This is a genomic window from Micromonospora globbae (assembly GCF_036184225.1).
Classification (GTDB): Bacteria; Actinomycetota; Actinomycetes; order Mycobacteriales; family Micromonosporaceae; genus Micromonospora; species Micromonospora globbae.
In genome coordinates this window covers 3,726,368-4,644,664 of record NZ_CP108084.1, presented here as the reverse complement: position 1 = coordinate 4,644,664, position 918,297 = coordinate 3,726,368, and the positions used below count along the sequence as shown (strand labels likewise).

Annotated in this window: 840 protein-coding genes, 9 tRNA genes, 1 other RNA gene, 6 pseudogenes and 1 riboswitch (2 of these 857 only partly in view); of the genes and pseudogenes, 537 read left to right on the top strand and 319 right to left on the bottom strand. The window is 73.8% G+C overall.

The genetic code is table 11. The features are described from left to right. Positions 1-7 carry the final stretch of an adenosine deaminase gene (locus tag OG994_RS20775; protein WP_120327581.1) on the top strand. Its footprint begins 1,079 nt before the window's first position, so the window shows 7 of its 1,086 coding nt (coding positions 1,080-1,086); its start codon lies beyond the left edge, outside the window; the stop codon is at positions 5-7. Here the strand turns inward: OG994_RS20775 and OG994_RS20770 are convergent, their stop codons facing one another. After that, a complete protein-coding gene (locus OG994_RS20770) occupies positions 8-304 on the bottom strand; it encodes a hypothetical protein (RefSeq protein WP_240032833.1) in 297 nt (98 codons plus the stop codon). A 502-nt stretch (positions 305-806) separates the two neighbouring features. On the opposite strand from OG994_RS20770, the gene OG994_RS20765 reads away from it, so the two are divergent. The 4 genes from OG994_RS20765 to OG994_RS20750 all read left to right on the top strand — a co-directional run bounded on the left by OG994_RS20765 (position 807) and on the right by OG994_RS20750 (position 5,977). After that, entirely contained in the window at positions 807-4,508 is a 3,702-nt protein-coding gene (locus tag OG994_RS20765; protein WP_328850686.1) for a sensor histidine kinase, read from the top strand. Then, positions 4,505-4,909: a roadblock/LC7 domain-containing protein gene (locus tag OG994_RS20760; protein WP_109901346.1), complete on the top strand. Its 405-nt coding sequence runs from the start codon at positions 4,505-4,507 to the stop codon at positions 4,907-4,909. The genes OG994_RS20765 and OG994_RS20760 overlap by 4 nt, the downstream gene beginning before the upstream one ends. Positions 4,910-5,004: 95 nt before the next feature. After that, entirely contained in the window at positions 5,005-5,382 is a 378-nt protein-coding gene (locus OG994_RS20755; protein WP_120327765.1) for a DUF742 domain-containing protein, read from the top strand. Position 5,383: 1 nt separating this feature from the next. After that, positions 5,384-5,977, top strand: a complete 594-nt coding sequence (locus tag OG994_RS20750; RefSeq protein WP_328850685.1) for a GTP-binding protein — start codon at positions 5,384-5,386, stop codon at positions 5,975-5,977. An 882-nt stretch (positions 5,978-6,859) separates the two neighbouring features. Here OG994_RS20750 and OG994_RS20745 read toward each other — a convergent pair. Both OG994_RS20745 and OG994_RS20740 read right to left on the bottom strand, forming a co-directional pair. Beyond that, the gene (locus tag OG994_RS20745) at positions 6,860-9,172 is read right to left on the bottom strand and encodes a serine/threonine-protein kinase (RefSeq protein WP_328853759.1); all 2,313 of its coding nucleotides are present in this window, start codon (positions 9,170-9,172) and stop codon (positions 6,860-6,862) included. A gap of 38 nt (positions 9,173-9,210) precedes the next feature. After that, positions 9,211-10,155: a DNA primase gene (locus OG994_RS20740; RefSeq protein WP_328850684.1), complete on the bottom strand. Its 945-nt coding sequence runs from the start codon at positions 10,153-10,155 to the stop codon at positions 9,211-9,213. A 136-nt stretch (positions 10,156-10,291) separates the two neighbouring features. Here OG994_RS20740 and OG994_RS20735 point away from each other — a divergent pair, with 136 nt between their 5' ends. Next, positions 10,292-10,648 carry a PadR family transcriptional regulator gene (locus tag OG994_RS20735; protein WP_328850683.1) on the top strand — a complete coding sequence of 119 codons (357 nt, stop codon included), beginning with the start codon at positions 10,292-10,294 and terminating at the stop codon, positions 10,646-10,648. 16 nt (positions 10,649-10,664) lie between these two features. Here the strand turns inward: OG994_RS20735 and OG994_RS20730 are convergent, their stop codons facing one another. The 11 genes from OG994_RS20730 to deoC form a co-directional block, all read right to left on the bottom strand. Next, the gene (locus tag OG994_RS20730) at positions 10,665-11,336 is read right to left on the bottom strand and encodes a permease prefix domain 1-containing protein (protein WP_328850682.1); all 672 of its coding nucleotides are present in this window, start codon (positions 11,334-11,336) and stop codon (positions 10,665-10,667) included. 68 nt (positions 11,337-11,404) lie between these two features. Further along, positions 11,405-13,384 (bottom strand): thiol reductant ABC exporter subunit CydC, encoded by a 1,980-nt coding sequence (gene cydC / locus OG994_RS20725; RefSeq protein ID WP_328850681.1) that lies wholly within the window; start codon positions 13,382-13,384, stop codon positions 11,405-11,407. Beyond that, positions 13,381-15,066: a thiol reductant ABC exporter subunit CydD gene (cydD, locus tag OG994_RS20720; protein WP_328850680.1), complete on the bottom strand. Its 1,686-nt coding sequence runs from the start codon at positions 15,064-15,066 to the stop codon at positions 13,381-13,383. The genes cydC and cydD overlap by 4 nt, the downstream gene beginning before the upstream one ends. After that, positions 15,063-16,070, bottom strand: coding sequence for a cytochrome d ubiquinol oxidase subunit II (locus OG994_RS20715; RefSeq protein WP_328850679.1), 1,008 nt, complete (start codon positions 16,068-16,070; stop codon positions 15,063-15,065). Before OG994_RS20715 ends, cydD begins: the two co-directional genes overlap by 4 nt. Positions 16,071-16,079: 9 nt before the next feature. Further along, a complete protein-coding gene (locus OG994_RS20710; RefSeq protein ID WP_328850678.1) occupies positions 16,080-17,327 on the bottom strand; it encodes a cytochrome ubiquinol oxidase subunit I in 1,248 nt (415 codons plus the stop codon). 126 nt (positions 17,328-17,453) lie between these two features. Further along, on the bottom strand, positions 17,454-18,356 hold the full coding sequence (locus OG994_RS20705) for a M56 family metallopeptidase (protein ID WP_328850677.1): 903 nt from the start codon (positions 18,354-18,356) through the stop codon (positions 17,454-17,456). A gap of 12 nt (positions 18,357-18,368) precedes the next feature. Then, positions 18,369-18,878: a BlaI/MecI/CopY family transcriptional regulator gene (locus OG994_RS20700; protein ID WP_120327593.1), complete on the bottom strand. Its 510-nt coding sequence runs from the start codon at positions 18,876-18,878 to the stop codon at positions 18,369-18,371. Between the two features lie 567 nt (positions 18,879-19,445). Continuing rightward, complete coding sequence (locus OG994_RS20695; RefSeq protein ID WP_328850676.1) at positions 19,446-20,690, bottom strand: IS256 family transposase; 1,245 nt, start codon at positions 20,688-20,690, stop codon at positions 19,446-19,448. A gap of 656 nt (positions 20,691-21,346) precedes the next feature. Then, positions 21,347-22,171: an aldehyde dehydrogenase family protein gene (locus OG994_RS20690; protein WP_328850675.1), complete on the bottom strand. Its 825-nt coding sequence runs from the start codon at positions 22,169-22,171 to the stop codon at positions 21,347-21,349. Next, complete coding sequence (locus OG994_RS20685) at positions 22,164-23,594, bottom strand: aldehyde dehydrogenase family protein (protein ID WP_120327595.1); 1,431 nt, start codon at positions 23,592-23,594, stop codon at positions 22,164-22,166. Before OG994_RS20685 ends, OG994_RS20690 begins: the two co-directional genes overlap by 8 nt. 5 nt (positions 23,595-23,599) lie before the next feature. After that, positions 23,600-24,559, bottom strand: a complete 960-nt coding sequence (gene deoC / locus OG994_RS20680; protein WP_120327596.1) for a deoxyribose-phosphate aldolase — start codon at positions 24,557-24,559, stop codon at positions 23,600-23,602. A gap of 139 nt (positions 24,560-24,698) precedes the next feature. Between deoC and upp the strand changes: the two genes are divergently transcribed. Then, positions 24,699-25,331 carry a uracil phosphoribosyltransferase gene (gene upp, locus OG994_RS20675; protein WP_120327597.1) on the top strand — a complete coding sequence of 211 codons (633 nt, stop codon included), beginning with the start codon at positions 24,699-24,701 and terminating at the stop codon, positions 25,329-25,331. Between the two features lie 152 nt (positions 25,332-25,483). After that, entirely contained in the window at positions 25,484-26,161 is a 678-nt protein-coding gene (locus OG994_RS20670) for a GOLPH3/VPS74 family protein (protein WP_120327600.1), read from the top strand. Between the two features lie 93 nt (positions 26,162-26,254). Here the strand turns inward: OG994_RS20670 and OG994_RS20665 are convergent, their stop codons facing one another. Next, entirely contained in the window at positions 26,255-27,922 is a 1,668-nt protein-coding gene (locus OG994_RS20665) for a phospho-sugar mutase (protein ID WP_328850674.1), read from the bottom strand. Between the two features lie 61 nt (positions 27,923-27,983). Then, positions 27,984-30,029 carry a serine/threonine-protein kinase gene (locus OG994_RS20660; RefSeq protein ID WP_328850673.1) on the bottom strand — a complete coding sequence of 682 codons (2,046 nt, stop codon included), beginning with the start codon at positions 30,027-30,029 and terminating at the stop codon, positions 27,984-27,986. A 204-nt stretch (positions 30,030-30,233) separates the two neighbouring features. Between OG994_RS20660 and OG994_RS20655 the strand changes: the two genes are divergently transcribed. Beyond that, positions 30,234-31,817 carry an acyl-CoA mutase large subunit family protein gene (locus tag OG994_RS20655; protein WP_120327603.1) on the top strand — a complete coding sequence of 528 codons (1,584 nt, stop codon included), beginning with the start codon at positions 30,234-30,236 and terminating at the stop codon, positions 31,815-31,817. A 645-nt stretch (positions 31,818-32,462) separates the two neighbouring features. Next, on the top strand, positions 32,463-33,725 hold the full coding sequence (locus tag OG994_RS20650; protein ID WP_120327604.1) for an amidohydrolase: 1,263 nt from the start codon (positions 32,463-32,465) through the stop codon (positions 33,723-33,725). On the opposite strand, the gene OG994_RS20645 is transcribed toward OG994_RS20650, so the two are convergent. Beyond that, entirely contained in the window at positions 33,679-34,623 is a 945-nt protein-coding gene (locus tag OG994_RS20645) for a DUF4349 domain-containing protein (protein ID WP_328850672.1), read from the bottom strand. The two genes, OG994_RS20650 and OG994_RS20645, sit on opposite strands and share 47 nt — an antisense overlap. A 114-nt stretch (positions 34,624-34,737) precedes the next feature. On the opposite strand from OG994_RS20645, the gene OG994_RS20640 reads away from it, so the two are divergent. The 4 genes from OG994_RS20640 to OG994_RS20625 all read left to right on the top strand — a co-directional run bounded on the left by OG994_RS20640 (position 34,738) and on the right by OG994_RS20625 (position 38,286). Further along, positions 34,738-35,364 (top strand): MBL fold metallo-hydrolase, encoded by a 627-nt coding sequence (locus OG994_RS20640; RefSeq protein WP_120327606.1) that lies wholly within the window; start codon positions 34,738-34,740, stop codon positions 35,362-35,364. Between the two features lie 4 nt (positions 35,365-35,368). Then, positions 35,369-36,325 carry a coiled-coil domain-containing protein gene (locus OG994_RS20635; RefSeq protein ID WP_120327607.1) on the top strand — a complete coding sequence of 319 codons (957 nt, stop codon included), beginning with the start codon at positions 35,369-35,371 and terminating at the stop codon, positions 36,323-36,325. 85 nt (positions 36,326-36,410) lie between these two features. After that, the gene (locus tag OG994_RS20630) at positions 36,411-37,172 is read left to right on the top strand and encodes an SCO6745 family protein (RefSeq protein WP_120327608.1); all 762 of its coding nucleotides are present in this window, start codon (positions 36,411-36,413) and stop codon (positions 37,170-37,172) included. Between the two features lie 145 nt (positions 37,173-37,317). Beyond that, the gene (locus OG994_RS20625) at positions 37,318-38,286 is read left to right on the top strand and encodes a GNAT family N-acetyltransferase (RefSeq protein ID WP_120327609.1); all 969 of its coding nucleotides are present in this window, start codon (positions 37,318-37,320) and stop codon (positions 38,284-38,286) included. Between the two features lie 72 nt (positions 38,287-38,358). On the opposite strand, the gene OG994_RS20620 is transcribed toward OG994_RS20625, so the two are convergent. Next, positions 38,359-38,814, bottom strand: coding sequence for a gamma-glutamylcyclotransferase (locus OG994_RS20620; protein WP_120327610.1), 456 nt, complete (start codon positions 38,812-38,814; stop codon positions 38,359-38,361). A 106-nt stretch (positions 38,815-38,920) separates the two neighbouring features. Here OG994_RS20620 and OG994_RS20615 point away from each other — a divergent pair, with 106 nt between their 5' ends. Next, on the top strand, positions 38,921-40,324 hold the full coding sequence (locus OG994_RS20615) for an NAD(P)H-quinone dehydrogenase (RefSeq protein ID WP_120327611.1): 1,404 nt from the start codon (positions 38,921-38,923) through the stop codon (positions 40,322-40,324). Here OG994_RS20615 and OG994_RS20610 read toward each other — a convergent pair. Beyond that, positions 40,302-41,012, bottom strand: coding sequence for a DUF998 domain-containing protein (locus OG994_RS20610; protein ID WP_328850670.1), 711 nt, complete (start codon positions 41,010-41,012; stop codon positions 40,302-40,304). The two genes, OG994_RS20615 and OG994_RS20610, sit on opposite strands and share 23 nt — an antisense overlap. Positions 41,013-41,139: 127 nt before the next feature. Further along, positions 41,140-41,736 carry a DedA family protein gene (locus OG994_RS20605; RefSeq protein WP_120327613.1) on the bottom strand — a complete coding sequence of 199 codons (597 nt, stop codon included), beginning with the start codon at positions 41,734-41,736 and terminating at the stop codon, positions 41,140-41,142. A 567-nt stretch (positions 41,737-42,303) separates the two neighbouring features. Here OG994_RS20605 and thrS point away from each other — a divergent pair. Further along, on the top strand, positions 42,304-43,518 hold the full coding sequence (gene thrS / locus OG994_RS20600; RefSeq protein WP_120327614.1) for a threonine--tRNA ligase: 1,215 nt from the start codon (positions 42,304-42,306) through the stop codon (positions 43,516-43,518). A gap of 5 nt (positions 43,519-43,523) precedes the next feature. On the opposite strand, the gene OG994_RS20595 is transcribed toward thrS, so the two are convergent. The 4 genes from OG994_RS20595 to OG994_RS20580 are packed head-to-tail and all read right to left on the bottom strand — an operon-like array spanning position 43,524 to position 48,253. Then, positions 43,524-45,575, bottom strand: a complete 2,052-nt coding sequence (locus OG994_RS20595) for an ABC transporter ATP-binding protein (protein ID WP_328850669.1) — start codon at positions 45,573-45,575, stop codon at positions 43,524-43,526. Further along, positions 45,572-47,305 (bottom strand): ABC transporter ATP-binding protein, encoded by a 1,734-nt coding sequence (locus OG994_RS20590; RefSeq protein WP_328850668.1) that lies wholly within the window; start codon positions 47,303-47,305, stop codon positions 45,572-45,574. The genes OG994_RS20595 and OG994_RS20590 overlap by 4 nt, the downstream gene beginning before the upstream one ends. Next, the gene (locus OG994_RS20585; protein ID WP_240032834.1) at positions 47,299-47,781 is read right to left on the bottom strand and encodes a MarR family winged helix-turn-helix transcriptional regulator; all 483 of its coding nucleotides are present in this window, start codon (positions 47,779-47,781) and stop codon (positions 47,299-47,301) included. Before OG994_RS20585 ends, OG994_RS20590 begins: the two co-directional genes overlap by 7 nt. A gap of 25 nt (positions 47,782-47,806) precedes the next feature. Next, positions 47,807-48,253, bottom strand: a complete 447-nt coding sequence (locus OG994_RS20580; RefSeq protein WP_328850667.1) for a DoxX family protein — start codon at positions 48,251-48,253, stop codon at positions 47,807-47,809. An 87-nt stretch (positions 48,254-48,340) separates the two neighbouring features. Here OG994_RS20580 and OG994_RS20575 point away from each other — a divergent pair, with 87 nt between their 5' ends. Beyond that, positions 48,341-48,904, top strand: coding sequence for a TetR/AcrR family transcriptional regulator (locus tag OG994_RS20575; protein ID WP_120327619.1), 564 nt, complete (start codon positions 48,341-48,343; stop codon positions 48,902-48,904). A gap of 139 nt (positions 48,905-49,043) precedes the next feature. On the opposite strand, the gene OG994_RS20570 is transcribed toward OG994_RS20575, so the two are convergent. Then, entirely contained in the window at positions 49,044-50,483 is a 1,440-nt protein-coding gene (locus OG994_RS20570) for a GuaB1 family IMP dehydrogenase-related protein (protein WP_120327620.1), read from the bottom strand. Positions 50,484-50,579: 96 nt separating this feature from the next. Next, positions 50,580-51,176, bottom strand: a complete 597-nt coding sequence (locus OG994_RS20565) for a LysE/ArgO family amino acid transporter (protein WP_120327621.1) — start codon at positions 51,174-51,176, stop codon at positions 50,580-50,582. A 68-nt stretch (positions 51,177-51,244) separates the two neighbouring features. On the opposite strand from OG994_RS20565, the gene OG994_RS20560 reads away from it, so the two are divergent. Continuing rightward, a complete protein-coding gene (locus OG994_RS20560) occupies positions 51,245-52,141 on the top strand; it encodes a LysR family transcriptional regulator ArgP (RefSeq protein WP_328850665.1) in 897 nt (298 codons plus the stop codon). Positions 52,142-52,147: 6 nt separating this feature from the next. On the opposite strand, the gene OG994_RS20555 is transcribed toward OG994_RS20560, so the two are convergent. Beyond that, complete coding sequence (locus tag OG994_RS20555) at positions 52,148-53,899, bottom strand: acetyl/propionyl/methylcrotonyl-CoA carboxylase subunit alpha (RefSeq protein WP_120327623.1); 1,752 nt, start codon at positions 53,897-53,899, stop codon at positions 52,148-52,150. A 148-nt stretch (positions 53,900-54,047) separates the two neighbouring features. On the opposite strand from OG994_RS20555, the gene OG994_RS20550 reads away from it, so the two are divergent. The 3 genes from OG994_RS20550 (at position 54,048) to OG994_RS20540 (ending at position 56,519) form a co-directional block, all read left to right on the top strand. After that, a complete protein-coding gene (locus tag OG994_RS20550) occupies positions 54,048-54,659 on the top strand; it encodes a PadR family transcriptional regulator (protein ID WP_120327624.1) in 612 nt (203 codons plus the stop codon). Between the two features lie 127 nt (positions 54,660-54,786). Beyond that, positions 54,787-55,746, top strand: a complete 960-nt coding sequence (locus OG994_RS20545) for an ATP-binding cassette domain-containing protein (protein ID WP_328850664.1) — start codon at positions 54,787-54,789, stop codon at positions 55,744-55,746. A gap of 17 nt (positions 55,747-55,763) precedes the next feature. Beyond that, complete coding sequence (locus OG994_RS20540; protein WP_120327626.1) at positions 55,764-56,519, top strand: ABC transporter permease; 756 nt, start codon at positions 55,764-55,766, stop codon at positions 56,517-56,519. 99 nt (positions 56,520-56,618) lie between these two features. Here the strand turns inward: OG994_RS20540 and OG994_RS20535 are convergent, their stop codons facing one another. The 3 genes from OG994_RS20535 to mycP all read right to left on the bottom strand — a co-directional run bounded on the left by OG994_RS20535 (position 56,619) and on the right by mycP (position 59,408). Then, complete coding sequence (locus OG994_RS20535) at positions 56,619-57,272, bottom strand: O-methyltransferase (protein WP_328850663.1); 654 nt, start codon at positions 57,270-57,272, stop codon at positions 56,619-56,621. A gap of 9 nt (positions 57,273-57,281) precedes the next feature. Beyond that, positions 57,282-57,938: a Maf family protein gene (locus OG994_RS20530; RefSeq protein WP_328850662.1), complete on the bottom strand. Its 657-nt coding sequence runs from the start codon at positions 57,936-57,938 to the stop codon at positions 57,282-57,284. A gap of 309 nt (positions 57,939-58,247) precedes the next feature. Then, complete coding sequence (gene mycP, locus OG994_RS20525; protein WP_328853758.1) at positions 58,248-59,408, bottom strand: type VII secretion-associated serine protease mycosin; 1,161 nt, start codon at positions 59,406-59,408, stop codon at positions 58,248-58,250. 975 nt (positions 59,409-60,383) lie between these two features. On the opposite strand from mycP, the gene OG994_RS20520 reads away from it, so the two are divergent. After that, entirely contained in the window at positions 60,384-60,521 is a 138-nt protein-coding gene (locus OG994_RS20520; RefSeq protein ID WP_158610082.1) for a hypothetical protein, read from the top strand. A gap of 292 nt (positions 60,522-60,813) precedes the next feature. On the opposite strand, the gene OG994_RS20515 is transcribed toward OG994_RS20520, so the two are convergent. Next, positions 60,814-61,272 carry a hypothetical protein gene (locus OG994_RS20515; protein WP_328850661.1) on the bottom strand — a complete coding sequence of 153 codons (459 nt, stop codon included), beginning with the start codon at positions 61,270-61,272 and terminating at the stop codon, positions 60,814-60,816. Positions 61,273-61,443: 171 nt separating this feature from the next. Further along, positions 61,444-61,656, bottom strand: coding sequence for an acyl-CoA carboxylase subunit epsilon (locus OG994_RS20510; protein WP_120327632.1), 213 nt, complete (start codon positions 61,654-61,656; stop codon positions 61,444-61,446). A gap of 92 nt (positions 61,657-61,748) precedes the next feature. Here OG994_RS20510 and OG994_RS20505 point away from each other — a divergent pair, with 92 nt between their 5' ends. Continuing rightward, a complete protein-coding gene (locus OG994_RS20505) occupies positions 61,749-63,911 on the top strand; it encodes a serine/threonine-protein kinase (RefSeq protein WP_328850660.1) in 2,163 nt (720 codons plus the stop codon). An 80-nt stretch (positions 63,912-63,991) separates the two neighbouring features. Beyond that, complete coding sequence (locus OG994_RS20500; RefSeq protein ID WP_120327634.1) at positions 63,992-64,231, top strand: hypothetical protein; 240 nt, start codon at positions 63,992-63,994, stop codon at positions 64,229-64,231. Positions 64,232-64,306: 75 nt separating this feature from the next. Here the strand turns inward: OG994_RS20500 and OG994_RS20495 are convergent, their stop codons facing one another. Beyond that, positions 64,307-65,062, bottom strand: a complete 756-nt coding sequence (locus OG994_RS20495; protein WP_120327635.1) for a GH25 family lysozyme — start codon at positions 65,060-65,062, stop codon at positions 64,307-64,309. Between the two features lie 189 nt (positions 65,063-65,251). Here OG994_RS20495 and OG994_RS20490 point away from each other — a divergent pair, with 189 nt between their 5' ends. The 3 genes from OG994_RS20490 (at position 65,252) to OG994_RS20480 (ending at position 67,529) form a co-directional block, all read left to right on the top strand. After that, complete coding sequence (locus tag OG994_RS20490) at positions 65,252-65,995, top strand: M50 family metallopeptidase (RefSeq protein WP_328850659.1); 744 nt, start codon at positions 65,252-65,254, stop codon at positions 65,993-65,995. Positions 65,996-66,175: 180 nt separating this feature from the next. After that, on the top strand, positions 66,176-66,676 hold the full coding sequence (locus tag OG994_RS20485) for a SigE family RNA polymerase sigma factor (protein ID WP_120327637.1): 501 nt from the start codon (positions 66,176-66,178) through the stop codon (positions 66,674-66,676). Continuing rightward, positions 66,669-67,529 (top strand): hypothetical protein, encoded by an 861-nt coding sequence (locus tag OG994_RS20480; protein WP_328850658.1) that lies wholly within the window; start codon positions 66,669-66,671, stop codon positions 67,527-67,529. Before OG994_RS20485 ends, OG994_RS20480 begins: the two co-directional genes overlap by 8 nt. Before the next feature lie 158 nt (positions 67,530-67,687). On the opposite strand, the gene OG994_RS20475 is transcribed toward OG994_RS20480, so the two are convergent. Beyond that, complete coding sequence (locus OG994_RS20475; RefSeq protein WP_328850657.1) at positions 67,688-69,271, bottom strand: acyl-CoA carboxylase subunit beta; 1,584 nt, start codon at positions 69,269-69,271, stop codon at positions 67,688-67,690. 85 nt (positions 69,272-69,356) lie between these two features. On the opposite strand from OG994_RS20475, the gene OG994_RS20470 reads away from it, so the two are divergent. Both OG994_RS20470 and OG994_RS20465 read left to right on the top strand, forming a co-directional pair. Beyond that, the gene (locus OG994_RS20470; protein ID WP_328850656.1) at positions 69,357-70,232 is read left to right on the top strand and encodes a biotin--[acetyl-CoA-carboxylase] ligase; all 876 of its coding nucleotides are present in this window, start codon (positions 69,357-69,359) and stop codon (positions 70,230-70,232) included. Positions 70,233-70,410: 178 nt separating this feature from the next. Continuing rightward, positions 70,411-70,983 (top strand): PH domain-containing protein, encoded by a 573-nt coding sequence (locus OG994_RS20465; protein ID WP_120327641.1) that lies wholly within the window; start codon positions 70,411-70,413, stop codon positions 70,981-70,983. A gap of 83 nt (positions 70,984-71,066) precedes the next feature. Here the strand turns inward: OG994_RS20465 and OG994_RS20460 are convergent, their stop codons facing one another. Further along, complete coding sequence (locus OG994_RS20460; RefSeq protein ID WP_328850655.1) at positions 71,067-71,786, bottom strand: GtrA family protein; 720 nt, start codon at positions 71,784-71,786, stop codon at positions 71,067-71,069. A gap of 63 nt (positions 71,787-71,849) precedes the next feature. Next, positions 71,850-72,386 carry a GtrA family protein gene (locus OG994_RS20455; RefSeq protein WP_328853757.1) on the bottom strand — a complete coding sequence of 179 codons (537 nt, stop codon included), beginning with the start codon at positions 72,384-72,386 and terminating at the stop codon, positions 71,850-71,852. 457 nt (positions 72,387-72,843) lie between these two features. Between OG994_RS20455 and OG994_RS20445 the strand changes: the two genes are divergently transcribed. From OG994_RS20445 to OG994_RS20435, 3 genes are all read left to right on the top strand, one after another. Next, positions 72,844-74,688: a phosphoenolpyruvate carboxykinase (GTP) gene (locus tag OG994_RS20445; RefSeq protein ID WP_120327643.1), complete on the top strand. Its 1,845-nt coding sequence runs from the start codon at positions 72,844-72,846 to the stop codon at positions 74,686-74,688. A 449-nt stretch (positions 74,689-75,137) separates the two neighbouring features. Beyond that, complete coding sequence (locus tag OG994_RS20440) at positions 75,138-76,280, top strand: geranylgeranyl reductase family protein (protein ID WP_328850654.1); 1,143 nt, start codon at positions 75,138-75,140, stop codon at positions 76,278-76,280. Between the two features lie 31 nt (positions 76,281-76,311). Beyond that, positions 76,312-77,082 (top strand): isoprenyl transferase, encoded by a 771-nt coding sequence (locus OG994_RS20435; RefSeq protein ID WP_120327768.1) that lies wholly within the window; start codon positions 76,312-76,314, stop codon positions 77,080-77,082. Positions 77,083-77,147: 65 nt separating this feature from the next. On the opposite strand, the gene otsB is transcribed toward OG994_RS20435, so the two are convergent. The 3 genes from otsB to OG994_RS20420 form a co-directional block, all read right to left on the bottom strand. Beyond that, a complete protein-coding gene (otsB, locus tag OG994_RS20430; RefSeq protein ID WP_328850653.1) occupies positions 77,148-77,972 on the bottom strand; it encodes a trehalose-phosphatase in 825 nt (274 codons plus the stop codon). Between the two features lie 69 nt (positions 77,973-78,041). Further along, complete coding sequence (locus OG994_RS20425; protein ID WP_120327646.1) at positions 78,042-78,395, bottom strand: hypothetical protein; 354 nt, start codon at positions 78,393-78,395, stop codon at positions 78,042-78,044. Positions 78,396-78,556: 161 nt separating this feature from the next. Then, a complete protein-coding gene (locus OG994_RS20420) occupies positions 78,557-79,000 on the bottom strand; it encodes an XRE family transcriptional regulator (RefSeq protein WP_120327647.1) in 444 nt (147 codons plus the stop codon). Positions 79,001-79,264: 264 nt separating this feature from the next. On the opposite strand from OG994_RS20420, the gene OG994_RS20415 reads away from it, so the two are divergent. From OG994_RS20415 to OG994_RS20390, 6 genes are all read left to right on the top strand, one after another. Then, positions 79,265-79,606 carry a hypothetical protein gene (locus OG994_RS20415; protein WP_120327648.1) on the top strand — a complete coding sequence of 114 codons (342 nt, stop codon included), beginning with the start codon at positions 79,265-79,267 and terminating at the stop codon, positions 79,604-79,606. A gap of 31 nt (positions 79,607-79,637) precedes the next feature. Beyond that, positions 79,638-79,973 (top strand): hypothetical protein, encoded by a 336-nt coding sequence (locus OG994_RS20410; RefSeq protein WP_120327649.1) that lies wholly within the window; start codon positions 79,638-79,640, stop codon positions 79,971-79,973. Positions 79,974-80,404: 431 nt separating this feature from the next. Further along, positions 80,405-81,820 carry a PhoH family protein gene (locus OG994_RS20405; protein WP_120327650.1) on the top strand — a complete coding sequence of 472 codons (1,416 nt, stop codon included), beginning with the start codon at positions 80,405-80,407 and terminating at the stop codon, positions 81,818-81,820. A 265-nt stretch (positions 81,821-82,085) separates the two neighbouring features. Beyond that, entirely contained in the window at positions 82,086-82,775 is a 690-nt protein-coding gene (locus OG994_RS20400; RefSeq protein WP_192902094.1) for an aggregation-promoting factor C-terminal-like domain-containing protein, read from the top strand. A 107-nt stretch (positions 82,776-82,882) separates the two neighbouring features. Then, a complete protein-coding gene (locus tag OG994_RS20395; RefSeq protein WP_120327652.1) occupies positions 82,883-83,527 on the top strand; it encodes a rhomboid family intramembrane serine protease in 645 nt (214 codons plus the stop codon). Positions 83,528-83,704: 177 nt separating this feature from the next. Beyond that, positions 83,705-84,673, top strand: a complete 969-nt coding sequence (locus tag OG994_RS20390) for an NAD(P)/FAD-dependent oxidoreductase (protein WP_328850651.1) — start codon at positions 83,705-83,707, stop codon at positions 84,671-84,673. Between the two features lie 181 nt (positions 84,674-84,854). Here OG994_RS20390 and OG994_RS20385 read toward each other — a convergent pair whose 3' ends face one another. Then, positions 84,855-85,787 (bottom strand): DMT family transporter, encoded by a 933-nt coding sequence (locus OG994_RS20385; protein WP_328853756.1) that lies wholly within the window; start codon positions 85,785-85,787, stop codon positions 84,855-84,857. A 26-nt stretch (positions 85,788-85,813) separates the two neighbouring features. Continuing rightward, on the bottom strand, positions 85,814-86,845 hold the full coding sequence (gene glpX, locus OG994_RS20380; RefSeq protein ID WP_120327654.1) for a class II fructose-bisphosphatase: 1,032 nt from the start codon (positions 86,843-86,845) through the stop codon (positions 85,814-85,816). 158 nt (positions 86,846-87,003) lie between these two features. Between glpX and OG994_RS20375 the strand changes: the two genes are divergently transcribed. Further along, positions 87,004-87,819 carry a DUF4245 domain-containing protein gene (locus OG994_RS20375; RefSeq protein ID WP_328850650.1) on the top strand — a complete coding sequence of 272 codons (816 nt, stop codon included), beginning with the start codon at positions 87,004-87,006 and terminating at the stop codon, positions 87,817-87,819. Between the two features lie 267 nt (positions 87,820-88,086). Then, the gene (locus tag OG994_RS20370; RefSeq protein WP_328850649.1) at positions 88,087-88,935 is read left to right on the top strand and encodes a hypothetical protein; all 849 of its coding nucleotides are present in this window, start codon (positions 88,087-88,089) and stop codon (positions 88,933-88,935) included. A 67-nt stretch (positions 88,936-89,002) separates the two neighbouring features. Here OG994_RS20370 and OG994_RS20365 read toward each other — a convergent pair whose 3' ends face one another. Next, positions 89,003-89,224 carry an exodeoxyribonuclease VII small subunit gene (locus tag OG994_RS20365; protein ID WP_120327657.1) on the bottom strand — a complete coding sequence of 74 codons (222 nt, stop codon included), beginning with the start codon at positions 89,222-89,224 and terminating at the stop codon, positions 89,003-89,005. A gap of 42 nt (positions 89,225-89,266) precedes the next feature. Continuing rightward, positions 89,267-90,487: an exodeoxyribonuclease VII large subunit gene (gene xseA / locus OG994_RS20360; protein ID WP_328850648.1), complete on the bottom strand. Its 1,221-nt coding sequence runs from the start codon at positions 90,485-90,487 to the stop codon at positions 89,267-89,269. 164 nt (positions 90,488-90,651) lie between these two features. On the opposite strand from xseA, the gene OG994_RS20355 reads away from it, so the two are divergent. Beyond that, positions 90,652-91,641 (top strand): 4-hydroxy-3-methylbut-2-enyl diphosphate reductase, encoded by a 990-nt coding sequence (locus OG994_RS20355; protein WP_328850647.1) that lies wholly within the window; start codon positions 90,652-90,654, stop codon positions 91,639-91,641. A gap of 42 nt (positions 91,642-91,683) precedes the next feature. Then, positions 91,684-92,127 (top strand): hypothetical protein, encoded by a 444-nt coding sequence (locus tag OG994_RS20350; RefSeq protein ID WP_120327659.1) that lies wholly within the window; start codon positions 91,684-91,686, stop codon positions 92,125-92,127. Between the two features lie 149 nt (positions 92,128-92,276). Here the strand turns inward: OG994_RS20350 and rmuC are convergent, their stop codons facing one another. Next, positions 92,277-93,440 (bottom strand): DNA recombination protein RmuC, encoded by a 1,164-nt coding sequence (gene rmuC, locus OG994_RS20345; protein ID WP_328850645.1) that lies wholly within the window; start codon positions 93,438-93,440, stop codon positions 92,277-92,279. Positions 93,441-93,494: 54 nt separating this feature from the next. Between rmuC and OG994_RS20340 the strand changes: the two genes are divergently transcribed. Then, on the top strand, positions 93,495-94,259 hold the full coding sequence (locus tag OG994_RS20340) for a hypothetical protein (protein ID WP_120327661.1): 765 nt from the start codon (positions 93,495-93,497) through the stop codon (positions 94,257-94,259). Between the two features lie 182 nt (positions 94,260-94,441). On the opposite strand, the gene ppc is transcribed toward OG994_RS20340, so the two are convergent. Together ppc and OG994_RS20330 are read right to left on the bottom strand one after the other, a co-directional pair. Next, positions 94,442-97,228 carry a phosphoenolpyruvate carboxylase gene (gene ppc, locus OG994_RS20335; protein WP_328850644.1) on the bottom strand — a complete coding sequence of 929 codons (2,787 nt, stop codon included), beginning with the start codon at positions 97,226-97,228 and terminating at the stop codon, positions 94,442-94,444. A gap of 90 nt (positions 97,229-97,318) precedes the next feature. Next, on the bottom strand, positions 97,319-98,365 hold the full coding sequence (locus OG994_RS20330) for a hypothetical protein (protein WP_328850643.1): 1,047 nt from the start codon (positions 98,363-98,365) through the stop codon (positions 97,319-97,321). Positions 98,366-98,447: 82 nt separating this feature from the next. On the opposite strand from OG994_RS20330, the gene OG994_RS20325 reads away from it, so the two are divergent. The 5 genes from OG994_RS20325 to OG994_RS20305 all read left to right on the top strand — a co-directional run bounded on the left by OG994_RS20325 (position 98,448) and on the right by OG994_RS20305 (position 107,071). Next, positions 98,448-99,488 (top strand): S66 family peptidase, encoded by a 1,041-nt coding sequence (locus OG994_RS20325; protein ID WP_328850642.1) that lies wholly within the window; start codon positions 98,448-98,450, stop codon positions 99,486-99,488. A 314-nt stretch (positions 99,489-99,802) separates the two neighbouring features. Continuing rightward, entirely contained in the window at positions 99,803-103,453 is a 3,651-nt protein-coding gene (gene mfd / locus OG994_RS20320; protein WP_328850641.1) for a transcription-repair coupling factor, read from the top strand. Between the two features lie 110 nt (positions 103,454-103,563). Beyond that, the gene (locus tag OG994_RS20315) at positions 103,564-104,352 is read left to right on the top strand and encodes a SurA N-terminal domain-containing protein (RefSeq protein WP_328850640.1); all 789 of its coding nucleotides are present in this window, start codon (positions 103,564-103,566) and stop codon (positions 104,350-104,352) included. After that, a complete protein-coding gene (locus tag OG994_RS20310) occupies positions 104,352-105,344 on the top strand; it encodes a nucleoside triphosphate pyrophosphohydrolase (protein ID WP_120327666.1) in 993 nt (330 codons plus the stop codon). Before OG994_RS20315 ends, OG994_RS20310 begins: the two co-directional genes overlap by 1 nt. 107 nt (positions 105,345-105,451) lie before the next feature. Continuing rightward, the gene (locus tag OG994_RS20305; protein WP_328850639.1) at positions 105,452-107,071 is read left to right on the top strand and encodes a DUF885 domain-containing protein; all 1,620 of its coding nucleotides are present in this window, start codon (positions 105,452-105,454) and stop codon (positions 107,069-107,071) included. Positions 107,072-107,138: 67 nt separating this feature from the next. Here OG994_RS20305 and OG994_RS20300 read toward each other — a convergent pair whose 3' ends face one another. Next, positions 107,139-107,831, bottom strand: coding sequence for a hypothetical protein (locus OG994_RS20300; RefSeq protein WP_120327668.1), 693 nt, complete (start codon positions 107,829-107,831; stop codon positions 107,139-107,141). Between the two features lie 225 nt (positions 107,832-108,056). On the opposite strand from OG994_RS20300, the gene eno reads away from it, so the two are divergent. The 4 genes from eno to OG994_RS20280 are packed head-to-tail and all read left to right on the top strand — an operon-like array spanning position 108,057 to position 111,139. Then, positions 108,057-109,340 carry a phosphopyruvate hydratase gene (gene eno / locus OG994_RS20295; protein ID WP_120327669.1) on the top strand — a complete coding sequence of 428 codons (1,284 nt, stop codon included), beginning with the start codon at positions 108,057-108,059 and terminating at the stop codon, positions 109,338-109,340. 32 nt (positions 109,341-109,372) lie between these two features. Continuing rightward, positions 109,373-110,011 carry an FtsB family cell division protein gene (locus OG994_RS20290; protein WP_328850638.1) on the top strand — a complete coding sequence of 213 codons (639 nt, stop codon included), beginning with the start codon at positions 109,373-109,375 and terminating at the stop codon, positions 110,009-110,011. 34 nt (positions 110,012-110,045) lie between these two features. Then, on the top strand, positions 110,046-110,603 hold the full coding sequence (locus OG994_RS20285; RefSeq protein ID WP_120327771.1) for a DUF501 domain-containing protein: 558 nt from the start codon (positions 110,046-110,048) through the stop codon (positions 110,601-110,603). Next, the gene (locus OG994_RS20280) at positions 110,600-111,139 is read left to right on the top strand and encodes an amino-acid N-acetyltransferase (protein ID WP_328850637.1); all 540 of its coding nucleotides are present in this window, start codon (positions 110,600-110,602) and stop codon (positions 111,137-111,139) included. The genes OG994_RS20285 and OG994_RS20280 overlap by 4 nt, the downstream gene beginning before the upstream one ends. 49 nt (positions 111,140-111,188) lie before the next feature. On the opposite strand, the gene OG994_RS20275 is transcribed toward OG994_RS20280, so the two are convergent. After that, positions 111,189-112,070 carry an alpha/beta hydrolase family esterase gene (locus OG994_RS20275; protein WP_328850636.1) on the bottom strand — a complete coding sequence of 294 codons (882 nt, stop codon included), beginning with the start codon at positions 112,068-112,070 and terminating at the stop codon, positions 111,189-111,191. 93 nt (positions 112,071-112,163) lie between these two features. Here OG994_RS20275 and OG994_RS20270 point away from each other — a divergent pair, with 93 nt between their 5' ends. Both OG994_RS20270 and OG994_RS20265 read left to right on the top strand, forming a co-directional pair. Then, on the top strand, positions 112,164-113,147 hold the full coding sequence (locus OG994_RS20270; RefSeq protein WP_328850635.1) for an ArsR/SmtB family transcription factor: 984 nt from the start codon (positions 112,164-112,166) through the stop codon (positions 113,145-113,147). 120 nt (positions 113,148-113,267) lie between these two features. Then, positions 113,268-114,200: a Ppx/GppA phosphatase family protein gene (locus OG994_RS20265; RefSeq protein ID WP_328853755.1), complete on the top strand. Its 933-nt coding sequence runs from the start codon at positions 113,268-113,270 to the stop codon at positions 114,198-114,200. A 27-nt stretch (positions 114,201-114,227) separates the two neighbouring features. Here OG994_RS20265 and OG994_RS20260 read toward each other — a convergent pair whose 3' ends face one another. Then, a complete protein-coding gene (locus tag OG994_RS20260) occupies positions 114,228-114,854 on the bottom strand; it encodes a LysE family translocator (RefSeq protein WP_328850634.1) in 627 nt (208 codons plus the stop codon). A 208-nt stretch (positions 114,855-115,062) separates the two neighbouring features. Between OG994_RS20260 and OG994_RS20255 the strand changes: the two genes are divergently transcribed. The 11 genes from OG994_RS20255 (at position 115,063) to OG994_RS20205 (ending at position 124,678) form a co-directional block, all read left to right on the top strand. Then, complete coding sequence (locus OG994_RS20255; RefSeq protein ID WP_120327675.1) at positions 115,063-115,395, top strand: PadR family transcriptional regulator; 333 nt, start codon at positions 115,063-115,065, stop codon at positions 115,393-115,395. Then, positions 115,392-116,426 carry an HAAS signaling domain-containing protein gene (locus OG994_RS20250; RefSeq protein WP_328850633.1) on the top strand — a complete coding sequence of 345 codons (1,035 nt, stop codon included), beginning with the start codon at positions 115,392-115,394 and terminating at the stop codon, positions 116,424-116,426. The genes OG994_RS20255 and OG994_RS20250 overlap by 4 nt, the downstream gene beginning before the upstream one ends. A gap of 234 nt (positions 116,427-116,660) precedes the next feature. After that, a complete protein-coding gene (locus OG994_RS20245; RefSeq protein WP_120327677.1) occupies positions 116,661-117,176 on the top strand; it encodes an LppU/SCO3897 family protein in 516 nt (171 codons plus the stop codon). A gap of 212 nt (positions 117,177-117,388) precedes the next feature. Then, entirely contained in the window at positions 117,389-118,072 is a 684-nt protein-coding gene (locus OG994_RS20240) for a dienelactone hydrolase family protein (protein WP_120327678.1), read from the top strand. A gap of 19 nt (positions 118,073-118,091) precedes the next feature. Continuing rightward, the gene (locus tag OG994_RS20235) at positions 118,092-118,805 is read left to right on the top strand and encodes a uracil-DNA glycosylase (protein WP_396844990.1); all 714 of its coding nucleotides are present in this window, start codon (positions 118,092-118,094) and stop codon (positions 118,803-118,805) included. Positions 118,806-118,825: 20 nt separating this feature from the next. Next, positions 118,826-119,626 (top strand): DUF4129 domain-containing protein, encoded by an 801-nt coding sequence (locus OG994_RS20230; RefSeq protein ID WP_328850631.1) that lies wholly within the window; start codon positions 118,826-118,828, stop codon positions 119,624-119,626. Positions 119,627-119,660: 34 nt separating this feature from the next. Beyond that, on the top strand, positions 119,661-120,245 hold the full coding sequence (locus tag OG994_RS20225; protein WP_328850630.1) for a hypothetical protein: 585 nt from the start codon (positions 119,661-119,663) through the stop codon (positions 120,243-120,245). Continuing rightward, entirely contained in the window at positions 120,245-121,252 is a 1,008-nt protein-coding gene (locus OG994_RS20220; RefSeq protein ID WP_120327682.1) for an AAA family ATPase, read from the top strand. The genes OG994_RS20225 and OG994_RS20220 overlap by 1 nt, the downstream gene beginning before the upstream one ends. Further along, positions 121,252-122,625 (top strand): DUF58 domain-containing protein, encoded by a 1,374-nt coding sequence (locus OG994_RS20215; RefSeq protein ID WP_120327683.1) that lies wholly within the window; start codon positions 121,252-121,254, stop codon positions 122,623-122,625. The genes OG994_RS20220 and OG994_RS20215 overlap by 1 nt, the downstream gene beginning before the upstream one ends. Positions 122,626-122,677: 52 nt before the next feature. Continuing rightward, positions 122,678-123,241: a hypothetical protein gene (locus OG994_RS20210; protein WP_328850629.1), complete on the top strand. Its 564-nt coding sequence runs from the start codon at positions 122,678-122,680 to the stop codon at positions 123,239-123,241. A gap of 105 nt (positions 123,242-123,346) precedes the next feature. Next, the gene (locus tag OG994_RS20205; RefSeq protein WP_328850628.1) at positions 123,347-124,678 is read left to right on the top strand and encodes an NAD(P)/FAD-dependent oxidoreductase; all 1,332 of its coding nucleotides are present in this window, start codon (positions 123,347-123,349) and stop codon (positions 124,676-124,678) included. Positions 124,679-124,737: 59 nt separating this feature from the next. Here OG994_RS20205 and OG994_RS20200 read toward each other — a convergent pair whose 3' ends face one another. Continuing rightward, positions 124,738-126,597: a hypothetical protein gene (locus tag OG994_RS20200; protein ID WP_328850627.1), complete on the bottom strand. Its 1,860-nt coding sequence runs from the start codon at positions 126,595-126,597 to the stop codon at positions 124,738-124,740. A 91-nt stretch (positions 126,598-126,688) separates the two neighbouring features. Between OG994_RS20200 and OG994_RS20195 the strand changes: the two genes are divergently transcribed. The 4 genes from OG994_RS20195 to OG994_RS20180 all read left to right on the top strand — a co-directional run bounded on the left by OG994_RS20195 (position 126,689) and on the right by OG994_RS20180 (position 129,365). Next, a tRNA-Leu gene (locus tag OG994_RS20195) sits at positions 126,689-126,772 on the top strand. Between the two features lie 113 nt (positions 126,773-126,885). Beyond that, a complete protein-coding gene (locus OG994_RS20190; RefSeq protein WP_120327687.1) occupies positions 126,886-127,713 on the top strand; it encodes a Bax inhibitor-1/YccA family protein in 828 nt (275 codons plus the stop codon). Positions 127,714-128,017: 304 nt separating this feature from the next. Continuing rightward, positions 128,018-128,776 carry a Bax inhibitor-1/YccA family protein gene (locus OG994_RS20185; protein WP_328850626.1) on the top strand — a complete coding sequence of 253 codons (759 nt, stop codon included), beginning with the start codon at positions 128,018-128,020 and terminating at the stop codon, positions 128,774-128,776. Positions 128,777-129,041: 265 nt separating this feature from the next. Continuing rightward, positions 129,042-129,365 carry a hypothetical protein gene (locus tag OG994_RS20180; RefSeq protein ID WP_328853754.1) on the top strand — a complete coding sequence of 108 codons (324 nt, stop codon included), beginning with the start codon at positions 129,042-129,044 and terminating at the stop codon, positions 129,363-129,365. 323 nt (positions 129,366-129,688) lie between these two features. On the opposite strand, the gene OG994_RS20175 is transcribed toward OG994_RS20180, so the two are convergent. The 3 genes from OG994_RS20175 to OG994_RS20165 all read right to left on the bottom strand — a co-directional run bounded on the left by OG994_RS20175 (position 129,689) and on the right by OG994_RS20165 (position 133,049). Continuing rightward, positions 129,689-130,951: an acetyl-CoA C-acetyltransferase gene (locus OG994_RS20175; RefSeq protein WP_328850625.1), complete on the bottom strand. Its 1,263-nt coding sequence runs from the start codon at positions 130,949-130,951 to the stop codon at positions 129,689-129,691. Positions 130,952-131,169: 218 nt separating this feature from the next. Then, a complete protein-coding gene (locus OG994_RS20170; protein WP_120327692.1) occupies positions 131,170-131,973 on the bottom strand; it encodes an SGNH/GDSL hydrolase family protein in 804 nt (267 codons plus the stop codon). Between the two features lie 23 nt (positions 131,974-131,996). Continuing rightward, positions 131,997-133,049: an SGNH/GDSL hydrolase family protein gene (locus OG994_RS20165; protein ID WP_120327693.1), complete on the bottom strand. Its 1,053-nt coding sequence runs from the start codon at positions 133,047-133,049 to the stop codon at positions 131,997-131,999. Between the two features lie 151 nt (positions 133,050-133,200). On the opposite strand from OG994_RS20165, the gene OG994_RS20160 reads away from it, so the two are divergent. Beyond that, entirely contained in the window at positions 133,201-133,557 is a 357-nt protein-coding gene (locus OG994_RS20160) for a YkvA family protein (RefSeq protein WP_328850624.1), read from the top strand. Positions 133,558-133,636: 79 nt separating this feature from the next. Beyond that, entirely contained in the window at positions 133,637-135,007 is a 1,371-nt protein-coding gene (locus OG994_RS20155) for a cystathionine beta-synthase (RefSeq protein WP_328850623.1), read from the top strand. Positions 135,008-135,097: 90 nt separating this feature from the next. Here the strand turns inward: OG994_RS20155 and OG994_RS20150 are convergent, their stop codons facing one another. The 5 genes from OG994_RS20150 to OG994_RS20130 form a co-directional block, all read right to left on the bottom strand. Beyond that, positions 135,098-136,054 carry a S1C family serine protease gene (locus OG994_RS20150; protein ID WP_328850622.1) on the bottom strand — a complete coding sequence of 319 codons (957 nt, stop codon included), beginning with the start codon at positions 136,052-136,054 and terminating at the stop codon, positions 135,098-135,100. 140 nt (positions 136,055-136,194) lie between these two features. Next, a complete protein-coding gene (locus OG994_RS20145) occupies positions 136,195-136,704 on the bottom strand; it encodes a GNAT family N-acetyltransferase (protein WP_120327697.1) in 510 nt (169 codons plus the stop codon). Further along, entirely contained in the window at positions 136,701-137,630 is a 930-nt protein-coding gene (locus tag OG994_RS20140; RefSeq protein ID WP_328850621.1) for a ribonuclease Z, read from the bottom strand. Before OG994_RS20140 ends, OG994_RS20145 begins: the two co-directional genes overlap by 4 nt. A 404-nt stretch (positions 137,631-138,034) precedes the next feature. Next, a complete protein-coding gene (msrA, locus tag OG994_RS20135) occupies positions 138,035-138,697 on the bottom strand; it encodes a peptide-methionine (S)-S-oxide reductase MsrA (protein WP_120327699.1) in 663 nt (220 codons plus the stop codon). 85 nt (positions 138,698-138,782) lie between these two features. Then, positions 138,783-139,196 carry an HIT family protein gene (locus OG994_RS20130; RefSeq protein ID WP_328850620.1) on the bottom strand — a complete coding sequence of 138 codons (414 nt, stop codon included), beginning with the start codon at positions 139,194-139,196 and terminating at the stop codon, positions 138,783-138,785. A gap of 404 nt (positions 139,197-139,600) precedes the next feature. On the opposite strand from OG994_RS20130, the gene OG994_RS20125 reads away from it, so the two are divergent. From OG994_RS20125 to ilvA, 3 genes are all read left to right on the top strand, one after another. Beyond that, positions 139,601-140,743 carry a cystathionine gamma-synthase gene (locus OG994_RS20125; protein WP_120327701.1) on the top strand — a complete coding sequence of 381 codons (1,143 nt, stop codon included), beginning with the start codon at positions 139,601-139,603 and terminating at the stop codon, positions 140,741-140,743. A gap of 16 nt (positions 140,744-140,759) precedes the next feature. Further along, positions 140,760-142,169, top strand: coding sequence for an amidase (locus OG994_RS20120; RefSeq protein ID WP_120327702.1), 1,410 nt, complete (start codon positions 140,760-140,762; stop codon positions 142,167-142,169). A 76-nt stretch (positions 142,170-142,245) separates the two neighbouring features. Next, positions 142,246-143,466, top strand: a complete 1,221-nt coding sequence (ilvA, locus tag OG994_RS20115) for a threonine ammonia-lyase (protein WP_328850619.1) — start codon at positions 142,246-142,248, stop codon at positions 143,464-143,466. A gap of 74 nt (positions 143,467-143,540) precedes the next feature. Here the strand turns inward: ilvA and greA are convergent, their stop codons facing one another. Beyond that, complete coding sequence (gene greA, locus OG994_RS20110) at positions 143,541-144,038, bottom strand: transcription elongation factor GreA (RefSeq protein WP_120327704.1); 498 nt, start codon at positions 144,036-144,038, stop codon at positions 143,541-143,543. A gap of 224 nt (positions 144,039-144,262) precedes the next feature. Beyond that, a complete protein-coding gene (locus OG994_RS20105) occupies positions 144,263-144,700 on the bottom strand; it encodes a DUF4307 domain-containing protein (RefSeq protein ID WP_120327705.1) in 438 nt (145 codons plus the stop codon). 212 nt (positions 144,701-144,912) lie between these two features. On the opposite strand from OG994_RS20105, the gene mca reads away from it, so the two are divergent. From mca to purE, 7 genes and pseudogenes are all read left to right on the top strand, one after another. Further along, entirely contained in the window at positions 144,913-145,797 is an 885-nt protein-coding gene (mca, locus tag OG994_RS20100) for a mycothiol conjugate amidase Mca (RefSeq protein WP_120327773.1), read from the top strand. A gap of 48 nt (positions 145,798-145,845) precedes the next feature. Next, the gene (locus tag OG994_RS20095; protein ID WP_120327706.1) at positions 145,846-146,130 is read left to right on the top strand and encodes a hypothetical protein; all 285 of its coding nucleotides are present in this window, start codon (positions 145,846-145,848) and stop codon (positions 146,128-146,130) included. 221 nt (positions 146,131-146,351) lie between these two features. After that, a complete protein-coding gene (locus OG994_RS20090) occupies positions 146,352-148,853 on the top strand; it encodes a putative bifunctional diguanylate cyclase/phosphodiesterase (protein ID WP_396844991.1) in 2,502 nt (833 codons plus the stop codon). 283 nt (positions 148,854-149,136) lie between these two features. Continuing rightward, a pseudogene (locus OG994_RS31590) lies at positions 149,137-150,375 on the top strand (thioredoxin domain-containing protein); the annotation flags it as partial. A gap of 45 nt (positions 150,376-150,420) precedes the next feature. Further along, positions 150,421-151,128, top strand: a pseudogene (locus tag OG994_RS31585) (hypothetical protein); the annotation flags it as partial. A gap of 138 nt (positions 151,129-151,266) precedes the next feature. Further along, positions 151,267-152,442 (top strand): 5-(carboxyamino)imidazole ribonucleotide synthase, encoded by a 1,176-nt coding sequence (locus OG994_RS20080; RefSeq protein ID WP_120327708.1) that lies wholly within the window; start codon positions 151,267-151,269, stop codon positions 152,440-152,442. A 44-nt stretch (positions 152,443-152,486) separates the two neighbouring features. After that, on the top strand, positions 152,487-152,978 hold the full coding sequence (gene purE / locus OG994_RS20075; RefSeq protein ID WP_120327709.1) for a 5-(carboxyamino)imidazole ribonucleotide mutase: 492 nt from the start codon (positions 152,487-152,489) through the stop codon (positions 152,976-152,978). A gap of 108 nt (positions 152,979-153,086) precedes the next feature. Here the strand turns inward: purE and OG994_RS20070 are convergent, their stop codons facing one another. Continuing rightward, positions 153,087-157,994, bottom strand: a complete 4,908-nt coding sequence (locus OG994_RS20070; RefSeq protein WP_328850615.1) for an SCO7613 C-terminal domain-containing membrane protein — start codon at positions 157,992-157,994, stop codon at positions 153,087-153,089. 158 nt (positions 157,995-158,152) lie between these two features. Then, positions 158,153-159,580: a UDP-glucose dehydrogenase family protein gene (locus OG994_RS20065; protein ID WP_120327711.1), complete on the bottom strand. Its 1,428-nt coding sequence runs from the start codon at positions 159,578-159,580 to the stop codon at positions 158,153-158,155. 245 nt (positions 159,581-159,825) lie between these two features. On the opposite strand from OG994_RS20065, the gene OG994_RS20060 reads away from it, so the two are divergent. Then, the gene (locus tag OG994_RS20060) at positions 159,826-160,989 is read left to right on the top strand and encodes an acyl-CoA dehydrogenase family protein (RefSeq protein ID WP_120327712.1); all 1,164 of its coding nucleotides are present in this window, start codon (positions 159,826-159,828) and stop codon (positions 160,987-160,989) included. A 68-nt stretch (positions 160,990-161,057) separates the two neighbouring features. Here OG994_RS20060 and OG994_RS20055 read toward each other — a convergent pair whose 3' ends face one another. After that, positions 161,058-161,705, bottom strand: a complete 648-nt coding sequence (locus tag OG994_RS20055; RefSeq protein ID WP_120327713.1) for a hypothetical protein — start codon at positions 161,703-161,705, stop codon at positions 161,058-161,060. A 23-nt stretch (positions 161,706-161,728) separates the two neighbouring features. Between OG994_RS20055 and OG994_RS20050 the strand changes: the two genes are divergently transcribed. Together OG994_RS20050 and OG994_RS20045 are read left to right on the top strand one after the other, a co-directional pair. After that, positions 161,729-162,247: an acyl-CoA thioesterase gene (locus tag OG994_RS20050; protein ID WP_120327714.1), complete on the top strand. Its 519-nt coding sequence runs from the start codon at positions 161,729-161,731 to the stop codon at positions 162,245-162,247. A gap of 231 nt (positions 162,248-162,478) precedes the next feature. After that, the gene (locus OG994_RS20045; protein WP_120327715.1) at positions 162,479-164,497 is read left to right on the top strand and encodes an acetoacetate--CoA ligase; all 2,019 of its coding nucleotides are present in this window, start codon (positions 162,479-162,481) and stop codon (positions 164,495-164,497) included. Positions 164,498-164,655: 158 nt separating this feature from the next. Here the strand turns inward: OG994_RS20045 and OG994_RS20040 are convergent, their stop codons facing one another. After that, positions 164,656-165,345, bottom strand: coding sequence for a TIGR03089 family protein (locus OG994_RS20040; RefSeq protein ID WP_328850614.1), 690 nt, complete (start codon positions 165,343-165,345; stop codon positions 164,656-164,658). Positions 165,346-165,496: 151 nt separating this feature from the next. Here OG994_RS20040 and OG994_RS20035 point away from each other — a divergent pair, with 151 nt between their 5' ends. Next, the gene (locus OG994_RS20035; protein WP_328850613.1) at positions 165,497-166,642 is read left to right on the top strand and encodes a glycosyltransferase family 4 protein; all 1,146 of its coding nucleotides are present in this window, start codon (positions 165,497-165,499) and stop codon (positions 166,640-166,642) included. 51 nt (positions 166,643-166,693) lie between these two features. Further along, positions 166,694-167,782, top strand: a complete 1,089-nt coding sequence (locus OG994_RS20030; RefSeq protein WP_120327718.1) for a mannose-1-phosphate guanylyltransferase — start codon at positions 166,694-166,696, stop codon at positions 167,780-167,782. Here the strand turns inward: OG994_RS20030 and OG994_RS20025 are convergent. Continuing rightward, entirely contained in the window at positions 167,751-168,401 is a 651-nt protein-coding gene (locus OG994_RS20025; RefSeq protein ID WP_120327719.1) for an NUDIX hydrolase, read from the bottom strand. The genes OG994_RS20030 and OG994_RS20025 overlap by 32 nt on opposite strands. Positions 168,402-168,776: 375 nt before the next feature. Between OG994_RS20025 and OG994_RS20020 the strand changes: the two genes are divergently transcribed. Next, the gene (locus OG994_RS20020; protein WP_328850611.1) at positions 168,777-169,769 is read left to right on the top strand and encodes an ArsR/SmtB family transcription factor; all 993 of its coding nucleotides are present in this window, start codon (positions 168,777-168,779) and stop codon (positions 169,767-169,769) included. A 181-nt stretch (positions 169,770-169,950) separates the two neighbouring features. Here OG994_RS20020 and OG994_RS20015 read toward each other — a convergent pair whose 3' ends face one another. Together OG994_RS20015 and cofD are read right to left on the bottom strand one after the other, a co-directional pair. Next, on the bottom strand, positions 169,951-171,036 hold the full coding sequence (locus OG994_RS20015) for a coenzyme F420-0:L-glutamate ligase (protein ID WP_328850610.1): 1,086 nt from the start codon (positions 171,034-171,036) through the stop codon (positions 169,951-169,953). Next, positions 171,033-171,980, bottom strand: a complete 948-nt coding sequence (gene cofD / locus OG994_RS20010) for a 2-phospho-L-lactate transferase (protein WP_328850609.1) — start codon at positions 171,978-171,980, stop codon at positions 171,033-171,035. Before cofD ends, OG994_RS20015 begins: the two co-directional genes overlap by 4 nt. 97 nt (positions 171,981-172,077) lie before the next feature. Here cofD and OG994_RS20005 point away from each other — a divergent pair, with 97 nt between their 5' ends. The 3 genes from OG994_RS20005 (at position 172,078) to OG994_RS19995 (ending at position 176,653) form a co-directional block, all read left to right on the top strand. Continuing rightward, complete coding sequence (locus tag OG994_RS20005) at positions 172,078-173,055, top strand: hypothetical protein (RefSeq protein WP_328850608.1); 978 nt, start codon at positions 172,078-172,080, stop codon at positions 173,053-173,055. A gap of 135 nt (positions 173,056-173,190) precedes the next feature. Beyond that, positions 173,191-175,704 (top strand): bifunctional FO biosynthesis protein CofGH, encoded by a 2,514-nt coding sequence (locus tag OG994_RS20000; protein ID WP_328850607.1) that lies wholly within the window; start codon positions 173,191-173,193, stop codon positions 175,702-175,704. A 691-nt stretch (positions 175,705-176,395) separates the two neighbouring features. Further along, positions 176,396-176,653: a WhiB family transcriptional regulator gene (locus OG994_RS19995; RefSeq protein ID WP_120327725.1), complete on the top strand. Its 258-nt coding sequence runs from the start codon at positions 176,396-176,398 to the stop codon at positions 176,651-176,653. A gap of 183 nt (positions 176,654-176,836) precedes the next feature. Here OG994_RS19995 and OG994_RS19990 read toward each other — a convergent pair whose 3' ends face one another. Continuing rightward, positions 176,837-177,286 carry a metallopeptidase family protein gene (locus OG994_RS19990; RefSeq protein WP_120327726.1) on the bottom strand — a complete coding sequence of 150 codons (450 nt, stop codon included), beginning with the start codon at positions 177,284-177,286 and terminating at the stop codon, positions 176,837-176,839. Positions 177,287-177,451: 165 nt separating this feature from the next. On the opposite strand from OG994_RS19990, the gene OG994_RS19985 reads away from it, so the two are divergent. Next, positions 177,452-177,814, top strand: a complete 363-nt coding sequence (locus tag OG994_RS19985) for a DUF3499 domain-containing protein (RefSeq protein ID WP_120327727.1) — start codon at positions 177,452-177,454, stop codon at positions 177,812-177,814. A gap of 99 nt (positions 177,815-177,913) precedes the next feature. Here the strand turns inward: OG994_RS19985 and OG994_RS19980 are convergent, their stop codons facing one another. The 4 genes from OG994_RS19980 to OG994_RS19965 form a co-directional block, all read right to left on the bottom strand. Further along, positions 177,914-178,267 carry a nitroreductase/quinone reductase family protein gene (locus OG994_RS19980; RefSeq protein WP_120327728.1) on the bottom strand — a complete coding sequence of 118 codons (354 nt, stop codon included), beginning with the start codon at positions 178,265-178,267 and terminating at the stop codon, positions 177,914-177,916. 177 nt (positions 178,268-178,444) lie between these two features. Beyond that, complete coding sequence (locus tag OG994_RS19975; protein WP_407942614.1) at positions 178,445-179,821, bottom strand: NAD(P)/FAD-dependent oxidoreductase; 1,377 nt, start codon at positions 179,819-179,821, stop codon at positions 178,445-178,447. Continuing rightward, positions 179,821-181,167, bottom strand: coding sequence for an aspartate aminotransferase family protein (locus OG994_RS19970; RefSeq protein WP_328850605.1), 1,347 nt, complete (start codon positions 181,165-181,167; stop codon positions 179,821-179,823). Before OG994_RS19970 ends, OG994_RS19975 begins: the two co-directional genes overlap by 1 nt. Positions 181,168-181,356: 189 nt before the next feature. Continuing rightward, positions 181,357-181,869, bottom strand: a complete 513-nt coding sequence (locus OG994_RS19965; RefSeq protein ID WP_120327730.1) for an Lrp/AsnC family transcriptional regulator — start codon at positions 181,867-181,869, stop codon at positions 181,357-181,359. 210 nt (positions 181,870-182,079) lie between these two features. On the opposite strand from OG994_RS19965, the gene OG994_RS19960 reads away from it, so the two are divergent. From OG994_RS19960 to OG994_RS19925, 8 genes are all read left to right on the top strand, one after another. Continuing rightward, positions 182,080-183,264: a polyamine ABC transporter substrate-binding protein gene (locus tag OG994_RS19960; RefSeq protein WP_328850604.1), complete on the top strand. Its 1,185-nt coding sequence runs from the start codon at positions 182,080-182,082 to the stop codon at positions 183,262-183,264. Between the two features lie 7 nt (positions 183,265-183,271). Then, the gene (locus OG994_RS19955) at positions 183,272-184,438 is read left to right on the top strand and encodes an ABC transporter ATP-binding protein (RefSeq protein WP_328850603.1); all 1,167 of its coding nucleotides are present in this window, start codon (positions 183,272-183,274) and stop codon (positions 184,436-184,438) included. A 156-nt stretch (positions 184,439-184,594) separates the two neighbouring features. Beyond that, the gene (locus OG994_RS19950) at positions 184,595-185,509 is read left to right on the top strand and encodes an ABC transporter permease (protein ID WP_120327733.1); all 915 of its coding nucleotides are present in this window, start codon (positions 184,595-184,597) and stop codon (positions 185,507-185,509) included. A 58-nt stretch (positions 185,510-185,567) separates the two neighbouring features. Continuing rightward, positions 185,568-186,404 carry an ABC transporter permease gene (locus OG994_RS19945; protein ID WP_120327734.1) on the top strand — a complete coding sequence of 279 codons (837 nt, stop codon included), beginning with the start codon at positions 185,568-185,570 and terminating at the stop codon, positions 186,402-186,404. Then, the gene (locus tag OG994_RS19940; protein ID WP_328850601.1) at positions 186,401-187,822 is read left to right on the top strand and encodes an NAD(P)/FAD-dependent oxidoreductase; all 1,422 of its coding nucleotides are present in this window, start codon (positions 186,401-186,403) and stop codon (positions 187,820-187,822) included. The genes OG994_RS19945 and OG994_RS19940 overlap by 4 nt, the downstream gene beginning before the upstream one ends. Next, entirely contained in the window at positions 187,822-189,024 is a 1,203-nt protein-coding gene (locus OG994_RS19935) for a saccharopine dehydrogenase family protein (protein WP_328850600.1), read from the top strand. The genes OG994_RS19940 and OG994_RS19935 overlap by 1 nt, the downstream gene beginning before the upstream one ends. Next, on the top strand, positions 189,021-190,034 hold the full coding sequence (gene speB, locus OG994_RS19930; RefSeq protein WP_120327737.1) for an agmatinase: 1,014 nt from the start codon (positions 189,021-189,023) through the stop codon (positions 190,032-190,034). The genes OG994_RS19935 and speB overlap by 4 nt, the downstream gene beginning before the upstream one ends. Before the next feature lie 229 nt (positions 190,035-190,263). Beyond that, positions 190,264-191,112 carry a DUF559 domain-containing protein gene (locus OG994_RS19925; protein ID WP_328850599.1) on the top strand — a complete coding sequence of 283 codons (849 nt, stop codon included), beginning with the start codon at positions 190,264-190,266 and terminating at the stop codon, positions 191,110-191,112. A gap of 114 nt (positions 191,113-191,226) precedes the next feature. Here OG994_RS19925 and OG994_RS19920 read toward each other — a convergent pair whose 3' ends face one another. From OG994_RS19920 to OG994_RS19910, 3 genes are all read right to left on the bottom strand, one after another. Next, positions 191,227-191,586 (bottom strand): DUF779 domain-containing protein, encoded by a 360-nt coding sequence (locus OG994_RS19920; RefSeq protein WP_120327777.1) that lies wholly within the window; start codon positions 191,584-191,586, stop codon positions 191,227-191,229. Between the two features lie 239 nt (positions 191,587-191,825). After that, on the bottom strand, positions 191,826-193,331 hold the full coding sequence (gene exaC, locus OG994_RS19915) for an acetaldehyde dehydrogenase ExaC (RefSeq protein WP_328850598.1): 1,506 nt from the start codon (positions 193,329-193,331) through the stop codon (positions 191,826-191,828). Positions 193,332-193,371: 40 nt separating this feature from the next. Continuing rightward, positions 193,372-194,676 (bottom strand): GAF domain-containing protein, encoded by a 1,305-nt coding sequence (locus OG994_RS19910; RefSeq protein WP_120327739.1) that lies wholly within the window; start codon positions 194,674-194,676, stop codon positions 193,372-193,374. Positions 194,677-194,910: 234 nt separating this feature from the next. Here OG994_RS19910 and OG994_RS19905 point away from each other — a divergent pair, with 234 nt between their 5' ends. The 5 genes from OG994_RS19905 (at position 194,911) to OG994_RS19885 (ending at position 200,770) form a co-directional block, all read left to right on the top strand. After that, entirely contained in the window at positions 194,911-195,576 is a 666-nt protein-coding gene (locus tag OG994_RS19905) for a response regulator transcription factor (protein ID WP_120327740.1), read from the top strand. Then, on the top strand, positions 195,573-196,631 hold the full coding sequence (locus OG994_RS19900; RefSeq protein ID WP_328850597.1) for a sensor histidine kinase: 1,059 nt from the start codon (positions 195,573-195,575) through the stop codon (positions 196,629-196,631). The genes OG994_RS19905 and OG994_RS19900 overlap by 4 nt, the downstream gene beginning before the upstream one ends. A gap of 133 nt (positions 196,632-196,764) precedes the next feature. Further along, positions 196,765-199,008 carry a pyridoxal-phosphate dependent enzyme gene (locus OG994_RS19895; RefSeq protein ID WP_328850596.1) on the top strand — a complete coding sequence of 748 codons (2,244 nt, stop codon included), beginning with the start codon at positions 196,765-196,767 and terminating at the stop codon, positions 199,006-199,008. Then, positions 199,005-200,138: a D-alanine--D-alanine ligase family protein gene (locus OG994_RS19890; protein ID WP_328850595.1), complete on the top strand. Its 1,134-nt coding sequence runs from the start codon at positions 199,005-199,007 to the stop codon at positions 200,136-200,138. Before OG994_RS19895 ends, OG994_RS19890 begins: the two co-directional genes overlap by 4 nt. Beyond that, positions 200,135-200,770 carry a M15 family metallopeptidase gene (locus OG994_RS19885; RefSeq protein ID WP_120327743.1) on the top strand — a complete coding sequence of 212 codons (636 nt, stop codon included), beginning with the start codon at positions 200,135-200,137 and terminating at the stop codon, positions 200,768-200,770. The genes OG994_RS19890 and OG994_RS19885 overlap by 4 nt, the downstream gene beginning before the upstream one ends. A gap of 65 nt (positions 200,771-200,835) precedes the next feature. On the opposite strand, the gene OG994_RS19880 is transcribed toward OG994_RS19885, so the two are convergent. Next, positions 200,836-201,657, bottom strand: coding sequence for an NAD(P)H-binding protein (locus tag OG994_RS19880; protein ID WP_328850594.1), 822 nt, complete (start codon positions 201,655-201,657; stop codon positions 200,836-200,838). 140 nt (positions 201,658-201,797) lie between these two features. Here OG994_RS19880 and OG994_RS19875 point away from each other — a divergent pair, with 140 nt between their 5' ends. Then, positions 201,798-202,487, top strand: coding sequence for an RlpA-like double-psi beta-barrel domain-containing protein (locus tag OG994_RS19875; protein WP_328850593.1), 690 nt, complete (start codon positions 201,798-201,800; stop codon positions 202,485-202,487). Between the two features lie 130 nt (positions 202,488-202,617). Here the strand turns inward: OG994_RS19875 and OG994_RS19870 are convergent, their stop codons facing one another. The 3 genes from OG994_RS19870 to OG994_RS19860 are packed head-to-tail and all read right to left on the bottom strand — an operon-like array spanning position 202,618 to position 204,922. Further along, complete coding sequence (locus OG994_RS19870) at positions 202,618-203,610, bottom strand: ABC transporter permease subunit (RefSeq protein WP_328850592.1); 993 nt, start codon at positions 203,608-203,610, stop codon at positions 202,618-202,620. Beyond that, positions 203,607-204,494 (bottom strand): ABC transporter ATP-binding protein, encoded by an 888-nt coding sequence (locus tag OG994_RS19865; RefSeq protein WP_328850591.1) that lies wholly within the window; start codon positions 204,492-204,494, stop codon positions 203,607-203,609. The genes OG994_RS19870 and OG994_RS19865 overlap by 4 nt, the downstream gene beginning before the upstream one ends. Before the next feature lie 14 nt (positions 204,495-204,508). Then, the gene (locus tag OG994_RS19860) at positions 204,509-204,922 is read right to left on the bottom strand and encodes a GntR family transcriptional regulator (RefSeq protein ID WP_120330103.1); all 414 of its coding nucleotides are present in this window, start codon (positions 204,920-204,922) and stop codon (positions 204,509-204,511) included. Positions 204,923-205,023: 101 nt separating this feature from the next. Here OG994_RS19860 and OG994_RS19855 point away from each other — a divergent pair, with 101 nt between their 5' ends. Next, positions 205,024-205,344 (top strand): YciI family protein, encoded by a 321-nt coding sequence (locus OG994_RS19855; RefSeq protein ID WP_328850590.1) that lies wholly within the window; start codon positions 205,024-205,026, stop codon positions 205,342-205,344. Positions 205,345-205,395: 51 nt separating this feature from the next. Here OG994_RS19855 and gabT read toward each other — a convergent pair whose 3' ends face one another. Both gabT and OG994_RS19845 read right to left on the bottom strand, forming a co-directional pair. Beyond that, positions 205,396-206,667, bottom strand: coding sequence for a 4-aminobutyrate--2-oxoglutarate transaminase (gene gabT / locus OG994_RS19850; protein WP_328850589.1), 1,272 nt, complete (start codon positions 206,665-206,667; stop codon positions 205,396-205,398). A gap of 3 nt (positions 206,668-206,670) precedes the next feature. Then, entirely contained in the window at positions 206,671-208,107 is a 1,437-nt protein-coding gene (locus tag OG994_RS19845) for a gamma-aminobutyraldehyde dehydrogenase (protein WP_120330101.1), read from the bottom strand. Between the two features lie 141 nt (positions 208,108-208,248). Between OG994_RS19845 and OG994_RS19840 the strand changes: the two genes are divergently transcribed. Beyond that, complete coding sequence (locus tag OG994_RS19840; protein ID WP_328850588.1) at positions 208,249-209,688, top strand: aldehyde dehydrogenase family protein; 1,440 nt, start codon at positions 208,249-208,251, stop codon at positions 209,686-209,688. A 39-nt stretch (positions 209,689-209,727) separates the two neighbouring features. On the opposite strand, the gene OG994_RS19835 is transcribed toward OG994_RS19840, so the two are convergent. Next, positions 209,728-210,960, bottom strand: a complete 1,233-nt coding sequence (locus tag OG994_RS19835; RefSeq protein WP_328850587.1) for an SUKH-3 domain-containing protein — start codon at positions 210,958-210,960, stop codon at positions 209,728-209,730. Between the two features lie 78 nt (positions 210,961-211,038). Here OG994_RS19835 and OG994_RS19830 point away from each other — a divergent pair, with 78 nt between their 5' ends. The 13 genes from OG994_RS19830 (at position 211,039) to ahcY (ending at position 226,236) form a co-directional block, all read left to right on the top strand. Further along, the gene (locus tag OG994_RS19830) at positions 211,039-211,452 is read left to right on the top strand and encodes a YbaB/EbfC family nucleoid-associated protein (RefSeq protein WP_120330098.1); all 414 of its coding nucleotides are present in this window, start codon (positions 211,039-211,041) and stop codon (positions 211,450-211,452) included. Next, a complete protein-coding gene (locus OG994_RS19825; protein WP_328850586.1) occupies positions 211,449-211,949 on the top strand; it encodes a hypothetical protein in 501 nt (166 codons plus the stop codon). Before OG994_RS19830 ends, OG994_RS19825 begins: the two co-directional genes overlap by 4 nt. Before the next feature lie 15 nt (positions 211,950-211,964). Then, entirely contained in the window at positions 211,965-216,203 is a 4,239-nt protein-coding gene (locus tag OG994_RS19820; protein ID WP_328850585.1) for a toxin glutamine deamidase domain-containing protein, read from the top strand. Then, entirely contained in the window at positions 216,200-216,652 is a 453-nt protein-coding gene (locus OG994_RS19815) for a hypothetical protein (protein ID WP_328850584.1), read from the top strand. Before OG994_RS19820 ends, OG994_RS19815 begins: the two co-directional genes overlap by 4 nt. A gap of 40 nt (positions 216,653-216,692) precedes the next feature. Then, positions 216,693-217,292, top strand: coding sequence for a DinB family protein (locus tag OG994_RS19810; protein ID WP_204985238.1), 600 nt, complete (start codon positions 216,693-216,695; stop codon positions 217,290-217,292). A gap of 58 nt (positions 217,293-217,350) precedes the next feature. Beyond that, a complete protein-coding gene (nfi, locus tag OG994_RS19805; protein ID WP_328850583.1) occupies positions 217,351-218,001 on the top strand; it encodes a deoxyribonuclease V in 651 nt (216 codons plus the stop codon). A 221-nt stretch (positions 218,002-218,222) separates the two neighbouring features. After that, positions 218,223-219,323 carry a hypothetical protein gene (locus OG994_RS19800; protein WP_328853753.1) on the top strand — a complete coding sequence of 367 codons (1,101 nt, stop codon included), beginning with the start codon at positions 218,223-218,225 and terminating at the stop codon, positions 219,321-219,323. Between the two features lie 68 nt (positions 219,324-219,391). After that, complete coding sequence (locus OG994_RS19795) at positions 219,392-220,777, top strand: phosphomannomutase/phosphoglucomutase (RefSeq protein ID WP_328850582.1); 1,386 nt, start codon at positions 219,392-219,394, stop codon at positions 220,775-220,777. 61 nt (positions 220,778-220,838) lie between these two features. Beyond that, on the top strand, positions 220,839-221,024 hold the full coding sequence (locus OG994_RS19790; protein ID WP_120330093.1) for a Trm112 family protein: 186 nt from the start codon (positions 220,839-220,841) through the stop codon (positions 221,022-221,024). Further along, positions 221,021-222,217 carry an SIS domain-containing protein gene (locus OG994_RS19785; protein WP_120330092.1) on the top strand — a complete coding sequence of 399 codons (1,197 nt, stop codon included), beginning with the start codon at positions 221,021-221,023 and terminating at the stop codon, positions 222,215-222,217. Before OG994_RS19790 ends, OG994_RS19785 begins: the two co-directional genes overlap by 4 nt. Before the next feature lie 70 nt (positions 222,218-222,287). Further along, positions 222,288-223,283: a cation diffusion facilitator family transporter gene (locus tag OG994_RS19780; protein WP_120330091.1), complete on the top strand. Its 996-nt coding sequence runs from the start codon at positions 222,288-222,290 to the stop codon at positions 223,281-223,283. A 3-nt stretch (positions 223,284-223,286) separates the two neighbouring features. Further along, positions 223,287-224,450 (top strand): mannose-6-phosphate isomerase, class I, encoded by a 1,164-nt coding sequence (gene manA, locus OG994_RS19775; RefSeq protein WP_328850581.1) that lies wholly within the window; start codon positions 223,287-223,289, stop codon positions 224,448-224,450. Positions 224,451-224,739: 289 nt separating this feature from the next. Continuing rightward, complete coding sequence (gene ahcY / locus OG994_RS19770) at positions 224,740-226,236, top strand: adenosylhomocysteinase (RefSeq protein WP_328850580.1); 1,497 nt, start codon at positions 224,740-224,742, stop codon at positions 226,234-226,236. Positions 226,237-226,372: 136 nt separating this feature from the next. Here the strand turns inward: ahcY and OG994_RS19765 are convergent, their stop codons facing one another. Then, a complete protein-coding gene (locus OG994_RS19765) occupies positions 226,373-226,525 on the bottom strand; it encodes a hypothetical protein (protein WP_328850579.1) in 153 nt (50 codons plus the stop codon). A 117-nt stretch (positions 226,526-226,642) separates the two neighbouring features. After that, positions 226,643-227,722 carry an RDD family protein gene (locus OG994_RS19760; protein ID WP_328850578.1) on the bottom strand — a complete coding sequence of 360 codons (1,080 nt, stop codon included), beginning with the start codon at positions 227,720-227,722 and terminating at the stop codon, positions 226,643-226,645. 39 nt (positions 227,723-227,761) lie between these two features. On the opposite strand from OG994_RS19760, the gene OG994_RS19755 reads away from it, so the two are divergent. Then, positions 227,762-228,763 (top strand): stage II sporulation protein M, encoded by a 1,002-nt coding sequence (locus tag OG994_RS19755; protein ID WP_328850577.1) that lies wholly within the window; start codon positions 227,762-227,764, stop codon positions 228,761-228,763. Between the two features lie 39 nt (positions 228,764-228,802). Here the strand turns inward: OG994_RS19755 and OG994_RS19750 are convergent, their stop codons facing one another. From OG994_RS19750 to OG994_RS19730, 5 genes are read right to left on the bottom strand one after another with little or no spacing between them, the layout of a single operon-like run. Next, complete coding sequence (locus tag OG994_RS19750) at positions 228,803-230,113, bottom strand: DUF58 domain-containing protein (protein ID WP_328850576.1); 1,311 nt, start codon at positions 230,111-230,113, stop codon at positions 228,803-228,805. Then, positions 230,110-231,102 (bottom strand): AAA family ATPase, encoded by a 993-nt coding sequence (locus OG994_RS19745; RefSeq protein WP_120330086.1) that lies wholly within the window; start codon positions 231,100-231,102, stop codon positions 230,110-230,112. The genes OG994_RS19750 and OG994_RS19745 overlap by 4 nt, the downstream gene beginning before the upstream one ends. Beyond that, the gene (locus OG994_RS19740; protein ID WP_328850575.1) at positions 231,099-232,535 is read right to left on the bottom strand and encodes a DUF4350 domain-containing protein; all 1,437 of its coding nucleotides are present in this window, start codon (positions 232,533-232,535) and stop codon (positions 231,099-231,101) included. The genes OG994_RS19745 and OG994_RS19740 overlap by 4 nt, the downstream gene beginning before the upstream one ends. After that, complete coding sequence (locus tag OG994_RS19735) at positions 232,532-233,170, bottom strand: DUF4129 domain-containing protein (RefSeq protein WP_328850574.1); 639 nt, start codon at positions 233,168-233,170, stop codon at positions 232,532-232,534. Before OG994_RS19735 ends, OG994_RS19740 begins: the two co-directional genes overlap by 4 nt. Then, positions 233,167-234,009: a hypothetical protein gene (locus OG994_RS19730; RefSeq protein WP_328850573.1), complete on the bottom strand. Its 843-nt coding sequence runs from the start codon at positions 234,007-234,009 to the stop codon at positions 233,167-233,169. The genes OG994_RS19735 and OG994_RS19730 overlap by 4 nt, the downstream gene beginning before the upstream one ends. 210 nt (positions 234,010-234,219) lie before the next feature. On the opposite strand from OG994_RS19730, the gene mtrA reads away from it, so the two are divergent. From mtrA to hpf, 5 genes are all read left to right on the top strand, one after another. Beyond that, on the top strand, positions 234,220-234,909 hold the full coding sequence (mtrA, locus tag OG994_RS19725; RefSeq protein WP_120330083.1) for an MtrAB system response regulator MtrA: 690 nt from the start codon (positions 234,220-234,222) through the stop codon (positions 234,907-234,909). Between the two features lie 13 nt (positions 234,910-234,922). Continuing rightward, the gene (gene mtrB / locus OG994_RS19720) at positions 234,923-236,686 is read left to right on the top strand and encodes an MtrAB system histidine kinase MtrB (RefSeq protein ID WP_328850572.1); all 1,764 of its coding nucleotides are present in this window, start codon (positions 234,923-234,925) and stop codon (positions 236,684-236,686) included. Next, entirely contained in the window at positions 236,683-238,491 is a 1,809-nt protein-coding gene (locus OG994_RS19715) for an LpqB family beta-propeller domain-containing protein (protein WP_328850571.1), read from the top strand. Before mtrB ends, OG994_RS19715 begins: the two co-directional genes overlap by 4 nt. 46 nt (positions 238,492-238,537) lie before the next feature. Then, on the top strand, positions 238,538-239,197 hold the full coding sequence (locus tag OG994_RS19710) for a ComF family protein (protein WP_328853752.1): 660 nt from the start codon (positions 238,538-238,540) through the stop codon (positions 239,195-239,197). A 251-nt stretch (positions 239,198-239,448) separates the two neighbouring features. Then, positions 239,449-240,090: a ribosome hibernation-promoting factor, HPF/YfiA family gene (gene hpf / locus OG994_RS19705; protein WP_120330080.1), complete on the top strand. Its 642-nt coding sequence runs from the start codon at positions 239,449-239,451 to the stop codon at positions 240,088-240,090. A gap of 151 nt (positions 240,091-240,241) precedes the next feature. On the opposite strand, the gene OG994_RS19700 is transcribed toward hpf, so the two are convergent. Both OG994_RS19700 and OG994_RS19695 read right to left on the bottom strand, forming a co-directional pair. Then, positions 240,242-241,351 carry a GNAT family N-acetyltransferase gene (locus OG994_RS19700; RefSeq protein ID WP_328850570.1) on the bottom strand — a complete coding sequence of 370 codons (1,110 nt, stop codon included), beginning with the start codon at positions 241,349-241,351 and terminating at the stop codon, positions 240,242-240,244. Next, positions 241,348-242,502, bottom strand: a complete 1,155-nt coding sequence (locus tag OG994_RS19695) for a GNAT family N-acetyltransferase (RefSeq protein ID WP_328850569.1) — start codon at positions 242,500-242,502, stop codon at positions 241,348-241,350. The genes OG994_RS19700 and OG994_RS19695 overlap by 4 nt, the downstream gene beginning before the upstream one ends. A 168-nt stretch (positions 242,503-242,670) precedes the next feature. Here OG994_RS19695 and secA point away from each other — a divergent pair, with 168 nt between their 5' ends. After that, positions 242,671-245,598 (top strand): preprotein translocase subunit SecA, encoded by a 2,928-nt coding sequence (gene secA / locus OG994_RS19690; protein ID WP_120330077.1) that lies wholly within the window; start codon positions 242,671-242,673, stop codon positions 245,596-245,598. Positions 245,599-245,949: 351 nt separating this feature from the next. Here secA and OG994_RS19685 read toward each other — a convergent pair whose 3' ends face one another. Continuing rightward, the gene (locus tag OG994_RS19685) at positions 245,950-246,162 is read right to left on the bottom strand and encodes a hypothetical protein (protein ID WP_328850568.1); all 213 of its coding nucleotides are present in this window, start codon (positions 246,160-246,162) and stop codon (positions 245,950-245,952) included. A 628-nt stretch (positions 246,163-246,790) separates the two neighbouring features. Here OG994_RS19685 and OG994_RS19680 point away from each other — a divergent pair. Then, the gene (locus OG994_RS19680; protein ID WP_328850567.1) at positions 246,791-247,378 is read left to right on the top strand and encodes a hypothetical protein; all 588 of its coding nucleotides are present in this window, start codon (positions 246,791-246,793) and stop codon (positions 247,376-247,378) included. 111 nt (positions 247,379-247,489) lie between these two features. On the opposite strand, the gene OG994_RS19675 is transcribed toward OG994_RS19680, so the two are convergent. Together OG994_RS19675 and OG994_RS19670 are read right to left on the bottom strand one after the other, a co-directional pair. Continuing rightward, a complete protein-coding gene (locus tag OG994_RS19675) occupies positions 247,490-248,071 on the bottom strand; it encodes an Rv3235 family protein (protein WP_328850566.1) in 582 nt (193 codons plus the stop codon). 101 nt (positions 248,072-248,172) lie between these two features. After that, a complete protein-coding gene (locus OG994_RS19670) occupies positions 248,173-248,400 on the bottom strand; it encodes a helix-turn-helix domain-containing protein (RefSeq protein WP_120330074.1) in 228 nt (75 codons plus the stop codon). Positions 248,401-248,602: 202 nt separating this feature from the next. On the opposite strand from OG994_RS19670, the gene OG994_RS19665 reads away from it, so the two are divergent. Beyond that, positions 248,603-249,112 carry a DUF6912 family protein gene (locus OG994_RS19665; protein WP_120330073.1) on the top strand — a complete coding sequence of 170 codons (510 nt, stop codon included), beginning with the start codon at positions 248,603-248,605 and terminating at the stop codon, positions 249,110-249,112. Positions 249,113-249,160: 48 nt separating this feature from the next. On the opposite strand, the gene OG994_RS19660 is transcribed toward OG994_RS19665, so the two are convergent. Beyond that, the gene (locus OG994_RS19660) at positions 249,161-250,369 is read right to left on the bottom strand and encodes a hypothetical protein (protein ID WP_328850565.1); all 1,209 of its coding nucleotides are present in this window, start codon (positions 250,367-250,369) and stop codon (positions 249,161-249,163) included. Positions 250,370-250,635: 266 nt separating this feature from the next. On the opposite strand from OG994_RS19660, the gene pruA reads away from it, so the two are divergent. From pruA to OG994_RS19615, 9 genes are all read left to right on the top strand, one after another. Then, positions 250,636-252,264: an L-glutamate gamma-semialdehyde dehydrogenase gene (gene pruA, locus OG994_RS19655; RefSeq protein WP_328850564.1), complete on the top strand. Its 1,629-nt coding sequence runs from the start codon at positions 250,636-250,638 to the stop codon at positions 252,262-252,264. A 153-nt stretch (positions 252,265-252,417) separates the two neighbouring features. Further along, positions 252,418-252,933: a PadR family transcriptional regulator gene (locus OG994_RS19650; protein ID WP_120330124.1), complete on the top strand. Its 516-nt coding sequence runs from the start codon at positions 252,418-252,420 to the stop codon at positions 252,931-252,933. Between the two features lie 73 nt (positions 252,934-253,006). Next, on the top strand, positions 253,007-254,128 hold the full coding sequence (gene prfB / locus OG994_RS19645) for a peptide chain release factor 2 (RefSeq protein WP_120330070.1): 1,122 nt from the start codon (positions 253,007-253,009) through the stop codon (positions 254,126-254,128). 118 nt (positions 254,129-254,246) lie between these two features. Further along, positions 254,247-254,927, top strand: coding sequence for a cell division ATP-binding protein FtsE (gene ftsE / locus OG994_RS19640; RefSeq protein ID WP_120330069.1), 681 nt, complete (start codon positions 254,247-254,249; stop codon positions 254,925-254,927). Between the two features lie 71 nt (positions 254,928-254,998). Continuing rightward, complete coding sequence (gene ftsX / locus OG994_RS19635; RefSeq protein WP_328850562.1) at positions 254,999-255,874, top strand: permease-like cell division protein FtsX; 876 nt, start codon at positions 254,999-255,001, stop codon at positions 255,872-255,874. A gap of 149 nt (positions 255,875-256,023) precedes the next feature. Beyond that, positions 256,024-256,503: an SsrA-binding protein SmpB gene (gene smpB, locus OG994_RS19630; protein ID WP_120330067.1), complete on the top strand. Its 480-nt coding sequence runs from the start codon at positions 256,024-256,026 to the stop codon at positions 256,501-256,503. Between the two features lie 104 nt (positions 256,504-256,607). Next, positions 256,608-256,983: a transfer-messenger RNA gene (ssrA, locus tag OG994_RS19625) on the top strand. 201 nt (positions 256,984-257,184) lie between these two features. Continuing rightward, positions 257,185-257,655: a hypothetical protein gene (locus OG994_RS19620; RefSeq protein ID WP_328850561.1), complete on the top strand. Its 471-nt coding sequence runs from the start codon at positions 257,185-257,187 to the stop codon at positions 257,653-257,655. 295 nt (positions 257,656-257,950) lie between these two features. Continuing rightward, positions 257,951-258,934: a hypothetical protein gene (locus OG994_RS19615; RefSeq protein WP_328850560.1), complete on the top strand. Its 984-nt coding sequence runs from the start codon at positions 257,951-257,953 to the stop codon at positions 258,932-258,934. A 6-nt stretch (positions 258,935-258,940) separates the two neighbouring features. Here the strand turns inward: OG994_RS19615 and mdlC are convergent, their stop codons facing one another. Both mdlC and OG994_RS19605 read right to left on the bottom strand, forming a co-directional pair. Next, positions 258,941-260,536 (bottom strand): benzoylformate decarboxylase, encoded by a 1,596-nt coding sequence (gene mdlC, locus OG994_RS19610; protein WP_120330064.1) that lies wholly within the window; start codon positions 260,534-260,536, stop codon positions 258,941-258,943. A gap of 191 nt (positions 260,537-260,727) precedes the next feature. After that, the gene (locus OG994_RS19605; protein WP_328850559.1) at positions 260,728-261,531 is read right to left on the bottom strand and encodes an S-methyl-5'-thioadenosine phosphorylase; all 804 of its coding nucleotides are present in this window, start codon (positions 261,529-261,531) and stop codon (positions 260,728-260,730) included. Between the two features lie 159 nt (positions 261,532-261,690). Between OG994_RS19605 and OG994_RS19600 the strand changes: the two genes are divergently transcribed. Further along, positions 261,691-262,281 carry a YqgE/AlgH family protein gene (locus tag OG994_RS19600; RefSeq protein ID WP_328850558.1) on the top strand — a complete coding sequence of 197 codons (591 nt, stop codon included), beginning with the start codon at positions 261,691-261,693 and terminating at the stop codon, positions 262,279-262,281. A 112-nt stretch (positions 262,282-262,393) separates the two neighbouring features. After that, positions 262,394-262,466 (top strand) — tRNA-Ala (locus OG994_RS19595). A 63-nt stretch (positions 262,467-262,529) separates the two neighbouring features. Here OG994_RS19595 and OG994_RS19590 read toward each other — a convergent pair. Then, positions 262,530-262,964, bottom strand: coding sequence for a VOC family protein (locus tag OG994_RS19590; RefSeq protein ID WP_328850557.1), 435 nt, complete (start codon positions 262,962-262,964; stop codon positions 262,530-262,532). Positions 262,965-263,059: 95 nt separating this feature from the next. Here OG994_RS19590 and OG994_RS19585 point away from each other — a divergent pair, with 95 nt between their 5' ends. Further along, positions 263,060-263,401 carry a VOC family protein gene (locus tag OG994_RS19585; RefSeq protein WP_328850556.1) on the top strand — a complete coding sequence of 114 codons (342 nt, stop codon included), beginning with the start codon at positions 263,060-263,062 and terminating at the stop codon, positions 263,399-263,401. A gap of 51 nt (positions 263,402-263,452) precedes the next feature. Here the strand turns inward: OG994_RS19585 and OG994_RS19580 are convergent, their stop codons facing one another. The 4 genes from OG994_RS19580 to mgrA form a co-directional block, all read right to left on the bottom strand. Further along, the gene (locus tag OG994_RS19580; RefSeq protein ID WP_328850555.1) at positions 263,453-264,367 is read right to left on the bottom strand and encodes an alpha/beta fold hydrolase; all 915 of its coding nucleotides are present in this window, start codon (positions 264,365-264,367) and stop codon (positions 263,453-263,455) included. Beyond that, positions 264,360-264,830 carry a hypothetical protein gene (locus OG994_RS19575; RefSeq protein ID WP_328850554.1) on the bottom strand — a complete coding sequence of 157 codons (471 nt, stop codon included), beginning with the start codon at positions 264,828-264,830 and terminating at the stop codon, positions 264,360-264,362. The genes OG994_RS19580 and OG994_RS19575 overlap by 8 nt, the downstream gene beginning before the upstream one ends. A gap of 112 nt (positions 264,831-264,942) precedes the next feature. Then, complete coding sequence (locus tag OG994_RS19570) at positions 264,943-265,065, bottom strand: 50S ribosomal protein L36 (RefSeq protein ID WP_120330058.1); 123 nt, start codon at positions 265,063-265,065, stop codon at positions 264,943-264,945. 69 nt (positions 265,066-265,134) lie between these two features. After that, the gene (gene mgrA / locus OG994_RS19565) at positions 265,135-266,130 is read right to left on the bottom strand and encodes an L-glyceraldehyde 3-phosphate reductase (protein WP_328850553.1); all 996 of its coding nucleotides are present in this window, start codon (positions 266,128-266,130) and stop codon (positions 265,135-265,137) included. A gap of 94 nt (positions 266,131-266,224) precedes the next feature. On the opposite strand from mgrA, the gene OG994_RS19560 reads away from it, so the two are divergent. The 7 genes from OG994_RS19560 (at position 266,225) to OG994_RS19530 (ending at position 273,905) form a co-directional block, all read left to right on the top strand. Then, a complete protein-coding gene (locus tag OG994_RS19560) occupies positions 266,225-266,722 on the top strand; it encodes a hemerythrin domain-containing protein (protein ID WP_120330056.1) in 498 nt (165 codons plus the stop codon). Positions 266,723-266,776: 54 nt separating this feature from the next. Next, positions 266,777-268,024 carry a sensor histidine kinase gene (locus OG994_RS19555; RefSeq protein ID WP_120330055.1) on the top strand — a complete coding sequence of 416 codons (1,248 nt, stop codon included), beginning with the start codon at positions 266,777-266,779 and terminating at the stop codon, positions 268,022-268,024. After that, positions 268,021-268,671 carry a response regulator transcription factor gene (locus tag OG994_RS19550; protein WP_328850552.1) on the top strand — a complete coding sequence of 217 codons (651 nt, stop codon included), beginning with the start codon at positions 268,021-268,023 and terminating at the stop codon, positions 268,669-268,671. Before OG994_RS19555 ends, OG994_RS19550 begins: the two co-directional genes overlap by 4 nt. 89 nt (positions 268,672-268,760) lie before the next feature. Then, a complete protein-coding gene (locus tag OG994_RS19545) occupies positions 268,761-269,837 on the top strand; it encodes a hypothetical protein (RefSeq protein WP_328850551.1) in 1,077 nt (358 codons plus the stop codon). A gap of 65 nt (positions 269,838-269,902) precedes the next feature. Then, on the top strand, positions 269,903-271,375 hold the full coding sequence (locus OG994_RS19540; protein ID WP_328850550.1) for a sigma 54-interacting transcriptional regulator: 1,473 nt from the start codon (positions 269,903-269,905) through the stop codon (positions 271,373-271,375). A 2-nt stretch (positions 271,376-271,377) separates the two neighbouring features. Beyond that, positions 271,378-273,333, top strand: a complete 1,956-nt coding sequence (locus tag OG994_RS19535; RefSeq protein ID WP_328850549.1) for a VWA domain-containing protein — start codon at positions 271,378-271,380, stop codon at positions 273,331-273,333. A 107-nt stretch (positions 273,334-273,440) separates the two neighbouring features. Next, positions 273,441-273,905, top strand: coding sequence for a hypothetical protein (locus OG994_RS19530; protein ID WP_120330050.1), 465 nt, complete (start codon positions 273,441-273,443; stop codon positions 273,903-273,905). Between the two features lie 111 nt (positions 273,906-274,016). On the opposite strand, the gene OG994_RS19525 is transcribed toward OG994_RS19530, so the two are convergent. Next, complete coding sequence (locus tag OG994_RS19525; protein WP_120330049.1) at positions 274,017-275,006, bottom strand: GlxA family transcriptional regulator; 990 nt, start codon at positions 275,004-275,006, stop codon at positions 274,017-274,019. Between the two features lie 52 nt (positions 275,007-275,058). Between OG994_RS19525 and OG994_RS19520 the strand changes: the two genes are divergently transcribed. Continuing rightward, on the top strand, positions 275,059-276,366 hold the full coding sequence (locus OG994_RS19520) for an MFS transporter (protein ID WP_120330048.1): 1,308 nt from the start codon (positions 275,059-275,061) through the stop codon (positions 276,364-276,366). Positions 276,367-276,387: 21 nt separating this feature from the next. On the opposite strand, the gene OG994_RS19515 is transcribed toward OG994_RS19520, so the two are convergent. Together OG994_RS19515 and OG994_RS19510 are read right to left on the bottom strand one after the other, a co-directional pair. Beyond that, positions 276,388-276,672 carry a DUF427 domain-containing protein gene (locus OG994_RS19515; RefSeq protein ID WP_120330047.1) on the bottom strand — a complete coding sequence of 95 codons (285 nt, stop codon included), beginning with the start codon at positions 276,670-276,672 and terminating at the stop codon, positions 276,388-276,390. 194 nt (positions 276,673-276,866) lie between these two features. Next, positions 276,867-277,337 (bottom strand): aminoacyl-tRNA deacylase, encoded by a 471-nt coding sequence (locus OG994_RS19510; RefSeq protein ID WP_328850548.1) that lies wholly within the window; start codon positions 277,335-277,337, stop codon positions 276,867-276,869. 96 nt (positions 277,338-277,433) lie between these two features. Between OG994_RS19510 and OG994_RS19505 the strand changes: the two genes are divergently transcribed. The 8 genes from OG994_RS19505 (at position 277,434) to OG994_RS19470 (ending at position 287,294) form a co-directional block, all read left to right on the top strand. Next, positions 277,434-278,834 (top strand): FAD-binding oxidoreductase, encoded by a 1,401-nt coding sequence (locus OG994_RS19505; protein WP_120330045.1) that lies wholly within the window; start codon positions 277,434-277,436, stop codon positions 278,832-278,834. Further along, entirely contained in the window at positions 278,831-280,174 is a 1,344-nt protein-coding gene (locus OG994_RS19500) for a class I SAM-dependent methyltransferase (RefSeq protein ID WP_120330044.1), read from the top strand. The genes OG994_RS19505 and OG994_RS19500 overlap by 4 nt, the downstream gene beginning before the upstream one ends. A gap of 99 nt (positions 280,175-280,273) precedes the next feature. Continuing rightward, positions 280,274-280,831: an ArsR/SmtB family transcription factor gene (locus OG994_RS19495; protein WP_120330043.1), complete on the top strand. Its 558-nt coding sequence runs from the start codon at positions 280,274-280,276 to the stop codon at positions 280,829-280,831. Then, entirely contained in the window at positions 280,824-281,702 is an 879-nt protein-coding gene (locus tag OG994_RS19490; protein WP_328850547.1) for an SRPBCC domain-containing protein, read from the top strand. The genes OG994_RS19495 and OG994_RS19490 overlap by 8 nt, the downstream gene beginning before the upstream one ends. 396 nt (positions 281,703-282,098) lie before the next feature. Continuing rightward, positions 282,099-283,097, top strand: a complete 999-nt coding sequence (locus tag OG994_RS19485; protein ID WP_328850546.1) for a CHRD domain-containing protein — start codon at positions 282,099-282,101, stop codon at positions 283,095-283,097. 146 nt (positions 283,098-283,243) lie between these two features. Next, positions 283,244-284,653 (top strand): MFS transporter, encoded by a 1,410-nt coding sequence (locus tag OG994_RS19480; protein WP_120330040.1) that lies wholly within the window; start codon positions 283,244-283,246, stop codon positions 284,651-284,653. Continuing rightward, the gene (locus tag OG994_RS19475) at positions 284,650-285,750 is read left to right on the top strand and encodes a hypothetical protein (RefSeq protein WP_120330039.1); all 1,101 of its coding nucleotides are present in this window, start codon (positions 284,650-284,652) and stop codon (positions 285,748-285,750) included. Before OG994_RS19480 ends, OG994_RS19475 begins: the two co-directional genes overlap by 4 nt. Continuing rightward, positions 285,747-287,294 (top strand): hypothetical protein, encoded by a 1,548-nt coding sequence (locus OG994_RS19470; protein WP_240033051.1) that lies wholly within the window; start codon positions 285,747-285,749, stop codon positions 287,292-287,294. The genes OG994_RS19475 and OG994_RS19470 overlap by 4 nt, the downstream gene beginning before the upstream one ends. A 21-nt stretch (positions 287,295-287,315) precedes the next feature. Here OG994_RS19470 and OG994_RS19465 read toward each other — a convergent pair whose 3' ends face one another. Next, positions 287,316-288,242 carry a S41 family peptidase gene (locus tag OG994_RS19465; RefSeq protein WP_120330038.1) on the bottom strand — a complete coding sequence of 309 codons (927 nt, stop codon included), beginning with the start codon at positions 288,240-288,242 and terminating at the stop codon, positions 287,316-287,318. 86 nt (positions 288,243-288,328) lie between these two features. On the opposite strand from OG994_RS19465, the gene OG994_RS19460 reads away from it, so the two are divergent. Together OG994_RS19460 and OG994_RS19455 are read left to right on the top strand one after the other, a co-directional pair. Then, the gene (locus OG994_RS19460) at positions 288,329-288,895 is read left to right on the top strand and encodes an ArsR/SmtB family transcription factor (protein WP_120330037.1); all 567 of its coding nucleotides are present in this window, start codon (positions 288,329-288,331) and stop codon (positions 288,893-288,895) included. Between the two features lie 48 nt (positions 288,896-288,943). Next, on the top strand, positions 288,944-289,702 hold the full coding sequence (locus OG994_RS19455; RefSeq protein ID WP_328850545.1) for a MerR family transcriptional regulator: 759 nt from the start codon (positions 288,944-288,946) through the stop codon (positions 289,700-289,702). A 54-nt stretch (positions 289,703-289,756) separates the two neighbouring features. Here the strand turns inward: OG994_RS19455 and OG994_RS19450 are convergent, their stop codons facing one another. Beyond that, on the bottom strand, positions 289,757-291,310 hold the full coding sequence (locus OG994_RS19450) for a gluconokinase (protein ID WP_328850544.1): 1,554 nt from the start codon (positions 291,308-291,310) through the stop codon (positions 289,757-289,759). Between the two features lie 234 nt (positions 291,311-291,544). On the opposite strand from OG994_RS19450, the gene OG994_RS19445 reads away from it, so the two are divergent. Next, a complete protein-coding gene (locus tag OG994_RS19445) occupies positions 291,545-292,702 on the top strand; it encodes a hypothetical protein (RefSeq protein WP_328850543.1) in 1,158 nt (385 codons plus the stop codon). A 21-nt stretch (positions 292,703-292,723) separates the two neighbouring features. Here OG994_RS19445 and OG994_RS19440 read toward each other — a convergent pair whose 3' ends face one another. Together OG994_RS19440 and OG994_RS19435 are read right to left on the bottom strand one after the other, a co-directional pair. After that, positions 292,724-293,422 carry an alpha/beta fold hydrolase gene (locus tag OG994_RS19440; protein ID WP_328850542.1) on the bottom strand — a complete coding sequence of 233 codons (699 nt, stop codon included), beginning with the start codon at positions 293,420-293,422 and terminating at the stop codon, positions 292,724-292,726. 39 nt (positions 293,423-293,461) lie between these two features. Next, positions 293,462-294,034 (bottom strand): hypothetical protein, encoded by a 573-nt coding sequence (locus OG994_RS19435; RefSeq protein WP_328850541.1) that lies wholly within the window; start codon positions 294,032-294,034, stop codon positions 293,462-293,464. Between the two features lie 189 nt (positions 294,035-294,223). Here OG994_RS19435 and OG994_RS19430 point away from each other — a divergent pair, with 189 nt between their 5' ends. Together OG994_RS19430 and OG994_RS19425 are read left to right on the top strand one after the other, a co-directional pair. Next, positions 294,224-294,709: a WapI family immunity protein gene (locus tag OG994_RS19430; protein WP_328850540.1), complete on the top strand. Its 486-nt coding sequence runs from the start codon at positions 294,224-294,226 to the stop codon at positions 294,707-294,709. A 115-nt stretch (positions 294,710-294,824) separates the two neighbouring features. Further along, on the top strand, positions 294,825-296,150 hold the full coding sequence (locus tag OG994_RS19425) for a hypothetical protein (protein WP_328850539.1): 1,326 nt from the start codon (positions 294,825-294,827) through the stop codon (positions 296,148-296,150). Positions 296,151-296,303: 153 nt separating this feature from the next. On the opposite strand, the gene OG994_RS19420 is transcribed toward OG994_RS19425, so the two are convergent. Together OG994_RS19420 and OG994_RS19415 are read right to left on the bottom strand one after the other, a co-directional pair. Continuing rightward, positions 296,304-296,741, bottom strand: a complete 438-nt coding sequence (locus OG994_RS19420) for a VOC family protein (protein ID WP_120330029.1) — start codon at positions 296,739-296,741, stop codon at positions 296,304-296,306. A gap of 13 nt (positions 296,742-296,754) precedes the next feature. After that, positions 296,755-297,123, bottom strand: a complete 369-nt coding sequence (locus OG994_RS19415; RefSeq protein WP_120330028.1) for a VOC family protein — start codon at positions 297,121-297,123, stop codon at positions 296,755-296,757. 91 nt (positions 297,124-297,214) lie between these two features. Between OG994_RS19415 and OG994_RS19410 the strand changes: the two genes are divergently transcribed. Next, the gene (locus OG994_RS19410; protein ID WP_328850538.1) at positions 297,215-298,129 is read left to right on the top strand and encodes a hypothetical protein; all 915 of its coding nucleotides are present in this window, start codon (positions 297,215-297,217) and stop codon (positions 298,127-298,129) included. Between the two features lie 95 nt (positions 298,130-298,224). Here OG994_RS19410 and OG994_RS19405 read toward each other — a convergent pair whose 3' ends face one another. Continuing rightward, the gene (locus OG994_RS19405) at positions 298,225-300,165 is read right to left on the bottom strand and encodes an FG-GAP-like repeat-containing protein (RefSeq protein ID WP_328850537.1); all 1,941 of its coding nucleotides are present in this window, start codon (positions 300,163-300,165) and stop codon (positions 298,225-298,227) included. A 212-nt stretch (positions 300,166-300,377) separates the two neighbouring features. Here OG994_RS19405 and OG994_RS19400 point away from each other — a divergent pair, with 212 nt between their 5' ends. From OG994_RS19400 to OG994_RS19380, 5 genes are all read left to right on the top strand, one after another. After that, a complete protein-coding gene (locus tag OG994_RS19400; RefSeq protein WP_120330025.1) occupies positions 300,378-300,905 on the top strand; it encodes a PadR family transcriptional regulator in 528 nt (175 codons plus the stop codon). Next, the gene (locus OG994_RS19395; RefSeq protein ID WP_328850536.1) at positions 300,902-301,573 is read left to right on the top strand and encodes an ABC transporter ATP-binding protein; all 672 of its coding nucleotides are present in this window, start codon (positions 300,902-300,904) and stop codon (positions 301,571-301,573) included. The genes OG994_RS19400 and OG994_RS19395 overlap by 4 nt, the downstream gene beginning before the upstream one ends. Further along, entirely contained in the window at positions 301,570-303,768 is a 2,199-nt protein-coding gene (locus OG994_RS19390; protein ID WP_328850535.1) for an FtsX-like permease family protein, read from the top strand. The genes OG994_RS19395 and OG994_RS19390 overlap by 4 nt, the downstream gene beginning before the upstream one ends. A gap of 155 nt (positions 303,769-303,923) precedes the next feature. Beyond that, positions 303,924-304,193: a hypothetical protein gene (locus OG994_RS19385; protein WP_328850534.1), complete on the top strand. Its 270-nt coding sequence runs from the start codon at positions 303,924-303,926 to the stop codon at positions 304,191-304,193. 67 nt (positions 304,194-304,260) lie between these two features. Further along, a complete protein-coding gene (locus tag OG994_RS19380; RefSeq protein WP_328850533.1) occupies positions 304,261-304,857 on the top strand; it encodes a class IV adenylate cyclase in 597 nt (198 codons plus the stop codon). 104 nt (positions 304,858-304,961) lie between these two features. Here the strand turns inward: OG994_RS19380 and OG994_RS19375 are convergent, their stop codons facing one another. Both OG994_RS19375 and OG994_RS19370 read right to left on the bottom strand, forming a co-directional pair. After that, positions 304,962-305,837 (bottom strand): phosphotransferase family protein, encoded by an 876-nt coding sequence (locus OG994_RS19375; protein WP_328853751.1) that lies wholly within the window; start codon positions 305,835-305,837, stop codon positions 304,962-304,964. 23 nt (positions 305,838-305,860) lie between these two features. Then, positions 305,861-307,309 carry a helix-turn-helix domain-containing protein gene (locus tag OG994_RS19370; protein ID WP_328850532.1) on the bottom strand — a complete coding sequence of 483 codons (1,449 nt, stop codon included), beginning with the start codon at positions 307,307-307,309 and terminating at the stop codon, positions 305,861-305,863. Between the two features lie 186 nt (positions 307,310-307,495). Here OG994_RS19370 and OG994_RS19365 point away from each other — a divergent pair, with 186 nt between their 5' ends. The 5 genes from OG994_RS19365 to OG994_RS19345 all read left to right on the top strand — a co-directional run bounded on the left by OG994_RS19365 (position 307,496) and on the right by OG994_RS19345 (position 310,499). Beyond that, the gene (locus OG994_RS19365; protein ID WP_328850531.1) at positions 307,496-307,966 is read left to right on the top strand and encodes a glycine-rich domain-containing protein; all 471 of its coding nucleotides are present in this window, start codon (positions 307,496-307,498) and stop codon (positions 307,964-307,966) included. A 62-nt stretch (positions 307,967-308,028) separates the two neighbouring features. After that, a complete protein-coding gene (locus OG994_RS19360; protein ID WP_328850530.1) occupies positions 308,029-308,838 on the top strand; it encodes a hypothetical protein in 810 nt (269 codons plus the stop codon). Positions 308,839-309,109: 271 nt separating this feature from the next. Then, positions 309,110-309,373 carry a DivIVA domain-containing protein gene (locus OG994_RS19355; RefSeq protein ID WP_120330018.1) on the top strand — a complete coding sequence of 88 codons (264 nt, stop codon included), beginning with the start codon at positions 309,110-309,112 and terminating at the stop codon, positions 309,371-309,373. Continuing rightward, positions 309,361-309,633 (top strand): hypothetical protein, encoded by a 273-nt coding sequence (locus OG994_RS19350; protein ID WP_328850529.1) that lies wholly within the window; start codon positions 309,361-309,363, stop codon positions 309,631-309,633. Before OG994_RS19355 ends, OG994_RS19350 begins: the two co-directional genes overlap by 13 nt. 176 nt (positions 309,634-309,809) lie before the next feature. After that, positions 309,810-310,499 carry an 8-oxoguanine DNA glycosylase OGG fold protein gene (locus tag OG994_RS19345; RefSeq protein ID WP_328850528.1) on the top strand — a complete coding sequence of 230 codons (690 nt, stop codon included), beginning with the start codon at positions 309,810-309,812 and terminating at the stop codon, positions 310,497-310,499. A 109-nt stretch (positions 310,500-310,608) separates the two neighbouring features. On the opposite strand, the gene OG994_RS19340 is transcribed toward OG994_RS19345, so the two are convergent. The 4 genes from OG994_RS19340 to OG994_RS19325 all read right to left on the bottom strand — a co-directional run bounded on the left by OG994_RS19340 (position 310,609) and on the right by OG994_RS19325 (position 312,539). Continuing rightward, on the bottom strand, positions 310,609-311,520 hold the full coding sequence (locus OG994_RS19340; protein WP_328850527.1) for a hypothetical protein: 912 nt from the start codon (positions 311,518-311,520) through the stop codon (positions 310,609-310,611). Continuing rightward, positions 311,517-311,870 carry a PadR family transcriptional regulator gene (locus tag OG994_RS19335; RefSeq protein ID WP_328850526.1) on the bottom strand — a complete coding sequence of 118 codons (354 nt, stop codon included), beginning with the start codon at positions 311,868-311,870 and terminating at the stop codon, positions 311,517-311,519. Before OG994_RS19335 ends, OG994_RS19340 begins: the two co-directional genes overlap by 4 nt. Positions 311,871-311,930: 60 nt before the next feature. Then, on the bottom strand, positions 311,931-312,251 hold the full coding sequence (locus OG994_RS19330; RefSeq protein WP_120330014.1) for a GYD domain-containing protein: 321 nt from the start codon (positions 312,249-312,251) through the stop codon (positions 311,931-311,933). Between the two features lie 66 nt (positions 312,252-312,317). Continuing rightward, positions 312,318-312,539 carry a hypothetical protein gene (locus OG994_RS19325; protein ID WP_120330013.1) on the bottom strand — a complete coding sequence of 74 codons (222 nt, stop codon included), beginning with the start codon at positions 312,537-312,539 and terminating at the stop codon, positions 312,318-312,320. A gap of 333 nt (positions 312,540-312,872) precedes the next feature. Between OG994_RS19325 and OG994_RS19320 the strand changes: the two genes are divergently transcribed. Then, positions 312,873-314,198, top strand: a complete 1,326-nt coding sequence (locus OG994_RS19320; RefSeq protein WP_328850525.1) for an AAA family ATPase — start codon at positions 312,873-312,875, stop codon at positions 314,196-314,198. Positions 314,199-314,223: 25 nt separating this feature from the next. Here OG994_RS19320 and OG994_RS19315 read toward each other — a convergent pair whose 3' ends face one another. From OG994_RS19315 to OG994_RS19305, 3 genes are all read right to left on the bottom strand, one after another. Beyond that, positions 314,224-314,763, bottom strand: a complete 540-nt coding sequence (locus tag OG994_RS19315) for a hypothetical protein (RefSeq protein ID WP_328850524.1) — start codon at positions 314,761-314,763, stop codon at positions 314,224-314,226. A gap of 46 nt (positions 314,764-314,809) precedes the next feature. Next, a complete protein-coding gene (locus OG994_RS19310) occupies positions 314,810-315,967 on the bottom strand; it encodes a low temperature requirement protein A (RefSeq protein WP_328850523.1) in 1,158 nt (385 codons plus the stop codon). Between the two features lie 120 nt (positions 315,968-316,087). Continuing rightward, positions 316,088-317,935, bottom strand: coding sequence for a DUF6194 family protein (locus OG994_RS19305; protein WP_328850522.1), 1,848 nt, complete (start codon positions 317,933-317,935; stop codon positions 316,088-316,090). Positions 317,936-318,036: 101 nt separating this feature from the next. Between OG994_RS19305 and OG994_RS19300 the strand changes: the two genes are divergently transcribed. Continuing rightward, a complete protein-coding gene (locus OG994_RS19300) occupies positions 318,037-318,729 on the top strand; it encodes a TioE family transcriptional regulator (RefSeq protein ID WP_204985236.1) in 693 nt (230 codons plus the stop codon). A gap of 146 nt (positions 318,730-318,875) precedes the next feature. After that, positions 318,876-322,157 carry an ATP-binding protein gene (locus tag OG994_RS19295; RefSeq protein ID WP_328850521.1) on the top strand — a complete coding sequence of 1,094 codons (3,282 nt, stop codon included), beginning with the start codon at positions 318,876-318,878 and terminating at the stop codon, positions 322,155-322,157. Positions 322,158-322,248: 91 nt separating this feature from the next. Here OG994_RS19295 and OG994_RS19290 read toward each other — a convergent pair whose 3' ends face one another. Genes OG994_RS19290 through OG994_RS19280 form a run of 3 tightly spaced genes read right to left on the bottom strand, consistent with a single transcriptional unit; the run spans position 322,249 to position 324,689 of the window. Further along, positions 322,249-323,103 (bottom strand): ABC transporter permease, encoded by an 855-nt coding sequence (locus tag OG994_RS19290; protein ID WP_120330009.1) that lies wholly within the window; start codon positions 323,101-323,103, stop codon positions 322,249-322,251. Next, the gene (locus OG994_RS19285; protein WP_120330008.1) at positions 323,100-324,113 is read right to left on the bottom strand and encodes an ATP-binding cassette domain-containing protein; all 1,014 of its coding nucleotides are present in this window, start codon (positions 324,111-324,113) and stop codon (positions 323,100-323,102) included. Before OG994_RS19285 ends, OG994_RS19290 begins: the two co-directional genes overlap by 4 nt. Positions 324,114-324,134: 21 nt before the next feature. Continuing rightward, positions 324,135-324,689, bottom strand: coding sequence for an NADPH-dependent FMN reductase (locus OG994_RS19280; protein ID WP_120330007.1), 555 nt, complete (start codon positions 324,687-324,689; stop codon positions 324,135-324,137). Between the two features lie 173 nt (positions 324,690-324,862). Between OG994_RS19280 and OG994_RS19275 the strand changes: the two genes are divergently transcribed. Beyond that, the gene (locus OG994_RS19275) at positions 324,863-325,411 is read left to right on the top strand and encodes a GNAT family N-acetyltransferase (RefSeq protein ID WP_328850520.1); all 549 of its coding nucleotides are present in this window, start codon (positions 324,863-324,865) and stop codon (positions 325,409-325,411) included. A gap of 78 nt (positions 325,412-325,489) precedes the next feature. Here OG994_RS19275 and OG994_RS19270 read toward each other — a convergent pair whose 3' ends face one another. Next, positions 325,490-326,245 (bottom strand): SDR family oxidoreductase, encoded by a 756-nt coding sequence (locus OG994_RS19270; RefSeq protein WP_120330005.1) that lies wholly within the window; start codon positions 326,243-326,245, stop codon positions 325,490-325,492. A gap of 102 nt (positions 326,246-326,347) precedes the next feature. On the opposite strand from OG994_RS19270, the gene OG994_RS19265 reads away from it, so the two are divergent. Next, a complete protein-coding gene (locus OG994_RS19265; RefSeq protein ID WP_328850519.1) occupies positions 326,348-327,190 on the top strand; it encodes a helix-turn-helix transcriptional regulator in 843 nt (280 codons plus the stop codon). Between the two features lie 21 nt (positions 327,191-327,211). On the opposite strand, the gene OG994_RS19260 is transcribed toward OG994_RS19265, so the two are convergent. The 3 genes from OG994_RS19260 to OG994_RS19250 form a co-directional block, all read right to left on the bottom strand. Further along, complete coding sequence (locus tag OG994_RS19260; RefSeq protein WP_328850518.1) at positions 327,212-327,904, bottom strand: hypothetical protein; 693 nt, start codon at positions 327,902-327,904, stop codon at positions 327,212-327,214. Positions 327,905-327,988: 84 nt separating this feature from the next. Beyond that, positions 327,989-328,840 carry an aldo/keto reductase gene (locus tag OG994_RS19255; RefSeq protein WP_328850517.1) on the bottom strand — a complete coding sequence of 284 codons (852 nt, stop codon included), beginning with the start codon at positions 328,838-328,840 and terminating at the stop codon, positions 327,989-327,991. Positions 328,841-328,990: 150 nt separating this feature from the next. Further along, a complete protein-coding gene (locus tag OG994_RS19250) occupies positions 328,991-329,950 on the bottom strand; it encodes a LysR family transcriptional regulator (protein WP_328850516.1) in 960 nt (319 codons plus the stop codon). A 48-nt stretch (positions 329,951-329,998) separates the two neighbouring features. Here OG994_RS19250 and OG994_RS19245 point away from each other — a divergent pair, with 48 nt between their 5' ends. Both OG994_RS19245 and OG994_RS19240 read left to right on the top strand, forming a co-directional pair. After that, a complete protein-coding gene (locus OG994_RS19245) occupies positions 329,999-330,895 on the top strand; it encodes a serine hydrolase (protein ID WP_328850515.1) in 897 nt (298 codons plus the stop codon). A 157-nt stretch (positions 330,896-331,052) separates the two neighbouring features. Then, positions 331,053-332,036 (top strand): MBL fold metallo-hydrolase, encoded by a 984-nt coding sequence (locus OG994_RS19240; protein WP_120330000.1) that lies wholly within the window; start codon positions 331,053-331,055, stop codon positions 332,034-332,036. A gap of 42 nt (positions 332,037-332,078) precedes the next feature. On the opposite strand, the gene OG994_RS19235 is transcribed toward OG994_RS19240, so the two are convergent. Then, entirely contained in the window at positions 332,079-332,618 is a 540-nt protein-coding gene (locus OG994_RS19235; protein ID WP_120329999.1) for a DUF1697 domain-containing protein, read from the bottom strand. Positions 332,619-332,725: 107 nt separating this feature from the next. Between OG994_RS19235 and OG994_RS19230 the strand changes: the two genes are divergently transcribed. Further along, entirely contained in the window at positions 332,726-333,247 is a 522-nt protein-coding gene (locus tag OG994_RS19230; RefSeq protein WP_328850514.1) for an ArsR/SmtB family transcription factor, read from the top strand. Between the two features lie 41 nt (positions 333,248-333,288). After that, positions 333,289-334,752: a serine hydrolase domain-containing protein gene (locus OG994_RS19225; RefSeq protein ID WP_328850513.1), complete on the top strand. Its 1,464-nt coding sequence runs from the start codon at positions 333,289-333,291 to the stop codon at positions 334,750-334,752. An 8-nt stretch (positions 334,753-334,760) separates the two neighbouring features. On the opposite strand, the gene OG994_RS19220 is transcribed toward OG994_RS19225, so the two are convergent. Genes OG994_RS19220 through OG994_RS19210 form a run of 3 tightly spaced genes read right to left on the bottom strand, consistent with a single transcriptional unit; the run spans position 334,761 to position 338,029 of the window. Beyond that, on the bottom strand, positions 334,761-335,405 hold the full coding sequence (locus OG994_RS19220; RefSeq protein ID WP_328850512.1) for a response regulator transcription factor: 645 nt from the start codon (positions 335,403-335,405) through the stop codon (positions 334,761-334,763). Then, on the bottom strand, positions 335,398-337,422 hold the full coding sequence (locus tag OG994_RS19215; protein WP_120329995.1) for a sensor histidine kinase: 2,025 nt from the start codon (positions 337,420-337,422) through the stop codon (positions 335,398-335,400). Before OG994_RS19215 ends, OG994_RS19220 begins: the two co-directional genes overlap by 8 nt. 13 nt (positions 337,423-337,435) lie before the next feature. Continuing rightward, positions 337,436-338,029 (bottom strand): hypothetical protein, encoded by a 594-nt coding sequence (locus tag OG994_RS19210; RefSeq protein ID WP_328850511.1) that lies wholly within the window; start codon positions 338,027-338,029, stop codon positions 337,436-337,438. A 356-nt stretch (positions 338,030-338,385) separates the two neighbouring features. On the opposite strand from OG994_RS19210, the gene OG994_RS19205 reads away from it, so the two are divergent. The 7 genes from OG994_RS19205 (at position 338,386) to OG994_RS19175 (ending at position 345,813) form a co-directional block, all read left to right on the top strand. Beyond that, a complete protein-coding gene (locus OG994_RS19205) occupies positions 338,386-340,509 on the top strand; it encodes a hypothetical protein (protein WP_328853750.1) in 2,124 nt (707 codons plus the stop codon). 130 nt (positions 340,510-340,639) lie between these two features. After that, entirely contained in the window at positions 340,640-342,277 is a 1,638-nt protein-coding gene (locus OG994_RS19200; RefSeq protein WP_328850510.1) for an AAA family ATPase, read from the top strand. A gap of 31 nt (positions 342,278-342,308) precedes the next feature. Further along, positions 342,309-342,761 (top strand): hypothetical protein, encoded by a 453-nt coding sequence (locus OG994_RS19195; RefSeq protein ID WP_328850509.1) that lies wholly within the window; start codon positions 342,309-342,311, stop codon positions 342,759-342,761. A gap of 29 nt (positions 342,762-342,790) precedes the next feature. Further along, positions 342,791-342,973 carry a DUF2997 domain-containing protein gene (locus tag OG994_RS19190; RefSeq protein ID WP_328850508.1) on the top strand — a complete coding sequence of 61 codons (183 nt, stop codon included), beginning with the start codon at positions 342,791-342,793 and terminating at the stop codon, positions 342,971-342,973. Further along, complete coding sequence (locus OG994_RS19185; protein WP_328850507.1) at positions 342,957-343,907, top strand: helix-hairpin-helix domain-containing protein; 951 nt, start codon at positions 342,957-342,959, stop codon at positions 343,905-343,907. The genes OG994_RS19190 and OG994_RS19185 overlap by 17 nt, the downstream gene beginning before the upstream one ends. A 130-nt stretch (positions 343,908-344,037) precedes the next feature. Then, complete coding sequence (locus tag OG994_RS19180) at positions 344,038-344,682, top strand: 4Fe-4S single cluster domain-containing protein (RefSeq protein WP_328850506.1); 645 nt, start codon at positions 344,038-344,040, stop codon at positions 344,680-344,682. A 105-nt stretch (positions 344,683-344,787) separates the two neighbouring features. Next, positions 344,788-345,813, top strand: a complete 1,026-nt coding sequence (locus OG994_RS19175) for a hypothetical protein (protein WP_328850505.1) — start codon at positions 344,788-344,790, stop codon at positions 345,811-345,813. A 110-nt stretch (positions 345,814-345,923) separates the two neighbouring features. On the opposite strand, the gene OG994_RS19170 is transcribed toward OG994_RS19175, so the two are convergent. Genes OG994_RS19170 through OG994_RS19160 form a run of 3 tightly spaced genes read right to left on the bottom strand, consistent with a single transcriptional unit; the run spans position 345,924 to position 348,341 of the window. Further along, complete coding sequence (locus OG994_RS19170) at positions 345,924-346,658, bottom strand: YqeB family protein (RefSeq protein ID WP_328850504.1); 735 nt, start codon at positions 346,656-346,658, stop codon at positions 345,924-345,926. Position 346,659: 1 nt separating this feature from the next. Beyond that, positions 346,660-347,454, bottom strand: coding sequence for an ABC transporter permease (locus OG994_RS19165; protein ID WP_407942539.1), 795 nt, complete (start codon positions 347,452-347,454; stop codon positions 346,660-346,662). Beyond that, on the bottom strand, positions 347,451-348,341 hold the full coding sequence (locus tag OG994_RS19160; RefSeq protein WP_120329984.1) for an ABC transporter ATP-binding protein: 891 nt from the start codon (positions 348,339-348,341) through the stop codon (positions 347,451-347,453). The genes OG994_RS19165 and OG994_RS19160 overlap by 4 nt, the downstream gene beginning before the upstream one ends. Positions 348,342-348,474: 133 nt before the next feature. Here OG994_RS19160 and OG994_RS19155 point away from each other — a divergent pair, with 133 nt between their 5' ends. From OG994_RS19155 to OG994_RS19145, 3 genes are all read left to right on the top strand, one after another. Next, on the top strand, positions 348,475-349,725 hold the full coding sequence (locus OG994_RS19155; protein ID WP_328850503.1) for a sensor histidine kinase: 1,251 nt from the start codon (positions 348,475-348,477) through the stop codon (positions 349,723-349,725). Beyond that, positions 349,704-350,480 (top strand): response regulator transcription factor, encoded by a 777-nt coding sequence (locus OG994_RS19150; RefSeq protein WP_328850502.1) that lies wholly within the window; start codon positions 349,704-349,706, stop codon positions 350,478-350,480. The genes OG994_RS19155 and OG994_RS19150 overlap by 22 nt, the downstream gene beginning before the upstream one ends. A 121-nt stretch (positions 350,481-350,601) precedes the next feature. Beyond that, on the top strand, positions 350,602-351,117 hold the full coding sequence (locus OG994_RS19145) for a hypothetical protein (protein WP_328850501.1): 516 nt from the start codon (positions 350,602-350,604) through the stop codon (positions 351,115-351,117). Between the two features lie 90 nt (positions 351,118-351,207). Here OG994_RS19145 and OG994_RS19140 read toward each other — a convergent pair whose 3' ends face one another. Continuing rightward, complete coding sequence (locus tag OG994_RS19140; protein WP_328850500.1) at positions 351,208-351,984, bottom strand: D-Ala-D-Ala carboxypeptidase family metallohydrolase; 777 nt, start codon at positions 351,982-351,984, stop codon at positions 351,208-351,210. Positions 351,985-352,289: 305 nt separating this feature from the next. Between OG994_RS19140 and OG994_RS19135 the strand changes: the two genes are divergently transcribed. Beyond that, positions 352,290-352,931, top strand: coding sequence for a DUF6642 family protein (locus OG994_RS19135; protein WP_328850499.1), 642 nt, complete (start codon positions 352,290-352,292; stop codon positions 352,929-352,931). 46 nt (positions 352,932-352,977) lie between these two features. Next, positions 352,978-353,442 (top strand): PPOX class F420-dependent oxidoreductase, encoded by a 465-nt coding sequence (locus tag OG994_RS19130; RefSeq protein WP_120329979.1) that lies wholly within the window; start codon positions 352,978-352,980, stop codon positions 353,440-353,442. A gap of 22 nt (positions 353,443-353,464) precedes the next feature. Here the strand turns inward: OG994_RS19130 and OG994_RS19125 are convergent, their stop codons facing one another. Both OG994_RS19125 and OG994_RS19120 read right to left on the bottom strand, forming a co-directional pair. Beyond that, positions 353,465-354,106, bottom strand: a complete 642-nt coding sequence (locus OG994_RS19125) for an NAD(P)-dependent oxidoreductase (protein ID WP_120329978.1) — start codon at positions 354,104-354,106, stop codon at positions 353,465-353,467. 61 nt (positions 354,107-354,167) lie between these two features. Beyond that, positions 354,168-355,400 carry a serine hydrolase domain-containing protein gene (locus OG994_RS19120; protein WP_328850498.1) on the bottom strand — a complete coding sequence of 411 codons (1,233 nt, stop codon included), beginning with the start codon at positions 355,398-355,400 and terminating at the stop codon, positions 354,168-354,170. A gap of 82 nt (positions 355,401-355,482) precedes the next feature. Between OG994_RS19120 and OG994_RS19115 the strand changes: the two genes are divergently transcribed. From OG994_RS19115 to OG994_RS19095, 5 genes are all read left to right on the top strand, one after another. After that, positions 355,483-356,076 carry a pentapeptide repeat-containing protein gene (locus OG994_RS19115; RefSeq protein ID WP_120329976.1) on the top strand — a complete coding sequence of 198 codons (594 nt, stop codon included), beginning with the start codon at positions 355,483-355,485 and terminating at the stop codon, positions 356,074-356,076. Between the two features lie 65 nt (positions 356,077-356,141). After that, a complete protein-coding gene (locus tag OG994_RS19110; RefSeq protein WP_240033047.1) occupies positions 356,142-356,570 on the top strand; it encodes a pyridoxamine 5'-phosphate oxidase family protein in 429 nt (142 codons plus the stop codon). Positions 356,571-356,881: 311 nt separating this feature from the next. Next, the gene (locus OG994_RS19105; RefSeq protein ID WP_328850497.1) at positions 356,882-357,856 is read left to right on the top strand and encodes a hypothetical protein; all 975 of its coding nucleotides are present in this window, start codon (positions 356,882-356,884) and stop codon (positions 357,854-357,856) included. 126 nt (positions 357,857-357,982) lie between these two features. Then, entirely contained in the window at positions 357,983-358,420 is a 438-nt protein-coding gene (locus OG994_RS19100; RefSeq protein WP_328850496.1) for a nitroreductase family deazaflavin-dependent oxidoreductase, read from the top strand. A gap of 86 nt (positions 358,421-358,506) precedes the next feature. Beyond that, positions 358,507-358,854: a hypothetical protein gene (locus OG994_RS19095; protein ID WP_328850495.1), complete on the top strand. Its 348-nt coding sequence runs from the start codon at positions 358,507-358,509 to the stop codon at positions 358,852-358,854. A 21-nt stretch (positions 358,855-358,875) separates the two neighbouring features. On the opposite strand, the gene dacB is transcribed toward OG994_RS19095, so the two are convergent. After that, on the bottom strand, positions 358,876-360,456 hold the full coding sequence (gene dacB / locus OG994_RS19090; protein WP_328850494.1) for a D-alanyl-D-alanine carboxypeptidase/D-alanyl-D-alanine endopeptidase: 1,581 nt from the start codon (positions 360,454-360,456) through the stop codon (positions 358,876-358,878). A gap of 177 nt (positions 360,457-360,633) precedes the next feature. Between dacB and OG994_RS19085 the strand changes: the two genes are divergently transcribed. Together OG994_RS19085 and OG994_RS19080 are read left to right on the top strand one after the other, a co-directional pair. After that, positions 360,634-361,707 carry an NAD(P)-binding domain-containing protein gene (locus tag OG994_RS19085; RefSeq protein ID WP_328850493.1) on the top strand — a complete coding sequence of 358 codons (1,074 nt, stop codon included), beginning with the start codon at positions 360,634-360,636 and terminating at the stop codon, positions 361,705-361,707. Between the two features lie 189 nt (positions 361,708-361,896). Next, positions 361,897-362,178: an adhesin gene (locus tag OG994_RS19080; RefSeq protein WP_120329972.1), complete on the top strand. Its 282-nt coding sequence runs from the start codon at positions 361,897-361,899 to the stop codon at positions 362,176-362,178. Between the two features lie 39 nt (positions 362,179-362,217). Here OG994_RS19080 and OG994_RS19075 read toward each other — a convergent pair whose 3' ends face one another. The 4 genes from OG994_RS19075 to OG994_RS19060 form a co-directional block, all read right to left on the bottom strand. Further along, positions 362,218-363,315, bottom strand: coding sequence for a beta family protein (locus OG994_RS19075; protein ID WP_328850491.1), 1,098 nt, complete (start codon positions 363,313-363,315; stop codon positions 362,218-362,220). A gap of 103 nt (positions 363,316-363,418) precedes the next feature. Further along, positions 363,419-363,979 carry a PepSY domain-containing protein gene (locus OG994_RS19070; RefSeq protein WP_328850490.1) on the bottom strand — a complete coding sequence of 187 codons (561 nt, stop codon included), beginning with the start codon at positions 363,977-363,979 and terminating at the stop codon, positions 363,419-363,421. An 82-nt stretch (positions 363,980-364,061) separates the two neighbouring features. Further along, a complete protein-coding gene (locus OG994_RS19065) occupies positions 364,062-365,384 on the bottom strand; it encodes a sensor histidine kinase (RefSeq protein ID WP_120329971.1) in 1,323 nt (440 codons plus the stop codon). Then, entirely contained in the window at positions 365,381-366,076 is a 696-nt protein-coding gene (locus OG994_RS19060; protein WP_120329970.1) for a response regulator transcription factor, read from the bottom strand. Before OG994_RS19060 ends, OG994_RS19065 begins: the two co-directional genes overlap by 4 nt. Before the next feature lie 103 nt (positions 366,077-366,179). On the opposite strand from OG994_RS19060, the gene OG994_RS19055 reads away from it, so the two are divergent. The 4 genes from OG994_RS19055 (at position 366,180) to OG994_RS19040 (ending at position 369,740) form a co-directional block, all read left to right on the top strand. Further along, positions 366,180-366,650: a septum formation initiator gene (locus tag OG994_RS19055; RefSeq protein ID WP_120329969.1), complete on the top strand. Its 471-nt coding sequence runs from the start codon at positions 366,180-366,182 to the stop codon at positions 366,648-366,650. 198 nt (positions 366,651-366,848) lie between these two features. Next, on the top strand, positions 366,849-367,256 hold the full coding sequence (locus OG994_RS19050) for a hypothetical protein (RefSeq protein WP_120329968.1): 408 nt from the start codon (positions 366,849-366,851) through the stop codon (positions 367,254-367,256). Positions 367,257-367,502: 246 nt separating this feature from the next. Beyond that, positions 367,503-367,892 carry a cupin domain-containing protein gene (locus OG994_RS19045; RefSeq protein WP_120330110.1) on the top strand — a complete coding sequence of 130 codons (390 nt, stop codon included), beginning with the start codon at positions 367,503-367,505 and terminating at the stop codon, positions 367,890-367,892. A gap of 51 nt (positions 367,893-367,943) precedes the next feature. Then, a complete protein-coding gene (locus tag OG994_RS19040; RefSeq protein WP_120329967.1) occupies positions 367,944-369,740 on the top strand; it encodes a glycoside hydrolase family 15 protein in 1,797 nt (598 codons plus the stop codon). Positions 369,741-369,749: 9 nt separating this feature from the next. On the opposite strand, the gene OG994_RS19035 is transcribed toward OG994_RS19040, so the two are convergent. Next, entirely contained in the window at positions 369,750-370,940 is a 1,191-nt protein-coding gene (locus tag OG994_RS19035) for a threonine synthase (RefSeq protein ID WP_328850488.1), read from the bottom strand. A 14-nt stretch (positions 370,941-370,954) separates the two neighbouring features. Next, positions 370,955-372,010 (bottom strand): DNA polymerase ligase N-terminal domain-containing protein, encoded by a 1,056-nt coding sequence (locus OG994_RS19030; RefSeq protein ID WP_328850486.1) that lies wholly within the window; start codon positions 372,008-372,010, stop codon positions 370,955-370,957. Positions 372,011-372,106: 96 nt separating this feature from the next. Between OG994_RS19030 and OG994_RS19025 the strand changes: the two genes are divergently transcribed. The 3 genes from OG994_RS19025 to OG994_RS19015 all read left to right on the top strand — a co-directional run bounded on the left by OG994_RS19025 (position 372,107) and on the right by OG994_RS19015 (position 374,165). Further along, positions 372,107-372,895, top strand: coding sequence for an aldo/keto reductase (locus OG994_RS19025; RefSeq protein ID WP_120329964.1), 789 nt, complete (start codon positions 372,107-372,109; stop codon positions 372,893-372,895). A 134-nt stretch (positions 372,896-373,029) separates the two neighbouring features. Next, positions 373,030-373,200 (top strand): hypothetical protein, encoded by a 171-nt coding sequence (locus tag OG994_RS19020; RefSeq protein WP_192902201.1) that lies wholly within the window; start codon positions 373,030-373,032, stop codon positions 373,198-373,200. Then, a complete protein-coding gene (locus OG994_RS19015) occupies positions 373,200-374,165 on the top strand; it encodes a golvesin C-terminal-like domain-containing protein (protein WP_120329963.1) in 966 nt (321 codons plus the stop codon). The genes OG994_RS19020 and OG994_RS19015 overlap by 1 nt, the downstream gene beginning before the upstream one ends. 173 nt (positions 374,166-374,338) lie before the next feature. On the opposite strand, the gene OG994_RS19010 is transcribed toward OG994_RS19015, so the two are convergent. Further along, positions 374,339-375,448, bottom strand: a complete 1,110-nt coding sequence (locus OG994_RS19010; RefSeq protein ID WP_120329962.1) for a GH12 family glycosyl hydrolase domain-containing protein — start codon at positions 375,446-375,448, stop codon at positions 374,339-374,341. Between the two features lie 424 nt (positions 375,449-375,872). Here OG994_RS19010 and OG994_RS19005 point away from each other — a divergent pair, with 424 nt between their 5' ends. Beyond that, entirely contained in the window at positions 375,873-376,979 is a 1,107-nt protein-coding gene (locus OG994_RS19005; protein WP_120330109.1) for an FAD-dependent monooxygenase, read from the top strand. Positions 376,980-377,119: 140 nt separating this feature from the next. Then, entirely contained in the window at positions 377,120-378,877 is a 1,758-nt protein-coding gene (gene ctaD, locus OG994_RS19000; protein ID WP_120329961.1) for an aa3-type cytochrome oxidase subunit I, read from the top strand. A gap of 427 nt (positions 378,878-379,304) precedes the next feature. Here the strand turns inward: ctaD and OG994_RS18995 are convergent, their stop codons facing one another. The 5 genes from OG994_RS18995 to OG994_RS18975 all read right to left on the bottom strand — a co-directional run bounded on the left by OG994_RS18995 (position 379,305) and on the right by OG994_RS18975 (position 386,654). Further along, a complete protein-coding gene (locus OG994_RS18995) occupies positions 379,305-380,504 on the bottom strand; it encodes an IS110 family RNA-guided transposase (RefSeq protein WP_328850485.1) in 1,200 nt (399 codons plus the stop codon). A gap of 259 nt (positions 380,505-380,763) precedes the next feature. Further along, positions 380,764-382,005: an MFS transporter gene (locus OG994_RS18990; protein ID WP_328853748.1), complete on the bottom strand. Its 1,242-nt coding sequence runs from the start codon at positions 382,003-382,005 to the stop codon at positions 380,764-380,766. A gap of 39 nt (positions 382,006-382,044) precedes the next feature. Next, positions 382,045-382,626, bottom strand: a complete 582-nt coding sequence (locus OG994_RS18985; protein ID WP_120329958.1) for an isochorismatase family protein — start codon at positions 382,624-382,626, stop codon at positions 382,045-382,047. A gap of 46 nt (positions 382,627-382,672) precedes the next feature. Then, positions 382,673-383,959, bottom strand: coding sequence for a nicotinate phosphoribosyltransferase (locus OG994_RS18980; RefSeq protein WP_120329957.1), 1,287 nt, complete (start codon positions 383,957-383,959; stop codon positions 382,673-382,675). A 16-nt stretch (positions 383,960-383,975) separates the two neighbouring features. Next, on the bottom strand, positions 383,976-386,654 hold the full coding sequence (locus OG994_RS18975; RefSeq protein ID WP_328850484.1) for a LuxR C-terminal-related transcriptional regulator: 2,679 nt from the start codon (positions 386,652-386,654) through the stop codon (positions 383,976-383,978). Between the two features lie 201 nt (positions 386,655-386,855). On the opposite strand from OG994_RS18975, the gene OG994_RS18970 reads away from it, so the two are divergent. The 11 genes from OG994_RS18970 (at position 386,856) to rdgB (ending at position 396,263) form a co-directional block, all read left to right on the top strand. Continuing rightward, positions 386,856-388,415 carry a P-loop NTPase family protein gene (locus tag OG994_RS18970; protein ID WP_120329955.1) on the top strand — a complete coding sequence of 520 codons (1,560 nt, stop codon included), beginning with the start codon at positions 386,856-386,858 and terminating at the stop codon, positions 388,413-388,415. Positions 388,416-388,563: 148 nt separating this feature from the next. Next, positions 388,564-388,854, top strand: coding sequence for an ATP-dependent Clp protease adapter ClpS (gene clpS / locus OG994_RS18965; protein WP_120329954.1), 291 nt, complete (start codon positions 388,564-388,566; stop codon positions 388,852-388,854). A 61-nt stretch (positions 388,855-388,915) separates the two neighbouring features. Beyond that, positions 388,916-389,416 (top strand): DUF2017 domain-containing protein, encoded by a 501-nt coding sequence (locus OG994_RS18960; RefSeq protein WP_192902208.1) that lies wholly within the window; start codon positions 388,916-388,918, stop codon positions 389,414-389,416. 48 nt (positions 389,417-389,464) lie between these two features. Then, on the top strand, positions 389,465-389,953 hold the full coding sequence (locus OG994_RS18955; RefSeq protein WP_120329952.1) for a Mov34/MPN/PAD-1 family protein: 489 nt from the start codon (positions 389,465-389,467) through the stop codon (positions 389,951-389,953). Positions 389,954-390,018: 65 nt separating this feature from the next. Continuing rightward, positions 390,019-390,396: a MoaD family protein gene (locus OG994_RS18950; protein ID WP_120330108.1), complete on the top strand. Its 378-nt coding sequence runs from the start codon at positions 390,019-390,021 to the stop codon at positions 390,394-390,396. Positions 390,397-390,406: 10 nt separating this feature from the next. Continuing rightward, positions 390,407-391,372, top strand: coding sequence for a PLP-dependent cysteine synthase family protein (locus OG994_RS18945; RefSeq protein WP_120329951.1), 966 nt, complete (start codon positions 390,407-390,409; stop codon positions 391,370-391,372). A 285-nt stretch (positions 391,373-391,657) separates the two neighbouring features. Further along, the gene (locus tag OG994_RS18940; RefSeq protein ID WP_120329950.1) at positions 391,658-392,398 is read left to right on the top strand and encodes an MBL fold metallo-hydrolase; all 741 of its coding nucleotides are present in this window, start codon (positions 391,658-391,660) and stop codon (positions 392,396-392,398) included. An 87-nt stretch (positions 392,399-392,485) separates the two neighbouring features. After that, complete coding sequence (locus OG994_RS18935; RefSeq protein ID WP_328850483.1) at positions 392,486-393,634, top strand: glycosyltransferase family 4 protein; 1,149 nt, start codon at positions 392,486-392,488, stop codon at positions 393,632-393,634. Then, on the top strand, positions 393,631-394,788 hold the full coding sequence (locus OG994_RS18930; protein WP_455430024.1) for a glycosyltransferase: 1,158 nt from the start codon (positions 393,631-393,633) through the stop codon (positions 394,786-394,788). The genes OG994_RS18935 and OG994_RS18930 overlap by 4 nt, the downstream gene beginning before the upstream one ends. Before the next feature lie 89 nt (positions 394,789-394,877). Then, positions 394,878-395,603 carry a ribonuclease PH gene (gene rph, locus OG994_RS18925; RefSeq protein WP_120329947.1) on the top strand — a complete coding sequence of 242 codons (726 nt, stop codon included), beginning with the start codon at positions 394,878-394,880 and terminating at the stop codon, positions 395,601-395,603. 39 nt (positions 395,604-395,642) lie between these two features. Then, entirely contained in the window at positions 395,643-396,263 is a 621-nt protein-coding gene (gene rdgB, locus OG994_RS18920) for an RdgB/HAM1 family non-canonical purine NTP pyrophosphatase (RefSeq protein ID WP_120329946.1), read from the top strand. 50 nt (positions 396,264-396,313) lie between these two features. Here the strand turns inward: rdgB and hutH are convergent, their stop codons facing one another. The 7 genes from hutH to OG994_RS18885 form a co-directional block, all read right to left on the bottom strand. Beyond that, entirely contained in the window at positions 396,314-397,849 is a 1,536-nt protein-coding gene (gene hutH, locus OG994_RS18915) for a histidine ammonia-lyase (RefSeq protein WP_120329945.1), read from the bottom strand. 43 nt (positions 397,850-397,892) lie between these two features. Further along, on the bottom strand, positions 397,893-399,083 hold the full coding sequence (hutI, locus tag OG994_RS18910) for an imidazolonepropionase (protein WP_120329944.1): 1,191 nt from the start codon (positions 399,081-399,083) through the stop codon (positions 397,893-397,895). Between the two features lie 55 nt (positions 399,084-399,138). Then, on the bottom strand, positions 399,139-400,491 hold the full coding sequence (locus OG994_RS18905) for a formimidoylglutamate deiminase (protein WP_328853746.1): 1,353 nt from the start codon (positions 400,489-400,491) through the stop codon (positions 399,139-399,141). Continuing rightward, a complete protein-coding gene (locus OG994_RS18900) occupies positions 400,488-401,687 on the bottom strand; it encodes an allantoate amidohydrolase (protein WP_120329943.1) in 1,200 nt (399 codons plus the stop codon). The genes OG994_RS18905 and OG994_RS18900 overlap by 4 nt, the downstream gene beginning before the upstream one ends. A gap of 76 nt (positions 401,688-401,763) precedes the next feature. Continuing rightward, a complete protein-coding gene (gene hutU, locus OG994_RS18895; RefSeq protein WP_328850481.1) occupies positions 401,764-403,419 on the bottom strand; it encodes a urocanate hydratase in 1,656 nt (551 codons plus the stop codon). 12 nt (positions 403,420-403,431) lie between these two features. Then, positions 403,432-404,268: a MurR/RpiR family transcriptional regulator gene (locus tag OG994_RS18890; RefSeq protein ID WP_328850480.1), complete on the bottom strand. Its 837-nt coding sequence runs from the start codon at positions 404,266-404,268 to the stop codon at positions 403,432-403,434. Between the two features lie 92 nt (positions 404,269-404,360). Continuing rightward, positions 404,361-405,182: an alpha/beta hydrolase family esterase gene (locus tag OG994_RS18885; protein WP_328850479.1), complete on the bottom strand. Its 822-nt coding sequence runs from the start codon at positions 405,180-405,182 to the stop codon at positions 404,361-404,363. Positions 405,183-405,464: 282 nt separating this feature from the next. Between OG994_RS18885 and OG994_RS18880 the strand changes: the two genes are divergently transcribed. The 6 genes from OG994_RS18880 (at position 405,465) to OG994_RS18855 (ending at position 413,959) form a co-directional block, all read left to right on the top strand. After that, the gene (locus OG994_RS18880) at positions 405,465-406,721 is read left to right on the top strand and encodes a hypothetical protein (protein WP_328850478.1); all 1,257 of its coding nucleotides are present in this window, start codon (positions 405,465-405,467) and stop codon (positions 406,719-406,721) included. Positions 406,722-406,864: 143 nt separating this feature from the next. Further along, entirely contained in the window at positions 406,865-407,848 is a 984-nt protein-coding gene (locus OG994_RS18875) for a glycosyltransferase family 2 protein (protein WP_328850477.1), read from the top strand. A 62-nt stretch (positions 407,849-407,910) separates the two neighbouring features. After that, positions 407,911-410,565: an O-antigen ligase family protein gene (locus OG994_RS18870; protein ID WP_328850476.1), complete on the top strand. Its 2,655-nt coding sequence runs from the start codon at positions 407,911-407,913 to the stop codon at positions 410,563-410,565. 29 nt (positions 410,566-410,594) lie between these two features. Further along, the gene (locus OG994_RS18865) at positions 410,595-411,425 is read left to right on the top strand and encodes a glycosyltransferase family 2 protein (RefSeq protein ID WP_328850475.1); all 831 of its coding nucleotides are present in this window, start codon (positions 410,595-410,597) and stop codon (positions 411,423-411,425) included. After that, a complete protein-coding gene (locus OG994_RS18860; RefSeq protein ID WP_328850474.1) occupies positions 411,422-412,576 on the top strand; it encodes a glycosyltransferase in 1,155 nt (384 codons plus the stop codon). The genes OG994_RS18865 and OG994_RS18860 overlap by 4 nt, the downstream gene beginning before the upstream one ends. A 66-nt stretch (positions 412,577-412,642) precedes the next feature. Further along, a complete protein-coding gene (locus OG994_RS18855; RefSeq protein WP_328850473.1) occupies positions 412,643-413,959 on the top strand; it encodes an acyltransferase family protein in 1,317 nt (438 codons plus the stop codon). Positions 413,960-413,966: 7 nt separating this feature from the next. On the opposite strand, the gene OG994_RS18850 is transcribed toward OG994_RS18855, so the two are convergent. Together OG994_RS18850 and rfbA are read right to left on the bottom strand one after the other, a co-directional pair. After that, entirely contained in the window at positions 413,967-414,563 is a 597-nt protein-coding gene (locus OG994_RS18850) for a dTDP-4-dehydrorhamnose 3,5-epimerase family protein (protein ID WP_328850472.1), read from the bottom strand. After that, the gene (gene rfbA, locus OG994_RS18845) at positions 414,560-415,441 is read right to left on the bottom strand and encodes a glucose-1-phosphate thymidylyltransferase RfbA (RefSeq protein WP_328850471.1); all 882 of its coding nucleotides are present in this window, start codon (positions 415,439-415,441) and stop codon (positions 414,560-414,562) included. The genes OG994_RS18850 and rfbA overlap by 4 nt, the downstream gene beginning before the upstream one ends. Positions 415,442-415,524: 83 nt before the next feature. On the opposite strand from rfbA, the gene rfbB reads away from it, so the two are divergent. Both rfbB and rfbD read left to right on the top strand, forming a co-directional pair. Continuing rightward, on the top strand, positions 415,525-416,538 hold the full coding sequence (rfbB, locus tag OG994_RS18840) for a dTDP-glucose 4,6-dehydratase (RefSeq protein ID WP_328850470.1): 1,014 nt from the start codon (positions 415,525-415,527) through the stop codon (positions 416,536-416,538). Continuing rightward, positions 416,535-417,404 (top strand): dTDP-4-dehydrorhamnose reductase, encoded by an 870-nt coding sequence (gene rfbD, locus OG994_RS18835; protein WP_328850469.1) that lies wholly within the window; start codon positions 416,535-416,537, stop codon positions 417,402-417,404. The genes rfbB and rfbD overlap by 4 nt, the downstream gene beginning before the upstream one ends. 34 nt (positions 417,405-417,438) lie before the next feature. Here rfbD and OG994_RS18830 read toward each other — a convergent pair whose 3' ends face one another. Together OG994_RS18830 and OG994_RS18825 are read right to left on the bottom strand one after the other, a co-directional pair. Continuing rightward, the gene (locus OG994_RS18830) at positions 417,439-418,743 is read right to left on the bottom strand and encodes a sugar transferase (RefSeq protein WP_192902307.1); all 1,305 of its coding nucleotides are present in this window, start codon (positions 418,741-418,743) and stop codon (positions 417,439-417,441) included. A 356-nt stretch (positions 418,744-419,099) separates the two neighbouring features. Further along, complete coding sequence (locus OG994_RS18825) at positions 419,100-420,164, bottom strand: LCP family protein (RefSeq protein WP_328850467.1); 1,065 nt, start codon at positions 420,162-420,164, stop codon at positions 419,100-419,102. A gap of 141 nt (positions 420,165-420,305) precedes the next feature. Here OG994_RS18825 and OG994_RS18820 point away from each other — a divergent pair, with 141 nt between their 5' ends. From OG994_RS18820 to OG994_RS18810, 3 genes are read left to right on the top strand one after another with little or no spacing between them, the layout of a single operon-like run. Continuing rightward, entirely contained in the window at positions 420,306-421,139 is an 834-nt protein-coding gene (locus OG994_RS18820) for an O-methyltransferase (RefSeq protein WP_120331932.1), read from the top strand. A 4-nt stretch (positions 421,140-421,143) separates the two neighbouring features. Further along, a complete protein-coding gene (locus tag OG994_RS18815; RefSeq protein WP_120331912.1) occupies positions 421,144-421,998 on the top strand; it encodes an MOSC domain-containing protein in 855 nt (284 codons plus the stop codon). A gap of 19 nt (positions 421,999-422,017) precedes the next feature. Continuing rightward, positions 422,018-422,344: a hypothetical protein gene (locus OG994_RS18810; RefSeq protein ID WP_328850466.1), complete on the top strand. Its 327-nt coding sequence runs from the start codon at positions 422,018-422,020 to the stop codon at positions 422,342-422,344. A gap of 50 nt (positions 422,345-422,394) precedes the next feature. Here OG994_RS18810 and OG994_RS18805 read toward each other — a convergent pair whose 3' ends face one another. The 4 genes from OG994_RS18805 to bcp all read right to left on the bottom strand — a co-directional run bounded on the left by OG994_RS18805 (position 422,395) and on the right by bcp (position 424,059). Then, positions 422,395-422,772 (bottom strand): nuclear transport factor 2 family protein, encoded by a 378-nt coding sequence (locus tag OG994_RS18805; protein WP_328850465.1) that lies wholly within the window; start codon positions 422,770-422,772, stop codon positions 422,395-422,397. A gap of 64 nt (positions 422,773-422,836) precedes the next feature. After that, complete coding sequence (locus tag OG994_RS18800; RefSeq protein WP_192902305.1) at positions 422,837-423,367, bottom strand: GNAT family N-acetyltransferase; 531 nt, start codon at positions 423,365-423,367, stop codon at positions 422,837-422,839. A gap of 65 nt (positions 423,368-423,432) precedes the next feature. Next, a tRNA-Leu gene (locus tag OG994_RS18795) sits at positions 423,433-423,518 on the bottom strand. 70 nt (positions 423,519-423,588) lie between these two features. Further along, positions 423,589-424,059 carry a thioredoxin-dependent thiol peroxidase gene (gene bcp, locus OG994_RS18790; protein ID WP_328850464.1) on the bottom strand — a complete coding sequence of 157 codons (471 nt, stop codon included), beginning with the start codon at positions 424,057-424,059 and terminating at the stop codon, positions 423,589-423,591. Positions 424,060-424,224: 165 nt separating this feature from the next. Here bcp and OG994_RS18785 point away from each other — a divergent pair, with 165 nt between their 5' ends. From OG994_RS18785 to OG994_RS18770, 4 genes are read left to right on the top strand one after another with little or no spacing between them, the layout of a single operon-like run. Beyond that, positions 424,225-424,941, top strand: coding sequence for an energy-coupling factor ABC transporter permease (locus tag OG994_RS18785; RefSeq protein WP_328850463.1), 717 nt, complete (start codon positions 424,225-424,227; stop codon positions 424,939-424,941). Then, on the top strand, positions 424,938-425,390 hold the full coding sequence (locus OG994_RS18780) for a PDGLE domain-containing protein (RefSeq protein ID WP_328850462.1): 453 nt from the start codon (positions 424,938-424,940) through the stop codon (positions 425,388-425,390). Before OG994_RS18785 ends, OG994_RS18780 begins: the two co-directional genes overlap by 4 nt. Before the next feature lie 5 nt (positions 425,391-425,395). Beyond that, entirely contained in the window at positions 425,396-426,166 is a 771-nt protein-coding gene (cbiQ, locus tag OG994_RS18775; protein ID WP_328850460.1) for a cobalt ECF transporter T component CbiQ, read from the top strand. Then, on the top strand, positions 426,163-426,936 hold the full coding sequence (locus OG994_RS18770) for an energy-coupling factor ABC transporter ATP-binding protein (RefSeq protein WP_120331906.1): 774 nt from the start codon (positions 426,163-426,165) through the stop codon (positions 426,934-426,936). The genes cbiQ and OG994_RS18770 overlap by 4 nt, the downstream gene beginning before the upstream one ends. Before the next feature lie 99 nt (positions 426,937-427,035). On the opposite strand, the gene OG994_RS18765 is transcribed toward OG994_RS18770, so the two are convergent. Genes OG994_RS18765 through OG994_RS18750 form a run of 4 tightly spaced genes read right to left on the bottom strand, consistent with a single transcriptional unit; the run spans position 427,036 to position 429,998 of the window. Continuing rightward, on the bottom strand, positions 427,036-428,151 hold the full coding sequence (locus OG994_RS18765; protein ID WP_328850458.1) for a hypothetical protein: 1,116 nt from the start codon (positions 428,149-428,151) through the stop codon (positions 427,036-427,038). Further along, on the bottom strand, positions 428,148-428,864 hold the full coding sequence (locus OG994_RS18760) for a DsbA family protein (RefSeq protein WP_120331905.1): 717 nt from the start codon (positions 428,862-428,864) through the stop codon (positions 428,148-428,150). The genes OG994_RS18765 and OG994_RS18760 overlap by 4 nt, the downstream gene beginning before the upstream one ends. Next, on the bottom strand, positions 428,857-429,381 hold the full coding sequence (locus OG994_RS18755; protein WP_120331904.1) for a MauE/DoxX family redox-associated membrane protein: 525 nt from the start codon (positions 429,379-429,381) through the stop codon (positions 428,857-428,859). The genes OG994_RS18760 and OG994_RS18755 overlap by 8 nt, the downstream gene beginning before the upstream one ends. A gap of 32 nt (positions 429,382-429,413) precedes the next feature. Next, the gene (locus tag OG994_RS18750; protein ID WP_120331903.1) at positions 429,414-429,998 is read right to left on the bottom strand and encodes a sigma-70 family RNA polymerase sigma factor; all 585 of its coding nucleotides are present in this window, start codon (positions 429,996-429,998) and stop codon (positions 429,414-429,416) included. A gap of 107 nt (positions 429,999-430,105) precedes the next feature. Between OG994_RS18750 and OG994_RS18745 the strand changes: the two genes are divergently transcribed. The 4 genes and pseudogenes from OG994_RS18745 to OG994_RS18730 all read left to right on the top strand — a co-directional run. Next, positions 430,106-430,750 (top strand): zf-HC2 domain-containing protein, encoded by a 645-nt coding sequence (locus OG994_RS18745; RefSeq protein WP_328850457.1) that lies wholly within the window; start codon positions 430,106-430,108, stop codon positions 430,748-430,750. Positions 430,751-430,842: 92 nt separating this feature from the next. After that, entirely contained in the window at positions 430,843-432,495 is a 1,653-nt protein-coding gene (locus OG994_RS18740) for a copper resistance CopC/CopD family protein (RefSeq protein ID WP_328850456.1), read from the top strand. Between the two features lie 17 nt (positions 432,496-432,512). Continuing rightward, positions 432,513-433,250, top strand: coding sequence for a YcnI family copper-binding membrane protein (locus OG994_RS18735; protein ID WP_120331901.1), 738 nt, complete (start codon positions 432,513-432,515; stop codon positions 433,248-433,250). A 673-nt stretch (positions 433,251-433,923) separates the two neighbouring features. Next, a pseudogene (locus OG994_RS18730) lies at positions 433,924-434,284 on the top strand (hypothetical protein); the annotation flags it as partial. A 508-nt stretch (positions 434,285-434,792) separates the two neighbouring features. Here OG994_RS18730 and OG994_RS18725 read toward each other — a convergent pair. Continuing rightward, positions 434,793-436,208: a glycosyltransferase 87 family protein gene (locus tag OG994_RS18725; protein ID WP_120331899.1), complete on the bottom strand. Its 1,416-nt coding sequence runs from the start codon at positions 436,206-436,208 to the stop codon at positions 434,793-434,795. A 66-nt stretch (positions 436,209-436,274) separates the two neighbouring features. On the opposite strand from OG994_RS18725, the gene orn reads away from it, so the two are divergent. The 3 genes from orn to OG994_RS18710 all read left to right on the top strand — a co-directional run bounded on the left by orn (position 436,275) and on the right by OG994_RS18710 (position 438,811). Continuing rightward, positions 436,275-436,871, top strand: coding sequence for an oligoribonuclease (gene orn / locus OG994_RS18720; RefSeq protein ID WP_328850455.1), 597 nt, complete (start codon positions 436,275-436,277; stop codon positions 436,869-436,871). A gap of 293 nt (positions 436,872-437,164) precedes the next feature. Continuing rightward, positions 437,165-437,237: transfer RNA gene (locus OG994_RS18715), tRNA-His, on the top strand. Positions 437,238-437,533: 296 nt separating this feature from the next. Further along, the gene (locus OG994_RS18710; protein WP_120331897.1) at positions 437,534-438,811 is read left to right on the top strand and encodes a Fic family protein; all 1,278 of its coding nucleotides are present in this window, start codon (positions 437,534-437,536) and stop codon (positions 438,809-438,811) included. A gap of 184 nt (positions 438,812-438,995) precedes the next feature. Here OG994_RS18710 and OG994_RS18705 read toward each other — a convergent pair whose 3' ends face one another. Next, the gene (locus OG994_RS18705; RefSeq protein ID WP_328850454.1) at positions 438,996-440,318 is read right to left on the bottom strand and encodes a L,D-transpeptidase; all 1,323 of its coding nucleotides are present in this window, start codon (positions 440,316-440,318) and stop codon (positions 438,996-438,998) included. A gap of 317 nt (positions 440,319-440,635) precedes the next feature. Next, entirely contained in the window at positions 440,636-441,892 is a 1,257-nt protein-coding gene (locus tag OG994_RS18700; RefSeq protein ID WP_328850453.1) for a L,D-transpeptidase, read from the bottom strand. 186 nt (positions 441,893-442,078) lie between these two features. Here OG994_RS18700 and OG994_RS18695 point away from each other — a divergent pair. The 4 genes from OG994_RS18695 (at position 442,079) to OG994_RS18680 (ending at position 444,018) form a co-directional block, all read left to right on the top strand. Beyond that, positions 442,079-442,151 (top strand) — tRNA-Lys (locus OG994_RS18695). A 182-nt stretch (positions 442,152-442,333) separates the two neighbouring features. Continuing rightward, positions 442,334-443,344 carry an NADPH:quinone reductase gene (locus tag OG994_RS18690; protein WP_328850452.1) on the top strand — a complete coding sequence of 337 codons (1,011 nt, stop codon included), beginning with the start codon at positions 442,334-442,336 and terminating at the stop codon, positions 443,342-443,344. 22 nt (positions 443,345-443,366) lie between these two features. Next, a tRNA-Lys gene (locus OG994_RS18685) sits at positions 443,367-443,442 on the top strand. A gap of 66 nt (positions 443,443-443,508) precedes the next feature. Continuing rightward, on the top strand, positions 443,509-444,018 hold the full coding sequence (locus tag OG994_RS18680; RefSeq protein WP_240033250.1) for a DUF4326 domain-containing protein: 510 nt from the start codon (positions 443,509-443,511) through the stop codon (positions 444,016-444,018). Here OG994_RS18680 and OG994_RS18675 read toward each other — a convergent pair. Beyond that, the gene (locus tag OG994_RS18675) at positions 444,008-444,898 is read right to left on the bottom strand and encodes a hypothetical protein (protein WP_328853745.1); all 891 of its coding nucleotides are present in this window, start codon (positions 444,896-444,898) and stop codon (positions 444,008-444,010) included. The two genes, OG994_RS18680 and OG994_RS18675, sit on opposite strands and share 11 nt — an antisense overlap. Before the next feature lie 514 nt (positions 444,899-445,412). Between OG994_RS18675 and OG994_RS18670 the strand changes: the two genes are divergently transcribed. Together OG994_RS18670 and OG994_RS18665 are read left to right on the top strand one after the other, a co-directional pair. Next, positions 445,413-446,210: a DeoR family transcriptional regulator gene (locus OG994_RS18670; RefSeq protein ID WP_328850451.1), complete on the top strand. Its 798-nt coding sequence runs from the start codon at positions 445,413-445,415 to the stop codon at positions 446,208-446,210. 146 nt (positions 446,211-446,356) lie between these two features. After that, a complete protein-coding gene (locus OG994_RS18665) occupies positions 446,357-447,037 on the top strand; it encodes a YdcF family protein (RefSeq protein WP_192902325.1) in 681 nt (226 codons plus the stop codon). A gap of 6 nt (positions 447,038-447,043) precedes the next feature. Here the strand turns inward: OG994_RS18665 and OG994_RS18660 are convergent, their stop codons facing one another. Then, the gene (locus OG994_RS18660; protein ID WP_192902131.1) at positions 447,044-448,270 is read right to left on the bottom strand and encodes a helix-turn-helix domain-containing protein; all 1,227 of its coding nucleotides are present in this window, start codon (positions 448,268-448,270) and stop codon (positions 447,044-447,046) included. Between the two features lie 370 nt (positions 448,271-448,640). Between OG994_RS18660 and amcA (OG994_RS18655) the strand changes: the two genes are divergently transcribed. The 7 genes from amcA (OG994_RS18655) (at position 448,641) to OG994_RS18625 (ending at position 452,728) form a co-directional block, all read left to right on the top strand. After that, entirely contained in the window at positions 448,641-448,805 is a 165-nt protein-coding gene (gene amcA, locus OG994_RS18655; protein WP_192902130.1) for a multiple cyclophane-containing RiPP AmcA, read from the top strand. Then, on the top strand, positions 448,802-449,149 hold the full coding sequence (locus tag OG994_RS18650; RefSeq protein WP_120328642.1) for a hypothetical protein: 348 nt from the start codon (positions 448,802-448,804) through the stop codon (positions 449,147-449,149). Before amcA (OG994_RS18655) ends, OG994_RS18650 begins: the two co-directional genes overlap by 4 nt. Next, complete coding sequence (gene amcB / locus OG994_RS18645) at positions 449,146-450,282, top strand: cyclophane-forming radical SAM peptide maturase AmcB (RefSeq protein ID WP_120328641.1); 1,137 nt, start codon at positions 449,146-449,148, stop codon at positions 450,280-450,282. The genes OG994_RS18650 and amcB overlap by 4 nt, the downstream gene beginning before the upstream one ends. After that, a complete protein-coding gene (amcA, locus tag OG994_RS18640) occupies positions 450,279-450,458 on the top strand; it encodes a multiple cyclophane-containing RiPP AmcA (RefSeq protein WP_120328640.1) in 180 nt (59 codons plus the stop codon). The genes amcB and amcA (OG994_RS18640) overlap by 4 nt, the downstream gene beginning before the upstream one ends. Before the next feature lie 61 nt (positions 450,459-450,519). After that, positions 450,520-451,182: a pentapeptide repeat-containing protein gene (locus tag OG994_RS18635; protein WP_120328639.1), complete on the top strand. Its 663-nt coding sequence runs from the start codon at positions 450,520-450,522 to the stop codon at positions 451,180-451,182. A 236-nt stretch (positions 451,183-451,418) separates the two neighbouring features. Continuing rightward, on the top strand, positions 451,419-452,105 hold the full coding sequence (locus tag OG994_RS18630) for a low temperature requirement protein A (protein ID WP_328850449.1): 687 nt from the start codon (positions 451,419-451,421) through the stop codon (positions 452,103-452,105). Continuing rightward, positions 452,105-452,728 carry a low temperature requirement protein A gene (locus tag OG994_RS18625; protein ID WP_328850448.1) on the top strand — a complete coding sequence of 208 codons (624 nt, stop codon included), beginning with the start codon at positions 452,105-452,107 and terminating at the stop codon, positions 452,726-452,728. Before OG994_RS18630 ends, OG994_RS18625 begins: the two co-directional genes overlap by 1 nt. Positions 452,729-452,768: 40 nt before the next feature. Here the strand turns inward: OG994_RS18625 and OG994_RS18620 are convergent, their stop codons facing one another. Continuing rightward, a complete protein-coding gene (locus OG994_RS18620) occupies positions 452,769-453,596 on the bottom strand; it encodes a DUF72 domain-containing protein (protein WP_328853744.1) in 828 nt (275 codons plus the stop codon). Positions 453,597-453,999: 403 nt separating this feature from the next. Between OG994_RS18620 and OG994_RS18615 the strand changes: the two genes are divergently transcribed. The 10 genes from OG994_RS18615 (at position 454,000) to OG994_RS18570 (ending at position 464,817) form a co-directional block, all read left to right on the top strand. Continuing rightward, positions 454,000-455,214: a dipeptidase gene (locus tag OG994_RS18615; RefSeq protein ID WP_240032927.1), complete on the top strand. Its 1,215-nt coding sequence runs from the start codon at positions 454,000-454,002 to the stop codon at positions 455,212-455,214. Continuing rightward, positions 455,211-456,836: an ABC transporter substrate-binding protein gene (locus OG994_RS18610; RefSeq protein WP_328850447.1), complete on the top strand. Its 1,626-nt coding sequence runs from the start codon at positions 455,211-455,213 to the stop codon at positions 456,834-456,836. The genes OG994_RS18615 and OG994_RS18610 overlap by 4 nt, the downstream gene beginning before the upstream one ends. Positions 456,837-456,868: 32 nt before the next feature. Then, positions 456,869-457,822: an ABC transporter permease gene (locus tag OG994_RS18605; RefSeq protein ID WP_120328633.1), complete on the top strand. Its 954-nt coding sequence runs from the start codon at positions 456,869-456,871 to the stop codon at positions 457,820-457,822. 58 nt (positions 457,823-457,880) lie between these two features. Continuing rightward, positions 457,881-458,762, top strand: coding sequence for an ABC transporter permease (locus OG994_RS18600; RefSeq protein WP_328850446.1), 882 nt, complete (start codon positions 457,881-457,883; stop codon positions 458,760-458,762). 2 nt (positions 458,763-458,764) lie between these two features. Then, positions 458,765-459,946, top strand: a complete 1,182-nt coding sequence (locus OG994_RS18595; protein ID WP_120328632.1) for a M24 family metallopeptidase — start codon at positions 458,765-458,767, stop codon at positions 459,944-459,946. Then, entirely contained in the window at positions 459,943-460,779 is an 837-nt protein-coding gene (locus OG994_RS18590; RefSeq protein ID WP_328850445.1) for an alpha/beta fold hydrolase, read from the top strand. The genes OG994_RS18595 and OG994_RS18590 overlap by 4 nt, the downstream gene beginning before the upstream one ends. Continuing rightward, a complete protein-coding gene (locus OG994_RS18585) occupies positions 460,776-461,759 on the top strand; it encodes an ABC transporter ATP-binding protein (RefSeq protein WP_328850444.1) in 984 nt (327 codons plus the stop codon). The genes OG994_RS18590 and OG994_RS18585 overlap by 4 nt, the downstream gene beginning before the upstream one ends. Further along, complete coding sequence (locus OG994_RS18580; RefSeq protein WP_120328629.1) at positions 461,728-462,732, top strand: ABC transporter ATP-binding protein; 1,005 nt, start codon at positions 461,728-461,730, stop codon at positions 462,730-462,732. The genes OG994_RS18585 and OG994_RS18580 overlap by 32 nt, the downstream gene beginning before the upstream one ends. 32 nt (positions 462,733-462,764) lie before the next feature. Beyond that, the gene (locus OG994_RS18575; RefSeq protein ID WP_204985184.1) at positions 462,765-463,967 is read left to right on the top strand and encodes a dipeptidase; all 1,203 of its coding nucleotides are present in this window, start codon (positions 462,765-462,767) and stop codon (positions 463,965-463,967) included. A gap of 121 nt (positions 463,968-464,088) precedes the next feature. Beyond that, positions 464,089-464,817, top strand: a complete 729-nt coding sequence (locus tag OG994_RS18570; protein ID WP_158610094.1) for a GntR family transcriptional regulator — start codon at positions 464,089-464,091, stop codon at positions 464,815-464,817. Here the strand turns inward: OG994_RS18570 and OG994_RS18565 are convergent. Next, a complete protein-coding gene (locus OG994_RS18565) occupies positions 464,801-467,071 on the bottom strand; it encodes an ATP-binding cassette domain-containing protein (RefSeq protein ID WP_120328627.1) in 2,271 nt (756 codons plus the stop codon). The genes OG994_RS18570 and OG994_RS18565 overlap by 17 nt on opposite strands. Positions 467,072-467,132: 61 nt before the next feature. Between OG994_RS18565 and OG994_RS18560 the strand changes: the two genes are divergently transcribed. The 3 genes from OG994_RS18560 to OG994_RS18550 all read left to right on the top strand — a co-directional run bounded on the left by OG994_RS18560 (position 467,133) and on the right by OG994_RS18550 (position 469,307). Continuing rightward, positions 467,133-468,083: a helix-turn-helix transcriptional regulator gene (locus OG994_RS18560; protein ID WP_328850443.1), complete on the top strand. Its 951-nt coding sequence runs from the start codon at positions 467,133-467,135 to the stop codon at positions 468,081-468,083. 87 nt (positions 468,084-468,170) lie between these two features. After that, complete coding sequence (locus OG994_RS18555; protein ID WP_120328626.1) at positions 468,171-468,560, top strand: DUF2267 domain-containing protein; 390 nt, start codon at positions 468,171-468,173, stop codon at positions 468,558-468,560. A 42-nt stretch (positions 468,561-468,602) separates the two neighbouring features. Beyond that, the gene (locus tag OG994_RS18550; RefSeq protein WP_328850442.1) at positions 468,603-469,307 is read left to right on the top strand and encodes a carbon-nitrogen hydrolase family protein; all 705 of its coding nucleotides are present in this window, start codon (positions 468,603-468,605) and stop codon (positions 469,305-469,307) included. A gap of 37 nt (positions 469,308-469,344) precedes the next feature. Here OG994_RS18550 and OG994_RS18545 read toward each other — a convergent pair whose 3' ends face one another. Beyond that, entirely contained in the window at positions 469,345-469,860 is a 516-nt protein-coding gene (locus OG994_RS18545) for a hypothetical protein (protein WP_396843477.1), read from the bottom strand. Positions 469,861-470,073: 213 nt separating this feature from the next. On the opposite strand from OG994_RS18545, the gene OG994_RS18540 reads away from it, so the two are divergent. Continuing rightward, positions 470,074-470,799 carry a Clp protease N-terminal domain-containing protein gene (locus tag OG994_RS18540; protein WP_120328623.1) on the top strand — a complete coding sequence of 242 codons (726 nt, stop codon included), beginning with the start codon at positions 470,074-470,076 and terminating at the stop codon, positions 470,797-470,799. 8 nt (positions 470,800-470,807) lie between these two features. Here the strand turns inward: OG994_RS18540 and OG994_RS18535 are convergent, their stop codons facing one another. Continuing rightward, positions 470,808-471,326 carry a hypothetical protein gene (locus OG994_RS18535; protein ID WP_120328622.1) on the bottom strand — a complete coding sequence of 173 codons (519 nt, stop codon included), beginning with the start codon at positions 471,324-471,326 and terminating at the stop codon, positions 470,808-470,810. A 106-nt stretch (positions 471,327-471,432) separates the two neighbouring features. Then, positions 471,433-471,633, bottom strand: a complete 201-nt coding sequence (locus OG994_RS18530) for a DNA repair protein (protein ID WP_120328621.1) — start codon at positions 471,631-471,633, stop codon at positions 471,433-471,435. 312 nt (positions 471,634-471,945) lie between these two features. On the opposite strand from OG994_RS18530, the gene OG994_RS18525 reads away from it, so the two are divergent. Then, complete coding sequence (locus OG994_RS18525; RefSeq protein WP_120328659.1) at positions 471,946-472,611, top strand: GNAT family N-acetyltransferase; 666 nt, start codon at positions 471,946-471,948, stop codon at positions 472,609-472,611. Positions 472,612-472,980: 369 nt separating this feature from the next. Further along, positions 472,981-473,334 carry an STAS domain-containing protein gene (locus tag OG994_RS18520; RefSeq protein ID WP_120328620.1) on the top strand — a complete coding sequence of 118 codons (354 nt, stop codon included), beginning with the start codon at positions 472,981-472,983 and terminating at the stop codon, positions 473,332-473,334. Between the two features lie 22 nt (positions 473,335-473,356). Here the strand turns inward: OG994_RS18520 and OG994_RS18515 are convergent, their stop codons facing one another. Both OG994_RS18515 and OG994_RS18510 read right to left on the bottom strand, forming a co-directional pair. Continuing rightward, complete coding sequence (locus OG994_RS18515) at positions 473,357-474,559, bottom strand: PP2C family protein-serine/threonine phosphatase (RefSeq protein ID WP_328850441.1); 1,203 nt, start codon at positions 474,557-474,559, stop codon at positions 473,357-473,359. A gap of 50 nt (positions 474,560-474,609) precedes the next feature. After that, positions 474,610-476,064 carry a glycoside hydrolase family 3 N-terminal domain-containing protein gene (locus OG994_RS18510; RefSeq protein WP_120328618.1) on the bottom strand — a complete coding sequence of 485 codons (1,455 nt, stop codon included), beginning with the start codon at positions 476,062-476,064 and terminating at the stop codon, positions 474,610-474,612. Positions 476,065-476,243: 179 nt separating this feature from the next. Here OG994_RS18510 and OG994_RS18505 point away from each other — a divergent pair, with 179 nt between their 5' ends. Continuing rightward, positions 476,244-477,419 (top strand): ROK family transcriptional regulator, encoded by a 1,176-nt coding sequence (locus tag OG994_RS18505; RefSeq protein ID WP_328850440.1) that lies wholly within the window; start codon positions 476,244-476,246, stop codon positions 477,417-477,419. A 257-nt stretch (positions 477,420-477,676) separates the two neighbouring features. Here OG994_RS18505 and OG994_RS18500 read toward each other — a convergent pair whose 3' ends face one another. Together OG994_RS18500 and OG994_RS18495 are read right to left on the bottom strand one after the other, a co-directional pair. Beyond that, complete coding sequence (locus tag OG994_RS18500) at positions 477,677-478,690, bottom strand: ABC transporter permease subunit (protein WP_328850439.1); 1,014 nt, start codon at positions 478,688-478,690, stop codon at positions 477,677-477,679. Next, complete coding sequence (locus OG994_RS18495) at positions 478,687-479,709, bottom strand: ABC transporter ATP-binding protein (RefSeq protein WP_328850438.1); 1,023 nt, start codon at positions 479,707-479,709, stop codon at positions 478,687-478,689. The genes OG994_RS18500 and OG994_RS18495 overlap by 4 nt, the downstream gene beginning before the upstream one ends. A 131-nt stretch (positions 479,710-479,840) precedes the next feature. Between OG994_RS18495 and OG994_RS18490 the strand changes: the two genes are divergently transcribed. After that, the gene (locus OG994_RS18490) at positions 479,841-480,683 is read left to right on the top strand and encodes an ABC transporter ATP-binding protein (RefSeq protein WP_328850437.1); all 843 of its coding nucleotides are present in this window, start codon (positions 479,841-479,843) and stop codon (positions 480,681-480,683) included. 42 nt (positions 480,684-480,725) lie between these two features. Next, complete coding sequence (locus OG994_RS18485; protein WP_120328614.1) at positions 480,726-481,622, top strand: ribokinase; 897 nt, start codon at positions 480,726-480,728, stop codon at positions 481,620-481,622. Here OG994_RS18485 and ftrA read toward each other — a convergent pair. Continuing rightward, a complete protein-coding gene (gene ftrA, locus OG994_RS18480) occupies positions 481,607-482,656 on the bottom strand; it encodes a transcriptional regulator FtrA (RefSeq protein ID WP_120328613.1) in 1,050 nt (349 codons plus the stop codon). The genes OG994_RS18485 and ftrA overlap by 16 nt on opposite strands. Positions 482,657-482,728: 72 nt before the next feature. On the opposite strand from ftrA, the gene OG994_RS18475 reads away from it, so the two are divergent. Next, entirely contained in the window at positions 482,729-483,187 is a 459-nt protein-coding gene (locus OG994_RS18475) for a rhodanese-like domain-containing protein (protein ID WP_120328612.1), read from the top strand. A 4-nt stretch (positions 483,188-483,191) separates the two neighbouring features. Here OG994_RS18475 and OG994_RS18470 read toward each other — a convergent pair whose 3' ends face one another. Both OG994_RS18470 and OG994_RS18465 read right to left on the bottom strand, forming a co-directional pair. Further along, a complete protein-coding gene (locus tag OG994_RS18470; RefSeq protein ID WP_120328611.1) occupies positions 483,192-483,833 on the bottom strand; it encodes a hypothetical protein in 642 nt (213 codons plus the stop codon). A gap of 80 nt (positions 483,834-483,913) precedes the next feature. After that, on the bottom strand, positions 483,914-484,396 hold the full coding sequence (locus OG994_RS18465; RefSeq protein WP_120328610.1) for a DUF6232 family protein: 483 nt from the start codon (positions 484,394-484,396) through the stop codon (positions 483,914-483,916). A gap of 95 nt (positions 484,397-484,491) precedes the next feature. On the opposite strand from OG994_RS18465, the gene OG994_RS18460 reads away from it, so the two are divergent. After that, on the top strand, positions 484,492-484,905 hold the full coding sequence (locus OG994_RS18460) for a nuclear transport factor 2 family protein (RefSeq protein ID WP_120328609.1): 414 nt from the start codon (positions 484,492-484,494) through the stop codon (positions 484,903-484,905). Here OG994_RS18460 and OG994_RS18455 read toward each other — a convergent pair. Then, positions 484,902-485,423 carry a DUF6232 family protein gene (locus tag OG994_RS18455; protein WP_120328608.1) on the bottom strand — a complete coding sequence of 174 codons (522 nt, stop codon included), beginning with the start codon at positions 485,421-485,423 and terminating at the stop codon, positions 484,902-484,904. The genes OG994_RS18460 and OG994_RS18455 overlap by 4 nt on opposite strands. A gap of 98 nt (positions 485,424-485,521) precedes the next feature. On the opposite strand from OG994_RS18455, the gene OG994_RS18450 reads away from it, so the two are divergent. Beyond that, complete coding sequence (locus OG994_RS18450; protein WP_120328607.1) at positions 485,522-486,295, top strand: enoyl-CoA hydratase/isomerase family protein; 774 nt, start codon at positions 485,522-485,524, stop codon at positions 486,293-486,295. Positions 486,296-486,349: 54 nt separating this feature from the next. Here the strand turns inward: OG994_RS18450 and OG994_RS18445 are convergent, their stop codons facing one another. Next, positions 486,350-487,348 (bottom strand): helix-turn-helix domain-containing protein, encoded by a 999-nt coding sequence (locus OG994_RS18445; RefSeq protein WP_120328606.1) that lies wholly within the window; start codon positions 487,346-487,348, stop codon positions 486,350-486,352. 200 nt (positions 487,349-487,548) lie between these two features. Between OG994_RS18445 and OG994_RS18440 the strand changes: the two genes are divergently transcribed. Together OG994_RS18440 and OG994_RS18435 are read left to right on the top strand one after the other, a co-directional pair. After that, on the top strand, positions 487,549-491,481 hold the full coding sequence (locus OG994_RS18440; protein ID WP_120328605.1) for a carboxypeptidase regulatory-like domain-containing protein: 3,933 nt from the start codon (positions 487,549-487,551) through the stop codon (positions 491,479-491,481). Between the two features lie 149 nt (positions 491,482-491,630). Continuing rightward, positions 491,631-493,250 (top strand): acetolactate synthase, encoded by a 1,620-nt coding sequence (locus OG994_RS18435; RefSeq protein WP_120328604.1) that lies wholly within the window; start codon positions 491,631-491,633, stop codon positions 493,248-493,250. A gap of 70 nt (positions 493,251-493,320) precedes the next feature. On the opposite strand, the gene OG994_RS18430 is transcribed toward OG994_RS18435, so the two are convergent. From OG994_RS18430 to OG994_RS18420, 3 genes are read right to left on the bottom strand one after another with little or no spacing between them, the layout of a single operon-like run. Next, on the bottom strand, positions 493,321-493,779 hold the full coding sequence (locus OG994_RS18430) for a PLD nuclease N-terminal domain-containing protein (RefSeq protein WP_120328603.1): 459 nt from the start codon (positions 493,777-493,779) through the stop codon (positions 493,321-493,323). A 27-nt stretch (positions 493,780-493,806) separates the two neighbouring features. Further along, the gene (locus OG994_RS18425; protein ID WP_120328602.1) at positions 493,807-494,133 is read right to left on the bottom strand and encodes a DUF202 domain-containing protein; all 327 of its coding nucleotides are present in this window, start codon (positions 494,131-494,133) and stop codon (positions 493,807-493,809) included. After that, positions 494,130-494,522 (bottom strand): YidH family protein, encoded by a 393-nt coding sequence (locus OG994_RS18420; protein ID WP_120328601.1) that lies wholly within the window; start codon positions 494,520-494,522, stop codon positions 494,130-494,132. Before OG994_RS18420 ends, OG994_RS18425 begins: the two co-directional genes overlap by 4 nt. Positions 494,523-494,563: 41 nt before the next feature. Here OG994_RS18420 and OG994_RS18415 point away from each other — a divergent pair, with 41 nt between their 5' ends. The 15 genes from OG994_RS18415 (at position 494,564) to OG994_RS18345 (ending at position 514,554) form a co-directional block, all read left to right on the top strand. Continuing rightward, a complete protein-coding gene (locus OG994_RS18415; RefSeq protein ID WP_120328600.1) occupies positions 494,564-495,361 on the top strand; it encodes a GNAT family N-acetyltransferase in 798 nt (265 codons plus the stop codon). 2 nt (positions 495,362-495,363) lie between these two features. Further along, positions 495,364-495,771 carry a hypothetical protein gene (locus OG994_RS18410; protein ID WP_120328658.1) on the top strand — a complete coding sequence of 136 codons (408 nt, stop codon included), beginning with the start codon at positions 495,364-495,366 and terminating at the stop codon, positions 495,769-495,771. A 259-nt stretch (positions 495,772-496,030) separates the two neighbouring features. Beyond that, complete coding sequence (locus OG994_RS18405; protein WP_120328599.1) at positions 496,031-496,810, top strand: electron transfer flavoprotein subunit beta/FixA family protein; 780 nt, start codon at positions 496,031-496,033, stop codon at positions 496,808-496,810. Positions 496,811-496,821: 11 nt separating this feature from the next. Next, positions 496,822-497,781, top strand: a complete 960-nt coding sequence (locus OG994_RS18400) for an electron transfer flavoprotein subunit alpha/FixB family protein (protein WP_120328598.1) — start codon at positions 496,822-496,824, stop codon at positions 497,779-497,781. Positions 497,782-498,195: 414 nt separating this feature from the next. Continuing rightward, complete coding sequence (locus OG994_RS18395) at positions 498,196-499,371, top strand: cysteine desulfurase family protein (RefSeq protein WP_328850435.1); 1,176 nt, start codon at positions 498,196-498,198, stop codon at positions 499,369-499,371. A gap of 157 nt (positions 499,372-499,528) precedes the next feature. Continuing rightward, a complete protein-coding gene (gene mnmA, locus OG994_RS18390; RefSeq protein ID WP_120328596.1) occupies positions 499,529-500,602 on the top strand; it encodes a tRNA 2-thiouridine(34) synthase MnmA in 1,074 nt (357 codons plus the stop codon). Between the two features lie 36 nt (positions 500,603-500,638). Beyond that, positions 500,639-501,643, top strand: a complete 1,005-nt coding sequence (locus tag OG994_RS18385; protein ID WP_120328595.1) for a methionine synthase — start codon at positions 500,639-500,641, stop codon at positions 501,641-501,643. Between the two features lie 36 nt (positions 501,644-501,679). Then, on the top strand, positions 501,680-502,048 hold the full coding sequence (locus OG994_RS18380) for a VOC family protein (RefSeq protein WP_192902127.1): 369 nt from the start codon (positions 501,680-501,682) through the stop codon (positions 502,046-502,048). Between the two features lie 120 nt (positions 502,049-502,168). Continuing rightward, positions 502,169-503,182 (top strand): ADP-ribosylglycohydrolase family protein, encoded by a 1,014-nt coding sequence (locus OG994_RS18375; protein WP_328850434.1) that lies wholly within the window; start codon positions 502,169-502,171, stop codon positions 503,180-503,182. 181 nt (positions 503,183-503,363) lie between these two features. Further along, entirely contained in the window at positions 503,364-505,499 is a 2,136-nt protein-coding gene (gene ligA, locus OG994_RS18370) for an NAD-dependent DNA ligase LigA (protein ID WP_328850433.1), read from the top strand. A gap of 158 nt (positions 505,500-505,657) precedes the next feature. Continuing rightward, a complete protein-coding gene (locus OG994_RS18365; protein ID WP_120328592.1) occupies positions 505,658-508,486 on the top strand; it encodes an EAL domain-containing protein in 2,829 nt (942 codons plus the stop codon). A 152-nt stretch (positions 508,487-508,638) separates the two neighbouring features. Beyond that, the gene (gatC, locus tag OG994_RS18360) at positions 508,639-508,944 is read left to right on the top strand and encodes an Asp-tRNA(Asn)/Glu-tRNA(Gln) amidotransferase subunit GatC (RefSeq protein ID WP_120328591.1); all 306 of its coding nucleotides are present in this window, start codon (positions 508,639-508,641) and stop codon (positions 508,942-508,944) included. 141 nt (positions 508,945-509,085) lie between these two features. Then, entirely contained in the window at positions 509,086-510,561 is a 1,476-nt protein-coding gene (gene gatA / locus OG994_RS18355) for an Asp-tRNA(Asn)/Glu-tRNA(Gln) amidotransferase subunit GatA (protein WP_328850432.1), read from the top strand. Between the two features lie 13 nt (positions 510,562-510,574). Further along, positions 510,575-512,074, top strand: a complete 1,500-nt coding sequence (gatB, locus tag OG994_RS18350; protein ID WP_328850431.1) for an Asp-tRNA(Asn)/Glu-tRNA(Gln) amidotransferase subunit GatB — start codon at positions 510,575-510,577, stop codon at positions 512,072-512,074. Positions 512,075-512,196: 122 nt separating this feature from the next. Then, positions 512,197-514,554 carry a transketolase-like TK C-terminal-containing protein gene (locus OG994_RS18345; protein ID WP_328850430.1) on the top strand — a complete coding sequence of 786 codons (2,358 nt, stop codon included), beginning with the start codon at positions 512,197-512,199 and terminating at the stop codon, positions 514,552-514,554. A 73-nt stretch (positions 514,555-514,627) separates the two neighbouring features. On the opposite strand, the gene OG994_RS18340 is transcribed toward OG994_RS18345, so the two are convergent. Together OG994_RS18340 and OG994_RS18335 are read right to left on the bottom strand one after the other, a co-directional pair. Then, complete coding sequence (locus OG994_RS18340) at positions 514,628-516,253, bottom strand: metallophosphoesterase (protein ID WP_120328587.1); 1,626 nt, start codon at positions 516,251-516,253, stop codon at positions 514,628-514,630. Between the two features lie 19 nt (positions 516,254-516,272). Next, positions 516,273-517,448 carry a PQQ-dependent sugar dehydrogenase gene (locus OG994_RS18335; protein WP_120328586.1) on the bottom strand — a complete coding sequence of 392 codons (1,176 nt, stop codon included), beginning with the start codon at positions 517,446-517,448 and terminating at the stop codon, positions 516,273-516,275. Between the two features lie 136 nt (positions 517,449-517,584). On the opposite strand from OG994_RS18335, the gene OG994_RS18330 reads away from it, so the two are divergent. Further along, positions 517,585-518,511 carry a 2-hydroxyacid dehydrogenase gene (locus tag OG994_RS18330; RefSeq protein ID WP_120328585.1) on the top strand — a complete coding sequence of 309 codons (927 nt, stop codon included), beginning with the start codon at positions 517,585-517,587 and terminating at the stop codon, positions 518,509-518,511. A 32-nt stretch (positions 518,512-518,543) separates the two neighbouring features. Here the strand turns inward: OG994_RS18330 and OG994_RS18325 are convergent, their stop codons facing one another. After that, positions 518,544-518,921, bottom strand: a complete 378-nt coding sequence (locus OG994_RS18325) for a PH domain-containing protein (protein ID WP_120328584.1) — start codon at positions 518,919-518,921, stop codon at positions 518,544-518,546. A gap of 243 nt (positions 518,922-519,164) precedes the next feature. On the opposite strand from OG994_RS18325, the gene OG994_RS18320 reads away from it, so the two are divergent. The 4 genes from OG994_RS18320 (at position 519,165) to OG994_RS18305 (ending at position 523,679) form a co-directional block, all read left to right on the top strand. Next, positions 519,165-520,034: a hypothetical protein gene (locus OG994_RS18320; RefSeq protein ID WP_328850428.1), complete on the top strand. Its 870-nt coding sequence runs from the start codon at positions 519,165-519,167 to the stop codon at positions 520,032-520,034. A 151-nt stretch (positions 520,035-520,185) separates the two neighbouring features. Beyond that, positions 520,186-521,487 (top strand): GGDEF domain-containing phosphodiesterase, encoded by a 1,302-nt coding sequence (locus tag OG994_RS18315; RefSeq protein WP_328850427.1) that lies wholly within the window; start codon positions 520,186-520,188, stop codon positions 521,485-521,487. A 135-nt stretch (positions 521,488-521,622) separates the two neighbouring features. Further along, positions 521,623-521,961 (top strand): ArsR/SmtB family transcription factor, encoded by a 339-nt coding sequence (locus OG994_RS18310; RefSeq protein WP_120328583.1) that lies wholly within the window; start codon positions 521,623-521,625, stop codon positions 521,959-521,961. Further along, positions 521,958-523,679 (top strand): SulP family inorganic anion transporter, encoded by a 1,722-nt coding sequence (locus OG994_RS18305; protein WP_328850426.1) that lies wholly within the window; start codon positions 521,958-521,960, stop codon positions 523,677-523,679. The genes OG994_RS18310 and OG994_RS18305 overlap by 4 nt, the downstream gene beginning before the upstream one ends. A gap of 91 nt (positions 523,680-523,770) precedes the next feature. Here OG994_RS18305 and OG994_RS18300 read toward each other — a convergent pair whose 3' ends face one another. The 6 genes from OG994_RS18300 to OG994_RS18275 all read right to left on the bottom strand — a co-directional run bounded on the left by OG994_RS18300 (position 523,771) and on the right by OG994_RS18275 (position 528,891). Continuing rightward, positions 523,771-524,514, bottom strand: coding sequence for a copper homeostasis protein CutC (locus OG994_RS18300; protein ID WP_120328581.1), 744 nt, complete (start codon positions 524,512-524,514; stop codon positions 523,771-523,773). Positions 524,515-524,648: 134 nt separating this feature from the next. Further along, positions 524,649-525,665 (bottom strand): asparaginase, encoded by a 1,017-nt coding sequence (locus tag OG994_RS18295; protein WP_328850425.1) that lies wholly within the window; start codon positions 525,663-525,665, stop codon positions 524,649-524,651. Then, positions 525,662-526,534 (bottom strand): amino acid ABC transporter permease, encoded by an 873-nt coding sequence (locus tag OG994_RS18290; protein WP_328850424.1) that lies wholly within the window; start codon positions 526,532-526,534, stop codon positions 525,662-525,664. Before OG994_RS18290 ends, OG994_RS18295 begins: the two co-directional genes overlap by 4 nt. After that, a complete protein-coding gene (locus OG994_RS18285) occupies positions 526,531-527,175 on the bottom strand; it encodes an amino acid ABC transporter permease (RefSeq protein WP_120328578.1) in 645 nt (214 codons plus the stop codon). The genes OG994_RS18290 and OG994_RS18285 overlap by 4 nt, the downstream gene beginning before the upstream one ends. Before the next feature lie 16 nt (positions 527,176-527,191). Next, positions 527,192-528,145 carry a glutamate ABC transporter substrate-binding protein gene (locus tag OG994_RS18280; protein ID WP_120328577.1) on the bottom strand — a complete coding sequence of 318 codons (954 nt, stop codon included), beginning with the start codon at positions 528,143-528,145 and terminating at the stop codon, positions 527,192-527,194. A gap of 17 nt (positions 528,146-528,162) precedes the next feature. After that, positions 528,163-528,891 (bottom strand): amino acid ABC transporter ATP-binding protein, encoded by a 729-nt coding sequence (locus OG994_RS18275; protein WP_120328655.1) that lies wholly within the window; start codon positions 528,889-528,891, stop codon positions 528,163-528,165. Positions 528,892-529,083: 192 nt separating this feature from the next. Here OG994_RS18275 and OG994_RS18270 point away from each other — a divergent pair, with 192 nt between their 5' ends. Beyond that, positions 529,084-530,271: an ROK family transcriptional regulator gene (locus tag OG994_RS18270; RefSeq protein WP_204985183.1), complete on the top strand. Its 1,188-nt coding sequence runs from the start codon at positions 529,084-529,086 to the stop codon at positions 530,269-530,271. Between the two features lie 99 nt (positions 530,272-530,370). Here the strand turns inward: OG994_RS18270 and ilvD are convergent, their stop codons facing one another. Next, the gene (gene ilvD, locus OG994_RS18265) at positions 530,371-532,218 is read right to left on the bottom strand and encodes a dihydroxy-acid dehydratase (RefSeq protein ID WP_120328576.1); all 1,848 of its coding nucleotides are present in this window, start codon (positions 532,216-532,218) and stop codon (positions 530,371-530,373) included. 128 nt (positions 532,219-532,346) lie between these two features. On the opposite strand from ilvD, the gene OG994_RS18260 reads away from it, so the two are divergent. The 5 genes from OG994_RS18260 to serA all read left to right on the top strand — a co-directional run bounded on the left by OG994_RS18260 (position 532,347) and on the right by serA (position 540,538). Continuing rightward, on the top strand, positions 532,347-534,824 hold the full coding sequence (locus tag OG994_RS18260) for a putative bifunctional diguanylate cyclase/phosphodiesterase (RefSeq protein WP_192902136.1): 2,478 nt from the start codon (positions 532,347-532,349) through the stop codon (positions 534,822-534,824). Positions 534,825-535,012: 188 nt separating this feature from the next. Continuing rightward, on the top strand, positions 535,013-536,887 hold the full coding sequence (locus OG994_RS18255; RefSeq protein ID WP_120328574.1) for an acetolactate synthase large subunit: 1,875 nt from the start codon (positions 535,013-535,015) through the stop codon (positions 536,885-536,887). 52 nt (positions 536,888-536,939) lie between these two features. Next, entirely contained in the window at positions 536,940-537,455 is a 516-nt protein-coding gene (gene ilvN / locus OG994_RS18250; RefSeq protein ID WP_120328573.1) for an acetolactate synthase small subunit, read from the top strand. A gap of 100 nt (positions 537,456-537,555) precedes the next feature. Beyond that, positions 537,556-538,569, top strand: coding sequence for a ketol-acid reductoisomerase (ilvC, locus tag OG994_RS18245; protein ID WP_328850423.1), 1,014 nt, complete (start codon positions 537,556-537,558; stop codon positions 538,567-538,569). 370 nt (positions 538,570-538,939) lie between these two features. Continuing rightward, positions 538,940-540,538 carry a phosphoglycerate dehydrogenase gene (gene serA, locus OG994_RS18240; protein WP_328850422.1) on the top strand — a complete coding sequence of 533 codons (1,599 nt, stop codon included), beginning with the start codon at positions 538,940-538,942 and terminating at the stop codon, positions 540,536-540,538. Positions 540,539-540,617: 79 nt separating this feature from the next. On the opposite strand, the gene OG994_RS18235 is transcribed toward serA, so the two are convergent. Both OG994_RS18235 and OG994_RS18230 read right to left on the bottom strand, forming a co-directional pair. Next, positions 540,618-540,974, bottom strand: coding sequence for a hypothetical protein (locus OG994_RS18235; RefSeq protein ID WP_120328570.1), 357 nt, complete (start codon positions 540,972-540,974; stop codon positions 540,618-540,620). A 303-nt stretch (positions 540,975-541,277) separates the two neighbouring features. Further along, positions 541,278-542,123, bottom strand: a complete 846-nt coding sequence (locus OG994_RS18230; protein ID WP_120328569.1) for an FAD:protein FMN transferase — start codon at positions 542,121-542,123, stop codon at positions 541,278-541,280. A 225-nt stretch (positions 542,124-542,348) separates the two neighbouring features. Between OG994_RS18230 and OG994_RS18225 the strand changes: the two genes are divergently transcribed. Continuing rightward, positions 542,349-543,380, top strand: a complete 1,032-nt coding sequence (locus OG994_RS18225; RefSeq protein WP_328850421.1) for a 3-isopropylmalate dehydrogenase — start codon at positions 542,349-542,351, stop codon at positions 543,378-543,380. A 219-nt stretch (positions 543,381-543,599) separates the two neighbouring features. Beyond that, complete coding sequence (locus tag OG994_RS18220) at positions 543,600-544,697, top strand: branched-chain amino acid aminotransferase (protein WP_328850420.1); 1,098 nt, start codon at positions 543,600-543,602, stop codon at positions 544,695-544,697. Between the two features lie 60 nt (positions 544,698-544,757). On the opposite strand, the gene OG994_RS18215 is transcribed toward OG994_RS18220, so the two are convergent. The 4 genes from OG994_RS18215 to OG994_RS18200 form a co-directional block, all read right to left on the bottom strand. After that, a complete protein-coding gene (locus OG994_RS18215; protein ID WP_120328566.1) occupies positions 544,758-545,495 on the bottom strand; it encodes a tyrosine-protein phosphatase in 738 nt (245 codons plus the stop codon). A 58-nt stretch (positions 545,496-545,553) separates the two neighbouring features. Then, entirely contained in the window at positions 545,554-546,012 is a 459-nt protein-coding gene (locus OG994_RS18210) for a PRC-barrel domain-containing protein (RefSeq protein WP_328850419.1), read from the bottom strand. A gap of 140 nt (positions 546,013-546,152) precedes the next feature. Next, positions 546,153-546,683, bottom strand: coding sequence for a carboxymuconolactone decarboxylase family protein (locus tag OG994_RS18205; RefSeq protein ID WP_120328564.1), 531 nt, complete (start codon positions 546,681-546,683; stop codon positions 546,153-546,155). A 1-nt stretch (position 546,684) separates the two neighbouring features. Then, positions 546,685-547,245 (bottom strand): peroxiredoxin, encoded by a 561-nt coding sequence (locus OG994_RS18200; RefSeq protein WP_120328563.1) that lies wholly within the window; start codon positions 547,243-547,245, stop codon positions 546,685-546,687. A gap of 393 nt (positions 547,246-547,638) precedes the next feature. On the opposite strand from OG994_RS18200, the gene cimA reads away from it, so the two are divergent. Further along, on the top strand, positions 547,639-549,222 hold the full coding sequence (gene cimA / locus OG994_RS18195; protein WP_328850418.1) for a citramalate synthase: 1,584 nt from the start codon (positions 547,639-547,641) through the stop codon (positions 549,220-549,222). Between the two features lie 13 nt (positions 549,223-549,235). On the opposite strand, the gene OG994_RS18190 is transcribed toward cimA, so the two are convergent. Next, positions 549,236-550,231 carry an endonuclease/exonuclease/phosphatase family protein gene (locus OG994_RS18190; RefSeq protein ID WP_328850417.1) on the bottom strand — a complete coding sequence of 332 codons (996 nt, stop codon included), beginning with the start codon at positions 550,229-550,231 and terminating at the stop codon, positions 549,236-549,238. Positions 550,232-550,598: 367 nt separating this feature from the next. Between OG994_RS18190 and OG994_RS18185 the strand changes: the two genes are divergently transcribed. The 9 genes from OG994_RS18185 to OG994_RS18145 all read left to right on the top strand — a co-directional run bounded on the left by OG994_RS18185 (position 550,599) and on the right by OG994_RS18145 (position 557,967). Beyond that, positions 550,599-551,102 (top strand): hypothetical protein, encoded by a 504-nt coding sequence (locus OG994_RS18185; RefSeq protein ID WP_328850416.1) that lies wholly within the window; start codon positions 550,599-550,601, stop codon positions 551,100-551,102. A 193-nt stretch (positions 551,103-551,295) separates the two neighbouring features. After that, complete coding sequence (locus tag OG994_RS18180) at positions 551,296-552,342, top strand: AAA family ATPase (protein WP_328850415.1); 1,047 nt, start codon at positions 551,296-551,298, stop codon at positions 552,340-552,342. Continuing rightward, on the top strand, positions 552,339-553,349 hold the full coding sequence (locus OG994_RS18175) for a DUF58 domain-containing protein (RefSeq protein WP_328850414.1): 1,011 nt from the start codon (positions 552,339-552,341) through the stop codon (positions 553,347-553,349). Before OG994_RS18180 ends, OG994_RS18175 begins: the two co-directional genes overlap by 4 nt. Beyond that, complete coding sequence (locus tag OG994_RS18170) at positions 553,346-554,305, top strand: VWA domain-containing protein (protein WP_120328557.1); 960 nt, start codon at positions 553,346-553,348, stop codon at positions 554,303-554,305. The genes OG994_RS18175 and OG994_RS18170 overlap by 4 nt, the downstream gene beginning before the upstream one ends. A 56-nt stretch (positions 554,306-554,361) precedes the next feature. Next, complete coding sequence (locus OG994_RS18165) at positions 554,362-555,222, top strand: S1C family serine protease (RefSeq protein WP_328850413.1); 861 nt, start codon at positions 554,362-554,364, stop codon at positions 555,220-555,222. Between the two features lie 110 nt (positions 555,223-555,332). Continuing rightward, positions 555,333-555,629 carry a hypothetical protein gene (locus OG994_RS18160; protein ID WP_120328555.1) on the top strand — a complete coding sequence of 99 codons (297 nt, stop codon included), beginning with the start codon at positions 555,333-555,335 and terminating at the stop codon, positions 555,627-555,629. Between the two features lie 9 nt (positions 555,630-555,638). Next, the gene (gene arfB, locus OG994_RS18155) at positions 555,639-556,064 is read left to right on the top strand and encodes an alternative ribosome rescue aminoacyl-tRNA hydrolase ArfB (protein ID WP_120328554.1); all 426 of its coding nucleotides are present in this window, start codon (positions 555,639-555,641) and stop codon (positions 556,062-556,064) included. A gap of 114 nt (positions 556,065-556,178) precedes the next feature. Next, entirely contained in the window at positions 556,179-557,177 is a 999-nt protein-coding gene (locus OG994_RS18150) for an aldo/keto reductase (RefSeq protein ID WP_120328553.1), read from the top strand. A gap of 190 nt (positions 557,178-557,367) precedes the next feature. After that, the gene (locus OG994_RS18145; protein WP_328850412.1) at positions 557,368-557,967 is read left to right on the top strand and encodes a TetR family transcriptional regulator; all 600 of its coding nucleotides are present in this window, start codon (positions 557,368-557,370) and stop codon (positions 557,965-557,967) included. A gap of 31 nt (positions 557,968-557,998) precedes the next feature. Here the strand turns inward: OG994_RS18145 and OG994_RS18140 are convergent, their stop codons facing one another. Together OG994_RS18140 and OG994_RS18135 are read right to left on the bottom strand one after the other, a co-directional pair. Then, positions 557,999-558,877: a 3-methyladenine DNA glycosylase gene (locus OG994_RS18140; RefSeq protein WP_328850411.1), complete on the bottom strand. Its 879-nt coding sequence runs from the start codon at positions 558,875-558,877 to the stop codon at positions 557,999-558,001. Positions 558,878-558,910: 33 nt separating this feature from the next. After that, positions 558,911-560,248: a hypothetical protein gene (locus OG994_RS18135; RefSeq protein ID WP_328850410.1), complete on the bottom strand. Its 1,338-nt coding sequence runs from the start codon at positions 560,246-560,248 to the stop codon at positions 558,911-558,913. Between the two features lie 204 nt (positions 560,249-560,452). On the opposite strand from OG994_RS18135, the gene OG994_RS18130 reads away from it, so the two are divergent. The 4 genes from OG994_RS18130 to OG994_RS18115 all read left to right on the top strand — a co-directional run bounded on the left by OG994_RS18130 (position 560,453) and on the right by OG994_RS18115 (position 561,861). Then, the gene (locus tag OG994_RS18130) at positions 560,453-561,256 is read left to right on the top strand and encodes a fumarylacetoacetate hydrolase family protein (protein WP_120328653.1); all 804 of its coding nucleotides are present in this window, start codon (positions 560,453-560,455) and stop codon (positions 561,254-561,256) included. Positions 561,257-561,365: 109 nt separating this feature from the next. Next, positions 561,366-561,437 (top strand) — tRNA-Gln (locus OG994_RS18125). Between the two features lie 132 nt (positions 561,438-561,569). Then, a tRNA-Glu gene (locus OG994_RS18120) sits at positions 561,570-561,642 on the top strand. A 146-nt stretch (positions 561,643-561,788) separates the two neighbouring features. Further along, positions 561,789-561,861, top strand: a tRNA-Glu gene (locus OG994_RS18115). A 203-nt stretch (positions 561,862-562,064) separates the two neighbouring features. Here the strand turns inward: OG994_RS18115 and OG994_RS18110 are convergent. Then, positions 562,065-562,751 carry an IclR family transcriptional regulator gene (locus tag OG994_RS18110; protein WP_013284529.1) on the bottom strand — a complete coding sequence of 229 codons (687 nt, stop codon included), beginning with the start codon at positions 562,749-562,751 and terminating at the stop codon, positions 562,065-562,067. A gap of 49 nt (positions 562,752-562,800) precedes the next feature. On the opposite strand from OG994_RS18110, the gene leuC reads away from it, so the two are divergent. From leuC to OG994_RS18090, 4 genes are all read left to right on the top strand, one after another. Then, positions 562,801-564,246 carry a 3-isopropylmalate dehydratase large subunit gene (gene leuC / locus OG994_RS18105; protein ID WP_328850409.1) on the top strand — a complete coding sequence of 482 codons (1,446 nt, stop codon included), beginning with the start codon at positions 562,801-562,803 and terminating at the stop codon, positions 564,244-564,246. Between the two features lie 11 nt (positions 564,247-564,257). Further along, on the top strand, positions 564,258-564,845 hold the full coding sequence (gene leuD / locus OG994_RS18100; protein WP_328850408.1) for a 3-isopropylmalate dehydratase small subunit: 588 nt from the start codon (positions 564,258-564,260) through the stop codon (positions 564,843-564,845). Between the two features lie 171 nt (positions 564,846-565,016). Beyond that, entirely contained in the window at positions 565,017-565,640 is a 624-nt protein-coding gene (locus OG994_RS18095; protein WP_192902126.1) for an HU family DNA-binding protein, read from the top strand. A 132-nt stretch (positions 565,641-565,772) separates the two neighbouring features. Continuing rightward, complete coding sequence (locus OG994_RS18090; protein WP_328850407.1) at positions 565,773-567,779, top strand: endonuclease/exonuclease/phosphatase family protein; 2,007 nt, start codon at positions 565,773-565,775, stop codon at positions 567,777-567,779. A gap of 68 nt (positions 567,780-567,847) precedes the next feature. On the opposite strand, the gene OG994_RS18085 is transcribed toward OG994_RS18090, so the two are convergent. From OG994_RS18085 to cofC, 4 genes are all read right to left on the bottom strand, one after another. Continuing rightward, entirely contained in the window at positions 567,848-568,717 is an 870-nt protein-coding gene (locus OG994_RS18085; RefSeq protein WP_328850406.1) for an NUDIX hydrolase, read from the bottom strand. Positions 568,718-568,890: 173 nt separating this feature from the next. Then, the gene (locus OG994_RS18080) at positions 568,891-571,224 is read right to left on the bottom strand and encodes an RNA degradosome polyphosphate kinase (protein WP_328850405.1); all 2,334 of its coding nucleotides are present in this window, start codon (positions 571,222-571,224) and stop codon (positions 568,891-568,893) included. A 54-nt stretch (positions 571,225-571,278) separates the two neighbouring features. Next, positions 571,279-571,476 carry a cold-shock protein gene (locus OG994_RS18075; protein ID WP_120328544.1) on the bottom strand — a complete coding sequence of 66 codons (198 nt, stop codon included), beginning with the start codon at positions 571,474-571,476 and terminating at the stop codon, positions 571,279-571,281. Positions 571,477-571,502: 26 nt separating this feature from the next. Next, complete coding sequence (cofC, locus tag OG994_RS18070) at positions 571,503-572,144, bottom strand: 2-phospho-L-lactate guanylyltransferase (RefSeq protein WP_328850404.1); 642 nt, start codon at positions 572,142-572,144, stop codon at positions 571,503-571,505. Between the two features lie 128 nt (positions 572,145-572,272). On the opposite strand from cofC, the gene OG994_RS18065 reads away from it, so the two are divergent. The 4 genes from OG994_RS18065 to OG994_RS18050 all read left to right on the top strand — a co-directional run bounded on the left by OG994_RS18065 (position 572,273) and on the right by OG994_RS18050 (position 576,089). Continuing rightward, positions 572,273-573,004: a lysophospholipid acyltransferase family protein gene (locus OG994_RS18065; protein WP_328850403.1), complete on the top strand. Its 732-nt coding sequence runs from the start codon at positions 572,273-572,275 to the stop codon at positions 573,002-573,004. Beyond that, positions 573,001-574,017, top strand: coding sequence for an NAD(P)H-dependent glycerol-3-phosphate dehydrogenase (locus OG994_RS18060; protein WP_120328541.1), 1,017 nt, complete (start codon positions 573,001-573,003; stop codon positions 574,015-574,017). Before OG994_RS18065 ends, OG994_RS18060 begins: the two co-directional genes overlap by 4 nt. 6 nt (positions 574,018-574,023) lie before the next feature. After that, on the top strand, positions 574,024-575,145 hold the full coding sequence (locus tag OG994_RS18055; RefSeq protein ID WP_328850402.1) for a cystathionine gamma-lyase: 1,122 nt from the start codon (positions 574,024-574,026) through the stop codon (positions 575,143-575,145). 161 nt (positions 575,146-575,306) lie between these two features. After that, complete coding sequence (locus OG994_RS18050; RefSeq protein WP_328850401.1) at positions 575,307-576,089, top strand: putative protein N(5)-glutamine methyltransferase; 783 nt, start codon at positions 575,307-575,309, stop codon at positions 576,087-576,089. A 149-nt stretch (positions 576,090-576,238) separates the two neighbouring features. Here OG994_RS18050 and OG994_RS18045 read toward each other — a convergent pair whose 3' ends face one another. Together OG994_RS18045 and OG994_RS18040 are read right to left on the bottom strand one after the other, a co-directional pair. Continuing rightward, positions 576,239-576,439 (bottom strand): DUF397 domain-containing protein, encoded by a 201-nt coding sequence (locus OG994_RS18045; protein WP_120328538.1) that lies wholly within the window; start codon positions 576,437-576,439, stop codon positions 576,239-576,241. 5 nt (positions 576,440-576,444) lie between these two features. Further along, complete coding sequence (locus OG994_RS18040) at positions 576,445-577,290, bottom strand: helix-turn-helix domain-containing protein (protein WP_328850400.1); 846 nt, start codon at positions 577,288-577,290, stop codon at positions 576,445-576,447. Between the two features lie 273 nt (positions 577,291-577,563). On the opposite strand from OG994_RS18040, the gene OG994_RS18035 reads away from it, so the two are divergent. Beyond that, positions 577,564-577,782: a hypothetical protein gene (locus OG994_RS18035; RefSeq protein ID WP_120328536.1), complete on the top strand. Its 219-nt coding sequence runs from the start codon at positions 577,564-577,566 to the stop codon at positions 577,780-577,782. A gap of 34 nt (positions 577,783-577,816) precedes the next feature. On the opposite strand, the gene OG994_RS18030 is transcribed toward OG994_RS18035, so the two are convergent. Continuing rightward, positions 577,817-579,109, bottom strand: coding sequence for an ATP-binding protein (locus OG994_RS18030; RefSeq protein ID WP_120328535.1), 1,293 nt, complete (start codon positions 579,107-579,109; stop codon positions 577,817-577,819). A 214-nt stretch (positions 579,110-579,323) separates the two neighbouring features. On the opposite strand from OG994_RS18030, the gene OG994_RS18025 reads away from it, so the two are divergent. Then, positions 579,324-580,430 (top strand): D-alanine--D-alanine ligase family protein, encoded by a 1,107-nt coding sequence (locus OG994_RS18025; protein WP_328853743.1) that lies wholly within the window; start codon positions 579,324-579,326, stop codon positions 580,428-580,430. Positions 580,431-580,458: 28 nt separating this feature from the next. Here OG994_RS18025 and OG994_RS18020 read toward each other — a convergent pair whose 3' ends face one another. Both OG994_RS18020 and OG994_RS18015 read right to left on the bottom strand, forming a co-directional pair. Further along, positions 580,459-581,088: a DUF3515 family protein gene (locus OG994_RS18020; protein ID WP_240032933.1), complete on the bottom strand. Its 630-nt coding sequence runs from the start codon at positions 581,086-581,088 to the stop codon at positions 580,459-580,461. Positions 581,089-581,097: 9 nt separating this feature from the next. Then, positions 581,098-581,331, bottom strand: coding sequence for an Lrp/AsnC ligand binding domain-containing protein (locus tag OG994_RS18015; RefSeq protein ID WP_120328532.1), 234 nt, complete (start codon positions 581,329-581,331; stop codon positions 581,098-581,100). A 146-nt stretch (positions 581,332-581,477) separates the two neighbouring features. Here OG994_RS18015 and OG994_RS18010 point away from each other — a divergent pair, with 146 nt between their 5' ends. Together OG994_RS18010 and OG994_RS18005 are read left to right on the top strand one after the other, a co-directional pair. Beyond that, the gene (locus tag OG994_RS18010; protein ID WP_120328651.1) at positions 581,478-582,416 is read left to right on the top strand and encodes a thiamine-phosphate kinase; all 939 of its coding nucleotides are present in this window, start codon (positions 581,478-581,480) and stop codon (positions 582,414-582,416) included. Between the two features lie 28 nt (positions 582,417-582,444). Next, complete coding sequence (locus tag OG994_RS18005; RefSeq protein WP_328850398.1) at positions 582,445-582,912, top strand: GNAT family N-acetyltransferase; 468 nt, start codon at positions 582,445-582,447, stop codon at positions 582,910-582,912. A 21-nt stretch (positions 582,913-582,933) separates the two neighbouring features. Here OG994_RS18005 and OG994_RS18000 read toward each other — a convergent pair whose 3' ends face one another. Together OG994_RS18000 and rpmB are read right to left on the bottom strand one after the other, a co-directional pair. Further along, positions 582,934-584,196 carry an ATP-grasp domain-containing protein gene (locus OG994_RS18000; RefSeq protein WP_328850397.1) on the bottom strand — a complete coding sequence of 421 codons (1,263 nt, stop codon included), beginning with the start codon at positions 584,194-584,196 and terminating at the stop codon, positions 582,934-582,936. A gap of 227 nt (positions 584,197-584,423) precedes the next feature. Continuing rightward, positions 584,424-584,615, bottom strand: coding sequence for a 50S ribosomal protein L28 (gene rpmB, locus OG994_RS17995; protein ID WP_120328530.1), 192 nt, complete (start codon positions 584,613-584,615; stop codon positions 584,424-584,426). Between the two features lie 232 nt (positions 584,616-584,847). On the opposite strand from rpmB, the gene OG994_RS17990 reads away from it, so the two are divergent. Continuing rightward, complete coding sequence (locus OG994_RS17990; RefSeq protein ID WP_328850396.1) at positions 584,848-586,449, top strand: DAK2 domain-containing protein; 1,602 nt, start codon at positions 584,848-584,850, stop codon at positions 586,447-586,449. Positions 586,450-586,471: 22 nt separating this feature from the next. After that, entirely contained in the window at positions 586,472-588,670 is a 2,199-nt protein-coding gene (recG, locus tag OG994_RS17985) for an ATP-dependent DNA helicase RecG (RefSeq protein ID WP_328850395.1), read from the top strand. Between the two features lie 194 nt (positions 588,671-588,864). Here the strand turns inward: recG and OG994_RS17980 are convergent, their stop codons facing one another. Further along, positions 588,865-590,001 (bottom strand): LPXTG cell wall anchor domain-containing protein, encoded by a 1,137-nt coding sequence (locus tag OG994_RS17980; protein ID WP_120328527.1) that lies wholly within the window; start codon positions 589,999-590,001, stop codon positions 588,865-588,867. Between the two features lie 286 nt (positions 590,002-590,287). Here OG994_RS17980 and rsmD point away from each other — a divergent pair, with 286 nt between their 5' ends. The 8 genes from rsmD to mutM all read left to right on the top strand — a co-directional run bounded on the left by rsmD (position 590,288) and on the right by mutM (position 595,806). Beyond that, the gene (rsmD, locus tag OG994_RS17975; RefSeq protein ID WP_328850394.1) at positions 590,288-590,851 is read left to right on the top strand and encodes a 16S rRNA (guanine(966)-N(2))-methyltransferase RsmD; all 564 of its coding nucleotides are present in this window, start codon (positions 590,288-590,290) and stop codon (positions 590,849-590,851) included. After that, positions 590,848-591,336, top strand: coding sequence for a pantetheine-phosphate adenylyltransferase (coaD, locus tag OG994_RS17970; protein ID WP_120328525.1), 489 nt, complete (start codon positions 590,848-590,850; stop codon positions 591,334-591,336). The genes rsmD and coaD overlap by 4 nt, the downstream gene beginning before the upstream one ends. Positions 591,337-591,601: 265 nt before the next feature. Further along, on the top strand, positions 591,602-592,099 hold the full coding sequence (locus OG994_RS17965; RefSeq protein WP_120328524.1) for an SPFH domain-containing protein: 498 nt from the start codon (positions 591,602-591,604) through the stop codon (positions 592,097-592,099). Positions 592,100-592,210: 111 nt separating this feature from the next. Next, positions 592,211-592,774 carry a YceD family protein gene (locus OG994_RS17960; protein WP_120328523.1) on the top strand — a complete coding sequence of 188 codons (564 nt, stop codon included), beginning with the start codon at positions 592,211-592,213 and terminating at the stop codon, positions 592,772-592,774. Between the two features lie 5 nt (positions 592,775-592,779). Then, positions 592,780-592,953 carry a 50S ribosomal protein L32 gene (gene rpmF, locus OG994_RS17955; RefSeq protein ID WP_076470490.1) on the top strand — a complete coding sequence of 58 codons (174 nt, stop codon included), beginning with the start codon at positions 592,780-592,782 and terminating at the stop codon, positions 592,951-592,953. Positions 592,954-593,067: 114 nt separating this feature from the next. Further along, positions 593,068-594,051 carry a phosphate acyltransferase PlsX gene (locus OG994_RS17950; protein WP_120328522.1) on the top strand — a complete coding sequence of 328 codons (984 nt, stop codon included), beginning with the start codon at positions 593,068-593,070 and terminating at the stop codon, positions 594,049-594,051. Next, on the top strand, positions 594,048-594,956 hold the full coding sequence (gene rnc, locus OG994_RS17945) for a ribonuclease III (RefSeq protein ID WP_328850393.1): 909 nt from the start codon (positions 594,048-594,050) through the stop codon (positions 594,954-594,956). Before OG994_RS17950 ends, rnc begins: the two co-directional genes overlap by 4 nt. Next, positions 594,949-595,806, top strand: a complete 858-nt coding sequence (mutM, locus tag OG994_RS17940; protein ID WP_120328520.1) for a bifunctional DNA-formamidopyrimidine glycosylase/DNA-(apurinic or apyrimidinic site) lyase — start codon at positions 594,949-594,951, stop codon at positions 595,804-595,806. Before rnc ends, mutM begins: the two co-directional genes overlap by 8 nt. Before the next feature lie 45 nt (positions 595,807-595,851). On the opposite strand, the gene OG994_RS17935 is transcribed toward mutM, so the two are convergent. After that, positions 595,852-596,688, bottom strand: coding sequence for an endo alpha-1,4 polygalactosaminidase (locus OG994_RS17935; RefSeq protein ID WP_328850392.1), 837 nt, complete (start codon positions 596,686-596,688; stop codon positions 595,852-595,854). A 113-nt stretch (positions 596,689-596,801) separates the two neighbouring features. Continuing rightward, positions 596,802-598,535 carry a CAP domain-containing protein gene (locus OG994_RS17930; protein ID WP_328850391.1) on the bottom strand — a complete coding sequence of 578 codons (1,734 nt, stop codon included), beginning with the start codon at positions 598,533-598,535 and terminating at the stop codon, positions 596,802-596,804. A gap of 358 nt (positions 598,536-598,893) precedes the next feature. On the opposite strand from OG994_RS17930, the gene OG994_RS17925 reads away from it, so the two are divergent. The 3 genes from OG994_RS17925 (at position 598,894) to OG994_RS17915 (ending at position 603,669) form a co-directional block, all read left to right on the top strand. Continuing rightward, positions 598,894-599,088: a hypothetical protein gene (locus OG994_RS17925; RefSeq protein ID WP_120328517.1), complete on the top strand. Its 195-nt coding sequence runs from the start codon at positions 598,894-598,896 to the stop codon at positions 599,086-599,088. Between the two features lie 367 nt (positions 599,089-599,455). Continuing rightward, on the top strand, positions 599,456-603,052 hold the full coding sequence (gene smc, locus OG994_RS17920) for a chromosome segregation protein SMC (protein ID WP_328850390.1): 3,597 nt from the start codon (positions 599,456-599,458) through the stop codon (positions 603,050-603,052). Beyond that, complete coding sequence (locus tag OG994_RS17915) at positions 603,049-603,669, top strand: HAD family hydrolase (RefSeq protein ID WP_328850389.1); 621 nt, start codon at positions 603,049-603,051, stop codon at positions 603,667-603,669. Before smc ends, OG994_RS17915 begins: the two co-directional genes overlap by 4 nt. A gap of 28 nt (positions 603,670-603,697) precedes the next feature. On the opposite strand, the gene OG994_RS17910 is transcribed toward OG994_RS17915, so the two are convergent. From OG994_RS17910 to OG994_RS17895, 4 genes are all read right to left on the bottom strand, one after another. Beyond that, the gene (locus OG994_RS17910; protein WP_120328514.1) at positions 603,698-604,219 is read right to left on the bottom strand and encodes a DinB family protein; all 522 of its coding nucleotides are present in this window, start codon (positions 604,217-604,219) and stop codon (positions 603,698-603,700) included. 119 nt (positions 604,220-604,338) lie between these two features. After that, positions 604,339-604,833: a universal stress protein gene (locus OG994_RS17905; RefSeq protein ID WP_120328513.1), complete on the bottom strand. Its 495-nt coding sequence runs from the start codon at positions 604,831-604,833 to the stop codon at positions 604,339-604,341. Positions 604,834-605,124: 291 nt separating this feature from the next. Continuing rightward, positions 605,125-605,562: a MarR family winged helix-turn-helix transcriptional regulator gene (locus tag OG994_RS17900; protein WP_120328512.1), complete on the bottom strand. Its 438-nt coding sequence runs from the start codon at positions 605,560-605,562 to the stop codon at positions 605,125-605,127. Positions 605,563-605,586: 24 nt separating this feature from the next. Beyond that, positions 605,587-607,299 (bottom strand): alkaline phosphatase D family protein, encoded by a 1,713-nt coding sequence (locus tag OG994_RS17895; protein WP_328850388.1) that lies wholly within the window; start codon positions 607,297-607,299, stop codon positions 605,587-605,589. Between the two features lie 151 nt (positions 607,300-607,450). Between OG994_RS17895 and ftsY the strand changes: the two genes are divergently transcribed. The 24 genes from ftsY (at position 607,451) to OG994_RS17775 (ending at position 629,459) form a co-directional block, all read left to right on the top strand. Then, complete coding sequence (gene ftsY, locus OG994_RS17890) at positions 607,451-608,641, top strand: signal recognition particle-docking protein FtsY (protein WP_120328510.1); 1,191 nt, start codon at positions 607,451-607,453, stop codon at positions 608,639-608,641. A 30-nt stretch (positions 608,642-608,671) separates the two neighbouring features. Next, positions 608,672-609,511, top strand: a complete 840-nt coding sequence (locus OG994_RS17885) for a phosphotransferase (protein WP_240032932.1) — start codon at positions 608,672-608,674, stop codon at positions 609,509-609,511. Between the two features lie 240 nt (positions 609,512-609,751). Further along, the gene (locus tag OG994_RS17880; RefSeq protein ID WP_328850387.1) at positions 609,752-611,134 is read left to right on the top strand and encodes an ammonium transporter; all 1,383 of its coding nucleotides are present in this window, start codon (positions 609,752-609,754) and stop codon (positions 611,132-611,134) included. Positions 611,135-611,159: 25 nt separating this feature from the next. Continuing rightward, complete coding sequence (locus OG994_RS17875; protein WP_174242592.1) at positions 611,160-611,498, top strand: P-II family nitrogen regulator; 339 nt, start codon at positions 611,160-611,162, stop codon at positions 611,496-611,498. A gap of 8 nt (positions 611,499-611,506) precedes the next feature. After that, positions 611,507-613,903: a [protein-PII] uridylyltransferase gene (locus OG994_RS17870; RefSeq protein ID WP_328850386.1), complete on the top strand. Its 2,397-nt coding sequence runs from the start codon at positions 611,507-611,509 to the stop codon at positions 613,901-613,903. Between the two features lie 93 nt (positions 613,904-613,996). Next, on the top strand, positions 613,997-614,899 hold the full coding sequence (locus tag OG994_RS17865) for an ABC transporter ATP-binding protein (RefSeq protein WP_120328505.1): 903 nt from the start codon (positions 613,997-613,999) through the stop codon (positions 614,897-614,899). Further along, positions 614,889-615,710 (top strand): ABC transporter permease, encoded by an 822-nt coding sequence (locus OG994_RS17860; RefSeq protein ID WP_328850385.1) that lies wholly within the window; start codon positions 614,889-614,891, stop codon positions 615,708-615,710. Before OG994_RS17865 ends, OG994_RS17860 begins: the two co-directional genes overlap by 11 nt. Before the next feature lie 4 nt (positions 615,711-615,714). After that, positions 615,715-616,935, top strand: coding sequence for a sensor histidine kinase (locus OG994_RS17855; protein WP_328850384.1), 1,221 nt, complete (start codon positions 615,715-615,717; stop codon positions 616,933-616,935). Next, the gene (locus tag OG994_RS17850; protein ID WP_120328502.1) at positions 616,932-617,588 is read left to right on the top strand and encodes a response regulator transcription factor; all 657 of its coding nucleotides are present in this window, start codon (positions 616,932-616,934) and stop codon (positions 617,586-617,588) included. Before OG994_RS17855 ends, OG994_RS17850 begins: the two co-directional genes overlap by 4 nt. 253 nt (positions 617,589-617,841) lie before the next feature. Next, the gene (gene ffh / locus OG994_RS17845; protein ID WP_120328500.1) at positions 617,842-619,386 is read left to right on the top strand and encodes a signal recognition particle protein; all 1,545 of its coding nucleotides are present in this window, start codon (positions 617,842-617,844) and stop codon (positions 619,384-619,386) included. A gap of 223 nt (positions 619,387-619,609) precedes the next feature. Continuing rightward, positions 619,610-619,792: a hypothetical protein gene (locus tag OG994_RS17840; protein WP_328850383.1), complete on the top strand. Its 183-nt coding sequence runs from the start codon at positions 619,610-619,612 to the stop codon at positions 619,790-619,792. Between the two features lie 18 nt (positions 619,793-619,810). After that, a complete protein-coding gene (locus tag OG994_RS17835) occupies positions 619,811-620,890 on the top strand; it encodes an amidohydrolase family protein (RefSeq protein WP_328850382.1) in 1,080 nt (359 codons plus the stop codon). An 89-nt stretch (positions 620,891-620,979) separates the two neighbouring features. Further along, positions 620,980-622,386 (top strand): proline--tRNA ligase, encoded by a 1,407-nt coding sequence (proS, locus tag OG994_RS17830; RefSeq protein WP_328850381.1) that lies wholly within the window; start codon positions 620,980-620,982, stop codon positions 622,384-622,386. 76 nt (positions 622,387-622,462) lie between these two features. Further along, positions 622,463-623,110 carry a DUF402 domain-containing protein gene (locus OG994_RS17825; RefSeq protein ID WP_328850380.1) on the top strand — a complete coding sequence of 216 codons (648 nt, stop codon included), beginning with the start codon at positions 622,463-622,465 and terminating at the stop codon, positions 623,108-623,110. A 324-nt stretch (positions 623,111-623,434) separates the two neighbouring features. Further along, positions 623,435-623,881, top strand: a complete 447-nt coding sequence (gene rpsP / locus OG994_RS17820; protein ID WP_328850379.1) for a 30S ribosomal protein S16 — start codon at positions 623,435-623,437, stop codon at positions 623,879-623,881. Beyond that, positions 623,856-624,116: an RNA-binding protein gene (locus OG994_RS17815; RefSeq protein WP_192902124.1), complete on the top strand. Its 261-nt coding sequence runs from the start codon at positions 623,856-623,858 to the stop codon at positions 624,114-624,116. Before rpsP ends, OG994_RS17815 begins: the two co-directional genes overlap by 26 nt. A gap of 2 nt (positions 624,117-624,118) precedes the next feature. Next, on the top strand, positions 624,119-624,679 hold the full coding sequence (gene rimM, locus OG994_RS17810; RefSeq protein WP_328853742.1) for a ribosome maturation factor RimM: 561 nt from the start codon (positions 624,119-624,121) through the stop codon (positions 624,677-624,679). A gap of 56 nt (positions 624,680-624,735) precedes the next feature. Next, positions 624,736-625,509 carry a tRNA (guanosine(37)-N1)-methyltransferase TrmD gene (gene trmD / locus OG994_RS17805; protein ID WP_120328494.1) on the top strand — a complete coding sequence of 258 codons (774 nt, stop codon included), beginning with the start codon at positions 624,736-624,738 and terminating at the stop codon, positions 625,507-625,509. A 143-nt stretch (positions 625,510-625,652) separates the two neighbouring features. Then, positions 625,653-626,009, top strand: a complete 357-nt coding sequence (gene rplS, locus OG994_RS17800) for a 50S ribosomal protein L19 (protein ID WP_120328493.1) — start codon at positions 625,653-625,655, stop codon at positions 626,007-626,009. 180 nt (positions 626,010-626,189) lie between these two features. After that, positions 626,190-627,062: a signal peptidase I gene (gene lepB, locus OG994_RS17795; RefSeq protein WP_328850378.1), complete on the top strand. Its 873-nt coding sequence runs from the start codon at positions 626,190-626,192 to the stop codon at positions 627,060-627,062. 10 nt (positions 627,063-627,072) lie between these two features. Next, on the top strand, positions 627,073-627,705 hold the full coding sequence (gene lepB / locus OG994_RS17790; RefSeq protein ID WP_120328491.1) for a signal peptidase I: 633 nt from the start codon (positions 627,073-627,075) through the stop codon (positions 627,703-627,705). 49 nt (positions 627,706-627,754) lie between these two features. Next, on the top strand, positions 627,755-628,240 hold the full coding sequence (locus tag OG994_RS17785; protein ID WP_328850377.1) for an NUDIX hydrolase: 486 nt from the start codon (positions 627,755-627,757) through the stop codon (positions 628,238-628,240). Further along, positions 628,234-629,139 carry a ribonuclease HII gene (locus OG994_RS17780; protein ID WP_328850376.1) on the top strand — a complete coding sequence of 302 codons (906 nt, stop codon included), beginning with the start codon at positions 628,234-628,236 and terminating at the stop codon, positions 629,137-629,139. Before OG994_RS17785 ends, OG994_RS17780 begins: the two co-directional genes overlap by 7 nt. Beyond that, complete coding sequence (locus OG994_RS17775; RefSeq protein ID WP_007075222.1) at positions 629,136-629,459, top strand: DUF2469 domain-containing protein; 324 nt, start codon at positions 629,136-629,138, stop codon at positions 629,457-629,459. The genes OG994_RS17780 and OG994_RS17775 overlap by 4 nt, the downstream gene beginning before the upstream one ends. 232 nt (positions 629,460-629,691) lie before the next feature. On the opposite strand, the gene OG994_RS17770 is transcribed toward OG994_RS17775, so the two are convergent. Continuing rightward, positions 629,692-630,822, bottom strand: coding sequence for a sulfite oxidase (locus OG994_RS17770; RefSeq protein WP_120328488.1), 1,131 nt, complete (start codon positions 630,820-630,822; stop codon positions 629,692-629,694). 216 nt (positions 630,823-631,038) lie between these two features. Here OG994_RS17770 and OG994_RS17765 point away from each other — a divergent pair. Beyond that, positions 631,039-631,713 (top strand): annotated as a pseudogene (locus OG994_RS17765) (murein hydrolase activator EnvC family protein); the annotation flags it as partial. Positions 631,714-631,920: 207 nt separating this feature from the next. Here the strand turns inward: OG994_RS17765 and OG994_RS17760 are convergent. Next, complete coding sequence (locus OG994_RS17760; RefSeq protein ID WP_328850375.1) at positions 631,921-633,102, bottom strand: aminotransferase class V-fold PLP-dependent enzyme; 1,182 nt, start codon at positions 633,100-633,102, stop codon at positions 631,921-631,923. Positions 633,103-633,146: 44 nt separating this feature from the next. Next, entirely contained in the window at positions 633,147-634,175 is a 1,029-nt protein-coding gene (locus OG994_RS17755) for a tyrosine recombinase XerC (RefSeq protein WP_328850374.1), read from the bottom strand. 291 nt (positions 634,176-634,466) lie between these two features. On the opposite strand from OG994_RS17755, the gene OG994_RS17750 reads away from it, so the two are divergent. Further along, a complete protein-coding gene (locus OG994_RS17750) occupies positions 634,467-635,894 on the top strand; it encodes a M28 family peptidase (protein ID WP_328850373.1) in 1,428 nt (475 codons plus the stop codon). A gap of 137 nt (positions 635,895-636,031) precedes the next feature. Here OG994_RS17750 and dprA read toward each other — a convergent pair whose 3' ends face one another. From dprA to OG994_RS17735, 3 genes are read right to left on the bottom strand one after another with little or no spacing between them, the layout of a single operon-like run. Next, positions 636,032-637,312 carry a DNA-processing protein DprA gene (gene dprA, locus OG994_RS17745; RefSeq protein WP_328850372.1) on the bottom strand — a complete coding sequence of 427 codons (1,281 nt, stop codon included), beginning with the start codon at positions 637,310-637,312 and terminating at the stop codon, positions 636,032-636,034. Then, positions 637,309-638,829 carry a YifB family Mg chelatase-like AAA ATPase gene (locus OG994_RS17740; protein WP_328850371.1) on the bottom strand — a complete coding sequence of 507 codons (1,521 nt, stop codon included), beginning with the start codon at positions 638,827-638,829 and terminating at the stop codon, positions 637,309-637,311. Before OG994_RS17740 ends, dprA begins: the two co-directional genes overlap by 4 nt. Positions 638,830-638,874: 45 nt before the next feature. Further along, entirely contained in the window at positions 638,875-639,234 is a 360-nt protein-coding gene (locus OG994_RS17735; protein ID WP_120328482.1) for a YraN family protein, read from the bottom strand. A gap of 212 nt (positions 639,235-639,446) precedes the next feature. Here OG994_RS17735 and OG994_RS17730 point away from each other — a divergent pair, with 212 nt between their 5' ends. From OG994_RS17730 to OG994_RS17695, 8 genes are all read left to right on the top strand, one after another. Beyond that, positions 639,447-640,613: a hypothetical protein gene (locus tag OG994_RS17730; protein WP_147427243.1), complete on the top strand. Its 1,167-nt coding sequence runs from the start codon at positions 639,447-639,449 to the stop codon at positions 640,611-640,613. Between the two features lie 276 nt (positions 640,614-640,889). After that, positions 640,890-641,717, top strand: a complete 828-nt coding sequence (rpsB, locus tag OG994_RS17725; protein ID WP_120328480.1) for a 30S ribosomal protein S2 — start codon at positions 640,890-640,892, stop codon at positions 641,715-641,717. A gap of 134 nt (positions 641,718-641,851) precedes the next feature. Continuing rightward, the gene (gene tsf / locus OG994_RS17720) at positions 641,852-642,679 is read left to right on the top strand and encodes a translation elongation factor Ts (protein ID WP_120328479.1); all 828 of its coding nucleotides are present in this window, start codon (positions 641,852-641,854) and stop codon (positions 642,677-642,679) included. Between the two features lie 159 nt (positions 642,680-642,838). Beyond that, positions 642,839-643,606, top strand: a complete 768-nt coding sequence (gene pyrH / locus OG994_RS17715) for a UMP kinase (protein WP_120328478.1) — start codon at positions 642,839-642,841, stop codon at positions 643,604-643,606. An 80-nt stretch (positions 643,607-643,686) separates the two neighbouring features. Next, entirely contained in the window at positions 643,687-644,244 is a 558-nt protein-coding gene (gene frr / locus OG994_RS17710; protein ID WP_120328477.1) for a ribosome recycling factor, read from the top strand. 406 nt (positions 644,245-644,650) lie between these two features. Beyond that, complete coding sequence (locus OG994_RS31580; RefSeq protein WP_407942538.1) at positions 644,651-646,414, top strand: phosphatidate cytidylyltransferase; 1,764 nt, start codon at positions 644,651-644,653, stop codon at positions 646,412-646,414. A gap of 100 nt (positions 646,415-646,514) precedes the next feature. After that, positions 646,515-647,663, top strand: coding sequence for a 23S rRNA (adenine(2503)-C(2))-methyltransferase RlmN (gene rlmN, locus OG994_RS17700; RefSeq protein WP_120328475.1), 1,149 nt, complete (start codon positions 646,515-646,517; stop codon positions 647,661-647,663). Between the two features lie 31 nt (positions 647,664-647,694). Then, complete coding sequence (locus tag OG994_RS17695) at positions 647,695-648,822, top strand: DivIVA domain-containing protein (RefSeq protein WP_328850370.1); 1,128 nt, start codon at positions 647,695-647,697, stop codon at positions 648,820-648,822. 108 nt (positions 648,823-648,930) lie between these two features. Here OG994_RS17695 and OG994_RS17690 read toward each other — a convergent pair whose 3' ends face one another. Continuing rightward, a complete protein-coding gene (locus OG994_RS17690; protein WP_120328473.1) occupies positions 648,931-649,152 on the bottom strand; it encodes a DUF2631 domain-containing protein in 222 nt (73 codons plus the stop codon). A 317-nt stretch (positions 649,153-649,469) separates the two neighbouring features. Here OG994_RS17690 and OG994_RS17685 point away from each other — a divergent pair, with 317 nt between their 5' ends. Continuing rightward, on the top strand, positions 649,470-651,056 hold the full coding sequence (locus tag OG994_RS17685; protein WP_120328472.1) for a Rieske 2Fe-2S domain-containing protein: 1,587 nt from the start codon (positions 649,470-649,472) through the stop codon (positions 651,054-651,056). A gap of 37 nt (positions 651,057-651,093) precedes the next feature. Here OG994_RS17685 and OG994_RS17680 read toward each other — a convergent pair whose 3' ends face one another. Further along, positions 651,094-652,689: a phytoene desaturase family protein gene (locus OG994_RS17680; protein WP_328850369.1), complete on the bottom strand. Its 1,596-nt coding sequence runs from the start codon at positions 652,687-652,689 to the stop codon at positions 651,094-651,096. 281 nt (positions 652,690-652,970) lie between these two features. On the opposite strand from OG994_RS17680, the gene OG994_RS17675 reads away from it, so the two are divergent. Next, the gene (locus OG994_RS17675; protein WP_328850368.1) at positions 652,971-655,145 is read left to right on the top strand and encodes an MMPL family transporter; all 2,175 of its coding nucleotides are present in this window, start codon (positions 652,971-652,973) and stop codon (positions 655,143-655,145) included. A 98-nt stretch (positions 655,146-655,243) separates the two neighbouring features. Here the strand turns inward: OG994_RS17675 and OG994_RS17670 are convergent, their stop codons facing one another. Further along, positions 655,244-655,834 carry a CGNR zinc finger domain-containing protein gene (locus OG994_RS17670; RefSeq protein WP_328850367.1) on the bottom strand — a complete coding sequence of 197 codons (591 nt, stop codon included), beginning with the start codon at positions 655,832-655,834 and terminating at the stop codon, positions 655,244-655,246. Between the two features lie 108 nt (positions 655,835-655,942). Between OG994_RS17670 and OG994_RS17665 the strand changes: the two genes are divergently transcribed. The 4 genes from OG994_RS17665 to ispG all read left to right on the top strand — a co-directional run bounded on the left by OG994_RS17665 (position 655,943) and on the right by ispG (position 661,016). Continuing rightward, on the top strand, positions 655,943-657,181 hold the full coding sequence (locus OG994_RS17665) for an MFS transporter (protein WP_328850366.1): 1,239 nt from the start codon (positions 655,943-655,945) through the stop codon (positions 657,179-657,181). 191 nt (positions 657,182-657,372) lie between these two features. Further along, entirely contained in the window at positions 657,373-658,584 is a 1,212-nt protein-coding gene (gene dxr / locus OG994_RS17660; protein ID WP_328850365.1) for a 1-deoxy-D-xylulose-5-phosphate reductoisomerase, read from the top strand. Then, the gene (locus tag OG994_RS17655; RefSeq protein ID WP_120328467.1) at positions 658,584-659,834 is read left to right on the top strand and encodes a M50 family metallopeptidase; all 1,251 of its coding nucleotides are present in this window, start codon (positions 658,584-658,586) and stop codon (positions 659,832-659,834) included. The genes dxr and OG994_RS17655 overlap by 1 nt, the downstream gene beginning before the upstream one ends. A gap of 9 nt (positions 659,835-659,843) precedes the next feature. Further along, positions 659,844-661,016, top strand: a complete 1,173-nt coding sequence (gene ispG, locus OG994_RS17650; protein WP_120328466.1) for a flavodoxin-dependent (E)-4-hydroxy-3-methylbut-2-enyl-diphosphate synthase — start codon at positions 659,844-659,846, stop codon at positions 661,014-661,016. 96 nt (positions 661,017-661,112) lie between these two features. Here ispG and OG994_RS17645 read toward each other — a convergent pair whose 3' ends face one another. Next, the gene (locus tag OG994_RS17645; RefSeq protein WP_120328465.1) at positions 661,113-661,694 is read right to left on the bottom strand and encodes a PadR family transcriptional regulator; all 582 of its coding nucleotides are present in this window, start codon (positions 661,692-661,694) and stop codon (positions 661,113-661,115) included. A 122-nt stretch (positions 661,695-661,816) separates the two neighbouring features. On the opposite strand from OG994_RS17645, the gene OG994_RS17640 reads away from it, so the two are divergent. The 6 genes from OG994_RS17640 (at position 661,817) to OG994_RS17615 (ending at position 671,357) form a co-directional block, all read left to right on the top strand. Then, a complete protein-coding gene (locus tag OG994_RS17640) occupies positions 661,817-663,028 on the top strand; it encodes an MFS transporter (RefSeq protein WP_328850364.1) in 1,212 nt (403 codons plus the stop codon). A gap of 55 nt (positions 663,029-663,083) precedes the next feature. Then, entirely contained in the window at positions 663,084-663,923 is an 840-nt protein-coding gene (locus tag OG994_RS17635) for a GNAT family N-acetyltransferase (protein WP_120328463.1), read from the top strand. A gap of 180 nt (positions 663,924-664,103) precedes the next feature. Then, a complete protein-coding gene (locus tag OG994_RS17630) occupies positions 664,104-664,883 on the top strand; it encodes an ATP-binding cassette domain-containing protein (RefSeq protein ID WP_328850363.1) in 780 nt (259 codons plus the stop codon). Beyond that, on the top strand, positions 664,880-667,114 hold the full coding sequence (locus OG994_RS17625) for a YhgE/Pip domain-containing protein (protein WP_328850362.1): 2,235 nt from the start codon (positions 664,880-664,882) through the stop codon (positions 667,112-667,114). The genes OG994_RS17630 and OG994_RS17625 overlap by 4 nt, the downstream gene beginning before the upstream one ends. A gap of 34 nt (positions 667,115-667,148) precedes the next feature. Further along, the gene (locus OG994_RS17620) at positions 667,149-667,742 is read left to right on the top strand and encodes a TetR/AcrR family transcriptional regulator (RefSeq protein ID WP_120328460.1); all 594 of its coding nucleotides are present in this window, start codon (positions 667,149-667,151) and stop codon (positions 667,740-667,742) included. A gap of 102 nt (positions 667,743-667,844) precedes the next feature. Then, positions 667,845-671,357 carry an ABC transporter ATP-binding protein gene (locus tag OG994_RS17615; RefSeq protein WP_328850361.1) on the top strand — a complete coding sequence of 1,171 codons (3,513 nt, stop codon included), beginning with the start codon at positions 667,845-667,847 and terminating at the stop codon, positions 671,355-671,357. Between the two features lie 210 nt (positions 671,358-671,567). Here OG994_RS17615 and OG994_RS17610 read toward each other — a convergent pair whose 3' ends face one another. The 4 genes from OG994_RS17610 to OG994_RS17595 all read right to left on the bottom strand — a co-directional run bounded on the left by OG994_RS17610 (position 671,568) and on the right by OG994_RS17595 (position 675,868). Then, positions 671,568-672,635 (bottom strand): NADH:flavin oxidoreductase/NADH oxidase, encoded by a 1,068-nt coding sequence (locus OG994_RS17610; RefSeq protein WP_328850360.1) that lies wholly within the window; start codon positions 672,633-672,635, stop codon positions 671,568-671,570. A gap of 87 nt (positions 672,636-672,722) precedes the next feature. Beyond that, positions 672,723-674,021, bottom strand: coding sequence for a dicarboxylate/amino acid:cation symporter (locus tag OG994_RS17605; RefSeq protein ID WP_192902133.1), 1,299 nt, complete (start codon positions 674,019-674,021; stop codon positions 672,723-672,725). A 250-nt stretch (positions 674,022-674,271) separates the two neighbouring features. After that, positions 674,272-674,910: a DUF998 domain-containing protein gene (locus tag OG994_RS17600; RefSeq protein ID WP_328850359.1), complete on the bottom strand. Its 639-nt coding sequence runs from the start codon at positions 674,908-674,910 to the stop codon at positions 674,272-674,274. Continuing rightward, the gene (locus tag OG994_RS17595) at positions 674,903-675,868 is read right to left on the bottom strand and encodes a glutathione S-transferase family protein (protein ID WP_328850358.1); all 966 of its coding nucleotides are present in this window, start codon (positions 675,866-675,868) and stop codon (positions 674,903-674,905) included. The genes OG994_RS17600 and OG994_RS17595 overlap by 8 nt, the downstream gene beginning before the upstream one ends. Before the next feature lie 172 nt (positions 675,869-676,040). Here OG994_RS17595 and pcaF point away from each other — a divergent pair, with 172 nt between their 5' ends. The 8 genes from pcaF (at position 676,041) to OG994_RS17555 (ending at position 688,673) form a co-directional block, all read left to right on the top strand. Further along, positions 676,041-677,246, top strand: coding sequence for a 3-oxoadipyl-CoA thiolase (gene pcaF / locus OG994_RS17590; protein ID WP_120328455.1), 1,206 nt, complete (start codon positions 676,041-676,043; stop codon positions 677,244-677,246). A 127-nt stretch (positions 677,247-677,373) separates the two neighbouring features. Beyond that, a complete protein-coding gene (locus OG994_RS17585; RefSeq protein WP_328853741.1) occupies positions 677,374-678,189 on the top strand; it encodes an SAM-dependent methyltransferase in 816 nt (271 codons plus the stop codon). A gap of 4 nt (positions 678,190-678,193) precedes the next feature. Then, positions 678,194-680,359: a putative bifunctional diguanylate cyclase/phosphodiesterase gene (locus tag OG994_RS17580; protein WP_328850357.1), complete on the top strand. Its 2,166-nt coding sequence runs from the start codon at positions 678,194-678,196 to the stop codon at positions 680,357-680,359. 134 nt (positions 680,360-680,493) lie between these two features. After that, positions 680,494-680,994, top strand: a complete 501-nt coding sequence (locus tag OG994_RS17575; protein WP_328850356.1) for a DUF456 domain-containing protein — start codon at positions 680,494-680,496, stop codon at positions 680,992-680,994. Positions 680,995-681,266: 272 nt separating this feature from the next. Beyond that, positions 681,267-682,631 (top strand): glutamine synthetase family protein, encoded by a 1,365-nt coding sequence (locus OG994_RS17570; protein WP_328850355.1) that lies wholly within the window; start codon positions 681,267-681,269, stop codon positions 682,629-682,631. A gap of 102 nt (positions 682,632-682,733) precedes the next feature. Next, a complete protein-coding gene (locus OG994_RS17565; RefSeq protein WP_407942537.1) occupies positions 682,734-684,089 on the top strand; it encodes an aldehyde dehydrogenase family protein in 1,356 nt (451 codons plus the stop codon). Between the two features lie 4 nt (positions 684,090-684,093). Further along, positions 684,094-684,858, top strand: a complete 765-nt coding sequence (locus tag OG994_RS17560) for a 3-oxoacyl-ACP reductase (protein WP_328850354.1) — start codon at positions 684,094-684,096, stop codon at positions 684,856-684,858. Positions 684,859-685,025: 167 nt separating this feature from the next. Continuing rightward, a complete protein-coding gene (locus tag OG994_RS17555) occupies positions 685,026-688,673 on the top strand; it encodes a SpoIIE family protein phosphatase (protein ID WP_328850353.1) in 3,648 nt (1,215 codons plus the stop codon). A gap of 84 nt (positions 688,674-688,757) precedes the next feature. Here the strand turns inward: OG994_RS17555 and OG994_RS17550 are convergent, their stop codons facing one another. Further along, the gene (locus OG994_RS17550; RefSeq protein WP_328850352.1) at positions 688,758-689,072 is read right to left on the bottom strand and encodes an STAS domain-containing protein; all 315 of its coding nucleotides are present in this window, start codon (positions 689,070-689,072) and stop codon (positions 688,758-688,760) included. Positions 689,073-689,164: 92 nt separating this feature from the next. Between OG994_RS17550 and map the strand changes: the two genes are divergently transcribed. Further along, the gene (gene map, locus OG994_RS17545) at positions 689,165-690,022 is read left to right on the top strand and encodes a type I methionyl aminopeptidase (RefSeq protein ID WP_120328446.1); all 858 of its coding nucleotides are present in this window, start codon (positions 689,165-689,167) and stop codon (positions 690,020-690,022) included. Next, positions 690,019-690,735, top strand: a complete 717-nt coding sequence (locus OG994_RS17540) for a VIT1/CCC1 transporter family protein (RefSeq protein WP_120328445.1) — start codon at positions 690,019-690,021, stop codon at positions 690,733-690,735. The genes map and OG994_RS17540 overlap by 4 nt, the downstream gene beginning before the upstream one ends. A gap of 7 nt (positions 690,736-690,742) precedes the next feature. On the opposite strand, the gene OG994_RS17535 is transcribed toward OG994_RS17540, so the two are convergent. From OG994_RS17535 to OG994_RS17505, 7 genes are all read right to left on the bottom strand, one after another. Beyond that, positions 690,743-691,480, bottom strand: a complete 738-nt coding sequence (locus OG994_RS17535) for a nucleotidyltransferase domain-containing protein (RefSeq protein WP_328850351.1) — start codon at positions 691,478-691,480, stop codon at positions 690,743-690,745. 146 nt (positions 691,481-691,626) lie between these two features. Beyond that, a complete protein-coding gene (locus OG994_RS17530) occupies positions 691,627-692,127 on the bottom strand; it encodes a nitroreductase/quinone reductase family protein (RefSeq protein ID WP_328850350.1) in 501 nt (166 codons plus the stop codon). Positions 692,128-692,226: 99 nt separating this feature from the next. Beyond that, positions 692,227-695,019, bottom strand: a complete 2,793-nt coding sequence (locus tag OG994_RS17525) for an FtsX-like permease family protein (protein WP_328850349.1) — start codon at positions 695,017-695,019, stop codon at positions 692,227-692,229. Then, a complete protein-coding gene (locus OG994_RS17520) occupies positions 695,016-695,750 on the bottom strand; it encodes an ABC transporter ATP-binding protein (protein ID WP_120328444.1) in 735 nt (244 codons plus the stop codon). Before OG994_RS17520 ends, OG994_RS17525 begins: the two co-directional genes overlap by 4 nt. Next, entirely contained in the window at positions 695,747-696,343 is a 597-nt protein-coding gene (locus OG994_RS17515) for a PadR family transcriptional regulator (protein ID WP_120328443.1), read from the bottom strand. Before OG994_RS17515 ends, OG994_RS17520 begins: the two co-directional genes overlap by 4 nt. 78 nt (positions 696,344-696,421) lie before the next feature. Next, a complete protein-coding gene (locus OG994_RS17510) occupies positions 696,422-696,871 on the bottom strand; it encodes a ferritin-like domain-containing protein (protein ID WP_120328442.1) in 450 nt (149 codons plus the stop codon). Next, on the bottom strand, positions 696,868-697,374 hold the full coding sequence (locus tag OG994_RS17505; protein ID WP_328850348.1) for a hypothetical protein: 507 nt from the start codon (positions 697,372-697,374) through the stop codon (positions 696,868-696,870). Before OG994_RS17505 ends, OG994_RS17510 begins: the two co-directional genes overlap by 4 nt. Before the next feature lie 174 nt (positions 697,375-697,548). Here OG994_RS17505 and rimP point away from each other — a divergent pair, with 174 nt between their 5' ends. The 18 genes from rimP (at position 697,549) to OG994_RS17415 (ending at position 716,155) form a co-directional block, all read left to right on the top strand. Further along, positions 697,549-698,220: a ribosome maturation factor RimP gene (gene rimP / locus OG994_RS17500; RefSeq protein WP_328850347.1), complete on the top strand. Its 672-nt coding sequence runs from the start codon at positions 697,549-697,551 to the stop codon at positions 698,218-698,220. After that, positions 698,217-699,260 (top strand): transcription termination factor NusA, encoded by a 1,044-nt coding sequence (nusA, locus tag OG994_RS17495; protein ID WP_120328440.1) that lies wholly within the window; start codon positions 698,217-698,219, stop codon positions 699,258-699,260. The genes rimP and nusA overlap by 4 nt, the downstream gene beginning before the upstream one ends. Before the next feature lie 15 nt (positions 699,261-699,275). After that, positions 699,276-699,608 (top strand): YlxR family protein, encoded by a 333-nt coding sequence (locus OG994_RS17490; protein ID WP_120328439.1) that lies wholly within the window; start codon positions 699,276-699,278, stop codon positions 699,606-699,608. A gap of 93 nt (positions 699,609-699,701) precedes the next feature. After that, positions 699,702-702,683, top strand: coding sequence for a translation initiation factor IF-2 (gene infB / locus OG994_RS17485; RefSeq protein ID WP_328850346.1), 2,982 nt, complete (start codon positions 699,702-699,704; stop codon positions 702,681-702,683). A 91-nt stretch (positions 702,684-702,774) separates the two neighbouring features. After that, the gene (locus OG994_RS17480) at positions 702,775-703,068 is read left to right on the top strand and encodes a DUF503 domain-containing protein (RefSeq protein ID WP_120328437.1); all 294 of its coding nucleotides are present in this window, start codon (positions 702,775-702,777) and stop codon (positions 703,066-703,068) included. 151 nt (positions 703,069-703,219) lie between these two features. Further along, a complete protein-coding gene (gene rbfA, locus OG994_RS17475) occupies positions 703,220-703,702 on the top strand; it encodes a 30S ribosome-binding factor RbfA (protein ID WP_120328644.1) in 483 nt (160 codons plus the stop codon). A 29-nt stretch (positions 703,703-703,731) separates the two neighbouring features. Next, the gene (locus OG994_RS17470; RefSeq protein WP_328853739.1) at positions 703,732-704,772 is read left to right on the top strand and encodes a DHH family phosphoesterase; all 1,041 of its coding nucleotides are present in this window, start codon (positions 703,732-703,734) and stop codon (positions 704,770-704,772) included. 73 nt (positions 704,773-704,845) lie between these two features. Next, complete coding sequence (locus OG994_RS17465) at positions 704,846-705,253, top strand: hypothetical protein (RefSeq protein WP_328850345.1); 408 nt, start codon at positions 704,846-704,848, stop codon at positions 705,251-705,253. Next, the gene (locus OG994_RS17460; RefSeq protein ID WP_328853738.1) at positions 705,253-705,462 is read left to right on the top strand and encodes a DUF6186 family protein; all 210 of its coding nucleotides are present in this window, start codon (positions 705,253-705,255) and stop codon (positions 705,460-705,462) included. The genes OG994_RS17465 and OG994_RS17460 overlap by 1 nt, the downstream gene beginning before the upstream one ends. Before the next feature lie 490 nt (positions 705,463-705,952). Continuing rightward, positions 705,953-706,498 (top strand): AAA family ATPase, encoded by a 546-nt coding sequence (locus tag OG994_RS17455; RefSeq protein ID WP_328850344.1) that lies wholly within the window; start codon positions 705,953-705,955, stop codon positions 706,496-706,498. A gap of 256 nt (positions 706,499-706,754) precedes the next feature. Beyond that, a complete protein-coding gene (locus OG994_RS17450; protein WP_328850343.1) occupies positions 706,755-708,080 on the top strand; it encodes an MATE family efflux transporter in 1,326 nt (441 codons plus the stop codon). Positions 708,081-708,148: 68 nt separating this feature from the next. Next, positions 708,149-708,991: a tRNA pseudouridine(55) synthase TruB gene (gene truB, locus OG994_RS17445; RefSeq protein ID WP_407942613.1), complete on the top strand. Its 843-nt coding sequence runs from the start codon at positions 708,149-708,151 to the stop codon at positions 708,989-708,991. 79 nt (positions 708,992-709,070) lie between these two features. Then, positions 709,071-710,000 (top strand): bifunctional riboflavin kinase/FAD synthetase, encoded by a 930-nt coding sequence (locus OG994_RS17440; protein WP_120328430.1) that lies wholly within the window; start codon positions 709,071-709,073, stop codon positions 709,998-710,000. A 272-nt stretch (positions 710,001-710,272) separates the two neighbouring features. Then, a complete protein-coding gene (gene rpsO / locus OG994_RS17435; RefSeq protein ID WP_120328429.1) occupies positions 710,273-710,542 on the top strand; it encodes a 30S ribosomal protein S15 in 270 nt (89 codons plus the stop codon). Positions 710,543-710,766: 224 nt separating this feature from the next. Continuing rightward, on the top strand, positions 710,767-713,142 hold the full coding sequence (locus OG994_RS17430) for a polyribonucleotide nucleotidyltransferase (RefSeq protein WP_328850341.1): 2,376 nt from the start codon (positions 710,767-710,769) through the stop codon (positions 713,140-713,142). 179 nt (positions 713,143-713,321) lie between these two features. Beyond that, positions 713,322-714,623 carry a M16 family metallopeptidase gene (locus OG994_RS17425; protein ID WP_407942536.1) on the top strand — a complete coding sequence of 434 codons (1,302 nt, stop codon included), beginning with the start codon at positions 713,322-713,324 and terminating at the stop codon, positions 714,621-714,623. Between the two features lie 112 nt (positions 714,624-714,735). Further along, the gene (gene dapB, locus OG994_RS17420) at positions 714,736-715,512 is read left to right on the top strand and encodes a 4-hydroxy-tetrahydrodipicolinate reductase (protein WP_396843411.1); all 777 of its coding nucleotides are present in this window, start codon (positions 714,736-714,738) and stop codon (positions 715,510-715,512) included. 160 nt (positions 715,513-715,672) lie between these two features. Further along, positions 715,673-716,155: a GNAT family N-acetyltransferase gene (locus tag OG994_RS17415; RefSeq protein ID WP_120328425.1), complete on the top strand. Its 483-nt coding sequence runs from the start codon at positions 715,673-715,675 to the stop codon at positions 716,153-716,155. A gap of 98 nt (positions 716,156-716,253) precedes the next feature. On the opposite strand, the gene OG994_RS17410 is transcribed toward OG994_RS17415, so the two are convergent. Further along, positions 716,254-718,374, bottom strand: a complete 2,121-nt coding sequence (locus OG994_RS17410; RefSeq protein WP_328850338.1) for an amylo-alpha-1,6-glucosidase — start codon at positions 718,372-718,374, stop codon at positions 716,254-716,256. 156 nt (positions 718,375-718,530) lie between these two features. Between OG994_RS17410 and OG994_RS17405 the strand changes: the two genes are divergently transcribed. From OG994_RS17405 to OG994_RS17390, 4 genes are all read left to right on the top strand, one after another. Next, positions 718,531-719,511, top strand: a complete 981-nt coding sequence (locus OG994_RS17405; protein WP_240032916.1) for a LacI family DNA-binding transcriptional regulator — start codon at positions 718,531-718,533, stop codon at positions 719,509-719,511. Between the two features lie 24 nt (positions 719,512-719,535). After that, a complete protein-coding gene (locus tag OG994_RS17400) occupies positions 719,536-720,783 on the top strand; it encodes a sugar ABC transporter substrate-binding protein (protein ID WP_328850337.1) in 1,248 nt (415 codons plus the stop codon). Positions 720,784-720,848: 65 nt separating this feature from the next. Further along, entirely contained in the window at positions 720,849-721,970 is a 1,122-nt protein-coding gene (locus OG994_RS17395; protein WP_120328421.1) for a carbohydrate ABC transporter permease, read from the top strand. A 1-nt stretch (position 721,971) separates the two neighbouring features. After that, positions 721,972-722,862, top strand: a complete 891-nt coding sequence (locus OG994_RS17390; RefSeq protein ID WP_328850336.1) for a carbohydrate ABC transporter permease — start codon at positions 721,972-721,974, stop codon at positions 722,860-722,862. Positions 722,863-723,004: 142 nt separating this feature from the next. Here OG994_RS17390 and OG994_RS17385 read toward each other — a convergent pair. Beyond that, positions 723,005-723,568, bottom strand: a pseudogene (locus OG994_RS17385) (N-acetyltransferase family protein); the annotation flags it as partial. Positions 723,569-723,603: 35 nt separating this feature from the next. Here OG994_RS17385 and OG994_RS17380 point away from each other — a divergent pair. Continuing rightward, the gene (locus OG994_RS17380) at positions 723,604-724,881 is read left to right on the top strand and encodes a glycosyltransferase family 87 protein (RefSeq protein ID WP_328850335.1); all 1,278 of its coding nucleotides are present in this window, start codon (positions 723,604-723,606) and stop codon (positions 724,879-724,881) included. Here the strand turns inward: OG994_RS17380 and OG994_RS17375 are convergent. Further along, positions 724,780-725,334 (bottom strand): GNAT family N-acetyltransferase, encoded by a 555-nt coding sequence (locus OG994_RS17375; RefSeq protein WP_328850334.1) that lies wholly within the window; start codon positions 725,332-725,334, stop codon positions 724,780-724,782. The genes OG994_RS17380 and OG994_RS17375 overlap by 102 nt on opposite strands. Before the next feature lie 80 nt (positions 725,335-725,414). Between OG994_RS17375 and OG994_RS17370 the strand changes: the two genes are divergently transcribed. The 5 genes from OG994_RS17370 (at position 725,415) to OG994_RS17350 (ending at position 730,889) form a co-directional block, all read left to right on the top strand. Then, positions 725,415-726,644, top strand: coding sequence for a winged helix-turn-helix domain-containing protein (locus tag OG994_RS17370; protein ID WP_328850333.1), 1,230 nt, complete (start codon positions 725,415-725,417; stop codon positions 726,642-726,644). After that, a complete protein-coding gene (locus OG994_RS17365) occupies positions 726,641-727,204 on the top strand; it encodes a DUF2752 domain-containing protein (protein WP_396843410.1) in 564 nt (187 codons plus the stop codon). Before OG994_RS17370 ends, OG994_RS17365 begins: the two co-directional genes overlap by 4 nt. 227 nt (positions 727,205-727,431) lie before the next feature. After that, positions 727,432-728,175 carry an FAD-dependent thymidylate synthase gene (gene thyX, locus OG994_RS17360; RefSeq protein WP_120328414.1) on the top strand — a complete coding sequence of 248 codons (744 nt, stop codon included), beginning with the start codon at positions 727,432-727,434 and terminating at the stop codon, positions 728,173-728,175. Between the two features lie 46 nt (positions 728,176-728,221). Next, positions 728,222-729,148 carry a 4-hydroxy-tetrahydrodipicolinate synthase gene (gene dapA, locus OG994_RS17355; protein ID WP_120328413.1) on the top strand — a complete coding sequence of 309 codons (927 nt, stop codon included), beginning with the start codon at positions 728,222-728,224 and terminating at the stop codon, positions 729,146-729,148. A gap of 52 nt (positions 729,149-729,200) precedes the next feature. Beyond that, positions 729,201-730,889, top strand: coding sequence for a ribonuclease J (locus OG994_RS17350; RefSeq protein ID WP_120328412.1), 1,689 nt, complete (start codon positions 729,201-729,203; stop codon positions 730,887-730,889). Positions 730,890-730,981: 92 nt separating this feature from the next. On the opposite strand, the gene OG994_RS17345 is transcribed toward OG994_RS17350, so the two are convergent. Then, complete coding sequence (locus OG994_RS17345; RefSeq protein WP_407942612.1) at positions 730,982-732,529, bottom strand: YbjN domain-containing protein; 1,548 nt, start codon at positions 732,527-732,529, stop codon at positions 730,982-730,984. Positions 732,530-732,627: 98 nt separating this feature from the next. After that, positions 732,628-733,107: a type III secretion system chaperone family protein gene (locus OG994_RS17340; protein ID WP_328850332.1), complete on the bottom strand. Its 480-nt coding sequence runs from the start codon at positions 733,105-733,107 to the stop codon at positions 732,628-732,630. 113 nt (positions 733,108-733,220) lie between these two features. On the opposite strand from OG994_RS17340, the gene OG994_RS17335 reads away from it, so the two are divergent. Both OG994_RS17335 and OG994_RS17330 read left to right on the top strand, forming a co-directional pair. After that, entirely contained in the window at positions 733,221-735,677 is a 2,457-nt protein-coding gene (locus OG994_RS17335) for an FtsK/SpoIIIE family DNA translocase (protein ID WP_328850331.1), read from the top strand. After that, positions 735,670-736,050 (top strand): VOC family protein, encoded by a 381-nt coding sequence (locus OG994_RS17330; RefSeq protein WP_328850330.1) that lies wholly within the window; start codon positions 735,670-735,672, stop codon positions 736,048-736,050. The genes OG994_RS17335 and OG994_RS17330 overlap by 8 nt, the downstream gene beginning before the upstream one ends. 55 nt (positions 736,051-736,105) lie before the next feature. Here OG994_RS17330 and OG994_RS17325 read toward each other — a convergent pair whose 3' ends face one another. Continuing rightward, entirely contained in the window at positions 736,106-736,348 is a 243-nt protein-coding gene (locus OG994_RS17325; RefSeq protein ID WP_120328408.1) for a hypothetical protein, read from the bottom strand. Positions 736,349-736,447: 99 nt separating this feature from the next. Then, positions 736,448-736,762, bottom strand: coding sequence for a DMT family transporter (locus tag OG994_RS17320; RefSeq protein WP_120328407.1), 315 nt, complete (start codon positions 736,760-736,762; stop codon positions 736,448-736,450). Between the two features lie 61 nt (positions 736,763-736,823). After that, positions 736,824-736,891: riboswitch (guanidine-III (ykkC-III) riboswitch) on the bottom strand. A gap of 118 nt (positions 736,892-737,009) precedes the next feature. On the opposite strand from OG994_RS17320, the gene OG994_RS17315 reads away from it, so the two are divergent. The 7 genes from OG994_RS17315 (at position 737,010) to pspM (ending at position 743,465) form a co-directional block, all read left to right on the top strand. Further along, positions 737,010-737,933, top strand: coding sequence for an ornithine cyclodeaminase family protein (locus tag OG994_RS17315; protein WP_328850329.1), 924 nt, complete (start codon positions 737,010-737,012; stop codon positions 737,931-737,933). An 85-nt stretch (positions 737,934-738,018) separates the two neighbouring features. Continuing rightward, positions 738,019-739,518 carry a 30S ribosomal protein S12 methylthiotransferase RimO gene (gene rimO, locus OG994_RS17310; RefSeq protein WP_328850328.1) on the top strand — a complete coding sequence of 500 codons (1,500 nt, stop codon included), beginning with the start codon at positions 738,019-738,021 and terminating at the stop codon, positions 739,516-739,518. Positions 739,519-739,595: 77 nt separating this feature from the next. Next, a complete protein-coding gene (gene pgsA, locus OG994_RS17305; protein ID WP_120328404.1) occupies positions 739,596-740,189 on the top strand; it encodes a CDP-diacylglycerol--glycerol-3-phosphate 3-phosphatidyltransferase in 594 nt (197 codons plus the stop codon). Positions 740,190-740,343: 154 nt separating this feature from the next. Beyond that, entirely contained in the window at positions 740,344-740,904 is a 561-nt protein-coding gene (locus tag OG994_RS17300) for a CinA family protein (protein ID WP_328850327.1), read from the top strand. Between the two features lie 218 nt (positions 740,905-741,122). Beyond that, a complete protein-coding gene (locus tag OG994_RS17295; protein WP_120328402.1) occupies positions 741,123-741,569 on the top strand; it encodes a helix-turn-helix domain-containing protein in 447 nt (148 codons plus the stop codon). A 199-nt stretch (positions 741,570-741,768) separates the two neighbouring features. Continuing rightward, positions 741,769-742,656: a PspA/IM30 family protein gene (locus tag OG994_RS17290; protein WP_328850326.1), complete on the top strand. Its 888-nt coding sequence runs from the start codon at positions 741,769-741,771 to the stop codon at positions 742,654-742,656. A gap of 23 nt (positions 742,657-742,679) precedes the next feature. After that, positions 742,680-743,465 (top strand): phage shock envelope stress response protein PspM, encoded by a 786-nt coding sequence (gene pspM, locus OG994_RS17285; protein WP_120328400.1) that lies wholly within the window; start codon positions 742,680-742,682, stop codon positions 743,463-743,465. A gap of 12 nt (positions 743,466-743,477) precedes the next feature. Here pspM and OG994_RS17280 read toward each other — a convergent pair whose 3' ends face one another. Both OG994_RS17280 and OG994_RS17275 read right to left on the bottom strand, forming a co-directional pair. Further along, positions 743,478-747,164, bottom strand: coding sequence for a hypothetical protein (locus OG994_RS17280; protein WP_328850325.1), 3,687 nt, complete (start codon positions 747,162-747,164; stop codon positions 743,478-743,480). A 121-nt stretch (positions 747,165-747,285) separates the two neighbouring features. Then, positions 747,286-748,122, bottom strand: coding sequence for a DNA-formamidopyrimidine glycosylase family protein (locus OG994_RS17275; RefSeq protein ID WP_328850324.1), 837 nt, complete (start codon positions 748,120-748,122; stop codon positions 747,286-747,288). Positions 748,123-748,232: 110 nt separating this feature from the next. Between OG994_RS17275 and OG994_RS17270 the strand changes: the two genes are divergently transcribed. Then, positions 748,233-749,513 (top strand): hypothetical protein, encoded by a 1,281-nt coding sequence (locus OG994_RS17270; protein WP_328850323.1) that lies wholly within the window; start codon positions 748,233-748,235, stop codon positions 749,511-749,513. A gap of 173 nt (positions 749,514-749,686) precedes the next feature. On the opposite strand, the gene OG994_RS17265 is transcribed toward OG994_RS17270, so the two are convergent. After that, positions 749,687-750,586: an SAM hydrolase/SAM-dependent halogenase family protein gene (locus tag OG994_RS17265; protein WP_328850322.1), complete on the bottom strand. Its 900-nt coding sequence runs from the start codon at positions 750,584-750,586 to the stop codon at positions 749,687-749,689. 109 nt (positions 750,587-750,695) lie between these two features. Then, a complete protein-coding gene (locus tag OG994_RS17260; protein WP_328850321.1) occupies positions 750,696-751,187 on the bottom strand; it encodes a GNAT family N-acetyltransferase in 492 nt (163 codons plus the stop codon). Between the two features lie 208 nt (positions 751,188-751,395). Here OG994_RS17260 and OG994_RS17255 point away from each other — a divergent pair, with 208 nt between their 5' ends. Next, the gene (locus tag OG994_RS17255) at positions 751,396-751,992 is read left to right on the top strand and encodes a hypothetical protein (protein WP_328850320.1); all 597 of its coding nucleotides are present in this window, start codon (positions 751,396-751,398) and stop codon (positions 751,990-751,992) included. Positions 751,993-752,073: 81 nt separating this feature from the next. On the opposite strand, the gene OG994_RS17250 is transcribed toward OG994_RS17255, so the two are convergent. Further along, positions 752,074-756,714 (bottom strand): ATP-dependent helicase, encoded by a 4,641-nt coding sequence (locus tag OG994_RS17250; protein ID WP_328853735.1) that lies wholly within the window; start codon positions 756,712-756,714, stop codon positions 752,074-752,076. A 188-nt stretch (positions 756,715-756,902) separates the two neighbouring features. Between OG994_RS17250 and OG994_RS17245 the strand changes: the two genes are divergently transcribed. The 10 genes from OG994_RS17245 to OG994_RS17200 all read left to right on the top strand — a co-directional run bounded on the left by OG994_RS17245 (position 756,903) and on the right by OG994_RS17200 (position 767,332). Then, positions 756,903-757,340 (top strand): hypothetical protein, encoded by a 438-nt coding sequence (locus OG994_RS17245; RefSeq protein WP_328850319.1) that lies wholly within the window; start codon positions 756,903-756,905, stop codon positions 757,338-757,340. 238 nt (positions 757,341-757,578) lie between these two features. Next, positions 757,579-760,404 (top strand): Na+/H+ antiporter subunit A, encoded by a 2,826-nt coding sequence (locus tag OG994_RS17240; RefSeq protein ID WP_328850318.1) that lies wholly within the window; start codon positions 757,579-757,581, stop codon positions 760,402-760,404. Continuing rightward, positions 760,401-760,883 carry a Na(+)/H(+) antiporter subunit C gene (locus OG994_RS17235; protein ID WP_328850317.1) on the top strand — a complete coding sequence of 161 codons (483 nt, stop codon included), beginning with the start codon at positions 760,401-760,403 and terminating at the stop codon, positions 760,881-760,883. The genes OG994_RS17240 and OG994_RS17235 overlap by 4 nt, the downstream gene beginning before the upstream one ends. Before the next feature lie 16 nt (positions 760,884-760,899). Continuing rightward, positions 760,900-762,405 carry a Na+/H+ antiporter subunit D gene (locus OG994_RS17230; protein WP_120331568.1) on the top strand — a complete coding sequence of 502 codons (1,506 nt, stop codon included), beginning with the start codon at positions 760,900-760,902 and terminating at the stop codon, positions 762,403-762,405. Further along, positions 762,402-762,992 carry a Na+/H+ antiporter subunit E gene (locus tag OG994_RS17225; RefSeq protein ID WP_120331567.1) on the top strand — a complete coding sequence of 197 codons (591 nt, stop codon included), beginning with the start codon at positions 762,402-762,404 and terminating at the stop codon, positions 762,990-762,992. Before OG994_RS17230 ends, OG994_RS17225 begins: the two co-directional genes overlap by 4 nt. After that, positions 762,989-763,252, top strand: a complete 264-nt coding sequence (locus tag OG994_RS17220) for a monovalent cation/H+ antiporter complex subunit F (RefSeq protein ID WP_120331566.1) — start codon at positions 762,989-762,991, stop codon at positions 763,250-763,252. Before OG994_RS17225 ends, OG994_RS17220 begins: the two co-directional genes overlap by 4 nt. Further along, positions 763,252-763,584 carry a monovalent cation/H(+) antiporter subunit G gene (gene mnhG, locus OG994_RS17215; protein ID WP_120331565.1) on the top strand — a complete coding sequence of 111 codons (333 nt, stop codon included), beginning with the start codon at positions 763,252-763,254 and terminating at the stop codon, positions 763,582-763,584. Before OG994_RS17220 ends, mnhG begins: the two co-directional genes overlap by 1 nt. A gap of 202 nt (positions 763,585-763,786) precedes the next feature. After that, positions 763,787-765,145 carry a hemolysin family protein gene (locus OG994_RS17210; RefSeq protein ID WP_120331564.1) on the top strand — a complete coding sequence of 453 codons (1,359 nt, stop codon included), beginning with the start codon at positions 763,787-763,789 and terminating at the stop codon, positions 765,143-765,145. Between the two features lie 73 nt (positions 765,146-765,218). Next, a complete protein-coding gene (locus OG994_RS17205) occupies positions 765,219-766,283 on the top strand; it encodes a hemolysin family protein (RefSeq protein ID WP_120331563.1) in 1,065 nt (354 codons plus the stop codon). 125 nt (positions 766,284-766,408) lie between these two features. Next, complete coding sequence (locus tag OG994_RS17200) at positions 766,409-767,332, top strand: sporulation protein (protein ID WP_120331562.1); 924 nt, start codon at positions 766,409-766,411, stop codon at positions 767,330-767,332. Between the two features lie 23 nt (positions 767,333-767,355). On the opposite strand, the gene leuE is transcribed toward OG994_RS17200, so the two are convergent. Both leuE and OG994_RS17190 read right to left on the bottom strand, forming a co-directional pair. After that, the gene (gene leuE, locus OG994_RS17195; RefSeq protein ID WP_120331561.1) at positions 767,356-768,024 is read right to left on the bottom strand and encodes a leucine efflux protein LeuE; all 669 of its coding nucleotides are present in this window, start codon (positions 768,022-768,024) and stop codon (positions 767,356-767,358) included. Beyond that, entirely contained in the window at positions 768,024-769,295 is a 1,272-nt protein-coding gene (locus OG994_RS17190; protein WP_328850315.1) for a bifunctional pyridoxamine 5'-phosphate oxidase family protein/GNAT family N-acetyltransferase, read from the bottom strand. The genes leuE and OG994_RS17190 overlap by 1 nt, the downstream gene beginning before the upstream one ends. A gap of 35 nt (positions 769,296-769,330) precedes the next feature. Here OG994_RS17190 and OG994_RS17185 point away from each other — a divergent pair, with 35 nt between their 5' ends. From OG994_RS17185 to rny, 9 genes are all read left to right on the top strand, one after another. Then, positions 769,331-770,671 carry an aminotransferase class I/II-fold pyridoxal phosphate-dependent enzyme gene (locus OG994_RS17185; RefSeq protein ID WP_328850314.1) on the top strand — a complete coding sequence of 447 codons (1,341 nt, stop codon included), beginning with the start codon at positions 769,331-769,333 and terminating at the stop codon, positions 770,669-770,671. Between the two features lie 159 nt (positions 770,672-770,830). Further along, positions 770,831-770,953 (top strand): hypothetical protein, encoded by a 123-nt coding sequence (locus tag OG994_RS17180; RefSeq protein ID WP_328850313.1) that lies wholly within the window; start codon positions 770,831-770,833, stop codon positions 770,951-770,953. Positions 770,954-771,025: 72 nt separating this feature from the next. Continuing rightward, on the top strand, positions 771,026-771,730 hold the full coding sequence (locus OG994_RS17175) for a UdgX family uracil-DNA binding protein (protein ID WP_120331558.1): 705 nt from the start codon (positions 771,026-771,028) through the stop codon (positions 771,728-771,730). Between the two features lie 93 nt (positions 771,731-771,823). Beyond that, positions 771,824-773,170, top strand: a complete 1,347-nt coding sequence (locus OG994_RS17170) for an MFS transporter (RefSeq protein ID WP_328850312.1) — start codon at positions 771,824-771,826, stop codon at positions 773,168-773,170. Positions 773,171-773,172: 2 nt separating this feature from the next. After that, on the top strand, positions 773,173-773,373 hold the full coding sequence (locus OG994_RS17165) for a DUF3046 domain-containing protein (RefSeq protein ID WP_120331556.1): 201 nt from the start codon (positions 773,173-773,175) through the stop codon (positions 773,371-773,373). A gap of 184 nt (positions 773,374-773,557) precedes the next feature. After that, positions 773,558-774,604 (top strand): recombinase RecA, encoded by a 1,047-nt coding sequence (gene recA, locus OG994_RS17160; protein ID WP_120331555.1) that lies wholly within the window; start codon positions 773,558-773,560, stop codon positions 774,602-774,604. An 8-nt stretch (positions 774,605-774,612) separates the two neighbouring features. Then, positions 774,613-775,308: a regulatory protein RecX gene (locus tag OG994_RS17155; RefSeq protein WP_328850311.1), complete on the top strand. Its 696-nt coding sequence runs from the start codon at positions 774,613-774,615 to the stop codon at positions 775,306-775,308. A 276-nt stretch (positions 775,309-775,584) separates the two neighbouring features. Next, positions 775,585-776,325 carry a 3-keto-5-aminohexanoate cleavage protein gene (locus tag OG994_RS17150; protein WP_328850310.1) on the top strand — a complete coding sequence of 247 codons (741 nt, stop codon included), beginning with the start codon at positions 775,585-775,587 and terminating at the stop codon, positions 776,323-776,325. A gap of 633 nt (positions 776,326-776,958) precedes the next feature. Next, a complete protein-coding gene (rny, locus tag OG994_RS17145) occupies positions 776,959-778,725 on the top strand; it encodes a ribonuclease Y (protein WP_120331552.1) in 1,767 nt (588 codons plus the stop codon). Positions 778,726-778,787: 62 nt separating this feature from the next. On the opposite strand, the gene OG994_RS17140 is transcribed toward rny, so the two are convergent. From OG994_RS17140 to OG994_RS17125, 4 genes are read right to left on the bottom strand one after another with little or no spacing between them, the layout of a single operon-like run. After that, positions 778,788-779,759 carry an amino acid ABC transporter permease gene (locus OG994_RS17140; protein ID WP_120331551.1) on the bottom strand — a complete coding sequence of 324 codons (972 nt, stop codon included), beginning with the start codon at positions 779,757-779,759 and terminating at the stop codon, positions 778,788-778,790. Then, a complete protein-coding gene (locus OG994_RS17135; protein WP_120331550.1) occupies positions 779,756-780,463 on the bottom strand; it encodes an amino acid ABC transporter permease in 708 nt (235 codons plus the stop codon). Before OG994_RS17135 ends, OG994_RS17140 begins: the two co-directional genes overlap by 4 nt. A gap of 41 nt (positions 780,464-780,504) precedes the next feature. Beyond that, the gene (locus OG994_RS17130) at positions 780,505-781,389 is read right to left on the bottom strand and encodes a glutamate ABC transporter substrate-binding protein (RefSeq protein WP_120331549.1); all 885 of its coding nucleotides are present in this window, start codon (positions 781,387-781,389) and stop codon (positions 780,505-780,507) included. A gap of 56 nt (positions 781,390-781,445) precedes the next feature. Continuing rightward, complete coding sequence (locus OG994_RS17125) at positions 781,446-782,201, bottom strand: amino acid ABC transporter ATP-binding protein (protein ID WP_120331548.1); 756 nt, start codon at positions 782,199-782,201, stop codon at positions 781,446-781,448. 195 nt (positions 782,202-782,396) lie between these two features. On the opposite strand from OG994_RS17125, the gene selD reads away from it, so the two are divergent. Together selD and OG994_RS17115 are read left to right on the top strand one after the other, a co-directional pair. Continuing rightward, a complete protein-coding gene (gene selD, locus OG994_RS17120) occupies positions 782,397-783,386 on the top strand; it encodes a selenide, water dikinase SelD (protein WP_120331547.1) in 990 nt (329 codons plus the stop codon). A gap of 233 nt (positions 783,387-783,619) precedes the next feature. Continuing rightward, positions 783,620-784,099: a hypothetical protein gene (locus OG994_RS17115; RefSeq protein ID WP_328850309.1), complete on the top strand. Its 480-nt coding sequence runs from the start codon at positions 783,620-783,622 to the stop codon at positions 784,097-784,099. Here OG994_RS17115 and OG994_RS17110 read toward each other — a convergent pair. Next, positions 784,045-784,323: a DUF2277 family protein gene (locus OG994_RS17110; protein ID WP_120331545.1), complete on the bottom strand. Its 279-nt coding sequence runs from the start codon at positions 784,321-784,323 to the stop codon at positions 784,045-784,047. The two genes, OG994_RS17115 and OG994_RS17110, sit on opposite strands and share 55 nt — an antisense overlap. Positions 784,324-784,376: 53 nt before the next feature. Between OG994_RS17110 and miaB the strand changes: the two genes are divergently transcribed. Next, entirely contained in the window at positions 784,377-785,876 is a 1,500-nt protein-coding gene (gene miaB, locus OG994_RS17105) for a tRNA (N6-isopentenyl adenosine(37)-C2)-methylthiotransferase MiaB (RefSeq protein ID WP_328850307.1), read from the top strand. Between the two features lie 159 nt (positions 785,877-786,035). Here the strand turns inward: miaB and OG994_RS17100 are convergent, their stop codons facing one another. After that, positions 786,036-787,244, bottom strand: coding sequence for a DUF349 domain-containing protein (locus OG994_RS17100; protein WP_120331543.1), 1,209 nt, complete (start codon positions 787,242-787,244; stop codon positions 786,036-786,038). A 203-nt stretch (positions 787,245-787,447) separates the two neighbouring features. Between OG994_RS17100 and OG994_RS17095 the strand changes: the two genes are divergently transcribed. The 3 genes from OG994_RS17095 to dapF are packed head-to-tail and all read left to right on the top strand — an operon-like array spanning position 787,448 to position 789,925. Next, positions 787,448-788,164, top strand: coding sequence for a class III extradiol ring-cleavage dioxygenase family protein (locus OG994_RS17095; protein WP_328850306.1), 717 nt, complete (start codon positions 787,448-787,450; stop codon positions 788,162-788,164). After that, positions 788,161-789,072: a tRNA (adenosine(37)-N6)-dimethylallyltransferase MiaA gene (miaA, locus tag OG994_RS17090; RefSeq protein ID WP_328850305.1), complete on the top strand. Its 912-nt coding sequence runs from the start codon at positions 788,161-788,163 to the stop codon at positions 789,070-789,072. Before OG994_RS17095 ends, miaA begins: the two co-directional genes overlap by 4 nt. A 7-nt stretch (positions 789,073-789,079) precedes the next feature. Next, positions 789,080-789,925 (top strand): diaminopimelate epimerase, encoded by an 846-nt coding sequence (gene dapF / locus OG994_RS17085; RefSeq protein WP_328850304.1) that lies wholly within the window; start codon positions 789,080-789,082, stop codon positions 789,923-789,925. Positions 789,926-790,085: 160 nt separating this feature from the next. On the opposite strand, the gene OG994_RS17080 is transcribed toward dapF, so the two are convergent. After that, positions 790,086-791,558, bottom strand: a complete 1,473-nt coding sequence (locus OG994_RS17080) for an NAD-dependent malic enzyme (RefSeq protein ID WP_120331540.1) — start codon at positions 791,556-791,558, stop codon at positions 790,086-790,088. Positions 791,559-791,686: 128 nt separating this feature from the next. Between OG994_RS17080 and hflX the strand changes: the two genes are divergently transcribed. Continuing rightward, the gene (gene hflX, locus OG994_RS17075; protein ID WP_407942535.1) at positions 791,687-793,174 is read left to right on the top strand and encodes a GTPase HflX; all 1,488 of its coding nucleotides are present in this window, start codon (positions 791,687-791,689) and stop codon (positions 793,172-793,174) included. A gap of 196 nt (positions 793,175-793,370) precedes the next feature. Beyond that, positions 793,371-795,092, top strand: a complete 1,722-nt coding sequence (locus OG994_RS17070) for a hypothetical protein (protein WP_158610162.1) — start codon at positions 793,371-793,373, stop codon at positions 795,090-795,092. 75 nt (positions 795,093-795,167) lie between these two features. Here the strand turns inward: OG994_RS17070 and lexA are convergent, their stop codons facing one another. Next, positions 795,168-795,953, bottom strand: a complete 786-nt coding sequence (gene lexA / locus OG994_RS17065; RefSeq protein ID WP_120331539.1) for a transcriptional repressor LexA — start codon at positions 795,951-795,953, stop codon at positions 795,168-795,170. 649 nt (positions 795,954-796,602) lie between these two features. Between lexA and nrdR the strand changes: the two genes are divergently transcribed. From nrdR to OG994_RS17045, 4 genes are all read left to right on the top strand, one after another. Next, positions 796,603-797,103, top strand: a complete 501-nt coding sequence (nrdR, locus tag OG994_RS17060) for a transcriptional regulator NrdR (protein ID WP_120331538.1) — start codon at positions 796,603-796,605, stop codon at positions 797,101-797,103. A 31-nt stretch (positions 797,104-797,134) separates the two neighbouring features. Continuing rightward, positions 797,135-800,038 carry a vitamin B12-dependent ribonucleotide reductase gene (locus tag OG994_RS17055; protein WP_328850302.1) on the top strand — a complete coding sequence of 968 codons (2,904 nt, stop codon included), beginning with the start codon at positions 797,135-797,137 and terminating at the stop codon, positions 800,036-800,038. Positions 800,039-800,217: 179 nt separating this feature from the next. Then, complete coding sequence (locus tag OG994_RS17050; RefSeq protein ID WP_120331536.1) at positions 800,218-800,577, top strand: VOC family protein; 360 nt, start codon at positions 800,218-800,220, stop codon at positions 800,575-800,577. A 148-nt stretch (positions 800,578-800,725) separates the two neighbouring features. After that, positions 800,726-801,661 (top strand): DUF2332 domain-containing protein, encoded by a 936-nt coding sequence (locus tag OG994_RS17045; protein WP_328850301.1) that lies wholly within the window; start codon positions 800,726-800,728, stop codon positions 801,659-801,661. Positions 801,662-801,767: 106 nt separating this feature from the next. Here the strand turns inward: OG994_RS17045 and OG994_RS17040 are convergent, their stop codons facing one another. Next, complete coding sequence (locus OG994_RS17040) at positions 801,768-803,087, bottom strand: MFS transporter (RefSeq protein ID WP_328850300.1); 1,320 nt, start codon at positions 803,085-803,087, stop codon at positions 801,768-801,770. Positions 803,088-803,338: 251 nt separating this feature from the next. Here OG994_RS17040 and OG994_RS17035 point away from each other — a divergent pair, with 251 nt between their 5' ends. Next, the gene (locus tag OG994_RS17035; protein ID WP_120331597.1) at positions 803,339-803,581 is read left to right on the top strand and encodes a DUF5522 domain-containing protein; all 243 of its coding nucleotides are present in this window, start codon (positions 803,339-803,341) and stop codon (positions 803,579-803,581) included. Between the two features lie 2 nt (positions 803,582-803,583). Here OG994_RS17035 and OG994_RS17030 read toward each other — a convergent pair whose 3' ends face one another. Further along, positions 803,584-804,870: a D-alanyl-D-alanine carboxypeptidase family protein gene (locus OG994_RS17030; protein WP_328850299.1), complete on the bottom strand. Its 1,287-nt coding sequence runs from the start codon at positions 804,868-804,870 to the stop codon at positions 803,584-803,586. A gap of 48 nt (positions 804,871-804,918) precedes the next feature. Then, a complete protein-coding gene (bla, locus tag OG994_RS17025; RefSeq protein ID WP_328850298.1) occupies positions 804,919-805,902 on the bottom strand; it encodes a class A beta-lactamase in 984 nt (327 codons plus the stop codon). A 153-nt stretch (positions 805,903-806,055) separates the two neighbouring features. Between bla and OG994_RS17020 the strand changes: the two genes are divergently transcribed. Next, the gene (locus OG994_RS17020; RefSeq protein ID WP_240033197.1) at positions 806,056-806,610 is read left to right on the top strand and encodes a hypothetical protein; all 555 of its coding nucleotides are present in this window, start codon (positions 806,056-806,058) and stop codon (positions 806,608-806,610) included. A gap of 10 nt (positions 806,611-806,620) precedes the next feature. Here OG994_RS17020 and OG994_RS17015 read toward each other — a convergent pair whose 3' ends face one another. Further along, positions 806,621-807,307, bottom strand: coding sequence for a metal-dependent transcriptional regulator (locus OG994_RS17015; RefSeq protein ID WP_120331530.1), 687 nt, complete (start codon positions 807,305-807,307; stop codon positions 806,621-806,623). Positions 807,308-807,404: 97 nt separating this feature from the next. Between OG994_RS17015 and OG994_RS17010 the strand changes: the two genes are divergently transcribed. The 3 genes from OG994_RS17010 to OG994_RS17000 are packed head-to-tail and all read left to right on the top strand — an operon-like array spanning position 807,405 to position 812,060. Continuing rightward, positions 807,405-808,259 (top strand): sulfurtransferase, encoded by an 855-nt coding sequence (locus OG994_RS17010; RefSeq protein WP_328850297.1) that lies wholly within the window; start codon positions 807,405-807,407, stop codon positions 808,257-808,259. 47 nt (positions 808,260-808,306) lie between these two features. After that, positions 808,307-809,488 (top strand): acetoin utilization protein AcuC, encoded by a 1,182-nt coding sequence (locus tag OG994_RS17005; protein WP_328850296.1) that lies wholly within the window; start codon positions 808,307-808,309, stop codon positions 809,486-809,488. A 22-nt stretch (positions 809,489-809,510) separates the two neighbouring features. Beyond that, positions 809,511-812,060 carry a bifunctional acetate--CoA ligase family protein/GNAT family N-acetyltransferase gene (locus OG994_RS17000; RefSeq protein ID WP_328850295.1) on the top strand — a complete coding sequence of 850 codons (2,550 nt, stop codon included), beginning with the start codon at positions 809,511-809,513 and terminating at the stop codon, positions 812,058-812,060. Positions 812,061-812,073: 13 nt separating this feature from the next. Here OG994_RS17000 and OG994_RS16995 read toward each other — a convergent pair whose 3' ends face one another. Both OG994_RS16995 and sigB read right to left on the bottom strand, forming a co-directional pair. Next, a complete protein-coding gene (locus tag OG994_RS16995; protein WP_120331526.1) occupies positions 812,074-812,481 on the bottom strand; it encodes a VOC family protein in 408 nt (135 codons plus the stop codon). 137 nt (positions 812,482-812,618) lie between these two features. After that, on the bottom strand, positions 812,619-813,635 hold the full coding sequence (gene sigB / locus OG994_RS16990; RefSeq protein WP_396843392.1) for an RNA polymerase sigma factor SigB: 1,017 nt from the start codon (positions 813,633-813,635) through the stop codon (positions 812,619-812,621). A gap of 236 nt (positions 813,636-813,871) precedes the next feature. Between sigB and OG994_RS16985 the strand changes: the two genes are divergently transcribed. Then, the gene (locus OG994_RS16985) at positions 813,872-814,660 is read left to right on the top strand and encodes a sporulation protein (protein WP_120331525.1); all 789 of its coding nucleotides are present in this window, start codon (positions 813,872-813,874) and stop codon (positions 814,658-814,660) included. A gap of 146 nt (positions 814,661-814,806) precedes the next feature. On the opposite strand, the gene dtd is transcribed toward OG994_RS16985, so the two are convergent. Next, complete coding sequence (gene dtd / locus OG994_RS16980; RefSeq protein ID WP_120331858.1) at positions 814,807-815,229, bottom strand: D-aminoacyl-tRNA deacylase; 423 nt, start codon at positions 815,227-815,229, stop codon at positions 814,807-814,809. A gap of 55 nt (positions 815,230-815,284) precedes the next feature. Further along, a complete protein-coding gene (locus OG994_RS16975; protein ID WP_328850293.1) occupies positions 815,285-816,769 on the bottom strand; it encodes a DUF7782 domain-containing protein in 1,485 nt (494 codons plus the stop codon). Positions 816,770-816,957: 188 nt separating this feature from the next. Here OG994_RS16975 and OG994_RS16970 point away from each other — a divergent pair, with 188 nt between their 5' ends. Together OG994_RS16970 and OG994_RS16965 are read left to right on the top strand one after the other, a co-directional pair. Further along, complete coding sequence (locus OG994_RS16970; RefSeq protein WP_120331859.1) at positions 816,958-818,178, top strand: S8 family peptidase; 1,221 nt, start codon at positions 816,958-816,960, stop codon at positions 818,176-818,178. A gap of 179 nt (positions 818,179-818,357) precedes the next feature. Beyond that, positions 818,358-818,939, top strand: a complete 582-nt coding sequence (locus tag OG994_RS16965) for an HhH-GPD-type base excision DNA repair protein (protein ID WP_120331860.1) — start codon at positions 818,358-818,360, stop codon at positions 818,937-818,939. Between the two features lie 39 nt (positions 818,940-818,978). On the opposite strand, the gene OG994_RS16960 is transcribed toward OG994_RS16965, so the two are convergent. After that, positions 818,979-819,290: a hypothetical protein gene (locus tag OG994_RS16960; RefSeq protein ID WP_120331861.1), complete on the bottom strand. Its 312-nt coding sequence runs from the start codon at positions 819,288-819,290 to the stop codon at positions 818,979-818,981. 13 nt (positions 819,291-819,303) lie between these two features. Then, on the bottom strand, positions 819,304-819,591 hold the full coding sequence (locus OG994_RS16955) for a hypothetical protein (protein ID WP_240033242.1): 288 nt from the start codon (positions 819,589-819,591) through the stop codon (positions 819,304-819,306). Positions 819,592-819,694: 103 nt separating this feature from the next. On the opposite strand from OG994_RS16955, the gene OG994_RS16950 reads away from it, so the two are divergent. Further along, positions 819,695-820,054 (top strand): DUF3099 domain-containing protein, encoded by a 360-nt coding sequence (locus tag OG994_RS16950; RefSeq protein ID WP_192902303.1) that lies wholly within the window; start codon positions 819,695-819,697, stop codon positions 820,052-820,054. A 10-nt stretch (positions 820,055-820,064) separates the two neighbouring features. Here OG994_RS16950 and OG994_RS16945 read toward each other — a convergent pair whose 3' ends face one another. Continuing rightward, positions 820,065-820,964, bottom strand: coding sequence for a carbohydrate kinase family protein (locus tag OG994_RS16945; RefSeq protein ID WP_120331864.1), 900 nt, complete (start codon positions 820,962-820,964; stop codon positions 820,065-820,067). Continuing rightward, a complete protein-coding gene (locus OG994_RS16940) occupies positions 820,961-821,896 on the bottom strand; it encodes a pseudouridine-5'-phosphate glycosidase (protein ID WP_328850292.1) in 936 nt (311 codons plus the stop codon). The genes OG994_RS16945 and OG994_RS16940 overlap by 4 nt, the downstream gene beginning before the upstream one ends. A gap of 87 nt (positions 821,897-821,983) precedes the next feature. Between OG994_RS16940 and OG994_RS16935 the strand changes: the two genes are divergently transcribed. The 3 genes from OG994_RS16935 (at position 821,984) to OG994_RS16925 (ending at position 824,808) form a co-directional block, all read left to right on the top strand. Next, entirely contained in the window at positions 821,984-822,202 is a 219-nt protein-coding gene (locus tag OG994_RS16935) for a DUF3039 domain-containing protein (RefSeq protein ID WP_120331865.1), read from the top strand. A gap of 40 nt (positions 822,203-822,242) precedes the next feature. Next, the gene (locus tag OG994_RS16930) at positions 822,243-822,899 is read left to right on the top strand and encodes a trimeric intracellular cation channel family protein (RefSeq protein ID WP_120331866.1); all 657 of its coding nucleotides are present in this window, start codon (positions 822,243-822,245) and stop codon (positions 822,897-822,899) included. A gap of 175 nt (positions 822,900-823,074) precedes the next feature. Continuing rightward, the gene (locus tag OG994_RS16925; RefSeq protein WP_328850291.1) at positions 823,075-824,808 is read left to right on the top strand and encodes a DEAD/DEAH box helicase; all 1,734 of its coding nucleotides are present in this window, start codon (positions 823,075-823,077) and stop codon (positions 824,806-824,808) included. Positions 824,809-824,974: 166 nt separating this feature from the next. Here OG994_RS16925 and OG994_RS16920 read toward each other — a convergent pair whose 3' ends face one another. Both OG994_RS16920 and OG994_RS16915 read right to left on the bottom strand, forming a co-directional pair. After that, positions 824,975-825,208 carry a DUF7455 domain-containing protein gene (locus OG994_RS16920; protein ID WP_120331868.1) on the bottom strand — a complete coding sequence of 78 codons (234 nt, stop codon included), beginning with the start codon at positions 825,206-825,208 and terminating at the stop codon, positions 824,975-824,977. 245 nt (positions 825,209-825,453) lie between these two features. Beyond that, positions 825,454-827,058, bottom strand: a complete 1,605-nt coding sequence (locus OG994_RS16915) for an RNA polymerase sigma factor (RefSeq protein ID WP_120331869.1) — start codon at positions 827,056-827,058, stop codon at positions 825,454-825,456. Between the two features lie 291 nt (positions 827,059-827,349). On the opposite strand from OG994_RS16915, the gene OG994_RS16910 reads away from it, so the two are divergent. Next, positions 827,350-828,168 (top strand): inositol monophosphatase family protein, encoded by an 819-nt coding sequence (locus tag OG994_RS16910; RefSeq protein WP_120331889.1) that lies wholly within the window; start codon positions 827,350-827,352, stop codon positions 828,166-828,168. A gap of 69 nt (positions 828,169-828,237) precedes the next feature. On the opposite strand, the gene OG994_RS16905 is transcribed toward OG994_RS16910, so the two are convergent. Beyond that, positions 828,238-828,753, bottom strand: a complete 516-nt coding sequence (locus tag OG994_RS16905; RefSeq protein WP_192902304.1) for a LytR C-terminal domain-containing protein — start codon at positions 828,751-828,753, stop codon at positions 828,238-828,240. 433 nt (positions 828,754-829,186) lie between these two features. Between OG994_RS16905 and OG994_RS16900 the strand changes: the two genes are divergently transcribed. Both OG994_RS16900 and OG994_RS16895 read left to right on the top strand, forming a co-directional pair. Beyond that, positions 829,187-829,483, top strand: coding sequence for a DUF4193 domain-containing protein (locus OG994_RS16900; RefSeq protein ID WP_007075406.1), 297 nt, complete (start codon positions 829,187-829,189; stop codon positions 829,481-829,483). A gap of 125 nt (positions 829,484-829,608) precedes the next feature. Then, the gene (locus OG994_RS16895; RefSeq protein ID WP_328850290.1) at positions 829,609-830,388 is read left to right on the top strand and encodes a hypothetical protein; all 780 of its coding nucleotides are present in this window, start codon (positions 829,609-829,611) and stop codon (positions 830,386-830,388) included. Between the two features lie 15 nt (positions 830,389-830,403). Here OG994_RS16895 and OG994_RS16890 read toward each other — a convergent pair whose 3' ends face one another. After that, entirely contained in the window at positions 830,404-830,901 is a 498-nt protein-coding gene (locus tag OG994_RS16890; RefSeq protein ID WP_328853734.1) for a DUF3093 domain-containing protein, read from the bottom strand. An 88-nt stretch (positions 830,902-830,989) separates the two neighbouring features. Here OG994_RS16890 and dut point away from each other — a divergent pair, with 88 nt between their 5' ends. The 4 genes from dut (at position 830,990) to OG994_RS16870 (ending at position 833,420) form a co-directional block, all read left to right on the top strand. Further along, positions 830,990-831,502, top strand: a complete 513-nt coding sequence (dut, locus tag OG994_RS16885; RefSeq protein ID WP_120331872.1) for a dUTP diphosphatase — start codon at positions 830,990-830,992, stop codon at positions 831,500-831,502. Positions 831,503-831,527: 25 nt separating this feature from the next. After that, the gene (locus OG994_RS16880; RefSeq protein ID WP_120331873.1) at positions 831,528-832,208 is read left to right on the top strand and encodes a DUF3710 domain-containing protein; all 681 of its coding nucleotides are present in this window, start codon (positions 831,528-831,530) and stop codon (positions 832,206-832,208) included. 125 nt (positions 832,209-832,333) lie between these two features. Beyond that, a complete protein-coding gene (locus OG994_RS16875; RefSeq protein ID WP_120331874.1) occupies positions 832,334-832,714 on the top strand; it encodes an OB-fold nucleic acid binding domain-containing protein in 381 nt (126 codons plus the stop codon). 22 nt (positions 832,715-832,736) lie between these two features. Further along, complete coding sequence (locus OG994_RS16870; protein ID WP_120331875.1) at positions 832,737-833,420, top strand: DUF3159 domain-containing protein; 684 nt, start codon at positions 832,737-832,739, stop codon at positions 833,418-833,420. 55 nt (positions 833,421-833,475) lie between these two features. Here OG994_RS16870 and OG994_RS16865 read toward each other — a convergent pair whose 3' ends face one another. Both OG994_RS16865 and OG994_RS16860 read right to left on the bottom strand, forming a co-directional pair. Next, positions 833,476-834,165 carry a potassium channel family protein gene (locus tag OG994_RS16865; RefSeq protein ID WP_328850289.1) on the bottom strand — a complete coding sequence of 230 codons (690 nt, stop codon included), beginning with the start codon at positions 834,163-834,165 and terminating at the stop codon, positions 833,476-833,478. A 2-nt stretch (positions 834,166-834,167) separates the two neighbouring features. Further along, positions 834,168-834,833: a potassium channel family protein gene (locus OG994_RS16860; protein ID WP_328850288.1), complete on the bottom strand. Its 666-nt coding sequence runs from the start codon at positions 834,831-834,833 to the stop codon at positions 834,168-834,170. Positions 834,834-834,991: 158 nt separating this feature from the next. Between OG994_RS16860 and OG994_RS16855 the strand changes: the two genes are divergently transcribed. The 4 genes from OG994_RS16855 to dxs all read left to right on the top strand — a co-directional run bounded on the left by OG994_RS16855 (position 834,992) and on the right by dxs (position 841,562). After that, on the top strand, positions 834,992-837,064 hold the full coding sequence (locus OG994_RS16855) for an APC family permease (RefSeq protein ID WP_328850287.1): 2,073 nt from the start codon (positions 834,992-834,994) through the stop codon (positions 837,062-837,064). Continuing rightward, entirely contained in the window at positions 837,057-838,301 is a 1,245-nt protein-coding gene (locus OG994_RS16850; RefSeq protein WP_328850286.1) for a class I SAM-dependent RNA methyltransferase, read from the top strand. Before OG994_RS16855 ends, OG994_RS16850 begins: the two co-directional genes overlap by 8 nt. Before the next feature lie 43 nt (positions 838,302-838,344). Further along, positions 838,345-839,523: an anhydro-N-acetylmuramic acid kinase gene (locus OG994_RS16845; protein WP_328850285.1), complete on the top strand. Its 1,179-nt coding sequence runs from the start codon at positions 838,345-838,347 to the stop codon at positions 839,521-839,523. An 83-nt stretch (positions 839,524-839,606) separates the two neighbouring features. After that, positions 839,607-841,562 carry a 1-deoxy-D-xylulose-5-phosphate synthase gene (gene dxs, locus OG994_RS16840; RefSeq protein WP_120331880.1) on the top strand — a complete coding sequence of 652 codons (1,956 nt, stop codon included), beginning with the start codon at positions 839,607-839,609 and terminating at the stop codon, positions 841,560-841,562. 123 nt (positions 841,563-841,685) lie between these two features. Here dxs and OG994_RS16835 read toward each other — a convergent pair whose 3' ends face one another. Continuing rightward, positions 841,686-842,879 carry a hypothetical protein gene (locus OG994_RS16835; RefSeq protein ID WP_328850283.1) on the bottom strand — a complete coding sequence of 398 codons (1,194 nt, stop codon included), beginning with the start codon at positions 842,877-842,879 and terminating at the stop codon, positions 841,686-841,688. 163 nt (positions 842,880-843,042) lie between these two features. On the opposite strand from OG994_RS16835, the gene OG994_RS16830 reads away from it, so the two are divergent. After that, complete coding sequence (locus OG994_RS16830; protein WP_328850282.1) at positions 843,043-845,001, top strand: hypothetical protein; 1,959 nt, start codon at positions 843,043-843,045, stop codon at positions 844,999-845,001. 66 nt (positions 845,002-845,067) lie between these two features. On the opposite strand, the gene OG994_RS16825 is transcribed toward OG994_RS16830, so the two are convergent. Then, positions 845,068-846,966 carry a hypothetical protein gene (locus OG994_RS16825; protein ID WP_328853733.1) on the bottom strand — a complete coding sequence of 633 codons (1,899 nt, stop codon included), beginning with the start codon at positions 846,964-846,966 and terminating at the stop codon, positions 845,068-845,070. A 76-nt stretch (positions 846,967-847,042) separates the two neighbouring features. Between OG994_RS16825 and OG994_RS16820 the strand changes: the two genes are divergently transcribed. After that, entirely contained in the window at positions 847,043-848,368 is a 1,326-nt protein-coding gene (locus OG994_RS16820) for an outer membrane protein assembly factor BamB family protein (RefSeq protein WP_328850281.1), read from the top strand. Continuing rightward, positions 848,365-849,669: an outer membrane protein assembly factor BamB family protein gene (locus OG994_RS16815; RefSeq protein ID WP_328850280.1), complete on the top strand. Its 1,305-nt coding sequence runs from the start codon at positions 848,365-848,367 to the stop codon at positions 849,667-849,669. Before OG994_RS16820 ends, OG994_RS16815 begins: the two co-directional genes overlap by 4 nt. A 36-nt stretch (positions 849,670-849,705) precedes the next feature. Here the strand turns inward: OG994_RS16815 and OG994_RS16810 are convergent, their stop codons facing one another. Beyond that, positions 849,706-850,923, bottom strand: a complete 1,218-nt coding sequence (locus tag OG994_RS16810; RefSeq protein WP_328850279.1) for a peptidase C39 family protein — start codon at positions 850,921-850,923, stop codon at positions 849,706-849,708. A gap of 139 nt (positions 850,924-851,062) precedes the next feature. Between OG994_RS16810 and OG994_RS16805 the strand changes: the two genes are divergently transcribed. From OG994_RS16805 to OG994_RS16795, 3 genes are all read left to right on the top strand, one after another. Next, positions 851,063-851,731, top strand: coding sequence for a response regulator transcription factor (locus OG994_RS16805; RefSeq protein ID WP_120331893.1), 669 nt, complete (start codon positions 851,063-851,065; stop codon positions 851,729-851,731). Beyond that, positions 851,728-852,957, top strand: a complete 1,230-nt coding sequence (locus OG994_RS16800) for a sensor histidine kinase (protein WP_240033244.1) — start codon at positions 851,728-851,730, stop codon at positions 852,955-852,957. The genes OG994_RS16805 and OG994_RS16800 overlap by 4 nt, the downstream gene beginning before the upstream one ends. Positions 852,958-853,223: 266 nt before the next feature. Further along, the gene (locus tag OG994_RS16795) at positions 853,224-853,634 is read left to right on the top strand and encodes a VOC family protein (RefSeq protein WP_328850278.1); all 411 of its coding nucleotides are present in this window, start codon (positions 853,224-853,226) and stop codon (positions 853,632-853,634) included. Between the two features lie 53 nt (positions 853,635-853,687). Here the strand turns inward: OG994_RS16795 and OG994_RS16790 are convergent, their stop codons facing one another. The 4 genes from OG994_RS16790 to OG994_RS16775 form a co-directional block, all read right to left on the bottom strand. Continuing rightward, on the bottom strand, positions 853,688-854,746 hold the full coding sequence (locus tag OG994_RS16790) for a hypothetical protein (protein ID WP_192902302.1): 1,059 nt from the start codon (positions 854,744-854,746) through the stop codon (positions 853,688-853,690). 208 nt (positions 854,747-854,954) lie between these two features. Further along, positions 854,955-857,024, bottom strand: a complete 2,070-nt coding sequence (locus tag OG994_RS16785; RefSeq protein ID WP_120331885.1) for a 3-hydroxyacyl-CoA dehydrogenase NAD-binding domain-containing protein — start codon at positions 857,022-857,024, stop codon at positions 854,955-854,957. Continuing rightward, positions 857,021-858,214 (bottom strand): thiolase family protein, encoded by a 1,194-nt coding sequence (locus OG994_RS16780; protein ID WP_120331886.1) that lies wholly within the window; start codon positions 858,212-858,214, stop codon positions 857,021-857,023. The genes OG994_RS16785 and OG994_RS16780 overlap by 4 nt, the downstream gene beginning before the upstream one ends. A 285-nt stretch (positions 858,215-858,499) precedes the next feature. Beyond that, positions 858,500-859,822: a ribonuclease D gene (locus tag OG994_RS16775; RefSeq protein WP_120329359.1), complete on the bottom strand. Its 1,323-nt coding sequence runs from the start codon at positions 859,820-859,822 to the stop codon at positions 858,500-858,502. A gap of 594 nt (positions 859,823-860,416) precedes the next feature. On the opposite strand from OG994_RS16775, the pseudogene OG994_RS16765 reads away from it, so the two are divergent. Both OG994_RS16765 and OG994_RS16760 read left to right on the top strand, forming a co-directional pair. After that, positions 860,417-861,588: pseudogene (locus tag OG994_RS16765) on the top strand (S1C family serine protease). A 162-nt stretch (positions 861,589-861,750) separates the two neighbouring features. Further along, positions 861,751-862,764, top strand: a complete 1,014-nt coding sequence (locus OG994_RS16760; protein ID WP_328850275.1) for a hypothetical protein — start codon at positions 861,751-861,753, stop codon at positions 862,762-862,764. 17 nt (positions 862,765-862,781) lie between these two features. Here OG994_RS16760 and OG994_RS16755 read toward each other — a convergent pair whose 3' ends face one another. After that, entirely contained in the window at positions 862,782-863,354 is a 573-nt protein-coding gene (locus tag OG994_RS16755) for a DUF3000 domain-containing protein (RefSeq protein WP_120329361.1), read from the bottom strand. Between the two features lie 128 nt (positions 863,355-863,482). On the opposite strand from OG994_RS16755, the gene hemE reads away from it, so the two are divergent. Genes hemE through hemQ form a run of 3 tightly spaced genes read left to right on the top strand, consistent with a single transcriptional unit; the run spans position 863,483 to position 866,693 of the window. Then, positions 863,483-864,580 carry a uroporphyrinogen decarboxylase gene (hemE, locus tag OG994_RS16750; protein ID WP_328850274.1) on the top strand — a complete coding sequence of 366 codons (1,098 nt, stop codon included), beginning with the start codon at positions 863,483-863,485 and terminating at the stop codon, positions 864,578-864,580. 5 nt (positions 864,581-864,585) lie between these two features. Further along, entirely contained in the window at positions 864,586-865,995 is a 1,410-nt protein-coding gene (gene hemG / locus OG994_RS16745) for a protoporphyrinogen oxidase (protein WP_328850273.1), read from the top strand. Then, a complete protein-coding gene (gene hemQ, locus OG994_RS16740; RefSeq protein WP_328850272.1) occupies positions 865,992-866,693 on the top strand; it encodes a hydrogen peroxide-dependent heme synthase in 702 nt (233 codons plus the stop codon). The genes hemG and hemQ overlap by 4 nt, the downstream gene beginning before the upstream one ends. Before the next feature lie 21 nt (positions 866,694-866,714). Here the strand turns inward: hemQ and OG994_RS16735 are convergent, their stop codons facing one another. The 5 genes from OG994_RS16735 to OG994_RS16715 form a co-directional block, all read right to left on the bottom strand. Further along, entirely contained in the window at positions 866,715-867,212 is a 498-nt protein-coding gene (locus tag OG994_RS16735; RefSeq protein ID WP_328850271.1) for a GNAT family N-acetyltransferase, read from the bottom strand. A 167-nt stretch (positions 867,213-867,379) separates the two neighbouring features. After that, complete coding sequence (locus OG994_RS16730; protein WP_120329366.1) at positions 867,380-868,453, bottom strand: lytic polysaccharide monooxygenase auxiliary activity family 9 protein; 1,074 nt, start codon at positions 868,451-868,453, stop codon at positions 867,380-867,382. Between the two features lie 127 nt (positions 868,454-868,580). Then, positions 868,581-869,036 carry a GNAT family N-acetyltransferase gene (locus tag OG994_RS16725; protein ID WP_120329367.1) on the bottom strand — a complete coding sequence of 152 codons (456 nt, stop codon included), beginning with the start codon at positions 869,034-869,036 and terminating at the stop codon, positions 868,581-868,583. Next, positions 868,991-869,992, bottom strand: a complete 1,002-nt coding sequence (locus OG994_RS16720) for a DMT family transporter (RefSeq protein ID WP_328850270.1) — start codon at positions 869,990-869,992, stop codon at positions 868,991-868,993. Before OG994_RS16720 ends, OG994_RS16725 begins: the two co-directional genes overlap by 46 nt. A gap of 172 nt (positions 869,993-870,164) precedes the next feature. Beyond that, on the bottom strand, positions 870,165-870,425 hold the full coding sequence (locus OG994_RS16715; protein WP_120329369.1) for a Prokaryotic metallothionein: 261 nt from the start codon (positions 870,423-870,425) through the stop codon (positions 870,165-870,167). A gap of 160 nt (positions 870,426-870,585) precedes the next feature. Between OG994_RS16715 and OG994_RS16710 the strand changes: the two genes are divergently transcribed. The 3 genes from OG994_RS16710 to OG994_RS16700 all read left to right on the top strand — a co-directional run bounded on the left by OG994_RS16710 (position 870,586) and on the right by OG994_RS16700 (position 872,348). Next, the gene (locus tag OG994_RS16710) at positions 870,586-870,861 is read left to right on the top strand and encodes an isoamylase early set domain-containing protein (RefSeq protein ID WP_120329370.1); all 276 of its coding nucleotides are present in this window, start codon (positions 870,586-870,588) and stop codon (positions 870,859-870,861) included. A 102-nt stretch (positions 870,862-870,963) separates the two neighbouring features. Next, complete coding sequence (locus OG994_RS16705) at positions 870,964-871,704, top strand: lytic polysaccharide monooxygenase (protein ID WP_120329371.1); 741 nt, start codon at positions 870,964-870,966, stop codon at positions 871,702-871,704. 74 nt (positions 871,705-871,778) lie between these two features. Next, positions 871,779-872,348 carry a DUF305 domain-containing protein gene (locus OG994_RS16700; RefSeq protein WP_240032994.1) on the top strand — a complete coding sequence of 190 codons (570 nt, stop codon included), beginning with the start codon at positions 871,779-871,781 and terminating at the stop codon, positions 872,346-872,348. A gap of 64 nt (positions 872,349-872,412) precedes the next feature. On the opposite strand, the gene msrB is transcribed toward OG994_RS16700, so the two are convergent. Next, a complete protein-coding gene (gene msrB / locus OG994_RS16695) occupies positions 872,413-872,817 on the bottom strand; it encodes a peptide-methionine (R)-S-oxide reductase MsrB (RefSeq protein ID WP_120329372.1) in 405 nt (134 codons plus the stop codon). A 47-nt stretch (positions 872,818-872,864) separates the two neighbouring features. Here msrB and ligD point away from each other — a divergent pair, with 47 nt between their 5' ends. From ligD to OG994_RS16605, 18 genes are all read left to right on the top strand, one after another. Next, positions 872,865-873,905, top strand: a complete 1,041-nt coding sequence (gene ligD, locus OG994_RS16690; protein WP_328850269.1) for a non-homologous end-joining DNA ligase — start codon at positions 872,865-872,867, stop codon at positions 873,903-873,905. A 53-nt stretch (positions 873,906-873,958) separates the two neighbouring features. Further along, entirely contained in the window at positions 873,959-874,888 is a 930-nt protein-coding gene (locus OG994_RS16685; RefSeq protein ID WP_328850268.1) for a tyrosine-type recombinase/integrase, read from the top strand. A 95-nt stretch (positions 874,889-874,983) separates the two neighbouring features. Continuing rightward, entirely contained in the window at positions 874,984-875,256 is a 273-nt protein-coding gene (locus OG994_RS16680) for a hypothetical protein (RefSeq protein ID WP_328850267.1), read from the top strand. Between the two features lie 630 nt (positions 875,257-875,886). Then, on the top strand, positions 875,887-877,104 hold the full coding sequence (locus OG994_RS16675; protein WP_328850266.1) for an RNA-binding protein: 1,218 nt from the start codon (positions 875,887-875,889) through the stop codon (positions 877,102-877,104). 204 nt (positions 877,105-877,308) lie between these two features. Beyond that, complete coding sequence (locus OG994_RS16670; protein WP_328850265.1) at positions 877,309-877,671, top strand: hypothetical protein; 363 nt, start codon at positions 877,309-877,311, stop codon at positions 877,669-877,671. A 696-nt stretch (positions 877,672-878,367) separates the two neighbouring features. After that, on the top strand, positions 878,368-879,888 hold the full coding sequence (locus tag OG994_RS16665; protein ID WP_328850264.1) for a terminase: 1,521 nt from the start codon (positions 878,368-878,370) through the stop codon (positions 879,886-879,888). 18 nt (positions 879,889-879,906) lie between these two features. After that, entirely contained in the window at positions 879,907-882,879 is a 2,973-nt protein-coding gene (locus tag OG994_RS16660; RefSeq protein WP_328850263.1) for an HK97 family phage prohead protease, read from the top strand. A gap of 34 nt (positions 882,880-882,913) precedes the next feature. Then, the gene (locus tag OG994_RS16655) at positions 882,914-883,132 is read left to right on the top strand and encodes a hypothetical protein (protein WP_328850262.1); all 219 of its coding nucleotides are present in this window, start codon (positions 882,914-882,916) and stop codon (positions 883,130-883,132) included. Positions 883,133-883,151: 19 nt separating this feature from the next. Beyond that, complete coding sequence (locus tag OG994_RS16650; RefSeq protein ID WP_328850261.1) at positions 883,152-883,745, top strand: hypothetical protein; 594 nt, start codon at positions 883,152-883,154, stop codon at positions 883,743-883,745. Further along, entirely contained in the window at positions 883,745-884,098 is a 354-nt protein-coding gene (locus OG994_RS16645) for a hypothetical protein (RefSeq protein ID WP_328850260.1), read from the top strand. The genes OG994_RS16650 and OG994_RS16645 overlap by 1 nt, the downstream gene beginning before the upstream one ends. A gap of 26 nt (positions 884,099-884,124) precedes the next feature. Beyond that, complete coding sequence (locus OG994_RS16640) at positions 884,125-884,508, top strand: hypothetical protein (RefSeq protein WP_328850259.1); 384 nt, start codon at positions 884,125-884,127, stop codon at positions 884,506-884,508. An 11-nt stretch (positions 884,509-884,519) separates the two neighbouring features. Next, on the top strand, positions 884,520-884,825 hold the full coding sequence (locus OG994_RS16635; RefSeq protein WP_328850258.1) for a hypothetical protein: 306 nt from the start codon (positions 884,520-884,522) through the stop codon (positions 884,823-884,825). A gap of 156 nt (positions 884,826-884,981) precedes the next feature. Next, positions 884,982-885,437 (top strand): hypothetical protein, encoded by a 456-nt coding sequence (locus OG994_RS16630; RefSeq protein ID WP_328850257.1) that lies wholly within the window; start codon positions 884,982-884,984, stop codon positions 885,435-885,437. A gap of 3 nt (positions 885,438-885,440) precedes the next feature. After that, the gene (locus OG994_RS16625) at positions 885,441-887,129 is read left to right on the top strand and encodes a hypothetical protein (RefSeq protein WP_328850256.1); all 1,689 of its coding nucleotides are present in this window, start codon (positions 885,441-885,443) and stop codon (positions 887,127-887,129) included. Beyond that, a complete protein-coding gene (locus tag OG994_RS16620; protein WP_328850255.1) occupies positions 887,129-888,985 on the top strand; it encodes a hypothetical protein in 1,857 nt (618 codons plus the stop codon). Before OG994_RS16625 ends, OG994_RS16620 begins: the two co-directional genes overlap by 1 nt. Further along, on the top strand, positions 888,982-890,061 hold the full coding sequence (locus OG994_RS16615; RefSeq protein WP_328850254.1) for a DUF5047 domain-containing protein: 1,080 nt from the start codon (positions 888,982-888,984) through the stop codon (positions 890,059-890,061). The genes OG994_RS16620 and OG994_RS16615 overlap by 4 nt, the downstream gene beginning before the upstream one ends. Beyond that, complete coding sequence (locus tag OG994_RS16610; RefSeq protein ID WP_328850253.1) at positions 890,058-890,804, top strand: hypothetical protein; 747 nt, start codon at positions 890,058-890,060, stop codon at positions 890,802-890,804. The genes OG994_RS16615 and OG994_RS16610 overlap by 4 nt, the downstream gene beginning before the upstream one ends. A gap of 4 nt (positions 890,805-890,808) precedes the next feature. Beyond that, a complete protein-coding gene (locus OG994_RS16605; protein ID WP_328850252.1) occupies positions 890,809-891,324 on the top strand; it encodes a hypothetical protein in 516 nt (171 codons plus the stop codon). A gap of 66 nt (positions 891,325-891,390) precedes the next feature. On the opposite strand, the gene OG994_RS16600 is transcribed toward OG994_RS16605, so the two are convergent. Then, on the bottom strand, positions 891,391-891,591 hold the full coding sequence (locus OG994_RS16600; protein ID WP_328850251.1) for a hypothetical protein: 201 nt from the start codon (positions 891,589-891,591) through the stop codon (positions 891,391-891,393). Between the two features lie 15 nt (positions 891,592-891,606). Continuing rightward, positions 891,607-891,810, bottom strand: a complete 204-nt coding sequence (locus OG994_RS16595; RefSeq protein WP_328850250.1) for a hypothetical protein — start codon at positions 891,808-891,810, stop codon at positions 891,607-891,609. Between the two features lie 221 nt (positions 891,811-892,031). On the opposite strand from OG994_RS16595, the gene OG994_RS16590 reads away from it, so the two are divergent. Continuing rightward, positions 892,032-892,250 carry a winged helix-turn-helix domain-containing protein gene (locus tag OG994_RS16590; protein WP_328850249.1) on the top strand — a complete coding sequence of 73 codons (219 nt, stop codon included), beginning with the start codon at positions 892,032-892,034 and terminating at the stop codon, positions 892,248-892,250. Here the strand turns inward: OG994_RS16590 and OG994_RS16585 are convergent. Continuing rightward, positions 892,237-892,383: a hypothetical protein gene (locus OG994_RS16585; RefSeq protein ID WP_328850248.1), complete on the bottom strand. Its 147-nt coding sequence runs from the start codon at positions 892,381-892,383 to the stop codon at positions 892,237-892,239. The two genes, OG994_RS16590 and OG994_RS16585, sit on opposite strands and share 14 nt — an antisense overlap. A gap of 364 nt (positions 892,384-892,747) precedes the next feature. Between OG994_RS16585 and OG994_RS16580 the strand changes: the two genes are divergently transcribed. From OG994_RS16580 to OG994_RS16565, 4 genes are all read left to right on the top strand, one after another. Beyond that, complete coding sequence (locus OG994_RS16580; RefSeq protein WP_328850247.1) at positions 892,748-895,942, top strand: FtsX-like permease family protein; 3,195 nt, start codon at positions 892,748-892,750, stop codon at positions 895,940-895,942. Positions 895,943-896,134: 192 nt separating this feature from the next. Beyond that, complete coding sequence (locus OG994_RS16575; RefSeq protein ID WP_328850246.1) at positions 896,135-898,843, top strand: FtsX-like permease family protein; 2,709 nt, start codon at positions 896,135-896,137, stop codon at positions 898,841-898,843. A 1-nt stretch (position 898,844) separates the two neighbouring features. Next, positions 898,845-899,840: an ATP-binding cassette domain-containing protein gene (locus OG994_RS16570; protein ID WP_120329376.1), complete on the top strand. Its 996-nt coding sequence runs from the start codon at positions 898,845-898,847 to the stop codon at positions 899,838-899,840. Continuing rightward, positions 899,837-900,631 carry an ABC transporter ATP-binding protein gene (locus tag OG994_RS16565; protein ID WP_328850245.1) on the top strand — a complete coding sequence of 265 codons (795 nt, stop codon included), beginning with the start codon at positions 899,837-899,839 and terminating at the stop codon, positions 900,629-900,631. Before OG994_RS16570 ends, OG994_RS16565 begins: the two co-directional genes overlap by 4 nt. Positions 900,632-900,668: 37 nt before the next feature. Here the strand turns inward: OG994_RS16565 and OG994_RS16560 are convergent, their stop codons facing one another. The 3 genes from OG994_RS16560 to OG994_RS16550 form a co-directional block, all read right to left on the bottom strand. Next, positions 900,669-901,121, bottom strand: a complete 453-nt coding sequence (locus OG994_RS16560; protein ID WP_328850244.1) for a GNAT family N-acetyltransferase — start codon at positions 901,119-901,121, stop codon at positions 900,669-900,671. A 117-nt stretch (positions 901,122-901,238) separates the two neighbouring features. Next, the gene (locus OG994_RS16555) at positions 901,239-902,822 is read right to left on the bottom strand and encodes an alpha/beta hydrolase (protein WP_328850243.1); all 1,584 of its coding nucleotides are present in this window, start codon (positions 902,820-902,822) and stop codon (positions 901,239-901,241) included. Positions 902,823-902,856: 34 nt separating this feature from the next. Further along, positions 902,857-903,972 (bottom strand): ATP-dependent DNA ligase, encoded by a 1,116-nt coding sequence (locus tag OG994_RS16550; RefSeq protein WP_328850242.1) that lies wholly within the window; start codon positions 903,970-903,972, stop codon positions 902,857-902,859. A 136-nt stretch (positions 903,973-904,108) separates the two neighbouring features. On the opposite strand from OG994_RS16550, the gene OG994_RS16545 reads away from it, so the two are divergent. After that, on the top strand, positions 904,109-904,321 hold the full coding sequence (locus OG994_RS16545) for a hypothetical protein (RefSeq protein ID WP_328850241.1): 213 nt from the start codon (positions 904,109-904,111) through the stop codon (positions 904,319-904,321). Between the two features lie 7 nt (positions 904,322-904,328). On the opposite strand, the gene OG994_RS16540 is transcribed toward OG994_RS16545, so the two are convergent. Beyond that, positions 904,329-905,246 (bottom strand): DNA-3-methyladenine glycosylase family protein, encoded by a 918-nt coding sequence (locus OG994_RS16540; RefSeq protein ID WP_120329382.1) that lies wholly within the window; start codon positions 905,244-905,246, stop codon positions 904,329-904,331. A gap of 510 nt (positions 905,247-905,756) precedes the next feature. Here OG994_RS16540 and OG994_RS16535 point away from each other — a divergent pair. From OG994_RS16535 to OG994_RS16525, 3 genes are read left to right on the top strand one after another with little or no spacing between them, the layout of a single operon-like run. Then, complete coding sequence (locus tag OG994_RS16535; RefSeq protein WP_328850240.1) at positions 905,757-907,574, top strand: stealth family protein; 1,818 nt, start codon at positions 905,757-905,759, stop codon at positions 907,572-907,574. A gap of 57 nt (positions 907,575-907,631) precedes the next feature. Then, a complete protein-coding gene (locus OG994_RS16530) occupies positions 907,632-910,361 on the top strand; it encodes a bifunctional glycosyltransferase/CDP-glycerol:glycerophosphate glycerophosphotransferase (protein ID WP_328850239.1) in 2,730 nt (909 codons plus the stop codon). Positions 910,362-910,413: 52 nt separating this feature from the next. Continuing rightward, the gene (locus OG994_RS16525; RefSeq protein ID WP_328850238.1) at positions 910,414-912,183 is read left to right on the top strand and encodes a stealth family protein; all 1,770 of its coding nucleotides are present in this window, start codon (positions 910,414-910,416) and stop codon (positions 912,181-912,183) included. Between the two features lie 80 nt (positions 912,184-912,263). On the opposite strand, the gene OG994_RS16520 is transcribed toward OG994_RS16525, so the two are convergent. From OG994_RS16520 to OG994_RS16495, 6 genes are all read right to left on the bottom strand, one after another. Next, positions 912,264-912,908 (bottom strand): COG4315 family predicted lipoprotein, encoded by a 645-nt coding sequence (locus tag OG994_RS16520; protein ID WP_120329386.1) that lies wholly within the window; start codon positions 912,906-912,908, stop codon positions 912,264-912,266. 204 nt (positions 912,909-913,112) lie between these two features. Next, positions 913,113-913,895, bottom strand: a complete 783-nt coding sequence (locus tag OG994_RS16515) for an anti-sigma factor family protein (protein ID WP_328850237.1) — start codon at positions 913,893-913,895, stop codon at positions 913,113-913,115. Continuing rightward, positions 913,892-914,578 carry a sigma-70 family RNA polymerase sigma factor gene (locus tag OG994_RS16510; protein ID WP_120329543.1) on the bottom strand — a complete coding sequence of 229 codons (687 nt, stop codon included), beginning with the start codon at positions 914,576-914,578 and terminating at the stop codon, positions 913,892-913,894. Before OG994_RS16510 ends, OG994_RS16515 begins: the two co-directional genes overlap by 4 nt. 226 nt (positions 914,579-914,804) lie before the next feature. Continuing rightward, positions 914,805-915,665 carry a spermidine synthase gene (locus OG994_RS16505; protein WP_120329388.1) on the bottom strand — a complete coding sequence of 287 codons (861 nt, stop codon included), beginning with the start codon at positions 915,663-915,665 and terminating at the stop codon, positions 914,805-914,807. 165 nt (positions 915,666-915,830) lie between these two features. Next, the gene (locus tag OG994_RS16500; protein ID WP_328850236.1) at positions 915,831-916,805 is read right to left on the bottom strand and encodes a hypothetical protein; all 975 of its coding nucleotides are present in this window, start codon (positions 916,803-916,805) and stop codon (positions 915,831-915,833) included. Further along, on the bottom strand, positions 916,802-918,297 hold the 3' portion of the coding sequence (locus tag OG994_RS16495; RefSeq protein ID WP_328850235.1) for an SMC family ATPase. Its footprint extends 979 nt past the window's final position; only the last 1,496 of its 2,475 coding nucleotides appear in the window; the start codon falls outside the window, past its right edge; it ends in the stop codon at positions 916,802-916,804. The genes OG994_RS16500 and OG994_RS16495 overlap by 4 nt, the downstream gene beginning before the upstream one ends.

Genomic DNA, 918,297 nt, shown 5'->3' with positions numbered 1-918,297 from the left:
GGACTGATCAGCGGCGCACCGGGTGGCCGGCGAGCAGGCCCGCCACCCGGTGCAGCACCTCGCGTCCCCGGGCCGCCTCCGCGCCGAGCCCGGTCTGCCGGCGCAGCACCGCCGGCTCGGAGCGCAGCAGCGCCACGCCCCGGCGCAGCAGGACGCCGGGCGCCTTCCGCTGCTCGGAGAGGTCGCGCGCCAGGCGGCGGAGGAACGTCGCGCCGCGGGGCCGGCGCAGCGCGTACGCCCCGGCGAGGAAGCCGCGGCGGCGGCACTCGGCGACGATGTCAGCGGCGAAAATCCCTTCGGCCACAAAAAGTGGCGATCCGGCTATGTCAAATGTCCGGGTGGCCACTCGTCGATCCGCGCCGATCGCATATACGGGCACTTCGGCCCGCCCCTCCTGGGCCAGTCGGGCAATGGTCTCCACGGCCGCCTCGGCATCCCAGGACAGGGGCGACTCCCAGTCCACCTGCCCGTCGCGACGCGGCAACGTAGGGTCATCGCCGTCCTTGTAGAAATCGTCGAGGCAGAGCACCGGAAGTCCGGTTCGCTGGGCTATGTACGACTTTCCGGAGCCCGACGGCCCCGCGAGCAGGATCACGCGGTAGGGGTGGCTCATTACGTGCTGTTACTCCGACCAGACAGTGTGCAATCAAAACGCTTCAACATCCCATCACACCATCTGCGCCTGCCAACCTGGACTTTCTCTTTGCCGGACGGCGTGATGGAATCTCGGGGGTCCGACCCGCCGGGTCGGTCGCTGGGCGTTGCCCGGGGCAACGCGCGAACGCTGTGATCGCGAGGGCGGTGACGTGAGCAAACGGCCACAGGCGGCGGGCTCCTTCCTGTCGCGGCTGCGCCAGCCGGCCAGCCGGCTCAGGGACATGCCGATCTGGTCCAAGCTCGGTCTCATCATGATCGTGCCGACCATCGCCACGGTCGTGGTGGGCACCAACGGCCTGGTCGACCACCTTGAGACACTCAACAATGCCAACCGGGCCGGTGACCTCGCCAATCTCTCGGGCTACTCCGGTGACCTGATCGACACCCTCCAGGACGAGCGCACCACGGCCGTGTTGCTGCTCGTGTCGAAGCAGGGCCAGGCGAGGGCGCAATACCAGGAGGCGTACAACCGGGTCAACACCCGGGTGGAGCAGTCGAAGACGCCGTACCTGCGGCAGCGGGGAACCATCAGCGACCTCCCGGCGAGCATGGAGAGCCAGCTCGACGAGATCGCCCAGAGCCTGACCGAACTCCCCGGCATCCGCAGCCAGGTCTACAACGGCAAGATGCGGCCCGCCGAGGCGGTCCAGGCATACGAGGGCCTCATCAGCGACCTCCTCGCCATCCGCGACTCGGCCACCCAGCTGGCCGGTGACAACGACCTGAGCGACCGGATGCGCGCCGCCGCCGCCGTGGCGCGGGAGAAGGAGTTCCTCTCCCAGCGCCGGATCGTGGTGCACGAGGCGCTGGCGCGGGGGGAGATGGATCCCGCCCTGCGCACCGAGTACATCTCCAGCGGCACCGGCCAGGAGCAGGCCGTCCAGAACTTCAAGGCGGTGGCCACCGAGGAGGAGGCCCGCTTCCACGACCAGACCATCGCCGGCGGCGACCGCCGCCAGGCCGAGCAGTACCTGGGCTGGATCAACGGCAACACCAGCGGCAAGATGACCGGCGCCCCGTTCGGGCCGGACCAGTGGGACGCGGCCATGGTCGCCAACGCGAAGCTGATCCGGGCCGTGGAGACGAAGCTCGACGGCGACGTGGTCCGCCGCGCCGAGAACATCCGTTCCGACGTGCAGCGGCAGGTGTTCCTGGAGACGGGCCTGCTGCTCAGCATGCTGTTGCTGGCCGTCCTCTTCGCGTACCTGGTCGCCCGGTCGATGGCCCGGTCGCTGCGCGAACTGCGCCAGGGCGCCCTCGCCGTCGCGCAGTACGGGCTGCCGCAGGCCGTGGCCCGTCTGCGGGACCCGCAGGTGAGCAACCAGCTCACGCCGGCGCAGCTGGCCACCCAGATCGCCGAGCCGCTGCCCGTCCGCAGCAAGGACGAGTTCGGCCAGGTGACCGAGGCGTTCAACGCCGTCCACCTGGAGGCCGTCCGCACCGCCGCCGAGCAGGCCGCGCTGCGCGCCTCCGTCGCGACGATGTTCGTCAACCTGGCCCGCCGGTCGCAGATCCTCGTCGACCGCCTCATCGGGCACCTCGACCGGCTCGAGCGGGGCGAGGAGGACCCGGACCGCCTCGCCGAGCTGTTCCAGCTCGACCACCTGGCCACCCGGATGCGGCGCAACGACGAGAACCTGCTGGTGCTCGCCGGCGCGGACTCCACCCGCGTGCAGCGGGAGCCGGCCGCCCTCATCGACGTGCTGCGCGCCGCCCAGTCGGAGGTCGAGCACTACACCCGGATCGAGTTCGGCGTCATCGACCGCGACATCGAGATCGCCGCGCACGCCGTCAACGACCTGGTGCACCTGGTCGCCGAGCTGTTCGACAACGCCACGGCGTTCTCGCCGCCGGACTCGCAGGTGCTGGTCGAGGCCCGCCGGGTCGGCGACCGCGCCTCGCTCTACGTCGAGGACCGCGGCATCGGCATCAGCCCCGACCAGTTGCAGGAACTCAACGAGCGGCTGGCCACGCCTCCGCAGGTGGACGTGGCCGTGTCCCGCATGATGGGTCTCGTCGTGGTCGCCCGCCTCGCCTCGCGGCACGGCGTCCGGGTGGAACTGCGCCCCGGCAACCAGCGGGGCACCGTCGCGGAGGTCACGCTGCCGACGTCGGTGCTCGTGCCCCGTGCCCTCTCCGGGCGGGTGCAGCAGCCGCCGGCGCTGCCCGCCCCGGCCGGTGGCGCCCCCGGGACCGGCCCGGTGCCGTCCTTCGGCGGGCCCCCGACCGGCCCGGCGCCGACCTTCGGCGCGCTGCCCGCGCTCGGCGTGCGGCAGAGCGAATCCGGCAACCAGGTCACCCTCGGCGGGCGCCCGTTCGACCCGGCGTCGCCCAACGGCTCGGGCGGCACGCTGCCGGCCGGCCCGTCGCGCGGCATGCCGGCCTGGTCGGACCTGACCGGTGCCACGGCGGCCAACGGCGCCGGCACGTTCACGCCGCGTCCCGCCAACGGCCAGCCGGTCGACCCGCTGCCCCAGCGGCGTGCCGGCGACGCCGACCAGCCCGGCGGCCAGTCCCCGGCCATCCCGCGGCAGTTGCCGAGCAGCCCCGAGGCCACGCCGTACTCGCCGCCGCCCGTCTCCGCGCCGCCGCTGCCACCGGTCTCGGGCGGCCCGGTGTCCGGCTCGCCGGTCTCCGCGCAGCCGTACTCGGGTCCGCCGGTCTCCGCGTCGCCGTACGCCGGTCCGCCGGTCTCGGCCTCGCCGTACGCGGGCCCGCCGACCTCCGCCTCGCCGTACTCGGCCCCGCCCGTGTCGGGCCAGCCGTACTCCGCCCCGCCGGCCGGTGCGCAGCCCTACTCGGCCCCGCCGGCGAGTGGTCAGCCGTACTCGGCGCCGCCGGCTGCTCAGCCGTACTCGGCGCCGCCGGCGAGCGGCCAGCCGTACCCGGCCGCGCCCGCCGGTGAGCAGGCGTACCCGGCGCCGGCGTCGAACCCGCTGCCGTCGCGGCCCACGGCGTCGGCTCCGCCGGCCTGGCCGCCGGTCGCCGACGCGGACCGGGAGACGGCGACGCCGGCGGTGCCCGAGCGGCTCGCCGCCGCCCTGGACATGACCACCGAGCTTCCGCGGGTGCCGCGGGCCGAGGGCCAGCCGGCCGCGACGCCGGCCCCCGCGCCGACGCCGACCCCCGGGCCGACGCCCGCCGCGGCGCAGACCCGGCCCACGCCGGCTCCGCAGGGCCAGAACCAGCAGCGGTACGCGGACGAGACGATGGAGCTGCCGATCTTCCGGGAGCTCGAGTCGGCCTGGTTCCGCACCCGCCGACCGGGGCCCGAGGAGGCCGGCGCCGCGAAGCCGGCGGCGACGAACGGTGCCCCGACCCAGCAGTTCGCCGCGGTCGACGCCACCGGTCACGCCGTCCAGAAGACACCACCCGGGACGACAGGTAACGCACCGATGGCAGACACTCCGACGGCCGCAGGGACGTCGCGGGACAACGGGTCGAACGCGAACGGGGGCAGCGGCCTCACCGGCGCCGAGAGACTCCCCAACCGCCGGCCCTCACCGCAGACCAACGGTTGGGAGACCGCCGCCGACGACGGCTGGCGGGCCGCCTCGGCAGCCAGTGAGGTGCCGGTGCGGGCGACCACCCCGACGGGGCTGCCGAAGCGCACCCCGATGGCGCAGCTGGTTCCCGGCGCGGTCGACAAGCCCACCACGTCGGTCCAGCGGCGTACGCCGGAGGGGGTCCGGGGCCTGCTCTCGGCCTACCACCGGGGTGTGCAGCGGGGGCGTAGCCACCCCTCGGACAGCAATCCGACCAGCCCGGAGGGAACTCCGGGAGGGCAGCAATCCTCGCAGTCTGGCTCAGGCCCAGTGGCCGGGAGCGGGCAGAAGGAGCATGAAGGATGACTACTACGCAGGATCTCGGTTGGCTCCTCGCCAACTTCGCCGACCGGGTACCGGGGGTCGCGCACGCGGTCGCCGTCTCCGCGGACGGCCTGCTCCTCGCGGCGTCACGGGATCTCCCGCGTGACCGTGCCGACCAGTTGGCCGCCATCGCGTCCGGTCTGGTCAGCCTCACCCAGGGCGCGGCCCGCTGCTTCGAGGGAGGCGCGGTGCTGCAGACGGTCGTGGAGATGGACAATGGCTTCCTGTTCCTGATGTCCATCTCGGACGGCTCGTCCTTCGCGGTCCTGGCCGCCCGGAGCTGCGACGTCGGGCAGGTCGGCTACGAGATGGCGCTGCTCGTCGACCGGGTGGGCGACGCGCTGACGCCCCAGCCGCGCGCCGCCGCGGGAATGCTGGGCTGACGCCCTGCTGACCCAGGTCGGCAAGGCGGTTACGACGACAACAGACGGGCTCCCTGGTGGAGCCGGTGCCGGGTACGAAGGAGGTGAGCGGCGACATGGCCGATCGTGATGAACCGACCGGCGCGTTGGTCCGTCCATACGCCGTGACCCGCGGTCGTACCCGTCCTCGACTCGACATCGCGCTGGAGGCGCTCGTCGAGACGACGGTGCGCGGCCGGGCCGCTGCCAACGGCAGTGGTGGAGGGGGCCGCGAGCACCAGTACATCGCCGCGCTGTGTGACGGACGCGTCCAGTCGCTCGCCGAGATCGCGGCGCGGATGCAGCTCCCGCTCGGTGTGGCCCGGGTGCTCATCGCCGACATGGCGACGGACGGCCTGGTCGCGGTCCATGAGCCGACCATTCTGGACGACTCGAACGACGCGGTGGGCACTGAACTGCTGGAGAGGGTGCTGAGTGGACTTCGCAGGCTCTGACATGTCGCACCGCCCGCCGACCCCGAGCGGGCGCGTGACGTCGGCGAAGATCGTTATCGCCGGTGGATTCGGCGTCGGCAAGACGACGCTGGTCGGCTCGGTCTCGGAGATCACGCCGCTGACCACGGAGGCCATCATGACCTCCGCCGGTGTGGGCGTCGACGACACCCGGCAGGTGCCGGGCAAGGCGACGACCACGGTGGCCATGGACTTCGGCCGCATCACGATCGACCGTGACCTGATCCTCTACCTGTTCGGTACGCCGGGTCAGACGCGGTTCTGGTTCATGTGGGACGAGCTGGTACGCGGCGCCATCGGCGCGGTCGTGCTGGTCGACACCCGACGGCTGGCCGACTGCTTCGCGGCGATCGACTTCTTCGAGCACCGGCGGCTGCCGTACCTGGTGGCCATCAACTGCTTCGACGGGATGCAGTACCACGACCCGCAGGACGTGCGGGAGGCGCTGGCGATCTCGAACGAGGTGCCCGTGGTGGCCTGCGACGCCCGCAACCGCGAGTCGACCAAGCACGTGCTGATCTCGCTGGTCGAGTACGTGCTCACCATGCGCCGGTCGCGGGCGGTCGCGCCGGCCTGACGGTCGTTCGTCGACGCGCCCGGTGCGGCTTGGCCGCACCGGGCGCTCACGGTTGCCCAGAGGAGCCTCGTAGGCCCGGTCGCTCCCTCATCAGCGGGCACTCCTCACTGTCCAGATGAAACGTCGTGCGCCGGTCTGGCGCCCCCTGGCACGCCGGAGGGCCTCGTTCAGCGGTACACCCGCCGTGCGGTCCACAGGGGCCTCATACGCCGGTTCCTCCCGCTAGCACCACACTCCACCGGGGGCGCCGCCCACAGAAGACTTCGTAGGCCCGGTCGGGCCCGACCGGTGCCCTCGGCCGCAAAGAGCGCCATTGCTGCCCGCCCCCGCCGCTGGCGTGCGTTCCCCGCTGTTCACAGGGAGCCCCATGCGCCGGTTCCTCCCCGCCCGACCCCATCTGACTCTGCTCGACTGGCCGCATCCGCACCGGCCCTCTGCCCACAGGGGACCCGTCGCTCGCCGCTCACACGACCGGTGCCCCACCACAGCCGCACGCGCCCGCCGGTGGGCCCCGGTCTCCCGTGGCGGCGGCGTCTGCGCGCGGAAGCCCGCAACTTCCTGGATGTTGTGACCTCGGCCGCACTGGGAGGGAACAACATCCCGGATGTAGTGGGATCATCGGCCGCCCGCCCCCGGCACGCAGCCCCGGCACCGGGCCTGCCTCCAGCGCCGGCCCGTCGGCCCGTCGTCCGACCCCGGCCCGTCGGCCCGTCGTCCGACCCCGGCCCGTCGGCCCGTCGTCCGACCCCGGCACGCGGCCCGTCGTCCGGCCCGGCATAGGGCGCAGCTTGAAGCCGCGGCCTGACCACTCGGCCGGGACACGGTGGAGCCCCCGTCCGATCCGGCGGCGTGCCGGGTCAGGCGGGGGCTCTCGTGGCGGTGTCAGGAGCGGTAGCCGGCGGAGCGGTACTCGTACTCCCGGTCGTCGTCGCGGTCGCCGTGGTCGCGGCTGAAGTCCCATCCGCCGGCGGCCTCCCGCCCGGGGCGTCCGCCCACCGCGAAGCCGCCGATCTCCTGCCCGCGACGCCAGCCGCGGAAGTAGCCGGTGGTGTTCTCGGCGAGGCTCGCGGCGTCGCGGACGATGCGCAGGGGCCGTTCCTCCCGCAGCGGGGAGCCGGGCACCAGGTTGGCCTGCGGCACGCGCTTGGGCAGCCCGGCCTTGGTCTCGGCTCCCACGGCGGGCCGAGCGGCCTGCTCGGCGGCCTGCCAGCCGCTGTCGGCGGTGGTCGACCAGTCGAGGTCCACGTCGTCGTTGTGCCCGACGAACCAGGCCGACTTGGCCTGGGCGAAGATGAGCAGGTCGCCGTCGCCGCTCTCGTCGGCCACGGGCGGCGGCCGGTGCTCGACCGGAGGTGGCGGCCGGTGCTCGACGGCCGGGCGCTCGGAACGGGCGGCGGGGCGGCCGGTACGGCCGGGGTCCGGCCCGTCCACCAACCGCAGCGGCGGCACCTCCAGGTGCTGGCCGGTGTTCTCCCGCAGCGCCCGGTCCTCCAGCGGCGGAGGCTCCACGAGCCGCAGCATGGGCGGCTCCTGCGGCAGGTCGTCGGCGAGCCACGGCGGGGTGACCCGCTCGCCCACACCCGGGTCGGTGGGCGCGTCGACGCCGCGCTCGCCGTACGAGTACGCGGCCGGGTTGTTCGGGGAGCTGTCGGCCGGGTTCTCGGGGTTGTTGACCAGCGGCCAGTTGGCCCGCGAGCCGGGCGGCGCGGACTCCGCGTCGGGACGGGGAGCGGGCACCGGGATGGTGAGGTCGGTGGCGCTGAACCCGCCCGTGGGCGGGCCGGAGTCCCCGTTGGTCTTGGGCCGGGGCGGGATCACGGTGCGCTGCCGCTCGGCGCGGGCGCTGTTGATCGCCGCGGTGGTCAACGTGGGCCGGAAGGGCTCGCCCGCCTCGGCCGGCGGCACCTTGCCCCGCTGGGACGGCGCGATGGGCGTGATCCCCGGTGGCGGGGGCGGCGGCGCCGAGACGGGCCGGTTGGTGGGTGCGTCCGTCCGCCCGGGCGGGGCGGACACAGGTGGGCCGGCCAGGGCGGCCGGGGTCACCGGCTCGGGTGCGACCGGCGGCGGCGTGACGGGTTCGGGTGCGACCGGCGGCGGTGCGACCGGCCGTGGGGCCGGCGGCGGGCTGCCCGCGGAGACCGGCTCGGGACGGCTGCGCCGACCGCCCGAGGACGTGGGCTCGGCGGCCGCGGGACGGAGCGTACGCAGCCCCGCGCTGGTGTTCCCCATGCCGGGCAGGTCGTGGTCGCCCCGACGGGCGGCGGCGCGGCGGCCGGGGGCGGGCGTGGTGACCCGTGTGTTGAGGGCGCCCACGAGCGCCTCGCAGCCGGCGTCGCAGGCCCGTACCGAGGCGACCGCCTGCCGGACGGTCTCCGCGACGGCGGACGTGAGCGTGCGGTTGACAGTGGCTCGGCGCGGCGTCTCCGAGATGGCGACGCGGAGCGCCGTGACGGCCTCCTCGATCTCGGCGGCCTCGGCGACGCCGTCGGCCACGAGGTGCGTGACGATGGCGTCGGCGGCGACGGACACCTCACGGCCGCGGGCGACGGTGCCGCCGAGCATGCCCGGCTCGGGCAGCGCGTCGAGCACGGCCAGCGGGACCGGCTCGGCCGGGTCCGGGTACGCCCGCAGCGCGGCCGGGTAGAGCTCCCGGAGCACCTCGCGCAGCGCCACGGCGGCGGAGTGGCGGCCACTGGCGAGCGCGGCGTGCGCGGCGAGGACCTGCTTGTAGCCGGCGAGGTCGCGGGGCGCGGGGAGGGTGACCGCGGAGAGCGCGCCCGCCTGCAACGCGCGGGCCAGGCCGACGGCCCGCCGCTCGGCCGGCGGTGACTGCATCTCCTCCAGGGAGTCGTCGTCGGCGAACCGTTCGGCGAAGTCGTCGACCGAGTCGTCGTCGGCGATGGCCAGGGGACGCCCGGCCGCGCTGAGCAGCGAGGTGACCGTGTGGTCGTCGCTGTCGGCGGCGATCGCCGCACCGCTCGGCCCGCCCGACCGCTCCACGAGCAGCGCGACCAGCTGGGCGTAGCCAGCGGGGTCGTCGCCGATCTCGCAGACATGCAGCAGACGTCCTGCGTCATCGACCACAGCGGACGTCAGCGTCGAGCCGGCCGAGGCCGGTCGGTCGGCCGGATCCGCCGAGGCCAGACCGCAGTACACGCGCACGAGCGCCACGGCGTCGTCCTCCTCCCGGGACAGGTGTTCCTCTGCCAGAGACTGATGCTCCCCGGTCGGGGTCAGTCGCGCCAGTCCACGACCGCAGAGATCTTGCCGACAATCGTGCGCCAACCGAGACTTGCGGTTTGTGCCCCGATTTTCTTCAGCCGCCGCCGGGCGAGGAAGGCGCCGATCCCACCGTTGACCGTGCCCCGCAGGGCCTCGTCCAGGTCGTCGAGGCTGGAGCCGGTGGAGAGCATGTCGAGCACGGCGGGTAGCCGCAGGGCGTACGAGAGGTCACGGGCGATCTCCCCGGCCTCGATCAGCAGCGTCGGATCCCACGTGTCGTGCCCGCCGCGGAGGTTCTCCACGACGAGGTCGAGCTCGTAGGTGTCCTCGTCCAGCGGGGCGATGTCGGCCGGTTCCACCCGTTCGGACAGTTCTCGCCAGCTGTCCAGTTGGGACAGATCGTTGGGCGCGCCGGACCGGATGAAGCTGACCAGAGATTCCGGCGTCTTGAAGAGCAACAGCCGACCCTTGTGGCTGAGGAAGAGCGGCACCTCCTCGTCGCCGGACTCGTCGGCGGCCTCCTCCTCGTCGGTGTCGGCCTCCTCGTCGCCGGACTCGCGGCGGCGGCGCGCGTCCTCCTCCTCGCTCTCGGCGAACTCCTCCGCCACGTCCTCGTCGAGGATGACGACGGTCTCGTCGTCCTCCTCCTCGATGACCTGGCGGCGGGCGAGGAACGGGTCGTCCTGGTCCCGTTCGGTGACGTCGGTGGGTGTCACCTCGCGCGCCGGCCGGTACGCCCGCAGGGTGAAGCCGGTGCCGGCGGGAAGGGCGATCTCCACCGGGTCGATCCCGACGGACTCCCAGAGGGACCGGTCGGCGTCGGCTGCGGCACGACCGGTGTCGGTCTCCTCCGGCTCGACCGGGTCGGCGGTGTCGTCGAGCTCGGGCTCGTCGGCGTCGGGCCGTTGAGGCGACTGGCGGGCCACGCTGACCTCCGTGTGCTTCGGGCTGCCCACCCGCCGGCGCGTCGGCCGGCGAGTGACTCTGGGCACATACCCTAGTGGGCCTCTCCGGGACGGCGGTGCCCGCACCCCGAAGGCCGGTCGCCGGCTCCCTGGCGATCTCGCCCGTCAACCTGTAGCGTAGCTACGCATGAAGGCCCAGGCGCTGCACGGACACCTCGACGCCCTGCTGCTGGCGGTGCTGGAGGGGGGCGCCCTGCACGGCTACGCCATCATCGAGGCGCTCCGTGCCCGCAGCGGCGGCACCCTCGACCTGCCGACGGGCACCATCTATCCCGCCCTGCGCCGCCTGGAGCGGGCCGGGCACGTGGTCAGCACCTGGAGCACCGTCAACGGGCGGGAGCGGCGGACGTACCAGCTCACCGACTCCGGGCGCCGGGCGCTCGCCGGGGAGCGGGCCGGCTGGCGCGAGTTCAGCACGACCGTGGGGCGCTTCCTCGACCCCGTCGGCAATCTGCCCGGCACGCCGCCCGCCGCACCCGCCTGACGTCACCGGCCGGGGCTCAGCGCGTCGCGAGCAGCCAGGTGAGGGCGGCCCGGCCGATCCACAGGTAGCCGGCGCCCACCACCATCGCCCCGATGATCATCGGGGGCCAGGTGAGAGCCGCGTCCCAGAGCCCGACCGACCAGCCGAACAGGCTGGCGCCGGTCAGCACGCCGATCGCCAGCGAGGCGAGGAGCCCGACGCCGGCCAGCCGGACGAGCGCCGGCAGGGCGGGATGCGCCGACCGCGCCGCGACCCGGACCAGCAGCAGCCCGGCCGCCGCCAACGCGAGCGCCGCCACCCAGACCCCGTTCACCGAGGCCGAGAGGAACAGGTAGCCCTCCGGCGGCCGGGGGCCGTCGCTCCAGCTCGCACCCCGCCAGGTCAGGTCCCCGCCCACCACCAGCACCGAGGCGAGCGCGAGGACCCGCAGTGACAGCCCGCGCAGCGCCCCCACGGCGAGTTCGGCCTGCCAGGCCGGCAAGAGCTGCGCGGGACTGCCGAACTCGGCCACCGCGCGCCGCTCGGCCTCCGCGCCGGGCAGCCCGTCCGCGCGGTACGCCTCGACCGCGTCGAGCAGGCCGTCCCGCGCCTCGGCCAGCAGGTCGGCCTTCATCCGGGCCGGGCCGCGCAGCCGCACGGCCAGCTCCCGCAGGTGATCCTCCACGAGGACGTCGTCGTAGCGCGGCATGGTCCCACCCTGCCACGTCCGCGACGTCCCGTCGTCGGGGAGAACCCCGGGACGACCCCGAGGGACGGTCAGGGGGTCAGCGCCAGGTACCCGCGTTCGGCCGCCTCCTGGAGCAGCCACTGGTCCCGGTACCAGCCGGGCGCCGCGACCAGGTCGGCGTGCCGGCCGCGCTGCACCACGCGCCCGGCGTCCAGGACCACGATCTCGTCCAGCCCGGCCAGGCCGGTGAGCCGGTGGCTGATCAGCAGCACCGAGTGCGCGGCCGGCGTGGCGGCCAGCGCCGAGGCGAGCACCGCGTCGGCGGCGGTCGGGTCCAGCCCCTCGGTCGGCTCGTCGAGCACCAGCACGGGTGGCGCGGCCAGCAGCGCCCGGGCCAGGGCGAGGCGCTGCCGCTGCCCGCCGGAGAGCTGCCCGCCCTCCTCGCCGACCACGGTGTCCCAGCCGGCCGGCTGGGCGCGTACCCAGTCGAGCAGGCCGGCGGCGGCCGCCGCGGCGGCCAGCTCCTCCTCGCCCGCGCCGGGCCGGCCGAGCAGGAGGTTCTCCCGGACGGTGGCGTGGAAGACGTACGCCTCGGCGAGCAGGCCGCCGACCACCCGGGGCAGCTCGTCCTCGGCGTACGCGGTGAGGTCCCGCCCGCCCACCGTCGCCCGGCCGCCCTCGGGGCGTACGGCGCCGGTCAGGACGGCGGCCAGGGTGCTCTTGCCGGCGCCGCTCGGGCCGACCACGGCCACCCGCCGTCCCGGCGGAAGGTCGAGGGTCACCCGGTCGAGCGCCGGCGCGCCACCGGCCCGGTACCGGACCGTCACCTCGTCGAGCCGGACCTCGTACGCCTCGGCCCGGATCGCCTCCGGTCCGCCCTCGCCCGCGCGGCCGGTACCGGCCGGCGGGGCGCTCGGCGCCGCGGCGGTCGCGCCGTCGGGCGGGATGGTCGGAGCCGTGGCGGTCGCGTCGGCGGGCGGGGTGGTCGGGGCCGTGGTGGTGTCGCCGAGCAGGGCGGCCACCCGGGTCAGCCCGGCGCCGAGCTGGGTCCGCTGGCGGGCCGCGCCGACCAGCGCCAACGCGATCTCGACGGCGCTCAGGGTGCCGACCGCCAGGACGCCGACCAGCACGCCGGGCACGTCGGCGGCGAGCGCGACGAGCACCACCGCGCCGGCCGTGAGTCCCGCGACGAGGGTGCCCGCCGCGTCCACCGCGAATCCGGCGGCGGCGAGCCGGCGTTCCAGGCGCGCGAGCCGCCGGGCGCGCCCCGTCGCGGCGTCCAACGCCGAGTCGGTGGCGCCGAACGCGGCCAGGTCGGCGGCGCCGTGGGTCAGGTCGACGGCGTCGGCGGCCAGCGCGCCGCGCAGCGGGGCCAGTTCGGCCGCGCTGCGCCGGGTCAGCGCGGTGGCCAGGACGGGCAGCGCGAGCCCGGCGACGAGCAGCCCGGCGGCGAGCACCGCGGCGGCCGGCGGCGAGATCAGGACGGCGCCGCCCACCGCCACGACGCTCACGAGCACCGCCGCGGCGCCCGGGACGAGCACCCGGAGCAGCAGGTCCTGGACCGCCTCCACGTCGGAGACGAGCCGGCTCAGCGCGTCCCCGGAGCGCGGGGCGCGCGCCCGCCGGGCGGCGAGGGTGGCGAAGACCCGGGCCCGGACGTCGGTGATCATCCGGAGCACGGCGTCGTGCCCGGCGAGCCGCTCGGTGTAGCGGAGGACACCGCGGCTGATCGCCAGCGCGCGCACGGCGACGATGGCCACGGTGAGCCGGTCCAGCGGTGGCCGTCCGGCGGCGCTCATCAACAGCCAGGTGGCCGTCGCCATGAGGGCCAGCCCGGCGAACTCGGTGGCGGCGGCGAGCAGGCCGGCCCCGACGAGGCGGCCGAGGTACGGGCGCGCGAGCCGCAGCACGGCGCGCTCCGCCGCCCCGGCGCGTACGGGGGGCGCGGGCCGGTCCGCGGTGCGGACGGGCGGGTCGACCGCCGCGGGGCCGGCCACGTCGAACTCGGCGGGGCCCGTCACCGCCCCGCCGGTGCGGTCCGGCCGGCGACGTCGGGGGGCGGTGCTCATCGGGTCGCCTCTCCGGCCGGGGTGGACACCAGTTCGGTCACCAGGCCGTCCTCGATCCGCAGGATCCGGTCGGCGTTCTCCAGCAGCGCCGGGCGGTGCGCGACCAGCAGGGCCGTACGGCCGGCCACGAGGCGGCCGGTGGCCGCCAGGACGACCGCCTCCGACGCGCTGTCCAGCCGCGCGGTGGGTTCGTCCAGCAGCACGACGGGGGCGTCCCGGAGGAACGCCCGGGCCAGCGCCACCCGTTGCCGCTGCCCGCTGGAGAGGCCGTGCCCGCGCTCGCCGAGCACCGTGCCGAGGCCCTCGGGCAGGCCGGCGACCACCTCGTCGAGCGCCGCGTCGCGGACCGCGGCGGAAAGCGCCGCGTCGGGGGTGTCCGGCGCGCCGAGCCGGATGTTGTCGGCCAGCGAGGCGGCGAAGAGGTGCGCCCGCTGCGGCACCCAGGCGAGCTGGCGCCGCCAGGCGTCCAGGTCGGCGTCGGCCAGGTCCACCCCGTCGACGGTCACCCGGCCGCTGGTCGGGGTGACGAAGCCGAGCAGCAGCCCGAGCAGGGTGCTCTTGCCGGCGCCACTGGGGCCGATGACCGCGATCCGCTCGCCCGGCCGGACGGTCAGCGTCACGTCGCGCAGCGCCGTGGTCCGCTCGTACGCCACCGTCACGGCCTCGAACCGGATCTCGCCCCGGCCGTCCGGCACCGGGCGCGCGCCCGCCGCGCCGTCCCGCGTCGGGGCCGGCGCGCCCTCCTGCACCGCGAACGCGTCGTTGAGGGCGGTGAGCCCCTCCATGCTGGCGTGGAACCGGCTGCCGGCCGCCCGCAGCGGCAGGTACGCCTCGGGCGTGAGCAGCAGCACCAGCAGCGCGGTCTGCAGGGCGAGCCCGCCGCCGAGCAGCCGGATGCCGACCGGCACCGCCACGAGCGCCACCGAGAGGGTGGCGACCAGCTCCAGCACGAGGGCGGAGAGGAACGCGATGCGCAGCGTCCGCATGGTGGCGGCCCGGTGCCCGTCGGCCATGCGGCGCACCACGTCGACCTGCGCCCGGGCGCGACCGAAGGCGCGCAGCGTGGGGAGCCCGGCGACCATGTCGAGGAAGTGCCCGCCGAGCAGGGACAGCCGCCGCCACTGGCGTTCGGTGGCGGCCTGCGCCTGCCACCCGAGCAGCGCCCCGAAGATCGGGATCAGCGGCAGGGTCAGCACGATGATCACCGCGGAGCTCCAGTCGGCGAGGCCGATCCGGGCGACCACGGCCAGCGGGACGGTGACGCTGAGCACGAGCTGCGGCAGGTAGCCGGTGAAGTAGGCGTCCAGCGCGTCCAGCCCACGCCCGGCGAGGGTGGCGAGCTGCCCGGCCCGCTGGCCGGCCACCCAGCCGGGCCCGTGCCGCCCGACGGCCGCGAGCAGGTCGGAGCGGAGCGCGGCCTTGACCGTGGCGGCCACCCGGGCGGCCACGGTGCCCTGTGCCCAGACCAGCAGCGCGCGGGCCGCCACGGTGGCCGCGAAGCCGACCAGGGCGGGCCGGTCGAGGCGTCCGTCGAACGCGGTGGCGAGCAGCGCGGCCAGTGCGGTCGCCTGCGCGACGACCAGCCCCGCGGCGATCACCCCGAGCAGGGCGAGCAGGGCGAGGTCGCGGCGGGCCGCGGGGACCCGACGCAGCAGACGCGGGTCGAAGGGGCGGCGGTTCACCAGTACACCGGTGCCCTGCCGTCGATCCGTCCCCGGAACACCCACCAGCACATCAGTTGGAAGCCTAGTAGGGCCGGCGCGAGCGGCAGCACGAGCCAGCCGAGCAGGCGCAGGGTCGGCTCGCTGGCCGCCGCGTCGGCCACGGTCAGGGACGCGCCCGGATCGACCGTGGAGACGAGCACGAAGGGCCAGAGGGCCGCGCCGACCAGCGCCACGGGCAGCGCCAGGGCCACCGACGTGGCGGCGAACGCCAGCCCGGGCCGCCGGCGGTGGAGCGCCGCCCGGGCCGCCAGCAGCGCCGCGACCAGCGCCACGGGCAGCAGTACGCCGAGCGCCGGTCGCTGCACGGCCGCGCGTACCCGGTCGGAGAGGAGACCGAGGACGGTGGCCGCGCCGACCGCGGCGAGCGCCACCGGGACCAGCCGGCGGGTGAGCCGGGCGGCGCCCGCGGCGTCGGCGGCCGGCAGCCGGAGTGCGAGGAAGGCCGCGCCGTGCACCGCCACGAGCGCCACCGTGGCCAGCGCGGCGGCCGCCGCGAACGGGGTGAACAGGTGGCCGAGCCCGGCGACGTGGCCGTCGGCGTGCAGCGGTACGCCCTGGAGCAGCCCGGCGAGCAGCGCGCCCCAGCCGAGCGCGGCGAGGGCACTGCCCACGACCACGACCCGGTCCCACCGCGCCCGGATCCGCTCGCGGGCGGGCCGGCTCCGCAGCTGCACCCCCGCGGTCACCAGGATCACCCCGGCGAGCGCGCCGAGCACGGCCGGGTAGAACCCGGCGAGCAGTTCGCCCTCCAGCAGCGGGAACGCGCCGAACAGGATGCCGACGGCCGCCACGAGCCAGACCTCGTTGCCGAGGAAGAACGGGCCGACGGCGTTGAGGGCGGTCCGGCGGCGGCGCGGGTCGGCGTCGCCGGCCAGTGCGAGCCCGACGCCGTAGTCGTAGCCGCCGAGGACCAGGTAGGTGGCGAAGAAGAGGCCGAGCAGGGCGTACCAGGCGAGTTCCACGATCGCTCCTCACGCGAAGGCGGGTTCGGGACGGAGGTCGGCGGGATGGCCCGGCGGCCGGCCGAGGGCGGGATCGTCCGCCCCGCGGGCGGCGTGCCGGGCGATGAGCGTCCAGTTGGTGACGGCGAGCGTGCCGAGCAGCAGGCTGAACCCGATCAGCGAGGCGAGCATCACCGGGGCGGCCACCGGAGAGACGGCCTGGTCGACCGGCAGCAGCCCGTACGCCACCCAGGGCTGGCGGCCGACCTCGCGGGCGATCCAGCCGAGGATCACCGCGACGAACGGCAGCGGCAGGCCGAGCAGCAGCAGCCAGAGCGGGAAGCGCAGCCGGATGACCCAGTCCCGCCAGAGCAGGGGCAGCAGCAGCCAGAGCGCGCCGAGGCCCATGCCGATGAGGATCATGAAGCCGAGCCCGACGTTGGCGAGCACGGGTGGGGTGTAGTCCCCGGGGCCGAACCGGGCCGTCCACTCGGCGATGAGCGCGTCCGCATCGGCGCCGCTGCCGAACTTGGTGGGCTGCACGGCGCCGACCGGGCCGAACTGCGCGAAGCCGAAGCCCTGCACCAGGGTGATGGCCAGCGCCGCGGTGACCACGCCGATCCGCAGCGAGGTGCGGAAGATCGCGAAGTCGGGGGTGCGCCGGATCAGGTGGTAGGCGCTGACCGCCGCCATCAGCATCCCGCCCACCAGCAGGGCCGCCGAGACGACGTGCCCGAACGCCATGCCGAGGCTCGGGTTGGTGAGCAGCGCCGGGAAGTCGGTGAGGTGGGCGATCCCGTCGCGGACCTCGTAGCCGACGGGGTTCTGCAACCACGAGTTGGCCACCATGATCCAGAACGCCGAGGCGTACGCGGTGAGCGCCACGCCCCACAGCAGCGCGAGGTGCACGCCGCGCCGCAGCCGGTGCCACCCGAAGATCCACATGCCGAGGAACGTGGACTCCAGGAAGAAGGCGACCAGTGTCTCGATGGCCAGGGGCGCGCCGAAGACGTTGCCGACGTAGCGCGACAGCCCGCTCCAGTTCAGCCCGAACTGGAACTCCATGACGATGCCGGTGGCGATGCCGAGCACGTAGTTGATGACGTACAGCTGGCCCCAGAACCGGGTCAGCCGCTCGTACTTCGGGTTGCCCGTGACCACCCAGGCGGTCTGGATCCCGACCAGGAGGGTGACCAGGCCGAGTGTGACGACCACGAAGAGGAAGTGGATCGACGTCGTGGTCGCGAACTGAAGTCGGGCGAGGAGCAGGGTGTCCATGGCCGGCTCTCCAACGGTTGGCTCGCTTGTCGTAGAGAGCCTACACGTAGATTCCCTACCTATAACTACTACATCATGTCGTAGTCGACTTTACGACAAGACGTAGTAGCGGTGGGGGTGGTCCGATCAGCTGAGGAAGAGCGAGATCGGCAACGCGACGAGCGTCGAGGCGACGGCCAGCGCCGTGAGCAGCAGGATCCGGGGCGGCTCGGCGACGACCAGCAGGCGCTGCACCCGGACGTCCAGGTCCCGGTCACCGAGCCCGAGGGCACCCGCCGGGGTGACCCGGTGGCCCGCCGTGGCGAAGCGGCGCAGGGCGGCGGCCAGCGACTCGGGGTGCAGCTCGCGCGCCTTGTCGTCGGCGCGCATCTCGACCAGCAGGGCGACCCGCTCGTACGCCTCGCGGACCCAGCGGACCCACGGCAGCGCGCGGCTGAGCGCCGTGAACGGCAGCAGCACGAGGTCGTGCCGCTCCTGGGCGTGCGCCCGCTCGTGGGTGAGCACCGCGTCCAGTTCCGCGCGGTCCAGCAGGCTCAACGCGCCCGCGCTCACCACCACCCGCGGCCGCACCCCCGGCAGGCAGTACGCCGCCGCGCTCGGGTGGTCGAGCACCAGCGCCCCGGGTACGGCCGGGTCGTCCCGGGCCACCAGGGCGAGCAGCTCCCGGTGCCGGCGCTGGGCGCGCAGCGTCCCGTGGATGCTGCGTACGGTCGTGGTCAGCAGCACGGCACCGATGCCGAAGCCGACACCCACACCGGCCAGGTGCAGGACGTTCACCCCGGCGGGCAGCCGGTCGTGCAGCAGGTCGTCGAAGAGGGCGACCAGGGCGCTTCCCGGCGGCAGGTCGTACGCGGCCAGGCCGAGCGCCATCGGCAGGCCCATCGCGGCGAGGCCGACCGCGAGCCCGACCGCCTGCCAGCAGACGATCGCCACGCGGGGGCTGTGCCACGGCCAGGTCGAGCGGGCCAGCACCTGGGCGGTCAGCCAGCAGGCCAGCACCGTCGCGGCGAAGTGCAGAGCGTACGCCACGGCCGCCGCCCCCTACCTGTCCGCTGCCTCGTCGGCCGGCGGACGGGTGACCCGCCCGCTCGTCGGCCCCTCGATCCGGTCGGTCAGGGCGCCCGGACCGGTGTGCCCGCCGCCGGTGTCGGCCGGCCGGGCAGTGCCCTGCCCGCCCGGAGCACCGCCCGTGGCCTCGGCGGCCAGAGCGGCGCGCAGCACCTCGGCCTCCGTGCCGGTCACCGAGCGGGCGAAGCGCACCAGCGCGGCGTCCCGGCTGCCACCGAGGTCGAGCGCGTCGAGCATGAGCTGGGCGATGTGCGCCTCACGGCTGGCCGCGGCCCGGTACCGCCAGGCCCGCCCCTCCCGCTGGCGCTCCACCATGCCCTTGCCGGCCAGCCGGTCGAGCACAGTCATCACCGTCGTATAGGCCAGCTCCCGACCGGCCAGCGCGTCGGCGACCTCGCGGACGGTCACGCCGTCCGACGTGCTCGGGACCGTGTCCCACAGCACGTCCATCACCGCACGTTCGAGATCACCAAGCCGCGTCACAGACCAATCCTACCCCCCGTAGTAGACCCGCCCATCTGAGACAGGGCAGACCAGCCAGCCGCGGGGGGCCAACGCCACGAGGTCGCCGCCCTCGACGCGCCCCGCCCAGCCCGCGCCCCGGACGCGCCCCGCCCGCGCCCCGGACCCGACAACATCCAGGATGTAGTGGCCTCAACCACGCCCCGACCCGACAACATCCAGGACCTTGTGGTCTCCCGCCCGACCCGACAACGTCCAGGATCTTGTGGCTTCGACCGTGGGCCGATCCGACGACTTCCGAGAAGTGGGCGGCCCGCCCCACGCCGATCCGCCGGCAGTGGGGAAGGCGTGCCCTGGACCGCGCCCCCGGCCGAACGACACGGACGTCGTGGCCGGCGTGCGCGCCGAGGCGAGGCGACGACCCCGGGTAGTTGTCGCCTCGACGGCGCGGCCACCCCACAACTTCCGGGAAGTTGTGGCCTCGCTCGCCCCTCGAACCAACAACATCCAGGAACTTGCGCGATCTTGATGAGGGTCGCGTCCGCGCTGGTGGTGTAGGAGACGGCCATCGCGGGATCCGGTTTGATGTTAGGCGGCGATCGGTGCTGGGTCGGGCTGGCTGGTGTCGTGTTGGTCGGTCTCGATGTTGACCAGGCGTGCTTTGGTGAGTAGTTCGAGGCCCATGTAGCGGCGGCCTTCGGTCCATTCGTCGGTCTGTTCGGCGAGGACGGCGCCGACGAGGCGGATGATCGCCGGCCGGTTCGGGAAGATGCCGACGACGTCGGTGCGGCGGCGGATCTCCTTGTTCAACCGTTCCTGCGGGTTGTTCGACCAGATCTGGCGCCAGATCTCGCGCGGGAAGCCGGTGAAGGCGAGCAGGTCGTCGCGTGCCTGGTCGAGGTGCTCTGCCGCAGCGGGGAACTTCGCCTCGATCGTGGCCACCACCCGCTGGAACTGGGCGCGGACGGCATCGGCGTCGGGCTGGTCGAAGATCGTGCGCACCAGGGTCGCGATCCACGGCTGCGCGGACTTCGGCACCTTCGTCAGCAGATTCCGCAGGTAATGGGTCCGGCAGCGCTGCCACGAGGCTCCGGGCAGGGCCGCGCCGATGGCCTGGACGAGGCCGGCATGGGCGTCGGAGATCACGAGGCGGACGCCGGTCAGGCCGCGGGCGGTCAACGACCGCAGGAACGCCAACCAGCCGGCGCCGTCTTCGTCGGAGGCCACGTCCAGGCCCAACACCTCGCGTTGGCCGTCGGCGTTGACACCGACGGCGATCAGGGCGTGCACGTTGACCGTGCGGCCCGCTTCGCGGACCTTCATCGTCAGCGCGTCCATCCACACGAACGTGTAGTGCTCCGAGTCCAGGGGCCGGTTGCGGAACGCCTCGACCTGGGCATCCAGGTGGGCGGCCATCTCCGACACCTGCGACTTGGACAACTGCCGGATCCCGAGCTGCTCGACCAACTTCTCCACCCGCCGGGTGGAGACTCCGAGCAGGTAACTGGTGGCCACGACCGAGACGAGGGCCTGCTCGGCCCGCCGGCGGTGCGTCAGCAGCCAGTCCGGGAAGTACGAGCCGGACCGCAGCTTCGGGATCGCCAGATCGATCGTCCCGGCGCGGGTGTCCCACTCCCGATGCCGGTAGCCGTTGCGGGAGTTGACCCGTTCGTCGCTGCGCTGCCCATACGCGGCGCCGCACATGGCGTCGGCTTCGGCGGACATCAACGCCTGCGCGAACGTTTTGATCATCGCCTGCAACACGTCCGGCGACGCGCCCTCGATCTGCTCGCGCAGCAGGTCAACAGGGTTCACACTCTCAGATACGGCCATCGCGTTCCTCTCCTTCTATGACTTGGTCGTCTCGAAGGATCACGCGATGGCCGTCTCTCATCTACGCAACACGCCCATCACGGGCAAGTCGTACACCACTCCCGTGGACGCAGCCCTTGATGAGTGACCGCGCCACGCCGAGGGCGTCGTGCGGTGGCCCGCCGGGTGGCCGTTCGACCGACGAACTGGGAGGGCACAACGGGTCGCGCACGACCCTTGATGTGGGCACTTCAGGGTGCAGCGTTGATCGACTCGATGCGGCCGGCACCGGGCAACGCGCTGTCCCGGGCACCCACTGTCAGCGGCAGGAGCGGAGGATCTGCTCCGGTCACCCGCAGATCAAGCACCCACGCCCGCCAGAGCCCACAAGCCCAACCCCACGGACGGGCCTGGACCACCGAGGTTTCGGGGGAGCCCCGCCCGCGGAGGGATCAAGCCTGACCGCCCGGAGCGGGTGGGGCTCCCCCGAAACCAGCAGAGGAAGGTGGCCCCGAAACCAGCAGAGGAAGGTGGCCCCGAAACCGGCAGAGAAGGTGGCCCCGAAACCGGCAGAGAAGGTGGCCCCGAAACCGGCAGAGGAGCCTCCACCGGAAGCCGGCAGAGGCGCGTGGGCGCCCCGGAATCGGCCGAGGGAGGTGGCTCCCAGGTAACCCGGATCAGACCCCCTTCGGATGCCACACGGTCTTCGTCTCCAGCAACGCCGTCATGCGCGTGAGCCCCGGGTCGGCGAACCAGTCGTGGTCGGCCGGTGCCGGCCGGAGCACCCGCTTCAGGTTCTCCGCGGCCCTGACCTCCAGGTCGGCCGCCTGCTCGGCGTCGGTGACCCCGGTCAGGTCGATGGCGTTGACGTCCATGTGCGCGGCCAGCGTCGGCACGGTCTCGGACAGCCGGCCGGTGAGGATGTTGACCACGCCGCCGGGCAGGTCGGAGGTGGCGAGCACCTCGGCCAGCGTCACGGCAGCCAGCGGTTCGGTCGGCGAGGCGGCCACGACCACCGTGTTGCCGGTCACGACGGCTGGGGCGATCACGCTGACCAGGCCGAGCAGCGCGGGCCGCTCGGGGGCCACCACGGCCACGACGCCGGTCGGCTCGGGCGCCGAGAGGTTGAAGTACGGGCCGGCCACGGGGTTCGCCCCGCCGTACACCTGGGCCAGCTTGTCGGACCAGCCGGCGTACCAGACCCAGCGGTCGACGGCCGCGTCGACCTCGTCGCCGGGCACGCCGAGCGCGACGAACTGTTCGCGCCGGCCCTCCAGCATCTCGGCCACCCGGTAGAGGATCTGACCCCGGTTGTACGCGGTCGCGCCGGCCCAGCCCTTCACGGCGGCCCGGGCGGCGACGACCGCGTCCCGCGCGTCCTTGCGGGAGGCCAACGACACATTCGCGTCCTGCACGAGATACGACCGCCCCGACTCGCTGCGTGGGAACTTCCCGCCAATGAAGAGCTTGTACGTCTTGCGTACCGCGACCCGCTCAGACATTGAGGTACGCCTCCAGCCCGTGCCGGCCGCCCTCGCGACCGTAGCCCGACTCCTTGTAGCCGCCGAACGGCGAGGTGGGGTCGAACTTGTTGAACGTGTTGGCCCAGACCACGCCGGCGCGCAGCCGGTCGGCCATCCACAGGATCCGGGAGCCCTTGTCGGTCCAGATGCCGGCCGACAGCCCGTACGGCGTGTTGTTCGCCTTCTCCACGGCCTCGGCCGGGGTGCGGAACGTGAGCACGGACAGCACCGGCCCGAAGATCTCCTCCCGGGCGATCCGGTGGGCCTGGGTGACGCCGGTGAAGATGGTGGGGGCGAACCAGAAGCCCCGCTCGGGCAGTTCGCACGGGGGCGACCAGCGCTCGGCGCCCTCGGCGGAGCCCGCCTCGGAGAGTTCCCGGATCCGGGCCAGCTGGGCGGCCGAGTTGATGGCGCCGATGTCGGTGTTCTTGTCGAGCGGGTCGCCGACCCGCAGTTGGGCCATCCGCCGCTTCAGCGACTCCAGCACCCGGTCGGCGACCGATTCCTGGATCAGCAGGCGGGAGCCGGCGCAGCAGACGTGTCCCTGGTTGAAGAAGATGCCGTTGACGATGCCCTCGACCGCCTGGTCGACGGGCGCGTCGTCGAAGACGATGTTGGCGGCCTTGCCGCCCAGCTCCAGGGTGAGCTTCTTGCGGGTGCCGGCCACCGCGCGGGCGATGGCCCGGCCGACCTCGGTGGAGCCGGTGAACGCCACCTTGTCGACGCCGGGGTGCTCGACGAGGGCGCGGCCGGTCTCGCCGGCGCCGGTGACGATGTTGACGACGCCGGCCGGCAGGTCGGCCTGCTGGCAGATCTCGGCGAAGAGCAGGGCGGTGAGCGGCGTGGTCTCGGCCGGCTTCAACACCACGGTGTTGCCGGCGGCGAGGGCCGGGGCGATCTTCCAGGCCAGCATGAGCAGCGGGAAGTTCCAGGGGATGACCTGCGCGGCCACGCCGAGCGGCTTCGGGTCGGGGCCGAAGCCGGCGTACGGGAGCTTGTCGGCCCAGCCGGCGTAGTAGAAGAAGTGCGCGGCGACCAGCGGGATGTCGACGTCGCGGGACTCCTTGATCGGCTTGCCGTTGTCGAGTGACTCCAGCACCGCCAGCTCGCGGGAGCGCTCCTGGATGATCCGGGCGATGCGGAACAGGTACTTGGCGCGGTCCCGGCCCGGCATGGGGCCCCACACCTTCTCGTACGCCGCACGGGCCGCCCGGACCGCGCGGTCGACGTCGCCGGCGCCGCCCTCGGCGACCTCGGCGAGCACCTCCTCGGTGGCCGGGTTGATCGACTTGAAGCTTCCGCCGTCGGTCGGGTCGACGAAGGTCCCGTCGATGAACAGCCCGTACGCGGGCTTGATGTCCACCACCGAGCGGGACTCGGGGGCGGGGGCGTATTCGAACATCGCGCTCAGTCCAGGGTGAAGTAGTCGGGACCGGAGTAGACGCCGGTCTTCAGCTTGGTGCGCTGCATCAGCAGGTCGTTCAGCAGGCTGGACGCGCCGAAGCGGAACCAGTCCGGGTCCAGCCAGTCCGGGCCGACCGTCTCGTTGACCATCACGAGGTACTTGATCGCGTCCTTGGTGGTGCGGATGCCGCCGGCCGGCTTCACGCCCACCTGGCGGCCGGTGGCGGCGCGGAAGTCGCGGACCGCTTCGAGCATCACGAGCGTCACGGGCGGGGTGGCGGCCACCGGGACCTTGCCGGTCGAGGTCTTGATGAAGTCGGCGCCGGCCAGCATCGCGAGCCAGGAGGCGCGCCGCACGTTGTCGTACGTGGCCAGCTCGCCGGTCTCCAGGATCACCTTGAGGTGGGCGTCCCCGCAGGCCTCCTTGGTGGCGACGATCTCGTCGTACACCTCGGAGTAGCGGCCGGCCAGGAACGCGCCCCGGTTGATCACCATGTCGATCTCGTCGGCGCCGGCCTCGACGGCGGCCCGGGTGTCGGCGAGCTTGACCTCCAGCGGCGCCTGCCCGGACGGGAAGGCGGTCGCCACGCTGGCCAGGTGCACCTGCGATCCGCGCAGCACCTCGGCCACGTACGGGACCATGGCCGGGTAGACGCAGACGGCGCCCACGTGCGGGCAGGACGGGTCGGCCGGGTCGGGGCGCAGCGCCTTGGTGGCGAGGGCCCGCACCTTGCCCGGGGTGTCGGCGCCCTCGAGGGTGGTGAGGTCGACCATCCGGATGGCCAGGTCGATGGCCTGGGCCTTGGCGGTGGTCTTGATGGATCGGGTGCCGAGCTGTGCCGCCCGCTGCTCCGCGCCGACCTGGTCCACGCCGGGCAGGCCGTGCAGGAAGGTCCGCAGAGCGGTCTCGGATCGTCCCAGCTCGGAGAGGTCCGACCGGGCCGACGTCGCTGTCGCCGTCATGGCAGGAAGTCTACGCATCCAGCAACACAGTGATCTTGGTCACGTCGGGTGGGCGCGGGGTCCGTCGGGGGTGAGCGACGTCGCCCCGTCCGCCCGCGGGCGCACCCCCGGCCGGGAGGGGGCGGTAGGTTGAGCGATCGTGGACGTACACGTCATTGACCACCCGCTGGCCCAGTCGCGGCTGACCGCCATGCGGGACGAGCGCACCGACTCCTCCTCGTTCCGGGCGGCGCTGCACGAACTGACCACCATGCTGGTGTACGAGGCGGCGCGCTCCTTCCCGGTCGAGCGGTACCCCATCCAGACGCCGGTGACCGGCACCGAGGGCACCCGGCTGGCCAACCCGCCGCTGCTGGTGCCGGTGCTGCGCGCCGGCCTGGGCATGGCCGACGCCGCGCTCGGGCTGCTGCCCGAGTCCTCGATGGGCTTCGTGGGACTGGCCCGCGACGAGACGACGTACGAGCCCCGCGCCTACATGGAGTCGCTGCCCCGGGACCTCACCGGCCTCCCGGTGCTGGTGCTGGACCCGATGCTCGCCACCGGCGGCTCGCTGGAGCACTGCTGCCGGCTGCTGGCCGACCGGGGCTGCACCGACATCACGGTGCTGTGCGTGCTGGCCGCGCCGGCCGGCATCGAGCGCCTGGAGCGTTCCGGCCTGCCGCTGCGCCTGGTCACGGCGTCGATCGACGAGGGCCTCAACGACCGGAAGTTCATCGTGCCGGGTCTCGGCGACGCCGGCGACCGCCAGTTCGGCGGCATGCCCCGCTTCTGACCGGGCCGCGGCGACGCCGGCGACCGTCAGCTCGGCGGCATGCCCGCTTCTGAGCGGGCCGCCGGGCTCGGCACGAGGGTCGCCCGACGCGCTCGTCGCGCGTCGGGCGAGTTCACGCGTGGGGGTGCGCACAGCGGTTACCGTTCCGGGCCATGACTGGTGTTGCGCTCGCCGAGGAGTTGCTCCTGCTGGCGTACGACGACGAGACGGGCCGGGCGACCATGCCCCGGATCAGCCTCGACCTGGGCATGGCCGCCGCGGTGCTGATCGAGTTGGCCCTCGCGGGCCGGGTCGCGTACGCCGACGGGAACCTCACGGTGGTCGACCCGACGCCCACGGGCGAGCCGATCGCCGACGGGGTGCTCGCCCGGATCGCGGAGGACACCCCGCACACCCCGTCCTCCTGGGTGCAGCGGCTGCGCCACGGACTGCGCGACCGGATCCTCGGTGACCTGTGCAGCCAGGGTGTGGTGCGTGACGTGGACGAGACCGAGCTGGGCTTCATCCACGTGCACCGCTATCCGGTGGTGGACCCCTCCGTGGAGGAGGACACCCGGCGCCGGCTGGCCGCGGCGCTCACGAGCGGCGTGGCTCCGGACGAGCGGACGGCGGCGCTGGCCACGCTGGTGGCGGTGTTGCGGATGGAGTCGGCGCTCGGGGTGAGCGGGGAGGCCGCCGAGGACGCCCGCCGCCGGCTCGCCGAGATCGCCAGCGGCGCCGGATTCTCCGGCGAGGTCAGCCTGGACGACTCGGTGGTCCGCCCCTCGGTGGGTCTGGTCGTGGCGGCCCTGGCCCGGGCGGTCGACGCCGCCCTGGGCCCCCGCCGCTGACCCGCCCCCGCGATCTTGCACTTTCTGACCCGACAAAGCGGGCCTAAAGCCGCAGAGCGGGGGCCGAAAGTGCAAGATCGCGGGGGAGGGGGCTTACAGGCCCAGGGCCTTGGCGATCTCCGCGCGGAGGTCGGTAACCGCGGCCTGCGCGCGGGTCCGCGCCGCGGCGACGTCGCCGTCCGCGACCGGCTCCACCACCTCCAGGTACGCCTTCAGCTTCGGCTCGGTGCCGGACGGGCGGATCACCACCCGGGCGGTGGCCGTCCGCAGGATCACCACGTCCGCCTCGGGGAGCAGGTCCTCGGTCGTCTCGACGGGGTGCCCCAGCAGGGTGGTCGGCGTGGCCGCCCGGATCCGGGCCATCGCCTGGGCGATCTCCCGGAGGTCGTCGACCCGCACCGAGAGCTGGTCGGTGTGGTGCACGCCGAACTCGGCGGCCAGTTCGTCGAGGCGGTCGGTGAGCGTACGCCCCTGCGCCTTGAGCCCGGCCGCCAGCTCGGCGACGGTCAGCGCGGCGGTGATGCCGTCCTTGTCCCGGACGAGGTCCGGGGCGACGCAGTAGCCGAGCGCCTCCTCGTACCCGAACACCAGCGGCACCGACCCGTCGCCGGCCCGGACGATCCACTTGAACCCGGTCAGCGTCTCGTCGTACGGCATCCCCCGGGCGGCGCACATGGCCCGCAGCAGCGACGACGACACGATCGTGGTGGCGTACAGGCCGGTGACGCCGCGACGCATCAGGTGGTCGGCGAGCAGCACCCCCACCTCGTCACCGCGGAGCATCCGCCACCCCGTCCCGCCGTCGCGTACGGCCACCGCGCAGCGGTCCGCGTCCGGGTCGTTGGCGATGGCGATGTCCGCGCCGGTGGCGTCGGCGAGTGCGACGAGGCGGTCCACCGCGCCGGGCTCCTCCGGGTTGGGGAACGAGACGGTGGGGAAGGCCGGGTCGGGTTCGGCCTGGTCGGGAACCACCCCGGGCACGGGGAAGCCGGCCCGCGCGAAGGCGGCGGTGAGTACGGCGGCGCCCACACCGTGCAGCGGCGTGTACGCCACGGACAGGTCCCGCGACACGTCGGGCGCGACCACCGCGGCGGCCCGTTCCACGTAGGACGCCACGAGGTCGTCGCCGAGCACCTGCCCGGGCGGGCCGAGCGGCACGTCGGCGAGCGGGCCGACGGCCCGGATCGCGGCCTCGATCCCGGCGTCGGCGGGCGGCACGATCTGCGCCCCGGCGCCGAGCGCCCCGCCGAGCCGCGCTCCGAGGTAGACCTTGTAGCCGTTGTCCTGCGGCGGGTTGTGGCTCGCGGTGACCATGACCCCGGCCACGGCGTCGAGGTGGCGCACCGCGTACGCGAGCACCGGCGTGGGCAGCGGGCGGGGCAGCAGCAGCGCGGGCCGTCCCGCCCCGGTGGCGACCTGGGCGGTGCGCGCGGCGAACTCCCGGGAGCCGCGCCGCGCGTCGTACCCGATCACCAGCGGGCCGGTGCCGCCCTGCGCGGCGAGCCAGTCGACCAGCCCGGCCGCGGCCTGCGTGACCACCGCGAGGTTCATCCCGTTGGGGCCGGCGCGCAGCGGGCCGCGCAGCCCGGCGGTGCCGAACGTCAGCGGGCCGGCGAACCGGTCGGCGAGGTCGGCGGCGCTGTCCGGCAGCCGGTCGAGGACCGCCTGCAGTTCGGCCCGGTCGGCCGGGTCCGGGTCGTCGTCGAGCCAGCGCCGGGCTCGCTCGCGGAGGTCGTCGATGTCAGTGGTGTCCGCCGGCATGCCTCTTGATAGCACGCCGGCGGATCACCGCTGACGGTTCCCTCCGGTCCCGTGACCCCGCTCAGCTCGCGTCGGTGAGCTTGAAGGTCCGCACCATCTCGTCGAAGATCGGCTTGCTCTCCGCGAACCGGGCGTCCGTGGAGGTCAGGTAGAAGGAGTAGACCTTCCCGCCGCTCACCACGCCGCGCCACACGCCGTGCCGCATGGTCTCGCCCTCGCCGCAGGTGTACTCGAACTCGGCGGCCGGCTTACCGGCCAGCTCCTGCTCGGTCATGGCGATCTGGTTGTACGGCTTCGCGCAGCTCTTCGCCTTCTTGAGCCCGTTCGCGGCGATCTCGGCCCAGCGCATCGAGCTGTCGCCGCCGAACTTCTCGGTGAGGACCCGGACCTTGCGGCCGCCGTCGTCCTCGGGATCGACGTAGTCGATGTAGACGCCGCCGGTCGCCCGCTCCCAGCCCTTCGGCACCATCACCTGGATGCCCCGGGCCGAGTGCTCCTGCATCTCGATGCCCGGGCCGGCCGGCTCGGTGGCGGTCGGCTGGGCCTGTGGGGCGGGCGGGGTCTCGTCGTCGCCGCCGGTGAACAGGACGACCGCCCCGACGAGCAGCACCACGGCGAGGCCGCCGGCCGCCGCCAGCTGCACGTTGCGCGGCCAGCCCTTGACCGTACGGACCAGCTCGGCGCCGACCCGGCGGACCCGGTCGAGCGGGCTGCCCGCGCCGGGCGCGCCGCCCGGCTGCCCGGCGCCCGGGGCCGCCCACGGGCCGCCGCCGTACGTGGCGCCGACCCGCTGGGTGGCGTCGGGCGCTCCCGCGTACGGCACGGCCTGGGTGGCGTCCGGGCGGACGCCCCAGGTGACCGGCTGGGTGGCGTCGCGCTGGGCGGGGTCCACCCGCTGGGTGGCCTCGGCGCCGCCGTAGGTGCGACCGGCGGCCGGCCGCCCGGGGGGCGGCATGGCCCCGGTGGGCGTGTGCAGCGGGCCGGCCAGCGCGTCGGCGCTGGTCTCGTCGAGGGCGGCGGCACCCGCCGCGGGGGCCGGCTCCGGCCGCTCGCCCCGGCGCAGCGCGGCCAGCCGGTCGGTCAGCGACTCGCCGGGGGCGAGCATGGCCCGGCCGCCGATCTGGCCGGTGGGCTTCGGCTCGGGTGCGGCCGGCACCGGGGGAGCCGCGGACCGTTGCACCGGCATCACGGCGTACGGGTCGGTCATCGAGTGCACCGCGGCGGCGTTGTTGCTGAGCGGGCCGGCCAGGAGTTCGCGGAGCATGGCCCGGGAGGTGTGGACGTCGAGCCGGCGGGCCGGGTCCTTCTCCAGCAGGCCCATGAGCACGGCGGTCAGCGGGCCGCTGCGCTGCGGCGGGGCCGGCGGGTCCTCCACGACGGCGTGCATGGTCTCGATGGGGTCGCCCTTGTCGAAGGGCGGCCGCCCCTCCACGGCCGTGTAGAGCGTCACGCCGAGCGAGAAGAGGTCGCTGGGCGGGCCGAACTCCTGGCCCATGGCGCGCTCGGGGGAGATGAAGTGGGGCGAGCCGAGGACCATCCCGGGCGTGGTGAGCTGCACGTCCGTCGGCATCCGGGCCACACCGAAGTCGGTGAGCACGCAGCGACCGTCGGAGCAGATCAGCACGTTGGCCGGCTTGACGTCACGGTGCAGCACGCCGATGGCGTGGGCCACCTCCAACGCGCCCAGCAGCGCGATGCCGATCTTGGCGACGACGCGCGGGGCGACCGGCCCGTCCTCGATGACCATGTCGGCGAGGCTGCGGGCGTCCAGCAGTTCCATCACGATCCACGGCCGGCCACCCTCGGTGACCACGTCGTAGACCTGCACCACGGCCGGGTGCTGGATCGCGGCGGCCGCGCGGGCCTCGCGGAGGGTGCGTTCGTACATGGCGTCGCGGTCGCTGGGGGCCAGCCCCGGGGGGAGGACGACCTCCTTCACCGCCACGTCCCGCCGCAGCAGGGTGTCTGTCGCGCGCCAGACCGTACCCATGCCGCCGTTGCCCACCGCGGAACGCAGTTCGTAGCGACCACCGATGGTGGTGCCGGGTGCCGCGCGTCCACTGGGGGGACTGACAGGTCCGCCGCTCCAGGTCGGGATCTGAGTCACAGAAAAGCCACCGGGGGATATCGAGGGGGCTGGGACACAACCTCCCTATCTTGCTGGTTCCGACGCCCGATGCGAAAGCCGACGCTCGGACGTTTATCGAAGTGAACGGTGCGTACCCGACCGTTCACCTGCCGTCGACCGACGCCGACGCAGTGTGCGGAATCCCTCACCCGCAGCCGCCGCGGCTCGTCCTACCATCCGGTGATGAGCGAACGGCGGTCAAGCGAATCCGGCTTCCCCATCAAGGGCGTCTACACGGCGGGCGACCTTCCGGATGACCTGGACGCCCGGCTCGGCGCGCCGGGCGAGTTCCCGTACACCCGCGGGGTCTACCCGACGATGTACACGTCCCGCCCGTGGACGATGCGCCAGTACGCCGGCTTCGGCACCGCCACCGAGTCCAACGCGCGCTACCACCAGCTGCTGCGCGCCGGCACCATGGGTCTCTCCGTCGCCTTCGACCTGCCGACCCAGATGGGGTACGACTCCGACGACCCGATCGCGCACGGCGAGGTCGGCAAGGTCGGGGTCGCCATCGACTCCATCGAGGACATGCGGCTGCTCTTCGACGGCATCCCGCTGGACAAGGTCTCCACCTCGATGACGATCAACGCGCCCGGCTCGGTGCTGCTCCTGCTCTACCAGCTCGTGGCCGAGGAGAACGGGGTGCCCGGGTCCGCGTTGAACGGGACCATCCAGAACGACATCCTCAAGGAGTACATCGCCCGCGGGACGTACATCTTCCCGCCGAAGCCGTCCCTGCGGCTGGTCGCCGACACGTTCGGCTACTGCCGCAAGGAGGTGCCGAAGTGGAACACCATCTCCATCTCCGGCTACCACATGGCCGAGGCGGGGGCGAGCCCGGCGCAGGAGATCGCGTTCACCCTGGCCAACGGCGTCGAGTACGTCCGCGCGGCGCTCGCGGCCGGGCTGGCCGTCGACGACTTCGCGCCACGGCTGTCGTTCTTCTTCGTGGCCCGGACGACCCTGCTCGAGGAGGTCGCCAAGTTCCGCGCCGCGCGGCGGATCTGGGCCCGGCTCATGCGCGACGAGTTCGGGGCGAAGAACCCGAAGTCGATGATGCTGCGCTTCCACACGCAGACGGCGGGTGTGCAGCTCACCGCCCAGCAGCCGGAGGTCAACCTCGTGCGGGTCGCGGTGCAGGGGCTGGCCGCCGTGCTCGGCGGCACCCAGTCGCTGCACACCAACAGCTTCGACGAGGCGATCGCGCTGCCCACCGAGAAGGCCGCCCGGCTCGCGCTGCGGACCCAGCAGGTGCTGGCGTACGAGACCGACCTGACCGCCACCGTCGACCCGTTCGCGGGCTCGTACGTGGTCGAGGCGATGACCGCCGAGATCGAGGAGGCGGCCACCGGGCTGATGGACCGGGTCTTCGAGTACGGCTCGGCGGTGGACGCCATCGAGGCCGGGTTCCAGAAGCGCGAGATCGAGCAGTCGGCGTACCGGATCGCCCAGGAGATCGACTCGGGTGAGCGGGTGGTCGTGGGCCTCAACCGGTTCCAGATCGACGAGGAGGAGCCGTACGAGCCGCTGCGGGTGGATCCCGCCATCGAGGCGGCGCAGGCGGAGCGCCTGGCCGAGCTGCGGCGTACGCGCGACGCGGGCGCGGTGCAGCGGGCCCTCGCGGAACTTCGGGCGGCGGCGTCCGGCACCGAGAACGTGCTCTACCCGATGAAGGAGGCGCTGCGCGCCCGCGCCACGATCGGCGAGGTCTGCGGCACGCTGCGTGAGGTGTGGGGCCAGTACCGGCCCAGCGACCGGTTCTGACGGCCGCACCGGCCGGCTCCGCTCAGCGGCCGGCCGGCTCCGCTCCGCGGAGCTGTCGTGTTTCCGCTGGTCAGGCGCTCGATCACGGGCTCTGGAAGGCGCTACAGTCGGAAGTCCGGTTCCCCGGCACGGCGGGCTCTCCGCCGGTCCGGGCGGCACGCGCGACGCGGCCGTGCCGCCGCCGGTCCGGCTCGGGCGACGCGGCCCCGACGGATCCGGCGTGTGCCCGCGAGGTTTGCGGGTACCCCGGCCGGGTGAACGGGAACGGACACCCTGTGCGCTCCTGTCGCACTCGTACATGTGAGCGTCTGTTCCGGCTCGTTGCGGAGCGTGGTCGGTTAATTGGCGGACTGTCAGTTAATCAAGCCGACTAATGCGACAATTCGCAACGAAGGCCCGAGAGGGTGCGCGCACATTCGTGACCGCCGAATCGGTTACGCGTTGTAGGAGGTGAGGCGGCCGATGGCAGCGTCCGAACGCGATCTACCTGCGGTCCCGCGGCTCTCCGAGCGCTCCCAGCAGGGCATTCGTGACGCTGTGCGCTCCGATCATTACCGGAACGAGGTTGCGCAGCGTCACCGGCGGAGGTCTAGGCTGTCTGCTGTTCATGATGATCCATCCATTCCTAGTGAACGAGAATTCGACGTGACGAGTGCGTTGACGCTGCCGACCGGCAGCCAGCTGGCGCCACCGTGGCCGGAGGCGCCGTCCGGGTCCCAACCGTTGCCCTTCGAGCTGGACCAGTTGCTCGCCCTCCGCGTACCCGGGCTCATCGCCACCCGCCGTCACATCCACGCGCACCCGGAGCTGTCGGGCAGCGAGTTCGACACCGCTGCCCTGGTCGCCCGGGAACTCTCCCTGGCCGGGCTGAACCCGCGGATGCTGCCGAAGGGCAACGGCGTGCTCTGCGACATCGACGGCCGCCCGGACGGCCCGGTGGTCGCCCTGCGTGCCGACATCGACGCGCTGCCGCTCACCGACGTGAAGGACGTGCCGTACCGCTCGACCGTGGACGGCGTCTGCCACGCCTGCGGCCACGACGTGCACACGACGATCATGCTGGGCGTGGGCATGCTGCTGGCCCAGCTCGCCGAACGCGGCGAGCTGAACGGGCGCGTCCGGCTGATCTTCCAGCCGGCCGAGGAGATCCTGCCCTGCGGCTCCCTGGAGGTCATCGAGGCCGGTGGCCTGGACGACGTGGTGCAGATCTTCGCGCTGCACTGCGACCCGAACCTGCCCGTCGGCCGCATCGGCCTGCGGGTCGGTCCGATCACGGCGGCCGCCGACAACGTGACCGTCCGGCTGACCGGCCCCGGCGGGCACACCGCCCGGCCGCACCTGACCGTCGACCTCGTCGACGCGCTCGGCCGCCTGGTCACCGAGGTGCCGGCGCTCGTCGGCCGCCGGGTGCCGGCCAACAGCGGCCTGCTGCTGGTCTTCGGCCACGCGTCGGCCGGCACCCGCTACAACGTCATCCCCACCGAGGCGTGCGCGGCCGGCACCCTGCGGGTGATGGACCGCGACACGTGGGAACTCGCCCCGAAGATCGTCGGGCAGGTCGTCCGGGACGTCATCGCGCCGACCGGCGCCACCGTCGACCTGGAGTACCTGCGGGGCCGTCCGCCGGTCAGCAACGACGCCAAGGCCATCCAGATCCTCACCGCCGCCACCACGGCGGCGCTCGGCCCGGACGGCGTGGCGGAGACGCCGCAGAGCATGGGCGGCGAGGACTTCTCCTGGTACCTGGAGTACGTCCCCGGCGCCCTGGCCCGGCTCGGCGTCGGCCGGTCCGGCCCCAACGTCGACCTGCACCGCGCCACGTTCGACGTGGACGAGCGGGCCATCCCCGCCGGCATCCGGGTCATGGTGCAGACCGCGCTGCGGGCACTGGAGGCGGCGGCGCGCTGACCGGCGGCGTCTCCCGGCGACGCCGCCGCCGGCGCAGCACCACCATCAGCGCCGTCAGCGGTACGCCGAGCGCGACCAGCCACGGAAGCACCGCGCCGAGCACGGTCAGCAGGACGTTCAGCGAGGTCACGAACACCTTCCAGCCGCCGCGCAGCCCGGTCAGGAAGCCCAGCTCCGTCTCCTCGCTCGCCTCCGTCGTGCTGGCGTCCGACCCGACCAGGCTCAACGTGATGGTGGAGAGCGCCGTGAGGTCGGCGAGACGGCGCTTCTTCGCCTCCAGCGACGCCAGGTCGGCCTCCCGCTTGGCCAGCTCGCCCTCCAGCGACACCAGGTCGCTGATCGTGGTCGCCCGGGCGAGCAGGCGGCGGCCGTTCTCCACCCGGGCGCGCTGGGTGGCGATGCGTGCGTCCAGGTCGACCGTCTCCTCGGTCACGTCCTCGGTGTGGATCTCGCGCCGTTCCTGCCGGCCGAGCCCGGCCAGCTCGTCGACGACCGCCGTGAACCGCGCCGCCGGGACCCGCAGCTCCAGCTCGGCGCTGGCGTCGTCGGCGGTGCTGTGCCGGCGGTCGCCGCCGACGAAACCGCCCGCCGCGGTGACCGCCTCGACGGCGCGCCGCGCGGCGCCGTCCACATCGTCCACCCGTACCCGCAACGTTCCCGTGTAGATGATCGACCGCTGGTCGACACGCAGGTCCGGTGAACCCGCGCCGCTCGCCGGGGGAGCGCCGGCCCCGCCGCGCTCCACCGTCCCGCGTTCCGGAGCGCCGGCGGCCGGGGCGGCGTCCGAGGCCGCGCGGTCGTCACCGCCGGCTGAACTGCACGCGCCCACCGCCACCATCGCCGCCAGCCCGAGGGCCACCACGGCCGCGCCACGACCCCGCCTTCTCCGTACGTCCATCCCCGCTCCCATCTCCGCTCACCCGGTGGGCGATACCTCGGACGTGGCGCGCCAGCACGCCGGTTCCGGCAGACTGCGCTGAGGACGTCACGATTCGATAATCGAGGAGTCACGATGCAGCTCACCAAGTACGCCCACTCCTGCGTCCGGGTGGAGCACGACGGGGGAGTGCTCGTCATCGACCCCGGCGTGTTCAGCGATCCGGCGGCGCTGGACGGGGCGGACGCGGTGCTGATCACGCACGAGCATCCCGACCACCTGAACGCCGAGGCGGTCACCCGGCAGCTCGAACGGCGGCCCTTCACGGTGCACGGCCCGGCCGCGCTCTCCGCCCCGCTCGGCGACGCGGCCGAGGTGCTGCGGCCGGTCCAGCCCGGCGAGTCGTTCACGGCGGCCGGGGTGGCGATCCGCGCGTACGGCGGACGGCACGCGGTGATCCACCCGGACATCCCCGTCGTCGAGAACCTGGGGTACCTGATCAACGACGTGGTCTACCACCCGGGCGACTCCCTCGTGGTGCCGGACGTCCCGGTCGACACGCTCTTCGCCCCGATCCACGCCCCCTGGTCGAAGTTCTCCGAGGTCGTCGACTTCATCCGGGCGGTGGCCCCGCGCCGGGCGTACGCCCTGCACGACGCGCTGCTCAACGACAACGGGTACGCCGTGCTCGACCGCCAGTACACGGCGCTGTCCCGCACCGACTACCGGCGGCTGGAACCCGGTACCCGGCTGGACGCCTGAGGCGATGCCCGGCCCCTCGCCCGAGCTGCTGCACCAGCTCTACACCACGCCCCCCGACCGGTTCGTGGCCGCCCGGGACGCCGCCGTCGCCGACGCCCGCCGCGCCGGTGATCCGGCCACCGCCCGGCAGATCGCCCGGCTGCGGCGGCCCACCGTGGCCGCGTGGCTCGTGAACCTGCTCGCCATCCGGCGCCCCGAGCTCGTGGCCGACCTGGTGCAGCTCGCCGAGGCGCTCCGCTCCGCCCAGCGCGAGCTGCGCGGCCCGCGGCTGCGGGAGCTGTCCGCGCAGCGGCGCGCCGTGGTGGGCGCGCTCGTCGCCGAGGTGCGCAGGCTGGCCTCCGAGGAGGAGGGAGCGCCGGCGGCCGGGAAGCTGCCGCTCGCCGAGGTGGAGGCGACCCTCAACGCGGCGCTCTCCGATACCGAGGTTGCCGAGCAGGTGCGGGCGGGCCGGCTGCTCCGGGCGGCCAGCTACGCCGGCTTCGGCGAGGTGCCCCGCCCGCAGTTGCGCCTGGTCACCGGCGAGGAGGAGGAACGTCCGGCCCGGCGGGAGACCGGCCGGGCGCCCGCCCAGCGCGCCCCGGGCGGGCGGGCGGCCGAGCGCGCCGCGGAGCGGGCCGAACGGGAGGCGCGTGCCGAGCGGGCGCGGCAGCGGCGAGCACTGGAACGGGAGCTGGCGAAGGCGCGTACCGAACAGGAGCGGGCCGAGTCGGAGCTGGCGGAGGCGACGACGGCCGAGCGCGACGGCGCCGCCGCGCTCGACCGGATCGAGGCCGAGCTGGCGGAGCTGGAGCGGCGGCGTGCGGTCGCCGAGCAGGAGCTGAGTCGCGCCAAACTGGCCCGGCGCGGGGCCGAGCGGGCCCTCACCGCGGCCCGGCGGCGCACCGGCGAGGTCGAGGCGGCCGTGGAGGCCCTCGACGCCGAGGAGGGGGATGCCGGGACGGGCGGTGGCGAGGCAGACTGACGTCGATGGACGGACGTGGGGAACGGGCGGGCGGGCCCGCGCCGGGCGGCGGACGGCCGATCGGTGGTCCGCACGGGCGGCGCCGATGACGCCCGAGCAGATCGCCGCGGCGAGCAAGCCGATGGTGCTCGACATCGGAGACGCCTTCACCCGCTGCCCGGTGACCCTGCGGCGGGCCCGGCTGCTCGGCATCTCGGGATGGGCCTTCTACGTCACCGGCCGTGCGGGGGTGCTCGGCGACGTACGTGCCGAGACGGCGGCCGCCGCGCTCGGTTTCCTCGCCCCGGACGCGGTGGCGGACGGCTGGGAGGGCGCGGCCCGGACGGTCCGCCCGTCCGAGGTGGCCGCCGCGACGCTGGCCGAGTGCTGCCGGTGGGGCTCGGAGAACCTGGACGACGCACCGCGGGTGGAGCGGCTCGTCAACCTGCTGGAGCGTACGGTCCACGCGGCGGACGGCAGCGGCCTGCCGCTCTTCGCCGCCGGGCGGGCCATGCCGGTGCCCGGACGCAGTGCGGGGGCCCGGGCCGCCGCGGCGCTGCGGTTGCTGCGCGAGTACTTCACCGGCGCGTACCTGCTCGCCGTCCGCGCCAGCGGGATGACGCCGCGGGAGGCGGTGCTCGCCGGGCCGGAGGGGGAGGCCGGCGCCATGGCGTGCGGCTGGCCGCCGCCGTATCCGCCGGTGGGGCCGCTGGTCCGGCGGCGGTTGTGGGCCGAGGCGGTGACCGACCGGCTGGCCGCGCCGGCGTTCGGGGCGCTCGGACCGGTCGACGGCGTGGAGCTGGTGGACCTGCTGGCCGCCGTCCGCGCGCACCTGGGCACCGCGGTCCGCTCCCACCCGGCCGCCTGACCCGGGGACCCACCCGGTCGATCATGAGGTTGGTGCCGCGACACGCCGTGGCGCGGGGCGACAACGTCATGATCACGGTGCGCAAGGGGGCCCGCGGGCGGTAATTCGGAGGCGTGCGGCCGCGCGCGCTGTCAGGATCGGCGCCGTGACCCTTCCCGCTGGCTGGAGCGCGCGCCGGCCCACCCTCGACGACGTGCCGGCGATCCTCTCGGTGGTCCACGCCGCGGACACCTTCGCCGTCGGCTACCCCGACTTCGACGCCGCCGACGTCGAGGCGGCGCTCACCGCCCCGTACGTCGACCCGTCCCGCGACTCCTGGCTGGCGCTGGACCCGGAGGGCGCGGTCGTCGGCTGGGCCACCCTCGACAACCCCACGGGCGTCGGGCGGGAGTTCGTGGAGGTCTACGTCGACCCGGAGCGGGGCGCGCACGTACGGGGGCCGCTACTGGTCCGTCAACTCCAGCGGGTCGCCGAACGCGCCGCCGAGCGTTCCCTGCCGGCGCTCACCGTGCGCTGCGCGGTCTTCGAGCCGGAGCGGGACTGGCAGCGCATCCTCACCGACGCCGGCTTCTCCCTGGCCAAGCGCTACGTCCGGATGCACCGGTCGCTGGCCGACCTGCCCGCCGAGCCGCCCCCGCCGCCCGGCGTGACCGTTCGCCCGGTCCGCCCCGACGACGAACGGGACCTGCGCGACTTCCACCGGATCTTCGACACGGCGTTCCGGGACACCCCCGACTACGAGCCGCTCGGCTACGCCGAGTGGCGCAAGAAGATCACGCAGCACGGCACGACCTGGGACGAGTGGTTCGTGGCCGAGGTCGACGGGGTGGCGGCCGGCGCGTTGCAGTCGTCCGACCAGGCGCTCGACCAGAACGAGGGTTTCGTGCGGAGCCTGTCGGTGCTGCCCGCCTACCGGCGCCGGGGGGTGGGCGCCGCGCTGCTGCGTCGGGCCTTCACCGGGTACGCCGAGAAGGGCCGGACCTCGGCCGGCCTGGGGGTGGATCTCACCAACCCGACGACCCCGCTGTCGCTCTACCGTTCCGTCGGCCTGCGGGAGACCCGCTGGACCGACATGTACGAACTCGTGGTCCCGGCCGCGGCGTCGGGTGTGTGATGGACGACCCGGGCGGGGGCCGACGAGCCGCCGGCCCGGGGCCGGGAGCAGACTGGGCGTGTGCGATACGCGCTACGCCGACGCGGTGCCGGTGGGGCGGGACCGCAGCTCGGTGACGTAGTCGTCGGGCGCGCCCGCCTTCTCGGCGGCGTTCGCGATCTCCGACAGGTACCACGAGGTCGGGAGGCCGCCCTCGTACCCGTCGAAGACGTAGATCCACGCGGTCACGTCGCCGTCGAGGGTGGAGATCCGTACGTGCAGCTTGCGGTAGGTGCCGGACGTCACACCCTCGATCTCGTCGAGCTGGGCGGCGTCGTACGGGTGGATGTCGTAGAGCGCCACGAAGACCCGGTCGCCCGGGGACTCGACCACCGTGCTGACGGCGCCCTCCCAGCCGATCACGTCCTCGCCGGCGAAGGTCAGCCGCCAGCCCTCGAGCCAGCCGGTGCCCACCATCGGCGAATGCGGGCAGTAGGCGCGCATCCGCCCGGGGTCGAGGTTTGAGCCGTAGGCGGCGTGAAGACGCACGGCGATGACGATAGCCCGGCGGACGGGTGGGGGAGAATACGACGGTGCGTGTCGGACATGTTCGGGAGAAGAAAGTCACTGTGAGCATCGACGAAGGGCGAGCGCTGTGAGCCGGATCGTGATCATCGGCGGCGGGCCGGCCGGCTACGAGGCGGCCCTGGTCGCCGCACAGCTGGACGCCGACGTGACGGTCGTGGAGGCCGAGGGTGCCGGTGGAGCCTGCGTACTGTCCGACTGCGTGCCGTCCAAGACGTTCATCGCCAGCTCCGAGGTGGTGACCGGCTACCGGGACACCGAGGAGTTCGGCGTCCACTCCGACGGGCTGGAGGCGGTCACGGTCGACGCGCAGGCCGTGCACCAGCGGGTCAAGCGGCTCGCGCTCGCCCAGTCGGCCGACATCCACGCCAAGCTGGTCAAGGCCGGGGTCACGTTCGTGGCGGGCACCGCCCGGCTCGGCGAGGACACGCTCGGTCACACCCACCGCGTGGTGGTGACCCCCGCCGACGGTGGCGCGGAGTACACGATCGACGCCTCCACCGTCCTGGTCGCCACCGGCGCCACCCCCCGCCAGCTGCCCACCGCCGTCCCCGACGGCGAGCGGATCCTCACCTGGCGCCAGGTGTACGACCTGCCCGAGCTGCCCGAGCACCTGATCGTGGTCGGTTCCGGCGTGACGGGCGCCGAGTTCGCCAGCGCGTACCTCGCCATGGGGATCGAGGTCACCCTGGTGTCCAGCCGCGACCGGGTCATGCCGCACGAGGACGCCGACGCGGCCATGGCCATCGAGCGGGTCTTCCGCACCCGGGGCATGAGCATCCTCAACAACTCGCGCGCCGACGCGGTCCGCCGTACCGAGGCCGGCGTCGAGGTCGAGCTCTCCGACGGCCGCAAGGTGTACGGCTCGCACGCGCTCATCGCGGTCGGCTCCGTCCCCAACACCGCCAACCTGGGGCTCGCCGAGTACGGCGTCGAGCTGGCCCCCGGCGGCTACGTGACGGTCGACCGCGTTTCCCGGACGAACGTGCCCGGCATCTACGCCGCCGGCGACTGCACCGGGGTGCTGCCGCTGGCCAGCGTCGCGGCCATGCAGGGCCGGATCGCGATGTGGCACGCGCTCGGCGAGGCGGTCCGCCCGCTGCGGCTGCGGACCGTCGCCGCGAACGTCTTCACCGACCCGGAGCTGGCCACGGTGGGTGTCTCGCAGAACGAGGTGGACGCCGGCAAGGTGCCCGCCCGTCAGGTGATGCTGCCGCTGGCGGGCAACGCCCGGGCCAAGATGGCCGACCTGTCCGACGGCTTCGTGAAGCTCTTCTGCCGTCCCGCCAGCGGCCAGGTGATCGGTGGCGTCGTGGTCGCCCCGAAGGCCAGCGAGCTGATCCTGCCGATCACCATGGCGGTGGAGAACAACCTCACCGTCAACGAGCTGGCCCAGACGATCACGATCTACCCGAGCCTCTCGGGGTCCATCACCGAGGCCGCCCGCCAGCTCATGCTCCACGAGCTGGAGTGACGACCGGGCTGTCCCGCCGCACCGGACGCGGCGACACCGGGCTCGTCCGTGCCGGGTGTCGCCGTCCGGCCGCGACGAACCCGCGCCGCTGCCCCGCCGCGACCAGCCAGAGCGCCACGGTGGCGAGCAGACCCACCTCGGTGAGGATGAGCAGCCGCTCCACCAGGCCGATGAGGACGCGTCCGCCGGGGTAGGCGGACCAGACCATCGCCCCGGCGAGGGCCAGGCTGGCCAGGGCGAACCCGCGCAGCCACCGCCCGGCGCCCGGCAGCGGCCCGGCGAGCAGCCAGCCGGCGGCGGGCAGGGCGAGGAAGGCGACCACCGAGGCGTACCGGTGGACGTAGGCCGCGGTGTCCATGGGCAGCCCGGGCTCGTTCGTCGGCACGACGGCGGCGAGCAGCAGGCCGCCGCCCCAGACCGCGAGCAGCGACTGCGCCCACCGCCGCCGGGCGGCGGACGCCGAGCCGTACGCGCGGTGCAGCGGGGGCAGGAGCGCGGCGGTGGCCACGGCGAGCACCACCATGGCCGCGTCGATCACGCCGCCGCGGTCCGAGACGGCGAAGTCGCTGACGGTCAGCGACCAGGGGGACAGGTCGTCGTTCGCCTCGAGGTGGCCGATCACGGCGAGCACGGCCGCGAGGGCGATGCCGCCGAGGGCCAGGAGGCCGGCACTGCGGGTTCCACGCATGCCAGAAGCCTGTCGTCCGGGGCACCCGAAGCGGATCGGGGCGCGTCACCGAAATCGTTCCCCGGGACCACCCCTACGTGGACCGGTCGCCGCTGCGCGGGACGGCGGCTGGCGGCGTGGCCGGCGTTCAGTCGGCGCGGGCCCGGCGGGCGGTGACGACCGTCATCACCCAGCCGGCCGCGGCGAAACCGGTCGCCGCCACGGCGGCGATCACGGCGAGACGCCAGGTCGACGAGGCCAGGGCGCTCCCGCCCAGGTGCCCGACCAGCGCCCCGTACGTGGCCCAGCCCAGCGCGGCGGCCGTCTCGTACAACAGGAAGTGGCGGTACGGGTAGTGGCTGCGGCCGGCCGAGAAGCAGGCCGCCATCCGGCCGCCGGGTACGAACCGGCAGAGCAGGATCACGAGCGGCCCCGGGCGCCGGAGGCCCTGCGTGACCCGGTCGGCGACCCGCCGGGCCCGGCTCGGCTCGCCGTGCCGTGGGAGCCGACGCTCCGGCGCGAGCCGCCCGATGAGGTAGCAGGCGAGGTCTCCGGCCAGCACGCCGGCCGTGCCGACGGCGATCGTGAGGGACAGGTCGAGGCCGCCGTAGACGGTGAGCGCCCCACCGGTGATCATGATGGCCTGGGTGGGGATCACGGGAACGAACGCGTCCACCAGCAGCAGTCCGAGCAACGCGAGGTACGCCCATGTCGGCGACGCGACGTCAGTGAGTAGTTCGGGCACGCCTGCCACCTCGGATGGGGCCGATCGGATGCACTGAGCCTGACGGCGTGTCGGACGTCACCTCGGACAGCCCCGGCCGGTGGTGACCATGGACACGGCAGGGCCACCCCTGTTCAACGAGCCTCTGCCGCCCCCGGTGACGGTCGGCGGATCGGCGCGCGTGCGCGTACCGTTGTGCGGGCGTGGCCCGCCTTCCGTCGGGTCCCCCGTTTCCGATGGGCGGGCCGCTGCGGGCCGCCGGCAGGTCCCGTGCCGGCGGCCCGCCTCCGTCCCGGGCCGCGCCTCCATCCGGGGCCGGGCCTCCGTCCTGAGCCGGGCCTTCGTCCGGGGCCGGTGGCCGCCCGGCCGCCGCCGGATCGGGCCCCGCCACAAATGCGGGTGCTCCGCCTGCGGCCTCCGCGTACCGTCACCGCATGCACAGTGCGGGCCTGACGACGACGCCGGGAGACCCCGGCGTCCCGCACTGACGTTTCCGTCCACGCGGCCCCGGGGCGATCCGCCCCCGAGGGCCGCGCGGCGTTCGGTGACCAGGTCGCCTCCGGGTCGTACCCGACCAGGGAGAGCGACATCATCGACCACCGTAGGCTCGGCCGGGAGCTGGAGCTGTTCGTCTCCGACCCCCTCGCGGGCGCCGGGCTGCCGATCTGGCTGCCGGCCGGTGCCGCCGCCCGGCACGCCGTCGAGGAGTACGTCCGGGAGCTGGAGCGCCGTGCCGGCTACCAACACGTCTACTCGCCGCCGCTGGGCAAGCGCGAGTTGTTCGAACGCTCCGGCCACCTCGGCTACTTCGCCGAGGACATGTTCCCGCCGATGCGGCTCTCGGCCGACGACGAGTTCGTGCTCCGGCCGGCGCTCTGCCCGCACCACGCGCTGGTGTTCGCCGCCCGCGGCCGCTCCTACCGGGAGCTGCCGTTGCGCATCGCCGAGCTGGGCGGGATGTACCGCGCCGAGCGGTCCGGCGTGCTCGGCGGGCTCTCCCGGGTGCGCGCCATCTCGCTGAACGACGCGCACAACTTCTGCGCCCTGGAGCAGGTGGGGGAGGAGGTCGGGGAGATCCTCCGGCTGATCCGCGAGGCGCACGCCGCGCTCGGCGTCCGCCCGGCCGGCTTCCGGCTGTCGCTGCGCGGGCCGGGACAGCGGTACGTGGGGGACGACGCCCAGTGGGCCCGGGCCGAGGAACTGCTGCGCGACGCCCTCGCCGGGATGGCGTACGCGGAGGCGCCCGGCGACGCCGCCTTCTACGGGCCGAAGATCGACATCCAGATCGTGGACGCCGCCGGCCGGGAGTCGACCCTCGCGACCGTGCAGCTCGACTTCGACAAGCCGGAGCGGTTCGACCTGTCGTACACCGACCGGGACGGCTCGCGGCGGCGGCCCGTCATGGTGCACCGGAGCCTGGTCGGCAGCATGGAGCGGCTCTTCGCGTACCTCATCGAGGTGCACGAGGGCGCCTTTCCCGCCTGGTACGCGCCGGTCCAGCTCGCGGTGCTGCCGGTCGGGCCCGGGCAGGCCGCCGCCGCGGCCGACCTCGCCCGTCGGGGCGAGGCGGCCGGGCTGCGGGTCGAGGTCGACGCGGACGGATCGTTGGGGTCCCGGGTCCGGGACGCGGCCCGCCGGCGCGTGCCGTACGTCGCGGTCGTCGGCGCCCGGGAGGCGGCCGGCGGGCGGGTCGCCCTGCGGCTGCGCGACGGGCGCGAGCTCGACCCGATGCCCGTCGCCGCCGCGCTGGAGCTGGTCACCGGCGTGGTGGCCGCCCGCTCCGCCGACCTGCTGCCCCACTGACCCGCTCACACCGGGAGCGCCCCCTGTGCCGGCACCGGCCGGCGGGGGGCGTCACCGGGCTCGTCCTCCTCGGTGAGCGCCTGCGTGAACTGCGACTGGTAGAGCCGGTGGTACGCGCCCCGGGCCGCCAGCAGCTGCTCGTGTGTGCCCTGCTCGACGATCCGGCCGTTCTCCATCATCAGGATCAGGTCGGCGTCCCGGATGGTGGAGAGCCGGTGCGCGATCACGAAGCTCGTCCGGTCCGAGCGCAACGCGGCCATGGCCCGTTGCAGCAGCACCTCGGTGCGGGTGTCGACCGAGCTGGTCGCCTCGTCGAGGATGAGCAGCGACGGCTCGGCGAGGAACGCCCGGGCGATCGTGATGAGCTGCTTCTCGCCCGCGCTGACGTTGTTCCCCTCCTCGTCGATGACCGTGTCGTAGCCGTCGGGCAGGCTGCGGACGAAGCGGTCCACGAACGTCGCCCGCGCGGCGGCGACGATCTCCTCCTCCGTGGCGTCCGGGCGGCCGTAGGCGATGTTGTCCCGGATCGTGCCGCCGAACAGCCACGTGTCCTGCAGCACCATCCCGATCCGGCCGCGCAGGTCGTCGCGGCGCATCGTGGTGATGTCCACGCCGTCGAGGGTGATGCGGCCGGCGTCCAGCTCGTAGAAGCGCATGATCAGGTTGACCAGCGTGGTCTTGCCGGCGCCGGTCGGACCGACGATCGCCACGGTGTGGCCCGGCTCGGCGACCAGCGACAGGTCCTCGATCAGCGGCTTGTCCGGCTCGTAGCGGAACGACACGTGCGAGAACTCGACCCGGCCGCGCGGCTGCGTCACACGGGCGGGCTCGGCCGGGTCGGGGCTCTGCTCCTCGGCGTCGAGGACGGCGAAGACCCGTTCCGCCGAGGCCACGCCCGACTGGAGCAGGTTGGCCATCGACGCCACCTGGGTCAGCGGCTGCGTGAACTGCCGCGAGTACTGGATGAACGCCTGCACGTCGCCGAGGCTCATGGCGCCGGACGCGACCCGTAGCCCGCCGACCACGGCGATGGCCACGTAGCTCAGGTTCCCGATGAACATCATCGACGGCATGATGATCCCGGAGATGAACTGCGCGCCGAAGCTGGCCTTGAAAAGCTGCTCGTTCTTCTCGGTGAACGCGGCCTCGACCTCGCGCTGCCGTCCGAAGACCTTCACCAGCTCGTGGCCGGTGAACGCCTCCTCGATCTGGCCGTTCAACTCCCCGGTGTGCGTCCACTGGGCGATGAACTGCTTCTGCGACCGCTTGGCGATGCGCTGCGTCACGAGCACCGACAGCGGCACGGCGACCAGCGCCACCAGCGCCAGCAACGGCGAGATCCAGAACATCATGCCGAGCACGCCGACCACGGTGAGCAGCGACGTGAGGAGCTGGCTGAGCGTCTGCTGGAGGCTCTGCGAGATGTTGTCGATGTCGTTGGTGACCCGGCTCAGCAGCTCGCCCCGCGGCTGCTTGTCGAAGTAGGGCAGCGGCAGCCGGTTGAGCTTGTCCTCCACGTCGGCGCGCAGCTTGCGTACGGTCCGCTGCACCACGCCGTTGAGCAGCCAGCCCTGCCACCACATGAGCAGGCTCGCGGCCAGGTAGAGGGCCAGCGCCAGCAGCAGCACCCGCCCCAGCGCGTCGAAGTCGATGCCGGCGCCGGGCACCGGGTCCATCCGCGCCAGCATGTCGGCGAAGGCATCGTTGCCGCTGGCGCGGGCCGCCGCGACGGCCTGCTCGGTGGTGGAGCCCGCCGGAAGCTGGCGGCCGATCACCCCCGTGAAGATGAGGTCGGTGGCGTGGCCGAGCACCTTCGGCCCGATGACGCTGAGACCCACGCTCACCACGGCGAGCGCGATGATCGCGCTGAGCTGGAGCCGGTGCGGCCGCAGCCGCCCGAGCAGCCGCCGCGCCGACGGCCCGAAGTTCATCGACCGCTCCGCGGGCATGCCGGCGCCGAACGGACCGCCGCCACGGTGACCGCCGGGCAGCCGCCGCGGCGTCCGCCCGTCGCCGGCCGGCTTCTGCGCGGGTACGGCCGCGCTGCGCTCGCTCATGCCGGCACCTCCGCCGTCTGCTGCGAGGCGACGATCTCGGCGTACGTCGGGCAGCTGTCCAGCAGTTCCTCGTGTCGTCCCATCCCGACGACTCCCCCGTCCTCGAGCACGATGATCTGGTCGGCGTCGACGATCGTGGAGACCCGCTGGGCCACGATCACCACGGCGGCGTCCGCGGTGACCGGCCGCAGGGCCGCCCGCAACCGCGCGTCGGTGCCCAGGTCGAGCGCGGAGAACGAGTCGTCGAACAGGTAGATCTCCGGTTTCCGGACCAGGGCCCGGGCGATGGCGAGTCGCTGGCGCTGGCCGCCGGAGACGTTGGTGCCACCCTGCGCGATCGGGGCCTCCAGCCCGCCCGGCATGCCGGCCACGAAGTCGGCGGCCTGGGCGATCTCCAGCGCGGCCCAGAGCTCGTCGTCGGTCGCGTCCGGGTTGCCGTAGCGCAGGTTGCTCGCCACCGTGCCGGTGAACAGGTACGGCCGCTGCGGCACCAGCCCGATGCGGCGCCACAGGTCCTCCGGCTTCAGGTCGCGTACGTCGATTCCGTCGACCAGGACGGCGCCGGCGGTGACGTCGACCAGGCGCGGGATGAGCGACAGCAGGGTGGTCTTGCCCGCCCCGGTGCTGCCGATGATCGCCGTGGTGGTGCCCGGCGTCACCCGGAAGGAGATGTCCCGCAGCACCGGCTCGGCCGCGCCCGGGTACTGGAAGCGCACGTCGCGCAGCTCCAACTCGGCCCGGGTCGGCACCTCGGCGACCGGTGTCGCGGGCGGCACCACGGACGTGTCGGTGTCCAGCACGTCGACGATGCGCTCGGCGCAGACGGCGGCCCGGGGCACCATCATGAGCATGAAGGTGGCCATCATGACGGCCATCAGGATCTGCATGAGGTACTGGAGGAACGCGGTCAGCGCGCCGACCTGGATGGCCCCGGAGTCGACGCGCTGGGCGCCGAACCAGAGCACGGCGACGCTGGAGACGTTGAGCACCAGCATCACCACCGGGAAGATCAACGCCATGAGCCGGCCGACCCGCAGGGCGGTGTCGGTCAGTTCGGCGTTGGCCGTCCCGAAGCGCCGCGTCTCGTACGGCTCCCGGACGAACGCCCGGACCACCCGGATGCCGGTGATCTGCTCCCGCAGCACCCGGTTCACCGCGTCGATCCGGGTCTGCATGAGCCGGAACCCGGGCACCATGCGCCGGATGACGAGCGCGAGCGTGACGGCGAGCACCGGTACGCAGACGAGCATCAGCCAGGAGAGCCCCAGGTCCTCCCGCAGGGCCATCACGACGCCGCCGACGCTCATGATCGGTGCGGCCACCAGCATCGTGCAGCTCAGCAGCACGAGCATCTGCACCTGCTGGACGTCGTTGGTGGAACGGGTGATGAGGGAGGGCGCGCCGAAGTGGGCGACCTCGCGGGCGGAGAAGCGGTTCACGTGGCGGAAGATCGCGGCCCGGACGTCCCGGCCGAAGCCCATGGCGGTGCGGGCGCCGAGGTAGACGGCGGCGATCGAACAGACGATCTGGACGAGGCTGACCAGCAGCATCCAGCCGCCGGTCCGCACGATGTAGCCGGTGTCGCCCACGGCCACGCCCCGGTCGATGATGTCGGCGTTCAGGCTCGGCAGGTAGAGCGACGCCATGGTGCCGACGAACTGGAGCAGCACCACCGCGGCGAGCGGCTTCGGGTACGGGCGCAGGTGGTCGCGGAGCAGTCGGATCAGCACCGCGGACCTCCCGGCTCGTCGGTGGGTTCGGTCATACGCGGGTCCTCTCCACTACCGATGACCTCCAGCAGGAACTCGCGGATCACGGCCGCCTTCGCGGGGTCGGCGTCCACGGAGGTGAGGGGCCTCCCGGAGCGGATGAGGGCGGTGAGCGCCGCCACCCGTTCCCGCCCGGCGGGGGTGACGGCGAGGCGCACGCTGCGCCGGTCGTTGTCGTCGCGCTGCCGCTCGACGAGCCCGTCACGTTCCAGGGTGTCGACGATCCCGGTCAGCGTGGCGGGCCGCACGAAGCACCGCTGGGCCACCTCGCGGTGCGGGAGCGGGCCCTGGTGGGCGAGCGTCATGAGCGTGACCATGCCGGCCTGGGTGAGGTTGAACCTCTCCGCGAGGAAGCGGTTCCAGCGCTGGCTGACCACGTGACCGGCGAGCGCGACGAGCCGGCCCATCGGCACGTCGCGGAGGGTTACGAGATCCACGGGAGGTAGATTAGCTCCCTGATCGTCAGGGGCCAAACGAAATAACGGCGGCCGCCGCCACAAACAGGACCTGCAGCGCCGTACGCGGGACCAGCGGCGTGACCGGCTGGCCGGCGAGGGTGAGCCGGCGGCGGGCCGCCGAGACGTTCGCCGGGAACATGGCGATCATCAGCAGCCCGAGCGCGGCGGCCGCCCACCGGGCCGTGGCCGGGACGAGCAGCGCCGCCGCGCCCGCCAGTTCCAGGACGCCGGTCACGGTGACGAGCAGGCCCGGGCGGGGCAGCCGGGGCGGCACCATGGCGATCAGGCCGGACCTGCGCGGCTCGGCGAAGTGCGCGAATCCGGTGAGCACGAACATCAGGGCCAGGCCGACCCGGAGAGCGGGCGGCCAGGCGTCCAGGGGGTCGACCCCGACGAGGCCGGCGATCCGGGCCAGCACGGTGCCGGCGACGAGTGCGATCAGGGGTGCCACGGAGTCCTCCTCGCGGGGGTAAAACTTGTCGGTGACAAGATTGCGTGCCGGAGCGGCATCTTGTCAATGGCAAGATATGCTCGCCGCATGACTCCGACGCGTGGTTACCATCACGGCGACCTGCGCCGCGCACTGCTCGACGCGGCGGTGGAGGTGATCGGCGAGTCCGGCCCCGCCGCGCTCAGCCTGCGCGACCTGGCCCGGCGGGCCGGCGTCTCGCACGCCGCGCCCGCGCACCACTTCCGCGACAAGGCCGGCCTGCTCACCGCGCTCGCCGTCCAGGGCTTCGACCTGCTCGCCGACCGGCTGCGCCGTGCCGGGGACGACCTCCTCGAGGCCGGCGTCGCGTACGTCGACTTCGCGGTCCGGCACCGCGCGCACTTCGAGGTGATGTTCCGGCCCGACCTCTACCGGGCCGACGACCCGGAGGTACGCGCGGCCAGCACCCGGGCCGGCGACGTCCTCCGCGAGCGGGTGGCCGGCCTGTCGGCGCGCGACGGTGGACCGGGCGATCCCGGGCGGGACTCCCTCGCCGCCTGGTCGATCGTGCACGGCTTCGCCACGCTCTGGCTGGCCGGGGCACTGCCGGACCGCCTGGGCGGCGACCCGCGGGAGGCCGCCCGGGTCGTGATCCGCCGGCTGTTCGAGTAGCGGCCGCCTGCCCGCCGGGGCGGCTGGCCGGTTCCGCGCCGGGGCGGCTGGCCGGTTCCGCGCCGGGGCGCCGAGCGCCTCCGCGCAGGGGGCCGCCGGCCGGCTGCGCGCCGGACCGGCGGCCGCCGTGCGTCGCGCCTCACCAGCTGGTCGGCAGCGGCATCCCCTCGGTGTAGCCGGCCGCGCTCTGCACGCCGACCACGGCCCGCTCGTGGAACTCCGTGAGGTTGCGCGCGCCCGCGTACGTGAAGGCGCTGCGCACGCCCGCGATGATCTCGTCGATCAGATCCTCGACCCCCGGCCGGTTCGGGTCGAGGTACATCCGGGCCGTCGAGATGCCCTCCTCGAAGACCGCCTTGCGGGCCCGGTCGTACGGGCTGTCGTCGGCCGTGCGCGCGCTGACCGCCCGGGCCGACGCCATGCCGAAGCTCTCCTTGTACCGACGCCCGTCCGGGTCGGTGTAGAGGTCGCCGGGGGACTCGTAGGTGCCGGCGAACCAGGAGCCGATCATCACGTTCGAGGCGCCGGCGGCGAGCGCGAGCGCGACGTCCCGCGGGTGCCGCACGCCGCCGTCGGCCCAGACGTGCCGGCCGAGCGCCCGGGCGGCGGCCGCGCAGTCGAGCACGGCCGAGAACTGGGGTCGCCCGACGCCGGTCATCATCCGGGTCGTGCACATGGCGCCCGGTCCGACGCCGACCTTGATGATGTCGGCGCCGGCCTCGATGAGGTCGCGTACGCCCTCGGCCGTGACCACGTTGCCGGCCGCCACCGGGACGCCCGGGTCGAGCGTGCGGACGGCCCGCAGCGCCGAGATCATCCGCTCCTGGTGGCCGTGCGCCGTGTCGACCACGAGGGTGTCCACGCCCGCCTCCAGCAGCGCGGCGGCCTTGCCGGTGACGTCCCCGTTGATGCCGATCGCCGCGGCGATCCGCAGGCGTCCCCGGTCGTCGAGCGCCGGCCGGTAGAGGGTGGCCCGCAGCGCGCCCTGGCGGGTGAGCACGCCGACCAGCCGCCCGTCCGGGTCGACCACCGGGGCGAGCCGGCGGCGGCCGGCGGAGAGCCGGTCGAACCCGGTACGCGGGTCCGCGTCCGCGGGCACCGTGTGCAGCTCGGTCGACATCACGTGCCGCAGCTGGGCGAAGCGGTCCACTCCCACGGTGTCCGCCTCGGTGACCACGCCGAGGGGCCGGCCGGCGTCGTCCACCACGATGACCGCGCCGTGCGCGCGCTTCGGCAGCAGGTGGATGGCGTCCCCGACGGTGTCCGTGGGACCGAGCGTGATCGGCGTGTCGTACACCAGGTGCCGCTGCTTGACCCAGGCCACCACGTTCGCCACCACGTCGATCGGGATGTCCTGCGGGATGACCGCGATGGCGCCGCGCCGGGCCACCGTCTCCGCCATCCGCCGGCCGGACACGGCCGTCATGTTCGACACCACGAGCGGGATGGTGGTGCCCGTGCCGTCGCTGGTGGCGAGGTCGACGTCGAGCCGCGAGCCCAGGTCGGAACGGGATGGCGCCATGAAGACGTCGTTGTAGGTCAGGTCGTGCGCGGGAACCGCGCCGTGTAGGAACCGCACTCGCACATCATTCCCGCCGTGCGCCCATCGTGCCGCCGCTGGTAGCGGAAAACACCTCCGGCGGGCGGTGCTGCCCGCGTGACCGGCGCCGGGTGCTCAGCCGGCCAGCAGCGCCACCGCGAGCACGGCCATCAGCAGGGCGATCACGCCGTCGAGCAGCCGCCAGGCGGTCGTACGCGCCAGCAGCGGCGCGAGCCGGTGCGCGCCGACGCCGAGCGCGGTGAACCAGACGGCGCTGGCCAGGGCCGCGCCCACGCCGAACACCCAGCGGTGCGGATGCTGCTGCGCGATCCCGCCGAGGAGCAGCACGGTGTCCAGGTAGACGTGCGGGTTCAGGTAGGTGAAGGCGAGGCAGGCCGCCAGGGTCGCGCCCAGGGTCGCCGGCGGTCGTTCGGTCGGCAGCAGCGCACCGGGACGCAGGGCGCGGCGGGCCGCGAGGACCGCGTAGCAGAGCAGGAACGCGGCGCCGCCCCAGCGGATCGCGGTGAGCAGCACGGGCCGGCCGGTCACCAGCGTGCCGACGCCCGCGATGCCCGCGCCGATGAGCAGCGCGTCCGAGGCGGCGCACGTGAGGACGACGGGTACGACGTGCTCGCGGCGCAGCCCCTGGCGCAGGACGAAGGCGTTCTGTGCCCCGATGGCGACGATCAGGGCGATGGAGACCGAGAAGCCGGCGACGGCGGAACTGAGCACGTACCGACGGTAGGAGACGACCGATCTTCAGTCGAACTAAAGATTTTGAGGTCGATTAAGCTGAACTGATGGACGGCCTCGACTCGACCCAGCTGCGTACGCTCGCCGCGGTGGTCTCCGAGGGCAGTTTCGAGGCCGCGGCCCGGCTGCTGCACATCACCCCGTCCGCCGTGAGCCAGCGGGTCAAGGCCCTGGAGGAGACCGTCGGTCAGGTGCTCGTCCGGCGGGCCCGCCCCTGCGCGGCCACGGCGGCGGGCGCCCCGCTGCTGCGTCTCGCCGGGCAACTCGTACTCCTGGAACGGGAGGCCCTGGCCGACGCGCGCGGCCCCCTCACCGGCGGCGGAGCGCGGACCCGGCTCGCCGTCGTCGTGAACGCCGACTCGCTCGCCACCTGGTTCCCGGCGGCGCTCGCCCGGCTGCCGCGGGGGTCCGAGCTGTCCTTGGACATCCGCCAGGACGACCAGGACCACACCGCCGAGCTGCTGCGGGACGGTGTCGTGACGGCGGCCGTGACCGCGCAGCGGGAGGCGGTCCAGGGCTGCCGGGTACGCCGGCTCGGCGCCATGCGCTACCGGGCCCTGGCCACGCCCGAGTTCGCGGCGGCCCACTTCGCCGACGGGCTCACCCCCGCGGCACTGGCCGGCGCGCCCGTCGTGGTCTTCGACCGCAAGGACCGGTTGCAGCACCGCTTCATCCGTACGGTGACCGGGCGGACGCTCGACCCGCCCGTGCACTACGTGCCGTCGGTGCCGGCGTTCAGCGAGGTCATCCGGCTGGGCCTCGGCTGGGGGCTGGTGCCCGAGCAGATCGCCGAGGACGACCTGGCCTCCGGGCGCTGCGTCGACATCGCCCCCGGCCGGCAGGCGGACGTCCCGCTCCACTGGCAGCACTGGCGGCTGGAGTCGGCGGCGCTGAACGCCCTCACCGCCGCCGTACGCGAGGTGGCCGCCGGCGCCCTCCGCTGACCGCCGTCAGGAGATCGTGCAGATCGGCGCGCCGGCGGTGATCACGGCACCCACCTCGGCGGTCAGCCCGCTCACCGTGCCGGCCTTGTGCGCGTGCAGCGGCTGCTCCATCTTCATCGCCTCGAGCACCACGACGAGGTCACCCTCGGCGACGGTGTCCCCGTCCGCCACGGCGATCTTGACGATCGTGCCCTGCATGGGCGAGGTGAGCGTGTCACCGCTGACCGTGGCGCCGGCCTTGGCGCCGCCGCCCCGGCGGGCGGGCTTGCGCGCGGCGGGGGCCGCGGCGACCGTACCGGCGCCGAGGCCGGCGGGGAGGGTGACCTCCAGCCGCTTGCCACCCACCTCGACCACGACGGTCTCGCGCTCGGCCGGCTCGGCGGCCGGGACGGCGGTGGGGGTGAACGGCGGGACGGTGTTGTCGAACTCGGTCTCGATCCACCGCGTGTGCACGGTGAACGGCTCGGCCGTGAAGGCCGGGTCGCGGACCACCAGCCGGTGGAACGGCAGGGCGGTCGCCATTCCCTCGACCACCATCTCGTCGAGGGCGCGGCGGGCCCGCTCCAGCGCCTCGGTCCGGGTCTCGCCGGTGATGATCACCTTGGCCAGCAGCGAGTCGAAGTTCCCGCCGATGACGTCGCCGGCCGAGAAGCCGCCGTCCACGCGGACGCCCGGGCCGCTCGGCAGCCGCAGCTCGGTGATCGTGCCGGGGGCCGGAAGGAAGTTGCGGCCCGGGTCCTCGCCGTTGATGCGGAACTCGATGGAGTGCCCCCGCGGCGTCGGGTCCTCGGTGAACCGCAGCTTCTCCCCGTCGGCGATGCGGAACTGCTCGCGTACCAGGTCGATCCCGGAGGTCTCCTCGGTCACCGGGTGCTCGACCTGGAGCCGGGTGTTGACCTCCAGGAAGGAGATGGTGCCGTCGGCGCCCACCAGGTACTCGACCGTGCCGGCGCCGTGGTAGCCGGCCTCCCGGCAGATCGCCTTGGCGCTCTCGTGGATCTGGGTCCGCTGCGCGTCGGTGAGGAACGGCGCGGGCGCCTCCTCGACCAGCTTCTGGTGCCGCCGCTGCAACGAGCAGTCCCGGGTGCCCACCACGATCACGTTCCCGTGCTGGTCGGCCAGCACCTGCGCCTCGACGTGGCGGGGCTTGTCCAGGTAACGCTCGACGAAGCACTCGCCCCGGCCGAACGCGGCGATCGCCTCCCGCGTGGCCGACTCGAACAGCTGCGGGATCTCCTCCATGGTCCGGGCCACCTTGAGCCCGCGCCCGCCGCCGCCGAAGGCGGCCTTGATGGCGACCGGGAGGCCGTGGTCGACGGCGAACGCGATCACCTCGTCGGCGCTGCCGACCGGGTCGGGGGTGCCGGGCACCAGGGGAGCGCCGGCGCGCTGGGCGATGTGCCGGGCCGTCACCTTGTCACCGAGGTCGCGGATCGCCTGGGGCGTCGGGCCGATCCAGGTCAGCCCGGCGTCGATGACGGCCTGGGCGAAGTCCGCGTTCTCGGAGAGGAAGCCGTACCCGGGGTGGACGGCGTCCGCGCCGGACTTCGCGGCCACGTCGACGAGCTTGTCGATCCGCAGGTAGCTGTCCGCCGCCGTGTCGCCCCCCAGGGCGTACGCCTCGTCGGCGAGCGTGACGTGCAGCGCGTTCCGGTCGGAGTCGGCGTACACCGCGACGCTCTCCAGGCCGGCGTCGCGGCAGGCGCGGATGACGCGTACGGCGATCTCGCCGCGGTTGGCGATGAGTACCTTGCGCACCGTGGGGGCTCCTCCCGGGAGGTCGTTGCCCGGGAGTTTAATGGCCGCCCGATCGGCCCTAACGATCGCTCAGTGTGGGATGGCACACGGTCCACCTCGCGTCTTAGTCAAACTTGCTTATTACGCTTGCGAGGTGTCTGCCACTCGCATGATGATTCTCGGCCTGGTCCGGTGGATGCAGCCGGTGCACGGCTACGACGTGCGCCGCGAGCTGCTCAGCTGGAGCGCCGACAAGTGGGCCAACGTGCAGCCCGGCTCCATCTACCACGCCCTGCGGAAGCTCACCGAGGAGGGCCTTCTCCGCGCGGTGGCCACCGAGCAGGTGGGTGGGCGTCCGGCCCGTACGACCTACGAGATCACCGAGAAGGGGCAGGCGGAGTTCGAGTCGATGCTGAGGGGGCTCTGGTGGCAGTTGCACGAGCCGCCGGACCCCTTCGCGGCGGCGTTCTCGTTCCTGCCGGCGATGCCGCGGGAGGAGGCCGCGGCCGCGCTGCGGAACCGGGCGAACCTGCTCCGGGCCGGTGTCGCCTGGATGCGTACGTCGCTGGAGTCGGACTGGATGCGTGAGACCAAGCCGGTCCACGTCGGATGGATGTTCGAGCTCTGGACGGCCCGGGCGGACGCGGAGATCGCCTGGTGCGAGCGCGTGGCCGAACGGATCGAATCCGGTGTGTCGTACCTGCCTGCTGGACTCGAACGGGCGGAGGGTTGGTCCGGGTGGGAGCAGCGGCTGCCGGAGCATCCGTCCCAAGCGGAATAATCAACGTTGACCAAAAAAGCTATATCGCGTTAGCCTGCTTCCCGCAACGAACGGGGGAGCGCGCCGTGCGGCGGGCTTCCAGCGGACCCGTGGCCGGCCGCGCCGGCCCGGACGACCAGGAGCACGCATGATCCAGACCAGAGGGTTACGCAAGTCCTTCCGCTCCCGCGCGGGGCGGGAGACGAAGACCGTCGAAGCGGTGCGCGGTGTCGACCTCTCGGTCGCCGAGGGAGAGATCTTCGGCTTCCTCGGCCCGAACGGCGCCGGCAAGACCACCACCCTGCGGATGCTGGCCACCCTCATCGAGCCCGACGGCGGCGAGGCGACCATCGCGGGCGCCGACCTGCGCAAGGCGCCGGGCGAGGTGCGCCGCCGCATCGGCTACGTCGCCCAGGGCGGCAGCACCTGGGACGAGTCCACCGCCCGCGAGGAGCTGGTGCTCCAGGCCCGGCTCTACGGCATCGGCAAGGCCGAGGCGCACCAGCGTGCCAGCCGCGCGCTGGAGGCCTTCCAGCTCGCCGAGTTCGCCGACCGCAAGTGCAAGACCTACTCCGGCGGCCAGCGGCGGCGCGTCGAGATCGCCCTCGGCATCATCCACGAGCCGAAGATCGTCTTCCTCGACGAGCCGACCACCGGCCTCGACCCGCAGAGCCGCGCGCACATGTGGGACGAGATCCGCCGGCTGCGCACCGACGGCATGACCGTCTTCATCACGACGCACTACCTCGACGAGGCGGACGCACTCTGCGACCGGATCGCGATCATGGATCACGGCGAGGTGGTCGCCGAGGGCACCCCGGCCGACCTCAAGCGGGAGATCTCCGGGGACGTCGTGCAGGTCGGCCTCGACATCACGACCACCCCCCAGGCCGCCCAGGCGCTCGACGGCGAGGCGTACGTCCGGAAGCTGGAGACCGTCGACGACGGCGGCCTGCGGCTGTACGTCGAGGAGGGCGCCACGGCGATCCCGCAGATCCTCCGGCGGCTGGACCAGGCGGGCCTCGCGCTGCACTCGATCGAGCTGCACCGGCCCAGCCTGGACGACGTCTTCCTCACCAAGACCGGCCGCTCGCTGCGCGAGTCCTGACCACCCGGAGACCGACCATGAAGCTCGCCCGCGACACCTGGCTCATCTTCCAGCGCCAGTTCCAACTGCTCACCCGCAACCCCGTGTGGGTATTCGTCGGCGTCTTCCAGCCGGTGATGTACCTGCTGCTCTTCGCCCCGCTGCTCAAGCCGGCGCTCAACGCGCCGACCCAGGCCGAGGCCTACAAGATCTTCGTGCCCGGCCTGCTCGTGCTGCTGGCCATCTTCGGCGGCCTGTTCCAGGGCTTCGGCCTGATCGCCGAGCTGCGCGCCGGGGTCATCGAGCGGTCCCGGGTGACGCCGGTCAGCCGGCTCGCCCTGCTGCTCGGCCGTTCCCTGCGCGACGTCGTCTCGCTGATCGTGCAGGCGGTCATCATCACGCTGCTCGCCCTGCTGTTCGACCTGCGGGTGGTCCTCGGCGACCTGCTGCTGGCGTACCTCATGCTGGCCCTCATCGCGCTCATGACCTCGGCCGTCTCCTACGGCGTCGCGCTGAAGGTCAAGAGCGAGGACGCCCTCGCCCCGCTCATGAACACCGTGGCCCAGCCGGTGCTCCTGCTCTCCGGCATCCTGCTGCCCCTCAGCTTCGCGCCCGGCTGGTTGCAGGGCATCGCCGACTGGAACCCGTTCTCCTGGGCGGTCGACGGCACGCGGGCACTCTTCGCCGGCGACCTCGGCAACGACAAGGTGTGGCAGGGGCTGACCATCATCGCCGTGCTCGCCGCACTGGGCGTCTACTGGGCGGCCCGCCAGTTCGCCCGTAGCGTGCGCTGACGCGCGACCCGGCCGGTTGTCGGGGTGTCGGACGAGGTCCGACACCCCGACTGTCCCCCGCGGACGAGGCCGCCGGTGTGGGCGCTGCTGTGTGCCGTGTCAGTGGACGCGGGCGAGCGTCAGCCCGTCCGCGATGGGCAGCATGACCGCGTCGACCCGGACGTCGGCGAGCACCTCGTCGTTGAACGCGGCGATGGCGCGGTCGTCGGCGCTCTGCGGGGCGATGACACGGCCGCCGCGCAACACGTTGTCGACGGCGATCACCCCGCCCGGTCGCATCCGCGGCACCAGCTCCGCCCAGTAGATCGGGTAGCCGGTCTTGTCGGCGTCGATGAACGCGAAGTCCAGGTACCGCTCGTGCGGCAGCTTGCGCAGCGTCTCCCCGGCGGGGCCGATGCGCAGCTCGATCCGGTCGTCCACCCCGGCCCGTTCCCAGTAGCGGCGGGCGATCCCGGTGTACTCCTCGGAGATGTCGAAGCAGGTGAGACGGCCACCGTCGGCGAGGCCCCGGGCGATCGCCAGGGAGGAGAGGCCGGTGAACGTGCCCACCTCCACCGCCTGCCGTACGCCGAGCAGCCGGGTGAGGAACGTGAGGAACGCCGCCTGCTCCGGTGCGATCTGCATGCTCGCCCGGTCCGGCAGGACGGCCCGGGTCTCCTCCGCGAGGTCACGGATGATCTCGTCGGGTGGGGAGCCGTGCGCCACGAGGTACGCGTGCAGCTCGTCGGTGAGCGGGATCGACTTGGTCGTCATGGATGGACGCTAACCGAGCGGCTCGATCGACTGGCCGCCGGGCGCGACCTTCGTCCACAGGTCGGTGATCGACAGGTCCAGCTCGGCGAGGAGCCGGCGCAGCAGCGGCAGCGAGAGCCCGATGACCGTGCTCGGGTCGCCCTCGATCCGCTCCACGAACGGGCCGCCCAGCCCGTCTATCGTGAAGGCGCCCGCCACCGCGAGCGGCTCCCCGGTGGCGACGTACGTGTCGATCTCCTGGTCGGTGACGTCGGCGAAGTGGACGACGGTGGAGGCGACGGCCTCGGCCCGCCGCCCGGCCGTCGCGTCGATGAGGCAGTGCCCGCTGTGGAGCACGCCGCTGCGGCCGCGCATCCGCTGCCAGCGCCGGGTGGCGTCCGCGGGGTCGGCCGGCTTGCCGTAGGTCTCGCCCTCGAACTCGAGTACGGAGTCGCAGCCGATCACCAACGTCCGTTCGTCGCCGGCGGGCCGCAGCCGGGTGAGCACCGCCTGCGCCTTCAGCCGGGCCAGTTCGAGGCAGAGCTCGTCGGCCCGCTCGGTCACCACCAGCGACTCGTCGACGCCGCTGACCAGCACGTCCGGCTCGATGCCGGCGGCCTGCAGGATCTTGCGGCGGGCGGGGCTCGCCGAGGCGAGCACGAGGCGGAGCGTCGTCTGGTCACGCACCCCGCCGACGTTACCGGTTGGCCGCCGTCCCCGAGGACACGTGGTCACCGGTCGCGGATGCTCGCAGGGCGGTGCCGGTGCCTCTGGGCGCGGTCGGGCGCGGCGGGGTGGGGTGCGCAGGGTTGGAGCGCGCGGTTGGAGCGCGCGGTTGGAGTGCGCGGTTGGAGTGCGCGCGTTAGAGCGTGCGCGTTGGAGCGCCCGGTTGGGGCGCGCGCGGTTGGAGCGTGCAACTTCATGGATATTGGTGCCTCCGACGGGGCACGAGGGGACACTTTCCATGAAGTTGTGGCACGTGGCACGTGGCAGGCGTCAGCGGCTGATGCGAGGCGGCGGGTCGTCGCGGCGCCGCCGCCGCACGACGATGGTCCAGGTCACGCCCGCTGCCACGATCACGCCGAGCGTCACCAGTCCCCGAACCGTGGCAGCCCGATCGCTGGCCGCCTCATCGCCGGGTGCCGCCGCCGGAGCGCTCGGACCGTCACCGGCCGGCGCACTCGCCGTCGCCGACTCGAAGCCCAGCGGCGGTACGTCCGCAGTCAGCGCCGCAACAATGTCGATGACGCCGTAGCCGTACTCGTCGTCACGACCGGGCGGTCCCTTGTCGACAGCCGTGGCGGTCAACCGGTGCACGACTTCCCGTGCCGGCAGGTGCGGGTACTTCGAGCGGATCAACGCAACCGCCCCAGCAACAATCGCCGTGGCGCTGGACGTCCCTGTTCCCTTGGAGTACTTCCCGTCGTAACTGGTGCTGTAGATGTCCACTGCGGGCGCTGCCACATCGATCCCGGACCCGATCACTGAAATCGGCGCATGTCGACCGTTCCTATCGATGCCGGCAACCGTAACGACACCTGGGTGGCTTGCCGGGTAGCTAACCGTTTGTTCCCTGGGGCTGTTGCCAACGCCTGCCACCACAACCACATCCGCCGCGAGAGCCACGTCGACAGCTTGTCGCAACTGAGCGCTGTCCGCGCCAGCAGACGAGATGCTGATGACCCTCGCTGAGTGTGCCACTGCGTACTGGATTGCCTCGGCCAGTGGGTCGGGGTGGCCTTCGCCGTCCGGTGGTGAGCTGAGAATGGGGAGAATCTTTGCCTCTGGCGCTATGCCAAGTGCACCGCGGTTGCCGGCTTGACCGTGAGCTGCGATTAAGCCTGCCATTGAAGTTCCATGGCTATCGCGATCCTCTTGGCCGTCGCCCCTGCCGCCAGGAATTACATCGGTTCCTCTGAGTAAGTTACTCCTTAGGTCTGGGTGAGGGTCGACACCGGTGTCTGGAATGGCAACAGTAACACCGTAACCCCTGCTGTAGCGGTGCGCCTCGGCGACCTTCAGGTAGCGAAGATGCCACTGGTCACTCCGAATGCGCTCGGATCCGTCCGTAATAGCTATTGGCTGGCTAGCGGCGGCGCTCGCGTTGCCCGGCGCAAGACACGCTGGGACTAGCGCTAAGACGGCCGATAAGGCCAACTGACTCCGGAGTGTCACCGTTTCAGGCCGATTGCCGGGCCGGGATCGATGGGGCCTTCTTCTGCCGGAGGCTCAACCACCGGAGGTACTCCGGGGCGTGTCTCCCATGGATAATCCGGATCCCAGCGTGACAACTCATCGGTGGACTGACCTTGGCTGGATCTTTCTTGCGGCCCGTGCATGCCATCTCTGCGGACCACAAGGGATGGATTCGGAGTGCCACCCAAAGGCGGTTGACCGTTCATCGGAGGCGAACTGCGCCCACCACCTGGGCGTGACCCGGCACCGCCAGAGGGCCCGGTGCCTGCCCCTCCGCCGCCGATGACCCCGCCTATCGGATTGACGTGACGCGGTTGAGCGTTACCTGAGGCCTGTTGCCCATATCCGATGCCCGGCGTTTCGCCGATGATCCCGCCTGGGGCAGACGATCTCGGGATTGTTGGCGTACTGCCGGCCGTTGAAGTTGTGGGCCGTGGGGGGCGAGCATTCTGAGCTGAGGCTGTGCGATGGGATTGGGGAGCGTTCGACGGGGCCAGCCGGCTGGGCAGCCAGGCAGATGGTGGTGCGCTGGGCTGTGAGCTCGCGGGGGTTCCGGGCGTTGGGCTAATCGGAGTGCTCGCGGGGGGAGTCGTCGCCCCGCCAATTCCCGCATTACCTAGAACCGGGCCACTGCTCGGCGTAAGGGTGGACGCTTCTGGCCGAGCCAGCCTCGCCGATGCTGAGGGGCGGCTGACTAGTTCGTGGCGTGCCACTGGCGCAGGGACTATAGGAGGAATTATCGGAATTGGTTGAATGTGCCCAGCGTATACGTCTGGGTTGTCATTCTGGATTGGAGATCGAACCGCCGGCGGCCGCTGGAGCGTTACTTGGGCTTGCTGGAGTTCGCTGCTGAGGCCGTACATGATGCCGCGCGCCTGGACGTTCAGCTGTTCCAGGTCGGCGTCCGTCACCGGGCGGTCGGGTACGCGGCTGCCCATGGCGGCCTTCGGGTCGGCCGCGGTCGCCTCGTACGCCTGCTTCTGCTGGAGCTTGGCCGCGTACTCCTCGTGGATCGTCTTGAGACGGGCCCGGGTGCCGCTGATGGCCTGGGTGGCGGCGGCGAGCGCGGTGTAGTTCGCGGCGGCGGCGTCGTGGGTGCGGCGCACCTTGTCGATCAGCTCGTCGAGTTCGGCGAGGTACGCGCGGGCGGCGGCGTTGGTGGCCGGGGGCCACGCCTCGGCGAGGCCGCGCCGGTACTCCCGGAGGCGGCTCAGGTGGGTCTGTGCCAGGTCGCAGATCTTCCGCCAGCCGGCGACCTGCTTCCAGTGGTTCGTGGTGTCGTGGTCCTGGAGGCAGGCCCACATGCTGTTCACGTCCATCCGGTGCCAGTCGGTGAGGCCGGACGTGCGGCCGCTGCCCCGCTCGATCACGGCAGCACCACCGGCCCGGCGTCGGGACCGGTGGGATCCCGCAGCACCACGGACGGTGGACTGGCGGGCGTGGCCGTGCCGGGACTCGCGAGGGCCTGCTCGACGTCGACGATCCGGGCGGCGGAGAAGGCGTCGCTGCCGGCGTACCGGTCGGCGACGGTGCCCGCCGCTGCCGCCAGGCGACCGGTGGCCCCGCAGACACCCCACACCATGTCGACGCTCGCCTGCTGCGTCTCGTGGTGCGCCTGCAGGAAGTGGACGAGCTCGATGAAGGCGTCACACGGGTTGGGTAGGGGAGCCGTGACGTCCTCGGCGATGTACGACAGGTGGGGCGCGTAGTGGCGTTCCACCTCGGCCGCGAGCCGGTCGGCGAACTCCCGCAGCTGGCGGATGTCGGCGTCGATGCTTCCGTAGCCGTTCAACCACGCCGCAGGGCGGTCCTCCTCGGGGATCATCGACCCTCCCATTCCGTCACCGCACCATCTCCCTGAGTGAGGTTAACGGCTACCGCCGACACCGGCAGCCCCCGAAACGACGAGACGCGGGGACGCCGCCGACCGCGACAGGCCGACGAGGGAACGGGCCAGGCGAGTGACGAGGGAACGGGCCAGGCGAGTGTGGGTGCCTCAGCGGGGCAGGCCGGACGCGCGCCAGGCGCCGGGGCCGGGCACCGCGCCGACGCCGGCCGGTCGCGCGCTGCGCGCCCACGCCGACGTCGTGACGGGGGCGGGCGCGACGGCCGGCCGGGTACGGACGGCGAACACGCCCACCAGCGCGGCCAGTTCCTCCGCGGTGGGGACCCCGCGCACGACCCGGAACAGCGGCTCTTCGGCAGACATGCGACCAGCGTACGCGCCGGGGAACTTGACCTTCGCCGCAGTGTGGCGTGCCGGCGGTGTGCCTGTCGGCGTCGCCGGGTACCGTCTCTGCGATGTCGAACGCGCTTCCCCAACTCGTCGCCGACCGGTACCGGCTCATCTCGCCGCTCGGTCAGGGCGGCATGGGTCGGGTGTGGAAGGCGCGCGACGAGGTGCTGCACCGCGACGTGGCGATCAAGGAACTGGTCCCGCCGCCCAGCCTCACCGACGACGAACGCCGCGAGATGCGGGAGCGGTCGCTGCGGGAGGCGCGCGCGATCGCCCGCCTCAACCACATCAACGTCGTCCGCATCTTCGACGTGCTGCGCACCGACGGCGATCCGTGGATCGTCATGGAGTACGTCCCGTCGAAGTCGTTACAGGACACCATCGCGGAGTCCGGTCCGGTGTCACCGGCCCGCGCCGTCGAGATCGGGCTCGGTGTGCTCGGCGCGTTGAAGGCGGCGCACCGGGCGGGCGTGATGCACCGCGACGTCAAGCCGGGCAACGTGCTCCTCGGCCACGACGGCCGGGTCGTGCTCACCGACTTCGGCCTCGCCACCATCCCCGGCGACCCGAACGTCACCCGTACCGGCATGGTGCTCGGCTCGCCGGCGTACATCGCGCCGGAGCGGGCGCGCGACGGCACGGCCGGGCCGGAGGCCGACCTCTGGTCGCTGGGCGCCACCCTCTACGCGGCGGTGGAGGGCAAGTCGCCGTACGCCCGGCCGTCGGCGATCGCCACCCTGGCGGCACTCGCCACGGAACCGTTGCCGCCGCCGAAGAACGCCGGTCCGCTGAAGCCGGTGCTGCAGGGGCTGCTCCGCAAGGACCCGAGCGAGCGCATCACCGCCGAGGTGGCCGAGCGCATGCTGCGCCGCGCCAGCGGCCGGCGGGCCCGCGGCATCTCCCTGCTCGATGGCGTACGCCGGCCGGGGCCGAACGGTCCGCGCGTGCCGCGACCCACCGTGGTGCCGGCCCCGCGCCCGGCCGAGCGGGCCCAGCCGCCGGCGGCCCCACCGGCCCCTCGGACGCCGCCGGCTCCGGCGAGCCCCGCGGCGGACGCCACCGCGAAGATGCCCGCCGGTACGGACGCCGCGCCCACCGCGAAGGTGGACCGTCCGGGCCTGACGTCGGACGCCGAGCCGACGAGGAAGGTCGACCGCCCGTCGTCCACCGCGGACGCCGACCCGACGACGAAGGTCGACCCGCCGACGGGGGCGGGGGACACCGACGCCACGACGGCCGACCCGGCGCGGGCCGGGTCCGGCGAGGCCGACCGACCGGCCGGGGCGGGGGACGCCGACCGTCCGGCAGCGGACGCCGACGCCACGGCGAAGGTGGACGTCCCGGCGAAGCCCGGCGGCAAGAAGGACACGGCGGAACCGACCGACGAGCGGCGGACGGGGGAGGGCGCTCCCGCGTTCCGGCCGGTCACCCCGACCTCCGTGCTGCCGGGCCTCACCGCCGGTGGGACGGCCACCGGGTCCGACCGGCCGTCGGGGCGGGCGTCGATCCCGGCGATCTTCGGTACGTCGCCCGAGCGCAGGCGGCGCAACCTGCTGGTCGGCGCGCTGGTCGTCGTACTCCTGCTGGGCCTCGCGGTGATCGTGCCGCTGCTGACCAGCGGCGACGACCCCGAGGGCGCCGACCCTCGCCAGGCCGGCAACACCAACACGGCCGCGCCGACCGCACCGCAGACCTCCGCACCGGCCCCACCGCCCCCGACCAGTGCCGCGCCGAGCGCCACGGCCAGTCCAACCCCGACGGCCTCGCCGACGGACACCAGCGCGCTGCCGGCCCGCTGGCGGATGCACCGGGACCCTGCCGGTTTCGCACTGCCGATTCCGGAGGGCTGGCGACGATCGGCGAACGGCAGCTCTGTGATCTTCACCGACCCGAACGGGGTGGGAGAGCTGCTCATCCAGTGGACCGATCATCCGAAGAAGGATGCGTACGCCGACTGGAAGGCGCAGGAGCCGTACCGGAAGGGGATCGTCAGGAACTACCAGTACCTGAGCATCGAGCGGTGCGACTACTACCGCACGTGCGCGGACTGGGACTGGTTGGAGACGCGGGACGGCACCCGGATCCACGTGCGGAACCGGGGCTTCGTGACCGCCAGCAACCGGGGCTACGCGATCCGGTGGGAGGTCGCGGCCAACGAGTGGGAGGCCAACCTCCCCCACTTCGACCTGATCACCAAGCGGTTCGTGCCGGACCGCGTCGACCGGTAGGTCCCACCACTGCGAATGTCGTTCGCATGGCCTTCCGTCGTGCGGGGTACCTGTACCCCGACGACGGAAGGAGGGACGACATGGGTTGCCGACGGAGGGACAGCCGGCCGCGGGTGGCGCTGTGGATGCTCGTCGCGCTCGGCGACGCGGTCCTGCTCCTGGCCAGCGTCGGCGTGCCGGCGCTCATGGCGCTGCTCACGGTCGTGACCGTCACCGTCGCCGGAGCGGGGGCCTGGCTGGTGAGCCGGCGCGGCGCCCTCGCCCGCGAGGACTCGATGCCCGCCCGTGTCGCGGTGCCGTTCGACCGACGCCGGGCCTGACCCGACAGACAGCCGTGGCGGCAGCCGGAACAGGTCCGCGCTGCCGCCACCTGCCTCCCCAGGCGGATCGGCGGATCAGGCCGTGTTGTTGGCCAGCGCGATCAGCCGGGAGCGGTCACCGTTCCAGTAGTTGCGGTCGACGGCGCCGCTGATGCCGGGAACGCTGCCGCTGCTCGTGTACTGCCAGAAGCTCCAGAACGGCGCGCCGGCGGGCAGGGTGCCGGGCGTGCTGGCCCAGCGGGCGAGCCACAGCGGGTGGTTGCCCCACGGCCCGGTCCAGCTGCCGGTGCACTGGTTCCAGAAGCTCGTGGTGGTGTAGATGACGGCGTAGCGGCCGGTGCGCGACCGGTAGGTGTTGAGGAAGTCCTGCACCCAGTTGCGCATGGCGGTGGTGCTGAGGCCGTAGCAGTAGCCGCCGCTGTAGGGGTTGGCCTCCAGGTCCAGGGCCGCGGGAAGGGTACGGCTGTCCGCCGACCAGGCCCCGCCGTTGGAGGCGAGGTAGTTGGCCTGGACGGCGCCGGAGGAGATGTTCGGGCGGGCGAAGTGGTACGCCCCGCGGATGACGCCGGCGTAGTAGGCGTTCGTGTAGTTGGCGTTGAAGTTCGGGTCCTTGTAGCTCGTGCCCTCGGTGGCCTTGATGAAGGCGAACTCGATGCCGGCGTTGCGGACGCTGGTCCAGTTGATGCTGCCCTGGTAGCGGGAGACGTCGATGCCCGCCACGGTGGCGGCGGCGGCCGGGACGGCGGTGGCGACGAGCGCGGCGGCCGCGGTGGCGACGACGGTGAGGCCGGCCGCGAGGAACCGACGCAGTGGTGATCTGGTACGGGACATGGGTGCCTCCAAGGGGCCTATCGATTGATGGAAATCTTTGGAGGTAATCACCCAAGATCGCAAGGGGATCAAAAGAAACTTTCATTGGCGGTGGGGTGGACGGCCGTACGCTGGACGGCCCGTGCCCGGCGTACCACGCTGGGTCACGGAGTCGGTCTTCGCCTCGACGTGCCGGTAGGCTCGCGCCCCATGGTGTCGTTCGACGGGCTGACCGACCTGTGGGACCGGCTGTTCGGCGCGCAGCCCGACCCCCCGCCGCTGCTGGTCGTGGTGACCGGGGTCGTGGCGCTCGTGGTGGTCTCCACCCGCCTGCCGTGGCGGATCGCCCGCAACGCCATCACCATCGCCCACGAGGGCGGGCACGCGCTGGTGGCCCTGCTCTCCGGCCGCAGATTGCGGGGCATCCGGCTGCACTCGGACACCTCGGGGCTCACCCTCTCCGCCGGGCGACCCACCGGGCTCGGCATGGTCCTCACCCTGCTCGCCGGATACGTCGCCCCGCCGCTGATCGGCCTGGCCGGTGCCTGGCTGCTCGGCGGCAACCGCATCACGCTGCTGCTGTGGGTGGCCGTCTTGCTGCTGCTCGCCATGCTCGTGATGGTCCGCAACGCGTTCGGCGTGGTGTCGCTGCTGGTCACCGGCGGGGTGGTGCTCGCCGTCTCGTGGTACGCCTCGCCGCAGGTGCAGGCCGCGTTCGCGTACACCGGGGTGTGGTTCCTCCTGCTCGGGGGGATACGGCCCGTGGTCGAGCTGCAGCGGCTGCGCTCCCGGGGCCGGATGCCCGCCTCGGACGCCGACCAGCTCGCCGGGCTCACCCCGTTCCCGGCGTTCTTCTGGGTCACCGTCTTCGCCCTGGTCAACCTCGCCGTGCTGGCCGTCGGCGCCACGCTTCTCGCCGACCCCCTGCTGCGCGACAACCCCCTCACCGCCTGACGCAGGAGCGGGGCGGGCAGGGTGCACGGGCGGCGCGCCGCGGGCGCGCGCCGGGCGCCGGGCCGGGGGCGCCGGGCGCCGGGTCGCGGGCGCCGGGCGGCGAAAATGCTCGGGTGAGCGGGCAACCGCCGGCACCGCCCCACGCGTGTCCCCTGCGACCGCCACGGGGGAGGTAACCAGGTGCCGGACGTCGACGGGTTCGACGAGTTCTACCAGGGCAGCCGGCAACGGCTGCTCGGCTTCGTCTTCGTGCTCACCGGCAACCTCGCCGAGGCGCAGGACGCCGTGCAGGAGGCGTACATCCGGGCCTGGCAGCGCTGGTCGACGGTGAGCGGATACGACGACCCGGAGGCGTGGGTGCGGGTGGTGGCCACGCGGATCGCGGTGAGCCGCTGGCGGAGCCTGCGCAGCCGCGCCCGCGCGTACCTGCGGCACGGTGCCACCGAGACCGTCCCGCCGCCGGGCACCGAGACCGTCGAGGTGGTGGCCGCCCTGCGCCGCCTGCCCGAGGAGCAGCGGACCGCCCTCGCGCTCTACTACCTGCTCGGCATGCCGGTCGCCGAGGTCGCCCGGGAGACCGACGCCCCGGTCGGCACGGTCAAGGCCCGACTCTCCCGCGGGCGCGCCGCGCTCGCCGGGCTGCTCGCCGTCTCTGACCTGGAGGAGGCCGCTGATGCGTGACGACCTGAGGTTCGTCGAACGGGTGCGGCGGGAGCTGCGGGACGTGCGCTGGCCGCCGCCCGAGGAGATCCGGGCCGTGGCGCGGCGGCGTACCCGGCGGAACGTGCTGGTCGCGACCGTGCTGCTGGCCCTGGCCGGCGGGTCCGCGGTCGCGTTCGTCGCCCCCGGCCCCGCCCCGGCGCCGCCGGCCGCCGCCTCCGCCACTCCCGGCGTGCCGCCTCGTACCGAGATCACCCCGGACGCGCTGCTGCAGTCGGCCGACCTGCCGCAGCGGACCACTGTCGAACTCAGCGAGTCCGGCCTCGGTGGCGACGTCGTGGTCTCGTCCCAGTTGACCGCGTGCCGGACGGACCAGGGGCTGCCCGCGAGTCTCGTGACCGCGGGGCTGTCGCGGTCCCAGGCGCTGCTGCGGGAGCGCCCCGGGGGCGGCGAGAACCGGCTCTCCGACATCCTGGTGGTGCAGGAGGTCTACCGGCTGACGCCGGAGGAGGCCCGTACCTTCTTCACCGACCTCGACGCCATGCTCGCTCCCTGCGCGCAGTGGCGCAGCCGCGGACCGTACGAGGCGAAGGGGCGGACCGGCACGGCGGAGGCCGTGCACCGGTGGCAGGTCGTCCGGCGGGGCTTCGCCGGGGACGACGCCGCCGTGCTCCGCCACTCCGTGTCACCGCCGCGCGACGTGGCGACCGGCAGGACGGTCGGCGATGCGTCGGCGCCGACCGACACGGCCGTCGTGCGGGTCGGCGATCTGATCACCGTCCTGTTCCTCAAGCAGGGCACCGAGGCGGAACTGATCCAGCTCGCCGGGGTCGCGGCGCGCCGGATGTGCCTGGCCGCCAACCCGGGCTGCTGAGCCGGGCCGTGAACCCGGGCGTCGGGCCCGGCCGACCGCCGCGCTCCTGCGCCCGGCCGACCGTCGCGCTCGTGCGCCCGGCCGACCGCCGCGCCGGGACGTGAGCCCGCACAGCGCGAGGGGCCCCGCCACCCGGTGGCGGGGGCCCTCCACACCACCTACAGCGGGATGTTGCCGTGCTTCTTCGGCGGCAGCGTCTCGCGCTTGGTGCGCAGCACCCGCAGCGCCCGGACGATCTGGGTGCGCGTCTCGTGCGGCGGGATGACCGAGTCGACGTACCCGCGCTCGGCGGCGACGTACGGGTTGGCGAGCGTGTCCTCGTACTCGGCGATCTTCTCGGCGCGCAGCGCGGCCGGGTCCTCGGCGTTCGCGAGTTCCGAGCGGTACAGGACGTTCACGGCGCCCTGCGCGCCCATCACGGCGATCTGCGCGGTCGGCCAGGCGAAGTTCAGGTCCGCGCCGAGGTGCTTGGAACCCATCACGTCGTACGCCCCGCCGTACGCCTTGCGGGTGATGACGGTGACCTTCGGGACGGTGGCCTCGGCGTACGCGTAGATGAGCTTCGCGCCCCGGCGGATGATGCCGTCCCACTCCTGCCCGGTGCCCGGGAGGAAGCCCGGTACGTCCACGAAGGTCAGCACCGGGATGTTGAACGCGTCGCAGGTGCGCACGAACCGGGCGGCCTTCTCCGACGCCGCGATGTCCAGCGTGCCGGCGAAGTGCATGGGCTGGTTCGCCACCACGCCGACCGGCCGGCCCTCGACCCGGCCGAAGCCGACCACGATGTTCTGCGCGTAGAGCGGCTGGACCTCCAGGAACTCGCCGTCGTCGAGGACGTGCTCGATGACGCGGTGCATGTCGTACGGCTGGTTCGCCGAGTCCGGGATCAAGGTGTCCAGCTCCCGGTCGGCGTCGGTGACGTCCAGCTCGGCGGGCGTGTCGTAGACGACCGGCTCGTCCAGGTTGTTCGAGGGCAGGTACGACAGCAGCGCCTTGACGTACTCGATCGCGTCCTCCTCGTCGCTGGCGAGGTAGTGCGCGTTGCCGCTGCGGGTGTTGTGGGTGCGGGCGCCGCCCAGCTCCTCCATGCCCACGTCCTCGCCGGTGACGGTCTTGATGACGTCGGGGCCGGTGATGAACATGTGCGAGGTCTGGTCGACCATCACGGTGAAGTCGGTGACCGCGGGCGAGTAGACGGCCCCACCCGCGCAGGGCCCCATCACCAGCGAGATCTGCGGGATGACCCCGGAGGCGCGGACGTTGCGGAAGAAGATCTCGCCGTAGAGGCCGAGGCTGACCACGCCCTCCTGGATCCGGGCGCCGCCGGAGTCGTTGATGCCGATCACCGGGCAGCCGATCTTCATGGCCAGGTCCATCACCTTGACGATCTTCTCGCCGAAGACCTCGCCGAGGGAGCCGCCGAAGACGGTGAAGTCCTGGGCGAAGACGCAGACCTGCCGTCCGTCCACGGTGCCGTAGCCGGTGACCACGCCGTCGCCGTACGGGCGGGTCCGCTCCAGGCCGAAGTTCGTGGACCGGTGCCGGGCCAGCTCGTCCAGCTCGACGAAGGAGCCCTCGTCGAGCAGCAGCTCGATCCGTTCCCGGGCGGTCTTCTTGCCCCGGGCGTGCTGCTTCTCGACGGCCCGCGCCGACCCCGCGTGCACCGCCTCGTCGACCCGGCGCTCCAGGTCCGCCAGCTTGCCCGCCGTGGTGTGGATGTTCGTCCCGGTGTCGGTAGTCACCCAGGGAATATAACGATGGTTCAGGACCGGGACGCTGTGCAGTACACCTCACCACCGGCTGCCGTCCGGCCCGTAGGCTGGCGGGATGCCGGGCTCCCCGTACACCGATCTGGACCGCCCGCCGCTGTCGGCGGCGCGGCTGCGACGGGCGCTGGTCGCCCCCTACGGTCCCTGGGCCCGGCTGGACCTGCGCGTGGAGACCGGCTCGACCAACGCCGACGTGGCCGAGGCGGCGCGGGCCGGTGAACCCGAGGGGCTGGTGGTCGTCGCCGAGCGGCAGACCGCCGGGCGGGGGCGCCGGGGCCGGGTCTGGCAGTCGCCGCCGCGGGCCGGGATCGCGACGAGCGTCCTGCTCCGGCCCGGGGAGGCCGTCGCGGACCGCGGCTGGGCGGCCGTCCCCACCACGGCGTACGGCTGGCTGCCGCTGCTGGCCGGCGTGGCGCTCGTCGAGGCGGTGGCCCGCCTGGCCGAGCTGGAGGCCGTGCTGAAGTGGCCGAACGACCTGCTCATCGGCGACGCCAAGTGCGCGGGTGTGCTCGCCGAGGCGCTGCCCGGCACGGCCCCGGATCAGCCGCCGGCCGTCGTCGTCGGCATCGGCCTCAACGTGACGCTCCGCGCCGACGAGCTGCCGGAGAACCCGACGGGCCTGCCGGCCACCTCGCTGCAACTGGCCGGTGCCGCGGCCACCGACCGGGACCCGCTGCTGCGGGCGCTGCTGCGTTCGGTGGCCGACTGGTACGACCGCTGGCGGGCCGCCGGCGGGGACGCGGTCGCGAGCGGCCTGCGGGACGCGTACGTGGCCGCCTGCGCCACGATCGACCGTCCGGTGCGGGTGCTGCTGCCCGGCGGCGGGGAGCTGACCGGCACGGCGACCGGGGTGGACCCGGACGGGCAGCTCGTGGTCGACACCGCCGAGGGTGAACGACACCTCGCGGCGGGCGACGTGCTCCACCTGCGCTGACCCCGCCCCCCTTCCCCGCGATCTTGCAGTTTGTGCCCGGGCGAAAGGGGTCAAAGGGTGCGAACAGGGGGCCCGAAGTGCAAGATCGCGGGGAGGGTGAGGGTCGGCCGCGCGGCTGATGGCCCTACGGGCGGTGACCGGTTACGGTCACCCCGTCCGTTCCTGCGAGGAGGTTCGCGTGGCGTTCCCCGAGGACGTGCTCACCGAGGACGAGCATGTCGTGTTGCACCTGCACCCCCACTGGAAGGCCCTCATCCGGCCGGTCGTGGTGCTGGTGCTGGCCGTCGCCGCGGTGGTGGCCGGCGTCGTCCTGCTCCCCTCCGGCGGTGGTGGGTCCGTCGCGCTGGCCGTGATCGGTGCGCTCGCCCTGGTGGCGGTGCTGTGGTTCGCGCTCTGGCCGTTCCTGGTCTGGCGGACCACCCACTACCTCTTCACGAACGAGCGGGTGCTGCTCCAACACGGCGTCTTCTCCCGGGACCGGCGGGACATCCCGCTCACCCGGGTCAACGACCACTCGATGAGCCAGCGGTTCGTCGAGCGGCTGCTCGGCTGCGGCACGCTGACCATCGAGTCGGCCGGTGAACGCGGCCAGTCCGTCCTCGTCGACGTGCCGCGTGTCGGGCAGGTGCAGACGAAGCTCTACGAGCTGGTCGAGGCGCAGCACGACAAGCACTCGCTCGGCGACGGGGAGATGCGGGAGATCCTCGCCGACATGCGGGAGGGCAAGCCGCTGCGCGACCCCACGGCCTGACGTCCCGCCGGCGGCCCGTTGACCATGGAGTTGTCGTCGCGCACGCCGTGGCGGGCGATCGCCACTCGACGTGCGTGGTGGGGTCAGCGGCGGGGGCGTGGCCGGGTGACCGGTGCGAGTTCGGCCGCCAGTTCGGCGTCCAGGTCCCCGCTGGCGAGCCGAGGGTCCAGCGAAGCGAGGCGCTTGCGCGGCGGCGGCGGCGCAGGATGCCCGTTCGTCGAGGCCGCGGCGCGTCCGGGCTGGTCGTCCGGCTCCTCTTCTTCCTCCAGCTCTGAGATCGACTCGGCCAGCTCCGCGACCGGGTCCATCTCGGCCATCGTGTCCCACTCGTCCCGCGGGATGCTGTGCCAGGTCTTCTCGGCGGGAGCGGGCGCGGGTTGGAAGACGAACGTCCGGTAGGACCAGAAGCGGAACAGCGTGGCCAGCAGCACGCCGCCGGTCTTGGCGACGTTCAACGCCAGCAGGCTGGTCACGCCGAGGCCGTACTTGGCGGCCGCCAGCACGCCCAGCTCGATGAGCAGGCCGGTCGCATTGAAGAGGAAGAACAGGGCGTACTCGCGCCGGATCGCTGATTTCGGTCGATCGCGGTACGTCCAGTGACGATTCATCAGATACGACGTGATGGTCGCCACGATCGTGGCCACCACGGTCGCCTTCAGCTGGCCGTCGACGAAAACGGTCAGTGCCAGCGCATTGAACACGGCGTAATTGATGACGGTGTTGATGCCACCGACGATGCCGAATTTGAGCGCCTCGTGGATGAACTTCTGCCATCGCTCGGGCAGCAGACGGACAAGACGCATGCGGAACACCTTAGGGCAGTGGTTTGGGCCGGCAGGTTCCGGCCGAACGGACTGGGCGGCAGGTCACGCCCCGTGATCTCGGTCGTACGTCACTTCCGGTACGGCTGGGGTTCCCGCTTCCGGGAAGACGAACCGTCGATAGGACCAGAACCGGAACAGCGTCCCGAGCCCGGTGCCCACGATGAAGCTGGCGATGTTGTCCGCGAGGGGTGTGCGGAACACCTCCGGCCAGAGGCTACCCAGCCCGTAACGGCTGATCGCGAGGCACGCGACGGCGATGCCGAGGCCCACGCCGTTGAAGAAGAAGAACAGCGCGTACTCGCGGGCGGGGTTGCTGCGCTGGCGGTGGCGCCACGTCCAGAAGCGGTTGCCGACGAACGCCACGGTCGCCGCGATCACGGTGGAGATGGTCTTCGCGGTCACCTGCTCCAGGCTCTGCGCCACCGTCAGGTAGTTGAACAACGCGAAGTCGATCAGGAAGGCGACGCCGCCGACCGTGGCGAACTTGCTCAGCTCCCGGACCAGATGGCCGAAACGGTCGACCAGTGCGCGGACCGGACCCGTGCGGGTCTGTGGGGAGCCCGGAGTCTCTCCCGTCATCGTCGCGGCCACCCGCCGAGCCTACCGGCTGGTGGCACGCGGCACGGGTAGCAACGGCGAGCGCGGGCGGCCGGCATCGGCGGGGCCCGCGGCGTCCGTGGTGGACATGAACGCAGCGTAGTCGCTCCGGCGACGGTCGCGGGATGGAAACCCGGAAGTCGTACGCCTCCGGGTGTCACACGGTTCGGGGCGCCGCCGAGACACGGGCGCGACGGGCGTCGTCGAAGGTTCACCGCAGGATTTGCGTGAAACTGCGCGCAAAAACGGGTATCAGCTCGCGATGCCGCAGCGTGGCCGTACCTTGTGCAGTTCTTCACAACCAGTCCCACTGACTGGGGAGGCTGCCCGGTTTACGCTGAGCCCAATCCCAGGTTTCCACGAAGGCGAAGCGGTTCCCGCCCCGCCCAGACTCGTACATCCCATACATCGGTCAGCGTCGACCACAAGGAGATGTGTCATGGTTGCTCCGGCTACTGTTCGGGGTATCGATCAGGCCCCGACGTCCCATCCGAAACTGCTCGCCTGGGTGCGTGAGGTCGCAGAACTGACGACGCCCGACCGGGTCGTCTGGGTGGACGGTTCCGACGAGGAGTGGCGCCGCCTCACCGACGAGCTCGTGGAGGCCGGCACGCTGATCCGGCTGAACCCGGAGAAGAAGCCCAACTCCTTCTACGCCCGTACCGACCCGTCTGACGTGGCCCGGGTCGAGGAGCGCACCTTCATCTGCTCGGTCGACGAGGCGGACGCCGGCCCCACCAACAACTGGATGGCGCCGGCCGAGATGAAGCGCATCATGACGGACCTCTACCGGGGTTCGATGCGAGGCCGGACGATGTACGTGATCCCGTTCTGCATGGGGCCCGTCGAGGCCGAGAAGCCCATGTTCGGCGTGGAGATTACGGACAGCCCGTACGTGGTCGCCTCGATGCGCATCATGACCCGGATGGGCAAGAAGATCCTCGACGCCATGGGGAACGACGCGGACTTCGTCCACGCGCTGCACTCCATCGGCGCGCCGCTCGCGCCGGGGCAGAAGGACGTGGCCTGGCCCTGCAACGAGACCAAGTACATCTCGCACTTCCCGGAGACGCGGGAGATCTGGTCGTACGGCTCCGGCTACGGCGGCAACTCGCTGCTCGGCAAGAAGTGCTACTCGCTGCGGATCGCCAGCGTCATGGGGCGGGACGAGGGCTGGCTCGCCGAGCACATGCTCATCCTGAAGATCACCTCTCCGGAGGGGCGGGTCTACCACATCGCCGGCGCGTTCCCGTCGGCGTGCGGCAAGACGAACCTCGCCATGCTGGAGCCGACCATCCCCGGCTGGAAGGTCGAGACGATCGGCGACGACATCGCCTGGATGCGGTTCGGCCCGGACGGCCGGCTCTACGCCATCAACCCCGAGTACGGCCTGTTCGGCGTGGCGCCCGGCACGGACTGGAAGACCAACGCCAACGCGATGCGGACGCTCGACCGCGGCAACTCCATCTTCACCAACGTGGCCCTCACCGACGACGGGGACATCTGGTGGGAGGGGATGGGTGAGCCGCCGGCGCACCTCATCGACTGGAAGGGCAACGACTGGACGCCGGAGAGCGACAGCCTCTCCTCGCACGCGAACAGCCGCTTCTGCACGCCGATCACCCAGTGCCCCATCCTCGCCGAGGACTACTACGACCCGAACGGCGTACCGATCGACGCGATCCTCTTCGGTGGGCGCCGTCGGGACACCGTCCCGCTGGTGACCGAGGCCCGTGACTGGGTGCACGGCGTCTACATGGGTGCGACGCTCTCGTCGGAGACGACCGCCGCCGCGTCCGGCGCCGTCGGCGTGGTGCGCCGCGACCCGATGGCGATGCTGCCCTTCATCGGCTACCACGCCGGCGACTACTTCCGGCACTGGATCGAGATGGGCAAGGGCGCCAACGGCGACGAGTCGAAGCTGCCGCGGATCTACTACGTCAACTGGTTCCGCAAGGACCCGGAGGGCAACTTCCTGTGGCCGGGCTTCGGCGAGAACTCCCGCGTGCTCAAGTGGATCATCGAGCGGATCGAGGGGCGCGCCGAGGCCGTCGAGACCCCGATCGGCATGGTGCCCGCGCCGGACGCGCTGGACGTCGAGGGCCTGGACATGACGCCCGAGGACGTCCGGATCGCGCTCAAGGTCGACCCGGAGGAGTGGCGTAACGAGCTGCCGCTGGTCACCGAGTGGTTCGAGAAGTTCGGTGACAAGCTGCCCGGCGTCCTCTGGGCCGAACTGGACGCCCTGCGCGCCCGGCTCGACGCGGAGCAGCCGCAGCGATAGACGCGAGCGCCCGCAGGCCGGGCGTCGATCGGCACGGCCGCCGAGACCCGCGAGGTCCGGCGGCCGTCGTCGTGTGCGGGCCGGCCCGGTGGGCGGCGTACGGCTGGATCGACGAGGCGATCATTCTGGGCCGGCGACCGGCCAGGAATCGGCGCTGTTGACGGCGCTGTCGAGCTGCCCCGGATGTGGGGCAGCTCGACAGCGTCCCCATCACCACTGGATGCCGCGAGCCGGCGTGGCGCGGCCAGGTACCAGCTCCTCCCGCCCGGTGCCGCGCGCCAGGGGAGGCGCCGGGCGATCCCGCCCTACGCCGCCCGGCGACGTGCCGGTGCGCTGCCGGCGCTCGCGTGCGGAGACCGGGCAGTATGTGGCTGTGGTCTCGGTCACCCTGGGGCGGCGCGCGACGCCGGCCGCCCCGGGGTGACGGCGGGCGGGAGGAGGGCGGCACGGTGGACGACGAGTTCGACGTGGTGGTGGTCGGGGCGGGGCCGGCGGGGTCGGCGGCCGCACTGGCGGCCCGGCGCGCTGGCGCCCGGGTGCTCCTGCTCGACCGGGCCGACTTCCCGCGGGACAAGGCGTGCGGTGACGGGATCGCCGCACACGCGCTGGACGTCCTCGACGAACTGGGGGTGCCCGACGCGGTCGCCGGCTACCCGCCCCTGCCGGCGCTGCGGCTGGTCGGCCCCGGCGGCGGCGCGGTGGCCCGGCGGCTGCCCCGGCCCGCGTACACCGTGCCCCGGACGGTCTTCGACGCCCGGCTGGTGGCCGCGGCGGTGGCGGCGGGTGCGCAGCTGCGCCGGCACACGGTCCGCCGCGTCGCGCAGCGCGCGGACCGGGTGGTGCTCGACGGCGAGGTGGCGGCCCGGGTCGTCGTCGGCGCGGACGGTGCCGGGTCCGTCGTCCGCCGCGCGCTCGGGCACCCGGTGAACCCGGACCGGCACCTCGCGCTGGCCATCCGGGGGTACGCTCCGGCGCTGCCCGGCCCGCCGGAGCAGCTCATCGTCACCTCGGGGGCGCGCTGGCCCGCGTACGCCTGGTCCTTCCCGATCGGTGACGGGCGGGCGAACGTCGGGTACGGGGAGGTGCTGCGGAGCGAGCCGTTGACCCGGGCGCACCTGCTCGACCGGCTGGCCGCGCTGCTGCCGGACACCGACCCGGGCACGGTCGAGGGGCTGCGCGCCCACCACCTCCCGCTGTCGACGCACCGCCCCCCGCCCGGCCGGGGCCGGGTGCTGCTGGCCGGTGACGCCCTCTCGCTGGTCAACCCGTTCACCGGGGAGGGGATCTTCTACGCCCTGCTGTCCGGTCTGCTGGCCGGCACCGCGGCGGCCGGGTCGCCCGACCGGGCCGCCCGCCGGTACGCCGACACCCTCCGCCGCCGCCTCGGCCGGCACCTGCGGCACAGCTCGGTGGCCGCCTGGCTGGCCCGGCGCCGGCGGGTGGTCGACGCGGCGGTCCGGGCGGCCCGGCGGGACGACCGGGTCTACCACAGCATCGTCGAGCTGGGGTTGGGTGACGGACGGCTGGACGTGCGCACCCTCGCGATGATCGGCATCGGTCTTCCGGCGCGGGATGAGCCTCCGGGGCGTTGAGCCGTCCGGTCGGTCGCTACGCTGCTAGATGATGTCTCTTCGGAACCTCGTCTACTCCCTGTACGAGCGACGCCTCAAGGCGAAGCTCGTGGGCAAGCCGGTGCCCCGGCACGTCGGAGTCATGTGCGACGGCAACCGTCGGTGGGCCAGGGAGATGGGCTTCGTCGACCCGAACGACGGGCACCGGGTCGGCGCCGCCAAGATCAAGCACGTGCTGGGCTGGTGTGACCAGGCCGGCATCGAGCACGTCACCCTCTACCTGCTGGCGACCGACAACCTCCGGCGCCCGGCCAGCGAGCTCGACCCGCTCCTCAAGATCATTGAGGATCTGGTGGTGGAACTCGCCGAGGAGGGCAATCCGTGGCGGCTGCGGATGGTCGGCGCGCTCGACCTGCTCCCCGCGTCGACCGCCGCCGCCCTGAAGGCGGCCGAGGAGCGCACCCAGGGCCGCAGCGGCGGGGCCGAGGTCAACATCGCGGTCGGCTACGGCGGCCGGCGCGAGATCATCGACGCGGTGCGCTCGTTGCTGCTGGAGCACGCGGCGGCCGGCGGCACCCTCGAGGAGCTGGCCGAGGAACTGGACGTCGAGCACATCGCGGAACACCTCTACACCCGTGGCCAGCCGGACCCGGACCTGGTGATACGGACGAGCGGCGAGCAACGGCTCTCCGGCTTCATGCTCTGGCAGTCGGCGCACTCCGAGTTCTACTTCTGCGAGCTGAACTGGCCCGACTTCCGGCACATCGACTTCCTGCGCGCCCTGCGCTCGTACGCCAACCGCCAGCGTCGGTACGGCGCCTGACCGCGCCGGCCGCCGACCACGGCCCGGCTGACGGCGGGACCGCACCCGCCCGAGGGGCAGGCCGGCTAGCGGAGCTGTTGGGCGGCCCGGGCGAGGAAGTCGCCGAGGGCGGCGGGGGAGTCGATCGTGAGGTCGGCCGCGTCGGCCACCTCCTGCCCGGTCTCCGGGTTGGCGACCGCCACGCAGACGCCCAGGAAGTCCGGATCGGCGGCGGCACGCGCCCGCAACGCCGTGAACGCCTTGATGTCGGAGACGTCGTCGCCGAAGTACCAGGCGGCGCCCGCGTCCCGGATCACCTCGCCGATCACCATGCCCTTGTCCCGGTCGACGGGGGGCTTCAGCTCCAGCACCATCCGGCCGCCCTGCACCCGCAGCCCGAGCCGGTCGGCCTGGGCGCGCCCCCACTCCTGCACCGCCTCGCCGAGCTGCGGCGCGGTGCGCCAGTGCAGGGCCACGGACAGGCGCTTGAACTCGACCAGCGTGCCCAGGGGAAGCTCGGTGCGGGCCAGGTCGGCGAGGTCGGCCATCGTGGGCACCCACGGCAGCGCCGCGGGTTCGGTGACCGTCTCACCGCCCGAGTGGCTGTGCTCCAGGCCGTAGAGGCCGTAGAGGTCCACCCCGGCGAGCCCGCCGAGGCGGTCGCGGAGGAACTCCACCGGCCGGGCAGAGACGATGGCGATGCGGCGTACGAGCGGAGCGAGCGCCTCGATGGCGGCCAGCACCTTCGGCGCGGGCTGCACCGCGGTCGGGTCGTCCCCCACCGGCGCGAGCGTGCCGTCGAAGTCGAAGAAGAGGATGGTCCCGGACGCCCGGCCGGCGGTCGCCCGCCACGCCTCGTCGGCGTTCACGGGGGTCCTCGGCGGCTGGTTGCCCACATTCAACGGCGGCACGCGCGTCAGCGTACCCCGGCTCCGGCGGCTCAATCGTGGCCGAGCGGGACCGTGCGACCCGGTGGGAGATCAGCGTTCGGCGGCCTCCCGTCCGCGCCGTCCGAACGGCACGACCGTCGCCTCCTGACCGTGGCTGAGCAGGTAACCCTCCACGAACCCGGTGTTGCGGTCACCGGCGCGCGACTCGATCTCGTTGAGCCGGGCCACCAGGAACTCGGTGAGCGCGCTGACGCGGTCGTTCAGCCGCTCGTGCAACTCCGCGAGCACGGCCAGGACGACGGCGGTGCCGGCCGCGGTGAGCGCGAAGAGGTTGACGAGCACGGGAAGGTTCCCGCCGTCGACCGCGAGTGTGACCACGTTGCCGGTGGCGCACAGTGTCACCGACACCGTGGCCACCACGACTGCCAACCATTTCAGGGTCATGGACAGACCCCTCCTTCTGTCCCGCAGGGCTGGGTTCGGCCTTGTCCCGTCCCCCGCCGACGACGAGCCCAAGCAGTACGAATAGGGACGCTAGCGTGCCCTTTCCTGCCCCGGAGCGAAACGAATGAGTCTGACCTGCCGTTCTTTCGCCATCTGAGGAACTACCCGGCCTGTTCACCGCGTTTTCGGACATCCACGGGGAGGGTCGGGCGATACGCGAGGTATCGGATGGTTTCCCGGATGTGGAACTTCTCCGCGTCCGACACGTTGGGGTCGACGAGCCGGCGCAACAGCGCCTCCACGTCGGGGTCCATGGGAGGGGTGGGTTGGTTGGTGCGGGGAGTGCCGGCCGTCCGGTCCCAGCCGAGGGCGGCGAACGCGGCGGCCGGGTTGAGTCCCAGGCCCTCGCAGAAGGCGACCACCCGTTCGGCCTCCGGGTCGCTGGCCCAGTCGCCGCGGACCCAGCGGTTGATGGTCTGGCGGGAGACGCCGGTGCGTCGGGAGACCTCTGTGCCGCTCCAGGCCCGGGTTGCCCGCGCCTCGTCGAGCGCGCGTCGGACGAAGGTGGCGAAGGCGATCTTCCGTGCGTTGGCCGTCTCGGTCACGTCGTGACGGTACGACCAGTCCGACGTGGACGGGATCCCAGGCACGCTGTTGTCACGCGAACGTGACGGCGAACTCGGATTCCCGGTTAACGATCCAGCGCCGCTCCTGAGGGGCATCACCTGGGCAGAATAGATGCCCGTAGGTGTCGCGGCGAACGGACGAAAAGCTGATACTGTCACGCCCATGGGACATTCTACGGTGTGTCACGTGCCTGAGACGATTGGTGCTCACATGCGTCACGCCCCCGGTCCGAGGGGGGTGCGGTGACCGAACTCGCGACGCGTGCCCAGGCCTTCGGCCTGATCGCGGAGGGCGTCGCCGCCGGCCTGAGCGCCCCCTGGCGGCTCTACCTCGCCCGGGGCTGCCGTTACCTCTCGTTGAGCGTCGGCGACCGCGCCGAGTGGAACGCCTGGCGTACCCATCTCGGCTGCCCGGAGCTGAGCGTGCGGGTCTACGACGCCGGCGGTGAGATCCGCCGGTCGTCGGTGGCGGAGGTGGTCGTGGACGGCTGCCGGATCACCGTCGAGCTGGTCGAGGAGGTCAGCACCGACGACCTGGACCGGCTGCTCGCCGACCCGGCCCCGGCCGAGCCGGAGGAGCGGTGACGCGGCGCCGGCGGCACCCGGGAGCCGCCCGATGAGCCCGTTCCTCGCCATCTTCCTCGTGCTGGTGCTCGCCGCGGCCAGCTACGCGGCCGGTCGGCTGCACGGCCAGCTGAGCTACCGCATCGGCTACCGCTTCGGCTACCGCCAGGGCTACTTCGACGGCGACCGCGGCGCCTGGAACCGGCGACGCCGCGACGCCCAGGCCGCCATCGCGTCGGCGCTGGCCGCGTCCCCGCCGAGCGCCATCCGCGTGAGCGGGACGGTGGCCCGTCCCGGCACCACTTACACCGGCTCGTCGTTCTCGGCGCCGGCCGCTCCGGTCACCGGGCGGCACCCGACCGGCACCCTGGTCAGACGGACCGGTTGAGACGGTCGGCGGGGCGCACCGCCCGGCGCCCCGCCGGCCGGCACCGAAGGCGCGGTGCGTCGTCCGCGGCGGGCACGCACCGTCAGGGGCCACGTCAGACCGGTGACGGCGGTCCCACCGGCCGGGATGCGCGCAGGGGGCATGCATCCCGGCCGGCTCCGCCGCTCGCCCCCCCGACTCGGCAGCCGGCGTGCCCGATCGCGCCGGCTGCCGCGGGCTGTTCACGCGCCGGTCTCCGGTGAGCCACGTCGAACCTCTAGCCGGCATGCCCGTTCGCCGCTAGCGTCTAGGCATGGCACGGGGTTCTCCCGGGCCAGCCGGCAAGCCCGGCCCGCGACCTCGCGCACGGGGCCCGCATCCGACCCCGTGTCACCGGGCGCCGGAGGAGGCGGACAGCGGATGGCCGGGTGCACATCCGCCGGAGCAGGCCTGTGACGACTCGCCGTACCACCGCCGGTGCCGACCAGACCCCGGCCGCGACTGCCACGACCCGCCGCGTCACCCGGAGCCGCCGCACGGCCGCCGCCGAGCCGGCCGACGCCGAGGAGCCCCGACCAGGTGGCCAGTCCTTCGTCCTGGACACGTCGGTCCTGCTGTCGGACCCGGCGGCCTTCCATCGCTTCGCCGAGCACGAGGTCGTGCTGCCCCTCGTGGTGATCTCCGAGCTGGAGGGCAAGCGGCACCATCCGGAGCTGGGCTGGTTCGCCCGGCAGTCGCTGCGCATGCTGGACGAGCTGCGCGTACGCCATGGCCGGCTGGACCGGCCGGTGCCCGCCAACGACGCCGGCGGCACACTCCGCGTCGAGCTGAACCACACCGACGACAGGGTGCTGCCGCCCGGCTTCCGGAACGAGAGCAACGACACCCGCATCCTGTCCGTGGCGCTGAACCTCGCCGCCGAGGGACGGGACGTCACCCTCGTCAGCAAGGACATGCCGCTGCGGGTCAAGGCCGCCTCGGTGGGCCTGCGCGCCGACGAGTACCGGCACGGCCAGGCCAGCGACCCCACCTGGACGGGGATGGCCGAGCTGGAGCTGGGCGAGGAGCAGATCGGCCGGCTCTACGCCGGCGAGACGCTCGACGTGGACGAGGCCGCCGGCATGCCCTGCCACACCGGCCTGGTGCTGCACTCCGCGCGCGGGTCGGCCCTCGGTCGCGTGCTGCCCGACAAGACGGTACGGCTGGTTCGCGGGGACCGGGAGGCGTTCGGCGTGCACGGCCGTTCCGCCGAGCAGCGGATCGCGCTGGATCTGCTGCTCGACGAGTCCATCGGCATCGTGTCGCTCGGGGGCCGGGCCGGCACCGGGAAGTCCGCCCTGGCCCTCTGCGCTGGGTTGGAGGCGGTGATGGAGCGCCGCCGCCACAAGAAGGTGGTCGTCTTCCGCCCCCTGTACGCGGTCGGCGGCCAGGAGCTGGGCTATCTCCCCGGGACCGAGTCGGAGAAGATGTCGCCCTGGGCGCAGGCGGTCTTCGACACCCTCGGCGCCGTGGTGCACGAGAACGTGCTGGAGGAGGTCACCGCGCGGGGGCTGCTCGAGGTGCTCCCGCTGACCCACATCCGCGGGCGGAGTCTGCACGACGCGTTCGTCATCGTCGACGAGGCGCAGTCCCTGGAGCGGGGGGTGCTGCTCACCGTGCTGTCCCGGATCGGGCAGGGCTCCCGCGTCGTGCTCACACACGACGTGGCGCAGCGGGACAACCTCCGGGTCGGGCGGCACGACGGGGTGACCGCGGTGATCGAGGCGTTGAAGGGGCATCCCCTGTTCGCGCACATCACGCTCAGTCGGTCGGAGCGGTCGCCGATCGCCGCCATGGTGACGGACCTCCTGGAGGACATCCCGAACTGACGCCCGCTTTGTAGGTTTTCATCCCGATTTTAGGCGTGACCCAAATCACAAATGTGTCCGCTGGTTTCCCATCCGCCTCACTGTGCGCGATGGTGTCCCACGAGCGCCCGCGCACCGGAGAGATCGTCAGGGATCGTTCGTCACTCCCGTCACGACCCGGTACGCCGGCTGCGGCCGGGGACGGTCGGGGCGCTCACGGCGCGGGCACCGGCCCCTCACGGCCCGGCACCGCGCCGTGTCCTTGCCCCCGACGAAGGGACACTTCGTGAGTCGGCTGTGGAGCCGGTTGGGTGCCCGCACGGCCGCCGTCGCGCTGCTCTCCGTGGGCGTCGCCGGCGGCTTCTATCTGGGCGAAGACCGGGAGACCCAGCAACAGGGCCTCACGGCGCAGGTCGGCGCGGAGGTCGACCAGGCGGAGTACGAGTACCAGCGCGAGCGCCAGGCCGCCTACCAGGTCCAGTCCGCCCGGCAGCGGGCCGCCGAGTACCAGGCCAAGCTGCGGGCCGCGGAGGCCGCCAAGGAGGCCGCGGAGCGGGCCCGCCGCGCCGAGGAGGCGGCGGCGTCCCGCAAGCGCGAGCGCGAGCGCGAGGCCGCGGCCGCCAAGCAGGAGACCAAGCCGTACGAGGGCCCCATCCCCGCCTCCTGCGCGGAGTACAGCGGCAACCGCAAGATCGGTTGCGCGGAGATGATCAAGGCGGGCTTCCCGATCAAGGAGTTCCCCTGCCTCGACAAGCTCTGGACGAAGGAGAGCGGCTGGAACCACAAGGCCCGCAACTCCTCGTCCGGCGCGTACGGCATCCCGCAGGCGCTGCCGGGCAGCAAGATGGGCTCGGTGGCCGACGACTGGGAGACCAACCCGGCCACCCAGGTCAAGTGGGGCCTCGGCTACATCGAGGGCCGGTACGACACACCCTGCGGAGCGTGGGCGCACTCGCAGGCCGAGGGCTGGTACTGATCCGGACCGTGACGGGGGCGGGTGGGTGAGCCACCCGCCCCCGTTCCCGCCCGATGTGCCCGGGCCGCGAGTGGCGGTCGGGCGGGTTTACTGATAGCAGTTGGAGGGTGACCCTGCTCCCCGGAAGCGGCGACCCCCACCGGTTCGGCACCGAGGCGTTCTACGCCGCACTCGGCCGGGCCTTCGTGGCGATGTGCGCGGTCGTCCCGTTCCTCTTCCTCGTCGAGGTCGTCGACCAGGGTCTCGCGTTCGGTCTGGACGCCACCGCCGGGATCATCCCGAAGCGCATCGACGGGCTCGACGGCGTCTTCTTCTCACCGTTCCTGCACCACGGCTTCGACCACCTCTACAGCAACAGCATCCCGCTGATCCTGCTCGGCACGTTCGTGCTCGCGGCCGGCGCCCGCCGCTTCCTCTGGTCCACCCTGCTGATCATCCTGGTCAGCGGCCTCGGCGTCTGGTTCACCGGCTCGCCGAACTCCGTGGTGGTCGGCGCCAGCGGAGTGATCTTCGGGTACCTCGGGATCCTGCTCACCCGCGGCATCGTCGAGCGGAGCTGGTGGAACTTCGCCGTCTTCGTGCTGGTCGGGCTCCTCTACGGCTGGCAACTCGTCGGCGTGCTGCCCACGGACGAGCGGATCTCCTGGCAGGGCCACCTCTTCGGGCTGCTCGGCGGGGTCGTGGCGGCCATCCTGTTCCGGCGCCGCCGCCACGACCCCTACCGCTCGGAGTCCACGCTGCCCATGCCCTGACGGGCCGCGCGCGTCCCGCGCCGGCCACCGCCCGGGCCGCCCGCGCCACGTCCCGCGCCGGCCCCCGCCGGGGGCCGCCCCCGCGCGATCCGCGGGACATGCTTGCCCGGGCCCCGCCACCGCCCTACCGTCGGCATCAGCACGCGTTGATCCGCGAGCGGGAAGCGACGGTACGCCATGCGCGAGGTCGATGTCGCCGTGATCGGGGCCGGTCCGGCCGGTCTGTTCGCCGCGTACTACGCCGGTTTCCGTGGGCTGTCGGTGGCGGTGGTCGACGCGCTGCCGGAACCGGGCGGCCAGGTCACCGCCATGTACCCCGAGAAGCTGATCCTGGACGTGGCCGGGTTCCCGTCGATCAAGGGGCGCGACCTGGTGGCGAACCTCGTCGCCCAGGCCGCGCCGTTCGACCCGTGCTACCTGCTCGGCACCCGTGCCGAGACCCTCTCGTACGCCGACGACCGGCCCGTGCTCGGCCTCGCCGGCGGTGCGCGGCTGCGCTGCGGCGCGGTGATCGTCACCGGTGGGCTGGGCAGCTTCACCCCACGCCCGCTGCCCGTCGCCGAACACTTCACCGGCGCCGGGATCGTCTACTTCGTACCCCAGCCGGCCGAACTCGCCGGCCGGGACGTGCTGATCGTCGGCGGCGGCGACTCCGCCTTCGACTGGGCCCTCACGCTGCAACCGCTGGCCCGCTCGGTGACCCTCGTGCACCGGCGGGAGAAGTTCCGCGCCCACGCCGCCACCGTCGCCCGGGTGCTGGCGCTGCCGGTCCGGGTGGTGGTCAACGCCGAGGTCACCCGGCTGCACGGGGACGGCACGGTGAGCGCGGCGGAGATCACGGTACGGGGTGGTGCCGCCGAGACCCTGCCGGTCGACACGGTCGTCGCGGCGCTCGGCTTCACCGCCGACCTCGGCCCGCTCGCCGGGTGGGGACTGCGGCTGGACCGCCGGCACATCGTGGTCGACAGCACGATGGCCACCAACCTGCCCCGGGTGTTCGCGGCGGGCGACATCACCGAGTACCCGGGCAAGGTGCGGCTGATCGCCACGGGCTTCGGCGAGGCGGCGACGGCCGTCAACAACGCGGCCGTGGCGATCGACCCGGCCGCCCACCTCTTCCCGGGCCACTCCTCCGACGGCAGCTGAGCCGACGACGTGCTGGCCGAGACGGTGGCGGCGCCGCGGAGGTGACGGCCGCCGGACGGGCCGGGCCGGCGGTCCGGCTCGTCGGGGCCGGCGGGCGGCGCGGTCTGCGCGACCGCTACGAGGCCCACCACCAGCACACCGGGGTTGCCACCCCGCCCTCCGGCGGCCGGTGTTCCGGTCGTCAGCGCTGCGGCGCCAGCGCGGCGACCAGCACGGCCACCAGGGTGAGCGCGGCGCCGAGCAGCGTGGTGGGGCCGGGGTGCGAGGCCGCCGTCGGCAGGGCCATGTCCAGCCCGACGGCACCCACGATCTGCCCGGCGATGGTCGCCAGGCCGAGCAGCAGGACGCCCGTGAAGCGCACGATGGCCGCCGCGAGGGCGATGAACACGATGCCGATCGGGCCACCGACGTACAGCCAGGGCTCGGTGGGCAGGCTCCCGGCCGGCCATCCGCGTACGGCGACGTCGACGGCGAACGCGACGAGCAGGGTCACCGTGCCGACGGTGAAGTTCACGAGCGTGGCGGTGAGGGCGCTGTCGGCGGCCGCCCGTACGCGCCCGTTGACGGCCTGCTGCCACGCGATGCCCACCCCGGCCAGCAGCGGCAGCACGGCCAGCACCAGCGCGTCCGGCTCGCCGAGCCGGTCGCCGACCGCCAGGAGCACCGCCACCACGGTGAGCGCGGCGCCGGCCAGCCGCTGCGCGGTGAGCGGCTGCCGGCCGGTGGGCCCGACACCGGCCCGGTCGACCGCGAGGCCGCTGCCGGTCTGGCCGGCCACGACCGCCACCGTGAAGACCGCCACGCCCAGCGTGCCGATGGTGAGCCCCTGGGTGGCCACGAGGAAGGCGCCGCAGACGCCGCCGAGGCACTGCCAGGGGCGCAGTGAGCCGGAGGCCAGCGCCCGGCGCAGGGCGGCCAGCCCCCGCCGCCCGGTCGGGGCGGCGGGGACCAACACCAGCAGCACCAGCAGGCCGACGCCGAAGGAGATCACGGCGGCCGCGAAGCCGTCGTGCAGGCGTACGCCCAACTCGCCGTTGATCCGCGACTGCACGGCGACGGCGAGCCCGGAGAGGATCGCGAGCCCCGTCCCCGCGATCCGTCTGGTCGCCGGCAGGACGGGGCGGTCCGTGGTGGCGGTGCTCACTCCTGCTCGGCCAGGGGGCGGCCGTCGAAGTCGACGGCCGAGTAGAGCGCGAGCTTCTCCAGCCGGTGGTAGGAGTCGATCACCCGGATCGTGCCGCTCTTCGAACGCATCACGATCGACTGCGTGTACGCGCCCCCGGCCCGGTACCGCACGCCGCGCAGCAGGTCACCGGAGGTGATGCCGGTGGCCACGAAGAAGCAGTTGTCCCCGGTGACCAGGTCGTCGGTGGTCAGGACGCGGTCCAGGTCGTGTCCGGCGGCCAGCGCCTTCTCCCGCTCCTCGTCGTCCTTGGGCCAGAGCTTCGCCTGCATCATCCCGCCCATGCACTTGAGGGCGCAGGCGGCGGTGATCCCCTCCGGGGTGCCGCCGATGCCCATGAGCACGTCGACGTCCGACTCGCCCCGGGCCGCCGCGATGGCGCCGGCGATGTCGCCGTCGGAGATGAACCGGATGCCCGCGCCCGCGCGCCGGATCTGGCTGACGAGGTCCTTGTGCCGGGGCCGGTCCAGGACGCAGACCGTCACCTCGGAGACGTCGGTGCCCTTGACCCGGGCGATCCGGCGCAGGTTCTCGGCCACCCCCGCGTCGATGTCCACGACGTCGGCGTACAGCGGGCCGACGGCGAGCTTCTCCATGTAGAACACCGCGCTCGGGTCGAACATCGCGCCCCGCTCGGCGACCGCCAGCACCGCGAGGGCGTTCGGCATGCCCTTGCTCATCAGCGTGGTGCCGTCGATCGGGTCGACCGCGACGTCCACCTCCGGGCCGGACCCGTCGCCGACCTCCTCGCCGTTGAAGAGCATCGGGGCGTTGTCCTTCTCGCCCTCGCCGATCACCACGACGCCCCGCATGGGGATCGAGTTGATCAGCTTCCGCATGGCGTCCACGGCGGCCCCGTCACCGCCCTCCTTGTCGCCGCGGCCGACCCACCGGCCGGCGGCCATGGCCGCCGCCTCGGTGACCCGGACCAGGTCGAGGGCGAGGTTGCGGTCCAGATTCTGCGGGATCCGGGTCCTGGTGTTCGTCATGACGGCTCCTCCTCGCGACGTTGCGGGGTGGACCGGCGCGGCGGACGTCCGCTGCTGCCGGCTTTGTCGCTGATCCTCACACGATGGCGGAACGGGCGCTGGGGCGGGGCGCTGATGGCCCGGATACCGCCGGTCGGGGCGGCTGCGAGAATGGCGAGGTGGAACCCGCACAGCCTGCCGACCGCGTCCCCGCCGACCGCCTCCCCACCGGCGACCCCGGCCCCGGCGAGCCGGGCGAGACCGACGCCGCGCCCACCGCGGGGCCGGCCCGGGTCGAGCCGGCCGGGACCGACGCCGCGTCCGCGGCGGGGCCGGCGCGCGTCGATCCGGCGCCGACCGACCCGGACGCCGTCGCCCAGCCGGCCCTCGTCGAGTCGACGGGCGCCGTGCGGCCCTCGACCGTGGCCGAACCGTCCGGGGCGGCGTCGCTGGATCCGCCGGCGCCACCGGCCGCCGTCGACGCCCGCCGGTCCGACCGGTCGCCGAAGGACATGGCGATCTCCCTGCTCGTGCTGTTGATCCCGATCGCCCTGCTGCTGGCCTTCTACCGGGGCTTCCTCGGCGGCGACCAGCCCACCCAGGTCGACCCCAGCCCGGCGATCGAACAGGCCCAGGGAGCCAACGCCTTCCCGGTGAGCCAGCCGACCGGGCTCGGTGACGACTGGCGTACGGTCAACGCCCGCTACCAGGAGGTGGAGGGGGGCTCGACGCTGCGGATCGGCTACGTGACCCCGGAGGGGCAGGGCGCCCAGCTCGTGCAGAGCAACGTGCCCGCGGAGCGGCTGATCCCCGCCGAGCTGAGCGACCGCGCCCAACCACAGGGCCAGACCGACCTGGACGGGCGGAGCTGGCAGCGGTACACCGCCCGGCAGAACGAGCAGGCGCTCGTGCTGCTGGAACCGGGCCGCACCGTGATCGTGGTGGGCGACGCCCGGGAGAACGAGCTGCGCCGGCTCGCCTCCTCGCTGCGCTGACCGATCCGGTGCCTGGCGGCACCGGCTGCCGGCAGCGATCTCGTACCGTCCCGCGCACCGCGGCGGCGGCGCGTGCCCAGCGGCGGCGGGACGACCCGCGCGAAACCGGACAGCAGGGTGATTGCGCGACCCCGCCGGAGGGAACAGAAGGGTGGCGGGCGGAGGTCGGCCCGGTCGGCCGGCTCGGGCTCGTGCGGCGCAGTCGAGGGTCTGCGTCGCCGGTCCCGGCGCGTGAGCCCGCGTCGGGAGACCCTCTGGGAGACACAGATGACTGTTCGACGAATCAGCGCCGGCCTGGTGGCCGCGGCACTGTTCACCCCGGGCCTCGTCGCCTGCACCGACACCGGCACCACGGGGACCGGCGCCTCGCCGACCGCCACCGCGTCCGGGACGGCCACGGCCACCGGCACCGTCGCGCCGGGCGCCGGTGACGCCAAGCAGGAGCTGCTCGCCTCCACCGAGGCGATCCGCACCGGGAACTTCCGGTTCACCATGACCGGCGGCGGCAGCACCGCCGAGGGCCAGGTGCACGAGCCGAGCCAGAGCGCGCGGATCCGGGTGTCGCTCGGCGACGCGTCCTCCGACCTGTCGATGACGCTCGACGTCATCCATCACCGGCCCGACAGCTGGGTGAAGGTGGACCTCGGCGGCCGCGCGGCCGGCAAGGTGCCGGGGGTGGAGGCGCTGAACCTCGGCAAGTACCAGCACCTCGACCAGAACCGCATCAAGGGCGACCGCAACCTCGGGTTCGACTTCGACCGGCTCGACCCGGCCGGCAGCGAGGTGCTCACCCGGGGCATCACGGAGGTGCGGCGGACCGGCGAGGGCGCGTACGCCGGCACCATCGACGTGTCGGAGGCCGCCGAGGCCGGGTCCCTGGACGCCAGCATGATCGCCGCCCTCGGTGCGCAGGCGAAGTCCGTCCCGTTCACGGCCAAGGTGGACCCGCAGGGCCGGCTCAGCGAGCTGGTGATCCAGGTGCCGGCCTCCGGCCAGACGGCGGCGCAGGAGATCCGGGTCACCTACTCCGACTACGGCAACGCCACCGCCGCGCAGAAGCCGCCGGCGGACCAGGTCGTCGAGGCGCCGCCGGAGCTGTACCGCCTCTTCGACTGACCCGACCTGCCATCCGGCAGTCGTGGCGGGCGGGACACCAGGTCCGCCCGCCACGTCGGCCTCAAGGTCAGGAGGACTCGTCCTGGCGGGCCGCGTCGATGCGGGCGCGGGCGCCGTCCAGCCAGCGCTGGCAGATCACCGCGAGCGCCTCGCCGCGTTCCCACAGCGCCAGCGACTCCTCCAGCGACGTGCCGCCGGCCTCCAGCCGCTCCACCACCGACGCCAGCTCGGCGCGCGCCTGCTCGTAGCTGAGCCGCTCGTCCGGCCCCGCCTTCGTCTCCTCAGTCATCGACCCCATCCCAGCACACGGCCGCCGTCGACCCTCGGCGGCTCACCCGTCCACCGTCGCGGCCAGCTCGCCGTCGGCGAGGCGTACGCGCAGCGGGTCGCCCTTGCCCACCTCGGACGCCGCCCGGACCACGTGGCCGTCGGCGCGCTGCACGATCGCGTACCCCCGCTCCAGCGTGGCCGCGGGCGACAGCGCACGAAGGCGGGCGAGCGTGTGCCGCAGTTCGTCGTCCGCGGCGGCGAGCCGGTGGTGCAGGCAGCGGCCGGCCCGCTGGCGGAGCATGGCCAGCTCGGTGGCCCGCTGGTCGATCATGACGTGGGGTCGGGCCAGCACCGGCCGGGACCGCAGCGCGTCGAGCCGGTGCGTCTCACGGTCGACGAGGTTGCGCACCGCGCGCTCCAGCCGGTGGCGGGCCTGCCCGATGAGGCGTACCTCCTCGGCCAGGTCCGGCACGATCCGCTTGGCGGCGTCGGTGGGCGTCGAGGCGCGGACGTCGGCCACGTAGTCGAGCAGCGGCGCGTCCGTCTCGTGGCCGATGGCGCTGACCACCGGCGTACGGCAGGCGAAGACCGCCCGGCACAGCGCCTCGTCCGAGAAGGGGAGCAGGTCCTCGATGCTGCCGCCGCCCCGGGCGATGACGATCACGTCGACGGCCGGGTCGGCGTCGAGCACCTTGAGCGCGTCGACGATCTGCGGCACGGCGCTCGGCCCCTGCACGGCCACGTTGACGGTGCGGAACTCGACGGCCGGCCAGCGCCGCCGCGCGTTGGTGAGCACGTCCCGCTCCGCCGCCGAGGCCCGCCCGGTGATGAGCCCGATCCGGTGGGGCAGGAAGGGCGGACGGCGCTTGCGGGCCCGGTCGAAGAGCCCCTCGGCGGCGAGCAGCTTCTTGAGCTTCTCCAGCCGCGCCAGCAGCTCACCGAGACCCACCTGGCGGATCTCGTCGGCCCGCAGGCTCAGCGTGCCCCGGGCCGCGTAGAACTCGGGTTTGGCGTGCAGCACCACCCGGGCACCCTCGCGCAGCTCCGGGGCGCCGAGGTCGAGGACGTCCCGGTTGGTGGTGACGGTCAGGCTGAGGTCGGCCGACGGATCCCGCAGGGTGAGGAAGACGGTGGTGGCGCCGGGGCGCCGGCTGATCTGCGCCACCTGCCCGTCGACCCAGACCCAGCCGAGCCGGCCGATCCACGCGCCGATCTTCTGGCTGACCACCCGGACCGGCCACGGTTCGTCGGACGTGCTCCGTTCCACCTCACCCGTGCTCACCCGCCCACCCTACGGTCTGCCGAGCCGACCGGGTTGATCATGAAGTTGTTGCCCTGTCGACGGCGTGTCGCGGGCGATAACCTCATGATCACGCGGGTGTGGCCGGGGTGGGGCGGTCGCCCGCGGCCGATGTCGGCCTCCGCCGCGGCACGTACGATGGGCGGGTGACTGAGGTGGAAGCGACTCCCCGGACCGGCAAGCGCGTGCTCCTCGCGAAGCCCCGCGGCTACTGCGCGGGCGTCGACCGCGCGGTGCAGACCGTGCAGGAGGCGCTCAAGCTCTACGGCGCCCCCATCTACGTCCGGAAGCAGATCGTGCACAACCGGCACGTGGTGCAGACGCTGGAGGCCCAGGGCGCGGTCTTCGTGGAGGAGAACGAGGAGGTGCCGGAGGGCGCCATCGTCATCTTCTCCGCGCACGGCGTCGCGCCCGAGGTCCACGAGCAGGCGAAGGCGCGCTCGCTGAAGGCGATCGACGCCACCTGCCCGCTGGTCACCAAGGTGCACCAGGAGGCGAAGCGGTTCGCCGCCGAGGACTACGACATCCTGCTCATCGGGCACGAGGGGCACGAGGAGGTCATCGGCACCTCGGGCGAGGCTCCCGAGCACATCCAGCTCATCGACGGGCCCGAGGCGGCCGACACGATCACCGTGCGGGATCCGAGCAAGGTCGTCTGGCTCTCCCAGACCACCCTCTCGGTCGACGAGACGCTGGAGACGGTCGCCCGGCTCAAGAAGCGGCTGCCCCTGCTCCAGTCGCCACCCAGCGACGACATCTGCTACGCCACCTCCAACCGGCAGCACGTCGTCAAGCAGATCGCGCCGGAGTGCGACGTGATGATCGTCGTCGGCTCCCGGAACTCCTCCAACTCCGTGCGGCTGGTCGAGGTCGCGCTCGACGCGGGCGCGCGCGCCGGGCACCTCGTCGACTTCGCGCACGAGATCGACGACGCCTGGCTGGCCGATGCCCGTACGGTGGGCGTGACCTCGGGCGCGAGCGTCCCGGAGGAACTGGTGCAGGAGGTGCTCGCGCACCTCGCCGCGCGGGGCTTCGCCGACGTCGAGGAGGTCACCACCGCCAACGAGCGGCTCACCTTCTCGCTTCCGCAGGAGCTCAAGCGGGACATGCGGGCCGCCGCCGCGGCCCGGGGCTGAGGGGGCGGAACGGACGGCCGTCCCGGCACGTCCGATACCGGTATGAGGACCCTTCGGCTCGCCGCCGTCGCCCTGGTCGCCGCCGCCGCGCTGAGCGCCTGCGGTGACCCGGACGGCGCCGGCACTCCACCCACCCCCACGGGAGCGCCCACGGTGACGTCACAGCCCTCGACCCCGTCGAGCGACCCGAGCCCGTCGAGCGTTCCGCCCACGCCGCCCGCCAGCACGCCGCCGGTACGGCCGACCAAGAGCCCCGGCGGGCCCACGCTCCCACCGCCGGTGGGCGCCACCACGCTGACCGGCACGGTCGTCGCCGGCGTCGAGCCGAACTGCGTGCTGCTCGACGGCTACCTGCTGGTCGGCGGGCCGCGCGACGTGCTGAGGCCGGGCAGGAAGGTGACCGTGAGCGGCCGGGTCGAGCCGGGCATGATGACGACCTGCCAGCAGGGCACGCCGTTCGTCGTGGAGAGCGCCCACCGCGCCTGACTCCCCCCCCGGGGGCCCACCCACGGCCTCCGGCCGTCTCCGCGGTGATCATGAGATTGGCGGGGGATCCGGGCTCCGAACGCCCCGCCAACCTCATGATCAACGAGCGGGGCCGGTGGGGGCACCGGACTGGGTGGTCAGCTGGGTGGTCAGCGGAGCGGGGGCGTGCGCTCCGTCGGCTCGAGCAGCTCCGGCGCCTGCGGCTGCCGGGGCGCCAGCTCCACCTGCGCCGGCGCTTCCAGATCCCGGTCCGAGACGCCCAGCTCGGCGAGCTTGCGGGCGCTGACCAGCACGCGCGCCTCCAGCGAGCCCACCGCCCGGTTGTACGCGGTCACCGCGCCGCCCAGCGCGGAACCGAGCCGGCCGACGTGGTCGCCGAGCGTGGCGAGCCGGCCGTACAGCTCCCGGGCCAGCGAGTGCACGGTGGCCGCGTTGCGGGCCAGCGCCTCCTGCCGCCACGAGTACGCCACCGTACGCAGCAGCGCGACCAGGGTGGCCGGGGTCGCGAGCACGACGTTGCGGGCGAAGGCGTGCTCCAGCAGGGTCGGGTCGCGTTGCAGGGCCACGTCGAGGAACGGATCGGCCGGCACGAACAGCACCACGAACTCCGGGGTGCTGTCGAAGGCGGCCCAGTACGTCTTCGCGGCCAGCGCGTCGACGTGCGCGCGCAACTGCCGGGCGTGCGCGTCGAGGTGGGTGTCCCGGCTGCGCTCGTCGCGCGCCTCCATGGCGGTCAGGTACGCGTCGAAGGGCGCCTTCGCGTCGACCACCACCGTCCGGCCGCCGTGCAGCCGCACCACCAGGTCGGGGCGTACGCCCTGCTGGTCGGTGGCCGCCGTGACCTGCTCGGAGAAGTCGCAGTGCTCCAGCATGCCGGCCGCCTCGACGATCCGGCGCAACTGGTGCTCGCCCCAGCGGCCGCGTACCTGCGGGGCCCGCAGTGCCGCCACGAGCTGTTTGGTCTCGGTGCGCAGTTCGCCCGACACCACGCTCATCGAGCGGACCTGCTCGCGCAGCTCGGCGTACGCGTCGACCCGCTCCCGTTCCAGCTCGGCGACCCGCTGCTCGTAGCGACGCAGGGTCTCGTGCAGCGGGGCCACGGCCCGGGCCACGGCCTCCTGGGACTGGGCGGTCGCCTCGTAGCTGAGCGCCCGCATCGACTGCTCCAGCCGCCCCTCGCCCTCGCGGGCGGCGCGCAGGGTGGCGTCCAGCCGGGCGATCTCGGCCGCCGAACGGGACCGGGCGGCGAGCCAGCCCACCGCGCCGCCGGCGCCGAGACAGACCACCACCACCGCCAGCGTCGGGAAGTCCATCACTGAAGCTTGCCAAACGGGTACGACTGTGCGGGCGTGGGTACCGTCGGAGACATGAGAACTCTGCTGGTGGTGATCCTGGTGGCGCTCGTGGTCGCCGCGCTGGTGTGGTGGCGGCGCGAGTCCGCGGCGCGGGCGGCACGGGAGCTGGCAGACGTACGGGCGGACGCCCAGCGCTGGTACGAGCGCCTCGGCGGCCAGGTGATGAACCTGCACGGCGACGACCCGGCGGTGCGGCAGGCGCTGGTCGACGCCAGCGAACGGTACAACGCCGCCGGCAGCCAGCTCGAACAGGCCCGTACGGTGCACCAGTACCGGCTCGCCCGGGAGACGGCGCTGGAAGGGCTCGCGTACACGCGGGCCGCGCGGATCGCGCTCGGCATCGACCCGGGCCCCGACCTGCCGCCGCTGGCCGCCGCCCAGGGCACGGGGCAGCTCACCCGGGAGCGCGAGGTGCAGGTGCAGGGCCAGATGTTCAAGGCGGGCCCGCAGCCGGGGCGGGACACCCCGTACTACTACCCGGGCGGCCGGTTCCAGGGGCGGCCGGTGCCCGCCGGGTGGTACTCGACGCCGTGGTGGAAGACGGCGCTCGGCGCCGGCGCGGGCGTGCTCGGCGGGATGCTCATCGCGGACGCGCTCTTCTCGCCGGCCTTCGCCGACCCGGGTTACGGCTGGGACGCGGGCTACCAGGAGGGCTTCGCGGACGCCGCCGGCTACGGCGACCAGGGCGGCGACTACGGCGGCGACATGGCCGGCGGCGACTTCGGTGGGGACTTCGGCGGCGATTTCGGGGGCGACTTCGGGGGCGGCGACTTCTGACCCCACCCGCGGGCTCCGGGACGGGCCGCGGTGCCCTGGACCGGCCCCACGCACCCTCAGCACCCGGACAGGCCGCGCCTGCGGGCCCCGGTCGGATGACCGGGGCACCGGGGCAGGACCGACGGGGCGGGCGGGACACCTCCGGGGTGCCCGCCCGCACTCGTGGCAGCGGTCGCGGTCGTTCAGCCCGTGTTGCGCATGCCGGCGGCGATGCCGTTGACGGTGGTGAGCAGCGCCCGCTCCAGCGCCGTACCGTCGCCGGGCGCGCGGCGACCGCCCGGTGCGGTGGCGACGGCCCGGGCCGCGGCGCCGGAGTCCCGGTACTGGCGCAGCAGCGCCACCTGGAGGTGGTGCAACGGCTCCAGATAGGTGTCCCGCACCGCCAGGGTGCGCTGGAGGACCGGGGAGCTGTCGAGCAGCGCGGGCGAGCCGGTCACCGCGAGGACCTCGCGCCTGGTCAGCTCGTACTCCTGCTCGATCTTGTCGAAGATCGGGTGGAGCTTCTTCGGGACCAGCGTCTCGACGTACCGGCGCGCGATGGTCAGGTCGGTCTTGGTCAGCATCATCTCCACGTTGGACAGGAACGTCCGGAAGAAGTGCCAGTTGCGGTGCATCTCGGCCAGCACGTCCGCGAGGCCGCTCTCGCGGGCCGCCGCCAGCCCGGAGCCGACGCCGAACCAGCCCGGGACGATCTGCCGGGTCTGCGTCCACCCGAACACCCACGGGATGGCCCGCAGGCCGGCCAGGCCGGCGCCGGTGTTCGGCCGCTTCGCGGGGCGGGAGCCGATGTTGAGCGCGCCGAGCAGCTCCGTGGGCGTCGAGGCCCAGAAGTACGCGGGCAGGTCCGGATCCTCCACGAGCGACCGGTAGGACCGGTAGGCGGCGTCGGAGACGACGTCCATGGCCGCGTCCCAGCGTTCGAGCATCTCGGCGGGTTGCCGGGGCGCCGTGTGCAGCAGGGTGGCCTGGAGCACGGCGGCCAGGGTCAGCTCCAGGTTCTCCCGGGCCAGCGACGGCAGCGTGTACTTGTCGGAGATCACCTCACCCTGCTCGGTGACCTTGATGGCGCCGTCGAGGGTGCCGTACGGCTGGGCCAGGATCGCCTCGTGCGTCGGCCCGCCGCCGCGGCCCACCGTGCCGCCGCGGCCGTGGAACAGCCGCAGGTGCACCCCGTGCCGGGCGGCGACGTCCCGCAGCGCCCGCTGCGCCCGGTGGATCGACCACTGGCTCGTGGTGATCCCCGCCTCCTTGTTGGAGTCGGAGTAGCCGAGCATGACCTCCTGCACGTCACCGCGGGCGGCGACCAGCGCCCGGTACGCCGGCAGCGACAGCAGTTCGTCGAGCAGTTCGCCACCGGCGTTGAGCTCGGCCGGCGTCTCCAGCAGCGGGACGAAGCCGATGCGGGCGCGGCCGCTGTGCACGTCCACGAGGCCGGCCTCGCGGGCCAGCACCACGGCGGCGAGCACGTCGTCGACGCCGAGGGTCATCGAGATGATGTACGACTCGATGACCTCGTTGCCGAACCGGTCCTGCGCCTCGCGGATCGTGGCGAACACGTCGAACGTCTTGCGGGCCGACTCGGTGAGCGGGGTGTCGAGGGTCGAGAGGGGCCGGCGACCGGTGAGTTCGTCGGCGAGCAGCTTGGTGCGCTCCAGCCGGGTCAGCGCCGGGTAGTCGGACACCTCGCCGACGGCGGCGTAGAGCTGCGCCAGCACCGCGTGGTGCGCCTCGGCGTGCTCCCGGACGTCCATGGTCGCGAGGTGCAGGCCGAACGCCGAGACGGTGCGGATCGTGGAGGCCAGCCGGCCGACCGCGGTGAGCTGGCCGGAGTTGCGGGCCAGCGACGCGCGCAGCAGTTCCAGGTCGGCGATCAGCTCGGCCGAGCCCCGGTAGTCCCGGCCCGGCACGTGCGGGGTGCCCTGGCGCAGCCGCTCCCGCGTGTTGGCCAGCTTGGCCTTCACGCAGCGCGCCTTGAGCCGGTAGGGCTCCTCGGCGTTGATCCGGCGGAACCGGGGCGCCACCTCGGGCAGGGCGTCGAGGTCGGCGGCGAGGCTCGCGGAGAGGTCCAGCGACACCCCGCGCAGCCGGCGGGAGACCGAGACCTCGTTGATGAGGTGTTCCATGGCCGCCTCGGTGGCCTGGATGCCGTGCTCGTGCTGGATGCGCAGCACCTCGCGGGTCACCGTCGGGGTGACGAAGGGGTTGCCGTCCCGGTCGCCGCCGATCCAGGTGCCGAACGTCAGGGGCCGGGCCGTCGGCGAGGTCTCCACACCGAGGGTGCGCAGCGTGTCGGCGAGGTCGTCGAGGACCTGCGGGGCGGCCTCGGCGTACAGGTCGCGCAGGTAGTAGATGGCGTTGCGGGCCTCGTCGGTCGGGTCCGGCCGGTCGAGCCGCAGCTCGTCGGTCTGCCACATGAGGTCGAGCAGCTCGGCCAGGCGCCGGTTCGCCGGGCCCTCGTCGCTCGCCCCGTAGAGGATGGCGTTGGCGGTCTCGGCGTCCAACTCGTCGGCGATGGCGCGCAGCTTCGACAGGATCGACCGGCGGGCCGCCTCGGTCGGGTGCGCCGTGAACACGGGACGTACGGCCAGCCGGCGGGCCACGGCGGCGATCTCCTCGGCCGGCACGCCGCGTTCGGCGATCATTTTCGCCGCCTGGTCGAGCCAGCCGCCGTGCATGGCCCGGCGCCGGCGCAGGTCACGGGCCCGGTGCACCTGCTCGGTGATGTTGGCGAGGTGGAAGTACGTGGAGAAGGCGCGGGCCAGCTTGGTGCCGGTGGTCACGTCGAGCGTGGCCAGGCGCTGCGCGGCGGCCGGCGCGTCGGAGCGGACCAGCGCCCGGATCTCCTCCACGAGGTCGAGGAGCGGGCGGCCCTCCTGGCGGGCCAGGGTCTGTCCGAGCAGGGTGCCGAGGCGGCGGATGTCGGCCCGCAGGGCGGCGTCGGGGCCGTCGTGGTCGTGCTGGTCGGTCACGGGGCGCTCCTTACGTGCGTACGAAGGACAGCGCTGTCCGACTCCCTGGATCGTATCCGCGCGGAGGCGGATGTACGGAGGGGACCCGCGTCATCCCGTCCCACTCGCCTCGCCGGAGCCGGACCGGACCCGGGTGGGCACGGCGGCGCGACGGCCCCGGACCAGCGTCGCGGTGAGCAGCCCGGCGGCGCCCACCACGGCCCAGACCGCGAGACCCACGGCCGGCCAGAGGGCCGCGCGACCGTGGAAGTACACGGCGGACTTCGTGAGGTCGTTGGCCAGCCCCGGCACGTTCCACCGGTGCATGCCGCGCAGCCCGTCGGGCAGGAACTCCGGCGCGTAGATGCCGCCGGAGCCGGGGTTGCCGACCACGACGAGCAGCAGGATGACCAGCCCGGTTCCGAGGATGCCGAGCCAGCCCTGGATGGCCGAGGCGATCATGGCGGCGGCGAGGACGGTCAGGGCGCCGGTGGCGGCGATGGCCACCAGGTGGTGCGCGAAGGCCCCCAGCCCCGGCCCGACCACGAGGGCCCCGGCGACGCCGAGCACCACGCTGTAGACGGTGAGCGCGGCGATGCGCAGGGCGCTGCGGCGGAGCGTACGCGGGGTCGTGCCGACGGCGATCCCGAGGACGGTCGAGGCGAGGTAGCCGCCGAGGACGTACCCGACGTTCAGGTAGAACGGCACCACGCCGCGCGGGTCCGTCGAGGCGACCGGCACCCGGTCGGTCACCCGCAGCGGGGTGTTCGCGCGCTGGGCGGCGGTGGTGAACACCTGGGCGATGGCGGTGGTGGCGGACGGCCCGGACGCGCTCGCGACGGTGAGGAGCAGGCCACCCTGCGGGTCGGAGGCGAGCACGCCGTACACCTCGCGGTCGTGCAGCCCGTCGTCGGCGGCGGCCGCGTCGTCGTACTCGATCGGTTCGACCACGTGGGACTGGCCTCGCACGGCGGCGAGGACCGCCTCGGCGCGCTGGTCGCCGAGGACGAACCCGACCGGCAGGTCCCGGGGGGTGGGATCGTGCAGCGCGCCCACGTACGCCGCGATGAACGCGACGGCGAGCGCCAGGGTGCCGATCAACAGGCCGGCGGTGCGCAGCAGCCACTCGCGGGCCCGCCCCTCCGATACCTGCTCCACGTCGCCAGCGTAGGGGCAGTTCGCGATGATGATTACGGTTTGCGCAGTGAAAACGCCTTCGCCCCTCCGTTAGCGTCCGGGCATGGTGTCCCTGCGTTACCCGCCGAAGCCCCGCCCCGGCGACCGCGTCGCGGTCGTCTCGCCGTCCGCCGGGCTGCCGGCGGTCTTCCCGCACGTGTACGAGTTGGGGCTGCGCCGGCTGCGCGAGGAGTTCGGCCTCGTGCCCGTCGAGTACCCGACCACCCGGGCGATGGGCGCCGACCCGCGCGACCGCGCCCGGGACCTCACCGCGGCCTTCGCCGACCCGTCGGTCACCGCCGTGCTCGCGACGGTGGGCGGCGACGACCTGATCACCGTCACCCCGTACCTCGACGACGCGGTGCTGCAGGCCAACCCGAAGCCGTACTTCGGCTACTCGGACAACACGAACGTCCTCAACCACCTCTACCGGCTCGGCATCGTGGCGTACCACGGCGGGTCGGTGCTCGTGCACCTCGGCCGGTCGGGCGCGCCGCACCCGATCACGTTCGACTCGCTGCGCGCCGCGCTCTTCGGCTCCGACTGGTACGACCTGACCCCGGCGAAGGAGTGGGGCGACGAGCCGGGCGACTGGCGGGACCCGGCGACGCTCGCCCACGAGCCCGTCATGTTCCCCGGCGAGGGCTGGCTCTGGCAGGGCCCGGAGCGGGTCGTGCGGGGGCGGACCTGGGGCGGCAACCTGGAGATCCTGCACTGGCTGATGGCCGCCGACCGCGTCCCGCCGGCGGCCGACCTCGCGGGGTCGGTGCTGATCGTCGAGATGTCCGAGGAACTTCCGTCGGACACCGAGGTCTTCCGGATCCTCCGGAACATGGGCGAGCGCGGGCTGCTCGCGGCCTTCGCGGCCGTGCTCGTGGGCCGCGCCAAGGCGTGGGACTTCGTCCGTCCGCACACGCCGGAGCAGCGCCGGGAGTACGCGGTGGCGCAGCGGGAGGCCGTCTCGCGGGCGCTCGCGGCCTACAACCCCGACGCCGTGGTGGTCTTCGACGTCGACCTCGGTCACACCGACCCGCAGGTGATCGTCCCGTACGGCGGCGAGGTCCGGGTGGACGCCGTCGCGCGCCGGATCGCGGTGCGTTACTGACGCGCCTCGCGACGAGATCCGCACGATCGGGGAAGATTCGCGCACCATCTGGGAAGATCCGCGCACCATCGGGGCAACAGTGGCCTCCGGGGCGGCCGGAGGCCACTGTTTCCGGGATGCCGTGCGGATCGTGCGGAGCGGCGCGCCCCGCTCCTCGTCCGGTCCGGGCGCAGGTGACAGGGCGGGGCGGAACGGGGCCGGTGTCGGTCGGCGGAGATAGGCTGGGAGTCGTGCACCCCCCGTCCGTCCGGGCGCGGGGGATCTACTCGTGTGCCCGCAGCGCGCCACGCGTGTCGTACTGGAAGTGATCGCAGATGCTCACCGGCCTCTTCTCCGCCGCCCTGGCCGACCCTGGGCTGGCCCGGGCGCGCGACCTCGCGCGCTCCGGCGCCGCGCAGGTCGACGGGCTCGACATCACGGCCCCGCCGGCGCTGCGCCCGTTCGCGGTCGCCGCCGTGGCGGCCGACCAGGGCGGCGCGGGCGCCGACGGCGGGCCGGCGGGCGGGGCCGGCCGACCGGTCCTCGCCGTCACCGCGACCACCCGGGAGGCCGACGACCTGGCCGCCGCGCTGGGCAGCCTGCTCCCCTCCGAGCAGGTGGCCGTCTACCCGTCCTGGGAGACGCTGCCGCACGAGCGGCTCTCGCCGCGGTCGGACACGGTCGGCCGCCGGCTCGCCGTGTTGCGCCGGCTCGCCCACCCGGAGGCCGCCGACGCGCACGGCCGCACCGGTCCGCTGCGCGTCGTCGTGGCCCCGGTGCGCTCGCTGCTGCAACCGCAGCTCAAGGGGCTCGGCGACCTGGAGCCGGTGCAGCTCGCCCCCGGGGCCGAGGCCGACCTGGAGGAGGTCGCCCGCCGGCTCACCGACATGGCGTACGCGCGGGTCGACCTGGTCACCAAGCGCGGCGAGTTCGCGGTGCGCGGCGGCATCCTGGACATCTTCCCGCCCACCGACGAGCACCCGTCCCGCATCGAGTTCTGGGGCGACGAGGTGGAGGAAATCCGCACCTTCGCCGTTGCGGACCAGCGGACCATCGAGCAGGTCGACCGGCTGTGGGCGCCGCCCTGCCGGGAGCTGCTGCTCACCCCCGACGTGCGCCGCCGGGCCGCGGCGCTGGCCGAGCGGCACCCCGAACTCGCCGAGATCCTCGACAAGCTCGCCGAGGGCATCCCCGTCGAGGGGATGGAGTCGCTGGTGCCGGCGCTGCTCGGCAGCGAGAGCCTGGAACTGCTGCTCGACGTCATGCCGGCCGGCACCCACGTGCTGCTCTGCGACCCGGAGCGGATCCGCACCCGGGCGCACGACCTCGTGCGTACCTCCGAGGAGTTCCTCCAGGCCAGCTGGGCCGCCGCCGCCGTGGGCGGCCAGGCCCCCGTCGACCTGGGCGCCGCCGCCTTCCGCAGCCTCGCCGAGGTGCGCGCGGCCGCCGCGAAGCTCGGCCAGCCGTGGTGGACGCTCTCCCCGTTCGGCCTGGCCGCCGAGGGGGAGGCCGCGCCGGAGCGCCAGCCGTGGGAGGACGAGCCGGAGGAGGTGAGCGTCACCCCGGACGACGCGATCGCCGTGACCCTGGCCGCCCAGCCGGCGCCGCTCTACCACGGCGAGACCGCCCGGGTGGTCGACGACCTGAAGCGCTGGTCCGGCGAGGGCTGGTCGATCGCGCTGGTCTTCGAGGGGCACGGCCCCGCCCAGCGGGCGGTCGAGGTGCTCCGCGACGCCGGCCTGGGCGCCCGGCTGACCGAGCAGGTGCCGGACGCGCCGGCCCCCGGTGAGCTGCTGGTCACCTGCGGCTCGCTCAGCGCCGGGTTCGTCGACGAGGCGTCCCGTTTCGTGCTGCTCACCGGCAACGACATCACCGGCGGGCGGGGCGCCTCGACCCGCGACATGCGCCGGATGCCGAGCCGCCGGCGCAACACCATCGACCCGCTGGAGCTCAAGGCCGGCGACTACGTGGTGCACGAGCAGCACGGCATCGGCCGCTACATCGAGCTGGTGCAGCGCACGGTCAACGGCGCCAGCCGGGAGTACCTGGTCATCGAGTACGCGCCGAGCAAGCGCGGCCAGCCCGGTGACCGGCTCTTCGTGCCCACCGACCAGCTCGACCAGCTCAGCCGGTACGTCGGCGGCGAGCAGCCCACCCTGCACAAGATGGGCGGCTCGGACTGGCAGAAGTCCAAGGCCAGGGCCCGCAAGGCGGTGCGGGAGATCGCCGCCCAGCTGATCCAGCTCTACGCCGCGCGGAAGGCGTCCAAGGGGCACTCGTTCGGCCCGGACACCCCGTGGCAGCGGGAGCTGGAGGACGCCTTCCCGTGGCAGGAGACGCCCGACCAGCTCGCCGCCATCGAAGAGGTCAAGCGGGACATGGAGCAGTCGATCCCCATGGACCGGCTGATCTGCGGCGACGTGGGCTACGGCAAGACCGAGATCGCGGTGCGGGCGGCGTTCAAGGCGGTGCAGGACGGCAAGCAGGTGGCCGTGCTCGTGCCGACGACGCTGCTCGTGCAGCAGCACTACAACACGTTCGCCGAGCGGATGAGCCAGTTCCCGGTGACGATCCGGCAGCTGTCCCGCTTCCAGACGCCGAAGGAGGCCGAGCAGACGCTCGCCATGGCCGCCGACGGCACGGCCGACATCGTCATCGGCACCCACCGGCTGCTCCAGTCGGCGACGCGCTTCAAGCAGCTCGGTCTGGTGATCGTCGACGAGGAGCAGCGCTTCGGCGTCGAGCACAAGGAGCACCTGAAGACCATGCGGGCCTCGGTCGACGTGCTGAGCATGTCGGCCACGCCGATCCCGCGCACCCTGGAGATGGCGATCACCGGCATCCGGGAGATGTCCACGATCGCCACCCCGCCGGAGGAGCGCCACCCGGTGCTCACGGCGGTGGGGGCGTACGACGACCGGCAGGTGGCCGCGGCCATCCACCGCGAGCTGCTCCGCGACGGGCAGGTCTTCTACGTGCACAACCGGGTCGAGTCGATCGAGCGGGCGGCCCGGCGCATCCGCGAGCTGGTGCCCGAGGCGCGGGTCGCGGTGGCGCACGGCCAGATGGGCGAGGACGCCCTCGAGAAGGTCATGGTCGGCTTCTGGGAGAAGGAGTTCGACGTGCTGGTCTGCACCACGATCGTGGAGTCCGGCATCGACATCCCGAACGCCAACACCCTGATCGTCGAGCGCGCCGACCTGCTCGGCCTGGCGCAGCTGCACCAGATCCGCGGCCGGGTCGGCCGGGGGCGGGAGCGGGCGTACGCGTACTTCCTCTACCCGCCGGACAAGCCGCTCACCGAGCAGGCGCACGAGCGGCTGGCGACCATCGCCCAGCACACCGAGCTGGGCGCCGGCATGTACGTGGCCATGAAGGACCTGGAGATCCGCGGCGCCGGCAACCTGCTCGGCGGCGAGCAGTCCGGGCACATCGAGGGCGTGGGCTTCGACCTGTACGTGCGGATGGTCGGCGAGGCGGTGCAGGCGTTCAAGGGCGAGCACGCCGAGGAGGAAATCGAGGTCAAGGTCGACCTGCCGGTCGACGCGCACCTGCCGCACGACTACATCGGCGTGGAGCGGCTGCGGCTGGAGATGTACCGCAAGCTCGCCGAGGCCCGCGACGAGGAGCGGCTGCGCGAGGTGGTGGCCGAGATGACCGACCGCTACGGCGAGCCGCCCGCTCCCGTGCAGAACCTCGTGGCGGTGGCCCGGTTCCGGCTGCTGGCCCGCCGGTACGGCCTCACCGACGTGTCGATGCAGGGCCGGCACATCCGGTTCAGCCCGCTGCCGCTGCCCGACTCGAAGCAGATGCGGCTCAAGCGCTACCACCCGGACGCGGTCTACAAGCAGGCCACCGACCAGGTCAGCGTCCCGCGGCCGAGCACCCGACGCGTCGGCGGTGAGCCGCTGCGCGACCAGGCGCTGCTGGAGTGGTGCGCCCAGCTCCTCACCGACGTCCTGGGCGAGCCCGCACTCGTCGGGTGACCGTCGTACGCCCCGACCCGTGGCCACCGGCTGCGGGTCGGGGCGGCGTCGTGCCCGGTGGACGGTGGGGGGCGTCACAGCCGGGGGTCCGGCATGAGAGAGTGGCGCACATGCGTGCTCGTCGTCTGATCGCTGCCGCCGGCGTCGCGGCCCTCGGTCTCTGCTCCCTCACCGCCTGTGGGAAGTCCGCTCCGGACGTCGCCGCGTACGTCGGTGACACCAGTTGGTCGATCGCCCGCGTCGACGAGCTGTACGACGATGTCCAGGCGAAGTACGGCGAGGCAGTCCGCCAGGACGCGGCCCGCGCCGGCGCGACGCCGTCGCCCGAGCAGCTGCGAGCCTCGGTGACCCGGCAGGACGTGCTCAACCTCCTGGTGAGCCTCGAACTGGGCAAGCGGGTGGCGGCCGAGAAGAACATCCAGGTGCCGGACGAGGTCGGCCCCGAGCAGCTCCAGCAGGCCCTGGGTGTGCCCGCCACGGCCGAGTACACCCGGCTGTGGGGCGAGTGGGTCGACGTGCTGCAGACGCTCAACCGGCAGCTCCCGCCGGCCGAGCTCAGCGACGACGCCGTGATGGCCGTCTACGGGGCGATCGCCAAGACCGGGGCCATCGAGTCCGGCATGACCGTCGACCAGGTCCGGCAGGCGTTCGGCGACGGCGGCTTCGTCCGTTCCGCCTCCGCGGTGAGCGCCGCCCTCCAGGATGAGGCCGAGCGGGCGGACGCCTCCGTCAACCCGCGGTACGGGCAGGTCGGCGTGCCGTCGTTCGTGAACAGCGCCCAGGGCCTCGTCTTCTACTCGCTGCCGTACATCAACCACGACGGCCCGGTCACCGACATCTCGACTCCCGAGCCGGCGGCCCCGGCGGACGGGGAGACGGCGGGCGGCACGGCCGGCTGATGGCGGGTCGGATCGTCCTGCTGGTCACCTCGCCCCGGCTGCCGGCCGGGCTGCTGACCGCCGCCGCCTGGGACGTCGTACGGTCGGCGCCGGTGCTGACCGGCGCGGAGAGCGAGCTGACCGTGGCGATCCGCACGGCGGGCGGCCGGGTGAGCGTCGTCGACGGGCCGGCCACGCAGCCGCTGCTGGACGCGGTGGGCGCGCACGGCACGGCCGTCTGGCTGGCCGGGCCCGGCGGCGACGAGCCCCTCGCCCGGGAGCTGGGCCTGCGGCTGGCCCGGGAGCCGGGTCTCGCCGAGCTGGAGCTGATGTACGGCTCGTGGGACCCGCCCGGCGCGCGGCTGCTCGACGCGGTGGCCGTCATGGACCGGCTGGCCTCTCCGGGCGGTGACCCGTGGAAGCGGGCGCAGACGCACGAGAGCCTGGCCCATTTCCTCCTCGAGGAGTGCTACGAGGCGTACGACGCGATCGACGCGGGCGACACCGACGCGCTCCGCGAGGAACTGGGGGACGTGCTGCTCCAGGTGCTGCTGCACGCCCGGCTCGCCGAGGAGCTGCCCGAGGGTGAGCGGTGGACCGTCGACGACGTGGCCGGCGGGCTGGTCGACAAGATGATCCGCCGCAACCCGCACGTCTTCGCCGGGGCCGAGGCGGGCACCATCGAGGAGATCACCGCCAACTGGGACCGCATCAAGCGGGCGGAGAAGCCGCGCGGGTCGGTGCTGGACGGGGTGGCGCTCAGCCAGCCGGCCCTCGCCCTGGCGGCGAAGATCCTGCAACGCGCGGAGCGGTTCGGGCTGGCCGTGCCCCCGCCGCTGGCCGAGGGGCAGGTCGACGCGGAGTCCCGGCTCGGCGCGAGCCTGCTCGCCACGGTGGCCGCCGCCCGCGAGGCCGGCCTCGACGCCGAGGCCGCGCTGCGTCGCGCCGCCCTGGCGTACGCCGACGCCGTCCGCGCGGCGGAACCCCCGCCCCCCACCGACGAACCTGGATGATCATGAGGTTGGCGGGGCGGACACGCCCGTTCCGACCCGCCAACCTCATGATCAACGGGGTTCGGGTTCGGGCGGCCGGTGGCGGTCGGTGCCGGTAGGGTCGGCGGGTGGAATCGTTTGCCCCGCTGGCCGAGCGGATCGTCGAGGCGCTGCTGGAGAGCCGACCCGGGCTGGCCACGGCCGCCGGTGACCACCGCTTCGACGACCGGCTGCCCGACTTCTCGCCCGACGGTCGCACCGCCGACCGCACGATGCTCACCGACGCGGCCAACGCGCTCTCCGAACTCGACCCGGCCGCGCTCGACGTCGAGGACCAGGTCGACCACGCACTGCTCAGCGCCCTGGTCGACCGGGAGCTGTTCGAGCTCACCGAGATCCGGGCGTACGAGTGGGACCCGCTGCGGCACAACCCGGGCCCGCTGCTGCACGCCATCGTGGCCCGCCCGTACGCGCCCGCGGACGTACGGCTGACCCAGCTCGCCGGTCGGCTCGCCGCCATCCCGGACGCGCTGGCCATCGCCCGCGGGACGCTGCGCGACATGCCCCGCATCCACGCGGAGACGGCGGTCGGCCAGTTCACCGGCACGGCGGCGCTGATCCGCGACGAGGTGCCGAAGCTCCTCACCGAGGAGCCCGCGTTGCACGACCGCGTGGAACCCGCCGCCACGGCGGCGATCGCGGCGCTGGAGGAGTTCGTGGCCTGGCTGCGGGCCGGGCTGGCCGCCGACGCCGGCCCGGGGCGCGATCCCCGGCTGGGCCGGCGCCGGTGGGAGGCGCGGCTCTGGCACACCCTCGACACCGAGCTGGGCGCCTCGGAGGTCCTCGCCCGGGCCTGGGCCAACCTGGACCGGGTCACCGAGCAGATCCGGGAGGCGGCCGTCGAGCTGGTCGGCGGCCCGGCCGACGACGAGACCGTACGCCGGGCGCTCGACCTGCTCGCCGCCGAGCACCCGGACGACCACACCATCGTCGACCTGGCCGGGGTGACCCTGGACGAGGCGACGGACTTCGTCCGCGCCCACGACCTCGTCACGCTCGTCGACGACCCGTGCGTGATCCAGGAGATGCCGGAGTTCGCGCGCGGCGTGGCCGTGGCCTACTGCGACTCGCCGGGCCCGCTGGAGACCGCGGACGTGCCGACCTTCTACTGCATCGCGCCCACCCCGTCCGACTGGCCGGCGCACCGGGTGGAGTCGTTCTACCGCGAGTACAACGACCACATGATCCGCAACCTCACGGTCCACGAGGCGATGCCGGGGCACTTCCTCCAGCTCGCCCACGCCCGCCGGTACGCCGGCCGGACCCGGGTGCGGGCGCTGGCCGAGTCCGGCCCGTTCATCGAGGGCTGGGCCGTCTACGCCGAGGAGCTGATGGCCGGGCTCGGCTTCGGTGGCCTGCCGGTGCGGTTGCAGCAGCTCAAGATGCAGCTGCGGATGACCATCAACGCGCTGCTGGACCAGCTCGTGCACTGCGAGGAGATGCCCGAGGCCGAGGCGATGGCGCTCATGACCGGGCGCGGGTTCCAGGAGGAGGGCGAGGCGGCCGGCAAGTGGCGGCGGGCGCTGCTCACCTCGACCCAGCTCTCCACGTACTTCGTGGGCTACAGCGAGGTCGCCGAGATCGCCGCGGCCCGTCCGGACGGCGTGTCGCTGCGCGACTGGCACGACGCGATGCTCGCGCACGACTGCCCGCCCCCGCGCCACCTGCGTACGCTGCTCGGCCTGTGAGCCGGGATGCGCGGCCGGTGGGACGAGGGCGTCCGCGTCGACTACCCCGTCGGTGGCGGGGCCCCGGTCAGGAGCCGTTCGGGCGGCGGTCGACCACGCCGGCGCCGGCCGGCAGGTCGAAGACCGACCCGTCGACCGTCTCCGAGTAGCGGCTCAACGCCACCTCGACCGCCTTGCCGTCGACCTGCCCGGTGAAGCTGCCGAGCACCCCCTCGGTGGTCACGCAGGCGGTGAAGTCCTCGCCGGCCCGGTCGACGTCCACGCACGTGGCGTGGTGCCCGGCCACGGTGGTGTCGCTCTGGCCGATGACCGCGTCGGGGTCGAGCGCGGCGGCGGTGAGCATCCCCACGACGACCGGCGGCGTGACCATGCCGCGCCGCTTGGCCTCGGCGAAGACGGCCACCGACGGCTTGCTCGCCGTGGTCGGGGGCGGGGTCAGCGTGCAGGTCGTCCGGCCGCCGGCGATCTCGCACTGGGTGGTGGCCTCGGCGGTGACGGTGAGCTTGCCGCCGGGGTAGCTGTACGCCGAGCGGGCCGGGTCCTGCGCCTGCGCGATCGAGGCCGTCTGCCCGCCGGGCAGCTGGTAGTCGGCGGAGTAGGTCAGCTCGAGGGCCCGGTCCAGCCGGGCGGCGAGGTCGTTGACGAGATCGGCGCGGCCGACCACCCGTCCGGCGTCGTCCAGGGCCTGACAGCCGGTCACTGTGAGCGACGCGATGACCGACACGGCGAGCATCCGGAGTTTCGTCGAGGCGGCGGGCATGCGGCAAGCCTTGTCGATCGGGTCCGTGCGATGCAAACCGGTTGCCGGTTGAGGCCGGAGAATCCGGGAATGTCCGGGCACGGTGCCGCGAAGGTCGGCTTTCCGGCGGGCGGCGTACGCCCGGACGGCCCGGGCTCACCGGCCGCCCGCTACGCTGCGTTCAACACCTGCCTCAGCCGCACCGTCGCGGCCCGCACCCGAACGACACATACGAGGAGCGACTCAGTGGCAACCATCGAGGGAATCGTCGCCCGGGAGATTCTCGACTCGCGGGGCAATCCCACCGTCGAGGTCGAGGTCGGTCTGGACGACGGCACGGTGGCCCGCGCCGCGGTGCCCTCCGGCGCCTCCACCGGCGCCTTCGAGGCGCTCGAGCTGCGCGACGGTGACGCCGACCGCTACCAGGGCAAGGGCGTCGAGAAGGCCGTCTCGAACATCGAGGACCGGATCGTCGACCAGATCATCGGCTACGAGGCCAGCGAGCAGCGCCTCATCGACCAGAAGATGATCGACATCGACGGCACGGACACCAAGTCCGAGCTGGGCGCGAACGCGATCCTCGGGGTGTCCCTGGCCGTGGCGAAGGCGGCCGCGGGCAGTGCCGAGCTGAGCCTCTTCCGCTACCTGGGCGGGCCGAACGCGCACCTGCTCCCGGTGCCGATGATGAACATCCTCAACGGTGGCGCGCACGCGGACTCCAACGTCGACATCCAGGAGTTCATGATCGCGCCGATCGGCGCGCCCAGCTTCCGTGAGGCGCTGCGGTCCGGCGCCGAGGTCTACCACGCCCTGAAGTCGGTGCTGAAGAAGAAGGACCTCTCCACCGGCCTGGGCGACGAGGGCGGCTTCGCGCCGAACCTGCCCACCAACTCCGCGGCCCTCGACCTCATCGCCGAGGCCGTCGAGAAGGCCGGCTACCGGCTCGGCACCGACATCGTGTTCGCGCTCGACGTGGCGGCCACGGAGTTCTGCGAGAACGGCGTCTACACGTTCGAGGGCGCGAGCAAGTCCGCCGAGGAGATGAGCAACTACTACACCAAGCTCATCGGCGACTACCCGATCGTCTCCATCGAGGACCCGCTCTCCGAGGACGACTGGAGCGGGTGGCAGACCCTGACGGCCGCGGTGGGCGACCGCATCCAGATCGTGGGCGACGACCTGTTCGTCACCAACCCGCAGCGCATCGCCCGGGGCATCGCGGAGAAGGCCGCCAACGCCGTGCTGGTCAAGGTGAACCAGATCGGTTCGCTGACCGAGACCCTCGACGCCGTCGACCTGGCGCACCGGGCCGGCTTCAAGTGCATGATGAGCCACCGTTCCGGCGAGACCGAGGACACCACGATCGCCGACCTCGCCGTGGCGACCGGCTGCGGCCAGATCAAGACCGGTGCGCCGGCGCGTTCCGACCGGGTCGCCAAGTACAACCAGCTCCTGCGGATCGAGGAGGAGCTGGGCGACGCGGCGCGGTACGCCGGCGTGGGCGCGTTCCCGCGCTACCGTTCGGCCTGAGACGCGCGAGGCCTCGGGGGAGGGGTGTGACGATGCAGCAGCGCCGCACACCGGGTGGTCAGCGTCCCGTCCGCCGGCCCGGCACGTCCGGGCGGCCGGGCGGGGCCCGCGCCGCCCGGGGTTCGCTCCGGGAGGCCGGCGTCCGCGCCGAGCCGCGGGGGACCGCCGGTCGCGCGCCGGGGGCCGCCCGCGGCAGCGAGGGCGTACGCTCCGTCAACCGACCCGCGGCGGCCCGGCGTACCGGGGCCGGCGGGCCGGTCAAGCGGCTGTCCGCACCCCACCCCCGACGCTTCACGGGGCGGGCCACCGTGCTGTTCGCGGTGCTCATCGCGCTCGCCCTCGCGTACACCTATCCGGTCCGGGTCTACCTCGACCAGCAGGCCGACATCGAGCGGATGGAGGCCTCCCAGGCAGCCCAGGAGAAGCTGATCGCCGAGCTGTCCGAGAAGGCCGCCAAGTGGCAGGACGACGCCTTCATCGAGACGAAGGCGCGGGAGCGGTTCTTCATGGGCCGGCCGGGCGAGAAGCTGGTGATCCTGCTCAACGACCCGGAGGGCGCCGCCCGGGACGCGGGCGAGCCGGCGCCCAGCGCGTCGGCCACGCCCGACCCCTGGTACGACACCCTGTGGTCGAGCGTCCGGGCGGCCAACGGCGAGCAGCCCGCCAACTGAGCACCAGTCGAGCAGCGAACGAGAGATGGGCACCGTGACTGTCGTACCACCGCAGGAGCCGGCGGCGGATTCCGTACCCCCGCCGCGGCGGGAACCGGCCACGGAGGCCGACCTGGCCGCGGTGGCCGCGCAGCTCGGCCGCCCGCCCCGCGGCACCCGGGCGGTGGCCCACCGCTGCCCCTGCGGGCTGCCCGACGTGGTCGAGACGACGCCGCGGCTGGCCGACGGCACCCCGTTCCCCACGCTGTACTACCTCACCTGCCCCCGGGCGACCGGGGCGTGCAGCCGGCTGGAGTCGGCCGGCCTCATGAAGGAGATGGCCGAGCGGCTGGCGGCCGACCCGGAGCTCGCGGCCCGCTACCGGGCCGCGCACGAGGACTACCTGGCCCGGCGGGAGGCGATCGGCCACGTGCCGGAGATCGCCGGCATCTCCGCCGGCGGGATGCCGGGCCGGGTGAAGTGCCTGCACGTGCACCTCGGCCACGCGCTCGCCGCCGGCCCGGGGGTCAACCCGTTCGGCGACGAGACGCTGGCGCTCGTCGAGCCCTGGTGGACGGCCGGGCCCTGCGTGGACGTGCCGGACGGCGAATGAGCGCCGGCGCGGAGCCGCCCGTCGCGGCGGCGGACGAGATCCTCGTGCGGCGGGCCCGCACGCGCGACGTGCGGGGGATCCGCCGGCTGGTGGACACCTACACCGACGACCGCCGGCTGCTCAGCAAGGCCACCGTCACGCTGTACGAGGACGTGCAGGAGTTCCGCGTCGCGGTGCGCGCCGACGACGAGACGGTGATCGGCTGCGGCGCCCTGCACGTGATGTGGGAGGACCTCGCCGAGATCCGCACGGTCGCGGTCGACCCCGCCTACCGGGGACGCAAGATCGGGCACCGGATCGTGGGCGAGCTGATCGACGCGGCCCGCGAGCTGGGCGTGGCCCGGATCTTCGTGCTCACGTTCGAGACCCACTTCTTCGGCTCGTTCGGCTTCACCGAGATCGACGGCGCGCCGGTCCCGCAGCAGGTGTACGAGCAGCTGTTGCGCTCGTACGACGAGGGTGTGGCGGAGTTCCTCGACCTGGAGCGGGTCAAGCCGAACACGCTCGGCAACACCAGGATGCTGCTGCGTCTCTGAGCCGGGCAGCCGGCCGTTTCTTCCGGCCCGTTCCGGCCCGGCGCGCCGGTCACGGGCGGCGCGGGTGCGCGGCGAAGAAGTCCCAGATCAGGTCGGTGGCCGACACGCCGGCGTCGGGATCGGCGAGTTGCCCGGTGGCCGCACCGGGCCACGCGTGGCCCATCTCGGGCAGGGTGTAGACGGTGACGTCGCTGCCGTCGGCGCAGCGCGCGTCGGTGCGGGTGACTCCCGGCGCCCCGCCCGGCGCGGCCGGCGCCGGCCGGCAGCCGAGCCGTCGCTGCCAGGTCCGCATGCCCTCCCGGAACACGTCGGCGTAGCGGTCCTGCCCGCCGATGAACGTGATCACCGAGACCGGGCGGGTCGGCACGTAGTCGTCCGCCTCCGTCCGTGGCCCGCCGTAGCCGCCGCTGACCGCGCCGATGGCGGCGAAGACGCCCGACGCCTCGACCGCCGCCCGGAAGCTCATGTCGCCGCCGTTCGAGATGCCCGTGAGGTAGACGCGGTCGGGGTCGGCACCCCACGTCCGGACGAGGTGCTCGGTGAGCGCCGTGAGGAAGCCGACGTCGTCGGCGTCGCCGCAGCAGATCAGGGCGTTGAAGCCGCCGCCGGTCCCGTCCGGGTACGCCACCAGGACGTCCTCCCGGTCGGCGACGGCGTCCAGACCCGCCATCTCGCGGATCGCCGCGCCGCTGCCGGGGTACGGGTGCAGCGCGATGACCAGGGCGGTGGGCGTCGCCCGGTCGTACGTCGGTGGGGCGTGCAGGAGGTAGGTGCGTTCCCGGCCGCCGTGCGGGAGGGTGAGCCGGTGGTCCCCGGGACCGGGCTCGGCGGCCCCACCGGCCGCGGACGGCGCCGGCGTGGCGGCGCCCCCGTCGCACGCGGCACCGGCCAGTGCCAGTCCCGCCGCCGCCACCGCCAGCAACCGCCGCATGCCTGCCCCCTTCGTGATGGCGCACACCGTCGGTCGCCGGACACCGACCGGTCAACCCTTTCGGCGCTGGCCGAAGACCGGCAGGCTGCTCCCATGCTTCGCCTCCGGCTGCGATCGGCGGACCTGCGCCAAATCTGCTTCGCCGACCGCCCGCATCCGGCCGGCATGGCACTGCTGGCCAGCCAGGCGCTGCGGGGCCCGACGGTCGCCGTGACGGCCCCCGTGCTGGCCGGCCGGGCCGCCGAGGCGGTCCGGAACGACGACGTACGGGCCGCGAGCGCCGCCCTGCGGCACCTGCTGCCCGCCCGTGGCCGGCTGCCGGACTTCCTGACCCCGTTCGACGGTCTGGACTCGCTGGCGGCTGGCCTCGACGCGATCCGGGCCACGCCGACCTGGCGGGTGCGGGCGGACGTCCGCGCCGCGTACGCCGGCCTCCCGCCCACCCCGATGCGCCGGCGTTTCGCGGCCGCCGACCCGGAGGTGTTCGACCTGCTCGCGGCGGCGACCCGCACCTGGTTCGACGCCGTGCTCGCACCACACTGGACCGACCTGGGGCGCTCGCACCGGCAGCAGGTGGCCGCCGCCGCGCACCGGTACGCGTTCGCCGGTGTGGACGGTCTGCTCGGCGGGCTGCACCCGCTGATCCGGTGGAACCCGCCCGTGCTGGAGGTCGACACGTGGTGGGACGGCGACCTGCCCGGGACCGGGCACGGGCTGATCCTCGTGCCCTCGCCGCTGTCGGGCGTCCGCCCGCGTGCGCTCGTCGAGCCGGGCCGCCCGGTCCTGCTCGTCTACCCGGTCTCCATCGCGTCACCGGCAGCCTCGGCCGGGCCGGACGTCCTCGCCCGGCTGGTCGGCCGGACCCGGGCCGCCGTGCTGCGCCGGCTCGCCGAACCCGGTGAGCACAGCACGACCACGCTCGCCCGGGCCGTCGAGGTGAGCCTCGCGTCGGCGTCGGAGCACACGGCGGCGCTGCGGGCGGCGGGTCTCGTCGACACCGAACGGGTCGGCGGAAGCGTCCGGCACCGGCTGACGCCGCTCGGCGCGCACCTGCTGGCCGCTTCTCCGTCGGCGTGACGGGCACTGCGGGGCCGCCGCTGCCGTCGCCTGGCTCACGCCGACCGGAGGCCGCTCGGCTCGCGGTGACCGGGCCGCCGGCCGGCCGCCTGCCGTAGGGTTGCGGACGTGACGACGCGCGTGGCCGCCATCGACTGCGGGACCAACTCCATCCGACTCCTGGTCGCCGACCTGCCCGATCCCGGCGCGGGGCCGGAGGCGCCGCTGGCCGACCTCAGCCGCCGGATGGAGATCGTCCGGCTCGGCCAGGGCGTGGACCGGACCGGACGGCTGGCGCCGGAGGCGATCGAGCGCACCCGGGTCGCGCTGGCCGACTACGCGACCGAGATCGAGAAGCTCGGCGCCGAACGGGTGCGGATGGTGGCCACCTCGGCCACCCGGGACGCCGCGAACGCCGACGAGTTCCGCACGATGGTGGAGCGGACGCTCGGCGTGGCCCCCGAGGTGGTGAGCGGCGACGAGGAGGCCCGGCTGTCCTTCACCGGGGCGGTCCGCGGGCTGCCCGCCGACGCGAAGGCGCCGTTCCTCGTGGTCGACATCGGCGGTGGGTCGACCGAGTTCGTGGTGGGCACCCGCGACGGTGGGGTGCAGGCGGCGGTGTCGATGGACATCGGCTGCGTGCGGATGACCGAGCGGCACCTGCACGGCGACCCGCCCGGCCTCGACGAGATCGCCGCGGCCCAGGCCGACATCGCGGTCGCCGTCGACCGGGCGCTGGAGGTGGTGCCCGGGCGCGAGGCGGCCACACTGGTCGGGCTCGCCGGGTCGGTCACCACCGTGGTCGCGATCGCCGAGGGCCTGCAGGCGTACGACCCGGGTCGCATCCACCACGCCCGGGTCCCGTACGACAAGGTGGCCGACGTGACCGCCGATCTGCTCGCGAAGACGCGGGAGCAGCGGCTCGCCATCCCCGTGATGCACCCGGGCCGGGCCGACGTGATCGGCGCGGGCGCGCTCGTGCTGCGGGTGATCATGGAACGGGCCGGCATGCCCTCGGTCGTCGCCTCCGAGCACGACATCCTCGACGGCATCGCCTGGAGCCTGCAGCGGTAGCGACGCCGACGCGGGCCGTCGGGCCGGTCAGGTGCGCTCGGTGGCGAGGCGCGCCCCGAAGCCGAGCAGGGCGCACCCGGTGAGCCCGTCGAGCCAGCGGCGCACCCGCCGGCGGGAGAGGACCTGCCGGGCGCGGTGCAGCGCGCCGACCAGGAGGAGCAGGTAGAGCAGCGACAGCACCGCGTGGCTGAGCGCGAAGGCGGCCAGCACCGCCAGCGGTGCCGAGCCGCCGACGAACTGCGGCAGCACCGCGAGGTAGAAGGCGAGCACCTTCGGGTTGGTGATGTTGGACAGGAAACCCTGCCGGAAGCCGGTGAGCGCCTGGCCGGGCGGGGCGGTGCCGCCGTCGAGCGGCGCGTACCGGCCGGCCCACGCCGAGCGCCACGCCTGCACGCCGAGGTACGCCAGGTAGGCCACGCCCGCCCAGCGGATCGCCTCGAACAGCGGCTGGGAGCGGACGACGAGCGCGCCCAGGCCGGCCGCGGCCGCGAGCCCCTGCACGGCGTTGGAGACGGTGACGCCGACGGCGCTCCACGTCCCCCGGCGTCGACCCGAGGCCAGCGTGTTGCGGGTGACCACCGCGAAGTCGGGGCCGGGGATGAGGATCAGCACGAGGGCGAAGACCAGGAAGGTCCCGTAGCTGCTCCACGACATGCCCCGACCCTACGACCATCCGGCGGAACCGGCGATCCACGGACCCGACGATCGGGCCCTGACCGGCCCGGCCCGGGCGCAGGCCCGGCCCAGGGGCGGGCCAAGACGGGCGGGTCGGGGCTCGGCGGACCCGGCGCCCGGGGACACGCGGGTACCGGTGGTGCTGTTCGATTGACGGTACTTCGCATAACACAGTAGTGTGCGATGCGTGGACACCACGCAGCTGTTGAAGGGCGTGCTGGATCTCGCCGTGCTCGCCGTCCTCCGGGACGAGGACGGCTACGGCTACGACATCCTCCGCCGGCTCCGCGAGGCGGGCCTCGAGGAGGTCGGCGACGCGTCGGTCTACGGCACCCTGCGCCGGCTCTTCGCCGCCGGGCTGCTGACGACGTACGTCGTGCCGAGCGAATCCGGACCGCACCGCAAGTACTACTCGCTGAACGCGGCCGGGCGGGACCAGTTGACCCGTTCCGGCAAGCTCTGGCGTTCGTTCGCCACCACCATGGACGCACTGCTCGACGAACGGGGGGTGGCGGCGTGACCGTCACGGAGCAGGAGATCACGGAGTACGTCGAGCGGGTGCGCGCGGCCCTGGCCGACCTGCCCGCGGCGGTCCGCGACGAGTTGACCGAGGACCTGGCCGAGCACCTCGCCGAGGTGGCCGCGGAGGCCGGCGGCTCCCTCGTCGACCGGCTCGGCGCGCCCGAGGCGTACGCCGCGGAGCTGCGGGCCGCCGCCGGCGCGCCGAGCGTCGGCCGCCGTACGCTCGACCACCGGCTGGCCGCCGCCGTGCACCGGACGCGCGGCCGGCTGCGCACTCTGGACGCCCGGCTCGGGCCGCCCCTGGGCTACGCGACCGCGAGCGAGTTCCTGCGGCTGCTCCGCCCGGCCTGGTGGGTGCTGCGCGCCTACCTGGCGGCGATGCTGGTCACCACGGTCAGCACGGGCGGCAGCTTCGGGCTGCTGCCGCGCTTCGGCGGCGAACTCCTCGCCGGTCTGATGCTGCTCGCCGGCCTCGTCCTCGTGTCGGTCTGGCTCGGTCGCCGCTCCGAGGGGCTGCACGGCTGGCCCCGTTGGGCGCTGCACGCCAGCAGCGTGGTGCTCGTCGTCTTCGCGCTGGCCGGGCTCGCCAACGCCGAGAACCGGGCCGGCTACTACCCCTACGACCCGATCGCCGTGAACAACCCGTACGACGCGGTCCGGGACGTCTTCGTCTACGACAGCGAGGGGCGGCTCGTGGAGAACGCGCGGCTCTTCGACCAGGACGGCAACCCCATCCGGCTCGGCTATCCGGACTGTGTGGACGAGTGGGACGCGAACGGCAACCCGCTGCTGCGCCCGTACCCGTACTGCCCGGACCGGGCGCCCTTCGCGCCGCGGGCGCCGGCCCACCATCCGTCGACGGCGCCGGTCCTGCCGCCGCTGGGCACCCCGTCGGCCACACCCGACCCGACCGTCGACCCGACGGGGACGGCGCCGCCGACCGCCACCCCGAGCGGTACGCCCGCGCCGACCGGCAGCGCCGGCACGCCCGCGCCGACCGCTACCCCGGCGCCCACCGCGACCCGCTGAGCTGTCCATTCGCGTCCGACCGTCACCACGTGGCGGCCGGACGCCCATGGACGCCGGCGGCCGTGGCGGTCGGACGCCCGCGGAGGCCGGCGGCCGTGGCGGTCGGACGCCGGCGGCCGTGCGGCCGGCGACGAAGCTGGGAAATACCTGAACGGATGAGGCCGGCGGGACGGCGGGCGGAGTTGATGATCGTTACGGTGTCGTCTGCTCATCAACCCCTCGGAAGGAACCCCCGTGTCAGAGCAGGTCGCACCGCCCCCCTCGGCCAGCCCCGAGCAGCCCCAGCCGGCGGAGCAGGCGGCGCCCCCGGTCACGCCCCCGGCCGAGCCGGCCACGTCCCCGGCGGCGCCGGAGACGAAGAAGTCCGGCGGCAGGAAGGCGCTCGGCATCCTGAGCGCGATCGTCGTCGTCGTGGTCGTCGCCGGGCTCAAGTTCGGCCTCGCCACCGCCATCCGCGGGTTCTTCGACAAGGACCCGACGGCCGAGGCGAAGGCCGGCGACTGCATCGCCGAACTGCCCGAGGTCACCGGCACCGAGGAGGAGGAGGTCGACGGCGCCAAGGTCGTGGACTGCACCTCGACGGAGGCCGTGTACACGGTGGTCGGTCGCGTCGACGGGCAGACCGAGGCGCAGGCGCAGTCCGGCGCCGGGTGCGACCCGTACATCAAGGAGGACCAGGAGGGCTACCTCTTCTACAGCATCGAGCCGGGCAAGACCGGGTACCTGCTCTGCCTCACCAAGAAGTCCTGACAGACCACGGTCCGGCCGGTCCGGCCGGTCCGGACGGCCCCGACGGCGGCGCGACGACGGTGCGCGCCGCCGTCGGCGTACGCCGGGTCGACACGGAACCAACAGGAGGTGAACGCCACTGCTCCCGCCTCTTCCCGGGGCGGTCGTGGCGTGGCAGGCTACCGCCACTGGGCGACCAGCCAACGATGACTGACCGCTAGGAGGACGGGCCGATGGGCGAAATGGTGAGGTACCGCAGCCAGGGCACGAGCGAGGGGTATCTCGCGATACCCTCCGGCGGTGCGGCCAGCCCGGCGGTCATCGTCATCCAGGACTGGTGGGGTCTGGTGCCCCACGTACGCGCGGTCGTGGACCGGTTCGCCGAGGCCGGCTTCGTCGCGCTCGCCCCGGACTTCCGGCACGGCGGGCCGGCCAGCAAACCGAGTGAGCCGCGGCAGATGCTGAACAGCGTCCAGATGGACGAGGCCGCCTCCGACATCGCCGCCGCGGCCGACTACCTCGCCGGCCGGATCGAGGTCGCTGGGAAGGTCGGCTGCGCCGGCTTCTGCGCCGGGGCCAGCCTGGCCCTCTGGGCGGCGAGCCGGTCGGAGCGGATCGTCGCCACCGCGGCCTTCTACCCCCGCCTGCCCTGGGAGGGGATGCGCACCGAGTGGACCGACTACGCCGGCAAGGCGGCGATCATCCACTGCTCCGAGGCGGACGGCACCTCCGCCGACGACGGCGTGCAGACCGTACGCGACGCCATCGAGAAGGCCGGCGGCACCTGCCAGACCTACGACTACCCCGGCACCGCCCACGCGTTCTTCAACGAGGACCGGCCGGAGAACTACGACCAGCGGGCCGCCGCCACCGCCTGGGCGCGCACCCTCGAACTCTTCCGGGCGAAGCTTGGCTGAGCCGCGTACCCCGCACGAGGTGGTCGACCGCGCGGCGCGGGCGGCCGACCTGGCCGACCTCGACGCGGCGGTGAGCGACTGCTTCGCCTGCCCCCGGCTCGTGGACTGGCGGGAGGAGGTGGCCCGCACCCGGCGGGCGGCGTTCCGCGATCAGCGGTACTGGGGTCGTCCGGTTCCCGGCTTCGGCCCGCCCGACGCGCGGATCGCCATCCTCGGTCTCGCGCCCGCGGCCCACGGCGGCAACCGCACCGGCCGGATCTTCACCGGTGACCGCTCCGGCGACGTCCTCTTCGCCGCGCTGCACCGCGCGGGCCTGGCCAACCAGCCGACGAGCGTCGCCGCGGACGACGGACTCACGGTGCGTGACATGCGGATCTTCTCGGCGGTGCGGTGCGCCCCGCCGGACAACAAGCCGACCCCGCAGGAGCGGGACACCTGTGCGCCCTGGCTGCACCGGGAGGTCGCGCTGATCCGGCCGACGCTGCGCGTGGTCGTGGCGCTGGGCGCCTTCGCGTGGGCCGCCTGGTGGCCCGTGCTGCGGCACGTCTACGGAATCCGTCCGCCCAGCCCGCGACCGGCCTTCGCCCATGGGGCACACTGGTCCGGCACGGCCGCACCGGATCTGCTCGGCTGCTACCACGTCAGCCAGCAGAACACCTTCACAGGGCGGCTGACACCAGGAATGCTGGACGACGTGTTCGCCCGGGCGAAGCAGTTGGCCGGAGTGGACTGAAGCTGCGTGGGGCGGTGGCCATGACGAAGAGTACGCGTCAGCCCGCACCGCAGTCCCCGGTCGCGGAGGACGGCGCCCCGGCCGGTCCCGGCCCGTTGCGCCGCTGGTGGCCGGTCGCCGCCGTGGTCCTGCTGCTCGTCGGCGCCGGGATCGCCGCCGCGAACTCCTCGCTCGGGGCGAGCCGGATCCCGCCGGCCGCCGAGGGCATCCCGCTGGTTCCCGAGTACCCGAGCGAGTTCCCGACGGCGCCGCCCTCGATCCCCGTCGAGCCCCGCGACGCCGGCCAGGCCAACCTGCCCGACCTGCCATCGTGGATCGTGACGGCCGCCATCGTGCTGGCCGGGCTGGCCGTGGTCGCCGCCCTCGGCTACCTGCTCTGGGCGCCGATCCGGAACGTCCTGCGCCGCCGCCACCGCCCGCTGCCGCAGCGGCCGGGACGCACGGCCGAGGGCACCGCGCGGGAGGTGGTGGCCGCCGTCGACGCCGGCCTCGTCGAGCTGGACGACGAGGACGTCGACCCCCGGGTTGCGGTCATCGCCTGCTGGGTACGCCTCGAGGAGGCCGCCGCGGCGGCGGGCGTTCCGCGGCTGGCCGGCGACACCTCCACCGACCTGGTCCTCCGCCTGCTCCGCGGCGACCCCTCCGCCGGTGTGCCGGCGATCGTGAGCGCCGACGTGCTCGCCGAGTTCGCCCACGTCTACCGTGAGGCGCGGTACGCCACCCGACCGGTCGACGAGCGCACCCGCGACCAGGCCCGGGCGGCGCTGCGCCGGCTGCGCGGTGAACTCACCGCCGTGACCTCCGATGAGGTGCCGGCGTGAGCGGACATTCCCTGCGGCGAGGGGGAGCACCGGCATGAGCGGCAGCGCGAGCATCGACGAGCTGCTCAGCTTCGAGGAGGAGCGGCCGAGGCCCGACGGGCGGGGCCGCAGCGGCTGGCTGGGTCAGGCACTGCGGTCGCTGGCCGCCGCGGCGGCGGTGGTCGTCGTCGTGATCGTCGCCCTGCGCGCGGTCGGGCTGCGGGTGTCGCTGCTGGTCCTGATCGCCGGTGTGGTCGCGCTCTTCGCCGTACGCCGGGTCGTCGCCGCGCTCGCGCCCACGCCGCTGCCGAAGCCCCGCCCCCCGGCTTCCGCCGTGGAGGACGGCACCTGGAACTGGGGTGCCCAGGACGCGTTGCGCCGGGCGATCAACGGCTGGGAGTGGCCGTTGGAGTGGTCGAACACCCGGCCGGAGCGGTTCAGCACCGTCATCCTCCCCCGTCTGCAGGAGCTGGCCGACGAACGGCTGCGCCTCCGGCACGGTGTGACCCGCGAGTCGGACCCGGCCCGTGCCCGTGCCCTGCTGGGCGAGCGGCTCTGGGCGTTCCTGGAGACCCCGCCCCGCCGCCCCCCGTCGCCGCGCGACCTCGCGGCGATCGTCGCCGAACTGGAGAAGATCTGATGAACGACGTGGACCGGAGCATGCCCCCCGTGGAGGTCGGCCACCTGGCCCGGGCCGTGCTGGACGCGGTCGGCTCGGTCGTGGTCGGCAAGCGGGACGCGTTGGAGCTGGTCCTCGCCGGGATCCTGGCGGGCGGGCACGTGCTGCTGGAGGACCTGCCGGGCCTCGGCAAGACCCTCACGGCGCGCTCCTTCGCCCAGGCGCTCGGGCTGGACTTCCGTCGACTCCAGTTCACGCCCGACCTGCTGCCCGCCGACGTCACCGGCTCGTTCCTCTACGACCAGCGCAGCGGCGACTTCACCTTCCGCGCCGGCCCGGTGTTCACCAACCTGCTGCTCGCCGACGAGATCAACCGGACCCCGCCGAAGACGCAGTCGGCCCTGCTGGAGGCCATGCAGGAGAAGCAGGTCTCGGTGGAGGGCGTCACCTACCGGCTCGACGAGCCGTTCCACGTGCTGGCCACCGCCAACCCGGTCGAGTACGAGGGCACCTACCCGCTGCCGGAGGCGCAGCTCGACCGGTTCCTGCTCCGCGTCTCCTTCGGCTACCCCGCGCACGAGGAGGAGTGGGAGGTGCTGCGCCGCCGGATGGCCCGCCGCCGGGAGGAGGCGGAGATCAAGCCGGTGGTGGACGCCGCCACGCTGCGCGCCATGCAGGCCGCGCTGGAGGACGTGGTGGTCGAGGACTCGATCGGCCGCTACATCGTCTCGCTCACCGCGGCCACCCGCGAGCACCCGTCGGTGCTGGTGGGGGCCTCGCCCCGTGGCTCGCTGGCGCTGCTTCTGCTGTCCCGGGTCCGGGCCGTGTTCGCCGGACGGGACTACGTGGTGCCGGAGGACGTCAAGGAGGTGGCGGCGCCGGCGCTGGCACACCGGATCACGCTGCGCCCCGAGATGTGGCTGCGGCGGGTGGACCCGTCCTTCGTGGTCGGTGAGGTGCTCGAGGGCACGCCGGCCCCGGCCAGCGGCGCCCTGCCCAGCTACGCGGCCGGCCGGCCCGGGCTCTGATGGGCGGACCGAGCGTGCCGGAGCAGCCACCGGTGGCGGGCTGGACGCCGACCCGGGCACTGGGCCGGGCCGTCCTCCTCACCGGTCTGCTGCTGCTGGCCGGCGTCGTGCTCGGGCGCGTCGACCTGGTGGTCCTGGCCACCCCGTTCGCGCTCGGCACCGCGTACGCGCTGCGCCGCCGGCCCCGCGCGCTGCCCGAGGTGTGGATCGACGCCGACGACGCCCACCTCGTCGAGGGCGCTGAGATGGGCCGCACGGTGACGCTCGGCAACCCGGACGCCGTGGAGTACGAGGTCGCCGTGGTCCGCAGCCGGGTCTCGCCGTGGCTACGGATCGAGCGGGTCGGGTTCGCGGGCGGTGCGACGGCCGGCGGGAAGACGGTGGCCGACCGGCCGTTCGTCACGTCGGTGCCCGCCGCGACGGCGGTCGACCTGGAGCTGGCCGGCACGGCGCTGCGGTGGGGGCGGCACCCGATCGGTCCGGCCGGCGCACGTGTCGCCGCGGCCGGCGGGATGCTCGTGTCCCGGGCGGTGATCACCGAACCGGTCCGCGTGCGGGTGTACCCGAAGACCGAGCCGTTCGAGGCGGTCGAGGCCATGCCCCGGGCCGCCGGCCTGGTCGGCGCGCACCACTCCCGCCGGCCCGGCGAGGGCGGCGAGCTGGCCGGCGTCCGCGTCTTCGCGCCGGGGGACCGGCTGCGGCGGATCGACTGGCGGGTGTCGCTGCGGGCACGGCAGCTGCACGTCGCCGCCACCCTCTCCGACCGGGACGCCGAGGTGGTGGTCCTGCTCGACGTGCTCGCCGAGGCGGGCCGCTCGGGCGGCGTCGACGGCGCCGCCTCGGTGCTGGACACGACGGTGCGGGCCGCCGCCGCCATCGCCGAGCACTACCTGCACCGCGGGGACCGGGTCTCCCTGCTGGAGTACGGCCCGGCCGCGCGCCGGCTGCGCCCGGCCACCGGGCGGCGGCAGTACCTGACCGTGCTGGAGTGGCTGCTCGACGTGCGGGCCCACGCCAGCTCGCACGAGCCGTACGACCAGGTGTTCGGCCCGCAGCTGCTCTCCGCGGACGCGCTCGTGGTGGTGCTGACCCCGCTGCTGGACGAGCGGTCGGCGCAGATGCTCGCCCGACTGGCCCGCTCGGGCCGGTTCGTGGTGGCGGTGGACACGCTCCCGGCGAACCTGAGCCCACCGAAGGACCAGGGCTGGGCCGAGGTGGCGTACCGACTGTGGTGGCTCGACCGGGACACGATGATCGCCCAGCTGCGCGAACACGGCGTACCGGTGGTGCGCTGGGCCGGCGCCGGAAGCCTCGACCAGGTGCTCCACGACGTGGCCCGGCTCGCCACCGCGCCCCGGGTGGGTGCCCGGTGAACCCGCGGTCGGCCGTCCGGCGGCCCACGGCCGGCGGGGGAGGGGGCCCGCGATGATCGACGCCCTCACCGAGCGGGTGCGTACGCTCCGCACGGCCGTCGCCCGCACCAGCCCCACGCCGCTGCTGATCCGCGCCGGCATCTTCCTCACCGTGCTGGCCGGCGCCGTGCTCGCGTACCCCGCGGAGGTGCTCCTCGGGCGCACGCTCGGCCTGCTGGTCGTCGTGGCGGTGCTGGCGGCGGTCTGGCCGCGCCGGGTGTGGCCGACGTTCGCGGCGCTGGTCACGGTGGCCGGATGGCTGCTCGCCGCGGACGGGTACGACCGGCCCGTCGCGCTCTGGCGACTGCTCGCCCTGGCCGGCCTGCTGTACCTGGCGCACACGCTCTGCGCGCTGGCCGCGCTGCTGCCGTACGACGCGGTCGTCGACCCGGAGCTGATCACGCGCTGGCTGCTGCGGGCCGGTGGGGTGCTGCTGGCCACGGCGGTGCTCGGGGTGCTGCTCATGGAGGTCGGCGGCCTCGGCGGGGACTCGGGCCACCAGCTCGTGACGGTGGCGGGGCTGCTGGTCGCCGTGGCGGTGTCGGGGTTGCTCGGGTGGCTCCTGCGACGCCGGTGACGGGGGAGGTCGCGGCGACGTTGCGCAGGTCACAGCGGTTGTGCTCCGTCACAGAAGGGGGGCGCGGACGGGATTAGCCGAGCGGGCCGGGGAAAGATAGATGGCGTGAATCCGAAGCGGATCCTTGTGGTGGGTGCCGGTCACGTGGGCCTCTACGCGGCCCTGCGCCTGTCGAAGAAGCTCAGCTCTCTCGAGGCTGAGGTCATCGTGGTGGACCCCCAGCCGCACATGACCTACCAGCCCTTCCTTCCGGAGGCGTCGGCGGGCAACATCTCCCCCCGGCACTCCGTGGTGCCGCTGCGACGCGAGTTGCGGCGGTGCACCGTCGTGGCGGGCACGATCACGCGGATCGAGCACGCTCGCAAGGTCGCGACGGTCCAGCCGATCGCCGGGCCCCCGCGTGAGATCTCGTACGACCACGTGATCGTGGCGCCGGGCTCCGTGTCGCGCACGCTGCCCATCCCCGGGCTGCACGAGCACGGCATCGGCTTCAAGACCATCGGCGAGGCCATCTACCTGCGCAACCACGTGCTGGACCGGCTCGACGTGGCGGCCGCCACGTCCGACCCGGACGTGCGGCGCAGCGCGCTGACCTTCGTCTTCGTGGGCGGCGGGTACGCCGGCATCGAGGCCATCGCCGAGATGGAGGACATGGCCCGCGACGCCCTGCGCTACTACCCGGAGCTCACCCCCGAGGACATGCGCTGGGTGCTCGTCGAGGCGACGCAGCGGGTGCTGCCCGAGGTCGACCGGGACATGGGCGCCTACACGGTGCAGCAGCTCCTGAAGCGGAACATGGACATCCGGCTGGACACCCGGCTGGAGTCCTGCGTCGACAAGCTGGTGAAGCTCTCCGACGGGGACAGCTTCCGGGCCGACACGATCGTCTGGACCGCCGGTGTGAAGCCGTCGCCGCTGCTGGACAAGACGGACCTCCCGCGGGACCAGCGGGGCCGGGTCACCTGCCTGCCGACGCTGCAGGTCGTCGACGGCGACCGGGTGGTCGAGGGCGCGTGGAGCGCCGGTGACTGCGCGGCCGTGCCGGACCTCACCGGCCCGCCCGGGGCCTACTGCTCGCCCAGCGCCCAGCACGCGGTGCGCCAGGCCGCCCGCATGGCGGACAACATCCGCGCCGTGATCCGGGGGCGGGAGCCCGTGGAGTACCGGCACAAGCACGCGGGCAGCGTGGCCAGCCTCGGCCTGCACAAGGGCGTGGCCCAGGTGTACGGCATCAAGATGAAGGGCTGGCCGGCCTGGTTCATGCACCGGACGTACCACATGAGCCGGATTCCGTCGTTCAACCGGAAGGTCCGGGTCGTGGTCGACTGGACCCTGGCGTTCTTCCTCAAGCGCGAGGTGGTCGCCCTCGGCCAGCTGCACGATCCGCGCGAGGAGTTCCTCGAGGCGTCCCAGCCGGTGCCGGTCCGCCAGGGCTGACGTACGTCGACACGGCCCCTCCGCCCGCGCGGAGGGGCCGTGTCGCGTCCGGGGCACGATCAGACCCGCCAGATCCAGGCGTCGGCGACCCGGGTGGCCGGACCGTAGAGCTGCTCCAGGGTGATCCGCAGGCTCTCCGCGTGCGGGGTGCCGTCGGCGAGCGCCACGCAGGAGGCGTCCCAGTAGTCGACGTCGCGAGCCGCCTGCCGGCGCTGCTCCTCGCCGATCACCGGCCGGTCACCCCGCCGCGCCACGTCGGCGAGCAGCGCCGACGTCGGCCGCGGGTAGACGCCGAAGGCGGCGGTGCCGTGGCGGCCGTACGAGCCGATGAAGAAACCCTCGGGCAGGCCGAAGGCCACGTCGGCGGCCGCCGCCCAGCGCATCGGCCAGGGTTCCCGCGGGCTCGGCAGCGGCACGGGCACCAGCACACCGCCCGGCTCGACGCACGCGCGCCAGTGCCCGCCGGTCACGAACTCCGGAAGCGGCGGGCGGTCGGCGGTCGGCAGCGGGGTGGGTACGAGCGGCAGCAGCGCGGCGCCGACCGCGGCCGGCACCAGCCGGCGGGCCCGGCCGGTGCCCCGCAACGCCCGGTCCACCGCGAGCACCAGCAGCGTCGCGGCCAGCGGGAGCACGGCGAGGGCGAACCGCATCGGCAGCGCGCCGTCCACCACCGGCAGCCCGGCCAGCAGGAAGTACGGGCCGGGCACGGGTGTCCGCGTACCCCCGACCACCACCGACGGGCCGAGCGAGAGCGCCCCCATCACCAGGGCGGCGACGGCGCAGGCGATGGCGGCCGGGCGACGGCGGCCGAGCCAGACCGCGCAGACGGCGGTGACCAGCAGCAGCGGCCAGCCGAGGAAGGTGTTGTACTCGGCCGGCCCGGTGGTGAGCCCGGCCGCCTCGTCGCCGCCGCCCACCGACAGCGGGGAGACCGCCCACCAGCTCCGCAGGTCGGCCGAGAAGTGGCGCGGGTTGAAGACGCCGTCGGCGACACCCTGCGGTCCGGCGAACTGGAACCACAGCGGGTACGCGAGCACCACCAGCGCGAGTCCGGTGGCCAGCGCCATCCCGGCCGCGAAGCCGGGCAGCGCGCGGCGCGCCAGGTCCCGGTCGACCACCGCGCACGTGACGGCCATGACCAGCAGCGTCACGGCGGCGAGGAAGAGCACCTCCTCGCCGATGAACACCTGGGCCGTGACCACGGCCGCGAGGCCGACGGCGGAGCTGACGATCCGGCGCCGGTCCGGGCCAGCCGCCGGGGTACGGGCGCCGACCGGGCGGAGCCGCCGCGGATCGGCGGCGCGCAGCAGCCGCACCACCAGCCAGACGATCAGCGGCACCAGCCACTGGGCGGTCATGTGCAGGTGGCTGTTGGTCTGCGAGACCATGCCCGGGCCGAACCCGCACAGGCCGGCGCCCAGCCCCGCGGCGAGCCGGCGTGCCCGGAGCGTCCGGGTGAAGAGCAGGTACCAGGCCACCGCGGTGCCGGCCAGGTTGGCCGCGGCGAGCAGGGCGAAGGTGACCGGCGCCCCGAGCAGCAGGGTGACCGGCGCGAGCGCGATGCCAAGCGCGATGACCGTGGTGTTGGCCATGAGGTTCACCCCGTCGGGGGCGTTGAGCCGGTCGGTGAGCAGGCCGAAGTCGCCGAACAGGGCCCGCGCGTCCACGGCGAGGAACCACTCGTACAGGGCCTGGTCGGCGGGGTTGAGCGCCAGCGTCCGGGCGCCCGGGTTCGGCCAGAGCCCGTGGGTCAGCCATCCGGCGAACGCGGTGAAGAACAGCGCGACCGCGAGGTCCCGCCGATGGTGACCCAGCCAGGCCCGGATCCGGGCGCTGCGGGGCCGGCGGACGGCCCGGCCGGCGGGGCGGGGATCCCGCTCGAAGGCGACCTCGGTGGTCGTCGGGGGTGCGCTGCTCACAATCGGGCAACGGTGACGGGGTACGCCGAGTCGCGGCCGACCGGTTAACGTGACACTGCACCGCCGCGAGTCGACGCGCCGGTGCCGTCCGGCCCGGGTGGTGGAACGGCAGACACGGCCGCCTTAAAAGCGGCTGCCGCAAGGCGTGCGGGTTCGACCCCCGCCCCGGGCACCACGGGACACCTTCGGCCCCCTCGTCGGCCCGCTGATCTCCATGGATGGGCGTTGCCGTCTACTCTTGTGTGTGCACGTTCACGTGCATGACGACCCCCTGAGGGAGGCCAGACAGTGAAGACCTCGAACCCGGTGCTCGCCCGGCTCGGCCAGGCGGCCGAGCGGGAGCGCGCCGCCGGGTACGCCCCGACCGGGCCGTACGGCGCGCCCGGCGTTCCGCACCAGTACCCGACCCAGGCCGGATACCCCGCGGGTTACCCGGCGGCGCCGCCCACCGTGGCGCCCATGTCCATCGACGACGTCGTGGTCAAGACCGTCGCCCTCCTGGGCATCCTCGGCGTCTCCGCCGCGGCCGCCTGGGTGCTCGTCCCCGACGCGCTGGTCGGGACCGCCTGGATTGGCGCCCTGGTCGTCACCCTCGTCCTGGGCCTGATCATCTCGTTCTCCCGGATGGCGAACCCGGCGCTGGTCGTGACGTACGCCGTCGTCGAGGGTGTCCTCGTCGGCATGGTGAGCAAGGCCTTCGAGACGGCCTACCAGGGCATCGTGCTCCAGGCCGTCATCGCCACCTTCGGCGTCTTCTTCGTGATGGCCATGCTCTACAAGGCACGGGTCATCCGGGCCACCCCCGCGTTCGTCAAGGGCATGGTCGCCGTGATGGCCGGCCTCTTCGCGGTGATGCTGATCAACCTGGTGCTGGCGCTGTTCGGCGTCAACACCCACCTGCGTGACGGCAGCGGGCTGGCCATCATCTTCAGCCTGGTCTGCATCGTGGTGGCGGCGCTGAGCTTCGTGCTGAGCTTCAAGGAGGTCGAGGACGGCGTCCGGATGGGCCTGCCCCAGCGCTACTCCTGGGTGGCCGCCTTCGGCATCCTCGTGAGCCTGGTCTGGCTCTACTTCGAGATCCTCCGCCTGCTGAGCTACTTCCAGGGCGACGACTGACCGTCGGCCCGCGTACGACCGGCGCCCGCCACCGCACCACGGTGGCGGGCGCCGTCGTCTGTTCCGGGTCCGGCCCGAGCCGGTCCTCGGATCTGGTCCGGGGCGGACCCGGACCGGTGCGCGCCTCCCAACCGGCCGGTTCCCGGGCGCGGCTCCCGGGCCCGGCTCCGGGCCCCGGCTCCCGGGCGGACTCCGGGCCCCGGCTCCCGGGCGCGACTCCCGTCGGCGGCGGCGTTTTCCCGCCACCGCACGATCCGCCGGTGCAGAGTGACTGCGAGGGGTAGGCGCGGCGAGGGGGCGACGGGTGCGCAGCAGCAATCCGGTGCTGAACCGGCTCGACGAGACCACCCGGCTGGAGGGCCGGGTGCTCGGCGTCGGCGTCGCCGAGGAGATGACCGTCGACGACGTCGTGGTCCGGACCGTGGGGCTGCTGCTCCTCACCGGCGCGACGGCACTCCTCGCCTGGCTGTACGTCCCACAGGCGGTCTGGGTGCCGGCCGCGCTCGCCGGCAGCGCCCTGGCCGCCATCGCGCTGGCCCTCGTCATCTCGCTGCGGGCGGTCACCCACCCGGCGCCCATGGTGGCGTACGCCGTGGTCGAGGGGTTGCTGCTCGGTGTGGCGAGCCGGGCCTTCGAACTCGTCTACCCGGGCATCGTGTCGCAGGCCGTGGCCGGCACGTTCGGCGTCTTCCTCGGCATGGCGCTGCTCTACCGGGCCCGGCTCGTCCGGGCCACGCCCCGGATGGCCCGGCTGGTCGTCGGCGTCCTGCTCGGCCTCGTGGCCATCAGCGTGGTGAACCTCGTGGTCTACCTGGTGACCGGTCGGCAGGGGTTGGAGATCTACAGCCTGACGGGTGAGGTCGGCGGGTGGGCGTACGTGATCGCGGTGATCGCGATCATCGCGGGGGCGTTCAGCTTCATCCTCGACTTCGACCTGGTCGAGCGGTCCGTCCAGGCGGGCCGCCCCCGCCGCTACGCGTGGCTCTGCGCGTTCGGGCTGCTCACCGGGCTGGTGTTCCTCTACTGGCAGCTGCTCCGGCTGCTGAGCTACGTACGCCGCTGACCCCGCCCGACCACCACCGTCCCACCCGCCACCTGCCGCCGTCCCCCGCCGCCCGTCCCCGGCCGCCGTCACCGGCCGCCCGCCGCCCGTCACCGGCGATCATGAGGTTGGCGGGCTCCGCGTCGGCGTGTCGCCCCCGCCAACCTCATGATCGTCGGGGCGGTCGGGGCGGTCGGGGTGGTCGGGGTGGTCGGGGTGGTCGGGGCGGTCGGGGCGGTCGGGGCTGGGTGGGGGCCGGTGGGGGTGCGTGGTCCGTACACTCCGGTTGGTGAGCGCAGCAGAGCTGGAACGGGCCGTGCAGCTGCTGGTCCGGCAGGTGGGCCACTGGGAGCAACCCCGCTGGGGGGCCACCGCCACCGGCGGCAACGCCTCCCGTGCCGATCTCGTGCACCGGCTCGTGCAGGAGATCGCGAACCTCGCGGCCGACGCCGAGGGCGAGCCGCGCCGTACGGTGCCCCGCCTCGACAACGACCTGGCCCTCCCCGACCAGCTCCGGGTCGTCACCGCCGACCTCGTGACGGCCGGCGCGGCGCCGGAGGTGCTGGCCCGGGCCGCCGCCGAGGTGGCGGCGACCCGGAGCGCGCTCTGACCCGAGCGATCCGGTCGAGCTTCGCCCGCACCCTGCCGCACAGCCAGGCAGGGGGCCACGGCCTACCCGGCGCTCGCCCCGACCCGCGAGCGCACCGGGCCGGCGAGCGGACCGTGCCAGCGGGCGGACCGTGGCAGCGCGCGGACCGCGCCGGCGAGCGGACCATGCCGGCGAGCGGACCGCGCCGGCGAGCGGACCGCGCCGGCGAGCGGAGGCCGCGCTGGGTGCGGCTCGGCCACCGGCGGACGCACCGGCCGCGGCCAGTCTGGACTACGGCGACCCGTCCGCCGGCGCCGACCCGGACTCGCGGCCGTGACCGCGGCTCAGCTGAGTCGCTCGATCACCATGGCCATGCCCTGGCCACCCCCGACGCACATCGTCTCCAGCCCGATGGTCTTGTCGTGCCATTCGAGGGCGTTGAGCAGGGTGCCGGTGATGCGGGCGCCGGTCATGCCGAACGGGTGGCCCACGGCGATCGCGCCGCCCATCACGTTGAGCTTCTCCAGCGGGATGCCCAGCTCCCGGTACGACGGGATGACCTGCGCGGCGAACGCCTCGTTGATCTCGACGAGGTCCACGTCGTCGATCGTCATCCCGGCCCGCTTCAGCGCCTGCCGGGACGCCTCGACCGGGCCGAGGCCCATGATCTCCGGCGAGAGCGCGGTGACGCCGGTGGAGATGATCCGGGCCAGCGGCGTGATGCCGAGGTCACGGGCGCGCTGGGCGCTCATGACCACCACGGCGGCGGCGCCGTCGTTGAGCGGGCAGCAGTTGCCGGCGGTGATCCGTCCGTCCGGCCGGAACACCGGCTTCAGGGCGGCCACGCCCTCCATCGTGACCCCGGGCCGCGGGCCGTCGTCGGCGCTGACGACCGTGCCGTCCGGCGTGGTCACCGGCGTGATCTCCCGGGCCCAGAAGCCGTCGGCGATCGCCTTCTCGGCGAGGTTCTGGCTGCGTACGCCGAACTCGTCCATCTCGGCGCGCGTCACGTCGTACACCTGGGCCAGGTTCTCCGCGGTCTGCCCCATGGCCAGGTAGATGTCGGGCAGCTCGCCCGCCTCGCGCGGATCGCGCCACACGTCCGCGCCGCCCTGGGCGCGGGCCTTGGACCGTTCACGTGCGGCCGTGAAGCGCGGGTTCTCCCAGCCACCACCGACCAGTGCCTGCGCCTCGGGCGGAAGGGCGTCGGAGTTGCCGCGGGCGTAGCGGGAGACGGTCTCCACACCGGCGGAGATGAAGACGTCCCCCTCACCGGCCCGGATCGCGTGCATGGCCATGCGGGTCGTCTGCAACGACGAGGCACAGTAGCGGGTGATCGTGGCGCCCGGCAGGCCGTCCAGCCCCAGCAGGGTGGCGACGACGCGGGCCATGTTGAAGCCCTGCTCGCCGCCGGGCAGGCCGCAGCCGAGGTAGAGGTCGTCGATCTCGGTGGGATCGAGCTGGGGGATCTTGTCGAGGGCGGCCTGGACGATGGTGGCGGCGAGGTCGTCCGGGCGTACCTCACGCAGGGAGCCCTTGTGGGCCCGGCCGATCGGGGAGCGGGCGGTGGCGACGATGACGGCGTCGCGGGACGGCTCGGTCGACATGGATCCACGCTAACTCGCCGGTAACTTGGCGCGGAACCCGCCCGGGTGACGGGAAATGTCACTCCCCGGCCCGGCGACCGCGACGGAGTGATCGCGCGCTGGTCGGGCGACCGGGATGATCGCGCTCGATCCTGGATGTGGTGGCCTCCAAGACTCCACGAGGGCACTACATCCAGGATCCAGCACGATCTTGCGAATGCGGCGAGGGAGGTCGCCGATCAGCGGCGGGAGGTGACCGCCGCCGCGGCGGCGACCGCCGGGAGCAGCGCGTGCGCCCACACGCGGTAGCCGTCGGCCGAGGGGTGGTAGCCGTCGTGGCAGAAGGTGCCGGCGTCGGCGCGGAACACCGGCCCGGTCTCGGTGGCCAGGTCGACCACCGAACCGCCGGCGTCCAGCGCGGCGGACGTCTGGGCGCGGGCGATGCGCCGCCCGGACCAGCCGACCAGCTGCCGCAGCGGCGGTGCGATGGCGCGCGCGGCGCCGAGATCGGGACACGTGCCGACCACGACCTCCACCCCGGCCTCGCGGAGCCGGTGCACGGCCGCCCCCAGGTACGCGGCGGCTTCGGCGGGGCGGCGCATCCCGGTGGCGTCGTTCGCCCCGATGAGGATCACCGCCACGTCGGGCCGCTGGCCGAGCAGGGCCCGGGCGACCTGGGTGGCGAGGTCGGTCGAGCGGGAGCCGGAGACCCCGACGCTGGACAGGTGGACGAGCCGCCCGTTGGGCCCCTCGGCCAGCAGGTTGGCCAGTTGGCCGCCGATGGTGTCGTCGAGCCGGTCGACCCCTACGCCCAGCGCGGACGAGTCGCCGAGCAGCACCAGCCGCAGCGGGGGTGCGCCGGCCCGGCCGATCGTCGCGCGCAGGGCCAGCCCCAGCTCCGGCTCGGCGTAGCGGCGGTGCCGGGCGACGAACGCCTCGCCGGCCAGGAGCGCGGCCCCGCCGACCGCGCCGGCGACCATGGAGAGCAGCGCCGCGCGGCCGAGCCGGCCGGCGAGACGCGTGGTGACGTCCTGTCCGCTCATGCCGCCGCCTCGCTGACGCTCGCTCATGCCAGTCCCTCCACAGTGGGTGAGTCGGAGGTGGGGCCGGGCTGCGGCACGGCGCCGACACCGAAGAACGCCCTCCGGCGCAGCTGCGCCCACCGGCCGGCCGGCCCCCGGTCGCGGCCGCGCACCTGCGCGCCGCTGACCTCCGTGCCGCCGTGCCGGGCCGCCTCCTGTGCCGCCTCCGGCAGTGACCGGACGCCCCGGCCCAGGGCCGGCACCGGCCGTCGTTCCTGGCCCACGCCGAGCGCGGAGAGCACCGTGGGGAGCATCGCGGCCGCGGCCACCGCGTACCCCTCGGCGGACGGGTGGAACCGGTCCCACGCGAACATCCGGGCCGGCTCGGCCGCGAACCGGGGCCCGAGCAGGTCGCCGAGGGAGACCGTCCAGCCTCCCGCCTCGACCACGGCCACCGTCTGCGCGGCGGCGAGCTGCCGGCTCCACCGCCGGGCCAACCAGCGCAGTGGTGGCTGGATGGGCTGGATCGCCCCCAGGTCCGGGCAGGTGCCGACGACCACCTCGCTGCCCGCGGCCCGCAGCGCGCGGACCGCCTCCACGAGGTAGCGGACGGCCATCGTGGGCGGGGTGCGGTTGGTGACGTCGTTGCCGCCGATGAGGATCACCGCGATGTCGGGCTGGTGCTCCAGCGCCGCCTCCACCTGGTGCCGCAGACCCGCGGAGATCGCCCCGACCACCGCGAAGCAGTGCAGCCGCACCGGCCGGTGCGTACGCCGGGACAGGCCCGTGGCGAGCAGCGCGCCGGGCGTCTCCCGGCGGCGGTGCACCCCGTAGCCGGCCGCGGAGGAGTCACCGAGCACGACCATGGTGAGCGGCTGCCCGGGAGACTTCGCGCCGTAGACGCCGTCGCAGCGGGGCGGGGGCGCCTCGGCCAACGGGATGGTGCGGCGGGCCTGGCGGGCCTGACCGATCAGCACCCCGGCGGTGGCCACCACCGCCGCGGCGGTGGCGCCCGTGCCGATCGCCGTGAGGCGGGCGATCTGTCGGGCGCGCTGCCAGCGCGGGCCCACCGGTGCAACGGAATCAGCCACCCCCATGCTGCGACAGTATCGCGCCGGCCCGACAGGCCGCTGTCGTCGTAGCGGCAGACGAGTGGGACGTGGAGGGCCCCGGTGGGTACCTGTCACCGTGGCGGCCCGCGGGCCTTGCGCGGGGACGCCACGCTGACCTCCGGAGAGGAGCGCGAGGATGGCGAAGACGTTGAAGCGGAGCGCGGCCTTCGCGGCCCTGGCCCGGGCCCTGGCGACCGGGTCGCGCAAGGGCCCGTCGCTGGGCGCGAGGCTGGCCGCGCTGCCCAGGATGATCCGGGCGACGGCGCGCGGCGAGTACGACGGGGGCCTCCGGTTGGCGCTGATGGCCGCGGCGACGGCGTACGTCGTCTCACCGGTCGACCTGGTGCCGGAGATCCCGCTGGCGATCTTCGGGTTGGCCGACGACGCCGTGATGGTCACCTGGCTGGCCGGCGCCGTGCTCGCCGAGACCGAGCGGTTCCTGGAGTGGGAGACGCGGCGTAGCCAGGTCATCCCGGGGCGTGTGGTGCCCTGACGGCACGTACCCTGGGCGCTGGGAAACGCCCATCTGCCCGGCCGCCCGGCGCCGGCGCCGAGGAGAAGGACACATCGAGGTGCAGTACTACGACAACGTCGTCGACCTGATCGGCAACACCCCGCTCGTGCGGCTCCGCAACGTCACCGAGGGCATCCAGGCCACCGTGCTGGCGAAGGTGGAGTACCTGAACCCGGGCGGCTCGGTGAAGGACCGCATCGCGCTGCGCATGGTGGAGGACGCCGAGGCCGCGGGGATCCTCAAGCCGGGCGGCACCATCGTCGAGCCGACCAGTGGCAACACCGGTGTCGGGCTGGCCCTGGTCGCCCAGCTCAAGGGCTACCGGTGCGTCTTCGTCTGCCCGGACAAGGTCAGCCAGGACAAGCAGGACGTGCTGCGGGCGTACGGCGCCGAGGTGGTGGTGTGCCCCACCGCGGTCGCCCCGGAGGACCCGCGCTCCTACTACAACGTCTCGGACCGGCTGGCCCGGGAGATCCCCGGCGCCTGGAAGCCGGACCAGTACAGCAACCCGGCCAACCCGCGCTCGCACTACGAGACCACCGGCCCGGAGGTGTGGAAGCAGACCGACGGGCGGATCACCCACTTCGTGGCGGGGGTGGGCACCGGCGGCACCATCTCCGGGATCGGCCGGTACCTCAAGGAGGTCTCCGACGGGCGGGTGCGCGTGGTCGGGGCGGACCCGGAGGGCTCGGTCTACTCGGGTGGCACCGGCCGGCCGTACCTCGTCGAGGGTGTCGGTGAGGACTTCTGGCCGCAGACGTACGACCGGGACATCGCCGACGAGATCGTCGAGGTCTCCGACAAGGCGTCCTTCGAGATGACCCGGCGGCTGGCCCGCGAGGAGGGGCTGCTCGTCGGCGGGTCGTGCGGCATGGCCGTGGTGGCCGCCCTCGAGGTGGCCCGCAAGGCCGGGCCGGACGACGTCGTGGTGGTGCTGTTGCCCGACGGCGGCCGAGGCTACCTCTCCAAGATCTTCAACGACGACTGGATGGCCCGCTACGGCTTCCTGGACAACTCGGGCACCGAGCCGACGGTGGCCGACGCGCTGGCGAGCAAGCCGGGCGGCCTGCCCGAGCTGGTGCACGTGCACCCCACCGAGACGGTCCGCGACGCGATCGACTACATGCGGGAGTACGGCGTGTCCCAGCTGCCGGTGCTCAAGGCCGAGCCGCCGGTCGTCACCGGCGAGGTGGCCGGCTCGATCGCCGAGCGCGACCTGCTGGACGCGCTGTTCACCGGGCAGGCGCACCTGCACGACACGATCGAGCGGCACATGGCCGCGCCGCTGCCGATGATCGGCGGCGGGCAGCCGGTGAGCGAGGCGGTCGCCCTGCTGGAGAAGTCCGACGCCGCGCTGGTGCTGGTCGACGGCAAGCCCAAGGGCGTGCTCACCCGCCAGGACCTGCTCGCGCACCTCGGCGCCCGCTGAGACTGCGCGGAGGCCCCTTCCCCGACGCCTGCGAGGCGGGCCCCTTCCCCGACGCCCCCGCGTCCGGGAAGGGGCCCGACCGCGCCCGCCTCAGCGGGCCAGCTCGGTCGGCACCGCCACCACGTCGACGAACGCGCCCTTGCGCAGCACGGTCACGGGCAGCCGCGTACCGATGGCCGACCCGAGCATGAGCCGTTGGAGGCCCTGGCCGTCGCCGATCGGCCGGCCGCCGGCGGAGACGATCACGTCACCGAGGTAGATCCCGGCGAGCCCCGCCGGGCTGCCCGGAACCACCTCGACCACCCGCAGACCGCGGCGCTGGCCGGTCCGCGCCGTCACCTCGGGTGGCAGCGGAACCGGCACGCCGGCGACGCCCAGCCAGGCGCGGCGTACCCGGCCGTCGGTGGTGAGGTCGGCGAGGATCTGCCGGGTGGTGGCGTTGATGGGCACGGCGAGGCCCAGCCCGTAGCCGGCGACCGCCGTGTTGATCCCGATCACCCGTCCGGCCGAGTCGGCCAGCGCCCCGCCGGAGTTGCCCGGGTTCAGCGCCGCGTCGGTCTGGATCACGTCCTCGATGAGCCGGGTCACCCGCCCGTCCCGGGCCGGCAGGGAACGTCCCAGGCCGGAGACGACCCCGGCGGTGACCGAGCCGGCCAAACCCATCGGGTTGCCCACGGCGACCACGAGCTGGCCGATGCGCAGCCCGTCGGCGTCGCCCAGCTCGACGGGCGGCACGGTCGTCTCGTCGACCCGGAGCACGGCGAGGTCCGACAGCGGGTCGGCGCCCACCACCCGGAACGGCGTCTCGGTGCCGTCGCCGAACGTGGCCGTGCCGCTCCGCGCGCCCTGCACCACGTGCGCGCTGGTCAGTAGCAGGCCGTCGGTGCCCACGGTGACCGCCGAGCCGGCGCCGGCCCCGCGCGCGGTCCGCACCGACAGGGCGGCCACGCTGGGCAGCACCCGGGCCGCCACGGTCGTGACCACCTGGGAGTACGCGTCCAGAGCGGCGGCCTCGGCCCGCTCCGGCGCGGTGTGCTCGGTGTCCATGACGGGAGCAACACGCCGGGATCGACGCGCATGCCGACGCGGGCTCCGCTGAGAGCGAACGCCACGGGCCTGGCGGACGTGGTCCGGCCGGGCGACCTCGGCCGCTGCGCGATGGAAGGCGTGGTGGCCCTCCGCAGGAGCTACAGCGGGCGGACGTAGCGCAGCTGGGTGACGGGTGCCGAGCCGATGAGGTCGATGCGCTCCGTGGCCGTCGGCGTCCAGCCGCCGCGCTCGTAGAAGCGCCGGGCGGGGGAGTTCTGCGCCAGTACCCAGAGTGCCCCCTGCCGCCAGCCGCGGTCCCGCATGGTGGCCAGGGCGTCGATCATGAGTTCCCGCCCCACCCCGCGGCCCCGCTCGGCCGGCTCCAGGTGGATGGCGTTGAGCAGCCCGGTCGACGGGTCGCCCTCGTCGTCCGGGCCGACGTAGCTGAAGCCGAGGAGGTCGCCGTCCCGCTCCGCCACGGTCATGAGGTGGTCGTCCCGCTCCCAGCCCCACCGCTCGGCCCAGTACCGCCCCATGGCGTCGGGGGTCGGCTCGGCCAGCGACCCGGCGGGCAGGAACGACGAGTACGCGGCGACCCGCGAACGCTGGTGCAGCGCGCCCACCGCGAGCAGATCGTCGGCGGTGGCCCGGCGGAGCGTGACGGTCACCCGGTCGAGGCTACCCGCCGTGGCGGGACCTGCACGGTCGTCAGATCCTCGGCGACGACGAGATCGCCGTCGAAGTGCTTTCGGGCCTCGTCGAGGAACCGGCGCGGGTCCGCGTACCGCTGGGAGAAGTGGGTGAGCACGAGCCGGCGTACGCCCGACTCGGCGGCCACCCGCGCGGCCTGCGCCGCCGTGAGGTGCCCGACCTCGGCGGCGAGGGCGGCCTCCGCGTCGAGGAACGTCGACTCGATGACCAGCAGGTCGGCGTGCTCCGCGAGGGCGTACACCGCGTCGCAGAGGCCGGTGTCCATCACGAAGGCGAACCGCTGCCCCGGCCGGGGGACGCTCACCTCGTCGCGGGTCACACGGCGTCCGTCCCGGTCGAGGTGGCCGACGCGGTTCAGCTCCCCGACGGCCGGGCCGGCGATGCCGTACGCCGCCAGCTTCTCCGGCAGCATCCGGTGTCCGTCGGGCTCCACGAGCCGGTAGCCGTACGTCTCGATGGGGTGGCGCAGCCGGCGGGCCTCGAGCGTGCCGCAGCGCAGGGCGATCCGCTGGCCGTCGGCCTCGATGGGCTCGACGTGCAGCTCCGCGGTCTCGTAGAAGCTTGTGGCGTGCCGCAGCCGCGCGAAGTACTCGGCGCCGCCGGCGGGGAAGTGCACGGCCACCGGGTGCGGCACCCGGTCGAGCGAGAGCCGCTGGATGGTGCCGGGCAGGCCGAGGCAGTGGTCGCCGTGGAAGTGGGTGACGCAGATCCGGGTCAGGTCGGTGGCCGTGACCGTGGTGTGCAGCATCTGCCGCTGGCTGCCCTCGCCCGGGTCGAAGAGGATCACCTCGTCGTCCCAGCGCAGCACGTACCCGTTGTGGTTGCGCTGCCGGGTGGGCGCCTGGCTGGCCGTCCCGAGGATCACCAGCTCGCGCATCGACACAGCGACCTCCGGCGGGTCGTCCGGCTGCCGCCGGAGATGAAGCGACCCCCGGGGCGTCCGCGCTCGCGCGCGGGCCGGCTGGACTATGGCCGGCACCCCGGGGGTCGGGTGGCTGTCGTGGATTCGCCGCACCGCTGCCACACGGTCTCGACGATGGTGCCTGAGCCCGCCTCGCGGCGGACGGGATTACTGTCGAGGACAGCGGCTAGCGGACAGCCACCTCACGAGTCCGATTGCTATACAAGTCTGGACCACCTCCTTTCCCGTGTACCGCCACGCTATCCAGTCCCCGCCGGGCGGGGCAACGGATTTCGATCACATCGGCGGGCGGGAATACGGCGCCGCCCGCGGCGCGGGCCGCGGGCGGCGGAGGCTGTCGACGGTCGGCTGGCCGCCGGGTCGGGTCAGCTGGCGGTGCGGGCGATGCCCACCGGGCAGCTCATCCCGTTCGGGCCGTGGTTGCAGTAGCCGTTCGGGTTCTTCGTCGGGGCCAGGTACTGCTGGTGGTAGTCCTCGGCGAAGTAGTAGTCACCCAGCCGGGTGATCTCCGTGGTGATCTCACCCTTGCCGGCGCGGGCCACGATCGGCGCGAACGCGTCCCGGGAGGCGGTCGCGGCGGCGAGCTGCTCGTCGGTGGTCGCGTAGATCGCCGAGCGGTACTGGGTGCCCACGTCGTTGCCCTGGCGCATGCCCTGGGTCGGGTCGTGGTTCTCCCAGAAGACCTTCAGCAGATCCTCGTAGTCGATCTTCGACGGGTCGTAGACCACCTGGACCACCTCGGCGTGCCCGGTCATCCCCGAGCACACCTCCTCGTAGGTGGGGTTCGGCGTGTAGCCGCCCGCGTAACCCGCGGAGGTGGTGATCACGCCCGGCAGGGTCCAGAACAGCCGCTCGGCCCCCCAGAAACACCCCATGCCGAACACGGCGACCTGGCTGCCCTCCGGGAACGGGCCCTTCAGCGGGGTGCCCAGGACCTCGTGCCGGTCCGCGACCGGCATCGCGATCGGGCGGCCCGGCAGAGCCTGCTCCGGCGTGATCAGCTCGGCCTTCATACGGCGCAGGAACACGGTGGGACTCCTCTCGTATCTCCCAGGGGCTGCAACGCCGGAGGGTCCCCGATCCTTACCCGATCCCCTCGGACTCACCCGCCGGTCAGCCGAGCGCGGCGGCGATCCGGTCGGCGTACGAGCGCGCCTCGGCGTCGTCGGCGTAGCGGGTCCGGGGCCAGAAGAAGCCCCGGAGGCCGTCGCCCTTCGTCCGCGGGACGACGTGGGTGTGCAGGTGCGGGACCGACTGGGACACCTTGTTGTTCATCGCCACGAACGTCCCACCGGCCCCCAGACCGGACTCCACGGCCACGGCGAGCCGCTGCACGAGCCCGAAGTAGTCGCCCAGCGACCCGGGAGGCAGGTCGGCGAGGGTCACGAGGTGGGTCCGTGGCACCACCAGCACATGACCCTTGAACACCGGGCGCGTGTCGAGGAACGCCACGCCCTCCGGCACGTCGGCGACCCGGAACGCCGGCACCTCGCCCGCCACGATCCCGCAGAACACGCACCCGGCCACGGCCCCAGGCTATGCGGGGCGCCACCGGCGGGGTCAGGCCGGGTCGAGGTAGGCGTCCCACCCGTCGTCCGGCACCCCGACCGGGCCGGTCTCACCGCCGGCGACATGGCGTACCCGCCAGCCAGCACCACGCCGAGATCATCGTTGGCCGCGAAGCCGATCTCGACGAGCCGACGGTGCAGGGCGTCCATCAGGCGGCGCTGAGCCGGGGCAACCGTCGCTCCCAGAGCGAGACCAACCGGCGGGAGGTCATTCGCCGTACCCGTGGCCAGTCCTGACGCAGCAGTTCCGCGTCGACGTAGCGGATGATGTCGCCGCGTTGCCCGCAACCGGTACGACAGCGCGCGTCGTGACGCGGCCGGGTTGCGCCCGGTCGGCGGGGCCGGCGGACTAACGTCTCGGGAATGAGTCACGGCTTCGAGACGCTCGCCATCCACGCCGGCCAGGACCCCGAGGCCCGCACCGGCGCGGTGATCCCACCCATCTACCAGACCAGCACGTACGCGCAGGACGCCGTCGGTGCGCCGCGGCTCGGCTACGAGTACAGCCGCTCCGGCAACCCGACCCGTGACGCGCTGCAGGAGTGCCTGGCGGCGCTGGAGGGCGGCGCGGTCGGGCTCGCCTTCGCCAGCGGGCTGGCGGCCGAGGACACCCTGCTGCGGACCGTCTGCAAGCCGGGCGACCACGTGGTCATCCCGGACGACGCCTACGGGGGCACCTACCGGCTCTTCGCCCGCGTCGTGGAGCGGTGGGGCCTGGCCTACACCCCCGCCCGGGTGTCCGACCCGGACGCGATCCGCGCCGCGATCCGCCCCGGCAGCACGAGGATCGTCTGGGTGGAGACGCCCACCAACCCGCTGCTCGGCATCGCCGACATCGCCGCCCTCGCGGCCGTCGCCCACGACGCGGGCGCGCTGCTGGTGGTCGACAACACGTTCGCCTCGCCGTACCTCCAGCAGCCGATCGCCCTCGGCGCGGACGTGGTGGTGCACTCGACGACCAAGTACATCGGCGGCCACTCGGACGTGGTGGGCGGTGCGCTGATCGCCGCGGACGCCGGGCTCGGCGAGGAGCTGCGCTACCACCAGAACGCGATGGGCGCGATCAACGGGCCCTTCGACGCGTGGCTCACCCTGCGGGGGATCAAGACCCTTGGCGTACGCATGGACCGGCACTGCGACAACGCCGAGCGGCTCGCCGCGTACCTCGACGGCCACGCCCAGGTGGCGCAGGTGATCTACCCGGGTCTCCCGTCGCACCCCGGCCACGAGATCGCGGCGAAGCAGATGCGCCGCTTCGGCGGCATGATCTCCTTCCGCGCAGCGGGCGGCGAGGAGCACGCCGTCGAGATCTGCAACCGGGCCCGACTGTTCGTCCTCGCCGAGTCCCTCGGCGGGGTGGAGTCCCTGATCGAGCACCCGGGTCGCATGACACACGCAAGCGCTGCGGGCTCACCGCTTGAAGTTCCCGGCGATCTCGTGCGACTGTCTGTCGGCATCGAGACGGTCGACGACCTGCTCGCCGATCTGGAGCAGGCGCTGGGCTGACCGCTGGCTGGGGAGGGTGGCCGTGCAGGACATCATGCCGACCTGGGTCGGAGCGACCGCCAAGCAGATCGCCCGGGGCGTACGCCGGGGCGACGTCTCGGCCACCCAGGTCGTCGCGGACCACCTCGACCACATCTCCCGCGCCGACGCCGACCTCGCCGCGTTCCGCACGGTGCGCGGCGGGGAGGCGATCACCGAGGCGGAGAAGGTCGACGAGCAGGAGGACCTGGCCAACCTTCCGCTGGCCGGGGTGCCGGTGGCGGTCAAGGAGAACACCCCGGTGGCCGGGCTGCCCACCTGGAACGGGTCGGCCGCGGTGCGTACGCCGGTCGCCGAGGCCGACCACGAGGTGGTCCGCCGGCTGCGCGGCGCCGGCGCGGTGATCCTCGGGGTGACCCGCATGCCGGAGCTGGGTCTCTGGGCGCTCACCGACGACGACAGCGGCGTGACCCGCAACCCGTGGGACACCGGACGCACGCCGGGCGGCTCCTCGGGTGGCGCGGCGGCGGCCGTGGCGGCCGGCCTCGTGCCGATGGCGCACGGCAACGACGGCCTCGGCTCGATCCGCATCCCGGCCGCCTGCTGCGGGCTGATCGGACTCAAGCCGGGCCGCGGCGTGGTTCCCTGCCAGCTCGGCGCGGAGGACTGGTTCGGGCTCACCGAGCACGGGATGCTGACCACCACGGTCGCCGACGCGGCCGTGGGCTTCTCGGTGCTCGCGGGACGGCGCCCGGAGAAGCTGGTCCCGCCGCAGCGGCTGCGGGTCGGGGTGTCGCTCCGCTCGCCGGTGCGCGGCGTCTCGCCGGACGCCCCCAACCGGGACGCCGTCGCCACCGCCGGCCGGCTGCTGGCCGCCGCGGGCCACGACACGGTCCCGGCCGACCCGGTCTACCCGACCCGGCTCGGCCTCCAGGGCATCGCCACCTGGTTCGCGGCGGCGGCCGCCGACGTCCAGGCCGCCGGCATCGACCGGCGCAGCCTGCAACGGCGCAGCCGCCGGCACGTCGCGCTCGGCGAGTGGGCGCAGCGGCGGGGGTACGTCCGGGAGGCGGACCGGGTCGCCTGGCGGGAACGGTCCATCGGCTTCTTCACCGACCACTCGGTCGACCTGCTGCTCACCCCGGCGCTGGCCGGCCGCCCGCCGGAGGCGGCCAGCTGGTCGAACCGGTCCTGGCGGGCCAACATGGCGGCGAACATCCGGTACGCGCCGTACGCGGCGCCGTGGAACATCGCCGGTCTGCCGTCGATCGTCGTGCCGGTGGGCCGGCGCCCCGACGGTCTGCCGGTCGCCGTGCAGCTGGTCGGCCCGCCCGGGTCGGAGCTGCTGCTGCTCGGTGTGGCCGGCCAGTTCGAGATGGCCGCGCCCTGGCCGCGGCACGCACCGGGGTACCCGCGCGTCGGCACGGGGTCGCCCGCCATCGCGTGATCGTCGAGCGTTCGCGGGCGGATTCGACGGTGGCGTCGCCGCCGGTCCCGCCGACGCCGGGTGGCACGATCGGGGCATGACGGAACTGGTCGGTCTCGCCGACGTACAGGCCGCGCGGGAACTGCTCGCCGGCGTCACCCGCACCACGCCGCTCGAGCCCTCCCGGCCGCTGAGCGCGGTTCTCGGCGGGCCGGCGTGGCTGAAGTGCGAGAACGTGCAGCGGGCCGGGTCGTACAAGGTGCGCGGCGCGTACGTGCGGATCTCCCGGTTGTCGCGGGAGGAGCGGTCCCGGGGGGTGGTCGCGGCGAGCGCCGGGAACCACGCCCAGGGTGTGGCGCTCGCCGCCGGGCTGGTCGGCGCCCACGCCACGGTCTTCATGCCGGTGAACGCGCCGCTGCCGAAGGTCGCGGCCACCAAGGGGTACGGCGCCCAGGTCGAGCTGGTCGGCAACACCGTCGACGAGTCGCTGGTGGCCGCGCAGACGTTCGCCGAGCGGACCGGGGCGGTGCTCATCCACCCGTTCGACCACCGGGACGTGATCGCCGGGCAGGGCACCGTGGCGCTGGAGATCCTCGAACAGTGCCCGGACGTGAAGACGATCATCACCGGCGTGGGCGGGGGCGGTCTGATCTCCGGGATCGCGGTCGCGGCGAAGGCCCTGCGACCGGACATCCGCGTCATCGGCGTCCAGGCGTCCGGCGCGGCCGCGTACCCGCCCTCGCTGGTCGCCGGGGAGCCGGTCCGGCTGCCGGCGTTCTCCACCATCGCGGACGGCATCGCCGTGGGCCGCCCCGGCGACCTCACCTTCACGCACGTGCGCAAGCTGGTGGACGAGGTGGTCACCGTGTCCGAGGAGGACATCTCCCGGGCGCTGCTGATGCTGCTGGAGCGGGGCAAGCAGGTGGTCGAACCGGCCGGCGCGGTCGGCGTCGCGGCGCTGCTCGCGGGGGCCGTGCAGGTGGAGGCGCCGGTGGTCGCCGTCCTGTCCGGCGGCAACATCGACCCGCTGCTGATGCTGCGCGTGATCGAGCACGGGCTTGCCGCCGCGGGCCGCTACCTGCGGTTCACGGTGCGCTGCTCCGACCGCCCCGGCCAGCTCGCGTCGCTGCTCGGCGAGATCGCCGAGCACCGCGCGAACGTGGTGGACGTGGTGCACCAGCGCGCCCACCCGCACCTGCACCTCGGCGAGGTGGAGGTGGCGCTCTCGGTGGAGACGCGGGGTGTCGAGCACTCCGACACGCTCATCAGCGCGCTGCGGGCGAGCGGCTACCAGGTGGTCTTTGCCGGCGAGGCGTGACACCGGCCGGTGCCACGCCTCGCGGGGGGACGTACGCGTCGATGCGGGCCGGGCTCGGGCCCGGCCACCGCGCCTCAGCCGCTGAACGGCTCGAACTTGACCACGGTCACCTTGATGTCGGCGCCGCTGGGCGCCGTGTAGGTGCAGGTCTGGCCCGCCCGGCCGCCCAGGATGGCCTGGCCGAGCGCCGACTCGGGGCTGTAGACGGTCAGGTCGGTGGTGGACGCGATCTCCCGGGAGCCGAGCAGGAAGGTCTCGGTGTCGTCCTTGTCGTCGTCGAAGTAGATCGTCACCACCATGCCGGGCGCCACCGCGTCGGCCGACGGCGCCTCGCCGACCTTGGCGGTGCGCAGCAGTTCCTGGAGGTAGCGGATGCGCCCCTCGGCCTTGCCCTGCTCCTCGCGGGCGGCGTGGTAGCCGCCGTTCTCCCGCAGGTCGCCCTCCTCGCGCCGGGCGTTGATCTCGGCGGCGATCACCGGCCGGTTGGCGATGAGCTCGTCGAGCTCGGCCTGGAGCCGGTCGTAAGCGTCCTGCGACAGCCAGGTGGCGGACGCCTCGTTGCCAGTGGACACAGGCGATCTCCTCAGTTGTGCGTGGCTGGCTGACAGGTGAACTTCCAAGTTACCAGTGCCGTACGACACGGGGTGGCGACGATCACCTCAGCGCCGGGCGCGTACGGCGGCGCGTGCGGGCCGGGCGTGGCGGGGTCAGGCCGGTGCGGGCCGGGCGTGGCGGCGTCAGGCCGGTGCGGGCCCTCCGTGGCGGGGTCGGGTGGCCGGGGCGGTGGTGTGTCCCGTCAGGCCGGGGGCCGGCAGCGCAGCACCTCGCCGATGAAGGGCCGGCCGGTGGTCGCCAGCCGGTGCTGGACCGTCACGTGCCGCTCTCCGGGCGGTGCGGTCACCGTGACCTGTTCCCGGGCCACCTCGTTGCCGTCGCGGTCCCGGGCGCGGAGCAGGCAGACGGCCGACCCGCCGGTGGGCACCGTCACCCGGAAGTCGACACGTACCTGTTTGTCCGTGATGTCCGTGTAGGTGATGACCTGGGAGTCGTAGTTCGGATCGCCGTACTGCCGGTAGAGCCGCAGCGCGATCACGCTGAGCACGGCCAGCAGGACGACCAGCGCCACGACGGCCAGCACCGTGGGGCGGCGCCCGCCGGGCTGTCGGCGGCGGCCGTACCGCCCGGGAGGGAAGGTGGGTGCTTCCGGTGCAACTGTGGCGTGCGTCTCGCTCACCGGCGGGTATCTCCTGGCGTCGTTGTCGGTGGCATCGGCAAGAATGGCTTCTGTCCATCCTCCCAGCCCGGCTCCGCCTCAAGCATGGCAGGCGTCAAGCATGGCAGGTCGGCCGTCGGAGGGTCCGCCCGGCGGTCGCCGGGCGGGAGGATCCCGGCAGGTCAACGGCCCGTCCCGGGCCCACCGGCCGACCCGAACGAGGAGTGCCGAAGTTGGCAGAGCAGCTACGCCTCATGGCCGTCCACGCCCACCCGGACGACGAGTCCAGCAAGGGCGCCGCCACGATGGCGAAATACGTCGCCGAGGGAGCGGAGGTCCTCGTCGTCACGTGCACCGGGGGTGAGCGCGGCAGCGTGCTCAACCCGAAGCTCGACCGGCCCGACGTGTGGGCCAACATCGCCGAGATCCGCCGCGCCGAGATGGACGCCGCCCGCGCCATCCTCGGCGTCGAGCAGGCCTGGCTCGGCTTCGTCGACTCGGGGCTTCCCGAGGGCGACCCGCTGCCCCCGCTGCCCGAGGGGTGTTTCGCCCTGCAGGACGTCGAGGTGGCCGCGGGCCCGCTGGTGCGGCTGATGCGGGAGTTCCGGCCCCACGTCGTGACCACGTACGACGAGCGCGGCGGCTACCCCCACCCCGACCACATCATGTGCCACAAGGTGACCGTCGCGGCGTTCGACGCCGCCGGCGACCCGGAGCGCTACCCCGAGCTGGGCGAGCCGTGGCAGCCGCTCAAGCTCTACTACGACGTGGGCTTCTCGAAGGGCAAGATCATGGCGCTGCACGAGGCCATGCTCGCCGCCGGCCTCGAGTCGCCGTACCTGGACTGGCTCAAGCGCTGGGAGGAGAATCCCGACGACCAGCGCCCGGAGGTCACCACCCGGGTGGAGTGCGCGCAGTACTTCCCGGTCCGTGACGACGCGCTGCGCGCCCACGCCACCCAGGTCGACCCGGACGGCTTCTGGTTCCGGGTGCCGATGGAGATCCAGCAGCGCGCGTGGCCGACGGAGGACTTCCACCTGGCGCGGTCGCTGGTCGACAGCCCGTTGCCCGAGTCGGATCTCTTCGCCGGGGTGCGTGAGACGGTCCATGCCTGCTGACCGGGCGCGGCGTTACGCTGGTCCCCAGTCACACATCGGAGGAACGCCATGCTGACCGCTGCCCAGGTGCTCGCGGAGAACAACTTCGGGGACACCCGCACGGGTGGCCTGGCCGGCCCGATGGGTCTCTTCCTCATCCTGCTGCTGGGCACCGCCACGGTCCTGCTGATCCGCAACATGAACGCCCGGCTGCGGCGGCTGCCCGACCGGTTCCCCGGTCAGGGTCTTCCGGCCGACGCGGGCCGGGCGGACGCGGTGGTCGCCGATCCGACAGACGGGACTGGAAGCCAAGATTCATCCCCGGACGCTCCCAACGGGCGCGAGCAGCGCTGAAACGGGTAGTCCGCCCGTGAATCACGCCGAACCCGGCCTTCGACCCCTGTTGCGGTCATCGGGTTTGGCTTAGCCTTCCGCCGGGGGGACCAGAAGTCCCCGAGCCGTGCGCGGGAGGGGGCGCCGATGACCGTCACAGCAGCGGTTGCCCGTCGTACGGCGTGCCGGCCGGCACGCGGAGCGGGTCGGTGACCTCCGGTCGGGCGGGCGAGAGGGCCGACCTGCTCGGGCTGCGGAGCACTCCGCGCCGGGTGGTGGTGCTGACCGCCGCGGTCACCGTGACGGCCCTCGTGGCCGCCGTGGTCGGGTCGACCCTGCCGCAGCGGCTGCCGGGCGACGATCCGCTGCCCGCCCCGGCCCGCTACGGCATCGCCGTCGGCGTCCTCGCCGTGGCCCAGCTGGTCCGGCTGCGCTTCCGCGCACCGGCGAGCACCGTGAGCATCAGCTGGGGCGAGGCGGCGCTGATCATCTGCCTCCACCTGGTGCCCGCGGGCTGGATCCCGTCCGCCACCCTCCTCGGTGCCGGGCTCGCCTGGTCGGCGGTCTCGCTGTTCGGCGGCGAACGCCGATCCGCGCTGGAGATCGTCCGGATCGCCGCGTCGCTGGCGACGGCCTCCGCGCTGGCGGTCGTCGTCACCACCGCGCTCGGTCGGCCGCTGCTGGCCGACCTCACGCCGGGGCTGGCCGCCGCCCTGGCCGCGGGTGCGGTGACGTACCTGCTCACCACCGCCTGGCTCAGCGGGATGACGATCGCGCTGCGGCACGGCGTTCCCGTCGGGCCCTCGGTGTTCGCCGCGCTCCGGGGAAAGCTCCCGATGTTCGTCGGCAACGTGGCGGTCGGCCTCGTCGTGGTGGCGCTGCTCCGGATCGACCCGCGCTGGCTGCTGCTGCTTCCGCCGCCGCTCTGGCTGCTCCAGCAGACGTACCGGCACCGGCTCCGGACCGACCAGGAACGCCGCACGTGGCGGACCTTCGCCGAGGCGACCGCCGCGCTCAACCAGCTCGACGAGCGCGCCGTGGCGAGCGCGGCGGTCAGCGGGGCGCTCACGCTGTTCCACGCCGAACTCGTCGACGTCGACGTGGTTCGCGGCGACGGGCGCTGGCGGCGTTACCGCGGCGACGCGGCCGGTGGCCTCGTCGACCGCGAGATCGCCGAGCCGGGTGACGCCGAGCCCGACGAGCACGAGCTGGTGCGCCCGCTCGCCGTCGGCGCCACACCCGTCGGCCGGTTGCGGGTCCGCTTCCCGCGTACGGCGCCGCCGACCGGCCGCGAACGGGACGCCCTGGCCGCGTACTCCGACGCGCTGGCGGCCGCGCTGCACGACGCCGCCACCCACCGGGAGCTGCGGCTGGTCGCCGCCCGGTCGTCGTACGAGGCGGTGCACGACCCGCTCACCGGGCTCGTGAACCGGGCCGCCATGCTCAGCAAGGGTGACCAGGCGTTGCGGCAGCTCCCGCACGACCACCCCGTGGCGCTGCTGCTGCTCGACATCGACCAGTTCAAGGAGGTCAACGACACCCTCGGCCACGCGGCCGGCGACCAGTTGCTGCGGCTGACCGCGAACCGGCTCGGCGCGCTGACCCGTCCCGGGGACCTGCTGGGCCGGCTCGGAGGCGACGAGTTCGCGCTGCTGCTGACGTCGGTCCCGGTGATCGGCGACCGGGCCGCCCCCACGGCGTACGCGATGCGCCAGGCCCGCGAGATCGCCGAACGGCTGGCCGCGCCCACCGAGGTGGCGGGTGTGCGGATGTCCGTCGAGGTCTCCGTCGGCGTGGTGGTGGCCGACGCCGGCACCGCCGACCTCACCGAGCTGCTGCGCCGGGCCGACATCGCGATGTACCAGGCGAAGGAGGGCGGCGGCAACGTCGCCGCGTACGACAGCAGCCGCGACGCGGCGAGCACCGACCAGCTCGCCCTGCTGGCCGAACTGCGCGAGGCGCTCGAGGTGGACGATCAACTCGTCCTCGCGTTGCAGCCGGCGGTCGACCTCACCACCGGCGCACCCACCGGTGTGGAGGCCCTGATCCGCTGGCGGCACCCCCGGCGGGGGTGGCTCAGCCCGGTCGACTTCATCCGGCCCGTCGAGAACAGCGAGCAGCTCGGCACGTTCACGCGGTACGTGCTGGACAAGGCGCTCGCGGTCGCCGCCGGCTGGGCCCGGGAGGGCCTGGACATCCCGATCTCGGTCAACCTGTCCGCGCGTAGCCTGCTCGATCCTCGGCTGCCCGCGGAGATCGCCGAGGCGCTGCGGCGGCACCAGGTGCCCGCGCACCGGCTGGTCCTGGAGATCACGGAGACGGTGGTGATGAGCGAGCTGGAGATCATCGACGAGGTGCTGGCCACCCTCCGGTCGATGGGCGTGCAGCTCGCCGTGGACGACTTCGGCACCGGCTTCTCGTCGCTGACCTTCCTCACCCGGATCGCCGTCGACGAGCTGAAGGTCGACCGGTCCTTCGTGATCCGGATGGCCGACTCGCCGGAGGCGGCGGCCATCGTCCGGACGACCGTGGGTCTCGCGCACGAGCTGGGGCTGCGGGTCGTGGCCGAGGGGGTCGAGACCGTCGAGCAGCGGACGGCCCTCGCCGAGCTGGGCTGCACGGCCGCGCAGGGATACCACTTCTTCAAGCCCATGCCGGCCGACAAGATCGGTGCCGTCCTCGGCACCCTGCTGGACGAGGCACGCCCGAACGTCTTCCCCCTCCGCACCAACGGCGCCTCCTGACCCCCACCCCCCCTGCCCCCTGGCGCTGCCCCCCGCCTGGCCCCGCCCCCGCTGCAGCGCGTGATCATGACGTTATCGCCCCGACACGCCGGCATTCAGGGCAGTAACTTCATGATCACCGGGCCGAGCCAGGGCCGGGCCGAGCCAGGGCCGGGCCGAGCCAAGCCGGGCCGAGCCGAGCCGGGCCGAGCCAGGGCCAGGCCGGGCAGGCCGGGCCCTGGTCGGGGCCGGGTCGGATGGTCGGAGTCCGGCGGGATGGGGGGTGGCTGGTTATGGTCGTCGGGTGAACCGACTCGCTGACGCCACGAGCCCCTACCTGCTCCAGCACGCCGACAACCCGGTCGACTGGTGGCCGTGGTGCGAGGAGGCGTTCGCGGAGGCGCGCCGCCGGGACGTACCGGTCATCATCTCGGTCGGCTACGCCGCCTGCCACTGGTGTCACGTCATGGCGCACGAGTCGTTCGAGGACGACGCCGTGGCCGCCCTCATGAACGCCGGTTTCGTGTCGATCAAGGTGGACCGTGAGGAGCGCCCGGACGTCGACGCCGTCTACATGACGGCCACGCAGGCGATGACCGGCCAGGGTGGCTGGCCGATGACCGTCTTCGCCACGCCGGACGGCACGCCGTTCTTCTGCGGCACCTACTACCCGAAGCCCGCCTTCCTCCGGCTCCTCCAGTCGGTCGGCACCGCCTGGCGTGACCAGCGGGACGACGTGCTGCGCCAGGGCGCCGCCGTGGTCGAGGCGGTCGGTGGGGCCCAGGCCGTGAGCGGGCCGACCGCGCCGCTGGAGGCCGGACTGCTCGACGCCGCGGCCGAGCAGCTCGCCCGGGAGTACGACGAGAGCAACGGCGGATTCGGCGGCGCGCCGAAGTTCCCGCCGCACATGAACCTGCTCTTCCTGCTGCGGCACCACCAGCGCACCGGCTCGGACCGCAGTCTGGAGATCGTCCGGCACACCTGCGAGGCGATGGCCCGGGGCGGCATCTACGACCAGCTCGCCGGCGGATTCGCCCGCTACTCGGTCGACGGGCACTGGACCGTGCCGCACTTCGAGAAGATGCTCTACGACAACGCCCTGCTGCTGCGGACGTACACGCAGCTGTGGCGCCTCACGGGGGACCCGATGGCGGCCCGCGTCGCCGCCGAGACCGCCGCGTTCATGATCGACGACCTGGGCACCCCGGAGGGCGGCCTGGCCTCCGCCCTGGACGCCGACACCGAGGGCGTCGAGGGGCTCACGTACTCTTGGACGCCGGCGCAGCTCGTCGAGGCGCTCGGCGAGGACGACGGTCGCTTCGCCGCCGACCTGTTCGCGGTCACCGAGTCCGGCTCCTTCGAACGCGGCACGAGCGTCCTGCGGCTGGCCCGGGACGTCGACGACGTGGACCCCGACGTGGCGGCGCGGTGGGAGCGGGTCCGCGCCCGCCTGCGCGAGGCGCGCGACACCCGGCCGCAGCCTGCCCGCGACGACAAGGTGGTCGCCTCCTGGAACGGCCTCGCCGTCACCGCGCTGGTCGAGCACACCGCGCTGACCGGCGACCCGGTGACCGCCGCCGCGGCCACTCGGATCGCCGAGGTGCTCGCCGAACGCCACCTCGTCGACGGCCGGCTGCGGCGGGTCTCACGCGGCGGCGTGGTCGGCGAGCCGGCCGGTGTGCTGGAGGACTACGGCTGCGTGGCCGAGGCGTTCTGTGCCATGCACCAGCTCACCGGCGAGGGTCGGTGGCTCGACCTGGCCGGAGGTCTGCTCGACGTCGCCCTGGAGCGGTTCGCCGCACCCGGAGGCGGCTTCTACGACACCGCCGACGACGCGGAGCGGCTGGTCACCCGGCCCGCCGACCCGACCGACAACGCCACCCCGTCCGGCCGGTCAGCCGTCGTGGCGGCGCTCGTGGCGTACGCGGCGTTGACCGGCCGGACGCGCTACCGGGAGGCGGCCGAGGCGGCGTTGGCCACGGTGGCGCCGATCGTCGCCCGGCACGCCCGCTTCACGGGGTACGCGGCGGCCGTCGGCGAGGCGCTGCTCTCCGGTCCGTACGAGATCGCCGTGGTCACGGACCAGCCGGCCGGCGAGCCCCTGCTCGCGGCGGCGCACCGGCACGCGCCGCCCGGGGCCGTGATCGTGGCCGGCCCGTCCGACCGGCCCGGGGTACCCCTGCTCGCCGACCGTCCGATGATCAACGGGCGGCCCACGGCGTACGCCTGCCGGGGTTTCGTCTGCGAGCGGCCGGTGACCGAGGTCGACGACCTGGTGGGGCAGCTCGGCCGCTGAGGCCGACCGCGCGGCGACGGCGGGTGCCGTCCGGAGGCCGCGGCCCGGCGGCCGCGGGCGGCCCGCCGCTCCCGGCCGACGTGTGATGCGCCATCCGGGCGCGGCGCCGGCGAGCTGCCCCGATAGGCTTGCGCCGCTATGGACTCCCGTACCGGTCTGCCTGTTGTCGGAATGGTGGGCGGTGGCCAGCTGGCCCGGATGACCCACCAGGCCGCGATCGCCCTCGGCCAGTCGCTGCGCGTGCTCGCGCTGGCCCCCGACGACGGTGCCGCGCTGGTGGCCGCCGACGTCCAGTACGGCGACCACACCGACCTCGCCGCGCTGCGCACCTTCGCCAAGGGCTGCGACGTCGTCACGTTCGACCACGAGCACGTGCCCAACGAGCACGTCCGCACGCTCGCCGCGGAGGGCGTGACGCTCTACCCGCCCGCCGACGCGCTGCGGTACGCGCAGGACAAGCGCGCCATGCGCGAACGGCTCACCGAGCTGGGCGCGCCGGTCCCGGCCTGGCGGCCCGTCGCCTCCCCCGACGACCTGGTGGCGTTCGGGACCGAGGTCGGCTGGCCGGTGGTGCTGAAGGCGGCCCGGGGCGGCTACGACGGCCGGGGCGTCTGGATGGTGACCGACGCGGCGCACGCCGCCGAGCTGGCCACCACCCTGCTGGCCGGGGGCACCGAACTGATCGTCGAGGAGCGGGTGCCGCTGCGCCGGGAACTGGCCGTGCAGGTGGCCCGCTCGCCGTTCGGGCAGGTCGCCGCGTATCCCGTGGTCGAGACCGTGCAGGTCGACGGCATCTGCGTCGAGGTGCTGGCCCCGGCGCCCGCGCTGCCCGAGGAGGTGGCGGTCGCCGCCCAGCAGCTCGCCATCGACCTGGCCACCTCGCTCGGCGTGGTCGGCCTGCTGGCCGTGGAGCTGTTCGAGGTGACCGACGCCTCGGGCCGGCCGGGGATCGTCGTCAACGAGCTGGCGATGCGCCCGCACAACTCCGGGCACTGGACCATCGAGGGCGCCCGCACGTCGCAGTTCGAGCAGCACCTCCGGGCGGTGCTCGACTACCCGATGGGTGACACCTCGCTCGCCGCGCCCGTCGTGGTGATGGCGAACGTGCTCGGCGGGGAACCGGGCGGGATGTCGATCGACGAGCGGCTGCACCACCTCTTCGCCGCCGAACCGGGCGCGAAGGTGCACCTCTACGGCAAGCAGGTCCGCCCGGGCCGGAAGATCGGGCACGTCACGGTGCTCGGTGACGACCTGGACGACGTACGGGCGCGGGCCGCGCGGGCCGCCCGCTGGCTGCGTACGGGGCACGAGTGAGCGGGGCCGCGAACCCCGTAGGCGCGGACGGAGGGCAGGACGCGATGGCGGCCGTCGGACTGATCATGGGTAGCGACTCGGACTGGCCGACCATGAAGGCCGCTGCCGAGGTCCTCGACGAGTTCGGGGTGCCGTACGAGGTGGGCGTGGTGTCCGCGCACCGTACCCCCGGCAAGATGATCGAGTACGGCCGCAGCGCCGCCGACCGGGGTCTCAAGGCGATCATCGCGGGGGCCGGTGGCGCCGCCCACCTGCCGGGCATGGTCGCCTCGGTCACGCCGCTGCCGGTGATCGGCGTACCGGTGCCGCTCAAGCACCTGGACGGCATGGACTCGCTGCTCTCGATCGTGCAGATGCCGGCCGGCATCCCGGTCGCCACGGTCTCGATCGGGAACGCCCGTAACGCCGGCCTGCTGGCCGTACGCATCCTCGGCGCCACCGACCCGGAGTTGCGGGCGCGGATGGTCGCGTACCAGGAGGGCCTGGAGCGGATGGTGGCCGAGAAGGACGCGAAGCTGCGAGCCTCCCTGGCCTGACCCCCCGCAGCACTCCCGCGATCTTGCACTTTCGGCCCTCGTTATGCGCCGTACGCCCCATTCGCCGGGGCCACAAGTGCAAGATCGACGAGAAATGGGGCGGCGGGCTCACCTCATGCCGCGCAGGGCCGTTTGCAACCGCTCCTGGGCGCGGCGCCGGCGCTCGTTGCTGGCGCCGAGGATGAGCAGCAGGATCCCGACGGGGATCAGCGCGAGCCACGGCCCGAACGCGAACAGCGCGTGGATCGCCGTGATCGCGGTGACCGTCGCGCCGACGATCACCGGCGCCTGCTGCCGGCTCGACGAGCCGAAGATCAGTACGGCGACCGCCCCGAGCAGCAGGAGGACCTGCCGCAGCGTCGTCGACCCGGTGGCCAGCACGATCGCCAGGCTCGGCACGAACGCCGCCACGAGCGCCGGCCCGTACGCCGTCCAACTGCTGAGGTCGGGCCGTTCGCGGAGTTCCAGCACCCCGACGAGCAGGGCGAGCGCCGCGAACGGCAGCGTGTACGCCTCGGGCAGCGCCACGTCGGCGACCCGCATGAGGATCCACCAGGCGGTGATCTCGCAGACCACCACCGCCCAGAACAGGACGCGCCGTTCCACCGGCCGGCGCGTGGGCCGGCTCGCCGCCACCCCGAGCACCGCACCCCAGGCGGCGAGCAGGGCGGCGATGTGCCGGGGCGAGTCGAAGGCCAGCGCCAGCGCGATGAGCGCCGCCGCGTGGCCGCTCCACTCCACGGTGGCCGCCTCGCGCTGCGCCTCGGGTTGGCGCAGCCGGGGCAGCAGGGCCGCGAAGACCTGCAACGCGGCGCCGACCGCGAGCACCCCGAACGCGGACCAGACGGCGGCCAGACCGGCCACGAGGCCGGCGGTCAGGACGAACAGCTGCGCCATCAACGAGGCGAACAGCCACCCGAGGATGCGGGCCCGCTGGGTGGTGCCGAAGAGCGCCGCCACCGTGCCGACGCCGACCGCGCCTCCCAGCGTGAACAGCGTCAGCTCCCGGGTGGCGAGGCTGCCGGCCAGCCCCGCCCCGCCGGCGGCCAGGCCGATGACGAAGACCAGGACGCGGGCCAGCCGCAACGAGCGGGCCGGTTCGATGAGGGACGGCGGCGGGGTCAGCGCGAGTCCCAGCATCGAGATGGTGAACACCGACAGGGCGGCGAGCACGCTCGCGGGCCAGCCGTTGCCGAGCGCGGTGGGCGCGATGAGCAGGGTGACGGCCGCGCCCGGCAGCACCACGGGCACCGCCCGCGTACGCCGGCCGCCGCTGAACCCGGTGGCGGCGAGCGCCGCGGTCGCGGTCAGCAGCAGCGCCGTCAGCACGTGCGTCGGGTCGACCGCGCCCGCCGGCGGGGTGAGCAGGTCCGGCGGCGGCCCCTGCCACACCCGGGACAGCGTCCGGTGCGGGTCGACCAGCGCCACTTCGAGGGCCTGCGCGATGGAGGCCAGCGCGAGAGCGGTCGGCAGGACCGCCGCGGCGAGCGCGCCGGCGGCCGGGCTGACCCGCCAGCGGCGGCGCTCCGGGTCGTCGGGCAACCGGCGCAGGGCGCCGTCGAGCAGCACCTGCCAGCGTCGCACCGGCTGTGCCGAGCCGACCGGCGGTACGGTGGCCGCCCGGACCAGCTCCGCCAGGACGCCGAGCAGCGCGGCCGCGGCCGCGTACACGCCGACGGCGAGGCCGGTGGGGAACGCGGCCAGCGCGCTGATGGTCGCGCCGCCCGCCACGGCCACGCTGGCCCAGGGCAGGTACTGCGGGATCCGGTGCCGCGCCGCGGCCACGGCGGCCAGCCCGAGGCTGGACGCGGCCAGGGCCGCGGTCAGCACCACCTGGGCCGGGTGACCGAACTCGGCGGCCAGCGCGGCGAGCGCGCCGGGGAGCGCCAGCAGCGTGGCACCCGCCGCGGCACCGCCGATCTGCACGAGGTGCGGGGGCATGCCCTCCACCTCGACGTCGTCGACCAGCGTGCCGGCGAGGTTGCGGGCCAGTACGGCGACCACCAGGCCGATCAGCGCGATGCTGCCGAGCGCCAACGCCGTGGTCCACGGCCGGACGAGTCCCGCGCCCGCGGCGTGCAGGGCCACGACGCCGGCCACCGTGGCCCGGGACAGCCCGGCCCGCGGCTCGATCGTCGCCACCGCGGCCATGCCGAACACGGTGGCCACCATCGCCCCGATGAGAACCGGCGACCACCAGGGCAGCGCGAACGCGGCGGGCGCGCCGATGGTGGCGAGCACGACGGCGGCGCCGGACACGTCGTACCGCCACGGCGGGGGCAGCAGGACGGCGGCCGCGACCGCGAGCAGGACCAGCGCGACCGGCGCCTGCCAGGTCGATCCCCCGGTGGGGGCGGCGGGCCAGCCGGAGAGGTCGCCCGCCCAGATCGGGCCGGGGGTGGCGAGCACCCCGACGCCGCCGCGCAGCGCGATCCAGCCGGCGACCAGCCCGATCAGCAGGCCGCCCACGGCGAGGCCGAGGATGGGGCCCCGGCGCCACTCCTCGGGCATCGCGCGGGCCCCGACGGCCACGACCAGGACCAGTCCGGCCGCCACGGCGAGCTGCCCGCCAGGGGCGAGGACGGCCGCGATCCGGACCAGCGTCGCGATCAGCGCGGCGGTCACCGCGGCGGCGGCGAGGTCCGACCCGTCCAGGGTGAGGTCGGCGCGGCGGCCGGCGTCGATCGACGGGGCCAGGAAGAGCAGTACGGCCGCGACCAGCAGGAGCGCGCCCACCCACGCGTCGGCCACGGTGGAGCCGGGGGCGCCGAACGCGGCGGCGGACACCACCAGCGCGCCGAGCCCCGTGCCGACGGCCAGCGGTGCGGGGATGTGCCGCTGCGAGACCTGCACGATCGCCGCGTACCCGAGGGTCACGCAGACCGCCAGGAACGCGGCCGCGAGCACCGGGACGGTCGTCTCGCGGAGGGCCGACGGGGTGGTCGGGGCGGTGGCGGACACGGTGGTGGCCACGAAGGAGGCCACCGCGCCGGGCAGGGCGAAGGCCGCGCCGCCGGCGGCCCAGGCGGAGACGACGTCGGCGGGTGCGGGGGCGATGCGGAGCCGGGGTGCGACCGCCACGAGGACGCCCGCCAGGAAGAGCACGAGCAGCACGGCCGTCGTGAGCGCCGGCCGGGCCAGGCCGGCGCCCGCCCCGAGCAGGCCCACCGCCGCCGCGCCGATGGCGTGCGCGTGCGCGGCCCGGGTGGTGGGTGCGGAGAGCCCGACCACCCCGATGCCGACGGCGGTCAGCACCATCGGCCACGGCGCCGCCGCCCAACCCAGGCCGAACGAGGCCGGTACGGCCAGCGCCGTCAGCGCCGCCGCGGCCACGGCGAACTCGCGGCGGATGTCCTCCGGCAGGGACAGGATCGCCGCGACCGTGAGCAGGAAGGCGCTCGTGGCCAGCTGCCAGGAGGCGGGACCGACCGCGGCGGCCAGCTCGGTCGGGTACCGGGTGAGGTCGGCGTCCCACGCGGGGAGTGACGCCTGGACGGGGGCGATGCCGGCGCGCAGGGCACCGCCGGCCACCACGAGCCCGCTCACCGTGAGCGCCACCGCCGAGGCGAGCTGCGGCCCGCGCCGGGCGGCCTCCGGCAGGGCGCGGACCGCCAGCCCGGTGACCGCGATGACCGCGGAGATCAGCAGCAGCGCCCGGCCGGGCAGCGCCACCGAGGCGATCCGGCTCAGCGCGCCGATGACCGCGAGGGTCAGGATGCCGGCGCCCACGTCGGGCAGCGGCGGGCGGCGCAGGGCCAGTGTGCCGGCCAGGCCGGCGACCGCGGCGAGCAGCAGCACCAGGCCGGCGCCGACGGCGGCCGGCACGGTCGCCGCGCGGAGCAGGGCCGTCACGGCGTACGCCAGGGCGAGCGCGACGGCCACCCCGTGCAGCAGCCAGGTCAGCTCGCGGAGCCCGGGAACCGGCCGGGCCGGCGCGTCGGCCCGATCCGGCTCCGGCGCCAGCACCTCGCCGGCCTCCTCCGGGGCCGCCTCGGGACGCTCGTCGGCGGATCGCTGCCGGGGCGCGGACGGGGAGGCCGGTGGCGGCGGTGGCGGCTCCGGCAGGTCGCGGCGGACCGGGCGCTCCACCACGACGCCGGAGCGGGCGAGCCAGAGGTCGAGTAGGGCGACCACGGTGAGCGCCATGGCCCAGCCCGCCGGGCCGGTGATCCGGTCGTACGCCAGCAGCGGCACCACCGGCTGGGCGGCGAGCACCGTGGCGAACCGGGGCGCGCGCAGCCCGCTCCAGGCGGCGTAGCCGAGCGAGACACCGGCGGTGGCCGCGAAGACCATGCTGGCGAAGACGGCGCCCGAGGCGCCGCTGCCGCCGATCCGGTCGACCGCCCAGAGCGCGTACCCGGCGAGCGGCACCAGCAGCAGACCGACGGCGGCGATCGTCTCGGCCGTGGAGGTGAGCCCCCGTCGGGCCAGGACCGGCGGTGCGAGCAGCAGCAGCACGGTCGCGATGAGCAGGATGCCGAGCCGCGCGACGGCGTCCATCGAACTGGTCGCCACGGCGGCGAAGACCACGGCGGCCACGCCGAGCAGGAGGGCGCCCAGCCCGAGCGGGATGTTCTGCACCTCCCGCGAGGACGCCTCCGGCGGGTGCTCGGGGTCGTCGGCGTCGAGCCAGGTGGGCGGAGGTGGCGGGGGTGGGGGCTCGGCGGTGCCCGGTGGGGTGCCCTGGCGGGGAACCCGTGGCGGGGCGCCGGTCGTGGCGGTCGGTGGCCGCCGGCCGGGGCGCCGGCGGAGCACCCGGCGCGGCCGGGTGGCCTGCTTGAGCCGTTCCTCACCGGCGTGCGCGAGGATGTCCCGCTGGAAGAGCGCGGCCTGCATCTTCGCGGCGATCTGCCGCTGCTCACGGGCGATGGCGGCGTCGCGCGCCTTCATCTCCGCGATGGACCGCTCGATCTCCGCCAGGTGTTCGACCCACTGTGGCTGCTCCGCGCCGCAGTGCGGGCAGCGGACGGCCGGCTTGATGGCCCGGCCGCACGAGGAGCACTGAAAGGTCGCCACGACACCCCTCCACCCGCACTGTGGACTCCCACTGTCGCAGCATGCCCAAAGCCGGCGCCATTTTCGACAGTTGTCGGCGGGTCCAGGACAAACGAGTCCGGGGGAGAAAGGAAACGGCCGGTCGCGGATGCTCCGCGACCGGCCGTTACACCAGTCGGTCAGGGGCGGCCCATGCCGCGGTACTCCCAGCCGGCCTGCGTCCACAGTGCCGGGTCGAGGCAGTTGCGCCCGTCGACCACCTTGCGGCCGGCGACGAGTTCACCGAGGGCGACCGGGTCGGCGTTGCGGAAGTCGGCCCACTCGGTGAGCACGCAGACCAGGTCGGCGCCGGTGACGGCGTCGGTCATGCTGGCCTCGTAGGTCAGCTCCGGCATCGCCCGGCGGGCGTTCTCCATGCCCTGCGGGTCGTAGACGTGCACGTCGGCGCCGGCCTTGCGCAGCAGCCCGGCGACGGCGAGCGCCGGTGCGTCGCGTACGTCGTCGGTGTTGGGCTTGAACGTCGCGCCGAGCACGGCGATCCGCGTGCCCGACAGGTCCGGCCCGGCCGGGCCGGAGCGGCGGCTCAGCAGCTCCGCGGCGAGCTGGAGCACGCGGCTGCGGCGGCGCTGGTTGATGAGGTCGACCTCGTGCAGGAAACGCAGCGCCTCGCCCGCGCCGAGCTCCTGCGCGCGGGCCTGGAAGGCGCGTATGTCCTTGGGCAGGCAGGCGCCGCCGAAGCCGAGGCCGGCCTGGAGGAACCGGTTGCCGATGCGGGGGTCGAAGCCGATGGCGCGGGCGAGCTGGGTGACGTCGCCGCCGGCCACCTCGCAGACCTCGGCCATCGCGTTGATGAAGGAGATCTTCGTGGCGAGGAACGCGTTCGCGGCGACCTTGACCAGCTCGGCGGTGGCGAAGTCGGTCACCACGAGGGGCACCTCGCGGTCCTCGGTGGCGGCCAGGTCGAAGACGCCCTTGTGGGCGGCGTAGAGCATGCCGTTGGCCCACTCGCTCTTCACGCCCACCACGATCCGGTTGGGCCGCAGCACGTCGTCGACCGCGAAGCCCTCCTGGAGGAACTCGGGGCTCCAGGCCACCTCGACGCCGAGGTCGGCCGGCGTGTGCTTGCCGACGAGCTGCTCGACCCACTCGGCGGTGCCGACGGGGACGGTGGACTTGCCGACGATCAGCGCCTTGCGCCTCAGGTGCTGGGCCAGGCTCGTGACGGCGGCCTCGACGTACGACAGGTCGGCGCCCATGCCGTCCGCGCGCTGGGGGGTGCCGACGCAGATGAAGTGCACGTCGCCGAAGTCGGCGATCTCGGCGATGTCGGTGCTGAACCGCAGCCGCCCCGCGGCGAGATTGCGCTTCAGCAGCTCGTCCAGGCCGGGCTCGTGGATCGGCACCTGGCCGGCGTTCAGCATGGCGATCTTGTCGGCGTCCACGTCGAAGCCGAGCACGTCGTAGCCCAGCTCGGCGTAGCAGATGGCGTAGGTCGCGCCGAGATACCCGGTGCCCAGGAAGGTCACCCGGGGCCGGGAGGCGCCCGACGGCGGGGTCACCGCGGCGATGGGCGGTACCGGCTGGCTGTTGGGGTAGGGAACTGTCACGCCTGTCTTCTCCGCTCGCACTGGGCGGCGCACCGTTGCGTCGCGTACTGCTGCGGCGCCTGGCCGGGCACCGGAGAGCTAGCTCGTCCTTCTATGGTCGCCGATCCGCGGTGGTGCTCGCCGAGTACGAGCCTACGCCGCGGTAACTTGTATCTGAACCCTGGTCGCTACCCTTCAGTCTGCGCGGTCAGCGGTCAGGGGACGGTACAGACTGCGCATGATAGCGGTGAAGGGGAGGGGCCGGTATGCCCGCAGAGGAGTCGTTCGACGTCTACCGATTGCCTGAGGAGCACGAGGCGATCCGGGAGGCGGTGCGTGAGGTCTGTGCGGCGAAGGTCGCCCCGCACGCCGCCGAGGCGGACGAGACCGGCGAGTTCCCCAAGGCCTCCTACGACGCGCTGCGGGCGGCCGACTTCCACGCGCCGCACATCCCCGTCGAGTACGGCGGCGCCGGAGCCGACGCGTTGGCCACCGCCATCGTGATCGAGGAGGTGGCGCGGGCCTGCGCGGCGTCCTCCCTGATCCCCGCGGTGAACAAGCTCGGCACCATGCCGCTGCTGCTGGCCGGTTCGGAGGAGCTCAAGCGGCGCTACCTGACCCCGGTGGCCGCCGGTGACGCCATGTTCTCCTACTGCCTCTCGGAGCCGGAGGCCGGCAGCGACGCGGCGTCGATGACCACCCGGGCGGTGCGTGACGGGGATCACTGGGTGCTCAACGGCGTGAAGCGGTGGATCACCAACGCCGGTGTCTCCGAGTACTACACGGTCTTCGCCGTCACCGACCCGTCGGCGCGGTCCAAGGGCATCTCCGCCTTCGTCGTGGAGAAGTCGGACCCCGGGGTGAGCTTCGGCGCTCCGGAGAAGAAGCTCGGCATCAAGGGCTCCCCGACCCGCGAGGTCTACCTGGACGACGTGCGGATCCCGGCGGACCGGATGATCGGCGCCGAGGGGACCGGTTTCGCCACCGCCATGCGGACCCTGGACCACACCCGGGTCACCATCGCCGCCCAGGCCGTCGGCATCGCGCAGGGTGCGCTGGACTTCGCGAAGGGGTACGTGCGGGAGCGACGGCAGTTCGGCAAGGCGGTCGCCGAGTTCCAGGGCGTCCAGTTCATGCTCGCCGACATGGGCATGAAGCTCGAGGCGGCGCGGCAGCTGACGTACGCGGCGGCCGGCAGGTCCGAGCGCGGTGACGCGGATCTCACCTACTTCGGCGCGGCGGCCAAGTGCTTCGCCTCGGACGCGGCCATGGAGATCACCACTGACGCGGTGCAGCTGCTCGGCGGCTACGGCTACACCAAGGACTACCCGGTCGAGCGGATGATGCGCGACGCCAAGATCACCCAGATCTACGAGGGCACCAACCAGGTGCAGCGCATCGTGATGGCCCGCCAGCTGCTGCGCGACTGAGCCACCGGTCGGGCGGGCCGGGCCACCGGTCGGGGCGGGCCGGTGACACCACCGGCCCGCCCACGGTCTCAACGGATGCCGGTGGTGTCCTCCGGCTTGCGCGGCGGGGCGGACCACGGCGACTCGCCGCCCGTACGCCGGGGCAGCGGCTCGGTCGGCGTCGACGGGTACGCCAGCGTGATCGGCGGGGTGTCCGTGTCCCGGTCGGTCAGGGTCGGCGGCCAGTCGGCCAGCGTGGGGGCGTTGTCCTTGTCGTTCTCCGTGGCCACCGCCGCCGGCTCGGCGTCCGGCGCCGGCCAGCGGCGCCAGCGCTGCACGCTGAACGTCGCCATGAGCAGCAGCAGGCCGATCAGGAAGAGCGTGCCGTTCTCGACCGGCAGCTGGAGCGGCAGCGGATCGCCGAACACCGTCCAGCCGTCGGGCACGGCGTCGCGGACCGCGAACGGCGCGACGAACATCCCGACGTACGGGGTGACGAGCAGCAGCCCGGCCACCAGCGGGCCGAGCGGCGAGATGCGCAGCGTGCCGAGCAGGCCCAGGAGGATGCCGCCGACACCGAGGTAGACGGCCGGCTCGATCAGGTTGGCCGTGTTGAACGTCCCGATCTCCACCCAGCGGTCGATCGTGCGGCTCGACCCGTCCTGCCCGAGCGTGACCAGCACCCAGGTGATGGGCGCCACCACCAACCCGGCGAGGAAGCTCCAGAGATGTCGCATCCGCGCACCGTACCGTTTCCGTCATGACCGAGCACCCCTCCGCCGCCCCGGCCGGCAAGCCGACGTCGTACTCCCGGGTCACGTTGAGCCGCATCATGACGGCCGTCGACGTCAACCTCTACGGCACCGTGCACGGCGGCGTGCTGATGAAGTTCGTCGACGACGTGGCGGGGGCCGCCGCGGCCCGCCACAGCGGCGGCACGGCGGTCACCGCGGCGATCGACGAGATCGTCTTCTCCGAGCCCGTCCGCGTGGGTGACCTCGTGCACGCGCACGCGCAGGTGAACTGGACCGGCCACAGCTCGATGGAGGTCGGCGTCCGGGTGGTCGCCGAACGGTGGGACTCGGCCGAGGAGGAGCCCATCCGGGTCGCCACGGCGTACCTCGTCTTCGTCAGCGTCGACGTCGGCGGCACCCCGCGACCGGTCCGCCCCGTGCTGCCGGAGACCCCGGAGGACGAGCGCCGCTACCGGGAGGCGGAGATCCGCCGGGCGCACCGTCTCGCCCGCCGGCGCGCGATCCAGGCGCACCGCGCCGGCTGAGGCACACGCACCAGGCGCACCCGCGCCGGCCGAGGCACACGCAGGGGCCCCTCGACAGCCGCCGTCGACGGGGGCCCCTGCCTGCCGGACACACAGGTTCGCTGCTCGCCATGTGGATCGACCACGCCCCGTGGGCGGGGACGGGTGCGGACAATGGCGCTTCGAGGTGAGGCAAGATGGCGCCACGGCCCATTTCACAGTGTCGTGTCCGGGCCAGGGGAGGGTGGAGCAGTGGGTGACGTGCTGTGGACGCCGCCGGCGGACGTACGCGAACGGTCCCGCATCGGGGACTACCTGCGCTGGCTGCGGGAGCACCGCGGTCTGGACTTCGCCGACTACGACGCGCTGTGGCGCTGGTCGGTCACCGACCTGGACGCGTTCTGGCGCTCGATCTGGGACTACTTCGAGGTGGTGGCGCACACCCCGCCGACCGCCACGCTGGCCGACCGGGGGATGCCGGGCGCGCGCTGGTTCCCCGGGGCGACCCTGAACTACGCCGAGAACGTGCTGCGCATGCCGGGCCGGGCCGACGACGACCCGGTGGTGATCGCGCGCGGGCAGACCCGGCCGCCGGCCACCCTGACCGCCCGCGAGCTGCGGGAGCAGGTCCGCCGGGTCGCCGCCGGCCTGCGCCGGCTCGGCGTGGGCCCGGGCGACCGGGTGGCGGCGTACGCGCCGAACATCCCCGAGACGTACGTCCTGCTGCTCGCCACGGCGAGCCTCGGCGCGATCTTCTCCTCCTGCGCGCCCGAGTTCGGCACGCGCAGCGTCACCGACCGGTGGCAGCAGATCGAGCCGTCGGTGCTGGTCGCCGTGGACGGCTACCGGTACGGCGACAAGGCGGTGGACCGGCGCGCCGAGGTGGCCGCCATCCGGGCCGCCCTGCCGTCGCTGCGGCACACCGTCGGCATCGCGTACCTCGACGTTGCGGACGCCGACGGCGGCGCCGCGGACCGGACGCAGGCCGCGCCCGACGGCGCCATCCCGTGGGCCGAGCTGGCGGCGCCCACCGACGAGCCGCTGACCTTCACCCCGGTCGCGTTCGACCACCCGCTCTACGTGCTGTACTCCTCGGGCACCACGGGACTGCCGAAGCCGATCGTGCACGGGCACGGGGGCATCCTGCTGGAGCACCTGAAGATGCTCGCCCTGCACCACGACCTGGGCCCGGCCGACCGGTTCTTCTGGTTCACGACCACCGGCTGGATGATGTGGAACTTCCTGGTCTCCGGGCCGGCGGTCGGCGCGGCCATCGTGCTCTTCGACGGCAACCCGGGCCATCCGGACCTGGGGGCGCTCTGGCGGATGGCGGAGGAGACCGGCACCACGTACTTCGGCACGTCCGCGCCGTTCCTGCTGGCCTGCCGCAAGGCCGGTCTCGTGCCGCGGGAGATCGCCGACCTCTCCGCGCTGCGCGGTCTCGGCTCCACCGGCGCGCCACTGCCCGCCGAGGGCTTCACCTGGGTGTACGAGAACGTCGGTGACCGCCTCCAACTCCAGTCGCTGTCCGGCGGCACGGACGTCTGCACGGGTTTCGTGGGCGGTGTGCCGCTCGTGCCGGTACACGCCGGGGAGATCGCCTGCCGGGCGCTGGGCGCCAAGGTGGAGGCGCGGTCGTCCGACGGCAGCCCGGTCCTCGACCAGCTCGGCGAGCTGGTGATCACCGAGCCGATGCCGAGCATGCCGGTGGGCTTCTGGAACGACCCGGACGGCTCCCGCTACCGGGAGGCGTACTTCGACGTCTACCCGGGCGTCTGGCGGCACGGCGACTGGATCACGATCAACGCGCGGGGCGGCTGCGTGATCACCGGACGCTCCGACGCGACCCTCAACCGGGGCGGCGTGCGGCTCGGCACCGCCGAGTTCTACTCGGTCGTGGAGGGGCTCGACGAGGTCGTCGACTCGGTGGTGGTGCACCTGGAGGACGACGAGGGCGGCGCCGGTGAGCTGCTGCTCTTCGTGGTGCTGGCCGAAGGGCTGGAACTGGACGACGAGCTGCGGCGGAAGATCTGCCGGGAGCTGCGGACCGCGCTGTCGCCGCGGCACGTGCCCGACGAGATCCACCAGGTCCGCGCGGTCCCGCGCACGCTGTCGGCGAAGAAGCTCGAGGTGCCGGTCAAGAAGATCCTCACCGGTACGCCGGTCGACCGCGCCGCCGCCAAGGGGGCCCTGGCGAACCCGGAGTCGTTGTCGGCGTTCGCCGCGTTCGCCCAGCGCCGCGCAACCGAGGACCACCCCGCCCGAGCCTGACCCCCGCCCCCCGGGATCTCTCTCCCGCGCCCCAGGATCTCTCCCGCGCCCCGACCCTCTCCCGCGATCTTGCACTTTCTGCCCCGGCATATGGGGCATGACGCCCAGAACGGGGGCGCAAACTGCAAGATCGCGGGGGAGTGGCGGGGCGGGGCGGGTCAGGGGAGGCGCTTGGTGACCTTCTCCGCGGTCTCGCGGGTGGACTGGCGGGACGTGTCCAGGTTGCCGCAGAGCACCACGGTGGCGCCGGCCACGAGGGGCCCCAGCAGCCAGTCCACCGGGTCGGGATACCGTCCGGCGTCGATCAGCACCCGGTCGCCGGGGGCGAGGCCGAACTCCGCGGCACGGGCCCGCGCCGCGGCGACCAGCTCCGCGTCGGTCGCGCCACCCGGGGCGTACGGCGTGAAGTGGTCGCCGTGGCCGCGTACGTCCACGACGTAGTCGACGAAACCGGGAGGCACCTCGCGCAGCGGCAGCGCGAACGGGGCGAGCGCGAGCGCGTACCGCTCGTCGGCGGGCCAGGCGTCCGCCTCGGCGATCCGGTCGGCCGCCGCGAAGAGCACGTCGACCGGGCCGGCGGCCGCGGCCACGGTGAGCCCGGCCGACCAGCAGCCGAGCAGCACCGCGGCGGTCTGCCAGTGCGGCGGGAGCAGTACGCCGGCCGTGTCGTCGGGCCCGAGGCCGAGCCCGTCGACGAGCAGGTTGGCCGTCTTGGCCACCCAGTTGGCCAGTGTGGCGCCGGACAGTTCGGTCCGCTCGCCGGAGGCGTCGTCGTACCAGGTGAGCAACGGTCGGGTGGGGTCGGTGGCGATCGCGTCGGCGAAGACCCCGGCAATGTTCTCGGCCATCGGCGCGAACGATACGCCGTCCCGGTCCGTACCCGATGGCGATGACAAGTCCGCGTACGGTCGGGTCGCAGTCAGCGTCGGAGCGGGGCTCCGGCGTAGGCTTGCCACCGGAGTGTCGTTCCCCACAGACCCGCCAGCAAGGAGTCGCCCCGTGACCGCCGGTCGCCCGCCCCGCGTGCTCATCGACGCCACGAGTGTCCCCGCCGACCGTGGCGGCGTCGGTAGATACGTCGATGGCCTGCTCGGGGCGCTCGGCAAGGTCTGCGGCTCGGGGGTGGAGCTGGCGGTGGTCAGCCTCCGCACCGACCTGGAGCGCTACTCGCGGATGCTGCCGGGTGCGGAGATCATCCCGGCTCCGGCGGCCGTCGCCCACCGCCCCGCCCGGCTGGCGTGGGAGCAGACCGGGCTGCCGCTGCTCGCCCAGCAGGTCGGGGCGCAGGTGCTGCACTCGCCGTTCTACACCTGTCCGCTCCGCGCCGGTTGTCCCGTCACGGTGACCGTGCACGACGCGACCTTCTTCACCGAGCCGGAGCACTACGACAAGTCCCGGCGGACGTTCTTCCGCAGCGCGATCAAGACGTCGCTGCGCCGCGCCGACCGGGTGATCGTGCCGAGCAAGGCGACCCGGGACGAGCTGATCCGCCTGCTGGACGCGGACCCGACCCGGATCGACGTCGCCTACCACGGTGTCGACCACGCCGCCTTCCACGCCCCGAGCGAGGAGGAGAAGGCCCGCGTGCGTGCCCGCCTCGGGCTCGGCAACAGCAGCTACATCGCGTTCCTGGGGGCCAAGGAGCCGCGCAAGAACGTCCCCAACCTGATCCGGGGCTGGGCCCGGGCCGTCGCCGACCGCCGCAACCCGCCGGCCCTCGTGGTGGCCGGCGGCCAGGGGCACGACGACGACATCGACCGCGCCGTCGCCGAGGTGCCGTCGCACCTGCGGCTGCTGCGCCCCGGCTACCTGCGCTACGCGGACCTTCCCGGTTTCCTCGGCGGGGCGCTGGTGGCCGCCTACCCGTCCTACGGGGAGGGTTTCGGGCTGCCGATCCTCGAGGCGATGGCGTGCGCCGCTCCGGTGCTCACCACGCCCCGGCTCTCGCTGCCCGAGGTGGGTGGCGACGCGGTGGCCTACACGAGCGAGAACCCGGAGCAGATCGCCGCGGACCTCGCCGCGCTGCTCGACGACGAGCCGCGCCGGTTGTCGCTGGCCAAGGCCGGATTCGACCGGGCCAAGGAGTTCACGTGGGAGTCGAGCGCCGAGGTGCACATCGCGGCGTGGACCCGCGCCCGGTCCTGAGGTGGGGCCGAACCTCCCGTCCCGCGTGCGCCGTTCGGGCATGATGTGCTGATGCTCTACGCCGTCATCCCGGCGGGTGGCAGTGGCACACGGCTGTGGCCGCTGTCCCGGGCCGGCCACCCCAAGTTCCTCCACCCACTCACCGGGACACCCGCCTCGCTGCTGCAGGCGACCGTGGAGCGGCTGGCGTCCCTGACCACACCCGAGCGCACGCTCGTGGTGACCGGGACGGCGCACGTGACGGCGGTGGCGCGGCAGCTCACCGGCCTGCCGGAGGAGAACATCCTGGTCGAGCCCTCACCGCGGGACTCCTGCGCGGCGATCGCGCTGGCCGCCGCGGTGATCGCGCGGCGCGACCCGGACGCGGTGATGGGCTCCTTCGCCGCCGACCACCTGATCGGCGACCCGCAGCGGTGGGCCGAGACGGTCCGCGAGGCGATGCGCGGCGCCGAGCAGGGGCTGCTCATGACGGTGGGCATCACCCCGACCCGGCCCGAGACCGGCTACGGCTACCTGGAGTGCGGGGAGCTGATCGGCGGCGGCCCGCTGCGCCGGGTGGCCGAGTTCAAGGAGAAGCCGGCCCTCGAGGTGGCCGAGGTGTACGTCCGTTCCGGGCGGCACCTCTGGAACGCCAGCATGTTCGTCTGGCGGGTGGACGTCTTCCTCGCGGAGCTGGCCCGGCAGCAGCCGGCGCTGCACGCCGGGGTCACGTCGATCGCGGCGGCCTGGGGCACCCCGGAGCAGGACGACGTGCTCGGGGCGGTCTGGCCGACGCTGCCGAAGATCTCCGTCGACTACGCCGTGATGGAGGGCGCCGCGACGGCCGGGCGGGTCGCCACGGTCCCGGGGGACTTCGGCTGGAACGACGTCGGCGACTTCCACACCCTCGGCGACGTGCTGCCCGCGGACCCGGCGGGCAACGTGGTGCTCGGCGCCCCGAAGCCGGGTGTCCTGCTGCACGACAGCAGCGGCCTCGTGGTGGTGCCGCACTCCGGGCGGCTCGTGGCCGCGCTGGGTGTCCACGACCTGGTCGTGGTGGACACCCCGGACGCCGTGCTGGTCTGCCCTCGCGAGCGGGCCCAGGATGTCAAGGCCCTGGTCGACGACCTCAAGGCGCGGGGCGAAGAGGGCTACGTCTGAGCGCCGCGCGGGCCGGCGCCACGAGGTGCGCGGTGCCGTGCGCCAGCGGCTCGGGGAGCCGGTCCGGCGGGAACCAGCCCAGCGCCTCGGACTCGTCGCTGACCCGCTCGACGGCGCCGTCCGGCGCGAGGACGGCGAAGCGGACGTCGTAGTGCAGCGATCCGCCCTGGCAGGCGACGGGGTGGATGTCCACGTCGATCGGGACCGGATCGATCCGCAGGCCGGCGATCCCGGACTCCTCCGTCGCCTCGCGCAGCGCGGCGCCGGCGAGGGTCCGGTCGCCGGCCTCGCAGTGCCCGCCGAGCTGCACCCAGCGCCCGAGCTTGCCGTGCAGGCAGAGCAGCACCCGCGCGCCGGTGGAGTCCAGCACCAGGGCGCTCGCGGTGACGTGGCCGGGCCGGTGCGTCCGGCTCATCGCCACCGGCCCGGCGGCGAGCAGCGCCAGGGTGCGGTCCCGGGCCGCGGCAGCCTCGGGGCTGGTCGGCGCCCAGCCGGTCAGCAGCGCCGCCGCGTCCGCGTGCAGCGCCGCGTACGCCTGCAGGGAGGCTTCGGGAGACGGCGCGGAGGTTTCGGCATACGCCGGCGGAGAGGCGTCCGCGGCGGTCGGGGTGTCCGGCATCCCGCCACTGTACGAGTGCGCCGGCCGGTCGCGGCGTGGTGACCCGGCGGCTTGGCCGGCCCCGGCCAACTGCCGGTGCCCCGTCGATCGCGGCCGGATGACCGGGCATCGGGCGGGACGACCGGACGGCACCCCTGCGGTTCGTCTGGGCCGCAGGCCCTCGTTGGTGCCGCCCGGTCGCCGGTCCTCCCCGGCCCCGGTGCCCCGATGCCGTGCACCGTCGACGGGCCGGCACCGCTGGCACTGGAAGCATGCCCAACGGGCCGTCGGGCCGTCGAGGTTTTTCAGCTCACGCTTAAAAATGGAGATAAGTGCCGGCCGGTAGAGTGCAGACGGTTGCCGGCAACCCCTGCCCGGCGATCGGGAGCGCGCGCCATGTTGAAGATCTACTTTTCGGGCGAGGACATCCTGCGGACCCGGGTCGCCCCGGCCGCCGATCCGGTCTGGGAACTGGTGCTGAGCCTTCACCTGCTCCAGGGCCGCAGCCGGGACCCGCTCATGGCCACCTGGCGCCGCACCGTCGCCCGCGGGCTGCGCCAGGACACGCCGCGTGAGAACTTCCGCCTCCTGTTCGCGCTCAACCCGCCCCGCGGGTACTTCCCCGACTTCCTCACCCCGTACGCCAGCCTCGGCGGCTTCGAGGCGGGCCTCGACGCGGTCCGGAGCACACCCGTGCCGCTGCTGCGGCGTGACCTGACCGTGCTCGCCGGCGAGAACGTGCTTCCGTCGTCGGCGTCCGCGCTCGCGCGGGGCGAGCCCGAGGTGTTGCGCCACCTGACCGAGTCGATGGAGCAGTACCGGTCGGTGGCGATCAACCCGTACTGGGGACGGATCCAGGCGGCCGTGGAGGCCGACCGGACGCGGCGGGCCCGTGCCCTGCTCGACGGCGGGGTGGAGGGGCTGCTCACCAGCCTGCGGCCGGCCATGCGCTGGGACTCCGGCGTGCTGGAGGTGCATGACTACCCGGACAGCCGCGAACTGCACCTCGACGGCCGAGGGCTGCTGCTCGTGCCCTCGTTCTTCTGTGCCCGTACGCCGGTCGCGCTGCTCAACCCCGCGCTGCCCCCGGTCCTGGTCTATCCGGTCGACCGGGTCGGCGGGCTCCTGCCGTCCGAGGGGGACGGCGGGCCGTCGCCGGGGCGAGAGGCGCTCGCCGCGCTCCTCGGCCGGACGCGGGCGGCCGTCCTGGAGGCCAGCGACGACGGCTGTACGACCGGCGAGGTGGCCCGCCGGCTGAACATCTCACCGGCCGCGGCCAGCCAGCACGCCACCGTGCTCCGCAACGCCGGGCTGCTCGTCAGTCAGCGCGACCGCAACACGGTGCTGCACACGCTGACCCCGCTGGGCCGTGCCATGCTCGACGCCTGACCCACCCAGCCCCGCCCCCGCCCCCGCCCCACCGGCCCACGACCGGCCGACCCGCCCCGGCCCGCCGGCCTGCCCCGGTGATCATGAGGTTGGCGCCGGCGTGTCGCGGCGTGTCGCCCCGCCAACCTCATGATCACCGGGGCGAGGCGAGAGCGCGGCCGGGACGGGGCCGGGCGTGCGGTCAGAGGGCCAGGGCGGCGCTCGCCGTGCTGGCGGCGGGGGGCGGCAGGAGCAGGGAGCCGATCCCCTCCGCGGCCAGGGCGATGCGCAGCCGGTGCATGTCCGCCCCGAAGCGGACCAGGTCGTTCGGGTCCACCGGGGTCGGCGGGGAGCCGAGGACCAGCGCGGTGGCCTGCTCCGGCCAGCCGGGCACGGCGGCGGCCAGGCCGGGGCGTACCTCGTCGTCGACCAGGGTGAACACCGTGCCGGGCGCGACCGCGCCGGCCACCGCCTCGATGGCGCGGCGCACCGCGGCCGGGTCGGCCGGCGCGGGCCCGGGGCCGTCCGGCAGGGTGGCCCCGGACGCCAGGCCGGCGGTCTTCGCCTCGGCGGTGCCGAGGGAGAAGAGGTCCTGCGCCGCGTCCCGGACCAGCGCCGCCGCGCCGGCGCCGTCGTCCGGGCGGGTGGCGCCCAGGTAGCCGCGCACCACGGCCACCGGCACCTGGTCGATCTTGCCCTTGATCAGCTCGCCGGCGCCCGCCAGCTCGTCCACCACGGCCATCTGGGTCACGTGCAGCTCGTTGCCGTACGGGTCGGTCTCGCCCCGGTGGTCGCGGATGGGGTCCATGCCGGCCACCCCGAGCGCCACGTCGGTGAGCCCGTTGCGCCACGGCCGGCCCATCGTGTCGCTGATGATCACGGCGACGTCGCGGCCGTAGCGGTCCCGCAGCGCGGCGCGCAGCGCCCGGGCCGAGGCGTCCGGGTCCTTCGGCAGCAGCACCAGCCGGGTCTTGTCCACGTTCGAGGCGTCGATCCCCGCCGAGGCCATGACGAAGCCGTGGTGGGTCTGCACGATCCGGGTCGGGCCGCGGCTCGCGACCACGCGGGCCGTCTCCGCCGCCAGCACCTCGTCGCGGGCGACCTGCCGTTCCGGACCGTCGGCCGGGATGTCGACGAGCCGCCCCTCCGCCTTCGACACGATCTTGCTGGTGACCACCAGCACGTCGCCGTCGCGCAGCCAGGGCGCCGCGGTGGCGATCAGCGCCGCCAGGTCGTCACCCTCGGACACGTGGCCGATGCCCAGCACCGGCAGGATCTCCAGCTTCACCGCAACTCCACCGCGGCGCGGACCATCGCCGCCGTCGCCGCCTCGTCGGTCATCCGCAGCGGTACCGCGCGGACGGTCACCTCCGGCACCACCGTGCCCTGGTCCTCCTCGGCGACGAGCCAGCCGTCCAGCAGGCCACCGCTCGACCTGCCGCCGTAGAGGCCGCCGACACCGGCCGCGCTGCACTCGACGCCGAGCACGGCCAGGCAGCGGTCGGCCATCCCCCGTACCGGGGCGCCGCCGATGATCGGCGACACGCCCACCACCCGGCCCGGTCCGTCGACGACGGCCTCCCGCAACCCGGGCACGGCGAGCACCGGGGCGATGCTCACCACCGGGTTGCTCGGTGCGATCAGCACGACGTCGGCCGAGCCGATGGCGTCGAGGACCCCCGGCGCGGGCTTCGCGGTGTCCGCGCCGACGAAGACGAACCGGTGCGTGGGCACGTCGGCCCGGTAGCGCACCCACCACTCCTGGAAGTGGATGGCCCGCTGGCCGCCGTCGAGGTCGACCACCGCGTGCGTCTCCAGCCGGTCGTCCGTTGCCGGCAGCAGCCGTACGCCGGGCTGCCAGCGGGTGGCCAGCGCCTCGGTCACCGCGGAGAGCGGGTAGCCGGCGTCGACCATTGTCGTGCGCACCAGGTGGGTCGCGATGTCCTTGTCGCCGAGGCCGAACCAGGTGGGCTCCGCGCCGTACGCGGCGAGCTCCGACTTGACCGTCCAGCTCTCGCCCGCGCGCCCCCAGCCGCGTTCCGGGTCGGCGCCGCCGCCGAGCGTGTACATCACGCTGTCCAGGTCGGGGCAGATCTTCAGGCCGTGCAGGTAGAGATCGTCGCCGACGTTGACCACGGCGGTCACGTCGGCGCCCACCTGCCGGGCGTACGCGCGTACGCCGACCAGGAACCGGGCGCCCCCGATGCCGCCCGCGAGAACCACGATGCGCATGTCGACCATCCTCGCGCACGCCACGCCTACGGTCCGCCAGTGGCCCGGGAGACTAGGCTCACGTCGGCAACTGTCCGCTTCGCCCCAGGGAGAGCTCGTGACCAGCCCCGCCGAGCCCGCGTCCGCCGACGCGACGCAGGCCCGCCAGCTGACCAAGCCGTTACGCGAACTGGCCGCGCTCGCGTTTCTCGGCGCGAACGCCGTGCTGCTCTTCGTCGGCCTGATCCGGCTGCTGACACCCACCGAGTACAGCACCTTCGGCGACCGGGCCGGTGGTGCCTTCGGCGCGTTCATGGGCATCGAGGCGGTGGTGCTGCCGGTGCTGGCCGTGCTGCTCGCCACCCACATCGAGCCGGTCCTCGGCCGGGCCAGGACGATCACCCAGGTCGCCCTGATCGAGTACGCGGTCAGCGCGTTCTTCGGCGCGCTGACGTTCCTGATCTGGACGGTCGGGGAACTGGCCGAGGGCGAGGTGCTCGAAGCCCTGCTCGGCCTGCTCACCCGGCTGGCGTGGATCGCGATCTTCGCGGTCGCCGCGTACGTCGTCTACCGGCTCTGGCGGACCCTCTACTACGTGCCGAAGCCCAAGCCGCAGCCCGGCGTCTACGGCTCCCCGCAGCCCGGCTGGCCGCAGCAGCCCGGCGGCTGGCCCGGCGCCGGCCAGCCCGGCGGCTACCCCGCTTCCGGCCAGCCCGGTGGCTACCCCGCTCCCGGCCAGCCCGGTGGCTACCCCGTGCCGGGGCAGCCCGGCGCGTACCCGGCTCCCGGCCAGCCGAGCGGCTACCCGCCGGCCGGCCCCCACGCCGGCCAGCCCGGCCCGTACGGCCCGCAGACCCCGCCGTTCACCCCGCCGCAGTCGGCGCCGCCGGCCAACGCCGCGCCGCACTCGGCCCCGCCGGCGAACCCGGTGCCGCCCGCGGCCCCGCCGTTCGGGCAGCCGCCGTCGGCGGACCCGACCCAGGCCATCCCGCGCCAGTCCGCCGAGCCGACCCAGGCCATTCCCCGGCCGACGGACGGGGAGAGCGACCGTACCCAGCCGATCAACCCGGGTGAGGACCCGAACACCCCGCGCTGACCGCGGTCCGGTAACGCCGGCAGGACACCGAAGGAGCGGCCTCCCACGGGGCCGCTCCTTCCGTGTCCGGTGTGGTTGCCCACGCTCGGGCCGGACGCGGCGGGGGCACCGCCGATCACGGCTTAGGCTGAGCGAATGGTTGATCGCACCGACTCCGCGCCGACCGAGGCGAGTGTGCGCCGGGCGTTGCGCCGGGCCGCGACCGGGCGGGCGCTGGACGTCGACGAGGCGACCGCGCTGCTCGGTGCGCGCGGCGACGCCTTCGACGAACTGCTGGGCATCGCCGCCGGCATCCGCGACGCCGGGTTGCGTGAGGCCGGCCGGCCGGGCGTCGTCACGTACTCCAAGAAGGTCTTCATCCCGCTGACCCGGCTCTGTCGGGACCGCTGCCACTACTGCACGTTCGCCACCGTGCCGCACCGGCTGCCGGCGCCGTTCCTCGACCGCGACGAGGTGCTCGCGATCGCCCGGGCCGGCGCGGCGCAGGGCTGCAAGGAGGCGCTGTTCACCCTCGGTGACCGCCCGGAGGAGCGGTGGCCCGCGGCCCGGCGCTGGCTGGACGAGCGGGGCTACGAGTCCACGCTGGACTACCTGCGCGCCTGTGCCGTGGCCGTGCTGGAGGAGACGGGCCTGCTGCCGCACCTCAACCCCGGCGTGCTCTCCTGGGCCGAGTTGCAGCGGCTCAAGCCGGTCGCCCCGAGCATGGGCATGATGCTGGAGACCACGGCGACGCGGCTGTGGTCGGAGCCGGGCGGCCCGCACTTCGGCTCGCCGGACAAGGAGCCCGCCGTCCGGCTGCGGGTGCTCGACGACGCCGGCCGGGTGGGGGTGCCGTTCACCACCGGGATCCTCATCGGCATCGGCGAGACCCACGCCGAGCGGGTCGACGCGATCTTCGCGATCCGCCGGGCGCACCGCGAGTACGGCCACCTCCAGGAGGTGATCGTGCAGAACTTCCGGGCGAAGCCGGACACCGCGATGCGGGGCATGCCGGACGCGGAGCTGCACGACCTGGCCGCCACGGTGGCGGTGGCGCGGGTCCTGCTCGGGCCCCGCGCCCGCATCCAGGCCCCGCCGAACCTCATCGCCGGCGAGTACGACCTGCTGCTGCGCGCCGGCATCGACGACTGGGGCGGCGTCTCCCCGGTGACCCCGGACCACGTGAACCCGGAGCGGCCCTGGCCGCAACTGGACGAGCTGGCCCGGCGCACGGCCGAGGGCGGCTTCACCCTGCGCGAGCGGCTCACCGTCTACCCGGAGTACGTCCGCGCCGGCGACCCGTGGATCGACCCGCGCGTCCTGGCGCATGTCACGGCCCTCGCCGACCCGGAGACGGGGCTGGCCGTCGAGGACGCCCGCCCGGTGGGCCGGCCGTGGCAGGAGCCGGAGGAGGTCTTCGGCGGGCGGACCGACCTGCACGTCACCATCGACACCACCGGCCGTACGGGCGACCGGCGCGGCGACTTCGACAGCGTCTACGGCGACTGGGCCGAGGTGGCCACGAAGGTGACGGCCGGGCCGGTGCCGGCCGGTGCCGGTGACCACGATCTGCGGGCCGGCCTGCGGCTCGCCGCCGACGATCCGGCCGCGCTGCTGGAACCGCGGCACACCGATGCCGCGCTCGCGCTGTTCGCGGCGGACGGCCCGGCCCTGGACGAACTCTGCCGGATCGCCGACGACGTACGTCGCTCGGCGGTGGGCGACGACGTCACGTACGTGGTCAACCGCAACATCAACTTCAGCAATGTGTGTTACGTGGGCTGCCGGTTCTGCGCGTTCGCCCAGCGCGAGCGCGACGCGGACGCGTACCGGCTCTCGGTCGACGAGGTCGCCGACCGGGCCGAGGAGGCGTGGGCGGCCGGCGCCACCGAGGTGTGCCTCCAGGGCGGCATCGACCCCAAGATGCCGGTGACCGGGTACGCCGACATCGTCCGGGCGATCAAGGCGCGGGTGCCGGAGATGCACGTGCACGCGTTTTCTCCCATGGAGATCGTGACGGCCGCGGCGAAGGCCGGTGTGCCGGTGCGGGAGTGGCTGACCCGGTTGCGCGAGGCCGGGCTGGACACCATCCCGGGCACCGCCGCGGAGATCCTCGACGACGAGGTCCGCTGGGTGCTGACCAAGGGCAAGCTGCCGGCCGCCGCCTGGGTCGAGGTGGTCACCACGGCGCACGAGCTGGGGATCCGGTCCAGCTCCACGATGATGTACGGACACGTGGACCATCCCGGACAGTGGCTGGCCCACTTCCGGGTGCTGGCCGGTGTGCAGGACCGTACGGGCGGCTTCACCGAGTTCGTGGCGCTGCCGTTCGTGCACACCAACGCCCCGATCTACCTGGCCGGGATCGCGCGACCCGGGCCGACCTGGCGGGAGAACCGCGCGGTGCACGCCATGGCCCGGCTGCTGCTGCACGGCCGGATCGACAACATCCAGTGCTCGTGGGTGAAGCTCGGCGACGCCGGGACGGTGGCGATGCTCCAGGGCGGCTGCAACGACCTGGGCGGCACGCTCATGGAGGAGACCATCTCCCGGATGGCCGGCTCGGCCAACGGGTCGGCCCGTACCGAGAAGCAGTTGCGGGCGATCGCGGCGGCGGCCGGGCGTCCGGCGCGGCGGCGCACCACCGCGTACGGCGCCGTGCGCCCCTGAGGTCGAACCTTTCCGCGCCGCCGGCCGTACCACCTCCCGCCGGCGGCGGTCGCGGCGAGAACCGCCGCCGGCTCCCTCCGGCGCCGGCGGCGGCGTTCCTCCCGGACCCGCTGGGGGCGACTGTCCACTGTGTCCTTACCGGGGTCCGATCCGTACCGTGTGGTGGGACGACCGGTGCGGTTCGCGTCACGCGTTCGCGGCGGTCCGGGTGCGATGCCGAGCAGCGTCGGGCCACTCCGCGGCCGGGCGCGTCCACGGCGCGGTGTCCAGCATGTGGACAGAGGGCCGCGGACGCCGGTCGCTCGACGGGCGGTACGGCGAGAGTCGCGTTAACCTGTGCCCCACCAAGATCAGCATTGCTGTCCGGGGACCGTCCTCGTGGTGTTCCGCGGCCGTCCCGCCGGAACGCCACACAGAAAACTCCGGCAACTCGCCGGAGAGGGCGTTACTCGGCCGGGGTCTGAATCGATAGGGCAGGTTGCGAGGCCGGGTGGTCGGATGGCCGTCCGGGGCATGTCGGGAGGGCGACTCCATTATCAAGTTTGGCTTGACGGCGCACGCATTACACGCGTGTAATTTGAATGGGGTTGTTCGCACGGAACGCATCAAAACGGGACCGGACGGACAAGCACGCCTTTCGCGTGGGGGGTTGCAGCGGCGATGACGCCGGTGCGCGACAAGGAGGCATTTGATGGACGGCCAGCTTGAGGTGGCCGACCTGCTCGGAAACGCGCCGGAGTGGCAGGAGCGGGCGCTCTGCTCGCAGACCGATCCGGAAGCGTTCTTTCCCGAGAAGGGCGGCTCGACCCGCGAGGCGAAGCGCATCTGCTCGCGTTGTGAGGTCAAGGCGGAATGCCTCGAATACGCTCTCGGCCACGACGAGCGGTTCGGGATCTGGGGCGGCCTCTCCGAGCGGGAGCGGCGCAAGCTGAAGCGGCGGGCCGCCTGAATCGACGCCGGGTCCGGGCGGTGGGGGCCGCCCGGCTCAGCGTCGTCCTCGTGCGGCCGTCCGGCTCGGCGTGATCTTCACGCCGCCCGGCGTCGGTGGCCCCGGGGGCCGCTGTTCCGCGGCCGCGGATCCGTCGGCGTCGGCGGTCAATCGACCACCGCGAGTCTCCCGGGCGGAAGCCCGTCAGGCCAGCTCGTCCGGGTCGACCCCGAGCAGGTTCGCCACCTGCTCGATGATCACGTCGTGGACCAGGTCGGCGAGATCCTCCCGGTCCATCGCCCGGAACTCCAGCGGCCGCCGGTAGAGCACGATCCGGGGCGGGATCTCCTGCCGGCCCGGGCGGCCCGGCAGCAGGCGGGCCAGCGGCACCTCGCCGTCCTCCAGCACGTCCGAGTCGTAGACGTTCAGCTCCGGTGGGACGTCCTCCACGGCGAACTCGACCCCGGCCAGTTCCTTGGCGAACCGACGCTCCAGCGTCTCCACCGTGTCCAGGACGAGGTCGTCGAAGACCTCGGCCTTGGTCCGGGCCAGCGGCACGGTGGCCGGCACCAGCCGTCCGCGCAGGCCCCGCCCGTGGCGGTCACGGTGGGCACGCCGGCCGGAGCCGGGGCGGCGGTGTTCCGGGCTCGTCATGAGGCACAGGGTAGCCCGCGCCCCGCCTCCGCCCACGGCAGCGCCGCCGGTCTGGCGCGGCGGGCGTCACGCCGGCTCGCCGGTGGTGCAATTGTGATCACCGTGACGGGCGTGTCGCAACGCGAACCGGTGCGCCGGACCCGGTAATGGAGATACCCTGCCGCCGTGAGGTCACCACGGCGCTGCTCCCGTAACGGCTGCCCCCGGCAAGCGGTCGCCACATTGACCTATGTCTACAACGAGTCCACCGCCGTGGTGGGCCCGTTGGCCGCCTTCGCGGAGCCCCACACCTACGACCTCTGCGAGCCGCACGCCCGCAACCTCACGGCCCCCCGAGGTTGGGACGTCGTCCGCCACGAGGGTGAGTTCGAGCCCCCGCCGCCCACCACCGACGACCTGGTCGCCCTGGCCGAGGCGGTCCGCGAGGCCGCCCGCCCCACTCCCCGCCCGCCAGAGGACGACCAGGACACGCAGGCGCACCCCACCGGGCGCCGTGGCCACCTGCGCGTGATCCCCCCGAACGTGTGATCCCGCCCCGGTGAGCCCGCGGCCGGCGCCGCGAGCCGCCGCGCGTGGGCGCCCCGCCGGCGCATGCCGCGAGCAGCCCCCCGGCGCGACCGTCGACGGTCAGCCGAGCGGCACCTGGACGGCTACGTCGTGCCTGGGGTAGAGGTCCCTGATCTGCTTGGCGCCGTACTTGTCGCGGAACATCGCGACCACGTGGTCGACGCGATCCGGTTCGGTGATGGGGGTGGCGGTCGAGTTCACCGCCGTCCCGTTCGCGGCCACCCTGATCACGGGCGTGTGGCGGATGTTCTTGTACCACTCGGTGTCCGACCCGCTGACCGGCACCAGGAACATGCTCTGCTCCTCCTGCACGAACCACACGGGATGCGAGATCTGCCGTCCGGTCCTGCGGCCGGTCACGGTGATCTCCACTTCGCGTTCACGGGCGAACGCCTCCATGGCCTCCGCGCTCATGCTGGCCTCCGTCGCTCTGCCGTGCTCCTGCCTGCCAGGCTAGGGAGCGCCCGGGCCGCCCGGTGGCGGTTCCGGCACACCCGCGCGAGCCGGTGCGGGCCGTCGCGACCGGCCCGGCGGCGGGCGTCAGTGTGAGCGGTGGTGGCGGCCCCCCGCGACCCGGGCCGGCGGCAGGCGTCAGTGACCGAGGAAGCGGCCGAAGAGGGCCGCCCGGCGCGACGGCCGGCCGGTGCGGGCCTCCGCCGCGTCGGCCGAGAACATCACCCGCAGCCCGGCGTTGACCGCGAGCCACCGCAGCGGCTCGGGCTCCCAGCGCGGCGACCGGTGCCCCACCCAGGGCAGCGCCGTGACGTCGCTCTCCACGCCCCGGATCAGGTCGGCGAGCGTACGGCCGGCGAGGTTGGTGGTGGAGACGCCGTCGCCCACGTACCCGCCGGCCCAGGCGAGGCCGGTGACCCGGTCCAGTCCCACCGACGCCGACCAGTCGCGGGCCACGCCGAGCGGCCCGCCCCAGCGATGGGTCACCGCCACGTCTGGTCCGAGCGCGGGGAAGAGGTCGCCGAGCGTACGGCGAAGTGCCGCGAACACCTCCGGCTCCCGGTCGTAACCGGGCCGGACGCGGGACCCGAAGTGGTACGGGGCGCCCCGTCCGCCGAACGCGAGCCGGCCGTCCGCCGTCCGTTGCCCATAGATGATCACGTGCCGGTGGTCGGAGAACGTCTCCCGCCCGGCCAGCCCGATCCGTGCCCAGACGTGCTCGGGCAGCGGCTCGGTCGCGATCATGAGCGAGTAGACCGGCACCACGGTGCGCCGCTGTCCGGGTAGCTGCGGCGTGTACCCCTCGGTGGCGCGGACGACCACGGGCGCCCGGACGAGGCCGGCGGGGGTGACGGCCGCGCCCGGCCTGATCTCGCTGACCGGCGTCCGTTCATGGATCGTCACCCCGAGGCGTTCGACCGCACGGGCCAGCCCCCGGGCCAGTCGGGCGGGGTGCACGGCGGCACAGTGCGGGGTGTACGTGCCGCCGCGTACCCCCTCGGCGGCGCACCGGGCGGCGGCCTCGTCGGCGTCGAGCAGGGCGAGGTCGTCTGGCCCGAAGCCGAACGCGCGTGCCTCCGCGACGGCGGCACGGGCCCGGCCGAGTTGGGCCTCGGTCCGGGCGAGCACCACGGTGCCACCACGCGCCCAGTCGCAGTCGATGCCCTCGGCCGCGACGACCCGTCCCACCTCGCGCACCGTCTCCTGCATGGCCCGCTGCATGGCGACGGCCGCGTCCCGGCCGTGCCGCCGGCCGAGCGCCGTGAGCGAGGTGGGGAAGAGGGCGGAGCACCAGCCGCCGTTGCGGCCGGACGCCCCGTACCCGGCGATCTCCCGTTCGAGCACGACGATCCGCAGCGACGGGTCGGCGTGGGCCAGGTAGTACGCGGTCCAGAGGCCCGTGTAGCCGGCGCCGACGATCGCCACGTCCGCCTCCGTGCCACCGGGCAGGGGCGGACGCGGCGTGAGCGGTTCGTCGAGGCTGGACAGCCAGTAGGAGACGTCCCGGTAGGACATCAGAGGCGTCGCCATGCCTCGGTGAGCACGGCGCGCAGGATCTGCTCCATCTCGTCGAACTGCTGCTGCCCGGCGATCAGCGGCGGGGCGAGCTGCACCACCGGGTCGCCGCGGTCGTCGGCGCGGCAGTAGAGGCCGGCAGCGAAGAGGGCGGTGGAGAGGTAGCCGCGCAGCAGCCGTTCCGACTCCGCCTCGTCGAAGGTCTCCCGGGTCGCCTTGTCCTTCACCAGCTCGATGCCGTAGAAGTAGCCGTCGCCCCGGACGTCGCCGACGATCGGCAGGTCGCCCAGCTTCTCCAGGGTGGCGCGGAACGCGGCCTCGTTGGCCCGCACGTGGCCCACCAGGTCCTCCCGGGCGAAGACCTCCAGGTTGGCGAGGGCCACCGCGCAGGAGACCGGGTGGCCGCCGAAGGTCACGCCGTGGGCGAACATGCCGGTCTCGGTGAGGAACGGCTCCATGAGCCGGTCGCTGGCGATCATCGCGCCGAGGGGCGCGTAACCCGAGGTGATGCCCTTCGCGGTGGTGATGATGTCCGGCTGGTAGCCGTACCGGACGGCGCCGAAGTACTCGCCGAGACGGCCCCAGGAGCAGATCACCTCGTCGGAGACGAGCAGCACGTCGTACGCGTCGCAGATCTCGCGTACCCGCTGGAAGTAGCCGGGCGGCGGCGGGAAGCAGCCGCCGGAGTTCTGCACCGGCTCCAGGAACACGGCCGCCACGGTGTCCGGGCCCTCCCGCTCAATGGCGCGGCCGATCTCGTCGGCGGCCCAGCGGCCGAACGCCTCGATGTCGTCACCGTGCTCGGGTGCCCGGTAGAAGTTCGTGTTCGGCACCTTGATCCCGCCGGGCACCAGCGGCTCGAAGTCCGTCTTGATGCCGGGCAGGCCGGTGATCGACAGGGCGCCCATCGAGGTGCCGTGGTAGGCGATGTAGCGGCTGACCACCTTGTGCTTGGTCGGCTTGCGGGTGCGCTTGAAGTACGCGCGGGCCAGCTTCCACGCCGCCTCGACCGCCTCGGAGCCGCCCGTGGTGAAGAAGACGCGGTTCAGGTCCCCCGGGGTCAGCGCGGAGATCCGCTCGGCCAGCTCGACGGCCTTCGGGTGCGCGTACGACCACAGCGGGAAGTACGCCAGCTCGGCCGCCTGCTTGGCGGCCGCCTCGGCGAGCTCGGTACGGCCGTGGCCGGCGTTGACGACGAACAGCCCGGCGAGCCCGTCCAGGTAGCGGCGGCCCTGGCTGTCCCAGACGTACGCGCCGTCGCCGCGCACGATCGTCGGTACCTCGCCGGCGGAGTAGCTCGCCATCCGGGTGAAGTGCATCCAGAGGTGGTCGGTGGCGTTGGCCATGTCAGCCCCATCGAGTCACGGGCCGGTCGGGGGGTCGTACCGGCCGCTCTGCCCACGGTTATCGCACAGTTAGAACCGCTGTGGCAAGTGGGATCGGTGGCACATAGGCGATTCGACAACGAATTCTGCGAGCGTGAGTTGTGGCTTGCGACGGATTCCGCACACCGGTCGGAGCGGGGGCGGGTCGGCTCAGGCGGTGCCCCAGGTGTAGGTCTGCTTGCGGAGCTTGAGGTAGACGAACGCCTCGGTGGAGAGCACGCCCTCGACGGCCCGCAGCCGCTGGAGGATCTCCAGCAGGTGGTCGTCGTTGCGGCAGACCACCTCGGTGAGCAGGTCGAACGACCCGGCGGTGATCACCACGTAGTCGACCTCCTCCAATTCGGCGAGGCGGTCGGCCACCGCCTCCAGGTCGCCGTTGGTGCGCAGGCCGATCATCGCCTGGCGCGGGAAGCCGAGCTGGAGCGGATCGGTGACGGCGACGATCTGCATGACGCCCGCGTCGAGCAGTCGCTGCACCCGCTGGCGTACCGCCGCCTCGGAGAGCCCGACCGCCTTGCCGATGGTCGCGTACGGCCGCCGGCCGTCCTCCTGGAGCTGCTCGATGATCTGCTTGGCCACGTCGTCCAACAGAGCGTGACTGGCACCTTCACGCACGGCGAGCCGCCGCGTGCCGTTGCCGTTCTCCTGCTGCCGGTTCGTCATCGACCGCTCCCCATGTCCGTTCCCGCCGTGTGAGCCTAGTGCCTCGCGCAGTCTGGCGTATTTCGTGGTCAAGCGCTATTCCCGCAACGGAATCCCTTGTAAGGAAGGTCACCCCATGCCAGGATCAGTCGTCAATCGCACATGACCCCTCCCGCCGGCGTCGTCACCCCCGTCCCCGCCGCCGACGATGACCCCTTAAGGAGTCGTCACATGCGCACTCCCCTCAGGCCCCTCACCCGGCGTGGTCTGCTCACCGGCACCCTCGGCTCGGCCGCGATGCTCGCCGTCGGCGGCTCGCTGGCCGGCTGCGGCACGAAGGGCGCCCAGCAGACCGAAGCGGGTTGCGCGAGCGAGGACCTCTCCGCCACGGAGAAGAAGCTCGCCTTCTCCAACTGGCCGCAGTACATGGACGTGGACGAGAAGGACGAGTCGAAGCGGCCCACCCTCGACGCGTTCATCGCGCGCAGCGGCATCCAGGTGACGTACACCGAGGACGTCAACGACAACAACGAGTTCTTCGGCAAGGTGCAGAACCAGCTCGCGGGCTGCCAGCCCACCGGCCGGGACGTCATGGTGCTCACCGACTGGATGGCCGCGCGGATGATCCGGCTCGGCTGGATCCAGCAGCTCGACACGTCCAAGATGCCCAACGTCAGCGCCAACCTGCTGCCCTCGCTGCGGGGGCGCTCGTTCGACAAGGACAACCAGCTCGCCGTGCCGTGGCAGTCCGGCCTCGCCGGCATCGCCTACAACGGCAAGGTCACCAAGGAGCTGCGGACGGTCGACGAGCTGCTCACCCGCCCCGACCTCAAGGGCAAGGTGACGGCCCTGTCCGAGATGCGCGACACCATGGGGCTCCTGCTCCAGTCGAACGGCCACGACCCGTCGAACTTCACGGCCGCGCAGTTCGACGACGCGCTCAACAAGCTGAAGAAGGCGGTGGACTCCGGCCAGATCCGCAAGTTCACCGGCAACGACTACGCGCCCGACCTGGCCAAGGGCGACATCGCCGCCTGCATCGGGTGGTCCGGCGACGTCATCCAGCTCGGCTTCGAGGACGACAAGATCAAGTTCGTGGTGCCCGAGTCCGGCGTGATGCTCTGGTCGGACAACATGCTGGTGCCGAACAGGGCCACCCACAAGGCCAACGCCGAACAGCTCATGAACTACTACTACGAGCCGGCGGTGGCCGCCCAGCTCGCCGCGTACGTCAACTACATCTGTCCCGTGCAGGGCGCCCAGGCCGAGATGGAGAAGATCGATCCCGAGCTGGCCGCCAACCCGCTGATCTTCCCCGACGACGCGATGCTCGCCAAGGCCCAGGTCTTCATGGCTCTGGACGAGAAGCAGGAGCGCGAGTACGAAAGCAAGTTCCAGCAGGTCATCGGGGCCTGACGAGGCGATGGGCGGAACGACAGTGGCACGCGAGACACCGGCCGGCGACCTGCGGCTGGCCAACCTCACCAAGCGGTTCGGCGTCTTCACGGCGGTCGACGAGGTCAACCTCACGATCCCGCAGGGCTCGTTCTTCGCCCTCCTCGGGGCGTCCGGCTGCGGCAAGACCACCACGCTGCGGATGATCGCCGGGCTGGAGGAGCCGACCAGCGGGCAGGTGCTGCTCGGCGACCGGGACATCGCGCGGCTGCGCCCGTACAAGCGGCCGGTGAACACCGTGTTCCAGAGCTACGCGCTCTTCCCGCACCTGGACATCTTCGAGAACGTGGCCTTCGGTCTGCGCCGGCGCGGCATCCGCGACGTCGGTGAGCAGGTCGAGCGAATGCTCGCGCTCGTGCAACTGGAGGGGTACGGCCGTCGCCGGCCCGCCCAGCTCTCCGGTGGCCAGCAGCAGCGGGTCGCGCTGGCCCGGGCGCTCATCAACCATCCGCAGGTGCTGCTGCTGGACGAGCCGCTCGGCGCGCTCGACCTCAAGCTGCGCCGGCAGATGCAGATCGAGCTGAAGCGCATCCAGACCGAGGTCGGCATCACGTTCGTGCACGTCACCCACGACCAGGAGGAGGCCATGACCATGGCCGACACGGTCGCGGTGATGAACGCCGGCCGCATCGAACAGCTCGGTGCGCCGGCCGACATCTACGAGTTCCCGGCCACCGCCTTCGTGGCGAACTTCCTCGGCCAGTCCAACCTGATCGCCGCGGAGGCGGCCGGCGCCGCCGGGGACGACGTCCCGGTGACCGCCCACGGCGCACGCTACTCGGTGCCCGCCGCCCGGGCCCGGGTCGACCGGGGGCCGGTCCATCTGGGCGTACGCCCGGAGAAGCTGCATCTGGTCGGCTCCGCCGACCAGGTGCCCGCGGGCCACCAGCACGTCGCCGGGGTGGTCAGCGACGCCTCCTACGTGGGCGTCAGCACGCAGTACCTGCTGCGCACCGCGTGGGGGAGCGAGCTGTCGGTGTTCGCGGCGAACAGCGGCAGCGCCGAACGGTTCGCGGTGGGCGCCGAGGCGGTGGCCCACTGGGACCCGCGGCACGCGTTCCTGCTGCCCCGCGAGCCCGGGGCGGAGGACCAGACCACGCCGGTGCTCGACGAGCCGGTGGGAGTGAAGTCGTGAGCGAGCGCAGCGAGCGAATCATCAGGCTCAGCGCGGTGAAGGCTCATGTCGCCGCCGACCGGAGGGAGGCGGTGGCATGAGCGAGCGTAGCGAGCGAATCATCGGGCTCAGTGCGGTTGAGGCTCATGGCGGCGCCGACCGGAGGGAGGCGGTGGCATGAGCGCTCTGGCGCATGTGCCCACCGGGCAGTCGACCGGGGCGAAGCCGCCGCCGGCCGCCCGGCGCGGTCGGTACCGCGCACTGCCGTACCTGCTCCTGCTGCCGGGCGGGGGTTGGCTGCTGCTGTTCTTCGCCCTGCCGCTGCTCCAGCTCGCCGCCGCGAGCCTCTACGACCCCGGCGGCTCACTCGCCACCGGGTACGCCATGACCTGGGCGTTCGGCAACTACCCGGACGCGCTGGCGGCGTACTGGCCGCACTTCCTGCGCTCCTTCGGCTACGCCGGCCTGGCGCTGGTGCTCGCGCTGCTGATGGGCTACCCGCTGGCGTACGCCATCGCGCAGAAGGCCGGGCGGTGGAAGAACCTGCTGCTGGTGTGCGTGGTCGCGCCGATGTTCACGAGCTTCCTGGTCCGCACGCTGGCCTGGAAGACGATCCTGAGCGACAACGGCTGGGTCGTCGGACTGCTGCGCGACGTGCACCTGCTGGGGCCGGACGGTCGCCTGCTGGCCACGCCGTTCGCGGTGGTGCTCGGTCTCACGTACAACTTCCTGCCGTTCCTCGTGCTGCCGCTCTACGCGAGCCTGGAGCGGCTCGACCCGCGGCTTCTGGAGGCGGCGAGCGACCTGTACGCGAGCCCGGTGCGGGCCTTCCGCCGGGTGACCCTGCCGCTGTCCATGCCCGGCCTCGTGGCCGGCACGCTGCTCTTCTTCATCCCGGCCAGCGGCGACTACATCAACGCCGAGCTGCTCGGCACCCCGAACGAGTACATGATCGGCAACGTCATCGACTCGGCGTTCCTGGTGCGGCTCGACTACCCGCAGGGCGCGGCGCTGTCGTTCCTGCTCATGGCGGCGATCCTCGCGGTGGTCTTCGGCTACCTGCGGCGGGCCGGCACGGAGGACGTCCTGTGACGGGGGCGCGGCGTGCGGCGACCGGCAGCCCCGCGGTCGCGAACGGAGGAAGGCTCTGATGGCGCGTTTCTGGCGTTGGGTCGCCGACCGCTGGGTGATGGGCGTGGCGCTGCTGGTGCTCGGCTACCTGTCGCTGCCGATCCTCGTGGTGGCCGGGTTGTCGTTCAACCGCCCGTCGAGCCGCCTGTCGTACGACTTCCACGAGTTCACCCTCGACAACTGGCGGAACCCGTGCGCCACCTCGGACATGTGCGATGCCGTGGTGCGCAGCGTCCAGATCGGCTTCATCGCCACGGTGGTGTCGACGGTGCTCGGCACGTTGATGGCGTTCGCCCTCGTGCGGCACCGGTTCCGCGGCCGGGCGGGGATCAACGTGCTGATCTTCCTGCCGATGGCCACACCGGAGCTGGTCATGGGCACGTCGCTGCTCGCCCTGTTCGTCGCGGCCGGGGTGCCGCAGGGCTTCTGGACCATCGTGATCGCGCACGTGATGTTCTGCGTCTCGTTCGTCGTGGTCACCGTCAAGGCGCGGCTGGCCGGCATGGACTCGCGGCTCGAGGAGGCCGCCATGGACCTGTACGCGAGCGAGTGGCAGACCTTCCGGCGGATCACCCTGCCGCTGGTGCTGCCCGGCATCGTGGCCGCCGCGCTGCTCGCCTTCTCGCTGAGCTTCGACGACTTCATCATCACGAACTTCAACGCCGGCACCACCGTCACGTTCCCGATGTACGTCTGGGGCGCCGCCCAGCGGGGCATCCCGCCGCAGGTCAACGTCATCGGCACGGCGATGTTCGTGATCGCGTTGCTGCTGGTGCTGGGCAGCACACTCCGTGGCCGGCGCGCGCGCCGGGCGGCGCTGCCGGTCGCCGCGCCCGGGGCGGCGAAACGGCCATGACCGGCCCGCATCCCGGCCGGTCGCTGACCGACGCGGCGCCCGTGCCGTACTGGCTGGACCGGCCGGAGCGCCCCGACCCGCTCCCGCCGCTGCACGGCGCGGACACGGCCGACCTGCTCGTGGTCGGTGGCGGGTACAGCGGACTCTGGACGGCGATGCTGGCCAAGCGGGACGACCCGGGCCGGGACGTGCTGCTCGTCGAGGCGGGCACGTGCGGCTGGGCGGCGTCCGGGCGCAACGGCGGCTTCTGCGCCGCGTCGCTGACGCACGGGCTGGCCAACGGCGTCGAGCGGTTCCCCGACGAGATCGACGTGCTGGAGCGGCTCGGCCGGGAGAACCTGGACGCCATCGCGGCGACGATCGCGGAGTACGACATCGACTGCGACTTCGCGCGTACCGGCGAACTGGCGGTGGCCGTCGAGCCGTACCAGCTCGACGGGCTGGCCGCCGACGCCGAGCTGGCCCGCCGGTACGGCCACGACGTGCGGCTGCTCGACGCCGGCGAGGTGCGCGCCGAGGTGAACTCCCCGACGTACCTCGGCGGGCTGTGGGACCGCGACCGGGTGGCCCTGCTCGACCCGGCGAAGCTCGCCTGGGGGCTGCGCCGCGCGTGCCTGAGCCTCGGGGTGCGGATCGCCGAGCACACGCGGGTGACCGGCCTGCGCCGCGACGGTGCGGCGCTGCGGGCCACCACGGCCGGTGGACGCGACCACCTGCCCGGGTCGGTGCGGGCGGGACAGATGGTGCTCGCCACGAACGCGTTCCCGCCCCTGCTGCGCCGGCTGCGGGCCTGGATCGTGCCGGTCTACGACTACGCGCTGATGACCGAGCCGCTCGCCGACGACGAGCGGCGGGCCATCGGTTGGGCGAACCGTCAGGGGCTCGCCGACACCGGCAACCAGTTCCACTACTACCGGATCACCGCCGACAACCGGATCCTGTTCGGCGGGTACGACGCCGTCTACCACTTCGGCAACCGGGTCGCCCCGACGCTGGAGCAGCGCTGGGACACCTTCTGCACGCTCGCCGGGCACTTCTTCACGACGTTCCCGCAGCTCGACGGCCTGCGCTTCAGCCACCGCTGGGGTGGCGTCATCGACACGTGCACGCGGTTCTGCCCGTTCTTCGGCACGGCCTACGAGGGGCGGCTCGCGTACGCGGCCGGCTACACCGGCCTGGGCGTCGGCGCCACCCGGTTCGGCGCGCGCGTGATGCTCGACCTGCTGGCCGGCGCCGACACCCCGCTGACCCGGCTCGACCTCGTCCGCACGGCGCCGCTGCCGTTCCCGCCGGAGCCGGTCCGGGCGGCCGGCATCCACCTCACCCGCTGGTCCCTGGCCCGCGCCGACGCGCGCCAGGGACGGCGGAACGTCTGGCTCCGTACGCTCGACCGTCTCGGTTTGGGGTTCGATTCCTGATGCGCATCCTGCTGGTGGGCGCCGGCGGCGTCGGATCCGCCGCCGCCGCGATCGCCGCCCGCCGTTCCTTCTTCGAGACCATGGTGGTGGCCGACCACGACGCCGCGCGGGCGTCGCGAGCCGTCGAGGGGCGCGGCGAGCGGTTCGTGGCCGCCCGCGTCGACGCCTCGTCGGCCGAGGCGGTGGCGGCACTGTGCCGGGAGCACCGGATCACGCACGTGCTCAACGCCGTCGACCCGCGCTTCGTCATGCCGATCTTCGGGGGCGCGTTCGCGGCCGGCGCCGACTACCTGGACATGGCCATGTCGCTGTCCCGTCCGCACCCCCGACGGCCGTACGCCGAGACCGGGGTGAAGCTGGGCGACGAACAGTTCGCCCTCGCCGACCGGTGGCAGGCGGCCGGGCGGCTGGCGCTCTGCGGTATCGGCGTCGAGCCGGGGCTCTCCGACGTCTTCGCCCGGTACGCCGCCGACGAACTCTTCGCCTCCATCGACGAGATCGGCGTACGCGACGGCGCGAACCTCACCGTCGACGGCTACGACTTCGCGCCGTCGTTCTCCATCTGGACGACCATCGAGGAGTGCCTGAACCCGCCGGTGGTCTGGGAGGCCGGTCGCGGCTGGTACACCACCGAGCCGTTCTCCGAGCCGGAGGTGTTCGAGTTCCCGGAGGGCATCGGCCCGGTCGAGTGCGTGAACGTGGAGCACGAGGAGGTGCTGCTCATCCCGCGCTGGGTGCCGGCGAGGCGGGTCACCTTCAAGTACGGCCTGGGCGACGAGTTCATCCAGGTGCTCCGGACCCTGCACAAGCTCGGCCTGGACTCGACGTCGCCCGTGCGGGTCGGCGGCGTCACCGTGTCGCCCCGGGACGTGGTGGCCGCCTGCCTGCCCGACCCGGCCACGCTCGGCGACCGGATGCGCGGGAAGACGTGCGCCGGCACGTACGTCACCGGCACCGGGGTCGACGGCCGGCCCCGGCGGGTATACCTGTACCACGTCGTCGACAACGAGTGGTCGATGCGGGAGTACGGCCACCAGGCGGTGGTCTGGCAGACCGCCGTCAACCCCGTGGTGGCGCTGGAACTGCTCGCCACCGGGGCGTGGACCGGGGCGGGCGTGCTCGGCCCCGAGGCGTTGCCGCCGAAGCCCTTTCTCGACCTGCTCACCGGGTACGGGTCGCCGTGGGGGATGGAGGAACGATGAGCCGCTACGGGGCCATGTACGGGCCGGACCTGACGTTCCTCGGCGTACCCGCCTGCGACCTGGCCGACCCGGCGTCGTTCGCCGACGCGGACGTGGTGGTCGTGGGCGCCCCGTTCGACGGCGGGACCTCGCACCGGCCCGGCACCCGGTTCGGGCCGTCGGCCATCCGGCAGGCCTGCTACCTGCCCCACGACGGTTCCCGCCCGTCGCTCGCGTTGCGCGTCGACGCGTTGCGGGACCTGCGGGTGTACGACGCGGGCGACGTCGAGATGTTCTCCGGCGACATCGAACGCTCGCTGTCGGCGCTGGAGTCCGCCGTCCACACGGTCGCCTCGTCGGGCGCGATCCCCGTGGTGCTCGGCGGCGACCACTCCATCGCGCTGCCCGACGCCACCGGCGTGGCGCGCCACCACGGGCTCGGGCGGGTGTCGCTGGTGCACTTCGACGCGCACGCCGACACCGGCGACGTCGAGTTCGGCAGCCTCCACGGGCACGGCCAGCCGATGCGGCGGCTCATCGAGTCGGGCGCGGTCCGTGGCGACCGGTTCCTCCAGATCGGCCTGCGCGGCTACTGGCCGGGGCCGTCGGTGCTGAGCTGGATGGCGGAGCAGCGGATGCGCTCGTACGAGATGACCGAACTGGTCGCCCGCGGCCTGGACGAGTGCCTCACGGAGGCGTTCGGGATCGCGGTGGACGAGTGCGAGGGGGTGTTCCTCTCCGTCGACGTGGACGTGGTGGACCCGGGCATGGCGCCCGGCACGGGCACGCCGGAGCCGGGCGGGCTGACCTCGCGGCAGCTGCTCGACGCCGTGCGCCGCTGCTGCTACGAGCTGCCGGTGGTGGGGGTGGACGTGGTCGAGGTCGCGCCCCCGTACGACCACGCCGACATCACCGCGTACCTGGGCAACCGGGTGGTGCTCGAGGCGTTGTCGGCGATCGCACGGCGCCGCCGCGACGCGGCGGGCGGCCCCCCGTGGAACCCGAGACAGCCCCTCCTGGACGCCCGCTAACCCCGCTGCTTCCCCGCGATCTTGCACTTTCTGCCCCGACATGTAGGTCATACAGGGCATATCTGGGGCCAAAACTGCAAGATCGCGGAGGCCTGGGAGCGGGAGGGCGGGGCGGGCGGGGATAGCACGGGTCGGGGTTTGGGGGGTGGTTGTCCACAGGGGGCTTGGTTGTCCACAGGCTCGGGGTGGGAGGGCGGTTCCGGGGGCGGAGGTTGGCCATAGTGCCGGCGTGTCGATTCAGCTGTGGCGCGTCGAGGATCTGTTGCGGAGCCTGACGGTGAAGCGACTCCGGACCCAGGTGAGCAAGGTGGAGCTGCTCCGGGTACGGAGAGGCGTCTACGCCGACCGGCGCTGCGAGGAGGACGACGACGAACTCCGGGCACTGCTGCTGTGCCTGCCCGACGGTGCGGCACTGGCCCGCCAGAGCGCGGCCCGCCGGCACGGATTCGGGGTTCTGCGGGAGGACCAGGTTCACGTCGTGCTGCCGGCCACGGTGCCCCGGCCACGCCTACCCGGGTTGGTCGTACACCACTCGGTCCTGCCCGTGCGGCCCGTCCTCGTCCGTGGGCTGCCCTGCGTACCGGCGGCCCGGTGCGCCGTCGACCTTGCCCGGAGCGTCCGGCGGCTCGACGCTCTGCCGGTACTCGACGCCGCACTCCGCTCCGGTGCGGTCACGCGGGACGAGCTCGTGGCGGAACTGCCGCGACAGCGGAAGCTGCGCGGCATCCGGCAGGCGCGGGACCTCGTGGCACTGGCGGACGGGCGGGCGGAGTGCCGCCAGGAGAGCCAGTTGCGCCTGGTCCTGATCGACGGCCGGCTGCCCGCGCCCGAGCCGCAGCTCTGGGTCCACGACTCGTACGGCATCCGCCGGTACCGGCTCGACCTGGGCTACCGGGAGCGGCGGGTGGGAGTCGAGTACGACGGACTGTCCCACCTGGACCGGGAGCGGCTTCGCCGGGACCGGGACCGGGTGAACTGGCTCGACGCCAACGGATGGCGGATGCGCTACTTCACCGACCAGGACCTCTACCGCCGCCCCCACCACATAGTCGCGACGGTCCGCGCCGCCCTCTCCTGACCCGCCCCCTTTCACTCCCGCGATCTTGCACTTTCGGCCCTGACTTTCCTGGCATAAGCCTCATTCCAGGGGCGCAAAGTGCAAGATCGCGGGAGTGGAGGGGGGGATGTGGGGTCAGGCCAGGTGGGAGCGGATCAGGAAGCGGACGCCCTCGGGGGCCTCCAGGGAGAAGCCGCTGCCCCGGCCCGGCACCACGTCGATCGTGAGCCTCGTGTGCTTCCACAGCTCCCACTGCGAGCGGGACATCCAGAACTCGACCGGCTCCGGGACGCCGTCGACGGCCAGGGAGGCGAGCAGGACGTCGGAGCCGCCGGTGCGGAACTCGCCCGCCGGGTAGCACATCGGGGCGCTGCCGTCGCAGCAGCCGCCGGACTGGTGGAACATGAGCGGCCCGTGCTGTTCCCGCAGTGCTCGGATCAGGTCCGCGGCGGCCGGCGTCAGCGACACCGGGTCGGTGGCCGGCGGAAGCGACACCGGCGACGCCGCCCGGGGAAGCGGCACCGGACCGGACGAGGCCGTGCCAGACGAGGCCGCGCCGGACGAGGCCGCGCCGGACGACGCCGCGCCGGATCGCACGGGGCCGGACGACGCTCCGCCGGACGGCGAACCGGACCGCACCGGACCGGACGGCACTGCGCCGGACCGTGCCGCGCCGGGCGGCGCCGCGGCGCCCGGCGGACCGGGAACCGCGGCGCCTGACGGGTCGGTGCCCATCAGAAGAAGCCCAGCTTCTTCGGCGAGTAGCTGACCAGCAGGTTCTTGGTCTGCTGGTAGTGCTCCAGCATCATCTTGTGGTTCTCCCGGCCGATGCCGGACTGCTTGTACCCGCCGAACGCCGCGTGCGCCGGGTAGGCGTGGTAGCAGTTCGTCCAGACCCGGCCGGCCTGGATCGCGCGGCCGGCCCGGTACGCGGTGTTCATGTCGCGCGTCCACACGCCCGCGCCGAGGCCGTACAGGGTGTCGTTGGCGATCTTCACGGCGTCGTCGAGGTCGGCGAACGAGGTCACCGAGACCACCGGACCGAAGATCTCCTCCTGGAAGATCCGCATCGAGTTGTCGCCCTCGAAGATGGTCGGCTGGACGTAGTAGCCGCCGGACAGTTCGCCGCCCAGGTCGGCCCGCTCGCCGCCGGTGAGCACCTTCGCGCCTTCCTGCCGGCCGATGTCCAGGTAGGACAGGATCTTCTCGAGCTGGTCGTTCGACGCCTGCGCCCCGATCATCGTCTCGGTGTCCAGCGGGTGGCCCTGGCGCACCTGACGCGTGCGCTCGACGGCCGCCGCGAGGAAGTCCGCGTAGTGGCCCTGCTGGATCAGCGCCCGCGACGGGCAGGTGCAGACCTCGCCCTGGTTGAGGGCGAACATGGTGAACCCTTCGAGCGCCTTGTCGTAGAACTCGTCGGACCGGGCGCTCACGTCGTCGAAGAAGATGTTCGGGCTCTTGCCGCCCAGCTCCAGGGTGACCGGCTTGATGTTCTCGCTGGCGTACTGCATGATCAGCCGCCCGGTGGTCGTCTCGCCGGTGAACGCCACCTTGGCGACCCTCGGTGAGGAGGCCAGGGGCTTGCCGGCCTCGACGCCGAAGCCGTTGACCAGGTTGACCACGCCGGGCGGCAGCAGGTCGGCCACCAGCGAGAGCCAGTAGTGGATCGACGCGGGGGTCTGCTCGGCCGGCTTGAGCACCACGGCGTTGCCGGCGGCGAGGGCCGGGGCGAGCTTCCAGGTGGCCATGAGCAGCGGGAAGTTCCACGGGATGATCTGCCCGACCACGCCGAGCGGCTCGTGGAAGTGGTAGGCCACGGTGTCGTCGTCGAGTTCGCCGAGCGTGCCCTCCTGTGCCCGGATGGCGCCGGCGAAGTACCGGAAGTGGTCGATGGCCAGCGGGATGTCCGCCGCCAGGGTCTCCCGGACCGGCTTGCCGTTCTCCCAGGTCTCGGCGATGGCGAGGTCTTCCAGGTGCTCCTGCATCCGGTCGGCGATCCGGTTGAGGATCAGCGACCGTTCGGCGACCGGCGTGCGGCCCCACGCGTCGGCGGCGCCGTGCGCGGCGTCGAGGGCCCTCTCGACGTCCTCGGCGGTGCCGCGGGCGACCTCGCAGAAGGTCTGCCCGGTCACCGGGGTGGGGTTCTCGAAGTACCGCCCGCCGTGCGGCTTGACGTACTCGCCGCCGATGAAGTGGTCGTAGCGGGTCTGCCAGTGGGTGGGCGCGTCGTAGCGCGTCATGGGTACCTCCGCCGTCCGTCACGGGTGGACGGCGGTGACGCTAGTTTCCGGGACGTTGCAGCCACGTTGCGCGCGGCAGGCCGTACTCCCCGGCGAGCTGGTGGACGCGGGCGACCGCGAGCGGCCGGCGGGGCGCGCCCGGCGGCAGCGCCCGGGCGAGCGCCTGCCAGGCGGTCAGGTCGTCGGCGCCGGCGGGCGTCGCCGTCCAGGCCGCGAGCAGCGCCGGGTCCCCGGCGGCGAGCACGGCCGCCCGGAGCTGGCCGTCGATGAGCCGGCGCAGTCGCGCCACTCCCGGCGCGTCGGAGGAGGGCAGCAGCGGTCCGGCGTACGCGTCGAGGGCGCCGGCGGGATCGCCGCGGTCGAGCAGGTCGGTGACGGTACGGAAGTCGGCGCGCACGGTGCCGCGCAGCCGGTACGGGCGGGAGTCGAGCAGTTCCGGGCCGAGCACGCGGCGCAGCCGGGACAACTCGGCGCGCAGGGTGACCGGGTGCAGCCGGTCGTCTCCGTAGAGGTCGAGGCCGAGCTGCTCCCCGGTCCGCCCCTCGGGGTGGTCGAGGAGCAGCACCAGCAGTTCGCTGTGCCGGCGGCCGAGCCGCAGCCGCCGCCCGTCCACCCGCAGTTCGGCCTCGTCGCGGCCGAGCGCGGCGACGGTGGCCACACCCGGTTCGGGCGGCCGGTCGGCGGCGAGCTGCGCCTCGGCCGCCCGGGCGGTGGCGCGTACCAGCGCGAGGCTCTGCGGGGTGGCCAGGTGGTCGCCGCCGGTGATGTCGACGGCCCCGAGCAGCCGGCCGGTGACCGGGTCGTGGATGGGCGCGGCCGCGCACGTCCACCGCTGCACGGGCCGGCTGAAGTGCTCCGTGGCGAAGATCTGGACGCTGTGGTCGACGGCGAGGGCCGTGCCGGGGGCGTTGGTGCCCGCGTGTGCCTCGTCCCAGCGGGCGCCCGGCACGAAGTTCATCCGCTCGGCGCGCCGGCGTACGCCCGGGTGGCCCTCCACCCAGAGCAGCCGGCCGTAGGCGTCGCAGACGGCCATGAGGTGGGCGCCGTCCTGCGCGATCCCGCCGAGCAGGTCACGGAAGAGCGGCAGCACCCGGGCCAGCGGGTGCGCGGCCCGGTAGCTCTCCAGCGTGTCGTCGACCAGTTCGACGGGCGGGGTGCCCTCCGGATCCAGCAGCGCGCCGGCCGAGCGGCGCCACGACTTGGCCACGACGTCGCGCAGGTGCCGGTCCATCCGCCGGGCGGCCTCCGGCCCGCCGGCGAGGAACGCCTCGTGCGCGGCACCGACCTGCGCGATCCGCTCCGCCGGATCGACGCCGATTTCCAGGGCGAGCCACGGGTCGGCCATGGGCGACCTCCTCGCGCCCATCGTGACGCAGCTCACCCCGGATCGCCAAGTGCGCGGCGGCGGATGGGACGGAGTGCGCCAGACGACGCGGCGGGGACATCCCCGCCCGGCTGCGGCTTGACCGTGTTTGTCCTGGCCGGCGGGGCGTGGAGGATGGCTGGCGGGTGCTTACGGAACCCTTATCTCCTGCTTGAGACCGTATGCCGGACAACGAGGAACCACGGGGGCGGAAGCGTGCGGGTGCTGGTGGCGGACGACGAGCGGTTGTTGGCGGACACGATCGCCCAGGGGCTGCGTCGCCTCTCGATGGCGGTCGACGTCTGCTACGACGGCGACGGCGCGCTGGAGCGGATCTCCGTGAACCGGTACGACGTGGCCGTCCTGGACCGGGACATGCCGGGGCGGACCGGCGACGAGGTGTGCCGGAGCCTCGCCGGGTCCGACGCCGGTACGCGGGTCCTCATGCTCACCGCCGCCGCCGGTATCCGGGACCGGGTGGAGGGTCTCGGCCTGGGCGCCGACGACTACCTGACCAAGCCGTTCGCCTTCGCCGAACTGGTCGCCCGGGTGCAGGCCCTCGGGCGGCGGTCCGCGCCCGCACTGCCGCCCGTGCTCGAACAGCACGGGGTGGTGCTCGACGTGGCCCGGCACACGGTCACCCGCGACGGCCGCCCGCTGGCCCTGAGCCCGAAGGAGTTCGCCGTGCTGCACGTGCTGATGCGGGCGAACGGTCGGGTGGTCAGCGCGGAGGACCTGCTGGAGCAGGCGTGGGACGAGTTCGCCGACCCGTTCACCAACGCCGTCCGGGTGACCCTCATGACGCTGCGCCGGAAGCTCGGCCAGCCCGCCATCATCCACACCGTGCCCCGGGCCGGTTACCGGATCGGCGGGCCGGAATGAGCCCCCGCCGCCGGATCGTCCTGGTCGGCGTGGTCGCGCTGCTCGTCGGGTTCTTCCTGCCGGGCCTCGTGAAGTGGCTGCTGGGCATCGTGTGGCTGCCCGCCCGGGAGATCTGCGGCCTGGCCGAGCCCGGGCTGAACCTGGTCTGCGAACCGGCCCGCCAGCTCGACGTGGCCATCCCGCAGATGGCCTCGCTCGTCCTCAGCGCCGTCGCGGTGCTGGGGATCTGGGGCGCCGCCGCGTGGTGCCTGCGTCCCGTGCGTGATCTCGCCGAGCCCATCGCGCACGTCGGGCCGCAGAACCTCGGCTACCGCATCCGGCGGTCCGGCAGCGACGAGCTGGCCCAGCTGTCCCGGGCGATCGACCAGATGATGGAGCGCATCGCGGCCGGCTACGAGGGGCAGCGGCGGTTCGCCGCGAACGCCTCGCACGAGCTGCGTACGCCGCTGGCCGTCCAGCGGACGCTCATCGAGGTCGGCATGGCCCAGTCGCTCACCGGCGAGCAGCTGGAACTGCTGACCGCCCAGCTGTTGCAGACCAACGAGCGCAACGAACGGCTCATCGAGGGGCTGCTCGCGCTCAGCGAGAGCGACCAGGGGCTGCGCTCCTCCACACCGCAGCGCCTCGACGAGATCGCCGGCAGCGTGCTGGCCGCCTACCAGGACCGCGCCACGGCGGCCGAGGTGACGATCGAGAGTCACCTCGCCCCCCGCGTCGTCATGGGGGAGCGGGTGCTGCTGGAGCGCCTCGTCACCAACCTCGTGGAGAACGCGATCAAGTACAACCGTCCCGGCGGGCGGCTCACCGTCGTCGTCGGGCGGACGCCGGCGCTGACCGTGGTCAACACCGGCCAGGTCGTACCGGCCGAGGCGGTCGCCGGGCTCTTCGAGCCGTTCCGGCGGCTGGCCCGGGACCGCACCAACCACAGCGGCGGCGCCGGACTCGGCCTCGCCATCGCCCGCTCCATCACCCAGGCGCACGACGGCGTCATCGCCGCCCGGCCCGCCGACGGCGGCGGGCTCCGCGTCGACGTCCAGCTACCGATCCCGCACTAGACCCAGGTCACAGCCACCACACCGAACCAACCAGGCCCCGGGACCCGTGTGTACGGCGTCCCGAGCTCCGGGCTGCCCGGAAGCGTCCCGCGCAGGGACCACCGGTTCCGCCCGGAGCCGGAGAGGAGAAGCCGTGACGACCCGCACCGAGCAGCCGCCGGTGGGTGCCACCTCGACGGCGGCGGGCCGCGAGACGTGGGCCGACGTGGCCAAGGGCGCGTGCATCGTCCTCGTGGTGCTCTGGCACGTCGTCGTGAAGGACTACCTGCGGATCGACTGGCGCGCCGGCGTGCCGGTGCCGGGGGCCTGGGGGTTCCTCGGCGAGCAACTGCTCCCGCTGCGGATGCCGCTCTTCTTCACCATCTCCGGCATCTTCGCCGCGAACGCCGTCAACCGGCCCTGGCGGGCCGCCGCCCGGTCCCGGGTCGCCGGCAACCTCTACCTGTACGCCGCCTGGCTGCTCATCCACACGGCGCTGCTGGCCCTCGTCCCCGGTTTCCCGACCGACCGCGCCACCAGCCCCGGCGACCTGCTGGCCCAGCTCACGGTCACCCCGTCCAACCTCTGGTACCTGTACGCGCTGGCGCTCTACTTCGTGGTGGCCAGGGCGTCGCGGCGGGTGCGGCCGGCCGTGCTGCTCGCGCTCGCCGGGGCCCTGTCGGCCGTGGCGGCGGCGGGTCTGCTGGACACGCCCGGCAACCGGGGCGGGGTCTACCAGAACCTGGTGTTCTTCCTGGCCGGCGTCCACCTCCGGCCGCACCTGACGGGCTGGGCGGCGACCGCGACGCGCCGGCGCCTCGTCGGTGTCTCCGCCGCGTACGTGGCGGCACTCGCCGCCATGGGGCTGGCCGGCGCCGAGCGGTGGTTCGGCGTGTGGCCGGCGGTCTCCGTCGTGGCCGTGGCGTTCGGCCTCACCGCGGCGGCCGTGGCCGCCCGGCGGCGGGGCGCGTCCACCACGGCGCTCGCCGCCCTGGGACGCCGGACGCTGCCCGTCTACGTGATCCACATGCCGGTGCTCGCGCTGCTGCACCGGCTCCTCGCCGGTCCGGTCACGGACCTGCACGGACCGGTACGGGCCGTGCTGGTGGCCGGCTACCCCGTCCTGCTCACCGTGCTCGTGCTGGCGCTCAGCCTGGCCGTCCACCGCGGACTGCTGGCGGCCGGCGCGGGGTGGCTGTTCACGCTGCCGTCCCGGCACAACCTCGAAGGAGAGACCATGTCCCGCACAGATCCACCTACCCCGGCCGTACGGCTGGACCGGGCCCGCGTCCAGGAGGCGGCCCGGTGGCTGTCCGGCCGCGTGGTGCGTACGCCCCTGTTGAACTCCCCGGCGATCGACCGCCTGGCCGGCGTCCGGATCCTGTTGAAGGCCGAGAACCTCCAGGCCGGCGGCTCGTACAAGATGCGCGGCGCGATGCTGGCCGTGGGGCGGCTCGCCGCGGCCGGGCACGGCGGGGTGGTCGCGCAGAGCACGGGCAACCACGCGGTGGCCGTGGCGCTGGCCGCCCGGCGGCACGGGCTGGCGGCGACCGTGGTGCTGCCGGTGGACGCGGCGCCGACGAAGGTCGCCCGGGCCCGGACGGCGGGCGCGGAGGTCGTCTTCGCGGGCACCTCCCTGGAGGAGCGGCTCGCCGCGGCGCGCCGGATCGCCGGCGCCCACGGGCACCCGCTGCTCGACGCCTACGACCACCCGGACGTCATCGCCGGGCAGGGCACCGCGAGCCTGGAGCTGATCGAGGAGGCGGAGCGCGCCGGAACCCCGCTGGACGCGCTCGTGGTGCCGGTCGGCGGCGGCGGGGGCGTCGCCGGCGCGTGCCTGGCCGCGGCCGGGACACCGATCGAGGTGTACGGCGTCGAGCCGGTCGGCTGCGACTCGCTGGCCCGTAGCCTCGCGGCCGGCCGGCCCACCCCGGTCGCCCCGGCGCCAACGATCGCCGACGGGCTGCGTCCCGCCTGCGTGGGCGAACTCCCGTTCGCCGTGGCGCGGGACGCCGTGCGGGGCGTCGTACGCGTCGACGACGACCAGATCGCCGAGGCGTTCCAACTGCTGCTCATGGAGTTGAAGGTGCTCGCCGAGCCGTCCGGCGCGGCCGGCCTGGCCGGCGCGCTGCGGCTGGCCGCGGACCTCGGCGCGGCGGACCTCCGCCCGGCGGTGGACCCGCGCGCGGCGGTGGACCCGCGCGCGGCGGTGGACCCGCGCGCGGCCGTGGACCCGCGCGCGGCGGCCGGGCGGTTCGGTGCCGCCCCGCCGGGACGGGAGCGCTACTGCACCGTCGGCGTCGTGCTGACCGGCGGGAACGTCGACAAGGAGCTGGTCGCCCGGTTGGCGGCCCGGCAGTTCGCCGACCTGGCGGCGCGAGAGGGGGTGGCGGCATGAGCACGCCCGTTCGGATCGGAGTCCTGTTCGGTGGCCCGTCGGCGGAGCACGACGTGTCCTGCGCCTCGGCGCTCGGCGTCGCCCGGGCACTCGCCGACGCCGGCCACCGGGTCGTCGCGATCGGCGTCACCCGTACCGGAACCTTCCGCCTCGTGCCGGACGCGGTGCTGGCCGAGCTGCGCGCCGGCGGCGGCGCCGGCCGTGCCATCGACGACCGGTTGACCGTGACCGGTCCGGCGGTGGAGCTGCGCGTCGGCAACCGCCCCGGCACGGCCCTGGTCGCGGCGGCGAACGCGCCCGGCGCCGTCCACGCGGAGGTGGACGTGGTCTTCCCGGTCCTGCACGGCCCGTACGGCGAGGACGGGGTGGTGCAGGGGCTGCTCGAGTCGCTGGGCGTGCCGTACGTGGGGTGCGGCATCCTCGCCTCGGCCGTGGGCATGGACAAGGTGGCCATGAAGCGGGCGCTGCGGGCCGAGGGGGTGCCGACCACCCCGCACGTCTCCTTCGACGCGCACACCTACCGGGCGGCGGACGGCCCGGAGAAGCTGGTGCTGGGGCTGCGCCGGCCGCTGTTCGTGAAGCCGGCCCGGATGGGTTCCTCGATCGGGATCTCGCGGGTCACCGAGGGCGACGACCTCGGGGCGGCCGTCGAGGAGGCGTTGCGGCACGACACCGTCGTCCTGGTCGAGCAGGGCGTGACCGGCCGCGAGCTGGAGTGCGGCGTGCTCGGCGGCTGGCGCCCGGAGGCGTCGGCGGTCGGCGAGGTCCGGGTGGCCGGCGGCTGGTTCGACTACCGGCAGAAGTACTACGGCGACGACGACCCGATGGTGGTCCCCGCGCCCCTGCCCGACGAGGTCACGGAGCGCGTCCGGGAGCTGTCGCTGCGGGCCTTCGCGGCCATCGGCGGCTGGGGCCTGGCCCGCGTCGACTTCCTCTACGACGAGGCGAGCGGCGACCTCTACGTCAACGAGCTGAACACGATGCCGGGCTTCACGGCGCACTCCATGTACCCGAAGGTGTGGGCGGAGTCCGGCGTCGACTACCGGGAACTCGTGGACCGGCTCGTCGGCCTCGCCCTCGCCCGGCACGCCGAGCGGCCGGCCGGCGTACGCCCGGGGGCGCTCCGATGATCCTGCTCTCCGACCCCCGTGTGGCCGCCGTGCCGAGCAGCGACGACGGCGAGCCGCTGGTCGATCTCCGGGAGGTGCCGGAGCTGCGGCTCGACACCCGTGCCGCCGATCCCGCCGGGGCGTACGCCCGGGTGCGCCGCGGGGTCGCGGAGCGGCTGCTGGCCGCGCAGCGCGCGCTGCCGGCGGGCCTGCGCCTGCTCGTGGTCGAGGGGTACCGGCCGCACCACGTGCAGCGGGACATCTTCACCGGCTACCGGGAGGAGCTGCGCCGCCGGTATCCACAGTGGTCGGCGGGGCGGCTGCACCGGGAGACCACGAAGTTCGTCTCGCCTGTCGAGGTGGCGCCGCACAGCACCGGCGGCGCCGTCGACCTGACCCTCTGCGACCTCGACGGTGTCGAGCTGGACATGGGCACCGCCGTCGACGCGACCCCGGAGGCGAGCGCCGACGCGTGCTTCACGGCCGCCGGGAACATCCCGGCGGCGGCCCGCCGGAACCGGCAGATCCTCGTGGCGGCGCTCACCGGTGCGGGGATGGTGAACTACCCGACCGAGTGGTGGCACTGGTCCTACGGCGACCGGTACTGGGCGCTCATGACGGGGGCGCCGGCGACCCGCTACGGACCGCGGTGACCCGGCCGGCGCCCCGCGGCCCGCGCGGGCGCGCGCGGTGACCCAGGGTCCTCGACGGACGGCGGTCAGCGGAACGCGTCGAGGTGGTCGCGGACCCAGTCGGCGAAGCGGCGGGGCGGCCGGCCCAGCACGTCCTCGACGGTCCGGGTGACGGTGTACGCGGCCGGCGGCGGGTTTCCGTGCCAGGACGCGAGCAGGTCGACCAGCTCCTCGCCGAGCCCGGCCTGCCGCCAGCCCTCGCGGGCCTGCGCCTCGGTCAGCTCCACGAACCGCAGGTCCCGGCCGAGTGCGGCGGCGACCGCGGCGAGCCGTTGCCGTGGGGTGAGCGCCTCCGGGCCGGTGACGGCGTAGACCATGCCGGCGTGGCCGTCGCCGGTGAGCGCCTCCGCCGCCACGGCGCCGACGTCGGCCTCGTCGACCACCGCGTTGGGGACGTCGCCGAAGGGCTCGCGCACCTCACCCGCCTCCCGGATCGGCGTGGCCCAGCCGAGGGTGTTGCCCATGAAGTCGACGGGCTGGAGGATCGTCCACTCCAGACCGCTCGCCGTCACCGCCTCCTCCACCGGGCCCGACTGCCCGTTCCACAACACGGACACCCGCCGGACGCCGGCCTTCTCGGCCAGCTCCACGATCTCGGGTCCGGTGCGGAGCGTGGCGTAGTCGTCGCCCCCGGTGGTGAGCAGGTGAAGGCCCGTGATCCCGTCGAGGGCGTCCTCCAGGGTGGCCGGCGCGGTCAGGTCGCCGACCGCCACCTCGACGCCGGCCGGCAGCCCGGCGGCCCGCTCGGGATCCCTGGTCAGGACCCGTACCGAGGCGCCCCGGGCGAGCAGTTCCCGGACCACGTGTCGTCCCGCCTTGCCCGTCGCGCCGGTGACCAGATACCGCATGCGTACGCTCCCTTCCTCCTGCCGACGACGGTAGGACCTCAACCGGACTTGAGGTCAACGGTTCCGGTGGCGGTGAACCCGGGGCACGCGTTCGTCCGTACCAGGCGTCGTACGAGACCAGCGGACGACGGGAGACACAGGTGAGGGTGCAGCGCAGGCACGTGCTGGCGGCGACGGTGGCGGTGGCCGCCGCGGCGGTCGTCACGGTGGGCACCGGACTCGGATTCGCGGACACCGCCCCGGAACGCGCGTCCGTCTGCTCCGGCTCGGTCACGTTCTCGGCCGAGGGCGGCGCGCCGGCGGCGACCAGCGACCGGTTCCCGGTCGGCACCCGCCTACGGGTGACGAACCTCGACAACGGCAGAGCGGTCACGGTGACCGTGACCGGCCCGTCGGGCAGTTGCGTGCTGTTGAACGCGGCGGCCATGGACCAGGTACGCGAACCCGGACGGAACGTCATCCGCCGCAACCTGGTGGAACGGCTCGACGGCGGGGCCGCCCAGTCGGGCCCGGGCGAGACGCGGCCCGGCAGCGCCCGTCCCGGCGCGGCGCGTCCCGAGGGTGACGCCCCGGGCGGTGGCGCCGCGCGGCGCGTGTGCGGCGGGCCGGTCACGTTCTCGGCCGAGGGCGGCGCGCCGGCCGCGACGAGCGGGCAGTTCCCGGTGGGCACCCGGTTGCGGGTGACGAACCTCGACAACGGCCGGACGGTCACCGTGACGGTGACCGGCCCGTCGGGGAGCTGCGTGCTGCTCAACGCGGCCGCGATGGACGCGATCCGCGAGCCCGGCAGGAACGTGGTGCGCAACAACGTGGTCGAGCTGCTCGGCTGACCGGCGGCCTGGCTGACCGGCGGCCGGTGGCGGTCGTGCGCGGGCGACCGCCACCGGCCCCGTGGTGTCAGGGGCCCCGGCGGATCCGGCGGGCGGTGTCAGGGCCGCACGCCGGATCCGGCGGGCGGTGTCAGGCCACCCGGCGGATCCGGCGGGCGGCGAGGTAGAGAAGCAGTGCCGCCAGCGCGACGAAGATGCCGGTCTCGATGCCCTGGAACAGCCAGAACCGGTCGGCCGGTTGGTAGAGCTGCCAGTTGTAGGCGCCGTCGCCGAACTCGACCAGCGGCCGGCACGTCGCGCCGCCCGGTTCGCTGGCATCCGGCGGGCAGTTCGCCTGGGCGCCGGACAGCACCATCGTGCCGCTGGCGTCGCGGATGCCCTTCTCCACGATCCAGTCGCCGAACGAGGCGCTCAGGTCCGCGGTCGCGCCCGCGATGGGGAAGGTCCGGGTCTCCTGCGGAAGGTAGTGCGGCCGGGCCAGGACGGTCAGCACGATCCGCAGGCCGACGAATCCGCCGAGGGTGACTGCCATCGCCGACATCATGCGCGGCCAGAACACGCCGGCGCAGACACCCAGCGCGACCGCGAACAGGGTGTAGCCGATCGGGACGGCACCCTGCATGTCGAAGAAGAAGACGTCGAACCGGCTCTGCTCGGCGGCCTGGGTCAGCGGAGCGGCCCACCAGGACATGCCGAGCCCGTAGACGACGGCGACGACGGTGGTGACCACGGCTACGAACCCGAACTTGACCAGCGCCCACCGCCGACGGCTGACGCCCTGCGTCCAGGCGAACCGGTGGGTGCCCTGCTCGACCTCGCGGGCGACCAGCGGAGCGCCCCAGAACAGCCCGACGACCAGCGGCAGGACGAGGAACAGCACGCCCAGCATGCTCAGGGAACCGAACTGGTCGGAGAACTGGTGCAGGGCCCGGTTGCACGCCTCCGCACGGTCGGGAGTGGACTGGGCGCTGGTCAAGACGCCGACGCACTCGGCCAGCCCCTTGTCGGCGTACGCGTTGCGCGTCATCAGGCCGGTGGGGACCATGAGGGCGGCGAGCACGAGCAGCGCGGCGCCCGTGACCAGCACCTGCCGGCGGTGTTGGCGCCAGGTGAGCCACATCATGCGGGGACCTCCCAGTCGGTGCGGGTGGTGTCGGTCTCGCCGTCGCCGAGGTAGGCCAGGATCACGTCCTCGAGCGTCACGTCGTGGACCGTCCAGTCCGGGTCGACGACGCCGTCGACGCGGGCCAGCAGGGTGGACTGGCGTTCGGTGTGCCGGGCGCGCACGACGGCGCCCACACCGGCGATCGGTTCGCCGTCGTGCCGGGGGCCCACCAGCTGCCGGTGGGTGGCGACGAGGTCGTCGACCGCTCCGGCGAGCCGGACGCGGGAGGCGCGCAGGACGAGCAGGTGGTCGCAGGCGCGCTCCAGGTCGGCGAGCAGGTGCGAGGAGAGCAGCACGGTCGTGCCGGAGTCGGTGACGCTGCCCATCAGCGACTGGAGGAACTCGCGACGCGCGAGCGGGTCGAGGCTGGCGACCGGCTCGTCCAGCAGCAGAAGGCGGGGCCGCTTGGCCAGGGCCAGGGCGAGCGCGACCTGGGCGCGCTGGCCGCCGGACAGCTTGCCGACCGGCAGCTTCGGAGGTATGCCGAGCTGCCCGAGCCGTTCGCGGGCCAGAGCCGCGTCCCAGCGCGCGTTCATCCGGCCGCCGAGCTGGACGAGTTCCGCGGCGGTGAAGTCGCGGTAGAGCGGCGTGTCCTGCGCGACGAAGCCGATGTCGGGCAGGACGGCCGGGTCGTCGTACGGCGAGCGGCCGAAGACGCGCACGTCGCCCGCGTCCGGCCGGAGCAGGCCGACGGCCAGGTGCAGGAGGGTGCTCTTGCCGGCGCCGTTGGGACCGACGAGGCCGACGATCCCCCCGGCGGGCAGGCGGAACGAGCAGCCCTGCAGCGCCCACCGTCGTCCGTACCGTTTGCCGAGCTGCACGGCCTCCAGAGCGATGTCCATCAGCTGTCCTCTCCTCAGGCCGAGGCGTGTTCGGTCCGGGCCGCGTCGGCGGCGAGTGTGGCCCGCAGGGTCGTCTCGACCAGGGCGATGACGTCCTCGGGGGTGAGGCCGGCGGTGCGGGCACGGCGGAGCCAGGCGACCAGGTCGTCGCGGAGGTCTGCCTGGTCGGCCAGGGGTGGGCCGCCGAGGGTGCGGCGGACGAAGGTGCCGACGCCCGGGCGGCCCTCCACGAGCCCTTCGATCTCCAGCTCCCGGTACGCCTTCAGCACGGTGTTGGGGTTGATGGCCAGCGACTGCGCCACGTCGCGGACCTTCGGCAGTTGGTCGCCGGGCGCCAGCAGACCCACCCGCAGGGCCTGTTTCACCTGCTGGATCAACTGCACGTAGGTGTTCACCTTGGACCGGGCGTCCAGTACGAACTCGATCACCTGAGCCCTCTCTGTTGTCCTATGACAGTAGGACTATAGGACAGGAAGGGGTGGCGTGGGCACCCGTACGCGCGTGGTGTCATGATGTGCCGCTCGCCGGGATGATCGAGGGGGTTCGGATGCTGCACCTGCTGCTCCTGCGGTACACCGGATCGGAGCGGGACGCGCAGCCGTACGTGGCCGGTCACGTGCGCTTCCTGGAGCGCCATCACCAGCAGGGGACGTTCCTGGTCTCCGGGCAGACGGTGCCCTCGACGGAGGGCGGCGCCATCCTGGCCCACGCCGTCGACCGGGAGACGGTCCAGCGGATCGTCGCGGAGGATCCGTTCGTCGTGGCCGGCGTCGCGACGTACACGGTCACGACCATCGACCCCGGGCGGGTCCACCCGGCGCTCGCGGACCTGCTCGGTCGGACCACCTGAGAGGGGCCCCTTCCTCTGCCGGTGGCGTCGGGAAGGGGCCCTGCTCGGAGGTCAGGCGAACGCGGCGTCGAGGATGTCCAGGCCGCGGGCCAGCTCGTCGTCGGAGATGACGAGCGGGGGGAGGAAGCGCAGCACGTTGCCGTACGTGCCGCAGGTGAGCGTGAGCAGTCCAGCCGCCTGGCAGGCGGCCGACACCGCGGCCGTGGCGGTCGGATCCGGGGTGAGGGTGCCCGGCCGGACGATCTCCACGGCGAGCATCGCGCCCCGGCCGCGCACCTCGGCGACGCGCGGATCCCGCTCGGCGATCGCCCGCAGCCGGGACGTCATCACCGACCCGATCCGCCGGGCCGCGGCCGCGAGGTCCAGCTCCCGCATCGTCTCGATGCTCGCCAGCGCGGCGGCGCAGGCGACCGGGTTGCCGCCGTACGTGCCGCCGAGGCCGCCCACGTGCACGGCGTCCATCAGCTCGGCCCGCCCGGTCACGGCGGCCAGCGGCAACCCGCCGGCGATGCCCTTGGCGAGCGTCACCAGATCCGGCTCGACCCCCTCGTGCTCGCAGGCGAACCAGTCCCCGGTCCGGCAGAACCCGGTCTGGATCTCGTCGGCCACGAAGACGGCGCCCGTGGCGGTCGCCCACTCGCGCAGCGCCGGCAGGAACCCGGGCGCCGGCACGACGAAGCCGCCCTCGCCCTGGATCGGCTCGATCAGCAGCGCGGCCACGTTCTCCGCGCCGACCTGCTTCTCGACCGTCTCGATGGCGCGCGCCGCCGCCGTGGCGCCGTCCAGGCCGCCGTCGCGCAGCGGGTACGACATGGGCACCCGGTAGACCTCCCCGGCGAACGGCCCGAAGCGGTGCTTGTACGGCATGTTCTTCGCCGTCAGCGCCATGGTCAGGTTCGTCCGGCCGTGGTACGCGTGGTCGAACACGACCACGGCCGGCCGGCCGGTGGCGTGCCGGGCGATCTTGACGGCGTTCTCCACCGCCTCGGCGCCGGAGTTGAACAGCGCCGAGCGCTTCTCGAACCCGCCCGGCGTCAGGGCGTTGAGCTGCTCGCAGACCGCCACGTACGACTCGTACGGCGCGACCATGAAACAGGTGTGGGTGAAGCGTTCGACCTGCTCCCGCACCGCGGCCACGACGCGCGGGGCGGCGTTGCCGACGTTGCTGACCGCGATGCCGGCCGCGAAGTCGATCCACTCCCGTCCCTCGACGTCGGTGATCGTGCCGCCCGCCGCCCGGTCCACGTAGGACGTGACGGTGCTGCCCACACCCCGGGCGACCGCCGCCTGGCGTCGCTTGTGCAGCTCGTCGGACGATGCCATGACTCAGCCCTCGATGTTGTGCATGACGTGCTTGATCCGGGTGTAGTCCTCCAGGCTGTAGACCGAGAGGTCCTTGCCGTGCCCGGAGTGCTTGAAGCCGCCGTGCGGCATCTCGGAGACGAACGGGATGTGCGTGTTCACCCAGACGCAGCCGAAGTCGAGCCGGCGGGTCATGCGCATCGCGCGGCCGTGGTCCTTCGTCCAGACCGAGGCGGACAGGCCGTACTCGACGCCGTTGGCCCAGCGCACCGCCTCGTCCTCGTCGCTGAAGCGCTGCACGGTGATGACCGGGCCGAAGACCTCCTGCTGGATGATCTCGTCGGCCTGCCGTACGCCAGAGACGACCGTGGGCGCGTAGAAGTAGCCGCGCTCGCCCTGCCGGGAACCGCCGGTCTCGACGCTCGCGTGGTCCGGGAGCCGGTCCACGAAGCCGCTGACCCGGGCGAGCTGGTTGGCGTTGTTCAGCGGGCCGTAGAGCACGTCCTCGTCGTCCGGCGCGCCGGTCTTCGTGTTGCGCGCCTGCTCGGCGAGGGCCGCCACGAAGTCGTCGTGGATGCCGGGGCCGGCGAGCACCCGGGTCGCCGCCGTGCAGTCCTGCCCCGCGTTGAAGTACCCGCCGAGCGCGACCGCCTCGGCCGCCGCCGCGACGTCCGCGTCGTCGAAGATCACCACCGGGGCCTTGCCGCCCAGCTCCAGGTGGGTGCGCTTGAGGTCCGGCGCCGCCGCCGCGGCGACCTCCATGCCGGCCCGCGTCGAGCCGGTGATCGAGACGAGCTGCGGAACGGGGTGGGAGACGAGGGTACGGCCGGTGTCCCGGTCGCCGCAGACCACGTTGAACACGCCCGGCGGCAGGAACTCGGCGGCGATCTCGGCGAGCAGCAGCGTGGAGGCCGGCGTGGTGTCCGACGGCTTCAGGACCACCGTGTTGCCGGCCGCGAGCGCGGGGGCGATCTTCCAGACCGCCATCATGAGCGGGTAGTTCCAGGGCGTCACCTGGGCGCAGACGCCGATCGGCTCCCGCCGCACGTACGAGGTGTGCCCGGCCAGGTACTCGCCGGCGGACCGGCCCTCCAGCAGCCGTGCCGCGCCCGCGAAGAAACGGAACTCGTCGACGCAGGGCGGCAGCTCCTCCTCGGCGGTGAGCTGGCGCGGCTTGCCGGTGTTGCGCACCTCCACGTCGACCAGTTCGGCGGCCCTCGCCTCCACCGCGTCGGCGAGCTTGAGCAGCGCCCGCTGCCGCTCGGCCGGCGTCGCGTCCCGCCAGGTCTCGAAGGCGTCGGCGGCGGCCTTCATGGCCGCGTCCACGTCGGCGGCGCCGGAGACCGGCGCCTGCGCGAAGACCTCGCCGGTGCACGGGTCGATCAGGTCGGCGTACCCGCCGTCCACCGGGTCGACGTACTCGCCGTTGACGAAGTTGCGCAGCTGCTGCTGGTCACTCATGGAAAGTCTCCGAGGGGTGGCCGGGGATGAGGTCAGCGGAGGTTATCGCAATCTGACTGCCATCTTGGCTACTGAATTCGCGGCTTACAAGCCCTTGGGCGACTGTTTCCGTGAACCAACGCCGTCGTCTACGCTGCGGACGTGGAGCCGAGAGCCTTCTACGTCGCCGGTCGTCCCGCCCACGGCGAGGGCGAGCTGACCGTCCACCACCCGTACGACGGTCGCCCCGTGGGGCGTACCACCGTGGCCACGCCCGACCAGGTCGACGCCGCCGTCGCCGCCGCGGCCGGGGTGGCCGCGGAGGCCGCGGCCCTGCCCGCGCACGTCCGCGCGGCCGCTCTCGACCACGTCTCCCGGCGGCTCGCCGAACGGGCCGACGAGGTCGCCCGGCTCATCACGGCCGAGAACGGCAAGCCGCTGAAGTGGGCGCGGGCCGAGGTGGGGCGGGCCGTCTCCACCTTCCGCTGGGCCGCCGAGGAGGCCCGGCGCTTCTCCGGCGAACTGCAACGCCTCGACACCGATCCGGCCGCCACCGGGCGGATCGCCCTGGTACGCCGGGTGCCCCGCGGACCGGTGCTCGGCATCACGCCGTTCAACTTCCCGCTCAACCTGGTCGCCCACAAGGTGGCCCCGGCGATCGCCGTCGGCGCGCCGATCGTCGTCAAGCCGGCCCCGGCCACCCCGCTGTCCGCGCTGCTCCTGGGTGAGCTGCTGGCCGAGACGGACCTGCCGGCGGGTATCTTCTCCGTGCTGCCGCTGCCCAACGAGCGCGCCGCCGACCTGGTCGCCGACCCGCGGCTGCCGGTGGTGTCGTTCACCGGCTCCGGCCCGGTGGGCGCGGCCATCCGCCGCGCGGCGCCCGAGAAACACGTGACCCTCGAACTGGGCGGCAACGCGGCGGCCGTCATCTGTGCCGACTGGGCGGCCGACGAGGACCTGACGTTCGCCGCCCAGCGGATCGCCACGTTCTCCAACTACCAGGCCGGTCAGTCGTGCATCGCCGTCCAGCGGGTCTACGTGCACGAATGGCTCTACGACGGCTTCCTGCCCCGACTCGTCGCCGCCGTGCAGGAACTGCGGACCGGCGACCCGGCCGACGAGCGGACCGACGTCGGGCCGCTCATCTCCGCCGACGCCGCCGAGCGCGTCGAGGCGTGGGTCGACGAGGCGGTGGCGGCGGGCGCGACCATCGAGGTCGGCGGCCGGCGCGAGGGCGCGACCTATCCGCCCACCGTGCTCTCCGGGGTGCCCGCCGACGCGAAGGTCACCGCCGAGGAGGTGTTCGGGCCGGTCCTCGTGGTCGCCCGCGTGCAGGACGACGAGTCCGCCTTCGCGGCCGTCAACGACTCGGCGTACGGGTTGCAGGCGGGCGTCTTCACCCACGACGTCCGCACCGCGTTCCGGGCCGCCCGGGTGCTCGACGTGGGCGGCGTCATCGTCGGGGACGTGCCGTCCTACCGGGCCGACCAGATGCCGTACGGTGGCGTCAAGGGCAGCGGCGTCGGGCGCGAGGGGCTGCGCAGCGCCATGGAGGACTACACCGAGCCGCGCGTGCTCGTCCTCACCGGGGTGCAGCTGTAGAGGGGTCCGCTCGACACGTGCCGCGGGGTGCGGCGTGGGTCACCAGGTGCCGTCGTCGCGTACCCGGGCCGGCGCCCGGCCCAGCAGCAGGGTGGTGAGGGCGGCGTCGACGTCCGCGCCGAGGAACCACTCGCCGGCCTGGTCCAGCGCGAACACGCGGCCCTGCTCGTCCACGGCGAAGATGCTGTCGCCGTGCTCGGAACCGAACGGGAAGAGCGCGACCCCCAGCACCGACGCGAAGTCGGCGAGGGTGTCGGCGCTGTGCGCGCCGCGCAGCGGGTTCGTGGTGAACCGGCTGATCCACACCTCCTCGCCGGGCCCGCGCCGCCGACTGAGGATCGCCGGGAACGCGGTGAGCGCGCGCACCGCCGCGGGGAACGGGGCGTGGCGGTGCTGCCGGCCGGCCACCTCGCAGGTCTCCCGGATCGCCCCGGCCGCGAGCGCCGAGTTGAACCCGCCGTCCTCCCAGCCACCGTCCATGAGGGCGTCCGCCACCTCGTCCGGGAAACGGCCCGGGTGGTGCGGCATCTCGTGCCCCGGACGCCACTCGCTGGTGAACGCGAGCGCCGACCAGGGAAGCACGTTGAAGTGCACGAGGACGTTCAGGCACGAGTCGCAGGGGCGCTCGGCCGGCCCGCCGTACGGGTCGCCCGGCTCGCGGACGCGGAACACCTCGAAGCGGGCCGTACCCAGCAACGCCTCGGCGTCGCCCATGCTCATCGGCGCGATGCCCTCGGCGGCGCGGCGGTGGTCGTACTCGTGCAGCACGTCGGAGAGGACGATCAGCTCGGCGTGCCGTTCGCCGCCGCGGACCAGGTGACCCGGCGGCAGCTCGTCCAGGTGACGCCGCACCAGCGGGTGGTGCCGCAGGTCCACGTCACCCTTGGCGCCCTGCGCGCGGAACAGCCGACCGTCGACGTTCAGGTGCGCGGCGGTGTTCGGCGTGGGCAACCGCCGGATCTCCCGGAGGAGCTGGCTCGCCGGATCCACCGTGCGCGGGGCCACCGGGCCCGTCGGTCGGTTGCGCCGGTACAGCTGCTCTACCACCTCCGGCGGGACGCGCGGCCAGGTGGTCACCTCACCCGTCTCCTTGTCGACCACCGTCGTGGGCAGGTCGCCGGGGAGTGTGCGCGCCTGGGGGGACACAGTGGACGAGATGACGTACCCAAGGTCGAACTCGTCCACGCTCGCCGTGCACTCGTAGCCCAGACGCTGCGAGTCGCGCCGCGCCCAGACGGCGGCGAGTTGCTCGGCCTGATGGCGGTCGATCACCCCACGGAAAATACCGGACCCCACGGAATCCGTCGCGCCGGGTATGGTTCGCCCTACACACGGTGACGGGGAGGCGGCGTGGCGGAGAGTGCGGACCGGACGGCGAACGATGCGCTGCGGGCCAGGTTCGACGAGGTGTACGGGCGGTACCAGCGGTTCCGGTCCGGTCTGGACGAACTGCGTGGCCGTCTCGCGGAGCTGCGGGTGACCGAGCGCTCGGCCGACGGGCGGGTGACCGCCGTCGTCGGCGCACGCGGCGAGCTGATCGCCGTGGAGCTGAGCCCCGCGGTCTACCAGCAGCGGGACGCGGCGGCGTTGAGCCGTACGATCACCGACACGATCCAACGGGCCACCACCGGCGCGGTCGCCGCCACCCAGGAACTGGTCGCCGGCTACCTCCCGGCCGGCGCCGGGTCGACGGAGTTCCTGCGTACCGGCGACTTCGACGCGCTGCTCGGCCGCGCGGACGCGGTCCTGGGCGGCGGGCGGTGACCGGTCCGGCCGGCGGGCGGCTCTGGCTTGATCCGAGCCGCGCCCGGCGCGGCGGCGACGACCTGCGGGCGGCCGGCGAGGCCGTGAGCGCCCGGCGCGCCGAGGTCGGCGGCGCCATCGCCACGGCGAGCGGCCGGCAGCCCTGGGGACGGGACGACGTCGGGGCGGCCTTCGAGCGCGCCTACCGCGGCTGCGAGGAGATCGTGCTGCGGGCGTGGGAGGGCGTGGGCCGCCACCTCACCGGGCTCGGCGCCGACGTGGTGCACTCGGTGGACGGCACCGTCGCGACGGACGTCGCCGCCGCGGGTCGCCTCGGGAGCATCGCGGCCGGTCACCCGGGAGCGGCGGTCGCGGGCGTCGCCGGCCCCGGCGTCCCGGGAGCGGACCGGGCCGACGCGGGCCTCACGGGGTCCGGCGCCGTGCGACCGGCCCGGGCCAACGCGGGCCTCACCGGGTTCGGCGCCCTGCGATCGGACCCGGCCGCCGGCCCGCGCTGACCGGCGGAGGCCCGCATGAGCCTGTTGCCGAGCCCGGTGCCCCACCCGCTGGACTACGCGCCGTGGGACGTGCCCGGCTGGATCCGCGAGGCGCTCGACTGGGTGGTGGGCGTCGAGTGGCCGGACGGCGACGAGCGTGCCGTCTGGGACCTCGCCGACCAGTGGTACGCGGTGGCCGCCGCGCTCGCCGGCCCCCGGGCCGACGCGACCGCCGCCGCCGCGGAGGTGCGCGCGGGATACGGGGAGGTCGGCGCGGTCGCCGAGGCGTTCGGGGCCGCGTGGCGGCGGGTCGCCGAGGGTGACGACGCGCCCCTGCCCGTCCTGCTCGCCGTCGGCACCGACCTGGGGCGGATGGTCGAGGAGTGCGGCTGCGACATCGAGGCCGCGAAACTCGAGGTCTGGATCGAGCTGGGCATCCTCGTCATCGAGCTGCTGTCCCTGGCGGTCGCGGCCGTCCTCACCGCCGGGGCCGCCTCCCCGGCCGCCGGCGCGGCGATCGCCGCGAGCCGGGTCGTCGTACGGCAGATCTTCGCCCGGCTCACCGCCCAGCTCGCCCGCAAGTCGCTGCGGCACGGGCTCCGGGAGGCCGGCGAGCGCGCGGCCCGCGAGGTCGCCGAGCGGGGCGTACGCGGTCTGGGCCGGCGCGCGGCGTACGGCGGGCTCGTCGAGGCGGGGGAGGAGGCCGGGATCAGCCTCGCGACCCAGGCGTACCAGAACTCGACCGGCCGCCGGGACGGCCTCGACCTCACCGACCTCGGCACGTCGGCGGTCGGCGGGCTGGCCGGCGGCGCCGCCGCGCCGCTGGCCGGGCTGGGCCGGCACGCGACCGGGCGCGGGGCGCGCGCCGTCGAGCACGTCACCCGGGAGATGGCCGGCGAGGTAGTCGGCGAGAACGCCGCCGGCCTGGCGACCGGCCAGGGGCCGACCTCCGTGGCGGACGCCGCCCGGGCCGCCGTCTCGGGCGGCACGGGCGCGGTGACCACCCAGGTCGACGCGGCGCTCCGGGCCCGGCTCGACGGCCGGTTGGCCGCACTGGCCGCGCCGGACCTCGGAGCGCTGCCCGGGCCGGGCGCGTTCCTGGACGCGGGGCTCGCGGGCCGACCGTCCGCGCCCGAGGTCGCGCCGCCGTCCCCGGCTCGCCCGGAGCCCGGGGCGGAGGCGGCATCGTCCCTGCCGGCATCCCGCCCCGACGGCGGGGTGGAGTCACCGGCCGTCGCGCAACGGTCCGGCGCACCGCGCGAGGCCGCCGCTTCGATGGCGGCTCTCGGACCGGTGGAAGGGCTCGCGCCGCGGGAGGTCGCGTCGCTGGGGGCCGTCGCGCCGCACGCCGTCGATGAGCGGCCCTCGGCGGCCGTTGCGCCCGGCACCGGCTCGCCGGTCGACAGCGCCACCGTGCCGGTGTCGGCCGGGGACACCGGCAGTCCCGCGCTGAGCGGGGTGGTACCGGCGACAGCCGGGCCGGCCGCGGCCGAGGCGACGTCGTCGGCGGGCGGTGGCCTGGCGTCCACCCCGCTGCTCGGCGGCGCTCCGGTCGCCGCACCTCCCGCGGCGGTCGGCGTGGACACGGCTCCGCCGCACCCGGCGACCGGCTCGACCACCGCCCCGGCCGCGGTCCCGACACCCGGGCCGGTTGCCGCCCCGACACCCGGGCCGGCTGCCGTCCCGACATCCGCGCCGGTCCACCCGCCCGTCGTGCCGCCGCCGGCGCCACCGTCGCCACTCGCGCCCGTCCCACCGCCGCAGGTCTCCCCGCCCCCGGTTCCACCGTCCGCGTCGGGCAGCCCGCCGGTAGTGCCGCCGCCCGCCCCGCCGGGTCCGCCGGCGCCCACCCACGCTGGCGTGGGCGGCCAGGTGCTGCGGCCGAGGACCCCCGAGTGGTACGCCGCCACCTGGGCGGCCGACCGGGACGCCTTCGAGCGGCGCCGCTACCGGGGCCACTTCGCGCACCAGCGGCGGACCCACGAGGAGAACCGCCGTCAGGACCGCGCCGCCGAGCTGCGGCTGGCCGCCGAACGGACGTACGACGAGGCGCGGTGGCTGATCGGCCAGGGGCGGATGCTCGCCGAAGCCGGCCGGCGCGTCGACGCCGAGCGGCACTTCCAGGAGGCGTACGCCCGGGAACGCTGGTGCCAGCAGCAGTCGGACGTCACGGAGGCCGTGCTGGCCGGCACCACCGCCCCGCCGGTGGTGGAGGTCGGCGAGCGGGACTTCCGGCGGATCAACGACGACGTCGGCGACCTCGCACCCGGTGCGGTCGAGACGACGGACCGCTCGGCGCTCACGGGTGACGACCGACCCCCGCCGATCGACCGGTCCCGCAGGTACGGGCGGCCCGGCGGGCTGCGTCCGCCGCTGGCGCTGCACCAGACCGACGTCGAGCGGCGGGTGCCGCGCGACTCGGCCGGCCGCGTCATCCGTACTCCGGATCCGCGCCGGGGCGACTGGTTCCGGCTCGTGAACGACGGCGGGCCGGCCGCCGACCCGACGCGCGGGCTGAACTGCGTCGACTGTGCCCTGTCGCTGTTCGACACCTGGGCCCACGGGCGGCCGCGGGTGTCCGCGCCGCGCACCTTCGACGCGTACGCGGCGGGAGACGTCAACCGGCCGCTGCACGGCGAGCTGAACGGCCCCCGGCGCGTCGAGGACGTGACCGGCGGCCGGTTCCAGCGGCTCTGCGAGCCGGACACCGACTCCGGGCCGGCGCAGCGGCGGGACGCCGTCGACCACGGGTACCGCACCCTGCACGACCAACTGCTGCTCGGCGGGCACGGCAGCTACGCGTTCGTCATCAACACCTGGGAGGGCGGAGGCTCGCACATCTCGGTCGCCCTCAACCAGGACGGCACGGTGCTCTACCTCGACCCGCAGACCGGGCGGATCGACACCCGGCCGCTCTACCGGCACCGCGGCGCGCCGTACCGCTACAACGCGGTCGACCTCGACGTCCTGGTGCTCGGTCCGGATGCCCGCCCCCTGCCCGTGGCGGGGCTGCGCCGGGGCCGGTTCAGCGCCCTGCCGGACCTGCCCGACCACCCGCCGGCGACCACCGACGAGGGGTACGGCCACCCGTACCTCAACCGGATCCACGTCCTCGCGGGGCCCGGCTCGGCGGCCCACGCTCCCGAGCCGGTCGCCGACGTCCTCGCGGGCGCGCCGGACCTCGACAGCGCTCTCCGCGCCGGGGTATCCCCGCCCGACCTGGTCGCCGCGCTCGACGTGCCCACGGTGCGGCGACTCGCGCCGCACCTCGACGACGCCGCCGCGCGGGAACTGGTCACGCTCTTCGCCGAACCGCGGGTGCGGGCCATGCTGGACGGCGCGTGGCGGCACCCGCCGCACGGCGAGCCGCTGCTCGCCGAGGCCCTGGTCCGCGACCTGGTCGAGCGGCCCGACCTCGTCCGCATGCTGCGGGCGACACCGGAACTGCTCCACTCGTTGACCGCCCGACCCCTGACGATGCGTCACCTCGCCAGCCATCAGCAGGCCATCGACGTGCTCGGCGACGTACTCGACGACATCGCGGCGCGTGGCCCGGCGGCGGTGGCCGGCGAGAACCCACCAGCGCCCCAGCCGACCCCGCTTGCCCCGCATCAACGCGACGTGAGCCGGGAGCTGAGGGCGCGGCGGCAGGCGAGCGTGCAGTCGGGGTTCGATCCCGTCCGCCGGCACGACGGCGCCTACCGATCCGGGTACCTGCGCATGCTGTACGAGGACGCGGCGGTCGCCCAGCTGGAGCTGAACGCGCTCGTCACGCGACTTGCCGGTGATCGTGCCCGGGCCGGCTGGCGCCGCGCGCCGAAGGATCACCAGCGGGTCCTCGACAAGCTCGTCGAATACGACGACGACGCGTCCCGTCTCACGGACCTCGCGGCCGCCAAGTTGGAGTTCCGGCGGTTGGACGACCTCTACGAGGTGCTACGCGAGCTGGGACAGGACCCGGACGTCGTGGTCGTGGACATCAAGGATCGCTTCGTCCGGCCGCAGCGGAGCGGCTACCGCGACGTGCTGCTCAGACTGCGCATGTCCAACGGTCATGTCGCCGAACTGCGGCTGCACCTCCGCGCGCTGGACGACGTCGCGGAGTGGGAACATGCCCTGTACGAGGTCCGGCGGGATCTCGAGGCGCTCGCTGACGCGGCGGGCCGCCCGCTGACGGAATCTGAACGCGCCCTGCGGAACGGCCTGCTCAAACGAGAACAGGACGAGTTCTGGCGCGCACTCGGCCACGACGGAAATGAGGCATCGGAGCGATGAGCCGCCGGATCGAAGGTCTGGCGCTGCCGGCCTTCTTCAGCTATTTCGAGTCGCCCGTCAAGCTGGTGTCGGCGGAGGATGGCGGGGTTGCCGCATGGCGCCTGTCGAAGGACACAGGTGGGTGGGTTCCCGCGGACGACCTCATCGACGTTCTGCTGTTCGTGGGCGGTGACGAGATCGAAGAGCTGACGAGGGACGAGTTCGTCCAGCGCACCGAGCATGATCGTGGGTACTACCTGCGGGGCGACGGCCCCGTCTTCGCCCTGTACGAGACGGTGAAGGCGATCAGCGACGCCCAGGCGCGGGAACGGCGCTACCCGACGCCCACCGAGGCGGCTCTGGTCGCGGGCATCCGCCGCCGGACCTTCGTGATGTTCGAGGAGGAGTTGCAGCGGGCCGGTGACCCTGGAGCGGACCCCTCACTGGCGGCGCCGGACCAGGAGGCGTAAACCGCTTGCGGCGCCCATCGGCGTGCACGAGGGTCGCGGTATGAGTGACTCGCCCGCCGCGGACGGAGCCGGGCCCGCCGAGCAGGGGAGATCCTCCGGCTTCGCCTGGTCGAACATGTTCGTCCACCCCGACGAGGACCCGCGGTCGGAGGGCGGCTTCGAGGACGAGCGGACGGTGCTCGTCGAGTACCTCCGCGACCAGCGGCTCACCCTGCAACTCAAGTGCGCCGACCTGGACGCCGAGCAGCTGGCCCGGCGCGCCGTGCCGCCGTCCACGCTGTCGCTGCTCGGCCTGGTCCGGCACATGGCCGAGGTGGAGCGGGGCTGGTTCCGGCGGGTGATGGCCGGCGAGGACGTACCGCCGATCTACCGCACGGACGACGACCGGGACGCCGACTTCAACGACGCCATCGCCGACCCGGACGTGGTCGCGGAGGCGTGGCGCAACTGGCGGGCGGAGATCGAGTTCGCCGAGCGGCTGGTCGACCGTACGCCGGACCTGGCGACCCGGGGGCGCATGCGCGACGGCGAGACCATCTCGCTGCGCGAACTGCTCGTGCACATGATCGAGGAGTACGCGCGGCACAACGGCCACGCGGACCTGCTCCGCGAGCTGATCGACGGCCGGGTCGGCCAGTAGCGGCGTGACGACGCCGAGCGGGTCACGCGGGCCGGATCCGGCCGCGACGCCGTCCAGCGTGGCCGAGGCCGTCGCGGTGCAGGAGGAGTTGCGGTCGCGGGTCGACCTCGTCGGCCCCGGTCCGTCCGCGCCCGCCACGGTGGCCGGGCTGGACGTGGCGTACGCCGAGAGCGGTGACCTGCTCGCGGCCGCCGTCACCGTCCTCGACACCCGGACGCTGGAGGTGGTCGACCGGGCCGTCAGCGTCGGCCGGCCCGCCTTCGCGTACGTTCCGGGGCTGTTCGCCTTCCGGGAGCTGCCCGCGCTGCTCGCCGCGCTGGACCGGCTGGCCACCCGTCCCGAGCTGCTGGTCTGCGACGGGCACGGGCTCGCCCACCCGCGCCGGTTCGGGCTCGCCTGTCATCTCGGCGTGGTCACCGACCTGCCGTCGATCGGGGTGGGAAAGACGCCGCTGGTGGGCGTGTGGACACCGCCGCAGGCCGAGCGGGGTGCCTGGTCGCCCCTGCGCGACGGCGACGAGGTGGTGGGTCGGGTGCTGCGTACCCGCAGCGGCGTGAAGCCCGTCTTCGTGAGCGTCGGGCACCGGGTGAGCCTCGACAACGCCGTCGCCCAGGTGCTCGCCCTCACTCCGCGTCACCGGCTGCCGGAGACGACCCGGACCGCCGACCGGCTCTGCCGGGATGCCCTCGCGACCGCCACGCGACGGTAGACCGGGCCGCCCGCCGGGTCAGGACGCGGTCGCCGGCCGGCCGCCCGCACGCCGTGGACGGGGCCGGTGCCGGGCTCCCCGGACCGGCCGGCGACCGGTCGTCGCGGGGTGGAACCAGGGGTAATGCGGCACACATGCGGGGCGCTCTATGACCGGTGGGCCAGGTGGGGCGGTAGTAGCCTGACGCGCGGACGCCACCGGGGAGGAACGGCGAGGTGAACATGTCGGTAGGTCGGCACGCGGCCCGGCTCGCGACGGTCTGCGCGGTGCTGGGTGGGCTCGTGCTCCTCGGCGGCTCCCCCGCGCTGGCCGACGACGATTCGGTGCGGGTGCGGTCGGCGGACAGCTTCCGGGCCGGCGGGTCCGCCCAGACGGTCAACGTCGAGGTGCGCAGGCGCAGCGACGGCTGCGTGCTGCTGCGTACGGCACTGGGGTTCCGCCTGGAGGGGCTCGACGCCCGCCAGGTCAGCGTCCAGGTCAACTACGGTGGACGCTGGTTCCCGGTGCCGGCCGGTGGCAGCGGCACGGTGACCACCACGCAGACCGCCCCCGCGAAACCGAAGCTCTGCAAGGGCAAGGGCATCACGGTGCGCTACCGGGTCGCCTTCGCGGCCGGGACGCCGGGTGGCCGGCTCAGCGTGACCGGTGAGGCCAGCAACGCGGCCGGCGGAAGCCTGGGCCGGGACACCGTGTCCGCGCGGGTGCTGGGTTCCCGCGCGTCGGCCTCGCCGACCCCCTCGAAGACGCCGTCGCCGACCCCGAGCCCGTCCGAGGCGGTCGTCGACGACGCGGCCACCCCGGCGGCGCTGGCCGCACCGACCGGTGGGCCGAGCACCACCAACACCAAGGAGTCCTCCGGTATGTCCCCGATCATGTTCGTCGGTCTCGGCCTGGTCGCCATCGGGGCGCTGCTGATCGTGCTGCTGTTCCGCCGCTCCCGCGAGGACAAGGAGCCGACCGGCGGCGTCGTCCCGCCGCGCGTCGGCAACCCCGGCGGCACCACGTACCGGTCGGGTGGAGGGCCGCTGGCGGCGCCGGCCCGGCCCGGCCCGGTGTACGGGCAGCCGCCGGCCGCGGGCGGTGTCTACGGCACACCGGCACCGCGGCCCACGGGCGGCGCCGTGTACGGCACCCGCCCCGCCAGCGGGCCCGCCCCGACGCCCACGTCCGGGGCTCCGGTGGCACCCACGTCCGGGGCACCGGCGGCGCCCGTGCCGCGGACCCCGGTGACACCGGCGACGCCGCCGGCAGCGGGAACCCCGGGGGCGCCGGCGGGTGAGGGCCCGGACCACACCGTGTTCATGCCCCGGCTCCCCGGCTGAGCGGGGCGCGGGCGAACCCCTCCGATACGCTCAGGGGGCGTGACGACCTGCGGCCAAGGAGAGAACCGGTGTCTGATCTGTCCCAGATCGTGAAGGCGTACGACGTCCGCGGGACGGTGCCTGACCAGTGGGACGAGCGGGCTGCCGAGGCCCTCGGGGCCGCGTTCTGCCAGCTGCTGAACGCCACCGACGAACCCGGCGAGTCCGTCGTCGTCGGGCACGACATGCGGGCCACCTCGCCGGGCCTGGCCGCCGCGTTCGCCGCCGGCGTACGGGCCGAGGGGCGGTCGGTCGTCGAGATCGGCCTGGCCTCGACCGACATGCTCTACTTCGCGTCCGGTTCGCTGGACCTGCCCGGCGCGATGTTCACCGCGAGCCACAACCCGGCCCGTTACAACGGCATCAAGATGTGCCGCGCCGGCGCCCGTCCGATCGGTCAGGACAGCGGGCTCGCCGAGATCCGCGACCGGGCGCAGGCGCTGCTGGACAAGGACGAGCCACGCCCGGCCGGCGAGCCGACCCGTCCGGCCGAGCGCCGGGACCTGCTGCCGGAGTACGCGGCGCACCTGCGCAAGCTCGTCGACCTCACGCACATCCGCCCGCTGCGCGTGGTGGTGGACGCGGGCAACGGCATGGCGGGCCACACCGTGCCGAGCGTGCTCGGGGACGCCGTGCTGCCGGCCCTGCCGCTGGAGATCGTTCCGCTCTACTTCGAACTCGACGGAAGCTTCCCCAACCACGAGGCCAATCCGCTCGACCCGGCGAACCTGGTCGACCTCCAGCGGGCCGTGGTCGAGCACGGCGCGGAGATCGGGCTCGCCTTCGACGGCGACGCCGACCGCTGCTTCGTGGTGGACGAGCGGGGCGAGCCCGTCTCGCCGTCGGCGATCACCGCGATGGTCGCGGCCCGCGAGCTGGCCAAGCACCCGGGTTCCACGGTGATCCACGGCCTCATCACCTCCCGTGCGGTGCCGGAGATCATCCGCGAGCACGGCGGGGAGCCCGTGGTGGCCCGCGTGGGGCATTCCTTCATCAAGGCCGAGATGGCCCGCACCAACGCCGTCTTCGGCGGGGAGCACTCGGCGCACTACTACTTCCGGGACTTCTGGTTCGCCGACACGGGGATGCTGGCGGCCATGCACACCCTGGCCGCGCTGGGTGAGCAGTCGCAGCCCCTGTCGGTGCTCGCCGGCGAGTACGAACGGTACGTCGCCTCTGGTGAGATCAACTCGACGGTGGCCGACCAGGCCGCGACGATGCGCGAGGTGCGCGCCGCGTACCCGGACGCGGAGGCCGACGAGCTGGACGGGCTGACCCTGCGCTTCCCCGACGGGGCGTGGTTCAACCTGCGCGCCTCGAACACCGAGCCGTTGCTGCGGCTGAACGTCGAGGCGCCCACCCGCGCGCGGATGACCGCACTCCGTGACGAGGTGCTCGACCGGGTTCGCCGATAAGATCGCCTGCGCCGCTCGGCACCGCCGGGGGTGAAGCCGCACACGTGGAAGGAGCCGCGCCGTGGCCCTGGATCCGCAGTTGCTCGAGATACTCGCCTGTCCGGACACACACCACGCACCCCTCGACTACGACGCGCAGGCGCAGACGCTGACCTGCACCGAGTGCGGCCGGATCTTCGAGGTCCGCGACGACGTGCCGGTGCTGCTGCTGGACGAGGCGCGCGGCGGCCCGGGGCAGCCGTCATGATCGACGGTACGGCCGGGGTCAGTGGTCACCGGGAGGCCGACGAGGCCCTGCTCGACGACGCCGACGCGCTCGCCGAGCGTGACCCGGGCGGCATGCTGCGGCACACCGCCTCCGCCGGAGCGCAGGTACGCGAGTCGGCGGCGCTGGCCGCCGAGGCGAACCTGTCGGTGCTCGCCGACGAGGGTCGGCCGCGGGCGGTGGTGATCGCCGGCATCGGTACGGCCGGCCGCACCGGCGACGTGCTCGCCACGGTCGCCGGGCCCCGCTGCCCGGTGCCGGTCATCGCGCACCGCAGCGCCGGCGTGCCGGGCTGGGTGGGCGCCGCCGACGTGGTCATCGCGGTGAGCGCCTCCGGCCGCAGCCCCGAGGCGCTCGGCGCCGCCGAGGCCGCCCACCGGCGGGGCGCCCGCCTGGTGGCGGTCGGCGCGCCCGACTCGCAACTCCAGTCGGTCGCCGAACGCGCCCGCGCGCCGTTCATCCCCGTGCCGCGGCGCGCCCCGGCCCGGGCCAGCCTGTGGGCGCTCACCGTCCCCGTGCTGCTCGCCGCCCGTACGCTCGGGCTCGTCAAGGTCAACGAGGCGGACCTGGCCGAGACCGCGGCCCGGCTCGACGCGGACGCCGACCGCTGCCGGCCCACCGCGGAGTCGTTCGTCAACCCGGCGAAGTCGCTGGCCCTCGGGCTGGCCGGTTCGATCCCGATCGTCTGGGGCTCGTCGCCGCTGGCGACCGTCGCGGCCCGGCGGTTCGGCGACACCCTGTCGGCCAACGCCCGCTACCCGGTGGTGACCGGGGCGCTGGGCGAGGCCGGTCGCGGCCGCGTCGGTCTGCTCGACGGCGTCTTCGGCGGGCTGGTCGAGGGGGAGCGGGACATCTTCGCCGACCCGGACGAGACCGGCGGCGACGCGACCCGGCTGCGCCTCGTGCTGCTGCGCGACGGCGGGCTCAACGCCGAGGACGACGCCGACGAGCCCCTGGCCGTCGAGGAGCGCCGCGCCGAGGCGGTGCAGACGCTGGCCGAGCGCCGGGGCGTGCGCTGCGACGTGGTGACCGCCGAGGGCGGCTCCGCCCTGGAGCGGCTCGCCTCCCTGACCGCGGTGCCGGACTTCGCGTCGATCTACCTTGCTCTGGCCCACGGGCTGGACCCGATGGCGGTGCCCGCCATCACCGAGATGAAGGAGCTGTCGAACCAGTGATCGGACGTTGTGGCCGGCGCGGGACCCCCGCGTCCGGCGGCCTCGCGCGGCGGCGGAGCGGAGGGGCGGCGTGAGCGCGAACGGCGGGACGAAGGCGATCATCGCCGCCCTGCTGGCCAACATCGGCATCGCCGTCACGAAGTTCATCGCGTTCCTGCTGACCGGCTCGTCGTCGATGCTGGCGGAGTCGATCCACTCGGTGGCCGACTCGGGCAACCAGGGGCTGCTGCTGCTCGGCGGGCGGCGGGCGAAGCGGGCGGCCACCCCGCAGCACCCGTTCGGCTACGGCCGCGAGCGTTACATCTACGCGTTCATCGTGGCCATCGTGCTGTTCAGCGTCGGTGGTCTCTTCGCGCTGTACGAGGCGTACCACAAGTTCTTCGACCCGCACGGGATCACCGAACACCAGTGGGTTCCGGTGACCGTGCTGGTCATCGCCATCATCATGGAGAGCTTCTCCTTCCGTACGGCGATCAAGGAGTCCAACCAGACCCGGGGCAAGCAGTCGTGGGTGCGCTTCATCCGCCGGGCCAAGGCGCCCGAGCTGCCGGTGGTGCTGCTGGAGGACTTCGGCGCCCTGGTCGGTCTGGTGTTCGCGCTCTTCGGCGTCGGCATGACGCTGGCCACCGGTAACGGCCGGTGGGACGCCGTGGGCAGCGGCATGATCGGTGTCCTTCTGGTGGCCATCGCCATCGTGCTGGCCATCGAGACGAAGAGCCTGCTGCTGGGCGAGGGCGCGGAGTCGCACGAGGTGGCGGCCATCGAGCGGGCCGTGACGGACGGCCCGGAGGTGGAGCGCATCATCCACATGAAGACGCTCTACCTCGGCCCCGAGGAGCTGATGGTGGCCGCGAAGATCGGCGTGCCGGCGTGCGAGACCGCCGAGGAGGTGGCGCGCGGCATCAACGCCGTCGAGGCGCGTATCCGGGCGGCCGTCCCCATCGCCCGGGTCATCTACCTGGAACCGGACATCTACAGCGCCGCCGCCGACCGGGCGGGCACCGGATCCGCGGCGCACACCGCCGTACCCGAGTCGGACGAGGTGGCCGGGCGTCCGGGGAGCTGACACGTGGAACTGTTGTACGGACCCGTCCGTGACTACGCCTGGGGGTCCCGTTCGGCGATCGCGGCCCTGCAGGGCCGTCCGGTGCCGAGCGAGGGCCCCGAGGCGGAACTCTGGCTCGGCGCCCATCCGGGCGCTCCCGCCGCCGTGGAGCGGGACGGTGCCCGGGTCAGCCTGCTCGACGAGCTGACCGCCGAGCCGGAGCGCTGGCTCGGTCGTCAGGTGGTCAACCGGTTCGGCGCGCGGCTGCCGTTCCTGCTCAAGGTGCTCGCCGCGGACGCCCCACTGAGCCTCCAGGCGCACCCCGACGCGAAGCAGGCCCGTGCCGGGTACGCGACCGACGAGGCGCGTCCCGCCGGGGAGCGCAACTACGTCGACCCGTACCACAAGCCCGAGCTGCTGGTCGCGCTCTCCCCGTTCGAGGCGCTCTGCGGGTTCCGGGACCCGGTGGCGTCCGCGCGGGCGCTCGCCGCGTTCGGCGTACCGGCGCTGGAGCCGGTCGTGGCGGCGCTGCGGACCGGTCCGGCGGGCCTGCGCACGGCGGTCCGCACGCTGCTGACCTGGCCGGCCGAGGAACGGGCCGGGCTGGTGGCGGCCGTGGTGGCCGCGCCGGCCGACGGCCCGGACGCGGAGCTGGCCCGGGCGCTCGCGGCCGCGTACCCGGCCGACCCGGGCGTGCTCGTCGCGTTGCTGCTGAACCACGTGCGGCTCGTGCCCGGTGAGGCGATCTGGATGCCGGCCGGCAACCTGCACGCGTACCTGCGCGGGTGCGGCGTGGAGATCATGGCGGCGAGCGACAACGTGCTGCGCGGCGGGCTCACCCCGAAGCGGGTGGACGTCGACGAACTGCTGCGCGTGCTGCGCTTCGAGGTGCTGGACGAGCCGGTGTGCCGTGCGCGGCCGGTGGGCCCGGGTGTGGACTGCTGGCCGGTGCCGGTGGACGACTTCGCGCTGTACCGGGTCACCGTGGGCGGCGAGGTGCCCGCGGCGGAACTGCCGGTGATCGGCCCGCGGGTGGTGCTCTGCGTGTCCGGCGCGGTCACCGTGGACGACGGCACGGGCGTGCTCACGCTCGACCGTGGTCAGGCGGCCGTCGGCACGGCGGCCGGTGGGCCGCTGCGGATCAGCGGGTCCGGTGAGGCGTACGTCGCCTCGTCCGGCCTGCGCTGACGGGTGGCCACAAATCCGCAAGTCCGACTTTCCCGGAATAGCTTGACGCGCCGCTAGCGCAGTGTGACTCTATGAGTACGCAGCGTTATCGCGACGACGGTCCGAGAACGCGCGGGGAACCAAACCGGGGGGATGCACGGGGCGGCCGGCTGGTGGACGGAAAGTCCGTTCACGACCGACCGCCCCGTGCGCTGTCCGGGTTCCCCGGCTGTCGGCCGCCCGTCCGCGCCCGATCCCCGGCGCGCGTAAGGTGGAGGGTCGCGCAGCACATCGTCCGACAGGAGCTTCCATGACCAGCACCCTCCCGGCGTCCAGTGGGACGCCGTCCGAGGCCCGGCCGACCAGCGTCGCCGAGGGCGACTACAAGGTGGCGGATCTGTCGCTCGCCGAGTTCGGGCGCAAGGAGATCCAGCTCGCCGAGCACGAGATGCCCGGCCTCATGGCACTCCGCCGCGAGTACGCCGACGCACAGCCGCTGGCCGGCGCCCGGATCACCGGGTCGCTGCACATGACCATCCAGACCGCGGTGCTCATCGAGACCCTCGTGGCGCTCGGCGCGCAGGTCCGCTGGGCGTCCTGCAACATCTTCTCCACCCAGGACCACGCCGCCGCGGCGATCGTGGTGGGCCCGAACGGCACCCCCGACGCGCCGGCCGGCGTTCCCGTCTACGCCTGGAAGGGCGAGACGCTGGAGGAGTACTGGTGGTGCACCGAGCAGGTGCTCACCTGGCCCGACGGGCAGGGCCCCAACATGATCCTCGACGACGGCGGCGACGCCACGCTGCTCGTGCACAAGGGCGTCGAGTTCGAGAAGGCCGGCGCGGTGCCCCCGGTCGAGTCCGCGGACTCCGCGGAGTACGCGGTCATCCTCGGGCTGCTGCACCGTTCGCTCGCCGAGGACGCCCAGCGCTGGACGCGGATCGCCGCCGGCATCAGGGGTGTCACCGAGGAGACCACCACGGGCGTCCACCGTCTCTACGAGATGCAGCGCGAGGGCACCCTGCTCTTCCCGGCCATCAACGTGAACGACTCGGTGACCAAGAGCAAGTTCGACAACAAGTACGGCTGCCGCCACTCCCTCATCGACGGCATCAACCGGGCCACCGACGTGCTGATCGGCGGCAAGATGGCCGTCGTCATGGGCTACGGCGACGTGGGCAAGGGCTGCGCCGAGTCGCTGCGCGGCCAGGGTGCCCGGGTCGTGGTGACCGAGGTCGACCCGATCTGCGCGCTCCAGGCGGCGATGGACGGCTACCAGGTCTCCACCCTGGACGACGTGGTGGAGCAGGCCGACATCTTCGTCACGGCCACCGGCTGCTTCAACGTCATCACGCACGAGCACATGGCCCGGATGAAGCACCAGGCCATCGTCGGCAACATCGGCCACTTCGACAACGAGATCGACATGGCCGGCCTCGCCAAGCGTCCGGACGTCCGGCGGGAGAACATCAAGCCGCAGGTCGACCTGTGGCGCTTCGACGACGGCCACGCGATCATCGTGCTCTCCGAGGGGCGCCTGCTGAACCTCGGCAACGCGACCGGCCACCCGAGCTTCGTCATGTCGAACTCGTTCTCGAACCAGACGATCGCCCAGATCGAGCTGTTCACCAAGACCGACCAGTACCCGGTCGGCGTCTACGTCCTGCCGAAGCACCTCGACGAGAAGGTGGCCCGGCTGCACCTGGACGCGCTCGGCGCCAAGCTGAGCACGCTCACCAAGGAGCAGGCCGCCTACCTCGGCGTGCCGGTGGAGGGCCCGTTCAAGCCGGAGCACTACCGCTACTGAGCGAACGAACACGAACCGGGTCGGCCGTGGTGGCCGGCCCGGTTTCGCATCCCGGCCCGGTCGTGGCGCCGGCCTGGTCGTGGCGCGGTTTCCTGTCCCGGCCTCGGCCCCCGGACGCGCTCGTGAGGGCGGGCGGTCAGTCCTGGCCGCGGCGGCGCGGGCGGACCCACGTCCACACGCACCAGGCGAGCCAGGCCAGCGAGACGGCGGCGGCCAGTGCCCGCAGTCGCAGCGCGCTCAGCAGGAGGACCGTGGCCAGCACCGCCAGCCAGGGCCCGAAGCCCCTCACGGGCGCCGCCCCGGCGCGATGGTGGGGGAGAGCGGTTCGTCGGGCACGGTCGTCCTGCCTCCGGTAGGGGTGAGCCGGATCCTGCCACACCCGAGCCACGCCGTGCAGGGGCGCGGGTCAGGCGCTCGGTCGCTCCCCGCTCGCCGCCGCCGGGCGTACGACCGGAGGGCCGGCCTGCGGCGGCGGGGCGGACGGCGGACGTACGCCCGCAGGGCCGGGCGGTGACGCCGGCGCGGCGGTCGCCGGGTGGACGGCCGGGGGACGGCGCTGCGGCATGGCCTCGGGCGCCGGCGGACGGATCGGTGCGGTGCGGGCGCCGGGCGTCAGCTCCGGCCAGAGCGCCGCCGCCGTGGCCCGGGTGCGGTGCAGGCGCGCCATCGCCCGGCGGTGCCGTTCCCCGAGCACGGCGGCCAGGTAGACGGTCTCCGGCGCGGCCAGCGGCGGAGGCGGGGTGGTCACCGCGGCGACCTCGGCCCAGAGGCCGCGCGCCAGCCGGGAGCGCGCCGGTTCCGCGAACTGGTGCACACGGGCCAGGTACGTCCGGGCGGCCAGCGCCAGGTCGTCGTCGAGCCGGGTCAGGTCCAGCGTGTACGCCCAGCCGGTCAGCGGTGGCACGGCGGTCGGGACCGGCCGCCACGTGGAGGCGGTGCGGGTGTGCACGACCAGCGTGCCGGCCACCAGGTCGCCGAGGCGCCGCCCCCGCCGGTCGGTGAGCATCACCGTCACCCCGACCGCCCAGCTGAGCAGCGGCAGGATGAGCCCGGGCCACTCGACGGCGACGCCGACGAGGGCGCGGGTCAGTGACCGTCGCAGCGTGACGGGCCCGCCGTCGGCACTCACCACGCGCAGGCCGACCGCCATCTTGCCCAGCGTCCGGCCGTTGGCGACCCGCTCCATGAACACCGGGTAGCCGACCAGCACCAGGACCATGGCGGCGGTGCCCGTGGCACGGTTGAGCGCCGCGTCGACCACCTCGAACGGCAGGGCCGCGAAGAGCAGCGCGACCAGCACGGCGAGCGCCGCCGCGACCACCAACTGGGCCAGCACGTCCAGCAGCAGGGCCAGCACCCGGGAACCGAGCCGCGCGACCCGGACGTCCAGCTCCACGGCCTCGCCGCTGACCAGCCCGGCGTCGCCCCAGCCCGCGGTGCGGCCGGCCGTGCGGGTGCGGGCCGGCGACGGTGGTTGCGCGCTCACCCCGACAGTGAACACTATGATCCCCGGACGGGGGTGGGCGTGGATCTCGACGCGTACGTCGCGGAGCACGGCGGGCAGTGGCGGCGCCTCGACGACCTGTGCCGGCGCGACCGCCTCGACGCCGCCGAGGTCGACGAACTGATCGCCCTCTACCAGCGCGTGGCGACGCAGCTCTCCACGGTGCGCAGCCGCTCGCCCGATCCGGCGCTGGTCAGCCAGCTCTCCCACCTGGTGCTGCGCGCCCGGGCCCGCATCACCGGCCGCCCCCGCCCGTCCTGGTCGGCGGTCGGCCGCTTCCTGGTCGCCGACTTCCCGGGCGCCGTACGCCGGGCCTGGCCCTGGTGGTGCGCGGTGGCCACGGGCTTCAGCCTGCTCAGCTTCTTCCTGATCTGGTTCGTGGCCGGCAACCCGGACACCGCCGCGGCGCTCGTCGGTGAGGAGGCCGCCACCGAGCTGGTCGACTCCGGCTTCGCCGACTACTACACCGAGTACTCCGCGCCGACGTTCGCGTTCCAACTGTGGACACACAACGCCTGGCTCGCCGCCCAGTGCCTGGCCTCCGGGGTGCTGGTCGTGCCGGTGTTCTACCTGCTGTGGGAGAACGCGCTCAACATCGGCGTGACCGGTGGAGTGATGGTCTCCTACGGCCGGGGGGACGTCTTCTTCGGGCTGATCACCCCGCACGGCCTGCTGGAGCTGACCGGCGTGTTCGTGGCCGCCGGGGTGGGGCTGCGGACCGCGTGGGCGTGGATCTCGCCGCCCGCCGAGCTGACCCGGGGGCAGGCGGTGGCACGGGCCGGTCGTTCGGCCGTCACGGTGGCGGTCGGTCTCGTCGGGCTCTTCGCGGTGTCGGCCCTCGTCGAGGCGTTCGTCACCCCGGCCCCCGTGCCGGTTCCGCTCCGCGTCGGCGTCGGCGTCGCCGTCTGGCTCGGCTTCCTGGCGTACGTCCTGATCCTCGGTCGCCCCACCTCCACGCCCGCCCCACCCGACCCGGTTGATCATGAGGTTGTCGTCGCGACACGCCGGGACGGCGGGCGATAACCTCATGATCAACGGCGCGACCCCGGAGCCCGGCGGGGGTCAGAGCTGGGCTTGGGACTTCAGGCGTAGGTAGGTGTCGGCCACGGTCGGGGCCAGCGCGTCCGCCGGGGCGTCCACCACGGTCACGCCGTACCGGGTGAGCGCCGCCCGGACGCGGTCCCGCTCCGCCAGCGCCCGCCACCCGGCCGCCGCCGCGTACGCGTCCTCGGGCCGGGCCGGAGCGCCGGTCGTCATCGCCGCGAGCACCGGGTCGTGGCTGGCGGCGACGAGCACCCGGTGCCGGGCGGCCAGCCGGGGCAGCACCGGAAGCAGGCCCTCGCCGAGCGCGCCCGGCTCCAGCGCCGTGAACAGCACCACCAGACTGCGGTGACGCTGCCGGCGCAGGATCTCACCGGCGATCAGCTCGAAGTCGGTCTCGACGAGGGCCGGCTCGAGCGGGGCGAGCGCGTGGACCAGCCGGGGCAGCAGCGCCGGACGGCCGCTCCCGGTGACGGCGGCGCGGACCGCGGTGTCGGCGGCGAGCAGGTCGACCCGGTCACCGGCACGGGCGGCCAGCGCGGTGAGCAGCAGCGCGGCGTCGATGGCCGTGTCCAGCCGGGGCTCGTCGCCGACCCGTACGGCGGACGTGCGGCCCGTGTCGACCACGCACACCAGCCGGCGGTCCCGCTCGGGACGCCAGGTGCGCACCAGCACGTCGGCCCGGCGGGCGCTGGCGCGCCAGTCGATCGACCGGACGTCGTCGCCGACCACGTACTCGCGCAGCGTGTCGAACTCGGTGCCCTGGCCGCGCCCCCGGGTGACCTGGGTCCCGTCGATCACCCGCAGCCGGGCCAGCTTCTCGGGCAGGTGCCGGCGGGAGTCGAAGCGCGGCAGCACCCGCAGCGTCCACGGTGGTGTGGCGGGACGGCCGGAGCGCTGCCGGAACGCCAGCCGCAGCGGCCCGAGGGAGCGTACGGTCACCGCCACCGCCGGCCGGTCGCCCCTCCGGGTGGGGGTGAGCCGGGTGGGCAGCGGCACGGTGTCACCGGGGGGCACCGTCAGCACCCGGTCAGGGGGCAGGTCGGGGCGGGCGCCGGCCGACGGCACCCAGGCGTCGCGGACCTGGGCGCGCAGCGTACGCCCGGAGGTGTTGCCGAGCCGGAGCACGACGGTGGCCGTGCCGCCGAGCCGGACCGTCCGGTCGCCGTCGCGGTCGGCGGTGAGCGCGGCCGGCGGCACCGCGAGCAGCCGGTCGACGAGCACCAGCAGCAGCACGGCGCCGGTCATCACCAGGACGCCCACGAACGGCGACGGCCACAGCGGCAGGGTCGACGCCCCCACCGCCAGCAGCAGCGCCGCCCGCCAGGTCATCGCGGAGTCGGCACGGTGGCGAGGACGGTGTCGAGCACCGAGTCCACCCCCACGCCCTCCAGCTCGACCTCCGGCCGCAGCCGCAGCCGGTGCCGCAGGGTGGGCCGGGCCACCGCCTTCACGTCGTCGGGCACCACGTGGTCGCGTCCCGCCAGCCAGGCCCACGCCTTGGCGGTGCTCAGCAGCGCGGTCGCGCCCCGCGGCGACGCGCCCAGTTCGAGGGCCGGCGTCATCCGCGTGGCCCGGCAGAGGTCGACGACGTAGCCGAGGAGCGGATCGGCCACGTGCACGCGGCCCACGGCGGCCCGGGCGGCGGCCAGGTCGGCGGCGCTCGCCACCGGGCGTACGCCGGCCGCGGCCAGGTCGCGGGGGTCGAATCCGGCGTGGTGCGCCCGGAGCACGCCGAGTTCCTCCTCCCGGGTCGGCAGCGGCACGGTGAGCTTGAGCAGGAAGCGGTCCAGTTGCGCCTCGGGCAGCGGGTAGGTGCCCTCGTACTCGATCGGGTTCTGCGTGGCGGCCACGATGAACGGCTCGGGCAGCGGGCGGCGGGCCCCCTCGACCGACACCTGCCGCTCCTCCATGACCTCCAGCAGCGCCGACTGGGTCTTCGGCGGCGTGCGGTTGATCTCGTCGGCGAGCAGCAGGTTGGTGAAGACGGGCCCCTCGCGGAAGGTGAACGCGGCGGTGTGCGGGTCGAAGATCAGCGAGCCGGTGACGTCGCCGGGCATCAGGTCGGGGGTGAACTGCACCCGCTTGGAGTCCAGGTCCAGCGCGGTCGCCACGGTGCGGATCAGGAGGGTCTTGGCGACGCCCGGTACGCCCTCGAGCAGCACGTGCCCCCGGCAGAGCAGGGCGATCACCAGCCCGGTGACCACCGCGTCCTGGCCGACGACCGCCTTGCCGACCTCGGCCCGCAGCCGGAGCAGGGCGGCGCGCGCGTCGTCGGGGCCGGTGGTCGGCGGTTCCGCGGTTCCGGCGGGTCGGGTCACCGGGTTCCTCCTTCGGTCGGGTCGGGGGATGGGGGCGCGCCGGCGGGGCGCCCCTGCGTCGGAGCGGACGCCGCGACGGTACGGGAGAGCGCGTCCAGTGACCGGGCGAGGTCCAGCAGCTCCTGGTCGGTGTCGGGGTCGTCGCCGTACAGCAGGTCCTCGATCTGCTCCGGGTCGCCGCCCGTACGCGCGGCGACGGCCCGGGCCACCCGCTCCGGTGGCGTGTCCGCCGGCAGGTTCAGCCAGGGCAGCAGGCGGGCCAGGGTGGTCGCGCGCAGCGTCCGGCCGGCCGGGCCGCGGGCACCGGCCCGCTGGTAGAGCCGGGCCCGGCCCAGCGCGGTCTCGGCGGAACGCACGGTCACCGGCAGCGGCTCCGGGGCGGGTGGCCCGAGCCGGCGGGCGCGCCACAGCGCGGCGACCAGCAGGGCCAGCGCGAGCTGCACGAGTAGCGCCCAGAACCAGGGCGGGAACGCTCCCCACAGCGGGTTCGGTGGCCTCTCGCCGTCGTCCGCCGAGCCCTGTGGTGGCCGTCCGCCGCCGGGATCGCCGTCGCCCGGCGTGCCCGGTCGGACCCCGCCGGTGGCGCCGGGGTCGGGTGTCGCGGTGCCGCCGGGCGGACCGTCGGGGCGGGACGGCCAGGTCGGCGGGGCGCCGCTGGGCGACGGCGGCGGCGGTTCGGGGCCGGCCAGGTCGAGCCAGACGACCCGTCCGTGCGCCGCGAGCACGCCCACGGCGAGGGCCTGGTTGTCCCGTTCCCCGATCCGGTCGTTGCGGAACGGGTCGTCGGCTCCGACCACGAGGGTGTCGCCCGCGCCGGGGAGCCGGGCGAGCCCCGCGGCGAAGCAGAGGTCGACGGGAGCCGTCCCGTCGGGGGTGTACCGCTGGCGCTCGGCGGCCGCCCGCCGGACGGGGGCCAGCTCGGCCAGTGGGCAGGGGCGGCCGGCGGTCTCCGGACCCACCGCCCTGGTGGCCCACCGCCGGTCGGTACGGGTCAGCGGCAGGCCCACGCCGACGAGCACCCGGCGGGACGGGTCGACCAGCACCAGTCGGGTCCCGCCGGGCAGGTGGGCGAGCCGCGCCAGCGTGTGCGGGCGCAGCAGCTGCGGCGCCGGCACGAAGAGGGTGGCCGGCCCGCTGTGCGCGGCTCGCAGCGCGGCGGCCGTGTCGGTCTCCCGCTGCACGGTGACGCCCCGCCGGCGGAGGGCCTCGGCGAGCCGGCTGGCGCCGTGGTCGTCGGTCTCCACCGGCGACAGGTAACCGGGATCGCCGGGGTCCGGCCGGTCCAGCGCCTGGGCGACGAGGGTGGTCGTGACGAGCGCGGCGACCACCCCGAACGGGATCACGATGCGGTGCCAGCGGCGCCGACGGCGGGGCGCGCGGGCGCGGTCCGCTGCGGCGGCGCGCGGGGCGGCGGTGTGCGTGGCGGCGGTCACGGTCCCTCCCGCCCGGCCTGTCCGGGTACGACGGCGTGGAGCGCGCGGTGCAGCTCGTCGGCCAGCTCCCGCATCCGCCGGTCGTGCGCGGCGGTGGCGGGCCGCTGGGCGTACCAGAGCTCGGAGAAGAGCTCGCCCGCGGCGGCCATCGGCGGGCCGGCGGGTGGCCGGTTCCGGGCCGCCGTCGCGGCGACCTCCCGCACCGTGAGGCCCGGGCGCGGGGGGACCACCTGGCGTACGGCGAGTTCGCGGATCATGTCGCGCAGCCGCTCGCGGACCGCCTCGGCGTACCGGCCGTCGGCGGCCAACCGGTCGGCGAGCGGGAGATGCCCGGTGGCCGGCGTGGCCGGTGCGTCCGGCGCGACGGGCGCCGGATCGGCCGCCGGCGCGTCGGCGGCCCGCCGGCGGCGTCGCAGTCGAGGCCAGCGCAGGCGGGGCAGCCGCAGGCGGGGCCAGCGCAGCCGCAGGCGGGGCAGCCGCGGTCGGGGGAACCGGCGCGGCACCCACGCGGGGAACGTGTACCAGGCCGCCGCGACCAGGCCCGCGAGGGCGACGAGCAGCAGCGTGACCAGCCACAGCGGTACGCGGTCGCCGAGCGCCGCCGTGGTCTCCGTCCACCACCGGCTACCGGTCATCGCTCCGCCGCCAGGAGGACCGGTGCGGGCGTCCCGGCCGGCGCCCGGGCGAGCAGGATGTCCAGCCCCTCGGTGCGGATCCGGGTCTCCAGGTGCAGCACGGCGTCCAGGCAGGCCAGCGCCGGGTACGCGACGGCGTTCACCGCCGCCCAGGTCAGCAGGGCGGCCGGCACGGCCCGGTCGGCGTCGACGAGGTCGGTCCCGCGCAGTCCGAGGATGATCCCGCTGGCCAGGCCGACCCGCAGGACCCACCAGCCGAGGTAGCCGAGCAGCCGGATCAGCCCGGCCCGCGCCCCGTCGCGGGTCGCCAGCGCGGCCGCCCGGGGCAGGACGCGTGGCAGCGCCACCCGGTCGACCACGAGCGCCGGCGCGACGGCGCCGAGCAGCGCGAAGCCCACGAACCAGGCCGGCCCGCAGAGCGCCGCGGCGAACATGAGGGCGCCCACCGCGACCGCGTACAGCAGGGCGGCCCCCCACCTGCCGCCGATCGGGCGGAGCACCTCGCGGGGACGGGCGGTACGCCCGAACAGCGCCGCGCCGGCGGCGCGGGCGGCCGGGTTGCCCAGCAGCGCGACGATCGTCGCCTCGGTGGCCGCGCCGGTGCCGAGCAGCAGCCAGTACGTGCCGAAGGACCCGTCCGACCACCACCACACCGGCGGGGCCGTGCCGGCGGCGAGCCGCAGCGGGAGCAGCAGCAACTGCTCACCCACGGCGAGGACGGCGGCGAGCGGCAGCAGTACGCGGGCCTGCTCGCGCAGGAGCAGCACGGCCGAGTCCAGCAGCTCGCCCACGGTGAGCGGGCGGCGGGGGAGCACGGCGATCGGGCCGACGTCGGGCACGCGTACTCCCTGGGGACGGACGGTGGTGGCGCGCGACGGCGCACGCGGGGATCATGGTGTCACGCCCGGTGCCGATCCGGTGGACCCGCAGGTCGGTGCCGGCGTGCGGTCGCCCGGTGCCGCGGAGGACTGTGGCAAGCTTGCCGCGGCGGTACCGTGCCGGGTGACGCCGGTCCCACCGACACTGAATGGGGATGGAAGATTAATCCCATGAGAGCCCGGGTACTGGTGGTCGACGACGACCCCGCGCTCGCCGAGATGCTCGGCATCGTGCTGCGCAGCGAAGGATTCCTGCCCTCCTTCGTCGCCGACGGTGAGCGCGCCCTCGCCGCGTTCCGCGACAACCGGCCCGACATCGTCCTGCTCGACCTCATGCTGCCCGGGATGAGCGGAATCGACGTGGCCCGGGCGATCCGGGCCGAGTCCGGCGTGCCGATCGTCATGCTCACGGCCAAGAGCGACACCGTCGACGTCGTGCTCGGCCTGGAGTCCGGGGCCGACGACTACGTCGTCAAGCCGTTCAAGCCCAAGGAGCTGGTGGCCCGGATGCGGGCCCGGCTGCGCCGGGGCGAGGACGTGGCGCCGGAGATGCTGACCATCGGGCCGCCCGGCAACCAGATCAGCATCGACGTGCCGGCCCACACGGTCAGCCGCAACGGCGAGGAGGTGAAGCTGACGCCGCTGGAGTTCGACCTGCTGGTCGCGCTCGCCCGCAAGCCGCGCCAGGTCTTCACCCGTGAGGTGCTGCTGGAGCAGGTGTGGGGCTACCGGCACGCCGCCGACACCCGGCTGGTCAACGTGCACGTGCAGCGGCTGCGGGCCAAGATCGAGCCGGATCCGGAGCGACCCGAAATCATCCTCACCGTGCGGGGCGTGGGCTACAAGGCGGGCACCGGATAACCTGGGGCGCACTGTGGCCTCCTCCCCGCTCCCGCCCCCCGACACCGCGACGGCCCGCACCCGCGGCGCCGCTCGCGAGCTGTGGCGCGCGGTCGCGGGGCGGGTGGCGCGGACGGCGGCGGGTGTGCACCGCACGTGGCGGCGGTCGCTCCAGTTCCGGGTCGTCACCATCACGCTGGTCGCCTCCAGCGTGCTGGTGGGCGGCTTCGCGTACCTGATCGCCGACAAGATCACCAGCATCCTGCTGGAGAGCGCCAAGACCGACGTCAAGCTGCGGCTGGAGAGCGGCGCGGACTACGCGACCAAGCAGGTCGCCCTCTACAACCAGCCGCAGGAGGCCCAGCTCCAGGAGACCATCGAGGGCACGGTCAACTACCTCGCCGGCGGCGACCCGCAGCAGACCAGCGGGGTGGTCGTGGTGATCACCGCGCAGGACTTCCCCGTGATCCAGAGCCGGACGGCGCCGGCGGTCGACGGCGTGCAGCGGCTGATCAGCCCGGAGCTGCGGGAAGCGGTCGCCGACGGCAACGTGGCCAGCCAGATCGCCACGGGCCGGCTGACCGGCGAGCGGACGAAGTACCTGGCGTACGGCTCGCCGGTGCCGACCCGGTTCGGCCAGATCGAGCTCTACTACCTCGTGCCGCTGGCCCGCCAGGACGCCACCGCGGCCGACGCCCGGGCCACGGTCGTGGCCACCGGCGTGGCCCTGGTGGTCCTGCTCGGGCTGCTCGCCGCGCTGGTCACCCGGCTGGTGGTCAACCCCGTACGGGTGGCCGCCCGCACCGCCCAGCGCCTCTCCGCCGGTCTGCTCGACCAGCGGATGGTGGTCAACGGCGAGGACGACCTGGCGCTGCTGGCCGCGTCGTTCAACCAGATGGCCACGAACCTCCAGCGGCAGATCCTGCGCCTGGAGGAGATGTCCCGGCTGCAACGCCGGTTCACCTCCGACGTGTCGCACGAGCTGCGGACGCCGCTCACCACGGTCCGGATGGCCGCGGACCTGATCTTCGCCGAGCGGGACGGGTTCGACCCGGCGGTCGCCCGCAGCGCCGAACTGCTCCAGGCCGAGCTGGACCGGTTCGAGGAACTGCTCACCGACCTGCTGGAGATCAGCCGTTTCGACGCCGGCTTCGCGATGCTCGACGCCGAGCCGACCGACCTCGTGCCGATAGTGCACCGCGTGGTCGAGCGGTTGACCGGGCTGGCCGAGCGGGTCGGCGTGCCCATCGAGGTGGACCTGCCGGAGCACGAGGTGATCGCCGAGGTGGACCCGCGCCGGGTCGAGAGGGTGCTGCGCAACCTCGTCGGCAACGCCGTCGAGCACGGCGAGGGGCGGCCCGTGGTGATCCGCCTGGGGGCGGACGAGACCGCGGTGGCGATCACCGTACGCGACCACGGGGTGGGTCTGAAGCCGGGCGAGGAGAAGCTCGTGTTCAACCGCTTCTGGCGCGCCGACCCGTCCCGGGCACGGCAGACCGGCGGCACCGGGCTCGGCCTGTCGATCAGCCTGGAGGACGCGCGGCTGCACGGCGGCTGGCTGGAGGCCTGGGGTGCCCCGGGCCAGGGCGCCCAGTTCCGGCTCACCCTGCCGGCCCGGGCCGGCGACCGGCTGACCACCTCACCGCTGCGCCTCGTGCCCGAGGACGCCCGCCTGCCGTACGGCGGCCCGGGCGACGCGGCTCCGCTGACGATCGGCCCGGCCCCCGGCGGCGCGCTGGCCATCGGCCCGGCGCCGGCGCGCGAGCCGGACGCCGCGGGTGCGGAGGTGCCGTCATGAGGGTGCGTTTCGTGGCGGGGGTGCTCTGCGGGGCCCTGGCGACCGTCGCGTTCACCGGGTGCGGCATCCCCGAGCGCTCCGAGGTGCAGATCGACGAGCGGCGGGAGCCGGCCACCGAGGCCGGCTCGGTCAGCGCCTGGTCGAAGGAACCGCCGTCCCCGTCGAACAGCGGGACGGACTCGGAGGCGTTCGTCCGCGACTTCCTCTCGGCGGCGGCCGGCGAGCCGGACCGGGCGTACGACCGGGTGAAGCAGTTCGTCGCCCCGGAGTTCAAGAGCCGGATGCAGGACAAGCGGGGCAGCGAGGTCGAACTCACCGTGGTGCGGCTCACGGACGCGCCGGTGATCACCAATAACGTCGACCGCAGCGCGGCGGTGACCATCTCGGTGCAGCAGGTCGGGGTTCTCCGGGCCGACGGGAGGCTGGTGCCGCCGGTCTCCACCGAGACAACGTACGAGTTCGGGCTCCGCAGCGCCTCCCCGGCGGGCACGGCCGACGACGGCGGGGGCTTCTACATCACCGATCCGCCGAACCTGCTGCTGCTCAGCGACACCGCCCTGCGCGACTACTACGAGCCCCAGGCGGTCTACTTCTGGAACTCCGACCGGACGCGGCTGGTCCCCGACCAGCGGTACCTGCCGCTCACCGTGCCCACCGAGCGGCGGCTCAACGAGGTGGTGAAGTGGCTGGTCGACGGCCCGTCGGACTGGCTCAGCACCGGCGCCGTGGGGTTGCCCGACCGGACCGAGCTGATCAACAACGCCACCGGCGGCAACGGTCGCTGGGAGGTCAACCTCGACATGCCCGGCGACGACCGGACCCGGGCCGACCAGTTCGTCACCCAGCTCGCCTGGTCGCTTCCCGACCTAGACGGGAAGCTCGAGTTGAAGGTCCGCAACAACTCGATCGTGGTCGCGGATCTGGCCGAGCGGCGGTCCCGGGCGCTCTACACCCTCCAGGAGGGGCCGCGGCGGTACTGCGTGTACGAGGGGGCCGTCCACCCGCTGGAGATCGCCGGTGAGCCCGGCGGCACCGTGCCGCTGGACCCCGGTGCGAACCGGAACGTCGTGTCGGCCGGGCTCGCCCGCAGCGGCGGCAAGATCCTGGCGGCGCTCGTCGTGACCGGCTCGGACGGGCAACGGCTCAGCGTGGGCACGGGACCCGACCCGGTGACGGCGTTCAAGAAGGGGCCGGTGCACACCGCGATCGGCCGTCCCGTCTGGCTGCGTGCCGCCGGTACCGAGCAGCCGCGGGGCCTGGTGGTCGCCGGCGGCAGGCTCTACCGGTTCGACCAGAACGCGCAGATGACCCCCATCGCGCTGAACCTGCCCCCGGCGCCGGTGAACGCGGTCGCCGCGTCGCTCGACGGGCAGCGGATCGCCGTGGTCGTCGGTGGGCTGCTCTACGTGGCGGCGCTCAACCTCGCCGGCGGCGGGGTGACGGTCGGGCCGCCGCGGCGGGTGGCGACGTCCCTGACGAGCATCTCGGCGGTGGACTGGGGCGACGAGAACCGGCTCATCGTGGCCGGGTCGGCGGGCCGCCCGGCGATCTACGAGGTGAGCGTGGACGGCGCGGTGCAGACGCCGTTGAAGGACGACACCGGCGCCAAGGTGACCCACCTGTCGACCTACCCCGTCAACCCGACGATTCCCGTGCCGTCCGGCGCCTTCATGTACGAGGCGAACGGGGTGGCGTACCGCGGCAGCCCGGTCGAGCAGATCCAACGCGGCGAGGTGGGTCTGGTGACGCCGCCGCCGTCCGGGGTGCGCCCCGGCAACCCGTCGGCCCCCTTCTTCCTCTACTGACGACGTGGGCGTCCTCGGCGGGCTCTGGGCGGACCTCGGCGACCTGGTGCTGCCCGCCGACTGCGCGGGTTGCCGGCAGCGCCGGCCCGGCCTGCGGCGCGGCGTCTGCCCGGAGTGCGCGGCGACGCTCGACGCGCTGCGCCCGCGGCCCGTGCGGCCCACGCCCGCCCCGCCGGGTCTGCCCCCGTGCGTCGCCCTCGGCCCGTACGCCGGTCCGCTGCGGGAGGCGCTGCTCGCGTACAAGGAACACGGCCGGCACGGGCTGGCCCGGCCGTTGGGCGCGCTGCTCGCCGAGGTGGTGGCCGCGGCCGTCGGCCCGGTGCGTCCCGTGGTGCTGGCCCCGGTGCCCGACACCGCGGCGGCGGCCCGTGCCCGCTACGGCGACCACATGGACCGGCTCGCCCGGCGCTGCGCCGACCGGCTGCGCGCGGCCGGCTGGCCGGTGCGGGTGCTGCGGCCGCTGCGGGCGCTGCCCCGGCCGGACTCGCTGACGCTCGACAGCGCCGGGCGTGCCGCGGCGGCCGAGGCGGCGTTCCGTGCCCGGCCGCGGGCCGACCGGGCCGGCGGCGGCGTGACCGTGGTGCTCGACGACATCGTCACGACGGGCGTCACCCTCGCGGCGGTGAGCCGGGTCCTGGCCGCCACCGGACGCGCACCGGCCGTCGCCGCGGTGCTCGCGGCGACCGAGAAACGGCACCAGTCGTAACCGTTCGTGTTGCAGTTCCCCCCGATCGTGTACGACTCGCGAAAAAACATGGCGGTCTTCGCGACTACAGGTGACTGCCTGGAGAACAGGAGTTAGCGTCGTGGTGTCGGGGGTAGGAGGGTCAACCCACCCGCTCCCGGCGGTGAAAGGAGGCGTAGCCGCACTGACCGGTCGTACGCCGAGCGGGGCCTCATCCCTAGGGGCGAGCGACCGGGTAACCGATCGAAGACCGTCCGAGCCAGGGAGGTCACGTGGACATCGTGGTCAAGGGCCGAAACGTCGAAGTGCCGGACCATTACCGGGTGCACGTAGCCGAGAAACTCGCCAAGATCGAACGCTACGATCACAAGCTCATTCGGGTCGACGTGGAGCTGTTCCACGAACGCAACCCGCGCCAGGCCGACCACTGCCAGCGAGTGGAGATCACCTGCATCTCCCGTGGCCCGGTCATCCGCGCCGAGGCCTGCACGAACGACTTCTACAGCGCGTTGGACGCCGCCATCGCGAAGCTCGACACCCGACTGCGCCGGGCGGCCGACCGGCGCCGGGTGCACCGGGGCCGGCACGCTCCCCTCTCCGTCGCCGCCGCCACCGCCGACCTGCCGGTCACCGACCTGGGGGCCGACGCGCTGGGCGCGCTCAGCGACAACGGCCGCGCCGCCACCGCCGTGGCCGAGCGGGTCGACACCGAGGAGGAGTACGACGACCAGCCCTGGCACATCGCGCGGGAGAAGGTGCACACCGCCGAGCCGATGACCGTCGACGACGCCCTGTTCCAGATGGAGCTCGTCGGCCACGACTTCTACCTGTTCCTCGACAAGGAGTCCGGCCGTCCGAGCGTGGTGTACCGGCGCCGCGCCTACGACTACGGCATCATCTCGCTGGCCATCTGACCCGGGCCGCGGCGACCAGGGAGCCGCCGTCCGCGGCTCCCTGGTCCCGTGAGCACGGCGCCACCGCGGCTTCCGGCCCGGCGCAGCGCGGCTTCCAACCGGGCGTCGGCGGGGCCTTCGGCACCGCGTCGGCGCGGCTCTGGGGAGAGCGTCAGCGCAGTTCCTCCGGCAGCAGGCCGAAGACCAGGTCGTCGAGCCGGGTGCCGGCCAGGCCGGGAAGCCGGCCGCGGAGGAGGCCCTCCCGACGGAAGCCCACGTTCTCGAGCACCCGCTGCGACGGGACGTTGTCGGGCACGGTGGCCGCCGCGAGGCGGGCGAGGCGGGCCGGCCCGAAGGCCCAGCCGGCGAGGAGCCGGACGGCCCGGGTGGCGTACCCGCGGCCCCGCCACTGCGGGAGCAGGGCGTACCCGATCGTGCCCTCGCCGGCGGCCGCGTCGCTCAGGGACAGTCCGCAGCTGCCGGCCGGGTCGCCGCTGGCCGCGTCCAGGATGAGCATCCGGGCGATGTCGCCCGTGAGCCACTGGCTCTCCGCGAGGCGGCACCGCCGCTCGATGGCGGCGCGGTCCGGCGGCACCGGGGGCGCCTGGTTCGCCACCACCTCCGGCCGGGTGTGCAGCCCGTACATCAGGTCCACGTCGTCCGGGCCCAACCGGCGCAGGGTCACCGTCCCGTCGGTCAGGTGGCCGCCGGGGAGGTCGGGCAGCAGCCGCGGCGTGGGGCCGGCCGGGTCGTCGGCGAGGCGTACCCAGGCCAGGAGGTCGTGCCGCCCGCCGCCCCGGGACGGGTTGGCGGCGCGGCGTACGCCCTCGAACCGGAAACCGGCGGCCAGCGCCACCCGCTGGCTGGCCGTGTTCTCCTCGTGGGTGAGCAGTTCCAGCCGGACGACGCCGGTGGCGAAGGCGTGCTCCGTGAGCGCCCGGGTGGCCGCCTGCGCCACCCCGCGCCCCCGCGCGGCCGGCGTCACCCAGTAGCCGATCTCCGCCTGGCCGCGGGTGGGCACCGGTTGGCTGAGCCCGACCCCGCCGAGCAGCCGGTCGGTGGCGGGGTCGGCGACGGCGTACGCGGCGCCACCGCCGGCCCAGGCGGCCGGCGCCCCCTCGGTGATCCACCAGTGGGCGTCGGCCTCGGTGTACGGGCTGGGCATCCCCGAGATGAAGCGCCGGGTCAGGGGGTCGGCGCAGCCGGCCACCACGTCGGCGGTGTCGTCGAGGCGGAACGGCCGCAGCCGCACCCCGTACGCCTCGACGATCTTCGGCGTCACGTCAGGTCCCCGGCGAGCAGCGCGCCCACCCAGACGTCGATCCGCTCGCCGCGGTGGGTGAGGCCGCCCCGGGCCGTGCCCTCCACCGTGAAGCCGGCCTTCTCGGCGACGCGCCGGGAGGCGGTGTTGCCCACGTTCGCCCGCCACTCGGTCCGGGCCAGGCCGAGGGTCGTGAAACCCCAGGTGCAGAGCGCCGTCAGCGCGGCCGGCATGTACCCCCGGCCGCGGGCGTGCGGGGCCGTCATGAAACCGACGTCGGCGAGCAGCGGGTCGGTGGCGGCGAGCCGCAGGTCGATCGAGCCGGCGTAGCGGTCGTCGGCGTCGGCGATCACGAAGGCGGCGCCGGTGCCGGCGGCCCAGGTGCCGCGTACGAAGTCGAGGAACGACTCGGCGTCCGACCGCTCGTACGGGTCGGGAACGGTGGTCCAGCGGAGGGTGTCCGGGTCGCGGCAGGTCCGCACGACCGCGTCGAGGTCGCGTTCCTCCATGGGGCGCAGCCGTAGTTCGGCGGCGCCGGCCGTGGCGAAGAGCACGGGCTGCGGCCGTCCGAAAACGGCGGCCCGGCGGGCCTCCAGGCTGCCGGGGCCGGCGGGGCCGGGTGTGCCCGGTGCGGGCACCTCGCCGGGCAGGAGGGAGCCGATCCAGCCCTCGGGCCGGCCCTCGGGAGCCGGGTCGGCGAGCCGCAGGCGGCCCTCGACGCGGAACCCGGCCCGGAGCGCGACCAGCCGGGACGCGTGGTTGCCGACCTCCGCCTGCCAGACGAGCCGGCGCAGTTTCAGCGCGTCGAACGCCCACCGGGCCACCGCGCGGGTCGCCGTCGTCGTGACGCCCCGCCCGCGCGCCCAGGGGGCCGCCCAGTACCCGATCTCGGCGCTGCCGAGGCGGGCGTCGAGGGTGACCAGTCCGCAGGAGCCGAGCAGTTCGCCGGTGGTGGCGTCGCAGACCGCGAACGGGGCGCCGGTGCCCTCGGCCCAGGCCCGGGGCGCCACGTCGGTGACGAACTCCCTGGCGTGCTCGGGCAGGTACGGGCGGGGTACGGTGGTCCAGCGCTGGATGTCCGGGTCCTGGCAGGCGCGGTGGACGGCTTCGGCGTCCTCGGCGCGCCACGGGCGCAGCAGCAGGTCGTCCTCGCTGATCTCCACGGGCTCCACCCGAGCATCGTGCCGGATCGTTCGCCCACGGCGTAACCGGATATCCCCCGACCATCGAACCGTCTGAGCGTTACATCCTTTTTGCCGCTCCTGTCCCCCGCCACCAGTGACCATCACCCCGATGGAGCGCCTACGATGGTTCGAGACCGTCTAGGGGAGCGTTGATCCGTGTCGATTCTGGAAAGGGTCCTCCGCGCTGGCGAGGGCCGTATGCTGCGTCGGCTGAAGGCCATCGCGGCCGCCGTCAACTCGATCGAGGACGACTACGTCAACCTCACCGACGCCGAGCTGCGTGGCATGACCGATCAGTTCAAGGAACGGCTGGCCGACGGCGAGACCCTCGACGACCTGCTGCCGGAGGCGTTCGCGGTGTGCCGGGAGGCCGCCGCCCGGGTGCTCGGCCAGCGCCCGTACGACGTCCAGGTGATGGGCGGCGCGGCACTGCACTTCGGCAACATCGCCGAGATGAAGACCGGTGAGGGCAAGACCCTGACCTCGGTCATGCCGGTCTACCTGAACGCGCTCGCCGGCAAGGGCGTGCACGTCGTGACGGTCAACGACTACCTGGCCCAGCGCGACGCCGCCTGGATGGGCCGGGTGCACGAGTTCCTCGGTCTCACCGTCGGCGTGGTCCTGCCCAACCGGCCCGCCGAGGAGCACCGGGCCGCGTACGCGTGCGACATCACCTACGGCACGAACAACGAGTTCGGCTTCGACTACCTGCGCGACAACATGGCCTGGTCGAAGGAGGAGCTGGTCCAGCGCGGCCACTTCTTCGCGGTGGTCGACGAGGTCGACTCGATCCTGATCGACGAGGCCCGGACCCCGCTGATCATCTCCGGTCCGGCCGAGCACTCCGCCCGCTGGTACCAGGAGTTCGCGGCCGTGGTGGCCCGGCTCCAGCCGGGCAAGGACGGCGAGGGCGACTACGAGGTCGACTACGCCAAGCGCACCGTCGCCATCACCGAGCGCGGCGTGGCCAAGGTCGAGGACCGGCTCGGCATCGACAACCTCTACGAGTCGGTGAACACCCCGCTCGTCGGCTACCTGAACAACGCGATCAAGGCCAAGGAGCTCTACAAGCGCGACAAGGACTACATCGTCAGCGACGGCGAGGTCCTCATCGTCGACGAGTTCACCGGCCGCATCCTGCACGGCCGCCGCTACAACGAGGGCATGCACCAGGCGATCGAGGCCAAGGAGGGGGTGGAGATCAAGCAGGAGAACCAGACCCTCGCCACCATCACCCTCCAGAACTACTTCCGCCTCTACGAGAAGCTCGCCGGCATGACCGGTACGGCCCAGACCGAGGCCGGGGAGTTCAACAAGGTCTACAAGGTCGGCGTCGTGACCATCCCGACCCACCGGCCGATGATCCGGCAGGACCGGCCGGACGTGATCTACAAGACCGAGAAGGCCAAGTTCAACGCCGTCGTGGAGGACATCGCCGAGCGGCACGAGGCGGGCCAGCCGGTGCTCGTCGGCACCGTCTCCGTCGAGAACTCCGAGATCCTCTCCCAGCTGCTGCGCCGCCGCGGCATCCCGCACTCCGTGCTGAACGCGAAGTTCCACGCCCGGGAGGCGGAGATCGTCGCCCAGGCCGGGCGCAAGGGCGCCGTCACGGTGGCCACCAACATGGCCGGCCGCGGCACCGACATCCTGCTGGGCGGCAACCCCGAGTTCCTCGCCGCCAACGAGCTGCGCCAGCGCGGTCTCGACCCGGTGGAGCACGAGGAGGAGTACGCCAAGGCGATGGAGGAGGTCCTGCCCAAGTGGAAGCAGGCCTGCGACGCCGAGGCGGAGGAGGTTGCCGCGCTCGGCGGTCTCTACGTGCTCGGCACCGAGCGGCACGAGTCGCGCCGCATCGACAACCAGCTGCGTGGTCGCTCCGGCCGGCAGGGTGACCCGGGCGAGTCCCGCTTCTACCTGTCGCTGCAGGACGAGCTGATGCGGCGGTTCCGCGCCGGCGCCGTCGAGGCGGTGATGGAGCGGTTCAACATCCCCGAGGACGTGCCCATCGAGTCGAAGATGGTCACCCGCCAGATCAAGAGCGCGCAGGCCCAGATCGAGGGCCAGAACGCCGAGATCCGCAAGAACGTCCTGAAGTACGACGAGGTGCTCAACAAGCAGCGCCAGGTCATCTACGCCGAGCGCCTCCGGGTGCTCAACGGCGAGGACCTCTCCGAGCAGGTCCGCAACATGATCGACGATGTCGTCGAGGCGTACGTGCGGGGCGCCACCTCCGAGGGCTACGCCGAGGACTGGGACCTCGAGCAGCTTTGGGCGAGCCTCAAGCAGCTCTACCCGGTGGGCCTGACCATCGAGGAGCTGGAGGAGGAGGCCGGCGGCTCGCGGGCGAGCATCGACGCCGACTTCCTGCTCGCCCGCCTCAAGGAGGACGCGCACGCCGCGTACGACCGGCGCGAGGAGCAGCTCGGCGAGGAGGCCGTGCGCCAGCTCGAGCGGATGGTCCTGCTCCAGGTGATCGACCGGAAGTGGCGCGAGCACCTCTACGAGATGGACTACCTCCAGGAGGGCATCACCCTCCGGGCGTACGCCCAGCGCGACCCCGTGGTGGAGTACCAGCGCGAGGGCTTCGACATGTTCGCCACGATGATGGACGGCATCAAGGAGGAGACCGTCGGCTTCCTCTACAACCTGGAGGTCCAGGTCGCCGAGCCGGAGCCGGAGGAGGCCGAGGAGGTCAAGCTGCTCGACAAGCCGGTGGAACTGCGGGCCAAGGGCCTCAACCGGACGCCGCAGCAGCAGGGTCTCCAGTACTCCGCGCCCACCATCGACGGCGAGGCCGGCGCCGGTGGCGTGGCCGTCGAGCAGGCCGAGCAGACGGCACCGGCGCTCGGCGTCGGACGTCCCACGAAGGCCGCCCCGGCCGCGCCCGGCACGACCGCGCCGAACGCGCCGCAGCGCCCGACGAGCGGGATGAGCGGACCGGCCGTAGCCTCCTCGGCGGCGGCTCGCCGCAGGGCGCCGGGCGAGGCCGAGGCCAGCAACGGGCCGTCCCGCAACGCGCCCTGCCCGTGCGGGTCGGGCCGCAAGTACAAGCGCTGCCACGGCGCGCCCAACGGCGCCGCCTGACCGAGCTGAACCGCGAACGTGGAGCCGGGCCGCAAGGCCCGGCTCCACGTCTGTTTGCGGGTGCCGTTGATCCCGGCGACGAGCGGCAGGGTTCGGGGACGGGCAGGCGGCCGAGCGGCTGCGCGGCGCCGCCCACGGCAACGACCCCGTTGCGAGGTTGGGGCGAGTCCACTCCCACTGGATCGGTCCTGTCGACCTGCCCCATATCTGGGACAGTGGCCTCCCCGCTGTGGAAACGGGCGAGATGGCGTCATCCGGGTCGGTCGGTCGGTGGTCGCCTCGCCGTCCCCGACGACGGCGCGGCGGGCGGGTGGGGATGGCGGCGCGGCATCCGCGGAACCCGGACACACCTCAGGCCGGCGGCAGCGGTGGACCCGGGGGATCACGGCCCGCCAGCCCCTGGTGGCGCGTCACGTCCAGCCCGGCCATGTCGAGCCCGGCAGCGTCGAGGCCGGCCATGTTGAGCCGGGCCGCGTCGAGCCCGGCCATGTCGAGCCGGGCCGCGTGGAGCCTGGCCGCGTCCAGCGCGGCCTTGTCCAGCCCGGCCATGTCGAGCCTGGCCATGTCGAGCCTGGCCGCGTCGAGCCGGCCGCGTCCAGCCCAGGGGTGCCTCGCAGCCTGCCTGCCCCAGATCTGGGGCAGCTCGACAGGACGCGAGCACATCCATGTCGGCTGCGAAACGGGCTCCGGGGTCACGTTGGTCGCTCGCTGGGCCGGACGGGACGTCGGCGCCCACCGGCTCCAGCAGCCCACGGAAGAACGCCGACACCTGTCGGTGCCTCGTCGGGAGGCTGTGGAGCTGATGTCGTAGACGTTTCAGCTCGAAAGCGGTCCGACAGCTCCAACGAACCCGCCGGGTGAGCGATCGCCGAATGTCCGGTCGTGGGTGGTCTGGGGTGTGGTCGGTGGCACTCTGGGGCCGGAATCGTGGGCGGGCCGGGGTCGTTGAACACCCCTGACGGCCGAGGTAGCAGGCCCCTGGCCCGCGTGGTCCGCTCGATCGGTGGGGGCCCCCGGAATGATGGCGGGCCGCCGGTCGTTGGATACGGACCCGGCCCGGTGCGGCACCCCCGCCCACCACAGGCCGCGAGACTTTCCCCCCTTCGAGCGCACCCCCGTGCTCGTTCCCCTGAGATCCACGCCCTGATCCCCCGAACGGGTGTGGACCTTCACCCCCTGAGGAGCTTTGATCATGAACACGATCCTGCGGAAGAGCATGCTCAGTGTCGCTGGTCTGGCGTTCGCCACCGGTGTGGCCGCCGGCCCCGTGACCGCCCACGCCGCCCCGGTGCACGAGGCGAAGCCCGTCGCGGTCGTCCACACCGCCGACAAGCCCGACACCGGGAAGCTGATCCCGCACGGCACCCAGGGCGCCCAGTCCCGCATCGCCCTGAACGACGAGCAGACCGCGAACGCGAAGGCGATCATCGCGGCGACGAAGAAGGCCGGCCTGCCGGAGCGGGCGGCGGTCATCTCCATCGCCACGAGCCTTCAGGAATCCAAGCTGGAGAACCTGGGCCACCTCGGCGACGCCAACGACCACGACTCGCTGGGCCTGTTCCAGCAGCGCCCGAGCTCGGGTTGGGGCACGCCGGAGCAGATCACCGACCCCGAGTACTCCACCACCGCCTTCCTCAAGGGCCTCAAGCAGGTCGACGGCTGGCAGGACATGCCCCTGACCGACGCCGCCCAGACCGTGCAGGTGTCGGCGTACCCGGACGCCTACGCCCAGTGGGAGCAGCAGGCCGCTGACCTGGTGGCCCAGTACTGGAACAGCTGACAATCGCACAACCCGCACGCTGGCCGGCACCCCTAAGGGGCTGCCGGCCAGCGGCGTATCCGGTTGCGTCAGGCCAAGGGCCGCCGCGTTCAGGCCCGGCCCCAACGGCGTTCAGAGCACGTGCAGGGCCACGCACAGCCAGCGCCCCCGGCGGTGCTCCAGCCGGAGCGCCAAAGCCCAGCTACGCCCACCCGCGCCCGTCAGCACCGCGGCGACCTCCACCGCGTCGGGGCGTACCTGGGCGGCCCGCAGGCGGCGCAGGTGGACGGTGGCGCGGGCGGTCCGGCGGCGCGTCGGGCCGGTGCGGCCGGCGGCCCGGGACAGCTCGGGCAGGAGTTCGTGCGCCCGCGCCGGGTCGAGCAGCGCCCGCAGCTGGTGCGGCGGGCGGTAGCCGTTGAGCACCTCCACACAGGTGCCCACGAAACGGTGGGCGGCCCGCGTGGCCTCCGGCGATGCGGTGACCAGCGCGGCCGGTGGCAGCGGCGCGGCCGGGCCGCGTCCCGGGCCGGGTGGCACCGGCCGGAGCCGCCGCTGCGGCGGGTGACCGTCGGGCCGCGTCGACGCGAAGAGGTCGAGGGCGAGCTGGCCGTGGGGCGCGGGCGACCAGGTGTCCTCGTCGGCGTACGGGGGGTCGAGCGGCGGCGCGGGCCGGAGGCGGACGGGAGGCCGGGACGGCCCCGGGCGGCGGTTCATCGGCTGCTCCAAACCCTACGTTTGCCTTCGTTTGCCTTCGGCAGACTCATATTGTTGAGCAGGACGTAGGGATTGGTCAATGCCGCAGAGCGACGTGGAGGCTACTCCGGGTCGCGCTCGGCGAGCGGGTTGCTCCGCACCCACTCGGCCGTCTCGTCGTACTTCCGCTGGATGTACTCCTCCAGCCGCGCGCGCTCCACGCGCCACTGGCCGCGGCCACCGATCTTGATGGCGGGCAGCTCGCCGCTGCGCACCATGTGGTAGACCTGCGAGTCCGACACGTTGAGCTCGGCGGCGACGTCGGACAGGAGCAGGAACCTCGGCTCCACGGAGACTCCCTCGTTTGGTTTCGTTCGCTTCAGTTTGCCATCATCCGCCGACACGAGCCCGCGCCCGTTCACGGCACCGTCGCCGGACACACCGGGGCGGAACTTCCACCGGTCGGGCGCCGGGTGTATGACGGTCACGGCGTACGGCATGATCGGCGCCCGGGCCGGCGCACGCCGGCAGAGGACCTGAGCGGGAGACGACGTGACCGACCAGCTTGTCCGGGTGTACGTCCCGGCGACCGTACCGATGCTGGCCCGGCTGCGCGAGCACGGGCTCGACGCCGCCCGCGCGCACGCCGTCACCCCCGGCCTGCGGGAGTGGTACGCGGAGGGCGACGAGGAGGAGCTGGAGTACGTCGCCTTCACCCGCGCCGCCCAGGACGCGCTGCAACTGCTCCGGGCCGACCCCGCCGCGCCCCGCCGCCGGGTCGTCGTCTCCGCCGACCTGCCGGCCTCCGCGGTCGGGCGCGGCGACGGGGAACTCGGGTCCAGCACCGTGGCGCTGGCGGCCCCGGTGCCGGTGAGCGCGGTCGCGGCGATCCACGTGGACGGCGGGGACGCGGTCCAGGATGTGGCCGCCGCCGCGGAGGTGGTCACCGAGGCGCTCGCCGGCGATCCGGACGCACAGTTCACCGTCGACGGTGCCGAGGACCACGAACTCGAGTGGTACGACGTCACGGAGCTGGACGTGTTGCTGCGCACCGTGTCCTGATGGGCGCGTCAGCGGTGGCGCCCGCCGCCCGGGTCAGCGCGCCCGGGGTCAGCGGGCGGCGCCCGCCGCCACCGTCTCGTCGGCCGGCTCGTCATCCGGCTGGGCCGGACCGAGCGTGCGCCCGAACGCGATCAGGGCGGTCAGCGCCCCCACGAAGAGCACCCAGATGCCGTTGTCCACCCGCGAGGTGCCCAGCATGGTCTGGGCTACCGAGTCCGCCTCGCTGAGCGCGCCGGCCAGGTCGATGAGCGTGCGCCCGCCGACCCGGATGATCACTTCGGCCAGCAGCAGGAGCAGGCCCGGCCCGGCACCGGCCAGCAGGTACGCGGGCCAGCGGGGCGCCGGCGCGTCCGGCTCGCGGCGGGCGGCGCGACGGCGGGCCCACGTGAGGTAGCCGAACGCCAGCAGACCCGCCACCAGCCCGGCGAGCAGGGACTCGGTGCGGGACACCCACTTGGCGGCGTTGACCAGCGACTCCTGGGTGTCGCCGGCGCCGAACAGGTCGAAGAGCCGGCCCCGGGCGCGGCTGAACGCGACCACGAAGATCAGTACGCCGAGCGCCGAGGCCACCACGGCGCCCACCACGGGGGTGGCGCGGGCGCCGGCCACGGCTCCGCCGATGATCGCCGCGGCGACGGTGGTGCCGGCGATGACGTTGGTCGTGGCGGTGTCGGCGTACGTGAGGTTCACGGCCACCGCGGCGGCGAGCCCGATCAGCAGGCCGGACCCGGTCGCCGCCAGGAAGCGCACGGTGGCGCGGTCGGCGACCCGGGGGCCGAGCAGGTCGACGCCGTAGAGGGCGAAGGCGGCGCCGGCCACCAGCGCCGCCGAGATCACCCCGGGCAGCGCGAAGGCGGAGAGGCTGATGGCCGTGACGCCGGCCTCCGCCGAGTGGATCGCCTCCCGGGTGGACCAGAGCATCGCGGCCAGCCAGGCCAGCGAGAGCAGCCCCAGCAGCGCCGCGGCCGGCGCCCGCCCGCCGCTCCGCGTGGCGTCCGTCCCGGGCTCGTCGACGGCGGCCTCCGCGTCGGCCGCACCGTCGGCCCCGGCGTCCCCGTCGGTCGTGGCCGCCGCGTTGGTCGTACCCTCGACCGCCCGGCCCTCCGGCGCGTCGCCGTCGCGGGCGCCAGCGGCCTCGTCGCCCGCCGGGTCGGTGACCGCCGTGGTGGCGGCCTCACCGGCGGTGGTCGCCGCGCTGTCGCCGACCGCGGACTGGTCCGGCTCCGCGGCGTCAGGGCCGCCGGGCTGCTTGGTCATCGTCTTCCCTTCGCGGGGTCGGCAGGTCACCGGCCATCCAGGGTAGCCGCCTCCGATGCCCCCGCTCGCCGCCCGCCCGTCCCGCTCGCCGCCGGCGTGCGGGGACGCGGAACCGGGGGAGCCGGGTCGGCGTCCGCGCGTGGAAGAATCACGGCAGGTCCCGCCGCCGTGGCCGGTCAACCCGGCGCGACGTGCGGTGTCCGGCCGTCCGGTCGGTGCCCGCGGGTCCGGTTCCGCCACCGCTGTCGAGATCGCCAGGAGCCTTCATGGACGCCGTGTTCTCCGTACCCGAACCGCGCAACGAGCCGGTCCGCACCTACGAGCCGGGAAGTGCCGACCGGGAGCGGCTCCAGCGACGGCTGGCCGAACTCGCCGCCGAGCGGATCGACCTGCCGATGACCATCGCCGGTGAGCAGCGGATGGCCGGCGGCGAGCCGATCAACGTGGTGCAGCCGCACAAGCACGCGCACGTGCTGGGCGTCACGGCCCACGCCACCCACGACGACGCCCGCGCGGCGGTCAAGGCCGCCAAGGAGGCCGCCCCGATGTGGCGGGCGCTTCCGTTCGAGGAGCGGGCGGCGATCTTCCTGCGCGCCGCCGACCTGCTGTCCGGGCCGTGGCGGGACACGCTCAACGCGGCCACCATGCTCGGCCAGTCGAAGACCGCCGTGCAGGCGGAGATCGACTCGGCCTGCGAGTTCATCGACTTCCTGCGGTTCAACGTCCACTTCGCCCGCCGGCTCCTCGCCGAGCAGCCGCTCTCGTCCCCCGGCACGTGGAACCGGTTCGACCACCGGCCGCTCGAGGGCTTCATCTACGCGGTGACCCCGTTCAACTTCACGGCGATCGCCGGGAACCTGCCCTCCGCGCCGGCCCTGCTGGGCAACACGGTGGTCTGGAAGCCGGGCCCCACCCAGCAGTTCGCCGCGCACTTCACCATGCGCCTGTTCGAGGCGGCCGGCCTCCCGCCCGGTGTGATCAACATGGTGACCGGGCGCGGTGAGGAGGTCTCCGACGTGGTGCTCACCGACCCGGACCTGGCGGGCATCCACTTCACCGGCTCCACGAAGGTCTTCCAGCACCTCTGGCGGACGGTGGGCGAGAACATCGCCCGCTACCGGGGCTACCCGCGGCTGGTCGGCGAGACCGGCGGCAAGGACTTCGTGGTCGCGCACGCGAGCGCCGACGTGGACGCGCTGCACACCGCGCTCATCCGCGGGGCGTACGAGTACCAGGGTCAGAAGTGCTCGGCGGCGTCCCGCGCGTACATCCCGCGGTCGATCTGGGAGGGCGGGCTGCGGGACCGGCTGGCCGCCACCGCCGACGGGCTGGCGTACGGCGACGTCACCGACTTCAGCAACTTCGGGGGCGCGGTGATCGACGACAAGGCGTTCTCCCGGCACACCGCCGCGCTGGAGCTGATCTCCGGCGACGACACCTGCCGGATCCTGGCCGGTGGCACCGCCGACGACTCGGTCGGGTACTTCGTCCGGCCGACGCTCTTCGAGTGCACCGACCCCGCCCACGAGACCTTCACGACCGAGTACTTCGGGCCGATCCTCGGCGTGCACGTCTTCGACGACGCCCGCTTCGACGAGGTGGTGGCCCAGGCCGAGTCCATCGCCCCGTACGCGCTCACCGGGTCGATCTTCGCGACCGACCGCCAGGTGATCGACCGGGTGGCGGAGACGATGCGGTACGCGGCGGGCAACTTCTACATCAACGACAAGCCGACCGGCGCGGTGGTCGGGCAGCAGCCGTTCGGCGGCGCCCGCGCCAGCGGCACCAACGACAAGGCCGGCTCCTGGCACAACCTCGTCCGCTGGATGTCCCCGCGGACGATCAAGGAGACGTTCGTCCCGCCGACCGACCACACCTACCCGCACATGGGCTGAGCCCCTGCCGCCGAGGGGCCCCCCTCCGACCGGACGGGGCCCCTCGGCGCCTCAACGGACTGTCGTCCGCCGACAGTGCACATTGGAAGTCCTGTCGGGTGGCAAAATGCCAAATCCTGGACGCCGCGACGGCAAAGTGGCAGCGTAATGGCCATGGCGGATTCCGGAGTCAACCCCACGGCGGCGGCCCTGCTGGGGCTGCTGCACGAGGGGCCGATGACAGGCGGCCAGCTGATGGCCGCCGCTGAGCGCCGTCTGGCGCCGTACTGGTCGATGACCCGCAGCCAGGTCTACCGCGAGTTGCCGGTCCTGGCCGAGCGGGGTCTGGTGCGGCTGGGCAAGCCCGGGCCGCGGTTGAGCCAGCCGTACGCGATCACCGCGGCCGGGAAACGGACATTCTCCAAGTGGTTGGCCGAAAGCCCTGGTCGGGACACCATCCGTAACCCGATCGCGCTGCGGATGGCCTTCGGCAACCTGCACTCGCCCAGCCAGCTCAAGAACCTCTACGCCGAGGCGAACGAGTACCACACCGAGGCCCTGGCGCGGGTCCGGGAGCAGGTCAAGAACGCCAAGAAGGAGGGCGAGACGTACGACGCGAGCGCCCTGGAGTTCGCCGTCGCCTACCACAAGGCGGCGCTGTCCTGGCTGAAGAGCGCCCCCGTCGGGTGACGCCCCGCCTTTCTGCCCGCCACCACGGGGCTCGCACGCTGACTCCGCGCCCGTCGCAGTACGCTTGTCAGTCGTGACCGCTGCCGACTACGCCGAACAGCTCAAGGAACTCGACGCGACCCTGCGCAACATCGAGTCCGTCCTCGACCTCGACCGGCTGCGTGAGGACAAGGCCCGGCTGGAGCAGGAGGCCTCCGCTCCGGATCTCTGGGACGACCAGGCCAAGGCGCAGCAGGTGACGTCGCGGCTGTCGTACGTCAACGGCGAGATCAACAAGCTCGCCAGCCTCCGCTCCCGCCTCGACGACGCCCAGGTGCTCCTGGAGCTGGCCGAGGCGGAGTCCGACCCGAGCGTGCTCGGCGAGGTGGAGAGCGAGATCACCGGGCTGACCAAGGCCATCCAGGAGATGGAGGTCCGCACCCTGCTCTCCGGCGAGTACGACTCCCGGGAGGCGCTGGTCGCGATCCGCGCCGGGGCGGGCGGGGTGGACGCCGCGGACTTCGCCGAGATGCTGCTGCGGATGTACCTGCGCTGGGCGGAGCGGCACGGCTACCCGACGGAGGTGTACGAGACCTCGTACGCCGAGGAGGCGGGCCTGAAGTCGGCCACCTTCGCCGTCAAGGTGCCCTACGCGTACGGGACGCTGAGCGTCGAGTCGGGCACCCACCGGCTGGTCCGGATCAGCCCCTTCGACAACCAGGGCCGCCGGCAGACGAGCTTCGCCGGCGTCGAGGTGCTGCCCGTCGTGGAGCAGACCGACCACATCGACATCCCGGAGAACGAGATCCGGATCGACGTCTACCGGTCCTCGGGCCCCGGTGGCCAGAGCGTCAACACCACCGACTCCGCGGTGCGGATCACCCACATCCCCACCGGCATCGTGGTGACCTGCCAGAACGAGAAGTCCCAGCTGCAGAACAAGGCGTCCGCGCTGCGGGTGCTCCAGGCGCGGCTGCTGGAGCGCAAGCGCCAGGAGGAGCAGGCCAAGCTCCAGGGCCTCAAGACCGAGGCGGCCGGCTCGTGGGGTGACCAGATGCGCTCGTACGTCCTGCACCCGTATCAGATGGTGAAGGATCTCCGAACCGAGCAGGAGACCGGCAATCCGAGCGCGGTCTTCGACGGCGACCTGGACGAGTTCATCGAGGCCGGGATCCGGTGGCGCAAGCAGCGGGAGCTTGCCGGCGACACTGCGTGACGGCCCGTGGGCGCAGCGCGTCGTCGATCTCCGCACAACCGGGTAAATCGATGACGCGCACCGCATCGACGGGGCGTGGGACTTGGCTCTCCGGTTACACCGCGTAGACTCACCACCCGTGATTCAGCTTGAGCAAGTGACGAAGACGTACCCGAAGGCGTCCCGGCCTTCGCTCGACAACGTGTCCGTCTCGATCGAGAAGGGCGAGTTCGTCTTCTTCATCGGTCCCTCCGGCTCCGGCAAGTCCACAATCATCAAGCTGCTGCTGCACGAGATCACGCCCAACAAGGGCCGGGTCATCGTGAACAGCAAGGACGTCACGTCGATGCGGTCGTGGAAGAGGCCGCACTTCCGGCGCTCCATCGGCTGCGTGTTCCAGGACTTCCGGCTTCTGCCGAACCGCACCGCCTACGAGAACGTGGCGTTCGCTCTCGAGGTGATCGGTAAGACCAAGGCGGTCGCCCGTCGGGTCGTGCCCGAGGTGCTCGAGCTGGTGGGTCTCGGCGGCAAGGAGCACCGGTACCCACACGAGCTCTCCGGTGGTGAGCAGCAGCGCGTCGCGGTCGCCCGGGCGTTCGTGAACCGCCCGCTGATCCTGCTCGCCGACGAGCCGACCGGAAACCTCGACCCGGACACCTCGATCGAGATCATGCGCCTGCTGGACCGGATCAACCGCACCGGCACGACCGTCGTGATGGTCACGCACGACTCCAACATCGTGAACCAGATGCGCCGCCGGGTCATCGAGATCGAGAGTGGTCGCATCGTGCGTGACCAGGCCCGCGGCGTCTACGGGTGAGCCGAGGCGCACACCCCCGCCGTACGACCTGACGACGAACACCTCATGCCGGAGACCCGGAGGAATTCCCGATGCGGATGAAGTACGTCCTGTCCGAGGTACTGGTCGGACTGTGGCGCAACGTGACCATGACCATCGCGATGATCATCACGATGGCGGTCTCCCTGACCATGCTCGGCGCCAGCGGTCTGATGTACCGCCAGGTCGACGACATGAAGGACTTGTACTACAAGAACATCCAGGTCTCGATCTTCCTGAGCCAGGAGGTGACCGACCAGCAGCGCACCGACCTGGAGACGCAGCTGAAGAGCGACCCCCTGGTGAAGGAGGTCCTCTACGTCAACAAGGACGAGGCGTACAAGCGCTTCCAGGAGATGTACCAGGACGCACCGGACCTGGTGAACGCCGTGAAGCCGGACCAGCTGCCCGAGTCGTTCCGCATCAAGCTGGTCAACCCCGAGCAGTACAAGAACATCTACGACCAGTACAAGGACACCGCCGGCGTCGACGAGATCGTCGACCAGAGCCGGTTGCTTGACAAGATCTTCGACATCCTCACCGCGATCCAGAACATAGCCCTGGCCGCCGCGGTGGTGATGGCGATCGCCGCCCTGCTGCTGGTCGCGAACACGATCCAGGTGGCCGCGTACAGCAAGCGGCGTGAGGTCGCGGTCATGAAGCTGGTCGGTGCGTCCAACTGGTTCATCCAGGCGCCGTTCGTGCTCGAGGCGGTCGTCGCCGGCCTCATCGGCGCACTGCTCGGCCTGGTGGCCCTGATCCTCGCCAAGTACCTGCTCTTCGACGGGTCCCTACAGGCGCTGGAAGGCCTACTCTCGCCGGTCAGCTGGGGCGACATCCTCTTCGTCTTCCCCTTCATGGCGGTCATCGGCGGCCTGGTCAGCGCCGTCACCGCGTGGGTCACGCTCCGCTTCTACCTGCGCGTCTGACCGCCGTACGGGTCGTCCCGCATCGTCGACAGGGGCCCTCCCGCGCCGGAATAAACGGTGCGGGAGGGTCCTTGTCATTCCGGTAGCATGATCTCCGCCGTCGGGCCGGGTCGCCCGGTCGGCGGCACGCAGGAAGGGAGGTGGCGCCGATGCCACGGGAAAAGGGACGCAAGGTGGTCGCCTCCAACCGCAAGGCGCGGCACGACTACGCCATCCTCGACACGTACGAGGCGGGCATGGCGCTGACCGGCACCGAGGTCAAGTCGCTGCGCGCCGGGCGTGCCTCGCTGGTGGACGCGTTCGCGCAGGAGCGCAACGGGGAGATCTACCTGTACGGCATGCACATCCCCGAGTACACGCAGGGCACGTGGACCAACCACGAGCCCCGGCGTACGCGGAAGCTGCTGCTCAAGCGCCTGGAGATCGACCGGTTGATCGGCAAGACCCGGGAGGCCGGCCTCACCCTGGTGCCGTTGCAGGTCTACTTCTCCGACGGCTGGGCCAAGGTGGAGATCGGCCTGGCGAAGGGTAAGAAGTCCTACGACAAGCGGCAGGACATCGCCAAGCGGGACGCGGACCGCGAGATCGCCCGCGCCACCGGGCGGCGCCGTAAGGGGATGGATGACTGATTTGTCCGCCGTGGGCGGGTGTCGCGTCCGGGCCGGGGCTCGGGATGAAACCCGTTGCGGCAGGCGTTAGGCTAGACGGTGCTGCGAACAAGGCAGCCTGTCGAGGGGGTGACTGGTTTCGACTTCGTGCGTTGCGGCAGGGGAAGCGAGCCGAGGAAGCCGACGTCGTCTCGTGAATCGATCGTCGGAAAACAATAAGCGCCAAGCAGAATCGCGCTGACTTCGCTCTCGCCGCCTGAGGCGGGTAGCGAGTCTGTCGGCCTGGGAGTGCCTTCGACCCAGTTAGCCGGCATCAGCTAGAAGGCTGGCCAATCGGAACCGGTCGCGGGGTCCGTGCGGCGAGATCAAACAGCGACTGGGCCCGTCACACCGACTCGCTCGCGTGATCGGTGGGGCCGAGTAGAGGCACAGCGAGCTGCGCTCGGAGAAGCCCTGACAAGGCGGCGAAGGACCCGGGTTCGATTCCCGGCACCTCCACCAACGGCCTGTGCGCCCCGGTCCACCCGGACCGGGGCGCACAGTCGTTTCCGGCGCTGTTTCCGGCGATCGTCCTGTGGCTCCTGTGGCCTGCGGGAACGGTGGTGCGGACGGGACGGATGAGGCGATGGTGGGCCCTGGACAGCCGCCACCGCCGGGTCCACCATCGGCGTACGCGGTCAGACGTACGCGCGGGAGGTGCCCATGGTCACCCAACCGATCCGGCAGCCGTCAACCGTCACGGGAACGCGCCAGCGACCCGCGGCCGACCCGCACCCGGCCTCCCTCCTCGGCGACCTGCGCGCCCTCCTCCGGACGCTGGCCGTGCCGGCCGAGGAGCCGTGCTGGCGGGAGCACCTGGTGGTGCAACTGGCTCCGCTGCGTCGGGGCTTCGCCGAGCACGTCCGGGTGACCGAGGGGCCCGAGGGTCTCTACGCCGAACTGCTCGCGCAGGCCCCACGGCTGGACCGCGGCGTGCGCCTGCTCGCCCGGGAGCACGTCACGATCACCGCGGCGCTCGCCGCCCTCCAGCACGCCGCTGAGCTGCCCGGCGTGTCGGCGCACGAACTGCGCGGCCTGGCCTCGCACGTGCTGCGGGCACTGTCGCGCCATCGGCAGCGCGGCGCCGACCTGCTGTGGCAGGCGTACGAGACGGACCTGGGCGGCGAGACCTGACCGACGGGCCGGCGGCCGCGTGTGCGACGACCGGGACGCGGGCGTACCCGTGATGGCGGCACCACCCCGTCGCGCGGCCTGTCGAGCTGCCCCATATCTGGGGCGGGGCGCGGGCGGGGCGAACCAACCGTCCACGCCTGGTGCCCCATTTCCGGGGCAGCTCGACAGGGACGGGGTGGTGGAACGCTGTGGAGCTGAGTCGGCACAACCGGACCGACCGCGGCGACCCCACGATCGCCGGGGCCGGCAGCGGGAACGGCGGGAACCGGGCGGCCGGGACGACCGTCGAACGGGTATGCGTCGATCAGCGCTCCTGCTGGGCCTGCCCCTGCTGATGCTCGCCGTCGGCTGCGCGCCGGCCGGTTCCCAGCCCCTCGTCGCCCCGACCGGTTCGCCGATCACGGCGGTCCCGGGCAGCCCGGACCACCGCTGGGAGGGGTTCCACCAGCGCGCCGCCGACGTCGCCGGGGCGTGGCGGCCGGGCGAGGCGTGGACGCGGGGGTACGTACCGCTGGAGGGGCCCACTCTCGTGACGGGCGACCCGGGATTCACCCGCGACGCCGAGACGGCGTTCCTGGCCGGCTGGTACCGGGAGCAGACGGACCTTCCCGCCACACGGCCCGCCGACGGCACCATCCGCTTTCCCGACGGCACGCTGACCGTCCCGCTCGTGAGCGCCGCGGAGGCGTACCGGGAGCTGGACCGGGGCGACCCGCCGCCGTGCCCGGGGCGGCCCGCGGCGCCGCCGCGCCCGAAGGACGGGCCCATCGTCGAACCCGGCCCCGACGGATGGGCCACCAGCTCACCGCAGACCGCGTGCACCCCACTGACCGTCACGGCCGTACGGCTCGGCACCGCCGCCGTCCGGACCAGTCGCGGTGAGGCGCGGGTGCCGGCCTGGCTCTTCACCGTCGAGGAGCTGACCGCCCCCGTGGCCCGGCTCGCGGTCGCGCCGTCGGCCGTCGGCGCCGTGCCCGAGCCGAGCGGCGCGCCACGACCCGCCCCCGACGGCGTCGTGGGGGCGCAGGACCTGCAGGCGGTGGAGGGCACCCGCCTCACGTACCGGCTGGGGGTCGGCGCCTGCGACACGGACATCACCCCGCTGGTGCAGGAGCGCGAGGACGTGGTGGTGGTCGGCGGCGGGGTGACCCGGGCCAGCGGCGTCTGCACCGACCAGCTCCAGCTCGCACCGGTCACCGTCACCCTGAAGGCGCCGTTGGGCGCGCGGGCCGTGCTGGACGTGGTCACCGGCGCGCCGCTGCGGATCGGGTCCCGCTGACGGGCGTCAGATGATGCGGGGCAGGTCGGTGGTGATCGGCACCGGCAGCACCGTGGGGCCGTCACGCCGGAGGCCGGCGGCCAGCGCGTCCTCGAGCTGCTCGGGCGTCTCCACCACGGCGGTGGCGCAGCCGTACCCGGCGGCGACGGCCGTGATGTCCAGCCCAGGCAGGTCGAGGCCCGGCACGCCCGGCGTCTCCTTGAGTTCGGCGAACGCCTTGAGGATCGCGTACTGCTGGTTCACCGGCACCACGACGACCAGCGGCAGCCGCAGCCGCGCGGCGGTCCAGAGCGCCTGCACCGAGTAGTGGAACGACCCGTCGCCGATCACCGCGACGACCGGCCGGTGGCGTCCGGTGTCCCGCTCGGCCAGCGTCACCCCGACCGCCGCCGGCAGCCCGTAGCCCAGGCCGCCGCTGGCCATCGTGAAGTACGACGCCGGCCGGGTGATGCGCAGCTGGCGGCGCAGCGCGGGCAGGTTCGACGGCGTCTCCTGGACGAGCACCCCGTCCTGCGGCCAGAACCGGGCCAACGCGGCGAAGAGCGCGTCCGCGCTGAGCGGGCGCGTGATCTCCGGCGGGGTGGGCGTCGGCCGGGGCTCCGGCGGGCGGCGGTCGGCGGCCGGCACGAGGTCGACCAGTGCGGCGAGGGCCAGCGCCGAGTCGGCGAGCAGGGTGTCACCGACCGGCGCGCGGGCGGCCTCGTCCGGGTCGTCGGTGACGTGCAGGAGCCGCGCGCCGTCGGGCAGGTAGGAGCCCGGCACGTACGGGTAGTAGCGGAAGACCGGCGCGCCGACCACCAGGACGGCGTCGTGCCCGTGCAGCGCCTCGGCGAGCGGGCCGATGGCGAACGGCAGCACGCCCCGGTAGTGCGGGTGGTCCTCGGGGAAGCCGGCCCGCTCCGGTGCCGGCGCCGACCAGGCCGGGGCGGCCAGCCGCTCGGCCAGCGCCGCCGCCAGGGACCAGCCGTCGGCCCGGTCCACGGCCGCGCCGAAGACCAGGGCGGGAGCACGGCTCGCGGCCAGTACCGCCGCGAAGTGCCCCAGCTGTTCCGGGTCGGGCGCGTACCGGGTGGCCACGGAACGCAGCGGGGGAGGCGGGTCCGCCGGCTGCGCCCAGTCGTCCAGGGGCAGCGAGAGGAAGACCGGCCCGGCGGGCGGTTGCACCGCCGTCGCGTACGCCCGCAGCAGCGCGGCCGGGATGTCCTGCGCGCGGACCGGCTCGTAGGCCCACTTCACGTACGGCTGGGTGAGTTCCGCCGCCCGGCGGTTCGTGAGCCGGGGTTCGAGCAGCAGCATCTCCCGGGTCTGCTGGCCGGCGGTGACGATGAGCGGGCTCTTGTTGTGCCAGGCCGTGACGAGGTTGCCCATGCCGTTGCCCGTGCCGGGGGCGGTGTGCAGGTTCACGTGCGCGGGACGGCCGGTGGCCTGGGCGTACCCGTCGGCGATCCCGACCGCGGACGCCTCGTGCAGGGCGAGGACGTAGTGGAAGTCCGCCGGGAACTCCTGCAGGAACGGTTCCTCGGTGGAGCCGGGGTTGCCGAAGACGGTGGTCATGCCGAGGTCGCGCAGCAGGTCGTACGTCGTGTCCCGGACCGTTGCCATCGCCCACCTGCCTCCGTGTCGCGGCGCGTTGCTGCGGCTCGCCGGAGTTGGTCGGGCGCGCCCTCGACCTACCCGAATCTATCGGGATGAGCCAGGCAGTTCGGGCGTTTCCCGACGCTGTGGGATTGATCTCGCCGGTCCGGTGGCGAAGGTCGCCGCGGTGGTCGCCCGGCCGGCGACCGGCGGTGCCGTCAGGGCAGCTCGAAGGGCAGCCGGATGCCGTCCAGCGCGTGCCCGCAGGCGCAGGTCCGCTCGTGGGGGAGCGCCGCGAGCGCGTCCAGCAGGATCGCACGCAGGCGGTCGGTGTTCTCGCCGAAGACCCGGAACACCTCCGCCTGGGTCACCGACTCGCCCTCGGTCAGCCCGGCGTCCAGGTCGGTGACGAGCGCGATCGACGAGTAGCAGAGCGCCAGCTCGCGGGCGAGCACGGCCTCCGGGTGGCCGGTCATGTTGACGACGGTGCCGCCGATCGAGGCGTACCACCGGGACTCGGCGCGGGTGGAGAAGCGCGGCCCCTCGACCACCACCACGGTGCCGCCGTCCACCGGCGCGACCCCTTCACGGGTTGCGGCCGCGAGCAGCGTACGGCGGCCGTCGGGGCAGTACGGGTCGGCGAACGGGACGTGCACGGCGCCCCGGTCGTAGTAGGTCTGCACCCGTCCGCTCGTCCGGTCGACGAGCTGGTCGGGCACGACGAAGGTGCCCGGCCCGAGGTCGGGCCGCAGCCCGCCGACCGCGCACGGGGCGAGCACCTGGCGTACGCCCAGCGAGCGCAGCGCCCAGAGGTTCGCCCGGTAGGGGATCAGGTGTGGCGGGTACCGGTGGTCCCGGCCGTGCCGGGGCAGGAACGCCACCCGCCGGCCGCCCACCTCGGCGATCGTGATCGCGTCCGACGGCGGCCCGTACGGCGTCTCCACCCGGTGCTCGGTGGCCCCGTCGAGGAGCGCGTAGAGACCGGAGCCGCCGATCACCGCGAGTTCGGCCGTAGGGCCCATCGCCGCTCCCTCTCCCGCGCACGATCACCGCCGGTCAGACCTTAGCCACGGCACCGGCCGCACGTTATCGTGCCAGGCATGGCGGTGACAGCGCAGGTGCCGGCCAGCCGACGGAGCGGCGACTTCTGTGTCGCGGCTCACGGGTGACGGGTGTGTGAGATGTACGGAGAGGGCCAGGCGATCGGCGGGCGGGCGATGGAGTCGATGACCGGGAGACTGCTGGTCGCGACTCCTGCGCTGAAGGACCCGAACTTCGACCGTACGGTGGTGCTGCTGGTGGCGCACGAGCCCGGCGGCGCGCTCGGCGTCGTGCTGAACCGGGCCACCGAGGTGCCGGTGGCGGACGTCCTCGGCGACTGGAGCGACCTGGCGCGTCACCCCGCCGTGCTCTTCGAGGGCGGCCCGGTGCAGCCGGACTCGGCGATCTGCCTGGCCCGGATGCGGCACCCGGTGAAGCGGCTCAAAGGCTTCCACCAGGTCTCCGGCGCGGTCGGCACGATCGACCTGTCGGTGGACCCGGAGCGGCTGCGGGAGAGCATCGGCGGCATAAGGGTGTTCGCCGGCTACTCGGGCTGGGGCGCCGGGCAGCTGGAGCAGGAGATCGAGGAGGGCTCCTGGTTCGTGCTCGACGCGCTGCCCGGGGACGCCTTCGTCGACCGTCCCGACGACCTGTGGCCGATGGTGCTGCGCCGGCAGGGCGGGATGATGGCGGCCGTGGCCCACTTCCCGCCGGACGTGGCGCTGAACTGAGCGCCGGACCGGGCCGGCGCAGCAGGCCGGCGTACGGGGACCCCGCGAGATGACCTCGGCGGCCGGCATGTGTATAGTTTCGCCAGTGCCCGGGCGACCGGGACACGCGCAAGGGGCCGTGGCGCAGCTGGTAGCGCACCACACTGGCAGTGTGGGGGTCAGGGGTTCGAGTCCCCTCGGCTCCACCCCGAGCGAAACGCCCTGGTGAGGGACCGAGTCCCCCGCCAGGGCGTTCGTCGTTCCTCGCCTCAGTCGAGGCAGAACTCGTTGCCCTCGACGTCCTGCATCACGAGGCACGACTCGTTCTCGCCGTCGGCGCGCAGCAGCCGTACGCGTGTCGCGCCGAGCGCGACCAGTCGCGCGCACTCGGCCTCGAGTGCGGCCACGCGCTCCTCGCCCACGAGCCCGGTGCCGACCCGTACGTCGAGGTGCACCCGGTTCTTGACGACCTTGCCCTCGGGAACGCGCTGGAAGTACAGCCGCGGCCCCACCCCGGTGGGATCGAGGCAGGCGAACGACGAGCCCCGCTGCTCCGGCGGCTGTGAGCGATGGAAGTCCTCCCAGGTGGCGAAGCCTTCCGGTGCGGGCGGTACGACGTACCCCAGCACCTCGCACCAGAAGCGAGCGACGCGCTCGGGTTCCGCGCAGTCGAAGGTGACCTGGACCTGCCTGACCGATGCCATCGGGCCACCATAGGGGCCGAGTCTGTCGTCGTCTGCCGGGGGGCGGCCGGGCCGGGTTGGCGGGGGGTGTCGGCCCGGGCCCCTAGCATCGGCTCATGACCGTAGATCTGTTCGCCGGCATCCCCGTCCGCGACCACGCCACGGCGGCGGCCTGGTACGAGCGGCTCCTCGGCGCCCCGCCCGCGTTCCGGCCGAACGACGTCGAGGCGGTGTGGGAACTCGCCGAGCACCGGTACGTGTACATCGAGGTGCGTCCCGAGCACGCCGGGCACGGCATGCACACCGTCTTCGTGAGCGACTTCGACGCGCGCATCGCCGAGATCGCCGAGCGTGGCCTGGAGCCGGCCGAGCGCGAGACGTACTCCAACGGCGTCCGCAAGGCGATCTTCCGCGACCCGGACGGCAACGAGATCGGCTTTGGCGGCGCCCCGGCCTGATCGGTTCGGGCCGGGGCGCCGGACCGCGCAGGGCGGTCGGCGCCGGCCGGATCAGGCGGACGGCACCGCGCCGAGGAACTCGGTGACGAGGGTGGCGAGTTCCTCGGGCCGTTCGGCGATCATCGCGTGGCTGGCGCCGGCGAGGTGCCGCACCCGTACGGACGGGTTGTCGAGGGTGGCGAGCCGTTCGGTCGTGGCCCGGCGGTAGGCGGCGTACAGGGCGTGGAACCCCTGCTGTTCGGGCAGGTCCTCGGTGGCGAGGACGAGCAGCAGGGGGCAGCGCGTGTCCCGGTAGGCGGGCATCAGGTCGAGCGACTCCATCGCGTCCCGCAGCTGCGCGGTCAGTTCCGGCCCGGGGCGCAGCCGCCTGCGCCCGTCGTCGGTGGGGACCAGGTTGCGGGTGAAGCCCTCCACCCGCTCCTGCGGGTCGGCACCGTACCGCTGCGCCATCGCCCGCTGGCCGGCCAGCGCCGCGGCGACCTGGTCCGCGTCGAGCGGCTGGGCCAGCGTGGCGGCCATGCCGTCGAAGGCGGCCCGCAGCGCGGCGAGGTCGGCCGCGGCCTGGTCGGGGTCCATCCCGGTGAGCTGGTCGGGGCGGCCGAGCGTCGGGTTTCCGTCGAGGCTGACCGCACCGGGACACTCGGGGTGCCGCTGCGCCCAGAGCGCCGCCAGCATCCCGCCGAGGGAGACCCCGACGACCGCGGGCGGGGCCAGGTGCAGGGCGTCGACGACGCCGGCCAGGTCGTCCAGCACGTCCGCCCAGCGCCACGGGCCGTCGCCGGACCGTCCGTGCCCGCGCAGGTCGACGGCGACGACCCGGAACGCCGGCCGGAGCCGCGCGGCCAGCGTCGCCATCTGGGCGAGGTTGCCGCCCGCGCCGTGCAGGAGCAGCAGCGGCCGTCCGGGTCCGCCGTGGTCCCGGACCGCGATCGGTACCGCTGCCGAGTCGATGATCGTCTCACGCACGCCTGTTCCCCTCCCGTTGCCGAAGCCGGTCGCGTACGGAGGTGGAGAGCACGCCGCCCTCGGGGTGCCGGGCGAGCTTTCCTCGGGTGACCAGGTCGTGGACGCCCTGCCGGGTGATGCCGAGCATGGCGCCGGCCACGGCGTACGACACCGACTCGGCCGTGGGATGGCCGGCTCGTGCCGCGACCACCTGACCGAGCGGGGTGCGCCACCAGTCCAGGGGCGGGTCGAAGGGCCCGTCGCCCGGATAGAGCGTGGAGATCACCCGGATGATCGCTCCGACGGCCGCCCGGTCGTCGCCGCCGACCATCGTGGTGGCCCACGACCGGGCCCGGTCGTGGACGACGGCGCGGAGCGAGTCGACGCCGTCGTGGCCGTCGAGCAGGATCTCGAGCGGGTCGAGCAGGCGGATGTCGATCAACCTGATGAGCTGGTCGACCAGCTCGTCGTGGCGCGGTGGCACGCTGCCCTCCTCCCGTACTTGACGGTCATCGTCAAGTACTTGACATCTGGTGTCAAGTGCAGGGGCAGAGAAATGGCGCCGCCGCTTCCGCGACGGCGCCATCCGCGACGATTCAGCCCTGGCGACCCTTGAAGCGCGGGTTCGTCCGGTTCACCACGACCACCCGGCCGTGGCGGCGGACCACCACCGAACCCGGCTTGTCCTTCAGGGACCGCAGGGAGCTACGTACCTTCATCTCGGACCCTCCTTGGGTCTCGTGGGTTCCGGCTGTCCAACGCCGGGGCCGCCCCCACGATTCCCGCGCTCAGCCCAGGTGGCCGTCGATCTCCGCGAGCTCCTCGGCCGTGAAGTCGAGGTTGTCCAGCGCCGCGATGTTCGCCTCCAACTGCGGAACGCTGCTCGCCCCGATGATCAGGCTGGTCATCCGCGGATCCCGCAGCGCCCAGGCGAGCGCGAGCTGGGCCAGCGACTGGCCCCGCCGCTCGGCGATGGCGCCGAGGGCCCGGATGGTCGCCATCCGCTCCTCGCCGAGGTCGCTCTCGTTGAGGAACACGCTGGTCCGCACCCGGGAGTCGGCCGGGATGCCGCCCAGGTAGCGGTCGGTGAGCAGGCCCTGCGCCAACGGGCTGTACGCGATGCAGCCCGCGCCGACCTGCTCCAGGGTGTCCAGCAGTCCGTCGGCCTCCAGCCACCGGTTCAGCATCGAGTACGACGGCTGGTTGATCAGCAGCGGCGTGCCCAGGTCCCGCAGGATCGCGGCCGCCCGGGCCGTCTGCTCCGCGTCGTAGTTCGAGATGCCCACGTAGAGGGCCTTGCCGGAGCGGACGATGGCGTCCAGCGCGCCCATCGTCTCCTCCAGCGGGGTGTCCGGGTCGAACCGGTGGGAGTAGAAGATGTCGACGTAGTCGAGGCCCATCCGCCGCAGCGACTGGTCGAGGGAGGCGACGAGGTACTTGCGCGAACCCCACTCCCCGTACGGGCCGGGCCACATGAGATAGCCGGCCTTGCTGGAGATGACCAGCTCGTCCCGGTACGGCTTCAGGTCGGTGGCGAGCATCCGGCCGAAGTTCTCTTCGGCACTGCCGGGCGGGGGGCCGTAGTTGTTGGCCAGGTCGAAGTGGGTCACCCCGAGGTCGAACGCGCGGCGGACGATGTCCCGCTGCCGCTCGTACGGGCGGTCCGGGCCGAAGTTGTGCCACAGGCCGAGGGAGATGGCGGGCAGGCGCAGGCCACTGCGTCCGCTGCGCCGGTAGGTCATGGAGTCGTAGCGGTCTTCCGCGGCGAGGTAGGTCACGATCATGAGCCTACGCGCGCCCGTCGGCGGTGCCGGTCGCCGTCACCCGGCCGCGGGCCCGGGAGTTGACCACCACGCCGGCATCCGAGACGGGGGACGTATGGACGACATCACGGCGATGATCATGGACGACCATGCCGCGTTCCGGCGCGGCTTCGCCCGGCTGGACGACGCCCGGGACGAGGACGAACTCCTCGCCATCTGGGAGGCGCTCGCCCTGCACCTGGACATCCACGCCGAGGCCGAGGAGACCATCCTCTACCCGCACCTCGTGCGGCACGGCGACGACGGCGAGGCCGAGACCGTGGACGCGGTCGGCGACCATAACAAGATCCGCGACGCGATCGCGGAGTCGAAGCTGTACCCGGTCGGCACGGACCGGTGGTGGGCGGCGGTCTGGCGGGCCCGCCGGGAGAACAGCGAGCACCTCGCCGAGGAGGAGGACGAGGCGCTGCCCGACTTCCGCCGCCACGCCAGCGCCGAGCTGCGGGCCGAGCTGGGCCACCGCTGGCTGACCTTCTACGGGGAGCACAAGAACGGCCGCAACCTGACGTTCCACGACAAGGACCCCCAGGCGTACGTGCGCGAGCACCGCTGAGATCTCCCCGACGCGGGGGAGTCGCCCTCCCCGCGCCGAGGCGAGAATGGCCCCGTGACCCCCCGAGCCGTCCTCGCCCCGCTGTACGCCGCCAGCACCTGGCGGCGTGGCGTGTTCCTGCTGCTCGGCGGGGTGCTCGTCCTGCCGTACGTGCTGCTCGTGGTGGCGTTCCGGCAGGTCTTCACGGCCCCGGGCGTGCCGTGGGTGCTCGCGCTCGGCCTGCTCGTCGTCGCCGTGCTGGTCGCCGGTGTGCCGCTGCTGCTGGCCGGCAGCCGGGCGCTGGAGATCGCCGCGGCCCGGGCGCTGCTCGGCGTCGACCTGCCCGACCCGGCTCCCGGGCACCGCCCCGACCGGGAGACGCGGCTGCGGGCCGCGCTCTGGATCGCCACGCACCTGGCCGTCGGCGGGCTGGTCGTCCTCGGGCTGCTCATGGCGGTGCCGATGGCGCTGGCCTTCATCGCCCAGCAGTTCGGCGTCGGCGTCGAGCTGCTGCGGGAGGAACGGTTCGGCCCCTTCGACGGGCGGGACACGGGCTGGCTCACGGTCACCGGAGTGGTGATGCTGGTGGGCATCGGCTACGCGGTGGCCGGGCTCGGCGCGCTGGCCGCGTCGATGGCGCCGGTGCTGCTCGGGCCCGCGCAGTCCGAGCGGATCGCCGCGCTGGAGGCCCGGGCCACCCGGCTGGCCGAGCGCAACCGGCTGGCCCGGGAGCTGCACGACTCGGTCGGGCACGCGCTCACCGTGGCCACCCTCCAGGCCGGGGCGGCCCGCGCCGTGCTGGACACCGACCCGGAGTTCGTCCGTCGGGCGCTGGCCGCCATCGAGGAGGCCGGCCGGACCGCCATGGACGAACTGGACCACGTGCTCGGGCTGCTGCGGGAGCCCGAGCAGGGCCGGGCCCCGGCCGCGCCGCAGCGTACGCTCGCCGACCTCGACCGGCTGGTGGCCGACACCCGCGCGGCGGGCCTGGCCGTCGACGCGCGCCGCCGCGGCGACCCGGCCGCGCTGCCCGCCGCCGTCTCCCGCGAGGGCTACCGGATCATCCAGGAGGGGCTGACCAACGCCGCCCGCTACGGCCGGGGGCCGGTGACACTCCGGCTCGACGTCGGGCCGGACGCCCTGGAACTGGAGCTGGTCAACGGGCTGCCACCCGCACCGCGACGCCCCGGCCAGGTCGGAGGCGGCCGGGGCCTGGACGGGATGCGGGAGCGGGTGCTGCTGCTCGGCGGCCAGCTCACCGCCGGGCCCGCCGGCGGGCGTTGGCGCATCGGCGTGCGGCTGCCGTTCCGGGAGGCGCCGTGACCATCGGCGTGCTGATCGTCGACGACGACGAGCTGATCCGGGTCGGGCTGCGGGCCATCATCGATGCCCAGCCCGACCTGCGGGTGCTCGGCGAGGCCGCGGACGGCGCCGAGGTGCCGCCGCTGGTCGCCCGGCTGCGGCCCGCCGTGGTGCTCATGGACGTCCGCATGCCGGGCATCGACGGCATCCAGGCCACCCGGCAGCTCCTGGCGGCCTCCGCCGACCCGCCCCGCGTGCTCGTGGTGACCACGTTCGCCAACGACGAGTACGTCTACGACGCGCTGCGCGCCGGTGCCAGCGGCTTCCTGCTCAAGCGGGCCCGCCCGGCCGAGGTGGTGGAGGCCGTCCGCGTCGTCGCCGCGGGGGAGTCGCTGCTGTTCCCGGCGGCGATCCGCCGGCTCGTCGGTGCGTACGGGGGGCGGGGCGGGGACCGGCTGCGCGCGGCCCGGCTGACCGACCGGGAGGCGGAGGTGCTGCGGCTGATGGCGACCGGACTGTCCAATCCGGAGATCGCCGCGCAGTTGGTGGTGGGCGTGGAGACGGTGAAGACCCACGTCGGCAACGTGCTGGCCAAGCTGGGGGTGCGGGACCGCACCCAGGCCGTGATCGCGGCGTACGAGTCCGGCTTCGTCACCCCGGCCGGCTGACCCGGGCGCTGCCGGATTCCCCCTCGCGAGGGAGCGGGTTCCCCGCGGCACGGGAGGGTTTCCGCATCGCGGCGGCCGAGGCTGAGACCATGACGATGACAGCTGCGCCACCCCGCCCCGCCACCCGCCGGTCCGACCGTCTCGCCCCGCTGGCCGCCGCCTGGCTCGGCCTCTGGGGCGTCCTCGCCCTGCTCGCCACGATCACCGGCGCCGGCTACCCGTTCGGCGCGAACGACCCGCGCGGCGGCGCCACCAGCCTGCTGCGGCTGATCCCCGTCGACGTCGCGCCGCCGCTGTTCGCCGTACTGCTCCTCGGCGCGGCGGTCGCCGCGCTGGCCATGAGCCGGCCGGCGGCCCGCCCCGCCCGCCCGCTGCGGGCGCTGCTCGCCGGCTACGCCGGGACGGTCGCGGTCGTCCTCACCGTGGTCGTCCCGGACGCCCAGGTGCTGGCCCTGCTCGGCTACGCCCCGATGCTGATCATCGGCGCGCCGTTCGGCTGGCCGCCGGTCGACTACGCCGAGGTCTTCACCTGGGCGCTCGCCGTCCGGGTCGCCGCCCTGACCGGCGGGCTGCTGCTCGCCGGCGTGGTGCTGGTGTGGTGGCGCCGCACCGGCGACGCCTGCCTGGCCTGCGGCCGCGGCGACGACGAGCGCGGCTGGACCAGCCCGGCGGCCGCGGCGCGCTGGGGCCGGTGGGCCGCCGGCATCGCCGCCCTCATCCCCCTGGTGTACGCGTCGACCCGGCTCGCGTGGGCGGCCGGCATCGGGCTCGGCCTCTCCGACGACACCCTCACCGAGTTGCAGGACAGCGGGGCCGTCTGGGCCGGGCTGGGCCTCGGCGCGTTCGCCACGGTCGGCGCGGTCCTCACCCTCGGCCTCGTCCAGCGGTGGGGCGAGCGCTTCCCCCGCTGGGTGCCCGGGCTGGGCGGCCGCCCGGTGCCGGTGCGGCTCGCCGTGATCCCGGCCAGCCTCGTGACGGTCGTCGTGACCGCGGCCACCGTCGGACTGCTCGCCGACCCGCAGTTCTGGGCGCTGGGCGGCGACGTGTTCAGCGCGGCCACCGCCCCGATGCTGCTCTGGCCGGTGTGGGGACCGGCGCTGGGCCTCGCCACCTACGCGTACCACCTGCGTCGGCGGGGCGCCTGCCGCCGGTGCGGGCGGGGCTGAGGGTGGTACCGGGGGTACCCGCCAAGCGCGGGCACCCCCGGGCCGTCCCGAGCTAGCGTGGTCGGGTGACTGCGCCCAACCCGGTAATCCCGGTCCCCCCGGCCGACCTGCCTCGTACGCTCGGCGAGCTGCGGGCGGCCGGCCACCGCTACCGCACCGTCAAGCAGGAACTCCGTGACAACCTCGTCGCCCGGATGCGGGCCGGCGCCGACCGGTTCCCCGGCATCGTCGGCTACGAGGACACCGTGCTGCCCGAGGTCGAGCGGGCCCTGCTCGCCGGGCACGACATGGTGCTCCTCGGCGAGCGCGGCCAGGGCAAGACCCGGCTGATCCGCTCCCTGGCCGCCCTGCTCGACGAGTGGACCCCCGTCATCCCCGGCTCGGTGCTCAACGAGCACCCCCTGCACCCGCTCACCCCGGCGTCCCGCGCCCAGGTGGCCGAGGCCGGCGACGACCTGCCGGTCGGCTGGCTGCACCGCTCGATGCGTTACGGCGAGAAGCTCGCCACCCCGGACACCAGCGTCGGCGACCTGATCGGCGACACCGACCCGATCCGCATCGCCGAGGGGCGCACCCTCGGCGACCCGGAGACGATCCACTTCGGCCTCGTGCCGCGTACGAACCGGGGCATCTTCGCCGTCAACGAGCTGCCGGACCTGGCCGAGCGCATCCAGGTGGCGCTGCTCAACGTGCTGGAGGAGCGGGACATCCAGGTCCGTGGCTACCAGCTGCGGCTGCCGCTGGACCTGCTCCTGGTGGCCAGCGCCAACCCGGAGGACTACACGAACCGCGGCCGGATCATCACCCCGCTCAAGGACCGGTTCGGCGCGGAGATCCGTACCCACTACCCCGTCGACCTGGAGCTGGAGCTGGCCCTGATCCGGCAGGAGGCCGACCTGGTCGCCGAGGTGCCGGAGCACGTGCTCGAGGTGCTGGCCCGGTTCGCGCGGGCGGTGCGGGAGTCCCCGTCGGTGGACCCGCGTTCGGGTGTCTCCGCCCGGTTCGCCATCGCCGCCGCCGAGACGGTGGCCGCCGCCGCGCTGCGCCGGGCCGCCCTGCTCGCCGGTGCCGCGCCGTCCGCCGGCGGCGACAGGGATCCCGCGCCCACCGGCGGGACGGCGGTCGCGCGCATCGGGGACGCCGTGTCGGTGACCTCGACGCTGCGGGGCAAGGTGGAGTTCGAGAGCGGCGAGGAGGGGCGTGAGATCGAGGTCCTCGCCCACCTGCTGCGTACGGCGACCGCCGAGACGTTCCGGGCCCGGCTCGCCGGGCTGGACCTCTCCGGCTTCACCGACCTGGTGGCCGAGGGCGCCGTCATCGAGACCGGGGAGCTGGTCGGCGCGGCCGACCTGCTGCGCCAGGTGGGCACCGTGCCGGGGCTCGCGAAGGTGCTGGACCGCCTCGGGATGGGTGACGCGCCCACGCCGGAGGAGGCCGCCGCGGGTGTCGAGTTCGTGCTGGAGGGACTGCACCTCACCCGCCGGCTGGGCAAGGACGTCACCGACTCGGGCCGCACCGTCTACGGCGGCCGGGGCTGAGCGTGGCCGGCAACCGGTTCCGGTACGGGCAGTGGCGCGGCGGGCCCGATCCGCTCGCGCCCCCGTACGACGTACGCGAGGTGGTCGACTCGGTCGGCGCCGAGGTGCTGGCCGGCGGCAGCCTGCGCGAGGCGCTGCGTGACCTGCTGCGCCGCGGCCCCAACGGGCGTGGCGGGCTCGACGAGCTGGCCGCCCGCGCCCGGCGACTGCGCCGGGAGGCGCTGCGCCGCGGCGACCTGGACGGGGCCGTGACCCGGTCCCGAGCCCTGCTCGACCAGGCGCTCGCCGCCGAGCGGGACGAGCTGCGCGGCCGCGACGACGACGCGGCGCGGTTCGCCGAGGCGGTGCTGGACAACCTGCCCCGCTCCACGGCGAAGGCGGTGCAGGAGCTGTCCGGCTACCAGTGGGCCAGCGAGGAGGCCCGCCGGACGTACCAGCGGATCCTCGACGGGCTCCGCGACGACGTGCTCGGGCAGCGCTTCGCCGGGTTGCGGGACGCGGTGCGCGCCAGCGCCGACCCGGCGGCGCAGCAGCGGCTCGCCGAGATGATGCACGACCTCAACGACCTGCTGGCCCGGCACGCCCGGTCGGAGGACACGACCGACGCGTTCGCCGAGTTCATGCGCCGGCACGGGGAGTTCTTCCCGGAGCAGCCGAAGGACGTCGACGAGCTGGTCGACGTGCTCGCGCGGCGGGCCGCGGCGGGCGAGCGGCTCATGCGGTCGCTGTCGGACCGCCAGCGCGAGGAGCTGGCCGGGCTGATGCGGCAGTCGCTCGGCGAGCGGCTGGCCGGGGAGATGAGCCAGCTCGACGCCCACCTGCGCGCGCTGCGCCCCGACCTGTCGTGGGGTCGGGGCGAGCGGGTGCGGGGTGAGCGGCCGCTCGGCTACGGCGAGGCCGCCGGCGCGCTGGAGGAGATCGCCGAGCTGGACGACCTGCTCGACCAGCTCGACCAGGAGCACCCCGGCGCGACGCTGGACGACGTCGACGTGGACGCCGTGGCCCGGACGCTGGGCCGTGACGCCGCCGACGACGTACGCCGGTTGCGCGAGCTGGAGCGGGAGCTGCGCCGGCAGGGGTGGGTGACCCGCGACGCGGAGGGTCTGACCCTGAGCCCGAAGGCCCTGCGCCGGCTCGGCGGTACGGCGCTGCGGCGGGTCTTCGCCGACCTCACGGCCGGGCCGCGGGGCCAGCACGATCTGCGTTCGGCCGGAGCCGCCGGCGAGGTGAGCGGTGCCTCCCGCCCCTGGGAGTACGGCGACGAGCAGCCGCTGGACGTGGTGCGCACACTCACGCGGGCGGTCCGCCGGGCCGGCCCGCGGGTGCCGGTGCAGCTCGCCGTCGAGGACTTCGAGGTCGTGGAGACCGAGCGGCGGGCCTCCGCGGCGGTGGCGCTCTGCGTCGACCTGTCGTACTCGATGATCTCGCAGGGGCGCTGGGGGCCGATGAAGCAGACGGCGCTGGCGCTGTCGCACCTCATGGCGACCCGGTTCCCGCAGGACGCGCTCCAGATCATCGGGTTCGGCCGGCAGGCGATGCCGCTGACCCAGCAGGAGCTGGCCGCGGTGGACCCGGACATGGAGCAGGGCACCAACCTCCAGCACGCCCTGCGGCTGGCGGGGCGGCACCTGCGCCGGCACCCGGACTCCGAGCCGGTGGTGCTGGTGGTCACCGACGGGGAGCCGACCGCGCACCTCGACCCGGACGACGGTGAGGCGTACTTCCACTGGCCGCCGCTGCCGGAGACGATCGAGGCGACCATCCGTGAGGTGGACCGGCTGGCCCGGTACGGGGCCACGCTGAACCTGTTCATGCTCGGCGACGACCCCGGGCTGCGGCGCTTCGTCGACGCGGTGGCCCGCCGCTCGAAGGGCCGCATGTTCACTCCGGACCCCGACGACCTCGGCGAGTACGTCGTCTCCGACTACCTGCGCTCCCGCCAGTCGCGCCGCCGCTGACCCTGCGTCGATCATGGAGTTGTGGTGGCGGACGAAAGCCGCCCGTCCGGGTGAACCGGGCACCACAATTCCATGATCGACGGGGCGGGGCGGGGTTGACTTGGGGGATGGACAGCGGGAGGTTGCGCCGGGCGTACGAGGAGGTGCTCGCGGAGATCGACGCGGGAGGCTTCGGGCCGCCGCCCGAGGGGCAGCTGAGCGCCGAGCAGATCGTCGCGCACCTGGCCGCCAACGACGAGCTGATGGTCGAGGCCACCGAGGCGGTGCTGGCCGGTTCCCCGTACGCCTACTACGACCTGGAGACGATCCACCGGCCGCAGGTGGACGCGCTGGTCGCCCAGTACGGCGGGTTGGACGGGCTGGCCGCCCTGCTCCGGGGCACCAGCCAGAAGCTGTGCACGCTCACCGACCGGCTCGGCCTGGCCGCGGAGACCCCGGTCGACACGCACCTGCGCGAGGGCTACGACCTGAACGTGGACGAGCCCCTGCCCTGGGGCCGCACCCTCGACCTGCACGCCACGGTCCATCTCCCGAAGCACCTGGCCCAGCTCCGCCTGCTCCGCACACCCTGACCCGCGGCCTGACCCCCCGCGATCTTGCACTTTCGGCCCCTGATATGCCCATGAAAGTCTGGTTTGTGGGGGCAGTAAGTGCAAGATCGCGGGGGTCGGGCCGCGCGGGGGTCAGGGGTGGCGGAAGGTGCGGCGGTACGTGCTCGGGGGCACGCCGAGGCGTTGGTGCAGCTGCTGGCGCAGCGCCGCCGTGGTGCCGAAGCCGGAACGCCGGGCCACCTGGTCGATGCTCAGGTCGGTGGTCTCCAGGAGCAGGCGGGCGTGGTCGGTGCGCTGCTGGAGCAGCCACTGCGCGGGGCTGAGCCCCGTCTCCGAGCGGAACCGCCGCGTGAAGGTGCGCACGCTCATCCGCGACCGCTCGGCCATGTCGCGCAGGCTCACCGGCTCGTGCAGCCGCTGCCGCGCCCACTCCCGGGCCGCGGCGGTGCTCGTGTCGGTCGCCTTCGGCACCGGGCGCTCGATGTACTGCGCCTGACCACCCTCCCGCCACGGCGGCACCACGCAGCGCCGCGCCGCCCGGTTGGCCACCTCGCTGCCGTGGTCGGTGCGGATGACGTGCAGGCACAGGTCGATCCCGGCGGCCACCCCGGCCGAGGTGAGCACCCGCCCACCGTCGATGAACAGCACGTCGGGGTCGAGCTCGACGCTCGGGTGCAGGCGGCGGAACCGGTCGGCGTACGCCCAGTGGGTGGTGGCCCGCCGGCCGTCGAGCAGCCCGGCGGCGGCGAGCACGAAGGCGCCGGTGCAGATCGACATGATCCGGGCGCCCCGCTCGTACGCCCCGCGCAGCGCCGCGCGCACCTCCGGGTCGATCGTGCCGTCGGTCATGGCGGGGCCCTCGTGGATGCCGGGGACGACCACCGTGTCGGCGGTCTCCAGCAGCTCCAGGCCGTGCTCGGGGAGCACCTGGTAGCCGGCGGTGCTGCGGACCGGCCGGCGGCCGGCCGTGCACACCTCGACGGCGTACCGGCGGACGCCGTCGGCGTCGCGGGCGGTGCCGAAGACCTGGGAGGGGGTGCCGAGGTCGAGACCGACGACCCCGTCGAGGGCGAGCACCGCGATCCGGTGCGGCGGCATGGCCATGGCCCGATTATTGCGCATGATGGCTTTCCGGCCACTCGCCAGCGCGTCCGGCGCTCCCCAGACTCGTACCGTGACCACTCGCCGCCTCCATCCCGCCTGGATCGTCGCCGCCGTGGCCTTCGTGGCGCTCGTCGGCGCGGCCGGCTTCCGTGCCACCCCGTCGGTGCTGCTGCACCCGCTGCACGACGAGTTCCGCTGGCCGCTGGCCACCATCTCCGCCGCCGTCTCGGTCAACCTGCTGCTCTACGGGCTGACCGCGCCGTTCGCCGCCGCGTTGATGGACCGGTTCGGCATCCGGCGGGTGGTCGCCGCGGCCCTGCTGCTCGTGGCCGCCGGCAGTGGGCTGACCGTGTTCATGACCGCGAGCTGGCAGCTCGTCCTCTGCTGGGGCGTGCTCGTCGGCCTGGGCACCGGCTCGATGGCGCTCGCCTTCGTGGCCACCGTCACCGGGCGGTGGTTCGTCCGGCGACGCGGGCTGGTCACCGGGGTGCTCACCGCCGGCGGCGCGGCCGGGCAACTGGTCTTCCTGCCGCTGCTCGCCGTGCTGGTGCGCGACCACGGGTGGCGCGCGGCGGCGCTCGTCGTCGCGGGAGCCGCCCTCGCCGTCGTACCGCTGGTGGTCTGGCTGCTGCGCGAGCACCCGGCGGATCTCGGGCTGCCCGCGTACGGCGCCGCCGAGGTCACCCCGGCGCCGCCCGCCACCGGCGGGGCGGCGGCCCGGGCGCTCGGCGCGCTCGCCCAGGCCGCCCGGACGCGGCCGTTCTGGCTGCTCGCCGGCGGTTTCGCGATCTGCGGCGCGACCACCAACGGGCTCGTCGGTACGCACTTCGTGCCGGCCGCGCACGACCACGGGATGCCCGAGACCACCGCGGCGGGCCTGCTGGCGCTGGTCGGGCTCTTCGACATCGTCGGCACCATCGCCTCGGGCTGGCTCACCGACCGGGTCGACAGCCGGTTGCTGCTCGGCGCCTACTACGCGCTGCGCGGCGGTTCGCTGCTGGTGCTGCCGAGCCTCTTCGGCGGCGCCGCCGAGCCGAGCATGCTCGTCTTCATCGTCTTCTACGGGCTGGACTGGGTGGCCACCGTGCCGCCGACCGTGGCGCTGTGCCGCGAGTACTTCGGCGCGGCCGGGCCGGTCGTCTTCGGCTGGGTCTTCGCCGCCCACCAGCTCGGTGCGGCCCTCGCCGCGACCGGCGCGGGGCTGGTGCGGGACCGGCTCGGGGACTACGCGCTGGCCTGGTACGTGGCCGGGGCGCTGGCGATCGGCGCGGCCGGGCTCTCGCTGCTGCTGCGCCGCCGCCCGGCGGGGGTCGCGCCGGTGCCGGCGCTGGCCACCACCGGGCCGGCCGCGCCGCGCGTGTGGCGGTACCGCGGCTGACCGCGCGGCGCGGCACCGGGTTCAGTCGACGACCCGGACGTCCTTCCAGAACGCCACCCGGTCCCGGACCATCTCCGCCTCGGGTTTCGGATCCGGGTAGTACCAGACGGCGTCGGCGCTGGTCCGCCCGTCGTGTTCCAGTGTGTAGTACGACGCGGTGCCCTTCCACGGGCAGACCGTGTGGGTGTCGGACTCGCGGATCACGTCGTCGCGCAGGGCGGCGCGGGGGAAGTAGTGGTTCCCCTCGACCACGACGGTGTCGTCGCTCTCCGCGATGACCAGGTCGTTCCAGACGGCTTTCGGCATGCGTCCCACGCTATGCCGGCCGCACGGCGCCGACCACCGTCACGGAGCGGCGACCACCGCGTGGGCGTCGCCCACCGTACGCGGCGACCATCGCGTGGGCCCCGACCGTCGTGTGAGCGGCGGGCGCCGCGCGGGGCCGGGCAGCGCGGACGCGGGCGGTGGCGCCGGCGTACGGCCCCCCCGGCGGGGAGGCGTCAGCGACCCGGCTCCGGGTCGGTGACGTCGGCGACGGTCGCCTTCAGCGCCTCGAGTGCCGCGTCGGCGTCGACCGCCACGGCCACCCCGTGCTCGCCCGCGCCGAGGGTGATGGTCCGGCCGCGGACCCGCTCGTCGGCGACGACCGGCCAGGCGGTGGTCGCGCCGAACGGTGTGATGGTGCCCCGCTCGTAGCCGGTGACGGCCTTCGCGGTGGTCGCGTCCGGCATGGAGATGCGGTTGACCCCGAGCAGCGCGCGCAGCTTCGGCCAGGAGATGACCCGGCCGCCCGGGGTGAGCACGAAGAGGTAGTCCTCGGCGCCGCGGCGCACGACGATGGTCTTCACGACGTCGGGCACGTCCACGCCGCGTACGGCGGCGGCGTCGGCGAGGCTGGCCACCGGCCCGTGCCGGATCACCCGGTGGGACAGGCCGGCGGCGTCGAGGGCGGCGAGCGCGGGAGACGGCATGCGTTGCACCGTAACCCCGCGTGAGCAGGCGGGAAGTGTGAAAAGGCCAACGTGGACATCGGGTGCCGTTTCCCGCGACAGGCGTAGAGTGATCACATGTGCGCCGTCCGTGTGGATCATCGATCGGTCGATCACGACAGTGCGGTGGAGGCGCTGCGGCGGTCGTACGCCGCGGTGCCGCCCGGTGAGCCCGTCCGGCTCGCCAAGCGCACCTCCAACCTGTTCCGGCCGCGCTCGCAGGTGCGTACGCCGGGCCTGGACGTCAGCGGCCTCACCGGGGTGATCGGCGTCGACCCGACCGCGCGGACCGCCGACGTGCAGGGCATGTGCACCTACGAGGACCTGGTCGACGCCACGCTGCCGCACGGGCTGATGCCGCTGGTCGTGCCGCAGTTGCGCACCATCACGCTGGGCGGCGCGGTCACCGGGCTGGGCATCGAGTCGACGTCGTTCCGCAACGGCCTGCCCCACGAGTCGGTGATCGAGATGGACGTGCTCACCGGCTCGGGTGAGATCGTCACCGCCCGCCCGGACGGCGAGCACGCCGAGCTCTTCGCGGCGTTCCCGAACTCGATGGGGAGCCTCGGCTACGCCACGCGGCTGCGCATCGAACTCCAGCCGGTGCGCCGCTACGTGGGGCTGCGCAACATCCGGTTCACGAAGCTGGAGGCGCTCACCGACGCCATCGCCGAGGTGACGGCCACCCGGTCGTGGGCCGGCACGCCGGTGGACGCCATGGACGGGGTGATGTTCAGCCCGGGCGAGGCGTACCTGGTGCTCGGCACCTTCACCGACGAGGGGGAGCGGCCGAGCGACTACACCGGGCAGGACATCTACTACCGGTCGCTGCGCCGGCGGGTCCGCGACACGCTGACGACGTACGACTACCTGTGGCGCTGGGACACCGACTGGTTCTGGTGCTCGGCGGCGTTCGGCGTGCAGCACCCCGTGGTGCGGCGGCTCTGGCCGGCGCGGTACCGGCGCAGCGACGTGTACCACCGGCTGGTCCGGCTGGAGCACCGGCACGGTGTCGCCGCCCGGATCGATCGCCTGCGCGGCCGGCCCGCCCGGGAACGGGTGGTGCAGGACGTGGAGATCCCACTGGAGCGGACGGCCGACTTCCTGCGCTGGTTCGCGGGCAACGTCGGGATGACCCCGGTCTGGCTCTGCCCACTGCGACTACGCGAGCCGGCGGGTCCCGGCTCGGCCCGGTCCTGGCCGCTGTATCCGCTGCGGCCCGGGCAGGACTACGTCAACATCGGTTTCTGGGGGAGCGTGCCGATCGCCGACGGCGCCGCCGACGGTGACGTCAACCGGTTGATCGAGCGCGTGGTGTCGGAGATGGGCGGGCACAAGTCGCTCTACTCCGACGCGTACTACGACCGGGACTCCTTCGAGCGCCTCTACGGCGGGCCGACCTGGCGCGCCGTGCGGGACCGCTACGACCCGGAGCACCGGCTCACCGGACTGTACGAGAAGGCGGTAGCACGAGCATGAGCCTGACCGACCGAGACCAGGGGGCGGCGAGCGTCCCCGCCACACCGCCGGCGGGGGGCCGGCGCCCGCGTACGACCGTGGCGGACGTGGTCCGCGCGGTGACCATCGGTGACCTGCCGGTGCGGATCACCGCCTACGACGGCAGCGCCGTCGGTCCCGCGGACGCCGGCATCACGCTGGCCGTCCGCTCCGAACGGGGACTGTCCTACCTGCTCACCGCCCCGGGTGACCTGGGCCTGGCCCGGGCGTACGTCAGTGGCGACCTGGGGCTGGAGGGGGTGCACCCGGGCGACCCGTACGAGGCGTTCCGGGTCCTCAAGGACGAGGTGAAGCTGCGTCTTCCCTCGCTCAGTGAGGGGCTCAACCTGGTGCGCGGGCTGGGCTGGGAGCGGCTGCGCCCGCCGCCCGCCCCACCGCAGGAGGCGCAGCCGCGCTGGAAGCGGGTGATGGGCGGCCTGCGGCACTCCCGTTCCCGGGACAGCTCCGCGATCTCGCACCACTACGACGTCTCGAACGCCTTCTACGAGAAGGTGCTCGGCCCGTCGATGACGTACACGTGCGCGGTGTTCCGCTCTCCGGGGGACACGCTCGAGGAGGCCCAGGCGTCGAAGTACGACCTGGTGGCCGGCAAGTTGGCGCTCAAGCCGGGGATGCGCCTGCTCGACGTGGGGTGCGGCTGGGGCGGCATGGTCCGGCACGCGGCCCGCGAGTACGGCGTGAAGGCCCTCGGGGTCACGCTGTCGAGGGCGCAGGCCGAGTGGGCGCAGGCGGCCATCGAGCGGGAGGGGCTGTCCGAGCTGGCCGAGGTGCGGTACATGGACTACCGGGACGCCCCGCGCGAGCAGTTCGACGCGATCTCCTCCATCGGCCTGACCGAGCACATCGGGGTGCGCAACTACCCGGCCTACTTCGGGGCGCTGCGGGACCGGCTGCGCCCGGGCGGGCGGCTGCTGAACCACTGCATCACCCGCGCGGACAACCGGGCGCCGCACCGCTCCGGCGCGTTCATCGACCGGTACGTCTTCCCCGACGGCGAGCTGGCCGGGCCGGGCCGGGTGATCAGCGAGGTGCACGACGCCGGTCTGGAGGTGCACCACGAGGAGAACCTGCGCCAGCACTACGCGCTGACGCTGGCGGGCTGGTGCCGCAACCTCGTGGAGCACTGGGACTTCTGCGTCTCCGAGGTCGGCGCCGGCACGGCGCGCGTGTGGGGCCTCTACATGGCCGGCTCGCGGCTGGCCTTCGAGCGCAACGACATCCAGCTGCACCAGGTGCTGGCCACGCGCAACAACCCCGACGGCAGCAACGGCTACCCGCTGCGTCCGGACTGGACGCCCTGACCCCGCTCTGACCTCCTGACGAGAGCCGCGCCGGCAACCGGCGCGGCTTTCGTCGATCCTATTGACAAAGAAGTTTTGTACGTACAAACTGATTTTGCCATGAGAGACGTCCTGTACCTGGAACAGATCGAGCAGGCCGAGGCCCTGCTCAAGCCGCAGCGCGTGGAAGTGTTGCGGCAGCTCGCCGAGCCGCGCACCTGCACCGAGGTGGCGACCCGCCTGGAGCAGACGCCGCAGCGCGTCTACTACCACGTGAAGCAGCTCGTCGCGGCCGGTCTCGTCGAGCTGGTCGCCGAGCGCAAGGTGCGGGGCATCACCGAGGGCATCTACCAGGCGGCCGCCCGCTCCTACTGGCTCTCACCGCGCCTCGTGGGGCGCATCGGGCTTCGCCGGGCCCGCGACGAGCTGAGCCTGGGCTACCTGCTCGACCTCATGGAGGAGGTCCAGGCCGACATCGCCGCGCTCGACCGCACCAGGCCGGAGCTGCCCTCGATCGGGGTGTCCGGCGAGATCCGCGTGCCGGCCGGGCAACGCCAGCAGTTCCTGCACGACCTGCAGACCGCTCTGCAGGACCTGTTCACCCGCTACGGCGGCGCCGAGGGAGACGCGTTCAAGATCGCCGTGGCCTGCTACCCGAAGGGGAACGACCGTGACTGACCCGATGACGCTCCACGCCCGCCTCGCCGCCCCGGTCGAGGCCGTCCGCCGCGCCCTCACCGACCCGGCCGAGCTGCGCGTGTGGCTGGCCGAGCACGCCGAGGTCGAGCTGCCTCGACGGTACGAGTTCTGGGGCCGCTACACGCCCGAGGGTGACGCCCCGCACCAGCGCCTGCTGCACGTCGACGACGAGACGCTGCGCTTCGCGTGGACGCTCGACGGGGTGGAGACGACCACCGAGTTCCGGCTGCGGGCCGAGGGCCCCACCACGACGCTGCTCACACTGAGCCAGAGCCACTTCAACTTCGAGGAGGCCGTGAGCGGCACCGGCAGCATCCGGGGCGTGCTCCAGACGTACTGGGGCCTGTCGGTCGCCAACCTCGCGGCGCACCTGGAGGGGCGCACGCTGCTGCCGAAGGTCGACTTCACCTCCAGCGAGATGCGCGGCGAGCTGCTCATCGACGCGCCGATGGCCCGGGTGTACGAGGCGCTGACCGACTCCGAGCAGGCCAGTGCCTGGTTCGGCTACCCCATCGGCATCGAGCCCTGGGTCGGCGGGCGCTACGCCATGGGTGGCTTCGACGCCGGCTTCGCGGCCAAGGTCGTCGACCTGGATCCGGGCCGGAAGATCACGGTGGACTGGGGGCCGACCGGTGTGAGCACCTGGGAGCTGGCCCAGTCCGAGGGGAAGACGAAGCTCACCTTCGTGCAGAGCGGCTTCGACGAGTCGAACCCGCCGTACGCGGCCTGGGCCGGATCCGTGAGCGGCCTCGCGGAACTGCGCCGCTACCTCGAGATGGCGGACTGGCAGCCGATCTGGCTGGCCGAGGACCCGAACGCCGAGACGGAGGCGGTGACCACCGCCGGCTGACCGGCCCGCGGCCCCTCGCACGGCTTCACGGCCGTTCGAGGGCAACACACCCCCTCCCAGCACGAAGCGCCTGACCGCTTGCGGTAGCAGGTCAGGCGCTTCGGCGTGTCGGGGTATGGACGGGCGGTCGCCGGACAGCCGTGCCGAGGTGGCGCGGAGAGCCGCCTACCGCCCGGGTGGTCCGAAAAACCTTCTGACGGTCGGATCAGCGAAGAGCGCTCGTGTTTGTGCCGAACATGGGACAATTTCACCAAAGGGGCGCTAATGGAACCGTGTGCCGGGACTCCCGACGAGGGACCGTGCTCGGCGTGCGGCGCCCTCGCGTGCCCGGGTTCCGCCGCCGGCCAGCTCCGCGCCGGTACGGCTCGGGCTCCGTCTGCGAAGGGAGCAACAGTGATGATGGGACGTACTCGACTCTGGGCGGTGACGGTTGCGGCCGGGGCGGCGGTGGCCGTGGGGGCCATCGGCACCGCCGCGATGGGCGACGGGCGCGACGACTCGGGCGACAAGCAGTCGCACGAGCAGCGCGAGTCGCACGGCTCGGGGGACTGGAACGACTCGCGCGGGTCCGGCGACTCATGGGACTGGCGTGGCTCGCACGGGAAGGACGAACGGAAGGAGACGGCCCGGGCCACCCTGAGCGGCTACCAGGAGGACCCGAAGACGATCTCCACGCCGGGCAGCGGCCGGTTCGAGGCGCGGATCGACGAGCGCAACAAGGAGATCAGCTGGCGGCTGAGCTACGAGGACCTCAAGGACGTCCAGCAGGCGCACATCCACTTCGGTGGGAAGCACCAGAGCGGCGGGGTGGCCGTCTTCCTGTGCTCGAACATCAAGGACGGGAAGGGCGGCCCCTCGAAGAACGTGCAGTCCTGCCCCGAGGCGCCGGCCACCATCAAGGGGACCATCAAGCCCGACGACGTGGTCGGCCCCGCCGACCAGGGCATCGAGCCGGGCGAGTTCGACGAGCTGGTCGACGCCATGGAGGCCGGTGTCACGTACGTCAACGTGCACACCAAGAAGTACCCCGAGGGCGAGATCCGCGGCCAGATCAAGGTCGACGAGGACCGCAAGGGCAAGGACGAGGACCGCAAGGACGAGGACCGGAAGTGGGACGCCAGTGACAGCCGGGCCTGGGACTCGAGCGACGAGGCCCACGGCTGGGACAAGGGCGACGAGGGCCGGAGCGAGGACAGCGGCTGGGACTCGGACAAGGGCTGGGACTCGGACAAGGGTGAGGACCGCGGCGACGAGAAGGGCTCGGACAAGGGCGAGGACCGCGGCGACGAGAAGGGCTCGGACAAGGGCGAGCACCGCGACTCCGACAGCGGCGAGGACAAGGGCTCGGACAAGGGCGACGACCACTGGGACGGGTGGGCGAGCGACGAGAAGTGAGCCCCGCCGGCACACGGCCGGCTGAACGCCCGACCCGTTCCGGCGGGTCGGGCGTTCACCTGTGCCGCCTGTGATCTTCGACCCCGACCCGGCCCCGTCCGCGCCCGCCGTGCCTAGGCTAAGGGGCCGTCCGAACGGGGAGAACCGTGCGCAACCACCCGGCCGTCGTGCTGGTCGCCGTCCTGCTGTCCACCATCTCGCTGCCGGTGTCGCTGACCGGCGCGTCGGTCGCGCTGCCCGAGATCGGCCGTGACCTCGACGCCGGACTGGCCTCCGTGCAGTGGGTGGTCAACGGGTACAACGCCACGTTCGCCAGCTTCATGCTGGCCACCGGCGCGCTGGCCGACCTGTTCGGCCGCCGCCGGGTGTTCGCCACCGGGGTGGCGATCTTCGCGGGCGCCGGGCTGCTCGCGGCGGTGGCGGGCGACATCGCCCTGCTCGACGTCCTCCGGGCGGTGTCCGGTGTAGGCGCTGCCGCCGCGGCCACCAGCGCCTCGGCGCTGCTCGCCGGCACGTTCCACGGCCCGGCCCGGGCGCGCGCCTTCAGCGTCTTCGGTACGGCCATCGGCGCCGGCCTCGCCTTCGGTCCCTCCGTCGCGGGCCTGCTCATCGACACGTTCGGCTGGCGGGCGGTGTTCGCGGCGCCCGCCCTGGCCGGGGTGGTGGTGCTCGCCCTCGTGCCGCTGCTGCCGGAGTCGCGGGCACCACACGCCGGACGGATCGACTGGCCCGGCACGGTGTCGTTCACCTCGGCGCTGCTGTTGCTGATCTTCGGGTTCGTGCAGGGGCCGGAGTTCGGCTGGGCCGACCCGCGGATCGTCGTCGCGTTCGCCGCCGCGCTCGCGTTGCTCGTGCTCTTCGCCCGGGTGGAGCGCCGCCGCGCCGACCCGATGTTCGACCTCACGCTGCTGGCCAGCCACCGGTTCCTCGGCATCTGCCTGGCGGCGGCCACCATCGTGGCGGTGCTCGTGCCGCTGCTGGTCTACCTGCCGTCGTACCTGACCACGGTGGTCGGGCTGACCCCGGGCACGGCCGGTGCGACGCTGATCCTGCTCACCGCACCCACCCTGGTCCTGCCGCTGCTGACCGGGGCGCTGATCCGCCTGGTGCCGGCGCCCCTGGTGGTCGTCGTCTCGGTGGCCGTGGTGGCCGCCGGTGCGGCCTGGGCCACGGTGCTCGGCCCCGACAGCGGCACGGCCGTGCTGGCCGGCCCGCTGCTCACCATCGGTGTCGGGGTGGGACTCTCCATCGGGCTGCTGGACCAGATGGCCATCGGCAGCGTGGCGCCGGCCCGCGCGGCCACGGGCGCCGGCATGATCAACACGGCCCGGCTGGCCAGTGAGACGGTCGCCATCGCGGTGGTCGGCGCGGTCCTGGCCAGCACCACGGCCGGCCGGCTCGACGATCCCGGGTTCACCGGTGGGCTGCGTACCGTGCTCTGGACCATGGCCGCATTGGCCGCCCTCGCCGCGGCGACCACCGCCCTGCTGGTCCGCCGCCGCCGGGGCGCCGTGCCGGCCGAACCGGCGGTGACCGCCTATCGTGGCGGTTCATGACGAGCAGCGAGCAGCGACTGGACGCCATCCGCGGCGGCGTACCGCCCCGCCGGCACAACGCCCGGACGATCGCCGCGCTCACCGGCAACCCGGGCTGCGTCCGCCGCGCCGTCCTGGACGGCGCCGGCGTCGACAAGCCGAAGCTGGCCGAGCGGATCGGGTTTCCGGCCCGGTTCGGGCAGTCCCGCTTCGCCATCACCCGCGGCAACGCGTTCGAGGCGCAGGTCAAGGCCGACGGCGGCGCGGAGCTGCTGCGGCTGGTCGCCGAGCGCCTCGGGGTCGAGCCGGACGAGCGGGCGGACTGGACCGACCTCGGCGCCGACGACGACCTGCCCGAGCGGCACGCCCGGTCGCGTGAGCTGCTGGTGGCCGCCGCGCCCACCGGCGCCGACCAGCCCGCCGCCCTCTTCGACCACCCGCTGCTCAGCCTCGAGGTCGCGGGCCGGCGGGTCCACCTCGAACCGGATCTGGTGGCCGCCCGGCTGGCCGGCCGGTTCCACGTCGTCGAGATCAAGTCGTTCCCGGTGATCGACGGGCAGGCCGACCCCGCGAAGGTCGCGGCGGCGGCGACCCAGTCGGCCGTGTACGTGCTGGCGCTGCGCGAGCTGCTCGCTGCCGCCGGCCACGATCCGGGGCTGGTGTCGCACGAGGTGGTGCTGATCTGCCCGCGGGACTTCGCGAACCGGCCGGTGGCCAGCCTGCTCGACGTCCGTAAGCAGTTGCTGGTGCTGCGCCGCCAGCTGGACCGGATGGCCCGGCTCGACGACCTGCTGGCGTCGGTGCCGTCCGACTTCACCGCCGACCTGGCTGCCGACCCGGCCACGCTGGCCGCCGCGCTGTCGCGCGTGGAGGCCCGGTACGCGCCGGAGTGCCTGGCCAGCTGCGAGCTGGCGTACTTCTGCCGGCACGAGGCGCGCGGCCACACGGCCGCGCTGGGCCGGCCGGTCCGCGAGGCGCTCGGCGGGCTCGCCACCGTGGCCGAGGTGGTGGCGCTCGCCGACGGCGCCCGGACCCCCGACCCGGAGGAGGCCGAGGCCGCCGCGCTGCTGCGCGCCGCGGCCCGGTTGCGCGCCGAGGCCCTGGGCGTGCCGGCATGAGTACGCTGCGCGCGCTCGCGAAGGCGCAGGCCGTCGCGGCCGGGGTGGCCCAGCCGGTGGCGACCGTCCGCCACGTGCACCTGCACGAGCGTCCCCTGGTGCTGGTGCCGCTCGCGCTCGCCGGTGAGGCGAACGCCCCGTTGGCCGCGATGGTCGGTACGGCGCCGGACGAGGCGCGGCTGCTGGTCGTGCCCCAGCCGCGCAACCGGGACCAGCGGTTCCGGTTCGCCGCCGAGTTGGCCGAGGTCGTGCTGCCGTACGTGGACGCCCACCGGGAGGTGAGCGAGGCGGTGCCGGTCGACCGGGGCCGGGACGTGCGGTACCGGTACGTCGACGCGCCGCAGGTGCTGGTGCCCAACCCGGCCGGGATCACGTTCCTGCGGCTGCTCGGTCGCTCCACCCGGTTCCGCCGACCGGACGGTGAGCACCCGGTGCACCCGTCGGTGCCGCTGCTCGGGCGGTGGCTGACGTTCTTCGCCGACCGGGCCGAGCATCCGGGTGCGTCGGCGCTGCTGGCGATGACCGACGCGCTGACCCTGCACTGGGCCACCGGGCAGAGCGCCGTGGAGGACCTGCACCTGCCGGCGTTGCTCGGCTGGATCGACCCGCCGCCGGGAACGACCGGTGCCGAGGCGGCGGCCCGGGCCGAGGACCCGGGCACGCATCCGCCGGCCGGTCCGGCCACCGACCCGGACTTCGACAACCACCGGCTCGCGCCGGCCATCGCCGCGTACGCCGAGGCGGAGGACGACCCGGACGCGCGCGCCGAGGCGTACGCGACGCTGGAGTCGTTGCTGCGCGACCAGCTCGCGCCCACCTGGGAGCTGATGTGGCGCGGCGTGGGCCTGCTGCGCGCCCTGCCGCCCGGCGCCCGGGTGGAGGGGCGCTGGGCGGGCGACCGGGACGCGTTCACCGCGCACGCCGAGCACGTCGACGCGGGCGGCGGGCCGCAGCCCCGGCGGGACGGCGCGGTCGCCGCGGCGGTGCGGCTGCACCGGTTGGAGCGGGCCCTCACGTCGTACGCGGTGCAGCGCGCCTACGACGACCCGCTGGTGATGGCCGAGCACCGCCTCACCGGCGAGGCGTTCGTGGGCGAGGTGACGCTCGCCGATCCCGCCCGGGTCGACGACAGCGGGAAGCGGCCCGTGCTGCGTCCCCGGATCCAGGTGGTCACGACCGAGCCGGTGCTGGTGCCGGTGGGCGCCACGCTGTACTCGCCGGCCCGGCCGGGGCAGAAGGCCCGGGTGGTGTTCCTGCACCCCGCCGACGGCAAGACCGAGGTGGTGCTGGAGCTGTCCGGCGGGATGGGGCGCGGGCTGACGGCGCCGCCGGGCAGCGTGCCGGAGGTGGGGGAGCGGCTCTGCTACACGACGCTCTCCGACGCGTACCTTCCGGCCGGCGCCTTCCCGGCCCCCGAGGAGACCCCCTGGACCCACGGCGGCCCGCCGGTGCCCGCCGGCGCCGAGGCCGCCGGTGCCGCCACGGCTGGCGACGCTGCCGGCGACCCCGCGCCCGACGGTGACCCGGCCGAGGAGTGGGCCTGATCGGCCGGGTGCCGGCGGCGGTCAGGCCGCGACGGCCGTGACCGGGGCCGGCACGTCCAGCCGGGACAGCGCGGCGCGGTGCGCCACGTCGAGCGCGTCGGCGGCCGGCGACTCGATGTCGGGGAGCACCCCGGTGCCCTCCCAGTTGGTGCCGGTGACGGGGTGGACCGGACGGGCGACCGGCACGGTGACCTCCAGGTGGGCGTGGGCGCGGAAGCCGATCCGGGGATGCGCCCCGCCTCCGGTGCGCTCGCCCACCACGGTGGCCCGGCCGGACTGCTGGAGGTCGTAGGCCAGTTCCTCGCCGCCGGAGAACGTGCGGCCGCTGGTCAGCACGTAGACCGGCTTGGTGGCGTCGTACGTCGGCACAGGCACGTACGCGGCGCTCCAGGACTGGCGGACGGGACGGCCCGCGCGGTCGTACGTGGTGTGCAGCAGGGTCGGCTCGTCGAAGAACCAGCCGCAGAGGAGCGCGACCCCGTCGGGGCTGCCGCCGACGTTCTCGCGCAGGTCGAGCAGCAGCGCGTCGGTGCCGGCGAGCAGCCGCATCGCCGCGGTCATCTGGTCGCCGGCGAGGGGCGGGGGGAAGAGCAGCGGCCGGATCTCCAGCAGGCCGACGTTGCCGTCGAGGCGCTGCACGCGGCCCACCCCGCCCATCGTGTCGGCGGCCAGCCGCACGATCCGGTCGTCGTCGGGGTGCTCGTCCCGTTCGGGCAGCGCCTCCTCGTGGTACTTCAGGCGCAGGTGCAGGTCGCCGTTGAGGGACTGGAGGTCGGCGGTGACCAGCTCACCGAGGGCGCGGGGGTCGGCCGCGGTGGCGTACCGGCCGGCGGCGAGGTTGTCGGTGAGCAGGGTGGCCAGCCGTCCGGCCAGGTCGGGGAAGACGTAGTGCTCGTCGACGAGCGTGGCGGTCCGTTCGACGGCCTCGGTGATCTCGGCCTGGCGCATGGGCGGCTCCCGTCCTCGGGTGGTGGGTGCTGAGCAGTAGAGCAGCCGATTGACAGAAGCGTCAAGAGAAGTAGACACTTTCTGCCATGGCCGATCCACGTCCCGACCGTCCCCTCGACGAACTGCTGGAGGTCACCACCCCCGAGCAGTTCAAGGCGCTCGGGCACCCGTTCCGCCAGCGCCTGCTGTTCGCACTGGGCCAGCGCCCGGCCACGATCAGCCAGCTCGCCGGGGCGCTCGGGTCGGCCAAGGGCAACGTGGCACACCACCTCAAGGTGCTCCGCGAGGCCGGCATGGTGCGGGTGGCGCACACCCGGCCGGTGCGCGGCGGCACCGAGCAGTACTACCAGCGGTCCGCCCGGCGAATCCGGGTCGCGCCGGGACACGTCGGCGCCACCGCCGCCATGCTCGGCGCGGTCGCCGAGGAGATCGCGGCCGCGCCGGACGAGCCGCTGCTCCAGCTGCGGCACCTGCGGCTCACCCGGGCCCAGGCCGAGCGGCTCGGCGCCGCGCTCAGCGAGCTGGTCGACGGCGCCGAGGACGCCGGGGACGACGAACCGCGCTACGGGGTGCTCGTGAGCCTCTACCGGCAGGCCACACCCCCGCCGTCCGGACCACCCGACACCCCCACGGTGGGTCAGAATCGGGCTTGACCCTCACGTAACGGCAGGGGGGAGCCTGGTTTCCGAAGGGAGGGGACCATGGCGTACACGGTGGGCCAGGTGGCCAAGCTCGCCGGCGTGACGGTACGGACGCTGCACCACTACGACGAGATCGGCCTGCTCTCGCCGAGCGGGCGCAGCAGGACCGGCTACCGCCGCTACGACGACGCGGACCTGGAGCGGTTGCAGCTCGTCCGCTACTACCGCGAGCTGGGGTTCCCGTTGGAGGAGATCGCCGCGATCCTCGACGACCCGGCGGCCGACCCGGCGGCGCACCTGCGTCGCCAGCACGAGCTGCTGACCGTACGGATCAAGCGGTTGCAGGAGATGGTCTCGGCGATCGAGTTCGCGTTGGAGGCGAAGAAGGTGGACATCCAGCTGACCCCCGAGGAGCGGTTCGAGGTCTTCGGGGACTTCGACCCGGAGGCGCACGCCGATGAGGCGGAGCAGCGGTGGGGCGGCAGCGAGGCGTACCGGGAGTCGAACCGGCGGGCGGCCCGGTACGGGAAGGACGACTGGCTGCGGTTCAAGAGCGAGAACGAGGACTGGGGGCGGCGCGTCGTGGCCGTCATGTCCTCGGGCGCGCCGGCGGACAGCCCGGAGGCGATGGAGCTGGCCGAGGAGCACCGGCAGATCATCGGCCGCTGGTTCTACGAGTGCTCGTACGAGATCCACACCGGTCTGGCGGACATGTACGTGGCCGACGAGCGGTTCCGGGCGACCTACGAGAACATGGCGCCGGGCCTCGCCGCGTACCTGAGCGAGGCGATCCACGCCAACGCGATCAACCGTGGGTGACACGCCGTCCGGGTCGCGCCCCTGTGCGCGCGACCCGGACGGGCTGGGCCGGGATCACATTGGCGGCGGTTCCGGCGGCGGTTCCGGTGGCAGGCTCGGCGCCAGGCGGCGCAGCGAGGTGTACGTGGGCACGAGCGCGTCGTACAGCTCGGCGAAGAGCGGCAGCAGCGTCGCGTACGTGGCGGCGGCGGCCGGGTCGGGGCGCACGATCTCCTCGATCCGCACCAGGTCGGCGGCCACGTCGATGGAGGGGATGAGGCCGAGCGCCTGCATGCCGAGCAGGGCGGCGCCGAAGCTGGATCCCTCGTGCCCCGTCGGGAAGCTCACCGGCACGCCGAGCGCGTCGGCGAGCATCTGCCGCCACAGGCCGCTGCGGGCGAAGCCCCCGCTGGCGCGGACCTCGTTCACCTCGTTGCCGGCGGACCGCACGGAGGCCAGCACCAGCGCGAGCTGCTGGCATACGCCCTCCATGGCCGCGCGCACCAGGTGTTCGCGGCGGTGCCCGTGGGTGAGCCCCACGTACGCGCCGCGCGGCAGGGCGCTCCAGTGCGGCGCCCGCTCGCTGAGCAGGTACGGGAGCATGATGAGCCCGCCGGAGCCGACGGGGGCGCGGGCGGCGAGGGCGACCAGCTCTTCCTCGGCGTGCCCGCCCAGCTCCGGGGCGAGCGCGTCGCCGGCCCACCGGAGGACGAGGCCGCCGTTGTTGATCGCGCCGCCGACCACCCAGCGGTGCTCGGTGAGCGCGTAGCAGAACACGCCGCCGAGCGGGTCGACCCCGGGCCGCCGCACCACCACCCGCATGGCGCCGCTGGTGCCGATCGAGCAGGCCACCATGCCGGGCTGCACGGCGCCGAGCCCCAGGTTGGCCAGGGGGCCGTCGCCGGCGCCGACCACCACCGGCGTGCGCTCGGGCAGGCCGGTGCCGTCCGCGCCCTCCGGGGTGAGCCGGGGCAGCACGGCCGTCGTGGAGACCAGCCGCGGCAGTTGCTCGCCGCTGATGCCCGCGACGGCCAGCGCCTCGGTGTCCCAGTCGAGGCGGTGGATGTCCATGAGGCCGGTGCCCGACGCGACCGAGTGGTCGGTGACGAGCAGCCCGCTCAGGCGCAGCAGCACCCACTCCTTGATGCCGACCCAGTGGGCGGCCCGCTCGAAGAGCGCCGGCTCCTGCTCGGCGAACCAGAGCAGCTTGGGCAGCGGGGCCATGGGGTGGACCGGGGTGCCGGTGCGGCGGTGCAGGGCGAGCCCCGACGGGACGGCGCGGAGCCGTTCGGCCTGGCGGCTGGCGCGCGCGTCGGCCCAGGTGATGGACGGGGTGAGCGGATCGCCGCCGGCGTCTAGGCCGATGAGGCTGTGCATGGCGGTGCTGAACGACAGCCCGGCCACCGGCCGGTCCAACTCGGCGACCGTCGCCCGGATCGACTCGCGTACCGCGTCGAGGATGCGCCGTGGGTTCTGCTCGGCGTACCCCGGTTGCGGCTCGTCCAGCGGGTAGGCGGCCGAGTTGCCGGCGAGCTGCCGGCCACGGATGTCGTACGCGACGGCCTTGGTGCTGGTCGTACCGATGTCGACGCCGATCACCACCGGCGGCGCGCCGCCCGACCGGCCCATCGACGTCCACCCCCTCCGCGTGCCGGCGGCGGGGCCACCCGGCTGCGTCGACGGTACGGGCGGTTGTCGCGCGACACGCCCGGAGCACATCAAGCTTTGCCGCAAAACCGGCCTATCGTCCATGTTGCTCCGCCGATCGGACATTTCGTCCAACGGCCCGGGTTCGCGTCGGCCGCCGCCGGAGTTAACACCTGTGACACCCCGGTTGGTGGCCTGCGCGGCGAAGGAGTCGGCATGGCAAGAACTGATTCGACGGGTTCCACGTGGCGGTACCGGTGGGCGCACCGGCAGAACGAGCGCCGGCACCGCACCTACCGCGGCGCCGAGGCCGCCTGGCAGCGGCGGGCCGAGGAACTATGCCGCCTCCGCAAGCTCGCCGCCGACTTCCACGGTTCCGCGGCGGCGGGCCTCGGCCTCCCCCTGGAACTCGCCCCCGACGAGGTGGTGCTCTGGGTGTGGCCGGCCGCCAAACTGGTCGAGGTCCGGCACACCGGGGTGCTGCCCGCACCGGACCTGACCGTCGACCCCGACGCGACGCCGGTGCGCCCCCGCCGCCCGGACGGCGTCCGGGTCGCCGACGCCGGCATGGCCGTGATCACCAGCCGTCGACTCGTGCTGCTCGGCGGCCGGGGCCGGCGCGACTGGGCGTACGGCCGGATGACCGGTCTGGCCCACGACCCGAACTCGCCCGTCACCCTGATCCAGGTGCTCGACCGTCGCCGCACCTCCGGGCTGATGCTGCCCGTGGAGGCGGCCGCCGACTTCCGGTTCACGCTCACCCTGGCCTTCGCCGACGCGATCGAGCAGCGCGCCACCGTGGTCGCGCAGTTCGACGAGCTGATCGCCGAGCACGAGCAGCTCAAGCCGCTCCGGCCGGCCGTCGCGACCCCGGGGCAGGCGCGGCTGTCGGGGCTGGTGCCGGGCGGCCGGCGTACGGTCGCCGTGGCCGCCGCCGTCGCCGTGCTCGTGCCCGCGGTGCTCATCGAGTCCAACCCGTCCGACCCGGCGGGCGAGGTGGCCGCGGCTGCCACCCCGGCGCCCAGTCCCAGCGTCGCGCCGATGCTCGTGCGTCCGGCCGCCGTCCCGGGCGGCACGTCACCCTCGCCGACGGCCTCGGCGAAGCCGAAGCCGAAGCGGACGACGCCCTCGCCGACGCCCCAGCGGGAGCGGCTGTGCGGCGCCCCGGACAACCCCATGGGGTACGACTTCTGCGGCGGCGACCGGATCCGCCGGCCGGCCGCGGAGATCTGCGACTACTTCGACTGCGTGCAGGAGTTCTGGGCGGGCCGGGGCTACCTGGTGCAGTGCCGCGACGGCGCGGTCAGCCTGACCGGCGGCCGCCGCGAGGCGTGCGCCGAGCACCGCGGCGTACGCCGCACCGTCTGGACCTGAGTCGGGCGCGGCGACCGCGGGTCAGGCGTCGGCGGCGTCGAGCAGGATCCGCGCCAGCTCCGACGGCTGCGAGAACATCGGCCAGTGGCCGGTGTCCATCTCGACCAGTCGCCACCGGTCGCTCTTGAGCAGCGCCGCCACGTCGGGCGTCGGCTCGTCGCCGTCGAGCAGGCACTTCACGTACGTCGCCGGCAGTTCGCCGAGCGGGCGGGCGAGCGTCGCGGGCTCGGTCAGCGTGGCGCCGGGGTGCGGCGTCGAATCCGCGACGATCCGCTGGATCTGCTCGTCGGTGAGCCCCTGGCCGGCGTAGTCCTCCGCGGTCAGCGGCGGCCAGAACCCGTCGTTGGCGGTGATCGCCGCCCGCACCCGCTCACCGAAGGGCGGCCACACCGACACGAACGACTCGCCGTCGTGCGGCACGTTCGAGTCGAGGAAGACCACCCGGCGCAGCCGGTCGCCGATCCGCTCGGCGGCCTGCCCGGCCGGGATGCCCGAGTAGCTGTGCCCGACCAGGACGACGTCGCGCAGATCGCGGCGTTCGATCTCGTCGACGATGTCCCGCACGTGCGTCTGCTGTCCGGCCGGCACACCCCGCCGTTCGGCGAGACCGGAGAGGGTCACCGGGTGGACGCCGTGGCCGGCGGCGCGCAGCTCCGGCGCCACCGCGTCCCAGGCCCACGCGCCGAGCCAGGCCCCGGCCACGAGTACGAATTCCGCCATGCCGGCACCGTAGCCCGGCCCACCGACACCCGCTGTCCCTCACCTGTCGGCGTCGGCGTGCAGGGGGCGGAGGCCCGCGAAGATCAGCGCGCCGGCGACCGGCAGCAGGTCGAGGTTCACGGCGATCGCCGCGAAGCCCACCAGGACCAGCGGCGGAGCCCAGAGCGGCAGCCGGCGGGGGCGCAGGGTGGCGGCCTGCACGAGCAGGGTGAGCAGGCCGAGCTGGAACAGCAGCGGGCCGAGGAGGAACAGCGGGTCCGGCAGGGGTGCCGCGTCGGCCAGGCCGGGGAAGAGGTCGCCGAGGATCACCCAGAGGAAGCTCGCGGCACCGGCCAGGGCCGCCACCGTGGCGGTGTCGGTGAGTGCCCGCAGGCGTGGTGCCGCGCCCAGCAGCATCCGCCGCAGGTGCACGGCCAGGACGCCGAAGAGGGCGATCGAGGCGAAGAACAGACTGTGGCCGATGTTCCAGGCCCAGCCCGGCCCGTGGTCGCCGTCCAGGCCGTCGATCAGCCGGGCGACGCCGTAGAGCAGCAGGAGGAGTGGTGCGGTGAGGGTGACCATCCGGATCGGGGACACGTGCCGTACGGTGACGCGGGCCTGGGTGGCAGTCATGTCTCCAGACTGGACACGGGGCGGGGCGGGGGCCATGGGGGACTCCCACCAGCGGACCCGGAGGTCACCGCCCCCGATCCTCGTCAGGGTGGGCGGTCATGGTGGATCAGCGCCATGGGACGGCCTGGCATTGCCGATCATGCGCCCGTTTTCGTCCCTCGTAGGTGTTCTGTCCGAGATGATGGGTAAATGGAGATACGCTCCGACGATGGTGCGCGGCTGAGGATCCGGCCGGTCGGCTACCAGCCGGGCGTCGAGCCGCCGGTCGATCCCGAGCAGGCCCGCGACTGGGACGACTGGCTGCTCATCGAGGCGGACGCCCGTACGGCGGACGGCCAGGCGTGGTCCCACTGCCAGCCGTCGCTCACGGTGGCCGAGGCGGGGCTCCTCGCCGAGTGGCTGGGGCTCCAGGCCGGACTGGCGGCCGAGCCGGGGACGCTGCCGGCGGTGCTGCGCTTCACCGAGCCGAACCTGGCGATGCGCACCCGCGTCATCCGGCGGCGACGGGTGGAGTTGACCGTCGAGTTCTCCTACGAGTCGTTGCCGCCGTGGATGCGCCGGCCGCTCACCGCCGTGTACCCGTTGCCGCTCACCGTGTCGGCCGACGCGCTCGGTGTGGCGGCCGAACAGTGGGCCCGGGAGGTCGAGGCGTACCCCCACAGGATCGTCTCGTGAGACTGATTCGGGGACCGCGTCGACCACGCGGGGGTCAAATCTCTCTTAACGGAACAAAGGGAAGCATCGATCCCTGGGGCGTGTCCTGCCATCGACGCGGGCGGTTGTACCGCGTGTGACCACCACATCACCCGGCACGTTCGTACCGGCCACCGCACTGCCCGACTGGCGGATCGCCTGGGCGGCCCGCGAGAACGAACGGCGGCGGCGTGCCCACCTCCTCGCACTCGAAACGTGGCGCCGGCGCGCCGACGAGCTGACGCGCCAGCGCATCGAGGCGGCCACCTTCCTCGGCTGCACGGAGCCCCGCGCCGGCCTGCCCGTCGACCTGGACGACGACGAGTTGATCTTCCGGATCCTCCCCGCCGCGGAACTGGTCGAGGCCGCCGCCCGGCACGTACCGGGCCTGCCGCCGCCCGCGCTCACCGTCGGGCCACCCGCCCCGGCCGGGCGTACGCTCCCGCCGGGCCTGCGGGTCACCGACGCGGGCGTCGCCGTCGTCACCAGCCGCCGCGTCGCGTTCGCCGGCCGTTCCCAACGGCGCGAGTGGTGGTACGCGGACCTCGCCGCACCGGCCCACCACCCCGACGTGCCGCTCACCCTGCTGCACCCGAGGACGCCCGGGCGTCTCGCGGGACTGCGGGTGCCGGCGAACGTCACCGCGAACACCCGCTTCTACCTGACCCTCGCCGTGGCCGCGGCCCGGGACGAACGCGCCGCCGTCGTCGCGGAACTCGACGCGCTCAGCGAGGCCCACGAGCGCTGCCGCCCGACGCCGCCCGCGCCGGCCGAGCCGTGGCAGGCGCCGCTGCTCGCACGCCGGCCCGAACGGCGGGCCACCACCGCCGTGGCGGCTGTCGCCGCCGTCGCGTTCGCCACGTTGACCGCCGGCGCCCACGGGCCGGACGACGGCGACCGCCGGGTCGAGGCCGGGGACGTCTCGACCGTCGAACCGCCGCTCGGTGTCCGGGCCGTCGTCCCCACCCTCGCCCCCGTGCCACCGGACGCCTTCACCGCGCCGCCGACGGCCGGCCCGATGCCCGGCGGCACCTCCGGCGGCGTGCCGGCACCGGCCTCGACCGGGGCCGCCGCTCCCGGGTCCTCCGGTGCGCCGGCCACCGGGGGAAGCGGCGGCAGCATCCGTCCGGCGACGGCTCCCCGCGTGCCGACTGCTCCGGCGCCTCCGGCCGCGTCGGCACCTCCGGCTGCCCCGGCACCGCCGCCCGCGCCGGCACCGCCCACCGCGCCGCCTCCCACGACCGCGCCGAGCAGGCCGGAGCCGACCGACCCGCCGAGCAGCAGCCCGCCACCGTCCCCGCCGGCGGCGCCGGCCCCCGACGAGACGACACCGTCCGCGCCGGACAACCAGCTGATCACCGTCTGCCTCGACCCGCTCCGGCTCCCGCTGCTCGACCCGCTGCTCTGCCCCCGCGACGACTGACAGCCGGCGTGCCGACCGCGAGCCGGACGATCGCCGCCGGCCCGGCGAGTCGCCGCGCACGCGGCCGGCGATCGGCGACCGCGGGTCGGCGTCCGGGGAGGTCCCCGCAGCGCCCGCCCGCCGGGGTGACCGGCAGGCAGGGCGCACCGCCGGTCAGCCGGCGGCGCCGAAGTCCGGAACGGTGAGGGCGCCGTCGGCGGCCAGCGGGAAGCCCGGGTTCCAGGCGATCTCCCAGACGTGACCGTCCGGGTCGGCGAAGCAGCCGGCGTACCCGCCGTAGAAGGTCTCCCGCGCGGGCCTGGTGACCTCGGCGCCGGCCGCGGCCGCGGTGGCCAGCACGTCGTCGACCTCGGCGCGGGACCGGACGTTCTGCGCGAGGGTGATCCCGCCGAACCCGTCGCCGCCGGGATCGTCGACGCCGGCGTCGGCCGCCAGCTTGTCGCGGCCCCACAGCACCAGCGCCATCGGCCCGGCCTGGACGAAGACCGTCTCCTCGACCTCCTGGCCGCGCCAGCCGAGGCGTTCGTAGAACGCCCGGGCGCGCGCCAGGTCGGCGACGCCCAGCGTGACCAGACTGATCCGTTGCTCCATCGTCATCCTTCGCTCACTCGGGGGCGTGGCAGACGGCCTCGACGTTGTTGCCGTCCGGGTCGCGGACGAACGCGCCGAAGTAGGTGGCGTGGTATTCCGGCCAGACCCGCGGCTCGTGCAGCACCTCCGCTCCGGCGGTCACCGCCGCGTCGCGGAACGCCCGCACGGCGGCGCGGCTGTCGGCCGTGAACGCCAGGTGCGCCTCGCGGGCGGCGCCGGGGGTCTCCGTCGGGCCGATCCAGAACTCCGGGCGCTCCCGCCCGTAGCCGATCACGTTCGGGAACTCCAGCATCCGCCGGCCGCCGAGCGGGGCGAGGACGGCGTCGTAGAAGGCGGCGCTGGCCGCCATGTCGCGAACCTGGATGGACAGGTGGTCGATCATGCGCTCCTCCGGCTGTCGTCGGCCCCACGCTAGGCCCCGGGTCCGACAGGACGGGCGGAAACCGGGACCCGGTCGCGTCCGTCCAAGAGGCATGCGCGGGAGACTCCTACGCCGCGGCCTGCTCGGTGCCGCGGCCCTGACGATGCTGGCCGGCTGCGGTGCGGCGGCCGGCCCCTCCGACGGCGGGGCGGGAGCCGACCCCGACCGGCTGCGGCAGCGGGCGCGGGAGGCGTTGGCCCGGTACGACGAGGCGGTCCGGGCCGCCGGAGGCGAGCCGCGGTTCGTGCCGACCAGCGGCCTCACCGGCCAACTCGGCGACTGGGAGCCCGCCAACGGCGACAACAAGCTGGCGCTGTCCGCCGGGATGATCGACGCGCGGGGGCCACTGCCCGACCCGCCGCGGGAGACGGGCACCGTCACGTGGGAGAGCGGGCAGAAGCGGCAGGTGCCGCTGCTCTCGGCGGAGGCGGCCCTGCGACGGCTGCGCGAGGCGGGCGACGGGCCCTGCCCGGGATGCGTACCCCTGGAGGTCACCGCCGCGCGCCTGAGCACCGCGCGGATCGCCACGACGCGCGGCCCGGCGGTCGTGCCGGCCTGGGAGTTCGCGCTCGCCGGTACGCGGGTGCGGCTGACCCGGGTGGCGGTCGCCGACGAGGCCGTCGTCACGGTCACGCCGCCGCCGTGGGATCCGGACGCCGCGCCGGGCGGGCACACGATCCAGTCCGCGACCACGACCGTGGACGCGCGGGAGTTGACCGTCACGTTCGTCGGCTCGCCGGGTCCGGCGAGCGAACCGTGCGGGGTGGACTACACGGCCGAGGCCGTCGAGTCGGCCACCGCCGTCGTCGTCATCGTCACCGGGCGCGGGCACGGCGACGGTCCGCAGGCGTGCCCGGCCATCGGGGCGACGCGCACGGCCACGGCCGAGCTGGAACGACCGCTCGGGGAGCGGGCCGTGCTGGAGGTGCAGCGGGGGCTGCCGGTCCCGGTGACGGTCACCGGTTAGGTGAGGCGACGTCCACCGGGAGGCCGGACGAGACGGGGGACGGGTGGTGCCGGCGGATCCCGTTGCGCCGGCACCACCCGTCGTCGAGGGAGCCGCTACGCCCCCGGGACCACGACGAGGCCGTTGTTGTAGTCGGCGAGTAGCACGTCCTTGTGTCCGTCGTTGTCGATGTCCCCGACGGCGAGGCCCTGGTGGCCGTAGTGCGAGGCGTAGTAGGGGTTGTGGCCCAACTGTTCCCGGCCCAGCCGCCCGTCCGGGCGCTGGAGCAGGACGCCCACCGCGTACCAGCCGCCGTGGGCCACCACCACGTCCAGCCGCCCGTCGCCGTCCATGTCCTCGAGGACGACCGGCTCCGGCATGTCGTACGCCACGTAGACCTGCCAGGCGCCGAGGGTGCCGTCCGCCTGGTGGGTCAGCACGGAGACCCGCGGGTCGGGCATGTTGCCCGTGACGGTGACGACCACGTCGGCCCGGCCGTCGCCGGTCACGTCGCCGGCTGCGAACGACTGCGCGGAGATCTCCTGCCCCTCGGGCACGGGGATCCCGGCGGGCGCGGCGAAGGTGCGTGCCGCGGTCTGCTCGACGACGACGACCCGGCGACCGTCGAGGCGTACGAGGTCCAGTCCGGGACCGCCGGTCACGTCGGCGATGCCCAGGAGCGGGGCGGAGGTCGGCGTGGGCACCGACGTCGGCGGCGCGAACTCGCCCGGCCCGGTGCCGTAGCGCACCAGCACCGACTCGTTGGTGGTCGCCACCAGGTCGAGCCGGCCGTCGCGGTCGAGGTCGACCACCCGGAGGTCCCCGAGGGCCGCGCCGAACGGCAACGCCACCGGCGCGGACAGCCCGCCGCCGGCCTGCCGGTACAGGTCCAGGCCGTCGCCGGAGGCGACCAGCAGTTCGTCGCGCCCGTCGCCGTCGAGGTCGGCGATGACCGGCACCATGCTCCCGCCCGTCGGCACGCTCGTGGCGTACCGGACGGGCGCGGCGAGCCGGTGCTCGGGCAGTTGGACGAACAGGTACACCGAGTGGTTGAGGTCACCGGCGTCCGCCTCGTCCCGGGTGGTGAGGACGACGTCGGTGAGCCCGTCGCCGGTGAGGTCGCCGGCCGCGACGGCCGTCTCGTCCGAGCCCACGCGGGCCGCCTCGGCCGGGCCGAAGGACACCTCGCCGTACGCCGGGTCGACGTGCACGGTCAGGTCGTCCGACGCGCTGGCGCCGTACTCGGGATCGCCGCCGGTGCCCTCGAAGCGGGCGTAGTAGGTCGCCGTGCTGGTCGTCGGGGTGACGACCAGGGCGGCGTACCCCTGCCAGGCGTTGGTCTGGCCGACGACCTCGTTGCCGGACAGGAAGAGCACCTTGCCGCGTAGTTCGGCGCCGTCGGCGGTGGTGACCCGTGCGGACAGCGCCACCTTCTGGCCCTGTTCGGAGCGGACCGGGTCGGCGGCGATCGTGGTGGTGGTCGCCGTGCCGGTGTAGCCGGCCGCGGACGCGAACGGCCCGGCCGCGCCGCTCGCCGTCACCGCGCGCACCTTGTACTGGTAGTAGTACGTGTCCGACCGCTCGGTCTCGCGGAACGAGGTGCCGGTGGTCGTGGTGATGAGGGTGTCGCCGTCCATCACGTGGTGGCGGTAGACCTCGTAGCGGGCGGCGCCGTCCACCGGTTCCCAGGCCAGGTCCATGACGGACGGTGTGCCGGTGAGTCGCAGGCCGCCGGGCGCCGGCAGAACCGGGTCGGTGGTGGCGCTGGCCTGTGGAGAGTGGCCGGAGAGCTTGTTCCGGTTCTCCGCCTGGATCACGTAGTAGTAGGTGGTGGCCGGGGCGAGCCCGGAGTCGAGGAACTCGAGGCCGGTGCTGCGGCCGACCTGGGTGTAGGGGCCGCTCGACCCGGTGGAGCGTGAGATCCGGTACGCGCTCGCCTGCGGCGCCGCCTGCCAGGTGACCCGGATCTGCGTGGACGAGACGGCCGTGGCGCTGGTGGCCGGCGGTGGTTCGACCGCCGGGGCGGCCTGGGCGGGTGTCGTCGCCAGCTGGGTCATGGCGACGAGTGCTGCCACGAGGGCGGCGCCGACCCTCCGTCGCTGGGTAGGTGCGTGCGCTGCCAAGCGTCCTCCATCCCCGTTGAAGATCATCCTCTGGTACGGCGTCGGGAGGGTTCTCCGCGTCACGCCCACGGCCACCGAGCGACCGGTCGGGTCAATGTACGCCGGAGGTATATACGCGAGGTATACATCGGGAGTATGGTGGCCGCATGAGCGTTCCCATGACCCTCCTCGGCCTGCTCGAACGCGAGCCCAGCCACGGCTACGACCTCAAGCGCGACTACGACACGTTCTTCAGCAGGGGCAAGCCGCTGCCGTTCGGTCAGGTCTACGCGACGCTCGGCCGCCTCGCCCGCGACGGGAAGATCGTGGTCGGCGAGGTGGAGCCCGGCGTCGGGCCCGAGCGCAAGCGCTACGTCATCACCGAACGCGGCGCCACCGAGGTCGAGTCGTGGCTCACCGAGCCCGTCGAGGCCGAACCCAACCTCCAGACGGTCCTGTTCACCAAGGTGGTGCTGGCGCTCATGCTGGGCCGGCCCGCCGAGGAGTACCTCGACGTCCAGCGCGCCACGCACCTGCGCCGCATGCAGGAACTCACCGAGATCAAGCGCAGCGGCAACCTCGTCGACACGATGCTCGCCGACCACGGCCTGTTCCACCTGGAGGCCGACCTGCACTGGATCGACACCACGGTCGCCCGGCTGGACGCCCTCCGCACCATGGTGGCGCAGCGATGACGGCCATCGAGGCGCGCGACGTCGCCCTGTCCTTCGGCGAGACCCCGGCACTGCGCGGCGCGAGCGTCTCCGTGGCCTCCGGCGAGATCGTCGCCGTGATGGGCCCGAGCGGCTCCGGCAAGTCCACCCTGCTGCACTGCCTGGCCGGGATCCTCGTGCCGGACTCCGGCGAGATCCACTTCGAGGGCCGCCGGATCGACACCCTCAGCGAGACCGAGCGCAGCGCCCTGCGTCGCGACCGGTTCGGGTTCGTGTTCCAGTTCGGCCAGCTCGTACCCGAGCTGACCGCGGAGGAGAACGTGGCCCTGCCGCTGCTGCTCTCCGGCGTCAAGCGGGGCGCCGCCCTCGCGCAGGCCCGACCCTGGTTCGACCGGCTCGGGCTGACCGGGCTGGGACGGCGCCGGTCCGGTGAGCTGTCCGGCGGGCAGGCGCAGCGGGTCGCGCTGGCCCGCGGCCTGGTGGCCCGGCCCGGCGTGCTGTTCGCCGACGAGCCGACCGGGGCGCTGGACTCGCTGACCGGCGAGCAGGTCATGGAACTGCTGGTCACCTCGGCCCGCGAGCAGGGCACCACCGTCGTGCTCGTCACCCACGACGCCCGCGTCGCCGCGTACGCCGACCGGCAGGTCATCGTGCGCGACGGCAAGGTGAACGCGCTGGTGCACTCATGATCCGCTTCGCGCTGCGGCTCTCCCTGGCGGGCGGCCGGGAGGCCGCCACCCGGCTCGTCATCATCGCCACCGCCGTGGCGCTCGGCGTCGGCATGCTCCTCACCACCCTCGCCGGCATGAACGCCGTCGGCGCCCAGAACCAGCGGTACGCCTGGCTGAACAGCTCCGCGGCGCCGGCCTCCCCGGACGCCTCCGCCGACGCACTGTGGTGGCTCATCCGCGAGGACTACCACCACGGCGACCTGATCGGCCGGATCGACGTCGCCGCGACCGGCCCGGACGCACCCCTGCCCCCGGGCGTCCCACGCCTGCCCGGCCCGGGCGAGTACTACGTCTCACCCGCCCTCGGCGAACGGCTGCACCGCACGCCGGCGGCGGAACTCGGCGACCGCTTCCCCGGCCGCGAGATCGGCACGATCGGCCGAGAGGCCCTGCCGTCCCCCGACTCCCTGCTGATTCTCGTCGGCCGCGCCCCGGCCGAGCTGGAACCGCTGGGCGCCCAACGGGTCACGCGGATCATGACCACCTCGCCGAGCGACTGCCCCAACGGCTGCTACCTCGGCTTCAACGAGGACGCCATGACCCTCACGCTGTCCGTCGTCGCCGCCGCGTTGCTCTTCCCCGTGCTCATCTTCATCGGTACGGCCACCCGGCTGGCCGCCACCCGCCGCGAACAGCGGTTCGCCGCCATGCGGCTGGTCGGCGCCACGCCGCGACAGATCGCCCTCATCTCGGCCGTCGAGTCGGCCCTCGCCGCCGCCGTGGGCACGGCCGTCGGGTTCGGACTGTTCTTCGCCCTCCGGCCCGGGCTCGCCACGATCCCGTTCACCGGCGAGCGGTTCTACGCCAGCGACCTCGCGCTCACCGCCGTGGACGCCCTCGTCGTCGCGTTCGGCATCCCGCTCGGCGCCGTCGTGGCCGCCTGGCTGGCGCTGCGCCGCGTGCAGATCTCCCCGCTGGGCGTGAGCCGGCGCGTCACGCCCAGGCCGCCCCGCACCTGGCGGCTCATCCCACTGGTGGTCGGCCTCGCCGAACTCGCGTACGTCATCGGGCGGCGCCCCGACACGACCAACGGGCAGCTCACCGCGTACCTCTCGGGGTTCCTGCTGATGCTCGTCGGGCTCGTGCTGGCGGGCCCGTGGCTGACCATGATGGGAGCCCGGCTGCTGGCCGGGCGGGCGAGCCGGCCCGCGGCGCTCATCGCCGGACGGCGCCTCGCCGACAACCCGCAGGCCGGCTTCCGGTCCGTCAGCGGCCTCATCGTGGCGTTGTTCGTGACCAGCGTGGCGACCGGCACGATCACCACGTTCGTCGCCAACCGCACCGCGCCGAACCCCGCCTCGGTGGCCGCCACGTCCCTGTCGAAGACGTTCTGGCCGGAGGACGGGCCCCCGCCGACCGCGGACCAGATCCCGGTCGGGCTCGCCGCCATCCCCGGGGTGCGCAGCGTGACGGTGGTGCGCACCAACCCCGACAGGGACGGATGGCAGGGCCTCGTCACCTGCGCCGAACTGGCACGCCTGGAGGTGTTCGGCGGCTGCCCCGCCGGCGCGCAGGTCGCCGAGGTGCCCGCCAACCTGATCGGCATGAGCGCCGCCGACCTCGCCGACGGCGACCACGTCTGGGAGGCCGCCGGCATCACCGCCGCCGACATCGACCGGCAGCCGATCCTGTCGGTCGTCGTCAACACCACCAGCCACGCCGCGCTGGAACAGGCCCGGACGATGCTCGTCACGGCATTTCCGCAGGGACGCTTCCCGGCCAGCGACGCCGAATGGCAGGCCAGCTCGGCGCGCCAGCTGGTGCAGTTCCAGCAACTGGCCAACGTGGTCATGCTGGCCAGCCTGCCCATCGCGGGATGCAGCCTCGCCGTGAGCGTCGCCGGCGGGTTGAGCGACCGGAAACGGCCGTTCAGCATGCTGCGGCTCACCGGCGTACGGCTGCGCACGCTGCGCGGGGTGGTCGCGCTGGAGACCGTCGTGCCGCTGCTGGTCGTCGCCGCGGTGGCCATCGGGATGGGATTCCTGGCCGCGCACCTGTTCCTGCGGGCGCAACTGGAGTACACGCTCATGGCGCCGAAGCCGTCGTTCTACCTGATGGTGGTCGGCGGGCTGGCGGTGTCGCTGGCGATCATCGGTGCGACGCTGCCGCTGCTGCGGCGCATTACCGGCCCGGAGACAGCCCGCAACGAGTGATTGCCGATCGGCGTGGACGGGCCCGGCGCCGCCGGGCCCGTCCGCCTGCGCCGGCGTCGCGGGGCTCGTCCGCCCGCCCCCTACCGTGGTACGAGGGCGAGGATGCTACCGGCGAGTGACGCCGGTGCCGGCGCTCCCCGCCTAGCCTCACCGCCATGAAGAAGATCCTCATGGGTTTCGGAGTGCTGCTCGGGCTGTACCTGATCGGCCGCGCCGCCGCCGAGCCGTTCGTCATCGACATGACCGATCCCGCCAGCTACCGGCACGACTGGGGCGGCCCGAGCCTGATCGGCGTCCTGGCGGTCCACTGCGGGCCGGGCATCATCTCCGCGCTGCTGATCGGGCGGGGGGTGCGCTCGTGGTGGCGGCGCCGGACAACGCCGGAGGTCGGCGTGTCCCGGCCGGGGGTTTCCTCCGCTCGGTAGAGCAGGGGCGAGCGGAGCGGATCGCGGCACGGGTGTCTGCCGGGATTCACATCGCGGCTGTGGTTGAGTGGGCCGGTACCTGACCGCTCTGGCGCATGGGGATGCGATGGCCGACGCCGTTCGAGAGATCGAGGTCAAATATCGGGTGGTCGATCCTGTCTCGCTGGTCCGTGCGCTCAACGATCGCGGATGCGTGCTCTCCGAGCCGATCCGACAGGACGACCAGGCGTACGCGGCGAACGGCTGGAGCTACGGGCAGAGCAAGGTCGGTCAGGCGTTCGCGCGGCTGCGGACCGAGAACGGACGGCACACCTTCTGTGTGAAGAAGCCCCACGACAACGAGCTGGCCTGCGCCGAGCACGAAACCGAGGTGCTCGCTCGGGACGAGATGCACGCGGCAATCCTGGCCATGGGCTTCTACCCGACCACCCGGATCGTCAAGACCCGACGGACAGCCCGTCTGGGCCGGATGATGCTCTGCCTCGACGAGGTCGAAGGGCTGGGCACGTTCTTCGAAATCGAGGCGATGGTGAGCGGTGACCGGCCGGCGTGCGAGGTGCAGCAGGAACTGGATGCCTTCGCTCGTTCCCTCGGTGTGGAGCTGGAGCGGAGCACCGAGACCTACGACTCGCTGCTCCGGGCGGTTCTGTCCGTCAAGCACTGACGGTTCAGCGGTTCCAGGAGCCGACGTGCGCGGTGGTGTTACGGCGGTGGAACAGCGACGCCTCGGCGTGGCCAGGGGTCTCGGAGGAGCTCCTGACGTCGGCGCTAGCCGCCGATTTCAGCAAACGGCTTCCAACGGGCGTGTTGGTGATTTTCTCGCACCGAATGAAGGCGGGCAGCGAACTCCGCCCTGACGCCAGCGGAACTTCGGAGCCGCGGGACGGCTGCGGCAATCATCTTCAGTTCCCGCGCATCGCGAAGCAGAGGCCAGTCCGGATCTGTGGTGACGTCGTACCCGTATGCTTCGGCCAGCGTGGCGTGCGCTCCGCGCTGGCCGAAACGCACCTCGCCGACCGCCACCGCGACCAGGTCTACTTGCCATGGGCCAAGGCATGTGGCGTCGAAGTCGCACAGCACTACCCGACCGGCCGCATTCCGCAACAGGTTGCTCACGTGAGCGTCGCCATGGATGATTCCCGAGCCGGCCCGCTGCTGTAGGGCAGCTACCGGCGCCTCTAGCCGGTCGCACCAGTCGAGCAGAAACTGCCGGTCGCTGTCGCTCAGCTCCTCCGCGTCGGCGAGGCGCGATCGTGCGTCCCCGACCGGATCCCAAGCTGGCAAGCGCTCTGGCAGAGGACCGAGGCTGTGGAACTCTCGCAGGACAGGCCCGAGTTCCTCCACCGTCGGGGCTGGCGCAACCGGGGGGATGTAGCTCCAGATCGAGGCAAGGAGAGTTCCGGCCCGCACCGGCTGGGTGACATTCGGCGCGAGCCGGATGGTCGGCGCGTCGACCTGTTCGAACCATCGCCCGAGCTCGACCACCTTGTAGACACGATTCGTAAGCCGATGTGACCTGGCGATGCGGATGACCATGCCAGCCGATGGCAGGGCGAAAACCGCGTTGTTGGTCAGCCCTAGTAATCGAGCATCGCCGGGGTGCACGCCGACTGCGTCGGCGGCTTCTCGCATAGCCGCCGTCATTGCCTCTTTCGAGAACCGTCCGCTCACGCTGCTCCATGGGCGTGAGCGGTGAGCCGGCGCTCGAAGTCGACCACTTCCGGGAGGCCGCGGTGCCGGCCGAGGTCACGACGCAGGTTGATGACCCGGTCGACGACCCGCCTGGACGTCAACGTCTGCGACTGCTGGATCACGCGGGCTCCGACGACGAGCGCCTCCTCGGGCTCGTCGGCGAGGAACAACGCGCTGCACAAGCCAACCTCGTTCAACACGGTGCTGCGGACGTTGGCAGGGCCGAATGCGGCTATCGCCTCCTGGACGTAGCGGACTGCCTCAGGCGCGTGTCTCCTGTCCTGTCGTGCCCTGTCCCGGTAAACGCGGCCGTACTGGGCGAGCAGTTCTCCCCGATCGTAGAAGCCCAACCAGTCTGGTTCGCGTTCGCTGACGATACGGTCAAACTGATCACTTGCCTTGCCGAGGATGTTCAGAGCGGACCGGTGATCTCCGAGCGCCGCGATGGACGCGGCCTCAGCGCCCCAGAGCAGGGCCTTCATCGCCGGCGTGGCTTGCGTGTCGAGCTGGGCATGGGCGAGTTGCAGTGCGGCAACGGCGTCGCGGTTGTGGCGCAGATGCTGCAATTGCTTGGCCTGGCCGTATCGGATCATTGCGGCCAGCGGCATGTCGTCAGCAGCGAGAGCCGCTCGTTCTCCAGCGGCGAAGTGTCGTTGTGCGTCCTCGTGCCTGCCGGCATCGAGGGCCGTCCAACCAGCCAGTTGCCGGGCCGCCGCGACCGCGGCTAGGAGGCGTGGAGCCAGCCCCGTCGGATGCGACCAGTCAAGCATTCGATACACAGACTCGGCGAACCGGGAGACTTCGCGGTACAGCAGGCCACCGCCCGACTCATAGTCCACGGAGCGATATAGCTCCAACACGGCGTTCAGGCGAACGACGTCCGCGGGGCCGATACGTCGCGGCCTCACCTGATCCGTTCCGTCGAGGAGCCCGGCTCCCGCGGCAACAGCGGCGATACCGGCCAAGAGCGCCCGCCGGCCCCTGTTGGGACCAGGGTGATTTGCGTCGTGGGTGGCGCTGCTGGCTGCCGGGTGCCTAGGTGGGCCGGTAGGTGCGAACCAGAGATGCGCGGTGGGAATGCGAAGGGCGTTTGCCCAATGGGCCAGTCGGTCAAGGTGCACGAGGGGCGGCCCGTTCTCGACGCGGCTGAGCTGCGCCTGGGTGATACCCAGCCAACCTGCCACCACAGTCTGCGGCAGCGGGCTTCGGCCGTGGTACGGGTGATGCCGGTACGCCCGGATGACCCGCCCCAGGTGCCGCTCCGCGAGCGCCTGGCGTATCGGTTCGTGCTCCCAGAACGCCGCCGGCACCACCGGCGGGCTAATCAGCCGGTCGCGCTCGGCGGTTTGGCATGGTGTGCAGCGTCCGCTGTCGTTGTCGCGCGCCAGGCGTCCGCCGCACCGCGGGCAGTTCGCACGTCTCACCGGCAACCTCGCTGTTCGCGGGTGGCTGTGTCGATGGTGCTCAGTTGAGCCTATCCATTCAAACCATTCACCGGGCGAGCGGTATACATGCCACGCATATCGACAATCCTCGCAGCGTCATGCGGTCAGCGGTCGCTCCTGAGCAGCCTGCATGAAAGGGAACGTCCCGCTGAAGGAAGGAGCAGGATGCTCACCATCGACCGGGTTAGCGGCCGGGCACTCGTCCCCGACGAACTGTTCGCCCAACTGACCGCCCGCATCGCCCACGACCATCCCGAGATGGCCACCGACATGCCAGCCAGGATCATGGACCAGGCGCTCGCCTTCCTCGCCGCCTGCGCCAACGCCACCGAACCACTCGGCCCGAGCGACCTCGTGGACATCGGCTGGCACACGTTCATCCTCCACACCCGTGAGTACGCCGACTTCTGCCAGCGGATCGCCGGCCGGTTCATCCACCACCAGCCCGACCCGCCGTCCGACGACACCGGCCCCACGGCTCCGGAGCCGCTCGGCGCGCCGATCTCCCGGACGGTCACCGCGATTCGGGCTGCCGGCTTCGCCCTCGACCAGGAGCTCTGGGGCGGGGTGACGGCCGACTGCAACTCCAAGTGCAGTCAGTGCCACGCCGGTTGCCACAACAGCCCGACGGGTTGACGCCCTCAGCGGTGGTCCCGGGCATACCCTGTCCGGGACCACCGCCTGGAAAGGGCTCGCCGATGTCGGCTCGCCGCCAATGGAACGAACTACCTGCCGGGGTGCGGCGCGCAGTCGAGCGTCAAGCGGGCGAGGTCATGCGGACCGAGTCGTTGCCGGACGGCGCGAGTTGCGAGATCGCTCTCGCGCTTCATACAAAGGCGGGCCGGATCTTCTGCAAGGGCGGCCGTACGGAGGGCCCGAAGGGTTGGCTCTACCGCAAGGAAGCCCGGATCAACCCCTTCCTGCCGGACGTCGTACCCCGCCTTCACTGGACTGTCGAGCGCGATGGCTGGCTGTTGCTCGGCTTTGAATACGCGCCGGGCCGCCACCCGCGCCTGGAGCCCGGCTCGTCGGACCTTGACACCATTGCCGACGGGCTGGCCACGCTCGCCCGCGAGCTGACGCCCTGCCCACCGGTCGACGTGCAGCCCTTCACCGAGCGGTGGCGTGGGCTCATCGCCCCCGAGATGGTCCGCGGGGAGACCCTCCTGCACACGGACATGACTCCTCGAAACTTCGTGCTCGGTGACCGGCTGCGACTGGTCGACTGGTCCGCGCCCTGCCGCGGCGCCGCCTGGATCGACACGGCCTTCATGCTGGTCCGGCTCATCCGCGCCGGGCACAGCCCCGCCGATGCCGAGCGTTGGGCAGTCCGTGTTCCTGCCTTCGCCGACGCTGACGGCAGGGCGGTCACCGAGTTTGCCGATGCCCTGGTCCGGTTGTGGACGCGGATGCAGGTCAGTGCCCCGGCAGCGCATCGCGGGCCGCTTCTCGACGCTGCCTGTGAGTGGCATGCGTATCGCCTGAGTCGGCAACCTGCCCCGATCTGACCAGCGTCGCCACCCGTGAGTGGGCCCGCGTGGCGGACGGCGTGGCGTCACCACCGTTATGCGAATGGTGCATGCTCGTCACGATTATCCCGGTATACCGGTACCCCTCTTGTGCATCCAGAGTGGTCGCATGGCCCGGGGCGGGTGCCGGGCTCCGGCGTTACTGCTTCCCCCGACAGCGGATTCGCGCCTCCCCGCTCGCCCCGGTGCCGCTCCGAGCACCCCGCGTTCAAGGGTGCGGCATCAGCGGTGCAGCAGAGGTAGGGAAGCGATGATCTACGTGACCGGTGACCGTCTCCAGGCGCACCACGTCCGGGCTGCTGCCTTCGTCATGCGGTGGCGCGGGCTCGACCCTGCCCAGGTGTACGACTACCTCGGCCGCGTGGCCGACGAACTCGACCGGCTGCGCCGGGAGCTGACCACCGCGCACACCGAGGCGGAGCGCATCCGCCAGGCGCTGCGGCAGTGGCAGTCCCGGCACCGCAACTGCCGCCACGGCGACCCCGGCGAGTCCAACGGCCGGTGGCCTCGGTGAGCGCGCCCCGTTGGGTCATCCACCTGCCCACCACGCTGACGAGCCTCGGCGAGGCCGTCGCGCTCACCGTCGCCCTTCGCGACTCCCTCGGCCACGTCACCGCCATCGATTTCGGCGAGGCCACCCTCAGTGAGGAGGACCGCCAGTTCCTGCGTACCCGGATCTGGTGTGACGTCAGGCTCGACGGCGGCTACCGCTGCCGGCGCCGCGCCGATCACGGCGGCCCGTGCAGCACCACGGCCGAGGACCTGCCCCGCTAGCCATCCCGGGGATGATCGACACGACCTACTGGCCGGCTCCGCGCTCTCCGTCGGGCCGGCCTCGCGGTTGATACCGCGATATCCCGTTCCCGGGACGGCGCTACGGCTGGGCGCGGGCGAGGCTTCGGGACAGCGGCCGGGGACGGGGCCCGGGCCGCATGGAACGAGGAGGCGCCATGACCCAGCGGCCCGACCGCGCGCTGCCCGGCGAGGTCTCACCGATCACCGTCCACATCGACCGATGGCGTACGGCGCTGCCGCCGGACGCCTGGCCGGATGGCTTCCCCGACAGCGGACTCCTGTGGCGGCGGGACGTCTTCGCGGTCGCGCAGGCGTGGCACGCCGGGCGGGCCAGCGTGCGGCAACTGCTGGTCGCGGTGCTGATGTGGGGGTACGGCCCGATCGGGTACGGCCCGTGGCGCACCGTCCGCGCGCTGGAGGGCGACCCGGACGGCAAGCGCCTGGCGTACGCGCTGGAGGGCCTGCGCGCACCGGTGCGGGACGAGGAGGCGCTGCGGACCGCCTACCAGCGGCTGCGCGACCCGAAGGAGTCGCGGCTGCCCCGGCTCGGGCCGGCGCTGTTCACGAAGCTGCTCTACTTCGCCGGCTACCGCCGGGCGGCCGCCGGGGGTGCCTCCGGGCCAGGCACGACGGCACTCGGCGACGGCCAGCTGCAACCCCTCATCCTCGACCCCGCCGTGGCGCGCCAACTGCCGGCGGAGGCGGGCGTACGGCGCGGCACCGAGTGGCTCCCGGCGGAGTGGCTCGCCTACCTGCATTGGGCGGCGGACCAAGCCCGGCGGCGGGGTGTCGAGCCGGACGAGGTGGAGATGGCAGTGTCCCAGGGCCGGTTCACCCACGACTGATGGCCACCACGCGGACGCCGCTGAGGACGGCTGGGCCCTGCCACTTCCGGTGCGCCCGCACCGGTCCCGCCGCTCCCCGGGGAGAGGGAGCGGCGGGGATGGCCCGGCGTCACATCCGGGCGTGGCGGCGGCTCGTGACGGTCGCGGCGGCGAGCGTCGCGGCCAGGAGCGCCGCGAGGGTGGCGATGGGAGCGGCGGAGACACGCAGGTCGTGCGCTGCCGATGCGGTGTGGAGAAGGTGGTAGCTGATGCGGGCGGAGGCGGGGATGAGGAGCAGGGCGAACGCGGCGATCGGTGCTCGCGTGTCGATCGGTGCGGCCAGGAGCGCCACCGCGGCGAACGCGTAGAGGGACATGGTGCGGGCGTCTGACCAGTCGTTGAGCGGGCTGGGGGTGAAGGCGACGATCGCCAGCACGGTGGGAACGAGCCAGACCCACGGCCGCGTCACTCGGGTGCGGGGTGCCCTCAGCAGCGCCAGCAGGGCGAGCGCGGCCAGCAGGACGGGCCACAGTCGGGAGTCGTCCGCGTTGCGGACGATGTCGGCCGGCCACGTCCCGGCGGAGACGCCGGCGTGCACGTGCTGCGCGCCCACGGTCACCACGGCCGCCACGAACGCCACGCGGTAGGCGCCCCAGGCGGTCGCGAGGAGCGCCACGGCGAGGGCCGCCGCGATGGCGACGCCCCACACGTCGACGATCCCGGCGGGCGCGCCGTACCCGATCTGGGCCAGGTCGGCGACCGGCGCCACGGCGGCCAGCGTCAGGCCGTACACGAGCAGGGCCAGGGCGGACAGCCGCAGCGCGGAGTGGCGCAGCGCCACGGGGGAGCGGAGCCGGTCGGCGCCGGTGCGGGCGCGAAGGCCGCCCACCACGAGCGACGCGGCTTCCCGCAGGCTCGGCCGTCGCTGGTGCTCGTCGGCCGTCGCGAGCAGGGTCTCCAGCATCTCGTCGAGGCGGTACTCACGGTAGGGGCGGGGGTAGATGTTCAGGAGCCAGCGGTAGCGGCGCTCAAGGTCGTTCACGCCGGCACCGTCCGGACCATCGCCGCCGACCGGGGCTCCCGGTCACGCACGACCCGGGCCGCCGCGGCCATCCGCTCCGCCTCGGCGTGCAGTGCCGCCCGGCCGCGGTCGGTCAGCTCGTACGTGCGGCGGTGCCGGCCGTTGATCACGGACTCGCCCGCCACCTGCACCATCTCCTCGCCGGTGAGCCGGTCGAGCGCGGCGTAGAGGGTGCCCGTGGTCAGGCGTACGCGCCCGCCGGACAGCTCCTGCGCCCGCTTGACGATGGCGTAACCGTGCAGCGGCTCGTCCTGAAGGGCGGCGAGGATGAAGTAGGTGGGCTCCCGCATGGGCCTCACGGAGTCAGTCATGCCGTCAGCATATGACGATGACCAACCTATTGGTCAAGCCCCGGCGATCAAGCCCGCCGGTCACTTCCCCGGCGCCTGGTACGTCATCTGCTTCTGCACCGCCTCGTCCACCTCCTGTGGGGTCAGCAGCGGCACGACCCGCGTGTCGACGCCGCCGGCAGCCCGGATGGCGATCGCCAGCGCAACGGCCGTCTGGTGGTCCGGCAGTTCGCACACCACGTACGTGTCGTACTCACCGAGCCCGAACGACAGCGACTCCACCCGCCCGCCGGCCGCCTCGATCGCCCTGGTGGCGACCTCCGCCCGCTTGCTGCCGCCGTCCTTCACCAGGCCCTTGATCCCGTCAGGGGTGAAGGTCGACCTGAGCAGGAACTTCGCCATTCGACGCCACCTTCCACACGTTGCGGCACCCCGGGGATGCCGGATTCACGAGGCATCGGCGAAGGCTTACCGCGTCCCCTGGCGCTGGACCCGCTGGCTGCCCTCGACCTTCGCCCGGCCCTGGTCGCGCTCCGAACCGGAGGTGCCGGTCGCGGCCCGCAGGTGCCGGCGCTCCGGCGAGCGCTCCACCTCCGAGCCCTGCCGGCCCCGTGCGCCGCTGCCCGGATGCCGCCGCCCGCGCGCCGACTCGCCGCCAGGGTCATGCTTGTTCGGCTTCTGGCTACCCATGGCCGGCGCATTCCCGGTCCACCGGCGCCTAGTCATCCGGCCGAAGCGACAGCCCGTCTTGGGGTAGGAAGCGACAGCCCGAATCAGGGAGCCGGGCAGCCAGGCGACAGCCCGACCCAGGGAGGCAGGGAGCCGGCGACAGCCCGGCCGGGGACGCGGGCAGCCAGGCGGCAACGCGCGGGCAACCAGCGGCGACCCGTCCAGGATCGCGGGCAGCCAGCGGCAACCGGCCACCGCCGGCACCGGGTCCGGCGCGCGCGTGACGACGCAGACGACTCAGCTCCCCAGCGTCCGACCACCAGTCGTTAAGGTCTCCGGGAGCGGCGAGGAGAGGTGAGGCACGTGCTGACCGGGCTGGAGCTGCCGCCCGCCGTGGAGGCGGAGCGGGTGATCACCGCCGTGCTGGCCGACCTCCGGTCCGGCGACCACCGCGGCGTCGTGGTCGACTCGCCGCCGGGGGCCGGCAAGTCGACCCTCGTGGTACGCGCCGCCGTCGAGCTGGCCGAGGCCGGCGAGCCGCTCATCATCGTGGCGCAGACCAACGAGCAGGTGGACGACCTCATCGACCGGGTGGCGCGCAAGGCCCCCGAGCTGCGGATCGGCCGCCTCTCCGCCACCGACTACCGGCCGTCGGCGCGGGTCGAGGGTCACGCGAGGGTCGCCGCGAAGGTCGCGGACCTCGGCGGTCCGGCGGTCATCATCGGTACGGCCGCCAAGTGGGCCACGGTCACCGAGGGCTGCTGGCCGTGGGCGATCGTGGACGAGGCGTACCAGATGCGCTCCGACGCCCTGCTGCGCGTGGCCGGCCGCTTCGAACGGGCGCTGTTCGTGGGCGACCCCGGTCAGCTCGACCCGTTCTCCACCGTCGACACGGCACGCTGGACCGGCCTGACCTGGGACCCGATGCAGTCCGCCGTGGCGGTGCTGCTGCGGCACAACCCCGACCTCCCCGTACACCGGCTGCCGGTGTCGTGGCGGCTGCCGGCCTCCGCGGCGCCCGTCGTGGCGCGCGCCTTCTACCCGTTCACCGGGTTCCGGGCCGGCACCGGCCCCGACGACCGGACGCTGACGCTGACCGCCGCCGGCCCGGGCGACGCGCTCGACGCCGCCGTCGAGTCGGCCGCGGCGTCCGGCTGGGGGCTGTACGAGCTGCCGGAGCGGCACACCCTGCGGACCGACGGGGAGGCGGCCGAGGCGTGCGCGGCGCTCGCGGTGCGGTTGCTGGAGCGCGGCGCGGTCGCCGTCTCCGAGCAGGCCCCGCAGGGCGCGCCGGTGACCGCGGACCGGATCGCCATCGGCGCGGCGCACCGCGACCAGGCCGCGGCCATCCGCGCGCGGCTCGGCGCCGCCGCCGGCGTCACCGTCGACACCGCCAACCGGCTCCAGGGCCGGGAGTACGACGTGACGATCGTGCTGCACCCGCTGTCCGGCCGGCGGGACGCCACCGCGTTCCATCTGGAGTCGGGGCGGCTCTGCGTGCTGGCCTCCCGCCACCGGCACGCCTGCATCGTGGTGGCCCGCGACGGCATCGCCGAACTGCTCGACGCCCACCCGTCGACCGAGCCGGTGCACCTCGACGTGCCGGTGAAGTTCCCCGACGGCTGGGAGGCGAACCAGTCGATGATCGCGTACCTCAAGGAGCACGGCCTTCGCCCCTGAGGCGGGTCGGCCGGACTCCCGCCGCTCAGGACCGCCCGAGCAGCGCCGAGCCGCGGGGCAGCGGACCCACGTCGGACCGCCGGCCGGGACGCAGGGCGGCGTGGCGCTGCCCCGGACCGAGGCCGTCGCGGGCGGCGAGGGCGTCGGCGACGGCGCCGGTGGCGAAGCCGTAGACGGTCTTGTGGAGGAGGTCGACGGCGAGTTCCTCGCGTGGCCAGGTCTGTGGTGGGGCGCCGACGCCCGTCGCGTTCTCCAGGGTCTGGTCGGTGGTCAGCCGGACGACAGTGAACATCCCGGAGGCCACGGGGCCGCGGAGACCGGCCTGCGCCATGAGCGAGCGCAGCACGCCGAGGAGGGCGCCCTGGCCGAAGTGCATGGCGAGGTTGCGCCACCGGGGCTGCTCCCTCGGCGATTCCCGCATTCCGGTGAGGCGGGCCATCACCCGCGCCGGCACGTACGAGTCCGGCCGACCGGTGAACCGTTGCTCGATCTTCTCGCCCACGGTCATCACGGCCACCCCGGTCAGACCCGCCACCAGCCCCTGCCACACCGCTCGCCTCAGCATGGCGGTTCCTGTACCCGGCGGTGGGGCCGGCACACGCCGCAGCGGCTCAGTACCGTCGCCGGCCCACGCGCGGCACGGCGGCGAGGGCCAGCAGCACGCCGCTCGCGACCGCCCCGACACCGATCGGCGGCAGCCGGTGCAGGAACGGTGTCGTGGCGATCAACGCCAGCGCGCCGACCGGCAGGCGCCACAGCATCATCCGGAACAGTTCGAACGCGTACAGCGTGCGCCCGGCCAGGAAGACCACGGGGCCCGCGATCATGAGGGCCAGGCCCGCGGACGACGTCTGCTCCGTCGGGGACACGACGATCACCTCGCCGCCGGCGGCGGTGAGCACGACGCCCGCAATCATGATCAGGTGCGTGTACGCCACGACGAGGGCCTGCCGTCCCGCGTTGGTCGACCGTTCGAGCCCGGCCGCGAGGTGCTCGGCGCCGTACACGACGTAGATGCGCCACATCGCCACGGCGTTGGCGAACAGGAGGATCAGCCCGGCCGTCGTGGCGGACACGAACGTGACGTTGCGGAACTTGATGGCGGCGACCAGGAGGACCTCGCCGAGCCCGACGATGAACATCTGCCGGTAGCGCTCCGAGATGTGCTCACCGACGACCCGTAGTTCCTGCGCGCCGATGCGGCCGAGCTTCGGCACCCAGTAGCCGAACAGGCCGGCGAGGTAGTCCAGCGTGACCGCCAACGCCCAGACCGCCAGCCGGGCCGGGGCGGGCAGGAAGGCGCCGCCCAGCCACAGCACGCCGGTCGTCGAGAACCAGATGAGCACCCGCAGCGGCCGGACGCGCAGCTCGTGGCCGCGTAACGCCGTCACGAGGATGAGGCCGCGGAAGAGGTGCAGGCCGACGTACGACGCGGCGAAGACGAACCCGTGCATGCCCTCGTACGCGCGCACGCTCGCCATCGCCATGAGGTACCCGCCGAGCAGGACGCCGACGACGATGAGCTGGGTGAGCGGCTGCTCCGGGTCGTACCAGTCCGTCGTGTACGCGGTGACGGTCCACACCCACCAGACCGCGGCGAGCAGGATCATCGTCTGCAGCGCGTTCAGCCAGCTGATGTCGTTGACCAGGCGCAGGGAGAGCCGGGACAGCGCGACGATGAGCCCCAGGTCGAAGAGGAGTTCGAGATAGGAGATGCGGGGGCGGTCCTCACGTGCCCGCAGCAGCCAGCCCGACCTCTTCGGCGTCACGTATCTCCCGTTCCGTCTGGTTCCCACTGTTTCGTACCATGCGCCTCCGCGGACGCGTGAGCACTTGCGCAAGAGCGGTCACGGGCCCGGCCGGTCGTCCGCCGGCCAGGCCCGCGACGGTCAGGCGTTCGGGTGTCCACGGTCGGACCTGCGGCGGTGCCGGTCCAGTGCCCTGCCGTGCGCGTACGCGATGAGGCGCTCCACCTCGGCGAGGCTGCGCGGACCCGCGTTGAGCACCGACACCCACCCGGCGGCGCCGTAGAGGGGGTTGGGGATCACCTCGTCGAGCGCCGTGAAGTCGACCGATGTCCGGTGGTCGGCGAACCGCGCCGGCGGGTAGCCGAGGACGCGCGCGAACTCGCGCCGCCCGAGGTCCAGGTTCAGCCGGAAGACCCCCGGCCGGTGCAACCGCGACTCCTCGTCGAAGCCGGCCATGTCGCTCTCGCCGATCGTGGCGAACGGCATCCGGCGGTTCGGACCGACGTAGAAGAACCGCCAGCCCCACGCCACCTCCGGGGCTCCCGACGCCTCGTCGGCCACGACCAGGGCGACCTCGGGCAGCGTGAGGATCCGCTCGGCGAGGTCGTCGGCGGTCGGCCCGGCCGGCAGGCGGTCGGCCGCCTCCGCCGACGGGGTGGCCGCGGCGGCGTCCGCCGGGTCGAGCGGCGCCGGCCGGTCCGCCACGACGGCGACGGGCCGCGGGTCGGAAGCCGCGGCCGGCTCCGCGCCCGCCGCGCCGGGCGCGGTCACGTGCAGGATCGCGTCGCAGTGGGCGACCGTCTCCTCGTCGAGCGGGAAGTGCCCCTGCTCGGGCGTCACGTCCGTCCGGGCCCGCAGCGGTCCGGCCTGCCGCAGGCGTACGGGGTCGACCACGGCGACCCGCCCGCCCGGGGCGTGATCGCCCGCGTCGAGGGCGGCGTCCAGGGCCGCCTCGAACGTTCCGGCGGGCGGCGCGCCGAGTTTCAGGGCTCCGCTCGCCCCGAGACTGCCGACGACGACCGCGTACCGCTCGCCGAGCAGGGACGACACGATCGCCCCGGCGCTCCACCAGCGCAGGTCCATGCCGGCCAGGCGCCAGGTGCTCGGGTGCCGCTGGAGGTGCCGGTTGTGCGCGAAGACCAGGGTCGGTCCGCGGTGCGCCTCCCGGGTGCGGATGTCGAGCAGGTTCTGTGCCATGAGCGCGTCGCGGATCCCGAGCAGCCGGGAGGTGCGTACGGCCGGGGGCGCGTCCTCGGCCGCCTGCGCGTGGTAGCGCAGCAGGCCCAGCGCGGTCGCGGCGTGCACCTGCGCGCGCTGCCACTCGTCCGGGGAGGACGCGGCGACCAGGGCCGGCGCCTCCGCGTACAGGGTGGTCAGCAGGTCGTCGGCCACCGCCTCGGGCGACGCGCCGACCGACCGGGTCGCGTCCCGCAGCGCCGCCGGGTCGCTCCACCGCCCGTCGTCGCCGAGCAGGACGTCGAGGTCGGTGTCGGCGTGCCGCGTCGACGGGAGGTGGCGGGCCAGGTAGGCGTGCGCGTGGCGCAGGTACGGTCCGGGGCTGGGCGCAAAGGTCATCTCCAGTGGCGCGTCGAAGCCGTGGACGGCCACGCGCTGCGCCGGCGGGCGTCCCTCGTTGTACGCGCGCAGCCAGGTCACCAGTTCCCGGGTGGCGTCGAGGCGCTCGAGGCCGTGGCTGAAGCCGCTGGCCAGCACCACGTCCAGGCTGGCGTCGCCGCCCTGGACGTACGCGTCGACGTCGGTCGCGGCGACCCGGTCGGACTCGATCGCGACCGAGCGGAAGCCGTGCGCCACCAGCGTCTCGAGGACGCGGTTGCGCAGCCGGGGGAACGCCGGCTCGCCGTGCGTGGGCTCACCGAGGGCCAGGATCTGCGGCGGTGCGGGCAACGTCGCGAGCAGGGAGGCGACGGCGTCGTCGAGGTGGGGGTCGGCGAGGTCGTACGACGCGAGGGGTGCGGGTTCAACAGCCATGACCTTTACCGTATCGTTGAACGACCTTTTGAGACTTTTCTCGATGGCTAGCCGAGGAGCCCCTCCTGAAGCCTCAAACCGCGGAACAGCGCTACCGGCCCGTGGACCTCGCCCGCGAGCACGGCATCTCGACGCAGGCCGTGCGCAACTACGAGCGCGACGGCGTCATCCCGGCGGCCCGGCGCACCCCGAGCGGCTACCGGACGTACACCGAGGTGCACGCCGCGGCGCTCCGCGCGTACCTGGCGCTCGTGCCCGCGTACGGCTATGGGCCCGGCGCCGAGATCATGCGGGCGGCGACCCGCGGCGACGTGGAGGCCGCCCTGCGGGCGGTGGACCGCGGCCACGCGCAGCTGCTGCGGGACCGGGAGACGCTCGACGCCGTCGAGGCGGCCGTCGGGGTGCTCACCGCGGCACCGTCGGGCGAGCGTCCGGACCGGCCCGACCGCCCCCTGACCGTCGGCGCGCTCGCGCACCGGCTGGAGGTGACCCCCGCGACGCTGCGCAAGTGGGAACGGGCCGGCATCCTGACCCCGACCCGCGACCGCGTCACCCGGCAGCGCCTGTACGGCCCGGACGACGTGCGCGACGCCGAGCTGGCCCACCTGCTGCGGCGCGGCGGCTACCTGCTGGACCACATCGCGACGGTGATGCGGCAGGTACGCGCGGCCGACGGACCCGGCCCGCTCGCCGCGTCCCTCGACGGCTGGCGGCAGCGACTGGACGCCCGGGGCCGCGCCATGCTGGTCGCCGCCGCCCGCCTGGCCGACTACCTGAAGACCGCCAACCTCTGACCCGCTCCCCGTCCGCGGTGATCATGAGGTTGGCGGGGCCTCGCGTCCGACGTGTCGCCGCCAACCTCATGATCGCGGGTTCCGGACCGGCGGTCCGTCGCGTGGACCTGACCGCTGTCGGTGGTGTCCGCTACGGTCGGGGCGTCATGGATCCGCGTCACGGCCAGACCATCATCGGGCGGGAGCACCCCGCGGGCCTTCTGCGCGCCGAGCTCGATCGGGCGACCGGCAGCCACGGCGGCCTCGTGCTGGTCACGGGCGAGCCGGGCATCGGCAAGACGACGCTGGTCACGGCGGCGGCACGGGAGGCCCGGCAGCGGGGCGCGCTGGTGCTCGGCGGGGCCTGCTGGGATTCGGACAGCGCGCCCGGCTACTGGCCGTGGGTGCAGGTGCTGCGCGGCCTGCGGCGCTCCGCCGAGGACTGGGCGGTGGCGCGGCAGGCCGGCGAGCGCGCCCTCGGCGTCCTGCTCGGTGAGACGACCCTCGGCAGCCTCCCCGGCGTCGGCGCCTTCCCGGAGACCGCGCCCGCCCGGGACGACGCCGAGCGGGACACGTTCGCCCTCTACGACGCGGTGACCACCGCGCTGGTCACCGTCTCGCAGCGCCGCCCGGTCGTCGTGGTCCTCGACGACCTGCACTGGGCGGACCCCGCCTCGCTGCGGCTGCTCGAGTTCGCGGCCCAGCACACCTGGTTCGAGCGGCTGCTGCTGGTCGGCACCTACCGCGACGCCGAGGTCGAGGCCGGCGACCACCCACTGCGACCGCTGCTCGTGCCGCTGCTGGCCAAGGCGACCACGCTCACCCTCACCGGGCTGTCCCGCGACGAGGTGGGCGCGCTCATCACGCGGACGGCCGGCCGCGAGCCGGAGCCCGCCCTCGTGGACGAGGTGCACCGGCGCACCGGCGGCAACCCGTTCTTCGTCGAGCAGACCGCGCGGCTGTGGCGGGCCGGTGGCGCCGTCGAGGCCATCGCCCCGGGCGTACGGGAGGTGGTGAGCCGCCGCCTCGCGCAGCTGCCCGCGCCGGTGGTCGAGGTGCTCACCGTCGCCGCGGTGCTCGGCCGCGAGTTCCACCGGCAGGTGCTCGCCGCCTGCGTGGCGGCCCCGGTGGCGCAGGTCGACCGGCTGCTCGACCTCGCGTCGGCGGCCCGCCTCGTCCTGGCCTGGGGCGGCGGTCGGTTCTCGTTCGCCCACGACCTGGTCCGGGAGACCCTCTACGACGCGCTCGCCGACGACGACCGGCGCGCCCGGCACGCCGCCGTGGTCCGGGCGGTCGACGGTGTGGCCGACCTGGCCGACCGCCTCGTTCCCGCGGACCTGGCCCGGCACGCGTACCTCGCCGGCGCCGACCTCGACCCGGCCCGGGCCACCGAGCTGCTGCTCGCCGCGGCCCGCGACGCCGCCGGCCGGATCGCCTCCGACGAGTCGGTGGTGCACTTCCGCCGGGCCTTGGAGGTCGTCCGGGACGAGGCGCACCGCGTCCGGATCCTCACCGAGTTCGGCCAGCTGCTCCACCACTGCGGCAGCAGCCAGGAAGGGGCGCAGCGCCTTGACGAGGCCGCCACGCTGGCGCTCTCCCTGGACGACCCGGCGCTGCTGGCCCGGACGGCGCTCAGCGTCCAACGACACTTCCACGCCGCCACCCAACCCGCCGGTCGGTCGGAGGAGATCCTGCGCGAGGCGTACCGGCGGCTCATCGGCGAACCCGGCGACCTGCCGACCGTCACCCTCGTCACCGACCTGATCACGGCGACCGAGACGCTCGCCCGACGGGGTCACGACGACGAGGCGCTCACCTTCAGCCTCTGGGCACGGCACGACACCACGTGGGGCCTGGGCACGGCGGCCGACCGCGCGGCGATCACCGCCGAGATCCGGGAGGTGGCCCGCCGCACGGGCGACCGGGAGACCGAGCTGTGGGCCACCTCGCTGCGCTGGGTAGCGCTGCTCGAGGTCGGTGACCCGGGCTACCTCGCGGAGCTGACCGCCTTCGTGAACAGTGGTGCCGCCAGCGACGTGGCCCGGCACCGGATGGCCGCGGCCGTCGACGGCGGCATCATCGCCGCGTTCCGCGGGGACTTCGCGCAGGCCGACCGGCACTTCGCCGTGCTGGACGACCTCGGCGAGCAGCCGTCCGACTTCGGGTTCATGGTCCACCACATGCGCTGGGCCCGGCTGCTGCTCCAGGGGCGGTTCGACGAGATCGACGCGTTGCTCGACGGGCTCGACGCCGGCGACTACCCGTACCTGCACCTGGCCCGGGGCATCACCGCCGCCGAACGCGGCGACGGACCGGAGGCCGTACGTCGCATGGAGGCCATCGAGACGGCCGGCACGACCTACATCCGCGCGGTGTCGCCGCTCTGGCTGCGGCTACGGGCGCAGGCGGCCGCCGCCACCCGCGATCCCCGCCGGTGCGACGAGGCGCGCGAGGCGCTTGCCCCCTACCGGGGACAGTGGACGGTCGCGCTCTTCGGCTGCGACGTCAGCGGCCCGGTCGACCACTGGCTCGCGGTGCTCGACGCCGCGCAGGGACGCTGGGACGACGCCGTCGCCGGCTTCCAGGCGGCCCGCGACGCCGCCGACCGGATGGACTCGCGTCCCTGGTCGATGGTGGCCCGCGCCGCGCTCGTCGACGTGCTGGCCCGCCGCGCCGGCCCGGGCGACGCGGCCGTCGCGGAGGAGCTGCGCGTGACCACCGAGCGGGACGCGACAGCCCTCGGCATGCGCCAGGTTCTCGACCGGCTGGCCGCCGTTCCCGCGCGGGCCACGGTCGCCGTGCCGGCCGCGGTTGCCGCGCCGGCCGCGGTCGCCGTGCCGGCCGCGGTCGCCGCGCCGGCCGCCGCGCCGCCGGACACCGCGCCCGCCGAGGTGACCGCCACGACGTACGAGTTCCGTCGCGACGGCCCGGTCTGGCGGCTCGCCTACGCGGGCACCGTCGTCCACCTGCCCGACGCCAAGGGCCTGCACGACCTCGCGCTGCTGATCAGCCGGCCCGGCACCGACGTGCCGGCCGTCGAGCTGCTCGATCCGGCGGCCGGGCCGGAGCTGGTCGCCGCGCGCCGGCTCGGCGGTGACCCGGTGCTGGACGACGAGGCGAAGGCCCGCTACCGGCGGCACCTGTCCCGCCTCGACGAGGAGATCGACCGGGCGGCCGCCCGCGACGACACGGGGAAGGTGGCGGCGCTGGAGGCCGAACGGGCGGCGCTCCTCGACGAGCTGCGCGCCGCCGCCGGGCTCGCCGGGCGCAGCCGCCGCCTGGGTGACGAGGCCGAGCGGGCCCGCAAGACGGTGACCGCCCGCATCCGCGACACCCTGCGCAAGCTCGACGACCGCCACCCGGCGCTCGCCGCGCACCTGCGGGACACCGTCTCCACCGGCGGCACCTGCCGCTACCTGCCGCCCGAGCCCGTGCCCTGGCACCTCTGACGCTCCCGCACCGTCCGGCCGCGTGACGCGCCTCGAAACGGCGACGGGCGCCGCCACCGGAGGGTGGCGACGCCCGAGGGCCCGGCCGCGGTCAGCGGCGGTTGTAGCGGTACATGGTGAGCGTGCCGAAGACGACCACGAACCCGGCGCTCCACAGCAGCAGCCACATCGTGTTCGTCGGGTCCGAACTGCCGCCCATCGCCGCGCGGACCGCCGCCACCAGGTGCGTGATCGGGTTGAGCTTCACGAACGCCTGGAGCCAGCCCGGCATGGTCGACGGGTCGACGAACACATTGCTGAGGAAGGTCAGCGGGAAGAGCACCATCATGCTCACCCCCATCACCGACTTCTCGCTGCGCAGCACCAGGCCGAAGAACGTCCAGACCCAGGAGAACGCGAACGAGAAGACCACCAGCAGGCCGATGCCGGCGGCCACGCCGAGCAGGCCGCCGTCGGGCCGGAAGCCGAGCACCAGGCCGACGCTGAGGATCACCACGGCCGCCAGCACGTACCGCAGCACGTCGCCGAAGATCATGCCGACGAGGGCGGCGGGCCGCCAGACCGGCAGCGTCCGGAAGCGGTCGAAGATGCCCTTCTCGATGTCGGTGTTGAGGCCGACCCCGGTGTACATGGTGATCATCACGACGCTGGTGACCATGATGCCGGGAAGGAAGAACTGCAGGTAGTCACGGGGGCTGTCGGCGAGCGCGCCGCCGAACAGGTACGTGAACATCAGCACCATGATGATCGGGAACGCCGTCACGTCGAAGAGCTGCTCCGGCACGTGCTTGATCTTCAGCAGCGCGCGCCAGCCGAAGGTCAGCGACGCCCCCAGGGCGCTGGGCCTCGGCGGCCGCTCGCCGGGGGCGAGGACGGTCGCCAGCGCCTCGGCGGACGGTACGTAGACGGACGGCGCGCGGCCGGTCGTGGTCGCGGTGTCGCTCATCGGGCTGCCTCCAGCTGCTCGTCCCGCTCGTCGGCCGGGACGGCGGGGTGGTCGGTCAGGGCCAGGAAGACCTCGTCCAGGCTGGGCTGGCCGAGGGAGAAGTCGTCGACGACGATGCCGGCGCGGGACAGGTCGGCCAGCGCGCGGGCGGCCTGCTCGCTGGCCGCCAGGTCGCTGCCCTCCCCGCCGACGCGGGCGGTGAGCGCCAACGGGTCGGCTTCGAGCTGCACGGGCACGCCGAGGGCCGCCTGGAGCACCTTCTCCGCGTCCGGCCGCTGTGCCGCGTCGCGCAGTCGCAGGTGGACGGTGCCGGAGCCGACCGACGACTTCAGCTCGCCCGGGGTGCCCTCGGCGATCACGCGCCCGTGGTCGACCACCGCGATCCGTCCGGCGAGCTGGTCCGCCTCGTCCAGGTACTGCGTGGTCAGCAGCACGGTCGTGCCGTGCGCCACCACCGCCCGGACGATCTCCCACACCTGGTTGCGGCTGCGCGGGTCGAGGCCGGTCGTGGGCTCGTCGAGGAAGAGCAGGTCGGGCGTGTTGAGGATGCTCGCCGCGATGTCGATGCGCCGACGCATGCCGCCGGAGTACTTCTTCACCTGGCGGGTGCCCGCCTCGGTCAGGCCGAACGCGGTGAGCAGCTGGTCCGCCCGCTCCCGGGCGGCCGCCTTGCGCAGCCCGAGGAGCCGGCCCAGCAGCACCAGGTTCTCGATGCCGGTCAGGTCCTCGTCGATCGAGGCGTACTGGCCGGTGAGGCTGACGCGGGAACGGACCTTGTCGGCCTCGGCCACCACGTCGTGCCCGAAGACCCGTGCCCGGCCGCCGTCAGGGCGCAGCAGCGTCGCCAGCACCCGTACGGCGGTGGTCTTGCCGGCCCCGTTCGGCCCGAGCAGGCCGTAGACGGTGCCGGCCGGCACCTGGAGATCCATCCCGGCCAGCGCCCGGGTTTCCCCGAACGACCGGGTCAGGCCCTCGGCCTCGATGGCCAGGCCGGTCGTGCGCTTACTCATGATCCGTACCTTCCTTCTCGTTCACGAGACGTAGGGGCGCGCGGCGCGGGCGTCGCGCAACGCCAGTCCCCACCAGGCGAGCTGGTCGAGGAGGACCCGGGCGTCCTGGCACAGCTGGTCGGCGTGCCGCGGCGACGGCTCGCCGTCGAGCAGGTCGACGCCGACGACGTCGCGCACGGTCGTGGCGTGCAGCGCGGTGAACACCGTGCGCAGCTGGTCGACCGCGTGCAGGCCGGTCGAGCGGCAGCCGTACGCCACGAAGCCGACCGGCTTGGCCTGCCACTCGTCGTACGCGTAGTCGATCGCCTGTTTCAACGAGGCCGGGAAGCTGTGGTTGTACTCGGGGGTGACCACCGCGTACGCCTCCGCCCGCCCCACCTCGCGCGCGAACGACCGGATCGTCTCGGTCGGCTCCGCGGGGTAGCTGGCGGGGAAGTCGTAGTCGGCGAGGTCGAGCACGGTGACCGCCAGGTCGTCCCGGCGGGTGGCCTGCTCGACGAACCAGCGGGCGACCTTCTCGCCCGCCCGGCCCTCCCGGGTGCTGCCGATGATGACGGCGAGCCGTAGTGGTGTCATGCGTCCCCCTCCCGGCCTCGTTCGGGTCCTTCACCCCTACGGCGCGAGAAGGCGGCCGGCGCTCCGCTAGACGGGAACTAGCGGAGCGGCGGGCGCGCGGGGCAGCGTGTCGCCGCCGTTCGCCGGGGGATGTCGGTGGAGTCCGCTCTAATGGCCGGTGACGAGGGGGTGGCATGACACAGGTGCGCATCGCGCCGTGGAGCGAGGACGATCTCGACCTGCTGCGGCGGCTCAACGCGCCGGAGATCCGCGCCCACACCGGCGGGCCGGAGACCGACGCGCAGGTGCTGGCCCGGCACGAGCGCTACGTGCGGTTCGGCGACACCGGCCAGGGCTGCATGTTCACGGTGGTGCTGCCCGGCGGGGTGAAGGCCGGCAGCGTCGGCTACTGGGAGCGCGAGTGGCGTGACGAGCAGGTCTACGAGTTGGGCTGGGCGGTGCTGCCCGAGCACCAGGGCCGGGGGCTGGCCACCGAGGCGGTGCGGGCCGTGGTGGCCGTGGCACGCGACCGGCGTACGCGCCGCTGGGCGCACGCGTACCCGTCGGTGGACAACCCGGCGTCGAACGCGGTGTGCCGCAAGGCCGGCTTCACCCTGCTCGGCGAGACCGAGTTCGAGTACCCGCCGGGGCACCTGATGCGCTCCAACGACTGGCGCCTCGACCTGTCGGCGCGCCGCCCCGCCCCGCCGCGCCGCGACCGGTCCAGCGGCCAACTTCCGTGATGTAGTGGCCTCCGGGCCGGCCGGAGGCCACTACATCCCTGATCGTGCGCGGGTTCACGGCGTGGCGCCGACTCGCCCTCACCAGGGCAGGACGCCGTACCCGCCTCCGCCGTCCGCGAGGTGGCCCCACAGCGTCCCGGTCGGGCCGTCCGGGGGCAGCGTCGCCAGGTGCACGCTGACCTCGGCGCCCTGGGCGGGGCTGCGGAAGCCGCTGCGGCCGTTCAGGTCCGTGGCGCAGTAACCCGGGTTCGCCGCGTTCACCTTGATCGGGGTGTCCCGCAGCTCCTTGGCGTACATGGCGGTGACCATGTTCAGCGCGGCCTTCGACGAGGGGTACGGGACCGAGGTCAGGCTCCAGATGAAGCTGTCCGGGTCGCTGATCGTGGCGATCGAGCCGACCTCGCTGGACACGTTCACGATCCGGGCCGCGGGCGCCCGGCGCAGCAGCGGCAGGAGCGCGTTCGTGACGGCGACGACCCCGAAGACGTTCGTCTCGAACACCCGGCGCAGCGTGGCCACGGTCGTCTCGCTGGGCAGCGCCCGCTCGCCGTCGCCGAGCACGATGCCGGCGTTGTTGACCAGCACGTCGAGGTGGCCGTACTCCTCCTCGACGAGCTTCGCGGCGGTCGCCACCGACCCGGCGTCGGTCACGTCCAGCGGCACGAAGCGGGCGTCCGCGCCGCCGTCGCGCAGCGCGGCCTCGGCCGCCCGGCCCCGCGCGGCGTCCCGCGCGCCGACCAGGACGGTCATGCCGCGCGCCCCCAGCTGCGCGGCGGTGGCGAAGCCGATTCCCTTGTTGGCCCCGGTCACCAGGGCGATCATGTTCGTCGTCATGCCCTCGACGCTGCCCGGGCACGCGGGGAGACGGGAGAGACCGGGCGAGGCTGGTACCGGCGGTACCACCCTCGCCCGCCACGGTTGGGGCAGGCTGGTGGCATGACGAGCACCGGGCTGCGCCGCGACGAACTGGCGGCCTTCCTCCGCACCCGCCGCGCACGGCTGCGTCCCGCCGAGGTCGGCCTCCCCGAGGGCGTACGCCGACGGACGCCCGGCCTGCGCCGGCAGGAGGTGGCGCAGCTCGCGGGCATGTCGGTCGACTACTACGTACGCCTCGAACAGGGCCGCGGCCCGCACCCGTCCCGGCAGGTGCTCGCCGCGCTGGCCCGGGCGCTGCTGCTCACCCGCGACGAGCGGGAGTACCTGTTCCGCGTGGCGGGGGAGAGCCCGCCGCCGTCGGCGGGGCCGAGCCGCGAGGTCGGCCCCGGCCTGCAACACCTCGTCGACGCCATGACGGAGACCCCGGCGTACCTGGTGGACGCCTGCTACCAGGTGCTCGCGTGGAACCGGATGGCCACCTACTTCATCGGCGACCTGTCGACGGTGCCGCCGGAGGACCGCAACATGATCCGCTGGTCGTTCCGCCGGCCCGCCGAGGACGCCCAGTGGACCGACGAGGAGCTGCTGCGGTTCCTCCGCAGCTCGGTCGCGGACCTGCGCGCCTCCTACGGTCGCTACCCGAACGACCCGGGCCTCCGGCAGCTGGTCACCGAACTCCTCGGCACCTCGCCCCGGTTCGCGCAGCTCTGGGCCGAGCACGACGTGGGCGAACGCCACCCGATCGTGAAGCGGGTCGCGCACCCGGGGCTGGGGCCGCTGGAGTTCGAGTGCCGGGTGCTGCACGTCCCGGAGGGCGACCAGCGCCTCATCGTCTACGTCCCCGGACCCGGTTCGCCCACGCACGCGGCGTTCCGCGGCCTCGCCGAGCGCGTGTCGTCCTGACGGCGGCCCGCCCGCCCCGGTTCAGGCGGCCTCGCGCAGGGCGGCCTCCGCCAGCGGGGCGATCTTCGTGAGCAGCGCGGTGCCGGCCGCCAGGTCGCCGTTGCCCGCCGAGACGTCCACCTCCAGCACGAAGTTGCCGCGGGTCAGGAAGAGCGTGCACTGGTGCCGGACCGACTCGCCCTTCAGCCGCTCACAGAAGGTGATCACGTCCGGCCCGTTGGGCACCGGTGCGGGCGAGGGCTTCACGATGGTCGAGGTGCGTCCGTCGCTCGGCACCTCGTACTGCTTGCACGTCTTCAGCACGGACCGCAGCTCGTCGGCGAGCTTGCGCCCCGGCACCGTGAGGTAGCCGACCACGTACTGCCGGATCCACACCGTCTCGCCGTCCCAGACCCGCTCTCGGTAGGCGGTGCGCTTGCGGTCCGAGGGCAGGCTGTCCCGGCAGAGCGAGATCAACTTCCACGCCTCGGTGTTCTCCTCCGTGTACGCCGCCGTCTCCGGGTGGAAGTCCGCGTCCAGCTCCAGCATCGCCTCGGCGACGCGCGTACGCGCCTCCGCGGTGGACGTCGGCGCCGGCCGTGGCGGCGGCGGTGTCGGGGACACCGAGGCCGGAGCGGACCAGACGGGCGCCTCGGCGGCCGCGCCCGAGCCACAGGCCGCGGGCGTGAGGAGCAGCAACGACAGTACGGCCAGCGTGGCACGGCGGGGCGACATCAGCGGGGACTGGTCCTTTCGTACGCGACGACGGGGACCCGCCGCGCGGGTCCCCGTCCAACTGCGTCTCCGCTGGCGAATGCGTTACGCCGGCACGTAGTCGAAGGTGTCCGGGTGGGCGCCCTGCCGACCGGCCTCGCCCCGGTCCAGCGACGTGATCCGCTCCATGGCGGCGTCGTCCAGCTCGAAGTCGAAGATCTGGAAGTTCTCCTCGATCCGGGACGGGGTCGTCGACTTCGGGAAGATGATGTCGCCGCGCTGCACGTGCCAGCGGAGCACGACCTGGGCGGGCGTCCGGCCGGTCTGCTCCGCGATGTCGGTGACCGTCGGGTCACCCAGCACGTTGCCCTGGGCGATCGGCGACCACGCCTCGGTGAGGATGTTGTGCTTACGGCCGTACTCCCGCACCTCCTCGTTGCCGAAGTACGGGTGCACCTCGATCTGGTTCACCGCCGGCACGATCTCCGCCTCGGCGGCGAGCCGCTCCAGGTGCGGCACCTGGAAGTTCGACACACCGATAGAGCGGGCACGCCCGTCGCGCTGGAACTCCTCCAGCACCTTCCAGGTCGACACGAAGTCGCCGTCGTAGAGCGTCGGCAGCGGCCAGTGGATCAGGAACAGGTCGATGTAGTCCATGCCGAGGGCGGCGAGGGTCGCGTCGAACGCCCGGCGGGCGTCGTCCGGCCGGTGGGCCGCGTTGCTCAGCTTGCTGGTCACGAAGACCTCGCCGCGGTCGATCCCCGAGGCGCGGATCGCCTCGCCGACCTCGGCCTCGTTGCCGTACATCTCCGCGGTGTCGATGTGCCGGTAACCGACCTCCAGCGCCTTCCCGACCGCCCGCGCGGTGTCCTTCGGCGCGATCTGGAAGACCCCGAAGCCGAGCTGGGGGATCGTGTTGCCGTCGTTCAGGCTGATGGTGGGAATCGTGTTCGCCACTGCGGCTCCTTCGCGCGTCGTCGGGCGTCCGGGAGGTGGCGCCTCGACGCGCCGGAGGACCCGGACCTGCCAATTCATTGCCATACCCGGCCAGGCCGCCGCTTCACCCGGTGGCCCGAACGTGATCTCGACCACCGGCCGGTCCGGCGCTCAGCCGGCGGCGTCGAACAGCACCGGCCACGGCCGGCGGGCCGGGTCCGGAGCCGGCCCGGGCCGGGCCGGCTCCGCGTCCGCCAGCACGTCCGCGGCGAGCTGGGCGAACATGGCGGCGGCCGGATGCGCCGAGTGCGCGGGCCAGGCCGCCGAGGTGCGCTTCACGAGGGCGGCGCCGGCGACGGGCCGCCAGGCGATCCGGGGCTCGCGCCGGGCCGTCGCGGCCGGCTCGACGGCCACCCCGCCGCCGGCCAGCACCAGCCCGAAGAGGAACTCCGGGTTGCGCGCCGGCCGCACCCGCCCCGGGCGGAAGCCGTGTCGCCGGCACACGTCCAGCAGGTGGTCGTGCCAGCCGGGTGCGGTGGCCCGCGGGGCGGTCACCAGGTCCAGACCGTCGAGCGCCGCCAGCTCCACCTCGCGGGCGCGGGCCAGCGGCGAGGTCCGCGGCAGCAGGACACCCAGGGGTACGTCGACCGGGGTGCCGAAGCGCAGGCCGTCCGCCTCGACGGGGTGGTGCACGAGTCCCACGTCGAGCCGGCGCTCGGTGAGCATCCGGACCTGCTCGGCGCTGGTCAGCTCGTGCAGCTCGACGTCGAGCCCGGGCGCCCGGTCGCCGAGTCGGTCGAGCAGCGCCCGCAGCGTCACGGCCGGTGTCTCCGGCGGCACCCCCGCCCGCAGGACGCCCAGCGCACCCGCCCGCACCTGGTGCATGAGGTTGCGCAGCCGCCCCTCACCGGCCAGCAGCTCCTCGGCCTCGCCGAGCAGGAGTTCACCGGCGGTCGTGAGGCGCACCTGCCGGCGGGACCGGTCGAAGAGCTCGACCGCCAACTCCCGTTCCAGCCGCTGGATGGACTGGCTCAGCGGGGGCTGCGCCATGCCGAGCAGCTCGGCCGCCCGCCCGAAGTGCAGCTCGCGGGCGACCACCACGAAGTGCCGCAGGTGCCGGAGCAGGTCCACGCGCCGGACCCTACGCCAGCGCCGGGAGCGGGCGGATACCGTGCTCGGGTGGCAGTGACGAGGGCGATCGACGGCATCTTCGGCCGGGTGGGCGTGACCGCCAACCTGCACGTGGTGGACATCGACGCGGACGGGGCGGACGAAGGCCGGGCGGTCGCCGTGCGGGCCGACGAGCAGGTGGTGATCGCCTCCATCTTCAAGATCCTGCTGGTGCTGGAGTTCGCGCGGCAGGTCGTCGAGGGGCAGCTCGACCCCGCCGAGCGGGTCCTGGTGACGGCCGACGACCGCCTTGGCGGCTGGGGGCTGGCGGGCTGCGCCGACGACGCCGAGGTGTCGCTGCGCGACCTCGCGTACTTCGCCATGTCGGTGAGTGACAACACGGCCGCCGACCTGCTGCTGCGCCGGGTCGGCGCGGACGTGCTGCCGATGCTCGCCGCCGAGCTGGGCCTCGCCCGTACGCGGATCGTGGGCGGGCCCCGGCAGCTCGTCGAGATGATGCTCGCCGACGTCGGGGCGCGGACGGAGGCGGACTTCGCCCGGATCTTCCCGACCCTGACCGCCGACCAGGTCCGCGCCATGCGGGTGTTCGACCCGCAGCGGACCACTTCCAGCACGGCCCGGGACATCACCCGGCTGCTCGCCCTGATCTGGCGCGACGAGGCCGGCCCGGCGCAGGCGTGCGCCATGGTCCGCGAGTGGATGTCCCGGCAGCTCTTCTGGACCCGGCTGGCCGCCGCCTTCCCGCCCGGCGTCCGGGTGGCCGGCAAGACGGGCACCCTGCCCGGTCTGCACCTGGAGGCGGGGGTGGCCGAGTACCCCGACGGCGGCCGGTACGCCATCGCCGTCTTCGCCCGCACCGAGCAGCTCGCCACCCGGCGCATCGACGTCGACCTGGCCATGGGCGAGGCGGCCCGGACGGCCGTCGAGGCGCTGCGCGGCGGATGAATTTCCGCGGCCCGGCGTGCCCGTGGCGGCCCGCCTGAGCAGCACCGATATCCGGGGGCATATCGAGGGTTCCGCTGTTCGATCTTGGACGTGGCGTCGCTGGCGCTGGTTGGCTTCGCGGCGACCGATCGTCCAGTACGACAGGGAGCAGATGCGCATGTCCACTCTCGACCGCCGCCGGTTCCTCCGCGACGCCGCCACCACCACGGCAGGGGTGGTCGCCGCCGGCGGCCTCGCCTCCACCGCGCTCGGCACCCCGGCGCAGGCCGTCCCGGCGGCCGGGCCGGCGCGTGCGACCACCCGTCGCGCCGGCCGGGCCAGCTTCCGCTGGTGGGGGACCGCCGGTTGGCGTGTCGACATCGGGAACCGGACGGTCCTCGTCGACCCGTTCCTCAGCCGCATCGACACCGGCCTGTTCCGTGGCGCGTTCGACACGGCCAAGTCGCTGGAGGTCGACACCGGGGTCGTCGACCGGTACGTCGACCGGGCCGAGACGGTGCTGGTGACGCACACCCACTGGGACCACTTCATGGACGTGCCGTACATCGCCGGCCGTACCGGGGCGCGGGTGTTCGGCACGCTGACCGCGTACCACCTCGGGCTCGCGTACCGGGTGCCGTCCGGGCAGCTCAGCGCGGTCAAGGGCGGGGAGGTGCTCGACTTCGGCGACTACACCGTCGAGGTGGTCGCCTCGCTGCACAGCCGCAACCCGTCGTACTCCGTGGCGTTCCCCGGTGTGCGGGTGAGCCCGCCGCCGAAGCCGGCCACGATCGCCGACCTGCCCGAGGGCGACACGCTCAACTACGTGCTCCGGGTCGCCGGCGGCCCGTCCGTGTTCTTCATGGGCGCCAGCGACTTCGTGGCGCGCAACCTGACCGGGATCGCGCCGGACGTGGCCATGGTGGCGCTGAACAGCACCACGGTCACGGCCGACTACGTGCCCCGGCTCATGGCGGCGCTGGACTACCCGAAGGTCGTGGTGCCCGTGCACTTCGACAACTTCGAGACCGAGTTGCGCAACCCGCCCACCGTCGCGGACGACGACCGCAAGCGCCTCGACCAGTTGATCGCCGCCGTGCGCGCGTCGTCACCCCGCAGCCGGGTGGTCGTGCCCGAGTACCACACGGCGTACCACTTCTGATCCCGGACGCCCGCCTGATCCCCGCCGGGCTTCCGGTGGGGGTCAGGCGGCCGCCATCTCGGCCAGGGTCCGCACCGACTTCCAGTTCCGCGTGGTGGCCACCACGCCGAGCGCCTTCTCCACGTAGGTGTTGGTGAACTTCGACCGGCCGTAGCCGCCGTCGGGGAAGTGCAGGTAGACCTCCCGCCCGGACACGGTGAACGACATGTTCTCGCCGCGGGGCACGCCGAGCGACGCCACCGCGGACCGGTCCGGCGTGCTGCCCAGGAACACGACGAGCAGCCGGGTGGGGTCGCTCTCCCGGTCGGCGTACGGGTTGCCGGCCGTGACCGCGGCCAGCTCCCGGGCGCTGCGCACCAGCACCGGCACGGTCAGCCCCAACTCGTCGGCGATGGCCCGCTCGATGCCGGCCGCCAGGTGATCGGCGTCGCCCGCGTCGCTGGCGAAGACGACGTTGCCGCTCTGCACGTACGTCCGGACGTCCTCGTGGCCGAGCGCGGCGACCAGCCGGCGCAGGTCGGCCATGGCGATGCGGGTGCTGCCGACGTTGACCCCGCGCAGCAGGGCGACGTAGCGGTCCATGGCGGCCTCCTCGGTCGTCGGCGCCGCCTGGCGGCGGCACGCACAGCGTAGGCGAGCGCCCTCCGCCGTTGCTTGCACGCTATTACGTAACTTCGTAGTATCGACGCATGGCGGACGTGGAGCAGCGGCTGGCGGCGCTGGAGGCACAGGTGGCGGCCCTCGCGGAGCGGCTGGCGGCCGGCCCGCCCGCCGCCGACGAACAGGGAGCCGCCGAGCCGCCCGGCGGCGTGTTCTGGGCGCTCGACGGGCTCAAGCAGCGCCTGCCGGAGGACGGGCCGGGCGCCGTGCTCTACACCGGGGCGGTCCGCCTCGCCGACCAGCACTACGACTGGCAGTACGGGCTCACCGTCGACGCCGTCCTCGACACCGACTGGACGGAGCTGGCCGCCACCCTGACGGCGCTGGCCCATCCCGTCCGGCTCCGGTTGCTGCGCGAGATCCTCGGCGGCCGCCACGGCACGGCCGAACTGGCGGAGATCGAAGGGCTGGGCACCAGCGGCCAGCTCCACCACCACCTGCGCCAGCTCACCGCCGCCGGATGGCTGCGCAGCGCCGGCCGGGGGCGGTACGTCGTCCCGGGCGAGCGCGTCGTCCCGCTGCTGGCCATCCTCACCGCGGCCCGCCGCTGACCCGCACCGCCACCGCGGCCGCCCGAGACGGAAGGACCATCATGCGCACGCCGACCGCACTCACGATCGTCGTCGGACTCGTCGCCACCGTGGTCGCCTTCGCCGTGGCGCCGGGCGGCCCCCGGCTCGACCCCCGGCACACCGGCGACGCCGAACTGGCCGCCACCGTCCGCGCCGCGGTGGGCGGCGACCGGGGGTATCGCGGCCTCGCGGTCGCCCTGGTCGAGGAGGGTCGCGTCCGTACGGCCGGGATCGGCGAGCGCGCCCCGGGCAGGCCCGTCGAGCCCGGCACGCCGTTCGAGATCGGCTCGGTCACCAAGGGGATGACCGGGATGCTGCTGGCCCACCGCGCGGCGGGCGGCGCCGTCCGGCCCGATGCCCCGCTGTCCGACGCGCTGCCGCAGGTCGACGGGCCCACGCGCGAGGTCACCCTCGCCGAGCTGGCCAGTCACCGTTCCGGCCTGCCCCGGCTGGCCCTCGGCCCGATCGACCTGGTCCGCACCGCCTGGACGAACCTCACGGCCGGCAACCCCTACGGCGGGTGGGACGCCGAGTGGGTCGTCGACGCCGCGAGCGACGAACGCCCCGGCGACGGCCGCGGGAGCGTCCACTACTCGAACGTCGGGGTGGCGCTGCTCGGTCAGGCCCTGGCCGCGCAGGCCGGCACCACGTACCCGGAACTGCTCGACCGCGAGCTGCTGCGTCCCCTGGGCATGACGCGGACGGTGGTCGCCACCGAGCCGGCGCTGCTGCCGCCGGGCCGTGCCGTCGGGACGAAGCTCGGCGGCCGGCCCGCCGATCCCTGGGTGGGCGGCGGGTACGCCCCGGCCGGCATCGGCGTCTGGTCGACCGCCGAGGACCTGGCCCGGCTGGTCGCCGGGCTGCTGGCCGGCACCGCCCCCGGTGCCGACGCCGCCACGGCGCGCTTCACGGAGGACGACCGCGACCGGGTGGGCTACGGGTGGTTCACCACCCGCCACGGCGACCGCGAGATCGTCTGGCACAACGGCGGCACCGGTGGCTTCCGGGCGTACGTGGGGTGGGAGCCCGCCGCCGGCCGGGGGGTGGTGGTGCTCGGCAACACCGAGCGCGACGTCGACCCCGTTGGACTGCGCCTGCTCGGCGTCGACGGCGACGCCGTCGAGGACGAGGGAGTCCCGCTCGCCGGCTGGGTCGGCGTGGCCCTGGCCCTCGGCTTCTCGTTCCTCGGCGGCGTGAGCCTGCTGCGGACGGTACGGCGGGTGCCCGACCGGCTCAGCCTCGCGCCCGCCGCCGCCTGGGCGCTGCTCTACCTCGGCCTCGGCCACCGCCTGGGCAACTGGTCGCTGGTGCCCGGCTGGCTCTGGCCGCTCGGTGTCGGGTTGTCGGCCGCCGGGCTGGTCGTGGCCGCGTACCGGTGGCGGGCCCTGCCGACGGTGGACGGCGCGCCACCGCGGAAGCGGCTGGCCTCCCTCGCCGGGTCGGCGCTCGTCGCCGTGCCGCTGCTGGTCGCCGTCCTCGCCTGAGGGGTCCCTCAGCCCGGCCGGCGCACGCCCGCGTCACGCGCCCGCGCCACCGCCTGCGCCCGGTCGGCGACGCCGAGCTTGAGCAGCACGTTCGACACGTGGTTCTGCACCGTCTTCACGCTGATGCCCAGCCGGGCGGCGATGGCCTGGTTGGACTGGCCGGCGGCCATCCGTGCCAGGACGTCGTACTCCCGCTCGGTGAGCTGCGGGAACGGGTTCGAGGCGCCCGCCTCGGAGATCGCGGCGAGCATCCGGTCGGCCACGGCCGAGTCGAAGATCGCCTGGTCGGCGTGGACCGCGCGGACGGCCCGGATGATCTCGTCCGGTTCGGCGTCCTTGAGGAGGTAGCCGCGGGCGCCACTGCGGATCGCCTGCCGGACCATGGCGTGGTCGGAGTGCATCGTGAGCACGAGCACCCGCGCCCGGGCGCCCCGCCGGCGCAACTCGTCGGTGGCCTCCACGCCGCCCCCACCCGGCATGTGCAGGTCGATGACGGCGACGTCCGGATCGTGGTTGAGCACCGCGGCCACGACGCCGGGCGCGTCGGCGGCCTCGGCGACCACCGTGACCCCCGGCACGCTGTCGAGCAGGCGGCGCAGGCCCATCCGGAACACGTGGTGGTCGTCGGCGATGACGACACGCAGGTCACTCATCCGGCACCCCGGTCGGGAACACCGCGCGCACCCTCGTTCCTCCGCCCGGCCGCGGCCCCAGCTCGAACTGGCCACCCAGTTCCCGGACCCGCCGCCGCATGGATCCCGTCCCCACTCCGGCCACGTACCGCTCGCCGATCCCGCCACCGTCGTCGTCGACCTGGACGGTGAGTCGCGGCCCGCCGGTGAGGCTCACCGTACAGGTGCGCGCGCCCGCGTGCCGGAGCACGTTCGCCACCGCTTCGAGCACCACGAGGTAGGCCGCCTCGGCGACCGCAGGCGGCAGCGCCGCGTCCGCCACACCGTCGTGTCGATGCGCGATCCGCGGCGCGCCGGGCAGCGCGGCGCACCGGTCGAGGTGGTCGCTCACGGCACCGACGAGCCCGAGGTCGGCCACCGCCGCCGGTTGCAGCGCGTCGATGATCCGCCGCACGGCCGTGGCGGCCGAGCGCACCTGGCGGGAGATGAGGTCCAGGTCGGCGGCGAGCGGCCCGTCGTCACCGGCGCCGCGGCGGACGCCGTCGAGCGCCAGCCCGATGCCGGACAGCAGCGGCCCGAGACCGTCGTGCAGGTCGTGCCGGAGTCGCTGGCGCTCGTCCGCCCGGGCGTGCACCGCCCGTTCCTGGGCCGTCCGCAGCTCGGCGGCGAGGCGTACGGCGTGCAGGGCGGAGCCGATGCTGTGCGCCAGTTCGGCGAGCAGCGCGAGGTCGGCGCGGGAGTACTGCTCGCCCGGCGCGCGGGGGCCGACGACAAGGGTTCCCACCAGCTCGTTGCGCCACTCCAGCGGCACCTCGACCGAGGGTTCCCCGACCGGCACGCCGACCCGCGCCACCTCGGTGTGCGCGCCGTCGGAGAGCAGCCGGACCGAGACGTACGGGGCGCGCAGGGCACGCGCCACGGCCGTGGCGGTCGTGGCGGGCAGCTCCGACGGGTCGGCCACGGCGGTGAGCTGGCCGCGCAGCGCCGCCAGGGCCTCCAGGGGCTCGTCGCGGTGGCCGAACAGCCATCGGGTGGCCGCCCTCTGCAGCCGCCTGCGCACCGGCTCCGCGACCGCCGCGACGACCGCCGACGCGATGAGCGCGAGCCCGGGGGCGGGTCCGACCGCGGTTCCCAGCAGCGAGACGATGCCGAGGTAGACCGCGAAGATGAGCGTGGTGAGCGCGGCGAGGACCGCCGTCCGCCGGATGAACGGGTCGATGTCGTAGAGCCGGTAGCGGCGTACGGACAGGACGATGGCACCGACCAGCAGCACCGGGATGAGGAAGTAGCCCGTCTGGGCCACCTGGTAGGGCATCAGCCCGCCGGCCAGTTCGATGCCCAGGACGACGGCGACGGCGTACCAGAGGAACTTCATCTGCTGCCGCTGGGTCGGGTCGGCGCGCCGCCACCGCAGCGCCAGGCTCGCGACGGCCGCCAGGACGGCGGCGCCGACGGTGAGCGCCGACGCGGCGGAGAGGACGGGCGCGAACCCGACCGCGAGCGGGTTGGCCGGCGGCGGATCCCCGGCGACCGGCAGCGGACCGGGGCCCAGCGCGCCGTCGAGCGCCGTCACGGCGGTGGCCGCGGCACCCAGCCAGGGCACCCACCGCAGCCTGGCCGCCGGTGGCCGCCCGTCCGGGAAGACCGCGGGCAGCACGGTGAACAGCGGGACGACGAACAACGCCCATAGCCAGAGCTGGACCCAGGCCGTCACCTGCGACCCGGGCCAGCCGGCGGCGACGCCCGCGGCCGTCCAGCCGGCCGCCAGCACGTCGACCGCGCCGGCGGTGCCGGATCCGAGCAGCAACCAGCCCACCGCCCGCCCGGCGCGGCTGCGCCCCAACCACCAGCCCGACGTGGCGAGCAGCAGGCTGTGGCAGATGTTGCCGGCCAGCGTCCAGTTCATCCCCCGACCGGCCGACGCCCACAGCAGCGCACCGAGGACGACGGCGCCCGCGGCGGCGGCCACGGTGACGGCGGCGGCCGGCGGGTGCCCCCTCTCGCCCCCGACGCCGCTCGTCACCGTGGCCCCACTCATCGGCGCCCTCCGTTCAGTGCGCGGGCTCGGCGGCCGGCGTGGTGCCTCCGCAGCGGGCCGTGCGGACGGCGTCGGCCACCAGCACGACGCCGAAGACCACGTAGACCGCGGACAGCGCCAGCGGCATCACGAAGTCCGCGAGCAGGCCGGCGATCAGCATCACGCCCCACAGGCGGTGTCCGGCGAGACGCAGGAACGCCGCACCGGTCACCAGCACGCCGAGCATCATGCCGTAGAAGAGCAGCTCCAACGACATCACCGACTCGGGAAGGTCGCCGCGGCCCAGGATGCCGCCCCAGACGATGGCGGCGACCGTGATGAGCAGCGCGGCGACGGGGCCGAGCGCCATCAGCGCCGCACCGATCCGGCCGGGCAGCCCGGCCCGTTCCCGCACCCGCGCCCACAGCGCCAGGAACGCCAACGGCAGCAGCCCCCAGTACGACTCGATGGTCAACCGGGCCACCCACTGGGGCCACTCCTCCCCGCCGGTCTCGTGGACGTGCCGGACCAGCAGCACGTGCACGGCCGCCATGGCCGCGCACACGACGATCACCAGGCCGACCGTTCCCAACGGCACCCGTGCCAGGCGATGAACCACCGTACGCATCGTGTCTCCCTCCGAGCGATCTGCGGCAAGGCTGTCGCCCGGGCTTCCCGGGAGGCACGGGAGCAGCCTCCCGGCGGGGCCGGGAAGTTCGGCCGGGCGTGGCCGGAGGTGACCGGTACGCCGACCCGGCCCTCCTCCGTCCGGCGCCTCGACCACCGTCTCTTCGTGATGCACCTGTGACCTGACGGTCCTTCGCAACTCATCGTCCGAAGTGGTCTGCTGTGGAGCGAAACCCCAGCTCAGGGGCGGTTTCGGTGCAGCGTCACCGGGGCCGGAAACGTTACATCCAAGTTGTTGGATCAATGGTTGGGTGTTGCAACCCAGCCTCACTCGGCAGGAGGCACAGCCGCGTGCGAATGAGACGACCGAGCCGGTTCGCGGCCGTGGCGGCGGGCGTGACGGCGCTCGCCTTCACGGTCTCGACCCCGGCACAGGCGAACGACCACGAGAACCTTCCCGGCGAGCCGACCATCACGCTGCCCATCAACGACAGCGCGGCGGGTGGGACGTACAACCAGGACTTCACCCGGGTGTACGCCAACACCACCCCCGACGGCACCCCGGTCTACATCTACGTGCCGGTCGGCACGCCACTGGACGGCTCGGTGCCCGCCGGTGTCGCCAGCCTCGACCCGCAGTTCGACCACAACCCGGGCGACGAGTTCACCCCCTGCGCCACCGCCACGGCGGCGCAGTTCACCCTCACCCAGGCGCAGATCGACTACGTCGGCGACAAGCTCGCCAACCAGATCGTCGCCGTGGACGAGGAGCACTTCGGCCTGATGGACGCGGCCGACCCGGACGAGCCGGCCAGCGACTCCCTCGTGATGGTCCTCTACAACATCCAGGACGAGGCGTACTACGACTGCGCCGTCACCTCGTACACGGCCGGGTACTTCGCGCCCGACTTCATCGAGAGCAACGGCATGAACGTCATCGTCGTCGACGCCCTCGACTGGGCGAACCGGGTGGGTCCGAACGACGCCCCGTGGCGCGACGACGACCCGGCCAACGACCGCCCCGAGCTGTACGAGGGCACCGTCGCCCACGAGTTGGAGCACCTGCTGCACAACTACAGCGACCCGGGCGAGCTCTCCTGGGTCGACGAGGGTCTCGCGGACTTCGCGATCTTCCTCAACGGCCTGGACGCGGGCGGCTCGCACCTGTCGAACCAGCAGGTCTTCTACGAGGAGACGTCGCTGACCCGCTGGGGCGGCACGCTGGCCAACTACGGTGCGGCGTTCACCTACTTCCAGTACCTGTGGGAGCAGGCCGGCGGCAACGGTGACGGGACCTTCACGCCGGACAAGCAGTACGACGCCGCGGGCGGCGACCTGCTCATCAAGATGATCTTCGAGGAGCAGGCCGACGGCATGGTCGGCGTGCAGAACGCCATCAACCGGTTCAACTCGGCGACCGGCGCGAACCTGCGCAGCGCCGAGCAGCTGTTCCGGGACTGGTCGGTGGCCGTCTACCTGGACGACGAGGACTCGCCGGTCTACGACATCAAGGCGTTCAACTTCGGCGACCCGGCCGACACGTCCTGGACCATCGACATCGCCGACGACGTGTACTGGGGCGGTCGCGGCAGCTACCAGGGCGCCACGCCGGAGGCCAAGTGGGCCCGGCTGAAGAACCGGCCCGACACCACCGCCGTGCCGTTCGGCATGTCGGTCGAGCGGTTCCGCAACCCCGGCCCGACCGTCGCCCTCGCCTTCGACGGCGACGACGAGACGGTGATCGCCCCGCACACCGGCACGACCCACTGGTACGCCGGCTACGAGAGCCAGTCGGACAACGTCCTCGACGTCGACACCTCCGGCCCGGTCACCTCGCTGGACTTCTGGAGCTGGAACTTCATCGAGGAGGGCTGGGACTACGGCTTCGTCGAGGCCCTGGTGGGCGGCCAGTGGGTGACCGTCCCGCTGCGCGACGACGCCGGGCAGGTCGTCACCACCGACGACAACCCGCACGGCAACAACGAGGAGGGCAACGGCCTGACCGGCACCTCCGGCGGCGAGTACTTCGTGGACGACCCGGTCTACGTGCACCTCACCGCCGACCTGCCGGCCGGCGCCACCGACGTCCGGTTCCGCTACTCGACCGACGCCGCGTACCTCGACACCGGGTGGTTCGTCGACGACGTGCGGGTCAACGGCGCGGACGCCACGCTGTCCTCGCCGGCCGGCGACTGGTTCACCACCACCGGCGCCCAGGACAACAACTGGACCGTCCAGGTCGTCGCGCACTGCGACCTCACGCCGGGCACCACCTCGGCGGGGGAGACGACCGACGGCGCCGGCAACTGGGTCTACCGGTTCACCGGTGACCAGTTCACGGCCAGCGGTCTGAACACGAAGTGCGCCAACGGCAACCAGGACGACTTCGCCGTCCTGATCTCCAACCTGCCGACCGGCGACCTCACGTTCCTCGACGCGGACTACACGTTCGGCGTCCGGAACACCGGCAACGGCCGGTAGCACGACCCGATCCGGCGGGCCCGCACCGACGAACGGTGCGGGCCCGCCGGCCGTTCGCGTGCCCCTTGTTCGATCATGGCGACTGTTAGAGTCTGCCCAGCTCGAGCGCCTGTGGGGGGAGGGGATCGACGTGGCGGTGGCGTTCCGGGACGCGCTGGCCCAACTGCTCAAGGCGCGCTTCCCGGTGCTCTACATCGAGTCGTTCGAGGAGCAGCGCGTCATCGCCGAGGTGTCCGCCGTGGCCCGCGACGCGACGCTGGTCCGTACGCCCCGGGCCGTCTGGACCTGGTCGGTGACGACCGGCCTGGTGCAGCCCGACGGGACCGCCCGCAAGGGCACCACCGAGCCGGCGGACGCGCTCGACGCCGCCCTGCGGATCGACGAGCCGAGCCTGCTCGTCTTCAAGGACCTGCACCCGGCGCACGGCGGCGCTGACCGGCCCGGCAACGCCGGCGTGGTCCGTCGCCTGCGTGACCTGGCGGCGGCGTTCAAGGCCGGCCCGGTGCCGCGGACCCTGCTGCTGGTCTCCCCGGTACTGCAGATCCCGCCCGAGCTGGAGAAGGACGTCACGATCGTCGACTTCCCGCTGCCCACCGAGGCGGAGATCCGGCAGGTGCTGGACGCCATCATCGCCGCCAACTCCGGCAGCGGCCGGATCCGCATGGCCCTGGACGACCTCGGCCGCGAGCGGTTCGCCAAGGCCGCGCTCGGGCTGACCCTGCACGAGGCGGAGAACGCCTTCGCCCGCGCGATGGTCAACGACGGCGTGCTCGACGCGCACGACCTCTCGGTGGTGCACGAGGAGAAACGCCAGACGGTCCGCAAGTCCGGGCTGCTGGAGTTCGTCGACGCCGCCGTCGACCTCGCCGACGTCGGCGGGCTGGAGAACCTCAAACGGTGGCTGGCCAAGCGTGACGGCTCGTGGCTCGCCGAGGCCGCCGCGTACGGGCTGCCCGCACCCCGCGGAGTGCTCATCACCGGCGTGCCCGGCTGCGGCAAGTCGCTGACCGCGAAGGCCGTCTCCGCGGCCTGGGGCCTGCCCCTGCTGCGGCTGGACGTCGGCCGCGTCTTCGCCGGGCTGGTCGGGTCCAGCGAGCAGAACATGCGTACCGCGATCCGGACCGCCGAGGCGACCGCGCCCTGCGTGCTCTGGGTCGACGAGATCGAGAAGGGGTTCGCCGACCGCAGCGGCGACTCCGGCACCTCCGCCCGGGTCTTCGGCTCGTTCCTGACCTGGATGCAGGAGAAGACCCGCCCGGTGTTCGTCATCGCGACCGCCAACGACTTCGAGAGGCTTCCCCCCGAACTGCTGCGCAAGGGGCGCTTCGACGAGATCTTCTTCGTCGACCTGCCGACCCGCGTCGAGCGCGCCTCCATCTGGCGGGTCCACCTCACCCGTCGGCTGCGCAACCCGGCCGTCGCCGGTGACCTGGCCGTCGACGACGCGCTCCTCACCGAGCTCGCCGCGTTCAGCGAGGGCTACTCGGGGGCGGAGATCGAGCAGGCGGTCGTCGCCGCGCTCTTCGACGCGTACGCCGAACGGCGTCCCCTGCGCCGCGACGACCTGGTCCGCGCGCTGGCCGCCATGGTGCCGCTCAGCGTCACGCAGGCCGAGCGGATCGACGCCATCCGGTCCTGGGCAGACACCCGCGCCGTCGCCGCGACCGCCGCGGAGGACTGGGACCTCGGTGGACGCCCCGGCGCCGGTGACGGCCGGCCGGGTGCCCCGCCGCAGCGGGGACACGGCGGACGGGCGGTCGAGTTCTAGTGTGTGGATCCACGGGAAGGGGAGGGGGCCGATGAGCGTCTCGCTGATACTCCTGCCGCTGGCGGTGGCCGCCGTGGCCGCCGCACACGGCGCCACCGCCGGGCGGGACGAGGAGGGTCGCGTGGTGTGCCAGGTGCAGACCCGGATGCGCGACGAGTCCCTGCTCACCGCCGCGCTGGCCGACACCGCCGCGGTGGTCGCCGCCGACCGGGACGCGATCACCGCGGACTGGGCGGGCGTACGCGCGGTGTTCCAGCGCGGCGACGACGGCATCTGGTCGGCGCACTTCACCGGTGACGTCGACGAGCGGCGTGCCGTCGAGATCGTGGGGGCGGTCGACGCCGCGTACGGGCGGCAGGTCCAGCGCGCCGTGCTCGAACGGCTGCGCGCGCAGGCGCCCGCCGCCGGCCTGCGGCTGGAGTCCGAGGAGGTCACCGAGGACGCGAGCGTACGGCTGGTGTTCGCCGTCGAGGGCCGGTCGTGATGGACGGACAGCCGCGCATCGTCGTCACCGTGAGCAGCGAGGGCGTGGTGAGCGCGGAGACCCGGGGGCTGCTGGGCGACCGGTGCCTCGACTACGTCACCGTGCTGGAGGATCTGCTGGCCGCCCAGACGGTGAGCAGCGCGTACACCGCCGACCACGCCCGGGGCGCGGCGACCGTCCACCGGGAGGAACACGATGTCGAGCGCGCCTGACCACGGCTGGCACCAGCCCGTGCCGGGCCCGTCCGTGACGCTGGGATGGCGGGTCCTGCACAGTTGGTGGCTGCTGCTGCCGTTGCTCGGCTTCGGCTGCCTTGGCGGCTTCGGCTTCCTCTACGTCGGCATCCGCACGCGGCGGGCGGCCTGGTGGGTTCCCGGCATCGTCTACACCGTGCTCGGCTGGGGCTCCTTCATCCTGGTCGGCGAGTCCGACCAGGAGAGCGCCGTCAGCGACTGGGCCGTGGGTCTGCTCCTGGCGGTCTGGGCGGGCGGCATCCTGCACGCCGCGCTGATCAACTCGTCCTGGCTGCGGTGGCGGGCCGGTCACCGCCCCTGGTACCAGCAGCCGACCGCCGTGCCGTGGCCGGGCGGTCCGTACCCGCCCGGGACGCTCGCGCCGCCGCCGGGGGCCGCGTTCCCCGCCGGCCCGGCAGCGGTCGCGCCGACCTCCGGCGGGTACGCGCCCGTGTCGCCGGGCTACCCGCCGGTCGTGTCGCCGGCCTATCCGCCGGCCGGGGCCACGAACCCGCCGCCGGCCGACCCGACGTACGCGTACGGCGCGCCGCCGGCGGACCCGACCCTCGCGGCGCACCCCGGCGGCTACTTCGCGGCCGGACCCGTCGCGGCGCCGGTGCCGCCCGCCGCTCCGCCACCCGTGCCGTCGCAGCAGCGTCCCACCAACCCGCTGGACGTCAACGCCGCGGGACCGCACGAGCTGGCGTCGCTGCCCGGCTTCGACGCGGCGCGCGCCGCGCAGGTGGTCGGCGAACGGGAGCGGCGCGGCGGGTTCGGCAGCCTCGCGGAGTTCGCCGCCGCCGCCAACCTCGCCCCGCACGAGTACGCGCGCCTGCGCGACGTCCTGGTCTGCGCCCCGCCCGCGCCACCGGCCCCCGGACAGCTCCCGCACGGGCGCGTCCTGGATGTCTGACGGCTCCGCGCGCGCCGCGGGCGGGACCGGCGGGCCTGCGCGCGCCGAAGCCCGGGCGGTAGGGACCGCGCGCGCCGGTGGTCCGGACGACCAGCCCGCGCCGCGTCCCAGCCGGGCGGACACGGTCGCGGTGGCGCGCTTCCTCGCGGCGACCCGCGCGGAGGGCCCCGGCGAGCGGACGGCGATCTGGGTGCAGGGCTGCGCCATCCGCTGCCCCGGGTGCTTCAACCCGCACCTGTGGAGTTTCCGGGGCGGTGAGCGCGTGGCCCCCGCGGAGCTGGCCCGCCGCGTGCTCGACGCCGGCACCGAGGGACTGACCCTGCTGGGCGGGGAGCCGTTCGACCAGGCCGCCCCGCTGGCCGCCGTCGCCGCCGCCGTCCGCTCCGCGGGCCGCTCGGTGATGACCTTCTCCGGCTACACCCACGCCCAACTGCGGCGTGCGGCCGACGCCGGGCGGGACGACGTGGCGGCCCTGCTCGACCAGACGGACCTGCTCGTCGCCGGCCCGTTCCGGCGGGATCTGATCGACACCGCGCGTCCCTGGGTGGGCTCGACCAACCAGGAGTTCGTCCTGCTCGACGACCGCTTCCCACACCTGCTCGACGCGGTGTCCCGCACCCCCGACCGGATCGAGGTCACCGTCGACGCCGCGGGCGGCGTCGCGGTCAACGGCTGGGCCGGTGCCGACGCGCTCGACGCGCTGCTGGCGTCGGTGGGCCGCCCCGAGCCGCGCGGGCCGGGCCGGGCGACCGTGCGGCCGGGCGACGGCGCCTGACGCCGCCGACCGCGCTCGCGCCGCCCTCCACGGCCCACCGGGCCCCGCCGCGTGGCGGCACGCACGGGGGCAGCGCGCGTCCGGCGAGCGGCATACCCTGTCCCGATGCGACTCGCGCGCCCGGGCGGACTGCTCATCGCGGCGGTCGCCGCCGTGCTCTGGGCGGTCAACATGACCGTCCTGCAACCCCTCACCGAGCCGGGCGCCCCGTGGTCGCAGATCTCGCCGGGGAACAACACCTACTGGGCGCGGGACCTGCGCTTCGCCACGATCGTGGCGGTCGTGGTCGGGTTGGTCGTCGCGGGACGGGGCGACCGGCGCTGGAGCCGTCCGGCCGTGCTGCTCGGTGCGGCCTGGGTGGCCGCCGACCTGGCGGTCGACCGGGCCGACCCGACGGATGTCGCCGCCACCGTGCTCCTCGCCGTGGCCGGCTGCGTCGCGCTCGCCGCGCTCGCCACCGTGCTCGTACGCCGGCACCGCGGCACACCCGTCGCCGCGCCGCGGCGGCGGGTGCTCGCGACGGCCGCCTGCGTGGCCGGCGTGCTGGCGGCGGTGGTCGCGACCATCGAGTCGCCCACCGACCGGGAGCCGGAGCTGAACCCGGCCGCCTTCGCCACCGGCGCTCTGCTGGTCGTGGCGGCCGTCGTGGCCGCGTTGGCGGCGGCGCCCGCGCAGGTGCGGGTCCGATCCTGGCTGGCGCTCGGGTTGTCGGCCGTCGGCGTGCTGGGCGTCGGATGGGTGCGTGCCGTCGAACCCGTGCAGCGGACGCTGCCGCAGGTCGCCGTCGGTGCGGTCCTCATCGTCGGGCTGAGTCTGCTGGCGTGGGACTGGCCGGACGGCCGCCCGGACTGGGGTCGCCACCTGCTCGCCGCCATCGCGGGGCTCGTCGGTCCGATGGGGATGGTGCTCGTGGCCGGCCTCGTCACGCTGGTCCTCCGCGTCGGCGCGCCGTTCACGGCGCTGGCCGGCAACCCCGCCATCAACGCCGCCGACTCCGACCTCCTGTACTCCCTCGCCGGACTGCTCGCCGGCCTCGGGATGTCGCTGCTGCTGGCCCGCCCGCCGGCCCTGCGGGACGAGCCTCCCGCCCGCCCCGGCCCGGTGCCGCCGTCCGTCGCGCCGGGAAGCTGAGGGCCGCCCTCCGCCGGGTGCGCGGGGGTTCGTCAGCCGCCGTCCGCCGGCCCGCCAGGCCCCCGACCGGCCGCGAGCCGAGATGTCCCTGACCCTGGCCGGCGGCGGCGTCAGCGGGGATCGGTCTCGACCATCGGCGGTTGGTCCGCGTCGGGGCGGACGGCCCGCGCCGTGAGCCGCCAGTACTGCCGGCGCTCCTCGTCGCGGACCACCACGCCGAGCCGGCCCAGTTCGCGGCGCAGCTCCCGGGCGTCCCCGTGGCGGTTCCGCTCGACCGCCCGGGCCCGGGCCCGCAGCAGCGGGTCGGCGCCCGCCGGCAGGCCGGGCAGGTCGGGCACCCAGAGCCGGAACGCGCCGCGGTACGGGTCCTCGTCCGACCACGGCCACCCGTGCGCCCGGAACGCCGACCGCAGCCGGTCGGCGTCCAGGTCGGAGCGTTCCCGGGCCAGTTCGCCGCCGTCCGCGTCGAGCAGCACGAGGTCCCGGCCGTCGAGCAGGACGACCCGGACGTCCCGCCGGGGCACCTCCTGCCGCCGCCCGTCGCACCGCAGGGCGGCCCGCTCGCGGTCGACGGTGACGGTGAGCCGTTCGGCCGTGCCGACCCCGGCCAGCACCAGCCCGGCCACCGCGCCCACCGCCGTCGCGCCGACGGTGACGTGCGGCTCCGGCAGCCGGGACAGCGTCTCGAACAGGCCCTGCAGCGGCGCCCAGGGCAGGTCGGCGACCCAGCCTGCCCCGGCGGCGAGCAGCCAGCCGGCTCCGGCGCCGACCAGCGGGAAGCCGCCCCACATGAGGACGAGTTCCGCCGCCCCGCCGTGGACGGTGGTGCGGGAGTCGGCCGTCATGTCAGGCCACCTCGCGCCGCAGCGTACGGATCACACCGACGACGATCGGCACGACGAGCCACACGAGCAGTGACACCCCCAACCGGGCCCACTGGTCGGCGTCCAACGAGGTGCTGAAGAGCGGCTCCATCGTGCGTCCGGTGTCCAGCCAGCCGGCCGGGCGGTGCAGCGCCGGGACCAGCTCGCCGACGATCGACCACACGGTGGGCAGCAGCAGGTAGGCCACGATGGCGAGCGGCGTGTTGAGCAGCAGCAGGCCGAACCCGGCGCCCATCAGCACGTTGGCGACCTGGAAGACGATCGCGTTCAGCAGCAGCGCCTCGTCGAACTCCCACCGGCCCGCACCGCCGGTCGCGCCGGAGACGAGCGTGCCGATCGCGGCCACCGCGAGGCTGGTCAGCACCGACGCCGGCGCGGCCAGCACGACGGCGGCGAGCTTCGCGACGATCACCCGCTCCCGGCGCGGCACCAGGGCGTACGTGACGAGCGCCGTCCGCTGCGACCGCTCGGCGGTGATGGACAGGATGCCCAGCACCGGCAGGAGCAGCCCCACCGGCAGCAGTGACGGCACGAAGAACGAGGCGTACGTCTGGTCCTCGGCGTCGGCGTAGACGAGCTGGAGGGTCACGATGACGGCGGTCGTCAGGCCGATCGTGACCAGCAGCCAGAGTCCGGCGCGGGTGTCGGTGAGCTTGCGCAGCTCCACGCCGGTGAGCCGGAGCAGGGACGGCCGCCGTACGCCCGGGCGGCGACCGGGCTCGACGGTGGTCGCGGCGGGTGCGGTCGTGGTGGTCACTTCCCGGTCTCCTTGGTCGACTCGGCGGTGAGGGTGAGGAAGAGCTGCTCCAGGCGGCCGTCGGCCGGGCGCAGCTCGGCCAGCGCGACGCCCGCGTCCGCGGCGGCCTGCCCGACGGCCTCGGTCTCGGCGGGGACGAGCAGCCCGTCCGCGCTGTCGCGGGCCGCCAGGCCGGCGGCGTCGAGCGCGCGCCGCAGCGCCCCGGTGTCCCGGGCGCGCACCAGGGTGCCGCCGCCGGCGAGCAACTCGCTCTTGTCCCCCTGGGCCACGATCCGGCCGCCCCCGATCACCACCAGCCGGTCCGCGACCGCCTCCACCTCGCGCAGCAGGTGGGAGGAGAGCAGCACGGTGCCGCCCCGGTCGGCGAAGTCGCGCAGCAACCCGCGCATCCAGAAGATCCCCTCCGGGTCGAGCCCGTTCGCCGGCTCGTCGAGGATCAGCACGCGCGGGTCGCCCAGCAGGGCCAGCGCGATGCCGAGCCGTTGCCGCATGCCGAGCGAGTACGCCCGGACCCGCCGCTTCGCCGCCGCCGCGTCGAGCCCGACGAGGTCGAGCTTCGCGGCGACCTCCCGCCGGTCCAGCCCCATGGTCGACGCCGCGACGGCCAGCGCCTCGCGGCCGGTACGCCCGGCGTGCTGGGCGGAGGCGTCCAGCAGCACACCGACCTCGCGTCCCGGGTTGGGCAGGTCGCGGTAGCGCCGCCCGGCCACCGTGGCCCGGCCCGCGGTCGGCGGGGTCAGCCCGCAGATCATCCGCATGGTGGTGGACTTGCCGGCGCCGTTCGGCCCGAGGAACCCGGTCACCGTGCCCGGTTCGCAGCGGAACGACACGTCGTCGACGGCGGCGTGCCGGCCGTAGCGCTTGCTGAGGTGCTCCACGCTGATCATGCCGTTCAGCCTGCGCGCGCCGCCCGGACACCCGCAGCGGCCGGCGGTCGGCGATCGCGCCGACCTTGGTCTACGCGAGGCTCTCGACTTTGGTAGCTGGTTGCCCGCCGCCGGCGCTGCCTAGCATGGGCGCGTGACGAGCGCCGTCGTGCCCGACCACCCCTGGCTGCTGCCCGGGGCGTTGGCCGTGCCCACCGACCAGGTCCGCGTGGGCCCCCGGCGCACCACCCGCGACTGGATCGTCGACGGCGTCGCGTTCCTGATCTCCCTGCTCTGGGTCCTGTTCGTGACGGCGGACGCGACCACGCCCGATCCGGAGCTCGCCCCCCGGCTGCCGCACGACTGGATGATCGCGGCGGACGCGCTGATCGGCCTGGCCTGCTGCGTGCTGCTCTGGTTCCGGCGCCGCTGGCCGCTGGGGCTCGCGGTGGCGACCCTGCCGTTGACCGCGTTCTCGATGGCCGGGGCGATCCCGCTGCTGATCCTCTACTTCACCGTGGTGGTGCACCGGCGTACGGCGGTGGCGCTGGCGATCACCGCGGCGGGGCTGTGCACGAACTTCCTCTTCTCCTACCTGCGCCCCGAGCCGGACATGCCGTACTGGGTGTCCACCGTCTGGGGTGTCGTGCTCAGCGTGACGGTGCTGGCCTGGGGGATGTTCGTCCGCGCCCGCCGGCAGCTCGTGGTGTCGCTGCGGGAGCGCGCCGAGCGGGCCGAGGCGGAGCAGCAGTTGCGGGTGGCGCAGGCCCGCCAGCTGGAGCGGACCCGGATCGCGCGGGAGATGCACGACGTGCTGGCGCACCGGATCTCGCTGCTCAGCCTGCACGCCGGTGCGCTGGAGTTCCGGCCCGACGCGCCGCCGGAGGAGGTGGCGAAGGCGGCGGCCGTGATCCGTGGCAGCGCCCACTCGGCGTTGCAGGACCTGCGCGAGGTGATCGGGGTGCTGCGCGCGGAGGGCGGCGGCGAGGAGGACCCGGAGCGCCCGCAGCCCACCCTCGCCGACCTGCCCTCGCTGATCGAGGAGTCGCGGGCGGCGGGTGTCCGGGTCAACGTCGCCGACCTGGTCGGCGCACCGGAGGCGGTGCCCGCGGCGATCGGGCGCAGCGCGTACCGGATCGTGCAGGAGGGGCTGACCAACGCCCGCAAGCACGCGCCGGGCGCGGCGGTCACCGTCGGGGTGGCCGGCGAGCCGGGCGCCGGACTCACCGTCGAGATCCGCAACCGCTGGCCCGTCGGCGGGCCCGCCGACGGGCAGATCCCCGGCACCGGCACCGGCCTGGTCGGCATCACCGAACGGGTGACCCTGGCCGGCGGGCGGCTGGAGTACGGGCGGGACGACAGCGGCGACTTCCGGCTGGCGGCGTGGCTGCCGTGGCCGGCGTGACGGCGCCGGACCCGGCCGGCGCGGACCGGGGGAGCGCCGGGTCGGTGCGCGGCGGGCCGGGTGGCGACGGCCGGGTGCCCAGCGGCGAGCCGGTGCGCGTGCTGATCGTCGACGACGACCCGCTGGTCCGGGCCGGGTTGTCGATGATCCTCGGCGGTGTGCCGGACGTGCGGGTGGTGGGGGAGGCCGCCGACGGCGGTGAGGTGCCGGCCGCGGTCGAGGCGGGCCGGCCGGACGTCGTGCTCATGGACATCCGGATGCCCCGGACGGACGGGCTGGCCGCGACCGAGGCGCTGCGGGCGCTGCCCGATCCGCCGGAGGTGCTCGTGCTGACCACGTTCCACGCCGACGAGCAGGTGCTGCGCGCGCTGCGCGCGGGCGCCGCCGGCTTCCTGCTGAAGGACACGCCGCCCGCGGAGATCGTCCGTGCGGTGCGGCGGGTCGCCGCCGGCGAGGCGACGCTGTCGCCCGCCGTGACGCGTACGTTGATCGCGCACGTCACCGGTGCCGCGCCCGCCGCGGCCGGGCCGGACCCGCGCCGCGAGCGGGCACTGCGGCTGCTCGCCGGGCTCAGCGAGCGGGAGCGGGAGGTCGCCGTCGCGCTCGGCCAGGGCCGGACCAACGCCGAGATCGCCGCGGAGCTGCACATGAGCGTGGCCACCGTGAAGGCGTACGTCTCGCGGCTGCTGACCCGGCTCGACCTCAACAACCGGGTGCAGGTGGCGCTGCTCGTGCACGACGCCGGCCTGGTCTGAGCCGCCCCTGCCCGGCCGCCCGCCGCCGTTGAACTTTCGGCCGGCGCCCGCCGTACCACTGGCCGAGGATGCGGGTGCGGCGGACCCGCCGCACCGCTGCCGAACTCGTGGGAGGCCTGCCGTGCGTGATGGTGAGCAGTCGACGGATCCCATCGACCAGGTGCTGGGGGAGGTGCCGCTGCCGGCGTCGCTGACCCCCGAGGACGTCCGGCTCGCGGTACGGGCGGTGGTGGTGCACGCCGCGGAGGAGTGGCCGGCCGGCCCGAAGTGCCGCAACGACGGGGCGGCGTTCCCGTGCCGACTGCACCGGTGGGGCCGGCGGGTCCTGCTGGCGCACGGGCTCAACGACCGGCAGGTCGACGCGCTGATCCGGCACGGCAACCCGTTCGTGCACGTGCCGTTCCCGTTCACCGCCACCGGGCCGGCGCGTCCCGACCGGCCGGTGCCCTACCCGGCGCGCGCCGACCGGCCGGCGCCCTACGTGGCCCGCCGTCCCGTCGACGGCGCCGGCGGTCCGCCCGCCCGCAGTCAGGCCCCCCGGGTCGTGCCGCCCGGCGTACGCCCGGTGGTGCCCGCCGGCTCCGGCCGGCCGGTGGCTCCCCCCGCCACCGCGCCGCGCTGGCCCCGGGCGAGCTGAGCGGTCCCCCTGCCGGCCCGGGGCAGGAGACGCCGGCCCGGCGCGGGTGGCACCCGCGCCGGGCCGGCGTCGCACCGGTGAGGGGCGGCGTCAGCGCACCCCGCAGTCGGGCGCCGACCAGCTCGTCCCGTTCGGGATGCCGTCGCTGTTGTTCTCCCGGCGTGAGTCCACGTGCACGTGGTCGTCGTGGTCGGGGTAGCCGGGGCCGAAGATCCCGCTGAAGCCGTTGCCACGTGCGGTGCGGGCCACGTCGCAGAGTGACGACGTGCGGGACACCACGTCGGCGGCGGTGCCGTAGAGGTGCTGGCTGTCCGACGCCCCGCCCACCTGGTCGTTGCAGGTGTGGCTGCGGAAGCCGCTGGTGACGTAGAGCGGCTTGTCGCCGAGTTTGCGGCGCAGCGCCTCCAGCTTCCACATGGTGTGCAGCGCGTTCTGCCGGGTCTGGCTGGCCGAGAGCGGGCCCCCGCTCCACCCGCCCCGGCCGCAGCCGTCGTCCAGTTCGCTGTAGCTGAAGTGCCGCGGCGTGCAGTCGTTGTCCTGGAGGTCGTAGAGCTTCGCGTACGTCTCCGGGCCGGCGATGCCGTCCACCTTCAGCCCGTACGCCTGCTGGAAGCGGCGGACGGCGGCGGCGGTCTTCGGGCCGAAGATGCCGTCGGTCTCGACGATGTCCCGGTTGCCGGCCCAGCCGGCGACCCGGACCTGCAACTCGCGGACGTCGGCGCCGGACCGCCCCTGGTAGAGGTTGCGGGTCCACGTGTAGCAGCCGTCGGCATGGGCCGCTGGCGCGGCGACCACCGCGGCGATCGCGGCGCCCGGCAGGGCCAGGGCAACGGCGACGGCAGCACGCTTCAGGGTGTTTACGCGCACAGAAGTCCTCCCGATAGGAGCGTGAATGGGGTGGCCTTCAGGACATCGACCAGGACGTCCCGCGATTTCCACCCTGACACCTGTCGGGCCGCTTGGTGGCGATAAACGAGAATCGTCCTCGTGATTTGCGATTGCTGAGTATTAGCTGCGAATCGAGCTGATTCGTGAAACAGCCACTCGTGGATCCCGTGCCACGAGTGGCGCGAAAACGCACCGAACGTCGCGAACAGTGCCACCGAGGGTGATGTTCCCGGGGCCGGGGGAGCCGGTAACGTCAGCGCGGGTCGGACGCGGGGGAGGTGGACGTGGCGCGGGGAGGCGTCTTCTGCGTCGAGGGTCAGTGGCACCGCGACCTCAACGAGCGCGGTTCGGTGCTGCCCACGCTGGAACTGCTCGAACGGCTGGGCAAGATCCGCTTCATCCACAAGGACGCGGCCACGCGGGACGAGCTGTTCTACTTCCTCGACCGCTGGCTGCTCAAGCAGTACGCCGACCACCGGGTCGGCTTCTTCGCCATGCACGGTGAGCCGAGCCGGCTCTGCCTCACCGACTGGAACTCCGTCGAACTCTCCGACGTCGCCGAACTGATGGCCGGCCGGTGCGAGGGGCGGCGCCTCTACTTCGGCAGCTGCTCGGTGCTGCGCGCCTCCGACGCCGCCCTGCGGGAATTCCTCGACGTCACCGGAGCGGCTCTGATCTGCGGTTTCACCCGCGACGTGGACTGGGTGGAATCGGCGGCGTTCGAAACCGTGCTGCTCGACGTGCTCGCCAACGGGCAGCGGCACAACGCCGCGGAACTGCGGATGGGATCCGCGCACTGGGCGCCGCTCGCGTCGTACCTGGGCTTCCGCGTCATCTATGCCAACGGCCGCGCCTGGCGGCCGGCCGTACGGCCCCGGGTGCCGACCCAGCAGGCGGTCGACCGGGCCGCCCCGCGGCCCCACTGACGAGGGCCGGCGGCCCGGCCCGCGCCGTGCCTGGTAGAAACGAGCCGTGGCACGCAGCATCGCGACGAACACCCGGGTCGACCGTGACGGCCTGATCGAGTTCCTCCGGCCCCGGCACCGCGTCGTGCTGATGACCACCCGGGCCGACGGGCGGCCCCAGTCCTCGCCCGTCACGGCCGGCGTCGACACCGCCGGCCGGCTGGTGATCTCGACCTATCCCGAGCGGGCCAAGGTGACCAACGTGCGCCGCGATCCGCGGGTCTCCGCCTGCGTGCTCTCCGACGAGTGGAACGGGCCGTGGGTGCAGATCGACGGCACGGCCGAGGTGCTGGACCTGCCCGACGCGCTCGAACCGCTGGTCGAGTACTTCCGCTGCATCTCCGGTGAGCACCCCGACTGGGACGAGTACCGCGCCGCCATGGTGCGGCAGGGCAAGTCGCTGATCCGCGTGACCATCGACAGCTGGGGCCCCATCGCCACCGGCGGCTTCCCCGCCCGCCTCGCCGACTGAGGCCACCGCCCTCCGGGCCCGTTCAGTAGGCCACCGTGAACCGCGTGTTCTCGTGCCGCGGGTTCTCGATCTCGTCGACGATCGCCACCGCCAGGTCCTCGTACGTGAGCACCGACCGGCCCTGCGCGTCGGTGACCGGCTGGTCCGTGCCCGTGCGGTAGTGCCCGGTCCGCTCGCCCGGATGGAACTCCAGCGGCGGCGGGGAGACGTAGGTCCAGGTCACCCCGTCCGCCTGGGTGCGGTAGTAGTCGAGGGCGTCGGCCTGGCCCTGCGCCGAGTCCCGGTACGCCTCGGGGAAGTCCGGCTCGTCCAGGTAGCGCGTCCCCTTCGGGGTGAGCAGCGTCGACCCGCCGCCCAGGTGGATGATCCGGGGCGCGTCCGGCATCCCCCGCAGCGTGGTGACCAGCGTCCGCGCGGCGTCGAGCCAGAGCCCCCGCTCGCCCCCGCCGATCGCCACCACCAGCACGTCCGCCTCCGGGGCCAGCTCCCGGACGCTGCGGTCGCTGGTGGCGTCGCCGGTCACCACCCGCACGCCGTCGGGCAGGTAGGAGGTGGCCTCGGGCCGGCGGACCGCCGCGATGACCCGGTGCCCCCGGTCGACCGCCTCCGCGGTGACCCGGGAGCCGGCGGTGCCACCCGCGCCGAACACCACGATGCTGCTCATGGCATCAGGCTATTGACCGGCCCGGCCGGCCGGTGGGCGTTACCCGAAGAAGCCGGCGGCCTCAGTCGACCAGCGCCGAGTAGACGAGCTGGCGCAGCTGCGGCCGGATCGGATGGGTGCTGGAGGGCATCAGCTGGGTGAAGAAGAGGGCGGTGATCTCCTCGACCGGGTCGATCCAGAACGCCGTGCTCGCCACGCCGCCCCAGTAGTACTCGCCGACGCTGCTCGGCACCCGGCTGGGGATCGGGTCCTGGACCACCGCGAAGCCGAGCCCGAAGCCCACCCCGTCGAAGATGCTCTCGGCGAACCCGCCGGTGGAGAGGGCGCCCAGGTCCTGGCCGCCGGGCAGGTGGTTACGGGTCATGAAGCGCACCGTGCGCGAGCCGAGCAGGCGTACGCCGTCCAGCTCGCCGCCGCGCAGCAGCATCTGGGTGAACCGGTGGTAGTCGGCGGCGGAGCAGATGAGGCCGCCACCGCCGGAGAGGAAGGTCGGCTTCTGGTGTGCCAGGGCGCCGAGCTGGTCGTACCGCATGGCCTGACCGGTGCGCGGGTCGGGCGCGTACAGCGCCGCGAGGCGGGACGTCGCCTCGTCGTCGACGTACCAGTGGGTGTCGGTCATGCCGAGCGGCCGGAAGATCCGGTCGGCGAGGAAGGCGTCCAGGCTCTGGCCGGAGACCACCTCGACGAGTCGGCCCAGCACGTCGGTGGCGACGGAGTAGCCCCAGGCCGTGCCGGGCTGGAAGAGCAGCGGCAGCCGGGCGATGGCCGCGCAGGCGCCGGCCAGGTCGACGTCCGCCGGCGGGTAGAGGTCGTACCCGGCGGCCCGGTAGAGCCCGTCGACCACCGAGGTCTGCATGAAGCCGTACGTGAGGCCGGCCGTGTGGGTGAGCAGGTGCCACACCCGGATCGGCTCGACGGCCGGCACCGTGTACGGCTTGAGCGTCGAGCCCTTGGCGTAGACGCGGACGTCGGCGAACTCGGGCAGCCACCGGCTGATCTCGTCGGTCAGCTCGAAGCGGCCTTCCTCCCAGAGCATCATGGCCGCCACCGAGGTGACCGGCTTGGTCATCGAGTAGATCCGCCACAGCGTGTCCGGCTCGACGGGGAGCCCCGCCTCCCGGTCCCGCAGCCCGTACGTCGCGGAGTGGACCACCTCCCCGCGCCGGGTCACGACCGCCTGCCAGCCGGCGAGCCGGCCGTCGTCGACGTACCTGCCGAAGTGCTCGTCGATCCGCGCCAGGCGCGCCGGGTCGAAGCCGATCTGGTCCGGGTCGATGCTCCGCGCCACACTCACGCCGCCGAACGTACTAGCCGCCCCGTGGGGCGGGGAAGAGGCGCCGCCCACACCTGTCGGTGCCCGCTTGTAGCCTGGCCCGATGCCGGAGCCGACCGAGGACGCCACCTTCCGCCACGAGGACTGGTACGGCGAGGAGCTGGGCGACCGGCACTTCGTCCGCTGCTCGTTCTTCCACGTCGACCTCACCGAGGCCACGAGCCAGGGTGCGATCTTCGACGGGTGCACGTTCGGCAACGTGCGGTTCAACGCCTCCCGGCACACCGACTCGGCCTTCACCCGCTGCACCTTCCAGCGGTGCAACCTCTTCGAGGCCGAGTTCACCGGCTGCAAGCTGGTCGGCAGCACCTTCGCCCAGTGCGACCTGCGGCCGTTGACGGTCGCCGGTGGGGACTGGTCGTTCGTCGCCCTGCCCGGCGCCGACCTGCGCGGCGTGCGGATCACCGACGTGCGGATGCGGGAGGTCGACCTCACGGGCGCCGACCTGACCGGCGCCACCGTGACCGGTGTCGACCTGTCCGCCGCGCAGCTGCACAGCTCCCGGCTCTCGAAGGCGGACCTGCGGGGCAGCGACCTGACGGCGCTCGACCCCACGGTGGTGGAGCGGGCCCGCGCGGTGATCGACGCGGAGCAGGCGGTCGTGATCGCCCAGGCGCTCGGCTTCGAGATCCGCTGAAAACCCGACCGCCGCTGTCAGGTTTTCCTGGCAGGGTGGCCGGCATGGCATGGTGGTCAGACCTTGTGGCAGAGGAACCAGAGTTCGCCGAACGGGTGCGCGCCCGGTTCGCGGTGCGCAAGCACGGGACCATGGCGACGCTTCGCCGGGACGGCTCCCCGCGGATCAGCGGCACCGAGTTCGACTTCGACGACGGGGACCTGCGGCTGGGCAGCATGGCCGGCGCGGTCAAGGCCCTGGACCTGCGTCGCGACCCCCGGGTGGCCCTGCACTGCCCGACCGAGGACGCCCCGGCCGACGACCCGTCCGCGTGGGACGGCGACGCGAAGATCAGCGGGATCGCCCACGAGGAGCCGCCGGGCGAGGACGGCTCGCACCGGTTCCGCATCGAGTTGACCGAGGTCGTGCTGACCCGTGTCGGCGACCCGCCCGACCACCTCGTGATCGAGAGCTGGCATCCGGGTCGCGGCCTGCGCCGCCGCCAACGGCGCTGACCCGCCCGGCCCCCCACTCCCGGCCCCGCCCCGCCCCGGCTCGGCGGGCTCCACGGGCTCCACGGGCTCCGCGTTGATCATGAAGTTGTCGCCGGTCTGTGTCTGATTTGTCGGCAGTAACTTCATGATCGACGCGAGGGGTCGGGGGGCGGGCCGGGCCAGGCCAGATTTCGCTTTCGACCGATGTCCGCTACCTTGCCGTACCAGACCGGGTGGGTGGACCGTCCCGGTGTGCGACGCGGCCACACCGCCCGGCGTGCCGTGGGCGGTCTGTCGCGCCGGCCCGGAGGCCGGCGGGGAGCGGAGGGTCGGTGGCGGAGGAGGACCTGCCCCGGGCGGGCACGGGTGCGTCCGGCCGGCGGGCCGCGCGCCGGGGATCCGGCGGGCCACGCCGGCACCGCTCCGCCGAAGGGCACCCGGCCGGGGCGCGACGCGCGTTCCGTCGCCACGCCCTCGCGTCCGACGTGCTGGCCCCGGTCCGCCGCCACCGGTGGGTGGTCGCGGGGGTGGCCCTGCTCGCCTGCCTCACCGCCCTGGTGTCGTACGTCGCCACCCGGCCGGAGCCCCAGGCCGCGCCGCCGCCCGGCGGTGCGCCCGCCGGGGCGGGCCGGCCGAGCGGCTACCCGGCGATCGAGGCGAACCGGACCGGCACCGACCCGGCGAGCCCGGGGCTCCGGCCCCGGCAACGGCCGCCGTCCCCGTCGCCGAGCCCGTCCGTCACCACGCGTACGCCCGCGGAGCCCCCGCTGCTCACCGTCACGCGGGCGGACATCCCGGCCGAGGTGGACCTCACCGCCGTGGGCACCCGGGACTGGATGCACTGGGGGCTGGACGGGGGCGACTCGACGGACCGCAAGCGCGGTGGCTCCGGCGAGATCGTCGACCAGGGCGGCAGCGGTGCCCGCCGGGGCTGGGACGGCAACCAGGAACTGTTCAGCTGGCGGGACGGCACCTCGGAGCGGGCGGTCGACCGTACCGCGAACGGCGTCTACACCTGCGGCGCCGGCACCGGCTTCGCGCTGGCCGTTTCGGCCGACGGCGAGCTGCGGACGGTGCGGCTGTACGCCGGGCTCTGGATGGCCCGGGGCCGGTTGGAGGCGCGCCTGTCGGTCGGCGGGCCGACCACGACCCTCCGCATGGAGGACCCGCACACGAGCCGGAGCGCCGAGTTCACGCTGCGCTTCCGTGCTCCGAAGGGCGTGCGACTGCTCGTCACCTGGACGGCCGAGGAGGTGTTCACTCCGGACTGCGGAAACGTCGGCCTCCAGGCGGTCGCCCTGCGGTGACCCCGCCGGCCGCGGCGGCGACCGTGACGCCGCTGCCGCGCACCCCCCGGCGATCAGCGTCCCCGGACCGGTGGCCGGGGGTAGCGTGGGCACATCGACCGTCGAGGATCGGAAGGGAGCCGCGCGATGACCGCTGGGGAGCAGGTGCTGGACAGCCCCGCGAGCTGGGTCGCCGAGCACATCCACCGGTACGTCGCCACGGACGGGGCCGAGGGCCACGAGTGGCGGCCGGGTGTGTTCACGCTGCTGCTCACCACCCGGGGCCGCCGCAGCGGCGCCCTGCGCCGTACCGCCCTCATCTACGGCCGCGACGGCGACGACTACCTGGTCGTCGCCTCGCAGGGCGGCGCGCCGCGGCACCCGGCCTGGTACCTCAACCTCCTGGCCGATCCCCGGGCCGAGGTGCAGGTCGGCGCGGAGCGGTTCACGGCCCGCGCCCGCATCGCCACGCCCGAGGAGAAGCCCCGGATGTGGGAGACGATGGCGAAGATCTGGCCGGCGTACGACGACTACCAGGCCCGCACCGACCGGGAGATCCCGGTGGTCGTGCTGGAACGTGTCTGACGGGACAGTTTGTCCGTCACTCCGCACCGGCGGCGACGTAGCTTTCTGCTGTCCCGGTCCGACCGTCCCGTGTGGAGGATTGTGCAGTGAGCAGCAGTACCGTGCACCGCGTCCGTCCCGACGCGCCGACCGGTGCCGCCGAGGCGCCCGGCGACCTGCTCCGGGAGATCCCGATGCCGCCGTACGTCACCGGCGAGGACGCCCAGTTCGCGGTCCGGGCCGTGGTGGTGCACGCGCCCCGGAGCTGGTCCGGCGGGACCGTCTGCCGCAACGACGCCAACCCGCACCCCTGCCGCCTGCACCGTTGGGGCGCCCGGGTGCTGGCGATGCGCGGGTTGGCCGACGCCGACATCGCCGCTCTCATCGAGCGCGGCGACCCGGCGGCACCGCTGCCCCCGCGACCCGGCGCCCGACCGGCGGGCTCCCGGCCGTGACGGCCGGGAGCCCCGGGGCGGTCAGCAGGCGATCGGCTTGACCCAGGAGCACTCCAGCCCCTCGGGCGCCGCTGGTGCCGCGGGGGCCACGGGCGGCGCCACCCGCGCCGTACGCGCGCTCGCCTCGCTGTGCGTGGCGAGCGCGATGGCGATCTGGTCCTCCAGCCCCTTCACGGAGGAGGCCAGGTAGTTGTTCAACAGGATCGAGAAGGCCAGCACCCGGCCGTCGGCGTCGGTGACGTAGCCGGAGAGGCCCGACACCCCGGTGAGGCTGCCGGTCTTGGCGTGCACGTTCCCCGCGGCCGGCGTTCCCTGCATCCGGCTGCGCAGGGTCCCGCCCACGAAGCGCTCGGCCTGCCCGGCGATCGGCAGGGCCGCGTACCACGCGTCGAACCAGGGCTCGGAACGCACGGCGGTGAGCAGGTCGACGAACTCGCCGGCGGGGATGAGGTTGCGCCGGGAGAGGCCGGAGCCGTCCCGCTGCCGCAGCGTGCCGGTGTCCATGCCCGCGCCGGCGACGTACCCGGCGATGGCCGAGAGCCCGGCCGACCAGGTGCCGGACCCGCGGACCACCGCGCCGATCTCCTTGGTGAGCACCTCGGCGTGGCCGTTGTTGGAGAGCTTGAGGAACGGCACCATCAGCTCGGCCAGCGGCATCGAGTCGTGGCGGGCCACGGCGGTCGCCCCGGACGGGGTGGGTCGGCCGAGCACCGTCGCTCCGAGCACCCGTACGCCGTGCCGCTTCAGCGCGGCCCGGAAGACGTCGGCCGCGTAGCCGGTCGGCTCCCAGACCGTCACCCAGTCGCTGGCCGGCTCGTCGCCCACCGCGATCTGGCCGGTCACGACGACCGTGTTGCTGCCGTGCTCGCGCTCGAAGGAGATCGACGTCTCCCCGTCGGCGACGGTGGTCGCCCGGTTGTCGAAGCGTAGGTAGCTGGTCGGCGGGGTGGTGGTGAGCACGGGTGCGGCGCCGGCCCGGCCGGGCGCGGCGTGGACGATCACCGTGCCGGCGTCGTAGTCGGTGTCCGGCGCGACGGTCAGGGCGGAGACCTGTGCGGCGTAGTACCAGGGCTCGTCGTCCCAGGTCCAGTCCGGCCCGAGACGGGTGCTGTCGTAGCGGGTGTCGTCCGCGACCAGGTTGCCGGTCACCACCCGTACGCCGGAGGCGGCCACCTGCGCGGCGAGCGCGTCGTAGTCGGCGGCCAGCATGGTCGGGTCGCCGCCGCCGCGCAGGTAGAGGTTGCCGGAGACGACGCCCGCCCGGCGCTTGCCGCTGGTCCGTACGTCGGTCGTGAACCGGTGGTCCGGCCCGAGCAGCGCCATGGCGGCCGTGGAGGTGAGCAGCTTCGTGTTGGAGGCGGGCACCAGCCGCCGGTCGCCGTTGCGGTCGTAGAGCCTCTGGCCGGTGGCCACGTCGGCGACGACCACCGACGCCTGCGCGCCGTCCAGCCGGGCGTCGGCGAGGATCGCGTCGAGGGTCGCGTTCAGCCGGGTGACGGAGGGTGGTGGGGCCTCGGCGGTCGCGCCGGGGGCGCCGGCGGTGGCCGCGACGGCGACCATCGCGACCAGCGCGAGCGTCCGGGGGAAGAGACGACGATGCATGCGCCGATGCTGTCACGAAGATTATCGCCGGGAAAGGTCTCTAGCCGAAGGTTTCCGCCATGAGTCCGCGGGCGCCGGGCAGTCCGAGCACCGTGAGCGAGCCGGTCCGTGGGGACTGTGAGCGGCGGAACGCCGCACCGGGGGCAGAGGCGCGCCCGCCCGGTTGTTGCACCCGGCATGGACGCCCGCTCGGTCGACGTGGTGGTGGTCGGCGCCGGTCAGGCCGGCCTCTCCGCCGGCTACCACCTGCGCAGGGCCGGTTCCACCCCCGGAACCGGGTTCGTGATCCTGGACGCCGACGACGGACCCGGCGGCGCGTGGCGGCACCGGTGGCCGACGCTGACCGTGGACCGGGTCCACGGCTTCCACGACCTGCCCGCCATGCCGTTCCCCGCCGCCGCGCCGGACCGGCCGGCGGCCGAGGTGGTCAGCGACTACTTCGCCGCGTACGAGCGGGAGTTCGGGCTTGCCGTGGAGCGTCCGGTCCGTGTCGAGGCGGTCCGTTCCCTGCCCGACGGCCGGCTGGACGTCCGCACCGACCGCGGCCGGTGGACGGCGCGCGCCCTGATCAACGCGACCGGCACCTGGAGCCGGCCGTTCTGGCCCCACTACCCGGGCCGGTCCTCGTTCCGCGGCCGGCAACTGCACACCGCCGACTACCGGGGGCCGGACGAGTTCGCCGGACGGCGCGTGGTGGTGGTCGGGGCCGGCACGTCGGCCGTCCAACTGCTCGGCGAGATCTCCCCGGTCGCCGCCGACACCACCTGGGTCAGCCGGCGCCCGCCCGACTTCCGCGAGATCGAGTTCACCCCGGAGCACGGCCGGGCCGCGGTCGCCCTCGTCGAGGCCCGGGTGCGGGCCGGCCGCCCGCCGGCCAGCGTCGTCGGGGTGACCGGACTCCCGGTCACCCCGGAGGTCCGAAGGCTCCGCGAGCAGGGTGTGCTCGAGCGGTTACCCATGTTCGACCGGATCACGCCCGACGGCGTCGCCTGGGCCGACGGCCGCTTCGTCGCCGCCGACACGATCCTCTGGTGCACCGGCTTCCGGGCCGCGCTCGACCACCTCGCCCCGCTGAAGCTGCGCGGGCCGGGCGGCGGAATCGTGATGGACGGTACGCGGGTGGTCGCCGACGAGCGGATTCACCTGATCGGGTACGGGCCGTCCGCGAGCACCGTCGGTGCCAACCGGGCCGGACGCGCGGCGGTGCGGGAAATCCGCGCGCTGCTCACGCGGGCCGCCGTCCTCGACTGATCGGGCTCTATTTGACGGATCGCCCGGAGGGGGGCACCGTAGGCGGTGAGGGGGCCCTTTCACCTGCCCCGACGCGGCGACGACAACGGATGTCGCCCGATCGCCTCCCACGTGTACCCCGGACGCGGGCCGATCACCGGTCTGCGCCGTTCCGACCGCGATCCGAGAGAAGCCACGAGGAGTTCCACCATGCTCACCATGACCGACAACGCCGTCCTGGTCATCCGTGACCTGGCCAACCAGCAGGACGTCGGCGAGGACGGCGGGGTGCGTATCGCCGCCGACGCCTCCGCGGGCTCGCTCACCGTCGAGCTGGTCGCCGGCCCGACGCAGGGGGACCACGTGGTGGACAACCAGGGCGCGCGGATCTTCCTGGACGCCGACGCCGCGGAGATCCTCGGCGACGCCTCGGTCGACGCGACCGTCGACGACCAGGGCATCGTGCAGTTCGGCTTCACCGAGAAGCAGTGACCCGGCGGGGCGCGCCCCACGGGGCGCCGCCCCCCGCTCCTAACCCGCCCGCCGGGCGTCCCCGCCGCGTGACGGCCGGGACGACCGGCGGCGTTCCGCCGTGTCCACACCGTTCCACTCCGGCCGGCCGTCCGGGCCCGCGTACCGCAGGTCCGTCAGCACCTGCGCCAGGTGGTGGGACGTGCTCCACGCCGTCCAGGCGCTGGCCGAGCCCGCGCCGGCGACCCGGCGTGCCCGGCGCAGGATCTCGTGGTCGCCCCAGGAGAACGCCGCCCCGGCGACGGGCCAGTGCGGCGCGGAGACGAGGGTGCGGCACAGGTCCGCCACCCGGTCGTCGCCCCGGCCACCCCGCCGCGACCAGCGGTACACCCACCAGGCGCCGTCGGTGGTGTAGCACATCGTGGGCAGCCGGTCGCCCGGCTGCCCGGCACCGCCCTGGGCCGACCCGACGCCGTAGTCCCCGTAGCCCACGTCGCGGTCGGCGACGCGCTCCCACAGCTGCCAGTCCCAGCGTTCCAGCCGGACGGGTTCGTCGGTGGGCAGCCGGGCCAGGGTCGGCGGCAGGCCGCCCGACGCCACGGTCACCGACCGCCAGGCGTACCGGCGTGACCAGTCCAGCAGCCGCCGGATGCGCCACTCGGCCTCCCGCAGGTCGGCGGGGCAGCACACGTCGCCCGCGTCGACGAGGAGGTCGCACTGCTCCGGCGCCGTCCGGGTGAACCGCCAGATCCGCTCCACGGCCGCGGTCGTCGCGTCCGGGCCCGAGCGGTCCCGCCGGGTGCGCAGGCGGATCACCGCCCGCCGCGCGTACGCCCGGGCCGCCGCCCCGTGCGCGACCAGCCGTCGGTCGCTCTCGCCGAGACCCACGACCGGCACCAGCGGTACGCCCCAGCGCACCAGCTCGGTCTCGCGGGCGTCGGGCAGTCGGCTCACGTCGACGGCGGGGACGAGTCCCGAGGGAAGCCGGGCGAGAGCCTCCGGTACGGACGCGTCGAGGATGTCGATGTCGAGGATCGGCGCGACCAGCGGGGCGACGGTGACGTCGAGATGACCCAACGCCTCCAGCTCGCCCCGCCGACAGGCGAGGATGGGGCGGTAGACCGGTTCCGCCGCCCGACCCCCGTGGGCGGGCTCCATAGTTCAATGTAGGCGGACGGATCGCGCGGTGACAGGGCCACGCGGCCCGACGAGGGACGCCGGCAGGCCCACCGCCGGTCGGGCGGTGGGCCGCGGACGCCGCTCAGTCGTCGTCGCCGTGCCGGTCGTCGTCATCGTCATCGTCGTCCGAGCCGTCGTGGCGCCCGTCGTCGTCACCGTCGTCGTCGGCGGCCTCCCGCTCCACGCGGAGCACGGCACCGCTGTCCCGGTCGACGTCGATGTCGTGTTCCACGTCCCCGGACACGATCTCGACACTCCATACCGGACGGCCGTGCTCCTGCTCGGCCTCGATCTCGACGATGCGTCCGCCACCGGCCTTCGCGAGGGCGATCTCGCCGGCCCGCTGCGGGTCGATCCGCGACTCGCCGGCCGGTCCGGTGCTCCCCGACGGCGTACCGCCGGTGGAGGAGGAGCCGCCCGGCGTCGCGGCGGTGGTGCTGTCGTCCGGTGCCGGGGCCGTGGTGCTGTCGTCGGGCGTCGGCGCCGTGGTGCTGCCGCCCGGCGTCGGCGCCGTGGTGGCCGCGACGAGGGCGGCGCCGGGGGACCGTCCGTCGTCGGCCACGGCGACGCCCATCGCCACCCCCGCCACGGCCAGGACGGCCACGCCGCCGGCCGACGCCAGGATCATCGAACTACGCCTCATGATGTCCACCTCTCCTCGGTTCCTGCCATCGAGGATCGGTCCACGGCGGATAGGGCCGCGCTGCCCGAAGGCTAAGGCCGGGTTAAGCGTCCGGGGCCTGCGCCGGGAGCGTCGCGGTGGCGCCCGGCCGGGCCGGCGGCGGGCCGAGCAGGACCCGCACCTCCGCCCCGCCGCCCGGCGCCGTACGCAGCTCCAGCCGCCCGCCCGCGGCCTGCGCGGCGCGGCGGACGATGTCCAGGCCCAGTCCCGTCGAGCCGGCCGCGCTCGCGCCCCGGCGGACCGCGTCGGCCGGCAGGCCGGGGCCCCGGTCGGCCACGGTCAGCACCGTCTGTCCGCCCTCGCGGGCGAGCCGCACGCTGAACGCGGTGCCGTCCGGCGTGTGCGCGAAGACGTTGCCGAGCAGCGCGTCCACGGCGGCCGTCAGCTCGTCGGCCGGTACGCCGACCGGCATCGGGCCGGGCGCCAGGTCGAGGGTCACGGACCGCCCGGTGTCCTCGGCCAGCACCGACCAGAAGGCCACCCGGTCGCCGACGACCTCGGCCGCGTCCGCGCCCGCCGGGCCGGCGGCGGGGGTCTGCCGCCACCGGGCCTGCCGGATCAGCCCGGTGACGGCCCGTTCGAGGCCGTCCACGGCGCCGGTGATCCGGGCCGCGTCCTCCGGGTCGCGCAGCGACTCCGCCTCCAGGCGCAGCGCGGTCAACGGCGTCCGCAGCCGGTGCGACAGGTCGGCCACCTGTTCGCGTTCCTGCACCAGCAGCTCCTGGATGCGGCCGGCCAGGTGGTTCAGCGCGCGGGCCACCTCCCGCAGCTCGGGCGGCCCGGAGGGGGTGACCCGGGCGTCCAGCTCGGCGTTGGCGAGCCGGTGCGAGACCGCCGACAGCGCGCCGATCGGCCGGACCAGGGTGCGGGCCAGCCGGTCGGCGACCACCAGGCCGATGAGCACCAGCAGGAACCCGAGCAGCGCCAGCACGAGCCACGCCCGGGTGACCCCCGCCGTGAGCTGGTCGCGCGGCACGCCGACGCGGATCACGCCCGTGCCGTCCGGTCGGCCCTGCACGGCGATGACCACCTCCCGCCCGGACGCCGACTCGCCCGTCAGGCTCTGGCCGCGGGCGGCCAGCGCGACGGCCGGGGTGCGGGGCACGGGCGTGCCGAGGACCGTCCCGTCGGGCAGGTACACGCTCACCGGCCGGCCCGACTCGGCGGCGAGCTGTTCGACGGTGAGGCGGATGGTCGCCTCGTCGGCGGTCCCGACCACCGGCACGAGGCTCTGCGCGTCGGCCGTGGCCCGGACCGTCGCGCGGTCCTCGGCGACGGTGCGCACCAGCAGCGCCAGCGGCACCAGGAACGCGAGCAGGATGAGGACGCTGACGGCGGCGACCAGCAGCGCCAGCCGAGCCCTCATCCGGCGGCCCGGGGCGGCTCCAGCCGGACGCCGACCCCGCGCACGGTGTGCAGGTAGCGCGGCTCCTGGGCGCTCTCGCCGAGCTTGCGTCGCAGCCAGGACAGGTGCACGTCGACCGTCTTGTCGGCGCCGCCGTACGGGATCTGCCAGACCTCGGTGAGCAACTCGCGCTTGGTGACCACCTGGCCGGGACGGGCCGCGAGGTGGTGCAGCAGGTCGAACTCGCGCGGCGTGAGGTCGACCGGCGTGCCGTCCAGGGTCACCTGCCGGGACCGGGGGTCGACGCGCAGGCCGCCCACGACGAGCGGCGGGTCGGCCGCCCCGGTGGCGCCCGGCGCGCGGCGCAGGACCGCCCGGGCGCGGGCGTCGAGCTGCGCCGCCGTGAACGGCTTGACCACGTAGTCGTCGGCGCCCGCGTCGAGCACCCGCACGATCTCCGCCTCGTCGTCCCGGGCGGTGGCCACGATGACCGGCACGGAGCTGACGGCGCGCAGCATCCGCAGCAGCTCCCGACCGTCCAGATCGGGCAGCCCGAGGTCGAGCACGACGAGGTCGGGCCGGTCGTCGAGCGCGTCGCGGAGGCCGGCCATGGCGGTCGAGGCGGCGGCCACCGCGTGCCCGCGCTCCCGCAGCGCCCGGATCAGCGGGGTCCGGATGGCGAGGTCGTCCTCGATGAGCAGCAGGCGGGCCACCTTTCGCAGGCTAGCCGCTGCCCGGGCCGTCGCGGCAGACCGTTAACCCTCCCTTAGCGTCCCGATGTGCCCGCGCCAACGTCCGGTCGGGCACACTCGCGACATGCGCCGCCGTTGGCTCCTCGTGTCGATCGGGTGGTTGGCGACCGCCGCGGTCGCCACCCTCATCGGGCTCGGCGCGATCCGCCTGGTCGGGGAGAGCATCACCGGGACGCCGGGTGGGGTGCGCGGCGAGGACGAGATCGCCCGTGCCCTCGCCGCCGACCCGCCACCGTCCTCGCCCACCGGGGCGCCGGCGGCGACGGCCGCACCGGCCACCGCGACACCGCCGGCCGCGTCACCGCCGGCCGGCGCGCGGCGCAGCTTCGCCACGGCAGGTGGAACGGCGGTCGCCGAGTGCACGCCCGAGGGGATCCGGCTGGTCTCGTGGTCGCCGGCCCAGGGCTTCCGTGCGCGCGACGCCGACCGGGGCCCCGACGACGACGTCGAGGTCCGCTTCGAGGGCGCCGCCGGACGGTACGAGCTGAAACTGCGCTGCCTCGGCGGGGAACCGGTCGCCGTGGAGGACGACTGAGCTGCGGCGGGCCAGGATAGGTGAACTGACCTCGCGGTATCGAGGAATGTCCATGATCGGACAGGGCTCCGACTGGTTGACCGCGCGAACGCCGATCTAGGTTCGATGACAGAGGGTGCGATCGCCGCTGATCCCCTGTTGCCCCAGACCGCCTCATCGCTGGCCGGCCGGGCCGGTCAGCAGGGAGAGGACCCCACCATGCCCAGCTCGAGATCCCGGCGGCTGTCGGCGGCCCAGCCTGCCCCGGAGGAGGGCGATGCCGTCCGCGCCGACGACGAGGTGACCACCTGCGCGGGTGTCGGCCTGCCGGCGACCGCGCGGGTGCTCTTCGCCGTGGTCAACGCCAACGGCACGCTGGTCCGGGGGCTCGGCGTCGCCACCGCCGACCGTCTCGCCACCGGGATGTACCAGGTGATCTTCGACCAGGACGTGTCGGCGGCCGGTTACGTCGGCACTCTCGGACTCCCCGGCAGCACCGGCGTCGCGCCGGCCGGCGTGATCTCGGTGGCCGGCCGCACCGGCATCCCGAACGGGGTCTTCGTCGAGACCTTCACCAGCGACGGCACCGCCGCGGACCGGCCGTTCCACCTCGCCGTGCTGGCCTGAGCGGGCGCGGCGCAGACGAGCGCACGGCGCCGCCCGACCGTGGTCGGAGCGTCGCCGCGCTCTGGCCGTCTCCCACCACCGCAGCCGTTCGGCGGTACGACAGCGGGGACCTGGCTCGACCGGCGAACCGCGCCGGTCGCAGGGTCGATCCCCGTTCCGTCCGGAACCAAACCTCGATGAAGTGGCGAATTCCACCATCTGCGAGTCCCGGCGTGGCGCGGCACGCGAACGGGTATGGGCAGCGGCATGGAGCATTTCACGATCGCGACCGTCGCCGAGAAGAGCCCGGACTTCCGGCGTGTGCTGTGGACCGGCAGGCACACCCAGTTGGTGATCATGACGATCCCGCCGGGCGGTGAGATCGGCGAAGAGGTGCACGAGGACATCGACCAGATCCTGACCTTCGTGAGCGGCACCGGCGAGGCCCGCGTGGCGGGGGAGAAGCGGGAGGTCGTCCAGGGCGACCTCGTGGTCGTGCCCGCCGGCACGAAGCACAACTTCGTCAACACCGGCCCCAACCCGCTGGTGCTCTACACCGTCTACGGCCCGCCGGAGCACGCCGACCAGGCGGTGCACCGGACGAAGGAGGAGGCGGACGCCGCGGAGGAGGCCGGCGAGGACGAGCCGCCTGCCTGACGGGGACCGCCCCGGCCGTTGGATCCCGGTCGACCGGGGTACCCGGCGTGGGTGGAGCAGCCGGCGATCTCCGACTACGGATTCCTCTCCGACTGCCGCTCGGGCGCGTTGGTGAGCCGGGACGGCTCGGTCGACTGGTGGTGCCCGGACCGCTTCGACGGGTCCGCCGTGTTCGCGCGGCTGCTCGGGCCCGACGCCGGGCACTTCCAGCTGGGCCCGGTCGGCGCCGGCGGGGCCGGGCACCGGGTGGAACGCGCGTACCACCCGGACACCCTGGTGCTGCGCACCGTGCACCACACGCCCGAGGGGAGCGTGGCGGTCACCGACGCGCTGGCCGCGGAGGTCGGCGCCCGTGCGCACGAGCTCGGCATGAACTCCCCGGGCGTGCTGATCCGGGTCGTCGAAGGGCTGAGCGGCCGGGTCCGGATGGGGCTGGACTTCGTGCCCCGCCCCGAACACGGCCTGCTCACCCCGTACCTGTACGACCAGCCGGACGGCAGCGTGCTGGCCACCGCCGGCCCGGTGGCCCTGGTGCTCGGCGCCCGGGGGCTGCCGCTGCGGGCCGGCCGGGACAGCGTGCGGCAGGAGTTCGAGGTCTCCGCCGGCCAGGTCGTCGGCTTCCACCTGGCGTACGGGGGGACCTACGGAGAGCCACCGGTGCGGGTGGACCCGCTGACCACGCTGGCCGAGACGATCCAGGCGTGGGAGGCGTACCGGGAGACGCACACGTACCCGGGGCGGTACCCGGAGCTGGTCCGCCCCAGCGCGACCGTGCTCACCGGCCTGACGTACGCCCGCAGCGGCGCCGTGGCGGCGGCGCTGACCACCTCGCTGCCCGAGAAGCTCGGGGGCGACCGCAACTACGACTACCGGTACTCCTGGCTGCGCGACTTCGCCATGACCATGCGGGCGCTCTGGGTGGCGGCGTGCCCGCACGAGGCGTCCCGCCTCTTCGCCTGGGTGACCCGCTCCATCGGCCGCATCGGCGACGAGCCGGTGCCGGTCGTGTTCGGCCTGGAGGGGGAGCGGGACCTCACCGAGCATGTCTGCCCGCACATGCCCGGCTACGGCGGGAGCCTGCCGGTACGCGTTGGCAACGACGCCTGGCGGCAGCGACAGCTCGACGTGCCGGGCGAGGTCCTTGCCGCGGTCTGGCGGCTGCGCGACTACCTCGGGGACACCTTCGACGAGGAACTGCGGGAGATGGTGCTCGGCCTCACCGAGCAGGTGGCCTGCACGTGGCACCTGCCCGACCGGGGCATGTGGGAGACCCGGGAGGACGAGCGGCACTACCTGTCGTCGAAGGTGCTCTGCTGGACGGCCATGGACCGGGCCGTGCTGCTGGCCGACCGGCTGGGTGCGCAGGCCGACCCACGGCGCTGGGCGGTGATCCGTGACGAGATCCGCGACACCGTGCTCCGCGAGGGCTGGAACGAGCGGATCGGCGCCTTCACCGGCGCGTTCGGCTCCGCCGAGCTGGACGCCTCGGCCCTGTTCCTGCCGATCACGCACTTCCTGCCGGCCACCGACCCCCGGATGCGTTCGACCATCGCCGTCGTCGAGCGCGAACTGGGCACCGAGGACGGCCTGGTCCGGCGCTGGAACACCGACCCGGCCGGCTTCCTGCTCTGCTCGTTCTGGCTGGTGGAGTGCCTGGCGATGACCGGCCAGCGGCGGCGGGCCGCGGAGCTGTTCGAGCGGGTCGCGGGCCACGCCAACGACGTCGGCTTGTTCAGCGAGCAGGTCGACCTGGGCACGGGCGCCCAACTGGGCAACACCCCGCAGGCCCTGTCGCACATCGGCCTGATCAACGCGGCCTGGCGGCTGACCGACCCCAACTGGTACTGACCGTCGACGTCAGGGCAGCACCGGCACGCGGGACACGTCCACGGTGTGCGGGTACTTCAGGCCCGTGCCGGTGTTGAGCACCACCACCCGCTCCCCGGCCCGGATCCAGCCGCCGGCCCGCAGGTGCCGGGCGGCCGTCAGGCAGGCCGCCCCCTCCGGGCAGAGCAGCAGCCCCTCCCGCGCCGCGAAGTCCCGCAGGTCGGCCACGATCTCCTCGTCGGACACGGCCACGGCGGTGCCGGCGCTGGAGCGCAGCGCGGCCAGGATCAGTTCGTCGCCGAGCGGGGCCGGCACGGTGATGCCGAACGCCACGGTGCGCGCGTCCTCCCACGGCTGGGCGCGTTCCTCGCCGGCGGCGAAGGCCCGCACGATCGGCGCGCAACCGGTGGACTGCACGGCCACGAGCCGGGGCGTCCGGTCCTCGATCCAGCCCAGCTCGCGCAGCTCCTCCACCGCCTTGTGGATGCCGATGAGCCCGACGCCGCCACCGGTCGGATAGATGATGACGTCGGGCACCTGCCACCCGAGCTGCTCGACGATCTCGTACCCCATGGTCTTCTTGCCCTCGAGCCGGTACGGCTCGCGCAGCGTGCCGGCGTCGAAGACCGCGCCGCCGGACGCGGCGACCAGGTCGGCCACCCGCCGGCCGGCGTCGCTGATGAGCCCGTCGACGAGGCGCAGGTCGGCGCCCGCGGCCACACACTCGCGGCGGCAGATGACCGGCGCGTCCAGCGGCATGACGATGGTGGCGCCGAGCCCGGCGCGCGCCGCGTACGTCGCCCAGGCCGCCCCGGCGTTGCCGTTGGTGGGCATGGCGATTCGCTCCACGCCCAGCTCGCGGGCACGGCTCACCCCCACCGCGGCGCCCCGGGCCTTGAACGAGCCGGTCGGGGTGAGCCCCTCGTCCTTCACGATGAGGTCGGGAATGCCGATCTCCGCGCCGTACGCGGGCGCCCGCAGCAGCGGCGTCCACCCCTCGCCGAGGCTGGTGACGTGCCGGGGGTCGGCCACCGGCAGCAGCTCCCGGTAGCGCCAGAGGTCCGCCGGGCGCAGCGGGAACCGCTCCGGTGTGACCGCCCGGGCCACGGCGGCGAGGTCGTACCGGGCCAGCAGGGGCGAGCCGCAGTCGCAGAGGTTCTGGGGGCGGTCCGCGGGACGGTCCTGGCCGCAGCGGGGGCATTCCAGGTGGGTCAGGTACACGTCGCTCCTCGCCGTCAGGTCGCGTCGATGCTCAACCAGCGCCGGCTGCGCCGTCCCGGCTCGTAGGGGGAGTCGAGCCGTTTCGCCACCACCCCCGGCAGCCCCTGCTCGCGGCCGGTGCGCAGGGCCTCGGCGCCCGTGCCGGGGAACCACGGCGGAGTCTGCCAGCGCGGGCCGTTCAGCGCCAGACCGTCGAGCAGTTCCCGGCGCTGGGCGTACGGCAGCTCCACACAGGTCACGCCCTCCAGCCAGAGGAGGTCGAAGAGGAGGTACTGCGCGCCCTGCGGCACGCGACTTCCGCTGGTGGCCGGGGCCGGGCGCACCCGCCCGGCGCCGTCGATGCGGACCAGCACGCCGTCGAGCACCGCCTCGGTGGGCGCCATCGCCTCGGCCAGGTCGCGCAGCCAGGCGTACGACCCGGTCACCTCCTCGTCGTCCTCGGCGAGCAGCCGCAGCCGCCCGCCCGAGACGTACGCCACCGAGCGGGTTCCGTCCCAGCGCAGCTCGTAACCCCACTCGGCCTGGTCGCGGGGGAGACGCGCGGCGGGCGTCGGACGCATGGGGCGGACCAGGTCCGGCATGCTCGTCCAGCCCTCCGGCGGCGGGTCCATCCGCCGGACCATCCAGTCCCGGCCCTCCTTGCCGCCGGTGGCGAACAGCACGTAGCGACCGGAGGTCCGCTCCCCGTCGAGCACCACGATGACCTCGTCGTCGCGCCACTTCTCGCAGCGGTACGTCCCCCGGTCGTGGATCGTCATGGTGCCGCCGCCGTACTCGCCGGCCGGGATCTCGCCGTGGAAGTCGAGGTACTCCATCGGGTGGTCCTCGGTGTGCACGGCGAGATGGTTGCGGCCCGTGTCCCGGGGCAGCCCGCGCGGGACCGCCCAGGAGGCCAGCACCCCGTCGCGCTCCAGGCGCAGGTCCCAGTGCAGGCTGCGGGCGTGGTGCTGCTGGATGACGAACCGTCCGGCGGCACGCCCGCCGCGCCGGCGCGCGGGCTTCTCCGGCACGGGCTCGGGGGTGCGGGCCGCGTTCCGCCGGCGTCGGTACTCCTCAAGCCGGTCCGCCACACCCGCATTCTCCGGCAACCGGGCCGGTCGCGCTGGCCGGCGCGGAGTGCCGGGTTCCGCCGCATGCGGGGGGTGCGGGCGGGTAGAACGGTCGTCATGGACCACGAGGACCAGCCCACCGTCCTGCTCCCGGGCGAGGTGCGGATGCCCCTGCTCGGTTTCGGCACGTGGCGGGCGACCGGCAAGGCGGGGTACGACGCCGTGCTGGCCGCGCTCGACGCCGGCTACCGGCACATCGACACCGCAACGATGTACGGCAACGAGAACGAGGTCGGCCAGGCGCTGAAGGAGAGCGGACTGCGTCGTGAGGACGTCTTCATCACCACGAAGCTGCCTCCGCAGCGGGTGGGCCAGGAGCGCGCGACGCTGGAGGCGAGTCTGCGGGCGCTCGACACCGACTACGTGGACCTGTGGTTGATCCACTGGCCGCCCACCTCGGCGGAGGACAGCATCCCGGTGTGGCGGGAGTTCCTGGCGGCCCGGGACGAGAACCTGACGCGGGCGGTGGGGGTGAGCAACTACAGCACGTCGCAGATCGACGAGCTCATCCAGGCCACCGAGGAGAACCCGGCGGTCAACCAGATCCCGTGGAGTCCGTTCCTGTACGACCGGCAGCGGCACGCCGAGCACCGGGACCGCGGCGTGGTGCTGGAGGGCTACAGCCCGCTCTCGACCAGCGACCTGTCCCACCCCGTGCTGGCCCGGGTGGCCGCCGCGCACGACGTGTCCCCGGCCCAGGTGGTGCTCCGCTGGCACATCGACCACGAGATCGTGGTGATCCCGAAGAGCGTGACCCCGGAGCGCATCCAGGCCAACGCCGACGTGTTCCGCTTCTCGCTCACGGCCGAGGAGATGCGCGACATCGACGCGCTCGGCTCGACCTGACCGGCGTCTGCCAATTTCCTTCAGCCGAGCGAGCGGTGATGAAGGGTATCGACATAGACGTACGTGAGGATGTAGCGTGCCGCCATCACGTACGTCGATGCGTCGTGACCCCTCCGCCTCGCTGAAGGAGCGCCATGGCCACGTCCCGACCCCTCCGTCTGCGCCGCCGGGGCCTGCTCGGTGTCCCGGCCCTGGTGGCCGCCGCGGTGACCGGCGCCACCCTCCGACCCGCCCCGGCCGCCGCCGCCCCCGCGGACGACGCGCCGAAGGCCGAGTGCCTGGCCGACCTGCTCGGCGGTGCCTGATGGCCACCATTCCCTGGCTCGTGGACGTGCTCCGGTCCGCGGGCGTCCAGGTCGTCGTCGAGGGGGACTGGCTCAACCGGATGCGTCCGGGCGACTTCAACCCGATCGGCGTGCTCTGGCACCACACGGCGTCGACCTCCAGCGCCACGAACCCGCACCCGGCGCTGAACATCTGCATCAACGGCCGCTCGGACCTGCCCGGTCCGCTCTGCCAGGCCCTCGTCGACTACCACGGTGTCTTCCACGTCATCTCGGCCGGACGCTGCAACCACGCCGGCGTGAGCCGGGGCAGCGGACCGATCCCGGCCGGTGACGGCAACACGCTGATGATCGGCTGGGAGATCGACTACAACGGCGTGTCCCAGGAGATGACGACGGCGCAGTACGACGCCTCGATCGCCGCCACCGCGGCCGTGCTCACCCGGCTGGGCCGGGACGCCAGCCACGCGCGGGGGCACCGGGAGACCAGCACCACCGGCAAGATCGACCCTTCCTTCATCGACCTGGACGTCATGCGCGCCGACGTGGCGGCGAAGATGGCCGGTGGGGGCGGCGCCTGGTCGTCCGTCGTGGACAACACGACCGCCGGTCGCTTCAGCGCCAGCGGGAACTGGGGTGTCTCCTCGTACTCCGGGCAGCGCTACGGCGCCGACTACCGGTACGCCGACCCGGTCGCCGCCAGCGACCCCGCCTGGTACCGCTTCGACGTGCCCGCCGCCGGCAACTACCGCGTCGACGCCTGGTGGCCGGCCAACGCCGGCTACAACAGCGCCACCCCCTACATCGTCGCCACGACCACCGGCAACCGCACGGTCTACGTCGACCAGCGGGTCACCGGTGGGCAGTGGCGCACCCTCGGCACGTTCGCGCTGCCCGCCGGGGACGCGAACCGGGTGGCGGTGAGCCGGTGGAGTTCCGCCGGCGGCCTGGTCATCGCCGACGCGGTCCGCCTGACCCGGGTCTGAGCGCGCCCCGAGCCGCCGTGGCGCGTCCCGGTGCGGGCGGCACGGGGTGACGGGCGCGGAGGGTGCGGCCCTGGTGCCGCACCCTCCGCGCGGGGTCCGGACGCGACCGGGACGGGGGTCGCGTCCGCTGACCGCGCGGGGGTGCGTCCGGAAGGCGCACCCCCGCGCGGGTCTCAGGCCGCGGCGCAGGGCACCCCGTTGAGCGTGAAGCTCGTCGGCGAGGCGTACGCCCCGCTCAGCGTGCCCTGGTAGCCGAAGCTGGCGCTGCCGCCCGGCGCGATCGTGCCATTCCAACTCAGGTTCCGCGCGGTCACCGTGGAGCCGCTCTGGCTCACCGTCGCGTTCCAGGAGTTCGTGACCTGTTGCCCGGCGGGCAGTTGGTAGGTCAGCGTCCAGCCGTTGACCGTGCCGGACCCGGTGTTGGTGATCCGCACGTCGGCGGTGAAGCCGGTGTTCCAGGAGTTCGGCGTGTAGGTGACGGCGCAGCCCGTGCCCGGCGGCGGCGTGGTCGGCGGCGGGGTGCCGCCCCCGTTCACGGCCGCCGAGAACGAGGTCACCGCGAGGCCGACGCCGCCCTGCCACGGCTCGAAACCGGCCTGGATGCTGGTCAGGTACCACGAGTTCGTGATGGCCCCGCGGTTGCGGACGTCGGTGATGAAGTCGAGCACGCTGAAGTTCAGGCTGGTGATCGGGGACGGCGCCACGTACGAGATGACGTTGTTGGAGCCGTTGCTGCCCCGCCAGACCTCCCAGGTGCGTCCCGCGAGGGTGGCGGTGCCGACCGGGGAGCCGATCGGCTGGATCGGCCCCTGGCGGTTGAGCCAAATCATGATCTCCATCTGGTTCACGCCGTCGGTCTTCGGCGTCGGGTCGAGCCAGATGTCGTACGACGCGTTGTAGATGGCGCCGCTCACGTACCGGTAGGTGATGCTGCTCGTGGCACTGCTGATCTGGCTCACCTGGATCGGCAGGTTGGTGCCGGGGGAGCAGTTCGTGTAGTGGCAGCCCAGGTAGACCGAGGGGTACGCGGTCGGCGCGCCGTTGGTCGGGTTGCTGCCGTTCTGGGTGGTGATCTCGAAGCCGGTGTCGGTGACGTTGATGCACTGCTGGGCGCTCGTGCCCCAGCGGTTGTTCTGCACGACGTAGCGGTTGCCGATGACGGTCGAGCCGTACTGCTCGCAGATCTGGGTGTCGGCGGAGGCGTTCCCGCCCAGGGCCACGGCGACGAGGGAGCCGCTGACCAGCAGGCCGGTGGCCGCCAGGGCCCGAAGTAGACGTCTCATGCTGCTCCTTGGGGGTGGGCGCCTGCCCTGGGCGCCGGACGAGGTACGGGAGCGCTCCCACGCAGAGAACACATTTACATCCGTGAAACAGTGGCGCAACCGCACGACGGAAAGGGGCGGAAAGTCAGGTTTTGCGCCTGGTGGCCCCGTCCGGGCCGGTCGCCGGCCGGCGCTCCCCACCCGTCCGCCCGGCGGCTCGGCCGTACCCGTGCGTCAGCGCCGGGCGGCCCAGGTGGCAGACCGGATCCACCCGAGCGAGGGCGCCGGGCGGCCCGGGCGACGGGGCGTCGTCGCCGCCCGACCGGGGCGGGAAAGCCCCCGGGAGCGTTCCCGTGGGCCGATCGGGCCTGGTGTGCGCTGATTGCACCGAGTAGTGTCCTGTATCCGACGCGTGCCGAAACCCCTCCCGGAGGCGTACCGCACCATGCGTGGCTCCCCCCTGCGCATCCTCATCGTCGGCGCGGGCATCGCCGGCCTCGCCGTGGCCCGGGCACTGCGGCTGGCGGGCTTCCGCCCCGACGTCACCGAGAAGCTGCCACCGGGAGAGTCCCACGAGACCGGCCTCTACCTGCCCGGCAACGCCGCCCGGGCGCTGCACCGGCTGGACCTGCACGATCCGGTCCGGCGCCTCGGGCACGTGGTGCACCGGCAGCGCTTCCTCGACGCCGCCGGCGAGCCGCTCTGCGAGGTCGACCTCGACGCGCTGTGGGCCGGCGTCGGGGAGTGCCGCGCCCTGCCCCGCGCCGAGCTGCACCGGGTGCTGCTCACCGGTGCCGGCGGGGCCGTCCGGCACGGCGCCGAGGTGCGCACGCTCGACCTCCTGCCCACCAGCGTCGGGGTGACCTTCGTCGACGGCACCGCCGCCGAGTACGACCTGGTGATCGGCGCCGACGGGCCCCGCTCGTCGGTGCGGACGCTCGCCGCGCTCGGCGGCCCGCCCCGGCCGGCCGGTCAGGTCGTCTACCGCACCGTGCTGCGCGACGGACCGCCCGTCACCGAGTGGACCGCCCTGCTCGGCCAGCGCTCCGGGTTCCTCGTCGTGCCGATCGGCGCCGGGCGGCTGCACTGCTACGCCGACGAGGCCGGCACGGAGGCGCCCGCCGACCCGGTGGCCCGCCTGCGCGAGGTCTTCGGCTCCTACGGAGGGCCGGTGCCGGAGCTGCTGGACGCCGTCGAGTGGGTGAACGTCGGCATCACCGACGAGGTGGAGCTGGGCCGCTGGTACCGGGGGCGGGTGCTGCTCGTCGGCGACGCCGCGCACGCCACCGCCCCGACGCTCTCCCAGGGCGCCGCCATGGCACTGGAGGACGCCGTGGTACTCGCCGAGGCGCTCACCGGCGCCGGCAGCGTCGAGGCGGCCCTCGTGGCGTACGAGAGCCGCCGCCGTCCGCGTACGCGATGGGTCCGGGACCGGACCCGCGACCGCAACCGGACCCGGGACGTCCCGCCGGCGCTGCGCGACCCGCTGCTGCGCGGACGCGGCGACCGGATCTTCGGGGACCACTACCGGCTGTTGCTCGGTCCGCTGTGAGCGCCGGCGGGCGCGGCCGATGATCGTAGCTGGCCACCCCACGCGGCACCCCCACCTGCCGGGGACTATCCTCCTTGCGGATGACGGCTCGCCAGTTTCAGCGCGTGCCGAGCGAAACAACCGAGAACCGGAGGCCACTCGTGACCACCGTCGCACCCAAGCCGGTCGTGACCCGGCCCTGGCCGGTCCGAGAACCGGTCAAGGGGTCGGCCATCGCGCGGCTGCTGCGGACCACGGACGCGAAGCAGATCGGGATCATGTACATGGTCACCGCGTTCGCGTTCTTCATGATCGGTGGCCTGATGGCCCTGATCATGCGGGCCGAGCTGGCCCGGCCGGGGCTGCAGTTCCTGTCGCCGGAGCAGTACAACCAGCTCTTCACCATGCACGGCACGATCATGCTGTTGTTCTTCGCGACGCCGATCGTGTTCGCCTTCGCCAACTACATCGTGCCGATCCAGATCGGCGCGCCCGACGTGTCGTTCCCCCGGCTGAACAGCTTCGCCTACTGGCTGTACCTGTTCGGCGGCACGATGGCGACCGCGGGCTTCATCACCCCCGGTGGCGCCGCCGACTTCGGCTGGTTCGCGTACACGCCGCTGAGCAGCGTCGAGCACTCCCCGGGCGTCGGCGCCAACATGTGGGTCATGGGCCTCGCCATCTCCGGTCTGGGCACGATCCTCGGCGCGGTCAACATGATCACCACGATCCTGACGCTGCGCGCCCCCGGCATGACGATGTTCCGGATGCCGATCTTCACCTGGAACATCCTGGTCACCAGCCTCCTGGTGATCCTGGTCTTCCCGCTGCTGGCCGCCGCGCTGTTCGCGCTCGCCGCCGACCGCCTGATCGGCGCCCACGTGTACGACCCGGCGACCGGCGGGCCGATGCTGTGGCAGCACCTTTTCTGGTTCTTCGGCCACCCCGAGGTGTACATCGTCGCGCTGCCGTTCTTCGGCATCATCAGCGAGATCATCCCGGTCTTCTCCCGCAAGCCGATCTTCGGCTACAAGGGTCTCGTGGCCGCGACCCTCGCCATCGCCGCGCTGTCGATGAGTGTGTGGGCGCACCACATGTTCGCCACCGGCCAGGTCCTGCTTCCGTTCTTCAGCTTCCTGAGCTTCCTCATCGCCGTGCCCACCGGTATGAAGTTCTTCAACTGGATCGGCACGATGTGGCGGGGCCAGGTCAGCTTCGAGTCGCCGATGCTGTGGTCCATCGGCTTCCTCGTGACGTTCCTCTTCGGCGGCCTCACCGGCGTCCTGCTGGCCAGCCCGCCGCTGGACTTCCACGTCTCGGACTCGTACTTCGTGGTGGCGCACTTCCACTACGTGCTCTTCGGCACCATCGTGTTCGCGGTGTTCGCCGGCATCTACTTCTGGTTCCCGAAGATGTTCGGCCGGATGCTCGACGAGCGGCTCGCCAAGGTGCACTTCTGGCTCACCATGATCGGCTTCCACACCACGTTCCTGGTGCAGCACTGGCTGGGCAACGAGGGCATGCCGCGGCGGTACGCCGACTACCAGGCGATCGACGGCTTCACCACGCTGAACACGGTCTCCACGATCGGCGCCTTCATCACCGGTATCTCGACGCTCCCGTTCATCTACAACTGCTGGAAGTCGTACAAGACCGGTCCGGTGGTCGAGGTCAACGACCCGTGGGGCCACGGCAACTCGCTCGAGTGGGCCACCAGCTGCCCGCCGCCGCTGCGCAACTTCGACCGGATGCCCCGGATCCGCTCCGAGCGGCCGGCGTTCGACATGAAGTTCCCGGAGCTGGCCGCCGGCCAGACCCTCGCCGGGCCGCCAGAGGGCGGTGCCAAGCCGCTGACCAGCGAGTCCGACGGCGGGGCCCGCTACACCGAGGACACCGCCACCAACATCGACCGCGCCTGACCGCTCGGCTCGACGACACCCACGACGGGCGTCGCCCCCGGACCATCCGGGAGCGGCGCCCGTCGCCGTTGCCCAGGCCGTACGGGTGACGCGCGCCGCGGTCGGAAGCCAAGACGACGTCGGCGGGCCGGGCCGCCGGTGACCGCCCGCCGTACACGGCCGGGGCCGGGAGGAAGGTCGGCGGCCCGTGCCCGTGATGCTCGCCGTGCACGGCCGGGGACCGGGGAGGGGCGATCGGCGCGGCGGGCACGGACACGCTGGGCGTGGCGGTGGCGCGCCGCGGGCGTGGCTCGGTGATCTCCGCCGCCCGCAGCGGCGGGTGCGATGGTGGTCCGCTCTTCGGCGTCGGCGGGGGTGCCGCGATGCCGCGGATCACGCCGACCCCGCCCGGCCGGGCCGGGCGGGGGGGGTGTCCCTATGGGTTTCGTCAAGCAGCGACGGGGGCCGTCGGGCGTGGTTGGTAGGGGGTCTTGTGGCGGAGCATGGCGAATAGGACGTCGCAGCGGCGTCGGGCGAGGCAGATGAGGGCGGCGTTGTGGCGTTTGCCTTCGGCTCTTTTGCGGTCGTAGTAGGCGCGGTTGATGGGGTCGGTGAGGGCGGCGAACGCGGCGAGGAAGAAGGCGCGTTTGAGTTGCTTGTTGCCGCCGCGGGGTGGGTGTTCGCCGCGGATGCTGCTGCCGGAGCGGCGGGTGACGGGTGCCAGACCGGCGTAGGCGGCGAGGTGCCCGGGGGTGGCGAATGCGGTGCCGTCGCCGACTTCGAGCAGGATCCGGGCGGCGGTCCTGACGCCGATGCCGGGCATCGAGGTCAGGACCGAGGCAAGAGGGTGTGCATCGAGCATCCTCTCCACCTCGGCGGCGACCTGGTCACGCTGCTGGAGCACGTCACGCAGGCTGTCGGCCAGCCTCGGCAGGATCGTCTCGGCCGCCGTGGTGCCGGGAACCGTGACGGTCTGCTCGTCCAGGGCCGTCATGATCTGCTCGACCAAGCGCTCGCCCATCCGAGGCGCGTTCTTGCCCGCGATCGCGGCCAGTTTGCGGCGGCCAGCCTTGCGCAGTCCGGCCGGGCCGCCGCAGCGCGACAGCAGCTCCAGCACGGCCTTGTGTTGCACCTTCGGACCGAGCACACGTTCCAGAGCGGGATGGATCTGGGTGAGCAGCCCCCGGATCCGGTTCGCCAGGCGGGTGGCCTCGCCGGCCAGGTCGTCGTCGAAGCCGACCAGGACCTCAAGCTCGGCCAGGGCGTCGTCGCCGACGTCAACACGGCGCAGCGTGTGCGGCAGGCTGCGGGCGGCATCAGCGATGACGTAGGCGTCGCGGGCGTCGGTCTTCGCGGCGCCGGGATGCAGGTCGGCGATGCGGCGCATCGCCAGCCCAGGCAGATAGGCGACCTGGTGGCCGCAGGCACGGGCGACCGCGACCGGTAGCGCCCCGATCGAGGCGGGCTGGTCGACCACGACCAGCACTCGCCCGTGCCGGGCGAGCTTGTCGAACACCTGCCGCAGCTTGGCCTCGGTATTGACCAGCGCCGCGTCGTGCAGCCGCTTGCCCTCGCGGTTCAGGGCGACGGCGTGGTGCCCGTCCTTGCCAACATCCAGACCAAGAAACACCTGGTAGTCGCCGTGCACCGCATCGCCTCCCCGCGACGTCGTCGGCCAGCCCGGTCGCCGATCTGGCGTCGACTGCCGGCAGCCACGTTACGAAGAGACCTACCCCAATACCGCAGGTGGCCGTGTCCCTATCAGCGGTCCGTCGACGCCACCCGACCCGGCGACAACACCCCCCGGATCATCCGTACGACAGGGGCAGTAAGTCATACCGGGCCGGGCGACCGAGCAGTCCCCGGCTGGGGACGATCAAAAAGGTAACGGGCGGGGTCGGGTCGGGTCAGTGGGTGACGGTGGCGAGTTCCGGCTCGGCGAGCGCGTCGGCGGCCGCCCGGCGGCGGCGCAGCTCGACCGGGAGCACCGCGAGCGCCACGAGCGCGCCGATCGCCCCGGTGACCGCGAAGCCCCACGCGGGCGCCGACGCGTCGATGACGGCACCGGCGAGCGGGGCGCCGACCGCGATGCCGACGGTGACCGCCGAACCGTGCAGCCCCATCGCCTCACCGCGTACCTGGGCGGGCGCGAGCCGGCTGACCGCGTCCGCCGTCGCGGCGATGGTGGGGGCGCACAGCGCGCCGGCGGGGATCATCGCGAGGCAGAGCAGCCACCAGTGCGACCCGCCGAGACCGACCGGGATCGTGCAGACGGCCAGCGCGGCCATCAACGCCAGCGGCGGGACGGGGCGGTGCGTGGCACCGTACGCGAAGCCGCCCACCAGCGAGGCCACGGCCCACATGGCGAGCACCACACCCGTCCAGCCGGCCTCGCCGCTCTCCCGGAGCACGGCGACCACGGCCACGTCGGTGCCGCCGAGGACCAGGGTGGCGGCGAGGCTGACCGCCAGCACGGCGACCAGCCGTCCGGTCACCCACTCGCGCCGGGACACGTGCCTCGCGGGCGCGGCCGCCTCGTCCCGGCTGTCGGCCGTCGGAGGGTTGAGCAGCCAGAACGCCACCCCGGCGGCGACGATGCCGGCGCCGACCAGGTAGAGGGTGTGCCGCGCCGAGATCGCCGTGGCCAGGGCCACCGCCAGCGACGGGCCGACCATGAACGACAGCTCGACCGACATCGAGTCCAGCGCGTACGCGGGACGGCGTCGGTCCGCGGGCGCCAGCGCGGCGATGGACTGCCGCACCACGGAGAAGATCGGCAGGGCGAGCGAGCCCGCGACGAAGGCGGCCGGCAGCAGCAGCTCGTAGGAGAGCGAGGGCGCGGTCGACCAGAAGACCGCCTCGACGATCCCGGTCATGACGAGCACCGGCCGCAGGCCGCGCCGGTCGATGAGCCGGCCGAGCAGCGGGCCGCCGATCGCCGCGCCGACCGTCACGGCCGCGCCGACGAGGCCCGCGGCGCCGTAGCCGCGGCCGAGGTCCTGGACCACGTAGAAGGTCAGCGTCACCCCGGTCGCCGTGAGCGGGATGCGGGCGAGCACCGCCACGAGCAGCAGCGACCGGAGTCCGGGCAGGGCGAGCGCCTCCCGGTAAGGCTTCAGATTCACGACGGTCCGTACCTCCGGCGCCATCCTCGCCGCCGGTGGGGCGACCGCCAACCAATTATCGGATCATGCGGTCCTGATCACAGGCGCCCCGCGCAGCGTCACGCCCGCGCCCTCCATGGACCGCAGCGCCACGTCGGTGGTCGCCGGCGCGACGGCCGCCGTGAGGTCCAGCAGCACGGTGGTGGCGAAGCCCTCCCGCGCGGCGTCCAGCGCCGTGGCGCGGACGCAGTGGTCGGTCGCGATACCGACGAGTTCCACCCGGTCCACGTCGTGGCGGCGCAGCCAGTCGGCCAGGCACTCGCCGTCGGCGGCGTGCCCCTCGAAGCCGGAGTACGCCGCCGCGTGCTCGCCCTTGTGGAAGATCTCCTCGATCCGCTCGGTCGCCAGGGCCGGGTGGAACTCCGAGCCCGGGGTGCCCACGACGCAGTGCCGGGGCCACGAGTCCACGAAGTCCGGCGGGTCGCCGAAGTGCGCCCCCGGGTCGACGTGGTAGTCCTTCGTCGCCACCACGTGGTCCCAGCGGTCCGGCTCGGCCGCCAGCAGCCGGGTGACGCCGGCCGCCACGTCCGCTCCGCCGCCCACGGCGAGCGAACCGCCCTCGCAGAAGTCGTTCTGCACGTCCACGATGATCAACGCGCTGCCCACCGGTGCTCCCTCCTGACGTCTCGGGCCCGGCCGCCCGGGCCGCCTCTCACTCTGCCGGCACCACCGTGACCGGGATGGCCGGATCACCCGCCGAGAGCTTCAACCCCTCCCACGGGATGGAGATCAGGCACTCGCGCAGGTGCTCCCGCGACTCCACGAGCGAGGGCAGTTCCACCGGTTCGCCGCCGCTCATGTAGGTGTGCTGGAGCAGCCGGTCGTTGGGCTGCCGGTCGGGCACGCCCAGCGGGACGACGACCTCCTCCGTGGCGGTGCCCGTCGGCTTGTGCCGGCGCACCGCCACCTTCCGGCCGCCGATCGTGGCCTTGTGCTCCGAGCGCTTCACCACGGGCCGGCCCTCGACCTCGACGAGCTTGTAGACGAGGCCGGCGGTGGGCGCCCCGGAGCCGGTGACCACGGCGGTGCCCGCACCGTACATGTCGACCGGCTCGGCGGCGAGCGCGGCGATGGCGTACTCGTCGAGGTCGCCCGAGACGATGATCTTCGTCTCGGTGGCGCCGAGCGAGTCGAGCAGCTCCCGGGACTGCTGGGCGATCACCGCGAGGTCGCCGGAGTCGATCCGGATCGCCCGCAGGTCGGTGCCCGCCACCGCGATCGCGTTGCGGATGCCCTGGCTGATGTCGTAGGTGTCGACGAGCAGCGTGGTGTCCTTGCCCAGCGTGTCGACCTGCGAGGCGAACGCGGCCCGCTCGTCGTCGTGCAGCAGGGTGAACGCGTGCGCCGCCGTGCCGGCCGTGGGGATGCCGTAGCGCCGGCCCGCCTCCAGGTTCGAGGTGAAGCCGAACCCGGCGAGGTACGCGGCGCGGGCGGCGGCCACCGCGGCGCCCTCGTGCGCGCGCCGGGAACCCATCTCGATGAGCGTACGGCCGCGGGCCGCGGTCACCATCCGGGCGGCGGCGGCCGCGACCGCGCTGTCGTGGTTGAGCACCGAGAGCACCAGCGTCTCCAGCACCACGCACTCGGCGAACCCGCCCGACACGGTCAGGATCGGGGAGTTGGGGAAGAAGAGCTCGCCCTCGGCGTACCCCTCGATGTCGCCGGTGAAGCGGTAGTCCCGCAGCCAGGCGGCGGCCTGCTCGTCGACCACGCCGGTGCGTCGCAGGAAGTCCACCTCGGCCTCGTCGAAGCGGAACTCGCGGATCAGCTCGACCAACCGGCCGGTGCCGGCGACCACTCCGTAGCGGCGCCCGGCCGGCAGCCGCCGGCTGAACACCTCGAAGACACAGCGGCGGTCGGCGGTGCCGTCGCGCAGCGCCGCGCTCACCATGGTCAGCTCGTAGTGGTCGGTCAGCAGTGCGGGGCGAAGGGTGCTCACGGCCCCAGCCTAGAGTTCAGCGCGCGTCGCCGCCCTCGTGCCCCGGGATCGCCCGGAGCGCCGCCCGCAGCTCGGCCCGGCCCGTCACGCCGAGCTTCACGTAGACGCGCTGGAGGTGGTTCTCCACCGTCCGGGCGGAGAGGAACAGCTTCTCCGCGATCGCCTTGCTGGTGGCACCCTGCGCGGCGAGTCGCGCCACCTCCCACTCCCGGTCGGTCAGCGCGGGCGTGCCCGCGCGCAGCGCCGGGGTGCAGATCACGTCGCAGCGGCTCAGCAGGGCGGCGAGGCGTTCCCGGGCCTCGCCCGCCGCGGCGGGCCGCTCCCGGCGCAGCCGGTGCAGCGCCGCGGCGGTCGCCTCCGCGGCGAACACGTTCAGCTCCAGCGCCGCGAAGTCGTCGGCCACCGCGAGCAGTTCGGTCGCCGAGCCGGCGACCGCGGCGCGGGCGTGCCGGGCCAGCAGCGGCGGCAGCTCCCCGTCGACACGTTCGGAGAGTTCGGTGAGGCGCTGGGCGACCGTGCGACGGCTCCCGTCCGAGCAGGTCGGGCCGACGCGGGCGCCCGCCTGGTCGAGGCGTACCAGGTCGTGCAGCACGTGCACCTCGTGCCCGGCGAACCCGTCGGCGCGCAGCCGGTCGACCAGGTCGGTGAGCTGCTTCACGGCGCCGGGCAGGTCGCCGGCCGCGGCGAGCGCCGCGCCCCGCGCCTGCTCCAGCCACGGGTACAGCACCGCCATCCCGGGCGCCTGGGTGCGGTCGGCCTCCGCCATCGCCTCGGCGGCCTGGGCCGCGTCGCCGCGCAGGGCGGCCGCCTGGACCCGTTCGGCCTGCGCCAGGCCGGCGTACACGCGGCTGGTGGCCAGCACGGCGCAGGCGCCGAGGCTGGTGCGCAGGGCGACGTCGCTCTGGCCGCGCAGCCGCGCGGCGTACGCCTGGAGGATGGCCAGGTAGCCGGTGCCGAGCCGGAAGTCCCCGGCGCCGGCGAGGTCGGCGAACTCGTCGGCCGCGATGGCGTCGATCCCGGCCAGGTCGCCCGCGAGCGTGAGGCGGGTGCCCCGGGCCAGTTCCAGAGCCAGCTGGAGGTACGGCATGTCCGCCCGCCAGCGGGCCGCCTCGGAGTGCACCTGGGCGATGGCCGTGCCGCTGCGGCGCAACTGCCCCTGCGCGGCCTGGAGGTAGCCGATGGTGCACCGGGCCAGTTCGCGCGCGGCGACGCTCGCGGCGGGGCGGTCCAGCACGGTCCGGCTGAGCTGCAGCGCGGTGGCGGTGTCGAGCCGGTGAAGCCGCATGATGGCCTCGAACGCCCGGACCCGGGCCTGGTCGGCGGAGTCGGTGAGGGTGGCGGCCCGCTCGGCGATCTCCTCCACCGTGGACTCGCGGCTCAGGCCCCAGTAGCTGACCATCCCCCGCACCGTGAGCCACCGGCTGAACCGCTGGCCGTCGGAGGCGTCGGGGGCCACGGATTCGAGCACCTCGATCGCCTCCTCCGGCCGGTCGGCGAACATCAGGATGGTGGCGAGCAGTTCCGCGGCGTCGAAGCCGCCGCCGGCGCCGAGGGCCGCGCGGGCGAGCCGGGTCGCCAGCGGTACGTCGTACCGGCTGAACGCCTGCCCGGCCGCCTCGAGCAGCAGCCCCGCGTCCTGCGCGGTGCCCGAGTCGAGCCGCCACACCGCCACCCGGAGCAGGTCGTCGCGGCGCCGCTTGCCCACCCGCTCCAGGAGTTCGGCCAGGTGGGCCTGCAGGCGCCGGGTGCGGCTGACCGGGCAGCGCCGGCGCATGACCTCGCCGTAGAGCGGGTGCGCGAGCCGGACGTTCGTGCGCCGGTCGTGCTGGATCACCGCGATGAGCCCGCGCTCCTCGGCGACCTCGACGTCGCGGGGATCGGCGGCCTGGTTGAGCAGGTGCAGGCCGAGCGGCTCGCCGAACGCGACCAGCTCCACCACGGCGCGCACGCCCGGGGTGAGCTGGCCGATGCGGGTGTCGATCAGGTCGGTCAGGTTGGGCGCCAGCTCCAGCCGGCCCGTCCACTTCCAGATCCCGTACGTGCGGGTCAGCTCCTCGCTGCCGGAGGCGGCGTGGATGAGCTCGCGCAGGAGCAGGGGGTTGCCGGCGGAGAGCCGACCCAGCCGGTCGGCGGTGCCGGCGTCGACCGGGCCGCCGAGGATCTCGGCGAGCAGCCCGGCGGTCTCGGCCGGGGCCATGGGGCTGAGTTCGGCCTTGTCCACCAGGTCGTCGGTCCACAGTGCCCGGATTGGCAGGGGGATCTCCTCGCCGTCGCGCAGGGTGCCGATCACCGTGGCGTTGTCGGCGCGCGCCACGAGGTGCACGAGCGCCGCCGACGGCTGGTCGAGCAGGTGGGCGTCGTCGATGGCCAGCACGATGCGACGCCCGGCCGCCTGCTGTTGGAGCACGTCGAGCGCCCAGCGCAGGATGCCGGCCGGCGACAGCCCCTGCGGCTGTTCGGCGGGGAGCACCTGCACGAGCCCGCCGAAGGGGAGCGCCGCCGTGGTGGCGCTCGCGGCGATCGACCAGATCGCGTAGCGGTCGGTGGGCAGCGCCGCGACACCCTCGCGGAGCAGACGGCTCTTTCCGATGCCGGCGCTGCCGCTGAAGAACAGGCCGCGCCCCTCCGTGCCGGTCACCGCCGACAGCAGACGGTCGAGTTCGTCCCTGCGCCCCACGAAACTCCACGGACTCACCTCGGCAGCATATCCATCGAAATCTGTCCGGAGGCAGAGCGTCACGCACCGAAGTTGAGTAGTGCCGCAATTACTGGTGAGTATCCGAACTGTTCGGTGCGGGCCTCGGGTCGCTCGTAGTCTTCCGGCATCCGGGTTGGTTCTCCGGAGTTTCCACGCGGCCGGCCGCTGCCGGTCCGCCTGCCACGGGAGGTCGCCCAGATGAAGCCGGGTCCTCTCTCCTCGGTCGGCGTGCCCGGCGACCTGCCCGGGCCGGGCGACATGCCCCGGTGCACACCCCTGCCCACGCGGGTCGGGGTGGGCACGCCCGGCCCGGACGAGCCGCTCGGCGTGGTCGCCGTCGGCCCGGACGGCGCCGGCCGGCGCGCCGTGCTCGCCACCCTGCTCGACGTCGACCCCGCCCTGCTCGCGGTGCCCGACGGCAGCTGGCTGGTGATGCGGCACGCCGCCACGTCCACCCGGGCGGCGTACGTGCCGGGCTACCGGCAGCCGCACGCCTACGGCGCGGACCGGACGGCGGCCGGGCCCGCGCTCGCCCGCCCGCCCCGCCGGGTCGAGCTGCACCTGCCCGACCCGCTGCTGCGCCACTTCACCCTGGTCGACACGGCCGACACCGGAGCCCTGGGCCCCGCGGGCGTGCGGGTACTGCTCGACGCGGCCGGGCGTGCCGGGGCGATGCTCTTCGTGATCGCCGCCGACCAGGCGTTCACCGCCGCGGAACTCAACCTGCTCGCGGAGGTCGCGCGTACCGACGTGGCGGTCTTCTTCGCGGTCACCCCTGGCTCGGCCGGTTGGGCCGGGTCCGACAGCACGGCGCCGACGGAGGACGCGGGGGCGTCCGTCCCGCCGTCCGGGGCCGGGTCCCCCTCGCCCGGCCCCACGGTCGACCCGGTGGCGGTGGCGGTGGAGGCCCACCGCGCCGCGCTCCTCTCCGCCGTTCCCGGCCTCGCCGGGGCGCGGTGGTTCGCACTGCACGACGGCGACGTCGCGGCCGACGTGCGGCGCGCCCTCGTCGGCTGGGCGGCCGACGAGGGGCTGCGTCGTGCCGGCTCCGACCCGCCGGTCCTGCCCGGTGAGCACGCCCGCGTGCCCGTGGCGGCAGACCCGGGTGACTGGTCGGAACGCCTCGACCGGCAGAGCCGCACGTGCGCCCAGCGGATCCGCCAGCACCTCGCACTCGAGCTCGCCAACATCCACCTTCGCGTCGTCCAGGAGATCGTCTTCGGGGTCGGCTGCGCGGGGCTGCCGCAGCTGCTCGACCGCGAGATGGAGGCCCTGTCGCTGCTCGCCACCGCCCAGTGCGACCGGGCCGTGCGGGGGATCGTGGACGACGCCGTCGCCCGCGTCTTCGGCGCGCCGCTGCCCGAGGGCGTGCACCGCCGGGTGACGCAGGCCATGCGCTGGGGGATGACGGAGGACCGCACCGCCCGGGAACTCGACCGCGTGCTGCTGGTCACGAGCACGGCGGGCGTGGCCGGGCTGACCGGTGACGGCGCGATCGACGCGCTGGCCGGATATCCCCGCGCCGCCCGGGTCGAACTCCTTCCGCCGGTCGCCGTCGCCCTCTCCGGCGGCTGCTGGCAGCACTGGCGCAGTCCCGGCAACGACAACCCGAACGACGCGCGGGCGTGGGCCCAGCGCGCGCTGCGGGAGGTCGAGCTGGAGCTGTCCCGGGAGATCTCCCGGCGATTCGAGGTCGTCCGTCTCTCCCTGGGTGCGGTGCTCTCCGATGCGGTCGACCACGGCATCCTGCTCGCCTGACGGCGCTGTCGTCGTCCGGCCCGCCGGCCCGGCCCGCCCACCCCTCGGGCCCGGTGCCGGCGGGTCCGGGCCGCCCCGGCACGGCGATCCGGGCCGTTCCGGCGTTCCGGTTCCTCGGTTCCCGGAAACCGGTGGCACGATGGGGGGCATGGCGGCTCCGCAGGTTGCACCGGTCGAGACGCCGGACACCGAAGAGGTGCCGGCCTCGGACCGGCCATGGGTGACGATCGTGTGGGATGACCCGGTCAACCTCATGACGTACGTGACCTGGGTCTTCCAGAAGCTCTTCGGCTACAGCCGGGAGAAGGCCGAGAAGCTGATGCTGGACGTGCACCACAAGGGGCGCGCCGTCGTCTCCAGCGGCGCGCGCGAACGCATGGAGCACGACGCGTCGCAGCTGCACGCGTACGGGCTGTGGGCGACGGTGGACCGGTCGTGAGCGCGATCAGTGAGTCGGTCCCGCGAGCCCCGCGGTCGGGAACGGGGATGGCGCCGTGAGCATGTTCCGCCGCCAGGGCGACCGCTACGTCGCCACGTTCGCCGTCGACGAGGTGCGGGTGCTCCGCAAGGTCGCCTCCGAGGTGGTGGGTCTGCTCACCGACGGCTTCGACCACTCCGACCCGGTGGTGGGCCGGCTCTTCCCGGAGGTCTATCCGGACGACCCGAGGAGCACCGCCGAGTTCCGCCGCTACACCGAGGGCGACCTCAAGACCGCGAAGATCGACCAGGCGGGCGCCATCCTCGCGGCGCTGCCCGGCGAGACCGGCGGTGAGGTGCGGCTGGACGCGGAGGCGGCCGAGGCGTGGCTGCGCGCGTTGAACGACGCCCGGCTCGCGATGGGGGTCCGGCTGGAGATCAAGGACGGCACGGACCTCGGGGAGGAACTGGACGAGGCCGTCGCGGAGGACCCGACCTCCAGCCGGGTGTTCCAACTGTCGGTCTACGCGTATCTCGGGTATCTCCAGGAGTCCCTGCTCAACGCCCTGATCGACGAGGCGTGACCGCCGCCACTTCGCCGGGCCGCCCCGCCAGGCGTTAGGCTGGAGCGCGTGCTGAGCATCGACCGGTCGATCGTCGAGGCGATCGTGGCCCACGCGCGCCGGGACCACCCGGATGAGGCGTGCGGCGTCGTCGCCGGTCCCGTGGGCAGCGACACCCCGACCCGGCACATTCCGATGGACAATGCCGCCCGCTCCATGACGTTCTACGAGTTCGACTCGATGGAGCAGCTGCGGGTGTGGCGTGAGATGGACGAGCGGGACGAGGAGCCCGTCGTCATCTACCACTCGCACACCGCGACCGAGGCGTACCCGTCGCGTACGGACGTCTCCTTCGCCGGTGAACCGGGCGCGCACTACCTGCTCGTCTCCACCCGCGACCCCGACCGGGAGGAGATCCGCTCCTTCCGCATCGTCGACGGCGTGGTGACCGAGGAGCCGGTCCGGATCGTGGACGCCGCGGTGGACCCGCACGCCGTGCAGTCCTACATGTTCGGGCAGAGCCCGGCGACGGTCGACTACGAGTGTTCCGGCCGCTGAACCCCGCGGCGTAACACCCGTCCACGTCCCGTCACCGAGGCACACCCGAGAAGGAGCACGACACCATGGCCATCGAGGTTCGCATCCCCACCATCCTGCGCAGCTACACCGGCGGCGCGAAGGTCGTCGAGGGCACCGGCGACACGCTGGGCGACCTGCTCACCGACCTGGACTCCCGGCACAGCGGCCTGCGGGCCCGTCTCGTCACCGACGCCGGCGCCCTGCACCGCTTCGTCAACGTCTACGTCAACGACGAGGACGTCCGCTTCCTCGGGGCGCTGGACGCCAAGCTCAACGACGGTGACAGCGTGACGATCCTGCCGGCCGTCGCCGGGGGCGCGTTCGGCTTCGCCGCCGCGGCGGCGATCGCGCAGCACAAGCTGGCGGCCGTCGCGACCGTGGCGGACGGCGAGGCCGGCCGCCGCGTCTCCGCCGCGCGCTGAGGCGGCCGCCATGGCGCGGTACGACAGCCTGCTCGACGCGTGCGGCGGCACCCCTCTGGTCGGCCTGCCCCGGCTGTCGCCGACGGTCCCCGCCGGTGCGCCGCCGGTGCGCCTCTGGGCCAAGCTGGAGGACCGGAACCCGACCGGCAGCATCAAGGACCGGGCGGCGCTGTTCATGGTCCGGGCGGCCGAGGAGGCCGGGCGGCTGCGTCCGGGTGACACGATCCTCGAGCCGACGAGCGGCAACACCGGCATCTCCCTGGCCATGGTGGCGAAGCTGCGCGGCTACCGGCTGGTCTGCGTGATGCCGGAGAACGTGTCGACCGAGCGCGTCCAGCTCCTCCGGATGTACGGCGCGGAGATCATCTTCTCGCCGGCGGCCGGGGGATCGAACCAGGCGGTCGCCACGGCCAAGCAGATCGCGGCCGACCACCCCGACTGGGTGATGCTCTACCAGTACGGCAACGAGGCGAACGCCCGGGCCCACTACGAGACGACGGGTCCGGAGCTGCTGCACGACCTGCCGACGATCACCCACTTCGTGGCCGGTCTGGGCACCACGGGCACGCTCATGGGCACGGGGCGGTACCTGCGGGAGAAGGTCGAGGGGATCCAGATCGTCGCCGCCGAGCCGCGCTACGGCGAGCTGGTCTACGGGCTGCGCAACATCGACGAGGGGTACGTCCCGGAGCTGTACGACGCCACGGTGCTGTCCCGGCGGTTCTCGGTGGGCACCCGGGACGCGGTGCTGCGGACGCGGCAACTGGTCGAGGTGGAGGGGATCTTCGCCGGTTTCTCGACCGGCGCGATCCTGCACGCCGCGCTCGCGGTGGCGCACGAGGCGGCGCGGGCGGGGCGCCGCGCCGACGTGGCGTTCGTGGTGGCCGACGGCGGGTGGAAGTACCTGTCCACCGGGGCGTACGGCGGCACGCTGGCCGACGCCGAGGAGGCCCTGGAGGGACAGCTCTGGGCCTGAGCGCGGCACGCCGCCACCGGGCCGTCCGGCGCTCGCACGGGAGCGCCGGCGGCCCCGCCACGCGGGCTCCGGCGCTCACGCTGCGCGACGAATCGGGGTGGCGTCCGGCCGTGGTCCGGCGGGCCGTCCGGCGCGGGTGTCACCTTGGTGACAACTTCCAGCGGATGATGTTTGCGCCCATGCGTGCCGGCGTAGGCTCCCCAGCGTGGCGTACACGTCGGTCGAGATCATGAGCCGAGCGGCGACCGGCGCGGCGACTACGCGGCGTGACGGCGAGACGACTCGATGCGACTGACCATCCTGGGCTGCGCGGGAAGTTTCCCCGGACCAGAGTCCCCCTGCTCCGCCTATCTGGTCGAGGCCGACGGATTCCGCCTGCTGCTCGACTTCGGCTCGGGATCGCTGTCCAGCCTCCAACGCTACGCGGGCCTGCACTCCCTGGACGCCATCCTCCTGACCCACCTGCACTGCGACCACATCCTCGACGCCGTGTCGTACGTGGTGGTCCGCCGGTACTCACCGGACGGCCCGTACCCGGTCCTGCCGGTCTACGCCCCCTCCGGCGCCCCGGACCGGCTCATGGCCGCGTACGGCGACGGCACGATGGACGACGTCTACCAGTTCTACGGCCTGCAGCCCGGCACGTTCCCGATCGGGCCGCTGACCGTGACCGTCGACCGGGTCAACCACCCCGTCGAGACGTACGGGGTGCGGCTGGAGCACGACGGGCGGGTGCTCTGCTACTCCGCCGACACGGCCCCCTGCGACGCGCTGCTGCGGCTCGCCCAGGACGCGGACGTCTTCCTCTGCGAGGCGAGCTACCTCGACGGTGTGGAGAACCCGCCGGACCTGCACCTGACCGGCCGGGAGGCCGGCGAGGCGGCCACCAAGGCGGGCGTACGGCGGCTGCTGCTCACCCACCTGGTGGCCGCCTGGGGCAGCGAGGCGCACACCGTCGAGTCCGCCGCCTCCGCGTACGCCGGGCCGCTCGAGGTCGTGCGGGCCGGCGCCAGCTACGAGGTCTGACGCCGACGACCGGCTCTTGCCGCACTGTTCGCCGGCCCGTCAGCGCCCGGTCGCCTGGCGCACCCGTGACACCCGCACGGTGTGGGCATGCGGATCGCCATCGTGACCGAGTCGTTCCCGCCGGACGTGAACGGCGTCGCGCACTCCGTCGTCCGGGCCGCCGAACACCTGGTCGCCCGCGGCCACGAGCCGCTGGTCGTCGCGCCCGCCCCGTCGGGCGCCGAGCGGCACGACGCCGGCGCGTACCCCTATCCGGTCGTTCGGATCCCCAGCGTGCCGATGCCCGGCTACCAGGGCTTCCGGCTGGGCGTGCCCACCGGTCCCCGCCTGGCCGGGGTGCTGCTCGGGCACCGGCCGGACGTCGTCCACCTGGCAAGCCCCTTCGTCCTGGGCGCCCGCGCGGCCACGCTCGCGGCGCGGCACCGCCTGCCGTCCGTGGCCGTCTACCAGACCGACGTGGCGTCGTACGCGCGCGCGTACCGGCTGAGTTGGGGAGAGGCGGCCGCGTGGCGGCGGCTGCGCGAGATCCACAACTCGGTGGGGCGCACCCTCGCCCCGTCCCCCCGGGCCGCCGCCGACCTGATCGCCAACGGGGTGCAGCGGATCTGGCTGTGGCGCCGCGGCGTGGACGCGGAACGGTTCCAGCCGGCCAGACGCTGCGACGACCTGCGGGCCCGGCTCGCGCCGAACGGCGAACTGCTCGTCGGCTACGTCGGCCGGCTCGCCCCGGAGAAGCGGGTCGACCTGCTGGCGTCCGTCGCGCGGTTGCCCGGTGTCCGGGTGGTCGTCGCCGGCGACGGCCCGGTCCGGCGGCAGTTGGCCCGGGCCCTGCCGGAGGTCACCTTCCTCGGCGTGCAGCACGGCGAGGACCTGGCCCGCCTCTACGCGAGCCTCGACGTGTTCGTGCACACCGGCCCGCACGAGACGTTCGGGCAGACCGTGCAGGAGGCGCTGGCCAGCGGTGTGCCGGTGGTGGCGCCGGCGGCCGGCGGCCCGGTGGACCTCGTCGAGACCGGGGTGACCGGCGTGCTGGTGCCGCCGGGGGACGGGGAGGCGCTGGCCGCCGCGGTGGCCGCGCTCGGCGCTGACGAGTCGCGGCGGGCGGCGTACGGGCGGGCCGCCCGGGCTGCGGTGCGCCGGCGCAGCTGGGCGGTGGTGGGCGACGAGCTGATCGGGCACTACGAGGCGGTCGTCGCCGGGGCCTCCGCCGTCGCGGACCTGTCGGCCGCCTCGTGACCGCCCCCGCACCCGGTGGCGGCCTGCGGATCGTCCGGCTGGCCAACTTTGTGACCACCCGCTCCGGTGCGCTGCGGACCGCGCTGCGCCACCTCGGGGAGGGCTACCGGGCGGCCGGGCACGAGGCGGTGCTCATCGTGCCCGGTCCGCGCCACGCCGACGAGCGGCACCCGTGGGGACGACTGATCACCCTGCCCGGCCCGGAACTGCCGGGAAGCGGCGGGTACCGGCTGCTCGTCGGGCGCCACCGGCTCACCCGGCTGCTCGCCGGTCTCGCGCCGGACCGGCTGGAGGTCTCCGACCGCTTCACGCTGCGCTGGACCGGCCGCTGGGCGCGGGCCCACGGGGTGCCCGCGGTGATGGTGTCGCACGAGTCGCTGACCGGCCTGCTGGGACAGTGGGGCGTGCCGGACCGGTGGGGCCGCCCGCTGGCCGACGGGCTCAACCGGCGCACCGCCGGGGCGTACGACCGGGTGGTCTGCACGACCCGCTGGGCCGCGGAGGAGTTCACCCGGATCGGCGTGGCGAACCTCGACCTCGTGCCGCTCGGGGTGGACCTCGACACGTTCCGGCCCGAGCGGGCCGACCCCGACCTGCGCGACCGGTACGCCGACCCCGGCGAGGTGCTGCTCGTGCACTGTGCCCGGTTGTCCCCGGAGAAGCGTCCCGACCTGGCCGTCGACGCGCTCGCCACGCTGCGCCGGGCGGGCGTGCCCGCGGTGCTCGTGATGGCCGGTGACGGCCCCGTACGGGACGCGCTGCGCCGCCGCGCCGCGGGGCTGCCCGTCCACTTCACCGGCTTCCTGCCCGACCGGCTCGCGGTGGCCGCCCTGCTCGCGACCGCCGACGTGGTGCTCGCACCCGGCCCCGTGGAGACGTTCGGCCTGGCCGGGCTGGAGGCGCTGGCCAGCGGCACGCCGGTCGTTGTCAACGCGGCGAGCGCCCTGCCCGAGGTGGTCGGCCCGGCCGGCATGGCGGCGTACGGCTCACCGGCCGGCATCGCGGCCGCGGTGACCCGGCTGCTCGCCCGGCCCGAGGCGGCCCGCCGCCGCGTGGCCCGCGCCCGTGCCGAGGAGTTCGGCTGGCCCGCCGCGGTGACCGGGTTCCTGCGGGTGCACGACGCCAAACCGGCGGGCACGCTCGCCGTCCTCTGACCCGGTCCGGCGGCCGTGGTCGACGGCCCGGCGGGGTGTGGGCCGGGACACCCGCACGGCGCGATCACCGCACCGCATAGGGTGCAGGCATGGCGCGACCCGACGGGCGACGGCCCGACCAACTCCGACCGGTGACGCTGACCCGGGGCTGGAGCACCCATCCGGAGGGCTCGGTGCTCGTCGGGTTCGGCGCGACCCGGGTGCTCTGCACGGCGAGCGTGACCGAGGGGGTGCCCCGCTGGCGCAAGGGCTCCGGCCTCGGCTGGGTCACGGCCGAGTACGCCATGCTGCCCCGCGCCACCAACACGCGCTCCGACCGGGAGAGCGTGAAGGGGAGGATCGGCGGGCGTACGCACGAGATCTCCCGGCTGATCGGCCGCAGCCTGCGCGCCTGCGTCGACCTCAAGGCGCTCGGGGAGAACTCGATCGTGCTCGACTGCGACGTGCTCCAGGCCGACGGCGGCACCCGTACGGCGGCGATCACGGGCGCGTACGTGGCCCTGTACGACGCGGTGACCTGGCTGGCCGAGCGCAAGGCGCTGGTCGGCCGGCCCGAGACGGTGATGCACCGGTCGGTGGCCGCGGTCAGCGTGGGCGTCGTCGCCGGGGAGGCCCGCCTCGACCTCTGCTACGAGGAGGACGTGGCCGCCGAGGTCGACATGAACGTGGTCTGCACCGGCACCGGCGACTTCGTCGAGGTGCAGGGCACCGGGGAGGCCGGCGTGTTTCCCCGGAGTCAGCTCGACGCCCTGCTCGACCTGGGCGTCGCGGGCTGCGCGGAACTGGCCGACATCCAGCGGAAGGCTCTCTCGTGAGCGTGCGAGCCCCGCGGTCGTGAACGAAGGCGGAACGCTATGAACAAGGTCCTGCTCGCCACCCGGAACCGCAAGAAGCTGGTGGAGCTCCAGCGGATCCTGGACGGGGCGCTCGGCGCGCACCGGATCGCCCTGCTCGGCCTCGACGACGTCGAGGAGTACCCGGAGCTGCCGGAGACCGGCCTGACGTTCGGCGAGAACGCGCTCATCAAGGCGCGGGAGGGGTTCCGCCGGACCGGCCTGCCCACCATCGCGGACGACTCCGGCCTGGCCGTCGACGCGATGGGCGGGATGCCCGGCGTGTTCAGCGCCCGGTGGTCCGGCCGGCACGGTGACGACCAGGCGAACCTCCAACTGCTGCTCGACCAGCTCGCCGACGTGCCCGACGAGCACCGGGGCGCCTCGTTCGTCTGCACCGTCGCCCTCGTGCTGCCGGGCGGCAAGGAGCACCTGGTCGACGGCCGGCAGTCCGGCCGGCTGCTGCGCGCGCCGCGCGGCGACGGTGGCTTCGGCTACGACCCGATCTTCGTGGGTGACGGGCAGACCAAGACCAACGCGGAGCTGACGCCGGAGGAGAAGGACGCGATCAGCCACCGCGGCAAGGCGCTGCGCGAGCTGGCGAAGCTCGTCGCGAAGGTGCTCCCGGCCGACGCGGGCTGACCGGACGCGCCGCCACCGGTCGCGGTGGCGGCGCGCCCCCGCGCCGTCGGTCAGGCCAGCGGGCCGACCTCGCGTTCGATCGCCGCGCGCAGCGCGGGACCGCGCAGCACCTCCCGGGCGGTCTCCATGAGCGGGGCGAGGAACACGTCCGGGCCCGGCTCGCCGGCGATCCCGCCGAGCGCCGCGACGGCGGCCCGGCCGGCCGGCGACGGGGTCAACGGGGCCCGAAGCTGGAGTCCGCGCACCGCGGCCAGCAGCTCGACCGCCAGCACGCTGGTCAGGTTGTCGAGCACCGTCCGCAGCTTCTTGGTGGCCGCCCAGCCCATCGAGACGTGGTCCTCCTGCATGCCGCTCGTGGGCAGCGAGTCCACGGAGGCGGGCGAGGCGAGGCGACGGTTCTCCGCGACGATGCCGGCGGCCGTGTACTGGGCGATCATCAGGCCGGAGTTGACACCGGCGTCGGGGGTGAGGAACGCCGGCAGGTCCCGGGACCGGGTGACGTCCAGCAGCCGGTCGACCCGCCGCTCGGCGATCGCCCCCACCTCCGAGGCGGCGATGGCCAGGAAGTCCGCGGCGAAGCCGAGCGGGGCGCCGTGGAAGTTCCCGGTCGACTCGACCCGGCCGTCGGGCAGCACCACGGGGTTGTCCACCACCGACAGCAGCTCGCGGTCGGCCACCGTCCGGGCGAACTCCAGCGTGTCCCGGGCCGCCCCGGCCACCTGCGGCGCGCAGCGCATCGAGTACGCGTCCTGCACGGCGTGCGCCAGGTCGTCGCGGTGCGAGTCCATCACCGCCGAGTCCTGCAGCAGCCGGTGGATGTTCGCGGCCGAGGCCGCCTGGCCGGGGTGCGGGCGGATGGCGTGCAGCTCGGGCAGGAACGGCCGCTCGGACCCGAGCATCGCCTCGATGGCCAGCGCGGCGGTCACGTCGGCCATGGTGAACAGGTGGGCGGCGTCGTGCAGCGCGAGCAGGAGCATGCCGAGCATGCCGTCGGTGCCGTTGATCAGCGCCAGCCCCTCCTTGGCGGCCAGCTCGATCGGCGCGAGACCGGCGCGGCGCAGCGCGTCGGCCGCGTCGACCCGTTCCCCGGCGGGGCCGAGCACCCAGCCCTCGCCGAGCAGGACCAGGGCGCAGTGCGCCAGCGGCGCGAGGTCCCCGGAGGCGCCGAGCGAACCGTGCTCCGGCACCCACGGGGTGACGTCGTGGTTCAGCAGGTCGACCAGGGCCTCGGCGACCAGCGGCCGGACGCCGGAGCGGCCCATCGCCAGCGAGCGGATCCGCAGCAGCATCATGGCCCGGACCACCTCGCGCGGCATGGGCGCGCCCACGCCGGCGGCGTGCGAGCGGATCAGCGCGTGCTGCAGCTCGGCCCGGCGCTCCGGGGCGACGAACGTGTTGGCGAGCGCCCCGAAGCCGGTGGAGACGCCGTAGACGGGCCGGCCGGCCGCCTCGATGCCGTCCACGATCGCGCGGCTGGTCGCCATCGCGTCCGTGGCGGCCGGGTCGAGCACGACCTTGGCGGTGCCGCGGGCCACGGCGAGCACGTCGGCGGGGGTGATCCCGGTGGGATGGACGGTCACGCTCATGCCAGGGCCTCGTTCCGGCTGATGGTTCGTTCGCGTTGCTCACTCACTGCGGTACTCCGTTGTGCAGGACCCGGCGGATCAGGGGCACACCCGGCCGGTAGGCCAGGTGCAGGTGGGACGGGGCGTCGAGGACGACCAGGTCGGCGCGGGCGCCGGGGCGCAGCACCCCGATGTCGTCGCGGCGCAGGGCCCGCGCGCCGCCGGCGGTCGCGGCCCAGACCGCCTCCGCCGGGGTCATCCGCATCTCGCGGACGGCGAGCGCGATGCAGAAGGGCATCGACGAGGTGTACGACGACCCGGGGTTGCAGTCGGTGGCCAGGGCCACCGTGACGCCCGCGTCGAGCAGCCGGCGCGCGTCCGGGTAGGGCGAGCGGGTGGAGAACTCCGCCCCGGGCAGCAGGGTGGCCACGGTCGAGGTCCCGCCGTCGTCCGTGCCGGTGGACGCGAGCGCCTCGACGTCGGCGTCGGAGAGGTGCGTGCAGTGGTCCACGCTGGCCGCGCCGAGCTCCACGCCGAGCCGCACGCCCGGTCCCGGGCCGAGCTGGTTGGCGTGCACCCGCACGCCGAGCCCGACCGCCTGGCCGCAGGCGAGGATCGCGCGGGCGTGGTCCACGTCGAAGGCGCCCCGCTCGCAGAACACGTCGATCCAGCGGGCGTACGGGGCCGCCGCCGCGAGCATGGGCCCGCACACCATCCCCACGTAGTCGTCGGGACGGTCGGCGTACTCGGCGGGGACGACGTGCGCGCCGAGGAACGTGGTGTCCTCGGTGAACTCGGCGGCGATCCGCAGCGAGCGGGCCTCGTCGGCCACCGTGAGCCCGTACCCGCTCTTGATCTCGATGGTCGTGGTGCCCTGCCGCAGCGCCTCGGCGCGCAGCCGGCGCACGGTGGCGCGCAGCTCGTCGTCGCTGGCGGCGCGGGTGGCGCCGACCGTGGTGCGGATGCCGCCCCCGGTGTACGGTTCGCCGGCCATCCGGGCCGCGAACTCTGCCGCCCGGTCCCCGGCGAAGACCAGGTGGGCGTGGCTGTCCACGAACCCGGGCAGCACGGCGGCTCCCGCGGCGTCGACCCGACGGTCGGCGGCCGGTGCGTACCGGGCCGGGCCCACCCAGGCGACCAGCCCGTCCTCGACCAGCAGCGCGGCGTCGCGCCGGATGCCCAGCGGCCCGCCCCCGCCGCCGGGCGAGTTGGTGACCAACTCGCCGATGTTGTCGACCAGCAGGCTCCCGTTCACGGTGCCCCCTTCGTTCGCGACCGCGGGGCTCGCGGGCCCGGCTCGCTCCTTGCGCTCACGGTGTCACCGCCGCGATCGCCGCGCCCAGTTCGGCCGGTACGTCGACCACCCGGTGCCGTCCCTCGGCGACGACGGTCCGGCCGTCGACGACCACGTGGGTGACGTCGGCCGCGGTGGCCGCGAACAGCGCGCCGACCGGCGGCACGCCGGCGGTGCGGGCGCTGTCCAGGCGTACGGTGACGAGGTCGGCCCGGTCGCCCACGGCCAGCCGCCCGGCGTCGGTCCAGCCCAGCGCGGCGTGGCCGCCGGCCGTGGCCGCGGTCAGCAGCTCGACGGGGGAGAAGTGCCCGCGCCGGCGGGTACGCAGCCGCTCGTCCAGCTCCACGGCCCGCGCCTCCTCGAACAGGTCGATGACGGCGTGGCTGTCGCTGCCCAGGCTGAGCGGGCTTCCCGTGTCGGCCATCCGGCGCGCCGGTCCGATCCCGTCCGCCAGGTCCCGTTCGGTCGTGGGGCAGAGGCAGACGCCCGTGCGGGACTCCCCGAGCAGCCCGACGTCGGCGCTCGTGGGGTGGGTGGCGTGCACGGCGGTGGTGGCCGGGCCGAGGACCTGCCGGTCGGCGAGCAGCCGGGTCGGGGTGCAGCCGTGCACCGCGCGGCAGGCGTCGTTCTCGGCCGGCTGCTCGGAGAGGTGCACGTGCAGCGGCGCGTCCCGGTCCCGCGCCCAACGGGCCACGGTGCTCAGTTGCTCGGCCGGTACGGCCCGGACCGAGTGCACGGCGGCGCCGACCCGGGCGTGCCCGCCGGCCGGCGTGAAGGCGCTCACCCGCTCGCCCCAGCGCACCGCGTCCCCGTCGCCGAAGCGCCGCTGCGGCCCGGCCAGCGGCCGGCCGTCCACGGAGGCGGTCAGGTAGCAGGCGTCCAGCAACGTGAGCCGGACGCCGGCCTGCGCGGCGGCCTCGACGAGGGCGGCGCTCATGGCGTTCGGGTCGTCGTACGGGGTGCCGCCCGGGCCGTGGTGCAGGTAGTGGAACTCGCCCACGCAGGTGATCCCCGCGAGCGCCATCTCGGCGTAGGTGGCCCGGGCCAGGGCCAGGTACGAGTCCGGGTCGAGCCGGCCGGCCACCTCGTACATCCGGTCGCGCCAGGTCCAGAAGTCGCCCCGCCCGCCGTGCGTACGCCCGCGCAGCGCCCGGTGGAAGGCGTGCGAGTGCGCGTTGGCCAGCCCGGGCAGCGTGAGCCCGGGCAGCCGTACCGCGTCGGTGAGCACCTCGACCCCGGTGGTCGGCGCGTCGCCGCCGGTCAGCGGCGTCACGGCGGTGAAGCGCCCGTCCTCCGCCTCGATGAGCACGTCGGCGGTCGGTTCGGCGTGGTCGGGGAGCCAGGCGTACTCGGCCAGCCAGCGGATCAGCGGCATGTCAGCTCCTCCAGCACCCGGGCCAGGGCGGCCACCCCGGCGGCGCAGTCGGCGTCGGTGGCCGACTCGGCGGGGGAGTGGGAGATCCCGGTGGGGTTCCGGACGAAGAGCATGGCCGTCGGCAGGTGCCCGGCGAGCACGCCGGCGTCGTGGCCGGCGCCGGTGGGCAGCACCGGCGCGGCCAGCAACCGGGCCAGCCGGTCGGCCAGGCCGCCGTCGAAGGCGACGAGCGGGGTCGCCGACTCCTCGGTCAGCGTGACCTCGGTGCCGTCGCGCCGGGCCCGCTCGACCGCCTTGTCGCGCACGGCCTCGACCAGCCCGCTGAGCGTCTCCGGCTCGGCCGCCCGCGCGTCCAGCCAGCCGGTCACCCGCGACGGGATCGCGTTCGTGGCGTTCGGCGCCACCGACACCCGGCCGACCGTGGCGTGGGCGCCGCGCAACCGCGCCTCCTTGTTCGCGGCCAGCACCGTGAACGCGTACGTCAGCATCGGGTCGCGGCGGTCGCCCATCCGGGTGGTGCCCGCGTGGTTGCCCTCGCCGGTGAAGTCGAAGCGCCAGCGGCCGTGCGGCCAGATGGCGCTGGCCACGGCGACGGGCGCGGCGGTGTCGGCCAGGGCGCGGCCCTGCTCGACGTGCAGCTCGACGAAGGACCGGAACCGGCCGAGCAGCTCCGGGCGGGCACCGGCCGGCGGGTGGCCCAGCGCCTCGGCGAAGCTCACCCCGTCGGCGTCGCGCAGCAGCGCGGCCCGCTCCGCCGGCAGCGCCCCGGTGAGTAGCCGCGACCCGAGGCACGGTACGCCGAACCGGGCGCCCTCCTCCTCCACGAACGCGCCGACGGCCAGCGGGCGGGCGGGCGCGACGCCCGCCTCCCGCAGCGCGTCGACGGCGAGGAACGCGCTCACGATGCCGAGCGGGCCGTCGTACGCCCCGCCGTGCGGCACGGAGTCGAAGTGGCTGCCGGTCAGCACCGCGTCGCCGGCCTCCGGGTCGCCCCACCAGGCGAACAGGTTGCCGTTGCCGTCCTCGGTCACCGGCAGGTCGCGGGCCGCCGCCTGGTCGCGGAACCAGGCACGCAGCCGCAGCTCCGGCTCGGTGAGCGCGTACCGCAGGTAGCCGCCGCTGCCCGCGTCCCGCCCGATCGGCGCGATCTCGTCCCACAGCTTCCGGAACCGCGCGACCAGGTCACTCATGCCGCCACCTCGCTTCGCTCGGCGCCGGCATGAGGCGCCTCCGCGCTGCGCCGATGATTCGCTCGCTGACGCTCGCTCATGCTGTTCCCTCGGCCATCGGCACCCGTACGCCGGTGCGCTCGGCGACCTCGCGGGCGGCGTCGTAGCCGGCGTCCACGTGCCGGATGACGCCCATCGCCGGGTCGTTGGTGAGCACCCGCTCGATCTTCTGCCCGGCGAGGGCGCTGCCGTCGGCCACGCAGACCTGCCCGGCGTGGATGGAGCGGCCGATGCCCACGCCACCGCCGTGGTGGATGGAGACCCAGGAGGCGCCGCTGGCCGTGTTGACCAGCGCGTTCAGCAGCGGCCAGTCGGCGATGGCGTCGGAGCCGTCGGCCATGCCCTCGGTCTCCCGGTACGGGCTGGCCACACTGCCGCAGTCGAGGTGGTCCCGGCCGATGACGACCGGCGCGGACAGCTCACCGGAGGCGACCATCTCGTTGAACCGCACGCCCGCCCGGTCCCGCTCGCCGTAGCCGAGCCAGCAGATCCGCGCCGGCAGGCCCTGGAACGCCACCCGCTCGCCGGCCATCCGGATCCACCGGGCGAGCGACTCGTTCTCCGGGAACAGGTCGAGGATCGCCCGGTCCGTGGCGGCGATGTCGGCCGGGTCGCCGGAGAGCGCCGCCCACCGGAACGGGCCCTTGCCCTCACAGAACAACGGCCGGATGTACGCGGGCACGAAGCCGGGGAAGTCGAAGGCCCGCTCGTACCCACCGAGCTTCGCCTCGCCCCGGATCGAGTTGCCGTAGTCGAAGACCTCGGCGCCGGCGTCGAGGAAGCCCACCATGGCCGCCACGTGCCGCGCCATCGAGGCCCGGGCGCGGTCGGTGAACTCGGCCGGCTTGCTGGCCGCGTAGTCGCGGGCGTCGGCGAGTTCGACCCCCACGGGCAGGTACGACAGGGGGTCGTGCGCGCTCGTCTGGTCGGTGACCACGTCGACCTCGACGCCCCGCACCAGCAGCTCGGGGAAGACGACCGCCGCGTTGCCGACCACGCCGACGCTCAACGCCCGGCGCTCCCGCTTCGCGGCGAGCACGCGGTCCACGGCGTCGTCCAGGTCGTCGGCGATCTCGTCGAGGTAGCGGTCGCGGACCCGGCGCTCCAGCCGGGACCGGTCCACGTCCACGATGAGGCAGGCGCCGCCGTTCATCGTGACGGCGAGCGGCTGGGCGCCGCCCATCCCGCCGCACCCGGCGGTCAGCGTCAGCGTGCCGGCGAGGGTGCCGCCGAACCGCTTGGCGGCCACCGCCGCGAACGTCTCGTACGTGCCCTGGAGGATGCCCTGGGTGCCGATGTAGATCCAGGAGCCGGCCGTCATCTGCCCGTACATGGTGAGGCCGAGCGCCTCCAGCCGGCGGAACTCGGGCCAGGTCGCCCAGTCGCCGACCAGGTTGGAGTTGGCCAGCAGCACCCGCGGCGCCCACTCGTGGGTGCGCAGGACGCCGACCGGCCGCCCGGACTGCACGAGCATCGTCTCGTCGTCGCGCAGGTCCGTGAGCGTACGCACCAGCGCGTGGTACGACGGCCAGTCCCGGGCGGCCCGGCCGGTGCCGCCGTAGACCACCAGGTCCTCCGGCCGCTCGGCGACCTCCGGGTCCAGGTTGTTCATGAGCATCCGCAGCGCGGCCTCCTGCGGCCACCCCTTCGCGGTGCGTTCGGTGCCGCGGGCGGCGCGGACGGGCTGGTGCATCTCGAACTCCTCTCAGTCGAGGAACAACTGTCGACGGGCGGCGGACGCCTCGAACGCCTCCAGCCGGCGCTGCGTCTCGGCCGGTGCCGCGTCGCAGATCGCCTGGAGGAGCACCATGGCCAGGGCCATCGGGGCGGTGTGCAGGTCGAAGACCAGGTCGGTGCCGACGGCGGCGGGGAGCACCACCTCGGCGTGGTCGGTGGCCGGGCTGACCGGGGAGTCGGTGATCGCCACGACGGCCAGTCCCGCGTCGCGGGCCTCGCGCAGCGCATCCAGCGTCTCCCGGGGGTAGCGGGGCAGCACGAACGCGAGCAGCGCGCTCGCCCCGGCCGAGGCGGCCTGGTCCAGCCGGTCCATGAGCAGGCTGCCGCCGGAGTCGAGGGTGCGCACGTCCGGCAGGACCTTGGCGGCGAAGTAGGCGAAGTAGGCGGCCAGCGGCGCGGCGGCGCGGAGCCCGAGCACCGGTAGCGGGCGGCTGGCCGCGAGCAACGCGCCGGCCGTGCTGACCCGCTGGTCGTCGGCGAGTTGGTCGGCGAGCTGCCGCAGGTTGGCGGCCTCGGCGCGTACCGCCCGTTGGATCTCGGTGCCGGCGGGCCCGGCGGCGGCCGGCGTGCCGTTCCCCGCGGTGGCGATCTCGCGTAGCCGGCGGCGCAGCGCCGGGTAGCCGTCGTAGCCCAGCGCCATCGCGAACCGGGTGACCGACGGCTGGCTGACCTCTGCGAGCTCGGCGACCTCGGCGGCGGAGAGGTACGCCGCCGCGGTGGCGTGGGTGACGAGGCTGTGCGCGATGCGCCGCTGGGTCGGGGTGAGCCGGACCCCGCGGAACAGGTCCAGCACGGCGTCATTCACGAGCTGAGCCTATGCATGAAATCATTCAGCACGCAAGGCGCGCCGGCACGACGTCACGCCCCGCCGCCGGACCGTCACGGTGGCGGCCGTGGTCAGGGACGGGACAGCCTCGTGTAGAGGAAGTCGAGGACGGCCGGGCCGAAGGTCGCGTTCAGGTCGGGCGTGTGGCCGCCGCCCTTGATGTGCCACAACTCGACCCGGGTGCCGTCGCGGCAGCCGGTGGCGTAGATCGTCACACCGGTCTCCGCTCCGGGCAGCCGGGGTTCGAGGTCCAGCGGCGGGGCCGTCGTGTCGGCCTGCGGCGAGCAGCCGTTGATGTGCCGCCAGGTGGCGAGCGTCGTGTCGACCGACGGGTACGGGTGCCCCTGTCGCACACCGCCGTCGAACCTGATGGTCGGGTCGTCCGTGCCGTGGATCTGGAGCACGCTGACCGGTCGCTGGGGTGTGCACAGTGAACGGTCGTCGTCGACCGCGCCGGCGAGGGAGACGACAGCGGTCACCCGCAACGAGCGTTCACAGGCCATCCGGTAGGCCATGAAGCCGCCGTTGGAGTGGCCGATCAGGTAGACCCGCGTGGTGTCGACGGAGTACGACGACTCCACGGTGTCGAGGAGCCGTCCGAGGTACGCCGAGTCGTCCACGCCGGTGCCGTAGACGTCGCAGCACGCTTCGGTCGCGTTCCAGAACCTCTTGCCGTCGCGGTCGACGGTGCCGTCCGGCATGGCGTAGAGAAAGCCACGGCGGTCGGACTCGGGAGTGAGCTTGAAGTACCGCTCCTGCTGGGCGGCGCTGGACCCGTAGCCGTGCAGCAGCACGACGAGGGGCACCTTCGTGGCGGCGTCGTACCCCGCCGGCACGTGCAGTTGGAACGGCCGGCCGTCCAGTTCGATGGCCCCGGTCGTGCCCGGTGCCACGGGGGGACGCCAGGCGGGCGCCGGACCCACCCGGGCGCCGCCCTCGCTGGATGACGCGCACCCGGCCAGGAGCGGAAGGAGGAATGCGGCAGCCAGCCAGCGTCTCATCGCCACGGCTGACATTGTTGCGTGGGTGGTCCCGCTGTCGGCGACGTGGGCCGTCGCCGGTCTGCCTCCGGGGACCGGGCGCCGGATCGCTACTATCCCACAGTGACCTCCGGGGAGGGTGGAATGCAGCCAGGCAGTCCGGTCCAGTTGCTCGAGACCCTGGGATCGTGTCAAGTGGGCAAGGTCTGGTCGGCTGTCGACGCCCAGGGCCGGGCCGTGACCGTCGCCGTCCTGGACGAGTCCGTCGCCGCCGACCAGCACTGGAGGCGGTTCTTCGCCTCCACGGCGAACGCCCTGAGGGACCGGGACGGCCGGCCGAGCTTCCTCCACGCCGACTTCTCGGCCCCCGCGCCGTGGGTCGCGTACGCGGCCGACGGCCCCAGAGCCGAACAGGTCTTCGTCGCCCTCGGCATGGAGTACCGTCCGGCCTCGTCGCCGGCGCCGTCCGGCGAGTCCAGCCCGATCGAGCCGCCCTGGGCGAAGCTGGCCGTCGGCGAGCCGACCCAGGCGCTTCCGATCTCCACCGGCGGTGGAACGCCCGCCAACGCGGCGCCGAAGCCGGACGCCGGTGCCGAGGCGCCTCCGGAGACCGTCCAGCCGACCTCGGGCGCGGGAATGCCGGTGTCGACGCCGCCCGCGTCCGCGCCGGTCTCCCCACCGTCGGCCCCGGACACGCCGTCGTCATGGTCCCCGCCGCACTCGACCAACTACCCGCCGCTCACGCCCGCCGCGCCGCCCCGGCGCCGACGCACCGGCCTGTGGATCGGGGTCGCGGCCGGGGTCGTCGTGGTGCTCGGCGCGGTCGCCGGCATCTTCGTGTGGCAGTCCGGCGGAGACACGCCGACGGCGGGCGGACCGACCGCGTCCGCCTCCCCGACGGTGTCCAGGAGCCCCGAGCCGGTCGCCTTCCCCACCGGGGTGCCCAAGAGCCCGGGTGTCGAGCCGCCGAAGCCGGGTTCCTGGCCCGCCGAGCCGCAGTTCGGCGACGCCGACCGGACGAAGGTGGAGAGCCCCGTCGGCTTCGGCTTCACGTTCAAGGTGCCCGAGTCCTGGGCCTGCGACGCACGCCAGCGCGGGCCCGGCTTCTCCCGGTACGTCTGCGGCATCTCCCGTCCGGGCGCGCCGGAGGTCGGCGGGGAGATCATCGTCCGGAACTGCCCGGCGCCCTGCGGCGACGAGGTGCAGGCCGCGTACCGGCGGGCCGAGGAGGCGTGGGGCCTGCCGTGGGTCCAGGCGGGGAACGCCACCTTCGCCGAGACCGCGAAGCTCGACGGTAAGCCCCGGTACGGCCTGGTCGTCATCGGCTGGTGGCGGAGCAACCCGGAGGACGTGATCGACCGCCAGATCGTCATCCGCATGACGGCGGAAGGTGCGCAGGTCGGTGACGTGCGCAAGGTGGTCAACGGTCTCCGGACCACCCTGTCCCTCTGACCGGCGCCGCCGGCGGTCCGGACGCCCTTCGGGGGCCACCGCCCGAGGGTGGTGCTCTGTAATATGTGGTGCTCGCGTTGCGGTCAGCGGAGAGCTGAGCGAGTAGCGGTCCGTTGATTCGAAACTGGTATGGAAGGGTCGGGGTGGAGCCCACAGTGCCGACGCGATCCGCGACATGGAATCCCACGGTCAGCGTCGTAATCCCGACCGTCGGCAAGCCCGGACTTCGCCGGGCCGTCGAATCCGTCCTCGCACAGACGCATCCCGTGGCCGAGGTCCACGTCGTGCTGAACTCGGACCGCGACGTGGACATTCCCGGCGATCCGCGCGTTCGGCTGACTCGGTACGTCGAGCGGCGGAACGGGAACGCCGCCCGCATGGCCGGCGTCCGGAAGTGCACCGGGGATCTGGTGGCGTTCCTCGACGACGACGACACCTGGCAGCCGACGAAGATCGAGCGCCAGGTGCGGGACGTCACCGAGGCCGGCCTCGCCGGGTCGTCGACGTGGATCTCCTCCACCAGCGTGCGGGTGGAGTTCGACGACAGCTCCGAGATCTGGCCACGCGCGCCGTACGACCCGCGGCGGAGCCTGGAGAACAACCTCCTGCGGCGGCACCGGGTGCGGCGTGGGCAGGCGTTCCTCCCGTCCTCGACGCTCCTCTTCCCGCGGTCGCTTCCGACGACCGTGCCGCTGGACGAGGAGCTGAGCCTCCACCAGGACCTGACCTGGCTCCTCCAACTGTCCCGGAACGTGCCGGGGCTGGTGGTCCGGCAGCTGAGCGACGCCCTCGTGACGTACGACGCGACCGGCGAGGGCATCTCGCGCTCGATCTCGCTGGCGAGGGAACTCGACTGGGCGCGCGACCACCTCGGGTCGTCGACCCCGCGGGACCGGGGTGACTACTACCTGGGCTCGGTCATGGCGTACGCCCGCCGCGAGGGCGGCGTCGGCCCGATGGTGCGCGTCCTCTCGGAGGGACTGCGGGTCGGACGACCCGGCGCACCCGCCGTCGGCTACGCGTGCGGCGCCATCGCCTCGGGACTCCTGAAGGCGGTGGCATCCGGCGTCCGGAGGCCGCGGCGACGCGGCACGGAGGTCACGGCGGGCGCGGAAGTACGCCAGTGAGCCCGACGGTGACGGCGGGAACTCCCTCGTCGGCTGCCGCACCCGCTCGTAGCACCTGGACGGTGGTCCTCAGCGCGGTCCTCCCGGTGATCTGCCTGGCCCTGCTGCCGAAGAGCCTCGCGCCGGGCGACGCGCCGTGGCACATCGGCATCGCCATCCCGGTCTTCGCGCCGTCCACCTGGATGGTCGCTCTCGTCGGGGCCGCCGTCGTGCTGCTGGCGATGACGTGGCGGCGGCTCCAGTGGTTGTCGGTCCTCGCGGTGGCGATCGGCGCGCTCGCGCTGTTCATCGGCATCGGCAGCGTGACGCGCGGCGGTGCCTCCACCCGCGAACTCGTCGGGGCGGTGCAGTACCTGTCCGCGCCGCTCGCCTTCGCGGTGGGCTGTCTGCTCGCCACCCACCGGGCCGCCGGCCCGGCCCTCCGGCTGGCCTCCGCCGGGGTCATCGCCGCCCAGTTCGGCTGCGCGGCCCTCCAACGGCTCGGCGTGCCGCTCAACCCCATGGGCACCGCCGAGGCGGCCCGCCTTCTCGGTGACCGGACCAACGGAACGCTGAACCACCCGGTCAACCTGGCGAAGGCCATCGTGCTGGTCCTCACCCTCTACTACCTCACGACCGGGCGGGACAGCCGGATCGGCATCGGGCGGTTCCAGCTCCCCGCCGTCGTCGGCCGCTACGGGATCCCCGCCGCGGCGCTCGCGACGACCGCCCTGACCGGCAGCCGCACGGGCCTGCTGGCCGTGCTGATGCTGCTCGTCGTGGGCGAGTTGATGCTGCGCAGGCGGTCGGCGGTGACCTCGGGCCCGCGCAGCGGCCGCGGACGCCGCCAGACCCTCGTCGGGGTGGCGCTGCTCGGCGCCGGCGTGGTCGCGGCGGCCCCCGTGTTCATCGCCCGGATGATCGCCGACCCGGCCGGCGGCGCCCGGACGCAGGTCCTGTCCAGCGCGCTGGACTACCTGTCGAGCAACCTGTGGTGGGGCATCGGCGCCAACAGCTACGTGGAGGTCGTCGGGCGGACGGACCCGCTCGTGGCCGACGGTGTGCCGGTCCACAACGGCTTCCTCTTCGCCGCCGTCGAACTGGGCGTGCCGGGCGCGCTGATCCTCTTCGCGCCGGTCGTCGCACTGGCCGTGCTGTGCCTTCGCGGGGGCGTCCTCCGGCCGGACCTCACCCCGGCGTTCTGCCTCACCTTCACGGTGGCGTACGCCGGGATGACGGTCACCACGTACGGCGTCCTGTCCGAGTCCATGCTGCCGCTGTGGTTCCTCGTCGTGGGCGTGGCGACCGTGTTGCTGATGTCCGGCCGGAGCGGCGAGGACCGTCGCGAGGAGCAACGGGGCGAAGGCCACGGCATCGATGCCCCGGCGCGCGCGGGCCAGGCGCACGCGGAGCCGGCGGGCGCGGACCCCGGATGGGCCGAGGAGCACCGACAGGGCGCCCCGGTGCCGGCGGGATCGTCCCGGCGGCCGAACATGCGCGGGGTGGTGGGCGGCGCCTCCGCTCTGGCCGCCTCCCGGATCGCCGGCAGCGGGTTGCAGGCCGTCGTGATGGTGCTGCTGGCACGGCAGGTGGACCCGCAGGGCTTCGGCGCCTTCGGCGGCTACTTCGGCGCGGTGGCCTTCCTGACCATCGTGGCGGACGCGGGCGTCTCGACGGCCCTCCTGCGCTGGCGGGCGCTCGGGCTCGACACCGCCGTCAGCGCGGGCCTGCGCCTCAACGTCCTCACCACGATCGGCGGCCTGGTCGTCGCCGCGGCCATCGGTCTGGGTCTGACCGCCGGCACCATGTCGTGGTGGGTCGCCGTGCTGCTCGCGGCGGGCTGGATGGTGGACAAGAACGTCGAGACGGTGTTGTCTCTCGCGATCGCCGACGGCCGGATGGGGCACGCCGTCGTGTCCATCCTCGGCCGGAAGGTCGTGCAGGTCGCCATCTTCGTGGTCGCCGTCGGACTCGGCGGCGAGCCGTTCGCGTCGCTGGCGTACGGCCTGGTGGTCGCGTCGGCGCTCGGGCAGGTCCACGTGCGTTCCGTGGTGCGGGCGCCCGGTAGGGCCACGCCCGCCGAGGTGCGGCGCGCGCTGCTGGACTCGCGGGCGTACCTGGTGAGCAACGTGTCGGCGCAGGCCCGGGTCCTGGACGCGACCGTCGTGTCCCTCGTCGCGCCGGGCGCCGGCGCGGGCCTGTACGCCGCCGCGTCCCGCATCTTCTCGCCGTTCGTCTCGGTCCCGTCCGCGCTCAGTACGGTGCTGGTGCCGCACTCGGCGACCGCGCGGGCCGGTGAGGCGCGGCGCCTCTTCTGGCGGATGAACCTCGTCGTGGTCCTCGCGGTCGGCGCGGTCAGCGCCGCCGGCGTGGTCGCCGCGCCGTGGTTGGCGAAGGCGTTGTTCGGGGAGGTCTACTCGGGTGCCGGTGTCGTGATCGCCGTGATGCTCGCGGGGGTCCCCTCGTTCTGCGCGAGTTCGCCCTGCGGCGCCGTCCTACAGGGGGTGGGCCGGGGCGCGCTGGTCGCGAAGATCGGCGTGGTGAGCGCCGTCGCGCTGCTCGTCGCGGTGGCCGCCGGGGCGGCGCTGTTCGGTGCGGCCGGCGCGGCCGCGGCGGTCTCCCTGACCTATCTCCTCAAGCACGCGACGTTGCTCGTCGCGGGCGATGCCGTGTTGCGCAACGACCGGCCGGCTCCGGTCCTGCCGAACGCGGCCGCACAGTCGCCCTCGGCGGCCTGACCGGTGAGAACTCCAGATCGCGAGCGGACGTGAAGACGACAGCCATCGTTGTTTCCTACAACTCCGCGCGGGACCTGCCCATGAGCCTGGGCAGCCTGCGCGAGCTGCCCATCGCCGACGTCGTGGTCGTCGACAACTCGTCGTCCGACGACAGCGTGGAGGTGGCGGAGCGGTATACGCCGCACGTCATCCGGTCGTCCAACGTGGGCTTCGGCAAGGCCATCAACACGGCGGCGGAAGCCTTCCCCCACGCGGAGGCCTACCTGCTGCTGAACCCGGACGCCGCGCTCACGCCCGAGGCGTACGCGGAACTCGCGCGGGTGCTGTCCGCCGACCCGGGGATCGGGGTCGTCGCACCCCAGATGCGGTACGCGGACGGTGAGCCGGGCATCTCGGCCGGCCCGGACGTGAGCATGCTCAAGGAGTGGCTGGCCGCGTTGCGCGTCGACCACCTGGTGCCCGGCCGCGTCAAGCGGGCACTCGCCAGGTCCCGGCTGCTCCGCGGCCGGATCGCCATGCTGGACTACCTCGACCAGGGCGGGTCCGCGGCGGACACCGACGTCGCCTGGGTGTCGGGGTTCTGCATGCTGGTCCGGGGCGACGCGTTCCGCGCCGTCAACGGCTTCGACCCCTCCTTCTTCCTCTACTTCGAGGATGTCGACCTCTGCAAGCGTCTGCGCGCGGCCGGCTGGCGGGTGGTGTCCGTCGGGAACGCGTGGGCCATGCATCGGGAGAGCACGAGCACCAGCGCGGTCGGCAAGAACCGGCTGTACCGCTCGGGACTGGTTACCTACTGTGACAAGTACGGCACGGCGGTGGACAGGTTCCTGGCCCGTGCCCTGAGGAGACTCCCGCTATGAAGATACTTTTCGTCGCCCCCTGGATCCCGTCGAAGATCCGCCCGCGAAGCCTGGCGCTGCTCGAAATCCTCGCCAAGGACCATCAGATCCGCTTCCTCGGCCTGACCAGTTCCGAGGAGGAGGTGCGGCAGGCCCGGGAGCTTCCCGTGGAGTCCGTCACGCTGGTGCCGCGGAACCGGATCACGTCGATGCTCCGCTGCGGGCTGGCGCTGCCGACCCGCACGTCGCTCCAGCAGGCCTACGCCGACGTGCCGCGGCTGTCGGCCGCGCTCGCCGACGAGATCCGGCAGTGGCAACCCGACGTCGTGCATCTCAACGTCTTCCGTACGGTCCACCTCGTGGAACGGTGCGCCCCCGTGCCGGTGATCGTCGACCTCGACGAGTTCCGCAGCGAGTACTACAGCCAGCTCGCCCAGACCGCGGGCCTGCCGTGGAAGCTGGTGGGCAGGATCGAGGCGCCGCGCATGCAGGCGCGGGAGGACCAGCTGGTGGCCAACGGCGTCCCGCTGATGGTCTCGGCGCCGTTCGCCCCCGGCGAGGAGCGGCCCAACACGTACGTCGTCCGCAGCCCGTACGACCACCCGGAGGACGGGACCCCGCGCACGACGGAGCCGCGCGTGCTCTTCGTGGGGCGGCTGACCTACGAGGCCAACGTCAACGGCCTGCTGTGGTTCCTCAAGAACTGCTGGCCGGAGGTCACGAAGCGGGTGCCGGGCGCCGTGCTCGACATCGTCGGCACCGACCCGCCCGCCTCCGTGCAGGCGTTCCGCGGCCCGAGCGTCGAGATCCACGCCAACGTTCCCGACGTCGCTCCCTACTACCCGCGAGCGTCGGTGGCCATCGTTCCGGTGTGGCGCGGCACGGGCGTGCAGATGAAGCTCATCCAAGCCCTGGCGGCGAACGTTCCCGCCGTGACCACGCCCGAGGTCGCCCGCAGAGCGGGCGTCCGGCACGACCAGGAGGTCGTGGTGGGAGCGGACGTGGAGGCGTGGGTGAGCGGGTTGAGCGCTCTGCTCACCGACCCGGCCCGGTGCCAGCGGCTCGGTGCCGCCGGCAGACGGTGGGCGCTGGACTTCCACAGCTCGAACGCCGTGCGTGACCAGCTCGCCGCGGCGTACGCGGCCGTCGCACCCGGCCGGTCCCGCGCGTAGCCCTGTCAGACCGTATCCTCCGCGCTCGTCACGATCCGACGGGCCGCTCGCTGGTGGGAAGGAATCATGGAGCCTCACGGTGCCATCCGGCGCGGCGGGTCAGACCGGCTCGTCGTGGTCGACGGGCTGCGCCTGATCTCTGCCCTCATGGTCGTCCTGTACCACCTGCTGCACGGTGAGGGCGTACGCGACCGTGCCTGGGGCGCGCCGACCGACCAGCTCTTCCCGGGGCTCGTCGACGTGGCGGCGTACGGCTGGCTCGGCGTCGAGATGTTCTTCCTCATCAGCGGCTTCGTCATCTGCATGAGCAGCTGGGGACGCAGCCTGGGGGAGTTCGCGGTCGCGCGCGTGGTGCGTCTCTACCCCGCGTACTGGTTCGCGGTCGTCCTCACCACCACGGTCCTCGCGCTGTTCCCCGTCTTCGCCACGCACCTGGACTGGACGCACGTCCTGGTCAACATGACCATGCTCCAGTCGCTCATGGGCGTTCCCGACGTCGAGCAGGCCTACTGGACCCTTCCCGTGGAGCTGCTGTTCTACGTGCTGTTCGCCCTCGTGGTGGTGGCGCGGGGGGTGACCGTCCGGCGGGTGGTGGCGTTCTGCGCACTGTGGACGCTGGCGTCGCTGTTCGCCCCGTTGGTCGACAACACGGCGGTCACCATCCTCCTCGGCCGCACCTACGCCCAGTACTTCATCGCCGGGATCGCCTTCTACCTCATGTACCGGTTCGGGGCGAACGCGCTGCTCTGGGCCATCGTCGGGTTCTCGTGGATCATCGCCATCTCCCGCCTCTGGGCCGAGCTGGAGACGTACACGACGGGCGAGTTCCTGCCCGCCGCGGCCTGCGTGACGGTCTTCTTCGTCATCATGGCGCTGATCGCGAACGGGCTGTCGGACCGGATCCGGTGGCGGTGGCTCACCACCGCCGGCGCGCTCACCTACCCGCTGTACCTGCTGCACGAGCAGATCGGCCTGACCGTCATCACCGCGGCCCGGCCGTACGTCCCGGCGTGGGTGCTGCTGGGGGCGACGGTCGCCGGGTTGCTGGTGCTCGCGTACCTCGTCCACCGGCTGGTGGAGCGCCCGGCCGCGAAACGGCTGCGGCGGGCCCTCCTGCGCTCGCTCGACAGCCTGCGGGCGGCCGACGCCACACCGGCCAGCCGCGCGGTGCGCCCGCCCGCGCCGCGTGCGCCCGAGCCCGGGACGGCCGACGGGCCGCGCGTGCCGGAACCGCGGGCGGCGGAGCATCCGGGACGGGCGGCGGAGACCGGCCACGACGCCATCGCCGCCCTGCCCCGGGAAGCGCGCGCCGCCGGCGGGCCGGGTGACGACGATGTCGACCCCCGCGACGCCCGTCAGCGGTCGTCCGCGGGTCGGCGGTGACGACGACCTAGCGGTCCGACCGCCCCGTGTACGACCGGCAGCGTTCGTAGTCCGGCAGCAGCCCTGACGCGCGGGCCTCCGCGAGGGTCGGTGCGGCGGCGTCCCGGGCCGACAACTGCGGCGACTCCGCCGGCCAGGCGATCGCCAGCTCCGGGTCGAGCGGGTGCACGGCGTGCTCGGCCGTCGGGTTGTACGTGGTGGAGCAGAGGTAGGTCAGGGTGGCGTCGTCGGTCAGGGCGCAGAAGCCGTGCCCCAGACCCTCGCTCAGGTAGACCGCCCGGCGGTCGACGTCGTCCAGGCGGACCGCCTCCCAGCGGCCGAACGTCGGCGACCCCACCCGGATGTCCACGATCACGTCGAGGACCGCCCCGCGTACGCAGGTGACGTACTTGGCCTGGCCGGGCGGGACGTCGGCGAAGTGGATGCCCCGGACGACCCCCTGCGCGGAGACCGAGAGGTTGCCCTGGGCGAGCCGGAGCGGGTGGCCGACCGCCGCGGCGAGGTGGTCGAAGCGGTACCACTCCATGAACAGCCCGCGCGGGTCGCCGTGCTGCTCCGGGACGATCTCCCAGGCGCCCTCGACGCCCAGCTCACGGATCTTCACCAGGCCACCGCCTCGCCGTCCGCGAGCAGCCGGAGCAGGTAGTCGCCGTACCCGCTCTTGACCAGCGGTCGGGCCAGCTCGCGCAACCGCTCGTCGTCGATGAGGCCGGCCCGCCAGACGACCTCCTCGACGCAGCCGATCTTCAGGCCCTGGCGTTCCTCGATCACCCGCACGAACTCGGCGGCCTGCATCATCGCCGTGAACGTGCCGGTGTCCAGCCAGGCGGTGCCGCGGTCCAGCACGGTCACCGCCAGTTCGCCGGTGGCCAGGTACGCCTCGTTCACCGCGGTGATCTCCAGCTCGCCCCGGTCGCTGGGCTTCAGGCCCCGGGCGATGTCGACGACCCGGTTGTCGTAGAAGTACAGGCCCGGCACCGCGTACCGGGACTTCGGCTTCTCCGGCTTCTCCTCGATCGAGAGCACCCGGCCGTCGGCGTCGAACTCGACGACGCCGTACGCCGTCGGGTCGGCCACCGGGTACGCGAACACCCGCCCGCCGACCGGGTCGCCCTCGGCGGCGAGCTGCCGACCCAGGCCGACGCCGTAGAAGATGTTGTCGCCCAGGATGAGCGCCACCGACTCGTCGCCGATGAAGTCCGCGCCCAGCAGGAAGGCCTGGGCGATGCCCTCCGGGCGGGCCTGCGTCGCGTACTCCAGTCGCAGGCCCCACTGGCTGCCGTCACCGAGCAGTCGCCGGAACTGGGCCTGGTCCTCGGGGGTGGTGATCACCAGGATCTCCCGCACCCCGGCCATCACGAGCGTGGAGAGCGGGTAGTAGATCATCGGTTTGTCGAAGACCGGCATCAGCTGTTTGGACACCGCCCGGGTGACCGGCCAGAGCCGTGAGCCGGTGCCGCCAGCGAGAAGGATTCCGCGCACACGGGGAGGCTACCGGCAGCAGCGCGAATCCGAGGTCCGGGTCACCTTTGCGACGAGGCTGGTCTGCGTACACTTCTTGACTCGTGAGGATCCTCGTCACCGGCGGAGCCGGATTCATCGGGTCGGAGTACGTCCGCATGCTCCTCGGAGCCCCCGGCGGCAGTGCGGCGGACGTGCCGGCGCTCGACCCGACCGGTGTCACGGTGCTCGACGCCCTGACCTACTCGGGCAACATGGCCAACCTCGCACCGGTGGCCGACGACCCCCGGCTGCGGTTCGTGCGCGGCGACATCCGCGACGCCGCCCTCGTCGACGAGGTCGTCGCCGGTCACGACGTCATCGTGCACTTCGCGGCGGAATCGCACGTCGACCGCTCGATCGCCGGGGCGGCGCCGTTCGTCACCACCAACGTCGTGGGTACCCAGACCCTGCTCGACGCCGCGCTGCGCCACGGCACCTCGCGGTTCGTGCACGTGTCGACCGACGAGGTGTACGGCTCGATCGAGACGGGCTCGTGGACGGAGAGCTGGCCGTTGTCGCCGAACTCGCCGTACTCGGCCTCGAAGGCGGCCTCCGACCTGCTCGTCCTGGCCTACCACCGCACCCACGGGCTGGACGTCGTCGTCACCCGCTGCTCCAACAACTACGGGCCGTACCAGTTCCCCGAGAAGGTCATCCCGCTGTTCGTCACCAACCTGCTCGACGGCGGCACCGTGCCGCTCTACGGCGACGGCGGCAACGTGCGGGACTGGCTGCACGTGCACGACCACTGCCGGGGCATCGCGCTGGTGCAGCAGAAGGGCCGCGCCGGTGAGGTCTACAACATCGGCGGTGGCACGGAGCTGACGAACAAGGAGCTGACCGGCCGCCTGCTGGAGGCCTGCGGCGCCGGCTGGGACCGGGTCGTGCCGGTCGCCGACCGCAAGGGCCACGACCGCCGCTACTCGCTGGACATCACCAAGATCAGCCAGGAGCTGGGGTACGCGCCGAGCGTCGACCTGGAGCAGGGCCTCGCCGAGACGGTGCGGTGGTACCGCGAGAACCGCGCCTGGTGGGAACCGCTGAAGACCGCCTCCGCGGCCCAGGCCGGCGCGTGAGCCGCCTGCTGGTCACCGGCGCCGGCGGGATGCTGGGCCGGGACCTCCTGGCGGTCCTGCGCGCACGGGGTGACCTGTCGGTCACGGCCGCGACGCGCGCCGAACTCGACGTCACCGACCCGGAGGCGGTGCGGGCCGCCGTCGCCGGGCACGACCTCGTCGTCAACGCGGCGGCGTGGACCGATGTGGACGGCGCCGAGACCCAGGAGGCGGCGGCCACCGCCGTCAACGGGGACGCCGTCGCCCACCTGGCCGGCGCGTGCGCGGCAGCCGGTGCCCGGATGATCCACGTGTCGACCGACTACGTGTTCCGGGGCGACGCCGCCGAACCGTACCCGGAGGACGCCGTCCCGTCGCCGGTGAACGCGTACGGGCGCAGCAAGCTGGCCGGGGAGGTCGCGGTGACCCGGCTGTTGCCGGACGGCGGCCACATCGTGCGCACCGCCTGGTTGTACGGCGAGCACGGTCCCAACTTCGTGGCCACCATGCTGCGGCTGGCGGGGGAGCGGGAGTGGCTCGACGTCGTCGACGACCAGCGGGGGCAGCCGACCTGGTCGTACGCGCTGGCGGAACGGCTCGTCGCGCTGGCCGACGCGGTGCTCGCCGGGAGGGCCGCGCCCGGCGTCTACCACGGCACCGCGTCGGGCGAGACCACCTGGTACGGCCTCGCCCGCGCGGTGTTCACGCTCCGGGGGCTCGACCCCGACCGGATCCGCCCGACCACCAGCGACCGCTTCCGCCGCCCGGCGCCGCGTCCCGCGTACAGCGTCCTGGCGCACGAGCGGTGGGCGGCCGCGGGCCTGCCGCCCATGGGTGACTGGGAATCGGCGCTGGCCCGGGCCCTGGCCTCCGGCTTCGCCGGCTAGCTGGCCGGTCCGGCCCGGTGCCGCCCGCGCCCGGTCACCGGCCGCCGCCGCGGAACACCTCCGCGACGGTACGCAGCACGACCTTGATGTCGAGCCAGAGCGACCAGTTCTCGATGTAGTAGTTGTCGAACCTGGCCCGGTCGGAGATCGGCGTGTCTCCCCGCAGGCCACTGACCTGCGCGAGCCCGGTGAGCCCGACGGGCACCCGGTGACGCATGGCGTAGTTGGGGTACTCGGCCGAGAACTTCTCCACGAAGTACGGGCGCTCCGGGCGCGGGCCCACCACGCTCATCTCGCCGCGCAGGATGTTCCAGAGCTGCGGCAGCTCGTCCAGCGAGGTGCGGCGCATGAACCGACCGACGGGCCCGACGCGCCGGTCGTGCGCGATCGACCAGTTCGTCTGCGACTCGTGCTCGTTGACCGGGCGCATGGAGCGGAACTTGATGACCTTGAACGGCTTGCCGTACCGGCCGATCCGCTCCTGGTAGAAGAAGATGCCCCGGCCCCCTTCGAGGAACGTCGCGATGGCGCAGAGCAGCAGCACGGGGCTCAGCACGATCAGCGCCACCAGGGCGAACAGCGCGTCGGAGGCCCGCTTCACCGCCCACCGGGGGCCGGAGAGCGTGGTGTCGCCGATCTTCACGATCGGGATGGCTCCGATGTGGTCGGGGTACCGACCGAGGGAGCGGGACCCCCACAGGCGCGGCACCGCCCACAGGTCGCAGCGGGACGTGGCCGGCGCCAGCAGGATCTCCATGAGGGTGGACTCGGGACAGTCGGGGTCGGCGATGACCAGGACGTCGCACTCCAGCATCGTGGTGAGCTTCTCGAGGTCGTCGAGGGTGCCGATCAGCGGAACGGCGGCCGTGCCCTGCCGCGAGGGAGCGTCGACGCAGCCCACGAACCGCAGGCCGTACTGCGGGTAGCGCCGCAGGAGCCGCGCGAGTTCGACGCCGATCGGGCCGCTGCCGATGATGATGGCGTTGTGCTCCACCCAGCGGCGCTTGCGCGCCAGGTTCGCGAACATCCGGCTGAACGCGCGACCGACGATCACCAGCCCGGCGGAGATGGCCACGCCGCGCATGAAGCCGCCGACGTACGCCACCGAGTCGTGGCGCTCGGCCGCGATGATCGCCACGACGGCGGCGGACGCCAGCAGCCGCCCGCAGATGCTCGGCAACTCGTCGAGGATGCCGATGTGCCGGCGGGGCCCGTAGAGCCCTCCGGTCGCGAAGATGGCGACCGTGAGCGCCGCGTTGGCCAGCGTGCCGCGCCAGTAGTTCTGGGTCAGCAGCAGCGGCGCCAGGAGCGCGACGACGTCGACGGGAGCGGTCAGCATCCACGAGCGCAGCCACCGCGTGCGCGTCGAGGCGCGGGAGCCGGCGTACGGCAGCACCGCGGTCGTGTCGAGACCGCTGCGGCTTCCGGCCTCGGCCGGCCGCTCGTCCGCCGGCCGGGTCGAGCGAACCGCCGGGACGCCTCCCGGATCGGCCGTTCGCTCGTCCGGTGCCTCCAGATCCGACCGCTCGTCGATGTGGCGCGGAGCCACGGCAGCCGGATCACTGATCGCCGATTGGCCTGACATGGTCGGTCCTCCCCCGTGAGTGCCGCGGACGGCACGTCATGGCGTCCGGGCGACCGAAGGATACGACCGGGTACTCTGCCCCGCCAGAGCCGTTCAGACAGTCAAGTTTCCTACTTAGCGGCGCTCAGGATCTCCGGGACCGCGTCACGCCGGACGGCGTCGTAGAACGTCTTGGCACCCCCGCTGTCGGCGAACACGACACTCTCCGAACCCACGCGCCCGGTCCCCTTGGTCGGGCTCGTGATGAACGTCAGGTTGCTGCCGCGGACCCCGCGCATCTGGTTGGCCATGTCGAGCAGCGACATGTCCTTGTCGACGGAGACGGCGCTCGAGGTGGCCTGGATGAACGAGTTCAGCTTGCCGGGGTTGGTGAGCAGGCCGCCGGAGGCCGCCTTGTCGAGGATCGCCTTGATGACCTGCTGCTGGTGGCGGATCCGGGCGAAGTCGCCGTCGGCGAACTGCTTGCGCTGCCGCGAGTAGTCCAGGGCGGCCGCGCCGTCCATCGTCTGCGGACCGCGCTTGAAGTTGCGGTACGGCGGGTGGATCGAGGTGAAGTTCTTCTCCACGTCGACCTCGATGCCGCCCAGCGCGTCGATGATCTCCTTGAAGCCCGCGAAGTCGATGATCGCGACATGGTCGACCCGCACCCCGGTGAACTTCTCGACCGTCTGGACCATCAGCGGCACGCCACCCCACGCGTACGCTGCGTTGATCTTCGCGTCCCGCCCGCCGCGGCTGCCGTCCTTCGACTTCGGCACCGACACCCACGTGTCCCGGGGAATCGAGATCAGCTGTGCGCTGGACCGGTCCTTCGGCAGGTGGGCCAGGATGATGGTGTCGGTGCGGGAGCCCTGCGTCCCCTCCGGGTCGCGGGAGTCACTGCCCAGGATCATGACGTTCATGGCGCCGGTGGCGACCGCCTGCGGGCGGGACTCCTCCGGAACGCCGTCGAACGCGTCCACCCGTTCGATGCCCGAGTTGATCGAGCGGACGTAGAGGCCACCGCCGACCAGGGCGGCGCCGCCGAGCAGCGCCACCACGATGAAGCTGATGAGGAGGACCTTCCGCCACCGGCGGCGCCGAGGGCGCGACTCCTCCGGTCCGGCCGGGTCCGGTGTCGGCAGCCCCTCGAGGATCTGGGTCGCGGGCTCGGCGTACTCCTGGCGATGGCGCATGGCGCGATGCTACTGAGTCCGATCCCGGCTCGCGTACCCCTCGTCCGGTCACGATCGGTGACCGCCCGGGTCGATGTCCTTCCGTCCGCGCCGGACGAACTTCCCAGCCATTGGTCATCATCACCTGGTATGAACGCAGCCGTGGACGCAACGAAGCTCCGGCGGGCCATCGCCCGCACCCCGCTCGCACCCGTGGCCGCCTTCCCCAAGCGCCTGGCCCGGGTCGCCCGCCACGACGCGAAGGTGCTGCGCACGTCGGCCCGGTGGCTGGTCACCTCCCGCGAGCACCACAACTACACGTACGACCTGACGAAGCTCAGCCGTCACCACCTGGCGTGGTTCGTCAGCGTCGTCTGCGACCTGCCCGTGAAGCAGGTGCGCGGCTACTTCGCCGAGATCGAGTCGGACGACGCGCTGCGGCGGCACATCGAGCAGGCGACCGCGGGCGCCGCCCGCCGGGGCCTCGCCGACCGGCAGGTCCGCTACGCGCGCCGGATCGGCTGGTACGCCTTCGTCCGCGCCACCCGCCCGGCCCACGTGGTGGAGACCGGAGTGGACAAGGGACTCGGCAGCTGCGTCCTGGCCGCGGCGCTGCTGCGCAACGCGCAGGAGGGGCACCCGGGGCGGCTCACCTCGCTCGACATCAACCCCGAGGCCGGATACCTGGCCCGGGTCGCGCCCTGGTCCGAGGTCGTCGACCTGGTGATCGGCGACTCGATCGCCTCGATCGGCGCGCTCGACCGGCCGGTCGACCTCTTCCTGCACGACAGCGACCACAGCCGGGTGCACGAGAAGCGCGAGTTCGCGGCGGTGGAGGCCAAGCTGGCCCCCGGCGCGATCCTGCTCACCGACAACGTCACCGCCACCAACGTCCTCGCCGAGCACGCCGAACGCACCGGCCGGCGCTTCCTCGCCTACCGGGAGACCCCGGCCAACCACTGGTACCCGGGCGACGGCATCGGGGTGGCATGGTGAGCGGATGCGGCTGAGCGCGATCCACACGTACCCCGTCAAGGGGTGCCATCGGCTCGACCACGACGGCGCGCACGTGCTGCCGTGGGGTCTGGCCGGCGACCGGCGCTGGATGGTGGTGGACGCCGACGGTGTCGGCGTCACCCAGCGGGAGACCAGCCGGCTGGTCGCCCTGCACGCCACGACCCGCGACGGCGGTCTCGTGCTGCGCGCCGCCGGGCGACCCGACCTGGACGTGCCGGAGCCGGTCGGCGGCGAGCCGGTGCGGGTGCGCACCTTCCGCAGCCGGAAGCTGCCGGTGCCGGCGCTGCCCGCCGGGCCGGCCGCCGACCGGTGGCTCGGTGCGCTGCTCGGCCGGCCGGTCCGGCTGGTGTTCCTCGCCGAGCCCACCCGCCACCTCGCCGCCGACGAGCGGGAACACGACACCGGCGACCAGGTCGCCTTCGCGGACGCGTACCCGCTGCTCCTGACGAACGCGGCGTCGCTGGCGGCGCTCAACGACCGGCTCGCGGAGGCGGGCGAGGACGCGGTGCCGATGGACCGCTTCCGACCCAACCTGGTCGTGGAGGGCGCTCCCGCGTGGGCCGAGGACGGCTGGGTGGGCCGGCCGCTGCGCGTCGGCGGTGTGCGGATGCGCGCCGCCGGAGCGTGCGACCGCTGCGTGGTGACCACCACCGACCAGGAGACCGGGGTACGCGGCCGCGAACCGCTGCGCACGCTCGGCCGTCACCGCAACGTCCGGCAGAAGCTCCTCTTCGGACTCCACCTCGTTCCCCTGGACACCGGCCCGCTGGCCGTCGGTGACGCGGTGGTCGTGCCGGCCGACGGTCCCCTTGTCCGGCCCGGACCGGCGGATCGATGATGGTCCCGGAGGTGGCGTGATGAGAGTGCTCCACCAGCCCCGGGTGGCGTGGAACGCGGCCCGGGTGTTCGTCGGATCGGTCCGCGACGACGACCTGTACGGGTGGCTCAGCGCCGAGGTCGGTGACCTGCTCGGCGTCTCCTGCCAGGCGGACCTCGACCAGACGCGTGAGCGGTTGCGCGGGGCGGTGGACCCGCAGTCCGGCCTCCTCGAGGTCGGCCGGTGGCGGGTACGCCTCGAGGACGAGCTACGCCGCCGGCCGGCGCTCGCGGAGCCGTTGGAGTCGCTCAGCGAGATAGCCGCCGGCCTCCTGCGCCGGCGTGCCGGTCCGGCGCCCCGGTCGTAGTTGCCGCGCCTGGTCGTGGCTGTCGGGCGCCGCCGCCTGCGACGGCGGTGTCAGGCCGGGCTGATGTGCGCCGCGAGGATCCGCCAGCCGCGGTCGTCGTCGTGGATCCACGTGCGGGTGTACCGCAGCCGCGCCGCGAAGGGGGACCCGCCGAACCTGCCCGCCACCCGGGCCACGAGGAACGTCACCCCGGTGCCACCCTCCACGAGCAGTTCCAGCTGCTCCTCGACCAGCTCGTCGATCACCGACGTCCGGTCGCGGTGGGCCGCCAGGTCGTCCTGCTTCGCGTACCTCCCGCCGTCCGGGCCGACGGCGATCAGGTGGTCGTCGAGCAGGTCGTCGAGCGCGGCGACGTCGCCGGCGCGTTGCGCGGCCTGGAGCCCGCGCTCCGCGTCCAGCAGCTCCGCCTCGAGTTCGCTGTCCGGCATGTGCCGCCTCCCGGCCCTCCGTCGACGTCCTCCGCCGCCTGATTCTGTCAGGAGGAGCGGGCGGCTAGGCGTGCTCCGGGGTGAGGTCGAGCCACATGAGCACCTCGTCCCGGTCGTCGCCCGGGGCCACCCGCAGCGCGCCGGGCAGCCGCCCGATCTCCCGGTAGCCGAGCCGGCGGTAGAACCGGTCGAGGCCGAGTCCGTCGCGCAGGGTCACGTGCAGCGCGGACAGACCCATCTCGCGGCCGATCCGTTCGGCCTCGCGCATCAGCGCCAGCCCGTACCCGTTGCCCTGCGTGTCGGGGTGGACCATCACCCGCTTCAGCACGCACCAGTGCGCCTTGAGGGCGAACCGGTTGTCGGCGAAGACCAGCGCGGCGACGAGCCGGTCACCGGCGTAGCCCAGCAGCAGCCGGTCCGGCCCCTCGGCGATCGCGGCGAACGTCGGGTCGGCGATGGTGCGGACGTCGGCGGCGGTCACCGGCGGCACGAAGCCGACGGCGCCGCCGGCGTTGCTGACGTCGACCCAGAGCGCGACGATCCGCTCGCGCAGGTCCGGGGTCAGCTCGGGGTCGAGGACGAAGCGCAGGGTCACGTCCGCCATCCTGACGGCCGCGCCCGGGGCGCGGCCATGATCGTGACGCGGGCGACATCGCGCGCTGGTGCGGGAGGGGGGATTCGAACCCCCACGTCCTTTCGGACAATAGGACCTAAACCTACCGCGGCTGCCGTTACGCCACTCCCGCGTGCGCTGCTGAGTCTAGGTGCCGCGCACCGCCGGACGGAGTCCGGCCTCGGCCCAGGGAGCGCCCGGGCTCAGTCGAGGCCGAGGTCGCGGCGGAGCTTGGCGACGTGCCCGGTGGCCTTGACGTTGTAGAGCGCCCGCTCGATCTTGCCGTCCGGGTCGATGACGAACGTGGAGCGGATCACCCCGGTCACCGTCTTGCCGTAGAGCTGCTTCTCGCCGTACGCGCCGTAGGCGGTCAGCACCGACTTGTCGGTGTCGGAGACGAGCGGGAAGGTGATGGCGTCGCGCTCGCGGAACTTGGCCAGCTTCTCCGGCTTGTCGGGGGAGATGCCCACCACCTCGTAACCGGCGGCCTGCAGCGAGGCGAGGGAGTCGCGGAAGTCGCAGGCCTGCTTCGTGCAGCCGGGGGTCATGGCGGCTGGGTAGGCGTAGAGGATCACCCGGCGGCCGCGCAGGTCCGCCAGGGAGAGCGTGTCGCCGGTGTCGGTGGGGAGGGTGAAGTCGGGCGCCGGGTCACCCGGGGCGAGGCGGTCGGTCATGGCCCCGACCCTACCGCCGGGCGCGGGCGTCCGGTCGCCGGCGAACCCGGCCGCGCCGGCGCCGTGATCAAGCGCATGCCTTGTTGCCAACCCTTGGCAACTAAAAGGCACGGGAAATAGTCTGATGCCGCCGGCGAGGACGAGCCCGCCGCTCTGGGAGGTCGCGTGGAAACCCTTGCGATGCACATCTCGAACGGGATCATCAACGGTCCCGTGGCCGCGGTCTTCGCGGCGCTCGCCCTGGCCGCCCTGACTCTCTGCGTGCTGCGCGGCCGGCGGGACCTGGACGACCGGCTCGCCCCGATGGCCGGACTCGTCGCGGCGTTCATCTTCGCCGTGCAGATGCTCAACTTCCCGATCTTCACGGCCGGGGTGAGCGGCCACCTGCTCGGCGGCGCGCTGGCCGCGCTGCTGGTCGGCCCCTGGGTCGGCGCGCTCTGCGTCGCCGTGGTGCTCGTCGTGCAGGCCCTCGTCTTCGGCGACGGCGGCGTGGCCATGCTCGGGCTGAACATCACCAACATGGCGCTGCTCGGCACCGCGGCGGCGTACCTGCTCATCGCCCTGCTGCTGCGCGTGCTGCCCCGTACGCCCGCGGGCCTCGCGGTGACCGCCTTCGTGTCCTCCGTGCTCAGCGTGCTGGTGGCCGCACAGGGCTTCGTCGTGCAGTACTGGCTGGGCGGCACCGCGGACCTCGGCGGCAACCTGGTGGGCCTGGCCGGCACCATGGCCGGCGCCCACCTGCTGATCGGCATCGGTGAGGGTCTGATCACCGCTACCACGGTCGTCACCGTCGCCAAGGTGCGTCCCGACCTCGTCTACGCGCTGCGCGGGCTGCGGCCCGCCGCCGCGCCCGCCGTCCCGGCCGTCGGAGGTGTCCGGTGAACAAGCGTCCCTGGGCGTTCGTCGTCGGCGGCCTGCTGGTCGCCCTGCTGCTCGCCGGGGTGGTGAGCAACTACGCCTCCTCCCACCCGGACGGGCTGGACTCCTCCCTGCTCAAGGGCTGCACGGTCGACGCCGACCACAACATCACCGGCGGCAGCTGCCCCGCCCAGCAGGCCAAGGACCACGAGCTGGCCGACAGCCCGCTGGCCGACTACGGCGTACGCGGGATCGACAACGCCTTCCTCTCCACCGGGCTCTCCGGGGTGCTCGGCGTGCTGCTGACCTTCGCCGTGGGCGCCGGCGCCTTCTGGCTGCTCCGCCGCCGGGGCGCCGCGGCGACGGCGGGTGGCGGCGCGACGACGGACGCCGCCACGACCGCGGGCGCCGGCACGGCGGGTGCGACGCCCGACGCGGCGTCGGCGGCCGGCGGCCCGGCGACCCGGAGCTGACGGCGGTGGGAGCTGGTCACGGGCACGTGCTGTACCGCGAGAGCGCCTCGCCGGTGCACCGGCTGCCGCCCGAGGTCAAGATCGTGGCGATGGTGGTCTTCACCGTCGCGGTGGTGGCCACCCCGCGGGAGGCGTTCTGGGCCTTCGGGGGGTACGCGCTGCTGGTGGCGGCGGTCGCGGCGCTGGCCCGGGTCGGTCCGGGCTGGCTGCTCCGCCGGGCGATGATCGAACTGCCGTTCGTGCTCTTCGCGGTGGCGCTGCCGTTCCTGGGCACGGGGGAGCGGGTCGCCGTCGCGGGGCTGCACCTGTCCGTCGAGGGGCTGTACGGCAGCTGGAACATCCTGGCCAAGGGCACGCTCGGCGTCCTCGCCTCGCTGCTGCTCGCCGCGACCACCACCAGCCGCGACCTGATCGTCGGCCTGGACCGGTTGCGCTGCCCCCAGGTGCTCACCCAGATCGCCACGTTCATGCTGCGCTACCTCGACGTGCTGATCGGCGAGGCGCGGCGGATGCGGGTGGCGCGGATCTCGCGGGGTGACGACCCGCGCTTCCTCTGGCAGCTGCGCGGCTTCGCGGCCGGCATCGGCGCGCTCTTCCTCCGCGCCTTCGAGCGCGGCGAGCGGGTGTACCTCGCGATGCTCTCGCGCGGCTACACCGGGCGGATGCCGGCCGTGTGGCAGGGCGCGGGCGCGGCCACGACCGGGCAGTGGCTCGTCGCGGCCACCGTTCCCGTGGTGGCGGCCGCCATCGCCGCCACCGCCGTCGTCCTGACATGATCGGGGACGTGCAGCCGACGACACCCAGCCTGGACGTCCGTGGGGTCCGCTACGCGTACCCCGACGGGCACGTGGCCCTGCACGGGGTGGACCTCACCGTGCCGCGCGGTGGGCGGGTGGCCCTGCTCGGGCCGAACGGGGCGGGCAAGACCACGCTGGTGCTGCACCTCAACGGCATCCTCACCCCGACCGAGGGGACGGTGAGCGTCGGCGGGCTGACCGTCACGCCGGACCGGGCGACCCTCGGTGAGGTGCGACGGCGGGTGGGCATCGTCTTCCAGGACCCGGACGACCAGCTCTTCCTCCCGACGGTCGCCGAGGACGTGGCGTTCGGCCCGGCGAACCTGGGGCTGCGGGGGCCGGAGCTGGCCGCCCGGGTCGACGAGGCGCTCGCCGCGGTGGGCATGTCGGAGCACCGGGACCGCGCCCCGCACCACCTGTCGTTCGGGCAGCGCCGCCGGGTGGCGGTGGCCACCGTGCTCGCCATGCACCCGGAGATCCTGGTGCTCGACGAGCCGTCGTCGAACCTCGACCCGGCCTCCCGGCGGGAGTTGGCCGAGATCCTCCGCGGGCTGCCCGTGACGCTGCTCATGGTTACCCACGACCTGCCGTACGCCGCCGAGCTGTGCGACCGCTCGGTGATCCTCGACGGTGGCCGGATCGTGGCCGACGGCCCCACCGTCGACGTGCTCACCGACGCCGACCTGCTGGCGCGGCACCGCCTGGAACTCCCGTACGGCTTCAACCCCCGCGCCACCACCCGCGCGTAACCCCCCGCGCGGGGCCTCCCCGCGATCTTGCACTTTCTGCCCCGGCAAATACGACTAATGCCGCATCTCAGGGGCACGAACTGCAAGATCGCGGGTGGGTCAGGCGGGGGAGGGCGTCGCGGCGCGGGGGGTTTTGGGGGTGCCGGGGGTGGAGGTTTGGGTGCGGGTGGCGTGCAGGCGGAGGGCGCCGGCGGCCAGGCCACCCACCCCGACGATCAGGATGACCGCGACCAGCACCCGCGCCCAGGTGGCCGCCCAGGGCGCCGGCGCGACCGCGCGGGAGAAGACGGCGGCGTTCGCCACCCCGGCGAACAGCGCGAGGCACGCGCCGGCCAGCGCCACGGCGAAGTCGGCGGCGGGCCGGCGGGCCAGCGCGTACGCGCCCGCCGCCATCGCGCCGAGCCCGGTCAGCAGCATCCACAGCTGCCCGGTGAGCAGGGCCAGCAGCACCCCGCCCAGCCCTTCGGCGCCGGCGTCCAGCTCCCGACCCACGGCGTACGCGACACCGGCCGCCCCGCCGACGACCAGCAGCCCGCCCAGCCCGGCGAGCGCCCGCCCGCCGGGCACGGACGCGGCCGGCAGCAGCCCGAGCGCGCCGACCGCGAGCAGCCCGACGATCGACACCGCCCACCAGGTGTACGCGTCCGGCGGCGGCACCCAGTCGAGGGTGCCGTGGATCTCCATCGGCTCCGACCCGCCGTCGCGCAGCGGGATCGTCCAGTCCCGGACCCGGTGCTCCCGGTCCGGGGCGGCCCGGACGGCGGCCGGCGGGGCGGACTCCCGGTACAGGGCGCGCTGGTCGTGCCAGCGGACGCTCGACCCGTCGGCCACCCGCCGCCAGGACGGCTCGGCGGCCGGGTCGGCCTCCGGCGGCAGGGCGGTGTCCCCGGCGATGGTGCGGTTGAGGTAGGTGGCGGGGGAGCGCGTGTTCTCGTACACGGCGTCCGGGCCGACGCGCAGGTACGGCTCACCGGAGTAGCCGATCACCTCGACGGGACGGCCGGTGCGGTTGGTCAGTTCGAGCCGGGCGCCCGCCTCGACGGCCCGCACCTCCAGCCCGTCCCGTGCCGGGGTGAGCCCGGTCACGACCGTCCGGTAGTCGGTGCCGTCGGGCGCGTCCGCCCCGTGGGCGGCGGCCGGGGCGGCGGTGGCGAGCGTGGCGGTGACCGCGGCGGCGGCCACCAGCCCGGCGCGGGCCAGGAGTGCGCGGATCACTTGCCGGCCGCCTCCACCGCCGCCCGGATGCCCTCGGGGCTGCGGTCGGCCAGTTGCTGGCCGTCGACGACCACGGTGGGCGTGCCGGTGATGTTGTTGCGGCTGGCGGTGTCGGTCACGTGCTCGGTCCACGGCTTGAAGGTGCCGTCGCGGACGCAGGAGCCGAACGCGTCCCGGTCCAGCCCGACGCCGGCGCCGATGTCGATCAGTTCGTCGTCGGTGAGCCCCGCGCTGCCCTCCGGCGGCTGCCGGTCGTAGAGCGCCTTGGCGTACTCGGCGAACCTGCCCTGGTCGGCGGCGCAGCCGGAGGCGGCGGACGACCGGGTGGAGTACTCGGTGGTGGAGAAGCGGTTCAGGTAGGCCACCGGGTGGTAGACGACCCGGATCTTCCCCTCGCTGATCAGCTGGTCGACGGTGGCGCCGCTGGTGTCCTGGAACTGCTTGCACACCGGGCAGAGGAAGTCCTCGTAGATGTCGACGGTCACCGGGCCGGAGCCGACCACCACACCGGCGCCTCCCTCGGCGGCGTTCTTCGGCGCGGTGAACTCGTCCGACTTCTGGCTGGACCACACACCCCAGCCGATCAGGCCGGCGATGACCAGCACGGCCACCGCGGCCGCCGACACCCACAGCGTGCGCCGGCGCCGCCGTTCCCGCGCCAGCTGCTGCCGGACGACCCGGGCCGCGCCCTTCTGCCCCTTGCGACTACTCATCCTCGTCCTCCACGACGGGTTCGCCCGTCAGCCAGCCGTCCACCGAGACGGGCGTACGCGGCCAGATCAGCAGGAATCCCGCCAGCACCAGGAACCCCAGGTCCCGGAGGATCTCCGGGAGGTAGCTGGGAGCCTGCCCCTCGGCGAGCTGGCCACCGCTGCCGAAGCACCCGCAGTCGATCGAGAGCCCGCGCGCCCACGCGGAGGCGATCCCCGCGATGAAGACCACCAGCAGGGCTGCCGAGACGGCCGCCGTCAGCCGCGTCGCGAGGCCGAGCAGCAGCAGGACGCCCAGCGCCAGCTCGACGAACGGCAGCGCCGCGCCGACCACCGTCGACACGTCGTACGGGAGGATCTGGTAGGCGTTCACCGCCCGGCCGGAGGCGGCCAGGTCGTCGACCTTCGACGCGCCGGCCAGCAGCCAGACGGCGGCCAGGCCGAGCCGGGCAGCCGTGCCGAGCCACGGCCGGACGGCGGGCCAGCGCAGGCCCCGGATGCTCGGTGCTGTCACGGTCATTAGTCGTTCCGCCTCCGCCGGAAGTTCCGCCGTCACCCGGCGAGGGCGTCTCCGACCGCCTCGATCAACTCGTCGCGCGCCCGCGCCACCCGGGAGCGGATGGTGCCCACGGGCACCCCCTCCACGGCGGCCGCCTCCGCGTAGGAGAGGCCGAGCAGCTGGGTGAGCACGAACGCGCCGCGGCGTTCGGCGGGGAGCCGGCGTACCAGGTCGGCCGCGCCGAGCTGCCCGGCGGGGTCGGGGTGCGGCCGGTCGGTGTGCGCGTTCACGGCCAGGCGGGCGTCGAGCCGCCGGCGGCGCACCACCGTGCGCAGGTGGTCGGCGCAGGTCCGGCGGGCGATCCCGAGCAGCCAGGTGCGCGCGCTGGAGCGGCCCTCGAAGGTCGGCAGCGCCCGGAACGCCCGCAGGTAGGTCTCCTGGGTCAGGTCGTCGGCGGTGTCCGGATCCACCAACGCCGCGGTGAAGCGCCACACCTCCACCTGCGTGAGCCGCACGAACGCGGCCTGGGCAGCGGGGTCGCCGCCGCGCGCCGCCAGCGCCCACTCGGTGGCCGGATCCCGGCCAGCCCCGGCCCTCTCGGGCCGGCCGGTGGTGGCGTCGCGCGGGGCGGGGATCACGACACACCAGCGTACGCGGCGTGCGGCGGGCCGCGAGGGTCGTTGGACCTGTCCATGGTCCGCACCACGGTGGGAACTTTCCGCGCCTCCCGCCCGACTACCCCGTCATGACATGCGACGACGTACGCGCGGCGCTGTCGGCACGGCTCGACGGGGAGGATCCGCAGGCGGCGCCGGTGGTGCTGGAGGCGCACCTGCTGGGTTGCCCGGGGTGTCGGGCCTGGTCGGCCCGCGCCGAGGAGGTGACCCGCCTGGTCCGGCTCCAGGCGGTGGAGGTGCCGGACCTGACCGCCCCGGTCCTGGCGGCCGTGGCCGCCGAGGAGCGGGCCGCCGAGCAGGCCCGGGCGGCGGCGCGGCGCGGCCGGCGGCAGGTGCTGCGGGTCGCGGTGGCGGTGGCCGCCGTGGCGCAGCTCGCCATCGCCCTGCCGATCCTGCTGGCCGGCACGGGGGTGAGCGTCGACCCGCACACCAGCCGGGAGATGGCCTCGTTCGACGTGGCGCTGGCGGTCGGTTTCGTGCTGGCCGCCTGGCGGCCGGAACGGGCCCGCGCGTTCGTGCCGGTCGCGTTCGTGCTCGCGGTGTGCCTGGCCGGTACGAGCGTGGTGGACATCGCGAACTCGACGACCGCGCTGGTGCACGAGGTCGGTCACCTGGCCGCCGTCGTGCAGGCGGGGCTGCTGTGGGCGCTGGGCCGGGTCGACGGGGACGCCGACCGGCCGGCGGCGCGGGCGCTGGCGCCGGGGCGCGGATGAGTCACGGCGACGCGGCGCGGGTGGGCGCCGACACGGAAGGGCTGCCGCCGCGGGGTGGCCGCCGGGCGCTCGGGTCGGCGAGCATGATCCGCATGACTGCCGCCCCTCGTCGCTGGTTCGCCCGGCTCTGCGCCACCGCCGGCCTGCTGGTCACCGCCGTCGCCCTCCTGATCGCACCGGCCGCTCCCGCGAGCGCGCACGCCGTGCTGGTCAGCTCCAGCCCGGCCGCCTCGGCCGTGGTGCCGAGCGGACCGGAGGAGGTGGTGCTGACCTTCAGCGAGTCGGTCCGCAAGGTGCCCGACAAGGTCCGCGTCATCGCCCCGGACGGCTCCCGCGCGGACCGCGGTGAGCCGACCTTCGACGGCACGATCGTGCGGATCCCGGTGGACCCGGCCGGGGGCCAGGGGACGTACCTCGTCAGCTACCGGGTGATCTCGGCCGACAGCCACCCGGTGTCCGGCGCGTTCACCTACTCCGTCGGCGCCCCCTCGGCGCCTCCCACGGACAGCGGCGACACCGGACGCGCCAACCCGGTCGTCGACAACGCCGTGAAGGTCGCCAAGTACCTCGGGTACGCCGGCCTCGCGCTGCTGGTCGGGCCGGCCCTGGTGCTCGCGGCGCTCTGGCCCCGGCGGCTGGACCGGCGCGGCCCGGCCCGGTTGGCGTGGACGGGCCTCGGCATGGTCGCCGTCGCGACCCTCGCCGACCTGTGGTTGCAGGTGCCCTACACCGGCGGCGGCGGGTTGTTCGACGTGTCCGGTGAGGGGCTGAGCAGCGTCCTGGGCAGCACGTTCGGGGCCGCGCACCTGGTCCGGCTCGGCCTGCTGGCGGCGGCCGCCTTCCTGCTCCGCCCGCTGTTCGCCGGGCCGGTCGGCCGGACCGACGCGATCATCCTCACGGTGCTCGGCGTGGCCGCGCTCGTGACGTGGCCACTCGCCGGGCACCCGGCGGCCTCGCCGGCCCCGGCCGTCTCCGTGGTCGTCGACACCGTGCACCTGGGCAGCATGGCCGTCTGGCTGGGCGGCCTACTGATGCTCGCCGCGTTCCTGCTGCCCCGCGCCGACGAGCGGGAACTGGGCGCCATCATGCCGATCTGGTCCCGCTGGGCCGCGCTGGCGGTCTCCGCGCTGCTGCTCGCCGGTGTGGTGCAGGGACTCATCGAGATGGGCACACCCGGCGCTCTCGTCGACACCACCTACGGCCGGCTGCTGCTCGCCAAGATCGGGCTGTTCGGGCTCGTGCTCGGCGTCGCCGCGTACTCCCGGCAGCTCGTGCGCCGGCGGGTCGCCGAGCAGCGGCCGAGCCGGATCCGCCGGGCGATCGTCGCGGAGCTGGCGATCATCGCCGTGGTGCTCGGCGTCTCCGCGACCCTGGTGCAGACCCCACCGGCCCGCACCGCCAGCGAGGTGGCCGACTCCGCCCCCGGCTACTTCAGCACCACCCTCACCAGCTCGCTCCTCTCCGTGCAGGTCGAGCTCGACCCGGCCGAGCGGGGCAACAACTCGCTGCACCTGTACGCGTACACCAAGGACAACCGGCCGCAGCCGGTCGTGGAGTGGAAGGCCACGGCGGCGCTGCCGTCGGCCGGTATCGAGCCGATCGAGATTCCGCTGCTGCCGCTGACCGACAACCACGCCACGGGTGAGGTGAACCTGCCCGCGTCCGGGGACTGGCAGCTGAAGGTCACCGCCCGTACGTCCGACATCGACCAGGCCACGGTGACCGCCACCGTGCCGATCCGTTAGAGAGAGGTCCCGAATCCATGACCCGTATCCGCCGCTCGCTGGCGGGCGCCTCCGCCCTGGCCGTCGGTGCCGTCGCCACCGCCGTCCTCGGCTTCGCGGCGCCCGCGTCGGCCCACGTGACCGTGAACCCGAAGGACGCGACGCAGGGCGGCTACAGCCGGATCGCGTTCCGCGTGCCGAACGAGAGCGACACCGCGTCCACCACGAAGCTGGAGGTGGTGCTGCCGGAGAACGCGCCGGTCGGGTCCGTCTCCACCATGCCGGTGCCGGGCTGGACGGTGGCCGTGGAGAAGCGGAAGGTGGACCCGCCGATCGAGGTGCACGGCAGCCAGATCACCGAGGCGGTGTCGAAGCTGACGTGGACGGCGAGCGGCGACGCGGGGATCAAGCCCGGGCAGTTCCAGGAGTTCCCGGTCTCCCTCGGGCCGCTGCCGCAGGTCGACCGGATGGTCTTCAAGACGCTCCAGACCTACTCGGACGGCAACGTGTCGCGGTGGATCGAGGAGCCGACGCCGGGCGGGGAGGAGCCCGAGAACCCCGCGCCGGTGCTCACCCTGACGGCGGCGTCGCCGTCGGCCTCGGCCGCTCCGGTCGCCGCCGACGCCGCGCCCGCCGACGATGACGACGACGAGGCCGAGGGCAACGGCCTCGCCACCGGGCTCGGCATCGCCGGGCTGGTGGCCGGGCTCGGCGGTCTGGTGCTCGGCGGGCTCGCGTACTCCCGCACCCGCCGGGAGCCGGCCGCGAAGGCCTGACGGGTACGCCTGTGCGGGACCCGCCGGTTCGCCGGCGGGCCCCGCGCTTTTCCCCTGACCGCGTGCCGTGGATATCCCCTGATCGACGGGTCGGCGTCGGTAAGGTCGGCCGGGTATCTGGCTACGGAGGGGGACGGGACGGATGCGGTTCGTACGCGCGTTCGCCGGATTGCTGCTGCTGGTCGTCGGCCTGCCGGCGCTGCTCGCCGGCGGGGGGCTCTGGCTGGTCACCCGGCACGCCGACCCGAGCGGCGCGTTCACCGCGCGGTTCGAGACGGTGCAGACCGCCGGTCACGCGGTGGTCGTCGCGGACGTCGACCGGCTGCTGCGCAGGGACGTGCCGTTCGCCCGGGTCGGGCAGGCGGGGCTGCGGATCGAGGCCCGGACCCCCGACGGCCCCGCGTTCCTCGGCCTGGCGCCGACCGAGGAGGTGCGCCGCTGGTTGGAGGCCGTGCCGCACGCGACGGTACGGCGGGTGGCGCCGGCCCGCGGGCCGCTGCCGGTGTGGCTGGACGCGGCGGGGGCCGCGCCGACGGCCGCGCGGCCGACCGTCGCGCCGAACCCCGTCGGTGCGTCGATCTGGGTACGCGACGGGATCGGCGCGCTGGAGTGGACGCCCGGCGACCTGGCCGGGCGCTCGCTGAGTCTCGTCGTGATGCGCCCGGACGCCCGGGCGGACCTGACCCTGGACCTGCGGGCCGAGCTGCGGGTGGGCTGGACGGCGGCCGCCACCTGGGGTCTGCTCGCGGGCGGCGTGCTGCTCGTGACGTTCGCCGTGCTGCTGCTGTTCCGCCCGGTGCGGCCCCGGGAGGTGGTCTTCGTGGTGGAGCCGGATCAGGTGCCGGTGCTCGCCGGACGCCTTGGGGTGACGTCGCTGAGCGGCCTGGGCGCCCGACCCGCGGTGGCCGGGGACCGGCTGGTGGTGGCCCAGCGGCAGCTCGCCGCGGTGGGCTCCCCAGCCGCGCCGTCGGCCATCCCGGCGGTGCCCGCCCGCCGGCCGGCGAGCCTCGCCGATGTCGTCGACGCGGAGAGTGTGGACTTCGACCCGGTTCCCGCGTCCGTCCGATCGGCGGGAGGCGCGGACGCGGAGCGCCGGCCGAGCGGTCAGCGGGCGTCCCGGCCGCCGGTGACGCTCACCCTGGCCTGGCCGGCCGTCGAGCCGGAGCGCACGGCGCGACCGGTCCCCGTGGACGGTCGCGGCCGCCCGTTACAGCGACGCGCTGCCAACCCGAACCCCGACCGGTGACCCCCCGCCGGCACCCCGCCGGCGCCCGCCGGCGCTCCGCCGGTGTCATCCGGTGATCATGAGGTTGACGGGGCGAATTGCCTAGTTCGTCCCCGTCAACCTCATGATCACCGGACGGAGGCGCGCGCGGGGGGCGCGCCGGGTCGGGGATGGGCCGGGGGCGGGAGAGGGGGCGGGGGCCTTGCGGCGAGTGGCCCTCCGCGCTGCCGACGCGGAGGGCCACTCTCACCGGGGGATCGGTGCCGCTACCCGAGATGCCCGTGAGGTAGGTGAGGTCAGATTAGCGGTGATGGTCGCTACTCGGGGCCTCTGTCCATTTGGTGCAATTTCTCGCGCGGGGCGGTCGGCCGGGTCGTCGGGGCCGGCCTCGCCGGGCGCCGGACCGGCAGGGCGGCCAGCAGCAGCAGGCTGAGCAGGACGTACGTGTTGCGGACCAGGAACTGGTCGGGCGTCTGCGTCCGGACCGGCGCGACGCCCCAGTCGTGGAACGTGACCACCCCGTAGATGATCACGGCGGTCGTGGCGACCGCCAGCACCGCGAACCAGCGCCGCCGCGCCACGCTGTCGAGGGTGGACGTACCGTCGTCGCCGGCCGGGCTGCCCGGTCCGGCCACCCCGGCGGACGCCACCCCGGCGGGCGTCGCCCCGGCGGACGTCCCCGTGGCGGGCGGGACGGCCACGGCCGGGCGGCGGGCGCCCAGGGCGGCGTCGGCCAGCACCACCACGGCGGGGATGAACCAGTACAGGTGGTGGGTCCAGGTGATCGGGCTGACCAGGCCGCCGACCAGCCCGGTGAGGGTGAGACCGGCGAGGTGGTCCCCCGCACGCGCCGCCACCGCGGCCCGCCACAGCCCGTACGCCGCCACCACCGCGACGAGCGCCAGCCAGAGCAGCCGGTCCGGCTTCTCCGGGGCGGTGATGCGGCTGAGCAGCCCGAACAACGACTGGTTGCCGGTGTAGTCGGTGCGCCCCACCCGGTCGGTGGCCCAGAGCTCATGGGTCCAGAAGCGCCACGAGTCCCCCGGAGCCACCGCCGCGGCGAGCAGCGTGGCCGCCGCGGCCGTCGCGCTGGCCACCGCCGCCGCCCACCAGCGTCGGCTCGCCAGCAGGTAGACGATGAAGATGCCGGGAAAGAGCTTCAGCGCGGTCGCCAGCCCCACGCCCACCCCGGCCCACCGCCGCGACCCCGGCACCGCGAACAGCAGGTCGGCGAGGATCAGCACGACGAGGAACATGTTGATCTGGCCGAACGTGATGGTCTCCCGCGTGCTCTCCACGGCGAGCACCAGCAGCACCGCCACGGTCACCGTGAACACGCGCGGCAGCCCGTGCCGGTCGGCCAGCGGGCGGACCAGCCACCAGGTGGTCACCACCACGGCCACGCCGGTGAGGACCGTGAAGACCGTCACGGTGGCGCCGAGGGGAATCAGGGCGAACGGCCGCAGCAGCAGGCCGCTGAACGGGGGGTACGTGAAATACAGCTCGCCCTGGACCCGGTCGGGCTGGACGTAGTCGTACAGCGGGTTCCCGTCGGCCCACCACCGCATGGCCCGCATGTAGATCTTCAGGTCGAAGAAGTCGTGCACCCGCCCGGGCAGGTAGAGCGCCGGGAGCACCGCGGCCAGCGCCACCACCGTGACGAGACGGCGGACCGTACGGCCACCGGGATCGTCGTCGGTGACGGCGGGTGGTGCGACGGGTTCGGCTGGCACGGGGAAACCCTAGCGGGCTGGTGCGCGTGGAGCCCGCAGCCGCGGCTCGTGGGCTGCGCGTAGTCTGTGCCGGTGGCTGATCTCCTTGTCTGGATCGACTGTGAGATGACCGGGTTGGACCTCGGCGGGGACAAGCTGATCGAGGTGGCGGCTCTGGTCACCGACCCCGATCTCAACGTGCTCGGTGACGGTGTCGACGTGGTGATCCACGCGGACGACGCGGCGCTGGACGCCATGCCGGAGATCGTCACCACGATGCACGCGAAGTCCGGGCTGACCGAGGAGGTCCGCCGCTCCACCGTCACGCTGGCCGAGGCGGAGGACATGGTGATGGACTACGTCACCACCTTCGTGAAGGACCCGCGCACCGCTCCGCTGTGCGGCAACTCGATCGCCACCGACCGGGGCTTCATCGCCCGAGACATGCCCCGCCTCGACAACCACCTGCACTACCGCATGATCGACGTGTCCTCCATCAAGGAGCTGTGCCGGCGGTGGTACCCGCGCGTGTACTTCGGGCAGCCGGCCAAGGGGCTGGCGCACCGGGCGCTCGCGGACATCCGGGAGAGCATCCGGGAACTCGAGTACTACCGGCGGACGATCTTCGTGCCGCTGCCCGGTCCCGACGTGGAGAGCGCGAAGGCGATCGCCGCGGAACTCTGAGGGCGCGGGGTACCGGCCCGGGGACGGGCGGCGGCCGTGGCGCGGCGTGCCGCGCGGTCGGCGGCGCTGGCCGGGCGGGCGGTCTCCGGCATACGTGATCGGCGGCGGCCATGGCGGGCGGTCTCCGGCCTGCGCGGCCGGCGGCGGCCCTGGCGGGCGGGCGGTCTCCGGCGTACGGGTCGGCGGTGAGCGCGCCTCGCGGTGGCCCGCAACCCGCTGGACGCGGTCGCCGGGTAGGGGGCTATTATTGGTCCGCACCCCGCCCGGGGCGTTCGACCGGGCGCGGCGGCGTGGTGGCTGTAGCTCAGTTGGCAGAGCACCGGGTTGTGGTCCCGGTTGTCGTGGGTTCAATTCCCATCAGTCACCCGACTAGTGGATCTACTCCACCGCAGCTCAGGCCCCCTCTCCGGAGGGGGCCTGAGCCGTTTAGGGGCGTGGTAGGGGAAAGGTTAGGCGTGGGAGGACTCGGCGTTGTCCGCGACGCGACAGCGTCTGGGTAACTGATCTTGGCTTCTTCGTGGCAAGCCCTTCAGTGAGGGGGAGTGCAGCGGGAGCCATCTTCCGTGGTTTCCTCCTGTTTCCGTGTCTCTTTGTCTCTTTATTTGCGACAAACCCCGCCCGGCCGCTACCGTTGTCTCATTCAAAGAGACATAAGGACAGCGATGGGCATCTACATAGCACCCGAACTGACCAGCCATGACCGGTCTGTCCTAGCCGAGATCTATCAGATGAGAAACTCCCTGGTTGACGTGCTTCGGACCCCCCGGCGGTGGACGGGCGGACTACGCAAGACGATGCTCGCGCGGGCGATCCTCGGATCGAACAGCATCGAGGGTTACGTCGTGGCCGAGGACGACGCCGCTGCCGCCCTCGACGACGAGGAGCCGCTGAGTGCTGATGAGCGGACCTTCGCCGAGATCCGCGGCTACCGCCAGGCGCTCGGGTACGTACTGCAGAGCGCTGGCGACCCATACTTCCGCTTCGACACGTCGATCATCCGCGGCATGCACTACATGATGCTGTCGCACGACCTCTCCAAGAGCCCAGGGCAGTACCGGACCGGACCGATTTATGTGCACGACGAGCGGACCGACCGGCGGGTGTACGAGGGCGCGGACGCCGACGACGTCCCCGATCTGATGGAGGAGCTGGCGGCCCACCTGCGGTCGGACGAGCCGATCGATCCGGTGGTCAAGGGTGCGATGGCGCATCTCAACCTCGTCATGATCCATCCCTTCCGGGACGGCAACGGCCGCATGGCTCGTGCCCTGCAGACCCTCGTGCTGTCCCGGGACGCCATCGTTGAGCCGGCGTTCTCCAGCATCGAGGAGTGGCTGGGCAGCAACACCGAGGACTACTACCGGGTGCTGGCTATTACGGGCAGAGGGCGGTGGAACCCAGAAGGTTCGGCGCATCTGTGGGTGTCGTTCAACCTGCGCGCCCACCACATGCAGGCCCAGACCGTCGCAAGGCGCTTCCAGGAGGCTTCTGCCATCTGGTCGGAGCTGGACGCGCTTGTGGCGGACGAGAAGCTGCCCGAACGGGTCACAGGGCTGCTCTACGAGGCCGTCCTCGGATACCGGGTCCGTCGCCCCCTGTACATCAAGCTCGCGGAGGTCGAGGAGCGGACCGCCACCCGCGACCTTGCCCGCCTGACCGAACAAGGTCTGCTCGAGGCGCGCGGTGAAAGGCGCGGTCGGCACTATGTCGCGGGTCCGGCGCTGAACGACGTTCGCCGGCGCACCCGCGAGCGGCGGCGCCCCATCGAAGATCCTTACCCGGGAATGCCCGTGGCGCTCGCGACAGAGGCGGCAGCCCTGGCAGAGATGCCACCGGTCGACGGGAGATGGCGATCGGCGGTCGAAGAAGTGATGAATCATCGCCGACCGCCGGCCGAGCCGGACTTGCCCACCTCTGGATCATCTCTAGGGCAAATCTAGGGCAAATCTAGGGGAATCGGGATGCCCGGCCGTACCCGTTGACACCCGACCATGCCCCTCACCTGCTGGTCATAGCGCTGACGGGCTCCTGATCTTGAGGTCTATTCGGCTTCAATTCCCATCAGTCACCCCACACACGAAGGCCCCCTCCTCGCGGAGGGGGCCTTCGTCGTTCCGCGGCTCGTCAGTCGGTCGTGCCGGTGCTCGCGCTGGCGTCCGGGTCCGGCGTGGCGTCGGTGCCGGCGTCGGTGTCCGCGTCGGTACCGGCGTCCGGGTCGTACGGCAGGGCGCTGCCCTTGACGTACTCCTCCCAGCTCATGTTCCAGTCGGTCCAGCCGTTGCCGTTCTGGAGCTTGCGCTCGGTGCCCTTCACGGTGATCGGGTCACCGATGCGGGTGTTGCTGAACAGCCAGGCACCATTGGCCATCGAGACGTTCACGCAGCCGTGCGAGACGTTCACGCTGCCCTGCTGCCCCTCGGACCAGGGGGCGGCGTGGATGAACTCGCCACCCCACGTGAGCCGCTGGGCGTAGTCGATCTTCGTCCGGTAGCCCTCCTCGGGCCCCAGCTCCTCGAAGGTGTCGAAGACCGTCTTGCGCAGCTTCTCGATGACGACCATCGTGCCGCTCGACGACGGGGTGCTCTTCTTGCCGAGGCTCACCGGGATGGTCTTGACCACCTTGCCGTTGCGGGTCACGGTCATCCGCTTGGTCTTGTTGTCGACCGTCATGATCAGCGCCGGGCCGATGTTGATGTCCACGGTGAGGTCGGCCCGGCCGTACCAGCCATCGCCCATCGGCAGGCCGCCGGCCTGCACCCGGTACTTGACCTTGCTGCCCGCCTTCCAGAACTGCTTCGGGCGGTAGTGGATCTCGGTGGGGCTGATCCAGTGCCAGATGCCCTCCTGGGCCGGCACGGAGGTCACCGTCATCCGGCGCTGCACGTCGTCGCGGTAGTCCTCGGGAACGGCCCGGCTGAACTTGACGATCAGCGGCATGCCGACGCCGACCGTCTGGCCGTCGCCGAGGAAACTGCTCACCCGGATCTGCTTGGTGGGCTTCGCCATGGTGGTGAACGTGCTGGTCGCCGTCGCGGGGCGGCCGTCGTCGCCGGTCGCGGTCACCGTGGCCGTGTACGTCTCGCCGTACTCCAACGCGCCGGACGGCAACCAGCTCTTGCCGTCCGCGGCCAGCGTGCCCTCGACCGTCTCGCCGGCCGAGTCCTTCAACTCGACAGTGGTCTCCACGGCCTCCTTCGTGCTGAAGGTGATGGCGGTGGAGGCCGGTACGTCCTTGGCGTCGGCCTGCGGCTCACTGATCGTGGCCGCGGCCTTCGGTGGCGGGGTCTCCGTGCCGCCCCGCCACGAGGACGGCTTGTCGCCGCCTCCGCTCGTGCACGCGGACGTCAGCGCCAGGGCGGCCGCGATCACCCCCGCGGCGAGAGCGCGGCGCCGCACACCGGCGCGCCCACCGCGGCGCCGGGTCAGCTGGTCCTGGTCAGCTCGCATGTTTCCCTCACAGTCGTGGTCCCCGCACAAGCCATCGTCTCTCACAGACGCACCAGAACTGGTACCCGTTGCCAGGGGTGAAACGAAACACCCGGCGACAACTTGTCGGATTGTTGCTAGAATTCGCGTTTTGCGAATCCACCTCACCAGTCCCACCCACCCCGCCGGGCCCGCCCCGGGTCGGCCGCGCTTGCGCCGGTGATCATGAAGTTACTGCCGATCCGCATCCGATTTGTCGGCAATAACTTCATGATCACCGGGCTGAGTGCCAGCCGGGGAGGAGAGGGGCCGGGGGAGGAGGGGGTTGGGCGGGTGGGTTAGAGCAGGGGGCCGGACCCGTTCTTGGGCACCGGTAGCGCGCTGCCCTTGACGAACTCCGACCAGCTCAGGCTCCACGCCGTCCAACCGTTGCCGGCGGCCAGCCTACGCTCCGTGCCCTTGACGGTGATCGGGTCGCCGATCTTCGTACGCTCGAAGAGCCACCGCGCGTTGGCCGTGGAGACGTTCACGCAGCCGTGCGAGACGTTCTGCCGGCCCTGCACGTGCTCCGACCAGGGCGCCGCGTGGATGTACTCGCCACCCCAGGTCAACCGCTGGGCGAACTCGATGTCGGTGACGTAGCGATTCGCCGGATCGGGGTCGTCCCGGGTGTCGAAGACGGTCTTCTCCTTCTTCTCCATCACGACCATCGTGCCGCTGGAGGAGGGGGTGCTCTTCTTGCCGAGGCTCACCGGCATCGTCCGGACGAGCTTGCCGTCCTCGTACACCTTCATCTGCTTGGTGGCGTTGTCCACCTTCATGACGAAGGCGCGTCCGATCTTGGCGGTGGCCTTCCGGTCCACGTCGCCGTACCGGCCGTTGCTCAGGGGGATGCCGGCCAGGGCGATCCGGACGCTGAGCGTGGTGCCCGGCTTCCAGTACTCCGGCGCCCGGTAGTACGCCTGGGTGCCGTTGCTGACCCAGTGCCAGGCGCCGGGCTGCGGCGGGTCCGTCCGGACGAACATCCGCTTCTGCACGGCGGCCCGGTCCTTCTTCGGGATGCCCGGATGGAACTCGGCGACGACGGGCATGGCCACGCCGTACGTCTTGTCGTCGAAGAGGTAGAGGCCGGAGCCGATCGTCGAGCGCGGCTTCTTCATGGTGGTGAAGGTGCTGGTGCCCGTGCGGGTCGCGCCGTCGGGGCCCTTGGCGGTGACGGTGGCGGTGTACGTGGTGCCGTACTTCAACGGGCTGTTCGGCACCCACGACGAGCCGTCGGTGCGCATCTTGCCCGCGACCGTGGCGCCGCCCGCGGCGGTCAGCGTGACCTCCGACACCGTGGCGCCCTCGGGCAGGTCCGCGCTGATCTCGGTGCTGACCGGCCGGTTCTTCGCCCCGTCCGCCGGGCTGACCGGCAGCGGCGGCCCGGCCGGGGTGGCCGGCGCGGCCGTGCCGGACGCCGCGTCGACGCTCGTGCTCGCACTCGGCGTGACGAACGTCGGCTTCTGCTGCTCGTCGCCGCACGCCGTCAGCGCCAGCGACGCCACCAGGGCCAGGGTGCCCACCACCGCCCCGGACCGCGTGAACCTGCCCATCCCCACCTCTGTTCTCGCGTGCCTGGCGCACATCGTGCATCATCCTGGCGCTCGGGCAGGACCCGAAGCTCGAGCGAATGGGCGGTTTGACCGGATTGCGCGTTAAGCTCGCCCGAAGGGTGGAGCCCGGTATCGGATTGGAACCCCGCTCGGCGGCCGTGCTAAGGTTCTCCCCGTTGCCAACGAGCGCCGCTAGCTCAACTGGCAGAGCAGCGGACTCTTAATCCGCGGGTTCGGGGTTCGAGTCCCTGGCGGCGCACCTGTGATCAAGGCCCTGACCTGGTATCTATCCTGGGTCTGGGCCTTTATCGTGTCCGGTTCGTCTGGCGCTCCCGGCGGGCGAGTGGATCGCCGCCGGCTGGTCAGGCGGTCGTGGCGCCGCCCTCGATCATGTAGTCCGCCCGGCGGCGGGAGCACGGGTCCGCCGACCAGAATGAGGCGATGCGCGCCGCGTACATCGAGCGTCCCGGGCCCGCCGCCGACATCCGGTACGGCGACCTTCCCGCGCCACGTCCCGGCCCGACCGACGTCCTGGTCGACATGATCGCCACCACCGTCAACCCGGTCGACACCTTCGTCCGCTCCGGGGCCTACCGCACGCCGCTGCCGCTGCCGTTCGTGGTCGGTCGCGATGTCGTCGGCCGGGTGGCCGAGGTGGGGCCGGGCGCCGCCGGGTTCCACGCCGGCGACCTGGTCTGGTGCAACAGCCTGGGGTACGACGGCCGGCAGGGCGCCGCAGCCGAGCAGGCCGTGGTGCCAGTGGACCGGCTGTACCGGTTGCCCGCCGGCGTCGACCCGTCCACCGCCGTCACCGTGCTCCACCCGACCGCCACGGCGTACCTGGCGTTGTTCGTCCACGGCCGACTCCGGCCCGGCGAGACGGTGGTCGTGGCCGGTGGCGCCGGCAACGTCGGTGCGGCTCTCGTGACGCTCGCCGCCACCGCCGGCGCCCGGGTCGTGGCGACCGCCTCGGCGGCCGACGCCGGGTACTGCCGCGGCAACGGCGCCGCCGAGGTGCTCGACTACCGTGCCCCCGACCTCGTCGACCGGCTGCGAGCGGCCTGCCCGGGCGGCGCCGACGTGTACATCGACACCGCCGGGCGCAACGACTTGGGGCCGGCGATCGACCTGCTGGCGCTGCGCGGCCGGATCGTGCTGCTCGCCGGCGCGTCCTCCCGGCCGGTGTTGCCGGTCGGCGCGCTCTACCAGAACGACCGGTCCGTCATCGGATTCGTGATCTCGCACGCCACCGTGGCGGAGCTGGCCGAGGCGGCCGGCATGGTGAACCGCCTGCTGGCCGCCGGACGGGTGGCGCCGCGCGAGATCGTGCCGCTGCCGTTGTCGGCGGTGGGGGAGGCCCACCGCATGCTGGAGCAGGGCGAACTACGCGGCCGGCGAGTGGTGATTCGGCCCTGGGATCCCTCCCGCTCGGCCCGGCCGGCGACCTGTTAATCTCTCTCCCCGTTGTCAGCGAGCGCCGCTAGCTCAACTGGCAGAGCAGCGGACTCTTAATCCGCGGGTTCGGGGTTCGAGTCCCTGGCGGCGCACCAGCAATAAGGGCTCTGGCCTGGTGGTTTCCACCCGGCCGGAGCCTTTTTCGTGTACGCCGCTGGTGGATGGTCGCTCGGTGGGTGCTCGGAAGCCGTTGGACCGGGCCGGCGTTGCTGGGACATATCGTTGTTCCGTGGACGCCTGCGCTCATCGTCATTTCTGAGGTGGCCGGCCCGCATCGGGCCCTTGGGGGTCATTGGCGCATCCGCTCGCACGGGGCAACGGGCTTCCTTCGGGCAGCCACGCCCGAGCCGGTCGTTGGCGATTACGCTGGCGGCGTGGGGGGACAGCCTCGGATTCGTGTGCAGGGGGATCTCTATCACCCGGTGGTGCCGCCCGGTGCCGTATATGTGGGGCGGCAGGGGTTCGGGTTGCGGCGTTCTCCCTGGGCCAATCCGTTTAGCCTGCGAAAGCACGATCGGGCTGAGGCGTTACGTCTCTATCGGCAGTGGCTTGTGGGGCAGCCGGCCCTTGTTGACCGGGCGCGGCGGGAACTCACGGGGAAGCAGTTGGCGTGCTGGTGCCGCGTCGAGGATGCGTGCCATGCCGACGTGCTGGCGGACATCATCGGTTGACGCGCGGCCGGTACCGAGCAGTGGGCCGTCTCGGTGCGTAGACACCGCCGATGCTGAAGGACTGCGGCCTTGCCGCTTGGTTACCTACGTAGAAGGCGACGTCGCGGTCAGCGGCGCAAAGTTGGGTGAGGAACTTGTGTCTCAACTGCTCCGCGGCCTCCGCGTCGGTGAGCTGGCCCAGACGGCGTTGTAGGGCAACGAACTCCCAGTCCCAGAGAGTCTGCTGATGACCGCGGCAATGACGGTCTGCGCACCGGTAGCGGTAAGCGGCGGTGAAACGGGGTGCTTGAAGCGGGCTGCGCTTGGCCCGTTCCAGTAGGTCGAGCTGGTTGAGGTAGCCAGCGATTTTCCTGCGATCCTCCGCCGACCAGCCGGGATGTCGCTTCACTTGAAGAGCCGAGATGTCAGCCACGCGAATCAGCGCGATCGATCGTGCGTTCCGGTCGTCGCGGGCCTGTTTGTTGAGCCGGCACATGGAGTCTTCGACGAGTGGATCAAGGAGGTAGCGACGCGACTGCGGGCTGGCAACGTGCCGCTCGGTGGTGATGGTGTCCACGATCGGCTTCCAGCTCTCGCGCCGCTGGTCTTGCCTGGCTGGCAGTGCCTCGACGTGGATGATGTCGTACTTGTGGAACTTGCCGTCGTCGTCGAGGTCCCGATAGTGGACCGGGTAGAGGCGAATCCAACCCGTCCAGGGCGGGTCTATGCCCAGCGCCCCGACGCAGACCGTCTCCCCGTACCGCGCCGAGGGGTTGGGTGCCGCTTTCACTGTGATTAGGAGGCGGAGTTTTGCTGGTCGTGCCAGGACTGGCTTCGGTCTCGGATCTTCGTTGGTGCTCGGTCCCCACAACGGAAGCTGTTCCAACGGAACCACCCACATCGCTAGACGCAGCCGTCCAGACACACTCAGTTACATAGACAGTCTCACATCAAGGGGATCTGGCGCTAGCCGGCAGGGGCGAGGGGCAGCTGCCCAGCCGAACGCCGGCACGGAGAGTTCGCCTGGATTCGTCACGTTCAGTAAACCGCTGTCGGTGTATGGCGCTTCATCGCCGAGCCGGGAAGGCGCGTGCCAGGCGTTTCTGGCGATCGGTACCGCGGTGCTGGGCGCCCTGTGGAGATCGACTTTTGGTGGCCCGGTTTGACCGCTTCGCTTCCTTCGTCCTCCCCTCTTCGGCTGATTCACTGAACAGTGATCTCCAAAATCGGCCCCAAAACCACGGTTTGGGTATGTGGGTGCTCGCACGGCCTGGCCCAACGGCCCACGGCGGGCGCTGTCTCCGGTCACGGCGGTCCCTGGCTTCCGATCTCCCGGTCAGAGCATCGACCACTCTCTGTTGCAGCCGCTGGAAACAGGATGTCGGACCGCCGGGGCTCGGAGGGATCATCAGGGAATGGGTGACCAGGATGCCGCGCGGCGGTTGTCCCCGCGGCGGTGGCGGATCCTGTCGTACCTGGCACAGCATGGTTCTGCATCGACGCTGGACGTGGCGCTTGTTTGTGCGGTGTCGCGGCTGACCGCTCACCGTGACTTGGTGTGGCTGCAGGAGGCGGGACTGGTGCGCCGCGAGCGCTCGCCGGAGGACCGGACCCACACCTGGTGGTACGGGATCACGGCCGAGGGGACCGACGTGCTCCGGCGCGCCCTGACGGCGTCGGGGCGGCCGGTTCCGCTGAGGTTGGGTCAGCGGCCCTCCGGCATGGCGGATGCCCTGCTGTTTCTGCCGTTGATCGAGGTGTCGCGGCGCAACCCGGGGCGGTGCGAGCTGTTCCAGTGGCTGGCGACGATGGAGACCTCGGCGTGGTTGCGCCAGCACGACCTCGCGCAGTTGCGGGCCGACGGCTACGGCATATGGCTGCAGGACGGGCGGTGCCTGCGGTTCCTGGTACACGTCGACCGGGGCCCGGTCGGCGACGTTGTCGCCGAGCACGAGCGGCCGGCGTCAGGGCTGGGTGGACTGTTGGCCGGCTACCGGCGTGCGGGCCGGATGGTGCCGGTCGGGGCGGTTCTTCTAATCGCTCAGGACGCCGAGCGGGAGGAACGGTTGCGGGCCGACCTGCTCCGGGGGCCGCTGCTGAGCGCTGTCGCCACGACCAGGCGGCAGTTGTTGTATCGCCACTGGCCGGACGAGCAGGTATGGCAGGTGCCGGGCGAGAATGGTAGGCGGTGCCTCATCGAGGTCGGATCCTGACCGCACCACGTCACGATGCCCCTGCCGACGCCAACCTCCTGACCGTCACGAGGCCGGCGGCGTGGTGCTGAAGTCAGCGGCGTCGTGCTGCCCTGCTACCCCTACGCTGGCGGCATGAGGGAACCCACCGCGGACCGGACTGGTAGGTGCTGATGAACCGGCATGCGGCGGCACATGCCGAGGCGATTCCCGACGCTATCCGGGCGGACGTGGAGACGCTCTGGCGCTACCACGACATGCGTCACGAGTTGCGCCCGTGCGACGTGGGGATCGGGTTGGGCAGTCACGACCTCGGCGTGGCGGTCATCGCGACGCGCCTGTTTCACGAGGGCCTGTTCCCAAGGATCGTGTTCACCGGCGCGAACGCCCCGACGACCGTCGAACGGTTCCCACGGGGAGAAGCGATGCACTACCGCGAGTACGCCGTCGAGCAGGGCGTACCTGCGGAAGCGATTCTCGTGGAACCGCGCGCAACGAACACCGCCCAGAACCTGGAGTACTCGCGCAGGCTCCTCAACGAACGACAGATCCCGGTGCAGTCGGTGCTGATCATGTCGAGGCCCTACCAGCAGCGTCGGGCCTACGCCACGTGCAGGCTGATGTGGCCGGAGGTCAACGTGGTGTGCGCGTCGAACCCCCTGGAGCTGGACGACTATGTGAGCAGCATCGGCGACCCGCGGCGGGTGGTGGACATGCTGGTCGGCGACACGCAGCGGATCGAGGTGTACGCCGAGCGCGGGTTCGCGATCCCGCAGGAGATACCGGACGAGGTGCGGACGGCGTTCGAGCGTCTGGTGGCGGCTGGCTACACGAGCCGGCTGATCTGAGCTTAGTTACCAGCGCGGCCCTCCCGACCGGACGCCCATCCGGTCGCTGAGTTCGACGGCCAGTCGGGGTGGCCGGGGGCGGGTGAGAATGTCCCGAACGAGGTCGCGGGAGAGCTGGTGGTAGCGCACCTGGTCAGCCCCGATGATCTCTGCGTTCAGGAGCGCGGCGAGCGCGTCGTCGATGCGGTTCCACCGGGCAAGGGCTCGGGCGGTTTCGATGGCGTGCCGAACCTGCCGCTCGACGGGCACGGTGCTGGTGTCGAGGTGCGCGCCGATTACGATGGCGCGTTGCACGTCGCCGAGTTCCATGGCCACGGTCGTCTTGTGGATTGACACGTTGGTTGGCCCGAACGCGGTCCACACGTGGTTGCCGTCGGCGCCGAGCTGGTGTGCTGCGGCGTCGGCCTCGGCGATGTGGGTGTCGGCGGAGGCGCGGTCGTCGTCCCGGGCGGCGGCCAGCGCGCAAACGAGGTGCAGGCTGCCGTAGACCGAAAGCAGTTGCGGCGTGGGCCTGGTGAGCCGTGGTTCAAGAAACTGCGCGGCGGTGGCGGCGAGGCTACGAGCCTGCGCATATTCGCCGATGGAGACCAGGGAGTGTGCGGCGGAGCGGCTGAGTGAGCCGATGACGACGTGGTCGTGGCTGGCGTTGGCGGCGGCGAGACCTCGGCTGGCGGCGGTCCACGCGAGGTCACCTTCGCCGAGCTTGGTGAGGAACAACGCGGCGAGCTGGTGAGCGTAGGCAGTCATCGCATGCGCGCGCCGACCGTCGTCTCCGTCGTACGCCTCGGTGGCGGTGAGGCAGTCGTGGATGAGGTAGGGCAGCCGGCGGGCGAGGGTGCCGTACCGCGAGTGCTGGTAGGCGGTCCAGATCTCGGCGACGTCGTTCTCGATCTCGCGCAGGGCGGGAGCCTCGACGTCCCCCGTGCTGGCCAGCGCCGGCGCGAGGTGACGATAGTCGTGAAGCGCGGCCCGCAAGGCGGGGATGGTCTCGCGACCTGAGTCGTCCGACCACTCGAACAGGCTCGGTGCACCGATCAGGTCGCCGAGGGACACGTCCAGGGCCTTGGCGATTGCGCGTATCACCGACAGCCGGTCCAGGTCGGCCCGGTTCGTCTCAACCTTGCGCAACCACTCCTGCGTCTTGCCGACCAGACCGGCCAGCACCTCCTGGGACAGCCCTCGCCTCCGCCGGTAGAAGGCGACGCGCTGGCCGATCGTCATGTCGTCCGTCATCCCTCGCACACCATCACCCTGCCCGCTGAAGGCCGCCGGACCCGGTACGGATTTTCCCGGTCCTCCGTACGGACCGCCCCTACGTTCAGTTCACCCCAGATCACCGGCGCGTGTCGATGCCGGTGTCGGGGATGACTGGCAGGGAGCTGCAGATGGAGGGATCGATGAGCGGCGCACCACACCACGGCTTGGGCCGCTGGCTCGGCCCGTCCGGGAGCGACCTGTCTCGGTGTTCTCCCCGCCTGCGTACCGCCATGAGGGCTGCGTGGGTGGGTGATCGGCGGCCTGCTCCCAGCCGCCGTGATGCGGCGGCGGGCTCGCCATTCCCCCGGCGAGCCCACCGCTCATCGTCCCTGGTGGGGGTGGCGGCATGACGGTGTACATCTCGCGTAACGCCATGGCTAGCCAGTCCCGGCGCCCCGAGCCCAGGTGGACGTCCAAGCAGGGGCAGGTGTGGCCCGCTGACCCGCCGCTGCTCACCTTCGTGTGGCGTCGGCTGTTCGAGCAGCGGGCCCGCGAGGGCGGTCGCCGGTGACCGGGCCGCAGCGCCGTCTCGCGGCGAACCGGCTCGCGCCAACCGGGGTGGAACATCTGCCGATGCGCCCGCTGTGGCTGTGCCGTCGATGCGGGCAGCCGTGGCCCTGCGGCGCGGCGAAGCTCGCGCTCCTGGCCGAGTACCGGGAAGTGCCGGTGAGCCTGTTCCTCTACCTGGCCAGCTGCCTACACGACGCGATCGACGACCTCCACCGGCTCAACCCGAGCGTCACGGGCAGCGCCGCCGACATGTTCGACCGGTTCCTCGGCTGGCCCGCCCGCCACACCCACGCCTACCGCGTCAGTACCACCACCGCCGCCAGCATCGAAGAGGCCTCATCGTGAACGGCATCGGCCTCATCAGCGCCACCGGCCAACCGGCGATCGCCGGCAGCTTCCACACCCTGGTCGTGCAGCCGACGAGCTTCTGCAACCTCGACTGCACCTACTGCTACCTGCCCGACCGGAGATCCCTCCGCCTCATGAGCGGCGCGGTCGCGCAGGCATGCGCGGAGTCGATCGCCCAGCAGAACAGCGGACGTCCCGTGAGTGTCGTGTGGCACGGGGGCGAACCCACCGCCACACCCATCGGGCTGTTCCGCGATCTGCTGGCCCCGTTCGAGCAACTGCGGCGTGCGGGGATGGTGCGTCACGAGATCCAGACGAACGCCACGCTGATCAACCGACAGTGGTGCGAACTGTTCACCACCTACGGGTTCGAGGTCGGGGTCAGCATTGACGGACCGGGCGTGTTGAACCGAAACCGCCTCGACCGGGCCGGCAAGTCGACGGATGCCCGAACCCTGCGCGGCATGCAGACCTTGACCGACGCGGGGCTGGAGTACTCCGTGATCTGTGTTGTCACACCGGCAACCATCGACCACGCGGACGCCCTCCTCGACTTCTTCACCGGCCTGCCCGGCTGCGAGTCCGTGGGCTTCAACATCGAAGAGCAGGAGGGCACCGACCGGGCACCGGTGTCGGAGGATGCCGCGTACCGGTTCTGGAAGCACCTCATCGAACGTCGCGTCGGCGGCAGCCCGCTGCGCATCCGCGACGTGGACCGGTTGGCCGACTATGTCGTCGTCACCCGCGCCGGACACGTCGACCACGCGCCGTACGAGCCGATCCCGACCGTCTCCTGGGATGGACAGGTGGTGCTGCTGTCACCGGAACTACTCGGCATCACCGAGCCGCGATACGGCGACTTCATCGCCGGCAACGTCCTCCAGCAACCCATCACCGCCATGCTCGCCCGCGCCGGCGACCTGGACTACGTCGCCGAGTTCATTACGGCCCTCAACGACTGCGCCGACCACTGCGCCTTCTACGACTTCTGCCGCGGCGCCCAGGCCGGCAACCGCTACTTCGAACACGCGACGTTCACCGCCCGCGAGACCACCTACTGCCGAACCACTCGACAAGCCCTCGTCCGTGCCGCTGCGGACCACCTGACCCCTCAAGGAGGAGCACCATGACCAACGCTCTCGCGACCCTTGTCAACGCCGCACCCGAGCAACTGGCCCGCCTCGGCGTCGACCCGCAGCGGTCGGTAGCGTCGATCGACGCGGCGAAGTTCGACAACCGCCCCACCTGGGACAACAAGGGAAAGTTCGACAGCCGACCCGGCTGGGACAACTGGAACAAGAAGTAGCCCCCACCACGGGACGCGCGGGGTGGCGTGCCCACCCCGCGCCCACACAGGTTGAGGACACATGCGCACCACCACGATCGGCGACGTGAAGGTCCTACTGCCGGACCTCGAACCGGACGACCTCGACACCACGACGAACCTGGCCGACGGCCTCACCGAGGCCCTCGTCGAGGGCGCCGCGTGGCACGGCTCGCACCTGGAAGACGCCCGCATCCGCAGCAGCCTGATCACCGGCGTGGACCTGAGCGAGAGCATCTGGGAAGCCGGCAGCCTCTACGGCTGCGAGATCACCCGCACCGACTTCTCCGGCGCGACCCTGACCGGCATCACCATCGAACGGTGCGCCATTACCGGCTCACGGTTCACTGGCACCAGACTCACCGACGTACGCCTCAAGGACGTCTTGTTCGACGGCTGCCGCTTCGATTACGCCACCTTCCAGCGCGTCGCCGCCGGCGGCTCGGTCGCGTTCACCGACTGCATTCTCACGAACGGTGCGTGGTCTTCCTGCCGGCTACCTCGCATCGCGCTGCGGTCATGTGACCTCGCTGGCCTGGACCTGGATTCCTGCCACCTCGTCGGCACCGACCTGCGGGGCAGCCGTCTCCACGGGCTGAAGACGTCCCTCGACAACCTGCGCGGCGTCACTGTCGGCCGCGGCCAGCTTCCTGACCTCACCCAGCTGACCATCGACGTCCTCGACCTCGCGGTTCGTGACGAGTGACCCGAGGTGTTCGGGGGTAACCGGACTCGTGATCCGCAGGGCCGGGCTTCCCCGGCGGCGCGCCAGCAGTGACACCGGTAGGGCCGGCCGTGCGGACCAGGCCCTGATCGTTCTGCACGATCCCGACCTCCGGGCCCGAGTTGCCCCCTGGCCGGCCACTGGTCCCGCGACCCACGTCGCGGAGCGATCTGGTGATTGTCGCCGTACGCCTGCGGGCGATGCGGTGCGATGGCAGGGTGGCGAGGGATCGGGAGCGCTGGAGCCGGGGTTACGGCGTCGCCTTGTTGCGGAAGCGGGAGAGCGCCCAGCAGGCCACGTACGTGGAACTGTTCTTCGACCTGGTGATGGTGTTCGCCCTCAACCGGCTGGTGTCCTCCGGGGTCGCCGACCTCGAGGTGCCCGGCCAGGCGCCCGCGGACTATCTGGCCCGGTGGGCGGGTCTCGGCCGTACGCTGCTGCTGTTCGCGCCACTGCTCTGGACGTGGACGATCACCGCCTACCTCACCGCCCGGTTCGACCCGCGGACTCCCGCGCTCCAACGGTCGACCCTGGTCGCGGCGTTCGCCGTGCTGATCATGGGTACGAGCGTGCCGCACGCCTTCGACGGCGCGGGCGACCTGTCGTTCGCGCTGGCGTACACGCTCAACCAGGTCGGCCGGTTGTTGATCTTCGTGTACATCATCGGTGCGCATCCGCTGGGCCGGCTGTACCTCCGAGCCACGGTCTGGCTCGCCGTCGGGGGAGCGTTCTGGATCCTCGGCGGCCTGACCACCGGCGGGGCCCAGGTCGTGCTGTGGATCCTGGCGGTGATCGTCGACTTCGGCGCGGCACGACTGGGCTGGCCGTTGCCGCGGCTGGGGCGGGGGAGACAGGCGGTGTGGGAGATGGCCCCCACCATCTCGCCGAGCGGTACCAGCAGTTGATGCTGATCGCCCTGGGCGAGACGATCCTCGCTGTCGGCATCACCTTCACCACGAACAAGGACCGGCCCGGCGGCTACGAGAGTCTCGGGCTGCTCACGGCGTTCGTTACCACGGTGCTGTTGTGGCGCATCTACTTCCAGCGCGCCGGGCAGGTGCTCGGTGAGGCCGCCGTCAAGGCGCGGAACCCCGGGAAGGTGGGGGGCTTCATCGCGAGTGCGCACACCCTGATGATCTTCGGGATCGTGATCACCGCGATCGGGTACGAGCTCGTCCAGCACCACCCGCTCGGGTACACCTTCCCGGCCTGGCTGGCCATGATCCTCGGCGGGCCGGCCTGCTTCCTGGTCGGGCGCGCCGCCCTGGAGCGCGCGGTGTTCTCCCGGGTCTCCCGACGCCGCTGGATCGGGATCGGCATCCTCCTCCTCACCTTCCTGCCGCTCGTGGCCGCCCCGCCGCTGGCCGCGGGGGTCACCGCCGCCGCCGTGCTGTTCGGCATCGCGTACGTCGACACCCGCCGGGCTGCTCACCGGCCGCCGGAGGAGCCCCACCCGCTCGATGCGAGATCGAACTGGCCGTGGTGGAGCAGCCCGGAGACCAGGCGCGCGGATCCGACCCCCGAATGACGCTGAGCAAGCGGGGGTACGGCTCGCCTGCCGGCGGCCGTCAGAAGAGGGTCAGGGGCTCGACGGGGATCGGCTGGGGGAGTGGCTCCAGTTCGGGTACGCGGGCGCGTACCTCGTCGTGGAAGCGGCGGGCGAGCAGCGGCGCGTCGGCGTTGTCGGGGGTGTGGACGAAGACGGTCGGTGAGCGGCCCTCGCGCAGCCACCCGGCGGTGACGTCGACCCAGTGCCGCCAGCCCTCGACGGTCCGCGCGGTGTCGTCGCGTCCGAGGTAGCGGACGATCGGCCGGTCGGTCAGCGCGGCCGTCCGCAGCGGCACCCGCGGTTTCTTGACCCACGCGTCCCGCTCCGCGTCGCTGCTCGGCGGGCTGCGGAAGAACGCCGTGGTGTCGAACGGGATCCATTCGGCGGCCACGGTGGCGAGCGCGTCCTCGAGGAGCCGGACGGCCCGCGGGTCGTCGAAGAACGCGGGGTGGCGGACCTCGACGGCGTACCGGTGGTCGGTCGGGAGTGTCCGCAGGAAGCGGGCGAGGACGGGCACGTCGGCGGGTGCGAAGGATCCGGGCAGCTGGATCCAGAGCGCGTGGGCGCGTGGACCGAGCGGCTCGATCGCGTCGAGGAACGCGCGCAGCGGCTCGTCGGCGTGGGTGAGGCGGCGTTCGTGCGTGACGGTCTTCGGGAGCTTGAGGACGAACCGGAAGTCGTCGTCGGTCTGCTGTGCCCAGGAGGCCACGGTGTCGCGGGTCGGCGTGGCGTAGAACGTCGTGTTCCCCTCGACGGCGGTGCACCAGCCCGCGTAGTGCCGCAGACGTTCGTGGGCCGGCAGAGGGTGCGCCAGGAAGCGTCCCTGCCATGCCTTGTGCGTCCACATCGCACACCCCACGTGAAGACGCACGCCCGACCCTCCTCGCTCGACCCGGCTCCACCCTGCCAGGCCGCCGTCGGGGCGCGTCCGGGCGGGGTCGCGGAATGCCGCGAGGGCGGCAAGGGCAGCGGTCTGCCAGACAACCGAAGAGGTCTGACCACTCGGCCTCCGTGGGCCTCCGGTCGGCGGTTGGGCTGATGGTCCGTCCGGTGGAAGTCAGCGTGGTCGCTTCGGGGTCGCCGGCGAGCGGCGCACCCGGTGATTCCCACAGAGTGGGCTTGACCTGCGGCGATGTCGCCACTCGAAGGTAACGGTCGGGTCACGAGGTATTCCGTAGGTGTTGATTCCTCGATTAACCTCCCGTGCCACGAGGTCAGACCTCATTCCTCATACCTCTAACCCTGACGAGGTGAGTCGCCGAGTGCAGGACGCCGCCCCCCGCTACGCCGGATACCGGTCCTTCGACTACTTGACCCCGCACGTCGACTACAAGGTCTTCGAGCTCGCTCCCCAACTCGGGCGGGTGCCCGAGCACGACCTCGGCCTCAGCGACGAGCAGCGCGCCCGGGTGGCCCGCCTGCTCCGCGAGCACATCGCGATCTCGCTGCACGAGCACCCGAAGATCCTGCCGGCCGACGTCTCCCAGCTGCGCGACTACAACCGCACCGGCCGCAACGCGTTCGGCTTCGAGGGGATGGCCCGCTCCGGACTCACCGCGGTCTTCGACAACTTCATGAACGGCACCGGCTGCGTGACCAGTGAGCACGCCTGGAAGTGGGACGACGTCATCTACGACATCGGCCTCCGCTTCGCCGACATCGCCAAGCAGGACCACGTCGTCGTGGCGACCACGCTCGACCAGATCCGCGAGGCCAAGCGCAACGGGCAGATCGCCCTGGTGGCCGGTCTCGAAGCGGCCACGATGATCGAGAACGAGCTGGACCGGATCGACATCCTCTACGGCTTCGGTGTCCGGCAGATGGGCATCGCGTACAGCCAGGCGAACATGCTCGGATCCGGCCTCTCCGAGACCCGCGACGGTGGGCTGACCCACTTCGGTCGGCGTGCGGTGGACCGGATGAACAAGCTCGGTATCGCCATCGACATCTCGCACTCCGGCGATCGGACCTCGCTGGACGTGATCGAGGCCAGTCGGGTTCCGGTGTTCATCACCCACGCCGGTGCCCGTTCGGTCTGGAACACCCCTCGGATGAAGCCGGACGAGGTGATCCGGGCCTGCGCCGAGCGGGGTGGCGTGATCGGCATCGAGGCCGCGCCCCACACCACCCTCTCGGCCGACCACCCGCACCACTCGATCGAGTCGGTGATGGACCACTTCACGTACTGCGTGGACCTGGTCGGCATCGACCACGTGGCGTTCGGCCCGGACACCAACTTCGGTGACCACGTCGGGCTGCACGACAGCTTCACCCAGCACCTGGCGATCGGGCAGGCCCACGGAGTGGTGGACCACCCCCGTGTCCCGTACGTGAGCGGCATGGAGAACCCGGCGGAGTGCTTCAGCAACATCGTCGGCTGGCTCGTCACGCACGGCTACTCCGACGACGAGATCGCCAAGGTCATCGGCGGCAACATCATCCGGGTTCTTGAGGAGGTTTGGTGAGAAAGACGGTCAAGGGTCGGTGGCGGCTCGCTGTCGCGCTCGGCGTGGCGGCGACGCTGGGGATCTCCGGCTGCAGCCTGAACGAGGACACCGGGTCCTCGACCACGTCGACGGACGGCTCGGTGCTGCGCATCGGCACCACCACCGACGTGAGCAACTTCAACCCGCTCCAGTCGCTGAGCAAGACCGACTCGTGGATCCTCAACGCGATGTACCCGCACCTGCTGCGGATCGACGAGAACGCGAAGAAGGTGCCGGAGCTGGCGAAGGAGTACCGCTACGAGGACGGCGGCAAGACGGCCGTGTTCGTGCTGCGGGACGACTTCACGTGGACCGACGGCAAGCCGGTGGTCGCGGACGACGTCAAGTTCAGCGCCGAAATGATCATGAAGTACAAGCTCGGCAACGTCGCCGCGAAGCTGACGTGGGTCGAGTCCATCGAGGCGCCGGACGCGACCACCGTCAAGTTCAAGCTCTCGCAGCCGTACGCGCCGTTCGCCGAGGGCGTCGGCTTCTGGATGTCGATCGTGCCGAAGCACGTCTTCGAGTCCGCCGGTGACCTGTCCAAGTTCCCCAACGACTCGAACTGGGTCGGCGCCGGCCCGTTCGTGCTCGACAGCATCACCAAGGGCCAGCGCTACGTCATGAAGCGCAACCCGAACTACCCGCTCGCGCCGGGCGGCAAGGCCGCGGTCAGCCAGGTCGAGTACCGCGTCTACCCGGACGTGAACACGATGATGCTGGCGCTGCGCAACGGCGACATCGACCTCATGGGCACCCCGGTGCCGGTGTCGGCGGTGAAGACGTTCCAGGCCGACTCGAACATCAAGCTGGTGAAGGTGGGCGCGCTGGGCTTCGCGCACCTGACCTACAACATGAAGAACAAGCAGCTGGCCGACCAGCAGGTCCGGCAGGCGCTGTCGATGTCGGTCGACACCAAGTCGATCATCTCGTCGGTCCTCCAGGGCGACGGCCAGCAGATGGCCGGCCCGATCTCGCCGATCTTCTCCGAGTACGACAACACCGAGCTCCAGCCGTACCCGTTCGACCCCGCCGGGGCGAAGGCGAAGCTGAGCGCGGCCGGCTACAAGGACGCGAACAACGACGGCTTCTTCGACGAGCTGGCCTTCGGGGTGGCGTGCGACCAGTCCAACGCGAACATCACCCGCGTGGTGCAGCTCTTCCGGGAGAGCGCCGCCAAGGCCGGCATCAAGCTCGAGAACGAGTGCGTCGAGCGGAACACGTTCCTCTCCCGGACCAAGAACGGCGAGTACGACATCGACGCGTCGCAGTGGGGCGTGTTCGACAACCCGATGGACCAGCTGCGCAGCACCTACCTGTCCAGCAACCCGGGCGGCATCAACTACAACCTGCTCGAGTCGCCGGAGATGGACCAGCTGATCAACGACGCGGCCGCCACCACCGACCCGGAGGCGTTCAAGGCCAAGATCAAGAACATCGACAAGGTCGTGCACGACCAGGCGTACCTGACCCCGCTGTACGTGGAGAACTTCCAGTTCGCCTACAACGCCAGCAAGTTCACCGGCTTCGTCCCGTCGCCGTCGGACCTGCTCGGCATGGTCACCGCGTACTCGCTGGCCCAGGTCACCCCGGCCAAGTGACCGGAAAGTCCTAGGGAGAGGAGGGGTCCCCCGTGGCGCGTTTCGTGCTCAGTCGGGCACTGAAGGCCGTCCTGACCGTGTGGATTGCGATCACTTCGACGTTCTTCCTGCTCCGGCTGCTGCCGGGGGACCCCACGACCCTCATGGTCGAGGGGGACATGACGCCGGAGATGCAGGCGGCGCTGCTCAAGACGTACGGCCTGGACCGGCCGTTGTGGGAGCAGTACGTCTCGTACCTGCGTGAGCTGGTCCAGGGCAACCTGGGCATCTCGTTCCGGCAGATCCAGCCGGTCGTCGACATCATCGTCGACCGTCTGCCCTGGACCCTGCTGCTCGCCGGCACCGCGTTCGTCGTCACCGTGGCCGTCGGCATCCCGATCGGGGTGGCCGCCGCCGTGAACCGGGGCCGGTGGCTGGACCGGGCGCTCCAGGCGCTCGGCATCGGCGGGCACGCGCTCTTCGTGCCCAGCGTCGCCATGCTGCTGCTGGTCTTCCTGGGAGCCCGCCTCGGCTGGTTCCCGATCGGCGGGGCGATCGACCCGGACACCCGGGGCGCGGCGGCCTACCTGAGCCTCGCCCACCACCTGGTCCTGCCGGTGCTGTCGCTGGTGCTGGTGCAGCTCGGCCCGTACGCGTTGACCCTGCGGACAAACATGATCGAGGTCCTCGGCGAGGACTACATCCGGGCCGCCCAGGCCCGGGGACTCTCGGCCCGGCGGCGGGTGTGGAAGCACGGCCTGCGCAACGCGATCCTGCCGGCGCTGACCCTCATGGGTCTCCAGTTGGGCACCCTGGTCGGCGGCGCCGTGCTCACCGAGACCGTGTTCGCCTACCCGGGGGTCGGCCGGCTCATCTTCGAAGCCGTCGGCCAGCAGGACTACCCGGTGCTCCAGGGCGCGTTCATCATGCTCGCCGTCACGGTGGTGTTCGCCAACGCGCTGACCGACATGTTCTACGCCGTCCTCAACCCCCGGATCCGGCTGTGAACGCGCGCGCCTCCGCCCGCCCGAACCCGTCCGCCCCCACCCCCGAAGGGAGGGTGCCGTGAGCGCCCCCGTGCTGACCGAGCAGGCGGTGCCGCCGGTCGCCCCGGCCGTCGCGAGGCGGTCCTGGTTCGCCTACCTGCGCCAACCCTCCGCGGCGCTGTCCGTGCTGGTGCTCGTCGTGATGGTGGCGCTCGCGCTCCTCGCGCCGGTGATCGCCGACGAGCCGGCCGGCGCCGGCCCGGACGTGCTGCAACCGCCGTCCGGCGCGCACTGGTTCGGTACGGACGACCTCGGGCAGGACATCTTCGCCCAGGTCGTGTGGGGCACCCGGACCAGCCTCGTGATCGGACTGGCCGCCTCGCTGATCGCGATCGTCCTCGGCACGGCGATCGGGTTGGCCTCGGCGTACTTCCGTCCGATCGACGCGGTCGCCACGGTCGTCACCGACGTGATGCTGGCGCTGCCCACCCTGCCGCTGATGATCATGCTGGCCGCGGTGGTCAACCCCAGTCTCTGGACGCTGACCCTCATCATCGGGTTCTTCGCCTGGCCCGAGGTGGCCCGCCTGATCCGGTCCCAGGGCCTGGTGATCAGCGCGATGCCGTACATCGACGGCGCGCGCGTGCTCGGCGCCTCCGGGTGGCGGATCGTCACCCGCGAGATCCTGCCCGCGGTCGTCTCGCTGGTGATCGTGAGCGTGCTGCTCACCGCCTCCCGGGCGGTGATCTCCGAGGCCGGCCTGAGCTTCCTCGGTCTGGGCGACCCGGACGCCTGGTCGTGGGGCCGCATCCTGCTCAACGCCCAGCGCAGCGGGGTGGTCGCCATCGCCTGGTGGCAGACGCTCTTCCCGTCTGTGGCGATCCTGCTGCTCGTGCTGGCGGCCACCGTCGCCGGAATGCGGTTCAACGACACCCGTGACCCCCGCCGCAACGGAGCCTGACCATGCGACTGCCCGACAGCTTCTACACCAGCGTCCGCAACCGCCTCAACGAGGCGCTCGACGAGCGCGGCCTGGACGGCTTCCTCGCCACGTCCCCGGCGGACGTCGCCTTCCTCAGTGGCTTCTTCTACATCGCCACCGAACGGCCGGTCTACCTGTGGATGCCCCGCGAGGGGGATCCGCTGCTGGTCATCCCGCGGCTCGACGAGGAGTACGCGGCGCAGCAGGGCGTGCGGGTGCCGACCGTCAGCTACTTCGAGTACCCGGGGGTCGTCACCGCCGAGCAGACCCTCGCCGCGGCGCTGCCCCGGCCCGGCGGCCGCACCCGCCGGATCGGGTTGAGCGCCGGGGTGTCGGTCGGCACGTACCGCGCGCTGTTGCAGGCCATCGCGGGCGCCACCCTGGAGACCACCGACGTGGTGGCCCGGCTGCGGCTGCGCAAGTTCCCCGAGGAGATCCCGTTCCACGAGGCCGCCGCGCGGATCTGCGACGAGATGCTCGGCGCGGGCCGGGCCCTGATCGAGGAGGCGTTGGCGACCGGGGGGCCGCTGCCGCGCGAGGACGAGATCGCCCGGCACGTGATCGGGTACGGCACCGACCGGATGTACGCCGAGTACGACCTCGTCGTCTACACCACGAAGCTGGCCGGGGGTCTCGTGTACGCCGGCCCGAACTCGGCCCTGCCGCACGGCCTGCCGACCCGCCGCCGGATCGAGCCCGGCGACACGCTGATCCTCTCCCTCGGCGCGGCGGTGGCCAGCCGGTTCGTGGAGAGCGAACGCACCTTCGTGGTGGGCGAGCCCACGCCCGAGCAGGTGCGCTACTACGAGGCCGACCGGGAGGCGCAGGAGGTCGGCACCCAGGCGATGACCGCCGGGCGGACCTGCGCCGAGGTCAACCGGATCTGTCTCGACGTGCTGCGCGAGCACGGCCTGGGCGACTACATCCGGCACCGGCAGGGGCACGGCATCGGGTTGCAGAACCACGAGGCGCCGTGGGTCGAGGACGGCGACGAGACCGTGCTCGCCCCCGGGATGCTGCTCTCCAGCGAGCCCGGCGTCTACGTGCCCGGCCACGCCGGCTACCGCATCTCCGACACGGTCCTCGTCGAGGAGGACGGCCCGCGCAGGCTCACCCGTTACCCGCGCGACCTGGCATCGAACGTCATCGAGGGAGTCCGATGAAAATCAACGGCGCAGAACTGGTGGTCGAGGCGTTCGGCCCGACCGACGGACCGGCGATGATCGTGCACCACGGCGCACCCGGGCTCGGCTCCCGCAGCGAGCCGAAGCGCTCCTTCGGCCCGTTCGCCGACCGGATGCGGGTGATCGTCTTCGACGCCCGGGGCTCCGGCGAGTCCAGCGACGACGAGCCGTTCACCCACGAGCAGTGGGTGGCCGACGTGGACGCCATCCGGGAGCACTTCGGCTACGAGAAGATCGTCATGGCCGGCGGCTCGTACGGCGGGTTCATCGCCATGGAGTACGCCATCGCCCACCCGGACCGGGTCTCCGCGCTGGTGCTCCGCGACACGGCGGCGGACACCGCGCACGACCACCTCGCCGTCGAACGTGCCCGCAACACCGACCGTACGGTGATCCCGGAGTGGGTCATCGAGCGGATCGGCACCGGCCGGTTCGAGAGCAACGAGCAGCTGCGCGAGTACTGGCGTGCCATCCTTCCGCTCTACGACCACCAGCACGACCCGGCCAAGGACGAGGCGAAGCTCAACGCCACCCGGTTCCACTACCGGACGCACAACGCGGCCTTCGGGCAGAACATGCCGCGCTACGACCTCAAGCCGAAGCTGCCGTCGATCACCTGCCCGACGCTGGTGACCGTGGGCCGGCACGACTGGCGTACGCCGGTGGCGGCCTCCCAGGTCATCGCCGACCTGATCCCCGACAGCCGGCTGGTGGTCTTCGAGAAGTCCGGGCACTCGCCGCAGTTGGAGGAGCCGGAGCTGTTCCAGCAGGTGGTGCGCGACTTCCTCGCCGAAGCCGGTGTGCTGCGATGACCCTGTTGGAGATCGCCGACCTGCGGGTCACGTTCCCCGGCGGCACCGGGCCCGTCAACGCCGTGAACGGGGTGTCGCTCGAGGTCGACGCGGGGCGGACCCTCGCGGTCCTCGGCGAGTCCGGTTCCGGCAAGAGCGTCACCGCGCAGGCGGTGATGGGCATCCTCGACGCCCCGCCGGCCCGGATCACCGGTTCGGTGCGGCTGCGCGGCCGGGAGCTGCTCACCCTGTCGCGCAGACAGCGCGACCGGGTCAGCGGCGAGGAGATCGGCATGGTCTTCCAGGACGCCATGGCCGCGCTCAACCCGGTCTTCACCGTCGGGCACCAGATCATGGAGGTGCTGCGGGTCCGCCGTGGCATGTCCAAGGCCGACGCCCGCCGCCGGGCCGTCGAACTGGTCGACCGGGTCCGGATCCCGGCCGCGAAGGACCGGATCCGCGACTACCCGCACCAGTTCTCCGGTGGCATGCGGCAGCGCATCATGATCGCGCTGGCCATCGCCCTCGAACCGGACCTGCTGATCGCCGACGAGCCCACCACCGCCCTCGACGTGACCGTGCAGGCCCAGGTGATGGAGCTGCTCGCGGAGATCCAGCGGGACAGCGGGATGGGCCTCATGCTCATCACCCACGACCTCGGTGTGGTGGCCGAGGTCGCCGACGACGTGGCCGTCATGTACGCCGGCCGGATCGTCGAGCGGGGCACGGTCCAGCAGATCTTCGACGGCCCCGCGCACCCGTACACCGAGGGGCTGCTCGCCTCGATGCCCCGGGTGGACCGGCGTGACGACGTGCTCTACGCGATCCCGGGAGCACCGCCGAACCCGGCCATGCTCCCCGCCGGCTGCCCGTTCCACCTGCGCTGTCCCCGGGTCACCGACGAGTGCCGCGTGACCCTGCCGCCGCTGGCCGTGCTGCCCGGCAACCGGTCCAGCGCGTGCCACCACCATGAGGAGGTGCGTCGTGCCACCCGGAGATGACGTGGTGCTGCGGGTCGAGAACCTGGTCAAGCACTTCCCGCTCAAGGGGCGGGTGCCGTTCACGACCGGCGGTGTCGTCAAGGCCGTCGACGGTGTCTCGTTCGACCTGTGCCGAGGCGAGACGCTCGGCGTGGTCGGCGAGTCCGGCTGCGGGAAGACGACCCTGGCGCGGATGCTGGTCGGGCTGGAACAGCCCACCTCCGGCGCGGTCCGGTTCGGCGACTCGGTGGTGCACACGGCCCGGGGCCGGGAGCTGCGCGCGCTGCGGCGCCGGATCCAGATCGTGCTCCAGGACCCGTACACCTCGCTGAACCCGCGGCGCACGATCCGGGAGATCCTGCTCCAGCCCTTCGAGATCCACCCCGACGTTCTGGACCGGCGGCGCCGGCTGGACCGGATCCGGGAGCTGCTCGACCTGGTCGGCCTCGACCCGGCCCTGCACCTGGACCGCTACCCGCACCAGTTCTCCGGCGGGCAGCGCCAGCGCATCGGGATCGCCCGGGCGCTCGCCCTGCAACCCGACGTCATCGTCTGCGACGAGCCGGTCTCCGCGCTCGACGTGTCGGTCCAGGCCCAGGTCGTCAACCTGCTCGAGCGGCTCCAGGACGAGCTGGGTGTGGCGTACGTCTTCATCGCGCACGACCTGTCCGTGGTGCGCCACATCTCCGACCGGGTGGCCGTCATGTACCTGGGCAAGCTCGTGGAGACCGGCCCCGAGGCGAGCCTGTACGACACGCCCCGGCACCCGTACACGAAGGCGCTGCTCTCCGCGGTCCCGGTGCCGGAACCCGCCGCACGGGGCGAGCGTCAGCGGATCCTGCTGCCCGGCGACCCGCCCAGCCCGGTCGACCCGCCGTCGGGTTGCCGGTTCCGGACGCGCTGCTGGCAGGCGACGGAGACCTGCTCCACCACGGAGCCGCCGCTGGCAGCCGGGGCACACCCGGTTGCCTGCCACTACCCACTGGCCGCGTAGCGACCAGCCACCGTTTCGAAGGAGAAGGTGTCTTGCTGCAAGAACCAGCCCCCCGGTACCAGGGGCACAGGTCCTACTCGTACCTGGAGCCGCACGTGGACTACCGGGTGTTCGCGTTGGCCCCGGAGGTCGGCCGGGTGCCCGAGCACGACCTCGGGCTCACGACCGCCCAGCGTGAGCGGGTCAGCCGGCTGCTCGCCGAGAACATCGCGATCTCCTTGCACGAGCACCCGGTGATCCTGCCGGAGGACGTCCGCGAGCTCCGCGCCTACAACCGCACCGCCCGCCAGCGCACCGGTTACGAGGGCCTGGCCCGGTCCGGCCTCACGGCGGTGTTCGACAACTTCATGGCCGGGGCGTCCTGTGTGACGAGCGAGAACGGCTGGAAGTGGAACGACCTCGTCTACGCCCTCGGGATGCGGATGAGCGACCTCTACAAGCAGGACTACATCTTCCTGGCGACCTCGGTGGAGGACATCCGCGCCGCGAAGCGGGACGGCCGGTTGGCGCTCGTCGCGGGCCTGGAGTGCGCCACGCCCATCGAGAACGAGCTGGACCGGATCGACATCCTCTACGGCTTCGGCGTCCGCCAGCTCGGGATCGCGTACAGCCAGGCGAACATGCTCGGCGGTGGCCTGTCGGAGCGCAGCGACGGTGGGCTGACCCACTTCGGTCGGCGTGCGGTGGACCGGATGAACAAGCTCGGTATCGCCATCGACATCTCGCACTCCGGCGATCGGACCTCGCTGGACGTGATCGAGGCCAGTCGGGTTCCGGTGTTCATCACCCATGCCGGTGCCCGTTCGGTCTGGAACACCCCTCGGATGAAGCCGGACGAGGTGATCCGGGCCTGCGCCGAGCGGGGTGGCGTGATCGGCATCGAGGCCGCGCCCCACACCACCCTCTCGGCCGACCACCCGCACCACTCGATCGAGTCGGTGATGGACCACTTCACGTACTGCGTGGACCTGGTCGGCATCGACCACGTCACGTTCGGGCCGGACACGATGTTCGGCGACCACGTGGGGGTGCACAACACCTACGCCGGGAACTACGCGCACGACTCCGGCGAGCGGCCGGAGCACCCGCGGGTGGAGTACGTCTCCGGTGTGGAGAACCCCGGCGAGGCGTTCGGGAACATCGTCGGCTGGCTGGTGAAGCACGGCTACTCCGACGACGAGATCGCCAAGGTCGTCGGCGGCAACACCCTGCGGGTGCTCGAACAGGTCTGGTAGCACCCGCAGGGTGCGGGAGCGAGTCTGGTAGCTCCCTCCGGCCGATACACCGGTGGGGGACCGACAAACTACACTCCGTACGCCGCCAACGGCGGCGGCAGGAGCGATGAGGTGGGAGTGGATGGCTCGGCGCGAGACCGCGCTGCAGACCGCGCGCGGTCGGCTTCGGGAGCTCATCGCCAGTGAGTTCCGATCCGGGGACAAACTGCCCAACGAGCGGGAACTGGCCGAACGGCTGGAGGTCAGCCGGGCCACGGTGCGCGAGGTACTCGGCCAGCTCGCCAGCGAGGGAGTGGTGACCCGTACGTGGGGCATCGGCACCTTCGTGCACGACGGCGTCGAGCGGGTGCCCGTGTCGATCGGCGACGTCACCGCGCTGCGGGACCGGATCACCGCCTCGGGCCACCGCCCGACCCTCCAGGACGCGGCGGTCAGCCGGGCGAAGTGCCCGGCTGACTGCGCGAAGGTGCTCGGCCTGGAGCCGGACTCGCCGGTGTGGCGCGTCGACCGGCTCTTCGCCGTGGACGGGGTGGCGGCGGCCTGGATCCGGGACCACCTGCCGTTGCGCTTCGACGGGCACGACCTCGACCCGTCCGGGCTGGTCAGCATCGACCTCGACATGTTCGAGTTCCTGGCGAGCGCGACCGGCATGCCGGTCCGGCGCGCGGAGATCGAACTCGCCGCCGTGCTCGCCGACGAGGAGGCCAACGCCCGGCTCGGCGTCGCGGTGGGGCATCCGCTGGTCACCGCCACCCAGATCGGCTACGGAGCGAACGGCGCGCCGCTATTCCACGGGCACATCACCGTGCGTACCGATGTGTTGACCCTGCGGATCAGTCGCGGCGGGTGAGGCCGGGGCGGCCTCCGGACGGATCGGGCTCGGCGAGGGCCGCGGCGGTGGCGGTGCCGGTGACGCCCGCGACCGGGCCCTGGTAGAGGATCCGTCCGCCGTGCTTCCCGGGGCCGGGGCCGAGGTCGATGAGCCAGTCGGCCTGCCGGATGACGTGGAGGTTGTGCTCGATGACCACGACGGTGTGGCCGCGGTCGACCAGGGCGTCGAGGATGCCGAGCAGCGTGTCGACGTCGCGGAGGTGGAGCCCCGTGGTGGGCTCGTCGAGCACGTAGAGGGTCGGGCCGGTGGTGTCGCGGAGCTCCTTCGCGATCTTGACGCGCTGGGACTCGCCGCCGGAGAGGGTGGTCAGCGGCTGGCCGAGCCGCAGGTAGCCGAGGCCGACGTCGTCGAGGTGGCGGAGCGCCCGCGTGATCGCCGGGTCGGGTAGTCGCTGGATGGCCTCGGCGATGGTGAGGCCGTCGACGTCGGCGATGGACAGGCCGTCGACGGTGTGGCGCAGCACCTCGGGGGTGAAGCGGCGGCCCTGGCAGGTCTCGCAGACCGTCTCCTGGCCGTCCATGAAGGCCAGATCGGTGTGGACGACGCCGAGGCCGTCGCAGTCCGGGCACGCGCCGTCGGAGTTGGCGCTGAACAGGCTGGCGGGGACGCCGTTGTGGCGCGCGAACAGTTTGCGGATGGGCGCCGCGATGCCCGTGTAGGTGATGGGGCTCGACCGGCGGTTGGGGCTGACCGGCCGCTGGTCGATCACGACGGCGTCGTGCTGGGCGACGAGTTCGGCGGCGAGGCTGGACTTCCCGGAGCCGGCGACGCCGGTGAGCACGGTCAGGACGCCGGTCGGGATGTCGACGGTCACGTTGCGGAGGTTGTTGCGGGTGGCGTCGGCGACCGTGACGTGGCCGTGCGGTGCCCGGGGGCGGTCCTTGACGGGTGCGTGCCGCGCCAGGGCGGCGGCGGTGGGCGTGCCGGCGCGGCGGAGGTCGGCGAAGGCGCCCTGGAAGACGAGCCGGCCGCCCTGGTCGCCGGCGCCCGGCCCGACCTCGACGATCTGGTCGGCGACCGCCATGACCGCGGGGTCGTGCTCCACGACGAGGACGGTGTTGCCCTTGTCGCGCAGCCGTCGCAGCAGGGCGGTCATGGCGGACACGTCGTGGGGGTGGAGGCCCACGGTCGGTTCGTCGAAGATGTAGACCATCTCGACGAGGCTGCTGCCCAGGTGCTTGACGGTCTTGATCCGCTGGGACTCGCCGCCGGAGAGGGTCGTGGTGGCCCGTCCCAGGTGGAGGTAGCCGAGCCCGATCGTGACGAGGGCGTCCAGCCGGGCCTTCAGCGCGGCCACGACGGGAGCCACCGGCCGCTCGTCCACCTTCGTGACGAGGTCGGCGAGCTCGCTGATCTCCATCCGCGCCATCTCGCCGATGGTGTGGCCGAGGAGGGTGGCACTCCGGCTGGCCGCGTTGAGCCGGTCGCCGTGGCAGTCCGGGCAGACGGCGGAACGGGTGAACCGGGCGATCGTCTCCCGCTTGCGGTCGGACAGGTCGTCCGAGGTCCGCAGGTGGATGCGCTCGAACCGCTCGACGACACCCTCGTAGTCCTTCGGGAGCCGGGTGCCGAGACGCGCGGCGTGCTCCCCGCCGAACAGGAGCGCGTCCCGCTCGGCCTGCGTCCAGTCCCGCAACGGGGTGTCGGCGTCGAAGGTCCCGATGTCGGCGTACTGCGAGTACCAGTAGCCGCCGTTGCCGAAGCCCGGCAACAGGATGGCACCGTCGCGCAGCGACCGGTCCAGGTCGAGGAAACGGTCGACGGCGCTCACGATGCGCTCACCGAGCCCCGAGCACGTGGGGCACATCCCGGCGGGGTCGTTGAAGGAGAAGTGGTGGGACTCGCCGACGTGCGGCGTGCTCAGGCGGGAGAACAGGAGCCGGAGGTACGTCCACGCGTCCGTGATCGTGCCGACGGTGGAGCGGGCGTTGCCGCCGAGGCGCCGCTGGTCGATCACGACCACCGGCGAGAGACCGTCGATCTGGCCGACCTCGGGTCGGGTCCACTTCGGCAGGCGGTTGCGGGCGAACGGCGGGAAGGTCTCGTTGAGCTGGTACCCGGCCTCGGCGGCGATCGTGTCGAACACCAGCGACGACTTGCCCGAGCCGGACACGCCCACGAACACGACCAGCCGTCCGCGCGGCACGTCGACGTCGAGCGACCTCAGGTTGTTGGTCCGGGCTCCCCGGATCCGGATGTGTCGGGTGGCCATGGCCCGACGCTACGACCAGATGTGGCCGGAACCTGGCCGCGTTTCGCGGAGAATGGGGTTCATGGCCGACGTCACCCAACGGGTCCTCGCCCTGCTGGCGGTGTTGCAGACGGGCAGGGCGTTCACCGGCGACGAACTGGCGGCCCGCCTCGACGTGAGCCCGCGTACGCTCCGGCGCGACGTCGACCGGCTCCGCGGGTACGGGTACCCCGTGCAGACCCAGCCCGGGCCGGGCGGCTACTACCGGCTCTCGTCCGGAACCGCCATGCCCCCGCTGCTGCTCGAGGACGACGAGGCCATCGCCACCCTCCTGGGGCTGGCCACCCTCGCGTCCACCGGCAGCGCCAGCGAGGGGAGCCTCGACGACGCGGCCACCCGTGCCTACGGCAAGGTCGACCAGTACCTGCCCCGGCGCCTGCGCCCCCGCGCGGCGGCCCTCCGCGCCAGCCTGGAGACCGGGCCGGCGCCCGCCCCCAGCACCCGCGCCGAGACGCTGAGCACACTCGCCGACGCGATCCACCACCGGCGCACCGTGACGTTCGGCTACGCCGACGCGACGGGGCGCGCGAGCGTACGCCGGGTCGAGCCCCACCGTCAGATCCACGAGCGCCTGCGCTGGTACCTGCTCGGCTGGGACGTCGACCGGGACGACTGGCGTGTCTTCCGGCTGGACCGCATCACCGACCTCCGGGCCGGCGGCGCGACCTTCACGCCCCGGCCCCTGCCCGCCGACACGGGCGTCGACTACCTCCGCCAGGGCCTGCACCGGCACGGACAACGGGTCGTGCTGACGATCGACGCGCCGACGGCCGCCGTGGCGGACGCCTTCATCTACCAGGACGTCGAGCTCACCCCCGTCGCGCCGGACCGGACGCGGGCCGTCCTCGTGCTCGACACCTGGCAGTGGCTGCTGCTGAACCTCGCCGTCCTCGACGCCGACTTCACCGTCCACGAACCCGCCGCCTTCCGGGAGGCGTGCCGGCGGTTCGGCGCCCGGCTGGTGCGGCAGTAGCGGTCGCCGGCAACGGCCGGCGGGCCCGTCCGTTTGCCGCCGGTCACCGCGGGTAGCCACGCTTCTCCGGAAGCGGAAGGACGGGCCATGGCCGAGTTGAGTTTCTTCGACAAGGTGGCGGACCGCGCGGGCGTCCCGGAGGAGACCGCGCGGGCCTTGACCGAGGCCACGCTGCGGACGCTCGCCGAGCGGATCAGCGGCGGCGAGGCCGCGGCGCTGGCCGACCACGTGGCGCACGAGCTCCGCCCGTCGCTGGCCCTCACCGCGCCGGAGGAGCCGGAGGTCTTCGGGTACGACGAGTTCCTGCGGCGGGTCGCCGAGCGCGCCCAGGTCGGGCCGCGCCTGGCCGAGCAGGGCGCCGGAGCCGTCCTGCAGACGCTGCACCGGGTGGTCGGGCACCGGGAGTTCCGCGAGGCGCTGGCGCAGCTCCCCACGGAGATCCAGGCGCTCGCCGAGCCGGTGCCGCACGGGCCCTGACCGGGGGTGCCCACCGGCGGGGCGGACGGCTAGCCTCGCGCCATGCCGCAACCGCTGCCGGTCGCCGTCGCCCAGCCGCCCTGTGTGCCGTACGACGTGGTCGCCAACGCGCGCGCCCACGCCGCGGCGATCCGTGCCGCGGACGCGCGGGTGGTGGTCTTCCCGGAGCTGTCGCTGACCGGGTACGAACTCGACGCCCCGGTGGTGGCGACCGACGACGAGCGGCTCGCCCCCGTCGTGGCGGCCTGCGCCGACACGGGCGCCCTGGCCCTGGTGGGGGCCCCGGTCGCCGGGGCGGGGGACCGGCGGCACATCGGGATGCTCGCCGTCGACGGCGCCACCGCCCGGGTCGCGTACCGCAAGATGTGGCTGGGCGGCGCCGAGCCCGCGCATTTCGCCCCCGGCCCGGAGCCGGCCGTGGTCGAGGTCGACGGATGGCGGCTCGGCCTGGCCGTCTGCAAGGACACGGGCGTGCCACGGCATGCGGCCGACACCGCCGCCCTCGGCATCGACGCGTACGTCGCCGGCGCCGTGGACCGGCCCGAGGAGGCCGGTGTCCAGGACGAGCGGGCCCGGCGGATCGCCGCCGACCACGGGGTCTGGGTGGGGATCGCGAGCTTCGCGGGCGCGACCGGCGGCGGGTACGCCCGCACCGCCGGGCGGTCCCGGATCTGGAGCCCGCAGGGCCGGGTGGTCGTGGCGGCGGGCCCGGAGCCGGGCGCCGTCGCGCGTGCCGTCCTCGGCTGATCGGGCGTCGGGGACGGCGCCGAGCCGGACGGGTGGCTCAGGTCAGGGGCAGGGCGTCGAGCACCCGCCGCAGCGTCTGCTCGTACGCGTCGGGCGCACCGAGCCGCTGGAAGCTGCTCAACGTCACCGTGAAGCTGCCCGCGTCGGCGATGACGTACAGCTCGCCCTCGATGTCCTTCGCGGCGATGTAGCCCTTGCCGCCCTGGTCGATGTCGGTGACCTTCTGGTAGATCTGCTCGGCCTGCTGGCGCTTGTAGTCGTACGTCATCTCGCCGGCGGTGCGGGACGCGGTCGTGATGGTGAACAGGGCGACGCCGTTGCCGTCGCCGAAGCTGCAGCTGCCCTTGTCGACCATCGGCTGGCCGACCAGGTCGCCGACCTGCTCGGCGGTGAACGGGCAGGGCGGGGGAGGAGCGTCGTCCCCGCCGGCGAGGTCGCCGCCGTCCAGTGGGGCGTCGACGTCGGTGCCCGGGTCGGCGGTGGTGTCGGTGCTGTCGCAGCCGCCCAGTACGAGGGCGGCCAGGACGAGCGCGGGGACGATCATTCGGCGCACGGGTATGCCTCCGTTCTCCTGCTCGGATCGCCACCGGCGGTCGCGGGGCGCGTGCCCCGGCACGGCGGCCGAGGGTGGCGTCATCGACGCTACGGACGCGGGGCCCTGCGGGAATCGGGTGTTTCCCTAGCCTTCGAAGCTCTCCGCGCCCTCCGGACCGGAATCGTCAACCGACGGTTGACGGCCCGATATCGTCAACCTAGAGTTGACGGCATGACCGATCCTCTTCCCATCGACAACCCGGTACGCCTCGACGACCTCATCCAGGCGATCAAGAAGGCGCACAGCGAACCGCTCGACCAGCTCTCCGACGCGGTCCTGGTGGCCGACCACCTCGGCGAGGTGGCCGACCACCTGATCGGGCACTTCGTCGACCAGGCCCGGCGGGCCGGCGCCTCCTGGACGGACATCGGCAGGAGCATGGGCGTCACCAAGCAGGCGGCGCAGAAGCGCTTCGTTCCCAAGGACACGCCGCTGGACCCGCAGCAGGGCTTCAACCGCTTCACCACCCGCGCCCGCAACGTCATGGTGGCCTCGCAGAGCGAGGCGCGCGCCACCGGGCACGCCGAGATCCGCCCGGAGCACATCGTGCTGGGGCTGCTCAGCGAGCCGGAGGCGCTCGCGGCGAAGGCGATCGCGGCGCGGGGCGTCACGTTCGAACGGCTCCGCGAGGCGGCGACCGCCGCGCTGCCGGCGCCGTCACCGACCGAGCCGCCCGAACTCATCCCGTACGACGCGCAGAGCAGGAAGGCGATGGAGCTGACCTTCCGCGAGGCGCTGCGGCTGGGCCACAACTACATCGGCACCGAGCACATCCTGCTCGCCCTGCTCGAACTCGAGAACGGCGGCGGCGTGCTGGCCGACCTCGGTCTCGACAAGGCCGCTGTCGAGGCGGACCTCCTCGCGGCGCTCGACGCCGTCGTCCGGAAGCGGTCCTGAGCGGACGGTCAGGACGTGGCGGGGAAGCCGTACCGGGCGGCGTGCTCCGGGTTGGCCGGGTCGATCTGGCGGATCCCGGCGTCGGCGAGGCGCTTGTTGACCTCGTCGAGCCGCTCCCGCACCAACCGGGCCTCCTCCTCGGTCACCCGGCCCCGGTGCGGCTTCCCGGCGTGCTCGATCGTGCCGTAGTCGAGCCGCTCCGCGCCCTTGCGCGCCCGGGGCGGGCGCACCCGCTCGGCGGTCTTGAGCAGCTGCGCCATCGGCACGTCCGTCGCCATGGCGTCGAACTCGCTCGCGGTGAGCACCACCCGGCGCGGCTCGCCACCACCGTGCCGGTCGTGGATCTCCACGACCGCCACGTCCAGGGCGGCGTCGTCGATGCTCTCCACCTCGAGCGGGGTGGCCTCCAACTGCACGGGCCCGGCGACCAGATCCGGATGCTCCAGCACCACGACGCGCACCACCTCGTCGTCGTCCTGCAGCACGGTGCCGCTGAAGTCGGAGACGCGGATCGTCTTCTTGCCCATGCGCGGAGCTACTCCTGTCGTCGGCCGGATTCGGGACCAGACGACGTTACCCGACAGGTGTGCGAACACCCGGCGGTGGACGGACCCGGGTGTGTCGCCGGCCGCGTCACCGGCTGTTGAGGCCGTGCCGGGTGGACACCCCCGCGGGCAGCTTGTTCAGCTCCGCCCAGCCCAGCGTCCCGCCCGTGCCGCCGGCCGCCCGCGCGCCGCGGTAGGGCGGCTGGGCCGGGAACCGGCCCGCGGTCTCCGCCGCGCGCCAGAGTCGCTCGGTGTCCTGCTGGTACCGGTCATTCGGCTGCTTCGGCATGACGATACCGTCCCAAAGAAAGGTGTACATGTATGAAAATAGATGTGACGTGGGGCGGTGGTGGCCGGTTCCCTTTCCCGGTAAGGAATCCGTTCCGTTCCCCGCACGTCCCCTCCCGCTACCCGGCCCCGCCCCGCCGGTAACCTCCGCGGGCCGGTCACCGTCTCCCACCGGATCCGCCCGTCCCGAACGCTCCGCCCGGCGTACGGTGATCGGCGACCCGCCGGTGCGGCACCGGACGGGAACGGACCCCCGGGCGGTCGGTCCGGACCGCGTGCGGGCCCGGTCGACGGAACACGGGAGGTGGCGGCGTTGTTCGATCGGCGGCTCCGGTTGCACCTCGCCATCTGGCTGGGACAGTGGCCGGCGGGCCCGGGGCTGCACGTGGTCGGCTCCCACCGCCGTGTCCACCCCGCCTGGGACGGCCGCCGCCGGCCCGCGCTGGCCGTCGGCACGGGGCGCAGCACGGTGCTCTCCGTACCGCCCGACCGGGTGGCGGCGGTCCGGGCGCTCGCCGCCGACCTGCCGGTGGACCGCCTGATCCCGGCGTTGCCGGCCGCCGTCGGCCTGCCCGCGTGGCCCACGCACGACAGCGTCTTCCGCTGGACCCTCGCCCCGGCCCCGCTGCCGGACGTCGGCGAGTGGATCCCGCCCGGCACGCGCGGGCTGCCGTCGTGGCTGCGGCTCTTCGACCGGGAGGTGCTGGTCGTCCGCGGGCCGGACGGCCGCTACCTGGCGGGGGTGGGTGTCAAGCGGCACGACGCGTACGGGCACGAGCTGGCGGTCGGGACGGTGCCGGCGGCGCGGGGTCGCGGCCTGGCGCGCCGGTTGGTCGCCCAGGCGGCCCGGCGGGTGCTCGACGAGGGCGCCGTGCCGACGTACCTGCACAACCGGGACAACCTCGCGTCGGCCCGGGTCGCCGAGGCCGCGGGCTTCCCGGACCGGGGCTGGCGTTCCTTCGGCGTCTACCCGCCCTGACCCCGGCCGGTCGGGCGCACAGGGTGCGGACCGTGGATCCCGGGCCGGATCCACGGTCCGCAGCCTTCCCCCCAGGTCCCCGTGTGAGCGGCGGACCGGGCGGATGCCCGCGCCTCTCCCTGTGATCACGCTACGTATCCGATCGGCTCCGGGCAAGACGCCATCCACCCCGGCGGCGTGTCGAATACTGGACTTGACCTGCGACGACGCCTTCCCGTCCGCCCCGTACGGCGGGTGACGCAGCGTGCGGCGCCCCGGGCGCCGCGCCGGAGGGCGCGGACGCGCTCGGGACGACGCGACGGCCGCCCAGGGGTATGGTCGACTGCGTCGGCCATCCGCCGGTGAACGAGACGATGGTGGGGCGGGGCGATGGACGTGCAGGTGCACGACGAGGGTGTGGGAGAGGTGGTCCTGCGCCCCGTCGGCGAGATCGACATGGCCACCGTGGACGTGCTGGAGAAGGCCCTCGCCACCGCGCTCGACCGGCCCGGGCTCCGCGCCGTCGTCGTCGACCTGGCCGGTGTCGCCTTCCTCGACTCCTCCGGGGTGCGCGCCCTGGTCGACGCCGCTCTGCGGGCGCGACGCGAGGGGGTCCCGCTCCGGGTGGTCGACCCACGGCCGGTGGTGGCGCGGGTGCTGCGGATCACCGCGGTCGGCGAGTTGCTCGGGCTTCCGGCGGAGGTCCCGGTGTCCCCGGCGGCCAGCTTCCGTGGCCTGAACTAGCCGGGACGACGCGCCCGGCGGCTCACGGCTCCGCGCGGGACGCCGCCGCCCGGTTCCACTCGACCAGCAGCAGGGTCGCGTCGTCGCGCAGCGGCCCGCCCTGGTGCGCGGCGACCGCGTGGCTGAGCCGCCGCAGTGTCTCGGGGCTGGGCAGCCCCGCCGCGATGTGCCGCTCGGCGAGGTCGGCCAGGCGTGCCAGGCCGAACAGGTCCCCGGCGGGGTCGCGCGCCTCCACCACCCCGTCGGTGTGCAGGAGCAGCCGGTCACCCGGCTCCAGCCGGACGCTCGCGGTGTCCAGCCGGTCGTCGGGCAGCCCGAGCGGCAGCCGCCGGCCACCGGAGAGCGCGCGCACCGCCCGGCCACGGCGTAGGACCAACGGCGGCGGATGCCCCGCGTTGAGGTAGCGCAGCTGACCCGTGCCCGTGTCGAACTCGGCGAGGACCGCGGTGACGAAGCGGGCGTCCTGCCACTGCGCGGCGATCGCCGCGTCGACCGCCCGCGCCGTCGCGCCGAGGTCGGCGCCGCCGCGCCGGGCGGCGCGCAGAGCGGCGAGCGCCACCGACGTGGTGAGCACCGCCGGCAGGCCGTGGCCGACCCCGTCGAGGATGGCGAGCTTCACGGTGCCCGCGTCCAGGCTGTAGTCGAAGGCGTCGCCGCCCACCTCGTAGCACGGTTCGAGGATGGCGCTGATCGCCGCGTCGGGAGTGGCGAACGTGAGCGGCGGCAGGAGCTGCCAGAGCAGCTCGGCCGAGACGTCCATCGGCCGGCTCCGCCGGGCCCGGTGCAGCACGTCGCCGTACGGGCTCTTGCTGGCCACCAGGTGCCCGACGAGTCCGGCGATCAGCCGGCAGCCGTCCTGGAGCGCGCCGTCGGTGAGGTCCGCGCCGGGTGGCGGGACGACCTCCAGCAGTCCGAGGCGGTCGGTGCCGTCGACCACCGGCACCCACAGCCGGGGCGGCGGGCCGTGACTCGCGTGCACCTCGACGTGTGTGAAGGCGTGGCCGGCGAGACTCGCGTCGATCGACAGCGGCTCGGGCAGTGGCCGGCCGGGCTCGGGCAGCGGCCGGAGGTCGTACTGCTCCGCGTCGACCAGGTAGACGACGGCCGACACCCCCACCGGCCGCAGCGCGGCGTTGACCGCGGCCGAGAGCTCGTCCGGCGGCAGTCGGTGGGACCGGGACAGCAGGTCGGCCAGGGCCGCGTGCCACGGGTCGGTGGCGGTCATGCCGTCCGGTTACCCACCCTGAGCCGCCCGAAGCCGGATCCGCGCCGGACTCAGCCCGCCAGGCCGAGGGCCTCGGCGGCCGCGCGGCCGTTGGCGTGACTCGCCCCGTACGTGGTCACGAATGCCCGCACCCCGGCCGGACGCCACTGGGCCGGCCAGCCCATCTCGACCACGGTCACGGGATGCTCGGCGGCCAGCGCGGTGACCAGCTCGGGACCGCCCGGGAGCCGGTGCAGGTGGCGGCCCACCAGCACGATCGGGCGGTCCCCGGCGAGCCGGCGCAGCGTCGCGGCGTCGGTCTCGGCGGCGACCACCCGGATCTCCTCCGCGTCGGCCAGGTGCGGACCGAGTCCCCAGGGCACCCGGCCCTCGGCGATCGTCGAGGCGGCGTACAGCTGCACCACGAGGGGGCGACGGAGGTCGGTGAGCACGCCCTCGATCCGCACGGCGCGGCGCGCCGCCGCGTACCCCAGGTCGGTGCCGCCACCGGCCGGGACGCGGCTGGCGAGCCGAGCCCACGCGGCGAGCGTGGCGGCGCGGCCCGCCGCCTCCTCGACCCGGGCCCGCTCCAGGCGCCCGTCCTCCAACGCCTCGACGATGGTGGCCGCCACGTGCTCCACGAGCGGGGCGTCGACCTTCGCGCCGATGCAGAGCAGGTCCGCCCCGGCGGCGAGGGCGCGGACGGCGGCCGGCCCGACGCCACCGGCGGCGACCGAGGCGCCCTTCATCTCGAGCGCGTCCGTGATCACCGCGCCGGTGAAGCCGTACTCGGTGCGGAGCAGGTCGACCAGCACCTTCCGGCTGAACGTGGCGGGCCCCTCACCGGTCAGCGCCGGCACGCGGATGTGCGCCGTCATCACGGCCTGCGCGTTCGCGGCGACCACCGCGGCGAACGGCGGCAGGTCGCGGCGGCGCAGCACGTCGACCGGCACGTCGACGGTCGGCAGTTCGTGGTGGGAGTCGGCGACCGTCGCGCCGTGCCCCGGGAAGTGCTTGGCGCAGGCCGCGACGCCGGTGGCCTGGAGGCCGGCCACCGCGGCGGCGGAGTGCGCGGCCACCCGCACCGGGTCGGCCCCGAAGGAGCGGGTACCGATCACCGGGTTCTCGTCGGCGGTGTTGACGTCGACGGTCGGAGCGAGGTCGACGTTGATGCCGAGCCCGGCCAACTCCGCGCCGATGGCCTCGTAGACGCGCCGGGTGAGCGCCACGTCCCCGATCGCGCCGAGGGCCGCGTTGCCGGGGTACGGGCTGCCGGTGGCGTGCGCCAGGCGGGTGACGTCCCCGCCCTCCTCGTCGATGGCGATGAGGACGTCCGCCCGGCCCTCCCGGAGCGCGGCCGTGCTCGCCGCGAGCTGCGCCGGGTCGTGCACGTTGGTGCCGAACAGGGTGTGCCCGGCCAGGCCGTCGGCGACCAGTTCCACCGCCCAGTCCGGCGGGACCGGCCCCGGGTACGCGGCCAGCAGCGTGCCGAGCGCGAGCCGGCGCAGTCCTGGATCCAGCCCCACGTGATCTCCCCCTTCGGTGCCGGACGGCACGGACGTCGTACCGGTTGTCCGGCCGTCCCGGCCCTGTAGCGCTGCCGGGTCGACCGAGTACTCCCGGTCCGGGCGGCCGATACGCTACGGCTACCCGTTTGCAGGTCGGTTTACAGTTAGCAAAGTTTACTAATTCTAGAGGACGTGGCATGAGTGCGACCCGGCTGCCCGGTACCCCTCGCCTGTTGCGGGCACTCAACGACCGTGCGGCGCTGGAACTCCTCCTCGAGCAGGGCCCGCTGACCCGCGCGCGCCTCGGCGAGCTGACCGGACTGTCCAAGGTGACCGCCTCGCAGCTGGTCGAGCGCCTGGAGGAACGCGGGCTGGTCACGCGGGTCGGCGAGCAGGCCGGCGGACGGGGGCCGAACGCCCAGCTCTACGCCGTACGACCGGGAAGTGCCCATGTGGTCGGGGTGGACGTGGGCCCGGACCGGGTGGTGGCCGCCTGCGCGGACATCACCGGCGCGGTGATCGGCCGGGTGGAACAGTCCACGCGGGACACCGACGACCCGGTGGGCGTGGTGCACAACGCCGTGGTCCAGGCGGCGAGCAGCGCCCAGGCGCACCTGTCCAGCGTCCGCCGGATCGTGCTCGGCACGCCCGGCCTGGTCGACCCGGGCACGGGCGACATCACGTTCGCGTTCAACCTGCCCCGCTGGCACCGCGGCCTGCTCGCCGCCCTCCGGGACGACCTGCACACGGCGGTCGTCTTCGAGAACGACGTGAACCTCGCCGCGGTCGCCGAGGCGCAGTCCGGGGCCGCCGAGAGCGTGTCGGACTTCGTCCTGGTCTGGATCGGCGCCGGCGTCGGTCTGGCGATCATGCTCGGCGGCCGGCTGCACCACGGCAGCAGCGGCGCCGCCGGCGAGATCGGCTACCTGCCGGTGCCCGGCGCGCCCATCCCGCGCGACGTGTCCCGCCGGGCCAAGCCGGCGTTCCAGCAGTTGGTCGGCGCGGACGCGGTCTGCGCCCTGGCCGCCGAGCACGGGTTCCCGGCCGGGAACGCCGCCGACGCCGTGCGCGCCGCCATCGAGGCCGGCTCCACGGGTGGGCCGGTGCTCGACGAGCTGGCCCGCCGGCTGGCGCTCGGCGTGGCCAGCACGTGCGTGGTGCTCGACCCGCCGCTGGTCGTGCTCGCGGGCGAGGTGGGCCACGCCGGCGGTACGGCGCTCGCGGAGCGGGTGCAGCACGAGGTCGCCGCGATCACGCTGGTGCGGCCCCGGGTGGTGCCGACCGGGCTGACCGAGGAACCGATCCTGCGGGGCGCGCTGCGCATCGCGCTGGAGGCCGTCCGCGACGAGGTCTTCGGCTCGACCGTGGGCTGACCGGCCCGGCGGCCGCGCCACGCCGGGCTGCGACCGCCTCGCGCCGGGCTGCGACCGCCTCGCGCCGGGCTGGGGTGGCCGCCCTCCGGGCTGCGGCCGACCCGCGCCGGACCGCGGCCGGCGTGCGCCGGCATGCCGCTCCGGGGCCCGGCGCGGACCCGCCCCCGAGGATCGGGTCGCGCCGGGCTCCGTCATGTGAAGGAATTCTTCACGACGGGTTGTGCGACTGCAAGGTGTTGCCCTGACCGGGCGGCGGCTCAGATGAGGTCCCGCCGGCGGAACGCGACGAACGCCGCCACGCCCAGCACCGCCGTGAGGGCGAGCAGCACCGCCAGCGCCGGCCCCCAGGTCAGCGTGTAGAACCCGTCGCAGAAGCCCGCGCCCGAATCCCCGCAGGCCTGCCCGTCCCAGAACTCGGCCCGCCCGGTGAGCCAGGCGCCGACGTGGCTGGAGAGCATGAACCGGTCCGGGCGGGGCGCGTCGACGATCTCCAGGACCAGGCGCGCGCCGAGTTCCCACACCACGGCGTACGCGGCCACCGTGCCGAGCGCGGCCGACGTGTGGCGGCCCAGCGTGGCCAGCGCGAACCCGAGGGCGGTGGCGAGCAGCACCAGCACCAGGCCGCGACCGTGGACGGCGCCGAGCCCGCGCCAGAACTCCCCGTCGAGCCGGCCCGGGAACCCGGCCGCCTGACCGATGAGCCAGAACGCGGCGAGGTACGCCGCCGAGGCGAGCAGCGACAGGCCCAGGACCGCGCCGAGCAGGGTGCCCAGTTTCGTGCCGAGCACGGCCAACCGCTGTGGCCGCCAGAGCAGCAGGTTCACCACGCCGCCGGAGTTGAGGTCGGCGCCGATGTAGGAGGCGCCCACCAGGAACCCGAACAGCACGAGGAACGCCACGAGGAAGTAGAGCAGCGGCCGGGCCTGCTGGGCGAAGACGAACACGCCGGGGAGGAAGTCGGTCGCCACCGGCAGCCGTTCCTGGCGTACCGGGTCGAGTTCGTTGCAGTCGACCGGGAAGTACTCCTCCTCCGCCTCGGGCGGCAGGTTCCCGTTCACGCGGTCCACGCACCGCTGGTACATCTCGTCCATGTGGCGCCGGGCCTCGGCCGCGTTGGCGCGGGCGTCGGACAGCTCCTGCACGGTGGGCCGGTGCGAGCCGGCGAGGGTGGTGGCCGCCGTGACGCCGAACGCCAGCACCAGCAGCACGAGCATGAGCTGGACGAACCGGCGGGCGCCCAGCCGTTCCAGCTCGGCACGGACCAGGTTCACGCGTCCCCTCCTCTGTCACGGCCGACCCGGACGTCCAGGTCGATCAGCCCCTCCGACGCCCCGTGCGCCGGTTCCGCGCCGTCGACCTGCCGGGGCAGCGCCGGGTGGGCGCCCTCGCCGGTCAGTTCGAGGAACGCGCTCTCCAGGTCCGGCCGCAACGGCGTCAGCTCCTGCACCCACAACCCCTGCTCGCCGAGCACACGGCTGACCACGGTGGGGTCGCTCACCTGGCCGACCACCAGGTGGTCGGCGTACGCGCGCACCGGCAGCCCGGCCGCGCGCAGCAGGTCCGCGGCGCGTCCCGGCTCGGCCACCCGCACCCGGAACTCGTGCTGGTCGAAGCCCGCGAGCACCTCGTCGACGCGGCCCGTGGCGACCCGCCGGCCGCGCGAGATGATCGTGACGTGGTCGCAGATCAGCTGGATCTCGCCGAGGATGTGGCTGGAGACCAGCACCGTCACCCCGGCGGCCGCCAGCGACCGCATGAGGTCCCGCATCTCCCGGATGCCGGCCGGGTCGAGACCGTTGGCCGGCTCGTCGAGGATGAGCAGTTCCGGGCCCTTGAGCAACGCCGACGCGACGGCCAGTCGCTGCTTCATGCCGAGCGAGTACCCCTTCACCCGCTCGTGCCCCCGGTCACGCAGGCCCACCTGTTCGAGCACCTCGTCCACCCGGCTCACCGGCACGCCGCCCGCCACGGCGAGCAGGCGCAGTGTGCGGTGGGCGGTGAAGTTGCCGAAGAACTGCGGGCTCTCCACGATGGCCCCGACCCGCCCGGCCACCTCCGGCAGGTGGGTGGGCGACGGGGCGCCGAGGACGCTCATCCGCCCGCCGTCGGCCCGGACCAACCCGAGCAGGGCCCGCAGGGTGGTCGTCTTGCCCGACCCGTTCGGCCCGAGGAAGCCGTGCACCTGCCCCGCGCCGACCACCAGGTCGAACCCGTCGACGGCGACCCTGCGACCGTGCCGCAGGCTGTGGAAGGTCTTGCGCAGACCCTCGATCTCGATGGCCGCGGTCATCCGCGCGGCCCTGTGCTCCGACCCGGCATGGAACGTCCTTCGGGTGTGGTGACCAACGACACGGCGCCCCACCCTATGGCCGCCGGGCCGCCCGTGGGGGGCGGCACTCCCGTGCGTGGTTGGATGGACGGGTGACTGGTGACCTGATCCCCGGCGCCGCCGGCGCCGCACCCGCCGACGCCCCCGTGGACCCGGATCTGGTGGTCAGCCTCGACGGCGTCGGCGTACGCCGCTCCGGCACCGCGCTGCTGCACGACGTGCACTGGCGGGTGGAGGTGGACGAGCGCTGGGTGGTGCTCGGCCCGAACGGCGCCGGCAAGACGACGCTGCTGAACCTCGCCGCCGGCCGCCTCTTCCCGACCACCGGCACCGCGCACGTGCTCGGCGAACGGATCGGCCGGACGGACGTCAACGAACTGCGGACCCGCATCGGTCTCACGACGGCCGCCCTCGCCGAGCGGCTGCCGGCCGACGAGCGGGTCAGCGACGTGGTGGTCACCGCGGCCTGGTCCGTGGTCGGCCGCTGGCGCGAGAGCTACGAGCGCGCCGACGAGGCGCGGGCCCGCGCGCTGCTCGGCCAGCTCGGCGTCGGCGGGCTCGCCGACCGCACCTACGGCACCCTGTCCGAGGGCGAGCGCAAGCGGGTGCAGATCGCCCGCGCCCTGATGACCGACCCCGAGCTGCTGCTGCTCGACGAGCCGGCCGCCGGTCTCGACCTCGGTGGCCGTGAGGACCTCGTGGCGCGGCTATCCGAGCTGGCGTACGACCCGGACGCGCCGGCCATGGTGCTGGTCACCCACCACGTCGAGGAGATCCCGCCCGGCTTCACCCACGCGATGCTGCTGCGGGAGGGGTCCGTGGTGGCGCAGGGGCTGCTCGGGGACACGCTGACCGGCGACAATCTCTCCAAGACGTTCGGTCTCCCACTGATCGTCGACCGCGCCGGCGACCGCTACACCGCGCGCGCCGCCTGAGGGGCGCGTCCCGCATCCCGCCGACCAGACAGGAGGTGTCCGGTGGCGCAGACCCGGGTGGCCGTGGTGGGCAGCGCGAACATGGACCTGGTGGCGACCGCCCCGGCCCTGCCCCGGCCCGGCGAGACCATGCTCGGCACGGACTTCGTGATGGTGCCCGGCGGCAAGGGCGCCAACCAGGCCATCGCCGCCGCCCGGGCCGGTGCCTCCTGCGCGTTCCTCGGTGCGATCGGTTCCGACTCGTTCGGCGTGACGCTGAAGGCGCGGATCAGGGCGGCCGGGGTGGACACCGGGCACCTGCGGGTGGTGTACGGCATCTCCGGCGTGGCGCTCGTGATGGTCAACGCCGAGGGGGAGAACGCGATCCTCGTGACCCCGGGGGCGAACGGCGCGTTCACCGACCTCACGGAGGAGGAGTGCGGGGCCGTACGCGCCGCCGACGTGCTGGTGGCCCAACTGGAGATCCCCGTGGAGACGGTGACCGAGGCGGCCGTGGCCGCGCGGGACGCCGGCACCCGCGTCGTCCTCAACGCCGCCCCGGCGCGCCCGCTCCCCGACGACCTGCTGGCCGCCGTCGACGTGCTCGTGGTGAACGAGCGCGAGGCGCACGCCCTCACCGGGCGGGGGCGGGAGGATCCGCGGGCCCTGCTCGACCTGGCGCCCCGGGCGGTGCTCACGCTGGGCGCCGAGGGCGCCTGGTACGGCGACCGGGACGGGACGGCCGTGCACGTGCCCCCGGTCAAGGTCGACGTGGTCGACTCCACGGCGGCCGGTGACGCCTTCACGGCGGCGCTCGCCGTCGGCTGGGGCGAGGGGCGTGACCTCGTGGACGCGGTGCGCTGGGCGGCGGCGGCCGGTGCCGCCTGCGCGCGCCGGCTCGGTGCCTCCGTGGCCCTGCCGTTCCGGGCCGAGATCGACGAGCTCTACACGCCGGCCTGACCGGCGCCCTTCGCGCCCACCGGCGGTGCCGCGCCCGTCCGGAAGGCCCGCCGGTATGCCGAGGGCGAGGTCCGCATGGCCCGGCCGAAGTGGTGCCGGTACGTGACCGGCGAGTCGAACCCCACCGCGGCCGCGACCTCCTCGACGGACGCCTCCGTCGTCTCCAGCAGCGCCAGGCTGGCCCGTACCCGCTGGGCGACCAGCCAGCGGATCGGGCTCGTCCCGGTGGCCCGGCTGAAGTGCCGCAGGTAGGTGCGGGTCGACATGTGCGCCTGCCGGGCGAGTCGGGCGACGGTCAGTGGCTCCGCGAGATGGGCCAGCGCCCAGGCGATGCTCCGGGCGATCCGGTCGTCGTCCGGGTCGGCGGTCACCGGCGCCTCCACGAACTGTGCCTGGCCCCCGTCGCGGTGCGGCGGGATCACCAGCCGGCGCGCGACGGCGTTGGCGACCGCCGCGCCGTGGTCCCGGCGGACGAGATGGACGCAGAGGTCCAGACCGGCCGCGCTTCCGGCGCTGGTGAGCACGTCGCCGTCGTCGATGTAGAGCACGTCGGGGTCCACCTCGACGGCCGGGTACCGGCGGGCCAGCAGGTCCGCGTACCGCCAGTGGGTGGTCGCCCGCCGCCCGTCGAGCAGACCGGCGGCGGCCAGCGCGAACGCGCCCGAGCAGATGGACGTGATCCGGGCGCCGCGCCGGTGCGCCCGGCGCAGCGCGGCGACGACCCGGGGCGAGGGGTCGGCGGTGACGTCCGGCACGCCGGGCACGATCACGGTCCCGGCCGAGGCCAGCACGTCCAGGCCGTACGGGGTGTGCAGGCTGGCGCCGCCGACCACGGGCACGGGGCCGGGCCGCTCCGCGCAGACCCTCAGGTCGTACCAGGTGACGTCCAGCTCCGGCCGGGGCAGGCCGAACACCTCGGTGACGATCCCGGTCTCGAAGACCGACATGCCCGGGTACGCCAGCACGGCGACCGTACGATCGACCGCCGCGCCGGAGGCGTGGTGGACCACGGGCGGGTCGAGCAGCCGGGACATGGCGGGATGTTAGCGGAGGACGGCGTCGACGCCACTCGCCGGCACCTCGCGGTCGGCCGCAGGATCGGTGCCATGACGTACACCTTCGCCGTCCCGGCGGCCGACCCCGTGACCGCCGCCGCGCACTTCTTCGCCCGACTCAGCTTCGAGACCGACGTGAGCGACGTACACGCGGACCTGACCGCCGGGACGCCGGGTCTGGTGGTGGTCGACTCCCGTGGCGCGGACGCCTGGGCGCAGGGACACCTGCCGGGCGCCGTGCACCTGCCGACCGCCGAGATCGCCACCCGCGCGGCCGAGCTGGTCTCGGCCGGCTCGGCGGTCGTGACCTACTGCTGGGGCCCCGGCTGCAACGGCGCGACCCGGGCGGCGCTCGAGTTCGCCCGGCTCGGTCATCCGGTGAAGGAGATGCTCGGCGGCTACGAGTACTGGGTCCGGGAAGGACTGCCGGTGGTGACCGGGGCGGGGCTGACCCGGCGCCCGGTCGATGACCTGACCGCGCCCCGGTCGACGGTCAGCTGCGACTGCTAGGCGCCTACTCGGCCTCGTCGGTGAGCTTCTCGCCCCGCCGGCGCAGCATGCCCAACCCGGGGATGCCGGCGACGGCGAGCTTGAGGTCGCGGGTGACCTCGAGCAGGTCGTGCAGGTCCGGGCCGACGCGGTCCAGGGTCGCGAGGATCGGCAGGACGTCCGCGGTCAGGTGCTCGCGCAGCTTCGGCAGCTCGTCCACCAGCCGGATGGCGGCGGTCACCTCCTCGTGGCTGAGCTGCTCCACGAAGCGGGTGGCCATCGGCGCGGCCCGGCGCAGCGCCGGCTCGTACGCCGCCAGCAGCTCGGCCGCGGTGGCCGCCGACTCCGCCGCGGTGCCGACGGCCGCGGACGCCCGCGCCGCCACGGAGGTGGCGTTCTCGACGGCGCTGGTCGCCGCGGCGCTGATCACCCCGACCTCGCGGACCGCCGCCTCGGCGTCGGTGACCACCCGGTCCGCGCGGTCCAGCGTCCGCTCGATCCGGTCCACCAGGCCGTTGATCCGGGTCAGCAGCGCTTCGACCCCGTCCAGCACGGCGAACGCGCGGGCGGGCACGGCCGCGAACGAGGCGGCCGAGCCGACGGCGTGGTCGAGGGCGGCGCGGGTGAGGCCGACGACGGTGGACGGCCGGGGGAGGGGAATCGCCATGGCACCCAGTGTGCGTCGCCGGCGCCCGCACCGCCTGGCCGGGCGGGCCCGGCGCGCGTCCCGTCGCGTCCGCCCGGATGTCAGTGCCGGTCGGTGTGCTGCTCGACCGCGCGCTGCACGGCCCGGTAGATCTGGCCGAACCGCAGCGCGTCGGGCGTGCTCAACAACAGTTCCTCCCGGCCGTGGTGCTGCACCCACAGCTCGTGCACCCGGTTGCCCCGCTCGTAGGAGCGGTCCAGCCAGCCGAGCGGCAGTTCGAGGAACGGGGCCAGGGCGAGCGCACCGACCACGCACGCGGCGAGGATGACCAGCGCGAGGATCCACTCGCCGCGGGCCTGCGCGGACCAGACCAGCGACACGACGCAGAGCAGTGCCACCAGCGGCGGGAGCGACAGCAGGAGGACCAGCACGCCGCGCCCGAGCACCCGCCCCCGCACGGCGAGCGTCGTGCGCCCCCGGGCGTGCCAGACGTACGTCACGTCGGCCAGCGCCACGACGCGCCCGCCGGCCCGAATCGACTCGGAGGTCACCTGCACCGCGTCGTCCCGGTAATAGACCGCCATCACTCAGCCTAAGCACGTCCCGCCAAACGCGGCGCGGTGTCCGTTGCGTGGGGTGGGGACAGCGGGCGGCGGCCGGTCCCCGTACCGTCGCCGGCATGGGTGAGCAGACCACCGAGCAGGAGCGCAACGTCGAGGTGGTGCGGCGCTACCTGCGTACCTTCGTCACGAAGGACCTGGCCGAGCTGCGTGCGGTGGTCGCGGACGACGTGGCCGTCTACGGGTCGGGCACCGCCGTACGTGGCCGCCGGTTCGTGGAGCAGGCCGTCGCCTCGCCCGGGCTCACCGTCGTCGACCAGGAGATCCTGGAGGTGTTTCCGGCGGGGGACCGGGTCACCGTGGTGCTGGCGCAGACCTACCGCCGGGACGCGACCGGCGCGACGGCGGTGCAGAGCGCCTGCAAGATGTACCGCCTGGCGCACGGGCGGATCGTGCAGTTCTGGGGCGAGCAGGACCTCTACGGCCTGCTGCGCGGCCTCGGCATGCTGCCGGACACCCCGATCCGCTTCTAGCCCCGCCGACCCGGACCGCGCGACGGGCGGGCGGTCACGGCGGCGGCGCCCGTGGCCGCCCGGCCTCCGCCCTGTTCGACGGCGCGCTGCACGGCGCGGTAGATCTGGCCGAACCGCAGGGCGTCACCGGTGCACAGCAACTGGACGGGCCGGCCGCGCCAGCGCACCCAGAGTTCCCGCTGGCGGCTGCCGCGGGCGTACGACCGGTCCAGGTGCTCGAAGAGGAAGTCGGCGACCGGCCCGACCGCGAGCCCGACCAGCACGGAGACGCCGACGATCGCCACGGTGACCGTGGGGGAGCGGTCCAGCCGGATCGCCAGGGCGATGCCGAGGACCGCCGCGACCAGTGGCCCGGCCATGGCGGCGCCGATCGCGCCGCGCCCGGCGAGGACCCGCCAGGAGCGGCTGCCCCGCCGGTGCCAGACCATGCTGATCTCGGCGAGCGGGAACGTGCGGCCGTCCACCCGGACGGCGGTGGAGGTGACCTGCACCGACCTGTCGTCGTAGTACGTGACCATGGCTGGACTCCCGGGCCCGGGGCTGCTACCAGACTACGTACCCCAACGAGGCGGGCCGTATGGTTGGCACGCGACTTCGACGAGGAAGTGAGGGCGGCGTGAGCGAGTTCGTGCGGCTGGAGACCAAGGACGGCATCGGCACCATCCGGCTGGAGCGCCCGCCGATGAACGCGCTCAACACCCAGGTGCAGGAGGAGTTGCGGGCCGCCGCCACGGCGGCGTCCGCCGACACCGACGTCCGCGCCGTGATCGTGTACGGCGGGGAGAAGGTCTTCGCCGCGGGCGCGGACATCAAGGAGATGGCCGACATGTCCTACGTGGACATGGCGTCGCGGGCCGCGGACCTCTCCAGCGCGCTCGGCGCGATCGCCCGGATCCCCAAGCCGGTGGTCGCCGCCATCACGGGGTACGCCCTGGGCGGCGGCTGCGAGCTGGCGCTGGCCTGCGACTGGCGGGTGGTGGCCGAGGACGCGAAGCTCGGCCAGCCGGAGATCAAGCTGGGGATCATCCCGGGCGCCGGCGGCACCCAGCGACTGGCCCGGCTGGTCGGCCCGGCCCGGGCCAAGGACCTCATCATGTCCGGGCGGATGGTCGACGCCCAGGAGGCGCTGCGGATCGGGCTGGCCGACCGCGTCGTACCGGCCGCCGACGTCTACTCGACCGCCGTCGAGCTGGTCCGCCCCTACGTCACCGGGCCGACGCAGGCGCTGCGCGCCGCGAAGCTCGCCGTCGACGGCGGACTGGACATGGACCTGAACTCCGGCCTGGCCTGGGAGAGCCAGCTCTTCGCCGCGCTCTTCGCCACCGACGACCGGCGCGAGGGCATGGCGGCCTTCGTGGAGAAGCGGAAGCCGGACTTCACCGGCCGCTGACCGCGTACGTCGGGCCCGGTCGCCGTGCGGCGGCCGGCCCGGCGCGTCCCGCCGTCAGACCCAGCCGCGGCGGACCGCCTCCATGCCCGCCTGGAAGCGGGTCTCGGCGCCCACCGCCGTCATGATGCGGTGCACGTGCCGGTGCACCGTGCGTACGCTCCAGCCGAGCGTGCGGGCGATCCGCTCGTCGGTGGCCCCGCCGGCCAGCAGGCCGATGAGCTCGACGTCCCGCTCGGAGAGCTGGTCGGGGTGTTCGTCGGCGGCGGACGCCGCGGCGCCGCCCCGGACGCCGGTGCGGTTGATGGCGACCGCCCGCTCCCAGATCGCCTCGAACAGCTCGCTCACCGCGCTCAGCAGCGACGACGGGTGCACGAGGTAGGCGGCGTCGGCCAGTTGACCGGCCGCCATGACGGGGATGAGCGCGAGCCGGTCGTCGCAGAGCATCATCTTCATCGGCACGTTGCTCGCGACGCGGGCCCGTTCGCCGCCCTGGATGCCCCGCCAGATCTCCGCCATCCGCCCCGGGATCGCCAGCGCCGACCGGTCGTAGATGACCCGGTAGGTGAGGCCCCGGTCGGCGAGCTGCTGGGTCTCCTCCGAGTTGCCGCTCACCGGGTTGTCGAGGTAGGGCGGCCGGTCCATGCCGCGGATCTGCACCTTCGCCTCACGCTGGAGGCGTACGAGGGTGGCGCGCAGGTTCGCCCCGCCCTCGATGACCTCCACGAGTTCGGCCGGGTGGCGGCCGGTGCCGCCGCTGCGCCGGATCTCCTTGGCCAACTGGTCGGCGTGCGTACGCAGGCGCAGCAGCTCCCGTTCCCGCTCGGCGATCAGGACGGTCGCCACCTGGTCCGGTGGCGTCGCCGCGTACCGGGTGGGGCGCCCGGACAGCCGGGTCGCCAGACCGCGGTCGACGAGGCGCCCGAGCGTACGGCTGAGTTGCGCCCGGGAGAGCGCGACGTGGCCGAGGAGGTCGGTGGCGGTGGCCTGTCCCCGCCGGGTCAGCGCCTCGTAGACGCGCTCCTCGGGTTCGGAGACCCCCACCACATGCCACATCCGTCGCCTCCGTCGGGAACCCGCCAGCTGTCCGGAACATGAACGCCCCGCAACATTGTCCGTCCTTTCGCACCCGTGCCAAGATCACCCGTCGATGCGCGCCGATTTCGTGCCGGGAATCACCCTTCACCTGGCCCGCAGGTGCGTCACGGCCTCAACGGCGAGGCCGGTCCGTGGCGTCACTGGTAAGGAGTTCTTGGATGGCCGTGCCCATACGGTCGAGACGGGTCCACAGAGGCCGGCTCGGCGCGCTGATCGCAGCCCTCACCCTGTCGCTGCTCGCCTCCGGCCCGCTGCCCGCCGCCCCGGCGCAGGCGGCTCCCGCGTCCGCGCCGCCCACCGCCTCGTCGCCGAGCTGGGAGGCCATGCGCTACACGCCCGCCGGCTGCAACACCGCCGCCGAGGGCACGCCGCTGGCCCGCTGCTACGCGCTCGGTCGCGCCACCGAGGACGGCCGGCTCGTGCAGCAGGAGTCCGCGCCGCCGGCGGGCGCGCTCGGACCGGCCGACATCCGGTCGGCGTACAAGCTGCCCGACGGAGGTGCGGGCAGGACCGTCGCCGTCGTGCTCGCCTTCGGCTACGAGGCCGCCGAGGCCGACCTCGCCGTCTTCCGCGCCCACTACGGGCTGCCGCCGTGCACCAGCGCCAACGGCTGCTTCCGGAAGGTGGACCAGCGCGGCGGTACCGACTACCCGCCGGAGGACCCGGACTGGTCGATCGAGGCCGCCCTGGACCTGGACGCCGTCTCCTCCGCCTGCCCGAAGTGCAACCTCCTCCTCGTGCAGGCCGACGACAACTCGCCGGCCAGCCTCGGCGCCGCGGTCGACACGGCCGCCCGGCTGGGCGCGACGGTCATCTCGAACTCGTACGGCATCGCCGGCGAGACCCCCTTCCAGGAGCTCTACAACGCCCACTACGACCACCCCGGCGTCGCCGTCGTGGTGGCCAGCGGCGACATCGGGAACCTCCAGAGCTACCCGGCGACCCACCCCGACGTGATCGCGGTCGGCGGCACCCGGCTCACCCGGGACTCCTCCCCGCGCGGCTGGTCGGAGACCGCCTGGGTGAACGCCGGCAGCGGCTGCTCCCTCTACGAGCCGCGACCGGAGTACCAGGCCGGGGTCGACACCCGCTGCGGGGACAAGCGGGCCACCGCGGACATCTCCGCCGTCGCCGACCCCGAGTCCGGGCTGGCCGTCTACAACACCCTCGGCCAGGACGGGTGGGCGCAGTGGGGCGGCACGTCCCTGGCCGCTCCGCTCGTCGCCGGGATGTACGCGCTCGCCGGTGACCCGCTGCCCGGGTCGTACCCGGTGACCTACCCGTACCGCAAGGACAAGACGGCCGGGCTCTTCGACATCACCGAGGGCTCCAACGGATGGTGCGGTGACCTGCTGTGCAACGCGGGGCCGGGCTGGGACGGGCCGACGGGCCTGGGATCGCCCAACGGGGTGTCGGCCCTGACGCTCGGCGCGACCGGCCGGATCACCGGCACCGTGACGACCGGCCGGACGAACGGCGCGGTCGCCGGCGCGACGGTCACCGCGACGGACGGTACCGGCGCCGCGTTCCGCGCGACGACCGACGCGCAGGGCCGGTACGACCTGCGGCTGCCCGCCGGCGGCTACGACGTGGCCGTCACCGAGTTCGGCTACCGCGCCCCCGCGGCGGCCCGGCTCACCGTGGCGGCCGACGCCGAACTCACCCACGACGTCACGCTGACCGCCCTCGCGAGCCGCACCCTGACCGGTACGGTGACCGACGGCTCCGGGCACGGCTGGCCAATCCACGCGCGGATCTCCATCGACGGCTACCCGGGCGGCGCGGTCCTCACCGACCCGTACACCGGCCGCTACGAGGTCGACCTGCCGGTCGACAACAGCTACACCCTGCGCGTGTCCCCGGTCGACCTGCCCGGCTACGTCACCGGCACCGTGACGGTGCGGGTGGACCAGCAGCCGAAGGGCCGGCCCCGCGACGTACGGCAGGACGTGCGGCTGAGCGTCGACACCGCGTCGTGCACCGCCCCGGGCTACGCCCCGCGCTACGAGGGGGCCAACGCCGACTTCACCGGCTGGACCGGCGACACCCCGAAGGACGGCTGGCGGACCACCGACGAGGCCGGTGGCGGGCAGACCTGGCGCTTCGACGACCCCAACGGCAAGGGCAACCTGACCGGCGGCACCGGCGGCTTCGCCACGGTCGACGGCTGGAGCCAGCCGGGCCCGATCGACACGAGCCTGGTCAGCCCGCCGGCCGACCTGACCGGTGTGACCGACCCGGTGATCGGCTTCGACACCGACTACTCGAGCTGGGACACGCAGACCGGCGACGTCGACCTCAGCCTGGACAACGGCGCGACGTGGACGAACGTCCGGCACTACGCCGGCGACGCCGTCAACGGCCACGTGGAGATCCCGGTCCCGCAGGCCGCGGGGAAGTCCGGTGTGCTCGTCCGCTTCCGCTACCAGGGTGAGACCGACGACTGGTGGCAGCTGGACAACGTGTTCGTGGGCCGGCGGTCCTGCGCCGCCGTGCCGGGCGGACTCGTCGCGGGGCAGGTCCGCGACGACAACACCGGCGCGGCGCTCATCGGCGCGACCGTGACCGCCGGTGGCGCGGTGGACGCCACCAGCCGGGCCACCCCCGAGGACGCGAACCTCGCCGACGGCTTCTACTGGCTGTTCGCACCGGGGACCCGCCCGGTCACGATGACCGTGTCCGGTCGGCACTACGGAGACGCCACGGCGACCGTACGCATCGACCCCGACGGCGTCACCCGGCGCGACTGGCGGCTGGAGGCCGGCCGGCTGGACGTCCGCCAGTCGGACCTCTCGGTGGCCGTCCGTCCGGGCCGCAGCGTCACGCGGAAGGTGCGGCTGACCAACGACGGCGACCGGCCGCTGCGCGTGAACCTCGTCGAGCAGGACCGCGGCTACTCGCCGGCCGCCGGCGGGCGCCGCGCGACCGCGCCGGAGGCGCCGCTGGTCCGGGTCCGGACGGAGACGTCCGTGGCGGCCCGCGGTCGGGGGCACGGCTCCCCGCCCCCGCCGCAGCAGGCGGGGAACGGCACGGCGTGGACGACGCTGCCCGACTACCCGACGCTGGTGATGGACAACCTGGTCGCCGACAACGACGGCACCGTCTACTCCGTCGGCGGCAGCGGGGACTCCGGTTCGCTCGCCGAGGGGTACGTCCTCGACCCGCAGGCCGGGTCGTGGAGCCGGATCGCCGATCTGCCCGAGCCCCGGGCGGCCGCGGTCGGCGGTTTCGTCGACGGCCGGCTGTACGCGGTCGGCGGGTGGGACGAGGCGAGCAACGCCGCGACGACGACGTACGCCTACGACCCGATGACCGACCGGTGGTCGCGCCGGGCGGACCTGCCCAGCGGCGTGACGGCCGCCGCGGCGGCCTCGGTCGGCGGCCGCCTGTACGTGGTGGCCGGCTGCACGACCGGCGACTGCGAGCCGGCGTCGAACCGGACGTACCGCTACGACCCGCGTACCGACACGTGGAGCAGGCTGGCCGACTACCCGCTGGCGGTCGCGTTCCTCGCCTGCGCTCCGGCCGGTGACGGGGTGGTCTGCGCGGGCGGCATCGACCCCGGCCGGCGGGTCCCGACGAACGAGGCCTTCCGGTACTTCGCGGAGTCGGACACGTGGGTGCCCACCACGCCGCTGCCGATCTCGCGCTGGGGCATGGCGTACGCCGGTGCGGGCGGCAAGCTCCAGGTCGTCGGCGGCATCGCCGCGGGATCGGTCAACAACGAGGCCCTGGAGTTCGACCCGGAGACCGGGGTGTGGACGGAGCTGCCGAACGCGAACAACGCGCTGTACCGGGGCGGGGCCGCCTGCGGCCTGTACCAGGTCGGCGGTTCGCTCGGCTCGTTCGCGATCACCCCGTACGCCCAGCACCTGCCCGGTCACGACGCCTGCGTCCGCGGCAGTGACGTGTCGTGGCTGTCGGTCGACCGGACCGAGGTGACCATCCCGGCGGGACGGTCGGTCACGGTCACGGTGACGGCGGCCGCCCCGGCCGTCGCCGGGCACGGCGTGTACCGGGCGCGGCTCGCGTTCGACACGGACACCCCGTACCGGACCGAGCCGCTCACGGTGGCCATGACGCTGCGCTGACACCCCCCGACCGCGCCCGCCCGGACGACCCCTCCCGGGCGGGCGCGGCCCTTTACCGGCCGGGCTACCCGAGCGGACGGGACAGGGTCGCCGGCGCCTGGTGACCGGTGGGTAACCTGTGACCCCGGCCACGGACGAGGGGAGCGACCATGCAGCGGATCGAGGGTCACGGTGGGGAGCTGGCGCTCGCGGCGCTACGCGCGTACGGCGTGCGGGAGATGTTCACCCTCTCCGGCGGGCACGTGTTCCCGCTCTACGACGCCGCCCACAGGAACGACTTCCCGATCTACGACGTCCGGCACGAGCAGTCCGCGGTCTTCGCGGCCGAGGCCGTGGCGAAGCTCCAGCGGCGTCCGGGCCTCGCCGTGCTCACCGCCGGCCCGGGCGTGACCAACGGCATCTCCGGCCTGACCAGCGCGTACTTCAACGCCTCGCCGGTGCTCGTGCTGGGCGGCCGGGCGCCGGCGTTCCGCTGGGGCTCAGGCAGCCTCCAGGAGATGGACCACCTGCCGCTGGTCGCCCCGGTCACCAAGCATGCCGAGACGGTCTTCAGCACCGACGACATCCCCCGGGCCGTGAACGCCGCGCTCACCACGGCGCTCACCCCGCACCGCGGCCCGGTGTTCCTCGACTTCCCGCTGGAGACCGTCTTCTCGGTCACCGACGCCGACCTGCCGGCCCCGCCCGGCATCGCCCCCGTCGAGCCCGACCCGGACGAGGTCGCCCGCGCGGCCCGCCTGGTCGCCGCCGCCGAGCGGCCGGTCATCATCGCCGGGTCGGACGTGTACGCCGGTGACGCCACCGCCGCCCTGCGCGAGGCGGCCGAGGCGTTGCAGGTGCCCGTCTTCACCAACGGCATGGGCCGGGGCTCGCTGCCGCCGGAGCACCCGCTGGCCTTCGCGAAGGCCCGCCGGGCCGCGCTCTCCGGCGCCGACGTGGTCGTGGTGGTCGGCACCCCGCTCGACTTCCGGCTCAACTTCGGCGACTTCGGCGACGCCAAGGTGGTGCACGTCGTCGACGCCCCGAGCCAGCGGGCCGGGCACGTCCAGCCGGCCGCCGCCCCTGCCGGCGACCTGCGGCTGATCCTCTCCGCGCTGGCCGACCACCCGGGCGACCGGGTCGACCACGCGGGCTGGATCGCCGACCTGCGTGCCGCCGAGGACGCCGCCAAGGCCCGCGACGCCGAGGAGATGGCCGCCGAGACCGACCCGATCCGCCCGGCCCGGGTCTACGGCGAGCTGCGCAAGGTGCTGGCCCGGGACGCCATCACCATCGGCGACGGCGGCGACTTCGTCTCGTACGCCGGGCGCTACCTCGAACCGGCGCAGCCCGGCACCTGGCTGGACCCGGGCCCGTACGGCTGCCTCGGCACCGGCATGGGTTACGCGATGGGCGCCCGGGTCAGCCACCCGGACCGGCAGATCTGCGTGCTGATGGGCGACGGCGCGGCCGGCTTCTCGCTGATGGACGTGGAGTCGCTGGTCCGCCAGAAGCTGCCCGTGGTCATCGTGGTCGGCAACAACGGCATCTGGGGGCTGGAGAAGCACCCGATGCGCGCCATGTACGGCTACGACGTCGCGGCCGACCTCCAGCCGGAACTCCGCTACGACCAGGTGGTCACCGCGCTCGGCGGGGCCGGCGAGACGGTGGCGAAGTCCGCCGACCTCGGTCCGGCGCTGCAGCGCGCCTTCGACGCCGGGGTGCCGTACCTCGTGAACGTCATCACCGACCCGGCCGACGCGTACCCCCGGTCGTCGAACCTCGCCTGACGGCCGCCGCGCCGCCGCCGTGGACGCACGGCGGCGGCGCCTCGACCTGCGGCCGGGCGGCGTCGTGCGGCTACACCTCCGGGCGGTCCTCCTCGCGGGGCGGCTCGCCGTCGCGGGACCGTGGCGGCGCGCCGTCGGGCGGCCCGGCCTGGCGGCGGCGCAGGTCGTCCTCGCGGCGGCGCAGGTCCTCCTCCCAGCGGCGGAACAGCTCCCGGTCGTCCTGGCGGGAGCGCTCGGCGATCGACTTCAGGAACTCGGGGTCGTCGTCCGGCGCCACCGGCCGGCGGTCGCGTTCGGAGAACCCGTTCCCCACTGGCCACCGGGTGCGGGCGGGTCGGCCGGCGGCCGGCTCGCGACCGGCCACGAACCAGGCGATCGAGCCGACCAGCGGGAAGAACAGGATGATGAGCACCCAGCCGATCCGGGGCAGGGCGCGGATCTCGCCCTCCTCCGCGGAGAGACAGCTGATCAGGGCGCAGACGGCGAGGACGATCTGCACCACGAAGAGGAGGGCGTAGAGCCGGACCATGCGCCCATCATGGCGCACCGCGCCGACTCACCACAGCCCGCGCAGCACCAGTGCCACGCCGAGCACGGCGAGCGCCGCGGCGCCGAGGGCGGCCAGCGGCAGCGACCGCCCGCCCGTGGGAGCCGGCCCGGTACCGGTGCCCCGCCGCCAGCAGACCGGCAGGACGGCGCCCCAGACGACCAGGGTCACGCCGGCGAGCAGCACCCCGCCGAGGTCACCGGTGAACGCCAGCCGCACGGCGAGGACCGTGACCACCGTCAGTGCGAGCGCCGTCCGCCGCCACGCCAGCCGGGTCCGCTCCGGCTGGAGGCCGGGGTCGCGCGCCGGCCGCGGCGCGGCGGACGGCCCGCTCACCGGCCGCCCAGCGCCCTGAGCAGCACGGCGACCACCAGCAGCAGCGCGCCGAGGCCGACGGTGAGGGCCAGCACGGCGGGGAAGCGGGAGGCGGGCAGTTCCTCGCCGAGCCGGATGGCCCGTTCGGTACGCGCCCAGTGGTCGACGGCGCGGACCGCGACGGCGCCGCCGAGCAGCAGCAACGCGATCGCGATCGCCTCACGCAGGTGGCGCAGCGGCAACGGTGGCAGGAACTGGGCGGCGGCCAACCCGCCGGCCACCAGCGCCAGCCCCGTCCGGAGCCAGGCGAGGAACGTCCGCTCGTTGGCCAGGGAGAACCGGTAGTCGGGGGTGCTGCCGACCGACCGCAGCTCCCGCGGATCGAACCACCGCCTGATCGACTCCCACACGTTGCCGATTATCCGTTGGCCAGCGGTCGTAGCCTGAAGCGATGACGGATCTTGATGCGAGCACCCTGCGCGCCGCGTACGACGCCCAGCTACGTCCGGAGCTGCCCGACCCGCTGCCGCCGGGGGTCACCGTCGAGCGGGACGGACCGCTGTACCGGGTGCTCGGTCTCGACCATCGGGGCTTTCTGACGTACCGCGACCTCGGCGGCCTGTCCGGCGCGGCGCTGGACGAGTTGATCGCCCGCCAGGTCGAGGTGTTCCGGCAGCGGGGCGAGGCCGTCGAGTGGAAGCTCGCCGGCCACGACGAGCCGGCGGACCTGCCCGAGCGTCTGCGCGCCGCCGGCTTCGTCCCCGAGGACCGGGAGACCGTCGTGATCGGGCCGGTGGCGCCGCTGTCGGCCGCGCTCCCGGTGCTGCCCGACGGCGTACGCCTGCGGGAGGTGACCGGCCGCGCGGACCTCGACCGGATCGTGGCGATGGAGGAGGCGGTCTGGGGGGCCGACCGCAGCCACCTCGCGGACGCCCTGGAGCGGGAGATCGCCTCGGACCCACACTCGATCACCGTGGTGGTCGCCGAGGCGGGGGAGACCGTCGTCAGCGCCGGCTGGATCCGCTACGTGGCGGGCACCGGTTTCGCCTCGCTCTGGGGCGGCTCGACCCTGCCGGAGTGGCGGCGGCGGGGCATCTACCGGGCGCTGGTCGTCCATCGAGCCCGGCTGGCCGCGCAGCGGGACCGGACGCTGCTCCAGGTCGACGCCTCCGACGACAGCCGCCCCATCCTGGAGCGGCTCGGCTTCGTCGCCGTCACCACGACCACCCCGTACGTCTACACTCCGTGATCATGGCTGAGGGGTTGACGGACGAGGACCGGCTCGTGCTCAAGACCGCCGCGTTCGGCGCGGTCTTCCTGGTGTCGAACGTCGACCCGGGCATGGTGGCCGTGCTCAAGGAGAGCCTCGCCGCGTCCGGGGCCTTCGCCGGTGCCTCCGGGGTCGTCAAGGAGGCGCTCACGACCGGTCCGCTGCCGCGGCTGCCGCGCGACTCGATCCTCGAGGTGGAGGCGACGGTGCTGCCTGCGCTCGGCCGGGCGGTGCGGATCCTGCGCGAGAAGGCGCCGGAGGACGTGGCCGTCTTCCGCGAGGTGGTGCTGGCCGCCGCCGACCGGGTGGCCCGCGCGCACGCCGGGGTCGCCCCGGAGGAGGCGGCGATGATCGAGCGGATCAGGGCGGCGCTGGCCGAGCCGGCGTGACCGCATGGGCGGGACGCCCGGTGGGCGGGCCCGCCGCGCGGGCGTACGGCGGGAGGGCGGCCGCTACCCGGCGTGCCGTGGCGCCGGTGAGCTGTGTCACGCTGAGTGCCCGGGAGGCCGAAGCTACTGACAGGTAACATGGCGCCCGTGGGCAACTGCACAGCAGCCCGCGGTTGACCGATCGTTAAGTCACGCGGGAGGCTGCGCCCCAGACCGGGCGAGCGATCGCAACACCACACAGGAGGGTCGTCGAAGCGCGATGAACATCGTCGTACTCGTCAAGCAGGTGCCCGACTCGGGCGCGGACCGCAACCTGCGCAGTGACGACAACACCGTCGACCGCGGTTCGGCGAACAACGTCATCAACGAGATGGACGAGTACGCCATCGAGGAGGCGTTGAAGATCAAGGAGGCTCACGGCGGTGAGGTCACCATCCTGACCATGGGTCCGGAGCAGGCGACCGAGTCGATCCGCAAGGCGCTGTCGATGGGCCCGGACAAGGCGGTCCACGTGGTGGACGACGCGCTGCGCGGCTCCTGCGCCGTCGCGACCTCGAAGGTGCTCGCCGCCGCGCTGCGCACTCTGAACGCGGACCTGGTCATCTGCGGCGCCGAGTCGACCGACGGCCGGGTGCAGGTGATGCCGCACATGATCGCCGAGCGGCTGGGTGTGGCGGCGCTCACCGGCGCCCGCAAGCTCACGGTGGACGGCGGCACGCTGACCGTCGAGCGGCAGACCGAGGAGGGCTACGAGGTGGTCACCGCCTCGACCCCGGCCGTGGTCTCCGTGTGGGACACGATCAACGAGCCGCGGTACCCGTCGTTCAAGGGCATCATGGCGGCCAAGAAGAAGCCGGTGCAGACCCTCTCCCTGGGCGACCTCGGCGTCGCACCGGCCGAGGTGGGCTTCGACGGCGCCACCAGCGCCGTGCTGGAGCACAGCAAGCGTCCGCCGCGTTCGGGCGGCGTGAAGGTCACCGACGAGGGCGACGGCGGCGTCAAGCTGGTCGAGTTCCTCGCCACCGAGAAGTTCGTGTGAGAGGTCTGGACATGTCTGAGGTTCTCGTCGTCGTCGAAGCCACCCGCGAGTTCGGCGTCAAGAAGGTCACCCTGGAGATGCTCACCCTCGCCCGCGACCTGGGCACCCCCGCCGCGGTGGTGCTCGGCGGCCCCGGCGCGGCCGAGGCGCTCTCGGCGAAGCTGGGCGAGTACGGGGCGGAGAAGATCTACGCCGCCGAGGGTGAGGAGATCGACGGCTACCTGGTCGCCCCGAAGGCCACCGTGCTGGCCGAGCTGGTCACGCGCGTGCAGCCGGCCGCCGTCCTGCTCGCCTCGTCGCAGGAGGGAAAGGAGATCGCCGCCCGGCTGGCGGTCAAGCTGGACAACGGCATCCTGACCGACGTGGTCGACCTGTCCGCGGACGGCACCGCCACCCAGGTCGCGTTCGCCGGCTCCACCATCGTCAAGTCCAAGGTCACCCGGGGGCTGCCGCTGGTCACGCTCCGGCCGAACTCGGTGAACCCCACCCCGGCCGCCGCGTCCCCGACCGTCGAGCAGCTCACCGTCACCGTGGCCGAGGGCGACAAGCTGGCCAAGGTGGTGGACCGGGTCGCCGAGCAGAAGGGCTCGCGTCCCGAGCTGACCGAGGCGTCGGTGGTCGTGTCCGGTGGCCGTGGCGTCGGCAACGCGGACAACTTCAAGCTCGTCGAGGAGCTGGCCGACCTGCTGGGTGGCGCCGTCGGCGCGTCCCGGGCGGCCGTCGACTCCGGCTTCTACCCGCACCAGTTCCAGGTGGGTCAGACCGGCAAGACCGTCTCCCCGCAGCTCTACATCGCGCTGGGCATCTCCGGGGCCATCCAGCACCGGGCCGGCATGCAGACCTCGAAGACGATCGTCGCGGTGAACAAGGACGCCGAGGCGCCGATCTTCGAGCTGGCCGACTTCGGCGTGGTCGGCGACCTGTTCAAGGTCGTACCCCAGGCCGCCGAGGAGATCCGCAAGCGCAAGTGACCGCCGGTGGCGCCGCCGTCCGGCGCCACCACGGGAGACAGACACCACGAGTGGCCGTCCGGAACGCCGGGCGGCCACTCGCCGTATGCGCCGGTCGGGCTCGGGGGATGGGGAGCTGATCGGCGGGCCGGGGAGCTGAGCCGGCCCGCCGATCAGCCCGTCGAGGTGCCCGGGGCGTGCGGTCGCCGTGCCGGGCAGGCTGGGCTCGGTCCGCGGTGACGCGGACGTCGACACCTGAGTATGCCTGACGTGCACCGTCCGGTGGTGTGCGAGGCACCGATTCCGGGGCACTCGGCGCACACCTCCCGATACCCGGGACGTCGCTGATGAATCGTGCCGCCCGTCCCGGCGCCGGAGGCGGAGGCCCGCCTCCCCCCGCCGGCCGCCCGGCGTACGGCCGTAGGCTGAGCGGTGATGGCATACCTGGATCACGCGGCGACCACTCCGATGCTCGACGAGGCACTGGAGGCGTACGTCGCCACCGCCCGTGAGGTCGGCAACGCGTCCTCGCTGCACGCGGCCGGTCGGCGGGCTCGCCGCCGGGTCGAGGAGTCCCGGGAGCGGGTGGCCGCGGTCCTGGGTGCGCGACCCTCCGAAGTGATCTTCACGGGCGGCGGGACGGAGAGCGACAACCTCGCGGTCAAGGGCATCTTCTGGGCCCGCCGCGCGGCCGGTGGCGACCGTCGCCGGGTGGTCTCCAGCGCCGTGGAGCACCACGCCGTGCTCGACGCCGTGGACTGGCTGGGCCAGCACGAGGGCGCCGAGGTCGGCTGGCTGCCAGTCGACGCGGCCGGCCGGCTCGCCCCGGACGCGCTCCGCGCCGAGCTGGCCGAGCACGGCGACCGGATCGCGCTCGTCACCGCCATGTGGGCCAACAACGAGGTCGGCACCGTGCAGCCGGTCAGCGAACTGGCGGCCGTCGCCGCCGAGTACGGGGTGCCGTTCCACACCGACGCGATCCAGGCGGTCGGCCAGGTGCCCGTCGACTTCGCCGCCAGCGGCGTCGCCGCGCTGACCGTCACCGGGCACAAGCTCGGCGGCCCGGTCGGGGTCGGCGCCCTGCTGCTCGGCCGCGACGTGCCGACGACCCCGCTGCTGCACGGGGGCGGCCAGGAGCGCGACGTCCGCTCCGGCACGCTCGACACCGCCGGCATCGTGGCCTTCGCCGTGGCGGTGGAGACCGCCGTGAAGGGCCAGCAGGAGTACGCGGCCCGGATCGCCGCGCTCCGCGACGACCTGGTCGAGCGGGTCCGTCACGCGGTGCCCGAGGCGATCTACAACGGCGACCCGGTGGACCGGCTGCCCGGCAACGCGCACTTCTCGTTCCCCGGCTGTGAGGGGGACGCCCTGCTGCTGCTCCTCGACGCGCAGGGCATCGCCTGCTCGACCGGCTCCGCCTGCTCCGCCGGGGTGGCCCAACCCTCACACGTCCTGCTCGCGATGGGCGCCGACGACGACCGGGCCCGTTCGTCGCTGCGCTTCACCCTCGGCCACACCTCCACCCGCGAGGACGTGGACGCCCTGGTGGCCGCCCTCCCCGGTGCCGTGGAACGCGCCCGCCGCGCCGCCGCCTACCGCACCCCCCGCTAACCCCCTCCTTCCTCCGCGATCTTGCACTTTGTGCCCCTCGTATGCCCCTTTCGCGGCCTTTGCCGGGGCAGGAAGTGCAAGATCGCGGAGGAGGGAGCGGGGGCGTGGGGGTACGGGGTGGGGGTGGTTAGGGTTGAGGGGCGGAAGGGAGCGGGTCGTGAGGGTGTTGGCGGCGATGTCCGGGGGGGTGGACTCGGCGGTCGCGGCGGCGCGGGCGGTCGACGCCGGCCACGACGTGACCGGGGTGCACCTCGCGCTGGCGCGCAACCCGCAGACGTACCGCACGGGCGCGCGCGGCTGCTGCACACTCGAGGACTCCCGCGACGCCCGCCGTGCGGCCGACGTCATCGGCATCCCGTTCTACGTCTGGGACATGGCCGACCGCTTCCACGCCGACGTGGTGGACGACTTCGTCGCCGAGTACGCGGCCGGTCGTACCCCGAATCCCTGCCTGCGCTGCAACGAGAAGATCAAGTTCGCGGCGGTGCTCGACCGCGCCGTGGCCCTGGGCTTCGACGCCGTGGTCACCGGCCACCACGCCCGGCTCGGCCCCGACGGCCTGCTGCGGCGCAGCGTCGACGTGGCCAAGGACCAGTCGTACGTCCTCGCGGTGCTGACCCGCGAGCAGCTGGACCGGTCGATCTTCCCCCTCGGCGACTCGACGAAGGCACAGGTCCGGGCCGAGGCCGCCCGGCGCGGCCTGGCGGTGGCCGACAAGCCCGACTCGCACGACATCTGCTTCATCGCCGACGGCGACACCCGCGGCTTCCTCGCCCAGCGGCTCGGTGAGCAGCCCGGGGCGGTGGTCGACGCGACCACCGGCGCGGTGGTGGGCAGCCACAGCGGCGCGTACGCCTACACGGTCGGCCAGCGGCGGGGCCTGCACCTGGACCGCCCGGCACCGGACGGCCGGCCCCGGTACGTGCTCTCCATCACCCCGAAGACCAACACCGTGACCGTCGGGCCGGCCGAGGCGCTGGAGGTGTCCCGCGTCCGGGGCGAGCGACCGGTGTGGACCGGCGGTCCGCGGCCGGACGGGCCGGTCGAGTGCGAGGTGCAGCTGCGCGCGCACGGCGACGTGGTGCCCGCCACCGTCGTCATCGACGGGGACGCGCTGCACGCCGAGCTGCGCCGGCCGGTGCGGGGCGTGGCCGCCGGCCAGGCGATCGTCGCCTACCGGCCGGACCCGGCCGGTGACGTGGTGCTCGGCTCCGCCACGATCACCGCCTGAGGCGCGGCCGCCCGGCGTACCGGATACCCTTCGGCCGTGACAGATCAGGCGTGGCCGTGGCCGGCCGGCGCGGCGACCGGCATCGGGTCGCTGCCCGGCACCGACATCGCCGAGGCGCAGCGGATCGTCCTCGGTGAGCTTCCCGCCCTGCCCCACCTGCCGGAGCTTCCCGCCCGTGGTCCGGGCGCCGACCTGATCGGGCGCACCGCCGGTCTGCTGGTCGAGCTCCCCGTCGAGCTGTACGCGGCCCGCTGGCGGATCGCGCCCCGCCCGGGGCGCGACCTGCGCCGGGCCCGGGACCTCATGGAGCGCGACCTCGACCAGCTCGCCGAGCAGGCCGAGGGGTACGCGGGCCCGGTCAAGGTGCAGGCCGGCGGCCCGTTCACCCTGGCCGCCGCCCTGGAGCTGCCGATCGGCGGCCGGGTGCTGCGCGACCCGGGCGCCGTGCGGGACCTGGTCGGCTCCCTCGCCGAGGGGCTGCGCGACCACGTGGCGGCCGTCGTCCGGCGGCTGCCCCGGGCGACGGTGCTGCTGCAACTCGACGAGCCGTCGCTGCCGGCCGTGCTCGCCGGGCGCGTGCCCACCGAGAGTGGGCTCGGCACGTACCCGGCCGCGGAGTCCGGGACCGTGGCGACCCTGCTCCGCTCGCTGGTCGAGGGGGTCGGCGTGCCGACGGTGGTGCACTGCTGCGCGCCGGACGTCCCGGTGCAGTTGATCCGCTCCACCGGCGCCGTCGGTGTCGCCCTCGACCTGTCGCTCGTCACCGACCTGGACCCGCTCGGCGAGGTGCTCGACGCCGGGCTGGGGCTGCTCGCCGGCGCCGCGCCCACCCGGCCGCCGTCGGCCGGTCGCGCACCGACGTCCGCCGAGGTGGCCGACCGGGTACGCACGCTGTGGGACCGCCTCAGCTTCCCCCGCGCCCGGCTGGCCGAGCAGGTCGTGGTCACCCCGGCCTGCGGCCTGGCCGGGGCCACTCCGGAGTACGCCCGGGCCGTGCTGGCGGCGTGCCGCGACGCCGGGCGGCGGCTCGCCGAGGAGTGAGGTTTCCTGTCGTACGTCGGGGGCACGATGACCGGCATGATTGGACAGCTGCGTTCTGTGGTGATCGACTGCCCCGATCCGCGCGGGCTCGCCGGCTTCTACGCGGAGCTGCTCGGCCTCCCGCTGATCGAGGACAACTCCGACGGTGACGACTGGGTGGTGCTGGGAGGCCCGCCCGGGCACCTGCCGCGACTCGCCTTCCAGAAGGCGCCCGACCTGCGTGCTCCCGACTGGCCCGACCCGGAGCGGCCCCAGCAGTTCCACATCGACGTGACGGTGGACGACATCGAGGCCGCGGAGAAGGCGGCGCTGGCCCTCGGCGCGCGCCGGCTGCCCGGTGAGGGGGACGGCTTCCGGGTCTACGCCGACCCGGCCGGCCATCCGTTCTGCCTCTGCTGGGACTGACGCGGGCTCCGCCGACCGGCCCGGCGGCCGAAGCGCGCGCCGGCCGGCGCGGCGTGGCGCGCCCGCCCGGGGTGTGGTGGACCGACCCGGGCGGCGTGGCGTGGTGTGCGCCGGGCCGGCATGATCGGGGCCGTGACCGACCCCTCGCCACGCCGTGCCTCCGGTTCCCTCTTCGGCCTCGCCTACGGTGACGCCCTGGGCAAACCGACCGAGTTCCTCACCGTCGCCGAGATCGTCGGGCGGTACGGCCCGGCCGGTCCCCGGGAGCTGGCGGGCGACCCGGCGCTGGTCACCGACGACACGCAGATGGCGCTGGCCGTCGCCTGGGCGCTGCACGACGCGCCCGATCACACACCCGCGGCGGTCGAGCCACTGCTGCGCCGGCGCTTCGTCGAGTGGTCGGTCAGCCCCGACAACGACCGCGCGCCGGGGGTGACCTGCCTGCGGGCCTGCGCCGAGCTGGCCCGGGGCACCCGTTGGCAGGAGGCGACGGTCGCCGGCTCGAAGGGCTGCGGTGCCAACATGCGGGTCACCCCGGTCGGGCTGCTCGACGTCGACCTCGACACGCTCGCCGGGCTGGCCCAGCTCCAGGCGGGTCTGACCCACGGGCACCCGACGGGCCTGGCGGCCAGCGAGCTGACCGCGTACGCCGTCCGGCTCCTGCGCGACGGCGCGGCCCTGGCCGACCTGCCCGGACTGCTCACCGACCGGGCCCGCGAGCAGCGCACCACCTACCGGGGCGACTGGCTGGGCGACCTGTGGCAGCGTCCCGGCGCGACGAGCCCCGAGGACTTCATCGCCCGGGGCTGGGACGAGTGCCTCGACGCCCTCGGCCGCCTCGACGCGGCGCTGGCCGGGCCCGACGACGCCGGCGACCCGTGCCGGCTCACCGGCGAGGGCTGGATCGCCGAGGAGGCGCTGGCCACCGCGCTGCTCTGCGCGCTGTGGCACGCCGACGACCCGGTCGGCGCGCTGGCCCGCGGCGCCACCACGGCCGGCGACTCCGACTCCATCGCGGCCCTCGCGGGCGCCTTCGTCGGCGCCGCGTACGGCATGTCCGCGTGGCCGGACGGGTGGTCCGACCGGATCGAGTACGCCGACCAGCTCACCGCCCTCGCCGCCCGCCACGACTGACCCGCGGACCCGGCACCGGCTCGACGCGACGTTCCGCCGACCCGCCGGCACGGGCGGGTGGTCGTACCGGCCGACAGGGCGCATGCTGGTGCGGCGACGCAGGTCAGGCGGGTGCGCGGGACGCTTGTCACCCCCGCCCGCTACGGTGCGGGAGTAGCACGATCACGGGAGGTCGACAGCGGTGTCGGAGGAAGCGGTACCCCAGGAGGTCAGCCCCGCCCAGGAGGCGGCGGCGGGCGCCGAGCCGACCCCGGAGGCGCGGGAGCGGCACGCGACGCTGAGCCAGGAGCTCACCGAACACCAGTACCGCTACTACGTGCTCGACGCGCCGACCATCTCCGACGCCGAGTTCGACAAGCTGCTGCGCGAGTTGGAGGCGCTGGAGGAGGAGTTCCCGGCCCTGCGGACGCCCGACTCGCCCACCCAGCGGGTCGGCGGCACGTTCTCCACCGAGTTCACGCCCGTGCAGCACGCGGAGCGGATGCTCTCGCTCGACAACGCGTTCGCCGACGAGGAGCTGGCCGCCTGGGCGGAGCGGGTCGAGCGCGACGCCGGCGGGCCCGTTCCCTACCTGTGCGAGCTGAAGGTCGACGGCCTGGCCATCAACCTGACCTACGAGAAGGGCCGGCTCGTGCGGGCCGCGACCCGTGGCGACGGGCGCACCGGGGAGGACGTCACCGCCAACGTGCGCAGCATCCGGGACGTGCCGGCCCGGCTCACCCCCTCCGACGAGTTCCCCGACGTGCCGGAGTTCCTGGAGGTGCGGGGCGAGATCTACTTCCCGGTGGCCGCGTTCGCCGACCTCAACGCCGGCCTCGTCGAGCAGGGCAAGGCCCCGTTCGCCAACCCGCGCAACGCCGCCGCCGGCAGCCTCCGCCAGAAGGACCCGCGGATCACGGCGTCGCGTCCGCTGCGGCTCGTGGTGCACGGCATCGGCGCGCGGCGCGGGTTCCAGCCGGCGGCGCAGTCCGAGTCGTACGCGGCGCTGAAGGCGTGGGGCCTGCCGACCAGCGACCGTTGGCGGGTCGTGCCCGACCTGGCCGGCGTCGCCGAGTACATCGCCTACTACGCCGAGCACCGGCACGACGTCGAGCACGAGATCGACGGCGTGGTGGTCAAGGTCGACCCGGTCTCGATCCAGGGCCGCCTCGGCTCCACGAGCCGTGCGCCCCGCTGGGCCATCGCCTTCAAGTACCCGCCGGAGGAGGTGACCACCAAGCTGCTCGACATCGACGTCAACGTCGGGCGGACGGGGCGGGTCACCCCGTTCGCCGTGCTCGAACCGGTCCGGGTGGCCGGCTCCACGGTCGCCCTGGCCACGCTGCACAACGCCCGGGAGGTCGAGCGCAAGGGCGTGCTGATCGGCGACACGGTGGTCATCCGCAAGGCCGGCGACGTCATCCCCGAGGTGCTCGGTCCGGTGGTCGACCTGCGCCCCGCCGACGCCCGGCCCTTCGTCATGCCGACCACGTGCCCCGCCTGCGGCACCCCGCTCGCCCCCGCCAAGGAGGGCGACATCGACATCCGCTGCCCCAACACGCGCAGCTGCCCCGCCCAGCTGCGCGAGCGGGTCTTCCACCTCGCCGGTCGGGGCGCGTTCGACATCGAGGTGCTGGGCTACAAGGGCGCGGCGGCCCTGCTCGACGCGGAGATCATCCGCGACGAGGGCGACCTCTTCCAGCTCGACGCCGAGCAGCTGTCCCGGTCCCCGTTCTTCGTGAACAAGGACGGCAGCCTGGGCAGCAACGCCGTCAAGCTGCTGGACAACCTGGCCGTCGCCAAGGAGCGCGACCTCTGGCGCGTCCTCGTGGCCCTCTCGATCCGGCACGTCGGCCCGACCGCCGCCCAGGCACTCGCCCGGCACTTCCGCTCCATCGAGGCCATCGACAAGGCCAGCCAGGAGGAGCTGTCCTCGGTCGACGGGGTCGGCCCGACCATCGCGGCCAGCATCCGCGAGTGGTTCGCCGTGGACTGGCACCGCGAGGTGGTCCGCAAGTGGGCCGAGGCCGGCGTACGCATGGCCGAGGAGGCGGGTGACGAGGGCCCCCGGCCGCTGGACGGGGTCACGGTCGTGGTCACCGGCACCCTGGCCGGGTTCTCCCGGGACCAGGCGGCCGAGGCGGTGCAGAGCCGGGGCGGCAAGGTCAGCGGTTCCGTCTCGAAGAAGACGACGTTCGTGGTCGTGGGCGAGAACCCGGGCTCCAAGGCCGACAAGGCGGCCAGTCTCAAGGTGCCGGTCCTCGACGAGGACGGCTTCCGCGTGCTGCTCGACGCCGGGCCCGACGCCGCCCGCGAGGTGGCCCGCGTCGAGGGCTGAGGTCCGGCAGGCCCCGTGTGGGAGGGCTGGGCGCGTATACCAAGTTAATTACGACTACGACCGATTCGTGACTGTCATACCGGGAAAGCCGGCACCGAGGGCGTTTCATTGGTGCACGGCGTGTGAACGCGCACGCCGACCGTTGTCCGGGAGGTGTGATGGAGGTCGCCGACCCGCGCAACGTCGTCCCGCCGGGCCGGGTGGCGCCGTTCAGCGCCTTCATCGCCACCGTCCTGGCCCTGGCGGTGCTCGTCGCCGCCGGTCCACTGGCGACGCTGCCGGATCAGCTGCCACGGCTGCCGGTGGCGTTCTGGACGATGGCGGCGCTCGCCGTCGTGTGCGACGCCCGCCCCTTCGTGCCGCCGGGCCGGCGCCAGTCCTCGGCCGTCTTCCCGTCCACCTGCTTCACCTTCGCGATCCTGCTCGGCTGGGGGCTGGGCCCGGCCGTGGCCGTGCAGGCGGTGGCCGTCGTCGTCTCCGGCTGGCGGCTGCGCCACGCCGCCTGGCGGACGGCGTTCAACGTCGGCCAGTACGCCTGCGCCCTCGCCGCCGCGTACGGGATCACCCGGCTCGGCCCGGGCACCGTCTTCTCCGGCGGCACCCTGCACGGGGCGGACGTGCTGGCCGTCGGCGGCGCCACGGTCGTCTGGTTCCTGGTCAACTACGTGCTGGTCAGCGCCGCCGTACGGCTGCGTTTCGGTGACCGGTGGTGGCCGACCTTCCGGCAGGGGCTCGGCTTCGAGCTGCTCTCCACCGGGTCGCTGCTCCTGCTCGCCCCGGTGCTGATCGCCGCGGCCCGCGCCAGCGCCGCGCTGATCCCGCTCGTGCTGGTGCCGTTGTTCGCCGTCTACCGGATGGCGCGGCTCAGCGTCGAGCAGCAGCAGTTGGCGTCCCTGGATCCGCTCACCGGCCTGCCCAACCGCAAGGCGCTGCTCGCCGAGGTCGCCGAGCAGGTGCACCTGCACGCCGAACGGTCCGCCCGGGGCGAGCCCGACGGACACCTCGCGCTGCTGCTCATCGACCTGGACCGGTTCAAGAACGTCAACGACGCGCTCGGCCACGCGGTGGGGGACCGGCTCCTGGTGGAGGTCAGCCACCGGCTCACCGCGCTGGTCGACGGCCGCGACATGGTGGCCCGCCTCGGCGGGGACGAGTTCGCCATCGTGATGACCGGCCTGACCGACGTCGACGAGGCGCGTGAGCTGGCCGACCGCGTGGTCCGTACGCTCGCCGAGCCGGTGCCGCTGGACGGCCTGCCCCTGGACGTGGGCGGGTCGATCGGCATCGCGCTCTTCCCGGAGCACGGCGAGGACTTCGCCACCCTGATGCGCCACGCGGACGTCGCCATGTACGACGCCAAGCACCGCAACGACACGGTGGCCGTCTACACGGCCGAGTCCGACCACAACTCGGCCGAGCGGCTCGGCCTCCTGGCCGATCTGCGCCGGGTGCTCGAAGCCGGCGCCACCGTCGACGACCACCTCCCGCCGGGCGCCGCCCGAGCTGAGGCGGGGGAGCCGGACATCGCTGCGGGTGGGGCACGCGGCGGGGACGGGGCGGCCCTCGCCGCCCCCGGCGACGGTCCGGCCCTGCCCGAACGTGGCAATGGCGCGCCCCTCGCCGCCCCTGGCGACGGCGCGTTCCCCGGCGAGAGCGGCAATGGCGCGGCCCTCCGCGAATCCGGCGACGGCGCGGCTCTCGGCGGACCCGGTGACGGGGCGGCCCGCGCCTCCGGCGCCGCCGGCACGGCCCGCGCCTCCGGCGTGGCGGGCGGACCCGTCGGGCGGTGGTGGTCGCGCCGTCGCGGGAGCCGCCGCGAGGTGATGCCCGACGACGAACTGATCAGCCGGATCGTGAGCGGCGCCGACCCGATCCGTGGCCGCGCCGGCCGCTCCGTCCCGGCCGTGGTCGACCGTGGTCCGGTCGTCGGGCGCAGGACGGCGAACGGGCGTGCCCCGGCCGCCCCGACTGGCGCCGGCGTGGCGCCCGGCCCCGACGAGCGGGTGGCGCGGGAGACCGACGCGCCGGCCGACCGGTCGGCCGGCGCGACCGCCGTTCCCGACCGGTCGGCCCGCGCGACCGCCGTTCCCGACCGGCCTGCCCGTGTGGCCGGCGGCGGCGAGCAGCCGGCCGACCGGCCCGGGGGCTTCCGCCGGACGCGGGACCGGTCCGCCGCGCGGGACGTGGACGCCGATCCGGCCGTCGACGTCGGCGAGATCACCATGTACTACCAGCCGCAGATCGCCATCGCCACGGGCGAGGTGGTGGGCGTCGAGGCGCTGCTGCGCTGGCGGCACCCGCGGCGGGGGATGGTCGATCCCGAGGAGCTGATCCGGGTCGCCGAGCAGAGCGCGGTGATGCGGCTGCTCACCCGGCGGGTGGTCGACGACGTCGTGGAGCAGCTCGCCAAGTGGTCGGCCGCCGGCATCGGGCTGCGGGCGGCCCTCAACGTGAGCGTCCGCGACCTGCACACCGGGGAGATCGCCGACCAGATCGCGGACCGGCTGGCGCGGTACGGCGTACCGCCGGAACGGCTGCAACTGGAGATCACCGAGGGGGCCCTCATGGCCGACCCCCGGCGGGTGCTCGCCACCATCTCGCGGCTGCACCGCATCGGGGTGGCCATCGCCCTGGATGACTTCGGGACCGGGTACTCCTCGTTGCAGCACCTCCGCCGGCTGCCGCTCTCCGAGGTCAAGGTGGACCGCAGCTTCGTCCTCGGGATGGCGGACGACGCCGACGACGCGGCGATCGTCCGTTCCATGATCGAGTTGGCGGGCGCGCTCGGCCTGCGGGTGGTCGCCGAGGGCGTGGAGGACGAACGGACCTGGCGGATGCTGTACGCGGCGGGCTGCGACGCCGCCCAGGGCTGGTTCTACGCGCGGCCGATGCCGGCGGAGGAACTGGTGGCGTGGCTGGCCCGGTACCGTCCCGTCCGCCCCACCGGAGGCCCCGGCCCGGACACCGGCCGTCGGCACACCCGCTGACGGTTCGGAACGCGCCGCGGGGCGGAGGGGGAGTCGGGGGCGCCGCGCCGGCGCGGAACAATAGACTCGCTCCGGTCACCGCGCGTCACTCCGGATCCGACGCGCGGTCGGCACACCGGCCGGACACGAGGACCGTCACGAAGGGGGCACCGATGGCCGCCATCTCCCGCGAGGAGGTCGCGCACCTCGCGCGCCTGTCGCGGCTCGCCGTCACCGAGGAGGAGCTGGACACGTTCGCCGGCCAGCTCGACGTGATCCTCCAGGCGGTCGCCCAGGTCGGCAAGGTCGCCGCCGCGGACATCCCGCCGACCTCGCACTCGGTGCCGCTCACGAACGTCCTCCGCGAGGACGTCGAGACGCCGTGCCTGACCCCCGAGGAGGCGCTGTCGGGCGCGCCCGACGCCGAGCAGCAGCGGTTCCGCGTCCCCCGGATCCTGAACGAGGACCTGGCGTCGTGAGCGGGCGGACCAGCATCATCAGCGCCCGGCACGAGGCCGGAGAGCGGAGCGAGGCGGCGGCATGAGCGAGCGCAGCGAGCGAATCATCGGGTATGGCGCGGTGGAGCCTCGTGGCGACGCCGAGCGGAGCGAGGCGGCGGCATGAGCGACCTGACCACGAAGACCGCGGCGGAGATCGCCGCCCTGGTGGCCGGCGGGGAGGCCTCCGCCGTCGAGGTCACCCAGGCCCACCTCGACCGGATCGCGGCGGTCGACGACCGGGTGCACGCGTTCCTGCACGTCGACGCCGAGGGCGCGCTGGCCGCCGCCCGCGCCGTCGACGAGCGTCGTGCGGCCGGTGAGGCGCTCGGCCCCCTCGCGGGCGTGCCGGTCGCCGTGAAGGACGTGCTCACCACGAAGGGCGTGCCGACCACCGTCGGGTCGAAGATCCTGGAGGGCTGGCGTCCGCCGTACGACGCGACGATCGTCGAGCGGCTGCGCGCCGCCGGCACGGTGATGCTCGGCAAGACGAACATGGACGAGTTCGCCATGGGCTCCTCCACCGAGTACTCGGCGTACGGGCCGACCCGCAACCCGTGGGACCTGGACCGGATCCCGGGCGGCTCGGGCGGCGGCAGCGCGGCGGCGCTGGCCGCGTACGAGGCGCCGCTGGCCATCGGCTCGGACACCGGCGGCTCGATCCGCCAGCCGGGCGCCGTGACCGGCACCGTCGGTGCCAAGCCGACGTACGGCGGCACCTCCCGCTACGGGCTGGTCGCCTTCTCCTCGTCGCTGGACACGCCCGGCCCCTGCGCCCGGACGGTGCTGGACGCCGCGCTGCTGCACGAGGCGATCGGCGGGCACGACCCCCGCGACTCGACCTCGATCCCGCAGCCGGTGCCGGACGTGGTGGCCGCCGCGAAGCTCGGCGCCACCGGCGACCTGACCGGCGTGCGGCTCGGCATCGTGACCGAGTTCGCCGGCGAGGGCGCCGAGCCGGGCGTGCTGGCCGTGTTCCGGGAGGCGGTCGACACGCTCACCAAGCTCGGCGCGGAGATCGTCGAGGTGTCCTGCCCGCACTTCACGTACGCGCTGCCGGCGTACTACCTCATCGCACCGAGTGAGTGCTCCTCCAACCTGGCCCGGTTCGACGGCGTCCGGTTCGGCCTGCGGGTCGGCGACGACGGGAACCGGTCGCTGGAGGAGGTCATGTCGCTGACCCGCGAGGCCGGCTTCGGCCCGGAGGTCAAGCGCCGCATCATGATCGGGACGTACGCGCTGTCGTCGGGCTACTACGACGCCTACTACGGGCAGGCCCAGAAGGTGCGTACGCTCATCAGCCGGGACTTCACGGCGGCGTTCGCGCAGGTGGACGCGCTGATCTCGCCGACGACGCCGTTCGTGGCGTTCCCGATCGGCGCGCGCACCTCCGACCCGTACCAGATGTACCTGGCCGACCTGTTCACCATCCCGACGAACCTGTACGGCGGGCCCGGCATCTCCGTGCCGTGCGGGCTCTCCGACGGGCTCCCGGTCGGGCTCCAGGTCATGGCCCCGACGATGGCCGACGACCGGATGTACCGGGTCGCCGCCGCGCTGGAGAGCGCCGTCGGCACGTTCACCCCACCGGCACTGTGAGGCAGGAGCTCCGATGACCACGACACTGCCCTCGTACGACGACGTCGTCGCGCGCTACGAACCGGTGATCGGCCTGGAGACCCACGTCGAGCTGGGCACCCGGACGAAGATGTTCTGCGGCTGCCCGACCGACTTCGGCGGCGAGCCGAACACCCGGGTCTGCCCGGTCTGCCTCGGCCTGCCCGGCTCGCTGCCGGTGGCGAACAAGGCGGCCGTCGAGGCGACCATCCGGATCGGCCTCGCGCTGAACTGCTCGATCGCCCAGTGGTGCCGGTTCGCCCGGAAGAACTACTTCTACCCGGACATGCCGAAGAACTTCCAGATCAGCCAGTACGACGAGCCGCTCTGCGTCGACGGCTACCTGGACGTCGAGGTGAACGGCGAGACGGTGCGGATCGGCATCGAGCGGGTGCACCTGGAGGAGGACACCGGCAAGACGCTGCACGTGGGCGGCGCCACCGGCCGGATCCACGGTGCGACCGAGTCGCTGGTGGACTACAACCGGGCCGGCATCCCGCTCGTCGAGATCGTCACCAAGCCGATCCCCGGCGCCGGGGCGCTCGCGCCCGAGGTCGCCCGCGCGTACGTGACCGAGCTGCGGGACGTGATCCGCTCGCTGGGTGTCTCCGACGTCCGGATGGAGGAGGGGTCGCTGCGCTGCGACGTGAACACGTCGCTGAACCTCCCCGGCGAGGAGTGGGGCACCCGGACCGAGACGAAGAACGTCAACTCGCTGCGGTCGGTGGAGCGGGCCGTCCGCTCGGAGATGCTGCGCCAGGCGTCGGTGCTCGACGCGGGCGGCCGGATCACGCAGGAGACCCGGCACTTCCACGAGGACACCGGCGACACCACCCCGGGCCGCTCGAAGGAGACGGCCACCGACTACCGGTACTTCCCGGAGCCGGACCTGGTGCCGCTCGCGCCGGACCCCGCCTGGGTGGCCGAGCTGAAGGCGGCGCTGCCGGAGCTGCCGCGGCTGCGCCGCAGGCGGCTCCAGCAGGAGTGGGGCCTGTCCGACCTGGACATGCAGTCGGTGGTCAACGCCGGCGCGGTCGAGCTGATCGAGGCGACGGTGGCCGCGGGCGCGAGCCCGGCCGCCGCCCGCAAGTGGTGGCTCGGTGAGCTGTCCCGCCGGGCCAACGAGACGGGCGTGGAGCTGGCCGACATCGGGGCGACCCCGGCGCAGGTGGCCGAGCTGCAGAGCCTGGTGGACGCCGGAAAGCTCAACGACAAGCTGGCCCGGACCGTGCTCGAGGGCGTGGTGGCCGGCGAGGGCTCGCCGACCGAGGTCATGACGAACCGGAACCTGGAGGTCGTGTCGGACACCGGCGCGCTCACCGCCGCGGTGGACGAGGCGATCGCCGCCAACCCGGACATCGCCGAGAAGGTCCGCAGCGGCAAGGTCGCGGCGGCCGGCGCGCTGGTCGGCGCCGTCATGAAGAGCACCCGCGGCCAGGCCGACGCGAAGAGCGTCCGCGAGCTGATCCTGGAGCGCCTCGGCGTCCAGGGCTGAACCACCCGCGGAGGGGCCGACGTCGTGACCCGGCGGCGGCCCCTCCCGCCTACCCCGCAGTACGCGCGAGACCCGCGCACCCCTCGGCAGGGCGTCAACGGCGACGCCCGGATGGAGCCATCGTGAACCAGCGCGACCTCGACGTCCTCGACGAGATCCAGCGGCGGGTGCTGTGGCTCGCCACCCGGATCGTGGACTCGGCCAACCACGACCGGGACACCGGCGACGGGGTGAAGGTGGGCGGCCACCAGGCGTCGAGCGCCTCACTGGTCACGGCGATGACCGCGCTCTGGTTCGCGCACCTCGACGCCGAGGACCGGGTGGCCGTGAAGCCGCACGCCTCCCCGGTCTACCACGCCATCCAGTACCTGCTCGGCAACCTGGACCGCTCCTATCTCACCCGGCTCCGGGCGCGGGGCGGCCTCCAGTCGTACCCGTCGCGCACCAAGGACCCGGACGGCGTGGACTTCTCCACCGGCTCGGTGGGGCTCGGTGCGGCCGCGCCGCTCTTCGCCGCCGCCACCCGCCGGTACGTGGACGCGCACTTCGGCCCCCGGCCCCGGTCCCGGTTCGTCGCGCTGATCGGCGATGCCGAGCTGGACGAGGGGAACGTCTGGGAGGCCGTCGCCGACCCGGCCACCACGGGGCTCGGGAACGTGATGTGGCTCGTCGACTTCAACCGGCAGTCGCTGGACCGGGTGGTCCCCGGGGTGCGGATCAACCAGTGGCGGGGCCAGTTCGAGGCGGCCGGCTGGCACGTCGTCGAGGTGAAGTACGGGCGCCGGCTCGCGGCGGCGTACGGGCGGCCGGGCGGCGCCGCGCTCCGCGACTGGATCGACGTGATGCCGAACGAGCAGTACCAGTCGCTGTTCGGGCTCTCTGGGCCGGAGCTGCGCAAGCGGTTCCTCGACGGCGCGCCGGAGGCCGTCGCCGCGTTCGTCGCCGACATCCCGGACGACGAACTGGGCCCCCTCGTCACCGACCTGGGCGGGCACGACCTCGCGGCGCTGCTCGACGCGTACGCCCAGTGCGACGCGGTCACCGACCGGCCCAGCGTCGTCTTCGCGTACACGGTGAAGGGCTGGGGCCTGCCGATCGCCGGCAACCCGCGCAACCACTCGGCGCTGCTCACCACCGAGCAGATCGCCGCGCTGCGCGCCGCGCACGGCCTCACCCCGGAGACCGAGTGGGACCGGCTCGACCCGGCGTCGCCGGCCGGCATCCGGGCCGGCGAGCGCCGGGAGGCGCTGTCCCGCCGGCCCCGCGAGCGTGCGCTGGGGGTCACCGTCCCGGAGACCACGAACGTACGCGCCAACAAGCCGATCTCCACACAGGAGGTCTTCGGCCGGGTCCTCGTGGACCTCGCCCGCCACCCGGAGGTCGGCCGCTACCTGGTCACCACCGCACCAGACGTGGCCACCTCCACGAACCTCGCCGGGTTCATCAACAAGACCGGGGTGTTCGCACCGACCGCGCGGCGCTCCTGGACCGAGGACCGGATGCTGCGGTGGACCGAGAGCCCGGCCGGGCAGCACATCGAGCTGGGCATCTCGGAGATGAACCTGTTCCTGCTGCTGGGTCAGCTCGGCCTGGCCTGGGACCTGTCGGGCCAGCCGCTGCTGCCGGTGGGCACGGTCTACGACCCGTTCGTGCTGCGCGGCCTCGACGCGTTCCTCTACGGGACGTACTCCGGTTCCCGGTTCGTGGTCGCCGGCACCCCGTCCGGCGTCACCCTCGCCCCGGAGGGCGGCGCCCACCAGTCGACCATCACCGCCTCCGTGGGGCTGGAGCTGCCGGGGGTGACGTTCGTCGAGCCGGCGTACGCGGTCACCCTGGACTGGCTGCTCTGCGACGCCCTCGCCCAGATCGCGTCCGGGGCGGCCCCGTCGGTGACGGCGGCGCCGGCCGAGGACGGGGCGTACTACTTCCGGCTCAGCACCCGCCCGCTGGACCAGGCGCCGTTCGAGGCGGCGCGGGCCCGGCTCGGCGACGCGGTGCTGCGCCGGCAGGTGGTCGCCGGGGCGTACCGGCTGGTCGACGCCCACCAGGCGTACCCGCACCTCGCGGACGCGCCCGTGGTGCAACTGGCGGCGTCCGGGGCGGTGCTGCCCGAGGTGCTGGCCGCCGCGGCGGAACTGGCCGAGGAGGGCGTGGCCGCGCACGTGGTCGACGTGACGAGCCTGGACAGGATCTACCGGGCGTGGCAGCGCACCCTGCGCCAGGGCGTACGCACGGCGACCGTGCCGAGCGTGCCCGGCGCGCTCCGGTCGGCCTTCGACGACCGGGCGCCGGTGGTCACCGTGCACGACGCCGCCTCGCACGCGATGGCGTGGCTGGGCTCCGCGCTCGGCGTGCCGGCCGTGCCGCTCGGCGTCGACGAGTTCGGCCAGTCCGGCAGTGTCGCCGAGCTGTACGAGCTGCACGACCTGCTCCCTGGCAGCATCGTGAACGCCGCCCTGGCCGCCCTGTCGCTGCGCTGACCCGTCGGGCTCGGCGCCGACGCCGCGGCCCGTCGGGCGCGGCGCCGGCCCGTGGGGCCCGGCGCGGCTGCCTTCAGCCCGTGGGGCTCGGCGTCGCCGTCGGGCTGCCGTTCGGGGCGGGCGAGACCGGCCCGCCCCGGGTCGGGGTCGGGGTGACGGGCACCTGGTCGCCGGCCTTCGGGTCGCGGATCACGTGCCGCTCCAGGTTCACCTGGGCCTCGCCGGTGCCGCCGACGGTGATGTCGTCGTACGCCTGCAGCAGCTTGTCCTTGTCGAAGTAGAGGACGCTCATCGACAGCGGGGTGGGTTCCTCGCCCTCCAGCCCGCGCAGGCCGGCGCCGCCGGTGGAGCCCTCCACCATGAGCTGGGTCGTCGGCTGCCCCGGCTGCTGGGGCAGTTTGGAGACCTGGCGGGCGTGGGTGTGCCCGGCCAGCACCAGCGGGCAGGTGCCGGAGAGCGGCCCCGCCGAGGCGGGATCGTGCACCAGCGCGATGTCCACCGGCCGGGGTGACCGGCGGATCGTCTCGGCGAGCTGTTCGCCGGTGCCGATGACCTGGTCGGCCACCTGCGGGGTGAGACCGCTGCCGGCCGGGGAGGTGTTCTTGTCCGGCGTGAAGCGCGGGTCGCCGATGCCGGCGATGGTCAGGCCGGCGACCGTGGTGGTCGAGTTGTTCAACACGATCGCGTTGGGCTGCCGGGCCACCGCCGCCGCGGTGCGGGCCGAGTCGTGGTTGCCGCGGATGTAGACGTACGGCTTGCGCAGCAGGCCGATCGAGCCGACGTACGACGCCTCCGGCTCGCTGCCCCAGTCGGTGATGTCGCCCGTGTCGATCACCACGTCGATGTCGAACTGCTCCACCACCGTGCGGATGAGCTGCCACCCGGTCGGGTTGAGGTGCATGTCCGAGACGTGCAGCACCCGCGTGGTGTCGGGCGCCGGCTCGAACACCGGCAGCCCCGACACGGTGGTGTAGAGCTTGCTGACGTTGCCGACCAGCCGTTCGAGCTGCTCGGCGTACCGGGTGTAGTCGTTGGCGATCCGCCGCGCGTCGCCCACGATGGCCGGCGCGTTGACCAGCAGCCCCTCGTACCGCGGCTCCTCGATCGCCTGCGGGCGCAGCGTCGCGGCCGCCGTCCCCAGGCTGCCCGCGGTGACCGCCAGCGCCAGCCCGCCGGCCACCGCGGTGCGGCGGACGTTCCGGAACACCAGTGCGGCCAGCAGCAGGGTCGCCAGCACCGCGCACGCGACGGTACGCAGCCCGAGCCGCATCACGCCGGACCGGACGTCCTCCACGGCGGAGACACTGGCGCGCTGGATGCTCGCCGGGTCGTCGATGAGCGCCTCGGTGCGCGTCTGGTCCAGCGCCCCGAGCCGGACGGTCAGCCGGGTCGGCCCGTCGTGGCTGTCGAGCAGCAGGGCACCCAGCGGCGGGATGTCCACCCGGGTCCCCCCGTCGGTGTCGGGGGAGAGGGTGAGGGTCGCCTGGAACGGGCCGATGTCGGTGTCGACCCGGCCGCCGCCGAGTACGCCGAGGACCACCCCGGCCAGGGTGACCGCCAGCACGGCCACCGTCACCCCGGCCATGCGCAGCGGGCCGCGCCATCCGGGTGGTACGGCGCCACGACGCAGCGGCCAGCGGCGACGGCCGGCCGGCGTCGTCCCGCCGGCAGCGTTCTGCTCGTTCTGCTGCCCGTCCATGCGATGGTGACCTTCCGGGTCAGCTCCGGCCCGCGCCGCCGTCGGCGAAGACCAGGCGGAGAATGCGGTCGTCCTCGGGCGCCGGGTTCCCCCGCCCGTCGTGGTTCGACGTGGTGACCCAGAGGGATCCGTCGGGCGCCGCGGCCACCGCCCGCAGCCGGCCGTACCGGTTCGTGAGCAGTTCGCGGGGCTGGCCGAGGACGCCGCCGTCGTCGGTCAGCTCGACCACCCAGAGTCGTTCGCCCCGCAGGCAGGCGGTGACCAGGAGCCGGTCCACGGCGGCCAACCCCGAGCAGGAGGCGTCGGAGGTCGGCCACTGGGTGATCGGGTTCACGTAGCGCTTGTCGTCGCCGCGGCCCTCCACCTCGGGCCAGCCGTAGTTCTTGCCCTTGACGATCTGGTTGATCTCGTCCCAGGTGTTCTGGCCGAACTCCACGGCGTACATCCGCTTGGCCGTGTCCCAGGCGAAGCCCTGCACGTTGCGGTGTCCCAGCGACCAGACGGGGGAGCCGGGGAACGGGTTGCCCGCCGCCGGCTTGCCGTCCCGGGTGATCCGCAGGATCTTGCCGCCGAGGCTCTTCACGTCCTGCGCGTGGGGACGCTCACCGGCGTCACCGGTGCTCGCGTAGAGCTGCCCGTCCGGGCCGAAGCCCAGCCCACCCCCGTTGTGGATCCCCGCCTTCGGGATGCCGGTGAGGATGGGGGTCGGTGCGCCGCCGAGCCGCAGCCGGGCGATCCGGTTGTCCCGCTCGGTCGTGTAGTAGACGAAGATCGTCCGGTCCCGCTGGTAGTCCGGGGAGACGGCGAGGCCCAGCAGCCCACCCTCGCCCGAGGCCGCCACGTCGGGGATGGTCTGCACCACGCTGACCCGCAACCCGTCGGGCCCCGACTCCGGGCCGACCTTGAGGATCCGGCCGCTGTCCCGTTCGGTGACCAGGGCTCCGCCGTCGGGCAGGAAGCCGATGGCCCACGGCACCCGCAGTCCCTTGGCCAGCACGGTGGTGACCACCTGCTGGTTGGCGCCGCCGGGGCTGGCGGAGACCGACGGGGTGGGGAAGTTCGGCGGCTCGCCCGCCGGGTCGGGGTCCGGCTCGCCGAAACTGCATCCGGTGGCCGCCAGCAGCAGTGCCGCGCAGGACGCCGCGAGGGCCCCACGGGCGCGGCGGACGCGGGTGTACGGGGGTCGGGCGCTCACCCGGCCCAGGGTATCCCGCCGGGCCGTCCGGGGCTCGGTGTGCGGGCGTCCGGCGCGGGTGCGGGACCGGTGTGTGCGGCCCGGACGGGGTGTGCGCCGGCCGGGGCGCCCACGGCGACGGCTATCGTCGGCGGGCGTGAAGGTATGGATTCCGCACGAGGCGGGACTGGCGCTCCTGGGTGAGCTGCCCACGGAGGTCACCGTCGAAGTCGCCGAACAGCCCGACAAGCTCCCCTCCGAGGTGGCGGACGTCCGGTTCTGGGTGCCGCCGTTCCTCGCCACCTCGGACAGCGCGGCCCTCCTGCGCGAGCTGCCCGACCTGGAGGTCGTGCAGCTGCTCTCCGCCGGGGCCGACGCCTGGGTGGGGCGGATCCCCGACGGCGTGACGCTCTGCGACGCCCGTGGCGTGCACGACCCGTCCACCGCCGAGTGGGTCGTCACGGCGATCCTCGCGAAGCTGCGCGCGTTCCCCGCCTTCGCGGCGGCGCAGGCCCGCCGGGAGTGGGCGTACGACGGGGTGGCCCCGACCGACGAGCTGAGCGGCAAGCGGGTGCTGATCGTGGGGGCCGGCTCGATCGGCACCGCGGTACGCGACCGGCTCGCCCCGTTCGACGTGAGCTTCACCCTGGTGGCCCGCACCGCCCGCCCCGAACAGGGGGTGCACGGCGTGGACGAGCTGCCCCGGCTGCTGCCGGAGGCCGACGTGGTGGTGCTGCTGGTGCCGCTCACCGACCAGACCCGTGGCCTGGTCGACGGTCGGTTCCTGGCCGCCATGCGGGACAACGCGCTGCTGGTCAACGCCGCCCGGGGCCCCGTCGTACGCACCGAGGACCTGGTCGCCGAACTCGCCACCGGGCGTATCAGCGCCGCGCTGGACGTCACCGACCCGGAGCCGCTGCCCGCCGACCATCCGCTGTGGGGGATGCCGAACGTGCTCATCACCCCGCACGTCGCCGGCTCGGTGCGCGGTCTGCTGCCGCGGGCCTACCGCCTCGTGGGGGACCAGGTGCGACGGTTCGCGGCCGGCGAACCGCTGATCAACTCGGTGGTCGACGGCTACTGAGCGGCCCGGTCACGCCGTCCGGGCGTGCCGTGTCAGCCGGCCGCCCCGGGAAGCGTCTGGCCAGTCGCCGAGACGAGCCGGGGCAGGTCGGCGCCGCGTACCGCCGGGAGGACGACCTGTTCGCCGTCGGCGAGCCGCGCCACGGCCCGGCCGCGCGGGTCGGTGCCGAGTTCGACGACCCGGTCCCAGGTGATCCGGCGCTGCCCGGCCAGCGCCCGCAGGCGCAGCTCCCGGGCGTCCGCGTCGGTGCCGGCCCGCCACGCCCAGAGGCCGACGGCGAGCGGGACGAGCAGCACCGGCAGCAGGTACGTCCGGGCGCTGGCCAGCGGCAGGGCACCGATGAACGCGATGATGGCCGCGGCCAGGAGAGCCTGGTTGTGCCGGAAGCGGACGGTGGCGGTCTTACTCACCCTCCGATGATCCCACCTCGACCTCGTCGGACGTCGGCCGGGCGGACACGCCACGACGGTCGGACGTACGCCGGTCACCGCGCGGTGGGCGGTGCCTGGAGGGATCCCGGGCCGGGGTGGTGACGCACGTCACTGTCAGGGGAGCGGACGTAACCGCCGGGTCCCGCGGCTCGTTCCAGGACATTGGGCAGCGGACTCGCTCGTCCCGCACCGCCCCCGTGCCCCCTCACGAAGGCGACCGCCGTGCTCCTCGCCGCCCCTCTCCTCGCGCGCCGCCGGACGGCGCCGGAGGCCGCCGCGCTCGTGGTGGTCGCGCTGCTCGTCCTCGCCGCCGCCGTGGACCTCCTGCCGGCCGTGGCCGCCGTCGCCCTCGCCGCCTCGATGGCCGCCACGTTCGCCGTGGTACGCCTCTCCCGGCTGGCCGTCCGCCCCGCCACCCGCGCCGCGGTGGTGCTGCTCGACGGCGCCGTCCTGGCGGCCGGGTCGACCGCTGCCGTCCTGCCGCTGGCCCGAGGCCGGGCGGTCGTCGTCGCCGGTACGGCCGTGGTCGGGGCCCTCGCCGTCCTCGGGCTGCGCCGGCTTCCCGGCCGCTCCGGGTCGCCGCTGCGCGCCCGCCTGCGCCGGCTCACCGAGGCGACCGGCCCCGCCGTCGGCCTGGCCCTCACCGGCTGGCTCCTGCTGACGCGCCCGGCCGTCCCGGCGCCGGCCCGGTTGGCCGTGGCGGTCCTGCTCGGTGTGGTCGGTTCGGTCGGGATCACCGCGTTGACCGGAGCGCACCACCGTCCGGGCGCGGCCACCTGCCGGGGCGGGGTGGCCCTCACCCTGCTCGGGCTGGTGCTGCTGGCCGTCGTCGGGCCGGGTCCGGCCGTGCTGGTGGCCGTACCACCGCTGGTCACCGGGCTGCTGCTCGTCGCCGCGGGCGCCGTGCCGCCGACGTCGCCCGGTCGCGCGGCGCCGGTCTGGCCCCGGGCGGTCGTCCCGGCGCTGGCCGTGCTGCTCGCCGCCGGTTGGCACGTCGGCGCGGGCCTGCCGACCGACCGCGCCACCGTGCTGCTCGGCGTTCTCGCCGTGCCGGCGCTCCTGCTCCGCGAACTGGTCCGCCCCGCCCGGTGAACTGCCGAGCGGGGACCCGGGCCCGGCGAGCGGACCGCCGTCCCCGCCGCGGACACCGGCCGGGCCGTCCACGACGTCCGACCCGGTTCCGGACGGCGCTGTGGGCGCGCCGGCGCCGCCGCCCGGGCCGGTTCCGGCGGGCGCTGTCGGTGTGCCGGAGCCGCTGCCGGCGGGCGCCGTCGGCGCGCCGGGGCCGCTTCCGGCGGACGTCACCGCGCTGCCCCCGCCCGGCGCCTCCGACCGGCCGGCGCTGTTGCGGGCCGTCGCCACGGCACCGGCCGGTGCGCTGCTCGTGGTGGAGCTGCACGTGCCGGGCGCCGAGGCCGTCCCGCCCGCGCTCCGGGACGACCTGCTGGCCGAGGCGGTCCACCGGGCGCGCGCGGTGGTCGGCCGGTCCGACCTGCTCGCCGCGACGGGCGCCGCGGGGTTCGCGGTGCTCACCCCGACGGGGCCGGTGCTGGCGTACGCGCTCGGCGAGCGGTTGCTCGCCGCGCTCACGCAGCCCTACCGGACGGGCGGGACGGTGCTGCGGGTGCAGGCGAGCGTCGGCCTCGCCGAGATCACCGGGGCCGGACCGGAGGACGTGCTCCGCCAGGCCGACCTCGCCCGCCGGCGGGCCGTCCAGCTCGGGCGGGACCGGGTCGAGTGGTACGACGCGTTCCTGGAGGAGCAGCTGGTGCGGCGGCTCGACCTGGAGCGGGAACTGCCCGGCGCGGTCGCCCGCGGTGAGCTGGACCTGGTGTACCAGCCGGTGCTCGGGCTGGTCGACCGGCTGCCGGTCGGCACGGAGGCGCTGCTGCGCTGGCGCAGCCCCGTGCTCGGCACGGTGCTCCCCGCCGAGCTGCTCCCCGTCGCCGAGGACCTGGACGTGGTCGGCGAGCTGGAGTGGTGGGCGCTGGACCGGGCGTGCCGGCAGCTCGCGGAGTGGTCGGCGCACGGCCGCCAACTGTGGATGGCCGTGAACGTCACCACGGGAGAGCTGACGATCCCGGACTTCGTGCAGCGGACGGGCGCGATCCTGGCCGCGTACGGGGTGCCGCCGGACCGGCTCGTGGTGGAGGTGGCCGAGCCGCGCATCGGCGCCGACCTGTCCACCGTGGTGGCCCGGCTGGCCGGGCTGCGCTCGCTCGGTGTGCGTACGGCGCTGGACGACTTCCGGGCCGAGCACGCCTCGCTGGCCCACCTGCGGCGACTGCCGATCGACCTGCTCAAGGTCAACGGTCGCCTGGTCGACTCGGCCACGGAGACGCAGGACGCGCTCATCGACGTGGTGGTGAGCGTCGGCGACCGGCTCGGCGTGGAGGTGGTGGCCGAGGACCTGGAGTCCCCGGCGCAGGTCGAGGGGGCGCGGCGGGCCGGCTGCCGGTACGGGCAGGGCTTCGCCTTGGCCCGGCCGGCCACGGCGGAGCGGGTCGAGGCGTACTTCGAGGAGTTCCCCTCCACGCCCCGCTGACCGTCACGCGCGTCCGTCGTGCCGGGCCGCCGAGGGCAACGTCCGCCTGATCGCCGGTGTTCCGTGCCGCGATCCCATGACTTGAAGATTTTCGCAAGTGCTAAAGTCTTCAGGGTTGTTCCGGGGAGGGGTGGGATGTCGGTACCGCTGTACCAGGCCAAGGCGGAACTGTTCCGCACGCTCGGGCACCCGGTGCGGATCCGGGTGCTCGAACTGCTCCAGGACGGGCCGAAGCCCGTACGGGACCTGCTGGCCGCCATCGACGTCGAGGCGTCCAACCTCTCCCAGCAGCTCGCCGTGCTGCGCCGGGCCGGCATGGTCAGCACCTGGCGGGACGGCCCCCTCGTCATGTACGCGCTGAGCACGCCGGACGTGGCCGACCTGCTCGCCGCCGGCCGGCGCATCCTCGGTGCCGTCCTCACCGACCGGGACGCCCTGCTCGACGAGCTGCGTACCGACGGATCCACCCGGTGAGCCCCGCGGCGATCCGCGACCGCGTCCTGGGCCTCCTGCCGCAGCGTGCCGACTGGGCAGCCGTACGCCGGTCACCCGGCCGCGACCTGATCGCCGGGCTGACCGTGGCGGTGGTCGCCCTGCCACTCGCGCTGGCCTTCGGTGTCACGTCCGGGCTCGGGGCCGAGGCCGGCCTGGTCACGGCCGTGGTCGCCGGCGCGGTAGCCGCGGTCTTCGGTGGCTCCAACCTCCAGGTCTCGGGCCCCACCGGAGCGATGACCGTGGTGCTGGTGCCGGTCGTGCAGCGCTTCGGCGCGACCGGTGTGCTCATGGTCGGCGCGATGGCCGGGCTCGTGCTGATCGTCCTTTCGGTCGCCCGCCTCGGCCGGTACGTCCGCTACCTTCCCGTACCGGTGATCGAGGGGTTCACCGCCGGCATCGCCGTGGTCATCGCGCTCCAACAGGTGCCGGCGGCGCTCGGCGTGGCGGACGCGCACGGCGAGCGGGTGTGGGCCGTCGCCGCCGACGCGGTGGCCCGGTTCGTGGCCCGCCCCCACCCGGCTCCCCTCGCGATGGCGGTCGCCGTCGCCGCGGTCATGCTCGTCGGCGCCCGCTGGCGGCCCGGATGGCCGTTCTCCCTCGTCGCGGTCGCCGCCGCCACCGCCGTGGCCGAACTCGCCCCCGTCGACCTGGCCCGCATCGGCGCGCTCCCCGCCGGGCTGCCCGCCCCGTCGCTGGGCTTCCTCGACCCGGGCGCCGTCGGCGTGCTGCTGCCGTCGGCGCTGGCGGTGGCGGCGCTGGCCGCGCTGGAGAGTCTGCTCAGCGCGACGGTGGCCGACGGGATGACCGTCGGCGAACGCCACGACCCCGACCGGGAGCTGTTCGGGCAGGGCCTCGCGAACCTCGCCGCACCGGTCTTCGGCGGCATCCCGGCCACCGCCGCCATCGCCCGTACGGCCGTGAACGTGCGCGCCGGCGCGTCCTCGAAGCTCGCCGCGTTGACGCACGCCGTGGCGCTCGCCGGGATCGTGCTGGTCGCCGCCCCGCTTGTGGGCCGGATCCCGCTCGCCGCGCTGGCCGGCGTCCTGCTCGCCACCACCGTGCGGATGGTCGAGGCGGGCTCGCTGCGGGCCCTCGTGCGGGCGACCCGCGGTGACGCTCTCGTGCTCGTGCTCACGTTCGCCGTCACCGTGGCCCTCGACCTGGTCACCGCCGTCGCGGTCGGGGTCGGCGTGGCCGTCGTCATCGCGCTGCGGGCGGTGGCCCGTACGGCCCGCCTGGAGCGGGTGCCCCTGGACCGGGGCGAGCACAGCGCCGAGGAGCACGCGCTGCTCGCCGACCACATCGTGGCGTACCGACTGGACGGCCCGCTGTTCTTCGCCGCGGCGCACACCTTCCTGCTCCAGCTCTCCGACGTGGCCGACGTGCGGGTGGTCATCCTGCGGATGTCGCGGGTGTCCACCATCGACGCGACGGGCGCACAGGTCCTCGGCGACGCCGTCCTGCGGCTCCAGCGGCGGGGCATCACCGTGCTGCTCTCCGGCGTCGCCCCCGGCCACGACCAGGTGCTGTCCGCGCTCGGTGTCGCCGGGCAGCTCCGCCGTGACGGCCTGGTCTTTCCGGACACGCCCAGCGCGATCCGGTACGCCCGGACGGTGGCGCTGGGCGGCGCCCGGCCGGCCGATCCCGCCGGTCACGGTGACGCCCGCCGCGGCGCGCCCGCCGTCGCCGGCCCCTGAACGGCACGATCCGGCGGGGGCGCCTCCCCGCCGGATCGTGTCCGGGCCGCTGGACGCGGCCGGTGGGTGTTGGTCTGCGGTGTCCGGGCGGTCAGGCCCGGGCGGCGGCGAGCACCTGGCCCACCAGGTCGGCCGAGGTGCCGGAGCGCTCGTACTCGGGCCGGTGCAGGGTGCCGCCCATCAGCGGCCGCGGGTTGCGGTGGACGGCCGGGCTGTCCGACGTGACCAGTGCCGCGAAGTGGTACTCCCGGGCGCCGGTGGCCTCGATGATCCGGGCGATGTTGCGTGGCGTGATGCCGCCCCCGGGCATGACGATGATGCGGTCGCCGGCCCGGCGGACCAGGTCGGCGATGAGCGGCGCGCCCTCCAGCACGCTCACCTCCTGGCCGGAGGTCAGCACCCGGTCCACGCCGAGTTCGACGAGCTGCTCCAGCGCCTCGTACGGGTCGCGGACCATGTCGAAGGCCCGGTGGAAGGTGACGCTCGCGCCGCCCGCCGCCTCGATGAGCTTCCGGGTGGTGGGCACGTCCACGTCGCCCTCGGGAGTGAGCGCGCCGATGACCACGCCGTGCGCCCCCGCGGCCACCGCCGCCTGCACGTCCCGCACCATCGACTCGATCTCGACGGGGGAGTAGATGAAGTCGCCGGCGCGCGGCCGGACGATGACGTGCACCCGGATCCGGTCCACGCTGCGTAGGGCCGTCTCGATCGTGCCGATGCTCGGGGTCAGCCCGCCGTCGAAGAGCGCGGAGCACAGCTCCACCCGATCGGCGCCGGCCGCCTCGGCGGCGATCGCCCCCTCGACGCTGTCGATGCAGATCTCGAATGTCGTCATCAGTCTTCCCTCTCCGTGCGGGGCGGTCCCGCTGTCGTGTTCGTGCCGGGCGGTGGTCGTCGCCGTGCCGGTCGGTGCGGTCGTCTCCCTGGCGGGCGGCCGCGGTCGCCGCACCGGGCGGCGCTGCGGCGTGGTCAGGAGGTCGTGGCGGCGTCGGGCGACGAGCGGTCGATGGCGGCGGTGACGGCACCCACCGGCTCGCCCCCGCCGAGCACCGGCACGCGGCGCAGCTCCGGTGCGCCGTGGACGTCCGCGCCCGCCTCGGCCAGCGCGGCCAGGGCGATCACCGTGGTGGCCCGGGGGCTGCCGTCGATCGCCTTGACGGCCACCGCGTAGCCATCGGGGGTCGCCACCCCCAGCACACCCTCGGCGCCGCCCTTGGCGAGGATGCCCGGCAGCGCCCGCATGAGGTCGGTGTTCGGGTGGCCGTGCCAGCCCCCGACGTACTCCGGGTGGGTGCGCATCGCCTCGGCCACCCGCGCCTCGTGGCTGCCGGGCGCGGCGGTCGCGAGCGCCTGGAACGTGCGGGCCAGCCCGGTGAGCGGCAGGCCGAACAGCGGTGCGCCGCAGCCGTCCACCGCGACGGCGCTCACGGGTACGCCGGCCAGCCGTTCGACGGCCGCCGCGATCTCCCGCTGCAACGGGTGGCCCGGGGCGAGGTAGTCGTCGGTCGACCAGCCCCGGGCGACCGCGGCGACCAGCATGGCGGCATGCTTGCCCGAGCAGTTCATCCGGATCCGGCTGCGCTGCTCGCCGTCGCGGATCAGCCGTTCGCGGGTCGCCTCGTCCTCCGGCCAGTCGGCGGGGCAGCCGAGCGCCTCCTCGGTCAGCCCGGCGGCGGTCAGCAGGTCGCGTACGACCGCCACGTGCCGGTCGTCGCCGGTGTGGCTGCCGGCGGCGATCGCCAACGCGGGGCCGGCGAGCACGCCGGCCAGCGGCGACGCGTCGCCGGCGGCCTCCACGGCGGCCAGGCAGGCCAGGGCCTGCACCGGCTTGAGGGTGGAGCGCGGCAGCACCGGCTCGTCGGGTACGCCGGCCCGGAGCGCCACGGCGCCGGACGGGTCGAGCACCACGACGCTGCCGAAGTGCCGGCTCTCGACGACGCCGTTGCGCGTCACCCGGGCCAGTTCCGCGTACGGGGCGGTGGTCATCGGGCGGTACTCCCAGGGGTGAGTGGCGTCGCCGCGGGCTCCCGGGCGGCCGACCGGCCGCGCGTGGTGAGCCGCCCGTTGCGGGCCTGCAGGACGCGGGCGAGTTTCGACAGCGACGCGTTGACGACGAGGTAGATCAGCGCCACCACGAGGAACGTCTGGATCAGCAGGTGGGTGTACGAGGCGAGCACCTGTCCGCTGTAGAGGAGTTCGGTGTAGCTCACCACGAAGCCGAGCGAGGTGTCCTTGAGCAGCCCGACCAGCTGGCTGACCAGCGACGGGGTGAGCCGGAGCAGGGCCTGCGGCAGGACGACCAGCCGCATGACCTGCCCGCGGCGGAGCCCGATGGCGAGACCCGCCTCGGTCTGGCCCCGGTCGAGGGCCTTGATGCCGGCGCGGAAGATCTCGGCGAACGCCGCCGCGTTGGAGACCACGAGCGGCACCACGAGCTTCCAGAACAGCGGGAAGTTCAGCCCGTACTTCGGCAGCGCGAACAGCGTGATGTAGACCAGCAGCAGCGCCGGTACGGTCCGGAAGACCTCCACGTACGCGCCGGCCAGCCAGCGTAGGGGCCGGTGCGCGGACAGCCGGCCGAGCGCGAGCAGCAGCCCCAGCGCGCCGCTGAGGACGGCGGTCGCCGCGGCGGCGAGCAGGGTGGCCCAGAGCGCGTCGAGCAGGTAGCGCCAGATGGGCCACGTCGTGAAGGGCTGCCACCGCTCGGCCGCCAGTTCGCCGTGGCTCGCGAACTGGTGGACCGCCCAGGCGATCCCGCCGAGGATGGCGAGCGCGCCGAGGACGGTGGCGATCCGGATGCGGCGCTGCGCCCGCGGGCCCGGTACGTCGAAGAGGATCTGCTGGTTCGGGTTCATCGCACGATCGCAAACCTTCGTTCGAGCGCGCCGGTGATCCGGCTGATCAGCAGCGCCAGCAGCATGTACGCGAGGCCGGCGCCGGTGAAGACGGCGATCGGCTGGGCCTCGACGAGGTTGACGTTGTTGGCGGCCTGGGTCAGCTCGACGACCCCGACCGCGGCGGCCAGCGAGGTGTTCATCAGCAGCGCGATGCAGATGGTGCCCATCGGCTGGATCACCGCGCGCAGTCCCTGCGGCAGGATGACGTACCGCAGGGACTGGCTGAAGGTGAGCCCGATGGCGCGTGCGGCCTCGGCCTGCCCCACGCCCACCGTGTTGATCCCGGCGCGGATCGCCTCGGCCAGGTACGCCCCCTCGTACGCGGAGATCACGATGGCCGCCGAGGTGAACAGCGGGAACGTGATGCCGATGGTGGGCAGCGCGAAGACGAAGAGCACCAGCAGGGCCAGCAGCGGCAGGTTCTGGAGCACCTCGACGTAGACCGTGCCGACGCCGCGCAGCAGCGGCACGGGGCAGATCCGCAGCGTCGCCACGATCACGCCGAGCAGCAGCGCGCCGATGGTGGTCACGACGGTCATGTGGACCGTCGTGACCAGCCCGTGGCCGAATTCGCCGAGATGACCGGTGAGGGCGTCCATGGCGGAGGTGCGATCCTCAGGAGCCCTCGACGGACCCGATGGCCGGCGGGGTGGGCGTGCCGCCCTCCACGACGCTGCCCAGGGTGTTCTGCCACACCTTGGCCCAGGTGCCGTCGGCCTGGATCTTCCGGAGCCAGTTGTTGACGAACTCCTTGAACTCGGTGTCCTCGTGGTTGAGGCCGATGCCGTACGCCTCGGTGGTGAACGGCTCGCCGACCACCTTCATGCCCGGGTTCGACTTGGCGTTGGACGCGAGCAGGGTGAAGTCCTGCACGTACGCGTCGCCGCGCTTCTGGAGCAGGGCCTGCACGGCCTGCGGGTCGGTGGCGAAGGCGACCTGCTTCGAGCCGGGGGCGGCCTCGGGCAGCGCGGTGACCGCGGGGGTGTTGGCGCCCACGATGACGGTCTTGCCGGCCAGGTCCTTGACGCTCTTGATGCTCGTCTCGTCCTTGCGGACGGCGACGGCGAGGCCGGAGGTGAGGTACGGCCCGGCGAACGCGACCTGGGTGGCCCGCTGCGGGGTGATCGTGTAGGTCTGGAAGACCGCGTCGACCTCCTTGGCCTGGAGCATCGCCTCGCGCGTCTGGGTGCCGATGGTGACGGTCTTCACCTCGGGCTTGCCGATGATGTACTTGGCCAGCAGCTTGGCCATGTCGGCGTCGAAGCCCTCGATCTCGCCGGTGACGGGGTTCTGCTGGGACAGCAGCGGCGCGTCCAGCGAGCCGCCGACCGTCAGGTAGCCGCGCTTGCGGATCTTGTCCATCGTGGAGCCGGCCGGGATCTCCGCGTCGGAGGCCACCGGCGCGGCGTCGAAGACGGACTGGGCCGCCTTGTCGCCGCCCGCCGCGCCGGGCAGGGCGGGGGCGGAGCCGCCGTCGCCGCAACCGGTCGCGGCGAGCGCGACCGTCACGGCCGTGGCGGCGATCGTCAGCGCGCGGCGACGCGTGACGTTCCTGGAGAGAATCGACATGCCACCCTCCTCGGGGGTCAGTGCTGGAGGATCTTGGAGAGGAAGTCCCTCGCCCGGTCGGTACGGGGAGCGGCGAAGAACTCGTCGGGGGTGCCGGACTCGACGATCCGGCCGTCGTCCATGAAGACGACGCGGTCCGCGGCGCGCCGGGCGAAGCCCATCTCGTGGGTGACCACGATCATGGTCATCCCCTCCGCGGCGAGGGAGACCATCACGTCCAGGACCTCGTTGACCATCTCCGGGTCGAGGGCCGAGGTCGGTTCGTCGAAGAGGAGCACCTTGGGCCGCATGGCCAGGGCGCGGGCGATGGCCGCCCGCTGCTGCTGGCCGCCGGAGAGCTGCGCCGGGTAGTGGTCGGCCTTGTCGGCGATGCCGACCCGGTCGAGCAGGGCCAGCGCCTGCTCGCGGGCCTCGGCCTTCGGCACGCGGCGTACCCGGACGGGTCCGAGCGTGACGTTGTCGAGCACCGTCCGGTGACCGAACAGGTTGAACGACTGGAAGACCATCCCGACGTCGGCGCGCAGCCGGGCGAGCTTGCGGCCCTCGGCCGGCAGCGGCTCGCCGTCGATCTCGATGGTGCCGGCGCCGGCGACCTCGAGGCGGTTGAGGCAGCGGCAGAGCGTCGACTTGCCGGAGCCGGACGGGCCGATCACCACGACGACCTCGCCGGCGGCGACCGTCAGGTCGACGTCCTTGAGCACGTGCAACGGGCCGAACCACTTCTGCAGGCCACGCACGGACACCATCGGTCGGTCCGGGCGGGTCGGCTCGGTCCGGCCCGCGAGGTCGGATGCCGCCGTCGGTGCCACAGCTCGCCTCACTTTCTACGACGATCGAATAAAGATATGTCTACCTCGAATCAACGCCGACATCTAATGCGAGATGCCGAACGAAGTCAACAGCTTGCTGGAATGAAGTTCGGATGCTAAGAACCTGGCGTGACGATTGGCGACGCCCCGCGTGACGGTCTGCGCGGCGGTCCACGTGAGCTGCTCCGGTTGGTGGCCAGCGGAGCGGCGGCCAGCCGGGCCGATCTCGCCCGGCTCTCCGGGCTGTCGCCGTCGACCGTCTCCCAGCGGGTCGAGGCCCTCATCAGCGAGGGCCTGCTCCAGGAGACGGGCGCCGGGAAGTCCCGGGGCGGGCGGCGTCCCCGACAGCTCGCCGTGCCCACGGGCGGCGCGCTCGTCGGCGCCATCGACCTCGGGGCGCACCACGCCCGCCTCGGCACCCTCGACCTGTCCGGGCGCGTCGTCGAGTCGCGCCTGCTGCCCGTGCGTATCGAGGACGGGCCGGAGGCCGTGCTCGGGGCGCTCCTCGACGAGATCGCCGCCCTGGTGCCCGGCTCAGCGGCCCCGGTGCCCGGGCAGCGGGGTGATGTCGCCGCCCGCGGCCTGCGCGGGATCGGCATCGGCATCCCCGGCCCCGTGCAGTTCGAGACCGGCCGGATCGTCAGCCCGTCCCGGATGCCTGGCTGGAACGGCTTCGACGTACGCGCCTTCTGCGCCGAGCGGACGGACGTGCCCGTCGTCGTCGACAACGACGCGAACCTCATGGCGCTCGGCGAGCACCACGCCACCCATCCCGAGTTGGAGCACGCCGTCTACGTGAAGGCGGGCACCGGCATCGGCGCCGGGGTCATCTCCGGCGGGCGGCTGCACCGCGGCGCACAGGGCTCCGCCGGTGACATCAGCCACTGCCGGGTGCTCGCCGATCCCGGCCCGCTGTGCAGCTGCGGCAACACCGGCTGCCTGGAGGCGGTGGCCAGCGGCGCGGCCCTGGTCACCGCGCTGCGCGAGCAGGGCGTACCGGTCGACGACCTGACGGGCGTCATGCGGCTCATCGACGACGGTGACCGGCACGCCACGGCCCTGGCCCGCCGCGCCGGCCGGTCGATCGGCGAGATCCTCGCCGTGGTGGTCAACTTCTTCAACCCGCAGGTCGTCGCGATCGGCGGCCGCCTCGCCGACTGCGAGCCGCTGCTGGCCAGCATGCGCGCCACCCTGTACGAGCGGTGCCTGCCGCTGGCCACCCAGGCGCTGCTCATCGAGCGGGTCGTCGCCGGCCCGGACGTCGGCATCATGGGCGCGGCGCACCTGGTCATCGACCGGGTCGTCGAGCCCGCCTGACGCCGCGCACCGGCCCCGCCGGCGGCGTCGACGCCCGGTCCGGCGTGCCGAGCGGGGTCCCCTGCCGCACCGGACGCGTCGGCGGGGGACCCCCTCCGGTCACTCGGGGACGCGGCGGTAGGCGCCGTCGCTGGCCGAGGTCGCCATCGAGGCGTACGCCCGCAGCGCCGCCGAGACCGGGCGCTGCCGGTCGGTCGGGGTGTACGGACGGTCGCGCTTCTCCTCGGCGACCCGGCGGGCCTGGAGCTCGTCGTCCGGCACGTTCAGCGCGATCGAACGCGCCGGGATGTCGATGACGATCTCGTCGCCGTCGCGCACCAGCGCGATGAGCCCCCCGGACGCCGCCTCGGGCGAGACGTGCCCGATCGAGAGCCCGGACGTGCCGCCGGAGAACCGCCCGTCGGTGAGCAGCGCGCAGGCCCTCCCCAGCCCCCGGCCCTTGAGGAACGAGGTGGGGTAGAGCATCTCCTGCATGCCCGGGCCGCCCTTCGGCCCCTCGTACCGGATCACCACGACGTCGCCCGCGGTGACCGACTTGTTGAGGATGCCCTCGACGGCGGCCTCCTGGGACTCGAAGACCCGGGCCGGCCCGCGGAACGTCAGGCACTCCTCGGGCACCCCGGCGGTCTTCACCACGCACCCGTCCGGGGCGAGGTTCCCGTGCAGGATGGCCAGCCCGCCGTCGGCCGTGTAGGCGTGGGCCACGTCGCGCACGCAGCCGCCCGCCGCGTCCGTGTCCAGCGACGACCAGCGGTTGGTGGTCGAGAACGGCTCGGTCGTGCGCACCCCGCCCGGCGCGGCGTGGAACAGCTCGACGGCCTCCGGCGTCGCCGAGCCGCCCCGCACGTCCCAGTCGGCCAGCCAGCGCTCCAGCGAGGGGGAGTGCACGGAGTGCACGTCGCGGTGGAGCAGCCCGGCGCGGTCCAGCTCGCCGAGGATGGCCGGGATGCCGCCGGCGCGGTGCACGTCCTCCATGTGGTACTGCGGCGAGTTCGGGGCGACCTTGGCCAGGCAGGGCACCCGGCGGGAGATCTCGTCGATGTCGGCCACGCCGAAGTCCAGCTCGGCCTCGCGGGCGGCGGCGAGCAGGTGCAGCACCGTGTTCGTGGAGCCGCCCATCGCCACGTCGAGCGCGATCGCGTTCTCGAACGCCGCCCGCGAGGCGATCGACCGGGGCAGCACGGTGGCGTCGTCCTGGTCGTACCAGCGTCGGGCCAGGTCCACGACGGTGTGCCCGGCCTCCACGAAGAGCTGCCGGCGCGCCGCGTGGGTGGCCAGCGTCGAGCCGTTGCCGGGCAGCGCGAGCCCGATGGCCTCGGTGAGGCAGTTCATCGAGTTGGCCGTGAACATGCCCGAGCAGGAGCCGCAGGTGGGGCAGGCCGACCGCTCGATGGCGTCGAGCTGCTCGTCGGTGACCGCCTCGTTGGACGAGGCGACCATCGCGTCGATCAGGTCGATCTTGCTGTGCACGATCCCCTCGATCGCCACCGTCTTGCCGGCCTCCATGGGGCCGCCGGAGACGAAGACCGTCGGGATGTTGAGCCGCAGCGCGGCGAGCAGCATGCCCGGCGTGATCTTGTCGCAGTTGGAGATGCAGACCAGGGCGTCCGCGCAGTGCGCGTTGACCATGTACTCCACCGCGTCGGCGATCAGCTCCCGGCTGGGCAGGGAGTAGAGCATGCCGCCGTGGCCCATGGCGATGCCGTCGTCGACCGCGATCGTGTTGAACTCCCGCCCCACGCCGCCGGCCTCGGCCACCGCGTCGGCGACCAGGCCGCCGAGGTCCTTGAGGTGGACGTGGCCCGGTACGAACTGGGTGAAACTGTTGGCGATGGCGACGATCGGCTTGCCGAAGTCGTCGTCGGTCATCCCGGTGGCCCGCCACAGGGCCCGGGCACCGGCCATCGTCCGACCGTGCGTGGAGGTCTTCGACCGCAGCTCAGGCATGCGTACCAGTCTGGCACCGCTGTCGCGGCGGGTGCCGCCCGCGGGCACCGTGTCCCAACAGATGCACACCCGGGATCCCACGGCAGGCGCTCATCCGGCAGAGTTGAGACGTGCATCTCCCCCCGGGCATGGCCGTCGCCGCGGCGCTGAGCTGGCTCGTCGCCGCCTCGGCCACCGTGCTGCTGACGGTCGCCGCCCGGCGGCGCACCGGCGCGCACCGGCAGGCGCTGCTGCTGGTCGCGACGGCCGCCGGCATCGCTCTGGCCGGCCTCCTCGTCGGGCTCGGGGTGCTGCTCCACGCCGCCCCGCACTGGGCGCACGAGCAGGGGCACCGCACGAGCTGGGCGACGGCGGTGTCGGTCGGCACGGCGGCCAGCGGGCTGGTCTTCCTGGCCGGGCTGGTGCGGCTGCCGGGTGTGGTGGGCTCCGTGTCGGCGGCGCTCCGGCTCGCCCTCGACGGGGTGATGGTGGCGGCGGCCCTCTGGTTCGTCGGCTGGGTCCTCGTCAGCGAGCCGACCCGGATGCTGGGCGGGGCCACGCCGACGGCCTGCACGCCGATCCTGCTCGCGACGGTCGGTGCGGCGCTCGCCGCCGGGGTCGGTCCGGTCGCCGCCTGCCGGTCCGCCGCACCGCGGGGCGGGCTCGTCGCGCTCGCCGTCGCCGTCGTCGGGGTGACCGGCGGGGGGCTGGGCCTGGCCGCCGGGCTGTGCCAGGCGGGGCCGGCGGTGGCGCTGAGCGGTGCCGGGCTGCTCGCGGCCGGCCTGCTCACCGCGGCCCTGTCGGCGCTGCGGACCGACCCCCGGCGGGAGGTCGCGCACGACCCGATCGACAGCAGCGGCGACAACGCGATCGTCCCGATGATCGCCATGACCGCCTCGGCGACCTACCACCTCCTCCAGGGCGGCCGGTTCACCGTGCTCAGCGTGCTCGTCTGCGCCGTCGAGGGCTTCGCCCTGGTGGCCCGGCAGTACCTGGGCGTCCGGGACGTGCGGGCGTACGCGGGGCGGCTGGCCGAGCGCGAGGCGCACTTCCGCGAGCTGGCCCACACGGACGCGCTGACCGGCCTCGCCAACCGGCGGGGGCTGCTGCGCGCCCTGCACGGCCACGTCGAGTCGGGCACGCCGTGCGTGCTGCTCGGCCTGGATCTCGACGGCTTCAAGAACGTCAACGACATGCGCGGGCACGACGTGGGCGACGCCGTGCTGGCCGAGGTGGGCCGGCGGCTGCGGGACACCCTGCGCCCCGACGACGTGGCGGCCCGCCTCGGCGGCGACGAGTTCGCCGTGCTGACGCGGGGCCGCCCGGAGGACGCCGACCGGGTGGCCGAGCGCCTGCTCGCGGTGCTGGGCCGGGCGTACGACCAGGGGGAGTCGCCCGTCTTCCTCTCGGTGAGCATCGGGATCGCCGGCTGCACCGGTGAACCCGACGGGGAACTGCTGCTGCGCCACGCCGACCTGGCCCTGCGCTACGCCAAGCAGCGCGGCAAGAACCGGATCGAGCGGTACGACGCCGCGTACGACCAGCTGCTGCGCCGCCGCACCACGCTGGAGCACGAGCTGCGCGGCGCCATCGAACGCGACGAGCTGCGCCTGGCCTTCCAGCCGGTCGCCTCCCTGCCCTCGGTACGCCCCGTCGGCGCCGAGGCGCTGCTGCGCTGGCACCACCCGGAGCTGGGCAACGTGCGCCCCGACGAGTTCATCCCGCTGGCCGAGGAGTGCGGGATGATCGCCAAGCTCGGCGCGTGGGTGCTCCACCAGGCCTGCCACCAGCTCTCCCGCTGGCTCGCCGACGGGCACGACGTCTGGGTGTCGGTGAACGTGTCGCCGCGCGAGCTGCACGATCCGGAGTACGTGGTGCTGGTCACCGAGGCGCTGCGCGCCCACCGGGTGCCGCCGCAACGGCTCGTGCTGGAGGTGACCGAGCACGCCGTCGCCACGGATCTCGACGAGCTGATCCGGCGGCTCGCGGCGCTGCGGCTGACCGGGGTGCGGATCGCCCTGGACGACTTCGGCGCCGGCTACTCGTCGCTGGGGCAGCTGCGCCGGCTGCCGATCGACATCCTGAAGATCGACCACAGCCTGGTCGCCGAGCACGAGCCGGTGCGCCCGGTCGGACGGGACGGCCCCGCCTTCGCACCGATGGTCGACGTCGTCATGCGCCTCGGCCACCAGCTCGGGTTGGAGGTCATCGCCGAGGGGGTCACGACCCCGACCGAGCTGGCCGCGGTGGTCGCCGCGGGCTGCCGGTTCGGCCAGGGGGCGCTCTGCGGATGGGGTGTGCCGGCGGAGCACCTGGAGGCGATGCTGGAGGCGGCCACCTCTCCCGGCGCCCGGCCCGCGGGCGTCACGCCGGGTCCCCGGCGCGCCGATCCCACGGCCGGTTCCCCGCCCGCCGGCGACGCGCCCGGCGCCCGGCCGGCGGGCGCCGGCGTCCGCTCCTCGGCCGCCGGTGTGCGACCCGGCGTGCTGCCCGGCACGCGGCGCCCGCAGAGTGGATCAGGCCAGGTCACACCGGGTGCGGAGGGCGCGTCGCGGGACGACGCGCCGACACCCGTGAACCAACATGTGGGATCAGTTGACTCATCGCGTGAGATGCGTCAGGCTTGAGCCCATGTCGTCGTACCGGTCGCTGCGAGTACTTATCTGAGCGCACTCTCCGTCATCGAGAGTGCGCTGGCCCCGTGCATCTGCACGAGGGCCGTTTTTATTGCCGTCGGACCAGATCGGAGCGGGCCCCGCCCGCGTTCCATCCGCACCACCAGTCGCACCCACTCCAGCCGAAGGCCTGAACCGCCATGACGAGACCCACGCCAGAGACACTCGCCCACTCCGCCCGGCGGGCCCGCGCGGCCGCCGGGGCGGTGACCGACGCCCAGACCACCCGGGCCGCCGGCCCGGCCGCCCCGGCCGTAGCCGCGCCCGCCCCGGCCCAGGTCTCCGGGGCCGGCTCGCTCGTGCGGTCGCTCGAGGCGCTCGGCGTCGACGTCGTCTTCGGCATCCCGGGCGGCGCCATCCTCCCCGCGTACGACCCGCTCTACGACTCCACCGTCCGGCACATCCTGGTGCGCCACGAGCAGGGCGCCGGGCACGCGGCCACCGGTTACGCGCAGGCGACCGGCCGGGTCGGCGTCTGCATGGCCACCTCCGGCCCGGGCGCCACCAACCTGGTCACGCCGATCGCCGACGCGTACATGGACTCGGTGCCGGTGGTCGCGATCACCGGGCAGGTGGCCCGGCCGGCGATCGGCACGGACGCCTTCCAGGAGGCGGACATCCAGGGCATCACCCTGCCGATCACGAAGCACAACTTCCTGGTGCAGGACGCCGACGAGATCCCGCGGGTGCTCGCCGAGGCGTTCCACCTGGCCAGCACGGGCCGGCCCGGCCCGGTCCTGGTCGACATCCCCAAGGACGTGCTCCAGGCGCCCACCACGTTCACCTGGCCGCCGACCCTGGACCTGCCCGGCTACCGGCCGACGCTGCACCCGCACGGCAAGCAGATCCGCGAGGCGGCCCGGCTCATGACCACGGCCCGCCGTCCGGTGCTCTACGTCGGTGGCGGCGTGCTCAAGGCGGGCGCCACCGAGGGGCTGCGGAAGCTGGCCGAGCTGACCGGCATCCCGGTGGTCACCACGCTGATGGCCCTCGGGGCGTTCCCCGACTCGCACCCGCAGCACCTGGGCATGCCGGGCATGCACGGCACGGTCGCCGCGGTCTACGGGTTGCAGAAGGCCGACCTCATCGTGGCGCTGGGCGCGCGGTTCGACGACCGGGTCACCGGCCGGCTGGACTCCTTCGCCCCGGACGCGGCCGTCGTGCACGCCGACATCGACCCGGCCGAGATCGGCAAGAACCGGCACGCCGACGTCCCGATCGTCGGCGACGCCCGGCACGTCATCGACGAGCTGATCGCCGCCGTCACGGCCGAGCGGTCGGCGGGGCGCGCCGCGGACCTCGGCGACTGGTGGAATCAGCTCGACGACCTGCGCAAGCGCTACCCGCTGGGGTACGAGGAGCCGGCCGACGGCACCCTCTCGCCGCAGTACGTGATCCAGCGGCTCGGCGAGATCGTCGGCCCGGACGCCATCTACGTGGCCGGTGTCGGCCAGCACCAGATGTGGGCCTCGCAGTTCATCTCGTACGAGAAGCCGCACACCTGGCTGAACTCCGGCGGCGCCGGCACGATGGGCTACGCGGTGCCGGCGGCCATGGGCGCCAAGGTGGGCCGGCCCGACACGGTGGTCTGGGCGATCGACGGCGACGGCTGCTTCCAGATGACCAACCAGGAGCTGGCCACCTGCGCGCTGGAGGGCATCCCGGTCAAGATCGCCGTCATCAACAACGGCAACCTGGGCATGGTGCGGCAGTGGCAGACCCTCTTCTACGGGGAGCGCTACTCCAACACCGACCTGGGCACCCACAAGCACCGCATCCCCGACTTCGTGAAGCTGGCCGAGGCGCTCGGCTGCGTCGGTCTGCGGTGCGAGAACGCGGCCGACGTCGACAAGACCATCGCGGCCGCCATGGAGATCAACGACGCTCCGGTGGTCATCGACTTCGTGGTCGGCAAGGACGCGATGGTCTGGCCGATGGTCGCCGCCGGCACCAGCAACGACGAGATCATGTTCGCCCGCGGCGTCCGCCCGGCCTTCGACGAGGATGAGCTGTAGCCATGACCGGACCCGGCAACGGCCGTGAGAGCACGACGAGGAAGGCACTGCCATGACGATGCACACGTTGAGCGTGCTCGTGGAGAACAAGCCCGGCGTCCTGGCCCGGGTCTCCGGCCTCTTCTCCCGCCGCGGATTCAACATCGACAGCCTGGCCGTCGGTGAGACCGAGAACCCGGACGTCTCCCGGATCACCATCGTGGTCAACGCCGAGTCGTCCCCGCTCGAGCAGGTCACCAAGCAGCTCAACAAGCTGGTGAACGTGCTCAAGATCGTCGAGCTGGACCCGCAGGTCTCGGTGGCCCGGGAGCTGCTGCTGGTGAAGGTCCGGGCCGACCGGTCGGCCCGGAGCCAGGTGCTCGACACGGTGAACCTGTTCCGCGCGCGGGTGGTCGACGTGGCGCCGGACACGCTGACCATCGAGGCCACCGGCACCCCCGACAAGCTGGACGCGCTGCTGCGCGACCTGGAGCCGTTCGGCATCAAGGAGATGGTCCAGTCCGGACTGGTGGCCATCGGGCGCGGCTCGCGTTCGATCACCGCCGGCCCGGCGCTGCGGGCCGCCTGAGCCGCCCGCGGGCCGGCCGGGGTGGCCGGCCCCGCGGATCGCTGACCCATCCGCACAACCACGACGGGCCGCCCGGGCCGCCGTACTGAAAGGGAAGTTCATGAGCGTTGAGGTGTACTACGACGACGACGCGGACCTGGCCCTGATCCAGGGCAAGAAGGTCGCCGTCATCGGCTACGGCAGCCAGGGCCACGCCCACGCGCTGTCGCTGCGCGACTCGGGTGTCGACGTGGTGATCGGCCTGCCCGCCGGCTCGAAGAGCCGGCCGAAGGCGGAGGAGCAGGGCCTGCGGGTCGTCACCCCGGCCGAGGCGGCGGCCGAGGCCGACGTGATCATGGTGCTCGCCCCGGACACCGTCCAGCGCACCCTCTACGCCGAGGCCATCGCGCCGAACCTGGCTTCGGGCAAGGCGATCTTCTTCGGCCACGGCTTCAACATCCGCTACGAGCTGATCAAGCCGCCGGCCGACGTGGACGTGGCCATGGTCGCCCCGAAGGGCCCCGGCCACCTGGTCCGCCGGCAGTACGTCGACGGCAAGGGCGTGCCGTGCCTCGTCGCCGTCGAGCAGGACGCCACCGGCAACGCCTTCGCGCTGGCGCTCGCGTACGCCAAGGGCATCGGCGGCACCCGGGCCGGCGCCATCCGCACCACGTTCACCGAGGAGACCGAGACCGACCTCTTCGGCGAGCAGGCGGTGCTCTGCGGCGGCGCGACCGCGCTGGTGCAGGCGGGCTTCGAGGTGCTCACCGAGGCCGGCTACGCCCCCGAGATCGCCTACTTCGAGTGCCTGCACGAGCTCAAGCTCATCGTCGACCTCATGTACGAGGGCGGCATCGCGCGGATGCGCTACAGCATCTCCGACACCGCCGAGTACGGCGACTACTCCCGTGGTCCGCGCGTCATCGACGGCCGGGTCAAGGAGGAGATGCGCAAGATCCTCTCGGAGATCCGGTCCGGCGAGTTCGCCCGCGAGTGGATCGCCGAGGACGACGCGGGGCGGCCGAACTTCGTGAAGCTGCGGGCCGAGGGCGCGGCGCACCCGATCGAGGAGACCGGCCGGAAGCTGCGCGGCATGATGAGCTGGGTGGACCGGCCGATCACCGAGACCGCCTGAGCTCTTCGGGAGCCGCCCGTCGCGTACGCCCGGGCGGCACCGGCGGCCCCGGCCCCGGCGCTCTCCCCGGCGCCGGGCCGGGGCCGCTCAGCACGAGCGGCGCCCGGCGACGATCCGCCGTTTCCGCTGGTCGGTCACGCGGGCGCCCCTGGTCGCGCGCCCGTGAGCGGTGGCTGAACGCCGGATGGCCGGCGGCGGAACACGTGTGAGGCCACTCACCCCGCGGACCGGGACACGCCGGCCAGCCCGACCCCTACGATCGCGATAGGTGCGTAGCCGGCACCTGACGGCCATGAGCCGGTTCGGCGCAGGGCGCAGTGCGGCGTCCGACAGCCCGGCCGACCGCTTTCGACTACAGCTACGAGGACCGATGAATCCTGTCGTACTGATCGCCGAGGAACTCGCCCCCGCCGCCATCGAGGTGCTCGCGCACGACTTCGACGTCCGCCACGTCGACGGCACCGACCGCCCCGCGCTGCTCTCCGCCCTCGCCGAGGCGGACGCCGTCATCGTCCGCAGCGCCACCCAGATCGACGCCGAGGCCATCGCCGCCGCGCCCCGGCTCAAGGTCGTCGCCCGTGCCGGCGTGGGTCTGGACAACGTCGAGGTGCCGGCCGCCACCGCGCGGGGCGTCATGGTCGTCAACGCCCCCACCTCCAACATCGTCTCCGCGGCCGAGCAGGCCGTCGCGCTGCTGCTCGCGGTGGCCCGCAACACCGCCAGCGCCAGCGCCGCCCTGAAGGCGGGGGAGTGGAAGCGGTCCAAGTACACCGGCGTGGAGATCCAGGGCAAGACCGTCGGCGTGGTCGGCCTCGGCCGCATCGGCGTCCTCTTCGCCCAGCGGATCGCGGCCTTCGGCACCCGGCTGATCGCGTACGACCCGTACATCCAGCCGGCGCGCGCCGCCCAGCTCGGCGTCCGCCTGGTCGGTCTCGAGGAGCTGCTGCGGGAGAGCGACTTCATCTCGATCCACCTGCCCAAGACCCCCGAGACGGTCGGCCTGATCGGTGAGAAGGAGCTGGCCATCGTCAAGCCGGGCGTGCGCATCGTGAACGCGGCGCGCGGTGGCCTCGTGGACGAGCAGGCCCTCGCCGACGCGATCGCGGAGGGCCGGGTCGCCGGCGCCGGCGTGGACGTCTACGCCAAGGAGCCGTGCACCTCCTCGCCGCTGTTCGCGTTCGACAACGTGGTGGCCACCCCGCACCTGGGCGCCTCCACCCACGAGGCACAGGACAAGGCCGGTCTGGCCGTGGCCAAGAGCGTGAAGCTCGCGCTGCAGGGCGAGTTCGTGCCCGACGCCGTCAACGTGCAGGCCGGCGGGGTGGTCGCCGAGGACGTGCGGCCGCTGCTGCCGCTGGCCGAGAAGCTCGGGCGCGCCTTCACGGCGGTGGCCGGCGGGGTCGCCGCCAGCGTGACCGTCGAGGTACGCGGGGAGATCGTCAACCACGACGTGTCGGTGCTCAAGCTCGCCGCCACCAAGGGCCTCTTCAGCTCGGTGGTCGAGGAGCAGGTCACCTACGTCAACGCGCCGCACCTGGCTTCCGAGCGCGGCGTCGAGGTGACCCTGGCGACCTTCGCCGAGACGGTCGAGCACGCCAACCTGGTCACCGTCCGCGGCGCCCTGCCCGACGGCCGCACGGTCAGCGTCTCCGGCACGGTGACCGGCACGGGCACCCGGGACGTCATCAAGCTGACCGAGGTGGACGGTTTCGACGTGGAGATCGGCGCGGAGGGCATCCTGCTCTTCCTGCGCTACGCCGACCGGCCCGGCGTGGTCGGCACCGTCGGCACGCTGCTCGGCGAGGCCGGCATCAACATCGCCGCCATGCAGGTGGCCCGCCGCGAGGCGGGCGGCGAGACGCTCATGACGCTCACCGTCGACCAGGCGCTCGGCGCCGACCTGCTCACCTCGGCGGCCGACTCGATCGGCGCGACCGCGGCCAGCGCCGCGGACCTGCGCGACGAGTGAGTCGAGGGCAGCACGACGAGGGCCCGGCGGGGATCCGCCGGGCCCTCCGGCGTACGGGGGGCCGTTCGGGTGGCGTGAGTCAGCCGGGCAGGCGGGCGGGCGGCGGATAGACCGAGCCGTCCTGCGCGTCGTAGAGCATGAGCCCGTGCTCCCCGGCGAGCCGCTCGATGTCCAGCAGCACCTGGTCCTCGCAGGCCGGATCCAGGTTCATCTCGACGTGGTCACCGGCCGCGTGCAGCGGGGCGACCTCCCACGGGGTGTCCGCCCCCGCCGGTCGGTCGGGATAGGTGGCCGTGATCGCGCGGTAGAAGGCGACCACGCGTGGATCGGGTCGGCGGTCGGCGTGCACTCCCTGCCGGCACCGCTGCACCGCCGCTCGTACGTCCTCGGGCGTCGCCCCGTCCGCCAGGGCCCACACGCTCAGATCGAAACTCACGGCGGACAGCGTGCCATCCAACGTTCACCATGTCGAAACTGCCCCGCCGCAGGCCAGCCACGCGCGCAAGAGGACGGTCCGGTGTGGAGACTCTTGCCTCGAGTTGCGTCGATTCGCTAGCGTACCGGTGCGGTCACCGGCCGAGTCCGCACCGTCGGCCCGTCTTCGGGTGGCGTGGCCGACGCTCGGCCCGACCGGCCCGCACCCCTCGAATGCGCAAGCCACGCGCACTCGTCGCTGACCGGCCCCCACGGCCGTTGCCGCGGGCGTGGGGGTCGATCGCCGACCGGGTCCGGTGTCAGGTCAGCGGCGGTGGGCGAAGAGCGCGCGATACTCCGAGCGACCGCGGAACCAGGCGAGCCCCGTCGGGCCCGCGGCGTAGAGCGCCGTCGCGTAGGCGTCGGCCACGGCGAGGTCCGGGCCCACCACGGTGGCGGCCACCAACTGGTCGGCGGGTTCGCCGGTGTGCGGGTCGATGACGTGCCCCTGGCGGCCGGTGACGCCGGACGTGCCGACCGCGCCGGCGGTCATCTCCAGCACGAGCGGCGGCCGGTCGCGCTCGACGGGATGGTGCACGGCGACCCGCCACGGCCCGCCGTGCGGCGCGTGGCCGCGTACCACCAGGTCGGCGCCGGTCACCACGGCGTAGTCGTACACGCCGTTGGCGCGCAGGCGCGCCGCGGCCCGCTCCACGGCCCAGCCGCCGAGCAGGCCGCCGGGATCGAAGCCGCCGGGCACCGCCCAGGCGTCGAACCAGCCGTCGGTGGCGGCGCGCATGGCGGCGCACCGGTCCACCAGGTCGGCCAGCGGGGCGTACGACTCGGGGCTGATCTCGCCCCGGCGCAGTCGGGAGACGAGGCTCTCGGGTCGGTTCGGGCCGTACGTGAGGTCGATGGCCCGTAGTTCGGCCACCGCGTCCCGCAGCGCCTCGCCGACACCGCGGCGGCCCAGCCAGGCGGGCGCGTTGAGCAGCAACGTGTACTCGGCCGTGCCGGTCCGGACGGTGTGCTGCACCGCGAGCCGGTCGGCGCCGACGCCGCCGGACCGGTCGAGTCGGTGGGCGGAGCTTCCGAGCCGCAGATCCGGTCGCCGGTGCCGGAAGGTGGCCGGATCGGGCCAGCGGGTGCGCGGCTGCTCGTCGATGCGCATGGCGATCGCCCCCTCGCGAGTGGCGGTCCTGCCGTGGCGACCGCCCGGTGCGGGCCCCCGTTGACCCGCTCGGCCTCAGGCTAGGCAGCCAACATGACTGGTACATGGGACGAACCTGGGAGACTCCTGTGTGCCGTCCGCATCCCAGAATATGGGCACCGCGTACCGGGAGGCGGGACGGCGGCGTACCGTGGTCGCCGAACGGGCGAGCAGAGGAGCGCAGGGGTGGCACGGATCGCGGTGGTGGCCGGGGACGGTATCGGTCCCGAGGTGGTCGCGGAGGCGCGCAAGGTCCTCGACGCGGTGCTCCCCGGTGTGCGGGCGACCGAGTACGACCTCGGCGCCGCCCGCTGGCACCGTACCGGAGAGGTGCTGCCGGACTCCGTCCTGGCCGAGCTGGCCGGGCACGACGCGATCCTGCTCGGCGCGGTCGGCGACCCCAGCGTGCCGCCCGGCGTGCTGGAGCGTGGCCTGCTGCTCAAGCTGCGGTTCGCGTTCGACCAGTACGTGAACCTCCGCCCGTCCCGGCTGTGGCCGGGCGTGCCCGGCCCGCTGGCCAGCGTCAAGCCCGGCGAGGTCGATCTCGTCGTGGTGCGTGAGGGCACCGAGGGGCTCTACGCCGGCGCCGGCGGCACGCTGCACCGGGACACCCCCGCCGAGGTCGCCACCGAGGAGAGCCTGAACACCCGGCACGGGGTCGAGCGGGTGGTCCGCGACGCGTTCGCCCGGGCGACCCGCCGCGAGCGGCGCAAGGTGACCCTCGTGCACAAGACCAACGTCCTCACCCACGCCGGCTCGCTCTGGTCGCGCACCTTCGAGGCCGTCGCCGCCGAGCACCCCGACGTGGCCACCGAGTACCAGCACGTCGACGCCGCCGCGATGTTCCTCGTCACCCAGCCGCAGCGCTACGACGTGGTGGTCACCGACAACCTCTTCGGTGACATCCTCACCGACATCGCCGCCGCGGTCACCGGTGGCATCGGGCTGGCCGCGAGCGGCTGCATCAACCCCGAGGGGACGTACCCCTCGATGTTCGAGCCGGTGCACGGCTCGGCGCCGGACATCGCCGGCCAGGGCGTCGCCGACCCGGTCGCCGCCGTGCTGTCCGCCGCGCTGCTGCTCGACCAGCTCGGCCACGCCGACGCCGCGGCCCGGGTCACCGCGGCGGTGGCCCACGAGCTGGCGAACCGGGTACCGGGCGTACCGCTGCGCACGGCCGAGGTGGGCGACCGGCTCGCGAGCCACGCGGCGGGCTGAGCCCGGACGCCTCGCGCGTCTCCGCACGACGGTGCGGATGTCTCCGGCCGTCGCCGGCGACGGCCGGCCCCGACCCGGGCGGCCGTCACCCTCCGTTCGGTACCGCTTCACGGGCCGGGCGGCGCTACCCGCTGAACGAACGTTCGGGGTAAGTTTCTGAGCACCAATGAGTCGGCATGCCCGTCCGGCGTGCCGTTGTCCGGCAGGGAGGTCAGCGCGATGAGCGGTGGTGACAAGCTCGACTTCGAGATCCGTCCGAATCCCGCGCCGGTATCCGCCGCGGACCGGGCCGCGCTGCTGACCAATCCGGGTTTCGGCCGCATCTTCACCGACCACATGGTCACCATCCGGTACGCCGACGGCAAGGGCTGGTACGACGCCCGCGTCGAGGCGCGCGCGCCCATCCCCATGGATCCGGCGGCCGCCGTCCTGCACTACGCGCAGGAGATCTTCGAGGGGTTGAAGGCCTACCGCACCGCCGACGGCGGGGTGACCCTGTTCCGTCCCGAGGCGAACGCGGCCCGCTTCGTCGCCTCGGCGCAGCGGATGGCGATGCCGGCGTTGCCGCCGCAGGCGTTCGTCGACTCGCTGCGCCGCATCATCGAGATCGACCGGGAGTGGATCCCCACCGACACGGACGGCAGCCTCTACCTGCGACCGTTCATGTTCGCCAGCGAGGTCTTCCTCGGGGTCCGGCCCGCCAACGAGTACCTCTACACGGTCATCGCCTCGCCCGTCGGCGCGTACTTCAGCGGCGGGGTGAAGCCGGTGACGGTCTGGGTCTCCCCGGACTACACCCGTGCGGCCCCCGGCGGCACGGGCGCCGCGAAGTGCGGCGGGAACTACGCCGCCTCGCTGGTCGCCCAGGCGGAGGCCATCGAGCACGGCTGCGACCAGGTCGTGTTCCTCGACGCGGTGGAGCGGCGGTTCGTCGACGAACTGGGCGGCATGAACGTCTTCTTCGTCTACGACGACGGCACGCTGGTGACGCCGCCGCTGACCGGCACGATCCTGCCCGGCATCACCCGGGAGTCGGTCCTCACGCTGGCCGCCGCGGCCGGGCACCGGGTGGAGGAGCGGCCCGTCTCCTTCGCCGAGTGGCAGGCGGACGCGGCCAGCGGGCGGCTGCGGGAGGTGTTCGCCTGCGGCACCGCCGCCGTCATCACCCCGATCGGCGAGGTCAAGTTCCCCGACGGGGAGTTCCTCGTCGGCGGTGGCGAGCCGGGGGCGGTCACCATGGCGTTGCGCCAGCGGCTGGTCGACATCCAGCGCGGCGACGCCCCGGACCCGTACGGCTGGGTCACCCGGGTGCTGTGACGGCAGGGCCCCTCCCTCGCGGGAGGGGCCCTGCCCGTGTCGGCTCTGCGCCGGGCCCGCTCAGTCGAGCAGGTGTTCGCGCAGGGCGTCGACCTGGGCGTCCGTCACGCCGGCGTGGCGCAGGTATCCCTCGACCGAGCCGTACCCCTCGCGCAGTTCGGTGAGGAAGAGCGTCATGGCCTCGGCCGGGCAGGTGAGCGGCGGCAGACCGGGGCTCGCCGCGTGCCCGGTCGACGCGAACCACGCGGTGAAGCGTTCGGCCGCCTCGGTGCTGAGCGCGTAGTCGGCCGCGATGTCGTCGTCGGAGACGCCCAGCAGGGCGAGGGTGAGCCCGCAGACGATGCCGGTGCGGTCCTTGCCGGCGACGCAGTGGACGACCACGGGAGCGTTGACCGAGTCGGCGATCAGGCCGATCGCCTCGGCCAGCCCGGCCGTGCCGGTGCGGGCCAGGTCGGCGTACCGGTCGGCGAGGTAGCGGGCGAGGTCGTCGTCCGGCCGGTACGGCCGCTCCGACCACTCGGCGTGCTCCGGGTGGATGTTGCGCCAGGTGAGCCCGGGGAAGTCGGGGACGCGACCGTCGCGCTCCACCTCGTACGGACGGCGCAGGTCGATCACGGTCCGGATCCCGAGCGACGTGAACGCCGCCCGGTCGGTGTCGTCGATGCGGTGCAGCGAGTCGGAGCGGTAGAGCCGCCCCCGTCGTACCTGTCGGCCGTCACCGGCGGACAGGCCGCCGACGTCGCGGAAGTTGAAGATGGTGGAGAACGGGATGTGCCGGCTCGTCTCGGTGGCGTCCACCCTCACACGGTACCGGCCGGCGGGGCGTGCCCCGCCGGCCGGCGAACAGGAGCCACCGTCACCGTGCCGTACCCGGAGGAATCGCCGAGTACGTGTCGGTGTAGTAACCACCGAGCTTGTCCCGGTAGGCCGGGTCGGTGTCGGCCGTCTCGTCGAACTCGGGCGCGGCCTTGATCTGGTCCTTGCTCCGGTCGACGTAGACCTTCCGCTCGTCGTGGTCGACGTGGTTGACGGTGCCGGCCGGGATCATGACCTTGCGGCCGAAGATCCACGGACCGGTGTCCACCACCAGGTAACTGGAGTTCACCTCGTGGCTGGACCGGTCCACCTTGCCGATGCCACCGTCGTTCGCCTCGACCTTGTAGCCCACCAGGTCGACGCCGGTCACCCCGGCGTCGTCCCGGTAGCGCCACGGGTCGAAGGTGCCGCCGGGCGTGTCGCCCAGGAAGGCGCCCTGGCCACCGTGCACGAGCGGGTCCGGCGTCCCGTGGGTCGTTCGAGGGTCGAGCCGCTCCATGGCGTTTCACTCCTCTACTCGACTGATCGGGGGTTGGTGCCCTGTCAGCCTGGTGTGTTACCCGGTGTCGAGATCGCTACACCCGCGTACGACGAAAAGGGGCCGGCCGGTGCGACCGGCCGGCCCCCTGCGGGCGGTGCTCAGGCCAGCGCGGCCTCGGCGTCGTGCGCGACCGCGGCGGCGTGCACCACGGCGGCGATGCGGAGCCCCTCGTGGACCTGCTCGCGGCTGAAGCCGGCCGCGCGGAGGGTCTTCTCGTGCGACTCCAGGCACACGCCGCATCCCGTGATGGCGGAGACGGCGAGGCACCAGAGCTCGAAGTCGGCCTTCTCCACACCCGGGCGCGCGATGATCTGCATCCGCAGCCGGGCCGGGATCGACTGGTACTCCTCGTCGCCGATCAGGTGCTTGGCCCGGTAGTAGACGTTGTTCATCGCCATGATCGTGGCCGCGCCCTTGGCCGCCTCGACCGCCTCCGGGGTCAGGTGACCGGCCGCCTCGTCGGCGATCTCCCTGAGCACCACGGGGTTGCGGGCCGCCACCGCGCAGGCGAGGGCCGTGCCCCACGCCTGCTCGGGCTTGAGCGTCGAGGTGCCGATCGTCGAGCCGAGGTTGAGCCGGATGTCCTTGGCGTACTCGGGCAGTCCCGCCTTGATCGCGTCGAGACCCACGTCAGGCTCCGGCCGCGGCCAGCAGCGCGGTGGCGTCGAGCGTCGCGCCGCCCTTGTTCCAGTTGCACGGGCAGAGCTCGTCGGTCTGGAGCGCGTCGAGCACCCGCAGCACCTCGGAGACGTTGCGGCCGACGGAGCCGGCGGTCACCATCGCGAACTGGATCTCGTTGTCCGGGTCGACGATGAAGGTCGCCCGCTGCGCGACGCCGTCGGCGCCGAGCACGCCGCAGGCGCTGGTCAGCTCGCGCTTGATGTCGCTCAGCATCGGGAAGGGCAGCTCGCGCAGGTCCGGGTGGTCCTTGCGCCAGGCGTAGTGGACGTACTCGTTGTCCACCGAGACGCCGAGCACCTGCGCGTCCCGGTCGGCGAACTCGCCGTTGAGGCGACCGAACTCGGCGATCTCGGTGGGGCAGATGAACGTGAAGTCCTTCGGCCAGAAGAAGACGACCCGCCACTTGCCCTCGTGGGACTTGTGGGTGATCGTCTCGAACGCCTTCTCCGCGTCCAGCGAGACGCAGGCGGTGAGTTCGTACTCAGGGAAGCGGTCACCGACAGTGAGCAAGGGTCCTCCTTGACGACGGCACGAGGCCGGATAACTGGATCAGTTCCAGATATTTCCTCAGCCGTGTTCGCGCTGGCCGGCGGTCGGGTGATCTGTGAAGTCGATCACCAAACGGGTGTTTTCCGCGAGGTTGGGGGCATCCGCGGCTAGGCGACTCTCCGTGAGCCGTCCCGAGATGTGGATTCTGCCTCCCAAAACCAGCGGGGCGGTGGCAGAGTAGCGATCGTGACCAGCACCGCCCTGATTCTTGGCAGCTAGCGCGCCGGCTTCCTCTCCGCCGAGCGCGCAGACCTCCCGCATCCGCGGGGGGTCTTTTTGTTGCTCCCGGCGGCGCCGTCCGGTCGCGGCCCCGACCCACCCGTTCCCGCACCCCGTCCCAGAGAGAGGCATGCGATGAGGTTCCAGGTGTACGACACGACGCTGCGCGACGGCGCCCAGCGGGAAGGGCTCACCTACTCGGTGGTCGACAAACTGGCCGTGGCCCGCCTGCTCGACGAGTTCGGCGTCGGGTTCATCGAGGGCGGCTGGCCGGGCGCGGTGCCGAAGGACACCGAGTTCTTCCGGCGGGCGCGGACCGAGCTGGACCTGCGGCACGCGCTGCTGGTCGCGTTCGGCGCCACCCGCCGGGCCGGCGTCGCGGTCGCCGACGACCCGCAGGTCCGCGCCCTGCTCGACGCGGAGACCCCGGCCGTCGCCCTGGTCGCCAAGGCCGACCTGCGGCACGTCGAGCGGGCGCTGCGCACCACCGCCGCCGAGAACCTCGCGATGATCCACGACACCGTGACGTACCTGGTGGCCGAGGGGCGCCGGGTCTTCGTCGACGGCGAGCACTTCTTCGACGGCTACCGGCACGATCCCGCATACGGGGCCGCGGTGGTGGAGACCGCGCTGGCCGCCGGCGCCGAGGTGATGGTGCTCTGCGACACCAACGGCGGCATGCTGCCGTCCCAGGTCACCGCGGCCATCACCGACCTGACCGCCCGCCTCGGCGTCGCGCCCGAACGGCTCGGCATCCACTGCCAGAACGACACCGCCTGCGCGGTGGCCAACACGATCGCGGCCGTGGAGGCCGGCGTCCGGCACGTGCAGGGCACCGCGAACGGCTACGGCGAACGGCCCGGCAACGCCGACATCTTCGCGGTGGTCGCCAACCTCCAACTCAAGCTCGGGCTGCCCGTCCTACCCGAGGGCTGCCTGGAACAGATGGTGCGGGTCTCGCACGCCATCGCCGAGATCGCCAACATCGCCCCCGACACCCACCAGGCGTACGTCGGGGCCGCGGCCTTCGCCCACAAGGCGGGGTTGCACGCGAGCGCGATCAAGGTCGACCCGTTGCTCTACAACCACGTGGACCCGTCGGTGGTGGGCAACGACATGCGGATTCTGGTGACCGAGATGGCCGGCCGGGCCAGTGTCGAGCTCAAGAGTCGCGAGCTCGGGCTGGACCTGGCCGGCCATCCGGAGACCCTGTCCCGGGTCACCAAGCGGGTCAAGGAGCTGGAGGCGGGTGGCTGGTCGTTCGAGGCGGCCGACGCCTCCTTCGAGCTGCTCGTCCGCTCCGAGCTGCCGGAGGGCGCTCCGGCCCGTCCGTTCGCGCTGGAGTCGTACCGGGTGATCGTCGAGCACCGGGAGGACGGCGCCGTGGTGTCCGAGGCGACCGTCAAGATCCGTGTCCGGGGTGAGCGGGTCATCGCCACCGCCGAGGGGAACGGCCCGGTCAACGCCCTGGACGAGGCGCTGCGGATGGGGCTCGTGCGGCACTACCCGGAGCTGCGCGACTTCGAACTCGCCGACTACAAGGTGCGGATCCTGGAGGGCAGCAGCGGCACCGGCGCGGTCACCCGGGTGCTGCTGGAGACCGTCGACGGCGGCGGTCGCGACTGGACGACCGTCGGCGTGCACCCGAACGTGGTCGAGGCGAGCTGGCACGCCCTCGTGGACGCCCTCACCTACGGGCTCGCCCGCACGAAGGTCTGACCCCGCGGGCCGCTCACCCGGCCGGCAGGGTGAGCGTCGCGAGGACGGGGCGGTGGTCGGAGCCGGGAAGGCGGAGCACGTCGACGGCGCGGGCCGCGATCCGGCGGTCGACCAGGACGTGGTCGATGGTGACCGGAGGGATGGGATCGCCGTCGTACGGTCCCCAGGTGCCGACCAGCCCCTGCCCGGTGGCGTCGGCCGCGTCGACGTAGCCGGTGCGGAGCAGGGCGCGCAGCGGGCCATGGTCGAGGGTGGCGTTGAAGTCGCCGGCCAGGATCCGCAGCGCCCCGTCCGGCGTGGCCGGCGGCTGCGCGGCCAGGTCGGCCCGCCAGTGGCCGGTCTGGTCCAGCGCGTACGGGGCGGCCGGATGGGCGGACTCGACGCGTACCGCCGGCGCGCCGGGGACGGTCACGGTGCCGTACGCCTGGGTGAAGCCCCACGCCCCGCGGTGGGTGCGCACGCCGGCGTCGCCGATCGGGAAGCGTGCGTAGAGGCCCGACCCGGGTGTGCCGTCGAGCGGGTTGAGCTGCCGGTACGGCAGCAGCGTGGCGAGACCGAGCCGGTCGAGTTCGGCCTGCGCCCGGGGTGTGAACTCCTGCACGGCGAGCACGTCGACCCGGTGCCGCCGGACCAGGTCGACGAGGGTGCCCGGGTCGGCGGCGCCGGCGAGCAGGTTGGCGGTGAGCAGCCGGACGGTGGGGCCGCTGACACGGGGCGGCGTCGAGGCGATCGCCCGGGGCGCCACGACGCCGAGCAGCGCCACCGAGGCTACCGCCGCGAGCAGCGCGGGCCAGCGGCGCCGCAGGGCGAGCGCCAGCACCAGGGGCACCGGGCTCCAGGCCGCGACGTACGGCGTGAAGGCGAGCGCCTGCACCAGCGGCCCACGGTCCAGGCCCGCGAGACGCAGTACGGCCCAGGCGGCGGTGGAGGCCGCCGCGAGCCAGCAGAGCGCACCCGCAGCCCTGCGCCACCGGGTGCCGGCCCGCGGTCGCGCGACATGCTCGATCATCCCGGGACGATATCCCCGCGCCGTGCCGCACGGGGGGCGCGAACGGCGGCGGAACAATTTTGTGAATGCTCACCCGTTCACTTCTCACAATTGACGCGGCCGGTCTGCGGACAGTTTTTCGACTCGACGCCGCTATTGACGCCCAGCTTTTTGCGGTGCTACGTTCCACCTGGTCGGCGCTCCGCCACTGTGAGTAGTAATAGCTGCTCAGCAGGGGTGTAGATCGGCGGGAAATGGATGTTGACGGTGCGCGTGGTCCCATTTCTCGGCGATTTGTAACCGGGGTGTCCGGCGAGGAGAACGGCTGTCATCCGTCCCGCCGGTGCGGGTCGGCCGAATTCGCACGGTCACACAAGGGGGACCTGCCATGTCCACACCATTCCGACGCAAGGCGGCCGCGGTCGCGTTCGCCGTCCTCGGGCTCACGCTCGCCGGGGGCGGGGTCGCCATCGCCCAGCCGTCGGCGAAGGCGCCCGACGTCGCCCAGCCGGCGGCGCGCGCCACCAACTCGCAGCCGCCGGTGACGGCGGAGTCGGCCCGTTCGGCGCGGGCCGCCCTCAAGGCCGACGCCACCACGCTGGCGACCACCAACGCGGGCACGGTCGTCAACGCCAACGGCACCAAGGCGCGCGGCACCGGCACCGTCATCAAGTACGGCCCCGGCCAGTACGAGATCCAGTACAGCTACACGGTCACCGCCGCCGTGTTCGTGGCGACCATCGGCCGGCCGGACTCCTGCTGCGTCCCGCCGGCCGGTGAGATCTCCGTGGCCCCGCGGCTCAGCACGCCCAACGCCGTGTTCGTGCAGACCCGCAACTCCGCCGGCACCCCCGTGGACCTGCCGTTCCACCTGGTCGTCCACCGGTACTGACGGGCAACGGCGACGGCCCCCGCGCACCTCGCGGGGGCCGCGTCGTGTCCCCGGCACAACCGGTCTGCGCCGCTCGTGCCGGCCCGGGCCGTCGTCCACCGTCCGGGCGCGTCGTCCCGATCCGGAGGGAAAGGGCCCCTCCGGCGCCGATAATCCGACGTTTGTCGTACGGCCGCCTCGGGAAGCAAGCACCGTGACGGACATCTCGGACACCCTGGCCAGCGTGCCCAGCCCGGTCGAAGCCGAACCGACAACCGCCGAGCTGGAACAGACCCTCTCCGAGGTCAAACGCGTGATCGTCGGGCAGGATCGGCTCGTCGAGCGCCTGCTCGTCGCCCTCCTCGCCGACGGACACTGCCTCCTGGAGGGGGTGCCCGGCGTGGCCAAGACGCTGGCCGCGCAGACCCTCGCCACCGTGGTCGGTGGCTCCTTCTCCCGTATCCAGTTCACGCCCGACCTGGTCCCGTCGGACATCGTCGGCACCCGCATCTACCGCGCCTCCCAGGAGAGCTTCGACATCGAACTGGGGCCGGTGATGGCCAACCTGGTGCTCGCCGACGAGATCAACCGCGCCCCGGCGAAGGTGCAGTCCGCCCTGCTGGAGGCCATGGCCGAACGGCAGGTCTCCATCGGCGGCCGGAGCTACCCCGTCCCGTCGCCGTTCCTGGTGCTGGCGACCCAGAACCCCATCGAGTCGGAGGGGGTCTACCAGCTGCCGGAGGCGCAGCGGGACCGGTTCCTGCTCAAGGTGGTGGTCGACTACCCGACCGACTCCGAGGAACTGGCCATCCTCTACCGGATGAGCACCGACCGGCCCAGCCCGAGACAGGTGCTCGACCCGGAACGGCTGCGGGAGCTGCAGTCCCGCGCCGAGCGCGTGTTCGTCCACCACGCCCTCGCCGAGTACGTGGTCCGGCTCATCCTGGCCACCCGCGACCCGGGACGGTTCGGGCTGTCCGAGATCGCCCCGATGCTCGCGTACGGCGCCAGCCCGCGCGCCACCCTCGGGCTGGTGGCCGCCGCCCGGGCCCAGGCGCTGCTGCGCGGCCGGGAGTACGTGCTGCCCGAGGACATCCGTGACCTGGCCGGAGACGTGTTGTCGCACCGCCTGGTGCTCACGTTCGACGCGGTGGCCGACGGCGTCACGGCCGAGTCGGTGGTGCGGCGGCTCGTCGAGGCGGTGCCCCTGCCCCGGTTGGCGACGCAGCCGGAACAGGCGTCGGACCTGGCGGCGGCATGAGGCGCACCGGCAGGACCGCCGTGGCGCCGCAGGCCGATCCGGGCCTCGCCGACCTCGCCCCGGACCAGCGGCTGCGGCGGCTGGAGCTGACCGTCACCCGGCGGCTGGACGGGCTGCTGCACGGCCAGTACCGCGGCCTGCTGCCCGGCCCGGGCAGCGAACCGTCCGGCAGCCGCGAGTACCGGCCAGGGGAGGACGAGGTGCGCCGGATGGACTGGGCGGTCACCGCCCGCACGGCGGTGCCGCACGTCCGCGAGGTCGACGCCGACCGGGAGCTGACCACCTGGCTGCTGGTCGACGCGAGCCCCAGCATGGAGTTCGGCACGGCGGAACTGGACAAGCGCGAGCTGTCCGTGGCGGCCGTGGCGGCCGTCGGCTTCCTCACGGCGGGCGTGGGCAACCGTCTCGGCGCCCTGCTGCTCACGCCGGCGGGGCTGCGCCGGTTTCCCGCCCAGAGCGGCCGGACCCACCTCCTGGGCATGCTCCGGGCCCTGCTGGGGGCGCCGCGCGCCGGCGGGTACGACCGGCCGCCCACGCCGCCGGACCTGGCCGACGCGCTGGCCGGCGTGCAGCGCGTGGCCACCCGGCGGGGGCTCGTCGTCGTGGTCAGCGACTTCCTCGACGGGCTGCCGGAGGATCCCGACCCCCCACCGCCCTGGGAACGGACCCTGCGGCGGCTGGCCGCCCGGCACCAGGTGCTCGCCGTCGAGGTGACCGACCCGCGTGAGCTGGAGCTGCCCGACGTCGGACTGGTCACGCTGGTGGACCCGGAGACCGGACGCCGCCGGGAGGTCTGCACGTCCGACCGCCGGCTGCGGGAGCGCTACGCGGCGGCCGCGGCCAGCCAGCGTGACCAGGTACGACAGGCGTTGCGGCGCAGCGGCGCGACGCACCTGTCCCTGCGTACCGACCGCGACTGGTGCGCCGACATCGCGCGGCACGTGCAGGCCCAGCGTCGTCTCGCGGCGCTTCCCGCCGGGCGTCCGGTGCGGGGAGGTGGCGCGTGACCTGGTTGTCGCCGGGCCGGCTGTGGCTGCTGCTCGGAGTCCTCGCGCTGGCCGTGGGCTACCTGCTCGTGCAGCGGCGACGCAGCCGGTACGCCGTCCGCTTCACCAACCTGCGCCTGCTGGACCGGATCGCGCCGGAGCGTCCGGCGTGGCGCCGGCACGTGCCCGCCGGGCTCTTCCTGGCCATGCTGGCGCTGCTGGTGGTCGGCTTCGCCCGTCCCACGGCCGAGGTGCGGGTGCCCCGGGAACGGGCCACCGTGATGGTGGCCGTGGACGTGTCGACCTCGATGCTCGCGACCGACGTCGACCCGGACCGGCTCGCCGCGGCCAAGGGCGCGGCGCAGCGCTTCGTGGACGGGCTGCCCGACGAGTTCAACGTGGGGTTGGTGGCGTTCGCCGGCAGCGCGGCGGTGCTGGTGCCGCCCGGCACCGACCGGGAGGCGCTGCACGAGGGGATCAACCGGCTCGCCGAGGGGGTCACCGGTGTGCAGGGCACCGCCATCGGCGAGGCGATCAACACCTCGCTCGGCGCCGTGAAGGGCCTCGACAGCCAGGCGGCGACGGAGCCGCCACCGGCCCGGATCGTGCTGCTCTCCGACGGGGCGAACACCTCGGGGCTGGACCCGATGGAGGCCGCCGCGGAGGCGGTGGCCGCGAAGGTGCCGGTCCACACGATCTCCTTCGGGACGCCGAACGGGTTCGTGGACCGGGGCGGGCGGCCGATCCAGGTGCCCGTGGACGGGCAGACCCTCCTGGCGGTCGCCGAGGAGACGGGCGGGATGTTCCACGAGGCCACCACCGCCGACGAGCTGCGCGCGGTCTACGACGACATCGGCACCTCGGTCGGCTACCGCACCGAACGGCAGGACGTCTCGGCCCGCTTCATCGGTCTCGGGCTGGTGCTCGCGATGGGTGCGGCGGCCGGCTCGATGCGCTGGTTCTCCCGCCTGCCCTGACGCCCGGCAGGCCGGGGACCGGGGCGGGCCGCAGGACACCGACGTGAGGAGTACGCATGGCAGTGCAGACCGGACTGGGCGAGCCCCGCGGTCCCTGGTTCGTCTCGCCCGAACTCGACCCGGACGGGCGGACGCGGTGGGACGGGCCCGGATCGGGACGGGAGGGTGGCCCGCGCTGGCGTGGCCGGTTGCTGGCCGCGCTGGGGGTGGTGCTGCTGTCGACCGCCTCCGGCGCCGCGGCCGGGGGCTGGGTGGCCAGCCGCGACGGCGCGCCGGGGGAGACGGCCGCCTCGGCCGCGCCGGTGCCCGCGGAGCTGGTCACGGCCGCCGAGCGGACCGTGCCCGGGGTGGTGTCGGTGCTGGTCGGTGGCGGCGGACGGACGGGGGCCAGCGGCTCCGGGTTCGCGATCGACAACGAGCAGCACATCATCACCAACGACCACATCCTCGCGAAGGGCGGCGACGGGTCCGTCACCGTCGAGCTTCCCGACGGCCGGCGCTACGCGGCCGAGGTCGTCGGCCGGGAGGCGCGCAGCGACCTGGCGGTGCTCAAGGTGCCGCCGGACGCGGGCCTGTCCGCGCTGCCCCTGGCCAAACCGAACTCCACCCGGGTCGGCGAGCCGGTGCTGGCGGTCGGCTCGCCGCTGGGGCTCGCGGGCACGGTCACGGCCGGGATCGTCAGCGCGCTCAACCGGCAGGTGCGGCTGGGCGCCAACCGGCACACGGCCGTGCAGACCGACGCCTCGATCAATCCGGGCAACTCCGGTGGTCCGCTCGTCAACGCGCGGGGCGAGGTCGTCGGGGTGAACACGGCCATCGCCACGATCGACGGCAACGGGTCGATCGGCATCGGGTTCGCCATCCCGATCGAGCAGGTGCAGCAGACGGCCGACACCATCATCGGCAAGGGCGGGTGAGTCCCGGCACCGGCGGATACGGGCTGGTGGGAAGCCGTCCTGTTGTCGGATATCCGGCCCGGGACCATCGGGCCATGGAAATATTACGGTGAGTATGGATACTGGCGTGGGTGGAGCGTCCTCTCATCGCGGTCCTCCTGCTGGCGGGCCTGCTCATCGGGTGTGGTGTGGGCTCGGCGTACACGCGTGCGCGGCGTGGTTGGGCCGACTACCAGGCGGCGAAGAAGACCGTGCCGGTCGCCCGCCGGACGGCCTGGCTGCTGATCCGGGCGGTCACCACCAAGGTCGGTGTGATCGCCCTGCTGTTGATCGGTGCGGTCGCGTACGCGGCGGTGGGCCCCGACGAGGAGACGGCCGGCCCGGCGCCGAGTCCGTCGGTGACCTCGAGCGAGCGTCCGGGGCGTTAGCCTCGGGGTGTGGATGGCGAGATGCGGGTGACCGACCGGTGGGTCGTCCCCGCGGCCGAGCTTCGGGAACGTTTCTCCCGGTCGTCGGGCCCCGGCGGCCAGGGGGTCAACACCGCCGACACGCGGGTCGAGCTGAGTTTCGACCTGGCCGGCTCGCCGAGCGTGCCCGAGTCCCTGCGTGCCCGGGCGTTGGACCGGCTCGCCAACCGCCTGGTCGACGGCGTCGTGACCGTCACGGCGAGCGAGCACCGGGCCCAGTTGGCCAACCGGGAGGCCGCGCGGGAGCGGCTCGCGGCGCTGCTGCGGGAGGCCGTGGCCCCGCCACCCCCGCCGCGTCGCCCGACCCGCCCGTCCCGCGGCGCCAAGGAGCGGCGGCTGGCCGAGAAGAAGCGCCAGTCCCAGCGCAAGCGCGACCGTCGCGTCGACGGCGAGTAACACCTCCTGACCGGTGAGCGTCAGGGGGTCCGGCCGCCTGCGAGTGACAGAATTTGGAATCTGTCATCTGACGGCTGTAGTCTCCATACCGTCAACCACGGTGAGAGGACAGCCATGGACACTCGCAAGCTCGGCAGCACCGGCCCGACCGTCTCCGCCCTCGGGCTCGGGCTGATGGGCATGTCCGACCTCTACGGCGCCGCCGACGAGGCCGAGAGCATCGCCACCATCCACGCGGCGCTGGACGCCGGCGTGACCCTGCTCGACACGGGCGACTTCTACGGCATGGGGCACAACGAGATGCTGCTCCGTGACGCGCTGCGCGGCCGGAACCGGGACGACGTGGTCATCAGCGTCAAGTTCGGCTCGCTGCGCGACCCGGAGGGCGGCTGGCTCGGCTCCGACGTGCGCCCGGCCGCGATCAAGAACTTCCTCGCGTACACGCTGCGCCGCCTGGGCACCGACCACGTGGACATCTACCGGCCGTCCCGGATCCACTCCGACGTGCCCGTCGAGGACGTCGTCGGGACGCTCGGCGAGCTGGTCACCGCCGGGTACGTCCGCCACGTCGGCCTCTCCGAGGTCGGCGCGGAGACCCTGCGCCGCGCGCACAAGGTGCACCCGATCTCGGACCTGCAGATCGAGTACTCGCTGATCTCGCGCGGCATCGAGAGCGAGATCCTCCCGGTCGCCCGCGAGCTGGGCGTCGGCGTGACCGCGTACGGGGTGCTCTCCCGGGGCCTGATCAGCGGGCACTGGTCGGCGCAGCGTACGACCGCGCCGACCGACTTCCGTACCCACCTGCCCCGGTTCACCGGGGAGAACCTGGACCGCAACCTCGCCCTCGTGGAGCAGCTGCGGACGATCGCGGAGGCGCGCGGCGTCACGGTGGCCCAGATCGCCATCGCCTGGGTGCTCGGCCGAGGCGTCGACGTGGTGCCGCTGATCGGCGCCCGCCGGCGGGACCGCCTCACCGAGGCCCTCGGCGCGGCCCGGGTCGACCTGACCGAGGCCGACCTGGCCGCCATCGAAGCCGCGGTGCCCGCCGACGCGGTCGCCGGCACCCGCTACGACGCGGCGCACATGGCGATCCTGGACAGCGAGCGGCCATGACCGGGTGGCGGGTCGCCGCGCCGCGCCGGCCCGGGGGATCGCGCTGGTCTTCGCCCGCGCCGGCGCCCCACCCGGCCGGGACGGGCCCACCGGCGTCCCACCGGGCCGGGACGGGCCCACCGGCGCCCGTCCCGGCCGGGCCGGTGGGGGTCGCCGTGACGCGCGGTGCCCCATCGGGGAGGCTGGGGTGATGAGCACCGACCCGGGCACCCTCTCCGCCGAGCGCATCCTGGACACCGCCGAGGAGGTGCTGCGCCGCTTCGGCCCGGCGAAGGCCACCGTGCTGGACGTGGCACGGGCGCTCGGCGTCAGCCACGGCAGCGTGTACCGGCACTTCCCGAGCAAGGCCGCACTACGGGCCGCGGTCGCGGAACGGTGGCTGGCCCGGGTCTCCACACCGCTGGTCGAGATCGCCACCGGCGAGGGTCCGGCCGCCGACCGGCTGCGCCGGTGGCTGCGCGAACTGAGCCGGTCCAAGCGCCGGATCGCCCGCGAGGACCCGGAGCTGTTCGACAACTTCCAGCGGCTCGCGGCGCAGCTCGAGGACGTGGTGGCCACCCACCTCGAGGTGCTGGCCGGTCAGCTCGCGGTGATCGTGGCCGACGGGGTGGCCGCCGGGGAGTTCACCGCCGCCGACCCGGCGCTCGCCGGCCGCGCGGTGCTCCAGGCCACCGCGCGGTTCCACCACCCCGCGCACGTCAGCGAGTGGACCGAGCCGGGCCTGGAGGACGACATGGCCGCCGTGGTCGCGCTGCTGATCGACGGCCTGCGTACCCGCCCGGCCGGCTGAGCGCACCGCCGCGCCGGTCCCCGGCCCGCGGTCACCCGAGGAGCCGGTCGCACTCGTCGACCAGCCGGGCCCGCAGGGGCGCGGCGCGCTCGGCGAACGACCGTTGCGCCTGCACGTACTCGTGCCGGCCCTCGACCGTCTCCACCCGCACCGGCGGGTAGCCCAGGGCGGACAGGTCGTACGGGGAGGCGCGCATGTCGAGCGTGCGGATCTCCCTCGCCAGCTCGAAGCAGTCCGCCACCAGCTCGCTGGGGACCAGCGGCGAGAGCTTGTACGCCCACTTGTAGAGGTCCATGTTCGCGTGCAGGCAGCCCGGCTGCTCGTGCGCGTGCTGGGTCTCCCGGGTCGGGTTGAGCAGGTTCAGCGGCCGGGCCGGGGCCGTGAAGAACCGGTACGCGTCGAAGTGGCTGCACCGGATCCGGTTCGCCTCGACCGTCCGGGCGGTCTCCTCCGGGCTGAGCCGCAGCGGCCACGCGTTGTGCCGCACCTCCGCCTGGGTCTGCCGGTAGACCATGGCCCACTCGTGCATCCCGAAGCAGCCGAGGTGCGGCTGGCGGCCGGCGGTCGCCGCGAGCAGCGTACGGATCCACCGGATCGACTCCGCGCGCCGCGCGCGTACGGCGGCGGTGTCGAGCGTGACCCCGGCGGCGACGGGCCGGTAGTCGCGGCCGAACTCGGCCGGGTCGGCGTCGCGCAGCTCGACCCCCGCGCCCGGATGCCAGCGGCGCAGCTGGGCGGGACGGTGCGAGTAGTACGTGAAGAGGAAGTCCTCGACCGGGTGCTTCTCGCCCCGGCGCCGCCGGGCCAGGTGCGGGCCGAGCCAGGCGTCGACCCGTTCCTCGTGGGCGCGACGCCGCCGCCGCCAGTCCGCCGCGTCGAGCACGGCGACGGGGGCGAGGGCGGCGGTCACCGACCCAGCGTACGACCGCCGCCCGTGGGCCGGTCAGGGCACGTCCACCCGCACGCCGGCCGAGAACACGCCGCTGCGCAGCTCCAACTGCTCCGGCGGCTCCCGGCCGTCGACGGTGAAGACCAGCGGCAGGACCGTCCGGCTGCCGGCGGCGAGCGGCTGGGCGAAGACGTCCCGTCCCAGGTTGGCCATCCGGGTGGCCGGCACGTCGGTGGTCACCCACCGGCCGCCCGGCAGGTACGCCCGTTGCAACTCGCCGTGCCAGGCCTGGTGCTCCGCCGTGAGGTTGCGCACCCCGACGGTGGCCTGGCACTGGCGACGGGACGCGGCGCCGGCCGGGGAGCAGGCCATCCGGTAGACGGTGAACTCGAAGGCCGACTCCCGCAGCGGCACGCCGACGACCCCGGACGCGCTGGTCCCGTGCCAGGCGCCACTCGTGGGGCGGCTGTCGGTGTCGACGGAGGTGACCTGGCGGGTGGCCGTCCAACCGGCCACGCCGACCACGCCCACGACCACCGCCGCCGCGCCCGAGACCAGCAACCAGACCGGCGGGGTGCGCCGCCGCGCCGCCGACCGGGGCGCCGCCGGACGCGGGTAGACGGTGCCGCGGCCCTGGCGGGGGTCGACGACGGGACGGCCACGGTCGGCGAGGGCGGCCGCGACCGGGCGGCGCCGTCGCCGCCACAACAACCAGGCGGTCACCGCGGCGAGAACCACGACCGCCGCCGCCACGCCGATCAGCACCGGGGTCCGGCGCCACGGCGGGGTCGCGGCCGGCTTCGCGGCCGGGGCCGCCGCGTTCCAGGTGGCGGTGGCACAGTCGTACGGCCGGTTGCCGTCGCTGGTGAACGCGCACGCGGGCGCCGTCACCGCCTGGCCCGTCGGGGCCGCCGCCAGCGAGGTGTTCAGGGTCGTGACGCTGCGGGCCGGCAGCTTCAGCCGCCAGGTGACCTCGCTGGCGTCGTGGCCGGCGATCCGGCTGGTCCGGCCGCCGGCGGTGACGAGCGAGGGGGCGGCCCCGGGCGGCAGTTCCTGCCGGACCGTCGTGTCCACGGCGGTGTTGCCGGTGTTGCGGACGTGGATCCGGTACGCCGGTGCCGGCGTGGGCGCCGGGGCCACCGCCACGGTGACCGGTGGCCGGGGTGGCGGCGGCATCGCCCGGGTGGGCGTGGGCACCGCCGGCGGCGCCGAGGGCATGCTCGGCCGGTCCGAGGCCGGGTCCGAGGGTGTGGGCTGTGCCACCGCGGCCGGTCTGGGCCGTGCGGCCGCCGGGTCGGGAGCCACCGCGGGCAGGGCCGGCACGGCGGCGAGGAGACCGAGGCAGTGGACGAACACCGCGAGGGCCTTGTGGTGTCGTGTCGATGCAGGCATGCGAACGAACCTCCGGAGCCGACGCTAGGGGCGGGGACACGTCGTGCGGGTATGAAGTGGCGAAACCCGCCCCCTGCAGCGGTCGTTCGCGTAGGCTGCGCGTCCCGACGTCACCACGCGGGCAGGCTGCGCGCCTGCCGTGGCAGGTCGGCGCGCACCGCCCGCCGTACCGGGATCGCCCGGCGGCGGGGCTAGATTTGCGTGGTGCGTATCGCTCGTTTCGCTCATGCCAAGGGAATGTCGTTCGGGGTCGTCGAGGGCGAGCCGGAGGCCGGGCCGCAGGGCCTGACCGTCGCCGAGATCGAGGGGCACCCGTTCGGCCAGATATCGTTCACCGGCGCCCGTTGGGCGCTCTCCGACGTACGGCTGCTCTCGCCGATCCTGCCGAGCAAGGTGGTGTGTGTCGGCCGCAACTACGCCGAGCACGCCGCCGAGCACGGCAGCGAGGTGCCCAAGGAACCCCTGCTCTTCCTCAAGCCGTCGACCTCGGTGATCGGGCCCCGCGACGCGATCCGGCTGCCGATCTTCTCGAAGCAGGTCGAGCACGAGGCGGAGCTGGCCGTGGTGATCGGCGCGCCGGGGGCGCGCCGTGCCGACCGGGCCGCCGCCGAGCGGGCCATCTTCGGCTACACCTGCGCCAACGACGTGACGGCCCGGGACCTGCAGCGCTCCGACGGCCAGTGGACCCGGGCGAAGGGCTTCGACTCGTTCTGCCCGCTCGGGCCGTGGATCACCACCGGCCTGGACGTGTCGGACCTCGAAATCCGCTGCGAGGTCGGCCCCGACCCGGACGCGCTGGAGGTGCGGCAGCTCGGCCGTACGCGGGACATGGTCTTCGACGTGCCGGCGCTCGTGTCGTACATCTCACACGTGATGACGCTGCTCCCCGGCGACGTCGTGCTGACGGGCACACCGGCGGGGGTTAGTCCCCTCACCGACGGGGATACGGTGAGCGTGCGGATCGAGGGGATCGGCGAGCTCACCAACCCGGTGGTGCCGGTCGCCTGATCCGGGCTCCGACGCCGCGGAACCCCTGGTCACCTGGGGTTCGTGGGGTTGGATTTGGCCTGTCGGCGGCGGGAGGGTAAAGTTCATTCCCGGCGCCGCAAGGGGCCATTGGGGTATGGGGTAATTGGCAGCCCGACTGATTCTGGCTCAGTTAGTCTAGGTTCGAGTCCTGGTACCCCAGCAGCCGGTGTTCGTGAGAATGTCGGTCGCTGACTCTTGTCAGAAGGCCGCATCGACCCCGTGAAGGGGTCGGGCGGCGTTCTGGTAGGGTTCAGCGGCGCCGCTCACAGGAGCGGTGAGGGAAGAAGGTTCTGGCCCCGTCGTCTAGCGGCCCAGGACGCCGCCCTCTCAAGGCGGTAGCGCCGGTTCGAATCCGGTCGGGGCTACATTCGCGGCCCGTCTCGCTTCGGCGAGGCGGGCCGTTCTCCTTTTGCCGGGTCTACCCACCCGGACCCGGTTCACACCCCGCCCACGGGCGCCGCTAAACTCAGCGGGCGCCGTCCGGCAGGGCGGTGGAGCACGGAACGTGCCTGGCCCCGTCGTCTAGCGGCCCAGGACGCCGCCCTCTCAAGGCGGTAGCGCCGGTTCGAATCCGGTCGGGGCTACACCTGCGGAACGGCCCGCCTCGCCACGCGAGGCGGGCCGTTCCCGTCCGTCCCCTCCGCGCCCGCCCCCGTCCCCGTCCCGTCCCCGCTCCCGGCCCTTCCCGGGCCCGCTCCCGGTGATCATGAGGTTGGCGGGGCCCGGGGAGATCGAACCGCCCGTCAACCTCATGATCACGCGGGTCGGGTGAGCGCCCGGGAGCCGGTCAGAGGCCGCTCAGGCGTTGACCGGCGCGGACGACGGCCATGGCGTGCCGCTCGCCCGGACGGCGGCCCAGGCGCTCGATCGGCCCGGAGATGCTGATCGCCGCGATCACCCGGCCGGTCCGGTCCCGGATCGGCGCCGAGACGCTCGCCACACCGGCCTCCCGCTCGGCCACGCTCTGCGCCCAGCCGCGCCGGCGCACCTCGGCGAGGGTGCGGCCGGTGAACTTGGACCGCGGCAGCAGCGGCATGACCGCCTCCGGCGGCTCCCAGGCGAGGAGGATCTGCGCCGCGGACCCGGCCGTCATCGGCAGGACCGACCCGACCGGGACCGTGTCCCGGAGCCCGCTGGCCCGCTCCGCGGCGGCCACGCAGATCCGCTCGTCCGCGCGGCGCAGGTAGAGCTGGGCGCTCTCGCCGGTGGCGTCGCGCAGCGCGGCCAGCAGCGGCTCCGCGGCGGTCAGCAGGACGTCCGGCGCCGCGTTGGCGAGCTCGCCGAGCCGTGGCCCGGGGCGCCAGCGGCCCTGCGTGTCGCGTACCAGCATCCGGTGGATCTCCAGGGCCTGGGCCAGCCGGTGCGCCGTGGCCCGGGGCAGCTTCGTGCGTTCAACGAGTTCGGCCAGGCTGGCGCCGTCGACGCAGGCGGCGAGGATGACCACCGCCTTGTCGAGAACGCCGACACCGCTCATACTGTGTCCCACAAGCCGAAATTTACCTCCCAGAATTTAGGATGTCCAGATGGTGGGAGTCACTCCTGAGCCGAGGACCCTGGCCGAGAAGGTCTGGGACGCGCACGTCGTACGGTCCGCCTCCGGTGAGCCGGACCTGCTCTACATCGACCTGCACCTGCTGCACGAGGTGACCAGCCCGCAGGCGTTCGACGGGCTGCGGCTCGCCGGCCGCCGGGTGCGCCGTACCGACCTGACGATCGCGACCGAGGACCACAACACCCCGACCGGCTACGCCGACCCGGCGTTCCGCGCGCGGCGCGGCGACCTGCTCACCGTCGCCGACCCGACCTCGCGCACCCAGCTCGAGACGCTGCGGCGCAACTGCGCCGAGTTCGGGGTCCGCCTGCACCCGCTGGGCGACGAGAACCAGGGCATCGTGCACGTCATCGGCCCGCAGCTCGGGCTCACCCAGCCCGGCATGACCATCGTCTGCGGCGACTCGCACACGGCCACGCACGGGGCGTTCGGGGCGCTCGCGTTCGGCATCGGCACGAGCGAGGTCGAGCACGTGCTGGCCACCCAGACGCTGCCGCAGAGCCGGCCGAAGACGATGGCCGTGACCGTGAACGGGCAGCTCGCGCCCGGGGTGACCGCCAAGGACCTGGTGCTCGCCCTCATCGCGAAGGTCGGCACCGGCGGGGGCCGCGGCCACATCGTCGAGTACCGCGGCGAGGCGATCCGCGCCCTGTCCATGGAAGGCCGGATGACGGTCGCCAACATGTCCATCGAGTGGGGTGCCAAGGCCGGCATGATCGCGCCGGACGAGACGACGTTCGCGTACCTCAAGGGGCGGCCCCACGCGCCGCAGGGCGCCGACTGGGACGCCGCCGTCGCCCACTGGCGGACGCTTGCCACCGACGAGGTCGCGACGTTCGACGCCGAGGTGACCCTCGACGCCTCCGAGGTGACGCCGTTCGTCACCTGGGGCACGAACCCGGGCCAGGGCGCGCCGCTGAGCGGGCGGGTGCCGGACCCGGAGGAGTTCGTCACCGAGCCCGAGCGGGCCGCGGCCCGGCGCGCGCTGGAGTACATGGACCTGCGGCCCGGCACGGCGCTGCGCGACCTGGCCGTCGACGTGGTCTTCGTGGGCTCCTGCACCAACGGCCGGCTGGAGGACCTGCGCGCCGCCGCCGACGTGCTGCGCGGGCGCAAGGTGGCCGACGGGGTGCGGATGCTCGTGGTGCCGGGCTCGGCCGCGGTCCGCGAGGCCGCCGAGGCGGAGGGGCTCGACAAGGTGTTCACCGACGCGGGTGCCGAGTGGCGCTTCGCCGGCTGCTCCATGTGTCTCGGCATGAACCCGGACACGCTGCGGCCGGGCGAGCGCTCCGCCTCCACCTCCAACCGCAACTTCGAGGGCCGCCAGGGCCGGGGCGGGCGTACGCACCTGGTCTCCCCGCCGGTCGCCGCCGCCACCGCGGTGGTGGGCCGGCTGGCCGCTCCCGCCGATCTGTAGAGGGGACACCGATGGAGAGCTTCACCACCCACACCGGCACCGCCGTGCCGCTGCGCCGTTCCAATGTGGATACCGATCAGATCATCCCGGCCGTGTACCTCAAGCGGGTGATCCGAACGGGTTTCGCCGACGGGCTCTTCAGCGCCTGGCGGGAGGACCCGACATTCGTCCTGAACGATTCCGCGTATTCGGGGGCGTCGATTCTGGTGGCCGGTCCGGAGTTCGGCACCGGATCCTCCCGGGAGCACGCCGTCTGGGCCCTGCGCGACTGGGGCTTCCGGGCGGTCATCGCCCCCCGGTTCGGCGACATCTTCCGCGGCAACGCTCTCAAGGAGGGTCTGCTGCCGGTCGAGTTGGAATTGAAAGCGGTCGAGGAACTCTGGGATCTCGTCGAGTCCGACCCCACCACCCCGGTCACCGTCGACCTGACCGCCCGCGAGGTCCGCGCCGGGGACGCCACCTGGTCGTTCCCGCTGGACGACTTCAGCCGGTGGCGGTTGATGGAGGGCTTGGATGACATTGGACTCACCCTCCGGCACGAGGCCGAGATCAGCGCCTACGAGGCGAAGCGGCCGTCCTTCCTGCCGTCCGTCGTGTAGCCGTACGCGCCGCACGCACAACGGATTCGCCCCCACCGGCCCGCCGGTGGGGGCGAATCCGTTACGACACAAGGGCTTTTTTCCACCGAATGTTTGTGTCCCGGCAGCACAGGGCATACCGTGCGCGCAGAATGGCTCGCGTCGAGTCAGTTGCACAATCGGGAGGAAGTCGTGAACAAGGCCGAGCTCATCGAGGCGCTCGCCGTTCGCCTGGGGGACCGGAAGACGGCGACGGCCGCGCTCGACGCGGTCCTCGCTGAGGTCCAGGCGGCGGTCACCAAGGGCGAGAAGGTGGCGATCACCGGTTTCGGAGCGTTCGAAAAGCGCGTACGGGGCGCGCGAACAGCCCGGAACCCCCGGACCGGCGAGGCGGTGAAGGTCAAGAAGACGTCCGTCCCGACCTTCCGGCCCGGCGCCGGTTTCAAGGAGATGGTGGCCAGCGGCAAGGTGCCGAAGGCCACGGCGGCGGCGAAGAAGACCACCGCGGCCGCCAAGACCACCGGTGCCAAGGCGACGGGCGCGAAGGCGACCGGCGCGAAGGCCACGGGTGCCAAGGCCACCGGCGCCAAGGCCACGGCCGCCGCGAAGAAGACCACGGCGAAGAAGACCGCGGCCAAGGCGACCAAGACCACCGCGGCGACCAAGACCGCCAGCAAGAAGGCCGCCCCGGCGCGGAAGACCGCCGCGGCGGGCCGGACCGCCGCGGCGAAGAAGACCGCGGCCAGCAAGAGCACCACGGCGAAGAAGGCGCCGGCGAAGAAGGCCCCGGCGAAGAAGGCGGCCACCCGCCGCTGAACGACAGGGCACGAAGGGCGTCCACCGCGAGGGTGGGCGCCCTTCGCGCGTACGGAGGCGTTGACCCCGCCCGCCGCCGCGCCGACAATCGCGGTGCCGGCCACCCCCGCCGGCGTCGACGGGAGGCGCCCGGTGCGTCAACGCCAACTCGCCACGGCCCTCGTCGCGCTGGGCGTCGTCCTCCTCACCGACGTGCTGCGCGTCTGGCTGCCCGGCATCATCACCATCTTCGGGCAGGCGGCCTCCACCCCGGCGGAACTCATGGGGGCGTTCGCCCTCGGCTGGTTCGTCCTGGCCCTCGCCGCGCCGGCGCTGATCCGCCGCGCCGGCTCCCGCCCGGTGACCCTCGCGGCGGCCGCCCTGCTGGCCGGTACGCGCCTCGCGCTGACAGCCACACCGGGCGGCCGGACGCAGCTCTGGCTCGCCACCGCCGGCCTCGTGGCCGGGCTGGTCTGGCTCGCCGGCACCGCCGCCACGACCGAACGCCCGGTGCCGGGCCTGGCCGTCGGGCTGGCCGTCGCCGCCGCGGGGCACGCCGTCCTCGACACGTACGACCTGGTCTGGTGGGGCCGTTGGGAGGCCTGGCTGGTCAGCGCCGTGCTCGTGGTGCTGTTCCTGGCCGGGCACGCGCGACGGCCCGTACCGTCGGGGCCCGGCGGCGCGCGGGCGTGGTTGCTGGCCGGCCCGGCGCTGCTGCTGGCCGGCATGGTGGCGCTCTCCCCGGCGCTCGCCCGCACGGCCAACTCGTACCTCCAGGGCGACCCGGGTGTCGCCCGGTCCCCCCTGCTCGGTCTCGCGCCGCTGCCGGTCGCGGTCGCCGTCTTCCTGGTCGCCGCCCTCACGGGAGCGTTCGTGTCGTCCCCGTGGGCGCGGGTGGCCGGGCCGGCGGCCCTGCTGGCCGGCGCCGTGCTGTTCGCCCTCGACCGCGGGAACCTGCTGCTGCCGGCACTGCTGCTCACCGCCGTGGGCCTCGGCGCGTGCCTGGCGCGAACCGGTACGGGGCCGGTCGCCGGCACCGGCGGACCGGCCGTCGACGCCGGACACACCGCCCACGGACCGCCCGCCGACGGGTCGGCCGTCGACGGCGAGGCCACCGCCGGTCGTGCCCCGGCCACCGCCGGTCGTGCCCCGGCCGCCGGCACCGCCCGGGCGGGGGCCCGCCGGGCGTACGCGGCCACGGCCGGGATGCTCGTGTTCGCGCTCGCGGCCGTCGCCTACTACTCCGCCTACGACCTCGGTTACCCGAACGGCTGGGTGCCGGTGGCGGTGGCCGGGCTGGTGGCCGCCGTCGCCCTGACGGCCGGTCCCGTCGGCGATCCGGCACCCCGGGCGCTGCCTCCCGTCCGGACCACCGCGGCGGTCACGGCGCTGGCCCTGCTCGCCCCCCTGGTGGCCGACGACGTGGCGGTCGTCGGCAACCGGAGCGGCCCGCCCTCCCGCCTGACCGTGGCGGCGTACAACATCCGGATGGGCTTCGGGCTGGACGGCCGCCTCGACCTCCCGGGCCTGGCCGGGATCCTGCGACGGCAGGACCCCGACGTCGTGGTGCTCAGCGAGGTCGACCGGGGCTGGCTGCTCAACGGCGGGCACGACACCCTCGACCTGCTCGCCGACCGGCTCGGCATGGCGTACGTCTTCGCACCCGCCGCCGATCCGCTCTGGGGCGACGCGGTGCTGAGCCGCTGGCCGGTCACCGCCCCCCGCACCCTTCCGCTGCCCGCCGTCGGCGCACCCACCGGCGCGCAGGCCCTGGCGGTCACCGTCGACCTCGGCGACGGGGTACGGCCGGCGGTGGTGAGCACCCACCTGCAACCGCCACCGGGCCGCCAACCGGTCGTCCAGGCCCGCGCGGTGGCGGAGTTCGCGACCGCGTACGCGGGCGGACGGCCGCTGGTGGTGGCGGGGGACATGAACACCGAGCCCGGCGACGCGGCGTTCGCGGAGTTCACCCGTGCCGGGCTCGTGGACGCGCTGGCCGCGGCCCGGCCGTTGCCCACCAGCCCCGCCGACCGGCCCCGCGAGCAGATCGACCACGTGTTCGTGACGCCAGACCTGCGACCCGGTGACGTGGCGGCGCCGCCCGGCACGGCGAGTGACCACCTGCCCGTCGTGGTGACCCTCACCCTGCCGCCGGCCTGAGGCCGCCCCCGCGAGCGCCACCCCGGCCCGGCGAGGCCACGACGGCCGGCCGCGACGGGGAACGCGGGTCAGAGACGCTCGGCGGCGAGGAGCGTCTCGTGTGCGAAGGCGAGCAGCCAGCCGCCGCCCTTCGGGGTCGTGAAGTCCGCACCCACGCGGCCGGTGAGCCGTTCCAGCGCGCCCGGGATCACCCTGCCCTGGCTGCACACCGCGACCTGGCCGCCGGCCCGCGCCAGCTCCACGAGGCGGCCGGCGAGGGCGAGGGACCGCTCGTCGCGTTGCTGGCCGGGGCGGGGCTCGTCGAGGTCGCCGCAGACCTCGATGGGCAGGTCCAGGGCGGCGGCGGCCGGGTCGAGCGTCTGGACGCACCGCCGGGCCGACGCGGAGAGCAGCCGGGCGGGGCGTACGAGGGCCACCAGCTCGGCCAGGGCACGGGCCTGCGCCCACCCCTCCGCGTCGAGAGGGCGCCCGGTGTCGGGGCCGGACCAGGTGCCCCGGGCGCCGGCATGACCGTGCCGCACGAGCAGCACCGTCGCGGTGACCGGGGGCAGGGCGGCGAACGCGCCCAGCACCTCGGCGTCGTGCGGGTAGCTGACCAGCCGCACCGCCTCGTCCGCCGGAAGCCAGCGCACGTCGTCAACCTCGGTGCCGGGCTGGAACCCGCCGTTGGCCACCGCCCGCATGGACCAGTAGTCGACCACCTTGGGCCGTCCCTCGCTGCGGTAGCGCGCCGACGGCAACCGGACCTGCGGCACCGCCCGCACGTCGGTCTCCTCGGCGACCTCGCGGACCGCGGCGACCAGCGGGTGTTCGGCCGGCTCCAGCTTCCCCTTCGGCAACGACCAGTCGCCGTAGCGGGGCCGGTGCACGAGGCAGACCTCGACGCCGCCTGGCCCCGGGCGCCACGCCACCCCGCCGGCCGCCCGGATCTCCGTCACCGCGGCCCTCCGGCGCGCGCCGGCCGGCGCAGCCGCGGGGCGGGCACCGTACGGGCGGCCGGGACGAGGTCCGGGCCGCCGGCGGCGTCGTCCGGCGCGGGGCGCGCGGGAAGGCCGTGGGCCGCGCCTCGGCGCCGCTGTCGAGTCACCCCGTCAGCCTATGCCCGGGCCGGTCAGCCCGCGGTGCCGCCGACCCGGCTCAGCAGCAGTTCCTGAAGGTGGGCGCGCGGCTCGTCCGCCGTGCCGGCCCGGCGCGTCCAGGTGCCGTCGGCCGCCAGCTCGAACGCCTCCACGTCCGGGCTCATGGCCTCGGTCAGCACGTGGGCCAGCTCGGCGCGGGCCACCGGGTCGGTCACCTGCACCAGCGCCTCGACCCGCCGGTCCAGGTTCCGGTGCATGAGGTCGGCCGACCCGATCCAGATCTCCCCGTCGCCGTCGTTGCCGAACCGGAAGACGCGGGAGTGCTCCAGGAACCGGCCGAGGATCGAGCGGACCCGGATGTTCTCCGACAGGTCCGGCACCCCCGGCCGCAGCGCGCACATCCCCCGGATCAGCAGGTCGACGTGGACGCCCGCCCGGGACGCCCGGTAGAGGGCGTCGATGACGGCCTCGTCGACCAGCGCGTTCACCTTGAACTGGACCAGGCCCGGCATGCCCAGCCGGACGTGGGTGATCTCGCGTTCGATCCGCTCGACGAGGCCGCGCCGGATGCCCTGCGGCGCCACGAGCAGCCGCCGGTACGCCGTCTGCCGGCTGTAACCGGTGAGCACGTTGAACAGGTCGGTGAGGTCGGCGCCGATCTCCGGGTCGGCCGTCAGCATGCCGAAGTCCTCGTAGAGCCGGGCGGTCTTCGGGTGGTAGTTGCCGGTGCCGATGTGGCAGTAGCGGCGGATCTGGTTGCCTTCCTGCCGCACCACGAGCGCCGTCTTGCAGTGCGTCTTCAGGCCGACGAGGCCGTACACGACGTGGCAGCCGGCCCGCTCCAGCGTGCGGGCCCAACCGATGTTGGCCACCTCGTCGAAGCGGGCCTTCACCTCGACGAGCACCACCACCTGCTTGCCGGCCGCGGCGGCGTCGACGAGCGCGTCGACGATCGGGGAGTCACCGCTGGTGCGGTACAGGGTCTGCTTGATGGCCAGCACGTTCGGGTCGGCGGCGGCCTGCTCGATGAAGCGCTGCACGCTCGTCGCGAACGAGTGGTACGGGTGGTGCACCAGGATGTCCCCGTCGCGCAGGGTGGCGAAGACGCTGCGCGGCACCTCCCCCTCGGTGAGCCGGGGGTGCGTGGCCGGCACGAACGGCTTGTCCTTCAGGTCCGGCCGGTCCGCCTCGTCGTACAACTGCCACAGCGCGGACAGGTCGAGCAGGCCGGGCACCCGCAGCACGTCCTGGTCGTCCATGTCCAGCTCACGGACGAGCAGGTCGAGCATGTGGTCGCTGATCGAGGCGGCCACCTCCAGGCGTACGGGCGGCCCGAACCGGCGGCGGGCCAGCTCCCGCTCCAGCGCCTGGAGCAGGTCCTCGTCCCGGTCCTCGTCGACCTCCACCTCGGCGTTTCGGGTGACCCGGAACAGGTGGCACTCGACGACCTGCATGCCGGAGAACAGCTGGCCCAGGTGCACCGAGATGAGGTCCTCGACGGGAAGCATCCGCACCCCGGGCCGGTCCCGGTGCACCCGGACGAAGCGGGGCACGTTGTTGGGGACCTTCACGCGGGCGAACAGCTCCGACCCGCCGTCCGGGTCGCGGACCGCCACCGCCAGGTTGAGCGACCGCCCCGAGATGTACGGGAACGGGTGCGCGGGGTCCACCGCCAGCGGCGTGAGCACCGGGAAGATCTGCTCCCGGAAGTACGTGCGCAGCCGTTCCCGCTCGTCGTCGTCCAGGTCGCTCCAGCGCATGATGCGGACGTCCTCGTCGGCGAGCTTCGGCAGGACGTCGTCGACGAAGCAGGCGGCGTGCCGGGCCACCAGGGTGGCGGTCTTCTCGGCGATCAGCGCCAGCTGGGTCCGCAGGGGCGTCCGGTCGCCGCCGCGGACCGGCAGGCCCGCCTGCAGGCGGCGCTTCAGGCCGGCCACCCGGACCATGTAGAACTCGTCGAGGTTGCTGGCGAAGATGGCCAGGAACTTGACCCGCTCCAGCAGGGGCGTACGCGGGTCCTCGGCGAGCGCGAGGACCCGGGCGTTGAAGTCGAGCCAGGAGAGTTCCCGGTTGAGGAAGCGGTCCTCGGGCAGCGCCGGGGCGCTCTGCTCGTCGTCGGGGCGTACCGGCGCGGGGCCCGCCTCGGCGACCGGGTCCAGCGCCTCCTCCAGACCGGAGGAGGCGGACGCCGCGTCGGCCGCGGGGACGTCGGTGCGGGCGGCCCGGGTGTGCTCGACGCGGTCCTCGCCGCCGTCGGCCGGCCGGTCGGCCCGGAAGCGGCCGTCGGTGCCGCGAAGGCGGGTGCCGTTGCGGGCCCCGGACGGGTCGGTCGAGGAGGTGGCGGGTCGCTCGCGAGGGGTGCTCACCCGCTCATAATCACCCGATTCCGGTAAACGGAAAATGAACTTGGCGGCACCTCGTCAGCTCATCGTCGGCAACGTCACCCGTACCACCTCGCCGGAGGCGTCACGCTCCACCCGGACCCGCTGCCCGAGGCGGAGCAGGCGCAAGCCGGAGGCGTCGAAGGCGCGTGCCGGGAAGGGCAGTTCGGTGCCGTCGTCGAGGAGCAGCACACCGCTGCGGGTCGCCGCGTCGTAGGTGGCCACCGTGCCCTGCATGCCAGCACCGTACACCGGAGGGCCGGTCAGCCCGGCGTGCCGGCGGCACAGCCCGCGGCGAGCACCGCGGTGCGGGGCCCGAGCCCGAGCCGGGCGGCGGCCGCGAGGTCGGCCGGGGTGTCCACGTCCCGGCGCAGGGTCGGCCAGTCGCCGGTCAACGGCAGCGCCCCGCTCGCGGCGTGTGCCGCCGCCGAGGCCACGCCGAAACGGGGCTCCAGCGGCGTCCCGGGCGGTGCGGTGAGCAGCACGGTGCCGTCGCCGGGGGCGTCGGCCACGTACCGCCGTACGGCCGGGCCGTCCTGCGCGGCCTCCAGCGCGGCGGCCAGCTCGGCCGGACGCAGGGCCGGCAGGTCGGCCGTGAGGCCGGCCACCCACCCGCCGCCCGCGGCGGCGGCGCCGTGGCGGAACGCCGCGTTCAGCCCGGCGGCCGGCAGGTCCGGCAGCGTCCGGGCTCCGCTCTCGCGGGCCACCGCGGCCACCCGGGCGTCGTCGGTGACCACCAGGACGTCGGCGACCACGGGACACGCGCGCACCGCGGCGACCGTGTCGGCCGCCAGGGCCAGCGCAAGCTCCTCGTGCGGTACGCCCGGCAGCGCCCCGCGCAGGCGGCTCTTCGCGGCCGACAGCGGCTTCACCGGCACCACGACGGCCCACCTCGACTGACTCACAGCCGCAATCCTGCCAGCCGGTCGGCGGCACCCTCGCTGGCCCGCGGCACAGGGGAGCAGGCATGATTTCCGCTGCGGGGAGCGCCGGCGGGTCCGGTGCGCGGACCCCGGCGGCACGAGGAGGCGCGGTGGCACGGCGGAGACTGGGATTCTGGCCACGGGTGGCCGCGGTGCTGGTGAAGCCGATCATGGTCGTGTGGACCCGGCGCACGTGGCGTGGCATGGAGTACCTGCCCCGCGAGGGCGGCGTCATCATCGTGGCGAACCACCTGTCGCACGCCGATCCGCTGGTCTCGGCGCACTTCATCTACGACGCCGGCCGCTGGCCGCAGTTCCTCGCCAAGGCGAGCGTGTTCCGGGTGCCCGTGGTCGGCTGGATCCTGCACCGCTGCCGGCAGATCCCCGTGGAGCGGGGAACCGTCGACGCGGCCCGGTCGCTGGACAAGCTGGTCGAGGCGGTACGCCGCGGCGACGCCGTGGTGATCTACCCGGAGGGCACCACCAGCCGGGAGCCGGACCTCTGGCCCATGAAGGGCAAGACGGGTGCGGCCCGGCTCGCGCTCCTCACGGGCGCCCCGGTCGTACCCGTGGCCATGTGGGGCCCGGAGCGGATCTTCGACCCGCGTACGGCCCGGATCAGCCTGCGGCCGCGGATCCCCGTGACCGTCGTGGCCGGCCCGCCGATCGACCTGAGCCGGTGGGAAGGCGCCTCGCCCACCCGGGGCACGCTGGAGGAGATGACCGACACGATCATGCTGCGGTTGCGGGACATGCTCGCCGAGATCCGCGGCGGCACGCCGCCGCCGCTCTGGGAGCGTTCGAGCCGTCCGCAGCGCCAACAGCAGGGCGAGGCGGCGTGAGCGGGCGTGGTGGGCACGTCGCGGTGCTGGGTGCCGGCTCGTGGGGCACCGCGTTCGCCAAGATCCTCGCGGACGCCGGCCGTGAGGTGACCATCTGGGCGCGGCGGCAGCCGGTGGCCGACACCCTCCGGACGGAGCGGCGCAACCCCGAGTACCTGCCGCACCTGGTCCTGCCGGAGCGGGTCACCGCCACCTCCGACGCCGCCGAGGCGATCACCGACGCCGAGCTGGTCGTGCTGGCCGTGCCGTCGCAGACGTTGCGCGCGAACCTCGCCGAGTGGGCCGGGTACGTGCACCCCGACGCGACGCTGGTGTCGCTCATGAAGGGCATCGAGCTCGGCACCACCAAGCGCATGAGCGAGGTGATCGTCGAGACCGCCGGAGTGACGGCGGACCGGGTGGTGGTCGTCTCCGGCCCCAACCTGGCGCCGGAGATCGCGGCCGAGCAGCCCGCCGCGACCGTGGTCGCCGGCACGGACAGCCGGCGGACGGCGCTCGTGCAGTCGTCGATCCGTACGCCGTACCTCCGCCCGTACACCAACGACGACGTGATCGGCTGCGAGCTGGGCGGCGCCGTGAAGAACGTGATCGCCCTCGCGTACGGCATCGCGACCGCCATGGGCTTCGGCGACAACACGCGGGCCATGCTGATGACGCGGGGACTGGCCGAGACCGCCCGGCTCGGCGTGGCGCTCGGCGCCGACCCGATCACCTTCGCCGGCCTGGCCGGCATGGGTGACCTGGTGGCCTCCTGTTCCTCGCCGCTGGCCCGCAACCGCACCTTCGGGGAACACCTGGGCCGGGGGGAGACGATGGAGCAGGCGCAGGCCGCGACCCGGCAGACGGCCGAGGGCGTGAAGAGCTGCCTGTCGATCCGTGACCTGGCCCGCGCGCACGGCGTGGAGATGCCCATCACCGAGCAGGTCGAGCGGATCTGCCACGAGGGGATGGATCCGCGCATCGCCGTGGACACGCTGATGAGCCGGACCGCCAAGCCCGAGTCGTACGAGTGAGGACCGATGAACGAACCAGGTGATGGCACCCGCTGCGTGCACGCCGGTCTGCCCGAGCCGGTGCCGGGCCAGCCGTTCCTGCCCGGGCCGGTCTTCGCCGCGCCGTACCACCTGGACCCGTGGCAGGGGCCGGCCGGCGCGCCGAACGGTTACGGCCGCCCGGACAACCCGACCCGGCGGCTGCTCGAGGCCGCGATCGGGGAGCTGGAGGGTGGGGACTGCCGGGTCTTCGCGAGCGGGCAGGCCGCCATCACCGGGCTGCTGCTCACCGTGCTGCGTCCCGGCGACACCGTGGTGCTCCCCGCCGACGGGTACTACACCGTGCGCGCGTTCGCGAGCGCCGCGCTGGAGGCCATCGGCGTACGCGTGCTCCTCGCGCCCACCGCCGGGCCGTACCCGTCGCTGGACGGGGTGCGGCTCGTCCTGCTGGAGACGCCGGCGAACCCCGGGCTCGACGTGGTGGACGTGGCCGACCTGGCCGAGCGGGCGCACGCGGCCGGCGCCCTGGTGGCCGTGGACAACACCACCGCCACGCCGCTGGGGCAGCGGCCGCTGGACCTCGGCGCGGACCTGGTGGTGGCCTCCGGCACGAAGGCCCTCACCGGCCACTCCGACCTGCTGCTCGGTTACCTCGCCACCCGGTCGCCCGAGCTGCTGGGGGCGGTCACCGTCTGGCGCAACGCCACCGGCGCGATCCCCGGCGCGTTCGACGCGTGGCTCGCCCACCGCTCACTGGCCACCATGGACCTGCGGCTGGGCCGGCAGGCCGCCAACGCCGAGGCCGTCGCGTCGCTGCTCGCCGGCCGCCCGGACGTGACCGGCCTGCGGTGGCCCGGCCGGCCCGAGGACCCGTCGTACGCGGTGGCGTCGGCGCAGATGCGGCGGATGCCGGGGGTGCTGTCCTTCGACCTCGGGGACGCCGACCGGGTGGCCCGGTTCGTCGACGCCGCCCGACTGGTCGTGGCCGCCACGTCCTTCGGCGGCCTGCACACGACGGCCGACCGGCGGGCCCAGTGGGGCGACGACACCTCGCCCGGATTCGTGCGGCTCTCCTGCGGGATCGAGGACACCGCCGACCTGGTGGCCGACATCGCCGCCGCGCTGGACGCCGCCGGCCCGGCGAGCTGACGCCGTCCACGGCCGGGTATCGTTCCGGTGGCCGCACACGCGGCCCCGACCCGAGGAGGTGAGTCCGATCCGCCCGACAGCAGGACCGGCGCTCCCTTCCGAGTCCACGCCGCGCCGATAGCGGCGGCCCGGGGCGCCGACGAGTGTCCCCGGAGGTTTCCATGACCACTCCCATCGACCGTCCCGCCCTGGTGCGGCGGCTGCGCGCCGCCGGTTGCGTCTACGCCGAGGACGAGGCGGACCTGCTCCTCGACAGCGCGGACTCCCCGGCCGCGCTCGCCGACCTCGTGGCGCGCCGGATCGCCGGCGAACCGTTGGAGCACGTGCTCGGCTGGGCCGAGTTCTGCGGGCTGCGGGTCGCCGTCGACCCGGGGGTCTTCGTGCCCCGCGGTCGTACGGCCCTGCTGGTCGCCGCCGCGGCGGCGGTGACGGGTCCCGCGCCGGCCGTCGTGGACCTCTGCTGCGGCTCCGGCGCGACCACCCTCGCGCTGGCCCGCCGGCTCGCGCCGCGCTGGCTCGCCGCCACCGACATCGACCCGGCGGCGGTGGCCTGCGCCCGGCGCAACCTCGTCGGCCTGGACGTCCCGGTCTTCACGGGCGACCTGTTCGCGCCGCTGCCGCCGCACTGGCGTGGCCGGCTGGACCTCGTCGTCGCGAACGCCCCGTACGTGCCGACGGAGGCGGTGGCGCTGCTGCCGCCCGAGGCGCGGCTGCACGAGGCGCCGGTGGCGCTCGACGGTGGTGCCGACGGGTTGGCCGTGCTGCGCCGGGTGGCCGCCGGGGCGGGCGAGTGGCTCGCCCCCGGTGGGCATCTCGTGGTGGAGGCCGCCGAGAGCCAGGTCGAGGCCCTGTGCGCGGCGCTCACCGCGGCGGGACTGGTGCCGGGCGTGCGGCACGACGAGGACCTGGAGGCGACCGCGGTCACGGCCCGCCGCCCGGCCTGAGCGTCGCCGCGTTCCTCGTCACCCCGGCACCGGAGCGGCGCACCGCCGGCGCGGCCCCGGGCGACGGCGAACGGCCGGCCACCGCCCACCGGTGGCCGGCCGGGTCACCGGCGACCGGCCGCCGCCCACCGACGGCCGGTCGCGCGGGGTCAGCGGCGCGGAGGCGCCTGCGCGAAGGCGGTCCAGGCCGCCGGGGGGAAGAGCAGGGCGGGGCCGTCCGGGTCCTTGGAGTCGCGTACGGCCACCAGCTCGGGGATCACCGCCACCTCCACGCAGGCGCCCTCGTCACCGCTGCGGCTGCTCTTGCGCCAGCCGGCCGCGGCCAGCGCCGCGCTGATCGTCGGTGTCATCGTCCCTACCGTCCCTTCAGGAGTTGGAGGAGCTGGTCGCGGCTGCCCGCCGGGCTGAGCGCGACCGTCCGCAGGTGTTCCATGATCTTGGTGCAGGTACGCAGGTCGCCCGGGCGGTCGAGGATCATCTGACCGGCCACCGTCTCGACCGAGGCGATGATCGGGTCCTCCGGGTCGGCGAACTCCAGGATGTGCAGGGAGCCGCGGGTGCCCCGGTGGTAGCCGGCGGCCAGCGGGATCACCTGGACCGTGATGTTCGGCAGCTCGGACATCTTCAGAAGGTGCCGCAGCTGGCCGTCCATGACCGACCGGTCGCCGACCGGGCGGAGCAGCGCGCCCTCGTCGATGATCGCGTCGAGGATGGGCGGGGCATCGCCGGTGAGCCGCTCCTGGCGGTCGAGCCGCACCTTGACGCGCTGCTCGACCTCCTCGTCGCTGAGCGTGTGGGGCCCGCCGCGCATCACCCCGCGGATGTAGTCGGCCGTCTGGAGCAGGCCGGGCACCACCGAGGGCTCGAAGTTGGCGATGCCGGTCGCCTCGGCCTCCAGGGCGATGAAGTCGATGGTGCGCCGGTCCAGCAGGTACGAGTAGGAGACCCACCAGCCGGGCTTGCGCGCGTCCTTGGCCAGCTGCACGGCCGCGTTGACCTCGTCGGGGGCGACTCCGTAGAGGGTGAGCAGCGCGCGTACGGTGGCCGGCTTCACCGGGGACTGCGCGTTCTCGTAGCGCGAGAGCGTGCTGCGGGTGCTGTTGATCTCGTCCGCCGCGGCCTCGAGGGTGAGGCCGGCGGCCTCCCGGTGCGTACGCAGGGCGAGCCCGAGTCGGCGGGCGCGAGCGGTCTTCGGCGCCATGCATCGATGGTCGCATACATCTTTGGGAATGTATACATGAGAGAACGCCGGTGAGAGTTGCATTCATGGCTGCGCACCTGTCAATCTGTTACCGCGTCCTCACCGCCGGTTGTCGTGGCGACGGTGGCGGTGAGCGACCGGAGGGGATGGGGCGCGCGGCGATCGGGTTTCTCCCCCGTGCCCGGTCGCCGCGTGCCGCGCCGTCCCCCTGGCGGAGGGAGTGAGCGTGCGTACCGGTCCGCAAGTCCACCCCGACCACCCCGGGAGCCGGCCATGACCCGCTTCCTGGTGGTGCTCACCGACGTGCGCCCGTTCGACGGGCCCGGCCGCGACGAGCGGGCCTGCCCGGAGCGGCGCCGCCAGGTGGTCGGCGCCAGCAGCCGGGAGGCGGCCGACCGCATCGCGGGCGCCTTCATGGCCCTGGGCATGGTGCGGGCCGGCCGGCAGCGGGTGAAGGTGATCGCGGTCGGCCGCCGGCACGCCCGCGAGTGACCACCGGCCGGGCGCGCGCCACGGCCGGACGCGGTCAGAGCAGCTTGCGCTTCTTGAGGTAGGCGACCAGGTCGTCGTAGACGCCGCCCTCGTTGGCGAACATCGCCACGTTGCGGGCCGTGGCCATCCACGGCCGGGTCGACGGCCGGACCTCCTTCAGCGCCCGTTCGAGGTCCCGCTGCTCGATCATGCGCACCTCGCCGCTGCGGACGGAGTCGGCCATGGCGTACTCGGCGGCGGTCTCGCAGAGGTGCGCCAGGTCGGCCCCCGAGTAGTCCTCGGTGGCCGCCACCACCCGCCGCAGGTCGATGCCGGCGATCGGCCGCTCCCGCAGGTGGTACTCGAGGATGGCGGCGCGGGCCTCGGCGTCCGGCGGCAGCACGAGCACCACGCGGTCCAGCCGGCCCGGACGGCGCAGCGCGGGGTCCACGTCCCACGGGGTGTTGGTGGCGGCCAGCACGAAGACGCCCTCGTTGTCGCCCTCCATGCCGTCCAGCTCGGCCAGCAGCTGGTTGCCCAGCGTCCGCATCGAACTGGAGCTGACCTGGGAACGCTTGTGCCCCAGCGCGTCGATCTCGTCGAGGAACAGCACGCACGGCGCGTTGCGTCGGGCCGCCTGGAACAGCTCGTGCAGGTTGCGCTCCGAGTTGCCCAGCCACATGTCGAGCACGTCGACGATGGAGAGCGAGACGAACTTCGCGCCCATCTCGCCGGCCACCGCCCGGGCGAGGAACGTCTTGCCGCACCCGGGCGGACCGTAGAGCATGAGGCCGCCGCGCAGGCTCTTGCCGTACATCTTCCGCAGCTGCGGGTTGCGCAGCGGGCCGAGGAAGGCCAGCTCCAGCCGCTCCTTCACGGCCGACATGCCGCCGACGTCGGCCAGCCGCAGGGTCGAGGTCTCCACGTCGTACAGCCGGTCGTGCTCGCCAGCGACCGGTTCCGGCTCGTCGCCGGTCGGGACGAAGCGCGGCGGGACCACGTCCGACAGCTCCTGCTCGTACGCCGAGAGCGGGTCACCGCCGGGCCCGGCCGGGGCCGGACGCTGCGCGGGCGGTCGGGGCGCCGCCGTGGCCGGACCGGGATCGGCCGCCGACGCCGCGTCCGGCGCCGGCCGGGGCGGGGGCACCGGTCCGAGTGCCCGTTGCATGAGCGCCTGCGCGGCCTCGTTGCCCGGATCCCGGGCGAGCGCCTGACCGATGTGGGCGATGGCCTCCCCGCCCCGGTCGGCGTCGAGCAGCAGCGTGGCGAGGTGCAGGCGCAGCGGCACGTCCTCCGGGCGTGCGTCGACCGCCGCCCGCAGGCTGTCGAGGAGCGCGTCGGAACTCACAGGGTGGCAGCGTAGTGGGGGCGGCGGACGGAGTGGCGCACCGACCGCCCCGCTGTGACCAGCGCGCGCCCGGGGTGATTACGCACCGTGTGTGCTCGTTGACCGGTTTCGAGGGTCTGCCGCGTCTCGCCGGGTATCGCCCTCGTCTCGCCGCCACGCACAGTAAGGTCAACCGGTGAGCAACCCAGCGCAGCCGACCGGAGAGGTGACCGGAGTGACCACCCCAGGCAAGACCCGCGTGGCCGTCGTCTTCGGCGGCCGCAGCCCGGAGCACGGCATCTCCTGCGTCAGCGCCGGCAGCGTGATCGGCGCGCTCGACCCCGACGAGTACGAGGTCGTGCCGGTCGGCATCACGCGGGCGGGGCAGTGGGTCCTCACCGACGGCGACCCGGGCAGCCTCGCCATCCAGTCCCGGCGGCTGCCCGAGATCACCGCGCAGTCCGGTGTCGACCTGGTGCTGCGCGCGGACCCGACCGGCAACGGCCTCATGGTGCTCGACCCGGTCGACGGGCCCCGGGCGCTCGCCGACGTGGACGTGGTCTTCCCCGTCCTGCACGGCGCGTACGGGGAGGACGGCACCATCCAGGGCATGCTGGAGATGGCCGGCATCCCGTACGTCGGGGCGAACGTCTTCGCGTCGGCCGCCGCCATGGACAAGGAGTTCACCAAGAAGCTCTGCGCCGCCGAGGGCATCCCCATCGGTCGGTACGCGGTGCTGCGCAACGGCATGACCCTCAGCGAGGCGGAGAAGGAACGACTCGGGCTGCCGGTCTTCGTGAAGCCGTCCCGGGCCGGTTCGTCCTTCGGCATCACGAAGGTCAGCGACTGGGCGCAGCTCGACGCGGCGGTCGCCGTCGCCCGGCAGATCGACCCGAAGGTGCTCGTCGAGGCCGCCGTGGTCGGCCGGGAGATCGAGTGCGGCGTGCTGGAGGGTGAGGCCGGCGGTACGCCGGAGGCGTCGGTGCTCGCCGAGGTCCGGGTCGTGGCCGACCACGAGTTCTACGACTTCGAGGCGAAGTACATCGACTCGGACGAGGTCTGCGAGTACGACGTCCCCGCCAACCTGCCCGAGCGGGTGGCCCGGCAGGTCCAGGAGTACGCCGTGCGGGCGTTCACGGCCCTGGACTGCGCCGGGCTGGCCCGGGTGGACTTCTTCGTCACGCCCGAGCTGGACGTCTACCTCAACGAGATCAACACCATGCCGGGGTTCACGCCCTCGTCGATGTTCCCGCGGATGTGGGCGGCCTCCGGCCTGGAGTACCCGAAGCTGGTGGACCGCCTGATCCGCACGGCCCTCAACCGGGGCGCCGGCCTGCACTGAGGCACCGGCCTGCGCCGGGGCGCCGGCGTCAGCCCCGGCAGCCGGCCGGGATGTCGCCGCCGGAGGGCACCGAGGCAACGATCGTGTCGGAGAACGGGGCCACCCACTGCAACGGCTGCTCGTAGGCGCGCGGGACGCGGACCGTCACGGCGGTCTCCCGGTCCATCGTCGTGAGCACGGTGGCCTCGGACTGCTCGTCCGCGTACCAGCAGACCTTGTTCACCACCCAGACGTCGGAGGTGGCCGGGATCGTCGGCTCGGCGCCACCGCAGGCCACCGTGACCGCCGGGTCGCCGTACGCGGCGTTCTGCTCCGGGCCGGCGGTCACCGGGCGCTGCGGGAGGTCGCGGACGCTGGACGGCAACTGCGAGAGCAGCGCGCGGCAGAGTGTGGCCGGCCGCTCGGCCAGCGCCGGGGCCGCCATCTCGACCGGCGCGGTCGACTGGACGCGCGGAGCCGTCGCCGACGGCGTCGGGTCGGCCGCGGGCTCGTCCGGCGCGAGCTGCGCGAACGTGAGCCCGCCCACGAGCAGCGTGATCGGCAGCGCGACGAGGGCCGCGATCAGCGCGGCGCGGCGGGTGGTCCGGTCCGGGCCCGGTCGGTCGCCCGTCGCGTCCGGCCGTTCGTCGGTCTGCGCGTCGACGGAGGTAGTAGTGATCTTGTCCACTTACAGGCGCACCACCGAACACGTGAGGGTGCGGGTGATGCCGGGCACCATCTGCACCTTGCTGACGATGAGTTTGCCGAGCTCGTCGACGGTGTTCGCCTCGGTGAGCACGACCACGTCGTACGGGCCGGTGACCGCGTCCACGCGCACCACGCCGGCGAGGTCCGCGATGCGGCCGGCCACGTCCCGCGCGCGGCCGACCTCGGTCTGGATGAGGATGTACGCCTGTACCACGACTCGACCTCCCTCCGTCGCCGCGCGAAGCGGCCTGAAGGGTGAAACTACCGTACGGTGCAGGTCCGATCCCTATCGGTGGTCGAGGAGAAGCGGTGAGCGAGCACGGCGGGGCCGGGCGGCGGGAGCGGAACGAGGGTGGCGGGTTGAGCGTCGCGCAGATCGGCGAGTTCGGGTTGATCGACCGGGTGACCGCCCGCCTGGCGCACGGGCCGGCCACCCTGCTGGGGCCCGGTGACGACGCCGCGGTGATCGCCGCCCCGGACGGCCGGGTCGCGGCGTCGACCGACGTGCTGGTCGAGGGGCGGCACTTCCGGAGGGACTGGGGGAGTGCCCGGGACATCGGTCACCGGGCGGCGGCCGCGAACCTGGCCGACATCGCGGCCATGGGCGGCAGCCCGACGGCCCTGCTGGTCGCCCTCTGCATGCCGCCGGAGCTGGACCCGGGCTGGGCGGAGGAGCTGGCCGACGGGCTGGCGGCCGAGGCGGCCACGGTCGGCGCCGGCGTGGTCGGCGGCGACATGTCCGCGAGCCCCACCCTGACCATCGCCGTGACCGCGCTCGGCGACCTCGGTGGCCGTCCGCCCGTGACGCGGTCGGGGGCGCGTCCCGGGGACGTGGTCGCCCTCGCCGGCCGCATCGGCCACGCGGCGGCCGGGCTCACCGTGCTCTCCCGCGGGTTCCGGACGCCCCGGCTGCTCGTCGAGGCGTACCGCCGGCCGGAGGTGCCGTACGCGGCGGGGCCGCAGGCCGCCCAGCTGGGCGCCACCTCGATGATCGACGTGTCGGACGGCCTCGTGGCCGACCTGGGGCACGTGGCGAGGGCCAGCGGTGTCGGGATCGACGTGCGGCGGGACGCCTTCGAGGTGCCCCGGCAGATGCGCGACGCGGCGCAGGCGCTCGGCGCCGACCCGTACACCTGGATCCTCGGCGGTGGCGAGGATCACGCCCTGGTCGCCTCGTTCCCGCCGGAGGTCGCCCTGCCGCCGCAGTGGCGGCCCATCGGCCGGGTGGTGGACGGGTCGGGCGTGACCGTCGACGGCGAGCCGTACGCGGGACCGGCCGGCTGGGACCACTTCCGGTAAGGGTCGTTGCTGGTCGTACCCTTTACCGGTGAGTGAGATCGAGATTCGCCTCGTGTCGTTCGACTCGCCGGTGGCGCAGCGGCTCATCCGGGCCGCGCTGGCCGACCTCGGCGCGCGGTACGGCGGCAGCGGCGACGAGACGCCGGTCGACCCGGCGGAGTTCGTCCCGCCGGCCGGCGCCTTCCTCGTCGCCCACCTCGACGGGGAGCCGGTGGGCTGCGGCGGCTGGCGCAGCCACGGCGACATGGGCGAGGTGGCCGAGCTGAAGCGGATGTACACGGATCCGGCGGCCCGTGGCCGGGGCGTGGCGCGTGCCGTGCTGGCGGCCGTGGAACGGTCCGCGCGGGAGCACGGGCGCAAGCGGATGATCCTGGAGTGCGGCGACCGGCAGCCCGAGGCCGTCGCCATGTACACCTCGGCCGGCTACGAGCGGATCCCGAACTTCGGCTTCTACAAGGACGCGCCCGGCTGCCTGTCGTACGGCCGCACGCTCTGACCCGCGAGGTGCGGGCCGCGCTCAGCCGGTGACGATCTGGACCTGCTCGGCGGCCTTGGCCGCCGCGGCGGTCGCCTCGGTCGCGTCGGCGCCCCAGGCCAGCACGTGCCCGCTGCGGGCCAGCGAGTGGGTCACCTCGCCGACCGTGTCGCCCACCCCGACGTCGAGCTGCACGTTCAGCACCCCGGACACCCGGCGGGCCGCCCGTACGCCGTCGATCCCGGTGACCGTTCCCTGCGGGGCGAGCAGGAACTCCACCGCCGCCCCGCCCGTCGGCCGCACCGGCAGGACCGGCGGCTCGGGCCGCTCGCCGCGCAGCACCCGCAGGTACGCCTCGATGAACCCGCACTCGTACGCGACCGAGATCAGCGCGGTGATCATGTCGCCGGGGAGGCGGGCCGCGCACTCGACGAGAGCCGGCACGCCGTCGGCCACCATCCACTCGCTGTGCAGGACGCCGGTGCGGAAGCCGGCGGCACCGGCGAGCCGGGTGGCCGCGTCGAGCAGCGCCCGCTGGACGTCGCCGGGCAGGAGGGACGGGACGGTGTGCCCCGTCTCCACGGGGCGTCGCCCGGGCTGCACCCGCTTGTCGGTGACGTTGCCGAAGATGACCTCCCCGTCGACGAGCAGCAGCTCGACGCTGTGCTCGCGTCCGTCGAGCACCTGCTCGACGAGGACGTCGGTGGGCAGCCCCCGGTCGGTGGCGTCCGGCGTGTCCTCCGGGGCGGCCGTCTCGGCCCAGGCGGCGGCCACCTGCTCGGGGTCGTTGAGGATCTGCACGCCGAGGCTCCCGGAACGACGGGTCGGCTTCAGCACGCACCGGCCGCCGTGCCGGCGGGCGAACGCGGCCGCGCGCTCCGGGTCGTCGACCAGTTCGAAGGCGGGGTTGACGATGCCGGCCCCGGCCGCCACGAGCCGCATCCGGTGCTTGTCGGTGAACACGTCGGCGGCCTCGACCCCGGCGCCGGGCAGACCGAGGGCGTCGGCCAGCCGGGCGGCGGCGCCCACCGCGTACTCCAGGCCGGGCATCACGAGCCGGGCCGACGCCAGCGCGGGATCGCGGGCGAGCAGCGCGGCCGCGTCCAGGCCGGTCTGGTACTCGGCGGCCACGAGGCGGGAGATGAAGGGCAGCCGCTCGGCGAGGCCGTCGACGTCGCGGCGCCGGATCACGTCCGGCTCCTCGATGAGCACCACGCTGTCGGCCGGTAGGTCGTCGACGAACCAGCGCAGCATGCCGTGGGAGGTCCCCACGATGATCATCTGCTCGCGGCCCAGATCCCGCACGATCCCTCCCGTGGTCGGCGCCGGCGGACGGTCCGGCACTCGGCGCAGGGAGACCCTAACCGGACGTAGGGCCCCGGTCCATGGGGCGTCGCGTACCCGTCAGCGCGCGTTCGGGAGGCGGGCACAGCGGCCGTGGCACAGCGGGTCGGCGGGTGCGGGTACGACAAGAGCCGGCGGACCGTTCGGTCCGCCGGCTGTCGTCTGTCTGGGAAGTGTCCGCTACCGGGTCAGGCGCGGGTGACCTTGCCGGCCTTGATGCACGAGGTGCAGACCTTCATCTTCCTGGTGGTGCCACCACCGGCCGGGGTACGCACCGACTGGATGTTCGGGTTCCAGCGGCGGTTGGTCCGCCGGTGCGAGTGGGACACGTTGTGGCCGAAGCCCGGCCCCTTGCCACAGACGTCGCACACGCTAGCCACGGGATACTCCTGGGTTTGAAACGTTCATGAGGTCGCCGGCGGCAGGCGCTGCCCGGGCAACCTGGCCAGGTTACCCGATGAGCGGCCGGCCCGCCCAACCGGGCCGCTACCAGCGCCGCCGGTCGCCCGGGCCCGCGCGCCGGAGGCGGAACCGCCGCCAGGATAGCGGCCCCCGGCGGACACGTCCCGACGAGCCCGGCGCGCGTCGGTGCGCGCCAGTAGGCTTTCGGCCGTGCTGGACACCCTCGACGCCGCCGCGGTGCGCCGCTGGTGTGTGGGCGGGCTGGCCGCGCTCAAGCGGCACCAGGCCGAGATCGACCAGCTCAACGTCTACCCGGTGCCCGACGGCGACACCGGCACCAATCTGGTGCTCACGCTCACCTCGGCGCACCAGGCGCTCGCCATGGACCTCGACACCCTCCCCGACGGCGAGGCCACGCCCCACGGGCACGCGCTGCGGCTGATGGCCCGAGGCGCGTTGCTCGGCGCCCGGGGCAACTCGGGGGTGATCCTGTCGCAGATCCTGCGCGGCTTCGCCGACGCGGCCGGCGCCGTGCCGGCCGTGCGCGGGCGGGCGCTCGCCGCCGCACTGCGCGCCGCCGCCGCCACCGCCTACACGGCGGTGGCCCGGCCGGTCGAGGGCACGCTGCTCACGGTCGTCGCCGCCGCCGCGCGGGGCGCCGACCGGGCGGACACCGACGACCTGCCGGCGGTCGCCGGCGCCGCGGCCCGGGAGGCCGCCGCCGCGCTGGCGCGTACCCCCGAGCAGTTGCCCGCGCTCGCGCGGGCCGGTGTGGTCGACGCCGGTGGACGCGGGCTCTGCCTGCTGCTGGACGTCCTGGTCGAGGTGGTCACCGGGGAGCGGCCGGCCCGGCCGGCCGCCGCGCCGCGCACGGCGCCCGCCCCGCCGCCCGTCACCGTCCGCGAGACGGGCTCCGACGACTACGCCTACGAGGTGCAGTTCCTTCTCGACGCCGGCCGCGAGGAGGTCGAGCGGATGCGGGCGGTGCTCGCCGGGCTGGGCGACTCCCTCGTGATCGTCGGCGACGACAGCGGCGGCACCTGGAACGTGCACGTGCACGTCAACGATGTCGGGGCGGCCATCGAGGCGGGGGTCGTGGCGGGACGGCCGCACCGGATCTCGGTGACGCGCTTCGCCGACCAGGCCCCGGCCCCGACGGCGGACGGCCGGGCGGCCGTGGTGGTGGCGCCCGGGGCGGGGATCGCCGAGCTGTTCGGCGGTGAGGGCGCCAAGGTGGTGCCGGGCAACCCCTCCACGGGCGAGCTGCTCGACGCGATCCGGGCCACCGGCGCGGCCCGGGTGGTGGTGCTGCCCGACGACCCGGACACGGAGGCGGTGGCGAGCGCGGCCGCGCGGGAGGCACACGGGCTGGGAGTCAAGGTCAGCGTGGTGCCCACCCGGTCCCCGGTGCAGGCGTTGGCCGCCCTGGCGGTCCGCGACCCGGGCCGCCGCTTCGAGGACGACGTCATCGCCATGGCGGAGGCGGCGGGTGCGTGCCGCTACGCCGAGGTCTGCTACGCCAGCCGGGAGGCGCTCACGGTGGCGGGGCCCTGCCGGGCCGGTGACGTGCTCGCCCTGGTCGAGGGAGAGGTGCACCTCATCGGCACCGACCTCGTCGACACGTGTGTCGCGGTGGTCGACCGGATGCTCGGCGGGGGTGGCGAACTCGTCACCCTGATCTCCGGGGCCGACGCACCGGCCGGTCTCGTGGAGGCGGTGCAAGCGCACGTCGCCCGACGGTGGCCGTTCGTCGACGTGCAGGCGTACGCGGGCGGGCAGCCGCACTACCCGCTCCTGGTGGGCGTGGAATGAGCAGGCGAAGGGGGGCGCCGGCGTGAGCGGACCGGCCACGGTGGACACGCCGTTGAAGAAGCTGGTCGGCGAGAAGACGGCCAAGGCCCTCGCCACCCACCTCGACCTGCACACGGCCGGCGACCTGATCTACCACTTCCCGCGCCGGTACGACGAGCGGGGCGAGCACACCGACATCCGTTCGCTGGCCGTCGGGGAGCAGGTCACGGTGCTGGGCCAGGTGCAGCGCACCACCGTGCGGCCGATGCGCCAGCGCCGCGGCAACCTGCTCGAGGTCGCCGTGGGCGACGGCTCCGGCGGCGTGCTCACCCTCACCTTCTTCGGCAACCAGACCTGGCGCGAACGGGACCTGCGCCCCGGGCGGTGGGGGCTCTTCGCCGGCAAGGTCACCGAGTTCCGGGGCCGGCGGCAGCTCAACGGCCCGGAGTACGTCCTGCTCGGCGAGGGCGGCGACGGCGAGGCGGCGGCCAGCGAGGAGATCGAGGAGTTCGCGGGGGCCCTGATCCCCGTCTACCCCGCCGCCGCGGCCGTGCCGACGTGGGTGATCGCCCGGTGCGTCCGGGTGGTGCTGGACACCTTCACCCCGCCGGAGGACCCGCTGCCGGCCACGGTGCGGGCGAGCCGCAACCTGGTCGGGCTCGGCACCGCCCTGCGCGAGATCCACCGCCCCTCCAGCAAGGAGGACCTCCACCGGGCCCGCCGGCGGCTCAAGTGGGACGAGGCGTTCGCCGTGCAGCTCACCCTCGTGCAGCGCAAGCACCGCGCCGCCGACTGGCCGGCCCGGCCGCGCCCGGCCCGCCCCGGTGGGCTGCTGGACGCGTTCGACGCCCGGCTGCCGTACGAGCTGACGCCCGGTCAGCGGGACGTGGGCCGCGAGATCGCCGCCGACCTGGCCACGCCGCACCCGATGCACCGGCTGCTGCAGGGCGAGGTGGGCTCGGGCAAGACCGTCGTCGCGTTGCGGGCGATGCTCCAGGTGGTGGACGCGGGCGGTCAGGCGGCGCTGCTCGCGCCGACCGAGGTGCTCGCCGCGCAGCACTACCGGGGCGTCCTCGACCTGCTCGGCCCGCTCGGGCGCGACGGTGAGCTGGACGCGGCCGCCCACGCCACCCGGGCGGAACTGGTCACCGGCTCGCTGGGCGCCGCGGCCCGTCGTCGGGCCCTGGCCGAGGTGGCGCAGGGCCGCGCGGGCATCGTGATCGGCACGCACGCCCTGCTCTACGAGGGGGTCGACTTCGCCGACCTCGGTCTCGTGGTCGTCGACGAGCAGCACCGGTTCGGTGTCGAGCAGCGGGACGCGCTGCGGGCCAAGGCCGACCAGCCGCCGCACGTGCTCGTGATGACGGCCACCCCGATCCCGCGCACCGTGGCCATGACGGTCTACGGCGACCTGGAGGTGTCCACGCTCTCGCAGCTGCCCCGGGGTCGCTCGCCCATCGCCTCGCACGTGGTGCCCGCCGCCGAGAAGCCCGCCTTCCTCGAACGCGCCTGGGCGCGGCTGCGTGAGGAGGTGGCCGCCGGCCACCAGGCGTACGTCGTCTGCCCGCGGATCGGGGAGGGCGCCACCGGCGAGGAGGAGGCGCCGCGGGAGGACGACTCCGGCCGGCGACCGCCGCTGGCCGTGACCGAGGTCGCGCCGCTGCTCGCCGAGGGGCCGCTGCACGGGCTGCGGATCGGGACGCTGCACGGCCGGCTGCCGGCCGAGGAGAAGGACGCCGTGATGCGCTCGTTCGCCGCGGGGCAGCTCGACGTGCTGGTCGCCACCACGGTGGTCGAGGTCGGCGTGGACGTGCCGAACGCCACCGTGATGATCGTGCTGGACGCCGACCGCTTCGGCGTCTCGCAGCTGCACCAGCTGCGGGGGCGGGTCGGTCGGGGCGCCGCGGCCGGGCTCTGCCTGCTGGTGACCGAGGCGCCGGAGGGCAGCCCGGCCCGGGAGCGGCTGGACGCGGTCGCGTCCACGACGGACGGCTTCAAGCTGGCCGAACTCGACCTGGAGCAGCGCCGGGAGGGGGACGTGCTCGGCGCGACCCAGTCCGGGCGTCGCTCGCACCTGCGCCTGCTCTCCCTGCTGCGTGACGCGGACCTGATCCGGGACGCCCGCGCCGAGGCGATCGCCCTCGTCGAGGAGGACCCGGAGCTGGCCCGGCACCCGGCGCTCGCCGCCTCCGTGGCCGCCCTGGTCGACGAGGAGCGGGCGGAGTACCTGGAGAAGGGCTGACCGGTCGCCTGTCCGGTCCGCCGGGCCGTCCCGGCCCGCGCCGCCGGCCGGCACGTCGGGCCGCAAGCACGTCGGGCCGCCGGCACGTCGGGCGGCTGGCCTGTCCGGTCCGCCGGGCGATCCCTGCCGTCAGGAACGCCGAGGGCGCGCCGACCGGGTGGTCGACGCGCCCTCGGGTCGTACGGTTACGCGGTTCAGGCGGTGAAGCGGATCTTGCGGCGGCGGGCCACCACGAAGAGCGCCACACCGGCGGCCAGCAGCACGGCCGCACCGGCGATGATCCCGCCGGTGGCGGCACCGGTCAGCGGCAGCTCGGGCTCGTCGCCACCGCCGCCCTGGCCCGGGGTGTCGCAGTCCTCGGGCTTCTCCCAGGCGATCGGCTCGGTCTCGTCCATTCCCTCGGCGCTCGGGGTGACCTTGAGGCCCTCCTGCGCCGGGAAGGAGACGGTGCCGGTCTTGCCGGGCTCGACGGTCAGCGTCTTGGCCTCGCCCTTGTTGGGGGTGAAGGTGATGGTGACCGTCTCGCCGTCGGCCGGGTTCGAGACCTCGAAGATCAGCTCGTCGCAGGTGGACAGGTAGCTGCCCGAGGGCTCACCGGGCTTCACGCAGTCCTTCGCCTCGGCGGGCTTGCCGTCGAAGAGGGGCTTTTCCTGGCCGGCCTCGGTGATCGTGATCTTCCCGGCGTTCGCGGCCGGAACCGTGATGCTCTTGTCCTTGCCCGGCTCGACCGTCGCCTCCTTCTTGAAGCCGTCGGTGCCGGTGACGGTGAACTCGGCCTCCTTGGTCGCCTCCTTGCCGTTCTCCAGCTTCACGGTCACGTCGCCGCTGCAGTCGGCGGTCACCGTGGCCTTCGGGTTGGCCGTCGACGGCGGCGGGGTGACGACCTTGTCGCAGGTCTCGCTGAACTTGATGGAGGCGCCCTTGGGCTCCTTCTCCTTGAACTTGTTGTCCCACTCGGCGCGGACGCTCAGCGACGCCTCGGTGACGTCACCGGCCAGCCTGGCCGTGCCGACCAGGGGTTCGGCCACCGCGTACGGGTAGGAGTCGTCCTGGGTCGCCTGGATGCCCTCGATGGTGAACGACTCGGTCGTGTCGCCCTTCTTGCTCTGGGCGTTGACCTCGATGAGCTTGAACTTCTGCACGTCGGACGGAGCGACGGCCCGTACGGTCCAGGTCGTGATCCACTCGCCGGCGGCGGTGTCACACTCGGCGGTGACCTTGACCTCGCTGTGGTGGGCGCTGGCCGGGGCGGCGACGGTGGCCACGCCGGCGAGGCCGAGCAGCGCGCCGGCGGCTACCGCCACGACGCGCCGGAGGTTCAGACGATTCACGTCTACTCCTGATTCGGGGTGATCGGAGACTGCGTCGAACGGGGCGGAAATCGACACGCCACGCCCGACACCCGGCAGACCATATCGATCCGGCCGGTTGCGTTACAGCCCTCAGTGGTCCTTAAGGATGATGTTGTGGATCTGTGATCTTAGATATACAGCCCGTCATCCGGCGGGTGCGGAGTGATCGCGGAGGTCGTTCTCCGCGTGGGGCTCCGGCCCGCGACCGACCGGCCACCGGGCTCCGGCCGTCGCGTAGCGTCGTGGCCATGAGCAGGAGGAGACCGTGACCCGGATCGTCGCGGGGACGTTCGGCGGGCGGCGGATCGCCACGCCACCCGGCGAAGGCACCCGCCCCACCTCGGACCGGGTGCGGGAGGCGCTGTTCAGCGCGGTGCAGGCCGGGACGGACCTGGACGGGGCCCGCGTCGCCGACCTCTACGCCGGCTCCGGCGCGGTCGGGCTCGAAGCGCTCTCCCGGGGGGCCGCGCACGTGCTGCTGGTCGAGTCCGATCCGCGGGCCGCCCGGGTGATCCGGCGCAACGTCGCCGCCCTGGGCGCCGCGCCCGTGGTCCGGCTGGTCACCGGTCGCGTCGCCACGGTCCTGGCCGGCGGCCCGGAGGGGGAGCCCTACGACCTGGTCTTCGCCGATCCCCCGTACGCCGTTTCCGACGAGGAGGTCGCCGCCGTGCTGACCGCGCTGGTCGACCACGGCTGGCTGGCGCCGGACGCGCTCGTGGTGGTGGAGCGGTCCAGCCGGAGCGGGGAGCTGCGCTGGGTGCCGGGCATCACCGGCGAGCGCAGCCGCCGTTACGGGGAGACCACACTTTGGTACGGTCGCCGATCATGAGACGTGCGGTGTGTCCCGGCTCGTTCGACCCGGTCACCAACGGACACCTCGACATCATCGGTCGGGCCAGCCGGCTGTTCGACGAGGTGATCGTCGGTGTGCTGGTCAACCAGTCGAAGAGCGGTCTGTTCACCGTCGAGGAGCGCATCGACATGCTCCGCGAGGTGACCGCCTCGTACGACAACGTCCGGGTGGAGTCCTTCCGGGGGCTGCTCGTCGACTTCTGCCGTGCCCAGCAGGCGAGCGTGCTGATCAAGGGCCTGCGCGCGGTCAGCGACTTCGACTACGAGCTCCAGATGGCGCAGATGAACATCGGCCTGGCCGGTGTCGAGACGCTGTTCATGCCGACGAACCCGCTCTACTCGTTCCTCTCCTCCAGCCTCGTGAAGGACGTGGCCAAGTGGGGCGGTGACGTCTCGCCGCACGTCCCCGACCGGGTGCGGGCCGAACTGGAGGCAAGGCTCTCCCCGCCGCCGCGCCCCTGACGCCCACCCCCCCGCCCCCACCCCCCGCCCCCACCCCCCGCCCCCACCCTCCCCGCGATCTTGCACTTTCGGCCCCGACAAACCGCCCGTACCGGGACGAGTCAGGGGCAGGAAGTGCAAGATCGGCGCGATCAGGGGATGGTGCGACGCGCCGGGCCACCGCGAGGGTGGGCGTACGGCGGCGCACGGGATGATGGGTGGAGCGGGAAGTGGCCGCAGCCCGCATCATGTAGGTCGGCCGACGAACGACAGGAGTGAGGTACCGGTGGACCCGCTCGATCGCATCGACGAACTGATCGCCATGGTGGAGACGGCGCGGTCCGTCCCGATGTCGCGGAACAACTGCATGATCGACCGGGCCGAGATGATCGCGGCCCTGGACGAGCTGCGCGCCGAGCTCCCCGCCGACCTGCGCCGGGCCCAGGCCCTGCTCGAGGAACGCGACAAGATCATGGAGGCCGGCAAGCGCGAGGCCGACCGGATCATCAGCGAGGGTGAGGCGGAACACGCCCGGCTGGTGTCGGTCAACGAGATCACCGTCTCCGCCGAGCACGAGGGCGCGCGGATCATCGCGGAGGCGCGGGCCGAGGCCCAGCGTCTGCGGGAGGAGGTCGACGACTACGTCGACACCGCTCTGGCCAACTTCGAGCAGTTCCTCACCCGGGCGCTCGCCTCGATCGAGCGCGGCCGCGACAAGATGCACGCGCTGCGCGAGATCGGGACCTTCGCCGGTGACGAGGCGGAACGGCCGCTACCCTTCTGACCGGCAGCACGCCACAGCCGGCACGCGGGGCGGCCGTCGGCCCCGGTTCGACGGTACGGCGGTCGCCCAGGTAACCTCGATTGTCGGCCTCGCACCGGCCGGAGTCTGACTATGCCCAAACACTCGCCAAGCCCACTCGACCCCAGGTCGCCGCTGGTCCTCGACACGAGGGACCTGCCGCGCCGACCTGGCGCGTTGCGTACGGTCAAGCGGGTCGTGCCGGCACCGGCGGACCTCGGCGTGGAGCTGATCGGCGTGCCGGAGGGCGCGGACCTCGACCTCGACCTGAGGTTGGAGTCGGTGTCCGAGGGTGTGCTCGTCTCCGGGACCGTGAGCGGTCCGATCCGGGGCGAGTGCAGCCGGTGCCTGCGCGACATCGACGACTCGGTGGTCGTACGGATCCAGGAGCTGTACGCGTACGAGAACAGCACCACGGACACCACGACCGACGAGGACGAGGTGGGCCGGATGCAGGGCGATCTGATCGACCTGGAACCGGCGTTGCGGGACGCGGTGGTGCTCACACTGCCGACCAACCCGCTCTGCCGGGAGGACTGCCCAGGCCTGTGCCCCGAGTGTGGGGTGCACCGGGACGATCTGCCGGCCGACCACAGCCACCAGCAGATCGACCCGCGATGGGCGAGCCTGTCGCAACTGACCCGTAAAGAGGAGTAAGAACCGTGGCCGTCCCCAAGCGCAAGATGTCGCGCAGCAACACCCGGTCCCGCCGGGCGCAGTGGAAGACCGCGGCGGTCGCGACCGTGGCGTGCCCGCAGTGCAAGTCCCCGAAGCTGCCGCACGCCGCCTGCTCCGTCTGCGGCACGTACAACGGCCGCCAGGTCCTCGAGGTCTGACCTGGACGCCGAGTGACGCTCCCGACCCCTGGTCGGGCGGCGCGCGCACCCTGGCGATCGCCCGGTGCCCCGGCTCCCTCCGGCGCCGACCGGTCCTCACCGGTCAGCCCTCCGGTGGAGCCGGGCACCGCGCGGATCGCCGTTGACCTCCTCGGCGGGGACGACGCTCCCGCCGTCGTGGTTGACGGCGCTCTGCGGGCCGTCCGCGCCGATCCGGACCTGCACCTGCTGCTCGTCGGACCTCCCGAGGTCGCCGACGCGCTGATCGCCGCCCTGGAACCGGTGCACCGGCCCCGGATCACGGTGCGCCCGGTCCGGGACAAGGTCGGCATGGCCGACCACCCCAGCGCGGCACGCGCGGAGAGCACCGTCCGCGCCGCCGTCGCCGCGGTGCGGGACGGCACCGCCGACGCCCTCGTCTCCGCCGGTGCCACCGGCGCCACGGTCACCGCCGCCGCCCTCGGGCTCGGCCGCTGGCCGCAGGTCCGCCGGCCGGCCCTCGTCGCCACCCTGCCGGCCGTCGCCGGGCCCGTCGTGTTCCTCGACGTGGGTGGCTCCCTGGAACCCCGCCCGGCGACCCTCGCCCGGCACGCCGTGCTGGGCGCCGCCTACGCGGCCGTGGCGCACGCGGTCGACGCGCCGCGGGTCGGGCTGCTCTCCGTCGGCACCGAGGCGGGCAAGGGGGACCGGGTCCGGCGGGCCGCCGACGCCGTGCTCGCCGCCGAACCGCTGCCCTGCGACGCCCGCTACGTGGGTCTCGTCGAGGGCTACGACGTCTCACTGGGCACGCGCGCCGACGTGGTGGTCACCGACGGGTTCACCGGTAACGTGCTGCTCAAGGCGATCGAGGGCGCGTACGCGATGGCCGGCGGCCCCCCGGCCAGCGGAGGCGCCCCCCGTGCGGCCGCCCTGCTCGGCGTCTCCGGCACGGTGGTCGTCTGCCACGGCGCGGCCGGGGCCGACGACGTCGCGTCCGGCATCGGTCTCGCCGCGCACCTGTGGCGGCGGCGCGCCACCGACCAGGTCGCCGCTCTGCTCGCCGGGCGTGCCCGCACGGCTCACGACCACATCATCGACACCGAGGTAGCCACACCATGAGCAACGACAAGCGGCGACGGGCGTCCGTCGGTCACCTCGAGGCCGCGTTCGGCGTGTCGCTCGACCCGCAGCTGCTGGAGCGCGCGCTGACCCACCGGTCGTACGCGTACGAGAACGGCGGCCTGCCCACCAACGAGCGCCTGGAGTTCCTCGGTGACTCGGTCCTCGGGGTGGTCATCACCACGGCGCTGTTCCACAACCACCCCGACCTGCCCGAGGGGCAGCTCGCCAAGCTGCGGGCGAGTGTCGTCAACATGCGCGCCCTGGCCGATGTGGCCCGGGGGCTCGGCCCGGAGGGGCTCGGCGCCTACCTGCTCCTCGGCAAGGGTGAGGAGACCACCGGCGGCCGGGACAAGGCGAGCATCCTCGCCGACACGCTGGAGGCGCTGCTCGGGGCCATCTACCTCCAGTACGGCCTGGACACGGCCGCCGAGGTCATCCACCGGCTCTTCGACCCGCTGATGGCCGAGTCGGCCCGGCGGGGCGCCGCGCTGGACTGGAAGACCAGCCTCCAGGAGCTGACCGCGGCGCTCGGGCTGGGTGTGCCCGAGTACCGGATCGAAGGCACCGGGCCGGACCACCTGAAGACGTTCACCGCCTGGGTGGTGGTCGCCGGCAACCGGTACGGCGGCGCCGAGGGGCGCAGCAAGAAGGAGGCCGAGCAGCGGGCCGCGGAGGCCGCCTGGCGGACCCTCACCGAGCAGGCGGAGCAGGACGGGCAGGGCGACGGCGGCGCCAGCGCGGCCCGGGCGGGCGGCGCCACCGGCAACGGCTCCGGCCCGGACGGCGCCCCGGCCGGCCCGTCGGGCGACGGCGTGGACGGCGCCGGCAGCGCCGACGCCCGGGACGCCGGCGCGCGTACGCGGGGCGGCGAGACGGCCAGTTCGGAGCCCGCGAGTGCCTGAGCTGCCCGAGGTCGAGACGATCCGGCAGGGGCTCGCCCCCTGGGTGACCGGCCGGCGGATCGCCTCCGTCGAGGTGCGCCACCCGCGGGCCGTACGCCGGCACACCGCCGGCGGCGCCCACTTCGCGGACGTGCTGGCCGGCCGGACGGTGCTCGACGTGCGCCGGCGCGGCAAGTACCTGTGGCTGCCGCTGGACAGCGGTGACGCCGTCGTGGGCCACCTCGGCATGTCCGGCCAGCTGCTGCTGCAACCGGCCGACGCGCCGGACGAGACGCACCTGCGCGTCCGGTTCCGCTTCGCCGACGACGGTCCGCAGCTGCGCTTCGTCGACCAGCGCACGTTCGGCGGGCTGGCGGTGAGCGAGGGCGGGGCCGAACTGCCGTCGGAGATCGCCCACATCGCCCGCGACCCGATGGATCCGCTCTTCTCCGACACCGCGTTCGTGACCAGCCTGCGCCGCCGGCGCACCGAGGTGAAGCGCGCCCTGCTCGACCAGACGCTGATCTCCGGCGTCGGCAACATCTACGCCGACGAGGCGCTCTGGCGGGCCCGGCTGCACGGCGCCCGGCCCACCGACGCGCTGACCCGGCCGGCCGCCCAGCGGCTGCTCGGGCACGTGCGGGACGTGCTGGGCGAGGCCATCAGGTCCGGCGGCACGAGCTTCGACGCCCTCTACGTCAACGTCAACGGCGAGAGCGGCTACTTCGAGCGCTCGCTGAACGTCTACGGCCGCGAGGGCGAGCCGTGCCGCCGCTGCGGCGCCCCGATCCGCCGCGAGCCGTTCATGAACCGGTCGTCGTACAGCTGCCCGCGCTGCCAGCCCCGTCCCCGGGGGTCGCTTCGGGGATGACCCCGAGCCGTGGTCGACGCCCGCACGGTCCGGCCGTGCCGGCGGTCAGGGCAGCGCGCAGGCGTCCCGCCAGGCGTCCAGGCCGCGCTGTTTGCGGATGGAGGCGAAGCCGTAGCCGACCGTGGTGACGCAGAAGTCGGTCGTCGAGCCGGTGTACTCGACGTGGAAGACCGGCTTGCCGGCCTCGACGAACGGCAGCAGCTTGGCGCACTGGCCCAGGCGGACGCACTCCTCGTTCACCGCGAAGTCGAAGTCCGGGGCGAGCGCGGCGACCTGGGGCACGTCGTTCATCAGCCCGGGGGAGAGGTCCAGGGACCGGGCGAGCCGGGCCAGCCGCCGGTTGAACTGCAACTGGTCGTCAAAGCCGAGGGCGAAGCCGGAGCGGTGCAGGTAGCCGTCCGCGTCGGCCAGCGCCACCGCGCCGAAGCCCTTGCCCCGGCACAGCCGGAACCGGTCGGCCAGCACCGGTTGGAGCGTGTCCCACCGCCGTACGTCCAGCCAGCGGCTGCCCGGGCGCCGGCCGGCCGCGCCCCGGACGCTCTCCGGGAAACGGTTGGCGTCCGGGTCGTCCGCGCGTACCGACCCGACGTGCACCTGGCAGACCAGCCGCCGGTACCGCGCGCGCAGCTCGGCGGTCTCCGCCGACGTGGTAGTCACCGGGTCGAGCAGGAACACGTCGGCGTCCACCTCCGGGTCGACCGGGCCGGTGAGCTGCCACTGCCACTGCCAGTGCCGCGCCGACGCGGCGGGCCACGGCGTGGGCGCGCCCGGTGGTGCGACCTCGACCCGGCAGCCGTACGCCGGAGCGAGCAGGAGCAGCGCCACGCCGGCGGCGAACGCGCGGCGCAACCGGACGGCGCGGCGGCGCGGCCGGATCCCCATCGGCAGCTCCCGGGTCCCGGACGGCGCCCCGCCGCCCGCTCCGGTACGCCGCCCCCTCGCCGGCGTACCTCACACCCGGTGAAACGAGTGCGGGCCCGCCGACGACTCGCCGGTCAACGCGGCGCGGCGAAGACCTGGGTCCAGTACGGCCCGTTGCTGGTCGCGATCCCCACGCCGATCTCGGTGAACGCGCAGTTCAGGATGTTGGCCCGGTGTCCGGGGCTGTTCATCCAGGCATCCATGACGGCGGCCGGGGTCTTCTGGTTCCAGGCCACGTTCTCGCCGTAGGTGCGCCACTCGTAGCCCACCCGGTCGATCCGGTCGCCGGGATCGCTGCCGTCGCTGCCGGTGTGCGACATGTTCTGGTGGTCCGCCTGGTCCTGGCTGTGCCGCTGGGCCGCGGTCATCAACTTGTCGTCGATGCTCACCGCCCCGCAGCCGGCCTTGGCGCGCTCGGCGTTGACCAGGTCGACCACCTCGCGCGCCTGGGCGCTCACACTGCCGGCCGGGGCCGTGGTCGTGGCGGTGGTGGCGCCGCGGGTGCTCGGCGGGGTGCTCCGCTCGGCGGTACGCCGCGACGGCGCCGTGGTGCGCGACGCCTTCGGCGTGGGCCGCACGCTCCGGCTGGCCGACGGGGTGGGGCGCGCCGTGCTCGGTGAGGCGGTCGGGGAGGGGGCGGTGAGCGTCTCGGCGGGAGCCTCGTCGGTGGGCGCCACCGGTGCTTCCGCCACGGTGTCGTCGACGGCGCTCGGGGTGGCCGGCTCGTCGCCGCCGGGCAGGGCGAGGGCGCCGACGCCGAGGCTCACCACCAGCGTGGCCGCCGCGGCGGCACCGCCGATGAGCAGCGGCCGGGGGAGCCGGCGCCGGGAGCGGGGAGACTCCTCGGCGCCGGCCCGCGCCGGGCCGCCCGGCGCCGACGCGACCTCGTCGCGCACGTGCCAGGCGTCGTCGCGTTCCCCGCCGGTGTCGGTGGGCCAGCCCGTGTCCCGTGCCGAGGACACGGGGTACAGGGGCGCCGTGGCGTCGAGGTCCCGCCGTGGGTCCTGGCCGGCGTCCCGCCGCGGGTCCTGGCCGGCGTCCCACCCGCCCGCTCGCACGCCGTACGCCGTGTCGTCGCCCGCGGGCCCGCCGGCCGCGTACCCGGGCGCCGCGTCCTCCGAACGCTCGTCCGACCAGCCGCCCGTCGCGTACCCGCCGAACCCGGTGGCGGACCCGTGGCGCCAGCCGTCGGTGGCGTCGCCGCGCCGGTCGTCGGCCGACCAGCCGGCGCCGGTGCGTCCGGTCTCCCACCCGTCGGTGCGTCCGGTCTCCCACTCGTCGGCCGGCCGGTGCGCGCCGGGGCGGTCGTTCGACCGCGGCCCGGTCGGCTCGTCCGCCCGCCACGCGCCGCCGCTCCCGGACCAGCCGGTGGCGTCGGTGGCCCAGCCGCCGGTCCCGTCCCTGGCGTCGTCGGCCGTCCACCTCTCCTGCGCCGCGGGCTCGGAGGCCCACTGGTGGCGCGGCTCGGGGCTCCACGGGCGGCGCGGCTCCGGTTCGGGGGCGTACCGGTCGGCCGGGCCGCGTCCGGCGCTCCACTCGTCCCGTGGGCCGGGCCCGGCCGCCCACCGGTCGGTCGGCTCACCGGACCGCGCGTCGACGCCCCGGTCCCCGGTGTGCGCGTCGGCGTACCCGGCGCCGTCACGTCCGGTCACGGCCGGCTCGTCGGGGTCGTCTCCGAACAGGTAGGCCGATCGCGGGGCCGGGCGGTCGGTCAGCCAGGACGGCTCGTCGATCGGCGGCTCGGGACGCCGGTGGGCGCCGTCCGGCTCGTTCGGGTCGGTCCAGCCGTACACGCCTGTCGCCTCCACGGGGTCGGTTGTGGGCCGCAGTGACGCTACGGTTGCGCCGCGACCTGCGGCAACGTGGCTAAGAAAGAGTTAAGGGGAAGTCGGACGCCCCGGTGCGGACTTCCCCCGACCGCTGGCGTACAGTTAAGGAGTCCGGACAGAGCGTGTCCGTGCCTCGTGGCGGTCCCCCCGGCAAGTGGCAGGTCGGCGTGGAGATGATCTACGGCCTGCGGGAACTTGACGACGAGGGGGTTTGCGGCCCAATATGGAGATGTCGCCAGTCGCGCCCGGCCATGCCCAGATACAGCTGGAATGGCAGTCGCGAACACATGGGCGCGCGTTGGCCGGCCTTTCCGGCAGCGCATATCAAGGAGTCAACATGGCGAAGGCCCTCTACGGCCACGTAGGTGCAGCGCCCGACCGGCGCCTGCTCGACGAGGTCACCCGACTGCGTGCCAGGGTTCAGGCACTGGAGTTCGAGCTCACGCGTCTGCGCGCCGAGAACGATCGGCTCGCTGCCGCCGCGACCGAGGCGGATGGTCTGCTCCGGCTCGCCGAGCCCGCGCTGACCTGATCCTCGCGTCGGAAAACTGAATCGCACCACGCAAAATCGCGCGCCGACACCTGTGTGCCGGCGCGCAGCTTTTGTCTCCACCCCATTTCGGCCGCCATTTTTCGATCTTGCCGTTCGGCGGTGGGTGGCCGGACCGCGCCATTGGTGAAAACGGCGCGGGGGATCCCTCCGGGCGCGAATGGCTGCATCTTTGCCGAGGATGTGGCGAGGGCCACCGGGCGATTCCGGCGCCCGGCCGGTGCCGCCACACCGGCAGGGCGGGGCGGGTCGCGTGCCGGTGTACCGGGGGCGGCGGGTTAGTCTGCGGGTTCACCCAGGTCCGCGCAGCCGGCGACGGTACGGCGGCCACCGGACGAGGATCGAGAAGGTGCATCTCAAGAGCCTGACGGTGAAGGGATTCAAGTCCTTCGCCTCCGCGACGACGCTCAAGCTGGAGCCGGGGATCACCTGTGTGGTCGGCCCGAACGGCTCCGGCAAGTCCAACGTCGTCGACGCCATCGCCTGGGTGCTGGGCGAGCAGGGCGCCAAGGCGCTGCGCGGCGGCAAGATGGAGGACGTCATCTTCGCCGGCACGGCCGGCCGGGCGCCGCTGGGCCGCGCCGAGGTCACCCTGACGATCGACAACACCGACGGCGCGCTGCCCATCGAGTACACCGAGGTGTCGATCACCCGCCGGATGTTCCGGTCCGGCGAGAGCGAGTACGAGATCAACGGCAACTCGTGCCGGCTGCTCGACATCCAGGAACTCCTGTCCGACTCCGGCATCGGCCGGGAGATGCACATCATCGTGGGGCAGGGCCGTCTCGACGGCATGCTGCACGCCAAGCCGGAGGACCGGCGGGCGTTCATCGAGGAGGCGGCGGGCGTCCTCAAGCACCGCAAGCGCAAGGAAAAGGCGCTGCGCAAGCTCGACGCGATGCAGACCAACCTCAACCGGCTCACGGACCTCACCACCGAGCTGCGCCGCCAGCTCAAGCCGCTGGGACGCCAGGCCGAGGTGGCCCGCCGGGCCGCCGCCATCCAGGCCAACCTGCGGGACGCCCGGCTGCGGCTGCTCGCCGACGACCTGGCCACGCTGCGCGCCACCCTCGACAAGGAAATCGCCGACGAGACGGCGGTACGGCAGCGGCGCGAGCAGGTCGAGGCCGAGCACGCCGAGGTGCAGCGGCGCCTCGCCGAGCTGGAGGCGGCCCTCGCCGAGGACGCCCCGCTGCTCGCCGCGGCACAGGACACCTGGTACAAGCTGTCCGCCCTGCAGGAGCGGTTCCGCTCGATCGAGCAGCTCGCCCGGGAGCGGCTGCGCCACCTCAGCGCGACGCCGGACGACGAGCGGCCCGGCCGCGACCCGGACCAGCTGGAGGCCGAGGCGGAGCGGGTCCGCGAGCAGGAGGAGGAGCTGCGGGCGGCGCTCACCGACGACCAGATCCGGCTGGCCGAGGCCGTCGAGCACCGGCAGGAGCTGGAGCGGCAGCTCGCCGCCGCGGAGCGGGAACTGGTGGCCGCCGCCAAGGCGATCGCCGACCGGCGCGAGGGGCTGGCCCGCCTGACCGGCCAGGTCAACTCGGCGCGTGCGCGTACCACGAGTGCCGGCGAGGAGATCGAGCGGCTCGCCGCCGCGCACGCCGACGCCCTGGCCCGGGCCGAGAAGGCGCAGGCCGACCTGGACGCCGTGGCGGCCCAGTCGACCGAGGCGGACCGGGACAACGCCGAGCTGGACGAACGGCACGCCGAGGCGGTCGCGGTGCACGAGCGGGCCCAGGCGGCCGTCCGTACGCTGGCCGACGCCGAGCGCGCCGCCGAGAAGGACGCGGCCACCTGGAAGGCACGCGAGGAGGCGCTCGCCCTCGGCCTGCGCCGCAAGGACGGCGCGGGAGCCCTGCTCGCCAAGGCGAACGAGGTGCCGGGCCTGCTCGGCAGCCTCGCGGGCCTGCTCACCGTGGCACCCGGGCACGAGGCGGCCCTCGCCGCCGCGCTGGGCGGCCTGGCCGACGCCGTGGCCGTGACCGGGGTGGACGAGGCCGTCGAGGCGATGCGCCTGCTGAAGATCTCCGACGCGGGCCGGGCCGGGCTCCTCATCGGTAGCCCCGCCGGCCCGGGCATGGAGGGCCCGGCGGACGCGCTGCGCCCGAAGCTGCCCGACGGCGCGCGCTGGGCACCGGACCTCGTGGAGTGCGCCGAGCAACTGCGGCCGGCGGTCTACCGGGCGCTGCGGGACGTCGTGCTCGTCGACGACCTCGCGGCGGCGGCCGAGCTGGTCGCCGGCAACCCCGAGCTGCGCGCCGTGACGCCCGACGGCGACGTGGTCGGGGCGTACGCGGCGGCCGGCGGGTCGGCCAAGGCACCCAGCTTCATCGAGGTGCAGGCGGCCGTCGAGGAGGCGCGGGCGAACCGCATCGCCGCCGAGCAGACCGCGGCGGAGCTGCGCGAGCAACTGGTGGACGCGCGCGCCGAGGTGGCCACCGCGAAGGAGGCGGTGCAGCACGCCGCGGCCGCCAAGCGGGAGGCCGAGAGCCACCGCAACGCGGCCGCCCGGCGCCTCGCCGAGCTGGGCGCGGCGGCGCGTTCGGCGAAGGCCGAGTGCGAGCGGCTCGGCGAGTCCCGGGCCCGCGCCGAGGCCGCCCGGGAACGGGACCTGCTGGCCCTGGCCGAGCTGGAGGAGCGGCTGCGGCTGGCCGAGGAGACCCCGGTCGACGCCGAGCCCTCCACCGAGGAGCGGGACCAGCTCGCCGCGATGGTGCCGCAGGCGCGGCAGAACGAGATGGAGGTCCGGCTCGCGGTGCGTACCGCCGAGGAGCGGGTCGCGTCGATCGCCGGCCGGGCCGACTCGCTGCGCCGGCAGGCCGCCGCGGAGCGGGCCGCGCGGGAGCGGGCCGCCGCCCGGCGGGCAGCGCGCACGCGCGGCGCCGCGATCGCGCGGGCCGTGGCCGGCGGGGCCCGGGAGGCCCTCACCCGGCTGACCGTCTCGATCGCCACGGCCGAGGAGCAGCGTGACGCGGTGGCGCGCGAACGCGCCGCCCGGGAGGCCGAACTCCAGGAGGTACGCGGTGCGGCCAAGCGGCTCGGCGCGGAGCTGGAGCGGCTGACCAGCCAGGTGCACCGGGACGAGGTGGCCCGCGCCGAGCAGCGGCTGCGCATCGAACAGCTGGAGGCGAAGGCGGCCGAGGACTTCGGCCTGGACGTGGAGACCCTGGTCGCCGAGTACGGGCCGGACCAGCCCGTGCCGCCCACCCAGGCCGACATCGCCGCAGCCGAGCGGGACGGCCTGCCGGTGCCCGAACCGGTGCGCTACGAGCGCCCCGTGCAGGAGAAGCGGGCCGCGAAGGCGGAGCGCGAGCTGGCCCTGCTCGGCAAGGTGAACCCGCTGGCGCTGGAGGAGTTCGCCGCGCTGGAGGAGCGCTACAAGTTCCTCTCGGAGCAGCTGGAGGACCTCAAGGCGACCCGGCGGGACCTGCTCACCGTGGTCAAGGACGTCGACGACCGGATCCTCGAGGTCTTTGCGAGCGCGTTCGCGGACACGGCGCGGGAGTTCGAGCAGGTCTTCGAGGTGCTCTTCCCCGGCGGCGAGGGGCGGCTCGTGCTCACCGACCCGGACGACCTGCTGACCACCGGCGTCGAGGTGGAGGCCCGGCCGCCGGGCAAGAAGATCAAGCGGTTGTCGCTGCTGTCCGGCGGCGAGCGGTCGCTGACGGCGGTGGCCATGCTCGTGGCGATCTTCCGCGCCCGGCCCAGCCCGTTCTACATCATGGACGAGGTGGAGGCGGCCCTCGACGACGTGAACCTCGGTCGGCTGATCACGCTCCTGGCCCAGCTGCGGGAGAAGAGCCAGCTGATCGTCATCACGCACCAGAAGCGGACCATGGAGATCGCCGACGCGCTCTACGGGGTGACCATGCGCGGTGGCGTGACCCAGGTGATCAGCCAGCGGCTCAACCGGGCCGACGACGGGCAGGAGAAGGACGGGTGAGTCGGGAACGCGCGACGGCGCTCCTCGTGGACTTCGACGGCGTCCTGCGGCGCTGGGACCCGGAGGTCGTGGCGGGGGTGGAGCGGCGCTACGGCCTCGCCGAGGGTGCGCTGCTGGAGACGGCGATGCAGTGGGGACGCCTACAGCCGGCGCTCACCGGGCAGGTCAGCCACGCCGACTGGATGGCCGGTGTGGCCGAGGCGCTGACCGAGCCGGCGGGCGGCGCGGAGCGCGCCCGGGCGGCGGTGGACGAGTGGCAGCGGTACCGGGGCGAGGTGGACGCCGACGTGCTCGGCTTCGTCCGCGAGGCCCGGGCCGGTGGCATCCGCGTCGGTCTCGCCACGAACGCCACCGACCTGCTCGACGACGACCTCGCCGCGTTCGGCCTCGCCGGCGAGTTCGACGCGGTGGTCAACTCGTACCGGCTCGGCGTGAACAAGCCGGCCAAGGAGTACTTCCGGGCCGCGTGCCAGGCGGTGGCCACGCCGCCGGACCGGGTGCTGTTCGTGGACGACGAGGACTGGTCGGTACGCGGCGCGCGGGCCGCCGGCCTCTCGGCGCACCGCTGGACCGGCGCGGCCGACCTGCGCTACCTGCGGGCGGCGCTGGCGTACTGACCCGGGCGGCCACCTCGCCCACCGGCGGTCATTCGCCGGTGACGCCGTCGATGCGTTCGCGGATCAGGTCGGCGTGGCCGTTGTGCCGCGCGTACTCCTCGATCATGTGCAGGTAGACCCAGCGCAGGTTGAACGTGCGGCGCTTCGGGCCCACCTCGGTGAAGGTCTCGTCGAGCGACCGGCCGGCCACCGCGGCCCGCGCCAGCTCCACCTCGCGGTGGTAGGTGGCGAAGTCCGCCTCGGCGTCCGCCGTGCTGACGTCGTGGTCGGCGTCCGGGTGCTCGGGCGTGTAGTAGGGGTAGTCCACCCGCTGTCCCGCGAAGTTCTCCCGGAACCACCAGGCCTCCACCTCGGCCAGGTGCCGGACGAGGCCGAGCAGCGTCAGCCCGGAGGGCTCGACGCTGGGCGTACGCAACTGGTCGGCGGTCAGGCCCGCGCACTTGAGCAGCAGGGTCTGCCGGTGGTAGTCGAGCCAGCTCTCGAGCATCGGGCGCTCGTCGCCGACGCTGATCTCAGGGGTCCGGGTGATCGCCGGTGCCGTCCACGTCATGCCGGCCATCCTCGCCCGCACCCCTGACGAAACGCGACGGGTTTGTCGGCACGGCGCGACGGTCGACGCCGCCCGTCCGTTTCGTGCCCGTCAGGGCGCCGCGACGGTTCCGCGCCCGCTCAGGGCACCACGACGACCGGCCAGCGGCCGGTGCGGACCAGCCGGGTGGCCACCGACCCGACGAGGCGGTGCCCCGCCTGCTCGGACGCGCCGACCACCACCATGTCCGCCTGGAACTCGTCGGCCGCGTCGCGCAGCTCGACGTACGGGTCACCACGCCGGCAGACGAACGTGATCGGCAGGCCCAGCTCCTTGGCCCCGCGCCGGATGTCGCGGCGGATCTCCGCGGCGAGCTCGTCCTGCGCCTGCTGCACGGCGCCCGCGTCCACGCCGGGCATCATGGCGGCGAAACCGGTCGGCGCGCTCACGAAGACGACCACGAGCGCGGCGCCCTGCCGGCGGGCGAGCCCGGCGGCGTACCAGCCGGCCCGCTCGGAGGTGCGGGTGCCGTCCACGCCGACCAGCACCACCCGGGGGCCGTCCGTGCCGCGTTCGAACGGCAGCGGTCGGGCCTGCGGGCCGTACTCCTCGCGGTCGGGGGCTCCGACGCTCATGCCGCCTCCCTCCGGTGGGCGCCGTCACGGGGTCGGGCCGCGCGGTTCCTGATGATCCGCTCACTGCGCTGGCCCACGACCCCTCCCTCGGATGTGATCGTCCATCGATATGGTGCGGGCCGCAACGCCTGCTCCCATCCGGTGCCAACGCCGGGCGAGCCGTCGTTGTGCCGGCGCGTCGACAACATCACGGTGGCCATGTCCCACCCTGCCATTTGGTTGCCCGAAGCAACAACCGTCCGGATGTCCGGACCATTCCCAGGCACGCGGGCTCACCGGGCGTGGAGCACGTCACGGCCACGCGTCGTTGAACCGCCCCAGCAGGCGCGCGAACTCCGCCACGTCCGCCGCGGGCCACGTCTCCAGGACCCGCCGGATGTGTTCCAGCCGCGCGGCCCGCGCGGCGTCGAAACGCCGCTGGCCCTCCTCGGTGAGGCTGAGCTGGGAGGCACGCCGGTCGCTCGGGTCCGGGGTGCGGCTGACCAGGCCCAGCGTCTCCAGCGCGCGGATCTGCCGGCTCAGCGTCCCCTTGCCGATGCCGAGCCGCGCCGCCAGGTCGGTGAGCCGGATCCGGTCGGAGCGCCGCAGCCAGAGCAGCAGGCCGTACGCGTTCGGTTCGAGGTTCGGGTGCACCTCACGGGCGACCTCCCAGGAGACCGCGCGGCCGCGCCGCAGCAGGGCGGTCAGCTCGTGCTCGACCGCCCGCAGGGTCTCCGCGTGCTCGTCCACCCCGTAGAGGGTACGGTGCCGCTCTCACACCGCCCCGGTGAGCCGCTGGCGCATCACCGGGCGCAGGTGCCCGTCCGCCGTGGTGCCCTCGATGGTCACCTCGGCGCTGCGCCCGGAGTGCACGAGCGTGGCCACCGCGTTCCCGAAGTACGGGCCGGCCAGCTTGCGCCAGCGCACCCCGGCCCGGCGTACGCCGGCCGAGCGGGCCAGCGCGGCGGTCGCCGCCGCCGGACCGGGCGACCAGCCGAGCCGCATGAGCGGCCGCAGCCCCGCCGGCACCTGGTTGTGGATCGGCGAGCAGGTGAGCTGGTGGACCGGCGTCGTCACGGCCGGGTCGTCGAACCGGGCGCGGGCCACGTACGAGTGGTGCACGTCGCCGGAGAGCACGCTGATCGACGCCGGCGGGGCGTACGCGGGCCCGGCGCCCACCGGATCGCCCACCCGGCCCGGCGTGCCGCTGGCGATCCGGGCGAACGTGGCGGCCAGCGCCTCGAACGACCGCCGGAACGCCGCCCAGTGCTCCAGGTCGAGCGCGCGGCGCAGCTTCTCCGACACCCGGGCGACCCAGGGCCGCCGGGAGTCGGCCAGCCGCTCGTTCCACGACTCGACGTGGTGGATGCCCGGCGGCAACAGCCACGGCAGGGACGCGCCGACCACGAGGTGGTCGTACACGCCGTGCACCTGGTCGAGGAACCAGGACCACTCGCCCGGCGGCAGCATCGCCCGGTTGCCGGGGTCGAGGACGCGGCTGCACCGGTTGTCGAGCATGACCAGCCGGGTCCGGCCCAGGTCCAGCGCGTAGCTCCACTGGTACTGCACGGCACGCCACCGCTCGGTGTCGTGCGCGAGGTCCGACTCCTTGTCGACCCGCTGCCCGAACTCCCGCAGCACCCCGGTGGCGTCCTCGGCGGCCGTCACCTTGGCGAACACCGGGTCGGCGGCGACCTCGTCCGGTGCGAGGTTGCCCAGGTGCTGGTAGACCCAGTACGACGCGAGGCCGCTGCCGATCCGTTCGGCCCACCACGGCTGCCGCCGCGCGTCGGCCCGCCAGGCGGCGGAGGTGTTCCAGTCGTCGATGATCTCGTGGTCGTCGAAGATCATCACGCTCGGCACGGTGGAGAGCAGCCAGCGGATCTCCGGGTCGCGCCACGACTCCAGGTAGAGCTTCGTGTACTCGTCGAAGCTCACCACCTGGTCGGCCGGGGCGCCCCGGGGCCGGCGCCGCCGCCGGCGCAGCAGCCGGCGCACCGTGGGCGAGGTGACGTCCGCGTAGACCTGGTCGCCGAGGAGCACCAGCAGGTCGGGCAGCGCGGCCGGCGCGAAGTCGGCCATCAGGCGCCGGGCGTACGCGTCCAGCGCGTCCGGGGGCAGCCGGCGGGCGGTGGCGTGCTGGGTGGTCTCCCGGCAGGAGCCGAAGAGCAGCCGGACCGGCTGGTCCCGGTCGTCGGCGGCCCGGGTACGGATCACGCTGGGCGGGAACCCGGAGTCGGGCACCGGCCACACGACCTCGTCGTCGACCAGCACCTCGTACGTCGTGGCGCTGTCCGGGGTCAACCCGTCCACCACCACCAGCGCGTAGTGGTGGTCGTACGCCGTGAAGGTCGGCGCGCTGCCCGAGGCGCCGTCGGCCGTGCGGACGGTGACCACGGCGGGCGCCGCGGTCTCGACCCAGACGGTGGCCCGCGTGCCCGCCACCCGGCGCAGCAGCGGGCCGATGAGCAGGTCTGCGGCGGGCATGACGGACCTCCGGATCGTGAGCGGGCTTCATCCTTACTACCCGGCCGGCGGTCGCACCCCTGCTGGCTGTGATCTAGGCTACCGCCGCTTCGGAGGGGTTGCCGGGTGCGGTGGCTGGGACGCCGCCGGCCGCATCTGACAGGATTTCGGCATGATGGACTACCTCCTCATCGCACTCGTCCTGCTCGGTGTGCTGATCCTCGGCACGCTCGGGCTGGTCGTGCCGCGCCTGCGCCGCCGCCCGGAGCCACCGCTGCCGACGACGGAGGTCGAGACACGGGCGGAGGAGGATCTGGCCGGCCCGCCCGTCGAGGCGCCCGAAGCCGACCTCTCGACCGGAGTGCTCGTCGAACCGCCGCCCGTCGTGGAGGCGCCGGCACCGGTGCTGGAGGTGCCGGAGCCGACCGCCGGCCGCCTCGTCCGGCTGCGTGGCCGGCTGTCCCGCTCCCAGAACGTCTTCGGCAAGGGGCTGCTCGGCCTGCTCAGCCGCGACCGCCTCGACGAGGACACCTGGGAGGAGATCGAGGACAGCCTCATCACCGCGGACGTCGGCGTGGACGCCACCCGCGAGATCGTCGACCGGCTGCGCGAGCGCACCCGTGTGCTCGGCACCCGCACCGCCGCGGAGCTGCGGGCGCTGCTCGCCGCCGAGCTGGTCAACGCGCTCGACCCGACGCTGGACCGCTCCCTGAGGACCGCGCCGAAGGAGGGGGTGCCGGCCGTGGTGCTCGTGGTCGGCGTCAACGGCGCCGGCAAGACCACCACCTGCGGCAAGATCGCCCGGGTGCTGGTCGCCGACGGGCGCAGCGTGCTGCTCGGCGCGGCCGACACGTTCCGCGCCGCCGCCGCGGACCAGCTGGAGACCTGGGGCGGCCGGGTGGGCGCCGAGACGGTCCGCGGGCCCGAGGGCGCCGACCCGGCCAGCGTGGCGTTCGACGCGGTCCGGCGGGGTATCGACACCGGCGTGGACACGGTGCTCATCGACACGGCGGGTCGTCTCCAGAACAAGGTCGGCCTCATGGACGAGCTCGGCAAGGTCAAGCGGGTGGTGGAGAAGCACGGCCCGATCGACGAGACGATCCTGATCCTCGACGCCACCACCGGCCAGAACGGCCTCGAGCAGGCGCGGGTCTTCACCGAGGTGGTCAACGTGACCGGCGTCGTGCTCACCAAGCTCGACGGCACCGCCAAGGGTGGCATCGTCATCGCCGTGCAGCGCAAGCTCGGCATCCCGGTGAAGCTCGTGGGCCTGGGCGAGGGGGCGGACGACCTGGCGCCGTTCGACCCGGCCCAGTTCGTCGACGCGCTGCTCGGCACCGAAGCCGCGGCACGGGACGCGTAGGCTCGGGTGAGCACTGACGATCGCGCGTACGTGGGGTGGCGCGACCCGAGCCACCCGTCGCAGCGCCTGGGGAGACCGTACGTGACGTCACAGGAGATCCCGCTGCACGGCGGGAACGTGAGCACCGTCGTCCGGGTCGGCGACACGGTGCGGCGCAACGCCGGGCCGTGGACCCCCTCCGTGCACGCCCTGCTGCGTCACCTGGAGTACGTCGGGTTCACCGGCGCGCCGCGCGCGCTCGGCATGGACGAGCGCAACCGGGAGGTCCTGTCGTACCTGGAGGGGGAGTGCGGGGAGTACCCGCTCGCCCCGCACTGGGTGACCGACGAGGCGCTGGTGACCGTCGCCACCATGCTGCGGATGTTCCACGACGCCCAGTACGGCTTCGTGCCGCCGCCGAACGCCGTGTGGCGCTCGTTCGGGCCGCCCCCGCCGGACACCGAGGTGATCTGCCACCACGACGCGGCGCCCCACAACGTCATCTGGCGGCCGGACGGCACCCTCGGGCTGATCGACTTCGACCTCGCCTCGCCGGGGGCCCGGATCTACGACGTGGCGTACGCGGCGTGGACCTGGGTGCCGATCTTCTCCGACCGGGACTCGATCACCCTCGGCTGGAAGCACCCGGACCGGCCGCGCCGGCTGCGTCTCTTCGCCGACGCGTACGGGCTCATCCCGCGGGACCGGCACCGGCTGATCCGGACCATCCGCAAGCGGATCGTGGACCACGTGGAGGGCATCCGCCGGATGGCCGCGGCCGGTGATCCCGCGTTCGTCCGGATCGTGCACAAGGGGCACCTCCGCCGGCCGATGCGCGACCTGCGGCTGCTCGACTACGAGCGCCACGCCCTCGAGTACGCGCTCCGCTGAGCCGCGACGACGGATCGCGCCGGACGGTCGTCCATCGACGTTCGCCGTCCGGCGGATCCGCCGCCGTCCATCCCGCCGGGCGCGTGTCGTCCTTCACACGTACGAAACAACCCGTCACGGAACGGAAACCGGCCGGGGTCCCTGGGTGAAACAGCCGGCGACAAGGCTTCCGCTGCCGGCGTACGGGCGACGCTGCCCCGGAAGCCGCAAAGGAGGGAACTTCACCTATAGGAGGCCAGCGTGCCTGAAGCACCGACGATCGACACCGGCAACACCGCGTGGCTGCTGATCTCGAGCGCGATCGTGCTGCTCATGACGCCCGGTCTGGCGCTGTTCTACGGCGGGCTGAACCGGTCCAAGGGCGTCCTCAACATGATGATGATGAGCTTCTCGTCGATGGGCCTCATCTCCATCCTGTGGTTGTTCTACGGCTTCTCCGTCGCCTTCGGTGACGACCAGAACGGCGTCTGGGGCGACCTGGGCCAGTACCTCGGCACCAAGACGTTCATGGCCGAGACGGACCTGTGGGGCGAGACCGGCATCCCGCTCTACGTCTTCATGGCCTTCCAGATGATGTTCGCGATCATCACGGTCGCGCTGATCAGCGGCGCCGTCTCCGACCGGGCGAAGTTCTCCGGCTGGCTGCTGTTCGCCTTCGGCTGGGCGACGCTCGTCTACTTCCCGGTCGCGCACATGGTCTGGGGCGGCGGCTTCATCGGCGCCACCCTGGGCGCGCTCGACTTCGCCGGCGGCACCGCCGTGCACATCAACGCCGGCGCCGCGGCGCTCGCCCTCGCCCTGGTGCTCGGCCGGCGGGCCGGCTGGCCCCGGGAGGGCATGAAGCCGCACAACGTGCCGATGGTGGCGCTCGGCGCCGGCCTGCTGTGGTTCGGCTGGTTCGGCTTCAACGCCGGATCGGAGCTGACCGCCGACTCGACCACCGCCATCGCGTTCCTCAACACCCAGGTCGCCACCGGCGCGGCGGTGCTCGGCTGGATCGTCGTCGAGTGGCTGCGCAACGGCCGGCCCACCCTGGTCGGCGCGTCCTCCGGCGCGATCGCCGGCCTGGTCGCGATCACCCCGGCCTGCGCGTTCGTCGCCCCCTGGGCCGCCGTCCTGCTCGGCCTGGTGGCCGGCGCCGTGTGCGCGGTCGCCGTCGGCCTGAAGTACCGGCTCGGCTTCGACGACTCGCTCGACGTGGTCGGCGTGCACTTCGTCGGCGGCTGGATCGGCTGCCTCTGGATCGGGCTCTTCGGCACCAGCACCGTCAGCTCCCTCGTCGCCCGCGAGGGCCTGTTCTACGGCGGCGGGGCGACCCAGCTCGGCGTGCAGGCGCTCAGTGCCCTGATCGTCTCGGTCGTCTCCTTCGCGATCGCGTACGGGCTGGCCTTCCTCATCGAGAAGACGATCGGGTTCCGGGTGAGCGCCGAGGCCGAGGCCGACGGCATCGACATCGCCGAGCACGCGGAGAGCGCGTACGACCTCTCCCCGGCGGGCGGCAGCGGCGGCGCGTTCGCGCTGGCCGGCATCGGGGCGCCCGCGGCCGGTGGCGCCACCGGCACCACCGGCGCCACCGGCGACGGCGAGCCCGCCGCGCCGGTCAGCGAGAAGGTAGCCGGTTAACGTTTCTCCGATGGAGGGGTTGGACATGAAGCTGGTGACCGCGGTCATCAAGCCCTACCAGCTGGACGCGGTGAAGGAGGCCCTGCACGCCCTCGGCGTGGCCGGCCTGACCGTCAGCGAGGTCCAGGGGTACGGGCGGCAGAAGGGGCACACCGAGGTCTACCGGGGTGCCGAGTACACGGTCGAGTTCCTGCCGAAGATCCGCGTCGAGGTGCTCACCGACGAGATCGACGTGGAGAAGATCGTGGACGCGATCGTCGGTGCCGCCCGCACCGGCAAGATCGGTGACGGGAAGGTGTGGGTGACGAGCGTCGACGAGGTCGTCCGGGTCCGCACCGGCGAGCGCGGCCTCGACGCGCTGTAGGAGGCGCCATGACCCCGTCGGCCGGGCGCGCCGTGCCGGGAACCCCCGTTCCCACCGGCACGGACCGCCCGCCCGGCGGGGTCGCCGCGTCCGGGTCCGGCGGGGCGGTCCTGTCCGGCGCGGCGGCCGACCCGTCCGGCGGGGTCGCCGGCCCCTCTCCGGGCGTCGTGGTCCCGACCGGCGTCGGCGAACCGGCGCGGCACCGGCGGGCCGCCGCGTACGACGCGTTCCTCGCCGGGCTCCTGCCCCGCCGTCCCGGGGTGGCGCTGGTCGCCGTGGGCGGGCTGGGCCGGCGGCAGTGCGCCCCGTACGGCGACCTCGACCTCGTGCTGCTGCACGCCGGGGTGCCCGGAATCGACGACCTGGCCGCCTCGATCTGGTACCCCGTCTGGGACGCCGGGCTGCGGCTGGACCACTCCGTGCGTACCGTCGCCGAGGCGCTGTCGGTGGCCCAGGACGACGACAAGGTGGCCCTCGGGCTGCTCGACGCGCGCATGGTCGCCGGTGACGCGGCCCTCGCCGACTCCCTCGTCCGCACCGCCGCCGACCACTGGCGGCGCACCGCCGTACGCCGGCTGCCGCGCCTGCGCGAGATCACCGCCGCACGCTGGCGCGCCCACGGCGAGCTGGCCTTCCTCCTGGAGGGAGACGTCAAGGAGGCCGCCGGCGGGCTGCGCGACGTCGGCGTCCTGCGGGCCATCGCGTCCGCCGGCGTCACCGACGCGCTGCGCCCCGCGGTCCACGCCGCGCACCTGCGGCTGCTCGACGTCCGCGACGCCCTGCACGAACAGGTCGGCCGGCGGGTCGACCGCCTCGTCGCCCAGGAACGCGACGGCGTGGCCGCGCGGCTCGGGCTGCGGCAGCCGCAGCGCGGCGACAGCGCTGAACCGGCCCTCCACGACGGCGACGTGCTGCTGCGCCGGGTGGCCGGTGACGCCCGGACGATCCGCCACGCCCTCGACGACGCCTTCCGCGCCGCCGAGCGGCTGCGGGGCGGACGCACCCGGGTCGGCGCCGCCCGCCCCGTACGCCGGCCGGTGGCCCGGGACGTCGTCGCGCACGACGGCGAGCTGGTGCTGGCCCGCACCGCGATCGGCGCGCGGCCGGACCCGAGCCTGTCGCTGCGGGTCGCCGCCGCGGCGGCCACCACCGGGCTGCCGATCGCCCGCGCCACCTGCGAGTGGCTGGCCGCGTACTGCCCGCCGCCGCCCACGCCCTGGCCCGCCGAGGCCCGGGCGGCGCTCTTCACGCTGCTCGGCGCCGGCCCCGGCCTGCTCGCCGCCTGGGAGACCTGCGACCGGTACGGGCTGGTCGACGCCTGGCTGCCCGAGTGGACCCGGCTGCGCAGCCTGCCCCAGCACAACCCGGTGCACCGGTTCACCGTCGACCGGCACCTCGTGCAGACCGCGTACGAGGCGAGCCGGCACGCCCGTGACGTCGAGCGACCCGACCTGCTCCTGCTCGGCGCGCTGCTGCACGACGTCGGCAAGGGCCTCGCCGGTGACCACAGCGCGGCCGGCGTACCGATCGCCGAGGCGGTGGCGGCCCGGATCGGGCTGCCCCCGCCGGAGGTGGCCCTGATCGGCACCCTCGTACGCCTGCACCTGCTCCTGCCCGAGGTGGCAACCCGGCGGGACCTCGCCGATCCGGTCACCATCGCCGGGGTGGCCGAGGCGGTCGGCGATCCGGCCACCCTCGACCTGCTGCACGCCCTCGTCCGGGCCGACGCCGCCGCCACCGGGCCCGGCGCCTGGTCGGACTGGAAGGGGCGGCTCGTCGCCGAGCTGGTGGCCCGCGTCCGTACCGCGCTCGACACCGGGGCGCTGCCGGCGCCACCCGCGCCGGACCCGGCGCTGCTCACCGAGCCGCTGCCGGTGATCCAGGTGACCGGCGACCGGGTGGCCGTCGCCGCCGCCGACCGGCGGGGCCTGCTCGCCACGGTGGCCGGCTGCCTGGCCCTGCACCGCCTCGACGTGGTCGCCGCGGACGCCTCCGTGGTCGACGGGCGGGCCCTGGTCGAGTGCCGGGTGCAGCCCCGCTACGGCCTGCCGCCCGACCCGGTCGCGGTCAGCGGCGACCTGCGCCGGGCGGTCGGCGGCGACGTCTCGGTCACCCAGCGTCTGCGCGGGCGGGCCCTCGCGGCCCGTGGCGCGGCCGCCGCCCCGCGCGTCGTGTGGCACCGGGAGGCGGCCACCGACGCGGTCCTGCTGGAACTGCGCGCCGCCGACGCCGCGGGGCTGCTCTACCGGGTGACCTGTGCCCTCGACGAGGTGGGCGCCCAGGTCCGCGCCGCGCGCATCGCCACGCTGGGCGGGGACGTGGTGGACGCCTTCTACCTGGTCGGCGGATGGCCGGACGACGCCACCCGGGCCCGGCTGGAGCAGGCGGTGCTCGCCGCGGTGTGACGACGGCGGCCGGCGCGCCTACGTCCGGGGACGTAGGCCGGATGCCGCTTCCGGGGCGACGCCCACGGCCGGTCCCGGCGGCACGCTCGACGCATGAACCTGCCAGTGCAGACCGAAGGACTCACGAAACGGTACGGCGGACGGGCCGCCGTGCGGGACCTGGACCTCAGCGTGCGGGCCGGCGAGGTCTACGGCTTCCTCGGCCCCAACGGGGCCGGTAAGACCACCACGCTGCGGATGCTGCTCGGCCTCGTCCGCCCCACCGCCGGCACCGTCCGGCTGTTCGGCCGGCCGCCGGCCGCCGGCCGGCTCGCCGGAGTCGGCGCGCTGATCGAGGGACCGGCCTTCTACCCGTACCTGTCGGGACGGGAGAACCTGCGGGTGCTGGCGCGCTACGCCGGCACCCCCGCCGAGCGGGTGCCGCTCGTGCTCGACCTGGTCGACCTCGCCGACCGGGCCGGCGACCGGTACGCCGGCTACTCGCTCGGCATGAAGCAGCGGCTCGGCGTGGCCGCCGCCCTGCTCAAGGACCCCCGCCTGCTCATCCTCGACGAACCCACCAACGGGCTGGACCCCGCCGGCACCGCCGACATGCGGCGGCTGATCCGCCGGCTCGGCGCCGCCGGCTGCACCGTGCTCCTCTCCAGCCACCTGCTCGGCGAGGTGGAGCAGGTCTGCGACCGGGTCGGCGTGGTGTCCCAGGGCCGGCTCATCGCCGAGGGCAGCGTCGCGGAGCTGCGCGGCGCGGCCGGCCTGCGGATGCTCGCCGAGCCGCTGGACGACGCGGCCGAGCACGCCCGGGCCCTCGTCGGCGCGGAGCGCGTGCGGGTGGCGGACGGGGCGCTGGAGCTCGCCGTCGACCCGGACCGGGCGGCCTGGCTGAACACGGAACTCGTCCGGGCCGGGGTGGCGGTCCGGGAGCTGCGGCCCCGGGAACGCGACCTGGAGCAGGTGTTCTTCGATCTGATCGGGAAGGAGACGACCGATGTCCGGTAGCTTCCGCGCGGAGCTGGTCAAGTTGGTGCGGCGGCCGGCGTCCTGGCTGCTGCTGGGCGTCGCGCTCGTGCTCGCGCTCCTGTTCACGTACGTCTTCCCGTACGCCGGGTACGCGGCCGGCACGGCCGGCCCGAACACGGACCGGGCGCTGCCGATGCTGCTGCCCGACCAGTTGGTGGGCAACTCGCTCGGCGGCTTCCCGGTGTTCCTCGGATCGATCGTGCTGATCCTCGGTGTGCTCGTCGTCGGCGGCGAGTACGGCTGGGGCACCTGGAAGACCGTGCTGGCGCAGGGGCCGTCCCGGCTGGCGGTGTACGCCGGGAAGCTGCTGGCGCTGCTCGTGGCGGCGCTGGTCGTCGTCCTCGCCGTCTTCGGCGCGGGCGCCGCGGCGAGCGTCCTGATCGCCGCCACCGAGTCCCAGCCCGTGGCGTGGCCCTCGGCGTCGGACCTGGCCGCGGGGATCGGCGCCGGCTGGTTGATCGCGTCCATGTGGGCGACCCTGGGCGCGCTGCTCGCCATCGCGCTGCGGGCCCCCGCCCTGCCCGTCGGACTGGGACTGGTGTGGATGCTCGCCGTGCAGAACCTGCTCACCGCCATCGCCGCCCCGCTGCTGGACTGGGTGGCGCAGCTCCAGAAGGGCCTGCCCGGTCCGAACGCGGGCTCGCTGGCCGCCGCGCTCGGCGCGGCCTCGGACACGCCGGGGGTGGCGGCGACAGTCGGCGGTGGGCAGGCGGCGCTCGTGGTGGCCGCGTACCTGGTCGCCTTCGCCGTGGTGGGCGGGGCGTTGCTGCGCCGACGTGACATTCTCTGACGACATGGAGACCCCGCAGCCGGCTGCGCCCGGCGGCACCCGGGCCGGGGCGGTGGCGGGCCGCCCCGGCCCGGACGGGACGCACGGCGCCGCACCGTGGGTGGTGCGGTGGCGCAGCCGCCTCCTCGACCCGGTGCTCGCCCTCCTGTTGCTGGTCATGGGGCTGGTCGGCACCGGCCCGGCGAGCGACAACCAGCCCGGCACCGTGCCGCCCGACGGGGCCGCGTACGCCGCCGTGGCGGTGGCGGCGCTCGTCGTGGCGGTCCGCCGCCGCTGGCCCCGGGCCACACTCGCGGTGTCCGCCCTGGCGACGGCCGTGTACCTGGTGCTCGGGCACGCGTACGGGCCGATCCTCGTGGCGTTCTTCGTCGCCGTGTACACGGTCGCGGCGTACCTGCCGGTCCGGCCCGCCGCGCTCGCCGCCGGCCCGGCGCTGGCCGTGCTGCTCGTGCACATGTTCTTCTCCGCGGGCGCCGCGCCGGGCCTGGTGGGGCTCGTGCCCGGCGCCGCGTGGGTGGTCGTCCCGTTCGCGGTGGGCGTCACCGTACGGCTCAACCGGGACGCCGCCGCCCGGAACCGGTCCGAGCAGGCCCGCCGGCTGGCCGACGAGGAACGGCTGCGGGTCGCGCAGGAGGTGCACGACGTCGTCGGGCACGGTCTGGCCGCCATCCACATGCAGGCGGAGATCGCCCTGCACCTCATGCCGACCCAGCCGGAACGGGCGGAGAGCGCGCTGACGGCGATCAGCCGGACCAGCAAGGACGCCCTGGACGAGCTGCGGGTGACGCTCGCGGTGGTCCGTCGCGGCGACGACGGCGGCGAGCGCTCGCCGGCGCCCGGGCTGGCCCAGGTGCCGGCGCTGCGCGACCGGCTGGCCGGCGCCGGGTTGCCGGTCACCGTCGAGGTCAGCGGCGAGCCGCGCGCGCTGCCGGTCGCCGTGGACCTGGCCGGCTACCGCGTGGTGCAGGAGGCGCTGACCAACGTGCTGCGCCACGCCGGCCCGGCGACCGCCGCGGTGCGGATCCGCTACGCCCCCGCCGAGGTGGCCGTGGAGGTGACCGACACTGGGCGCGGCGGCGCCGGAGTCGGTCGCGGCGTGGGCGGCTCGGGGCTGGCCGGGATGCGGGAGCGGGTGACCGCGCTGGGCGGGTCGTTCGACGCCGGGCCCGCCGCCGACGGTGGTTTCCGGGTGTACGCGAGCCTGCCCGTGGAGGAGCGCTCATGATCAAGGTGCTGATAGCCGACGACCAGGACCTGGTCCGGATGGGCCTGCGCGCCCTCGTCGAGAGCGAGGCGGACCTGGCGCTCGCCGGCGAGGCCGCCGACGGGCTGGCCGCCGTGGAACTGGCCCGGCGGGAGCGCCCGGACGTCGTCCTCATGGACGTGCGGATGCCCGGCGTGGACGGTATCGAGGCGACCCGGCGGATCGTCGCCGACCCGGGGCTCGCGGACACCCGGGTGATCGTGCTGACCACCTTCGAGCTGGACGAGTACGTATTCGACGCGCTCCGGCACGGGGCGAGCGGGTTCCTCACCAAGGACACCCGGCCGGCCGAGCTGCTCCGGGCGATCCGGCTGGTGGCCGAGGGGGAGGCGCTGCTGTCGCCCTCGGTGACCCGGCGGGTCGTCCGGGAGTTCGCCACCCGGCCGTCGCGGGCCCTCCGACCCCACCCCCGGCTCGACACGCTGACTGACCGGGAACGGGAGGTCGTCGGGCTGGTCGGCGAGGGGCTCAGCAACGCCGAGATCGCCGAGCGGCTCGTGGTCAGCCCGGCCACGGCGCGCACCCACGTGAGCCGGGCCATGGTGAAGCTCGCCGCGCGCGACCGCGCCCAGCTGGTGGTGTTCGCGTACCAGTCGGGGCTGGTCCAGTCGTGATGCCGCGCCCGGCGCGGCCCATGATCGCGCTCGAACCAGGATGTGGGGGCCTCCGGGTGACCGGGATGCCACTGCGTCCAGGAAACAGCGCGATCCTGCCGGGCGGGGCCGGAGTGGCGTGGGTGGCGGCAGGGACGCGGGGGAGCGCTGGCGCGGAGCGCGGGCTGTCGGTGGCGGGCTACCCTAGCGGTGGCCGTGCTCCAGGGATCCGGCCGCACCATGCCCGCCGAAACACTGACAAACGGGATGTTCCGTGTTTGACACCTTGAGTGACCGCCTCTCCGGGATCTTCACCAAGCTCCGCGGCAAGGGCCGGCTCACCGACGCCGACATCGACGCCACGGCACGCGAGATCCGCCTCGCGCTGCTGGAGGCGGACGTCGCGCTGCCGGTGGTCAAGGGCTTCATCGCCAACGTCAAGGAGCGGGCCCGCGGCGCCGAGGTCTCGCAGGCGCTCAACCCGGCCCAGCAGATCATCAAGATCGTCAACGAGGAGCTGATCAACGTCCTCGGCGGCGAGGGGCGCCGGCTCCAGTTCGCCAAGCAGCCGCCGACCGTGATCATGCTGGCCGGCCTCCAGGGTTCCGGTAAGACGACCCTCGCCGGCAAGCTGGCCCGCTGGCTCAAGGCGCAGGGCCACCAGCCGATGCTGGTCGCCGCCGACCTCCAGCGCCCCAACGCCGTCGGGCAGCTCCAGGTGCTCGGTGGCCGGGCCGGCGTCGAGGTGTACGCCCCGGAGCCCGGCAACGGCGTCGGCGACCCGGTGCAGGTCGCGCGGGACTCGATCGAGTACGCCCGCCGGGCCGCCCGGGACATCGTGATCGTCGACACCGCCGGCCGGCTCGGTATCGACGCCGAGATGATGCAGCAGGCCGCCGACATCCGTGACGCGGTCAACCCCGACGAGGTCATCTTCGTCATCGACGCGATGGTCGGTCAGGACGCCGTCCGTACCGCCGAGGCGTTCCGCGACGGCGTCGGCATCACCGGCGTCGTCCTCTCCAAGCTCGACGGCGACGCCCGTGGTGGCGCGGCGCTCTCCGTCCGCGAGGTGACGGGCCAGCCGATCCTGTTCGCCTCCACGGGCGAGAAGCTGGAGGACTTCGACGTCTTCCACCCCGACCGGATGGCCAGCCGGATCCTCGGCATGGGCGACGTCCTCACTCTGATCGAGCAGGCCGAGGCGGCCTTCGACGCCGATCAGAAGGAGAAGATGACCGCCAAGCTGATGGGCGGCGAGACCTTCACCCTGGAGGACTTCCTCGACCAGCTCATCGCGGTCCGCCGGATGGGCCCGATCGCCAACGTGCTGGCCATGATGCCCGGCATGGGGCAGATGAAGGACCAGCTCGCCGAGCTGGACGACAAGCACTTCGACCGGGTCACCGCGATCATCCGGTCGATGACGCCCGCCGAGCGGGTCAACCCGAAGATCATCAACGGCTCCCGCCGCGCGCGGATCGCCAACGGCTCCGGCGTGACCGTGATGGACGTCAACCAGCTGCTCAACCGCTTCGCCGACGCGCAGAAGATGATGAAGCAGATGGGCGGCATGATGGGCCTGCCCGGCGGCCGGCGCAAGGCGACCAAGTCCCCGAAGAACAAGCGCAAGGGCACCAAGGGCGGCGGGCGTCCGCGTACCGGGGCGGGGATGCCCGGCGGGTTCCCGGGTGGCATGCCGCAGCTGCCGGCCGGCATGGACCCGAACGACCTCGCCGGCCAGGGACTCCCGCCCGGCTTCAAGCTTCCGAAGATCGACTTCAACAAGCTCGGCAAGGGGGACAAGGGCTCCCGCTGACGCGTGTCGGTGACGGTGGGCGACGCGGCCTGGGGTCGGGTCGCCCCCGTGGAAGGAGATGTCATGACCGCGGCGCCGATCCTGCCCGAACGGCACGAGTGGACGGTCGACGACCTGGGCGAGCTGCCCCGGGACCTTCCGTACGAACTGATCAACGGAAGGTTGATCGTGCCGTCGCCGACCGCCGTGCACCAGGAGTTGTGCGTCGAGCTGCTGCTCGCGGGTGGTGGACCCGCTCCAGGAGCGAATCACGCTGACCGAGTACGCGCTCGGTGCGGACCGGCAGTACGAGCAGGTGGCCCACGCCGAGGACCTGTTCGTCACCGAGCGCCCGTGGAAGGTCTCGGTCGACCTGCCGGTGCTCACCGCGCGGAGGAACGACCTGCTGGCGACCGGGGACGGGTGATCCGGTAGGACTGTGCACATGGCTCTGCATGTGCGCGGTGTGCTGCTCCCCGACGACGAGGTCCGCGATCTCTGGCTGGTCGGCGACCGGGTGACGTTCGAGCCGGTGCCCGGCGCCGAGACGGTGGTCGACGGCGGTTTCGTCCTCCCCGGCCTGACCGACGCCCACTGCCACATCGGCATCGCCCGGGGCGGCGCCCCGATCACGTCCCTCGACCAGGCCCGCGAGCTGGCCCGGGTGGACCGGGACGCCGGCGTGCTCGCCATCCGGGACGCGGGCTCCCCGTTCCCGTACCCCGAACTGGACGACGAGCCGGACCTGCCCCGGCTGGCCCGGGCCGGCCGGCACGTCGCGCCGCCGAAGCGCTACCTGCGCGACATCGGCGTGGAGGTCGGGGCCGCCGAGGTGACCGCCACGGTGGCCGCGCAGGCCGCCGCCGGCAACGGCTGGGTGAAGCTGGTCGGCGACTGGATCGACCGGGGCGTGGGCGACCTGGCCCCGGCCTGGGACGCGGACACGATGACCGCCGCCGTGCAGGCGGCGCACGCGGCGGGCGTACGCGCCGCCGTGCACACGTTCTCCGAGTCGGCCGTCGAGATCATGGTGCGTGCCGGGGTGGACTCGGTCGAGCACGGCACCGGGCTCAGCCTGGACCTGATCGACCTGATGGCCCGCCAGGGCACCGCGCTCGTCCCCACGATGATCAACATCCGGACGTTCGGCGGGATCGCCGACCAGGCGCGGGCCAAGTTCCCCGGGTACGCCGACCACATGCTCGCCCTGCGCGACCGCTTCCCGACCGTGGTGCGGTCGGCGTACGAGGCGGGCGTGCCGATCTACGTGGGCACGGACGCGGGCGGGGGCATCGACCACGGGCTGGCCGCCGAGGAGATGCTGCTGCTGCACGAGCAGGCCGGGATGAGCGCCGTGGACGTGCTCGCGGCGGCGTCGTGGCGGGCCCGGGAGTGGCTCGGCTTCCCCGGGCTCGTCGAGGGCGGGCTCGGCGACCTGGTCGTCTACCCGGAGGACCCGCGCGCCGACCTGCGCGTCGTCCGTACGCCGTCGCGCATCGTCCTGCGCGGCCGCGTCGTCCGCTGACCCACCCCGCCCCGGACCCGACGAAGGGGCGGGGTGAGGGGCGTGGCCGGTGGCGGGGGAGCGCCCGCGGGCGCATAGGATGTGCGGTCATGGCACGCGTGCTCACTCCCCGTGCGGAGGACTTCCCCCGCTGGTACCAGGACCTCATCGCGAAGGCGAAGCTGGCCGACAACGGCCCGGTCCGGGGGACCATGGTGATCCGACCGGCCGGCTACGCCATCTGGGAGCGGATGCAGGCCGAGATGGACGCGCGGATCAAGGCGGCCGGCGCGGAGAACGCGTACTTCCCGCTCTTCATCCCGGAGAACTACCTCAAGCGCGAGGCGGAGCACGTCGAGGGCTTCTCGCCGGAGCTGGCGGTGGTCACCCACGGCGGCGGCAAGCAGCTCGCCGAGCCGGTGGTGGTGCGCCCCACCAGCGAGACGGTGATCGGTGAGTTCATGGCCAAGTGGGTCGACTCCTACCGGGACCTGCCGCTGCTGCTCAACCAGTGGGCGAACGTGGTCCGCTGGGAGCTGCGCCCCCGGATCTTCCTGCGGACCAGCGAGTTCCTCTGGCAGGAGGGGCACACCGCGCACGCCACGCGGGAGGACGCCCGCGCCTACGCCCGGCGGATCCTGCACGAGGCGTACGAGGACCTGATGGTCAACGTGCTGGGCATCCCCGTGGTGGTGGGCCTGAAGACCGCCCGGGAGCGCTTCGCCGGCGCGATCGCCACCTACACCTGCGAAGGCATGATGGGCGACGGCAAGGCGTTGCAGATGGGCACCAGCCACGAGCTGGGGCAGAACTTCGCCAAGGCGTTCGACATCACCTACTCCTCGGCCGAGGGCGGCCGGGAGCACGCCTGGACCACCTCCTGGGGCACCTCGACCCGGATGCTCGGTGGCCTGATCATGTGCCACGGCGACGACAACGGCCTGCGGGTGCCGCCGAAGCTGGCGCCGGTGCAGGCGTACGTCATGGTCGTCAAGGACGGCGAGGGCGTCGGTGAGGCGGCGGCCAAGCTGCGCGACGCGCTGCGGGACGCGGGCGTCCGCGTGGCGCTGGACGACCGCACGGACACCCCGTTCGGCCGCCGGGCCGTCGACGCCGAACTGCGCGGCTACCCGGTCCGGGTCGAGGTCGGCCCGCGCGACCTCGCGGCGGGGAACGCCGTGGTGGTCCGGCGTACGGACGGGTCGAAGAGCCCGACGGCGGTGGCCGACGTGGTGGGGGCGGTGCTCGCCGCGCTGGAGGAGGACCAGCGGGCGCTGCACGACCAGGCGCTGGCCTTCCGGGAGTCCCGCACGACCGACGTGAGCACGCTCGCGGAGGCCATCGAGGCGGCGGCGACCGGATGGGCCCGGGTGCCGTGGTCGGCCGTGGGCGTCGAGGGCGAGGCCGAGGCGAACGGGCAGGGCGTGACCGTCCGCTGCCTGCTGCGCGCGGACGGCTCGGTGCCCGACTCGGAGGACGAGCCCGACCTGGTCGCGATCCTCGCCCGCTCCTACTGACCCCGAGGCACGCGAGGGCCCCTTCGCGGCGTGCCCGCCGGGAGGGGCCACCGTTCGACGAGCGATGGGTGGACCGGTGCGCTTCGAGACAGGACGGCTGATCCTGCACCGCAACGTGCGGCGTGGCCGGATCGGCTGGGTCCGGCCGGGCCGGGTCGTGAGCGACGACGAGCGCGGCCTGTTGATCTGGATCGCCCGGAACTCACCCGTGGCGTACGAGGTGACCGAGGCGGGGCTCGGCATGCGGGCCGTGCCGTTCACCGAGTGGATCACCTCGTCGTACGCGCTCGCGCTCGACCGCTGGAACGGGCCGCCGCTGCTGAAGTTCCTGCCCACCGGTGCGGCCCACTCCGTGTGGTGGTTCTCGGACGCGCGGGGCCGGTTCGCCAACTGGTACGTGAACCTGGAGGAACCGGGCGTCCGCTGGGACGACGGTGACGTGGCCGGGGTGGACATGGTCGACCAGGACCTGGACGTGGTGATCCGCCCCGACCGGACCTGGGAGTGGAAGGACGAGGACGAGTTCGCCGAGCGGCTGGCCCACCCCGACCACTACTGGGTGGCCGACGAGGCGGCGGTCCGCGCCGAGGGCAAGCGGGTGATCGCGCTCGCCGAGGCCGGCGAGTTCCCGTTCGACGGCACCTGGTGCGACTTCACACCGCCGCCGGACTGGACCGCCCCGGAGAGCCTGCCGGCCGGCTGGGACCGGCCGCCGGTGCGCTGAGAGCCGGGCAGGAGGTCCCGCGCCGCGCGCGTGGCGCGTGCCGCCGTCGCCGGCATCAGCGCGCCGCCCCGGCGCCGGCGAGTGTGGTACGCCTCACCCTTCCGGCGACCTGTGCGGGGTTGTGCCGCCTCCGGTGTGAGAGATCCGTGCCGGATCTGGCAGAATGGGTCGCTGGTATCCGGCGCGCGCTCCGGCGCCCTCTACCCCGGGCGCGTCGCCAGTCCACCGAGCAGTCTCCGGCCCATCCCCACTGTGCCGGTCGGCGCTCACCCGTGCACACCGCCCCCAACGGGCCGGTGAGATCGCAACAGGAGCGAAACAACTGTGGCCGTAAAGATCCGGCTTCTGCGGATGGGCAAGATCCGCAACCCGCAGTACCGCATCGTCGTCGCCGACTCGCGCACCAAGCGCGACGGGCGGGCGATCGAGTTCGTCGGGATCTACCAGCCGAAGGAGGACCCTTCGGTGATCGAGGTCAAGTCGGACCGGGTCCAGTACTGGCTGTCCGTCGGCGCCCAGCCGAGTGAGGCGGTGCAGCGGCTGCTGGAGCTGACCGGTGACTGGCAGAAGTTCAAGGGCCTGCCGGCCCCGCCGCCGCTGAAGGTCGCTGCCGCGAAGGCGGACCGGACGGCGGCCTACGAGGCCGAGGCGAAGGCCGCGGCCGGGCTGAGCGAGGCCGAGCCGAAGCCGGCGAAGAAGGCGGCCAAGGCCGCCGAGGCGCCGGCACAGACCGAGGAGCAGGCCGGTGCGGACTCCGGCGAGCAGGGCTGACGTGGCACTGCGCCCCGCCCTGGAGCACCTCGTCAAGGGCATCGTCGACCACCCGGACGACGTACGGGTCCGGATGGTCGACTCCCGTCGGGGCAAGCGGCTCGAGGTCCGCGTGCACCCGGAGGACCTCGGCACGGTGATCGGGCGGTCCGGCCGGACCGCCAAGGCGCTGCGCCAGGTGATCGGCTCCATCGGTGGGCGCGGCGTACGCGTCGACATCGTCGACTCGTACTGATGCTGCTCATCGTCGGCAGGATCGGTAAGCCGCACGGCATCCGCGGTGAGGTCACCGTGGAGGTGCGGACCGACGAACCGGAAGCGCGGTTCGCCCCTGGTTCGGTGCTGCGCACCGAACCAGGGGCGGGCAACGCGTCCGCGCCCGCACCCGCGCCCGGCCCCGGCGTGCCGTTCCACGTGCCCGCCGAGCTGATCGTCGAGTCGGCGCGGTGGCACCAGGGCCGGCTGCTCGTCGCGTTCGAGGGTGTACTCGACCGCGACGTCGCGGAGGCGCTGCGCGGCACCCTCGTCGGCGTGGAGAGCTCCGACATCGCGCCGCCGGAGGACCCGGAGGAGTTCCACGACCACCAGCTCGTCGGGCTGGACGTGGTGACCCCGGCCGGCGAGCGGCTGGGCGAGGTGGCCCGTATCGACCACGCACCGGCCTCGGACCTGCTGGTGCTGCGCCGCCCCGAGGGGAAGACGGCGCTGATCCCGTTCGTCAAGGCGATCGTCCCCGAGGTCGACCTGGCCGGCGGGCGCGTGGTCGTCGACCCGCCCGGTGGTCTGCTCGACCTGTAGGGCGCTTCCGCCGCGCCGGCCCGGCCGCGCCACCACCCGGATGGAGCCTCCCCGTCATGCGCGTCGACATCGTGTCGATCTTCCCGGAGTACTTCGCCCCGCTGGAGCTGTCGCTCATCGGCCGGGCCCGGGCGACCGGCACGCTCCAGTTGGCCGTACACGATCTGCGGACCTGGACCCACGACGTGCACCGCACGGTCGACGACACCCCCTACGGCGGCGGACCGGGCATGGTGATGCGGCCGGAGCCGTGGGGCGAGGCGCTGGACGCCCTCGTGCCGCCGGAGGCCACGCCGCCGCGGCTCGTGGTGCCCACGCCGGCGGGCACGCCGTTCACGCAGGCCATGGCGTACGAGCTGGCGGCCGAGGAGCACCTGCTCTTCGCGTGCGGCCGCTACGAGGGCATCGACCAGCGGGTGCTCGACCACGCCGCGACCCGGATGCCGGTCACCGAGGTCTCCCTCGGTGACTACGTCCTCTTCGGCGGCGAGGTGGCCGTTCTGGTGATCATGGAGGCGGTCACCCGGCTGCTGCCCGGGGTGCTGGGCAACGCCGGCTCGCTGGACGAGGAGTCGCACGCCCACGGCCTCCTGGAGGCGCCGGTCTACACGAAGCCGCCGAGCTGGCGGGGACACGACGTGCCGGAGGTGCTCCGCTCGGGCGACCACGGGCGGATCGCCCGCTGGCGGCGGGAGGAGGGGTTGGTGCGTACGGCCGTGCGCCGTCCGGACCTGCTCGCCGCGCTCGACCCGGAACGCCTGGACAAACGGGACCGGGCCGCGTTGGAGCGGGCCGGATTTCAGGTGCCACCGGGGGATGTGGCAAAGTAGAGGGGTTGCCGCAGTCGGCCGCGCCGCGGGCGGCTGCGAGGATCCTCGACCGGGGTCGGCTCCACCGATCGCCACCCGGGGATCAGAATCACCCATTCGCGCACCGACTGACGGTGCGCCGTGAGCCTCACGAGGACGCAGCGATGAACATCCTGGACGCCCTTGACGCCCAGTCGAAGCGGGTCGACATCCCCGACTTCCGCGCCGGTGACACCGTGAAGGTGCACGCGCGGGTCGTCGAGGGCAACCGGTCCCGTGTGCAGATCTTCCAGGGCGTGGTCATCCGCCGCCAGGGTGACGGGCTGCGCGAGACCTTCTCGGTTCGCAAGATCAGCTTCGGCGTCGGCGTGGAGCGGACCTACCCGGTCAACAGCCCGGCCATCGACCGCATCGAGGTCGTGACCCGCGGTGACGTCCGGCGGGCCAAGCTCTACTACCTCCGCGAGCTGCGGGGCAAGAAGGCCAAGATCAAGGAGAAGCGCGAGAAGCAGCCGAGCTGACGCTCCGCCCGCCACGCCTGGCTGCACCTGTGCCGCACCGGTCCCACCGCACTACCCTGGTCGGCGCGGGCGCAGCGAGGGCATCGTCCCGCGACACCGCGGGAAGTCGTCCACTGCCGCCCGTGGGGCCTCGTCGAGGCTCCCGGGCGGTGGTGTCGTTTCTGCGGATCGAGGAGTGGCGTGGCGCAGTCGATTGACGAGGACGGCACCGTCGATCCGTGGCGCCGGCGGGCCCGGCGGCCCCGGCGCCAGATGCCGCTCTGGCAGGAGTTGCCCCTGCTGCTGGTGGTCGCGTTCTGCCTCGCGGTGCTGATCCGCACGTTCCTGCTCCAGGCGTTCTTCATCCCCTCCGGCTCGATGGAGGACACCCTCCTCGTCGGCGACCGGGTGCTCGTGAACAAGGTCGTCTACGACGTACGCGACCCGGAGCGCGGCGAGGTCGTCGTGTTCCGGGGCACCGACCGGTGGGCGCCGCAGGTCGGCGAGGAGCCGCGGCTCAGCGCGCTCGACAGGCTGGGCCGCACCATCGGCGACCTGGTCGGGGTGAGCCGCCCCGGCGAGAAGGACTTCATCAAGCGGGTCATCGGCGTGCCCGGGGACCGGGTGAAGTGCTGCGACGCGCAGGGCCGGGTCACCGTCAACGGCACGCCGCTGGACGAGACGTACGTCCTCCAGGACTCCCCGCTGGACATCCCACCGAACCCGAAGGAGTGCCGGTCGCGGCGCTTCGACGAGGTGGTCGTCCCGCCGGGTCAGATCTTCGTGATGGGCGACCACCGGCTGGTCTCCCAGGACGCCCGGTGCCAGGGGCCGGTGCCCATCGACAACGTCGTGGGCCGTGCCTTCCTCGTGGTCTGGCCGTCCTCCCGGTGGAGTGCGCTGTCCGTCCCGGACACGTTCGAGGACGTGGCCGCGCCGCCCGCCGCGGCGCCGGCCGAGCCGGCCCCCGTCCGGCCGACCCCGGAGGGCGGCGTGTTCCTGATCCTCCCTCTCGCGGCGGCGCTGCGTCGTACTCGCGGGTTCCGGACGGTGACGTCGAGCCGGGCAACGTAGGCTCCTTGGCGTGATTGACGAGCAGACCGACAAGCCGCGCAGTTCCTTCTGGAAGGAGCTGCCGATCCTGCTGGGTGTGGCGATCCTGGTCGCGGTGCTGGTCCGCGCCTTCGTCCTGCAGACCTTCTTCATCCCCTCTCCGTCCATGGAGAACACCCTCAAGATCGACGATCGGGTGCTGGTCAACAAGCTGGTCTACGACTTCCGGTCGCCGCACCGCGGCGAGGTCGTCGTCTTCAAGGCGCCGGTCGAGTGGAGCGGCCGGGAGGGCGAGGACTTCATCAAGCGGGTCATCGGCGTCGGCGGTGACCACGTGGTCTGCTGTGACGCCGAGGACCGCCTCGTGATCAACGGCCAGCCGCTGGACGAGCCGTACATCTTCTCGGCCGACGGCCAGCGGGACAAGCCGGCCGACCAGCCGTTCGACATCACGGTGCCGGAGGGCCGCCTCTGGGTGATGGGCGACCACCGCTCGGCCTCGGGCGACTCGTTGGAGCACTGGCAGCAGTCCGGGCAGGACATCGAGGCGGCCACCATCGCCGAGGACGAGGTCGTCGGGCGTGCCTTCACCGTCTTCTGGCCGGTGGGCCGGGCCAAGTGGCTGAGCGTGCCGAAGGAGTACGACAGCATCCCGAACCCGTGACGGCCGGGCGGCCGTGGGCGATCGGCCACGGGTCTGGCAGGCTGGGGCGGTGACCGTCTACACCCCTCGACGCGCCGCACGTGTGCTGCTGGTCGACGCGGACGGCCGGGTGCTGCTCTTCGCCGGGTTCGACCCGGCGCGCCCCGAGCACCGGTACTGGTTCACCCCCGGTGGCGGGCTCGACGCGGGCGAGTCGCCGGCCGCGGCGGCGGCACGGGAACTGGCCGAGGAGACCGGGCTGCGGCTGACCCCCGCCGAGCTGGGCGAGCCGGTGTGGCGGGAGACGGTCGAGTACCCGTTCGACGGGGTGTGGTACCGCCAGGAGCAGGAGTTCTTCCTGGTGCGTGTGCCGTCGTGGGAGGTGGACACCACGGGTTTCAACGACGTCGAGCAGGCCAGCGTCACCGGCCACCGCTGGTGGTCGGCCGCCGAGCTGGCGTCGAGCGGCGAGCGCTACTACCCCGGCGACCTTCCGGCGCTCCTGTCCCGGGTCCTCGCCGGCGCGGACGGTCCGACGGGTGGTGTGCCGTGCTGACCCCGCCCCGCACCATCGTGCGCCGCGAGGCCGGCCTCTACGCCCTCGAACGGGCGTTGCAGCGGCGCGGCTTCCGGCACGTGGCCGGGGCCGACGAGGCGGGTCGGGGCGCGTGCGCCGGGCCGCTGGTCGCCGCCGCGGCGATCCTGCCCGAGGGGCGCCGCGGGGAGATCGACGGGCTGGCCGACTCGAAGCTGCTCACCCCGGCCAGCCGGGAGCGCGTCTACGACGAGGTGGTCGCCCGGGCGCTCGCGTACGCCGTCGTGGTCATCCCGGCGGAGGAGGTCGACGCCCGCGGGCTGCACGTGTGCAACCTCGCCGCGATGCGCCGGGCGCTGGCCTCGCTCACGACCCGGCCCGAGTACGTCCTGACCGACGGCTTCGGCGTGGACGGCCTCGACGTGCCCGGTCTGGCGGTCTGGAAGGGGGACCGGGTGGCGGCCTGCGTCGCGGCGGCCAGCGTGCTGGCCAAGGTCACCCGGGACCGGATCATGGTGGAACTGGACGAGACCTACCCGGCGTACGGCTTCGCGGAGCACAAGGGCTACATCACGCCGGAGCACACCGCGGCGCTGCGGGAGCACGGCCCCTGCCGCGAGCACCGCTTCTCGTACGTGAACGTGGCGACCGTCTCGGGGCGGGACGGCAGCCCGCCGCGGGCCCGGCGTCCCGCGCCGGTGGTCGGGCACGCGGCTTCCGCCGACCTCCCGGATGCGCTCTTCTCCGACATCCGGGACATGCCGTCCGGGGACGTCGCGGGGGCGTCGGAGGAGGGTCCGGACGAGCCGATGGAGCGCTTCTGGGCGCCAGGGAGTACCGTCGGCGTGGCGTTGGGCGAGCGGCCTCGACCGCCGGCGCCGGTGGGGGAAGATGTGGTCATGGAAGGCGGAGAGCGATGAGCGCGGAAGATCTCGAGAAGTACGAGACCGAGATGGAGCTGCAGCTCTACCGGGAGTACCGCGACATTGTCCGCCAGTTCTCCTACGTGGTGGAGACCGAGCGACGGTTCTACCTGGCCAACCAGGTCGACCTGCACGTGCGCAACTCCGACGGCGAGGTCTACTTCGAGGTCGAGATGCACGACGCCTGGGTGTGGGACATGTACCGTCCTGCCCGGTTCGTCAAGAACGTCCGGGTGATGACCTTCAAGGACGTGAACGTCGAGGAGCTGGAGAAGCCGGACATCTCGCTGCCGGCCGACTCGGGCTTCGGGGGCTGACCGGCCCGCCCCACCGGGCCGCGCCGGAATCCCCCACCTCGCCGGCCGCGCCCCCGCACCGACCCCCGCGTCACCGATCATGAAATCTTCGCGTGCACCGTTGTCGTGGTGCACGCCCGTCCCGGCGCGTCGCGTCGTGGCGTCTGTGCGTCGCCGGCCCGCCGGGCGGCGGGCCGGCGTGGTTCCCGCCGGTCCGGCGCGCCCGCGTCGTGGCGCGCCGGATGGCGACGGGTCACTCCGCGACGACCGTCACCTCGACCCGCTGGACCAGGTTGTTGGCGAAGCCGCCCCGGTTCCAGGGCTGCTCCAGCGGCTGGGTGCGCCCCGACGCGTCGGTGGCGCGGGCGCCGAGGACGTAGCGGCCCGGCCGCGGTGACCATTCGTAGCGCCAGCGCCGCCAGGCGAAGTCGCCGCCCGTCGGTTCGTCCAGGATGGCCGGTGCCCAGGTGGAGCCGCCGTCGGTGGTGACCTCGACCGCCACCACCGGGGCGTGCCCCGACCAGGCGCGGCCGTCCAGAGTGCACGGACCCGGGCGCAGCACGCGGGCGCGGGACATGAAGTCCGGGAAACCGGGCGGGCGGACCAGGGCTCGCGGCTCGATCCGGGTCACCGGCACGCCCGGGTCGTCGGCGTCCTGCCGAAGCCGGTACGCCACCGCGTTCTGGTAACCCTCGAACGGCTCGGTGAGCACGGTGACCGACCGCAGCCACTTGACGTGGGCCATCCCGTACCAACCGGGCACGATGAGCCGCAGCGGTGCCCCGTGCTGCGGCAGCAGGGGAGCGCCGTTCATCTCGTACGCCAGCAGCACCTCCTCGCGCAGCGCGTCCGCGACCGGGAGCGCCCGCTGGTAGTCCTGCTCGACACCGCGCTCGACGCCGTGGTCGGCGCCGGTGAACACCACGTCGACCGCGTCCGCCGCGATGCCCGCCTCCCGCAGCAGGGGTGCGAGCGGTGTGCCCGTCCACTCGGCGTTCCCGACCGCCTCGACCAGCCACGGCTGGCTCACCGGGCGCGGGTGCAGCAGTGCCCGACCGTTGCCGGCGCATTCCAACGTGACCCGCCGGGTGACCCGGGGACGGTCGCGGAGGTCGGCCAGGCTCAGCGTCAGCGGGCGGGCCACGGCGCCGTCGACGACGAGGGCGTGCGTGGCCGGGTCCAGGTCCGGGATGTCGTAGTGGATCAGCAGGTAGTGCAGCCCGGCCGGGGTGACGTCGTAGCGCAGCGCCTCCAGCGGGATGCCGTGGTTGCGCGCCGCGAGCTGCAACTCCTCGGTGCTGATCCCCTCGTCGGGCCCGGCGAGCCGGGAGGGCCCGCTGACCTCGCTCATGCTCCGAGGCGTCGTGTCGTCCACCGTCGTCATGATCTCCCCGTCCCCACGGCGGTGCGGCCGCCGTGCCCGGCCCCAGCTTAGGGCCGTCTGCCCGGGGCGGGGCAGGGCGGACTCGACGTCAGCGGGGGAGACGCGGCCCGCGGGACGTGCTTAGCAGATCGTCCGTGCGAACGGGGGCCGTCCACAGGGCGGTCCGTTGTCCACAGGGGACGGCGTGGCCCGACCTCGCCGGGCAGGCTGCCTGTCATGCGACCTCCGTCGTCGGCCCCTCCGGCCGTGCTCCGGCGTACCCGTCCGTCCCGTCGGGCCGTTCCGGCGCGACGGTTGGCGGTTCCGCTCGGCCTGGCCCTGCTGTTGGCCGCACCGCCGGTGCCGCTCGCCGCGTCCGCGGCCCCGGGCTGGGATTCTGTGGCCCCCGGCTGGGCTTCCGCGGCCCCGGGCTGGGGTTCTGTGGCGACGGGCTCGGGGGCTGTGACTTCGTCGTGGGTGGCAGCCGAGCCGGGGGAGAGGGCTCGGTTCCGATGGCCTCTCGACGGGTCGCCCCAGGTGGTGCGTCGCTTCGATCCGCCGGCCCAGCCGTGGCTACCCGGGCACCGGGGCGTCGACCTGGCCGCCCCGACCGGCGCCACCGTGCGGGCCGCGGGCTCCGGCACCGTGTTCTTCGCGGGCACGGTGGCCGGGCGGCCGGTGGTCACCGTCGCGCACGGCGGTGGGCTGCGGACCACGTACGAGCCGGTGCAGCCGACCGTCACCGCCGGCGAACCGGTCGCGGCCGGGACACCGGTGGGCGTCCTGCGGGCCGGCCACCCGGGCTGCCCGGCGGCGGCCTGCCTGCACTGGGGCCTGAAGCGCGGCGAGGAGTACCTCGACCCGCTGGCGCTGCTCGGTCTCGGCCCGGTCCGCCTGCTACCCGTCGACGGGCACCGGTCCGCCCCCGCTGCGCCGCCCGGTTTTCGCCCCGCTCGACGACGAGGCGTTCCCGGAGGTCGCGGTCGCCGTGGCCGAGGCGCGATCGGGCCGCCGGCCGGCGTCGGACGAGCAGCGGGCAGCCCCGGCCCTGGTCGACAGGGGGCAGCCGCGGCCCGAGCCGGCGTCGGGGAGCGGCGGGGCGGCCGCGGTCGGCCCTGGTCAGCGTTGGGCGAGCAGCGGGGGCAGCCGCACGGCCAGGCGTTCGTACTCCTCGGGCGAGTTGTACACCTGCCCGCAGAGGCGCAGCCAACCCCGGCCGTTCCACGACGTCACGGCCACCTCCGTGGCGATCCGCTCCGCGATCCGCTGCTGGAGGGCCCGCGCCCCCTCGACGGTGGTGGCCAGACCCGGTGCCAGGGGGATGATCCGCATGGCGACCTCGGGTCCGCCGGGGTCCGGCAGGTGGGTCGGCGCCACCCCGAGGGCGTCGCCGACCACCCGTTGGCCGTACGCCGCCAACCCGGCGTTGTGCGCCCGTACCCGGTCGGCGCCGAGACTGCGGAGGGTGAACAGGCCGGCCGGCGCGGCCAGCCACGAGGTGTAGTCGAGGGTGGCCTGCCATTCGAGGCGGGCCGGGTAACCGGACTCCTGCTCCCAGGACACCACCAGCGGCTCGATGCGTTCCCGCCACTGCGGGGCCACGACCAGCACGGCGGTGCCGCGCGGCGCGTACGCCCACTTGTGCAGGTTGCCCACCCAGAAGTCGGCACCGACGCCCGCGACGGTGGCCGACAGCATCCCGGGTACGTGCGCCGCGTCCACCAGGACCGGCACGCCCTGCTCACGGGCCGTCGCGGCGATGGCGGCCACGGGGAAGAGCCGCGCGGTGGCCGACGTGATCTGGTCGACGACGAGCAGCCGCGTCCGACCGGGGCGCAGAGCCTCCCGGACGGCCTCGACGACCTGCTCGTCCGTGGCCTCCAGCGGGATCGGCAGCACCCGGCTCTCCGCCCCGGTGCGCCGGCACTCCCGCTGGATGGAGAGGCCGACCGCGCCGTACCCGTGGTCGGTGCTCAGGATCTCGTCACCGGGGCGCAGCCCCAGCGACTGGAGCACCACGGCGACGCCGGTGGTGGTGTTGCCGACCAGCGCGGCGCCGTCCGGGTCCGCGCCCAGGAAGGTGGCAAGGTGCCGGCGGGTGTGCGCGATCCGGTCGACCAGCCCCTGTGTGAAGAAGCGCAGCGGGTTGGACTCCATCTCGTCGCGCAGCCGCTGCTGGGCCCGCTGCACGGTGATCGGCACCGCGCCGAACGAGCCGTGGTTGAGGTGGCTGACCGCCGGGTCCAGCGAGAAGAGCAGGCGGGCACCCGGGATCGGCTCCGGTGGCTGCGGGACGCTCACCCGGCGATCGTAACCGTCGGTGGATCATGATCGGTCGGTTCCGGTCAGGCCCGCGGGTGCGCCTGGCGGTACGCGGCGCGCAGCCGGTCCACCGACACGTGGGTGTAGATCTGGGTGCTGGCCAGCGAGGAGTGGCCGAGCAGTTCCTGCACGGCGCGCAGGTCCGCGCCCCCCTCCAGCAGGTGCGTGGCGGCCGAGTGGCGCAGCCCGTGCGGGCTGGTCCGGGGCAGGCCGGCCGCGTCCGCGTACCCGCCGACGATCCGGCGGGCCGTCGTGGGATTGAGCCGCCCGCCGCGGGCGCCGAGGAGCAGGGCGTCACCGGAGCGCGGCGTGGCCAGCACGGGGCGGCCGTGGCGTATCCAGTCGTCCAGAGCGCGCTGCGCCGGCACACCGTACGGGACGGTCCGCTCCCGCCCGCCCTTGCCGAACACCCGGACCACGCGGCGCGCCGGGTCGACGTCGGCGAGGTCGAGCCCGCACGCCTCGCTGACCCGTACCCCGGTGCCGTAAAGCAGTTCCAGCAGCGCCCGGTCCCGGAGGAGCACGGCGTCGAGGTCGGCCGCGGTGCCGGGCTGGTCGCCCTCGTCCGTACGCGCCGCGCCGGCGGGGTGGCCGGTGGTCTCCGGCGTACCGGAGGCGGGGCGGATCGGCGCCTCGACCAGGGCGGCCGCCTGGTCGGCGCGGAGCACGCCGGGCAGTTCCCGGGGTGCCCGCGGGCTGGCCAGGGTGGCGCCCACGTCGGTCGGCAGCAGCCCTCGCCGGTGCGCCCAGGCACTGAAGACCCGGGCCGACGCCGCGCGCCGGGCCAGCGAGCTGCGTGCCGCGCCGGCGGTCCGCAGCCGTGCCAGCCAGCTGCGGAGCACGGCCAGGTCCACGTCGGCGACCTCGGCGCAGCCGGCCCGGGCGGCGTGGTCGAGGAGGGAGACCACGTCCGTGACGTACGCGCGGACCGTGTGCGCCGAGCGGTTGCGCACCCGGGCCAGGTGGTCGGCGAACTCGTCCACCGCGTCGCGCAGTGCGGGTGGCAGCGCCTGGTGGACGGCCCGGGTGCCGCCGTCGCTCCGGCGCGTCACCGCCGCACCGCCTCGGGACGCGGGACGCGTGAGGCCGGCCTGGACCCGGTGTCCGCTGGCATGCCGCGAGCCTAGGCCGCCACGCCGGCACGGCGCACCCGGCGCGCTCGGTACGCGGCACGCCGGGACGGGCGGTGTGGGCCGTCCGTCCTGGTCAGGCGGCTGCTCGGCGGGCGGACGACCGCCCGAACGGATCTTGGAGGACCACCCGGGGGCGGATACGGTCACAGGACTTGTGAGCCTGCTCACCCCTTACCGGTCGGCGGGCTCCACAGCGGATCAGGAGGACCCATGACCAACGGCGGCCAACCCGCTACCCAGTCGAACAACCCGGTCGGCTCCACAGTGAACCGACGGCGGATGCTGACCATCGCTCTCGGTGGCGCCGCCACCGTAGCCCTTCCCGCTCCGGCCTGGGCGACCGACGACCAGCGCCCCGGCGCGTACCGTCCGCCGGCGCTCACCCCCGACGACCGCACGGTCATCGCCCAGGTCTCGGCCGAGCGGGCGCTGTCGCACCTGCGCGCCCTCAGCGAGGGCATCGGGCCGCGCATCGGCGGAACGGCCTCGGAGCGCCGCGCCGCCGACTACATCGCCAAGGAGCTGGACCACCTGCGCTACGACGTCCGGCTGGAACCCTTCACCGTGGCGGACAAGTTCCTCGCCCAGCTCGCCTCGCCGGCCGGACTGCCCACCGACCTCAACTGGCAGGCCGGCGCCTCCCCGCACGCCGCGCTCGACACCACGGTGAGCGGTGACGTGGTGGACGTGGGCGCGGGCGCACCGGAGAACTACCCGGGCGACGTGACCGGCCGCGTCGTGCTGGTCGACTACGTGGCGGCGCGGCGCGAGCAACTGGTGGCCACCGCCGTGGCCCGTGGCGCGGCCGCCGTCGTGTTCCTCGCCGCCGACGGCGTACCGCCCCGGCGGACCTCGGCGTTCTCGCCCACCCTGCCGGGGTCGGCCAGCTCGCCGGTGCCGATCCCGGTGGTCGGGGTCGCGCAGGCGCAGAAGGAACGGCTGCGTGAGCGGCTGGCCGCCGGTCGGTTCACCCTCGCCGTCTCCACCTCCGCGCACCGGGGTCTGACCTCGCACAACGTCATTGCCGAGCGGGTGGGGCGTTCCGGCCCGGGCGGGCCGGTGGTGATGGTCAGCGCCCACTACGACACGGTCATCGGCGCCCCCGGGGCGAACGACGACGGCTCCGGCACCGTGCTCTGCCTCGAACTGGCCCGCGTGCTCAAGGCCATCCCGGTCGACGCCACCCTGCGGTTCGCCCTCTGGGGCTCGGAGGAGCAGGGGCTCGTCGGCTCCCGCTACCACGTCCGGCAGCTGCCGCAGGAGGAGCGGGACCGGTTCCTCGCGGTGTACCAGAACGACATGGTGGCCACCAGCTGGGACCCGGCGACCCGCTACTGGCTGCTCTCGTTCACCGGGCAGGCCAACCGGGCCACCGACGAGGTGGCGGCCGCCGCCGCCCGCCTCGGCTACGACCCGCGGATCTCGCCGGTGACGCAGCGCGGCTCCAGCGACCACCAGGCCTTCCAGGAGGTCGGCATCGCCAGCGCCAACTTCTCCTGGCGCGGCGAGGAGACGCCCGCGCTGCTCGAACCGCCCTACCACACCCCGGAGGACACGATCGCCAGGAACATCAGCCTCGAGCGCCTCCAGGTGTCGCTCGAGCTGATCGGGTGCGCCGCGTACGCGACCGCCCGCTGACGTCCGCCCGTGGTGCTGGAGCTGGCGCCACGGACATGACGGAGCCGGCGCCGGCACCGGGTTCGCCCCGGGCCGGCGCCCGGCGCCGTCGGGGCGGCTCACCGTCACGTCGGCGTGTCCGCGCCGACGGTTGACCGTCACGGCGGCGTGCCCTCGCCCGCCGCACCGCGGGCGCCCGTGTCGGCCGCGGCGGGGCCGCCCGCCTCGGGCGGGGCGGGGGCGCTCGTGTCGGCCGCGGCGGGGGCGCTCGTGCCGGGCGGTGCGAGGGCGTAGCCGTCGTCGCGGCGTACCACCAGGGTCAGTTCCTCCAGCATGGACAGTTTGCGCAGGGCGGTCCGGAGGGTCACGCCGGCCCGGGCGGCCAGCCGCTCGACGCCCACGGCGCCCCGGCGGGGCATCGCCTCCAGCACCTGCGTCGCCTCGTCGTCGAGCCGGTCACGCGGCCGTTCGGGTCCCCGCGCGGGCGGCGCCAGGTCGTACCCGATCCGGCCCACCTCCTCCAGCACGTGCGCCACCCCGGTCACGAGGCGCGCCTTCGGGTACTCCCGCAGCAGTTCGTGGGTGCCGACCGACATGGCCGACGTCACCGGACCCGGCACCGCCATGGCCGGCCGGCCGATCGCCAGGGCGCGGCGTGCGGTCTGGGTAGCGCCGCTGCGGGCCGACGCCTCCACCACGACCGTCCCGGCCGTGCCGGCGGCGATGACCCGGTTGCGGATGAGGAACCGCGGTCGCAACGGGTCGGCGCCGGGCGGCCACTCGCTGACCAGCAGCCCCGTGTCGGCGATCCGCTCGAAGAGAGCGGCGTTCCCCATCGGGTACGGCCGGTCGACACCGCAGGCCAGGACGGCGACCGTCAGCCCGCCCGCGTTGAGCGCGCCCCGGTGCGCGGCGGCGTCGACGCCGAACGCGCCGCCGGAGACGATCGTCCAACCCCGGTCGGCCAGGCCGTAGCCGATCTCGGTGGCGACGTGCGTCCCGTACCCGGTGGCGGCCCGCGCGCCGACCACGGCGACCGAGCGGTCCAGCGCCTCGGCCAGCGGCCACGAGCCCCGTACCCAGAAGCAGAGCGGCGGCGCCGTCTCGACGTCCACCTTCCGGTACGCGTCGGTGAGCCGCATCCGCCCGAGGTCGGCCAGCTGTGCCGGCCACTCCTCGTCCTCGGGCGTGACCAGCCGCGCGCCGAGCCGCTCGGTACGCGCCACCGCCTCGGCCGCGACGGCCCGCGCGTCACCGGCGGCCGCCCGGGCGGCGACCGCCGACCGCAGCTTCTCGTCCGGCGCCCCGCCGTCGAGCAGCAGGTCCAGTGCCGCCACCGGGCCGAGCCGGGCCACCAGCCGGTGCACCGACCGGGTCCCCGGCTCGGTGAGCCAGGTCAGCGCGACCCGGGCCAGCGTCCGCTCCTCGATGGTGCTCATGTCGCGTCCCCCGTCCGCAGTTGGATGGCCTCGCGCACGTCGTCGCGGTCCGGTCGCTCCCGGCCGTCCAGGTCGGCGATGGTCCAGGCCAGGCGGATCACCCGGTCGAACCCCCGGGCCGAGAGCGACCCCGAGTCGAGCCGGCCCCGCAGCTCCGCCGTGTCCCGGGCAGGCAGCCGCCAGGGCGACCGACGCAGGTGCGGCCCGGGGACCTCGGCGTTGAGCCGGTGCCCGAGGCCCGCCCAGCGCTCCGCGGCCGCCCCGCGGGCCGCCGCCACGCGACGCGCCACCACCGCCGACGGCTCCCGGCCCCCGTCGGCGGCCATCAGCTCGGCGGCCCGCACCGGCGGGAGCCGGACCTGCACGTCGATCCGGTCCAGCAGCGGCCCGGACAGCCGACCGAGGTAGCGCCGCCGGGCCACCGGGCTGCACTCGCAGTACGCGTCACCGGCCGGCTTCGCACACGGGCAGGGGTTGGCGGCGAGCACGAGCTGCGTACGGGCCGGGTACTCGGTGCCGCCCTGGCTGCGGGCGAGCTGGACGCGGCCGTGCTCGAGCGGCTGGCGCAGGGCCTCCAGCGCGCCCTTGCTGAACTCCGGCGCCTCGTCGAGGAAGAGCACCCCGCGGTGCGCCAGCGACACGGCCCCGGGGCGGGCCAGCCCGGAACCCCCTCCGACGAGGGACGGCACGGTCGCGGTGTGGTGCGGCGCCTGGAACGGCGGGCGGCGCAGCAGCCGCCCGCCCGGCGGCAGCAGGCCGGCGATGGAGTGCAGCGCCGTGACCTCGAGCGCCGCGTCGTCGTCCAGCTCCGGCAGGATCGACGGGAGGCGCTCGGCCAGCATCGTCTTGCCCGCGCCGGGCGGCCCGAGCAGCGCCAGGTGGTGCCCGCCGGCGGCCGCGACCTCCAGGGCGCGCCGGCCGAGTTCCTGCCCGGCCACGTCGGCCAGGTCGGGACCCGCGCCGGGCGGCGCCGGCGCGACCGTCGGCGGGTCGATCAGCGGAGCGCCCTCGCGGACGAAGGTCACCAGCCGGTGCAGCGTGTCGACCGCGCGGACGCACATCCCGGGGATCACCGCCGCCTCGGCGGCGTTCGCCACGGGGACGATCACGCGCTGGATGCCGGCCCGGGCCGCCGCGGCGACCATGGGCAGCACCCCGCGCACCGGCCGGACCGTCCCGTCCAGCCCGAGTTCCCCGAGGACCACCACCTTCTCCAGCGGCAGCAGCGGAAGCTCTCCCGACCCGCCGAGCAACGCCGCGGCGATGGCCAGGTCGAACGCCGACCCGAACTTCGGCAGCGTCGCGGGCAGGAGGTTCAACGTGATCCGGCGGTTGGGCCAGCGCTGGCCCGAGTTGACCACCGCGGCGCGCACCCGGTCCCGTGCCTCCTGCAGCGCCGTGTCCGGCAGGCCGGAGATCACCACCGCCGGCAGGCCGGCGGCCAGGTCGGCCTCCACCTCGACGAGGTGGCCGGTCACCCCCACGAGCCCGACGCAGAGCACCTTGGCGTAGCTCACCGGGCACCACCCGCCCGGCCCGGGCGTACGGCGTGGCCGGCCACCTCAGAACGCGCCCTTCAGGTGCTGCACGCGGGCCGGTCCGGTGTCGGGCAGCCGGACCGACAGCACGTCGAAGCGGATCTCGTCGGCCGTGGTGCCCGTCTCCGCCAACCAGCGGGCGGCGAGCCCGCGCAGCCGCCGGGCCTTGGCCGGCACGACGGCCTCGGCGGGAGTGCCGAATTCGCCACCCCGGCGCGTCTTCACCTCGCAGAAGGCGAGCACGTCCCCGTCCCACGCGATGATGTCGATCTCGCCGGCCGGGCAGCGCCAGTTCCGGGCGACCGGCCGCAGCCCCGCCCCGATCAGATGCCGGACGGCGCACCGCTCGCCGTACGCGCCGACGGCCTGGTTCCGCGTTGTCATGAGGGGCAGGCTGCCGTCCGCCGGCCGGGCCCGGCGACCCCTCGACCTCGGCGCTGTGGACAACGGTCGAGCTGTGGACGACCGGACGATCATGCACCTGGCGTGCTATGGGAACCGGCCCCGGCAACGCCGACCCGTCTCCCACGCCCGCCCGACGAGTTGTCCGAGGGGCGGAATGACGGGTCCGGCGCGGGTCGCATACGGTGCGGCACGTGGACGGACGACGGAGCTTCCCTGACGAGCAGGAGCCGACCTGGTACGCGGGCGAGCGCGGCCGCGGCTACGAGCCGGACTGGCGCGGCGCGGACGGGGCACGCCATCACGACGAGGAGTTCCGCGTGCCGGAGCAGCGCGGCGCCGCCGAGAAGCCCGGGTACGCCGACAACCCCGGCTACCGCGAGCCGGCGCGCTTCGGCCCCGGCCCCGACCCCGCCCGACTCGCCGTGGACCGTGAGCCGGCCCCCTTCGGCGTCGACCCCGAGCCGACGCGGTTCGGCGTCGACCGTGAGCCGGCCTCCCTCGGCGTCGACCCCGAGCCGACCCGGTTCGGCGCCCCGGAGCCGGCCCGTTTCGCGTCCGGGTCCGAGCCGTCGCGCTTCGGTGTCGCGGAGCGCGACGCCGGCCGGTTCGGGTCGACCGGCGGCAGCGGTGACGAGCGCGCCGAACCCGCGGGATACGAGCGTGCCGAACCCGCGGGATACGAGCGCGCCGAAAGTGCGGGATACCGGACGAACCGCGCAGCGCAGGCCGGACCGGAGGTGTCGGGTGAGTTGCCGGGGAGGCGGGCCGCCCGGGAGACGGCCGCCGCCCAACCCGCCGCGCCTCCGCCGGCCGCGCCCGAGCCCGCCCGGGAGGGCGTCCCGGCCGGCCCGGCGGGTGAGCCCACCGATCCGGTCCGCCCGTCCCCGCTGGCGGGCTACCCGGTCGTCGAGCCCGGCCGGCCGTCCGAGCCGGCGCATCCCCTCGACGTGCCGACCGGGCCGATGCCGCCCGTCACTCCCCGGGCCGACCTTCCGCACGCCACCCCGCCGTACGTCCCGGGCGCCGTGCCCGATCCGGCGCGCCCGGCGGGGGACGGCGTCTACCGGACGCGCCGGCCCGTCCTCGCCGTGTTCTTCGCGGTGCTGGTCCTGGTGTTCGAGGTTCCGGCGCTGCGGCTGCTGGCGGCCGGCGCGACCGGGGATCCGGTATCGCCCGCGAACGTGGTGGCGGGCACCTTCCTCGTGGCCGGTCTGCCGATCTTCGCGATGGGGCTGTACGGCCTGCGTACCGGTGGCCTGTCCCTGTCCGACGGCGGGCGCGGGTGGCTGCGACCGCCGACGGCCTACCTGACCGTCGCCCTGGTGCTCTTCGTGGCCGCCGCGCTCGCGGCGGGCTGACCGGTCGCCCGCCCCGGGGCGCCGGCCGCCCGGGCTCCCCGCCGCGCCGGTGGCCTCGCCGTCCACCCGGAGCCTGCGGGGCGGGGGAGGGGCGTACACTGGACGACTGGCGACCGCCTCGCGCGGTCGACCTCGCGTGCCCTCTCCACGGTTGGTCGTGGGGCGACGGCCTCCCTGGTCCCGATCTTGATCGGGCCCGTCATGGCCGGCGACCGGGCACCAGGACGCCCGGCCGCCGGCCGGGCGGGACAACCAGGGATCAAGGAGTAGCCACCAATGGCCGTCGTGACCATGCGTCAGCTGCTGGAGAGCGGTGTCCACTTCGGGCACCAGACCCGGCGCTGGAACCCGAAGATGAAGCGCTTCATCTTCACCGAGCGCAACGGCATCTACATCATCGACCTGCGCCAGACCCTCGACTACATCGAGAAGGCGTACGACTTCGTGCGCAACACGGTCGCCGAGGGCGGCAGCATCCTCTTCGTCGGCACCAAGAAGCAGGCCCAGGAGGCCATCGCCGAGCAGGCGACCCGGGTCGGCCAGCCGTACGTGAACCACCGCTGGCTCGGTGGCATGCTGACCAACTTCCAGACCGTGTACAAGCGGCTGCAGCGGATGAAGGAGCTGGAGGCCCTCGGTGACCTGAGCGGCACCGCCGCCGGTTACACCAAGAAGGAGACCCTGCAGCTCTCCCGCGAGAAGGAGAAGCTGACCCGCACCCTGGGCGGCCTGCGGGACATGCAGAAGCTCCCGGCCGCGATCTGGGTGGTCGACACGAAGAAGGAGCACATCGCCGTCGACGAGGCCCGCAAGCTGGGCATCCCGGTGATCGCGGTGCTCGACACGAACTGCGACCCGGACGAGGTCGACTTCCCGATCCCGGGCAACGACGACGCGATCCGCTCCGCCGAGCTGCTGACCAAGGTCGTCGCCTCCGCCGTGGCGGACGGCCTGATCGCCCGCTCCGGCCGGCGCCGGGGCACCGACGAGAAGCCGGAGCCGGGCGTCGCCTCGGACGAGCCGCTGGCCGAGTGGGAGCGCGAGCTGCTCGAGGAGAAGAAGGCCGGCGAGCAGGAGCAGCCGGCGGCCGCCGCCGCCGAGTGACCCTTCCGTCGCCGCCCCGCCGTCCGGTTCGCCGGGCGGCGGGTGCGGCGGCGAGGCCGGGCACATCCGGCCCGAATCCGGGTAACCGGCACCTCTGACCATCCACACGCCGCTTCAACACCGAAGAGAGAGCCATGTCCCAATTCACCGCCGCGGACGTCAAGAAGCTCCGCGACCTCACCGGCGCCGGCATGATGGACAGCAAGAAGGCGCTGACCGAGGCCGAGGGCGACTTCGACAAGGCCGTCGAGATCCTGCGCATCAAGGGCGCCAAGGACGTCGGCAAGCGGGCCGGCCGTACGGCCGCCAACGGCCTGGTCGCGCACTCCGGCCAGGCGCTGCTCGAGCTCAACTGCGAGACCGACTTCGTGGCGAAGACCGAGTCGTTCATCGCGCTCGCCCAGAAGCTCGTCGAGCACGGCGCGGCCAGCGGCGTCAGCAACGCCGAGGAGCTGCTCGCCAGCACGCTCGACGGCAAGACCGTGGCCGACCTCGTCCAGGAGGAGTCGGCCAAGATCGGCGAGAAGCTGGTGCTCAACCGCTTCGCCAAGCTCGACGGCACCACCGCCGTCTACCTGCACCGCAAGGCCCAGGACCTGCCCCCGGCGGTCGGCGTGATGGTGCAGTACACGGGCAAGACCGACGAGGCCGGCGACGCCGACGCGCGTGGCGTGGCCATGCAGATCGCCGCCATGCGGCCGCAGTACCTCACCCGTGACGAGGTGCCCGCCGAGGTCGTCGAGTCGGAGCGGCGCATCGCCGAGCAGACCGCGCGCGAGGAGAACAAGCCCGAGGCGGCCCTGCCGAAGATCGTCGAGGGTCGGGTGAACGCCTTCTTCAAGGACTTCGTCCTGCTGGAGCAGGCGTCGGTCACCGACAACAAGAAGACGGTGAAGCAGGTGCTGGCCGAGGCCGGCATCGAGGTCACCCGCTTCGTGCGGTTCGAGGTCGGCCAGGCCTGAGCCGCCGCCGGGCGTCTCGGCGCCCGTGGGCAGGAACGTCGACGAGGAGGTCGCTGGTGTACGTGACAGGCACCGCGGCCTCCTCGTCCCATAGGGTCGGCAGCGGCAGGTTCGCGGTACGCGGCGCACGGGGCGCCGGTACGGGGAAGGGCGGGGCGGATGACGCAGGTTGTGAGTGACCGGACGCTGGCGGTGGACGATCCCACCGCCCCGCCGCCCGGCCGGGCTCGCCGGGTGGTGCTCAAGCTGTCCGGTGAGGTGTTCGGCGGGGGCGCCATCGGCGTCGACCCGGACGTCGTCCAGGCCATCGCGCGGCAGATCGCCACGGTGGTGCGCCGCGGCGTGCAGGTGTCGGTGGTGGTGGGCGGCGGCAACTTCTTCCGGGGCGCCGAACTGCAGAAGCGCGGCATGGACCGGGCCCGCGCCGACTACATGGGCATGCTCGGCACCGTGATGAACTGCCTCGCGCTCCAGGACTTCCTGGAGAAGGAGGGGATCGAGACCCGGGTGCAGAGCGCCATCACCATGGCGCAGGTCGCCGAGCCGTACATCCCGCTGCGCGCCATCCGGCACCTGGAGAAGGGCCGGGTGGTGATCTTCGGCGCAGGCGCCGGCATGCCGTACTTCTCGACGGACACGGTCGCCGCCCAGCGCGCCCTGGAGATCCACGCCGACGTGGTGCTGATGAGCAAGAACGGCGTCGACGGCGTCTACACCGCCGACCCGCGTATCGACCCCACCGCCAGCAAGTTCGACTCGATCACCTTCTCCGAGGTGCTGCGTCGCAACCTCCGCGTCGCGGACGCCGCGGCGTTCAGCCTCTGCATGGAGAACGGCCTGCCGATGCTGGTATTCGGCGCGCAGGGGGAGGACACCATCGTCCGCGCCGTGGGTGGCGACAAGATCGGCACCCTGATCACCGCCTGAGCGGTCGCCCCCGGCGACGGCAGCGGTCCTCCGACACACAGCAGAGCCCACCACGAGCACAGAAGGAGGCGAGGAGACAGGTGATCGACGACACCCTCCTCGAGGCCGAGGAGAAGATGGAGCGTGCCATCGAGCACGCGAAGGAGGAGTTCGGGGCGATCCGGACCGGCCGGGCCACGCCCGCCATGTTCTCCAAGATCATCATCGACTACTACGGCTCGCCCACGCCGCTGACCCAGATGGCGTCCGTGGCGATCCCCGAGCCGCGCATGGCGATCATCAAGCCGTACGACAACTCGCAGATCAACGCCATGGAGAAGGCGATCCGCGACTCGGACCTCGGGGTGAACCCGAACAACGAGGGCAACCAGCTGCGCATCCTGCTCCCGCAGATGACCGAGGAGCGCCGCCGCGACATGATCAAGGTGGCCCGGCACAAGGGTGAGGAGGCCAAGGTGGCGATCCGCAACATCCGCCGCCGCGGCAAGGAGGAGCTGGACCGCATCGTCAAGGACGGCGAGGCCGGCGAGGACGAGGTGCGCCGCGCCGAGAAGGAGCTGGACGATCTCACCCAGCGCTTCGTGGGGACCGTCGACGAGCTGGTCAAGCACAAGGAAGCCGAGCTGCTCGAGGTCTGAGACCCGCCCCCCCGGCCGTACGCGAGGTGAGGCCCGCCCCACCGGGGCGGGCCTCACGCGTACCCCCTACCGCCCCCCTCTCCCGCCGCCCCCTCCCCGCCCCCCTCCCCGCCCCCCGGCTCTCCGCGGTGATCATGAGGTTGGCGGGGCGGTTGGAGATCGAACTCCCCGCCAACCTCATGATCAACGGGGTGGGGTGGGGGAGCGGGTGTCCGGGCGGGGAACGGCGTCCGCCGTGGCGGGGCGGCGGGTGCAGTAGGCTCGGCACGATTCCCGGCCACGGGGCGGTGTACGCCGGGGATCGACCGGTCGTCGGGCCGGCCATCGGAAAGCAACAGTCGCGCGTGTAGGGGATGCTTGTGGTTCTGCGTCATGTGGTGGTACTCGTGCCGCGTCACGGTGCGTGATGTCCCACCTGGACCCCTACGGCGGCGCTGAGCCCCGCGGCTGGGACCGGCCGGACGGGCCGGTGGCCCTGCCGTGGCCCGAGCCCGCGATCGACCCGGGACCGTGGGCGCGGCACCCGGACGCCGCGGCGGAGCTGTACGCGGAGCCGCAGGTCCGCTCCCGCCCGCCCGCCGACCCGTACGCCGACCGGGGCGGCGCCTATCCGCCCGACCCGTACGCCGACCGGGGCGCTCCGTACCCGCCGGCCCCCCACGACGACGGCTACCCGACACCCCCCCACGACGACGGCTACCCGACACCCCCGTACGACGACGGCTATCCGCCGGTGCCGCACGACGACGGGTACCCGACGGCGCCGCACCCCGAGCGGAACGGCGCGGGGCGCCGGGGCGAGCGGGACCCGTACCAGGAGCGCCGGCCCGGCCCTTACCGCGACGGCGGCCCCCGCCACGACGACCCGCGCCACGACCGTCCACGCCGCGAGGGCCCGTACGACGACGGGCCGTACCACGACGGCCCCCGTCGGCGGGGCCACGACGACCCCGAGCGGTACGGCGAGGACCGCCGCCCCGGCGCGTACGGTGACGAGCCGTACCGCGAACGGCGCGACGACCACGGTGAGCAGTATCCCGACGAGCACGGCGCCGGCCGGTACGACCTGCCGCCGCCCTCCGGCGCGGGCCGCCACGACATGGCGCCCGCCTCCGCCCCGGGCCGGTACGACGACGACACGGCGACCGCCCAACTCGCCCCCGTGCGCGACGACCTCGCCTCCGTGCGCGACGACCTCGCCTCCGTGCGCGACGACCTCGCCCCTGTGCGCGACGACCTCGCCCCCGTGCGCGACGACCTCGGCCCCGAGCCGGAGCCCGAGCCGCCGCGCCGGCGCCGGCCGGGCAAGCGGCGCGCGAGTGCCGACCGCCCCGCCACCCACCAGACCCCGAGCCGGGCCGGCCGGAACCTGCCGGCCGCCATCGGCGTCGGGGTCGCCCTCGGCGCCGTCATCCTGCTGGCGCTCTTCGTCTACCCGCCGGCGTTCCTCGCGGTCATCGTGGCCGCGGTCGGCGTCGCCGTGTGGGAGCTGGGCCGGGCGGTCCGGCGCAGCGGCGCGCACCCTCCGCTGGTGCCGTTGATCGCCGGCGGTGCGCTCACCGTGGGCCTGGCCTGGTTCGCCGGCCCGGACGCGCTCAGCCTGGGCCTGATCGTCACGGTGCTCGGCACGATGATCTGGCGCCTGGGCGACGGGCCCGGCGGCTACCAGCGCGACCTGACGGCCGCCACGCTCATCGCGGTCTACGTGCCGTTCCTCGGCGGATTCGCGGCGCTGCTGGCGGCGGCGCCCGACGACGGTTCCTGGCGGATCCTCGCCACCCTCGTCGCGGTGGTGCTCTCCGACACCGGCGGGTACGTCGCGGGGGTGCTGTTCGGTAAGCACCCGATGGCCCCCTCGGTGAGCCCGAAGAAGTCCTGGGAGGGCTTCGCGGGCTCGGTCACCGCGGCGGCGCTCGGCAGCGCCCTGCTGATCTGGCTCGTGTTCGACGTGGCCCCCTGGTGGGGCGCGGTGTTCGGCCTCGCCGTCTCCTGCGCCGCGGTCCTCGGTGATCTGGCCGAGTCGATGATCAAGCGGGATCTCGGGGTGAAGGACATGAGCAACCTGCTGCCCGGGCACGGCGGACTCATGGACCGGCTCGATTCGATCCTCTTCGCCGTGCCGACGGCGTACCTGCTGCTGGCGGTCTTCGTGCCGGTGGCCGGCGGGTGATCCGTCGCCCCGGCGCCGCCGCCCTGACCGGAGGGTCGGGGTCGGTTCGGCACCTCCGGACAGGTGCGTTCGCCGTTCGGCGTGACAGACTGGACGCGCCATGACGAGCCTGCCCCTGATCCCCGTCGCGTCCGACGCGCCCGCGCGTCGTGCCGCCATGCCACCGCAGCACCTCGCCGACCTGGACCTGGCGGGCCGCCAGGCGCTCGTCGCCGAGCTGGGCGAGCCGGCGTTCCGCGCGAAGCAGATCTCCACGCACTACTTCGGCCGGCTGGTCCGTGACCCGCAGCTGATGACCGACCTGCCCGCGGCCACCCGCGAGCGGCTCGCCGACCGGCTGCTGCCGCGGCTGCTCAACCCCGTACGCGAGCTGACCTGCGACGACGGGGCCACGCGCAAGGCGCTGTGGCGGCTGCACGACGGCTCGCTGGTGGAGAGCGTGCTGATGGGCTATCCCGACCGGGTCACCGTCTGCATCTCGAGCCAGGCGGGCTGCGGCATGGCCTGCCCGTTCTGCGCGACCGGCCAGGCCGGGCTGACCCGCAACCTGTCCACCGCGGAGATCGTCGACCAGGCGGTCTACCTCGCGGGGGTGGCCGCGTCCGGGGCCGTCGCCGGTTCCCCGCCGCGCCTGTCCCACGTCGTGTTCATGGGCATGGGGGAGCCGCTGGCCAACTACGCCCGCGTGGTGGCGGCGATCCGCCGGCTCGTCGCGCCGGCCCCGGAGGGGCTCGGCCTGTCCCAGCGGCACATCACCGTCTCGACCGTCGGCCTGGTGCCGGCCATCCGCCGACTGGCCAGCGAAGACCTCTCCGTGACCCTTGCGTTGTCGTTGCACGCCCCCGATGATGATCTGCGCGACGAACTGGTGCCGGTCAACCAGCGCTGGAAGGTAGCCGAGGTGCTGGACGCAGCGTGGGACTACGCGGCCCGGACGGGACGCCGCGTGTCGATCGAGTACGCGATGATCAAGGACGTGAACGACCAGCCGTGGCGAGCCGACCTGCTCGGCCGGCTGCTGGCCGGCAAGTTGGCCCACGTGAACCTCATTCCGCTGAACCCGACGCCGGGCAGCCGTTGGGACGCGAGCCCGAAGCCGGTGGAGCGGGAGTTCGTCCGGCGCTTGCGGGCCGCCGGGGTGTCGACCACGGTGCGGGACACCCGGGGCCGCGAGATCGACGGCGCGTGTGGTCAGCTCGCCGCCGCCGAGGACAGGGACATCGACCGCGCCGCTGCGGCATCGGCGTGACCGGGCGAGTCGAACGAGACCAGGAGACATAGTGGCGAGTCAGGGTCAACGTTTCCGGCGTAAGGCGCTCCGCCGGGGATACAAGGTCGACGAGGTGGATGCCTTCCTCGACCGCGTGGAGGCGACGCTCGCCGGGCAGCCGGTCGGCGCGCCCGTGGCCTCCCAGGAGGTCCATGACGTCGTCTTCCGGGTCCGGTTCAACGGCTACGACGAGTGGCAGGTCGACCTGCACCTCGACCGGGTCGAGCGCCAGCTGGCCGAGATGGAGGAGCGCGGCGGCGTGGTCGGGCGCGGCAGCGACTCCGGGATGGGCGACCGCTTCGGCCCGGCGGACCGGCTCGGCCCACCAGATCGGATGGGCCCCCCCGACCGGATGGGCCCCCAGGACCGGATGGGTCCGCCGGACCGGATGGGTCCGCCGATGCGCGACGACCGGGGCATGCCGCCGCAGCCGTTGCCGCCGCGGCCGATGCCCGCGCAGGCCGGCCCGCCCGCCGGCGGCTACGGGCGGTACGACGAGCCGACCGGCAGCTTCGCGGGCGGGTACGACGCCCCGCGCGGCGGCTACGACGGTCCACGCCCGCCGGCCGGTCCCGGCGGTCCGGGCATGCCGATGGGGCCGGGCGCGCCGATGGGCGGCCCCGCCGGTCCTCCGCGCGGCCTGCCGCCCGGCCAGGGAGGCTACGGCCCCGACGAGCAGCGCTTCGACGGCTTCGAGGCGGGGCGACGCGCCCGCCCCGACATGACCGCCGAGATCCACATGCCTGACCGGGACCCGCGTGACCTGCGTCGCGGGCCGGCCGGTCCGCCCCCGATGCCGCAGCAGGGCTTCGGCGGCCCGCCGCCGGTGCCCGGCCCGCCGGTCGGTGGCCCGCCCATGGGTGGCCCGCCGATGGCCGGCCCGCCCGGCAGCGACCTCTACCGCGTCGACCAGATCCGGCGCAGCTTCCAGGTGCGCCGCTTCGGCAGCGGGTACGACCCGGATCAGGTGGACCGGTTCTTCGAGAGCCTGCTCGGCGGGATGGCCGGGCGGAACCCGATGCCGGTCAACCCGAAGGACCTGGACACGCTGCGCTTCGGTCTCGTGCCCGGCGGCTACTTCGAGGCCGAGGTCGACGCCGCGCTCAAGGACGTGCAGGACATCCTCTTCGGCCGCTGACCCCGGCTCCGTCCCGGCCACGTACGACGAGGGCCCGCCCGTTCCGGCTCGGAACGGGCGGGCCCTCGCGCGTGGTCACACCGGGTTCGCCCGGCGCCGGCGCCCCGGTCAGGACCGCAGGCCGTTGCGCCGCAGCACGGCGTCGCCGATGACGATGACCAGCAGCAGCACGGCCAGGCCGATGAGCCAGATGTCCTCGACCTTGCCCTCGTGGTTGCCGCAGAGCATCGCCACCAGTGCCAGCGCGGTCAGCACCGCGCCGATCCGCCCGGACTTACGGTGCCCCGGCTTGTGCTGGTCCGGCGACGTTACCGGCTCGCTTCCTGCCACTGTCGGTCCTTCCCTCGCGATCGGATCTCCGGTTAGTCTGGCACGCCCCGTACCAGCGGCGGCGCAGGGTCCGGCCTCACGCGGCCGGCGACACCCCGGCCGCGCGCGGCCGCGTCCGACCACGGCCCGCCCGCCGGCCACGACCGGGGGCCGGTGGGGTGACGGACGGCGTGCCGACCCTCCGACGGGGTACCCGGGTCGAAGGACCCGGTCCGACCAGGGCGGTACGGCACTACCGGCGTCGCGGACCGGGGGCCACAGTCACTCCGGTAGCGTTTGGCGTACACCTTGATTGTCTTTTTGAGGGGGAAACTGCGGTGCGAGTGACCGGTACCGGGCACGCCAGCATGCGGATCGACACGGCCGCGGGCAGCATCCTGTGCGACCCGTGGGTCAATCCGGCCTACTTCGCCTCCTGGTTCCCGTTCCCCGACAATTCGCAGCTCGACTGGGAGTCCCTCGGCCAGGTCGACTACCTCTACGTGTCCCACCTGCACCGGGACCACTTCGACGCGGCGCACCTCAAGCGGTACGTGTCGAAGCAGGCCACCGTGCTGCTGCCCGAGTTCCCGACCTCGGAGATGGAGGACGAGCTGCGGGAGCTGGGGTTCACGAAGTTCCTCAAGGCGCCGAACGAGCAGGTCGTCGAACTCGACGGCGGGCTGAAGATCATGATCCAGGCGCTCACCAGCCCCACCGACGGGCCGATCGGCGACTCCTCGCTCTGGGTCGAGTACGACGGCGTGCGCCTGCTGAACCAGAACGACGCGCGCCCCACCGACCTCAGCACGTTCGCCGAGCTGGGCCACGTGCACGCGCACATGCTCCAGTTCTCCGGCGCCATCTGGTACCCGATGGTGTACGAGCTTCCGCAGGCGGCCAAGACCGCGTTCGGCAAGCAGAAGCGGGATCGGCAGTTCGACCGCACCTGGCGCTACATCGACGACCTGAAGGCGTCGCACGTCTTCCCGATCGCCGGCCCGCCCTGCTTCCTCGACGACGAGCTGTGGCAGTTCAACGACATCTTCGGCGACGAGGGCAACATCTTCCCCGACCAGTCGGTCTTCCTGCGCGAGTACGCCAAGGTGGGCGGCACCAACGGTGTGGTGCTGCTGCCCGGCAGCGTCGCCGAGATCACCACGGACGGCTGCGAGACCACCCACCCGGTGCCGGTCGAGGAGTTCTTCGCCAACAAGGTCGCGCACCTGGAGGAGATGCGGGAGCGCAAGCGCCCGATCATCGAGGCGGAGAAGGCGTCCTGGCGCCACCCCGAGGTGGACGTGCTCGGCGAGATGAAGCGCCGCATCGAGCCGCTGCTGGACGAGTCGATCTACCTGGCCAAGGGGGTCGGCGGGCCGGTCCGGTTCGACCTGGTCGACACCGACGCCTCGGGCGAGGAGACGGTCGAGTCGATCGTCGTGGACTTCCCGGGCAAGGAGGTGCGGCCGTACGCGGACGAGAAGGTCCGCTACCGGTTCCGCACCCACCGGGGGCTGATCGAGCAGCTCCTGCACAGCGGCGAGGTGGACTGGGTCAACTCCCTCTTCCTCTCCTGCCGCTTCTCGGCGGCCCGGATCGGGCAGTACAACGAGTTCGTCTACGCCTTCTTCAAGTGCCTCTCGGAGGAGCGCCTCCAGTACGCCGAGGGCTGGTACGACGAGCACGAGCGGGCCGTCGACGCGGAGGACATCACGCTCGGCGACTGGGTCGTGCAGCGCCGCTGCCCGCACCTCAAGGCCGATCTGAGCCGGTTCGGCATCGTCGAGGGCGACCAGCTCACCTGCCAACTGCACGGCTGGCGGTTCGACCTGGCCAGCGGTCGCTGCCTCACCAGCGTCGGCCACAAGATCCGCGCCCACCGCGCCGACGAGGCCCCCGCCCCGGCTCCGGAACCCGCGAGCTGACCTCCGCCCGCCGACCCGCCCGTCAGGGTACGGGGCGTCAGCGGCCCAGGTCGGCGAGGATCCGGCGGGCGGCGTTGTGGCCGGCGGCGCCGATCACGCTGCCGGCCGGGTGGCAGCCCGCGCTGCCCGCGTACACGCCGTCGACCCCGGTGGCGTACGGCATGCGGTCGGTGAACGACACCGTGTTGTCGACGTGGTGGATGTGCCCGCCCGTGATGCCGAAGTGCTGCTCGATGCCGGGCGGGGGCAGGGGCACGGCGTCCACGACGAGGTCGCCGGTCCCGGGCGCGTACCGCTCGCAGATCCCGATGAGCCGGTCGACGTAGCCGGGCAGCGCGGCGTCCCAGGTGGTCCCGGCCAGCTCGTACGGCACCGACTGCACGAACAGCGCCGACGAGTGGTGCCCCGCGCCGTCGGAGAGCGACGGGTCGACGGTCGTGTGCAGGTACCACTCGATGGTCGGCTCCGCGGGCAGCCGCCCCGCCCGCACGTCCGCCCACATGGCGCGCAGCGCCGCCATGGGCGACTCGCCGCCCCCGCCGACCAGGGAGGCCGAGCCGGGCAGCAGGTGGATGGTCGACCCGAACGGGCTCGGCGCGTCCGCCGGCAGGCAGGAGAACCGCGGCAGCCCGGACAGCGCGAGGTTGAGCTTGAGGGTCGTGCCGGGCCGACGGACGGCCGCCATCCGCGCCCGGAGCGGCTCCGGGAGCGCGCCGTCGGGCAGCAGGTCCATGAGGCGGTACGGGTCGCACGCGCCGAGCACCACCCGGGCGGCCACCTCCCGGCCGTCCGCGAGGACGACACCGCTGGCCGCGCCGCCGTCCACGGTGACGGCGCTGACCGGCGCGCCGGTGCGGATCGTCGCGCCGGCGGCCCGTGCGGCGTCGGCGAACGTACGCGAGACGGTGCCCATGCCGCCCTCGGCGATCATCCAGGTGCCGCCGGACCCGGGGAGCCGGCACATGTTGTGCACCAGGAAGTTGTGGCCCGTGCCGGGGTCGTCGGGACCGGCGTTGAGCCCGGACAGGCCGTCGGTGACGGCGTACATGCTCACCAGCAGCTCGGAACGGAAGTCGAAGCGGGCGAGGTAGTCGGCGACCGAACCGCGCACCAGGTCGACGAAGACCTGCCGGAGCGCCGGCCGGACGTACCGCTCGGCGGTCTCCTCGACGGGCAGCGGCTCGGTCAGCCAGGCCGGCGCCAGGTCCTCGCGGAGGGCGGCCAGCTCGGCCTGGAGCGCGTCGTCGGCGGCCGCGTCGGCGGGGGAGAACATCTCCGCGAGCTGCCGCCGGCTCGCCGCCGCGTCGCTGCCGAACAGCAGGTACGGCGAGCCGAGGCCGCCCGGGGTGGGCAGGAAGTAGTGCGGGTCGCGGCGCAGCACCGGGATGCGTACGTCGAGGGTGGCGAGCAGTTCCGGCGGCATCAGCCCGAGCAGGTACGAGCCGGTCGAGTGGCGCAGCCCGGGCACCTTCGGGAACGGGTTCTCCGTCCGGGTGGCGCCGCCGATGACGTCCGCCGCCTCCAGCACCAGCACGTCGAGCCCGGCACGGGCCAGCAGGATCGCCGAGACCAGTCCGTTGTGGCCCGCCCCGACGATGACGACGTCGGCACGGGCAGGGAGTTCACCACTCATGTCCCCGGACCCTAGCCCGAACCCCCGCCCCACACCTCCCCCCTCACGTCCCACCCCCCCTCACGTCCCTCCCCCTCCCTCCCCCTCCCGCCCCCTCCCGCCCCCTCGTGCCTCCCCGGTGATCATGAGGTTGGCGGGGGATTCGATCTCCAACGCGCCCGCCAACCCCATGATCACCGGGGAGGGAAGGCGGGAAGGCGGGAGGGAGGGGAGGGGGAGGGGGACCGGGGGTCGGGGGTGTGGGGGACCATGCTGGGGGCGGTCGCGAGAGGGAGGCGTACGTGTTCGGGTGGTGGGGACGGGCCGTCGTACGGCTGCGCTGGGCCGTGCTCGCGGCGGCGGTGCTGCTCGCGGCGGTCGGCGCGACCTGGGGCGCCGGCGTCTTCGGGCAGCTCACCGGGGGCGGGTTCGACGACCCGGCGAGCGAGTCCAGCCGGGCGTACGCGCGGATCACCGACGAGCTGGGGCCGCAGGGCGCCGACCTGATCGTCCTCTGGTCCAGCGACACCGCCACGGCCGACCAGCCGGCGTTCCGCGACCCGGTCACGGCGACCGTGTCCCGGCTGCGCGAGCGGCCCGAGGTGACCAGCGTGACGACCTGGTACGACAACGGCGCACCCGCGCTGCTCGCCACCGACCGGCGCGCCACCTACGCCCTCGTGCGGTTGCGGGGCGGGGACGAGGACGGCAAGACGGCGGCGTTCCGGGCCCTGCGTCCGGTGCTGGAGACCCCCGGCGTGCGTACGCAGATCGGCGGCAACGTGCCCTTCCTCGAGGAGGCGAACACCCGCACCACGGAGGACATCACCCGCGCCGAGCTGCTCTCCATGCCCGTCCTGCTCGTCCTGCTCGTGGTCATCTTCGGCGGGCTGGTCGCCGCGTCCACACCGCTGCTGATCGGCGGGCTGGCCATCCTCGGCGGCTTCATCGCCGTGCGGGTCGTCAACCTCTTCACCGACGTGTCGATCTTCGCGATCAACGTGATCACGCTGATCGGGCTGGGCATGGCGGTCGACTACGCGCTCTTCGTGGTCAGCCGGTTCCGGGAGGAGCTGGCGGCCGGCCGTACGACGGCCGACGCCGTACGGCGCACGATGGCCACCGCCGGCCGCACCGTGCTCGTCTCCGGGCTCACGATCGCGCTCGCCATGGCCAGCCTGCTGATCTTCCCGCAGTCCTTCCTGCGCTCCATGGGCTTCGGCGGGATGGCCGCCGTGCTGGTCGCCATGCTCGCGGCGTTGACCGTGCTGCCGGCCCTGCTGGCGGTGCTCGGCCCGCGGATCGACGCGGTGCGCGTACCCGTGCCGTGGCGGCGGCGGACGGCGGGTGCGGGGCCGGCGGCGGTTCCGGAGGCCGGCGCGTGGGCCCGGATCGCGCGCAGCGTGATGCGCCGCCCGGTGCCCTACCTCGTCGGGGTCGCGGTGGTGCTGGTGCTGCTGGCCACGCCGTTCCTGCGGATCACGTTCGGCGGCTTCGACGAGCGGGTGCTCCCGTCCGGCGCCGAGCCCCGCGTGGTCAGCGAGCGGATCGCCGCGGAGTTCCCCGGCGGCACGGTGGCCCCTGTCGAGGTGCTGGTCTCCGGCGCGTCGGCCGAGGAGGTCCGCCCGTTTGCCGACCGGATCGCCGGCGTGCCCGGCGTCACGGGAGTGGACGTCGCCGCCAGCCGGGGCGAGTCGACCCTGCTCACGGTGGCGTATCCGGGGGAGCCGACGGGCGAGGTCGCCCAGGACGTGGTGCGGGCGCTGCGCGACCTGCCCGGTCCGGACGGCGCGGAGGTGCTCGTCGGCGGCCGGCCCGGCGCGGACCGCGACCTGCTGGACAGCCTCGGCTCGCGGCTGCCGTGGATGGCGCTGCTGATGGCCGCCGCCACGTTTCTGCTGCTCTTCCTCGCGTTCGGCTCGGTGGTGCTGCCCGTCAAGGCGGTGCTCATGAACCTGCTCTCGATCGGCGCGTCGTTCGGCGTGGTGGTCTGGATCTTCCAGGACGGTCACCTCGCCGACCTGCTCGGCTTCACCCCGACCGGTTTCATCGAACCGAGCAACCCGATCCTCATGCTCGCCGTGCTCTTCGGGCTGGCCACCGACTACGAGGTCTTCCTGCTGTCCCGGGTGCGCGAGGAGTGGGACCGCACCGGCGACAACACCGGGTCGGTGGCCGCCGGGCTCCAGCGCACCGGCCGGATCATCACGGCCGCCGCGCTGCTGCTGATCATCGTGGTGGCCGGCTTCGCGAGCGGCAGCATGGCCTACATCAAGCTGATCGGCGTCGGCATGATCGTGGCGATCGTGGTCGACGCGACGCTGGTCCGGGCGCTGCTGGTGCCGGCCACCATGCGGCTGCTGGGCCGGTGGAACTGGTGGGCGCCGGGTCCACTGGGCCGGATCTACCGGCGCTACGGGTTGCGCGAGTCCGACTCACCGGCCGAGGTGCCGCACTCCGCGCCGGCTGCCCACTAGGCACGCCGTCGTCGGCACGGCCGTGGTTGTCGGCAGCGGCGCGGTTGTCGGCAGGGGCGTGGTTGTCGGCACCGGCGCGGCTGTCGGCGGCGGTCGAATCAGGGCTGCCGGCTCTTCGCCTTCTGCCGGGCGTAGTAGGCGCGGGCGCGGTTGCGGTCGCCGCAGTCCCTCGTGTTGCACCAGCGGCGGTTCCGTCGCGGTGACGTGTCGAGGTAGACCCAGCCGCATCGGGCGTCCTCGCACTGGTGGAGGCGGTCGAGGTCGTCGCGCTGGGTGAGGGCCACGAGCCCGCGGACGATGCGGTGGCGGGGCAGGGCGAGGTCGGTGTCCCGGTCCCGCCACCGCCAGCGGTCGCCCGTGTGGACCAGGTCGGCCGCGGCGACCGCCTCCCGGTACATGCCCGCGAGGTGCGCGGCGGCTTCGGCGTCGCCGTCGAAGAGCGCCGCGTAGACACTCTCGCGCGCGTCGACGACCCGTTGCCGTTCCCGCTCGGCCCGGACGTCGTCCCGGCCTGCGAGGTCGCGCAGGGTCGCGGCCTCGTCGCCGCTGACGAGGTCGGACTCGACGCACCAGTCGAGGACGTCGGAGTAGGTCTTCAGGTTTTCGGTGCGGTCGCGCCCGCCGAGGCGCCAGTCGACGGTGTTCACCAGGTCGAGCATGCGGTCGCCCGCGATGTGGCCGAACCTCACCACCAGCTCCTCTCATGGGTAAAAGCATTGTTGCATGTGAGATGATCCGATGCCATGCTCATGGCCAATCGGCCAATCACCCATGAGAAACCCCTCCGGGAGACCCTCGTGCCCGTCGCCGCCCCCCGACGCCCGTTCGCCGCGCTCTGGGCGTCCCAGGCGTCCTCGAATCTCGCCGACGGACTGCTGCAGGCCGCCGCGCCGCTGCTCGTCGCCACGCTGACCCGCGACCCCCTCGTGGTGGCGGGCATGACGGTGGTGCAGTTCCTGCCCTGGCTGGCCGCGACCCTCCCCGCCGGCGCGTTGGCCGACCGGATGGACAGACGCCGGATACTCGCCGCGGGCAACTGGCTGCGTGCTGGTGGCTTCCTGCTGCTCGCCGTGGCCCTGGCGACCGGGTGGCGTCACGTCGCACTGCTCTATGCCGCGGTGTTCCTGGCCGGTTGCGCCGAGACGATGGTCGACAACGCCGCCCTGGCCGTCCCGCCCCGCCTCCTGCCGCGCGAGCAGCTCGAGCGCGCGAACGGGCGGTTGTTCGCGACCCAGTCCGTCATCAACACCTTTGTCGGTCCGCCCGCCGGGGCGGCGTTGTTCGCGCTGGCGGCGTCCGCGGCCTTCTACACCGGCGCGGCCGCGTTCGCCCTCGCCGGTCTGGCAGCCCTGCTGCTGCCCGCGGTGCGCCCGACCGCCGAGGAGTTGGAGCGCCGCCGCGTCACCCCGACCACCATCTCCCAGGACATCCGCTCCGGATGGGTCCACTTCTGGCGCCATGACCTGCTGCGCCGAGTCGCCTTCATCTCGGCGGCCATCAACTTCTTCGGCTCGGCCACCGGCGGGTTGCTCGTCCTGCTCGTCACCGGCCCGTACGACGTGCCGATGTCGCGCTACGGCCTGTTCATCGCCGTTCCCGCCGCAGGTGCGATCGCCGGCTCACTGCTCGCCGAACACGTCGTGCCCCGCATCGGCGGCGGCCCCACCACCTGGCTCGCGGCCCTCGTCCCGGCCGTCAGCTACGCCATCCTCGGTCTGGGGCACGACACGCCCCTCGCCCTCGCCGGCATGTTCTGCGCCGCCATCGCCACCTCGCTGAACCAGATCGTCGTCAGCACGCTGCGTCAAGCGGTAGTCCCCGACGAACTCCTCGGCCGTGTCACCGCCGCCTACCGCCTGGTGGTCCTCGGCGTCGTCCCCCTCGGCGCCGTCGCCGGCGGCGTGCTCGGACGCGGCCTGGGGATCCGCGCCCCCTTCGTCGCCGCCGCCGTCGGACTCGTGCTCGCCGCGTTCCTGCTCGCCTCCCGGGTGACCACCGAGGCCCTCCGCGACGCCGAGACGGCCCGTCACCCCTGACCGGATCCCCGTCCTCGGTCCGGGGCTCCCCGGCGGATCCGCGGCTCGCCGGCGGATCCGGGGGTGCCCGGCGGATCCGGGGGTGCCCGGCGGATTCGAGCGCTCGGCCAGGAGGCGCCACCGGAGTGGGTCGGCGGGGAAAGATTGAGGCTCCCAGCGGACGTTCGGCCCGACTGGGGAAGAATGGCCGCGTGACTTCCGCGCGAGAACTCGTCCTGCTCGGCTCCACGGGCTCGATCGGCACCCAGGCCATCGACATCGTCCGGCGCAACCCGGAGCGGTTCCGGGTGGTGGCGCTCGGCGCGGGCGGCGGCAACGTCGACCTGCTCGCGGCGCAGGCCCTCGAACTCGGCGTCGAGGCGGTCGGCGTCGCGAAGGCGTCCGCCGCCCAGGACCTCCAGCTCGCGTTCTACTCCGAGGCGAGCCGGCGCGGCTGGTCGAGCGGCGACTTCAAGCTGCCCAAGATCATCGCCGGGCCGGACGCGATGACCGAGCTGGCGCAGTGGCCGTGTGACGTGGTCCTCAACGGGGTGGTCGGCTCGCTCGGGCTGGCGCCGACCCTCGCGGCGCTGCGCGCCGGCCGTACGCTCGCGCTCGCCAACAAGGAGTCGCTCGTGGCCGGCGGCCCCCTCATGAAGGCCGCCGTGACCCGCGCGGGGCAGATCGTGCCGGTCGACTCGGAGCACTCGGCGCTCGCCCAGTGCCTGCGCGGCGGGACGCGGGGCGAGGTGCGCCGGCTCGTCGTGACCGCCAGCGGCGGGCCGTTCCGGGGGAAGCGGCGCGAGGAGTTGACGCGGGTCACGCCCGAGCAGGCGCTGGCGCACCCGACCTGGAACATGGGCCCGGTCGTCACGATCAACTCGGCGACCATGGTCAACAAGGCGCTCGAGGTGATCGAGGCGCACGAGCTGTTCGACGTCCCGTACGCCGACATCACCGTGATGGTGCACCCCCAGTCGGTGATCCACTCGATGGTCGAGTTCGCCGACGGCTCCACCCTCGCCCAGGCCAGCCCGCCGGACATGCGGCTGCCCATCGCGCTGGGCCTCGGCTGGCCGGACCGGGTCCCGGACGCGGCCCCGGCCGTCGACTGGACGACCAGCCACACCTGGGAGTTCGCCCCGCTCGACGACGAGGCGTTCCCGGCCGTCGCGCTGGCCAAGGCCGCCGGCGAGGCCGGGTGCTGCCGGCCGGCCGTCTACAACGCGGCGAACGAGGAGTGCGTGGCCGCGTTCGTGGCCGGACGGTTGCCCTTCCTCGGCATCGTGGACACCGTCGCGAGGGTGCTGGAGGACGCTCCGGAGTTCGGCGAACCAGGTACCGTCGAGGACGTGCTCGCGGCGGAGTCGTGGGCCCGTGCGCACGCACAGGAGATCATCGCCGCGGCGGTGGAAGGAGCTTGATGGCATACCTGCTCGGGGTGGCGCTGTTCGCGCTGGCCATCCTCGTCTCGGTGAGCCTGCACGAGGCGGGGCACATGCTGACCGCCAAGGCGTTCGGGATGAAGGTCACACGCTACTTCGTCGGGTTCGGGCCCACCCTGTGGTCGTTCCGCCGCGGCGAGACCGAGTACGGCGTCAAGGGCATCCCCCTCGGCGGTTTCTGCAAGATCGTCGGCATGACCCCGCAGGACGACGACGTGGACCCGGCCGACGAGCCGCGGGCCATGTGGCGCTACCCGGTGTGGAAGCGGACGATCGTGATGTCCGCGGGCTCGATCACCCACTTCGCGCTCGCCCTGGTCACGCTCTGGATCCTCGCCGTCTCCGCCGGCCTGCCCAACCCGAACTTCCCGAGCACGGAGGCGGAGATCCGGCAGGAGCCGGCGGTCGTCGCGCTGAGCGACTGCGTGGTGCCGGACAACAGCGTCCGCGAGTGCCAGCCGGGCGACGCGGCCAGCCCGGCCGCGCAGGCCAACCTGCGTGACGGCGACCGGATCACCTCGCTCAACGGCCAGCCGATCGACAACTACGGTGAGCTGCTCACCGCGCTGCGGGGTCTCACGCCGGGGAGCACCGCGACGATCGGGTACGTCCGGGACGGGCAGCCGGGTCAGACCCGGGCGGTCCTCGCGAAGACCGAGCGGCCCCCGCTGGACGACCCGGAGGGCGCTGTCACGCCGGTCGCCGCGCTCGGCGTGGGTCTGATCCCGAGCACCCCCACGCGGGTGACGTACGGGCCGGTCGCGGCGTTCGGCGCGACCGCCGACTTCACCGGCGAGATGGCGGTGAACACGGTGCACGCGTTGCAGCGGATCCCGCAGAAGATCCCCGCGCTCTGGCAGGCGATCACCGGCGGTGAGCGGGACATGGACACCCCGATCAGCGTGGTGGGCGCCAGCCGGCTCGGCGGCGAGGCCGTCGAGAACAACGCCTGGCTGGTCTTCTTCATGCTGTTCGTCTCGCTGAACTTCTTCATCGGCGTGTTCAACCTGCTGCCGCTGCTCCCGCTCGACGGCGGCCACATCGCCATCGCCTGGTTCGAACGCGCCCGGTCCTGGGTCTACGCGCGGCTGCGCCGCCCGGACCCGGGCCGCGTCGACTACCTCAAGCTCATGCCCTTCACGTACGCGGTGATCCTGATCGGTGGCGCGTTCACGCTGCTGACCATCACCGCGGACGTGGTCAACCCGATCACGCTCTTCTCAAGGTGAGTGCCTGAAGTGACCGCAGTCAGCCTCGGTATGCCGCCCGTGCCGCCCCCGCCGCTCGCGAAGCGCCGGGCCAGCCGCCAGATCATGGTCGGCTCGGTCCCGGTGGGCGGCGGCGCGCCCGTGTCCGTGCAGTCGATGACCACCACCCTCACCGCCGACGTGAACGCCACGTTGCAGCAGATCGCCGAGCTGACCGCGGCCGGCTGCCAGATCGTCCGGGTCGCCGTGCCGTCCCAGGACGACGTCGAGGCGCTGCCGGCGATCGCCAAGAAGTCGAAGATCCCGGTGATCGCGGACATCCACTTCCAGCCGAAGTACGTCTTCGCCGCGATCGACGCCGGCTGCGCCGCCGTCCGGGTCAACCCCGGCAACATCCGGCAGTTCGACGACAAGGTCAAGGAGATCGCCAAGGCGGCCAGCGACGCCGGGGTGCCGATCCGCATCGGCGTCAACGCCGGTTCGCTGGACAAGCGGCTGCTGAGCAAGTACGGCAAGGCCACGGCCGAGGCGCTGGTCGAGTCGGCGCTCTGGGAGTGCTCGCTCTTCGAGGAGCACGGCTTCCGGGACATCAAGATCTCCGTGAAGCACAACGACCCCGTCGTGATGATCCGGGCGTACCGGCAGCTCGCCGAGCAGTGCGACTACCCGCTGCACCTGGGCGTCACCGAGGCGGGCCCGGCGTTCCAGGGCACGATCAAGTCGGCGGTGGCGTTCGGCGCGCTGCTCGCCGAGGGGATCGGCGACACGATCCGGGTGTCGCTCTCCGCGCCGCCGGTGGAGGAGATCAAGGTCGGCACCGCGATCCTGGAGTCGCTGGGGCTGCGCGAGCGTGGCCTGGAGATCGTCTCCTGCCCGTCCTGCGGGCGTGCGCAGGTGGACGTCTACAAGCTCGCCGAGGAGGTCACCGCCGGCCTGGAGGGGCTGCCGGTGCCGCTGCGGGTGGCCGTGATGGGCTGCGTCGTCAACGGCCCGGGCGAGGCCCGGGAGGCCGACCTCGGTGTCGCCTCCGGCAACGGCAAGGGTCAGATCTTCGTGAAGGGGCAGGTCATCAAGACCGTCCCCGAGGGGCAGATCGTGGAGACGCTCATCGAGGAGGCGCTGCGCCTGGCCGAGGAGATGGGCGCGGAACTCCCCGAGGAGCTGCGCGGGCTGGTCACCGGTCCCACGGTCACCGTCCACTGACGTCGGCATCGCCGAAGGGCGGCCTCCCGCGGGAGGCCGCCCTTCGCGCGTACGGGGGGCCGGTGACCGCCCTCGTGTCGTGGTGGTGGGAGTCGCTCACTCGGACTCGGCGAGGATCGCGTAGAGCTTGCGCCGCGTCTCGTCGAGCACCTGGGCGGCGCGTTCGCGCTGGTCGTCGGTGCCGGTCATCATCACCTGCCGCAGGGCGTGCATGGCCTGTGCCCCCGCGTCACGGATGTCGTGCCAGCTGTTGACGGTCGTCTCGCCGAACTCCGCCCAGGGCGGGGTCTGCGCCGCCGTGTTCGCCTCCTCCCGCCCCTGCTCGGTGAGCGTGAACCGCTTCCGCCCGCCGTCGGAGTCGGCGGCGGCCGTAATGGCGCCCTCGTCCTCGAGCAGTTGCAGGGTGGGGTAAATCGAGCCGGGGCTGGGGCGCCACGCCCCGCCGGTGCGGGAGTCGATCTCCTGGATCATCTCGTAGCCGTGCATCGGCCGCTCGGTGAGCAGGGCCAGCACGGCCCCGCGCACGTTGGGGCGGCGTCCGCGTCCCCGGCCGCGCCCGCGACCGTGCCCATGGCCGTGCGGCCCGGGCGGGAACGGCGGGCCCGGAGGTACGGGCGGGAAGCCGAAGCCCCGCATGCGCATCTCGTGCATCGCGTGCAGTCGTCGGTGGAAGCCCATCGGGCTCTCCCTTCATCGTCCTATCACTGATGCATCAACGATATATCGGCAATGCATCGGCGACAAGACGGGAGCGCAACCCGGTTCACAAACCGTACGTACGTCTTGCTAAGCTCGCGGCCGTGCGCCTGCTTCCCGAACCGGGCCCGGCCCGGACCCTCGCCCTGTCCACCCTGGTGAACACCGTCGGACGCGGCACGTGGCTGACCGTGAGCGCCCTGTTCCTGACCCGCTCGGTCGGGCTGACCGTGGCGCAGGTCGGTGTGGCGCTCAGCGTCACGGCGCTCGTGAGCCTCGTCGCGAGCACGCCGATGGGCTACCTCGCCGACCGGCACGGGCCCCGCGGCCTCCAGCTCGCCGCGCTCGTCGCGTCCGCCGTCTGCACGGCCGCGCTCGTGGCGGTCCGCTCCTTCGCGGCGTTCCTCGTGGTCGGCGTGCTCATGGCGGTCGCCGACTCGGCCACCCGCGGCGCGCGCGGGGCGCTGATCGCCGGTGCGGTCCCGGCCGACCAGCGCGTACGCACCCGGGCCCACCTGCGCGCCGTCACCAACGTGGGGATCTCGGTCGGTGCCGTGGTGGCCGGGGTCGGCCTCGCCGCGGACACCCGGGCCGCGTACGTGGCGCTGATCCTGCTGGACTGCGTCACGTACCTGGTGGCGGCCGCGATCCTGCTGCGGCTGCCGGAGGTGCCGCCGGTTCCGGCGCCGGCGCACGGGCCGCGGCTCATCGCGCTGCGGGACCGCCCGTTCCTCGCCTTCACGGTGCTGGACGGGCTGATGTCGATGCACTTCGGACTGCTCAACATCGCCCTGCCGCTGTGGATCGCCGGGCACACGAGGGCGCCGCACTGGCTGATCTCGGGCTGCATGCTGGTCAACACGGTGATGGTGGTGCTGTTCCAGGTCCGCGCCTCGCGTGGCACCGAGGACCTGTCCGGCGCCGGCCGGGCCGCCCGCCGGGCGGGAGCCGTGATCGCCGTCGCCTGCGTCCTCTTCGCGGCCAGCGGCGGCGTACCCGCCCCGGTCGCCGTGCCGCTGCTGCTCGGCGGGGCGCTGGTGCACGTGGTGGGCGAGCTGTGGCACGCGGCGGCCGGCTGGGGCGTCTCGTTCGGCCTCGCCCCGGCCCACGCGCAGGGCCAGTACCAGGGCGCGTACGCGATGGGCATGCAGCTCGGGTCGATGGTGGCGCCGGTCGTGGTGACGACGCTGGCGGTCGGTTGGGGCGTACCGGGCTGGTTGCTCCTCGGTGGGCTCTTCCTGCTCCTCGGTGCGCTGGTGCCGCCCGTGGTGCGGTGGGCCGGGCGGACCCGGGAGGAGCAGCTCGTGGCCGCGTGACGCCGAGTCGGCACTCAGGCCGCGGGCCGGGGGCCGCATCTGGCACGCTGGAGGTGTGCTGACGGTGCCGGTGCGGCAACTCGGGGAATCGGAACGACGCGCGGTCGAGCGGCTGCTCGACCTCGACCCGTACGCGGGCGCGCCGGTCGCCGAGCGGATCGCCGCGCGCGGGCTCTCCTGGTGGCGGGCCGACGGGCGGGTCCTGGGCTACGGCGCCCGTCGGCACCTGGAGTCGATCTGCTGGCTGGGCGGCAATCTCACGCCGGTGCTCGCCACCGAGCCGGCCGTCGCCGCCTTCGCCGACCTGCTGGCCGGCGAGGAACGGCTCTGCTCGTCGATCGTCGGCCGGGCCGACGCCGTGCTCGGGCTCTGGGACCGCCTCGCCGACGTCTGGGGGCCGGCCCGGGACGTACGCCCGAACCAGCCGCTGCTGGCCACCGAGGCGTTGCCGGTGGTGCCCGCCGACCCCGAGGTCCGCCGGGTGCGCAGCGGGGAGATCGACCGGCTCTTCCCGGCGGCGGTGGCGATGTACACCGAGGAGGTCGGTGTCTCGCCGCTGGCCGAGGACGGCGGGCGCAGCTACCGGCGGCGGGTCAGCGAGCTGGTCCGCGGCGGCCGCGCGTACGCCCGGTTCGCCGACGGGCGGGTCATCTTCAAGGCCGAGCTCGCGGTGGTGACCCGGCGGACGGCGCAGATCCAGGGGGTCTGGGTGGCGCCCGAGTGGCGCGGACGGGGGATCGCCACGGCCGCGATGGCGGCCGTCGTGCGGGACGCCCTGCTGCGGGTCGCCCCGACGGTCAGCCTGTACGTCAACGACTTCAACCTGCCGGCCCGCCGCGTCTACGAGCGGTGCGGCTTCCGGCCCGTGGGCACGCTGGCCACCGTGCTGTTCTGACCGGCGCCCGCCGCTGCGCCCGGCGAGCCCGCCGCTCCCGCTGTTCGTCCCTTCCTCCTGCCCCTCGCCGGTGTCCGGGCGATGACGCGGATCACGGTCGCCGGCCGCGCCGGAACCGGACACGGGCACTAGGCTGAGAATGTTTTTAGACTGACCAGTCAGTGCAAAGGCGAGGCAGACGTGATCATCGAGGCGTACGGGCTCGGACTGCGTACCCGCCGCGGCTGGGTCTTCCGGGACGTCGACCTGACCGCCGACGAAGGGGAGCTGCACGCGGTGACCGGGCCGGCGGCCAGCGGCCGTACGTCGCTGCTGCTGGCGCTCGCCGGCCGGTTCCCGACCACCGAGGGACGGCTGGTCCGGCACGGCACCGCCGCGCTCGGTCACGTCGCGGGCGTGCACGAACCCGATCCGGAACTGACCGTGGCCGAGCACGTCACCGAGCGGCTGCTGCTGCTCGGCCCGCCCCGCGACCTCCCGTCCCGGGCCGCGCGGAGGGCGTACCGGCGGGACGCGCTCGCCGCCGCGCTCGACGGCGCCGGTCTCACCGGCGGGGTGCCGCTCGACCCGGCCGCCCGGGGACGCGACCTCGCCCCGGTGCAACGGCAGGTGCTCGGTCTCGTCCTCGCCACGCTGAGCCGGCCGCGGCTGATCGTCGCCGACGACGTCGACGCCGGCGCGGACCCGTCCGAGCGCGCCTGGCTCTGGGCGGCACTGGCCCGGCTCGCGGCGCAGGGCCACGCCGTGGTGGTCAGCGCCCGGGCCGTCGAGCCGGGGGTCGGCGCGATCGAGCACCGGCTCGGCCCGTCGGCCGAACGCCCGCCCGGCGCGGGGCCCGCACAGGCCGAACCCGACCCCGGGACCGAGGCCGGCCCCGAGACCCAGCCCGATGCCGAGGCCCGCCCCGAGGTCGGGGCACGGGGCGGCGCGCACACCGAAACCCTGGAGGTGACCCGATGAGCGTGATCCGGTTGGCCGGGTTCGAGCTGCGGCGGATGCTCCGCGGGCGGCTGCCGCGCGCCGCGCTGGCCGTGCTGACCGTGATCCCGCTGCTCTACGGGGCGCTCTACCTCTACGCCTTCTGGGATCCGTACGGGAAGCTGGACCGCATCCCCGTGGCGCTGGTGAACGCCGACCGGCCGGTGACCGCCGCCGACGGCACCGAGGTCCACGCCGGCCGGGACCTCACCGACGAACTGCTCGACCGGCGGGTGTTCGGCTGGCACGTCACCGACGCGCGCGACGCCGCCGCCGGGCTGCGCAGCGGCCGCTACCACCTCGTCTTCGCCATCCCGGCGGACTTCTCGGCGAGCCTCGCCGGCAGCCCCGAACCGGACCGGCCCGCCCGGCGCGGCCAGCTCACGGTGGTCAGCGACGACGCCACCAACTACCTGTCCGGCCTGCTCGCCCGCTCCGCGTTCACCGAGATCCGCGCCGCCGCGGCGGAGAGCGCGGCCACCGACTACTTCCAGAAGATGCTGGTCGGCTTCACCGACGCCAAGGCCGAGACCGGTCGCGCCGCCGACGGTGCCGGGCAGCTCGCCGACGGGCTGGGCACCAGCCGGGCGGGGGCCGGCACCCTCGCCGACGGTCTGGACCGTTCGGTGGCCGGCGCCGGACAGCTCTCGGAGGGTCTGGACGCCTCGGCCGCCGGAGCCGGACGGCTCGCCACCGGGCTGGACGAGACCGCGCGCGGCGCGGACGAACTCGCCGCCGGGCTCGGCCGGCTGCGCACGGGCGCGGCGCAGCTCGCCGACGGCACCGCCCGGGCGGCCAGCGAGACCCGCGCGGTGGCGACCCGCGTCGACGCCGCGATCGACCGGGTCGAGCCGGTCCTGCGGGACAACGCCGACCGGATCGCGCGGTCCGCGACCGCCATCGCCGACGGCGCCCAGGCGCTCGCCGACAACCTCGACGCGTTGCCTCGGCACGCGGACACCGCCCTGACCCAGGCCGAGAAGGTGCGCGACCGGCTCGACGCGCTCGTCGCCGCCCACCCGGACCTCGCCGACGACCCGAACGTGGTGGCCGCCCGCGCCGCCGCCGACGCGACGGTCGACGCGGCCCGTACGGTCACCGACGCCCTGGACGACACCGACCTGTCCGCGTTGCGCCAGCGGATGCTCACGGTGGCCGCCACCGCCCGGGAGATCGCCGCCGCGGCGCCGCACCTGGCCGACGACGTGGCGGCCGCCCGCGCCAAGGTGGACGAGCTGGCCGGCGGGCTGAGCACGCTCGCCGACGGCAGCGCGGCGCTGCGCGACGGCCTCGGTGACGCGGCCGACGGCGCCGACCAGGTGCGCGGCGGGCTGTTCCGGCTCGCCACCGGCGCCCGCGAGCTGGACGGCGGCCTCGGCACGCTGGGCGGCGGCAGCGACCGGCTCGCCGACGGGCTCACCCGGCTGGAGAGCGGCGCCGGTGACCTCGCCGCCGGCCTGACGAGGCTCGGCGACGGCGCCGGTGACCTCGCCGACGGGTTGGCCGCCGGAGCGGAGAAACTGCCCGGGTACGACGACGCGGACGCCCGATCCGCCGTCCTCGGCGATCCGGTCGCCCTGGACCGCAGCGCGAGGCACCCGGCCGCCGCGTACGGGGTCGGCTTCGCGCCGTACTTCCTCGGGCTCGCGCTCTGGGTCGGCGCGATGATCACGTACATGCTGCTGCGGCCGGTGAACCGGCGGCACGTGATGTCCGGCGCGCCCGCGTGGCGGGTCGCGCTGGCCGGCTGGCTCCCCGCCGCGGCGGTCGGGCTGGCCCAGGCCGGGGTGCTCTTCGCCGTGGTCACGCTGGTGCTCGACCTGGATCCGGTCCGGCCGGCCGCGACGCTCGGGACGCTGGCGCTCACCTCGCTCGCGTTCACCGCGATCATGCAGTGGCTCGGCGCGCAGCTCGGCCCGGCCGGCCGGCTCGCGGCGCTGGCGCTGCTCATGCTCCAGCTCACCTCGTCCGGCGGCACCTACCCGGTGCAGACCTCGCCCGGCTTCTTCCAGGCCATCCACCCGTACCTGCCGATGACCTACGTGGTGACGGCCCTGCGGCACACCGTCAACGGCGGGGCGGTCGCGCCGGTGGTCACGGCGGCGCTGGTGCTCGCCGGCTTCGCGGTGGCCGCGCTGGCGCTCACCGTCGACGCCGCCCGGCGGTCGCGCCGGCTGACCCCGGCGCGGCTGCACCCCGAGCTCACCATGTGAGGATGGGCGCGACGGCGGTGGGACGGGGGCACGAGTGACGGACGGGCGGTCGCGGCGCCGGGAGGACACCCGGCAACGTCTCTTCGAGGCGGCGGTGGAGCTCATCGCCGAGCAGGGCTTCTCGGCCACCACCGTCGACGACATCGCGGCGCGGGCCGGCGTGGCGAAGGGGACCGTCTACTACAACTTCGAGTCCAAGACGGTGCTCTTCGAGGAGCTGCTGCGGCACGGCATCGGCCTGCTCACCGCCGAGTTCCGGGCCGCCGTGGCCGGGCTGCCGCCGCGCGAGGCCGTGGCGGCCCTCGTCCGGGCGGAACTGGAGTACATCCGCCGCTACCGGGCCTTCGCCCAACTGCTGCTCTCCGAGATGTGGCGGACCAACCGGGAGTGGCAGCAGACGCTGCGGCTGTTGCGCGGCGAGGCGATCGAGGTGATCGCCGAGACGGTACGGGCCGGTGTGCGCAGCGGTGACCTGCCGGCCGACCTCGACGTGCGGACGGCGTCGTCCGCGCTGTTCGGCGTCGGCCTCGTGGTGGCCGTGGACTGGCTCGTGTTCCAGCCGGAGCGGCCCATCGAGGACGTGCAGGAGGCGCTGCTCGGCATCGTCCGCCGGGTCGCCCAGACCTGATCCACCTCGGGCCGCGGAGCCGAAAATGCGTTGATCCGTCCGGGCCGGACGGACGAGGCTGGGGTCACCGCCCCCACCCGACCAGAGTCCGGAGGACTGTCCATGCGCCTGCTCCGTGACCTCTGGGCGACCGCACCCCGCCGGATGGCGGCGGTCCTCGTGCTCGTCGTGCTCGGCGCCGCCGGTCAGGCGGCCGCCTCCGCGCTCGCCGGGCCGGTGCTCGTCCACCGGTCGGCCGGCTGGTTCACGGCCCTCGCCGTGGCGCTGGTCGCCGCGGTCGTCACCGACCTGGCGGTGGGGCTGCTGATGGCCGGCCTGACCGCCGACTGGTCCGCCGACGTGCGGCGCCGGCTCTGCCGGGTGGCGCTCGGGCAGGACCTGCCCACGCTGGAGACCACCCCGGTCGGCGAGCTGCTCGACCGCATCGACAACGACGTCTACCAGGTCGCCGCCGAGGTGCGGAACACCGGCGTCCGCCTGGTGCAGGGCGTGGCCGTGTGCCTGCTCGCGACCGTGAGCGCCCTGTTCGTCTGGTGGCCCGCCGGCGTCGGGATGGTCGTGGTGACCGCGCTGCTGACCGTCGTGCTGCGCCGGCCCACCGCGGCGATCGCCCCCGCCCGGATGGCCGAGGAGGAGGCCTGGTCGGACCTCGCCGCCGTCATGGAGGAGGCGGTCCACGGCCAGGACGACGTCCGCACCAGCCTGGCCCGGCCGTACGTGCTGCGCCTCTACGCCCGCCGGGCCGCCGAGGTGATCGCCCGCGCCGGTCGGGTGTTCCGGATGTCGGCCCGGGTCACCGCCGTCGCCGCGGGCGCCATCCGCGCCGGCATCGCCGCCGTGGTGCTCGCGGGTGCGTGGGCGCTGGCCAGCGGCCGGATCGACGGGGCCCGGCTGACGGCCATCTGGCTGCTCGCGATCGCCTTCGGGGCGACGGTCGAGCACATGGCCCGCTGGGTGCCGCACCTGCAGTACGCGCTCGGCGCGTGGGCGCGGGTGCAACTGCTCTCCAGCGCCACGCAGGAGCCGACCGGCGGCGCCGCCCCCGCCGACGGTGACCTGACCGTACGGGGGCTGACCTTCCGCTACCCGTCCAGCGACGACCGGGGCCCGGCGCTGCGGGACATCCGGCTGACCTTCGCGCGCGGCCGGTCGTACGCGCTGGTGGGCCGCACCGGCTCGGGCAAGTCGACGCTGGCCAAGGTGCTCACGCGGGCGGTCGACGTGCCCCGGGGCACGGTCTTCCTCGGCGACACGGACCTCGTCGACCTGGACGTCGAGGAGTTGCGCCGCTGGATCGCGGTGGTGCCGCAGCGGACGGAGATCCTCGCCGGGACGCTGGCCGAGAACGTGGCGCTCTTCGACCCCGACCTGCTCGACGGCGCCACCCGGGCACTGGAGGAACTGGGGCTCGCGGGCTGGATCGCCGAGCTGCCCGACGGTGTGCACACCCGGCTCGGGGAGGGCGGGCACGTGCTCTCCGCCGGCCAGGAGCAGCTGGTGGCGTTCGCCCGGATCCTCGTCCGCGACCCCCGCGTGGTGATCCTCGACGAGGCCACCGCCCGGCTCGACCCGGTCACCGAGGTCCGCGTACGGCAGGCCACCGAGCGGCTGCTCACCGACCGGATCGGCATCGTCATCGCGCACCGGCTCTCGTCGGTGCGCCGCTGCGACGAGGTGGTGGTGCTCGCCGACGGCGAGGTGCTGGAGGCCGGCCCGCTGCGCGAGTCCGAGCGCTTCGCGGAACTGCTCGCCACCGCGGGCGCGTACGCCGGTGCGGGCAGCGTGGCCCCCGCGCGGGGCGGGCTGGACCTGCTGCCGGGACCGGGCCGCGAGTGGGACCTCGCCGAGCCGGCGGCCACGGAGTCGGCGGCGACCGAGCCGGCGGCGGCCGAGCCGGCGGTGGCCGTACCGAAGACGGACCCGCCGCCGCTGCCCCCGGCCCCGCCCGCGCGGACCATGCGGGAGATCCTGCGGCTGGCCGTCAACGATCCGCGGTTCGGCCTGGTCTCCGTCGCGCTGTTCGTCGTGATGACGCTGCTCGGCCTCGACGGCTCGGTGCTGCCGTGGCTCTGGGCGGACGTGGTGGACGGGGGCGACCCGTGGCTCCCGGCGCTCGGGATCGCCGCGGCGCTGCTCGTCGTGCTGCCGTTGCCCTACCTCACGAACCTGTGGTTCCCGCAGTGGTGGATCCGCCAGATGCTGCGGATCAGCCTGCGGCTGGTGCACGGGCAGACCGGCCCGCGCCGGGTCAGCGGGCACACCCCCGCCGAGGTGGTCGCCCAGGGCGGCGATACCGAGCGGGTGGTGCAGCTCGCCGACAACCTCGTCGACCAGTTCATCTCCCTGGCGATCGTGGTCACCATGACGGCGGTGACCGGAAGCGTGGTGCCGGCGCTGTTCTTCCTCGGGACGATGGTGGTCTCCGGGCTCGCGGCGACGCTGTTCGGGCCCCGGCTGGAACGCACCGCGGCCGGCACCGTGAAGGCCCGGGCCGCGTTCGCCACGGCGCTCGTCTCCTCGCTGTCCGCCGCCCGTACGGTGAAGCTCGCCGGGGCGACCGCGCCGGTGCTCGCGCACCTCGCGACGCTGGACACCGTCCGCAGCGAACGGCAGCGCCGCGAGATCGCCATGCAGGTGTGGGCGCGGTCGACCCCGTCCGTGGCGAGCGGCCTGCTGCCGATCGGCGCGTGGGCGCTCTACCTGGCCGGAGGGCTCTCCGCCGGCGCCACGCTGGTGGCGGTCTCCACCCTCGGCGCGGCCCGCTGGTTCGCCTGGACCACGGCCTCGCTGGTCTCCCACTACCCGTCCGCCCGGGTCTGGACCCGCCGGACGGTGGCGATGAGCGGTACGGCGGCCTACTCGGCGGCGGTGCCCGGCGTGGACCTGGCCGCCGGGACCGCGCCCGCGCCGCAGCCGCCGCCGCGACGACCGCTGCGCCGGCTCGACCTGGCCGGCTTCGGGGCGCTGCACTCGGACGGGACGCTGGCCGCCCGGGACGTGGACCTCACGGTCGAGCGCGGGCAGCTGGTGCTGGTCGTCGGTCCGGTCGGTTCGGGCAAGTCGTCGCTGCTGCGTGCGCTCGCCGGGATCGTGCACCACACCGGGGAACTCCGCTGGAACGGGGAACCGGTGACCGAGCCGGAGCTGTTCCTGCGCCCGAACCAGGTCGGGTACGTGGGGCAGTTGCCCCGGGTGCTGTCGGGGACGGTGGCGGAGAACATCGCTCTCGGCCACGACGTCGACGCGGCGGCGGCCGTCTCCACCGCCCAGCTGGAGCACGACCTGGCGGCCGCCGGCGGCGGGCTGGGGCTGCTCATCGGGCACAAGGACACCCGCCTGTCCGGCGGGCAGTTGCAGCGGCTGGCGCTGGCCCGGGCGCTCGCGCCCCGCACCGAGCTGCTGGTCGCCGACGACGTGTCGTCCGCGCTGGACGTCACGACCGAGCTGGCGTTGTGGGCGGCGCTGCGGGAGCACGGGGTCACGGTGGTCGGCTCCACCTCCAAGCGGGCGGCGCTGGTCCGCGCCGACCACGTGGTGGTGCTGGTGGGCGGCACGGTCGCCGCCCAGGGCCGCTGGCGCGACCTGGAACCCGACTGGGGCCACCTGGCCGGCTGACCCCCACCTGGCCGGCTGACCCCCACCGCGCGCCCCGCCCCCGACCCCCGCGTCCCGGCCCCCCGCCCCCGGGACTACGGCGTCGATCATGAGGTTAGCGGGGCGGAATGCCCGATTCGCCGTCGCCAACCTCATGATCGACCGAGTAGCCGGCGGGCGGGCGGGGCGGGCGGGGGTCGGGGGTCGGGGGTTGGCGGGGGAGGGGCGGGGTCAGGCGGCGCGGAGGTACTGGCTGGGCCAGGTGGGGGTGACGCCGAGCTTCGCGGCCGCGTGGAGCGGCCAGTACGGGTCGCGCAGCAGTTCGCGGCCGAGCAGCACCAGGTCGGCCTCGCCGTCGGCGACGATCCGTTCGGCGTGCTCGGGCTCCACGATGAGGCCGACGGCGCCGGTGGCGACCCCCGCCTCCCGGCGGATGCGGGCGGCCGCGGGCACCTGGTAGCCCGGGCCGAGCGGGATGCGGGCCGCGGGGCTGATGCCGCCGGAGGAGGTGTCCACCAGGTCCACGCCGGCGGCGGCCAGCTCGGCGGCGAGCGCCACGCTGTCGTCCACCGTCCAGCCGCCGTCGACCCAGTCGGTGGAGGAGATCCGGGCGAGCACCGGCACGTCCTCGCCGACCGCGGCGCGTACCGCCCGGGCCACCTCCAGCGTGAGCCGCATCCGCCCGGCACGGTCGCCGCCGTACGCGTCGGTGCGGTGGTTGGTCAGCGGGGACAGGAACTCGTGCAGCAGGTACCCGTGCGCCGCGTGGATCTCCACGGCGGCGAATCCGGCGTCCAGCGCCCGGGTGGCGGCGGCCGCGAACGCGTCGACCACCGCCGCGATGCCGGCCGCGTCGAGGGCGGTCGGCGTCCGGTAGTGCGGGGCGAACGGCTCCGTGCCCGGGCCGACCGGGGTCCAGCCGCCCTCGCCGTCGGGCACCCCGCCCTGCGCGTCCGCCCACGGACGGTACGTCGAGGCCTTGAACCCGGCGTGCGCGAGCTGCACGGCCGGCACCGCACCGTGGGCGGCGAGGAACGCGGTCACCGGGCGCCAGGCGTCCACGTGCGCGCCGGACCAGATCCCGGTGTCCTGCGGGCTGATCCGCCCCTCCGGCAGCACGGCGGTCGCCTCGCTGAGCACCAGGCCGACGCCGCCGACGGCGCGGGCGCCGAGGTGCACGAGGTGCCAGTCGGTGGGCAGGCCGTCGGGGCCGGCCGTGTACTGGCACATGGGCGACATGGCGATGCGGTTGGGCAGGGTGACCGCCCGCAGGGCGAGCGGGGAGAAGAGCGTGCTCATGGCGTCATCCTCTCGGTGCACACGACGGAGGGCCCCGGATGGGGGCCCTCCGTCGGTCTCAGGTGTCGACCGGTCCCGGCGTCTCGGTCAGGCCGGGACGGGCGCCAGCTCGTCCTTCCGGGTCGCGGCGTCCGCCGGCTCCGGGTCGATCAGCTCACGCCGGCCGGCCGAGTCGTACGCGGTGCGGTCGAGCGTGCCCTCGCGGGCCGCCACGACGGTCGGCACCAGCGCCTGTCCGGCCACGTTCGTGGCGGTGCGGATCATGTCCAGGATCGGGTCGATGGCCAGCAGCAGGCCGGCGCCGGCCAGCGGCAGGCCCAGCGTGCTGAGGGTCAGGGTGAGCATCACGAGCGCGCCGGTCAGGCCCGCCGTGGCGGCCGAGCCGACCACCGACACGAACGCGATCAGCAGGTAGTCGGTCACCCCGAGGTGCACGCCGAACACCTGGGCCACGAAGATCGCGGCGAGCGCCGGGTAGATCGCGGCGCAGCCGTCCATCTTCGTGGTCGCGCCGAACGGCACCGCGAACGAGGCGTACTCGCGGGGCACGCCGAGCCGCTCGACGGCCCGCTGGGTCACCGGCATGGTGCCCACCGAGGAGCGGGAGACGAAGGCCAGCTCGATGGCGGGCCAGGCGCCGGCGAAGAAGCGCAGCGGGTTGAGCCGGCCGGCGGCCAGGAGCACCACCGGGTAGACCACCAGCAGCACGATCGCGCAGCCGACGTAGACGGCCGTGGTGAACTTGGCGAGCGGCGCGAGCAGGTCCCAGCCGTACGAGGCGACGGCGTTGCCGATGAGGCCGAGCGTGCCGATCGGGGCGAGCCGGATCACCCACCACAGGGCCTTCTGGACGATCTCCAGGACGGAGCGGTTGAGCGTCACGAACGGCTCGGCCTTCTCGCCGACGAGCAGCGCGGCGGCGCCGACGACGATGGCCAGGAAGACGATCTGGAGCACGTTGCCCTCGACGAACGCGCCGACCGGGTTCGTCGGCACGATGCCGGTGAGGAAGTCCGTCCAGGAGCCGGTCCGCTTCGGCTCGGCGGCGCCCGCGAGGTCGAGGGTGACGCCCCGGCCCGGGTTGGTGAGGAGGCCGAGGCCGATGCCGACGCTCACCGCGACCAGGGCGGTGATGCCGAACCAGAGCAGCGTCTTCAGCGCCAGCCGGGCGGCGTTGGCCACGCCGCGCAGGCTCACGACGCTGACCACGATGGCGGTGAAGACCAGCGGCGGCACGGCCAGCTTCAGCAGCTGGACGAAGAGGCCGCCCACGGTGTCGAGGGTGCTGGTCAGCCAGCTCAGGTCGTTCGCGCGGGCCAGGAAGCCGAGGGCGACGCCGAGCACGAGGCCGAGCAGGATCTGTACGGAGAAGGGAATCTTGCGCAGGGCTGTGGGCATGGGGATGTGTCCAAGGGTCTGGTGGGTCCGGGCAGGGTCAGGAGACGGGCTGCCCCGGACAGACGCCGCTGGCCTGCAGTCGCAGATCGACGTACAGGCGGACGGTCAGGCACCAGATGTTGGTCATCGCCGCACGACGATACGCCGGGGACGTCCGGTGCGGAAGGGGCGGTGCGCGTGACGATCCTTACAAACATGTCTGTCGATGGCTGACACCCCGCACGGCACCCGCCGGCACCTACCGCCGGTCGACGAGGCCGACGGTCGTGGCCGCGGCCACCCCCCAGAGCACCGCGATCGCGAGCACCACGCGCTCCAGCACGCCGACCAGCGTCCCGCGGCCGACCAGCAGCATCGCGAGCCCGACCGCGGCGCACAGCGGCAACGCCACCGCGGCGGCGAGGGCGGACAGGCGCCGCAGCCGCGCTCCGGCGTCCCGTGCGAGCGTCACCGCCACCATCGCGAGGACCACCGCCGCGGTGGCCGCGATGCTCGCCCCGCCGTGCACCAGGTCGGCCACGGTGGCCCGCTCGAACGGCGGCAGCGGGCAGCCGGTGCTGCAGGTCACCGCCCCGGACAGCGCCGTGCCGAGGCCGCCCGCGGCCAGCAGCGCGGCCGCCACCCGCAGCACCGGCGGCAGCGCCGCGGCGAGCAGGAGCAGCCCGGCGGCGAGGGCGTACACCCCCACCCGGTACGTCGGCGCGTGGTCACTGCCGGTGATGCCGGCCTCGCTCACGTACCCGGTGAATCCCGGGCCGGGACCGGCGAGCACGGCGACCGTCACCGCGGACGCCCCGGCGAGGATGCAGCCGGCGGCCGCGGCCGCGGCGGCGGCACGGAGCGTGAGCGGCGGCTCGGGTCGGGCCCGGTCAGCCACGCCCGTGCGGCGTGGTCCAGCCGGAGGTGTCCGGGCCCAGCGGCACGATCCCGCTCGGGTTGATCTCCCGGTGGGTGGCGTAGTAGTGCCGCTTGATGTGGTCGAAGTCGACCGTCTCGCCGAAGCCGGGGGTCTGGAACAGGTCCCGGGCGTACGCCCAGAGCACCGGCATCTCGGTGAGCTTCTGCCGGTTGCACTTGAAGTGCCCGTGGTAGGCCACGTCGAAGCGGACGAGCGTGGTGAACAGCCGCACGTCCGCCTCGGTGATCTTCTCGCCCATCAGGTACCGCTGCCCGGCGAGCCGCTCCGACAGCGCGTCCAGCCGGGCGAACAGCGCCCGGTACGCCTCGTCGTACGCCTGCTGGGAGGTGGCGAAGCCGCACCGGTAGACGCCGTTGTTGACGTCCCGGTGGATCTCCGCCATCAGCGCGTCCATCTCGGGGCGCAGCTCGACCGGGTAGAGGTCCGGCGCGTCCGGGGCGTGGAACCGCCGCCACTCGGTGGAGAAGTCCAGGGTGAGCTGGGGATAGTCGTTCGTGACCACCTGCCCCGTCACCGTGTCGATCAGCGCCGGCACCGTGATCCGCCCCGTGTAGTCCGGGTCGGTGGCGAGGTACGCCTCGGAGAGGAAGCCGATGCCGAGCACGGGGTCGAACCCGTCCGGGTCGAGGGCGAACCGCCAGCCCCGTTCGTCGCGGATGGGGTCGACGGTGCCCAGCGAGATCACGTCCTCCAGGCCGAGCAGGCTCCGCACGATCCGGGCCCGGTGCGCCCAGGGGCACGCCCGGCACCAGATCAACCGGTAGCGGCCGGCCTCCAGCGGCCAGCGGCCCTGCTCGTCGGGGCCGCCACCGGGCGGGGACGTCGAGTGCGGGGTGACCCGGCCGGTGAACCGGTTGGGCTGGCGGACGAACTCGCCGGTGGCACTGGTCTCTGCGCTGAACTGGGCCCGGGCCATGCCGTCAACCTATCCGTTCCGGCCGGTGGATATCCTGGCTGCCGGGTGTCTCGCGCTCCCCCGGCGGGCGCTCGCGTCCCGCCCGTCCCACCCCGGACCGCGTGCCCGACCCCCGAGGGACCGCGTGTCCCACCCCGAAGGTCCGCCTCTCCCACCCCCCGAAGGACTCGCGATGACCGTGGCATACCTGGTGGCCGGTGTCCGTACCCCGATCGGCCGGTACGGCGGCGCGCTGGCCGGCGTCCGCCCCGACGACCTGGCCGCGCACGTGATCCGCGAGCTGGTCGCCCGCCACCCGTCGGTGGACTGGGCCCGGGTGGACGACGTGCTCCTCGGCTGCGCCAACCAGGCCGGCGAGGACAACCGCAACGTGGCGCGGATGGCCGCCCTGCTCGGCGGGCTGCCGGAGGAGGTGCCCGGCAGCACGATCAACCGGCTGTGCGGCTCGGGGCTGGACGCGCTCGCCACGGCGGCCCGCGCGATCGTGGCCGGCGAGGCCGAGCTGGTCGTGGCCGGCGGTGTGGAGAGCATGAGCCGCGCCCCGTTCGTCATGCCGAAGGCCACGTCGGCGTACTCGCGGGCGGCGGAGATCCACGACACCACCATCGGTTGGCGGCTGGTCAACCCGCTGATGAAGAAGCAGTGGGGGATCGACTCGATGCCGGAGACGGCGGAGAACGTGGCGGCCGAGTTCGGCGTCGACCGCGCCGCGCAGGACGAGTTCGCCCTCCGCTCGCAGCAGCGCGCGGCCAAGGCGCAGGCCGACGGCCGGCTCGCCGAGGAGATCGTGCCGGTGACCGTGCCGGCCGGTCGCCGGGAGACCCGGCAGGTCGAGGTCGACGAGCACCCCCGGGAGACCTCGCTGGAGAAGCTCGCGGCGCTGCCGACCCCGTTCCGGGAGGGCGGCACGGTGACGGCCGGGAACTCCTCGGGCGTCAACGACGGCGCGGTCGCCCTGCTCGTCGCGTCCGAGGCGGCGGTCGCCCGGTACGGTCTCACCCCGCTGGCCCGGATCCGCGGAGCCGCGACGGCCGGCGTGCCGCCGCGCATCATGGGCGTTGGGCCCGTGCCGGCGACGCGCAAGCTGCTCGACCGGCTCGGCGTCGCGCTCGGCGACGTGGACGTCGTCGAGCTGAACGAGGCGTTCGCCGCCCAGTCCGTCGCCGTGCTGCGCGAACTGGGCCTGCCCGAGGACGCCGAGCACGTCAACCCGAACGGCGGCGCCATCGCGCTGGGCCACCCGCTCGGCGCCAGCGGCGCCCGGCTCGCGCTGACCGCCGCGCTGGAGCTGCGCCGCCGCGGCGGCCGGCGGGCGCTGGCCACGATGTGCATCGGGGTGGGACAGGGGATCTCCCTCCTGATGGAGTCCGCGGCCTAGAGTGTTCTGCACCACACCCTCCGCGGGTCGGCCGGTGGGCCGCCGGACGCCCGCACGCGCCCCCTCGCGCGTGCGTCGCTGACGTCGGGCGCCGGCTCCGCCCCGCTCGCGCGACGAACTGGGGAGTCTGCAGATGCCGGACGGCCTTCCGACCGAGATCGACCTGTCCCGCCCGAGTGCCGCCCGGGTGTACGACTACTTCCTGGGCGGCGCCCACAACTTCGAGATCGACCGGCAGCTCGCCGAGCAGATCGCGGCCATGACGCCGCACCTGCCGGCCACCATGCGCTCCGGTCGCGAGTTCCTGCGCCGGGCGGTCCGGGCGCTGCTGGACGCCGGCATCGACCAGTTCCTCGACATCGGGTCGGGCATCCCGACGGTGGGCAACGTGCACGAGGTGGCCCAGGGCGCCAACCCGAAGGCGCGGGTGGTCTACGTGGACATCGACCCGGTGGCGGTCGCGCACAGCCGCGAACTGCTCGCCGGCAACGAGCTGACCACCGTGATCCACGCCGACCTGCGGGAGCCGGAGCGGATCCTCGCCGAGGCGCGCGGCCTGCTCGACCTCGACCGGCCGGTCGGCATCCTCCTCGCCGGCGTGGTGCACTTCGTCCCGGACGCGGACCGCCCCGCCGAGATCCTGGCGACCCTGCGGGCCGCCGCGGCCCCGGGCAGCTACCTGGTCATCTCGCACTCCACCTTCGAGGACCAGCCGCAGGAGATGCTCGACGCGCAGCGGCTGTCGGCGCGTACCGACACCGAGATCACCCTGCGGTCCCGGGCCGAGATCGCCGGCTTCTTCGGCGACTGGACGATCCTCGAGCCGGGTGTGGTGCACATGCCGCTCTGGCGTCCCGACTCGCCGTCCGACGTGGACGAGCACCCGGAGCGGTTCGGGGCGTTCGGTGGCGTCGCGCGCAACGACCGGCCCGTCGCCGGCTGACGCCGTGGCCGGCGTCCCGGATCCCACGGGGGACGACGTCAGCCCGGCCGGCGCGCAGGAGTACGCCGCGCGGTGGGCCAGGGCGGTACGCCGCCTCGGTTTCGTGCCGCTCAGCGCGGCCGAGACCGAGCGGCTGCTGCTCACGTACACCGTGCGGCTGGCGTCGGCGCTGCGCGCCGACCCGTTCTCCGCCCAGCCGGCCGCCGAGATCGGGCGGGCGCTGGTCGAGGCGCACCTGACCGAGCCGCTCATGCTGGAGTGGTCGGTGCGCGCCCTCGGGGAGGACCTCGTGGGCCGGGTCGTCCCGGGCGAGGCCGCGCCGGCGGACGCGCGGGCCCGGGTGGCCGGTCTCCAGGGCGCCCTCGCCGCCGGCTTCACCCGGGCGCTGCGCGACCGCACCTTCGCCCAGCAGGAGCGGATCGCCCGTTCGGCCTGGCAGGCCCGCGACGAGGTGGAGCAGGCCCTGCGCGACAGCGAGGCACGGTTCCGGGCGGTCTTCACGGGCGCGGCGATCGGCATCGGCATCGCCGACACGAGCGGCCGGATCATCGACGTGAACCAGTCGTTCGCCGACATGCTCGGGTACTCGGCGGACGAGCTGCGCCAGCTCAACGTCGCCGCGCTCTTCCACGCCGACGACGCCGCCGGGATGTGGGAGCTCTACCAGGAGCTCATCGAGGGCAAGCACGACTCGGTGCGGCTGGAGAAGCGCTACTACCGCAAGGACGGGACGAGCCTCTGGACGGACCTGGCGGTCTCCCTCATCCGGCACGACGACGGCCGGCCGCGGTTCACCGTCGCCATGATCGAGGACATCACCGAGCGGTACGCGTTGCAGCAGCGGCTGCGGTTCCAGGCGTTGCACGACCCGCTCACCGGGCTGCCCAACCGGACCCTCTTCTTCGAGACGCTCGGACGCGTCCTCGAGACCGCCGACGCCGGCCGGCGCGTCGGCGTCTGCTTCCTCGACCTCGACGGGTTCAAGGCGATCAACGACAGCCTCGGGCACGACCTCGGCGACCGGCTGCTGGTCGTGATCGCCCGCCGGCTCGCCGACTCCGTGGCCGACCACGGTCACCTCGTGGCGCGGATGGGCGGGGACGAGTTCGTCATCCTCGTCGACGGCGGGGACGGCCTCGACGACGCGGTGGCCGTGGCGGAGGCCGCGCTGGCCGCCGTGGCCACGCCGGTGCACGTCGACGACCAGCAGCTGACCGTCTCGGCGAGCGTGGGCGTCGTCGAGTGCCCGGCCCTGGAGACCAGCGCGTCGGAGCTCATGAAGGCGGCGGACACCACCCTCTACTGGGCCAAGGCGGAGGGCCGCGGGCGGTGGGCGGTCTACGACCCGGAGCGCAGCGCCCGCGACATCGCCCGCTCGTCGCTGGCCGCGAACCTGCCGGGGGCGCTGGACCGGGGCGAGTTCGTGCTCCACTACCAGCCGATCGTGTCGCTGCTCGACGGGCGGATGCTCGCCGTCGAGGCGCTGGTGCGGTGGCAGCACCCCGAGCTGGGCCTGCTCGGCCCGGACCGGTTCATCGGGCTCGCCGAGGAGACCGGGCTGATCGTGCAGCTCGGCGCCTGGGTGCTGCGCCGGGCCTGCGAGGACGCCGAGCAGTGGCGGCGCCGCTTCCCGGACGCGGGGCTGGTGGTGAGCGTCAACCTGGCCGCCCGGCAGGTCGAGGACCCGACCATCGTGGAGACCGTCTCGGACGCGTTGGTCTACAGCGGCCTCCCGGCCCGGCTGCTCCAGCTGGAGCTGACCGAGAGCGCCGTGATGGGCACCGCCGGGGAGCCGCTGCGGTCGCTGCGCCGGCTCGCGGCGCTCGGCGTACGGCTGGCCGTCGACGACTTCGGCACCGGCTACTCGAACCTCGCGTACCTGCGCCGGCTGCCGATCCACTGCCTGAAGCTGGCCGGCCCGTTCGTGGAGGGCATCCGGGGCGACGCCCCGGAGACGGCGGCCGACCACCGGGACGAGCGCATCGTGGACGCGCTGGTCCGGCTGGCACACGCGCTGGAACTGTGGGTGACCGCCGAGGCCGTGGAGACGGTCGTGCAGGCCGAACGGCTGCGGGCGCTGCGCTGCGACACCGGGCAGGGGCAGTTGTTCGGCGCGCCCGTGCCGGCCGACGCCATCGCCGCCCGCCTGGCCGGTACGGAGGCGGCGTGAGCGGGCGCGGCGGGCGTGCGCCCGCCGCGCCCTGATGCGAGGGTGGAACGACCGGTGACCGCGCCGGCGGCCCGGCGGCCCGGTACGGGTCGGCGGGATCCCCGGTGGGCCGGGCGGATTGGGGGGCGGCGCCGATGAGCGTGACCGACAGCGAGACGGTCGTCTCGGTGGTCGCCGCACTGGCGATCCTGGCCGGGCTGGCCGGCGTGATCGTGCCGGGCCTGCCGGCGCTGCCGCTCTGCTGGGGCGGGGTGCTCGTCTGGGCGCTCTTCGGCGGCGCGGGCGGCGGCCGGTGGCTCGTGCTCGCCACCGCGACCCTGGTCGCCCTCGGCGGGACGGTGGTGAAGTACGCCTGGCCGGGGCGGAACCTGAAACGCAGCGGGGTGCCCACGTCGTCCCTGCTCGCCGGCGGGCTGCTGGGCCTGGTCGGGTTCTTCGTCGTCCCCGTGGTCGGGCTGGTGCTCGGCTTCGTGGGTGGGGTGTGGGCGGCCGAACGGCTGCGGCTCGGCGACGCCCGGCTCGCCTGGCCGGCCACGAAACGGGCGGTGGCGGCGGCCGGCCTGTCGATGCTGCTGGAGTTCCTCGCCGGGCTGGTGATCGCCGCGCTGTGGGTCGCCGGCCTGGTGCTCACGTGAGCCCGGCACGACGGCACGGAAGTGTGGGTGCGGCGGCGCGGCGCGCATGTCGGGTACGGCAGGGAGCGCCGTACGGGTGAGAGAGAGGCGACCACGCCGCGCCGCCGCGGGCCGGGCGGTCCGAGCGCCCGGCGGTGGCCCGTCGCGATCGGGCCAGGTCACGGGAACAAGGATGCGCCGCCCGTCGGGCACCGGCAACCACAATTCGCCACACCCGGGGCATTGACGGTGATCGGGTCCGGCCAGTAGGACTTGGGGATGGAGGGCCGCCGATGAGGAAAGCCCCGCTCACGCTGGAACGGCTGCGGGTCGCCGTGGCCGACGGCGAGATCGACACCGTGGTGCTGGCGCTCGTCGACATGCAGGGCCGGTTGCAGGGCAAACGGTTCCACGCGCCGTACTTCCTGGAGCACGTGGTCGGCCACGGCAGCGAGGGGTGCAACTACCTGCTCGCGGTGGACGTCGAGATGAACACCGTCGACGGGTACGCGATGTCGAGCTGGGAGCGCGGCTACGGCGACTTCGCCATGCGGCCCGACCTCGCCACGCTGCGCCGGGTGCCGTGGCAGCCGGGCACCGCCCTGCTCCTGGCCGACCTGGAGTGGCTGGACGGGGCCGGTCCGGTGGTCGCCTCGCCCCGGCAGATCCTCCGCCACCAGCTCGACCGGCTGGCCGGGCACGGGCTGACCGCGTACGCCGGCACCGAGCTGGAGTTCGTCGTCTACCGCGACTCGTACGAGGACGCCTGGCGGCGCGGCTACCGGGAGCTGACCCCGGCCAACCAGTACAACGTGGACTACTCGCTGCTCGGGACGGCCCGGGTCGAGCCGCTGCTGCGTCGCATCCGCACCGAGATGGCGGGAGCCGGGCTGTCCCCGGAGAGCGCGAAGGGGGAGTGCAACCTCGGCCAGCACGAGATCGCCTTCCGCTACGACGAGGCGGTCACCTGCGCCGACCACCACGTCATCTACAAGAACGGGGCGAAGGAGATCGCCGCCCAGGAGGGCATGTCGATCACCTTCATGGCCAAGCCGAACGCCCGCGAGGGGAACTCCTGCCACATCCACTTCTCGCTGCGCGACGTGGACGGCCACCCGGCACTGCTCGGGGACGGGCCCGGGCGGCTGAGCGTGACCGGCCGGCAGGTGCTGGCCGGGCTGCTCGCCACGATGCGCGAGTTCAGCCTGTTCTTCGCGCCGAACGTCAACTCCTACAAGCGGTACCAACCGGGCTCGTTCGCGCCGACCGCCCTGCGGTGGGGCACCGACAACCGCACGTGCGCGCTGCGTCTCGTCGGGCACGGCCCGGACGTGCGGGTGGAGAACCGGGTGCCGGGCGCGGACGTCAACCCGTACCTGGCGATCGCCGCGCTGGTCGCCGGGGCGGTGCACGGCATCGAGCAGGAGCTGGAGCCCGGGGAGGAGTGCACCGGCAACGCGTACGACGACGCCGCCGCCGAGCGGGTGCCGGGCACCCTGCGCGACGCCCTCGCCCTCTGGGAGTCCTCGACCGTGGCCGCCGAGGCGTTCGGCGCCGAGGTCGTGGCCCACTACGCCAACCACGCCCGGGTCGAGCTCGCCGCCTTCGACGCCGCGGTCACCGACTGGGAGCTGTTCCGTGGCTTCGAACGCCTCTGACGCCCCCGCGATCTTGCACTTTGTGCCCGCTCTTCGTGGTGGTACGTGGCTTTTGTCGGGGCCGAAACTGCAAGATCGCGGGGGTCGGGGAGGGGTGGGCGGGTGACGCGCCTGGTGAACCCGGCCACCGGGGAGGTGTTCGCGGAGGTTCCGGACACGTCACCGGAACAGGTGGACGCGGCCGTCGCGCGGGCCGCCGCGGCGTACGAGCGGTGGCGGTGGGTGGCGCCGGGGGAGCGGGCGCGGCTGCTGCGCCGGTTCGCCGCCGTGGTCGACGCCCACGTGGAGGAGCTGGCGCGGATCGAGGTGCGCAACAGCGGCCACCCGATCGGCGGCGCCCGGTGGGAGGCCGGCAACGTCCGGGACGTGCTCGACTACTACGCGGGCGCGCCGGAGCGGCTCGCGGGCCGGCAGATCCCGGTGCCGGGCGGCCTCGACGTGACCGTGCACGAACCGCTCGGCGTCGTCGGGGTCATCGTGCCGTGGAACTTCCCCATGCCGATCGCCGCCTGGGCGCTCGCCCCGGCGCTCGCCGCCGGCAACACCGTGGTGCTCAAGCCGGCCGAGCTGACCCCGCTCACCGCGCTGCGCCTCGCCGAGCTGGGTCGCGAGGCGGGCCTCCCCGACGACGTGTTCACCGTGCTCCCCGGCGCCGGTCCGGTGGTGGGCGAGCGCCTCGTCACCCACCCGGCCGTACGCAAGATCAGCTTCACGGGCTCCACGGCGGTCGGCACCCGGATCATGGCGGGCTGCGCCGCACAGGTGAAGCGGGTGACGCTGGAGCTGGGCGGCAAGTCGGCCAACCTGGTCTTCGCCGACGCCGACCTGCCGAGGGCGGCCGCGACCGCGCCGTACGCGGTCTTCGACAACGCCGGCCAGGACTGCTGCGCCCGCTCCCGGATCCTCGTCCAGCGCAGCGCGTACGACCGGTTCCTGGAGCTGCTCGAACCGGCGGTGCGTGCGGTCCGGGTCGAGGACCCCGCGCGGGAGACCGCCGAGATGGGCCCGCTCGTCTCGGCGGCACACCGGGACCGGGTGGCGGGCCACGTCGAGGGCGCCAGGGTGGCCTTCACCGGCGCCCGGCCGGACGGCCCCGGCTTCTGGTACCCCCCGACCGTGCTGCTCGCCGACTCCCCGGCGGACCGGCACTGGCGTGCGGAGATCTTCGGCCCGGTCGTGTCGGTGCTGCCTTTCGACGACGAGGCGGACGCCGTCCGGCTCGCCAACGACACCGAGTACGGCCTGTCCGGCTCGATCTGGACCCGGGACGTCGGCCGGGCGCTGCGGGTGGCCCGGGCCGTCGAGGCGGGCAACCTGAGCGTCAACTCGCACTCCTCGGTGCGCTACTGGACACCGTTCGGCGGCATGAAGCGCTCCGGTCTCGGACGCGAGCTGGGCCCCGACGCGCTGCACGCCTTCACCGACGTCAAGAACGTCTTCATCGCCACGGAGGAGTGAGCAGGTGGATCGGTTGCGGGACCGGGTGGCCGTGGTCACCGGGGCGGGCAGCGGGATCGGGCTGGCCACCGTGCGGCGGTTCGCCGCCGAGGGGGCCCGGGTGGTGTGCGTGGACATCGACGCCGAGGCCGGGCAGCGGGCCGCCGCCGAGGTGGGCGGTGAGGCCGTCGTCGCCGACGTGGCCGACGAGGCGGCCGTACGCGCGCTGTTCGACGGGGTCGTGGAGCGGCACGGCCGCGTGGACGTGGCGTTCAACAACGCCGGGATCTCCCCGCCGGACGACGACTCCATCCTGGAGACCGGCCTGGACGCCTGGGAGCGGGTGCTGCGGGTCAACACCACGAGCGTCTACCTGTGCTGCAAGCACGTGATCCCGCACATGCGCCGGCAGGGCGGCGGTTCCATCATCAACACCGCCTCGTTCGTGGCGCTGATGGGCGCGGCCACCTCGCAGATCGCGTACACGGCCAGCAAGGGCGGGGTGCTGGCGATGACCCGGGAACTGGGGGTGCAGTTCGCCCGGGAGGGGATCCGGGTGAACGCGCTGTGCCCGGGCCCGGTCGCCACGCCGCTGCTGCTCGAACTCTTCGCCGCCGACCCGGAACGGGCCGCCCGCCGGCTGGTGCACGTGCCCATGGGCCGGTTCGGCCGGGCCGAGGAGATCGCCGCCGCGGTGGCGTTCCTGGCCAGCGACGACGCGTCCTTCGTGACCGCCGCGCAGTTCGTGGTGGACGGCGGCATCACCGGCGCGTACGTCACACCGCTCTGACGCCGGCGGCGCCGCCGGGTCGCGTCGCGGCGGGAATCCGCCCGGTCGGGAAGACGACAACAGCGTACGAGGTGTCCCAGGCGTTACGCGGTGGTCCCGCCGGGGTACAAGGCGGAGCACGGCGGAGATCATCGGCCGGGTGGGACGGGGCCGGTCCGGGAGGGTGCATGAGTTCGGCGCTGGGGGGCACGGACGCGGGACGACGACCGGCCGCCGACGACCACCTTCCGCGGTCGCTGGCGGCGGCCTTCGCCAACGGCGGCGAGATGGGTCGCCTCCTGGCCACCTTCGACTGGTCATCGACCCCGCTGGGGCCCCCTCGGGAGTGGCCGGCCGCGCTCACGGCCGCGGTCGGCACGATGCTCGCCTCCAGTGCGCAGATCGTCATGTTCTGGGGTGACGAGCACCTGGCCTTCTACAACGACGCCTACCGGCCGACGATCGGCGGCAAGCACCCCGACGCGCTCGGCCGGCCGGCCCGGACGCACTGGGCGGAGACCTGGAGCGTGCTCGCCCCGCTGCTGTCCGGCGTACGCGTCACGGGCCGCTCCTACCGGGCGGAGGACCACCCGTTCCTGCTGGAACGGCACGGCTTCCTGGAGCAGACGTACTTCGACGTCTCGTACGACCCGATCCGCGACGCGGACGGCACGGTCGGCGGCGTCTTCTGCATCGTGAACGAGACCACCGGGCGGGTGCTCGGCGAGCGGCGCATGCGGGCGCTGGCCGAACTCGCCGCCGACCTCGCCGACGTGGGCACCGTCGCCGCACTCGGCCGTGCCGCCGCCGCGGTGCTCGACCGGCACCGGGCCGACGTGCCGTTCGCCCAGATCTGGCTGCGCGACGAGGGGGACCGGTTCGTCCTGGCCGGGTGCAGCGGCGAGGCGCCGGCCGCCCCGGCCGCGCCCCCGGCCGCGCTCGCGCGGATCGACGACGGCGGGCCGGTGACCGTCCCGGTGGCGGAACTGCTGGACCCGCCGCCCGCCGCGGCGGCCGACCGGGCGCTCGTGCTGCCCGTCACGGCGGCGAACCAGACCGTCGGCGCGCTCGTCGTGGGCGTGTCCCGCCTCCTGCCGCTGACCGCGGAGTACCGCGGCTTCCTGGACCTGGTGGCGGCCGAGATCTCCCGCGCGGTGGGCAAGCAGCGCGCGTACGAGCAGGAGCGCGCACGCGCCGCCGAGCTGGCCGCCCTGGACCGCGCCAAGACCAACTTCTTCGCCAACGTCAGCCACGAGTTCCGCACCCCGCTCACCCTGGTGCTCGGTCCGCTGGAGGATCTGCTCGCCGACCCGGCCCTGCCGGCCGCCCACACCGACCGGCTCGCCGTGATGCACCGCAACGCGCTGCGTCTGCTGAAGCTGGTCAACACCGTGCTGGACTTCTCCCGGCTGGAGTCCGGCCGGCTCGCCGCCCGGTACCAGCCCACCGACCTGGCCGACTACACCGCGCGGCTGGCCAGCACGTTCCGCTCGGCGACCGAACGGGCCGGGCTGCGGCTGGTGGTCGACTGCCCGCCGCTGCCGACGCCCGTCCACGTCGACCGGGACATGTGGGAGAAGATCGTCCTCAACCTGCTGTCGAATGCCGTGAAGTTCACCCTCCACGGCGAGATCCGGGTCCGGGTGCGGGCGGTGCCCGAGGGCGCCCGGCTCGAGGTGGCCGACACCGGGGTGGGCATCGCCGCGGAGGAGCTGCCGCACGTCTTCGAGCGGTTCCACCGGGTGCCGGGCGCGCGCGCCCGTACGCACGAGGGCACCGGGATCGGCCTGGCGCTGGTCCGCGAGCTGGTCGAGATGCACGGGGGCGAGGTCGCCGTGACCAGCCGGGTCGACGCGGGCAGCACGTTCACCGTGACCGTCCCGTTCGGTCGCACCCACCTGCCGCCCGAGCGGGTGGTCGAGGCCGGGCCGGAGCCCGCGGAGCCCGAGCAGGCGCTGCTCCACGTCGCGGAGACCGCGCTCTGGACCGGCACGGGCGCGGCCGTCTCGGTCGCGGCCCGCCCCGCCGCGCCGGCCGGGCGGATCCTCGTGGCCGACGACAACGCCGATCTGCGGGAGCACGTCACCCGGCTGCTCGCCCCGAGCTGGGAGGTGGTCACCGCGGGCGACGGCGCCGAGGCCCTGCGGCTGGCCGTGGCGGGCAGCTTCGACCTGGTGCTCGCGGACGTGATGATGCCCGAACTGGACGGCTTCGGGCTGGTCGGCGCGCTGCGCGCGGACCCGCGTACGCGGCACGTGCCGATCGTGCTGCTCTCCGCCCGAGCCGGCTCCGCCGAGGCGGTGGCCGGCCTGTCGGCCGGCGCCGACGACTACCTCACGAAGCCGTTCTCCGGCCAGGAGCTGATCGCCCGCGTGCGGGCCAACGTGGAGCTGGGGCAGCTACGCGGACAGATCATCCGCCGGCTCCGCGCGCTCGCCGACGCGGCGGTGGCCGTCAACACGGCCCGTTCCACCGCCGACGTGCTCCGCGTCGCCGCCTCGCACGCGCTCGAACTCGTCGGGGCCGCCCGGGTGGTCGTCACCGCCGACGGCGGGCGCGCCGAGGCGGACGCCGGGGGCAGCGCCGGCGCCGACCCGTCGTTCGTGCTCGCGCTCACCGGCACCGGCGGTGAGCCGCTGGGTGACCTGCGGGTGTGGCGGCGGGACGGCGACGGCGGGGACACCGACGAGGCCGCGCTGACCCAACTGGCCCGGCTGGTCGGCGCGCGGCTGGAGAACGCCCAGCTCTACGAGGCCGAACACCGCACCGCCACCACCCTCCAGCACAGCCTCCTTCCCCGGTCGCTGCCCCAGCTGCCCGGCGCCGTGGTGGCCAGCCGGTACCTGCCGGGCACCGCCGGCGTCGAGGTCGGCGGCGACTGGTACGACGCGATGGTGCTCGACGACCGGGAGCTGGTGCTGGTCATCGGTGACGTGGTCGGCAAGGGGGTGCAGGCGGCCGCCGCGATGGGGCAGCTGCGCAACGCGCTGCGGGCGTACCTGCTGGAGGGCTTCGACCCGGGCGAGTCGCTGACCCGGCTGAACCGGCTGGTCACCCTCACCGAGCGCCGATCCTTCGCCACGGTCCTCTGCCTGCTGTACCACCCCGGCACCGGGCGGCTGCGCTACGCCAGCGCCGGCCACCCGTCGCCGCTGCTCGTACGCGGTGGTGACGTGGTGCTCCTGCACGACCGTGCCCTCGGACCGCCGGTCGGCGCCCTGCCCGGCGCCTCGTACCGCACGGTGGAGGGTCGACTGGCCACCGGCGGCCGGCTGCTGCTCTACACCGACGGGCTCATCGAGGACCGGCACGTCGGCATCGACGAGGCGCTGGCCCGGGTGCGCGCGGACGCGGCCGCGCCCACGGAGCACGTGGCCGACCTGATCGACGCCGTGGTGGCCCGGGTCGCCGGGCGGCCACGACGCGACGACGTGGCGGTGCTCGCGCTGGAGGCGACCGAACCCCACCGGTTCGCGTTGCGGCTGCCGGCCGACCCCACCCGGTTGAGCGTGCTGCGCAAGCGCCTGGAGGACTTCCTCGTGGCCCACGGCGTCGGCGAGACGGACCTGTTCGACCTCACGGTGGCGATCTCGGAGGCGGCCGCCAACGCGATCGAGCACCCGGTCGCCCCGGCCGAGCCGACGATCGGCGTCGAGGTGGCGATCGAGGACGGCACGGTGGTCGCCACGATCCGCGACAGCGGGCGGTGGCGGGAGCCGACCGGCTCCGGGTTCCGGGGCCGGGGGTTGTCCCTCATCCGGGCGTTGGGGGACCTGACCGTCGACCGTACGCCGGACGGCACGCAGGTGACGCTGCGCCGGCGGCTGCGGGGCTGAGCGGGACGGGACGGTCACCGCGGGAGCGGGACGGGACGGTCACCCCGGGAGCGGGACCGGACCGTCACTCCGGGAGCGGGACCGTCACTCCGGCCGCAGCCAGGGCTGCTCGCCCAGGCCGGAGACGTCCAGCACGCGGCGGACCTGCCGGGACGGCAGGACGCTGAGCGCGTCGGGAAGGCGCTGGGCGAGCCGGACCAGGGCGTGGATCGCCGCCGAGTCGAAGAAGGTGACCGCCCGCAGGTCGAGCGTCACCCGCGCGGCGGGCTCGCGCAGCGCGGTCTGGAACATCGTGTCGGCGGTGGCCATGTCGACCTCGCCGGTCACCACGACGAAAAGATCGTCGCCGTCGATCTCCGCCGTGGCGGAGAAGACGGGCGGCGCGACCCCGTGATCCACCCCGCCACCATGGCACAACGGGGCAGACGGGGCAACAGGCGCCCGTGCGGACCGTCGCGGGCGTGTCCGTGTCGCGGCGATAGGCTTGGACCATGACCGTCCGTGCGCCGCTGACCCCAGGCACGCTCTCCCCGTGGCGAGCGGTTCCCGCTCACATCCCGCGTCCCGAGTACGTGGGCAAGAAGGGCCCTCGGGAGTTCCACGGATCGCACGTGCAGACCCCGGAGACGATCGAGAAGATGCGCGTGGCCAGCCGGCTCGCCGCGCAGGCGACCCAGCTCGCCGGGGAGCACTGCAAGCCGGGCGTCACCACCGACGAGATCGACAAGGTGGTGCACGAGTTCCTCTGCGACCACGGGGCGTACCCGTCGACGCTGGGCTACAAGGGCTTCCCGAAGTCCTGCTGCACGAGCCTCAACGAGGTCATCTGCCACGGCATCCCGGACTCGACGGTCCTGCAGGACGGCGACATCATCAACGTCGACGTCACGGCGTACCTCGACGGGGTGCACGGCGACACGAACGCCACCTTCTGCGTGGGCGAGGTGAGCGAGGAGGCCCGGCTGCTGGTCGAGCGGACCCACGAGGCGATGATGCGGGGCATCCGCGCCGTCGCCCCGGGGCGCCAGATCAACGTGATCGGCCGCGTCATCGAGTCGTACGCCAAGCGGTTCGGCTACGGCGTCGTGCGCGACTTCACCGGGCACGGCATCGGCGAGGCCTTCCACAGCGGGCTCTACGTGCCGCACTACGACAGCCCCCGGCCCACCGAGGTCATGGAGCCGGGCATGACGTTCACGATCGAGCCGATGATCACCCTGGGCACCTACCAGTACGACATGTGGGACGACGGCTGGACCGTGGTCACCAAGGACCGGAAGTGGACCGCCCAGTTCGAGCACACGATCGTCGTGACCGAGGACGGCCACGAGATCCTGACCCTGCCGTGACCGACAGCCCGGCGGCGCTGCGCGAGGCGCACCACGCGGACGTCTCGGGCGGCTGGCTCCGCCCGGCCGTGTTCGGGGCGATGGACGGGCTGGTCACCAACATCGCGCTGATCGCCGGCGTCGGCGGCGGCGGGGTGTCGCCGCGCAGCATCGTGCTCACCGGCGCCGCCGGCCTGGTCGCCGGCGCGATCTCGATGGGGCTCGGCGAGTACACCAGCGTCCGGTCGGCCAACGAGCAGGTCGCCGCGGAGGTGGCCAAGGAGCGGCGCGAGCTGGAGCGGCACCCCGAGGCCGAGGCGCAGGAACTGGCCGACACGTGGGTCGCCCGTGGGCTGCCCCCGGACCTCGCCATGCAGGTGGCGCAGGCGCTGCGGCGCAACCCGGAGGAGGCGCTGCGGGTGCACGTCCGGGAGGAGCTGGGCGTCGATCCGGACGACCAGCCGAGCCCGTGGGCGGCGGCCATCTCGTCGTTCCTCTTCTTCTCTGTCGGGGCGTTCGTGCCGTTGGTGACCTACCTGCTCGGCTTCACCAGCCTCGGGCTCGCCCTCGGCGTGGGCGGGCTGGGCCTGTTCGCGGCCGGCGCGGTGGTCGCCCGGTTCACGAACCGGCCCTGGTGGTCCAGCGGCCTGCGGCAGCTGCTGCTGGGCGCCGCGGCGGCCGCCGCCACGTACCTGGTGGGCGCCCTCATCGGCGTCCAGGGCGGCCTCGGCTGAGGCGCCGTCACGTGGTGAGCAGGTCGTCGACCGTCCCGTCGACCGGCTGACCCCGGGCGGCCAGATCCTCGGCCTGCCGGGCCAGCACCGCGCCCACCTCGGTCATGTCCGCGCCCGCCAGCCCGGTACGCCGCACGGCGTCCCCCGGGTCCCGGAAGTAGGTGCGGCTGAGCAGGCCGTTGACGGTCGCGGCGGCCAGCCGGGCCTCGCCCAGCATGAGCAGGGCCTGGTCCGTCTCGTACCACTCGGCCAGCCGCGCGGCCCGGGCGTGCGCCGCGTGGCCCCGGTACCACGCCTGGCGGGCGGCGGCGCTGAACTCGGCCGGACGGGCCCGGGCCAGACGGCCGAGGTGCTCGTCGCGCAGGGTCCGCAGCCAGCCGGTCGGGTCGTGCAGCGGGCGGGTCGTGACGTACCGGTCGGCGGTCAACGGCCAGAGCGAACTGATCACGCGGGCCTGCCGGAGGTGGTCCTCGGCGCCGGCCACGGTGAGGTCGACCAGCACCCCGTCCACCCGGCGGGTGGCCGGCGCCGGGCCGGTGCCCGGGCGGTACGTCACCACGAGGATCCCGATCTCCCCGTCCCCGCCGCCGTCGTCGTCGCCGTGTGCCAACGGCCCGTGCACGGCGACCGCGAGCACGTCGGCCGGGAACCGGCGCCGGGCCGCCTCCGCCACGCGTTCGGCGACCGTCCACCGGGGATCGGTGAGGTGCCGGTCGATCTCGACGTCCTCGTTGTCGACGCTCACGCCCGACGCCCCCTGCGACCTCGTGGACGCGCGCGGCGCGTCCGCTGCCCGGTCAGGGCGTCGCCGGCCGGCCCGGGCCGCTCGCCCCGCTGACCGCGGGCGCCCCGGCGGCGACGTGCGCGCCGGTGGCCCCGCTGGGCACCACCCTAGCGGCGGCGGTCGCCGGCACCCGGCACGCCGCGCCCGCCGGGGACCAGCCGGAAGACGCGGATCTCCCGGTCGCCGGCCCGGCGCACGTACGTCCGGTACGCCGGCCACTCGGTGACCAGGCGCTGCCAGAGCCGGTCCCGTTCGGGGCCGGTGACGACCTCGGCCCGGACCGGGACGCGGCGGCCCCTGACGGTCACCTCCGCGGCCGGGTCGGCGAGCAGGTTCAGCGACCAGCCCGGCTGGTGCGGCTGGCCCCAGTTCGAGCCGACCACCACGTACGCGTCCTCGTCGCGGACGTAGAGCAGCGGCGTGCTGCGGGGCTGGCCCGAACGGCGGCCGGTCGTGGTGAGGATGAGGGACGGGACCAGGCCGAGGGCGACCACCCGCCCCCGGGTGAGCCGCCCGACGGCCCGGTCGGCCGGGACGAGCAGGCGGGCGACCGCCGCGAACCAGCGGTGGTGGCCCAGGCGGCGGGTGACGGCACCGAACACGGACACGGGGACAGTCTGCCGGCCGCCCGCTCCCGGCGGCGTCCCGGGACCGCGTCGCGGCCGGCGGGGGTGCACGGGAAGGCCGGGCCGGCCACCCCGGTGCGGTCAGTCAAGGCGCCGCTCGACCGGCAGCCGGGAGCGGGTGAACAGCCCCGCCCCGAGCATCGCCACGAGTGGCACGAGCACGAGGACGCCGAGGGTCGACCAGGGCACGACGAGCGGGTACGGGTCCTCGATGGGCCAGCTCTCGGCGTACTGCCGGTTGGTCGAGAGCAGGATGATGAGCGCGGTGCCCAGGCCGGCCACGATGCCGAGCACCGACCCGAGGCCGGCGATCACCCCGGCCTGGCAGAGCGCCAGCAGCCGGCGTACGCCCGGGCCGGCCCCGACCGCGGCGAGCGTGGACAGGTCCGCGCGGCCCTCCGCGGCGGCGAGTCCGGTGGCGATCCCGGCCGCGCCCACCGTGACGAGCCCGGCGGCCCCGGCGAGCAGGAGCAGCAGCGGCTCGCTCCCGCCCGGCGGGACGCCCGACTCCACGTCCACGATCACCTCGCCGTACGGCCGCAGCGCGTCGGTGAACCGCTGCCGCTGCCGTTCGTCGGGAACCTCGGGCGCCGACGCGATCCAGGACGTGGTGCGCGGGGTCAGCCCGAGCCGGGTGGCCGCCGCGGGGGAGATCAGCAGCCGGGTCGGGCCGACGGCGCCGGGCAGCGCGTGGCCCGGCAGCACACCGCTGACCGGGGGAGTCGGCGACACCGATCCCACGCTGGCCCGGTCGACCCGCACCGCCACCCGCCCGTCGTGCAGGTAGCGCGGGTCGGTCACCACCACCCCGCCGGCGCGCAGCACGGCGGTGGCGGCCGCGGCCTCGGCGGGCCCCGCGCCGGTGAGCAACGGCAGCGCGGTCCCGTCGTCCACGACGACGTGGACGTACGGGCCGTAGTAGTCGTGGGACCGCAACTGGCAGCGCGGATCGGCCCGGGCGAGCCGGCGCTCGGCGGCGCTCATCCCGTCGCGCGGCTGCCACGGGCAGGCCCTCTCCGGCGGGAGCACCGGCTCGACCGCGCAGTAGTCGACCGGCCCGCTCACCGCGTCGCAGTCGACGAAGTTCACCGGCACCACCGCGCTCGCGCCGAGGTGCGCCCGGGCCGCCGCGGCGACCTCGTCGAGCGGGGGCGCGGGCCGGTCCGCCTGGGTCTGGCTGACCTGTATGTTCCCGAGGGGCAGGGCGGGCTGGTAGGCGACGCGGTCGCGTTGCGCGTCGCTGGCCAGGTAGGCGCCCAGCGCGACGCTGGCGGCGACGGCCGCCATGACGGCCGAGATGGCCGGTGCGGCGGAGGCCCGGTTGCGGCTGGCGTCCCGCAACGCGATCCGGGGAGCCAGCGGCAGCGCCCGCCCCAGCCGGGCCAGGAGGCCGATGAGGGTCGGCGTGCAGAGGACCAGGCCCAGCTCGCCGAGGATCAGTCCGAGGAGGATCACCGTGGGGGTGGTCCGGGTGGCCCCGAGCGCCGCGACGGCCGCGCCACCGGCGGCCAGGACCACCCCGACCGTCAGCCACCGCCCGCGGTCCCGTGGCGGCGTCCGCCGGCCGGCCAGCCCGGCCACGACGTCCTGCCGGGCGGCGGTCCACGCGGGGGCCAGCGCGGCGAGCACCCCGGCCAGTACGGCGACACCGGCGACCACCACCAGCGCCGCCGGCCAGCAGCGGTAACCGCCGAAGCGGGCGCCGAAGACGTACTCCTCCACGAGTGGCCGGCCGGCGAAGGCCGCCGCGACGCCGAGGACCAGGCCGGCGGCGGCGCCGAGGAGGCCCAGCACCACCCCGTCGGCGAGGACCACCCGGCGGAGCTGGGCGGCGTCGCCGCCGGCCACCGCGACCAGGGCGAGGTCCCGGCGCCGCCGGCGTACGCCGACCGCGAAGGCCGGCCCGACGAGCAGCACCACCTCCAGCAGACCCAGACCGCCGACGAGCACGCTGGTGCCGAGGTCGTTCACGTCCGCGCCGCCCTGGCCGGGCCAGAGCCGCAGCGACGACTCCTCCTCCGCACCGGTCCGGGCCGTCACGACCAGGCCCTGCTCGTTGAGCCGCCGTACGAGGTCGGCGTCCACCGTCCCGGGCACGTCGGCCAGCCAGGTCGCGTCCGGACCGGGCTCGACCGGGGGCACGGCCGCGGGGTGCAGGGCGAGCATCGGGCCCAGGTTGTCGGGGAACTCGACCACCCCGACCACGCGACGCGGGCCGTCGCCGGTGGTGACGGTGCCGCCGATCCGGATGTCGAGGCGGCGCAGGGCGGCGCGGCTCGCGGCGACCTCGTCGGGACCGGCCGGTGCCCGCCCCTCGCGCAGCCGTGCGGTGCCACGGGCGAGGGGGTCGGTGAGGTCGAGCGCCCGGCCCATGATCGTCTCGTCGCGGCCCTGCGCACGGACGGAGACCGGTATCCAGTCGCGGATCCCGGTGACCCGGCCGCCGGGCCCGAGCAGCGCCGTGAGCTCCTCGGTGGTGAGCGTCGAGCCGGGCCCCGACGGCTCCGGGTCCCGCGACGACCAGCTGTCACCCGACTCGTCCTGGACGACGGGGTGACGGGAGACCCAGTGCAGCGCGGCGTCCGCCACGCCGAGTTGTCGGTCGAGCCGCTCCTCCTGGGTCAGCTCCGCCATGTCGTAGCTCGCCGCCACGAACGTCAGCACCAGCACCGGCAACGTGATCATCGCGAGCACCAGCGCGGTCCGGCCGCGGGCCCGCCGCGCCTCGCGCCGCGCGATCCGCAGCGCCGTCCGCCACGAGCCGGCCAGTTCGGCCGTACGCCGGCGGCGCAGGGGCGTGGGGGTCGGCGCGGTCGGGGGCGTGTCCCGCGTGCCGGCCGGGGGCCGGATCCGACCGCCGGAGCGGACGGTCACCGCCCGCTGCCGCTCAGCAGCTGCTCGACGCTGCCCAGCGGGGCCGTCGAGTCGACCAGCACCCCGTCGCGCAGGAACACGACCCGGTCGGCCCACCCGGCGTGGCGTGCCTCGTGGGTGACCAGCAACCCGGCCGCACCGGCGTCGACCCGGCGCCGCAGCAGGTGCAGCACGGCCTCGCCGGTCTGCGAGTCCAGCGCGCCGGTCGGCTCGTCGGCCAGCACCAGCCGCCGCTCGCCGACGAGCGCCCGCGCGATGGCCACCCGCTGCTGCTGGCCGCCTGAAAGCTGGTCCGGGAACCGGTCGCCCAGGTCGGGCAGGCCCACCTCGGCGAGCGCGGCCCGGGCCATGGCCCGCGCCCGCCGCACGCCGGTGCCGTCGAGTTCCAGCGGCAGCGCCACGTTCTCCACGGCGGTCAGGCTGCCGAGCAGGTTGAGGTTCTGGAAGATGTAGCCGACCCGGCGGCGGCGCAGCTGGGCCAGCCCGCGGCGGTCCAGGGCGGCCAGCGGCTGGCCCTCGACGCGCACCTCGCCGGCGGTCGGGCTGTCCAGCCCGCCGGCCAGCGCCAGCAGGGTGGACTTGCCGGAGCCCGACGGGCCCATGACGGCGACCAGCTCACCGGGCCCCACGGTCAGGCTCACCCCGCGCAGGGCGTGCACGGCGGCCGGGCCGGTTCCGTGGGTGCGGTGGACGTCGCGTACGTCGAGCACCGCGACGTCCGATCCCGTCACCGCCGGGCCTCCTCGTCGGCCGGTAGCACCGCCTCTGCGCCTCGCGACGCGTCCGGGGACTGCGGGCCGGGGGCGGGCGGGCGGTAGCGCACGAGGCTGGTCTCGCAGTGGTCCAGCCAGCGCACCTCGGCCTCGGCCTGGAACACCATGGCGTCCAGCACCAGCCGCCACGGCAGGTCCTCCGGCCGGTCGCTGGCGTACTTCAACCGGGTCAACTCCTGCAACGCCCGCATGGTGGCGGCGCGCTGGGTCTGCACGACCGACCGCACGTCCACGCCCGGGGTCGTGAGCGCCAGCGCCAGCTTGATGGACAGCTCGTCACGGGGGCGGTCGGTGCGGCTCACCGGGGTGGCGAACCAGAGGGCGAGGTCCGCCCGGCCGGCGTCGGTGATCTCGTACGGGCGCTGCCCGGCCTCGCTCTCCGGCAGGGAGCGCACCAGTCCGTCCCGTTCCAGCCGGGAGAGCGTGGTGTAGACCTGCCCGATGTTCAGCGGCCAGGTCGACCCGGTCGACTCCTCGAACGCGGCGCGCAGCTGGTAGCCGTACATCTGGCCGCGTTCCAGGAGGGCGAGCAGCCCGTGACGGATGGACATGGGCGGAGTATGCATACCTGGTATGCGACCCGCAACCGGAGGTGATCCCCGTCGCGGCCGGCCGACCGGGGCCGGGGGTCAGGTGGGGCGGCCCGGGAACGGCACGGTCACCGGATCGACGCCCGCCGTACGCCGCCAGCGGGTGGCCCGGACCGAGTAGTCGATGAGGGCGTCCAGCGCCTGGTCGCGGTCGGGACCGGTGGTGGCCGCCAGTGCCGCCCGCCAGTGCGCCGCCGTACGTTCCTCGACCTCGACCGCGAGCCGCAGCGCGCTCGCCCGGTCGGTGATCGGGAACGGCAGGGCGTACCCCGCCCGGTCCGGGGGGACGGTGGCGCCCGCGGTGCTGAGCTGGAGCACGAGCGCGTCCCGGCGGCGCCGGTGGGCGGCCTCGGCCTGCCGGGCGGCCGTGCGGGCCGCCCCGCTGAGCCGTACGCCGATGGGGCCGTACGCGTAGATCGCCGCGTACTCGGCGGTCAGCGCCGCGGCGAGCGCCTCGGCGGGCGCGGGTGGTGCGGCGCGCTCGCTCACTTCAGTGCCTCCAGGTGCGTGGCCCGGGCCGCCGCGATCGAACCGACCAGGGGCGCGCGCTCGGCGGGCGCCGAGGCGCAGGCCGCGACGGCCGCGTCCCGGCCGGCGCGCTCGCGCTGCCGCAGGTCGGCGAGGGTGGCGTCCGGGTCGGTGGACGGCGCCCCGCTGGGCGCCGGGGTGGACGAGGGCGGCGTGACCCCGATGAGGCGGGCCAGCTCGCCGGCGTGCGCCCGGTGCGCCTCGGCGATCGGGGTGAGCCGCGCCGCGAGGTCGGGGTGTGCCGTGGCGGCGTCCTGGTACGCGGTGGCGAGCGTCAGCGCCTCGTCCAGCAGCGGACGCAGCGGATCGGGTGCCTTCGGTGCCTCGTCGTCCCCGCCGAGAAGATCACATCCGGCCAGCGGCGCCGCCGCGGCGCCGAGGGCCAGCAGCCCTCCGGCGCGCAGCAGACCGCGCCGGGAATGCCCGGGCGCCGGGATGCGCTGTGCTGTCCTGCCTCTGGCCACCGGACAAGTCAACACCATGCGCAGGGGCACGCGGGGCACCGCCGTCGGTGCGCCGCCCGGCCGGGTGGCCCTCAGGCGCGTTACGCTCTGCGCAGCCACCGGGCGCGTCCGCCCCGGTGGCGTGCCGGCATTGGGGCGGGACGAGGGTCACCGTCGAGCAGGAGAGGGTGCGAGATGACGCAGCGTGGCCGTGCCACCAGGTCGACGGGGCGGCCCCGCGGCGGGGAGCGCCCCGGCGGTGGCGACCTCGCCACCCGGCGCAAGCGGCTGCGGGACGTGATCGAGCCCGTGGTCACCGAGTCCGGCTACGACCTCGAGGACCTCTCCGTCTCCCGTGCCGGGCGGCGGCACGTGGTGCGGGTGATCGTCGACGCCGACGGCGGGGTCAACCTGGACGCCGTCGCCGACGTCTCCCGCGCGGTCTCGTCCGCGCTCGACGCTGCCGAGGAGGCCGGCGGCGACATCGTCGCGGGGGAGTACCAGCTGGAGGTCAGCTCGCCGGGCGTGGACCGGCCGCTCACCCTGCCCCGGCACTGGCGGCGCAACGTCGGCCGGCTGGTCAGGGTGACCACCCGCGCCGCGGCCGCCCCCGATCAGCGCGGCGGGCAGCCCGCCGGCGACCGTCAGATCACCGGTCGGATCGTCGCGGCCGACGACGAGCGCGTCGTGCTGGAGACCGACGGCGACCGCACGGAATGGACCTACGCCGAACTCGGCCCCGGACGGGTGCAGATCGAGTTCAGCCGCCTCGACGAGATCGAGGAGACCGACGAGGTCGGTGATGCCGGTGGGGCCGGTGATCCCGACGACTTCGACGACGAAGATGTGGAGGACGAGGAGAGGTGAACATCGACCTCGCGGCGCTGCGCGCACTGGAGCGCGAGCGGGAGATCCCGTTCGACACGATCCTCGCGGCGATCGAGACCGCGCTGCTGACCGCGTACCGGCACACCGAGGGCGCCGAGCCGCACGCACGGGTGGAGATCGACCGCAAGTCCGGCGCGGCCTCGGTGTACGCGCAGGAACTGGACGACGAGGGCGGCGTGGTGCGGGAGTGGGACGACACCCCGCACGACTTCGGCCGGATCGCCGCCATGACCGCCAAGCAGGTGATCCTCCAGCGGCTGCGGGAGGCCACCGACGAGGCGCACTTCGGCGAGTACGTCGGCCGCGACGGCGACCTGGTCACCGGTGTGGTGCAGGCGCACGAGGCGCGGGCCGAGAAGGGCATCGTCAGCGTCGACCTCGGCAAGCTCGAGGGCGTCCTGCCGCAGTCCGAGCAGGTGCCGGGCGAGCGGTACGTGCACGGCGAGCGCATCCGCTGCGTCGTGGTGCACGTGGCCAAGGGGGCGCGTGGCCCGCAGATCACCCTGTCCCGGTCCCACCCGGCGCTGGTGAAGAAGCTCTTCGCGCTGGAGGTTCCGGAGATCGCCGACGGCACCGTGGAGATCGGTGCGATCGCGCGTGAGGCAGGTCACCGTACGAAGATCGCCGTGCGCTCGACCGCTCCGGGGGTCAACGCCAAGGGCGCCTGCATCGGCCCGATGGGTCAGCGGGTCCGGGCCGTCATGAGCGAACTGCACGGCGAGAAGATCGACATCATCGACTGGTCGGACGACCCCGCCACCTTCGTCGGCAACGCGTTGTCGCCGGCCAAGGCGCTGCGCGTAGAGGTCGTCGACCTGGCCAGCCGGACCGCCCGGGTGACCGTCCCGGATTTCCAGCTGTCGCTGGCGATCGGCCGGGAAGGGCAGAACGCCCGGTTGGCGGCCCGGTTGACCGGTTGGCGCATCGACATCCGTTCCGACGCCGAGCAGAACGCGCCGACGGGCCGGAGCGGAGCTGATCACGTGCCGGAGCCGGGCGGCGCGATCTCCGGCAGCTAGGGGTAGACTTTCTCAGTGGCACGACGCGCGCGGCCGGAGCGCACCTGTGTGGGCTGTCGGCGGCGAGCGCCGGCCGGCGAACTGCTGCGGGTCGTGGCGGTCGGCGACGAGGCTGGCTACAGCCTCAGGCCCGATCCGGCCCGCAGACTGCCGGGTCGGGGGGCGAACATGCACCCGGATCCGGCCTGCTTCGCGCTGGCGGTGCGGCGCCGCGCCTTCGGGCGTGCGTTGCGCGTCACCGGGGTCCTCGATCACGGTGAGCTCGCGGAGCACATCGATGCGCCAACCACGACGTCCGGTCAACCCGATCGGGCGCGGGTCGCTAGCAAGGTAGGACGACCGACATGAGCACACGATGAAGTCGCAGAAATGACCAGGCTTCAAGTGCACGAGTGAGGTCGCTGCGGGTGCTGCCCGCACGACCTCGGAGTGAGGAGTGCAGTGGCAGGTAAGGCCCGCGTACACGAGCTCGCGAAGGAGCTCGGGGTCGAAAGCAAGACCGTTCTCGCCAAGCTCAAGGAGATGGGCGAGTTCGTGAAATCCGCGTCCAGCACCGTCGAGGCGCCCGTCGCCCGACGGCTGCGCAGCGCGTTCGTCCAGTCGGCCGGTTCGGCGGCTCCGGCCGCCCCGCCGGCGGCCGCTCCGGCACCGGCCCCGACTCCGACGCCGTCGCCCGCCCCGGGTGCGCCCCGGGTCTCGGCCAAGCCCATGCCGCCGCGGCGGCCGGGCGCGCCGACGCCCGGACCGAAGCCCAAGGGCCCGGTGCCGGGTCCGCCGCAGTCCGCGACCCCGGTCGCGAAGCCGGCGAGCGCCCACGACATCGAGGTGGCGGCCGCGGAGGCACGGGCCGCCGCCCTCAAGGCTGAGCAGGAGGCCGCGGTCAAGGCCGCGCAGGCCGCCCGCCAGCAGCAGCGGGAGACCACCCGCCGGGAGCCCCCGGCGGAGGGTGGCCCCCGTCCCGGCCCGCGGCCGGGTCCGGGCGCCGTGCCGCCCCGACCGGGTACCCCGGCCGCCGGTCGTCCCGGCGCGCCGACCCCGGGTCCGGGTGCGCGTCCGGGTGCCCGCCCGCCGGCGCGCGGCGCCGGCAACAACCCGTTCGGCATCTCCGGTGGCCAGCAGCAGCGTCCGCCGGCGGCCGGCGCGGGCGGTCCGCGGCCCAGCCCGGCGGGCATGCCGCCGCGGCCGAGCCCGGCCTCGATGCCGCCCCGGCCGAGCCCGGCGTCCATGCCGAGCCAGCGCCCCGGTCGCCCCGGCGGCCCGGGTGCCGGCCGTCCCGGTGGCGGCGCGGGTCGTCCCGGTGGCGGCGGCGGTGGTTTCCGCGGCGGTCCCGGTGGCGGTGGCGGCGGCGGTGGTTACCGCGGCGGTCCCGGTGGCGGTGGCGGCGGCGGTGGTTACCGCGGTGGCCCCGGTGGCGGTGGCGGCGGCGGTTTCCGGCCGGGCGCGCCGGCCGGTGGCGCCGGTCGTCCCGGTGGCGGCGGTCGTGGCCGCGGTGGCGGTGCCGCTGGCGCCTTCGGGCGTCCGGGTGGCAAGCCGACCCGTGGTCGCAAGTCCAAGAAGCAGCGCAGACAGGAGTTCGACAACCTGTCGGCCCCGACCATGAGCTCGGGTGCTCCCCGGGGTCAGGGTCAGGTCGTCCGGCTCTCCCGTGGCGCCTCGCTGTCGGACTTCGCCGACAAGATCAACGCCAACCCGGGTTCGCTGGTCCAGGAGATGTTCAACCTGGGCGAGATGGTCACGGCGACCCAGTCCTGCTCTGACGACACCCTGCTGCTGCTGGGTGAGCACCTCGGCTTCAACGTGCAGATCGTCAGCCCGGAGGACGAGGACCGCGAGCTGCTCGCGCAGTTCAACATCGACCTCGACGCCGAGGTGGCGGAGGACCGCCTGGTCAGCCGTCCGCCGGTGGTGACCGTCATGGGTCACGTCGACCACGGTAAGACCAAGCTGCTCGACGCGATCCGCAAGGCGAACGTGGTGGCCGGCGAGGCGGGTGGCATCACCCAGCACATCGGCGCCTACCAGGTCCACGTCCCGCACGAGGGCGAGGACCGGGCGATCACGTTCATCGACACCCCGGGTCACGAGGCGTTCACCGCCATGCGTGCCCGTGGTGCCCAGGTCACCGACATCGTGATCCTGGTGGTCGCGGCCGACGACGGCGTGATGCCGCAGACGATCGAGGCGCTCAACCACGCCAAGGCGGCGGACGTCCCGATCGTGGTGGCGGTCAACAAGATCGACAAGCCGGAGGCCAACCCGGACAAGGTGCGCCAGCAGCTGACCGAGTACGGCCTGGTCGCCGAGGAGTACGGCGGCGACACCATGTTCGTCAACGTGGCCGCCAAGCCGGGCATCGGCATCGAGGACCTGCTCGAGGCCGTCCTGCTGACCGCCGACGCGTCGCTGGAGCTGACCGCTCCCGTGGACGGGCCGGCGCAGGGTGTGGCCATCGAGGCGCACCTGGACAAGGGCCGCGGTGCGGTGGCGACGGTGCTCGTGCAGAAGGGCACCCTGCGGGCAGGCGACTCGATCGTCGCCGGTGGGGCGCACGGCCGGGTCCGCGCGATGCTCGACGAGAACGGCAACCAGGTCGCCGAGGCGGGCCCGTCCCGTCCGGTGATGGTGCTCGGTCTGACCGCGGTGCCGGGAGCGGGTGACACGTTCCTGGCTGCCGAGGACGACCGCACGGTGCGCCAGATCGCCGAGCAGCGGCAGGCGCGGCGGCGGGCGGCGGCGTTCGCCAACTCCCGTGGCCGGGCGACCCTCGAGACGCTCATGGAGCAGCTCAAGGAGGGCGAGAAGACCTCGCTCAACCTGGTGCTCAAGGGCGACGTCTCCGGTTCCGTGGAGGCCCTCGAGGACGCGCTGTTCAACCTCGACATCCCCGAGGAGGTCCAGCTCAGGATCATCCACCGGGGCGTCGGTGCGATCACCGAGAGCGACGTCATGCTCGCGAGCGCCTCGACCGAGGCGGTCACGATCATCGGCTTCAACGTGCGGGCCTCCAACAAGGTCCGGGAGATCGCCGACCGCGAGGGCGTGGAGATCCGGTACTACACCGTCATCTACCAGGCCATCGAGGAGATCGACGCCGCCCTCAAGGGGCTGCTCAAGCCGGAGTACGAGGAGGTCGAGCTCGGCACCGCGGAGATCCGCGACGTGTTCCGCTCGTCCAAGATCGGCAACATCGCCGGTTGCATCGTGCGCTCCGGTCTCATCCGCCGCAACGCGAAGGCGCGTCTGCTGCGGGACGGGGCGGTCGTGGCGGACAATCTCACGATCAACTCGCTGAAGCGGTTCAAGGACGACGCCACGGAGGTCCGGGAGGGCTTCGAGTGTGGTCTGACCCTGGGTGGGTTCAACAACATCCAGGTCGGCGACATCATCGAGACCTTCGAGATGCGGGAGAAGCCGCGCGCCTGATCCCGCGGTGACAACGCTGGTCAAGGGGTTTACGCCGAACGGCGTAAACCCCTTGATCATGCGGGGGCCACGGCGGGTATCGTCCGGGGCGATGTTCACCGGAACCGTGGTCTTCGACCTGCTGCTGCCGGGCGACTCCCGGTCGCTCAAGGCCAAGAGGTCGTACGTACGCCCGATCGTGGCGGCGCTGCGCCGCTTCGAGGTCTCCGCCGCCGAGGTGGGGGCGCTCGACCTGCACGGCCGCGCCCAGATCGGGGTGGCCGTGGTGGCCGCCGAGGCGGCACACGTCCGTGAGGTGCTGGACTCCTGCGAGCGTCTGGTCGCCGCGCGTCCGGAGATCGAGTTGCTGTCGGTCCGGCGCCGGCTCCACGGCGAGGACGACTGAGCCGGGCTGCCGCCCGGTCGGTGGCGCCGCGCCGGCACCGCGCACCGGGCGAGCCCGCGCGGGTAGTGTTCGAGGTGTTGGCCGGCCCCGCCGGCGGCGCCCCGCGTCGTCGCGTCCGGGCCGGGAGCGGGACACCGTGGAGGTGGCGGAGATGACGGATCCGGCCAAGGTACGCCGGCACGCGGAGCGGGTGCGCGAACTGGTCGCGTCGGTGGTGCGGAGCCAGATCAAGGACCCGCGGCTCGGCATGATCACCATCACGGACGCCCGGATCACCGCCGACCTGCGCGACGCCACGGTCTTCTACACCGTCCTCGGTGACGCCGCGGCGCAGGCGGGCACGGCCGCCGCCCTGGAGAGCGCGAAGGGCATGCTGCGCAGCACCGTGGGCAAGGCCCTCGGGCTGCGCCACTCGCCGACGCTGACCTTCGTCCTCGACGACGTGCAGGACCAGGTCAAGCACATCGACGACCTGCTCGCGGCGGCCCGTAACGCCGACGCCGAGGTGCAGCGGCTCGCCGCGAACGCCCGGTACGCCGGCGACGCCCAGCCGTACCGGCTGGACGAGAGCGACACCGAGGACGAGAACGAGGACGAGGACGACAACCCGCCCGCGGGCGGGGACCGGCGGTGAGCGGACCGGCTGCACCGGCCGGCAGTGTCATGGAGGCCGGCCCGGTGGACTCCGGCCCGACCGACGGCGACTGGGCCGCCGCCGAGGCGCTGCTGCGCGGCCTGCCGTCCGACGCGCGGGTGCTGCTGATCTGCCACGTGAACCCGGACGGGGACGCGCTCGGCAGCATGCTCGGCTTCGGGCTGGGCCTGCGGCGCCTCGGCGTACGCGGGCTGCAGGCGACCTTCCCGGGGCCGCCGGAGGTTCCCGAGCCGTTCCGCGGCCTGCCGGGGCTCGACCTGCTCGTCCCGGCCGCCGAGGCGTACCCCGATCCGGACCTGGTGATCTGCTTCGACGCGGCGAGCGAGTCCCGCCTCGGCGACCTCGTCGACCGGCTGGAGCGGGCCGGCGCGGCCCTGGTGCTCGACCACCACGCCTCGAACACCCGGTTCGGCGGGGTGAACCTGGTCGACCCGCGTGCCGCAGCCACCTCCGTGGTCGCCGAGCAACTGCTCACCCGGCTGGGCGTACCGCTGGACGCCGGCATCGCCGAGTGCCTCTACGTGGCGCTCACCACCGACACCGGCTCGTTCCGGTTCGAGGCGACCACCCCGGCGGTGCACGAGATGGCCGCCCGACTGCTCGCCACCGGCATCCGCCCCGGCGACATCAGCCGGCGCGTCTTCGACACCCGGCCGTTCGGTGCGGTGCGGCTCTTCGGCGAGGCGCTCGGCCGGGCCCGACTGGAGCCGGCCGCGGCCGGCGGCCGGGGACTGGTCTGGACGTGGGCGGGCCTGGACGACCTGGCGCGCCACGGCCAGCGGCCGTACGTGCTGGAGGCGCTCATCGACTCGGTGCGCTGCACGGCCGAGGCGGACGTGAGCTGCGTGGTGAAGCAGACCGCCCCGGACGAGTGGGCGGTCTCGCTGCGCAGCAAGGGCGCTGTCGACGTGAGTCGGGTCGCCGTCGCGCTGGGCGGCGGCGGGCACCGGTTCGCCGCCGGGTTCACCGGCCACGGCACCGTCGACGAGATCGTCGACCGGATCCGCGCGCACCTCGACGGGGCGGTCATCGGGTCCGTCACCGGCTGACGGGCCGGAGTTCCGGGTCGGATCCGGGTCACGCGGGCTTTCCGCGTCCGGTGGGTGCGGGGAGAATTGCCGGATGGAGCAGCCCCACGACCTCACCGTCGAGGCGCCCCGCGCCTGGGACCGTCCCGCCGTCTCGGTGCCCGTACTGATCTGCCTCTCACTCGTGGGCGGGAGGTTCGCCTCGTTCTCCACGGAGGCCAACCTCTACACCCTCGGCACCGGCGGGGTGCTGATCTGGCTCGGTCTCAGCAACCGCGTACCCCGTCGGCCGGCGCCGGCCCGGCTCGGCGCCGGCGCGGCGTGGTGGGCGCTGCCGGTGGTGGTCTTCGGCGTCTTCGAGGGGGCCACCTTCGTGCTGTCCGTGGGTGACGACTTCCCCACCTTCTCCCGGCTGGCCGACCCCCTGCTGGAGGATCAGCTGGTCCGGTCGGCCGCCTGGTTCGCCTGGCTGTCCGCCTTCTGGGGACTGGTGCGGCGATGATGCGGGCGCTCGCCATCGGCGGCTTCCTCAGCGCCCTGGCGCTCTTCGCCGCCGTCGAGTGGCTGGCCCGGCGCGAGGGCTCGCGGATACCGACCCTCGGCGAGGTCTGCGCGTACGTCATGCGGTACGAGGTGGGCTCGGTGCCGGTGGGCAGGATCGGACTCTTCGGTTTCTGGTGGTGGCTGGGCTGGCACTTCCTGGCGCGCTGACGGCGCGGTCCCCGCTGTCCAGATGACGGGAACCCCACGCGGAGCGGGTGACTGAACGCTAATTTGGGAAACGGCCGGCGCCGTATCGGCGCAGGTCGTGGGGGTGGTGCCGCACCCAGCTCCGCCTCCCTCCAGGGTCGACAGACCCGGGCTCACGCCGCCCTGCCGGCCGCTCCGGTGACCCCGGACCGCCCAGGTGGCGCCCCGAACGACCGCCCGTGAGTGCCGCCGACCGCCGGCGGCTCGCGTCCCTGGAAGGGAACACGCCATGTCGAGCAAGCCCACCAAGCCCGAGACCACCGACGAGGCCCGCGAGCAGGCCCGCCGCGCGCTGCAGACGTCGATGGACACGCGCCAGTGAGCCGTACCGAACGGCGGTGACGCCGCCGACGCCATGCGCCGACCGCGTCACCGCCCGCGGGGCGCGGACCCCCTGACCCGCATCCGGTGTCCGTCTCCCGCCGCGCCGTTCGGGCGCCAGGATCGGCCGGTGCGCCGGATCCTCGTCGTCGGCAGCGCCGGTGCCGGCAAGACCACCCTCGCCCGGGAGATCGCCCGTCGGCTCGACCTCCCGGTGATCCACCTCGACGGGCACTACTGGCGGCCCGGCTGGACGCCGCCCGACGAGACCGAATGGCGGGAGAGCGTCGCTCGCCTCGTGGCCCGGCCCGCCTGGGTCATGGACGGCAACTACGGCGGCAGCCTCGACCTTCGACTGCCCCGCGCCGACCTGCTCGTCTTCTGCGACCTGCCTCGGCTGCTCTGCCTGCGCCGGGTGCTGCGCCGCCGCTGGGCCCACCGCGCCGCCCGCGGCACCGTCCCCCGCCCCGACCTGCCGGCCGGCTGCCCGGAGCGGGTCGACTTTGAGTTCCTGCGTTACGTGTGGCGGTACCCGCGCCGTTCCCGGCCTCGACTGCTCGCCGCCGTCGCGTCGTCCGTACCCGCGCTTCCGGTGGTCCGGCTACGCACCACCGCCGAGGTCCGCCGATTTGTCGACACCCTGCCCACCGCGCCGCCCGGTCCGAGCGTGCGGTAGGGCGGGCGCCCACGTCCGGGCGTGGCGGGGTGGCGGCATGTGTGGCGTCGGACCTGCCGGGTTCCGGCCGGGCCCGCCGCGCGGCTGAGTCGTCCACGACATCACCTCCACAGCGTCGTCGCCCCCGGCCCGCAGCCACGCCACCGACGCCGTCAGGGCCGGTCGCGGGGCTCCGGCACCGCCGTCGCCAGGCACCGATCGGTAAGCTATCAGGCCGCTTGCGTTCCTTACGCGGCTCGTGTCAGGATCGGCGGCGATGACGCAGACCGCCCCTACCACCGCCCCGCCCGCGGGAGCGCGCCGGATCGCCGCGCTGGCGCTGCCGGCCCTCGTCGTGCTCGCCGCCGAGCCGCTGTACGTGCTGGTCGACACGGCCGTCGTCGGGCACCTCGGCCGGGTCCCGCTGGCCGCGCTCGCCGTGGGCGGCACGGTCATGACGCTCACCGCGTGGCTCGGCACCGTGGTGGCGTACGGCACCACCGGCCGCTCGGCGCGCCGCTTCGGCGCCGGCGACCGGGCCGCCGCGGTGGCCGAGGGGGTGCAGGCGTCCTGGCTCGCGTTCGGCGTCGGCGTGCTCGTGGCGGTCGCCATGCAGCTCGGCGGCGGGGTGCTGGCGCGTACGCTCGTCGGCGGCCCCGGCGAGGTGGCCGACGCCGCCGCGCAGTGGCTGCGGATCGCGGCGCTCGGCGCTCCCGGCCTGCTGCTCGCGGCCGCCGGCAACGGCTGGCTGCGCGGCATCCAGGACACCCGCCGGCCGTTGCTGTTCGTGCTCGGCCCCAACCTGCTCTCCGCGTTGCTCTGCCCGCTGCTGGTCTACCCGGCGGGGCTCGGCCTCACCGGTTCGGCCATCGCCAACGCGACCGCCCAGACGCTCGGCGGCGTGCTGTTCGCGGCGGCCCTGGCCGCCGAGCGGGTCCCGCTGCGGCCCCGGCCCCGGCTGATCCGCCAGCAGCTGGTGCTCAGCCGTGACCTGCTCATCCGGGGCGCGGCCTTCCAGGCGAGCTTCCTCTCGGCGACCGCCGTGGCGTCCCGCTTCGGCGCGGCGGCGGTCGGCGCCCACCAGATCGCGCTGCAGCTGTGGTTCTTCACGGCGCTGGTCCTCGACGCGCTGGCGATCGCCGCGCAGTCCCTGGTCGGCGCCGCGCTCGGTGCCGGCGACGACGAGGGCGCCCGCGCCCTGGCCCGCCGCATCGGCCTGCTCGGCGGGGCCTGCGGGGTCGCCTTCGCGGTGCTGATCGCGGCCGGCGCGGGCGTCGTGCCGTCCTGGTTCAGTTCCGACCCGCTGGTGCGCGAGCAGGCCATGGTGGCGTGGCCGTGGTTCGTCGCGATGCAGCCGCTGGCCGGGGTGGTCTTCGCCCTGGACGGCGTGCTGATCGGCGCCGGTGACGTCCGCTACCTGCGCAACCTCACCGTGACGGCGGCGCTGGGCGGGTTCCTCCCGGCGATCTGGCTGGCCTACGGGCTCGACCTCGGTCTGGGCGGGATCTGGGCCGGGCTCACGCTGTTCGTCGTGCTCCGCCTCGTCGCGCTCCTCCTGCGGCTGCGCAGCGGCGGCTGGGTCGTGGTCGGCGCGGTCCGCTGACCGGGCGTCTGGCAGGCTAGGCGGTCGTGAGCGCAGACGGACTGATCGTCGTGGACAAGCCCGACGGCATGACCTCGCACGACGTGGTGGCGCGGATCCGGCGGCTGGCCCGGACCCGGCGGGTGGGTCACGGCGGCACCCTCGACCCGATGGCCACCGGGGTGCTGGTGATCGGGGTGGGCCGCGCGACCCGGCTGCTCACGTACGTGATCGGGGCGGGAAAGAGCTACACGGCCACCGTCCGGCTGGGTCAGGCGACCGTCACCGACGACGCCGAGGGGGACGTGATCCGCACCACCCCGGCGGGGCACCTGACCGACGCGGCGATCCGGGACGCGCTCGCCGCGCTGACCGGGGAGATCGACCAGGTGCCGAGCGCGGTGAGCGCCATCAAGATCAACGGCCAGCGGGCGTACAAGCGGGTGCGCGAGGGCGAGAGCGTGGAACTGCCGGCCCGCCGGGTGACCGTCTCCCGGCTGGAGCTGCTCGCCGTACGGCGGGACGAGCCCGACGTCGTCGACGTGGACATCGACGTGACCTGCTCGTCCGGCACGTACGTCCGGGCGCTCGCCCGGGACGCCGGTCTCGCGCTCGGGGTGGGCGGTCACCTGACCGCGCTGCGGCGTACCGCCGTGGGTGGCTTCACCGTCGGTGAGGCCGCCACCCTCGACGAGTTGGAGCGGCGCGCGCCGGAGGTGGTGACGCTGCCGCTCGCCGCGGCGGCGGACCGGTTCTTCCCGCGGCGCGACGCGACGGCCGCGGAGGCCGCCGTGCTCTCGCACGGTGGGCCGCTGGACCCGGCCGGGATCGCCGGGCCGTACGCCGTCTTCGACCCGTCCGGCGGCCTGATCGCTATCGTCAGCGAGCGGGAGGGCCGGGCCCGCGCGGAGATCGTGCTGGCGCCGGCGTGAGGTGCCCGCCGGCGTGGCCGGCGGGCACGGTCGTGGGCCGGGCGGTGGGGACCCGGTGACAGAACAGGGGAGGAGCGGCATGCAGCGGTGGCGGGGGTACGACGCGGCACCCGGCGGGTGGGGGCGGTCCGTCGTCACCATCGGCGTCTTCGACGGCGTGCACCGGGGGCACCAGGCGACCATCGGCCACACGGTCGCCCGGGCGCGGGAGCTGGGCCTGCAGTCGGTGGTGGTGACCTTCGACCCGCACCCGGCCGAGGTGGTACGCCCCGGGTCGCACCCGGCCGTGCTCACCGAGCCGGCCCGCAAGGCCGAGCTGATCGAGGCGCTCGGCGTCGACGTGCTCTGCGTGGTGCCGTTCACGCCCGAGTTCTCCCGGCTGTCGCCCGAGGCGTTCGTGCACGACGTGCTGGTCGAGCACCTGCACGCCGCGCAGGTCGTGGTGGGCGGCAACTTCCGGTTCGGGCACCGGGCCGCCGGTGACGTGGCGCTGCTGGAACGCCTGGGCCGTACGTTCGGCTTCGCGGTGGAGGGCGCCCCGCTGGTGGCCTCCGAGGGCACCGTCTTCTCCTCGACGTACATCCGCTCCTGTGTGGACGCCGGTGACGTCGGCGCCGCGGCGGCCGCGCTGGGCCGGCCGCACCGGGTGGAGGGCGTGGTGGTCCGGGGCGACCAGCGCGGGCGCGAGCTGGGCTTCCCCACCGCCAACCTGCTCTGCCACCGGTACGCGGCGATCCCCGCCGACGGCGTCTACGCGGCCCGGCTGGTGCGCCGGGGCCAGCGGGAGCCACTGATGGCGGCCGTCTCCGTCGGCACCAACCCCACCTTCTCCGGTCGGGAACGGCGGGTGGAGGCGTACGCCCTGGACTTCGACGGCGACCTCTACGGCGAGCGGCTGGCGCTGGACTTCGTGGCGCACCTGCGCGGCCAGGTCCGGTACGACTCGGTCGAACCGCTGATCGCCCAGATCCGTCAGGATGTCGAGCGGACCCGCGCGGCGCTCGCCTGACCCCGCCTGGGTGCGCTCCCACCCCTGCTGGCCGACCCGCCGGCGCGGCCGCCCGCCAACCGGGACGTCGTGGCGGGCGCGCCCCACGGCGTCGCCACGCTGCCCTTGACCGGGCGGCAGCGGCGACGGCTGGTAGTCTGGCGGGGACGTCGGATGACCGACGGGGGGCCTCGCGTGCCTGCTCGACGCCGCGGGTGCGAGGTGCCGGTCCGGATCCGGTCCCATGGACCGACGACGGACACCAGTGACCAACCCATCGAAACAGGGAGAACATGGCGCTCGACCAGGACACCAAGGCCAAGATCCGCGCCGAGTACGCGACCCACGAGGGCGACACCGGTTCGCCCGAGGTGCAGGTCGCGGTCCTCACGAAGCGGATCGCCGAGCTCACCGAGCACCTGAAGGTGCACAAGCACGACCACCACAGCCGCCGTGGGCTGCTGCTGCTGGTCGGCCGTCGCCGTCGGCTGCTCAACTACGTCCAGAAGAAGGACATCAACCGCTACCGGTCGCTCATCGAGCGGCTCGGTCTGCGCCGGTGACGTGACGGGGGAGTGGCCATCCGGCCGCTCCCCCGTTCCCGCGCCACAGGAAGAGAACAGGGCAGCGCGACCACCCGAGCAGGGAGCCGGTCAGCGTACCGGTCTCCGGTAGTGGCCCCCGGGCACCCGGCATCCGCCGACCCCGGGCGCTTCGATCGAAGACCGGCCGTCTGAGCAGCTCCCCGCGTCGCGAGCCCCCCGATGCGAAGGAGCACGACCGCACCATGACCGAGACCAGACTCGGCACCGAATCCCGCACCGCCGTGATCGACAACGGGGCCTTCGGCACCCGTGAGATCACCTTCTCCACCGGCCGCCTCGCCCGTCAGGCCGCCGGCTCCGTCGTCGCCCAGCTCGGCGACACCGTCGTCCTCTCCGCCACCACGGCCAGCAAGCAGCCGCGGGAGCAGTTCGACTTCTTCCCGCTCACCGTGGACGTGGAGGAGCGGATGTACGCCGCGGGCCGGATCCCCGGCTCGTTCTTCCGCCGCGAGGGCCGCCCCAGCGAGGACGCGATCCTCACCTGCCGGCTGATCGACCGGCCGCTGCGCCCGTCGTTCGTCAAGGGCCTGCGCAACGAGGTGCAGATCGTCGAGACCGTCCTCGCGCTCGACCCGCAGCACCCGTACGACGTGGTGGCCATCAACGCCGCCTCGATGTCGACGAAGCTCTCCGGCCTGCCGTTCTCCGGCCCGATCGGTGCGACCCGGATGGGTCACATCGACGGCCAGTGGGTCGCCTTCCCGACCCACGAGGAGCTGGCCCGCGCCACCTTCGACATGGTGGTGGCCGGCCGCGTCCTGCCCGACGGCGACGTCGCGATCATGATGGTCGAGGCCGAGGCCACCGAGCACACCGTGGCGCTGGTCGCCGGCGGGGCGACCGCCCCCACCGAGGAGGTCGTGGCCAGCGGCCTGGAGGCCGCCAAGCCGGCCATCCGTGAGCTGTGCCGGGCGCAGAGCGAGCTGGCCGACGTGGCCGCCAAGCCGGTCGTCGAGTTCCCGATCTTCCTCGACTACGCCGACGACGCCTACGAGGCGGTGGCCGAGCTGGCCCGCGCCGACGTGGCCGAGGCGCTGAAGATCGCCGGCAAGGCCGACCGCGAGGAGGCCCTGGACCGGATCCGGACCCGGGTCGCCGAGGAGCTCGGCCCCCGCTTCGAGGGCCGGGAGAAGGAGCTGGGCGCCGCCTTCCGGTCGCTGACCAAGGCGGAGGTCCGCAGCCGGGTCCTGCGCGAGCAGGTCCGCATCGACGGCCGGGGCCCGCGCGACATCCGTCCGCTGACCGCCGAGGTCGGCGTGCTGCCCCGGGTGCACGGCTCGGCGCTCTTCGAGCGCGGCGAGACCCAGATCCTGGGCGTCACCACGCTCAACATGCTGCGCATGGAGCAGGCGCTGGACACGCTCTCCCCGGAGAAGTCCAAGCGCTACATGCACAACTACAACTTCCCGCCGTACTCGACCGGTGAGACCGGCCGGGTCGGCTCGCCGAAGCGGCGCGAGATCGGCCACGGCGCGCTCGCCGAGCGGGCGCTCATCCCCGTGCTGCCCTCGCGCGAGGAGTTCCCGTACGCCATCCGCCAGGTCTCCGAGGCGATCGGCTCCAACGGCTCCACCTCGATGGGCTCGGTCTGCGCCTCGACGCTGGGCCTGCTCTCCGCCGGTGTGCCGCTGAAGGCGCCGGTGGCCGGCATCGCCATGGGCCTCATCTCCGACGAGGTCGACGGCAAGACCCAGTACGTGACGCTGACCGACATCCTCGGCGCCGAGGACGCCTTCGGCGACATGGACTTCAAGGTCGCCGGCACCCGGGACTTCGTGACCGCGCTCCAGCTCGACACCAAGCTCGACGGCATCCCGTCGGACGTGCTGGCGGCCGCGCTCCAGCAGGCCCACGAGGCTCGGCAGACCATCCTCGACGTGATGCAGGCGGCCATCGAGGGCCCGGCCGCGATGAGTGACTACGCACCGCGGGTCACCACCGTGAAGATCCCGGTCGACAAGATCGGCATGGTGATCGGCCCGAAGGGCCAGACCATCAACGCCATCCAGGACGAGACCGGCGCCGAGATCTCCATCGAGGACGACGGCACCATCTACGTCGGCGCGACCAACGGCCCGTCCGCCCAGGCGGCCGTGGAGCGGATCAACGCGATCGCCAACCCGACCCTGCCGAAGGTCGGCGACCGGTTCCTCGGCACGGTGGTCAAGACGGCCGCGTTCGGCGCGTTCGTCTCGCTGCTGCCCGGCCGGGACGGCCTGCTGCACATCTCGAAGGTGGGCGACGGCAAGCGGGTCGAGAAGGTCGAGGACTTCCTCAACGTGGGTGACCGCATCGAGGTGGAGATCGCCGACATCGACCAGCGCGGCAAGATCTACCTGGACAAGGTCCGGCCCGAGGGCGCCGAGGCGCCCGCCGGTGCCACGGAGGCGCCGGAGGCCGCCGCCGGTGGCGAGCGCCCCGCCGGCCGCGACCGCGGCGACCGGGGCCCGCGCGACCGCGGTGACCGGGAGCGCGGCGGACGCGGCCCGGAGCGCGGCGAGGGTGGCGAGGGCGGCGGCGAGTCCCGCCCGCCGCGCCGCCGGACCCGGCACAGCTGATCACCGACCGGCCGGCCGGTGCCCCGACGGGCGCCGTCCGGCCGGTTCGTCCGTACCACCCACCCCTCGTCGAAGTGAGAGCAGATTTCGTGAGTCGGGCCCTGCGTTCGCCTTTCCCTGCGGATCGACGGGGGGAGGCGCCGTCCCGGCCCGCACGCTCCGGTGGCCCCGGCCGGGCGGTGACCCGGACGATCAGCGACGACCCGCTGGGCGGCACGGTGCGGCGTACGGTGCTGCCCAGCGGCCTCCGCGTGCTCACCGAGGCGATCCCCGCGATGCGCAGCGTGTCGTTCGGCGTCTGGGTGGCGGTCGGCTCCCGCGACGAGAGCGGCCCGCAGTCCGGGGCCGCGCACTTCCTGGAGCACCTGCTCTTCAAGGGCACCCGCAAGCGCAGCGCGCTGGAGATCTCCTCGGCGATCGAGGCGGTGGGCGGCGAGACGAACGCCTTCACCACCAAGGAGTACACCTGCTACTACGCGCGGGTGCTCGACGAGGACCTGCCGCTGGCCATCGACGTGATGTGCGACCTCGTCGCCGACTCGGTGCTGGAGCCGGCGGACGTGGAGACCGAGCGTGGCGTGATCCTCGAGGAGATCGCCATGCACGACGACGAGCCCGGTGACGAGGTGCACGACCTCTTCGCCCGGGCCGTCTACGGCGACCACCCGCTGGGCCGCCTGATCTCGGGCACCGAGGAGACGGTGACCCCGATGACCCGGCGTCAGATCCAGGGCTTCTACCGGCGGCACTACACCCCACCGCAGATCGTCGTGGCGGCCGCCGGCAACCTCGACCACGCGGCGGTGGTCAAGATGGTCCGGCAGGCCCTGCGCGGCACCCCGCTGGACACCGACCCGGCGGCGCCGGCCCCGCACCGCGCCGCCACCCCGGCCGTACGCACGCGGCCCGCCACGACCCTCGTCGAGCCCAAGGAGACCGAGCAGGCCCACGTCATCCTCGGCTGCCCGGGCATCGACCGCACCGACGAGCGCCGGTTCGCGCTCGGGGTGCTCAACAACGTGCTGGGCGGCGGCATGTCGAGCCGCCTGTTCCAGGAGATCCGCGAGCAGCGCGGCCTCGCGTACTCGGTCTACTCCTACGCGAGCCAGTACGCCGACACCGGCCTCTTCGCCGTCTACGCCGGCTGCGCGCCGGGCAAGGTGGACGAGGTGCTGGAGCTGACCCGCGCCGAGCTGGCCCGGGTGGCCGCCGACGGGCTGACCGACGCCGAGGTGGCCCGGGGCAAGGGCATGTCGAAGGGCTCGTTCGTGCTCGGCCTGGAGGACACCGGCTCGCGGATGAGCCGGCTGGCCAAGGGGGAGCTGCTCTTCGGCGACCTGATGCCGGTGGACGAGCTGCTGGCGCGGGTGGACGCGGTGACCGTCGAGGACGTCAACGCGCTCGCCGCCGACCTGCTCGGCCGACCGATGTCCCTGGCCGTGGTCGGCCCGTTCGACACGAGCGACTTCACGACCCCCTGACCCCACCCGCGGCACCCCGGGGCGGGCCGTGCCCGTCGGGGCGCCGCGCGCCGGGTGGACCTGGGTGGCCGGGGCGTGGTCCCGGGGTGGACGGCGTCCCGGTTGGGATAGGTTGTGCCCCGTGACTGACCAGCAGGAGAGGAACCCGGCCGAGCCGCTGCGCGTCGGCGTCCTGGGTGCCCGGGGCCGCATGGGTGTCGAGGTCTGCAAGGCGGTCGACGCCGCCACCGACATGGAACTCGTCGCGACGATCGACCAGGGCGACGGGTTGGACGCGGCGTCCGGCGCCGAGGTGGTCGTGGACTTCACCACCCCCGACGTGGTCATGGACAACCTGCGCTGGTGCATCGACCAGGGCATCAACGCGGTGGTCGGCACGACCGGCTTCACCGAGCAGCGGCTGGAGCAGGTGCGGGGCTGGCTGGCGGGCAGGCCCGACGTCGGCGTGGTGATCGCGCCCAACTTCGGCATCGGGGCGGTGCTCATGATGCAGTTCGCGGCGCGCGCCGCCCGGCACTTTGAGTCGGTCGAGATCATCGAGCAGCACCACCCGCGCAAGCTCGACGCTCCCAGCGGTACGGCGACCCACACCGCCCGGCAGATCGCCCGCGCCCGGGCCGAGGCCGGCCTGGGCCCGGTGCCCGACGCCACGAAGGACGAGGTGCCCGGCGCCCGGGGCGCTGAGATCGACGGGATCCGTGTGCACGCCGTACGCGCCACCGGGCTCGTCGCGCACCAGGAGGTGCTCTTCGGCACCACGGGCGAGACGCTGACCATCCGGCACGACTCGTACGACCGGGCCTCGTTCATGCCGGGCGTGCTGCTGGCCGTGCGGGAGGTGCGCCACCGGCCCGGCCTCACCGTGGGCCTGGACGCCCTGCTCGACTGACGGCGCGGCGGCCCGGCGGCCCGGCGGCGCGATGGCGCGGCGGCCCGGCGGCGTGGCGGCGCGATGGCGCGGCGGCCCGGCGGCGTGGCGGCGCGTTGGGGCGGTGGGGTGGCGCGGAAAGCCGGTCGCCGGTTGGCCGGGTGCCCCCTAGGCTGCCCGGATGATCGATGCGGGAGGCCGTGACCGGGACGGACGCGCCATCACCCTGCGCCCCGTCGACGACGACAACTGGCGGGCGGTGGCCGACGTCGCGCCCCGGGACGACCAGCGTGCCTGGGTGCCTGCCCTGGCCGCCCGGTACCTGCTGCTCAGCATGCGGACCGGGGTGTGGACGTCGCTCGCGGTGTACGCGGACGAGACCGTCGTGGGGCACGTCATGTGGGGCGTGGACGACGACGGCTCGCACTGGATCGGCGGCATGATGATCGACGCCGCCGAGCAGGGCCGGGGGATCGGCCGGGCGACCGTGGCCACCCTGGCGGGTTGGCTCGCGGCGCGGGAGGGCAACCCGCCGGTACGGCTGTCGTACCACCCGGCGAACACGGCCGCCGCCGCCCTCTACACGGCCCTCGGCTTCCGCCCGACGGGAGCGATGGAGGACGACGAGGTGGTCACCGAACTCACCCTCCCCGAGCCCCGGTGATCATGAAGTTGTTGTCGCGACACGCCGAGGCGGGCGACAACAACCTCATGATCGACGAGGTCCGGCGTCGGCCGGGTGGCCGCTGGGGACCGGCGGGGTCAGGCCTTGGTGGGGTGGTCGGTGGGGGACCGGCGGGGGGTGGGGACGGACGGCGTCGGCGGGACCACGGTCAGGTCGGCCGGGAGGCCGGTGACGGTGGGGTGGCCGGCACGGTCCACGGTGACCGCCACCCGGGCGCCGGCCACCGTCAGGTGCTCCGCCGCGACCGCGCCCAGTTCCGGGCCGGCCAGCGGCGCGAGCCGGACCGTGCCGCCGGGCACGTCGGGGTAGAGCCCGGCGGCCGCCTGGAGCAGCAGCACGGCCCCGGCCGCGGCCCACGCCTGCGGGTGGCACGCCGCCGGGTACGGCGTGGGCCGGCCGAGCAGCGACCGGTCGTCCCCGCCGTACAGCTCGGGCAGGCGGTAGTCGAACGCCTCGGCCGCGCCGAGCAGCCCGTCGGCCAGGCCGAGCGCGGCCTCCCGGAAGCCGGCCCGGGCCAGGTTGGCGAGCACGATGGCCGTGTCGTGGGTCCAGATCGACCCGCAGTGGTACGACAGCGGGCTGAACCCGGCGTCGTCGGTGGACATGGTGCGCAGCCCGAACCCGCCGGCCAGCGCCTCGGTCCGCAGCAACCGGGCCACCTGCGCCTCCTCCTCGCCGCTGAGCAGGCCGGTGCCGACGAGGTGGCCGATGTTGCTGGTCAGCGAGTCGACCGGCCGCTTGTCCCGGTCCAGCGCGAGTGCCGGTTGCGGCCCGTACGGCCCGTCGACCCAGAACGCCGCCCGGAACCGGCCGGCCAGCTCCTCGGCGTACGCGCGCCAGCGGTCCCCGCCCGGGCGGCCGAACGCGTCCAGCAGGGCGGCCCCGTTGACGGCGGCCTCGTGGGCGTACCCCTGGACCTCGGCGAGCACGATCGGCGGCGCGGCGAGGCGGCCGTCGCGGAACCGGACGGCGTCCCCGGAGTCCTTCCAGCCCTGGTTGGCGAGGCCGTGCCCGGTGCTGTCGACGTACTCGACGAGCCCGTCGCCGTCGGCGTCGGCGTGCGCGGCGAGCCAGTTCAGGGCCGCCTCCAGGTGCGGTAGCAGCGGCTCGACCTCATGCGCCGGGAGTCCCCAGCGCCAGGCGTCGTGCAGCAGGTTGATCCAGAGCATGGTGGCGTCGACCGTGCCGTAGTACGCGGGCGGCAGCCGCAGCCCGGCGCCCGGGGCGAACTCGTGGCGGCGCAGTTCGTGCAGGATCTTGCCGGGCGCCTCGCCGGTGGCGGGGTCGACCCGGACACCCTGCCGGCGCGCGAGCACCCGGAGCGTGCCGGCGGCCAGGTCGGTGCCGAGGGGCAGCATCATCCGGGCGGCCCAGAGGCTGTCCCGCCCGAAGAGCGTGAGGAACCAGGGCACCCCGGCGCCGAGGAAGACGTCGTGCGGCGCGCCCGTCTCGGCCAGCCGGAGGCCGCGCAGGTCGTCCAGGCTGCGGTCGAGGAGACGGACCAACCGCCGGTCGTCGGCGCGCAGGGCGGGCCGGGACCAGGTGGGCTCGCCGGGCGGGCAGACGACCACGGCGCGCGGGTCGTCGACGGCGAGCCGCCAGCGCAGCACCGCCTCGCCGCGGGGTGGCAGCGCGACCGGCCAGCTCAGCCGGGGCGTGGTGGCCCGGTCGCCGCTGGCCTCGGCCGTGGCGCCCTCGCCGGTCGCCGTGACCGTGATGCCGGCCGCCGACCAGACCAACTGGCCGGGCTCGCCGCTCTTGGCGGGCAGCGGTTCGGTCGTGCCGCCGGACTTGACGACCTCGATGGGGGCCAGGTCGCAGCCGAGGTCGACGCTGACGGTGGCGCGTACGGCCGTGGCCGCCGTGGAGACGACCCGCACCTCCTCGGTGAGCCCGCGCGGGGTGACCTGGCGGAGCCGTTCGACGCGGACGGTCGGGTCGGCGCCCGGGTCGCCGAGCCACCGCGCCAGTCCGACGAAGCGGACGCCGTGCGGGCCGGCGGGCCCCCGGGTCAGTCCCTCCGGTTCCTGGTCGTCGACCCGCAGTTCGGCCCGGGAGAGCACCCGGGCGTCGGCGTGGAAGACGCCCTGGACCCCGGTCGGGCGGATCTGCCCGGCCGCGTCCCCCAGCGCGCTCGTGGGGGCGAGGACGGCCCCCACCAGTTCGTGCAGCAGGGGTTGCAGGTGGCGTTCGGTCACGATGGGGCTCCAGATCCTGTAGCTGAGCAACGACGTCTTGACAAGTCGTTAGCGGCGGTGCAGAGTGCGAAACATTCCAGAAACTTGAACGATCTAATCCTGCCGTATCCAATTTGGATCGTTCAAGACGGCGAGAGGGATTTTGTGGCCGAAAAGGTGACCATCGCTACGGTGGCCCGGCACGCCCGCGTGAGCCGCCAGACGGTGTCCAACGTGCTCAACGCCCCGCACATCGTGCGGGAGGAGACCCGGCAGCGCGTCCAGGAGGCGATCGCCGCCCTGGGCTACCGGGCCAGCCAGGCCGCCCGGCAGATGCGCACCGGCCGTTCCCGGCTGATCGCCGTCCGCATCGAGCCGACCCGGGACGGGATCAACGGCTCGGTGCTCGACCGCTTCCTGCACGGCCTCACCGAGACCGCGGAGGCGGCCGGCTACCGCACGATGCTCTACACGGCCAGCGACACCGCGCGGGAGATCGCCGCGTACGACGACCTGCTCAGCGCGTACGACCTGGACGGCTTCGTGCTCACCGGCACCCACCACGGCGACCCCCGCACGGCCTGGCTGGCCGAGCGGGGCGTGGCGTTCGTGACGTTCGGCCGCCCGTGGGACGACCCGGAGGCGCACCCGTGGGTCGACGTCGACGGCGCGGCCGGCACGGGCCGCGCGACCGGCCACCTGCTGGCGCGCGGCCACCGGCGGATCGGCTTCCTCGGCTGGCCGGCGGGCTCCGGCGTCGGCGACGACCGGCGCGCCGGATGGCGGGAGGCCCTGCGCGCGGCCGGGATCGACCCGACCGGGCTGGACCGGGAGACCGAGGACGGCATCGCCGAGGGCGAGCGGTCGATGCGCGACCTGCTCGCCACCGACGCGCCGCCGACCGCCGTGGTCTGCGCCAGCGACTCGCTCGCCCTGGGCGCCCTCCAGGCCGTACGCGCGGCCGACCCGCCCGTCGCGGTGGTCGGCTTCGACGACACCCCGGTCGCCGCCGCCGTGGGGCTGACCAGCGTCAGCCAGCCGCTCGGCGACGCGGCCGCCCGCTGCGTGGACCTGCTCACCGCGGTCCTCGACGGCGACCAGCAGACCCCTGCCCCCGTGCTGCTCCAGCCCTCGCTGGTGCTCCGGCACACCGCGTAACCCATCCCCCGAACAGGAGAACCGATGGCATCTCGAACCCTCACCCGGGCGGCGGTGGCCGGCCTCGCCGCCGTCGCCCTGCTCGGCTCCGCCGCGTGCGGCAGCGGCTTCGACGACAACTCCGGCGAGACCGCACAGTCCAGCGGTCCGGCCAACCTCCAGATCCTGATCGGCTCGTCCGGCGACGCGGAGACCAAGGCCGTGCAGGACGCCGCCGCGAAGTGGGCCAGCGGTTCCGGCAACACGGCGACCGTCACGCCGGCGCAGGACCTCACCCAGCAGCTCGGCCAGGCCCTCGCCGGCGGCACCCCGCCGGACGTGTTCTACGTGGACGCCTCCCGGTTCGCCGACTACGCGAGCGTCGGCGCGCTGGAGCCGTACGGCGACAAGATCAGCAACAACGGTGACTTCTACGAGAGCCTGCGCACGACGTTCACCTACAACGGCAAGCTCTACTGCGCACCCAAGGACTTCTCCACCCTCGCCCTCCAGATCAACACCGACCTGTGGACGAAGGCCGGCCTCACCGACGCCGACATCCCGACCACCTGGGACCAGCTGACCGCCACCGCCCAGAAGATCAAGGCGAAGGGGCAGGTGCCGCTGGCGCTGGGCGACACCCGCGACCGGATCGGCGCCTTCCTGGTGCAGAACGGCGGCTGGCTGATGAGTGAGGACGGCACGCGGCCGACCGCCGACACGCCGGAGAACGTGGCCGCCCTCCAGTACGTGAAGGACCTGCTCACCAAGGGCCTCGCCCAGTACCCGAAGCAGCTGGACGCCGGCTGGTCCGGCGAGGCGTTCGGCAAGGGCAAGGCCGTCATGACCATCGAGGGCAACTGGATCAAGGGCGCGCTGCAGAACGACTTCCCGAACGTGAAGTACAAGGTCGTCCCGCTGCCCGCCGGGCCGAAGGGGCAGGGCACCCTGTCCTTCACCCAGTGCTGGGGCATCGCCGCGAAGTCGAAGTACAAGGAGCAGGCCATCAAGTTCGTCGAGGCGATGACCAGCGGCGAGCAGCAGATGGCCTTCGCGAAGGCGTTCGGGGTCATGCCGTCGCGGGAGTCCGTCCGCGAGCAGTACACCAGCGCCTTCCCGAACGACAAGCCGTTCATCGACGGCGCCGCGTTCGCCCAGGGCCCGGTGAACGCCCCCAAGATGGACAGCGTCCTGCGGGACCTCGAAGCCGGCCTCCAGGGCCTGGCCACCGGTGACCCGAAGACGATCCTGGCGAACTTCGACAAGAACGCCACGGCGGCGCTCGGCGGCTGAGGTGGGAGGAGGGGCCCCGCCGACCCGGGGCCCCTCCCCGCACCTCCCGGAAGGGGGAGGGGGAGATGGCAACAGAGGCGCTCGCCGCGCCGGCCACCACGCCGGCCGGCCCGTCGCGCCGCCGCCGCGGCGGTACGCGGGGGAACGAGAACCTCGCCGGCTGGCTGTTCGTCGCTCCGGTCGTCGTGATCCTCGGGCTCTTCCTGCTGCTGCCGATCCTCATGGCGCTCTGGGTGAGCCTCACCGACTGGAACGGCCAGGGCAGCCCGTTCACCCGCGACGTGCCGTTCGTGGGGACGGAGAACTACACCCGCCTCTTCACCGAGGACGGGCTGGACCGCCGCGACTTCATGACGAGCATCCGCAACAACATCTACTACGTGGGGATCGTGGTGCCGGCGCAGACCGTGCTGGCCCTCGGCCTCGCGCTCGTGGTGAACAACCGGATGCTCAAGGGGAAGAGCTTCTTCCGCAGCGCCTTCTACTTCCCCTCGGTCACCAGCTCGGTCGCGATCAGCGTGGTCTTCCTGTTCCTGTTCGCCAACTCCGGCGCGGTGAACAGGCTGCTCGGCCTCTTCGGCATCGACGGGCCGCAGTGGTTCGCCGACTCCCGCGGCGTCCTGCACCTGCTGCTCGGCGCGGTCGGGGTCGACGACCCGCCGGCCGCCCTGACCGGCGGGGGACCGTTCGGCCTGAGCTGGTGGGACTGGCTCTCCGGCCCGAGCGTAGCCATGGTCTCGATCATCACGCTGGTCGTCTGGACCACCTCCGGCACGTTCATGCTGATGTTCCTGGCCGCCCTCCAGAACGTCCCGGTGGCGTTGGACGAGGCCAGCACGCTCGACGGCGCGAGCCGCTGGCAGCGGTTCCGCCACGTCACCCTGCCCCTGATCAAGCCCACCACGTTCCTGGTGGTCACGCTCGGCCTCATCGGCTCGTGGCAGGTCTTCGACCAGGTGTACGTCATGAGCCAGGGCGACCCGGCCAAGACCACCCTCACCCCGGCGTACCTGTCGTACCGGACCGCGTTCCGCGACTTCGACTACGGCTCCGGCGCGGCCATCTCGTTCGTGCTGTTCCTGATCATCATCGTGCTCACGTTGATCCAGCGCCGGATCATGGCCGACCGCGACCCGGTGGGGCGCCGCCGGCGCTGGTGGCGTCGACGCGCACCGGAAGGGTCCTGACATGGCCGTGCTGACCGACCGGCCGCCGGTCGCGGTGCCCGCGCCGCGCCGGCGCCGCGACCCCCGCGCGCTGGTCTCCCGCATCCTGGGGTACGCCGTCCTGGTCTTCTTCGGGCTGGTCTTCCTCTACCCGTTCGTGATCCAGCTCGGCAACTCCTTCAAGACCGAGCCGGACGCGGCCGCCAACCCGCTCTCGCCGATCCCCGACCCGGTGTCGCTGGCCGGGTTCGAGCGGATCTTCGCGGGCACCAACTTCCCGCTCTGGCTCGGCAACTCGCTGCTGGTCACCGTGCTGGTCACGGTGGGTCGGGTGTTCTTCGACTCGCTGGCCGGGTACGCGCTGGCCCGACTGCGGTTCCGGGGGCGCGCCGGCCTGTTCGCGGCGGTGGTCGCCGTCATGGCCGTGCCCCCGGTCGTGCTGCTGATCCCGAAGTTCCTGGTGCTCAACCAGCTCGGCATCTACAACAGCTACACCGGGCTCATCGTGCCGCTGCTCGCCGACGCGGCCGGGATCTTCATCATGAAGCAGTTCTTCGAGTCGATCCCGGTGAGCGTGGAGGAGGCGGCCCGCATCGACGGGGCGAGCGTGTTCCGGATCTTCTGGTCGGTGGTGCTGCCGATGGCGAAGCCGGCGCTGATCACGCTCACCATCCTGTCGTTCCAGGGCTCCTGGAACGAGTTCCCGCACAGCCTCGTGGCGGTGCAGGACCCGGACCTGTTCACCCTCCCGCGCGGCCTCGCCGACCTGGTCAGCGGCTCGCTGGGCAAGGGCAGCCAGTACCCGCTCAAGCTCGGTGCCGCCCTGCTGGCCACCATCCCCGTGGCGGTCCTCTTCGTGGTGTTCCAGCGCTACTTCGTCCGGGACGCCAACGACGGCTCCGACAAGGGCTGACCCCGCCGCGCCGGCTCGCGGCCGGCGCGGCGGCCGGGGCCTAGTCCGCCGGCCCCGGCTGGGCCGGCGGCGCGGGCGATCCGTCGTCGGGCGTCGCCCCGGTCTCGCCGGAGGTCTCGTCGACGGTCTCGGCGGAGCCGGCCTCGGCGGGCAGCGCGACGTGCAGGCGGAGCTGGGGGACCAGCATGTCGTCCACGTCGAGGGCGCGGGCCGCGCCGTCGGCCTCCCAGCCGGCGCTCGTGAGGAACTTCCGGGTCGCCGCGTCGGCGTCGAACGCCCACGCCACCGCCCGCGTGAAGCCGTCGGCGCGCCACAGGTCCACGCTGGCGGCGAGCAGCCGGCTGCCGTGCCCCCGCCGGCCCCAGCGCGGCTCCACCAGCAGGTCGGTGACGGCCGCGACGTCGCCGCCCAGCGCGTCGGCCGGCTCGTTCGGTGCGAGCGCCTCGGCGTCGGCCGGACCGGAGGCCACGAACCCCACCAGATACGATTGCTCGGCCTGTTCGACGGCGACCAGCACCCGGTGGGCGTCCGACGGCGGCTCCTGCACCGCGGCGGTCCACCGCCGCGCCAGCCACGCCTCGTCGAGGTTCTCGAGGACGTGCCGGGGCAGGATCCGGCGGTAGGCGACCCGCCAGGTCGCGAGCTGGATGCGTGCGATCTCGCCGGCGTCTTCCGGACGCGCCGGGCGGACGTACCCGAGAGCCATGGGACGTGAGCCTACGCAGGGCGAGGGAGGCGACGGTGGCGCAGGGTGCCGCTAGGACGATCGCGCAGGTCGTGGGCGTGCTCCTGCTCGCCGTCGCGGTGGCCGCCTTCCTCGCCGTGGCGGCCGTGCGGCACGGCTTCTTCGACCTCCAGGTCTACTACGGCGCGTTGACGTGGTGGGTGCACGACGGCGGGGAGATCTACGACTACCTGCGGCCGAACACCCAGTACGGCTTCACCTACCCGCCGTTCGCCGCTCTCGTCATGCTGCCGATGGCGTACCTGCCGTGGCTGGCCGCGATCGTCGTCAGCGTCACCGCGACCGTGGCGGTGACCGTGGTGCTCTTCTGGTGGCTGGTCGACCCGATCGCCCGCCGGGCGGGCTGGACGCGCTGGTTCGCCCTCGCCGTGGCGCTCTGCCTGGCCGCCGCGTACGAGCCGATGCGCGAGACGGTCAACTTCGGCCAGGTCAACATGCTGCTGCTCTTCCTGGTCGCCGTCGACCTGCTCCGGTTGCTGCCCGGCGGCAGCCGCTGGGCGGGTGTGGGCGTCGGGCTGGCCACCGCCATCAAGCTGACGCCCGGCATCTTCATCGTCTACCTGCTCGTCACCGGCCGCTGGCGGGCGGCGGTCACCTCGATGGCGACCGCGGCGGGGGCCACCCTGCTCGCCGCCGCGCTCTTCCCCGACGCCTCCCGCGAGTTCTGGACCGAGGCGCTGTGGAACACCGACCGGGTGGGCGAGCTGGCCTTCGTCTCCAACCAGTCCCTGCGCGGGGTCGTGGCCCGGCTGGACCCCGAGCACCCGAGCACCCTCGCCTGGCTGGTGCTGGTGCTCGGCACGCTGGCGCTGTGGGCCTGGCGCTCCCGGGCCGCGGCCGCCGGCGGCGACGAGGCGGCCGGCCTGGCGCTGACCGGCGCCGTGATGTGCCTGGTCAGCCCCGTGACCTGGGTGCACCACCTGGTCTGGCTGCTGCCGGGGCTGATCCTGCTCGTGGACAACGCCGTGGCGGCCCGCCCCGGCAGCCTCCGCCGCCGCCTGCTGCTGGCCGCCGCCGTCACCGGGTACGGGTTCCTCACCAGCCGGATCGTGTGGGCCTGGGAGAAGGACTTCACGGGGATCGACGGGTTCCTCGGCAGCAACACGTACGTCTGGATCAGTCTGGCCCTGCTGGCGTTGCTGCCGCTGCGCGGCCGGACCACGCCGGCCGGCTCACCCGTCGAGGCGGCCGGCGTACCGCAGCTCGAACAGCCGGACGGGCGGACGCCCGCCGGTGAGCGGCACCGGGTAGGTGGACCGCTCACCGTCCGGTGACAGCCCGGCCCGCACCGTGAAGCGGCGGGCCCGGTGGTTCTCCTCGAGCACCCAGGCCCGGAAGGCCGTGAAGCCCCGCCCGGCCAGTCCCGCGCGGGCGGCGCGGAGCAGCGCCGTGGCCGTGCCGTCGCCCCAGTGCCCCGGCTCGACGAAGAGGGCGAGGACCTCGCCCCAGGCCGGGTCGAGGGTGTCCCGGTCCTGGTCGACGCGGTACGGCCCGAACGAGGTGAACCCCACGACCCCCTCGTCGCCCGACTCGGCCAGCAGCGTGGTGAACGGGTGCTCGGGGTCGGCCGTGCCGACGTCCCGCCGGCGCTGGGCCCAGGCGGCCACGTTCAGCCGCCGCAGCACCTCGTCCGGCATGATGCCGGCGTAGCCGGCCTGCCAGCCGTGCACGTGCACCCGGGCGACCGCCTCGGCGTCGTCCGGCTCCTCCCGACGGATGGTGACCACGGCACCGTTCTATGCCCTGCCCGGCGGAGGGTCCAGCGTCCGCGCCGGAGCGTCGTACGCCTCGGCTAGGGTCGCCGGCGATGGCAGCTCCGGAATCGCTCTCGCTCGCCCAGGCGCGCCGGGTGGCGCTGGCCGCCCAGGGCTTCACCGACCCGCCGCCCGGCGGGGTGCCGACGCGCCGGCACCTGCGCCGGGTGCTCGGCCGGGTCGGGCTGATCCAGATGGATTCGGTCAACGTGCTGCAGCGGGCGCACTACCTGCCGCTCTACAGCCGGCTCGGGCCCTACCCGACCTCGCTGCTCGACACCGCCGCCTACCGCCGGCCGCGTGAGCTGTTCGAGTACTGGGGGCACGAGGCGTCGCTGGTCCCGGTCGGGCTGCACGCGGCGCTGCGCTGGCGGATGGCCCGGGCGCACAGCGAGGCCTGGGGCGGCATGCGCCGGATCGCCCAGGAGCAGCCCGAGCTGGTCGCCTGGGTGCGCGACGAGGTGGCCGCCCGCGGGCCGCTGACGGCCGCCGAGATCGAGCACGACGCGCCCCGCGAGAAGGGCAACTGGGGCTGGAACTGGTCGGCGGTGAAGCGGGCGCTGGAGTTCCTCTTCTGGGCGGGGGAGGTCACGGCGGCCGACCGCACCACGTCGTTCGCCCGCCGCTACGACCTGCCCGAGCGGGTGCTCCCCGCCGCCGCGCTGGACGCGCCCACCCCGACCGACGCCGAGGCGTACCGCACGCTCGTGGCCCTCGCCGCCCGGTCGCTCGGCGTGGCCGCGGAGCCGGAGCTGCGGGACTACTTCCGGCTGCCGCTGGCCGGCGCCCGGCAGGCCATCGCGGAGCTGGCCGAGGCCGGCGAGCTGCTGCCGGTGACCGTCGCCGGGTGGCGCCAGCCGGCGTGGCTGCACGCCGAGGCCCGGCTGCCGCGCTGGGTGCGGGGCAACACGCTGGTCAGCCCGTTCGATCCGCTGATCTGGGAGCGCAACCGCACCGAGCGGCTGTTCGACTTCAGCTACCGCATCGAGATCTACGTGCCGGCGCCGCAGCGTGTGCACGGCTACTACGTGCTCCCGTTCCTCCAGGGGGAGCGGTTCACCGCCCGGGTCGACCTCAAGGCCGACCGGAAGGCGAAGGTGCTGCTGGTGCCCGCGGCCTGGATCGAACCGGGCGCCGACCCGGGCGAGACGGCCGTGGCGCTCGCCGCCGAGCTCTACCGGCTCGCCGGCTGGCTCGGCCTGGACGCGGTGGCCCCGCCCGCCGCCGGCGATCTCGCCGGCCCGCTGGCCGCCGCACTGGTGGGCGTGGCGGGTGTAGCGTGAGCGGCGTGACGAGCGTTGACGGACCCGTCGGCCCGCCGCAACCGCCGGCGGGCGCAGTGCCGGACGCGCCCGCGTGGCCCGCGGGCCAGGTGCCGCCCTACCCGACGCCCCAGCCCGACCGGCTCACCCGGTTCGTGGTCCGGCTCTACGAGCGTTCGCCCCGGTGGGCGGTGCCGCTGGCCGCGCTCGGCTGCGTGGCGGCCGGCATCGGCTACGCGCTCATCAGCGATCCCACCCGCTCGGATCCCGACGCCGCGCCCAGCTGCGTGCTCAAGCTGACCACCGGGCTGGACTGCCCGGGCTGCGGTGGCACCCGCGCGCTGTGGTACGTGGTGCACGGCGACATCCCGGCCGCCGCCCGCCACCACTTCGTGTTCGTCTTCGCGCTGCCCTTCCTGGCGTACCTCTTCGTGGCCTGGGCGGGCCGGCAGGCGTTCGGCTGGCGCCTGCCGGAGCTGCGGTTCAGCGGGAAGGTGATCGGTGGCTTCCTGGCCGCCTGGCTGGCCTTCTCGGTGCTGCGCAACCTGCCCTGGGCCCCCTTCACCACCCTGTACGTCTAACCCGCCCCCTCCCCGGTCCCCGCCCCCTCCCCGGTCCCCGCGCCCCCCGCGCGGCCCGATCCGCGCGGTGATCATGAGGTTGGCGGGGACGAACCGGGCATCCCGCCTCGCCAACCTCATGATCACCGGGGTGCGGCCCCGGCGGCGGGGTGGTGACCGGGATTGCAGCGGGCGAGCCCCGCTTGGGTACGGCCGGCCCTCCCACTACAGTCCGAGGAATGCCGGAGATGGTGCAGCCCCAGGTGAAGTTGATCGCGTGGACCCACTTCGAGGCGCCGGACGACGTCCCGTGGTCGACCGACGCCGACGGGGGCCAGGCGCTAGCCGAGTTCGCCGGTCGCGCCTGCTACCAGTCGTGGCGCAAGCCCAACCCGGCCACGGCCACCAACGCCGGCTACCTGGCGCACATCCTCGAGGTCGGGCACTACTCGGTGCTCGAACACGGCTCGGTCACCTTCTACTTCACCGGGGTGTCGCGCTCCTTCACCCACGAGCTGATCCGGCACCGGCACTTCTCGTACTCCCAGCTCTCCCAGCGCTACGTCCCCGAGCGGGACGCCGCCATGGTCGAGCCGAGGGTGATCGCCGAGGACCCGGAGCTGCACGCCAGGTTCGTCGAGGCCACCGAGGCGAGCGTGCGGGCGTACACCGAGTTGCTGGAGGGGCTGGAGAAGCGCTTCGCCGACGTGGAGAACGGCACCCTGCGGCGCAAGCAGGCCCGGCAGGCGGCCCGGGCGGTGCTGCCGAACGCGACCGAGACCCGGATCGTGGTGACCGGCAACTACCGGGCGTGGCGGCACTTCATCGGCATGCGGGCCACGGAGCAGGCCGACGTGGAGATCCGCGAGCTGGCCGTGGAGTGCCTGCGCCAGTTGCAGAAGGCCGCCCCGAACGTGTTCGCCGACTTCGTGATCTCCACGCTGCCCGACGGCACCGAGGTGGCGTCGAGCCCGTACGCCGAGCTGTCCTGAGCCCTTCCCCGGCGGGTGCTCCCGGGTCGTCCGCTAGGTTAAGAGGATGACGCACGACCACCCTGACACCCCCGCCCGGGCGGTGTCCCGCCCCTTCGGCCGGGTGCTCACGGCCATGGTGACCCCGTTCACCGCCGACGGTGCGCTCGACCTCGACGGCGCCGCGCGGCTGGCGACCCACCTGGTCGACGAGCAGCGCAACGACGCGTTGGTGGTCAACGGCACGACCGGCGAGTCTCCGACGACCACGGACGCGGAGAAGGAGCGCCTCATCCGGGCCGTCGTGGAGGCGGTCGGCGACCGGGCCAAGGTGGTGGCCGGGGTCGGCACCAACGACACCCGGCACACCATCGAGCTGGCCGCCGCCGCCGAGAAGGCGGGCGCGCACGGGCTGCTCGTGGTCACGCCGTACTACAACAAGCCACCGCAGGCCGGGCTGCTGCACCACTTCACCGCCGTCGCGGACGCCACCGGCCTGCCGGTGATGCTCTATGACATTCCTCACCGCGCCGGGGTGGCCATCGCCACCGAGACCCTGGTGCGCCTCGCCGAGCACGGCCGGATCGTGGCCGTGAAGGACGCGAAGGGCGACCTGACCGCGACCAGCTGGGTGACGAGCCGCAGCGACCTCGCCTTCTACAGCGGCGAGGACTCGCTCACCCTGCCCGCCCTGGCCGTCGGCGCGGTCGGCGTGGTCGGCACGTCCACGCACTTCACCGGCGCGCCCACCCAGCAGATGATCGAGGCGTACGAAGCGGGGGACACCGCCGCCGCGCTCGCCCTGCACCACCGGCTGCTGCCGCTCTACACCGGCATCTTCCGCACCCAGGGTGTGATCCTCGTGAAGGCGGGCCTCACGATCGCCGGCCTGCCCGCCGGCCCCGTGCGGCCTCCGCTGGTGGACGCCACCGACGACGAGATCGCCCAGCTGCGCGCCGACTGCGCGGCGGCGGGCGTCGCACTCCCCGAATGACCGAACGACACGACGGACGCCGGGCGACGGCGTCCCGGAACGAGGTGAACGCGTGACCGAGGCGCACATCGAGGCGGAACTGCCCCCACCGCTACCAGAGGGCGGGCTGCGGATCATCCCGCTCGGCGGGCTCGGCGCCATCGGTCGGAACATGACCGTCTTCGAGTACGACGGCAAGCTGCTGGTGATCGACTGCGGCGTGCTGTTCCCCGACGTGGAGCAGCCCGGCGTCGACCTGATCCTGCCCGACTTCGGGCCGATCCTGGACCGCCTCGACGACGTGCAGGCCATCGTGCTCACCCACGGTCACGAGGACCACATCGGCGCCGTGCCGTACCTGCTCGCGCACAAGCCGGACATCCCCCTGGTCGGCTCGCAGTTCACCCTCGCCCTGGTCGAGGCGAAGCTCGCCGAGCGGCGCATCCAGCCCTACACGCTGACCGTGCGGGAGGGGGGCCGGGAACAGCTCGGCCCGTTCGAGTGCGAGTTCTTCGCGGTGAACCACTCGATCCCCGACGCGCTCGCGGTGGCCGTGCGTACGCCGGCCGGCCTCGTGCTGCACACCGGCGACTTCAAGATGGACCAGCTCCCGCTCGACGGGCGGATCACCGATCTGGCGGGCTTCGCCCGGCTCGGCGCCGAGGGCGTGGACCTGCTCCTGTCGGACTCGACGAACGCGGAGATCCCCGGTTTCGTCACCCCGGAGCGGGAGATCGGGCCCGTCCTCGACTCGATCTTCCAGAAGGCGCGCGGGCGCATCATCGTGGCCTCGTTCGCCTCCCACGTGCACCGGGTGCAGCAGGTGATGGACTCGGCCGCCGAGCACGGCCGCAAGGTCGCCCTGATCGGCCGGTCGATGGTGCGCAACATGGGCATCGCCCGCGACCTGGGGCTGCTCAACATCCCGCCCGGCCTGGTCGTCGGCCTCGAAGAGGCGACCACGATGCCGCCGGAGCGCATCGTCCTCATGTCCACCGGGTCGCAGGGCGAGCCGATGAGCGCACTGGGCCGCATGGCCAGCGGCGACCACCGGCACATCACCATCGCCCCCGGCGACACGGTGGTGCTCGCCTCGTCCCTGGTGCCCGGCAACGAGACCTCCGTCTACCGGGTGATCAACCGCCTGGCCCGCGCCGGCGCGGTGGTCGTGCACAAGGACGTCGCCAAGGTGCACGTCTCCGGCCACGCCCCGGCCGGCGAACTGCTCTACCTGCTCAACGTGGTGCGCCCCAGCAACCTCATGCCGGTGCACGGCGAGTGGCGGCACCTGCGCGCCCACGCGCGGCTCGGCATCGAGTCGGGCGTGGCGCCCGACCGGGTGGTGCTCTGCGAGGACGGCGACGTCGTGGACCTGGTCGACGGGCGGGCCAGCCTGGTCGGCCGCGTGAAGAGCCGGTACGTCTACGTCGACGGGCTCGCCGTCGGCGACGTGAGCGAGTCGCTGCTCACCGAGCGGCGGATCCTCGGGGACGGCGGTTTCATCGCCGCCACCGTGGTGGTCGACTCGGTCACCGGCAAGGTGGTCGCCGGCCCGACCGTCTCCGCGAAGGGCTTCTCGGAGGACCCGGAGGCGTTCAACGACGTCATCCCGCTGGTCACCGAGGCGCTCAACCGGGCCGCCGCGGACGGGATCACCGATCCCCACCAGCTCCAGCAGATCGTCCGACGGACGGTGGGGCGCTGGGTCAACGACGCGTACCGCCGCCGCCCGATGATCGTCCCCACGGTGGTCGAGGTCTGACGAGGCCGGTCGCCGACGTCCCGGTGGGCGTCGGCGACCGGCGTCCCGCCCGCCGGCGCCGTGACGCCGGTGTCGCGTCGTGCCGCCCCGTCTCAGGGCAGGGCCGCCACCGCGTCGGCGTACGCCACCCCCGTGGTGATCGCCGCGTTCACCAGCACGTCGAGCTGCGCCGGGGCCACCCCGTGCGCCAGGTCGGTGTTCACGTCACCGGCCAGCACGAGCTCGTCGCCGAGGTCGTGCACGTACGCCTTCGGCAGCAGCCGGTCGTGGTTCCAGGCGTTGCAGAAGGCGTACGCCTCGGCGCGCCGCGCCGCCGGCAGCCGCCGGGCGGCCAGCGCCCGCGCGTGCAGGATCTCGCCGTGCTCACCGAGCTGCCGGAACTGGATGACGGCGTCGCCCCACCGGCCGACCACCGTGCCGCCGTCCACCGCGTACCGGTCGCCCCGCCGGTCCAGCGCCATCGTGATCATGGCGAGGGTCAGCGGCACCGGTTCCCGATCGGAGGGCTCCGGGTCGTCCGGCGCGTACGGGTCGACCTCGTCGGTCGCGCCCTCGTCGTCGGCGGGGATCGGCACCGGCCCGGCGACCGGCCGCTCGGCCAGCCAGGCGGCGATCCGGCCCGACTGGTGGCCGGTGCCGTTGCGGGCGTCGAAGCTGCCGGCCAGTTCCGTGGCCACCCCGAGCAGCACCGCGCCGAGCGTGGCCACGTCGAGGTCGGCGGCCGGCCGGTCCCCGTACGCCGGCCGGTGCACGGTGCGCCCACCCAGCCCGGCCGCCACGGCGAGCTGGCAGACCAGCGCTCCCGCGGCGGCGAACTCCATGGCGGAGAGGTCGTCGTACGGGCGGTCGAGGCGGGGGAGCTGCTCGGCGAGGATGTCGAGCCCGCGCCCCGGATGCCCGGCGAGCGCGCAGAAGCGCAGGTGCGTGGCGAGGTGCCCGAAGGCGGCCCGCTCGCCCCGGTGCCGCCGGTACGCCCGCACGTGCGCCGCGCCGGCCCGCTCCACCTCGCCCTGCCGCAGCCAGGGCAGCAGCGCCGCCGTCAACGCGCGTTCCGGCTGGTCGGTGCAGTCGACGGCGCCGTCGAGCACGTCCCGCAGCTCGTCCAGCGCGGCGGCCCAGTCGCCCCAGCCGGCGAGCAGGTCGGCGCGGCGGGCGGGCGCGCAGCCGGGGCATCCGCCGGCGGGCCCGGGTTCGGCGACCGCCCAGCGCCCGTACCACTCGCGGGCGGTCGGTTCGTCGCCCAGGTGGTCGGCGATGCGGCAGCGGAGTTCGGCCACCGCCTCGGCGTCCGCGCCGATCCGGCGGGCCAGGTCGTCGACCGCCCGCGCCTGGTCGAGGCCCACGCGCGGGGTGCCCAGCAGCGCCTCGATCGCGTACCGCTGGTAGCGCGTCAGCAGCTCCGCCTCCGCCTCGGAGAACAGCTCCGGGCGGCGGTCGAGGACGGCCAGGCAACGCCGTACCGGCTCGACCAGCCGCCACCGTTCGCCCCGGGGCAGGGCCGTCTCGATCAGCGCGAACCGGGCGTCGACCGCGGACCGGTCGTCGCCGGCCGCGTCGGCCAGGACGGCGATCCGTTCCAGCTCCAGCAGCCGGGCCGGGCCGTCGGGCTGGTCCCGCGCCTCGGCGAGCGCCGCCACCAGCTCGCGGTTGCGGCCGCCGGACCCACGGCCGCGCCCGACGAGGGTGAGGTCGTCGAGCCGGCCGGGTCGCGCGTCGCGTCCGCGGTTCCGCTGCCCCGTCACGGCAGGGCCCCGCCGGGAAGCCGCTCCACCGCGGCGGCGAGCCGGCAGCCGGTGGCGATGCCGCGGTCGAGCAGCTGGTCGAGCTGGTGCGGGGTGACCCCGCGCTCCAGGTCGGCGATCACCTCGCCGCAGACCCGCGCCCGCCCGTCGTCGTCGACGTGGACGAACGCCTTCGGCCAGAGGTGGTCGTGGTTCCACGCGTTGCAGAAGGCGTGCAGCGCCGGGACCTGCTCGATGGGGAAGAGCGGGGCGGCCATGGCGCGGACCTGGAGCAGCTCGCCGTACTCGCCGAGCCGCAGGAACCAGATCACCGTGTCGTCCCAGCGGCCCACGAGGTCGCCGTCGGAGTCGGTGGTCACCGTGTGTCCCCGCGTGCCCAGCACCGCGGCGACGAGGTCGGCGGTCAGCGGTCGCAGTCGTCGGGGATGCCCGGCCAGGGGGTCGTCCGGACCGTCCTCGAATCCCGGCGACGCCATCGGGCATCCCTTCTGAGGCAGATATCACGGCATGCGGCGGAGCACGCGCTGCGACGCGCGGACACGACCCGGAAAAGCGGCGATCCACCGGGTCCCGCCGTTACGGTGATGCTATGGCGGGCCGTACCTCTCAGGCGAGCCGGCGGCGCGGCGCGTCGCCGCGCGGTGCGACGAACAGCCGCGCCCGCCAGCCGGCGAAGAAGACACGGGCGCCGGTCCGGCGCCGCACCCGACCCGCCCGTCCCGGCCCCGCCGTCTACGTCGGACGCGCGGTCGGCGCCCTGTGGATGGGCCTGGCGCACGGCGTGGGGTGGGCCGTGCGGGCGGCCGGGCGGCAGGCGGCCTCGGCGCGCGAACTGGACCCGGAGCACCGCCGCGACGGCGCCGGCCTGCTGCTGTTCGGCCTGGCCCTGCTGAGCGCCGTGGGGATCTGGTTCTCCGGCGCCGGCCCGGTCGGCCACCGGCTGGCCGACTCGGTCCGGCTCTTCCTCGGCGCCATCGCGGTGGTGGTGCCGGTGCTGCTGGGGATCGGCGCGTGGCGGCTCATGCGCCAGCCCGCCGACCCGGAGCACCGGGGCCGGGGGCTGGTCGGCTGGGGCTCCATGCTGGTGGCCACCGCCGCGATGCTCCACATCGGGCAGAACCCGGTCGACCCGGTCCAGCGCGACTACGCGGGCGGGCTGCTCGGCGCCGCGATCGGCAGCCTGCTGGAACGCGCGGTCACGGCCTGGGTCGCCATGCCGCTGCTGATCCTGCTGCTCCTGTTCGGCCTGCTGGTGGTCACCGCCACCCCGATCAACAAGATCCCCGAGCGGCTCGGCCTCCTCGCCGGATCACTCGTCGCCCCACCGTCCACCCAGGACGAGGCCGAGGAGGCCCCGGCGAAGCCGGCGCGGAAGCGCCCGGCGAAGCGGACGCCCCCGCCGGTCGACCCCGAGGCGTTCGAGGACGACCTCGACGGCGCCGACCTGCAGGACACCCTCGTGCTGACGCGTACGCCGCCCACGAAGGTGCCGGTGAGCCGCAAGCCGGTGGAGCCGCCGGAGCACTCGCCGCTGCCCACCCGGGCCGAGCAGCTCGCGCTGACCGGCCTGGCGGGCGACTACACGCTCCCCCCGGCCAACCTGCTGAGCAGCGGCGCGGCGCCGAAGAAGCGGAGCAAGGCCAACGACGAGGTGATCGCCGCCCTCACCGGGGTCTTCGAGCAGTTCGACGTGGACGCCGCCGTCACCGGCTTCACCCGCGGCCCGACGGTCACCCGCTACGAGGTGGAGCTGGGTCCGGGCGTCAAGGTCGAGCGGATCACCCAGCTGTCCCGCAACATCGCGTACGCGGTCAAGTCGCCGGACGTGCGGATCCTCAGCCCGATCCCCGGCAAGAGCGCGGTCGGCGTGGAGATCCCCAACGCCGACCCGGAGAACGTCGCCCTCGGCGACGTGCTGCGCTCCCGTGCCGCCACCAGCGACCACCACCCGATGGTCGTGGCGCTCGGCAAGGACATCGAGGGCGGCTACGTGGTGGCCAACCTCGCGAAGATGCCGCACATCCTCATCGCGGGCGCCACGGGCGCCGGCAAGTCGAGCTGCCTCAACTCGCTGCTCGTCTCGATCCTGACGCGGGCCACCCCGGACGAGGTGCGGCTGCTGCTGATCGACCCGAAGCGGGTCGAGATGACCGGCTACGAGGGCATCCCGCACCTGGTCACGCCGATCGTGACGAACGCGAAGAAGGCGGCCGACTCGCTGGAGTGGGTCGTCCGCGAGATGGACATGCGCTACGACGACCTCGCCGCGAACGGGGTCCGGCACATCGACGACTTCAACCGCAAGGTGCGCAACGGCGAGATCAAGGCGCCGCCGGGCAGCGAGCGGGAGCTGCGGCCGTACCCGTACCTGCTGGTCATCGTCGACGAGCTGGCCGACCTCATGATGGTCGCCCCGCGCGACGTGGAGGACTCGATCGTCCGCATCACGCAGCTCGCCCGTGCCGCCGGCATCCACCTGGTGCTCGCCACCCAGCGTCCCTCGGTCGACGTGGTGACCGGTCTGATCAAGGCGAACGTGCCGTCCCGGCTCGCGTTCGCCACGTCGTCGCTGGCCGACTCGCGGGTCATCCTCGACCAGCCGGGTGCCGAGAAGCTGCTCGGCCGCGGCGACGGGCTCTTCCTGCCGATGGGCGCGTCGAAGCCGATCCGGATCCAGGGCGCCTGGGTGACCGAGCGCGAGATCGCCGACGTGGTGAAGTTCTGCAAGGACCAGCGCGAGCCGGAGTTCCGCCCGGACGTGCTGACCGTCGCGCAGGAGAGCAAGAAGAAGATCGACGAGGACATCGGCGACGACCTGGACCTGCTGCTCCAGGCGGTCGAGCTGGTGGTCACCTCGCAGTTCGGTTCCACCTCGATGCTCCAGCGGAAACTGCGGGTGGGCTTCGCGAAGGCCGGCCGGCTCATGGACCTCATGGAGACGCGGGGCGTGGTCGGCCCGTCCGAGGGCTCGAAGGCCCGCGACGTGCTGGTCAAGCCGGACGAGCTGGAGGAGGTTCTCGCCGGCATCCGGGGCGGCGATGACTGACGCCGCTCCGCTGACCGAGGAGCTGTTCCCCATCCTCACGACCGCCGACCTGCCGGCGGCGCTCGCCTTCTACCGGGACCTGCTGGGCGGCATGGTGACCTACCGGTTCCCGGAGGCCGGGGAGCCGGCGTACGTCGGGCTGCGGGTGGGCGCCGGCCAGCTCGGCATCGGCCGCCAGGACGAGTCGGGGCCGCTGGCGAACGAGCGGGTGGCGCTCTGGGTGTACGTGGCCGACTGCGCCGCCGCCGTGGAGCGGCTGCGGGCGGCCGGTGTGCCGGTGGTGGCCGAGCCGGTGACGCAGCCGTGGGGTGAGCGGATGGCGGTCGTCCTCGACCCGGACGGCAACCGGGTGCTGGTGGCCGACCGCGGTTGAGCGCACGCCCCGCGAGCCGGGCCCGCCGGGGGTCGCGGCGGGCCCAGTCGCGGCGTCAGCTGTTGAGGATGGCGGCCGTGAGCAGCGCGCCGAGGATGGCGCCGACCACGCTGGCGGCGGCCGCGTACCAGCCGAGCGGCTTGTCGCCGAGGACGGCGCCGACGACGCCGAGGATGACACCGAGCACGCCGAAGATCAGCGGCGAGAGGAAGAGCGCGAGGACTGCGAAGACGAAGCCCAGGATCGTGCAGACGCGGGCGGCACTGCTGCGCGGGCGGGCGGTGGGAATGTCGGCCATGACGTCCTCCAGGGTGAGAGCCAGTGACGGTCGGTCACTACCCGTTCCGGTCGTCGCGTACGCATCCGGGTCGATACCGGTCACCCGCCCCCAGCGGGCTCAGTGGAAGAACTTCAGCCCGACGACTCCGGCGATCACGAGGAACAGGCACGCGATCCGGGGCAGGCTGGTCGACTCGTTCAGCGCGAGCATCCCCACCAGGGCCGTGCCCACGGCGCCGATGCCGACCCAGACCGCGTACCCGGTGCCGACCGGGATCTGCCGCAGCGCGTACGCCAGGCCGGCCATGCTGAGCACCAGCGTCACGGCGAACACCAGCGACGGCAGCGGCCGGCTGAATCCCTGGCTGCGGTCGAGGGAGACGGCCCACGCCGTCTCGAGCAGTCCGGAGAGCACCAACACGATCCAGGCCATCGCCGTCACCTCTGCACACGAGCCCGGACCACCGGGGGCCGGGACGAGTCGGTCATCACACGTCGGGGCGTCTTCGCCTGACCGGGTACGCCCACCGCTCGTCCGGGGTGGCCGACGGGAGCCACCGCAGCCGACGGTAGCACCACCGGCCGGCCGGTCGGCGGTGACCGCGTACGGAGGGACGCGGAGGTGAACCGGACCACCGCGCATTGACCTGAACCTCACTTCAACTTGCAGTATGGGGGCCATGACCCTGCTCCTCTCCGACGCCGACGTGTCCGCCGCACTGGACGCCGCCACCACCGTCGATGCCATGCGCGCCGCCCTGCTGGCCGCGTACGAGGGCCGGCTGGTCGCGCCACCACGGGCCTCGGCGCCGTTGCGGGGAGGGCGGATGGTGCTCACCGCCGGGCACCTCACGGGCGAGTGGTACGGCTTCCGCTCGTACGACACGTTCGGCCACCCGGAGGCGGAGCAGCTCGTGGTGCTGCACGACGCCCGGACCGGCGCGGTCCGGGCGATCGCCGTCGGCGAGGAACTGGGTTCCCGGCGTACCGGTGGCCTGGGCGGCGTGGCGGTGGACGCGATGGCGCGGCCGGACGCCGCGACCCTCGGCGTGATCGGGTCCGGACGGCAGGCCTGGACGCAGGTGTGGGCCACCGCCGCCGTGCGCCCGCTGCGCGAGGTGACCGTGCACAGCCGCTCGGCCGCCCGGCGGGAGACGTTCGCCGCGCGGGTCCGCGACGAGCTGGGCATCCCGGCGCGGGCCGTGGACGAGCCCGCCGCCGCGGTGGCCGGCCGGGACGTGGTGGTGCTCGCCACCACGAGCCCCACCCCGGTGCTCGACGCCGCCGACCTCGCTCCGGGCACCCACGTGAACACGGTGGGCTTCAAGCAGCGGGACCGCGCCGAGTTCGGCCCGGACCTGCTCGCGGCGGCGGACGTCCTGGTCACCGACTCGCCGGCCCAGGCGTGCGCGTACACCCCGCCGATGCTCGCCGCGGAACCCCCGTACGCCGATCGGCTGCGCGACCTCGGGGCGGTGCTCGCCGGCGCCGTTCCCGGGCGCACCAGCCCCGAGCAGATCTCCGTCTTCTGCTCGGTCGGCCTCGCCGGCACCGAGGTCTTCCTGCTCGACCGCCTGGTCCGCGTCTCCGCGACCGTGGTCTGACCCGCCCGGCCCGTTCCCCGCGGCGCACCGGCCCGCCGGAGGGGCCGCCGTGCGTAAGGGGCGCGGTGCGGCCCGGTACCCTCGGATGGTGTCTGCCACCTCCCCTTCTTCCGCCGAAGGCCGCCGTGTCGCCCTGCTGACCCTGGGTTGCGCCCGTAACGAGGTCGACTCGGAGGAACTCGCCGCCCGCCTGCACGCCGAGGGCTGGCAGGTCAGCACCGACGGCGAGGGCGCCGACGTGGTGATCGTCAACACCTGCGGCTTCGTGGAGAAGGCCAAGCAGGACTCGATCCAGACCCTGCTCGCCGCCGCCGACACCGGCGCCAAGGTGGTGGCGGCCGGCTGCATGGCCGAGCGGTACGGGCGGGAGCTGGCCGAGAGCCTGCCCGAGGCGCAGGCGGTGCTGAGCTTCGACGACTACCCGGACATCGCGGCTCGCCTCGACGCGGTGCTCACCGGCCAGCGGATCGGCGCGCACACCCCGCGGGACCGGCGCGAACTGCTCCCGCTCACCCCGGTCGAGCGGCGCGAGGCGGCCGTCTCGCTGCCCGGCCACGGCACCCCGACCCGCGTCACTGTCGAGGCCGACGCGCACACGCCGGCCCACCTGCGGCCGGTGCTGCGCCGGCGGCTCGACACCGGTCCGGTCGCCTCGCTCAAGCTGGCCAGCGGCTGCGACCGGCGCTGTGCCTTCTGCGCCATCCCCGCCTTCCGCGGGGCGTTCGTCTCGCGTACGCCCGACGAGCTGCTCGCGGAGGCCGAGTGGCTCGCCAAGACCGGCGTCCGTGAGCTGGTGCTGGTCAGCGAGAACTCCACCTCGTACGGCAAGGATCTCGGGGACCCGCGGGCGCTGGAGAAGCTGCTGCCGCAGCTGGCCGGGATCGACGGGATCGTCCGGGTGCGGGTGAGCTACCTCCAGCCGGCCGAGACCCGGCCGGGCCTCGTCGAGGCCATCGCCACCACGCCCGGCGTCGCCCCGTACTTCGACCTGTCGTTCCAGCACTCCAGCGAGCCGGTGCTGCGCCGGATGCGCCGGTTCGGGTCGACGGAGCGCTTCCTCGACCTGCTGGCCAGCGCCCGGGCCCTGGCGCCCGAGGCGGGCGCCCGCAGCAACTTCATCGTCGGGTTCCCCGGCGAGACCCGCGCCGACGTGGCCGAACTCGTCCGGTTCCTGACCGAGGCGCGGCTCGACGCGATCGGCGTGTTCGACTACAGCGACGAGGACGGCACCGAGGCGGCCGGCCTGCCGGGGAAGGTCTCCGCGGCGACGATCAAGCGGCGGTACGACAAGCTCAGCGCCCTCGCCGACGAGCTGTGCGCGCAGCGGGCCGAGGAACGGCTCGGCTCGACGGTGGAGGTCCTGGTCGACTCGGTCGACGGCGGGGTCGTGGAGGGCCGCGCGGCGCACCAGGCGCCCGAGGTGGACGGCTCGACGACGCTCGTGGCCCCGGAGGGCGGCGGGGTGGACCTCGCCGCGCTGCGCCCCGGTGACCTGGTACGCGCCCGGGTGACCGGCACCGAAGGGGTGGATCTGTACGCCGTACCGGATGAGATGATCTCGGCGGCGCCCGGCGCGGCACGGTGACGGCGGGCCCGGACGAGGCGGGGAGGGCACGTGGTGGGGGACCGGGAACGCCACGGCCGTCCGCGCGGGGTGCGCCGGTGACGGGGGCGACCGAGTCGACGCCGGCCCAGGTGGTGGCCCGGGTGCCGCTGCTGAACGCGGCCAACGTGCTCACCGCGCTGCGGCTGGTGCTGGTGCCGGTCTTCGCGGCCACCGTGGTCGTGTCCGCGTTCGGCCACGCCGGCTGGCGGATGGCGGCCTGCCTGATCTTCGCCCTCGCCTCGGTGACCGACCTGGTCGACGGCTGGATCGCGCGCCGGTTCGGCCTGGTCACCTCGGTGGGCAAGGTGGCCGACCCGATCGCCGACAAGGCGCTCACCGGCGCGGCCCTGGTGCTGCTCTCCTGGTACGACCGGCTGCCCTGGTGGGTGACGGCGGTGATCCTGCTGCGCGAGCTGGGCATCACGGCGCTGCGCTTCTGGGTGATCCGGCACGGCGTGATCGCGGCCAGCCGCGGCGGCAAGGTCAAGACGGCGCTCCAGATCCTCGCCATCGCCTGGTACCTCTGGCCGATGCCGGCCGCGCTCGCCCCGGTCGGCCCGTGGATCATGGGTGCCGCCGTGGTGGTGACCGTGGCCACCGGATTCGACTACGTGGCGCAGGCCCTCCGCCTCCGCCGCCCCCGTCCCTGACGCGCCACCGCGCCGTGCGGGGCCGCCCGCGTCCGCCCCCGGCTTGGGTGATCATGAGGTTGGCGGGGCGTACGGAGATCGAGAACACCGCCAACCTCATGATCAGCGCGAGGTCACGATTGGTTGCCGGTGCCGTAGGGGAAGGATGGGGGACGTGGAGAGCGACGCGAACGGACAGCGGCCGGTCGGGAGCCCGGCGGCCGGTGTCGTGCACAGCCTGTCCCAGCGGCACGAGACGCTGGCGACCGTCGAGTCGCTCACCGGCGGGTTGCTCTCGGCCTCGATCGTGGAGATCGCGGGGGTGAGCGGGGTCTACCGGGGCGGCCTGGTGGTCTACGCCACCGAGCTGAAGTCCGAGCTGGCCGGCGTACCGGCCGGGCTGCTGGCCGAACGCGGGCCCGTCGACCCGGACGTGGCCGTGGCGCTCGCCGAGGGCGGCCGGCGCCGCTGCGGCGCCGACTGGGGACTGGCCACCACCGGTGTGGCCGGCCCGGAGCCCCAGGACGGCAAGCCGGTCGGGCTGGTGTACGTGGCCGTGGCCGGGCCGGGCGGCAGCACCGTGCGGGAACTCGACCTCGACGGTGGCCGGGACCACGTCCGCTCCGCCGCCGTCATCGAGGCGCTGCGGCTGCTCGCCGAGCGGATCCACGAGGCGGACGCGGCCGACGCGGACGCCGACGGCGGATCACCGGCCCCGGCGGGCGTGGAATCCTGACGACGCGGGCCCGGTCGACCACCAGCCGGACCGGTCGACGGCCCGGGCCGATCCGTCGCCGCGCCGGCCGACGGCCCGAATCCGACGGGCGGGGCGGGATGTCGACGGGCCGGGCAACGGGTACGGTTGCGGGAAGGCTCCGTTGATCGGGGCCGGGCCGGCCCGCCGCGTCCGGCCGGGCCGCGGCGGAGGAAGTCGGCCGGAGAGGGGGAGGTGCGATGGTCCTGCTACGCCGGGTGATCGGTGACGCACTGCGGGCGCGCCGGCAGGGGCAGCACCGCACCCTGCGCGAGGTCTCCACGGCCGCCAACGTCAGCCTCGGATACCTCTCCGAGATCGAACGCGGCCAGAAGGAGCCCTCCAGCGAGCTGCTCGCCGCGATCTGCGACGCCCTGGGCGCCCGCCTGTCCGAGCTGTTGCGTGAGGTGAGCGACACCGTCGCGCTCGCCGAGCAGATGCCGAACGTGCTGGTGCCGGTGAAGGACGAGCCGGCGACCACCGCCCCGGCCACCGAGGCCGCGGCGGCCAAGCGGGCCGTGCGCCAGGTCACCTCCGACGGCAACGTGTCGGTGTCCGTACGCCAGGACTCGCCGCTGAAGGCCACCCTGCGCAGCACCCGCGTCCGCTCCACCGAGCGGGACCGCGACGTGGTCTGCGCCGCCTGAATCCCGCTCTCGTCGCGTACGTGGCCCGCCTGGCCCGGCCCGCGTAGGGTTGATCGCAGACGGCGACGCCGCCCGCTCGCACGGTACGGGTGCCGGCCTGGCGTCCGGCTGGGACGATGGTGAGGCGGCCGCGCCGGTGGCCCGTCGTCCGCCCGGCACGGTTCGGGCGGAGCGACGCTACTGAGGGGATACGGCGCAGATGGCGAACCCGTTCGTCAAGGGATGGAAGTACCTGATGGCGCTCTTCGGCGCCCGGATCGACGAGCACGCCGATCCCAAGGTCCAGATCCAGCAGGCCATCGAGGAGGCGCAGCGCCAGCACCAGGCGCTCGTGCAGCAGGCCGCGGCGGTCATCGGCAACCAGCGCCAGCTGGAGATGAAGCTCTCCCGGCAGATGTCGGAGGTCGAGCGCCTCCAGGCGAACGCGCGGCAGGCGCTGGTGCTGGCCGACCAGGCCCGGGCCCGGGGCGACGACGCCGAGGCGGGGCGCTACGAGCAGTCGGCGCAGACCCTGGCCACCCAGTTGGTCTCCGCCGAGCAGGCCGCCGAGGACCTGAAGACGCTGCACGACCAGGCGCTGGGTGCCGCCGCGCAGGCCCGCCGCGCCGTCGAGAACAACTCGATGATCCTCCAGCAGCGCCTCGCCGAGCGCACCCGGCTGCTCAGCCAGCTGGAGCAGGCGAATATGCAGGAGAGCGTGGCCCGCTCGCTGGAGTCGATGTCGGCGCTCACGGCGCCGGGCACCACGCCGAGCCTCGACGAGGTGCGTGACCGGATCGAGCGCCGGTACGCCAACGCGATGGGCCGCGCCGAGCTGGCCGGCAACTCGGCCGAGGGGCGGATGCTGGAGATCCAGAAGGCGACGCTGGACTCGGCCGGCTCGGCCCGGCTGGAGCAGATCCGGGCGAGCATGGCCGGCGAGCAGCTCGGCGCGCAGCAGCAGCGGGCGGGGGCGCAGCAGCAGCGACCCGGCGTGGAGCAGCAGGCCCCGCCCGCCGCCGATCCGGCCGCCGCGGCCCGGCTCGACGAGATCCGCGCGACGATGGCGCGCGAGCGGGGCACCGGGGACACCACCGCCGCCGGGTGAGCGGACCGATCGAGGAGGTCAGGGTGGCAGACGAGCGTACGCGGTACTTCCGGAGCCTGGCCCGGCTGCGCCGGTCCGCCCGGCGCTGGACCGTGCTGGCCGGCGGCCTCGGCGGCGCCACGGCCGTCCTCACCCCGTACGCCGGGGTCGGGCTGCCCGACGCGGCCTGGGCCGGCGCGGCGGGCAGCGCCGTGGTGCTCGCCGCCTGGCGCTGGGTCGACCTGCGGGCGCTGCGCGCCCGGCCGGCTCCCCCGCCGCCCGACCCGGCGCAGGCCGCCGCCCGGTCCCGGGCCCGACTGGTCGCCGCGGTCGAGCGGCTGCCGGCCGGTCCCGGGGTGCTCGCCGAGGTCCGCCGGGTCCGTGCCCGAGTGGCGTTGCGGGGCACCAGCGCGTCCGAGCCGTGGGCGCGGCTGGACCGGGCGGCGCTGACCCTCGACGGGATGCGGCACCGGCTCACCGGGCTCGCCGAGCCGGCCGCGCAGGAGGCCGGTGCGGCCGACCGGTCGCTTCGGGAGCTGGCCCACCGGGTCGCGAGCGTCGAGCGGGCCCTGCGGCTGGCCCCGCCGGACGCGCGGGCGCCGCTCGCCGAGGCGCACCGCGTGCTGACCGAGCAGTTGGAGAGCGGCGTGGCCGCGTACGAGCGGCTCGTGGTGGCCGCCGCGGGCTACGTGGCCGAGGACGCCCGACCCGACGCGCCGCACCCGGCCGCGTCCCGCCTCACCGAGGCGGCCGACCTGCTGCACGGCGTCGCCACGGCGCTGTCCGAGCTGCGTACGGTCGGCGATCCCCTGCGCGCCCCCAGCCGCTGACGCGGCGGACGGTCACGGCGGGGTCGTGACGGCGACCGGTGCCGTGAAGCCCGAGCTGCCGACCACGTTGTAGGCGCGGACCCGGTAGTGGTAGGTGACCCCGCGGGCCAGGCCCGTGTTGGTGAACCCCCGTCCGGTGACGGTGAACGTCGCCACGTCGTGGGTGAACGCCGGGTCGACGGCCCGCTGCACGATGAACCCGGCGCCCGGCCCGGCCGCCGTCCCCGCCGACCAGCCGAGGATCACCGTGGCGGTGTCCGGCCCCGCCGCGCCCGCGGAGGCGGTCACCGCGTCCGGGACGACGGGGGCCGACGGGGTGGTCACGGTCGCCACCGTCGACCAGGGCGAGGCGGCGCCGAGATAGGTGGTCCGCACCCGGTAGTAGTACGTGGTGTCCGGCGCCACCGCCGTGTCCAGGTGGTTGTCGCCCACGCCGATGGCGGTGGTGCCCGGGCCGCTCGTGAAGGTCGGGTTGGTGGCCCGCTGCACGTCGATGCCGGTCGCGAAGGAGCGGTTCGACCAGCGCACGGCGACGCGCAGCGGCGCGGCCGGCGGGACGGCGGCGGTGACCCCGGCCGGGGCGGTCAGGTGCACCGACGCCGGCACGCTGTTGGACCAGGACGAGCAGCTGACCGCGTTCTCGGCGCGGATCCGGTAGTGGTAGGTGACGCCGGGGGTGACGGTGGCGTCGGTGTAGCGGGTCGCGGTGGCCGCCACCGTGATGGCCGTGACCCCGGTGCTGAACGTGGGGTCGGTGGCCCGCTGAAGCAGGTGGCTGGTGGCCGCCGGGCGGCCCCCGTTGCCCGTCCAGGCCAGCGTGATGGCGGGCAGGGCGGTGGCCGAGCCGGGTGCGGGCGTCGCGGTGAGCCCGGTGGGCGCCTTGGGGGAGACCCGCAGGACGAGGGGCCGGCTCATCCCGGCGTCGCGGCGGCCGCCGAGCTGGCTGTGCCAGCGGTACTCCCAGCCGAGGTTCACGAGCTGGTTCACCACGGGGGCCGGCCGCCCGTCGACGGGGCTCACCGGGGCCGAGCCGGTGCGGGCGCCGGCCGGACGGGTCGGGTCGAGCAGCCGTACGCTGTCGCCGATCTTGAACGGCAGCGTCGGGGTGACCGGCCGCAGCGCCACGATCAGGTCCTCACCGGGGTTGACCCGTACGACCTCCTTCCAGCCCAGCTCGCCGGGCTCCGGCGGGCGGATCGTGCCGTCCCGGCCGACCCGGTTGACCACCTGGAGGTCGCAGCCGTCCAGGCGCAGTGCCTCGGTCTGCCGGCTGTTGCCGACGATCCGCCAGATCTGGGTGCCGTCGGCCGGCGCGCCGATCGGCACCGCCGGGTCGGCCGCGAAGAGGATCTCGGTGGCCGGGTCGGTGGGCCCCAGCGGCAGCGTCGCGGGAGAGAGCGGCCCGGCGTGCGGGTACGCCACCCCGAGCCGGCCGGCCAGCCGGCCGTACGCGGGCTCGAAGATCTGCTGCACGGCCTTGACGGTGACCGGCACGGTGACCGGGACGGCACCGCCGGCCGGGGTGAACGTGACACTGCCGGCGTGCACGGGCACCACTGTCTCCCGAGGCGTCCGGGTGCCGATGGCCGCGTCGTAGGCCGGCTGCGGCACGATCGGCGGGCGCTGGCTGGCCGCGTACGCCCGGGGCAGTCGCTCCCGCAGCCGGCCCAGGTCGTACGGCTCGGCCGGGGTGCCGCGTACCCGGAACTGGAGCAGGGTGCGGGTGTTCGGGCCGTACCCGGGGCGGGTGGGTGGCGCACCGCCCTCCGCGGTGCGGTCCGGGGCGTCGGTGTAGTGGTCGTAGCGGGGGTCGAAGCCGGGCAGCGGGGCCGGGCAGTCGTTGTAGAGGATCAGTGTGCCGCCGGACGGCACGGTGGAGAAGTCCACGACCACGTCGGCCCGCTCGCCGGGGGCGAGCAGCAGGGCGTGCCCGTCGACGTTGAGGACCGTGGGATCCCGCCGGTCGTACCGGAAACCGATCGGGCGGTTGCGGATGACCACGGGCGCGGGCAGCAGACCGCCGTCGTTGCCGACCTGGATCAGCTCCGGCCCGGCGGCGCGCGGGTCGGGCACCCCGCCCTCCCGCCCGTCGACGGGCCAGTCCGCCGGCCGCCCGGCGGCGTGCGCGGCCGGCACCATCGGCACCTCCCCGGCGTCGGCGTCGAGCAGGTTGCCCTCGTCGTCCCACATGGGACCGTCGGAGGCCGCCCGGTAGAGCTGGAGGTGGAGGCTGCGGTCCAGGCACGCGTTGAGGATCCGGAACCGGTACGCCCGGGGCTCCACCTCCAGGTACGGGTACGCGATCCCGTTGACCAGCGGGGTGTCGCCGAACGCCTCGGGGACGGCGCTCGGGTGGGGCACACCCGGGGTCAGCGGTGGCTCGTCGGCGGCGGCCACGGGGTCGTGGTGCGGGTTGGGCACGGGCCCGGGGCCGGGATGCGCCGCGGGCGTGTCGGTGCCGCCCACCGCGCCGGTGCCGCCCACCGCGCCGCTCTCGCGGTCCGGCCCGCCGTCGGCCGTACGCGACCACGGCCCGTAGTCCCAGCGGCCGGTCGGGTTCAACCCGCCGTCGCGGTACGGGTTCTGCCGGGGCTGGTAGACGTGGGGATGCCAGAGGCTGCCGCGGGCGCCCCAGCGGTCCCGGTCCCAGGTCGGGTCCTCCTCGGCGAGCTGCGTGTCGTCCGGCACGAAGGTCTTGTCCTGGACGACCAGCGGCAGCTCGTCGTCGGGCAGCACCCCGTCGGCCACGAGCTGCTCCTCGACCGGGTCGGTGAGCAGGTAGAGCGCGATCTGGCCGGCGTAGACCGTCAACCGGGACAGGCCCAGGGTGTTGTCGTGGAACCACAGGAACCGGCCGCTCTGCTCGTTGGGGTAGTAGAGCGTGGTGGCGCCGGCGCCGGGCGCCGGCATGTCGGGCACGTGGGTGAGGCCCACGCCGGTCGGGTACGGGGTGATCTCGCCGGCCGGGGTGATCCACTGCCACGGGTTGCCCGCGCTGATCCAGCCGGTCTGCGCGCCCGCGAGGTGCAGCACGGCGCGGTTCTGCGGGTACGGCGCCGGGCCGTCGAGCGGCCCGATGCCGGCGCCCTCGACGGTCTCGTCGACCGGCAGGAAGAGCTCGCCGGCGCGGCCGGTGGGGAGCTGGTTGATGAACTTGACCCGTACCGGCCGGCCGCGCCGGGCGCGGATCAGCGGGCCGAGGTGCCACGGCCGGCCCGGCGGCGCCACTGTGTTGTGCCCGGACGCGTCGGTGCCGAGGTTGAGCTGGCGGTAGCCGCGCAGCCGGGTGGCCGGCAGGTCCCGGTGCAGCCGCTGGGCGTACTGCTGCAGGCCGATCTCGTAGTAGTCGCAGCCGGGGTAGGTGATGGTGTCGGGCACGGCCACGGGCAGGTAGCCGCCCAGCTCGGTGCGGCGGAGCGGGCCGGTGCCGGGCAGCGCGTCGACGAACTTGCGCAGGCCGGTGCCGGGCAGCACCCGCCCGTCGGCGTCGCAGACCGGCAGCGGGCTGCGGGCGAAGTTCGGCACCGGTCCGAAGCAGCGTGGCACGGCGGCGGGATCCAGGCTGGCCGGCGCCGGGACGAGCGGGTCCTCGGCGGTGCGGGCGGCCGGGACGGCGCTCGACCGGTCGGCGGTCGGGCCGTCGCCACCACGGGCGAGGCGATCGGTCCAGGTGGCCCGGAGCCTGCGGAACATCGTCATGGCTCTCCCCGGGTCGGGGCGCGACCGCCGCCACCTCGGCGTGGCGACCCGGTCCGCCTGCTCTGCTGACGATCGGTGAGTGTCCAACCGCAGCATGCGACGGAAGAGGTCCGGTTAGGAATTACCCAATCGTCCCATTCTGGACGGCGGCCGGCGGGTGCTCCGGTTGGCAGACCGGGCACCAGTAGGTGACGCGCTCGCCCTGCTCGTCCTTGCGCACCGCCGTGCCGCACCGGCGACAGGGCTGGGCTCGCCGGCCGTACACGTAGGTGGTCTGCCCCCGGTGCAGTGAGCCGGTGCTGCTCTGCGTCCAGCGGCCCCGGTTGGCGGCGAGCAGCCGGTGGGCCAGCGCCACGAGGCCGGGCAGGTCCGGCACCGCGCCCACCGGTGTCCACGGCGAGACGCCGCGCAGGAAGAGCAGCTCACACTTGTAGAGGTTGCCGATCCCCGCGAGGTTGCGCTGGTCCAGCAGGGCCTCACCGACGGGGGCGTCGGGGTGCGCGGCCAGCCGGCGGACCGCCTCCGCGGCGTCCCAGTCGGCGCCCAGCAGGTCGGGGCCGAGGTGGCCGACGAGCCGCTCCTCCTCGGCCGTGGGCACGAGCGCCAGCTCGTGCAGGTGGTAGCCGACGGCCACGGCCTGCGGGCTGCGCAGCACCGCCCGGATCAGGTGCCCCGGCCGGGCAGCCCAGCGCTCGCCCGGGGCGTACGCCCGCCAGGCGCCGTCCATCCGCAGGTGCGAGTGCAGTGTCCAGGACGTCGGGGGACTGTCGCCTTCGGCCGGGGCGGTGAGGCGGAGCAGCAGGTGCTTCCCGCGGGCGGCGGACTCCCGGACGGCCCACCCGGCGAGGTCGGTCGTGGCGAGCTGCGGCACCCGGAACTCGCTCGCGGTCAGCGTCGCGCCGGCCAGGGCGCGGTGCAGGACGCGGGCGGTGTTCCAGACGGTGTCGCCTTCGGGCACCCCTCCATCCTCCCTCCGTCGAGCCGGATTCGCATGTGTCGCTATTTGTACCCTGCTTCCGCTCGATCTCCCGACATGGGCACTATCAGGGAGTTCTGAGGAGTTTGCCCATGAAACGTATTCATCGTCCAGTCCGAACCGCCCTCCTCGCCCTGCTGACCGTGACCCTCGCCGCCGCACTCCTGCCCACGGCCAGCGTCGCCCCGGCGGCCACGGCGTCCGGCGCCCTCACCCTCACCGCAGCCGGCTCCGCCGCGGCCACCGACCGCTGGACCCTCGACCTGTCCGTCGTCGACGGCGACGACGTCAACGTCCGCTCCACCCCGGCCGGTCTCCGCCTCCGCGACGCCACCGCGGGTACCGCCCGCGCGGCCCTCGGCCCACTCGGCACCCCGGCCGAGGGGATGCTCGTCGGCACGCCCCGCACCCTGCCCCGGCCGGCCACCCGCGTCCACGCCGACGTCACCGCCCGGGTCCCCGCCGGCGGCGCCGTCGAGGTCGAGGTCCGCGGCTGGCGGACGAGCGGGGGATGGACCGAGTGGCGTACCGGCACGGCCGTCTTCGACCGGCCCGTCACCCGCGTACAGGCCCGCGTGGTGCTCACCGCCCGCGACCCGCGGGCCGTCGCCACGGTCCGCGCGGTACGCCTCACCGCGGACTCCGCCGCCACAGGACCCCGGGCCGCGGCGGCCGCCGCCACGCCGGGTATCACCTACCGGGTCTTCGCGACCCGCATCGGGCTCGTGGGCGAGGTGACCGCCAACGGCCGGACGATCCAGCCCCGCGACCACTTCGTGGCCCTGCCGTCGCGGCGGGCGCTCGCCCCCGACGACACCGGCGACTACACCGTCCGGGTCTGCACCACGAACGGCAGCCGCTGCACGTACGCGCCCGTGTGGGACGTCGGTCCGTGGAACACTCGCGACGACTACTGGAACCCGAGCGCGGTGCGGGAGAACTGGAAGGACCTGCCGCGGGGCCGGCCCGAGGCACAGGCCGCCTACCAGAACGGCTACCACGGCGGGCGGGACCAGTTCGGGCGGGTCGTACGCAACCCGGCCGGCATCGACCTGGCCGACGGGACCTTCTGGGACGGGCTGCGGCTCACCACGAACGCCTGGGTGGACGTCGCCTACCTGTGGACCGGGTCCGAGCCGCACGGCGTGGTCGGCGACGGGCCGCTGAACATCCGCGCCGGCGCGAGCACCGCGTACGCGTCGGTCGGGCTGGCCGCCCGACACGCCATCGTGCCGATCCAGTGCTACGCGACGGGGCAGACGGTCGCCGGCCCGTACCGCACCACGAACCGGTGGAACCGCCTGGCCACCGGCCAGTTCGTCAGCCACGCGTACATCTCCGCCGTGTACGGCGGCACGGTGCCGCGCTGCTGACCAGCCCCGCGGAGCGTGCGTCCCGGTCGCCGGGGCGCACGCTCCGTGGCGGAGCCCACCCGCCGACCCAGGTCGCCCCGCTGGCTCGGCCGCCGAGCGGGTCGCCCCGCTGGCTCGGCCGCCGAGCGGGTCGCCCCGCTGGTTCGGCCGCCGACGCAGGTCGCCCCGCTGGCTCAGCCGCCGATCCGCACCAGGTCGCCCGGCGCCACGGCCAGCACGTCCACGGCCCGCCCGCCGTTGACCGCGACCGCCACCTGCCCGGCGGAGTCGACGTACACCACGAGGTCCCCGGGCGAGGCGTCACCGAACGTCCGCCCGCGCCGCGCCGCCCAGCCCGTCCGCTCCGAGGGCTCGCCGGACGCCCGCTCCGGCCCGTGCTCGCCCGCGGCAGGCCGGCCCGTGTCGACGGCGGGGCCCGGCGCCCCGCCGGGGTCCGCGGTTCGTGGCGGCACGGTCAACCGGACCGTCGCGGGCAGGCGTTCGAGCACCTCCGCGCCGGCGGCGAGCTGCACGTTGCCGAAGTGGTCCACGGTCAGCACCTCGGCGGTGACACCGCCGGCGTCCACCGTCACCCGCGGCGCGGGAAGCCGGACCAGCTCCGCCGGATCCACCGCTGGGCCCGCCTCCTCCAGCGGCGCGCCGAGCGCCAGCCGGGCGGCCACCGGCGCGAACACGTCCCGGCCGTGGAAGGTCCGGGAGACCCGGGGCGCCAACCAGGCCGGGTTGGTCAGCTCCACGGCGCCCGTCACCCCGCCGAGCGCGTCGGCGGCCTCCGGCAGCAGCCCGTTGTCCGGCCCCACGAGGAGCCCGCCCGGTGTCGCCAGGGCCACGCCGCGCCGGGCGGTGCCGACACCCGGGTCGACGACCGCGACGTGCACCCCGACGGGCAGGTACGGCACGGTCTGGGCGAGCACGGCCGCTCCCCGGCGGACGTCGGCGGGCGGCACCAGGTGGGTCACGTCGATCACCCGGGCGGCCGGGGCGATCCGGGCGATGACGCCGTGGCAGGCGGCCACGAAGCCGTCGGTGAGACCGTAGTCGGTGGTCAGCGAGATCCAGGGTGTGGCGGACATGCAACGCAGGCTAGCCCCGCCCACGGACCCGGCGCCGCGCCGGTCGGCGGGGTCCCGAGCACCACCTGCTCCCGTTCCTTGGCAGCGCCGACATCGGCCTCGCCGGCCCTCACGGCGTGAGGAGCCGCTCCAGGATCAGCTCGTCGTGCAGCGGGATGCCGTCCTCGCCGACGAGCGGGATCTCCGGCTTCAGCCGCCGGGCCCGGTCCACCGCGCCCCGGTCCACCCCGACCAGCCGCAGGCCGCGCCGCTGGTAGAAGCGGAGGGCGCGCAGGTTGTCGTTCGTCGTGATCAGCCAGAGCCGCGCCAGCCCCGCCGCTCGCGCCGTCGCCGCGGCCGCGTCCAGCAGCGCGGTGCCGACCCCGCCGCCGGGTACGGCGGCCACCACGCTGACCACCTCCAGACCGTCCGCCTCCCGGTGGTGCGCGAGAGCGCCGACCACCGCGCCGGCGCCGTCCACCGCCACCAGCGTCGGCAGCGTACGCAGGTCGTACCGGACGTCGTGGGCCACTACGTACGGGCCGCCCCACTCGCGCTCGTGCAGCGCGTCGACGGCGGCCCGGTCGTCCGACCCGGCCTCCCGTACGGTGAACCCGCCCATGCCGTCTCCCTCCCCGGTCGTCCTCGGATGCCGGCCGGGATGCTACCGACCGGCCCGGGCCGGTCGCCGCGCGTTTCCGCCGTGGACCCGGCGCGACCGGCGCCGCGCCGCAGGATCGCCTGGTCGCCGGGTACGTGCCGGATGGGCGACACCGTGAGTGACCGACCGGCCACTGTCGCCGGCGGATGGCGTTCGGAAGACTGCCCTGGTGACCCATCGACACCTGGCCGCGATCACGGTGCTCGCCGCCGCCGTCGCCGTCACCGCCGGATGCGGAGGCGGGGATGATGCGGCCGCCGAACCGACCGTCACCCGCTCGGCCGTCGTCGTGCCACCCGCCACCGGCTCGGCGGTGGCCGTACCGACCCCCGCGGGCTCGACGAACGGCCCGGCCGTCCCGCCCGCGGGTGACGCGCCCGCCGGTGACGCGCCGGCCGTGCAGGAGCAGACCGAACGCCGCCCGGCCAGCCCGCCGCCGGTGGTGCTGCCGCGCCGCCCCGCCGGCGCCCCCGGGGCCCAGCAGGTGGTGGCCGCGTTCCGCGCCGCCGGCCTCCCGGTGCCCCACCCCCGCGACCGCTCGGTCGACTGCGGGCCGGACGGGCTCGGTCTCGGCTGCTCCGAGATCGTCGCCACCGACACCGTGACCGTGTACGTCTTCCCGGACGAGACCAGCGCGAGCGACATCGCCGACACCTGGGCCGGTCAGTCGTACCGGCGCGGCGCCGTGGTGCTCAACTACCTGGAGGCGAAGACGCCGGCCGGCGACCGCCCCCGCTACGAGGCGGTGCTCGCCCGGCTCCTCTGAGCGGCCGGTCGGGGGTGGCGCGTCGCCAGCGAGCGGCACCGGCGTGGCCGCGGGCCACCGCGACGGCCCGGGCCGTCGTCGTCAGCCGCGCAGTCGCAGACCGCGCGGGGTGGCCCGGAAACCGGCGGCGGTCAGGGCGTCACGCAGCGGCGAGGTGTGCACGGCCTCACCGTCGGCCCGCTCCACCGAGATGGCGCCGAGCGCGCCCGTGTGCACCGCGTCCGCGAGCGCCTTGGCGGCCGCCGCGAGCGCCTCGGTGTCGTCGGTGAAGGAGAGCAGCGTGCGCCCGCCCCGCTCCACGTAGAGCACGAGGTCGCCGGCGACCAGGACGACGAGCGCCCCCGCCTTGCGGCCGGCCCGGTGCCCGGTCGCCGGGGTGTCGCCGTCGCCCGAGTCGACCACCCGCTCCGGCCACGGCAGCGCCGCGCCGTACGGGTTCGCCGGGTCGGTGGCGGCGAGCACCAGTGTGGGGCCGCCCCGCCCGGCGTCGGCCGGTTCGGCGAGCGCCCGGATGCGGTCCACCGCTCCGGGCACGGCGAACTGGGCGGCGCCGAGCCCCTCCACGAAGTAGCCGCGCCGGGCCGCCCCGCGCTCCTCCAGCGCGGAGAGCACCGGGTACACGGCGGCGAAACCCCCGGTCACCTGCTCGGCCACGACCGCGCCCCGGGTGAGCACGCCGTGCCGGTCCAGCAGGACGTCGGCCAGCGCGGCGGCCCGGCGGGTCGGGTCGGTGTCCCGCTCCGGGAGGCGCGACCAGCGCCCCGCGACGGTGGGCGGGCCGCCGCGGGTGGGCAGCGCGATCCGGCCGGGGCGCCGGTATCGGGTGCGCGGCGCGGACGGCCGTGAACGGTGCGCCCCGCCCGCGCCGAGCACCGCGCGCAGCGGGGCGAGCGTGTCGTTGGTGAGGTGGCCGGCCCACACCAGGTCCCAGATGGCGGCGGTCAGCGCCGCGTCGTCGGTCGAGCCGACCCGGTCGGCCAGCGGTCGGAAGAAGAGCGCCTGCCCGTCGGCCAGCGCGTCGAGCACCGCCTCGTGCAGCGGCGTGAGGGCCAGCCCCTCGTCCGGCGGGGGGAGCAGCAGCGGCGCGGCGTCGGCGTACGCGAGCGTGACCCAGCCGTCGCCGCCGGAGATGGCGCCGGAGCCCGCCCAGACCACCTCGCCGCTCGCGCACAGCTCGTCGAGCTGGGCGGGGGAGTAGTCGGCCACCCGGCCCGGCAGCACCAGCCGCTCCAGCGCCGACGCCGGCACGGCGGCGCCCTGCAACTGCTCCACCGTCGCGGCCAGCGCCTCCACCCCGCGGGCGGACGAGCCGACCTGCTGCCAGCGGGGCAGGAACGCGGCCAGCGCGCGCGGCGGCACCGGCTCGATCTCCCGGCGCAACGCGGCCAGGGACCGGCGACGCAGCATCCGCAGCACCTCGGCGTCGCACCACTGGCTGCCGACGGTGTCCGGGGTGAACTCGCCGGACACCACCCGGCCCGTGGCGGCGAGCCGCCGCAGCGCCTGCTCCACCACGAACACGCCGAGCCCGAACCGGGCCGCGCAGGTGGCGGCCGCGAACGGCCCGTGGGTGCGGGCGTACCGGGCGACGAGGTCGCCGAGCGGGTCGGGGACCGGTGCGAGGTACGCCTCGGCGACCCCGACGGGCAGGGCCACGCCGAGCGCGTCGCGCAGCCGGGCCGCGTCCTCGATGCCGACCCAGCGCTCCTCGCCGGCGATCCGGACGCGCAGCACCCGGCGGGCCGCCTCCAGGTCGGTGAGCCAGTCGACCGGCACGCCCCGCTCCGCCAGCTCGTCGGCCGTGAGGTCGCCGAGCACGCGCAGCAGCTCGACCACGTCCTCCGCGTCGCGGGGCCGCCGCTGCTCGGTGAGCCAGCGCAGCTGCCGCTCGGTCTCGGCGAGCACCGCCGGGTCGAGCAGCTCCCGCAGGTCGACGCGGCCGAGCAGTTCGCCGAGGAGCGCCGAGTCCAGTGCCAGCGCGGCGGCCCGCCGCTCGGCGAGCGGCGCGTCGCCCTCGTAGAGGAACGCGCCCACGTAGCCGAAGAGCAGCGACCGGGCGAACGGCGACGGCTGCGCGGTCTCCACCTCGACGAGGCGCACCCGGCGGGCGGACAGGTCCCGCATGAGCCCGGCCAGGGCCGGCTGGTCGAACACGTCCTGGAGGCACTCCCGCGCGGCCTCCAGCGTGACCGGGAAGTCGGCGTACTCGCGGGCGACGTCGAGCAGTTGGGCGGCGCGCTGGCGCTGCTGCCAGAGCGGTTGGCGGCGGCGCGGGTCGCGGCGGGGCAGCAGCAGCGACCGGGCCGCGCACTCGCGGAACCGGGACGCGAAGAGCGCCGACGTGCCGACGGACTCCTCCACGAGCTGGGCGATCTCGTCGGGTTCGAAGGCCACCACGTCGGCGCCGGGTGGTTCGTCGGCGGTGTCCGGCAGGCGTACGACGATGCCGTCGTCGGACGGCATCACCTGGGCGTCCACGCCGTAGCGCTCGGTCAGCCGGCGCCCGATGGCCAGCGCCCACGGCGCGTTGACCCGCGCGCCGAGCACGCTGTGCACCGCGAGGCGCCAGTCGCCCAGCTCGTCACGGAACCGCTCGACGACGATCGTCCGGTCGTCCGGCAGGGACCGCGTGGCGGCACGCTGCTCCCGCAGGTACGCCATGAGGTTGCCGGCCGCCCAGTCGTCCAGCCCGCCGGCGCGCAGCGCGGCGATCGCCGCCTCGTCGTCCATCCGCAGCAGGGCGCGCACCCGGGCGCCGATGGCGCGGCCCAGCTCGACGGGCCGGCCCAGCGTGTCGCCCTTCCAGAACGGCATCCGCGCGGCCTGCCCGGGCGCGGGGGACACGAGCACCCGGTCCGGTGTGATCTCCTCGATCCGCCAGGACGATGAGCCGAGCAGGAAGACGTCGCCGACGCGCGACTCGTAGACCATCTCCTCGTCGAGTTCGCCCACCCGGGCGGCCCGCTCGGCGCCGGCCAGGAAGACCCCGAAGAGGCCCCGGTCGGGGATCGTGCCGCCGCTGGTCACGGCGAGCCGTTGCGCGCCGGGCCGGCCGGTGAGCACGTCGGTGGCCCGGTCCCAGACGAGCCGGGGGCGCAGCTCGGCGAAGGCCGTCGAGGGGTAGCGGCCGGAGAGCATGTCGAGCACGGCGTGCAGCGCCGAGTCGGGCAGCTCGGCGAAGGGCGCCGCGCGCCGGACCACCACGGCGAGGTCGCCCACCCGCCACGGTTCCAGTGCCACCATCGCCACGATCTGCTGGGCCAGCACGTCGAGCGGGTTGCGCGGGAAGTGCAGCTCCTCGATGGCGCCCTCGCTCATCCGTTCCGCCACGACGGCGCAGGAGAGGAGGTCGCCGCGGTGCTTGGGGAAGACCACGCCGCGGGAGACGGCGCCGACCTGGTGCCCGGCCCGACCGACGCGCTGCAGGCCGGCGGCGACGCTCGGCGGGGCCTCGATCTGCACGACGAGGTCGACCGCGCCCATGTCGATGCCGAGTTCCAGGCTGGAGGTGGCGACCACGGCGGGCAGCTGCCCGGACTTCAACGCCTCCTCGATGTGCTTGCGCTCCTCGCGGGAGACGCTGCCGTGGTGGGCCCGGGCGATCACGGGTGCCGCGCCGGCGGCCGATCCGGACTGGGCCATCACCTCGGCCGGCTGGCGCGGCGCCCGGAACGGCCCGCCGGACGGGGCGCGACCGCCGGCCGGGCCGCCGTCGGCCGCGGACCGGCCGGGACCGCTCCCCGCGCCGGTGCCGTCCGCGCCGGCCAGCTCCTCGGCGGCCAGCTCGTTGAGGCGGGCGCAGAGCCGCTCCGCGCTGCGCCGGGAGTTGGTGAAGACGATGGTCGAGCGGTGCGCCCGGATGAGGGCGTAGACCCGTTCCTCGACGGCGGGCCAGATGGACGGCCGGCGCGGCCCCGGCCCGCCCAGCTCGTCGTCGAGCGGCTGCTCCTGCTCGTCGAGGCGGGTCATGTCCTCCACGGGCACCTCGACGGCGACCTCGATGGTCTTCGGCGTGGGCGGTTGGACCACGTCGACGGGCCGGGCCCCGCCGAGGAACCGTGCGCAGCCGTCGATCGGCCGGACCGTGGCGGACAGGCCGATCCGCTGGGCGGGTGCCGGCAGGAGTTCGTCGAGCCGCTCCAGGGACAGCGCGAGGTGGGCGCCGCGCTTGCTGCCGGCGACCGCGTGCACCTCGTCGACGATGACCGTCTGGACGCCGCGGAGCGAGTCGCGGGCAGCGGAGGTGAGCAGCAGGAACAGCGACTCGGGGGTGGTGATGAGGATGTCCGGCGGGGTCCGCGCGAAGGCGCGCCGCTCGTCGGCCGGGGTGTCGCCGGTGCGCATGCCGACCGTGATGTCGGGCGGGGCGATGCCGAGCCGGGTCGCGGCCTGCCGGATGCCGGCGAGGGGGGCGCGCAGGTTGCGCTCGACGTCGACGGCGAGCGCCTTGAGCGGGCTCACGTAGAGCACCCGGCACCGCTGTTTCGCGTCGGCCGGGGCGGGCTCGCGGGCCAGCCGGTCGAGGGACCAGAGGAAGGCGGCGAGGGTCTTGCCGGAGCCGGTCGGCGCCACGACGAGCGCGTTGCGCCCGGCCGAGACCGCCTGCCACGCGCCCGCCTGGGCGGCGGTGGGCGCGGCGAAGGCGGCGGTGAACCACTCCCGGGTCGCCGGGCTGAACCCGCTCAGCACGTCCGCGTCGCCCACGCCGGGGCCGTCTGCCATCTCCGCCACCTGTCCATCCTGCCGCGGGGCTGCGACAATCCCCCTACGGGCGGTGGTGGTTTATGTCTGGATAGGACACTTGGGGAGTGGAAGTAACGGTTGACGCATTAAGTCTCACTTAACTGCTTGCTTGTGATGCGCAACATAAAGTAACTTCACTCGCGACCGGACCGGGGTGGAGGAATCGGATGGCCGTCGAGCAGCGGAACGTCGAGCGCGGCACGGACGTGCTCATCCGCAAGGTCGACAGCCATCTCGCCGCCGTCCGCGCCGGGCTGCGCGGTCCCGAACTTGAGCTCGCCGAGCGGCTGGCCCGCTGCCTGCGCGAACTGGTCGTCTCCACGGCCCATGCCAGCGCCGCCGACCGGGGGCAGGTCCGCGCCGCGGTGCACTACTTCGTGCTGCGGCGGGAGAGTCGAGGTCGCCTGCTGTCGGTGCGCTCGCTGGCCGCCGCGGAGCGCGTCGTGCACCGGGTCGCCCGCCAGCTCGGGCGCACCGACCTGCTGACCGAGTCGGGGCGCCAGGGGGCCGCCCTCGACACCCGCGCCCCGGCACACCAGAAGCCCCCCGACCAACCCGCCGACGCCGGCCCGCCCGCCGGATCACCCGCCCGCTCTCGCGGTTGATCATGAGGTTGGCGGGGGCGAACGTCCCGGTTTCTGCCCGCCAACCTCATGATCGCCGGGGTGGGGGTCGCGGGTGGGGACGGCGTGACGCCGGGGTCTTTTGGATGTGGGGCACCTTGGCGGGCGATACGGGCGATTTTCGCAGAATCCGCCCGAAGAGCGCGGAACTGACGTCTGATCGCATCTAGGCGCCGACCGCCGGAGGCGTCCGCCGCTGCCACCTCGACCGGGAGTGCGGGTGCTCGTACTGCTGATCCTCCACCTCGTGGCGGCACTCCTCGCGCCGCTGTTCGTCAGGTGGTGGGGTCCGCGCGCCTTCTACCCGCTGGCCCTGGCGCCGGCCGCCGCCTTCGGCTGGGCGCTGGCGCAGACGCCGGCCGTCCGGCACGGCGGCGCGGTGGTCGAGACGTACGCCTGGATCCGCCAGCTCCGCCTCGACCTCGCGTTCCGGCTCGACACGCTCTCCTGGCTGATGACCCTGCTGGTGGGCGCCGTCGGCGCGCTCGTGCTCGTCTACTGCGCCCGGTACTTCGGCCCCGGCTCCCTCGGGCTGGCCCGGTTCGCCGCCGTCCTGGTCGCGTTCGCCGGGGCCATGCTCTGTGTCGTCTTCGCCGACGACCTCCTGCTGCTGTACGTCGGCTGGGAACTGACCACGATCTTCTCGTACCTGCTGATCGGGCACAGCACCGAGCGGCGGTCCAGCCGCTGGGCGGCCGCGCAGGCGCTGATCGTCACCTCGCTCGGCGGGCTCGCCATGCTCGTCGGGTTCATCCTGCTCGGCCAGCACGCCGGTACCTACCGGTGGTCGGAGATCGGGGCCGGGCGGCTGCCCGACGGCGGCCACCTCGTCGCCGCGGTGCTGCTCATCCTGGCCGGCGCGCTGTCCAAGTCGGCGGTGCTGCCGTTCAACGCCTGGCTGCCGGTGGCGATGGCGGCGCCCACACCGGTGAGCGCGTACCTGCACGCGGCCGCCATGGTGAAGGCCGGCGTCTACCTCATCGGGCTGCTCGCGCCGGCGCTCGCCACCGTGGGGCCGTGGCGACCGGTCGTGCTGGTCGCGGGCGTGGCCACCATGATCGTCGGTGGCTGGGCCGCCCTGCGGCAGACCGACCTGAAGCTGCTGCTGGCGTACGGCACGGTCAGCCAGCTCGGCCTGCTCGTGGTGCTCGTCGGGGCGGGCACCCCGGACGCCGCCCTGGCCGGGGTCGCCATGCTGCTCGCGCACGCCCTGTTCAAGGCGACCCTCTTCCTCGTGGTCGGGGTGATCGACCACGGTGCCGGCACCCGGGACCTGCGCGAGCTCTCCGGGCTGCGGCACGGCGCGGCGCCGCTCGTGACCGTGGCGCTGCTGGCCGCCGCGTCCATGGCCGGGGTGCCGCCGCTGATCGGCTTCGTCGCCAAGGAGGCGGCCTTCGCCGCGTTCACCGACCGGCCGGTGGTCCTCGCCGGGCTCGTGGCGGGCACCGCGCTCACCGTGGCGTACAGCGTGCGGTTCCTGTGGGGGGCGTTCGCCGACCGGCCGGACGTCGCGCCGGCGCGCCTCGGCCGGGTCGCGCCGCCGCTGCTGCTGCCGCCGGCCCTGCTCGCCGTCGCGGGGCTGGTCGCCGGTCCGCTCGCCGGTGGTCTCGACCCTCTCCTGCGCCCGTACGCCGAACTGCTCGGCACGCTCCACGCGCACCTGGCGCTCTGGCACGGGCCGACCCCGGCGCTCGGCCTGTCGGCCCTGGCGCTGCTCGCGGGCGGCGCGCTCTTCGCGCTGCGCGGCCCCCTCGCCCCGGTCCTGGCCCGGCTGCGGGCGCCGGTCGGCGGGAATCCCGGCTACGAGTGGGTGGTCGGGCGCTTCGACCGGCTCGCCGTCGAAGTGACCGGCGCGACCCAGCGCGGCTCCCTGCCGCAGTACCTGGGCATCATCCTCGTCGTGTTCGTGCTGCTCCCCGGCGGCGCGATGCTGGCCTCCCGGCCCTGGCAGGAGCGGATCGCCCTCTGGCAGACCCCGTTGCAACTGGTCGTCGTCGTGGTCCTCGCGGTCGCGGCGGTGCTGGCGGTACGCGTACGCCGCCGGCTGACCGCCATGCTGCTGGTCGGGGTCACCGGCTACGGCACCGCGATGCTGTTCGTCCTCTCCGGCGCGCCGGACCTGGCGCTCACCCAGTTCCTCGTGGAGACCGCGACCATCGCGGTCTTCGTCCTCGTGCTGCGCCGCCTGCCGGCGCGCTTCTCGGCCCGTCCACTGCGCCGCAGCCGGTGGCTGCGCCGGGCGGTCGCCGTGGGGGCCGGCCTGGCGGCCGCCGGCCTCGCGCTGGTCGCCGGTGCCGCCCGGCAGAGCACCAGCATCTCGACGGCCTTCGCCGACCTGGCCGTCAGCGAGGGGCACGGCCGCAACGTGGTCAACGTGACGCTGGTCGACATCCGAGCCTGGGACACCATGGGTGAGATCTCCGTGCTCGTGGTGGCCGCCACCGGCGTGGCCAGCCTGATCTTCGAGCGGTCCCGCACCGGACCCCGGCCCCGCCGGCCGCAGCGGGAGACCCGCCCGCAGCGCCCCGGCCAACCCGTCTGGCTGCGGGGCGGTGCCCGCCTGCACGAGCGGCGCCGGTCGATCGTCCTGGAGGTGATCATCCGGCTGCTCTTCCACACGGTGGTGCTGTTCTCGCTCTTCCTGCTCTTCTCCGGCCACAACGCACCCGGCGGCGGCTTCGCCGGCGGGCTGGTGGCGAGCCTCGCGCTGGTCGTCCGCTACCTGGCCGGCGGCCGGTACGAACTGGCCGACGCCGCGCCGATCGGGGCGGGCACCGTGCTCGGCGCCGGGCTGGCCGTCTCGGTGGGCACCGGGGTGATCGCGCTGCTGGCCGGCGGCTCGGTGCTCCAGAGCGCCCGCGTCGACCTGTACGTGCCGGGGATCGGGCACTTCTACCTCGTCACGTCCCTCTTCTTCGACGTGGGCGTCTACCTCGTGGTGGTCGGGCTGATGCTGGACATCCTGCGCAGCCTCGGCGCCGAGGTGGACCGGCACATCGAGGCCGCCGACGCCCGCGTGGCCGCCGACCAGGGGGAGGGCCGGTGAACGGCGGCGGGGCGGGCCCGACGGCCGTGCTGGTCGTCGCCGTCGGCGTGCTCGTCTCCTGCGGGGTGCGCCTGCTGCTGGAGCGCAGCCTGACCCGGATCCTCCTCGGGATCGTCCTGCTCGGCAACGGCGTCAACCTGCTCATCATGATGGGCGGCCGCTCCGGCGGAGCCCCCGTGGTGGGCGCCGGTCCCGTCGACCGGATGAGCGACCCGCTTCCGCAGGCCATGGTGCTCACCTCCATCGTCATCACCTTCGGGCTCACCGCGTTCCTGCTCGCGGTCGCCTACCGCAGCTGGTACCTGACGGGGGACGACGAGGTGCCCGACGACGTGGAGGACCGGCAGATCGTCCGCCGGGCCGAGCGTGACGAGGTGGCCACCGCGGACCTCGGCGGCGAGGGGCCGGGCGCCGACCCGGAGCAGGTCGACCCGGAACCGGCGCGGCGGCGGCTGCGGCGCGGGGACGGCGTCGCATGACCCGGCGGGCGCCCCGATGAGCCGGCTGCTGCCCCTGCCGGTGGTGGTGCCGCTGCTCGGCGCCGCGCTGACCCTGGTGCTGGGCCGGTGGCCCCGGTTGCAGCGCGCCATCAGCGTGACCGGGCTCTCGACCACGCTGGTGGTCGCCGCGGTGCTGCTCGTGCAGGCGTACCGGCACGGGCCGGTGGTGCTGGCCGTCGGGGCGTGGCCGCCGCCGGTCGGGATCGTGCTGGTCGCCGACCAGCTCGCGGCGCTGATGCTGGTGGTGTCCTCGGCCGTCACCCTCTGCGTGCTGCTCTACTCGATCGGGCAGCGGCAGGCGGAGATCGGCGAGAACGCCCCGGTGACGATCTACCACCCGACGTACCTGGTGCTGACCGCCGGCGTGACCAACGCGTTCCTCGCCGGCGACCTGTTCAACCTCTTCGTGGCCTTCGAGATCCTGCTCGCCGCGAGCTTCGTGCTCATCACGCTCGGCGGCACCGAGGTGCGGATCCGGACCGGCTCGACGTACGTGGTGGTCAGCATCCTCTCGTCGATGGTCTTCCTGGCCGCCGTGGGGCTGGTGTACGCGGCCACCGGCACGCTGAACATGGCCCAGCTCGCCCAGCGCCTGGACGCGCTGCCGGAGGGCGTACGGCTGGCGTTGCAGGTGGCGCTGCTGCTCGCGTTCGGGGTCAAGGCGGCGGTCTTCCCGCTCTCGGCCTGGCTGCCGGACAGCTACCCGACCGCCCCGGCCCCCGTCACCGCGGTCTTCGCCGGCCTGCTCACCAAGGTCGGCGTGTACGCGGTCATCCGGACCGAGACGCTGCTCTTCCCCGGAGGTCAGGTGTCCCGGCTGCTCATGGTGGTGGCCGGGCTGACCATGCTGGTCGGAATCCTCGGCGCGGTGGCGCAGTCGGACATGAAGCGGCTCTTCTCGTTCACGCTCGTCAGCCACATCGGCTACATGATCTTCGGCGTGGCGCTGAGCACCGTGGCCGGGCTCGCCGGGGCGATCTTCTACGTGGTGCACCACATCACCATCCAGACGACCCTCTTCCTGGTGGCCGGTCTGGTCGAGCTGCGGGCCGGCAGCACCGACCTGCGCCGCCTCGGCGGGCTGGCGCGGATGGCGCCGCTGCTCGGCGTGCTCTTCTTCGTGCCGGCCATGAACCTCGCCGGTGTGCCGCCGTTCTCCGGTTTCCTCGGCAAGCTCGGCCTGCTCCAGGCCGGCGTCACGGCCGGCGGCGCGCTGCCCCTGGCGCTGGTCGCCGCCGGCACGCTGACCAGCCTGCTCACCCTGTACGTGGCCTCCCGGGTGTGGAACATCGCGTTCTGGCGCGAACCCCGGCTGGCCACCGAGGAGCCGGCCGTCCGGCTGCCCGCCACGATGGTGGGCGCCACGGTCGCCCTGATCGTGCTCGGGCTGGCGTTGACCGTGGCCGCCGGGCCGCTCTTCGACGTGACCGCCGACGCCGCCACCGACCTGCGCGACCGCACCCCGTACATCCGGGCCGTGTTCCCCGGCGGCACGCCGTGACCGGCGAGGAGCCGCCGGTCGGCCGGGTACGCAGCCGGGTGGGGCGGTGGCGGGACCAGGCGGCGGCGCTCGGCTGGCTGGTGCTGATCTGGAACCTGCTCTGGGGGGACTTCTCCTGGGGAAACCTGCTCGGCGGGCTGCTCGCCGGCATGGCCGTGCTGGTCTTCTTCCCGCTTCCGCCGGTCACGTTCGCCGGTCGGGTGCGCCCCCGGGCCCTGCTGGCGCTCGCCGGCCGGTTCGTCGCCGAGCTGGTCGTGGCGAGCGTGCACGTGGCCGCCGTCGCGGTGCGGCCCGGGTTCGTCCCGCGCAGCGCCGTCATCGGAGTTCCGCTGCGGGTACGCACCGACCTGAACCTGGCGCTCACCGCCGAACTGGTCTCGCTGGTCCCCGGCACGCTGATCCTCGAGGTGGACCGGGAGGCCGCGATCCTCTACCTGCACGTGCTGGACGTACGCGGGCCGCAGGGCCTCGCGGACAACCGTCAGCGGGTGCTCGACATCGAACGGCGCATCGTCCGGGCCATCGGCTCGGCGGACGAACTGCGCCGGGTGCACAGCGATCCCGTCGAGAAGGAGAACACCTCGTGACCACGTTCCTCGTCGTCGTCCTCACCGCGCTGTTCTCGGTGACGGCGCTGCTCGTCCTGGTCCGGCTGTACCGGGGCCCGTCGCTGGTCGACCGGGTGGTCGCCGCCGACATGCTGCTGGCCACCATGGTCGGCTCGGTCGCCGCCGAGGCGGCGGTCAACCGGCACGCGACCACGCTGCCCGTGCTCGTCGTGCTCTCCCTGCTCGGCTTCGTCGGCTCGGTCTCCCTGGTCCGGTTCGCCGTGCGGACGGAGGCCTGATGGTCACCGTCGTCGCCGACTGGCTGGGTGCCCTGTTCCTGGTGGCCGGCGCGCTGCTCGCCCTGGCCGCCGGGATCGGCGTGCTGCGCTTCCCCGACGTGCTGGACCGCATGCACGCGGCCACCAAACCACAGTCGCTCGGGGTGCTGCTCGTCCTGACCGGGGTGGCGCTGCGGCTGCGGTCCCCGAGCGACCTCGGGATGGTGGCGCTCGTCGCGATCTTCCAGCTGGCCACCGCCCCGGTGGCCGCCCAGATGATCGGCCGGGCCGCGTACCGCTCCGGGCGGGTCGACCGTGACCTGCTCGTCGTCGACGAACTCGCCGACCGCTGATCGGGCACACAGGCAGTGCCGGCCGCACCTTCCGGCAAACCGGATAAGCGGGAGCCTTCGGCCACCCTCAGCGGACGTACAGCCAGCGCCGATAAAATGGCCGCATGATCGACTCTTCTGCCCCGGAGGGCAGCAGTAGCCAGCCGGGTCATGCCCGGCATCCGATGGCCCCGACGCCGTTGCGGGGAGCCCTGAGCCTCCCGTGTTGATCGTCCTGGGCCTGGTCCTGATCATTGTTCTCACCGCACTCACCGGCTACTTCGTGGCTCAGGAGTTCGGCTACGTCGCCGTGGACCGCGGCAAGCTGCGCCAGCTCGCCGAGGACGGCGACCAGGCCGCCGCGCGGGCACTCGAGGTGACCGGCCGGCTCTCCTTCATGCTCTCGGGAGCCCAGCTCGGCATCACCGTGACCGCCCTGCTGGTCGGTTACGCCGCCGAGCCGTACCTCGGCGCCGGTCTGGCCGACCTGCTCGGCCTGGCCGGGGTCGCCGAGTCCGTCAGCCTTCCGCTGTCCGTCGCGCTGGCCCTGATCATCGCCACGGTGGTGCAGATGGTCCTGGGCGAACTCGCCCCGAAGAACCTCGCCATCGCGCGCGCCGAGTCGGTGAGCCGCGTGCTGGCGCGTTCCACCCTGATGTACCTGAAGGTGGCCGGCCCGGTGGTCCGGCTGTTCGACCGGGCCGCGGTGCGGCTGCTGCGCCGGGTCGGCATCGAGCCGATCGAGGAGCTGCCCAGCGGCGCCACCCCGGAGGACCTGGAGCAGATCATCGCCGAGTCCCGCCAGGAGGGGCACCTCGACGTGGAGATGTCCACGCTGCTCGACCGCGGGCTGGACTTCCGCGAGCTGACCGCCGGCGAGGCCATGGTCCCGCGGGTGGACGTGCACAGCGTCCGCGCCCACGACCCGGTCAGCCGGGTGGTCGAGCTGCTGGACACCGGCCACTCGCGCTTCCCGGTCCGGGGAGCCGAGGGCGTGGACGACCTCGTGGGCGTCGTCGGCATCGCCGACGTGCTCGGCGTACCCCCGCAGGAGCGCGCCACCACCCCGGTGAGCGCGGTGGCCGTACCGCCGCTGCTGGTGCCCGAGACGCTGCCGCTGCCCACGGTGCTCGACCGGCTGCGGTCAGGCCACCGGCAGATGGCCTGCGTGGTCGACGAGTACGGCGGCTTCGCCGGGGTGATCACCCTGGAGGACATCGCCGAGGAGCTGGTCGGCCCGATCCGGGACGAGGACGACCCGCCGGAGCGGGCGCCGGCCCGGCAGGCGGACGGCTCCTGGGTGGTGCCGGCCCGCTGGCGCATCGACGAGGTGGCCGACAGCACGGGCATCGCCCTGCCCGAGGCGCCGGAGTACGACACCCTGTCCGGCCTCGTGATGCGGGAACTGGGCCGGGTGCCCGAGGTGGGCGACCGGCTGGAGATCACCCTCCCCACGGACGGGGAGGACGGCGAGGTCGAGCCCCGCGCGCTGGTCGAGGTGCTGGCCGTCGACCGCCACGTGGCGGACTCCGTGCGGCTGCGGCTCACCGAGCCGGGCAAGCGCCCGGAGGTGTCGGCGTGAGCGCGAGGAATGAACCGAAGAGCCCCGCGCTCGCGAACAGTGGGTCCGGCATGACGGCAGGAGGGGTGCGCCGATGAGCCCGGGCATCGCGCTGTTCACCTCCGTGGTGCTGCTGGCCCTGAACGGCTTCTTCGTGGCCGCCGAGTTCGCTCTGGTGGCCAGCAAGCGGTACCGGCTGGAGCAGGCCGCCGCCGGCGGCGGGCGGGCCGCGCGGGCCGCGCTGGACGGCGTACGCGAACTGTCGCTGATGCTGGCCGGCGCGCAGCTCGGCATCACGCTGTGCACGCTGGGCCTCGGTGCGCTCGCCGAGCCGGCGATCGAGCACCTGGTGAGCCCGGCGCTGCACCTGGTCGGGTTGCCGGAGGCCGCCAGCCACGCGATCGCGCTGGTCTTCGCGCTGGCGCTGGTCACCTTCCTGCACCTGGTGGTGGGGGAGATGGCGCCGAAGTCCTGGGCGATCACCGACGCCGAGCGGTCGGCCATGCTGCTGGCGCTGCCGTTCCGCGCGTTCGCGCGGGTGTCCCGGCCGGTGCTCTCCGCGCTCAACGCGCTGGCCAACTCGATCCTGCGGCTGGCCCGGGTGAACCCCCAGGACCAGCTCGCCCAGGTGCACGGGCCGGACGAGCTGCGGATCCTGCTGGAGCAGTCCCGTGAGCACGGGCTGCTCGGCGCCGAGCAGCACCAGCTGCTCACCAGCATGCTGGAGCTGCAGGGCACCACGGTGGCCCAGGTGATGGAGCCGTTCTCGACGATGGTCACGGTCCACCGGGACGACTCGGCCGAGCGGATCGAGCAGGTCAGCCGCGAGAGCGGCCGGTCCCGCCTGGCGGTCCTGGACGCGGCGGGCGACGTCTGCGGCCTGGTGCACGTCCGGGAGGCGGTGCGCGCGGTCACCACGGGTCAGCACGCCACCGCCGGCGAGCTGATGAGCACCGCCTTCACGCTCCCGGCGGAGGCGTCGGTGACCGAGGCGGTCGCCGCGATGCGGGCCCGCCAGTCCCAGCTGGCCCTGGTGCGCAACGGTGGCGGCCCGGCCCGACCGGTCGGCTTCGTGGCGCTGGAGGACCTGCTGGAGGAGGTCATCGGCGAGTTCGACGACGAGACCGACCCGGTGCCGCGCGGACGTCGGCTGCGCTGAAGCGGAGGGGTGTTTTCGCTTCGTCGAAGTCGTGGTGAGCCGGCCGGTGCTCCGCGACAGTTGAGGTGCCTCGCGGATCGGGGAACCGGTCCGCGAGGGGCGATCTCACGGCGGGAGGCGGTCCGGTGCGGTTCACGGGTGTGTCGCCGGAGTCCAGCTGGACCGGCCTGACCGTGCGTACCGCGCTGACCAATCCGAGCACCCGGCCGGGCCTGAAGCTGCCCGGCCGGGTGACGGTGACCGCCGGTTCCGTGGACGTGCCGGTGCAGCACGTCCGGCTCGGCCTGGTGACCACCGCCGAGTCGGAGGACCCGTCGGCGCCCCGCCGCCTCGTGCAGTTCCACGAGGCGGCGCTGACGGGCGCGTTCGTGCTCCGGGCCGGACGCGGCCGGACCATCCCGTTCGAGTTCCCGGTGCCCTGGGAGACCCCGGTGACGGTCTTCGGCGGCGTGCCGCTGCTCAGCCTCCGGATGGGCCTGCGGACGGAGGTGGCCATCGAACCGCAGCTCGACCAGGGTGCCCTCGTGCCGGTGTTCGTGCACCCGCTGCCCACCCAGGCGCACGTGCTGGCGGCACTCGACACGCTGGGCTTCAGCCTGCGCCAGGCCGGCCTCGTGGACGCCCGGCTGCCGGGCGTGGAGCAGACGCTGCCGCTGCACCAGCGGATCGGCTACTGGGTCGCCCCGCTCTACGCGGGCCCCATCACCGAACTCGAACTGGTCTTCGTGACCAACGCGGCGGGGTTGGAGGTGATCCTCTGGATGGACCGCCGGCTCGCGCTGGCCGGCGTGACCCACCAGAGCATCAGCCGGTTCCGCGTCTGGCACGCGGGCGCGGACCGGCGGGACTGGGTGGCCACGGTGGACGGCTGGCTACGCGAGGCCATCAACCGGCACGCCGCGACCGCCGCCCACGCGGACTGGTCCGCACAGATCACGGAGTCCGCGCACGTCAGCCGACCGCCCGACGATCCGGTGCCGCCGGGGTTCGGCCTGGGCGGCACCGCCGGCAGCGCCGGCGTGGGCGGCGGCGGAGGCGACGGCACCTGACCCGTGCGGGGCCGCCCGGCCGGTCACATGCTCGCGGTGGCGAGCTTGACGCTGAAGCCGAGGAAGAGGGCGGCCACCCCCGTGGTGGCGCCCGCCGCGAGCCGCCGGCGCCGGCGGAACTGCGCGGCCAGGAACGTACCCGTGAAGATCAGCGCGGTGAGGTACAGCGCGCTGGTCACCTGCGCGATCAGCCCGAGCAGGCCGAACGAGAGCACCGGCCAGGGGTACGCCGGGTCGACGAACTGGATGAAGAACGAGACGAAGAAGAGGATCGCCTTCGGGTTGAGCAGGCTGATCACGAGCGCCTTGCGGAACGGGCTGCGCAGCTCCGCGGGCTGCGCGGCGTCGATGAGGCGCGGCGTGCCGGGGTCGTTGCGGTCGCGCCAGCGCCGCCAGGCGCCGCGGAGCATCGTGAGCCCCACGTAGCCGAGGTACGCGGCGCCGGCGTACTTGATCACGAGGAACAGCGGGGGGTACGCCTTGAGCAGCGACGCCACCCCGGCGGCGGAGAGGAACATGAGCACCCCGTCGCCGAGGAAGACCCCACCGGCGGCCCGGTAGCCGGCGCCCACCCCGCGCTTGGCGGCGGTGGACAGCACGAAGAGGGAGTTGGGCCCGGGCAGCAGCACGATCGCCACGGTGCCCACCACGTACGTTCCGATGTCGGTGATCCCCAGCACGCCGGACATCATCACGCCACCCGTGCCGCCGGGCGAAGCCTTTCCCGCAGGGCGGCCTGTGCCGTCGGCCACTCGTCGACGGTCATGGCGTACTGCACGGTGTCCCGCCACGATCCGTCGGGGCGCTGCCGGTGCCGCCGCAGCACCCCCTCGCGGGTCGCGCCGAGCCGCTCGATCGCCCGCTGCGAGCGCTCGTTGCGGATGTCGGTGTGCCAGACCACCCGGACCGCGTCCAGTTCCTCGAAGGCGCGGGTGAGCAGCAGCAGCTTCGCCTCGGTGTTGATGCCGCTGCGCCACCACGGCCGGCCCAGGAACGTGTAGCCGATGGCCACCGACCGGCGCTCGGGATCCACCTCGTAGTACGACGTCGTGCCGACCACCGCGCCGGTCACCGCGCAGCGCTGCACCCACGGCACCCGCTCGCCCCGGTGGTGGGCGGCCAGGGCCGACGCGACGATCTGGCGCGTCTCGGCCGCGTCGACCGGCTGCCGGTTGCCGAGGTGCCGCCAGACCTCCGGGTCGGCGGTGGCCGCGTGCAGCTCGTCGGCGTGGGCGAGGTCGAGGGGTTCCAGCACGACGTGCTCCCCGCGCAGCACCGCCGGGTCGTGCCACGGCGAGGGCGGCGTCCGCAGGTACGCGGGCAGCGGCGCGCGGACGCCGGCGTCGGGCTCGGGCACGCCGGCCGTCAGCCGCAGCGGCACCACGCCGGCCCAGTACGGCAGGGCGAGGTCGGCCTCCTCCTCGCGTACGCCCCCGGTGCGGGCGCGTAGCGAGACCTCGCGCAGCGGCAGCGCCAGGACGGCCGTCTCGGCCAGTTCCTTGCGGGTCGGCGGGCGACTGTCCGCGCTGCGCCCGGCGGCGACCTTCTCGACCAGCGCGGTGAGCACGCCGGCCTTCTCCCGTTCGTCGGTGACCAGGTGGGCCGTGCCGTGCGCGACCACCGACCGGTAGTTGGCGCTGTGGTGGAACTGGGAGCGGCCGAGGACGAGACCGTCGAGCAGGGTGACCGACACGCACACGGGCAGGCCGGCGCCCCGGGCGGCGAGCAGCGGACGGCTGCCGGTGGAGCCGTGCAGGTAGAGCGTGTCACCGACGCGGACGTGCAGCGTGGGCAGCACGCGCGGTTCGCCGTCGACGGTGAACGCCAGCGCGCAGTGGTACGCCTCGTCCAGCACGGCGTGGGCGGCGGCGCGGTCGTAGCTCATCCGGTCGCGGGAGCGGCTCGCCGTCGTCCGGCCGGTCGGGGGGTACGTGGTCCGCTCGGCGTCAGGGGTGGTGGTCATCGCGTCGCCCTTTGTTCTAGTACAATCCCTGATTTGTGTCAGCACGCTATCAGGTCACCGGGGCGACGGCCGCCGAGATTTCGGCCAGCATCGAGTCCGGCATCCGTACCGCCGCCCTGCCACCGGGAGCGGCCCTGCCGCCGGTACGGGCGCTCGCCGCCGAGCTGGCGGTCAGCCCGGCCACCGTGGCCCGCGCCTACCAGGAGCTGCGCCAGCGCGGGCTCGTGGCCACCGCCGGCCGGCACGGCACCCGCGTCCGTCCCCGCCCGCCCGTGGCGGCCCGCCGCTCGGCGCTGCGACCGCCGCCCGCGCCCGGCCTGCAGGACCTCTCCGCCGGCGAGCCGGACCCGCGCCTGCTGCCCTCGCTCGGCCCGCACCTGGCCGCCCTCGCCGCCGAGGCCGGCCCGCCGGTCAGCTACTCCGGCGCCGGGGTGCTCCCCGAGCTGGCCGAGGCCGCCCGCGCACGGCTGGCCGCCGACGCCGTACCGGCCGGGGAGCTGACCCTCACCGGCGGGGCGCTCGACGGCATCGAGCGGTTGCTGGGCGCGCACCTGCGGCCCGGTGACGCGGTGGCCGTGGAGGACCCGGGCTGGGCGAACCTGCTCGACCTGGTCGCGGCGCTCGGGCTGCGCCCGATCGGCGTACCCGTCGACGACGAGGGTCCGATGGTGGCCGGGGTGGCCGCCGCACTCGCCGCGGGCGCCCGCGCGCTGATCGTGACCAGCCGGGCGCAGAACCCCACGGGCGCGGCCGTCTCCGCCGCCCGCGCCGCGGCGCTGCGGGACCTCCTCGCCGGCTGGCCGGAGCTGCTGCTGATCGAGGACGACCACGCCGCCGAGCTGGCCCGCGTACCCCTGCACCCCCTGGCCGGGGCGACCGGGAGCTGGGCCTTCCTCCGCTCGGCGAGCAAGCCCTTCGGCCCCGACCTGCGCCTCGCGGTCCTCGTGGGGGACGAGACCACCGTGGCCCGGGTGGCCGGCCGGGCGCGGGTCGGCGCCGGCTGGGTGTCCACGGTGCTGCAACGGCTGCTGCTCGCCCTGTGGCGGGATCCGGAGGTCGCCGCCCTCGTCGACCGCGCGGCGGAGAGCTACGAGCGGCGGCGGGGCGCGTTGCTCGCCGCGCTGGCCGAGCGGGGGGTCACGGCGTACGGGCGCAGCGGGATCAACGTCTGGGTGCCCGTGCCGGACGAGACCAGCGCGGTGACCGCCCTGCGCGACGCCGGCTGGTCGGTGGCGCCCGGCGCGCTCTACCGCATCGCCGCCGGGCCCGGGCTGCGGATCACCGTGAGCCCCCTGACCGACGCCGACACGGGACCCCTGGCCGAAGCCCTGTCCCAAGCCGCGAACCCCACCCCACCCCCGACCCTGACAGCCTGACCCCCGCGCCCCCTTGACCTCCGCGATCTTGCAGTTTGTGCCCGCGTAATGCCCCAGAATGTCGTTGTTGTCGGGGCGGAAAGTGCAAGATCGCGGGGACCAGGGGCGGGGCGTGACCGCGGGTGGTGTGGGTATGTCGCGCGCCGGAGGTGAGCGGCCATGGCGTCGTCGAGGACCAAGAGGGGCATCTGGATCGCGATCGCGGTGGCGGTGATCGTGATCATCATCGTGATCATCGCGCTGATGTCCGGTGGTGGCGGCGGCGGTGGCGGCGGCTACTGACCCCGCGCCCCGGGGCGGTGCCGGTCGTCGCGTACCCGGCACCGATCCGCGAAGGGGTATATAACAGTCGGCATGGCCGAGCAGCCCGAGAGCGCCCCCGGCGCCCAGCGGTTCATCCCGCCCGACGCGGACACCCTCGACGACCTGCGGGCGGCGGCCGCCGGCTGCCGCGGCTGCGAGCTGTACCGGGACGCCTCCCAGACCGTCTTCGGTCGGGGCGACGCGAGCGCCCGGGTGGTCTTCGTCGGCGAACAGCCCGGCGACATGGAGGACCAGAAGGGCCTGCCCTTCGTCGGGCCCGCCGGGCGGCTCCTGCGCAAGGCGGTCGACGACGCCGGCCTCGATCCCGCGCACATCTACCTCACCAACGCGGTCAAGCACTTCCGCTTCGAGCTGCGCGGCAAGCGGCGCATCCACCAGACCCCGGACCGCGTGCACATCACCGCCTGCCGGCCCTGGCTGGTGGCCGAGTTCGCCCGGCTGCACCCGGAGATCGTCGTCGTCCTGGGCGCCACCGCGGCCAAGGCGCTGCTCGGCCCGACCTTCCGGGTGACCCGCCAGCGCGGGGAGCTGATGCCCTGGCCGGCGTCCGCCCAGCACCCGGAGGACTTCCAGCGGGTACCGGTGGACAGCGCCGGGAAGGTGGCCGACACCCCGCCGGCCCAGCTGCTCGCCACCATCCACCCGTCGGCGGTGCTGCGCGCCGACGACCAGGACAAGGCGTACGACGGGCTGGTCAAAGACCTCACGGTGGCCGCCCGCGCGCTGGCCACCTGACGGGCTTCTCCCCTCGGCGAAACGGGGTGCCGCCGCCCGGGACGGCTGCGCAAGGATGGAAGCCCTCGGCATCCCTTACCGCGAGGAGCCCGCATGGCCACCGACCTGACCGCGTCGACCCCGGTCCGCCCGGACGTCGCGCCCATCCAGCGGCGTACCCTCCGGCTGCTCTTCGGCACCCAGATCGTCGGCGGCATCGGCGTCACCATCGGCATCGCGGTGGGGGCGCTGCTCGCCGAGCGGGTCGCCGGCACGGCCATGGCCGGCCTGGCGCAGAGCGCCGCCGTGGTGGGCGGTGCGGTGCTGGCGGTGCCCGTCACCCGCATCATGAACGGGCACGGCCGCCGGCCGGGGCTGGCGTTCGCGTACCTGGCCGGCGCGGTCGGCGCGGTGCTGGTGGTGCTCGCGACGGTCAACCGGTCCGTGCCGCTGCTCTTCCTCGGGATGCTGCTCTTCGGTGGGGGCACCACGGCCAACCTCCAGGCCCGCTACACGGCCGTCGACCTCGCCGAGCCGGCCCGCCGGGGCCGCCAGCTCTCCCTGGTCGTCTGGGCCACCACCATCGGGGCGGTGGCCGCGCCGAACTTCGCGGCGCTCGCCGACCGCACCACCGCCGGCTGGGGCCTGCCGCCGCTGGCCGGCCCGTTCGCGTTCAGCGCGGTCGCGTTCGTGCTGGTCGCCGGCGTACTGCTCGCCCTGCTGCGGCCCGACCCACTGCTCACCGCGCGCCGGCTCGCGGCGGCCCCCGCCCCGGTGGAGGCCGGCGCCGCGCCCGAGGTCACCCCGCCCGCGGAGGCCGTCGCCGCGCCGGCTCCGCGCGACCGGCGCGGCGACGGGATGCGGGCGGCGTGGCAGGTGGTACGCGTCCGCGCCGCCGCCCGGCTCGGCATCGCCGCGGTGGCGGTGGGTCACGTGGTGATGGTGGCGGTCATGTCGATGACGCCGGTCCGGCTCGGTGAGTCGCACGGCGACGCGGACGTGCTGCGGGTGGTCGGCATCGTGCTGAGCCTGCACATCGCCGGGATGTACGCGCTCTCCCCGGTGGTGGGGTGGCTCACCGACCGGCTCGGCCGGCGGGTGGTGATCCTCGGCGGCGTCGCGCTGCTGCTCGCCGCGTGCGCGGTCGCCGGTACGGCCGGGCACCACACGCCGCGGCTCTCGGTGGGTCTGGTCCTGCTCGGGCTGGGTTGGTCCGGCACGATGGTGGCCGGCTCGACGCTGCTGTCGGAGTCGGTGCCGACGTCGGTGCGCCCGAGCGTGCAGGGCTTCTCCGACCTGATGATGGGGCTGGCCGGCGCGGCCGCGGCCGCCGTGAGCGGGTTTGTCATGCGGGCCGCCGGTTATCCGGTCCTCACCCTGCTCGCCGCGGTCGCCGTGGTGCCCCTGGTGGCGCTAGCGTTGCGGCCGGTGCCGGCGGGGGCACCGGACGAGGAGGACTGAACGTGCGGCTGACCGACTTCTGGGCGCGGCTGGAGGAGGCGTTCGGGCCGGGCTACGCGGCCAGCATCGCCGCCGACCAGGTGCTCTCGCAGCTCGGCGGGCGGACCATCGCGCAGGCCCTCGCCGCCGGTGAGGAGACGCAGGTGGTGTGGCGGGCGGTCTGCGCGGCCTATCCCGACCGGGTGCCGGCGCGACTACGCTGAGCAGCGATTTCCGCCGATCCGCGTGTCGCTTGCCGAGTCGTACACCTGTTCGGCTATTGTCCACAGCGGGGTGCTCGTCCACAGCTCGCGGCCCGTCGGCTGGTTTTCTGTCGGACCCAGCGCCTAGCGTGTCCGCGTGACGCGAAGCTCAGCAAAGACGCCGGCGAAGGCAGGGGTGGCAACGATGGCGGCAGCGCCAGACCGGGAGAAGGCACTCGACCTCGCTCTCGCTCAGATCGACAAGCAGTTCGGCAAGGGCTCGGTGATGCGTCTGGGGGAGCGGCCGGTCATCCAGACCGCCGTGATCCCGACCGGCTCCATCGCGCTCGACGTGGCGCTCGGCGTGGGCGGTCTGCCCCGGGGCCGGGTGGTCGAGATCTACGGTCCCGAGTCCAGCGGTAAGACGACGGTCGCGCTGCACGCGGTGGCCAACGCGCAGCGGGCCGGCGGCATCGCCGGCTTCATCGACGCCGAGCACGCGCTCGACCCGGAGTACGCGAAGGCCCTCGGTGTCGACACCGACGCGCTGCTGGTGTCCCAGCCGGACACGGGCGAGCAGGCACTCGAGATCGCCGACATGCTGGTCCGCTCCGGGGCCCTCGACATCATCGTGATCGACTCGGTGGCCGCGCTGGTGCCGCGCGCCGAGATCGAGGGCGAGATGGGCGACAGCCACGTCGGCCTCCAGGCCCGGCTGATGAGCCAGGCGCTGCGGAAGATCACCGGTGTGCTCAACCACACCGGCACCACGGCGATCTTCATCAACCAGCTTCGCGAGAAGATCGGCGTGATGTTCGGCAGCCCGGAGACCACCACCGGTGGTCGGGCGCTGAAGTTCTACGCCTCGGTCCGGCTCGACGTCCGGCGGATCGAGAGTCTCAAGGACGGCACCGACGTGGTCGGCAACCGCACCCGCGTCAAGGTCGTGAAGAACAAGGTGGCCGCGCCGTTCAAGCAGGCCGAGTTCGACATCATGTACGGCAAGGGCATCTCCCGCGAGGGCTCGCTGATCGACGTGGGCGTCGAGCAGGGCATCATCCGCAAGTCCGGCGCCTGGTACACGTACGACGGTGACCAGCTCGGCCAGGGCAAGGAGAAGGCCCGCGAGTTCCTCCGCGAGAACCCGGACGTGGCCGCCGAGATCGAGAAGAAGATCCTGGAGAAGCTCGGCGTCGGGGTCGCCGCGAGCGACGCGGCCGGTGGCCCGGAGCTGCCGCCGGTCGACTTCTGACCTGATCCATGGCAGGACGACGAGCCCGGACGGGGCGAGGCTGGGACGCCAGCCCACCCCGCCCGGGTGACGCCACCACGCCCCGGCCCCGCCGTGGTCGCCGAGGGGGTGCCACGGAGGCCGACCCGGACGCCGCGCCCGCCCCGCCTCGCGACGAGGCCGAGTTGGCCCGTGAGATCTGTCTGCGGCAGCTCGCCGTGCGGCCGCGTACGCGGGCCGAACTGGCCGGCGCCCTCGCCCGGCGGGGCATCTCCGAGGAGGTCGCCGCCCAGGTCCTCGACCGCTACGACGAGGTCGGCATCATCGACGACGCCGCGTTCGCCCGGGCCTGGGTGAGCAGCCGGCACGCCGGGCGCGGCCTGGCCCGCCGGGCGCTCGCCGACGAGCTGCGCCGGCGCGGCGTGTACGGCGACACGGCCAGCGAGGCGCTCGGTGAGCTGAGCGAGGAGACCGAGGCGGAGACGGCCCGCGCGCTCGTGGACCGCAAGCTGCGGACGGTCCGCGGTGAGCCGGACGCGGTCTTCCGCCGGTTGGTCGGCATGCTGGCCCGCAAGGGCTACCCGCCCGGTGTGGCCATCCGGGCCGTGAAGGACGCGCTCGCGGCGCAGAGCGCCGAGGCCGCCGAGTTCGCCGAGCAGATCGACGCGGACGCTCTCGCCGAGGCGGAGAACGAGCTGGAACGCGACGGCCGAGCGGGCGGCTGACCACGCGCCGGGTGGCCCGTGGGACGGGGCGGTCGGGTCACCCGTCCGGCTTGTCTCAGGGGAGGCGTGGGCCGGGTGGGGGGGTGACCGGCCTGGCTTGTGTCGGGGGATGTGCGGGCCGGCAGGTGGCGTAATCGGCCCGGCTTGTGTGGGGAGGCGTGGGCCGGGTGGGGGTGACCCGCCTGGGGTCGGGTCGGGCCAGCCGCGGGGTGGCTGGCGGGGTGACCGCCGGGCGGCACCCCGGCGGACCACCCCGCCACCGGAAGGAGCTGTCAGGTGCTGAAGGCGTGTCTCAACGGCGGGCGGGGCCGCGACGAGCATCCCGCCGTGCCGCTGACCCCGGCGGAGTTGGCCGCCGACGCGGCCCGCTGCGCCGCGCTGGGCGTGGCCGCCGTGCACGTGCACCCGCGCGGCGAGGGCGGTGTCGAGTCGCTGCGTCCGGAGGTGATCGCCGAGGCCCTCGTCGCGGTCCGGGCCGCCCGCCCGGGGCTGCCCGTGGGCGTGAGCACCGGGGCGTGGATCGAGCCGGACCCGGCCGCCCGGGTGGCCGCCGTCCGGGCCTGGACGCACCTGCCCGACTTCGCGTCCGTCAACGCCCACGAGGAGGGCGCCGAGGCGGTGGCCGCCGCCCTGCACGAGCGGGGCGTGATGGTCGAGGCGGGACTCTGGACGGTGGAGGCGGTCGAGGCGTACCGGCGCTGGCGGGTGCCGGCCGGCAGGATCCTCGTCGAGTGCATGGCCGAGGAGCCGACGGTGGCGCTGGCCGACGCGGCACGCGTCCTCGCCGCGCTGGCCCCCACGGCCGCAGAGGCGCCGGGCACGGCGGCCGGGAGCGCGACGCCTCCGGTCCTCTTGCACGCCGAGGGCCCGGCCACCTGGCAGGTGCTCGCCGAGGCCGTCCGGCGGGGCCTGCACACCCGCATCGGTCTCGAGGACACGCTCCGGATGCCGGACGGCTCCCCGGCCCCCGACAACGCGGCGCTGGTCGTCGCCGCCCGCGCTGCGGGCGCCCACTGACCCCGGGCCCCTCCGCGGGTGGCCGGCACACGGTCAACCTGCGTGACGCCGTGAGCCTGCGTGAGGGTGGTGCGCGTTGGGCCGTGAGCGTGCGTGAGGCCGTGCGCCTGGTCCGTCGGCCCGCGTGAGGCCGTGCCGGCCCGGAGCGCCGCTGGCCCCGGCGGCCGAGGCACCTCACTCGCTGGGGACTTTGTCCTGCCGTGTCCGCGTCCTGCTGAGCCCTCGGTGACGACGCAACTTCTCTCCGTTCGGGGGGTTTGATCATGAGTTCTTGACCAGACCGCCCCCGGAGACCTAGCCTCGCCATACAGGCTCACATTGCCCGACCAGCGCAGGCTAAGCGCACAACATAGATCGCGTAACAGAACAGCATCACTTTGGCCGTTCAGACGGCCTCTGGCACCAGCTCCGGACAGGCCGGTCCGGAGCCGGCGCGACAACTGCACCCGGCCGTCGACGATGCCAACCAGGGCACCGCCGACGGAGAAAGCTACCCCACGGCCAGTCGCTCCGGTCGGGCGTCCAGAGCCGCAGGAGCGTGCCGTCGGCACGGTCCCTGCGGCGCCGACGTTCAGGGGAGGCGGCCATGGCGGGACGGCACAGGTTCACCGGTGGTCCGCGCGGAGTCCGGGCATGAGCGCCTTCGACACCGTACTGCTCGTCGCCGTGCTGCTCCTGACCCTCGTGGTCGCCGGCGCGATGGTGGTCGGCCTCCGGACGCTGCGCCGCATCGGCACGGCCCCCGCGGCGGCCGACCCGGCCTTCATCGCCGAGAAGGACCGGCAGGAGCAGTCCCTCGCCGCGTTACGCAGTGCGGCCGACGAGGCGAACAGCACCATCGACGTGGCGAAGTCGGCGGCCGCGGCGGCACGCGCGGAGGCCGCCGCCGCGAAGGCGGAGGCGAAGGCCGCCCGGGCCGAGGCTCGCCGGATGCTCGACGACGCGCGCGCCGAGGCCGACACGATCCTGGAGCGGGCCCACAAGCAGGCCGAGGCCGACGCGGAGCAGTTGCGGGCGACCGCGCGGCGCAGCGGCGAGCGGGAGGTGGCCGTGCTGGCCGCGACCACCCGTGAGCAGGCCGCCGAGGTGGAGCGGCGGGCCGCCCGGATGGACGAGCGGGAACGGCTGCACACCGAGGAGGTGGAGCGGCTCGCCGAGCGGGAGCGGCAGCTCACCGCCGCCAGCGCCGCCCTCGCGGCCCGGGAGGCCGCGCTGGACCAGCGGGAGGCCGAGCTGGCCGAGGCGGAGGAGCGGCGCCGCCGGGAGCTGGAACGGGTGGCCGGGCTCACCGCCGAGGCCGCCCGCGCCGAGCTGATCGAGGCCATCGAGTCCCAGGCCAAGCGGGAGGCGGCGCTGCTGGTCCGCGACATCGAGGCGGACGCCCGCAGCACCGCCGAGGAGCGCGCCCGGCACATCGTGGTGGACGCCATCCAGCGGGTGGCGAGCGAGCAGACCGCGGAGAGCGTGGTCAGCGTCCTGCACCTGCCCGGTGACGAGATGAAGGGCCGCATCATCGGCCGGGAGGGGCGCAACATCCGCGCCTTCGAGTCGGTGACCGGGGTGAACCTCATCATCGACGACACCCCCGAGGCGGTCCTGCTCTCCTGCTTCGACCCGGTCCGCCGCGAGGTCGGCCGGCTCACCCTGGAGAAGCTCGTCCTCGACGGGCGCATCCACCCGCACCGGATCGAGGAGGTCTACGACCTGGCACGGCAGGAGGTCGAGCAGCTCTGCCGCCGGGCCGCCGAGGACGCGCTCGTCGAGGTGGGGATCACCGAGATCCACCCGGAGCTGGTCACGCTGCTCGGCCGGTTGCGCTACCGGACGTCGTACGGGCAGAACGTGCTCAAGCACCTCGTCGAGACCGCCCACATCGCCGGCGTCATGGCCGCCGAACTGCGCCTGGACGTGCCCCTCATCAAGCGGTCGGCGTTCCTGCACGACATCGGCAAGGCGCTCACCCACGAGGTGGAGGGCAGCCACGCCATCATCGGCGCGGACCTGGCCCGCAAGTACGGCGAGAGCGAAGAGGTGGTGCACGCCATCGAGGCGCACCACAACGAGGTGCCGCCGCAGACCGTCGAGGCCGTGCTCACCCAGGCGTCCGACGCCTGCTCGGGCGGCCGGCCGGGCGCGCGGCGGGAGAGCCTCGAGGCGTACGTCAAGCGGCTGGAGCGGATCGAGGAGATCGCGGCCGGCAAGCTCGGCGTGGAGAAGGTCTTCGCCATGCAGGCGGGCCGCGAGATCCGGGTGATGGTCAAGCCGGAGGACGTCGACGACATCGGCGCGGCCGTGCTGGCCCGGGACGTGGCCAAGCAGATCGAGGAGGAGCTGACGTACCCCGGTCAGATCCGGGTGACCGTGGTCCGCGAGTCCCGGGTCACCGAGATCGCCCGCTGAGGCCGACAGCGACGAAGGGCCGCCCCCGACCGGGGGGCGGCCCTTCGTCGTACGGTCCGAGGTCAGACGCCCTGGCCGCTGCTCTCGGCCTGGGACATGAGCGCCGCCGGCGGCGGGTTCTGCGCCGGGGTGCCGGCGGTCCGCCGGCCGCGGGAGAGCCGGCGCTGGACGTACTGGGCCAGCTTCGACAGCGAGTAGTTGACGGCGATGAACAGCACGGCGATCACCGCGTAGACCTGGATCGGGTTGTCCAGGGCGCCGATGATCTGCTTGCCGATGTTCAGGGTCTCCTCGTAGCTGATGATGAAGCCGAGCGAGGTGTCCTTGAGCACCACCACGAGCTGGCTGATGAGCGCCGGCAGCATGATCCGGAACGCCTGCGGCAGCAGGATCATCCGGGTGGTCTGGAACGGTGAGAGACCGATCGCCGCCGCGGCCTCGGCCTGCCCACCCGGCAGGCCCTCCATGCCGGAGCGGAGGATCTCGGCGATGACCACCGAGTTGTAGATGGTCAGGCCGATGACCAGGTACCAGAGCGTGTCGAAGGTGATCCCGAACTCGGGGAAGCCCCGGGCCACGAAGAAGATGGTGATCACGACGGGCAGGCCGCGGAACACCTCGACGCAGAAGCGCGTGACCGCCGACAGCAGCACGCTCAGGCCGCGCAGCAGGTACGACACGGGCGTCGCGAGCCCGGTGAACCGGCGCCGCGTGAGGCTCTTGAGCTGGATCCGCAGCACCGCGATCAGCGTGCCGACCACCAGCGAGGAGATGATGGCCAGCACCGCGGCGATCAGCGTGTTCTTCAGGCCGATGCCGATCCGGTCCCAGACGAGGGAGAAGTTCTCGTTGCCGGGGTCGACGAGCGGGCCCCACAGCTCCGACGTGAACTGGCCCTTCTCGTCGAGCGGACGGTAGATCAGGTAGTACACGCCGACCAGCACCAGGACGGCGGCCACCACGCTGCTGATCAGGGTGATCCGGCGCTGCCGGGGGCCGGGAACGTCGTAGAGGACGCTGTTCTGCTGGCTCATCGGGCCACCGCCTGCCGCTTCTCGATCCGGTCCAGAAGGGCGCCGAGGGGAACGGTCATGATCAGGTATCCGATCGAGATGCCGATGGCGACCGGCACGAAGGCGTAGCCCTCGGCCGAGGTGAGCTGGTCGGCGGTCGCCGACAGGTCGCCGACGACGCCGAAGAAGCCGATGAGCGCCGAGTTCTTGATCATTGCGATGATCACCGAGCCGAGCGGCACGACCGAGGCCTTCCAGGACTGCGGCAGCACCACGTACCGCAGGTTCTGACCGAAGGTGAGGCCCAGCGACCGGGCGGCCTCCGCCTGGCCGGCGGGAACGGCGTTCACGCCGGAGCGCAGCGCCTCGCAGACGAACGCCGCGGTGTAGAGCACGAGGGCGATCAGCGCGAACCGGAAGTACGGCAGGTCGGTGCCGAGCCGGGTGAAGATCGCATCGAGCCCGGGGATCCGGAGGAAGTCCGCGTTCGAGCCGAGGGCCGGCAGGCCGAACGCCGCGAAGAACATGACCACGGTCAGCGGCATGTTCCGGAAGACGGTCACGTACGCCGTGCCGACCGCCCGCAACGGCGGCACCGGGGAGATGCGCAGCACCGCCACGACGGCGCCCAGGATCAGGGCGCCGATCGCGGCGAGTACGCAGATCTGGAGGGTGAGCCAGAAGCCCCCCGCGAAGACGTCGAACTTGTCGATGAGCACACTCACGGGTCGGACTTCCTCCCCACCCTCCAGATCAACGGGTCAGATCAGTAGCGGTTGACGGCCGGCGGGTCGCCCAGCTCGGCGCCGAACTTGCCAGCGGTGTCGTCCCAGGCCTTCTTCCAGCTGCCGTCGGAGTAGGCCTTCTCCAGCGTGTCGTTGATGAAGTTACGGAAGTCGGTGTCTTCCTTCTTCACGCCGATGCCGTACGGCTCCTTGGTGAAGTTCTCACCGGCCAGCTTGAAGGACGCCTCGTCCTTGGCGATGTAGCCGAGCAGGATCACGTTGTCCGTGGTGACGGCGTCCACCTGGCCGCCCTTGAGGGCGTCCCGGCACTTGTCGTAGGTGTCGAAGAGCACCAGCTGGGTGGCGACGTCCTTGACGTACTTCTTGATCTCCTCGGCCGGGGTCGAGCCGGTCACCGAGCAGACCTTCTTGGTGCCGTCCTTGAAGGAGTCCGGGCCCGTGATGGTGGTGTCGTCCTTCTTCACCAGGATGTTCTGGCCGGCCTCGTAGTACGGCCCCGCGAAGGCGATGCGCTCCTTGCGCTTGTCGTTGATCGTGTAGGTGGCCGCCACGAAGTCGACGGTCCCGTTGACGATGACGTCCTCACGGACCTTCGACGGGGTCTCCACCCACTCGATCTTGTCCTCGGGGATGCCGAGCTCCTTGACGATGATCTTGGCGACCTCGACGTCGAAGCCCTCCGGCTTGCCCGACAGGCCCTTGAGGCCGAAGCCCGGCTGGTCGAACTTGGTGCCGACCTTGATGGCCTGGGCCTTGTTCAGCCGCTCCATGGTGCTGCCGGCGGCGAACGACTTGGTCTCCCCGCCGCTGCCGGTGCCCTCGTCGGACCCGTTGTCGCCGCAGGCGACCAGCCCGAGGGCCAGGGTGGCGGCCGCCGCGACCGCCGCCATGCGCTTCATACGCATACTCATCTCCTTCTTGGACGAAACCCGCCGGGGGACGGCGCGCTCCTGGTGGACGCCTAGTGCGTGAGGATCTTGGAGAGGAAGTCCTTGGCCCGCTCGCTGCGGGGGTTGGCGAAGAACTCGGTCGGCGGCGCGTCCTCCACCAGCTGGCCGTCGGCCATGAAGATGACCCGGTTGGCCGCGTGCCGCGCGAAGCCCATCTCGTGGGTGACGACGACCATCGTCATGCCGTCGCGGGCCAGGGAGGTCATCACGTCGAGCACCTCGCCCACCATCTCGGGGTCGAGGGCGCTCGTGGGCTCGTCGAAGAGCATCGCCTTGGGCTGCATGGCCAGCGCGCGGGCGATGGCCGCCCGCTGCTGCTGACCGCCGGAGAGCTGGGCCGGGAACTTGTCCGCCTGGTTGGCGATGCCGACGCGGTCGAGCAGCGCCATGGCGCGCTCGCGGGCCGCCGCCGGCTTCTCCTTGCGGACCTTGATCGGGCCGAGGGTGACGTTCTCGAGGATGGTCTTGTGCGCGAAGAGGTTGAACGACTGGAAGACCATGCCGACCTCGCTGCGCAGCTTCGCGAGGGCCTTGCCCTCGGCCGGCAGCGGCTGCCCGTCGAACGTGATGGTGCCCGAGTTGATCGGCTCCAGGCGGTTGATCGTCCGGCACAGCGTCGACTTGCCGGAGCCGGACGGGCCGATCACCACGACGACCTCACCGCGGCCGACCGAGAGTGAGACGTCGTCCAGCACGTGCAGCGGCCCGAACCACTTGTTGACCGAGTCCAGCACGATGAGCGGTTCGCCCGTCGTCACGTCGTCCACCGTCCCTGTCGTCTCGCGGATCGGGTCTGTCGACCCCTGGTTGGGCAACTGTAGGCGGCCGGTTGTGGCGGAATGCAACTCGGTTGGTCACGGAGCGGTAACACCCACGGTGCCGGGTGCGGAGAGTCCGATTTCGACCCCGAAACGGGCGCGTGATGGTGGCGGCTCTGCGCCCATCGGGGCGATCATGGGGGAATGACCGAACCGGTACGCCTCACCCGGTACGCCCGCGGTGGCGGATGCGCCTGCAAGATCCCGCCGGGCGAGCTGGAGGCGATGGTTTCCGGTCTCGGCCCCGCCACCGGTGACGCGGACCTGCTGGTCGGACTCGACCACGGTGACGACGCCGCGGTGGTCCGCCTCGACGAGCGGACCGGCGTCGTGAGCACCGCCGACTTCTTCACCCCCGTCGTGGACGACGCGTACGACTGGGGGCGCATCGCCGCGGCCAACGCGCTCTCCGACGTGTACGCCATGGGCGGCACCCCGCTGGTGGCCCTGAACCTGCTCTGCTGGCCCCGCGACGTGCTGCCCATGGAGCTGGCGCGGGAGGTCCTGCGGGGCGGGCAGGACGTGGCCCGCGACGCCGCCTGCCACCTGGCGGGAGGTCACAGCGTCGACGACGACGGCCCCAAGTACGGGCTCGCGGTCACCGGGGTGGTCCGCCCCGAGGACCTGATCACGCTCGACGCGGGCCGGCCCGGGCTGCCGCTCTCGCTCACCAAGCCGCTCGGCGTCGGGGTGCTGAACACCCGGCACAAGGCCACCGGTGAGCGTTTCCCGGAGGCGGTGGCCACGATGAGCGCCCTGAACCGGGACGCCGCCCGCGCCGCGGTCGCGGCGGGGATCCGCTGCGGCACCGACGTGACGGGCTTCGGACTGCTGGGTCACGCCTCGAAGCTGGCCCGGGCCAGCGGGCTGACCGTGGCGATCGACGCGGCCCGGGTGCCGTACCTCGCCGGAGCCCGCGAGGCGGTGCGCGACGGGTACGTGAGCGGCGGCAGCCGCCGCAACCTGGACTGGGTGACCCCGTGGACCGACTTCGGTGCCGTGGGGGAGGACGAACGGCTGCTGCTGGCCGACGCGCAGACCTCCGGCGGGCTGCTGGTGGCCGGGGAGCTGCCGGGCGCGCCGGTGGTGGGGGAACTCCTGCCCCGCGGCGAGCACCTGGTGGTCGTCCGCTGAGGGACGGGTGGCGGGGCGCACGCGCCGCGCCCGGGGATCCCGCTGCGTGATTTGTGGCACCATACCCGATAAACTGTCACTTTCCCGCTACTCCCAGCGATGTGGGGGCGGGAAAATTTGCCCGGAATGGTCACAGACCGGTAACTTGCCCCCGGCTGAGGTCAAATGCACCGCACCATCGTCAGTAAGGCCCGATCCGGAGGCCGGTGGGACGAACGCAGCGAGGAGGCGGCATGACCGAGCTGTGGAACTGGAGAATCGACCAGGTACGACCCGTGGAGGTCTACCCGGCACTGGCCGAGGCGCTCGGCCGGGTGGTGATGCCCCTCGCGATCGCCGACCCGGCTCGCCTGCCGGCGTACGCGGTGGTCTGCGACGTCTGGCAGGCGCCCGGGGAGTTCGCCACGATCGTGGACTGCTACGGCGTGCCGGACCAGCTCTCCGAGCACGCCAGCATCGCCGCGCTCGCCCGGCTGCTGGACCGCAACTGCCTGCTGCGCGACGACACCCTCGACGCCGGCCGGCACCTGCTCGTCTCCCCCGACGGCACCATCCGGCCGGTGCACTTCGACGTGCGGGAAACCGACGACGGCGAGGAGCTGCGCAACCAGCGCCTCTGCACCGAGGCCCACCCCGGCTGCCGCGGCTGGTCCCAGTGTCACCGCTCCCGGTGGGCCCCCGACACGGTCGCGCCGGCGCTCGCGGCGGCCTGACCGGCGCGCGGCGCCGCGCCCCCGCGCACGACGAGCTGGTCGAGCAGGGTCGCGGTGGCCTCCGCCACGGCGGCCACCGCCGCCTCGAACGCGGCGGCGTTGTGCGCGGCGGGCGTACGGAAACCGGAGATCTTCCGGACGTACTGCAACGCCGCGGCCCGGACGTCCTCGTCGGTCACCTGCTCGGTGTACGGCTCACGCAGGGTCTTGATGCTCCGGCACACGGCTCCTCCTCGGTTCCGGTCGATCCGGTGGGCCCGGATACGCTGTCCTGGTCATGACTACCGCAGCGGCGGGCAGCCCGCGTACCTACCAGGTGCGGACGTACGGCTGCCAGATGAACGTGCACGACTCGGAGCGCATCTCCGGGCTGCTGGAGCAGGCCGGATACGTCCGGGCCGCCGAGGCCGACGAGCACCCGGACGTGGTGGTGTTCAACACCTGCGCGGTCCGGGAGAACGCCGACAACCGGCTCTACGGCAACCTCGGTCATCTGCGCCCCGTCAAGGAGAAGCACCCCGGGATGCAGATCGCCGTGGGCGGCTGCCTGGCCCAGAAGGACCGCGGCGACATCGTCCGCAAGGCGCCCTGGGTGGACGTGGTCTTCGGGACGCACAACATCGGCTCGCTGCCGGTGCTGCTCGAACGGGCCCGGCACAACACCGCCGCCGAGGTGGAGATCCTCGAGTCGCTGGAGGTCTTCCCCTCGACGCTGCCGACCCGCCGCGAGTCGACGTACGCCGGTTGGGTGTCGATCTCGGTGGGCTGCAACAACACCTGCACGTTCTGCATCGTGCCCTCCCTGCGCGGCAAGGAGAAGGACCGCCGCCCCGGGGACATCCTCTCCGAGGTGCGGGCGCTGGTCGACGAGGGCGTGCTGGAGGTGACCCTGCTCGGGCAGAACGTCAACTCCTACGGCGTCGAGTTCGGCGACCGGCTCGCGTTCGGCAAGCTGCTGCGGGCCTGCGGCGACATCGACGGCCTGGAGCGGGTGCGGTTCACGAGCCCGCACCCGAAGGACTTCACCGACGACGTGATCGCCGCCATGGCCGAGACGCCCAACGTCTGCCACTCGCTGCACATGCCGTTGCAGTCCGGCTCCGACGCCGTGCTGCGCGCCATGCGCCGGTCGTACCGGGCCGAGCGCTACCTCGGGATCATCGAGAAGGTCCGGGCGGCCATGCCGGACGCGGCCATCACCACCGACATCATCGTGGGCTTCCCCGGCGAGACCGAGGCCGACTTCGAGCGCACCCTCGACGTGGTACGCGAGGCCCGCTTCGCCTCGGCCTTCACCTTCCAGTACTCCAAGCGCCCCGGCACCCCCGCCGCCACCATGGACGGCCAGCTGCCCAAGCAGGTCGTGCAGGAACGGTACGAGCGGCTCATCGCCTGCGTCGAGGAGATCACCTGGGCGGAGAACCGGAAGCTGGTCGGCGAGACCGTCGAGGTGCTCGTGGCCGTCGGTGAGGGCCGCAAGGACGAGCGGACCGGGCGGATGTCCGGCCGGGCCCGGGACGGGCGGCTCGTCCACTTCGACGCGGGCTCCCTCGCCGGGCAGATCCGCCCCGGCGACATCGTGCACACCACCGTCACGTACGCCGCCCCGCACCACCTCAACGCCGACGGCGAGCCGCTGTCGCACCGGCGTACCCGGGCCGGCGACGCCGCCGAGGCGGGGCGTACGCCCCGTACGCCAGGTGTGCTGCTGGGGCTGCCCACGATCGGCGCGCCCGCCGCCACGCCCGCACCCACCTCGGGCTGCGCCGCGCACTGACCCGCCGGCGCAAGATCGCGCTGTAAGCAGGATGTAGTGCCTTCGCCAGCACGCGGAGGCCACTACTTCGTGGATCGTGCACGATCTTGGGCCCTCGAACCGGGCGCGGAGACGACGGAGCCCCGGTCCCGTCCGGGACCGGGGCTCCCACACCTCGGGTCAGCCCGACTGCTCGGCCAGCTGGAGAAACTGCCGCTTCGTCGCGAGGGCCTGCTCGGCCTCCCGGATCCGCCGGGCGTCGCCGGCGGCCTGCGCCCGCGCCAGCCGGTCCTCCGCCTCGGCGACCTGCGCCCGCATCTGGGCGAGCAGCGGGTTGTCCTCCTTGGACGTACGCCGCCACGCCGAGTCCATGACCTCGCGGACCTTCTCGTCGACGGCCCGCAGCCGGCGCTCCAGCCCGGCGGCCGCCTCGCGGGGCACCCGGCCCGCCTCGTGCCACTGGGCCTGGATCTCCCGCAGCTTCGCCTGGGCGCCCTTCGGGTCGCCCTCGACGTCGAGCGCCTCGGCCTCGGCGAGCAGGGCCTGCTTGCGCTCCAGGTTGGCGCGCTGCTCGTTGTCCCGCGCCGAGAACACCTCGCTGCGGCGGGTGAAGAACTCGTCCTGCGCGGCCCGGAACCGTTCCCACAGCCGCTGCTCGGCCTCCTTGGAGGCGCGGGGCGCCGCCTTCCAGCGCGACATCAGGTCCTTGAGCTGGTTGGCCGTGGCCGCCCAGTCGGTGGAGTCCTTCAGCTTCTCCGCCTCGGTGACCAGCTCCTCCTTCACGGCCTGCGCCTGCTTGCGCTGCGCGTCCAGGGACGCGAAGTGGGCGCCCCGGCGGCGGGTGAAGCCGTCGCGGGCGGCGGCGAAACGCTTCCACAGCTCGCCGTCGGTCTTCTTGTCGACGCCCCGGATGGTCTTCCACTCGTCGAGGATCTCCTTGAGGCGGTCCCCGGCGGTCTTCCAGCCCGTCGACTCGGCGGCCAGCTTCTCGGCCTCCTCGACCAGCGCCGTCTTGCGGGCCAGCGCCTCGGCGCGTGCCGCGTCCCGCGCCGCGCGGGCCTCGCCGGCCTTCTCCTCGGCCAGGGCCGCGAGCCGGTCCAGCCGTGCGGCCAGCCCGTCGATGTCGCCGACCACGTGCGCCTCGGCGAGGGAGGCCCGGATCCGGCGGATCGTGCTCAGCGAGTGGCCGGCGTCCGCCGCGCCCGAGTTGAGACGGGCCTCGGTCAGGTCCACCTCGGTCACCAGATCGGCGAAGCGGCGCGCGAAGTGTGCCAGCCCCTCCTCCGGTGCTCCGGCCTGCCAGGATCCGACCACCCGCTCGCCCTCGGCGGTCTTGACGTACACGGTGCCGTCCGCGTCCACCCGTCCGAAGGCAGTCCAGTCGCTCATGTGCCCATCCTCGTTCTCCCGGCGTCGGGGGAACCGTCCCCCGAGCGCCGCCACGGCGCAGCCAAGTTTCTCCCCGGCATTGTCACAGGTACGACCCCGTCCCCGTCGAGCGCCTATCGCCGACCGTGACCATACGGTGTCCTACCGCCCGGGTGACCGGATCGGCGCGTGGACGCACCGGGGTGTCCCGCTACCGTGAACGGGTGCCACTGGTCGCCGCCGCCGTCTGCCCCCACCCGCCCCTGCTCGTGCCCGAGGTGGCCGGTGCCGTCGCACCGGAGCTGGACGACCTCCGGGCCGCCTGCGACGCCGCCGTGGCCCGGCTGCTGTCCGCCGGACCGGACACCGTGGTGCTGGTCGGGGACGGGCCGGAGACCGGCTGGGTCCCGTCGCCGGCCACCGGCTCGTTGCAGCCGTGGGGTGTCGACCTGGCCGTCCCCCTGAGCCCGGGCCAGCCGGACCGGGGCGCGGTGCTGCCGCTGAGCCTCACCCTGGGCGCCTGGCTGCTCGCCCGCCACGAGGTGCGGGTGCCGGTCGCCGCCGTCCAGGTCGCCGCCGACACCGCCGGGGCCGGGCTGCGCGACCTCGCCGCGCGGGTGTCGGAGCGCGGCACGCGGGTCGTGCTGCTGGCCATGGGGGACGGGACGGCCTGCCGGGGCGAGAAGGCGCCCGGCTACCACGACCCGCGCGCGCAGGCGTACGACGAATCGGTGGCCGCGGCCCTGGCCGGCGCGGACGCCGACGCCCTCCTCGACCTGGACCCGGCGCTGTCCGCGGAGCTGCGGGTGGCGGGTCGCGCGACCTGGCAGGTGCTCGCCGCCGCCGCCCGCGCGGCGGGCGGCGACTGGCGGGGTGACCTGCTCCACCACACGGCCCCGTACGGCGTCGCCTACCTCGTGGCGACCTGGACCCGCGGATGACCGGCACCGTCGTGGCCGTGGTCGGGCCGACCGCGGCGGGCAAGTCGGCGCTGAGCATCGCCCTCGCGCACGCCCTCGACGGCGAGGTGGTCAACGCCGACTCGATGCAGCTCTACCGGGGCATGGACATCGGCACCGCCAAGCTCACCCCGGCCGAGCGGGAGGGGGTGCCGCACCACCTGCTGGACATCTGGGACGTCACCGAGCCGGCCAGCGTCGCGGAGTACCAGCGGCTCGCCCGCGCGGACGTCGACGGCATCCTGGCCCGGGGGCGGGTGCCGCTGCTGGTCGGCGGCTCGGGGCTCTACGTCCGGGCGGTGCTGGAGCAGTTCGAGTTTCCCGGCACCGACCCGGCGATCCGGGAGCGGCTGGAGCGGGAGCTCGCCGAGGTCGGCCCGGCCCCCCTGTACGCGCGGTTGCGCGCCGCCGACCCCACCGCCGCCGCGGGAATCCTGCCCGGCAACGGCCGGCGGATCGTCCGGGCGCTCGAGGTGATCGAGCTGACCGGGGCGCCGTTCACGGCGTCGTTGCCGGAGCCCACCCCGTACTACCCGTCGGTGCAGATCGGCGTGGACCTCGACACGGAACTGCTGGACGAGCGGATCGCCCGGCGGGTCGACCGGATGTGGGCCGACGGCCTGGTCGCCGAGACCCGCGAGCTGGTCGGCCGGGGCCTGCCCGACGGGCGTACGGCGAGCCGCGCGCTCGGCTACCAGCAGGTGCTGCGGTTCCTCGCCGGCGAGCTGACCGAGACCGAGGCGTACGAGGAGACGATCCGCGCCACCCGGCGCTTCGTCCGACGGCAGCGTTCCTGGTTCCGCCGGGACCCCCGGATCCACTGGCTCGACTCGGCCGACCCCGGCCTGGTGGCCGAGGCCGTGCGGGTGGCGACGTCCGCTGCGCGATGATGGGGGCGTGGAGTTCACCAAGGGGCACGGCACCGGCAACGACTTCGTGATCCTGCCCGACCCGGACGGCGCGCTCGACCTCACCCCGGGGCTGGTCGCGGCGCTGTGCGACCGGCGGCGGGGGATCGGCGCGGACGGCGTGCTGCGGGTCGTCCGGGCCGCCAAGCACCCGGAGGGAGCCGCGCTGGCCGGCGAGGCCGAGTGGTTCATGGACTACTGGAACGCCGACGGCTCGCTGGCCGAGATGTGCGGCAACGGCGCGCGGGTGTTCGTCCGCTACCTCCTGGACACCGGGCTGGCCGAGCCCTCGGACGCCGCGCTGCCCGTGGCGACCCGGGCCGGCGTGGTGCGGGCCCGGATCGAGGGGGCGGACGTCGCCGTCGAGATGCGCCGCCCCCGGCTGTACGACGCGTCGACGGCCACCCTCGGTGGGCTCACCCTGGCCGGCACCGCCGTGGACGTGGGCAACCCGCACCTCGTGTGCCCGCTGCCCGCCGGGCTGGACCTGCCGGCGCTCGACCTGGGCCGGGCGCCCGAGGTGGACGCCGCGGTCTTCCCCGCCGGCGTGAACGTCGAGTTCACCGCCCCCGGCGCGCCGGTGGCGGGCGCCGACGGGCACGTGCTGATGCGGGTCTACGAGCGGGGCTCGGCGGAGACGCTCTCCTGCGGCACCGGCGCGTGCGCGGTGGGCGCGGTGGCGCTGCGCGACGCGGGGCGTGACACCGGGGTCGTCGCCGTCGACGTGCCCGGGGGCCGCCTCACGGTGACGGTGACCGAGGACTCCTGCTGGCTCTGCGGCCCCGCCGTCCTGGTCGCCACCGGCCAGGTCACCGCCAAAACCCTGCACCCCTGACCCGTGCCCTGACCCCGCCCGGTCACCCCGTCGATCTTGCACTTTCGGCCCCTGGATCGCGTGGAATACGGCTTTTGCCGGGGCAGAAAGTGCAAGATCGCGGGGAGGGGTCCCCGGGGGGCCCGGGCCCCCGGGGAGGGGTCCGCGCGGGGCCCGGGATTTACGGGGTGGCGGAGGCTTCGGCGGCGATCTCGGGGAGGTCGGCCGGGCCGGCGTCACCGGCCGGAGCGGGCGCCGCGGCCGGGTTCTGGGCGGCCGCGCGTACGGCGGCGGCCACCGCGGGGGCCACCCGGGCGTCGAAGACGCTCGGCACGATCACCGTCGGGTTGATCTTGTCCTCGCCGACGACGTCCGCGATGGCCTGCGCCGCCGCGATCGCCATCTCCTCGGTGAACTCCTCCGCGTGCGCGTCGAGCATGCCGCGGAACACACCGGGGAAGGCCAGCACGTTGTTGATCTGGTTGGGCTGGTCCGACCGGCCGGTGGCGACCACCGCGGCGTGCTTGCGCGCCTCCCGCGGGTCGACCTCCGGGTCGGGGTTGGCGAGCGCGAACACGATCGCGTCCTTCGCCATGGTGGCGATGTCCTCGCCGGTGAGCAGGTTCGGGGCGCTCACCCCGATGAAGACGTCCGCGCCCTGGATGGCGCCGGCGAGGTCACCGGAGTAGTTCTCCTTGTTGGTGTTCTCGGCCAGCCACTGCCAGGCCGGGTTCAGCCCGGTCTGGCCGCGGTGCAGGGCGCCCTGCCGGTCGTACGCGATGATGTCGCCCACGCCCTGACGCAGCAGCAGCTTCATGATCGCCGTGCCGGCGGCGCCGGCGCCGGAGACCACGACCCGGACGTCCGTGAGCTGCTTGCCCACCACTCGCAGCGCGTTGGTGAGCGCGGCCAGCACGCAGATCGCGGTGCCGTGCTGGTCGTCGTGGAAGACGGGGATGTCGAGCGCCTCACGCAGCCGCGCCTCGATCTCGAAGCAGCGCGGCGCGGCGATGTCCTCCAGGTTGATCCCGCCGTACGCGGGGGCGATCGCCTTGACGATAGAGACGATCTCGTCGGTGTCCTGGGTGTCGAGCACCACCGGCCAGGCGTCCACGCCGCCGAAGCGCTTGAACAGCGCCGCCTTGCCCTCCATGACGGGCAGCGCCGCGGCCGGGCCGAGGTTCCCGAGGCCCAGCACGGCCGAACCGTCGCTGACCACCGCCACGGTGTTGCGCTTTATGGTCAGCCGCCGCGCGTCCGCCGGGTTCTCGGCGATGGCCTGGCACACACGGGCCACACCGGGGGTGTACGCGCGGGACAGCTCGTCGCGGGTGCGCAGGGCGACCTTCGAGCTGACCTCGATCTTCCCGCCGAGGTGCAGCAGGAACGTGCGGTCGGAGACCTTGCGCACGTCCACCCCGTCGAGGGCGCTGAGCGCCTGGACGACCTGGTCGGCGTGGCTCGCGTCGGCGGTGTCGCAGGTGAGGTCGACGATCACGTTGGTCGGGTCGGAGTCGACCACGTCCAGCGCGGTCACGATCGCCCCGGCCTCCCCGACGGAGGTGGTCAGCCGCCCGATCGACGACGCGTCCGCCGGTACGGCGATCCGGATCGTGATCGAGAATCCGGCACTCGGAAGTCGGGTGATGGCCACAGGTTCCTCCGTCAGCGCTGAGCGGCTCGACTGGCATTTCTACTCGCCCACCCGGCTCGGCCGGCATCCGGCCCCGCTACCGGTGGGTACGACCACGGGCATAACGCAGGTGCGCCGCGCGTTGTCACATGTCAGGATTGCTCGGTAACCGGCAGAACGGACAGGAGATCGGCTTGCGCGACCAGGACACCGTCGTCGTCCCCGTTGAGGGCGAGGAGCTCGACGCCACCACCGGCGAGTTCGAGCTGTCGGAGCGGCAGGCGCTGCGGCGGGTCCCCGGCCTCTCCACCGAGCTCACCGACATCACCGAGGTCGAGTACCGCCAGCTCCGCCTGGAGCGGGTGGTGCTCGTGGGCGTCTGGACCGAGGGCACGCAGACCGACGCCGAGAACTCCCTCACCGAGCTGGCCGCGCTGGCCGAGACCGCCGGCTCCCAGGTGCTCGAGGGGCTCATCCAGCGGCGCGACCGTCCCGACCCGGCGACGTACATCGGTCGGGGCAAGGTCGACGACCTGGGCTCCGTCGTGCTCGCCACCGGCGCCGACACGGTCATCTGCGACGGTGAGCTCTCCCCGTCGCAGCTGCGCAACCTCGAACAGCGGACCAAGGTCAAGGTCGTCGACCGTACGGCGCTGATCCTCGACATCTTCGCCCAGCACGCGAAGAGCAAGGAGGGCAAGGCGCAGGTCGAGCTGGCCCAGCTGGAGTACCTGCTGCCCCGCCTGCGCGGTTGGGGCGAGACGCTCTCCCGGCAGACCGGCGGTAGCGCCCGCGTGGGCGGCGCCGGCGGCGGTGTGGGTCTGCGTGGTCCCGGTGAGACGAAGCTCGAGACCGACCGGCGCCGGATCCGCACGCGGATCGCCCGGCTGCGTCGCGAGATCAAGGGCATGCGCACCGTACGCCAGACCAAGCGTGCCCGCCGCTCCCGCAACGCGGTGCCGGCCGTGGCCATCGCCGGTTACACCAACGCCGGCAAGTCGAGCCTGCTCAACCGCCTGACCGGCGCGGGTGTGCTGGTCGAGAACGCGCTGTTCGCCACCCTCGACCCGACCACCCGCAGGGCGACCACGAGCGACGGGCGTGTCTACACGCTCTCCGACACGGTGGGCTTCGTCCGGCACCTGCCGCACCAGATCGTCGAGGCGTTCCGCTCGACGCTGGAGGAGGTCGCCGAGGCCGACCTGGTGGTTCACGTCGTCGACGGCACCCACCCGGATCCGGAGGAGCAGGTCCGGGCGGTACGCGAGGTGCTCGCCGAGGTGGGCGCCGACCGGCTTCCCGAGCTGCTGGTGGTCAACAAGATCGACGCCACGGACGAGGAGACGCTGCTGCGGCTGAAGCGGCTCTGGCCGGAGGCGGTCTTCGTCTCGGCCCGCTCCGGGCGGGGGATCGACGACCTGCGCGACGTCATCGAGACGCGGCTGCCGCGGCCCGCGGTGGAGGTGCGTGCGGTGCTGCCGTACGACCGGGGTGACCTGGTCGCCCGGGTGCACCGCCTCGGCGAGGTGCTCAGCACGGCCCACCTGCCCGAGGGCACGCTGCTGCACGTGCGCGTGAACCAGCCGCTCGCCGCCGAGCTGGCCCCGTACGCGCAGGCGGCCGTCGCCGGGGCCTGACCCCGGCCGGCGTGCCGGCCTGACATCGCCGGCGTGAGCCTGGCGTGCCGGCCTGACCCGGGCGGCGTGAGCCCCGCGTACCCGCCTGACACCACCGGCGTGAGCCCGGCGTGCCGGGGTTGCCCCCCGGCCGGCGTACCGGCCTGAGCCGGCTGGCGTGACCCGCCGGAAACCCCGGGCATGCGACACTTGCGCAATGCGCCGCGCTGTTTCCTCGGTCACGGTCGCCCTCGGGCTCGTCGGCGTCACCGTGGCACTCACCGGAGCCGCCGCCCTGGCGGCCCCCGCTCCGGCAGCTCCCGCTCCCGGCGAACCGCAGCCCGGCAAGAAGCGGTGCACCATCACCGACGAGCGGCTGCGCGAGATCTCCGGGCTCGTGGCGACGAACAGCGGCTACATCGTGATCAACGACGGCACCGAGGTCGAGTCGCGTAAGCGGGTCTTCTACCTGGACAACAAGTGCAAGATCTCCAAGGATCCGGTGCCCTACTCCGGTGAGGGCCCGTTCGACACGGAGGACCTGGCGCTCTCGCCCGACCGCAAGACGCTGTGGATCGCCGACACCGGTGACAACCCCATGTCGGAGGAGCGCCGCAAGCGCGTGGCGGTCTGGACCATGCCGGTGAGCGGCTCCAAGGAGCCCGTCCTGCACCGCCTCTCGTACCCGGAGGGGAAGCCGCACGACGCCGAGGCACTGCTGGTCGGCGACGACAAGCTACCGCTGATCATCACGAAGGTGATCTCGGGCAAGGCGGAGATCTACCGTCCGACGGCGGCGCTCAAGAACGGCGCCACCGAGCCGGTGCCGATGGAGAAGGTCGGCGAGATCACGCTGCCGAAGACGCAGACGGACAACCCGCTCAACACGTTCGGCCGGGTCGCGATCACCGGTGCGGCCCGCTCCCCGGACGGCAGCAGGGTGGTGCTGCGCACGTACGCCGACGCCTTCGAGTTCGACGTCACCGGCGGTGACATCGTCGGGGCGCTCACCACCGGCAAGCCGCGGGTAACCCCGCTGTCCGACCCGTTCGGCGAGGCGATCGCCTACACGCCCGACGGGAAGACCTTCCTCACCGTCTCGGACGTCGCGCAGCTCGGCGACGACGAGCTCGACGTGAACATCCTCGCCTACACGCCGTCGACGAGCACGGCGGCGCCGATCGCCGACGACCACGAGGGCGGGCAGGCGGCCGGCCGGTCGTGGTTCGACGAGCTGAGTCTCCAGGACATCACCTACCTGATCGCCGCGGTCGGCGTGATCGGCGTGGTGCTGGTCGGCATCGGCATCTTCGGCATCCTCCGGACCCGCCGCAAGCGGGCGGCCGGTGAGGATCCGGACGGCCCGGACGGTGTCGACGACCGGCCGAGCGGCTTCGTGGAGGCCGACGCTCCCGTGAGCGACGGTCCGCGGGGCGGTGTCTACGGCGGTGCCCCGAGCAACGGCGCCGTGTACGGCGGAGGCCCGGCGCGCGGGGGTGCTCCGCCCGCCGGGGGCCCGGCCCGCGGCGGCGCGCCCGCCGGTGGCGGCGTCTACGGCGGCGGTCGACCGGCCGGCGGCACGGGAGGCGTGTACGGCGGTGCGCGGCCGCCCAGCGGCGGCGGTGGCCGCCCGAGCGGCGGTGGTGGTGTCTACGGCGGCAACGGCCGGCCCGCGGGCGGCGGTCGCCCCGCCGGTGGCGGTGGGCGGCCTGCCGGCGGCGGTGGGCGCCCCGCGGGCGGTGGGGTCTACGGCGGTGGTCAGCCCGGCGGCGGTGGCGTGTACGGCGGAGGCCGTGCGGAGCCGCCGCCCCGACGGGGTGGGCCCGGGCCGGAGCCGGACTATCGGGGCCAGCGGGGCGGTCGCCGGCGAGACGACGACATCGACCCATACGGCCAGTACCCGGGTGGGGGCCGCGGCTACCGGGGCGACCGATACTGATCGCCGCGTGCGGGCGCGGGTTCGCCCGTGGAGCCCTCGGTGCGGGTGACCACCGGGCGTGGCCACCCGCCCGTGTCAGATGCGCCGCAGCACCGCCACGACACGCCCCATGATGGTCGCGTCGTCGCCGGGGATCGGGTCGAAGGCCGGGTTCTGGGGCATCAGCCACACGTGCCCGTCGCGGCGGCGGTAGGTCTTGACGGTGGCCTCGCCGTCGAGCATGGCCGCCACGATGTCGCCCGACTCGGCGGTCGGCTGCTGCCGCACGACCACCCAGTCGCCGTCGCAGATGGCCGCGTCGAGCATCGAGTCGCCCTTGACCTGGAGCATGAAGACCTCACCCTCGCCGACCAGCTCGCGGGGGAGCGGGAAGACGTCCTCCACCGCCTGCTCGGCGAGGATCGGGCCGCCGGCGGCGATCCGGCCGAGCATCGGCACGTACGCCGGGGTGGGCCGCTGGGCGCGGGCCAGCTCGTCGTCGACCAGGTCGCCGGGGGCGCGGACGTCCACGGCGCGCGGCCGGTTGGGGTCGCGGCGCAGGAAGCCCTTCTTCTCCAGCTCCTTCAGCTGGTAGGCGACGCTGGACGGGGACACCAACCCGACCGCCTCGCCGATCTCCCGCACGCTCGGCGGGTAGCCGTGCCGGTCGACCCAGGTGCGGATGAACTCCAGGATCCGCCGCTGCCGGGCGGTCAGGTCGACCGTCGCCGGATCGGGGAAGGTGCTGACCACCGGGGTGACCGGGCGTACGGCGGGCTGCGCCGCCCGGGTGCGCGCGGTGCCCCGGCGCCGAGTGGCCGGCGGACCCGCCTCGGCGAGCTGCTGCGGGTTCTTCGGCCGGCTGGCCCGGTCCTCGGTCACGTCCGTCCTCCCTGTCGGCGCTGGGTGCCCCCGGCGCCCCCTGTTGCGTGCGGTGATGCCGGTGTGCTTTCTGGTGCGGCGGATCCCGCCGCGACCGGTTGTTCCTGACCGTATAGGTGAGATCGGTCATTTTCAAACATCTGTACGACCTCTCACCGGCGTGTCGCGGGGAAAACCGAAACGTTCGTACTCCCGTTCTGATAAATGGTACGTCGGTTGGCACGCGTGTTCGAATGCTCGTGGTCGGCGGGACCGGCCGATCGGGCGAGCCTGGCCGGCGAAGCGGTAACCACGGGCCGGTCCGCCCGTTGGGTTCACCGGCGGGTCGGCGGGCTCGGCCCGCCGGGCCGGACGGGGGTGGATCGGCGTGCCGGCGGGGTCGGACGGCGGGTCGGACGGGCGGGGATCGACCGGGATCGGGAGTGACACGCGGGACACGCCGTCGACTTGACCGGGGTCCGCCGGGGGCATACGGTCGACCCCTAGATGTAGTAGTCACATGGGCGTAAGTTGCCTATAGGTTGGGTTCGACTACCGACCGCACTCCCGTACAGTGACGCGGCGGGGGCCATCGGACGATGGCGACGCCGCGGTCTCGCGTTGCCCGGGAACGGCTCGGGTCGAGCGCGGGCGATCAAGGAGGTCAGCGATGCGGTGTCCGTACTGCCGGCACGCCGACTCTCGCGTGGTCGACTCGCGGGAGGCCGACGACGGCCAGCTCATCCGGCGGCGGCGCGCCTGCCCGGAGTGCGGCAAGCGGTTCACCACGGTCGAGGAGGCCGTCCTGGCGGTCGTCAAGCGCAGTGGGGTGACCGAGCCGTTCAGCCGGACGAAGATCATCGGTGGGGTGCGCAAGGCGTGCCAGGGCCGGCCCGTCGACGAGGACGCCATCGCGCTGCTCGCCCAGCGGGTGGAGGAGACGATCCGGGCCAAGGGCGCCGCCGAGATCCCCAGCCACGAGGTGGGGCTCGCGATCCTGGGCCCGTTGCGGGACCTGGACGAGGTGGCGTACCTGCGGTTCGCCAGCGTCTACCGGTCCTTCGACTCGCTCGCCGACTTCGAGCGCGAGATCGAGTCGTTGCGGGCCGCGGCGCGCGCCCGCGAGAACGGCGGGGCGGACGCGGTCGAGGCCGCCGCCCGCGCGCACTGATTCTTCGGTTTCTGTCAGATTGGGACGCGCGGTGGGTGACCGCGCAGACGAGGGGGGCGACGGCGTGACGACAAGCAGGTCGCGGAGCAAGGCAGGCGCGGGCCTGAAGATCGAGCGGGTCTGGACGACGGAGGGGGTCCACCCGTACGACGAGGTCACGTGGGAGCGCCGGGACGTCGTGATGACGAACTGGCGGGACGGCTCGATCAACTTCGAGCAGCGCGGGGTGGAGTTCCCCGAGTCGTGGAGCGTCAACGCGGCGAACATCGTGACCACCAAGTACTTCCGGGGCGCGGTGGGGACCCCGGAGCGGGAGTGGTCGCTCAAGCAGCTGATCGACCGGGTGGTCACCACCTACCGGACGGCCGGCGAGGAGTACGGCTACTTCGCGAGCCCGGCCGACGCGGAGATCTTCGCCCACGAGCTGACCTGGATGCTGCTGCACCAGGTGTTCAGCTTCAACTCGCCGGTCTGGTTCAACGTGGGCACGCCGTCGCCGCAGCAGGTCAGCGCGTGCTTCATCCTCTCGGTCGACGACTCGATGGACTCGATCCTCGACTGGTACAAGGAGGAGGGGCTGATCTTCAAGGGCGGTTCCGGCTCCGGCGTGAACCTGTCCCGGATCCGCTCCTCCAAGGAGCTGCTCTCCTCCGGCGGCACCGCCTCCGGCCCGGTGAGCTTCATGCGGGGCGCCGACGCGAGCGCCGGCACCATCAAGTCCGGCGGCGCGACCCGGCGGGCGGCCAAGATGGTCATCCTCGACGTGGACCACCCGGACATCGAGGAGTTCGTGCTCACCAAGGCGCGCGAGGAGGACAAGATCCGCGCGCTGCGGGACGCCGGCTTCGACATGGACCTGGGCGGCGCCGACATCGTCAGCGTCCAGTACCAGAACGCCAACAACTCCGTCCGCGTCTCCGACGAGTTCATGAACGCCGTGGAGAACGGCGGCACCTTCGACCTGCGCGGCCGGCTCGACGGCGCGGTCATCGACACCGTCGACGCCAAGAAGCTCTTCCGCACCATCGCCCAGGCCGCGTGGGAGTGCGCCGACCCCGGCCTCCAGTACGACGACACGATCAACGACTGGCACACCTGCCCGGAGACCGGGCGGATCACCGCGTCGAACCCGTGCTCGGAGTACCTGCACCTGGACAACTCCTCCTGCAACCTGGCGTCGCTCAACCTCATGAAGTTCCTCCGCGCCGACGGGGGCTTCGAGGTGGAGAAGTTCGTGAGGTCGGTCGAGCTGGTCATCACGGCCATGGACATCTCGATCTGCTTCGCCGACTTCCCGACCGAGAAGATCGGTGAGACCACGCGGGCCTACCGGCAGCTGGGCATCGGCTACGCCAACCTGGGCGCGCTGCTGATGGCCTCCGGCCTGCCGTACGACTCGGACCAGGGCCGCTCGCTCGCCGCGGCGATCACCTCGCTGATGACCGGCACCGCGTACCGCCGTTCGGCGGAGCTGGCCGGCATCGTCGGCCCGTACGACGGCTACGCCCGCAACGCCGAGCCGCACAAGCGGGTCATGCGCAAGCACGCGGCCGCCAACGACGAGATCAAGCCGGCCGGCACCGTGGCCACCGCCATCCAGCGGGAGGCCACGAAGCAGTGGACCCTCGGCAACAAGATCGGTGACAAGTACGGCTGGCGGAACTCGCAGGCCAGCGTGCTGGCGCCCACCGGCACCATCGGCCTCATGATGGACTGCGACACCACCGGTGTGGAGCCGGACCTGGCGCTCGTCAAGTTCAAGAAGCTGGTCGGCGGCGGCTCCATGCAGATCGTCAACCAGACCGTGCCGCGCGCCCTGCGCAGCCTCGGCTACCCCGAGGAGCAGGTCGAGGCGATCGTCGAGCACATCGCCGACCACGGCCACGTGGTGGACGCCCCCGGCCTCAAGCCGGAGCACTACGCGGTCTTCGACTGCGCGATGGGTGAGCGCTCGATCGCCCCGATGGGGCACGTGCGGATGATGGCGGCCATCCAGCCGTTCATCTCCGGCGCCATCTCGAAGACGGTCAACATGCCGGAGCAGGCCACCGTCGAGGACGTCGAGAAGATCTACTTCGAGGGCTGGAAGCTCGGCCTCAAGGCCCTGGCGATCTACCGCGACAACTGCAAGGTCGGCCAGCCGCTCTCGGTCGCCAAGTCGAACAAGGCGACCACGGAGACCGCCGAGACCGCCGCCGAGCCGGAGAAGGTCGTCGAGAAGGTCGTCGAGTACCGCCCGGTGCGCAAGCGCCTGCCGAAGAAGCGCCCGTCGCAGACGATCTCCTTCTCGGTCGGCGGCGCCGAGGGCTACCTCACCGCGTCGTCCTACCCGGACGACGGCCTCGGCGAGGTCTTCCTCAAGATGTCGAAGCAGGGCTCGACCCTGGCCGGCGTGATGGACGCCTTCTCGGTGGCCATCTCCATCGGTCTCCAGTACGGCGTCCCGCTGGAGACGTACGTCAGCAAGTTCACCAACATGCGCTTCGAGCCGGCCGGCATGACCGACGACCCGGACGTGCGCATGGCCGCCTCGGTGATGGACTACATCTTCCGGCGGCTGGCACTGGACTTCCTGCCGTACGAGCGCCGCGCGGAGCTGGGCATCTTCACGGCCAAGGAGCGGGCCGCCCAGCTCGCGGCCGAGGCGGAGGCGGAGGCCAACGGTGCGGACCTCACCGCGATGGCCGCCTCCGCCCCGGTCGAGACCAAGCCGGAGGAGCCGAAGACCGGCCCGGTCGCGCAGCCGGCGCAGGAGACCGCCGACGTGGCCGCCGCCAAGCCGGCCCCGTCGGTCGGTTCCAGCACCGAACTGCTGGAGGCCGTGATGGGCAAGGCCGCCGACGCGCCGCTCTGCTTCACCTGCGGTACGAAGATGCGCCCCGCCGGTAGCTGCTACGTCTGCGAGGGCTGCGGCTCCACCAGCGGCTGCAGCTGACGTACGCGCCACACGCTGCCCCGATCCCGGTCACGGGGTCGGGGCAGCGGGCGTCTGGCGACGGGACGACTCACTGTCTCCGAGTCGTATCGCCCGTCCGGCACGCGGTGCCCACCGGCACCGATGAGTTCCGGGTCTCCGGTCGGTCCTACTGACAACCGACCGCTCAGGAGACGCGAATGCCCTCGATCCAGCCCGTCGTCAGCACGCCCGACCTTCCCCGCCTGCGCACCTTCTACGAGACGGTGCTCGGTGCGACGCAGACCTTTCGTGTGCCCGACGAAGGCCCGGAGTTCTACGTCGAGCTGCGGATCGGGGAGACCGTGCTCGGCCTCGTCCAGAGGGACGACACCCAGATCGGCGCGCCGGTGCGGATCATCCTCAGCGCCGAGGTTCCCGACGTCGACGCGCTGCTGCCCACTGTCGAGTCGGCCGGCGGCACCGTGCCCGGACAGCCCAACGACATGCCGTGGGGCCAGCGGGTCGCGCACGTGCTCGACCCCGACGGCAACATGCTCAACCTGACCCGGTGGCTCTAGAGGACAGGCTCACCGTGGAGGGGCCCCTCCGCGATCTTGCACTTTCTGCCCTGGCAAACGGGGACACATGCCGCGAATCGCGGGCCGAAAGTGCAAGATCGCGGGGTCAGATCAGCCCTGCGGCGCCGACATCGGCGATCATGGGCCCATGACGATCGCCGCCGACTACGTCGACTTCGCCGTCCGCGAGCTACGCGGGGTGTCACCCACGTACGAACGGCTGGCGCTCGCCGTCTCGCGCGACGACGAGCTGCTCGCCCGGCTCGGCGAGCTGCCGCCCGGCAAGCGGCAACCGAACCTGCTGTTCGGCGTCGTACGGCTGCTCGGCGGCCCCGTCGACGACCCGGCGGCGTTCCGAGGGTTCGCGGTGGCGAACTGGCCGGCGATCGCCGCGGAGATGTGCGTCCGGGCGACCCAGACGAACGAGGCCGGCCGCTGCGCCGTCCTGCTGCCCGTGCTCGCCGCCCTGCCGCAGCCGCTCGCCCTGCTGGAGGTCGGCGCCTCTGCCGGTCTCTGCCTCTACCCCGACCGGTACGCCTACCGCTACGGCGACCACCGCGTCGGCTCGGGCACGCCGGTGCTCGACTGCGCGGCCACCGGCCTGATGCCCCCGACCCGGCTGCCGCGGGTGGTGTGGCGGGCCGGTCTCGACCTGAACCCGCTCGACGTGACCGACCCCGCCGACGTGGCGTGGCTGGACGCCCTCGTCTGGCCGGAGCACAGCCACCGCCGCGAGCGGCTGCGCGCCGCCGCCCGGATCGCCGCCGCCGACCCGCCGCTGCTGGTACGCGGCGACCTGGTGGACGACCTGCCGGCCCTGGCCGCCCGGGCGCCGGCCGGCGCGACGCTCGTGGTGTTCCACACCTCGGTGCTCTACCAGGTGCCCCGCGCACGGCGGGACGCGTTCGTCGACGTCGTCCGCGAGCTGCCCGGGCACTGGATCTCCAACGAGGCCCCCGAGGTGCTGCCGTACGACGGGCTGCCGGAGCCGCCGAGCGAGGCGCTGCACAACGTGCTCGCGCTCGACGGCCGGCCGCTCGCCTGGTCGCGGGGGCACGGCCAGTCGATGGTCTGGTTCGGCTGAACCACCCGCCGCCGGCAGCGCCAGCGCTATGCGCGGTCCGGCAGCTACGAGCCGGTCCAGCAGCGACACGCACGCTCCGGCTGCGCTGCGAGCCGGTCCGGCGGCGTTACGCCGGGTCCGGTGTGTCCCGCATCCTCCGCAGTGGAGAGAACACCACGAACAGGCACGCGCTCCACGTGCCGAGCACGCAGACCAACAGCGCCGTACGTAGCCCGAGCGCAGTGCCGAGGGCACCGCCGACCAGCGCGCCGAGCGGGATCACCCCGAAGCAGATCCACAGGAACGCGGCGTTGACCCGGCCGAGGATGGCCGGCGGGGTGATCCGCTGCCGGTAGGTCGTCGACGCCACGTTGAACAGCACGGCGTTGGCGGAGAAGGCGGCCAGCCCGATGCCGTAGAGGAGTACGCCCCAGCCGGGCCGCGCCAGGGGCATCAGCAGGTAGAGGGGGCCGGGCGTGGCCATCGACACCCAGATGACCCGGGCCGAGCCGATCCACGCCGACAGCCGCGCGGCGAGCGCCCCGACCACGAGGCCGCCGACGGCGCTGACCGAGAAGACCACGCCCACCTGTACCGAGGAGGCGCGCAGCTCGCGCACCATGAACGTCACCTCGATCGAGCTGGCCGCCATCACCCAGAAGTTCGAGGTGGTCGTGCAGGCGAGGATGCTCAGCAGGATCCGCTGGCGGCGGACGAAGGCGAGTCCGTCGGTCATCTGCACCCGCAGCGGCACCCGCTCCGCCGGCGCGGCCGGGTCCGGTCCCGACGACGGCCCCGACGACGGTCCCGTCGCGGACCCCGCTCTCGGGCCGGGCCGGATCAGCAGCAGGGTCAGCGCGCTGACCAGGAAGGCGAGCCCGTTGGCGAGGAACGTCCGCGCGGCGCCCACCAGCCCGATGAGCACACCGCTGAGCGTCGGTCCCACCAGCTCCGCGGCGTCCTGGCTCATGGTGAGCTTGGCGTTGCCGTCCACGAGCTGCGCCGCCGGGATCAACGCGGGCAGCATGCTCTTGTACGCGACCGTGAACAGCACGGTGAGCACGCCGGAGAGCCCCACCACCGCGTACAGGAAGCCGAGCGTGAGGTGCCCGACCAGCGCGGCCACCGGTAGCGACAGCATCAGCGCGGCCCGGCCCAGGTCGCAGAGGATCATCAGCTTCCGCTGGTCGGTCCGGTCGGCGAGGATGCCGGCCGGCAGCGAGACGAGCAGGTACGGCAGCCAGGCCAGGAAGGTGAGCAGCGATACCTGGAAGACGCTGGCGTGCAGGGTGTCCGCGGCGAGCAGCGGAACCGCCACCCCGGCGATCCGGGTGCCCAGCTCGCTGACCGTCTGGCCGCTCCACAGCAGCACGAAGTTCCGGTCGCGCAGCAGCGACGGCGGTCGGACGACGGGGGACGCCGGGGGATCGGCGACGTGCTGGCTCACCGGGAGGCCTGTCTGTGGGCACGGACACGGGACGTCGCGAACCGTAGTGGGGCGGCCGCGACCGGGCGCGGCATTTTCCCGCCGAACCGGCCGCCCGCCCGGCCCCGCCCGCCCGGCGCCGTTCGCCCGGCCCCGCCCAACCGGCGCCGTTCGCCCGGCCCCGCCCAACCGGCGCCGCTCGCTCCGCCCCGCTCGCCCCGCCCCGCTCGCCCGGCCCGGGGCGCCGGGGTCGCTGTTCCTAGACTGCGGCGGTGACCGGTGAACGACGACCGCTGGCGGCCCGCCCGCTGACCGAGCCGCACCCGTCGCGGCTGCCGGCGGACCACCCGGACCGGGAGCGGATCCTCGCGGCGCACGCCGCCGCCCTGGAGGCGGGGGAGGCCGGCTACCTCGACCCGGGCAGCGGGTTGTTCGTGCTGACCGCCGGCTTCCTGGCCCGCCGCGGTACGTGCTGCGGCCGCGGTTGCCGGCACTGCCCGTACGTCGACGACTGAGCTCAGCGGTGCCGCCGGATGCGGTCCCACGTGGACGGCGGTTCGAGGCGTACGCCGCTCTCGATCGCGACGGTCACGGGTGCGCCCTCACCGGCGACCGCGCTGATCCGGCCGGTCTCCGTCCCGGCCGGCAGCCGTTGCGGCACCGGAGGGACGTCGACGTCCAGCCGCACCGGCATGCCGGGCCACCCCAGTACGCGTACGTCCTGCGCCGCGTGGAGGGTCGTGCCGGCGCCCAGCGGCCCCCGTACGGTGGCGACCGGCTCGCCGGCCTTCACGACCGGGTGCTCCGCGATCGCGGCCACCGCGGTGCGGATCAACGGTCGGGTCGCCCGGAACACCCGGTCCAGCTGCACGGGGGTGTCGGCGCCGGGCTGCCCCAGGACGGCGCCCACGACGGTGACCTTCCGGCCGGCCACCGTGGCGACGGCGGCGAAGACGAGGCAGCCGCCCGCCTCGTCGGTGGATCCGGTCTTGATTCCCACGACGCCGTCGCGGCCGACGAGGGAGTTGTAGTTGCGGACCGTCCCGGCGACCGGGAGGGTGGCCTCCTTCTGCGCCACGATCTCCGCGAACGCCGGCAGCTCCATCGCCTTGCGCGCCAGGATCACCTGGTCGACGGCCGTGCTCACGGTGCCCGGGTCGAGGCCGGCCGGGTCGGTGTAGTGGGTGTCGGTCATGCCGAGCGCGGCGGCCGTGTCGTTCATCTTGGCGACGAAGGCGTCGACGCTCCCGGCGTCCCAGGCCGCGAGGATCCGCGCCATGTTGTTGGCCGACGGGAGCAGCACGGCCTGGAGCGCCTGACGCTCGGTGAAGACCGCCCCGGCGACGACCGGCACGAGCGACTCCCCGCGCGCCCGTTCCCTCGGGTACGCGGCGGCCTGCGCCGCGCTGACGGTGAGCGTCGGTCCCTGCTCGCCGCGGTCGAGTGGGTGCGCGGTCAGGATGACGTACGCGGTCATCACCTTGGCGACGCTCGCGACCGGCACCGGCCGGTTGCCGCCCGACGTGCCGAGCGGGCCCAGCCCGTCGACGGAGAGGGCGGCCTGGCCGGCCTGCGGCCACGGCAACGCGGGGGCCGCCCCGGGGACGACCGTGGACGCGGGCAGGGTCCGTGTGACGGCCGGCGCCGGCAGGGGGCGGTGCAGCGGTTCGATCGCCACGAGGGCGGCACCCGCCAGGAGTACGACGAGCAGGCCGGTCACGAGCAGCCAGACGCTGGCGGTACGACGCCGGACCGGAGGCGGCGGCGTTGCGGTGGTCACGTGAGTCGTCGCGGACTCGGGCATGGACTCTCTCCCTACGGCACGTCGGTCTGTTCCACGTGGTCGTGTCGCTCAGGTCAGCGTTCTGACCACGTACGCGGCGGCCTCGGCGATCAGGGCCTGATCGTAGGCGGCGTCCCGCTCGGCCCGGCTCGACATGATCGCGATCACGAGCGGCGCGGCTCCCGGGGGCCACACGACGCCGATGTCGTTGAGGGTGCCGTAGTCGCCGGTCCCGGTCTTGTCGGCCACCGTCCACCCCCGCGGCACGCCGGCCCGGATGCGTGCGGCGCCCGCGCCCGTGGCGTTGCGTTCCATGAGGTCGCGCAGGAAGGCGCGGCGGTCGTCGGCCAGCGCGTCGCCCAGCAGGATCGCCCGGTAGGTGGTGCCGATCGCCCGGGGCGACGTCGTGTCCCGGGGGTCGCCCGGCGTGGCCTCCACGATGGTCGGCTCGATCCGGTCCATCCGGGTCACCGTGTCGCCGAGGCTCCGCACGTACGCGGTCAGCGCGGCCGGCCCGCCGAGTTCGCGGAGCAGCAGGTTGCCGGCCGTGCCGTCGCTGTAGCGGACCGCGGCGTCGCACACCTGGCGGAGCGTCATCCCCGTGTCCACGTGCCGCCTCGTGATGGCGGAACTCTTCATGAGGTCCCGTCGCGTGTACCGCACGACGGTCTCCAGGTACGACAGCGGGTGGCGGTGCAGCACGGCCGCCGTCGCCAGCCCCTTGAACGTCGAGCAGAACGCGAACCGCTCGTCCGCCCGGTGGGCGATCGTGGCGGCGGTGCCGGTGTCGAGGGCGTACACCCCGAGCCGCGCGTCGAACCGGCGCTCCAGCGCGACGAGGCCGGCGTGCGGCGCCGACGCCGAGGGGGCGGACGCCGAGGGGGCCGTGGGGGCGGGAGAGGCGGCCGACGGGCCGGGGGAGGGCGTCGCCTCCGTGGTGCAGGCCGCCAGCGGAAGGAGCGCGCCGGTGCCCAGGAGAGCGCGGCGGGTGACGGCCGGCGGGGAGGCGTTCGTGGCCCGTCCGCCGCCCGGCAGTGAAGATCGGGAACCCATGTGGAGGAGACGCGTGCGGCGACGCCCCTGGTTGCGCCGGGTCGTGTGGCGTCCGTCCCCTCGGGCGGCGGTTCCCGGTCTTCCGCATCGGCCCGGTTGCCCGTACGGTGTCCGACGGACATCCGGCGGGCCACCCGCCGGCGAGGTGGAGGGATGAGAGTGCGCGCCCGGACCTGGCTCGCCGCTTCGGCCGTACTGCTGACCGCCGGCTGCGCCTCTGAGCGCGAGCCGGTGGCGCTGCCGCCGCCCGCGCCCATCGCCCTCGACGTGCCCGCCGCGTCCTCCGGCGGCGCCTGCCGGCTGCTCGACTTCGCCGTGATCGAACAGCACGTGAACGTACGCTTCGACGTGGCGGCGGCCAGCGAGCGGGGCGACACCCACACCTGCGTGGTGCGGGCCGGGCAGGCTACCCTGCCCGAGCTGACGCTCACGGTGACCGAGACGTCGATGGACAAGGCCACCTTCGCGGCCGACGTGGTGCCGGACTCGGCCGGCAAGGTCACCGGGCTCGGTCAGCAGGCCTACCGGCGGACCACCGGCGCCGCCGGCGGCCACGGGCCGGCGGCCGAGGTGGGCTGGCTCTCCACGGACGGCCGGTTGGCGACCCTGCGCTGGACCACCCCGAAGGGCACCGCCAGGTCGGCGGCCGAGAAGCTCGTGGCCGGGCTGACCGCCCTGGCCAAGACGGTGAACACCAGGGCGTTGTGACGGTGCGCCGTCAGGGGGCGGCGACGAAGACCCGGGAGGCGACCTCGCGGGGCAGCCGGATCCGGTCGCCGGAGCGGTCGATCGACACCCCGTCGCGCTCCTGGGCCACCGTCACCGTGGCGCCCGGGTCGACCCCGGCGGCGTGCAGCTGGCGCAGCACGTCCGCGTTGGTCTGGACGCTCTCGCAGATCCGGCGCACGACCACCGTCCCGGACAGGCCGGGGAAGGCCAGGTTGCGCTCGCCGTCGGCCGCCGCGGTCTCCTCCGGCCCCGGCGAGCCCAGCTCCTCCAGGCCCGGGATCGGGTTGCCGTACGGCGAGCGGGTCGGCCGGTTGAGCAGGTCGTAGACGCGCTTCTCCACGGCGTCGCTCATCACGTGCTCCCACCGGCAGGCCTCGTCGTGGGCCTCCTCGTAGGGCATCCCGATCACGTTGACCAGCAGCAGCTCGGCGAGCCGGTGCTTACGCATCACCGAGACGGCGGCGCTGCGACCCTGCGGGGTGAGCGTCAGGTGCCGGTCGCCCTCGACGGTCAGCAGCCCGTCGCGTTCCATCCGGGCGACCGTCTGGCTCACCGTGGGACCGCTCTGCTTCAGCCGCTCGGCGATCCGGGCACGCAGCGGCGGCACACCCTCCTCCTCCAGTTCGAGGATGGTGCGTAGGTACATTTCCGTCGTGTCGACCAGGTCGTGTTTCACGTCAGCGGCCCTCCAGTGATCGATGTTACCGCGCTCCCGCTGTAACGACCGAGGCCGAAACGCGAGCCAGCTGCCCGGATGGTGTTGACTGGACGGCATGTCCGGTACCGAGGATCTGCTCGTCGAGCCCGACCGGCTCGCCGCCGAGCTCGACTCCGCCACCCCGCCCACCCTGCTCGACGTCCGCTGGCGGCTCACCGGCCCGCCCGGACGCGACGACTACGCCGTCGGTCACCTGCCCGGCGCGGTCTTCGTCGACCTGGACACGGCGCTGTGCGGACCCCCGGGCCACGCCGGACGGCACCCGCTGCCCGATCCCGGGGCGTTGCAGGCCGCGCTGCGGGCCGCCGGCGTCCGGAGCGGCCACCCCGTCGTCGTGTACGACGGCGGTGACGGCATGGCGGCGGCCCGCGCCTGGTGGACGCTGCGCTGGGCCGGGCACCGTCCGGTCCGCCTGCTGCACGGCGGGTACCCGGCCTGGCTGGCCGCCGGCCTGCCCACCACCACCGAGGTGCCGCGGCCGGCGCCGGGCGACGTCGAGGTGAACCCCGGCGCGCTGCCCGTGCTCGACGCGGCCGCCGCGGCCCGGCTCGCCGCCGGCGAGGGGCTGCTGCTCGACGTACGCGCGGCGGCGCGCTACCGCGGCGAGACCGAACCGATCGACCCGGTCGCCGGGCACGTGCCCGGCGCCGTCAACCTGCCCGCGCCGGAGTACGTCGCCGACGGCCGTTTCCCCGCCGCCGAGGTGCTGCGGGAGCGGTTCGCCGAAGCCGGGGTGACCGAGGGCACACCGGTCGGGGCGTACTGCGGGTCGGGGGTGACCGCCGCCCAGGCGGTGCTCGCCCTGCACCTCGCCGGCCGGCCGGACGCCGCGCTGTACGTCGGTTCGTGGAGCAACTGGGTGGCCGACCCGGACCGTCCGGTGGCCACCGGGCCGACACCCGGGGCGTGAGCAGGACGTACGCTGCCGTCCACCGGTCCACGTGCGACGATGGGCCCATGTCCGACGACACGGTGGTGGTGTGGGACGAGTCACTGCTCGCCTACGACATGGGTGACCATCCCCTCGACCCGGTCCGGGTGGAGCTGACCATGGCGCTCGCCCGGGAACTCGGCGTCCTCGACCGGCCGGGGGTGCGCCTGGTCAAGCCGGAACCCGCCGACGACGCGCTGCTCACGCGGGTGCACGAGCCCCGCTACCTGGCGGCGGTCCGCGCCGCGCCGTCCGACCCGCTGTTCGCCGGGTTCGGGATGGGCACCTCGGACAACCCGATCTTCGACGGGATGCACGAGGCCAGCGCGCTGATCGCCGGGGCGAGCGTCGCCGCCGCCGAGGCGGTCTGGCGGGGCGAGGCGCGGCGGGCCGTGAACGTGGCCGGCGGGCTGCACCACGCCATGCCGGCCCGGGCCTCCGGGTTCTGCGTCTACAACGACCCGGCGGTGGCCATCGCCCGCCTGCTCGACCTCGGGGCGGAGCGGATCGCGTACGTGGACGTGGACGTGCACCACGGCGACGGGGTGCAGCAGATCTTCTGGGACGATCCCCGGGTGCTGACGGTCAGCCTGCACGAGACGCCGCTCGCCCTGTTCCCGGGCACCGGGTTCCCCGACGAGACCGGCGGACCGAACGCCCAGGGCAGCGCCGTCAACGTGCCGCTGCCGCCGAGCACCGACGACGCGGGCTGGCAGCGCGCGTTCCACGCCGTCGTCCCGTCGGTGCTGCGCGCGTACCGGCCCCAGCTGCTGGTGACGCAGTGCGGCGCGGACGCGCACCGGCGCGACCCCCTGGCCGACCTGCACCTCTCGGTCGACGGGCAGCGCGCCACGTACCTCGCCCTGCGGGCGCTCGCCGACGAGCTGTGCGACGGCCGCTGGGTGGCCACCGGCGGCGGCGGGTACGCGCTGGTCGAGGCGGTGCCGCGGGCCTGGACGCACCTGCTGGCGGTGGCCACCGGCGAGCCGTTGGACCCGGCGACGCTGACTCCGCCGTCGTGGCGGGAACTGGCGGCCACCCGCTGCCCCGGGCGGGAGGTGCCGCTGCGGATGACCGACGACGTCGACCCCGCGTACGAGCCGTGGCAGCCCAGCGGCGAGCCGACCGCGGTGGACCGGGCGATCGCGGCCACCCGCAAGACGGTCTTCCCGCTGCTCGGGCTCGACCCGCACGACCCGCGCGACTGAGCCGGCCGGGGGAGGGCGGCCGGTGACAACCGTGGACCAGCCGGTGGACGTGCTGCTCAGCGACGGCACCACCGTCCAGTTACGACCCATCCGGCCCGACGACGCGCCGGGCATCGTGGCCATGCACGCCCGGTTCTCCGAGCGCACCCGTTACCTGCGCTACTTCTCGCCGTACCCCCGGATCCCGGAGCGGGACCTGCAGCGTTTCGTCACCGTCGACCACCGGGACCGGGAGGCGCTCGTCGTGCTGGCCGGCGGGCGGATCGTGGCCGTCGGCCGGTACGAGCGGCTCGGGCCGGAGGCGCCGGAGGCCGAGGTGGCCTTCGTGGTGGAGGACGCCTACCAGGGCCGGGGGATCGGGTCGGTGCTGCTGGAGCACCTCGCCGACGCGGCCCGCCGGGTCGGCATCGTGCACTTCGTGGCCGAGGTGCTCCCGGCCAACGGGGCGATGTTGCGGGTCTTCTCCGACTTCGGCTACCAGCTGCAGCGGCAGTTCGCCGACGGCGTGGTCCACCTCACCTTCCCGATCGCGCCCACCGAGGCGACCCTCGAGGTGCAGCGTGGCCGCGAGCACCGGACGGAGGCCCGCTCGATCGCCCGACTCCTGGCGCCGCGGGGCGTGGCCGTCTACGGCGCCAGCGCCACCGGCCAGGGCGTCGGCGCCGCGGTGCTCGGGCACCTGCGCGACGGTGGCTTCACCGGCACGGTGGTCCCGGTGCACCCGACCGCCGCGACCGTCGCCGGGCTGCCCGCGTACCCCCGCGCGGCCGACGCCGGCGTGCCGGTGGACCTGGCGGTGGTGGCCGTGCCGCCCGAGGCGGCGCCCGCCGTGGTCGCCGACGCCGCGGCCGCCGGGGTGCACGGCCTCGTGGTGATCTCGGCCGGTTTCGCCGAGGCGGGCGCCCAGGGCGCCGCCGCGCAGCGGGCCCTGGTCCGGGCCGCGCACGCCGCCGGCATGCGGGTGGTCGGCCCGAACTGCCTCGGGGTGGCGAACACGGACCCGGCCGTACGCCTGAACGCCACGCTCGCGCCGGCGCTGCCGCCGCCGGGACGGGTGGGGATCTTCAGCCAGTCCGGGGCGTTCGGGGTGGCGCTGCTGGCCGAGGCGGACCGGCGCGGGCTCGGCCTGTCCCGCTTCGTCTCGGCGGGGAACCGGGCCGACGTCTCCGGCAACGACCTGCTCCAGTACTGGCAGGACGACCCCGGCACCGACGTGATCCTGCTGCACCTGGAGACGTTCGGCAACCCGCGCAAGTTCGCCCGGCTGGCCCGCCGGATCGGGCGGACGAAGCCGGTGGTGGCGCTCGCCTCGCCGGCCCGGCCACCGGGCGTGGGCGACTCCGCCGGCCCGGACGCCGTCGCGGTGGCCGCCCTCTTCACCCAGTCCGGGGTGATCCGGGTCGACACGGTCGCCGAACTGCTGGACGTCGGGGTGCTCCTGGCCCACCAGCCGCTGCCCGCCGGTCCGCGGGTCGCGGTGGTCGGCAACTCCTCGGCGCTCACCGGGCTGGCCGCCGCCGCGCTGGCCGCCCAGGGGCTGACGCTGGCCGACGGGTACCCCCGCGACGTCGGGCCGAACGGCACGGCGTCCGAACTCGCCGCCCTGCTGGCCGCGGCGGCCGGCGACGAGCGGGTCGACGCGCTCGCCGTGACGCTCGCCCCGCCGCTGCCCGGTCAGCCCGCCGACGCCGACGTCACCGCCGCGCTGCCCGCCGCTCTCGACGGGGGCAAGCCGGTCGTCGCCACCGTGCTGGCCGGACGCGCCCCGGCCGGGCTGCCCGCGTACGGGGGCGTCGAGGAGGCGGTCCGGGCGCTGGGCCGGGTGCACCGGTACGCGGAGTGGCTGCGCCGCCCGTCGGGCGCCCTGCCGGAACTGCCCGGCGTCGACCGTGCCGCCGGCCAGGCCGCGCTGCGTCCCGAGGGTGCCGACGTGCCCGCCCTGCTGGCCGCGTACGGCATCGACCTGGTGCGGTCGGTGCCGGTGCGTACGCCGGACGAGGCGGTCGACGCGGCGCGGCGGCTCGGCTTCCCGGTGGCGCTCAAGGCTGCGGCGCACGGGCTGCGGCACCGGCTCGACCTCGGCGCCGTCCGGCTCGACCTGCCGGACGCCGCGACGGTCCGCCGCGCGTACGCCGAGATGGCCGCGGCCTTCGGCGCGGACGTCCTGGTCCAGCCGATGGTCCCGCCCGGTGTGGCCTGCGTGGTCGAGCTGGTCGAGGATCCGGCGTTCGGGCCGGTGGTCGGCTTCGGGCTCGGCGGCGTGGCCACCGAACTGCTGGGCGACCGGGCCTGGCGGGCCGTGCCGCTGACCGACCGGGACGCCGCGGAGTTGGTCGACGAGCCACGGGCGGCCCCGCTGCTGCGCGGCCACCGGGGCGCCGCGCCGGTGGACCGCGCGGCCCTCGCCGACCTGCTGCTGCGGGTCGGCCGGCTCGCCGACGAGCAGCCGCGGGTGCGGGCGCTCACGCTCAACCCGGTGCTCGCCCGGCCCGACGGACTGTCGGTGCTGCACGCCACCGTCCGCCTCGGTGCGGCCCTCGACCGCCCCGACACCGGCCCTCGCCGCCTGTGACGGCGGGGGCGGGTCAGGCGCGGCTGGAGATCTGCTGGACGGCCCACGAGTTGCCGTCCGGGTCCGAGAAGAAGACGAACCCGACGTTGTCCAGGGGGTGCGGGGTGGGGTTGGCGTTGCTTCCCAGCACCTGAATCTCGCTGACCGGTACGCCCCGGCCGACCAGCTCGGCGCGCGCCCGCTCGATGTCGGGCACCACCAGTTGCAGACCCTTGAGCGACCCGGGCGTCATCTCCGGGATCACCCCCGTGCCGAACACGATGGAGCAGCCCGATCCCGGGGGCGTGAGCTGCACGACCCGGCCGAGGCCGCCGATGGCCGTGTCGTGGTCGACGGTGAACCCGACCTGGTCGGCGTAGAACGCCTTGGCCCGGTCCACGTCGGACACGGGTACCACCACGACTTCCAACGTCCAGTTCATGCTGCGTCCCCTCACGCTGCCGGTGGAGCCGGTCACGCCTTGTTAGCCCACCCCGTCGGCCGGGTCAACCACCGCCGCGCCGGCGCACGCGACGGGCCCCGGCGAACCGCCGGGGCCCGAAGCCGTCAACGCCCTGGTCAGCAGGCGTACGCCTCCAGCCGCTGCGCCCGCTCCGGGGCGCGCAGCTTCAGCAGCGTGACCTTCTCGATCTGCCGGATCCGCTCGCGGGACAGGCCGAACTCCCGACCCACCTCGTCCAGCGTGCGCTGCCGGCCGTCGTCGAGGCCGAACCGCAGCCGGATGACCGCCTGCTCCCGCTGGGACAGGGTGGCGAGGACGATCCGGACCTCGTTGCGGAGTTCGCCCTGCGCCGAGGCGTCCCCCGGCTCGTCCCGCGGGTCGACGGCGGCCACGAAGTCGCCGAGCGCGCTCTCGCCGTCCTCGCCGACCGCCTGGTCCAGGCTCACCGGCTCCCGGTCGTACGAGATCAGCTCGATGACCTGGAACTCGGGGATGTCGAGGGCCCGGGCCACCTCGGCCACGGTGGGCTCGCGGCCCAGCGTCACCGACAGTTCCCGGCGGGCCCGGACCATCCGGTTGACCTGCTCCACCATGTGCACCGGGATGCGGATGGTGCGGGCCTGGTCGGCCATGGCGCGGGTGATGGCCTGGCGGATCCACCAGGTGGCGTACGTGGAGAACTTGTAGCCCTTGGCGTAGTCGAACTTCTCGACGGCGCGGATGAGGCCGAGGTTGCCCTCCTGGATCAGGTCGAGGAAGGCCATGCCGCGCCCGGTGTAGCGCTTCGCGATGCTGACCACCAGCCGGAGGTTCGCCTCGAGCAGATGGTCCTTGGCCGCCCGGCCCTCGGCCGCGATCAGTTCGAGGTCGGCGCGCAGCTCGGGGGAGACGGGGGTGCAGGTGGCGAGCTTCTCCTCGGCGAAGAGGCCGGCCTCGATCCGCTTGGCGAGCTCGACCTCCTGCGCCGCGGTGAGCAGCTTCGTGCGGCCGATCCCGTTGAGGTACGCCCGGACCAGGTCCGTGGAGACACCACGCTCGTCGGTGGCGTCCAGGTCGGTGACGACCTCGGCGCCCGGGTTCGTGTCCGTGCCCGCGGCCGGGCGCATCCGGTGCTCCGTCATCTGCAGGGCCATCTCTCGTCTCTCCCCGTGTCGTGCCATCCCGGCCCCAGTGGTGCCGGTGACACACAGCTTGGCGGGCGGGGCGTTAAACGGGAGTGAGGCGATCGGGGACCCGACAGGAATCCGGTCGGATCGCCGTGGCGCGGCCGGCCGGGGCGGGTGTGTCGGACGGGTCGTGTTGCCCGTCCCGGTTACGGTGCCAGCGACCGGCCGGCGTGGCCGGCCCGGTAGAGGCGACGGAGGATGTTGTGGTCTTCAAGCGGCTGATGCAGGCGATGGGCGTCGGCGGCCCGTCGGTGGAAACCGTGCTGGCCAACCCGAACTGCCGTCCGGGCGGCCAGCTCGAGGGCCGGATCCAGGTGATGGGCGGCGACCACCAGGTCGACATCGAGTACGTGGCGCTCGGGCTGCTCACCCGCGTCGAGGTGGAGAGCGGCGACAACGAGTACGACACCAACCAGGAGTTCCACCGTCAGCGGGTGACGGGCGCGTTCCGGCTGGAGCCCGGTCAGCGCTACGACATCCCGTTCCGCTTCGACGTGCCGTGGGAGACCCCGGTCACCGAGCTGTACGGGCAGCACCTGCACGGGATGACCATGGGGCTGCGTACGGAGCTGGAGGTGGCCCGGGCGGTGGACAAGGGCGACCTGGACCCGGTCGCCGTACACCCCCTGCCCGCCCAGGAGCGCCTGCTGGACGCGCTGCTGCGGCTCGGCTTCCGGTTCGCGCGGGCCGACGTGGAGCGCGGCCACATCTACGGCGTACGGCAGACGCTGCCGTTCTACCAGGAGATCGAGTTCCACCCCGCCCCGCAGTACGCCCGGGCCATCAACCAGCTGGAGGTCACCTTCATCGCCGACCCGCGGCAGATGCAGGTGGTGCTGGAGCTGGACAAGCGGGGTGGCCTGTTCACCGAGGGGCGGGACGCGTTCGGCCGGTTCACCGTCGACCACGCCACGGTCGACCAGGTGGACTGGGCCGCCCAGCTCGACGGCTGGCTGCGCCAGTCCCTCCAGCGCCGCGGCCTGTTCTTCTGACCCCACCCCCGACCACCCCGACCGCCCCCGGCCCCCCGGTCACCTCCGGTTGATCATGACGTTATCGCTGCGACACGCCGATCAGGCGGGCGACAACGTCATGATCAACCGTTTGGGACGGGTGGCCGGGGCGGCGGGTGGGGGAGTTACAGGTCCAGGAGGAGGGTGCGGGGGCCGACGTTGACGCTCTCCACCAGCATGTGCGCGCGGAACCGGCCGGTCTCCACCTTGGCGCCGCGTTCCCGCAGCGCCTCGACGACCGCCGTCACGAGCGGTTCGGCGACCTCCGCGGGGGCCGCGGCCGTCCAACTGGGGCGGCGGCCCTTGCGGGCGTCGCCGTAGAGGGTGAACTGGCTCACCACCAGGATCGGCGCCCCCGTGTCGGCCGCCGACCGCTCCTCGTCGAGGATGCGCAGCTCGTGCACCTTGCGCGCCATCGTCCGGGCGGTCTCGACCGTGTCGCCGTGGGTGACCCCGAGCAGGACGAGCAGGCCGTCGTCGATCGCGCCGACCACCTCGCCGTCGACCGTCACGCTGGCCCGGCCGACCGTCTGCACCACGGCCCGCATCAGCGCACCTCCCGTTCCGCCCGGACGTCCCGCCGCCCGCCTCCGCGGAGCCGCATCAGTCCACCACCGGCTCGATGATGCCGCGCTCCACGAGATGCGCCACGATCGGCCCCGCCGCCTCGGCCAGCTCGTCGACCGCCACGTCGTGCGCCGCCGCGAGCAGGGCGAGCTGGTCGCGCAGGGGCAACCGCCCGTCGCAGCCACCGACGAGCGCCAGCACCAGGGGGTCGATCTCCTCGGTCCAGCGCAGTCCGCGGGGCATGGCGAGCACCTGCCGGTCCACCGCCCAGCCCTCGTCGCCCATGGTCGCCTCCTGCCGCAGCTGGAGCCCCTCGGCGGCCCGGTAGCGCTCGGCGAGCAGCGCGTCGGCGTCGCGTACGCGCAGGAAGTGCTGGCGGTCGAACCAGGCGGCGATCCGGTCGCCCATCGGCGGCTCCACGCGTTGCCGCAGCTCCTCGACCCGGACGACGGGGTCGGCGTGCCCGGCGCGGCGCAGCGTGACGATGCCGAACCCGATCGCCTCCACCTTGTGCGCGTCGAACCAGTCGAGCCACTCGGCCATCCGCCGGGGGTCGGCCGTCTCGCCGACGTCGGTCAGCCACAGGTTGACGTACGCCATGGGGTCGGCCACCTCGCGCTGGATCACCCAGGCGTCCAGGCCGGTGCCGGCGAACCACCCGGCCACCCGCTCGTCCCACTCCTCGCCGGCGACGTGCACCCAGTTCGCCAGGTACTGCATGGTGCCGCCCTCGGTGAGCAGGTCCGGCGCGGCGGCGGCCAGTTCGGAGCCCATCGTGTCGCCGACCCGGCCCGAGTCTCGGTAGACGTGCGTCGTGGTGCCGGGGCCGACCACGAACGGGGGGTTGCTCACCACGAGGTCGAACCGGCGTCCGGCCACCGGCGTCACCATGTCGCCCTGGAGCAGCTCCCAGTGCTGGCCGTTGAGGGCGGCCGTGGTGGCGGCGAAGCGCAGCGCCCGGGGGGAGACGTCGGTGGCGGTCACCGAACGGGCGTGTGTGGACAGGTGCAGGGCCTGCACGCCGGAGCCGGTCCCCAGGTCCAGGGCGGTGGCGACCGGACGCCGGATGGTCGCGCCGATCAGCGTCTGGGTCGCCCCGCCGATGCCCAGCACGTGCTCGGCGTGCAGCGGGCGCCCCGGGCGGGCGCTGGCCGGCACGTCGGCGAGCACCCACCACTCGTCGCCGTACGGCTCCAGGTCCACGCCGGCGCGCAGCCCGTCGCCGTGCCGCTCGACGAGCCCGCCCGCGAGCGCCTCGGTCACGTCCAGCGGCGCGAGGGCGGCGGCCACCACGTCCTCGGGCTCGGTCTGGTCGCAGATGAAGACGCGGATCAGCGTGGCGAGCGGGTCGCGGTCCTCGGTCGCGCGCAGGGCGGCGCGGTAGTCGTTGCGGGCCACCCCGCCGGTCGCCTGCGGCCCGAGCCGGTCGGCGATGCCGTTGGAGGTGAACCGGGCCCGGGTGAGCGCGGTGCGGAGCGCCTCGACCCCGGCGGGGGAGAGCAGCATGTCGTGTTCGGCCACGTCGCCATCCTGCCTCGTGCCGCCGCGGCGGACGGGCCCACCCGTGACATCCGTACCGGCGGGGATATAAATAGAGAGTTATCTCTTTCAAGTTCATCGATGTGATGGCTACCATCTCCTCCACCATCCGTCGAGGGTGCGACCGCACGGCCGACCGGCCGGGGCGGCGCACCGTAGGGAGGCACACGATGCCAGCAGGGTCCGTTCCGCGGCGGCGTCTTCTCCGGACGCTCGCCGTCGCCGCCGGCGCGGCGGCCGTCGTCGCGGCCGTCACCACCCCCGCCACGGCGGCGCCCACCGGGGAGATCCGCGGCGCCTCGGCGCCGAACGCGATCAGCGGAAGCTACCTGGTCGTCCTGAAGGGTGACGCGGTCGGCGCCGCGGGCACCGCCACCGCCCGCGCCGCCGTGCCCGAGCGCGCCGGCGCGCTGGCCAAGCGGTACGGCGGCACCGTCGGCGACGTCTACAGCGCCGCGCTGACCGGCTTCAGCGTCCGGATGAGCGACGCGCAGGCCCGCCGCCTGGCCGCCGACCCGGCGGTGGCGTACGTGGAGCAGGACCAGGTGCTCACCGTCCAGGCCACGCAGACCAACCCGCCCTGGGGCCTGGACCGCATCGACCAGCGGACCCTGCCGCTGAGCGGCACCTTCACCTACCCGAACACGGCCTCCAACGTCCGGGCGTACATCATCGACACCGGCATCCGCACCACGCACACGCAGTTCGGTGGTCGCGCCACCTGGGGCACGAACACCGTGGACAGCAACAACACCGACTGCAACGGTCACGGCACCCACGTCGCCGGCACCGTGGGCGGCTCCACGTACGGGGTGGCCAAGCAGGTGCGGCTGGTCGCCGTGAAGGTGCTCAACTGCTCCGGCAGCGGCAGCACCACCAGCGTGGTGAACGGCGTGAACTGGGTCACCGCCAACGCGGTCCGGCCGGCGGTCGCGAACATGAGCCTCGGCGGCGGGGCCAGCACCGCCATCGACAACGCGGTGGCCAACTCGATCCGGGCGGGGATCACCTACGCGGTGGCGGCCGGCAACTCCAGCGCCAACGCCTGCAACTACTCGCCGGCGCGGACGCCCACGGCCATCACGGTCGGCTCCACCACCAACACCGACGCCCGCTCGTCGTTCTCCAACTACGGCTCCTGCGTGGACATCTTCGCGCCCGGCTCGGGAATCCTGTCCGCGTACCGGACCAGCGACACCGCCACCAGCACGCTGAGCGGCACCTCGATGGCCTCGCCGCACGTGGCCGGCGCCGCCGCGCTCCTGCTGTCGGCGAACCCGGGCCTGACCCCGGACCAGGTCAGCAGCTCGCTCACCAGCAACGCCACCACGGGCCGGGTCACCAACCCCGGCTCCGGCTCCCCGAACCGGTTGCTCTTCGTGGTCAACTGACGGCCGTGGCGGCCCGGCGGCGCCGCCGCCGGGCCGACCCACGCCCAACCGGCGGGCCGGCCGCGCACCGCCGGGCCGACCCACGCCCGGCCGGCGGGCGCCGACGTGGCCGGACCGGCGCGGCGCCCGGCGTGGGCCCGTTCCGCCACGGCGGGGCGGCTGTCTGGCAGCATGGCGCCATGGCGCTCACTCTCCCCATCGACCCGGCGGCGAACGACCTGCTCAACCGTGACGCGTTGGCCCGGGTCCTGGGCATGGTGCTCGACCAGCAGGTGCCGATGGAGAAGGCGTTCTCCTCGCCGTACGTGCTGGCGCAGCGGCTCGGGCACGACCTCGACGCCCGGGAACTGGCCGACTACGACCCGGAGGCGCTCGTCGCCCTGTTCGCCCAGCCGCCCGCCCTGCACCGGTTCCCGAAGGCGATGGCGGCCCGGGTGCAGGAGGTGTGCCGGGTGATCGTCGACCGGTACGACGGCGACGCCGCCCGGCTCTGGTCCGGCGTGACCGACGGCCGCGAACTGTTCGGCCGGATCGCCGAGCTGCCCGGCTTCGGCACGCAGAAGGCGCAGATCTTCCTCGCCCTGCTCGGCAAGCGCTTCGACGTCCGGCCCGAGGGCTGGCGGGAGGCGGCCGGCGGCTACGGCGACGCCGAGGCGTACCGCTCGGTGGCCGACGTCACCGACGCCGACTCCCTGCGGCGGGTGCGGGAGTACAAGCAGCAGATGAAGGCGGCCGCGAAGGCCCGGTCCACCCAGGGGTGACCCGCGGTGAGCCCGGCCCCGACCAAGGGCCGGGCCGGGTCAGGCGGCGGTCGGGTGGGCCAGGGAGGCGAGCGCCCGGCGGACGTCGGCGAGCGACACGGTCGCCGAGTCGTCGAGATCGGCGAGGCCGGCCTCGATCCACTGCCGCATCAGCGTGGTGACCCCGATGCCCCGGGCCTCGGCCGCGGCGCGCACCCGCTCGTACGTCTCCAGGGGCAACCGCACCGACCGGCTCACCATCGGCACGTCGGTGTCGGGGGTCGGCAGCGGCGCCGCGGGGCTCTCGTCGATCAGCTCCGCGAGCCGGTCGTCGCCGCTGTGGAACTGCTTCATCGCGTCGTCACGGTGCATCGTCACCGCCTCCTCATCGGCGATCTCTCCGCACGGCCTCGTCGTAGCGCTTCGACTCGACGTCGCTCAGCTCGCGGGCGGAGAGGATGTCCCAGTCGTTGTCGGTGCCGTCGGCCTCGGCGAGCAGCACGGCCAGCCGGCGGCCCCGCCGGGCGGCGGCGTAGACGACCATCACGTCGTCGCCCAGGTGGCGGATGACCCGCCGGGCGCTGTGCAGCGCCTCCCAGACTTCCCCCGGCGTGACGTCGTAGACCTTCAGGTTGGCCAGCGCCTCGTCGGTGAAGCTGAACCTGCTGCCCACGGCGGCAGCGTACCACGCACGTAACACGAATGCCGACCGCGCGGAAACTCGCTGATCACGGTCCCGGAGTGACAGGATGAGGCGTAATCCCCTCGAGGAGGTCGTGGTGAAACGTCAGGCGTACCAACCGATCCTGATCACCGACGCCTCACGCAGCCAGGACGATCAGCTCACCAGTCGTCAGCGGCGGTACGTGCTGATGATGGGCATCCGGGTGGCCTGTCTGGTCGTCGGTGCGATCCTGGTCGGCGCGCAGGCCCCCATGCTCTGGCTCTGGCTCCCGCTCTGCGTCCTCGGCATGGTGCTCATCCCGTGGCTCGCCGTCCTGCTGGCCAACGACCGGCCGCCGAAGGAGGAGCACCGGTTGGCCAACCGGCTACGCCCGCAGCACCGGGACGAGACGCCGCCCATGAGCATCACCGCCGAGGAACGCCCCCACAAGGTCATAGACGCCGAACTCTGACCGCTTCCGCTCAGGGCGCCGGACGGGCGCCGAGGGTGGAGACCGCCACCGCGCCGAGGTCCCCGGCCCGGGCCAGCGCCGCGTCCGGCGTCGCGCCGGACAGCCAGGCGGTCAGCAGACCCGCCGCGAACGCGTCCCCCGCGCCGGTGACGTCCACCACCGCGACCCGCCGGGCCGGCGCCGAGGCGAGCGTCCCCGTCCGGTCCGCCCAGACCGCGCCCGCGGCGCCGCGCTTCACCACCACCCGGTGAGCCGCCGCCGACAGGGCCCGCGCCTGGGCGGCCGGCTCCAGGCCGCCGGCCAGCACGGTCGCCTCGTCGGCGTTCACCAGCAGCAGGTCGACGTCGCGTACCCAGGCCAGGAACGCCGCGGCGCCGACGCGCCGCAGCGGGGCCGCGGACGCCGCGTCGACGCTCGTGGTGAGGCCGCGCCGGCGGGCGCCCGCCAGCGCCCGCAGGCCGGCGCCGCGCGACCCGGCGTCCAACAGGGTGTACGCGGACAGGTGCAGATGCCCCGCGTCGGGCACCGCCGCGAGGGCGTGCTCGACGTGTGCCACGCCCAGCCGCAGGTTCGCCCCGCGCTGGCTCACCATCGTCCGCTCCCCGTCGGTGGCCAGCACGATGACCGTGCCGGTCGGGGCGCCCTCGACGCGTTCGACCGCGCAGTCGACGCCCGCGGCCTCCAGCTCGGCCACCCGGTCGCGCCCTTCCGGGTCGTCGCCGACGGCCGCGACCAGGGTGACGGGCGCGCCCTGGGCGGCCAGCCAGGCGGCCGTGTTGGCCGCCTGACCGCCGCCGCTCACGCGGATCTGGGCGGGGGTGTCCGAGCCGGTGGCCAGCGGCCCGGAGAGCGCGGCGACGACGTCGGTGATCACGTCGCCGACGACGACGATCCGGGGGAGGGGGCTCATTCGGGGGAGTCGGCCCGGCGGGCGGCGGCGGCCACCGCGATCCGCGCGGCCAGGTCGGCGTTGCGCAGGATGATCCGTACGTTGACCGCGAGGCTGGCGCCCTCGGTGGCCGAGTGGAAGTGGGCCAGCAGGAACGGCGTCACCGCCTTGCCAGTCACCCCGTCGCGCTGGAGCAGGGCCAGGCCGTCGGCGAGCGTGCGGTCGTGCAGGTCGGGGTCGAGCTGCTCGTCGACCGGGAGCGGGTTCGCCACCACCAGGCCGCCGCCGTGCAGGCCGTGCTGCTCCCGGGCGGCGAGCACGTCGGCCACCTGCTCCGGGGAGTCCACCGACCAGTCGAGGTCGAAGCCCCCGTCGGTGAGGTAGAAGCCGGGGAAGCGGCGGGTGCGGTAGCCCACCACGCTCACGCCGAGCGTCTCCAGGCGTTCCAGCGTGGCGCCCACGTCGAGGATCGACTTGACGCCCGCGCAGACCACGGCGATCGGGGTGCGGGCCAGGGTCGTGAGGTCCGCCGACTCGTCGAACGTCTGCGCCGCCTCCCGGTGCACCCCACCGAGACCGCCGGTCGCGAACACCCCGATCCCCGCCGCGGCGGCCACCGCGCTGGTCGCCGCCACGGTCGTGGCGCCGTCGGCGCCGGTCGCCGCGGCGACGGCGAGGTCGCGGACGGAGAGCTTGGCCACCCCGTCGACGGTGGCGAGCCGGGTGAGCTGGGCGTCGTCGAGCCCGACCACCAGTTCGCCGCCGACCATGCCGATGGTGGCCGGCACGGCGCCGGCGTCGCGGACCGTCGCCTCGATCTGGCGGGCCACCCGCAGGTTCTCCGGTCGCGGAAGACCGTGCGAGACGATGGTGCTCTCCAGGGCCACGACGGGACGCCCGTCGCGCAGGGCGTCGGCCACCTCGGCGCCGTAACGGATGTGAAAGTTGGTCACGGTGATCACCGTACGGCCCGCCCCGGATCGGGGTGAAGTGGACCGCACCGCGGTGAGCTGCCAAACTTGTCGGTCGGAGGTGCAGACGTGAGTACTCAGGTTCTCGAGCGTCCCGAGCTGAAGGACGCCGACACCGGTCCAGAGATGTTCCACTACGTCCGCAAGGACAAGATCGCCGAAAGTGCCGTGATGGGCACGTTCGTCGTCGCGCTCTGCGGCGAGACCTTTCCGGTGACCAAGGCCGCGAAGCCGGGTTCGCCGGTGTGCCCGAAGTGCAAGGAGATCTACGACTCCTGGGACGACTGAACCAGGGCACCCGTCCGGGTCCCCCGCGTAGCCTTCGGCGGTGACCACCTCCACCGCCCTGCTCATCGCGGACCTCGTCGGTGTCGCGGTCTTCGCCGCCTCGGGCGCCTCCGCCGCGGTGGCCAAACGCCTCGACCTCTTCGGCGTCGTCTTCGTGGGGTTCGTGGCCGCCCTGGGCGGTGGCATCTTCCGTGACCTCGTCGTCGACGAGGTGCCGCCGCTGGCCTTCGCCGACTGGCGCTACGCCACCGCGGCGGCCCTCACCGCCGCCGCGGTCTTCTGGCTGCACCCCCAGCTCGCCCGGCTGCGGACCACCGTGCTCGTGCTGGACGCGGCCGGGCTCGCGCTCTTCACCGTCACCGGCACGCTCAAGGCGCTCGACGCGCACGTCCCGCCGTTCGGGGCCTGCGTGATCGGCATGCTCAGCGGCATCGGCGGGGGGCTGGGCCGCGACCTGCTCACCGGGGAGATCCCGGTGGTGCTGCGCCGGGAGATCTACGCGGTGGCCGCGTTCGCCGGGGCGGTCATGGTGGCGGTGCTGCACGGTGCCGGGCAGGTCGGCCCGCTGCCGCTCGCCGTGGCGGCGGTGCTGATCTTCGTACTGCGGCTGGTGGCGCTGCGCCGGCGCTGGGCGGTGCCGGTGGCCACGCTGCGACCGCCACGCACCGGCGACCCGGGAGCCGGGCCGCGATGGTGACGATGGCAACGCTGTGCCGCACGTGACCGTGGCGTCGCCTGTGGCCGGCGGTCCCGCTGGTTATGCTGAGTCGGCCTTCGCGGCATCTTCTGCGCGGAGGCGTTTTCATGGGCGGTGCGGCCCGGTGGCCCTTCGCACCGGGTCCGCCTTCGTGCGGTCGGAGAGGAGCCTTCGCGTGGCAGCCCCGTTGCCGGCGATCGAGACGTTTCCGGCACTACGCGCCTGGCAGCGCAAGGCGCTGGTGGAGTACCTGCGCCGGCGCTCCGAGGACTTCATGGCGGTGGCCACCCCCGGCGCCGGTAAGACCACCTTCGCGTTGCGGATCGCCGCCGAGCTGCTCGTCGACCGCACGGTCGACGCCGTCACGGTGGTCGCCCCGACCGAGCACCTGAAGAAGCAGTGGGCGCAGGCCGCCGCCCGGGTCGGCATCCAGCTCGACGCGGCGTTCCGCAACGCCGACGTGCACTCGTCGGCCGACTTCCACGGCGCCGTGGTCACGTACGCCCAGGTCGGCATGGCCCCGCAGGTGCACCGCCGGCGCACCATGACCCGGCGCACCCTCGTCATCCTCGACGAGATCCACCACGCGGGCGACTCCCGATCCTGGGGCGACGGGGTGAAGTCGGCCTTCGAGCCCGCCGTACGGCGCCTCATGCTCACCGGCACCCCGTTCCGCTCCGACGACAACCCGATCCCGTTCGTGACCTACGAGCGGGGCGAGGACGGGCTGCTGCGGTCGCGCGCCGACTCCGTCTACGGCTACTCCGAGGCGCTGCGCGACGGCGTGGTCCGGCCGGTGCTCTTCCTCGCGTACTCCGGGGAGACCCGCTGGCGGACGAACGCCGGCGAGGAACTCGCGGCCCGGCTCGGCGAGCCGATGACCCAGGACCTGATCGCCCAGGCCTGGCGGACCGCCCTGGACCCGGCCGGCGACTGGATGCCGCAGGTCCTGCGGGCCGCGGACGCCCGACTCACCGTGCTGCGCAACGCGGGAATGCCCGACGCCGGCGGGCTGGTGATCGCCAGCGACCAGCAGGCCGCCCGCGCGTACGCCAAGCTCATCGAGCAGGTGACGGGCGAGAGGGCGGCCGTGGTGCTCTCCGACGACGCGGGCGCCTCCGCGCGGATCGCCACGTTCGCGGCGTCCGAGCAGCGGTGGCTGGTCGCCGTGCGGATGGTCTCGGAGGGGGTGGACATCCCCCGCCTCGCCGTGGGCGTGTACGCCACCAGCGCGAGCACCCCGCTCTACTTCGCCCAGGCGATCGGGCGGTTCGTCCGGGCCCGCCGCCCCGGGGAGACGGCCTCGGTCTTCCTGCCCAGCGTGCCGCACCTGCTGGGCCTGGCGAGCGAGATGGAGGCCGCCCGCGACCACGTGCTCGGCAAGCCGAAGGAGCGCGAGGGCTTCGACGACGACCTGCTCGAACGGGCCCAGCGCGACGACCAGGCCAGCGGTGAACTGGAGAAGAGGTTCGCGGCGCTCTCCGCCACGGCGGAGCTGGACCAGGTGATCTTCGACGGCGCCTCGTTCGGCACGGCGGCCCAGGCCGGTACGCCCGAGGAGGAGGAGTACCTGGGCCTGCCCGGCCTGCTCACCGCCGACCAGGTCGCCCTGCTGCTGTCGAAGCGGCAGGCCGAGCAACTGGCCGCCCAGCGCCGCAGGGCGGCCGCCAAACCGGCCGAGAGCGCCCGTGACGCGGCGGCCGCGCCGCCGGCGCCGATGAGTGCCGCCCAGCGGCGGGTGGCGCTCCGGCGGCAGCTGAACGCGCTCGTGGCCGCCCGGCACCACCGTACGGGCCAGCCGCACGGCAAGATCCACGCCGAGCTGCGCCGGCTGTGCGGCGGGCCGCCGAGCGCGCAGGCCACCATCGAGCAGCTCGAGGAGCGCATCGCCACGGTGCAGACCCTCTGACGGGTGGTCCCGGCCGGGCCGGTCGGCGTGTGGAGACCGGGTCCCGGGAGCCGACGCGGACCTCCTGGTCACGCCGGACGGGATGGGAAGCCCGGGAGGACGACGAAGCCGGCCGGGGCCCCGAAAGGGCCCCGGCCGGCTTCGTCGTTATGTGTGGTTACGGGTCTCAGTTCGCCATCAGATCGGCGCCACGCCAGGTGAACTCGGGGTCCGTCGCGTACCGCACCGTGATCTTCACGAGATCCTCGGCGTACTTGTTCGCGTGGTGCCCACAGAACACCAGCTCGCCCCCGCCGGCCAGAGTGATGCGGAGCTTGCCGGCAGCATTGCAGCGGTCGCACCGTTCATCGGCGGCCGGGGGGCTCACCGTCTCGGGCGGCGGCGTGAGGGTCGGGGTCATCGCCTTCCTCCTCTGGTCGTCACCGATGAACAATCTCTTCGGTCGTTGCTCACCTATCCTGCAACATCCTTGTCGCGCCTGGCCTTCCCTGTGTGCCCGCGGGGGACCGAGGTCACACATGACAGGCACAGTGTGCCGTGCCCCAAGGGTGCCACGTCAACGATCACAATCGTGCAACCGGCGGATCACCATCAGGTGTTGCACAGCTGGTGATCAAAACGACACGCCGGGTTGACGATTGAGGGTCAGTCCAGGTAATCCCGGAGGACCTGCGACCGCGACGGGTGGCGGAGCTTGGACATGGTCTTCGACTCGATCTGCCGGATCCGCTCCCGGGTCACCCCGTAGACCTGGCCGATCTCGTCCAGCGTGCGCGGCTGGCCGTCGGTGAGGCCGAAGCGCAGGCGTACCACACCCGCCTCACGCTCGGAGAGCGTCTGGAGCACCTGCTGGAGCTGGTCCTGCAGCAGGGAGAACGAAACCGCGTCGACCGCGACCACGGCCTCCGAGTCCTCGATGAAGTCACCGAGCTGGCTGTCACCCTCGTCGCCGATGGTCTGGTCCAGCGAGATGGGCTCCCGGGCGTACTGCTGGATCTCCAGCACCTTCTCCGGTGTGATGTCCATCTCCTTGGCCAGCTCCTCCGGGGTGGGCTCGCGGCCCAGGTCCTGGAGAAGCTCACGCTGGATCCGGCCGAGCTTGTTGATCACCTCGACCATGTGCACCGGGATGCGGATGGTGCGGGCCTGGTCGGCCATGGCGCGGGTGATGGCCTGGCGGATCCACCAGGTGGCGTACGTGGAGAACTTGTAGCCCTTGGTGTAGTCGAACTTCTCGACGGCGCGGATGAGGCCGAGGTTGCCCTCCTGGATCAGGTCGAGGAAGGCCATGCCGCGCCCGGTGTAGCGCTTCGCGAGCGAGACGACCAGCCGCAGGTTGGCCTCGAGCAGGTGGTTCTTGGCCCGCTCGCCGTCGCGCGAGATCCAGAGGAGGTCGCGCTCCATCTCGCGGCTGAGCTTCTCCTCGCCCTCCTCGGCGGCGCGCAGCCGCTCGGCGGCGTAGAGCCCGGCCTCGATCCGCTTGGCGAGCTCCACCTCCTGCTCGGCGTTGAGGAGGGGAACCTTGCCGATCTGCTTCAGGTACGCCCGGACGGAGTCGGCGGAGGCGGTCAGCTCGGCGTCGCGCCGGGCCTGCTTGAGGGCCTCGGACTCCTCGTCGTCCCACTCGAAGTCGTTGTCGCTGGCGGAGTTCGCCGCGTCGGCCTCGGCGGCCTGGGTGAGCTCGGCCGGCTCGTCGACGACCACGTCCTCGATCTCGGCGGCGAGGTCCTCCGGATCGATGTCGCCCTCGGCCTCGTCACCCTTGGCCTTCGCGGGCGCGGCCTTGGCCTTGCCGGCCGCCGCGACGGTCGCCTTGGTGGCCTTCGTGGCCTTGGTCGCCTTGGCCGGGGCCGCGGCCTTGGCCACCTCGGCGGTGGTGCCGGCGCTCTTGCGCGCGGCGGCCTTCCGCGGGGCGGGGGCCGGCGCCTCGTCGGCGGCGGGCGCCTGCTTCGGCGCCGGGGCGGCGGCCTTCTTGGTGGTCTTGGCGGTGGTGGCCCGGGACGCCGGGGTGGCGGAGCGGGCGGCGGCGACCCGGCGGCGGGTGCTGGCCGATCCGTCCACGACCACGGTCACTCCCGCCTCGGAGAGCGCCCGCAGGATCTTCTTGGCCTGGGCCGGAGTCACCTCGGCGGACTCGACGGTGCGCGCGAGCTGGGCCGACGTCAGCTGGCCGCCGGCGCTCTGCGCGTGGGCGATCAGGGTGTCGGTGAGCGAGCGTACGTCGGCGCCGGTCTGGCGGGGTTCTGTCACGAATGACCTTCCGGAGGCGAAGAGCGAGCACGGCCGGGTCGTCCGGCGCAGCAGGGGCCACCGCGCCGGGCGATGTGGTTGAGGAACCCCCGTGTCCCGGGCCGGCCGGTCACCGGGCGGTCCGTGGCGCGTGGGCAGGGGTGAATTGTAACGCCGTCTGCGGCGATCATCCTGCGCCGCACGGCGTATCGGGTTGCCGGGACCGCCGATTCGACGCAGATGTGGACTTTGTAAGGATGATACCCGCGCGTGAGCCGGAACGTCCCGGTCGTGCGGGAAGGGGACGAGGGGATGCAGGGTACGGCGCCGTCACCACGAGAACTGCTGGAGATCGCGGTCGAGGTGGCCCGCGACGCCGCCGCCACGGCGCACCGGATGCGGGCCGAGGGCGTCTCGGTGGCCGCGACCAAGAGCACGGTCACCGACGTGGTGACCGCCGCCGACCGGGCGGTGGAACGGCAGGTCCTCGACACGCTGCGCCGGCTGCGGCCCGCCGACGCCGTGCTGGGCGAGGAGTACGGGGCGGGCGCCACGGAGGCGGGGCCCGGCGGCGTGCGGTGGATCGTCGACCCGATCGACGGCACCGTCAACTACCTCTACGGGCTGCCGTACTGCGCCGTCTCGCTCGCCGCCGAGGTCGACGGGCAGGTGGTCGCCGGGGTCGTGCGCAACGTGGTCACCGGCGAGGAGTGGACGGCGACCGCCGGCGGCGGCGCGTGGCGTGACGGCGAGCGGCTGCGCTGCTCCACCGAGACCGACCTGGGCCAGACGCTCGTCGCCACCGGCTTCGGCTACGACCCCAAGCGCCGGGCGCACCAGGCGCGGGTGGTGGCCGAACTGATCCCGCACGTCCGCGACATCCGCCGCTTCGGTGCCGCCTCGCTGGACCTCTGCCTGACCGCGGAGGGCCGGTTCGACGCCTACTACGAGAAGGGGCTCAACGCCTGGGACCACGCGGCCGGCGGACTGGTCGCCACCGAGGCCGGGCTCCGGGTGGCCGGGCTCGGCGGCCGCCCGCCCGGACCGGACCTGGTGATCGCGGCCCCGCCGGCGCTCTTCGCGCCGCTGCACGACCGGCTCGCCGACCTGGACGCCTCCGGCGGCCCGTGACCCCGCTGCGCGGCGCGGCTGCCGGCGCCCGCCGTGGACGGGCCGGTGCGGGACGGGCGGCGGGGCGCGCTACTGGTCGACGGGGGCGGGGCAGGTGCCGGGGGGCGCCTCCGGCGAGCCGAGGTCGCCGAGGGACTGGTTCACCTCGGTGGTGGTGGCCAACTGCTGGAAGGCGCCGCCGAGCACCACGTCGACGGTGTCGTCCTTGCGCTCGACCTGGAAAACCAGCTTGGCGTTGTCCAGGAAGTACGCGCGCAGCAGGTGGGCCGAGCCGACGCCCTTCGGGCCGTACCGCAGCACCGCGATGTTCTCGATCGGGTTCTTCTCGCTGGCGACCTTCTTCACCTGGAACTGCCGGTTGGTGAACTCGTCGGCGACCTGGCGGGCGAGGCCGGGCTGGTCCGTGCCGTTGAGCACGTTGATCTTCACGTCCTTGCGCTCGCGGAGCGTGACGTCGGCGAGCGGCCAGCCCTCCGGGCAGCCCTTGGCGCCGCCCGCGTTGCTCTGTGTGTCGCGTACCAGCGCGACCACGACGAAGACCATGGCGAGGACCGCCAGCAGACCGACGACAACGAGTGCCCGCACTCGCGCAAAACTCATCTGGGCGCTCCCCGGACTCCAGGTGGGTGGCGGCGGCCGCCGGCGTCCGCGCCGCCCGCCGGCCGTCGGGTACGCCGCTGAGGTTAACGGTTGTCCGACCGTCGCGTGGAAACAGCCGGACATGCCGGCGCGCCATCGGTGAACCGGGTACTACTACCCCTATCTTCGTGTCGCCTGAGTCACATTGGGAACAACTTGCCGTGCGGGGGCGTACATCTCTGCCACGAGGGCGGTATACATGCCTCGCCCGAAGGGGGGGTAAGGTACCGCGCTCGCTGGGGGAGTTTCCTGGCGGGCCCGACCGGCGGGTGTTGTCGGGTCGGGTGACCGACACAACGGGTGGCCGGCCAGCGGAACCGAAACAGCGTCGTCCGGCGTTACAACCGTACGACCACATCGATATGGGAGAGTGAAACCGATGGCCACCGACTACGACGCTCCGCGTCGCGACGAGGTCGACCTCGGCGAGGACAGCCTGGAAGAGCTCAAGGCCCGGCGGGTCGACTCACAGTCGGGCGCCGTGGACGTCGACGAGGCCGAGGTGGCCGAGAGCTTCGAGCTGCCCGGCGCCGACCTGGCCGACGAGGAGCTCACCGTCAAGGTGCTGCCCATGCAGCAGGACGAGTTCCGCTGCGCCCGCTGCTTCCTGGTGCACCACCGCAGCCAGCTGGCGGTCGAGCGCAACGGCGAGCTGATCTGTCGCGAGTGCGTCTGACCTCGGTCCACCCCAGCGGCGGCCTCCCGATCGGGGCCGCCGCTGTCGGCGTCGCCATGCGGCGCTGGTGTGGAACTGCTTGACTCGCAACGGGGGGCGAGTCGGCGATCCGGGAGGACGAGGGCATGGGCGAGCGAGGCGACGCGTCGGAGGAGCTCGGCGCCACCGTGGCGGCGCTGACGGCCGACGACCTCGCTCCGAAACGTCGCCGTCAGCTGCTCGGCCGGCTCGTGGGGCAGGCCCGGGCGCGCGGGCTGGGTGACCTCTTCAAGCCCCGGGCCGCCGTCCGCTGGATGGTGGACACGGTCGCCGAGATCGCGCCGCACGTGCCGGTCCGCGACCTCGCCACCCTGCGGCGGCACTTCGAGGGGCTGGACGACGAGGCCCTCGCCGAGCGGCTGGTCCGCAACGCCGCCCGGGCGACGGCCGGGGTGGGCGCGGCCGGGGGCGGCGTCGCCGCCGTCGAGTGGGCCGCCACCCCGACGCTGCTGTCCGCCCCGGTGCTGCTGGCGGCCGAGACGATCGCCGTCGTGGCGGTGGAGCTGAAGCTCATCGGCGAGCTGCACGAGGTGTACGGCGTCCCGCTGCCCGAGGGCCGCGGCCAGCGCGCCGTCGCGCTGGTGCACGGCTGGGCCACCCAGCGCGGCGTGAACCCGATGATGCCGGGCGCCGGCGTCGGCGCCGTGCTCGGCACGGCCGCCCGCCGCGAGCTGCGGGACACCCTGCTGCGCCGTTTCGGCCGCAACCTCACCACGTTGGGGCCGTTCCTGACCGGGGCCGCCGTCGCGAGCTACCTCAACCGCCGGGCCACCCGGGCACTCGGCGACCAGGTCCGCGACGACCTGCGGCGCAAGCGCCGGGCGCTGCCCGGTCTGCCACCACGGTCACTGCCCGACGCGCCCTGACGCGCGCGGCGACGGTCAGCGGGCGGCGTCGCGGGCGGCCAGGATCGCCTCGGCCAGCTCGACGGGGCGGCGGGTGCTCACCACCCAGAACGGGGTGGGGTCGGCGGGATCGTCCAGCACCACCTGCACGGCGCCGCTGATCCACGGACGCTGCACCACGAACGCCAGCGGGTCGGCGCCGACACCGAGCACCTCGCGCCGCCCGGCGGCGTCCAGCGGGACCACGTCGGCGACGTACCGCACCGGGAGCCGGGCGTCGTCGACGAGCAGCTCGCCGTCGCGGACCGCGACCCGGATCCGGCCCAGCCACCACAGCCCCGCTGCGGCGGACGGCAGCAGCACCGCGAACGGCAGCCAGGAGCGCAGCCCCGGCGCGCCCATCCACAGCTCGGCGGCGAGCAGGCCGGCGGCCGCCAGCCCGGCCAGCCACAGCCACCAGGACAGGCCGAGGCGCTCGGCGTACGCCGAGCGGGCCGCAACGGGGGGCGCGGACGAGGGCGAGGACGGCGACAGGCTCACAGTCCGAGGGTACGGCGGACGGCGGGCCGGGTACCCGGCAGGATGGCAGGGTCACCGCCGTACCGGACGGAAGAGGGGAACCGTGACCGACGTCGTACCCGTGCCCGTACGGCAGCTCGATCCCGAGCTGCCGCTCCCGGCGTACGCCCATCCGGGCGACGCGGGGGCCGACCTGATGGCCGCCACGGACGTGGAGCTGCCGCCCGGCGGGCGCGCCCTGGTACCGACCGGGGTGGCGGTCGCCCTGCCGGAGGGGTACGTGGGCCTGGTGCACCCCCGGTCGGGTCTCGCGGCCAGGCTCGGTGTGACGGTGCTCAACGCGCCCGGTACGGTCGACGCCGGCTACCGGGGCGAGATCCTGGTGAACCTGATCAATCATGATCCGGTCGCTCCCGCCAAGATCTCCCGGGGCGACCGGATCGCCCAGCTCGTCGTCCAGCGGGTGGCGCGGGCCGAGTTCCAGCCGGTGGCCGAGCTGCCGCCGTCCCGGCGCGGGACGGGCGGGCACGGCTCCACCGGCGGGCACGCCGGTCTGGTGCCGCCGCCGGCCGACCCGCCGGGTGCCGACCGGCGCAGCGAAGAGGTGACAGGGTGAGCGTGAACAGCGGAGGGTGGACGCAGTGATCTTCTCCCGGAAGCGGGCCGCCGGGCGGCACGCCCGCGACGAGCGGACCACCGAGGTCCTCGACGACAACCAGGCCGAGGAGGCGAGCCCGCCGACCCTCACCCGCGGCCCGTACGACATCTCCGAGGCGCCGTCCGGGGTGACCCGGCTCGATCTCGGCAGCCTGCACATCCCCGCGGTCCCCGAGGTGGAGGTGCGGGTGCAGGCCGACCAGCAGGGCGTCATCCAGCAGGTGGTGCTGGTGCACGGGCAGAACGCCCTGCAGCTCGGCGTCTTCGCCGCGCCCCGGTCCGAGGGGATCTGGGACGAGGTGCGGGAGGAGATCCGCCAGTCGCTGTTCAACGACGGCGCGGCGGCCCAGGAGGTCGAGGGCGACTACGGCACCGAGCTGCGGGCCCGGGTGCGTACCCCCGACGGCACGACCGACCTCCGTTTCGTCGGCATCGACGGCCCCCGGTGGATGGTGCGCGGCGTCTACCAGGGCGCCGCGGCGGTCGACCCGGCGGCGGCCGGCCCGCTGGCCGCGTGCCTGGAGGGGCTCGTCGTCGACCGGGGCCAGGAGGCCAAGCCGGTGCGCGAGCCGCTGCCGCTGCGGTTGCCGCGGGAGATGGCCGACCAGGCCCGGCCGGAGCCGTCCCCGGACGGCGGGCGCCCGGCCGAGCCGCGGCAGGTCTGACCGCGGGGTCACCGGACCGCCGGGACCGCTCCGGTCGGCGTACGCTGGCGGGACGGTCCCGGCGATGTCGGGGCCGGGCCAGCGCCGGCTCCGCCGGCCAGCGAGGAGAGGACGACGCGGAGGTCATGACCACCGACGAGAGCCGGGGGTCGCTGCGGCGGATCCTGCACCGGCTCACGGCGAGCGAGGCCGAGATCGAGGCGCAGGAGCTGCAACGGGAGAGCGCCGAGTGCGGCGGTGTCCCGGCGCGGCAGTGCTCCCGCGGGCAGGTGGTGTCGGTCAGCGGGCGGCTGCGCACGGTCGTCTACACCCCCCGCACGAACCTGCCCACCCTGGAGGCCGACCTCTACGACGGCAGCGACGTGGTGACGCTGGTCTGGCTGGGGCGGCGGCACATCGCCGGCATCGAGCCGGGCCGGCACCTGACCGCACGTGGCCGGATCGCCGTACGGGACGACCGCAAGGTCATCTACAACCCGTACTACGAGCTGGACCAGCCCAAGTGACCGCGCGGACGAACGGGAGCCGATGACCACCGGACAGCACCGGGCCGCCCAGCCGGAGATCGAGCCACCGGACGAGGAGCAGCTGCCCACCATCGCCGAACAGGTGGCCGAGCAGCTCGGCGGCTTCCGCGGCCTGGCCGAGTCGAGCATCCCCGTGGTGGTCTTCGTGATCGCCAACATCATCGGCGAGCTGCGCCCCGCGGTGATCGCCTCGGTGGCCGTGGCGCTGCTGATCGCCGCCGTGCGGCTGGTCCAGCGCCGCCCGATCCGGCACGCGGTCAACGGCCTCTTCGGCATCGCCATCGGCGCGGCCATCGCCTGGCGGACCGGCGACGAGCGGGACTTCTACCTCCCCGGCATCCTCTACGGGGTCGGCTACGGGCTCGTCCTGCTGCTCTCAGCCGCCATCCGTCAGCCGCTCGTGGGGTGGCTCTGGTCGGTGCTGGTCGCCAAGGGACGCTCGGAGTGGCGGGACGACCCACGGCTGGTGCGCACGTTCACGGCGCTGACCGTGCTCTGGGGTGTCGTCTGGCTGGCCAAGGTCGGCGTGCAGGCCGGGCTGTACCTCGCCCACCAGGACACCGCGCTCGGCGTGGCCCGGCTGGTGCTCGGCTACCCGCCGTACGCCCTGCTGCTGCTCATCACCGTCTGGACGGTGCGCCGGGTCACCCGGGAGCCGGAGCCGGAGCCGCTGGCCGGCAGCTGACGCCCGGCGCGTCGGGCCGCCCGCCCGTGGCGCGGGCGGGCGGAAGCCGTGAGCGTCAGCGCTCCTCGCGGGTGCGCTCCACGCTGTCCGGCCCGAGGACCACGGCCCGGACGGCGTCCTCCACCTCGGCGGTGCACACGAAGATCAGCTCGTCGCCGGCCTCGATCGGGTCGTCGGGGCTGGGCACCAGCACCCGCTTGCCACGGAGGATGGCCACGAGCGCCGAGTCCCGGGGCAGCGGCACCGCGTGGAGCGGCTGGCCGACGTACGGCGCGGTCGGCGGCAGGGTGATCTCCACGAGGTTCGCCTCGCCCTGCCGGAAGGTCATCAGCCGGACCAGGTCGCCGACCGTCACCGCCTCCTCGACCAGCGCGGCCATCACGCGCGGCTTGCTCACCGCCACGTCGACGCCCCACTGCTCGGTGAAGAGCCACTCGTTCTCCGCCCGGTTGACGCGGGCCACCACGCGGGGCACCGCGAACTCGGTCTTGGCGAGCAGCGACACCACCAGGTTGACCTTGTCGTCGCCGGTGGCCGCCACGACCACGTCGCAGCCGGCGAGGTCGGCCTCCTCCAGGCTGGCCAGCTCGCACGCGTCGGCCAGCACCCAGTCGGCGTCGGGCACCCGGTCCGGCCGCAGCATCTTCGGCTGCCGCTCGATCAACATCACCTGGTGGCCGTTCTCGATCAGCTCCTGGGCGATCGAGCGCCCCACGTTGCCGGCGCCGGCGATGGCGACCCGCATGGCTAGTGCCCTCCTTCCGGCGGCGCCGACGCCACCGACGTGACCGTCGCCACGATGTCGTCGGTGACCAGCATGAAGACCTGGTCACCCTCCTGCACCACGGTGGACGTGGTGGGCAGCGTGCCGATACCGAAGCGGATCAGGTAGGCCACCCGTGCCCCGGCCGCCTCCTCCAGGGCGCGCACCGGCCGGCCGATCCAGTCCTTGTGCACGGGCACCTCGACGATCGACACGGTGCTGGTCGGGTCGCGGAAGATCTCCACGTTCCCCTCCGGCACCAGGTGCCGCAGCATCCGGTCGGCGGTCCACCGGACGGTCGCCACGGTGGGGATGCCGAGCCGCTCGTAGACCTGGGCCCGCCGCTGGTCGTAGATGCGGGCGGCGACCCGGGACACGCCGAACGTCTCGCGGGCCAGCCGGGCGGAGATGATGTTCGAGTTGTCGCCGCTGGAGACCGCGGCGAACGCGTCGGCCCGCTCGATGCCGGCCTGGCGCAGCACGTCACCGTCGAAACCGGCACCGGTCACCGTGATCCCGGCGAAGTCCGGGCCGAGCCGCCGGAAGGCGTCGGCGTCGTGGTCGATCACCGCCACCGAGTGCCCCCGGGACTCCAGGCTGTGGGCGAGGGTCGACCCGACCCGCCCGCAGCCCATGATCACGACATGCACGCTTCCCTCCCAAGGTGCGTACCCGTCCGCGCGGACCCGTCGGGTGCGAGCCTGCCACGTCCCCGCGGGGAACGAGGACCGACGGTACCGCGCCGGTGCGCGCGGCGATGATCGCCCACCCCGGCACCTCCGTCCCCCTGGACGTACCCTTGGCGTTCGTGGCCAGTCCCACCTCGCTGCTGAAGCGGCTGCTCGTCGGTCGACCGTTCCGGTCCGACCGGCTCCAGCACACCCTCCTGCCGAAGCGCATCGCGCTGCCCGTCTTCGCCTCCGACGCGCTGTCCAGCGTCGCGTACGCCCCCGACGAGATCCTGTTGACCCTGTCGATCGCCGGGGCCTCGGCGTACGTCTTCTCGCCGTGGATCGCGCTCGCGGTCGTGGTGGTCATGCTGACGGTGGTGGCCAGCTACCGGCAGAACGTGCACGCCTACCCCTCCGGCGGCGGCGACTACGAGGTGGCCACGGTCAACCTCGGACCCAAGTTCGGCATCGGGGTGGCCAGCGCGCTGCTGGTCGACTACGTGCTGACGGTGGCCGTGTCGGTCTCCTCCGGGGTGGCCAACCTCGGCTCGGTGGTGCCGTTCGTGGCCACCCACAAGGTCATGATCGCCGTGATCGCCGTGGTGCTGCTGACCGCCGTCAACCTGCGTGGCCTGCGCGAGTCCGGCACGGCGTTCGCCATCCCCACCTACGGCTTCGTGATCGTGATCGGCGGGATGCTGCTCACCGGTCTCATCCGGGTCTTCGTCCTCGGCCACGAGCTGCGGGCACCCAGCGCCGACCTGGTCATCCAGGCCGAGCACAGCGTGACCGGGTTCGCGCTGGTCTTCCTGCTGCTGCGCACGTTCAGCTCGGGCGCCGCCGCGCTCACCGGCGTCGAGGCGATCTCCAACGGCGTACCGGCGTTCAAGCCGCCCAAGAGCCGCAACGCGGCCACCACCCTGCTGCTGCTCGGCGTGATCGCCGTGAGCATGCTGGTCGGGATCATCTGGCTGGCCCGGTTGACCCACCTGCAGTTCGTCGAGGACCCGGCGGCGCAGATCGTCTCCGGCCCGGCCGGGTACGAGCAGAAGACGGTCACCACCCAGCTCGGCGAGGCGGTCTTCGGCTCCGGGTCGATCCTGCTGTACGTGGTGGCCGGGATCACCGCGCTCATCCTCTTCCTGGCCGCGAACACCGCGTTCAACGGGTTCCCCGTGCTCGGCTCGATCCTCGCCCAGGACCGCTACCTGCCCCGACAGCTGCACACCCGCGGCGACCGGCTGGCCTTCTCCAACGGCATCCTCTTCCTCGCCGCCTTCGCGATCGTGCTGATCGTCGGTTTCCAGGCCGAGGTCACCCGGCTCATCCAGCTCTACATCGTCGGGGTCTTCGTCTCGTTCACCCTCTCCCAGGCCGGCATGATCCGGCACTGGAACCGGCACCTGAAGATCGAGCGGGACCCGGAGGCGCGCCGGCGCATGCACCGGTCCCGGGCCATCAACACGTTCGGCATGGGGCTGACCGGGACGGTCCTGGTGATCGTGCTGATCACGAAGTTCCTGCTCGGCGCCTGGATCGCCATCGCCGCGATGGCGGTGATCTACCTGCTCATGCTGGCGATCCGCCGGCACTACGACCGGGTCGCGCGGGAACTCGCGCCGCCGGACGAGGGTCGGGCCGTGCTGCCCGCCCGCAACCACGCGATCGTGCTCGTCAGCAAGCTGCACCAGCCGACGCTGCGGGCGATCGCGTACGCGCGGGCGACCCGGCCCGACACCCTCACGGCGGTCACCGTGAACGTCGACGAGAAGGACACCCGGGACCTCCAGGAGGAGTGGGAGCGGCGGGAGCTGCCCGTGCCGCTCACCGTGATCGACTCGCCGTACCGGGAGATCACGCGCCCGATCCTCGACTTCGTGGCCAACACCCGCCGGGAGTCCCCGCGCGACGTGGTCACCGTCTTCATCCCGGAGTACGTGGTCGGCCGCTGGTGGGAGAACCTGTTGCACAACCAGAGCGCGCTGCGGCTCAAGACCCGGCTGCTGTTCGAGCCGGGGGTGATGGTGACGAGCGTGCCGTGGCAGCTCGCCTCGACCGCCAACAAGGACCTGTCCCGGCTGGACGCCACGCTCTCCCGTGGCCCGGCCCGCGGGCCGCGGGTGGCGCCGCGCAGCACCCTGCCGCCGACGGTCCCGCCGGTCGTGTCGGCGCCGCCGGGCGAGTCCGGGCCGGGCGACGGCCGTGGCTGAGCCGGCAGCCACGCCCGGGCTGGCCGAGGCGGAGCGGGTCGAGCTGACCGTGGGCCCGGTGGCCCCCGGCGGGCACTGCGTGGCCCGGGTGGACGGGCAGGTGGTCTTCGTCCGGCACGCCCTGCCCGGTGAGCGGGTCGTGGCCGAGGTGACCGAGGTGCACCGGGGGTTCGTCCGCGCCGACGCCGTGACGGTCATCGAGGCGTCGCCGGACCGGGTCGAACCACCCTGCCCGTACGCCCGGCCGGGCCGCTGCGGCGGATGCGACCTGCAGCACGTGGCGCCGGCGGCGCAGCGGGAGTGGAAGGCCGCCGTGGTGCGCGAGCAGCTGTCGCGGCTGGGCGGCCTCACCGACGCCGAGGTGGACCGGCTCGGCGTCCGCGTCGAGGCGCTGCCCGGCGGGCCGCTGGGCTGGCGCTCGCGCGTCCGGTACGCGGTGGACGCCGCGGACCGCGCCGGCCTGCTGAAGCACCGCTCGCACGAGGTGGTGCCGATCGACCGCTGCCTGATCGCCCACCCGGCGATCCAGCGGCTGCCCGTGCTGCCCGCGAGCGGGGCCCGCTGGCCGGACGCCGAGGCCGTGGAGACGGTGGCCTCGACCGGCGGCGACGTGGCCGTGTCGACGGTGGCCGGCGGTGTGGCCACCACGGTCGAGGGGCCGGCCACGGTCCGCGAGGTGGCCGCCGGCCGGGAGTGGGCCCTGCCCGCGTCCGCCTTCTGGCAGGTGCACCCGGCGGCGGCCGACACGCTGGTCGCCGCGGTGCTGGAGCTGCTGGAGCCCCGCCCGGGGGAGGTGGCGTGGGACCTCTACGGCGGTGCCGGGCTGTTCGCCGCGGCGCTGGCCGGCCGGGTCGGCGACGCCGGGCGGGTCACCCTGGTCGAGGCGGCGGCCCAGGGCGTCGCCGCCGCCCGGGACAACCTGCGTGACCTGCCCCGGGTCGAGGTGGTGGCGGCCCGGGTGGAGACCGCGCTGGCCCGGCGGCGCATCACCGGCCCGGTCGACGTGGTGGTGCTCGACCCGCCGCGTACCGGTGCGGGCGCCCGGGTGGTCCGCGAGCTGGTCGCCGCCGCGCCCCGGGCGGTCGGCTACGTGGCCTGCGACCCGGCCGCCTTCGCCCGGGACGTCCGCACCTTCGCCGGGCTGGGCTGGCGCCTGGCCGCCCTGCGCGGGTTCGACCTGTTCCCGATGACCCAGCACGTCGAACTGGTGGGGCTGCTGCTGCCGCCCGAGCGTTGACCGGGACCCGTTCCCTACCGGATCCGTCAAGAAGGGCCCTTCCGTGAAGATCGTCGGGTTGATGTCGGGGACGTCGTACGACGGGGTGGACGTGGTCGCCGCCGAGTTCACCGTCGAGGGGGACACGCTCTGGCTGCGGCCGCTCGGGCACCGGGGCCTCGACTACGACGAGGAGCTGCGGGAGCGCATCGGCGAGCTGCTGCCACCGGCGGCCACCACGATCGAGGCGGTCTGCCGCCTGGACAACCGGCTCGGCGAGGTCTTCGCCGAGGCGGCGGCGGTCGGGCTGGACCTCGCCGGCGGCGGAGTCGACCTCGTGGTCTCGCCCGGGCAGACGGTCTTCCACTGGGTGCAGGACGGTGTGGCGCGGGGCACCCTCCAGCTCGGCGCGGTGGCCCGGGTCGCCGCGCGGGTCGGCGTACCGGTGCTCAGCGACCTGCGGTCGGCCGACGTCGCCGCCGGCGGGCAGGGCGCGCCGCTCGTGCCGGCCTTCGACGCCCTGCTGCTGGCCCCCGACGAGGCCGCGGCGGCCGGGGGCGCGCCGCGGGCCGCGCTGAACCTCGGCGGGATCGCCAACCTCACCGTGGTCGCACCGGGCGCGCCGGTGCTCGGGTACGACGCCGGGCCGGCCAACGCGCTGCTCGACGCCGCGGCCCGCCGCCTCCTCGGGCAGCCCTGCGACCGCGACGGCGCCCGCGCGGCGGCCGGTCGGGTGCACCCGGGGCTGCTCGCGGCGCTGCTCGCCGAGCCGTACTACGCGGCTCCCGCCCCGAAGTCGACCGGCAAGGAGCTGTTCCACGCCGGCTACCTCGACGAACGGCTCGCGGCGCTGGGTGAGCCGGTCGCGGCCGACGACGTGCTGGCCACGCTCACCGAGCTGACCGCCCGGGTGGTGGCCGCCGAGTGCGACCGGCACGGCGTCGTCGAGGTGATCGCCGCCGGCGGCGGGGTGCGCAACCGGACGCTGTGGGAGCGGCTCGCCGCGCTGGGCGCCGGCCGCTGGCGGTTGCGGACCACCGACGAGCTGGGCGTGCCGGCCCAGGCCAGGGAGGCGTACGCCTTCGCCCTGCTGGGCTGGCTGTCCTGGCACGGTCTGCCCGGCGCGATCCCGTCGGTGACCGGGGCGGCCCGGGCGGCCGTCCTCGGCTCCTTCACCCCCTCCGGGCCCGGCCCCCGAGCGACGCCGGTGCCGCCGCCGCGCCGGCTGCGGATCCGTCCCTGAGCAGGCGCTGGGGTCGTCGCGTCGGGCGGGGGGAACGTCGGGCCGGGCTGCGGAGTACCGGATGGCCGATAGACTCTGCGGTCATGAGTGTTGAAGAGGGCACGGCCGACCACGGCCGGCTGCTGGCCACGGTGCGAAGTCCGCAGGACGTCAAGCGGATGTCCACCGAGCAGCTGGGCATCCTCGCCGCCGAGATCCGTGACTTCCTGATCGCGAAGGTGTCCCGCACCGGGGGGCACATCGGGCCCAACCTCGGTGTGGTCGAGCTGACACTCGCCCTGCACCGGGTCTTCGACTCGCCCCGCGACCGGCTCCTGTTCGACACCGGCCACCAGGCGTACGTGCACAAGATCATCACCGGCCGGCAGGCCGGGTTCGACCGGCTGCGCCAGCGTGGTGGTCTCTCCGGCTACCCCAACCAGGCCGAGAGCGAGCACGACCTCATCGAGAACTCGCACGCCTCGACGGCGCTGTCGTACGCCGACGGCCTCGCCAAGGCGTACGCGCTGCGCGGCGAGCACCGCGCCGTGGTCGCCGTCGTCGGTGACGGCGCGCTGACCGGCGGCATGTGCTGGGAGGCGCTGAACAACATCGCGGCCGCCGGCAACCCGCTGGTGATCGTGGTCAACGACAACGGCCGCTCGTACGCGCCGACCATCGGCGGCCTCGCCGACCACCTCTCGTCGCTGCGCCTCAACCCGGGCTACGAGAAGGTGCTCGACACGGTCAAGGAGGCCCTCGGCTCCACTCCGCTCGTCGGCAAGCCGATGTACGAGGTGCTGCACGCGGTCAAGAAGGGCATCAAGGACGCGGTCGCCCCGCAGGCCATGTTCGAGGACCTCGGCATCAAGTACGTGGGTCCGGTCGACGGGCACGACGTGGCCGCCGTCGAGTCGGCGCTGCGCGCGGCGAAGAACTTCGGCGGTCCGGTGATCGTGCACGCCGTCACCCGCAAGGGCTACGGCTACCGCCCCGCCGAGGAGGACGAGGCGGACTGCCTGCACGGCCCCGGCGGCGCGTTCGACGTCGAGACGGGTCAGCTGGTCGCCGCGCCGTCGGTGAAGTGGACCCACGTCTTCGCCGACGAGCTGGTCGCGATCGCCGACGAGCGGCCCGACGTGGTGGGCATCACGGCCGCGATGGCCGAGCCGACCGGCATCGCCACCCTGGCCCGGAAGTACCCGGAGCGGGTGTACGACGTGGGCATCGCCGAGCAGCACGCGGCCACGTCGGCGGCCGGCCTCGCCATGGGCGGCCTGCACCCGGTCGTGGCCGTCTACGCGACGTTCCTCAACCGGGCCTTCGACCAGGTGCTGCTGGACGTGGCGATGCACAGGCTGCCGGTGACCTTCGTGCTGGACCGGGCCGGCGTCACCGGCCCGGACGGGCCGAGCCACTACGGCATCTGGGACATGTCCGTCTTCGGGGTGGTGCCGGGCCTGCGGATCGCCGCGCCCCGGGACGCCGCCTCGCTCCGCGAGGAGCTGCGCGAGGCGATCGGCGTCGACGACGGCCCCACCGTGATCCGCTTCCCCACCGGCACGGTGGCCGCCGACCTGCCCGCCGTACGCCGGATCGGGCCGGTCGACGTGCTGGCCGAGTCGACGCGTACCGACGTGCTGCTGGTGGCCGTCGGCGCCTTCGGCCACCTCGGCATGGAGGTCGCCGCCCGGGTCGCCGAGCAGGGCTACGGGGTGACCGTGGTCGACCCGCGCTGGGTCCGGCCGGTCCCCGCGGAGCTGGTCGAGCTGGCCGCCGGGCACCGGCTCGTGGTCACCGTCGAGGACGGTGTGCGGGTCGGGGGCGTCGGTGACGCCCTCGGGCAGGCGATGCGTGACGCCGACGTCCGGGTGCCGCTGCGCGACCTCGGCGTGCCGGCGGACTGGCACCCGCACGGCACCCGCGCGCAGATCCTCGCCGACCTCCGGCTCACCGCGCAGGACGTGGCCCGGGACGTCACCGGCTGGATCTCCGGGCTGGACGGCGTGCCGGTGGACCCGGTGCGGGTCACCGCCGACGACACGGCCGCGCAGAACTGACGCGTACGGCGGCGGGCGGTCCCGGTCGGGGGCCGCCCGCCGTCGCGTACGGCGGCGGTGTGAGCCGGCCGCGGCGGGTGGGTCGCCCGCGGCCCGGTCTGGGTGGCGGCCGCCCGGCGCCGGTCAGCGGCCGCCGACCGACCGGTAGTGCGTCTTCTCCGCGGCGGCCAGGCTGACCGTCAGGCGGCGCTCCGGTTCCAGCAGCACCGCGAGCCCCGGCCGTTGCAGCACGAGGGGGGTGCCCGGCGGCACCGACAGCGAGCTGTCGCGGGCGGGCCGCCAGGTCAGCACGATCAGCGGCTGGTCGGGAACCGGCAGCCGGTACGCCTGGAGCGCGTCCACCCGGTCGGCGGGGGAGACCACCGGGGCGCCGCCGCCGGGCGGCCGGTAGACCACGGCGGTCATCGTGTCGGTGGCGCTCTCCCAGGTCAGCTGCTGAAGGTCGCCGGCCTCGCCCCGACCCAGGGTCAGCTCGCCGAGCGACCGGAGGGTCACCTTCGCCATCGGCCACGACTCTGGCACCGAACCCGGCGCGTCCCGGTCGCCGATCCGCCGGGGCATGCTGCCGAACGGCCCCTCCTCGCCGGCGAGCGCGCACGTGTCCAGGCCGGCCAGCGCGCGCCGGCCGGCGCCGCTCTGGTCGCGGACCAGGGGGTAGCGCGGGTCGGTGACGCCGGTGCCGAGGTCGAGCAGGCGCTCCGCGGCCCGGCCCCCGGGCACCGACTCGGTGGAGCGCAGGGTGGCCGTCACCGGGACGGCCCGGCACTCCGGCACGTCGGCGGGGTCGCTGATGCCGTCGGTGGTCGACAGCGCCCGGCCGTCCGGGCCGAGCAGTCGTTGCACCCGGTTGGACACCAGGTAGCGGCGCCCCGCCGAGGTCCACACGGGCAGCACGTCGGAGTAGACGAGGTAGCCGGGGTCGGTGTACTCGGCGGCGCGCGTGACCGCGTACCGGCCGCCGTCGCCGGTGAGCTGGAGCAGCCAGGAGGCGGCGTGGCCGGGCACGTCGGCGGCCACCAGGGCCAGCGGGGCACCGTCCACCTCGCCGGCGAAGAGGATGCCGGAGGTGGGCAGGTGCACGCGGTCGTCGGTCGGTGAGCGCCAGTCCCCTACGGCGTCGGTCACGGCCGCCGTGACCGACGCGTCGCCGGCCAGGCCGCCGCGGGGCGGCCAGACGGGGAGCGAACCGTCCAGGCTGTCGTAGCCGACGCGCAGGTCGCCGGGCTGCCGGTCGGCGACCGGACCGCAGGCCGTCGCGGCCAGCAGCACGGCCAGCAGTGCGGTGGTCGTCCTAGCGCTCCGGCGGACTGGAGCCACCTGTACGCCCCCGATCGTCGCGTGCCAGTCGGAAGCGTCATAGTACGAGATGTCCGACGAGTGCGGCCGAGCGCCGCCGGACCGCCGCGCGCGGGACCGGCCCACAAGGGACCGACCGCACGGTTTTCGTGCTTTATCACCTCTCGGGTAGACTCCGCCGACTGTGACGCCTGCCGAGTCCCGCGCCGCATCCGCCCTGGATACCGACGCCGTCGCGGGCGTCCGGACGGAGCCCGTGGTGGACGCCGCGAGCGACGGGGCAGCCACGGTGGTGTCCACCGTGGACCGGCCGCCGGCCGCGCGCGTCGCCGGGTCACCGGCCGGTGCCACCGAGTCCGCGGATCCCCCCGCGACGGTCGTCGACGCCCCCGCCCGACGATGGCGGTGGACGCGCCGCCGCCTGGACCTCGCGGTGTACGGCCTCTTCCTGCTCGCCGCGCTCTGGGTGACCAGTCGGATCTGGATGGACCCGGCCGGCCGGGTCGCCTCGCTCTACAGCAGCGACCCGGCGCAGGTGCAGTTCTTCCTCGCCCACTCGGTACGCGTCGTGCTGCACGGCGAGTTCCCGTTCTACACCGACCAGTTCAACTACCCCGACGGGGTCAACCTGATGGCCAACACGGCCATCCTGGCCCTCGGCATCCCGATGGTGCCGGTGACCCTGCTCTTCGGACCGGCGGTCTCGTTCGTGCTGCTGGTCACGCTCGGTCTCGCCGGCACCGCCGCGGCCTGGTACCGGATGCTGTCCCGGCACGTGGTCCGCAACCCGCTGGCCGCGGCCGTCGGCGGCTGGTTCTGCGGGTTCTCGCCGGCCATGCTCTCGCACGCCAACTGGCACCCGAACATCATCAGCCAGTACCTGCTGCCGTTCATCGTGTGGCGGGTGCTCGTGCTCACGCGCTCGCGACGCCCCGTCCGCGACGGTGTGCTGCTCGCGCTGCTGGTCACCGTGCAGGCGTTCATCAACGAGGAGATCCTTCTCTTCACGGCGCTGGCCTGCGGGGTGTTCCTGCTCGCCGTGGTCGTGCAGGAGCCGGCCCGCTGGTCGGCGGCGTGGCGGCCGCTGGCCGTCGGGTTGTCGGCGTGCGCGGTGCTGGCCGGTGCGCTGCTCGCGTACCCGCTCTACATCCAGTTCGCCGGCCCGATGGCGTACCACGGGCTCAGCGACGCGGTACGCGACTACGGCAACGACATCGCCGCCTTCTTCGCGCCCGGCTCACCCACCCTCGGCGGGAACGAGCGGGCGAACGCCAACCTCGCCCCGAACTACTCCGAGGAGAACGCGTTCTTCGGGTGGAGCCTGGCGCTGCTCGCCGTCGGCATCGTGCTCTGGCTGCGCCGGGAGGTGCTGGTCCGCGCCCTCGCGGCGACCGGCGTCGTCTTCGCCGTGCTCTCCCTCGGCGAGCGGATCTCCTGGTGGCACCGGGAGGTGGTCACCGGCCCGTGGGAGTGGCTGGTGCGGCTGCCGTTGCTCGACGCGGTGGTGCCGACCCGGTTCGGCCTCATCACCTCGGTCATGATCGGCATCCTGCTGGCGCTGGCCGTCGAGCGGGCCTGGTCGCTGCCGCTGGCCGACCGGCGTACCGTGCGGACGCTCACCGTCGCCGGCCTGGTGCTCGCGCTGCTGCCCATCGCTCCCATGCCGCTGCGGGTGGTGTCCCGCCCGCCGGTGCCGGAGTTCATCACGGCCGACCGGTGGCGGGCGTACGTGGGACCGGACCAGACGCTCGTGCCGATCCCGGTGCCCAGCATGGGCAACACCAACGGCATGCGCTGGGCGGCCGCCACCAACCTCGACTTCAAGATCCCGGGCGGGTACTTCCTCGCCCCGCGCAACGGCAACACGGGCGACCCGGGACGCTTCGGCGGGCGCCCCAGCGGCGTGGGCCGGCTGCTGGAGGAGGTGGCCACGACCGGACGTACGCCGGAACTGGACGACCGGCAGCGGCGCCGGTCGCTGGACGAGCTGCGGCGCTGGCGGGCGGCCATCCTCGTGCTGCCGGTCGGTCAGCAGAACGCCGAGCCGCTGCGGCGTACCGTCGAGCAGCTGGTCGGTCCCGGTCGCCGCGAGCTGGACGTGTGGGTCTGGGACGTGCGGGCGCTGACCGGCCGTCCGTCCTGATGGCGACGGGCACCGCCGCGCCCGACCGTCGACACGCTGGCCGAACTGGAGGCTGACCCGCGCGGGTCAGCCGACCAGCGGGCGGACGTCCCAGAGCCAGACGTCGTCCACACGCTGCGGCGGGCCGAGCAGGCCGGTCATCAGTTCCCGCAGCACCGTCTCGTCCGGGTGGGCGCCGAGCACCACCACGGAGGCCCGCCACCACCGCAGGTCCTCGATCGCCTGCCGGCGGTTCTCGTCGGTGAGCGCCGGCACCGTGCCGGAGTCCATCGTGGAGTAGATGAGGCTGCTGGTGGGGCGGTTGGGAGCGCCGAAGACACCCTCGCCGCGCTCGTTGGGACCGATGAAGTACCCGCCCGGGATCGGGAACTCCTGGCCCGCGAGGACGCTCCACCGCAGCGTCGGCAGGCCGTGCACGTTGCTCGGGATCGGCACGGGCACCAGCGTCCGTCCGGCGGGGACGTACGGGCGCCAGCCGCCCGCCGTGATGAAGTGCGGTGGCGGGTCGACGGGTTGGGCCGGCAGCGGTCGCGGGAACAGCGGCAGCACGGCGAGCGCGATGGCGGCGTACCCCACGGGGCGCCGCCACCGGCGGACGGCGGTCTCCGCGCGGCCGGGTTCGCCGCCGCGCTGGACGGGCACCAGCCCGCCGGCCGGGCGGCCGGCCGGGGAGAGCGCGTCCCAGGCGAGGGCGAGCAGCACGCCCACCGCCGCGGTGACCACGAGGGCGAGCCGGGTCGGCATCATCATCTCGACCAGCGGCAGGTCGTCCGGGATGTAGTGCCAGGGACCGTTCACCGTGGTCTCCTCGCCGTTCAGCCGGATCCGCGGGCCGAGCGCGGCGACGGAGAAGACCACTGTCAGCACCGCGAGGATCCGCGCCACCAGCGACCGCCGGACCAGCAGCACGAGGGCCACCACGGCGACCAGCACCAGCGGCCACCCGAACCAGGTGTTCTGCTCGGTCAGCCCGATGGTCTGCTCGACGGCGGGATCACCGGCCAGCGTGTCGCGGGGGAAGGTCACGAAGGCGGCCAGGTCCTCGCCCCAGTTGTGGAACACCCCGCCCTGCAGGCCACGGTAGGACTGCGGCCCGTTGAACTGGAACCAGATGGGGTACGCCGTGAGCAGCAGCGCCAGCCCGCCGGCCACGCCCAGCCCCGCGGCGAACCGCCCGGCCACCGCCCGCGCCGCGGCCGGCCGCTGCACGGCGTACGCGAGCACGACGACGAGGCAGGCCAGCGCCGTGAGCAGGAGCATCTCCTCGTTGATGAAGATCTGGTACGCGACCAGCAGGCCGAGCACCACCCCGTTGCGCCGCCACCGGCCGGCTTCGCCGAGGCGCAGCACCCGCACCACGATCAGGGGCAGCAGGAAGTTCGAGACGAAGTTGGGCTGGCCGTTGGCGTGGTGCACGACGCCCGGCGCGAAACCCAGGAACGCGCCGCCGAGGAAGGCCGCCGCCCGGGAGCGCACCAGGTGCCGGGAGAGCATCCAGTAGCTGGTGGCCGCGGTGGCGGCGAGCGCGCCGCCGAGGTAGAGGGCGTACATCACCTGGGGGCCGAGCAGCATGGTCAGCGGCGCCAGCGGCAGCGTCACCCCGAGCAGCGACGTGTTCGCCATCATGTTCACCCCGAGCGGGGCGTTCTGACGGGTGGTGAACAGCGGGTTCTCCAGGTGGCGCACCGAGTACGCCCCGTGGGTGAACAGCCACTCGAACCAGCTGTGGTCGGTGGGCAGGTGCGAGGACACCCGCCCCTGCACGTCCCCCCAGTAGTGCAGGCAGACGAAAACCCCGAGCACCACATAGGCTCCGAGGGCCAGCACGTCGGCACGGGCCGGTCGGCGCCGGGCCCGTCGCGTCGGACCGACCTCGGTCGGGTCGGTGTCGGCAACGGGACTCAGCGAGGGTTCTACCACCGGCACGGCCACGACGCGCCATCGTACAGGCCGGATGCGGGGCATTTGCCGGGCCGGTGCGGCCACGGCCGGTTTGCCGGACGTGCGTCTCCGTCGCGGCGGGGGTGACGGGAGGAAGGCCATGATGGTCATCGACCTCGGCGAGGTGCGCGACGGTCCGCTCCCGGACGAACCCCCGCCCCGGTCCCGGACGCGGCCGGCTCGACGTCCTCTGTGGACGGCACTGGTCGCGCTGGTCGTGGCGGCGGGGCTCGCCGCCGACGGACCGGCGCCCGCCCGCATCGCCTCCGTGCTGCCCGGCTCACCCACCGGCCAGGTGTTCTTCGCGGACGACCTGATCCTCGTCGTCTCGCCGGTCTCGGGCCCGGGCAGCCCCCGTGAGGTGGTCGCCTACCCGCTCCCCGAGCACCCGACCGGTGCCGCCCAACGACCCGAGCCCCGCTGGCGGACCCCGCTGCCGATCACCGGCGACCCCTGGCGGGCGCAGACGAGCCACGGGTCGATCCTGTTCACGAGCAGCAGCGACGACCACCCGATCGGCGAGACGACGATGCTGGACGCCCGGACGGGGCGGCTCGGGTGGCAGCTGCCCGGCGCCGGTGAGGTCGACGGCGCCGGGCGGCTGCTGCTCGCGGATTCCCCGTACCTCCCGGACCGCACGGTGCGGGCGGTGGACGTCGTCAGCGGGCGGACGGTCTGGTCGGCGCCCGCACCCGACAAGGGCGTGCTGCACCACCGCCGGCCCGGTGCGGTCGACCAGGTGGTGCTGGCCGGGCCCGACGGTGGCGTCGAGGTGCGCGACGCCGCGACCGGCGAGGTGCGGCACCGGGCCGACCTCGGGCCGCTCGACGTGGACGCTCCGCTCCAGGTGATCGGCGACCTGCTCGTGCACGTCGACAGGCGGGCGGCCACGATGACCGCCCGGGACCTGGACGGGCTGGGACGGCGCTGGTCGGTCCCGCTGCCGTGGGCCGTGTCGTACGTGGACGACTGCGGGGCGCTGGTCTGCGCGGTCCCGGAGTCCGGCGGCGGGCTCCAGGCGTTCGACGCGACGACGGGTGCGCTCCGGTGGACGTCGGCGGAGTCCGAGACGCTGGTCACGCGCTGGTGGGGCGGGCCGCATCGGGCGGACCGCCTGCTCGTCCTCTCCAGACGGGCGGGCCCCACCACGTTCGCGGTGCTGGACGCCGCCACCGGTCGGCAGCTCGCTCAGCTGGACGCCGGCCAGCTGGTGCCGCCGGCCGACCCGGGCGGACCCTTCTTCGGCCTCCGGCGCACCGCCGACGACCGGTTGGTCGTCGTCGAGCTGGACCTCGCCGTCGCGCGTACCCGCACCGTCGACGTGATCCCCGGCGCGGCCGGCGACTGCCTCACGGGGCCGGACCTCACGCTGGTCTGCCGGCGGCCGGACCGCTCGTCGTTCGGCGTGTGGAGGTTGCCGGCATGAGCGAGCGGATGATCGACCTCGGTGAGGTGCGGCACGACCCCGGTGAGCCGGACCCGCTGCCGCGCCCGCCCCGCGCCGTCGGCCGGCCGCTGCGGTGCGCGCTGGTGCTCCTGGCCGCGCTGGTCACCCTGACGGCCGGTGCGCCGGCCGACCGACGTGAGGTCGTCGTGCTGCCGGCGCCCCTCGGCGCCCAGGCGATGGTCGTCGAGGACCTCTTCCTGGTGATCGACCCCGCCGGTCCGCAGGGCCGGCAGGGGCTGCTGCGCGCGTACCGGCTGCCGGGCGGGGAGCGGGAGTGGCAGATGCCGCTGCCGGTGCAGGGCCGGTACTGGGGGATGTCGGCGCACGACGACCTGCTGCTCGTGACCGGCTATCAGGTATTCGCCGACGATGGGCCGGGTCCCGTCACCATCGCGCTCGACCGGGCCACCGGCGGGCGGCGGTGGCAGCAGCAGGGGAGTGCGCTCCCGCTCCCCGACGGGTCGCTGCTCCTGGAGACCGGCGACGACGAACGGGGCAGGCTCCTGCGGGTCGTCGACGCCTGCTGCGGCACCGTCCGGTGGCAGCTGGACCTGCCGCCCGGGCAGCTGGACTACCGGCCCGACGAGGCGTCCGGCGCCGACCGGTTCGTCTACAGCAGGCCGGACGGCCGGGTCGAGGTGCGCGACCTCGCCACCGGCGCGGTACGCGCGAGCGCCGACCTGTGGGGGCCGGCCGACGCCGGCCAGATCATCGCGCAGGTCATCGGCGACCTGGTGCTGACCGTCGACCGCACGACCGCCACGGTCACCGCGTACGACCTGGACGGCTTCGGACGGCGCTGGCAGATTCGGGTCGACGAGCTGCTCTACGTGTCGAACTGCGGCCCGGTCCTCTGCCTGCAGGGCCGCGGGGCCGGGGTCGTGGCCGTGGACCCGGCCTCCGGGCGCCGTCTCTGGGCGGACACCCGGTGGGGCGGCGTCTGGCCGAGCGGCGACCGCCTCGTGGCGAGCGTGGTGGATAGCCACGGCGCCGGCTCCGACACCGAGCAGATCGCGGTGCTCGACCCGAGGACCGGCCGGGTCCTCGGGTGGTGGGGACGCTGGCAGCTGGCGCTGCCCGGCACGCTCGGCGACGGGTTCGTCGGCGTTCGGCCGTATCCGGGAGGCGGGCTTCTCGTCGCCGAACTGCACGACACCGACGGCACCGTCCGCCGGCTGGACGTGCTGCGGGACGCCGCCGGGGAGTGCCAGCTCGGCGGAGCCCTGCTGATCTGCCGGCGCATGGACGGCACCTACGGGCTCTGGCCGCTGCGCCGGTGACCCTCCGGCGGGCCGCCGTACGCCACGGCGTCGGTGTCACCAGTTCGGCTGCGCGGGCGCCGGGGGCAGCGGCACGTCCGGCGGGTGGATGACGTACGCCATCCCGCCGCTGCCGCGCTGCCAGGCGGCCTCGAACCGGTCCCGGGCGACGGCGCGGCGCACCGCCTCGTCGTCCGGCGCGTAGGGGTCGTTGAGCACCGGGTCCCCGCCCGCCGTGAAGCCGGCCAGCACGATCAGGTGGCCCCGCGTGTCGTAGTCCAGGCCGGGCACGTCGCCGACCCGGAAGGCCGCCGAGACCACCAGGGGGATCCCCGCGGCGATGAACGCCTCCGCCTCGGTCAGCGAGCGCAGCCGGGTGACGAACGCGTCCATCCCGTGCAGGCCGGCGTACGCGGTGTTGAACGGCCAGTTGCCGGTGCCGTCGTAGGCGTGGTCGTAGCAGTGCCGGGCGGCGTGCACCACCACCGGGCGCGGTCCGGGCGGGTCCACCCACGCGTATCGCTCGGGCGGTGGCGCGGCGTCCCAGAAGGCGAGCACCATCGACGTGCAGGTCGGGCTGCACCAGGCGTCGCCGCCACCGCCCCAGCGGGGTTGGGGGCCGTGCAGCCGCTGCGAGTAGCGGGGGACGTCCAGCACGACGCCCCGCGCGCCGCGGCCGTCCGCCGCGTCGGCCGCGTCAGGGCCGTCCGGCGTGGCGGGCGCGTCCGGTGGGCCGTCGGCGGGGGATCCGCTGGCGACGGCGCCGACCGTACGCAGCGCCGGGCCGAGGTCGCTGCCCGCCGGCCGGAGCAGGGTCACCCGGACCTGCCAGCCCGTGACGGTGGCCTCGCCGACCACGAGCGTGTCGGCGTCCACCCGGGCCGCCGGGTCGCGCTGCCCGGGCACCGAGGCGCGGCGTACGGTCCGGTCGTCGGCGGCCCAGCGGCCCAGCGTGTACCAGCCGGTGGCCGGGGCGTCCCCGTGCCAGCCGCGCAGCTCCACGTCGATCCAGCAGCCGTCCGGCGTGCGTGCCGTCCAGGAGGGGACCACCTCCGCGACGGGGAAGCCGGCCGGCACCGGAGGGGACGTCCAGCGTCCCCACTCGTACCGGTTGTCGTCGCCGTCCGGACCGGGCCGTACGCCGGCCGGCTCGGCGAGCACCAGCCCGGTCGCGCCGGCGCGCAGCCCCACGGCGGCTCCCCGTCCCTCGTCCCCAGGGAAGCGGAACCCGCGGTAGGCGATGTCCCGCGTCCGGGGCGGGGCTGCTGTGGTCATGGCACGTCCGTCCGTCGCTGTAGCCGAATGCCGGAAGCATCGCGTACGGCGAAGGTTTCCGGCAACGACGGGGCGGCGAGGGATGCTGGTTTGGCGGCCGCCACTAGGTTGTCGGGTGGTCAGCAGCGAGGAGGCCGGCATGCGGGTACTGGTGGTGGAGGACGAGCGCAACCTCGCCGACGCGATCGCGCGCGGCCTGCGCAAGCGGGGCATGGCGGTCGACGTCGCCTACGACGGTGACGCCGGTCACGAGATGGCCTTCGTCACCCGCTACGACGTCGTGGTGCTGGACCGCGACCTGCCCGGCGTGCATGGTGACCAGATCTGCGCCGAGCTGGCCGCCTCCGACACGCTGACCCGCGTGCTGATGCTCACCGCGAGCGGCACGGTGGCCGACCGGGTGGAGGGGTTGCAGCTCGGCGCCGACGACTACCTGCCGAAGCCGTTCGCCTTCGACGAGCTGGTCGCCCGGGTGCAGGCGCTGGGGCGGCGGGCCACTCCGGCCACCCCGCCGGTGCTCTCCCTGGCCGACCTGGTGCTGGACCCGGCCCGGCGGGTGGCGACCCGTGGCGGGGTGCCGGTCGACCTCACCAACAAGGAGTTCGGCGTGCTCTGCGAGCTGCTCAAGGCGCGCGGCGCGGTGGTGTCCAGCGAGGAGCTGCTGGAGCGGGTCTGGGACGCCAACACCGACCCGTTCACCACGATCGTGCGGGTCACCGTCATGACCCTGCGCAAGAAGCTCGGCGACCCGCCCCTCATCGAGACGGTGGTCGGGGCCGGCTACCGCACCGCCGAGGTGGCGGCGTGACCCCCGCCGGCGTCGCCGCGGCCCGGCTCGCGAGGACGGGCCGTCGGCCACGGCTGCGCCCCACCCTGCGCCTGCGGCTCACCCTGCTCAACGGCGTCCTGCTGGTCGGTGCGGGCGCCGTCCTGGTCCTGCTCGCCTGGTTGCTCGTCCGCGACGCGCTGCGCCCCAGCGACGAGCTGCTGCCCGGCACCACCGTGGTGCTTGCCGACGGCCGGTCGCTCGACGCCGCCCAGTGGCAGCGGCAACTGGTCGACTCGGCCTCCGGCGAGCTGCTGGCCAAGGGTCTGGTGGCGCTGCTGGCGATCGGGATCGTCGGGGTGGCCGGCGCGTACGCGGTGGCCGGCCGCGCGTTGCGCCCGCTGCACCAGGTCACCGCCACCGCCCAGCGGCTCGGCGAGGCCACCCTCGACCAGCGCATCGGCTACTCGGGCGCGGACGACGAGGTGGCCGAGCTGGCGAAGACGTTCGACGCGATGCTGGACCGGATCGCCGCCGCGTTCGAGACGCAGAAGCGCTTCGTGGCCAACGCGTCCCACGAGCTGCGCACCCCGCTCGCCGTGATGCGTACCGAGATCGACGTGACGCTCAGCGACGACGAGGCGGACATCGCCGAGTACCGGCGGATGGCCACGGTCGTACGGGACGCGTCGGAGCGCGCGAACGGTCTCGTCGACGCGCTGCTGGTGCTCGCCCGCAGCGAGGCGCAGGCCGGCCGCCAGCTCGGCCGGCGTACCGAGTGCGACCTCGCCACCGGCACCGCGAACGCGCTGTCGGCCGTACGCCGGGAGGTCGAGCGGATCGGCCTGCAGGTGCAGACGTCGCTGGAGTCAGCACCGGTCGTCGGCGACCCGGGGCTGCTGGACCGGCTGGCCGGGAACCTCGTCGAGAACGCCGTCCGCTACAACCACCTGCACGGTCGGCTCTGGGTGCGTACGGGCACCGACGGGCGGCACTCCTGGCTGGTGGTGGGGAACACCGGCTTCGAGGTGGACCCGGCCGACGTGCCCGGGCTGTTCGAGCCGTTCCGGCGCGGCGGGCGGGAGCGTACCGGCGCTCGCGGCTCCGGGCTGGGACTCTCCATCGTGCGGGCCGTCTGCGACGCCCACGGCGGCACCGTGCACGCGGTCGCCCAACCGGGCGGCGGCCTGGAGGTGACCGTCCGGCTCCCCTCGGCCGACGTCGCGCCGGCGACGCCCGGCGAGGGGCGATCCGGCGCGGCCGGGTAGGCGCTCGGCCACGGCGAGCCGGCGGCACGGCGGTAGGGGTGACGCCGTTGGGCGTGCGCCGCGCCGGGCTTGCGGCGCGGGGCTTGCGGCGCCCGGCTTGCGGCGCGGGGCTTGTGTGGCGACGCCGTAGGTGTGAGGATCATGCCGTCAGCCCGACGGACGGAAGGGGGTGTGGTTGATGTCCACCATGACCAGTCCCGCGCCCCGCCCCGGTCTCCGCTGACATCGCCGACAGGCGGGCGCGCCGACCGCTCGAAGGAGCGACCGTGAGCGCACGCATCCACAACATCGCCGTCGACTGCCACGACACGTACGCCCTGGCCGGCTTCTGGGCCGAGGTGTTCGAGTGCCCCCGCCAGCCGGAGGACCTTCCCGGCGACCCGGAGGCCAGCCTGCTGCCGCCCGGCGGCCCGATGGTGCTCTTCCTCGCCGTGCCCGAGGGAAAGACCATCAAGAACCGGCTGCACCTCGACCTGTCGCCGACCGACCGGACCCGCGACGAGGAGGTCGCGCGGCTGCTCGGCATCGGGGCGACGCACGTCGCCGACCACCGCCGGCCCGACGGGTCCGGCTGGGTGGTGCTGGCCGACCCGGAGGGCAACGAGTTCTGTGTCGTCCGCAGTGAGGCCGAACGGGCCGCGTCAGCGCCACCGGCCGGCGCCGCGCCGAGCGCCTGAGACGGCGGGGCCCCGGCCACCACGTCCGTGGTGACCGGGGCCCTCCCCGTCGCTCAGCGCTTCTCGATCTCGCCGCGCATCGTGACGAACTCGCTCGCGACCTCGTCGGCGGACTTGAAGAAGACCACGATGGCGCCGACGCTGCCCTTGTCGGCCCAGACGCACACCCCGACGGGAGTGGCGCCGGCCTTCCCGTCGCCGCAGCGGGCGTCGCCACCGAGCGGCCCGGGCGACACCGTGTCCATCTTCGTGACACCGAGCTCGGACGAGAACCCGGCGATCGCGTCGTCCAGCTCCTTCTTCGGGTCGGCCATGATCCCGGAGGCGGCGACGACCATCACCAGGTCCTGCTTGGCCGGATCCCCGTAGAAGGCGCCCACGGTGCTGGTCTCGCCCGTCGCGGTGCTCTTCACGTCGTTGACCATCTCGTCGGCGAGGGCCTGCAGCTCCGAGTCGGTGATCTTGGGGCGGCCGGCGAGCGTCTCCGGGGCGACGACCCGGGTGCGGGCGGCGTTGACCCCCTCGCTCACGTCGTCCTTGACGGCGAACCACGTGGCCAGGCCGCCACCGAGGCAGAGCACCAGCACCACGACGGCCACGATGCCGATGATCTTGCCGGCGCTCGACTTCTTCTTCGGCGGAACGGGGTTCAGCTCACCGAAGGACTGCCCGCCCTGGGCCGGTGGGAAGCCGCCCGGCTGCTGGGGCGGGTAGCCCTCGCTCTGGGGCGCCGGCGGCTGCGACGGGTAGCCCGACCCGCCCGGCTGCTGCGGAGCCGGGTAGCCGCCCGACTGGCCCGGGTACCCGCCGCCCTGCTGCGGGGCCGGGTAGCCACCCTGCTGACCGGGGTAGGCACCGCCCTGCTGGCCCGGGTGGCCGCCGCCCTGCTGGGGGTAGCCGCCCTGCTGCGGGTAGCCCCCGCCCTGCTGGCCGGGGTACGCGCCGCCCTGCTGGGGCGGGTATCCGCCGGGCTGCCCCTGCTGCTGGTGACCGCCCTGCTGGGGCGGCGGGTAGTTCCCCGGCTGCCGGGGCCCGGGGTGGCCGCCCGGGGGCGGGGGATAGGAACCGTGCCCCGAGGGCGGGGGGTAGGAATCGGCCGGCGGATACGACATGGGTCAGCTCCAGGTGAGTAAAGCGGAACACGCGATCTTATCCAGCTCGACCTGGGCTTCGCTGCCCCCGAACGGTCGGCGGTACTGCGCGTAACGGTAGCGGTGCGGCGCACCGGAGCCGGCGCGCCCCACAGAGACGATCGCGGTGACCGGCCGCGTCCGGTGTGGACGCCGCCGGCCACCGCGACGCGGGGGAGCGGGGGTGTGGTCAGGCGGGGAGGCTGGCGACCCCGCGGGGCAGGAACCGGCGGCCGGTGACCCGCTCGGAGGTGCCGGTCCGGTCCAGGTACGGCGTGACGCCACCCAGGTGGAACGGCCAGCCGGCGCCGAGGATCATGCACAGGTCGATGTCCTGCGCCTCGGCGACGACGCCCTCGTCCAGCATCAGCCGGACCTCCTCCGCGAGCGCGTCCAGCGCGTTCTGGCGTACCTGCTCGGCGGTCAGCGGGGAGTCGCCGACCACCAGCAGCTTCGCCACCTCCGGGTTCACCTCGTCGTCCACCACGATGGGCTGGCCGCTCTCGGCGATCCGCTTGAGGTTCTCGCTGACGCCGAACCGGTCCGGGAACGCGGCGTGCAGGGTGCCGCCCACGTGGTACGCCACGGCCGGGCCCACGAGCTGGAGCAGGGCGAGCGGGCGCATCGGCAGGCCCAGCGGGTCGAGCGCGCTGTTCGCCACGTCCAGCGGCGTGCCGGCGTCCACGGCCGCGAAGACGGTGCCGAGGAACCGGGTGAGCAGCCGGTTGACCACGAACGCGGGCGCGTCCTTGACGAGGACCGAGGACTTCTTCAGCTGCTTGCCGACCGCGAACGCGGTGGCCAGCGTGGCGTCGTCGGTCCGCTCGCCGCGGACGATCTCCAGCAGCGGCAGCACGGCGACGGGGTTGAAGAAGTGGAAGCCGACCACCCGCTCCGGGTGCTCCAGGTCCTCGGCCATGGCGGTCACCGACAGGCTGGACGTGTTGGTGGCGAGCACCGCCTCCGGCTTGACGATCTTCTCCAGCTCGGCCCAGACCTGCTTCTTCACCGCCAGGTCCTCGAAGACCGCCTCGATGACGAAGTCGGCGTCGGCGAACGCGCCCTTGTCGACCGAGCCGCTGACCAGGCCGTACAGCTTGGCCGCGGTGCCCTTGTCCATCCGGCCCTTGCTGACCTGCTTCTCGATCTGGGTGTGGACGTAGCCGACGCCCTTGTCCACCCGGGCCTGGTCCAGGTCCGTCATGACGACCGGCACCTGCAGCCGGCGCGCGAAGAGCAGCGCGAGCTGGCTGGCCATCAGGCCGGCGCCGACGATGCCCACCTTGGTGACCGGGCGGGCCAGCCCCTTGTCCGGCGCGCCCGCCGGCCGCTTGGCCCGTCGCTGCACCAGGTCGAACGCGTACAGGCCGCTGCGCAGCTCCTCGGAGAAGACGAGGTCGGCCAGGGCCTCGTCCTCGGCGGCCGTGCCGGCGGCGAAGTCCGCGTCCTTCGCGGTGTCCAGCAGGTCCAGCGCCCGGTACGCGGCCGGGACCGCGCCGTGCAGCCGCTGGTCGAGGGTCTGCCGGGCGAAGTAGAGCACGCCGGCCCACATGTCCCGGTCGACCTCGGGCCGGGTGACGGTGACCTGTCCGCGTACGACGCCGGCCGCCCACTCCAGCGAGCGCTCCAGGAAGTCGGCCGGCTCCAGCAGGACGTCGGCGATGCCCATCTCGGCCGCCTGCTTCGGCTTGAGCATCCGGTTCTGCATGAGCGGGTTCTGGATGATGACCTGGGTGGCGGCCGGGATGCCGATAAGGTTCGGCAGCAGCTGCGTGCCGCCCCAACCGGGCACGAGGCCGAGCGAGACCTCGGGCAGCGCGAGTGCCGCGGCCCCGCCGGAGAGCGTCCGGTAGTGGCAGTGCAGCGCCAGTTCCAGGCCGCCGCCCATCGCCGCGCCGTTGATGAACGCGAACGTGGGCACGGCGCTGTCCTTGAGCCGGGCGAAGACCCGGTGGCCGAGCCGCCCGATCTCCAGGGCCTGCTCCCGGTCGGCCAGCAGCGGCAGGCCGGTGATGTCCGCGCCCACGCAGAAGACGTACGGCTTGCCGGTGACCGCGACGAACGCCGGGTCGGCGGCGAGGGCGGCGGTGATGGCCTCGTCGAGGCTGGTCAGGCCGCCCGGGCCGAAGGTGTTCGGCTTCGTGTGGTCGAAGCCGTTGTCCAGGGTGATCAGTGCGGCGGGCCGGTCCAGCCCCGGTACGTTCACCTGCCGCAGCAGCGCCTTGGTGACGACCTCGTTCGGTGCCGCGAGCGCGCTCACTTGTTGCCCTCCCAGTGGGGGTTCTCCCAGATCACGGTGCCGCCCATGCCGATGCCGATGCACATGGCGGTGAGCCCGTAGCGGACCTCGGGGTGCTCGGCGAACTGCCGGGCGAGCTGCGTCATGAGCCGTACGCCCGAGGAGGCGAGCGGGTGGCCGATGGCGATCGCCCCACCCCAGGGGTTCACCCGCGGGTCGTCGTCGGCGATGCCGAAGTGGTCGAGGAACGCGAGCACCTGCACGGCGAACGCCTCGTTCAGCTCGAACAGGCCGATGTCGTCGATGGTGAGGCCGGCGATGCGCAGCGCCTTCTCGGTCGACGGGACCGGGCCGTACCCCATCACCTCGGGCTCGACGCCGACGAAGCCGTACGACACGAGCCGCATGGCGACCGGCAGGCCCAGCTCACGGGCGGTCTCCTCGGCGGCGATGAGGCTCGCCGTGGCGCCGTCGTTCAGGCCGGCCGCGTTGCCCGCGGTGACCTTGCCGTGCGGGCGGAACGGGGTCTTGAGCGTCGCGAGCTTCTCCATCGAGGTGTCCCGCGGCGCCTCGTCCACCGTGGCCAGACCCCAGCCGCCGTCCTCGTCGCGGATCGCGACCGGCACCAGGTCGGCCTGGAGCTTGCCGTTGGCGTACGCCTTCGCGGTCTTCTGCTGCGAGGCGAGCGCGAACGCGTCGGTGCGCTCCTTGGTGATGTGCGGCAACCGGTCGTGCAGGTTCTCCGCGGTGGCGCCCATGACCAGGGCGGACGGGTCGACGAGCTTCTCCGCGATGATGCGCGGGTTCGGGTCGACGCCCTCACCCATCGGGTGGCGGCCCATGTGCTCGACGCCGCCGGCGATCGCGACGTCGTACGCGCCCATGGCGATGCCACCGGCCACGCTGGTCACCGCGGTCATCGCCCCGGCGCACATCCGGTCGATGGCGAAGCCGGGAACCGTCTTGGGCAGACCGGCCAGCAGGGCGGCGGTCCGGCCGATGGTGAGGCCCTGGTCGCCGATCTGGGTGGTGGCGGCGATGGCGACCTCCTCCACCCGCTCCGGCGGCAGCTGCGGGTTGCGGCGCAGCAGCTCGCGGATGCAGCGGATCACCAGGTCGTCGGCGCGGGTGTTGGCGTACATGCCACCCGCCTTGCCGAACGGGGTGCGGACGCCGTCGACGAAGACGACATCCCGAACTTCACGGGGCACTTGAGAGCCTCCTTTTCGACCACGCTCCGGCCCCGCGCCGACGGGCGGCACTCCGGGCCGGACGACGGTCGCCGGCACTGGCGTTTCCCTCGGATGCTACTCGCCAGTAACCGGGCGGGGCACCGCGCCCCGTGTGGCCCACCCCACACCCGGGCTCCTCCCCCGGGGCGGGGGACTCCCGTTGATCATGAAGTTATCGCGCCGACACGCCGTCAGCCCGGACGACAACTCCATGATCACCCCCCGCGGGCCGCGGACGGCGGCGCCGGGAGGGGTGGGGGTGGGTCAGGTTGGGGGGTCGGTCAGGGCGGTGGTCAGGTCGGCCACGAGCAGGCCGATCTGCCACTCGCGCGCGCCGAAGCCGCGCAGGGTCTCGGCCACCGTGGACTCGGTGATCTCCTCGGGCGGCACCCAGGCCAGCCGGCGTACCGAGTCCGGCGCGATGAGGTTCTCCGCCGGCAACCGGTGCTCGCCGGAGATCCGCAGCACCACCTCCCGGCACCGGGCCAGCCGCGCCGCGGCCACCGGGTCCCGCTCCGCCCACCGGTGCGGCGGCGGTGGACCCTCGACCGCCGGGGCGACCGGCAGCGCGTCCTCCGGCAACTGCCGCGCGTCGTCGAGGGCGGCCAGCCAGGTCCGCGCCAGCCGGCGTACCGATCGGCCGCCGAAGCCCGGCAGGGTCAGCAGGGTCTTCTCGTCCTTGGGGTCCAGCTCGGCGGCGGCGATGATCGCCGAGTCGGGCAGCACCCGGCCCGGCGCGGCGTCCCGGCGGGCCGCGATCTGGTCCCGGGCGTACCACATCGAGCGGACCCGGGCCTGCGCCCGCGCCCCCCGCACCCGGTGGATCCCGGAGGTCCGCCGCCACGGTTCGGCCCGCACGCGCGGCGGGCGGGCGCCGGTGCGGACCAGCGCGGCGAACTCCTCGGCCGCCCACTCCGACTTGCCCTGCCGGATCAGCTCCTCGTCGAGCGCGTCGCGCAGGTCGACCAGCAGCTCGACGTCGAGAGCGGCGTACGTGAGCCAGGACTCGGGCAGCGGGCGGCTCGACCAGTCGGCCGCCGAGTGGTGCTTCTCGAGGGCGTATCCCAGCAGCTGTTCGGTCAGCGCGGCCAGACCGACCCGCTCGAATCCGGCCAGCCGAGCGGCCAGTTCCGTGTCGAACAGGCGGCGCGGCCGCAGCCCCAGCTCGGCCAGACAGGGCAGGTCCTGGCTGGCCGCGTGGAGCACCCACTCGGCCTCACCGATCACCTCGTCGAGCGGGGTGAGGTCGGACAGGGGCAGCGGGTCGATCAGGACGGTGCCGGCGCCCTCGCGACGCAGTTGCACGAGGTACGCCCGCTGGCTGTAGCGGTAGCCGGAGGCGCGTTCGGCGTCGAGGGCGACCGGGCCGCTGCCCGCGGCGAAACGGGCCACGACCTCGGCGAGTTCCTCCGGGGTGGCCACCGGTTGCGGCGTGCCCTCACGAGGGGCGGTCAACAGCACGGGCCCGCCGGAGGTCGGGTCGGTCCCCGCGCCCGCCGGCTCCGGCTGAGCCGACGGCGGGTGGTGCGGTTCGTCTCCCGGACGGCGTTCGGCGGCCCGACGGCGCAGGGGTGGTTCGTCGGTCACCTGACAACCCTAGTTCGCCCGGCGAACCTGCGGGTGCAGCCGGTCGGCCCGTGTGTCGGTCGGATACCCGCCCACCGCCCTCGGAGGTGGGACATCGGGGGAGACAAACCCCGTTCACGCCGGTACGGTCCATCGGGCCGCCGCGTGGGTCGAGGGGACCACGAGCGAGGCGGCGGCGCGGCGTCGACGGGGGAGGAAAGTCGATCATGACGGCGGGCTACGGTACGGCTGGCTACGGTCCGGGGGGCGAGAACCGGGGGGACGGGAACCCTCCGGACGCGCCCACGGCACCCACGACGGACCGGCCCGGGCCGCTGCCGCCTCGGTTCGAACCGTCGCCCGGGACGGCGACGCCCTGGCCGACCGCGCCCGCGCCGGGTCAGCCCGCCCCGGGTCTGTCCGGCATGCCGCCACAGAACCCGCCCGGTGCGTCCATGTCGGCGCACGCCGGCACGTCCGTGCCGCACCAGTCCTCGCCCGGCGCGTCCGTGCCGCACCAGTCCTCGCCCGGCGCGTCCGTGCCGCACCAGTCCTCGCCCGGCGCGTCCGTGCCGCACCAGTCCTCGCCCGGCGCGTCCGTGCCGGCCTGGCCCGGTGCGCCCGGCGTCGCCCAGTCCGCCGCCGGCCGGGTGCCGGCTCCGGCCGGCTGGTCGCCGCCGGCGCAGGGAGCGACTCCGAACGCGGGCCGGCCCGACGACCCCCGTGGCGCCGGGTCGCCGCCGAACGCCGGACCGTGGGCGCCACCGGTCCCCGCGGAACCCGCGCCGCCGGCCGGGGCCGCCGGCTCGGCACCGGCCGGACCGGCCATGCAGCCGTCGTCCGGGCCCCTGCCCGCCGGCCCGTCTTCGCTGCCCTCCGGGCACTCCGGGCCGCTGCCGGTGTCCCAGGGCACCGCGCCGGCCGGGCCGCTGCCGCCCGCCGGTCCGGTGTGGCCGGCCGTGGGTGGCGCGTACCCCCTCGCGCCGAGCACGCCGGGCACGAAGGCCCGCGGCAGGCGGTGGCTCACCGTGGTCGCCGTGGTGGTCGCCCTGCTCCTGGCCGGGCTGACCGGCGTGCAGGCGTACCAGATCGACCGGCTCGGCGACCGGCTGGCCGCCACCGACCGAAAGCTCGCCGAGGCGCAGAGCGGCGACGGCGCCCGGCTCGACGGGCTGGAGCAGCGCGCGGGGGCGCTGGAGAAGCAGGCCGGCGCGACGTTCAACCCGGAGGCGGTGGCCAGCGCCGTGCTGCCCAGCGTGTTCCGGGTCCGCGCCGGGCAGTTCACCGGCACCGCGTTCGCGGTCGGCAAGCCGGCCGCCGGGGGCGGGACGAACCTGTTCACCAACTACCACGTGGTGGAGGCGGTCTACGAGGGCGGCGGCCGCCAGGTGTTCCTGGAGCGCACCGACCAGCGCTTCCCCGCCACCATCGTCAAGGTCGACAAGACCAACGACATCGCCCACCTGCGCACCAGCGCCCGGTTCACCGGACTGGCCGCCGCGCCCGAGGCCGTGAAGTCCGGCCAGCAGATCGTGGTGGTCGGCGCGCCGCTCGGCCTGGAGGACACCGTGACCACCGGGGTGGTGAGCGCGCTCCGCGACGCGCAGGACGACTCCGGGCCGGTGCTCCAGTTCGACGCGCCGATCAACCCCGGGAACTCGGGCGGACCGGTGGTCAACGGGAACAAGCAGGTCGTCGGGATCGCCACCGCCAAGGCGCGCGACGCCGAGGGGATCGGCCTCGCCGTACCGATCAAGGTCGCCTGCGACGGCTTCAAGATCTGCTGATCGTCCTTCCGGCGGGCCGCCGGGCGGCGCGGGCCGCCACCCGGCTGCTCGCCGCGCCGCCGTCCGCCGCTCACCCCCACGGGCATCCGGCCGGGTCGTGTCGACCGGCCGTCGTACCACCCACGGTCCGTCCGCGCGGACCGCTCACCTGGAGGAAGAGAGATGACCCAGTCACCGACCGGGCCGCAGGGATATCCGCCGCCCCACCCGGCGCAGCCACCGGCCGCGCCCGGCCAGCCGCCGTCGCCCGAGCAGTCGTGGCAGCGGCCGACCGCGACGTACGGCACGCCCCGACCTGCCCCGTCCGAGGCACCGACGCAGCCCCTGGCGTCCGCGCAGCCCGGCGCGCCGGTGCCTCCCACCGGGCCGGCCCAGCCGTACGCCGCGCCGCCGACCCAGCCGACCCCGCCGTACGCCGCCCAGCCGGCCCCGCCGTTCTCGGCGCCGCCCGCCCAGCCGGCTCCGCCGCACTCCGCGCCCCCGGCCCCGCCGTTCCCCGCGCCGTCGGCCCAGCCCACCCAGCCGTTCTCCGCGCCCCCGACCCCGCCGTTCTCCGCCCCGCCGGCCGCGGCCGGATACGCGTCGCCGGCCGGGCACGTGTCGCCGGCCAGCGTCCCGCCGTACGTCGGGCCGGTCTCCGGACCGCCGGTGCCCGGCGTCGACCAGCCGATGTCCGTGCCGCCGGCCGGCGCGTACCCCGGCGCCCCGATGTCGGCGCCACCCGGCGCCGTCCCGCCGTACGGTCCGGCCGGCGCGACCGGCGGACGGGGTCGTACGGTGCTGATCCTCGCCGTGGTGGCGGGGCTGTTCTTCGTGCTCGGCGGTGTGATGACCGGCCTCTACCTGACCAAGAGCAGCGAACTGGACCGCACCGAGCGGCGGCTCACCGCGCAGGTCAGCGAGCGCGACGGCACGATCGCCGCCAACGCCAAGGAGATCGACAAGCTCAAGACCGACCTGCAGACGGTGCGGGACCGGCTGGCCGACACCGAGCAGGACCTCACCGGCACCCGCAACGACCGTGACGAGCAGGCCCGGCAGAAGAAGGTCATCGCCAACTGCCTCGACAAGCTCACCACCGCGCTGGGCGCGGCGGCGGCCGGTGACAAGGGCGCGTACGACAAGGCCATGCAGGGCCTGGACAAGGTCTGCGACGAGGCCGAGAACTACCTCTGACGCCCACCCGTACCGGGTCAGGCCGCGCCGGCGGGGCGACGCTCCGGCAGCGCGGTCACCCCGGGCGGCGGCAGCCCGGCCGTCGAGGCCAGCAGCGCGCACCACGCCAGCAGGTGCGGGGCCAGGTCGTCGTCGACCGGCGTCCAGGAGGCGCGGATCTCGATGTCACCGGCGGCGGGCGGGCCGGCCAGGTCACCGAACCGGGTCGACATGGTCTGCGTCACCGTCCCGCCGATGGCCCGGTGGCCGGCCTCCTGCGCGTCGAGCGCGTCGGTGAGCCAGGTCCAGCCGACGCCGGGGAGCAGCGGGTCGGCGGCCAGGTCGGCCTCCAGTTCGGCGGTCACGTACGTGACCAGCCGCAGCGTGCCCTGCCACGCCTCGTGTCCGGCCGGGTCGTGCAGCAGGATCAGCCGCCCGGTCGCCACCTCGTCCCCGTCGCGCAGCACGCTCGCGGCGAGCGCGAAGGCGTACGGGGCGAGCCGCTGCGGCGCGCCGACCTCCTCGAGGACGATCTCCGACCGGGGCGCCGCGGACCGTAACCCGGCGACCGCGCGGGCGAAGGTCTCTGGGAGCGCGATCGGAGGGGCCATGCCGGCAGCCTATGCCGCCGCCCCACCGACAGGCGCGACGGCGCGCCGACGCGGCCGCCGGCCCGGTCCTATGAGACAGGCCCCACTCGGGGGCCCTTCCGTCCGGCGCGGGCGGGACGGGTGGCACGATGGCCGCGATGAGCACGGACAGCACGGGCACCGCCGCCCGAGACGGACAGCCCACGACCGGACCGGGGGACTCGGCCTTCGTCCGGGCCTGCCGCCGCCAGGCCGGCCCGCACACCCCGGTCTGGTTCATGCGCCAGGCCGGCCGCTCCCTCCCCGAGTACCGCGAGATCCGCGCGAACGTGGGGATGCTGGAGTCCTGCCGCCGCCCCGAACTGGTCACCGAGATCACGCTCCAGCCCGTACGCCGGCACGGCGTGGACGCCGCGATCCTGTTCAGCGACATCGTGGTGCCCGTCGCCGCGGCCGGAATCGAGCTGGACATCGTGCCCGGCACCGGACCGGTGGTGGCGCAGCCCATCCGCGACGCCGACGACGTCGAGCGGATCCGCCCGATCGGCCGCGACGACGTCCCGTACGTGGACGAGGCCGTCACGACCCTCGTCGCCGAGCTGGGCGACACGCCCCTGATCGGCTTCGCCGGCGCGCCGTTCACCCTGGCCAGCTACCTGGTCGAGGGCGGCCCGTCGCGGACGCACGCCAGGACCAAGGCGCTCATGCACGGCGATCCGCAGCTGTGGCACGCGCTCTGCGCCCGGCTGGCCGAGGTGACGCTGGCGTTCCTGCGCGTCCAGGTGGCCGCCGGGGTGTCGGCGGTGCAGCTCTTCGACTCGTGGGCCGGGGCGCTGTCGGAAGCGGACTACCGCCGCTACGTGCTGCCGCACTCGACGACCGTGCTGTCGGGGCTCGCCGACGCCGGGGTGCCCCGGATCCACTTCGGGGTGGGCACCGCCGAGCTGCTCGGCGCGATGGGCGAGGCGGGGGCGGACGTGGTGGGCGTCGACTGGCGGACCCCGCTGGACGTGGCCACCCGCCGGATCGGCCCCGACCGGGCCGTGCAGGGCAACCTCGACCCGGCCGTGCTGCTCGCGCCGTGGCCGGTGGTCGAGGCCGAGGTGCGCCGGGTGCTGGAGGAGGGCCGGGCCGCGCCGGGCCACGTCTTCAACCTCGGTCACGGTGTGCTGCCGGAGACCGACCCCGACGTCCTGACCCGGGTGGTCGCGCTCGTGCACGAACTCACCGCGACCGGGCGGAGCTGAGCGGCGTGCGGCGGCCCGCGCGGGTGGCGGTGGTCGGCGGCGGCGTCGCCGGGCTGGCCGCCGCGGTCCGGTTGCGCGACCGCGCCCCGGAGGGCACCGAGATCACGGTGTACGAGCGGTCCGGCGCGCTCGGCGGCAAGCTGCGCACCGGTGAGCTGGCCGGGCAGCCGGTGGAGTTCGGCGCCGAGTCGTTCCTGATGCGCGACCCGGCCGGCGGGGAGTCCGCGGCCGTGGCGCTGGTGCGCCGGCTCGGGCTGGCCGACCGCATCGTGCACCCGACCGTCGGGCGGGCCGCGCTGGCCGTCGACGGGGAGCTGCGCCCGGTGCCCGCCGGCACGCTGGTGGGCGTACCCGGGGACCTGGCCGCGGTGTCGACGGTGGCGCGGCCGGACGCGGCGGCCGACCGCGACGAGGGCCGCCCGCTGCTCGGCCCGGACGAGGACGTGAGCGTCGGCGCGCTGGTCCGCGCCCGGCTCGGTGGCGAGGTGGTCGACCGGCTGGTCGACCCGATGCTCGGCGGGGTGTACGCGGGCCGCGCGGACGACCTGTCGCTGACCGCCACGATGCCCGCGCTGGCCCGTGCCGCCCGGGTGGAGCACACCCTGGTCGGCGCGGTCCGTGCCGCACAGGCCGCGGCGCCCCGTGCCCCGGGCGCGCCCGTCTTCGGCACCCTGGTCGGCGGGCTCGGCACGCTGGTCGAGGCGGCGGCCCGGGTGAGCGGCGCGACGATCCGCCGGGACGCGACGGTACGTGAGCTGCACCCCACCCCGGCCGGGTGGCGGCTGACCATCGGCCCGACCCGCGACCCGGAGCACGTCGAGGTCGACGCCGTGGTGCTCGCCGTGCCGGCGCGGGCGGCCGCCCGGCTGCTCGCCGGGCCGGCGCCGGAGCTGGCCGGGACCGTCGGCCGGCTGGACTACGCGAGCGTCGCGCTCGTCACCCTCGCGCTGCCGGAGCCGCGCCTGCCGGAACTCTCCGGGTTCCTGGTGCCCGGCACCGAAGGGCTCCTCGTCAAGGCGTCCACGTTCTTCACCACGAAGTGGGGGCACCTGCGCCGCCCGGACGGCCTCGCCCTGGTGCGCGCCTCGGTCGGCCGGTACGGCGAGGAGGAGCAGCTCCAGCGCCCGGACGAGGACCTGGCGGCGACCGTGCACCGCGAGCTGTCCGCGGTCGTCGGCTCGCCGCTGCCCACCCCGGTCGCCGGGCACGTGCAGCGGTGGGGCGGGGCGCTGCCGCAGTACGCGCCCGGGCACGTCGACCGGGTGGCCTCGGTACGCGCCGCGCTACGGGCGAGCCACCCCACCCTGGCGCTGGCCGGGGCCGGCTACGACGGGGTGGGCATCCCCGTCTGCGTCCGCTCGGGAGAGACGGCGGCCGACGAGATCATCACTGCACTGGGAGGATCGGGGACATGACCGAGCAGACGAACGCGGCCCGGCTGCGGGAGCTGAACGCCGCCATCCGCTACACCATGTGGTCGGTGTTCCGGGCCAGCAGCCCGCTGCCGTCGCTGCGGGACAACGTCACCGCCGAGGTCGAGGCGCTCTTCGAGGAGCTGGCCGGCAAGGACGTGACGATCCGCGGCACGTACGACGTGGCCGGCCTGCGCGCCGACGCCGACCTGATGATCTGGTGGCACGCGCCCTCCAGCGACGCGCTGCAGGACGCGTACCTGCGGTTCCGGCGCACCACGCTGGGCCGGGCCATGACCCCCGTCTGGTCGCAGATGGCCCTGCACCGGCCGGCCGAGTTCAACAAGAGCCACATCCCGGCGTTCCTGGCCGGCGAGGAGCCCCGCGCCTACCTCTGCGTCTACCCGTTCGTGCGCTCCTACGAGTGGTACCTGCTGCCCGACGAGGAGCGGCGGGAGATGCTCGCCGAGCACGGCCGGATGGCCCGGGGCTACCCGGACGTGCGGGCGAACACGGTGGCCTCGTTCGCGCTCGGCGACTACGAGTGGATGCTCGCCTTCGAGGCCGACGAGCTGCACCGCATCGTCGACCTGATGCGCGATCTGCGGGCCGCGACCGCCCGCCGGCACGTCCGCGAGGAGGTCCCCTTCTTCACGGGCCGTCGCCGGTCGGTCGCCGAGATCGTCAACTGCCTGGTCTGAACCGGGAGGGTCGCCGCCCGGTCAGGGCCCGGTCAGCTCCCGGACCATCACCTGTTCCCGCTGGACGCCGTCGGGCATGAGGTCGCCGAGCTCCCCGGTCGCCACGAACCCGTGGCGCCGGTAGAGGCGCAGGGCCGCCTCGTTGCGCTCCGCCACGGCCAGCCGCAGCCGGCCGGCGCCGGTCTCCCGGGCCCACCGGACGACGGCGCCCACCAGCGCGTCCCCGACGCCCTGGCCCCGCGCGTCGGGGTGGACCCACATGGAGATCAGCTCAGCGGTTCCCTCGACGGGGGTGGGGACGCCGCTCACCATGCCCAGCGGCCGCCCGTCCCGCTCGGCGACGAGGTTGTGCGAGCCGGGGATCGCCAGGCGGGCGCGCCAGCGTTCCTCGCGGTCGCCGTGGCCCTGCCAGTCAGCCAGGCGGGCGCCGAACGCGTAGGGCGCCTCGGCCAGTGCGAGCAGGCGTGCCTCGCGCCAGCGCTTCCAGTCGTCCGGCGTGAGCAGCTTGATTTCGATCACGAGTGCATCCTGGCGTCGCCGGTCCGCCACGGCCAGCGGATTCCCGGGGACGGGCCGGCCGGGGCGCGCGCCACCGGAGGGCGCGGGCCGGGAGGAGCGGGCCGCAGGCCGGCCGGGGCCGCGCCCGGAGGCAGTGGGGCGCGACCCCGGCCGGGGATCCGGGGAACTCAGCCGGTGGTCGTACAGGAGACGGGGGCCGGCACCGGGTTGGCGCCGGTCCAGGTGCCGAGGAATCCGAACGTGGTGCTCGCTCCCGGCGCGAGGGCGCCGTTGTAGCCGACGTTGCGCGCCGTGACCAGCGTCCCGTCGGTCTCGACCGTGGCGTTCCACGTGGAGCTGACGCGCTGACCGTCGCCGTAGCGCCAGCTCACCGACCAACCCCGGGTGGCCGAGCCGCCGGCGGTCACCTGCACCTCCGCCTGGAAGCCGCCGGCCCACTGGCCGGTGACGCGGTACGTCGCCGTGCAGGCGCCGGCCGGCGGCGGCGTGGTGGGCGGGGGAGTGGTGGGCGGCGGCGTCGTCGGGGGCGGCGTGGTGGGCGGCGGCGTGGATCCGCCCGAGAAGTCGACGTCGCTGCACAGGTAGTACGACTGGTCCAGGTGGCTGGCCTGCCAGATGGTGTAGACGACGTGCCGGCCGGTGCGCCCCGGCGCGTTCGCCGGGATCTCGATCGACACGCCGCCGGTCTCCTGCTTCCACTGCGACGCCGGGGTGTTGCCGATCTGGCCGACCAGTTCCAGGTCGTCCCAGCCGAGGGGCTCGGTCAGCGCGTCGAAGCCCTGCCGGGTCACGTACACCCGGATGTAGTCGGCGCCGTGGCTGGCCTGGTCGAACAGGCGAACGCGGAAGCTGTTCGCGACCGGGGTGGTCTTCCAGGCGCCGACCGCGTCGAGCGCGTTGTACCGGCCGCCCTCGGTGCGGCCACCGCTGCACAGCTGGCCGTCGGGGATGGCCGCCTGGTGGTTGCCGGCGACACCCTCGCGGAACAGGCCGTTCCAGTTCCACATGGCGTTCGGGTTGGCCTGCCAGGCCTGCCAGCACATCGGGTCCTCGGTGGCCATCCGCGGGTTCTGGAAGTCGCTGCCCCACCGTTGCCAGCAGCCGTAGTTGCGCGAGGCGGGGTCGACCACGGAACCGTGCGCGGAGACGGGGTTGGCCAGGGCCGTGGTGAGCAGGAGGACGGCGGCCGCCGCGACGGCGAGCGGCCACAGGACACGTGGTGATCGGAATGGAGTGGACACAGGGGCCCCCGGGGGGAAGAGGTCGAACGACGACGGCGCCCGGACGGCCGGGAGTTGCCCCTCCCGTACCCGTGCTCGCGCGGCTACTAGCGCCGGCTCCGCTCAGGAGGCTCCCATATCGATCGGCCTACGTCAATGCATTGCCCGGGCGGCGCATCGGGACGTGCGGGATGCCGTCCTCGACGAACTCGGGGCCGGCGACCGCGAAGCCGTGGCGGGCGTAGAAGCCGACGAGGTGCGACTGCGCGTCCAGCACGCAGGGCCGCTCGCCCACCACGGCCAGCGCCTCGGCCATCAGCCGGCCGGCATGCCCGGCACCCCGGGCCCGCGGCGCCACCACCACCCGGCCGATCCGGGCGACGCCGCCCGGATCGGCCAGGATCCGCAGGTACGCCAGGGGCGCCTCGCCGTCGGTGAGCCACAGGTGCCGGGTGCCGGGCTCGACGTCGCGGCCGTCGAGTTCCGGGTACGGGCAGTTCTGCTCGACCACGAACACGTCGATCCGCAGCTTGAGCAGGTCGTGGAACGTGCGGGTGGTCAGGTCCGCGAACGCGGCGGTGCGGACCTCGATCGTCTGCGGCATCCTGCGATCGTAGGTTCCGGCACCGTGGGCGTCAGGTACGTGGCGGCCACGGCCGTGAGCAGCAGCACTCCGCCGACGATCACGGGCAGCGGCAGAGGCTCGCCGAGCAGCGCGACGGCGAGCGCCGCGGCGGTCAGCGGTTCCGCCAGGGTGACCACCGCGGCGACGCTGCCCTCGGTGGTCCGGAGCCCGGCGTAGAACAGCCCGTACGCCACCGCGGTGGTGACCACCCCGAGGTGCAGCAGCAGCGCCACGACGTCGGGCCGCGCCGGCACGGCCAGCCCGGCGGTCAGGGCGACGGGTGCGAGGGCCAGCGCGCCGATCGCGGTGGAGAGGGTGGTGAGCGCCATCGGCGCGGTGCGTCGGGACACGTGCCGGCTCACGAGGGTCGTGGCGGCGTACCCGAGACCGGACCCGGCCGCCGCGAGCAGTCCCAGCAGGGGGCGGGGCGCCGCCGAGGTGGGTTCCGCCGAGGCCCCGGTGATCAGGGCGAGGCCGGCAACCGCGGCCGCGAGGGTGGCCAGCCGGAGCCGCCCGGGCAACCGGCGGGCGCGGACGGACTCCCAGGCGGCGGCGAGCACCGGGGCCAGGCCGAGGCTGACCACGGTGGCCACGCCGACGCCGGCGAGCGCCACGGCGGCGAAGTACAGCGCCTGGTAGAGGCCGAGCCCGATCCCGGTGGCCAGGAGCGGCAGCGGTGCGGCGCGTACCGCGGCGAGCGTCTGCCGCAGCCGCGGCGCCGTGACCGCCGTCAGGACGAGCGCGGCGATCGCCAGGCGGTAGAAGCCGATGCCGACCGGGCTCAGGCCGGTGCTGTCGTGGACGGCGTGTACGACGACGCCGGTGGTGCCCCACAGCACCCCGGCGACGGTGATCTGGATCAGGCCCGCGCGGGCGGGCGAGGCAGGCGTGACCGGCGCCGGACGCAGGGTCGGCGCGGTAGGGGAAGCGGGCATGTGTGCGCTCCGAAGGTGGGCCGCTGACGGGGGACGACGTCGGCGGAGCGCACGGCGGGGTGGCCGAGCCGGGTCAACCGGTCGGCGTGGGGCGGCGCGCTCCGGTCAGGAGCGCGGGGGAGGCAGAACGCCCGGGAACGGCCGCATGGCACGACCGTACCGTAGGCCGCCGTCAGGCCGGCCGTACGCCGACGGCGTCGCGGATCTCCGCGCCCTGCGCGCCCTCGACGGCGCGGGCGCAGTGCCCGCTGCAGAAGAAGCGGCCGTTGACCTCGACCCCGTGCCCGGCGATCTTGATCTGGCAGTGCTCGCAGATGGGCGCCATCCGGTGGATCGCGCACTCGAAGCTGTCGAAGGTGTGCGTGTCCCCGCTGACCGTCCGCACCTCGAACGCCATCCAGTAGTCGTTGCCGCAGACCTCGCAGGTCGCCATGGGAACCCCCCGGTATCGCCGACAGTTGCTCCCAGGGTGCGGCAGGGCGGAGCCCCCTCGGGTCCGAATGCGCCCGATCGGCCTCTACCCGGCGGCGTGTCGGCTCCGGCGTGTCGCCCGTTATGGCTGGTAGACCGCCCCGAGCCCCTGGAGGTGTTCCGTGATCAAGCGCAGCAAGCTCTTCGGAAACCAGACCCGCGTGACCTTCTGCCTCCCCCGGGACACGCCCCCGGGGGCGGTGAGCGTCGTGGGCTGCTTCAACGGGTGGGAGCCCGGCCGGCACGAACTGGTACCGCGGCGCGACGGCACCCGCACGGTCACGGTGCGGCTCGCGCCGGGGGAGTACCGCTTCCGCTACCTGGCCACCGGCGGGGTCTGGCTCGACGACGACACGGCCGACCGGGTGGACGAGCAGGGCTGCGTGCTCGTGGTGTGAGGCATCCAGGTATGCCGATGACTTTATTGATAGAGGTCTTTACTGTTAACAAACTTTAAATTATGTTGGTGGCATCGTCCCCCAGGTTGCGGAGGTGCCACCATGCGTCGAAGAGTCACCATCCCGATCGTGGCGGCGGGCGCCGTCGTCTCCTCGCTCGCCGTCGCGGCGCCCGCCCAGGCGCACGGCTACGTGTCGTCGCCACCGAGCCGGCAGGCGCTCTGCGCGCAGAACCGGGTCCCGGACTGCGGCCAGATCAAGTACGAGCCGCAGAGCGTCGAGGGGCCGAAGGGGCTGCGCAACTGCCACGCCAACATCGCCCACTTCGCCGTCCTCAACGACGACAGCCGGGGCTGGCCGGCCACCTCGGTCGGCAGCACGGTGACCTTCACCTGGATCAACACCGCCCGGCACGCCACCAGCAACTGGGAGTACTACATCGGCAACACCCGGGTCGCCGTCTTCAACGGCAACGGCCAGCAGCCCGGCGCCACCGTCACCCACACGGTGAACCTGAGCGGCTGGTCGGGCCGGCAGAAGGTCCTCGCGATCTGGAACATCGCCGACACCGCGAACGCGTTCTACTCCTGCGTCGACCTGCAGATCGGCGGCGGTGGCCCCGGACCCAGCCCGACACCGACCACCTCGCCCACCCCGCGGCCGACGCCGACGACGAGCCCCACCACGCCACCCCCGGCGGGCGGCACCTGGACGGTGGGCCGCGCCTACCAGGTCGGTGACCAGGTGACCTACGGCGGTGCGACCTACCGCTGCCGGCAGGCGCACACCGCCATCACCGGCTGGGAGCCGCCGAACGTGCCGGCGCTGTGGAGCCAGGTCTGACGGTACGGGCGCGGCCGGTGCCCCGACGCCGCGCCGCGCCCCCGTACCCCTGCCCGTCCCGTCCGGAGACCCGCGTGACCCGGCTGACCGTCCCACTCGTCGCCCTGCTGCTGGCCGCCGGGTGCGCCGCCGGCCCGGCCGTGTCGCCCCCGGCGTCCGGGGCCGCGTCCCCGTCGGCGCCCGCGGCGTCCCCGGCCGCGTTGAGCGGGGTCGACCGGCTGTTCCTGACCATGATGGTGGCGCACGTCGAGCAGACCCTGGAGATCGTCCGGCTGACCCGCGACCGGATCACCGACCCCGAGCTGCGGACGCTCGTCGCCGCCGTCGGCGCGACCGAGACCGACGAGCTGGCGACCATGCGCACCTGGTTGGGGAACGCCGGTCCGGACCCGGCGAGCCGGCACGACCACTCCGGCCACGGCGTGTCCGCCGCCGACCTCGCCCGGCTGCGCGACGCCACCGGCCCCGAGGTCGACGCGGCGCTGCGGGAGGTGCTCGGCGCCCACCAGCGCGCGGCGGCCGACCTGGCCCGCGCGCATCTCGACGTCGGCACCGACGAGCGGGTGCGTGACCTCGCGCGGCGCATCGAACAGTCCCGCAGCGCCGAGGTGCGGCTCATGACCGGGCAGCCCGCCGGCCGGTAGGCGTGCCCGGGGTAGGCGTGCCTGGTGGTGGGCGTGCCCGCCGGTAGGCGTGCCGGCCGCGGGCTCAGCGGGGTTCGAGCCGGATGGAGAGCGAGTTGACGCAGTGCCGGGTGTCCTTCGGGGTGAAGCCCTCACCGCGGAACACATGCCCGAGGTGGCTGTCACACCGGGCGCAGCGGATCTCCGTACGCACCATGCCGAGGCTGCGGTCCTCGATCTCCTTCACCCGCCCCGGGATGGCGTCGTCGAAGCTCGGCCAGCCGCAGTGCGAGTCGAACTTGGTGTCGCTGGCGAAGAGTTCGAGGCCGCACGCCCGGCAGTGGTAGACCCCGGGGGTCTTGGTGTTGACGTACTCCCCGGTCCACGGGCGTTCGGTGCCGGCCTCCCGCAGCACCCGGAACTCCTCCGGGGTCAGCCGGACGCGCCACTCGTCCTCGGTGCGGGGCAGTTCGGTGTCGTCGAGACTCACCCGTCAACGGTACGTCGGACGTCGCACGCGTCGCATATGGTCGCCTGATGGGTGGCACCACGAAGGCAACGGTCACCGAGGTCGAGGTGGCCGGCCGCACCGTCCGCCTCAGCAGCCCCGACCGGGTGATCTTCCCCCAGCGGGGCTTCACGAAGGCCGACGTCTTCCACTACTACCTGGCGGTGGGCGACGGGATCATGCGCGCCCTGCGCGACCGGCCCACCACGTTGCAGCGGTTCCCCGAGGGCGTCGAGGGGGAGGCGTTCTTCTCCAAGCGCGTACCGGCCCGGGGCGTGCCGCCCTGGGTGTCGACCGCCCAGATCACCTTCCCGAGCGGGCGGACGGCCGCCGAGCTCTGCCCCACCGACCTGGCCCACGTGGCGTGGGCCGCCCAGATGGGCACTGTCGTGTTCCACCCCTGGCCGGTACGCGCCGCCGACACCGACAGTCCCGACGAGCTGCGCGTCGACCTCGACCCGCAGCCCGGCACCGACTTCGCCGACGCCGCGGCGGCCGCCGGTGAGCTGCGTGCCCTCCTCGCCGAACTCGGCGTCACGGGCTGGCCGAAGACCTCCGGCGGCCGGGGTGTGCACGTCTACCTGCGCATCCAACCCCGGTGGACGTTCGTCGAGGTGCGTCGGGCCACCATCGCCCTGGCACGGGAACTCGAACGGCGCCGGCCCGACCTGGTCACCACCTCCTGGTGGAAGGAGGAGCGGGGCGCCCGCGTCTTCGTCGACTTCAACCAGATGGCCCGCGACCGCACGATCGCGTGCGCGTACTCGCTGCGCGCCAACGCCCGGGCCACCGTCTCTACCCCGGTCACCTGGGACGAGCTGCCCGACGTGGACCCGGACGACTTCGACCTGGCCACCGTCCCCGCCCGGCTCGCCGAGCGGGGCGACCCGCACGCCGGCATCGACGACGAGGCGTGGGACATCACGCCGCTGCTGGAGTGGGCCGAACGCGACGCGGCCGCCGGCCAGGGCGACATGCCGTACCCGCCCGACCACCCGAAGATGCCCGGCGAGCCGAAGAGGGTTCAACCGAGCCGCGACAGGGACCGGACCAGGGGAAACACCGCCTGAACGGCGAACCTCCCGGTTAGCATAACGCTGACTCTCCGGATAACCTCAAGCGCATGCCATCCCCGCTGATCGCCGACCTGGCAGCCTCGTTCCGGCGACACCTGCGCGCCGCAGGCAAAGCCGACCGCACCCTGGTCCTGTACGGACAGTCGATCCGGTTCTTCATCGAGTGGCTGGAGAACCAGGGTCGCCCGGCAACCCTGGACAACCTCAACCGGCACACCATCACCGCCTGGCTGGCAGACCTGTCGGAGAAGGTCGAAACCGAAACCGTGCGCACCCGGCTACGGGGCATGCGCCGGTTCTGCCGGTGGCTGGAAGCCGAAGGGGAAGTCGACAAGGCCCCGACGACCGGCGTGGAGATGCCCGCCCCGGCGGAGAAACCGAACCGGACCCTCACCGACGACGAACTGGTCCGCCTCATCAAGGCCTGCTCCCGGCCCCGGGGACGGGCCGGCGTGTGGGACCGGCACATCTTCGACGGACGCCGCGACGAGGTGATCATTCGGTTCCTCGCCGACTGCGGCATCCGGGTGTCCGAACTGGCCGGGCTCACCGTCGAGGACGTGGACCAGGACCGGGAGATCATCTACGTCACCGGGAAAGGCAACCGGCCCCGGGTGGTGCCCTACGGGGCCAAGACGGGGCAGGCCCTGGACCGCTACCTGCGCATGCGGACCGCCCACCCGAAGGCACACACCACGGACCGGCTGATCCTGTCCGAACGGGGCCCGCTGTCCGCCGACGGGATCAGGTGGAGGCTGGAACAGGTGGCCGCAGCAGCCGGCGTCCCCGACGTGCACCCGCACGCCTTCCGGCACACTGCCGCCCACCGCTGGCTCACCGAGGGAGGATCGGAGCGGGGTCTGATGGCGGTGATGGGGTGGCGGTCCGACGCGATGCTGTCCGTCTACGCCCGGTCCACTCAGATCGAGCGGGCCCACGCGGAACACCGACGGCTCCGCCTCGGTGACCGACTCTAAGAGCATCATGATCTACGCCGCGATGGAGAGGAGCACCGTCACGCGGGTGTGAGAAACGGGCACCATCGGGGTGCCCCGACCCCTTGAGGTGTCGGATGACCCGCGACGACAAGTCGCCCGCAGAACGCAGCCTCATCGCCCGCATCGCAGCGGCGGAGCGGTGGGGTCGCACCGTGGACCGCACGGCGGCCACAGAACCCGCCAGGCGGGCGTTCCGCGACCGATTCGAGGCTCAGGTACCGGCGGAAGTGACGGACCCGCAGCGGCGCGCTGAGATGGCCGAACACCTGCGCCGGGCCTGGTATCAGAGGCTGGCCCTCAAATCCGCGCAGGCCCGGCGGGCCCGCAAGAATGGCGAAGCGGCATAGAATCGAATGGCCGTGCTGGCTGAGGGTCGGCGGTAACTGCGCAGTCGTCTCGCTGATTCGACCGCAGAGGTGAAGGGGTCCCGGTTACCTGTCCCGGGGCCCCTTTCTCGTGCCCGGGGAAAATTCTGGGATCTTCGGTGATCATGCTGATTCATCAGGGACCACAACGGACATCCGTGATCTTGCGGCGGATTCCAGAGGCTCGCTAATGTACTGCGCAGTCGAACGGAGAAATATCCGAAAGACAGAAGGTAAGGCCCTTTCTGGGGAGGAAAGGTCCCATCCCTTCCATCCGGGAGAACACACCGGTGAGCACCGACCCCAGACTCAGCGAACTAGGCCGAATCCTCGTGTCGTACCGCTGGCAAAACACCACGCCGGAACAGCGTAAGGCTGCCACACAAAAGGCCCGTGAGGCCCGCAAGCGCAAGGCCGCGGAGCGTCGCGCTGCTAAGAACGGCGGTACCGGCAATGAGTGACAAGGTAAAGGCCCCCGGTCAGGGGGGCCCCCACAGCACCGCAGCTACCGGCGATTCTACCGGGCTGAACCTCCCGGAGGAATTCTGGAAGCGGGAAAGCCTCCAACACATCCGGCAGGCAGCTCACAGTCGCGGCCGATCCGGTGACGTGGTGTTCGGAGTCACCCTGGCCCGCCTGTCCGCGATGATCCCGCACACCATGCGGTTCGACTCCGGGATCAGCAAGGGCAGCCTCAACATGTTCGTCGCCCTGATCGGGGCATCCGCCGCAGGAAAAAGCACCGGCAAGAGCGTTTCCATGGACCTGCTGCGACGCCCCCGATACCTGGACGGCGACCTGTTCCGTGACGGGCTGCCCCTCGGGTCCGGTGAAGGCCTGGCGGAAGCGTTCTACGGCACCGTGACCGAGAACCAGATCAACGAGATCACCGGGAAGCCGAAGGTGGTCCGCGTCCGCCAGCAGGTCCGGCACAACGTGTTCGTATACGTGGACGAGGGCGAAACGCTCACCAAAACCATCGAGCGGGCCGGCGCCACCATCGGCCCGGCCATCCGTTCGGCATGGAACGGGGAACTGATCGGGCAGTCCAACGCCCGGGAGGAAACCACCCGCATCCTGCCGCAGGGGTCCTACAGCCTCGGCATGGTCATGGGGTTCCAGCGGTCCACCGCCCAACCGCTGCTCGCCGACGCGGGACCTGGGACGCCCCAGCGGTTCCTGTGGCTGTCCGCCACCGACCCGAGCATCCCCGACACCCGGATGAACTGGCCCGGGGAACTGACGGTCAACCTGGACGGCCGGGAATGGCTCAGCGGCGATGTTGACGCGATCCCGAACGTGGTCATCGACTTCGCCGACCCAATCAAGGACGAGTTGTGGCACAGGAACCGGGCTTACGCACGGGGCGACGTGGAACCGCCGGAACTCGACGCCCACGAACCCCTGATGCGATGCAAGGTCGCATCGCTGCTGGCTGTCCTGGACGGCCGGTTCTACGTCACCGAGGAGGACTGGGACCTATCCCTGATGGTCTGGGACACCTCCCGGGCCGTCCGCGACGACCTGATCCGGTGGGGACAGGATCAGCAGCGACAGCGGGAAGAGGCACGGAACCTTGCCGCAGCCGTTCGTGAGGCCGCCATTCGGGATCACGTCCGGGACAGCCACGCCGCGAATGTGGAACGGGTGGCGGCCCTGCTGACGAGTTACCTGAAGAGAGAGGACATGCAGACCCCCGGGAACCTGCGGCGCAGACTCAGCGGCCGGGATCGGGACATCTTCCCGGAGGCGCTCGAATACGCGATCAGCATGGATGCGATCAAGTACGCGAACCCGAGTAAGTCCAAGTGCCGGTACGTCTCTGACTGAGGACATGTGGACATGTGGACGTCCACATCCAGAGACGCGCAGAAACTATCTGAAAGTTGAAAATATCCTCTTCCTCTTCTACGTAACGTAAGGGAAACCGAGGATTCAGTAACTCTCGGTTACGAGACTTCCAGAGTCCGCGTCCATGGGTGTCCACATGTCCACATGCCCCCACATCAAGGCCATCTATGTGAGGAGTTGAACATGCTCACCTGCTACCCGGACACCATCAAGGCACTCACCACCCAGGGATACCGCCACCTGCCGCACGTGCACGCCTGCGCTCACGGCCTCACCCGGAACCGGTGCGGTGCCTGCGGGGTACTGCCACACCGCGACGGCTGCGACATTCTGGGCCTCGACCACGCCACCGTGGCCGTCCGTCACGGAGTCCGGCACCTGTTCACGTGGCTGTACCTGGACTCCGACGAGGCGGAAGTCTGGGCAGCCGACTACGCCAACCGGCACGGCCTGGTCTACCGGATCAACCACCCGGACGATTTGGAGGCCTACTGCCCGGGTGTCACGTCGGTGCGTTACCACCGGGAAGGTCAGTCCTGTGAGTAGGCTGATCCGCATAACTGAATAGACGCTTGACTAGCGAATGCCGGGCCCTCGTCCAATTGGGTGGGGGCCCGGCATCATTGCGTCTGTGAGTAAGGCATGGGCGTCGGGTTCCACGACGGCGTGGCGGAAGCTGCGCCTGGACATCCTGGCCCGTGACCATTTCGAGTGCCAGATTCGGATACCGGGGGAATGGACCACCCGCACTGGTGAGGTGCGTAGGTGTCTGGGTACTGCCACGCAGGTTCACCACGTGTTGGGTAAGTCGGTGACTGGGGATGATCCTCGGTATCTCCAGGCTGCGTGTGCTCCGTGTAACCAGTTCGTGGGTGATCCTGAGTCGAAACCTGATCCTGGGCCGCTGCCCTGGGACGAATGGTGACTGACCATGAACCCTGTTTTTTCCGTGAAGGGTCCCCGGCCACACCCCCCAGCCTTTCTGTTTTCCCTCTCCAAGATCCACTGAATCGGAGTCGATCATGGGCGTAATGGGCGAGGCTTTCGCCGAATCGCTGCGAAACAGCCAGATTGAGGCTGCGGATTCCGCCGCTGTGGAATTGGGGCGGCATTATGCGAGTCTTATTGATCAGAACCCGGAATTGGTGGTGGAGGTGGGGCCGAAACTGCTGGCGGTTCTGACGGCCCTGCGGATGACACCAGCGGCCCGTGTGACGGGAGCAGGAAAGGGGGGTGGACCGGTTGGCACTGACGCTGCCGCAGACGCCCTCCGTGCCCTCCAGGGACGTGCGCGGGCACGTAGAACCCAGACTCTGGATCCCGCCGCTTAGGGAACTGACCCCAGAAACCAGCTACGGGTTCGAGGTCATTGATTTCGCCCGGGACGTGCTGCGGATGCCGCTGGACCCGTGGCAGCAGTTCCTGGTAATCCACGGCGGGGAGCTGCTGCCGGACGGGCGGCCCCGTTTCCGCAAGGTGCTGGTCATCGTGGCCCGCCAGAACGGAAAGACTCATCTACTCAAAGTCCTGGCCCTCTATTGGCTGTTCGTTGAGCAGTGGCAGATGGTTTTGGGCACCTCATCGAACCTTTCCACGGCCCGTGAGGCGTGGGAGGGGGCCATTGAGATGGCCCGCGCGGTGCCTTTCCTGTCTGAGCAGATCGAGGCGGTGCTACGGGGCAACAACGATCCGCACCTGCGCCTGACGACCGGCGGGAAGTACAAGATCGCTGCCGCGAACCGCAAGGGTGGCCGTGGTCTGAGCATCGACCGCCTGATCATCGATGAGTTGCGGGAACACCGGGACTACGTGGCCTGGAACGCGGCGATGCCGGCCATGAACGCCCGCCCGGAAGCCCAGGCGTGGCTGATCACCAACCAGGGCGAGGACAAGTCGATCGTTCTCAACTCGCTGCGGGACACCGGCATTCAGGCCCTGGGTGGCAACGTCATCGACCCGGAGTTGGGGTTCTTCGAGTGGTCCGCGCCGGACGGTGCCTCGCCGCTGGACCTGGAGGCCCTGGCGCAGGCGAACCCGAACCTGGGGTACCGGCTGCGCGCGGAATCGCTGCTGGCGGACGCTCATCGGGCCGTGGAGGCCGGTGGGGAGGAACTGGCCGGGTTCAAGACGGAGATCATGTGCCAGCGGGTGTCGGCTCTGGACGCTGCCGTGGACCCGCAGGCGTGGGCCGCCGGGAACCAGCCTGGAAGCCTCTCCGAGGCCCGTTCCCGGGTGGCCCTGTGTGTTGACGTGGCCCCGAACCGGCGACACGCCACGTTGGCCGCTGCGGCGGTCATGGCCGATGGCCGGGTTCGGGTGAAGGTCGTTGCCGCCTGGGATGGAGCTACGGCCACCCAGCAGCTACGCCGGGACCTGCCGGGGTGGGTGAAGCGTGTGGGCCCGCAGGCTCTGGGGTGGATTCCGAACGGCCCGGCGGCTGCCCTGGCAGCGGATCTCAAGGAACGTCCGGGCCGGGTGTCGCCGTTCCCGGCCAGTTGCACGGTCGAGGAGATCCGGGCGGAAGTTTCGGCGGTGTGCATGGGCCTGGCGGATTTGGTGGACGCGGGTCAGGTTCTGCACAGTGACGATCCTTTGTTAAATGCGCACATTCTCGCCGCTGAAAAGCTGTGGAATGGGGATGTGTGGCGTTTTAACCGCAAGGGGGAGGGTCATTGTGACGCCGCATATGCGGCTGCCGGCGCGGTTCACTTGGCAAAGACGCTGCCCACCCCGGTGGGGAAGCCTCGCCTAATCATCGTTTAGTCGGTTACAGTTCCATTCGTGGCACGGTTTTGGGAATCGGTAAAGCGTGCCTTTACCATTCCTGCACTTCCTGCGACATTTTCCGCAGAATCGCAACCGCAGCCTATCGACCAGATGTTCCGGCTGCTTATGGGCGACAGCCCGGCCCCGCGAATCGGACGCCTGGAGGCCCTGAGCGTCCCCGCCGTCCAGCGGGGCCGGAACCTGATCTGCGGGGAAATCTCCACCCTGCCGCTGGTCCTGTACGGCCCCGACAACAACCCGGTCCGGCATCCGCTGTTCGAGCAGATCGACCCGGACGTAGCCAACTCCGTCACCCTGTCGCAGACCCTGGAAGACCTGCTGTTCGAGGGTGTGTCGTGGTGGCGAATCACCGGGTTCGGGGCCGACGGCTACCCGACCCGGGCCCGGCACCTGGACGTCACCTCCGTGACCGTTCAGCCGGCCACCGGTCGCACCCCGGCCCCGCTGCCGTCGGGAATCGACCCGCGCGGGGCCCAGGTGTACGTGGACGGTGTGGAAGTCCCGTGGGACGAACTGATCCGGTTCGACTCCCTGAACCCCGGTCTGCTCAAGGTCGCGGGTCGCGTTATCCGTCGGGCCCTGGCACTTGACAAGGCTGCGGTGATGTACGCGGAGAACCCGCGTCCCTTGGATTACTTCACCCCGTCGGAAAAGGCTGACCCAGCAGCCGACGAACGGGTCACGGAGATTCTGCTCCAGTGGAAGCGGGCCCGGCAGCAGGGGGCCACCGCCTACATTCCGGCGGCCCTCGAATACCACCCCGTGGACGTGATGTCTCCGTCCGACATGCAACTGGCCGAACAGTTGCGTCAGGTCACCCTGGAAATCGCCAACGCGATCGGGCTGGACCCGGAGGACATGGGCATTAGCACCACCTCTCGCACCTACCAGAACGCGATTGATCGCCGCTACGACCGGATCAACGGCGTCATGGCCCCGTACATGCGGGCTATTGAGCAGCGACTGTCCATGCCGGACGTGACGAAGCGTGGCTACACGGTCCGGTTCGACCTGGATGACTACCTGCGGGCCGACCCGATGACCCGCTGGAAGACGTACGAGGTTGCCAAGAACATGGGGGCAATCACCGTGGAGGAGATCCGCGCTGAGGAACGGTTGCCGGCCCTCACCCCGCAGCAGAAGCGGGAACTGACCCCGGCGCCTACCCCGGCACCGGCCATCGACACCGAGGCGGTGGAGGCCTCTGAGCGGGCCCGGCTGACCCTGGCCCGTGAGTCGGGGATGACGTTCGAGGACATGCCGGAGAGCACGTTCTCCGTGGACGAGGAGTCCCGCACCATCACCGGCCTGGCGGTGCCGTACGGGAAGGTGGCCCGCAATCAGGGCCGGCAGTGGCGTTTCGCCCGTGGCTCCATCCGCTGGTCTGCGGAGAAGCGGGTGAAGCTGCTGCGCGACCACGACCACACCCAGCCCCTGGGCTACGCATCGCGGCTGGTGGACACCCCGGAAGGCCTCGTCGCCACGTTCAAGATCGCCCGCGGAGCCGCCGGGGATGAGGCCCTGGCCCTGGCCGCCGATGGGGTGCTGGATGGCCTGTCGATCGGCGTGGACTTCACCGACGACGCCTTCACGAAGGACCCGGACAACCCGGGGACCTGGCTGGTGAAGCGGGCCGCGCTGCGTGAGGTGTCGCTGACCGCGATGCCCGCTTTCGATGACTCCCGCCTCACGTCGGTGAAGGCGGCACGAGATGAGGGGAATGAGATGACCGACGCGACGACTGAGCCGCAGGCTCCCGCCGCCCCGGCCGTTGCGCCGGACAACCTGGAGGCCATGTTCTCCGCGTGGCTGGAGAAGCGGGGCGGCAGCCTCGCCGTTCCCGCCGACACGAAGCTGATCGAGGCGGAGACCCGCCCGGTGGTCAACCCGACCCGGGCAGCCGCGACGTTCGTCAACGAGGCACTTCCGTACCGGTTCGACCGGGGCGGCAACTTCCTCCCGACGGAGCACGTGTTCTCCGCCGACCTGCACTCGATGGCCCTGGCGAACGACCAGTACGGCGACCGGACCGAGGCCGGCAAGCGGGTCATGGGCCTGCTGCGTGCGGCGTTCGACGTGGACAGCACTGACGTGGGCACCCTCAACCCGACCATCCAGCGGCCGGACATGTACGTCGACCAGCGGGACTACCGGACCCCGCTGTGGAACTTCGTGAACAAGGGTGCTCCGCCCAACGGCATCCAGCCGTTCATGTTCCCGAAGTTCAACACCGCGTCGGGCCTCGTCGGTGACCACACCCAGGGCACCGAACCGGCGTCGGGCACCCTCACCACCACCTCCCAGACGGTCACCCCGTCCGCGATCAGCGGTAAGGCGTCGATCACCCGTGAGGTGTGGGACATGGGCGGCAACCCAGCCGTGTCGACGCTCATCTTCAACCAGATGGTTCGCGGCTACCGGGAGGGTCTGGAGAACGCCACCGCCACGTTCCTGAACACCCTCACCGCCGCCACCGACATCACCCTGACTGCCGGTGCCACCGACGAGGCCCTGGCGGCTGCCTGGGATGCGGCCCTGGCGGACCTCCAGTTCGTCCGGAACTACGACTTCGAGGCCCTGGCCCTGGAGTCGTACCTGTACAAGGCGTTCGTGGCCGCCCGGGACACCTCCGGCCGGGTCCTGTACCCGATCGTGGCCCCGCAGAACGCCAACGGCACCGCCCAGACCCGGTTCCGGACCCTCGACCTGGGTGGCGTGACCGGTGTCCCGTCGTGGGCCCTGTCGCAGGGCACCACGGCCGGCAGCCCGAACAACTCGTGGCTGTTCGACCCGTCGACCGTGCACGGCTGGGCCACCTCGCCGCAGCGGCTGGAGTTCCCGGGCACCGACGCGGCCGGCGACTACGCCCCGGTGGCGATGGTCGACCTGGCGATCTGGGGTTACAAGGCGTTCGCCTGCTCCGACATCGCGGGCGTTCGGCAGGTCATCTACGACACCACCACCTGATCCTGACCGACTGCCGTCACCGGAAGGGACTGACATGACTGAGACGCCGACCCAGAACGAGGTTCGCCGGGGCTTTGTGCCCTGGGGGCTGGTGAATGACCTGCTCCAGAGCCTCGGCCTGGAGGCGAACCGGGTGGTCCGGGTCGAGATCGACCACATGTCCATCCGGGCGACGGTCCTCAAGGAGGACCGGCCCAAGGGCCAGTACCCGACCGAGGACCACGTGTTCTGGATCAGCCGGAAGCGCAAGTAACTGAGAGGGGGTGACCATCATGGGACTGCGGGCCCTGTCCAGCGTGTCCACGCTGCTGCCGGTCGGCGGGCAGTGGGTTATCGAGGTTGAGTACCGCAACCTCGACGGCTACCTGGCGTCCGCGACCCCGGCCGTGGTGGTCACCCTCCCGGCCGGCACGGTGGCGAACCCGACCATCGAGGCGGTCACCACCGGCCGGTACCGGGCCGCCTACACGGTCGGTTCTGCCGGCCGGTACGTGGCCCGGGTGACAACCTCCGACGACGCGGTGGACTTCGCCGCGTTCGTGTACGCGACCACCGCCGGGACCGGCATGCCCGTCGTGGCGGATGTCGTGGAGTACCTGGGGGCCACCAGTCACAGCGAAGAGACGATCCAGGACGCCCTGGACGCGGAGGCTGCGGCGCAGCGGGCGGTGTGCCGGGTCGGTGGCGTGTACCCGCCGGATCTGCGTCAGGCCCTGCTGCGGCGGGTCGCCCGGAACCTGGCTATGCGCCAGTTGCCGCTGGCGATCCCGCAGGGCGACTCGGAGATCAGCACGGGGGTTCTTCCAGGCCGCGACCCGGAGGTTCGCCGCCTGGAGGCCCCGCACCGCAGGTTGGTGATCGGCTGATGTCTCTCACTGGTGACCGGGCCAACATCGCGGCTGCTCTGTCCCTGGTGGACGGGGTGACCGGCTACCCGAAGCGACCCTCGGTGGTGTCCCCAGGCGACGGGTGGCCGTTCGTGGCGTCCCTGGATCGGGGCCCCGCCTCGGTGTTCGAGGTGACCTGGACGGTGACGGTGGTCCTGCCGAATGACGAACAGGACGCAGCGGACTGGCTGGATTCTCACGCTGAGGAATTGGCGCAGGCCCTGGAGTATTCGCATCTTTCGGTTGGGTTCGTGGATCGAATCGAACCGGTGCAAGTGGCAACGAGTGCCGGAGCGATGCCGGCCATTGAAATCACCATGAGGGGTGAATGATGCCGGCATACGGTAACGCCCACGTTATGCGGAACGCCTCGGTCCTCATTGACGAGGTGGAGTACGCGAATCAGGTGACCCGGGCCCGGCTGGTCCCGGACACCCCGATTCAGACTCTGCGGACTCTCGTCCCGGACGGCGCGATCACGGACGTGGATTCGACTGTGTGGACGCTGGAACTGTCCGGTGTGCAGAGCTACAAGGCGGATGGTCTGGCGAAGTTCCTGACCGACAACGCGGGCCAGAAGGTGGAGATGGTGCTCACCCCGAAGCTGGGCACCGGCGAGGACACCGCCACCGTCACGGTCACCTGCGTACCTGTCGAATTCGGCGGGGAGCAGGGTGCGTTCCGCACGTTCGAGGTGGAACTTCCGGTTGAGGGTCAGCCGGTTTTCGGAATCGCCGTGTAAAGGATCAGATCATGCCGTCACTGATCATTGAGCTGGGCGTGGAAATGGAAGACGGTTCCACGTACAAGGTTGTCGCGGACCAGCGGGATATTGCCCGTTTCGAGGTTCAGCCGTTCGGATTCCCCGCCGCTCAGATGGAAGAGAAGCTGAGTATGGGAATGCTGCGGTTCCTTGCCTGGTCCGCGATGACCCGGCAGCAACTCACCACCCTCAAGTGGCCCGAATTCGACGCGAAGTGCGTGGAGGCGGGTCCCCTGGATGACGAGGAGTCGGAAGTCCCGGCGAATGCCGAGGACCCTTCTATCCCGGGTCAGTGAATTACACGTACGTGATGCTGGCCCGGCGAACCGGAATGCCGCTGAGTGAACTGATGACCTGGCATCCCAGGCAGATAGCGACCCTGGCGGAAATTCTGGAAGAGGAACGGTGGGCCGAAAAGCGGGCCGCCAACAACCGATAAAGGGGGTGAACCGGTGACCGGAAACCTGGATGACCTGATCCGCGACCTGAACAACTTCAACCGTCGCGGCGAGGTGGTCAAGCAGCTCCGTACGGAGTTCCGGAAGCCGGTTCCCGCCGTCCGTAAGGCCATCCGGAAGCGGGCCCTGACGGACCTGCCCGCCCGGGGTGGCCTGAACCGGTGGACGGCGAAGACCCGGATCACCGCGAAGGTGCAGATCAGCCGCCGGACCGTGCGGGTGACCCTGCGGGGTGGCCGGAACTCCGCCAGCGGGAAGCGGTCCGACATTCGCCGCCTGGACCAGGGGCGGGTTCGGCACCCGTCGTGGGGCCGGCGGGGTGCCGGCCAGTGGCACACCCAAGCCGTCCGGGCGGGATTCTTCACCGGCCCGGCAACGGAAATCGACCAGTGGCGGGACGCCTGCGTCCGGGCCGCGAACAATGCGTTCGACACGATTCGGAGGGGGTGAACAATGGCCGCGAATGCGCGTGACGTGGAAATCCCCATCGTTGGTGTCGACCGGACCGAGCGGGCCACCCGTTCCGCCCGGAAGAACTTCCAGAACCTGCGTGAGGATGTCCGAAAGACCAACCAGGAAATCGACGGTGGAAGTAACACCGCCATTGGTCGTTTCGCGTCCCGGATCACCTCCATCACCGGGAAGGTAAAGGGCAAGTTCTCCGGCATTTTCGATGGCCTCGACGCTAAGGCGAAGGCTGTTATGGGCCTGTCCCTCAAGGCCATGCTCGGTGTCATTGTCGCGGGGGCGCCGGCCCTGGGTGCCGCAATTGTCGCCGCAATGGCCCTGGGGGTTGGCGGTGGCATTCTCGCTATCGGTGCCCTGGTCCTCAAGGAAAACAAGCGGGTAAAGGCCGCGTTCACCCGCACCGGAACGGATATTCAAAAGGTTCTGACGAAGGCTGCGCAGCCTCTGGTCGGCCCGTTTGTTTCTGCGCTGGGAATCGTCCGTGGCCTCGTTCGGAAACTGGCACCGGATTTCCGGTCCATTTTCAAGTGGCTCGCCCCGATTCCGCCGCTGCTGTCGAATGCGTTCGGCGGTGTCCTGGTCGAAGTGGTTAAGGCCCTCAAGTCATCCATGCCCGGGGTGACCGCCGCGTTTAAGGGCCTCGCGTCGGCGCTACCGACCGTCGGAAAGTGGATCGGCGATTTCATTCGGACCCTGCTGTCGAATCCGAAGGTCATCGAGAACACCACCCGTGCCCTGACCCTGCTGGCTGCGGGTCCGCTCAAGCTGCTGGGTCCGCTGCTGTCCGGGCTGAACGTCATCTTCGGTGCGCAGGTCAATTTGATGCGCCTGCTGGAGATGACCGGCGGTGGCTTGTTCTCGAAGCTGGTGACCTGGCTCGACGGCGGGTCCGGGGCGGTGAAGCGACTCAAGGAGGCCTGGGGGCCCCTGGGTGCCGCGATCCGTAACGTCTGGAAGGCCCTGGAGGAGTTCGCGGCAGCCAAGACGGACCAGGAGGTCCGTACCAAGTTTGCGAACCTCGTTACGGCGATTCGGAACACGTGGGGGCCGCTGCGGAATTTCCTGCGCACCGTCTGGGATGAGGCGTGGGCCGCGATCAAGCGGGTGTGGAACGAAAAGGTGGTGCCGTGGTGGAACGGCACCGCTAAGCCGTGGCTGGAGAAGCAGGTTGCCGCAGCCATGGACCGGATCTTCAAGATGGCCGGCGACAAGGCTGCCGCCCAGTTGAAGAAGCTGCCCGGTAAGGCCATCGACGCCCTCAAGGGCCTGCCTGGGGCCCTCATCGGGGCCCTGGCGGGCCGGATGGCCTCCGCCGGGGCGTCCATCGGCCAGCGCTTCGTCAACGCCCTCATCGGGGCGATTTCGGGTGCCCGCAGCCGGGCCATCAACATCGGTTCCTCGATTGGTGCCGCTGCGGCTGCTGCTGCGGCTGCCGCAGCGTCGAAGTTCTCCGGCATCCAGTCCTGGGCCCCCGCTGCGACGGCTGCCCAGTTCGCTGCCGGCCCGTCGTTCGCTGCGGCCGGCGGTGGCACCTACCGCACGGGCGGCCCGACGCGGGTGCAGTCGACGGTGAACGTGCTGCTGGATGGCGAGCCGTTCCGGGAGTACACGACCGAGGCGATCGAGGCGAACGAGCGTCGCCGGGAGTTCCGGTCGCGGGTGGGGAGGCGGTAATGCCCGTAGTCAGTGACACGTTCGACCGGACCGTCTCCAACGGCTGGGGTAGCGCAACGTCGGGACAGGTGTGGTCCACGTCCGGTGGTGACGCCTCCGACTACTCCGTCTGGGGCGGCAGGGGTGAGCATTTGCAGTTGGTCGAAAACGTTCTGCACCACAGCTTTCTGACGGTGGGGAGCTCCGACCAGACGGTCAAGTCGACGGTGACGGTGCCGGTCAATCCGCTTGGGGGTGGCGTCTCCTCCTGGGTGCTGGCCCGCATGACCGACCCGAGCAACTACTACGCGGCCCTGCTCGGCATCGGAACTACCGGCACCACGACGGTCGCCTTGTACAAGCGGGTGGGTGGCTCGCTGTCAATGGTGTCCTCGTCCGTAACCGTCGGCACCCACGCGGCCGGCAACATGTGGACGACCGCGATCAACGTGGTCGGTTCGACGGTCCGGGCGAAGGCCTGGAAGGTGGGCGACCTGGAACCATCCACCTGGCATGTGACCATCACCGACTCATCGCTGGCTACCGGGGATCAGGCGGGCGTCGCCTCCCGTCGGGAGGCGGGCAACACAAACGAGTTCATTGACATTCACTGGGACAACTTCTCCGCGATCCCGACGGAGATCACCGTCAACACGCAGGATGTGTACCCGCCCCGGGCCCTGGTGACCGTCACCGGCCCGGGCGTCGGCGATTCGATCGAGGTGTACCGAGTTGTGGCGGGCGAGCGGACCCTGCTGCGGGCCGGGTCCAGCGAGTCCCTGACGGACAGTTCGTTCCTGGTCCTGGACGCGGAGATGCCGTTCGGGGTGCCCGTGTCGTACCTGGCGGTGGTCAACGGTGTCCTGGAGTACGTCACCGGGTCGACCACGTACACCCTGTCCGGGGGCCTGCCGGTGGTCACCGACGCGATCAGTGGCCTGGCCGCCCAGGCGGTGATCCTGGCGTGGGATGAGAAGCGGTACGGCCGCCCCTCGTCCCGCTTCCAGGTGGGTGGCCGCAACGTGGTCGTGACCGACGACTGGGGCCAGTTCGACGGGACGATCGAGTTCGTCACGGAGTCCACGTCGCAGCGGGACAACCTGATGACGGTCCTGACCGACGCCACGGAAGGTGTGGTACAGATCCGTCAGCCGGGTGGCTACGACGGGGTGGACTCGTACGTGTCGGTGGTCGGGGCGACTGAGCGTCGGTTCAGCCAGGACGGCACGGATCAGCGGCGGATCATCGCGGTGGACGCGGTGGAAACCGACCCGTGGGCCCTGACGGTGGAGGCCCGGGGGTACACCCTCCAGGACATTGCGGACGCATACCCGGCCGAGCCGACCATGGTCACCAGCTACACATTCACGAACACCACGGAGGGCTGGACGGCCACCAGGGCCACTCTGGCTCGGGTTGCCGCCCCCTCTGAGGCTGGCGACGGGTCACTGCGCAGTACCCCTACCGGCGCGGGAAGTGTTTTCATTCAGCCGCCCGACGTTCCGGTGAGTGCGGACAATCGCTACACCGTGACGGCGCGTGTGATGAGCCCGCTCGGCTGGTTCGACCAGAGCGTTTTCCTTCAAGGGGACTGGCTCGACTCAGGTGGCGGGTTCATCCTCAGTACGAGGGACCCATCCCCGCCGGAGATGCTGCCCCCCGGGGAGTGGACGACTCTGACGTTCACGAACGTAGCCCCACCCGGGGCTGCATCCATCCGCCTCAGGATTTCCCAGGACGATCCAGACGAGGAAATCACCACCTCAGACCTGATCTACGTCGATTACCTGACGGTGGAAACCGGGTCGGCGCTATATGACCTAGCGAACGGCTTCCCGACCCTGCTGGACATCGCCCAGGCGGAGTGGTCGGCATGATCGAACTGTCCGACGCTGCCCTGTCCGCGCTGACCCGCAGTCACCGCCGCCGGATCATGGTCGAGTCGTGGCTGGGGTCGGAACTGCTGTCCGATTCCGTGCCGGTGGACGCCGCGTTCGAGGACACCGACCGGCGGTCCAACGTGCCGGAGCGGGTCACCCTGACCGTGCCCCGCCGGTACCGGGGCGAGTCGTGGTCACCGGTCACCGACGATCACCCCCTGGCCGCGAACGGGCAGCGGCTGCGGGTCCAGTTGGGCATCGACATCGGTAACGGGGTCACTGAGTGGTTCCAGCGCGGCTGGTTCGTCATCACCGACTCGCAGGCGTCGGGGGACGCGGTGAACGTCCAGGCTGCGGGCCTGCTGTACCTGATCCACGAGGCCCGGTTCGTGTCCCCGTTCAACCCGTCCGGAACCCTGTTCTCCACGCTGCGGGCACTGGTGGAACCTGCCCTGACGGTGGTGTTCGACTCGGCTCTGACGGACCGTCCCGTCCCCGACGCCATGAACTGGGACGAGGACCGCATGGCAGCCGTTCAGGAGGTCACTGACAGCCTGGGGGCCGACTACCGGGTCACCGAGGACGGCTATCTGTCCGTGTTCCCGGCGGAGGCGGAATCCAGCCCGGTCCTGACGCTGACCGATGGGGCTGGCGGGACGGTGATCACCGCGTCGGGTTCGTCCACCCGTGACGGTGCCGTGAACGCGTTCGTGGCCCGGGGTACCGCCCCGGACGGGGGGCAGCTCCAGGCGGTGGCGTACGAGTTCAGCGGGCCGAAGGCGTACGGGGGAGCGTTCAACCCGCTGCCGGTGCCGGACCTGTTCTACTCGCCGCTGCTGACCACCGAGGCGCAGTGTGCCGCTGCGGCCCGGACGCGGCGGGAGCGGGCACGGCGGGCCACCGGCCGGGAGTTCCAGGTGGAGATGGTGCCGAACCCGGCCCTCCAAACCGGTGACCGGGTGCTGGTCACCGCCGACGAGTACACGGACCTGCCGTGCGTGATCGAGGCCCTGACGCTGCCGTACAAGGCTGGTGGCGGGTCGCAGACGTTGACGGTGAGGAGCCTGACGTGACGCAACCCAGCCACATCCTGACCGGCACTGGGGCACTGTTCGCCACCGCCACCGCCTCCAAGTCGTCCGGCACCGTCCCCGCCACGATCAACGGGATCTCCACCACCGTTCGGGTGGCCCGGGACGTGACTGTCGCTTCCGGGGATGTGCTTGTCGTCCAGCGGATCGGCTCCCAGTGGGTGGCGGTGGCCCGGGTGTTCGAGGCCGCGCCGCAGGCGGTGGACCCGATGCCGCCGCCACCGCCGAAGCCGGTCATCACCACCGGAACGCTGGTCGTGTCCCCGGTGGAAACCCGGTCGTACCGGCCGAACTTCGGGTGGCGCACCGACAACACCGACGTGTATCAGGGTGAGTACGGCGGTTGGGGTAACCACACCGGTTGCGTGTTCTACGGGTCGAAGCCGCGCAGCCTGAACGGTGCGACGGTCACCTCAGCCACCATCAAGGTCCGCCGGGTGAGGGGCGGTGCTTTCGCCGCCCAGGCCACCACGATGCGTTTGATGACGAACGCCACCAGGCCGGCGGGAGCCCCGACGCTGACTTCCAGCACATCGGGGCCGTCTATTGCTGTCGATTCCACCACCACGTTCACCATTCCCGATTCGTGGGCGCAGGCAATGGTGGACGGAACAGCAGGAGGAATCGCATTCTTTGATGCAGACGGTTCCCCGTATGCGCGGTTCGCCGGTCGCGGCACGTGGTCACCGGCATTCACGCTGACAATTTCATGGCAGAGAGGATAAGACGATGCCGACCACGAGTCTTGGAATCACCTACCCGGCCTCGACCGGTCACGCTCGGATGTGGGAACACTTTCAGGCCCTCGCCGACAGCGTGAACGACCTGATCACCAGCGGCCGGGTGTCCGGTTCCCGAATCGCTACGCAGCTGGTGACCGGCGATTCCGGTTCCGTTACCACCACCGAAACGTCCATCGGGTCGATCACCGCACCCCTCGTGGCGGGCCGGATCTACCGCATCCGGTACGTCACCCGGGTCGGCACCACCGCCTCCGGTGACCGGGCGTTCGTGCGCATCCGTGAGGACACGGTGAGCGGTTCGGAACTGGTCGGTGACTCGTGGTACCTGGTGAACCCGGGTGCCGCCGGTACCCCATGCTCGATGGAAGGCGAGTACACCGCCCCCGCGACCGGGAACAAGACGTTCCACCTCACCCTCCAGCGGGACGTGGGCACCGGCACCCTGCGCCGCGAAGGCTCGTTCATGCCCACGTACATCTACGTGGATTACATCCGGGGCTGACGGGCCCACAGACGCAACCGCCCCCGGGTGACGGCACCGGGGGCGGTTGCTTGTTCAGGGTGTGGGTCAGGTGGCGGTGAGTCGGTAGCGGGCGGAACGCTGGGCCCGGTACTCCGCCAGGACGGTGGCTGCCTCGTCCAGGCGGACACAGCCGGTGTCGGTGCACTCAGGGCACAGATTCCGGTCGTGGTAGCTGACGCAGTAGGAGGCCTGCTCCACGAAGTACGGCACGCGGGTGAGGATTTCCGGCAGGTTCGGGTTGACCATCGCTGCCTCGCAGGGTCAGTAGCTGGGGGACGGGGTGGGGGTGACGGCCCCGATGACGCTGCCGAAGCCGCACAGGCCGCAGCAGGCCAGGATCAGCAGGATCGGGATCAGCGACAGCACGATCCACACCCACAGGGCCACCTGGCCGGCGCGGAACAGTCCCGCGCGGGCCTGCTGGTCGGGGGTGCTGGGGACGGGTTGAGGGTGGCCGGGTTGCAACGTGAACTCCTGTCATCCGGACCCCCGCAGGGGCCGGGAACCCCGTTCACCGGCCCCCGCAGGGGATTAGGAGGGACATTCCTGCCAGGGAGCGTCCCGTGGCCGAATCTGGCATACCCGGGTATGCACGGTCAAGGCTGGATCGCCGGGTATCCCAGGTGATGATTGACGGTGGAGGCAAGGGCATGGTCAACTCGGCGAATCCTGCCAGGGAGACAGTGGTGCCTGCCCAGACAAAGACTGACAAGTTGATCACCGCAATCAAGGATCGGATCGCCTCGGGTGAGTTCGGTCCCGGTGACAAGCTGCCCAGCAGTTCGGAACTGATCGAGCAGTACGGCATCTCCCGGATGACCGTGCGGATCGCCATGGAACGGTTGAAGGCTGCCGGGGTGGTGGAGTCCATCCCCGGCAGCGGCTACTACGTCACCGGCGGCTGACCGGGGCGGGGATCATCGCCAGCAGTGCGGTGGCTTCACCCTCCGGCAGGTCACCGGAGGCGGCCAACTGGCGGACCAGCAGCCGCATCGCGTCGGGGTACTTGCCCCCGATGTTGAGGACCACGTTCGTCATCTCCCGGAACACGGGGGATGGCTTCGACCGGCGGGGCTGAACAAGAGACAAGATGGACATGCGACGGCTCCAGATCCGCGCTCGGGGAGGCCCGGAACTCTCCGGATAACCTCCGGTTCCACGCTCGCCGTAGGGCCGTGTTTTCCCTGGTCATGCACAACGCTTAGCCGCTGGCACCCCGAAGATGCCCGGCGAGCCGAAGCGCGTCCAGCCCTCCCGGGACCGCGACCGCCCCCGGTGAACCCGAGGCCGGCCGGCGTTCCTCCGTCCACTCGGTAACGATCAAGTAACGGGCGGAACCTTTTCCACCCCGTGACCCCTTTCCCTGGGCGTTCGGCCCGAGGGGGCCAGGGGAGGGCGTCGGATGAAGCTGGTGTGGAGGCGGGCCCGCGAGGCACGGGGGCTGCTGGCGGCCGCGGTGATCGCCGCTCTGGTCGCGGTCGCGTTGGTCACCGGGCTCTCCGACTACAGCCGCCGGTCGGTGGCGGCCGGGCAACAGGCGCTGCTCGCGGGCGCGCCCGTCGAGGAGCGCAGCCTGCTGGTGAGCGGCTCGGCCGGCCAGGACGTCGCGGAGTTCACCGAGCGGGACGGGATCGTCCGCGACCGTGCCGCCGCGGCGTTCGGCGGCGCGCCGGTCACCGTGAGCACCGCCCGGTACGGCAGCGGCCGGGAGCTCACCGGCGACCTCGGCCCGGTCACGCGCGAGGGCGACGACCCCGTCTTCGCCAACCTGGCCACCCTCGACGACCTGCCGGAGCGCGCCGAGCTGGCCAGCGGGGCCTGGCCCGTTCCCGGGGCGAACCCGCTCCAGGTGACCCTGCCCGAGAAGGTGGCGGCCACCCTCGGCCTGACCGCCGGCGAGCGGATCCCGGTGCGCGACCGCAGCTCCGAGCGGTCCAGCCAGATGGTGCTCACCGGCACGTGGCGCCCCCGCGACGCCACCGACCCGTACTGGCGGTTGGCGCCGGGCGTCGGTGCCGGCAGCGCGGCCGAGTCGACCACGTCGTACGGCCCGTTCGTGCTCGACCCGGCCGACTTCGCGGCCACCTTCCCGGGCTCGGTGTCGGCGTCCTGGCTCGTCGAGCCGGACCTCAGGGCGGTGGCCGCGGACCGGCTGCCCGGCCTCTGGTCCGCCGCCGCCCCGATCATCGAGGACCTGCCGGAGGCCGCCGGCCTCGGCTCGTCCGCGCAGAGCCTCACCTCGATGGACCGGCTGTTCGACAAGATCGCCCGGGCCGACCTCGTCGGACGCTCGTCGCTGGCCACCCCGCTGCTGCTGATCGTGGTCCTCGGCGGGTACGCCCTGGTGCTCGTCGCCGTGCTGCTGCACGAGGACCGCCGGCCGCAGATCGCCCTCCTGCGGGCCCGGGGCGCGGCCCGCCGCCAGTTGGCCGGTCTGGCCACCCGCGAGGCGTTCCTCGTCGTCCTGCCGGCCGCGCTGCTCGGTCCGCTGCTGGCCGGCGAGGCGCTGCGGCACGTCGACGGACCGGCCGGCGCCGGGCTGACGCTCGCCGGGGGCGACGCCACCCTGCTGTGGCTGGTGGCGTGTGTGGCCGCCGCCGGGTGCCTCGTCGCGATGGTCGTGCCGACCCTTCGCGGGGCGGGCACGTACGTGGCCGACATGGCCGCCCGGTCCCGGCCCCGGCGCGCCGCGTCGCTGCAACGGGCCAGCCTCGACCTGGCCCTCGTCGCCCTCGCGGTGCTCGCCTGGATGCAGCTGCGCCAGTACGACTCGCCGCTGGCCGGCGCCGGGGCGCAACTCGGGCTCGACCCGCTGCTGGTCGCCGCGCCGACGCTCGGCGTGCTGGCGGGCGCCGCGGTGGCGCTGCGGCTGATCCCGCCGGTCACCCGCTTCGCCGAGCGGTTCGTGAACCGGCGGCAGTGGACCGCCACGATGTTCGGCATGTGGCAGGCGGGACGGCGTCCGCACGCCGGGCCCGTCCTGCTGCTCGCCCTCGCCGTGAGCGGCAGCACCCTGGCCTGGTCCCTGGTCAGCACGGGCGAGCGGTCGCAGGCCGAACAGGCCGACCACACCGTCGGGGCGGACCTGCGGCTGACCGAGCGCACCGGCGTGGCGCCGGACGACCGGGCCGGGCAACTCGCGGCGCTGCCCGGCGTGCAGGCGGTGCTGCCGGCGTGGCGCGACGAGGTCCGGGTCGGGCGCGACAGCCTGCCGACCACCGTGGTGGCCCTCGACACGGCGAACGCGACAGGGGTGGTGCGGCTCAACGACCGGCTCGCGGGCGAGCCCGCCACGTCGGTCTTCCAACGGATGGCCCGGGCGCGGGGTGCCCCCGCCGGTGTCGAACTTCCCGAGGGCACCCGGGCCGTCACGGGCACCGTCCGCACCCCCGTGTGGGACCCGGTGCGAGCCCACGAGGTCGCCGTCTCCCTCCTGCTGACCCGGGCGGACGGGCTCGCCTTCCGCCTGCCCGTCGCCACCACGCAGAGCAGCGGTCGACCCGCCCCGTTCCGGGTCGCGCTTCCGGAAGGGGCCGGCACCCTGCGGCTGGCCGGGTTCGTGGCGGACGCCGGTGACGCGGCCGGCCGTGAGTACCGGCTGGAGGTGACCGACCTGCGGGCGGAAGGCCAGGACGGCACGCCCCGGCCCGTGCAGCTCGGCGACGGCTGGAAGGGGGTCGGCGCCGAGGACGGCGGCGAGTCGACGCTGTCCGTCACGCCCACCGGCCTGACCGCCGCCTATCCGATCGTGCTGCGGGCCGGCGGCCGGTTCGCGTTCCAGCCGTCCAGCCGGTTCGCCGTCGTGCCGGCGGGCGAGAACCCGCCCGTGCCGGCGCTCATGACCGCGGCCGTACGCGACGCGCTCAGCGTCGACGTCGGCGACACGGTCACCCTCGCGCTCTCCGGCGCGTCGGTGCCGGTGACGGTGCTGGGCGAGGTCGAGGCGGTCCCGACCAGCCCCGGCAACGGGATCCTCATCGACCTGCCGGCCGCCGTCGACTGGCTGGTCCGGGCCGCGGGCACGGTGCGGCCGGTGCCGGAGTGGTGGCTGGGCGCCGACGATCGTGGACACGCGGAGGCGGCACGTGCCCTGGCCGAGGTGTCCGGCACCACCGTGGTCGACCGGCGCGAGGTGACCGAGGCGGCCGCCCGGGACCCGTACTGGCGGGGGGCGCGGCTCGCGCTGCTGGCCGCCGCCCTCGGCTCGGTCCTGCTGGCCCTGGTCGGGCTGATGGTCGACGTCTGGGCCACCGCGCGGCACCGGATCACGGAACTCGCCGTGCTGCACACACTGGGCGCCGGGCCGCGCCTGCTGGCCCGGGCGTTGCTGGCCGAGCAGACCCTCCTGGCCGGTATCGGGGTCGGCGTCGGGCTGCTGCTCGGCGCCGTGGTGGGCGCCACGATGGCACCCCTCGTCATCCTCACGCCGGGCGGAGGCCGGCCGGTGCCGGAGGCGGCGTTCACCATGCCGTGGCTGCCCATCGGGTTGACGGCCGTCGGCCTGCTGCTGGCGGCGCTCGCCTTCAGCCTGTCCATCGCCCTCGGTATCCGGCAGCGGGTGGCGGCGGCGCAACTGCGGATCGGGGGAGAACGGTGACCGGGCGGAGCCGACCGGGCGGAACGTGCGCACACGGCACGGGGAGCGAGCGGATGGTCCAGCGCGGCGGGCGGGAACCGCTCGGCGGCGCCGACCGGAGGGAGGCGGGGGCATGAGCGAGCGCAGCGAGCGAATCATCAGGCACTGCGCGGTGGAGTCTCGTGGCGGCGCCGACCGGTGGGAGGCGGCGGCATGAGCATCGGTGCGGTCGTCCGCCGGGTGCGGGCGTACGGTGGGCACTTCCTGCTCCTGGCGGTGCTGACGCTGGTCGTCACACTGCTCATCAACGGAGTGCCCCGGACGGTGAACCGGCTCGCGGAGCAGGGTCTGCGCGAGCAACTGGCCACCGCGCCGGCGGTGCAGCGGGACCTTCTCTACTCGTCCCAGCCGCTCACCGCCGCCGACACCGGCACCTCCCTGGCGGAGGTCCAGCGGCGGGAACTCGACCGGATCCAGGAGGAGATGCCGCCGATCGTGAGCGACATGGTCGACCGGCGGTGGTACACCGCCGAGACCGTCGCGGGCCGGCTCACCGGCCCGGACCTGAAGGCCCGGAACCTGCTGGTCGACCTCAGCCTGCGTGCCCTTCCCGGGATCCAGGACGCGGGCACCCTCGTCGACGGGCGGTGGCCCGAGGGCGCCGCGGCCGACACCGCGCCGGTGCAGGTGGCGCTGGCCGACGATGTGGCCCGCCGGTTGAACCTGCGGGTCGGCAGCCAGTTGAACCTGTCGCCTCTGGAGACGACGCCCGGCGCCGCCGCGGTCCCGGTGACCGTGGTCGGTGTCTTCCGGCCCCGGGACCGCGCCGACGGCATCTGGGAGGGCCTGCCGCAGGTGCTGCGGGTGGAGGAACCGCAGGGAGACGGCCAACCGTTCGTCGCCGTCGGCGCCGTGGACGCCTCCGGCCTGGACCGGCTCGCCGCCGCCGACTGGCCGACCCGGTTCAGCTGGCGCTACCGGCTCGGCACGCACGGCATGGACGTCCGGGCGCTGGACGAGTTGATCGACGCCCTCCAGCGCATGTCCCAGGAGGCCACGCCGGGACGCTCCTTCGTGCAGGGCGCCGACGTGCCGCTGCGGGAGTTCGCCGACGCGCTGGCCGCCGCCCGTACGGTGCTCGCGGTGATCGGGGCCGGGGTGCTGGCCACGCTGGGCGGGCTGGTGCTGCTGGCCGTCGCGCTGGCGACCCGCCGCCGACGGGACGAGTACCTGCTCATGCGCGCCCGAGGTGGCGCCGCCGTGGCCGGTGCCCGGCGGAGCCTCGCCGAGTCGCTGCTGGTCGTCCCCGTCGCGGCGGCGGCGGGCTGGCTGCTCGGTCAGCTGGTCCCCGGTCCGGCCGAGGACACCCTGCCGTACGTCGTCGGCGTCGCCGTGCTGCTCACGCTGGCCCTGCCGGTCGCCGCCCTCGCCGTTCCGTCCGGGAACACCGGGCGGCGGGACCTCGTCCGGCTGCGGCCCTCCGCGCGGAGGGTGACCGTGGAGGTCTTCCTCGTCCTGTTGGCCGGGCTCGCCGTGGTGCTGCTGCGCCGCCGGGGACTCACCCTCGGGGAGGTGGACCCGCTGCTGGTGGCGGTGCCGGTGCTGCTGGCCCTCGCCGTGGCCGTGCTCGCGATGCGCGCGTACCCGCTGCCGTTGCGGCTCGTCAGCCGGATCGCGGCCCGTACCCGGGGCAGCGTCGCCTTCCTCGGCACCGCCCGCGCCGGGCGGGCCGTGACGGCGGCCCCGGTGGTCGTGGTGGTGCTGGCCATCGCCACCGCCGGCTTCTGCGCGGTGGTCGCGGCCGGCATCGAGGGGAGCCGGGACCGGGCCGCGAGCCGGTCCGTTCCGGCCGACGCGTTGATCCGCGGTGAACGGCTCGCCCCGGACACCGAAGCGGAGCTGGAACGGATGCCCGGAGTGGCCGACGCCCTCCCGGTGGCCTACGAGCCGGCGCCGCGCCTGGCCCGGGACGAGGCCGGCACCGACGCGGGCCTCGGCACCACCGCCGTGCTGCTGGTGGACGGTCCGGCGCTCGCCCGGTTGGTGCGGGAGACCGGCGCGGACGTCACGGTGCCGGAGTCGCTGACCGGCGCCGGCGGGCAGCCCGGTGCGGTGCCGGCGGTGGTCTCCCCGGCGGTCGCCGCCGACCTGGCCGAGCAGGAGATGACCGGCTCGGCGTTCGTGGCCGTGCAGGGCCGGCGGTACGAGTTCCGGGTGGCCGCCACCGCCGACAGCTTCCCGCTGGTGTCGCGGGAGACGCAGCGGTTCGTGGTGCTGCCCTGGCAGGCGCTGCCCGACGGCCCCCGCGAGCCGGTGCCGACGGGCTTCCTGATCGGCGGTGACGACCTCGACGCCGAGGCGTTGCGGCTGGTCGGCGACGAGGGCCAGGACCGGTACCAGAAGACCGGGACCGTCACGGGCGGGCAGCGGCCCCGCGGCGTGGAGGTGCTCACGTGGGAGCAGGCCCGCCAGCAGGTGGGCGGCAGCGGGGCGAACGGCGTGCTGGTGTTCGCCTTCGCCGCCGGCGCGGCCGGCGCGACGGTGCTCGGTCTGCTCGCCATCGCGTTCACCGTGCTGGCCGGCGCCCGCAGCCGCGGTCTGGTGCTGTCCCGGCTGCGGACCCTCGGCCTGTCCCGCCGCCAGTGGCGGGGTCTGCTCCTGGTCGAGCTGGCGCCGCTGGTCGGCGCGGCGGTGCTGACCGGCGCGGTGGTGGGTGCGCTCCTGCCGCTGCTGCTCACCCCGGTGCTCGGCCTGTCCGCGTTCACGAGCGGCGTACCGGTCCGGGTGGCGTTCGAACCGGGGCTGGTCGCCGCGGTCGTCGCGCTCGGGGCGGTCGCCCTGGGCTTCGCGGTCGCCGTCGAGACCCTGAACAACCGCCGGCTGCGCCTCGGTGAGGTGCTCCGGCTCGGAGAGGAGAGCTGAGATGACCGCTACCGCGTCGACATCGGTCGTGCCGGACCTGGCCGACCTGCAACAGCGGGCCGCCCAGCGGGCGGCCGAGCGGGCCGGCGGCCGGGACCGGCTCCGCGGGCACATCGTCTGTGACGGGCTGGTCCGCATCTTCAAGACCGAGGGCGTCGAGGTGGTCGCCCTGCAGGGGCTCGACCTGGTCATCGACCGGGGTGAGCTGGTGGCGATCGTGGGCGCCTCCGGATCCGGCAAGTCCACGCTGCTGAACATCCTCTCCGGGCTGGACACCCCGACCGCCGGCATCGCCCGGGTGGCCGGGTACGACCTGCTCAACCTGTCGGCGAAGCGGCGCCTGAGCTACCGGCGGCGGACGGTCGGCTTCGTCTGGCAGCAGACCGGGCGCAACCTGCTGCCGTACCTCACGGCGTTGGAGAACGTGGAGCTGCCGATGCAGCTGGCCGGCGGGCGCGGGCGGCGGGCCCGCCGCGAGCGGGCCCGGGAGCTGCTCGACCTGGTCGGCGTCGGCTACTGCGCGGACCGCCGGCCGGGCCAGCTCAGCGGCGGCGAGCAGCAACGCTGCGCCGTGGCGGTCGCGGTGGCCAACGACCCGGAGGTGCTCTTCGCCGACGAACCGACCGGCGAACTGGACGAGGCCACCGGCGCGGAGGTCTTCGCCGCGCTGCGCACCATCAACGCCGAACTGGGCGTCACCGTGGTCGTCGTGACCCACGACCAGGCGGTCGCCACCCAGGTCCGGCGGACCGTCGCGATCCGCGACGGCCGGACCGCCTCGGAGGTACGCCGCACCGCGCGCGTCGGCGCGGACGGCAGCACCGAGCTGGTCAGCGAGGAGTACGCGGTGCTCGACCGGACCGGGCGGATGCAGCTGCCGGCCGCGTTCGTCGAGGCGCTCGAGTTGCGGGACCGCGTCCGGCTCAACCTGGAGCCGGACCACGTGGAGGTACGGCCGGGCGACCAGGCCCCGACCGACGGGAAGGCTGAGGCATGAACGGGTGGGACGCGGGGACGGACGGCCGGGCCGGGGCGGCGACGGACAGCCGGGACGCGGGCTGGGACGGTACGGCGGCCGACGGCCGGTCGCGCGCGACGGCCGCGCCGGCCACCGACGTGGTGGTCCGGGTCGAGGGGGTGAGCCGGACCTTCGGGCGGGGTGAGCACGCGGTGCACGCCGTACGCGACGTGTCGTTCACCGCCGCACGGGGGGAGCTGCTCGCCATCCGGGGCCGGTCCGGCGCCGGCAAGACCACCCTGCTGAACCTCATCGGCGGGCTCGACCGCCCGGACAGCGGCCGGGTGGTGGTGGCCGGGCACGACGTGACCGCCGCCGGCGAGCGGGAACTGCTCGACCTGCGGCGGGGGACGGTCAGCTTCGTCTTCCAGACCTTCGGCCTGGTGCCGATCCTCTCCGCCGCCGAGAACGTCGGTGTGCCGCTGCGGCTGGCCCGGGTGCCGGCCGCCGAGCGGGAGGAGCGGGTGGCGATGCTGCTCGAACTGGTGGGCCTCGGAGGGCACGCGGCGCAGCGGCCGTACGAGCTCTCCGGTGGGCAGCAGCAGCGGGTGGCCGTGGCACGGGCGCTGGCCAACGAGCCGGCCCTGCTGATCGCCGACGAGCCCACCGGTCAGCTCGACTCGGAGACCGGACGCTCGATCATGAACCTGCTCCGGGCCGTGGTGCACGCGCGCGGCACGACCATCCTGGTCGCCACCCACGACCCGGCGCTCATCGAGCTGGCCGACCGTACGCTGACCCTGCGCGACGGCCGCCTCTCCGACGCCTGACCCGGGCCCGGCCCGCCGGCCCCCGCCGGCCGGCGGGTCAGAGCGGGAGCTTCATCCCCTCGTGGCTGGCCACGAACCCGAGGCTCGTGTAGAAGCGGTGCGCGTCATGGCGGGACTTGTCGGTGGTGAGCTGCACCAGCCCGCAGCCCCGCTCGCGGGCCTGGTCGATGGCCCAGGTCATCATCCGCCGGCCGAGCCCCTGGCCGCGGAGGTCGGAGCGGACACGGACGGACTCGATCAGCGCCCGCTCGGCGCCGTGGCGGCCCAGCCCGGGGATGTAGGTGATCTGGAAGCAACCGACCAGCTCACCGCCGGAGTCGGCGACGATCAACTGGTTGCGCGGGTCGGCGGTGACGTCGGCGAACGCCTTCTCGTACGCGTCGTCGACCTGCGTGAAGTCGCGCGCCTTGCCGAGGACGTCGTCGGCGAGCAGCGCGACGATCGCCGGCAGGTCGGCCCGGACCGCCTCGCGGAAGATCACGTCAGTCATGCCGTGAGCCTGGCACATCGGCGGAACCCGGTGCCCGTCGGCCGGGCGGCCCGCCGCGCGTGGTCGTGTGCCGGCCCGACGGCCGGGCGCCGCCCGGTGGCCGGGACCCGGCCCGGGTCAGCGCGGCGGGCAGCGCTGCCCCTGCGGCGGCACGGTCAGGTCGATCAGGTAGGCGTCGACGGCGTTGGTGATGCAGGCGGTCTGCGGGTAGGCGGTGTGCCCCTCGCCCTCCCAGGTCAGCACCCGCCCGACGCCGAGCATCGAGGCGAGCGCCTGCGTCTGCTCGTACGGGGTGGCCGGGTCGCCGGTCGTGCCCACCACGACGATCGGCGGGGCGCCGACCGCCGGGCCGGTCGGGTACGGATCCCGCCCGCCGGGCCACTCGGCGCACGCGAGCATGCCCACCGCCAGCGCCGGCCCGAACAGCGGGTACTTCTCCCGCCACTGCGACTGCAGCTCGCGAATCCGCGCGAGGCTCGGCTTCTCGTCCTCGTCGGCGCAGTTGATCGCCAGGTTGGCGTCGAACAGGTTGGAGTAGTGGCCGTCGTCGCCGCGGCCGGCGTACGCGTCGGCGAGGCGGAACACGTCGGTGGGGTCGCCGCCCTCGAGCCGGTCGATGGCCCGGGCCAGCTCCTGCCAGCCGGGCTCGGTGTAGAGGGAGGAGATGATCGCGTAGAACACCCAGCCGGCGGTCGCCTCCCGCCCGTCCGCGCCGCGTACCGGCGAGACCCGCGCCTTGTCGATCGCGTCGGTCACCGCGGCCCGTGCGTCCGGTGCGATGGGGCAGCGGCCGGCGTTCGCCGCGCACCAGCGGGTGAAGTTGCCGAACGCCCGCTCGAAGCCCTTCGCCTGGCTCTCCGATCCGGCCACCAGGCCCTGCTTCGGGTCGACCGCGCCGTCGAGCACGAGCGCCCGCACCCGTTGCGGGTGGAGCTGGGCGTACGTGGCGCCGAGCAGCGTCCCGTACGAGTAGCCCAGGTAGGTGAGCTTCTCGTCGCCGAGCGCGGCGCGGACCGCGTCCATGTCCCGCGCGGCCTGCTCGGTGCCGTAGAGCGGCAACTGGTCGCCGTACTTCTGGCCGCAGCCCTGCCCGATGCGCCGGTTGAGGGCGACGATCCCGTCGAACGACTCCTGGCTGCGGGGATCGGGGTCGTAGCCGAAGCTCGCGTCCAGGTCGGCGTCGGAGATGCACTTGACGGGGCTGGAGCGGGACACCCCGCGCGGGTCGAAGCCCACGATGTCGAAGCGCTCGGTGACCGTCGTGGGGAGGCCGCCGAACGCCGACCCGAACGAGAGGTAGACGGCCGTGTCGACCCCGGAGCCGCCCGGCCCGCCCGGGTTGATGACCAGCGAGCCGATGCGGTCCCGCTGCTTGGTCGAGCGGGCCCGCAGCAGGGCGATCTCGAAGGTCTCGCCGGCGCCCGGGCCCGTGGTGGCGCCGGTGCCGGTGCCCCAGTTGCGCGGCACCGCAATGCGGGTGCACTCGTAGCGCATGTTCGGCGCGCCCTGGCCGACGAGCTGGTCGGCGACCTCCGGGCACGCCCGCCAGGTCGGCGCGGTGCCCGGCGCCGCCGCCTCGCCGGTGGGCTCGGCGCGTGGCGCGAACGCGGGCAGGGTGCAGCCGGCGGTGAGCAGTGCCGTGGCGGCGAACACGGCCAGGGCGCGGCGGACCCGGCGGATCCGGTCGTCGGTGCGGGGCATCGAGTGGGTCCTCCGTGATCGTCTCGCCGCCAGGCTACGCCGGGCCGGTGGCGGGGGATTCCACGGTGGTGGCCGGGTCGCCCCGCAGCACCTGGTCGACGTCGTACCGGATCGGGCGGTCGAGCTGGTCGTAGCGGCACGAGCGGGGGTCGCGGTCGGGCCGCCAGCGGACGAACTGGGCGGTGTGGCGGAAGCGGTCGCCCTCCATCGCGTCGTAGCCGACCTCGAGCACCAGCTCGGGGCGCAGCGGCTCCCACTCGAGGTTCTTCGTGCCGGTCCACCGGCTCACACCGCCGGGGATGCGCTGGCCGCGTTCGTGGTCGCCGTGCACCCACGGGTGCTCGCCGCCGACGTCCCGGTAGGGGGCCAGCTCGTCCAGCAGCTCCGCCCGGCGGGCCATGCTGAACGACGCGCTCACGCCGACGTGGTGCAGTACGCCGTCGTCGTCGTAGAGGCCGAGCAGCAGCGAGCCGACGACCGGGCCGGACTTGTGCCAGCGGAAGCCGGCGACCACCACGTCGGCGGTGCGGGCGTGCTTCACCTTGAACATGAGCCGCTTGCCCGGCTCGTAGGGCAGGTCGGCCGGCTTGGCGATGAGCCCGTCCAGCCCGGCGCCCTCGAAGACGTCGAACCAGCGGTGCGCGGTGTCCGGGTCGGTGGTGACCTGGGTGACGTGCACGGGCGGGCGTACGCCCTTCAGCGCCGCCTCCAGCCGGGCCCGGCGCTGCGGGTAGGGCTGGTCGAGCAGCGCCTCGTCGCCGATGGCGAGCAGGTCGAACGCCACGAAGTCGGCCGAGGTGGTCTCGGCCAGCAGCTTCACCCGCGACGCGGCCGGGTGGATGCGCTGGCCCAGCATCTCGAAGTCGAGCCGCGGCTGGCCGCCCGGGCCGTCGCGGCGGATCACGATGAGCTCGCCGTCGACGGCGCAGCGCTCCGGCAGCTGCCGCCGGGCCTGCTCGACGACCTCGGGGAAGTAGCGGGTCATCGTCTTGCCGCCACGGCTGGCCAGCTCGACCTCGTCGCCGTCGCGGAAGACGATGCACCGGAAGCCGTCCCACTTCGGCTCGTACGTCATCCCGGGCGCGGTGGGGATCCGCGGCACGCTCTTGGCCAGCATCGGCTCGACCGGCGGGTTGATCGGCAGCTCCACGGCGACCAGTCAACCAGACGGCACCGACAACCGTGAGGCACATCACCGCTGCGTACTGGGCGTGGTGTCCGCCGTCGTCCCCCTCCTCACTCCGCGCCGGAATCAGGAAACCGCAGGTCAGAGCTACTTTCGCCGGGTGCCGGAGTGGAGCTGCGCGTGCTGCGGGCGGTACCGGGTCAGCGTGGAGCTGGTCCGCGGCCGCTACCGCTACCGGCTGTCGCACCGCTATCCCCGGCAGTTCGGCGGCGGGAAGAACGTGCTCGGCGAGGTCGGCTCGATCCCCGAACTGGAGGACCTGCTGCGCCGGTGCACGCCGGTCACCCTCGCCGACCTCCGCGAGGCGGCCTGAGCCCGGGTCAGAAGCGGGCGAAGGAGCGGATGGGCGCGCGCGGGCCGTACTTCGGGGCCTGCACGCCCGCGGCCTCCAGCAGGACGCAGACCCGGCCGCGGTGACCGCGGAACGGCTCCAGCAGGGCGAGCATCCGGGCGTCGTCACCGCGCGGCTCACCGGCCAGCGCCCAGGCCACCGTGTTGGGCACGTGGTAGTCGCCGACGCTGACCGCGTCCGGGTCGCCGTACGCCACGCGGACCACCTCGGCGGCGGTCCACGGCCCGATGCCCGGCACGGCGCGCAACCGGCGGGTCGCCTCGGCGGCGTCCCCACAGCGTTCCAGGCGGTCCGCCACGGCGGCCGCCCGCCGCAGCGTCTCGGCCCGGCGCTGCTCCACGCCGAACGGGTGGAACACCCAGTACGGCGTGGCGGCCACGGCCGCCGGCTCCGGCGGGAGCAGCAGCGGCAGCGGGCCGGGCGCGGGTTCCCGGAAGTGGCGGACCGTGGCGGCGTACGCGCGGTACGCCTCCTTGCCGGTGACCTTCTGCTCGAAGACGGCGCGGAGCACCCGGGGGAAGACCAGACCGGTGGCCGGCATCCGTACGCCCCGGTACTCGCGTGCCAACCGGGCGACGAGCGGGTGTGCCGCCGCCAGGGCGGCGAAGCCGGTCACGTCGTCGCGCAGACCGGCGATGGCGTCGGCGCGCTCGACCACCCATCCGGCGCCCGGGCCGTACCCCTCGGCCCGCAGGTCCCCGGCCTCCGGGTGCAGGGCGAGGGTCGCGGGACCGTCGGGCGTGCGGGTGGCGAACCAGAACGTGCCCGCCACGATGCGCGCGCACGGGTCGTACGGGCTGAACGTGAGCGCGCGGACGGAGGCCGCGAGCCGGTAGCCGGCCGGCGGGTGCAGCACCCGGCTGGCGGTGGGCGGCGTCCCGGTCATCCCGCCACTGTGCCAGACTCCCGGCCGTCGGCTGTCCTGCGGGTACTGCCGCGGATGGCCGTCGGCCATCGTCGCTGGGGACGTACCTGGATCGGCCGAACCGGCAGCCGCGCGTCCCTCGGACTGGTGGAATATAACGAATGAATCGGGCCTAATCCCATAAATAGGTACGCGTCAGGCCGCATGCAGCCGACGAACTAATGAACAGCTGATGGCCCACCGGTTGACGCGCTGCTACCGTCTCGACGTCGCCCCTCGATCCGATGCTCCGAGCCCCGGCGCTGCCAGCCCGGCCCGGAGCCGGGACGGTTCGTCCGTGGCCGAGGTCGTGGACCGCTCGTACGGCGGCCCGCGGACGGCGACGAACGGGGATGCACGGAGGAAGGCGGTCGGCGATGCCTGCTCAGGGGACGTCGCGAGGCAGGGTGTGGCGGGTCCCGTCGGCGTGGCCTCCCCGGCGCTGACCGTGTCGGCCGTCGAACTGTCCGTCGCCTTCGGACGGTGTGTGGAATGATCGCCCTGCGTCTCTACCGGCTGCTGCCCTCCCCGGTGCGGCGCCGGCTCGTGCAGATGCTGCCGGCGCACCGCCGGATCGGCCTGGTGCGCACCTTCGTCCGCCCGTCTGGTGGCGACACCGTCCACCCGATCGGATCGCGGGTGACCGTCGACGACGGGGGTGTCCGCACCCGGGCCGAGGTGGTCGCCGCGGCCACGCCCCTGCAGATGTGGCACCGCAACCTCACGGCCGTCACCGCCGCGCTGGACGCCGCCGGCATCCGCTACCACTGCCTGCGCAACGACGACCACCTGCGCAGCACGGTTGCGGTGGTCGCCGACCAGCGCGAGGCGGTGCGGCGCACCCTCACCTCCGCCCCGGTGCTGTCCGGCGCCCACGTGCGCACCGTGGAGGTGCGGCCCGGCCGGCACCAGCCGGACCTCGCGCCGACCGAGGTGTTCCAGGTGTGGTTCCCGGTGACGGACGCGCGGGCGAACGTGGTGCTGGGCTCGCAGTTCGCCTGCGAGATCGAGTTCTGGACGCGCGACGGCGACGTCGTCCGCGCCCCCAGGCACAACGCCGTCATCGACGAGACGCCCGTCGAGCCGGAGCCGGTCCGCGTCGCCGCGGCGCTGCTCAGCCACTTCGTACCCGAGGCGGACGACCACACCTACGGCACCCGCCGCGACCTGGCCGTCCGGGCCTTCGACCGGGTGGGCTTCCCCATCGACGCCGTCTACACCTGGGTCGACGGGTCCGACCCGGAGTGGCTGGAGCGGAAGCGGGCGGCGCTGCACGACGCCGGGGGACCGCTGCACGCCGTCGCCGCCAACTCGTCGCGCTACCACAACCGTGACGAACTGCGCTACTCCATGCGGTCGCTCCACAGCTTCGCGCCCTGGCTCCGGCGCATCTTCCTCATCACGGACAGTCAGCTGCCGAGCTGGCTCGACCCGTACCACCCGATGGTCACCGTGGTGTCCCACGCCGAGCTGTTCGCGGACCTCGGCGGGCGGTCGTCGTTCAACTCACACGCCATCGAGTCGCGGCTGCACCGCATCGAGGGCCTCGCCGAGCACTTCCTCTACCTCAACGACGACGTGTTCCTCGGCCGGCCGCTGCTGCCCACTCACTTCTTCCACTCCAACGGGATCGCGAAGTTCTTCCCGTCGCCGGCGCAGTTCGGGCTGGGTGACGCGAAGCCCGGTGACCTGCCGGTGAACGCCGCCGGCAAGAACAACCGCCGCCAGATCCAGCGGCAGTTCGGTGTCACCATCACGCAGAAGATGAAGCACACCCCGTTCGCGTTGCGGCGCAGCATCATGCAGCAGATCGAGCAGGTGCTGCAGACCGAGGTGACCCAGACGGCCGCGCACCGCTTCCGCCACCCCGGGGACCTGGCGATCCCGTCCTCCCTGCACCAGTACTGGGCGTACCTCACGGCGCAGGCCGTGCCCGGCGACATCGAGTACGAGTACGCCGACCTCGGCCACCCGTCGACGCCGGCCCGGCTCGCCGAGCTGCTGGTCAACCGCAACCGGGACGTGTTCTGCCTCAACGACACCGACTCCGACCCCCGCTCGTGGGCGGAGCAGGAGTCGATGCTGGCCGACTTCCTGCCGCGCTACCTGCCCTTCCCCGCGCCGTTCGAGCTGCCCGACGACGTGGTGGCCGAGCGCCGTAAGGTGGGCGCCACGGCCCTGTGGCGCCGGTCGTACCGGTCCGTTCCCGGTAATCGACGCCCCGCCCCCATCGACGCGCCGACGTTGCCGAACAATCTGCTCAACACGGTCGCCGACTTCCAGGCCGTGCTGCGCCGGCCGGACGGCTGAGGGGCCCCCGCCCCAGTCCGCCCGCGAGTCCGTACCCCCGTCGTAGTGGAGCCCAGAGTGGTAGGCCCTGACCCCCAGGTCACGATCATCGTCCCCGTCTACAACGTCGTCGACTACCTGCCCGAGACGCTCGCGTCGATCGCCGCGCAGACGGTCTTCGCGCAGTGCCACGTCATCCTGGTCGACGACGGCAGCACCGACGGCTCCGACCTGCTGGCCAAGCAGTTCGCCGCCGAGCACGCGAACGTCACCGCCGTGCAACAGGAGAACAGCGGCCCCGGCGCCGCCCGGAACCGGGCGCTCGACATGGCCGACACCCCGTACGTGGCCTTCGTCGACTCGGACGACATCCTGCCGCCGCGGGCCATCGAGGTGCTGCTCAAGGCGATCGTGAAGCACCAGGCGAGCATCGCCGTCGGCGACATGGACACGTTCCCCAAGCCGACGAAGTTCCTGTGGAAGAAGCCCTTCGGCAAGGGCGACCGGCTCCTGGAGACCGTGGTCGACGCGCCGGAGCTGATCTTCGACGCCGGGCCGTGTCACAAGCTGTACGACCTCGCCCAGCTGCGCGCCCACGGTCTGCGGTTCCGGGAGGGGGTCCACTTCGAGGACGCCTTCCTGGCCGTGCCGATGCTGCTCAAGGCGGAGCGCATCGCGCTGGTCGACGAGTTGGTCTACCAGTACCGCCGCCGCGACAGCGGCAACTCGATCATGGACAACCTCTTCGTCCGGGAGGCGAACTACTGGGACCACCTGGAACTCTGCGAGTTCCTCGCGGACCTGCGTCCCGAACTCGACGTGTTCCGTCGTGAGGTGCTGGAGCGGTTCCTGGTCCGCAGCTACCAGGGCTTCGCGATGCGGGCGCACACCCTCTTCGGCGAGGCCGAGCTGTGGAAGATCTTCGAGAAGTGCACGCGGATCTACCAGGACATCGACCCGGCCTTCATCGCGAGATGGACCGCCGACACCCGACACCGGGTCGCCTACCTCGCCTTCAAGTGCTACGACTTCGAGCTCTTCGCCCGCCCGTGGAAGCGGGTGCAGGGCGTGGTGGCCTGCGGTGGTGAGCTGTACCTGGACTACCCGGTCACGCCGGCGCTGCTTCCGCTGACCCGGGTGACCGCCGTGTCCACCCGGGTGGAGCAGGTGCGCCTGGACGGGTCCGGCGAGACCCTCAGGGTCTCCGGGCACGTGCAGATCAACGGGCTGCCCATGCACCGGCCGATCAAGACGTCCCTCGGGCTCCGGGTCCGCGGCAGCGGGCTCACCGTGCCGGCCGTGATCGAGCGGCGCGCCGACCTGAAGTCCGCCGACGAAAGCCGCGAGTGGTCGGGCTTCAGCGCCGAGATTCCGGTCGCGCAACTGCGGAACGGGCAGCACAGCCTGCGGCTCGTGTTCCTGACAAAGACGGGCCAGGCGTCGCGGCAGTGCCTGATTTCTGCCGCCTTCCTCCGCGATGCGCCGATGAAGCTGGCGGGGAACACGCGCGTCCTGCCGGGCTTCACAGGCCGGGACAACGCCACACTGCTGGTGCAGCGTGGCGGCGGTGCCGAGGGCCGACGCCGGTGGCGTCGGATGCTGGTCCGCAAGGATTTGCGGCACGCCCTCTCCCGGCGTCCGTTCTGGAAGCAGCGCCTCCTGCGCCTGGTCACCGAGCCGTTCATGCGTCGGCGTGATGTGTGGCTCGTCGGCGAGCGCAAAGACACGGCGCAGGACAACTCCTGGCACCTGTTCCGGTACCTGCGCACCGAAGAGCGTAGGCGGAACGTTTACTACGTGATCACCAAGGACAGCCCCGACCGTGAGCGGCTGAGGGGCTTGGGCAATGTTGTGACGTACGATTCGTTCCGCCACAAGTTCCTCATGCTGCACGCCACCAAGTTGATCAACTCGTACGACATCGACTCGTACATGCTGCCCTCCAGGTGGGAGCGGGGGCAGTTCCTCAAGCACCTCAACTGGCGCATCGGGCCGGACCGGGTGTTCCTCCAGCACGGCGTTACCGACAAGGACGTCAGCGGCGGCCTACACCGGGCCAAAACCGCGGTCGACCTGTTCGTGGCCGCCGCCGGCAAGGAGGCCGAGTACGTCGCCGACCGGTTCGACTACGGCGAGGCCGTACAGCGCCTCGGCTTCCCGCGCTTCGACGCGCTGACGCCGGACCGCGGCCACCGGCGCATCCTGCTCATGCCGACCTGGCGAAGCTATCTGGTCAGTCCGTCCTACAACCCATCGGTGCGCCCGCGGTTCCCCTTCGAGACGTCCCGCTATGCACAGTTCCTCCGCGAGCTGTTCGGCAGCGAGGAACTGCGGTCGGTGTTGCGGCGCCACGGGTACGTACTGGAGTACCTCCCGCACTACGAGATGCGGTCGGTATCGACCAGCCTGGTCCCGCCGGAGCCCTGCTTCGCCTTGGTGGACCAGACCGAACGCAGCGTGCAGGACTCGCTCCGGCAGTGCGATCTCTTTATCACCGACTACTCGTCCACCGCGTTCGACGTCGCCTACCTCGGGACGCCCCTGATCTACGCGCACTTCGACAGCGACGACTTCTTCTCCCTCGGTGGCTACCGTAAGGGCTACTTCGACCACCGTCAGCACGGATTCGGGCCGGTATGCGAGAACGCGGAGGAGACCGTGAAGGCGATCGTGGCCTACCTGGAACGCGGCTGCGTCCGGGAGGAGGAGTACGACCGGCGAGCTGCCGACTTCTTCACCGTGCAGGACCGGAACAACTGCCAGCGGGTGGCGGCGGCCATCGCGGCGCTGCCGGGGCCCCAGCGGTGAGGCACGTACCCGTGGCGGGCCGGTCGACGCCCCCCCGTCGCGGAGGTCGCGGATGACCGGCGCGAACGGCACGCCGTCGGAGATCCCGCGAGCGGTGGCCGAACCCTCGCGGTTGGTTGGCGTCTACCGGCGGGTGCTGAGCCCGCAGACGCGCCGCGCCATCGCCAAGAAGGTCAGCCCGCAGACGCGCCATCAGCTGAAGCAGTGGGTGGCCCGCGCGTCCGTCGAAAACCAGGTGGCGGGACGGCGGGGGGAGCGGCTGGCCCGCCGCCAGCCGGAGCTGCTGGCCGGCGGGGACCGGGTGGTGGTCACGGCGGACCGCGGCCCCAAGGTGGCGCGGGTCCGGCCGGACGTCACGCCGGCAATGGCCCGCACGGGCAACGTGGCCGCGGTGACCGAGGCGTTGGACGAGGCGGGCGTGCCGTACTTCCGGGTGCGCGGGCGGTCCGAGCGCTCGTCCGTCGTGGCTGTCGACGCCGCGGACCGCGACCGGGTGTACGCGGCGCTCGCGGCGGCCTGCGCCCGGGTGCCCGGGTACGTCCTGCGCGGCGGTGAGGAGTCGTCGGGCCGTCCAGCGGCGCCGGGTTTCGAGGCGCAGGTGTGGCGGCGCCTCGGTGACGTCCCGGTGCTGCGGCTGGTCTGGTACTGGACCGACCCCCGGCAGCGGTTGGTGCTGGGCCAGGCGTACGGGTGTGACGTCGAGTTCTGGACGCGGCAGGGTGACGCGCTCGTCGCCCCGCGACCCAACCCGGTGGCCGAGCAGGTGGTGGCGACCTCCCCGACGGTCCTGGCGTCCGAGTCGGTGTTCACCGGCCTGGTGCCGGCGTCGGCTCCCGCCACCGTCCGCACCCGGGCCGAGTTCGCGGGGCGGCTCCCCGAGGACGTGACGTTCCCGATCGACATCGTCTACACCTGGGTGGACGGCACGGACCCGGACTGGCTGCGCCGCCGCGCCGAGGTGACGGGGATGCCCTACCACGCCGAGGCGGCGAGCGCCGCGCGGTTCCTCAGCCGCGACGAGCTGCGGTACTCGCTGCGGTCGGTGCACCTGTTCGCACCCTGGGTGCGGCACATCTACCTGGTCACCGACGACCAGGTGCCGCCGTGGCTGGACCAGTCGGCCCCCGGTCTGCGGGTGGTCAGTCACCGCGAGATCTTCGCCGATCCCTCGGTCCTGCCCACCTACAACTCCCACGCCATCGAGAGCCAGTTGCACCACATCGACGGCCTCTCCGAGCACTTCCTGTACTTCAACGACGACGTCTTCCTCGGCACGGACGTGCTGCCCCGGGACTTCTTCCTGGGCAACGGGCTGTCCCGGTTCTTCCCGTCGCCGGCGCTTGTGCCGCCGGGCGCCCCGACCGCCGAGGACATCCCGTCGTCCGCGGCCGGGAAGAACAACCGGACGCTCATCGGCGAGCGGTTCGGCTCGGTGCTCAGCCGCAAGATGAAGCACATGCCGCACGCGCTGCGACGCAGCGTGCTGTGGGAGATCGAGCGGGAGTTCCCGGAGGAGCACCGGCGGACCATGGCGAGCCGGTTCCGCAACATGACCGACATCTCGGTCGCCTCGTCCCTGCACCACTACTACGCCTTCCACACCGGCCGCGCGGTGCCCGGGGACCTCACGTACACGATCGCCGAGCTGTCCAATCCGGACACCCCCGCGCGGCTCGCGCACCTGCTGGCCCGCCGCGACCGGCACGTCTTCTGCCTGAACGACGCGTTCTCCACCGAGGAGGACCTGGAACGGCAGCTGAAGATCCTCACGCCCTTCCTGGACACCTACTTCCCGGTGCCCAGCCCCTGGGAGAGGGCCTGACGGGGCCGGGGTTCCCCGTCGCCGCATGACGATGGCCGGCCGCGCCCTCCCCGGCTGCGACCGGCCACCGTGTCCGTGGGTCAGTAGTTGTAGCCGGAGTCCCCGGCGTCCGAGTCGCCCCCGCTGTCCGACGGCGGCGCCACGGGCTTCGGGGTGCCCTCCGGCAGGCAGGTCAGGTTCTTCTTGCCGTCCGGGGCGACCACGAACCAGGTGCCGCTGACGCCCTGGCCCTTCCACTGGCCGGGCTTCTTGTCCCCGATGTACCGGTACAGCGGCCAGCCGCCCAGCGTGAGCTGCCGGGTGCCGTCCTGCCGGGTGATGGTGCCGACCTTGTCGTCCGAGACGCCGCTGAGCTGCGGGTTGCCGTCGGTCAGCGCCGGCGGCCACACCTCCGCGCAGGTGTCGACGCAGTTCGACGAGGACGGGTCGGCGGTGTCCTTGTCGAAGCGGTAGAGGATCCAGCCGTCCTGGTCGGTCACCACCTTGCCCATGCGGGGCACCTTCTTGCCGTTGAGTTCCTCGGTCAGTTCCACGTCCGCCGGTGGCGCGTCGGCCACGGGCTCGGCGGACGGGCTCGGCTCGGCCGACGCGGTGGGCTCGGCCGCGGCGACGGCGACCGGCTCGGCCGCGGCGGGATCGGCTGGGCGGTAGCCCGCCGGAGCGCAGGCCGTCAGGGCGACCATCGCGCTCGCGACGACCACGGCGGTCCGCTTCATCTGTGCCACGTGCCCTCCTCGTTTCTCGCAGTTCACCGATGAGTACGGAGGCGGGGCTGTCAAGGTTGAGGTAGTAACCGTGGTCAATTTCATAGGAGAGCCGTGAACCGATCGGCCGATTCCTGCGTGTGCGCGTACAGCACGGTTGTCCCGTCAACGACAAATCGACGCCGGCCATTGCGGGAGCCGGCGTCGACGGGTGTCGTACGGGTGTTACGGCTTCACGGTGACCAGCGGGCTCGCCACCCCGCGCGCGTCCACCGACTGCACCTGGATCTGCTTGATCTGGTCCTTCTTCGCCGCGGTCGCCGCGGTGAGTTCCAGCTCCTGCGCCCGCGTGTTCGTCCCGTATCCCGACTCGGGGACCGACCAGGTGGACACGACCTCGCTGCCGGCGTCCGCACGGACCACCACGAGACGGCAGGTGCGCGGGCCGGGCAGCCGCCCGAGACTGAAGTTGATCTGGGTGCCGTAGTCACGCTCGACGAGGAACATGGTGGCCGTCACACCGGTCGTGGCGTCGGTCGCCGTGACCTGGTCGCCCTCCACCTCGTTCGGGCCGCCGATGCCGAGCCCGGTGGGCGGGGAACCGGGCGTGGGAGGCACGTCGACCGGCGTCGTCACGGTCGGTTCGGCCACCACATCGGTCGGGCCCACGTCCTCCAGCACGCTGTGGAACCCGATGGCGGTCAGACCGCCGAGCACCACGACCGCCGCCGCCGTGGCGAGCAGTTGCCGGAGCCGGGTCCGCCGCCGGTCGGCGCGGACCGCCATCAGCGTACGGTCGAGCAGCCGCGGGTCCGTCGCCGTCTGCTCCAGGGCCGTCATCGTCTCGCCGTCGATGCCGGAGAGCAGCCCGACCACCGGCACCATCGTCTCCAGTTCGGCGGCGCACGCCCAGCAGGTGGCGAGGTGCTCCTCGAAGCGCGCCGTGTCCTGCTCGTCCAGCACCCCGAGCGCGTACGCGGCGACATCCATGTGGTCCGCGCGGCTCATCCTGTCACCCCCCGTTCCTGCAGAGCCGTGCGCAGCGCACGCAGCGCGTAGTACACCCGCGACTTCGCGGTGCCGAGGGGAAGCCCCAGCTCCTCCGCCGCCTCCGGCACGGTCCGCCCCCGGAAGTACGTCGCGACCAGGATCTCCCGGTGCGACTGGCTCAGCGTACGCAGCGCGTCCGCCACGGTCATCGTGCGTAGTACCTGGTCGGTGCTGTCGGCCTCGGCGAACGCGGTCAGGTCCCGGTCGTACGTCTCGGCCGGCCGCGCCTGCTCGCTGCGGTGCTCGTCGATGGCGATCCGCCGGGCCACGGTGACCAGCCACGGACGCAGCGACGTCTGACCCTGCGCGCCCAGGCGGTGCGCGTTGCGCCACGCCCGCAGCAGGGTCTCCTGCACGATGTCCTCGGCGCGCTGCCGGTCGCCGCCGGTGAGCCGCATGACGAACGCCAGCAGCGGGCCGGCGTGCTCGGCGTACAGCAGCCGGACCAACTGGTCGGAGTGGCTCGCCTCGCTGGACACCGCCTGGTGGCGTCCGGGCGCCGGTCGCGGCGTCACCGGCTCATTCTGGCGAGGCGCCGACCGCGGGTCGACCCCCCGCCGGGCCGGCCGCGACTGGGACCGCGCGGACATCCAGTCCGTCCGGACCACATCGCCGTGCCAACCGGCCGCCACCGCGTGCATGCAGACCTCCGGGGTGTCCACCGACCACAACGGCCCTCGGGGTTGGGCCGCCCGGTGGTACGGGCGACCGGCGCGAGCGGATCAACGGCGGACGAAGAATTTTCGATGCGGACGCGACGATCCGCCGACCGGCCGCGCACGGTCCTTGCGCGGTGGCGCCCTGCGCCGACCGTCCGCCCCAACGGCGCGGACGCGGGTGTCGCGAGTGGACGCCGGAGCGGGCGGGTCAGCGGCCGGTGGCGAACAGACCGGGCGGGGGCGGTGTGGACGGGGTCGCGTCGGCGTCGTGGACGACGCCGGCGCCGCCCGCGAAGCGGTCGAGGTCGTCCCCCGCGACGACCCGGCCCGGGAACCAGTCGCCGGCGGCGCGCCGGGTCAACTCGGGCACCGGGGGCTCGGCCCGCCCGGCCAGCAGCACCAGGTTGCCGTAGCGGCGCCCGCGCAGCACGGCGGCGTCGCCGATCAGGGCGGCGTGGGGGAGCACCGCGCGGACCGTGGCGACCTGGCGGCGGGCGTGCCGCAGCGGCGGACCGTCGGCCAGGTTCGCCAGGTACCAGCCGGCCGGGCGGAGCACGCGGGCCACCTCGGCGGCGTACTCGACCGAGGTCAGGTGCGCCGGGGTGCGGGCACCCGCGAACACGTCGGCGACCACGACGTCGTAGCTGGCGTCGCGGCTGGCCGTGAGCACCTCCCGCGCGTCCCCCACCCGTACGCGCAGCCGGGGGTCGGCCGGCCACGGGAGCACGCGGCGGACCAGCTCGACGAGGGCGCCGTCGACCTCCGCCACCCGCTGGGTGGAGCCGGGCCGGGTCGCGGCGACGTACCGGGGCAGGGTGAGGGCCCCGCCGCCGAGGTGGAGCACCCGCAGCGGGGCGCCCGCGGGGGCGATGAGGTCGACGGCGGTCGCCAGCCGCCGGACGTACTCGAACTCCAGGTGGGTCGGGTCGGTCAGGTCGACGTGCGACTGCGGCGCCCCGTCCAGCAGCAGGGTCCACGAGCCGGCCCGGTCCCGGTCGGGGACCAGCTCCGCCTGCCCGGTCCCCACCTGCTCGACCACCCGGTCGTCGCCGCTGCGCCTGCGCCCCACCCGCCCAGTATCCCGGCCGCCCTCGCCGGTCGCGTCCGCGCCGGCCGCTTATCGTCCCTCGGCGGGGCGGACAGGTTCACGATCACGCGGTATCGGGGATGTCGTGGTCGCCCGGCCGGTGCGGGACGACGACATCCCGGATCAAGGGCGATCCGAGGAGCGGCGTCAGCGGCGGGCCGTGCCGGCCCGGGCGGCGGCCGTCAGCGCGCGGTGCAGCAGCCGGGCGTCGCCGAGCAGCCCGCGCAGCCGCCGTTCGAGGCCCGCGATCGGGATGAGGTTCTGCGGGGCACGCGGGTCCTTGTACGGGGTGGAGGCGAAGCGGGGGAGGGTGACCAGGGAGAGGTCGGCCAGCTCGATCGCCTCGGCGACGTCGAGGTCGGGGGAGCACTCCACACGGACGATGCCCGCCCAGGGAGCGCCGGCCGACACGGGCAGCCGCAGGTACCAGGACCACCCGCCCCAGGCGGTGCCGACGCGGAACACCGGCGAGCGCTGCCCGGCCGCGAGACCCGTCACCACCGCGGTGAGCCGCGCGTCCAGGTACTGGCTGTGCTGCGTCTTGATGTAGCCGAGGGTGCGCGGCAGGTTCCGGCGGCTGCGCAGCGGCCCGTCCACCACCAGCAGGTCCCCGTCGGTGCGCACCGCGTCGGAGACGGCCACCTCGAGCGCGGTCAGCGGCCCCTGCACGGCGGCGGGCAGCTTCGCCAGCTCCCCGGTGCCGCCGACCCGGTGCACCGGGTAGCGCACCGACCCGGCCACCACGTCCCGCGCCGACGGGCTCGCCGTGAACAGGCCCCGGCCGACCCGCGTACCGGCCAGCTGCGCCGAGCCGCGTTCCAGGTCGCAGCGGACCACCCCGGCGGCGTACGAGGCGGCGAGGCCGGGGAAGGAACCGCCGTCCTCCTCGGCCGTCCAGATGCTCGCGTCGATGCGGCGCACCCCGTCCACGAGCAGCACCACGTCGGGCGCGCGCACCCCGGCCCGTACGTCGATGGCCCGCCAGTCCACGGCCGGCAGCTCGGCGTCCGTCTCGACCTGCGCGCTGCTGGGCGCGGCCGGGCCGGTCGCGGTCGCCTCGAACGACGCCCCGTACGACGGGTCCCACGCGTCGACGTAGAACCGCCCGCCGGGCGCCGTCACCGGCCCACCCGTTCCACCCGGGCCGACCGGGCGTCCTTGCGGACCTCGAAGCGCACCGGGATCCGCTCGGCCAGCGCCGGCACGTGGGTGACCACGCCCACCATCCGGTCGCCCCGGGCGGCGAGGTTCTCCAGCGTGGCGGCGACCGTGTCGAGGGTGGCCGCGTCCAGGGTGCCGAAGCCCTCGTCGAGCACGATCGACTCGAGGCTCGCCGCCGTGGTGGACATCCCGGCGAGCTGTTCGGAGAGGGCGAGCGCGAGGGCCAGGGACGCCTGGAACGTCTCGCCCCCGGACAGGGTGCGCACGCCCCGGCGCAGCCCCGCGTCGTGGTGGTCCACGACGAAGAACTCACCCTTGTCGTGCACGAGGTCGTACTGGCCGCCCGACAGCTCCCGCAGGATCCGCGACGCCCCGTCGACCAGCAGGTCCAGCGCCTCGGCGAGCAACCACCGCTCGAAGTTGTTGGCCCGCAGGTGACCGGCGAGCGCGCGGGCCACCTGCGCCGCGCGTTCGTGCCCGGCGCGCTGCTCGCGCAGCTCGGCGGCCTGCTCGCGGCGTTCCACCAGCCGGCGCCGGTCGGCCTCGGCCCGCTCCACGGCGACCGTCGCGGCGCGGACCGGGTCGTCGGTGGCCGGCAGGCCGGCGTCGGTGAGGATGCCCGCGATCCGCTCCGCCACCGCCGTGGCGGCCTGCTCGGCCTCGGCGACGGCCGCCGCGAGACCGGACCGCTCCGTCTCCCGGCGGCGCGCCTCGGCGCCGGCCCAGTCGGCGAGCGCGGCCCACGCGGCGGCGACGTCGTCCCGGTCGGCGGCCGGCGGGCCGAAGCGGGCCAGCCCGTCGCGGGTGCCGTCGAAGCGCCGCCACGACGCCCGCATCCGCTCCTCGGCCGTGTCCAGCGTGCCCCGGGCGCGCCGCGCGGCCTCCCGGCCGGCCCGGACGCCGGCGGCCGCCTCGTCGAGGGCCCGCCGCAGCCGGGCGTGCTCGGCCAGCCGCTCCCGCAGGCTGTCGGCCGTGGGAGCTCCGGCGAGCCGGTCGTCCAGTTCGGCCAGGCGGGAGCGAAGGCCGTCGTGCTCGGTGCGTACGCGCAGCAGCACCCGGTCCACCTCCCGGGCGGCCGCGTCGCGCTCCTGCACGACCCGCTTGGCCGCCTCGCTCGCCGCCCGCGCGGCCTTGCCCGCCTCCACCGCCCGGGCCACCGCCGACCCGGCCGGCACGGCCGGCACGTCGGTCACCACCTGCTCGCACACCGGGCAAGGCGCCCCGTCGATGAGGTGCGCCCGCAGCGCCATGGCCTGGTCCGTGGCCTTCGCCTCCTCGTGGGCGCGGAACGCCGCCGCCAGCTCCTCCTCGGCCCGCTCCGCGGCCGCCCGGGCCTGCGCGAGCGCCTCGGCGGCCGCCTCGTGCTCGGCCTCGGCCGCCTCCATCGCCGCGCGGACCGTCTCGACCTGGCCGGCCACCTTCTCCCGCTCGGCGTACGCGTCCAGTTGCCGTC

Bases quoted from the DNA above. Each gene is read 5' to 3' on its own strand.
- OG994_RS20760 (WP_109901346.1), top strand. From the start codon at position 4,505: ATGACTACTACGCAGGATCTCGGTTGGCTCCTCGCCAACTTCGCCGAC.
- OG994_RS20755 (WP_120327765.1), top strand. From the start codon at position 5,005: ATGGCCGATCGTGATGAACCGACCGGCGCGTTGGTCCGTCCATACGCC.
- OG994_RS20750 (WP_328850685.1), top strand. From the start codon at position 5,384: ATGTCGCACCGCCCGCCGACCCCGAGCGGGCGCGTGACGTCGGCGAAG.
- OG994_RS20735 (WP_328850683.1), top strand. From the start codon at position 10,292: ATGAAGGCCCAGGCGCTGCACGGACACCTCGACGCCCTGCTGCTGGCG.
- OG994_RS20730 (WP_328850682.1), bottom strand. From the start codon at position 11,336: ATGCCGCGCTACGACGACGTCCTCGTGGAGGATCACCTGCGGGAGCTG.
- cydC (WP_328850681.1), bottom strand. From the start codon at position 13,384: ATGAGCACCGCCCCCCGACGTCGCCGGCCGGACCGCACCGGCGGGGCG.
- OG994_RS20710 (WP_328850678.1), bottom strand. From the start codon at position 17,327: ATGGACACCCTGCTCCTCGCCCGACTTCAGTTCGCGACCACGACGTCG.
- OG994_RS20695 (WP_328850676.1), bottom strand. From the start codon at position 20,690: ATGGCCGTATCTGAGAGTGTGAACCCTGTTGACCTGCTGCGCGAGCAG.
- OG994_RS20690 (WP_328850675.1), bottom strand. From the start codon at position 22,171: ATGTCTGAGCGGGTCGCGGTACGCAAGACGTACAAGCTCTTCATTGGC.
- OG994_RS20685 (WP_120327595.1), bottom strand. From the start codon at position 23,594: ATGTTCGAATACGCCCCCGCCCCCGAGTCCCGCTCGGTGGTGGACATC.
- deoC (WP_120327596.1), bottom strand. From the start codon at position 24,559: ATGACGGCGACAGCGACGTCGGCCCGGTCGGACCTCTCCGAGCTGGGA.
- OG994_RS20670 (WP_120327600.1), top strand. From the start codon at position 25,484: ATGACTGGTGTTGCGCTCGCCGAGGAGTTGCTCCTGCTGGCGTACGAC.
- OG994_RS20665 (WP_328850674.1), bottom strand. From the start codon at position 27,922: ATGCCGGCGGACACCACTGACATCGACGACCTCCGCGAGCGAGCCCGG.
- OG994_RS20655 (WP_120327603.1), top strand. From the start codon at position 30,234: ATGAGCGAACGGCGGTCAAGCGAATCCGGCTTCCCCATCAAGGGCGTC.
- OG994_RS20645 (WP_328850672.1), bottom strand. From the start codon at position 34,623: ATGGACGTACGGAGAAGGCGGGGTCGTGGCGCGGCCGTGGTGGCCCTC.
- OG994_RS20640 (WP_120327606.1), top strand. From the start codon at position 34,738: ATGCAGCTCACCAAGTACGCCCACTCCTGCGTCCGGGTGGAGCACGAC.
- OG994_RS20635 (WP_120327607.1), top strand. From the start codon at position 35,369: ATGCCCGGCCCCTCGCCCGAGCTGCTGCACCAGCTCTACACCACGCCC.
- OG994_RS20630 (WP_120327608.1), top strand. From the start codon at position 36,411: ATGACGCCCGAGCAGATCGCCGCGGCGAGCAAGCCGATGGTGCTCGAC.
- OG994_RS20610 (WP_328850670.1), bottom strand. From the start codon at position 41,012: ATGCGTGGAACCCGCAGTGCCGGCCTCCTGGCCCTCGGCGGCATCGCC.
- OG994_RS20595 (WP_328850669.1), bottom strand. From the start codon at position 45,575: ATGAGCGAGCGCAGCGCGGCCGTACCCGCGCAGAAGCCGGCCGGCGAC.
- OG994_RS20575 (WP_120327619.1), top strand. From the start codon at position 48,341: ATGACTCCGACGCGTGGTTACCATCACGGCGACCTGCGCCGCGCACTG.
- OG994_RS20560 (WP_328850665.1), top strand. From the start codon at position 51,245: ATGGACGGCCTCGACTCGACCCAGCTGCGTACGCTCGCCGCGGTGGTC.
- OG994_RS20550 (WP_120327624.1), top strand. From the start codon at position 54,048: ATGATGATTCTCGGCCTGGTCCGGTGGATGCAGCCGGTGCACGGCTAC.
- OG994_RS20545 (WP_328850664.1), top strand. From the start codon at position 54,787: ATGATCCAGACCAGAGGGTTACGCAAGTCCTTCCGCTCCCGCGCGGGG.
- OG994_RS20540 (WP_120327626.1), top strand. From the start codon at position 55,764: ATGAAGCTCGCCCGCGACACCTGGCTCATCTTCCAGCGCCAGTTCCAA.
- OG994_RS20535 (WP_328850663.1), bottom strand. From the start codon at position 57,272: ATGACGACCAAGTCGATCCCGCTCACCGACGAGCTGCACGCGTACCTC.
- OG994_RS20520 (WP_158610082.1), top strand. From the start codon at position 60,384: ATGGCGGCCTTCGGGTCGGCCGCGGTCGCCTCGTACGCCTGCTTCTGC.
- OG994_RS20515 (WP_328850661.1), bottom strand. From the start codon at position 61,272: ATGATCCCCGAGGAGGACCGCCCTGCGGCGTGGTTGAACGGCTACGGA.
- OG994_RS20510 (WP_120327632.1), bottom strand. From the start codon at position 61,656: ATGTCTGCCGAAGAGCCGCTGTTCCGGGTCGTGCGCGGGGTCCCCACC.
- OG994_RS20505 (WP_328850660.1), top strand. From the start codon at position 61,749: ATGTCGAACGCGCTTCCCCAACTCGTCGCCGACCGGTACCGGCTCATC.
- OG994_RS20500 (WP_120327634.1), top strand. From the start codon at position 63,992: ATGGGTTGCCGACGGAGGGACAGCCGGCCGCGGGTGGCGCTGTGGATG.
- OG994_RS20495 (WP_120327635.1), bottom strand. From the start codon at position 65,062: ATGTCCCGTACCAGATCACCACTGCGTCGGTTCCTCGCGGCCGGCCTC.
- OG994_RS20490 (WP_328850659.1), top strand. From the start codon at position 65,252: ATGGTGTCGTTCGACGGGCTGACCGACCTGTGGGACCGGCTGTTCGGC.
- OG994_RS20480 (WP_328850658.1), top strand. From the start codon at position 66,669: ATGCGTGACGACCTGAGGTTCGTCGAACGGGTGCGGCGGGAGCTGCGG.
- OG994_RS20470 (WP_328850656.1), top strand. From the start codon at position 69,357: ATGCCGGGCTCCCCGTACACCGATCTGGACCGCCCGCCGCTGTCGGCG.
- OG994_RS20460 (WP_328850655.1), bottom strand. From the start codon at position 71,786: ATGCGTCTTGTCCGTCTGCTGCCCGAGCGATGGCAGAAGTTCATCCAC.
- OG994_RS20455 (WP_328853757.1), bottom strand. From the start codon at position 72,386: ATGACGGGAGAGACTCCGGGCTCCCCACAGACCCGCACGGGTCCGGTC.
- OG994_RS20445 (WP_120327643.1), top strand. From the start codon at position 72,844: ATGGTTGCTCCGGCTACTGTTCGGGGTATCGATCAGGCCCCGACGTCC.
- OG994_RS20435 (WP_120327768.1), top strand. From the start codon at position 76,312: ATGTCTCTTCGGAACCTCGTCTACTCCCTGTACGAGCGACGCCTCAAG.
- OG994_RS20425 (WP_120327646.1), bottom strand. From the start codon at position 78,395: ATGACCCTGAAATGGTTGGCAGTCGTGGTGGCCACGGTGTCGGTGACA.
- OG994_RS20410 (WP_120327649.1), top strand. From the start codon at position 79,638: ATGAGCCCGTTCCTCGCCATCTTCCTCGTGCTGGTGCTCGCCGCGGCC.
- OG994_RS20390 (WP_328850651.1), top strand. From the start codon at position 83,705: ATGCGCGAGGTCGATGTCGCCGTGATCGGGGCCGGTCCGGCCGGTCTG.
- glpX (WP_120327654.1), bottom strand. From the start codon at position 86,845: ATGACGAACACCAGGACCCGGATCCCGCAGAATCTGGACCGCAACCTC.
- OG994_RS20370 (WP_328850649.1), top strand. From the start codon at position 88,087: ATGACTGTTCGACGAATCAGCGCCGGCCTGGTGGCCGCGGCACTGTTC.
- OG994_RS20365 (WP_120327657.1), bottom strand. From the start codon at position 89,224: ATGACTGAGGAGACGAAGGCGGGGCCGGACGAGCGGCTCAGCTACGAG.
- OG994_RS20350 (WP_120327659.1), top strand. From the start codon at position 91,684: ATGAGGACCCTTCGGCTCGCCGCCGTCGCCCTGGTCGCCGCCGCCGCG.
- rmuC (WP_328850645.1), bottom strand. From the start codon at position 93,440: ATGGACTTCCCGACGCTGGCGGTGGTGGTGGTCTGTCTCGGCGCCGGC.
- OG994_RS20340 (WP_120327661.1), top strand. From the start codon at position 93,495: ATGAGAACTCTGCTGGTGGTGATCCTGGTGGCGCTCGTGGTCGCCGCG.
- OG994_RS20325 (WP_328850642.1), top strand. From the start codon at position 98,448: ATGGTGTCCCTGCGTTACCCGCCGAAGCCCCGCCCCGGCGACCGCGTC.
- mfd (WP_328850641.1), top strand. From the start codon at position 99,803: ATGCTCACCGGCCTCTTCTCCGCCGCCCTGGCCGACCCTGGGCTGGCC.
- OG994_RS20315 (WP_328850640.1), top strand. From the start codon at position 103,564: ATGCGTGCTCGTCGTCTGATCGCTGCCGCCGGCGTCGCGGCCCTCGGT.
- OG994_RS20310 (WP_120327666.1), top strand. From the start codon at position 104,352: ATGGCGGGTCGGATCGTCCTGCTGGTCACCTCGCCCCGGCTGCCGGCC.
- OG994_RS20300 (WP_120327668.1), bottom strand. From the start codon at position 107,831: ATGCCCGCCGCCTCGACGAAACTCCGGATGCTCGCCGTGTCGGTCATC.
- OG994_RS20290 (WP_328850638.1), top strand. From the start codon at position 109,373: ATGCAGCAGCGCCGCACACCGGGTGGTCAGCGTCCCGTCCGCCGGCCC.
- OG994_RS20280 (WP_328850637.1), top strand. From the start codon at position 110,600: ATGAGCGCCGGCGCGGAGCCGCCCGTCGCGGCGGCGGACGAGATCCTC.
- OG994_RS20275 (WP_328850636.1), bottom strand. From the start codon at position 112,070: ATGCGGCGGTTGCTGGCGGTGGCGGCGGCGGGACTGGCACTGGCCGGT.
- OG994_RS20270 (WP_328850635.1), top strand. From the start codon at position 112,164: ATGCTTCGCCTCCGGCTGCGATCGGCGGACCTGCGCCAAATCTGCTTC.
- OG994_RS20260 (WP_328850634.1), bottom strand. From the start codon at position 114,854: ATGTCGTGGAGCAGCTACGGGACCTTCCTGGTCTTCGCCCTCGTGCTG.
- OG994_RS20240 (WP_120327678.1), top strand. From the start codon at position 117,389: ATGGGCGAAATGGTGAGGTACCGCAGCCAGGGCACGAGCGAGGGGTAT.
- OG994_RS20230 (WP_328850631.1), top strand. From the start codon at position 118,826: ATGACGAAGAGTACGCGTCAGCCCGCACCGCAGTCCCCGGTCGCGGAG.
- OG994_RS20225 (WP_328850630.1), top strand. From the start codon at position 119,661: ATGAGCGGCAGCGCGAGCATCGACGAGCTGCTCAGCTTCGAGGAGGAG.
- OG994_RS20220 (WP_120327682.1), top strand. From the start codon at position 120,245: ATGAACGACGTGGACCGGAGCATGCCCCCCGTGGAGGTCGGCCACCTG.
- OG994_RS20215 (WP_120327683.1), top strand. From the start codon at position 121,252: ATGGGCGGACCGAGCGTGCCGGAGCAGCCACCGGTGGCGGGCTGGACG.
- OG994_RS20210 (WP_328850629.1), top strand. From the start codon at position 122,678: ATGATCGACGCCCTCACCGAGCGGGTGCGTACGCTCCGCACGGCCGTC.
- OG994_RS20175 (WP_328850625.1), bottom strand. From the start codon at position 130,951: ATGTCGACCGAGCCGTCCCGCGACGCCGTCATCGTCGCCACCGCCCGC.
- OG994_RS20170 (WP_120327692.1), bottom strand. From the start codon at position 131,973: ATGAGCGGACAGGACGTCACCACGCGTCTCGCCGGCCGGCTCGGCCGC.
- OG994_RS20165 (WP_120327693.1), bottom strand. From the start codon at position 133,049: ATGGGGGTGGCTGATTCCGTTGCACCGGTGGGCCCGCGCTGGCAGCGC.
- OG994_RS20160 (WP_328850624.1), top strand. From the start codon at position 133,201: ATGGCGAAGACGTTGAAGCGGAGCGCGGCCTTCGCGGCCCTGGCCCGG.
- OG994_RS20150 (WP_328850622.1), bottom strand. From the start codon at position 136,054: ATGGACACCGAGCACACCGCGCCGGAGCGGGCCGAGGCCGCCGCTCTG.
- OG994_RS20125 (WP_120327701.1), top strand. From the start codon at position 139,601: ATGAGTCACGGCTTCGAGACGCTCGCCATCCACGCCGGCCAGGACCCC.
- ilvA (WP_328850619.1), top strand. From the start codon at position 142,246: ATGACGGAACTGGTCGGTCTCGCCGACGTACAGGCCGCGCGGGAACTG.
- OG994_RS20095 (WP_120327706.1), top strand. From the start codon at position 145,846: ATGCTGACCGCTGCCCAGGTGCTCGCGGAGAACAACTTCGGGGACACC.
- OG994_RS20080 (WP_120327708.1), top strand. From the start codon at position 151,267: ATGGACTCCCGTACCGGTCTGCCTGTTGTCGGAATGGTGGGCGGTGGC.
- purE (WP_120327709.1), top strand. From the start codon at position 152,487: ATGGCGGCCGTCGGACTGATCATGGGTAGCGACTCGGACTGGCCGACC.
- OG994_RS20060 (WP_120327712.1), top strand. From the start codon at position 159,826: ATGCCCGCAGAGGAGTCGTTCGACGTCTACCGATTGCCTGAGGAGCAC.
- OG994_RS20055 (WP_120327713.1), bottom strand. From the start codon at position 161,705: ATGCGACATCTCTGGAGCTTCCTCGCCGGGTTGGTGGTGGCGCCCATC.
- OG994_RS20050 (WP_120327714.1), top strand. From the start codon at position 161,729: ATGACCGAGCACCCCTCCGCCGCCCCGGCCGGCAAGCCGACGTCGTAC.
- OG994_RS20040 (WP_328850614.1), bottom strand. From the start codon at position 165,345: ATGGCCGAGAACATTGCCGGGGTCTTCGCCGACGCGATCGCCACCGAC.
- OG994_RS20030 (WP_120327718.1), top strand. From the start codon at position 166,694: ATGCTCTACGCCGTCATCCCGGCGGGTGGCAGTGGCACACGGCTGTGG.
- OG994_RS20025 (WP_120327719.1), bottom strand. From the start codon at position 168,401: ATGCCGGACACCCCGACCGCCGCGGACGCCTCTCCGCCGGCGTATGCC.
- OG994_RS20020 (WP_328850611.1), top strand. From the start codon at position 168,777: ATGTTGAAGATCTACTTTTCGGGCGAGGACATCCTGCGGACCCGGGTC.
- cofD (WP_328850609.1), bottom strand. From the start codon at position 171,980: ATGCGCATCGTGGTTCTCGCGGGCGGCATCGGGGGCGCCCGGTTCCTG.
- OG994_RS20000 (WP_328850607.1), top strand. From the start codon at position 173,191: ATGGTTGATCGCACCGACTCCGCGCCGACCGAGGCGAGTGTGCGCCGG.
- OG994_RS19995 (WP_120327725.1), top strand. From the start codon at position 176,396: ATGGACGGCCAGCTTGAGGTGGCCGACCTGCTCGGAAACGCGCCGGAG.
- OG994_RS19990 (WP_120327726.1), bottom strand. From the start codon at position 177,286: ATGACGAGCCCGGAACACCGCCGCCCCGGCTCCGGCCGGCGTGCCCAC.
- OG994_RS19980 (WP_120327728.1), bottom strand. From the start codon at position 178,267: ATGAGCGCGGAGGCCATGGAGGCGTTCGCCCGTGAACGCGAAGTGGAG.
- OG994_RS19975 (WP_407942614.1), bottom strand. From the start codon at position 179,821: ATGTCCTACCGGGACGTCTCCTACTGGCTGTCCAGCCTCGACGAACCG.
- OG994_RS19970 (WP_328850605.1), bottom strand. From the start codon at position 181,167: ATGGCCAACGCCACCGACCACCTCTGGATGCACTTCACCCGGATGGCG.
- OG994_RS19965 (WP_120327730.1), bottom strand. From the start codon at position 181,869: ATGACGAACCGGCAGCAGGAGAACGGCAACGGCACGCGGCGGCTCGCC.
- OG994_RS19960 (WP_328850604.1), top strand. From the start codon at position 182,080: ATGCGCACTCCCCTCAGGCCCCTCACCCGGCGTGGTCTGCTCACCGGC.
- OG994_RS19955 (WP_328850603.1), top strand. From the start codon at position 183,272: ATGGGCGGAACGACAGTGGCACGCGAGACACCGGCCGGCGACCTGCGG.
- OG994_RS19950 (WP_120327733.1), top strand. From the start codon at position 184,595: ATGAGCGCTCTGGCGCATGTGCCCACCGGGCAGTCGACCGGGGCGAAG.
- OG994_RS19945 (WP_120327734.1), top strand. From the start codon at position 185,568: ATGGCGCGTTTCTGGCGTTGGGTCGCCGACCGCTGGGTGATGGGCGTG.
- OG994_RS19940 (WP_328850601.1), top strand. From the start codon at position 186,401: ATGACCGGCCCGCATCCCGGCCGGTCGCTGACCGACGCGGCGCCCGTG.
- OG994_RS19935 (WP_328850600.1), top strand. From the start codon at position 187,822: ATGCGCATCCTGCTGGTGGGCGCCGGCGGCGTCGGATCCGCCGCCGCC.
- speB (WP_120327737.1), top strand. From the start codon at position 189,021: ATGAGCCGCTACGGGGCCATGTACGGGCCGGACCTGACGTTCCTCGGC.
- exaC (WP_328850598.1), bottom strand. From the start codon at position 193,331: ATGACGCGCTACGACGCGCCCACCCACTGGCAGACCCGCTACGACCAC.
- OG994_RS19910 (WP_120327739.1), bottom strand. From the start codon at position 194,676: ATGGCCGACCCGTGGCTCGCCCTGGAAATCGGCGTCGATCCGGCGGAG.
- OG994_RS19900 (WP_328850597.1), top strand. From the start codon at position 195,573: ATGAGCCCCCGCCGCCGGATCGTCCTGGTCGGCGTGGTCGCGCTGCTC.
- OG994_RS19890 (WP_328850595.1), top strand. From the start codon at position 199,005: ATGAGCACGCCCGTTCGGATCGGAGTCCTGTTCGGTGGCCCGTCGGCG.
- OG994_RS19885 (WP_120327743.1), top strand. From the start codon at position 200,135: ATGATCCTGCTCTCCGACCCCCGTGTGGCCGCCGTGCCGAGCAGCGAC.
- OG994_RS19880 (WP_328850594.1), bottom strand. From the start codon at position 201,657: ATGCGGTATCTGGTCACCGGCGCGACGGGCAAGGCGGGACGACACGTG.
- OG994_RS19870 (WP_328850592.1), bottom strand. From the start codon at position 203,610: ATGATGTGGCTCACCTGGCGCCAACACCGCCGGCAGGTGCTGGTCACG.
- OG994_RS19865 (WP_328850591.1), bottom strand. From the start codon at position 204,494: ATGGACATCGCTCTGGAGGCCGTGCAGCTCGGCAAACGGTACGGACGA.
- OG994_RS19855 (WP_328850590.1), top strand. From the start codon at position 205,024: ATGATCGAGGGGGTTCGGATGCTGCACCTGCTGCTCCTGCGGTACACC.
- gabT (WP_328850589.1), bottom strand. From the start codon at position 206,667: ATGGCATCGTCCGACGAGCTGCACAAGCGACGCCAGGCGGCGGTCGCC.
- OG994_RS19845 (WP_120330101.1), bottom strand. From the start codon at position 208,107: ATGAGTGACCAGCAGCAGCTGCGCAACTTCGTCAACGGCGAGTACGTC.
- OG994_RS19820 (WP_328850585.1), top strand. From the start codon at position 211,965: ATGAGCCTGTTGCCGAGCCCGGTGCCCCACCCGCTGGACTACGCGCCG.
- OG994_RS19815 (WP_328850584.1), top strand. From the start codon at position 216,200: ATGAGCCGCCGGATCGAAGGTCTGGCGCTGCCGGCCTTCTTCAGCTAT.
- OG994_RS19810 (WP_204985238.1), top strand. From the start codon at position 216,693: ATGAGTGACTCGCCCGCCGCGGACGGAGCCGGGCCCGCCGAGCAGGGG.
- OG994_RS19800 (WP_328853753.1), top strand. From the start codon at position 218,223: ATGTCGGTAGGTCGGCACGCGGCCCGGCTCGCGACGGTCTGCGCGGTG.
- OG994_RS19785 (WP_120330092.1), top strand. From the start codon at position 221,021: ATGATCGACGGTACGGCCGGGGTCAGTGGTCACCGGGAGGCCGACGAG.
- ahcY (WP_328850580.1), top strand. From the start codon at position 224,740: ATGACCAGCACCCTCCCGGCGTCCAGTGGGACGCCGTCCGAGGCCCGG.
- OG994_RS19750 (WP_328850576.1), bottom strand. From the start codon at position 230,113: ATGACCTGGCGGGCGGCGCTGCTGCTGGCGGTGGGGGCGTCGACCCTG.
- OG994_RS19735 (WP_328850574.1), bottom strand. From the start codon at position 233,170: ATGACCGGTAGCCGGTGGTGGACGGAGACCACGGCGGCGCTCGGCGAC.
- mtrA (WP_120330083.1), top strand. From the start codon at position 234,220: ATGAGAGCCCGGGTACTGGTGGTCGACGACGACCCCGCGCTCGCCGAG.
- OG994_RS19715 (WP_328850571.1), top strand. From the start codon at position 236,683: ATGAGGGTGCGTTTCGTGGCGGGGGTGCTCTGCGGGGCCCTGGCGACC.
- OG994_RS19685 (WP_328850568.1), bottom strand. From the start codon at position 246,162: ATGGCCAGGCTCGACATGGCCGGGCTGGACAAGGCCGCGCTGGACGCG.
- OG994_RS19680 (WP_328850567.1), top strand. From the start codon at position 246,791: ATGAACACGATCCTGCGGAAGAGCATGCTCAGTGTCGCTGGTCTGGCG.
- OG994_RS19675 (WP_328850566.1), bottom strand. From the start codon at position 248,071: ATGAACCGCCGCCCGGGGCCGTCCCGGCCTCCCGTCCGCCTCCGGCCC.
- OG994_RS19660 (WP_328850565.1), bottom strand. From the start codon at position 250,369: ATGACCAAGCAGCCCGGCGGCCCTGACGCCGCGGAGCCGGACCAGTCC.
- pruA (WP_328850564.1), top strand. From the start codon at position 250,636: ATGGACGCCGTGTTCTCCGTACCCGAACCGCGCAACGAGCCGGTCCGC.
- OG994_RS19650 (WP_120330124.1), top strand. From the start codon at position 252,418: ATGGCGGATTCCGGAGTCAACCCCACGGCGGCGGCCCTGCTGGGGCTG.
- ftsX (WP_328850562.1), top strand. From the start codon at position 254,999: ATGCGGATGAAGTACGTCCTGTCCGAGGTACTGGTCGGACTGTGGCGC.
- smpB (WP_120330067.1), top strand. From the start codon at position 256,024: ATGCCACGGGAAAAGGGACGCAAGGTGGTCGCCTCCAACCGCAAGGCG.
- OG994_RS19620 (WP_328850561.1), top strand. From the start codon at position 257,185: ATGGTCACCCAACCGATCCGGCAGCCGTCAACCGTCACGGGAACGCGC.
- OG994_RS19615 (WP_328850560.1), top strand. From the start codon at position 257,951: ATGCGTCGATCAGCGCTCCTGCTGGGCCTGCCCCTGCTGATGCTCGCC.
- mdlC (WP_120330064.1), bottom strand. From the start codon at position 260,536: ATGGCAACGGTCCGGGACACGACGTACGACCTGCTGCGCGACCTCGGC.
- OG994_RS19605 (WP_328850559.1), bottom strand. From the start codon at position 261,531: ATGGGCCCTACGGCCGAACTCGCGGTGATCGGCGGCTCCGGTCTCTAC.
- OG994_RS19600 (WP_328850558.1), top strand. From the start codon at position 261,691: ATGTACGGAGAGGGCCAGGCGATCGGCGGGCGGGCGATGGAGTCGATG.
- OG994_RS19590 (WP_328850557.1), bottom strand. From the start codon at position 262,964: ATGGCATCGGTCAGGCAGGTCCAGGTCACCTTCGACTGCGCGGAACCC.
- OG994_RS19585 (WP_328850556.1), top strand. From the start codon at position 263,060: ATGACCGTAGATCTGTTCGCCGGCATCCCCGTCCGCGACCACGCCACG.
- OG994_RS19570 (WP_120330058.1), bottom strand. From the start codon at position 265,065: ATGAAGGTACGTAGCTCCCTGCGGTCCCTGAAGGACAAGCCGGGTTCG.
- mgrA (WP_328850553.1), bottom strand. From the start codon at position 266,130: ATGATCGTGACCTACCTCGCCGCGGAAGACCGCTACGACTCCATGACC.
- OG994_RS19560 (WP_120330056.1), top strand. From the start codon at position 266,225: ATGGACGACATCACGGCGATGATCATGGACGACCATGCCGCGTTCCGG.
- OG994_RS19545 (WP_328850551.1), top strand. From the start codon at position 268,761: ATGACGATGACAGCTGCGCCACCCCGCCCCGCCACCCGCCGGTCCGAC.
- OG994_RS19530 (WP_120330050.1), top strand. From the start codon at position 273,441: ATGGACAGCGGGAGGTTGCGCCGGGCGTACGAGGAGGTGCTCGCGGAG.
- OG994_RS19525 (WP_120330049.1), bottom strand. From the start codon at position 275,006: ATGCGCAATAATCGGGCCATGGCCATGCCGCCGCACCGGATCGCGGTG.
- OG994_RS19515 (WP_120330047.1), bottom strand. From the start codon at position 276,672: ATGCCGAAAGCCGTCTGGAACGACCTGGTCATCGCGGAGAGCGACGAC.
- OG994_RS19510 (WP_328850548.1), bottom strand. From the start codon at position 277,337: ATGCCGTCTCCCGCGCTCGCCGCCCTCGACGCCGCCGGCCTGTCCCAC.
- OG994_RS19505 (WP_120330045.1), top strand. From the start codon at position 277,434: ATGTGCGCCGTCCGTGTGGATCATCGATCGGTCGATCACGACAGTGCG.
- OG994_RS19500 (WP_120330044.1), top strand. From the start codon at position 278,831: ATGAGCCTGACCGACCGAGACCAGGGGGCGGCGAGCGTCCCCGCCACA.
- OG994_RS19495 (WP_120330043.1), top strand. From the start codon at position 280,274: ATGAGAGACGTCCTGTACCTGGAACAGATCGAGCAGGCCGAGGCCCTG.
- OG994_RS19485 (WP_328850546.1), top strand. From the start codon at position 282,099: ATGATGGGACGTACTCGACTCTGGGCGGTGACGGTTGCGGCCGGGGCG.
- OG994_RS19475 (WP_120330039.1), top strand. From the start codon at position 284,650: ATGACGAGCAGCGAGCAGCGACTGGACGCCATCCGCGGCGGCGTACCG.
- OG994_RS19470 (WP_240033051.1), top strand. From the start codon at position 285,747: ATGAGTACGCTGCGCGCGCTCGCGAAGGCGCAGGCCGTCGCGGCCGGG.
- OG994_RS19465 (WP_120330038.1), bottom strand. From the start codon at position 288,242: ATGCGCCAGGCCGAGATCACCGAGGCCGTCGAACGGACCGCCACGCTC.
- OG994_RS19460 (WP_120330037.1), top strand. From the start codon at position 288,329: ATGGCCGATCCACGTCCCGACCGTCCCCTCGACGAACTGCTGGAGGTC.
- OG994_RS19455 (WP_328850545.1), top strand. From the start codon at position 288,944: ATGGCGTACACGGTGGGCCAGGTGGCCAAGCTCGCCGGCGTGACGGTA.
- OG994_RS19450 (WP_328850544.1), bottom strand. From the start codon at position 291,310: ATGGGCCGGTCGGGCGGCGCGCCGCCGGTGGTGATCGGCGTCGACATC.
- OG994_RS19445 (WP_328850543.1), top strand. From the start codon at position 291,545: ATGGCAAGAACTGATTCGACGGGTTCCACGTGGCGGTACCGGTGGGCG.
- OG994_RS19440 (WP_328850542.1), bottom strand. From the start codon at position 293,422: ATGGCGGAATTCGTACTCGTGGCCGGGGCCTGGCTCGGCGCGTGGGCC.
- OG994_RS19435 (WP_328850541.1), bottom strand. From the start codon at position 294,034: ATGACTGCCACCCAGGCCCGCGTCACCGTACGGCACGTGTCCCCGATC.
- OG994_RS19430 (WP_328850540.1), top strand. From the start codon at position 294,224: ATGGAGATACGCTCCGACGATGGTGCGCGGCTGAGGATCCGGCCGGTC.
- OG994_RS19420 (WP_120330029.1), bottom strand. From the start codon at position 296,741: ATGGAGCAACGGATCAGTCTGGTCACGCTGGGCGTCGCCGACCTGGCG.
- OG994_RS19415 (WP_120330028.1), bottom strand. From the start codon at position 297,123: ATGATCGACCACCTGTCCATCCAGGTTCGCGACATGGCGGCCAGCGCC.
- OG994_RS19410 (WP_328850538.1), top strand. From the start codon at position 297,215: ATGCGCGGGAGACTCCTACGCCGCGGCCTGCTCGGTGCCGCGGCCCTG.
- OG994_RS19405 (WP_328850537.1), bottom strand. From the start codon at position 300,165: ATGACCCAGCTGGCGACGACACCCGCCCAGGCCGCCCCGGCGGTCGAA.
- OG994_RS19400 (WP_120330025.1), top strand. From the start codon at position 300,378: ATGAGCGTTCCCATGACCCTCCTCGGCCTGCTCGAACGCGAGCCCAGC.
- OG994_RS19395 (WP_328850536.1), top strand. From the start codon at position 300,902: ATGACGGCCATCGAGGCGCGCGACGTCGCCCTGTCCTTCGGCGAGACC.
- OG994_RS19390 (WP_328850535.1), top strand. From the start codon at position 301,570: ATGATCCGCTTCGCGCTGCGGCTCTCCCTGGCGGGCGGCCGGGAGGCC.
- OG994_RS19385 (WP_328850534.1), top strand. From the start codon at position 303,924: ATGAAGAAGATCCTCATGGGTTTCGGAGTGCTGCTCGGGCTGTACCTG.
- OG994_RS19375 (WP_328853751.1), bottom strand. From the start codon at position 305,837: ATGACGGCGGCTATGCGAGAAGCCGCCGACGCAGTCGGCGTGCACCCC.
- OG994_RS19365 (WP_328850531.1), top strand. From the start codon at position 307,496: ATGCTCACCATCGACCGGGTTAGCGGCCGGGCACTCGTCCCCGACGAA.
- OG994_RS19360 (WP_328850530.1), top strand. From the start codon at position 308,029: ATGTCGGCTCGCCGCCAATGGAACGAACTACCTGCCGGGGTGCGGCGC.
- OG994_RS19355 (WP_120330018.1), top strand. From the start codon at position 309,110: ATGATCTACGTGACCGGTGACCGTCTCCAGGCGCACCACGTCCGGGCT.
- OG994_RS19345 (WP_328850528.1), top strand. From the start codon at position 309,810: ATGACCCAGCGGCCCGACCGCGCGCTGCCCGGCGAGGTCTCACCGATC.
- OG994_RS19335 (WP_328850526.1), bottom strand. From the start codon at position 311,870: ATGACTGACTCCGTGAGGCCCATGCGGGAGCCCACCTACTTCATCCTC.
- OG994_RS19330 (WP_120330014.1), bottom strand. From the start codon at position 312,251: ATGGCGAAGTTCCTGCTCAGGTCGACCTTCACCCCTGACGGGATCAAG.
- OG994_RS19325 (WP_120330013.1), bottom strand. From the start codon at position 312,539: ATGGGTAGCCAGAAGCCGAACAAGCATGACCCTGGCGGCGAGTCGGCG.
- OG994_RS19315 (WP_328850524.1), bottom strand. From the start codon at position 314,763: ATGCTGAGGCGAGCGGTGTGGCAGGGGCTGGTGGCGGGTCTGACCGGG.
- OG994_RS19305 (WP_328850522.1), bottom strand. From the start codon at position 317,935: ATGGCTGTTGAACCCGCACCCCTCGCGTCGTACGACCTCGCCGACCCC.
- OG994_RS19295 (WP_328850521.1), top strand. From the start codon at position 318,876: ATGGATCCGCGTCACGGCCAGACCATCATCGGGCGGGAGCACCCCGCG.
- OG994_RS19290 (WP_120330009.1), bottom strand. From the start codon at position 323,103: ATGAGCGACACCGCGACCACGACCGGCCGCGCGCCGTCCGTCTACGTA.
- OG994_RS19285 (WP_120330008.1), bottom strand. From the start codon at position 324,113: ATGAGTAAGCGCACGACCGGCCTGGCCATCGAGGCCGAGGGCCTGACC.
- OG994_RS19280 (WP_120330007.1), bottom strand. From the start codon at position 324,689: ATGACACCACTACGGCTCGCCGTCATCATCGGCAGCACCCGGGAGGGC.
- OG994_RS19275 (WP_328850520.1), top strand. From the start codon at position 324,863: ATGACACAGGTGCGCATCGCGCCGTGGAGCGAGGACGATCTCGACCTG.
- OG994_RS19270 (WP_120330005.1), bottom strand. From the start codon at position 326,245: ATGACGACGAACATGATCGCCCTGGTGACCGGGGCCAACAAGGGAATC.
- OG994_RS19265 (WP_328850519.1), top strand. From the start codon at position 326,348: ATGACGAGCACCGGGCTGCGCCGCGACGAACTGGCGGCCTTCCTCCGC.
- OG994_RS19260 (WP_328850518.1), bottom strand. From the start codon at position 327,904: ATGTCGCCCCGCCGTGCCACGCTGGCCGTACTGTCGTTGCTGCTCCTC.
- OG994_RS19240 (WP_120330000.1), top strand. From the start codon at position 331,053: ATGTCCACTCTCGACCGCCGCCGGTTCCTCCGCGACGCCGCCACCACC.
- OG994_RS19235 (WP_120329999.1), bottom strand. From the start codon at position 332,618: ATGGACCGCTACGTCGCCCTGCTGCGCGGGGTCAACGTCGGCAGCACC.
- OG994_RS19230 (WP_328850514.1), top strand. From the start codon at position 332,726: ATGGCGGACGTGGAGCAGCGGCTGGCGGCGCTGGAGGCACAGGTGGCG.
- OG994_RS19225 (WP_328850513.1), top strand. From the start codon at position 333,289: ATGCGCACGCCGACCGCACTCACGATCGTCGTCGGACTCGTCGCCACC.
- OG994_RS19220 (WP_328850512.1), bottom strand. From the start codon at position 335,405: ATGAGTGACCTGCGTGTCGTCATCGCCGACGACCACCACGTGTTCCGG.
- OG994_RS19215 (WP_120329995.1), bottom strand. From the start codon at position 337,422: ATGAGTGGGGCCACGGTGACGAGCGGCGTCGGGGGCGAGAGGGGGCAC.
- OG994_RS19210 (WP_328850511.1), bottom strand. From the start codon at position 338,029: ATGCGTACGGTGGTTCATCGCCTGGCACGGGTGCCGTTGGGAACGGTC.
- OG994_RS19205 (WP_328853750.1), top strand. From the start codon at position 338,386: ATGAGACGACCGAGCCGGTTCGCGGCCGTGGCGGCGGGCGTGACGGCG.
- OG994_RS19195 (WP_328850509.1), top strand. From the start codon at position 342,309: ATGAGCGTCTCGCTGATACTCCTGCCGCTGGCGGTGGCCGCCGTGGCC.
- OG994_RS19185 (WP_328850507.1), top strand. From the start codon at position 342,957: ATGTCGAGCGCGCCTGACCACGGCTGGCACCAGCCCGTGCCGGGCCCG.
- OG994_RS19175 (WP_328850505.1), top strand. From the start codon at position 344,788: ATGCGACTCGCGCGCCCGGGCGGACTGCTCATCGCGGCGGTCGCCGCC.
- OG994_RS19170 (WP_328850504.1), bottom strand. From the start codon at position 346,658: ATGACGGCCGACTCCCGCACCACCGTCCACGGCGGGGCGGCGGAACTC.
- OG994_RS19160 (WP_120329984.1), bottom strand. From the start codon at position 348,341: ATGATCAGCGTGGAGCACCTCAGCAAGCGCTACGGCCGGCACGCCGCC.
- OG994_RS19125 (WP_120329978.1), bottom strand. From the start codon at position 354,106: ATGAGCAGCATCGTGGTGTTCGGCGCGGGTGGCACCGCCGGCTCCCGG.
- OG994_RS19115 (WP_120329976.1), top strand. From the start codon at position 355,483: ATGCCGGAGCCGACCGAGGACGCCACCTTCCGCCACGAGGACTGGTAC.
- OG994_RS19100 (WP_328850496.1), top strand. From the start codon at position 357,983: ATGACCGCTGGGGAGCAGGTGCTGGACAGCCCCGCGAGCTGGGTCGCC.
- dacB (WP_328850494.1), bottom strand. From the start codon at position 360,456: ATGCATCGTCGTCTCTTCCCCCGGACGCTCGCGCTGGTCGCGATGGTC.
- OG994_RS19085 (WP_328850493.1), top strand. From the start codon at position 360,634: ATGGACGCCCGCTCGGTCGACGTGGTGGTGGTCGGCGCCGGTCAGGCC.
- OG994_RS19080 (WP_120329972.1), top strand. From the start codon at position 361,897: ATGCTCACCATGACCGACAACGCCGTCCTGGTCATCCGTGACCTGGCC.
- OG994_RS19075 (WP_328850491.1), bottom strand. From the start codon at position 363,315: ATGGAGCCCGCCCACGGGGGTCGGGCGGCGGAACCGGTCTACCGCCCC.
- OG994_RS19070 (WP_328850490.1), bottom strand. From the start codon at position 363,979: ATGAGGCGTAGTTCGATGATCCTGGCGTCGGCCGGCGGCGTGGCCGTC.
- OG994_RS19065 (WP_120329971.1), bottom strand. From the start codon at position 365,384: ATGAGGGCTCGGCTGGCGCTGCTGGTCGCCGCCGTCAGCGTCCTCATC.
- OG994_RS19055 (WP_120329969.1), top strand. From the start codon at position 366,180: ATGCGCCGCCGTTGGCTCCTCGTGTCGATCGGGTGGTTGGCGACCGCC.
- OG994_RS19050 (WP_120329968.1), top strand. From the start codon at position 366,849: ATGCCCAGCTCGAGATCCCGGCGGCTGTCGGCGGCCCAGCCTGCCCCG.
- OG994_RS19045 (WP_120330110.1), top strand. From the start codon at position 367,503: ATGGAGCATTTCACGATCGCGACCGTCGCCGAGAAGAGCCCGGACTTC.
- OG994_RS19025 (WP_120329964.1), top strand. From the start codon at position 372,107: ATGGACCACGAGGACCAGCCCACCGTCCTGCTCCCGGGCGAGGTGCGG.
- OG994_RS19020 (WP_192902201.1), top strand. From the start codon at position 373,030: ATGGCCACGTCCCGACCCCTCCGTCTGCGCCGCCGGGGCCTGCTCGGT.
- OG994_RS19015 (WP_120329963.1), top strand. From the start codon at position 373,200: ATGGCCACCATTCCCTGGCTCGTGGACGTGCTCCGGTCCGCGGGCGTC.
- OG994_RS19010 (WP_120329962.1), bottom strand. From the start codon at position 375,448: ATGAGACGTCTACTTCGGGCCCTGGCGGCCACCGGCCTGCTGGTCAGC.
- OG994_RS19005 (WP_120330109.1), top strand. From the start codon at position 375,873: ATGCGTGGCTCCCCCCTGCGCATCCTCATCGTCGGCGCGGGCATCGCC.
- OG994_RS18990 (WP_328853748.1), bottom strand. From the start codon at position 382,005: ATGGCGCCGGAGGTACGGACCGTCGTGAATCTGAAGCCTTACCGGGAG.
- OG994_RS18970 (WP_120329955.1), top strand. From the start codon at position 386,856: ATGAAGCCGGGTCCTCTCTCCTCGGTCGGCGTGCCCGGCGACCTGCCC.
- clpS (WP_120329954.1), top strand. From the start codon at position 388,564: ATGGCGGCTCCGCAGGTTGCACCGGTCGAGACGCCGGACACCGAAGAG.
- OG994_RS18960 (WP_192902208.1), top strand. From the start codon at position 388,916: ATGTTCCGCCGCCAGGGCGACCGCTACGTCGCCACGTTCGCCGTCGAC.
- OG994_RS18950 (WP_120330108.1), top strand. From the start codon at position 390,019: ATGGCCATCGAGGTTCGCATCCCCACCATCCTGCGCAGCTACACCGGC.
- OG994_RS18945 (WP_120329951.1), top strand. From the start codon at position 390,407: ATGGCGCGGTACGACAGCCTGCTCGACGCGTGCGGCGGCACCCCTCTG.
- OG994_RS18940 (WP_120329950.1), top strand. From the start codon at position 391,658: ATGCGACTGACCATCCTGGGCTGCGCGGGAAGTTTCCCCGGACCAGAG.
- OG994_RS18935 (WP_328850483.1), top strand. From the start codon at position 392,486: ATGCGGATCGCCATCGTGACCGAGTCGTTCCCGCCGGACGTGAACGGC.
- rph (WP_120329947.1), top strand. From the start codon at position 394,878: ATGGCGCGACCCGACGGGCGACGGCCCGACCAACTCCGACCGGTGACG.
- rdgB (WP_120329946.1), top strand. From the start codon at position 395,643: ATGAACAAGGTCCTGCTCGCCACCCGGAACCGCAAGAAGCTGGTGGAG.
- hutH (WP_120329945.1), bottom strand. From the start codon at position 397,849: ATGAGCGTGACCGTCCATCCCACCGGGATCACCCCCGCCGACGTGCTC.
- OG994_RS18900 (WP_120329943.1), bottom strand. From the start codon at position 401,687: ATGAGTGACCTGGTCGCGCGGTTCCGGAAGCTGTGGGACGAGATCGCG.
- hutU (WP_328850481.1), bottom strand. From the start codon at position 403,419: ATGCACCAGCCCGTCCGCGCCGCCCGCGGCACCGAACGCACCGCGAAG.
- OG994_RS18860 (WP_328850474.1), top strand. From the start codon at position 411,422: ATGAAGATACTTTTCGTCGCCCCCTGGATCCCGTCGAAGATCCGCCCG.
- OG994_RS18855 (WP_328850473.1), top strand. From the start codon at position 412,643: ATGGAGCCTCACGGTGCCATCCGGCGCGGCGGGTCAGACCGGCTCGTC.
- OG994_RS18830 (WP_192902307.1), bottom strand. From the start codon at position 418,743: ATGCTGACCGCTCCCGTCGACGTCGTCGCGCTCCTGGCGCCGCTGCTG.
- OG994_RS18825 (WP_328850467.1), bottom strand. From the start codon at position 420,164: ATGCGCCATCGCCAGGAGTACGCCGAGCCCGCGACCCAGATCCTCGAG.
- OG994_RS18815 (WP_120331912.1), top strand. From the start codon at position 421,144: ATGCGGCTGAGCGCGATCCACACGTACCCCGTCAAGGGGTGCCATCGG.
- OG994_RS18810 (WP_328850466.1), top strand. From the start codon at position 422,018: ATGAGAGTGCTCCACCAGCCCCGGGTGGCGTGGAACGCGGCCCGGGTG.
- OG994_RS18805 (WP_328850465.1), bottom strand. From the start codon at position 422,772: ATGCCGGACAGCGAACTCGAGGCGGAGCTGCTGGACGCGGAGCGCGGG.
- bcp (WP_328850464.1), bottom strand. From the start codon at position 424,059: ATGACCGACCGCCTCGCCCCGGGTGACCCGGCGCCCGACTTCACCCTC.
- OG994_RS18770 (WP_120331906.1), top strand. From the start codon at position 426,163: ATGATCGGGGACGTGCAGCCGACGACACCCAGCCTGGACGTCCGTGGG.
- OG994_RS18760 (WP_120331905.1), bottom strand. From the start codon at position 428,864: ATGAGTAGTCGCAAGGGGCAGAAGGGCGCGGCCCGGGTCGTCCGGCAG.
- OG994_RS18755 (WP_120331904.1), bottom strand. From the start codon at position 429,381: ATGACCGTGACAGCACCGAGCATCCGGGGCCTGCGCTGGCCCGCCGTC.
- OG994_RS18745 (WP_328850457.1), top strand. From the start codon at position 430,106: ATGACATGCGACGACGTACGCGCGGCGCTGTCGGCACGGCTCGACGGG.
- OG994_RS18740 (WP_328850456.1), top strand. From the start codon at position 430,843: ATGACTGCCGCCCCTCGTCGCTGGTTCGCCCGGCTCTGCGCCACCGCC.
- OG994_RS18735 (WP_120331901.1), top strand. From the start codon at position 432,513: ATGACCCGTATCCGCCGCTCGCTGGCGGGCGCCTCCGCCCTGGCCGTC.
- OG994_RS18710 (WP_120331897.1), top strand. From the start codon at position 437,534: ATGGGCATCTACATAGCACCCGAACTGACCAGCCATGACCGGTCTGTC.
- OG994_RS18705 (WP_328850454.1), bottom strand. From the start codon at position 440,318: ATGCGAGCTGACCAGGACCAGCTGACCCGGCGCCGCGGTGGGCGCGCC.
- OG994_RS18700 (WP_328850453.1), bottom strand. From the start codon at position 441,892: ATGGGCAGGTTCACGCGGTCCGGGGCGGTGGTGGGCACCCTGGCCCTG.
- OG994_RS18690 (WP_328850452.1), top strand. From the start codon at position 442,334: ATGCGCGCCGCGTACATCGAGCGTCCCGGGCCCGCCGCCGACATCCGG.
- OG994_RS18680 (WP_240033250.1), top strand. From the start codon at position 443,509: ATGGTCGCTCGGTGGGTGCTCGGAAGCCGTTGGACCGGGCCGGCGTTG.
- OG994_RS18675 (WP_328853745.1), bottom strand. From the start codon at position 444,898: ATGTGGGTGGTTCCGTTGGAACAGCTTCCGTTGTGGGGACCGAGCACC.
- OG994_RS18670 (WP_328850451.1), top strand. From the start codon at position 445,413: ATGGGTGACCAGGATGCCGCGCGGCGGTTGTCCCCGCGGCGGTGGCGG.
- OG994_RS18660 (WP_192902131.1), bottom strand. From the start codon at position 448,270: ATGACGGACGACATGACGATCGGCCAGCGCGTCGCCTTCTACCGGCGG.
- amcA (WP_192902130.1), top strand. From the start codon at position 448,641: ATGACGGTGTACATCTCGCGTAACGCCATGGCTAGCCAGTCCCGGCGC.
- amcA (WP_120328640.1), top strand. From the start codon at position 450,279: ATGACCAACGCTCTCGCGACCCTTGTCAACGCCGCACCCGAGCAACTG.
- OG994_RS18635 (WP_120328639.1), top strand. From the start codon at position 450,520: ATGCGCACCACCACGATCGGCGACGTGAAGGTCCTACTGCCGGACCTC.
- OG994_RS18625 (WP_328850448.1), top strand. From the start codon at position 452,105: ATGCTGATCGCCCTGGGCGAGACGATCCTCGCTGTCGGCATCACCTTC.
- OG994_RS18620 (WP_328853744.1), bottom strand. From the start codon at position 453,596: ATGTGGACGCACAAGGCATGGCAGGGACGCTTCCTGGCGCACCCTCTG.
- OG994_RS18595 (WP_120328632.1), top strand. From the start codon at position 458,765: ATGCGACTGCCCGACAGCTTCTACACCAGCGTCCGCAACCGCCTCAAC.
- OG994_RS18590 (WP_328850445.1), top strand. From the start codon at position 459,943: ATGAAAATCAACGGCGCAGAACTGGTGGTCGAGGCGTTCGGCCCGACC.
- OG994_RS18585 (WP_328850444.1), top strand. From the start codon at position 460,776: ATGACCCTGTTGGAGATCGCCGACCTGCGGGTCACGTTCCCCGGCGGC.
- OG994_RS18580 (WP_120328629.1), top strand. From the start codon at position 461,728: ATGAGGAGGTGCGTCGTGCCACCCGGAGATGACGTGGTGCTGCGGGTC.
- OG994_RS18570 (WP_158610094.1), top strand. From the start codon at position 464,089: ATGGCTCGGCGCGAGACCGCGCTGCAGACCGCGCGCGGTCGGCTTCGG.
- OG994_RS18565 (WP_120328627.1), bottom strand. From the start codon at position 467,071: ATGGCCACCCGACACATCCGGATCCGGGGAGCCCGGACCAACAACCTG.
- OG994_RS18560 (WP_328850443.1), top strand. From the start codon at position 467,133: ATGGCCGACGTCACCCAACGGGTCCTCGCCCTGCTGGCGGTGTTGCAG.
- OG994_RS18555 (WP_120328626.1), top strand. From the start codon at position 468,171: ATGGCCGAGTTGAGTTTCTTCGACAAGGTGGCGGACCGCGCGGGCGTC.
- OG994_RS18550 (WP_328850442.1), top strand. From the start codon at position 468,603: ATGCCGCAACCGCTGCCGGTCGCCGTCGCCCAGCCGCCCTGTGTGCCG.
- OG994_RS18540 (WP_120328623.1), top strand. From the start codon at position 470,074: ATGACCGATCCTCTTCCCATCGACAACCCGGTACGCCTCGACGACCTC.
- OG994_RS18535 (WP_120328622.1), bottom strand. From the start codon at position 471,326: ATGGGCAAGAAGACGATCCGCGTCTCCGACTTCAGCGGCACCGTGCTG.
- OG994_RS18530 (WP_120328621.1), bottom strand. From the start codon at position 471,633: ATGCCGAAGCAGCCGAATGACCGGTACCAGCAGGACACCGAGCGACTC.
- OG994_RS18520 (WP_120328620.1), top strand. From the start codon at position 472,981: ATGGACGTGCAGGTGCACGACGAGGGTGTGGGAGAGGTGGTCCTGCGC.
- OG994_RS18515 (WP_328850441.1), bottom strand. From the start codon at position 474,559: ATGACCGCCACCGACCCGTGGCACGCGGCCCTGGCCGACCTGCTGTCC.
- OG994_RS18505 (WP_328850440.1), top strand. From the start codon at position 476,244: ATGAGTGCGACCCGGCTGCCCGGTACCCCTCGCCTGTTGCGGGCACTC.
- OG994_RS18495 (WP_328850438.1), bottom strand. From the start codon at position 479,709: ATGACCGCGGCCATCGAGATCGAGGGTCTGCGCAAGACCTTCCACAGC.
- ftrA (WP_120328613.1), bottom strand. From the start codon at position 482,656: ATGTCCCGGCTGCTCGACCCGCCCGTGGTCCACCACGCCTCCGGCGCG.
- OG994_RS18475 (WP_120328612.1), top strand. From the start codon at position 482,729: ATGACGTACACCTTCGCCGTCCCGGCGGCCGACCCCGTGACCGCCGCC.
- OG994_RS18470 (WP_120328611.1), bottom strand. From the start codon at position 483,833: ATGGCGATTCCCCTCCCCCGGCCGTCCACCGTCGTCGGCCTCACCCGC.
- OG994_RS18465 (WP_120328610.1), bottom strand. From the start codon at position 484,396: ATGGCGGTCTATTACCGGGACGACGCGGTGCAGGTGACCTCCGAGTCG.
- OG994_RS18460 (WP_120328609.1), top strand. From the start codon at position 484,492: ATGGGTGAGCAGACCACCGAGCAGGAGCGCAACGTCGAGGTGGTGCGG.
- OG994_RS18455 (WP_120328608.1), bottom strand. From the start codon at position 485,423: ATGGTCACGTACTACGACGACAGGTCGGTGCAGGTCACCTCCACCGCC.
- OG994_RS18445 (WP_120328606.1), bottom strand. From the start codon at position 487,348: ATGTGGCATGTGGTGGGGGTCTCCGAACCCGAGGAGCGCGTCTACGAG.
- OG994_RS18440 (WP_120328605.1), top strand. From the start codon at position 487,549: ATGGCCGTGCCCATACGGTCGAGACGGGTCCACAGAGGCCGGCTCGGC.
- OG994_RS18435 (WP_120328604.1), top strand. From the start codon at position 491,631: ATGCAGCGGATCGAGGGTCACGGTGGGGAGCTGGCGCTCGCGGCGCTA.
- OG994_RS18430 (WP_120328603.1), bottom strand. From the start codon at position 493,779: ATGGTCCGGCTCTACGCCCTCCTCTTCGTGGTGCAGATCGTCCTCGCC.
- OG994_RS18415 (WP_120328600.1), top strand. From the start codon at position 494,564: ATGACGGATCTTGATGCGAGCACCCTGCGCGCCGCGTACGACGCCCAG.
- OG994_RS18410 (WP_120328658.1), top strand. From the start codon at position 495,364: ATGGCTGAGGGGTTGACGGACGAGGACCGGCTCGTGCTCAAGACCGCC.
- OG994_RS18405 (WP_120328599.1), top strand. From the start codon at position 496,031: ATGAACATCGTCGTACTCGTCAAGCAGGTGCCCGACTCGGGCGCGGAC.
- OG994_RS18400 (WP_120328598.1), top strand. From the start codon at position 496,822: ATGTCTGAGGTTCTCGTCGTCGTCGAAGCCACCCGCGAGTTCGGCGTC.
- OG994_RS18395 (WP_328850435.1), top strand. From the start codon at position 498,196: ATGGCATACCTGGATCACGCGGCGACCACTCCGATGCTCGACGAGGCA.
- OG994_RS18380 (WP_192902127.1), top strand. From the start codon at position 501,680: ATGATTGGACAGCTGCGTTCTGTGGTGATCGACTGCCCCGATCCGCGC.
- OG994_RS18375 (WP_328850434.1), top strand. From the start codon at position 502,169: ATGATCGGGGCCGTGACCGACCCCTCGCCACGCCGTGCCTCCGGTTCC.
- OG994_RS18365 (WP_120328592.1), top strand. From the start codon at position 505,658: ATGGAGGTCGCCGACCCGCGCAACGTCGTCCCGCCGGGCCGGGTGGCG.
- gatC (WP_120328591.1), top strand. From the start codon at position 508,639: ATGGCCGCCATCTCCCGCGAGGAGGTCGCGCACCTCGCGCGCCTGTCG.
- gatA (WP_328850432.1), top strand. From the start codon at position 509,086: ATGAGCGACCTGACCACGAAGACCGCGGCGGAGATCGCCGCCCTGGTG.
- gatB (WP_328850431.1), top strand. From the start codon at position 510,575: ATGACCACGACACTGCCCTCGTACGACGACGTCGTCGCGCGCTACGAA.
- OG994_RS18340 (WP_120328587.1), bottom strand. From the start codon at position 516,253: ATGGACGGGCAGCAGAACGAGCAGAACGCTGCCGGCGGGACGACGCCG.
- OG994_RS18310 (WP_120328583.1), top strand. From the start codon at position 521,623: ATGTCGGTACCGCTGTACCAGGCCAAGGCGGAACTGTTCCGCACGCTC.
- OG994_RS18300 (WP_120328581.1), bottom strand. From the start codon at position 524,514: ATGACGACATTCGAGATCTGCATCGACAGCGTCGAGGGGGCGATCGCC.
- OG994_RS18295 (WP_328850425.1), bottom strand. From the start codon at position 525,665: ATGACCACCGCCCCGTACGCGGAACTGGCCCGGGTGACGCGCAACGGC.
- OG994_RS18290 (WP_328850424.1), bottom strand. From the start codon at position 526,534: ATGAACCCGAACCAGCAGATCCTCTTCGACGTACCGGGCCCGCGGGCG.
- OG994_RS18285 (WP_120328578.1), bottom strand. From the start codon at position 527,175: ATGGACGCCCTCACCGGTCATCTCGGCGAATTCGGCCACGGGCTGGTC.
- OG994_RS18280 (WP_120328577.1), bottom strand. From the start codon at position 528,145: ATGTCGATTCTCTCCAGGAACGTCACGCGTCGCCGCGCGCTGACGATC.
- OG994_RS18275 (WP_120328655.1), bottom strand. From the start codon at position 528,891: ATGGTGTCCGTGCGTGGCCTGCAGAAGTGGTTCGGCCCGTTGCACGTG.
- ilvD (WP_120328576.1), bottom strand. From the start codon at position 532,218: ATGCCTGAGCTGCGGTCGAAGACCTCCACGCACGGTCGGACGATGGCC.
- OG994_RS18260 (WP_192902136.1), top strand. From the start codon at position 532,347: ATGGCCGTCGCCGCGGCGCTGAGCTGGCTCGTCGCCGCCTCGGCCACC.
- OG994_RS18255 (WP_120328574.1), top strand. From the start codon at position 535,013: ATGACGAGACCCACGCCAGAGACACTCGCCCACTCCGCCCGGCGGGCC.
- ilvN (WP_120328573.1), top strand. From the start codon at position 536,940: ATGACGATGCACACGTTGAGCGTGCTCGTGGAGAACAAGCCCGGCGTC.
- ilvC (WP_328850423.1), top strand. From the start codon at position 537,556: ATGAGCGTTGAGGTGTACTACGACGACGACGCGGACCTGGCCCTGATC.
- serA (WP_328850422.1), top strand. From the start codon at position 538,940: ATGAATCCTGTCGTACTGATCGCCGAGGAACTCGCCCCCGCCGCCATC.
- OG994_RS18230 (WP_120328569.1), bottom strand. From the start codon at position 542,123: ATGCGCATCGACGAGCAGCCGCGCACCCGCTGGCCCGATCCGGCCACC.
- OG994_RS18220 (WP_328850420.1), top strand. From the start codon at position 543,600: ATGAGCGGTGGTGACAAGCTCGACTTCGAGATCCGTCCGAATCCCGCG.
- OG994_RS18210 (WP_328850419.1), bottom strand. From the start codon at position 546,012: ATGGAGCGGCTCGACCCTCGAACGACCCACGGGACGCCGGACCCGCTC.
- cimA (WP_328850418.1), top strand. From the start codon at position 547,639: ATGAGGTTCCAGGTGTACGACACGACGCTGCGCGACGGCGCCCAGCGG.
- OG994_RS18190 (WP_328850417.1), bottom strand. From the start codon at position 550,231: ATGATCGAGCATGTCGCGCGACCGCGGGCCGGCACCCGGTGGCGCAGG.
- OG994_RS18185 (WP_328850416.1), top strand. From the start codon at position 550,599: ATGTCCACACCATTCCGACGCAAGGCGGCCGCGGTCGCGTTCGCCGTC.
- OG994_RS18175 (WP_328850414.1), top strand. From the start codon at position 552,339: ATGAGGCGCACCGGCAGGACCGCCGTGGCGCCGCAGGCCGATCCGGGC.
- OG994_RS18165 (WP_328850413.1), top strand. From the start codon at position 554,362: ATGGCAGTGCAGACCGGACTGGGCGAGCCCCGCGGTCCCTGGTTCGTC.
- OG994_RS18150 (WP_120328553.1), top strand. From the start codon at position 556,179: ATGGACACTCGCAAGCTCGGCAGCACCGGCCCGACCGTCTCCGCCCTC.
- OG994_RS18145 (WP_328850412.1), top strand. From the start codon at position 557,368: ATGAGCACCGACCCGGGCACCCTCTCCGCCGAGCGCATCCTGGACACC.
- OG994_RS18135 (WP_328850410.1), bottom strand. From the start codon at position 560,248: ATGCCTGCATCGACACGACACCACAAGGCCCTCGCGGTGTTCGTCCAC.
- OG994_RS18110 (WP_013284529.1), bottom strand. From the start codon at position 562,751: ATGAGCGGTGTCGGCGTTCTCGACAAGGCGGTGGTCATCCTCGCCGCC.
- leuC (WP_328850409.1), top strand. From the start codon at position 562,801: ATGGTGGGAGTCACTCCTGAGCCGAGGACCCTGGCCGAGAAGGTCTGG.
- leuD (WP_328850408.1), top strand. From the start codon at position 564,258: ATGGAGAGCTTCACCACCCACACCGGCACCGCCGTGCCGCTGCGCCGT.
- OG994_RS18075 (WP_120328544.1), bottom strand. From the start codon at position 571,476: ATGCAGGGCACGGTGGCCACCTACGACGCGGCGACCCGCAGCGGTGTG.
- OG994_RS18055 (WP_328850402.1), top strand. From the start codon at position 574,024: ATGAACGAACCAGGTGATGGCACCCGCTGCGTGCACGCCGGTCTGCCC.
- OG994_RS18050 (WP_328850401.1), top strand. From the start codon at position 575,307: ATGACCACTCCCATCGACCGTCCCGCCCTGGTGCGGCGGCTGCGCGCC.
- OG994_RS18045 (WP_120328538.1), bottom strand. From the start codon at position 576,439: ATGACACCGACGATCAGCGCGGCGCTGGCCGCGGCCGGCTGGCGCAAG.
- OG994_RS18040 (WP_328850400.1), bottom strand. From the start codon at position 577,290: ATGGCGCCGAAGACCGCTCGCGCCCGCCGACTCGGGCTCGCCCTGCGT.
- OG994_RS18035 (WP_120328536.1), top strand. From the start codon at position 577,564: ATGACCCGCTTCCTGGTGGTGCTCACCGACGTGCGCCCGTTCGACGGG.
- coaD (WP_120328525.1), top strand. From the start codon at position 590,848: ATGAGACGTGCGGTGTGTCCCGGCTCGTTCGACCCGGTCACCAACGGA.
- OG994_RS17960 (WP_120328523.1), top strand. From the start codon at position 592,211: ATGCCCAAACACTCGCCAAGCCCACTCGACCCCAGGTCGCCGCTGGTC.
- rnc (WP_328850393.1), top strand. From the start codon at position 594,048: ATGAGCAACGACAAGCGGCGACGGGCGTCCGTCGGTCACCTCGAGGCC.
- OG994_RS17935 (WP_328850392.1), bottom strand. From the start codon at position 596,688: ATGGGGATCCGGCCGCGCCGCCGCGCCGTCCGGTTGCGCCGCGCGTTC.
- OG994_RS17925 (WP_120328517.1), top strand. From the start codon at position 598,894: ATGGCGAAGGCCCTCTACGGCCACGTAGGTGCAGCGCCCGACCGGCGC.
- OG994_RS17910 (WP_120328514.1), bottom strand. From the start codon at position 604,219: ATGACGTGGACGGCACCGGCGATCACCCGGACCCCTGAGATCAGCGTC.
- OG994_RS17905 (WP_120328513.1), bottom strand. From the start codon at position 604,833: ATGAGCGTCGGAGCCCCCGACCGCGAGGAGTACGGCCCGCAGGCCCGA.
- OG994_RS17895 (WP_328850388.1), bottom strand. From the start codon at position 607,299: ATGCCCGCCGCAGACCTGCTCATCGGCCCGCTGCTGCGCCGGGTGGCG.
- ftsY (WP_120328510.1), top strand. From the start codon at position 607,451: ATGATGGACTACCTCCTCATCGCACTCGTCCTGCTCGGTGTGCTGATC.
- OG994_RS17875 (WP_174242592.1), top strand. From the start codon at position 611,160: ATGAAGCTGGTGACCGCGGTCATCAAGCCCTACCAGCTGGACGCGGTG.
- OG994_RS17870 (WP_328850386.1), top strand. From the start codon at position 611,507: ATGACCCCGTCGGCCGGGCGCGCCGTGCCGGGAACCCCCGTTCCCACC.
- OG994_RS17865 (WP_120328505.1), top strand. From the start codon at position 613,997: ATGAACCTGCCAGTGCAGACCGAAGGACTCACGAAACGGTACGGCGGA.
- OG994_RS17860 (WP_328850385.1), top strand. From the start codon at position 614,889: ATGTCCGGTAGCTTCCGCGCGGAGCTGGTCAAGTTGGTGCGGCGGCCG.
- OG994_RS17855 (WP_328850384.1), top strand. From the start codon at position 615,715: ATGGAGACCCCGCAGCCGGCTGCGCCCGGCGGCACCCGGGCCGGGGCG.
- OG994_RS17850 (WP_120328502.1), top strand. From the start codon at position 616,932: ATGATCAAGGTGCTGATAGCCGACGACCAGGACCTGGTCCGGATGGGC.
- OG994_RS17835 (WP_328850382.1), top strand. From the start codon at position 619,811: ATGGCTCTGCATGTGCGCGGTGTGCTGCTCCCCGACGACGAGGTCCGC.
- proS (WP_328850381.1), top strand. From the start codon at position 620,980: ATGGCACGCGTGCTCACTCCCCGTGCGGAGGACTTCCCCCGCTGGTAC.
- trmD (WP_120328494.1), top strand. From the start codon at position 624,736: ATGCGCGTCGACATCGTGTCGATCTTCCCGGAGTACTTCGCCCCGCTG.
- rplS (WP_120328493.1), top strand. From the start codon at position 625,653: ATGAACATCCTGGACGCCCTTGACGCCCAGTCGAAGCGGGTCGACATC.
- OG994_RS17775 (WP_007075222.1), top strand. From the start codon at position 629,136: ATGAGCGCGGAAGATCTCGAGAAGTACGAGACCGAGATGGAGCTGCAG.
- OG994_RS17770 (WP_120328488.1), bottom strand. From the start codon at position 630,822: ATGACGACGGTGGACGACACGACGCCTCGGAGCATGAGCGAGGTCAGC.
- OG994_RS17750 (WP_328850373.1), top strand. From the start codon at position 634,467: ATGACCAACGGCGGCCAACCCGCTACCCAGTCGAACAACCCGGTCGGC.
- dprA (WP_328850372.1), bottom strand. From the start codon at position 637,312: ATGAGCACCATCGAGGAGCGGACGCTGGCCCGGGTCGCGCTGACCTGG.
- OG994_RS17735 (WP_120328482.1), bottom strand. From the start codon at position 639,234: ATGACAACGCGGAACCAGGCCGTCGGCGCGTACGGCGAGCGGTGCGCC.
- rpsB (WP_120328480.1), top strand. From the start codon at position 640,890: ATGGCCGTCGTGACCATGCGTCAGCTGCTGGAGAGCGGTGTCCACTTC.
- tsf (WP_120328479.1), top strand. From the start codon at position 641,852: ATGTCCCAATTCACCGCCGCGGACGTCAAGAAGCTCCGCGACCTCACC.
- pyrH (WP_120328478.1), top strand. From the start codon at position 642,839: ATGACGCAGGTTGTGAGTGACCGGACGCTGGCGGTGGACGATCCCACC.
- OG994_RS31580 (WP_407942538.1), top strand. From the start codon at position 644,651: ATGTCCCACCTGGACCCCTACGGCGGCGCTGAGCCCCGCGGCTGGGAC.
- rlmN (WP_120328475.1), top strand. From the start codon at position 646,515: ATGACGAGCCTGCCCCTGATCCCCGTCGCGTCCGACGCGCCCGCGCGT.
- OG994_RS17680 (WP_328850369.1), bottom strand. From the start codon at position 652,689: ATGAGTGGTGAACTCCCTGCCCGTGCCGACGTCGTCATCGTCGGGGCG.
- OG994_RS17655 (WP_120328467.1), top strand. From the start codon at position 658,584: ATGGCATACCTGCTCGGGGTGGCGCTGTTCGCGCTGGCCATCCTCGTC.
- OG994_RS17645 (WP_120328465.1), bottom strand. From the start codon at position 661,694: ATGGGCTTCCACCGACGACTGCACGCGATGCACGAGATGCGCATGCGG.
- OG994_RS17625 (WP_328850362.1), top strand. From the start codon at position 664,880: ATGAGCGTGATCCGGTTGGCCGGGTTCGAGCTGCGGCGGATGCTCCGC.
- OG994_RS17615 (WP_328850361.1), top strand. From the start codon at position 667,845: ATGCGCCTGCTCCGTGACCTCTGGGCGACCGCACCCCGCCGGATGGCG.
- OG994_RS17610 (WP_328850360.1), bottom strand. From the start codon at position 672,635: ATGAGCACGCTCTTCTCCCCGCTCGCCCTGCGGGCGGTCACCCTGCCC.
- OG994_RS17595 (WP_328850358.1), bottom strand. From the start codon at position 675,868: ATGGCCCGGGCCCAGTTCAGCGCAGAGACCAGTGCCACCGGCGAGTTC.
- pcaF (WP_120328455.1), top strand. From the start codon at position 676,041: ATGACCGTGGCATACCTGGTGGCCGGTGTCCGTACCCCGATCGGCCGG.
- OG994_RS17575 (WP_328850356.1), top strand. From the start codon at position 680,494: ATGAGCGTGACCGACAGCGAGACGGTCGTCTCGGTGGTCGCCGCACTG.
- OG994_RS17570 (WP_328850355.1), top strand. From the start codon at position 681,267: ATGAGGAAAGCCCCGCTCACGCTGGAACGGCTGCGGGTCGCCGTGGCC.
- OG994_RS17555 (WP_328850353.1), top strand. From the start codon at position 685,026: ATGAGTTCGGCGCTGGGGGGCACGGACGCGGGACGACGACCGGCCGCC.
- map (WP_120328446.1), top strand. From the start codon at position 689,165: ATGACCGTCCGTGCGCCGCTGACCCCAGGCACGCTCTCCCCGTGGCGA.
- OG994_RS17515 (WP_120328443.1), bottom strand. From the start codon at position 696,343: ATGTCCATCCGTCACGGGCTGCTCGCCCTCCTGGAACGCGGCCAGATG.
- rimP (WP_328850347.1), top strand. From the start codon at position 697,549: ATGACGCAGCGTGGCCGTGCCACCAGGTCGACGGGGCGGCCCCGCGGC.
- OG994_RS17480 (WP_120328437.1), top strand. From the start codon at position 702,775: ATGTTCACCGGAACCGTGGTCTTCGACCTGCTGCTGCCGGGCGACTCC.
- rbfA (WP_120328644.1), top strand. From the start codon at position 703,220: ATGACGGATCCGGCCAAGGTACGCCGGCACGCGGAGCGGGTGCGCGAA.
- OG994_RS17470 (WP_328853739.1), top strand. From the start codon at position 703,732: ATGGAGGCCGGCCCGGTGGACTCCGGCCCGACCGACGGCGACTGGGCC.
- OG994_RS17465 (WP_328850345.1), top strand. From the start codon at position 704,846: ATGGAGCAGCCCCACGACCTCACCGTCGAGGCGCCCCGCGCCTGGGAC.
- OG994_RS17460 (WP_328853738.1), top strand. From the start codon at position 705,253: ATGCGGGCGCTCGCCATCGGCGGCTTCCTCAGCGCCCTGGCGCTCTTC.
- OG994_RS17450 (WP_328850343.1), top strand. From the start codon at position 706,755: ATGACGCAGACCGCCCCTACCACCGCCCCGCCCGCGGGAGCGCGCCGG.
- truB (WP_407942613.1), top strand. From the start codon at position 708,149: ATGACCTCGCACGACGTGGTGGCGCGGATCCGGCGGCTGGCCCGGACC.
- OG994_RS17440 (WP_120328430.1), top strand. From the start codon at position 709,071: ATGCAGCGGTGGCGGGGGTACGACGCGGCACCCGGCGGGTGGGGGCGG.
- rpsO (WP_120328429.1), top strand. From the start codon at position 710,273: ATGGCGCTCGACCAGGACACCAAGGCCAAGATCCGCGCCGAGTACGCG.
- OG994_RS17430 (WP_328850341.1), top strand. From the start codon at position 710,767: ATGACCGAGACCAGACTCGGCACCGAATCCCGCACCGCCGTGATCGAC.
- OG994_RS17415 (WP_120328425.1), top strand. From the start codon at position 715,673: ATGATCGATGCGGGAGGCCGTGACCGGGACGGACGCGCCATCACCCTG.
- OG994_RS17400 (WP_328850337.1), top strand. From the start codon at position 719,536: ATGGCATCTCGAACCCTCACCCGGGCGGCGGTGGCCGGCCTCGCCGCC.
- OG994_RS17395 (WP_120328421.1), top strand. From the start codon at position 720,849: ATGGCAACAGAGGCGCTCGCCGCGCCGGCCACCACGCCGGCCGGCCCG.
- OG994_RS17390 (WP_328850336.1), top strand. From the start codon at position 721,972: ATGGCCGTGCTGACCGACCGGCCGCCGGTCGCGGTGCCCGCGCCGCGC.
- OG994_RS17370 (WP_328850333.1), top strand. From the start codon at position 725,415: ATGGCAGCTCCGGAATCGCTCTCGCTCGCCCAGGCGCGCCGGGTGGCG.
- thyX (WP_120328414.1), top strand. From the start codon at position 727,432: ATGGTGCAGCCCCAGGTGAAGTTGATCGCGTGGACCCACTTCGAGGCG.
- dapA (WP_120328413.1), top strand. From the start codon at position 728,222: ATGACGCACGACCACCCTGACACCCCCGCCCGGGCGGTGTCCCGCCCC.
- OG994_RS17340 (WP_328850332.1), bottom strand. From the start codon at position 733,107: ATGGCGTCGCCGGGATTCGAGGACGGTCCGGACGACCCCCTGGCCGGG.
- OG994_RS17335 (WP_328850331.1), top strand. From the start codon at position 733,221: ATGGCGGGCCGTACCTCTCAGGCGAGCCGGCGGCGCGGCGCGTCGCCG.
- OG994_RS17330 (WP_328850330.1), top strand. From the start codon at position 735,670: ATGACTGACGCCGCTCCGCTGACCGAGGAGCTGTTCCCCATCCTCACG.
- OG994_RS17325 (WP_120328408.1), bottom strand. From the start codon at position 736,348: ATGGCCGACATTCCCACCGCCCGCCCGCGCAGCAGTGCCGCCCGCGTC.
- OG994_RS17320 (WP_120328407.1), bottom strand. From the start codon at position 736,762: ATGGCCTGGATCGTGTTGGTGCTCTCCGGACTGCTCGAGACGGCGTGG.
- OG994_RS17315 (WP_328850329.1), top strand. From the start codon at position 737,010: ATGACCCTGCTCCTCTCCGACGCCGACGTGTCCGCCGCACTGGACGCC.
- rimO (WP_328850328.1), top strand. From the start codon at position 738,019: ATGGTGTCTGCCACCTCCCCTTCTTCCGCCGAAGGCCGCCGTGTCGCC.
- OG994_RS17295 (WP_120328402.1), top strand. From the start codon at position 741,123: ATGGTCCTGCTACGCCGGGTGATCGGTGACGCACTGCGGGCGCGCCGG.
- OG994_RS17290 (WP_328850326.1), top strand. From the start codon at position 741,769: ATGGCGAACCCGTTCGTCAAGGGATGGAAGTACCTGATGGCGCTCTTC.
- OG994_RS17280 (WP_328850325.1), bottom strand. From the start codon at position 747,164: ATGACGATGTTCCGCAGGCTCCGGGCCACCTGGACCGATCGCCTCGCC.
- OG994_RS17270 (WP_328850323.1), top strand. From the start codon at position 748,233: ATGAAACGTATTCATCGTCCAGTCCGAACCGCCCTCCTCGCCCTGCTG.
- OG994_RS17265 (WP_328850322.1), bottom strand. From the start codon at position 750,586: ATGTCCGCCACACCCTGGATCTCGCTGACCACCGACTACGGTCTCACC.
- OG994_RS17260 (WP_328850321.1), bottom strand. From the start codon at position 751,187: ATGGGCGGGTTCACCGTACGGGAGGCCGGGTCGGACGACCGGGCCGCC.
- OG994_RS17250 (WP_328853735.1), bottom strand. From the start codon at position 756,714: ATGGCAGACGGCCCCGGCGTGGGCGACGCGGACGTGCTGAGCGGGTTC.
- OG994_RS17245 (WP_328850319.1), top strand. From the start codon at position 756,903: ATGGCCGTCGAGCAGCGGAACGTCGAGCGCGGCACGGACGTGCTCATC.
- OG994_RS17230 (WP_120331568.1), top strand. From the start codon at position 760,900: ATGAGCCGGCTGCTGCCCCTGCCGGTGGTGGTGCCGCTGCTCGGCGCC.
- mnhG (WP_120331565.1), top strand. From the start codon at position 763,252: ATGGTCACCGTCGTCGCCGACTGGCTGGGTGCCCTGTTCCTGGTGGCC.
- OG994_RS17205 (WP_120331563.1), top strand. From the start codon at position 765,219: ATGAGCCCGGGCATCGCGCTGTTCACCTCCGTGGTGCTGCTGGCCCTG.
- leuE (WP_120331561.1), bottom strand. From the start codon at position 768,024: ATGATGTCCGGCGTGCTGGGGATCACCGACATCGGAACGTACGTGGTG.
- OG994_RS17190 (WP_328850315.1), bottom strand. From the start codon at position 769,295: ATGACCACCACCCCTGACGCCGAGCGGACCACGTACCCCCCGACCGGC.
- OG994_RS17180 (WP_328850313.1), top strand. From the start codon at position 770,831: ATGGCGTCGTCGAGGACCAAGAGGGGCATCTGGATCGCGATCGCGGTG.
- OG994_RS17175 (WP_120331558.1), top strand. From the start codon at position 771,026: ATGGCCGAGCAGCCCGAGAGCGCCCCCGGCGCCCAGCGGTTCATCCCG.
- OG994_RS17170 (WP_328850312.1), top strand. From the start codon at position 771,824: ATGGCCACCGACCTGACCGCGTCGACCCCGGTCCGCCCGGACGTCGCG.
- recA (WP_120331555.1), top strand. From the start codon at position 773,558: ATGGCGGCAGCGCCAGACCGGGAGAAGGCACTCGACCTCGCTCTCGCT.
- OG994_RS17155 (WP_328850311.1), top strand. From the start codon at position 774,613: ATGGCAGGACGACGAGCCCGGACGGGGCGAGGCTGGGACGCCAGCCCA.
- rny (WP_120331552.1), top strand. From the start codon at position 776,959: ATGAGCGCCTTCGACACCGTACTGCTCGTCGCCGTGCTGCTCCTGACC.
- OG994_RS17140 (WP_120331551.1), bottom strand. From the start codon at position 779,759: ATGAGCCAGCAGAACAGCGTCCTCTACGACGTTCCCGGCCCCCGGCAG.
- OG994_RS17130 (WP_120331549.1), bottom strand. From the start codon at position 781,389: ATGCGTATGAAGCGCATGGCGGCGGTCGCGGCGGCCGCCACCCTGGCC.
- selD (WP_120331547.1), top strand. From the start codon at position 782,397: ATGACCGAACCGGTACGCCTCACCCGGTACGCCCGCGGTGGCGGATGC.
- OG994_RS17115 (WP_328850309.1), top strand. From the start codon at position 783,620: ATGACCGAGCTGTGGAACTGGAGAATCGACCAGGTACGACCCGTGGAG.
- miaB (WP_328850307.1), top strand. From the start codon at position 784,377: ATGACTACCGCAGCGGCGGGCAGCCCGCGTACCTACCAGGTGCGGACG.
- OG994_RS17100 (WP_120331543.1), bottom strand. From the start codon at position 787,244: ATGAGCGACTGGACTGCCTTCGGACGGGTGGACGCGGACGGCACCGTG.
- miaA (WP_328850305.1), top strand. From the start codon at position 788,161: ATGACCGGCACCGTCGTGGCCGTGGTCGGGCCGACCGCGGCGGGCAAG.
- hflX (WP_407942535.1), top strand. From the start codon at position 791,687: ATGTCAGGATTGCTCGGTAACCGGCAGAACGGACAGGAGATCGGCTTG.
- OG994_RS17070 (WP_158610162.1), top strand. From the start codon at position 793,371: ATGCGCCGCGCTGTTTCCTCGGTCACGGTCGCCCTCGGGCTCGTCGGC.
- nrdR (WP_120331538.1), top strand. From the start codon at position 796,603: ATGCGGTGTCCGTACTGCCGGCACGCCGACTCTCGCGTGGTCGACTCG.
- OG994_RS17050 (WP_120331536.1), top strand. From the start codon at position 800,218: ATGCCCTCGATCCAGCCCGTCGTCAGCACGCCCGACCTTCCCCGCCTG.
- OG994_RS17045 (WP_328850301.1), top strand. From the start codon at position 800,726: ATGACGATCGCCGCCGACTACGTCGACTTCGCCGTCCGCGAGCTACGC.
- OG994_RS17030 (WP_328850299.1), bottom strand. From the start codon at position 804,870: ATGCCCGAGTCCGCGACGACTCACGTGACCACCGCAACGCCGCCGCCT.
- bla (WP_328850298.1), bottom strand. From the start codon at position 805,902: ATGGGTTCCCGATCTTCACTGCCGGGCGGCGGACGGGCCACGAACGCC.
- OG994_RS17020 (WP_240033197.1), top strand. From the start codon at position 806,056: ATGAGAGTGCGCGCCCGGACCTGGCTCGCCGCTTCGGCCGTACTGCTG.
- OG994_RS17010 (WP_328850297.1), top strand. From the start codon at position 807,405: ATGTCCGGTACCGAGGATCTGCTCGTCGAGCCCGACCGGCTCGCCGCC.
- OG994_RS17005 (WP_328850296.1), top strand. From the start codon at position 808,307: ATGTCCGACGACACGGTGGTGGTGTGGGACGAGTCACTGCTCGCCTAC.
- OG994_RS16995 (WP_120331526.1), bottom strand. From the start codon at position 812,481: ATGAACTGGACGTTGGAAGTCGTGGTGGTACCCGTGTCCGACGTGGAC.
- sigB (WP_396843392.1), bottom strand. From the start codon at position 813,635: ATGGCCCTGCAGATGACGGAGCACCGGATGCGCCCGGCCGCGGGCACG.
- dtd (WP_120331858.1), bottom strand. From the start codon at position 815,229: ATGCGGGCCGTGGTGCAGACGGTCGGCCGGGCCAGCGTGACGGTCGAC.
- OG994_RS16970 (WP_120331859.1), top strand. From the start codon at position 816,958: ATGCCAGCAGGGTCCGTTCCGCGGCGGCGTCTTCTCCGGACGCTCGCC.
- OG994_RS16965 (WP_120331860.1), top strand. From the start codon at position 818,358: ATGGCGCTCACTCTCCCCATCGACCCGGCGGCGAACGACCTGCTCAAC.
- OG994_RS16960 (WP_120331861.1), bottom strand. From the start codon at position 819,290: ATGCACCGTGACGACGCGATGAAGCAGTTCCACAGCGGCGACGACCGG.
- OG994_RS16945 (WP_120331864.1), bottom strand. From the start codon at position 820,964: ATGAGCCCCCTCCCCCGGATCGTCGTCGTCGGCGACGTGATCACCGAC.
- OG994_RS16920 (WP_120331868.1), bottom strand. From the start codon at position 825,208: ATGACCCCGACCCTCACGCCGCCGCCCGAGACGGTGAGCCCCCCGGCC.
- OG994_RS16910 (WP_120331889.1), top strand. From the start codon at position 827,350: ATGCAGGGTACGGCGCCGTCACCACGAGAACTGCTGGAGATCGCGGTC.
- OG994_RS16900 (WP_007075406.1), top strand. From the start codon at position 829,187: ATGGCCACCGACTACGACGCTCCGCGTCGCGACGAGGTCGACCTCGGC.
- OG994_RS16895 (WP_328850290.1), top strand. From the start codon at position 829,609: ATGGGCGAGCGAGGCGACGCGTCGGAGGAGCTCGGCGCCACCGTGGCG.
- OG994_RS16875 (WP_120331874.1), top strand. From the start codon at position 832,334: ATGACCACCGACGAGAGCCGGGGGTCGCTGCGGCGGATCCTGCACCGG.
- OG994_RS16870 (WP_120331875.1), top strand. From the start codon at position 832,737: ATGACCACCGGACAGCACCGGGCCGCCCAGCCGGAGATCGAGCCACCG.
- OG994_RS16865 (WP_328850289.1), bottom strand. From the start codon at position 834,165: ATGCGGGTCGCCATCGCCGGCGCCGGCAACGTGGGGCGCTCGATCGCC.
- dxs (WP_120331880.1), top strand. From the start codon at position 839,607: ATGAGTGTTGAAGAGGGCACGGCCGACCACGGCCGGCTGCTGGCCACG.
- OG994_RS16825 (WP_328853733.1), bottom strand. From the start codon at position 846,966: ATGCCCCGCATCCGGCCTGTACGATGGCGCGTCGTGGCCGTGCCGGTG.
- OG994_RS16820 (WP_328850281.1), top strand. From the start codon at position 847,043: ATGATGGTCATCGACCTCGGCGAGGTGCGCGACGGTCCGCTCCCGGAC.
- OG994_RS16815 (WP_328850280.1), top strand. From the start codon at position 848,365: ATGAGCGAGCGGATGATCGACCTCGGTGAGGTGCGGCACGACCCCGGT.
- OG994_RS16810 (WP_328850279.1), bottom strand. From the start codon at position 850,923: ATGACCACAGCAGCCCCGCCCCGGACGCGGGACATCGCCTACCGCGGG.
- OG994_RS16805 (WP_120331893.1), top strand. From the start codon at position 851,063: ATGCGGGTACTGGTGGTGGAGGACGAGCGCAACCTCGCCGACGCGATC.
- OG994_RS16790 (WP_192902302.1), bottom strand. From the start codon at position 854,746: ATGTCGTATCCGCCGGCCGATTCCTACCCCCCGCCCTCGGGGCACGGT.
- OG994_RS16760 (WP_328850275.1), top strand. From the start codon at position 861,751: ATGACCCAGTCACCGACCGGGCCGCAGGGATATCCGCCGCCCCACCCG.
- OG994_RS16755 (WP_120329361.1), bottom strand. From the start codon at position 863,354: ATGGCCCCTCCGATCGCGCTCCCAGAGACCTTCGCCCGCGCGGTCGCC.
- hemE (WP_328850274.1), top strand. From the start codon at position 863,483: ATGGCCGCGATGAGCACGGACAGCACGGGCACCGCCGCCCGAGACGGA.
- hemQ (WP_328850272.1), top strand. From the start codon at position 865,992: ATGACCGAGCAGACGAACGCGGCCCGGCTGCGGGAGCTGAACGCCGCC.
- OG994_RS16725 (WP_120329367.1), bottom strand. From the start codon at position 869,036: ATGCCGCAGACGATCGAGGTCCGCACCGCCGCGTTCGCGGACCTGACC.
- OG994_RS16720 (WP_328850270.1), bottom strand. From the start codon at position 869,992: ATGCCCGCTTCCCCTACCGCGCCGACCCTGCGTCCGGCGCCGGTCACG.
- OG994_RS16715 (WP_120329369.1), bottom strand. From the start codon at position 870,425: ATGGCGACCTGCGAGGTCTGCGGCAACGACTACTGGATGGCGTTCGAG.
- OG994_RS16705 (WP_120329371.1), top strand. From the start codon at position 870,964: ATGCGTCGAAGAGTCACCATCCCGATCGTGGCGGCGGGCGCCGTCGTC.
- ligD (WP_328850269.1), top strand. From the start codon at position 872,865: ATGGGTGGCACCACGAAGGCAACGGTCACCGAGGTCGAGGTGGCCGGC.
- OG994_RS16685 (WP_328850268.1), top strand. From the start codon at position 873,959: ATGCCATCCCCGCTGATCGCCGACCTGGCAGCCTCGTTCCGGCGACAC.
- OG994_RS16680 (WP_328850267.1), top strand. From the start codon at position 874,984: ATGACCCGCGACGACAAGTCGCCCGCAGAACGCAGCCTCATCGCCCGC.
- OG994_RS16670 (WP_328850265.1), top strand. From the start codon at position 877,309: ATGCTCACCTGCTACCCGGACACCATCAAGGCACTCACCACCCAGGGA.
- OG994_RS16655 (WP_328850262.1), top strand. From the start codon at position 882,914: ATGACTGAGACGCCGACCCAGAACGAGGTTCGCCGGGGCTTTGTGCCC.
- OG994_RS16650 (WP_328850261.1), top strand. From the start codon at position 883,152: ATGGGACTGCGGGCCCTGTCCAGCGTGTCCACGCTGCTGCCGGTCGGC.
- OG994_RS16645 (WP_328850260.1), top strand. From the start codon at position 883,745: ATGTCTCTCACTGGTGACCGGGCCAACATCGCGGCTGCTCTGTCCCTG.
- OG994_RS16640 (WP_328850259.1), top strand. From the start codon at position 884,125: ATGCGGAACGCCTCGGTCCTCATTGACGAGGTGGAGTACGCGAATCAG.
- OG994_RS16635 (WP_328850258.1), top strand. From the start codon at position 884,520: ATGCCGTCACTGATCATTGAGCTGGGCGTGGAAATGGAAGACGGTTCC.
- OG994_RS16625 (WP_328850256.1), top strand. From the start codon at position 885,441: ATGGCCGCGAATGCGCGTGACGTGGAAATCCCCATCGTTGGTGTCGAC.
- OG994_RS16620 (WP_328850255.1), top strand. From the start codon at position 887,129: ATGCCCGTAGTCAGTGACACGTTCGACCGGACCGTCTCCAACGGCTGG.
- OG994_RS16615 (WP_328850254.1), top strand. From the start codon at position 888,982: ATGATCGAACTGTCCGACGCTGCCCTGTCCGCGCTGACCCGCAGTCAC.
- OG994_RS16605 (WP_328850252.1), top strand. From the start codon at position 890,809: ATGCCGACCACGAGTCTTGGAATCACCTACCCGGCCTCGACCGGTCAC.
- OG994_RS16600 (WP_328850251.1), bottom strand. From the start codon at position 891,591: ATGGTCAACCCGAACCTGCCGGAAATCCTCACCCGCGTGCCGTACTTC.
- OG994_RS16585 (WP_328850248.1), bottom strand. From the start codon at position 892,383: ATGACGAACGTGGTCCTCAACATCGGGGGCAAGTACCCCGACGCGATG.
- OG994_RS16580 (WP_328850247.1), top strand. From the start codon at position 892,748: ATGAAGCTGGTGTGGAGGCGGGCCCGCGAGGCACGGGGGCTGCTGGCG.
- OG994_RS16575 (WP_328850246.1), top strand. From the start codon at position 896,135: ATGAGCATCGGTGCGGTCGTCCGCCGGGTGCGGGCGTACGGTGGGCAC.
- OG994_RS16570 (WP_120329376.1), top strand. From the start codon at position 898,845: ATGACCGCTACCGCGTCGACATCGGTCGTGCCGGACCTGGCCGACCTG.
- OG994_RS16565 (WP_328850245.1), top strand. From the start codon at position 899,837: ATGAACGGGTGGGACGCGGGGACGGACGGCCGGGCCGGGGCGGCGACG.
- OG994_RS16560 (WP_328850244.1), bottom strand. From the start codon at position 901,121: ATGACTGACGTGATCTTCCGCGAGGCGGTCCGGGCCGACCTGCCGGCG.
- OG994_RS16555 (WP_328850243.1), bottom strand. From the start codon at position 902,822: ATGCCCCGCACCGACGACCGGATCCGCCGGGTCCGCCGCGCCCTGGCC.
- OG994_RS16540 (WP_120329382.1), bottom strand. From the start codon at position 905,246: ATGACCGGGACGCCGCCCACCGCCAGCCGGGTGCTGCACCCGCCGGCC.
- OG994_RS16535 (WP_328850240.1), top strand. From the start codon at position 905,757: ATGATCGCCCTGCGTCTCTACCGGCTGCTGCCCTCCCCGGTGCGGCGC.
- OG994_RS16525 (WP_328850238.1), top strand. From the start codon at position 910,414: ATGACCGGCGCGAACGGCACGCCGTCGGAGATCCCGCGAGCGGTGGCC.
- OG994_RS16515 (WP_328850237.1), bottom strand. From the start codon at position 913,895: ATGAGCCGCGCGGACCACATGGATGTCGCCGCGTACGCGCTCGGGGTG.
- OG994_RS16510 (WP_120329543.1), bottom strand. From the start codon at position 914,578: ATGCACGCGGTGGCGGCCGGTTGGCACGGCGATGTGGTCCGGACGGAC.